The 905413-nt window shown below is 69.3% G+C and carries 848 protein-coding genes, 15 tRNA genes, 1 other RNA gene, 2 pseudogenes and 4 riboswitches (2 of these 870 only partly in view); of the genes and pseudogenes, 389 read left to right on the forward strand and 477 right to left on the reverse strand.

Annotated elements, in window-relative coordinates:
• A protein-coding gene (gene xseA, locus D4739_RS02620; RefSeq protein WP_120059124.1) for an exodeoxyribonuclease VII large subunit crosses the window boundary here: on the forward strand, positions 1-109 show its final stretch. Its footprint begins 1142 nt before the window's first position; 109 of the gene's 1251 nt are visible here — the last part of the coding sequence; its start codon lies beyond the left edge, outside the window; the stop codon is at positions 107-109.
• A complete protein-coding gene (locus tag D4739_RS02625; protein WP_120059125.1) occupies positions 106-333 on the forward strand; it encodes an exodeoxyribonuclease VII small subunit in 228 nt (75 codons plus the stop codon). The genes xseA and D4739_RS02625 overlap by 4 nt, the downstream gene beginning before the upstream one ends.
• On the opposite strand, the gene D4739_RS02630 is transcribed toward D4739_RS02625, so the two are convergent.
• Positions 316-855, reverse strand: coding sequence for a DUF4245 domain-containing protein (locus D4739_RS02630; RefSeq protein WP_147384767.1), 540 nt, complete (start codon positions 853-855; stop codon positions 316-318). The genes D4739_RS02625 and D4739_RS02630 overlap by 18 nt on opposite strands.
• A gap of 132 nt (positions 856-987) precedes the next feature.
• On the opposite strand from D4739_RS02630, the gene glpX reads away from it, so the two are divergent.
• Together glpX and D4739_RS02640 are read left to right on the forward strand one after the other, a co-directional pair.
• On the forward strand, positions 988-2016 hold the full coding sequence (glpX, locus tag D4739_RS02635) for a class II fructose-bisphosphatase (RefSeq protein ID WP_120059127.1): 1029 nt from the start codon (positions 988-990) through the stop codon (positions 2014-2016).
• 104 nt (positions 2017-2120) lie between these two features.
• Positions 2121-3026 carry an alpha/beta fold hydrolase gene (locus D4739_RS02640; RefSeq protein ID WP_220699214.1) on the forward strand — a complete coding sequence of 302 codons (906 nt, stop codon included), beginning with the start codon at positions 2121-2123 and terminating at the stop codon, positions 3024-3026.
• A gap of 74 nt (positions 3027-3100) precedes the next feature.
• Here the strand turns inward: D4739_RS02640 and thiC are convergent, their stop codons facing one another.
• The 9 genes from thiC to D4739_RS02685 all read right to left on the reverse strand — a co-directional run bounded on the left by thiC (position 3101) and on the right by D4739_RS02685 (position 10709).
• Positions 3101-4846, reverse strand: coding sequence for a phosphomethylpyrimidine synthase ThiC (gene thiC / locus D4739_RS02645; RefSeq protein ID WP_120059128.1), 1746 nt, complete (start codon positions 4844-4846; stop codon positions 3101-3103).
• Positions 4843-5796: a bifunctional hydroxymethylpyrimidine kinase/phosphomethylpyrimidine kinase gene (gene thiD, locus D4739_RS02650; RefSeq protein ID WP_120059129.1), complete on the reverse strand. Its 954-nt coding sequence runs from the start codon at positions 5794-5796 to the stop codon at positions 4843-4845. The genes thiC and thiD overlap by 4 nt, the downstream gene beginning before the upstream one ends.
• Positions 5793-6434, reverse strand: coding sequence for a thiamine phosphate synthase (locus tag D4739_RS02655; RefSeq protein WP_120059130.1), 642 nt, complete (start codon positions 6432-6434; stop codon positions 5793-5795). Before D4739_RS02655 ends, thiD begins: the two co-directional genes overlap by 4 nt.
• Positions 6434-7204 carry a thiazole synthase gene (locus tag D4739_RS02660; RefSeq protein ID WP_120059131.1) on the reverse strand — a complete coding sequence of 257 codons (771 nt, stop codon included), beginning with the start codon at positions 7202-7204 and terminating at the stop codon, positions 6434-6436. The genes D4739_RS02655 and D4739_RS02660 overlap by 1 nt, the downstream gene beginning before the upstream one ends.
• Positions 7197-7388, reverse strand: coding sequence for a sulfur carrier protein ThiS (thiS, locus tag D4739_RS02665; protein ID WP_120059132.1), 192 nt, complete (start codon positions 7386-7388; stop codon positions 7197-7199). The genes D4739_RS02660 and thiS overlap by 8 nt, the downstream gene beginning before the upstream one ends.
• Complete coding sequence (locus tag D4739_RS02670) at positions 7385-8407, reverse strand: FAD-dependent oxidoreductase (RefSeq protein WP_220699215.1); 1023 nt, start codon at positions 8405-8407, stop codon at positions 7385-7387. Before D4739_RS02670 ends, thiS begins: the two co-directional genes overlap by 4 nt.
• Positions 8407-9021 (reverse strand): thiamine phosphate synthase, encoded by a 615-nt coding sequence (gene thiE / locus D4739_RS02675; RefSeq protein ID WP_182920280.1) that lies wholly within the window; start codon positions 9019-9021, stop codon positions 8407-8409. Before thiE ends, D4739_RS02670 begins: the two co-directional genes overlap by 1 nt.
• A gap of 38 nt (positions 9022-9059) precedes the next feature.
• A riboswitch (TPP riboswitch) is annotated at positions 9060-9171 on the reverse strand.
• Positions 9172-9216: 45 nt separating this feature from the next.
• A complete protein-coding gene (locus D4739_RS02680) occupies positions 9217-10113 on the reverse strand; it encodes an RNA polymerase sigma-70 factor (protein WP_120059134.1) in 897 nt (298 codons plus the stop codon).
• Positions 10110-10709, reverse strand: coding sequence for a carboxymuconolactone decarboxylase family protein (locus D4739_RS02685; protein ID WP_120059135.1), 600 nt, complete (start codon positions 10707-10709; stop codon positions 10110-10112). The genes D4739_RS02680 and D4739_RS02685 overlap by 4 nt, the downstream gene beginning before the upstream one ends.
• A 121-nt stretch (positions 10710-10830) precedes the next feature.
• Here D4739_RS02685 and D4739_RS02690 point away from each other — a divergent pair, with 121 nt between their 5' ends.
• Entirely contained in the window at positions 10831-11487 is a 657-nt protein-coding gene (locus D4739_RS02690; protein WP_120061697.1) for a YdeI/OmpD-associated family protein, read from the forward strand.
• Between the two features lie 9 nt (positions 11488-11496).
• Positions 11497-11892, forward strand: coding sequence for a PLD nuclease N-terminal domain-containing protein (locus tag D4739_RS02695; protein WP_120059136.1), 396 nt, complete (start codon positions 11497-11499; stop codon positions 11890-11892).
• On the opposite strand, the gene D4739_RS02700 is transcribed toward D4739_RS02695, so the two are convergent.
• Complete coding sequence (locus D4739_RS02700) at positions 11889-12983, reverse strand: NAD(P)-binding domain-containing protein (RefSeq protein ID WP_120059137.1); 1095 nt, start codon at positions 12981-12983, stop codon at positions 11889-11891. The two genes, D4739_RS02695 and D4739_RS02700, sit on opposite strands and share 4 nt — an antisense overlap.
• Positions 12984-13036: 53 nt before the next feature.
• Here D4739_RS02700 and D4739_RS02705 point away from each other — a divergent pair, with 53 nt between their 5' ends.
• Positions 13037-14752 (forward strand): fumarate hydratase, encoded by a 1716-nt coding sequence (locus tag D4739_RS02705; RefSeq protein WP_120059138.1) that lies wholly within the window; start codon positions 13037-13039, stop codon positions 14750-14752.
• A gap of 183 nt (positions 14753-14935) precedes the next feature.
• On the forward strand, positions 14936-16336 hold the full coding sequence (locus D4739_RS02710; protein ID WP_120059139.1) for a class II fumarate hydratase: 1401 nt from the start codon (positions 14936-14938) through the stop codon (positions 16334-16336).
• A 26-nt stretch (positions 16337-16362) separates the two neighbouring features.
• On the opposite strand, the gene D4739_RS02715 is transcribed toward D4739_RS02710, so the two are convergent.
• The 5 genes from D4739_RS02715 to D4739_RS02735 all read right to left on the reverse strand — a co-directional run bounded on the left by D4739_RS02715 (position 16363) and on the right by D4739_RS02735 (position 21985).
• Positions 16363-16791: a hypothetical protein gene (locus D4739_RS02715; RefSeq protein WP_120059140.1), complete on the reverse strand. Its 429-nt coding sequence runs from the start codon at positions 16789-16791 to the stop codon at positions 16363-16365.
• A gap of 26 nt (positions 16792-16817) precedes the next feature.
• Entirely contained in the window at positions 16818-18578 is a 1761-nt protein-coding gene (locus D4739_RS02720) for an AMP-binding protein (RefSeq protein WP_120059141.1), read from the reverse strand.
• 54 nt (positions 18579-18632) lie between these two features.
• A complete protein-coding gene (locus D4739_RS02725; RefSeq protein WP_120059142.1) occupies positions 18633-19274 on the reverse strand; it encodes an aggregation-promoting factor C-terminal-like domain-containing protein in 642 nt (213 codons plus the stop codon).
• Between the two features lie 254 nt (positions 19275-19528).
• Complete coding sequence (locus D4739_RS02730) at positions 19529-20854, reverse strand: PhoH family protein (RefSeq protein ID WP_238473489.1); 1326 nt, start codon at positions 20852-20854, stop codon at positions 19529-19531.
• 357 nt (positions 20855-21211) lie between these two features.
• Complete coding sequence (locus D4739_RS02735) at positions 21212-21985, reverse strand: isoprenyl transferase (RefSeq protein ID WP_120061698.1); 774 nt, start codon at positions 21983-21985, stop codon at positions 21212-21214.
• A gap of 102 nt (positions 21986-22087) precedes the next feature.
• Here D4739_RS02735 and trhA point away from each other — a divergent pair, with 102 nt between their 5' ends.
• Positions 22088-22942 carry a PAQR family membrane homeostasis protein TrhA gene (trhA, locus tag D4739_RS02740; RefSeq protein ID WP_220699216.1) on the forward strand — a complete coding sequence of 285 codons (855 nt, stop codon included), beginning with the start codon at positions 22088-22090 and terminating at the stop codon, positions 22940-22942.
• Positions 22943-22963: 21 nt separating this feature from the next.
• On the opposite strand, the gene D4739_RS02745 is transcribed toward trhA, so the two are convergent.
• Positions 22964-23845 (reverse strand): DUF1353 domain-containing protein, encoded by an 882-nt coding sequence (locus tag D4739_RS02745; protein WP_120059144.1) that lies wholly within the window; start codon positions 23843-23845, stop codon positions 22964-22966.
• A gap of 4 nt (positions 23846-23849) precedes the next feature.
• Entirely contained in the window at positions 23850-25868 is a 2019-nt protein-coding gene (locus D4739_RS02750) for a thioredoxin domain-containing protein (protein ID WP_120059145.1), read from the reverse strand.
• Positions 25869-25995: 127 nt separating this feature from the next.
• On the opposite strand from D4739_RS02750, the gene D4739_RS02755 reads away from it, so the two are divergent.
• On the forward strand, positions 25996-27402 hold the full coding sequence (locus tag D4739_RS02755) for a hypothetical protein (RefSeq protein ID WP_120059146.1): 1407 nt from the start codon (positions 25996-25998) through the stop codon (positions 27400-27402).
• A 3-nt stretch (positions 27403-27405) separates the two neighbouring features.
• Here D4739_RS02755 and D4739_RS02760 read toward each other — a convergent pair whose 3' ends face one another.
• Entirely contained in the window at positions 27406-28002 is a 597-nt protein-coding gene (locus tag D4739_RS02760) for a TetR/AcrR family transcriptional regulator (RefSeq protein WP_220699217.1), read from the reverse strand.
• Positions 28003-28101: 99 nt separating this feature from the next.
• Between D4739_RS02760 and D4739_RS02765 the strand changes: the two genes are divergently transcribed.
• Both D4739_RS02765 and D4739_RS02770 read left to right on the forward strand, forming a co-directional pair.
• Entirely contained in the window at positions 28102-28866 is a 765-nt protein-coding gene (locus D4739_RS02765; RefSeq protein ID WP_120059147.1) for an SDR family oxidoreductase, read from the forward strand.
• On the forward strand, positions 28863-29765 hold the full coding sequence (locus D4739_RS02770) for an SDR family oxidoreductase (RefSeq protein WP_120059148.1): 903 nt from the start codon (positions 28863-28865) through the stop codon (positions 29763-29765). Before D4739_RS02765 ends, D4739_RS02770 begins: the two co-directional genes overlap by 4 nt.
• Before the next feature lie 75 nt (positions 29766-29840).
• On the opposite strand, the gene D4739_RS02775 is transcribed toward D4739_RS02770, so the two are convergent.
• On the reverse strand, positions 29841-30257 hold the full coding sequence (locus D4739_RS02775) for a winged helix-turn-helix transcriptional regulator (protein ID WP_238473491.1): 417 nt from the start codon (positions 30255-30257) through the stop codon (positions 29841-29843).
• Positions 30258-30372: 115 nt separating this feature from the next.
• On the opposite strand from D4739_RS02775, the gene D4739_RS02780 reads away from it, so the two are divergent.
• Positions 30373-31305, forward strand: a complete 933-nt coding sequence (locus D4739_RS02780) for an NADP-dependent oxidoreductase (protein WP_182920281.1) — start codon at positions 30373-30375, stop codon at positions 31303-31305.
• A gap of 132 nt (positions 31306-31437) precedes the next feature.
• Positions 31438-32400: a LysR family transcriptional regulator gene (locus tag D4739_RS02785; RefSeq protein ID WP_220699218.1), complete on the forward strand. Its 963-nt coding sequence runs from the start codon at positions 31438-31440 to the stop codon at positions 32398-32400.
• 16 nt (positions 32401-32416) lie between these two features.
• On the opposite strand, the gene D4739_RS02790 is transcribed toward D4739_RS02785, so the two are convergent.
• From D4739_RS02790 to D4739_RS02825, 8 genes are all read right to left on the reverse strand, one after another.
• Entirely contained in the window at positions 32417-32950 is a 534-nt protein-coding gene (locus D4739_RS02790) for a CGNR zinc finger domain-containing protein (RefSeq protein WP_120059150.1), read from the reverse strand.
• Positions 32951-33011: 61 nt separating this feature from the next.
• Positions 33012-34637, reverse strand: coding sequence for an L-glutamate gamma-semialdehyde dehydrogenase (gene pruA, locus D4739_RS02795; protein ID WP_120059151.1), 1626 nt, complete (start codon positions 34635-34637; stop codon positions 33012-33014).
• Between the two features lie 23 nt (positions 34638-34660).
• On the reverse strand, positions 34661-35587 hold the full coding sequence (locus D4739_RS02800) for a proline dehydrogenase family protein (RefSeq protein WP_120059152.1): 927 nt from the start codon (positions 35585-35587) through the stop codon (positions 34661-34663).
• Positions 35588-35682: 95 nt separating this feature from the next.
• Positions 35683-36597 carry an ornithine cyclodeaminase family protein gene (locus tag D4739_RS02805; protein WP_120059153.1) on the reverse strand — a complete coding sequence of 305 codons (915 nt, stop codon included), beginning with the start codon at positions 36595-36597 and terminating at the stop codon, positions 35683-35685.
• A 286-nt stretch (positions 36598-36883) separates the two neighbouring features.
• Positions 36884-37894 (reverse strand): trans-3-hydroxy-L-proline dehydratase, encoded by a 1011-nt coding sequence (lhpH, locus tag D4739_RS02810; RefSeq protein WP_120059154.1) that lies wholly within the window; start codon positions 37892-37894, stop codon positions 36884-36886.
• Between the two features lie 101 nt (positions 37895-37995).
• Positions 37996-39621: an N-acyl-D-amino-acid deacylase family protein gene (locus D4739_RS02815; protein ID WP_182920282.1), complete on the reverse strand. Its 1626-nt coding sequence runs from the start codon at positions 39619-39621 to the stop codon at positions 37996-37998.
• Between the two features lie 350 nt (positions 39622-39971).
• Positions 39972-40661 carry a GntR family transcriptional regulator gene (locus tag D4739_RS02820; RefSeq protein WP_238473492.1) on the reverse strand — a complete coding sequence of 230 codons (690 nt, stop codon included), beginning with the start codon at positions 40659-40661 and terminating at the stop codon, positions 39972-39974.
• 290 nt (positions 40662-40951) lie between these two features.
• Entirely contained in the window at positions 40952-41662 is a 711-nt protein-coding gene (locus tag D4739_RS02825; RefSeq protein WP_220699219.1) for a substrate-binding periplasmic protein, read from the reverse strand.
• Between the two features lie 22 nt (positions 41663-41684).
• Between D4739_RS02825 and D4739_RS17010 the strand changes: the two genes are divergently transcribed.
• Positions 41685-41840, forward strand: a complete 156-nt coding sequence (locus tag D4739_RS17010) for a hypothetical protein (protein ID WP_220699220.1) — start codon at positions 41685-41687, stop codon at positions 41838-41840.
• Positions 41841-41878: 38 nt separating this feature from the next.
• Here the strand turns inward: D4739_RS17010 and D4739_RS02830 are convergent, their stop codons facing one another.
• The 4 genes from D4739_RS02830 to D4739_RS02845 all read right to left on the reverse strand — a co-directional run bounded on the left by D4739_RS02830 (position 41879) and on the right by D4739_RS02845 (position 45475).
• Positions 41879-42535 carry an amino acid ABC transporter permease gene (locus D4739_RS02830; RefSeq protein ID WP_120059158.1) on the reverse strand — a complete coding sequence of 219 codons (657 nt, stop codon included), beginning with the start codon at positions 42533-42535 and terminating at the stop codon, positions 41879-41881.
• Positions 42532-43176: an amino acid ABC transporter permease gene (locus tag D4739_RS02835; protein WP_120059159.1), complete on the reverse strand. Its 645-nt coding sequence runs from the start codon at positions 43174-43176 to the stop codon at positions 42532-42534. The genes D4739_RS02830 and D4739_RS02835 overlap by 4 nt, the downstream gene beginning before the upstream one ends.
• A gap of 2 nt (positions 43177-43178) precedes the next feature.
• The gene (locus D4739_RS02840) at positions 43179-43913 is read right to left on the reverse strand and encodes an amino acid ABC transporter ATP-binding protein (protein WP_220699221.1); all 735 of its coding nucleotides are present in this window, start codon (positions 43911-43913) and stop codon (positions 43179-43181) included.
• A gap of 332 nt (positions 43914-44245) precedes the next feature.
• A complete protein-coding gene (locus D4739_RS02845; RefSeq protein WP_120059161.1) occupies positions 44246-45475 on the reverse strand; it encodes an MFS transporter in 1230 nt (409 codons plus the stop codon).
• Positions 45476-45600: 125 nt separating this feature from the next.
• On the opposite strand from D4739_RS02845, the gene D4739_RS02850 reads away from it, so the two are divergent.
• Together D4739_RS02850 and mobF are read left to right on the forward strand one after the other, a co-directional pair.
• Positions 45601-46050 carry a MarR family winged helix-turn-helix transcriptional regulator gene (locus tag D4739_RS02850; RefSeq protein WP_120059162.1) on the forward strand — a complete coding sequence of 150 codons (450 nt, stop codon included), beginning with the start codon at positions 45601-45603 and terminating at the stop codon, positions 46048-46050.
• A 365-nt stretch (positions 46051-46415) separates the two neighbouring features.
• Positions 46416-48938 (forward strand): MobF family relaxase, encoded by a 2523-nt coding sequence (mobF, locus tag D4739_RS02855; RefSeq protein WP_238473493.1) that lies wholly within the window; start codon positions 46416-46418, stop codon positions 48936-48938.
• A gap of 10 nt (positions 48939-48948) precedes the next feature.
• Here mobF and D4739_RS02860 read toward each other — a convergent pair whose 3' ends face one another.
• Positions 48949-49596, reverse strand: a complete 648-nt coding sequence (locus D4739_RS02860; protein WP_120059164.1) for a helix-turn-helix domain-containing protein — start codon at positions 49594-49596, stop codon at positions 48949-48951.
• A gap of 105 nt (positions 49597-49701) precedes the next feature.
• Between D4739_RS02860 and D4739_RS02865 the strand changes: the two genes are divergently transcribed.
• On the forward strand, positions 49702-49950 hold the full coding sequence (locus D4739_RS02865) for a helix-turn-helix domain-containing protein (RefSeq protein WP_120059165.1): 249 nt from the start codon (positions 49702-49704) through the stop codon (positions 49948-49950).
• Positions 49951-49955: 5 nt separating this feature from the next.
• On the forward strand, positions 49956-50240 hold the full coding sequence (locus D4739_RS02870) for a hypothetical protein (RefSeq protein ID WP_120061702.1): 285 nt from the start codon (positions 49956-49958) through the stop codon (positions 50238-50240).
• A 51-nt stretch (positions 50241-50291) separates the two neighbouring features.
• On the opposite strand, the gene D4739_RS16760 is transcribed toward D4739_RS02870, so the two are convergent.
• From D4739_RS16760 to D4739_RS02880, 4 genes are read right to left on the reverse strand one after another with little or no spacing between them, the layout of a single operon-like run.
• Positions 50292-51767 (reverse strand): ThiF family adenylyltransferase, encoded by a 1476-nt coding sequence (locus D4739_RS16760; RefSeq protein ID WP_182920283.1) that lies wholly within the window; start codon positions 51765-51767, stop codon positions 50292-50294.
• Entirely contained in the window at positions 51764-52243 is a 480-nt protein-coding gene (locus tag D4739_RS16765; protein WP_182920284.1) for a hypothetical protein, read from the reverse strand. The genes D4739_RS16760 and D4739_RS16765 overlap by 4 nt, the downstream gene beginning before the upstream one ends.
• Positions 52240-52704: a hypothetical protein gene (locus tag D4739_RS16770; protein ID WP_182920285.1), complete on the reverse strand. Its 465-nt coding sequence runs from the start codon at positions 52702-52704 to the stop codon at positions 52240-52242. Before D4739_RS16770 ends, D4739_RS16765 begins: the two co-directional genes overlap by 4 nt.
• A 2-nt stretch (positions 52705-52706) precedes the next feature.
• Entirely contained in the window at positions 52707-53006 is a 300-nt protein-coding gene (locus D4739_RS02880; RefSeq protein ID WP_120059166.1) for a hypothetical protein, read from the reverse strand.
• Positions 53007-53160: 154 nt separating this feature from the next.
• Between D4739_RS02880 and D4739_RS02885 the strand changes: the two genes are divergently transcribed.
• Both D4739_RS02885 and D4739_RS02890 read left to right on the forward strand, forming a co-directional pair.
• Complete coding sequence (locus D4739_RS02885; protein WP_120059167.1) at positions 53161-54054, forward strand: ATP-binding protein; 894 nt, start codon at positions 53161-53163, stop codon at positions 54052-54054.
• A 13-nt stretch (positions 54055-54067) separates the two neighbouring features.
• Positions 54068-54646: an STAS-like domain-containing protein gene (locus D4739_RS02890; RefSeq protein WP_120059168.1), complete on the forward strand. Its 579-nt coding sequence runs from the start codon at positions 54068-54070 to the stop codon at positions 54644-54646.
• Between the two features lie 79 nt (positions 54647-54725).
• Here D4739_RS02890 and D4739_RS02895 read toward each other — a convergent pair whose 3' ends face one another.
• Both D4739_RS02895 and D4739_RS02900 read right to left on the reverse strand, forming a co-directional pair.
• Positions 54726-55574 carry a hypothetical protein gene (locus D4739_RS02895; protein ID WP_120059169.1) on the reverse strand — a complete coding sequence of 283 codons (849 nt, stop codon included), beginning with the start codon at positions 55572-55574 and terminating at the stop codon, positions 54726-54728.
• A complete protein-coding gene (locus D4739_RS02900) occupies positions 55571-56332 on the reverse strand; it encodes a helix-turn-helix transcriptional regulator (RefSeq protein ID WP_120059170.1) in 762 nt (253 codons plus the stop codon). Before D4739_RS02900 ends, D4739_RS02895 begins: the two co-directional genes overlap by 4 nt.
• A 173-nt stretch (positions 56333-56505) precedes the next feature.
• Between D4739_RS02900 and D4739_RS02905 the strand changes: the two genes are divergently transcribed.
• Positions 56506-56787, forward strand: coding sequence for a hypothetical protein (locus tag D4739_RS02905; protein WP_120059171.1), 282 nt, complete (start codon positions 56506-56508; stop codon positions 56785-56787).
• 251 nt (positions 56788-57038) lie between these two features.
• Here the strand turns inward: D4739_RS02905 and D4739_RS02910 are convergent.
• A pseudogene (locus D4739_RS02910) lies at positions 57039-57209 on the reverse strand (DUF255 domain-containing protein); the annotation flags it as partial.
• A 174-nt stretch (positions 57210-57383) separates the two neighbouring features.
• Here D4739_RS02910 and D4739_RS16775 point away from each other — a divergent pair.
• Positions 57384-57521 (forward strand): hypothetical protein, encoded by a 138-nt coding sequence (locus D4739_RS16775; RefSeq protein WP_182920286.1) that lies wholly within the window; start codon positions 57384-57386, stop codon positions 57519-57521.
• Between the two features lie 3 nt (positions 57522-57524).
• On the opposite strand, the gene D4739_RS02915 is transcribed toward D4739_RS16775, so the two are convergent.
• From D4739_RS02915 to D4739_RS02925, 3 genes are all read right to left on the reverse strand, one after another.
• Positions 57525-57983: a hypothetical protein gene (locus D4739_RS02915; RefSeq protein ID WP_120059173.1), complete on the reverse strand. Its 459-nt coding sequence runs from the start codon at positions 57981-57983 to the stop codon at positions 57525-57527.
• 183 nt (positions 57984-58166) lie between these two features.
• Positions 58167-59588, reverse strand: a complete 1422-nt coding sequence (locus D4739_RS02920) for a sensor histidine kinase (protein WP_220699332.1) — start codon at positions 59586-59588, stop codon at positions 58167-58169.
• Positions 59588-60307 carry a response regulator transcription factor gene (locus D4739_RS02925; RefSeq protein ID WP_120059174.1) on the reverse strand — a complete coding sequence of 240 codons (720 nt, stop codon included), beginning with the start codon at positions 60305-60307 and terminating at the stop codon, positions 59588-59590. Before D4739_RS02925 ends, D4739_RS02920 begins: the two co-directional genes overlap by 1 nt.
• Positions 60308-60452: 145 nt before the next feature.
• Here D4739_RS02925 and D4739_RS02930 point away from each other — a divergent pair, with 145 nt between their 5' ends.
• The gene (locus D4739_RS02930) at positions 60453-60815 is read left to right on the forward strand and encodes a thioredoxin family protein (RefSeq protein ID WP_120059175.1); all 363 of its coding nucleotides are present in this window, start codon (positions 60453-60455) and stop codon (positions 60813-60815) included.
• A gap of 112 nt (positions 60816-60927) precedes the next feature.
• Here the strand turns inward: D4739_RS02930 and D4739_RS02935 are convergent, their stop codons facing one another.
• On the reverse strand, positions 60928-61137 hold the full coding sequence (locus D4739_RS02935) for a hypothetical protein (RefSeq protein WP_120059176.1): 210 nt from the start codon (positions 61135-61137) through the stop codon (positions 60928-60930).
• A gap of 17 nt (positions 61138-61154) precedes the next feature.
• Positions 61155-62039, reverse strand: a complete 885-nt coding sequence (gene mca, locus D4739_RS02940; protein WP_120059177.1) for a mycothiol conjugate amidase Mca — start codon at positions 62037-62039, stop codon at positions 61155-61157.
• A gap of 41 nt (positions 62040-62080) precedes the next feature.
• Here mca and D4739_RS02945 point away from each other — a divergent pair, with 41 nt between their 5' ends.
• Both D4739_RS02945 and greA read left to right on the forward strand, forming a co-directional pair.
• A complete protein-coding gene (locus tag D4739_RS02945) occupies positions 62081-62476 on the forward strand; it encodes a DUF4307 domain-containing protein (RefSeq protein ID WP_182920287.1) in 396 nt (131 codons plus the stop codon).
• Positions 62477-62605: 129 nt separating this feature from the next.
• A complete protein-coding gene (gene greA / locus D4739_RS02950) occupies positions 62606-63097 on the forward strand; it encodes a transcription elongation factor GreA (RefSeq protein ID WP_182920288.1) in 492 nt (163 codons plus the stop codon).
• 80 nt (positions 63098-63177) lie between these two features.
• On the opposite strand, the gene ilvA is transcribed toward greA, so the two are convergent.
• From ilvA to D4739_RS02965, 3 genes are read right to left on the reverse strand one after another with little or no spacing between them, the layout of a single operon-like run.
• The gene (gene ilvA, locus D4739_RS02955) at positions 63178-64377 is read right to left on the reverse strand and encodes a threonine ammonia-lyase (protein ID WP_120059179.1); all 1200 of its coding nucleotides are present in this window, start codon (positions 64375-64377) and stop codon (positions 63178-63180) included.
• Positions 64374-65690 (reverse strand): AI-2E family transporter, encoded by a 1317-nt coding sequence (locus D4739_RS02960; RefSeq protein ID WP_120059180.1) that lies wholly within the window; start codon positions 65688-65690, stop codon positions 64374-64376. Before D4739_RS02960 ends, ilvA begins: the two co-directional genes overlap by 4 nt.
• A 60-nt stretch (positions 65691-65750) precedes the next feature.
• Entirely contained in the window at positions 65751-66911 is a 1161-nt protein-coding gene (locus tag D4739_RS02965) for a cystathionine gamma-synthase (protein WP_238473494.1), read from the reverse strand.
• Positions 66912-67013: 102 nt separating this feature from the next.
• Between D4739_RS02965 and D4739_RS02970 the strand changes: the two genes are divergently transcribed.
• From D4739_RS02970 to D4739_RS16780, 5 genes are all read left to right on the forward strand, one after another.
• Positions 67014-68087: a class I SAM-dependent methyltransferase gene (locus D4739_RS02970; RefSeq protein WP_120059182.1), complete on the forward strand. Its 1074-nt coding sequence runs from the start codon at positions 67014-67016 to the stop codon at positions 68085-68087.
• A gap of 51 nt (positions 68088-68138) precedes the next feature.
• Positions 68139-68774 carry a peptide-methionine (S)-S-oxide reductase MsrA gene (gene msrA, locus D4739_RS02975; RefSeq protein ID WP_120059183.1) on the forward strand — a complete coding sequence of 212 codons (636 nt, stop codon included), beginning with the start codon at positions 68139-68141 and terminating at the stop codon, positions 68772-68774.
• A 19-nt stretch (positions 68775-68793) separates the two neighbouring features.
• Positions 68794-69246, forward strand: a complete 453-nt coding sequence (locus tag D4739_RS02980) for a hypothetical protein (protein WP_147384770.1) — start codon at positions 68794-68796, stop codon at positions 69244-69246.
• 91 nt (positions 69247-69337) lie between these two features.
• Positions 69338-69598 (forward strand): hypothetical protein, encoded by a 261-nt coding sequence (locus D4739_RS02985; RefSeq protein WP_120059185.1) that lies wholly within the window; start codon positions 69338-69340, stop codon positions 69596-69598.
• A gap of 133 nt (positions 69599-69731) precedes the next feature.
• Positions 69732-69887: a DUF6131 family protein gene (locus D4739_RS16780; protein ID WP_182920289.1), complete on the forward strand. Its 156-nt coding sequence runs from the start codon at positions 69732-69734 to the stop codon at positions 69885-69887.
• An 83-nt stretch (positions 69888-69970) separates the two neighbouring features.
• Here D4739_RS16780 and D4739_RS02990 read toward each other — a convergent pair whose 3' ends face one another.
• Positions 69971-70888: an alpha/beta hydrolase fold domain-containing protein gene (locus tag D4739_RS02990; protein WP_120059186.1), complete on the reverse strand. Its 918-nt coding sequence runs from the start codon at positions 70886-70888 to the stop codon at positions 69971-69973.
• An 86-nt stretch (positions 70889-70974) separates the two neighbouring features.
• On the opposite strand from D4739_RS02990, the gene D4739_RS02995 reads away from it, so the two are divergent.
• Positions 70975-71448 carry a YchJ family protein gene (locus D4739_RS02995; RefSeq protein WP_182920290.1) on the forward strand — a complete coding sequence of 158 codons (474 nt, stop codon included), beginning with the start codon at positions 70975-70977 and terminating at the stop codon, positions 71446-71448.
• A 21-nt stretch (positions 71449-71469) separates the two neighbouring features.
• Positions 71470-71694 (forward strand): DUF167 domain-containing protein, encoded by a 225-nt coding sequence (locus D4739_RS03000; RefSeq protein ID WP_120059187.1) that lies wholly within the window; start codon positions 71470-71472, stop codon positions 71692-71694.
• A gap of 37 nt (positions 71695-71731) precedes the next feature.
• Here D4739_RS03000 and D4739_RS03005 read toward each other — a convergent pair whose 3' ends face one another.
• Positions 71732-72511: a sulfite exporter TauE/SafE family protein gene (locus D4739_RS03005; protein WP_120059188.1), complete on the reverse strand. Its 780-nt coding sequence runs from the start codon at positions 72509-72511 to the stop codon at positions 71732-71734.
• 9 nt (positions 72512-72520) lie between these two features.
• A complete protein-coding gene (locus D4739_RS03010; protein WP_120059189.1) occupies positions 72521-73918 on the reverse strand; it encodes a cystathionine beta-synthase in 1398 nt (465 codons plus the stop codon).
• Positions 73919-73955: 37 nt separating this feature from the next.
• Here D4739_RS03010 and D4739_RS03015 point away from each other — a divergent pair, with 37 nt between their 5' ends.
• Positions 73956-74960 (forward strand): SGNH/GDSL hydrolase family protein, encoded by a 1005-nt coding sequence (locus D4739_RS03015; protein ID WP_120059190.1) that lies wholly within the window; start codon positions 73956-73958, stop codon positions 74958-74960.
• A 157-nt stretch (positions 74961-75117) separates the two neighbouring features.
• Here the strand turns inward: D4739_RS03015 and D4739_RS03020 are convergent, their stop codons facing one another.
• Together D4739_RS03020 and D4739_RS03025 are read right to left on the reverse strand one after the other, a co-directional pair.
• The gene (locus D4739_RS03020; protein WP_120059191.1) at positions 75118-75984 is read right to left on the reverse strand and encodes a Bax inhibitor-1/YccA family protein; all 867 of its coding nucleotides are present in this window, start codon (positions 75982-75984) and stop codon (positions 75118-75120) included.
• 181 nt (positions 75985-76165) lie between these two features.
• Positions 76166-76615, reverse strand: coding sequence for a MarR family winged helix-turn-helix transcriptional regulator (locus D4739_RS03025; RefSeq protein ID WP_120059192.1), 450 nt, complete (start codon positions 76613-76615; stop codon positions 76166-76168).
• Positions 76616-76738: 123 nt separating this feature from the next.
• Between D4739_RS03025 and D4739_RS03030 the strand changes: the two genes are divergently transcribed.
• Together D4739_RS03030 and D4739_RS03035 are read left to right on the forward strand one after the other, a co-directional pair.
• Positions 76739-77299: a YceI family protein gene (locus tag D4739_RS03030; RefSeq protein ID WP_120061706.1), complete on the forward strand. Its 561-nt coding sequence runs from the start codon at positions 76739-76741 to the stop codon at positions 77297-77299.
• A 77-nt stretch (positions 77300-77376) separates the two neighbouring features.
• Entirely contained in the window at positions 77377-77691 is a 315-nt protein-coding gene (locus D4739_RS03035; protein ID WP_120059193.1) for a GNAT family N-acetyltransferase, read from the forward strand.
• 83 nt (positions 77692-77774) lie between these two features.
• Here D4739_RS03035 and D4739_RS03040 read toward each other — a convergent pair.
• Positions 77775-77848 (reverse strand) — tRNA-Leu (locus D4739_RS03040).
• A gap of 72 nt (positions 77849-77920) precedes the next feature.
• Between D4739_RS03040 and D4739_RS03045 the strand changes: the two genes are divergently transcribed.
• On the forward strand, positions 77921-78748 hold the full coding sequence (locus D4739_RS03045) for an alpha/beta fold hydrolase (RefSeq protein ID WP_120059194.1): 828 nt from the start codon (positions 77921-77923) through the stop codon (positions 78746-78748).
• A 96-nt stretch (positions 78749-78844) separates the two neighbouring features.
• Here the strand turns inward: D4739_RS03045 and D4739_RS03050 are convergent, their stop codons facing one another.
• The 11 genes from D4739_RS03050 to mfd all read right to left on the reverse strand — a co-directional run bounded on the left by D4739_RS03050 (position 78845) and on the right by mfd (position 90735).
• Positions 78845-79675: a uracil-DNA glycosylase gene (locus D4739_RS03050; RefSeq protein WP_120059195.1), complete on the reverse strand. Its 831-nt coding sequence runs from the start codon at positions 79673-79675 to the stop codon at positions 78845-78847.
• Positions 79676-79708: 33 nt separating this feature from the next.
• The gene (locus D4739_RS03055) at positions 79709-80038 is read right to left on the reverse strand and encodes a hypothetical protein (RefSeq protein ID WP_120059196.1); all 330 of its coding nucleotides are present in this window, start codon (positions 80036-80038) and stop codon (positions 79709-79711) included.
• Positions 80039-80123: 85 nt separating this feature from the next.
• Complete coding sequence (locus tag D4739_RS03060; protein WP_120059197.1) at positions 80124-81146, reverse strand: Ppx/GppA phosphatase family protein; 1023 nt, start codon at positions 81144-81146, stop codon at positions 80124-80126.
• Complete coding sequence (locus tag D4739_RS03065) at positions 81143-81706, reverse strand: DUF501 domain-containing protein (RefSeq protein WP_120059198.1); 564 nt, start codon at positions 81704-81706, stop codon at positions 81143-81145. Before D4739_RS03065 ends, D4739_RS03060 begins: the two co-directional genes overlap by 4 nt.
• On the reverse strand, positions 81703-82164 hold the full coding sequence (locus D4739_RS03070) for an FtsB family cell division protein (protein WP_182920291.1): 462 nt from the start codon (positions 82162-82164) through the stop codon (positions 81703-81705). Before D4739_RS03070 ends, D4739_RS03065 begins: the two co-directional genes overlap by 4 nt.
• A 74-nt stretch (positions 82165-82238) precedes the next feature.
• A complete protein-coding gene (eno, locus tag D4739_RS03075; protein WP_120059200.1) occupies positions 82239-83516 on the reverse strand; it encodes a phosphopyruvate hydratase in 1278 nt (425 codons plus the stop codon).
• A 227-nt stretch (positions 83517-83743) separates the two neighbouring features.
• On the reverse strand, positions 83744-84169 hold the full coding sequence (locus D4739_RS03080) for a MazG nucleotide pyrophosphohydrolase domain-containing protein (protein ID WP_238473495.1): 426 nt from the start codon (positions 84167-84169) through the stop codon (positions 83744-83746).
• A gap of 18 nt (positions 84170-84187) precedes the next feature.
• Positions 84188-84889, reverse strand: coding sequence for a hypothetical protein (locus tag D4739_RS03085; RefSeq protein WP_120059201.1), 702 nt, complete (start codon positions 84887-84889; stop codon positions 84188-84190).
• 12 nt (positions 84890-84901) lie between these two features.
• Positions 84902-85402 carry a hypothetical protein gene (locus D4739_RS03090; RefSeq protein WP_120059202.1) on the reverse strand — a complete coding sequence of 167 codons (501 nt, stop codon included), beginning with the start codon at positions 85400-85402 and terminating at the stop codon, positions 84902-84904.
• Positions 85403-85477: 75 nt separating this feature from the next.
• Positions 85478-87073 carry a response regulator transcription factor gene (locus D4739_RS03095; protein ID WP_147384772.1) on the reverse strand — a complete coding sequence of 532 codons (1596 nt, stop codon included), beginning with the start codon at positions 87071-87073 and terminating at the stop codon, positions 85478-85480.
• A 161-nt stretch (positions 87074-87234) separates the two neighbouring features.
• Positions 87235-90735 carry a transcription-repair coupling factor gene (gene mfd, locus D4739_RS03100; RefSeq protein WP_238473496.1) on the reverse strand — a complete coding sequence of 1167 codons (3501 nt, stop codon included), beginning with the start codon at positions 90733-90735 and terminating at the stop codon, positions 87235-87237.
• A 152-nt stretch (positions 90736-90887) separates the two neighbouring features.
• On the opposite strand from mfd, the gene D4739_RS03105 reads away from it, so the two are divergent.
• The gene (locus D4739_RS03105; RefSeq protein ID WP_120059204.1) at positions 90888-92159 is read left to right on the forward strand and encodes a hypothetical protein; all 1272 of its coding nucleotides are present in this window, start codon (positions 90888-90890) and stop codon (positions 92157-92159) included.
• Positions 92160-92176: 17 nt separating this feature from the next.
• Here D4739_RS03105 and D4739_RS03110 read toward each other — a convergent pair whose 3' ends face one another.
• From D4739_RS03110 to pstC (D4739_RS03145), 8 genes are all read right to left on the reverse strand, one after another.
• On the reverse strand, positions 92177-92938 hold the full coding sequence (locus tag D4739_RS03110) for a lytic transglycosylase domain-containing protein (RefSeq protein ID WP_120059205.1): 762 nt from the start codon (positions 92936-92938) through the stop codon (positions 92177-92179).
• 4 nt (positions 92939-92942) lie between these two features.
• Positions 92943-93830 carry a phosphate ABC transporter ATP-binding protein gene (locus D4739_RS03115; RefSeq protein WP_238473497.1) on the reverse strand — a complete coding sequence of 296 codons (888 nt, stop codon included), beginning with the start codon at positions 93828-93830 and terminating at the stop codon, positions 92943-92945.
• 114 nt (positions 93831-93944) lie between these two features.
• Positions 93945-95786 (reverse strand): Ig-like domain repeat protein, encoded by a 1842-nt coding sequence (locus D4739_RS03120; RefSeq protein WP_120059206.1) that lies wholly within the window; start codon positions 95784-95786, stop codon positions 93945-93947.
• A gap of 56 nt (positions 95787-95842) precedes the next feature.
• Positions 95843-96817, reverse strand: a complete 975-nt coding sequence (locus D4739_RS03125) for a sortase domain-containing protein (protein ID WP_120059207.1) — start codon at positions 96815-96817, stop codon at positions 95843-95845.
• Positions 96814-99426: a hypothetical protein gene (locus D4739_RS03130; protein ID WP_147384774.1), complete on the reverse strand. Its 2613-nt coding sequence runs from the start codon at positions 99424-99426 to the stop codon at positions 96814-96816. Before D4739_RS03130 ends, D4739_RS03125 begins: the two co-directional genes overlap by 4 nt.
• Positions 99427-99437: 11 nt before the next feature.
• The gene (locus tag D4739_RS03135) at positions 99438-101033 is read right to left on the reverse strand and encodes a substrate-binding domain-containing protein (protein WP_120059209.1); all 1596 of its coding nucleotides are present in this window, start codon (positions 101031-101033) and stop codon (positions 99438-99440) included.
• The gene (gene pstA / locus D4739_RS03140) at positions 101030-102241 is read right to left on the reverse strand and encodes a phosphate ABC transporter permease PstA (protein WP_238473498.1); all 1212 of its coding nucleotides are present in this window, start codon (positions 102239-102241) and stop codon (positions 101030-101032) included. Before pstA (D4739_RS03140) ends, D4739_RS03135 begins: the two co-directional genes overlap by 4 nt.
• A 5-nt stretch (positions 102242-102246) precedes the next feature.
• A complete protein-coding gene (gene pstC / locus D4739_RS03145) occupies positions 102247-103302 on the reverse strand; it encodes a phosphate ABC transporter permease subunit PstC (RefSeq protein WP_238473499.1) in 1056 nt (351 codons plus the stop codon).
• A gap of 321 nt (positions 103303-103623) precedes the next feature.
• Here pstC (D4739_RS03145) and D4739_RS03150 point away from each other — a divergent pair, with 321 nt between their 5' ends.
• Positions 103624-103977 (forward strand): hypothetical protein, encoded by a 354-nt coding sequence (locus D4739_RS03150; protein WP_120059210.1) that lies wholly within the window; start codon positions 103624-103626, stop codon positions 103975-103977.
• Positions 103978-104002: 25 nt separating this feature from the next.
• Here the strand turns inward: D4739_RS03150 and D4739_RS03155 are convergent, their stop codons facing one another.
• Entirely contained in the window at positions 104003-104791 is a 789-nt protein-coding gene (locus D4739_RS03155; protein ID WP_120059211.1) for a 3'(2'),5'-bisphosphate nucleotidase CysQ, read from the reverse strand.
• A 132-nt stretch (positions 104792-104923) separates the two neighbouring features.
• On the opposite strand from D4739_RS03155, the gene D4739_RS03160 reads away from it, so the two are divergent.
• Positions 104924-105448 (forward strand): AMIN-like domain-containing (lipo)protein, encoded by a 525-nt coding sequence (locus tag D4739_RS03160; RefSeq protein ID WP_120059212.1) that lies wholly within the window; start codon positions 104924-104926, stop codon positions 105446-105448.
• 27 nt (positions 105449-105475) lie between these two features.
• Here D4739_RS03160 and pth read toward each other — a convergent pair whose 3' ends face one another.
• From pth to D4739_RS03175, 3 genes are all read right to left on the reverse strand, one after another.
• Positions 105476-106060, reverse strand: a complete 585-nt coding sequence (pth, locus tag D4739_RS03165; protein WP_120059213.1) for an aminoacyl-tRNA hydrolase — start codon at positions 106058-106060, stop codon at positions 105476-105478.
• Between the two features lie 132 nt (positions 106061-106192).
• Positions 106193-106816 (reverse strand): 50S ribosomal protein L25/general stress protein Ctc, encoded by a 624-nt coding sequence (locus D4739_RS03170; protein ID WP_120059214.1) that lies wholly within the window; start codon positions 106814-106816, stop codon positions 106193-106195.
• Between the two features lie 266 nt (positions 106817-107082).
• Complete coding sequence (locus D4739_RS03175) at positions 107083-107517, reverse strand: MarR family winged helix-turn-helix transcriptional regulator (protein WP_238473500.1); 435 nt, start codon at positions 107515-107517, stop codon at positions 107083-107085.
• 125 nt (positions 107518-107642) lie between these two features.
• Here D4739_RS03175 and D4739_RS03180 point away from each other — a divergent pair, with 125 nt between their 5' ends.
• On the forward strand, positions 107643-108263 hold the full coding sequence (locus tag D4739_RS03180) for a maleylpyruvate isomerase family mycothiol-dependent enzyme (protein ID WP_182920292.1): 621 nt from the start codon (positions 107643-107645) through the stop codon (positions 108261-108263).
• Positions 108264-108415: 152 nt separating this feature from the next.
• On the opposite strand, the gene D4739_RS03185 is transcribed toward D4739_RS03180, so the two are convergent.
• Both D4739_RS03185 and glmU read right to left on the reverse strand, forming a co-directional pair.
• The gene (locus D4739_RS03185) at positions 108416-109396 is read right to left on the reverse strand and encodes a ribose-phosphate diphosphokinase (protein WP_120059216.1); all 981 of its coding nucleotides are present in this window, start codon (positions 109394-109396) and stop codon (positions 108416-108418) included.
• 46 nt (positions 109397-109442) lie between these two features.
• Entirely contained in the window at positions 109443-110834 is a 1392-nt protein-coding gene (gene glmU / locus D4739_RS03190) for a bifunctional UDP-N-acetylglucosamine diphosphorylase/glucosamine-1-phosphate N-acetyltransferase GlmU (RefSeq protein WP_120059217.1), read from the reverse strand.
• 171 nt (positions 110835-111005) lie between these two features.
• Between glmU and D4739_RS03195 the strand changes: the two genes are divergently transcribed.
• Entirely contained in the window at positions 111006-111335 is a 330-nt protein-coding gene (locus D4739_RS03195) for a hypothetical protein (RefSeq protein WP_120059218.1), read from the forward strand.
• Between the two features lie 64 nt (positions 111336-111399).
• Here the strand turns inward: D4739_RS03195 and D4739_RS03200 are convergent, their stop codons facing one another.
• Positions 111400-113469 (reverse strand): acyltransferase family protein, encoded by a 2070-nt coding sequence (locus tag D4739_RS03200; protein WP_182920293.1) that lies wholly within the window; start codon positions 113467-113469, stop codon positions 111400-111402.
• A gap of 29 nt (positions 113470-113498) precedes the next feature.
• A tRNA-Gln gene (locus D4739_RS03205) sits at positions 113499-113577 on the reverse strand.
• A 327-nt stretch (positions 113578-113904) separates the two neighbouring features.
• Here D4739_RS03205 and D4739_RS03210 point away from each other — a divergent pair.
• From D4739_RS03210 to D4739_RS03220, 3 genes are all read left to right on the forward strand, one after another.
• Complete coding sequence (locus D4739_RS03210; protein WP_120059220.1) at positions 113905-114378, forward strand: hypothetical protein; 474 nt, start codon at positions 113905-113907, stop codon at positions 114376-114378.
• Positions 114379-114456: 78 nt separating this feature from the next.
• Entirely contained in the window at positions 114457-115569 is a 1113-nt protein-coding gene (locus D4739_RS03215) for an ATP-dependent DNA ligase (RefSeq protein WP_120059221.1), read from the forward strand.
• Between the two features lie 24 nt (positions 115570-115593).
• Positions 115594-116187 (forward strand): hypothetical protein, encoded by a 594-nt coding sequence (locus D4739_RS03220; protein WP_238473501.1) that lies wholly within the window; start codon positions 115594-115596, stop codon positions 116185-116187.
• Positions 116188-116192: 5 nt separating this feature from the next.
• Here the strand turns inward: D4739_RS03220 and ligD are convergent, their stop codons facing one another.
• Positions 116193-117272, reverse strand: coding sequence for a non-homologous end-joining DNA ligase (gene ligD, locus D4739_RS03225; protein WP_120059223.1), 1080 nt, complete (start codon positions 117270-117272; stop codon positions 116193-116195).
• 86 nt (positions 117273-117358) lie between these two features.
• Between ligD and msrB the strand changes: the two genes are divergently transcribed.
• Positions 117359-117754, forward strand: coding sequence for a peptide-methionine (R)-S-oxide reductase MsrB (msrB, locus tag D4739_RS03230; RefSeq protein ID WP_120059224.1), 396 nt, complete (start codon positions 117359-117361; stop codon positions 117752-117754).
• Positions 117755-117815: 61 nt separating this feature from the next.
• On the opposite strand, the gene D4739_RS03235 is transcribed toward msrB, so the two are convergent.
• From D4739_RS03235 to hemG, 8 genes are all read right to left on the reverse strand, one after another.
• Positions 117816-118109 (reverse strand): DUF7701 domain-containing protein, encoded by a 294-nt coding sequence (locus D4739_RS03235; RefSeq protein WP_120059225.1) that lies wholly within the window; start codon positions 118107-118109, stop codon positions 117816-117818.
• Positions 118106-118537, reverse strand: a complete 432-nt coding sequence (locus D4739_RS03240) for a RipA family octameric membrane protein (protein ID WP_220699222.1) — start codon at positions 118535-118537, stop codon at positions 118106-118108. Before D4739_RS03240 ends, D4739_RS03235 begins: the two co-directional genes overlap by 4 nt.
• A gap of 23 nt (positions 118538-118560) precedes the next feature.
• The gene (locus D4739_RS03245; RefSeq protein WP_120059227.1) at positions 118561-118944 is read right to left on the reverse strand and encodes a TIR domain-containing protein; all 384 of its coding nucleotides are present in this window, start codon (positions 118942-118944) and stop codon (positions 118561-118563) included.
• Between the two features lie 94 nt (positions 118945-119038).
• Positions 119039-120601: an exonuclease domain-containing protein gene (locus D4739_RS16785; RefSeq protein WP_182920465.1), complete on the reverse strand. Its 1563-nt coding sequence runs from the start codon at positions 120599-120601 to the stop codon at positions 119039-119041.
• A gap of 2 nt (positions 120602-120603) precedes the next feature.
• Positions 120604-121194: a hypothetical protein gene (locus D4739_RS03255; RefSeq protein ID WP_120059228.1), complete on the reverse strand. Its 591-nt coding sequence runs from the start codon at positions 121192-121194 to the stop codon at positions 120604-120606.
• Between the two features lie 420 nt (positions 121195-121614).
• A complete protein-coding gene (locus D4739_RS03260) occupies positions 121615-122091 on the reverse strand; it encodes a cysteine dioxygenase (protein WP_120059229.1) in 477 nt (158 codons plus the stop codon).
• A 274-nt stretch (positions 122092-122365) separates the two neighbouring features.
• The gene (hemQ, locus tag D4739_RS03265) at positions 122366-123085 is read right to left on the reverse strand and encodes a hydrogen peroxide-dependent heme synthase (protein WP_120059230.1); all 720 of its coding nucleotides are present in this window, start codon (positions 123083-123085) and stop codon (positions 122366-122368) included.
• Between the two features lie 5 nt (positions 123086-123090).
• A complete protein-coding gene (gene hemG, locus D4739_RS03270; RefSeq protein ID WP_120059231.1) occupies positions 123091-124470 on the reverse strand; it encodes a protoporphyrinogen oxidase in 1380 nt (459 codons plus the stop codon).
• Between the two features lie 80 nt (positions 124471-124550).
• Here hemG and D4739_RS03275 point away from each other — a divergent pair, with 80 nt between their 5' ends.
• Together D4739_RS03275 and D4739_RS03280 are read left to right on the forward strand one after the other, a co-directional pair.
• Entirely contained in the window at positions 124551-125285 is a 735-nt protein-coding gene (locus D4739_RS03275; protein WP_120059232.1) for an NYN domain-containing protein, read from the forward strand.
• 51 nt (positions 125286-125336) lie between these two features.
• Complete coding sequence (locus D4739_RS03280; RefSeq protein WP_120059233.1) at positions 125337-126275, forward strand: DUF4349 domain-containing protein; 939 nt, start codon at positions 125337-125339, stop codon at positions 126273-126275.
• Positions 126276-126356: 81 nt separating this feature from the next.
• Here the strand turns inward: D4739_RS03280 and D4739_RS03285 are convergent, their stop codons facing one another.
• From D4739_RS03285 to D4739_RS03325, 9 genes are all read right to left on the reverse strand, one after another.
• Positions 126357-126971, reverse strand: coding sequence for a flavin reductase family protein (locus tag D4739_RS03285; protein ID WP_120059234.1), 615 nt, complete (start codon positions 126969-126971; stop codon positions 126357-126359).
• Entirely contained in the window at positions 126968-128143 is a 1176-nt protein-coding gene (locus D4739_RS03290) for an LLM class flavin-dependent oxidoreductase (protein WP_120059235.1), read from the reverse strand. The genes D4739_RS03285 and D4739_RS03290 overlap by 4 nt, the downstream gene beginning before the upstream one ends.
• Positions 128144-128198: 55 nt before the next feature.
• Positions 128199-129437 (reverse strand): SfnB family sulfur acquisition oxidoreductase, encoded by a 1239-nt coding sequence (locus D4739_RS03295; RefSeq protein ID WP_120059236.1) that lies wholly within the window; start codon positions 129435-129437, stop codon positions 128199-128201.
• Positions 129438-129440: 3 nt separating this feature from the next.
• On the reverse strand, positions 129441-130562 hold the full coding sequence (gene sfnG / locus D4739_RS03300) for a dimethylsulfone monooxygenase SfnG (protein WP_120059237.1): 1122 nt from the start codon (positions 130560-130562) through the stop codon (positions 129441-129443).
• A 161-nt stretch (positions 130563-130723) separates the two neighbouring features.
• Positions 130724-131953: an acyl-CoA dehydrogenase family protein gene (locus tag D4739_RS03305; RefSeq protein ID WP_120059238.1), complete on the reverse strand. Its 1230-nt coding sequence runs from the start codon at positions 131951-131953 to the stop codon at positions 130724-130726.
• 37 nt (positions 131954-131990) lie between these two features.
• Positions 131991-133244 carry an acyl-CoA dehydrogenase family protein gene (locus tag D4739_RS03310; protein WP_120059239.1) on the reverse strand — a complete coding sequence of 418 codons (1254 nt, stop codon included), beginning with the start codon at positions 133242-133244 and terminating at the stop codon, positions 131991-131993.
• 13 nt (positions 133245-133257) lie between these two features.
• The gene (locus tag D4739_RS03315; protein ID WP_120059240.1) at positions 133258-134211 is read right to left on the reverse strand and encodes a MetQ/NlpA family ABC transporter substrate-binding protein; all 954 of its coding nucleotides are present in this window, start codon (positions 134209-134211) and stop codon (positions 133258-133260) included.
• A gap of 54 nt (positions 134212-134265) precedes the next feature.
• A complete protein-coding gene (locus tag D4739_RS03320) occupies positions 134266-134937 on the reverse strand; it encodes a methionine ABC transporter permease (RefSeq protein WP_120059241.1) in 672 nt (223 codons plus the stop codon).
• Positions 134934-135941, reverse strand: a complete 1008-nt coding sequence (locus tag D4739_RS03325; protein ID WP_120059242.1) for a methionine ABC transporter ATP-binding protein — start codon at positions 135939-135941, stop codon at positions 134934-134936. Before D4739_RS03325 ends, D4739_RS03320 begins: the two co-directional genes overlap by 4 nt.
• A 359-nt stretch (positions 135942-136300) precedes the next feature.
• On the opposite strand from D4739_RS03325, the gene D4739_RS03335 reads away from it, so the two are divergent.
• The gene (locus D4739_RS03335) at positions 136301-137221 is read left to right on the forward strand and encodes a LysR family transcriptional regulator (protein ID WP_120059244.1); all 921 of its coding nucleotides are present in this window, start codon (positions 136301-136303) and stop codon (positions 137219-137221) included.
• 188 nt (positions 137222-137409) lie between these two features.
• Positions 137410-139749, forward strand: a complete 2340-nt coding sequence (locus D4739_RS03340) for an IPT/TIG domain-containing protein (protein WP_182920294.1) — start codon at positions 137410-137412, stop codon at positions 139747-139749.
• A gap of 3 nt (positions 139750-139752) precedes the next feature.
• Here the strand turns inward: D4739_RS03340 and hemE are convergent, their stop codons facing one another.
• The gene (hemE, locus tag D4739_RS03345; protein WP_238473502.1) at positions 139753-140802 is read right to left on the reverse strand and encodes a uroporphyrinogen decarboxylase; all 1050 of its coding nucleotides are present in this window, start codon (positions 140800-140802) and stop codon (positions 139753-139755) included.
• 70 nt (positions 140803-140872) lie between these two features.
• On the opposite strand from hemE, the gene D4739_RS03350 reads away from it, so the two are divergent.
• Together D4739_RS03350 and D4739_RS03355 are read left to right on the forward strand one after the other, a co-directional pair.
• Positions 140873-141475 (forward strand): DUF3000 domain-containing protein, encoded by a 603-nt coding sequence (locus D4739_RS03350; protein WP_120059247.1) that lies wholly within the window; start codon positions 140873-140875, stop codon positions 141473-141475.
• 2 nt (positions 141476-141477) lie between these two features.
• The gene (locus tag D4739_RS03355) at positions 141478-142818 is read left to right on the forward strand and encodes an HRDC domain-containing protein (protein ID WP_182920295.1); all 1341 of its coding nucleotides are present in this window, start codon (positions 141478-141480) and stop codon (positions 142816-142818) included.
• Positions 142819-142835: 17 nt separating this feature from the next.
• Here the strand turns inward: D4739_RS03355 and D4739_RS03360 are convergent, their stop codons facing one another.
• From D4739_RS03360 to D4739_RS03370, 3 genes are all read right to left on the reverse strand, one after another.
• Positions 142836-144206 carry an ABC transporter substrate-binding protein gene (locus D4739_RS03360; RefSeq protein ID WP_120059248.1) on the reverse strand — a complete coding sequence of 457 codons (1371 nt, stop codon included), beginning with the start codon at positions 144204-144206 and terminating at the stop codon, positions 142836-142838.
• An 82-nt stretch (positions 144207-144288) separates the two neighbouring features.
• Positions 144289-144675 (reverse strand): type II toxin-antitoxin system PemK/MazF family toxin, encoded by a 387-nt coding sequence (locus D4739_RS03365; protein WP_120059249.1) that lies wholly within the window; start codon positions 144673-144675, stop codon positions 144289-144291.
• A gap of 181 nt (positions 144676-144856) precedes the next feature.
• Positions 144857-145747 (reverse strand): ribonuclease HI family protein, encoded by an 891-nt coding sequence (locus tag D4739_RS03370; protein ID WP_120059250.1) that lies wholly within the window; start codon positions 145745-145747, stop codon positions 144857-144859.
• A 39-nt stretch (positions 145748-145786) separates the two neighbouring features.
• Here D4739_RS03370 and D4739_RS03375 point away from each other — a divergent pair, with 39 nt between their 5' ends.
• From D4739_RS03375 to D4739_RS03390, 4 genes are all read left to right on the forward strand, one after another.
• Positions 145787-147118: an ABC1 kinase family protein gene (locus D4739_RS03375; protein WP_238473503.1), complete on the forward strand. Its 1332-nt coding sequence runs from the start codon at positions 145787-145789 to the stop codon at positions 147116-147118.
• 199 nt (positions 147119-147317) lie between these two features.
• Positions 147318-149207, forward strand: coding sequence for a translational GTPase TypA (typA, locus tag D4739_RS03380; RefSeq protein WP_120059252.1), 1890 nt, complete (start codon positions 147318-147320; stop codon positions 149205-149207).
• Between the two features lie 264 nt (positions 149208-149471).
• On the forward strand, positions 149472-150704 hold the full coding sequence (locus tag D4739_RS03385; protein ID WP_120059253.1) for an acyltransferase family protein: 1233 nt from the start codon (positions 149472-149474) through the stop codon (positions 150702-150704).
• A 69-nt stretch (positions 150705-150773) separates the two neighbouring features.
• The gene (locus D4739_RS03390) at positions 150774-151535 is read left to right on the forward strand and encodes an SDR family oxidoreductase (protein WP_120059254.1); all 762 of its coding nucleotides are present in this window, start codon (positions 150774-150776) and stop codon (positions 151533-151535) included.
• A gap of 39 nt (positions 151536-151574) precedes the next feature.
• Here the strand turns inward: D4739_RS03390 and D4739_RS03395 are convergent, their stop codons facing one another.
• A complete protein-coding gene (locus D4739_RS03395) occupies positions 151575-152372 on the reverse strand; it encodes an N-acetylmuramoyl-L-alanine amidase family protein (protein WP_238473504.1) in 798 nt (265 codons plus the stop codon).
• A 90-nt stretch (positions 152373-152462) separates the two neighbouring features.
• Here D4739_RS03395 and galE point away from each other — a divergent pair, with 90 nt between their 5' ends.
• Genes galE through D4739_RS03415 form a run of 4 tightly spaced genes read left to right on the forward strand, consistent with a single transcriptional unit; the run spans position 152463 to position 156308 of the window.
• Complete coding sequence (gene galE / locus D4739_RS03400; protein WP_120059256.1) at positions 152463-153440, forward strand: UDP-glucose 4-epimerase GalE; 978 nt, start codon at positions 152463-152465, stop codon at positions 153438-153440.
• A gap of 26 nt (positions 153441-153466) precedes the next feature.
• Positions 153467-154453, forward strand: coding sequence for a GDP-mannose 4,6-dehydratase (locus D4739_RS03405; protein WP_120059257.1), 987 nt, complete (start codon positions 153467-153469; stop codon positions 154451-154453).
• Complete coding sequence (locus D4739_RS03410; protein ID WP_120059258.1) at positions 154453-155421, forward strand: GDP-mannose 4,6-dehydratase; 969 nt, start codon at positions 154453-154455, stop codon at positions 155419-155421. The genes D4739_RS03405 and D4739_RS03410 overlap by 1 nt, the downstream gene beginning before the upstream one ends.
• Before the next feature lie 53 nt (positions 155422-155474).
• On the forward strand, positions 155475-156308 hold the full coding sequence (locus tag D4739_RS03415) for a hypothetical protein (protein ID WP_120059259.1): 834 nt from the start codon (positions 155475-155477) through the stop codon (positions 156306-156308).
• A gap of 93 nt (positions 156309-156401) precedes the next feature.
• Here D4739_RS03415 and D4739_RS16790 read toward each other — a convergent pair whose 3' ends face one another.
• Positions 156402-157079, reverse strand: a complete 678-nt coding sequence (locus tag D4739_RS16790; RefSeq protein ID WP_182920501.1) for a histone — start codon at positions 157077-157079, stop codon at positions 156402-156404.
• Positions 157080-157141: 62 nt separating this feature from the next.
• The gene (locus D4739_RS03425) at positions 157142-157525 is read right to left on the reverse strand and encodes a helix-turn-helix domain-containing protein (RefSeq protein ID WP_120059260.1); all 384 of its coding nucleotides are present in this window, start codon (positions 157523-157525) and stop codon (positions 157142-157144) included.
• A gap of 305 nt (positions 157526-157830) precedes the next feature.
• On the opposite strand from D4739_RS03425, the gene cysC reads away from it, so the two are divergent.
• The 5 genes from cysC (at position 157831) to D4739_RS03450 (ending at position 163081) form a co-directional block, all read left to right on the forward strand.
• Positions 157831-159072: an adenylyl-sulfate kinase gene (gene cysC / locus D4739_RS03430; RefSeq protein WP_238473505.1), complete on the forward strand. Its 1242-nt coding sequence runs from the start codon at positions 157831-157833 to the stop codon at positions 159070-159072.
• Positions 159072-159665, forward strand: a complete 594-nt coding sequence (locus tag D4739_RS17120) for an arsenate reductase/protein-tyrosine-phosphatase family protein (RefSeq protein WP_120059262.1) — start codon at positions 159072-159074, stop codon at positions 159663-159665. The genes cysC and D4739_RS17120 overlap by 1 nt, the downstream gene beginning before the upstream one ends.
• Positions 159665-160825 (forward strand): LCP family protein, encoded by a 1161-nt coding sequence (locus tag D4739_RS03440; protein ID WP_120059263.1) that lies wholly within the window; start codon positions 159665-159667, stop codon positions 160823-160825. The genes D4739_RS17120 and D4739_RS03440 overlap by 1 nt, the downstream gene beginning before the upstream one ends.
• A gap of 73 nt (positions 160826-160898) precedes the next feature.
• The gene (gene cysD / locus D4739_RS03445; protein ID WP_182920466.1) at positions 160899-161813 is read left to right on the forward strand and encodes a sulfate adenylyltransferase subunit CysD; all 915 of its coding nucleotides are present in this window, start codon (positions 160899-160901) and stop codon (positions 161811-161813) included.
• Positions 161813-163081, forward strand: coding sequence for a sulfate adenylyltransferase subunit 1 (locus D4739_RS03450; protein WP_120059265.1), 1269 nt, complete (start codon positions 161813-161815; stop codon positions 163079-163081). The genes cysD and D4739_RS03450 overlap by 1 nt, the downstream gene beginning before the upstream one ends.
• A 77-nt stretch (positions 163082-163158) precedes the next feature.
• Here D4739_RS03450 and D4739_RS03455 read toward each other — a convergent pair whose 3' ends face one another.
• From D4739_RS03455 to D4739_RS03505, 11 genes are all read right to left on the reverse strand, one after another.
• Complete coding sequence (locus D4739_RS03455; RefSeq protein WP_120059266.1) at positions 163159-164151, reverse strand: sulfite exporter TauE/SafE family protein; 993 nt, start codon at positions 164149-164151, stop codon at positions 163159-163161.
• Between the two features lie 182 nt (positions 164152-164333).
• Positions 164334-164843 carry an LppA family lipoprotein gene (locus D4739_RS03460; RefSeq protein WP_120059267.1) on the reverse strand — a complete coding sequence of 170 codons (510 nt, stop codon included), beginning with the start codon at positions 164841-164843 and terminating at the stop codon, positions 164334-164336.
• Positions 164819-166426 (reverse strand): alpha/beta hydrolase, encoded by a 1608-nt coding sequence (locus D4739_RS03465; RefSeq protein WP_120059268.1) that lies wholly within the window; start codon positions 166424-166426, stop codon positions 164819-164821. Before D4739_RS03465 ends, D4739_RS03460 begins: the two co-directional genes overlap by 25 nt.
• 103 nt (positions 166427-166529) lie before the next feature.
• Entirely contained in the window at positions 166530-166802 is a 273-nt protein-coding gene (locus D4739_RS03470; protein WP_120059269.1) for a WXG100 family type VII secretion target, read from the reverse strand.
• Between the two features lie 71 nt (positions 166803-166873).
• Positions 166874-167146, reverse strand: coding sequence for a WXG100 family type VII secretion target (locus D4739_RS03475; RefSeq protein WP_120059270.1), 273 nt, complete (start codon positions 167144-167146; stop codon positions 166874-166876).
• Between the two features lie 81 nt (positions 167147-167227).
• Positions 167228-171583 carry an FtsK/SpoIIIE domain-containing protein gene (locus D4739_RS03480; protein ID WP_120059271.1) on the reverse strand — a complete coding sequence of 1452 codons (4356 nt, stop codon included), beginning with the start codon at positions 171581-171583 and terminating at the stop codon, positions 167228-167230.
• Complete coding sequence (locus D4739_RS03485; protein WP_120059272.1) at positions 171580-173841, reverse strand: transglutaminase-like domain-containing protein; 2262 nt, start codon at positions 173839-173841, stop codon at positions 171580-171582. The genes D4739_RS03480 and D4739_RS03485 overlap by 4 nt, the downstream gene beginning before the upstream one ends.
• A gap of 1 nt (position 173842) precedes the next feature.
• Positions 173843-175102, reverse strand: a complete 1260-nt coding sequence (locus D4739_RS03490; protein ID WP_120059273.1) for a DUF58 domain-containing protein — start codon at positions 175100-175102, stop codon at positions 173843-173845.
• 81 nt (positions 175103-175183) lie between these two features.
• The gene (locus D4739_RS03495) at positions 175184-176152 is read right to left on the reverse strand and encodes an AAA family ATPase (RefSeq protein ID WP_120059274.1); all 969 of its coding nucleotides are present in this window, start codon (positions 176150-176152) and stop codon (positions 175184-175186) included.
• A 46-nt stretch (positions 176153-176198) separates the two neighbouring features.
• Positions 176199-182462 (reverse strand): Ig-like domain-containing protein, encoded by a 6264-nt coding sequence (locus D4739_RS03500; RefSeq protein ID WP_120059275.1) that lies wholly within the window; start codon positions 182460-182462, stop codon positions 176199-176201.
• Between the two features lie 244 nt (positions 182463-182706).
• The gene (locus tag D4739_RS03505) at positions 182707-189048 is read right to left on the reverse strand and encodes an Ig-like domain-containing protein (protein WP_147384779.1); all 6342 of its coding nucleotides are present in this window, start codon (positions 189046-189048) and stop codon (positions 182707-182709) included.
• A 106-nt stretch (positions 189049-189154) separates the two neighbouring features.
• Between D4739_RS03505 and D4739_RS03510 the strand changes: the two genes are divergently transcribed.
• From D4739_RS03510 to D4739_RS03540, 6 genes are read left to right on the forward strand one after another with little or no spacing between them, the layout of a single operon-like run.
• Complete coding sequence (locus D4739_RS03510; RefSeq protein WP_220699224.1) at positions 189155-189946, forward strand: PP2C family protein-serine/threonine phosphatase; 792 nt, start codon at positions 189155-189157, stop codon at positions 189944-189946.
• Complete coding sequence (locus tag D4739_RS03520; RefSeq protein ID WP_147384781.1) at positions 189943-191556, forward strand: FHA domain-containing protein; 1614 nt, start codon at positions 189943-189945, stop codon at positions 191554-191556. The genes D4739_RS03510 and D4739_RS03520 overlap by 4 nt, the downstream gene beginning before the upstream one ends.
• Positions 191553-193277 carry a serine/threonine-protein kinase gene (locus D4739_RS03525; protein WP_120059279.1) on the forward strand — a complete coding sequence of 575 codons (1725 nt, stop codon included), beginning with the start codon at positions 191553-191555 and terminating at the stop codon, positions 193275-193277. The genes D4739_RS03520 and D4739_RS03525 overlap by 4 nt, the downstream gene beginning before the upstream one ends.
• A 10-nt stretch (positions 193278-193287) precedes the next feature.
• Positions 193288-193989 carry a hypothetical protein gene (locus tag D4739_RS03530; protein WP_120059280.1) on the forward strand — a complete coding sequence of 234 codons (702 nt, stop codon included), beginning with the start codon at positions 193288-193290 and terminating at the stop codon, positions 193987-193989.
• 22 nt (positions 193990-194011) lie between these two features.
• Positions 194012-196015, forward strand: coding sequence for an acyltransferase family protein (locus tag D4739_RS03535; RefSeq protein WP_182920297.1), 2004 nt, complete (start codon positions 194012-194014; stop codon positions 196013-196015).
• Between the two features lie 26 nt (positions 196016-196041).
• A complete protein-coding gene (locus tag D4739_RS03540) occupies positions 196042-197145 on the forward strand; it encodes an acyltransferase family protein (protein WP_182920298.1) in 1104 nt (367 codons plus the stop codon).
• Here the strand turns inward: D4739_RS03540 and D4739_RS03545 are convergent.
• The 5 genes from D4739_RS03545 to D4739_RS03565 form a co-directional block, all read right to left on the reverse strand.
• On the reverse strand, positions 197142-198047 hold the full coding sequence (locus D4739_RS03545) for a nucleotidyltransferase family protein (RefSeq protein WP_120059282.1): 906 nt from the start codon (positions 198045-198047) through the stop codon (positions 197142-197144). The two genes, D4739_RS03540 and D4739_RS03545, sit on opposite strands and share 4 nt — an antisense overlap.
• Positions 198048-198076: 29 nt before the next feature.
• The gene (locus tag D4739_RS03550; RefSeq protein WP_120059283.1) at positions 198077-198526 is read right to left on the reverse strand and encodes a hypothetical protein; all 450 of its coding nucleotides are present in this window, start codon (positions 198524-198526) and stop codon (positions 198077-198079) included.
• 292 nt (positions 198527-198818) lie between these two features.
• Positions 198819-199280, reverse strand: a complete 462-nt coding sequence (locus D4739_RS03555; protein WP_120059284.1) for a hypothetical protein — start codon at positions 199278-199280, stop codon at positions 198819-198821.
• A gap of 132 nt (positions 199281-199412) precedes the next feature.
• Positions 199413-199667: a hypothetical protein gene (locus tag D4739_RS03560; protein ID WP_147384785.1), complete on the reverse strand. Its 255-nt coding sequence runs from the start codon at positions 199665-199667 to the stop codon at positions 199413-199415.
• Positions 199664-200518, reverse strand: a complete 855-nt coding sequence (locus D4739_RS03565) for a hypothetical protein (protein ID WP_182920299.1) — start codon at positions 200516-200518, stop codon at positions 199664-199666. Before D4739_RS03565 ends, D4739_RS03560 begins: the two co-directional genes overlap by 4 nt.
• A 50-nt stretch (positions 200519-200568) precedes the next feature.
• Here D4739_RS03565 and D4739_RS03570 point away from each other — a divergent pair, with 50 nt between their 5' ends.
• From D4739_RS03570 to ppnP, 3 genes are all read left to right on the forward strand, one after another.
• Positions 200569-202065, forward strand: a complete 1497-nt coding sequence (locus D4739_RS03570) for a tyrosine-protein kinase domain-containing protein (protein ID WP_182920300.1) — start codon at positions 200569-200571, stop codon at positions 202063-202065.
• Positions 202043-202330: a hypothetical protein gene (locus D4739_RS03575; RefSeq protein ID WP_120059288.1), complete on the forward strand. Its 288-nt coding sequence runs from the start codon at positions 202043-202045 to the stop codon at positions 202328-202330. The genes D4739_RS03570 and D4739_RS03575 overlap by 23 nt, the downstream gene beginning before the upstream one ends.
• Positions 202331-202418: 88 nt before the next feature.
• Positions 202419-202730 carry a pyrimidine/purine nucleoside phosphorylase gene (gene ppnP, locus D4739_RS03580; protein ID WP_120059289.1) on the forward strand — a complete coding sequence of 104 codons (312 nt, stop codon included), beginning with the start codon at positions 202419-202421 and terminating at the stop codon, positions 202728-202730.
• 6 nt (positions 202731-202736) lie between these two features.
• Here ppnP and D4739_RS03585 read toward each other — a convergent pair whose 3' ends face one another.
• Positions 202737-203051: a helix-turn-helix domain-containing protein gene (locus D4739_RS03585; RefSeq protein WP_182920301.1), complete on the reverse strand. Its 315-nt coding sequence runs from the start codon at positions 203049-203051 to the stop codon at positions 202737-202739.
• 206 nt (positions 203052-203257) lie between these two features.
• Positions 203258-204121 carry a glucose-1-phosphate thymidylyltransferase RfbA gene (gene rfbA, locus D4739_RS03590; protein ID WP_120059291.1) on the reverse strand — a complete coding sequence of 288 codons (864 nt, stop codon included), beginning with the start codon at positions 204119-204121 and terminating at the stop codon, positions 203258-203260.
• Positions 204122-204242: 121 nt separating this feature from the next.
• Here rfbA and rfbB point away from each other — a divergent pair, with 121 nt between their 5' ends.
• Positions 204243-205241, forward strand: a complete 999-nt coding sequence (rfbB, locus tag D4739_RS03595) for a dTDP-glucose 4,6-dehydratase (RefSeq protein WP_120059292.1) — start codon at positions 204243-204245, stop codon at positions 205239-205241.
• A 7-nt stretch (positions 205242-205248) separates the two neighbouring features.
• Positions 205249-206649 (forward strand): sugar nucleotide-binding protein, encoded by a 1401-nt coding sequence (locus D4739_RS03600; RefSeq protein ID WP_120059293.1) that lies wholly within the window; start codon positions 205249-205251, stop codon positions 206647-206649.
• 102 nt (positions 206650-206751) lie between these two features.
• Here the strand turns inward: D4739_RS03600 and D4739_RS16795 are convergent, their stop codons facing one another.
• On the reverse strand, positions 206752-208518 hold the full coding sequence (locus D4739_RS16795) for a hypothetical protein (RefSeq protein ID WP_182920302.1): 1767 nt from the start codon (positions 208516-208518) through the stop codon (positions 206752-206754).
• Between the two features lie 18 nt (positions 208519-208536).
• On the opposite strand from D4739_RS16795, the gene D4739_RS16800 reads away from it, so the two are divergent.
• Complete coding sequence (locus D4739_RS16800; protein WP_182920303.1) at positions 208537-208857, forward strand: tetratricopeptide repeat protein; 321 nt, start codon at positions 208537-208539, stop codon at positions 208855-208857.
• A gap of 11 nt (positions 208858-208868) precedes the next feature.
• Here the strand turns inward: D4739_RS16800 and D4739_RS03610 are convergent, their stop codons facing one another.
• Complete coding sequence (locus D4739_RS03610) at positions 208869-209279, reverse strand: hypothetical protein (protein WP_120059295.1); 411 nt, start codon at positions 209277-209279, stop codon at positions 208869-208871.
• Positions 209280-210004: 725 nt separating this feature from the next.
• Here D4739_RS03610 and D4739_RS17420 point away from each other — a divergent pair.
• From D4739_RS17420 to D4739_RS03625, 3 genes are read left to right on the forward strand one after another with little or no spacing between them, the layout of a single operon-like run.
• Positions 210005-210460, forward strand: coding sequence for an HIT family protein (locus D4739_RS17420; protein ID WP_120059296.1), 456 nt, complete (start codon positions 210005-210007; stop codon positions 210458-210460).
• Entirely contained in the window at positions 210445-211710 is a 1266-nt protein-coding gene (locus D4739_RS03620; protein ID WP_120059297.1) for a lipopolysaccharide biosynthesis protein, read from the forward strand. Before D4739_RS17420 ends, D4739_RS03620 begins: the two co-directional genes overlap by 16 nt.
• Before the next feature lie 58 nt (positions 211711-211768).
• Positions 211769-212842: an acyltransferase family protein gene (locus tag D4739_RS03625; protein WP_120059298.1), complete on the forward strand. Its 1074-nt coding sequence runs from the start codon at positions 211769-211771 to the stop codon at positions 212840-212842.
• 103 nt (positions 212843-212945) lie between these two features.
• Here D4739_RS03625 and D4739_RS03630 read toward each other — a convergent pair whose 3' ends face one another.
• The 16 genes from D4739_RS03630 to D4739_RS03705 all read right to left on the reverse strand — a co-directional run bounded on the left by D4739_RS03630 (position 212946) and on the right by D4739_RS03705 (position 227575).
• The gene (locus D4739_RS03630; protein WP_120059299.1) at positions 212946-214253 is read right to left on the reverse strand and encodes an O-antigen ligase family protein; all 1308 of its coding nucleotides are present in this window, start codon (positions 214251-214253) and stop codon (positions 212946-212948) included.
• A gap of 76 nt (positions 214254-214329) precedes the next feature.
• Entirely contained in the window at positions 214330-215280 is a 951-nt protein-coding gene (locus D4739_RS03635; protein ID WP_120059300.1) for a KpsF/GutQ family sugar-phosphate isomerase, read from the reverse strand.
• Entirely contained in the window at positions 215277-216047 is a 771-nt protein-coding gene (gene kdsB / locus D4739_RS03640; protein WP_220699225.1) for a 3-deoxy-manno-octulosonate cytidylyltransferase, read from the reverse strand. The genes D4739_RS03635 and kdsB overlap by 4 nt, the downstream gene beginning before the upstream one ends.
• A complete protein-coding gene (locus tag D4739_RS03645; protein ID WP_120059302.1) occupies positions 216034-216579 on the reverse strand; it encodes a KdsC family phosphatase in 546 nt (181 codons plus the stop codon). The genes kdsB and D4739_RS03645 overlap by 14 nt, the downstream gene beginning before the upstream one ends.
• Complete coding sequence (kdsA, locus tag D4739_RS03650) at positions 216579-217433, reverse strand: 3-deoxy-8-phosphooctulonate synthase (protein WP_120059303.1); 855 nt, start codon at positions 217431-217433, stop codon at positions 216579-216581. The genes D4739_RS03645 and kdsA overlap by 1 nt, the downstream gene beginning before the upstream one ends.
• A 26-nt stretch (positions 217434-217459) precedes the next feature.
• On the reverse strand, positions 217460-218014 hold the full coding sequence (locus D4739_RS03655) for an acyltransferase (protein ID WP_120059304.1): 555 nt from the start codon (positions 218012-218014) through the stop codon (positions 217460-217462).
• Complete coding sequence (locus D4739_RS03660) at positions 218007-219269, reverse strand: hypothetical protein (RefSeq protein ID WP_120059305.1); 1263 nt, start codon at positions 219267-219269, stop codon at positions 218007-218009. The genes D4739_RS03655 and D4739_RS03660 overlap by 8 nt, the downstream gene beginning before the upstream one ends.
• A gap of 17 nt (positions 219270-219286) precedes the next feature.
• A complete protein-coding gene (locus D4739_RS03665; RefSeq protein ID WP_120059306.1) occupies positions 219287-220315 on the reverse strand; it encodes a WaaS/CpsH family glycosyltransferase in 1029 nt (342 codons plus the stop codon).
• Positions 220315-221448 (reverse strand): NAD-dependent epimerase/dehydratase family protein, encoded by a 1134-nt coding sequence (locus D4739_RS03670; protein WP_120059307.1) that lies wholly within the window; start codon positions 221446-221448, stop codon positions 220315-220317. The genes D4739_RS03665 and D4739_RS03670 overlap by 1 nt, the downstream gene beginning before the upstream one ends.
• Before the next feature lie 60 nt (positions 221449-221508).
• On the reverse strand, positions 221509-223023 hold the full coding sequence (locus tag D4739_RS03675; RefSeq protein ID WP_120059308.1) for a sugar transferase: 1515 nt from the start codon (positions 223021-223023) through the stop codon (positions 221509-221511).
• 287 nt (positions 223024-223310) lie between these two features.
• Positions 223311-223739, reverse strand: coding sequence for a phosphomannose isomerase type II C-terminal cupin domain (locus D4739_RS03680; RefSeq protein WP_238473506.1), 429 nt, complete (start codon positions 223737-223739; stop codon positions 223311-223313).
• 102 nt (positions 223740-223841) lie between these two features.
• On the reverse strand, positions 223842-224828 hold the full coding sequence (ygfZ, locus tag D4739_RS03685; RefSeq protein ID WP_120059309.1) for a CAF17-like 4Fe-4S cluster assembly/insertion protein YgfZ: 987 nt from the start codon (positions 224826-224828) through the stop codon (positions 223842-223844).
• A 22-nt stretch (positions 224829-224850) separates the two neighbouring features.
• Positions 224851-225498, reverse strand: a complete 648-nt coding sequence (locus tag D4739_RS03690) for a hypothetical protein (RefSeq protein WP_120059310.1) — start codon at positions 225496-225498, stop codon at positions 224851-224853.
• Between the two features lie 209 nt (positions 225499-225707).
• Positions 225708-226352, reverse strand: coding sequence for a hypothetical protein (locus tag D4739_RS03695; RefSeq protein ID WP_120059311.1), 645 nt, complete (start codon positions 226350-226352; stop codon positions 225708-225710).
• 243 nt (positions 226353-226595) lie between these two features.
• Complete coding sequence (locus D4739_RS03700) at positions 226596-227054, reverse strand: Fur family transcriptional regulator (protein WP_238473507.1); 459 nt, start codon at positions 227052-227054, stop codon at positions 226596-226598.
• Positions 227055-227065: 11 nt separating this feature from the next.
• The gene (locus D4739_RS03705; RefSeq protein ID WP_120059312.1) at positions 227066-227575 is read right to left on the reverse strand and encodes a heme-binding beta-barrel domain-containing protein; all 510 of its coding nucleotides are present in this window, start codon (positions 227573-227575) and stop codon (positions 227066-227068) included.
• A 95-nt stretch (positions 227576-227670) separates the two neighbouring features.
• Between D4739_RS03705 and D4739_RS03710 the strand changes: the two genes are divergently transcribed.
• Positions 227671-228030 (forward strand): DsrE family protein, encoded by a 360-nt coding sequence (locus D4739_RS03710; RefSeq protein WP_120059313.1) that lies wholly within the window; start codon positions 227671-227673, stop codon positions 228028-228030.
• A gap of 176 nt (positions 228031-228206) precedes the next feature.
• Here the strand turns inward: D4739_RS03710 and D4739_RS03715 are convergent, their stop codons facing one another.
• Positions 228207-229946: a DUF4012 domain-containing protein gene (locus D4739_RS03715; protein ID WP_182920304.1), complete on the reverse strand. Its 1740-nt coding sequence runs from the start codon at positions 229944-229946 to the stop codon at positions 228207-228209.
• 138 nt (positions 229947-230084) lie between these two features.
• The gene (locus D4739_RS03720) at positions 230085-230489 is read right to left on the reverse strand and encodes a hypothetical protein (RefSeq protein ID WP_120059315.1); all 405 of its coding nucleotides are present in this window, start codon (positions 230487-230489) and stop codon (positions 230085-230087) included.
• A 225-nt stretch (positions 230490-230714) separates the two neighbouring features.
• On the opposite strand from D4739_RS03720, the gene D4739_RS03725 reads away from it, so the two are divergent.
• The gene (locus D4739_RS03725) at positions 230715-232145 is read left to right on the forward strand and encodes a tyrosine-protein kinase domain-containing protein (RefSeq protein ID WP_120059316.1); all 1431 of its coding nucleotides are present in this window, start codon (positions 230715-230717) and stop codon (positions 232143-232145) included.
• 224 nt (positions 232146-232369) lie between these two features.
• A complete protein-coding gene (locus tag D4739_RS03730; protein WP_120059317.1) occupies positions 232370-233440 on the forward strand; it encodes a type IV toxin-antitoxin system AbiEi family antitoxin domain-containing protein in 1071 nt (356 codons plus the stop codon).
• Between the two features lie 96 nt (positions 233441-233536).
• On the opposite strand, the gene D4739_RS03735 is transcribed toward D4739_RS03730, so the two are convergent.
• Positions 233537-235006 (reverse strand): sugar transferase, encoded by a 1470-nt coding sequence (locus D4739_RS03735; RefSeq protein ID WP_182920305.1) that lies wholly within the window; start codon positions 235004-235006, stop codon positions 233537-233539.
• Between the two features lie 206 nt (positions 235007-235212).
• Here D4739_RS03735 and D4739_RS03740 point away from each other — a divergent pair, with 206 nt between their 5' ends.
• Positions 235213-236607, forward strand: coding sequence for a tyrosine-protein kinase domain-containing protein (locus tag D4739_RS03740; RefSeq protein WP_147384789.1), 1395 nt, complete (start codon positions 235213-235215; stop codon positions 236605-236607).
• 15 nt (positions 236608-236622) lie between these two features.
• A complete protein-coding gene (locus D4739_RS03745) occupies positions 236623-237927 on the forward strand; it encodes an O-antigen ligase family protein (RefSeq protein ID WP_120059320.1) in 1305 nt (434 codons plus the stop codon).
• 82 nt (positions 237928-238009) lie between these two features.
• On the opposite strand, the gene D4739_RS03750 is transcribed toward D4739_RS03745, so the two are convergent.
• The 4 genes from D4739_RS03750 to D4739_RS03765 form a co-directional block, all read right to left on the reverse strand.
• Positions 238010-238306: a DUF1416 domain-containing protein gene (locus D4739_RS03750; RefSeq protein ID WP_120059321.1), complete on the reverse strand. Its 297-nt coding sequence runs from the start codon at positions 238304-238306 to the stop codon at positions 238010-238012.
• A gap of 32 nt (positions 238307-238338) precedes the next feature.
• Positions 238339-239187: a sulfurtransferase gene (locus D4739_RS03755; RefSeq protein WP_120059322.1), complete on the reverse strand. Its 849-nt coding sequence runs from the start codon at positions 239185-239187 to the stop codon at positions 238339-238341.
• An 89-nt stretch (positions 239188-239276) separates the two neighbouring features.
• On the reverse strand, positions 239277-239723 hold the full coding sequence (locus tag D4739_RS03760; protein ID WP_120059323.1) for a DUF4395 domain-containing protein: 447 nt from the start codon (positions 239721-239723) through the stop codon (positions 239277-239279).
• A 400-nt stretch (positions 239724-240123) separates the two neighbouring features.
• On the reverse strand, positions 240124-241197 hold the full coding sequence (locus tag D4739_RS03765; RefSeq protein WP_120059324.1) for a class I SAM-dependent methyltransferase: 1074 nt from the start codon (positions 241195-241197) through the stop codon (positions 240124-240126).
• Between the two features lie 138 nt (positions 241198-241335).
• On the opposite strand from D4739_RS03765, the gene D4739_RS03770 reads away from it, so the two are divergent.
• A complete protein-coding gene (locus tag D4739_RS03770) occupies positions 241336-242286 on the forward strand; it encodes a glycosyltransferase family protein (protein WP_120059325.1) in 951 nt (316 codons plus the stop codon).
• A gap of 173 nt (positions 242287-242459) precedes the next feature.
• Here D4739_RS03770 and D4739_RS03775 read toward each other — a convergent pair whose 3' ends face one another.
• Together D4739_RS03775 and D4739_RS03780 are read right to left on the reverse strand one after the other, a co-directional pair.
• On the reverse strand, positions 242460-243650 hold the full coding sequence (locus D4739_RS03775; protein ID WP_120059326.1) for a glycosyltransferase family 4 protein: 1191 nt from the start codon (positions 243648-243650) through the stop codon (positions 242460-242462).
• A 48-nt stretch (positions 243651-243698) separates the two neighbouring features.
• Positions 243699-244679: an NAD-dependent epimerase/dehydratase family protein gene (locus D4739_RS03780; protein WP_238473508.1), complete on the reverse strand. Its 981-nt coding sequence runs from the start codon at positions 244677-244679 to the stop codon at positions 243699-243701.
• 224 nt (positions 244680-244903) lie between these two features.
• Here D4739_RS03780 and D4739_RS03785 point away from each other — a divergent pair, with 224 nt between their 5' ends.
• Genes D4739_RS03785 through D4739_RS03805 form a run of 5 tightly spaced genes read left to right on the forward strand, consistent with a single transcriptional unit; the run spans position 244904 to position 250730 of the window.
• Positions 244904-246127, forward strand: coding sequence for a glycosyltransferase (locus D4739_RS03785; RefSeq protein ID WP_120059328.1), 1224 nt, complete (start codon positions 244904-244906; stop codon positions 246125-246127).
• Positions 246124-247197, forward strand: a complete 1074-nt coding sequence (locus tag D4739_RS03790; protein WP_120059329.1) for a glycosyltransferase family 2 protein — start codon at positions 246124-246126, stop codon at positions 247195-247197. The genes D4739_RS03785 and D4739_RS03790 overlap by 4 nt, the downstream gene beginning before the upstream one ends.
• 11 nt (positions 247198-247208) lie before the next feature.
• Positions 247209-248231 carry a glycosyltransferase family 2 protein gene (locus tag D4739_RS03795; RefSeq protein ID WP_120059330.1) on the forward strand — a complete coding sequence of 341 codons (1023 nt, stop codon included), beginning with the start codon at positions 247209-247211 and terminating at the stop codon, positions 248229-248231.
• Between the two features lie 16 nt (positions 248232-248247).
• Positions 248248-249456 carry a glycosyltransferase family 61 protein gene (locus D4739_RS03800; RefSeq protein ID WP_120059331.1) on the forward strand — a complete coding sequence of 403 codons (1209 nt, stop codon included), beginning with the start codon at positions 248248-248250 and terminating at the stop codon, positions 249454-249456.
• On the forward strand, positions 249453-250730 hold the full coding sequence (locus D4739_RS03805; RefSeq protein WP_120059332.1) for an oligosaccharide flippase family protein: 1278 nt from the start codon (positions 249453-249455) through the stop codon (positions 250728-250730). Before D4739_RS03800 ends, D4739_RS03805 begins: the two co-directional genes overlap by 4 nt.
• Here D4739_RS03805 and D4739_RS03810 read toward each other — a convergent pair.
• A complete protein-coding gene (locus D4739_RS03810; protein WP_120059333.1) occupies positions 250711-252009 on the reverse strand; it encodes a polysaccharide pyruvyl transferase family protein in 1299 nt (432 codons plus the stop codon). The genes D4739_RS03805 and D4739_RS03810 overlap by 20 nt on opposite strands.
• A gap of 130 nt (positions 252010-252139) precedes the next feature.
• On the opposite strand from D4739_RS03810, the gene D4739_RS03815 reads away from it, so the two are divergent.
• A complete protein-coding gene (locus tag D4739_RS03815; protein WP_120059334.1) occupies positions 252140-253030 on the forward strand; it encodes an FkbM family methyltransferase in 891 nt (296 codons plus the stop codon).
• Between the two features lie 24 nt (positions 253031-253054).
• Here the strand turns inward: D4739_RS03815 and D4739_RS03820 are convergent, their stop codons facing one another.
• The 5 genes from D4739_RS03820 to D4739_RS03840 form a co-directional block, all read right to left on the reverse strand.
• Positions 253055-253825: a class I SAM-dependent methyltransferase gene (locus D4739_RS03820; RefSeq protein ID WP_120059335.1), complete on the reverse strand. Its 771-nt coding sequence runs from the start codon at positions 253823-253825 to the stop codon at positions 253055-253057.
• The gene (locus tag D4739_RS03825) at positions 253822-254757 is read right to left on the reverse strand and encodes a hypothetical protein (protein WP_120059336.1); all 936 of its coding nucleotides are present in this window, start codon (positions 254755-254757) and stop codon (positions 253822-253824) included. Before D4739_RS03825 ends, D4739_RS03820 begins: the two co-directional genes overlap by 4 nt.
• Positions 254758-254875: 118 nt before the next feature.
• Positions 254876-255421, reverse strand: a complete 546-nt coding sequence (locus D4739_RS03830) for a thioredoxin family protein (protein ID WP_120059337.1) — start codon at positions 255419-255421, stop codon at positions 254876-254878.
• 35 nt (positions 255422-255456) lie between these two features.
• Positions 255457-256032, reverse strand: a complete 576-nt coding sequence (locus D4739_RS03835; protein ID WP_182920306.1) for a serine O-acetyltransferase — start codon at positions 256030-256032, stop codon at positions 255457-255459.
• Positions 256033-256045: 13 nt separating this feature from the next.
• Positions 256046-256339, reverse strand: coding sequence for a MoaD/ThiS family protein (locus D4739_RS03840; RefSeq protein ID WP_120059339.1), 294 nt, complete (start codon positions 256337-256339; stop codon positions 256046-256048).
• A gap of 66 nt (positions 256340-256405) precedes the next feature.
• On the opposite strand from D4739_RS03840, the gene D4739_RS03845 reads away from it, so the two are divergent.
• Together D4739_RS03845 and mshD are read left to right on the forward strand one after the other, a co-directional pair.
• A complete protein-coding gene (locus tag D4739_RS03845; RefSeq protein WP_120059340.1) occupies positions 256406-257179 on the forward strand; it encodes a response regulator transcription factor in 774 nt (257 codons plus the stop codon).
• A gap of 244 nt (positions 257180-257423) precedes the next feature.
• The gene (gene mshD / locus D4739_RS03850) at positions 257424-258284 is read left to right on the forward strand and encodes a mycothiol synthase (protein ID WP_120059341.1); all 861 of its coding nucleotides are present in this window, start codon (positions 257424-257426) and stop codon (positions 258282-258284) included.
• A gap of 113 nt (positions 258285-258397) precedes the next feature.
• Here mshD and D4739_RS03855 read toward each other — a convergent pair whose 3' ends face one another.
• Complete coding sequence (locus tag D4739_RS03855; RefSeq protein ID WP_120059342.1) at positions 258398-259426, reverse strand: alpha/beta hydrolase; 1029 nt, start codon at positions 259424-259426, stop codon at positions 258398-258400.
• A 108-nt stretch (positions 259427-259534) separates the two neighbouring features.
• On the opposite strand from D4739_RS03855, the gene D4739_RS03860 reads away from it, so the two are divergent.
• Entirely contained in the window at positions 259535-261727 is a 2193-nt protein-coding gene (locus tag D4739_RS03860) for an RNA degradosome polyphosphate kinase (RefSeq protein WP_182920468.1), read from the forward strand.
• Here the strand turns inward: D4739_RS03860 and D4739_RS03865 are convergent.
• The gene (locus D4739_RS03865; protein ID WP_120059344.1) at positions 261684-262754 is read right to left on the reverse strand and encodes a hypothetical protein; all 1071 of its coding nucleotides are present in this window, start codon (positions 262752-262754) and stop codon (positions 261684-261686) included. The genes D4739_RS03860 and D4739_RS03865 overlap by 44 nt on opposite strands.
• Positions 262755-262802: 48 nt before the next feature.
• Here D4739_RS03865 and D4739_RS03870 point away from each other — a divergent pair, with 48 nt between their 5' ends.
• The 7 genes from D4739_RS03870 (at position 262803) to D4739_RS03900 (ending at position 269993) form a co-directional block, all read left to right on the forward strand.
• Entirely contained in the window at positions 262803-263714 is a 912-nt protein-coding gene (locus D4739_RS03870) for an NUDIX hydrolase (RefSeq protein WP_120059345.1), read from the forward strand.
• A gap of 16 nt (positions 263715-263730) precedes the next feature.
• The gene (locus tag D4739_RS03875; RefSeq protein ID WP_120059346.1) at positions 263731-264822 is read left to right on the forward strand and encodes a phosphate ABC transporter substrate-binding protein PstS; all 1092 of its coding nucleotides are present in this window, start codon (positions 263731-263733) and stop codon (positions 264820-264822) included.
• Positions 264823-265018: 196 nt separating this feature from the next.
• Entirely contained in the window at positions 265019-265981 is a 963-nt protein-coding gene (locus D4739_RS03880) for a PstS family phosphate ABC transporter substrate-binding protein (RefSeq protein WP_238473509.1), read from the forward strand.
• 52 nt (positions 265982-266033) lie between these two features.
• Positions 266034-266981 (forward strand): phosphate ABC transporter permease subunit PstC, encoded by a 948-nt coding sequence (pstC, locus tag D4739_RS03885; protein ID WP_120059348.1) that lies wholly within the window; start codon positions 266034-266036, stop codon positions 266979-266981.
• Positions 266981-267883 carry a phosphate ABC transporter permease PstA gene (gene pstA, locus D4739_RS03890; protein ID WP_120059349.1) on the forward strand — a complete coding sequence of 301 codons (903 nt, stop codon included), beginning with the start codon at positions 266981-266983 and terminating at the stop codon, positions 267881-267883. The genes pstC (D4739_RS03885) and pstA (D4739_RS03890) overlap by 1 nt, the downstream gene beginning before the upstream one ends.
• An 8-nt stretch (positions 267884-267891) precedes the next feature.
• Positions 267892-268788, forward strand: a complete 897-nt coding sequence (pstB, locus tag D4739_RS03895) for a phosphate ABC transporter ATP-binding protein PstB (RefSeq protein ID WP_120059350.1) — start codon at positions 267892-267894, stop codon at positions 268786-268788.
• A gap of 290 nt (positions 268789-269078) precedes the next feature.
• Entirely contained in the window at positions 269079-269993 is a 915-nt protein-coding gene (locus tag D4739_RS03900; RefSeq protein ID WP_147384791.1) for a hypothetical protein, read from the forward strand.
• Positions 269994-270081: 88 nt separating this feature from the next.
• Here D4739_RS03900 and D4739_RS03905 read toward each other — a convergent pair whose 3' ends face one another.
• The 8 genes from D4739_RS03905 to D4739_RS03935 form a co-directional block, all read right to left on the reverse strand.
• Entirely contained in the window at positions 270082-271116 is a 1035-nt protein-coding gene (locus D4739_RS03905; RefSeq protein ID WP_120059352.1) for an inorganic phosphate transporter, read from the reverse strand.
• A 3-nt stretch (positions 271117-271119) separates the two neighbouring features.
• Positions 271120-271737: a DUF47 domain-containing protein gene (locus D4739_RS03910; protein WP_120059353.1), complete on the reverse strand. Its 618-nt coding sequence runs from the start codon at positions 271735-271737 to the stop codon at positions 271120-271122.
• Between the two features lie 85 nt (positions 271738-271822).
• Positions 271823-274108 carry a heavy metal translocating P-type ATPase gene (locus tag D4739_RS03915; protein WP_120059354.1) on the reverse strand — a complete coding sequence of 762 codons (2286 nt, stop codon included), beginning with the start codon at positions 274106-274108 and terminating at the stop codon, positions 271823-271825.
• Positions 274098-274982 (reverse strand): hypothetical protein, encoded by an 885-nt coding sequence (locus D4739_RS03920; RefSeq protein ID WP_120059355.1) that lies wholly within the window; start codon positions 274980-274982, stop codon positions 274098-274100. The genes D4739_RS03915 and D4739_RS03920 overlap by 11 nt, the downstream gene beginning before the upstream one ends.
• Complete coding sequence (locus D4739_RS03925) at positions 274979-275185, reverse strand: heavy-metal-associated domain-containing protein (protein WP_120059356.1); 207 nt, start codon at positions 275183-275185, stop codon at positions 274979-274981. Before D4739_RS03925 ends, D4739_RS03920 begins: the two co-directional genes overlap by 4 nt.
• 28 nt (positions 275186-275213) lie before the next feature.
• Positions 275214-275510: a metal-sensitive transcriptional regulator gene (locus D4739_RS03930; RefSeq protein ID WP_120059357.1), complete on the reverse strand. Its 297-nt coding sequence runs from the start codon at positions 275508-275510 to the stop codon at positions 275214-275216.
• A gap of 70 nt (positions 275511-275580) precedes the next feature.
• A complete protein-coding gene (locus D4739_RS16805) occupies positions 275581-275745 on the reverse strand; it encodes a hypothetical protein (protein ID WP_182920307.1) in 165 nt (54 codons plus the stop codon).
• Positions 275746-275914: 169 nt separating this feature from the next.
• Positions 275915-276118: a cold-shock protein gene (locus D4739_RS03935; RefSeq protein ID WP_107698594.1), complete on the reverse strand. Its 204-nt coding sequence runs from the start codon at positions 276116-276118 to the stop codon at positions 275915-275917.
• Between the two features lie 315 nt (positions 276119-276433).
• Between D4739_RS03935 and D4739_RS03940 the strand changes: the two genes are divergently transcribed.
• From D4739_RS03940 to D4739_RS03950, 3 genes are all read left to right on the forward strand, one after another.
• A tRNA-Lys gene (locus D4739_RS03940) sits at positions 276434-276506 on the forward strand.
• A 75-nt stretch (positions 276507-276581) separates the two neighbouring features.
• Positions 276582-277355, forward strand: a complete 774-nt coding sequence (locus tag D4739_RS03945) for a class I SAM-dependent methyltransferase (protein ID WP_120059358.1) — start codon at positions 276582-276584, stop codon at positions 277353-277355.
• A gap of 187 nt (positions 277356-277542) precedes the next feature.
• On the forward strand, positions 277543-280242 hold the full coding sequence (locus tag D4739_RS03950) for a coiled-coil domain-containing protein (RefSeq protein WP_120059359.1): 2700 nt from the start codon (positions 277543-277545) through the stop codon (positions 280240-280242).
• Between the two features lie 54 nt (positions 280243-280296).
• Here the strand turns inward: D4739_RS03950 and D4739_RS03955 are convergent, their stop codons facing one another.
• Together D4739_RS03955 and D4739_RS03960 are read right to left on the reverse strand one after the other, a co-directional pair.
• The gene (locus tag D4739_RS03955) at positions 280297-281469 is read right to left on the reverse strand and encodes a YibE/F family protein (protein ID WP_238473510.1); all 1173 of its coding nucleotides are present in this window, start codon (positions 281467-281469) and stop codon (positions 280297-280299) included.
• A 54-nt stretch (positions 281470-281523) separates the two neighbouring features.
• A complete protein-coding gene (locus D4739_RS03960) occupies positions 281524-282966 on the reverse strand; it encodes an NAD(P)/FAD-dependent oxidoreductase (RefSeq protein ID WP_120059360.1) in 1443 nt (480 codons plus the stop codon).
• 184 nt (positions 282967-283150) lie between these two features.
• Here D4739_RS03960 and D4739_RS03965 point away from each other — a divergent pair, with 184 nt between their 5' ends.
• Genes D4739_RS03965 through D4739_RS03975 form a run of 3 tightly spaced genes read left to right on the forward strand, consistent with a single transcriptional unit; the run spans position 283151 to position 284828 of the window.
• A complete protein-coding gene (locus D4739_RS03965; RefSeq protein ID WP_120059361.1) occupies positions 283151-284092 on the forward strand; it encodes an ATP-binding protein in 942 nt (313 codons plus the stop codon).
• Between the two features lie 17 nt (positions 284093-284109).
• A complete protein-coding gene (gene crcB, locus D4739_RS03970) occupies positions 284110-284508 on the forward strand; it encodes a fluoride efflux transporter CrcB (protein ID WP_182920308.1) in 399 nt (132 codons plus the stop codon).
• Entirely contained in the window at positions 284505-284828 is a 324-nt protein-coding gene (locus tag D4739_RS03975) for a CrcB family protein (protein WP_120059363.1), read from the forward strand. Before crcB ends, D4739_RS03975 begins: the two co-directional genes overlap by 4 nt.
• Before the next feature lie 102 nt (positions 284829-284930).
• On the opposite strand, the gene D4739_RS03980 is transcribed toward D4739_RS03975, so the two are convergent.
• The 3 genes from D4739_RS03980 to D4739_RS03990 all read right to left on the reverse strand — a co-directional run bounded on the left by D4739_RS03980 (position 284931) and on the right by D4739_RS03990 (position 285662).
• A complete protein-coding gene (locus D4739_RS03980; protein ID WP_120059364.1) occupies positions 284931-285284 on the reverse strand; it encodes a metallopeptidase family protein in 354 nt (117 codons plus the stop codon).
• Between the two features lie 152 nt (positions 285285-285436).
• A tRNA-Asp gene (locus D4739_RS03985) sits at positions 285437-285510 on the reverse strand.
• Between the two features lie 79 nt (positions 285511-285589).
• A tRNA-Glu gene (locus tag D4739_RS03990) sits at positions 285590-285662 on the reverse strand.
• 118 nt (positions 285663-285780) lie between these two features.
• On the opposite strand from D4739_RS03990, the gene D4739_RS03995 reads away from it, so the two are divergent.
• Together D4739_RS03995 and D4739_RS04000 are read left to right on the forward strand one after the other, a co-directional pair.
• Positions 285781-285857: transfer RNA gene (locus tag D4739_RS03995), tRNA-Phe, on the forward strand.
• A gap of 129 nt (positions 285858-285986) precedes the next feature.
• On the forward strand, positions 285987-289436 hold the full coding sequence (locus D4739_RS04000; RefSeq protein WP_120059365.1) for an SCO7613 C-terminal domain-containing membrane protein: 3450 nt from the start codon (positions 285987-285989) through the stop codon (positions 289434-289436).
• Here the strand turns inward: D4739_RS04000 and D4739_RS04005 are convergent.
• Entirely contained in the window at positions 289415-289822 is a 408-nt protein-coding gene (locus D4739_RS04005; RefSeq protein ID WP_120059366.1) for a hypothetical protein, read from the reverse strand. The genes D4739_RS04000 and D4739_RS04005 overlap by 22 nt on opposite strands.
• Positions 289823-289830: 8 nt before the next feature.
• Positions 289831-290187 carry a hypothetical protein gene (locus D4739_RS04010; protein ID WP_238473511.1) on the reverse strand — a complete coding sequence of 119 codons (357 nt, stop codon included), beginning with the start codon at positions 290185-290187 and terminating at the stop codon, positions 289831-289833.
• Between the two features lie 61 nt (positions 290188-290248).
• Between D4739_RS04010 and D4739_RS04015 the strand changes: the two genes are divergently transcribed.
• Positions 290249-291721, forward strand: coding sequence for a hypothetical protein (locus D4739_RS04015; RefSeq protein ID WP_182920309.1), 1473 nt, complete (start codon positions 290249-290251; stop codon positions 291719-291721).
• On the opposite strand, the gene D4739_RS04020 is transcribed toward D4739_RS04015, so the two are convergent.
• The gene (locus D4739_RS04020; RefSeq protein WP_182920310.1) at positions 291658-291846 is read right to left on the reverse strand and encodes a BldC family transcriptional regulator; all 189 of its coding nucleotides are present in this window, start codon (positions 291844-291846) and stop codon (positions 291658-291660) included. The two genes, D4739_RS04015 and D4739_RS04020, sit on opposite strands and share 64 nt — an antisense overlap.
• Before the next feature lie 152 nt (positions 291847-291998).
• Here D4739_RS04020 and D4739_RS04025 point away from each other — a divergent pair, with 152 nt between their 5' ends.
• Entirely contained in the window at positions 291999-293162 is a 1164-nt protein-coding gene (locus D4739_RS04025; RefSeq protein WP_238473512.1) for a Glu/Leu/Phe/Val dehydrogenase dimerization domain-containing protein, read from the forward strand.
• On the opposite strand, the gene D4739_RS04030 is transcribed toward D4739_RS04025, so the two are convergent.
• From D4739_RS04030 to arfB, 7 genes are all read right to left on the reverse strand, one after another.
• Entirely contained in the window at positions 293123-293317 is a 195-nt protein-coding gene (locus D4739_RS04030; protein ID WP_120059369.1) for a DUF3073 domain-containing protein, read from the reverse strand. The genes D4739_RS04025 and D4739_RS04030 overlap by 40 nt on opposite strands.
• A 166-nt stretch (positions 293318-293483) precedes the next feature.
• The gene (gene purM / locus D4739_RS04035; protein ID WP_238473513.1) at positions 293484-294542 is read right to left on the reverse strand and encodes a phosphoribosylformylglycinamidine cyclo-ligase; all 1059 of its coding nucleotides are present in this window, start codon (positions 294540-294542) and stop codon (positions 293484-293486) included.
• Between the two features lie 64 nt (positions 294543-294606).
• Positions 294607-296199, reverse strand: coding sequence for an amidophosphoribosyltransferase (gene purF, locus D4739_RS04040; RefSeq protein WP_120059371.1), 1593 nt, complete (start codon positions 296197-296199; stop codon positions 294607-294609).
• Positions 296200-296332: 133 nt separating this feature from the next.
• On the reverse strand, positions 296333-297682 hold the full coding sequence (locus tag D4739_RS04045; protein WP_120059372.1) for a dipeptidase: 1350 nt from the start codon (positions 297680-297682) through the stop codon (positions 296333-296335).
• Positions 297683-297692: 10 nt separating this feature from the next.
• A complete protein-coding gene (locus D4739_RS04050) occupies positions 297693-298571 on the reverse strand; it encodes a hypothetical protein (RefSeq protein WP_120059373.1) in 879 nt (292 codons plus the stop codon).
• Positions 298572-298591: 20 nt separating this feature from the next.
• Positions 298592-298948: a sterol carrier family protein gene (locus D4739_RS04055; protein ID WP_120059374.1), complete on the reverse strand. Its 357-nt coding sequence runs from the start codon at positions 298946-298948 to the stop codon at positions 298592-298594.
• Positions 298949-298970: 22 nt separating this feature from the next.
• On the reverse strand, positions 298971-299396 hold the full coding sequence (gene arfB, locus D4739_RS04060) for an alternative ribosome rescue aminoacyl-tRNA hydrolase ArfB (RefSeq protein ID WP_120059375.1): 426 nt from the start codon (positions 299394-299396) through the stop codon (positions 298971-298973).
• A 116-nt stretch (positions 299397-299512) separates the two neighbouring features.
• Here arfB and D4739_RS04065 point away from each other — a divergent pair, with 116 nt between their 5' ends.
• Positions 299513-301141, forward strand: a complete 1629-nt coding sequence (locus D4739_RS04065) for a M28 family metallopeptidase (protein WP_238473514.1) — start codon at positions 299513-299515, stop codon at positions 301139-301141.
• A gap of 141 nt (positions 301142-301282) precedes the next feature.
• Here D4739_RS04065 and purL read toward each other — a convergent pair whose 3' ends face one another.
• Positions 301283-303544, reverse strand: a complete 2262-nt coding sequence (gene purL, locus D4739_RS04070; RefSeq protein ID WP_238473515.1) for a phosphoribosylformylglycinamidine synthase subunit PurL — start codon at positions 303542-303544, stop codon at positions 301283-301285.
• A 292-nt stretch (positions 303545-303836) separates the two neighbouring features.
• Between purL and D4739_RS04075 the strand changes: the two genes are divergently transcribed.
• Together D4739_RS04075 and D4739_RS04080 are read left to right on the forward strand one after the other, a co-directional pair.
• The gene (locus D4739_RS04075) at positions 303837-305210 is read left to right on the forward strand and encodes a glycoside hydrolase domain-containing protein (protein ID WP_120059377.1); all 1374 of its coding nucleotides are present in this window, start codon (positions 303837-303839) and stop codon (positions 305208-305210) included.
• A 127-nt stretch (positions 305211-305337) separates the two neighbouring features.
• On the forward strand, positions 305338-305796 hold the full coding sequence (locus tag D4739_RS04080) for a hypothetical protein (RefSeq protein WP_120059378.1): 459 nt from the start codon (positions 305338-305340) through the stop codon (positions 305794-305796).
• A 5-nt stretch (positions 305797-305801) separates the two neighbouring features.
• Here D4739_RS04080 and D4739_RS04085 read toward each other — a convergent pair whose 3' ends face one another.
• Positions 305802-308870, reverse strand: a complete 3069-nt coding sequence (locus tag D4739_RS04085) for a hypothetical protein (protein ID WP_147384792.1) — start codon at positions 308868-308870, stop codon at positions 305802-305804.
• A 114-nt stretch (positions 308871-308984) separates the two neighbouring features.
• On the opposite strand from D4739_RS04085, the gene D4739_RS16810 reads away from it, so the two are divergent.
• On the forward strand, positions 308985-309875 hold the full coding sequence (locus D4739_RS16810) for an Ig-like domain-containing protein (RefSeq protein WP_182920311.1): 891 nt from the start codon (positions 308985-308987) through the stop codon (positions 309873-309875).
• A 400-nt stretch (positions 309876-310275) separates the two neighbouring features.
• On the opposite strand, the gene D4739_RS04095 is transcribed toward D4739_RS16810, so the two are convergent.
• The 8 genes from D4739_RS04095 to D4739_RS04130 form a co-directional block, all read right to left on the reverse strand.
• Positions 310276-312054, reverse strand: coding sequence for a helix-turn-helix domain-containing protein (locus tag D4739_RS04095; protein WP_147384793.1), 1779 nt, complete (start codon positions 312052-312054; stop codon positions 310276-310278).
• Between the two features lie 52 nt (positions 312055-312106).
• Positions 312107-312586: a DUF3817 domain-containing protein gene (locus D4739_RS04100; RefSeq protein ID WP_238473516.1), complete on the reverse strand. Its 480-nt coding sequence runs from the start codon at positions 312584-312586 to the stop codon at positions 312107-312109.
• Positions 312583-313251: a phosphoribosylformylglycinamidine synthase subunit PurQ gene (purQ, locus tag D4739_RS04105; protein ID WP_120059381.1), complete on the reverse strand. Its 669-nt coding sequence runs from the start codon at positions 313249-313251 to the stop codon at positions 312583-312585. Before purQ ends, D4739_RS04100 begins: the two co-directional genes overlap by 4 nt.
• The gene (gene purS / locus D4739_RS04110) at positions 313248-313508 is read right to left on the reverse strand and encodes a phosphoribosylformylglycinamidine synthase subunit PurS (RefSeq protein ID WP_120059382.1); all 261 of its coding nucleotides are present in this window, start codon (positions 313506-313508) and stop codon (positions 313248-313250) included. Before purS ends, purQ begins: the two co-directional genes overlap by 4 nt.
• A gap of 75 nt (positions 313509-313583) precedes the next feature.
• Positions 313584-313778 carry a hypothetical protein gene (locus D4739_RS04115; protein WP_120059383.1) on the reverse strand — a complete coding sequence of 65 codons (195 nt, stop codon included), beginning with the start codon at positions 313776-313778 and terminating at the stop codon, positions 313584-313586.
• Positions 313778-315325 carry a long-chain-fatty-acid--CoA ligase gene (locus tag D4739_RS04120; RefSeq protein WP_120059384.1) on the reverse strand — a complete coding sequence of 516 codons (1548 nt, stop codon included), beginning with the start codon at positions 315323-315325 and terminating at the stop codon, positions 313778-313780. The genes D4739_RS04115 and D4739_RS04120 overlap by 1 nt, the downstream gene beginning before the upstream one ends.
• Positions 315326-315410: 85 nt before the next feature.
• Positions 315411-315833 carry an SRPBCC family protein gene (locus tag D4739_RS04125; RefSeq protein ID WP_120059385.1) on the reverse strand — a complete coding sequence of 141 codons (423 nt, stop codon included), beginning with the start codon at positions 315831-315833 and terminating at the stop codon, positions 315411-315413.
• Positions 315833-316717: a phosphoribosylaminoimidazolesuccinocarboxamide synthase gene (locus tag D4739_RS04130; RefSeq protein WP_120059386.1), complete on the reverse strand. Its 885-nt coding sequence runs from the start codon at positions 316715-316717 to the stop codon at positions 315833-315835. Before D4739_RS04130 ends, D4739_RS04125 begins: the two co-directional genes overlap by 1 nt.
• A 40-nt stretch (positions 316718-316757) precedes the next feature.
• On the opposite strand from D4739_RS04130, the gene D4739_RS04135 reads away from it, so the two are divergent.
• Positions 316758-317075 carry an antibiotic biosynthesis monooxygenase family protein gene (locus D4739_RS04135; protein WP_120059387.1) on the forward strand — a complete coding sequence of 106 codons (318 nt, stop codon included), beginning with the start codon at positions 316758-316760 and terminating at the stop codon, positions 317073-317075.
• Between the two features lie 42 nt (positions 317076-317117).
• Here D4739_RS04135 and D4739_RS04140 read toward each other — a convergent pair whose 3' ends face one another.
• Together D4739_RS04140 and purB are read right to left on the reverse strand one after the other, a co-directional pair.
• Positions 317118-318011, reverse strand: a complete 894-nt coding sequence (locus D4739_RS04140) for an oxygenase MpaB family protein (protein ID WP_120059388.1) — start codon at positions 318009-318011, stop codon at positions 317118-317120.
• Positions 318012-318168: 157 nt separating this feature from the next.
• On the reverse strand, positions 318169-319587 hold the full coding sequence (gene purB / locus D4739_RS04145; protein WP_120059389.1) for an adenylosuccinate lyase: 1419 nt from the start codon (positions 319585-319587) through the stop codon (positions 318169-318171).
• 113 nt (positions 319588-319700) lie between these two features.
• Here purB and D4739_RS04150 point away from each other — a divergent pair, with 113 nt between their 5' ends.
• Positions 319701-320867, forward strand: a complete 1167-nt coding sequence (locus D4739_RS04150; RefSeq protein ID WP_120059390.1) for a sterol desaturase family protein — start codon at positions 319701-319703, stop codon at positions 320865-320867.
• A gap of 15 nt (positions 320868-320882) precedes the next feature.
• On the opposite strand, the gene purD is transcribed toward D4739_RS04150, so the two are convergent.
• A complete protein-coding gene (purD, locus tag D4739_RS04155; protein ID WP_120059391.1) occupies positions 320883-322181 on the reverse strand; it encodes a phosphoribosylamine--glycine ligase in 1299 nt (432 codons plus the stop codon).
• 45 nt (positions 322182-322226) lie between these two features.
• The gene (locus D4739_RS04160; protein WP_120059392.1) at positions 322227-323075 is read right to left on the reverse strand and encodes an alpha/beta hydrolase; all 849 of its coding nucleotides are present in this window, start codon (positions 323073-323075) and stop codon (positions 322227-322229) included.
• A 102-nt stretch (positions 323076-323177) separates the two neighbouring features.
• Between D4739_RS04160 and D4739_RS04165 the strand changes: the two genes are divergently transcribed.
• Positions 323178-323741, forward strand: a complete 564-nt coding sequence (locus tag D4739_RS04165; RefSeq protein ID WP_220699226.1) for a TetR/AcrR family transcriptional regulator — start codon at positions 323178-323180, stop codon at positions 323739-323741.
• Here D4739_RS04165 and D4739_RS04170 read toward each other — a convergent pair.
• Positions 323720-326710 carry an efflux RND transporter permease subunit gene (locus D4739_RS04170; protein ID WP_120059394.1) on the reverse strand — a complete coding sequence of 997 codons (2991 nt, stop codon included), beginning with the start codon at positions 326708-326710 and terminating at the stop codon, positions 323720-323722. The genes D4739_RS04165 and D4739_RS04170 overlap by 22 nt on opposite strands.
• Positions 326711-326714: 4 nt before the next feature.
• Positions 326715-327287, reverse strand: a complete 573-nt coding sequence (locus D4739_RS04175) for a hypothetical protein (protein ID WP_147384794.1) — start codon at positions 327285-327287, stop codon at positions 326715-326717.
• Positions 327288-327482: 195 nt separating this feature from the next.
• Here D4739_RS04175 and D4739_RS04180 point away from each other — a divergent pair, with 195 nt between their 5' ends.
• Both D4739_RS04180 and D4739_RS04185 read left to right on the forward strand, forming a co-directional pair.
• Positions 327483-328724 carry a sensor histidine kinase gene (locus tag D4739_RS04180; protein WP_182920312.1) on the forward strand — a complete coding sequence of 414 codons (1242 nt, stop codon included), beginning with the start codon at positions 327483-327485 and terminating at the stop codon, positions 328722-328724.
• Between the two features lie 97 nt (positions 328725-328821).
• On the forward strand, positions 328822-329487 hold the full coding sequence (locus D4739_RS04185) for a response regulator (protein WP_120059397.1): 666 nt from the start codon (positions 328822-328824) through the stop codon (positions 329485-329487).
• Positions 329488-329654: 167 nt separating this feature from the next.
• On the opposite strand, the gene D4739_RS04190 is transcribed toward D4739_RS04185, so the two are convergent.
• On the reverse strand, positions 329655-330941 hold the full coding sequence (locus D4739_RS04190; protein ID WP_120059398.1) for an adenylosuccinate synthase: 1287 nt from the start codon (positions 330939-330941) through the stop codon (positions 329655-329657).
• Between the two features lie 213 nt (positions 330942-331154).
• Between D4739_RS04190 and D4739_RS04195 the strand changes: the two genes are divergently transcribed.
• Positions 331155-332090, forward strand: a complete 936-nt coding sequence (locus D4739_RS04195; RefSeq protein ID WP_238473517.1) for a diacylglycerol/lipid kinase family protein — start codon at positions 331155-331157, stop codon at positions 332088-332090.
• A gap of 66 nt (positions 332091-332156) precedes the next feature.
• Here D4739_RS04195 and D4739_RS04200 read toward each other — a convergent pair whose 3' ends face one another.
• Entirely contained in the window at positions 332157-334502 is a 2346-nt protein-coding gene (locus D4739_RS04200) for an MMPL family transporter (protein WP_120059399.1), read from the reverse strand.
• Positions 334503-334657: 155 nt separating this feature from the next.
• Between D4739_RS04200 and lysS the strand changes: the two genes are divergently transcribed.
• The gene (gene lysS, locus D4739_RS04205; protein ID WP_120059400.1) at positions 334658-336403 is read left to right on the forward strand and encodes a lysine--tRNA ligase; all 1746 of its coding nucleotides are present in this window, start codon (positions 334658-334660) and stop codon (positions 336401-336403) included.
• A gap of 85 nt (positions 336404-336488) precedes the next feature.
• Here lysS and D4739_RS04210 read toward each other — a convergent pair whose 3' ends face one another.
• The gene (locus D4739_RS04210) at positions 336489-337391 is read right to left on the reverse strand and encodes a LysR family transcriptional regulator (RefSeq protein ID WP_120059401.1); all 903 of its coding nucleotides are present in this window, start codon (positions 337389-337391) and stop codon (positions 336489-336491) included.
• A 125-nt stretch (positions 337392-337516) separates the two neighbouring features.
• On the opposite strand from D4739_RS04210, the gene D4739_RS04215 reads away from it, so the two are divergent.
• Positions 337517-338218 (forward strand): type 1 glutamine amidotransferase domain-containing protein, encoded by a 702-nt coding sequence (locus tag D4739_RS04215; protein WP_120059402.1) that lies wholly within the window; start codon positions 337517-337519, stop codon positions 338216-338218.
• A gap of 59 nt (positions 338219-338277) precedes the next feature.
• On the opposite strand, the gene D4739_RS04220 is transcribed toward D4739_RS04215, so the two are convergent.
• Positions 338278-338697 carry a DUF3151 domain-containing protein gene (locus tag D4739_RS04220; protein ID WP_120059403.1) on the reverse strand — a complete coding sequence of 140 codons (420 nt, stop codon included), beginning with the start codon at positions 338695-338697 and terminating at the stop codon, positions 338278-338280.
• A gap of 114 nt (positions 338698-338811) precedes the next feature.
• Between D4739_RS04220 and D4739_RS04225 the strand changes: the two genes are divergently transcribed.
• Positions 338812-340290, forward strand: a complete 1479-nt coding sequence (locus tag D4739_RS04225; protein WP_274380464.1) for a DHA2 family efflux MFS transporter permease subunit — start codon at positions 338812-338814, stop codon at positions 340288-340290.
• A gap of 39 nt (positions 340291-340329) precedes the next feature.
• Here D4739_RS04225 and fbaA read toward each other — a convergent pair whose 3' ends face one another.
• The 3 genes from fbaA to D4739_RS04240 form a co-directional block, all read right to left on the reverse strand.
• On the reverse strand, positions 340330-341355 hold the full coding sequence (fbaA, locus tag D4739_RS04230) for a class II fructose-bisphosphate aldolase (protein ID WP_120059404.1): 1026 nt from the start codon (positions 341353-341355) through the stop codon (positions 340330-340332).
• Between the two features lie 194 nt (positions 341356-341549).
• Positions 341550-341888, reverse strand: coding sequence for a hypothetical protein (locus tag D4739_RS04235; protein WP_120059405.1), 339 nt, complete (start codon positions 341886-341888; stop codon positions 341550-341552).
• A gap of 29 nt (positions 341889-341917) precedes the next feature.
• Complete coding sequence (locus D4739_RS04240; RefSeq protein ID WP_120061724.1) at positions 341918-342583, reverse strand: TrmH family RNA methyltransferase; 666 nt, start codon at positions 342581-342583, stop codon at positions 341918-341920.
• A gap of 119 nt (positions 342584-342702) precedes the next feature.
• Between D4739_RS04240 and D4739_RS04245 the strand changes: the two genes are divergently transcribed.
• Both D4739_RS04245 and D4739_RS04250 read left to right on the forward strand, forming a co-directional pair.
• Positions 342703-343377: a DedA family protein gene (locus tag D4739_RS04245; RefSeq protein ID WP_238473518.1), complete on the forward strand. Its 675-nt coding sequence runs from the start codon at positions 342703-342705 to the stop codon at positions 343375-343377.
• A gap of 46 nt (positions 343378-343423) precedes the next feature.
• A complete protein-coding gene (locus D4739_RS04250; protein ID WP_120059406.1) occupies positions 343424-344605 on the forward strand; it encodes a pyridoxal phosphate-dependent aminotransferase in 1182 nt (393 codons plus the stop codon).
• 53 nt (positions 344606-344658) lie between these two features.
• On the opposite strand, the gene D4739_RS04255 is transcribed toward D4739_RS04250, so the two are convergent.
• From D4739_RS04255 to D4739_RS04300, 10 genes are all read right to left on the reverse strand, one after another.
• Positions 344659-345750 (reverse strand): hypothetical protein, encoded by a 1092-nt coding sequence (locus tag D4739_RS04255; RefSeq protein WP_147384795.1) that lies wholly within the window; start codon positions 345748-345750, stop codon positions 344659-344661.
• Positions 345747-348365 carry an ATP-dependent chaperone ClpB gene (gene clpB, locus D4739_RS04260; RefSeq protein WP_120059408.1) on the reverse strand — a complete coding sequence of 873 codons (2619 nt, stop codon included), beginning with the start codon at positions 348363-348365 and terminating at the stop codon, positions 345747-345749. The genes D4739_RS04255 and clpB overlap by 4 nt, the downstream gene beginning before the upstream one ends.
• Positions 348366-348643: 278 nt before the next feature.
• Positions 348644-349540 (reverse strand): Abi-alpha family protein, encoded by an 897-nt coding sequence (locus D4739_RS04265; RefSeq protein WP_120059409.1) that lies wholly within the window; start codon positions 349538-349540, stop codon positions 348644-348646.
• Positions 349537-350886 (reverse strand): DUF445 domain-containing protein, encoded by a 1350-nt coding sequence (locus D4739_RS04270; RefSeq protein ID WP_120059410.1) that lies wholly within the window; start codon positions 350884-350886, stop codon positions 349537-349539. The genes D4739_RS04265 and D4739_RS04270 overlap by 4 nt, the downstream gene beginning before the upstream one ends.
• Before the next feature lie 139 nt (positions 350887-351025).
• Positions 351026-351745, reverse strand: coding sequence for a DUF6230 family protein (locus tag D4739_RS04275; protein WP_120059411.1), 720 nt, complete (start codon positions 351743-351745; stop codon positions 351026-351028).
• The gene (locus D4739_RS04280) at positions 351745-352476 is read right to left on the reverse strand and encodes a hypothetical protein (RefSeq protein ID WP_147384796.1); all 732 of its coding nucleotides are present in this window, start codon (positions 352474-352476) and stop codon (positions 351745-351747) included. Before D4739_RS04280 ends, D4739_RS04275 begins: the two co-directional genes overlap by 1 nt.
• Positions 352473-352937: a DUF6114 domain-containing protein gene (locus D4739_RS04285; protein WP_120059413.1), complete on the reverse strand. Its 465-nt coding sequence runs from the start codon at positions 352935-352937 to the stop codon at positions 352473-352475. The genes D4739_RS04280 and D4739_RS04285 overlap by 4 nt, the downstream gene beginning before the upstream one ends.
• Positions 352934-353638 carry a DUF6230 family protein gene (locus D4739_RS04290; RefSeq protein ID WP_120059414.1) on the reverse strand — a complete coding sequence of 235 codons (705 nt, stop codon included), beginning with the start codon at positions 353636-353638 and terminating at the stop codon, positions 352934-352936. The genes D4739_RS04285 and D4739_RS04290 overlap by 4 nt, the downstream gene beginning before the upstream one ends.
• Before the next feature lie 56 nt (positions 353639-353694).
• The gene (locus D4739_RS04295) at positions 353695-354165 is read right to left on the reverse strand and encodes a DUF6114 domain-containing protein (RefSeq protein WP_120059415.1); all 471 of its coding nucleotides are present in this window, start codon (positions 354163-354165) and stop codon (positions 353695-353697) included.
• Between the two features lie 131 nt (positions 354166-354296).
• A complete protein-coding gene (locus D4739_RS04300) occupies positions 354297-354959 on the reverse strand; it encodes a DUF6230 family protein (protein WP_147384798.1) in 663 nt (220 codons plus the stop codon).
• A 244-nt stretch (positions 354960-355203) separates the two neighbouring features.
• Between D4739_RS04300 and lepB the strand changes: the two genes are divergently transcribed.
• On the forward strand, positions 355204-355827 hold the full coding sequence (gene lepB, locus D4739_RS04305; RefSeq protein ID WP_120059417.1) for a signal peptidase I: 624 nt from the start codon (positions 355204-355206) through the stop codon (positions 355825-355827).
• A 43-nt stretch (positions 355828-355870) separates the two neighbouring features.
• Here the strand turns inward: lepB and D4739_RS04310 are convergent, their stop codons facing one another.
• The 5 genes from D4739_RS04310 to dnaK form a co-directional block, all read right to left on the reverse strand.
• Positions 355871-356539, reverse strand: a complete 669-nt coding sequence (locus tag D4739_RS04310) for a hypothetical protein (protein ID WP_147384800.1) — start codon at positions 356537-356539, stop codon at positions 355871-355873.
• A gap of 109 nt (positions 356540-356648) precedes the next feature.
• On the reverse strand, positions 356649-357089 hold the full coding sequence (locus D4739_RS04315) for a heat shock protein transcriptional repressor HspR (RefSeq protein ID WP_120059419.1): 441 nt from the start codon (positions 357087-357089) through the stop codon (positions 356649-356651).
• A gap of 1 nt (position 357090) precedes the next feature.
• Positions 357091-358248 carry a molecular chaperone DnaJ gene (gene dnaJ / locus D4739_RS04320; protein ID WP_120059420.1) on the reverse strand — a complete coding sequence of 386 codons (1158 nt, stop codon included), beginning with the start codon at positions 358246-358248 and terminating at the stop codon, positions 357091-357093.
• A gap of 37 nt (positions 358249-358285) precedes the next feature.
• The gene (grpE, locus tag D4739_RS04325; RefSeq protein WP_238473519.1) at positions 358286-358879 is read right to left on the reverse strand and encodes a nucleotide exchange factor GrpE; all 594 of its coding nucleotides are present in this window, start codon (positions 358877-358879) and stop codon (positions 358286-358288) included.
• Entirely contained in the window at positions 358876-360717 is a 1842-nt protein-coding gene (gene dnaK / locus D4739_RS04330) for a molecular chaperone DnaK (protein ID WP_120059421.1), read from the reverse strand. Before dnaK ends, grpE begins: the two co-directional genes overlap by 4 nt.
• 224 nt (positions 360718-360941) lie before the next feature.
• On the opposite strand from dnaK, the gene D4739_RS04335 reads away from it, so the two are divergent.
• The gene (locus D4739_RS04335) at positions 360942-361784 is read left to right on the forward strand and encodes an aldo/keto reductase (protein ID WP_120059422.1); all 843 of its coding nucleotides are present in this window, start codon (positions 360942-360944) and stop codon (positions 361782-361784) included.
• Positions 361785-361803: 19 nt separating this feature from the next.
• Here D4739_RS04335 and D4739_RS04340 read toward each other — a convergent pair whose 3' ends face one another.
• Entirely contained in the window at positions 361804-362409 is a 606-nt protein-coding gene (locus tag D4739_RS04340) for a hypothetical protein (RefSeq protein ID WP_147384801.1), read from the reverse strand.
• Positions 362410-362560: 151 nt separating this feature from the next.
• On the opposite strand from D4739_RS04340, the gene D4739_RS04345 reads away from it, so the two are divergent.
• The gene (locus tag D4739_RS04345) at positions 362561-363352 is read left to right on the forward strand and encodes a hypothetical protein (RefSeq protein ID WP_147384803.1); all 792 of its coding nucleotides are present in this window, start codon (positions 362561-362563) and stop codon (positions 363350-363352) included.
• Positions 363353-363355: 3 nt separating this feature from the next.
• Here D4739_RS04345 and D4739_RS04350 read toward each other — a convergent pair whose 3' ends face one another.
• Positions 363356-364228 (reverse strand): sucrase ferredoxin, encoded by an 873-nt coding sequence (locus tag D4739_RS04350; protein ID WP_120059425.1) that lies wholly within the window; start codon positions 364226-364228, stop codon positions 363356-363358.
• 98 nt (positions 364229-364326) lie between these two features.
• Between D4739_RS04350 and D4739_RS04355 the strand changes: the two genes are divergently transcribed.
• Positions 364327-365292: a hypothetical protein gene (locus D4739_RS04355; protein WP_120059426.1), complete on the forward strand. Its 966-nt coding sequence runs from the start codon at positions 364327-364329 to the stop codon at positions 365290-365292.
• 84 nt (positions 365293-365376) lie between these two features.
• Here the strand turns inward: D4739_RS04355 and D4739_RS04360 are convergent, their stop codons facing one another.
• The 8 genes from D4739_RS04360 to ffs all read right to left on the reverse strand — a co-directional run bounded on the left by D4739_RS04360 (position 365377) and on the right by ffs (position 373050).
• Positions 365377-366420, reverse strand: a complete 1044-nt coding sequence (locus D4739_RS04360) for an aspartate-semialdehyde dehydrogenase (protein WP_120059427.1) — start codon at positions 366418-366420, stop codon at positions 365377-365379.
• A gap of 1 nt (position 366421) precedes the next feature.
• On the reverse strand, positions 366422-367699 hold the full coding sequence (locus tag D4739_RS04365; RefSeq protein ID WP_120059428.1) for an aspartate kinase: 1278 nt from the start codon (positions 367697-367699) through the stop codon (positions 366422-366424).
• 174 nt (positions 367700-367873) lie between these two features.
• The gene (locus tag D4739_RS04370) at positions 367874-368452 is read right to left on the reverse strand and encodes a DUF5063 domain-containing protein (RefSeq protein ID WP_120059429.1); all 579 of its coding nucleotides are present in this window, start codon (positions 368450-368452) and stop codon (positions 367874-367876) included.
• Between the two features lie 19 nt (positions 368453-368471).
• Complete coding sequence (gene recR, locus D4739_RS04375; protein WP_120059430.1) at positions 368472-369071, reverse strand: recombination mediator RecR; 600 nt, start codon at positions 369069-369071, stop codon at positions 368472-368474.
• 8 nt (positions 369072-369079) lie between these two features.
• A complete protein-coding gene (locus D4739_RS04380) occupies positions 369080-369442 on the reverse strand; it encodes a YbaB/EbfC family nucleoid-associated protein (protein ID WP_120059431.1) in 363 nt (120 codons plus the stop codon).
• A gap of 30 nt (positions 369443-369472) precedes the next feature.
• Entirely contained in the window at positions 369473-371833 is a 2361-nt protein-coding gene (locus D4739_RS04385; protein WP_220699227.1) for a DNA polymerase III subunit gamma and tau, read from the reverse strand.
• Between the two features lie 100 nt (positions 371834-371933).
• Complete coding sequence (locus tag D4739_RS04390; RefSeq protein WP_120059433.1) at positions 371934-372893, reverse strand: glycoside hydrolase family 25 domain-containing protein; 960 nt, start codon at positions 372891-372893, stop codon at positions 371934-371936.
• A 66-nt stretch (positions 372894-372959) separates the two neighbouring features.
• Positions 372960-373050, reverse strand: an RNA gene (ffs, locus tag D4739_RS04395) — signal recognition particle sRNA small type.
• Positions 373051-373158: 108 nt separating this feature from the next.
• On the opposite strand from ffs, the gene D4739_RS04400 reads away from it, so the two are divergent.
• Positions 373159-373246, forward strand: a tRNA-Ser gene (locus D4739_RS04400).
• Positions 373247-373301: 55 nt separating this feature from the next.
• Here D4739_RS04400 and D4739_RS04405 read toward each other — a convergent pair.
• Positions 373302-374492, reverse strand: coding sequence for a RimK family alpha-L-glutamate ligase (locus D4739_RS04405; protein ID WP_120059434.1), 1191 nt, complete (start codon positions 374490-374492; stop codon positions 373302-373304).
• Positions 374493-374516: 24 nt separating this feature from the next.
• Here D4739_RS04405 and D4739_RS04410 point away from each other — a divergent pair, with 24 nt between their 5' ends.
• Together D4739_RS04410 and D4739_RS04415 are read left to right on the forward strand one after the other, a co-directional pair.
• Positions 374517-374999, forward strand: coding sequence for an ATP-dependent zinc protease family protein (locus D4739_RS04410; protein WP_238473520.1), 483 nt, complete (start codon positions 374517-374519; stop codon positions 374997-374999).
• 1 nt (position 375000) lies between these two features.
• A complete protein-coding gene (locus tag D4739_RS04415) occupies positions 375001-375951 on the forward strand; it encodes a succinylglutamate desuccinylase/aspartoacylase family protein (RefSeq protein WP_120059436.1) in 951 nt (316 codons plus the stop codon).
• A 34-nt stretch (positions 375952-375985) separates the two neighbouring features.
• Here D4739_RS04415 and D4739_RS04420 read toward each other — a convergent pair whose 3' ends face one another.
• Positions 375986-376459 (reverse strand): MarR family winged helix-turn-helix transcriptional regulator, encoded by a 474-nt coding sequence (locus D4739_RS04420; RefSeq protein ID WP_120059437.1) that lies wholly within the window; start codon positions 376457-376459, stop codon positions 375986-375988.
• Between the two features lie 66 nt (positions 376460-376525).
• Here D4739_RS04420 and D4739_RS04425 point away from each other — a divergent pair, with 66 nt between their 5' ends.
• The 3 genes from D4739_RS04425 (at position 376526) to D4739_RS17300 (ending at position 377965) form a co-directional block, all read left to right on the forward strand.
• Positions 376526-377362, forward strand: coding sequence for a sulfurtransferase (locus D4739_RS04425; RefSeq protein ID WP_120059438.1), 837 nt, complete (start codon positions 376526-376528; stop codon positions 377360-377362).
• Positions 377362-377703 (forward strand): hypothetical protein, encoded by a 342-nt coding sequence (locus D4739_RS04430; RefSeq protein WP_120059439.1) that lies wholly within the window; start codon positions 377362-377364, stop codon positions 377701-377703. The genes D4739_RS04425 and D4739_RS04430 overlap by 1 nt, the downstream gene beginning before the upstream one ends.
• A 130-nt stretch (positions 377704-377833) precedes the next feature.
• A complete protein-coding gene (locus tag D4739_RS17300; RefSeq protein ID WP_274380465.1) occupies positions 377834-377965 on the forward strand; it encodes a hypothetical protein in 132 nt (43 codons plus the stop codon).
• 12 nt (positions 377966-377977) lie between these two features.
• Here D4739_RS17300 and D4739_RS04435 read toward each other — a convergent pair whose 3' ends face one another.
• Entirely contained in the window at positions 377978-378775 is a 798-nt protein-coding gene (locus tag D4739_RS04435; RefSeq protein WP_120059440.1) for a maleylpyruvate isomerase family mycothiol-dependent enzyme, read from the reverse strand.
• Between the two features lie 116 nt (positions 378776-378891).
• Here D4739_RS04435 and D4739_RS04440 point away from each other — a divergent pair, with 116 nt between their 5' ends.
• The 5 genes from D4739_RS04440 to D4739_RS04460 are packed head-to-tail and all read left to right on the forward strand — an operon-like array spanning position 378892 to position 384424.
• Positions 378892-380058, forward strand: coding sequence for an efflux RND transporter periplasmic adaptor subunit (locus D4739_RS04440; protein ID WP_120059441.1), 1167 nt, complete (start codon positions 378892-378894; stop codon positions 380056-380058).
• Positions 380055-380744 carry an ABC transporter ATP-binding protein gene (locus tag D4739_RS04445; RefSeq protein ID WP_120059442.1) on the forward strand — a complete coding sequence of 230 codons (690 nt, stop codon included), beginning with the start codon at positions 380055-380057 and terminating at the stop codon, positions 380742-380744. The genes D4739_RS04440 and D4739_RS04445 overlap by 4 nt, the downstream gene beginning before the upstream one ends.
• Positions 380741-381964, forward strand: a complete 1224-nt coding sequence (locus D4739_RS04450; protein ID WP_120059443.1) for an ABC transporter permease — start codon at positions 380741-380743, stop codon at positions 381962-381964. Before D4739_RS04445 ends, D4739_RS04450 begins: the two co-directional genes overlap by 4 nt.
• A 19-nt stretch (positions 381965-381983) precedes the next feature.
• Positions 381984-382778, forward strand: coding sequence for a hypothetical protein (locus D4739_RS04455; RefSeq protein ID WP_120059444.1), 795 nt, complete (start codon positions 381984-381986; stop codon positions 382776-382778).
• A complete protein-coding gene (locus D4739_RS04460) occupies positions 382775-384424 on the forward strand; it encodes an efflux RND transporter periplasmic adaptor subunit (RefSeq protein WP_120059445.1) in 1650 nt (549 codons plus the stop codon). Before D4739_RS04455 ends, D4739_RS04460 begins: the two co-directional genes overlap by 4 nt.
• Positions 384425-384431: 7 nt before the next feature.
• On the opposite strand, the gene D4739_RS04465 is transcribed toward D4739_RS04460, so the two are convergent.
• Positions 384432-384938, reverse strand: a complete 507-nt coding sequence (locus tag D4739_RS04465) for a winged helix-turn-helix transcriptional regulator (protein ID WP_120059446.1) — start codon at positions 384936-384938, stop codon at positions 384432-384434.
• Between the two features lie 59 nt (positions 384939-384997).
• Between D4739_RS04465 and D4739_RS04470 the strand changes: the two genes are divergently transcribed.
• Complete coding sequence (locus tag D4739_RS04470) at positions 384998-387157, forward strand: MMPL family transporter (RefSeq protein ID WP_120059447.1); 2160 nt, start codon at positions 384998-385000, stop codon at positions 387155-387157.
• A gap of 13 nt (positions 387158-387170) precedes the next feature.
• Here D4739_RS04470 and D4739_RS04475 read toward each other — a convergent pair whose 3' ends face one another.
• Genes D4739_RS04475 through D4739_RS04505 form a run of 7 tightly spaced genes read right to left on the reverse strand, consistent with a single transcriptional unit; the run spans position 387171 to position 391384 of the window.
• Entirely contained in the window at positions 387171-387599 is a 429-nt protein-coding gene (locus D4739_RS04475; RefSeq protein WP_120059448.1) for a hypothetical protein, read from the reverse strand.
• Positions 387596-388660, reverse strand: coding sequence for a serine/threonine-protein kinase (locus D4739_RS04480; RefSeq protein ID WP_120059449.1), 1065 nt, complete (start codon positions 388658-388660; stop codon positions 387596-387598). The genes D4739_RS04475 and D4739_RS04480 overlap by 4 nt, the downstream gene beginning before the upstream one ends.
• A 9-nt stretch (positions 388661-388669) precedes the next feature.
• Positions 388670-389395 (reverse strand): acyltransferase, encoded by a 726-nt coding sequence (locus tag D4739_RS04485; RefSeq protein WP_120059450.1) that lies wholly within the window; start codon positions 389393-389395, stop codon positions 388670-388672.
• Between the two features lie 42 nt (positions 389396-389437).
• A complete protein-coding gene (locus tag D4739_RS04490; protein ID WP_120059451.1) occupies positions 389438-390037 on the reverse strand; it encodes a TetR/AcrR family transcriptional regulator in 600 nt (199 codons plus the stop codon).
• A 26-nt stretch (positions 390038-390063) separates the two neighbouring features.
• On the reverse strand, positions 390064-390438 hold the full coding sequence (locus tag D4739_RS04495) for a hypothetical protein (protein ID WP_120059452.1): 375 nt from the start codon (positions 390436-390438) through the stop codon (positions 390064-390066).
• Complete coding sequence (locus D4739_RS04500) at positions 390435-391205, reverse strand: CbtA family protein (RefSeq protein ID WP_120059453.1); 771 nt, start codon at positions 391203-391205, stop codon at positions 390435-390437. Before D4739_RS04500 ends, D4739_RS04495 begins: the two co-directional genes overlap by 4 nt.
• Complete coding sequence (locus D4739_RS04505) at positions 391205-391384, reverse strand: CbtB domain-containing protein (RefSeq protein WP_220699228.1); 180 nt, start codon at positions 391382-391384, stop codon at positions 391205-391207. The genes D4739_RS04500 and D4739_RS04505 overlap by 1 nt, the downstream gene beginning before the upstream one ends.
• Positions 391385-391409: 25 nt before the next feature.
• Positions 391410-391575: riboswitch (cobalamin riboswitch) on the reverse strand.
• A gap of 218 nt (positions 391576-391793) precedes the next feature.
• Here D4739_RS04505 and D4739_RS04510 point away from each other — a divergent pair.
• Complete coding sequence (locus D4739_RS04510) at positions 391794-392000, forward strand: hypothetical protein (RefSeq protein WP_120059454.1); 207 nt, start codon at positions 391794-391796, stop codon at positions 391998-392000.
• Between the two features lie 78 nt (positions 392001-392078).
• On the forward strand, positions 392079-392675 hold the full coding sequence (locus tag D4739_RS04515) for a DUF421 domain-containing protein (protein WP_120059455.1): 597 nt from the start codon (positions 392079-392081) through the stop codon (positions 392673-392675).
• Here D4739_RS04515 and cobC read toward each other — a convergent pair.
• Genes cobC through cobN form a run of 5 tightly spaced genes read right to left on the reverse strand, consistent with a single transcriptional unit; the run spans position 392646 to position 401892 of the window.
• The gene (cobC, locus tag D4739_RS04520) at positions 392646-394088 is read right to left on the reverse strand and encodes an Rv2231c family histidinol phosphate aminotransferase CobC (protein ID WP_120059456.1); all 1443 of its coding nucleotides are present in this window, start codon (positions 394086-394088) and stop codon (positions 392646-392648) included. The two genes, D4739_RS04515 and cobC, sit on opposite strands and share 30 nt — an antisense overlap.
• Positions 394085-395509 carry a cobyrinic acid a,c-diamide synthase CobB gene (locus D4739_RS04525; protein ID WP_120061728.1) on the reverse strand — a complete coding sequence of 475 codons (1425 nt, stop codon included), beginning with the start codon at positions 395507-395509 and terminating at the stop codon, positions 394085-394087. The genes cobC and D4739_RS04525 overlap by 4 nt, the downstream gene beginning before the upstream one ends.
• 7 nt (positions 395510-395516) lie before the next feature.
• A complete protein-coding gene (gene cobO, locus D4739_RS04530; RefSeq protein ID WP_120059457.1) occupies positions 395517-396131 on the reverse strand; it encodes a cob(I)yrinic acid a,c-diamide adenosyltransferase in 615 nt (204 codons plus the stop codon).
• Complete coding sequence (locus D4739_RS04535; protein WP_120059458.1) at positions 396131-398221, reverse strand: magnesium chelatase subunit D family protein; 2091 nt, start codon at positions 398219-398221, stop codon at positions 396131-396133. Before D4739_RS04535 ends, cobO begins: the two co-directional genes overlap by 1 nt.
• Positions 398218-401892, reverse strand: coding sequence for a cobaltochelatase subunit CobN (cobN, locus tag D4739_RS04540; protein ID WP_120059459.1), 3675 nt, complete (start codon positions 401890-401892; stop codon positions 398218-398220). Before cobN ends, D4739_RS04535 begins: the two co-directional genes overlap by 4 nt.
• A gap of 54 nt (positions 401893-401946) precedes the next feature.
• A riboswitch (cobalamin riboswitch) is annotated at positions 401947-402022 on the reverse strand.
• Positions 402023-402195: 173 nt separating this feature from the next.
• Between cobN and D4739_RS04545 the strand changes: the two genes are divergently transcribed.
• The 3 genes from D4739_RS04545 to cobJ are packed head-to-tail and all read left to right on the forward strand — an operon-like array spanning position 402196 to position 405538.
• Entirely contained in the window at positions 402196-403368 is a 1173-nt protein-coding gene (locus D4739_RS04545) for a precorrin-3B synthase (RefSeq protein ID WP_182920313.1), read from the forward strand.
• Positions 403368-404000, forward strand: a complete 633-nt coding sequence (locus D4739_RS04550; protein ID WP_220699229.1) for a precorrin-8X methylmutase — start codon at positions 403368-403370, stop codon at positions 403998-404000. The genes D4739_RS04545 and D4739_RS04550 overlap by 1 nt, the downstream gene beginning before the upstream one ends.
• Positions 403997-405538, forward strand: coding sequence for a precorrin-3B C(17)-methyltransferase (gene cobJ, locus D4739_RS04555; protein WP_120059462.1), 1542 nt, complete (start codon positions 403997-403999; stop codon positions 405536-405538). Before D4739_RS04550 ends, cobJ begins: the two co-directional genes overlap by 4 nt.
• Here cobJ and D4739_RS04560 read toward each other — a convergent pair whose 3' ends face one another.
• Positions 405539-406267 (reverse strand): cobalt-precorrin-6A reductase, encoded by a 729-nt coding sequence (locus D4739_RS04560; protein ID WP_120061729.1) that lies wholly within the window; start codon positions 406265-406267, stop codon positions 405539-405541. It abuts the gene before it with no gap.
• A gap of 19 nt (positions 406268-406286) precedes the next feature.
• Positions 406287-406544: a hypothetical protein gene (locus D4739_RS04565; protein ID WP_147384805.1), complete on the reverse strand. Its 258-nt coding sequence runs from the start codon at positions 406542-406544 to the stop codon at positions 406287-406289.
• Positions 406545-406627: 83 nt separating this feature from the next.
• On the opposite strand from D4739_RS04565, the gene D4739_RS04570 reads away from it, so the two are divergent.
• A complete protein-coding gene (locus D4739_RS04570) occupies positions 406628-407764 on the forward strand; it encodes a cobalt-precorrin-5B (C(1))-methyltransferase (protein WP_120061730.1) in 1137 nt (378 codons plus the stop codon).
• A gap of 4 nt (positions 407765-407768) precedes the next feature.
• Here D4739_RS04570 and cobM read toward each other — a convergent pair whose 3' ends face one another.
• From cobM to D4739_RS04605, 7 genes are all read right to left on the reverse strand, one after another.
• A complete protein-coding gene (cobM, locus tag D4739_RS04575; protein WP_238473521.1) occupies positions 407769-408521 on the reverse strand; it encodes a precorrin-4 C(11)-methyltransferase in 753 nt (250 codons plus the stop codon).
• Positions 408518-409744 (reverse strand): precorrin-6y C5,15-methyltransferase (decarboxylating) subunit CbiE, encoded by a 1227-nt coding sequence (gene cbiE, locus D4739_RS04580; protein WP_120059465.1) that lies wholly within the window; start codon positions 409742-409744, stop codon positions 408518-408520. Before cbiE ends, cobM begins: the two co-directional genes overlap by 4 nt.
• Positions 409741-411207, reverse strand: coding sequence for a cobyric acid synthase (locus D4739_RS04585; RefSeq protein WP_120059466.1), 1467 nt, complete (start codon positions 411205-411207; stop codon positions 409741-409743). The genes cbiE and D4739_RS04585 overlap by 4 nt, the downstream gene beginning before the upstream one ends.
• Positions 411204-412169, reverse strand: coding sequence for a cobalamin biosynthesis protein (locus D4739_RS04590; RefSeq protein WP_238473522.1), 966 nt, complete (start codon positions 412167-412169; stop codon positions 411204-411206). The genes D4739_RS04585 and D4739_RS04590 overlap by 4 nt, the downstream gene beginning before the upstream one ends.
• A 62-nt stretch (positions 412170-412231) precedes the next feature.
• Positions 412232-413509, reverse strand: coding sequence for an EsaB/YukD family protein (locus D4739_RS04595; protein WP_120059467.1), 1278 nt, complete (start codon positions 413507-413509; stop codon positions 412232-412234).
• A gap of 3 nt (positions 413510-413512) precedes the next feature.
• Positions 413513-413806, reverse strand: coding sequence for a WXG100 family type VII secretion target (locus D4739_RS04600; RefSeq protein ID WP_120059468.1), 294 nt, complete (start codon positions 413804-413806; stop codon positions 413513-413515).
• A 12-nt stretch (positions 413807-413818) separates the two neighbouring features.
• Positions 413819-414136, reverse strand: a complete 318-nt coding sequence (locus D4739_RS04605) for a WXG100 family type VII secretion target (RefSeq protein ID WP_182920314.1) — start codon at positions 414134-414136, stop codon at positions 413819-413821.
• A gap of 138 nt (positions 414137-414274) precedes the next feature.
• Here D4739_RS04605 and eccCb point away from each other — a divergent pair, with 138 nt between their 5' ends.
• Positions 414275-417817 (forward strand): type VII secretion protein EccCb, encoded by a 3543-nt coding sequence (gene eccCb, locus D4739_RS04610; protein ID WP_238473523.1) that lies wholly within the window; start codon positions 414275-414277, stop codon positions 417815-417817.
• 10 nt (positions 417818-417827) lie between these two features.
• Here the strand turns inward: eccCb and D4739_RS04615 are convergent, their stop codons facing one another.
• On the reverse strand, positions 417828-419510 hold the full coding sequence (locus D4739_RS04615) for a helicase HerA-like domain-containing protein (RefSeq protein WP_120059471.1): 1683 nt from the start codon (positions 419508-419510) through the stop codon (positions 417828-417830).
• Positions 419511-419602: 92 nt separating this feature from the next.
• Positions 419603-420253 carry a LysE family translocator gene (locus tag D4739_RS04620; protein ID WP_120059472.1) on the reverse strand — a complete coding sequence of 217 codons (651 nt, stop codon included), beginning with the start codon at positions 420251-420253 and terminating at the stop codon, positions 419603-419605.
• Positions 420254-420343: 90 nt separating this feature from the next.
• Here D4739_RS04620 and D4739_RS04625 point away from each other — a divergent pair, with 90 nt between their 5' ends.
• Both D4739_RS04625 and D4739_RS04630 read left to right on the forward strand, forming a co-directional pair.
• Positions 420344-420640, forward strand: a complete 297-nt coding sequence (locus tag D4739_RS04625) for a type II toxin-antitoxin system VapB family antitoxin (RefSeq protein ID WP_120059473.1) — start codon at positions 420344-420346, stop codon at positions 420638-420640.
• A complete protein-coding gene (locus tag D4739_RS04630) occupies positions 420641-421171 on the forward strand; it encodes a LytR C-terminal domain-containing protein (RefSeq protein WP_120059474.1) in 531 nt (176 codons plus the stop codon).
• 1 nt (position 421172) lies between these two features.
• Here the strand turns inward: D4739_RS04630 and D4739_RS04635 are convergent, their stop codons facing one another.
• Positions 421173-422699 (reverse strand): potassium/proton antiporter, encoded by a 1527-nt coding sequence (locus tag D4739_RS04635; RefSeq protein ID WP_238473524.1) that lies wholly within the window; start codon positions 422697-422699, stop codon positions 421173-421175.
• A 126-nt stretch (positions 422700-422825) separates the two neighbouring features.
• Between D4739_RS04635 and D4739_RS04640 the strand changes: the two genes are divergently transcribed.
• On the forward strand, positions 422826-423938 hold the full coding sequence (locus D4739_RS04640) for a glycerophosphodiester phosphodiesterase (protein ID WP_120059476.1): 1113 nt from the start codon (positions 422826-422828) through the stop codon (positions 423936-423938).
• Positions 423939-423941: 3 nt separating this feature from the next.
• On the opposite strand, the gene D4739_RS04645 is transcribed toward D4739_RS04640, so the two are convergent.
• Positions 423942-425348 (reverse strand): vWA domain-containing protein, encoded by a 1407-nt coding sequence (locus D4739_RS04645; protein WP_120059477.1) that lies wholly within the window; start codon positions 425346-425348, stop codon positions 423942-423944.
• Positions 425348-426229: an AAA family ATPase gene (locus D4739_RS04650; protein WP_120059478.1), complete on the reverse strand. Its 882-nt coding sequence runs from the start codon at positions 426227-426229 to the stop codon at positions 425348-425350. The genes D4739_RS04645 and D4739_RS04650 overlap by 1 nt, the downstream gene beginning before the upstream one ends.
• 134 nt (positions 426230-426363) lie before the next feature.
• Between D4739_RS04650 and D4739_RS04655 the strand changes: the two genes are divergently transcribed.
• Entirely contained in the window at positions 426364-426585 is a 222-nt protein-coding gene (locus D4739_RS04655; protein ID WP_147384807.1) for a hypothetical protein, read from the forward strand.
• Between the two features lie 13 nt (positions 426586-426598).
• Here the strand turns inward: D4739_RS04655 and D4739_RS04660 are convergent, their stop codons facing one another.
• From D4739_RS04660 to D4739_RS04670, 3 genes are read right to left on the reverse strand one after another with little or no spacing between them, the layout of a single operon-like run.
• Positions 426599-427435: an SDR family oxidoreductase gene (locus tag D4739_RS04660; RefSeq protein WP_120059480.1), complete on the reverse strand. Its 837-nt coding sequence runs from the start codon at positions 427433-427435 to the stop codon at positions 426599-426601.
• The gene (locus D4739_RS04665; RefSeq protein WP_120059481.1) at positions 427432-428397 is read right to left on the reverse strand and encodes a patatin-like phospholipase family protein; all 966 of its coding nucleotides are present in this window, start codon (positions 428395-428397) and stop codon (positions 427432-427434) included. Before D4739_RS04665 ends, D4739_RS04660 begins: the two co-directional genes overlap by 4 nt.
• A complete protein-coding gene (locus tag D4739_RS04670; RefSeq protein WP_120059482.1) occupies positions 428390-429871 on the reverse strand; it encodes a flavin-containing monooxygenase in 1482 nt (493 codons plus the stop codon). The genes D4739_RS04665 and D4739_RS04670 overlap by 8 nt, the downstream gene beginning before the upstream one ends.
• Before the next feature lie 81 nt (positions 429872-429952).
• Here D4739_RS04670 and D4739_RS04675 point away from each other — a divergent pair, with 81 nt between their 5' ends.
• The 3 genes from D4739_RS04675 (at position 429953) to D4739_RS04685 (ending at position 431887) form a co-directional block, all read left to right on the forward strand.
• The gene (locus D4739_RS04675; protein ID WP_220699232.1) at positions 429953-430591 is read left to right on the forward strand and encodes a TetR/AcrR family transcriptional regulator; all 639 of its coding nucleotides are present in this window, start codon (positions 429953-429955) and stop codon (positions 430589-430591) included.
• 162 nt (positions 430592-430753) lie between these two features.
• Complete coding sequence (locus D4739_RS04680; RefSeq protein ID WP_120059483.1) at positions 430754-431548, forward strand: M57 family metalloprotease; 795 nt, start codon at positions 430754-430756, stop codon at positions 431546-431548.
• 156 nt (positions 431549-431704) lie between these two features.
• Positions 431705-431887 (forward strand): CsbD family protein, encoded by a 183-nt coding sequence (locus tag D4739_RS04685; protein WP_120059484.1) that lies wholly within the window; start codon positions 431705-431707, stop codon positions 431885-431887.
• Here D4739_RS04685 and D4739_RS04690 read toward each other — a convergent pair.
• Positions 431880-432710, reverse strand: coding sequence for an SDR family oxidoreductase (locus tag D4739_RS04690; protein ID WP_120059485.1), 831 nt, complete (start codon positions 432708-432710; stop codon positions 431880-431882). The two genes, D4739_RS04685 and D4739_RS04690, sit on opposite strands and share 8 nt — an antisense overlap.
• A 23-nt stretch (positions 432711-432733) precedes the next feature.
• Here D4739_RS04690 and D4739_RS04695 point away from each other — a divergent pair, with 23 nt between their 5' ends.
• A complete protein-coding gene (locus tag D4739_RS04695) occupies positions 432734-433477 on the forward strand; it encodes an SDR family NAD(P)-dependent oxidoreductase (RefSeq protein WP_120059486.1) in 744 nt (247 codons plus the stop codon).
• Here the strand turns inward: D4739_RS04695 and D4739_RS04700 are convergent.
• On the reverse strand, positions 433474-433821 hold the full coding sequence (locus D4739_RS04700) for a DUF2834 domain-containing protein (RefSeq protein WP_120059487.1): 348 nt from the start codon (positions 433819-433821) through the stop codon (positions 433474-433476). The two genes, D4739_RS04695 and D4739_RS04700, sit on opposite strands and share 4 nt — an antisense overlap.
• Before the next feature lie 95 nt (positions 433822-433916).
• On the opposite strand from D4739_RS04700, the gene D4739_RS04705 reads away from it, so the two are divergent.
• Together D4739_RS04705 and D4739_RS04710 are read left to right on the forward strand one after the other, a co-directional pair.
• On the forward strand, positions 433917-435227 hold the full coding sequence (locus D4739_RS04705; RefSeq protein ID WP_147384809.1) for an esterase/lipase family protein: 1311 nt from the start codon (positions 433917-433919) through the stop codon (positions 435225-435227).
• Positions 435224-437578 carry a hypothetical protein gene (locus D4739_RS04710; protein ID WP_120059489.1) on the forward strand — a complete coding sequence of 785 codons (2355 nt, stop codon included), beginning with the start codon at positions 435224-435226 and terminating at the stop codon, positions 437576-437578. The genes D4739_RS04705 and D4739_RS04710 overlap by 4 nt, the downstream gene beginning before the upstream one ends.
• 196 nt (positions 437579-437774) lie before the next feature.
• Here the strand turns inward: D4739_RS04710 and D4739_RS04715 are convergent.
• Positions 437775-437864 (reverse strand) — tRNA-Ser (locus tag D4739_RS04715).
• 175 nt (positions 437865-438039) lie between these two features.
• On the opposite strand from D4739_RS04715, the gene D4739_RS04720 reads away from it, so the two are divergent.
• The 4 genes from D4739_RS04720 (at position 438040) to D4739_RS04735 (ending at position 442169) form a co-directional block, all read left to right on the forward strand.
• Complete coding sequence (locus D4739_RS04720) at positions 438040-439254, forward strand: GAF domain-containing protein (protein WP_238473525.1); 1215 nt, start codon at positions 438040-438042, stop codon at positions 439252-439254.
• 128 nt (positions 439255-439382) lie between these two features.
• Complete coding sequence (exaC, locus tag D4739_RS04725; RefSeq protein WP_120059491.1) at positions 439383-440906, forward strand: acetaldehyde dehydrogenase ExaC; 1524 nt, start codon at positions 439383-439385, stop codon at positions 440904-440906.
• The gene (locus tag D4739_RS04730; RefSeq protein WP_120059492.1) at positions 440906-441301 is read left to right on the forward strand and encodes a DUF779 domain-containing protein; all 396 of its coding nucleotides are present in this window, start codon (positions 440906-440908) and stop codon (positions 441299-441301) included. Before exaC ends, D4739_RS04730 begins: the two co-directional genes overlap by 1 nt.
• Positions 441288-442169: an alpha/beta hydrolase gene (locus tag D4739_RS04735; protein WP_120059493.1), complete on the forward strand. Its 882-nt coding sequence runs from the start codon at positions 441288-441290 to the stop codon at positions 442167-442169. Before D4739_RS04730 ends, D4739_RS04735 begins: the two co-directional genes overlap by 14 nt.
• A 3-nt stretch (positions 442170-442172) precedes the next feature.
• On the opposite strand, the gene D4739_RS04740 is transcribed toward D4739_RS04735, so the two are convergent.
• Together D4739_RS04740 and D4739_RS04745 are read right to left on the reverse strand one after the other, a co-directional pair.
• The gene (locus D4739_RS04740) at positions 442173-442607 is read right to left on the reverse strand and encodes a nucleoside deaminase (protein ID WP_120061733.1); all 435 of its coding nucleotides are present in this window, start codon (positions 442605-442607) and stop codon (positions 442173-442175) included.
• A 26-nt stretch (positions 442608-442633) separates the two neighbouring features.
• Positions 442634-443116 (reverse strand): tRNA adenosine deaminase-associated protein, encoded by a 483-nt coding sequence (locus D4739_RS04745; RefSeq protein ID WP_120059494.1) that lies wholly within the window; start codon positions 443114-443116, stop codon positions 442634-442636.
• Positions 443117-443186: 70 nt separating this feature from the next.
• Between D4739_RS04745 and upp the strand changes: the two genes are divergently transcribed.
• Positions 443187-443828: a uracil phosphoribosyltransferase gene (gene upp / locus D4739_RS04750; RefSeq protein ID WP_120059495.1), complete on the forward strand. Its 642-nt coding sequence runs from the start codon at positions 443187-443189 to the stop codon at positions 443826-443828.
• 81 nt (positions 443829-443909) lie between these two features.
• Here the strand turns inward: upp and D4739_RS04755 are convergent, their stop codons facing one another.
• From D4739_RS04755 to D4739_RS04775, 5 genes are all read right to left on the reverse strand, one after another.
• Positions 443910-444752 carry a DUF7847 domain-containing protein gene (locus tag D4739_RS04755; RefSeq protein WP_120059496.1) on the reverse strand — a complete coding sequence of 281 codons (843 nt, stop codon included), beginning with the start codon at positions 444750-444752 and terminating at the stop codon, positions 443910-443912.
• A 47-nt stretch (positions 444753-444799) separates the two neighbouring features.
• Positions 444800-446971: a HelD family protein gene (locus D4739_RS04760; protein WP_120059497.1), complete on the reverse strand. Its 2172-nt coding sequence runs from the start codon at positions 446969-446971 to the stop codon at positions 444800-444802.
• An 88-nt stretch (positions 446972-447059) separates the two neighbouring features.
• Complete coding sequence (locus tag D4739_RS04765; RefSeq protein WP_120059498.1) at positions 447060-448367, reverse strand: hypothetical protein; 1308 nt, start codon at positions 448365-448367, stop codon at positions 447060-447062.
• Positions 448364-448900 (reverse strand): SigE family RNA polymerase sigma factor, encoded by a 537-nt coding sequence (locus tag D4739_RS04770; protein WP_120059499.1) that lies wholly within the window; start codon positions 448898-448900, stop codon positions 448364-448366. Before D4739_RS04770 ends, D4739_RS04765 begins: the two co-directional genes overlap by 4 nt.
• 52 nt (positions 448901-448952) lie before the next feature.
• Positions 448953-449714, reverse strand: coding sequence for an enoyl-CoA hydratase family protein (locus tag D4739_RS04775; protein ID WP_120059500.1), 762 nt, complete (start codon positions 449712-449714; stop codon positions 448953-448955).
• A gap of 68 nt (positions 449715-449782) precedes the next feature.
• Here D4739_RS04775 and D4739_RS04780 point away from each other — a divergent pair, with 68 nt between their 5' ends.
• The 11 genes from D4739_RS04780 to D4739_RS04830 all read left to right on the forward strand — a co-directional run bounded on the left by D4739_RS04780 (position 449783) and on the right by D4739_RS04830 (position 461225).
• Positions 449783-451321: a molybdopterin-dependent oxidoreductase gene (locus D4739_RS04780; protein ID WP_120059501.1), complete on the forward strand. Its 1539-nt coding sequence runs from the start codon at positions 449783-449785 to the stop codon at positions 451319-451321.
• A 72-nt stretch (positions 451322-451393) separates the two neighbouring features.
• Entirely contained in the window at positions 451394-452008 is a 615-nt protein-coding gene (locus tag D4739_RS04785; RefSeq protein WP_220699233.1) for a fasciclin domain-containing protein, read from the forward strand.
• Between the two features lie 27 nt (positions 452009-452035).
• Positions 452036-452635 (forward strand): ECF RNA polymerase sigma factor SigK, encoded by a 600-nt coding sequence (gene sigK / locus D4739_RS04790; protein WP_120061734.1) that lies wholly within the window; start codon positions 452036-452038, stop codon positions 452633-452635.
• The gene (locus D4739_RS04795; protein WP_120059503.1) at positions 452632-453327 is read left to right on the forward strand and encodes an anti-sigma factor; all 696 of its coding nucleotides are present in this window, start codon (positions 452632-452634) and stop codon (positions 453325-453327) included. Before sigK ends, D4739_RS04795 begins: the two co-directional genes overlap by 4 nt.
• On the forward strand, positions 453327-455327 hold the full coding sequence (locus D4739_RS04800) for an FAD-dependent oxidoreductase (RefSeq protein WP_120059504.1): 2001 nt from the start codon (positions 453327-453329) through the stop codon (positions 455325-455327). Before D4739_RS04795 ends, D4739_RS04800 begins: the two co-directional genes overlap by 1 nt.
• The gene (locus D4739_RS04805) at positions 455324-456604 is read left to right on the forward strand and encodes an SAM-dependent methyltransferase (RefSeq protein WP_120059505.1); all 1281 of its coding nucleotides are present in this window, start codon (positions 455324-455326) and stop codon (positions 456602-456604) included. Before D4739_RS04800 ends, D4739_RS04805 begins: the two co-directional genes overlap by 4 nt.
• Entirely contained in the window at positions 456588-457406 is an 819-nt protein-coding gene (locus D4739_RS04810; protein ID WP_120059506.1) for a DUF1295 domain-containing protein, read from the forward strand. Before D4739_RS04805 ends, D4739_RS04810 begins: the two co-directional genes overlap by 17 nt.
• The gene (locus D4739_RS04815; protein WP_120059507.1) at positions 457403-457885 is read left to right on the forward strand and encodes a glutathione peroxidase; all 483 of its coding nucleotides are present in this window, start codon (positions 457403-457405) and stop codon (positions 457883-457885) included. Before D4739_RS04810 ends, D4739_RS04815 begins: the two co-directional genes overlap by 4 nt.
• Before the next feature lie 30 nt (positions 457886-457915).
• Positions 457916-458470 (forward strand): protein-L-isoaspartate O-methyltransferase family protein, encoded by a 555-nt coding sequence (locus D4739_RS04820; protein WP_120059508.1) that lies wholly within the window; start codon positions 457916-457918, stop codon positions 458468-458470.
• Between the two features lie 226 nt (positions 458471-458696).
• The gene (locus D4739_RS04825) at positions 458697-459557 is read left to right on the forward strand and encodes an AfsR/SARP family transcriptional regulator (protein WP_120059509.1); all 861 of its coding nucleotides are present in this window, start codon (positions 458697-458699) and stop codon (positions 459555-459557) included.
• 51 nt (positions 459558-459608) lie between these two features.
• Positions 459609-461225 (forward strand): HNH endonuclease, encoded by a 1617-nt coding sequence (locus tag D4739_RS04830; protein WP_120059510.1) that lies wholly within the window; start codon positions 459609-459611, stop codon positions 461223-461225.
• Between the two features lie 25 nt (positions 461226-461250).
• Here D4739_RS04830 and D4739_RS04835 read toward each other — a convergent pair whose 3' ends face one another.
• Both D4739_RS04835 and D4739_RS04840 read right to left on the reverse strand, forming a co-directional pair.
• Positions 461251-461787 (reverse strand): hypothetical protein, encoded by a 537-nt coding sequence (locus tag D4739_RS04835; protein ID WP_120059511.1) that lies wholly within the window; start codon positions 461785-461787, stop codon positions 461251-461253.
• 58 nt (positions 461788-461845) lie between these two features.
• Positions 461846-462325 (reverse strand): VOC family protein, encoded by a 480-nt coding sequence (locus D4739_RS04840; protein ID WP_120061735.1) that lies wholly within the window; start codon positions 462323-462325, stop codon positions 461846-461848.
• 195 nt (positions 462326-462520) lie between these two features.
• Here D4739_RS04840 and D4739_RS04845 point away from each other — a divergent pair, with 195 nt between their 5' ends.
• Genes D4739_RS04845 through D4739_RS04870 form a run of 6 tightly spaced genes read left to right on the forward strand, consistent with a single transcriptional unit; the run spans position 462521 to position 469227 of the window.
• Positions 462521-463309: an ABC transporter ATP-binding protein gene (locus D4739_RS04845; protein WP_120059512.1), complete on the forward strand. Its 789-nt coding sequence runs from the start codon at positions 462521-462523 to the stop codon at positions 463307-463309.
• A complete protein-coding gene (locus tag D4739_RS04850) occupies positions 463306-464097 on the forward strand; it encodes an ABC transporter ATP-binding protein (protein ID WP_120061736.1) in 792 nt (263 codons plus the stop codon). The genes D4739_RS04845 and D4739_RS04850 overlap by 4 nt, the downstream gene beginning before the upstream one ends.
• Positions 464094-465929 carry an AMP-dependent synthetase/ligase gene (locus tag D4739_RS04855; protein ID WP_120059513.1) on the forward strand — a complete coding sequence of 612 codons (1836 nt, stop codon included), beginning with the start codon at positions 464094-464096 and terminating at the stop codon, positions 465927-465929. The genes D4739_RS04850 and D4739_RS04855 overlap by 4 nt, the downstream gene beginning before the upstream one ends.
• Positions 465926-466813: a branched-chain amino acid ABC transporter permease gene (locus tag D4739_RS04860; RefSeq protein ID WP_120059514.1), complete on the forward strand. Its 888-nt coding sequence runs from the start codon at positions 465926-465928 to the stop codon at positions 466811-466813. The genes D4739_RS04855 and D4739_RS04860 overlap by 4 nt, the downstream gene beginning before the upstream one ends.
• A complete protein-coding gene (locus tag D4739_RS04865) occupies positions 466810-467916 on the forward strand; it encodes a branched-chain amino acid ABC transporter permease (protein WP_120059515.1) in 1107 nt (368 codons plus the stop codon). Before D4739_RS04860 ends, D4739_RS04865 begins: the two co-directional genes overlap by 4 nt.
• A gap of 30 nt (positions 467917-467946) precedes the next feature.
• Entirely contained in the window at positions 467947-469227 is a 1281-nt protein-coding gene (locus D4739_RS04870; RefSeq protein WP_147384811.1) for an ABC transporter substrate-binding protein, read from the forward strand.
• A 74-nt stretch (positions 469228-469301) separates the two neighbouring features.
• On the opposite strand, the gene D4739_RS04875 is transcribed toward D4739_RS04870, so the two are convergent.
• The 7 genes and pseudogenes from D4739_RS04875 to D4739_RS04905 all read right to left on the reverse strand — a co-directional run bounded on the left by D4739_RS04875 (position 469302) and on the right by D4739_RS04905 (position 478454).
• Positions 469302-470468, reverse strand: coding sequence for an acyl-CoA dehydrogenase family protein (locus D4739_RS04875; RefSeq protein WP_120059517.1), 1167 nt, complete (start codon positions 470466-470468; stop codon positions 469302-469304).
• Positions 470468-472459, reverse strand: a complete 1992-nt coding sequence (locus D4739_RS04880) for an acetyl/propionyl/methylcrotonyl-CoA carboxylase subunit alpha (RefSeq protein ID WP_120059518.1) — start codon at positions 472457-472459, stop codon at positions 470468-470470. The genes D4739_RS04875 and D4739_RS04880 overlap by 1 nt, the downstream gene beginning before the upstream one ends.
• An 8-nt stretch (positions 472460-472467) precedes the next feature.
• On the reverse strand, positions 472468-474021 hold the full coding sequence (locus D4739_RS04885) for an acyl-CoA carboxylase subunit beta (RefSeq protein WP_120061737.1): 1554 nt from the start codon (positions 474019-474021) through the stop codon (positions 472468-472470).
• Between the two features lie 158 nt (positions 474022-474179).
• Positions 474180-475298 (reverse strand): annotated as a pseudogene (locus D4739_RS04890) (acyl-CoA dehydrogenase family protein); the annotation flags it as partial.
• Entirely contained in the window at positions 475253-477004 is a 1752-nt protein-coding gene (locus D4739_RS04895) for an acyclic terpene utilization AtuA family protein (RefSeq protein WP_120059520.1), read from the reverse strand. The gene D4739_RS04895 and the pseudogene D4739_RS04890, both read right to left, overlap by 46 nt.
• The gene (locus D4739_RS04900) at positions 477004-477834 is read right to left on the reverse strand and encodes a TIGR03084 family metal-binding protein (RefSeq protein ID WP_120059521.1); all 831 of its coding nucleotides are present in this window, start codon (positions 477832-477834) and stop codon (positions 477004-477006) included. The genes D4739_RS04895 and D4739_RS04900 overlap by 1 nt, the downstream gene beginning before the upstream one ends.
• Positions 477831-478454: a TetR/AcrR family transcriptional regulator gene (locus D4739_RS04905; RefSeq protein ID WP_238473527.1), complete on the reverse strand. Its 624-nt coding sequence runs from the start codon at positions 478452-478454 to the stop codon at positions 477831-477833. The genes D4739_RS04900 and D4739_RS04905 overlap by 4 nt, the downstream gene beginning before the upstream one ends.
• Before the next feature lie 108 nt (positions 478455-478562).
• On the opposite strand from D4739_RS04905, the gene D4739_RS04910 reads away from it, so the two are divergent.
• On the forward strand, positions 478563-479078 hold the full coding sequence (locus tag D4739_RS04910) for an RDD family protein (protein ID WP_120059522.1): 516 nt from the start codon (positions 478563-478565) through the stop codon (positions 479076-479078).
• A 60-nt stretch (positions 479079-479138) separates the two neighbouring features.
• Here D4739_RS04910 and D4739_RS04915 read toward each other — a convergent pair whose 3' ends face one another.
• Genes D4739_RS04915 through D4739_RS04925 form a run of 3 tightly spaced genes read right to left on the reverse strand, consistent with a single transcriptional unit; the run spans position 479139 to position 483066 of the window.
• Positions 479139-481763, reverse strand: coding sequence for an FtsX-like permease family protein (locus D4739_RS04915; protein ID WP_120059523.1), 2625 nt, complete (start codon positions 481761-481763; stop codon positions 479139-479141).
• Positions 481760-482506, reverse strand: coding sequence for an ABC transporter ATP-binding protein (locus D4739_RS04920; RefSeq protein ID WP_120059524.1), 747 nt, complete (start codon positions 482504-482506; stop codon positions 481760-481762). The genes D4739_RS04915 and D4739_RS04920 overlap by 4 nt, the downstream gene beginning before the upstream one ends.
• Positions 482503-483066, reverse strand: a complete 564-nt coding sequence (locus D4739_RS04925) for a PadR family transcriptional regulator (RefSeq protein ID WP_120059525.1) — start codon at positions 483064-483066, stop codon at positions 482503-482505. Before D4739_RS04925 ends, D4739_RS04920 begins: the two co-directional genes overlap by 4 nt.
• Positions 483067-483269: 203 nt before the next feature.
• Here D4739_RS04925 and D4739_RS04930 point away from each other — a divergent pair, with 203 nt between their 5' ends.
• Together D4739_RS04930 and D4739_RS04935 are read left to right on the forward strand one after the other, a co-directional pair.
• Positions 483270-484160 carry a serine protein kinase RIO gene (locus tag D4739_RS04930; RefSeq protein WP_120059526.1) on the forward strand — a complete coding sequence of 297 codons (891 nt, stop codon included), beginning with the start codon at positions 483270-483272 and terminating at the stop codon, positions 484158-484160.
• A gap of 56 nt (positions 484161-484216) precedes the next feature.
• Positions 484217-484768, forward strand: a complete 552-nt coding sequence (locus D4739_RS04935) for a hypothetical protein (protein ID WP_120059527.1) — start codon at positions 484217-484219, stop codon at positions 484766-484768.
• An 85-nt stretch (positions 484769-484853) separates the two neighbouring features.
• On the opposite strand, the gene D4739_RS04940 is transcribed toward D4739_RS04935, so the two are convergent.
• The 3 genes from D4739_RS04940 to D4739_RS04950 all read right to left on the reverse strand — a co-directional run bounded on the left by D4739_RS04940 (position 484854) and on the right by D4739_RS04950 (position 488906).
• On the reverse strand, positions 484854-487025 hold the full coding sequence (locus D4739_RS04940; protein ID WP_120059528.1) for a 3-hydroxyacyl-CoA dehydrogenase NAD-binding domain-containing protein: 2172 nt from the start codon (positions 487023-487025) through the stop codon (positions 484854-484856).
• A gap of 15 nt (positions 487026-487040) precedes the next feature.
• Positions 487041-488249 (reverse strand): acetyl-CoA C-acetyltransferase, encoded by a 1209-nt coding sequence (locus D4739_RS04945; RefSeq protein WP_120059529.1) that lies wholly within the window; start codon positions 488247-488249, stop codon positions 487041-487043.
• A 105-nt stretch (positions 488250-488354) separates the two neighbouring features.
• Positions 488355-488906 carry a TIGR03086 family metal-binding protein gene (locus D4739_RS04950; protein WP_120059530.1) on the reverse strand — a complete coding sequence of 184 codons (552 nt, stop codon included), beginning with the start codon at positions 488904-488906 and terminating at the stop codon, positions 488355-488357.
• Positions 488907-488950: 44 nt separating this feature from the next.
• On the opposite strand from D4739_RS04950, the gene D4739_RS04955 reads away from it, so the two are divergent.
• Complete coding sequence (locus D4739_RS04955; RefSeq protein WP_120059531.1) at positions 488951-489820, forward strand: prephenate dehydratase; 870 nt, start codon at positions 488951-488953, stop codon at positions 489818-489820.
• A gap of 111 nt (positions 489821-489931) precedes the next feature.
• Here the strand turns inward: D4739_RS04955 and D4739_RS04960 are convergent, their stop codons facing one another.
• The 4 genes from D4739_RS04960 to D4739_RS04975 form a co-directional block, all read right to left on the reverse strand.
• Positions 489932-491482: a DEAD/DEAH box helicase gene (locus D4739_RS04960; RefSeq protein WP_120059532.1), complete on the reverse strand. Its 1551-nt coding sequence runs from the start codon at positions 491480-491482 to the stop codon at positions 489932-489934.
• 224 nt (positions 491483-491706) lie between these two features.
• Positions 491707-493248 (reverse strand): flotillin family protein, encoded by a 1542-nt coding sequence (locus D4739_RS04965; RefSeq protein ID WP_120059533.1) that lies wholly within the window; start codon positions 493246-493248, stop codon positions 491707-491709.
• 55 nt (positions 493249-493303) lie between these two features.
• Positions 493304-493789 (reverse strand): NfeD family protein, encoded by a 486-nt coding sequence (locus D4739_RS04970; protein ID WP_120059534.1) that lies wholly within the window; start codon positions 493787-493789, stop codon positions 493304-493306.
• Positions 493790-493863: 74 nt separating this feature from the next.
• Positions 493864-494658, reverse strand: coding sequence for a crotonase/enoyl-CoA hydratase family protein (locus D4739_RS04975; protein ID WP_120059535.1), 795 nt, complete (start codon positions 494656-494658; stop codon positions 493864-493866).
• A 70-nt stretch (positions 494659-494728) separates the two neighbouring features.
• Here D4739_RS04975 and D4739_RS04980 point away from each other — a divergent pair, with 70 nt between their 5' ends.
• A complete protein-coding gene (locus tag D4739_RS04980) occupies positions 494729-495529 on the forward strand; it encodes a transglutaminase-like domain-containing protein (RefSeq protein WP_120059536.1) in 801 nt (266 codons plus the stop codon).
• Positions 495530-495548: 19 nt separating this feature from the next.
• Here the strand turns inward: D4739_RS04980 and D4739_RS04985 are convergent, their stop codons facing one another.
• From D4739_RS04985 to D4739_RS05005, 5 genes are read right to left on the reverse strand one after another with little or no spacing between them, the layout of a single operon-like run.
• Positions 495549-496463, reverse strand: a complete 915-nt coding sequence (locus tag D4739_RS04985; protein ID WP_120059537.1) for a transglutaminase family protein — start codon at positions 496461-496463, stop codon at positions 495549-495551.
• Positions 496460-499000, reverse strand: a complete 2541-nt coding sequence (locus D4739_RS04990; protein ID WP_120059538.1) for a circularly permuted type 2 ATP-grasp protein — start codon at positions 498998-499000, stop codon at positions 496460-496462. The genes D4739_RS04985 and D4739_RS04990 overlap by 4 nt, the downstream gene beginning before the upstream one ends.
• Positions 499001-499009: 9 nt before the next feature.
• Positions 499010-502330 carry a transglutaminase family protein gene (locus tag D4739_RS04995; RefSeq protein WP_120059539.1) on the reverse strand — a complete coding sequence of 1107 codons (3321 nt, stop codon included), beginning with the start codon at positions 502328-502330 and terminating at the stop codon, positions 499010-499012.
• 48 nt (positions 502331-502378) lie between these two features.
• Entirely contained in the window at positions 502379-503593 is a 1215-nt protein-coding gene (locus D4739_RS05000; protein ID WP_120059540.1) for a fatty acid desaturase family protein, read from the reverse strand.
• A gap of 24 nt (positions 503594-503617) precedes the next feature.
• Complete coding sequence (locus tag D4739_RS05005; protein WP_220699234.1) at positions 503618-504754, reverse strand: ferredoxin reductase; 1137 nt, start codon at positions 504752-504754, stop codon at positions 503618-503620.
• A 97-nt stretch (positions 504755-504851) separates the two neighbouring features.
• On the opposite strand from D4739_RS05005, the gene D4739_RS05010 reads away from it, so the two are divergent.
• Both D4739_RS05010 and D4739_RS17305 read left to right on the forward strand, forming a co-directional pair.
• Complete coding sequence (locus tag D4739_RS05010; RefSeq protein ID WP_120059541.1) at positions 504852-506039, forward strand: PucR family transcriptional regulator; 1188 nt, start codon at positions 504852-504854, stop codon at positions 506037-506039.
• A gap of 117 nt (positions 506040-506156) precedes the next feature.
• On the forward strand, positions 506157-507239 hold the full coding sequence (locus D4739_RS17305; RefSeq protein WP_274380466.1) for a lysozyme family protein: 1083 nt from the start codon (positions 506157-506159) through the stop codon (positions 507237-507239).
• A gap of 36 nt (positions 507240-507275) precedes the next feature.
• Here the strand turns inward: D4739_RS17305 and D4739_RS05020 are convergent, their stop codons facing one another.
• Positions 507276-508427, reverse strand: a complete 1152-nt coding sequence (locus D4739_RS05020; protein WP_120059542.1) for a CaiB/BaiF CoA transferase family protein — start codon at positions 508425-508427, stop codon at positions 507276-507278.
• Positions 508428-508522: 95 nt separating this feature from the next.
• Here D4739_RS05020 and D4739_RS05025 point away from each other — a divergent pair, with 95 nt between their 5' ends.
• Together D4739_RS05025 and D4739_RS05030 are read left to right on the forward strand one after the other, a co-directional pair.
• Positions 508523-509095 (forward strand): PadR family transcriptional regulator, encoded by a 573-nt coding sequence (locus D4739_RS05025; RefSeq protein ID WP_120059543.1) that lies wholly within the window; start codon positions 508523-508525, stop codon positions 509093-509095.
• Positions 509095-511119, forward strand: a complete 2025-nt coding sequence (locus tag D4739_RS05030; protein WP_120059544.1) for an NADPH-dependent 2,4-dienoyl-CoA reductase — start codon at positions 509095-509097, stop codon at positions 511117-511119. The genes D4739_RS05025 and D4739_RS05030 overlap by 1 nt, the downstream gene beginning before the upstream one ends.
• Before the next feature lie 96 nt (positions 511120-511215).
• Here the strand turns inward: D4739_RS05030 and D4739_RS17310 are convergent, their stop codons facing one another.
• Both D4739_RS17310 and D4739_RS05040 read right to left on the reverse strand, forming a co-directional pair.
• Positions 511216-511983 (reverse strand): pirin family protein, encoded by a 768-nt coding sequence (locus D4739_RS17310; protein WP_274380467.1) that lies wholly within the window; start codon positions 511981-511983, stop codon positions 511216-511218.
• Between the two features lie 27 nt (positions 511984-512010).
• Positions 512011-512937, reverse strand: a complete 927-nt coding sequence (locus D4739_RS05040; protein ID WP_238473528.1) for a diacylglycerol/lipid kinase family protein — start codon at positions 512935-512937, stop codon at positions 512011-512013.
• A gap of 132 nt (positions 512938-513069) precedes the next feature.
• Between D4739_RS05040 and D4739_RS05045 the strand changes: the two genes are divergently transcribed.
• Positions 513070-515799, forward strand: coding sequence for a helix-turn-helix transcriptional regulator (locus D4739_RS05045; protein WP_238473709.1), 2730 nt, complete (start codon positions 513070-513072; stop codon positions 515797-515799).
• On the opposite strand, the gene zwf (D4739_RS05050) is transcribed toward D4739_RS05045, so the two are convergent.
• A complete protein-coding gene (gene zwf, locus D4739_RS05050) occupies positions 515796-517250 on the reverse strand; it encodes a glucose-6-phosphate dehydrogenase (RefSeq protein ID WP_120059547.1) in 1455 nt (484 codons plus the stop codon). The genes D4739_RS05045 and zwf (D4739_RS05050) overlap by 4 nt on opposite strands.
• A 26-nt stretch (positions 517251-517276) precedes the next feature.
• Positions 517277-518464: an MFS transporter gene (locus D4739_RS05055; protein ID WP_120059548.1), complete on the reverse strand. Its 1188-nt coding sequence runs from the start codon at positions 518462-518464 to the stop codon at positions 517277-517279.
• A 184-nt stretch (positions 518465-518648) separates the two neighbouring features.
• On the opposite strand from D4739_RS05055, the gene D4739_RS05060 reads away from it, so the two are divergent.
• Complete coding sequence (locus tag D4739_RS05060; RefSeq protein ID WP_120059549.1) at positions 518649-519704, forward strand: endonuclease/exonuclease/phosphatase family protein; 1056 nt, start codon at positions 518649-518651, stop codon at positions 519702-519704.
• 63 nt (positions 519705-519767) lie between these two features.
• On the opposite strand, the gene D4739_RS16820 is transcribed toward D4739_RS05060, so the two are convergent.
• Positions 519768-519908: a hypothetical protein gene (locus D4739_RS16820; protein ID WP_182920315.1), complete on the reverse strand. Its 141-nt coding sequence runs from the start codon at positions 519906-519908 to the stop codon at positions 519768-519770.
• Positions 519909-520155: 247 nt separating this feature from the next.
• On the opposite strand from D4739_RS16820, the gene D4739_RS05065 reads away from it, so the two are divergent.
• Positions 520156-520980 carry an alpha/beta fold hydrolase gene (locus tag D4739_RS05065; RefSeq protein WP_120059550.1) on the forward strand — a complete coding sequence of 275 codons (825 nt, stop codon included), beginning with the start codon at positions 520156-520158 and terminating at the stop codon, positions 520978-520980.
• A 5-nt stretch (positions 520981-520985) separates the two neighbouring features.
• Positions 520986-522665 carry an FAD-binding dehydrogenase gene (locus D4739_RS05070; RefSeq protein ID WP_120059551.1) on the forward strand — a complete coding sequence of 560 codons (1680 nt, stop codon included), beginning with the start codon at positions 520986-520988 and terminating at the stop codon, positions 522663-522665.
• Between the two features lie 94 nt (positions 522666-522759).
• On the opposite strand, the gene D4739_RS05075 is transcribed toward D4739_RS05070, so the two are convergent.
• From D4739_RS05075 to D4739_RS05105, 7 genes are all read right to left on the reverse strand, one after another.
• A complete protein-coding gene (locus D4739_RS05075) occupies positions 522760-523164 on the reverse strand; it encodes a DoxX family protein (RefSeq protein ID WP_120059552.1) in 405 nt (134 codons plus the stop codon).
• A gap of 218 nt (positions 523165-523382) precedes the next feature.
• Complete coding sequence (locus D4739_RS05080; protein WP_238473529.1) at positions 523383-525233, reverse strand: DEAD/DEAH box helicase; 1851 nt, start codon at positions 525231-525233, stop codon at positions 523383-523385.
• 95 nt (positions 525234-525328) lie between these two features.
• Positions 525329-526027 (reverse strand): histidine phosphatase family protein, encoded by a 699-nt coding sequence (locus D4739_RS05085; protein WP_120059554.1) that lies wholly within the window; start codon positions 526025-526027, stop codon positions 525329-525331.
• Positions 526024-527130: a phosphotransferase family protein gene (locus D4739_RS05090; RefSeq protein ID WP_238473530.1), complete on the reverse strand. Its 1107-nt coding sequence runs from the start codon at positions 527128-527130 to the stop codon at positions 526024-526026. The genes D4739_RS05085 and D4739_RS05090 overlap by 4 nt, the downstream gene beginning before the upstream one ends.
• Before the next feature lie 5 nt (positions 527131-527135).
• Positions 527136-527891: an SDR family oxidoreductase gene (locus D4739_RS05095; protein ID WP_120059555.1), complete on the reverse strand. Its 756-nt coding sequence runs from the start codon at positions 527889-527891 to the stop codon at positions 527136-527138.
• Entirely contained in the window at positions 527891-528694 is an 804-nt protein-coding gene (locus D4739_RS05100) for an SDR family NAD(P)-dependent oxidoreductase (protein ID WP_120059556.1), read from the reverse strand. Before D4739_RS05100 ends, D4739_RS05095 begins: the two co-directional genes overlap by 1 nt.
• Positions 528691-529953, reverse strand: coding sequence for an acyl-CoA dehydrogenase family protein (locus tag D4739_RS05105; RefSeq protein ID WP_120059557.1), 1263 nt, complete (start codon positions 529951-529953; stop codon positions 528691-528693). Before D4739_RS05105 ends, D4739_RS05100 begins: the two co-directional genes overlap by 4 nt.
• A gap of 40 nt (positions 529954-529993) precedes the next feature.
• Between D4739_RS05105 and D4739_RS05110 the strand changes: the two genes are divergently transcribed.
• Both D4739_RS05110 and D4739_RS05115 read left to right on the forward strand, forming a co-directional pair.
• Positions 529994-530605, forward strand: coding sequence for a TetR/AcrR family transcriptional regulator (locus tag D4739_RS05110; RefSeq protein ID WP_238473531.1), 612 nt, complete (start codon positions 529994-529996; stop codon positions 530603-530605).
• Entirely contained in the window at positions 530602-531678 is a 1077-nt protein-coding gene (locus tag D4739_RS05115; RefSeq protein WP_120059559.1) for an amidohydrolase family protein, read from the forward strand. The genes D4739_RS05110 and D4739_RS05115 overlap by 4 nt, the downstream gene beginning before the upstream one ends.
• Here the strand turns inward: D4739_RS05115 and ppk2 are convergent.
• A complete protein-coding gene (gene ppk2, locus D4739_RS05120; RefSeq protein ID WP_120059560.1) occupies positions 531662-532552 on the reverse strand; it encodes a polyphosphate kinase 2 in 891 nt (296 codons plus the stop codon). The two genes, D4739_RS05115 and ppk2, sit on opposite strands and share 17 nt — an antisense overlap.
• 64 nt (positions 532553-532616) lie before the next feature.
• Here ppk2 and D4739_RS05125 point away from each other — a divergent pair, with 64 nt between their 5' ends.
• Positions 532617-533093: a 4'-phosphopantetheinyl transferase family protein gene (locus tag D4739_RS05125; RefSeq protein WP_120059561.1), complete on the forward strand. Its 477-nt coding sequence runs from the start codon at positions 532617-532619 to the stop codon at positions 533091-533093.
• A gap of 37 nt (positions 533094-533130) precedes the next feature.
• Here the strand turns inward: D4739_RS05125 and D4739_RS05130 are convergent, their stop codons facing one another.
• Together D4739_RS05130 and D4739_RS05135 are read right to left on the reverse strand one after the other, a co-directional pair.
• On the reverse strand, positions 533131-534435 hold the full coding sequence (locus tag D4739_RS05130; RefSeq protein ID WP_120059562.1) for a M1 family metallopeptidase: 1305 nt from the start codon (positions 534433-534435) through the stop codon (positions 533131-533133).
• Positions 534436-538311, reverse strand: coding sequence for a Pls/PosA family non-ribosomal peptide synthetase (locus D4739_RS05135; RefSeq protein ID WP_120059563.1), 3876 nt, complete (start codon positions 538309-538311; stop codon positions 534436-534438). It lies immediately after the preceding gene.
• A 164-nt stretch (positions 538312-538475) separates the two neighbouring features.
• Between D4739_RS05135 and D4739_RS05140 the strand changes: the two genes are divergently transcribed.
• Positions 538476-538658 carry a YegP family protein gene (locus tag D4739_RS05140; protein ID WP_120059564.1) on the forward strand — a complete coding sequence of 61 codons (183 nt, stop codon included), beginning with the start codon at positions 538476-538478 and terminating at the stop codon, positions 538656-538658.
• Here the strand turns inward: D4739_RS05140 and D4739_RS05145 are convergent.
• Complete coding sequence (locus tag D4739_RS05145) at positions 538648-539295, reverse strand: hypothetical protein (RefSeq protein WP_147384813.1); 648 nt, start codon at positions 539293-539295, stop codon at positions 538648-538650. The two genes, D4739_RS05140 and D4739_RS05145, sit on opposite strands and share 11 nt — an antisense overlap.
• Positions 539296-539590: 295 nt before the next feature.
• Here D4739_RS05145 and D4739_RS05150 point away from each other — a divergent pair, with 295 nt between their 5' ends.
• The 4 genes from D4739_RS05150 (at position 539591) to D4739_RS05165 (ending at position 543487) form a co-directional block, all read left to right on the forward strand.
• Positions 539591-541162, forward strand: coding sequence for an SDR family NAD(P)-dependent oxidoreductase (locus D4739_RS05150; protein ID WP_238473532.1), 1572 nt, complete (start codon positions 539591-539593; stop codon positions 541160-541162).
• 93 nt (positions 541163-541255) lie between these two features.
• Positions 541256-542464 carry a serine hydrolase domain-containing protein gene (locus D4739_RS05155; RefSeq protein WP_120059566.1) on the forward strand — a complete coding sequence of 403 codons (1209 nt, stop codon included), beginning with the start codon at positions 541256-541258 and terminating at the stop codon, positions 542462-542464.
• A gap of 67 nt (positions 542465-542531) precedes the next feature.
• Positions 542532-542975 carry an SRPBCC family protein gene (locus tag D4739_RS05160; protein ID WP_182920316.1) on the forward strand — a complete coding sequence of 148 codons (444 nt, stop codon included), beginning with the start codon at positions 542532-542534 and terminating at the stop codon, positions 542973-542975.
• 92 nt (positions 542976-543067) lie between these two features.
• Positions 543068-543487 (forward strand): VOC family protein, encoded by a 420-nt coding sequence (locus tag D4739_RS05165; protein ID WP_120059568.1) that lies wholly within the window; start codon positions 543068-543070, stop codon positions 543485-543487.
• A gap of 74 nt (positions 543488-543561) precedes the next feature.
• On the opposite strand, the gene D4739_RS05170 is transcribed toward D4739_RS05165, so the two are convergent.
• From D4739_RS05170 to D4739_RS05180, 5 genes are all read right to left on the reverse strand, one after another.
• On the reverse strand, positions 543562-545403 hold the full coding sequence (locus tag D4739_RS05170) for a CocE/NonD family hydrolase (RefSeq protein ID WP_120059569.1): 1842 nt from the start codon (positions 545401-545403) through the stop codon (positions 543562-543564).
• Between the two features lie 68 nt (positions 545404-545471).
• Complete coding sequence (locus tag D4739_RS16825) at positions 545472-545639, reverse strand: hypothetical protein (RefSeq protein WP_182920317.1); 168 nt, start codon at positions 545637-545639, stop codon at positions 545472-545474.
• Between the two features lie 77 nt (positions 545640-545716).
• A complete protein-coding gene (locus D4739_RS16830; RefSeq protein ID WP_182920318.1) occupies positions 545717-545878 on the reverse strand; it encodes a hypothetical protein in 162 nt (53 codons plus the stop codon).
• Between the two features lie 26 nt (positions 545879-545904).
• A complete protein-coding gene (locus D4739_RS05175) occupies positions 545905-546672 on the reverse strand; it encodes a crotonase/enoyl-CoA hydratase family protein (RefSeq protein WP_120059570.1) in 768 nt (255 codons plus the stop codon).
• On the reverse strand, positions 546669-548312 hold the full coding sequence (locus tag D4739_RS05180; RefSeq protein WP_120059571.1) for an acyl-CoA dehydrogenase family protein: 1644 nt from the start codon (positions 548310-548312) through the stop codon (positions 546669-546671). Before D4739_RS05180 ends, D4739_RS05175 begins: the two co-directional genes overlap by 4 nt.
• 61 nt (positions 548313-548373) lie before the next feature.
• On the opposite strand from D4739_RS05180, the gene D4739_RS05185 reads away from it, so the two are divergent.
• Positions 548374-549117, forward strand: coding sequence for a PaaX family transcriptional regulator C-terminal domain-containing protein (locus D4739_RS05185; protein ID WP_120059572.1), 744 nt, complete (start codon positions 548374-548376; stop codon positions 549115-549117).
• Here the strand turns inward: D4739_RS05185 and D4739_RS05190 are convergent.
• Together D4739_RS05190 and D4739_RS05195 are read right to left on the reverse strand one after the other, a co-directional pair.
• Complete coding sequence (locus D4739_RS05190) at positions 549098-549334, reverse strand: DUF1272 domain-containing protein (protein WP_120059573.1); 237 nt, start codon at positions 549332-549334, stop codon at positions 549098-549100. The two genes, D4739_RS05185 and D4739_RS05190, sit on opposite strands and share 20 nt — an antisense overlap.
• Before the next feature lie 45 nt (positions 549335-549379).
• Positions 549380-549715: an ArsR/SmtB family transcription factor gene (locus D4739_RS05195; RefSeq protein ID WP_120059574.1), complete on the reverse strand. Its 336-nt coding sequence runs from the start codon at positions 549713-549715 to the stop codon at positions 549380-549382.
• 170 nt (positions 549716-549885) lie between these two features.
• Between D4739_RS05195 and D4739_RS05200 the strand changes: the two genes are divergently transcribed.
• The gene (locus D4739_RS05200; protein WP_120059575.1) at positions 549886-551709 is read left to right on the forward strand and encodes a phosphoenolpyruvate carboxykinase (GTP); all 1824 of its coding nucleotides are present in this window, start codon (positions 549886-549888) and stop codon (positions 551707-551709) included.
• A 307-nt stretch (positions 551710-552016) separates the two neighbouring features.
• Here the strand turns inward: D4739_RS05200 and ykgO are convergent, their stop codons facing one another.
• The 4 genes from ykgO to D4739_RS05220 are packed head-to-tail and all read right to left on the reverse strand — an operon-like array spanning position 552017 to position 553706.
• Positions 552017-552139: a type B 50S ribosomal protein L36 gene (gene ykgO, locus D4739_RS05205; protein ID WP_120059576.1), complete on the reverse strand. Its 123-nt coding sequence runs from the start codon at positions 552137-552139 to the stop codon at positions 552017-552019.
• Complete coding sequence (gene rpmF / locus D4739_RS05210; RefSeq protein WP_120059577.1) at positions 552136-552339, reverse strand: 50S ribosomal protein L32; 204 nt, start codon at positions 552337-552339, stop codon at positions 552136-552138. The genes ykgO and rpmF overlap by 4 nt, the downstream gene beginning before the upstream one ends.
• 39 nt (positions 552340-552378) lie before the next feature.
• Positions 552379-553455: a CobW family GTP-binding protein gene (locus D4739_RS05215; protein ID WP_120059578.1), complete on the reverse strand. Its 1077-nt coding sequence runs from the start codon at positions 553453-553455 to the stop codon at positions 552379-552381.
• On the reverse strand, positions 553452-553706 hold the full coding sequence (locus D4739_RS05220) for a type B 50S ribosomal protein L31 (RefSeq protein WP_120059579.1): 255 nt from the start codon (positions 553704-553706) through the stop codon (positions 553452-553454). Before D4739_RS05220 ends, D4739_RS05215 begins: the two co-directional genes overlap by 4 nt.
• 61 nt (positions 553707-553767) lie before the next feature.
• Between D4739_RS05220 and rpmB the strand changes: the two genes are divergently transcribed.
• From rpmB to D4739_RS05255, 7 genes are all read left to right on the forward strand, one after another.
• The gene (gene rpmB, locus D4739_RS05225; protein ID WP_120059580.1) at positions 553768-554004 is read left to right on the forward strand and encodes a 50S ribosomal protein L28; all 237 of its coding nucleotides are present in this window, start codon (positions 553768-553770) and stop codon (positions 554002-554004) included.
• Complete coding sequence (gene rpmG / locus D4739_RS05230; protein WP_120059581.1) at positions 554004-554174, forward strand: 50S ribosomal protein L33; 171 nt, start codon at positions 554004-554006, stop codon at positions 554172-554174. The genes rpmB and rpmG overlap by 1 nt, the downstream gene beginning before the upstream one ends.
• Positions 554174-554479 carry a 30S ribosomal protein S14 gene (rpsN, locus tag D4739_RS05235; RefSeq protein WP_120059582.1) on the forward strand — a complete coding sequence of 102 codons (306 nt, stop codon included), beginning with the start codon at positions 554174-554176 and terminating at the stop codon, positions 554477-554479. The genes rpmG and rpsN overlap by 1 nt, the downstream gene beginning before the upstream one ends.
• Positions 554480-554559: 80 nt before the next feature.
• Complete coding sequence (locus D4739_RS05240) at positions 554560-556122, forward strand: ABC transporter substrate-binding protein (RefSeq protein WP_120059583.1); 1563 nt, start codon at positions 554560-554562, stop codon at positions 556120-556122.
• Complete coding sequence (locus D4739_RS05245; RefSeq protein ID WP_120061742.1) at positions 556119-557081, forward strand: ABC transporter permease; 963 nt, start codon at positions 556119-556121, stop codon at positions 557079-557081. Before D4739_RS05240 ends, D4739_RS05245 begins: the two co-directional genes overlap by 4 nt.
• Positions 557078-557926: an ABC transporter permease gene (locus tag D4739_RS05250; RefSeq protein WP_120059584.1), complete on the forward strand. Its 849-nt coding sequence runs from the start codon at positions 557078-557080 to the stop codon at positions 557924-557926. The genes D4739_RS05245 and D4739_RS05250 overlap by 4 nt, the downstream gene beginning before the upstream one ends.
• A complete protein-coding gene (locus tag D4739_RS05255) occupies positions 557923-559347 on the forward strand; it encodes an ABC transporter ATP-binding protein (RefSeq protein ID WP_120059585.1) in 1425 nt (474 codons plus the stop codon). Before D4739_RS05250 ends, D4739_RS05255 begins: the two co-directional genes overlap by 4 nt.
• Here D4739_RS05255 and bfr read toward each other — a convergent pair.
• Together bfr and D4739_RS05265 are read right to left on the reverse strand one after the other, a co-directional pair.
• Entirely contained in the window at positions 559311-559802 is a 492-nt protein-coding gene (bfr, locus tag D4739_RS05260) for a bacterioferritin (RefSeq protein WP_120059586.1), read from the reverse strand. The genes D4739_RS05255 and bfr overlap by 37 nt on opposite strands.
• A complete protein-coding gene (locus D4739_RS05265) occupies positions 559789-559992 on the reverse strand; it encodes a (2Fe-2S)-binding protein (RefSeq protein WP_120059587.1) in 204 nt (67 codons plus the stop codon). The genes bfr and D4739_RS05265 overlap by 14 nt, the downstream gene beginning before the upstream one ends.
• A 97-nt stretch (positions 559993-560089) precedes the next feature.
• Here D4739_RS05265 and D4739_RS05270 point away from each other — a divergent pair, with 97 nt between their 5' ends.
• Positions 560090-560536, forward strand: coding sequence for an SRPBCC family protein (locus D4739_RS05270; protein WP_120059588.1), 447 nt, complete (start codon positions 560090-560092; stop codon positions 560534-560536).
• 12 nt (positions 560537-560548) lie between these two features.
• On the opposite strand, the gene D4739_RS05275 is transcribed toward D4739_RS05270, so the two are convergent.
• The gene (locus tag D4739_RS05275) at positions 560549-560941 is read right to left on the reverse strand and encodes an SRPBCC family protein (RefSeq protein WP_120059589.1); all 393 of its coding nucleotides are present in this window, start codon (positions 560939-560941) and stop codon (positions 560549-560551) included.
• A gap of 207 nt (positions 560942-561148) precedes the next feature.
• Here D4739_RS05275 and D4739_RS05280 point away from each other — a divergent pair, with 207 nt between their 5' ends.
• Positions 561149-561337 carry a hypothetical protein gene (locus D4739_RS05280; protein WP_147384815.1) on the forward strand — a complete coding sequence of 63 codons (189 nt, stop codon included), beginning with the start codon at positions 561149-561151 and terminating at the stop codon, positions 561335-561337.
• Between the two features lie 143 nt (positions 561338-561480).
• Positions 561481-561852, forward strand: coding sequence for a hypothetical protein (locus D4739_RS05285; RefSeq protein WP_120059591.1), 372 nt, complete (start codon positions 561481-561483; stop codon positions 561850-561852).
• 7 nt (positions 561853-561859) lie between these two features.
• Here D4739_RS05285 and D4739_RS05290 read toward each other — a convergent pair whose 3' ends face one another.
• Together D4739_RS05290 and D4739_RS05295 are read right to left on the reverse strand one after the other, a co-directional pair.
• Complete coding sequence (locus D4739_RS05290) at positions 561860-562711, reverse strand: metal-dependent hydrolase (protein WP_120059592.1); 852 nt, start codon at positions 562709-562711, stop codon at positions 561860-561862.
• 341 nt (positions 562712-563052) lie between these two features.
• Positions 563053-563436 (reverse strand): carboxymuconolactone decarboxylase family protein, encoded by a 384-nt coding sequence (locus tag D4739_RS05295; RefSeq protein WP_120059593.1) that lies wholly within the window; start codon positions 563434-563436, stop codon positions 563053-563055.
• 102 nt (positions 563437-563538) lie between these two features.
• Between D4739_RS05295 and D4739_RS05300 the strand changes: the two genes are divergently transcribed.
• From D4739_RS05300 to D4739_RS05310, 3 genes are all read left to right on the forward strand, one after another.
• The gene (locus tag D4739_RS05300; protein ID WP_120059594.1) at positions 563539-563802 is read left to right on the forward strand and encodes a metal-sensitive transcriptional regulator; all 264 of its coding nucleotides are present in this window, start codon (positions 563539-563541) and stop codon (positions 563800-563802) included.
• A gap of 86 nt (positions 563803-563888) precedes the next feature.
• Positions 563889-564272: a hotdog fold thioesterase gene (locus D4739_RS05305; RefSeq protein WP_120059595.1), complete on the forward strand. Its 384-nt coding sequence runs from the start codon at positions 563889-563891 to the stop codon at positions 564270-564272.
• 3 nt (positions 564273-564275) lie between these two features.
• Positions 564276-564710 carry a hypothetical protein gene (locus tag D4739_RS05310; protein WP_120059596.1) on the forward strand — a complete coding sequence of 145 codons (435 nt, stop codon included), beginning with the start codon at positions 564276-564278 and terminating at the stop codon, positions 564708-564710.
• Here the strand turns inward: D4739_RS05310 and D4739_RS05315 are convergent.
• A complete protein-coding gene (locus tag D4739_RS05315; protein ID WP_120059597.1) occupies positions 564703-565470 on the reverse strand; it encodes an SDR family oxidoreductase in 768 nt (255 codons plus the stop codon). The genes D4739_RS05310 and D4739_RS05315 overlap by 8 nt on opposite strands.
• Before the next feature lie 183 nt (positions 565471-565653).
• Here D4739_RS05315 and helR point away from each other — a divergent pair, with 183 nt between their 5' ends.
• The 4 genes from helR to D4739_RS05335 all read left to right on the forward strand — a co-directional run bounded on the left by helR (position 565654) and on the right by D4739_RS05335 (position 571104).
• Positions 565654-567801 (forward strand): RNA polymerase recycling motor ATPase HelR, encoded by a 2148-nt coding sequence (gene helR, locus D4739_RS05320; RefSeq protein ID WP_120059598.1) that lies wholly within the window; start codon positions 565654-565656, stop codon positions 567799-567801.
• A 92-nt stretch (positions 567802-567893) separates the two neighbouring features.
• The gene (locus D4739_RS05325) at positions 567894-568367 is read left to right on the forward strand and encodes a GNAT family N-acetyltransferase (RefSeq protein WP_120059599.1); all 474 of its coding nucleotides are present in this window, start codon (positions 567894-567896) and stop codon (positions 568365-568367) included.
• A 105-nt stretch (positions 568368-568472) separates the two neighbouring features.
• Positions 568473-569765, forward strand: coding sequence for a hemolysin family protein (locus D4739_RS05330; protein WP_120059600.1), 1293 nt, complete (start codon positions 568473-568475; stop codon positions 569763-569765).
• A 142-nt stretch (positions 569766-569907) separates the two neighbouring features.
• A complete protein-coding gene (locus D4739_RS05335) occupies positions 569908-571104 on the forward strand; it encodes an NAD(P)/FAD-dependent oxidoreductase (protein WP_120059601.1) in 1197 nt (398 codons plus the stop codon).
• Positions 571105-571112: 8 nt separating this feature from the next.
• Here D4739_RS05335 and D4739_RS05340 read toward each other — a convergent pair whose 3' ends face one another.
• The 3 genes from D4739_RS05340 to D4739_RS05350 all read right to left on the reverse strand — a co-directional run bounded on the left by D4739_RS05340 (position 571113) and on the right by D4739_RS05350 (position 574220).
• Positions 571113-572825, reverse strand: coding sequence for an aldehyde dehydrogenase family protein (locus D4739_RS05340; RefSeq protein WP_220699236.1), 1713 nt, complete (start codon positions 572823-572825; stop codon positions 571113-571115).
• Positions 572826-572985: 160 nt separating this feature from the next.
• The gene (locus D4739_RS05345; RefSeq protein ID WP_120059603.1) at positions 572986-573552 is read right to left on the reverse strand and encodes a VanZ family protein; all 567 of its coding nucleotides are present in this window, start codon (positions 573550-573552) and stop codon (positions 572986-572988) included.
• Positions 573549-574220 carry a D-alanyl-D-alanine carboxypeptidase family protein gene (locus tag D4739_RS05350; protein ID WP_120059604.1) on the reverse strand — a complete coding sequence of 224 codons (672 nt, stop codon included), beginning with the start codon at positions 574218-574220 and terminating at the stop codon, positions 573549-573551. Before D4739_RS05350 ends, D4739_RS05345 begins: the two co-directional genes overlap by 4 nt.
• Positions 574221-574310: 90 nt before the next feature.
• Here D4739_RS05350 and D4739_RS05355 point away from each other — a divergent pair, with 90 nt between their 5' ends.
• From D4739_RS05355 to D4739_RS17315, 3 genes are read left to right on the forward strand one after another with little or no spacing between them, the layout of a single operon-like run.
• The gene (locus D4739_RS05355) at positions 574311-574997 is read left to right on the forward strand and encodes a response regulator transcription factor (protein WP_120059605.1); all 687 of its coding nucleotides are present in this window, start codon (positions 574311-574313) and stop codon (positions 574995-574997) included.
• Positions 574990-576084 carry a sensor histidine kinase gene (locus D4739_RS05360; RefSeq protein ID WP_274380468.1) on the forward strand — a complete coding sequence of 365 codons (1095 nt, stop codon included), beginning with the start codon at positions 574990-574992 and terminating at the stop codon, positions 576082-576084. Before D4739_RS05355 ends, D4739_RS05360 begins: the two co-directional genes overlap by 8 nt.
• Positions 576077-576199, forward strand: a complete 123-nt coding sequence (locus D4739_RS17315) for a hypothetical protein (RefSeq protein WP_274380469.1) — start codon at positions 576077-576079, stop codon at positions 576197-576199. The genes D4739_RS05360 and D4739_RS17315 overlap by 8 nt, the downstream gene beginning before the upstream one ends.
• A 218-nt stretch (positions 576200-576417) precedes the next feature.
• On the opposite strand, the gene D4739_RS05365 is transcribed toward D4739_RS17315, so the two are convergent.
• The 11 genes from D4739_RS05365 to dnaB all read right to left on the reverse strand — a co-directional run bounded on the left by D4739_RS05365 (position 576418) and on the right by dnaB (position 588516).
• A complete protein-coding gene (locus D4739_RS05365; protein WP_120059607.1) occupies positions 576418-577509 on the reverse strand; it encodes an MSMEG_0565 family glycosyltransferase in 1092 nt (363 codons plus the stop codon).
• Between the two features lie 11 nt (positions 577510-577520).
• Positions 577521-578342: a carbon-nitrogen hydrolase family protein gene (locus tag D4739_RS05370; protein WP_120059608.1), complete on the reverse strand. Its 822-nt coding sequence runs from the start codon at positions 578340-578342 to the stop codon at positions 577521-577523.
• 11 nt (positions 578343-578353) lie between these two features.
• The gene (locus D4739_RS05375) at positions 578354-579625 is read right to left on the reverse strand and encodes an MSMEG_0569 family flavin-dependent oxidoreductase (RefSeq protein ID WP_120059609.1); all 1272 of its coding nucleotides are present in this window, start codon (positions 579623-579625) and stop codon (positions 578354-578356) included.
• Positions 579626-579627: 2 nt separating this feature from the next.
• The gene (locus tag D4739_RS05380; RefSeq protein ID WP_120059610.1) at positions 579628-579930 is read right to left on the reverse strand and encodes an MSMEG_0570 family nitrogen starvation response protein; all 303 of its coding nucleotides are present in this window, start codon (positions 579928-579930) and stop codon (positions 579628-579630) included.
• The gene (locus D4739_RS05385) at positions 579923-580783 is read right to left on the reverse strand and encodes a carbon-nitrogen hydrolase family protein (protein ID WP_120059611.1); all 861 of its coding nucleotides are present in this window, start codon (positions 580781-580783) and stop codon (positions 579923-579925) included. Before D4739_RS05385 ends, D4739_RS05380 begins: the two co-directional genes overlap by 8 nt.
• The gene (locus D4739_RS05390) at positions 580780-582189 is read right to left on the reverse strand and encodes an MSMEG_0567/sll0787 family protein (protein WP_120059612.1); all 1410 of its coding nucleotides are present in this window, start codon (positions 582187-582189) and stop codon (positions 580780-580782) included. Before D4739_RS05390 ends, D4739_RS05385 begins: the two co-directional genes overlap by 4 nt.
• Positions 582186-583277, reverse strand: coding sequence for an MSMEG_0568 family radical SAM protein (locus tag D4739_RS05395; protein WP_120061743.1), 1092 nt, complete (start codon positions 583275-583277; stop codon positions 582186-582188). The genes D4739_RS05390 and D4739_RS05395 overlap by 4 nt, the downstream gene beginning before the upstream one ends.
• Positions 583278-583293: 16 nt before the next feature.
• Positions 583294-583824 carry an MSMEG_0572/Sll0783 family nitrogen starvation response protein gene (locus D4739_RS05400; RefSeq protein WP_182920319.1) on the reverse strand — a complete coding sequence of 177 codons (531 nt, stop codon included), beginning with the start codon at positions 583822-583824 and terminating at the stop codon, positions 583294-583296.
• Positions 583825-583907: 83 nt separating this feature from the next.
• The gene (locus D4739_RS05405; RefSeq protein WP_120059613.1) at positions 583908-584444 is read right to left on the reverse strand and encodes an AmiS/UreI family transporter; all 537 of its coding nucleotides are present in this window, start codon (positions 584442-584444) and stop codon (positions 583908-583910) included.
• A gap of 171 nt (positions 584445-584615) precedes the next feature.
• Entirely contained in the window at positions 584616-585437 is an 822-nt protein-coding gene (locus tag D4739_RS05410) for an amidohydrolase family protein (protein ID WP_120059614.1), read from the reverse strand.
• 460 nt (positions 585438-585897) lie between these two features.
• Positions 585898-588516 carry a replicative DNA helicase gene (dnaB, locus tag D4739_RS05415; protein WP_338016259.1) on the reverse strand — a complete coding sequence of 873 codons (2619 nt, stop codon included), beginning with the start codon at positions 588514-588516 and terminating at the stop codon, positions 585898-585900.
• A gap of 379 nt (positions 588517-588895) precedes the next feature.
• Here dnaB and D4739_RS05420 point away from each other — a divergent pair, with 379 nt between their 5' ends.
• Both D4739_RS05420 and D4739_RS05425 read left to right on the forward strand, forming a co-directional pair.
• The gene (locus D4739_RS05420; RefSeq protein ID WP_238473533.1) at positions 588896-590251 is read left to right on the forward strand and encodes an MATE family efflux transporter; all 1356 of its coding nucleotides are present in this window, start codon (positions 588896-588898) and stop codon (positions 590249-590251) included.
• A complete protein-coding gene (locus D4739_RS05425; protein WP_120059615.1) occupies positions 590248-590799 on the forward strand; it encodes a hypothetical protein in 552 nt (183 codons plus the stop codon). The genes D4739_RS05420 and D4739_RS05425 overlap by 4 nt, the downstream gene beginning before the upstream one ends.
• Before the next feature lie 89 nt (positions 590800-590888).
• Here the strand turns inward: D4739_RS05425 and rplI are convergent, their stop codons facing one another.
• The 4 genes from rplI to rpsF form a co-directional block, all read right to left on the reverse strand.
• Positions 590889-591335 carry a 50S ribosomal protein L9 gene (rplI, locus tag D4739_RS05430; protein WP_120059616.1) on the reverse strand — a complete coding sequence of 149 codons (447 nt, stop codon included), beginning with the start codon at positions 591333-591335 and terminating at the stop codon, positions 590889-590891.
• Positions 591336-591349: 14 nt separating this feature from the next.
• Positions 591350-591586 (reverse strand): 30S ribosomal protein S18, encoded by a 237-nt coding sequence (gene rpsR, locus D4739_RS05435; RefSeq protein WP_120059617.1) that lies wholly within the window; start codon positions 591584-591586, stop codon positions 591350-591352.
• A 137-nt stretch (positions 591587-591723) separates the two neighbouring features.
• Positions 591724-592299 (reverse strand): single-stranded DNA-binding protein, encoded by a 576-nt coding sequence (locus D4739_RS05440; RefSeq protein WP_120059618.1) that lies wholly within the window; start codon positions 592297-592299, stop codon positions 591724-591726.
• A gap of 86 nt (positions 592300-592385) precedes the next feature.
• Entirely contained in the window at positions 592386-592673 is a 288-nt protein-coding gene (rpsF, locus tag D4739_RS05445; RefSeq protein WP_120059619.1) for a 30S ribosomal protein S6, read from the reverse strand.
• A gap of 235 nt (positions 592674-592908) precedes the next feature.
• On the opposite strand from rpsF, the gene D4739_RS05450 reads away from it, so the two are divergent.
• Both D4739_RS05450 and D4739_RS05455 read left to right on the forward strand, forming a co-directional pair.
• On the forward strand, positions 592909-593709 hold the full coding sequence (locus D4739_RS05450; protein ID WP_120059620.1) for a deoxyribonuclease IV: 801 nt from the start codon (positions 592909-592911) through the stop codon (positions 593707-593709).
• Complete coding sequence (locus D4739_RS05455) at positions 593706-594773, forward strand: alanine racemase (RefSeq protein WP_120059621.1); 1068 nt, start codon at positions 593706-593708, stop codon at positions 594771-594773. The genes D4739_RS05450 and D4739_RS05455 overlap by 4 nt, the downstream gene beginning before the upstream one ends.
• Here the strand turns inward: D4739_RS05455 and D4739_RS05460 are convergent.
• Positions 594766-596139: a glycosyltransferase family 87 protein gene (locus tag D4739_RS05460; RefSeq protein WP_120059622.1), complete on the reverse strand. Its 1374-nt coding sequence runs from the start codon at positions 596137-596139 to the stop codon at positions 594766-594768. The two genes, D4739_RS05455 and D4739_RS05460, sit on opposite strands and share 8 nt — an antisense overlap.
• Before the next feature lie 9 nt (positions 596140-596148).
• Positions 596149-598476: a transglycosylase domain-containing protein gene (locus D4739_RS05465; RefSeq protein WP_147384817.1), complete on the reverse strand. Its 2328-nt coding sequence runs from the start codon at positions 598474-598476 to the stop codon at positions 596149-596151.
• 153 nt (positions 598477-598629) lie between these two features.
• On the opposite strand from D4739_RS05465, the gene D4739_RS05470 reads away from it, so the two are divergent.
• The 3 genes from D4739_RS05470 (at position 598630) to D4739_RS05480 (ending at position 602235) form a co-directional block, all read left to right on the forward strand.
• A complete protein-coding gene (locus tag D4739_RS05470; protein ID WP_120059624.1) occupies positions 598630-599208 on the forward strand; it encodes a PadR family transcriptional regulator in 579 nt (192 codons plus the stop codon).
• A gap of 49 nt (positions 599209-599257) precedes the next feature.
• Positions 599258-600340: an inositol-3-phosphate synthase gene (locus tag D4739_RS05475; protein WP_120059625.1), complete on the forward strand. Its 1083-nt coding sequence runs from the start codon at positions 599258-599260 to the stop codon at positions 600338-600340.
• 101 nt (positions 600341-600441) lie between these two features.
• Positions 600442-602235, forward strand: a complete 1794-nt coding sequence (locus tag D4739_RS05480) for a hypothetical protein (RefSeq protein WP_120059626.1) — start codon at positions 600442-600444, stop codon at positions 602233-602235.
• Between the two features lie 145 nt (positions 602236-602380).
• On the opposite strand, the gene D4739_RS05485 is transcribed toward D4739_RS05480, so the two are convergent.
• Together D4739_RS05485 and D4739_RS05490 are read right to left on the reverse strand one after the other, a co-directional pair.
• Positions 602381-602923 carry a hypothetical protein gene (locus D4739_RS05485; RefSeq protein WP_147384819.1) on the reverse strand — a complete coding sequence of 181 codons (543 nt, stop codon included), beginning with the start codon at positions 602921-602923 and terminating at the stop codon, positions 602381-602383.
• Between the two features lie 33 nt (positions 602924-602956).
• Positions 602957-604405: a CCA tRNA nucleotidyltransferase gene (locus tag D4739_RS05490; RefSeq protein ID WP_120059628.1), complete on the reverse strand. Its 1449-nt coding sequence runs from the start codon at positions 604403-604405 to the stop codon at positions 602957-602959.
• 62 nt (positions 604406-604467) lie between these two features.
• On the opposite strand from D4739_RS05490, the gene D4739_RS05495 reads away from it, so the two are divergent.
• The 7 genes from D4739_RS05495 (at position 604468) to trxA (ending at position 613248) form a co-directional block, all read left to right on the forward strand.
• A complete protein-coding gene (locus D4739_RS05495) occupies positions 604468-606618 on the forward strand; it encodes a DUF6049 family protein (RefSeq protein ID WP_120059629.1) in 2151 nt (716 codons plus the stop codon).
• Complete coding sequence (murJ, locus tag D4739_RS05500) at positions 606615-608300, forward strand: murein biosynthesis integral membrane protein MurJ (protein ID WP_120059630.1); 1686 nt, start codon at positions 606615-606617, stop codon at positions 608298-608300. Before D4739_RS05495 ends, murJ begins: the two co-directional genes overlap by 4 nt.
• A 69-nt stretch (positions 608301-608369) precedes the next feature.
• Complete coding sequence (locus D4739_RS05505) at positions 608370-610172, forward strand: protein kinase family protein (protein WP_147384823.1); 1803 nt, start codon at positions 608370-608372, stop codon at positions 610170-610172.
• Entirely contained in the window at positions 610169-610843 is a 675-nt protein-coding gene (gene sigM / locus D4739_RS05510; RefSeq protein ID WP_120059632.1) for an RNA polymerase sigma factor SigM, read from the forward strand. Before D4739_RS05505 ends, sigM begins: the two co-directional genes overlap by 4 nt.
• A gap of 55 nt (positions 610844-610898) precedes the next feature.
• Positions 610899-611720, forward strand: coding sequence for a hypothetical protein (locus D4739_RS05515; protein WP_120059633.1), 822 nt, complete (start codon positions 610899-610901; stop codon positions 611718-611720).
• A gap of 90 nt (positions 611721-611810) precedes the next feature.
• The gene (trxB, locus tag D4739_RS05520; protein ID WP_120059634.1) at positions 611811-612797 is read left to right on the forward strand and encodes a thioredoxin-disulfide reductase; all 987 of its coding nucleotides are present in this window, start codon (positions 611811-611813) and stop codon (positions 612795-612797) included.
• Positions 612798-612921: 124 nt separating this feature from the next.
• Positions 612922-613248 carry a thioredoxin gene (trxA, locus tag D4739_RS05525; protein ID WP_120059635.1) on the forward strand — a complete coding sequence of 109 codons (327 nt, stop codon included), beginning with the start codon at positions 612922-612924 and terminating at the stop codon, positions 613246-613248.
• Positions 613249-613338: 90 nt separating this feature from the next.
• On the opposite strand, the gene D4739_RS05530 is transcribed toward trxA, so the two are convergent.
• Positions 613339-613995, reverse strand: coding sequence for a GNAT family N-acetyltransferase (locus D4739_RS05530; RefSeq protein WP_120059636.1), 657 nt, complete (start codon positions 613993-613995; stop codon positions 613339-613341).
• Between the two features lie 29 nt (positions 613996-614024).
• On the opposite strand from D4739_RS05530, the gene D4739_RS05535 reads away from it, so the two are divergent.
• Genes D4739_RS05535 through D4739_RS05545 form a run of 3 tightly spaced genes read left to right on the forward strand, consistent with a single transcriptional unit; the run spans position 614025 to position 617099 of the window.
• Complete coding sequence (locus D4739_RS05535; protein ID WP_182920320.1) at positions 614025-615338, forward strand: aminotransferase-like domain-containing protein; 1314 nt, start codon at positions 614025-614027, stop codon at positions 615336-615338.
• Complete coding sequence (locus D4739_RS05540; RefSeq protein ID WP_120059638.1) at positions 615335-616309, forward strand: D-alanine--D-alanine ligase family protein; 975 nt, start codon at positions 615335-615337, stop codon at positions 616307-616309. The genes D4739_RS05535 and D4739_RS05540 overlap by 4 nt, the downstream gene beginning before the upstream one ends.
• A 16-nt stretch (positions 616310-616325) precedes the next feature.
• Complete coding sequence (locus D4739_RS05545) at positions 616326-617099, forward strand: lysophospholipid acyltransferase family protein (RefSeq protein WP_120059639.1); 774 nt, start codon at positions 616326-616328, stop codon at positions 617097-617099.
• Positions 617100-617195: 96 nt separating this feature from the next.
• Here D4739_RS05545 and aceF read toward each other — a convergent pair whose 3' ends face one another.
• The 5 genes from aceF to D4739_RS05570 all read right to left on the reverse strand — a co-directional run bounded on the left by aceF (position 617196) and on the right by D4739_RS05570 (position 623492).
• Complete coding sequence (gene aceF, locus D4739_RS05550) at positions 617196-618467, reverse strand: dihydrolipoyllysine-residue acetyltransferase (protein WP_120059640.1); 1272 nt, start codon at positions 618465-618467, stop codon at positions 617196-617198.
• A gap of 11 nt (positions 618468-618478) precedes the next feature.
• Positions 618479-621121: a pyruvate dehydrogenase (acetyl-transferring), homodimeric type gene (gene aceE, locus D4739_RS05555; protein WP_120059641.1), complete on the reverse strand. Its 2643-nt coding sequence runs from the start codon at positions 621119-621121 to the stop codon at positions 618479-618481.
• Positions 621122-621238: 117 nt separating this feature from the next.
• Positions 621239-622129 (reverse strand): LysR family transcriptional regulator, encoded by an 891-nt coding sequence (locus tag D4739_RS05560; protein WP_120059642.1) that lies wholly within the window; start codon positions 622127-622129, stop codon positions 621239-621241.
• A gap of 57 nt (positions 622130-622186) precedes the next feature.
• Entirely contained in the window at positions 622187-622846 is a 660-nt protein-coding gene (locus tag D4739_RS05565; protein ID WP_120059643.1) for a lipoyl protein ligase domain-containing protein, read from the reverse strand.
• 31 nt (positions 622847-622877) lie between these two features.
• Positions 622878-623492, reverse strand: coding sequence for a trimeric intracellular cation channel family protein (locus D4739_RS05570; protein ID WP_120059644.1), 615 nt, complete (start codon positions 623490-623492; stop codon positions 622878-622880).
• A gap of 65 nt (positions 623493-623557) precedes the next feature.
• Here D4739_RS05570 and D4739_RS05575 point away from each other — a divergent pair, with 65 nt between their 5' ends.
• Positions 623558-624325, forward strand: a complete 768-nt coding sequence (locus D4739_RS05575; protein WP_182920321.1) for an NAD(P)-binding domain-containing protein — start codon at positions 623558-623560, stop codon at positions 624323-624325.
• A 7-nt stretch (positions 624326-624332) separates the two neighbouring features.
• Here D4739_RS05575 and D4739_RS05580 read toward each other — a convergent pair whose 3' ends face one another.
• From D4739_RS05580 to D4739_RS05595, 4 genes are read right to left on the reverse strand one after another with little or no spacing between them, the layout of a single operon-like run.
• Positions 624333-626024: a flavin monoamine oxidase family protein gene (locus D4739_RS05580; protein ID WP_120059646.1), complete on the reverse strand. Its 1692-nt coding sequence runs from the start codon at positions 626022-626024 to the stop codon at positions 624333-624335.
• On the reverse strand, positions 626021-626896 hold the full coding sequence (locus tag D4739_RS05585; RefSeq protein ID WP_120061747.1) for a carbon-nitrogen hydrolase family protein: 876 nt from the start codon (positions 626894-626896) through the stop codon (positions 626021-626023). Before D4739_RS05585 ends, D4739_RS05580 begins: the two co-directional genes overlap by 4 nt.
• A gap of 10 nt (positions 626897-626906) precedes the next feature.
• Positions 626907-627896 carry an agmatinase gene (gene speB / locus D4739_RS05590; RefSeq protein ID WP_120059647.1) on the reverse strand — a complete coding sequence of 330 codons (990 nt, stop codon included), beginning with the start codon at positions 627894-627896 and terminating at the stop codon, positions 626907-626909.
• Positions 627897-627912: 16 nt separating this feature from the next.
• Positions 627913-628533, reverse strand: coding sequence for a helix-turn-helix domain-containing protein (locus D4739_RS05595; protein WP_120059648.1), 621 nt, complete (start codon positions 628531-628533; stop codon positions 627913-627915).
• Between the two features lie 229 nt (positions 628534-628762).
• Between D4739_RS05595 and D4739_RS05600 the strand changes: the two genes are divergently transcribed.
• From D4739_RS05600 to D4739_RS05630, 7 genes are all read left to right on the forward strand, one after another.
• Complete coding sequence (locus tag D4739_RS05600) at positions 628763-629686, forward strand: ABC transporter substrate-binding protein (RefSeq protein ID WP_120059649.1); 924 nt, start codon at positions 628763-628765, stop codon at positions 629684-629686.
• Positions 629683-630618 (forward strand): amino acid ABC transporter permease, encoded by a 936-nt coding sequence (locus D4739_RS05605; protein WP_120059650.1) that lies wholly within the window; start codon positions 629683-629685, stop codon positions 630616-630618. The genes D4739_RS05600 and D4739_RS05605 overlap by 4 nt, the downstream gene beginning before the upstream one ends.
• A gap of 5 nt (positions 630619-630623) precedes the next feature.
• Positions 630624-631376: an amino acid ABC transporter ATP-binding protein gene (locus D4739_RS05610; RefSeq protein ID WP_182920475.1), complete on the forward strand. Its 753-nt coding sequence runs from the start codon at positions 630624-630626 to the stop codon at positions 631374-631376.
• A gap of 3 nt (positions 631377-631379) precedes the next feature.
• Positions 631380-632330: a C-terminal binding protein gene (locus D4739_RS05615; RefSeq protein ID WP_120059652.1), complete on the forward strand. Its 951-nt coding sequence runs from the start codon at positions 631380-631382 to the stop codon at positions 632328-632330.
• Positions 632331-632360: 30 nt separating this feature from the next.
• Positions 632361-633113 (forward strand): class II aldolase/adducin family protein, encoded by a 753-nt coding sequence (locus D4739_RS05620; RefSeq protein WP_120059653.1) that lies wholly within the window; start codon positions 632361-632363, stop codon positions 633111-633113.
• Positions 633114-633207: 94 nt separating this feature from the next.
• Positions 633208-633693: a GNAT family N-acetyltransferase gene (locus D4739_RS05625; protein ID WP_120059654.1), complete on the forward strand. Its 486-nt coding sequence runs from the start codon at positions 633208-633210 to the stop codon at positions 633691-633693.
• Between the two features lie 198 nt (positions 633694-633891).
• A complete protein-coding gene (locus tag D4739_RS05630; protein WP_120059655.1) occupies positions 633892-635265 on the forward strand; it encodes an HNH endonuclease signature motif containing protein in 1374 nt (457 codons plus the stop codon).
• A 146-nt stretch (positions 635266-635411) separates the two neighbouring features.
• On the opposite strand, the gene D4739_RS05635 is transcribed toward D4739_RS05630, so the two are convergent.
• The 5 genes from D4739_RS05635 to D4739_RS05655 all read right to left on the reverse strand — a co-directional run bounded on the left by D4739_RS05635 (position 635412) and on the right by D4739_RS05655 (position 639325).
• The gene (locus tag D4739_RS05635) at positions 635412-635960 is read right to left on the reverse strand and encodes a chloramphenicol phosphotransferase CPT family protein (protein WP_120059656.1); all 549 of its coding nucleotides are present in this window, start codon (positions 635958-635960) and stop codon (positions 635412-635414) included.
• Complete coding sequence (locus D4739_RS05640; protein ID WP_120059657.1) at positions 635957-636325, reverse strand: hypothetical protein; 369 nt, start codon at positions 636323-636325, stop codon at positions 635957-635959. Before D4739_RS05640 ends, D4739_RS05635 begins: the two co-directional genes overlap by 4 nt.
• A gap of 78 nt (positions 636326-636403) precedes the next feature.
• The gene (locus D4739_RS05645; protein WP_120059658.1) at positions 636404-637219 is read right to left on the reverse strand and encodes a hypothetical protein; all 816 of its coding nucleotides are present in this window, start codon (positions 637217-637219) and stop codon (positions 636404-636406) included.
• Positions 637216-637785 carry an RNA polymerase sigma factor gene (locus D4739_RS05650; protein ID WP_120059659.1) on the reverse strand — a complete coding sequence of 190 codons (570 nt, stop codon included), beginning with the start codon at positions 637783-637785 and terminating at the stop codon, positions 637216-637218. The genes D4739_RS05645 and D4739_RS05650 overlap by 4 nt, the downstream gene beginning before the upstream one ends.
• A gap of 52 nt (positions 637786-637837) precedes the next feature.
• Positions 637838-639325, reverse strand: a complete 1488-nt coding sequence (locus D4739_RS05655; RefSeq protein WP_147384825.1) for a PucR family transcriptional regulator — start codon at positions 639323-639325, stop codon at positions 637838-637840.
• A 124-nt stretch (positions 639326-639449) separates the two neighbouring features.
• Between D4739_RS05655 and gabT the strand changes: the two genes are divergently transcribed.
• Genes gabT through D4739_RS05680 form a run of 5 tightly spaced genes read left to right on the forward strand, consistent with a single transcriptional unit; the run spans position 639450 to position 644983 of the window.
• Positions 639450-640802, forward strand: coding sequence for a 4-aminobutyrate--2-oxoglutarate transaminase (gabT, locus tag D4739_RS05660; protein ID WP_120059661.1), 1353 nt, complete (start codon positions 639450-639452; stop codon positions 640800-640802).
• Complete coding sequence (locus D4739_RS05665) at positions 640799-642100, forward strand: Glu/Leu/Phe/Val family dehydrogenase (protein WP_220699238.1); 1302 nt, start codon at positions 640799-640801, stop codon at positions 642098-642100. The genes gabT and D4739_RS05665 overlap by 4 nt, the downstream gene beginning before the upstream one ends.
• Positions 642101-642144: 44 nt before the next feature.
• Positions 642145-643641, forward strand: coding sequence for an NAD-dependent succinate-semialdehyde dehydrogenase (locus tag D4739_RS05670; RefSeq protein ID WP_120059662.1), 1497 nt, complete (start codon positions 642145-642147; stop codon positions 643639-643641).
• A 5-nt stretch (positions 643642-643646) separates the two neighbouring features.
• Positions 643647-644531, forward strand: a complete 885-nt coding sequence (gene pdxS, locus D4739_RS05675) for a pyridoxal 5'-phosphate synthase lyase subunit PdxS (RefSeq protein WP_120059663.1) — start codon at positions 643647-643649, stop codon at positions 644529-644531.
• Between the two features lie 53 nt (positions 644532-644584).
• Positions 644585-644983, forward strand: coding sequence for a hypothetical protein (locus D4739_RS05680; protein WP_120059664.1), 399 nt, complete (start codon positions 644585-644587; stop codon positions 644981-644983).
• A gap of 60 nt (positions 644984-645043) precedes the next feature.
• Here the strand turns inward: D4739_RS05680 and D4739_RS05685 are convergent, their stop codons facing one another.
• Entirely contained in the window at positions 645044-646618 is a 1575-nt protein-coding gene (locus D4739_RS05685; RefSeq protein ID WP_120059665.1) for an amidohydrolase, read from the reverse strand.
• An 8-nt stretch (positions 646619-646626) separates the two neighbouring features.
• Positions 646627-648093, reverse strand: a complete 1467-nt coding sequence (locus tag D4739_RS05690) for an APC family permease (protein WP_120059666.1) — start codon at positions 648091-648093, stop codon at positions 646627-646629.
• 80 nt (positions 648094-648173) lie between these two features.
• Between D4739_RS05690 and D4739_RS05695 the strand changes: the two genes are divergently transcribed.
• From D4739_RS05695 to D4739_RS05715, 5 genes are all read left to right on the forward strand, one after another.
• On the forward strand, positions 648174-648815 hold the full coding sequence (locus D4739_RS05695; RefSeq protein ID WP_120059667.1) for a TetR/AcrR family transcriptional regulator C-terminal domain-containing protein: 642 nt from the start codon (positions 648174-648176) through the stop codon (positions 648813-648815).
• Positions 648812-649978, forward strand: a complete 1167-nt coding sequence (locus D4739_RS05700; protein ID WP_120059668.1) for a serine hydrolase domain-containing protein — start codon at positions 648812-648814, stop codon at positions 649976-649978. The genes D4739_RS05695 and D4739_RS05700 overlap by 4 nt, the downstream gene beginning before the upstream one ends.
• Positions 649979-650092: 114 nt before the next feature.
• Entirely contained in the window at positions 650093-651088 is a 996-nt protein-coding gene (locus D4739_RS05705) for an AraC family transcriptional regulator (protein ID WP_182920322.1), read from the forward strand.
• 138 nt (positions 651089-651226) lie between these two features.
• Positions 651227-651682 (forward strand): nuclear transport factor 2 family protein, encoded by a 456-nt coding sequence (locus tag D4739_RS05710; protein WP_182920323.1) that lies wholly within the window; start codon positions 651227-651229, stop codon positions 651680-651682.
• A complete protein-coding gene (locus D4739_RS05715) occupies positions 651679-652422 on the forward strand; it encodes an alpha/beta fold hydrolase (RefSeq protein ID WP_120059671.1) in 744 nt (247 codons plus the stop codon). Before D4739_RS05710 ends, D4739_RS05715 begins: the two co-directional genes overlap by 4 nt.
• A 63-nt stretch (positions 652423-652485) precedes the next feature.
• Here the strand turns inward: D4739_RS05715 and D4739_RS05720 are convergent, their stop codons facing one another.
• From D4739_RS05720 to D4739_RS05765, 10 genes are all read right to left on the reverse strand, one after another.
• Entirely contained in the window at positions 652486-653208 is a 723-nt protein-coding gene (locus tag D4739_RS05720) for an alpha/beta fold hydrolase (protein WP_120059672.1), read from the reverse strand.
• 87 nt (positions 653209-653295) lie between these two features.
• Positions 653296-654285: an AraC family transcriptional regulator gene (locus D4739_RS05725; RefSeq protein ID WP_120059673.1), complete on the reverse strand. Its 990-nt coding sequence runs from the start codon at positions 654283-654285 to the stop codon at positions 653296-653298.
• 107 nt (positions 654286-654392) lie between these two features.
• The gene (locus D4739_RS05730; protein WP_120059674.1) at positions 654393-655730 is read right to left on the reverse strand and encodes an MFS transporter; all 1338 of its coding nucleotides are present in this window, start codon (positions 655728-655730) and stop codon (positions 654393-654395) included.
• A 26-nt stretch (positions 655731-655756) separates the two neighbouring features.
• Positions 655757-656269 carry a flavin reductase family protein gene (locus D4739_RS05735; protein ID WP_220699239.1) on the reverse strand — a complete coding sequence of 171 codons (513 nt, stop codon included), beginning with the start codon at positions 656267-656269 and terminating at the stop codon, positions 655757-655759.
• Between the two features lie 16 nt (positions 656270-656285).
• Positions 656286-656642: a cupin domain-containing protein gene (locus D4739_RS05740; RefSeq protein ID WP_120059676.1), complete on the reverse strand. Its 357-nt coding sequence runs from the start codon at positions 656640-656642 to the stop codon at positions 656286-656288.
• Positions 656639-658117, reverse strand: a complete 1479-nt coding sequence (locus tag D4739_RS05745; protein ID WP_120059677.1) for a 4-hydroxyphenylacetate 3-hydroxylase family protein — start codon at positions 658115-658117, stop codon at positions 656639-656641. The genes D4739_RS05740 and D4739_RS05745 overlap by 4 nt, the downstream gene beginning before the upstream one ends.
• Before the next feature lies 1 nt (position 658118).
• Entirely contained in the window at positions 658119-658826 is a 708-nt protein-coding gene (locus D4739_RS05750) for a DUF2848 family protein (protein ID WP_120059678.1), read from the reverse strand.
• On the reverse strand, positions 658823-659671 hold the full coding sequence (locus D4739_RS05755; protein WP_120059679.1) for a carbon-nitrogen family hydrolase: 849 nt from the start codon (positions 659669-659671) through the stop codon (positions 658823-658825). The genes D4739_RS05750 and D4739_RS05755 overlap by 4 nt, the downstream gene beginning before the upstream one ends.
• A 155-nt stretch (positions 659672-659826) precedes the next feature.
• Positions 659827-660807, reverse strand: coding sequence for an AraC family transcriptional regulator (locus D4739_RS05760; RefSeq protein WP_120059680.1), 981 nt, complete (start codon positions 660805-660807; stop codon positions 659827-659829).
• Positions 660808-660941: 134 nt separating this feature from the next.
• Positions 660942-661268, reverse strand: a complete 327-nt coding sequence (locus D4739_RS05765; RefSeq protein ID WP_120059681.1) for a DMT family transporter — start codon at positions 661266-661268, stop codon at positions 660942-660944.
• A 13-nt stretch (positions 661269-661281) separates the two neighbouring features.
• On the opposite strand from D4739_RS05765, the gene D4739_RS05770 reads away from it, so the two are divergent.
• Positions 661282-661932, forward strand: coding sequence for a TetR/AcrR family transcriptional regulator (locus D4739_RS05770; RefSeq protein ID WP_238473534.1), 651 nt, complete (start codon positions 661282-661284; stop codon positions 661930-661932).
• A 162-nt stretch (positions 661933-662094) separates the two neighbouring features.
• Here D4739_RS05770 and D4739_RS05775 read toward each other — a convergent pair whose 3' ends face one another.
• From D4739_RS05775 to D4739_RS05790, 4 genes are all read right to left on the reverse strand, one after another.
• Positions 662095-663510 (reverse strand): aminobutyraldehyde dehydrogenase, encoded by a 1416-nt coding sequence (locus D4739_RS05775; RefSeq protein WP_120059683.1) that lies wholly within the window; start codon positions 663508-663510, stop codon positions 662095-662097.
• Positions 663511-663521: 11 nt separating this feature from the next.
• Positions 663522-664904 carry a flavin monoamine oxidase family protein gene (locus D4739_RS05780; RefSeq protein WP_274380472.1) on the reverse strand — a complete coding sequence of 461 codons (1383 nt, stop codon included), beginning with the start codon at positions 664902-664904 and terminating at the stop codon, positions 663522-663524.
• A gap of 83 nt (positions 664905-664987) precedes the next feature.
• Complete coding sequence (locus D4739_RS05785) at positions 664988-666055, reverse strand: threonine aldolase family protein (protein WP_120059684.1); 1068 nt, start codon at positions 666053-666055, stop codon at positions 664988-664990.
• A complete protein-coding gene (locus tag D4739_RS05790; RefSeq protein ID WP_120059685.1) occupies positions 666042-667535 on the reverse strand; it encodes a DUF6421 family protein in 1494 nt (497 codons plus the stop codon). Before D4739_RS05790 ends, D4739_RS05785 begins: the two co-directional genes overlap by 14 nt.
• Positions 667536-667663: 128 nt before the next feature.
• Between D4739_RS05790 and D4739_RS05795 the strand changes: the two genes are divergently transcribed.
• The gene (locus tag D4739_RS05795) at positions 667664-668200 is read left to right on the forward strand and encodes an Lrp/AsnC family transcriptional regulator (RefSeq protein ID WP_120059686.1); all 537 of its coding nucleotides are present in this window, start codon (positions 667664-667666) and stop codon (positions 668198-668200) included.
• Positions 668201-668210: 10 nt separating this feature from the next.
• Here D4739_RS05795 and D4739_RS05800 read toward each other — a convergent pair whose 3' ends face one another.
• From D4739_RS05800 to D4739_RS05810, 3 genes are all read right to left on the reverse strand, one after another.
• Entirely contained in the window at positions 668211-669155 is a 945-nt protein-coding gene (locus D4739_RS05800; RefSeq protein ID WP_120059687.1) for a nitrilase-related carbon-nitrogen hydrolase, read from the reverse strand.
• Positions 669156-669189: 34 nt separating this feature from the next.
• Entirely contained in the window at positions 669190-670209 is a 1020-nt protein-coding gene (locus tag D4739_RS05805; RefSeq protein WP_238473535.1) for an agmatine deiminase family protein, read from the reverse strand.
• A gap of 216 nt (positions 670210-670425) precedes the next feature.
• The gene (locus tag D4739_RS05810) at positions 670426-671046 is read right to left on the reverse strand and encodes a TetR/AcrR family transcriptional regulator (protein ID WP_238473536.1); all 621 of its coding nucleotides are present in this window, start codon (positions 671044-671046) and stop codon (positions 670426-670428) included.
• An 83-nt stretch (positions 671047-671129) separates the two neighbouring features.
• Here D4739_RS05810 and D4739_RS05815 point away from each other — a divergent pair, with 83 nt between their 5' ends.
• A complete protein-coding gene (locus D4739_RS05815; protein ID WP_120059690.1) occupies positions 671130-672524 on the forward strand; it encodes an APC family permease in 1395 nt (464 codons plus the stop codon).
• A 60-nt stretch (positions 672525-672584) separates the two neighbouring features.
• Here D4739_RS05815 and D4739_RS05820 read toward each other — a convergent pair whose 3' ends face one another.
• From D4739_RS05820 to rpmH, 9 genes are all read right to left on the reverse strand, one after another.
• Positions 672585-673973: an NAD-dependent malic enzyme gene (locus D4739_RS05820; protein ID WP_120059691.1), complete on the reverse strand. Its 1389-nt coding sequence runs from the start codon at positions 673971-673973 to the stop codon at positions 672585-672587.
• Between the two features lie 271 nt (positions 673974-674244).
• On the reverse strand, positions 674245-675378 hold the full coding sequence (locus tag D4739_RS05825) for a ParB/RepB/Spo0J family partition protein (RefSeq protein WP_476638907.1): 1134 nt from the start codon (positions 675376-675378) through the stop codon (positions 674245-674247).
• Entirely contained in the window at positions 675375-676313 is a 939-nt protein-coding gene (locus D4739_RS05830) for an AAA family ATPase (RefSeq protein WP_420799015.1), read from the reverse strand. The genes D4739_RS05825 and D4739_RS05830 overlap by 4 nt, the downstream gene beginning before the upstream one ends.
• 113 nt (positions 676314-676426) lie before the next feature.
• Positions 676427-677179, reverse strand: coding sequence for a 16S rRNA (guanine(527)-N(7))-methyltransferase RsmG (gene rsmG / locus D4739_RS05835; RefSeq protein WP_182920325.1), 753 nt, complete (start codon positions 677177-677179; stop codon positions 676427-676429).
• A gap of 10 nt (positions 677180-677189) precedes the next feature.
• The gene (locus D4739_RS05840) at positions 677190-677720 is read right to left on the reverse strand and encodes a Jag family protein (RefSeq protein ID WP_220699240.1); all 531 of its coding nucleotides are present in this window, start codon (positions 677718-677720) and stop codon (positions 677190-677192) included.
• Positions 677717-678649, reverse strand: a complete 933-nt coding sequence (gene yidC, locus D4739_RS05845; protein WP_420799027.1) for a membrane protein insertase YidC — start codon at positions 678647-678649, stop codon at positions 677717-677719. The genes D4739_RS05840 and yidC overlap by 4 nt, the downstream gene beginning before the upstream one ends.
• 33 nt (positions 678650-678682) lie before the next feature.
• The gene (gene yidD, locus D4739_RS05850; RefSeq protein WP_120059695.1) at positions 678683-678946 is read right to left on the reverse strand and encodes a membrane protein insertion efficiency factor YidD; all 264 of its coding nucleotides are present in this window, start codon (positions 678944-678946) and stop codon (positions 678683-678685) included.
• A gap of 16 nt (positions 678947-678962) precedes the next feature.
• The gene (rnpA, locus tag D4739_RS05855) at positions 678963-679295 is read right to left on the reverse strand and encodes a ribonuclease P protein component (RefSeq protein WP_120059696.1); all 333 of its coding nucleotides are present in this window, start codon (positions 679293-679295) and stop codon (positions 678963-678965) included.
• A 24-nt stretch (positions 679296-679319) separates the two neighbouring features.
• Positions 679320-679457 (reverse strand): 50S ribosomal protein L34, encoded by a 138-nt coding sequence (gene rpmH / locus D4739_RS05860; protein WP_120059697.1) that lies wholly within the window; start codon positions 679455-679457, stop codon positions 679320-679322.
• 540 nt (positions 679458-679997) lie between these two features.
• Between rpmH and dnaA the strand changes: the two genes are divergently transcribed.
• The 11 genes from dnaA (at position 679998) to D4739_RS05910 (ending at position 691794) form a co-directional block, all read left to right on the forward strand.
• Positions 679998-681428 carry a chromosomal replication initiator protein DnaA gene (dnaA, locus tag D4739_RS05865; protein ID WP_120059698.1) on the forward strand — a complete coding sequence of 477 codons (1431 nt, stop codon included), beginning with the start codon at positions 679998-680000 and terminating at the stop codon, positions 681426-681428.
• Positions 681429-681841: 413 nt separating this feature from the next.
• Positions 681842-682972, forward strand: coding sequence for a DNA polymerase III subunit beta (gene dnaN, locus D4739_RS05870; RefSeq protein WP_120059699.1), 1131 nt, complete (start codon positions 681842-681844; stop codon positions 682970-682972).
• 41 nt (positions 682973-683013) lie between these two features.
• Entirely contained in the window at positions 683014-683895 is an 882-nt protein-coding gene (gnd, locus tag D4739_RS05875; protein ID WP_120059700.1) for a phosphogluconate dehydrogenase (NAD(+)-dependent, decarboxylating), read from the forward strand.
• Between the two features lie 7 nt (positions 683896-683902).
• Positions 683903-685087, forward strand: coding sequence for a DNA replication/repair protein RecF (gene recF / locus D4739_RS05880; protein ID WP_120059701.1), 1185 nt, complete (start codon positions 683903-683905; stop codon positions 685085-685087).
• Positions 685077-685676 (forward strand): DciA family protein, encoded by a 600-nt coding sequence (locus D4739_RS05885; protein ID WP_120059702.1) that lies wholly within the window; start codon positions 685077-685079, stop codon positions 685674-685676. The genes recF and D4739_RS05885 overlap by 11 nt, the downstream gene beginning before the upstream one ends.
• 304 nt (positions 685677-685980) lie before the next feature.
• The gene (gene gyrB / locus D4739_RS05890) at positions 685981-688104 is read left to right on the forward strand and encodes a DNA topoisomerase (ATP-hydrolyzing) subunit B (protein ID WP_120059703.1); all 2124 of its coding nucleotides are present in this window, start codon (positions 685981-685983) and stop codon (positions 688102-688104) included.
• Between the two features lie 48 nt (positions 688105-688152).
• Positions 688153-690822, forward strand: coding sequence for a DNA gyrase subunit A (gyrA, locus tag D4739_RS05895; protein WP_120059704.1), 2670 nt, complete (start codon positions 688153-688155; stop codon positions 690820-690822).
• A complete protein-coding gene (locus D4739_RS05900) occupies positions 690822-691331 on the forward strand; it encodes a DUF3566 domain-containing protein (RefSeq protein ID WP_120059705.1) in 510 nt (169 codons plus the stop codon). Before gyrA ends, D4739_RS05900 begins: the two co-directional genes overlap by 1 nt.
• Positions 691332-691411: 80 nt before the next feature.
• Positions 691412-691485: transfer RNA gene (locus D4739_RS05905), tRNA-Ile, on the forward strand.
• Positions 691486-691574: 89 nt separating this feature from the next.
• Complete coding sequence (locus D4739_RS17015) at positions 691575-691691, forward strand: DLW-39 family protein (protein WP_238473537.1); 117 nt, start codon at positions 691575-691577, stop codon at positions 691689-691691.
• A 31-nt stretch (positions 691692-691722) separates the two neighbouring features.
• Positions 691723-691794: transfer RNA gene (locus D4739_RS05910), tRNA-Ala, on the forward strand.
• Between the two features lie 78 nt (positions 691795-691872).
• Here the strand turns inward: D4739_RS05910 and D4739_RS05915 are convergent.
• The 7 genes from D4739_RS05915 to D4739_RS05950 form a co-directional block, all read right to left on the reverse strand.
• Complete coding sequence (locus D4739_RS05915) at positions 691873-693093, reverse strand: tyrosine-type recombinase/integrase (RefSeq protein ID WP_220699241.1); 1221 nt, start codon at positions 693091-693093, stop codon at positions 691873-691875.
• Positions 693093-693296, reverse strand: coding sequence for an excisionase family DNA-binding protein (locus tag D4739_RS05920; protein WP_120059707.1), 204 nt, complete (start codon positions 693294-693296; stop codon positions 693093-693095). The genes D4739_RS05915 and D4739_RS05920 overlap by 1 nt, the downstream gene beginning before the upstream one ends.
• A 198-nt stretch (positions 693297-693494) precedes the next feature.
• The gene (locus D4739_RS05925) at positions 693495-695006 is read right to left on the reverse strand and encodes a replication initiator (protein WP_220699242.1); all 1512 of its coding nucleotides are present in this window, start codon (positions 695004-695006) and stop codon (positions 693495-693497) included.
• The gene (locus D4739_RS05930) at positions 695006-695290 is read right to left on the reverse strand and encodes a WhiB family transcriptional regulator (protein WP_120059708.1); all 285 of its coding nucleotides are present in this window, start codon (positions 695288-695290) and stop codon (positions 695006-695008) included. Before D4739_RS05930 ends, D4739_RS05925 begins: the two co-directional genes overlap by 1 nt.
• Positions 695287-696771 carry an FtsK/SpoIIIE domain-containing protein gene (locus D4739_RS05935; RefSeq protein WP_120059709.1) on the reverse strand — a complete coding sequence of 495 codons (1485 nt, stop codon included), beginning with the start codon at positions 696769-696771 and terminating at the stop codon, positions 695287-695289. The genes D4739_RS05930 and D4739_RS05935 overlap by 4 nt, the downstream gene beginning before the upstream one ends.
• Positions 696771-696974, reverse strand: coding sequence for a hypothetical protein (locus tag D4739_RS05940; RefSeq protein WP_120059710.1), 204 nt, complete (start codon positions 696972-696974; stop codon positions 696771-696773). The genes D4739_RS05935 and D4739_RS05940 overlap by 1 nt, the downstream gene beginning before the upstream one ends.
• Before the next feature lie 214 nt (positions 696975-697188).
• Positions 697189-697608, reverse strand: coding sequence for a plasmid replication, integration and excision activator (locus D4739_RS05950; protein WP_120059712.1), 420 nt, complete (start codon positions 697606-697608; stop codon positions 697189-697191).
• Between the two features lie 131 nt (positions 697609-697739).
• Here D4739_RS05950 and D4739_RS05955 point away from each other — a divergent pair, with 131 nt between their 5' ends.
• From D4739_RS05955 to D4739_RS05970, 4 genes are all read left to right on the forward strand, one after another.
• Complete coding sequence (locus D4739_RS05955; protein WP_120059713.1) at positions 697740-698582, forward strand: GntR family transcriptional regulator; 843 nt, start codon at positions 697740-697742, stop codon at positions 698580-698582.
• Positions 698579-699238, forward strand: coding sequence for an HAD family hydrolase (locus D4739_RS05960; RefSeq protein ID WP_182920326.1), 660 nt, complete (start codon positions 698579-698581; stop codon positions 699236-699238). Before D4739_RS05955 ends, D4739_RS05960 begins: the two co-directional genes overlap by 4 nt.
• 1411 nt (positions 699239-700649) lie before the next feature.
• Positions 700650-701642, forward strand: a complete 993-nt coding sequence (locus D4739_RS05965) for a DUF3644 domain-containing protein (RefSeq protein WP_120059715.1) — start codon at positions 700650-700652, stop codon at positions 701640-701642.
• A 380-nt stretch (positions 701643-702022) separates the two neighbouring features.
• Positions 702023-703150, forward strand: a complete 1128-nt coding sequence (locus tag D4739_RS05970) for an MvaI/BcnI family restriction endonuclease (protein WP_147384827.1) — start codon at positions 702023-702025, stop codon at positions 703148-703150.
• Here the strand turns inward: D4739_RS05970 and D4739_RS05975 are convergent.
• Together D4739_RS05975 and dcm are read right to left on the reverse strand one after the other, a co-directional pair.
• Positions 703147-703596, reverse strand: a complete 450-nt coding sequence (locus D4739_RS05975) for a very short patch repair endonuclease (protein ID WP_120059717.1) — start codon at positions 703594-703596, stop codon at positions 703147-703149. The genes D4739_RS05970 and D4739_RS05975 overlap by 4 nt on opposite strands.
• A gap of 67 nt (positions 703597-703663) precedes the next feature.
• Positions 703664-704728 carry a DNA (cytosine-5-)-methyltransferase gene (dcm, locus tag D4739_RS05980; RefSeq protein ID WP_120059718.1) on the reverse strand — a complete coding sequence of 355 codons (1065 nt, stop codon included), beginning with the start codon at positions 704726-704728 and terminating at the stop codon, positions 703664-703666.
• Between the two features lie 541 nt (positions 704729-705269).
• Here dcm and D4739_RS05985 point away from each other — a divergent pair.
• A complete protein-coding gene (locus D4739_RS05985; protein ID WP_120059719.1) occupies positions 705270-706277 on the forward strand; it encodes a hypothetical protein in 1008 nt (335 codons plus the stop codon).
• Between the two features lie 6 nt (positions 706278-706283).
• Here the strand turns inward: D4739_RS05985 and D4739_RS05990 are convergent, their stop codons facing one another.
• Entirely contained in the window at positions 706284-707081 is a 798-nt protein-coding gene (locus D4739_RS05990) for an MBL fold metallo-hydrolase (protein ID WP_120059720.1), read from the reverse strand.
• Between the two features lie 22 nt (positions 707082-707103).
• Between D4739_RS05990 and D4739_RS05995 the strand changes: the two genes are divergently transcribed.
• Positions 707104-707877, forward strand: coding sequence for an SURF1 family protein (locus D4739_RS05995; RefSeq protein ID WP_120059721.1), 774 nt, complete (start codon positions 707104-707106; stop codon positions 707875-707877).
• Positions 707878-707902: 25 nt separating this feature from the next.
• Positions 707903-708235 (forward strand): DUF3817 domain-containing protein, encoded by a 333-nt coding sequence (locus tag D4739_RS06000; RefSeq protein ID WP_238473538.1) that lies wholly within the window; start codon positions 707903-707905, stop codon positions 708233-708235.
• A gap of 61 nt (positions 708236-708296) precedes the next feature.
• On the opposite strand, the gene D4739_RS06005 is transcribed toward D4739_RS06000, so the two are convergent.
• Positions 708297-708620 carry a hypothetical protein gene (locus D4739_RS06005; RefSeq protein ID WP_120059723.1) on the reverse strand — a complete coding sequence of 108 codons (324 nt, stop codon included), beginning with the start codon at positions 708618-708620 and terminating at the stop codon, positions 708297-708299.
• A gap of 152 nt (positions 708621-708772) precedes the next feature.
• Between D4739_RS06005 and D4739_RS06010 the strand changes: the two genes are divergently transcribed.
• Together D4739_RS06010 and D4739_RS06015 are read left to right on the forward strand one after the other, a co-directional pair.
• Positions 708773-709288, forward strand: coding sequence for a peptidylprolyl isomerase (locus D4739_RS06010; protein ID WP_182920327.1), 516 nt, complete (start codon positions 708773-708775; stop codon positions 709286-709288).
• Between the two features lie 40 nt (positions 709289-709328).
• On the forward strand, positions 709329-710228 hold the full coding sequence (locus tag D4739_RS06015) for a rhomboid family intramembrane serine protease (protein ID WP_238473539.1): 900 nt from the start codon (positions 709329-709331) through the stop codon (positions 710226-710228).
• Positions 710229-710546: 318 nt separating this feature from the next.
• Here D4739_RS06015 and D4739_RS06020 read toward each other — a convergent pair whose 3' ends face one another.
• Complete coding sequence (locus tag D4739_RS06020; protein WP_120059724.1) at positions 710547-711038, reverse strand: cell division protein CrgA; 492 nt, start codon at positions 711036-711038, stop codon at positions 710547-710549.
• Positions 711039-711100: 62 nt separating this feature from the next.
• Here D4739_RS06020 and D4739_RS06025 point away from each other — a divergent pair, with 62 nt between their 5' ends.
• On the forward strand, positions 711101-711907 hold the full coding sequence (locus D4739_RS06025; protein WP_120059725.1) for a DUF881 domain-containing protein: 807 nt from the start codon (positions 711101-711103) through the stop codon (positions 711905-711907).
• A 73-nt stretch (positions 711908-711980) separates the two neighbouring features.
• Here the strand turns inward: D4739_RS06025 and pknB are convergent, their stop codons facing one another.
• Genes pknB through D4739_RS06060 form a run of 7 tightly spaced genes read right to left on the reverse strand, consistent with a single transcriptional unit; the run spans position 711981 to position 720695 of the window.
• Positions 711981-713744 carry a Stk1 family PASTA domain-containing Ser/Thr kinase gene (pknB, locus tag D4739_RS06030; protein WP_120059726.1) on the reverse strand — a complete coding sequence of 588 codons (1764 nt, stop codon included), beginning with the start codon at positions 713742-713744 and terminating at the stop codon, positions 711981-711983.
• A gap of 25 nt (positions 713745-713769) precedes the next feature.
• Entirely contained in the window at positions 713770-715191 is a 1422-nt protein-coding gene (locus D4739_RS06035) for a serine/threonine-protein kinase (RefSeq protein WP_120059727.1), read from the reverse strand.
• The gene (locus D4739_RS06040; RefSeq protein WP_120059728.1) at positions 715188-716660 is read right to left on the reverse strand and encodes a peptidoglycan D,D-transpeptidase FtsI family protein; all 1473 of its coding nucleotides are present in this window, start codon (positions 716658-716660) and stop codon (positions 715188-715190) included. Before D4739_RS06040 ends, D4739_RS06035 begins: the two co-directional genes overlap by 4 nt.
• Complete coding sequence (locus tag D4739_RS06045) at positions 716657-718075, reverse strand: FtsW/RodA/SpoVE family cell cycle protein (RefSeq protein WP_120059729.1); 1419 nt, start codon at positions 718073-718075, stop codon at positions 716657-716659. Before D4739_RS06045 ends, D4739_RS06040 begins: the two co-directional genes overlap by 4 nt.
• Positions 718075-719514 carry a PP2C family protein-serine/threonine phosphatase gene (locus D4739_RS06050; RefSeq protein ID WP_120059730.1) on the reverse strand — a complete coding sequence of 480 codons (1440 nt, stop codon included), beginning with the start codon at positions 719512-719514 and terminating at the stop codon, positions 718075-718077. Before D4739_RS06050 ends, D4739_RS06045 begins: the two co-directional genes overlap by 1 nt.
• Before the next feature lie 4 nt (positions 719515-719518).
• Positions 719519-719995: an FHA domain-containing protein FhaB/FipA gene (locus D4739_RS06055; protein ID WP_120059731.1), complete on the reverse strand. Its 477-nt coding sequence runs from the start codon at positions 719993-719995 to the stop codon at positions 719519-719521.
• Positions 719988-720695, reverse strand: a complete 708-nt coding sequence (locus D4739_RS06060) for an FhaA domain-containing protein (protein WP_120059732.1) — start codon at positions 720693-720695, stop codon at positions 719988-719990. Before D4739_RS06060 ends, D4739_RS06055 begins: the two co-directional genes overlap by 8 nt.
• Positions 720696-720861: 166 nt before the next feature.
• Between D4739_RS06060 and D4739_RS06065 the strand changes: the two genes are divergently transcribed.
• A tRNA-Leu gene (locus tag D4739_RS06065) sits at positions 720862-720944 on the forward strand.
• Positions 720945-721009: 65 nt separating this feature from the next.
• On the opposite strand, the gene D4739_RS06070 is transcribed toward D4739_RS06065, so the two are convergent.
• Positions 721010-721906, reverse strand: a complete 897-nt coding sequence (locus D4739_RS06070) for an SDR family NAD(P)-dependent oxidoreductase (RefSeq protein ID WP_120059733.1) — start codon at positions 721904-721906, stop codon at positions 721010-721012.
• Between the two features lie 434 nt (positions 721907-722340).
• Here D4739_RS06070 and D4739_RS06075 point away from each other — a divergent pair, with 434 nt between their 5' ends.
• The gene (locus D4739_RS06075; protein ID WP_120059734.1) at positions 722341-723393 is read left to right on the forward strand and encodes an SDR family NAD(P)-dependent oxidoreductase; all 1053 of its coding nucleotides are present in this window, start codon (positions 722341-722343) and stop codon (positions 723391-723393) included.
• 37 nt (positions 723394-723430) lie between these two features.
• Here D4739_RS06075 and D4739_RS06080 read toward each other — a convergent pair whose 3' ends face one another.
• On the reverse strand, positions 723431-723787 hold the full coding sequence (locus D4739_RS06080; RefSeq protein ID WP_120059735.1) for a Rieske (2Fe-2S) protein: 357 nt from the start codon (positions 723785-723787) through the stop codon (positions 723431-723433).
• Positions 723788-723853: 66 nt separating this feature from the next.
• Between D4739_RS06080 and D4739_RS06085 the strand changes: the two genes are divergently transcribed.
• The 11 genes from D4739_RS06085 to D4739_RS06135 all read left to right on the forward strand — a co-directional run bounded on the left by D4739_RS06085 (position 723854) and on the right by D4739_RS06135 (position 736437).
• Positions 723854-724432 (forward strand): nitroreductase family protein, encoded by a 579-nt coding sequence (locus tag D4739_RS06085; RefSeq protein WP_120059736.1) that lies wholly within the window; start codon positions 723854-723856, stop codon positions 724430-724432.
• Positions 724433-724453: 21 nt separating this feature from the next.
• A complete protein-coding gene (locus D4739_RS06090; RefSeq protein WP_120059737.1) occupies positions 724454-725140 on the forward strand; it encodes a hypothetical protein in 687 nt (228 codons plus the stop codon).
• Positions 725141-725201: 61 nt separating this feature from the next.
• Positions 725202-725960, forward strand: coding sequence for a maleylpyruvate isomerase family mycothiol-dependent enzyme (locus D4739_RS06095; RefSeq protein WP_120059738.1), 759 nt, complete (start codon positions 725202-725204; stop codon positions 725958-725960).
• A gap of 115 nt (positions 725961-726075) precedes the next feature.
• Positions 726076-727587, forward strand: coding sequence for a fatty acid desaturase (locus tag D4739_RS06100; protein WP_120059739.1), 1512 nt, complete (start codon positions 726076-726078; stop codon positions 727585-727587).
• A gap of 158 nt (positions 727588-727745) precedes the next feature.
• Positions 727746-729278, forward strand: a complete 1533-nt coding sequence (locus tag D4739_RS17320) for a fatty acid desaturase (RefSeq protein WP_274380474.1) — start codon at positions 727746-727748, stop codon at positions 729276-729278.
• A gap of 243 nt (positions 729279-729521) precedes the next feature.
• On the forward strand, positions 729522-731036 hold the full coding sequence (locus D4739_RS17325; protein WP_120059740.1) for a fatty acid desaturase: 1515 nt from the start codon (positions 729522-729524) through the stop codon (positions 731034-731036).
• The gene (locus tag D4739_RS06115) at positions 731033-731224 is read left to right on the forward strand and encodes a ferredoxin (RefSeq protein ID WP_120059741.1); all 192 of its coding nucleotides are present in this window, start codon (positions 731033-731035) and stop codon (positions 731222-731224) included. The genes D4739_RS17325 and D4739_RS06115 overlap by 4 nt, the downstream gene beginning before the upstream one ends.
• Positions 731225-731372: 148 nt before the next feature.
• Positions 731373-731957, forward strand: coding sequence for a TetR/AcrR family transcriptional regulator (locus tag D4739_RS06120; RefSeq protein ID WP_120059742.1), 585 nt, complete (start codon positions 731373-731375; stop codon positions 731955-731957).
• Positions 731958-732037: 80 nt separating this feature from the next.
• Complete coding sequence (locus tag D4739_RS06125; RefSeq protein ID WP_147384829.1) at positions 732038-733234, forward strand: M15 family metallopeptidase; 1197 nt, start codon at positions 732038-732040, stop codon at positions 733232-733234.
• A gap of 198 nt (positions 733235-733432) precedes the next feature.
• Positions 733433-734389: a hypothetical protein gene (locus D4739_RS06130; RefSeq protein WP_182920328.1), complete on the forward strand. Its 957-nt coding sequence runs from the start codon at positions 733433-733435 to the stop codon at positions 734387-734389.
• Between the two features lie 107 nt (positions 734390-734496).
• Positions 734497-736437 carry a M13 family metallopeptidase gene (locus D4739_RS06135; RefSeq protein ID WP_120059744.1) on the forward strand — a complete coding sequence of 647 codons (1941 nt, stop codon included), beginning with the start codon at positions 734497-734499 and terminating at the stop codon, positions 736435-736437.
• Between the two features lie 13 nt (positions 736438-736450).
• Here the strand turns inward: D4739_RS06135 and D4739_RS06140 are convergent, their stop codons facing one another.
• Complete coding sequence (locus D4739_RS06140) at positions 736451-736783, reverse strand: hypothetical protein (protein WP_120059745.1); 333 nt, start codon at positions 736781-736783, stop codon at positions 736451-736453.
• Positions 736784-736893: 110 nt separating this feature from the next.
• Here D4739_RS06140 and D4739_RS06145 point away from each other — a divergent pair, with 110 nt between their 5' ends.
• Positions 736894-739017: a RecQ family ATP-dependent DNA helicase gene (locus tag D4739_RS06145; protein WP_120059746.1), complete on the forward strand. Its 2124-nt coding sequence runs from the start codon at positions 736894-736896 to the stop codon at positions 739015-739017.
• Here D4739_RS06145 and D4739_RS06150 read toward each other — a convergent pair.
• From D4739_RS06150 to D4739_RS06160, 3 genes are all read right to left on the reverse strand, one after another.
• A complete protein-coding gene (locus D4739_RS06150; protein ID WP_120059747.1) occupies positions 738962-739513 on the reverse strand; it encodes a DUF6328 family protein in 552 nt (183 codons plus the stop codon). The genes D4739_RS06145 and D4739_RS06150 overlap by 56 nt on opposite strands.
• 140 nt (positions 739514-739653) lie before the next feature.
• Complete coding sequence (locus tag D4739_RS06155; protein WP_120059748.1) at positions 739654-741231, reverse strand: DHA2 family efflux MFS transporter permease subunit; 1578 nt, start codon at positions 741229-741231, stop codon at positions 739654-739656.
• A gap of 85 nt (positions 741232-741316) precedes the next feature.
• Positions 741317-741802, reverse strand: a complete 486-nt coding sequence (locus D4739_RS06160; RefSeq protein ID WP_120059749.1) for a glutathione peroxidase — start codon at positions 741800-741802, stop codon at positions 741317-741319.
• 105 nt (positions 741803-741907) lie between these two features.
• Here D4739_RS06160 and D4739_RS06165 point away from each other — a divergent pair, with 105 nt between their 5' ends.
• Positions 741908-744682 (forward strand): DEAD/DEAH box helicase, encoded by a 2775-nt coding sequence (locus D4739_RS06165; protein WP_120059750.1) that lies wholly within the window; start codon positions 741908-741910, stop codon positions 744680-744682.
• A complete protein-coding gene (locus tag D4739_RS06170) occupies positions 744679-745350 on the forward strand; it encodes an SWIM zinc finger family protein (protein WP_120059751.1) in 672 nt (223 codons plus the stop codon). The genes D4739_RS06165 and D4739_RS06170 overlap by 4 nt, the downstream gene beginning before the upstream one ends.
• Here D4739_RS06170 and D4739_RS06175 read toward each other — a convergent pair.
• Both D4739_RS06175 and D4739_RS06180 read right to left on the reverse strand, forming a co-directional pair.
• Positions 745338-745928, reverse strand: coding sequence for a class I SAM-dependent methyltransferase (locus D4739_RS06175; protein ID WP_120059752.1), 591 nt, complete (start codon positions 745926-745928; stop codon positions 745338-745340). The two genes, D4739_RS06170 and D4739_RS06175, sit on opposite strands and share 13 nt — an antisense overlap.
• Positions 745929-746095: 167 nt before the next feature.
• Positions 746096-746659 carry a TetR/AcrR family transcriptional regulator gene (locus D4739_RS06180; protein ID WP_120059753.1) on the reverse strand — a complete coding sequence of 188 codons (564 nt, stop codon included), beginning with the start codon at positions 746657-746659 and terminating at the stop codon, positions 746096-746098.
• Positions 746660-746737: 78 nt separating this feature from the next.
• Between D4739_RS06180 and D4739_RS06185 the strand changes: the two genes are divergently transcribed.
• From D4739_RS06185 to D4739_RS06200, 4 genes are read left to right on the forward strand one after another with little or no spacing between them, the layout of a single operon-like run.
• Positions 746738-748300, forward strand: a complete 1563-nt coding sequence (locus tag D4739_RS06185; RefSeq protein WP_182920329.1) for a carboxyl transferase domain-containing protein — start codon at positions 746738-746740, stop codon at positions 748298-748300.
• A 2-nt stretch (positions 748301-748302) separates the two neighbouring features.
• Entirely contained in the window at positions 748303-750369 is a 2067-nt protein-coding gene (locus tag D4739_RS06190; protein WP_120059755.1) for an acetyl/propionyl/methylcrotonyl-CoA carboxylase subunit alpha, read from the forward strand.
• Positions 750366-751466 (forward strand): hypothetical protein, encoded by a 1101-nt coding sequence (locus D4739_RS06195; RefSeq protein WP_120059756.1) that lies wholly within the window; start codon positions 750366-750368, stop codon positions 751464-751466. Before D4739_RS06190 ends, D4739_RS06195 begins: the two co-directional genes overlap by 4 nt.
• Complete coding sequence (locus D4739_RS06200) at positions 751463-752689, forward strand: hypothetical protein (RefSeq protein ID WP_120059757.1); 1227 nt, start codon at positions 751463-751465, stop codon at positions 752687-752689. Before D4739_RS06195 ends, D4739_RS06200 begins: the two co-directional genes overlap by 4 nt.
• A gap of 65 nt (positions 752690-752754) precedes the next feature.
• On the opposite strand, the gene D4739_RS06205 is transcribed toward D4739_RS06200, so the two are convergent.
• On the reverse strand, positions 752755-753426 hold the full coding sequence (locus D4739_RS06205) for an EcsC family protein (protein ID WP_238473540.1): 672 nt from the start codon (positions 753424-753426) through the stop codon (positions 752755-752757).
• A gap of 44 nt (positions 753427-753470) precedes the next feature.
• Between D4739_RS06205 and aat the strand changes: the two genes are divergently transcribed.
• Positions 753471-754160 (forward strand): leucyl/phenylalanyl-tRNA--protein transferase, encoded by a 690-nt coding sequence (gene aat / locus D4739_RS06210; RefSeq protein ID WP_238473541.1) that lies wholly within the window; start codon positions 753471-753473, stop codon positions 754158-754160.
• 101 nt (positions 754161-754261) lie between these two features.
• Here aat and D4739_RS06215 read toward each other — a convergent pair whose 3' ends face one another.
• A complete protein-coding gene (locus D4739_RS06215) occupies positions 754262-754594 on the reverse strand; it encodes a rhodanese-like domain-containing protein (protein WP_120059760.1) in 333 nt (110 codons plus the stop codon).
• Positions 754595-754648: 54 nt separating this feature from the next.
• Here D4739_RS06215 and D4739_RS06220 point away from each other — a divergent pair, with 54 nt between their 5' ends.
• Positions 754649-755515: an Fpg/Nei family DNA glycosylase gene (locus D4739_RS06220; protein WP_120059761.1), complete on the forward strand. Its 867-nt coding sequence runs from the start codon at positions 754649-754651 to the stop codon at positions 755513-755515.
• Position 755516: 1 nt separating this feature from the next.
• Here D4739_RS06220 and D4739_RS06225 read toward each other — a convergent pair whose 3' ends face one another.
• The 3 genes from D4739_RS06225 to D4739_RS06235 all read right to left on the reverse strand — a co-directional run bounded on the left by D4739_RS06225 (position 755517) and on the right by D4739_RS06235 (position 758141).
• A complete protein-coding gene (locus tag D4739_RS06225) occupies positions 755517-755942 on the reverse strand; it encodes a cupredoxin domain-containing protein (protein WP_120059762.1) in 426 nt (141 codons plus the stop codon).
• 21 nt (positions 755943-755963) lie between these two features.
• On the reverse strand, positions 755964-757421 hold the full coding sequence (locus D4739_RS06230) for a PepSY-associated TM helix domain-containing protein (RefSeq protein ID WP_120059763.1): 1458 nt from the start codon (positions 757419-757421) through the stop codon (positions 755964-755966).
• Between the two features lie 99 nt (positions 757422-757520).
• On the reverse strand, positions 757521-758141 hold the full coding sequence (locus D4739_RS06235) for a hypothetical protein (protein ID WP_120059764.1): 621 nt from the start codon (positions 758139-758141) through the stop codon (positions 757521-757523).
• Positions 758142-758257: 116 nt separating this feature from the next.
• Positions 758258-758443: riboswitch (cobalamin riboswitch) on the forward strand.
• Positions 758444-758540: 97 nt separating this feature from the next.
• Here D4739_RS06235 and D4739_RS06240 point away from each other — a divergent pair.
• From D4739_RS06240 to D4739_RS06260, 5 genes are all read left to right on the forward strand, one after another.
• The gene (locus tag D4739_RS06240) at positions 758541-759551 is read left to right on the forward strand and encodes a FecCD family ABC transporter permease (RefSeq protein ID WP_420799028.1); all 1011 of its coding nucleotides are present in this window, start codon (positions 758541-758543) and stop codon (positions 759549-759551) included.
• Positions 759548-760378, forward strand: a complete 831-nt coding sequence (locus tag D4739_RS06245; RefSeq protein ID WP_120059766.1) for an ABC transporter ATP-binding protein — start codon at positions 759548-759550, stop codon at positions 760376-760378. The genes D4739_RS06240 and D4739_RS06245 overlap by 4 nt, the downstream gene beginning before the upstream one ends.
• On the forward strand, positions 760375-761379 hold the full coding sequence (locus tag D4739_RS06250; protein WP_120059767.1) for an ABC transporter substrate-binding protein: 1005 nt from the start codon (positions 760375-760377) through the stop codon (positions 761377-761379). The genes D4739_RS06245 and D4739_RS06250 overlap by 4 nt, the downstream gene beginning before the upstream one ends.
• Before the next feature lie 39 nt (positions 761380-761418).
• Positions 761419-761679, forward strand: coding sequence for a hypothetical protein (locus D4739_RS06255; protein WP_220699244.1), 261 nt, complete (start codon positions 761419-761421; stop codon positions 761677-761679).
• 74 nt (positions 761680-761753) lie between these two features.
• Positions 761754-762968 carry an ATP-binding protein gene (locus D4739_RS06260; RefSeq protein WP_120059768.1) on the forward strand — a complete coding sequence of 405 codons (1215 nt, stop codon included), beginning with the start codon at positions 761754-761756 and terminating at the stop codon, positions 762966-762968.
• Positions 762969-762998: 30 nt separating this feature from the next.
• On the opposite strand, the gene D4739_RS06265 is transcribed toward D4739_RS06260, so the two are convergent.
• On the reverse strand, positions 762999-764297 hold the full coding sequence (locus D4739_RS06265; protein ID WP_120059769.1) for a dicarboxylate/amino acid:cation symporter: 1299 nt from the start codon (positions 764295-764297) through the stop codon (positions 762999-763001).
• 185 nt (positions 764298-764482) lie between these two features.
• On the opposite strand from D4739_RS06265, the gene D4739_RS06270 reads away from it, so the two are divergent.
• Positions 764483-765259, forward strand: a complete 777-nt coding sequence (locus D4739_RS06270) for a glycerophosphodiester phosphodiesterase (protein ID WP_220699245.1) — start codon at positions 764483-764485, stop codon at positions 765257-765259.
• A 144-nt stretch (positions 765260-765403) separates the two neighbouring features.
• Here D4739_RS06270 and D4739_RS06275 read toward each other — a convergent pair whose 3' ends face one another.
• Positions 765404-766030: a TMEM165/GDT1 family protein gene (locus D4739_RS06275; protein ID WP_120059771.1), complete on the reverse strand. Its 627-nt coding sequence runs from the start codon at positions 766028-766030 to the stop codon at positions 765404-765406.
• A 108-nt stretch (positions 766031-766138) separates the two neighbouring features.
• On the opposite strand from D4739_RS06275, the gene D4739_RS06280 reads away from it, so the two are divergent.
• From D4739_RS06280 to D4739_RS06290, 3 genes are all read left to right on the forward strand, one after another.
• Complete coding sequence (locus D4739_RS06280; protein ID WP_238473542.1) at positions 766139-766540, forward strand: DUF4446 family protein; 402 nt, start codon at positions 766139-766141, stop codon at positions 766538-766540.
• Between the two features lie 127 nt (positions 766541-766667).
• Complete coding sequence (locus D4739_RS06285; protein ID WP_120059772.1) at positions 766668-767165, forward strand: sigma-70 family RNA polymerase sigma factor; 498 nt, start codon at positions 766668-766670, stop codon at positions 767163-767165.
• Positions 767162-768001 (forward strand): hypothetical protein, encoded by an 840-nt coding sequence (locus D4739_RS06290; protein ID WP_120059773.1) that lies wholly within the window; start codon positions 767162-767164, stop codon positions 767999-768001. The genes D4739_RS06285 and D4739_RS06290 overlap by 4 nt, the downstream gene beginning before the upstream one ends.
• Before the next feature lie 63 nt (positions 768002-768064).
• Here the strand turns inward: D4739_RS06290 and D4739_RS06295 are convergent, their stop codons facing one another.
• Complete coding sequence (locus D4739_RS06295) at positions 768065-769645, reverse strand: bifunctional phosphatase PAP2/diacylglycerol kinase family protein (protein WP_120059774.1); 1581 nt, start codon at positions 769643-769645, stop codon at positions 768065-768067.
• A gap of 77 nt (positions 769646-769722) precedes the next feature.
• Between D4739_RS06295 and serS the strand changes: the two genes are divergently transcribed.
• Positions 769723-770991 (forward strand): serine--tRNA ligase, encoded by a 1269-nt coding sequence (gene serS / locus D4739_RS06300; RefSeq protein WP_120061758.1) that lies wholly within the window; start codon positions 769723-769725, stop codon positions 770989-770991.
• A gap of 87 nt (positions 770992-771078) precedes the next feature.
• Positions 771079-771906 carry an HAD family hydrolase gene (locus D4739_RS06305; RefSeq protein WP_338016261.1) on the forward strand — a complete coding sequence of 276 codons (828 nt, stop codon included), beginning with the start codon at positions 771079-771081 and terminating at the stop codon, positions 771904-771906.
• A gap of 54 nt (positions 771907-771960) precedes the next feature.
• Here D4739_RS06305 and D4739_RS06310 read toward each other — a convergent pair whose 3' ends face one another.
• The gene (locus tag D4739_RS06310) at positions 771961-773640 is read right to left on the reverse strand and encodes a sulfatase family protein (RefSeq protein WP_120059776.1); all 1680 of its coding nucleotides are present in this window, start codon (positions 773638-773640) and stop codon (positions 771961-771963) included.
• Positions 773641-773738: 98 nt separating this feature from the next.
• Positions 773739-775412, reverse strand: a complete 1674-nt coding sequence (locus D4739_RS06315) for a sulfatase family protein (RefSeq protein ID WP_147384830.1) — start codon at positions 775410-775412, stop codon at positions 773739-773741.
• 99 nt (positions 775413-775511) lie between these two features.
• On the opposite strand from D4739_RS06315, the gene D4739_RS06320 reads away from it, so the two are divergent.
• From D4739_RS06320 to D4739_RS06330, 3 genes are all read left to right on the forward strand, one after another.
• On the forward strand, positions 775512-776318 hold the full coding sequence (locus tag D4739_RS06320; protein WP_120059778.1) for an HAD family hydrolase: 807 nt from the start codon (positions 775512-775514) through the stop codon (positions 776316-776318).
• A 68-nt stretch (positions 776319-776386) separates the two neighbouring features.
• Positions 776387-776986: a hypothetical protein gene (locus tag D4739_RS06325; RefSeq protein ID WP_120059779.1), complete on the forward strand. Its 600-nt coding sequence runs from the start codon at positions 776387-776389 to the stop codon at positions 776984-776986.
• Positions 776983-777579: a hypothetical protein gene (locus tag D4739_RS06330; RefSeq protein WP_147384832.1), complete on the forward strand. Its 597-nt coding sequence runs from the start codon at positions 776983-776985 to the stop codon at positions 777577-777579. The genes D4739_RS06325 and D4739_RS06330 overlap by 4 nt, the downstream gene beginning before the upstream one ends.
• 19 nt (positions 777580-777598) lie before the next feature.
• Here D4739_RS06330 and D4739_RS06335 read toward each other — a convergent pair whose 3' ends face one another.
• From D4739_RS06335 to mobA, 4 genes are read right to left on the reverse strand one after another with little or no spacing between them, the layout of a single operon-like run.
• Positions 777599-778150 (reverse strand): bacterial proteasome activator family protein, encoded by a 552-nt coding sequence (locus tag D4739_RS06335; RefSeq protein ID WP_120059781.1) that lies wholly within the window; start codon positions 778148-778150, stop codon positions 777599-777601.
• A 40-nt stretch (positions 778151-778190) separates the two neighbouring features.
• A complete protein-coding gene (locus D4739_RS06340; protein WP_120059782.1) occupies positions 778191-779159 on the reverse strand; it encodes an NAD(P)H-quinone oxidoreductase in 969 nt (322 codons plus the stop codon).
• Between the two features lie 24 nt (positions 779160-779183).
• A complete protein-coding gene (locus D4739_RS06345) occupies positions 779184-779516 on the reverse strand; it encodes a DUF6457 domain-containing protein (RefSeq protein WP_120059783.1) in 333 nt (110 codons plus the stop codon).
• Between the two features lie 48 nt (positions 779517-779564).
• Positions 779565-780140: a molybdenum cofactor guanylyltransferase gene (gene mobA / locus D4739_RS06350; RefSeq protein WP_238473543.1), complete on the reverse strand. Its 576-nt coding sequence runs from the start codon at positions 780138-780140 to the stop codon at positions 779565-779567.
• 25 nt (positions 780141-780165) lie between these two features.
• Between mobA and D4739_RS06355 the strand changes: the two genes are divergently transcribed.
• Positions 780166-780951, forward strand: coding sequence for a nitrilase-related carbon-nitrogen hydrolase (locus D4739_RS06355; protein WP_120059785.1), 786 nt, complete (start codon positions 780166-780168; stop codon positions 780949-780951).
• A gap of 34 nt (positions 780952-780985) precedes the next feature.
• Positions 780986-781978, forward strand: a complete 993-nt coding sequence (locus tag D4739_RS06360; RefSeq protein WP_120059786.1) for a hypothetical protein — start codon at positions 780986-780988, stop codon at positions 781976-781978.
• Between the two features lie 10 nt (positions 781979-781988).
• Here the strand turns inward: D4739_RS06360 and D4739_RS06365 are convergent.
• Both D4739_RS06365 and D4739_RS06370 read right to left on the reverse strand, forming a co-directional pair.
• Positions 781989-782073: transfer RNA gene (locus D4739_RS06365), tRNA-Ser, on the reverse strand.
• A gap of 46 nt (positions 782074-782119) precedes the next feature.
• Positions 782120-782494: a hypothetical protein gene (locus tag D4739_RS06370; RefSeq protein WP_120059787.1), complete on the reverse strand. Its 375-nt coding sequence runs from the start codon at positions 782492-782494 to the stop codon at positions 782120-782122.
• Between the two features lie 88 nt (positions 782495-782582).
• On the opposite strand from D4739_RS06370, the gene D4739_RS06375 reads away from it, so the two are divergent.
• The 3 genes from D4739_RS06375 (at position 782583) to D4739_RS17330 (ending at position 783532) form a co-directional block, all read left to right on the forward strand.
• Positions 782583-783026, forward strand: coding sequence for a hypothetical protein (locus D4739_RS06375; RefSeq protein ID WP_238473544.1), 444 nt, complete (start codon positions 782583-782585; stop codon positions 783024-783026).
• A gap of 89 nt (positions 783027-783115) precedes the next feature.
• Positions 783116-783209, forward strand: a tRNA-Ser gene (locus D4739_RS06380).
• Between the two features lie 200 nt (positions 783210-783409).
• On the forward strand, positions 783410-783532 hold the full coding sequence (locus D4739_RS17330) for a hypothetical protein (RefSeq protein ID WP_274380475.1): 123 nt from the start codon (positions 783410-783412) through the stop codon (positions 783530-783532).
• Positions 783533-783690: 158 nt separating this feature from the next.
• Here the strand turns inward: D4739_RS17330 and D4739_RS06385 are convergent, their stop codons facing one another.
• Positions 783691-784674, reverse strand: a complete 984-nt coding sequence (locus tag D4739_RS06385) for a TrmB family transcriptional regulator (protein WP_120059788.1) — start codon at positions 784672-784674, stop codon at positions 783691-783693.
• Positions 784675-784783: 109 nt separating this feature from the next.
• On the opposite strand from D4739_RS06385, the gene D4739_RS06390 reads away from it, so the two are divergent.
• The 4 genes from D4739_RS06390 (at position 784784) to D4739_RS06395 (ending at position 785883) form a co-directional block, all read left to right on the forward strand.
• Positions 784784-784856 (forward strand) — tRNA-Arg (locus D4739_RS06390).
• 169 nt (positions 784857-785025) lie between these two features.
• Entirely contained in the window at positions 785026-785202 is a 177-nt protein-coding gene (locus D4739_RS16835; protein ID WP_182920330.1) for a hypothetical protein, read from the forward strand.
• Between the two features lie 91 nt (positions 785203-785293).
• Positions 785294-785367 (forward strand) — tRNA-His (locus D4739_RS16840).
• A gap of 51 nt (positions 785368-785418) precedes the next feature.
• Positions 785419-785883, forward strand: a complete 465-nt coding sequence (locus tag D4739_RS06395) for an HNH endonuclease (RefSeq protein ID WP_120061760.1) — start codon at positions 785419-785421, stop codon at positions 785881-785883.
• 39 nt (positions 785884-785922) lie between these two features.
• Here D4739_RS06395 and D4739_RS06400 read toward each other — a convergent pair whose 3' ends face one another.
• Positions 785923-786339 carry an organic hydroperoxide resistance protein gene (locus D4739_RS06400; protein ID WP_120059789.1) on the reverse strand — a complete coding sequence of 139 codons (417 nt, stop codon included), beginning with the start codon at positions 786337-786339 and terminating at the stop codon, positions 785923-785925.
• A gap of 60 nt (positions 786340-786399) precedes the next feature.
• On the opposite strand from D4739_RS06400, the gene D4739_RS06405 reads away from it, so the two are divergent.
• On the forward strand, positions 786400-786858 hold the full coding sequence (locus D4739_RS06405) for a MarR family winged helix-turn-helix transcriptional regulator (protein ID WP_120059790.1): 459 nt from the start codon (positions 786400-786402) through the stop codon (positions 786856-786858).
• A gap of 3 nt (positions 786859-786861) precedes the next feature.
• Here the strand turns inward: D4739_RS06405 and D4739_RS06410 are convergent, their stop codons facing one another.
• The 3 genes from D4739_RS06410 to D4739_RS06420 are packed head-to-tail and all read right to left on the reverse strand — an operon-like array spanning position 786862 to position 790233.
• Entirely contained in the window at positions 786862-787842 is a 981-nt protein-coding gene (locus tag D4739_RS06410) for an enoyl-CoA hydratase/isomerase family protein (protein ID WP_120059791.1), read from the reverse strand.
• Between the two features lie 25 nt (positions 787843-787867).
• Positions 787868-789034 carry a nucleotide sugar dehydrogenase gene (locus D4739_RS06415; RefSeq protein WP_120059792.1) on the reverse strand — a complete coding sequence of 389 codons (1167 nt, stop codon included), beginning with the start codon at positions 789032-789034 and terminating at the stop codon, positions 787868-787870.
• 41 nt (positions 789035-789075) lie between these two features.
• On the reverse strand, positions 789076-790233 hold the full coding sequence (locus tag D4739_RS06420) for an ROK family transcriptional regulator (protein WP_120059793.1): 1158 nt from the start codon (positions 790231-790233) through the stop codon (positions 789076-789078).
• A gap of 174 nt (positions 790234-790407) precedes the next feature.
• Here D4739_RS06420 and D4739_RS06425 point away from each other — a divergent pair, with 174 nt between their 5' ends.
• Genes D4739_RS06425 through D4739_RS06440 form a run of 4 tightly spaced genes read left to right on the forward strand, consistent with a single transcriptional unit; the run spans position 790408 to position 794515 of the window.
• The gene (locus D4739_RS06425) at positions 790408-791475 is read left to right on the forward strand and encodes a substrate-binding domain-containing protein (protein ID WP_120059794.1); all 1068 of its coding nucleotides are present in this window, start codon (positions 790408-790410) and stop codon (positions 791473-791475) included.
• Between the two features lie 14 nt (positions 791476-791489).
• Positions 791490-792299, forward strand: coding sequence for an ATP-binding cassette domain-containing protein (locus D4739_RS06430; RefSeq protein WP_120059795.1), 810 nt, complete (start codon positions 791490-791492; stop codon positions 792297-792299).
• Positions 792292-793545 carry a sugar ABC transporter permease gene (locus D4739_RS06435; RefSeq protein ID WP_120059796.1) on the forward strand — a complete coding sequence of 418 codons (1254 nt, stop codon included), beginning with the start codon at positions 792292-792294 and terminating at the stop codon, positions 793543-793545. The genes D4739_RS06430 and D4739_RS06435 overlap by 8 nt, the downstream gene beginning before the upstream one ends.
• Positions 793546-793573: 28 nt before the next feature.
• On the forward strand, positions 793574-794515 hold the full coding sequence (locus tag D4739_RS06440; RefSeq protein WP_120059797.1) for an ROK family glucokinase: 942 nt from the start codon (positions 793574-793576) through the stop codon (positions 794513-794515).
• Positions 794516-794531: 16 nt separating this feature from the next.
• Here the strand turns inward: D4739_RS06440 and D4739_RS06445 are convergent, their stop codons facing one another.
• The gene (locus D4739_RS06445; protein ID WP_120059798.1) at positions 794532-795521 is read right to left on the reverse strand and encodes a Gfo/Idh/MocA family protein; all 990 of its coding nucleotides are present in this window, start codon (positions 795519-795521) and stop codon (positions 794532-794534) included.
• A gap of 97 nt (positions 795522-795618) precedes the next feature.
• Here D4739_RS06445 and D4739_RS06450 point away from each other — a divergent pair, with 97 nt between their 5' ends.
• Together D4739_RS06450 and D4739_RS06455 are read left to right on the forward strand one after the other, a co-directional pair.
• A complete protein-coding gene (locus D4739_RS06450) occupies positions 795619-796530 on the forward strand; it encodes an oxygenase MpaB family protein (protein WP_120059799.1) in 912 nt (303 codons plus the stop codon).
• Positions 796527-796988 carry a YiiD C-terminal domain-containing protein gene (locus D4739_RS06455; protein WP_120059800.1) on the forward strand — a complete coding sequence of 154 codons (462 nt, stop codon included), beginning with the start codon at positions 796527-796529 and terminating at the stop codon, positions 796986-796988. The genes D4739_RS06450 and D4739_RS06455 overlap by 4 nt, the downstream gene beginning before the upstream one ends.
• 35 nt (positions 796989-797023) lie before the next feature.
• Here the strand turns inward: D4739_RS06455 and D4739_RS06460 are convergent, their stop codons facing one another.
• Positions 797024-797602, reverse strand: coding sequence for a TetR/AcrR family transcriptional regulator (locus D4739_RS06460; protein ID WP_120059801.1), 579 nt, complete (start codon positions 797600-797602; stop codon positions 797024-797026).
• 59 nt (positions 797603-797661) lie between these two features.
• On the opposite strand from D4739_RS06460, the gene D4739_RS06465 reads away from it, so the two are divergent.
• The 3 genes from D4739_RS06465 (at position 797662) to D4739_RS06475 (ending at position 802269) form a co-directional block, all read left to right on the forward strand.
• A complete protein-coding gene (locus tag D4739_RS06465; RefSeq protein ID WP_220699246.1) occupies positions 797662-800727 on the forward strand; it encodes an MMPL family transporter in 3066 nt (1021 codons plus the stop codon).
• Positions 800724-801188, forward strand: coding sequence for an SRPBCC family protein (locus D4739_RS06470; RefSeq protein ID WP_120059802.1), 465 nt, complete (start codon positions 800724-800726; stop codon positions 801186-801188). The genes D4739_RS06465 and D4739_RS06470 overlap by 4 nt, the downstream gene beginning before the upstream one ends.
• Positions 801189-801285: 97 nt before the next feature.
• Positions 801286-802269 (forward strand): NADPH:quinone oxidoreductase family protein, encoded by a 984-nt coding sequence (locus tag D4739_RS06475; protein WP_120059803.1) that lies wholly within the window; start codon positions 801286-801288, stop codon positions 802267-802269.
• Positions 802270-802276: 7 nt separating this feature from the next.
• On the opposite strand, the gene D4739_RS06480 is transcribed toward D4739_RS06475, so the two are convergent.
• Entirely contained in the window at positions 802277-802561 is a 285-nt protein-coding gene (locus tag D4739_RS06480; RefSeq protein WP_120059804.1) for a Dabb family protein, read from the reverse strand.
• A 14-nt stretch (positions 802562-802575) separates the two neighbouring features.
• Positions 802576-803529: a patatin-like phospholipase family protein gene (locus tag D4739_RS06485; protein WP_220699247.1), complete on the reverse strand. Its 954-nt coding sequence runs from the start codon at positions 803527-803529 to the stop codon at positions 802576-802578.
• Positions 803530-803738: 209 nt separating this feature from the next.
• On the opposite strand from D4739_RS06485, the gene D4739_RS06490 reads away from it, so the two are divergent.
• A complete protein-coding gene (locus D4739_RS06490) occupies positions 803739-804695 on the forward strand; it encodes a family 43 glycosylhydrolase (protein WP_220699248.1) in 957 nt (318 codons plus the stop codon).
• Between the two features lie 16 nt (positions 804696-804711).
• On the opposite strand, the gene D4739_RS06495 is transcribed toward D4739_RS06490, so the two are convergent.
• Positions 804712-805770: a LacI family DNA-binding transcriptional regulator gene (locus D4739_RS06495; protein ID WP_120059806.1), complete on the reverse strand. Its 1059-nt coding sequence runs from the start codon at positions 805768-805770 to the stop codon at positions 804712-804714.
• Between the two features lie 134 nt (positions 805771-805904).
• Between D4739_RS06495 and D4739_RS06500 the strand changes: the two genes are divergently transcribed.
• The 19 genes from D4739_RS06500 to D4739_RS06590 all read left to right on the forward strand — a co-directional run bounded on the left by D4739_RS06500 (position 805905) and on the right by D4739_RS06590 (position 830410).
• Positions 805905-807197 carry an extracellular solute-binding protein gene (locus D4739_RS06500; RefSeq protein WP_220699249.1) on the forward strand — a complete coding sequence of 431 codons (1293 nt, stop codon included), beginning with the start codon at positions 805905-805907 and terminating at the stop codon, positions 807195-807197.
• Between the two features lie 68 nt (positions 807198-807265).
• A complete protein-coding gene (locus D4739_RS06505; protein ID WP_120059807.1) occupies positions 807266-808204 on the forward strand; it encodes a carbohydrate ABC transporter permease in 939 nt (312 codons plus the stop codon).
• On the forward strand, positions 808201-809124 hold the full coding sequence (locus D4739_RS06510) for a carbohydrate ABC transporter permease (protein ID WP_120059808.1): 924 nt from the start codon (positions 808201-808203) through the stop codon (positions 809122-809124). Before D4739_RS06505 ends, D4739_RS06510 begins: the two co-directional genes overlap by 4 nt.
• On the forward strand, positions 809121-810392 hold the full coding sequence (locus tag D4739_RS06515; protein WP_120059809.1) for a glycoside hydrolase family 32 protein: 1272 nt from the start codon (positions 809121-809123) through the stop codon (positions 810390-810392). Before D4739_RS06510 ends, D4739_RS06515 begins: the two co-directional genes overlap by 4 nt.
• Positions 810393-810430: 38 nt before the next feature.
• A complete protein-coding gene (locus D4739_RS06520; protein ID WP_120059810.1) occupies positions 810431-811510 on the forward strand; it encodes an ABC transporter ATP-binding protein in 1080 nt (359 codons plus the stop codon).
• 7 nt (positions 811511-811517) lie between these two features.
• Entirely contained in the window at positions 811518-812441 is a 924-nt protein-coding gene (locus D4739_RS06525; protein ID WP_220699250.1) for a carbohydrate kinase family protein, read from the forward strand.
• On the forward strand, positions 812438-813448 hold the full coding sequence (mgrA, locus tag D4739_RS06530) for an L-glyceraldehyde 3-phosphate reductase (RefSeq protein WP_120059812.1): 1011 nt from the start codon (positions 812438-812440) through the stop codon (positions 813446-813448). The genes D4739_RS06525 and mgrA overlap by 4 nt, the downstream gene beginning before the upstream one ends.
• A gap of 26 nt (positions 813449-813474) precedes the next feature.
• On the forward strand, positions 813475-815580 hold the full coding sequence (locus tag D4739_RS06535) for an alpha-galactosidase (protein WP_120059813.1): 2106 nt from the start codon (positions 813475-813477) through the stop codon (positions 815578-815580).
• The gene (locus D4739_RS06540; protein WP_120059814.1) at positions 815577-816959 is read left to right on the forward strand and encodes a UTP--glucose-1-phosphate uridylyltransferase; all 1383 of its coding nucleotides are present in this window, start codon (positions 815577-815579) and stop codon (positions 816957-816959) included. The genes D4739_RS06535 and D4739_RS06540 overlap by 4 nt, the downstream gene beginning before the upstream one ends.
• On the forward strand, positions 816956-818158 hold the full coding sequence (gene galK, locus D4739_RS06545) for a galactokinase (RefSeq protein ID WP_120059815.1): 1203 nt from the start codon (positions 816956-816958) through the stop codon (positions 818156-818158). The genes D4739_RS06540 and galK overlap by 4 nt, the downstream gene beginning before the upstream one ends.
• Positions 818159-818550: 392 nt before the next feature.
• A complete protein-coding gene (locus D4739_RS06550; protein WP_120059816.1) occupies positions 818551-819999 on the forward strand; it encodes a glycoside hydrolase family protein in 1449 nt (482 codons plus the stop codon).
• 21 nt (positions 820000-820020) lie between these two features.
• Positions 820021-821337: an ABC transporter substrate-binding protein gene (locus D4739_RS06555; protein WP_120059817.1), complete on the forward strand. Its 1317-nt coding sequence runs from the start codon at positions 820021-820023 to the stop codon at positions 821335-821337.
• A 106-nt stretch (positions 821338-821443) separates the two neighbouring features.
• Positions 821444-822325 (forward strand): carbohydrate ABC transporter permease, encoded by an 882-nt coding sequence (locus D4739_RS06560; RefSeq protein ID WP_120059818.1) that lies wholly within the window; start codon positions 821444-821446, stop codon positions 822323-822325.
• 1 nt (position 822326) lies between these two features.
• Complete coding sequence (locus D4739_RS06565) at positions 822327-823238, forward strand: carbohydrate ABC transporter permease (protein WP_120059819.1); 912 nt, start codon at positions 822327-822329, stop codon at positions 823236-823238.
• 3 nt (positions 823239-823241) lie between these two features.
• Positions 823242-824300, forward strand: coding sequence for a LacI family DNA-binding transcriptional regulator (locus tag D4739_RS06570; RefSeq protein WP_120059820.1), 1059 nt, complete (start codon positions 823242-823244; stop codon positions 824298-824300).
• A gap of 96 nt (positions 824301-824396) precedes the next feature.
• A complete protein-coding gene (locus D4739_RS06575) occupies positions 824397-826892 on the forward strand; it encodes a glycoside hydrolase family 32 protein (protein ID WP_120059821.1) in 2496 nt (831 codons plus the stop codon).
• Positions 826873-828159 (forward strand): glycoside hydrolase family 32 protein, encoded by a 1287-nt coding sequence (locus D4739_RS06580; protein WP_120059822.1) that lies wholly within the window; start codon positions 826873-826875, stop codon positions 828157-828159. The genes D4739_RS06575 and D4739_RS06580 overlap by 20 nt, the downstream gene beginning before the upstream one ends.
• Positions 828160-828237: 78 nt before the next feature.
• On the forward strand, positions 828238-829317 hold the full coding sequence (locus D4739_RS06585) for an ABC transporter ATP-binding protein (protein WP_120059823.1): 1080 nt from the start codon (positions 828238-828240) through the stop codon (positions 829315-829317).
• A gap of 46 nt (positions 829318-829363) precedes the next feature.
• Positions 829364-830410, forward strand: coding sequence for a LacI family DNA-binding transcriptional regulator (locus tag D4739_RS06590; protein ID WP_120059824.1), 1047 nt, complete (start codon positions 829364-829366; stop codon positions 830408-830410).
• A gap of 6 nt (positions 830411-830416) precedes the next feature.
• Here the strand turns inward: D4739_RS06590 and D4739_RS06595 are convergent, their stop codons facing one another.
• Positions 830417-831997 carry a glycoside hydrolase family 32 protein gene (locus tag D4739_RS06595; RefSeq protein ID WP_274380477.1) on the reverse strand — a complete coding sequence of 527 codons (1581 nt, stop codon included), beginning with the start codon at positions 831995-831997 and terminating at the stop codon, positions 830417-830419.
• A gap of 221 nt (positions 831998-832218) precedes the next feature.
• Here D4739_RS06595 and D4739_RS06600 point away from each other — a divergent pair, with 221 nt between their 5' ends.
• Positions 832219-833787 (forward strand): glycoside hydrolase family 68 protein, encoded by a 1569-nt coding sequence (locus D4739_RS06600; RefSeq protein ID WP_120059826.1) that lies wholly within the window; start codon positions 832219-832221, stop codon positions 833785-833787.
• Between the two features lie 51 nt (positions 833788-833838).
• On the opposite strand, the gene D4739_RS06605 is transcribed toward D4739_RS06600, so the two are convergent.
• The 3 genes from D4739_RS06605 to D4739_RS06615 all read right to left on the reverse strand — a co-directional run bounded on the left by D4739_RS06605 (position 833839) and on the right by D4739_RS06615 (position 837360).
• Complete coding sequence (locus D4739_RS06605; protein ID WP_120059827.1) at positions 833839-835347, reverse strand: mannitol dehydrogenase family protein; 1509 nt, start codon at positions 835345-835347, stop codon at positions 833839-833841.
• Between the two features lie 110 nt (positions 835348-835457).
• Complete coding sequence (locus D4739_RS06610) at positions 835458-836222, reverse strand: DeoR/GlpR family DNA-binding transcription regulator (protein ID WP_120059828.1); 765 nt, start codon at positions 836220-836222, stop codon at positions 835458-835460.
• A gap of 124 nt (positions 836223-836346) precedes the next feature.
• Positions 836347-837360: a LacI family DNA-binding transcriptional regulator gene (locus D4739_RS06615; protein WP_120059829.1), complete on the reverse strand. Its 1014-nt coding sequence runs from the start codon at positions 837358-837360 to the stop codon at positions 836347-836349.
• Positions 837361-837562: 202 nt separating this feature from the next.
• On the opposite strand from D4739_RS06615, the gene D4739_RS06620 reads away from it, so the two are divergent.
• The 7 genes from D4739_RS06620 to D4739_RS06650 all read left to right on the forward strand — a co-directional run bounded on the left by D4739_RS06620 (position 837563) and on the right by D4739_RS06650 (position 845755).
• A complete protein-coding gene (locus tag D4739_RS06620) occupies positions 837563-839269 on the forward strand; it encodes a glycoside hydrolase family 13 protein (RefSeq protein WP_238473545.1) in 1707 nt (568 codons plus the stop codon).
• 27 nt (positions 839270-839296) lie between these two features.
• Positions 839297-840574 carry an ABC transporter substrate-binding protein gene (locus D4739_RS06625; RefSeq protein WP_120059831.1) on the forward strand — a complete coding sequence of 426 codons (1278 nt, stop codon included), beginning with the start codon at positions 839297-839299 and terminating at the stop codon, positions 840572-840574.
• Positions 840575-840599: 25 nt separating this feature from the next.
• Complete coding sequence (locus tag D4739_RS06630) at positions 840600-841610, forward strand: carbohydrate ABC transporter permease (protein ID WP_120059832.1); 1011 nt, start codon at positions 840600-840602, stop codon at positions 841608-841610.
• Positions 841607-842446: a carbohydrate ABC transporter permease gene (locus tag D4739_RS06635; RefSeq protein ID WP_120059833.1), complete on the forward strand. Its 840-nt coding sequence runs from the start codon at positions 841607-841609 to the stop codon at positions 842444-842446. The genes D4739_RS06630 and D4739_RS06635 overlap by 4 nt, the downstream gene beginning before the upstream one ends.
• 75 nt (positions 842447-842521) lie before the next feature.
• Entirely contained in the window at positions 842522-843601 is a 1080-nt protein-coding gene (locus D4739_RS06640; RefSeq protein ID WP_120059834.1) for an ABC transporter ATP-binding protein, read from the forward strand.
• A complete protein-coding gene (locus D4739_RS06645; protein ID WP_120059835.1) occupies positions 843582-844526 on the forward strand; it encodes a carbohydrate kinase family protein in 945 nt (314 codons plus the stop codon). The genes D4739_RS06640 and D4739_RS06645 overlap by 20 nt, the downstream gene beginning before the upstream one ends.
• Positions 844523-845755, forward strand: coding sequence for a DUF4032 domain-containing protein (locus D4739_RS06650; RefSeq protein ID WP_120059836.1), 1233 nt, complete (start codon positions 844523-844525; stop codon positions 845753-845755). Before D4739_RS06645 ends, D4739_RS06650 begins: the two co-directional genes overlap by 4 nt.
• A gap of 98 nt (positions 845756-845853) precedes the next feature.
• Here the strand turns inward: D4739_RS06650 and glgA are convergent, their stop codons facing one another.
• The 6 genes from glgA to zwf (D4739_RS06680) all read right to left on the reverse strand — a co-directional run bounded on the left by glgA (position 845854) and on the right by zwf (D4739_RS06680) (position 853261).
• The gene (gene glgA / locus D4739_RS06655; RefSeq protein WP_120059837.1) at positions 845854-847008 is read right to left on the reverse strand and encodes a glycogen synthase; all 1155 of its coding nucleotides are present in this window, start codon (positions 847006-847008) and stop codon (positions 845854-845856) included.
• A 14-nt stretch (positions 847009-847022) separates the two neighbouring features.
• Positions 847023-848234 (reverse strand): glucose-1-phosphate adenylyltransferase, encoded by a 1212-nt coding sequence (glgC, locus tag D4739_RS06660; RefSeq protein ID WP_120059838.1) that lies wholly within the window; start codon positions 848232-848234, stop codon positions 847023-847025.
• A gap of 103 nt (positions 848235-848337) precedes the next feature.
• Positions 848338-849267 (reverse strand): aldo/keto reductase, encoded by a 930-nt coding sequence (locus tag D4739_RS06665; RefSeq protein ID WP_182920332.1) that lies wholly within the window; start codon positions 849265-849267, stop codon positions 848338-848340.
• A gap of 12 nt (positions 849268-849279) precedes the next feature.
• Positions 849280-849900: a bifunctional 4-hydroxy-2-oxoglutarate aldolase/2-dehydro-3-deoxy-phosphogluconate aldolase gene (eda, locus tag D4739_RS06670; protein ID WP_120059839.1), complete on the reverse strand. Its 621-nt coding sequence runs from the start codon at positions 849898-849900 to the stop codon at positions 849280-849282.
• Complete coding sequence (gene edd / locus D4739_RS06675) at positions 849897-851798, reverse strand: phosphogluconate dehydratase (protein WP_120059840.1); 1902 nt, start codon at positions 851796-851798, stop codon at positions 849897-849899. The genes eda and edd overlap by 4 nt, the downstream gene beginning before the upstream one ends.
• Positions 851798-853261: a glucose-6-phosphate dehydrogenase gene (gene zwf / locus D4739_RS06680; protein WP_120059841.1), complete on the reverse strand. Its 1464-nt coding sequence runs from the start codon at positions 853259-853261 to the stop codon at positions 851798-851800. The genes edd and zwf (D4739_RS06680) overlap by 1 nt, the downstream gene beginning before the upstream one ends.
• Positions 853262-853402: 141 nt before the next feature.
• Between zwf (D4739_RS06680) and D4739_RS06685 the strand changes: the two genes are divergently transcribed.
• Both D4739_RS06685 and D4739_RS06690 read left to right on the forward strand, forming a co-directional pair.
• Positions 853403-854596 carry an ROK family transcriptional regulator gene (locus D4739_RS06685; RefSeq protein ID WP_220699251.1) on the forward strand — a complete coding sequence of 398 codons (1194 nt, stop codon included), beginning with the start codon at positions 853403-853405 and terminating at the stop codon, positions 854594-854596.
• 9 nt (positions 854597-854605) lie between these two features.
• Positions 854606-854842, forward strand: coding sequence for a PLDc N-terminal domain-containing protein (locus D4739_RS06690; RefSeq protein ID WP_120059843.1), 237 nt, complete (start codon positions 854606-854608; stop codon positions 854840-854842).
• 179 nt (positions 854843-855021) lie between these two features.
• Here D4739_RS06690 and D4739_RS06695 read toward each other — a convergent pair whose 3' ends face one another.
• Positions 855022-855810, reverse strand: coding sequence for a hypothetical protein (locus D4739_RS06695; protein WP_120059844.1), 789 nt, complete (start codon positions 855808-855810; stop codon positions 855022-855024).
• 61 nt (positions 855811-855871) lie between these two features.
• Here D4739_RS06695 and recC point away from each other — a divergent pair, with 61 nt between their 5' ends.
• The 6 genes from recC to thpR are packed head-to-tail and all read left to right on the forward strand — an operon-like array spanning position 855872 to position 866848.
• Positions 855872-859228, forward strand: coding sequence for an exodeoxyribonuclease V subunit gamma (gene recC / locus D4739_RS06700; protein WP_120059845.1), 3357 nt, complete (start codon positions 855872-855874; stop codon positions 859226-859228).
• A gap of 29 nt (positions 859229-859257) precedes the next feature.
• Positions 859258-862605 (forward strand): UvrD-helicase domain-containing protein, encoded by a 3348-nt coding sequence (locus D4739_RS06705; RefSeq protein WP_120061765.1) that lies wholly within the window; start codon positions 859258-859260, stop codon positions 862603-862605.
• Positions 862602-864302 (forward strand): exodeoxyribonuclease V subunit alpha, encoded by a 1701-nt coding sequence (recD, locus tag D4739_RS06710; protein ID WP_120059846.1) that lies wholly within the window; start codon positions 862602-862604, stop codon positions 864300-864302. Before D4739_RS06705 ends, recD begins: the two co-directional genes overlap by 4 nt.
• Before the next feature lie 38 nt (positions 864303-864340).
• Positions 864341-865078, forward strand: a complete 738-nt coding sequence (locus D4739_RS06715; RefSeq protein ID WP_120059847.1) for a hypothetical protein — start codon at positions 864341-864343, stop codon at positions 865076-865078.
• A 1-nt stretch (position 865079) separates the two neighbouring features.
• Positions 865080-866225, forward strand: a complete 1146-nt coding sequence (locus D4739_RS06720) for an acyl-CoA dehydrogenase family protein (RefSeq protein WP_120059848.1) — start codon at positions 865080-865082, stop codon at positions 866223-866225.
• A gap of 38 nt (positions 866226-866263) precedes the next feature.
• Positions 866264-866848 carry an RNA 2',3'-cyclic phosphodiesterase gene (gene thpR, locus D4739_RS06725; protein WP_120059849.1) on the forward strand — a complete coding sequence of 195 codons (585 nt, stop codon included), beginning with the start codon at positions 866264-866266 and terminating at the stop codon, positions 866846-866848.
• Between the two features lie 37 nt (positions 866849-866885).
• Here the strand turns inward: thpR and D4739_RS06730 are convergent, their stop codons facing one another.
• Positions 866886-868745 carry an elongation factor G gene (locus tag D4739_RS06730; RefSeq protein ID WP_238473546.1) on the reverse strand — a complete coding sequence of 620 codons (1860 nt, stop codon included), beginning with the start codon at positions 868743-868745 and terminating at the stop codon, positions 866886-866888.
• A 95-nt stretch (positions 868746-868840) separates the two neighbouring features.
• Here D4739_RS06730 and D4739_RS06735 point away from each other — a divergent pair, with 95 nt between their 5' ends.
• Together D4739_RS06735 and D4739_RS06740 are read left to right on the forward strand one after the other, a co-directional pair.
• On the forward strand, positions 868841-869467 hold the full coding sequence (locus D4739_RS06735; RefSeq protein WP_120059851.1) for an NADPH-dependent F420 reductase: 627 nt from the start codon (positions 868841-868843) through the stop codon (positions 869465-869467).
• Between the two features lie 64 nt (positions 869468-869531).
• Positions 869532-870152, forward strand: coding sequence for an ACT domain-containing protein (locus D4739_RS06740; RefSeq protein ID WP_120059852.1), 621 nt, complete (start codon positions 869532-869534; stop codon positions 870150-870152).
• A gap of 1 nt (position 870153) precedes the next feature.
• Here D4739_RS06740 and D4739_RS06745 read toward each other — a convergent pair whose 3' ends face one another.
• Positions 870154-871161, reverse strand: coding sequence for a hypothetical protein (locus D4739_RS06745; protein ID WP_147384834.1), 1008 nt, complete (start codon positions 871159-871161; stop codon positions 870154-870156).
• A gap of 110 nt (positions 871162-871271) precedes the next feature.
• Between D4739_RS06745 and D4739_RS06750 the strand changes: the two genes are divergently transcribed.
• Complete coding sequence (locus D4739_RS06750) at positions 871272-871670, forward strand: DUF4870 domain-containing protein (protein ID WP_120059854.1); 399 nt, start codon at positions 871272-871274, stop codon at positions 871668-871670.
• Positions 871671-871687: 17 nt separating this feature from the next.
• Entirely contained in the window at positions 871688-872632 is a 945-nt protein-coding gene (locus D4739_RS06755) for a 1,4-dihydroxy-2-naphthoyl-CoA synthase (RefSeq protein WP_120059855.1), read from the forward strand.
• Positions 872633-872639: 7 nt separating this feature from the next.
• On the opposite strand, the gene D4739_RS06760 is transcribed toward D4739_RS06755, so the two are convergent.
• Positions 872640-873008 carry a thiol-disulfide oxidoreductase DCC family protein gene (locus D4739_RS06760; protein WP_120059856.1) on the reverse strand — a complete coding sequence of 123 codons (369 nt, stop codon included), beginning with the start codon at positions 873006-873008 and terminating at the stop codon, positions 872640-872642.
• A gap of 57 nt (positions 873009-873065) precedes the next feature.
• Between D4739_RS06760 and D4739_RS06765 the strand changes: the two genes are divergently transcribed.
• Complete coding sequence (locus D4739_RS06765) at positions 873066-873734, forward strand: hypothetical protein (RefSeq protein ID WP_120059857.1); 669 nt, start codon at positions 873066-873068, stop codon at positions 873732-873734.
• Entirely contained in the window at positions 873734-874435 is a 702-nt protein-coding gene (locus D4739_RS06770) for an NAD-dependent deacylase (RefSeq protein WP_120059858.1), read from the forward strand. The genes D4739_RS06765 and D4739_RS06770 overlap by 1 nt, the downstream gene beginning before the upstream one ends.
• Before the next feature lie 7 nt (positions 874436-874442).
• Here D4739_RS06770 and D4739_RS06775 read toward each other — a convergent pair whose 3' ends face one another.
• The 8 genes from D4739_RS06775 to D4739_RS06810 all read right to left on the reverse strand — a co-directional run bounded on the left by D4739_RS06775 (position 874443) and on the right by D4739_RS06810 (position 886285).
• A complete protein-coding gene (locus D4739_RS06775) occupies positions 874443-875045 on the reverse strand; it encodes a class F sortase (RefSeq protein ID WP_120059859.1) in 603 nt (200 codons plus the stop codon).
• Positions 875046-875061: 16 nt separating this feature from the next.
• Positions 875062-875736 carry a class F sortase gene (locus tag D4739_RS06780; protein ID WP_120059860.1) on the reverse strand — a complete coding sequence of 225 codons (675 nt, stop codon included), beginning with the start codon at positions 875734-875736 and terminating at the stop codon, positions 875062-875064.
• A gap of 4 nt (positions 875737-875740) precedes the next feature.
• Positions 875741-876937, reverse strand: a complete 1197-nt coding sequence (locus tag D4739_RS06785) for a sortase domain-containing protein (RefSeq protein WP_120059861.1) — start codon at positions 876935-876937, stop codon at positions 875741-875743.
• The gene (locus D4739_RS06790; protein WP_120059862.1) at positions 876934-878415 is read right to left on the reverse strand and encodes a hypothetical protein; all 1482 of its coding nucleotides are present in this window, start codon (positions 878413-878415) and stop codon (positions 876934-876936) included. The genes D4739_RS06785 and D4739_RS06790 overlap by 4 nt, the downstream gene beginning before the upstream one ends.
• 90 nt (positions 878416-878505) lie before the next feature.
• Positions 878506-880938: a hypothetical protein gene (locus D4739_RS06795; protein WP_120059863.1), complete on the reverse strand. Its 2433-nt coding sequence runs from the start codon at positions 880936-880938 to the stop codon at positions 878506-878508.
• A gap of 32 nt (positions 880939-880970) precedes the next feature.
• Complete coding sequence (locus tag D4739_RS06800) at positions 880971-883952, reverse strand: hypothetical protein (protein ID WP_120059864.1); 2982 nt, start codon at positions 883950-883952, stop codon at positions 880971-880973.
• Positions 883953-884125: 173 nt separating this feature from the next.
• Positions 884126-885292, reverse strand: a complete 1167-nt coding sequence (locus D4739_RS06805) for a hypothetical protein (protein ID WP_120059865.1) — start codon at positions 885290-885292, stop codon at positions 884126-884128.
• Positions 885293-885556: 264 nt separating this feature from the next.
• Complete coding sequence (locus tag D4739_RS06810; protein WP_120059866.1) at positions 885557-886285, reverse strand: TetR/AcrR family transcriptional regulator; 729 nt, start codon at positions 886283-886285, stop codon at positions 885557-885559.
• 316 nt (positions 886286-886601) lie between these two features.
• Between D4739_RS06810 and D4739_RS06815 the strand changes: the two genes are divergently transcribed.
• From D4739_RS06815 to pabB, 3 genes are all read left to right on the forward strand, one after another.
• Positions 886602-888536 (forward strand): anthranilate synthase family protein, encoded by a 1935-nt coding sequence (locus D4739_RS06815; protein ID WP_120059867.1) that lies wholly within the window; start codon positions 886602-886604, stop codon positions 888534-888536.
• Positions 888537-888624: 88 nt separating this feature from the next.
• Complete coding sequence (locus D4739_RS06820) at positions 888625-889203, forward strand: anthranilate synthase component II (RefSeq protein WP_120059868.1); 579 nt, start codon at positions 888625-888627, stop codon at positions 889201-889203.
• Positions 889200-890447: an aminodeoxychorismate synthase component I gene (pabB, locus tag D4739_RS06825; RefSeq protein ID WP_120059869.1), complete on the forward strand. Its 1248-nt coding sequence runs from the start codon at positions 889200-889202 to the stop codon at positions 890445-890447. The genes D4739_RS06820 and pabB overlap by 4 nt, the downstream gene beginning before the upstream one ends.
• A gap of 62 nt (positions 890448-890509) precedes the next feature.
• Here the strand turns inward: pabB and D4739_RS06830 are convergent, their stop codons facing one another.
• From D4739_RS06830 to D4739_RS06855, 6 genes are all read right to left on the reverse strand, one after another.
• The gene (locus D4739_RS06830; protein ID WP_120061766.1) at positions 890510-891880 is read right to left on the reverse strand and encodes a sensor histidine kinase; all 1371 of its coding nucleotides are present in this window, start codon (positions 891878-891880) and stop codon (positions 890510-890512) included.
• Between the two features lie 16 nt (positions 891881-891896).
• A complete protein-coding gene (locus tag D4739_RS06835; protein ID WP_238473547.1) occupies positions 891897-892607 on the reverse strand; it encodes a response regulator transcription factor in 711 nt (236 codons plus the stop codon).
• 112 nt (positions 892608-892719) lie between these two features.
• Positions 892720-893574 (reverse strand): fructosamine kinase family protein, encoded by an 855-nt coding sequence (locus D4739_RS06840; protein ID WP_120059870.1) that lies wholly within the window; start codon positions 893572-893574, stop codon positions 892720-892722.
• On the reverse strand, positions 893571-894101 hold the full coding sequence (locus D4739_RS06845) for a low molecular weight protein-tyrosine-phosphatase (RefSeq protein WP_120059871.1): 531 nt from the start codon (positions 894099-894101) through the stop codon (positions 893571-893573). The genes D4739_RS06840 and D4739_RS06845 overlap by 4 nt, the downstream gene beginning before the upstream one ends.
• The gene (locus tag D4739_RS06850; protein WP_120059872.1) at positions 894101-894475 is read right to left on the reverse strand and encodes a phage holin family protein; all 375 of its coding nucleotides are present in this window, start codon (positions 894473-894475) and stop codon (positions 894101-894103) included. Before D4739_RS06850 ends, D4739_RS06845 begins: the two co-directional genes overlap by 1 nt.
• Positions 894476-894560: 85 nt before the next feature.
• Positions 894561-899057, reverse strand: a complete 4497-nt coding sequence (locus tag D4739_RS06855; RefSeq protein WP_120059873.1) for a prealbumin-like fold domain-containing protein — start codon at positions 899055-899057, stop codon at positions 894561-894563.
• A 304-nt stretch (positions 899058-899361) separates the two neighbouring features.
• On the opposite strand from D4739_RS06855, the gene D4739_RS06860 reads away from it, so the two are divergent.
• The 5 genes from D4739_RS06860 to D4739_RS06880 form a co-directional block, all read left to right on the forward strand.
• Positions 899362-900300 carry a cation diffusion facilitator family transporter gene (locus D4739_RS06860; RefSeq protein WP_120059874.1) on the forward strand — a complete coding sequence of 313 codons (939 nt, stop codon included), beginning with the start codon at positions 899362-899364 and terminating at the stop codon, positions 900298-900300.
• A gap of 121 nt (positions 900301-900421) precedes the next feature.
• Positions 900422-902203 carry a lamin tail domain-containing protein gene (locus tag D4739_RS06865; protein ID WP_182920333.1) on the forward strand — a complete coding sequence of 594 codons (1782 nt, stop codon included), beginning with the start codon at positions 900422-900424 and terminating at the stop codon, positions 902201-902203.
• Positions 902204-902452: 249 nt separating this feature from the next.
• Entirely contained in the window at positions 902453-903562 is a 1110-nt protein-coding gene (pdhA, locus tag D4739_RS06870) for a pyruvate dehydrogenase (acetyl-transferring) E1 component subunit alpha (RefSeq protein WP_220699349.1), read from the forward strand.
• Positions 903559-904536, forward strand: coding sequence for an alpha-ketoacid dehydrogenase subunit beta (locus D4739_RS06875; RefSeq protein WP_120059877.1), 978 nt, complete (start codon positions 903559-903561; stop codon positions 904534-904536). Before pdhA ends, D4739_RS06875 begins: the two co-directional genes overlap by 4 nt.
• Positions 904536-905413, forward strand: the 5' portion of a protein-coding gene (locus D4739_RS06880) for a dihydrolipoamide acetyltransferase family protein (RefSeq protein WP_120059878.1). The gene runs 445 nt beyond the window's last position; the window shows 878 of its 1323 coding nt (coding positions 1-878); its start codon is at positions 904536-904538; its stop codon lies off the right edge, out of view. Before D4739_RS06875 ends, D4739_RS06880 begins: the two co-directional genes overlap by 1 nt.

The following is a 905413-nucleotide window of genomic DNA, read 5'->3' on the forward strand; positions in this document are numbered from 1 at the left end:
CGCGGAGGGTGCTGGTGTGAGCATCCGCGTCGCCGATGGCCGGATCGGCGCGACCGTCACGTCAACCACCGTCACGTCAACAGCATCGAGCGAAGGAACCCGCGCATGAGCGACCAGGCTGCCCTCGAGGGCCTCTCCTACGAGGAGTCCCGCGACGAGCTCGTCGACACGGTCCGCCGGCTCGAGGCGGGCGGCACCACGCTCGAGGAGTCGCTGGCCCTGTGGGAGCGCGGCGAGGCACTCGCACAGCGCTGCCAGGAGTGGCTCGACGGTGCGCGCAAGCGGCTGGACGCGGTGCTCGAGGCCCGCGAAGGATCAGTCGACGACGAGTGAGGCTGCGAAGGCCTTGACCTCCGCAGCGGGCGCTGACCCGAAGACGAGCACCGTGGCGCCATCGATCTTCGTGGTGAAGGCGGTGTCGTCGCCGTCCACCTTCCAGCCCTCCCACTCCAGGTTCATCGTCCCGCCCAGGCCGGTGCTGCCTTCCGGCTCGCCCTCCTCGTCGACGTACTCCTCGATGAGGTCCTGCTCGGGCATGACCGCCTGCCGCAGGCCGATGTACTTCTCGTCGTCGGTGAGGATGTCGAGCTCCCACGCGAGGTGCTCCGCGGAGAAGACCGCGCGACGGGCGATCCAGCCCTCGGGCAGCGTGGGCGGGTAGACCGGGTCGAGGTCGTCGCCCTGCTGGAGGGCCTCGACGGTCTGCAGGTAGTCCACGGCCTCGGGCCTGACGATGAGCTCGTCGCGGTTCACCGCCCGGAAGGCCACGAAAACGATGATGACGAGGAGCGTCACGATCATCGCGCCGACCATGCCGGCTGCACTGCGCTGGTAGCGACCACTTCCCTGACTCACGGGGTCATCCTCGCAAGCGGCGGCCCATCCCGGGCATTCGGGTCGTGTCCCGGTTGGACCTGCTCCGGATCGGGCGTCTCTCGGCAGCGCGATCGGAGCCACGGACCGGCCTGAGCCGATACGATCAGCACCATGCCTGAGAACCCTCCCGCAGACCTGTCCGTCGCTCCGACCTCCCCTGACCGCAACCTCGCCCTCGAGCTGGTTCGCGTCACCGAGGCCGCTGCGATGGCGGCCGGACGGTGGAGCGGTCGCGGCGACAAGAACGGCGCCGACGGCGTCGCTGTCAACGCGATGCGCGTGATGATCTCCAGCATCGGCATGAACGGCACCGTGGTCATCGGCGAGGGCGAGAAGGACGACGCCCCGATGCTCTTCAACGGCGAGCAGGTCGGCGACGGCACCGGCCCCGAGTGCGACGTCGCTGTCGACCCGATCGACGGCACGACGCTCGCTGCCAAGGGCATGAACAACGCCATTGCCGTGCTCGCTGTCGCCCCGCGCGGCACGATGTACGACCCCTCGGCCGTCTTCTACATGGAGAAGCTGGTCACCGGTCCCGAGGCAGCCGACGTCGTCGACATCCGGCTCTCCGTCGCTGAGAACATCGCGCTGGTCGCCAAGGCCAAGGGCGTCGCCGCCGAGGACGTGACCGTGGTCCTGCTGGACCGCCCCCGCCACGACAAGATCGCCGAGGAGGTCCGCGCGACGGGCGCCCGCATCAAGTTCATCGCCGACGGTGACGTGGCCGGCGCGATCATGGCCGCCATGCCCGACACCGGCATCGACCTGCTGCTCGGCATCGGCGGCACCCCCGAGGGCATCATCGCCGCGTGCGCGATGAAGTGCCTCGGCGGCACCATCCAGGCGCGACTGTGGCCCAAGGACGACGAGGAGCGCCAGCGCGCCATCGACGCCGGGCACAACCTCGACCCCGACTTCGTCCTGCACACCGATGACCTGGTCACCGGCGACGACTGCTTCTTCGTCGCCACCGGCATCACCGACGGTGAGCTCATGAGGGGCGTCCACTACCGCGCCGGTGGAGCCACCACCGACTCGCTGGTCATGCGCTCCCGCTCGGGCACGATCCGCAGGATCACCTCGCAGCACCGCCTCTCGAAGCTGCGCGCCTACTCGGCGATCGACTTCGAGCACTGAGCTCCCCTCAGATCCGGCACTGAGGTCCCCTCGGGTCTGGCACTGAGTCGGCAAACACATCGCGAACGGCCCGCTTCGGCGGGCCGTTGGTGTTCACTGGGACGGTGAGTGACACCCAGAAGACCGCCGTCTCCGAAGAGCTGTTCGCGACCGTCGGCACCGACCAGGAGCTCTGCTACCAGACCTTCGGCTCTGCTGACGACGAGCCGCTGCTGCTCGTGATGGGCCTGTCCGGCCCGATGATCTGGTGGCCGGTCGACTTCTGCGAGCAGCTCGCTGCCGCCGGCTTCTTCGTGATCCGCTACGACAACCGCGACGTGGGCCGCTCGTTCCGCGGCACCGGGCGAGTCACCCGCAACGACCTGGTGAAGGCGTTCCTCGGCCGGCCTGTCGCCGCGCCGTACTCCATCTCCGACATGGCCGGCGACGGCATCGCGCTGCTCGACCACCTCGGCATCGCGAAGGCCAACATCTGCGGCATGTCGATGGGCGGCATGATCGTGCAGACGATGGCGATCGAGCACCCCGACCGCGTCCTGTCGGTCACCTCGGTCATGTCGACTACCGGCAGCCGCCGGGTCGGCTGGCAGAGCCCGAAGCTGCTCCCCCGCCTGCTCAAGTCGCCCGGCCGCGGCCGTGATGCGTACGCCGACGCGACGGCCGACTTCTGGAAGCTGATCGGGTCGCCGGCGTTCCCGGAGGACCCCGAGATCGTGCGGCAGAAGGCGTACGACACCTTCGACCGTGGCCTCAGCGCCTCCGGCGTGCTCCGTCAGATGATGGCGATCCTGACCCAGCCCAACCGCACCGTCGCGCTTGCGTCGCTTCCCATGCCGACGACTGTCATCCATGGCCTCGCCGACAAGATGGTGCACGTGAGTGGCGGCAAGGCCACTGCCAAGGCCACCGGTGCCGAGCTGGTCCTGATCGAGGGCATGGGCCACGACCTCCCCCGCCAGATCTGGCCGAAGGTCATCGGCTCCATCCGCGCCACGGCCGACCGCGCCTGATCGGAACTGGTCTCAACGGGCAGCGGCATCCGCAAGCTGCGCGCCAGTTGAGACCAGTTCCGGGCCAGCCGTGATCAGGCGCCCGGCTCGACGTAGACCGACCGACCGAGCTCGACGAACTCCTCGGACTTCTGCTTCATTCCGATGGCCGCGTCCTCCGGGCTCATCTCGCCGGAGAACCGGTCACGGACGTCCTGGCTGATCTTCATCGAGCAGAACTTCGGGCCGCACATGGAGCAGAAGTGCGCGGTCTTGGCGTTCTCGGCCGGGAGCGTCTCGTCGTGGAACGCCTCCGCCGTGTGCGGGTCCAGCGAGAGCGAGAACTGGTCGCGCCAGCGGAACTCGAAGCGCGCCTTCGACAGGGCGTCGTCCCAGTCACGCGCGCCCGGGTGGCCCTTGGCGACATCGGCTGCGTGCGCGGAGAGCTTGTAGGTGATGACGCCGGTCTTCACGTCGTCACGGTTCGGGAGGCCGAGGTGCTCCTTGGGCGTGACATAGCAGAGCATCGCGGTGCCGTGCATGGCGATGGTGGCCGCGCCGATCGCGGAGGTGATGTGGTCGTAGCCGGGCGCGATGTCGGTGACCAGGGGGCCGAGCGTGTAGAACGGCGCGCCCTTGCACCAGTCCTGCTGGAGGACGACGTTCTCCTCGACGAGGTTGAGCGGCACGTGACCCGGGCCCTCGACCATCACCTGCACGTCGTACTCCCAGGCCCGCTCGGTCAGCTCGGCCAGCGTGCGCAGCTCGCCCAGCTGGGCGGCGTCGTTGGCGTCGGCAGTCGCGCCCGGGCGCAGGCCGTCACCGAGGGAGAACGCGACGTCGTACTGCTGGAAGATCTCGCAGAGCTCGTCGAAGTGTGTGTAGAGGAAGTTCTCCTGGTGGTGCGCCAGGCACCAGCCGGCCATGATCGAGCCACCGCGGGAGACGATGCCGGTGACCCGGTTGGCAGTCAGCGGGACGTAGCGCAGGAGCACGCCGGCGTGGATCGTCATGTAGTCGACGCCCTGCTCGCACTGCTCGATCACGGTGTCCTTGAAGATCTCCCAGGTCAGCTTGTCGGCCTCGCCGTTGACCTTCTCCAGCGCCTGGTAGATCGGGACGGTGCCGATCGGGACGGGGCTGTTGCGGATGATCCACTCGCGCGTCGTGTGGATGTCGTCGCCGGTGGAGAGGTCCATGACGGTGTCGGTGCCCCAGGTGATCGCCCAGGTGAGCTTGTCGACCTCTTCCTGAATGGAGCTCGTGACGGCGGAGTTGCCGATGTTGGCGTTGACCTTCACCAGGAACCGGCGGCCGATGATCATCGGCTCGGACTCGGGGTGGTTGACGTTGTTCGGGATGATCGCGCGGCCCGAGGCGACCTCGCTGCGGACCAGCTCGACGTCGCAGTTCTCACGGAGGGCGACGTACTCCATCTCAGGGGTGATCTCGCCACGCTTCGCGTAGTGCATCTGGCTCAGGTTCTTGCCCGGCTTCGCCCGACGCGGCGCGACGCGCTCGCCCTTCCACTCCTCACGGTGGGTGCCGGCGCGCAGCGCAGCCTTGCCGTTGTCGAGCAGCTGGACCTCGCGGCCCTCGTAGGTCTCGGTGTCGTCGCGCTCTGCGATCCAGGCATCGCGCAGGCGGGGCAGGCCGACCTCCGGGTCAGAGCCCGGGCCCTCGGTCGCGTAGCGGTCGAAGTGGTCGCCGTTGGTCAGCTCCACCCGCGTGAACGGGACCTGGAGGTCGCCCTTGAGGATGCGGAAGTGCGCGGGGTGGACCGGCTTGTGGAACGGCCCCTCGAACGGGGTGGTCTCGGTGCGGATGTCCTGGATGGTCATGCGTAGATCTCCTCGGGTGCGGGGGCGGGGTGAGCGTGGGTGTGGGCGATCGGGCCACGGCCGGTGCCGAGGTCCCAGGTGCTGCTGCGTTGGAGCTGGGTGGTGACGTACGCCGCGGCGTCGCGCGCGGCGGTGGGCAGGTCGGCGCCGTGGGCGAGTCGGGCGGCAACGGCTGATGCGAAGGTGCAGCCGGTGCCGTGGTCGTTGCGGGTCGCGCCGCGGTTCTCCGGCCGCTCGTCGGCGACCTGGACTGTCGGGTGGGTCAGGGCGACCGGTCGGCCACCGGTGGCGAGCCAGTCGGTGCAGTGGTCCGTCGACTCCGTGTTGGTACCAATTTCGGCGAATTCGGCGGCCGAATTGGTACCAACACCAAGCGCAGTTGAAGGGCCCCCGGTCAGGACGACGGCGGGCCCGAGCGCGGCCAGGGCAGCGGCGAGTTCGGGCGCCGGAGTCGGATCACCCGGATCGAGGCCGAGCAAGGCCCGGGCTTCGGAAGCGTTCGGAGTGATCACGGTCGCAACCGGCAGCAGGTGGTGCCGGTAGGCGTGCAGCACCTCGTGATCGGCCAGCTCGGCCCCCGTGGTCGCCCGCAGCACCGGGTCGACGACGAGCGGGATCCCGGTGCAGCGGTCCGCGACGAGGCGGACCGTGTCGGCGGTGCCGAGCATGCCCGTCTTCACCACCAACGGAGGGAGGTCGCCGAGCACCGCTTCGAGCTGGGCGGCCACGACCGACGCTGGCACCGGGTGGACCAGGTGGACGCCTGTGGTGTCCTGCGCGGTGATCGCGGTGACGACGAGCGTGCCGTGGACCCCGAGTGCCGACAGCGTCGCCAGGTCGGCAGCGAGCCCGGCACCTCCACCTGAATCGGTGGCCGCGATGGCGAGGACGACCGGCGGGGTCGGCGATGTGCCTTCGGCCGGGGACGAGCGCGCGATCCGCGCGCTCATCCCGGCACCTCTCCGGGAAGGACCGCGAGCAGTGCACGCACCACGCCGGCCGGGTGGTCCGCACGCATGACCTCACCCATCACCGCGACCCCGTGCCCTCCGGCCGCGATCGCGCTGGCTGCGTTGTCGGGCGTGATGCCCCCGAGTGCATAGACCGGAATCGCCGCGCTCGCGGCCTCGGCGTACTCCTCGCGGGGAAGCGCCGGGCCGTAACCAGGCTTGCTCGCGGTGAGCGCGAACGGCGACAGCGTCGCATACGACGCGCCCTCCGCCGCGGCGGCATGGACCTCGGCCGCGCTGTGGCAGGAGCGACCGGTCAGGACGCCATTCCTGACCTCTCGGCCCGCCATTCCTGACCTCTCGGCGGACCAGAGGTGACGGTTCGCGGGGAGGTGCACCCCGGACGCGGACGGCAGCAGCGAGTGCGCGGCAATCACGGTCGCACCGGCCGCGGCCAGGGCAGCGGCGAGCGCCTCGCGGGCGGCCCCCTCCTCGTCGAGCTCGCGGAGCACGATGTGAGTGGCACCTGCGTCGACGCACTCGAGCAGCGTGCGGCGCAACGAACGCCCGAGGTGGAGCTGCGAACGGTCGCTGAGCAGCAGCAGGCGCGGCAGCTGGGTCATGGAGCGGACGGTCATCACATGCCTCCGATCAGGCCGCGCACCGGGGAGGACGCACGGGCGGCGGCGCGGCGCGGGATCCGGCCGGCCTGCCGCGCGGCGTACCCGGCCTCGACGGCGAGCGCGAGCGCAGCCGCCATGAGTACCGGGTCGTCGGCGCGGGTGATCGCGGTCGCGGCGAGCACGGCGTCGCAGCCGAGCTCGAGCGCGAGCGCTGCGTCGGAGGCCGTGCCGACACCGGCGTCGAGCACGACCGGCACCGAGACCGCAGCACGCACGGCCTCGATCGCGTGCGGGTTGAGCACACCCAGGCCGGAGCCGATGGGCGCACCGAGCGGCATGACCGCGGCGCACCCGACATCCTCGAGGCGTCGGGCCAGGACGGGGTCGTCGGTCGTGTACGGGAGCACGACGAAGCCTCGGCGGACCAGCTGCTCGGCTCCGTCGAGCAGCTCGATCGCGTCCGGCATCAGCGAGGTCTCGTCGCCGATCACCTCAAGCTTCACCCAGTTGGTCTCGAGTGCCTCGCGTGCGAGCTCGGCGGTCAGGACCGCCTCGCGAGCCGTCCGGCAGCCGGCCGTGTTGGGCAGGATCTTCGCGCCGTGGCGGTGCAGGGTGTCGAGCAGCCCACCCGCGGCCGTGCCCGGCGTACGCCGCATGGAGACCGTCACGAGTCCGGGTCGCGCAGCCGTCAGGACGGGCTCGAGAAGGGCCGGTCGCGGGAGCCCGCCGGTGCCGAGGAAGAGGCGGGAGGTGAGCTTCTCCCCCGCAATCACGAGATCAACCACCTTGCACCGCCGTGACGATCTCGACGACGTCGCCGTCGGCGAGCTGCGTGGTCTCGTGCTCGGCGCGCGGCACGACAGCACCGTTGAGGGCCACGGCCGTGCCGCGGCGTTCGGCGGGAAGCAGGTCGGCGATGGCCACGCCGGACTCGATCGCGTGTGGTGCACCGTTGAGGGTGATCGTCATGCGGGACTCCTCTGTGGCTGTGAGGCAAGGAAACGCTGGGGGTCGACCGCGGCGTCGGTCGTGACACCTTCGACCGCATCCGCGATGAGCTGGGCGGTGATCGGGGCAAGGAGTACGCCGTGGCGGTAGTGCCCGGCGGCGAGCAGGACACCGTCGACACCGCTCAGCCCGATCAGCGGCAGGTTGTCGGGCGTGCCCGGACGGTCGCGCGCCGTGGCCTCGACGAACTCGGCGCGGTCGAGGGCGGGGATCAGCTCACGCGCAGCCTCGAGGAGGCGGAACACGCCCTCGACGGTCGGAACAGGCGCAACGTCGTGCTCCTCCGACGTCGCGCCCACGACCACTTCGCCGTTCGCGCGCGGGACGACGTAGACCGGCTCACCGCGCACGAACCCGCGCACCGTGTGTCTCGGCAGATCGACCTCGGTCACCCGCAGCCGAAGGACCTCTCCGCGCACTGGCCGGACCAGGTCGGCGAACGGTTCGGGCAACTGCGCCCCGGTTGCCAGGATCGTGAGGTCCACCGGGTCGGTCGACGGCTCGGGACGCGTGCGCACCCGAGCCAGCAGGGCGGCGACCACCGCCCGCGGGTCGACGCTGTGGTCGTCAGGGAGGAACCCTCCCCCGCTGATCCGACCAAGCCCGGGCTCGAGGGTGAGCAGCTCGCGACGGGTCAGCTCGTTGGCGCGCACGCCGGCCTCAGCCAGAAGCGCCAGCTGGCGGTCGATCTCCTGGAGGTCACCGGCATCGGCACCAGCCAGCACGGTGCCGGTCTCCTGCGTCGGGACGCCCAGCGCCGCGGCGTACGCGGGCCAGAGCGAAGCCGACTCACTGCCGAGCCGGAAGAGGTCGGCCTCGCCGTGCCACAGCTCGCCGGCCGGCGACAGCATGCCCGCCGCGGCGTACGACGCCCCGCTGCCGGGATTCGGGTCGACGACCTCAACGGTGTGGCCGCGCTCGATGAGCTCATGGGCGCAGGCGAGGCCGACGATGCCCGCGCCGAGGATGCGGATGCGCATCAGACAGTCACCTGCTCCGGCCGGACCGCGGCGGCCAGTGCGCGAGCGGCGGCCACCGGGTCGGGGGCGTTCCAGATGCCGCCGATGACCGCAACGCCGTCCGCGCCTGCGGCCATCACGTCCTCGACGTTGTCGGTGGTAATGCCTCCGATGCCGAGGGCCGGGATCGGGGAGTGCATTCCCGCGGCCGCGAGCCCGTCGAGCCCGAGAGGCGACGGGAGCCCGGCCTTGGAGGTGGTGGCGAAGACCGGCCCGACGCCGGCATAGTCGGCGCCCGCAGCAGCCGCCGCGGCCACGTCGGCAGCAGTGCGGCAGGTGGCCCCGATCAGGAACGGCCCCATGAGGAACCGGCGACCCGACGCCCGGTCAGCCAGCCGCCGCGCATCGGCGACCGCCATGTCGGAGGCGCCCAGGTGGACACCGTCGGCACCGATCATCAGGGCGACGTCGATCCGGTCGTTGACGATCACCCGGGCGGCCGGGACCAGTGCCATCACGTGCGCCGTGAGCTCGATCAGCCCGGCCCGTTCCAGGTCCTTGTCCCGCACCTGGAACGTGTCCACACCTGCCATCGCCAGCGCAGGCAAGAGCGACAGGTTGTCGGTCGACGACACCAGACACATCAGGCGGGGGTTCAACAAATGCGGCGCCACGGGGGCACTCCTTCACGTCCCTATCGCCGGCATTACCCGGATCAGGTTCGACGGTCGGAGCGGTGTCAGCTCCCTCTCAGCCCGCTTCCGCAGGCTCCCGTGTGGGTGGTTCGTCACCGACCATAGCGCACGACCGCTGGACCCCCGTGGGCCTCTTCACCGCTGGAGCGCCGTCGCCTCTTCCATGCGGCCGAGCTTGTGCGGGTTGCGCATGGCATAGATGCGGGTGATGCGGCCGTCCTCGATGACCAGGCTGACCAGGGTCGGGCCCGCCACCTCGTCGTCGATCCGTACGCCGATCCCGCCGTTGAGCCACAGCAGCCCGACCACGGGGCTGACCGCGACCCGCGGGAACGGACGCAGCAGGTTGGCGACCTTCTTCGCCCCGAACACCGGGACACGCACGGCCTGGGCGATGCCGCCGCCGTCAGCAACGAGTACGACGTCGGGCGCGAGCACATCCATCAAGGCCTGCAGGTCACCTCCGGTCACCGCCGCGAGAAACCGGTCGACGACCTGCTGCTGCTCGGTTCGGCTCACCTGCATCCGTGGGCGACGTGCGTCCACATGGGCCCGGGCGCGACTGCTGATCTGCCGCACGGCCGCCTGCGTCTTGCCCACGGCCTCGGCGATCTCGTCGTACGGGACGTCGAAGACCTCGCGCAGCACGAAGACCGCCCGTTCGGCCGGGCCGAGTGTCTCGAGGACGGTCAGCATGGCGATCGAGACGCTCTCCGCGAGCTCGATGTCATCGGCCACATCGGGTGCGGTGAGGAGCGGCTCGGGCAGCCACTCCCCGACGTACTCCTCACGGCGGCGAGACATCGTCCGCAGCCGGTTGAGCGCCTGCCGGGTGACGATGCGAACCAGGTAGGCCCGGGGGTCGATCACTCCCGACCGTGCACCGGAATCGAGGTCGGCCCACCGCAGCCAGGTCTCCTGCACCACGTCCTCGGCATCGGCTGCGGAGCCGAGCATCTCGTAGGCGACGGTGAAGAGCAGGCTGCGGTGGGTGACGAACGGGTCCGCCTCACCAGGGCCGAGAGGGCTCATGCCCGCGACGCTACAACCGGCTCGAGGAACGCGGGCCGCTCAGCGAGTGGCTTGAGCCCACACGAGTCGGCGAACCCCTCCGACTCGATCCCCATCGCGACGTTGCCGCGTGTGGTCAGGTTGGCGAAGCCGATCACGCTGGTCAGCTCGACCAGGGCGGCGGCACCGAGCTGCTCGAGCAGGCGGGCGGCGATCTCATCGGTGACGGCCACCGGCGTCGCGCTCATCGCCTCGGCGTACTCCAGGACGTCGCGCTCCAGCGGCGTGAAGACATCGGACTCGCGCCAGCGCGGGATCTGCTGCGCCTTCTCGAGGTCGAGGCCGGCGTTCTTCGCCATGAAGTAGTTGAAGTCGAGGCACCACGTGCAGCCGATGTACGACGCGACAGCCATGTGGGCGTAGGACTTCAGGCTCTCGTCGCACCTGTCCCACTTCTGCAGCTTCTGGCCGAAGCCCATCGACGTCTTCAGGACCGGCTGGTTGTGCCACATCACGCCGAGCGACTCGGGCACCTTGCCGAACATCCGCTTGCTCATCTTCTTCACGATCGCGCCGAACAGGCCGTTGATCTCGGCGGCGGGGATGCGGGTGGTCATGACTCCTCCTGGGGGCGGTTGTCGGTTGCTTCGACATGAAGACACCGGCTGGGCGCCATCTGTGACAGGCGGAGCGAAAAACCTCGGCGAGCTGTCGGTGGTCGGTGGCAGGCTGACGGCCATGAGCTCTCCAGGTACGCCGGGTGGCTCGGCCGAGCGGCCGGCCCTCTTCTTCAGCGGACCCGGCGAGTTCAGCGACTGGCTCGCGGCCAACCACGACTCGGCTCCCGACCTCTGGATGGGGCTGCGGAAGAAGCACGTCGCGGACCGCGGGCTGACCTGGGAGGACGCCGTGGTCGAGGCGCTCTGCTGGGGATGGATCGACTCGGTCGCCCAGCGCATCGACGAGGACTCCACCCGCCAGCGCTGGACGCCCCGGCGCAAGGGCAGCAACTGGAGCCGGATCAACATCGCTACCGTCGAGCGGCTGATCACCGAGGGCCGGATGCAGCCGTCCGGTCTCGCGGTCTACGAGCAGCGCAAGGTCGAGCCAGCGGGCTACACGCACGAGCAGGACGGCGAGCTCGCCCTCCCTCCTGAGTACGCCGGGCAGCTGGCCGCCGACGCAGCGGCCACGGCCTTCTGGGAGATCGCGACTCCGTCGTACCGGCGGCTCTGCATCGGGTGGGTGCTCGGGGCGAAGCAGCAGGCGACCCGCGACCGACGGATGGCCCAGCTGCTCGAGGACCACGCGGCGGGCCGGATGATCCCGAGCCAGCGCTACGGCGAGGTGCCGAAGTGGGTCGAACGCGCCGCCAAAGCGGCGCGCTCGGTCTAGCCTCATTTCATGATCCGGCTGATCTTCGTCCTGGTGCCCCTGATCCTCTGCATCTTCTGCGTGGTCGACGCGATCACGTCGCGCGACGACGAGATCCGCAACCTGCCGAAGATCCTGTGGATCGTGCTGATCCTGGTCTTCCCGTTCGTCGGTTCGATCGCCTGGCTGGCGGCCGGACGCCCCCGCTACGCGCAGCCCTCGCGGCTCGCGACGGAGTTCCCGGAGTACGACCGGCCGGGCCGTGACGCGATCTCCGATCCGGTCGCCGATGCCGAGTTCCTGCGCAAGGTGCGCGAGCGCGCCGAGGAGCAGCGGCTGAAGGCGGCACACCAGAAGGCGGAGCAGGCGCGGCTCGAGGCCGAGCGCGAACGGGCGAAGAAGGACCTGCCCACCGACGAGGCCTAGGCAGTCGCCTCGTCGGGCACGTCCATGGCCTGCAGCTGGCGCGAGACGGCCAGTGCGGCAGCACGCCCGGCCCGGCTGGCGCCGATCGTGCTCGCCGACGGCCCGTAGCCGACCAGCTGCACCCGCGGGTCGACCGCAGCCGTGACCGCGGTCTGCACGTCATGCCCGACCGAGAGCAGTTGGATGCCGCCCTCCGGACCGCGCAGGTGCAGAGGTGCGAGGTGGTCGGCGGCCGGCCGGAAGCCGGTGGCCCAGAGGATCACGTCAACCGGCTCGAACTCGCCGGTGGACCAGCGGACACCGGTCGGCTCGATGCGGCTGAACATCGGCCGCCGCGCGGCGTAGACACCGAGTGCCTCAGCCTCGCGCTCCTGCTCGCGCAGCTTGAGGCCGGTCACGCTCACGACACTTGCTGGCGGAAGCCCCCTTGCCACGCGTTCCTGCACCATCGTCACGGCGTCCCGTCCGACGGACTCGTCGAAATGCTCGCGCCACACCGGCTCGCGCCGGGTCGCCCAGAGCGTCTCGGTGATCGGAGCGAGCTCGCCGAGGAACTGCACCGCGGAGGCACCCCCGCCGACGACGAGCACCCGCTTGCCCCGGAAGTGCTCCCGCCCCGGGTAGCCGGCGGTGTGCAGCTGCTCGCCGAGGAAGGTCTCGCGGCCCGGGTAAGAGGGCAGGAACGGCCGGGTCCAGGTGCCGGTCGCATTGATCAGCGTGCGGGTGCGCCAGCTTCGCTCCCCGGCGTGTACGACGAGGAGCTCGCCGTCGTCGGTGACCTCGCTGGTGACGCGGTCGACGGGCACAGGCCGGATCACGGGCAGCGCGCGCTCGGACTCGTAGCGGCCGAACCACTCCGGCACCACCTGGTTGGCTCGCTCCTGCGAAACCGCGGGTGCGGGGGCACCGGGCAGGTCGGCGACGCGGTGCACGTCGTACATCGTCAGGGAGTCCCAGCGGTGCTGCCAGGCACCGCCCGGTCGCGCGTCCGCGTCGAGGACGACGTGGTCGATGCCGAGGCGCTTGAGGTGGTACGACGCAGCGAGGCCGGCCTGACCGGCCCCGATCACCACGGACTCGTAGACGCGCACGGTGAGTGAACACCGCAACCCACGCCCGGATTCCGGGAGGTAGATTGCCGCTCGTGACTGGTGCATCGACTTCGGGTCCCGAGTTCCGCTATTCCGACCTCCTTCCCCTCGGCAAGGACGAGACGCCGTACCGGCTGATCACCACCGAGGGCGTCTCGACCTTTGAGGTGGAGGGGCAGACCTTCCTGAGGGTCGCGCCGGAGGCGATCCAGCAGCTGACCGAGGCGGCGATGCACGACATCAGCCACTACCTCCGGCCCGCGCACCTGGCCCAGCTCCGCAAGATCATCGACGACCCCGAGGCGTCGGGCAACGACCGCTTCGTGGCGCTCGACCTGCTCAAGAACGTCAACATCTCCGCCGGCGGCGTGCTGCCGATGTGCCAGGACACCGGCACCGCGATCGTCTCCGGCAAGAAGTCCGAGGGCGTGCTGACCGGCGTCGACGACGGCGAGTGGATCAGCAAGGGCGTGTACGACGCGTACACGAAGCTCAACCTGCGCTACTCGCAGCTCGCGCCGCTGACGACGTACGACGAGAAGAACACCGGCACCAACCTGCCCGCACAGATCGAGATCAGCTCGGTCCAGCAGGGGCCGAAGGGTCCGGAGTACAAGTTCCTCTTCATGGCGAAGGGCGGCGGCTCGGCCAACAAGTCGTTCCTGTTCCAGGAGACGAAGGCGATCCTGAACCCCAAGCGGATGCTCGAGTTCCTCGACGAGAAGATCAAGTCGCTCGGCACGGCCGCCTGCCCGCCGTACCACCTGGCTGTGGTCATCGGCGGCACCTCGGCGGAGTTCGCGCTGAAGACCGCCAAGTACGCCTCGGCGCACTACCTCGACAACCTCCCCACCGAGGGATCCATGTCGGCACACGGCTTCCGCGACCTGGAGCTGGAGGAGGAGGTCTTCAAGCTGACCCAGTCCTTCGGCATCGGCGCCCAGTTCGGCGGCAAGTACTTCTGCCACGACGTCCGCGTCGTCCGGCTCCCCCGCCACGGCGCCTCGTGCCCCGTCGCGATCGCTGTCTCCTGCTCTGCCGACCGCCAGGCGCTGGGCAAGATCACCGCCGACGGCGTCTTCCTCGAGCAGCTCGAGACCGACCCGGCGCAGTACCTCCCCGACACCGAGGAGCAGCACCTGATCCAGGGCGGCGAGGTCGTGAAGATCGACCTCACCCAGCCGATGAGCGACATCCTCGCCGAGCTGTCTCGCCACCCCGTGAAGACGCGGCTCTCCCTCACGGGACCGCTCGTCGTCGCCCGCGACATCGCACACGCCAAGATCCAGGAGCGCCTGGACGCCGGCGAGGAGATGCCGCAGTACATGAAGGACCACCCGGTCTACTACGCCGGCCCGGCGAAGACCCCGACCGGCATGGCGTCCGGCTCCTTCGGCCCGACGACTGCCGGCCGCATGGACTCCTACGTGAAGTCCTTCCAGGCCGCCGGCGGCTCCATGGTCATGCTGGCCAAGGGCAACCGCTCCAAGCAGGTCACCGAGGCGTGCAACGAGTTCGGCGGCTTCTACCTGGGCTCGATCGGCGGCCCGGCCGCGCGCCTGGCGCAGGACTGCATCAAGGACGTCTCCGTGCTCGAGTACGAAGAGCTCGGCATGGAAGCCGTCTGGAAGATCGAGGTCGAGGACTTCCCGGCCTTCATCGTCGTCGACGACAAGGGCAACGACTTCTTCACCGACCCGTCCGGCGCGGTCACCGTCCCGCTGAGCTCGATTCTGGGGCAGGGCATCCGGGTGCGCTCCGCGGAGTAGCGGCCCACAGCCCGGGCCACCTGCTACCTCTGGCTCGATCGCGGCGAGCTCGACAAGATCATCCACCGCGCTGCGGTACCAACAGCACAGCCAGCCGCAGTACCAGCAGCCGTACTACGAGAAGAAGCGCAAGGAGAGCTGGCTCAGCGAGATCTTCGACTGAGCCCGGAGTAGCGTCGGGGCATGGCGGAAAGCACCGGCGAGTTCCGGATCGAGCACGACTCCCTCGGCGACGTACGGGTGCCGAAGGCTGCCATGTGGCGCGCGCAGACCCAGCGTGCCATCGACAACTTCCCGATCAGCGGCGCCGGGCTCGACCCCGACCACATCAAGGCGCTGGCACTGGTGAAGGCCGCCGCCGCTCGGGTCAACAACGACCTCGGGGTGCTCGACGACGAGCGCAGCACGGCCATCCGCGACAGCGCTGCCGAGATCGTCGACGGGCAGCACCTGGACCAGTTCCCCGTGGACGTCTTCCAGACCGGCTCCGGCACGAGCTCCAACATGAACATGAACGAGGTGCTCGCCACGCTCGCCGGCATCCGCGGCGTCGAGGTGCACCCCAACGACCACGTCAATGCCAGCCAGTCGAGCAACGACGTCTTCCCGACCAGCATCCATGTCGCGGCCACCCGCGCGACGTCGGACCAGCTGATCCCTGCGCTCAACCATCTCGCCAGTGCCCTGCGGGCGAAGGCAGACGAGTTCGCCGACGTCGTGAAGTCCGGGCGCACGCACCTGATGGATGCGACGCCGGTGACCCTCGGTCAGGAGTTCGGCGGGTACGCCGCGCAGGTGGCCTATGGCGTCGAACGCCTCCGCGCGACCCTCCCCCGCGTCGCCGAGCTCCCTCTCGGCGGCACGGCCGTCGGCACGGGCATCAACACCCCGCCGGGCTTCTCGGCGCGGGTCATCGAGGAGCTCGCGGACTGCACCGGGCTGCCCTTCACCGAGGCCCGCGACCACTTCGAGGCGCAGGGTGCCCGCGACGGACTGGTCGAGCTCTCCGGCCAGCTCCGCGTGATCGCGGTCAGTCTCACCAAGATCTGCAACGACCTGCGCTGGATGGGCTCCGGCCCCTCGACCGGCCTGGCCGAGATCCACCTCCCCGACCTCCAGCCCGGGTCGAGCATCATGCCCGGCAAGGTCAATCCGGTGCTCCCGGAGGCCACCCTCCAGGTCTGCGCACAGGTGATCGGCAACGACACCGCGATCACGGTCGCGGGCGCTTCCGGCAACTTCGAGCTCAACGTCATGCTGCCGGTCATCGCGCGCAACCTGCTCGAGTCGATCCGCCTGCTCGGCCGCACCAGCCGCTTGCTCGCCGACCGCTGCGTCACCGGCATCACCGCCGATCGCGAGCGCCTCCGCCGGTACGCCGAGTCGTCGCCGTCGGTGGTCACCCCCCTCAACAAGTACGTCGGCTACGAGACGGCCGCGAAGATCGTGAAGCAGTCGCTCGCCACCGGCCAGACCATCCGCGAGACCGTCCTCGCGATGGGACTGGTCGACGACGGCACCCTCACCGAGCAGCAGCTCGACGAGGCGCTCGACGTCGACCGGATGACCCGACCGGCCGGCTGAGGTCGGGATCCCAACCGGGGCAGGTGTCAGAGCGACGCGACGTACCCGGCGAGCAGCACGCCGAAGGCTCCGATCTCGGCGACCGCGAGCGTCCCCATGAACGCCCGCACGGAGGCAGGGGGTTGGCGCAGCTGGTTGTCGGTGTCCTGGCGCAGGCCGTGGAACATGTAGGACGCGATCGACGCAACGAAGTAGCAGAGCAGGATCCCGGCGGCCGCCAGATCGACGACCTCGCTCCACGCGCTCAGCTCGACGAAGACCGCGATCAGCAGCAGTGCGAACGAGTAGAGCAGCGCCGCGCGATGGGCGATGTCGGTGTAGGGATGGGCGAAACCCTCCGGCGAGGCAAGGATCTGGCGGTACTTCACCACGCCGAGGAGGAGCGCCCACAGGAACACCAGCCCTGCCGCGAGGAGCACCAACCGCGTGTCGAGCCCCAGATCTGTCGTCACCATGGGCGTCAACCTAGACCCCGACGGCGTCAGGCGTAGAGCGCCGCGATCTCCGCAGCGTACTTCTCCGAGATCGGGCGGCGACGGAGCTTCAGCGTCGGGGTCATCTCCTCGGTGCCGGGCATCCAGTAGGCCGGCAGGATCGTGAACTTCTTGACCTGCTCGACGCGCGACAGCTTCGCGTTGCCGGCGTCGACTCCTGCCTGCACCGCGGCGATGAGCCCGGCGTCGGTGGCGAGCACAGCCGGATCGGCGGGCAGCCCGTTCTTCGACGCGTAGGCCGCAACCGCGTCGGGGTCGAGCGTCATGATCGCCACGTTGTAGGGCTTGTTGTCACCGATCACCGCGATCGTCGCCAGCAGCGCGCAAGCGGTCTTGATGGTGTTCTCGATGTTGACCGGTGACATGTTCTTGCCGGCCGCGTTGATGATGATCTCCTTCTTGCGGTCGACGATCGTCACGTAGCCCTCGTCGTCGATCGTCGCCACGTCGCCGGTGTGCAGCCACCCGTCCTCGTCGATCGCCTCCGCGGTCTTCTCCGGGTCGTGGCGGTAACCGGTCATCACGCCGGGCCCACGGAAGAGCAGCTCTCCGTCCTCGGCGAGCATGACCTCGGCGCCCGGCAGCACCTTGCCGACCGTGCCGACCTTCACGCGACCGGGCGGGTTCAGCGTGCCTGCGCCACCGAGCTCGGACATGCCCCACAGCTCGCACACGTCGATGCCGAGGCCCATGAAGAACATCAGCGTCTCGGGGGCGATCGCTGCCGCGGCCGACCAGGCCCAGCGCATCTGGTCCATGCCGAGCGCCTCGCGCACCTTCGACAGGACGAGCTTGTCGGCCACGCGATAACGGATCGCGTCGACCCCCGAGAGCGGCCGGCCGGCGACCTTTGCCTCGGCGCTGCGTCGCGCCATGTCGAGCGCGAAGAGCGCGAGGCGTTTCTTGACCGGGCTCTCCTCAGCGGCGACCTTCGCCTCGACACCGGCCTTGATCTTCTCCCAGACCCGCGGCACCGCGAACCAGATCGTCGGGCTCGCATCCGGCAGGGCAGCCGCGATCGTTCGCGGGTCGGCGACATAGGTGACCTGGACGCCGCGGAGCGCCGCGAAGTACTGCGTCGAGGCGCGGTCGGCGATGTGCGCCGACGGGAGGAACGACGTGATCCGGTCGCCGGGGTGGACGTCGACGACCTCCATCGCCGAGAGGCCGACCTTGAGCATGTTGGCGTGGGTGAGCTGGACGCCCTTCGGCGGCCCGGTCGTGCCGGAGGTGTAGATCAGGGTCAGCACGTCGTCGGGCTCGACCGCGTGCCAGGCGGCCTCGAAGTCGAAGTCCGCAGCGCCGCTGGCCTCGAGGTCGGCCAGCGTCATCGTCACCCCCTCAGGAGCACCGTCGACGCAGATGACGTGCTCGAGCTTCACGCCGGAGGCGAGCACGGACGGGAGCAGGGCCGTCTCCGTGAACACGACCTGGTTGCCGGCGTTGCCGAAGAGGTACTCGATCTGCTCCGGCGAGGAGGTGTTGTAGATCGAGAACGGCACCGCACCCAGGTGCATCGCACCCGAGTCGATCCACGCGAACTCCGGCCGGTTGGTCAGCAGGATGCCGACCGTGTCCCCACGGCGTACGCCGAGCGCGGCGAGGCCGGCGGCAACGGCGCGCACGTGCGCGGCGTACTCGCGCCAGGAGACGGTGACGGCGTCACCGCCGGTGCGGAGTGCGACGGCGTCGGGATCGATCAGTGCCGTGGCCTGGAAAGCCTCGCAGACGGTGCGCGCGTGGGTCATGCGGCGGACGCTAGTGCCCCCACGTTATCGAGACAAGGAGTCTCAGAGATCCACTCAGTACCAGTTGTGGCTCTGGCTGTGGCCCCAGGCGGAGCAGGGGCTGCCGTAGCGGTCCTGGATGTAGCCGAGGCCCCAGGTGATCTGGGTGACCGGGTTCGTTGCCCAGTCCGAGCCGGCCGAGGACATCTTCGAGCCGGGGAGCGCCTGCGGGATGCCGTATGCCGAGGAGCTCGGGTTGTCGGCGGTGATGTTCCAGCCGGACTCCTTGGTCCACAGGGAGTCGAGGCAGCTGAACTGGTCGGAGGACCAGCCGAAGTCGGAGAGGAGGGCGCGACCGATGGAACGCGGGTCCTGGTCGCGGATGTCCTCGGTGCGGGTGTAGCCGTTGGCGACCGAGTCGGTCGCGGCCAGCGGCGCGGTCTTGGCCGGCGTCGCGGCATCGCGGCGGTCAGAACGGGAGACGACCGGGTCACGACCGAGGTCGGCGCCGTTCAGGCTGGTGACGCCGGAGAGGTTCACCTCGGCGGCAGCCGGGGTGGGCTCGGCGCTCTGGCCGAGGACGCCGCCGGCGACCGCGACACCAGTGGTGCCGACAGCGAGGGCGGAGAAGACAACGGAGTTGCGGATGACCTTCTTGGGTGCACCGGGGACGGTGGCACCCGCATGCTTCGGGGTGTACTTCTTGTGTTTCGACACAGGCAAGTCTCACGCTCGACGACAGGGCATTCGCCTCCGGCCGCGAGAAGCCGCCCGGGACCTGGTTCCAACCAGACGGGCGGCCTGAAGACGAATGTCCACCATGACGGATGCAATTGCCTGCCGCAAACCGAACCGCGGCAAATGTGAGGCGATCTACACCACGTCCAGACGCCTTGGCCACAGTGGTCACATACGCCACAGGGGCCCCAGATCGATCGATCCAGGACCCCCGCGGGATGCGCTGCCGGGCACTACATCGTGACGTTCTCCAGCATCTCGGTCACGAGGGCGGCAATGGGCGAACGCTCGGACCGGGTGAGGGTGACGTGCGCGAAGAGCGGGTGGCCCTTCAGCTTCTCCACGACCGCCACGACACCGTCGTGCCGGCCGACCCGGAGGTTGTCACGCTGGGCGACGTCATGGGTGAGCACGACCTTGGAGTTGGCACCGATGCGGCTGAGCACGGTGAGCAGCACGTTGCGCTCCAGCGACTGCGCCTCGTCGACGATCACGAAAGCGTCGTGCAGGGAGCGGCCCCGGATGTGCGTGAGCGGCAGGACCTCGAGCATGCCCCGGTCGAGGATCTCGTCCACGACGTCCTTGGAGGTGATCGCACCGAGGGTGTCGAACACGGCCTGACCCCAGGGGCCCATCTTCTCCTCGGCGCTGCCGGGGAGGTAGCCGAGCTCCTGCCCACCCACCGCGAAGAGCGGGCGGAAGATGATGACCTTCTTGTGCTGACGGCGCTCCATCACGGCCTCGAGACCGGCGCACAGCGCGAGCGCCGACTTGCCGGTGCCGGCCCGGCCACCGAGGGAGACGATGCCGACCTCCGGGTCGAGCAGGGTCTCCAGCGCGATCCGCTGCTCGGCGGAGCGGCCGTGCAGGCCGAACGCCTCACGGTCACCGCGGACCAGGTGGACCTGCTTGTCCGCGCCGACCCTGCCCAGCGCGGTGCCGCGCTCGGAGAGCAGCACCAGTCCGGTGTGACAGGGCAGGTCGCGCGCCTCGGCGAGATCGAGCACGCCGTCGTCGTACAGCTCGTCGAGGTCGCCGGCAGCGACCTCGAGCTCGGCCATGCCGGAGTACCCCGTGTCGGACTCGTTGATCGCCTCCGCGCGGTACTCCTGGGCGTCGAGACCGACCGCAGACGCCTTGATCCGCAGCGGCATGTCCTTGGAGACCAGGCAGACGTCGGCACCTTCGTCGGCGAGGTTCTTCGCGACCGCCAGGATCCGGGTGTCGTTGTCGCCGAGCCGGAAGCCGGACGGCAGCGACTCCGGGTTCGTGTGGTTCAGCTCGACCCGCAGCGTCCCCCCGGCCTCACCGATCGGGACTGGCTCGTCGAGCCGCCCGTGCAGGATGCGCAGGTCATCGAGGGAGCGCAGTGCGGCCCGGGCGAAGAAGCCCAGCTCCGGGTGGTGCCGCTTGCCCTCGAGCTCGGTGATGACGACCACCGGGAGGACCACCTCGTGCTCGTCGAACCGCTTCAGCGCACCGGGATCGGCGAGCAGGACGCTGGTGTCGAGGACGTAGGTGCGGGTGACTGCGCTGCGCTGGGCTGACTGCTTTGCCACGATCTACCCCTAGGCGGGCCGGCACGCGCACTCAGCGCCCCGGTCCTAGTTCACAAGGATGGACCGGGAGAGGTCCCGCAGGCCGGAGTGCCGGCCTCCTCGCGCACAGCAGCAGAACTGCCATGCGGTTCGGTCGTGATCACTCACGGGCGGGCCTTCCGGTGAGGCGAGCTTCCCCACTCGCCATTGATCCGGAACCTACGCCGCGAACCAAAAGACCCGGCGGCGACACGCCAGAGCGCGGGGTGTGTTCACAGAGCCGTCACACGATGCGAGAACCTCGCGCGCGATTCGGGCACTTGTTGTGCCGTGCACCGCACAACAAGTGCCCGTTTCACCGGCTGGCCGGTGAATCGGTCAAGTGCCGTGGCGCCGGTCGCGGGCGGCGTACGCACGGAGCGCGCGGACGAAGTCGACGCGGCGGAAGTCCGGCCACATCGCCTCGCAGAAGTAGAACTCGCTCTTCGCGCTCTGCCACAGCAGGAAGCCGCCGAGGCGCTGCTCGCCCGAGGTGCGGATCACGAGGTCGGGGTCCGGCTGGCCCTTGGTGTAGAGGTGCTCGGCGATGTGCTCGACATCGAGGTCCTTGGCGAGGTCGTCGATCGAGCGGCCCTGGGCAGATGCCTCGACGAGAAGCGCACGCACGGCGTCGGCGATCTCCTGGCGGCCGCCGTAGCCGACCGCGACGTTGACGAGGATGCCGTCGACGTTGCGCGTGGCTTCCTCAGCCTCCTTGAGGCGGGCGGAGGTCTTCGCCGGGAGCAGGTCGAGCGCACCCACCGGGTGGATCCGCCAGCGGCGCGTGTCCGCGAGCGAGGCGACGGCCTCCTCGATGATGCCCAGGAGCGGGGTGAGCTCGGCGGCGGGACGGTTGAGGTTGTCCGTGGAGAGCAGCCACAGGGTGACCACCTCGATGCCGAACTCCTCACACCAGCCGAGCAGCGGCTCGATGTTGGCGGCGCCGGCGCGGTGGCCGTGCGCGGTGTCGCGGCCGACAGCCTTCGCCCAGCGACGGTTTCCGTCGAGCATGACGCCGACGTGCTGCGGCAGTCCTTCGGTCGGCAGGAACCGAACGACCCGCGCCTCGTACGCCGGGTAGAGCAGTCGCTTGACGCGCTGCCGCGCGCGCATCACGCCGTCTCTCCTCCAGTCCGCCACGACGTCGATGCTACCGGCCGTGAGACAGGTCGCACGGCCGCCCGGGAGAACCAGCGGGCGGGTAGCGTGGCTGACGTGAACGAGACCCTCCGCCCCGGCACAGACGCCACCCCCGCGCCTGCCGTTCCCCCGGACCACGAGCCGGAGCGGGAGTCCATGCGCGAGCGTGCCCGCGACGCCCGCGACCGGGCAATCGACCGGGCGGAGGCGGTCGTCGACCGGGCGCAGGATGCCCGCGATCGGGCCACGGCGATGGTGGCCGACAAGATCGACGAGCTCAAGCCTCACCTGCGAGGTTGGCTGCACACGGGCGTGATCCCGTTCCTGACCGCGGCCTTCGCCGTGCTCATCGTGCTCTCGCCGACTCCGCTGACCGTGATCGGCTCGTCCGTCTACGCAGCCAGCGCGCTGCTGCTGTTCACCGTGTCGGGCATCTACCACCGCGGCAACTGGCAGCCGAAGCTCTGGGCGTTCTGGCGCCGCTTCGACCACGCCAACATCTTCATCTTCATCGCGGGCAGCTACACCCCGTTCACGTTCCTCTACCTCCACGGCGACGCGCGCTGGTGGCTGCTCGGACTGGTGTGGGGCTGCGCGATCGCGGGCACCACCTTCAAGCTGATCGCGCCCGGTGCCCCGCGCTGGCTGGGCAGCATGCTCTACGTCGGCATGGGCTGGCTCGCGGTCCTCTTCGTCCCTCTCGTGGGCGAGGGTGCCGACAAGTTCCCGATGTGGGTGAACATCTCCTCGCTGGTCCTGGTCGCGGTCGGCGGCATCCTCTACTCGCTCGGTGCAGTGGTCTACGCCGCCAAGCGCCCGAACCCCTCCCCGCAGTGGTTCGGGTTCCACGAGGTGTTCCACCTGCTGACCGTCCTGGCCTTCATCAGCCAGTACATCGCGGTCTCGATCGCCACCTACGCCCTGCGCTGACTCTGGCCGGGGTGCAACGAGCTACCCCGTGCGAGTTGGTTGTCGAGTCGTACGCCGCCGGGGCAGGCGGGCGGCGAGCCACTCCGTCGCGCGGTAGAGCAACGTGATCGCGAAGAGCGCGATGGTGACGTGCAGCAGGACGGCCAGCCCGATCAGCATGATCCAGCCGGCGATCCGGAACCGGCCCCAGAGCAGCCCGAGCACGGCCGGGACCACGACCGCAGCAAGGAGCCCCTTCACGAGCTCGACGAGGAAGCTCGCCTCTCCCATCCACGGCAGCGGCGGGGCGCGCCGGACGTCGAAGAGGTCCAGCGTCGAGAACACCCCGAGCAGTGCCACCAGCCCGAGGCTGACCAGGGCGACCCAGCGATAGCGGAACCGCTCCCCCGGCGACCAGCTCGTGTCCCGGCCGAAGACCATCGTCGAGGTGGCCACCGCCGCCCACACCAGCCAGCGGCGTACCAGCGGAGTGCCGGTGTCGGCCATGGCGTCGCGCAGGATCCGGTCGGCGTCGACCCGCGTCAGCTCGGCAGGATCCCCGTCGGTGCGGACGAAGGTGCGAGCTTCCGGCGGGCAGCACAGTCCGTCGTGCAGGAGTGCCGCCGGGAGATGCGCACCGGTCTTCGGCACCAGCCAGGTGAACAGCGCCGGGACCGAGGTCAGGTCGGTCGTGAAGGCCAGGCCGTCGGGGACCAGCAGCTCCCCGAAGTCGCGGTCGAGGTAGGCGATCCGGCGCTGCATGACGAAGAGCTCCTCGCCCTCGACGAGACGCCGCTCGAGCACGATCCGCGGGTCCTCGTCCGGGTTGGGCGGGATCTCCGGCTGGTCGCCCGACGACCAGACGCCGCCGTCGTAGAACCGGCGGCGTTCCTTGGCGATCGTCACCGGCACCGGTGCCTCCATGGCCTCAGCGTGACAGGTCCGCGGGCTCCGTGACAGGCCGCTCGCAGACCATCTCCCTGCACACGTACGCCGCGGGGCGGCCGTCGACCTCGGCGCGCTGCTCGAGCAACGGGATGAGGGTCGCACCGGGTGCACCGGGTGCACCGACCACGACAACGGCACCAGGAATCCGCCGTGCAGCCAGGGCCAGGGCATCGCGCTCGGCACCGGGGCGACCGACGACCGCCACCTCGACCGGTCCGTCGCGCAGCGCTTCAGCTGCGGCAAGGCTCCAGCCGGCGAACCGCGGGCTCCGGGTCGAGAGCGGCGCGAGCACGGCCAGCGTCTCCTCGGCAGCGGTCCGGTAGGAACCCTCCCCCGTGAGCGCTGCATAAGTGGCCAGCGCGTGCACCATCATCGACTGGCCGCACGGGCTGGCGTTGTCGCCGAGCTCGCGCGGTCGCGAGACCAGTGCCTCCGCGTCAGCGGCGGTGTCGTGGAAGCCGCCGTCCTCCGCGCGGAACCGGGCCAGCGCATCGTCGAGCAGCAGCTTCGCCTCGGCCAGCCAGCGCGCGTCGCCCGTTGCCTGGAGCAGGTCGAGGTAGCCCATCGCCACGCACGCGTAGTCCTCAAGGACACCCGCGTGCCGACCGACAGCTCCGTCGCGCGAGACCCGCAGCAGCCGGCCGTCGACCATGTGGACATCGAGGAGCAGCTCGGCCGCGGCGGCCGCGGCGTCGACGTACTCCTGACGGTCGAGGAGCGTGCCGGCGGCGCAGAGGCCGCTGATCGCGAGGCCGTTCCACGCGGCGACGACCTTGTCGTCGCGGTGCGGCCGCGTCCGCTGCGCACGCGCGTCGAGGAGCCGGGCCCGCACCTCCGCCAGCCGCGCCTGCTCGTGCGTGTCGCTCGGGAAGTGGCGCAGCTGGAGCGTCGAGGTGCCGTGTTCAAACGTGCCTTCGGCGGTGACCCCGAACAGCTCCGCCGCCCACTCACCGCGCGAGTGCCCCAGCGCCTCGACCAGCTCGGCCGGGGTCCAGGCGTAGAACGCGCCCTCCTCCGACTCACCTGAGGCGTTGAGGCTGTCGGCGTCGAGCGCAGAGGCGAAGCCGCCCTCGGCGGTCAGCAGCTCCCGCAGCAGGAAGTCCGCGGTCTCGGCAGCGATGCGCCGGCCGGTGTCCGAGTCCGTGCGGGCGTAGACCGCGAGGAGCTGGGCGTTGTCGTAGAGCATCTTCTCGAAGTGCGGCACGACCCAGCCGAGGTCCACGGCATAGCGCGCGAAGCCGCCGCCGAGCTGGTCGTACATCCCCGATCCGGCCATCGCCTGGAGGGTGCGGGCGAGCATGTGGCGGGCCTGGCGCAGCAGCGCCTCATCGACGCGCGGGCCCGGCCGGCCGACGTACCGGCGGAGGAACTCGACGACCATGGACGGCGGGAACTTCGGGGCGCCGCCGAAGCCGCCAGCCATCGGGTCGAACTCGCTGGCCAGGATCCGCACGGCGGTGTCGAGGTCCTCGTCGGTGATCTGGCGGGTGGCGAGGGCGGCCTCGGTGCTCAGGTGCGCGGCGATCTGTCCGGCCGCGGCCTCGATGTCGTCGGGGCGCTTCACCCACGCGTCGAAGAGGGAGGTCAGCACCTGGCGGAATGCAGGCTGCCCGTGCCGGGGCTGGTCGGGGAAGTACGTGCCCGCGAAGAAGGGGCGCCCGTCGTGGTCGAGGACGACCGTCATCGGCCAGCCGCCGTGACCCGTCATCGCCTGCGTCGCCGCCATGTAGACCGCGTCGACGTCCGGGCGCTCCTCGCGGTCGACCTTGATGTTGACGTAGAAGTCGTTCATCAGCGCGGCGGTGGCGTCGTCCTCGAAGGACTCGTGGGCCATGACGTGGCACCAGTGGCAGGCGGCGTACCCGACCGAGAGCAGGACCGGCACGTTGCGACGCTTCGCCTCAGCGAAGGCCTCAGGACCCCACTCCCACCAATCCACCGGGTTTTGAGCGTGCTGGAGCAAATAGGGGCTAGTCGCGTTGGCAAGCCGGTTGACCATTTCCTGTGACTCCTGACGAGTGGCACGTGCATCATTTTGTCTTGAGTGATGCACGAAAGTGATGCACGATGGATCTGCAGTGGGTCTTTACCTGTGGCCCGGTGGCACCAGCCTAGGAGGCGGTCTCGTGGCCACACGCCCTCAACCAAAACTGCTCGCCCAGGGCAAGCCGCGCACGCTGGGCGGCAGTTCAAGGCCCTGGCGGGTGCGTCTGTACGCCCCCGGAGCAGGTAACAACAAGTACCAGGTCTACTTCCGGGCACCGGCGGGCGAAGGCGAGCCCTGGAAGCGGGTGCTGCGTCGGGCTGCCTCCGAGGAGGAGGCCCGCAAGATCTTCGCCCAGGCCGAGGCGGCTCTCGACACCGAGCAGGCGCTGCCCGTCGGCGCCGACGTCCGGGCGGCGCGCACGGTCCGGATGCTCGGCGAGGAGTACCTCAAGGACAGCATCGAGCGCGGCAAGCAGCCGCGCACGATGGAGCAGCGCGAGTCACGGCTCAACGCCCACATCCTGCCCACCATCGGAGCGGTGCCGGTGACGAAGTGGCGCGTCGAGCACAGCCGCAAGGTGATGGAGAAAGGATCGAAGACCCTTTTCTCCAACCGCGGTCGAGAGGACCTTCGCGGCCAGCTGGCCGCGATGCGCAAGCTCGCCTGGCGACTGGACTGGCTCGACCGCAGCGTCGATCCGCTGGACGGGCTCGAGATCGGTCGAGCCAACGTCCTCCACGGGGCCACGGCGCAGTACGTCGACCCTCGCCTCCGCCCCGAGACCCGCCAGGTCCGAGCGATGGCCGATGCCGCCGACAAGCTCTGCGGCCCGGACGGCACCGACCCGCAGATGATCCGCCTGCCGATGTTCGGAACCAAGATCCGCGTCGCCGGGTTCGGCGGGCTCCGCCTCGGCGAGCAGAACGCACTCCGCGCGATCGATGTCTTCTTCGAGCGTGGATACGTCCACGTCAACGGCTCGTGGATCACCCCACGCAAGGCGGCCGGATTCCGCGGCCCGGTGAAGAACCACACGCTTCACGAGGTGCCCCTGCCCAAGTCGCTCATGCATGACGAGCTCCTCCCCCGCGTCAAAGAACTTCTTGGCCTGCCTGCGAAGGCGACCTTCCAGCAGGTCATCAACGCCCAGGAAGCCGAGCGCCAGCGGCGCGCTTCCCGGGCCGCACGCGAGAAGGACACGAGCGTCGCCTGGTGGAACTACCCGGTCCCTCCCGAGGACGAGCTGTGGCTGTTCATCGACACCGCGACCGGCCTGCCCGTGAAGCCCGAGCTGCACAACGAGCGCTGGCACCGTGTGCGCGCGTGGGTCGACCAGAACGACCCCGACAACGCGTGGCCCCGCACGATCGTCTATCGCAACCTTCGCCATCACGCGGCGACGAGGTGGTTCCACGAAGAGCTCGGCGAGTCGTGGGAGGTCGTCGGCCAGTACCTCGGCGACAAACTCACCACTGTTCTGAACCACTACGTTCGCGCCGGCGAAGACGCGCTCCGCGATTCGGTCAACAAGCTCGCCGCCCGCTAACTGCTAGGCCCCCACGCCGCCAAACAGGTTGGCCACCAGAGCGTCAACAAAGTCGTGATCGAGCGGCCTGTCGGGGATCAAGAGCCGGTGGTAACAGGCACCCCAGAGTTGGTCCACAACACTCTCAGCATCAAGGTCAGCACGTAACTGGCCGATCGCTACGGCCGCTTCCAGCCGCGCAACTGCGAGCGCTCGGCGCGGACTGGAGTACGTCGCACGATACGACTCCATGAGGTCCGGGTCGGTCTGCGCCTGCCCGATCAGCTGGGCCAGCGCACGACCTGCGTGCGTCATCGAGAGCAGATCTACAAAGGCATGCAGCTGGCTGCGCAGATCGGCCCGGACGTTACCGGTGTCGGGGAACGCAAGCGTCGACTCCACTGCGCTGAAGTACCCCTCGAGCGCAAGCGCGCCCTTGGAGGGCCACCACTTGTAGATCGTCATCTTGCTGGCCCCACTGAGGGCGGCGACCTTTTCGATCGTGAACGCGCCCATGCCCTGGTCGACGAGCAGATCGCCTGCCGCCTGCAATACCTCGTCGCGCACCTCCGCGCTCGGTCGTCGCCCGCGCCCCATGTTGACCTCCTCGATCCCGCCCATTGAAACAGGTATTTGGACCTTGCGTCCATTTCTGTTTTTATGTACGCAGCGTACATAACACGGGAGATCCCCGTAACGCTTTCTGAAGGAGGCCCTCGCATGACCAGTACGACGCAGAGCAACCGCCCCGCCGCCGACCACACCCGCGTGGCACTCGTGACCGGAGCGTCCGGAGGTATCGGTCGCGCCGTCGCCGTAAGGCTCGGCGCAGCAGGCATGTCCGTCGGTGTCCACTACGCCGGCAACAAGGAGCGCGCACTCGAGACCGCACGTGAGGTCGAGGCAGCAGGCGGGCAGGCGTCACTCGTGACCGGCGACGTCGCGGACGAGGCCGCCGCCGCGGACATGTTCGACGCACTGGAAGAGGCCTACGGCGGCATCGATGTCGTCATCAACACCGCCGGGATCATGCTGTTGGCACCGCTCGCCGAACTCGACCTGGACGACTTCGACCGGCTTTACCGCACCAACGTGCGGGGAACCTTCGTCGTCTCGAAGCAGGCCGCCCGGCGGATCCGCTCCGGCGGTGCAATCGTCAACTTCTCCAGCACAGTAACCAAGCTGGCCCTGCCCACCTACACGGCGTACGCCGCCACCAAGGGTGCCGTCGACGCCATGACCCTGATCCTTGCCAAGGAGCTGCGCGGCCGCGACATCACCGTCAACGCCGTGGCACCCGGCCCGACCGCGACCGCACTGTTCCTCGACGGCAAGCCGGCAGCGGCCATCGAGGGCCTGCGCAACATGAGCCCCCTTCAGCGCCTCGGCCAGCCCGAGGACATTGCCGAGACCGTTGCCCACCTGGCCGGACCCGCCCGATGGATCAACGGCCAGGTCCTCTACGTCAACGGAGGCGTGGCATGACGAAGACCATCATCGTCACTGGAGCGTCGAGCGGATTCGGCGCCATGACCGTCCGGACCCTCGCCGACGCTGGCCACGTCGTCTACGCCGGCATGCGTCAGATCGACGACCGCAACGCGCCTGCGGCGCACCGTGCCAGGGCCTACGCCTCCGAGAATGGAGTCGACCTTCGGCCGATCGAGCTCGACGTCTCCGACCAGTCATCTGTCGATGCTGCAGTGCGCCTTGTCCTGGACGAACAGAACGGCATCGACGTGGTCGTCCACAACGCTGGCCACATGGTGCTGGGTCCCACCGAGGCCTTCACCCCTGAGCAACTGGCAGCCGCCTACGACATCAACGTGTTGTCCACGCAGCGCGTGAACCGCGCAATTCTGCCGCATCTTCGCGGTAGGCGCGACGGACTGCTGGTGTGGGTGGGCTCGACGAGCACGAGGGGCGGAACCCCGCCCTACCTGGCTCCGTACTTCGCCGCCAAGGCAGGCATGGACTCACTTGCGGTCAGCTATGCCGCGGAGCTCGCCAGGTTCGGAATTGACAGCGTCATCGTCGTTCCCGGGTCCTTCACGACCGGCACGAATCACTTCGCCAACGCTGGCCATCCTGCTGACGTCGACGTCGCCGCTGCCTACGAGACCGAGTACGCCGGCCTGATAGATCAGGTCGGCGCGAGCCTCGCCGAGATCGCACCGGCTGATGCCGACCCGCACCAGGTGGCCGAGGAGATCGCACTCGTCGTTGACACCCCGAAGGGCCAGCGGCCCTTCCGGATCCACATCGATCCCGTCGACGACGGCGCCGAGCTCGTCAACGCCGTGGGTGACCGCGTCCGCAGCGAGTTCTACCGTCGAATCGGCCTCGAGGACCTCCTTCGGCCCGCAGCCGCCACCCCGGCCTGAGTACCCCGGCAACGCACATCGCCGGCGATGCGGAGCGATCCGCGTCGTCGGCGAGCGTCGGCCTTGATGGCCCCATCAGTTCGGCGTCTCCCCCATGGCCCTCGCAGCGTCGTAGGAGTCGCGCGCCTCGAGCACTTCCATGATGTGCGCCTCCGACCAGGCCTTGAGCGCAGCCAGGACCGGAAGAACGTCGCGCCCGAGTGCCGTCAGTTCGTAGTCAACTCGCATCGGGACGGTCGGGGTAACCGACCGCGAGACGAGCCCGTCCCGCTCAAGGGTCCGCAGCGTGTGAGTAAGCATCTTCTGACTCGCACCGTTGATGCGGCGCATGAGTTCGCCATGGCGTTTCGGCCCGCCTGCCAGCGCATTGACCACGAGGCCGGCCCACTTGTCACCGAGCGTGGACACAACTTGGCGGGTCGGACAGGTTGCCATGAACGCGTCGAAGTCAGTCCTGCTCTGCGCAGCTAGCCGTTCCTTCGAGATGTACACCGCATACCTCATCGTCGCGCGCCGGGGTGGGCACAAAAAAGTACCTACTTACGAAAAGTTCCTAAGGCACGCATTGTGGTCCCGATTCCATCATCCACGCAAGAGAGGCAACACCATGTACCAGATCAACTTCACGGCGTACGGCGGCCCGGACGTACTCCGACTGGACGAAGTCGACGACCTCGGTCCAGTCGATGGCCTCGTTCGAATTCGCGTCCGTGCCGCTGCGGTCAACCCGGCAGACTTGCGGATCCGGCAGGGGCTGATGGCCAGCCGAACGCCTGACCTGCGGTTCCCTTTCCAGCTCGGATTCGACCTGGCCGGAACGCTTATCGACGATGCGCCCGGATTCGTCCAGGGTCAGCCGGTCGTGGCGACGCTTCCATGGTTTGCACGCGGCGGCGAGGGCAGCAATGCGCAGATCGTCGCCGTCGACCCATCATGGTTGGCGCCACTCCCCGAATCAGCCGACTGGGCGCTTGCCGGCTCGTTCCCGCTCAACGCGCTGACCGCCGACCAAGCTCTTGGCCTGGCGGCGGTCGAGCAGGGCCAGACCCTCCTGGTGACAGGAGTATCTGGCGCCGTCGGTGGGTTCGCAGCCCAGATCGCAGCGCTTCGAGGCCTTCGGGTGATCGGGGTGGTCAATCCGGGCGACGAGCAGTACCTCGACCACTTTGGAGTGGAGGCCATCGTGCGCGACGACTCGGCCGAGGTGTTGCGTCAGGTCACTGCCACCGCTCCGCTTGGAGTTGACGCGGTGCTGGACTTCGCAGGTATTGGCGCCGCCATGCTCGCGGGCATCCACGACGACGGGGTGTTCATCGCGCCCGCAGCACCGATGGCGCCGCCGACCGAGCGAGGGATCCGGGTCGACGCAGTCCTGCACCGTCCGGATGGCGCCCGACTGACCAACCTCGCTGCGGCTGTAATGGCCGGCGAGGTCTCGTGCCGCGTCAGCGAGTTCATCTCCATGGATAAGGCGGCGACGTCGCACGAGCGGGCCGGAGCACGAGGAACGACCGGCAAGGTTGTCCTTGACTTCTCGTGAGCCCGACGGCGGGACTGTCTAGTAGGCAGTCCCGCCGCCACAACTCGTCGGGTTGAGCAGCGCGAATCCTCCCGGCCGAGCAACTAGATCAGTGGTCATCACGTCACAAAAAATGACAGGTACGCTGTTGCGGTGGCCATCTCCTTTGATCTTCACCGACTGCGACTGTTACGCGAGTTGAAGCACCGGGGCACGATCAGCGCGGTGGCCGCCGCCATGTCCTACAGCCATTCCGCGGTGTCACAGCAGCTCAAGATTCTCGAATCCGAAGTGGGCACTCCCCTCCTCGAGCCCGATGGCAGGCGAGTGCGGCTCACCCCTCAGGCCGAGATCCTGGTTGAGCACGTTGAGGCCGTTCTTGAGCGACTTGATCAGGCCGATGCTGACCTCGCACGGACCCTGGGCGAGGTGACTGGGACATTTCGGATCGCGACTTTTCAGACCGTGATGATGGCGCTGATGCCGCCGGTACTGACCAGGGTTCGTGCTAGTTGCCCCCGACTTTCGCTTGAGTTGGCACACGCCGACCCAGGCGAGGCGCTGTCTCGGCTCCAGGTCCGAGAGTTCGACCTCGTTGTCGATGAGGTCTTTGCCGGGCAACCGCTCGCCCGATCGAGCCTGGTGACGCAAACGGTGATGCACCGGGACGCGATGCGTCTCGCTGTCCCTCCGCCGGGTCTGCCGTGGTCAGATCGGCGGCAGATTGCGGAGCTGTCGGACGCAGACTGGGTCATGGAGCCGCCCGGCAGCCCCGCGCGGGAGTGGGCGGACCGGATGTGTGCCGCTGCTGGGTTCACACCGAAGACTCGCTACGAATCGCCCGACATGGTCGTGCACGAGACCCTCGTTCGCGGCGGTCATGCGGTTGCCTTCCTGCCCGATCTGCTCTGGGTCGGTGCTGTGCCGGTGGTCGGCCTGCACCAACTTCGAGCCGGCGGCTACCGCGACATCGTCTGCAGCGTGCGTGCGGGCACGACCGACCACCCGGCAGTCAGGGCAACTACTGACGCGGTCGGTGAGGCCTGCGAACAGGCAGCTGTCGCCATTGCTACCCATCTTGAGCAAGGCACAACCGAGACGAAGAACGGTCAATGACCTCCACGATGCCGGTTCAGGCTCTGCGGCGCGCCCGATAGGCCGCCACTGCGCCGCGATTGCCGCAGGTGGTTGAGCAGTAGCGCCGCGAGCGATTTCGCGAGAGGTCCAGGATCACACCTTGGCAACCAGCCGCGTTGCAGACGCCGAGACGATCCATCTCGTCAGCCCGGATGACGTCGATCATCGCCATTGCGGTCTCGACCAGAATCCGGATGCTCAACGGCGCATCGTCGTCCACGGCGTGGAGATGCCAGTCGAGCGAATCGTGACGCACCACCCTCGGCAGGACTCGGCACTCTTCGAGGATGCCATTGACGAGTCCGACGGCCTCATCGCGCTCAGCCGCCAGCAGCTCCCGCAAGCGCAGCCTGATGGCCCGGACGTCATCAAGGTCCGCTCGGACACTTGGCGGTCGGCCCGTGTACCGGTTGCCCTCGAAGAATTCCCGGAGGGCCTGCACGGTATTGAGGCTGTCTGGCTCCAGGGCGCTGTTGGCCAGCGTGACGGCGGCTTCGAGCGCACCAGCCGTTTCAGGGGCGAAGGCCATGTCGAAACCTTACGTGCGCCTCAGGCGTGCAGCCCCGCTTGATCGTCCTCACTAGCGAGCCTCACGCCATATGGGGATAGGTGTGGTCAGTCGGCGGAACGAAGGTCTCCTTGATCGAGCGCGGACTGGTCCATCGCAGCAGGTTCAAGACCGATCCGGCCTTGTCGTTTGTCCCCGACGCGCGTCCGCCTCCGAAGGGCTGCTGACCGACGACAGCACCCGTCGGCCGGTCATTCACATAGAAGTTGCCGGCCGCGAATCGCAGAATGCGCCCCGCTTCGTCCACGGCCGCGCGGTCGTTGGCGAACACCGCACCCGTCAATGCGTACGGCGAGCCCTCGTCGACGGCCTTGAGCACCTCGGTCCAGTCGGCGTCGGGGAAGACGTGAATCGCAAGGAAGGGGCCGAAATATTCCTCACTGAACACTGCATCCGCGAGGTCGGAACACTCCACGACGGTGGGCCGGACGAACCAGCCCTTCGAATCGTCATAAGTGCCTCCTGCCACGACGTTGAGGCCTTCCGTGGCGTGCGCTCGGTCGATGGCCGACTGGAGCTTGGCGAAGGCTCGGGCGTCGATGAGCGCTCCGCCGAAATTCCCGAGGTCCGTTACGTCGCCGAACTCCAGCTGGTCGACGGTGGCGCAGAAGTCATCCTTGATCTCCGCCCAGACGGACTCAGGGATGAAGGCGCGTGATGCGGCGGAGCACTTCTGACCCTGGTACTCGAACGCTCCGCGGATCAGAGCGGTCTTCAGCGCTGCACGGTCGGCCGACGAATGGGCGACCACGAAGTCCTTGCCGCCGGTCTCGCCCACGAGGCGCGGATACGAGGCGTACCGATCAATGTTCTGGCCGACGGTTCGCCACAGGTGCTGGAACGTGTCGGTCGAACCTGTGAAGTGGATGCCAGCGAGGCTCGGGTGAGAAAGAAGGACCTCGGAGGCCTCGCGGCCATCACCTGTAAGCATGTTGATCACGCCGGGCGGAAGTCCTGCCGCCTCGAGCAGACGCATCGTCCACCAGGCCGACAGGGTCTGGGTCGGCGAGGGCTTCCAGATGACAGTGTTGCCCATAAGTGCTGGGGCGGTCGGCAGGTTGCCTGCGATGGCAGTGAAGTTGAACGGGGAGATCGCATAGACGAATCCCTCGAGCGGCCGGTGATCCATACGGTTCCAGACACCCGCGGAGCTGATCGGCTGCTCCTCCAGCAACTGGCGCCCATATCCGACGTTGAATCGCCAGAAGTCAGCCAGTTCGCAGGGCGTATCGATCTCCGCCTGCACCGCGGTCTTCGACTGCCCGAGCATCGTCGCGGCGGCAAGCCGCTCACGCCACGGACCCGACAGGAGGTCGGCGGCCCGCAGGAACACTGCGGCGCGCTCGTCAAACGACATCGCAGCCCAGGCCGGCGCGGCATCGGCCGCAGCCCGCACGGCCGCAGCCGCCTCGTCGCGTGTCGCCGTTCCAGCAGTACCGAGAACCTTCTGGTGGTTGTGGGGCTGTACGACGTTGAAGGACTCACCCCCGGCCATGGCCTGAACGCCACCGATGGTCTGAGTCAGCTCGACCGGAGCGGCTGCCTGTCGCGTGAGCTCATCCACGAGACGTGCTCGAGGACCGGTCCCCGGCGCATAGGAGTGCACGGGTTCGTTGACCGGAAGGGGAACCTGGGTGATCGACTGCACGGCATTGCCTTTCAAGTAGGGGGCTATCGGGAAATCAGAGCGCGCACAAAGAACGCGAGGTTTGCTGGCCGCTCTGCAAGCCGGCGAGTGAAGTAGCCGTACCAGTCGGTCCCGAACGGCACGTAGACACGCATCGTGTGGCCGTCCTGGGCCCGCTTCAGTTGCTCGTCCTGTCGAATTCCGTAGAGCATCTGGAATTCACCGGCGTCTTGGGCGCGACCGCTCGCCTCGAAGAGGAATGCAGCGATGTCGAGCAGGCGCGTGTCGTGGGAGGCGATCATCGGGTAGGCCCCTCCGTCGACGAGTGAACGCACGCAGCGGACGTACGCCGCGTCGACCGCAGCCCTCTTCTTGTGCGCCACCGAGGCCGGCTCTGCGTACGCGCCTTTGACGATGCGCACGCGCGACCCCGCATAGGCCAAATCGCGTGCGTCGCCTTCAGTACGGAGGAGCATGCTCTGGAGAACGCAGCCGACTCGCGGAAATTCGTTGCGCAACTCGGTCACCGTCGACAACGTGTGGTCGACCGTCGTGTGATCTTCCATGTCGAACGTGACATCGACACCCAGGCTGGCCGCATGCTCGACGAGCTTGTGGGCTCGGTCAGTCGAGGCACGGGGGCCGTCGGGGCCGAGCGACTGGCCCACGGCTGACAGCTTGACTGAGATCTCCGCCCCGTCGGCGAGCCGCGTCTCTGCCAGGGCCTCGACAAGGAACCGGTAGGCCTCAACGGTCTCGTCGGCCTGCCTCAGGTCGGTGATGTCCTCCCCGAGATAGTCGAGAGTTACCTTGAGCCCCTGGCTCGTGAGACGGCGTACTGCGGCAACCGCGCTCGGCGCCGTCTCACCCGCGACGAACCTCGCTACGACCTTCTCGTTCAACGCGCTGTCGGTCATCATCGACTGCACCGCAGGTCTCGAGGTTGCGCCCAGGAGGAGCTTTCCGTACATCAGTCATCCTTCCGTCTAGGACGGGGCCCGTCGCCCTGTCGCTGTCAGCTGATCCGGCATCGCGCACGTGAGACCGAGACGCACGCCACCGGAACTCACAAGTACTTCGTGGCCAGGAGGCGGACGATCGCCCAGTCCTGCGCCGCGACCCCGACGGACTTGAAGACGGTTCGGTCTCGCAGTTCGAGGGCCTCGTTGAGTGCTCGTCCGAGCGTGGTCAGATCGCCAAGCTCCAGAGCGCCGGATGCGAGGGCATGGATGATTTCGCCTGACTCCTCGAGGATGGCCTCGATGTCATCAACGACAACGGTCGAGTGCCCCAGCAGGTCGTCGGGGAGTTCCCGCATGGTGGGGCGGAAAGCGCCGATCGCATTCACGTGCACACGTGGCTTCAACATCGACGCGTCAAGGATCGGTGCCGTGGCCGATGTCGAACATGACACGATCTCCGCGTCCCTAACCGCCTCCCCCACCGAGGGCGCGATGCAGATATCCACCTCGGCCATCTCGCCCTGGAGAGTGTCGGCCAGAGCCTCGGCACGTGCCTGGTCTCGATTGCTGATCCAGAGTCGCCGGAGCGGTCGAACAACATTGACAGCGCGAACCTGATCCGCGGCCTGACCGCCCGCTCCGATGATGGCCATGCTGTCCGCCGCAGGGTGCGCGAGGAGATCGGTGGCCACGCCGGACACGGCGCCCGTGCGTAGCGCAGTGACCGCCGCGGCATCCGCAACGAGGCTGGCGGGGTCACCCAGACCTGCCCAGGTTGCCGTCCCGGCGATGGCCGGCACGCGGTCCGGGTTCAGGCTCAGCGTCTTGACTATCGCTGTCGCCGATTCGCGGTGGTGAGCGGTCATCACCAGGAACTGGCCGTCGCGGAGCGCGGTACGAACGGGTTGCTCAAACTGACCGTCCTCGAGGCCGAGAAACGCCTCGCGTACGGCGCCGATGGCTTCCGCCATGGTTACGCCGGCTCGCACTTCTTCGGCCGTGAGATTCACAGTCTTCATGTCTGTTCCTTCGCTCCTTTGCAAGTCGCGTCCAGGCCCGACGGAAGGCAATACTCCGCGGACCTCGCTCCAGTGCTATGTAGCATTGCACTGTCACATGCCGCACGCAACCCAGCAAGGCCAGGAGGAAGGCCCGACATTCGAGTCGCTCGCCTCGCTCGCGGCGTACAAGCTTCGAAATGCGCGCTTGGCCCCTGCCTTGACGGACAAAGGCCAAGCGAGAATCCATGTACGCAGATCCGCTCAGCGGATCTGACCAACGTTCTCCGAGCCAGGAGTGCGTGGGTCAGTGAGTGATCGAGAAGCCACGCGTGAGTGGGTCGCGGTCGTCGACGATCCAGTTGGCGAACCCGATGATGAATGCGTTTCCGCGGATCTCCGGCACCACGGCCTCGAACTCACCAACACGCGCCTCGGACAGGACTCGTCCTTCGAAGACGGAGCCGATGATCGACTCATTGACCAGGACGCCGTCGCTAGGCAGCTTGCCCTGGAGATACAACTGGGCGGTCCGACCTGCGGTGCCCGAACCAGTCGGCGAGCGATCGAGTTCCCGATCTGCGTAGATGCAGGCGTTGGCTTGGGTCGAATCAGCCTGCCTCGGCGGACCGTCGATGATGGTGCCGTACAGGCCGCGGATCGCAGGCTCATCCGGGTGAACGACGTCGTACTTTTCGTTCACCGCGTTCTTGATCTCCATCCCGAAGTCCTTGAGCCTGCTGGCGTCCTCCTCTCGGATCGTCAGATCGAAAGGCGAACCATCGGTGTAGAAGTAGAAGGCGCCGCCGTAGGCGATGTCGCCGGTGACCGGCCCGAAGCTTGGGGTCTCAACGGTTACGTCCTGCTTCCAGATGAAGGAGGGCACATTCACGAACCGGACCCCTGCGACGTTGGTGCCATCCCATTGCACAAAGGCCTCGATGAATCCGCAGGGAGCGTCGATTCCGACACGAGTCTCCGGCGAGGTCCGCTCAACCCACCCGAGCTCGACCGCAGCCGTCGCAAGCGCGATGATCCCGTGGCCGCAGTGAGGGCTGTAGTCGAGGTTCTGCATGAAGATGATCCCCAGATCGGCCCCCTCGGTCACCGGGTCAGTGAGGATTCCGCCGTACATGTCGCTATGCCCTCGAGGCTCCAGCATCAGCGCAGTCCGGATGTCGTCCGCGTGGGTTTGGAGCCATGCCGCGCGCTCCAGGATCGTGTTTCCCGGGATTCGCGGGCCGCCACCAGTAATGATCCTGAACGGCTCACCACCGGTGTGAACTTCGACGGTGCTGAAATGACGACTTGTCTTCACAGTTTCTCCTACGTTGATTCCATTGATGGTGAGAGTTGTGGCCTGGGTGGCGCATCCGCGACATTCGGATCAGTTCCGCGGCGCGGGCCGCAATCGCTGCGTTAGGCGCAGACGTCGAACAGCCCCACTCGACCGGGCGTCGCCTGCGTGACTTCACTCCCCCGGACGACAGCAATTCCGTTCACGAGGACCTCTCGGATGCCCGAAGACACGTGGGCGAGGCTGTCGGGTCGTACATCGCTTCCGACTGTCGAGGGATCGAACAGCACGAGATCGGCTGCCAGCCCTTCCTTGATGACGCCCCGGTTGGTGAGGCCGAGCTGGTCGGCCGGCGCGGAAGTCATTCGCCGCACCGCGTCCTCAAGAGAGAGCAGCTTCAGATCGCGCACAAATCGCCCGAGGGTCGTTGTCGCGTATCCCCAGTCCGACAAGGCGAAACCTCGGTGCGCGAGAGGTCCGTCCAGGCTTCCGATTGACCCATCCCCCATGATGATGAAATCGGGATCTGCGATGGCATCTCGCAAATCCGTCCAGTCGGCCCACCGTTCGTTCAGCATGACGCGGGCGAAGCGTTCGCCGGCGGCTGAGAGAAGGGCGATGGCCGCCTCTGCAACCGGCTTGCCCATGCCCTCAGCGATCCCGGCGAGCGTCTGGCCCACGTATCGCCCGTCGGTGCCGTCGTCGCTGATGTACATGTGCGCTGCGCCGCCTTGTTCGAACATCGCGACAAAACGCGGCTCGACGCTGGCCGCAATTCGGGAGGCGAATGCGGGGTCTTGGAGCCAGGCCCCGAACTCAGAACCTGCCTCAGCCTTGAATGCTTGCGGAACAAACGCTGTGATCGGAGAGGGCCCATATTCAAATGGGAAGACGTCGTACCTCGTGCGCACTCCTCGCTGATCAGCTGCACGAAGCACGTCGAGCGCCCTTCTCGCGAGGCTCTGGTCGGACTCGGTGGTGCGGCGCAGAAAGTGCGACATCTGGAGTCGCGCGCCTGTCCGTTCCGCGATGCTCACGCTCTCGGCCGCGGCCTCGACAATGAACTCGCCCCGGCTCCGGCAGTGGGTGGCGTAGAGGAGCCCCCGCGCTCCGACCGGGGCAGTTACGGCAGCGAGCTCCTCCGTGGTCGCCGCGATCCCCGGCGCGTACTCGAGCCCGGAGGATAGTCCTGCAGCGCCAGCGTCCAGAGCTTCCTCCGCCATGCCGACCATGACGGAAAGTTCGGACCGTGTGATGTGGCGCGTCTCAAAGCCGGCGACGGAGGAGCGTAGGACGCCGTGAGCCAGCAGGGGGACGACGTTGACCCCTACGCCACGATCGCGCAGTTTCGAGAGGTACTTCGGGAAGGTCGTGACGTCCCCGATTTCGTCGAGCTCGAGGCCGCCGCCCAGGGGCATCTCCTTCTGCGTCAGGTTGTTGCCGCCAATGAACGGGGCGACGCCGAACCCGCAATTGCCGGGAACGATTGTCGTGATCCCCTGGGTGACGGCGCTGTGAGCGCGTCCATCGACCAACAACGGCATGTCGGCGTGCGAATGAATGTCAATGAACCCTGGGGCCAGCACGAGACCCGTGCCGTCAATGACGTTGCGCGCCGAGAGCGATCCGGCCGCGGAAATGCGGTCGATCTTGTCGCCCACGACAGATACATCCGCAGACCGGGCGGGCGAGCCGGTCCCATCGACCAGGTTGACACTCCTGAAAACCGTGTCGGCGAGCTCATGCATGGTGAACGGACTCCTGAGGGGACCTAGGGGAACGCTGATTTCGTGAAGCCCGCGGACTCGGAGGTCGCCGAAGTTGGCGAACCACCCACCAGAATTCTGAACCCGACCAGTCATGCCCGTCTATCGCGCATGTTTAAAGCATTCAGGTAAGAAAACCTGACAGGTAGTGCCGCACGGTCCTCAGGTCCCCTGGTCGGCCGGCGAGGACGAGACAGCTTCAGTCGTGCGCACGGCGTACGGCCGCCCACCACTGAGCGCCGTCGTCAACGGGGCCCGAGGAACGATCCGCAGCCCGGGGGCGACCGAAAGAAATAGGGGGTCCGTCCGCGTCAGCAGCCCAACGCAGGGGCTCAGTCCCGGCGCGTCGTTTCCTGCCCGGTTGCCCAGAGGCCTCGAGCGTGGCTGATGTGCCGATACATCATTTGTTCGGCAGCCTTCGCGTCTCCGGCCTCGAGGAGGTCGACGATGAGGTGGTGCTCCCGCGCCGACTCGTCGAGCTTGTGTGACTCACTCAGCGATTGAATTCCGTAAAGGCGGGTTCGTGCTCGCAAGCTGGTCGCAAGTTCCACGAGCCGCGCATTCCCGAAGTACTCCAGAATCGCGGCATGGAACTGCCGGTCAACGGCCAGGAACTCCGTGAGGTCGCCTTCCTTCGCGGCGGAGACGATGTCGTCGGCCATGAGTCGCAGCCGCGGATATCCCTCGGCAGGGATTTTCCCCGCCACCCGCCCCACGATCGGCGGTTCGATGAGGAGGCGGATCTCGGTTATCTCATCGAGCTCTTGATCCGTGATCTGCGTGATCCGGAAACCCTTGTTCTTGACCGTCTCCACGAGGCCCTGCCGGGCCAGATCCATCATTGCCTCTCGCACCGGCGTCGCGGAAACCCCGAAAGCAGCGCCCAGCATCGGGGCCGAGTAGAGCGTCCCTTCCTTCAAGGCGCCAGAGATGATGGCAGCAGTGAGGGACTCCGTAACGCTCTCGCGGAGGTTCGGATGACGTCCGAGATGCGCGATCGGAAGGGTCTCATCGGGTTTCACTGCAATGACTCCTTGCGCGTGCGAGTGCATAGGCCGTGCTTGTTGAGCACAGTCGGTGCCGCGATCTTCCTGCGGCATCGACAAGGTCCGAGACATCAAGGAACCGTCCGGCGAGTTCGCTGACTGGTGCCAAGCTCACACCCCAAGGCCCATGCAGTTTGTGCCATGTTACGTGTTCCCGCGGGAATTGGGGCGACCAGGCACGCGGAGCCTGGCCCGAACCGCCTTGGCCCGACAAGACAGTGGGGTCGACGAGCGGAGGGGAACCCGCCGACCCCACCCGAGGCCGCCTAGCTGGCGGGGACGACGTACTGCTCGGAGCTGACCTTCGCCAGATCTGCCGAGAGGCCGACGGCCTCCAGCAGCTTGCCGAGGCTCCCGTCCGCCTGCTGCGCCTTGATCCCGTCGCTGATGGCGGTCTTGAGGCTGGCGTTTCCCTTGGTCAGAGGGAATCCGTCTTCGGCGGGGTTGTTGAGCGATCCGAAGTCCTCGCCGACGTCGCCGGTGGCAGGCACGACGGTGACATCGGAATTGCCCTTGAACTGAAGCGCTGCGACGGCGTAGGTCTCGAAGTCCGCGATCAGGCGTCCGGCATCAAAGTCGGCCTTGAGTTCAACCGGACTCGGGTACGAGATGAGTCGGTCACCGAAGATCTTCTCGAGGTCGGCGTTGGTCATGTAGCCGTCGACCGTGCCGACCTTCCCGTCCATGTCCCTGACCTCTTCGATGGTCTTCGCACCCGCCTTGGTGGTGATGCCCATGGCCTCGACGTACAGCGACGAACTGAAGTCCACCGCCTTCATCCGGTCTTCGGTCACCGCGATGCTGCCGGTTGCGATGTCGAGGTTGCCCTGCGCGATCGACGTGATTGCGTCTGCGTAGGTCGCCGGCTGCCAGGAGACCTCAAGGCAGTCGTCGGCGGCGATCTTCTTGACGATGGAGATGTCGATCCCGTCCGGCTTGCCGTCGTTGTAGCTGCTGAACGGCGGATAGTCGATCACTCCGACCGTGAGCGTTCCAGTCTTGACGGTGCTGATGTCGGAATGCTTGGGCGTGCAATCGGAACTCACGGTGGTGGAAGCGCCCGAGCCCCCGCAAGCACTGAGGCTCAACATGACGGCAGAGGCGACACACAGGATGCTGGCCTTGCTGATGATGGTGTTCATGATGCCCTTCTGATGGTTGTGTTGGTTCGGTAGGACGGACTCGGTCGACTACTAGGCGTAGGCGCGATTCATTCGCTTCTCGAAGTAGACGGTTATCCAGGTGGCGGGCAGAGTGACCGCCGCGTAGACCAATCCGGCGAGGACGAATACCTGCAGGTAGTTGAAGTCCCGACTGCCCAGATTGTTTGCGGCCTTCATGAGCTCCGGGACGGCGATGGTGTACGCGAGTGAGGTCGCTTGGAATACCTGGATCGACAGGCCCATCAGTCCCGGCGTTGCAGAGCGGAGGCCTTGAGGCATGACGATCCGCAGGAACGTGTGTCGGTCGGCCAGCCCCAGGGCGTTCGCCGCCTCGATCTGGCCGCGATGAACGGATTGGAATCCGGCGCGCATGACCTCACTGGAATAGGCAGCTGTGTTCCAGACCAGCCCGAGTGACGCCGCAGTCATGGCCTCCATCGTGATTCCGGCCTTGGGCAACCCGTAATAGAACAGGTACAAGACGACCAGGGCGGGTGCGCCACGGCCGATTTCGACAACGGCCAGGCTGATCGCACGCACGGCCAGGTTCTCCGACGAGACAGCCAGCCCGAGGAGCAGTCCGAGCGGATATCCCAGCGAGATCGAGATGAGCGCGAGGAGCAGACTGACTTGTAGGCCGTCCAGCATTGTGGGCAGGTAGTCGCCCCACACCGAAAGCCAGCTCATGCGTAGACCTCCTTCCGCATTCGGGAGTCGAGTCGCCTCGAGGCGTAGGCCACGGGCAGGCTGAGGAGGATGTAGAGGGCGCCGACGATGACGTAGGGCAGGATCCCCTCGACTGTCGGGTGCTGGCGTGCATAGGTCTGTGACTGGTAGACCATCTCGGCCACGATGATCGTTGAGGCGATTGACGAGTCCTTCAGGAGACTCATCAGGTACGTGGCGATGGACGGCGACACGATGCGGAAGGCGAGTGGCGCCCTGACGCCAAAGAACACGGCTCGGCTCCTCAGTCCCAGGGCCTGCGCTGCCTCAACCTTGCCGCGTGGAACTGCCTGCAGTCCGCCCCGATAGATCTCGGCGAGGTAGGCGATGGAGACGACGCCCAGGCCGAGGACGGCTGCCGCGAGGGGGCTGAGCCTGAAGGAGTCGAACTGAACGCCGAACTTCAACATGAAGAGCCAGACGATGACAGGAATGCCGCGGACGAGATCCACTGAGAGCCGACATACCAGCCAGATCAGGCGGTTCTTTGAGTTCAGGCCGAGTGCAACAGGGACAGCCCCGACGACACCGATGGCAAAGGCCGAACCGGTGAGCAACAGCGTCAGAGGCAGGCCCCGCAAGACAGCGAAGAATGCGTCCATGATCAGCGCTCGAGAACCGCGCGGAGGAACTGACGGGTGCGAGGCTCCTGCGGCGAGCTCATGATCTCGCGCGGGTCGCCCTGCTCGATGATCTTGCCGTCCGCCATCACCACCAGGGTGTCGGACACGTCACGAGCAAACTGCATCTCGTGGGTGACCACGATCATCGTCATTCCGTCTGAGGCAAGCTCGCGCATGACGGCCAAGACCTCAAGTCCAACCTCTGGGTCGAGCGCTGACGTCGGCTCGTCGAAAAGCATGATGCTCGGATCAAGGGCAAGAGCTCGCGCAATGGCGATGCGCTGCTGCTGTCCGCCAGAACAGCGCTCCGGATGCTGTCCGGCCTTCTCCGCCAGGCCAACGCGTTCAAGCAGCTGCATCGATCGGGCGTCTGCTTCCTGCTTGGTTCGCCCCAAAACCTTCTGCTGCGGATAGCTAATGTTCTTCAGCGCACTCATGTGCGGAAAGAGGTTGAAGGACTGAAACACCATTCCGACGCTTCGTCGCAATGCGGCGAGGTCGCGGCTGTTCACTGTCCTTCCCGGCTCAATAGTGTGACCGGCCACGCGAATGGTTCCGGCATCGGGACGTGCAAGCAGGTTGATGCAGCGCAGGAAGGTGCTCTTTCCTGCGCCGGACGGGCCGACGAGCGCGGTTACAGTTCCTGGCTCGACATGGAGCGTCACATCGTCGAGAACGACGTGATCGCCGTATCGCATCGAGATGTTGTCGATCATGATCCCGACGCCAGGAGCCATGCCTTGGCTTGCGGCAGTTGAAGTCGTCATTGCGATTAACCGTCATCTCCTCGGCAACATCGGATGGTGCGTCGTCTCGCTAGTACGCTGTGCCATGTTACATGTAACAGGGCGCTGATCGTCAAGGGCAACCGGGACGAGTTTTCGTACTTGCCGGATATGCGCCCCATCGGGTTGAAGCCCCGCCCCGCCGCGCCACACCGGAGCGGGATACGGACGCAGCGCCGCCCTGAAGGGCCGAGGGCGAACGAGACGGCCGCCAACCCCTCGCGGGGCGGGCGGCCGTCATCGCTCTTGAAAAGCCTGGGCGATCAGACGTCGGCAGAGGCCTGCGCGGGAGCTGCCGTAACAGTCGGGAGCGTGCTGGTGGCGGCGGTCCGTGCGATCAGCAGGACCACGAGGCCGACGGCGGTGATGCCGGCGCCGATCCAGATCGGCGAGGTGTAGCCGAGACCGGTGGAGATGCCGACTCCGCCTGCCCACGCACCGAGCGCGTTGCCTGCGTTGAACGCTCCGATGTTGGCACCGGAGGCAAGCGTCGGCGCCTGCCCGGCGTACACCATCACGCGGCTCTGCAGCGCCGGGACCGTGCCGAAGCCGAGCGTGCCCATGAGGAAGAGGGCGACGATGGTGGCGGGCTGGGAGCCCGCGACGAGCCCGAACCCGGCGAGTACGACGATGAGTGCTGCGACCACGCCGACGAGTGTTCCGTCGATGGAGCGATCCGCGAGGCGACCGCCGATCCAGTTGCCGACGACCAGTCCGGCGCCGAACAGCACGAGCAGCCACGGGACGGTGGACGAGGCGAAGCCGGTGACCTCGGTGAGCGTGTAGGCGATGTAGGTGAACGCGCCGAACATGCCGCCGTAGGCGAGGACCGTGATGGCGAGGGAGAACCAGACCTGGCTGGAGCGGAAGGCTCCGAGCTCGCGACGCAGGCTGACCTCGTCGGTGCCATTCCCGGCGCCGTTCCCGGCGCCGTTCCCGGGGTCCGTCGTGAGGTCGGGGACGAGGGCCGCGATGCCGATCAGGGCGATGACACCGATGCCGGCGATCGCCCAGAAGGTGGCCTGCCAGCCGGCCTGCTGGCCGAGGAACGTGCCGAACGGGACGCCCAGGACGTTGGCGGCGGTGAGGCCGGTGAACATGATCGCGACCGCACCGGCCTTCTTCTCCGGTGCGACGAGGCTTGAGGCGACGACGGCACCGATGCCGAAGAAGGCACCGTGGCACAGCGCCGCGACGATGCGGCCGGTCATGGCAATGCTGTACGTCGGCGCCGCAGCGGTGATGACGTTGCCGATGATGAAGAGCACGACGAGGCCGAGCAGGACCTTCTTGCGGTCCAGGCGGGTGGTGGCCGCGGTGAGGACCAGGGCGCCGACGACGACGCTGAGGGCGTAGCCGGAGATCAGCCATCCGGCGGCGGACTCGGAGACGCCGTAGTCAGCGGCGACCTCCGGCAGCAGGCCCATGATGACGAACTCGGTGAGCCCGATGCCGAAGCTCCCGAGTGCGAGAGCGATCAGACCGAGGGGCATGGGGTTTCTCCTCTGGATGTGAGAGAGTAGTTGCACACGCGGGATGTTGCGCGATGGAACTTATCGTTGCACACGCAAGTATCCCGCGCAAGCAAAGATCTGGTTTTTGGCTGAGGAGACGGCGGATGGGCATCACGGATGAGGCACTCGAGGTCCGCGCCCAGGGCTGGCGCACCCTTGCCGCACTGCACGGCCTGATCGAGGCCGAGCTCGAGCGCGCGCTCGCGGGTGCGGCCGGGCTGTCGGTCGTCGAGTACACCGTGATCGACGCGCTCAGCCGCCAGGACGGCTGGCACATGCGCATGCAGCAGCTGGCCCGGGCTGCCGCCCTCTCCCCCAGCGCAACGACACGCCTGGTGACCCGCCTCGAGGACCGGGGACTGCTCACCCGCATCCTGTGCGCCGACGACCGGCGCGGCATCTACACCGAGCTCACCCCGGCCGGCCGCAAGCTCTATCGCACGGCGCGGCCCATCCACGACGCCGCCCTGGCAGGCGCGCTCGAGCTCGCCGACGAGCAGCCCGAGCTGGCTCCCGTGGTCCATGCATTAGGCGGAGTCGCCTTTCCCGCTTGACCGTCGCTCCTCCGGTCTGCGCGCTGCGCGACCATGTGGCGAGTGAACGGGGCTGGACTCGTCGGCGTGCTGACCTCGCGGCCAATGACGCTCGGCAGGCTCGGGGCAATCGCGTGACGGGGAACCCTCACGAATATCCCGCCACTCCCACGTTCCTTGCCTTTCTCCGATACCCAGCCCCTCGCTCCATCGCCAACCACCAATGGCTCCCCACTCAGTCCCCCGCCTGCCCCCTTCTCCCCTCCCTTTCAGGCGGCACGCATGCTACGAAATTCAGTAGGCGAATCAGGGCCGAGATACCCCCTGACCTGCGGTTTCGTGGTTGTTCACGGTCATTGAGGGAGGCGGCTCGGATGCACGGCGGCATGAAGATCTACCGCGGCGCCCCAGCCGCAGCCCGGCACTACGTCGAGGCCGACCGGTCACGCGCCGACGACTACTACCTCGCCGAGGGCAACGGCGTCGCCATGCGACTCACCGCCACCCCGGACGGCCTCGAGCGGCGAGCCGACATGGACGGCGAGACGTACGAGCGGTGGGTAGCCGGATACGACGTCGAGACCAGCGCGGCGAAAGGCCGTCTCAGGACCGATGACCAGGCAGTCCGGTTCGTCGAAGTCACCGTGAACGGGCCAAAGTCCTGGTCACTGGCCGCGGCTCTCCACCCCGAGATCGCTGAGGCGTACGACGCCGCGCAGATGGCGGCCGCTGAGGAGATCGTCAACTGGCTGGCCCAACACGCGACGACCCGGGTGGGGCCGCGCGGTCGGCAGGTGCAGGTGCCCATCGAGCAGCTCGAGGCGGCCGTCGTACGCCACTTCACCTCCCGGTCTGGCGACCCGCACCGCCATCTCCACCTCCAGATCAACGCCCGAGTCTTCGCAGCACGCGGCTGGCGCGGACTGCACACCGTCGGAGTTCGCGACAGCCTCGAGGCGATCAACGGGATCGGCCATGCGGCCGTCATGACCAACCCCGAGTTCCGCGCGGCCCTCGCGGAACACGGCTACACGCTCGACCCGGAGACCGGCGAGGTCAGTCAGTTAGCCGGCTACGCAGGCGCGTTCAGCGCTCGGTCGCGACAGATCGGAGCGAACATCGACCGGTACGAGGCGCAGTGGCGGCGCGACCACCCCGGCGAGGAACCGGGGCCCGCGATTCGGCAGGCCTGGGACCGCCGAGCGTGGGCCGACGCCCGGCCCGACAAGGTCGTCCCGACCTCGGGAGCCGACCTCCGCGACCGCTGGGTCGAGGAACTCATCGATCTCGACTTCCGAGCACCCAATCGGCGTGCCCGGCCGACCACCGTGTCAATCGGCTCGCTGGACCGCGATGCCCTCGCGAAGCGCGCCGTCGACCGACTCGGCGCGCACCACTCTGCTTGGAACGCCGCCGACCTCCGCGGCGAGGTCGAGAAGCTGATCGCATCCTGCGACGTCGTCGCGCGCGGCACCGTCCGGCGCGAACTCGCCGAGGACCTGACTGCACGGGCTCTCGACGCATGCGTGCCCTTGGTCAACCGCGACGACGCTCCGGAGCACGTCCGCGCACTGAGCTCGCCCGACGTCCTGGCCGTCGAGTACGACCTGGTCGCGCAGATCCTCAACAGCGCCCAGCGCCAGAAGATCACCGTCGTCGAAGGCGCCGCCGGCAGCGGCAAGACCCGTCGACTCGCGTCCACCCGCGACCAGGTCGAAGCACGCGGCGGCCGGATGCTCGTGGTGACGCCGACCCGCAAGGCGGCGCAGGTGGCAGCGGGAGAGATCGGCACCGAGACCCGCGCTGTCGCCAAGCTGCTCCACGAGCACGGCTTCCGCTGGGACGACGAGGGACGCTGGAGCCGGACCGAACCGTCGCCCACCGCTCCCCCGGTTGACCGCCGCACGCTCCTCGTCGTCGACGAGGCAGGCATGCTCGACCAGGACAGTGCCCGAGCCCTGCTGGCCCTCGCCGACGCCGGCGGCGCCCAGGTGGTGCTGATCGGGGATCGGCACCAACTCCCGGCCGTCGGCCGAGGTGGCGTCATGGATCTCGCAGCGAGGTACGCCGCCGACCGTTGCATCGAGTACGACGGGGTCCACCGCTTCACCGATCCGGCGTACGCCGACCTCTCACTCCGGATGCGCTCAGGAGCGCGACCCGGCGAGGTGTTCGACGAACTGATGCGCCGAGGCGACGTCGTGATCCACGCCAGCGACGTCGAACGCCTGGACGTCCTCGGCGTGAAGGCCGCGCGCGGCCAGCTCGTCGTCGCCGACACCCGCGAACAGGTGACCCGCATCAACCACGTCACCCACCGAGTCCGGGTCATGACCGGACAGGCGGCAGAATCCGTCATCACCAGGTCGGGCGAACTGATCGGCATCGGCGACACCATCGCCACCCGCCACAACGACGCCGAGGTCGGCGTCGCCAACCGGGAGCGGTGGACCGTCATCGGCTCCTCAGCGGCCGGGCTGCACGTCAAGGGTGAGAACGGACAGCGCGTCCTGCCGCCGGCGTACGTCCGCGACCACGTCGAGCTCGCGTATGCGACCACTGCCTACGGTGCCCAAGGCTCTACCGTCCCTGTCAGCCACGTCCTCGTCGGCGACCACACCGGCGCCGCGTCTGCGTACGTCGGCATGACCCGCGGCCGCGAGCACAACGTCGCCCATCTCATCGCCGAGTCCGTCGAGGAGGCCCGCACAGAGTGGATCGAGGTGTTCGGGCGTGACCGCGCTGACCTCGGTCCGTCGCATGCTTGCGGACTGGCTGTCGAGGCGATCGACCGCTATGGACCGATGCAGACTCGCTACGCCCGACGCACCTCGGCGCCCAGGCGCCCCGAGCCTGACGTCGCCTACCGCCCGCCGGCTTCGTCGTCGGCACCGCACCTCGGCCTCTGATCTGGCTCGCCTACGGCGGCGGACGCGGGTCGAAGCGCGTGCGCCTCGGCGGAGGCGGCGGAGGTGGCGGCGGCAGCGGCTCGTAGCCGCGGATCCAGGCCCTCGACGTCAGCTCGGGGTCCTTCCCGAAGGACAGCGGGTTGGGCCTCAGCGGCTCCCTCGCCAACCGGATGGGCCACTTCCAGGCCTGGCGGACCGGATCCGGCAGGTCGAGCTCGTCCCACACATCGACGAGGAGGGCGCCATCCATCCAGCGGATCATCTGCTGCGGCAAGCCCCGGCGAATCAGCTGCTCGTAGGCGCCCTTGCGCTCTTCACGGTCGCTCATGTCCCAGTCCCGCATGCCGGTGTTGCGGATGAAGTCGGGGATGGCCAGCGTCGCGAAACAGTCGGGCGGCTCAACGCTCCACAGGATGTTCGGCGCCCAGAACCGGACGATTCCCGTCGGATGGTGCTCGACCCAGTCGATGTGCACCCGAAGGTTCAGGTCGTGACCGGTCGCCGCAATGATCCGCGCCGCGACCTTCAGCGATGGCGACTTCACACCGCGCTCGTACGCCGACAGCGTCGCCTGCGACGTACCCGATCTGGCGGCGAGCTGGGCCTGCGTGAGGCCGCGCAGACGTCGCGCCCTTTCGATCAGATAGGCCCGATCCATACTGCCATCATATCCGATCGGACGTATTTCGCCCTTCCGTTGGCACAGCCCTCACACCTACCTGTTGCCCGCAGTCCTCGCGGGCCACACCAAACAGGAGGAACCATGAACAGCAACACCAACGACGTCCCCTTCCACGAGCAGCACGATGACGAACTGCTCACCCTCGAGGACGTCGCCCAGATCCTGAAGGCGCCCACGAACACCGTCCGCTGGTGGCGCCAGGAGGGAACTGGCCCGGAGTTCTTCAAGATCGGCCGGCGGCTCTATACAACGGTCGGCGACCTCCGCACGTTCATCCGCTCGCAGCGGCTCGCGTCCCGGCCGGTCCTCGATCGACCGAAGGCAGTGTGAGCGCGATGGACGACGACCCGCGCCACGTCTTCCTCCACGCCAGCGATGTGATCCGTCGCTACGACTGGGGCAAGACGAAGGGCTATCAGAACCTCAAGGACCGCTCGCTCGTGCCGCCGCCGGTCATGACGCATCCCGACCGCTGGAGGCTCGACCAGCTCCTGACCTGGGAGGAACGTCGCATCGCCTTGGCGGAGGCGGCGCTGAAGGTTCTCGTTGCGCCTGAGCGGGAGCAGGTCGCCATCGCGGACCTGCTCCCCAAGCCGAAGCGAAGTCCCCGATCCGCGTGACGGCAGTCGACGGCGTCGTAGCGGGAGCCCCTTGCAAGTGCCTCCATGCGACTAAAGGTCCAACCTACGAGCCCGGACCTCCGCGTGCAGGCTCACGTCATCCTGACACCTACATGATGGCCGCGGGTTCCGGTGCAGCGTCATGTCTGGGTGCGGGCCGAACAGTGCGTCGTACTGGACGTTGATCGATGGAATCGAGGTGCCGCGTCGAATGAGGGCGCCGACGACGAGGGCAGCGGCCTGCTGTGCAACAAACGCGGCGGATGGATTGAACCCACTGTCCCCGCCAACTAGGCCGAACGCCTTGCCAAGGCCGCAGATTTCCTTGCCGATCTGGCGCTCGAGGATGTCGCGGTTTTCCGACGTCAGGTTGTCGAGTGCGGCGATCTCCTCGGCGGCCAGCTTGTCGGTGCCGCGAGCGAGCCTCTCGGGGGAAAGTCCGGTGCGTTCGGCGAGGAGGTCGATGACGGACAGTCCCTGCGCCGGGCGCTGCGGGTAGTAACAACGCAGGCATGGGCCGTCCCAGGTCGCCTCGGAGAGGCTGAGCATTGTGCCGGTGTCGCCGCCGGTGCTGCCGTCGAGGGTATGAGTGGAGTGGATGGCAGCGATCTCGTGCCGGGCATCGATGCTGTCCACGGCACCGAGGACGGTGGTCGGCATCGTCTTTTCGCGGGCGTCGATCGCGTCGATGTAGTCCCGTGCGGTCCCGACAAACGGGTCGACACTGACGTTCACAAGTTCGTCGCGGATGAGGTGGACCTTGTGCGTTTTGGCCGCGGCGGTCTGGAGATCGCCGAGACTGTAGGTGGTGACGTTGGGCCTGTCGTACGTCTCGGGGTCTACGACGGTGAGAGCACCTTCGGCTTCGAGTTCGCGCAGGATGAGTGCGATGGCGGTGCCGATGGCGCCGCCGCCGATGAGCGCGGTGTCCTTCAGCGGCGGCAGGGGTCGGCTGACACTGTCCGGCTCGCCGAGAGTGACAGGGCAGAAGTCGAGCGGGACGAGCGGGCCACGCCGCTCCGGGAGCACGCCGACGACGAGCTTGAAGACCTCGGCGGTGAGCATCGCGCCGGCGAGGATCCCTCCCAAGCCGGTGCCCGGCTGCAGGAGGGGTGGGAACGCAACGCCTTTCGGGCGCAGCCGCGCTCCGTGTCCGTCCGCGACACCGCAGACTTGCGCTGAGGTTGAGCTCGTCCCGACATGTACGTGCACCGTGACTCGTTCGGGCCTGGACACCACAATCTGCCGGGCGCCATCGATGCTGGCCGCGAGCCGTTCGAGCTCGGCAACCAGGCCCGGGCCGAGCCGGTCCTCTCCGCCGCTGGGGTCGAGGTATAGCTGGACCGGCAGGCGCCGCAGGTTGGCGACCAGGACCCGAAGTGTGGTGGCCGCCATGGGTGCCGCTGGGTCCGCAGTGACAAGGACAGTGCTGTTCTCCAGCCGCACCTTCAGGTCGGCCTCGTCGGTGCCTGAACTGCCGGCTGCCACCCGGAGCGGGCGGCTGTAGTTGGTCTGGCCAGCGCTCACCGGACACCGTCCGCGTCGAAGGTAATGACCTTGGTGGTCTGGGTCGTCACGACGGCGGCGTCGATCGGTGTCCAGTCGTCGCCGTCGAAGGCCCACCAGCCCCAGACGGTCGGGTCGGCGGACGGGGTGCCAAAGTCCGGGATGACCGACGCGATGAAGCCGGGCATCCGGATGTTTCCGGTCTTGTCGGTGTGCGAAAGGAACGCGTCGTGCATGTGCGAGTGCACCTGGGCGCGCAACTGGAGGCCAGTGTCCTCGGCGTATGAGAAGAGCGGGTTCAACGCGGCGGCGGAGAAGATGAGGAGCCCCGGGTGGCGCTCGATGCCGGCGACCCCGGCAAGGGCGACCACCGTAACCGTCGGTTCTCCGGGCGGGGTGAGGAGGAGCGAGCCGGTCTCGACGCCAAGGGCGCCGTACCGGGCGACGTCGGCGACCATGATGTCGACGGCGTCGGCTCCGATATGAAGTTGGGTCATGATGCGCGCGCCCCTCGTGCTCGATTGATGTCGTCTTGCACGTTCTGGATGACGTACAAGAACGGATTGCCTTCCGAACGCCAGGCCTGGGCGCCGCTGGCCCACTCCGGGTGAAGGGCTTGGCCCTCTGCGGTGAACGGCTTGCAGATGTCGTTCGGCGCCCGGTACCCCGCCGCAGCGGGCCAGGCGGCGGCCACGTTGGCCAGGCCGCCGACCTCGGCCGCGAACAGAACCGACGGTGGAAGGTCCGGGTACACAGTCCAATGGATCCGCACGACAAACGGGCTGGTGCCAAGCTGGGCCGGCTGGATGACGGCCCAGTAGACGCCGGGCGGATCGACCAGTGCGGCCGGGCCATCGGGGTCTGCGACCCGGTGGATGAGGAGGCCGCCAGAGGCCTCGAGCGTGGCGCTCACGACGACGGCGTCACGCTCGAGGCGCAGCTGGCTCTCGTAGTCCACGATCAGCTCCCGGAGATCGTCTCGGTCCGCAGGGAGAGCTTGATTGAGCGGGCGTGGCCAGAGCCGTCCTGGGCGATCTCGCCGACGGTGACGTTCGGGTTCAGCTCGTCGCCGTCGGCGACGAAGAAGTACCGGGTGGCGCCGTCGGACCGGATGTCGAAGAACGTCAGCGCGGCAGCCAGGACCGTTGCGATCGAGCTGACCGAGCTGAACTTCTCGTTGAACTGCTTGGTGGCAGCGGCGAAGGACGCGTGGACTGCTACGTCGTCGTTGCCGCTGGGCTTCTCAGCCTTGGCATTCATGGTGTCTCCTCGGTTCGTTCCAATGAGTTCGGTGAACCGAGAAGATCCCGTCTCACCTCTTTCACTGTACACAATGAAACCGTGGGCCGCCATAGTTTCGCCAAACCGGGCGTCGCTCCACCCTGCGCCCGCCCTCAGGCGCCACACTCCCGAAGTGGACCTAATCCTGGCCGGAGACATGCCCCTGGCCAGCGCTGCCTTCTTGAGCGGGCAGGACCCGGACCGACTGGTGATCGACGCAACGGCGCTCGCGTTCGCATGCCCGCTCGACCTAGCAGGCATCGTCGCCTGGGCCCACTGGGCTTCAAGCCACTCTCTGCCCGTAACCCTGAACCTCCCGCACGATCAGGCCACGGCCGCCTACCTGCAACGCATGGACGTACTCCGACACTTGCCCTCCCGGTCCCGGATCGTCGGACGCCTCCCACCAGACACCCGCAATGATCAGACCGGGTCCCTGCTTGAGGTGACGGCGCTCAACCCGGGGAACGTCGACGACCTCTCGGAACGTCTCGGCCCCCTCGTGATGGGGTTCTACGGCGAGGACACCGAAGCCGGCGCCGCAGTCCTCCGCGCCTGCGGGGAACTGATCAGCAACGCAGCCGAGCACGGGCCCAGCGAACGCGGTGCGTTCATGGCCGCACAACTTCACACAGGGACCACCACCGATGGCACTCGGCTGGAATTCGCGGTCTGTGACACCGGAATCGGCGTGATGAACCACCTTCGCCAGAACCCCAAGTACGCCCACTACACCCAGGACAAGTACGCGATCGCGAGAGCGACGAAGGCCGGAGTGACAGGAGTGACCGGCGGCCGTAATGACAAACGTGGCAACGGCCTCTGGGACGTCGTGACAGATGCCAGGAAGTTCGGCGAAGCGTCCCTCCAGATTCGATCAGGGAAGGGTGAAGTACGCGTCCACGGAACCCCGGACATGCTCAAACTGACCTCATCTGACCGTCCAGATCAGACAGCAGGAACCTGGGCGTGGCTCACCCATCGATTGAGTCCGGCGAGTAAGACTATGATTCAATCGAGAAAATGAAACCGGAGAAGCCATGAAAGAAGCGACAACCTTTTCCGTTCGTCAGCTCGGCAAGTACCCAGCGACGCGGCCACTTGGACAGGAAGGCCGAGCAAGACTCGATGACCTTCTCGAAGGCCACTCGAACATCGACCTGACGATCGACTTCTCGGGCGTCGAAGTAATGAACATTAGCTTCGCCGACGAGTTCCTCGGAAAGTTCCTGGCCTCACACGAGTTCTCGACCTCCGGCGCGACCGTGAGAGTCACCGGGCTGAACTCGGACAACCGATACTCAGTGCTTGTGTGCGTCGAGCGACGCAAGACCGCCATAGTCGTCGCTGAAGAGGACGGCACGCTCTCTTTGCTCGGCGACCCGATCCTTGAGGCGACTTTCGAGGTCGCCAAGGAACTACGCGAGTTCAAGGCAAGCGACATCGGCGCAAAACTCGACCTGACATCACAGAACGCGAACAACCGACTCAAGCGGCTCGCTGACGCTGGCGCGTTGCACAAGGCGCAGGTAGTTGGCTCCTCCCGCGGCGGCAAGGAGTTCGCTTATCAGGTTGCCGGCACGGTTGTCTCCGATGCGCGGAATCGAACTACCGCCTGAATACTCGACACCTCCTGTTGGCGCGTGATGCCTTGCGGTGCGGCCCACCCTGGACGAATCGATGCGACCGCTCGCTAGTTCAGCCCAAGGGGACACGGCCCCACCGGTCAAAGGTGCGGTCGATCTCCGCGGGGTCGACGAAGGTGTCGAACGCCGACTTGGCTCGCTCGGAACTCACCGGATCACGCAGGACGTCGCTCGTCCACTTGAGACTCTGGCGCACGTCGCTGCCCACCTCGGGGTGATCAACAAACTCCGACATCACTTGGGCTATCTCGGCAGGGTCAGCGACCGCCATGAGGCGCCACAGGTCACCCAAGTCCTTGTCTCTGACCGACCCCTTGCGCGGCTCTCGGAGCCGCTCACCGATCTTCGAGCCCTTGGCCAAGATAAGCGCGGGGATCTCGGCGACGTGGATCTCAGTCGCGAGCCGAGGATCGGCGAAGTCTGTGATCGTGACCAGAGACCGGTTGAACGCAGCGAGCTCGAGTCCGAGCACGTTTCCAACCGCGAGTTTGCCGTGGGCATGCTGCAACGCCGGAACGCCTCGCTTGCTCCGACTCGCCGTGCCGGAGAGTCCGTGCGGAGCAAGCAGGTCGATCTTCTCGCGGAACGACCGGGTCCCGTCGGGCTCGTCGTACGGCTTCCTGCCCCACAGGCCTGGCCGTGCCGTCGTGCGGTGCTCGTAGCCGGCGTCCGCCAGAAGGGCCTCGATGCTGGGAACGTCGCCGACCAAACCGGGGGTCACTCCGAGGTCGCCGTCGCCGGTCGGCATACGCGGCACGTCGAGATCCATCGTCCTCAGCAGGACGGCGTGCGCACCGACCAAGGTCAATGACCGGGCATGGATCGCGAGAACGTCGACGACGTTGATGATCGCGCGGCGGCTCCACTCGATCTCGGTGCGCGGCTCCTTGAAGTCGGTCAAGCCACTCGCCTCCCCATGAGGATGTCGGCCTGCTCGACCATGCGGTCGATGCCACCGTAGGCATCGATGATGACCTGGTCGCGAGCGACGACCGCGGTTCCGGCGATGTCGACACGGCCGACCTCGCTCACGCCGTCGAACGGGATCAGCGTTACCCGCATGCCGAACGAACCGGGCTCCTTGCGCGCCAGGCTTGCGGCTTCGGCGGCACGGGCGACGTCCTCGACGTAAAGAACCGGCCAGGCCTCCCCCGCGCTGGACCGGTATCGGTTGGCTCCGGCGTCACCGGTGAGTGCGTAGTCGATGCCTGCCCCGCGAAGCGAGTCAGCGACCTCATCCGCGGACAGCCCCGCGGTGAAGTCCACCGCTCCGGGGCGGCGCGTCAGTCGCGCGGCGCGACCGGCACGGAACAGCAGGTCCGCTTCCTTCGCGGCGGCGACCCGACCGTCGGCATCGAGAAGTCCGATGCGAACCCAGCGCTGGCGCCACAGTTCGACGCCCGGAGTCGACGCCACGTCGAGCTCCGGGTCGAGCGCAAGACGTGCGGTCGCGATCGCATCCACATCCGCGAGGCCGGTGAAGCCGATCGGCTCCCCCAGGACCGTCAGAATCTCTTGCGCAAGGTCGAACGACGGACTCACCGCACCTGACTCGATCCGCGTGACCGTGGTCGGGGCAACGTCGACCAGCGCCGCGAGCTGACGAGCGCTCAGCCCGTTCACGCGGCGCAGCGTCGAGATCCGCTCAGCCAGGTCCATGTACGCCAGTCTAGGTTAATGTTGCAGATATGCAACACACGCCGTGTGGCTGCGCCCGGTTCTCGGAAACTGCGTATTCCGTCTCGCACGGAACTCGCCAATTTTCGAGAACTGCACCCACCCCGCATCCGCCCGCCGGTCATCGAAGGGCGGAGTCTCGATAGCCTCGGACCGTGAGCACCAAGGCGGAGCGCCGGGCGGCCCGAGCGAACGTCGCCGCCTACCACGAAGAACAGCTCGGCCGACTGGTCGAACGTCTGACCGACGCGATCGACCGGCACCGAGCCGCAGAGCTCGGCGCCTTCGATGTCGACGAGGCGGCCTTCCAGTACTCCCGCGCAGCCAAGGAGCTGTGGAAGTTCTGCAACCTGGGCAACGTCGAGATCGCCGCCCGCATCATTGCCGAAGATCCGCCGACGGACTGGTGGGACCGTGGAGCACCTCGACAGCGCTGACGAGACCCCCCCCCAGGCATCCGTCGATGGCGACCTGTCACGTCCGTCCCGAAATCGGTACGATTGCGACAGTTGAACACACACCGATCGGCTGCCGCTGGGTCACCAGTGATGGGGCCGAAGTGATGCACGAGAGTGATGCACGAAGTCCCGGAAACGGTGTCCAACGGCGGCATTCGCCGAACCGACCCAAACCGCGATCAGGCCGCTGACCTGCGGTTTCGTCGATTTCCGCGAAAGGCCGTCGGTCAAGCCGCCTCGTGGCACCAGTGGCAGGCTGCGTAGCCCACCGACAGCAGCACCGGGACGTTGCGGCGCCTTGCTTCCGCGAATGCCTCGGGCGACCACTCCCACCAGTCGACCGGGTTGTCGGCGTGCTGGAGGAGGTAGGGCGAGGTGGCGTCGGCGAGGCGGTTGGGCATGGCTCCCACGCTAGTGCGCACGCCTGACAGCGTGGCGACGGAGGCACCCGCCGGCCGCGGGGAACGATCACCTGCGGCCAGCGAGTGGCGTCATGAGCCTCCGCCGGGCCCGTCTCCCCGGTGCAAGGAAGGCGTTGCGCGCTGCGCCATGCCCCCTCGATCTCGGGAGTCACCATGAAGAACGTCCTGCTCGGCACCGCAGTCCTGATCGCCGCAGGCGCACTGTCCGTTGCCACGGACGGCTCCGCACATGCGGCGCAGCCTGGGCACACGACGCACTCGAGAACGTGCGCCGTGGCCGGCTGCCCCTGACCGTCAGCCCTCGCTGGAGCTCGACGCGCTCGGCGAGGGCGTCACCTCGGGCAGCTGGTCCTGGAGCTCGCCGCGACGCTCCAGCTTCGGGCCGCGCTCGCCCCACCCGCCGCCGGGGCCCCGCATGCCCGGACCATCGAGCCCTCCCGGGATGCGCACCATGATCCGGTCGCCGTGGTCGGGCCCCGCCGTGGCGCGGCCGAGCGCGAAGGCACCTCCCAGGCCGCCGAGTGCGAGCACGGTGATCACCGTGGCAGCCGCGACCTTCGGGCTGCTCACCCAGGCCAGGCGGTTCTTCTTCGCGGGCGCGGTCGCGGGTTCCCCTGCGACGGGCTGCCCTGCGGAGACCTCCGGCTGAACAGCCGTGTCAGTCGTGTCTGAAGGGGCTTCAGCGGTGGTCGGCCGGTCGGGGGTGGCCGGCTGGTCGGGGGTGGCCGGCTGCTCGGGGGTCTTGTCGTTCATCGGGGTTCCTCTCGTTCGGTGTGCCCCCAGCACACACCGCCCCGCTGGGCACCTCCCCTGAACAACCTGTGCCCCACCTGTGAGCGATGGGCCCGGCAGTAGCCCGCCAGAAATGGCGTGAAGGCTTTTCGTCGGCATGTGACGAAAAGCCTTCACGCTCCTCCGGGGTCGGCCCCCGGGGCGTCAGGACGGGAGGGTGAGCGTGAACGTCGTGTCGCCCGGGACGGACTCGAGCGTCAGCGTGCCGCCGTGCGCCTCCGCGATGGCACGCGCCAAGGAGAGCCCCAGGCCGGCCCCACCCGAGTCACGGGTCCGGCTGGCGTCACCGCGGGTGAAGCGCTCGAAGACGTGCGCCTGCAGGTCAACAGGCACGCCGGGGCCGTCGTCGTGGACGGATACCCGGGTGCCGTCGGACGCTGCGCTGATGGCGACCGTGACCGTCGTCCCGGACGGGGCGTGCCGGCTCGCGTTGGCCAGCAGGTTGGCCAGGACCTGGTGCAGCCGAGGACCGTCACCGGTCACCTCGACGGCATCCTCGGGCAGCTCCATGCGCCACTGGTGGTCCGGCGCGACCACACGCGCATCGGCGACCGCCTCGATCGCCAACCGCGAGAGATCGACCTCCTCGCGCGCCAGCGGCCGGCCCTGGTCGAGACGGGCGAGCAACAGCAGGTCCTCGACGAGAGCGGTCATCCGGTGCGACTCCCCCTGCACCTTGCCGAGGACGAGGAGCACCTGGTCCGGCGCGGCATCGGCACGGAGCCCGAGCTCGGCATAGCCCTGGATCGTCGCGAGCGGCGTCCGCAGCTCGTGCGAGGCGTCCGCGACGAACTGCCGCACCTGTTGCTCACTGCGATGGCGCGCATCCAGCGAGGTCTCCATGTGGCCGAGGAGCGTGTTCAGCGCGGAGCCGACCTGACCGACCTCCGTGCGTTCGTCGGTGAGCTGATCGGGCACGCGTGCGGTCAGGCCGACCTCGCCGGTCGACAGCTGCAGGCCGGCGACCTCGTGCGCGGTCTGCGCGACCGCGCGCAGCGGTCGTAGCTGGCGGCGTACGACGATCACGGCGAGGCCGCCCGCGACGCCGACCGCCAGCACCGTGAACCCGATGCTCCAGCCGACGAGCTCGTTGATGGTCTCGTCCATGCGGGTCGTGGGGAGACCACTGACGAGCGTCGCTTCACCCAGGTCCCTGACCACAACCCGGTAACGCCCCAGGTCGTCAATCTCGCTGGTCTGCGGCCGGCCGTTCGCGGGCAGCGAGGCAAGCCGGCGAAGAGCCTCCGGGCCGAGCGCTGTTTCGGTCAGTCCTGACTGGACAGCACCGGCCGATCCATCGGACGTGATGACAGCGGTCAGGGTGCCGACTCCCCGTCCGCGGGGGTTGTCGAAGCGTGGGTCACGCCCCGGTCCGCCTGGCATGCCCATCACCAGCCGCTGAGCAGCCCGGACGTCATCATCGAGCTGGTCGGCGAGGTGATCCCTGAGCACCGCGGTGGTGAGCGCAGAGACCAGCAGGCCCACCAGCGCGACCAGCAGGACGACCGTGGCAACCAGCCGGGCGGTCATCGAGGCCGGCACCAGGCGGCGTACGGACAGGTCCATCACTCACTGGCCTTCAGGACGTAGCCCGCGCCGCGCATGGTGTGGATCATCGGCGTGCGGCCGGCGTCGACCTTCTTGCGGAGGTAGGAGATGTAGAGCTCGACGACGTTGGCCTGGCCGCCGAAGTCGTAGTTCCACACGCGGTCGAGGATCTGTGCCTTCGACAGCACTCGGCGCGGGTTGCGCATGAGGTAGCGGAGCAGCTCGAACTCGGTCGCGGTCAGCGCGATCTCGTCGCCGCCACGGAACACCTCGTGGCTGTCCTCATCCAGCGTCAGGTCACCGACGGTCAGCACGGGGCTCTCGCGTCGGGCGGTCGCACCCGCCCGGCGCAGCTGCCCGCGGAGTCGCGCGACGACCTCCTCGAGCGAGAACGGCTTGGTCACGTAGTCGTCGCCGCCCGCGGTCAGCCCGGCCACCCGGTCCTCCACGGAGTCGCGGGCGGTCAGGAACACGACAGGTACGTCGCGCTGGTGCTGCCGCACGCGCCGGAGCACCTCGAGCCCGTCGAAGTCGGGCAGCATCATGTCGAGGACGATCGCGTCGGGGCGGACCTCCTTCGCGGCCGCAACGGCAGCACGCCCCGTGTGCGCGACGCTGATCTCCCAGCCCTCGTAGCGCAGCGCCATGCTCAGCAGCTCGGCGATGTTGACCTCGTCATCCACCACGAGGACGCGGAGCGGGCTGCCGTCGGCATGGGTCAGGGGCGCACTCGTCATGCGACCAGCATGCCGCGCGCAGACCTCAACGACATCGGAGGAGCCTGTGCGTTCCCTGTGAACCAGCCGTCGGCAGGGTCGAGTGCGCAGCCATGTGGCGAACACAGCCGCCTGCGCACTCGACTCGACGGGTTAGCGTGGAGGCATGGCCACCATCGAGCTGACCACCGACAACTTCGTCTCCGAGGTCGAGGGCAACGACATCCTGCTCGTCGACTTCTGGGCCAGCTGGTGCGGACCGTGCCGCCAGTTCGCCCCCGTCTACGAGGCCGCCTCGGAGAAGCACGCCGACATCGCCTTCGGGTCGGTCAACACCGAGGAGCAGCAGCAGCTCTCGAGCGAGTTCCAGGTGACGTCGATCCCGACGCTGATGGTCTTCCGCGACCAGATCCTGGTGTTCGCGCAGCCGGGTGCCCTGCCGCCGGCGAGCCTCGAGCAGCTGATCACCGCGGTCCGCGGACTCGACATGGACGACGTCCGCAAGCAGATCGCCGAGTCGAGCTCCTAGGCGGGCCGCGAGCAGGCTGGCCCGACTGCCCGCCCGGAACTGGTGGCAACTGGCACCAGGACGGCCGGTTCAACCGCCCGCTGGGACCAGTTGCGGCCCCCGGCCGCGTGGCTCACGACTCGGGCGTGTCGTCCTGGTCCGAGCCGTAGACACCGGCGTCGTTGGCGGCCTTGGCCTTCTTGATCTGCCTGGTGAAGTTCCACAGCAGCAGCGCGGTGGCGATGATCAGGCCGAACAGCACGAAGAATCCGAGCCACCCCGCGACGACGTCCTCGTCCTTCGGGACGGATTCGGCCAGGGGAAGCACGTGCGCGATGAACATGGCCCCATCCTCCCCCATCAGCCGCCCGATCCTTCACGCAGCCCGGCGAAGAGGTCCGTCTCCGGGAGCTCGGTCTCCACGTCGGACCACACCAGCTCGAAGTCCTCGTGCGGCCAGACCCGCTTCTGGACCTCCAGCGGGACCGCGAACCAGAACCCGTCCGGGTCGATCTGGGTGGCGTGTGCGAGCAGCGCCCGGTCACGCACCTCGAAGTAGTCACCGCACGGCACGCGCGTGGTGATCCGGTCATCCCAGGCCGGGTCCGGCTGCCAGGTGGCCAGCCGCTCGGCGTAGGGCGACTCGAGGCCGATCTCGACCATGGCTTCGTTGATCGCGATCGCGCGCGGCCGGTTGAACGTGTGGTGGAAGTAGAGCTTCGAGGCCTGCCACGGCTCGCCCGCGTCGGGATAGCGCTCCGGATCGGCTGCCGCGTGGAACGCCTCCACCGACACGTTGTGGCACTGGATGTGGTCGGGGTGCGGGTAGCCGCCCCGCTCGTCGTACGTCGTGACGACCTGCGGGCGGAACGACCGGATCAACCTGACCAGCGGCTCGGCCGCGACCGCGACGTCCTGGAGCGCGAAGCATCCGTCCGGGAGCGGCGGCTTCGGGTCGCCCTCGGGCCAGCCGGAGTCGATGAAGCCGAGCCAGTCCTGGGTGACGCCCAGGATCTCGCGAGCGGCCTCCATCTCGGCGCGGCGTACCTCATGGATGTTCTCGAGGATCCCGGGCCGGTCCATGTTCGGGTTGAGCACGGAACCGCGCTCACCACCGGTGCAGGTCACGACGTGCACGTCGACGCCCTCCGCGACGTACATCGCAGTGCTTGCCGCGCCCTTGCTCGACTCGTCGTCGGGGTGGGCATGCACGTGCATCAGCCGGAGCGGCTCCTGGGGAGGCATGCGGAGATTCTAGGGAAGGGTGCGCGTGGCACCATGTCGCCGTGACCGATCTCGCCGACCGCTATGGCCGTACGCCGCGTCCCAGGAGCCCGCGTCGTGGCTGGGTGATCGTCGCGATCGTCGTGGCGACGCCGTTCCTGGCCTGGCTGGCCTGGGTGATCTGGATCTTCTCGACCCCGTCGGTCCAGTCCGAGATCGAGTCGTTCTCGATCCCCGACGCACACACCGCCGTCGCGGTCGTCAACGTGACGCTGTCCGACGACGCGGTGGATCCGACGTGTCGACTCCAGGCAGCCTCGACCGACAAGACCACGGTGGGCGAGCAGCGGTTCACCCCGGTCGAGGGCAGCAACCGCGTGGAGTTCCGCACCGAGCGCCAGGCCACCTCGGTCGAGCTGATCGGGTGCACGGCCAAGGGCCAGACGACCCCCCGCTGAGCGGCCGACCGGCGAAAATGCGTCTGCGGAGCGTCGGATTGCTACGCTTGATCCTTTGCGATTCCGACATGGGTGCGCGCGATCAGCTCGCGGTGCACTCCCCCCACGCTGAATGCAGGAGTGATCACCATGACCGAGCAGGACACCATCTGGCTCACCCAGGAGGCCTTCGACAAGCTGTCGGCCGAGCTGGAGAACCTGAAGGGCCCGATCCGTCAGAAGGTCGTGGAGCAGATCAGCGCTGCGCGTGACGAGGGCGACCTCAAGGAGAACGGCGGCTACCACGCTGCCCGCGAGGAGCAGGGCAAGATCGAGGGCCGCATCAAGCAGCTCGAGCAGATGCTGCTCAAGGCCGAGGTCGGTGCCGCGTCCAGCAACGGCATCGTCGAGCCCGGCATGGTCGTGACCTACAAGTTCGTGGGCGATGACGACGACGAGGCGGAGAAGTTCCTGCTCGGCGCGCGCGAGATCGACCCCGACGGACTCAACGTCGTCTCCCCGCAGTCCCCGCTCGGTGGTGCCGTGATCGGCGCCAAGAAGGGCGACACGGTCGGCTACGAGGCACCCAACGGCAAGACCCTCGAGGTCGTCGTCCTCGACGCGGTCCCCTACGCCGGCTGACGCAACCCTTCGATAGTCCCCGACGGGTGGACCCTCTCCAGCACGGATAGGGGTCCACTGGTTGGGGACTGTCTGCGATTTCAGAGCACCCGGTAGCCGAGGGCGCGCAGCCTCGCCAGCAGCGCCTCGGTGTGGGCACCACCGCGGGTCTCGGCCTCGATGCGCACCTCGACCTCGTCCATCCGCAACGACGAGGACGTCCGGTCATGCCCGATCGAGCGGATGTTGGCCTGGGCCGCAGCGATCTCGGTGAGCAGCCCGTTGAGGGCACCGGGAAGATCCGGCAGGCTCACCGACAGGTTGAGGAACCGCCCGGCTGACGCGAGTCCGTGGCGGATCACCTTGCCCAGCAGGAGCGGGTCGATGTTGCCGCCCGAGAGCAGCGCGACCACGGGCCCCGGATAGGCGTGCGGGCGCTCGATCAGCGCAGCGACGGCGGCAGCCCCGGCGGGCTCGACGACCAGCTTCGCGCGCTCGACGAGGCTCAGCAGCGCCTGCGACATCGACTCCTCCGAGACGCTCACGACCTCGTCGACGCAGTCGCGGATCAGCTCGAGCGGCACGACACCGGGACAGCCGACCGCGATGCCGTCGGCCATCGTGTGCATCTCGGCGAGCGGCGTCGGCACCCCGGCGAGCAGGGACGGCGCGATCGCAGCAGCCCCCTCCGCCTGGACCGCAACGATGCGCACGTCGGGACGCACGCCCTTCACCGCGAGCGCGACTCCGGCAACCAGTCCACCGCCGCCGGCGGGGACCAGGATCGTGGCCGCGTCCGGGACCTGCTCGATCATCTCGAGGCCGACGGTGCCCTGTCCGGCCACGATGTCGGGGTGGTCGAAGGGGTGGATGAAGGTCGCGCCCGTCTCCCTGGCGTGGTCGAGCGCGCGCCGGAGTGCGTCGTCGAAGACCCGGCCGGCGAAGACAACCTCGGCGCCGTAGGCCCGGGTGGCCCGCTCCTTGGGGATCGGCGCCCCCTCGGGCATGAACACGGTGGAGCGGATGCCTAGCTGCTGGGCAGCGAGCGCGACACCTTGCGCGTGGTTGCCAGCGCTGGCTGCCACGACACCCGCGTCACGCTCGGCGGCCGACAACCGGCTGATCCGCACGAAGGCGCCGCGGAGCTTGAACGAGCCCGTGCGCTGGAGGTTCTCGCACTTGAGGTGCACCGAGGTGCCGGTCAGGTCCGAGAGCCAGCGCGACTCGACCACCGGAGTGCGTACGGCGACGTCCCCCAGCGTCTCGCGGGCGGCGAGGACGTCGGCGTAGCTCACGCTCATGCTGGTTGGTCGCTCTCGATCGCGTCCACGGCCGCGTCGTACTGCGGATCGTTGAGGCGACTGAGATGGGTGACCACGGCGTTGCCGACCGCGGCCAGCGGGACTGCGATCAGCGCGCCCGCGATGCCGGCCACGAGCACGCCGCAGCCGATCGCGACGATCACGCCGAGCGGGTGGACGGACACGAAGCGGCCCATGACCAGCGGCTGCAGGACGTGGCCCTCGAGCTGCTGCACCGCGATGACGACGCCGAGCATGATCAGCGCCTGCAGCGGCCCGACGGTGACGAGTGCGACGAGGGTGGCGACCAGGCCCGCAACGGCTGCTCCGACCATCGGCACGAAGGCTCCGAGGAAGACGAGCACACCGATCGGCAGGACCAGCGGCAGGCCGAGGGCCAGCGCGCCGAGCATGATGCCGATCGCGTCCACGAGGGCCACGATCACCGTCGCCCGCACGAACTGGGTCAGCGAGATCCACGCGACGCGACCCGACGAGTCGACGTTCTCACGGGCAGCGCGCGGGAAGACGCGGACGATCCAGCCCCAGATCCGGTGACCGTCGGAGAGGAAGAAGAAGGTCGAGAAGAGCACGATGAAGAAGCCCGCGAACACGTGTCCGATGGCGGTGCCGAACTCGGTCAGCTGCGCGACCTCGATGCTCTTCGAGCGCTCGGTGATCGATTCCTGGGCGCTCTTGATCCAGTCGTTGATCTGGGAGTCGCTCGCGTCGATCGGGCCGTCCTTGAGCCAGCGCCTGATCTCGCCGAGGCCGACGACGACCTGGTCGGCGAGGTCGGAGGCGCCTTGCGCCACCTGGTTGCCGACGAAGGTCAGCAACCCGATCACGGTCGCCAGGCCGAGGACGACCACGAGGCCCGCGGACAACGCACGGGGCACGCCGATGTCGGCCAGGCCGCGGACGACGGGCGCCGCGAGCGCGGTGATCAGCAGCGCCACGACGAGCGGGAGCGTGATCACCGCGAAGTAGCTGAGCACCCAGCCGGTGCCGAGCGCGGCGGCGGCGATGATGATGAGCCGCCAGGACCACGCCGCGGCCAGGTCGAGACCCCACGGCACCTGGGCGCGGGAGAAGTTGGAGGGACCGGTCCGGAACGGCTCGACCTCGGGCCGACGCTCCGAGCGCAGCTGCGACCACTGCTGCGCGAGCAGGTGGGTCAGACGCTCGGTGCGGCGATCGTCGGTCTCCTCGGCGTCGTGCCCGTGCTCCGGCTCCTCGGCCGCACTCGTCGGTGCGGATTCGTCCTTGACCGGGTCCCGGCCTTCAGCGTCATTGCCCACGAGCGACAGCATGCCGCATCGCGCCAACGGCGGGCCGGAAGTGGCCAGCGGAGTGACCGGAGCAGCGGTCGGTCAGGAGAGCGCCTGGTCGAGGTCGGCGAGCAGGTCCTCGACCGTCTCGATGCCGACACTCAGCCGGATCAGGTCCGCCGGGACCTCGAGGTCGGTGCCCGCGACACTCGCGTGCGTCATGCGGCCCGGGTGCTCGATCAGCGACTCGACGCCGCCGAGGGACTCTCCGAGCGTGAAGACCTGGGTCTTCTCGCAGACGCGGAGCGCGTGCGCCTCGCCACCGGAGACCCGGAACGACACCATGCCGCCGAACCGCTTCATCTGCCTCGCCGCCACCGCGTGGCCGGGGTGCGACTCGAGACCGGGGTAGATCACCTCGATGACCGCCGGGTGGTTGCTCAGGAACTCCACGATCCTCTCGGCGTTGTCGCAGTGCCGGTCCATGCGCACTCCGAGGGTCTTGAGCCCGCGGTGCGTGAGGAACGAGTCGAACGGGCCCGCCACCGCGCCCATGGCGTTCTGGTGGAAGCCGATGCGCTCGGCCAGCTCGAGGTCGCGCACGACCACCGCTCCGCCGACGACGTCGCTGTGCCCACCGACGTACTTCGTGGTGCTGTGCACGACGACGTCGGCGCCGAGCGCCAGCGGCTGCTGGAGGTACGGCGATGCGAAGGTGTTGTCGACGACGAGCAGCGCGCCGGCATCGTGGGCAACCGCCGCGAGCGCCTCGATGTCGCCGATCGTGAGCATCGGGTTGGTCGGCGTCTCGACCCAGACCAGCTTCGTCTGGCCGGGGCGGATCGCTGCGCGGACCGCGTCGATGTCATCGATGGCGGCAGGCGTGTGCTCGAGGCCCCACGGCTTCGCGACCTTGTCGAAGAGCCGGAACGTGCCCCCGTAGGCGTCGTCCGGGATGACCGCGTGATCGCCCGGCGACGTCAGCGAGCGCAGGATCGTGTCCTCAGCAGCCAGCCCGCTGGCGAAGGCGAAACCGCGCTCGCCGTCCTCGACCGCAGCGAGCACGCCTTCGAGTGCTGTGCGGGTCGGGTTGGCGGAGCGGCTGTACTCGTAGCCGCCACGCAGTCCGCCGACCCCGTCCTGCTTGTAGGTCGACGTCGCGTAGATGGGCGGGATCACCGCTCCAGTGGTCGCATCGGGCTCGTAGCCGGCGTGGATGGCGCGGGTCTCGAAGCCGCCCTTCTGGGCATGTTCCTGGGTCACGCTCGCGAGCCTAGCCCGCAGGCGTTGTGAAACCCGGACGATGATCAGAGTGATTGTCCCCAACCCCTCCCCAGACCACGGCCCACTCGACATAGTGGGGAGATGGACGCATCACAGCAATCGGTCGACGAGTTCGGCGAGCGCTTCTTCGGCTCGATGCTGGGCATGCTCGAGGTCATGTCGGCGTATCTGGGCGACCGGCTCGGCTGGTATCGCAGCCTGACGGACGATGGGCCTGCCACCGCCCGGCAGCTGGCTGACCGCACCTCCACCCAGGAGCGCTATGCCCGCGAGTGGCTCGAGCAGCAGGCGGTCATCGGGTTCCTGACGGTCGAGTCCGGGACGACTGCCGACGACCGGACCTACGCCATCCCACCCAGCGTGGCGGAGGCCTTCACCGACGGCACCTCGCTGGCCTATCTCGCTCCCGTCGCGCGCATGTTCGGCTCGGTCGGCCCGGTGTTCCCGCAGCTCCTGGAGGCCTACCGCAACGGCGGCGGCGTCAGCTGGAGCGAGCTCGGCACCGACGCCCGCGAGGCCCAGGCCGAGCAGAACCGACCGTGGTTCGAGCAGGAGCTGGCCCCTGCCCTCGCCGTGGTCCCCGCGGTGCAGGACGTGTTGACCCGCCCCGGCGCCCGGGTCCTTGATGTCGGCTGCGGCGCGGGATGGTCGACGATCGGTCTGGCCGCCGCTCACCCCGGTGCGAGCTTCCTCGGCGTCGACATCGACCCGCCGACGATCGACCTGGCCAACGCGAACGCCGCGGAAGCGGGCCTGGGCGATCGCGTCCGGTTCGAGTGCCGCGATGCGGCGGACCTGCCCGAAGGCACCTTCGACATCGCCTTCGCGTTCGAGTGCGTCCACGACATGCCCCGGCCGGTCGACGTACTCGCCGCAGCACGGCGTGCGCTCGTGCCCGGAGGTGCGCTGATCGTGATGGACGAGGCAGTGGCTGAGGAGTTCGCTCCGAACGGCGACGAGATCGAGCGGGTGATGTACGGGTTCAGCCTGTTCGTCTGCCTCCCCGACGGGATGTCCAGCCCGCCGAGTGTCGGCACCGGCACGGTCATGCGACCCTCGACACTGAAGACGTACGCCGAGGACGCCGGGTTCGCGGGCTTCGAGGTGCTGCCGATCGAGGGCTTCAGCTTCTTCCGCTTCTACCGGCTCTCCTGAGTGCCGCGCCTTGCTCGCCCCGGCAGAATGGGAGCGAGCAAGGAGGCTCTGATGTTCTTCAAGAAGACCGAGATGGTTGCCCCCGACCGCGCCCTGCCCGGCCGCCCCGCATCGCCGTTCGCCCTGGCTGACCGGCACAAGGTGCTCGATGCGCCGCTCGTGACTGATGACGTGCCGGAGGGGCTCGAGGTCGCGCTCTTCGGACTCGGCTGCTTCTGGGGTGCAGAGGAGATCTTCTGGCGCATCCCCGGTGTCTGGTCGACCTCCGTCGGCTACGCCGGCGGCACCACGCCCCACCCGTCGTACGACGAGGTGTGCTCGGGGCTGACCGGCCACACTGAGGCGGTTCGCGTGGTCTTCGACCCCGACGTCGTGTCCTACGCCGATCTGGTGCGTGCCTTCTACGAGGTGCACGACCCGACCCAGGGCTACCGCCAGGGCAACGACATCGGCACGCAGTACCGCTCCGCGATCTACTTCACCACTCCCGAGCAGGAGGAGGTCGCCCGGTCGGTCACGGAGGCCTACGGACCCGTCCTCGAGCGCGCGGGCTACGGAGCGATCACGACCGAGATCAAGCCGGAGCCGACGTACTTCTACGCGGAGGACCACCACCAGCAGTACCTCTTCAAGAACCCGAACGGCTACCGCTGCCACTCCGCGACCGGCATCAAGGTCCCGAGCTGACCGGGCGAGACGCCACCTCGTGAGCACGACCCCCGACCCCGGATCCATACGCCTGCAGTGGCGGAGGGTCGCCCTGGTGACGGGGGTCGTGCTGCTCGTCGCGGCCGTCGCTGGGATCACCCTCTACGGGGCCATCGACGATGGTCCTCCCGCCGGTGACGGACCGAGCGTCGGGCTCACGGTGGACTGGGGCGGCAGCGAAGGGCAGCCGAGCTGTGCCTACGACCCGGTGAGCCGGACCGTCGAGGCAAGGATCAGGATCGACGGCACGGCGCCCCGGGCCGGACAGTTGACCGTGACAGTCACGGCGTACGCCGACGAGAACACCTCCCGACCGGTCGGTTCGGGCAGCCGCACCGTGGAGGTCGACGGCGTGGTGCACCGGCTCCTCCTGATCACCGTCCCCGTCACGAAGCCCCCGCACCTGGGCGAGGACGGCGAGACGGCCTGCGCCCGCTCGGTGACGTACTGACCCGCAGCTGCCGCAGAGCTGCCCCCGGAGCTGCCCCGGCCGCCAAGGTCCCTGCCGGACCAAAGTCCGAGCGACCGTCGATACTGGGCCCATGACCCAGAAGCGCATCCTCCGAGCAAACGCGCGAAACGCGCTCCGCGAGCAAGGTCTGGCGCTCCGCGAAGCGTTTCGGGCCTCTGGCGCTGACCTCGACGATCCCCATGCCGTCAACCTGATCACGGAGCTGGCGCAGAACGCCCCAGAGCAGACGGCACTGAGCTTGTTCGGGATGGCGAACCGCCTCATCGAGGAAGTCGCTGAACTCACCGGGGAGAGCCGCGAGACCGTCTACGCCAGGGTTCAGCCGGACTGACCGGCAATGAACCGGACCGTCATCTTCAGGGGCCGCGGTCTGGGCAGTCATGATTCCTGACGTTTCGGGGTACCGGACACTCGTCGCATTCCGCGACGCCGTCGGTCTTCCGACGCCGGAGAAAGGAACGCCCATGATCGTGCTCGGCATCGTCCTTCTGATTCTCGGAGCTGTCCTCGACATCTCGATCCTGTGGACGCTCGGCATCATCCTGGTCCTGGTCGGAGCCGTGCTGTGGATTCTCGGTGCCGCGGGCCGGCCCATCGGCGGGCGCGCGCACTACTGGTGACCGCGCCTGACCTGAGGCAGCCACGAGGGTGAAGACTTTTCGTCACATGCCGACGAAAAGTCTTCACCTTATTTGGGTCCGGCTCAACCGGTGATGAAGCGGACGGTCTTCCTCAGCGCTGCCCGCGCCTCACTGATCGGCAGGATCGGATAGACGTGCAGCAGTCCGTGCCCGACCACGAACTCCAGGTCCCAGCCCACCTGCGCCGCACGATCGGCCAGGGCGACCGAGCCGGCGTAGAGCATGTCGTGGGTGCCGCAGAAGAGCAGCGTGCGGGGCAGCCCCTCGAGGCCCGCAAGGGCGGGCGAGACCTCGGGCCGCGCGAGATCGTCAGCGGAACCGGCCCAGAAGAGCGCGTAGATGTCGTGGTTGTCGATCGAGAGCCACGGGTCGCGCGCTGCGGCCTCCTCGGTGCCCGGAGCCGACCGCGTGAGGTCTCCCCAGGGCGCGATCAGCACGAGGCGTGACGGCTGCGCTCCCCCGAGATCGCGGACGCCCAAGGCGACGGCGAGCGCCAGCCCGCCACCGGCCGAGTCGCCACCGAGCACGACCTCGCCCTCGGCGCAGAGACGCGCGACGTAGGAGGTCAACGCAGGGATCGAGTCCCGCCAGGTGTGCTCGGGTGCGAGCGGGTACGCCGGGAACACGAGCCGCGCGTCGGTGGCAGCCGCGAGCTTCGCCGCCCACTTCCACTGCTGCGGGTGCGCGATCGCGGTGAAGGAGCCCCCGTGCAGGTGGACCACCGTGCGCGACCAGGTCCCCGACTTCGGGGTCGCAACGTGCACCGGGAACCCGATGTCCTCGACCGCGACGTCCCAGTCCTTCGAGAGCCACTCGGGCGGCGTCGTCGCCCGCTCCCTGTTCTTGCGGATCAGCACCGACCGGAGCTTCTCGGCGTCGGTGACGACGACCTTCGGGTTGAGCCGCGGCAGCGCGAACGCCACGACGCGGTGGCTGAGGCTGGGGCGGCGAGGACGCGACACTCGAGGCAGACCGGACACGTCCGCACGCTATCCCGACGGCGCGCCACGACAGCGGCGGGACCTCAGGTGTGACGGATTCCGCGGAAGGTCCTAGGCTTCCTGTGATGTCCTTCACCGATTACCCCCGCCTCTGCCCGTGCGGCACCGGGTCGAACTACGGCGTCTGCTGTGGTCGGCTGATCAGTGGTGCCGCCGAGGCCCGCACGGCGGAGGAGCTGATGCGGTCGCGCTACGCGGCGTACTCGCTCGGAGAGCTGGACTACGTGTTCCGGACGTGGCACCCGAAGACGCGGCCAGCCGACGTCTCGCCTGCGCCGGGCATCACCTTCGTGGGGCTGACCATCGACGACCTCGTCGCGGGCGGCACCGACGACGACCTCGGCGTGGTCGAGTTCACCGCCCGCCTGCGCACCCCGCGGGGCAACGACGAGATGCACGAGCGCAGCCGGTTCTCCAAGCGCGCCGGGCACTGGGTGTACGTCGACGGCGACCTGCCCGACGTGGCTCCCGTGGTCAACGAGGGACGGCCCGTCGACCGCGGCCCCACCGCGTTCCGCCAGCACGGCCACCAGGCCTGACGCGCGGGTGCACTGACGGCGATGGCGCGCTACGGCATCACCGTGAAGCCCGGCTCGAGGAAGGGCCCCCTGGTCGAAGTCAGCGATGACGGCACACTGGTCCTCTTCGTCCGTGAGCGTGCGGTGGATGGTGCCGCAAACGACGCCGTGATCCGGCTCCTGTCCGATCACCTCGGGGTGCCGAAGTCACGGATCGAGATCGTGCGCGGCCACACCAGCCGCAGCAAGCTCGTCGACGTCGACTGAGCGAACGCGGCGCACTGCCCCGGGCTGACCGGCGGGGTCAGCCCCACCAGCCGAGGACGTCGCCGCCGATCCGCACGATGAAGGCGCCGACGACGAGGATGAAGAAGACCCGCACGAAGCCGGCTCCCTTCGACACCGCCACCCGGGCGCCCAGATAGCCCCCGACCAGGTTGGCCACACCCATCGCCAGCCCAATCCCCCACAGCACAGCGCCCTGCGGAACGAAGACCACGAGCGCCGCGAGGTTCGTTGCCCAGTTGGCCATCCGGGCCTTGGCGGACGCCTCGAGGAACGAGTAGCCGAGCAGCCCGACCAGCGTCACCACGAAGAACGAGCCGGTGCCGGGGCCGAGCGCTCCGTCGTACGCACCGATGACGAGGCCGATCAGCATCGCACCGGCCAGGTGGCGGCGGTCGGCGTACTTGAGCTCCGTCTCGCCGCCCACCGATGGCCGGAACAGCACCCACGCGCCGATGACCAGGAGCGCCACGAGCACGATCGGCTCGAACGCCTCACGCGGTATCTGCGAGGCGAGCAGTGCCCCCGCGAGCGAGCCGATGAAGGCGCAGATCATCAGCGGCACGAAGGTGCCCGGGTGCGGCCGGACACGACGGTAGTACGTCGCCGAGCTGACGCTCGTGCCGCAGATCGAGGCGAGCTTGTTCGTGGCGAGCAGCTGCACAGGAGACGCACCCGGCAGGCCGACCACCAGCGCGGGGAGCTGGATCAGCCCGCCACCGCCGACGACCGCGTCGACGAAGCCCGCGGAGAGCCCGGCCACGACCAGCAGGATGACGACCGTGACGTCGAGATCCATCAGGCGGGGCTAGGACCGGCCGCGCGCGATGTAGGCCAGGAAGTCCTGCCGGGTGACGACGCCGACGGGCTTGCCGTCCTCCTGGACCAGCAGCGCGTCGACCTCCTCCAGCGCAGTGACCGCCTCCGAGGCGGGCGCTCCGGCGCCGATCGTGTGCAGCGGCGGCGACATGTGCTTCTCGACGGAGTCGGTCAGCTTGGCGTGGCCGGCGTAGAGCGCGTCGAGCAGGTCGCGCTCCGAGACCGACCCGGCGACCTCGGCGGCCACGACGGGCGGCTCGGCGCGGACCACGGGCATCTGGGACACGCCGTACTCCTGGAGGATCTGCACGGCCTCGGCGATCGTCTCCGTCGGGTGCGTGTGCACGAGGTCGGGCAGCTGGCCGGACTTGCCGCGAAGCACCTCGCCGACGGTCTTCTGCGCAGCGTCCTCGCTGCCGGTCGGGAAGCCGTAGCGGGCGAGCCACTCGTCGTTGAAAACCTTGGTCAGGTAGCCGCGGCCCGAGTCCGGGAGGAGTACGACGATGACCGCGTCGTCGCGTCCCTCGGCGGCGAGCTCCTCGGCGAGCTGCTTGGCCGCGAAGGCCGCCATGCCGGACGAACCGCCGACCAGCAGCGCCTCCTCGCGCGCCAGGCGCCGGGTGAACGCGAAGGAGTCAGCGTCGGAGACCTCGATGACCCGGTCGGCGATGGTGCGGTCGAAGCAGTCGGGCCAGAAGTCCTCGCCGACGCCTTCGACCAGGTACGGCCGGCCCGTGCCGCCGGAGTAGACGGAGCCCTCGGGGTCGGCACCGATGACCTGGATGTCGGGGTTCTGCTCCTTCAGGTAGCGACCGATGCCGCTGATCGTGCCGCCGGTGCCGACACCTGCGACGAAGTGGGTGATCTTGCCGTCGGTCTGCCTCCAGATCTCCGGACCGGTGGTCTCGTAGTGCGACCGCGGGTTGTTGGGGTTGGAGTACTGGTCGGGCTTCCAGGCGCCGGGCTGGGAGGCCAACCGGTCGCTCACGTTGTAGTAGGAGTCCGGGTGCTCGGGGGCCACCGCGGTCGGGCAGACGACCACCTCGGCGCCGTAGGCCTTGAGCACGTTGCGCTTGTCCTCGCTGACCTTGTCGGGGCACACGAAGATGCACTTGTAGCCCTTGGACTGCGCCACCATCGCCAGCCCGACACCGGTGTTGCCGGAGGTCGGCTCCACGATCGTGCCGCCGGGCTGGAGCGCGCCGGACGCCTCCGCCGCCTCGATCATGCGCGTCGCGATCCGGTCCTTCACGGACCCGCCCGGGTTGAGGTACTCGATCTTGGCCAGCACCATCGGGCCCTTGCCTGCGAGCCCGTCGAGCGACGTGTTCAGCCGCAGCAGCGGGGTGTTGCCGATGAGGTCCAGGAGCGAGTTCGCGTAGTCCACGCCCTCAGGCTAGCGGGGCGATCCGTAGAGTGGGCCCGTGGGGAAAGTGGACACCGCCCGCAGGATCGCCTCCGCCGCTGCAGTGAGCGGCGGAGGTTTGTCTGCGCTCGGACTCGGCGTCTACGGGCTCATGCGCGCTGAAGCCATGCTGGCCCGTAAGGCCATCGGCGACCCCTTGGAAGATCCGCCCCCCAACTCCTCGGGGTGGTACGGCCGCCGACGCCCGGGCCCCGCGATCAAGGTCGCCCTGCTCGGCGACTCCGGCGCCGCCGGCTACGGCGTCGACCGGGTCGAGGACACGCCCGGCGCCCACCTCGGCACCGGCATCTCGACGTACGCCGACCGCCGGGTCTACCTCGGCTCGTTCGCGGTCGTCGGGGCGCAGACCTCGGACCTGATGGACCAGGTCGAGCGTGCGCTGCCGATCGAGCCGGACGTCGTCGTGATCTCCATCGGCGGCAACGACGTCACCCACGGCGTGACCCCGGCCCGGTCCGTCGAGCACCTCGAGCCCTGTCTCGGCCGGCTCCGCGCAGCCGGCATCCAGATCGTCTTCGGCACGTGTCCCGACCTGGGCACCGTGCGCCCGATCAACCCGCCGTTGCGCCAGTGGGCGCGCGTGATGTCGCGCCGGCTCGCGGCGGCCCAGGCCGTGGCCGTCGTCCAGGCCAACGGCCGCTCGGTGTCCCTGGGGTCGATCCTCGGTCCCGAGTTCGACGCCCGTCCGCTCGACCTCTTCGGCCCGGACCAGTTCCACCCGTCTGCCGAGGGCTACGAGCACCTCGCCGCGGTGCTTCTTCCGTCCACGCTGGCCGCGCTCGGGCTCACGCCCGTCGACGACGCGCCGGTGGCCGGCCGCGGCGAAGGCGTCCTGCTGCTCTCCCGCGCGGCCACCGAGGCCGCCCGCACCCCGGGCACCGAGCTCGACGGCACCGCCTCCGCACGTCGCGGCGTACGCGGCAAGCTGGTCGAGCTGCGGCACCGTCGCCGCCAGCCGCACATCGAGTCCGAGTCGCCCGACAGCGAGCTCGAGCCCGCCTGACCTCCGGCCCTTGCCCGAGGGCCCACATCGCCGATCCCGGACACCTGGGCCCCTGGAACGGCACGAGGCCCCTCCCGACGTGGGAGGGGCCTCGCGGATTCCGGGCGGGCTGCTCGTCGCTGGTCGAGCTCGCTACACGGAACCTGGTCTTGAGTCGTCAGTCCTGGTTCAGGATCGAGAGCAGGCGCAGCAGGTAGAAGTAGACCATCACCAGGCTGGCCGTCAGTCCGAACGCAGCGGTCCACGCGAAGCGCTGCGAGACGCCGGCGGCGATGCCGCGCTCGACCATGTCGAAGTCAAGAAGCAGGCCCACGACACCGAAGCCCAGGCCAGCGAGGGCGAAGACGAAGCCCATGCCGCCGTCGCCGAACAGGCCCAGACCGTTGCCGAACGCGCTCAGCACCATCTCCAGGAGCATCAGGCCGAGGAAGCCGAACGACGCGGCGATGAAGCCGCGGCGGAACTTGTCCCCGATCTTGATGTTGAAGAACTTGTACGCCGCGAGCATGCCGCCCGCGGCGGCGATCGTGCCGAGAATCGCCTGCATGACGATCGGGCTGTCGACCTGCGCCTGGATGACCTTGCTGATGCCACCCATGAAGAGGCCCTCGAGCGCGGCGTACGCGAGCACGAGGCCGGGGCTGAGCATGGACTTCTTGAAGGCGGCGACGAGACCGATGATCAGGCCACCGATCATGCCGACGGCGGTGAGGCCGATCAGCATGCCGTAGTTGCCGTCGGCGGTGCTGATGTCTCCGGTGCCGAACCAGAGGGCAGCCGCGACAACGACGACGAGACCGAGCGAGATGCCGGTCTTCTGGACGACGTCATCGATCGTCAGCGCGCGATCGGCCTGGACCGGAGCGCCCGGCGTGCCGGTGCCCCAGCTCGACGCATCGCCGTACTGCTGGCCGGGGGCCGGGTAGGCCGCGCCCGCACCGGGGTAGGTCTGGTTGCCGTAGGTGCTCGCACCCTGGCCGTTGAAGGCCGGGGAGTTGTTGAACACCGGGTTGTTGCTGTTCATGAGGTCTCCTAGTGAAGGCCTGGAGGGCGCCGTCTCCCTGACGGGTCGCACCGTGCACCACCAGTCTAGGCAGCGCGGTACTGATGACAACGTCTGAGGCGAATCCCGCGTTCCCGAATCCAGCCAGATCCAGCCGAATCCAGCCGGGATCGTCCGGAATCACGTCAGGATCGCGCCTGAATCAGTCGAGCGCCTCGAGCAGCCGGTCGGTCAGGCGGCCCAGGTCGGCGTACTCCTCCGGCGTGAGGTGGTCGACGACGAGGCGCCGCACGGACTCGACGTGGCCCGGCGCGGCCGCCCCGATGGTCTCGCGACCCTCCTCGGTGATGCCGACGAACGAACCCCTGCCGTCCTCCACGCACTCCGAGCGCTCGACGAGCCCGCGGCCCTGCATGCGCTTGAGCTGGTGGGAGACCCGGCTGCGCTCCCAGCCGAGCTCATCGGCGAGCTCCGAGATCCGGACCCGACCGGACGGGACATCGGTGAGCTTGACCAGGACGGCGAAGTCCGCCATCGAGAGGTCGGAGGCCGCGGCCATGTCGCGGGCCAGGGTCGCATTGAGCTCGCGGTTGAGGCGCAGCCAGTTGCGCCAGATCCGCTGCTGTTCGTCGGTGAGCCACTCGGTCGTCATGAAGACATCATACGGGAATAGTTGACACATCACACAGAGTTGAGCAAGATGTAGATGACACATCACCCACTGGCGATGTTCCCCATCTTGAACACCACCGAACCCACCACTGAGGAGAACCCCATGAGCACCGCAACCGTTCCCGCCACGCTGACCGACCTGACCGGCACCTGGGCCCTGGACCCGAGCCACTCCCGCGTCGGCTTCGTTGCCCGCCACGCGATGGTCACCAAGGTCCGCGGCGCGTTCAACGAGTTCGAGGGCACCGCGACCATCGGCTCCGACATCAACGACACCGCCATCGCGCTGACGATCCAGGTCGGTTCGGTCGACACCCGCAACGCCGACCGCGACGGCCACCTGAAGTCCGGCGACTTCCTCGAGATCGAGAAGTACCCGACGATCACGTTCACCTCCACCTCGACCAAGGCCGTGGGCTCGACCCTCGAGGTCACGGGCGACCTGACCATCAAGGACACCACCAAGTCGATCACCATCCCGTTCGAGTTCGAGGGCGCTGCGCTCGACCCGTTCGGCAACGTGCGCGTCGGCTTCGAGGGCTCCGTCGCGATCAACCGTCGTGACTACGGTGTCACCTGGAACGCGGCCCTCGAGACCGGTGGCGTCCTGGTCAGCGACAAGATCACCCTCGAGTTCGAGGTCTCCGCGATCAAGTCCGCCTGACCCGCACCGCCCCGCACCCGCACCGCACCGCACTGAACCGGCCCACCCCGGCCCCTCGACGTACAAGGAGCAAGTCAATGGCCAGCCCCGAGATCGAAGTCCGCGACAACCCGACCGAGCACCGCTACGAGATCCACGTCGACGGCGCGCTCGCCGGATTCACGGTCTACGAGCCCGGCGAGAGCTTCCTCGCCTTCGTGCACACCGAGGTCGACGATGCGTACGCCGGGCAGGGGCTCGCCAAGGTCCTCGTCACCGAGACCCTGGACGACGTCCGCAAGCGCGGACTCGCGGTCTTGCCGTTCTGCCCCTACGTGCGGGGTTTCATCTCGAAGAACCCCGGGTACGTTGATCTGGTGCCGGAGTCCGAGCGCGCGAAGTTCGGCCTCTGAGCCACACCCCGAGAGGGCCCGCGAACGCAGCATCCCCCCGATGCGTCGCGGGCTCTCGCGGATTTCCGGCGAGGTTGCCGGAGTGCCCCCGGTGGGGCTCGAACCCACACTGGGCCGCTTTTAAGGCGGCTGCCTCTGCCGATTGGGCTACGGGGGCGCACCAACACTAGGGGGTCCCGCTTCAGGGGCGCCGCAGCCGTCGGCCCACCCGGCCCGCTAGCGTGCCGACATGACCGAGCTCCCGTCCGGCCGGATCCCGCCGGCCCAGATTCAGTTCGCGCAGGCTGCTGACGGCCCGCTTGCCTACGTACGCCGCGGCGAGGGCCCGCCGCTGCTGCTGGTCATGGGCGTCGCCGGCCACCACAGGATGTGGAGCGAGGAGTTCCTCGCCGCGCTTGCCGAGCAGTTCGACGTCGTGGCGTTCGACAACCGCGGCATCGGCGAGAGCTTCCTTGCGGCGTCGGGCTTCACCCTGGACGACCTGGCGGCGGACGCGGTGGCGGTCATGGACCACGTCGGCTGGGACAGCGCGCACGTCGTCGGCATCTCGATGGGCGGCGCGATCGCACAGCTGGTCGCCCTCGACCACCCGGCACGCGTCCGGACGCTGACGCTCGGCTGCACGTGGGCCGAGGGCTCGGACGCCTGGGCGCCGGGTGTCGGCAAGCTCGCCGAGGCTGCCACGAGTGGAGATGTCGCGACCGCGGCCCGCCTGATGTTCGAGGCCAACGTCTCCCCCGGCTTCGCCGCAGAATCGGGTCACTTCAAGGAGTTCACCGAGATCGCCGGATCGGTCAAGGTCCCCGGCCCGGTGGTGCTCATGCAGATGAACGCCGCGATCGCACACGACACCACCTCGCGGCTCGGTTTGCTCGAGCGGCCGACCCTCGTCGTACACGGCACGGCCGACGACGTCATCAAGCACGAGGCGGGCGAGCGTCTCGCGGCCGCCATCCCGGGCGCGACCCTCGACCTCTGGGACGGCGTCGGGCACCTGTTCTTCTGGGAGCAGCCCCAACGAGCCGCCGACGCGATCGCCGCCCACGCGCTGGGCTGATCCGCCCGCACTTCGCGCGCGTTTCGGGCACTTGTCGTGGCGTGCACGGCACGACAGGTGCCCGTTTCACCGGCCGGCCGGTGAAACCGCGAGCGGTCAGCGGAGCGCGGCGGCCTCGCCGAGCACCGCGTCGAGCATCTCCTCGGTCAGGCGGCCGGTGAAGGTGTTCTGCTGGCTGGGGTGATAGCTGCCGAGCAGCACGACCTCGCGACCGTCCGGACCCGTCAGCACAGCCCGGGCACCGTGACCGAACTTCGGCTTCGGGCGGGGCGCGGCGTACCCGGCAGCGCGGAAGGACCGCAACGCGGCATCCCACCCGTAGGAGCCGAGGGCAACGACTGCGCGGACGTGCGGCGCAACCAGAGCCACCTCGGCATGCAGCCAGGGGGCGCAGGTGTCGCGCTCCTCGATCGTCGGCTTGTTGTCCGGCGGCGCACAGCGGACCGCCGCGGCCATGCGGGTGTCGATGAGCTGCTGCCCGTCTCCAGCATGCTCGCTCGTCGGCTGGACGGCGAGGCCCACCCGGTGGAGGGACGCGAAGAGCCAGTCGCCCGAGCGGTCTCCGGTGAAGATCCGGCCCGTGCGGTTGCCGCCGTGCGCGGCGGGCGCCAGTCCGACGATCAGCACGCGCGGCGTCGTGGAGCCCCAGCCGGCGATCGGGCGACCCCAGTAGGGCTGGTCCGCGAACGAGGCGCGCTTCTCCACCGCCACCTTCTCCCTCCAGGCCACCAACCGTGGGCATGCCCGGCACACCGACACCCCGGAGTCCAGGACGGCGAGACTGCCGGCGTCCGCACCGTTGCGGACACCGGCAGCCGAAGTCGCCGGTGACGTTCCGGGCAGGAAGGGGTCGTCCGGCCACCCGCTCGGGGAAACGGGTGACGTGAACGTGTCACCGGTGACGGGGTGCGGGCGGAGGGATGTCACCCGCACATCTTGCCGCCGACCGGGCCCGGTCCGTCAGGCCGGCCCCATCAGCGGATCAGGTCGGTCGCGGTTGTTCTCCAGGGGCGAGCGGCTCATGCCCGCTGCCGGGCCGGTCTCCGGCGACATGTCGGTCAACAACGGATCGGCAGGGTCGAACCGCTCCGACCCGTCGGGAAGATCGCTGCCCACCGTGTGGCGCACCTTCCCGGCGGCGGCCATCACCTTCTCGCGGGCTACCTCACTCGCGTGGGGCGCCTCGTGCATCGCGTGCCGGATCTGCTCGTAGCGCTGCCGCCCGGCCTTGGCCCCGAGCACGTATCCGACGCCACCCGCGGCCAGCATGCTCATCCTGTGAATACGCATGTCTGTCTCCCTTCGTCGCCTGGTCAGTGCCCAGGATGACGACGGGTAAACCCCTCACACCTTCGACCAGCCGTTGAGGGTCGGCTCAGTCGCTCGCTCGCGCCTCGCTCGGCTCAGTCATCGACCAGGCGATCCCGTCGAGGATGTCCGACTCACTGACCAGCAACTCGGGCCGATCCGTGCGGCGCAGGACCCGGTCGAGGATCAGGGCACCCGCACCGATCACGTCGGCGCGACCGGGGTGGAGGAAGCCGAGAGCACGCCGCTCGGCGACGCTCATGCCGAGCAACCGATCGCAGGTGTCCAGGACCGACTCGCGGGAGAGCACGGCGTGGTGGATCGCCTCGCGCTGGTACGTCGGGAGGTCGAGCACCGCGGCGGCGATCGTGGTGATCGTGCCCGCGACTCCGACCACTGTGCGCGCGGCGGAGATGTCCACGCCGAAGGCGGGAAGGGTGTCGAGTGCCGCATCGATCACCCGGGCTGCCTCGGCGATCTCGGCGGCAGACGGCGGGTCTCCGGCCAGCAGGCGCTCATGGATGCGGACCGATCCGATGTCGAGGGAGTGGCCGGCGGTCACGTGACCGTGGGCATCACCCACGATCAGCTCGGTCGAGCCGCCGCCGAGGTCGATGACGACGATCGGCCCCTCGACCTGCCCGTCGACCACACCGAGCGATCGGGTCGCGCCGTCGTAGGAGAGCTGGGCCTCCTCGGCGCCGCTGACCACCTCGGGCAGGATGCCGAGGCGCTCGCGCACACCGGCCACGAACTCGTCGGCGTTGCTGGCATCGCGTGATGCCGAGGTGGCGCAGAACCGCATGCGCTCGATCGGGTAACCGGCCATCGTCGCCTTGAACTCGTCGATGGCCGCGAAGGTGCGGGCGATCGCCTCGGGGTCGAGGCGGCCGGTGCGGTCGACGCCCTGCCCGAGGCGGACCATGCGCATGTCGCGGACCAGCTCGGTCTCCTCACCCGTCTCCGGGTCGAGGCGGCTGATCAGCAGCTTGATGGTGTTGGTGCCGCAGTCGAAGGCCGCGACAACGTGCCCGACCGAGTCGAGCGAGGGACGAGCGAGCGACCGAGGGGACGCCAGCGGGTCCGTCATGAACCAGACTCCGCCGGGTCAGACGCGGACTCAGACCGGGCAGACACGCACGGGCCGGACTTCCACCACTCCCCGAGGATGTCGAGCACCTCGTCCCCGAGCGGGTTGACGCCCCGGCCGCGGGCCAGCGAGTGGCCGGCGAGGACGTGCAGGCACTTCACGCGATCCGGCATGCCGCCGGCGGAGATGCCCGCGATCTCGGGCACGTCGCATCCGGCCTCGACGCCGATCGCGGTGCGCGCGGCGATGTAGTCGTCGTGCGCAGCGGCGTACGACGCGGCGAGCTCGGGATCCGTGCCCAGCCGGTCCTGCATCTCCTTCATCAGCCCGGAGGCCTCGAGGGTGCCGATCTTCGACGCTGCGCGGGGGCAGGTCAGGTAGTACGTCGTGGGGAACGGCGTGCCGTCATCGAGCCGCGGCTCGGTCGCGACGACGTCGGGGTTGCCACAGGGGCACCGGTGCCCGACGGAGTGGATCGACCGCGGGCGGCGGCCGAGCTGAGCCTCCACCGCAGCGATGTCCGCTTCGTCGATGCGGCTGGGGCTGGCGGGAGAGGTCAACGTGCTTCCTTGTTGTCGCCGGCAGCCTCGACGGACTCCCAGGCGGTTTCGTACCAGGCAACGGGCACCTGGCCGGGCAGGTTGCCCGGGTCGGCCAGCTCCTCGACGGCGCCGATCGGCTCGCCGTTCTCGTCGAGGGCCTGGAAGCTCTCCTCGCCCGGCATCACGTAGCCGAAGCGGAGACGCGCCTGCTGCTTGACGTAGGCGTCATCGGAGTAGCGCCGCTTCTCGCCCCGGAGGTCCTCGATCTCGGCCTGGGTCTGCGCGATCTGGCTGCGGAGGTCGTCCATCTCCGCGCGCTGCTGGAACCACGCACGGAACGACGAGGCCCACGAGACCGCGAGCATCGCGACGACGAGCAGCAGGATCACCGCACGCTTGGTGATGCGGGGACGCTCCCGGTTCGCAACCGAGGCAGCGGCCGCGGCGGCACGCAGCGTCGTACGTGCGCCAGGCATGGATGGACCGGTCGAACGACCGGGACCCGCCTGTCCCCGTGAGGGGGTACGACGCTGCGTGGCCATTGCGTGTGTCAGCCCTTGAAGCGCGGGAACGCGCCGGCGCCGGCGTAACGAGCCGCCTCGCCGAGCTCGTCCTCGATGCGCAGGAGCTGGTTGTACTTCGCGACGCGCTCGGAGCGGGCCGGGGCGCCGGTCTTGATCTGGCCGCAGTTGGTCGCGACGGCGAGGTCGGCGATCGTGGTGTCCTCGGTCTCGCCGGAGCGGTGCGACATCATGTTGCGCATGCCGCTGCGGTGGGCGAGTTCGACGGCGTCGAGCGTCTCCGTCAGCGAGCCGATCTGGTTGACCTTGACCAGCATCGCGTTGGCCTGGCCGCCGGCGATGCCGCGCTGCAGGCGCTCGACGTTGGTGACGAAGAGGTCGTCGCCCACGAGCTGGGTCTTGTCACCGAGCTGGTCGGTGATGGACTTCCAGCCGTCCCAGTCCTCCTCGTCGAGGGGGTCCTCGATGGAGACGATCGGGTAGTTGGCGACGAGGTCGGCGTAGTAGGCGATCATCTCGTCGGAGGTCTTCTTGGCGCCCTCGAACGTGTAGAGGCCGTCCTCACAGAACTCCGTGGCGGCGACGTCGAGCGCGAGGACGACGTCCTTGCCCAGCTCGTAGCCGGCCTTGGCGACGGCCTCGGCGATCAGGTCGAGCGCGGCGCGGTTGGACTCGAGGTCGGGCGCGAAGCCACCCTCGTCGCCGACCGCGGTGGCCAGGCCCTTGTCCTTCAGCACGCCCTTGAGCGTGTGGTAGACCTCGGCGCCGACGCGCAGGGCCTCGGAGAACGTCGCGGCACCGATCGGCGCGATCATGAACTCCTGGATGTCCACGTTGGTGTCGGCGTGCGCGCCACCGTTGAGGATGTTCATCATCGGGACCGGCAGCACGTGGGCGTTGGGGCCGCCGACGTAGCGGAAGAGCGAGAGGCCGGCGGACTCGGCAGCGGCGCGGGCAACGGCGAGCGAGACGCCGAGGATGGCGTTGGCGCCGAGGCTGGCCTTGTTGGGCGTGGCGTCCAGGTCGAGCATCGTCTGGTCGACCAGGCGCTGGTCGTCGGCCTCGAGACCGATGATCGCGGGCGCGATGGTCTCGACGACGGCCTTGACCGCGTTGACGACGCCCTTGCCGAGGTAGCGCTCACCGCCGTCGCGAAGCTCCATGGCCTCGAAGGCACCGGTCGACGCACCCGACGGGACTGCGGCGCGAGCGAACGCGCCGTCCTCCAGCTGGATCTCGACCTCAACAGTGGGGTTGCCGCGCGAGTCGAGGATCTCTCGGGCGCCGACAGCAGCGATGGAAGCCACGGGTTTGCTCCTGGGTGAAGACGTGATGGGGGACCGCTGGCCAGCCTAGGGGACTACCGCGCGGTAATCGGGCACCCCGCGCGACCGTGGAATGCCGACACGGCGCGACCTTGATGTCGACACGGCGCGACCTTGATGTCGACACGGCCCAACCTGGATGTCGACGCGGCGCAACCTTGCGGCGTACGCCCGAACTTGCGCCGTGTCGACGCCGAAGTTGCGCCGTGTCAACGCTGGGGGTTTGCGCGCTCGGCGGCCTTCGCGGCCTGCCAGAGCTCCTCGATCTCCTCGAGGGTGAACTCCCGTCCCGACTCGGCCTCGGGGCCGAAGACGTGAGGGTTGCGGCGGAGCATCTTCTCGGTCAGCCCGGCGATCACGTCGTCCATGGTGAAGGCACCTGCCGACTCGGCGATCGCGGCGTGGAAGTAGATCTGCAGCAGCAGGTCACCGAGCTCCTCGCGCAGGTGGTCCCACGATCCCGTGGCGGTGCCCTCGTCGATGGCCTCGAGCACCTCGTCGGACTCCTCGCGGAGGAAGCGCGCCAGCGACTCGTGGGTCTGGGCGCCCTTCCATGCGCACCGATCGCGCATGGTGCGCATCAGGCCGAGGAACTCGACGAGCCCCTCACCCGATGCGGGCCGCTGCTCGGTCACCGACGGATCACCGCCCGATCACTGCTGGGGCGGAGCGGGTGTCCCGCAACGCTGGGCCGCAGGCAGCTCGGCGACAGCGGCCTGGTCCATCGCATTGCCGCTCGGCTCGGCAGCGACCGAGAGCGAGCCGCTCGCGCCGCTGAACTGGAAGGTGTCGAGGTCGACGTCGCCGAACCGCGGGTCACGGACCAGGTCCGCGTCCTTGCGGAACTCGGCGAACACCGCGCGGCCGGCTGCGCTGGCGGCATCGGGCGAGGCGTCTCCGCCCGGGACCGTGGCGCCGACGATCTGCAGCACCGCGCGGCGTACGCCCTCGAGCGCGAGACGGTCGAGGGCCGTGGCCTGCTGGGAGTCCGGGAGGTCGGTGATCGCCTTCTCCGCCTCCTCGCGCACGCCGCTGCGCACCTCCGCCAGGTCGACATCGTGCTCCGTGGCGAAGTCCTCGATCAGCACGTCGGTGATCAGGGTCTCGACGGCAAGGCTGCGCACGAAGGACATCGGCACCCCGGCACCCTGCTGGGCGAGCCCGCGCTCCTCGAGGGCGCACGTGGCCAGGGCCAGGTCATCGACCTCGGTCAGGCCGATCCGCTCCCCCGAGACCACGGCCGCATCGCCCGGGTGGAGCGCCGAGCCGTCGGAGCAGCCACCCAGGGCGGGAATCGCGAGCAGGAGCAGGAGCGAGGCGCCGGTGCGCCGGGCCGGGAAGCGGATCGAGGTCACCCGGCCATTGAATCAGTAGCCGCGCAGTGAAGCGGTGATCAACCTGCTCACCTCGCGGTCGCGGCGCCAGCGCTCGAGCCGCGAGGGCTCCCGCTGAGCCGGGACGGCAAGCGTCTCCATGAGGTGGCGCACCTCGTCGATGCCTTCCTGGATCGAGTGGCTCGGACGCAGTGCGCCGATCGCGTGGGCCAGCTGCGCGTTGTGGTGGTCGGTGAGCCCGGCGAGGACCCGCGAGTCCGCGAAGGTGGCCAGCACCCGGCGCAGGTCGGGCGCGTGCCGTGCGGCCGTCACGTAGGCATCGCAGAGTGCGTCCGTCGGAGACCCGTCGCCGGTCTCGAGCTCGGTCTCGAGGCAACCGTCGAGCAGGTGGACCCAGCGCTGGTGCAGCTCACGGACCAAGTCGTCCTCGGTGGGGAACGCCTCGTGGAACGCCGGGGACATGGCGGTGCCGCCGCTCTCGAGGTATTCGTCGATCAGCTGCCGGTGGGTGTGGACCTCGTTCCAGTCGTGCATGGTCTTCTCCGAAGGGGTGAGTGGGGAGCCACCAGATTCACTCGCGGGCTGAGCAACCCGCATCGGCCAGGTGGCCTAGATCCGGGTCTCATTTCGGGTGTCAGCCACGCCCGCCGCAACCAGGCCCGCCAGCTGCACGCGGGAGGAGATCGTCAGCTTGGCGTAGGTGCTGGACAGATGGGCCTGCACGGTCCGTGCCGAGAGGAACAGCTCGGCAGCGATCTGTGGATTCGTGAGGCCCTGGCCGGCCCGGATCGCAACGGCCCGCTCGGCACGGGTCAGCGGCGCGAGCGGGTCGACCCGGACCACCGGCAGCGTCGTCGCGCCCGTGTGGCGCGCGAGCAGCAACCCGGCCGCGATCAACGGTTCGCGGGCCCGGAGCCCGTGGAAGATGTCCGTCGCCTCGCGCAGCAGGACCACCGCGTCCGCCGGCCGGCCGCGCGCGATCCACCCGCGCGCGGCATCCAGGCAGGCCTGGCCGAGAGCAAACGGCCGACCACAGGAGCGGTAGCGCTCGACCGCACTCAACAGCGTGTCGATGTCCCCGGAGAGCAGCCCGGCACACTGCAGCGCCGACGCATCGGCGCTCGCCACCCCTCCGGCACGCCGGGCACCCTCGGCAGCCTCGAGCGACACCTCACGGGCCAGCTCCAGGTCACCACCGGCAACGGCGGCACGCACGAGTGCGGGCGCGAGCGGACGCCAGATGACCATCCAGCGGTGGCTGCGTGTGCGGTACCAGGCCTCGGTCAGGGTCTGCCGGTACGCCGGCAGCTGCTGCGCCGCGGTGGCCCGGCCCACCAGCAGCCACTCCTCGCCGTACCTCCCGAAGGCGCCGAGGCGGTTGGCGCCCGCCGCGTCGAGCAGGGTGGTGGCCCCGCTCGCGTTCCCGCGCAGGGATTCCACGATCGCGGCGACGCCCCATCCCCACGGTCGCGCGGCGAGCGAGCCGGACCTGTCGGCCTCGGCGAGGTTCGAGTGCGCGTCCATCAGCGCGCGGTCCCAGTCGCCGGCAAGCAACCGGACGATCCCGCGCAGGCCGAGGAGCCACGGGCGATGGGCGGCGGTCTCAGCGACGGCCGGGCTCGCGAGTGCCTCGCTCAGCAGTCGGTCGGCGTCGGCGAGGAGGTCGAGATCAACCATCGCCGCGGCGAGGGGCAGCACCGGAAGCGGACGTAGCCATCCCGAGCGCGGGCCCGAATGCGGGGCGATCGAGCCCAGCCGCGACGACCGACGGGCCAGGTCCACGGCGAGTCCGGGATACCCCTCGGACTGGGCCACCAGCGCCAGGTTGGCCAGCGACTCGCAGACGGCCGCTGCGTTCCCCGAGCGCTCCCCCAGCTCCAGCGCCTGGTTGGCGGTAGTACGGGTCGCTGTGAGGTCTCCGCCGAGGAACTGCACCTCCGACGCCTGAGCCAGGTACGACGCGCGGAGACCCGGGTTGTCCGTGAGGGACGCGGCGAACAGGAAGTGGTCACGGGACTCGACCACGCGCCCGACCCGCTGGAGCATCACGCCGAGGGCGGACTCGACCTCGGCGCGTACCAACGGGTCGGGCGCGATGAAGAGCAGCCGGGCGGCAGTCCCCGCAGCGGCATCGAGACGACCGGTCTCGATCTGGTTCCGCAGCAGGTCGAGCGTCCGGCGAGCCTGATCGCCGGGAGTTGCCACGCGCTCAGCCTTGCACCGCCGTGCCCGGTCGGTCAGCGCCGGATTGGTCATCCCGGGGATCCCGGCCGGGCCTGGTCCCGGGGGAACCGTCCGGGGTGCGACCCCTTGCTTGCTGGAGGCAAGCACCGTCAGGCGTTCGGGGCCTTGCCTGCGGCACGCTGCTAGCTGGTCGGGTCGAGCACAGTGTCGATGACGACCGTCGCCCAGGCCAACAGCTCGAGGTCGCGGATCGGCTGGCCGCCGATCGGCTTGGTGAGCGGCCGCGGCACCAGCACGGTGGAGGTCGCCGGCTTCACCAGCGAGCCCGCGTAGATCCGGTTCAGCCGGACCACGCGCGAGTCGGGCAGGTCGACCGGCGCGAACCGCACGTGCTTGCCGGCGATGGTGACCTCGGAGATGCCGGCTTGGCGCGCCCGGGCCCGGAAGCGGGCGACCATCAGCAGGGACGCGACCGAGGACGGCGGGTTGCCGTAGCGGTCGAGCAGCTCCTCGTGGATCGCCCTCACGTCGTCGTCGCTGCGGACCTCGGCCAGCCGCTTGTACATCTCCAGGCGCAGGCGCTCGGTGGGGATGTACTCGTGGGGCAGGTGGGCGTCGACCGGGAGCTCGATGCGGACCTCGCCGAGCTCGGTCTCGGTGTCGCCCTTGAACTCCGCAACGGCCTCGCCGACCAGCCGGACGTAGAGGTCGAAGCCGACGTCGGCGATGTGGCCGGACTGCTCGCCACCGAGCAGGTTGCCCGCGCCACGGATCTCGAGGTCCTTCATGGCGATCGCCATGCCGCCGCCGAGGTCGGAGTGTTGCGCCAGGGTCGCGAGCCGCTCGTGCGCGGTCTCGGTCAGCGGCTTCTCACCGGGGTAGAGGAAGTAGGCGTAGGCCCGCTCGCGGGAGCGACCAACACGACCACGGAGCTGGTGCAGCTGCGAGAGGCCGAGCATGTCGGCGCGCTCGATGATCATCGTGTTGGCGTTGGAGACGTCGAGGCCGGACTCGACCAGGGTCGTGCAGACCAGGACGTCGAAGGTCTTCTCCCAGAAGTCGAGCATCACCTGCTCGAGCTGCTTCTCGCCCATCTGGCCGTGGGCCGTCGCGACCCGCGCCTCGGGCACCAGCTCGCGGATCTTGGCGGCCGCCTTCTCGATCGAGTTGACCCGGTTGTGGATGTAGAAGACCTGGCCCTCGCGCAGCAGCTCGCGACGCACGGCGGCGACGACCTGGCGGTCCTCGTAGGCGCCGACGTAGGTGAGCACCGGGTGGCGCTCCTCCGGCGGGGTGGCGATCGTCGACATCTCGCGGATGCCGGTGATCGCCATCTCGAGCGTGCGCGGGATCGGGGTCGCAGACATGGCGAGCACGTCGACCGACGTGCGCATCCGCTTCATCTGCTCCTTGTGCTCGACACCGAAGCGCTGCTCCTCGTCGACGATGATCAGGCCGAGATCCTTGAACTTGACCTCGTTGCCGAGCAGGCGGTGGGTGCCGATGACGATGTCCAGTGAGCCGTCCGCCAACCCCGCAAGTACTTCCTTTGCTTCCTTGTCCGTCTGGAACCGCGAAAGCTGGGCAAGGTTGACGGGGAACCCCGACATCCGTTCCACAAATGTTGTGTGGTGCTGGGTGACCAGGAGCGTCGTCGGCACGAGCACCGCGACCTGCTTGCCGTCCTGCACTGCCTTGAACGCGGCGCGCACCGCGATCTCGGTCTTGCCGTAGCCGACGTCGCCACAGACCAGCCGGTCCATCGGGACGGTCGAGCGCATGTCGGCCTTGACCTCGTCCACCGTCGAGAGCTGGTCGGGGGTCTCCTGGAACGGGAATGCGTCCTCGAGCTCGCGCTGCCACGGGGTGTCCGGTCCGAAGGCGTGGCCCTTGGTGGCCTGCCGCGCGGCGTACAGCTTGATCAGCTCGGCCGCGATCTGGCGCACGGCCTTCTTGGCCTTGGCCTTGCGGTTGGTCCAGTCGGCGCCGCCGAGGCGGTCGAGGCTCGGCGCTTCTCCGCCGACGTACCGAGTGACCTGCTCGAGCGCGTCGGCCGGGACGTAGAGGCGGTCGGGAGGAGAGCCCTTCTTGGATGCGCCGTACTCGAGGACGAGGTACTCGCGCGTGGCTCCGCCGACCTCGCGCTGCTTCATCTCGATGAAGCGGCCGACGCCGTGCTGCTCGTGGACGACGAAGTCGCCGGCCTTCAGCTCGAGCGGGTCGATCTGCTTCTTGCGGCGTGCGGGCATCTTGCGCATGTCGCGCGTCGAGCTCTTCTGGCCGGACAGGTCCTCGCCGGTGAGCAGGGCGAGCTTGACGCCTTCGTGCACCAGGCCTTGCGCGAGGCTGCCGGTCAGCACGCCGACCACGCCGGTCCCGGGCTCGCCGAGGCGGGCCGCGACGTCGTGCTCCGCGAGCACCTCGACGGTGCGCTGGGCAGGTCCGTGGCCGGGGTGGATGATCGCGACGGTCCAGCCGTCGGCGAGCCAGGTGCGGACGTCGCGGACCACGGCCTCCATGTCGCCGCGGTACGCCGGGGCGGGCTGCGCCGGGACGACGAGGTCGCCGTCCTCATCACCCGCGTCGAGGCCGAACGGGCTGAGCGTCCACCAGGCCCGGCCGCCGCGCAGGGCGGTCGTGCGGACCTCCCCCAGCTCCTTGTACGACGCGGCGCCGAGGTCGATCGGGCTCTGCCCGCCACTCGCCGCAGCCGCCCAGCTCGCGCCGAGGAACTCCTCCGCGGTCGCGACCAGATCGTGGGCTCGCGAGCGCGCACGCTCGGGGTCGAGCACCAGGACCGTCGTGTCGGCGGGGAGCAGGTCGACCAGCAGCTCCATCTCGTCGACGAGCGCCGGGGTGAGGGACTCCATGCCCTCGACGGCGATGCCCTCGGCAAGCTTCTCGGTGAGCTCCTTGAGCTGCGGGTGCGCCTCGCCGAGAGCCCGGGCCCGCTCGCGGACGTCGGGAGTCAGGAGCAGCTCGCGACAGGGCGGGGCCCAGAGCCGGTCGACCTTCTCCAGCGTGCGCTGGTCGGCGACGGAGAAGGAGCGGATCTCCTCGACGTCGTCACCCCAGAACTCCACCCGCAGCGGGTGCTCCTCCGTGGGCGGGAAGACGTCCACGATGCCGCCGCGGACGGCGTACTCCCCCCGCTTCTCGACCAGGTCGACGCGGGCATAGGCAGCGTCCTCCAGGCTGCGCGCGACGTCGTCGATGAGATGAGTCTCGCGCGGCTTCAGGGCAACGGGGACGAGGTCACCCAGGCCCTTGACCTGCGGCTGGAGCAGCGACCGGACCGGAGCCACGATCACCTTGATCGGGCCCTCCTCCTCGGGGTGCACGATGCGGCGCAGGATCGCCAGGCGGCGGCCGACGGTGTCGCTGCGAGGGCTGAGCCGCTCGTGCGGGAGCGTCTCCCAGCTCGGGAAGTAGGCGACCTGGTCGAGTCCGAGGAGGTCGCCGACCTCCCCCACCAGGTCCTCCGCTTCGCGACTGGTCGCGGTGACCGCCAGGACGGTGCGGCCGGTGCCTGCCAGGCCCGCAACGACGAACGGACGGAGCGCGTGCGGACCGGTGATCTCGAGAGCATCGGTGACCGCGGCCTCGCCGAGGGCGCGGGCCAGGTGCGGCTCGGCAAGAACAGCGTCGACGAGTCCGTTCAACCCGGACAGCTCGGCAGTCACGATGATCCCCTTCGGCAGCACTAACGCCCCCTGCCGACGCGGCGAGGGGGTGAGGCGCTCAGTCTACGAGCGCCCACCGACAGGACCTCACGACTGGGCTGGCTTCACGAAGCCTTCACGTTGAGCCGGACCCGGCGTCGTACGGTCAGCGCATGCTCGGTACCCACTTCCCTGGCCTTCGCTTCCTGGCCCTCCCGACCCTGCTGGGCTCCGTCGCCATCGGGTCGCTCTCGGCGTGCGGCGTGACCGACGCGCTGACCGACCCCGTGGCCTTCACGAGCACCGTCGAGCCGGTCGACCTCCAGCTCGCGGCGCCCACGCTCGCGACCGCGGTCAAGGGCGGGCTGCTGCTCCGCTCCGGCAAGGTCGAGCGCACGATCCCCCACGCAACCAGTGCCGACTGGCTGCCCGGCGGCCGGGCGCTGGTCCGGTTCGACACCCCGCGCACCCACCTGCAGATGTGGGATCCGGCCACCGACTCGCTCAGCAAGGACGTCCCGCTCCTCGACCCCAACCGCTCCGTCTCCGCGATCGCGATGCTCGGCCGCAGCAACCCGCCGAAGCGGAAGCCGGGCGACGAGCCCGTGGACCCCACGCCGTTCTGGGACGAGCCCTACCGCCTCACGACGTACGACGTGGAGGGCCGCGAGCAGTGGCACACCGATCTCCCGCTGACCGACAATCCCGATGCGGACAAGGGCAACGAGCTCGAGCGCAGCTACCTGACCGCGCACGTGATCGACGGTGCGACGTTCCTCGCCTGGCACGACGGCAGCGAGTACTACGAGTTCGGCGACTACGGACTGCTGCGGGTCGGGCCCGGCGGCAAGGGGTTCAGCAACACCTTCGTCGGTGACGGCCTCAAGTCGATGTGGCTCAGCGCTGACGGGGCATCCCTGCTGGCGACCCGCCGTCCGCACGGGAAGCCGTGCGGCGGTTGCCAGGTCAAGCTCGAGCTGATCGAGATCGACCCGGCCACCGGCAAGCTGGCCGCCGACTACGGCATGCCGGACGGCTACACGAAGGACTGGGACGTCCTCGAGGTCGACAAGGTCGGCGACCGCGTCGCGATCAGCTTCACCGAGGCCGTCTGGGAGAACGAGCTCGACTTCCAGCAGACGCTGCGCGGCACCTGGGTCCACGATGCCGACGGCTGGTCGATGGTCCCGGGCAGCGACAAGGAACGCTCCTGGTGGCAGGGGCCCGACGACCGCGTCGTCGCCGTGCCGAGCCCGCCGACGAAGAACAGCTACGGCGAGCAGTACCGGTACTTCTGGGAGCACGACGGCAAGCGCGCCCCGTTGACCGGCGCGACCACCTCGGGCTGGAGCGTGCTCGAGCACTACGCGGGAGGCGAGTCGGAGCGGATGCACCACGGCTCCGACTCCAGCGTCCCCGGCCAGCTCCTCCCGCCCGCCCGATAGCCCGGCGCGGACAGGAGTCAGCCGGTGCGGTCGGCGTAGGCCGAGGCGGCGGAGAACACCGAGTCGACGTACTCCGTCGAGTGGTTGTAGGAGAAGATCGCCGCGCCCCAGCCGGCGCCGCTGCCGAGGTCGTGGCCGTCGGCGCACAGATACCGCCCCGCCGCGTACGCCGCGTCGTCGAGGTCGTTGGGATCGCCGATGCCGTCTCCGTCCGCGTCGGAGGTCCAGCGCGCCCAGGTCGAAGGGATGAACTGGAGCGGCCCGACGGCGTGGTCCCATGCCGCGTCTCCGTGCCACTGGGCCGACATCGCCGACGCCGGGATCGCCGCGAACGCCCCCTCGCCGTTGAGGGCCGGACCGAGGATCGGGGTCGACGAACGCCCGTCCTCACCCAGCGAGCGCGAGCCGATGGTGCCGTGGCGGGACTCGATGTAGCCGATGCCGGCGAGCGTCGTCCAGGCCAGGTGGCAGCTCGGCGATGACTGGTGGAGCAGCAGCTCTGCCCGCGCGTAGGCACGGACGGCAGGGGCGGGGATCCCGGCGCCCGATGCCGACCGGGCCACCCAGCGCGGGTCGACGTCGACACGACCGGAGACCACCGCGGCAGAGGGGTCCGCAGGCACGAAGGCCTGCGGTGCCTGGGCGTACACCGGGACCTCGGTGCTGAGCACCGGGTCGCTCACCACGTCGTCGTGGTCGCTGACGGCCCCGGCGAACGCCACCGGGACCGCCAGCAGTCCGAGGCCACCCAGGAGGGCGGCGGCCACCGCCACGCGCATCGGCTCAGCCGAAGCGACCGTGGACGTAGTCCGCGGTCCGCTCGTCGCGCGGGTGGGAGAACATCGCCTTGGTGTCTCCGTGCTCGACGATCACGCCGGGGGTGCCCTGGGCGGCGAGGAAGAAGGCGCAGGTGTCGGAGACACGCGCCGCCTGCTGCATGTTGTGGGTGACGATGACGATCGTGACCTCGCGGGCCAGCTCGAGCATCGTCTCCTCGATGACGCGGGTCGAGGTCGGGTCCAGGGCGGAGCAGGGCTCGTCCATGAGCAGGACGCGCGGCTTCACGGCCAGCGAGCGCGCGATGCAGAGGCGCTGCTGCTGGCCACCGGAGAGGCCACCGCCGGGAGCGTCGAGGCGGTCCTTGACCTCGTTCCACAGCCCGCCCTTGATCAGGCACTCCTCGACCAGTGCGGCCTTCGCGGACTTCGACGCGGTGGTGCCGGTGAGCTTGAGCCCGGCGAGGACGTTCTCGCGGATCGACATCGCGGGGAACGGGTTGGGCTTCTGGAAGACCATGCCGATCGAGCGACGCGCGTCGATGAGGCGCTTGTCCGGGTCGTAGATGTCCTCGCCGTCGAGGAGCACCTGGCCGGCGAGCTGGGCCGACGGGACCAGCTCGTGCATGCGGTTCAGGATGCGCAGGAAGGTCGACTTGCCGCAGCCGGACGGGCCGATCAGGGCAGTGATGCCGCCCGCGGGCATCGTCAGCGACACCCGGTCGAGGACCTTGTGGTTGCCGAACCAGGCCGTGATCTCCTCGGCACGCAGCTCCGCGAGGCCGCTGACGTCGTGGTGCACGGCGGCCGCGAGCGCGGCCTCCTGCGCAGCGAGGGCGGCATCCGGCGGGACGGCAGGGAGCACCGAGGTGTCGTCGATGTTGATCGGGTTCATGGCGTTCCAGATTCTCGGGTGAAAGGAAGTACAGGGTGGATCGGGGATGGATCAGGGATGAAGTCCGGCCGGCGGCCCGAGCCGCCGACCGGAATCACGGGGTGGAGCGGTGGATCAGCGCTGCGTGAGGTAGAAGTTCAGCGACTTGGCCGACACGTTGGCCGAGCCGAGGTACTTCACGGTGAGCAGCTTCTTGCCACGTGTCAGCTTGGGCAGCGTGATCGTGACCTGGCCGTTGACCAGCGTCACGCTCTTGAGGAGCTTCGTGCCCTGGTAGATGCGCACGGTGCCGGTCGGCTTGACCGTGCTGCCCGCGATGGCGACCTTGACGACGCCCTTGCCCGGCTTGCCGGCCAGGGTCGCGGTCGGGAAGGACTCGGTCACGGTGGCGGCAGCCTTCGTGATCACGAGTGACTTCGAGGCGGCCGACGTCGCGGTCGATGAGTTGCCGAGGTACGACGCGGAGACGGCGTACGTGCCCGCAGCCTTGGTCGCGCCGACGGTGTACGACGCGACGCCGTCGACGAGCGCAACGTTGACCGCAGCAGCGGTGCCGACCTTGATCGCGACGGTTCCGGTCGCGGCGACGCCACCGGTGAGGACGGTCGCCTTGATGACGCGCGACTTGCCGAAGGACGAGGTGGCCGGGCTGAAGGCAACGGTCGTCGACGACGCAGCCTTCACGACCGCCGAGGTGGTGCCCTCGGAGCCGAAGTACGCGGTGCCGAAGTCGTTGGTGAACACGGCCTTGAAGGAGTGCTCGCCAGCGGTCAGGCCGGTCGCGTTGAACGTCGCGACGCCAGCCTGGGTCTGGGTGACACCCACGGAGGCACCGTCGACGAAGAACTCGACGTCACCCGCAGCGGCCGGGCTGACGGTCGCGGTGAGGGTGGCCGCGCCACCGGCGTTGCTGGCCGCGGCCAGCGCGGTGGTGGTCGCCGTCGCCTCAGTCGAGAGGTTGGTCGGTGCAGACGTGGTGGCCTGGCCGCACACGCCACCCTGAGCCGGCGGGAGCAGCTGGGTGAAGCCGCCCTGCGTGATCAGGTCCGTCGCCGCGGGCGAGCAGAGGAAGCCGTTGGAGCCGAGGAGGGCGTCGAGCTTGGGGTCGCCGAGTCCGGCGCCAGCCTCCGACGAGGTGCCACGGACCACGTTGTAGAGGGCCCGCTGCTGCTGCCAGCCGCCGAGCATCTTGGTGGTGGTGCCGAGCAGGGCGGCACGACCGATCGAGAACGGGGCAAGTGCGTTCGGGTCCTCCTTGACGTTGACGTCGCTGTGCTCCTGCCAGGTCACGTCGACGTTCGAGCCGAAGGTGAACGCGCCACCGTTCTGCGCCTCGAGGGCCTTCTTGAAGAACTTCGCGGTGCCCGAGCCCTGCTGCAGCGCGGACGGCTTGATGGTGTCGGTCGACGTGCCACCGACACAGGTCCAGACCGTGCACTCGCCCTTGTAGATCGAGAGGATCTGGGCGAGCGACAGCGAAGCCGGAGCGTTGGATGCGACGGTGTTGGAGACACCCATCTTCATGGTGTCGAGCGCGAACGGCAGCAACTGCAGCCCGTGCGAGACCTCGAGCTTGTCCTCGTTGAGCGAGTCGGACGAGCGGGCGAAGTCGATGTTCGGGTTGTTGGTCGCACCGTGCAGCGTGTTCTTGCCGTTGGTGGACCCGTTCGGGCGCGTGATCTCGGTGCCGTCGGGCAGGGGAATCGTGCCACCGCCACCGGCCTGGTAGCTCGCCGCGTTGAACTCGGCGGCCGTGTTGTTGAACGCCTTGGTCACCTTGTCCATGGCGATCTCGGTGGTGTCGGAGCCCACCGTGATCAGGTCGGCGGCAACGGGAGTGAAGTCGGGGTCGAACGGCTGCGCCGTGTAGACGGCGTGCGCCGGCGCGGCGACGGCGAGGACCGAGGTGGCCACCGCGGCCGAGGCCAGGCTCGCGAACTGCTTGCGGAAGGACATTGCTGTTTTCTCCTGGGATTGGTGGAGCTTCGAGGTGTGAAACAACGAGACCAACGTCAGATCAGGTTGGGCAGGAGCCGCATCACCACATCCGTGGTCCCCCACGACAGCGCGACCACGATCGGGGCAGAGATCACCCAGACCAGCGCTGTCGACCAACGTTGACGAGCTGCGATGACCCCGAGCGTCATCGCCACGAGCAGTGCCAGGCACAGGGCCAGGAGCGGTAGCGCTCCGTAGTCCGGGGCCATGACCTTCTCGGCTTCGGGGACGGCTGCCGGCCGTCCAGCGGGTGCGGGGAAGGCCTTCGCCGCGTCGGCGTCGACGTACACGGCGTTCCCCGGGGTGAGTCCGGTCCTGGCGCCCTCGGCCGTGGCGAGGACGAGTCGCGCCCGGCCAGCGGCGACGGGCGGGATCGGGTCCCCTGCCCGGCGTACGCCGATCACGGTGAAGCTCATGCGGCCTTGACCCGTGACCGTGGTGATCCGATCTCCCTTGCGGAGCTCCGTGATCGCGTGGAAGGGCCTGCCGTAGGTGAGGCTGCGGCCGTAGACGACCGACACCCCCTCCTGACCGGGGAGGACTGAGTCGCGGCGATGACCGGGGCCTGTCAGGAGGTCACCTGATGCCGTGCCCTCCACGACTACCTGTTGCAGGTGGATTCGGGGTGCCATGAGGAGTGCCACCGGAGCGCCTGGCTCCAGCAGCTCCTGCCCGGAAGCGTCCAGCGGATCGCTCGACCCGACCGGGGCCACCGCGGAGGCGAGCTGGGTGCGGAACTCCTGGTGGAGGAGGGTCTGGGCCCGGTCCTGGGAGAGCGCGCCCAGGAAGATCAGCTGCGCGGCCATCCAGATACAGACGATGGCGACCATGATCAGCACTGACGAGACGAGCGCGATCTTCTCCTCGTCGGCAGTCAGCGGGCGCTTGCTGGCTCGCCGAGAGGGCTCCCGGGGGCCGGGCCGCTGCGCCTCTCGCTGGCCCGGCGATTCAGCAGGGCTGGGCAGCTCGCGGTCGTCGACAACCGTCATCGGCGCACCGCCAGCACGATCTGCGCGACGGCGCCGAAGAGCGCACCCACCAGCCCGAGGAGCAGCAGGCCCGGCAGGAGGAGCACTCCGACCGGCGAGTGCGCGGAGGCCGTCTTCACGATGGGCGCATTCGTGATCGGAGCACCCGCCGCGGCTGCGGGGTCGCCGGCTGCAGCAGCCGGAGCGGCAGCCACGGGCGCCTCCTGCGGAGCGTTGCCGGCGGGCACGGTGCCCGGGGCTGCCTCAGGCGCCGTCGGGGTCGCCGCCGCGCACTTCTGGGAGGCGACGGCCTGCGCCGTCGCGTTCGCTGCGTCGAGCAGCGGCGCGGTGGCGCCACGCGCGCTCATCGGCAGGAAACCGGCCGCGAGCTCGCCGTTGCCCGAACCGGCGCGTTGGCCCTCGGTGGTCGAGATCCGGATGAACTGCTCGACCTTTCTGGCCTCGGCCGCAGGCAGCTTGCAGGTCCGCGCAGCGGTGTAGACGACCATCGTTCCCGGGTAGGCCGTCGCGGATCGCTTGACGGCCGCCTGGTCGAGGGCGAATGGACCGAGCTTCGCGTCCTGCTTCATCAACGCCACCGCCGAGCTGAGGCCCTGGACGGTGGCCCCGACGTAGGTGTCGGGCTTCGTCTCGAGGCGGGCGGTGCGGATGCCGTAACGGGCAGCGTCACCCAGGCTGACGACGCCGAGCATGAAGCGTGACCCGTAGTTCTGGCGGGCGACCCGTCCCTGCTTGTACGTGGCCGGCGAGGTGGTGATGTCCTGGTCGCACCGGGTCTGCACGTTGGGCCAAGCGTCGACGAGCGCCTGGCTGATCGACGCGATGCGCGTGACGGGAGCGGCCACCAGCGACAGGTAGACGCCGGGGTTCGCCTTGCGGCACGGGTCCTCGGACTCGGGAACGTAGGTGTCCAGCAGCCGCCACTCGGGAGTGGGCACCTCGACGTCGCGGTACGACGGGTTGACCTTCATGCCCCAGGGGTCGGCCTTGCCCCCGATGAAGTCCATCGCGTCCTTGTCGTGGGCGATGTAGTCGGTGAGCTGGTCGATGACGTCGGAGGCTTCGGACAGGCTCAGGAGGGTCGCCGCCGCCTCGGACGTGGTGCGGGTCAGCCCCGGGTTGAGGGCGATGAACTCCGGGTCGAGGTTCAGCGACCACGGGTTCTCGGACATCCCGGGGTGCCCGGTGCCGAGACTCGACCCCGGGTAGGACTGGGTCAGCAGCTTGGCGATCAGGCGGGCATTGATGCGGAGGTCGTCGAACTCGCCGCCCTCGAGTGGATCGCCGTTGTCGTCGCGCAGGGGCTTGTCGATGACGTAACCGATCCCGAAGCCGGTCACAGCGGTCGGGGCGTAACCGACAGGGACCCCCGCCGCGTCGTGCTCCGACGACACCACGGCCGCCGGCGCTCCGCCGTTGCGCATCAGCGTGAACCCGGCCGCGTCGGACATCTGGTTGTGCTGGAACTTGAAGCGGTCCTTGCGCAGGCAGTACGCCGGGGACCACTGCAGCGACGTCTGGGCGAGCAGCTCCGAGCCGTAGAAGCCGGTCGGGGGGCGTGAGTCCAAGATGTCGCAGGTGTCCGGCGGAAGGCCGAACGTGATCGGGACGCTGATCCGGTTGTTCCAGTTCGACGGCGTCCACCACAGCGATGGCGACACCGCGAACTCGACCCCGAGCTTGTCGAAGTTCGTCGAACCCTCCGGCCGGGAACGACCCCGCTTGCACCCGGCGTCGGCCAGGTCGGGGGTCACGGCGGGGATCTTGCAGCTGGTGCCCATGATCGGGATGACGACGACGGAGCAGGCGGTCTCGTGGTTGCAGCCGAGGGACTCGTTCTCGACATCGCTGCGAACCTCGAACTTGACCTGACCGGTGCCGTCCAGACCCGTGTACGCCGCGACCTCGGCCGGCGGGTACGCGGCGCCAGCTCCCGCCTCGGGAGGCATGTGCGCACCGTCGCAGGCCGAGTAGACCGTCCCGTTGGCGGCGCGGAACGGCGTCAGGTGGGTGGCGTAGGTGAAGCCCGAGGCCGCATCACCGTTGACCGCGGACTCGCAGTCACCCTTGGCCCCCGTCGGATACGGGCTCATGCCGGTCTGCAGGCCGAGGTCTGCACCCGGCGTCGGGTCCTTGGTCCAGATCGCGCGGTCCGGGGCCACCTTCACCTGCGACCGCTGGTAGTGCGTCGAGGTCCAGCAGGTCTCCGGGGAGAGTCGCTGCGCCTGCGGGGCACTCGGGTCGTCGATGCCGCGGCACTGGAGGACGACGACGGGCAGCTCCTGATCGAGCCCGTTCTCGCCGTAGGGGTTTCCCGCCCGGGCGGCGCTCGGAGCTGCGCCGCTCCAGGAGATGCCGATCCGCTGGCGGCCCCGGAGGTTGCGGGTCTGGTCTGCCTTGACGGTGACCTCGTAGGGCTTGCCCGTGGCCGGGTCGGTCCACTCGTTCGCAACGAACGAACCCGACGATGCGCGCCAGGTGGTCCGCTTCACGATCTTCGTCGCCGTGAACGACTCGTCCTCTGGCGCAGCCCCGGCAGACGTCATGGGGCCCAGACCGACCACGGCGGACGCGCAGAGCACGGCCAGCGCAGCGACAAGCTGCGGCATGCGGCGCGCCATCAGAGGCCTGCCTTCCGGCGCCGGCGCAGGAACGCGACGTACATCCCCGGCGCCGTGACCAGCGCGAGGAACCCGACCGCCGAAGCGATTGCGAAGGGCATGCGGTCGTCGGCACGGGATGAGACGAGCTCGGTGACTGCCGCGGTCACCGGCTGCCCCGCAGCTGCCGTGCCTGCCACCAGGGCACCGGTCTCCGGATCGATGACGGCCGGGCCTGCCCCCGCGGCGGGCGCGGCGGCGACCGCGCCCGGGGTCGTCGTACCGCCGGTGGTCCCGCCAGTAGCCGGGGTGTCCGTGGACGGCTTGTTCGTCCCGGTGTCCGTGCCGCAGGGGCCGGCGTTGACCTTGTCGCAGGTGGCCGGCTGGGGCGCGATCTGCGCCAGCTTGTTCTGCTTGAGGTTGCCCGGCACGAAGGTCGGGTTGTTGCACTTGGTCACGTCGCGGGAGGTCAGGTTGACCCCGGAGTCCGCAGCCTTCAGCTTCTGGATCTGGGTGAAACCGGCCTGCACCAGGTTGAGCGGCAGCGGCGAGTATCCGTAGGGACCGGCCTTCGTCTGGCCCGCGCAGAGCGAGTAGAAGAGGAAGTCCGCGAGGGTCTGGCGCTTGGCCGTCGTCATGCGGGAGTCGGTCTTCCCCGTGGGGATGATCATGTAGGAGTACGACGACAGCGGGTACGCGCGCGGGTCGGTGGCGTTGTAGACACCGTCGAGGATCTGGGTCAGGTAGAGCTGCGAGGAGGCGTCCTCGTTGATCCGGGCCTTCGTCAGCGCGACCGCGACGTTGTACTGCGTCGGCTCGACGTAGTAGCCACCCCTGTTGAGCAGCTTCACGACCGGGAACGGCTTGCCGTCCTCCGCCGTCTTGTTCAGCGGGTAGGAGTACTCGATGTAGCCGATCGTGCCGTTGCCCGTGCGGGCCGCGATCTGGTTCATGACCTGGTCAGAACCCGCCGCACCGATCATCCGGCCCTTGCGCGGGTAGTACGACGTCAGGCCCGAGCGCCCGAAGTACGGCCGCCAGATCGAGGAGTACTCCTTGTCCAGCCAGGTGGTGAACTGGGCGGTCGTGCCCGAGCCGTCCGAGCGGACCACCGGCGTGATCGGGAGCGACGGGAACGTGCGCCCGTTGTTGTCCTTGGTGATGGCCGGGTCGTTCCAGTTGGTGATCTTGTTGGCGAAGATCTTCGCGAGGGTGTCACCGGACAGGCGCAGGTTGCGCACCATCGTCGTACCCACCTTGAGCTGGTAGGTGAACGCCGTGCCGCCGGCCACGATCGGCAGGTAGGCGTAGTCGCGACCACCCGAGGTGTCCGACGCCCCGTTCTCGTCCGTGCCCTGGTAGGGGATCTCCGAGATCGCGTAGTCGACGCTGCCCTTGGCGAAGTCCTGGCGTCCCTTGGACGAGCCTCCACCGGTGTAGACGACCTGCATGCCGTTGGAGCTCACGTCGGCGATCCACTGCATCACGATGTTCTGCGACCACGTCGAGCCGGTGCCCTCGATCTGGGCGTACGTCGCGGCGTGGGCGGCCGAGTTGCCTGCGAACAGCGCAAACACGCTCGCGGCAACGGTCAGGTAGATCGCGCGGGGGTTCATCGGGTCACTCGATTCGACTCAGGCAGGTCCGCGCGGCCGACGGTCATCGTCGCGCGGTTCAGGGTCAGCAGGTTGCGCACCAGGCGCAGGAAGGCACGCACCGGGCGCCGCCGGACGCGGTTGCTGCGCGGGCGAGCCACGAGACGGGCCACCACGAAGAGCGCCAGGACCAGGATCAGCAGCACGGCGGCCGCGCCGAACGCCCGCTGGATCGCGATCGGCTCACCGGAGCGGACCAGCGTGAAGATGTAGAGCGGCAGGGAGTTCATGACGCTGCCGGGGTCGACCTCGGTGGTCGGCGCCGCAGCCGAGGTGAGCAGCACCGGGCTGGTCTCCCCCACGCCGCGCGCGACACCGAGGATGACGGCGGTGGCGAGGCCCGGACGCGCGGTCGGGAGCACGACGTGCCAGACCGTCTTCCAGCGGCTCGCGCCGAGCGCCAGGCTGGCCTCACGAAGGTTGCCGGGGACGACGCGCAGCACCACGTCGGACGCGCGGGCGATGATCGGCAGCATCATGACCGCGATGGCGAGGCCTGCGGCCAGGCCCGATCGCGGGTAGCCGAGGGTCAGGATCACGACCGCGTAGACGAACAGGCCGGCGACGATCGAGGGGAGGGCCGTCATCGCCTCGACGACGGTGCGCACGACCGTGGCGAAGCGGCCGCCGACCTCGTTCATGAAGACGGCCGTCCCGATGCCGAGCGGCAGCGTGATCGCCAGTCCGATCCCGAGCTGGATCAGCGACCCGATGACGGCGTGCTTCACGCCGCCGTTGAGGAGCAGGTCCTTCGGACCCACGCCGTCCATGTCGTCGAACCAGAAGTTGGAGTGCGTGAGCGGCCGCCAGCCGCGGAGGAAGACGAAGATGACCGTGCTGACCAGCGCGCCGAGCACGAGCGCGAAGGCCCACTGGATCGTGCGGCGGGCAATCGTGTCGGCGACGTCCGGCCAGCCACCGCGCATCCCGGCGACCACGCCGCCGATGAGCAGGCTGAACAGGAACCAGACCGCGAGGAACCACGCGGTGCCGGCCAGGGGCAGCAGCTGCTGGGTGACGATCCACGCGAGCGCGAACGACGCCGCCAGGGAACCCCAGCCACGCATCCGCTCGTCAGCGGTGGGCTTGCCGAGCCCGGCCCGAGGAACGGCCGGCGCGGCATCCGCGTCGTACGTCGGGAGGTGGGTGGTCGGTGTCTCGGAAGCCATGTGCATCACGCCTCAGCTCCTGCGCCCGAGCGGCTCCGGGCGACGACCATCGCCGCGAGGGTGTTGACGCCGAGCGTGATCACGAAGAGAACGAAGCCGGCGGCCAGGAGCGCGGAGAGCTGCGATGCGCTCGCCTCTCCGAAACGGCCCGCGATCAGCACGCTGACGGTGCTTCCGCCGACCTCGAGGAAGCGGGGCTTCATCACGAACTCGGGCGAGAGGATGAGCAGGACCGCGATCGTCTCGCCGAGCGCGCGGCCGAGGCCGAGCATGGTGCCACCGATGATGCCGCCGCGGCCGAACGGGAGTACGACGGAGCGGATCATGCCCCAGCGGGTGGAGCCCAGCGCGAGCGCTGCTTCCTTCTCCCCCGGCGGGGTCTGCGAGAAGACCTGGCGCATGACCGCGCAGGCCATCGGCATGACCATCATCGCGACGGCGATGCCGGCGCAGAACGAGCTGGAGATGTAGCGGGTCGCGTCCGTGACGGCCGCGTGCGGGTCCGCGATCACGATCGCGCCCGAGTCGCTGACGGTGTTGACCCGGAAGAGCGGGATCCAGCCGAGGTACTGCTGGAGGAAGACCGCGAAGTCGCCGGCGTAGGGCATCACGAGGAAGAAGCCCCACAGCCCGTAGACGATCGACGGCACGGCGGCCATCAGGTCGATCATCGAGACGAGCGTCGACTGGATCTTCGGCGGCGCGTACTCACTGATGTAGAGCGCGGTCGCGAGCGCCAGGGGCACGGCGAAGACCATCGCGACGAGCGCGACCGAGATCGTCCCGGTGAGGACTGCGGCGATGCCGAGGACATCGGTCTCGGGCGACCACTGGCTCTCGGTGAAGAACGAGAACCCGTAGTGGCGCAGGGTCGGGACAGCCTGCCAGGCCAGGAAGAGGCCCACTCCGCCGGTGATGACGAGCACGGTGGCACCGACGACCCGGGAGGTGTTCTCGAAGACGGCGTCCGCGCCGGAGGCCTTGCGAGAAATGCGTCGAGGCTCGGGCGGCGGCCCTACGGGGGCAGCCTCCGGCATCAGGTCGGTGCGAAGGGTGGTCACGCTGTCATTCCGGCTCGTAGGGCGAGATCGGATGAACCGTGATCAACTTCGAAGAACGGACAGTCCGCACAAGGTGGACATACGTTGAACGCGGAGCCCCCGGCGGTGGAACATGCCCGCACCGCGCTCAGCGTTCACGCTCGGCGCGTGATCCACGCGACACCTGGTCTAGTCAGGAGACGCCCGTCGACACGTCGCGACCTCGATGTCGACACGTCGCAACCTGGACGCCGACACGTCGCGACCTCGACGTCGACACGTCGCAATCTGGACGCCGACACGTCGCAACCTTGTGGACTCCCGGTGCCCTAGGGTGCGCTCATGATCGGGCGACTCGTGAAGCTCAGTGTGCTGGTCGGGCTGGCCGGCGTCGTCGTGGGCGTCTGGCTCGGATCGACGCGAGCAACCCTGGGCCCGGCGCCGCTGAAGACGGTCGATGCCACCGCGACGTACGAGAACGGCTTCGGCCGCGCATCGACCGAGGACGACGAGCAGCAGTTCGTGTTCGACGTACGCCGGATCCCGTGGGTGTCCGGCTCGAAGGTGGGCAAGGGCGACCCGCCCTGCCTCCGTACGCCGGGGCGCAAGGCTGACGTGGAGATCGGCTACCGCGACATCCGGCTACCCGACGGGCGCACCACCGCCGACGTGGCGCTCTGGATCCGCTGCCGCTGACGCTCTCCGACCCTCTGCCGGACGATCAGTCGGTGCCGTGGGCCTTCACGAAGGCGACGATGCGCTCGGCCAGCTCGGGCCGGCAGACGATCAGGTCGGGGAGGTAGACGTCCTCCTGGTTGTAGACCAGCGGAGTGCCGTCCACACGAGAGGTGAAGAGCCCTGCAGCGCGGGCGACCGCCACGGGGGCGGCGGAGTCCCACTCGTACTGACCACCGGCGTGCACGTAGGCATCGGTGATGTCCCGCGCCACGCTCAGCACCTTGACGCCGGCCGAACCCATCGGCACGAGCTCCGCGTCGAGTTCTTCAGCCAGCGCGGCGACGAAGGCCGGCGGGCGGCTCCGCGAGACCGCGATGCGCGGACGGCTGGCCGTCGACGCAGGCACGACCGGCGGGGTGCCGGTGTTGAAGGTCTCCCCCAGCGCCGGCTGGGCGACCGCTCCGGCGACGAGCTCGCCGTCCTGCCACAGCGCGACGTGGACGGCCCAGTCCTCGCGCGGGACCTCGGAGAACTCGCGGGTCCCGTCGAGCGGGTCGATGATCCAGACCCGGCTCGCGGAGAGACGGGCGCTCTTGTCGGCCGCGCTCTCGAGGGCTTCCTCCGAGAGGACGGCATCGTCGGGCCGGTGCTCGGCAACCAGTGACATCAGCAGGTCGTGCGCGGCCATGTCGCCGGCGTCCTTGAGCTCCTTGCCCTCCAGCCCCGACGTGGCGCGCACCTCGAGCAGGCACTCACCCGCGACCGTGGCCAGCCAGGTGGCGAGGACGTGGTCGTCAGTGGCAGCGGCGTCGGGCGCAGGCGAGAAAGTCACGCGGCAACCCTACGGCGTGCGAGTGCGGCTGAGCGCCAGGGCCTCTCCACGCGAGCTCACACGACGCGTGCCAACCAGACGGCCGAGCTGGGCGTCTCACCGATGACCCCCATTCGAGGAGAGGAGCCCCTCATGATGCGCCGCATCCTGGCCGCCCTGGCCACTTCCCTGTTGATCGGCGCCACCGTCGCAACGCCCGCCCCCGCGACGAGCGCACCGGCCTGGCAGAACGCACCGACCAGCTGGACCAACCCCAACGGCGGCCTACCGAGAATCACGGCCCTCCGCTACGCCACGCACCCGGGCTTCGACCGGGTCGTCATCGATGTCCGCGGCAAGCTTCCGAGCTACCGGACCCATTACGGCGCGAGGTTCTACTACGACGGCAGCGGTGCGCTGGTGCCGATCCGCGGCGGGCTCGGGATCACCTTCAACCCCGCCTACGCCCACCGCAACGACGGCACGTCGACGTACACGGGTCCGAGAATCGCGCGTCCCGGCTTCCGGACGTTGAAGGCGATCGCGTTCACCGGCGACTACGAGGGCTACGTGAACTTCGCTTTCGGGCTGTCCTGCGACGGATCGACCAGGGCGCCGTACCGCGTCATGCGGTTGCACGAGCCGCAGCGGATCGTCATCGACTTCAAGCACTGCTGACTTCAAGCACTGCTGACGTCGAACAGGTCAGGAGTTGAAGCGCTGCTGGGTCTTCTCGAGTCCTTCGGCGATCAGGCACTCGACGCCATCGGCCGCGTCGATGACCTGGAACGGAAGTTCCTTCTTCTCGACCGTGGAGTAGTTGGACAGCACGAAATCGGCGACCTCCTGGCGACCGGGAGGTCGTCCGATGCCGGCCCGCACCCGGAAGAAGTCACCAGTGCCGAGGGACGAGCGCATCGAGCGGAGGCCGTTGTGCCCGTTGTCGCCGCCGCCGAGCTTGACGCGCAGCGTGCCGAACGCGATGTCGAGCTCGTCGTGGATGGCGATCACGTGGTCGGGCTCGACCTTGTAGAACGAGGCGAGCGCCTTGACCGGCCCCCCGGACTCGTTCATGTAGCAACGCGCCCGTGCCAGTACGACGCGTGGACCGCCCGGCTGGAGCCGTCCCTCCACCACGTCGGCGCGGCCGGTCTTGTGGGACTTGAACTTCGATCCCATGCGCTCGGCCAGCACGTCCGTCACCAGGTAGCCCACGTTGTGCCGGTGCCCGGCGTACGACGGACCGGGGTTGCCCAGGCCGACAACCAGCCAGACGTCGCTCTCACTCATGGGAGAAGTATCGCGGACCCGTGGAACGAGCAACGCCCCGTCCGCGCAACCTCCGCCGCCGCAGAGTGCGGCAGAAGTGCGCTGGACAGGGCGTTACCGGTGGGCGCGGGCTTCACAGCCGGCGCCGGGAGGTCACTCCGAGGCAGCCTCGGCGGACTCGCCCTCCTCGCCCTCGACCTCGGCGATCTCGCCGAGGTCAGCCTCGACCTCACCGGTGACGTTGATGATGAGCAGGTCGGCGTCGGCGAGCAGCGTCGAGCCCTTGGGCAGGACGAGCTGGCTGGCGAGGATCTGCGTGCCGGCCTTGAGGCCCTCGATGTCGACCTCGACCGACTCGGGGATGTGGGTGGCCTCGGCCTCGAGCGAGATGGTGTTGTTCTCGATCTGGACCAGCGTGCCCTTCTCGGCGTCACCGACCGTGAGGACCGGGACGTCCACGGTGACCTTCTCGCCCTTGATGACGACGACGAAGTCGATGTGCTCGATGACGCGCTTGATCGGGTCGACCTGGATCGCCTTGACCAGCGCGAGCGACTCGGCGCCGTCGACGGTCAGGTCGAGAACGGCGTTGGCACCGAGGTGCTTGATCGCCATCGTCGTCTGGTGCGACGGGAGGGTGATGTGGACCGGGTCGTTGCCGTGGCCGTAGATGACCGCGGGGATCTGACCGTCGCGACGGGCACGGCGGGCAGCGCCCTTGCCGAACTCGGTGCGGGTCGAGGCCTTGATGTGGGACTCGGAAGTCGAGGCAGACATGTGAACTCCTGTGCGGTGGGTGGTGACGATGTGGGGGCCACCGGTCCGGAACGCACAAAGAGCGCCGTGCTCATGACAGCAGCACAGCGCTCCGGAGAGAACCAGCCCTGTCGATCACGGAACTCCCCATCACTGGGGCATTCCCTCGCCGAGGCAACTGGAGAAGCGTACGCCGCATCCGCCGTGCCCCCCAAATCGTCCACACGTCGCAACTTCGATGCCGACACGTCGCAACCTCGACGTCGACACGGCGCAAGTTGGGAGGCTCACGCCCAGGGATCGGTGATCTCCCGCAGTTTCTCGAGCGAGTCGGTGAGCTCGCGCAGGCGACGTACGCCGAGGTGCTGCTCCCACTCCGCGCGGATCTCTTCCTCCACTCGCCTCGCCACCGCGAGCACCTCACGGCCTCGCGGCGCGAACTGCACCAGCTTCGCCCGGGCGTCCGAGGGGTCGGGGATCCGCTCGACGTACCCCGCCCGCTCGAGCTGGTCGACCATCGCCCCGGCCGTCTGCTTGGTGACCTGAGCAGCCGCGGCCAGCTCTGTGAGCCGCGACCCCTCGTCCCCGATCCGTGCCGCGACGCGCGCCTGGGCCAGCGTGATGTCGTCGAACCCGGCAGCGACGATCGCGTCGACGACGCGGGTCTCGATGTGGCGGACGGCGACGAACATGAGTACGCCGGGATGGAGCTGGTCGGCCACAGGTCCTCCTTGCGCGGGTCTTGACAGTTAAGTCAGCCTACCTGACTATTTAGTCAGGTAGGCTGACGATTGGGGCAGTGATGAGCACAACGGCGCAGACTGGCCGGGCGCACAGGAGGAGGGGCATGGACCCCGCGACGACCTGGCAGCACATCCACCGCGAACGCCGCGCCCTCGCGTCGCTGCTTTCCGACCTGCCCCCGGAGGCCTGGCAGCAGGAGAGCGTGTGCCCGGGATGGACAGTGCTCGACGTCGCGGCGCACATCATCTCCAACCCCCAGATCGGCTGGTCTGACATCGGCCGCATGACCGTCCGCAACCTGGGCCACAGCTACAACACGATGCTCTATCGCGCAGTGAAGGACTGGAGCACCGACCAGACACGCGAGCTGGTGCTCGCCGACTTCGAGACGTACGACGGGTCCCTGCGCCACGTGCCCGTGACGACCCGGATCGAGCCGATGCTCGACGTACTCGTGCACACGCAGGACATCCTCCGACCGCTCGGGCTCGCCCACGACATGCCTGTCGACGCCGCAATCGTCGCCGCCGACCGGGCCCGGCTTCACGCGCGGATGATGGGCTGGCGCACCGGCCACGTCCGCCTCGTCGCCACCGACGCCGACTGGGCGCGCGGGCGCGGCCCGACAGTCAGCGGGCCCATGCAGGAGCTGCTGCTCGTGAGCACTGGCCGAGGGCGAGTCGCGAAGGAGCTGACCGGCGACGGCGTCGCGCTACTCCCCTGACGGCGCCGACTTTGCGCCGTGTCAACGCCAACTTTGCGCCGTGTCAACGCCAACTTTGCGCCGTGTCAACGCCACACTTGCGACGTGCGCACTCGCTCGGACAAGCACGAGCAAGCTCGACTTGCCGCTCGCGCAGTCGTCGTCTCGACGAACTACGCCTGGCCGTCGAACATCGAGGTGACGGAGCCGTCCTCGAACACCGCTCGGATCGCGCGGGCCAGCATGGGCGCGATCGGGAGGACGGTCAGCTTGTCGAAGCGACGGTCGTCGGCGATCGGCAGGGTGTCGGTGACGACGACCTCGATGGCCGGGCTGTTCTTCAGCCGGTCGACAGCGGGGTCGGAGAGGATCGCGTGGGTCGCCGCGATGACCACACCCGCGGCACCATCGGCCATGAGCGCCTCGGCGGCCTTCACGATGGTCCCGCCGGTGTCGATCATGTCGTCGGTGAGGACGCAGATCTTGCCGCGCACGTCACCGACGACACGGTTGGCGACGACCTCGTTGGCGACGTCGGTGCGGCGGGTCTTGTGGATGAACGCCAGCGGCACGCCACCGAGGCGACGGGCCCAGCGCTCGGCGACCTTGATCCGGCCGGCATCCGGGGAGACGACCGCGAGCTCCTGGTCGCCGTACTTCTCCTTGATGTAGTCGGCCAGGATCGGCAGGGCCATCAGGTGGTCGACGGGGCCGTCGAAGTAACCCTGGAGCTGGTCGGCGTGCAGGTCGACGGTGATGATGCGGTCGGCGCCGGCGGTCTTGAACAGGTCGGCGACCAGACGGGCCGAGATCGGCTCACGGCCACGGTGCTTCTTGTCCTGGCGCGAGTAGCCCCAGAACGGCAGCACGACGGTGATCCGCTTGGCCGAGGCACGCTTGAGCGCGTCGACCATGATCAGGTGCTCCATGATCCAGGAGTTGATCGGAGCGGTGTGGCTCTGGATGACGAACGCGTCGCAACCGCGGACGCTCTCCTCGTAGCGGACGTAGGTCTCGCCGTTGGCGAAGTCGTAGGCCGAGGTGGGCACCACGTGGACGCCGAGCTCGGCCGCCACCGCGTGACCGAGGTCCGGGTGCGCTCGACCGTTGAAGACCATCAGGTTCTTCTCGGTGGTCTTCGTGTATGCCGTCACCCTGTAGCTCCTCGCCAATGCCCTCGCCGCCGCGGCCAATTCTGCCTCAACAATCTGCGTCGTTGCGCCCGGTCCAGCCTTCGAGGTTGCGCTGCGGCCCGGACGACACTGCCAGAGCACCCGAAGGTACGTCGCTGCGCACGGTCGTGCCGCCGCCTGTCATCGCGTCGTCACCGATCTCGACGGGCGCGATGAAGGTGTTGTTGGAGCCGGTCTTGGTGCGGCTGCCGATCTTCGTGCGGTGCTTCTTCTTGCCGTCGTAGTTGGCGAAGATCGTGCCGGCCCCGATGTTGGAGTCCTCGCCGATCTCCGCGTCGCCGACGTAGGAGAGGTGCGGCACCTTGGAGCGGTTGCCGATCTGGGCGTTCTTGGTCTCGACGAAGGCGCCGATCTTGCCGGCGGCACCGAGCACGGTGCCGGGGCGCAGGTAGGAGAACGGCCCGACAGTCGCCTCCATGCCGATGACAGCCAACTGCCCATGCGTGCGTACGACGCGAGCCCCTGCTCCGATCTCGCAGTCCTCGAGCGTCGTGTCCGGACCGATCACGGCATCCTCACGGACGACGGTGGCACCGAGGAGCTGCGTGCCCGGCAGGATCGTGACGTCGGGCTCGAGCACCACGTCGGACTCGATCCAGGTGGTGGCCGGGTCCATGATCGTGACGCCGTCCTTCATCCACTGCGTGACGATGCGCTGGTTGAGCACCCGCCCGAGCTCGGCGAGCTGGGCTCGGTCGTTGGCGCCCTCGGTCTCCCGCACGTCCTCGACCGGGTGCGCGGCGACCGGACGGCCGGCGGCGCGGGCGATCTTCACCGTGTCGGTGAGGTAGTACTCGCCGTTGGCGTTGTCGTTGGTGAGCTGGCCGAGGGCCTCGCTCAGGAAGGCCGCGTCGAAGGCCAGGATCCCGGAGTTGATCTCTGCGATCTCCCGCTGCGCAGGCGTGGCGTCCTTCTCCTCGACGATCGCGTCGACGCCGCCGGTCGAGTCGCGCACGATGCGGCCGTAGCCGAACGGGTTCGGCACGATGCCGGTCAGAACACTGACGGCAGCAGCACTCTCGACGTGGGCCTCGACGAACGAGGCCAGCGACGAGCCACGCAGCAGCGGCGTGTCGCCCGTGACCACGAGGACGGTCCCGCTCAGCGGCGTGCCGACGCATTCGACGGCGACGCGGACCGCGTGGCCGGTGCCGTCCTGTGTCTCCTGCACCGCGAGCACTGCGGCGGGGGCGTACTCGAGCACATGCGGACCGACCTGCTCACGCTGCGTGCCGACCACCGCGACCACCCGCGTCGGTTCCGTCGCCGAGACCGCGGTGAGGACGTGGCCGATCATGCTGCGGCCGCCGATGCGGTGCAGCACCTTCATGGTCTTGGACTTCATCCGGGTGCCGCCGCCAGCGGCCAGGACGATGACGGTCAGGTCGTTGCTGCTCACACGCCGAGGCTAGCCGGTCCCCCGGGCCGATGACTCTGGGGCGCACTCCGGGGCGCCCCGGTCCTTGACCACCTGCGGGTGTCATTGCGCGCTCACCCCCGGGTTCCTAGCGTCGAAAGGTCACCCGGCGCCGACAACCGGCCGACGCCCGTTCCCCCGGGAGAGTCCCCCATGCACCGCACCAGCCTGATCCGGCCGCTCGCGGGTGGCGCCGCAGCGGCGTTCGCCCTCATCGCGCTCAGCACCACAGCGGCTTCCGCTGGCGAATGGACCGGCAACGGCCAGAGCCTCAAGGACGAGGACGGGCACCTCAACGGCTCCTCGATCTGTGCCTTCTCCGGGCTCAACGACACCTACAGCGGCAACCCCGACGTCCCCGACGGGGACGGGTTCACCCGCACCCAGAACTGGGGCCAGGTCGACCCCGAGACGCGAGCGCTACTCGGGACGATCGGCCTGCACCCGGGCGACTCCTGCAAGCCGGGCGGCGGCGGGCACTGACGGCCCGGCGCTGACCGCCCGGAACTGACCGCCCGGAACTGACTGCGGGCTGACGACGCTGCGATCAGCGCATCACTGCGCTGACCGCCCGGTCGATGTACGGCGTGAGCGTGGCCGCCCAGGTGCCCGTCACGTGTGAGGCGTCGCGGTAGACCAGCACGTGCCCGATCACCGGTGGGCACATCGTCTCGTCGCAGTAGAAGTCGGACAGGTCGACGAGGGTCGCGCGCGGGAAGCGCTTCACGGCCTCGGCCTGGCCGTCGAACCGGCTGAAGGCGATCGACCTCGGCACGGAGCAGCGCTCGTTGGCCGTGGCGTGGTCGCGGTCCACGCAGACCTGCGTGTCGCGCGGCACCTTGGGGTTGTCGACGATCGCGATGACCGGCACGTCCGGGAGCCGCTCCCACGCCGCGACCATCCCGTCGACGGTGACCTTCTCCATCTGGTCCGCGGGCGCCACGACGGTCCGGTCGCCGGACGAGTGCGTCACGATCACGGCGTCCGGGGTGTTCGTGCCGGCCCAGTCGAGGACCGACTCCTTCCATGCGCGGCACGTGGCGGCGTGCGCAGCGGACGGCTGCAGCTGCTCGGCCTCGGTGAGGTAGCAGCCGCCCAGCCCTGCCGACATCACCCGCCAGCCGTGTGCGCGACCGACCTTCTCGTAGACCCCGATCAGCGTGTTGGCGTGCGAGTCGCCGACGGTCAGGATCGTGCGTGTGTAGTCCTTCGGCGCGACCACGGTGCAGACGCGGGCCTGGTCACGCTCCATGCCCCAGCAACGCGCACGGTTCTCGTCGTCGCTGGCAGCCACTGCGGGCTGCGGCACGAGCAGGCCGTCGAGGTCGTGGTTCACACAGGGCGCCAGCGCGGCATCGCGCGACTGGGCACCCAGGCAACGGGGCGGTGACGCCTTGAAACGCTCCACGGTCGAGGCGAGCCGCTCGTCATCACGCTTCTGCGCGGTCGCGGCACCCTGAGCCAGGCCAGCCACCACGACGACGCCGACCGCGCTGACGGCGATGGCTGTGCGCGAGCCACGCAGACGGGGCGCGAACCGCACCGGCTCCTCGACGTACTTCGTCGAGAACCAGGCCACGGCGACCGTCGTGACGGCAATGGCGACCTTCTCGACGTGCGTGAGGTCGTGACCGGTCACGAGAGGCATCAGGATGATCGGCGGCCAGTGCCACAGGTAGATCGCGTAGGAGACCCGGCCGACCAGCGCCACAGGCGCCCACGCCCCGATCCGTGCGAGCGCCGAGGCGGGGCCGGCCCAGAGCGCGAGCGCCGTGCCGACAACCGGCAGCGCCGCCGCCCACCCCGGGAACGCGGTCTGCCCCGAGAACGCGACGTACGCCGCGGCGACGAGGCCGATGCCGACCCAGGCGATCGTGCCGGGAACTGCGACAGCGCGCACCCGTGCCGGGAGGGCTGCCGGGCGCAGCAGCTTCGTCGGGAGACGGGGGTCCGCCGCCGCGAGGAGGCCGCCCGCGGCGAACTCCCAGGCGCGGGTGAAGGTCGAGAAGTAGGCGACGCCGGGCGTGGTCTCCGTGAGCCAGATCGAGTACGCGAGCGAGAGCACCACCACTGCGCCGAGTGCGACCGCGACGGCGCGCTCGGGGCGTGCGCGGCGGGCGATCGCGAAGACGGCGAGCAGGAGCAGGGGAACGACGAGGTAGAACTGCTCCTCCGTGGAGAGCGACCAGAAGTGGCGCACCAGCGAGGAGCTGTTCTCCTCGGCGAGATAGTCGACCGAGTCGAGCGCGAGACGCCAGTTCTCGGAGTAGAGCGCCGACGCCGCGATCTCGCGCAGGTTCTGCAGGCGGAGCGGGGCAGGCACGAGGGTCACGGTCGCGATGGTGCAGACCAGCAGCACCAGCAAGGACGCGGGCAGGAGCCGGCGGGCCCGTCGTGCCCAGAAGTGCCCGACGTGCACGCGGCCCTCGACCGCCCGCTCGCGCAGCAGGTGGCCGGTGATCAGGAAGCCGCTGATCACGAAGAAGACATCGACACCGACGTAGCCGCCGGGCAGGGCTCCAGGCCAGAGGTGGAAGACGACGACCCCGCCAACGGCGAGGGCGCGCAGGGCCTGGATGTCCGGTCGGAATCCGTCGGTCGCAGGAGTCGGGCGCACCGGGAGACGGTACATCGCGCTGACACTTGCTCCCCGGGTAGGAGTCGAACCTACGTCGCTAGTCCTGATTCAAAGTCAGGCGGGCCCTGCCGGCAGACCAACCGGGGAAAGACCGATGACCACCGAAGACCGGGGTTACCACTGGGAACAGTGGACGCACCCCTTGCATCCGGCGGAGACGGCAGTCCCACCCTAGAGCGCGGCGGCGGAAGTGCCCGAACCGACCCGGGGCCAATGGACCGGCTGTCCGGGGTTCCCCGGACAACCGGGCAGGCATCGCCCCGGGCGACACCCTCGTCCGGTCCCCAGAGCCGGGAATGACCACAGACGGGCCTGTTGGCCGATGGCGGTTCGGCGAAAGGTGTGGAACGAGGTGCCCTCACCTCTTGCTCCGCGCGCTCGGGCGCACTCCCTCCCTGACCCAGGAGCACCACCATGAAGCGCCTGTCCCTCATCATCGCCATCCTGACGAGCCTGTTCGCGTTCGCCGCCCCCGCGAGCGCAGCCGGCCCCCATTTCATGAAGACCGCCCCCGCGTGCCACGTCTCCGGCGACACCGTCACCTGCGACAGCTCGACCATCGCTGGGGTCGGCAACTACAACGCCGTCGCGACACTGAACGTCTTCACCGTTGTCTCGGTCGAGTGCCACAACCCCGGCACGAATGACAAGTGGGTCCCGCCGCACGACACGACGAACCAGTCGAGTGCCACGAGCGGCCAGCTCGAGCCCAAGAACGGCAAGCTGGTCATCCCGCAGCTGTCAGCGAGCGCTGACACCTCTGTCCCCGCGGGCACCTGCCCGAACGGCAACTGGAACACCGTCATCACCGACGTCGACTTCAGCTACACCTACACGATCACGTTCCTCTCGAACCCGCCGAAGACGTTCTTCAGCACGAGCGGCTGATCACCAGACCGGGAGGCGCCCTGGTCAATCCCCCGTCGGGGCGCCTCCCTCCCACGTCGTCAGTCCTAGGCTCGGCACATGGACCTGCCCGTGATGCCGCCCGTCCTCCCGATGCTCGCGAAGTCGGTCAAGGGTGTTCCCCACCGTGACGACCTGAGCTTCGAGCCGAAGTGGGACGGATTCCGCTGCCTGGTCTTCAAGGACGGCGACGAGATCGAGCTGACCAGCCGCAACACCAAGCCACTGACGCGCTACTTCCCCGAGGTGGTGTCGGCGATGCGCGAGCAGCTGCCCGACCGCTGCGTCCTCGACGGTGAGCTCTTCGTCGCATCTGCGGACCGCCTCCAGTTCGAGGCACTCCAGGAGCGCATCCACCCCGCCGCCTCACGGGTCGCGAAGCTCAGCGCCGAGATGCCCGCTGAGTACGTCGCGTTCGATCTCCTCGCGCTCGGGGACACGTCGTACGTCGAGCGGCCGTTCGCCGAACGCCGCGCGGCCCTCGAGTCAGCGCTGGCGACGCTCGCGCCGATCACTGAAGTCAGTGAGGTCACCGGTCGCGGCGCGCGCGTGCACCTGACCCGCACGACTACCGATCCGGACATCGCGGAGCAGTGGTTCGAGAAGTTCGAGGGCGCGGGGCTCGACGGTGTGGTCGCGAAGCCCCTCGACGCGGCGTACCAGCCCAACGCGCGGACCATGCTCAAGATCAAGCACGAGCGGACCGCCGACGTGGTGCTCGCCGGCTTCCGGCTGCACAAGACCTCCACGCCCGAGGCGCCGCTGCTCGGGAGCATGCTGCTGGGGCTCTACACCCCCGAGGGGCTGCAGCACATCGGCGTCGCCGCGAGCTTCACTGCCAGGCGCCGGGCCGAGCTGATCGAGGAACTCGCTCCTCTGGTCTGTGACCTGAGCGAGCACCCGTGGGGGCACTGGGCGGAGTTCCTGACCGCCAACCCGGGCCGCACGCCCGGCACGCAGAGCCGCTGGAGCCAGGGCAAGGACCTCTCGTTCGTCCCGCTGCGGCCCGAGCGCGTGGTCGAGGTCGGCTACGACCACATGGAGGGACGACGCTTCCGGCACACCGCTCAGTTCAAGCAGTGGCGGCCCGACCGCGACCCGGAGTCATGCGGCTACGAGCAGCTCGACGAACCGGTCTCCTACGACCTGTCGGAGGTCCTCGGCGCACCCTAGAGTGGGGTGCAGGAGGCGATACCGATGGATGAAATGCCTGATCCGACGAGTCCCGCAAGCAGTTCCGCGAACGAGCCGAAGTACGACGTCGTCCTGCTCGCCGAGCAGGCGCTCAGCGAGGTCGACGCCCGTGAGGTCGTCAGCCTGCACGAGGAGCTGGATCTCGACCAGGAGGTCCGCTACCACCTCCTGATCCCGGTCGAGGACGCCGCAGCACGCGTCGAGGCGACCCTCGGCTCGCTCGCCGCTGGCGAGGTGATGCTGGCCCCGCCGCCGGCGATGGCCGACATCGACATCAAGAAGGTCCGCGAGGAGTGCGAGGCCGAGTCGCAGGACGCCCTCGACGCGAGCATCGCGGCGCTGCGGTCGATCGGCGCGGAGGTGGTCGGCAACATCGTCCACGAGGCACCGGTCGATGCGCTCGCCGCCAAGGTCACCGAGGTCGACGGCCGCGAGGCGATCATCCTGACGCGCGCGCACCTGGTTGCCGAGTTCTTCCACATGGACTGGACGTCCCGCGCGCGGCGCAAGCTCGGCGTTCCGGTTCTGCACCTGATCGAGCACGAGACCCTCGAGGAGCAGTCCGCGGGCGGAGGCGAGGGCGTCAGCGGGTTCTAGTCCCGTTACTCAGTGATGCGGTTGCCGGCTGAGTCCCAGTGCTCGGCGACCTTCTTGCTGGGCTGCACGCGAGGTGGCTCGCCGGGCATCTTCGGGTAGTCCGGCGGCCAGTTCGCCTCGCTCGGATCCGCCTCCCACAGGTCGAGCAGCGGAGTCAGGTCGCCCTGCTCCGCGGCGTACGTCGGGAAGTCGCCGGCCGCGATCCGCTCCCGGACCGTGACGAGGTTGAAGACCCGGGGGTCGGTGATCCCGGACAGCTCCTCCCAGGTCACCGGGGTGGAGACGGGCGCTCCCGGAAGCGGGCGCAGCGAGTAGGCGCTGGCGATCGTGCGGTCGCGGTTGTTCTGGTTGAAGTCGACGAAGATCCGCTGGCCGCGCTCTTCCTTCCACCACGCGGTGGTCACTCGCGCGGGGTCGCGCTTGGCCAGCTCACGGCCGAAGGCGAGCGCGGCGTGACGGACCTCCTCGAAGGTCCACTCGGGCCGGATCGGGACGAAGACGTGGACGCCCCGGTTGCCGCTGGTCTTCGGCAGGCCGGTGAGGCCGAGCTCGACGAGGAGATCGCGAGCAGCGCCGGCGACCCGGACCGCGTCGGTGAAGGTCGTGCCGGGCTGCGGGTCGAGATCGATGCGGAGCTCATCGGGGTGATCGGTGTCGTCACGACGGCAGGGCCACGGATGGAAGGTGAGCGTGCCCATCTGGGCCGCCCAGACAGCAGTCGCCGCTTCGGTCAGGCAGACCTCGTCGGCAGTGCGCCGGCTCGGGAAGGCGATGCGTGCGGTCTCGACCCAGTCGGGAGCGCCCCGGGGGATCCGCTTCTGGTAAAAGCCTTCGGCATCCTTGTCCTGCGGGCCGGTCGCCAGCTTCATGCCCTCGCGCCAGCCGTCGGGCCAGCGCTCGAGCGCGGTCGGCCGGTTGTGGACCCACTCCTGCATCGCATCACCGACGGCAGCGAAGTACTCCGCCACGTCGAGCTTGGTGATCGCGGGCGTCCGCTCGGTCGCCTCGTAGATCACCCGGTCCGGGCTGGAGATGCGGACCGCGCGGCCCCCTGCGATCACCTCTGCTGCTGGCGCCTTCGGCATGCGCCCAAGGTATCCGAGTCGAGTGCGCAGCCATCTGGAGATGGCGACCACCTGCGCACTCGACTCGGGTAGGTAGGCTCGGGGGCGTGGGATATGACGTGGAGAAGTCCGACGCCGAGTGGCGCGAGCAGCTGACCAAGGACGAGTACCAGGTGCTGCGCAAGGCCGGCACCGAGCGCGCGTTCACCGGTGAGTACACCGACACCGAGACGACCGGTGTCTACAAGTGCAAGGCCTGCCAGGCCGAGCTCTTCCGCAGCGACACCAAGTTCCACTCCGGCTGCGGCTGGCCGTCGTTCTACCAGCCCGAGTCCGACGCGATCGAGTACATCGAGGACAACACCCACGGCATGAAGCGGACCGAGGTGCGCTGCGCCAACTGCGGCTCACACCTGGGGCACGTCTTCCCCGATGGCTACGGCACCCCGACGGGTGACCGCTACTGCATCAACTCGATCAGCCTCATTTTGGATGAGAAGTAGCAGGTCAGTCTGGGAAGCAGATTTGGTCCATCTTCACGTCGGGCCGGACCTGTCTCATCTGTCAGGATTCGTCCGGTCCTGAGGCAGTGCGGATGGCCTGAACGAATGGTTCATCCTCAGCCTGAATGTCAGGTGCCAAATCGTCGAACGAAACCATCGACTCGTGTCGTTCGCCCTTCGCCTGCATCCACGCCACCCACGCATCATGGACGTCTCGTCGGGTAACGGATTCGCCTTTGACCCGCGCCAGAAGGGCATAGAGGCGGAACAGATCATCTGACGCGTCTGGGATGCCTACCTCGGCGGGAACGGCTAACCGAACACGCTCGGCAAGTTGGTCGAGGTACGTCGTCATGAGAACAGGATGAACGAAGCCAGGACAAGATCGATAGCGCCAAATAAGGCAGGGCCGAGTCGCTCTACCGAGCCTAGTTCCGCGTACCTGCCGCGCCAGCGGGCAATCGGGTCCTTCTTGAGAGAGGACCACTCATCTGCAAACAGAGCGACGGGGAGGTCATGCTCCAGACGAAGGATCACCTCGAACTTGGCCCGGTTCAGGTCGCGGTAACTCCGGAGCAGAAGGAACCAGACAAGGCTGGCAGCAACTCCCACCACACACATCGCGATGAGATACCGCTTGGCGGGCTCAGGCGACTGGCTGGAGAGAAAGCCGAGCGCCGCAACGACCGCGCCCTGAACGCTGAGGAAGAACGTGTTCGCAGCGCCCCGCCTCGCCGAGACGCGATCAGCCATCTCAACGGCGAGTTTGTACAGGTCGAGCAACCCGGGATCCGCGCCAGGAGTGCTCAACGGTTGCCTGCGATCAACAGTTTCAGGTTGGCCCAGGTCCAGTTGTAGGTCTTGTCGGCAGGCTTGGCAGAGGTCGGCTTCCGGTTCACACCGCCGCTGTAGCCAGCCAAGAGGAAGTAAGGCTTGCCCAGTTCCTGCGCGACGCTCAGTTCGTACGCCACACCCACAGCACCATGGGTGTGCTTGCCGCAGATCACTGCAACCACGCTGCTCGCCGCGATCCTGCGCCGCGCCTCGTCCTTCCAACCAGGCGAAGCGACCTTGATCGAGTAGTCCGAAATCGCGAACGGCGAGTCCGGCAGCCTTGATTGGCCGACCAGCGCCTCCTTCAGGAACGAGTCGTTGTCGTAGTCGTAACTGACGAACACTCGGGTTGCCATATCTTGAGTCCTTCTCTGTGTGCGCGATTCGAGCGGATGGATGAATTGCCAGCCCATGAGCCGAAGTGCACCAGATGGCACCGACACAGACCCGTCACCGGGGCCTACAGGTACACCCGAACTGGATGTCGCCCAGGCGCTCAGCGCTGACCTTCGTACACCGGCGGCAGCGAACATGGTGCGGGTCGTCAGGCAACGACGGGGCGGTTAGGGGCCCTAGGTACTCGTAGCCGTTGTCCTCGGCCACCGCCCGAGCCTCTTCATCGTAAACCGGGTCTCGCCTAGCCCACGCGCCTTGAAGGGCCCGCGTCTCCGCCGCCCACTTGCGCCAGTAGCACGCACGGCACGTGCGCTCGCCCCAACCGTTCTTCTCAACCGTGTAATTGAACCGGTAGTGAGCCGATACGGAGCATGTCAGACACTCCGTCAACTGCCAGTCATCGGGATGTGTGAAGGACTCGAGTGGGCGGATTCCCCCGTCCCGCTGGATCTCGATGATGTGCTCTGCGCACCATGTCGGCTTGGTCCGGGTCTTGAACGCAGCGCCGCGCCCGCAGCCCTCAGCCGAGCACGACTGGTCGGTTGGAATCGGCTTCCGGCGCAGCGGCTTTGGAGGCTGGGGCCACTTGGGAGCAGGCCGGGACTCGATCGGCACCGAACGCAGCCGACTTGGCGTCTTTGCAGGCATCTGAGCGTCCGAGGCAGCGATGAGTTCATCCGCTCCACCGAGCGGCTTTCCTTCGAGGCAGCGGAGGAAGTCATCCTCAGTCATGACCTCAATCTCTTGCCCCTTGTCCTGCAGTTCGAAGGCCTTTCGAGCTTTCCCCGTGACGTTGGACCCCGGCCTCAGGACTGCCGGGTTTATGTCGCCCACCACGAGTACATTTGTCCGCAGCGTGGTGCTCTGCTCCGGAATGGCACCAACCTTGGCGCACTCCTGGCGGGCTATATCCCGCGTCATCGACATGAGAGTTCCTGTAAACACAACGACCCTCCCATAGAGGTAGCCGTCCGCGTCAGCGTCGGCATTGACCTCAATGGGCGCGAAACCCCTGCCTCCCGAGCCAAGAGCAACGCTGCCCTTGTAGATGCCACTACTCATGCGGCCGATTCCCACGCCGACCGACTCGGCAAGCGACGCAAGGTCCGTAGCGCCCTGCTCCCCCGCAAGGCCGGTAATCACGTCGACCACGGCCCGCGCGTCTGCGAGTGCGTCGTGGTGGTCCTCAAGCGCAAACCCAAGGGACTCCGCCACGAACGGCAACCTGTACGTCGGAAGTCTGAGGGCTCGGCGCGCCATCACCAGGGTGCAGAGGAACCGCATCTCGGGCCACTCGATGTTGGCGACAGCGCACGCGTATCGGATGACTCCAATATCAAAGCCCGCGTTGTGCGCGACGACGACGTCATCCCCGATGAAGTCGACGATGAAGGGCAACACGTCCTGCCAGCGGGGCGCGAGCTCAACCATCTCGGCGGTGATGCCGTGGAGGGCTGAGTTCCACGGGTCGAAGTGGTCCACCCGCTCCGGGGGGCGGATCAGCCAGTGCTTCTCGTCGACTGTCTTGCCATTGCGCACGCGGACAAGGCCGACGGAGCACGGCGAACCGCGGTAGGCGTTCGCGGTCTCGAAGTCGATGGCAACGAAGTCGAACATGCTCACACCACGGACTGAACTGTCATGGCCGCAAGGAAGCGGTCTGGGAAATCCGGGATCTTCGCGTTGTTCATGTCAATAGGCATCACCCAAGGGGTCAGGCCTGTCCTTGGTTGAACAGTCCGCTTCCTGCGCTCCTCATCGGTCTCCAGCCAAGCCGACCAAAGCCTCATAACCTCGTTGGCCAGCGCGAACGCCCGCTCACTTGCGGTCAGATGAGAATCTGCCCCATCGACCGGAGAAATCGCCGGGAACTCCGGCTCGGTGAGCGTTCGGGAACGTGACTTCCTCTTGTAGTCGGCGACTACCGAGGAGATACGCGAGCGGTGTTCCTCGATCTCAGCGATGAAGCCGTGCAGATGCTCTTCGGACAGCGGCATTCCGTCGACCGGGAAGCCGTCCAGGGTCGTTCCAGCGGTAACCAGGACCACCGCACATCGCGTCAGCGAGCGGACCTTCTCGACCAACATCGGGTCATCCGACTCAATGACGACCGCGTTGGCGTGAACGGCATGCGAGCCTCCCCGGCTCGTCACCCAGATGGCGACCGACTCGTCAGCCGACTGGCGGTCGATTGTGACGATGCTTCGCATGTTCCCTCGCTTCCTTCGGTGGCGCGAGGCTAGCCACGACACCCGACACATCGCAGCGGAACAGCACACAACTACCCGAACGGGGATAAGGACTACTCCGGCAGCCCAGGCACGTGGCCCCAATGGGTCTACCTCTCCTGGACACTGTCTCGGTCGTTCACATGACACGTGCCGGAGCGACCGGGCGGCCTTTCCGCGAGACCGGCGAACCTAAGGGTGGGGCCCTTCTCTCACGAGGCTTGGTCAGCCAGAGCCCGGTAGACGGCTGCTCGACTGACACCGACGACCTTCGCGATCCGCACCGCGCGCGAAGGCGTTTCCGAGTTGTCCGTAATCCTGGAGTTCTGCATCAACAGCATCTCCCTGACCCTGGACCCGACCGACTCCTGACCGTCGAGACGTCGGTCGCTTCGTTCGACGTCAGCGGCCGGGTTCGGCGGCGATGAGCTCGACCCTGTCGCCGCGGAAGACGTAGCGGTTCATCGCGTCCAGCCGCGGCGAGTAGGCGTGCAGCGACAACGCCGGCTCGTTGCTGCGGTTCTTCACGTCGTGCACATGCCCCGCGGCGTACGCCCGTGCGTCGCCCGGGCCGACGTCGGTGAGCTGGAGGCTGCCGTCCCACTCCTGCTCGACGAGGCTGCCGGCCAGGACGGTGTAGGCGCCTGCGGCGGAGCCGTGGTCGTGCCAGCCGGTGCTGCTGCCGGGCGGCCAGGAGATCAGCCAGAGCTGGTAGTCCTCGTTCTGCTGCAGCAGGAAGAACTCGCGCTCGTCGGTCGGCTCGTCGAGCAGCTCGTAGAGAACCGGGTCGTCCGCGTGGTCGCGGAGCGCCTCGAGCAGCGGGAGGATCGCCAGCGGCGACGTGCGGGCGGCAGGGGTGATCGTGGTGATGCGAGACATGAGAGGTCCTTCGGGTACGTCGAGTGGTGGAGGTCAGCGGACGGAGCGGTGCTCAACGACAGCGACAACAGCGTTCGACGTTCATGATGCTGAATCTATATCAAATCCCTAGACTTTGCCAAGCCAATGCCGACACGGCGCAACCTTGGCCTCGACACGGCGCAAAGTCCGGGTCGAGACGTCGCTAGGTTCGTGCCTCGTTCAAACGAAGCGCCGTGTCGTCGCGAAAGTCGCGCCGTGTCGACGGCAACGTCGCGCCGTGTCGACGGGAGGGTCAGGGCAGGCGGTCGAGCAGGTCCGCGATCTCGACGCGGGCGCCGGTGTAGAACGGCACCTCTTCGCGGACGTGGCGACGCGTCTCGGAGCCGCGCAGGTGACGCATCAGGTCGACGATGCGCGAGAGGTCATCTGCTTCGAACGCCAGCATCCACTCGTAGTCACCCAGTGCGAACGCGGGCACGGTGTTGGCGCGGACGTCCGGGTAGTCGCGAGCCATGCCACCGTGCTCGGCGAGGAGACGGCGACGCTCCTTCTCGTCGAGGAGGTACCACTCGTAGGAGCGGATGAAGGGGTAGACCGCGGCGTAGGCGTGGGCGCGCTCGTCGGCGAGGAACGCCGGGAGGTGCGAGCGGTTGAACTCGGCCGGCCGGTGCAGCGCCATCTGCGACCAGACCGGCGCGAGACGACGGCCGAAGGCGGTGCGACGGATCCGGTGGTAGGCATCCTGCAGTTGATCCGACGTGGATGCGTGGAGCCAGAACATGACATCTGCGTCAGCACGAAGCCCGGCGACGTCGTACACACCGCGGGTGGTGACATCGGCCACGGCCAGCTCGTCGAGGAGTGCAGAAAGCTCGACGGCCTCGGTCTTGCGATCCGCGTCGCCCAGGACGTCGGAGAGCTTGAACACCGACCACATCGTGTAGCGGATGGTGTCGTTGAGCTCGTTGATCTTCGCGGCGTTGGACTGGATGTGGGCCTGCGGGTCGGTCATGCGGCCTATTCTGCCGGGCCGCCGGTGGCCGTCCGGACGCGGTCCGCTGCCGCACGGGCCGAGGAGATGACGGCGGGGATGCCCACTCCGTCGTACGCCGCGCCGCAGACCGCGAGCCCGGGCACCGCAGCGACACCGGCACGGATCAGGGCGACCCGGTCGAGGTGGCCGACGGCGTACTGCGGCAGGCCGGCGGGCCAGCGCTGCACCTGCGTCGCAACGGGCTCCAGGCGAACCCCGGTCGCCGCATGGAGATCGGTCAGCGAACCCACCTCGAGCAGGTGGTCCGCAAGCTGCAGCGCGCGCTCGCGATGGCGACCGAGCGAGGTGCGCAGGAAGAGCAGGTCCTCACCGAAAGCCCCGGCCCCCCGACCCGCAGAACGCACCCAGTCCCACTTCGCGAAGGACCAGGTCGACGCCTTGATCGCGCGCCGCTCCCCCGGCGGGACCAGGAATCCCGAGGCACCGAACTCGAGCAGAGGCCGAGCCTCGACCTCACGGACCGCGAAGGTCACGACGGCGACGTCGGCGGACTCGACCCGGGCGAGCTCCGCGGCGGCGTCGGGCGCGAGGTCCATGAGCAGGAAGGCGCTCGCGGCAGCGGGGGTGGCGATGACGACGGCGTCGACGGTCAGGACCTCGTCCGACTCCAGCGTCACCTCGAAGCCGACCGCGACGCGCGCGACGCGCAGCACCGGCGACGACGTGCGGACCTCGAAGCGGCCGGACGCAGCGAGCGCTTCGGGCAGCAGGCCCATGCCGCCGGTGACGCCGGCGAAGACGGGTACGTCGGACGCGGGCAGCGCCGCCGCGGCCTCGAGCAACGAGCCGCGGGCGGCCATCGCCACCAGCTGCGGCACCGCGGCGCGTGCCGAGATCTCGCGGGCGCGGCCGGCGTAGACGCCGCCCAGCAACGGCTCGACGAGCTGGTCGACGACCTCGTCACCGAACCGCTCGGCAACCAGGGCGCCGACGCTCACATCACCGGCGAGGTAGGACGAGGGCAGCGATGGCTCGGAACGGACCCGGGCAAGACCCTCATCGGAGAGGACGCCGGAGGACGCAAGGTCGGAGACGTCGAGTGGCACGCCCATCAGCGAACGCGGCAAGGCCCGCAACGAACCCCGGGTCCAGAGCCGGGATGACGCGATGGCCGGGTGCTCGAGCGACAGCCCCAACTCACCCGCCAGTGCCACACCCTCGGGGCGCCGGTTGAGCATCGCCTCCGCGCCGACATCGACGCGCACACCGGCGACCGTCTCGAGCCGGAGCTTGCCCCCGACGCGGTCACTCGCCTCGAGGACCGTCACCGCGTGGTCGACGGAGAGATCCCACGCGGCAGCCAGACCGGCAATGCCGCCACCGACGACCACGACGCTCTTCACGCGCTCACCCTACGTAACGGTCCCGCCACGAGTTTCGGCGTACCGCCCCACCAGCGCGGTTCGCGGGTCGAGCATGAGCCATGGCCCTCGACCAGACTCGTCTCGCCGTTCTCATCGATGCGGACAACGCCCGATCCCGACTCGTGAGCGAGATCCTTGAAGAACTCGCGAAGTACGGGACTCCGACCGTCCGGCGGGCGTACGGCGACTGGGGTTCCCCGCACCTGAAGACCTGGCGCGAACTCCTCAACTCCCACGCGATCCAGCCCATCCAGCAAGTGGCTTACACCAAAGGCAAGAACGCGACCGACTCTGCACTGATCATCGACGCCATGGACCTGCTCTACGCGGGCAATGTCGACGCCTTCGCGATCGTCTCCAGCGACAGCGACTTCACCCGCCTCGCCACCAGGCTCCGCGAGTCCGGCAAGACGGTCTACGGCCTGGGTGAGCAGAAGACCCCCGAGGCATTTCAAAAGGCGTGCGACCGGTTCGTCTTCCTTGAACTTCTCGGCGAGGCCGAGGGGCCCATGACGTCAGGCATCGCAGTCCCCGTGACCACGTCGGCGCTGCCGGACCTGCGAAAAATCCTGGAGTCTGCCGTCAACGGAGCCTCGGGCGAGGACCGATGGGCGCAGCTGTCCACCGTTGGGAGCATCATCTCAAAGACGCACCCTTCGTTCGATCCTCGTCTCTACGGCTACGCCAAGCTCGTTGAGCTGGCGGAGGCGCAGACCTTCCTCGACGTGGAGCGACCCAAGGTGGGGCAGCCCCGCGTCCGGCTGCGCTCGGCCCGACCACGCAAGAAGCCCTAGCCAGCGCGACCACGTCGGGAACCAGTGCGTCGTACGGACCGTCCCACCCTCATGAGCATCCGATTGAACGCCGGCATCGCAGCCGCTGCGGCCGCGACCCTCCTCACGCTCAGCGGCTGCGCTGGCAGCGCAGGCGAGGCCGACATGGGGTCCCCAGCGGCGATGACTGCCGGGGACAACGCTGCAGAGGGCGGGCGTGGTGACCAGCCGGAGGCCATGCCGGACGAGGGGTACGACGCCCGGAGCGGCATCGCGGACGGATCAGCCGTGGCCGACCGCGACACGACGGCAGACACGAAGGCCGAGGCGCCCACTGTGGCGGTGATCTCGACCGGCCAGGTCGCGCTCGAGTCGTCGGACGTCACGAAGGCGAGGCGCGATGTCCAGCTCGTCATCGACACCTACCTCGGCACGATCAGCGAGGAGGAGACGACGACCAGCGACGACGGCGTCCCTGAAGCCACGCGAGTGGTGATCCGCGTGCCCAGCAAGCACTTCGCCAAGGCGATGAAGGACCTCGAAGGGGTTGCCGACCTGCGCTCGAGCACGTCGAGCTCGGAGGACGTCACCACCCAGGTCATCGACAACGAGGTCCGGCTCCGGGCCCAGGAGAAGAGCCTGGAGCGGATCGAAGCCCTGCTCGCCAAGGCGGTCAACCTCAACGAGGTCATCGCGATCGAGTCGCAGCTCGCGCGCCGCCAGGCCGACTTCGACGCGCTCAAGTCCACCCAGGCGTGGCTCAAGAGCCAGACCACCCTCTCGACGATCACCCTCAACCTCCAGCTCACCGAGGAGCCGGAGAAGGACGACGAGGGCACCGGATTCTTCGGCGGGCTGGAGCGTGGTTGGGACGGGCTGGTCGCAGCCCTCGTCGGCCTCGGCACCCTGCTCGGTCTGGCGCTCCCGTTCGCAGGGGTGGTCGCGCTGCTCGGCATCCCGCTCTGGCTCGTGCTGCGCGGCGTACGCCGCCGCCCCACCGCCGACCTGTAAGGCGCAGTTCGTCCGACTCGTGCCGTCGTAGAGCAGGGCGGTAGTTCACCGAACTGCGCGTTACACGGGGTGGGGAAGCGGTCAGTGCACTGGCTCGCCGTTGATCCGGCCGTCGAGCTCGGACGGGTCGAGCCCCGATCGATCGAGCTGCGCGAACACCGAGCGATGGAAGATCAGTGGCGCCTTGCCCTCGCCGTCCTCGGCACCGCGCACCTCGAGCAGCACGATCACGTGGTCACCGGCATCGATCTCGCTGTGGAGCGTGGTGGTGAAGTTCGCGACCGATTCACGCAGGAGCACCGCTCCCCCGCTCGTCACCGAGAACCGCAGGCCCGCGAACCGCTCCGGCACCGGGCCCGCGAGCTGGCGGCACACGATGTCCTGGCGGTCGGCGAGGACCGAGATCCCGATCTGTCCCGCCTTGCGGAGCGACGGCCAGGTGTTGCTGGTCCGCGCCACCGAGATCGAGACCAGTGGCGGGTCCAGGGAGACCGAGGTGAACGATGACGCCGCGATTCCGGTCAGCTGTCCGTCGACATGGGCCGCGACCGCGACGACCCCGCTGGGGAACGCGCCGTACCAGCCGCGGAGGGCCTGAGGGTCGAGCGCAACCGAAGCATCTCGGGAGTCGGCGACCTCGGCAAGCGCACGGCCCGGCGGCGCGTTGCCGATGACAGCAGCGGTCCGGGCGCTCATGAGACCACCACCGGGATGCGGTCGTCGGCACGGGCACCGAACGGCACCGCAGCACGGCTCGGACTGGCGACAGGCGCCGGATGCGACCACAGGCCCCGGCGGGCCAGCTCGGGCAGCACGCCTTCACCGACGCGGTAGGCCTCCTCCAGGTGGGGATAGCCCGACAGCACGAACTCGGAGATGCCTGCCGCTGTGTACTCCTCGATGAGGTCGGCGATCTCGGCGTGGCTGCCGACGAGCGCGGTGCCCGCTCCACCGCGGACCAGACCGATACCGGCCCAGAGGCCCGGGTGGATCTCGAGGCCCTGGCGCGAGCCGCGGTTGAGATCGAGCATGCGGCGCTGCCCCTCGGACTCACTGCGGCGCAGACCGTCCTGGATCCGGCGGATCTGCTCGTCGGAGATCCCGGTCAGCAGCCGGTCGGCCTCGGCCCACGCTTCCTCGTGGGTGTCCCGCGCGATCGCGTGCAGCCGGATCCCGAAACGGATCTCCCGGCCCTGCTCCTCCGCGAGCCGACGGACGGCGTCGACCTTGCGGCGTACGGCCTCGGGCGGCTCGCCCCAGGTCAGATAGACGTCCGCGTACGCCGCGGCGACGTCGAGCGCCGCTGGCGACGAGCCGCCGAAGTAGATCTCCGGGAGCGGGTCCGGGATCTGCGCGAGCACGGCATCCGAGAGTGCGAGGTGCTCGCCGTGGAACGTGACCGGCTCCCCGCTCCACAACGCCTTGACCGCGTGGAGGAACTCACCACAGCGCGCATAGCGGCCGTCCTTGTCCAGGAAGTCGCCGTACATCCGCTGCTCGTGGCTCTCGCCGCCGACGACGACATTCAGCAGGAGTCGTCCGCCGGTGAGGTTCTGGAAGGTGCCGGCCATCTGCGCGGCGAGGAACGGCGAGACCAGTCCGGGGCGGAACGCGACCAGGAACTTCAGTCGCTCGGAGGCGCTGCTGATCATCGCGGTGGTCAGCCAGGCGTCCTCGCACCAGGCCCCGGTCGGGGTGAGCGCGGCCTCGAAGCCGAGCTGCTCGGCGGAGCGTGCGACCTGCCCGAGATAGGGCACCGACGCGGGGCGGCCGGCGGGCTCGGCAGCGACGCCGTGGCCGCCTCCGACCACGTCTCGGCCGTCCCCGCCGTTGGTCGGCAGGAACCAGTGGAACGTCAGGTTGCTCATGATCCTTCTCGTGTCTGTCGGCCGGCCCGATGGGGGCCGGCGGGGTGGCAGCTGGTCAGAGCTGCCCGTGGTTGGGAGGCAGGACGCCGTCGGCGACCCAGCGACCGAGGTGCTGCACCTTCCACGCTGCCGGGTCGTGGAGGGTGTGCGTGCGGGCGTTGCGCCAGTGCCGGTCGAGGTTGAGCGCCGCGAGCGCCGACCGGGTGCCCGCGACCTCGAAGAGCCTGCTGGCGGCGGACAGTGCCGCCTGGGTGGTCGCGGCGCGGGCAGCTGCCACCGCGAGGCTCGCTGCGCCGGCGGTCTCCTCGGTGAGGTCGGCGTTGGCGACGTCGACCAGGGCGGCCGCCTCGCGCACCAGCGCCTCCGAACCGCGCACATGCACCTCGACCTCGCCGAGCGCCTGGACGACCAGCGGGTCCTCGGCAGCGCGTTCGACTCCGGCATCCGGATAGGGCCGGCTCTTCGTGCGGACGAAGGTGGCCGCCTCGGTCAGCGCCTCGCGGGCGATGCCGGCGTCGATCGCGGCGTGCAGCACCTGCGCGAACGCACCGTAGGTCTGCGGCCGCTCGAACGTCAGGTGATAGGGCGTGACACGGTCGTCCGCCACGGCGACGTCCTCGAGCCGGACCGAGCCACTGGCCGTCGTGCGCTGGCCCAGCCCGTCCCAGTCGTCGACGACGGTCACACCCGGCGCGGTCCGCTCGACCCAGGCGACGTGCAGTGGGCCGTCGACGTACTTGTGGGTGAGGACCGGGATCCAGTCCGCGAGGAGCGCGCCTGTGGCGTAGCCCTTGAGTCCGTTGAGTCGCCAGCGCCCATCACCCGCGACCGCATCCGGCACCAGAGACGTCCGGATGTCGCGCACGTGCTTCGTGCCGACCTCGGACTGTGCGTTGCCGAAGCGCTTGCCCGCGAGCACCTCACCGAAGAAGAACTCCTGCTGCTCCGCGGACGCTTGCTCGCGCAGCGCGTTGACGTAGACGAAGTGGCTGTGCGGGATCTGGGCGATGTTGGGATCGCCCGCCGCGAGCAGCCGGAACACCTCGGCGACGACGGCGACCGGCAGGTCCGCACCTCCGTACGAGGCCGGCACGGTGATCGCGAGCAGGCCGGACGCGGCGAGGCGGGCAGTCTCCTCGACCGGGATGATCCGGTGCCGGTCGCGCTCCGCGGCCCCGGCGGCGTACTCACGGGCGAGCACGGCCGCCTCCCGGATCGCCTCCTCGGAGGAGAGGACGGGGACCCGGGTGGCGCCGCTCCGGCGGGCCCGGTCGCTGGTCTCGAGCACGGTCATGGCTCAGACCCGGGCGAGCTCGGCGGCCTCGAGCTCACGGACGATCGGGAGGATCTTCTCGCCGAAGTGAACGACGTCCTCGTGGTAGTGCAGGAAGCCGAGCAGGAACAGGTTCACGCCCTTCTTCTTGCACTCCAGCATGCGGTGCGCGATCTGCTCGGGCGTGCCGACCAGACCGGTGCGGAAGCCGTCGTTGTACTGGACGAGGTCGGCGAACTCGGAGTCCTGCCACATGCCCTTCTTGTCCCCCGCGGACTGACCGGCCTGCTTCACCGCGCCACCGAAGCCCTCGACCGCCTCTCGGTCGGCCTTGTCGATGATCTCGCGCAGCACGTTGCGGGCTTCCGCCTCACTCTCGCGGCCGATCAGGAAGCCGTTGACGCCGAACTTCACCGACCGGTTGTGCACCTGCGCGACCTCCGTGACGTCGCGGATCTGCTCCTCGATGCCCTCGGGGGTGTTGCCGTTGGCGAAGTACCAGTCGGCGACGCGGCCGCCCTGGCCGCGGGCGGCAGTCGAGTTGCCGCCCTGGAAGATCTCCGGGTGCGGACGGCCCTCCGAGGTGACCGGTCCGGGCTTCAGCTGGAAGTCGTGGATCTGGTAGAAGTCGCCCTGGTGCGTGAAGGGGCCCCTGTCGTTGGACTCGAACAGGCCGCGCAGCACCCGGATGAACTCCTCCGAGTTGCGGTAGCGCTCGTCGTGCTCGAGCCAGCGGACGCCGAGGTCGACCGCCTCGTTCTTGAACCAGCCCGACACGACATTGACGGCGGCCCTGCCGCCGGAGATGTGGTCGGCAGTGATCAGCCACTTGGCGAGGACGGCGGGGTTCCAGAAGTACGGGTGCACGGCCGCGATGACCTTCAGGCGCTCGGTCTGCGTGAGGAGCCCGAGGCTGAACGACGTCGACTCGTGCTGCTGGTCCGCTCCGTACGACGCGGTGTAGCGCACCTGGGAGAGGGCGTAGTCGAAGCCGTTGTTCTCGGCGAGCTGGGCGAGCTTGACGTTGTAGTCCCAGCCCCAGTCGGTGCGCTGCTCGATCTTGCTGACGACCAGGCCACCGCTCACGTTGGGGACCCAGTAGGCGAATTGCAAGGGCTGCAAGGGCTCGGTGGCCGGTGCGGTCATGTCCTGCTCCTTCTCTGCTCTAACTTAATGTCTTTAATGGACTTTACGGAACGAATGGGTGATCCACCCCCCGCGGCCATCCGGATCGGCGAGGAGGTGATCGGCGATCCCTGTCACTGCGGCAGGGACCACCGATCACGAGGCAGTCGGGAAGCCGCTGCTCAGGTGTACCAAGTGGGCTCGGGCAGCTCACCCCGCAGCGCATACCGGCCGACCTCGGCGCGCTTGTGCGCAATCGGGTCGTGCAGGCTGTGCGTGCGGACGTTCCGCCAGTAGATGTCGAGGCCGACGGCGCTGGCGGTCGCACGCGCGCCGGTCACCTCGAAGACCCGCGTGCCGATCTCGAGCGCGGCATCGATCGCGACCTGCTTCGCGGCGGCGATCACGACGGCAGCCTCGCCCCGCTCCTCCGCCGTCACGTCGTCGGCGTGTGCGTTGATCGACTCGATCAGCGTCGCCGCCCGCTCGGCGAGTGCCTCGGCGGCCCACAGCTTCGAGCGCAGGTCGCCGTAGACCTCCTGCACGTAGAACTCGTCCGACGCACGCTGCTTCACGTCACCGGCGTAGGGCCAGGCCCGCGTCGTGTCCCTGGTGTACGTCGCCGCGGTGGCCAGCGCACCCTCGGCGATACCGACGTAGAGGTTGGCGAAGATGAGCTGGATCAGCGGGACGTTGAGCGAGTTGTAGACCCGCGGCAGGAACACGTGCTCGCCGTCCTTCTCGATGTAGCCCGCCGCGGCCTCCCACGGCACCCGGACGTTCTCGATCCGCACGCCGCCGGACTCGGTCAGGCGCTGCCCGAGGCTGTCCCAGTCACCCTTGAACTGGATGCCCGGCTGGGCCGTCGGCACGATCGCGAAGATGTGCTTGTCGGTGCCCTCGAGCACCCCCTCGAGCACGGTCACGTCGGAGATCTGACCGCCGGTCGAGAACGACTTCTCGCCGTTGTAGACGAGTTCGCCACCCTCCTCACGGATCACCAGGTCGGCATCACGCGGGTTCACCGCGCCGCCGAAGAACCAGGTCTCCTTCGTCGCCGCCTCCTCCACCGCGGCGATCTGCTCCGGCGTCCCGACGAGGCGCGCGGCCCAGGCCCACAGGTAGTGGTAGCCGAGCAGCTGGCCGATCGACCCGTCGCCCGCCGAGACGGCGCGGATCACCCGCAGCGCGGTGGTCCAGTCCTGACCGCCGCCGCCGTGCTCGGCCGGGCCGAGCAGGGTGACGAGTCCGCTCTCCTTGAGCAGCTGCACCTCGGCGTACGGCGTCTGGTTGGCGCGGTCGCGCGCCACGGCGTCGACGGCCAGCTCGGTGGCGACCGCGCGGGCCCGGTCGAGCCACTCCTCCGGCGTGGTCGGAGTGGTCGTCCAGCGGGATGCCTGTGTGGTGGTCATGGTGGTGCTCGCTTTCGTCGTTGAGAGAGGTGGTCGGTCAGAAGTAGGCGTTCGCCGGGAACCCGACGCCGTTGACCAGGTGGTCACCGACCGCGGACGCCTTGAGGAACGTCGGGTTGTGGGTCGAGATCGTGCGGACGTTGCGCCAGTGCCGGTCGAGGTTGTGGACCGCCTGCGTGGCCGAGGTGCCGCCGACGTCGAAGAGCTTCGCGGCGGTGGCGTAGGAGAACCGGTCGATCGCGACCTTGGCCTGCGCCGCTGCCAGCTGGGCCGCATCGGCCGCCTCCGCCGTGGGCACGCCGTCGACCACGGAGTCGGCGGCGGCCTGGATCGCCTCCGCTGCCCTCAGCACGATCGCCTCCGCAGCGAAGACGTCGGCCGAGATCTCGCCGACCACCTGGAGTACCTGGCGGTCCTGGGCCGGACCCTGCGGAGAGCCCGCGTGGCTGTAGTTGCGCGCCCGGCGCTTGAGCAACGCGACCGCATCGTTGCGGACGCTCCGGAGGATGCCGGCGGTCACGGCCTGGAGGAAGAGCTGCAGGAACGCACCCTGGTAGCCGGGAACCGGCTCACCGTTCGGATCGCCCAGGTCGAAGAACTCCCCTGCCTCGACGCGCACGTTGTCCAGGTGCGTCGTGCCCGTGCCGGTCAGCCGCTGGCCGAAGCCGTCCCAGTCGTCGAGGATCGAGACACCCTCGCGGTCGACAGGGATGACGGCTCCGGCGATCCGGCCCTCGGGAGCCGCTGCCCAGATCTGGGTGTAGTCGGAGTAGATGCTGCCGGTCGAGTAGTACTTCGTGCCGTTGAGGCGGTAGCCATCGCCTTCCGGGGTGAAGGCGGTGTCGAAGGAGAGCCCGACCGGCTTCCTGCTCTGCTCGCTGAAGCCGTTGCCGACCAGCTTGCCGTCGACCGCCAGCGCGAGCCGCGCCCGGAACGCAGGGTCGTTGCTCGCCTGGAGGTGCTGCTCCACGAACCAGAAGTGCGTGCGCAGGATGTGCGGCACGCTCGAGTCGGCCTCCGCGAGGTCGATCAGCGCCGCGAACAGCTCCGGCACCGAGAGGCCCGCCCCGCCGGCCTCGACCGGGATCCGGAGGCGACCGACGCCGGCCTCCTTCAGCCAGCCGATGATCTCGTGCGGGGCGACGCGGTCACGCTCCCGCTCCGCGGCGCCCTCGGCGATCCGCTCGAGCAGGGCGGCCCACTCCGGCGTGCCGGGGCGGGTCGCGGCAATCGTGGTGGCGGTCGCGGCAGTCGCGGCTGTCGTGGTCCCGGGAGTCGCAGTCGTAGTCATGACGCAGCCCCCGTCAGCTCGCCGAGACCGGGGCCAGCTGGCCCTTGAGCGACGGGTCGTCATTGGTCTTGAGGTAGGTCTGCACCGCGGGGTCGAAGAAGATCTCCTTGAGCACCTTCACCTGCGGGTCGTCGAGGTACTTCGTGCCGACGACGAGCTGGCCGGCGAAGTCCTTCGGGGCGTCGGGGGCGAGGATCCGCTCGGAGTCCGGAGTCCCGGCGTCGACGAAGCTCATGTTGTAGTCGATGACCGCGTCGACGGAGGGCAGCGAGCGCGGGCCCGCGCCGTACTCGATGTACTTGAACTTGAAGCCGCGCGGGTTCGTGGCGATGTCCTGCTCGGTCGCCTCGGCCGGGTCGACGCCGTCCTTGAAGGTGATCGCGCCCTCACGCTCGAGGATCCACAGCGCCTGCGCGGTGTTGGCCGGGTCGTTGAGCAGCGCGATCGTGGCGCCCTTGGGAAGCGCGTCGAAGCTGTCGTACTTCTCGGAGTAGACCGAGTAGGACCACTGGAAGACCGGGCCGAGGGCGCTGAGCTTCCAGCCGGTGGAGTCGGTGACCTGCTTGAGCCAGTGCTTGTGCTGGTAGATGTTGGCGATGTACTTGCCGTCGGCCGTCGCCTTGTCGAGCTGGTTGCCGTCCTCGATGCCGACGGGCTCGATGGTGATCCCGTGGTCCGGGGCGATCTCCTTGTCGAGGTACTCGAGGAATGCCTTCTCGCTGGCCGAGCTGGCCTGGTAGGCGATCTGGACGTTCTTCCCGAAGTGACTGCCGTCCGCCTTCGTCTCCTCGTCCGAGCCACCGGCCACGCGCCAGGCGACGACGCCGGCGACGATCAGCGCGACGACGGCGATGGCCGCGACCAGGATCCGGCGCCGACCGCCACCGAGGTCGATGTCGAAGTCGTCGGAGCCGCCGGGACCGCCGGGACCGCCCAGACTGCTGTTGCTCTTCTCCGTGATGGACATGTGTTTCCTTCTTCCTGAGGGATTGCGGGCGCGCGGGATCGCGCGAAGTGAGACCTAGTGAGAGAGGGCGCGGACCGCCCGGTCGCCGCTGAACTGGATGGCCTGGACGAGGGCGATCAGCACGACGATGCAGGCGATCATGATGTGCTCGTCGAAGCGCCGGTAGCCGTAGTTGACGGCGAGGTAGCCGACTCCCCCGGAGCCGATCGCGCCGGCGATCGCGGAGTACTCGATCATCGCGACGAGGTTGAGGGTGAAGGCGGCCACGAGCCCCGGGACCGACTCCTTGAGCTGGATCCCCGAGACGATCTGCCACCGTGTCGAGCCGCCCGCGAGGCCGACGTCGAGCAGCTCGCGCGGCACCTCCCGCACGGCGCTCTCGGTGAGGCGGGCGAAGAACGCCACCCCCGCGATCGACATCGGGATGATCGCGGCCTGGAAGCCGACCGTCGTCCCGAAGACCAGCTGGGTCAACGGGATCACCGCGGCCATCAGCACGAGGAACGGCAAGGAGCGCCCGAGGTTCGCGATCCAGCTGATCGACACGTGCACCGGCCGGTTCGGGGCCAGCCCGAGCGGCGAGGAGTTGAAGATCAGCAGGCCGAGCGGCGCCCCGAGCAGCACGACGATGGCCATCACGAGACCGACCAGGCGGGCGGTCTCGCCGAGCGCAGGGCCCAGCAGATCGGGCACGTCGGGCCAGGGCGTCGAGATCATCGCGGTCATGCGGCCGGCTCCTCGCCGACGATGCCGCCCGGACCGGTACGCCGCTCGGCCGCGATGCCGAGCCCGCGGAGGACCGCGCGCACCCGCGCCTCCTCGATCCCGGCGTCGATGCCGACCACGAGGCGACCGACACCCTCCCCACCCGACTCCTCGACCAGCGCGGAGAGCACGGCCACGTCTGCTCCGAGCTCACGTCCGGCACGCGCCAGCCAGTACGGCGAGACCTCCCCGGCGTCGTACCTCACGCTCCACTCGCGATGGCCGTCCGGCGTCACCACGGCGGCCGGGACGGGGAGCAGCGAGCGCGACAGCTCGGAGTCGGACCGGCGCACGACCTCGGCGACCGGGCCTTGCTCGACGATCCGTCCGTGATCGAGCTGGGCGACGTGGTCGGCGATGCCGCGCACGACGTCCATCTCGTGGGTGATCACCAGGATCGTGACGCCGAGGTCGTCCCGGAGCTCGCGGAGGAGCTCCAGGATCGAGCCGGTCGTCTCCGGGTCGAGGCCGGAGGTGGCTTCGTCACTGAGCAGCACCGAGGGGTGCAGCGCCAGACCGCGGGCGATGCCGATGCGCTGGCGCTGGCCGCCCGAGAGCTGCGATGGGTAGTGGTGCGCGCGGTGGAGCATGCCGACGCGGTCGAGCAGCTCGTGGACGCGGCGGCGTACCTGCGCCTCGGGGACGCCGTGGTGCCGCAGCGGCAGGGCGATGTTCTGGGCGGCGGTCAGCCGGCGCAGCAGGTTGGCCGACTGGAACACCGTGCCGATCTCGCGGCGGGCCTGCCTGAGCTCGCGCCCGGAGAGCGCCGTCAGATCGCGGCCGTTGACCGCGATCGTGCCGCCGGTCGGCCGCTCCAGCAGGTTGATGCAGCGCGCCAGGGTGCTCTTGCCGGCACCGCTCGGCCCGACGACGGCGGCGATCCGGGCGTCGCCGACCGTCAGCTCGATGCCGTCCAGGACGGTCGTCGCTCCATAGGACTTCGTCAGTCCGGAGATCTCGATCATGGCTTTCCTCAAGGAGGGAGGGATGGGTGACGGCGCGCGCCGTCCATCCCGAGGCGGGCGGGGCGCGACAGCGGGTGGGGTCCGACCACACCCGAGAGCGGTCGGGGCGTCAGCGACAGCAGGCTGCGCACAGGAGGTCGCTACAGCGGCAGATGACGAGCCGGACTGACTGCATCGATGCGTGGTTCATGGGGGCGACCTCCTTTCGACTTAACTCTAGTATTTTGATCTACTTTGTCTAGCGATCTGAGGCAGGGATGGCCGATCACCCCGTCGATGCATCCGATCACCGCGACCGATCGGCCACCACCAAGAGCCCGGGCCGGAACAGCAGGCCAACCCAGCAGCAAGGAGGAGCGATGAGGATCGAGCAGCTCGAGTACATCGCAGCCGTCACCGAGTTCGGGTCGCTGCGCCGTGCGAGCGAGCACCTCCACGTCTCCCAGCCCGCACTCAGCGACGCGGTCAGCAAGCTCGAGCGCGAGCTCGGCGTGACCCTGCTCGACCGGCACCGCTCCGGCGCCCGGATCAGTGCCGCGGGACGCGAGCTGCTGGCGAGCATGGTCGAGGTGCTCGAGGCCGTCGACCGCCTGCGCGCGGCTGCCGGTGACCAGCTCGCCACCGGGCGCACGCTCCGGGTCGGCTCGGTCAACGCCGGCACCGCGACCCTGCTGCTCCCCGCCGTGCACGCGCTGCGCACCGAGCGACCGCAGGCCTCCGTCGAGATCCGCACGATGCAGCAGGAGGAGATCAACCTCGGCCTGCTGGAAGGCGCGCTCGACGTGGGCCTCGTCAACCTGCTCAGCGGGGACGACCTCCCGCCCGACCTCATCGGCACCGGCCTGCTCCACGGCCGACCGGTCGCCGTACTCCCCGTCGACCACCCACTCGCAGCGCAGGACGAGGTCACCGCCGACGACCTGCGCGAGGAGCCCTTCGTCGCGATGCGGGCTGGCTACGTCATGCACCGCTTCGCGCACCGCCTCTTTGGCAGCGACCTCCCGCGCAACTGGCACAGCACCGACGGCGCGGAGATGGGCAAGCTGATGGTCGCCGAAGGACTCGGCCTGACCGTGCTCCCCGACTACAGCGTGATCGGTGACCCGCTGGAGCGCACCGGCCTGATCACGGCTCGCCGCATCGCCGGCGACCACACGGGCATCCGGCTCACGGTCGTCCAGCGGCGGCAGAACCGCACGCCCGACGCCGTACGCCGCCTGGTCGCCGCCCTCGTCGCGCAGGCAACCCTGCAGGGCGACGCAGCCTCCGCCGCCGTGTAACGCGCAGTTCGGCCGACTTCCGCCGTTCTCGACGAGGGCGGAAGCGCACAGAACTGCGCGTTACACGGAATGTGGCGGAGCGGATGCTTGACGCCAAGGGTGACGGCAGCCACCGATCAGCAAGTACCGATCGCCAAAAAGGGGGACGATTCGGACCCTCCGGCCTTACCCTCGCCACGGGGGTAACCATGAATCTTCGCCACAAGTCGGTGCTGCTCGCACTGCTGATCCTGATCAGCCTGCTCCAGCTCTCCGTGACCGCGCCTGCCGATGCGGCGATGCGCCCGCGGGTCACGTCGGTCGCACCGCAGGCGGTGACCACACACGGCGGCACTCGGATCACGATCCAGGGGCGCGCCTTCGTTCGCGTCCGACAGGTGACGATCGGTGGGCAGCGCGCGACCTCGGTGAAGGTGTTGTCCCGCACAAGAATGACCGTGGTCACGCCGCGCAATGCGGCCGGCTGGCGGCGCGTGCAGGTCGTGACGCGAGCCGGTCGATCGGCGTACACGACGGCATCGCGGATCCGGTACGTCGCACCCCCGGCACCGACGCCGACCGTTTCGCCAACCCCGACAGCAACCCCGACAGCAACTCCCACGCCGACGCCGACTCCGACCCCCACCCCGACGCCGACTCCCCCTGCCCTCCCCGACGGATGGCGCGCGGCCGGCACCGTCGACCCCCCGACCTCGCGGCGCATCATCAGCTGCCTCGCACCCGACCACTGCGTCGCGGTCGACCGTCGCGGCAACACCTCGACGTACGACGGCACGGCATGGAGCCTGCCGAAGCTCATCGACACGGAGGCAACGGACTTCACCGGTGGCTTCACCCAGGTCGACTGCGCCTCGCCCACCTTCTGCATGGCGATCGATCGCGAGGGCAGGGGGCGCACATTCAACGGCACTGACTGGGCCGAGCCCCGACCGATCTTCGACCCGGCACTGACCGGCGTTCCCGAGAGCGACTGGCCCTACCTCGCGGCACCAGTCCTCTCCTGCACGTCAGCCACCTTCTGCATGCTTGCCACGAGCGGCGATCACACCTGGATCTACACCGGCGGTGCCTGGTCAGCCGGGCCCGCATTCCCCGGGGCCAATGGCTACGCCCGCTCCATCAGCGCGCTCGACTGTGCCGACACCACCTGCATGGCACTCACCACTCAGGGCGACGCCTACCGCTTCAACGGAACCGGATGGGCACTCACCCAGAACCTCTGGTTCCAGGGCTCCGTAGGCGAAATGTTCGTCTCGTGTCGCACAACCACCTTCTGCATGGCCACGAACAACAACGCCGTCCCCCACACCTGGAACGGAACCTCCTGGGCGGCGACAAGCCCGCTCGGCGAGACCGCGCCAAGCCGGAGCGGCGCGCTCAACTGCGTCACGACCTTCTGGTGCATGTACGCCGTCGACCTGGGACTGCAGGTCTGGTCGGAGAACCGCTGGCGGTACGTGTTCACCGGCCTCAACATCCAGGAGTTCGCGTGCGATCCGGCCCGGACCTGGTGCCTGATCCCCGCATCCGGCACGGCCGACCACTGGCTCCGGACCTACCCGTGGGCCATCGGCACCGGAGCGACGTACCTCGATCGGACCGCCGTCGCCCCGATCGACTGCCCGGAAGTCAGCTGGTGCCAGGCGATCGGTGGTCGTCGACAGGCCTTCGAGGTCGACGCCACCGACCAGGTCACGCCCGTCGACTTCGTCGCCAGCACCGCGGCGTACGACGTGGCGCTGCCCCACGTGCTCATGCACGACGGAAGGCGCCCGACGCGCGCAGGGCTCGACTGCTTCTCCTCGACGCGATGCGTGGCCGTCGGCATGCAGTACCAGACTTCCTATCCCGACAAGCCGGTGTGGATGCAGTTCGACGGGACGTCCTGGTCCGCACCGACGGTGGTCGATGGCGTCGAGCGGTTCGCCGACGTGGCGTGCCCCACCGCGACCACCTGCCACAGCATCGACGGCGCCGGAAACGTCCGCACGCTCAGCGGGGAAACGTGGTCGGCGCCCCAGCTGATCGGCGATGCCAGCACGTCTCCGATGACTTCCTCACTGGCCAGCATCTCGTGTCCGACGGCTTCGTTCTGCGCAAGCGTCGGGGCGATGTTCACCGGCTACGGGTGGGGCGGACAAGCCGTGATCATGGACGGCACGTGGAGCGGCCGGACGGTCCCCAGCCCGCAGCACGCGCTGAACGACGTGTCCTGCACAGCGACGAAGTTCTGCATGGCCGTCGGCCGTGACGGCGCTGCACTCGCCTACCGCGACGGCGCCTGGTCGGAACCGGTCACGCTGGACGCCACGGTGCACCTGTCAGCGGTCTCGTGCGCCAGCGAGAACCTCTGTGTTGCGATCACGGACAACGCTGCGGCGTACGTCTGGAAGGGCGACGCATGGAGCAGTGCCCAGGTGCTCGCACCCGGACGTCAACTGCTCAGCGTGTCGTGCCCGGCAGACGACGCGTGCATCGTCCTCGACACCGCCGGCCGCGCGTTCCGCTGGACTGGAGACGCGGCGTAGGGCTCAGTCCAGCGGGTAGGACTGCACGAATTCCGTCAGCTTCTTGAGCTGGTCGGGGTTCGTCGACGGGATGACGCCGTGACCCAGGTTGAAGATGTGGCCCTTGGCGGCACGGCCGGCCTCGATCACCTCGGCAGCGCGATCCAGCATGACCTCGGTCGGGGCAAAGACCAGGGTGGGATCGAGGTTTCCCTGCACTCCCCGGTCGCCGACCCGGGAGATCCCGTCGGCCAGCGGGGTGCGCCAGTCGACGCCGACGACGTCGGCGCCGGCTTCGCCCATCAGGGTCAGCAGGCTGGAGGTGCCGACACCGAAGTGGATGCGCGGGACGCCGAGCTCGCCGGCCTCCGCCAGCACCCGCTGCGAGTGGGGCATGACGTGCGAGACGTAGTCGCCCGGGGTGAGCGCGCCGGCCCACGAGTCGAAGAGCTGCACGGCCGAGGCGCCCGCGGCCACCTGCACCCGCAGGTACGCCGACGAGATCTGCGCGATCTTGCGCATCAGCGCGTCCCAGACCTCAGGAGCGCCGAACATCATGGCCTTGGTCTTGGCGTGCTCCTTGGACGGACCACCCTCGACCAGATAGCTCGCGACGGTGAACGGTGCGCCCGCGAAGCCGATCAGCGGCGTCGGTCCGAGCTCGCCGACGAGCTGGCGCACGGCGGCGGTGATGTAGGGGACGTGCTCCGGAACCAGGTCCGGGATCGCCTCGACGTCGGCCAGGGTGCGCACCGGCGAGGCGACGACCGGACCGACACCGGGCTTGATGTCCAGGTCGACGCCGACGGCCTTGAGCGGCAGCACGATGTCGGAGAAGAAGATCGCCGCGTCGACGCCGTAGCGGCGTACGGGCTGGAGGGTGATCTCGGTGACCAGGTCCGCGTCCATGCAGGACTCGAGCATGCCGACGCCCTCGCGGAGCTTGAGGTACTCCGGTAGCGAGCGCCCGGCCTGCCGCATGAACCACACCGGCGTGTGCGGCACGGACTCGCCACGGGCGGCGCGGAGGAACGCGGAGTCGGCAGGAGTCACCGGGGCAGTTACGGAGGTCACGACCGAATCCTCGCAGGTCAGGCGGCGCGGCACACATCCGGCGAACGTGATGCGCCCTACGCTGGAAGGCATGGTCGTCCGTCAGGAGACGCACCCGGGATCGGGCGCGGCAATGCAGCCCGAGGAGTTCCGCACCGCGGTTGCCTCGATGCGAGCAGCTCGTCTGCGCCCCGAGGTCTTCTGCGAGGACATGCCCGCACCCCAGCGCATCGCGCCGTACGCCGCAGCGCTGAGCGCCGACGTCACGGTCGACGACGAGGACCTGGGCACCGGGCGGATCATCCTGCTGCACGACCCCGTCGGCAACGAGGCCTGGGCCGGCACGTTTCGCTGCGTGGCCTATGCGCGTGCCGACATCGATCCGACGATGATCACCGACCCGCTGCTCGCCGAGGTCGGTTGGGCCTGGCTGACCGAGGCCCTCGAGACTCACGGCGCGGCCTACTCCAACGCGTCCGGCACGGTCACGCGCGTCGCAACCGAGAGCTTCGGCGGCATGGGGGATGAAGAAGGCAGCGCCCAGATCGAGATCCGCGCGTCGTGGACGCCGACGGACCTCGAGATCGCGCCGCATGTCGAGGCGTGGGGCGAGCTGCTCTGCACGGCGGTGGGACTGGAGCCGGTCCCCGAGGGCGTCACGGCAATGCCCAGCCGCCGGGGACAGCGCGGCTGAGCGTGTCGGAACACGAGAGCAACCCGGTCGCTGCCCGGCCTGACGACGAGCCCGCCGGCGAGCAGGCGCCGACCCCGATCCCGCTCCTCACCCTGCGCGACGGGCTGTCCGCGGTCATCGAGACGGACGAGGCGCTGATCGAGGTCGCCAAGCGCTTCGCCGCCGGCACCGGACCCGTCGCCGTCGACGCCGAGCGCGCGTCCGGATTCCGCTACTCGGCGCGCGCCTACCTGATCCAGCTGCGCCGCGAGGGTTCCGGCACCGCGCTGATCGACCCGATCCCGCTGACCACGCTGGCCCCGCTGGCCGAGGCGCTCGAGGGCACCGAGTGGATCCTCCACGCGGCCACCCAGGACCTCGCCTGCCTTGCCGAGGTCGGCCTGCACCCCACGTCCCTGTTCGACACCGAGCTCGCCGGGCGGCTGCTCGGCCACCCCCGCGTCGGCCTGGCCACTCTCATGGAGACGGTGCTCGGCTTCAGCATGAAGAAGGAGCACTCGGCAGCCGACTGGTCGCGCCGTCCGCTCCCCGAGTCGTGGCTGGAATACGCCGCCCTCGACGTCGAGATGCTCCTCGAGCTGCGCGAGGCGATGGTCGCCGAGCTGGCCGAGGCCGGCAAGGAGGAGTGGGCGCGTCAGGAGTTCGAGCACCTGCTGGGCTTCGAGCCCGCCGTCCGCGTCGACCCGTGGCGCCGCACGTCCCAGCTGCACAAGGTGCGCGGCCGCCGCGGTCTGGCCGCGGTCCAGGGACTGTGGGAGGCGCGCAACCAGATCGCCGCCGACCGCGACGTCACGCCCGGCCGGATCCTGCCCGACTCCGCGATCATCGAGGCCGCGATCGCGCTGCCCGGTGACCGCACGGCGCTGCTGGCGACGAAGGGCTTCCACGGACGGGGCGCCGAGCGCTACGCCAACCGCTGGGTGGCCGCCCTGCAGCACGCGCTGGCCATTCCCGAGTCCGACCTCCCCCCGCGCACGCTCCGTGGTGACGGACCTCCGGTCCCGCGCGCCTGGGCAGAGCGCGATCCGGTCGCCGCCCGCCGCCTGGCCCACGCCCGCGAGGCGATGGCCGCGCTCGGCGAGGAGCGCCACATCCCGGTCGAGAACCTCCTCACGCCCGACTACCTGCGCCGCCTGCTCTGGGCACCGCCGCGCACGCGCAAGCTCGACGAGCTTCCCGACGCCATCGGCGACCTGCTCGCGTCCTACGGCGCCAGGCCGTGGCAGATCGACCTGGTCGCTCCCCTGCTCGCGGAAGCGGTGCTCGAGGGCGACAAGCCGGTGCCCGTCGCTGACGACCTGTCCGTCGACGACGCGACAGAACCCGAGCCCGGCTGCGAGTAGGGCCTGCAGCCGACCGGTTATCCGCCGGCGGTCGCTGACGCGCTGGGAGAACCCGACGGGCTCGGTGTCTCGGTCGGCTCAGGTGCGAGGACGGCCTTCGAGAGCTCGTCGATCGTCTTCGTGAGCTCCTCGATGTCGATCACCCGGTTGTAGAACAGCTGGTAGACCGCGTCGTGGACGGCGGCCTCGAGCGTCGGGTAGGAGTCGATGAGCGGCGGCGTCACGATGTCGCGCACCGAGCGGTTGAAGACGTAGGCCGACTTCGGCATCCGGTCCTTCTGCTCGAACGCATCGGACTCGGCGACCTGGTTGTTGGCCGGCACCAGGTAACCCGCGCGGGCGACGTCGGACACAGCGTCCTTGCCGATGGCGTGGACCACGAAGTCCGCAGCCGCGCTGGTGTTCACGGCAGTCGAGGAGATGCACAGTCCGCTCACGTCGCCGACGGTGCGGTCCTGGCCCAGGCTCGGCATCGGCATCACGTCGAAGCTCAGTCCCGGAGTCTTGCGCAGCTCGGGGACCAGCGTGCGGAAGCCGGCGATCATCGCGAGCTTGCCGTCCTTGAACTGGTCCAGCGCCGGCTGGCGGCGCAGCTGCCGCGGAGTGGGCGTGAAGTCGGTCTGGCGCAGCAGCTCCAGCGACGTGCTCAGCGACTCGAGCGTCGCGCCCGAGGAGAGCTCGAGGCTCTTCGGGTCCTTCTCGTCGTCGAAGAGCTGGCCACCACCGGAGTAGAGGAACGGCGCGAGGCCGAGAAGCGACGGCTCGATGTAGACACCCTTGGCACCGCGCCGGCTACCGAACTTCGCGGCCTCGGCGAACTGCTCGAAGGTCCAGCTCGAGTGCGTGGGCTGCCCGCCCTCATCGAGCGGCACGTCGAGCTCGGCTTCAGCCATCTCCTCGAAGTCGACGAGGTTGGTGTTGTAGTAGATGACCATCGGTGACGTGCCGTAGGGCATGCACTCGAGGGTGTCGTTGTGCGCGAAGGCGCGGACGCTCTCGCGCTTGAAGAAGTCGCTGAAGTCGATGCCGCGCGAGTCGAGGAGCTCGTCGATGTGCTGGTTGAGCCCGGCGTCGACGACCTCACCCAGGTCGCGGCGCGACATCAGGAACACGTCAGGCACGGGCCCCTTGCGCAGCCGGTCGAGGACGTCATCAGGGGAGGCGACCTCGGTCAGCGTGACGACGACGCCCGGGTTGTCCTTCATGTACGACGCGACCATGTCCCGGTACGCCGCAACCTCGGGCTGCGCGCCGTAGGCGAGGAACGAGATCTTCGCCGGCTGGCTGGCGGACGTCGTGGGCTCGGGGGTGGTGACCGGCTCGGCGGTGCAGCCCACCGAGAGCGCCGCGACGAGCGCGGTTCCAGCCGCCAGTGCAGATCGCCTCACGGCTGCCGCCCTCCTGTTTTCATGCTGATCAGTTGCGTCAGACACCTTATCGGGCGCCGGGTGATGCGCCCCTCCCGGTAAGTCACGACTCGGCGGGTAGGTACGGGCGTGCCGCTGAGACGACGGCCTCGAACACCTGCTGCGGCAGGGCACTGCCCTCGCGGCGTACCGACGCAGCGTCGAGGCGCAGCAGCCGGTCCAGCCGCACCTCGCTCGGTCGTCCGCGGCTGTCCCAGGCGCCGGAGCCGACGTCCATCCAGAACCTTCCCTCGCCCGCCTCCTGCGCGACGTCGCGGTCGTGGTCCTTGGACGTCATCGGCAGCGCGAACCAGGTGTCGCCCTCCAGCGCCAGCAGCACGACCGGGCGGTCCTTGCCGCGCGACGCGTCCTCCTCGAAGGGAACCCAGGCCCAGACGACCTCGCCGGGGTCCGGACTGCCGTCCGCTTGCGGGGCGTAGGTGGGCTCCATGTCACGACCCTAAGCGCGGACGGGGGCTGGATGCGTGAACTAGAATCGCCGACGTGTGCCGGGCCGTGGCAGCCCCGGGTCCCAAAATTAGCCGCTTCGAGCGGCCACGCGCCGTGAGGCGCTCCCGGCCCGGCACACAATCACCGGCCTCAGGATGTACGCCGCCCCGCGGTTGCGGGGGTCAGGCGACGGGTGTGCCCTGGTGGAACCGCTGCAGCCAGCGCTGGCCGTCACGGACCCACAGCGAGCTGCGCAGCGAGTCACCCTCGTCGGACGACGCGCGCCAGATCAGCAGGAGCGCCCCTGCCCCCACCCGCTCGATGCGTACGACGTCGAGTGCCGTCTGTGGGAGTGGAGCGATCCCGGCGAGCATGTCGTCGCGGGACCACACCTCACCGCTGGCCCCGATCTCGGTCCACTCGGGGTGCAGCAGCGCCGCGACGGTGGCCGGGTCGCGGCGTACGTCATCGGTGAGGAGGGAACGCTCGAGCGCGACGACCTGCTCCTCCTCGGACGGCTCGGGCCCCGACAACTCAGCGTCCGCCAGCGAGAAGAGGTCGGCCTCGGGCTCGGTCTGGCCCACGCGCGCGTCGGGATGCTCGACCGAGGAACCGGCGAAACCCGGGCCCGGGTCCGGCGCGACGCCGTCCTTCCAGGATGCGGCCGCTGCGGTGGCGAGGCGGTCGGCCTCCTCGTTGAGCGGGTGACCGGCGTGGCCCTTGACCCACTCGAACCGCACGCGTCGGCCCTGCATCGCGGCGTCGAGCGCCTTCATGATCTCGACGTTGAGGACCGGCTTGCCGTCGCCCTTCTTCCAGCCCTTGCGCTTCCAGCCGGCCATCCACTTCGTGATGGAGTTGATGACGTAGGTGCTGTCGCAGTAGATCAGCAGCTCGTCGTCGATGTGGGCGGTCTGCTGCAGCAGGTCGAGGACACCGGTCAGCTCACCCATGTTGTTGGTGCCGTGGGCCCAGCCGCCGCACGCCCAGTGGTCCTCGTCGGAGTACCAACCCCAGCCCGCCGGGCCGGGGTTGCCGAGGGCCGAACCGTCTGCGGCAGCAATGATCGTCACAAGCCCACATCCTTCCATCCGCACGACTAGCCTCGAACCGTGGCCGACGACCAGGAACGCTCCCGGATGCGGCGCAGCACACTCGGACGCGGCGCCAAGCTGGCCACGCTTCCGCTCGGCTTCGCCGGGCGCACGGCGATCGGCGTCGGCAAGCGGGTGGGCGGGAAGCCCGCCGAGGCCGTCTTCAGCGAGATCCAGCGCCGCACGGCGGACCAGCTCTTCACCGTGCTCGGCGAGCTCAAGGGCGGCGCCATGAAGCTCGGCCAGGCCATGAGCATCTTCGAGTCGGCGCTGCCCGAGGAGCTCGTCGCGCCCTATCGCGAGGTCCTCACCAAGCTGCAGGACGCGGCTCCCCCGATGACCCTGCGCATGCTCGAGGAGGTGCTCTCCGAGGAGCTCGGTGAGGACTGGCGGGCAGAGTTCAAGACCTTCGACGACCGGCCGGCCGCGAGCGCGAGCCTCGGCCAGGTCCACCGGGCGGTCTGGTCCGACGGCACCGACGTCGCGGTCAAGATCCAGTACCCCGGCGCGGCCAGGGCGCTCCGCTCCGACCTGCGCGCCATCAGCCGCCTCGGCCGGCTCTTCGCAGTGCTCGCTCCCGGCATCGACCTGAAGGCACTGCTGGCGGAGATCGAGGCGCGAGCCACCGAGGAGCTCGACTACGAGCTCGAGGCGAGCGCACAACGCGTCTTCGCCGCCGAGTACGCCGACGACCCCGAGGTCGTCGTCCCCTACGTCCTGCACGCCACCCCACGGGTCCTCGTGACCAGCTGGCTGGAGTCCGACCAGTCGATCGCCGGCGTCATCCGCAACGGCAGCCCGGAGGAGCGCGACCGCGCGGGTTTCCTCTACGCGACATTTCTCGTCAGCAGCCCCGCGCGCACCGGCCTGCTCCACGCGGACCCCCACCCGGGCAACTTCCGGCTGCTCAGCGACGGACGGCTAGGCGTCGTCGACTTCGGTGCCGCGGCGCGGCTGCCCGACGGATTCCCGCGACCGCTCGGCGAGCTGCTTCGGCTGGTCTCCGACGGCGACTGGGAGGGGGCGGCCGCATCGCTCCGCGCCAACGGGTTCCTGCTCCCGCACACGAGGTTCGAGCCCGCGGAGCTAGCCGACTACCTGGGCCCGATGCTCGCTCCCGCACGCGAGGAGGTGTTCGGGTTCAGCCGCTCGTGGCTGCGCGGCGAGGCCGCGCGCGTCGCCATACCGACCCCGGAGAACTTCTCGCGGGCGGTGAAGATCAACCTGCCACCGGAGTACATGCTGATCCACCGCGTGTGGATGGGCGGGATCGGCGTCCTGTGCCAGCTCGAGGCGACGCTCCCGTTCCGCGGCATGCTCGCCGACAACGTCCCCGGCTTCGCCGACTGAACCCCGCGGAACGTCATACGGTGGGAGCCGTGGATGACACCGTCCGCATGACGTCCCCACCGGGCAGCGCCGTGCCGGCAGTGAGCCGCGCGTCACACCTTCTCCCGTCGGTTCGGCCATAGCGTCCCGCGCCGATAGACTCGCGTGGCTGCCCAACCGTCCGGGCGCCACTCCTCGAACGAAAGCAGTCGGCACTCGCATGTCCGCAACCACTCGCTCTGACATCCGCAACGTCGCCATCGTCGCGCACGTCGACCACGGCAAGACGACCCTCGTCGACGCGATGCTCAAGCAGGGTGGCGCGTTCTCGGCCCACCAGGTCGAGTCGGGCGTCGAGGACCGCGTCATGGACTCCGGTGACCTCGAGCGCGAGAAGGGCATCACGATCCTCGCGAAGAACACCGCGATCGCCTACAACGGCGAGCACTCGCCCGAGGGCGGCATGACCATCAACATCATCGACACCCCCGGCCACGCCGACTTCGGTGGCGAGGTCGAGCGCGGCCTGTCGATGGTCGACGGCATCGTGCTCCTCGTTGACGCGTCCGAGGGCCCGCTCCCCCAGACCCGCTTCGTGCTCCGCAAGGCTCTCAACGCCGACATGCCGGTGATCCTGGTCGTCAACAAGACCGACCGCGGCGACGCCCGCATCGACGAGGTCGTCGACGAGTGCTACGAGCTCTTCATGGACCTGCTCGACGACTCGCACGCCCACGACGCGCTCGACTTCCCGGTCATCTACGCCTCCGGCAAGGCCGGAATCGCCTCGCTCGTGAAGCCCGAGAACGGCACCATGCCTGAGGGCGAGAACCTCGAGCCGCTGTTCAAGACGATCCTCGACACGATCCCCGCTCCGGCGTACGACGACGAGGCGCCGCTGCAGGCCCACGTCACGAACCTCGACGCCTCCCCGTTCCTCGGTCGCCTGGCGCTGCTGCGCATCAAGCAGGGCAACCTGAAGAAGGGCCAGATGGTCGCCTGGATGAAGACCGACGGCACCGTCAAGAACGTCAAGCTGACCGAGCTCCTCATCACCCAGGGTCTCGAGCGCGTCCCCGGCGAGTCCGCCGGCCCGGGTGACATCGTCGCCATCGCCGGCATCCCGGACATCATGATCGGCGAGACCATCGCCGACCCGGAGAACCCGATCGCGCTGCCGCTGATCAAGGTCGACGACCCGGCCATCTCCATGACCATCGGCACCAACACCTCGCCGCTGGTCGGCAAGATCAAGGGCTCCAAGGTCACCGCCCGCATGGTCAAGGACCGCCTCGACTCCGAGCTCATCGGCAACGTCTCGCTCAAGGTCCTCCCGACCGAGCGTCCCGACGCCTGGGAAGTCCAGGGCCGTGGCGAGCTCGCGCTCGCGATCCTGGTCGAGCAGATGCGTCGCGAGGGCTACGAGCTCACCGTCGGCAAGCCGCAGGTGGTCACCAAGGAGGTCGACGGCAAGCGTCACGAGCCCGTCGAGCGCCTGACGATCGACGCCCCCGAGGAGTACCTCGGCGCGATCACCGAGCTCCTCGCTGTCCGCAAGGGCCGCATGGAGAACATGATCAACCACGGCACCGGCTGGGTCCGCATGGACTTCGTCGTCCCGGCCCGTGGCCTGATCGGCTTCCGCACCGACTTCCTCACCGACACCCGCGGCACCGGCATGGCGTCGTCGATCTCCGAGGGCTACATGCCGTGGGCCGGCGAGATCCGCGCCCGCAACAACGGCTCGCTGGTGGCCGACCGCGCTGGTGCGGTCACCGCCCACGCCATGACCGGCCTGCAGGAGCGCGGCACGCTGTTCCTGAAGCCGGGCACCGAGGTCTACGAAGGCATGATCGTCGGCGAGAACTCGCGCCAGGACGACATGGACGTGAACATCACCAAGGAGAAGCAGCAGACCAACATCCGGTCCGCGACCTCCGACAACTTCGAGAAGCTCACCCCGCCGCGCGAGCTCTCGCTCGAGCAGTGCCTCGAGTTCTGCCGCGACGACGAGTGCGTCGAGGTCACCCCGGAGATGACCCGCATCCGCAAGGTCGTCCTCGACAAGAACGAGCGCGCGAAGACCGCGAGCCGAGCGCGTAAGGCGTGAGCTAGCGAGCCGGAGCGAGGAACGAGCGGAGGTTTGCCTCCGCACGTCTTACGCCCGAGCGCGTAAGGCCTGGCCCCAGCAACATCACCGCGGCGCCGTACTCCTTCGGGAGTGCGGCGCCGCGGTGCATTCGGGCGCGGGTACGACGAGGCCCTTGCCGCAGCCAGCGCGACCGCCGCAGGCCGGGCGATCGGCGTACGACATGCGGCTTTCCTGACATACTCCGGGGGTCGGGGGTGCTGCATCGGGAAGGCACGATTGAACATGGGGAAGGCGAGCACGGTCGGCTCCCGGGATCACGGGATCGAGGGCCTGCGGGGTCTTGCGGCCTATTCCGTCCTGATCGCACACTGCGCCACGATCTTCGCGACAGCAGGCGTCTCCGGCGGCTACGTCGCCGGCCAGGGATTCGCACTGATGACGCACGGTGTGACGCTCTTCTTCGTGCTGTCGGGCTACCTGCTCTACCTGCCGTTCGCGCGCAACCTGATCGAGGGGCACCGGGCGCCGAGCATCCGCACCTTCTACCGCAACCGGGTCCTGCGGATCTATCCGGCGTTCCTGGTCATCCTGGCTGTCAGCGGCTTCGTCCTGGGCACGACGGTGATCCGTCCACAGCCACTGGGGGTTGACGTCGGTGACCGGCTGGGCTACCTCACCGATCCGATCCTCCTGCTCAAGAACCTCACGCTGACCCACGGTTACTTCGCCTCGTCCTTCGACTCCGGCATCAGCCCCTCCTGGTCCCTGGTTCCCGAGATCGCCTTCTACGCGGTCCTGCCGGCAACCTGGCTGCTTGCCCGCCGGCTGCGCGGGCACCGCACCGGCACACGCGCCGCACTCCTGCCGCCACTGCTGCTCATCGTCCTGGGCACCATCGGGTACGCCGCGGCGGTGGTGCTGATGGCCACGCAGGGAGACAATGCACTGTTCGCCTCCACGTGGCCGGCCGTGTTCCTGCACAGCTTCCCGGCCACCTGCGAGCTCTTCGGCTTCGGCATGCTGATCGCGGTCGTGGTCACCGCCCTGCGGGCACCACAGTGCGCGGACGCCACAGTCCGCCGGGCGCGACGGCTCGCCGTGGTGGCGCTGGCGCTGGCTGCGGTCGGCTACTTCCCCGCCCTCATGCTGAAGGTCCCCTACTACGACGTCGGCATCGCGTGTGCTGCCCTCGTGCTGCTGACGGTGGCACCGGGTGGCGGCCGGATCCAGGACGGGTGGATTCGGTTCCTCGAGTCCGCGCCGGTGGCCCGCGCCGGCCTCATCTCCTACGGCGTCTACCTGTGGCACTACCCGCTCGCGCTCTTCCTGCGGCGTGAGTTCCCCGACCTCGCCTACGGCACCTGGGGCGGCATGCTTGTCGCCCTGCTGGTGATGGCAGCCAGCACCACGGTGCTCTCGGTGCTCACCTACCGCTTCGTCGAGAAGCCGGCGCTGGCCCACAAGAAGTCGATGGTCGCCACGGAGGCCCCGGCCCCGGTCGTGTCTCAGTCCTGACCTCGGTGTGATGGCCACAGGGCGCTCTGGCGAGAATGTGTCCCGTCATCCCCTGAACGAAGGAACGAGATGCAGGTAGAGAACACCGCCGCGATCGTCACCGGTGGAGCGTCCGGCCTCGGTGCCGCGACCGCCGCCGCCCTGGCCGCGAAGGGCGCGACCGTCTTCGCGTTCGACCTGGCCGGCTCGATCGAGAAGGCTCCCGCGGTCGCCGGCGTCCACTACGTTCCGGTCGACGTCACTGACCCCGAGCAGGTCCGCGAGGCCGTCGCGACCGCGGCGAGCGCCGGCGTCCCGCTCCGCACTGTCGTGAACTGTGCCGGCATCGGCACCGCGAGCCGGATCCTCAACAAGGCCGGCGAGGCCAACGACCTGGCGATGTACGCCAAGGTCGTGCAGATCAACCTGATCGGCTCCTACAACGTGCTCGCCCTCGCTGCCGAGCAGATCGCGAAGACGCCCGAGCTCGAGCACGGTGCCCGCGGCGTGGTCATCAACACCGCCTCTGTTGCGGCGTTCGAGGGCCAGGTCGGCCAGGCGGCGTACTCGTCGTCCAAGGGCGGCATCCTCGGCCTCCAGCTGCCGGCCGCCCGCGACCTCGCGCAGTACGGCATCCGCGTCAACACGATCGCCCCGGGCATCGTCGAGACCCCGATGCTGGCGGGCGTGAGCGAGGAGTTCCAGAAAACCCTCGCTGCCGGCGTGCCGTTCCCGAAGCGCCTCGCCCGCCCGGACGAGTACGCCCAGCTGGCGTGCTTCCTGGTCGAGCACGACTACATCAACGGCGAGGTCGTCCGCATGGACGGCGCGCTGCGCATGGCCCCCCGCTGACCCGACGTAGCGCCGTCTCAACTTCAAGGTCGCGCCGTCTCAACGGAGGTACGACACGATGCCGGCGGCGAGGGCGCGTGCGTAGCGCGTCCTCCCGCTGAGGGTCGTCATCCGGGCGGCATCGGCGCGCGAGCGCATGTTGCCCAGCTCGACCATCGCGGCCGGGACGTCGGAGAGGTTGAGTGTGCCGAGGTCGCCGCGCAGGTCGAGGCCATCGCCCCCGCCCGTGTACGCCGCGACGGGGAGCCCGGCGGCCAGCAACGCCAGCCGGACGCGCTTCGCGAGCACGAGCGACGATGCCGCGATGTCGTCGGTCCAGCCCGCGCGTGAGGTGGGCGCGATGACGTGGAAGCCCGGTCCCCCGCCGATGTTGCCGTCGCCGTGGACCGATAGCTTGAGGTCGGCCCGCACCCCGGAGCTCGCGTTGCCAGCGCGGCCACGGACGTCGACGCACGGACCCCACCGGTCCTCACGGTTGGCGTAGCGCGTCATCACGACGCGCGCCCCCAGCGCCTCGAGCCGTCGCTTGAGCAGGCGGGACACCGACATCGCCATCGTGGCCTCGGGGTAGCCGCCGTTGGTCGAGGTGCCGGTCGTGTTGCACGGTTTGGTCATGCCTCCCGCAGGCACGAGTCGCGCGATCTCGCGGGGGAAGTTGCGGTTGCCCAGCTGGTGACCGGGGTCGAGGACGATCGTGCGCCCGGCGAGCGGCGTACTGGTTGCAGCGACGCGGGTCAGTGTCCCCGGGGCGTTGCTCGGCGGCGCGACGAGCAGGCTCGTCGACAGCGCCAGCGTCGTGCCCGCAGCCGCAGCAGCGAGCGTCCCGAGAGGTCTCACCGGCCCAGTATCCCCGAGCGTCTGCATCGGCCCGATATCCTCGGCAGGCATCGCCGCACGGGCGGCGGGCGCGAGACGGAGGAGAGCCACGTGAGCTGGTTGGTGACGGGCGGAGCGGGCTACATCGGCGCCCACGTGGTGCGGGCGTTCCGCGAGGCAGGCATCGACGCGGTCGTCCTCGACGACCTGAGCACCGGCTTCGAGGCCTTCATCCCGTCCGGGGTCCCGTTCGTGCGCGCAACGCTCCTCGACCGCGACGCGGTCCGGAAGACGTTCGCCGACCACGACATCGAGGGCGTCGTCCACATCGCCGGCTACAAGTACGCCGGGGTGTCGGTCCAGCGCCCCCTGCACTGCTACGAGCAGAACGTCTCCGCGATGGTGATCCTGCTCCAGGAGATGCGCGACGCGGGCGTCGACAAGTTCGTCTTCAGCTCCAGCGCCGCGACCTACGGCACTCCCGACGTCGACCTGGTCACCGAGGCGACCGCGACCAGTCCGCAGTCGCCGTACGGCGAGACCAAGCTGATCGGCGAGTGGCTGCTGAAGGACGCGGGCGTCGCCCACGACCTGCGGCACACGAGCCTGCGCTACTTCAACGTGGTCGGCTCCGGCACGCCCGAGCTCTTCGACGCGAGCCCCCACAACCTCTTCCCGCTGGTCTTCCAGGCGCTCTACGAGGGCCGCACCCCGCGGATCAACGGCGACGACTACGCCACGCCCGATGGCACCTGCGTGCGCGACTACATCCACGTCGCCGACCTGGCCGAGGCACACGTGGCAGCCGCCCGGCGCCTCGGTGCCGGCGAGACCATCGAGCCGGTCTACAACCTGGGCTGTGGCGACGGCTCGTCCGTGCGGCAGATCATGGACACGATCAGCAGCGTGACCGGCATCGACTTCACGCCCGACGTGCACCCCCGCCGCCCCGGCGACCCGGCGCGGATCGTGGCCAACGGTGACCTCGCCGCGCGTGACCTCGACTGGCAGATGCGTTACTCGCTCGAGGACATGGTGGCCACGGCCTGGGAGGCCCGGCAGAAGGCCGGAGACCGCTACCCCTCCTGACATCCGCCTCTGGCAGAATCCGGGCCATGCCTTCTGCCCTCGTCACCGGTATCACCGGCCAGGACGGTCCCTACCTCGCCGAACTCCTGCTCTCCAAGGGATACGACGTCTACGGCCTCATGCGCGGGCAGAACAACCCCAAGCGCGCCATGGTCGAACGCGAACTCCCCGACGTCAAGATCCTCACCGGCGACCTCACCGACCAGTCCAGCCTCATGCGCGCACTCAACGACAGCAACCCCACCGAGGTCTACAACCTCGGCGCCATCTCCTTCGTGGCCTACTCCTGGGAAAACGCCAAAGTCACCTCCGACGTCACCGGACTCGGCGTCCTCAACCTCCTCGAAGCCGTCCGCCTCCACGCCGGCAACGACCCCGCCTCCGTCAAGTTCTACCAAGCCTCCAGCTCCGAGATGTTCGGCAAGGTCCAGCAGGTCCCCCAGTCCGAGGAAACCCTCCTGTGGCCCCGCTCCCCCTACGGCGTCGCCAAGGTCTACGGCCACTACATGACCATCAACTACCGCGAGTCCTACGGCATGCACGCCTCCTCCGGCATCCTGTTCAACCACGAATCCCCCCGCCGCGGCCCCGAATTCGTCACCCGCAAAGTCACCCAGGCCGTCGCCCGCATCCAACTCGGCCTCCAACACGAAATCGTCATGGGCAACCTCGACGCCCAACGCGACTGGGGCTACGCCGGCGACTACGTCGAAGCCATGTGGCTCATGCTCCAACAACCCCACGGCGACGACTACGTCGTATCCACCGACGAAACCCACACCATCCGCGAACTCCTCGACCTCGCCTTCGCCCAGGTCGGCATCAACGACTGGGAACGCTACGTCCGCCAAGACCCCCGCTTCATGCGCCCCGCCGAAGTCGACCTCCTCATCGGCGACTCCACCAAAGCCCGCACCACCCTCGGCTGGACACCCAAGGTCAACTTCCCCGAACTCGTCGCCATGATGGTCGACTCCGACCTGGCCGAGCAGAAGAAGCTCGCCGGCCTCTGATGAGTCCCCACACGTCCACGGACCGCCGGCGCGCCTTCATCACGGGCGCGTCCGGCCAGGACGGCAGCTACCTTGCCGAGCATCTCGTGGCCGATGGCATGGAGGTGCACGCGCTCACCCTGTCGGGCGAGCGCGCAGCCGACCTGCCCGACGGGGTCGTCCTGCACCACGGCGATCTGACCGACGTGGCAGCGACCCGCGCGCTCCTGCGCGACCTCCACCCGCGCGAGATCTACAACCTGGCCGCGATCAGCTCCGTCGCGCTGGCCTGGGAGCAGCCGGACCTCTGCGCGGAGGTCAACGGCCTCGCCGCCGTCGCCCTCATGGAGTCGGCCTGGCTGATCGCCGAGTCGACCGGGCAGGACGTCCGCTTCGTCCAGTGCTCCAGCGCCGAGATCTTCGGGGAGCCGTCCGAGTCGCCGCAGACCGAGGAGACCCCCCTCCGCCCCCTCAACCCGTACGGCGCGGCGAAGGCCTACGCGCATCTCATGGCCGGTGTCTACCGCTCGCGTGGGCTGCACACCTCCAGCCTGGTGCTCTACAACCACGAGTCGCCTCGGCGCCCGACACGGTTCGTGACGCGCAAGATCACCTCGACGGTCGCCGCGATCGCCCAGGGCCGGGCCACTGAGCTCGTGCTCGGCAACCAGGAGGCCCGTCGCGACTTCGGCTGGGCACCCGACTACGTCGACGCGATGGTGCGAGCCGCCCGCCACGACGTGGGCGGCGACTACGTGATCGCGACCGGCACCAGCCACAGCGTTCGCGACTTCGTGGCGGCTGCGTTCTCACATGCCGGGGTCACTGACTGGGAGCGGTTCGTCCGCACCGATCCTGCGCTGCTGCGTCCGACCGATCCGACCGACCTCCGCGGGGATGCATCGAGGGCCCGCGTCGTACTCGACTGGGAGCCGACCGTTCCGTTCGACGAGATCGTCGGCCGGATGGTGGACACGGATCTCGCGTGAGCGCAGGCGAGCCCGGCGGGTCACCTGCGCGGCCACGACCTAGGATCGACAGCATGCACACCCTGACCGCACCGTCCCGGATCCGGATGGCGGTGGGTGCGGTGACGTTGGTCCTGGCCACGGGGTGCGCCGGCGAGGCACCGAGCAACAGCGAGCTCGACAGGGTTCCCTCCACGCTGGCCGCGCGTCCCACCCCGCGAGCCCAGCCCAAGATCACGCTCGAGATCGACACCCCCGCCAGGTTCCTGAACGGGTACGCCGAGTCGTCAGGCGACGAGGTGTGGCAGAAGTCGATGGATCTGCTGCGCGACTGGACGTTCAACCCCGAGCTGGTCCAGCCCCACACTATCAAGAAGGGCGAGCTCGACGGGCTGCTGCCACTCCTCACCGGCGAGGCCGAGCAGCGGTGGCGCAAGGCCATCCGCCGCGCGCTGCCCCTCTGGATGAGCCCCTCGCCCAAGATGAAGAAGATGGCACGCGCTCAGCTGGAGATCCTCCAGCTGGTGATCTGGAACATCCGGCCACCGACGACGCGCGGTTGGGGCAACCCGATGTTCACCCCGGTGCGGATCACGCATGGCCGGATCCAGGGGGGCGGCGACCTGGGCGTCATGTTCCAGGTGCACACCGCGCTTCGCTGGCGCGGCCACGGCCTGGAGTACGAGGTGCCCTACGACAGCTTCATCCAGATGAACTGGCGACGTGTGGACGGTGAGTGGAAGATCGCGGCCATCAACCGCGCGTGGACCCTCAAGGAGGAGCGGCTGGTCGGGCCGCCGGAGGCCGTGAAGAGCTCCAGGGCGGCGGCGAAGGCCAGCAGGAGCGCGGAGCCCGCGCCCAGCGAGCGCCCGTCGACGCGCCCCTCCGTCATCGACTCGGCGCCCTAGGCAACCCGACCCCGCCACACTCCGCGGAAATGGCAGGAACCCCCGGACCTCGTCGGTCCGGGGGTTCCTCCGTTCAAGCGGTGATGCTGAGGCTCAGGCCTCGGTCGCGGGCGCAGCAGCCTTCTTGGCCGGAGCCTTCTTGGCCGGGGCCTTCTTCGCGGGAGCAGCCTTCTTGGCGGCCGGGGCCTTCTTGGCCGGAGCCTTCTTGGCGGCCGGGGCCTTCTTGGCCGGGGCGGGCGCCTCGGTCTTGCGGATCTTGGCGAGGATCTCCTGGCCCTTGGCAGCAAGCTCCTCGTAGCGCTTGGTGACGTCCGCGAGGACGTCCTTCAGCTCGTCCTGAAACTTGGCCGGGAGGGCCTTGACGTCAGCCTGGAGCTCGGCGAGCTTCGCCTCGGCCTTGGCCTGCAGGTCCTTGAGCTGGGCCTGGACGTTGGCCGGGGCACCCTTGAGCTGCGCCTCGAACTTGGCCGGAGCGGCCTTGACCTCAGCCTGCAGGTCCTTGATCTTCGCCTCGACCTTGGCGGGAGCGGTCTTGGCCTCGGCCTGCAGCTCCTTGACCTTGGACTCGAGCTTCGCCTGCGCCTTGGTGGCCTCCGCCTGGAGACCCTTCAGCTTCGCCTCGACCTTGGCCGGGGCAGCCTTGGCGTCAGCCTGCAGACCCTTGACGCGGGCCTCGAGCTTCGCCTGGGTCTTCTTCGCCTCGGTCTGGACGTCGGCAACCTTCGCCTGCAGGTCAGCGGCGTACTTCTTCACGTCGAACTTGGTGGCCATCGTGGCACTCCTTTGGTTTGGTGTGTCCGGTGGGCGGGAGCCGCCTCACCTTGCGGGGTGGGTCAGCTCTCGCCTTCGTCGTCGCGCTCCGCAGCATTGATCGCGAGGAACGACGCGTAGACATCGAGCAGGGACTGCTTCTGTCGCTCGGTCAGGCCCGAGTCGGCCAACACCGCCAGCTCCACGGAACCGCCGACGCCATCCTCGGGATTGAGGATGCCGGCACGGATGTAGAGCTGCTCGGCGGAGATCCGCAGGGCCTTCGCGATCTGCTGAAGCACGTCGGCGGAGGGCTTGCGCAGACCACGTTCGATCTGCGACAGGTACGGGTTGGACACACCGGCTGCCTCGGAGAGCTGGCGCAGCGACAGCTTGGACGCCTGTCGCTGCTCCTTGAGGTACTCCCCCAGATTGCCGACGGTCTTACCGACCATTCCCTTTGCCATGTCCCCATTGTTGCTAACTATTGTTAGCAAAAGCAAATGTCTGCATCGTGAATCACGCCACACTGACGGCGATTCCCCTGCCACACAAGGGATCTGACGCCAGAAACCGTTGCTTGCTACTGCTTGCACTCCCCGCCGAGAGGCCAGGTCTGGCGCGCCGAACCGCCAGGTCTGGTGCGCCGAGTGGCCAGGTCCGGCGGGCCGAACCGTCAGATCCGGTGGATCGAAGCGTCGCCACCACCTCACCGATCCCGCGCCCGGTCGCCCGACGCCCACCCCACCGGCATCGTGCGAGGATGACGGGCGTGTCCAGCCAGAACCCGCAGCCGGTGCCCCAGCACTGCCCGACCGCCCGCGAGCTCGACGACCTCGAGTTGCTCCTGAGCGGCGCACTCGCCCCGCTGACCAGCTTCAACGAGCCCGGATCTGCGGTCACGCTGCAGCTGCCCGAGGAGCTCGTCGCCCGCCACGAGATCGAGCTCGTCGACCCCGAAGGCCTCCCCTTGGCTCGCGTCACCAACGACGCTGGTCGGTGGACCCCGCTCGGCCTCAGCGCTGCGGCGTACGGACCGTTCCGGCGGCTGCACCTGACGCCGGCCGACGCGAGGACGAAGTACGCCGGGGCGACCTGGACGCCGCTGACCGACGCACTGACGACCGACGAGATCGCCGAGCTGTCCGCCATCGAGGGTCCCAGGGTGCTGCTCGCACTGACCGGCCGCGGCACGCCCGACGACCTCTCCCCCGTCGGCCTGGTCCGCGCGTCGCTCGCGGCCGCTGACCTCATTGGCGACACCGCCGTGATCGCAGTCCCGCTTGCGAGCCACGGGGATGCCGACGCGGACCACGCGCTCGGCACGCAGGTCGTGCAGAACTACGCCCTCGACGACCAGATCCGACCTCTCACCACGCCAGACCTGACCTCTCGGCACGCCAGACCTGACCTCTCGGCGTATCCGGAGGGGATCAGGGAGGTGGTCGAGTTCGACCGGCCGCCGCTCGACCAGCGCGGGCTCGTCCTCTTCTTCACTGGCCTGTCCGGCTCCGGCAAGTCGACGCTCGCGCGCGAGCTGGTCGACAAGGTCCTCGAGCAGGGACACCGCACGGTCACGTCCCTCGACGGTGATGTCGTGCGCCGCAACCTCTCCGCCGGCCTGACCTTCTCCAGGGAGGACCGCGAGACCAATATCCGCCGGATCGGCTGGGTGGCCGCCGAGATCGCCCGCCACGGCGGCCTTGCGGTGGTCTCCCCGATCGCCCCCTTCGACAGCACGCGCCAGCAGGTGCGGGAGTACGTCGAGGAGGCCGGCGGCACGTTCTTCCTGATCCACGTGGCCACTCCGCTCGAGGAGTGCGAGCGCCGCGACCGCAAGGGGCTCTACGCCAAGGCGCGCCAGGGCCTGATCCCGGAGTTCACCGGCATCTCCAGCCCCTACGAGGAGCCCGAGGACGCCGACGTACGCGTCGACACCACCGGTCACACCGTGGAGAGCGCGCTGTCCGTCGTCGAGAAGGCGCTCGAGGCCGCCGGGCTGTTGGCGCTCTGATGTTCCGGGTCCTCTTCGTCTGCACGGCGAACATCTGCCGCTCGCCCTACATGGAGCTCGTGGGTCGCTGGGCGCTCCCGGAGGACAGCAACCTCGCGTTGAGCTCGGCCGGAACGCTCGGGTTCGTGGACCACCCGATGAACGACACGATGGCGGAGACGCTGGCGGGCGACGACCGGGGCGGCATCGACGCGCAGGCCTTCCGAAGCCGCCGGCTCACCTCAGCCCTGGTGAACGAGGCCGATCTCGTCCTGACGGCAGAGGACGAGCACCGCCAGTTCATCCTGCTGGAGCAGCCCGCGGCGTTCCGCAAGGTCTTCTCCCTCGGCCAGTTCGCCACCGTCGTCCAGCGACTGGATTCGCAGGCTTCCGGATCAGCTTTGGTGGATGCTGTCGCCAACACGAGCGGGATCGCCCAGATCCGTGCCGACGTGGCCGACCCCTACCGCCGGGGCCGACGCGCCGCCGCGAACTGCGCGCGCCAGATCGACGAACTGCTGGCTGTGGTCCTGCCAGCACTCGACAACCACGCCGGAGCACGGCGGTTGCCCGATACTCGGTCCACACGGTCCGGCACGGAAGGCGAGGAGTAATGGACGAGCGGTCCGAGGAGATGCATGTCCTCCACGAGGACATGCACTTCGACACGGTGAAGCGTGTTCGCCGCCGACGCCGCAACAGCCTCTGGGCCCGCAAGACCCGGCGGCTGCGCCACTGGATCAAGGAGCACAAGGCGCTCTCGGTGCTCATCGGGATCGTCCTGTTCCTCCTGCTGATCCTGCTGCTGTGGCTGCTCTGGCTCTGGATGCACCTGAACGAGGTCGAGCGCTTCGACCTCGACCTCGACGACCGCCCGCCCTACTACGGCGGCCAGAACATCCTGCTCGTCGGCCTCGACTGCGACGCAGAGGCGCCGGTCTCCGACTCGCTGCGCCACTGCAACCCCGACGAGGGCACGGACCTCTCCGACCTCGAGCACGCCAGCGCCACCGGCAACCGCAGCGACGTGATCATGGTCCTCCACGTCAGTGAGGACGGCAGCAAGGCGCAGCTGGTCTCGATCCCCCGCGACTCGTACGTCGAGGTGAAGGGGCACGGCCGCACCAAGATCAACGCCGCCTTCTCCTACGGGGGCCCGAGCCTCCTCGCCCACACCGTCGAGCAGGCGACCGGGCTCTACATCAACCACATGGCAGTCGTGGACTTCCACGGCTTCAAGGGCATCTCCAACGCGATCGGCGGCGTCCAGGTCTACGTGAAGGACGAGATCACCGTGCCCGGCACCGGTCAGGTGGCCTGGCCCCAGGGGTGGCAGACCATCAAGGGCGAGGACGCGTTGACCTACGTCCGCACCCGATACGGCCTCCCGCGCGGCGACTTCGACCGCGTCCAGCGTCATCAGAACTTCCTGCGGGCGGTCATGCAGCGCACCCAGTCGATGGCGGTGCTGGCCAACCCGCTCGCGGTGACCAGGCTCGTGGGTGAGGTCACCGGCAACCTGGCGGTGGACTCCGGGTTCAAGAACTCCGAGATCCTGGACCTGACCTTCGCCGGTCTCCAGCTGCGCATGGACGACATCTCCTACGCCACCGTCCCCTACGAGGGCAGCGCCATGGTCGACGGCGCCTCCGTCGTACTCCTCAAGGAGAAGGAGATGCGCGAGCTGTTCGACGCGATCGCGCACGACAGGTTCATCAGCTACGTCAACGACCACCCGGTCGAAACCCTTCCTGCGGATCAGGACGTCGACTGACCGATCCGCCCGAGCCGATACGATGTCGGCTGCTTGTCCCGACGAGAGGCCCAGACACATGGCAGAGCCAGCAATGGCTTCTACACGCTCCGACTACCAGCTGAGTCAGCTTGACCAGCTGGAGGCGGAGTCGATCCACATCTTCCGCGAGGTCGCCAGCGAGTTCGAGAAGCCCGTCCTGATGTTCTCGGGTGGCAAGGACTCCATCGTCATGCTCCGCCTGGCGGAGAAGGCGTTCTACCCGGCGAAGATCCCGTTCTCGATCCTCCAGGTCGACACGGGTCTCGACTTCCCCGAGGTCATGGAGACGCGCGACCGCTGGGTCAGCCGCCTCGGCGTGAACCTCGTGGTGGCGAGCATCGACGACGCGATCAAGAACGGCATCATTCCCGACGCCGCGAAGATCAGCCGCAACCGCCTCCAGATCCCCACGCTGCTCAACGCGATCGAGGAGAACGGCTTCACCGCTGCCTTCGGTGGTGGCCGCCGCGACGAGGAGAAGGCCCGCGCCAAGGAGCGCGTCTACTCCCACCGCGACGAGTTCGGCCAGTGGGACCCGAAGATGCAGCGTCCCGAGCTGTGGAGCCTCTACAACGGGCGCCTCCACGAGGGCGAGCACATGCGCATCTTCCCGATCTCGAACTGGACCGAGCTGGACGTCTGGGACTACATCGGCCGCGAGGGCATCGAGATCCCGAACATCTACTTCAGCCACCAGCGCCGCGTCTTCGAGCGCGACGGCATGCTGATGAGCGAGACGCCGCTCAACCCGCTGCGCGAGGGCGAGGTCGTCACCGAGCGCACCGTCCGCTTCCGCACCTGTGGCGACATCACGCTGACCGGCTGCGTGGAGAGCACGGCGTCCACCATCGACGAGATCATCGCCGAGGTGTCGATCGCCAAGAAGACCGAGCGTGGCGCCACCCGTGGCGACGACCGGTTCTCCGAGGCTGCCATGGAAGACCGCAAGAAGGAGGGCTACTTCTGATGGCCAGCACCACCGAAAAGCCCATGGACCTGCTGCGCTTCGCGACCGCCGGCTCCGTCGACGACGGCAAGTCGACCCTCATCGGTCGCCTGCTGCTCGACTCCAAGTCGATCTTCGAGGACCAGCTCGAGGCCGTCGAGGCCACCTCGGTCTCCAAGGGCTACGACTACACCGACCTCGCGCTGCTGACCGACGGTCTGCGCTCCGAGCGCGAGCAGGGCATCACCATCGACGTGGCCTACCGCTACTTCGCGACCCCGTCGCGCAAGTTCATCATCGCCGACACTCCGGGCCACGTTCAGTACACCCGCAACATGGTCACCGGTGCGTCCACCGCCGACCTCGGCCTCGTCCTCGTCGACGCCCGCCAGGGCCTCACCGAGCAGTCGCGCCGCCACGCGGTCATCCTGTCGCTGCTCCGGGTCCCGCACCTGGTGCTCGCGGTCAACAAGATGGACCTCGTCGACTTCGACGAGAAGGTCTACAAGAAGATCCAGGACGAGTTCACCGCGTTCGCGACGAAGCTCAACATCCCGGACCTCGAGGTCATCCCGATCTCGGCGCTGTCCGGCGACAACGTCGTCAACCGCTCCGAGAACATGCCGTGGTACCAGGGCCCGACCCTGATGCACCACCTCGAGCACGTTCACGTCGCGTCTGACCGCGACCTGATCGACGCCCGCTTCCCCGTGCAGTACGTCGTTCGCCCGAAGTCGGACGAGTTCCACGACTACCGCGGCTACGGCGGCATGGTGGCCGGCGGCGTGCTCAAGAAGGGCGACGAGGTCGTCGTCCTCCCCTCGGGCATGACGTCCCGGATCGCGGGCATCGACCTCTTCGACCAGGAGGTCGACCTGGCCTTCCCGCCGATGTCGGTCACCGTGCGTCTCGAGGACGACGTCGACGTGTCGCGCGGCGACATGATCGCCCGCGTGAACAACGCTCCGACGGCGTCGCAGGACATCGACGCGATGGTCTGCTGGATGACGACCGAGCCGCTTCGCCCGAAGCAGAAGCTCGCGATCAAGCACACGACCCGCAACGGGCGCGCGCTGGTCAAGGACATCCAGTACCGCCTGGACGTCAACACGCTGCACCGCGATCTGGAGACCAAGGAGCTCGGCGTCAACGAGATCGGCCGTGTGCAGCTGCGCACCACCGTCCCGCTGCTGGTCGACCCCTACTCGAAGAACCGCACCACCGGTTCGTTCATCCTGATCGACGAGGCGACCGGCATCACTGTCGGCGCCGGCATGATCAACGGCTGATCCAGCCTCAGTACGACGAAGCGGCGGTCACCCTCCGGGGTGGCCGCCGCTTCGCATTTGGATGAGTTCGCGCAGGACTACAGCTTGCCGCGGCGCCCGACGGCGCCCTCGAGCTCCGTGACGGTCGGCGCCCCGAACATCGGCAGGCCGTGCTGCTTGCGCAGCGCCCCCCAGACGAGAGGGACCAGCACCAGCATCGCGATACCGACGCCGGCGATGGTGATCGCCTCGAACGTCTCCTGGCCCTCGCCGTAGGGGTGCAGGCCAGCCTTGAAGAGCAGCGCAACCCCCGACATCGTCAGCACGACCACGATCCCGCGCCGGATGATCGACTGCGGGACGCGGGGAGCGAGCCGGCTGCCGATGAGGGTGCCGGGGACCGAGCCGAGCACGAGCGGGATGAGCAGGCTCCAGTCGAGCCCGTGGATGGCGATGTTGGACAGGGCGGCGGCCAGCACGAGAGGCACGGCCTGCACCAGGTCCGTGCCGACCAGCTTCACGGGCGACAGCCCGGGGTAGAGCATCAGCAGGGCGACCATGATCACGGAGCCGGAGCCGACGCTGGTGATCCCGACGAGCAGGCCGCCGAGGGCACCGACGAGGAGCGTGGGGACCGGCCGGATGTAGGGGTGCTCATCCGGCTGCACACCGCCACGACGGACGTTGCGGAGGTTGATGTAGAGGCGCACGGCGTACGTCGACGCGGCAAAGAGCAGCGCGATGCCGATGCACAGCTTGAGCGTCTTCTCCAGCGTCTCCGGGTCATCCGTGACCGCGCTGACCAGCCACGGCCCGAGGAAGGCCATCGGGACCGAGCCGATGATCAACCACTTCGCCAGCGCCAGGTTGGGTGATCCCCCGCGCCAGTGGGTGATCGCGCCGCCGGTCTTGTAGATCGCGGCTGCCGTGAGGTCCGCCGTGACGATCGCCGCCGTGTGGCCCACACCGAGGAAGATCAGCGCAGGCGTCATGAGAGCCCCGCCGCCCATGCCTGTCAGGCCGACGACGATGCCGACGAAGAATCCGGCGGCGAGGATGGAGAAGAACGCCGTGGTGATGAGCTCGGGCAAGACAGTGCACCCTGTTCGTGTGAGGTCATGGCAACGCAGAAGCCATTCTGCTCAACAAACCTTAGTGGCTATCTCGAGTTACCGGACGACAGTGCGAGCAGGATCTCGCCGAGCAGCGCGCTGATCTGGTCCGCCGCACACACGCCGGCGGCATCAACGGCCGCGGCATCAACGGCTGCGGCTCAACCTGCAGCGTGGCAACCGGTCGAGGTCGACAGGATCGTGTTGACCGACATCGCGAACGTGTAGCGGGCACCCACTTCGTCCTCCGCCACGATCTTGAGGTAGTCCGGCCTCTCGACGACGAGTTCCGGGTCGCGGAAACCGTTCTCCTTGCCGACCGCGATCACGAGATCGCGGACCGCGTCACGCTGCTCGATCGGATAGGTGCCCTCAAAGCGACGGCGCGGGAGGACGGCCTCGAGGCCGGAGTCCCCCTCGCCGCAATACGCGCGTCCACCAGAATCTGCGGCCGTCTCCCACGGGCGGGTGCCGAACTCAGCGCCCAGCCGATCGATCACCGCGTCACTGAACGCGTTGTAGTGATCGACTGCCTGGTCGATCGTGAGCGTGGAGTCCATGGGCTCTCCTGCCTTGTCCTTGTCCGAGGTGCATCCCGTGAGGGCGAGTGTTGCTCCGAGGAGGAGCGCGAGGGCACGGCTACGCATCATCCGCCGGTCACCTTGTTCCATCCGTCACTGATCTTGTCGCCGACCCAACGACCGCCGTCCTCGACCTTGTCGCCCGCCCAGACGGCACCGTCGCGGCCCGCCTCGACGGCATGGTTCGCAAGGCTGCCGGGGAGCCCGAGGTCCAGCTCGTTGGTCTGCACGAGACGATCGTGGTCCGCGCCGACCGCGACGACTGCCATGTTGTGCTGAGGGGTGGACTGGTCCATCAGATACTCCGAGTGCCACTCCGACTCACTGAGCTCAACGCCGTCGACCTCACTCGAGCTGGTGGACAGCCGGTCAATGCCGGGGATGTTGTCCGGATCCGCACCGAACTGGCCGGCGTCACCGACCTCATCACTGCTGGCCTCCATGTTGAACGCATGGCCCTCGGAGAGGCCGAGGTCTGCCAGGTTGTCGGTGCCGAGTCCCGGCGAACCGAAGAACACGGCATCGTCGACTCCCGTGCCCTGCTGGAGTGCGAACCCGAGTGTGGTCGAGCCGTAGGAGTGGCCCAGGGCGGTGATGTGGGCGTCATCGCGGCGCATCGCGTCAAGTCCGTTGTAGAACCCGGCGAGGTCGTCGCCGCCCGCACGGGCGAGGTCATCGTTGGCGACGCTGGCCGAGGAACCGTCGAAGCCGGGATCGAGTACGTCGGTGTTGAGCTGAGGCGCTTCGTAACCCAGCCAGCTGACGACCGCTGTCGACTCGTCGCGTCCCGCGAGGTCGAGCTCGCCGTCCATCGTCGCCCGGAGCTCGAGCATGTCCTTGTCATAGCCCTTGAGGCTGTCCTCAACGGTCGTCGTGAGACCCGGCGTGAACACCGCGATGTGATCCGCCGTGTCAACGTTGCCGATGGCAACCGCGGCCTTCAGCTGCTCCTCACCCGAGATGTCGAGGGTGAGCAGCTGGCGGTCGCCGAGTGCAAGAACCTCCTCGACGCTGTCCAGGCCGTCGAGCTTGTTCTGGATGATCTCGGCCTGGTCGTCATCGCCGCGCGCACGCGCGTCGGCGAGCTGCTGCTCGAGCTCGTCGCGGTACTGAGGAAGCAGTGCCCGGTTGGCCTGGTCGCGGACGGAGCCGGGGACGCCGTCGAGGTTGCCGACCCACTCGGGATGGAACTTGAGGACGGCGGCCTTCTCGGCATCGCTGAGCTCGTTCCACCACGTGGCGTTCTGCCCAGGCGAGCCGGCGCGTGGCGGGCCGGACGCAGGAAGGTCCGCGATCGTCGGCACGATGACGTCAGACCGCGCGGCTGCCGTTGCTGCAGCGACGGCGGCGGCAGCTGCGGCATCCTTCACTGCGTCGACGACGCCTGCGAAGAATCCACCTTCCGAGCTGGTGCGGTCCTGGTCCTCCGCGTTGGTCTCCGCCGTCACGCTGAGGAGGCGGACACTCGCACCGGCCTGCTGGAGGCCGAGGCGGTGCTCTCCCTCCCAGCTCGCCACGAAGTCCTGGCACTCCGGGCCCTCCCACTGGGAGACGGCGTCGCTGACCAGCCGCTGGATCGTGACGCTGATCGAATCGAGCTGATCAGCCGAGCCGCCCAGGAGCGAGGCAAGACGTCTGATCGCTGCCGGGTCCATGCCGACGAACGTGCCCATCGGGACTCCTCTCGGGCGGATGCGGACGGGGGGTCACTCTCGATGCAGAACGGCCGGGCGACTCCCCCGCGGGGCGCCCGGCCGTCCGTTGACCAACCGGTGGTCAGGCGTTGGAGGTGGTCTCCTGCTGGTCAGCCTGCTGGTTGGCCGACTGGCTCAGCTGCGAGATCGCGTCGGTCGCGGTCTGCAGGGTCACCTTGTGCTGGCCGGACCAGTCGTTGACGAAGTTGGTGGAGTCGAGACCCTTCCAGTTGGCCTCTGCCTCCTGGATCGCGGACTCGACGGTGGTGATGACCGAGTTCAGCGACTCGGCGTTGTTCGACAGACCGGTAGCGACCTGACGGATCGCTTCCGGGCTCATTCCGACAAAAGCCATGGTTCTGTTCCTTTCGGGAACCGGCACCCGAGGTGCCGGGAAGACTGGGTGGTTGAGGTGACCTGGGACGGTCAGCCGGCGGAGGTCTGCTCCTGCTCGTCCGCCTGCGAGGAAGCGGTCGTGGCCAGCTGGCGGATCGCGTCCGCAGCGGCGGTCAGCGACGGCTTGTGCTGCGCGTTCCAGGAGTCGATGAACGCCGTGGCGTCATCACCCGTCCAGTTGTTGCCAGCCTCAGCAATCAGGCCATCGACCGCCGCGATCACGGACTCGATCTCGTCTGCCTGGCCGGTCAGCTGCTGCGACACTCCGCGGACGATCTCGACGTCCATTCCGAGCATGCTCATCGATGTTTCCTTTCCTTGGTGGGGCCTACCCCCGATGTGAAAAAACCTATGGTGGATCCGGCTACACGTCGATGGGGAGAACTACCCATCCAGATCGGGTGTGGCGATCTGGACCAGCGACGCTCGTCCCGAGCCGACGAGGAATCCTCGACCGAACGGGAAGTCATTGCGGTTGATCCGCGGGAACGGTGTGTTGAACATGCCGAGGCCGCTCTCCTGGTCCGGCTGCAGCGACAGGCCTCGGCGGCCGGCCTTGACGAGGCCGATGAAGCCCATGCCGGTCTTCAGCGTGCTGACCTCGCCCTCGACCACGAACCACTGGTCCTCGGCCATGCACGCCTTCACCAGCTGCTGGAACGCCGCGTCGGCCGGGCTCGACACGTAATCTCCGGCCGCCTCGACGACCACCATCACCGGCGGCGCGCCCGCGGGCCGCTGCTGGATCAGGGGCGTGAGCTCGTTGGCGTTGCGCACGGCGTCCTCGATGGTCGTTGCCGAGGACTTCCACCACGGCTGGCCGGCGAGTGCCGAGCGCCGCGGGCCGAAGTAGTGCAGCTCCGCATCGGGACGGGTACGCCGCAGCGTGGCGATCATCGTCGCGAGCGCGGTGCTGCGACCACTGCCCGGAGGACCGATCAGCAGGAAGGAACCGGCCGGCTCGATGGCGAACGGGGCGAGCGTGTCACCCGCGATGCCGAGAGTGACCTTGCCGTCGCTCGCAACCGGAAGCTCGCCCAGCGAGACCTCGGCGTTGAGGCTCCGGATCGGCGGCGCCGCCGGGACACCGGCGTCGCGCATTGCCTCCGCGAGCGCGCGCACCTGCTCGGCCTGGCTCAGCGAATCGGGGCGCTCGCCGAGCACGGCGACCTGGATCTGGCGCTCGTCGTCGACGGCACGGCCGGCGGGCGTCGTGCTGTCGAAGACGTCGTTGGGCACACCGAGCATGGCGTAGTCGTCTGCCGTCGCCATGCGCATCACGATGCGTCGCTGGACGGCGGACGAGAGTGCCGTCGGCAGGCCGCTGCGCACCTCGGATGCGATGACCACGTGGATGCCGACCGGTCGGCCTTCGCTCGCGATGCTCGTGACCATGTCGACGTAGCGCACCCGGTCGGTGCTCTCGTAGGCGGAGCGGAAGGCCGCGATGCCGTCGAGCAGCAGCAGGATCCGCGGCTCGTCGGGCTGCCCCGCGAGGCGTCGGTAGTCCGTGATCGTCGCAGCGTTGACCGCGCTGAACCGCGCCGCACGCTCGTCGATCTCCTGGCGCAACCAGGTCAGCAGGCGCACCAGCCTCTCGTGGTCGTTCGACGAGATGATGCTGCCGACGTGGGGCAGGTCCTCGAGCATGGCGAGGCCCCGTGATCCGAAGTCGAGGCCGTAGACGTGGCACGGTCCGCCGCGGTGCGCGAACCCTGCGGCCAGCGCGATCGAACGGAGCAGCGTGCTCTTGCCCGAACCGCCGGTGCCGAAGACGGCAAGGTTGCCCTCGCGGTCGGGCCGGAACGAGATCGCGGGCTGGCTCTGGCGCTCCGGGTCGTCACCGACCGCGAACGTCAGCTCCTCGTCGCGGCGTCGGGCCGGCAGAGTCGCGATGTCGTACGTCGTGCGCAGCTCGGGCAGCCAGGCCTTGCGCGGCGGCCGCAGCTCGGCCAGGGCGTTGGCCTTCACGATGTTCTGGACGAGAAGCTTGATGTCGGTGGCCGAGCGGTCCTTGTGGACCGGCGGCGGCTTCGCCATCTCCCAGCGGGTCGGCGCTCCGAGGCCGAGCTCCTCGACGAGGATCTCCGGCGGCTCGGGCTCCGACGAGGTCCAGCCGCCGGCGTACGCCGTCTGGAAGGACGTCAGCCGACGCGGGCCGGACTTCGACATCGCGCGGCCCGGGATCGCCGGGTCGAAGTGGGCGGCGGCGTCGGTGCCGAGGACGTCGGTGGAGTCCGCCTCGTCAGCCATGCGGAGCGCGACGCGGAGGTTGGTGTTGGCGCGGAGGTTGTCCTTGATGACACCGGCCGGGCGCTGGGTGGCGAGGATCAGGTGAAGGCCGAGGGAGCGACCGCGCTGGGCAACGTTGACGACGCCGTCGACGAACTCCGGCACCTCCTTGACCAGCGCTGCGAACTCGTCGACCACGATGACCAGGCTCGGCGGAGCACCGACGACACCGTGGCGCTCGAGCTCGATCAGGTCCTTGGCACCGTGCTCGGCGAGCAGCTCCTCACGGAAGCGCAGCTCGGCGCTGAGCGAGGTCAGCGCGCGACGGACCATCGCCGGCGACAGGTCGGTGACCAGACCGATGGTGTGCGGCAGGTCTACACAGTCGGCGAACGCCGCGCCGCCCTTGTAGTCGACGAGCAGGAAGGTGACGCGCTCGGGGCTGTGCGCACCCGCGAGCGCCGTGATCCAGGACTGGAGGAGCTCGGACTTGCCCGCACCCGTGGTGCCACCGACGAGGGCGTGGGGGCCGTCGGCGCGCAGGTCGATCGCGTGGTGGCCGGAGGCCGACTGGCCGAGGAGCGCGCGCAGGTGGCCCGCACGCTTCGGCCGCTCCGCCGGAGCACGGGGACCCGACAGCAGTGAGCCGTTCTCCAGCCAGCGCTCGAGGACGACCTCGGGGTGGTCGCGAAGCTCGTGCCCCAGCAGCGCGAACTGGGTCACGGCACGCGGGAGGTCGCTGGCGTCCTCGGCGCGGGCGCCGGCGTCGTTGACCGGCGCCAGCGAGCGTGCCACCGTCATCGCGGAGGCGGCATCGAGGCCGTCGGCGGTGACCGGGCTGACCGTGTCGCCCTCGATCACGAAGCCGACGTGCGAGGTGCCGTCGCTCGGGACCAGCTCGAGGAAGACCTTGCAGGCGGCAGGGAGGACGCGCGGGGATCCGGCCAGCCACAGGACGTGTACGCCGCGGGCCGGGCCACGCTCGGCGAGCGCCACGAGGCGGGCGTGGTCGGCGGTGGTGCCGGGCTCGATCACCACGAGGATCGCGGTGTCGCTGTCCTTCTCGCGTGCCTCGATGAGCTCCTCGAGCTCCGACAGCAGCGCAGTCGCTCCCGCCGGCGTGCTGGCGAGGTGTCCGGCGGTCAGCGGGCTGCTCGCCGGCATCGTGTGCGGGAGCCAGGTCAGCCAGCCCCAGTCGGGAGCGTTCGCGGAGGCGAGGAAGCCGGCGACGACCAGCTCGGACGGAGCGTGCAGCGTCGTCGCCTGGACGACGAGTGCGCGCGCGACGTCGAGCACGCGCGTGCGGGGTCCGGCCACACCGATCGCCGTGGTCGCGAGCTCCCCGACGATCGGCACGCCGGTGACGTCGCGGTGCTTCTCGATGAGCTCCTCGAACTGCTGGACGAGCTCGTAAGGCGCCTTCGTGGCACGCGGCGACGCGATCGTCGTGCGGCTCGGGAGGGACCCGAGACCGAGCCGGAGCTCGGCGAAGCGGGGCTGGTCGGGGCGGCGGCTCCACACCAGCGGTCCCAGCTCGCGCACGGACTCCACGCAGTCGACGACCGACGGGTGCTCGGCGAGCCGGGACAGCACCTCCGCCTGTTGGTCGGCGGTGATGTCTTCGGAGAGCGCGGAGAGGTCGGCGGCGTACTCCGCCTGGAGGCGCTTCCACTCCCGCTTGGTGGAGATCTTGGACTCGAGGACGCCCATGAGTGCCATCAGCGGCGACATCGCCACGAAGATCAGCGAGGTCAGCCGCTCCGTCACCAGGTAGAGCACGCCACCCATCAGGATCGGCGCGACGAAGATCAGGGGCGACAGCGGGCGGGGCCGGGGGCGCTCCGGGGCAACGATCGCGTCGAACTCACGGCCCTCGTGGAGCTTCTGGACGACGGGCGAGCGGATGAACTCGACCTGACCGGCAACCTGCGCCGGGTTGGAGAGCCGCTCCACGGTGAACTCGGTGTCGCCGATCCGCACGCGGTCGCCGGGGCCGACGATCGCGCGGACCGAGGGCTCGCCATCGATGTTGAGACCGTTGGCGGAGCCCTGGTCGATGACCTCGATGACGTCGGTGACGTTGACCCGCACGTGGCGCCGCGAGACCAGCGGGTCGCCGAGGACGATGTCGCAGTCCTGCTCGCGGCCGATCATCACGGAGCCCAGCGGGATCGGGAACTCGCGGCCCTGGTCAGGCCCGCTGACCACCTTGATCCGGGCGGCGGCGTTCTGCGCGGCGGGCGCGGTGTAGCGGTCGCTCGCCGGCGCCAGGGTCAGGGTCACACCCGAGGCGAGGGCCGCCTCGCCGACGTGGAGCTTGGGGTCGAGCAGACGCCCGTGGTCGGCCAGCGCAAGCGTGAGCGCACGATCCGGGGAGGCACCCCCACCCCGCGGGTCAGACGCCGCGAGGTGCGTGGCGAGGTCGCCGATCGTCGCGGTCGCGTCAACGTGCGCCACCAGGTCCGTGGCCGAACCGCCAGGGCGGCGCAGGGTGAACTTGAGCTTCACGAAGATCCTTCCATCCGCCGGAAGCTGGCGAGGTTGACCGCGACCTTGAGCCGGGCGAGACGGCTGAGCGGCTTGGCCATCTCCTCACGGAGCGCATCGGCCTTGTCCCAGTACGTCTTTGCGTGCTCGTCGGTCGGGTCCTCGATGCCGAAGATGTGGCCGTCGGCGCCGCGCGCGAGGTCGTTGAACCCCGCCACGCCGATCGCCGTCGCCTGCTCCCGTCGGGTGGCCCGCGCGGTGACCGCGTGCCCGTGGTCGCGGGCGTGGTCCAGCAGGTCGCGCCAGGCCAGCGCGAGTCGCGTCGCCGGCGTGCCACGGGTACGCCGCAGCGCGCGACGCCGGCGCTTGGCCCAGATGATCAGGCCGAGGATGCCCGCGATCAGGACGAGCGGCAGGACGACGTACTTGAGGAAGGCGATGACGAAGCCGGGGATCTGGAACGAGGAGTCCCGGTGCTGGTCGAGGCGGTCGAGGCTGTCCTCGACCGGGTCGCCCGCGCTGGACGGCGGCCGGACCGGCGCCGGCGGCGGGATCACCTTGCCGGCGACGAGCTTCTTCTGCTCGGGGGTCTCCTGCTGCGGCGGGGTCTCGGTGTTCATGAACTCCTCGGTCGGGAGCGTGCGCCACGTCCCGTCCGCGGCGCGCAGCTCGACCCAGGCGTGCACGTCCTTGCCCTTGATGATGCCGTCCTTGGGCACCTGGGCACCCATGGCGACGCGTGCCGGCACACCGGCCTGGTTGGCGAGGATCGCCATCATCGCCGCGAACTGCTCGTCGTTGCCGGCCATCTGGCGGTCGGCTGCGGTGAACTCGGTGAGCCGACTCAGGGAGTGCCCGGGGCGGAACTGCTCGAAGCCCGAGCCACCGTCGGTGTACTTGCCCTGGGACTTCAGCTCTGCGGCCACCGCGAGCACCCGCTCGAGAGGCGTCTCTGCCGTTCCCGCGAGCTGGCCGGCGAGGCTCTGGAACCGGCTGGCCGCCTCGACGCCGGGCAACGAGCCCGACCACGTCTGCAGGCCCTTGCCGAGGTCCCCGTCCGGCAGCACGGCACGGAAGCTGTAGCTGTCGCCCGGCTGGATGCCGCCGGGGAGCACGCCCGTGTCGGTTGCGAGGTTGTAGCGGAACGCGTCCTTCTGGTCGTCGAGGCCCTGCCCGAGCTTGATGCCCGTGAGCGCTCCTGCTTCGGGGAGCCAGACGCTGCGGTAGCCCTCGAGAACCTTGACCGTGGCCTCGACCTCCTTGCCGCCTGTCTCGGTGGCCGGGTTGTCGATCACCGAGCCGACCTTGCGGAAGGTGTCAAGGTTGCCCGGCTCCGTGCCCGAGTCGTTGGCCGCGCCCCAGACGATGCCGTTGTAGCTGTCCATCCCGGCAAACCGCACCCGCGTGCCGGCGGGCAGGCCGTCGACCTCGAGCAGAGGCTTCTCGTGGAGCTTGAGGTGCTCAGGGCCGACGTAGTCCTTGGTGTGCTTGCGGAAGGAGGCGAGCGGGGAGGGGTACTGGCCGACGTCGAACGGCGGCTCCACCCAGGTGCGCAGGACCACGCGCTCCTCCCCCATGCCGGGAAGGCGCGGGCCGGCGAAGACCGCGATCAGTGCCGCGGCGCCGCAGAGCGCAGCACCCAGCACGACCCGGCTCCTGCTGCGGCTGCCGATGTTGACGGTGCTGGACTGCCAGCGGGCCCGGATGACGACCCACGCGACGCCGAGCACGCCGGACAGCAGACCGATCACCGCGAGATCGTCGGCGTGCTGGACACCGAGCAGGATCACAGCGGCGAGCAGTGCGAGGGCACCGAGCAGCGGCAGGTACGCCGAGCGAAGGCGCCGCGCGAGGGTCAGCGTGCCGGCACCGGCGAGCAGGCCGAGCAGGTAGGGCAGCGCCAGCAGCGGCCCTCCGTCGACCGGCGGAAGCGTGGTCAGCAACTCCTTCCACCCGTGCACGGACTGATCGGCGAGGTCGACGAGGGTCCCGGGCAGCGGCAGTGCGGCAGCTGCGCTGTCGGGGCCCGCGACGGCACCACCGAGCAGGAAGAAGGCCACCACGACGAAGAGGGCCAGCACGACGACCGGCTGTGCCAGCTCGACGGCGAGGTGCGCAAGCAGGACGCCGAGGACGAGGCCGAGCACGCCTGCGAGCAGGTAGGTCCACCCGTGGAAGGTGTCCTTGAACCCGTACATGGCGACGGTGCCGAGCGCCAGGACGAAGAGCAGGTCGACCAGCGCGCGGCCGGTCGGGATCAGCGAAGCGGGTCGCTTCATGTCACAGCCCCCACTTGAGCAGGCCGGGAAGCTCGGAGAGCTTGCCGAGGGTGAGCAGCGGAAGGTCCGACACCGCCTTGAGCGATGCGGATGCGGTGGAGTCGACGATCATCGCGATCTCGCCCACCTCGATCGGGAAGTGCGACGCCGAGCGCTTGAGGGTCGTGAACGGCGCGTGGGGGCCGGTCACGAAGCAGACCAGGCTGGTGTCGGGGGCGAGTCGCGCGCCACGACCGGACACCTCTGCCAGGGCCTCGCCGGTCAGCTCAGCCCGGGAGCAGGAGTCGAGCGCCGAGCGGCCCGTGCCTCGGGTCATCGCGTGCTCGCCGCAGAGGAAGGTCGCGTCGAAGCCGTCCATGATCGCGCGCACCAGCAGCGAGGCGGCCGCGCTGATCGCCAGCTCGAAGTCCTCCGGGTCGCGGTACGACGCCGGGTCGGCGTCCACGATGACCTGGATGTGTGAGCGGCGGGTGTCGAGGAACTGGCGCACCAGGAGCTGGCCGTGGCGTGCCGACGAGCGCCAGTGGATGTGCCGCAGGTCGTCACCCGGCGTGTACTCGCGCAGCGCGTGGAACGCCAGGTCGCTCTGGGAGGTGTGCTCGGAGACGTTGCCCTCGAGGTCACGGATCAGGCCGGCACCGAGCGGCTCGAGCGGCGTGATGGCGGGGTGCACGAAGATCTCGGTCACGTCGGTCCAGGTGACCTCGCGGCGGAACAGGCCGATCGGGTCGCCACGGCCGGTGGTCACCGGGCCGACCTGGATGACGCCGCGGCGCTGGGTCGGCACGACGAAGAGCTCGGAGTGGACGCTGCCGGGGCGGAGTGCAGGCAGGTCGAAGGCGACACCGCCGGCCCCGACGGGCAGCTCCAGCCGCACGGGCAGGAGCGGGGTCTTCGCCTTGTTGGTCACCTCGACCTCGCCGGTCACCGGCTCCCCCACGGTGACCCGCGGCGGCTCGGTGATCATCTTCACCGCGAGGTTGGTGTGGCCGATCATGAAGAGCGCGGCCAGGGCGAGGAGGACCAGGATGCCGGCGGCGACGATGGCCATCTCGGCCCAGCCGCCCCGTGCCGCAGCAACCCAGGCGACGAGCGCGACGACGAGCAGCGAACGGGCAGCCGGGGTCAGCGTCGCCCACGCGGGCTTGACCCGGTCAGCAACCGGTGCCGCAAGCTCACCGGCACGCTCACGCCCGCGGCGTACGACGGGCGGAACGCGCCGCAGCACGTCGCCCACAGCGGCGGCGGCACTGCCTGCCATCGCCGCTGACCGGCGGCCGCCACCCGCGGGTGACCCCACCCGTGGCGCCGCCCGCTTCCCCACTCGTCGACCAGCCACGACTCAGGCGACCCGCTCGCTGGGCGGTGCCACGTCGTCGAGAAGCTGGCTGATGACCTGCTCGACGGTGACGCCGTTGAACTGCGCCTCGGCGTCGAGCAGGAGTCGGTGGCACAGGACGGGGACCGCGAGGTCCTTGATGTCGTCGGGGATCAGGTGGTCGCGACCGTCAGCGAGCGCCCACACCTTGGCGGTGCGGACGTAGGCGAGGCAGCCGCGGACCGACAGGCCGAGCTTCACGTGCGGGTGGCGACGCGACTCCTCGGCGAGCTGCGAGACGTAGCGGACGATCGCCGGGTCGACGTGGACCTGGCCGCCGAGCTCGCTCATCTGCGCGACGGTGGCCGCGGTGATGATCGGCTCGACCAGAGCCGCTCGGTCGCGGGTGCCGGCGTTGAGCAGGATGTCGACGGTCGAGCTCTCGTCGGGGTAGCCCACCGACGTCTTCATCAGGAAGCGGTCCAGCTGCGCCTCGGGCAGGCGGTAGGTGCCGGCCTGCTCGATCGGGTTCTGGGTGCCGATGACCATGAACGGGCGACCGACCGAGTGGGTCGTGCCGTCGACGGTCACGCGGCCCTCCTCCATGACCTCGAGCAGGGCCGACTGCGTCTTCGGCGAGGCACGGTTGATCTCGTCAGCGAGGACGATCGTGTGGAAGATCGGACCTGGGTGGAACTCGAACGCGCCACGCTTCTGGTCGTAGACCGTCACGCCGGTCACGTCGGAGGGCAGCAGGTCCGGCGTGAACTGGATGCGCGAGTTGGAGCCCTGGACGGTGTTGGCCAGCGCGCGCGCCATCTGGGTCTTGCCGGTGCCGGGGAAGTCCTCCAGGAGGAGGTGGCCCTCGGCCAGGAGGCAGGTCAGCGCGAGCTTGACCACGTGGCGCTTGCCGAGGACCGCCTTCTCGATGTTGTCGGCCATGCGGTCGAAGGTCTGGCTGAACCACTGGGCCTGGTCGGTGGTGAGGGTCATCGGTTCTCCTGGAGGTGTCGAGAGATGTACGTCGTCATGAGGGCTGCTAGTTGTCCCACTCGTAAACCGGCGAGTTCGCTCCGTTGGCGCACCCGATGTACCACCGGATGTTCGGCCCGACCCACACGGTGGTCCGGTGCGAGCCGTCCCGCTGCGTCCACGCGCCCGTCTCGAACGGGGACCCGCCCTCGTTGTAGACCCGGCAGCTCACGCCTCCCACGAAGTTGTTCGCGTTGGAGACGATGAAGTAGCAGGTGGCCGTCGCTCCACACGGGATCGTCGCGCCGGTGCAGCTGCTGCCGGAGCAGCTGTCGCCCTTGGTCGCCCAGACCGACGGGTTCGGTTCCGAGCCGGTGCGGGCGGTGTCGGAGTCCTGCTTGCCCGCGCGGCTGCTGCCCGCCGTGTCGCTCACGCGCACCGTGTAGGTGTACGTCGTGGAGTAGCTCGGCAGGTTCTCCGAGCCGCTCCGGCTGAACGATCCGGTGCCGGTGGTGCCGTTGGCGATCTGGGTGCCGTTGCGCAGCACCACGTAGGTGACCGCCTTGCCATTCGGGTCGATGTTGATCGACCAGTTGGTGCTCCGGTCACCCGCAGCCGGGGCGTCGGGCGTCGCGTTGATCGACACGGCGCCGATCGGTCCGTAGGTGACGACCTGGGCCTGGTCGGAGACGCAGAGGTTGGCCGTGCCGCCGTTGCACGCGCGCAGGGTGACCGTCGAGCTGCTGCCGTCGGGCAGGCCGGTGATGGTCCGGGTCTGCCCCGAGGCGCCTCCGTTCGCGAACGTCCAGCTGCCGCAGCCGCCGGCCGAGCTCGTGCAGGTGACGGTGTTGGTCTTGCCGTGCGAGGCACCCACGTCGAAGACGATCCGGGCAGTGCCGTCGGCGCCGGTCGGGGTGAGGGACTGGATCACGATCGGGTCCGGCGGGGCCGAGGCCTCGATCTGGCTACCGCCGGACCAGTCCGAGATGTGCTGAGCGGAGCCGCCGGCGACCCGCTCGCGCTCGGAGTCGGCCTCGGCGTTCTTGGCCTGCACCTGATACGTGTAGACGGTGCCGTCATTGGTGACCTCGTCGGCGCACGAGGTCGCCGTCGTCCAGGCGCACACAACCGTCGTCCCGGAGCCTCCACCCGACCGCTGCACCTGGTACGACGCAGGGCCCGGGCCGTTGGCACCGACGGCGCCCCACGACACGGTGATCGCCTTCGTCGCGTTGCCGGGCCGGTTGGTCGGGGACAGGTTGGGGGCGCTCGGGGCCGCCGGCTTCCCGGCTCCCATGCCGGTGACGGTGGTGACCGGTCCGCTGTTCTCCTGGATGCCCTTCTTGTTGAGCGGCACCACGGAGATGGTGACGTTCTCGCCATTCACTCCTGGCCGCGCCGTGAAGGTGCGCGTGCCGGGCGCAACGTCCTGGACGCCGCCACCGGCGTAGGAGACGCGGTACTTCTGCACGTCGCTGCAGTCACAGGGGGCCGGGGCGTCCCACGCGATCTGGACCGCGTTGTCGCGCTGCAGCACGACGCGGAGGTTGCCGACCGGGCCGGTGAAGGCGTCGGGGGTGGCCTGCGTGGTGTTGCTGTACTCGGACCATCCGCCGTTCTGCTGGGTGGCGTTGTGGGCGCGGACCTTGAACGTGTAGGGCTCGCCGTTCTTGAGATTCGTGACGCGACAGGGCGATCCCGCACAGCGGAAGGTGCCGTTCGTCGGGCCGCTGTAGGCGACCTCGTAGCCGTCGATGCGCAGGCCGTTGTTGTCCGGGGTGCGCCAGGTCAGCGCGACCGTGTTGGAGAGCATCTCCTGCCCGGCAACCAGGTTCGTCGGGGCGTCGGGGCGCGCCACGACGGCGAGTACGACGTCGCCGACGGCCGTCGGGCGACCACTCGTCGCGCTGCCGCCGACATCGGAGACCTCGATGCGGTAGCGCATGACACCGTCGGTGTCGGGCTTGGGCGTGAAGGTGATCTTCGAGCCCTCGAGGGTGGTTGCCGCGGAGGCTCCGCCGGCCGCGGTCGCGCTGAGGACCTTCGTCTCGCGGCTGCTGGGCGGCAATGGCGAGTTGAGGTACTGGTCGACATCGACGCTGACCGGCTTGCCGGCCTCGGTGTCGAGCTTGATCGGTGCCAGCTTCGGCGCCGGAAGGGCGACGACGCGCACGAGCAGCTCGCCGGTCGCCTCGAAGCCGTCCGCACCGATCGCGAGTGTGCCGACGTCTCCCCGGCGCGCGTCGCCATCGGCCACGAGCTGGACGCCGCCGCCATCGGTCGAGACATCCACGCCGTTGATGGCTTGCTTCCAGTCAGCCGAGAAGTCGAGCTTCTGCGCTTCGCGCGGGTCGGCCGTCCAGACATGGCAGACCGAGGCGATGTCGATCGTCTTGCTGACGCCACCTTCGGGAACGTCGACGGGCTGCGTCGGGCAGTTGATGACCGGCTTCTTCTCACCGACGTGGACCGGGACGGAGATGTAGGCCGTGTGGGCCTCGGGGTCGGAGAGCTTTGCCCGGTCGGAGACCTCGAAGACGATGGAGCCGGGGCCCTCGCTCTTGGTCGCGGTGACGGCGAGCGTGTCCTTGTCGCTGCCCTTCACCGCAAGCCGGTCGAGCGGCGAGGCACTGAGTGCGTCGACGGTGGTCAGGACAACCGCGTCGCCCTCGGGGTCCTCAACGAGGTCGGTGAGGTCGACCTCCTTGGTGCTGCCCGGATCCATGTGGATCTCGGCGTCCGGCTTGAGGTACGGCGCTCCGGTCGGCTTGGCAGGCACGTAGATCGCCGCGGCGGCGGCTGCCCCGTCCCCGTCGAGCACGCGGTAGGCAAGGACCTGGGCCACGCCGGTGATCGGGACGATCACCTTGCCGCCCTTGATCTTCGCGCCGACACCCTCCGCGGAGGTCTCGACCCCGGTGACGGCATCGAGCTTCAGGTCGTTCTCGGGCCCGTCGACGTCGTGGACGCCGGCCAGTACGTCGACTTCGACGGTGGTGGCACCGGCCTCCGGCGTCGCGTAGAGGTCGGACGTGATCGGCGGGTTGTTGTAGCCGTCGCGACCCTTGATCGTCACGACGCCGCGGGACTCGTCGAGGCCATTGCTGATCGTGTACGTCGTGCGGCGGCTCGCGCCGTGGTCGGGGGCGTCCACGCTGATCGGGCCGGTGCTCGACTGGAGCTTCACCCCCTCGGGTGCGCCTTCCAGCGGCAGGATCCGGACCTGCGTGCCGGGGGTGCGCAGGTCGTTGGCAACCGCGTCCACGTCGACGGTGCGGTCGGGGTCGGCGAAGTAGGTGTCGTTGATCGCGAGTGGTGCCTGCGGGGCACCGGCCTGGACGACCCCGACCCGGACCTGCCCGGTCGCCGTGGCGCCGTAGGGGTCGGTGACGGTGTAGGTGAACTCATCGGTGCCCTGCGCGTCCGGGTAGGCCTGGTAGGTCAGCGAGTTGGCACCGAAGGCCAGGATGCGGCCGAGCTTCGGGGCCGTCGCGACGCCGGTCACGGCCACCGAGTCACCGTCAGGGTCGGAACCGACCGCGGGCAGCTTGAGCGTGAGCAGATCGCCCTGGACCGTGCGGCCCTCCAGCGCGCGCGGGGTCGGCGCGAGGTTGGGGTTGGTCTTCGACGGGGGCGGCGTGATGTGCACCTTCAAGGTGCCGATCGAGGTCTCGGCGGTCGGGTCGCCGGTGTTCTCCACGACGTACTGCACATCGACGTCGACGGGGCCGTCGACCTTCTCGGGCGCGACGAAGCGGACCTGGCGGCCAGCGACGTACGCCGTGCCGACGGCCGGCAGCACGCGCAGCTCACCGATCGGCTCGATCGACGGGTCGAGGACGAGGCCCACGGGGTCGCCGGACGGCGTGGCGTCATTGTCGAGAACCGGTGCCGCCGCGGTGTCGCCGGCGCGGACGCTGATCCGGTCCATCTGCGCGATGGGGGCGTTGGCGGCACCGGACAGGGCGTCGCGCTGGGTGACGTTGATGGACCCGGTCGCGGTCGCACTGCCGTTGCTGATCGTGTACTCGACCGACTGGCTCTTCGGCGTCATCTCGCCGTCGGTGGCGTTCACGCGGACCCAACGACCGTCGATGACAGCCACCTCCAGCTGGCTGTCCTCCCCCGACGGCTTCGCGTTCTGCACGACGAGCATGCGACCGCGCGGGTCGAAGTCGTTGGCCAGCACGTCGACCGTGACCGGCGAGACGCCGTGGACCGCGGTCACGTCCGGAGTCGCCACCGGCTTCTCGCCCTCGGGCGTCGCCGGGCTGATGTCCACGCGGATCTGGCCGTCCGCGCGGTTCGCCGCGCCGAAGCCAGCCCGGTAGTTGAGCAGGTAGGTGCCCGGCTTGCTGCCCTTGATGATCACCTTGCCGGACTCGAGGTCGGTCTCGACGTCGAGGCCTCCGACGGGTGCCACCCGGCCGGCGATCGTGAGCTTCGCACCGGAGTCGGAGCCGTCAGCGCCAGGGATGTCGTTGTCGAGCGGACGCACCGTGATCACGCCACCGACCTCACCGGACACCACGTCCGGCTCGGGCTGTGCGGCCTCGGTGCGGGTGCCGGCGGGGATCACGTGGACCTTGACGGTGCCGTTGACCGCGGCGCCACCGGTGGTCACGGAGTAGCTCACGGTCTGGAGGCCGCCCTTGCTGCCGACCGGAGCCTCGAAGCGGATCAGGCCGAGCGCCGTGGTGCTGACCTCGGCGTCCCCGCTGGTCTTCACGGACTCGACGACGATCGGGTCGCCGTAGTCGTAGTCACGCCACTCAGGTGTCACGGCCAGCTCGATGACGCCACCGGCAGCGACGAAGTACTCGCGGACCTTGGCGTTCTTCCTCGGTTCGGGTTTGCCGCTGGCACCGTCGGCCCGCAGGTTGAGGGTCACCTCACCGTCGTCCTGCGAGGTCTTCTTCGCCGTGCCGTCGTCGATCGTGTAGCGGAACTTGGCGGTGCCGGTGGCGCCGCGGGCGCCGGGGGCGACCGTCGCGAGGAGCGACTGCCGGTCCGGAGCGATCTGGATCTGCACGTCCTCGCGGTTGACACCCTTGATGCCGACGATCGAGAGGATCCCCTCGGACGCGATCAGGTCGTTGTCGAGGACGTTGAGGACAGTGGTCCGGCCGGTGCGCGCACCCAGCTCGTCGTCCGTGGCCTGCGGCGGCTGGGTGGTCTCCGCCTCGGTCTTGTGCGAGTCCGAGTCGTCCTTCTTCTCGGTCTGCGGCTGGAACGCCTCCCAGTTGGAGATCTCCTGCGGCTCGGCACCAGTGACCGTCCAGGCCATGCCGCTGCGCTGGTCGTTGAGCACGACCTGGTTGCGGTTGACCCGGAAGACGAGCTCCGCGCCGTCCTCGATCGCGAAGTTCTTGGTCTCGGCCTTCGCCTCGCCACACGCTGAGACAAGCGTGCCGGTCTCCCCGGAGCCCCAGGCCGCGAACGCGCAACCGTTGGGAAGCGTGACAGGTGCGGCGACGCCGCCCTGGGCGCCGACGTCGGCGACCTCACGCTTCTTGCCGCCCTGGACGGCGACGGCGACGAGCGACTCGGGGGTCGCCACCAGGACCTCGTCCGCCTGCGGACCGGACTGCTGGAGGGCGGCTCCCGCGCCGACGTTGCCGAGGTTTGCGGACGACGCGAGGAGGTTGCCCTTCTCGTCGATCATCACGGGTACGTCGCCGACGACGGTCATGCCCGTGAGAGCTCCGGCTGGCTTGACCCCGATCTCGCCCGTCGCGGGCTTCTCGAAGCCGGGGCCACCTGCTGCCCTGCGGAGGGTGACGGTCTCGCCGGAGTCCGTGGACGCGGCGTACACGGTGCCGTCGAGGCCGGCAGCGCCGACGGTCCCACCGCCGACGGTGGCGAGCGGCTTGCTGGAGGAGACGAGGTCGGCCAGCGAGGCGACGCCGGTCTCCGGGTCGACCTCGGTCGCCCAGAGCTTGCCGGTGTCGGGAGCGACCACACCGAGGGAGCCGCCGCCGAAGACGGCAGTGCCGCCGACGCTGACCTTCTGGTCCTCGAGCCCGGTCGCCATCGAGACGTCGATCGGCATGAGCGTGTGGCCCGCCTTGTCGACGGAGATGACCGCGGAGCCGTCCTGGAGGACGTCGAGCTCGGGAGAGGCGGTGAACGGGGTGCCGTCGAAGACGCGGCCGTCGATCTGCGCCACCGGGACGTTCTGCCGGCCGACCGCACCCATCGACTGGTTGGTGATCCAGATGCCACCGTCGTTGAGCTCGGCCTTGTGGACCGGGTAGCCGTCAGCGTTCACGGCATAGGCCACCAGCACACCGGACACCGTCGCCAGTGCCGTCCACGACGCAACCGTCACACGATGACGGCGCAGGAAATCCCGAGTCTTTCCGGCCCGCACGCAATTCCCCCTTGGATGCTACGAACTTGGCGTAAACATATAGTCACCTGCGTCACACGTCGACAGGGGCGGTCAGAACGATCCCCACCTTCGCCCAGCAGCCGGGCCCTGTCCATGGGTAGGACTACCCACCGACCTCTCACGGAGCCGTCCCTGGGCAGAACCCCTCCGTCCGGAATCCGCCGGGCCGAAGCGTGCACACCTAACCCACCGTGATGCTTGAGCTGAGCCCGTTGGCACACGAAACCGAGTACCTCTCTCCGGGCGACGCGCGGAGAGCAGAAATCCATACCGTGTTGTTGCCCAGGCTGAAGGACCTCGTGGTGACGGCAGGTCCCGAAGCCGTGCAGTTCGTGGGCGCAGGCAGGTTGTGACCGGTGACGGTGACACTCCAACATGCCGGCTCATAGCAGCGGTTCCACCGCTGGCACTCGTAGTCATCCGCGGCACATGTCGAGTGCGAGTCCGCCATGGTCAGGTAGGCACCACTGCCGCCACCACCCGGTGGCGGCGGGGGCGGCGGGGGCGGCGGGGCGGAGCCGGTGCGGGCTCCGTTGGAGTCCTGCTTGCCAGCGCGGCCGTTGCCACTCGCGTCGGTGACGGTGACGGTGTAGGTCACCGAGGTGCTGTAGCCGAGGGTCTCGCCACCGGAGCGGGAGAAGGCGCCGTTGCCGCTGGTGCCCTGGGCGATGACCCCGTTGACGGAGCTGCGGACCGTCCAGTGGACGGGAGCCCCGTTGGGGCTCACGTCGATCGACCAGTTGGTGGTGCGGTCGCCCTGGGCCGGCGAGTCCGGAGTGGCGTTGATCGAGACGTTGCCGATCGGGCCGTAGGTGACGACGCCGGCCTGGTCGGTGACACAGATGTTGGCCGTGCCGCCGTTGCAGGCGCGCAGGATGACGGTCGAGGTGCTGCCGTTGGATCCGCCGGTGATGATCACGACCTGACCGGAGGCTCCGGAGATCGGGTAGGTCCTGGGCCAGCTCGGGCCGCACGATCCGCCGTCGATCGTGCAGCTCACGATGTTGGTCTTGCCGTGGGAAGCACCCACGTCGAAGGCGAGCCGCGCGGTGGAGTTGGCGCCCGTGGGAGTGAGCGAGGTGATCCGGATCGGGTTCGGCGGGGCCGAGGCCTCGATCTGGCTGCCGTTCGACCAGTCCGAGATGTGCTGAGCGGAGCCTCCGGCGACCCGCTCGCGCTCGGAGTCGGCCTCGGCGTTCTTGGCCTGCACCTGATACGTGTAGACGGTGCCGTCATTGGTGACGTCGTCGGCGCACGAGGTCGCCGTCGTCCAGGTGCAGACGAGCTTCGGGCCGGCGCCGCCCGTGCGCTGCACCTGATAGGAGACCGGGCCCGGGCCGTTCGCGCCCACGGCGCTCCACGACACGGTGATCGCCTTCGCTGCGTTGCCGTCGCGGTTGGTCGGGGACAGGTTGGGAGTGGCAGGCGTGGCCGGCTTGCCGGCGCCCGTGCCGGTGACGGTGGTGACGGGTCCGGTGCTCTCCTGCACGCCCTTCTTGTTCAGCGGGACCACCGAGATCGTGATGTTGTCCCCGTTGGGCGCAGGCGTTGCAGTGAAGGAACGCGCACCCGGACTGATGTCACGGACACCGCCACCCGGCCAGGAGATCCGGTACTTCTGCACGTCGCTGCAGTCACACGGCGACGGCGGCTCCCAGGCGATGTGCACTGCGTTGTCACGCTGGAGGACCACACGCAGGCCGTTGACCGGGCCGGTGAACGCATCGGGGGTGGCCTGCGTGGTGTTGCTGTACTCGGACCAGCCGCCGTTCTGCTGGGTGGCGTTGTGGGCGCGGACCTTGAACGTGTAGGGCTCGCCGTTCTTCAGCCCGGTCACGCGGCACGGCGATCCGGCACACCGGAAGGTGCCGCTGCTCGGGCCGCTGTAGGCGACCTCGTAGCCGTCGATGCGCAGGCCGTTGTTGTCCGGGGTGCGCCAGGTCAGCGCGACCGTGTTGGAGAGCATCTCCTGCCCGGCGACCAGGTTCGTCGGGGCGTCGGGGCGCGCCACGACGGCGAGTACGACGTCGCCGACGGCCGTCGGGCGACCACTCGTCGCGCTGCCGCCGACATCGGAGACCTCGATGCGGTAGCGCATGACACCGTCGGTGTCGGGCTTGGGCGTGAACGTGAGCTTCGAGCCCTCGTAGGTGTCGGTGGCCGAGGCCCCGGCACCGGCCGGCGTCACACTCATCACCTTCGCTTCACGGGTCTCCGCCGGAAGCGGCGAGCTGAGGTACTGGTCGACATCGACGGTGACCGCCTTGCCGGCCTCGGTGTCGAGCTTGATCGGTGCCAGCTTCGGCGCCGGAAGGGCGACCACGCGGACCAGCAGCGTGCCGCTGGCCTCGAATCCCTTCGCACCGATCGCGAGCGAGCCGTGCTCGCCGCGGCGCGCATCGGCGTCGGCCACCAGCGTGATGCCCGTGCGCCCAGCCGAGACATCGACCCCGGTGAGGTCCTTCTCCCACTCGGCCGTGAACTCGAGGTCGCGAGCGTCAGCGGGATCGGCCGTCCACACGTGACAGACCGAGGCGACGTCGACGGTCCTGCTGACGCCGCCCTCGGGGACGTCGAGCGGCACGGTCGGACAGTTGATGACGGGGCTCTGCTTGCCCACCTGGACCGGGACGGAGATGTAGGCCGTGTGGGCCTCGGGGTCGGAGAGCTTTGCCCGGTCGGAGACCTCGAAGACGATCGAGCCGGGGCCCTCGCTCTTGGTCGCGGTGACGGCGAGCGTGTCCTTGTCGGCGCCCTTCACGGAGAGCCGGTCCACCGGCGACGCGCTGAGGGTGTCGACGGTCGTGATCACGACGTCGTCGCCCTCGGGGTCCTCGACGAGGTCGGTGAGGTCGACCTCCTTGGTGCTGCCGGGGTCCAGCTGGATCTCCGCATCCGGCTTCAGGTACGGCGCACCCGTGGGTCGCGCCGGCACATAGATCGCCGCGGCGGCAGCCGCCCCGTCCCCGTCGAGCACGCGGTAGGCAAGGACCTGGGCCACATCGGTGATCGGCACGATCACCTTGCCACCCTTGATCTTCGCCCCGACACCCTCCGCGGAGGTCTCCACACCGGTGACAGCATCGAGCTCCAGGGCGTTCTCCGGACCGTCGACGTCGTGGACACCGGCGAGCACGTCGACCTCGACGGTCGCGGCCCCCGCCTTCGGGGTCGCGTAGAGGTCGGACGTGATCGGCGGGTTGTTGTAGCCGTCGCGACCCTTGATCGTCACGACGCCCCGCGACTCGGCCAGGCCGTTGCTGATCGTGTAGACGACCCGCTTGCTGCTGCCGTGCTCGGGGGCGTCCACGCTGACCGGACCGCTCGCGGACCTGAGCTTCACGCCTTCCGGCGCCTGCTCCAGCGGCAGGATCCGGACCCTGGTGCCAGGGGTGCGCAGGTCGTTGGCCACCGCGTCGACATCGACCACCCGGTCGGGGTCGGCCAGGTAGGTGTCGTCGATGGCCAGCGGGGCCTGCGGCGCGCCCGCCTCGACCACCCCGACGCGGACCTGCCCGGTCGCCGTGGCGCCGTAGGGGTCGGTGACGGTGTAGGTGAACTCGTCGGTGCCCTGGACATCGGGGTAGGCCTGGTAGGTCAGGGAGTTGGCACCGAAGGCCAGGATGCGGCCGAGCTTCGGTGCGGTGGCCACCCCCGTGACTGCGACGGAGTCACCGTCAGGATCGGAGCCGACGTAGGGGAGCTTGAGGGTGAGCAGGTCGCCCTGGACCGTGCGGCCCTCCAGCGCGCGCGGGGTGGGCGCGAGGTTGGGGTTGGTCTTCGACGGGGGCGGCGTGATGTGCACCTTCAAGGTGCCGATCGAGGTCTCGGCGGTCGGGTCGCCGGTGTTCTCCACGACGTACTGGACGTCGACGTCGACGGGGCCGTCGACCTTCTCGGGCGCGACGAAGCGGACCTGGCGGCCAGCGACGTACGCCGTGCCGACCATGGGCAGGACCCGCAGTTCACCGATCGGCTCCACCGACGGGTCGAGCACGAGGCCGACCGGGTCGCCCGACGGTGTGGCGTCGTTGTCGAGAACCGGTGCGGCCACGGTGTCGCCCGCGCGCACGGTGATGCGGTCGGCCTGGGCGATCGGAGCGTTGGGCGTGCCCTCCAGCGCCGGGCGCTGGGTGACGTTGATGGACCCAGTGGCCGTCGAGCTGCCGTTGCTGATCGTGTACTCGACCGACTGGCTCTTCGGCGTCATCTCGCCGTCGGTGGCGTTGACGCGGACCCAACGCCCGTCGATCACGGCCACCTCCAGCTGGCTGTCCTCCCCCGACGGCTTCGCGTTCTGCACCATGAGCATGCGACCGCGCGGGTCGTAGTCGTTGGCGAGCACGTCGACCGTGATCGGTGAGACGCCGTGGACCGCGGTCACGTCCGGAGTCGCCACCGGCTTCTCGCCCTCGGGCGTCGCGGGGCTGATGTCGACGCGGATCCGGCCGGCGGCCCGGTCGGCAGCCCCGAACCCCGCCTTGTAGTCGAGGAAGAAGGTGCCCGCGCGCTGCCCCTTGACGCTCACCTCGCCGGACTCGAGGTCGGTCTCGACCTCGAGGCCGCCCACCGGAGCCACGCGGCCGCCGAGTGAGAGCTTTGCCCCGGCATCGGAGGCGTCGGCGCCGGGGACGTCGTTGTCGAGCGGGCGGACGGTGATGGTGCCATCCACCTCACCGGACACGACGTCCGGCTCGGCCTGGGCGGGCTCGGTGCGCGTGCCCGCGGGGATGACGATCACCCGGAACGAGCCGTCGGTCGTCGCGCCACCGGTGGTGACGGAGTAGCTGACCTTCTGTGACCCGCCCCGGGTGCCCACGGGCGCCTCGAAGCGGATCAGGCCGAGCGCCGTGGTGCTGACCTTGGCATCCCCACTGGACCTCACCGCTTCCACGACGATCGGGTCGCCGTAGTCGTGATCGCGCCAGTCCGGCGTGGCCGCGACCTCGATGACGCTGCCCGCTGCGACGTAGTACTCACGGGTGCGCGGGTTGAGCCGCAGCTCCGGCTTGCCGCTCCCCCCGTCGCTCTTGACCTGGAGGGTGACTTCGCCGTCGTCCTGCGAGGTCTTGCCCTGGGTGCCGTCGTCGATGGTGTAGCGAAAGTTGACCGATCCCCTGACCCCGTCGGCAACCGTGGCCAGCAGCGACTGCCGGTCCGGAGCGATCCTGATCTCGACACCCTCGCGGTTGAGGCCCTTCAGCCCGACGATGGAGAGGATCCCCTCGGACGCGACGAGGTCGTTGTCGAGGACGTTGAGGACGGTGGTCCGGCCGGTGCGCGCACCCAGCTCGTCGTCCGTGGCCTGCGGCGGCTGGGTGGTCTCCGCCTCGGTCTTGTGCGAGTCCGAGTCGTCCTTCTTCTCGGTCTGCGGCTGGAACGCCTCCCAGTTGGAGATCTCCTGCGGCTCGGCACCGGTGACCGTCCAGGCCATGCCGCTCTTCTGGTCGTTGAGCACGACCTGGTTGCGGTTGACCCGGAAGACGAGCTCCGCGCCGTCCTCGATCGCGAAGTTCTTGGTCTCGGCCTTCGCCTCGCCACACGCTGAGACAAGCGTGCCGGTCTCCCCGGAGCCCCAGGCCGCGAACGCACAACCGTTGGCGAGCTTCACCGGCGCGGCGACATCGGCCTGGGCGCCGACCTCCGCGACCTCGCGGTGCGTGCCCTCCGCGACCGCCACGGCCACGAGCGAGTCGGGCGTTGCGACCAGCACCTCGTCGGCCGCCGGGCCGGACTGCTGCAGGCGTGCACCGTTGCCGAGGTTGCCGAGGCCCTTCGACGCAGAGAAGAGGTTGCCCTTCTCGTCGATGAGCATCGGCTCCTCACCGACGACGCTCATGCCCATGAGCGCCGAGGGCGGCTTCGCGCCCAGCGTGCCGCTGACCGCCTTCTCGAACCCGACGCCGTCGGAAAGCCGGCGCAGCGTGACCAGCTCGCCCGAATCGGCGGAGGCGGCGAAGATCGTGCCGTCGACGGCTGCGGCGCCTGCTGCCTGGCCTCCCACGGTGGCGACCGGCTTCGTCGAGGAGGCCACGCCGACGAGCGACATCGAGCCGGTCGCGGGGTCAGTCACCGTCGCCCACAGCTTGCCGGCGGCGGGATCGAGTACGCCGAGCGAGCCGCCGCCGAACACCGGCTCGGCTCCGCCGGTGGTGACCTTCTGGTCCTCGAGCCCGGTCGCCATCGAGACGTCGATCGGCATGAGCGTGCGGCCCGCCCGGTCGACGGAGATGACCGCGGAGCCGTCCTGGAGGACGTCGAGCTCAGGAGAGGCCGCGAACGGGGTGCCGTCGAAGACGCGGCCGTCGATCTGCGCCACCGGAACGTTCTGCCGGCCGACCGCACCCATCGACTGGTTGGTGATCCAGATGCCACCGTCGTTGAGCTCGGCCCTGTGGACCGGGTAGCCGTCAGCGTTCACGGCATAGGCCACCAGCACACCGGACACCGTCGCCAGTGCCGTCCACGACGCGACCGTCACACGACGACGGCGCAGGAAATCCCGAGTCTTCCCGGCTCGCATGCAAATCCCCCTTGGATGCTACGAACAGGGCGTAAACATATAGTCACCTGCGTCACACGTCGACAGAGACCGTCAGGTCACCTCCGCTCGGACCAGGAGATTGCCCGTGCAGCTCGAGATGGGAGCCGCCTCCCACGTGGGTGCGGTACGACAGGTGAACGAGGACGCGTGCTTCGCCGCGACACACCTCGCCCTGGTCGCCGACGGCATGGGCGGTCACGCCCGCGGCGACGTCGCCAGCCGACTGGCCATTGACCCGTTCCGCGCCCTCGGAGCGCGCACCGACCTGGTGCCCGCGGACATCCAGCGTGCGCTCGCCGAGGCCAACGCCGGCATCGTGGCCGACGCTCGCGAGCACGCCGAGCGCGAAGGCATGGGCACGACCCTTGCGGGCATCGCACTCGTCGACTACTTCGGCTCCCCGCACTGGCTGGTCTTCAACGTCGGGGACTCGCGGGTCTACCGCCTGGGCGCCACGGCCGTCTCGCTGCTCACCCACGACCACTCCGAGGTGCAGGAGCTCGTCGATGTCGGGCGCCTCACCAACGAGCAGGCGCGCGTGCACCCGCTGCGCAACATCGTGACCCGTTCACTCGGCACGGACCCCGCTCCCGAGGTGGACGTGTGGCTGCTCCCGCTGGCACCCGACGACGTCTTCCTGGTCTGCTCCGACGGCTTGACCAACGAGCTCGACGACGCGACGATCGCCGCGCTGGGCAGCGTCTCGTCGCCCACGGGTGACGCCGCGGCCCGCCTCGTTGCCGCCGCGGTCGAGGCCGGCGGCCGTGACAACGTGACAGCAGTCGTGGTCCGGGTTCCGCGGGCGGCGACGGTCGAGGATCCGTCCCAGGTCGCTACCGGGCCACGTAGCGCCCACCTCTCGGAGGAATCGCGATGAGCACCCCACAGACCAGCTTCACCCCTGGCGGCGCCGTTGCCGTGTGCGGGGCGAACGCCTGGATGGTGGTCCACCTGACGTTCGAGGACCCGCGCCTGGGCAAGCTCTGGGGCGCCTTCTCCGCCGCCGAACGTCCGCTCGATGCGGTCATCGAGTCGCTCCTGGCCGATGGCCTGGCCACGATGCCCGCCTTCGCCAGCGTCGCGTACGACGAGGGGTCCTGCCGCGTCGTCGTACGTCATCCCGCGGTCGCCGACGTCACCGCCGACGGCGCCACCACCCGCCACTCCTCGACGCCCGGCGGCACCTGGACCGACATCACCGTGTCGGGAGCCGCAACGGTCGTGCTCCGCGCTGACTCGGGCGCAGAGACCGCCGTCCAGCTGCCGTTCCACAGCGGCATGACGCCCGCGAGCGCCGTCACCGTGAGCTTCGATGGTGCCTCCGCGGCGGAAGCGGCACCCGATTCCGGTGCCTCAACATCTGTTGTGGCACCGCCCGAAGCCACCCCGGAACCGGCCCCCGAGCCGGAGCCCGAACCCGAGCCCGAGCCCGAGCCGGAGCCGGAGCCGGACCCCCTCGCGCAGCGCGCTCAGACCTTCCGAGCGCTGCTCACCTCCGACACGACCGACCGCGACGCGCTACTCGCGGAGATGGCGGCGGACCCTGATGAGGACACCGTTCCGGACACGCCGGTCCCTCAGACAGTCGAGGAGCAGGTACCCCGAGCCGGCCCGGCCTCGTCGATGACAGCGGTCTGGAACGTCAACGACCTCCCGCCCGCGCCACCGACGGCGGCAGCCGAGGATGATGAGAGCGCGGAGGATCCGGCCGCAGAGGAGCCCGCGGCAGCCGACCCGGCGCCCGCATCCTCGAGCGGCCTGATCGACGGAGTGCCCTGGCTGAAGGCTGACTGGAAGCCGTCCCCGCCCGTCACGCCCAAGGCCGCGCCCGCACGGCCGGCCCCCGCTCCCCCGGCGGCCGCTCCGGCTGCTCCGGCTGCGCCACCCGTGGCCTCACCGCCCGTGGCCTCGCGGCCCGTGGCCTCACCGGTCGCGGCAGCTCCGGCGGCCACAGCACCTGACCAGCAGGCCGAGACCCGCACGCTGACCCGGGCGGACCTGATGAAGTCGCTCGGTTCGGCAGGCGTGGTCGGGCCTTCCGTGCTTGCGGTCTACTGCCCGGCAGGTCACACCACGGCAGCCCACGAGCCGACCTGTCGCGTCTGCGGCGAGCCCGTGCCCGAGCAGGAGCCCCGCCAGATCGCCCGCCCGGCGCTGGGCGCGCTGGTCCTGGCCAACGGCGACCGGCTGGTGCTGGACAAGGACGCCGTCCTCGGCCGCGCGCCGTACGAACCCGAGGAGTCCACCGAGCGCCCGCACCTGCTGCGTGTCGGCGACTCGGGCGAGATCAGCCGGCAGCACGCGCGGATCATCCTCGACGGATGGCACGTGATCGTGCGCGACCTCGGCGCAGCCAACGGCACGACCCTGACGCTGCCCGGCGGCAGCCCGCAACAACTGCGGGCCAACGAGGACTACCAGCTCGAGGACGGCGCCGAGATCGGCCTCGCGGACGTCGTGAGCCTTCGTTACGAGGTGAAGCCGTGAGCAACCAGCCGGACGAGCAGCGCGGCCCCGACCTCCCGGGCCTGCAGTTCCAGCGGAAGCTGGGCTCCGGCGGGTTCTCCGACGTCTACCTCTACGAGCGCGAGCAGCCCCGCATGAAGGTGGCGGTGAAGGTGCTCAAGGCCGACGTGATGGACGAGGCGCAGCGCGCCCAGTTCGTCGCCGAGGCGGACACGATGGGCGAGCTCGCCGAGCACCCCTACATCGTCCCGGTGCTGAGCGCCGGCACGGCAGCTGACGGCCGGCCCTACCTCGAGATGCGCTACTACCCCGGCTCGGATCTTGCCGAGAAGGTGCGCGCTCAGCCGCTTGCCGTGGCCGAGGCGCTGCGGATGGGCATCCAGCTCGCGAGCGCAATCGAGACCGCGCACCGCGCCGGCATCATCCACCGCGACATCAAGCCCCAGAACGTCCTGATCAGCTCGTACGGCGTGCCCGGCCTCACCGACTTCGGCATCGCCGGGCGTCTGGGCGACGCGGAGGAGGACGACACCAACGTCGGTGTCTCGATGCCGTGGTCCCCGCCCGAGGTGCTCACCGGCACCTCGAACGGCTCGCACGCCTCGGACGTCTACTCCCTCGGCGCCACGATCTGGAACCTCCTCGTCGGGCGTTCGCCGTTCAGCATCCCCGGCGACGACAACTCGCAGCGAGCGCTCTTCACCCGCATCGTCCACTCCAAGCCACCGATGACGGGGCGCGCGGATGTGCCGAGCAGCCTCGAGCGACTGCTCTCCCAGGCGATGTCCAAGAAGCCGGAGCACCGCCCGCGCAGCGCGATGGAGCTGGCCCGCCACCTGCAGCGCGTCGAGCAGGAGCTGCGCCTGGCGCGCACCGAGATCGTCGTGCTCGAGCACAGCCATGACGGCAGGAACCTGACCGAGGTGGTCCCGGAGGCCGGGTCGACGACGCCTACCGCGACCCTGCCCGAGACGAACCCGGGAGGGCCGCTCAGCGCCGAGCGCACGACGCTCCGCGTGCCCATCCGGGCCGATGGGCCGCAACCTGCGAACGGCAAGAGCAGTGCGCCCACCAGCCGACGACCGGCGCGAGCCGAGACGGGGGCCGCCCCCACCACGGCGCGTCCCACCCGCACGGACACCGGAGCAGCTCCGACCACCGCCCGCCCGGCGCGCGCGCAGACGCCGCCCCCCGGCGCCTCCGCACCGACCACACATCGACCGTCCCGCGCGAACACCGGCGCAGCTCCGACAGCCGCGCGCCCCTTGCGCTCCGGCCAGCCCACCGCGGAGACCGAGCCGACGACCGAAGGGCGCGGCATCGGCACCTGGATCGCGGTCGGCGTCGTCGGTCTCCTGCTCGTCGCCGCGGTCGGCATCGGCGCCATGCTCAGCCGGGGCGGTGGCGGGGAGCGACCCGATCCCGATGCAACCACCCAGGCACCGGGCGCGAGTGAGGGCAGCGAGGTCATCGCGGGCGATCTGCTCCCGTCGCCGCCGCAGGTCCGCGTCGAGAAGTCCGGCGACAAGTCGGTCACCTTCGCGTGGGACCGCGAGCAGAAGGGCGACACGTACGCCGTACAGGTAGCGTCGAAGAACGGCGCGGTGAGTGAGGCGTGGCGGCAGATCGACAAGACCTCGATCGAGGTGAAGCGACTTCCCGACGGAGCGACGTGCCTCCAGGTCTTCGCACGGCGCGGCTCGCAGTCGTCGGCCTCACCGGGGCAGACCTGCACCAAGTGAGGGGAAGAACGTGAAGGCGACGGTCGACTACTGCGGCGAGATCCACCAGGTCACGGCGGGCAATTCGGTCTGCGTCGGGCGCGAGGGCGATCTCGTCATCGACGACAACCTCTACCTGCACCGTCGGTTCCTCGAGTTCACGTTCATCGACGACCTGCTGTGGATCTCCAACGTCGGCACCGCCCTGGCAGCGACCGTCGCCGACAGCCACGGTCTCGTGCAGACCTGGCTCTCCCCCGGTGCCCGGATCCCGCTCGTCTTCCCGGACTGCGCCATCTGGTTCACGGCCGGCCCGACGACGTACGAGCTCGAGGTCCAGCAGGAGGGCGCGCCCTTCGCGAGCGCAGTCGAGGAGCAGCCCGGCGACGGCACCACGACGATGGGCCGGGTGGCCTTCACTCCCGATCAGAAGCTGTTGATCCTGGCCCTCGCCGAGGACATCCTGCGGCGCGGCAACCGTGGCGCAGGCGCGATCCCGCACTCCACGACGGCGGCAGAGCGGCTCGGCTGGACGACGACGAAGTTCAACCGCAAGCTCGACAACGTCTGCGAGAAGCTCGCCAAGATGGGCGTCCGCGGCATGGTCGGCAACACCGGCCGCACGGCGAGCAACCGCCGCGTCCGGCTGGTCGAGTACGCCCTCGCGACCCGGCTGGTCACGACCGACGACATCGTCTGGCTGGACAGCATCGATAGCAGTCCGCAACCCTGAATCGTTCTGCGATACTCGCCGCGTGAATCGCCGCCTCGACATTCAGGGACTTCGCGCGCTCGCGGTATCGCTGGTCGTTCTCTACCACGCGCAGCTGCCACTCCTGCCCGGCGGGCTGATCGGCGTCGACGTCTTCTACGTGATCAGCGGCTTCCTGATCGTGGGCCTGCTCACCGACGAGGTCGGCCGCAGCGGCCGGGTCGGCCTCGTGACCTTCTGGTCACGGCGTGTGCGACGCCTGCTCCCGGCATCGTTCCTCGTCCTGATGGTGACGCTGTTGGCGAGCAAGCTCTTCCTGCCCCCGTTGCTGATGAAACCGATCGCTGGGGACGGCGCCGCGGCGGCGCTCTACTACGCGAACGTGCACTTCGCCTTCAAGGGCGTCAACTACTTCTCCGTCGACTCGCCCTCACCGTTGCTGCACTACTGGTCGCTCGCTCTGGAGGAGCAGTTCTACCTTTTCCTCCCGCTCGCGATCGCGCTGATCGCGCGCTTCACCCGCAAGCCGTTGCGCTGGATCGTCTGGCTTCTCGCGCTGGGCTCGATCGCCTCGTTCGCGATGTGCTTGCTGATCACGACGCAGTGGCAGCCGCTGGCCTTCTTCCTGCTCCCGACCCGCGCATTCGAGCTCGGGCTGGGTGGGCTCGCCGCAATCTGGGTTCGTCACCGCCTTGCCCGTGGGGACCTGGATTCACTGCGCTGGCCTCCCCTCGTCGGCCTGCTCGGACTGCTGGCCGTCGCCGCCTCCGCGGTGCTGATCAACGACCACGTGCCGTTCCCCGGCTGGCGCGCGGCGATCCCGGTCGCCGGGACGGCCGCGATCCTCGTCGCGGGCGCCTTCCACCAGGGACGCCTCCAGCAGGTGCTGTCGTGGCGTCCGATCGCCTGGGTGGGCGACATCTCCTACTCCTTCTATCTCTGGCACTGGCCCTTCCTGGTGATCCCGGCCATCGCCGTCGGACATGAGCTCTCCGCTGCCGCACGCGCGGGGCTCGTCGTGGGGTCGCTGCTCGCCGCCGCAGTCACCTACCGCTTCGTCGAGGACCCCGTACGCCGCTGGCGGCCGGCCGCGCGGCGCCCGCGCCTGACCTACGCGAGCGCGGTCGCGGTCACCGTCGTCTCGGTGCTGGCGTGCAACGTGGCCGGTCGCCTTCCGGACCTCGATGCGGGCGAGCCGGTCGCAGCATCTGCGGGTGGCCCGGTCGCGGACATCAAGCCCGCGTCGTACATCCCGACGAACGTGGAGCCGACCCTTGCCGAAGCCGGCGTCGACGGCAGCAAGGCGCTGATCGACGGTTGCCTGATCCCGTTCACGGAGTCGGTGCCGCGCCCGTGCAGCTATGGACCAAAGGGTGGGCCGACCGTCGTGCTCTGGGGCGACTCGCACGCCGAGAGCTGGTCCGGGACGTTGGAGAAGCTCGCCGACGACCACGGCTTCCATCTGGTGACCTACCTCAAGGCGGCGTGCCCGGTGAGCGACGTGAAGGCGTGGCAGACGCTGATGCAGCGGCCGTTCACCGAGTGCGACACGTGGCGCGAAAAGACCCTCCAGACGATCGCGGACCTCAAGCCGGACCTGGTGGTCCTCACCGAGCAGCGAGGTCGCATCGTGATCGGTGACAACTCCCGCACCACCCACGCAGCCTCGGTCGCCGCCACGGTCGGCAAGCTCCACGACGAGGGCCTGCCGGTGGTCTGGCTGGCCGACATCCCCGAGTTCCAGCGGGCGGTCCCGGTGTGCCTCTCCGCTCACCTCCACGACCCGGAAACCTGCTCGGAGCCGCGCAGCGAGACCGTTGACGATGCCTACCGCGCGTCCGAGAAGGCCGCGGTCACTGCAGCCGGCGGCGAGTGGGTCGACGCCACGGCCTGGGTCTGCCCGGGTACGACGTGTGCCGGCGTTGCGGGCCCTTACGTGATGTACCGCGACCGTCATCACCTGACCGCGACCTACGCGAGGACCTTGGCTACGACGATGTGGCCCTACCTCTCCTCCGCAGCCCGCGGCGACGCGCTGCACCCCTGACCTCCACCCACGAAACGGAGCCCTCCTTGGCATCGTCAGCCACTCGGCACAAGCTCGGCGACCGCATCGAAGGACTCGACCTACTCCGCGGCTTCGCACTTGCCCTGGTCTTGGTCCACCACTCCTGGATCACGTTCTTCGGCGCGGGCGGCATCGTGGGCGTGCTGATCTTCTTCACGCTGAGCGGCTACCTGATCACCGGTCTGCTGATGGGTGACCTGCGCAACTACGGGCGGATCCGCTACGCCCGGTTCTATCGCAACCGGGCGCTGCGTTTGCTGCCTGCGCTCTACGTGCTGCTGGCCGGTCTCGTCCTGGTGACGCTGACCATCGACCCCCGCAACGAGCGCGACGCGCTGCTCGGTGGAGTCCTGGTGTCGGCGTTCTACGTCGCGAACCTGCCGCTGGGCGTCGACTTCTTCACAGTGGTCCACATGTGGACGCTGTCGACGGAAGAGCAGTTCTACCTGGTCTGGCCTGTCGTACTCGCAGTCGGCGTGCGTCTGCGCATCCTGAAATGGATGGTGGCGCTCGCGGGCCTGGCGATCATGGGGATGGTCTTCCTGACCCTGCAGGTGGCGAACATTCCTGCGGAGATCTACCCGTTGCCGTCCTCGTGGTCCGTCGCGATGGTGGTGGGCGCCGGGGCGCGCCTGGGGCAGGAGCGGATCGCGCGGCTGTTGCCGGCGCCCGGCGGCGTCGCCTTCCGTCTCCTTCAGCTGGTGGTGCTGGCCGTGCTGCTCGGCATGTGCCTGCTGCCACTGCCGGACAACCACGCGATCAGCTACACCGTCGGCGGCCCACTGGTGTCTGCCCTCAGCGTGGTCCTCATCTTCGGCGCCCGCGAGTGGAAGACGATCCCCACCCCCGCGCTGCGACCACTGCTCGCGCTCGGCAAGGTGTCCTACGCGGCGTACCTCTGGAACTGGCCGATCGCGTTCTGGCTCGGCGTCGACACCAACCACACGGTCGCCCCGGTGCTTGCGATCGTGCTCACCTTTGCTGCAGCCGCGGTCAGCTGGTGGGTGGTGGAGCGGCCGATCGCGTTGTGGCGCGCGCGCATGAACGAGCGCGATCCACGGCATGTGACGCCCGAGACCGTGGTCAGCGCGGAGTCACGCCGAGGCTAGCGGTGGCGCCAGACGAGGGCGATTGCCTTCGGCAACTGGGGTACGACGTCGCGCAGTCGCCACCAGCGGGCCAGCCACACGCCCCGGCGTCCGGGCGGTGCCTGCGGGTTGTTCTTGCGGAGGTCCCACTCGCTCGCGCCGAGGAGCGCGCGGAGGATGGCGAACGGCCAGCGCCACCAGGGCTGACGGCGGAGCTCCTGGAGCCAGGCAACAGCACGGGTGTCGCCCTTGGCGGCGTGCAGGCGCCACTGCTGCAGCTGGTGTCGATCAGCGTCCGATTCGTCCGCAGGAACGGATCCGAGCGACGGCATGAGAGGCGCCAGCGGCACGGCTGACCCGGTCACCTGGATCAGGGCCAGCACCTCCGCTAGCGTCTGGTCGCTCGCCCTGTCGCGCAGATAGGTCTGCAGCTGGTCGAGCTCCACCACGTGGCGAGGCATGTCCGGCACGCGCAGTGCGTGGAGCGCCGCGATGACGATGCTGCCGGCCAGACCCGCGGCGGGCAGGTCGATGCCACCCAGCGTGATCATCGAGCGATCCGCCCAGAGCGCCTCGAAGACGTCCGCGTCATCGGCGAAGAAGCCGGGGAACATCCGGTGCACGTCGAGCTCGCAGACCCAGTGCTCGTGCCGCATCGCCTCGGAATGGCGGACGTCGAGCACGGACGGCACGTCGCCGCCCGGGATCCGCCAGCCGAGCTCGGTCAGACGGGCCACGAGGTCCTCGAAGCGAGCCGGCTCGACCATGAAGTCGACGTCATCGGAGAGCCGTGGCGCCCGGAGGCCGTGACCGGTCACCACTGCGCCCTTGATCAGCAGGACCCGCGCGCCGATCTGCTCGGCCACCGATGCGACCAGCACCGGAAGGAGCTCGAGCGCCTCGGTCTGGCTGAGTGTGTTCACTGGGAACGATCAGGCAAGCGCGGCGGTGCTCAGATCAGGACCGCACTGACTCTGTTGTTGGCGTTGGCGTTGCCGTAGGTCAGCGAGAAGTTGAGGTTCTCGCTGGCCGGTCCTGCAACGCAGTCACCGAAGACCTTCGAGAACAGCCAGGGGCCCGTGCCGGTGCGTGCCCATCCAGATGCGCTGGGAGGAGTGGTGACCGCGCCACCCGAGGCGGTGACCTGAACCGTGGCCGTGTCGGAGGCGCCGGTGTTGGTCACGACATACGTGCCCGTCCACACCTTGTTGTCCGTCGCGCTCTTCGCCGAGGTGCCGGTCATGCTGAACGCAGTCGGCTGAGTGCCGCCGGAGCAGGTGGCAGCACTGGCCGACACGGTGGTGGCGATCTGGATCGCCGGGATGGCCCACGCAGCGTGGGCAGCAGTGCGAACGACCGCGCGGCGGCCGACGTGCTTCGTGATCTCGACCTGATCGGTCATCAGTGGAACTCCCCATGTGACGCCCGAGAAGGCCGCACCCCATGCGCGGCCCACGTGAAAACGGTAACTCGGGCTTTCGGGGGAGACGCGTCGTTCGGGCGAAAAAAGGTGCAGAGTTCAACCATCTAGACAGATGACCAGACGGAGCGGGGCGAGCCGCTTCTACGAGCAGAAGCGCCCCTGACCAGCGAAAATGCCGGCGCCAGCCCGTCTCAGGCACCCCGGCGAGGGTGCCGGAGAGCGGGATCACTGGTCCAGTCCAGAAAACGGGGACACGTCCCGCATCAGGCAATCAGGGCGTGACGGTGACCGTCACGGTGCTCAGCCCCGGAGCGCCCAGGTAGGTGAAGGAGAAGTTCGCGGGCGCCAGAGCACAGGCCCCGATCGCCTTCACGTAGGTGAAGGTGTTGGTGAGGCCCACCCGCACCGGGCCGGTCCACCCACTGATACTGGGTCCAGTCAGCGAGAAGGAGAGGCCGCCGACCGCAAGGGTGAGCGTTGCATTGCCAGCCTTGCCGGCGTTGGTCACCGAATATGTGCCCGTCGCGGTGGTGGTCGTCAGCCCCGTCTTCACCGTCGAGCCCGTCGCTGTGAAGTCGGCTGGGGCGGTGGTCGCGGCGGAACACGTGGCCGCGCTGGCATCGACCGCCGTGGCGAACTGGATCGCGGGCACTGCCCAGGCGGCGTGGGCGGCGGTGTGTACGACGGCGCGGCGCCCGAGGCGCGCGCCTGACTGCTTGACCTGCTCGGTCATCGGGAGCTCCCTCTGCTCAGCGAAACCGGGGCCCCTCAGCCCCGACTCCGAGAACACTAGACGGAATCCCCGCCATGTCTGGACACTTGACCAGATTGGATACCTTCAAATCCCAAGCCGCGCCTCCGGGCACTAACCCCGCTCGACCAGTCCGGCCGACTCCAGCTCGCTGACCAGTGAAAACACCGCTCCATCGGGGTCAGGGGCCGCCCCGAACAGCGCCTCGAGCGCCACCCGAAGATCCGCGCCACTGGTCCAGACCGGTCCGAGCGACGAGAGCGCCGCGGACGCCAGCGGCGACAACAGGACTGCCCGCTCCTCGAGCAGCACGACGGTCTCGCCGTCACGCGTCAGCTCGTCGAGCACCGGCAACCGGCGGACCCTCATCGCCCCTCCAGCATCCCGGCGACGAGCGGCGCCAGCGACGACGCCTCGGCGTACGAGACCTCGACAGCGCCGCCGACTCCGTCCACCACGTCAGCCATGAAGGACAACGGGGACGCCATCCGCGCCAGGTACGACGACTGCTCGGCGAGGCGGACCAGCGCCTCGAGGGTCCGCATGGGTCGCGCCACGGGCTCGGCGTACGCGGCGGAGTCGGCGGGTCGGCGCAGCAGCACGATCGCGCCCAGCCGGACCGCCGCAGGAGCCGGGAGCAGCCCGAGCGCGGCCGGCGAGACCTGCTGCTTCCACGGCGAGGTGGGAACGATGAGCGAGAGCGGCTTCGGATAGGGCTCGATGCGGCCGGAGCGCGAGACCGCAGTGGTCTCGTCGGTCGCGTAACCGAGCGAGCGTGCCAGCACGCGCGCGGCTGTGGTCTTGCCCGTGCCGGACGGCCCGACCAGGGCGACCGCCGCACCCGAGGGCGCCACGAGGCAGGCCGCGTGCAGCATCCAGAACTCGCCGGCAGACGCATCGATGGCGGCCATCGTCACGTGCTGCGAGAGCAGGTGGAGCGCTTCCTCGACGGTGGATGCCGCGCAGTCGCCTCGCGCCCTGCCAGCCGCGACGACCTCCGGCGCGGAGTCGATCACGACACGTACGACCACCGGCTTCCCCGAAATCCCGGCGGCCTGTGGGGACCCTGACCTACGCTCGCACCACGCCCAGGGCTCGACCATCGCGTCGCACAGTTCGGGAGCGCGGTCCCCGGAGACGGTCACGTCGATGGGGACGCCCAGGGCGATCAGACGGACCAGAAGGGATCCGGACCACGTGGGGTCCGGCATCAGTTCCATGCGCGCAGCATAGGGACCGCCGCCTGGGACCGCCGGCAATCCGGACAGCAATGGAGACCTACGTGGAGATCAGCGACTACCTGCGGGCACTCCGCAACCACTGGGCCGGCGCGATGGCGCTGACCATCCTGGTGGGTGCCGCCGCGTTCGGCTTCAGTCTGCTGCAGCCAAAGGTGTACGCCGCGAATGCGAACGGCTTCGTCGGCACGGGCTCCAGCGAGAACGGTGCGCTCGGATCGGTCAACGACCAGCTGGCCAAGTCGCGCGCGACGTCGTACGTCGACATCGCGAAGAGCCGCGCGACCGCGCAGGACGTGATCGACGACCTCGGCCTGGACGCGAGCCCCTCGGGGCTCGTCGGCCGCATCGACGTGCAGCAGCCGCTCGACACCGTCAGCCTCCACATCACGGCACGCGCCTCCACCCCGCGCGAGGCCCAGGAACTCGCCGACGCCTGGGTCCGCGCACTCGCCCTCCAGGTGCGGGAGATCGAGTCGCCGAACACCGACAAGGTCCCCGACGGGACCCCCCGCGTGATCCCCGTCGAGTCGGCCGAGCTCCCGACCAGCCCCGTGTCCCCGCGCACCGATCGCAACACCGCCCTCGGGCTGGTGCTCGGCGCCCTGCTCGGTCTCGGGTACGCCGTGCTGCGCAGCACGCTCGACCGGCGCCTCCGCACGGCATCCGACGTGGAGTCGCGTTTCCCGGTGCCCGTGGTCGGCTCGATCCCCACCTCGACCGCCCTGCGCAACCGCGACACGACCGACCCGACCCGCACCTCCTACGGCCACGAGGACCCCTCGGCCGGCGAGGCGTTCCGCAAGCTGCGCACGAACCTGGTCTACATGGACGTCGACAGCCCGCCGCGCGTGCTGGTCGTGACCAGCCCGAAGCCCGGCGACGGCAAGTCCACCGTGGCCGCGAACATCGCCATGACGCTGGAGACCTCCGGCCAGAAGGTCGTCCTCATCGACGCCGACCTCCGTCGTCCCACGGTCGCCGACGCGTTCGGGCTCGACCCGGCTGTCGGCCTCACGAGCGTCCTGTCCGGCCAGGTGCCGATCTCCCTGGCCCTGCGGGAGGTCCCGGACCGCTCCAACCTGCGGGTGCTGACCGCGGGTCCGCTGCCTCCCAACCCGAGCGAGCTGCTCGGCTCCAAGGCGATGGGCGCGCTCATCCGGTCACTCGCGGAGGGACCAGAGGGCGGCTACGTCATCATCGACGCCCCTCCGCTGCTGCCGGTCACGGACGCGGCCATCCTCTCGACCTCAGCCGACGGCGCCTTCGTCGTGGTGTCGGCCGGCAAGACCCTCGACACCGAGCTCGCCTCGGCGCTGGGGTCGCTCGAGTCCGTCGGCGCACGCACCCTGGGAGTCGTGATCAACCGCACCGCTGCACCCGGTCGCGGCTACGGGTACTACGGCTACTACGCGGCAGTTGGCGACAAGGCCGGTGCCAAGGGCGCCGCGAAGGCCAGGACGAACGTCGCGGCGGAGGCCGGGGCAGCTGAAGGGAAGCGGGCCGGTGCCCGACGTGCCGGACGCTGACCCCAGCGGGGCCCGCTGGGAGGCCGTCCCCGGTCTTGCCCAGGTGGCCTCGGAGGGCCGCGTTGTCATCCTCGACCCCTCTCGTCCCGCCCAGCCACCCGTGATCCTCGAGCACGCGGCGGCGGCGATCTGGACTGCGCTCGCGACCCATCCGGTGTTGGCCGACCTCATCTCGGAGCTCCGGCCCGTCGCCATCCCGGGTGACCAGGTAGCCGGCTTCCTCGCCGCGCTCGAGGACGCCGGCCTCGTCCGTCGTACGCAGTAGGCCGGACGGGGCCGGGCACCGAGGCACTCGGCCGTCGACCTGGTGGCAGCGGCACGCCTCCCCGACATCCGCCGTAGACTCACCGTCCGTGAACCAGTTCGACAACGTCTCCGTGATCAAGCAGGCCAACGTCTACTTCGACGGCAAGTGCGTCAGCCACACCGTGGTTTTCCCTGACGGCACGCGCAAGTCGATCGGCGTGATCCTCCCGTCGCACCTGGTGTTCACCACCGGTGCGCCCGAGGTGATGGAGATCAGCAGTGGCCGCTGCAAGGTGCGCCTGGCCGGCGAGACCGACTGGACCGAATACACCGCGGGCCAGAGCTTCGACGTCCCGGGCGACTCGTCGTTCGACATCGAGGCGCTCGAGACCCTCGACTACGTCTGCCACTTCGGCTGAGCCGACCTAGGCGCCGGGCGACTCGTCGGCACCTGGTTCGGCAGGCTGGTCAGGACTGACCCGCGGACGCGGGCCGGGGCGGCGGCGTACCCGGGCCAACTGGTCACGCCAGGTCGGGAACTCCTCGTCGCCGACGCCCAGCACGGAGAGCAGGTCGGCCAGCACGCGCGGCTGCGTCAGCGACGGCAGATGGCGGCCGCTGAAGTAGCCACCGAGCGTGCCCGACGGGATGCCCGTGCGGCGCGAGACCTCGCGAACGGTGAGCCCGGCACGCCGCCTCAACGCAGTGAGTGCGAGCGAGAAGTCGTCCGCTGTCTGCACGCGACAACCCTCCGCTCTGCACAGGTACGGCAGCTCGCCGGCCAGGATCGGGGGATTCCGGGCCGGCGAGCGCCCTCGGCGATTGGGGATCAGCCCGAGGAGTGGTGAACACTCAGACGGAGGGTTTCACCTCGTTCCGTGCCGTGCAGGGTTTTCCCGATTTCCCGTACAAATCGGCATAGACCAGGCAGAGGGCGTGGCCGGCCTCAGTCGTCGAGCAGACCCAGCAGGTAGGCGCCGTAGCCGCTCTTCACCAGCGGCGCAGCGCGCTCCGCGAGCTCCTCGTCGGAGAGGAAGCCCTGGCGCCAGGCGACTTCCTCCGGCGAGCCGATCTTCATGCCTTGGCGTCCCTCGAGGGTGCGGACGAAGTTGGAGGCGTCGTTGAGCGAGTCGAACGTGCCGGTGTCGAGCCACGCGGTCCCGCGCGGCAGCACCTCGACCTGGAGCGTGCCCGCCTCGAGGTAGATGCGGTTCAGGTCGGTGATCTCGAGCTCGCCACGCGCCGAAGGCTTCAGGTCACGCGCCAGGCCGACCACGTCGTTGTCGTAGAAGTAGAGACCGGGGACCGCGTAGTGCGACTTCGGCTTCTCGGGCTTCTCCTCGAGCGAGATCGCGATGTTGTTGTCGTCGAACTCCACGACGCCGTACGCCGTGGGGTCGGCCACGCGGTAGCCGAAGATCGCCGCGCCCTCCAGGTCGGAGTACCGGTGCAGCTGGTTGCCGAGGCCGGGGCCGTAGAAGATGTTGTCGCCGAGCACCAGCGAGACCTTGTCGTCGCCGATGTGGTCGGCGCCGATCGTGAAGGCCTGGGCCAGGCCGTCGGGCGAGGGCTGCTCGGCGTACGTGATCGAGATGCCGAACTGGGAGCCGTCACCGAGCAGGCGGTGGAACTGCTCCGCGTCGTGGGGCGTCGTGATGATCAGGACGTCCCGGATGCCGGCCAGGATCAGCGTCGACAGCGGGTAGTAGATCATCGGCTTGTCGTAGACGGGCACCAGCTGCTTGCTGATGCCGTGCGTGATCGGGTGCAGACGCGAGCCGGTGCCACCGGCGAGGATGATCCCCTTCATTCGTGCGAGCCTAGGAGTTCCGCGGCGGTCTGTCAGTTCATGACCAGACCTGCACTGTGATCCGCCCCACCGCCACCGGACATCCCGGACCCGCGGCGTCTGTGTTCCCTAGACTTCGGCCATGCAGAAGATCCTGGTTACCGGCGGTGCAGGCTTCATCGGCTCCAACTTCGTCCACCACCTGGTGCGATCGACCGACTACACGGTCACGGTCGTCGACAAGCTGACGTACGCCGCGTCCCGGGAGTCGCTGGCCGGCCTCCCGGAGGACCGCGTGCAGCTGGTGGTCGGCGACATCGCCGATGCGTCCCTGATGGACGACCTGGTCAGCAAGACCGACGCCGTCGTCCACTACGCGGCCGAGTCGCACAACGACAACTCGCTCAACGACCCGAGCCCGTTCATCCAGACGAACATCATCGGCACCTACACGATCCTCGAAGCGGTCCGGAAGCACGAGAAGCGCCTCCACCACGTCAGCACCGACGAGGTCTACGGCGACCTGGAGCTCGACGACCCCGAGCGCTTCACCGAGAACACCCCCTACAACCCATCGAGCCCCTACTCCAGCTCGAAGGCCGCGTCCGACCTGCTGGTCCGCGCGTGGGCGCGCAGCTTCGGGGTGCAGGTGACGCTGAGCAACTGCTCCAACAACTACGGGCCGTGGCAGCACATCGAGAAGTTCATCCCGCGCCAGATCACCAACCTGATCGACGGCGTGAAGCCGAAGCTCTACGGCGCCGGCCTCAACGTGCGCGACTGGATCCACGCGGACGACCACTCCTCCGCGGTGCAGACGATCCTGGAGAACGGCCGCATCGGCGAGACCTACCTGATCGGTGCCGACGGCGAGAAGAACAACCTCGAGACCGTCCAGCTGATCCTGCGCCTCATGGGCCACGACGAGAACGACTTCGAGCACGTCACCGACCGCGCGGGCCACGACATGCGCTACGCGATCGACTCCACCAAGCTGCGCGAGGAGCTGGGCTGGAAGCCGGAGTTCCAGGACTTCGAGGCCGGCATGGCCAACACCGTGCAGTGGTACCAGGAGCACCAGGACTGGTGGCGTCCGAAGAAGGCCGAGATCGAGGCGGCGTACGCCGCGCAGGGGCAGTGATCACCCGGTGGCTGAGCTGAGCATCGACACCACGCCCATCCCGGGACTGCTCGTCGTCCACCTGCCGGTGCACGGTGACGCCCGTGGCTGGTTCAAGGAGAACTGGCAGCGCGCGAAGATGACCGCGCTCGGGCTCCCGGACTTCGGCCCCGTGCAGAACAACATGTCCTTCAACGCCGCTCGCGGCGCGACGCGCGGCATCCACACGGAGCCGTGGGACAAGTTCGTCTCCGTGGCGGCCGGCCGCGTCTTCGCGGCGTGGGTAGACATGCGCGTGGGTGACACCTTCGGCAACACCTTCTCCGTCGAGATCGACGAGTCCGTGGCCGTCTTCGTGCCGCGCGGCGTCGGCAACTCCTACCAGGCGCTGGCTGACGGCACCGTCTACTCCTACCTGGTCAACGACCACTGGAGCCCGGGCCCGACCTATCCGGCGCTCAACCTGGCCGACGAGACCGCCGCCATCCCGTGGCCGATCCCGTTGGACTCCGACGAGGTCGAGATCTCGGACAAGGACAAGGCCAACCCGCGCCTCGCGGACGTCACCCCGATGGAGCCCAAGAAGACCCTGATCATCGGCGCCAAGGGCCAGCTGGGCCGCGCCCTGCAGGCGGACTTCCCCGGCGCTGACCTGGTCGACCTCGACGAGCTCGACGTGTCGTCCGCGGCTGCTGTGGACGCGTGGCCCTGGCACGACTACCAGCTCGTCCTCAACGCCGCGGCATACACCGCGGTCGACGTGGCCGAGACCCCCGACGGCCGGAAGATCTGCTGGGCGGCCAACGCCGTCGCGCCGGCGCACCTGGCCCGCGTCGCCACCGAGCACCGGCTCACGCTCGTGCACGTCTCGAGCGACTACGTCTTCGACGGCACCGCCGAGCTGCACGCCGAGGACGAGGCGTTCTCGCCGCTGGGTGTCTACGGCCAGGCCAAGGCCGCCGGCGACATCGCGGTCGCGACCACGCCGAAGCACTACATCCTGCGCACCTCGTGGGTGATCGGCGACGGCAACAACTTCGTGAAGACGATGGCCCGCCTCGCCGACAACGGGGTCTCCCCCAGCGTCGTCGACGACCAGTTCGGCCGGCTCACCTTCACCAGCGAGCTCTCCCGCGCGACTCGCCACCTGGTCGACTCGGGCGCTCCCTTCGGCACCTACAACGTCACCAACTCGGGTGACGCGCAGTCGTGGGCCGAGATCGCGCGCGACGTCTTCGAACTCCGCGGCCGGGCCCGTGAGGATGTCGCGAGCACCAGCACTGCGGCGTACTCAGCGGAGATCGAGTTCTTCTCGCCGCGCCCGACCCACAGCGCGCTCTCGCTCGAGAAGATCGAGGCCACCGGCTTCCTGCCGCTCAACGCGCAGACCGTGCTGAAGGAGTACGTCGCGACGCTGCCGTCTGCCTGACCCAACACCCCCGCGTGTAACGCGCAGTTCGGGCGACTACCGCCGTCCTCGGAGGGGGCAGAAGTCGCGCGAACTGCGCGTTACACGGGGAGCAGGGTTGCCTCAGCGCACCTTGGCCGTCGCGGCGGTGGTCTTGACCACCGTCGTGTAGCCGGCGCGGATGTAGGTGATCGTCAGCGTGATCCGGCGGCCGCGGTCCCCGCGCACGAGCTTGTACGACGATGCGGTGGCCCGCGAGATCGCGGCACCGTTGCGCTTCCACTGGTACCTGACCGTGGTCGCGGCGGGTGACATCGTCGGCGGGCCGTACTTCAGGATCTTGCCGACTGCGGCGGTCCCGACGATCCGGGGCGCGGTGCTGAAGGTGAAGGTGCCCGCGGCGACGGTGGTGGCGGCGGAGACTCCCGATGCCGTGCCGTAGCTCGCCTTGGTCGCGGTCACCCGCACGGAGAGCTTCTTCGCCGCGAGGGAGGCCGGGATGGCGTAGGTCTTCGCCGTGGCACCGCTGATCGCGACGCCGCCCGACAGCCACTGGTAGGCCAGCGCAGCATCGGCCTGGGACACCGTCGCGTTGGCGGTGACGGTCTTGCCGACCTTCACCGTGCCCGAAACCGTGACCGACACCGTCATCGCGCCGGGCTCAACGGCAGCGGTCGGCGCGGAGGCGACCGTCTCGGTGACGTGACCGGGCTTGCTGGCCGTCACCTTGACCGTGATCGGCTCACCGAGGTCGGCGGACGTCACCGCATAGGAAGCCGCGGTGGCGCCGTCGATCGGCGTCGTGCCGCGGAACCACTGCCGGGTGAAGCTCAGCCCGGTCTCGGTCCAGGTGCCGGTGTCGGAGGTCAGCGAGGACCCGACGGCTGCGCTTCCGGAGATGGCCGGGGCGACCGTGTTGTGCAGCGGCGCCGGAGCAACGGCGGCGGTCTCTTCCGAGATCGCCACCCCTGAGGTCCAGCCGGTGCGCGCTGCGGTCGCCTCGACGGTGATCTTCTTGCCCACCTCCGCCGCGGTCAGCGTGTACGTCGAGGCGGTGGCGCCGGAGATCGCGACACCGTCGGCCAGCCAGCGGCGGGTGACGGTGACGGTCGCGGGCGACCAGGTCCCGTCGGTGACGCTCAGCGTCGAGCCGACGACGGCGTCTCCGGTGATGACGGGGGCCGCGGAGTTCGCGACCGTGCCGGCAGCGACCGCAGCAGTCGCCGCGGACGTCGCGGAGGCCGAGGACCAGCCGGTCTTCGATGCCTCCACCGTCACGGTGATGACCTCGCCGAGCAGCTCCTCACCGAGGACCAGCGTCGCCGCCGTCTCGCCCGGGAGGACGGAGCCGCCCGCCCGCCACTGGAAGGCAGTGGCGACCGAGGAAGGCTCCCACGTGCCGGCGGTGGCGGTCAGTGTGCCACCGACCGTCGCAGCTCCCGAGATGGTCGGGACCGCGGTGTTGGCGATCGGAGCACCCGTCACAGGAGCGGTCGGCTCCGAGGAGGCGACCCCGTCGGTGTGGTCGGGTGCCGATGCGGTGACCCGGGCGGACAGGGCCTTGCCCTGCTCGCCTGCCGTGACGACGTACGCCGCGTCGGTGGCGCCGGCGATCGGCACACCGTCAGCCAGCCACTGGAAGGCGGTGGTGACCGAGGCGGGATCCCACGTGCCGGCGGTGGCGGTCAGCGTGGAGCCCACCACGGGCGAACCCGTGACCACGGGGACGGCGGTGTTGGCGACGGCAACCGGCGTCGGGTCGACGACAGCACCGAGGACCAGCGGCCCGTCGAGTGCGACGTTGCCCGTGCGGGTGGCGTCGATCGGCTGCGCGTCTGCAGCGTCCGCCGAGAGCGTCTTGTCGCCGTCGTACCAGCCCGTCTGGCCCACGCCAGCGCCCGCTCCGACGTGGCGTCCGCCGCAGCCGCGGAGAAGTACGCCGAGCGGAGCCTCGCCCGCACGCCGGAGACCTACCAGGCGCGCCTCGCCCTTGCCGTCGCGAAGGTGACCGAGGGTGACCTCCCTCAGGCTGTCGACATCCTCGATCGCCTGATCGAGGACTACCCGCTCCGCCCCGACGCCTGGGTCCAGCGCGGCATCGCCCGCTTCGGCCAGCGTGACGCTGCGGGTGCCCGGGCGGACCTCGAGCACGCGATCGAGCTCGCCCCCGACGACCGCACCGCCAAGCGCGTCCTGAAGCGGATCAACGAGCGCCTCGCCGGCCAGTAGGCCAACCGGCGTCACGGTCGGCGGAAGTCCTCCACGCCCATGGTGCCGCTCTCCAGCGACTCCCTGTCCGCCGCGCGATCCACGAGCGCCCGGTACGCCGCAGCGCTGACCGCCTCGTCGTAGTCGGCCGCCAGCTGCACCAGGGTCTCGTCGGACACCCACGGGTTCTCGGCGACGACCCTGCGGAACAGGCGGCCGATCGAGTACGCCCACACCGCCAGCACACCCGGACGCTCGCAGCTGGCCAGTGCCCGCACGAGCTCGTCCCGGGGAAGCGCAGCCAGGAACGCAGCGACCACGTCATCGCTTGCCTCGGCATCGTTGAGCACAGCGGCCCGCTGGCTCACCTCGAGGTCATCGTCAAGGAACTGCCGCATCGCCGCCAGCGCTCCAGCCAGCTGCGGCTGCTCCCAGGACGTCATGCCTCGACGCTAGGAGACTCGCGTTACAACCAACCGCCTCAGGGGCGTAGGTCACACCAGCGGTCCAGACCAGGCGCCAGACAGGCTGCCTCGCGCTGAACAGGAACCACGAGTCCGCTCGCCTCGGGCGGCTCGTCGTGAGTCTCGCCAGCTCCACCCACACAGCAGACGGCCCCTGGCCCGTGGACGCCGAGCTCAAGGTAACGCTCGTCGCATGGGCACATAGCCTGACTCCCACCACCAACGCTGTCGCTCCGCTCGACGCGGTCGTCCAGTCGCCACCACCGTGCAAGCCTCACGGCTGTCTCCTGCTGAAGTTGTCGCCCCAGCGCACGTCCCGAACTGCACACAACGGCGTCGTCGGTCATCGGATTCCAACCATCGTCGCGCATATCTGGGCGCAGCCATCAGTCACGTGGAACAGGTCACCCGAGAGGACCAGTCCAGTGATGCGCGCCGTGGGGCACTCCCCCCTCCCACCAGCCTCAAGCGTCCTCCCATCAGCCGGTCCAGGCCAGCCGGCAGACAGAAGCAATGCGTTGGACGCTCCAACACCAAGGTTGCGGAACTATGCACGGCATCATTTAGTGCGATTCGCCACGTTCATCCGGAACCGGGGCCGGGGCTTCTGGAGATCAATAGACTGCGCGAATGGAGAAGCGGGGGGGCCCGACGGCGGTCGAGCACTTGGCCGGCGAGGCCAGCCCTGACCGCGGTGAGTGCCGATGAGCACGAGTCTTGGTGCAGGTGTCGCCTGCGAACTTTGCTCTGGCCCGGGCGGGCGACTCGTTTGGTCCGATGAGGACTGGCGAGTCGTCCGAGTCGCAGACTCAGAATTCCCGGCGTTCTATCGAGTGATCGCGCTCGAGCATGTTCAGGAGTTCTCCATGCTCAGCGGGCCACAACGCCGCCGGTGCATGGACCTTGTGTGCGCGGTGGAGTCCACTCTCCTCCATGTCCTGACCCCGAGATCGATCAATCTCGCCGCTCTCGGCAACGTGGTTCCACACCTGCATTGGCACGTCGTCGCGCGTTTCGAATGGGACAGCCACTTTCCCAACCCAATCTGGGGCCCCGAGAAGCGGCGCGTGAGACCGTCTCCAGCAGAACATCTGTCGGTTGACCTTGCCGAACTCGACGCGGCTGTTACCACCTCACTGAGTCAATGCGCGGCGCTCTGATGGGCTCATCACGATTGCTCAAGGTCCTCAACACGCTGGTTCTACGCGGGCTGGGATCGGGCATCGCGGTGCTCTTGACCCTGCTCGCGAGTCGATACATGACAGTGACGCAAGCAGCGGCCTTTCTCCTGCTCTTCAACGTCACCACCGTCGGCGCAGTGTGCTTCCGGTGGGGACTGGATGACGTCATCGTTCGCCGAATCGCGTCTTCGTCAGACCCTGCGGCCCGCGAAAGCACCGCAGGGCGTCTGATGCTGTTGGCGCACCGTCGCGTCGCAATCTTTGGGCTGGCGGCAGCGGCCATCGCGGTCATCGCAGGCGCGGCCGGCCTGGACTCTGGGCTACGACCTGCGGAGCTGGCAGTCGCTTTGGTCGTTGCCCTCACCGTCGCCCTCACCGCATGCGCTGGTCGGATCACTCAGGGCAAGGGCCAGACGAACGAGGCAACAGTGATCCTCAACGTCCTGGCTCCCGGCTTGTGCCTCGCGGGTTTGATCGCATTCGTGGGCTTCGGCGAATCGCCAACGTCGGGCGACCTGATGGCTGTCTATGGCGGCGTTTCGCTGGCTGCCTACGCGATCTTCGTGTGGCTTCGAGCCGGTGCCCGCCCGCGCCGCCTCGACACGAGCGAGGGGCGCGCTGCCGACACCGCAGACCGCGCGGCTGCCAATCGCCTCGGCGGCGTGGTCCTCGCGCAGCAGGCGCTGAACTGGGGAGCATTGCTCGTGGTCCCCCTGGCGTATGGAGAACGCACCTTTACCAGTTTCATGGTCACCTACAAGGTCGCGATGCTGGTCAGCCTCGTCATGCTGGCGATCAACTTCACCTTCGCCTCGCGCATCGCCGAGATGCACGCGAATCAGAACCGGCATGAGCTCCGAACGCTCACGCGGGCGATGACTTTGTCAGTGGGCGGAGCCAGCATCTTGGCAGCGATCCCGATTCTGCTCTTCAAGGACACCATCTACTCGCTGGGTCACGTGCCGGAGAGGCTCGACGTCGTTCTCGGGATTCTCCTCGTTAGCCAAGCGCTGTTCGCGATGGCAGCGGTCTACGCGCTCGTACTCAGCATGTGCCACCAGGAAGCATTCCTCCTCTACACGCAGGGCGGCATCGCAGCACTCGGCCTCGCGGTCTTCGTCGTGGTCAGCGTCGTTGCGCCCATCGAAGTAGCCGCACTAGCCCTTGCGGGCAACTACGCAGTGCTCACGATCGCCTTGCAGCGTCGGGTTGGAAGGCTTCTGAAGTGAACAGGCCAGCCAGATCAGCGGAGCCGAATGTCCGCCATTCAACCGGAGGTCGCCGACAATGAACGACGCAAAGAACGCAGACCGGGGCGAACTGCCGCTGCTGAGCGGACTTCGCGGAGTGGCCGCAGGTATCGTCCTGGTCTCCCACGCGGCCATCATTGGCTTCCTGCCATCGCTGCTTGGGCATGGCTTTGGCCAGGTGGGCGTCATGATCTTCTTCGTCCTCAGCGGCTTCCTGATGGGCCATCTTTATCTGCCGCGCGAAATCTCCAGACAGGCGATCGGAACGTACCTCCGTGCGCGAATCGGCCGCGTGGTTCCGTTGTACGTGGCCGTGATCGCCATCTCGGTGGTGCTGACCACCTGGGTCGACTCCGATTTCCGGTATGCGATCGACGTCAGTTCGATCGACACCCTTGCCCCTGCGCTCCTGTTTGTCAGCGCGCCCTACGAGTTGTGGACGATCCCCGTCGAGATGCAGTTCTATCTGGCGTTCATCCCGGCGTGGTGGCTCTTCCGGAAGTACGGGGTGCTCGGGGTCCTTGTCGTCGCGGCGGCCATCTCCGTCCCAGCTGCGTTCTACTTCGTCTTTCTACATGAGAAGTACTCGATCCTCCCGACCTACGGTTTCGCCTTCTTCATCGGCACAACCATCGCCGCGGTCCTTCCGCGCCTGAAGACGGCTCTCGAAGGGCGGGTCCCCGCTGCGACCGGCGCGCTCGTGTTCGGTGCCGTGTTCATCAATTCACCCGGCCTCCGCGAGGCGCTGGGCCTGTCCCTCGCACCGGGGCAGTACTACATCGCCGTTTGGCTCGACCCGATCACCTGGGCGTTGGTCTGCGGCCTGTTCGTCTGCTGCCTGCTCAACCAACGTTCGCTGCACTTCCTCGACGGACGCGCGTTCAAGTTCCTCGGAGACATCTCCTACGGCCTGTATCTCCTGCACTACCCAATCCTCGAACTGTTCTCACGGCACTTCGGCGAATCGCCGCTCTCCTTGATTGCCGGAGTCACAACAACAGTCGGCACCGCGTGGCTGTCGCACCGGTACTTCGAGATCCCGGTGATGCGCAAGATCCGCGCACACCGCTCCCACCCTGTGTTGAACCAGTCCCAGGCCCCTCAGAGTTAGCCGTCGAGCCGGTCGACGGAGGGCCGCGCCGATGGTTGCCCTTCTGCGGAGAGTTCGTACTAAGCGTGGTGCGCGGGCCAGATGCTGCAGAGGAGCGGCCGGCCTACTGGCGAGGGAGCTGGTTCGTGCCCGCCTCATGGTCGGCATTGGCCTCGCGCATCAACAAGAACGCCATCACGATGACCAATAGGACGCCGTTCGAGTAGTACTCCCCCATGCGAAGAAGAACCACCAAGAACGTGGCCAGGTAGGCAACTGCGATGGGTGCATTAGGACCTTGGCGTACGGCACGCACAAGGCATCGTCCAGTCCACCCAACGATGGCAAGGCCTATCACCCCCAACTCAGCCGTGATCCTGAGTAGGAGCGAAGTCGCCGAACCACGACCGGGCAGCGCGCGATAGTCCGGAACCTCGTAGAGATAGAGGAACCGGTCGAACACCACGCTGTACATTCCGAATCCAGCGCCGACCCCGAAGTTCTCTTGAAAGGCTCGGATCGTCATTGAGGCGTTGACCACGAGTGCATAGCTGCTGATGTTTCGGCCATTCATCGAGGTGATGTGACCACCGCCGAGCATCGCGATCGTGTCTTGCAGCCTGAGCTGGAAGAAGTCCTGTCGGAACATCCATTCCATTCCAATGACCAACAGAGGAGCGGTCACCACAAGGATCCAGGCGCGCGATGCTCTAAAGTTGAGCAGAGTCGAGATCACGATCGCCAGCGCGATGCCTAGGTATCCGAGCGACGAGGTCGAGAAGATCACGGCCGTGATCGTGAGGACTGCTCCTGGACTCACTGCGATATTCCAAACAAGCTCGGCTGAATAGTAAGCCGCCGCGGGGAGCAAGGCACAGGCATAGAACGCTGGCTCGACACTTAGCCCCGCGATGCCCAAGTACCACCCGTTCTCCTTGGCTCCGGTAGCCAAGAACCCGAAGATGTCGACGTGGCCGGCGACATAGATCGCCTGCTGGAGGATCCCGAGCGCGGCGAAGAAGGCCGCGACGCGCAGATACTCACGAAAGAGATTGTTGACCGAACTCCCGCACAGCACATAGATCGACAGGTAATAGGCGAGGAAGAAACACGCGAGAGCCACTTTCGCAACGATCGGCAACATCCGATCCGAGAATCCGGGCCCATAGAAGTCGAGGGTCATCCAGACCGAGGCCATTGAGGCCACCAACAATCCGAAGAAGACTCCGATGAGGCCCTTAGGAAGGCTCGCTGTTCGGTTCGAGACGGCCATCAGGAAGTAGGTCCCGAGCATCACAAGATATGACAGCTGGAGGACTCCACCACCTGTCGCTAGGTTCAATCCCGACACGAAGATCGTCGCAAGCGAGACGCGGATAAGGAACCGGTGCTTCAACGGCTCGTTGGACGTGGCATCCGACGTTGATGTCATCGCCCCCGCCCTCATCGCTGTACGAGGTCGAGTCAGCGGACCGACGGAGGACGCACGCACTGCGTGTCTCATGACGTCACTTCTTCAGCACTCCAGCCAACTCGTCTCCGTTGAAAACCAAAAGCGCTGAGATCGAGTGGCGCTCCATCTTGGCCAGGGCGTCCTCCATGCGCGTTCCGACGGAAACTGCCGCAGGGTTCAGAGTCATCAGATCCGCCGCTGTCCGGTTGAAAACGTCCTCGCTGAACTTCTCGATGGCACGGCGAACGTCGCCGTCCGTGATGACTCCCCAGCCTGACTCGGACCTGACCAACGCTAGTCCCAGCCGCGAGCCGGTGATGGCACTGATGACGTCCATGGTGCCGGCGCTTCCGTCGACAATCGGTAGATCACCGACGACCATCTCGTCCTCGACGCGACTCAACAGGCGCCGCCCCAACGAGCCCCCCGGGTGGAACCGAGCAAAGTTCTCGGGCTGAAAGCCCCGGGTTTCCATGAGCGCAACCGCGAGTGCGTCACCCATCGCCAACGTCGCCGTCGTCGACGCGGTAGGGGCAAGTTGCAGCGGGCACGCCTCTTGGGCGACGCCCACATTGAGGTGGAGATTCGCGGCGCGAGCGAGCGTCGATTGAGGGCTTCCCGTCATGGCAATGAGGACGTTCCCATTGGCGGCAAGGAACGGAAGCAACTTGATCACCTCATCGGTTTCTCCCGAGTTTGAGATCGCAATGAAGGTGTCTGACGGGTCCACCATGCCGAGGTCGCCGTGGTAGGCCTCACCGGGATGCATGAAGAAGCTGGGGGTGCCTGTGCTCGCAAACGTTGCGGCAATCTTTCGGCCGATGATTCCTGACTTGCCCATCCCGCACACAATCGCTCGGCCTTGAGAGCCGATCAACTGACTGACGGCAGCCACGAAGTCCCCATCGACGGTTGCCGCGAGCGCTAGCACCGCTTGCGCCTCAATCTCAAAGACGCGGCGTGCCGCGTCCAGGGCAACCCGGCCTTCCGGACTCTGCGCGGTCATGCTGATACTCCTTCGAGCACCGCGGAAACACGTCGGACGTCCTCGGGAGTATCGACTCCCCCGGGGGGCGCCTCGAACCAGCGCATGACGTGGATCGGGATTCCGATCCATAACGCACGCAACTGTTCGAGCTTCTCCGTTTCCTCCGCGATCGACGGCGCGGCACTAGTCAACGATTGGAGCACGCCGTTGCGATACGCGTAGAGACCGAGATGCCTGAGGTAGCGATCCAGCATCCACTGCGAGGGCTCCCGGTCCCGGTCAAAGGGGATCGGGGACCGCGAGAATGTGATGGCGGTGTCATCACTCCGAACCATGAGCTTGACGACGTTCGGATCATGGACCTCGTCCAGTGTGGCGACGGGGGCCGACACGGTCGCCATCGCAATGCTCTCCGAGACACAGAACAAGGCGAACGCACGAAGCAGGTCAGCCGGGAGGAGCGGTTCGTCTCCCTGGACGTTGATCACCAGATCGTCAGCTCCCCAGCCGCGTGAGCGGGCGACCTCGGCGGCTCGGTCCGTCCCGGACAGACAAGAGGTGCTCGTCATCAGGCCATCGAGGTTGAAGGACCCCAGGACATCCAGAATGCGCTGATCATCGACCGCCACCACAACTTCGGCTTCCGGCAATGCCTCGATCACGCTCTCGGCAACCCGGACAACCATGGGCCGTCCAGCAAGGTCCACGAGGGGCTTTCCGGGAAGGCGGACCGACCCGAACCGGGCAGGAATGACCACTCTCACGCGCGGCTCACTGAACGGCATCAAAGCGGTCCCAATCCTCAATCAGGGGGGCGTACGCCTCCTCGATGGTCAACCCGCCCGCAAGGAGCACACGCTCGGCGGCCTCTCGTCCGGCGCCGCGGCCCCCGGCGGCCGTGAGCACGTAGTCGGCACGTCCCAGGACAAGCGGGTGTGCATCAACTGGAGCAAAGAAGAAGCCCACCTTGCCGGCAAGGGGAAGGTCCACAACATCATCGCCCACGTACGCGATTTCCGCGTCGGATAGGCCTTCCTGGGCCTTGATCTCCTCATATGCCTCGCGCTTCGCAAGGCGGCCCGTGATTGCGATATCGAAACCGAGTTGCTTCACCCGGAAGTCGAGCGCAGGCGACGACTTCCCAGACAGGACACCACTTCGAATCCCGTGCGCCCGAAGGAGAGCAATCGCCAACCCGTCCCTGACGTTGAAACTCTTGAGGACCTCACCGGTGCCATCCACATGGATAGACCCGTCGGTGAGGACGCCGTCGACGTCAAAGATGACAAGGCGAACTGATCCCGCGTAGGGCTGCATCAGCTGATCTCCAGCACAGCGAAACTCTTGACGAGGTCGTCGACTGCCTTGATCTGAGCAAGGAACGGCTTCAGCATCGAGAGCGGGAGTGCGCTCGGGCCATCGCAACGCGCGGAGTCGGGGTCCTCGTGGGCCTCAAGGAAGAGTCCAGCGAGACCAAGTGCCATTCCGGAGCGGGCCAGTTCGAGCACCTGCCGTCGCCGACCACCCGAGGCCGCGCTTCCGGAGTCACGGCGCTGGAGGCTGTGCGTGACATCGAAGATCGCCGGCAGCCCACCGGTCGACTCGATCATCTCCCGGAAGCCCAGCATGTCGACCACGAGGTTGTCGTACCCGAACTGTGAACCGCGCTCGCACAGAATGAGGCTCTCGTTCCCGGCCTCGCGGAACTTGGAAACGATGTGGGACATCTGGGACGGGCTGAGGAACTGGGGTTTCTTGATGTTGACGACCCGACCGGTCTTGGCCATCGCGACGACAAGGTCGGTCTGACGGGCCAGGAAGGCCGGAAGCTGGAGAACATCAGCAACTTCAGCGACCGGGGCTGCCTGCGAGGGCTCGTGGATGTCAGTGATTACGGGGACCCCAAACTCAGCCTTGACCGCAGCAAGGATCTTGAGTCCTTCATCAAGCCCGACGCCTCGGTAGGACGCAACCGAGGAACGGTTCGCCTTGTCGAAAGACGCCTTGAACACGTACGGGATGCCGAGTTCACCGGTCACCTCTACGTAGCGCGCTGCAGCAGAAAGCGTTGAGTCGAGGTCCTCGAGGACGTTCACCCCGCCAAACAGAACGAACGGGGCATCGTTGGCGACAACGATGCCTGCGCCTACTTCGACTGCCTTGGTAGCCATGGACTCTTCTCTTTCCTGATGATGACTTAGCAGTTTTCCCAGACGCGGGAATCTGCGTTGAAGCGCTTCACGATCCGCGCAGGGGCACCGACGATCACGCAATGGTCTGGGAAATCGCCTCGAACGACCGCGTTCGCGCCAACGATGCACCCGCGACCCAGAGTGGTGCCAGCTTGGAGCCGCGCGCCCATGCCCACGAAGCAGTTCTCGCCAATGTCAGTGCGTCGGTGGATGTACTCCTGCTCCAGAACTGGACGATCCACGTCGCGATACTCGTGATCAATGTCAGTGACCATGACGAATCCCGAGATGACCGTGCCTTCACCGATATGGAGATCGCCCATCGCGGTGATGTGGAAACTCTGACCGATAGCGACGTTGTCGTGGATGTAGATCTTCCCGCCATGGTGTGACTCGGCGCGCATCCCAGGGAGGATGCGTACGCGGCGACCGATGAAGAAGTTCCGCGGGTGGAGCAGGAGAAGCGACGGGCCCATGTACGACGGCATTCTGAGCGCACCGAAGAACGGCGAGAGAATGAACGCCCGGACCATCCAATAGCCCTTCTTGAACCTATGCATCGGCCAGTTCCTCTCGCCCAAGGATCGCGGTCTGGATCCGCAGATCCTGGTCAGTGTCGTCATTGAACCAACGAGACAGTTTGAGCAAGCGTTCACGCGCAACGGCAGGGTCGCGCCGATCTTGCTCGACCGCGGCGATCAGGTCCTTCGCTACGAAGTTCAGGCCATCGACCATGAAGGCCTCGGCAAGTCGGCCATCGTCAAGGACATAGACCGGGCAACCGACCAGCAGGAGTTCGATGACTGCACCCGACATGTGCGCGAGGCTGAAACTCGTTCGAGCCAGATAGTCGTCGGGCTGAAGTATCGCGATCTCGGTGCACCGCGGACCGACAAGCTTTCGATAACGGTCAGGGTCACGCGCAGGATGCACTCGTACGACGTAGGTCAGGTCAAGCATGGCGGCCAGATCGTCTGCGGCGGCTAGAAGGTCTGAATTCGACTCCTCGCCATTTTCGCCATTCAGCATCACGCCGAAGACGCCGGGAGGTCCGAAGGAGTCGACGCGCCCGGGGCGGCGACGAAGCCAGCCCACGATACCGAGTCTGGCGGGATCCACTCCTGCTCGCCTGAATTCATCCTGAGTCGCCGCTCCCCAGCAGAGCAGCTGGTCGCTGACGAAGTTCGCATAAGCCTCCGCATCGGGGCTCATGTTGGCCTCGCTGAGGCACCTGTACTGCCCATGCTGCGCGGTCACCGTTCGAACTCCCCCGAGCGCTGCGAGTTGCGCAATCAAATTGTCATAGGGAACTGCGTCGCAGAAGGTCACCGCAACGCGGTGACGCGCCAGGAGACCCTTGAGCCTTTCGGTTTCACTCACGAACTTGGCGATCAGAAGTGCAGCCACCCACCGTGACATCCACCCGCCGGCGAGTCCTCGCGAGGCTCGGCGAGCTCGAGGCAGCTGGGCAAGGGTTCGAACGACCTGACGCAGCGAAAACGCGTTCTGCACTTCGACAAGTCGACTTTCGTCCCCAAGCAGGCCATCGATCCCGTCAACGATGTAGTCGTAGTCCGAGCGCCCCTTGTCGCGGTAGGAGTAGAAGAGCAGCGCGGACGCGTGACCAGGCTCGATCCGAGGCACTCGGCAGGCAAACAGGAGGGCAAAAGCCACCCGCTTGACCAAGGCCCTCCACGAGCGGTCGTACAAGAGAATGGCGATGACGTGGGCATAGTTGACACCGTCGATGACGGCTGTTCGAGCGCGCTTGAACTCCTGAATCCGCTCGAACTGGATCATCGCGTTGCCCGTCATTGCGTTCATCCCCTCCGTCAGACCACTGCGTCCACGCCAGCGCTCGGAACGCTGATTGCACGAACCCAGGCCGCGAGTGAATAGGCATCGAAGCCCTGCGGGGGGCCGGAAGGCTTGTCGAGACCGGAAAGCGTGGCGAAGACCGCCGACGAGTCAAGCGCAGAGATGTCGGCGGGCACGACAAGGATCCTGGCGGGGTCGTAGAAGGGTTCACGCACGATCGACGCATTGGTCGTGACCAGGATTGACCCGGAGGCGAGGACCTCGAACGTTCGCATGGTGAGGCCTGCCTGCCCTGCACGCTGCATGTCGAGGACCGCGTCGGACTCTCGGAAGATCTCGGCAATTTCCCGTCGCTCCAGCGAGGCGAACGACACATCGCGCCATGGCACCGACCAGTGCTCACGGGTCAGGTACTTGATGATCGCGAAGTACCAGCGGGCCTGTACGAAGAAGAAGCCGAAGGTGCGCGCCCGGTCGCCGAAGAGCTCCTTTGCGAATGCGTACCGCTCCGAGTGCAACGTGCCGACAAAGCTCAGACTGTGCCGACGGGGTCGCAAAGCCTCTGACTGCGGAAGTGCGCTGTAGTCGGCAGTGTAGAAGAGCGGCAAGTACGAGAAGTTCGGACGCTCAGCCACGTCGTCTGGATCGAAGCTCCAGAGCTCGTCGAAGCACTCCAGGACATCCAGGCAGTTGCTGGCATTGCTGATCGCGTCGAACGTGTAGAAGACGAAGCGGGCATCTGGACTCTGACGCCGTAGCTCCTCAAGAAACCACCGCGGAACTACTTCGGCCTTGATGACCAGGACGAGGTCAAACACCTCCGTCGACAGGTCGGCCAGTCGCGCGTTGTAGTAGGCCTCGATTCGTCGGTTGATCAGGTTCTTGCGAACCCGCAGAATCGCGCGCGAAAAAGCTGTGTTGGACGGTCGCTCGTCAATGAAGGTAGTCGAGAAACCTTGGTTCTCGAGTTCGGCAACGATGTCCTTCTCGTAGCCGAAGAACGCGGGGGTAATGAGCAGCGCTGATCTGCTGCGATCACCCATCACTTGAGCAACTTCTTCTGTCGCATCTCCTCAAGCGATGCCTCATAGCCGCCGTCAACGACATCTTGGCTGGCCACCCACGCTGCAAACTTCTCAACGCCGTCGCGGAAACTCACCTCAGGCTCGAAGCCGAGCGTCTCGCGGATCCGGGTGAGGTCCGCGATGTTATGGCGAACGTCTCCAAGTCGGAAGTTGCCAGTTACCTCGACTGGGACCTTCTGGTCGTACGCGCGAATCAGTTCGTCGACGACCGTGTTCACAGTCGTGCCGACACCGCTTCCGACATTGAAGATCTGGTTGTTCGCACGCGAATCCAGGCTCGCCTGCATCGTGGCTCGAACGACATCGTCAACGAAGACGAAGTCGCGACTTTCCAACCCATCTTCGAAGATGTTGATCGCGCGTCCCTGCCGGATCAGCGTCGAGAAGATCGACAGGATCCCGGTGTACGGGTTGGTGAGCGACTGACCGGGGCCATAGACATTCTGGTACCGAAGCGCGACCGGACTGATGCCGAGAGTCGGGCAAACGGTCATCACCAGCGCCTCCTGGGTGTGCTTGGTGATCCCGTACACCGACGAGGGCTGAATCTTGGAGTCCTCCGAAGTGCCAACCAGCTCGAGGGCACCGGACCCCGGATAGGTCGGCTCAAACCGCCCCTCCAGCATGTCGGTCTCCGAACGACTTCCCGGGTAGACGTAACCAAGCTCGGGGCTGAGGTACCGGCCTTCGCCATAGATCGACCGGGATGAGGCGATGACTACCTTCTTGACAGTCCGCGACGAGTCATTGGCAAGGATGTCGAGAAGGATTGCCGTGCCACCTACGTTGACCCGGTTGTAGCGCTCTACTTCGTACATCGATTGCCCTGTGCCGGTCTCGGCCGCCAGGTGCACCACCACATCCTGTCCGGGAAGGACAGCCTCAAGGTCTTTTCGGCTGCAGACATCGCCTACGACGACGGTCGCCGCCTTGCTCGCGAGCTGATAGAGCTCACTGGACTCGGGCGACGTTCCATGCACCTGGGGAAGCAGGTTGTCGAGAACCGTCACCTCGTGGCCGTCTGCCGCGAAGGCGTTCGCAAGGTTGGATCCGATGAAACCGGCACCGCCGGTGATGAGGATGCGTGACAAGGCAAGGTCTCCCTGGGCGTGCGGATGGTGTTAGGCGAGCCGGCGAGCCAACCCCGCGGGTCAGTAGGCCCCGTCTGAAGCGACCACCGCACGGAATGTCTTCCACAGGATGATGAGGTCGCTGGTCATTGACCAATTCTCGACGTAATGGACGTCGAGCCGGATCGATTCGGCGAAATCAAGGTCAGATCGGCCCGATACCTGCCACAGGCCGGTCATACCTGGCCGCACGGTCAGGCGGCGATTGGCGACGTGGTCGTACTGCTCGACCTCGAAGTCCCGCTGGGGACGGGGCCCCACAAGACTCATGTCACCCTTGAGCACGTTGAGGAGCTGGGGCAACTCGTCCAGCGAGAAGCGGCGCATGACGCCACCCACCTTGGTGATGCGCGGGTCGTTCTCCAGCTTGGGCAATTCCGCAAGGCTCTTTCCCTCGGAGGCCAGGAGCGCGGCCAACTCGGCATCTGCACCGACGCGCATCGAACGGAACTTGATCATGCCGAAGACTTCACCGTTCTTGCCGATGCGCTCCTGGCGGTAGAAGACCTGTCCTTCGCTCGTCAGCTTCACCAACGCCGCGAGCACCAGCATTACCGGCGAGAACGCCAACAGGATCAACGCGGCACCGACGCGGTCGAAGGCCATCTTCACGAAACGGCTGGCCCCGGCGTACTGGGGCTCGTCGAGGTGCAGCATCGGGAGGCCCGAGAGCTCGTGAAGGTGGAGGCGGGATCCGACCACATCGATCACGTTGGGCGAGAGCATCAGCTCGATGCCCGTGCTCTCCAGCTGCCACGCGAGCTCGCGCAGGCCGTCGGGGCCGAGGTGCTCTGTATCGGTAACCATGACCGCCTCGGACTGGGTGCGTCGGATCATGCCGGCGAGCGTGTGCTCGCGACCGAGCACAGGCACCTTGCAGCGCGAACGGTCGAGGCCCTCGACAACGTCAACGTCGGGGATCCAGACGCCACCGACGCGGTACCCCGACTGCGGGTGCTGGTGGAGGTAGCTGTTGATCCGGTAGGCCGACTCAAGTCCTCCCACGAGCAGTACATTGGCCAGTCCAACGCCGTTTCGCCGGCGCCGGTGCAACAGGGCTCGCGCGGTCTTCCGCCAAGCGAGCAGCCCGATCAGGCCGAGCGGGAAGGCGACCGCGACGTACGCGCGGGAAGCATCGACCTTGAGTGCCACCGACACCATCGCCAGGCCCGCGAACGCGGCCCAGGTAGCGCGGACGACGCGGCGATACTCCTCCGTGCCATGGCCGATCAACCGCGGGCTTCGGGTGCGAGTCAGGTTGAGCGTCATCCACCAGACGAGAGCCATGATGACCGCAAGGGACGCGTATGGCAGATCGATGCCGCCGACGTTCACCTCGGCCACCTCCGTGCCGAAGCGGACGAAGGCCGTGGCTGCAAGAGCCAGCAGCAGGACAACGAAGTCTCCCGCGGCGAGGAGCCGGACGTAGCTTGTGCGCCAGTTGCCCGCGCGGACGAGCCGTGGCACGCGGCGCGCAAAAGTCGGTCGGGGCCCAGCGTGCACCGACAGCGGGCTGATACTCAGTCGTTCACTCATCCCGGACCCCCGTCCACTCGTTGACGGGGCGGACGACTCGACGCCGCCCAGAAGACATGTCCAACATGTCCACGCCCCGAGTGATCACGACACTAGGGCGGCTGATTGCCAGAAATGCCTGCTTCCGGCAACCATGTGGACCGGATCACATGGGCGGTATAGACCAGTCGATTTCACGGCCGTTGCCGATTTGACTCTCAACGTTTCGGCCCGGCGATTTCGTGCGAAATGCAGTCCGGCCCGACCCCTTTTCAGGGTCGGGCCGGACTCGGAGTTCGCGTCGGATTTCAGGCGCGGGCGTGCTCGATGATCGGGACGACGCCGTCGCCGTGGTCCTCGTCGCAACCACAATCCTCGCGGCCGTAGTCGTCCTCAAGGCGCTTGATGTCGTCCTCGCCCGTGTAGGCACCGCGCTGCACCTCGATGATCACCAGCTCCTCGGCGTGCTGGTTCGTGATCCGGTGAGCAGCACCTTGGGAAACGTCGATCGAGTGACCAGGCCCGGCCACGATCGTCTCGCCCTCAACCACGCACGTTGCGATCCCGAAGATGACGACCCAGTGCTCCGATCGGTGCTCGTGGGTCTGGTAGCTCAGGCGCTGGCCGGGCTTCACGTGGATGCGCTTGACCTTGTAGCCAGCGGCTTCGTCGATCGTGTGCCATGAGCCCCAAGGGCGCTCAGCCGAGTCGGCAGCCATCGAATCCTCGTCCTTCATCGTTGAATCGGGTGTTCGGAGACCAGCCTAAGCCGGGTTCAGACCGGTTGGCGCTCTGTTGGACAAACGTTCAAACCCCAGAAACGTTAGGCCGGGGCTTGGTCAGCGCAGGTTGGGGCGGATGTGCATGCCGACCTCGGGGTCGACGATGACCTCCTGGGAAGCCGGCATGCCGTCGGCGTCGAGCTGGGCATCGACGGCGACGTTGCGCTTGACCAGCGCAAGGGCGATCGGACCGAGCTCGTGGTGGCGAGCGGAGCTGCCGATGACGCCGACGGCCTTGCCGTCGAGAAGGAGCTCGGCGCCCTGCTTGGGCAGCCTGTTCTCCGAGCCGTCGAGGTGCAGCAGCGTGAGCCGGCGCGGGGGCCGGCCAAGGGTGTGCACGCGGGCGACGGTCTCCTGGCCGCGGTAGCAGCCCTTGTCGAGGTGCACCGCGTCCATCGGTCCGCCGATCCAGCCGACCTCGTTGGGGATCGTGCGGTGATCGGTGTCGATGCCAAGGCGCGGCTCGCCGCGCTCGATGCGGAGGGCCTCGAAGGCCCAGAGCCCGGCAGCGGGCCCGGCCGCCTCGGCGTACGCCGCGAGCCGGTCGCGCGGGATGAACTCGTACTTCCCCGGGCCGCCACCGCTGCCGACCGGGCGCCACATGGTGGCGAGCTCGGGGGTGGCGTCGGTGATCTCGACGCGGGTCATGAACTTCATCCGCTCGAGCCACGCGATCAGGGCAGCGCCGGCACCGGGCTCGGTGTGCAAGGTGAAGGACTCCCCGTCAGCACCGTCGTCGACGCCCGTGAAGGCGTGCTCGACGTGCCCCTGGGGGCTGAGGATCAGCGCACTGGTCCACTGCTGTGGCGCGAGGTCGAGGAAGTGCTGGCTGGTCAGCGAGTGCAGCCAGGTCAACCGGTCGGGGCCGGCGAGGCGCACGACGTCGCGGTGGGACAGGTCCACGAAGCCGTGCCCCGCGACCAGCGCCCGCTGCTCGGTGTTGAACGACCCGTAGTGACCGGCCACCGGCGCATCGATGCCGTCGCCCGCCACTGCTCCGGGAAGGGACAGGAGCGGACTGGGCTGCTGCGGGTGCTCGTTCACCTCACCAGCGTACGGGCTGGGATCAGGCAGAGCGGGCGGGGCTGTCGAAGCGCACCATCGGCCGGGTCAGGTTGTCCACCCGCACGTGCTCCGGCATCCAGTGCAGCGCGAACTCGCCCGCGGGAGCGTCCCCCCGGGCCACGTCGGCCATGGCCTCCCACTGCTCGGCCGCCTCGGTCGTCACGCCCGGGTGCATCTCCAGCCAGAGCCGGGACGCGCGCTGCGCGATGTCCTGCGCCAGCGCGTGCACGTCGACACCTGCGTCGAAACCGATGGTGAGGACTGCGTAGTCGCCCGCCGACCGCTGCACCACCAGGCGCAGCTCGTCGTCATCGAAGCGGCTGCTGCCGGTGCTGCCGCCCACCGCGACCAGCCATGGGTACTTCACGTGCCCCGCCAGTACGCCGTGGTGCCCGGCGTGCTCGGAGCTGACCACGACCCGCGAGTCGGTGATGAGTACGTCGATCCCCCGACGTCGCACTGTCACCAACTCACGGACGTGGCCATCGCGCTGGGTGCGGACCGTGATCTCACGGGCCTGGACACCCAGCGTTGCCCCGTCGTCCGAGTGCAGGACGACCGGCAGATCTGCCGTCGGCGCGGCGACGACCGGAAAGAGATCATCCGGCTCGTGATGGTGCGACCGGACAGTGACAATCGGGAACGGCATGACCAACCTCAGCTGTGACGAAGCAGAGCACCGTTTCCCGAGTGGACGGCTTGGAGATCCCCAGTATCTATTGTCTAGACCGGGGGTAGGCAAGGCAGTTGCCTGTGACATGGTGCACAAGGAACTGGATTCGAGTTCCTGGGTGCATTTCCGCAGGTCAGCGCGGTCCAGCGATCAAGATCTAGACAGTTGTCCTGTCCAATTGCTGGTCAGACCGCGGGCGACAGGGCCCCGGTGGCGGCCTCGGGGACGCGCTCGTACTCCGGCATCCAGTGCAGCGCGAACTCGCCGGGTCGCGCGACCTTTCGCCGTGCCCCGACCGTCGCCGCCCACTCCGAGCGCCGCGCGCTGTCGGCTCCGGGGTGCTCGCGAAGCCAGCTCCGGCCGGCCCGGTCCGCGATCACGGCGGCCAGGCCGTAGACGTCCGCGCCCCAGTCGACGTGCCGGTCGAAGCCGAGGGTGAGGACCGCGTAGTCACCGCTCGCGGCTTGCACGATCAGCCGGAGCTCGTCGAGCCCGTGCCGGCCATCCGCGCGGCTGCCGCCCACCGCGACCAGCCACGGATACCGCACATGTCCCGTCACGATGCTCCGTCCCTCCACGTGCGTCGAGCAGACCACCACCCGTGCGTCGGTCACCATCAGCTCCGACCCGTGTCGTCGGACGTGGACGACCTCGCGCACGTGACCGTCGAGCTGGCTCCGCACCGCAACCTCCCGCACCCGGAGCGTGGACACGGCGCCATCGCCGGGCTCGAGGGTCACGAGACGCCCCGTCCCGGGAGCAGCCATGAGGGGAAAACGCGCGTCGGGCGCGTGCTCCAGCGATCGGACGGTGACCATCGGGAAGCTCATCGGACACCTCGCAGTTCGCTGAGTGATTGGCCGCCTGCCCGAGCCGTCAGCGCTGGATAGCCCGAGTCTCCTGCTGGCGCCGGCGTTTGCGCCGCTCAACACCGATTTCTGGGGGTCCGCCTTCGTTCGGACAGGCATCGCCGCAGGTCAGCGGCCCTTTGGGTGACGCAACCTGACTGGACCGCCTGGGGACTGGGGTCGCCCACAGGACCTGCACGTGCGGCGGACCTGCGCGGGCTGCTCTCAGCGACAGTCGGCGCAGGTGCCGAAGACCGTCAGGTGGCCCACGTCCGGCACGAAGCCGTGATCGGCGTCGAGCTGCGCGAGCAGCGGCACCAGCGTCTCGGTGCCCACCGAGATCACGCGGTGGCACGAGCGGCAGACCAGGTGGAAGTGCTCGTGGTCCCCCACCGAGTGGTACGTCGGGGCGCGGTCGCTGAGGTGGGCGTGCCGCACCAGGCCGAGCTCCTCGAGCACCTCGAGGTTGCGATAGACGGTGGAGATGCTGAGCGTCGCCTGCGCCTTGCGGGCCTCCGCCAGCACCTCGTCAGGCGTTGCGTGACCGAGGACCCCGACGGCGTCGAGGATCAGCCGCCGTTGCGGGGTCAGCCGCTTCCCGCTGTCGCGGAGCTTCGCGCTCAGGTCCAGTGTGGACGGGTCGCCGGAATCTGCTGACGGTTCGTGATCGTGCGTCTCGCCCACGGCGTGCGACCTCAGGCGCGCTGGAGGCGCGCCCACAGGTGCGACTGGAGCGGCTGCCCCATCGCGGCCATGTCGAACGCGTAGAGCAGGTCGCCCTCGACGTTGCCGTAGAGCCGCTTGCCGGCGGTGTATTCCTTGGCGGTCTCCGTGCGGCCCACCGCGTCCGTGACGATCTCGAGCTTGCCGCCCTCGGCCGTGCCCACCCAGATCTCGACGATGCCGGTGTTGTGCGTCATCACGAGCTCGATCGTGCCGGTGCCCTTGCCGTCCTGCTTGCAGCGCAGGAAGCCGGTCTCGATCGCCGCGTCGCGGACCTTCTCGCCCGTCTCCGGGTCGATGATCCAGCTGCGCGCCATGTAGTGGAAGAACGGTCGCCCGTCCTGAGCGAAGATCAGCTCCTGGCCGTACTCGAAGCTGTCGATCGTCGGATACGCACCATGGCCGTTGCCGCGCCAGGTGCCGAGCATCCAGGCCACGGGGCCCATGTCAGGGTGCAGGTTCTCGGGGATCTCGAACGCCATGCCCCGCATCCTATTGCGCCTCCCGTGCACCGGCTCCACGCCGGGCACAAGCCGCCGCCGGGGCGGCCGGGTGCGCGCGGGTCTAGCCTGAGGGCATGCGCAGTCTGCGAATCAAGGTCACCTGTGGCGCCGAGGACCCGGAGCGCTGCAACCAGGCGTTCACGGTGGCCGCGATGGCGGTCGCTTCGGGAGCCGATGTCGGGCTCTGGCTGACCGGCGAGGCCGCGTGGTTCGGCGTCGCTGGCCGTGCGGAGGAGTTCAGCCTCCCCCTCGCCGCCCCGCTGGCCGACCTTCGCGACGCCGTGCTCGCCGGCGGACAGCTCACGGTCTGCACCCAGTGCGCAGACCGGCGCGGCATCACGGCCGCCGACGTGCTTCCCGGCGTACGCATTGCCGGCGCAGCCGTCTTCACCGAGGAGATCCTCGGCGACGGCGTCCAGGCCCTCGTCTACTGAATCAGTGGAAGCCTCGGTAGTGCGGGCAGTTGAAACCGTGTCGTCGCACGCACCGTAGCCTGCGACGCAGCTTGCTCCAGGATTTGGCCATACGCCCTTGGTAGCAAGGGGAAAGTCCCGCGACCAGCGCTATCCATCAGGAGCGGCGCAGGTCACAGCCGCGGACCAGACCAGCTTCAGCAGGCCGGGGCGACGACCGACTTGTCCTCCGGGTGAACGCCAGCACTCACGCGGACGACGACGGGCTGGTCGGATGCGGCGCTGTCGGTGTTCATGGTCCAGGTGATCTGGTGCTTGGCACCTGCTCCGAGGAAGACCGCGACCGACGTGGTCGGGTGGTTCAGATAGCTGGAGAACTCCGCATTGGCCTGGTCCTCCCCGTCGAACTTGATCCGTCCGAGCGTGCCGCCCTGCGGTCCGAAGAGCTCCACGGAGACCAGGTGCTCGCCCTTCGCAGTGCCGAAGATGCCGGGACCGGTGACCGCCTCGGGGAGCTTCGTGCCCGGCTTGAGGCTGGAGGAGATGTCCATCGTGGCAACGAGACCGCGACGCTTGCCGCCGTCGCACGACGACTTCACGGTCACGTCGTAGTCGAGGAACCAGCCCATCTTTGATGCGGTCGAATCGTTCAGGTAGACACCGGCCTGCGGAGCCGCCTGGGTGGATGAGGGCACCTCGCCGGCGACCTTGGTGCCCGCCAGCTCGGCCTGCTCCTCGTCGTGGAACGACGACACGTAGATGCGGCCCTCGTCGACACCGCGGGCCAGCTCGCGCACGAGCCTCTCCCCGTCGACCGGACCGTCACTGATCCGCTGGAACACGCTGCCGGCGACTGACTCGAACCAGAGGTCCTGCAGCTTGGGGTCGGGCGTGCGCAGGTAGGCGCCGTGCAGGAGCTCCTCGGCCACGTTCTCGGAGGTCAGCTCGACGTTGCCGACCTTGATCGGGCCGGTCGCCTCCATCAGGTAGCCGAGCGCGACCGGGTCGATGGCCACGACGCCGTCCAGCTCCTCGTCGTACTCCTGGGTCCAGCGGGCTGCGATCAGCTCCGCCTCCCTCGGGAAGTGGGGGGTGAACGCCGCGTCCATCACGAAGGTGCCGAGCTGCGGTCCGAAGCGCGTCTCCTCGTCCTTGGTGATCGGCAGGACCGGGGTATCCAGCTCGCCGAAGCTGCTCGCCGATCGCTGGCGCGCCAGCTCGAGGCGACCGTTGCGGACGTCGATGGTGGCCAGGCTGCCGGGCATGCCACCCGGGGCGCGCGGCTCGGCGTTGGTCTGGAAGACGAGGAGCTGCTTGCGCGGACCGTCGGCGCCCAGCATCGCGGGCAGGACGCGAGCGGTCACCCGGCCGGCCTCGAGACCGTCGGCGGCATCGCGGACATCGCCCATGGCCTGCTTCCACCGCGACGCGAGCGGGCCGACGAGCCCGTCGGCGTCGACCGCGGAGAGCCGCTTCTCGGCGACGGCAAAGGCTTCCGCGGACGTGGAGATCGGAGCGGAGAGCTTGTCGATCCGGGTGAGGTCGATCCGCCCGTCCTTCGGAGCGAACCCCTCGAGGTCCAGCGCTCCGGCATCGACCAGGGGCGCGACACCGTCGCCGGACAGGTCGAACGCGACCGCGCTGATCACCCGGACCGCGTGCGCGTCGTCCCCGACGAACGGCAGGCGGGTGAGCACGGACCAGGTCGGGCCGCTCGTGCCCTCGTCCGCAGCGGCGGCGTGGGCGCGGAGGGATGCGAGCGCATCGTCGGCAGCCTTGTCATCGCCCGACTGGAGCGCGGACCTCAGCTCCGAGGCGGCATCGACCGCCCCGCCGAGCTCGTCCTTGACCTGGAGCGCGCGCCACGCGGCGTACCCGCCGACGGCGAGCAGCACCACGACCACCGCAAGAACGATCCAACGGGTCCGCTTCCGCATTGCGTTTCCCTCCATCAAGCCGCGTGACCGCGGCATCCACCCGGACGCGAAACCGGCACCTGCTGCGAGGGAGCGCAGGAGGTGCCGGTTCCTCAGCTACCGGACGATGCCGGCTGCCGTCGTGCTTGGTGCTTCAGATCAGCGACGGACGATCTGGCGAGCGTAGTCGCGGCAGTTCTTGAAGACCGACGTCGAGGGGGTCATGAGGACCACCTTGACGACATACGAGCCACGACCGAGCTTGGGGCCCGTGTAGACGCGCACGCCACCGGAGTACGAGCGCTTGTAGAGCTTGACGACCTTGCCGGTCGACTTGCGGATGTAGGAGACCTTGACGGTGCCCGTGGGCGTGCCGTTGCCAGCTGCAGCGGTCGCCGAGAAGGCGACGCGCGGAGCGGTGGAGGGCTTGATGTACAGCTTGCTCGAGGTCGCCGAGCAGGAGCTCGAGATCGACTTCGGGTAGGCGGCGTGGGCCGGGGCGGAAACCACCAGCAGTACCGCCGAGACCAGGAACGCGGTGATGACAGCGGAAAGTGTCTTCATCGTTGTGAATCCCCCAGAGTTCGGTGTTAGCTGCGGTTGAGCCACCGCAGATGCTTGACTGCCGCAACCTAACCAGCCCTGTGTTTCACCCTTATGACTTTGGGCAAATCGATCAGTGACCTGGGCCACAGTTGCACGATGCACCCGCACGGCGGCGCACAGTCACCTAGGCTCCACAGGCCGCTCCAATCCGGCGAAAAGGGCATCTGACGAGGGGAAACCTGCATGGACCTGCGCGATTACCTGCGAATTCTCCGTCGGCACTGGCTGCTCATCGCCCTCTGCTTCGCAGCCGCACTGGTCGTCAGTGGTCTAGTCACGTCCCGGATGATTCCCCAGTACTCATCGAGCTCGCGGATCTTCATCTCGACCAACAACTCGTCGTCGGACCAGGCCTACCAGGACGGTCTGTTCTCCACGCAGCGCGTCGCGTCGTACGCCGATCTCGTTACTGGCAAGGACATGGCGGCCGATGTCATCGAGGACCTCGGGCTGGACATGAACCCGACCGAGCTGGCCGCGAACGTCACCGCTCAGGCCGTTCCCGAGACCGTGCTGCTGACCATCTCGGTCACCGACCCCGACCCCGACCTGGCCCAGCTGCTGACGCGCACGTACGGCGAACAGCTGGCGCTCCTGGTCGCGGACCTCGAAACCCCGCCCGGTGGCGACGGGCCCGTGCTGAAGGCGACCACCGTCGACTCCGCAGGCCTGCCGACCGCCGCGGTCAGCCCGAACTGGACCCGCAACCTCGGCCTGGCCGGTGTTCTCGGCCTGCTGCTCGGCTTCGGCCTCGCCGTGCTGCGTGAGCTGCTCGACACCTCGGTGAAGTCCGCCGAGGACATCACCGAGCTGGCCGAGTCCTCGGTCATGGCCTCGATCGCCTACGACCCCGCGACCGTGAAGCGCCCGCTGGTCAGCGACCTCGGCTCCCACGAGCCTCGAGCCGAAGCGTTCCGCGTGCTCCGCACCAACCTCCAGTTCGTCGACGTCGACGCATCGTCGAAGGCCTACGTGGTGACCAGCTCGGTCCCCGGCGAGGGCAAGTCGACCACCGCGCTCAACACGGCCATCACACTCGCGCAGACCGGGCAGAACATCCTGCTCATCGACGGTGACCTCCGTCGCCCCCAGGTCGCCAACGTCCTCGGCCTCGAGCCCGCCGTCGGCCTGACCACCGTGCTGGTCGGCAAGATCGACCTCGCTGCTGCGGTCCAGAAGCACGAGACCGGCCTGCACGTCCTGACCAGCGGCACCGTCCCGCCCAACCCGGCCGAGCTTCTGCAGTCCCAGGCCATGGCCTCGCTGCTCACCGCCGCCCGCTCGACCTACGACGTGATCGTGATCGACGCTCCCCCGCTCCTCCCGGTCACCGATGCCGCCCTGCTGGCCTCGATGACCGACGGCGCCCTGCTGGTGGTCCGGCACTCCCGCACCACCCGCGACCAGCTCCGTGGCGCCCACGACCGCCTCGAGAGCGTCGGTGCCGACACCCTCGGCGTCGTCTTCAACATGGTGCCGAAGAAGGGTGGCGGCGCCTACGGCTACGGCTATGGCTACGGCTACGGCTACGCCCCCGAGCCGGAGCCCGCTGGCAAGCGCCGTGGCGCGAAGGCCGTGAAGCCTCCGAAGCCCGAAAAGCCCGCCAAGGCCTGACACCCCGCCCCGCCCCCTTTTCCGCGTGTAACGCGCAGTTCGCTCGACTTCTGCCGCCCTTGAGGACGGCGGAGGTCGACACAAGGGGGCGGTAGCGCTCAAGCCGCCTTCCGCCGAAGTCGCAAGGCCCCGTTTTCGCGCACAACCGCCGAGACACGGGAGCTGCTCCACCGCCCGAGCCGCGTGGGCCCCGGAGGGCGTCGGGGCGGAGCGATGCTCCAGCCATGCCAAACCAACGCGCAGCACTCGTACGACGCCAGCACGGACTGATCACCGCCCAAGCCGCCCTTGACGCGGGCCTCGAGCGCTTCGAGATCGCCGAGCTCCTCCGCAGTCGGGAGTGGGCGAAGGTGCGCCGGGGCGTCTACATCGATGCCGAGCAGTGGGCCGGCGCCGAGAAGTGGCGGGAGCAGCCCCTCATCGAGGTCCGCGCCGCCCACCTGACCCTGCGGCGCCCACATGTCTTCAGCCACGACTCAGCCGCGCTGATCCACGGCCTCCCGCTGCTTCGCGACGACAGCCGTCTCGTGCACGTCACTCGCGCGGGGGTCACGGGCAGTCGACGGCGCAACGGCATCATGCAGCACGGTGCGGCCTACACCGACGACGACGTCGCACAGGTCGGCGGGCTCCAGGCACTCGGCATCGGACGCACGGCGCTCGACATCTGCCGAGAGCACGGCTACGGCGCGGGCCTGGTCGCCTGCGACGCAGCCTTGCGCCACGGCGTACCCCGCTCGGAGCTGCTCGAGATCGCGGGATCCATGCACCACTGGCCTGACATCACCGCGGGCCGCGCCGCGGTAGCGGATGCAGACCCGGGCGCCGAGAGCGCCGGCGAGAGCATGGCCCGGATCCTCGTCAAGGAGCTGCAGATCGGAGACCCGACAACGCAATTCCCCGTGCGGCGTCCCAACGGCAAGACAGCCTGGCTCGATCTCCTGGTCGGCTGCCACGCCTTTGAGTTCGACGGCCGCACGAAGTATCGCAACGTGGCCGACGGGGGAGTTGCCAGGCGGGACGCCGAGGCAGTCGTGTGGGAGGAGAAGGAGCGGGAGATCGACGTCCTCGCCCAGGGTCTTGGCGTCTCGCGCATCACGTGGCGCGACTTCTGGGGCGCCGGCCGGGTCGCAGCCAGGACACGGCTCCGCCGGGAGGCCGAGCTCACTGCACAGCGCCATGGGACCGTCCCGCCCCGCGAGCTCCTCGCGTACGCCGCCCGCATGGCCGACGCCCGCCGGCAACGGTTGCTGATCGCCACGGCGCCGGACCGCCTGATCTTGCCGGCTCGCTGATCCGCAACGTACTTCCGCCGTCTGGGGCAAACTTCCGCCCCGCTCTACGGCGGCAGAAGTTGCGCGAACTGCGCGTTACAGCGGGCCAGACCCGGGTCAGTAGGCGCCGTGGGACAGCAGCACCGCGCGGGCGGTCTTCAGCATGATGATGACGTCGCTGACGATCGACCAGTTGTCGACGTAGTAGAGATCCATGCGGACCGCCTCGTCGAACGGCAGGTCGGAGCGTCCCGACACCTGCCACAGGCCGGTCAGGCCCGGGCGGACGAGCATGCGGCGGTGCATCTCCGGCGGGTACAGCTCGACCTCGCGCGGAAGCGGAGGGCGGGGGCCGACCAGCGACATGTCGCCACGGAGTACGTCGAAGAGCTGGGGCAGCTCGTCGAGCGACCACTTGCGGAGGGGGCGCCCCACCACGGTCACGCGGGGATCGTTGCGCATCTTGAAGAGCACGTCGTCGACGTCGTTGAAGTCGCTCAGCTCGTTGATGCGGCTGTCGGCGTCGACCACCATCGAGCGGAACTTCGTCATCCGGAACGTCGAGCCGTTGCGCCCCGACCGCTCCTGGCGGAAGAGCACGGGGCCACCGTCGGAGACCTTGACCGCCAGCGCGATCGCCATCATCAGCGGCGAGAGGATCAGCAGCATCAGCGAGGCGACCACGACGTCGAATCCGCGCTTCGCGAGGCCGCCGGCGCGGCGTACCTGGGGCTCTTCGATGTGGACCAGCGGCAGGCCGCTGAGGTGGCGCATGTGCACGCGGGGGCCAGCGACGTCGATGAGCGACGGCACGACGACGAGGTCGATGTGGCGACCCTCGAGGGCCCAGCCGATCTGCCGGAGCGCACGGGAGGTCGAGGCCCCACCGCCGCCCACCAGCACGGTGTCGGCGGCAACGGCCTCACAGGCCGGGACGATCTGGTCCACGCCGCCGAAGCGAGGGACCGGGAGGGAGACGTCGGACTCGAGCCCGGAGCCGGGAAGGCAGGTGCCGACGACCTGGTAGCCGAGCTCGGGGAGCCGCGCCAGCGTCGTGACGAGCTCGTCGAGGGCGCCCGGCTCGCACACCGCGATGACGCGGGTGAGCAGGCTGCCGCGCTTGCGGAGCGAGTGGACCACCTTGCGCACGGCGTAGCGCTCCACGAGCAGCCCGATCAGGCCGAACGCGAAGCTGGCCACCACGAAGGGGCGCGAGATGTGGATGTCGGTCACGAAGCCGACGGCGAAGGTGATGCCGGCCGCGAGGGCGGTCGCGCGGACCATGATCTGGAACTCGTCGTGCCCGGCGCCGATGATCCGGCGTCGGTAGGCCCCGCGGACCAGCAGGCAGCACAGCCAGATCGCGATGATGGCGGGCGCGGCAGCCAGCAACCGCCCCGTCTCGTCATGGATCACCGGGAAGAACCGGGCGATGAACGGCGTGATGAAGGCGGCGGATGCGACGGCTCCGGCGAGAACCGCGAGGTCCAGCACGCCGATCGCAGCGACGACGCGGCGCAACTGCGAAGCGAGCGGCAGGGCGCGCTCAGCCTGCAGCGCGCTAGGTCGCTCCGCGAGATTCGTCACTAGCCAGGTCCCCTTCGAGAAAGACCCCCCGGTCGTCAGCACAACGAATGTAGGGCGACTGAGTCACGGTCGTCCCGACAACCGTGAAACCAGCCTGCGACGGGCGTCACATCGTGCGCCGATCCGCGCCTGCCGCATCAGAAGGACACGCGCGTGTCTAAACTCTGCGTGACTCGGCATCCGTCTCACCTCGGAAAAGGTTGAACGTGGACTTCAAGGAACTGTTCCGCACGCTCCGTCGTCGCTGGAAGACCATCGTGGCGCTGGCTCTCATCGCCACGTTCGGGAGTCTCGCCCTTTCGCTGACGACCACGCCCACCTACGAGTCGAAGACGAAGATCTACGTCACGTCCGACACCTCGACGCTGCAGGACCAGTACGCCGCCACGCTCTACGCGAGCCAGCGCATCGCGTCGTACGCCGAGCTGGCCAACCACCGCGTCCTGCTCCAGCGCGTCGTCGACGACCTGGACCTCGACATGACCGCGTCGGAGCTGGCCGAGAAGGTGAAGGCCGAGGTCGAGACGTCGACCGTCATCCTCCAGATCACCGTGACGGACACCTCCGCCAAGCGGGCCCAGGAGATCGCCAACGCCGAGGCCGACCAGCTCGTTGAGTTCCTGCAGGAGCTCGAGACGCCTTCGACCTCCGATGTCTCGCAGATCCTCCCGACGATCACCGACCCTGCGACGTTCAACGCGAACCCCGTTGCGCCCCGCACCGTGCTCAACACCGTCGTCGCCCTGCTGATCGGCCTGACACTCGGCACGGCTGTCGCTGTCGCCCGCGAGCTGCTCGACCAGACCGTCTCCTCGGCCGAGGACGTCGACAAGGCCACGCAGGTCCCGATCATGGCCGCGATCGGCCTGGACCCGTCCGTCGCCAAGGACCCACTCCTGACCGACCTCACGACGTTCTCCCCGCGGGCCGAGGCGTTCCGCCTGCTGCGCACCAACCTGCAGTTCCTCGACCTCGACCACCCGCCGCGGTCCATCGTCATCACGTCGTCCGTGTCGGGCGAGGGCAAGACGACCGCCGCGACCAACCTCGCCGTTGCGCTCGCCCAGGCCGGCCGACGCGTGCTCCTGGTCGACGGTGACCTCCGTCGTCCGCGTGTGGCGGCACTGCTCGGCCTCGAGGGCTCGATCGGCCTCACGACCGTCCTGGTCGGGCGCACGAAGATCGAGGAGAGCGTGCAGAAGCACGAGGCGTCCGGCGTCTTCGTGCTCGCCAGCGGCCCGACCCCGCCGAACCCGTCGGAGATCCTGCAGGCCAAGGCCACCCACGACCTGCTGGGCAAGCTCCGCGACACCTACGACATGGTGATCATCGACGCGCCGCCGCTGCTGCCCGTCGCCGATGCCGCCATCCTCGCGACCGCCACCGACGGCGCGATCATCGTGACCCGCCACGGCAAGACCACCCGCGACCAGCTCGAAGGTGCGGCCACGCGACTGAACACGGTCGGCGCGCGGACCTTCGGCGTCGTGCTCAACATGGTCCCGAAGCGGTTCGGCCAGATGAATTACTACTACTACTACTACGCCGAGGAGTCGCAGCCGAGCGGCGGCAAGCGCTCAGCCGGCCGCGGCAAGGGCTGACCCCAGCGCCCCTTCATGGACACCAAGAGCATCCTCCTCAACATCGTCGGCGCCGTTGCCGCGCTGGCGCTGGTGGCGCTCACCTTCGTCAACACGATCGCAATGCTTTTCGCGGTGGTGCTGGCGATCGGGCTGCTCCTGGTCGTCGCCCTCGGACCGGAGCGACTCGGCGCCTTCCTGGTGCTGATCGGCGTCTTCCTCACCCCGATCAACGCCTTCCGCCCGCTCGTCTCACCGTCCTTCGCCTGGTCGGACATCCTGCTGGTTCTCGGGTTCGGACTCCTGCTCCCCCGGCTCCTGCGCAACCGCGCCCGCGTCCCGTCGCTCTTCGCGGCAGGTGCGCTCGGCGTGGTGGTCATGTCTGTCGCCTCGTCCCTGGTCGCTGCCAACGCCGGCAAGAGCGCCTACCTGAGCGGCTTCTTCCTGGCCGCGGTCGTCATCCTTCCCCTGCTCTTCAGCCTCTACTCCCCCGAGCACCGGCAGTTGGTGACGCTGGCCTCGGCCTTCGTTGCCGGCCAGGTCTTGAGCGCCTTGGTCGCTCTGGGCGAGGGCGCCGACGCCAGCGGCAGGTACGACGGCCTCACCTACCACTCCAACTACCTGGGGGTCGGCGGCGTCATCGCGCTGACCCTGTGCCCGTTCCTCCACGGTGTCGCCACCACGCGGCTCTGGCGCACGGTGATCCTCGGCGCGGGCGCGCTCTCAGGCGCCTCGGTCTATCTCAGTGGCTCGCGCGGTTGCCTGCTGGCCATCATCGCGATCGCCATCGTGTACCCGCTTTTCGAGCGGTCTGCCGTCTCGGCGTACCTGCTGTTCGGAATCACGATCGGCCTCGTGCCCCTGCTCGGCCTGATCGCCGCCTCGGTCGCCGAGGGCTCGGCCCTCGGGCGCCTGCTCGGCAAGGATCCGACAGCGTCAGGCTCCAACGACATCCGCCGCGACAAGCTGAGCGACGGCTGGCATCGGTTCCTCGACAGCCCGATCGCCGGATCCGGATTCGAAGGCAACCTCAGCTATCACAACATCTTCCTGCAGGTGCCGATCGCCATCGGCGTCCTCGGCTTTGCCGCGTGGCTGGTGATGCTCTGCGCCTTCATCTCGCCGCTCTTCGGCAACTCGCCGTACCGCCGGTTCGGCTATGTCGCACTGGCCTACCTCGCCATCGGGCTCACCGAACCGCTGCTCTTCGACCGGGTTGCCTGGGTTCCGATGAGCTTCGTCCTGCTTGCCGCACTGGCACCCTCACGTGGCCCGACCGAGGGCGCTGAGTCCGCTGAGGTCTCCGGCAGCAGCGCGACGCCGGCCCACCCCTTGCGCTGACCTCAACGCCCCGTGAGTCCACAGCAAACAAGCTGGCCCGCTGCCCCCGAGGGGACAGCGGGCCAGCTTGCGCTCTGACGGGTCAGAGAGCGATCTCGACCTCGGCGATCGAGCCGACGGCGGCGACGACCGTGCGGTCGACGGTCTCGGCACCGGGCGCCAGGGTGCGCAGGGTCCACTCGCCGTTGCCGGCGAAGAACCGGAAGTGACCGGTCGCGGAAACCGGCACCTCGGCGGTGAACTCGCCGCTCTTGTCCAGCAGTCGCACGTAGGCGACGGAGACGGGCGAGCCGCCCTTGGTCACCTGGCCCTGGATGATGGCCTCGATCTTGGTGTTGATGCCGTCGAGCGGCAGACCGCCCTCAGTTGCTCCACACATGTGTCTGTCTTCTCCTCAGAAGGGGGGTTTGCTCAGGCCTCGCCGCGCTCGTCGCCGAGCGCGATCGGGACGCCCACGAGCGAACCGTACTCGGTCCACGAGCCGTCGTAGTTCTTGACGTTGGGCTCACCGAGCAGCTCCTGCAGCGCGAACCACGTGTGCGACGAGCGCTCACCGATGCGGCAGTAGGCGATCGTGTCCTTGGTCCAGTCGACGCCGGCCTCGGTGTAGATCTCCTTGAGCTCCTCGTTGGAGCGGAAGGTGCCGTCGTCGTTGGCAGCCTTCGACCACGGCACGGAGGCGGCGGTGGGGACGTGGCCGGCGCGCTGGGCCTGCTCCTGCGGGAGGTGGGCCGGGGCGAGCAGCCGACCGGCGTACTCGTCGGGGGAACGCACGTCGACGAGGTTCTGCACGCCGATGGCGGCGACGACGTCGTCACGGAAGGCGCGGATCGACAGGTCCTGCTCGGAAGCGGTGTACGACGTGGCGTCGAGCTTCACCGGCTCGTCCGTCAGCTCGCGGGCGTCGAGCTCCCACTTCTTGCGGCCGCCGTCGAGGAGCTTGACGTCCTGGTGACCGTAGAGCTTGAAGTACCAGTAGGCGTAGGCCGCGAACCAGTTGTTGTTGCCGCCGTAGAGCACGACGGTGGAGTCGTTGGCGACACCCTTGTCGGACAGGAGCGCCTCGAACTGCTCCTTGCTGACGAAGTCCCGGCGGACCTGGTCCTGGAGGTCCGTGGTCCAGTCGAGCTTGATCGCGCCACGGATGTGGCTGCGGTCGTACGCCGCGGTGTCCTCGTCGACCTCGATGAGGACGACCTGGGGGTTGTCGAGGTTGTCCTCGACCCACTGGGCGGTGACGAGCACGTCTTCGCGAGCCATGGTTCTACCTTTCGGATGTCCGGGGGCCGTCTGCGGCCACCCGGGGCGGGGTGTGATTTCAGTTCTGCGGTGCTGTTCAGATGGGCTGTTCAGATGGGCTGTGCGGTGCGGGCGGTCAGGCGCTTGAGCACGAGGTACATCTCGCAGCCCAGGCAGAACCGGAACACCGCGTTGAGCAACGCGGCGGTCAGGGCGAACCCGACAGCGATCGCGCCCGCGATCTCGCTGCCGAGGAGATAGCCGAGGAGGCCGGCCACCGCGAACGCCAGGCCGACGGCCTGGGCGAAGCGCGGCGGCGCGGCGTCCTCGAGGTGGGTCGGAGGGGAGAGTCGCGGCCGGACCACGGTGCGGAACACCCATGCGTGAGGGGTGTGCTGGATGCCGCGGACGGCGCCCAGCGCGAAGAATCCGGCCTGCACTGCCAGCAGTGCCACCGCTGCGGCAGAGGGCGCCAGCAGCAGGACGGCGGCAAGCACGACCGCGGTCAGGGCGGCAGTGAACTGCGGCCCCCGCGGATCGATCTTGTTGGTGCTCATGTCTGTCTCCTGATCGCCCCGTGCTCGTCGAGCAGGCGGACGGTTCGCGTCACGGATGGTTCGAAAGCGAGCTCCCCCAGAGGGAGCGAGACGTCCTGCTGCGGCGCTCAGATGGCCGCAAGAAAATAGGGGGACGCCCCGTCAGGACATTCGACACAGCGACGAGCGGACGCGCATGTGATCCACCGCGCGGCGCTTGGTCAGCAGGGTCGTGAACATGCGGACAGCGTAGGGGCGGCCGGACTGCCCCCTCAAACGCGGATCCCAATATCCGAGACACGTGTCCGAATATTGGGATCTGAGCGGGATTTGAGCGTGCCCAACCGTCGACACGGCGCAACTTCGACGTCGACACGGCGCCTTCTCGAGGTCGAGGTAGCGCCGTGTCAACGAAAAGGGGTCAGGCCTTGGCGGTCTTGTGGAACAGGAAGTACTCGTCGCCGACGCCGATCATTTCGCGCAGCTCGTCGGACTGGTAGACGGGCCGGTTGTCCTCGAGGACGTAGCCCGCGGCCAGCACGTCGGGCAGGAAGTCCTCCCGCTCGCCGCCGACCTCGGTCGAGAGCAGCTCGCCCTCGGTGTTCGGGACGATCAGCAGCCACTCGATGTCGCGCTCGGAGATGCGGTCGAGCCACCAGCGGATCGACGCGTGGGACTGCTCGGAGAACGAGTGCACGTTGACCGCGACCGTGTAGGAGTCGCGCAACTTCTCGATCTCCGACAGCGGCACGACGCGCACGGTGTCCGGCAGCTCGCGGAAGCCGGTGTAGTACTCGCACAGGAAGGTCGAGACCGCGACACCGTCCGTGCAGTCGTACGCCGCGAGGTTGGGCAGCGCTTCCGACATGCGGTGCGCGAGACGGCCGTAGCCAGCACCGATGTCGAGCACGGTGGGCGCCTCGAGATCGGCCAGCCCGGTCAGCTCGTTGAGGTAGTTGATCTCGTTGACGCTGTCGAGCAGGTCACGGCTGACCGGCTCGCGGTCGCCGAAGAGGAAGGTGAACGCACCGAAGAGGCCGTCCTCCTTGAGCTTGCCCATCAGGCCGAGCTTGTCGCGCGAGGCGACGTCGAGCATGGCCAGGTAGTTGCGCGTGCGGGCGCTGCTCGTGAACAGGCGCAGCTGCCACACGTAGGCGTTGTCGCCGCGGAACCAGGCCAGCGAGAGGTTCTTGGACAGGAAGGTGTCGTTCCACTGCGTCGGCACCGCGGAGGGGTACTCCAGCGCGTTGTAGGCCTCGCGCAGCTCGGTGAGCCGCGGGTTGTCCTGGCGCAGGGTCTCCTCCGCTCCCGGGGGCAGCGGCACGTCGCTGTCGTGCGACACCTCGAAGTAGCGCAGACCATCGTCGTCGATCTTCGTCACGAGGTAGCCGGCGCGTGCCAGCCGCAGCTGCACCCGCTGCTTCACCCACGCGCGCATCGGCGTGACGTCGGCCCGCTTCAGGCGGGAACGGATCGAACCGGCCACATTCGTCATCTCTGCCTCGGATTCCGCAACTCTGGAGAACTCGTCTAGGGCAAAACTGGTGGTGCGTGGGTCCCCCGCCAGCCACGACCGCAACGGGCCCGAGGGGCATCGCGATCGGTGACAGCGCGGCCACAGTACCGTTCTCCCGTGTCCGACATGACAGGTACCCCACACGTTCCGGCGAACGCCCCGGACTCGTCGTACGGACTCATCTTCGTGCTCTTCCGCCCGACCTCCCAGCACGTGGAGAACCTCCGCGCGGCCCGGTCGCAGTGCGACGCGATCGTCGCGGTCGACAACACTCCCGAGCCGGATCTCGCGCTGCACGACGAGTTCCGCGCGGCGGGGGTCGACGTGGTCGACAACCGCAACGCCGGCGGCCTCGCCGGTGCCTACAACCGCGGCACGGAGCTGCTGCTCGAGCGCGGCGTCGAGCTGGTCTTCCTGCTCGACCAGGACTCCACGATCGACGACTCCTTCTGCCAGCGGATGGCGGCGGACTGCGCCCCGCTGCGGGGTACGCCGTTCCTGGTCGGCCCGCGGATCCACGAGACGCGCGCGGGCAACCTGATGCCGCTGATGCCGCCGACGAATCCCGGCTTCGAGGTCCCCGAGGTCGACGGGCTGACGCCGGTCGAGTTCCTGATCTCGTCGGGCTCGGCGTTCTCGGCGGAGGCCTTCCGGGTCCTGGGCGAGTTCCGCGAGGACTTCTTCATCGAGTCCGTCGACATCGAGTACGGACTGCGCGGGTGGGCCCGCGGCGTACCCAGCTTTGCGAACACGCGCGTCACCCTCGACCAGACGACCGGCAACATCTCGGTGCACGGAGAGAAGTTCACCTTCAACCACCACGCCGAGCGCTGTTACTACCGGGCGCGCAACTACCTCTTCACGCTGCGTGAGTACTTCCCGCCGCGCCAGGCCGCCCGCGCGCTCCGGTTCGCGCTGCAGCAGGTCCTGCTGGTGCTGCGCTTCGAGGACCGCAAGGCGCAGAAGGTCGTCGCCACGCTGGCCGCGGTCTACGACGGCCTGCGCGGCAACCTCGGGCGCTTCGAGGACGTGCGCCCCCGGACCGCCCGCTTCTGCACCCGCCGCTAGCCCGTTGACACGTCGCAACTTCGACGTCGACACGTCGCAAGATCGAGGTCGACGCGGCGCAACTTGGGCAGGACAGCCGAAGTCGCGCCGTGTCGACAGCCGAAGTCGCGCCGCGTCGACACCCAAGTCGCGCCGTGTCGACACCGAAGTTGGGCCGTGTCAACGGGGGACGGTCAGCGAGCGGCGGCGATGAGGATCTTCTCGAACCTGTCGGCACAGCCGGACAGTTCGAACTCGCGCTCGGCCAGCGCACGTGACGCCTTGCCCACCTGCGCGGCCCGGGCCGGGTCGGCCAACAGGTCGCGGACCCACTCGGCTCCGGCGGCGACCGAGGACTCCTCCGGCGACAGCACGCAGCCACCGGTCTCCTCGATCAGCTGAGCGGCGAGGTTCTCCGACGGCACGAACCCGATGATCGGACGTCCCGCGCAGAGGTAGGAGAGCGTCTTGGACGGCACGGAGAAGGCACCGGCGTCGGCCTCGAGGAGGACGACCAGGACGTCACCCGCGCCGAGCACGTCGGGCAGCGACTCGTAGGGCTGGAACGGCAACAGCGTCAGGTCCACGCCCAGGGCAGCAGCGTCCGAGCGGAGCACGGGCTCAGCCGCCCCCGCCGTCACGACGACCAGGTCGACCTCGGTGCCCAGTGCCGAGACGGCAGCAGCAAGGCGCGTCAGCAGGTGCGGGTTGTGCTTGAGCCCGAGCGTGCCGGAATAGACCAGGCGCGGCTTGGACGTGAGCCCCTGCAGTGCAGACCACTCGTTGTCCCGCGAGCGCGGGGTGATCTCGTCGACCGGCGCCCAGTTGGGGATGACGGTCGTCTTGTCAGCGGTCCCCCACAGCTCGTGCACTGGCACGAAGGAGTCGGCGATGACGACCACGGCAGCCGCACGCCGCGAGCACCAGCGCTCTGCCTGCCAGAACATCCACGCCACAACACGAAACTTCGAAGACAGCTTCGTGCCGGCGAGCTTGCGCAGCGCGATCGCGTAGATGTCCTGGTGCCACAGGATCCACGGGCGGCGGAGCACAGCCATGATCGCCGCGAAGATCACCATGGTCGGGATCTGCACGTTGGACAGCATCACGACGTCGGGGTTGACCTGGCGCACGTGGCGCACCAGCTGGAAACCCCGGAGGACCTCGCGCCCGAGCCGCTTGGCGTAGGCGCCCTGTTCGATCTTCGCGTCGCCGCCGATGCCGACGTACGTGATCGACTCCCCGGGGACCGCCGAGAGGCGACCCTTGCCGGAGACGTAGCCCGCGACATACGAGTGAGTGACCTCGTGGCCGCGGCGCGCGAGCTCGCGGCTCAGCTCGGCCTGGAAGGGGTGTCCGCTGTGGTCGTGGACCAGGATCTTCAAGAGATCAGCCTGCCTGAATTGACTCTGGCCCGATCAGCCCGGACCCGATCAACCCTGGGCCTTCACCTGGTCGTAGACCCAGCGGTAGGTCTTCTCCATGCCTTCCTTCAGGGTGATCGACGGCTCCCAGCCGTAGATCTCCTGGACGAGGGTGTTGTCGGAGTTGCGACCACGGACGCCCTGCGGCGCGTCGAGCTGGTAGTTGCGCTTGCACTTGATGCCCGCGAACTCCTCGACCATCGTGTAGAGGTCGTTGATCGAGATCAGCTCGGACGAGCCGACGTTGACCGGCACCGCCGAGTCGCCGTGCAGGACCATCTGCGAGCCCTTGACGCAGTCGTCGACGTACATGAACGAGCGGGTCTGCTCGCCGTCGCCCCAGATGCTGATCTCGTGGTTGCCGGAGATCACCGCCTCGGCGATCTTGCGACAGGTCGCGGCCGGAGCCTTCTCGCGGCCGCCGGTCCAGGTGCCCTCGGGGCCGTAGACGTTGTGGTAGCGGGCGACGCGGGTCTGCAGGCCGAAGTCCTCGAGGAAGTGGCGGGCCATGCGCTCGGAGAAGAGCTTCTCCCAGCCGTAGCCGTCCTCGGGGAGCGCCGGGTAGGCGTCCGACTCCTTGAGCGCGGTCACGTGCGCGTCGGTCTGCTTGTCCGCGGCGTAGACACACGCGGACGAGGAGTAGAAGTAGCCCTCGACCTCAGCGGCCTTGGCCGCCTCCAGCATGTGCGTCGAGGTGAGAACGGTCAGCATGCACGCTGCCTTGTTGTTCTCGATGAAGCCCATGCCGCCCATGTCGGCAGCCAGCATGTAGACCTCGCGAGCACCGGCCGTCTGCTCGAACGCATCGGAGCGCAGCGACAGGTCGGCCTGGACGTTCTGCACGCCCTCGTGCACCTGGTACCACTGGTCGAGCGGCTTCACATCGACCGAGCGAACGGTCAGCCCCTGCTTGAGGAGGTCGGCCACCAGGTGACCGCCGATGAAGCCGCCGCCACCGGCAACCAGAACGTCAACGTCTCGAGAACTCACAGCGATCCTTGTCATTTCCGAGTAAACCGACCCCCGCCGACAGGTCCCAACGCGAACCTGCGGAAAGCGTAACGTCGCAATCTCAGCGCCGCTCGGCGACCCGGCAATTCGTCCCAAAGGAATGCCTGCTTCACTCGGATCGGCGCCAGACGGACGTCCGGACTCGTTATGCTCCGGCCGGGCGGGGGCCAACGGGGTAAGGCCAATCCGGGAAGGGGCGTCGCGTGAGGGTCGTCATCGACGCGATGTGCGCCGAGTACGGCGGGATCCGCACCTACGTGGAGCACCTGCTGCTCGGCTGGGCCGATGCGCACCCCGAGGACGAGGTCCACGTCGCGCTCCGCGCGGGCTCCACCCTCGCCACGCCCGGCCTGACCCGCCACGAGTACGCCGTGGGCCGGCCCGACGCGTTGAGCCGTCCGTGGATCCAGGCGACCGCGATGCACCGGATGATCAAGTCCGTCGCGCCCGATGTCGTGCTCGCGACCGCCCCGACCACCGACGTACGCCGATCGGACGCAGCCCTGGCCGTCGTCATCCTCGACCTGCGTGCCGAGATCCTGCCGCACCAGTTCAGCCGGGGCCGGCGCCTGCTGCGCAAGGTCTCCTACGAGCGGGCCTACTCGCTGGCGGACGGGTTCCTGTCGATCTCGCAGCGCAGCCTCGACGACCTGCACCGCCTCCACCCCGACACTGCTGCCAAGCCCGGCACCGTTGCCTACCTCGGCGGCGACCACGCCCGCGCCTGGCCCACCTCCACCTCCACCCCGCCGAAAGGTCAGGTCTGGCGCGGCGAGCCGTCAACGATGGCGGGCCGAGAGGTCAACGATGGCGAACCTCGCGACGTGTCAACGGAAAGACGGCCGGCGATCGCGTTCGCGCACCACACCAACAAGAACCCCCAGCTGGTCATCGACGCCTGGGCGCTGCTGCGGGCCCGCGGAGTCGACGTGCCTCCGCTGACGTTCCTCGGCGTCTCCGGCGAGCTGCGATCGGGGCTCACCGAGTCCATCGAGAACCACGGCCTCACCGACGAGATCACGCTGTCGAAGTTCCTGCCCGACGAGGAGTTCCAGCGGACGTTCGCGGACGCGTCGATGGTCGTCTTCCCCAGTGACTTCGAGGGATTCGGCCTGCCGGTCGTTGAGGCGCAGACGCTGCGCAAGCCGCTCGTCATCGCCCCCGATGCCGGGCTGGTCGAGGTCGCCGGCGGCCACGCAGCTGTCACCACCGATTGGACCCCGTCAGCACTCGCGGAGGCGATCGAGCAGGCGATGGAGACCAGCGACGAGCAGCTCGACGCCGCCGAGAAGTGGGCGGCCGAGTTCACCTGGAGGCGCTGCATCGAGGTCACCCATGCCGCCCTCACCGACCTCGTCAGCGCCCGGCCCAGCAACCGGCCCGGCAACCGGCCCAACAACCGGCCCAGCAAGGGGAAGAAGCGATGAAGACCCCCGCCAGGAAGGTTCCGATCGCGCTGATCGCGTTCAACCGCCCGCAGCACACCGCGCGGACCCTCGAAGCCATCAGGGCAGCAGCGCCGGACCAGCTCTTCGTCGTACTCGACGGAGCCCGGCCGGACCGGCCCGACGACGCCCCCAAGTGCGCCGAGGTGCGCGCGCTCGTCGACGCCATCGACTGGACGACGGTCAGCGTCCGCGCCTCCGACGAGAACCGCGGTTGCGAGGGCAATGTCGAGACCGGCCTGGACTGGGTCTTCACCCAGGTGGCCGAAGCGATCGTGCTCGAGGACGACTGCGTCCCCGACCCCACGTTCTTCGGCTATGCCGAGGAGCTGCTCGACCGCTACCGCACCGACACACGCGTGTGGCAGATCGCGGGCAACAGCCACGGGGTTCCGAGCACCCTCTTCGGCGAGGACAGCTACCGCTTCAGCAGCTGGGCCAGCGTGTGGGGCTGGGCGACCTGGGCAGACCGCTGGCAGCGGCACCGCGAGGTGTTTCCCCGGACCCACATCGGCAAGAGCGGCATCGTGCCGATCCGCACGACGTCGTACGCCGCGAGGCCAGGTGCGCTGGTCACCAGGAGTGCCCGCAAGCACTTCGAGGAAGCCTCGACCTCCGGCGACGTGATCACCCACGGCTGGGACAAGCAGTGGTGGATCACGATGATCAGCGAGGGCGGGCTGGCCGTCTCCCCCGCGGTCAACCTGGTCGAGAACGTCGGCTTCGGCGCGGACGCGACGCACGGCGTCGTGGAGCGCGAGATGGACCCCGCGCACGCGATGACCTTCCCCCTGCAGCACCCGACGACGGTCGCGGTCGACACCGAGGTCGAGCGCGAGCTCGAGCTGCTGCTCAACCGCGTCGGCGGCCGGGCGGCACGTGTGGCACGGAGGCTCGTCAGGTCACCTCGCGCCCGTCGCGTCCTTCGTAGGATGGCCGACAGCAAGACCGCGGTCCGGGCCGCCCGGGCCGCCTCACGACTGCGCGATCGCGGGACCTCCCCCCAGTCCGGCAACCAGTCCGGCGACCAGCCCGGCAACGAAAACGGCTAGGAGCCATCGACGTGCTCAGCACCCCCGTCGTCCTCATCGTCTTCCGGCGACCCGAGGTCACGCGTCGCAACATCGACGCCCTGCGGAAGGTCCAGCCGACCGAGCTCTTCGTGATCGCCGACGGGCCGCGCCCGGGCCGCCCCGAGGAGGCCGCCCAGTGCGAGGCCGTCCACGCGGTCCTGCGCGAGGTCGACTGGGACTGCACCATCCACACGAAGTACGCCGAGCGGAACCTCGGCCTCGAGGCCAACGTCGAGCTCGGTCTGGACTGGGTCTTCTCGCAGGTCGACCGCGCGATCGTGCTCGAGGACGACTGCATCGCCGACCCCTCCTTCTTCGCCTACTGCGAGGACCTCCTCTCCCGCTATCGCGAGGAGAAGAGGGTGTGGCTGATCGCCGGGGACAACAAGCTGGTGCCGCGCCGGATGTTCCAGGGCCGCAGCTACGACTTCGCCAGCTGGGCGAGCGTCTGGGGCTGGGCGACCTGGGCCGACCGCTGGCAGGCGCACCGCGCGTTGTTCCCCCGTGACCACGCCGGCGCCGAGGAGCGGGTCAACTCGACACCTCGCACGGCCGATGCCACCCGCCCAACACCCGCGATCCCCCGCCGCGAGGCACTGGTCACCGACAAGGCCTTCGAGCACTTCAGCAACGTGGCCGTCGACACCGACGGTGACTCGCGCGGCTGGGACCACCACTACTGGGTGACGATCATGTCGGAGGGCGGTCTCTGCGCAACGCCGGCCTACAACACGATCGAGAACGACGGCTACGGCGAGGGCGCCACCCACACCCGGTCCGCCAAGGCACCGACACCCGCGGAGCCGATGCCGTTCCCGCTGGTCCACCCGCCCGCAGTCGAGCTGAACAAGGACGTGCAGGCCGAGCTCGAGCTGGTCCTGCTCCGCATCGACGGCCGGCTCTCCCGCGTCGTCCGCAAGGTCATCCGTCCATTGTGGATGCGCGCCATCGTCCGCAAGGTCATCACCCAGCCGCTGATCTGGCGCTTCGTGCGCAAGATCCTGGCGCGCTGAGAACGGGCAGGCAGACATGGCGCTCCCCACGCGACTCCAGCCCTACTGGCCGTTGTTCAAGCGACTGCACCGGCTGCTCACGCTGCTCGCCGGCCTCGTCTTCCGGCGTACCTCGTTCCTGTTCGGCGACCGCGGCGTCCCGACCCGAGCAACCGAGACATCGGTCGAGACCGCACGACGTGAGCCCGGCACGGTGACCGTGCACCACGGTGGTCCCGCCGAGACGATCCACCGCAGCGCCGTCACCGGCACCCCGGCCGACCACTGGGTCTTCACCGGCGGCCGCGACGCGACCGTCCCCGCCCGCTACACCCTCGAGATCGCGGGCGGCCGGATCACCGGCGACTTCGGCGCCACCACCACCCCGAAGAAGCGGCTCGACTACCAGACCAGCGGCTACTTCGGCCTCTCCTCGTGGCGCGAGCACCCGGTCTTCCTGCGCCCCACGCTGGGCACCGTGGAGCACGTCCCCGGCACGGTCCTGAGCCTGACCACCCGCGGCGCTGCGGCCAACTACTACCACTTCATGTACGACGCGATCGCGCGCTACGGCGTCTTCGAGGAGTCCCTGGCGGGGACGCAGATCGACGCGGTGATCGTGCCGCACGCGACCCGCTACCAGAAGCAGCTGCTGGAGCTCGCGGGCATCGAAGGACCCTGGTTGCAGCCGCGCGCCAACCACACGTTCACCGCCGACCGGCTGCTGGTGCCGAGCACGCCCAACCAGGCCCTCGATGCCCCGCGCTCCGCAGTTTCGTGGCTTCGCAAGAGGCTGCCTGCCACTGGCAACGGCGACACCCCTCGCCGACTCTTCGTCACCCGTGGCAACAAGCCCGGCACTCGGCGGTACGTCGAGGAAGCAGCTCTCAGGCCCTGGCTCGAGAAGAACGAATTCGTCGTGGTGGACCCTGGCACGCTGAGTGTGCAGCAGCAGATCGACCACTTCGCAGGCGCCGAAATCGTGGTCGGGCCACATGGCGCGGGCCTCACGAACATCACCTTCTGCCCGCCCGGCGCGAAGGTGCTCGAGCTCTTCGCGGCGTCGTACGTGCATCTGGGATTGCGGAACATCGCTGAGGCAACCGACTGCATCGACTACCAGTACCTGACTGCCGAGGGTGACCACCCGGCGGGGAAGCCGATGCTCGGAATCTACGACGATGTTTCGATCCCGCCGGAGCGCGTGATCGAAACCATCAGGTCCATGATCGGGAGACCCGGATGACCACCGCACGACGGCTGACCGAGGCCAGGGGCCAGGCCCGGAGGCTGGCGGGCAGCGATGCGGCGAGGCTCGTGATCGTCGGCCTGGTCGCCCAGGCCGTCACCGTGCTCTCGGGCCCGATGCTCGCGCGCATGCTCGGAGACGTCGGACGCGGGCAGCTGGCGATCGTTCTTGCTGCTGCTCTGGTGTGCAATCAGTTGGCGCTGAACAGCTTGGGAGCCGGCATCACGCGGGCCGTCGCGAGCCGTCACCGTCCTGCACGCGACCTGGTCTTGCGGCACCTGCCGCGGTGGATCGCATGGTCGGCGGTGTCCGCAGTGGCGGCGGCAGGGTGCACCGCCGTCTTCCTGCGCGACTCGGGCTCGGTCTGGCCACTGACCGCGATGGCCTTCCTCATCTGCTTCACCGGTGCCGTGCTCGGCCTGCTGCGCGCCATGGTCCGCGGCGAGAACGGCCTGAAGTACATCAACCGCGCGGACCTCGCGATCACCTTCGGCTACGTGGGGCTGGTCGTCATCCTGTTCGTGTTCTGGCGACAGGCGCCCGCGGTCGTCGTGCTCGGGACCTTCCTCGTGGGCCAACTGTTGTCCCTGGCGATCATGTCCCGTGGCCTTCGCCCGTCGCTCGATCCCACACCCGACCTGACGGTCGCCAAGGACGTCCACGGCTTCGCGAGGCGGGGCTACTTCGCCTCCATCGGCACGCTCGACCGCCTCGGCCTCGACACCCTGATCCTGGGAGCCATGCTAGGCACGGCGATCGTCGGCCAGTACTCCATCGCGTCCTCCATCGCCGCCCTGCCGGCCCTCCTCGTCGGCCGCCTGGCGGTCGCCGTCCTCCCGCGCATGGCGGCGTACCCGCCCGCCGAGGCCGCGGCATTCCTGCGGCGATGGACCGCCGGCGCGCTGCTGCTGATGGCGCCTGTGATCGTGATCCTGTGGGTGCTGATGGATCCGCTGGTGAACGTCCTCTTCGGCGAGGTCTTCGCCCCGACGGTGTGGCCGAGCCGCATCCTGCTGATCGCCAACAGCGCCTTCTCGATCCGGCTGATCTTCACCGCTGCGGCTTCGGCGCAGGGCCGCGAACGGGCTGTCTCGGTGATCTCGCTGGTGTCGAGCGCCGGGCTGGTGGCCGCCCTGGCCATCGGCGCCCACCTCGATGGCCTCACCGGCGCCGCGATCGGCGTCACGATCGCATCGGTGGCCGGATGCCTGGCAGTGGCCCGAGCCGTCTCCTGGACTGGCCGGACCGACCTCAGGACCGACTCTCGTTGACCCAGGCCCGGGACCGGTCGCGCAGGTTGCGGCTGATCCGGCTGATCTGCTGACCGCGGAACCGGGCATGGAGGTACGCCGGGACCATCCGGTCGGCGGCGCGCATCCGGCCGGACTGGCTGCGGGCCGCCAGAGTGGCGGCAACGGCTCGCCGCTGCCCAGCCAGGCCATCGGGCGCTGCGGCGGTGACTGCAGCAGCGGCGGCCCGTGCGGACTCGTCGGCACGCTGAGCGAGGCTGCGGGACCGCTCGGCCTCGCCGACGCTGCCGCGCAGGGCAAGCGCCTGGCCGATGGCGTCGTCCAGGTCATCAGGATCGACATCGACCGGACCCGGTTCCTCCCAGGTCCTGAGGTAGTGGGTGAGCTTCTCGTTGCTCAGCGCCACCCGCGGGACCCCGTACGCCGTGCTGATCACTGCACAGTGGAGTGACGTGCTCACCATCAGGTCGGCACCCGCGATCGTGGCCACCTTGGCCAGCGGGTCGTTGTCGCGCAGGACCTCGATGGTCCGACCGCCTGCCTGACGCTCGAACTCCCGGGCCACCTGTTCGTACAGCTCGATGGAGTCGTGTCCCGGCGCAAGTCCCGCCGCCAGCAGACGCACGTGAAGCGGAACCAGGTGCCGGCTGCCCGCCAGGGCAGCGGCCAGTGCCTCGGGGCCGATGAGCGAGAGATATGCCTCGTTGACCTGAACCACCGCGTAGGCGTCCGTCGAGATGGCCCGCGACGGCACGTGCGCGGCGATCGAGTGCATTAGGTCGGGGGCGAGGCGATGCTCGACGCCAAGTCGCGACAACAGCTTCGCCGACCCGGCATCACGCACGGAGAGGTAATCCAGCTCGCGCAGCGCGGTCACTGCCTCAAGCCGTGCGGTGCCGATCAGCAGCGACATGTTGCGCAACCCGACCGAGTTGACGACAGCAACGCTTGAGGACGTGCCGGAGAGCGCCGACATGCGGGGAAGGTAGGCCTGCCCATAACGGCTGAGGCCCTGCTCCTGCTCGTCGAACTCAGACTGGTGGCGCAGCTCGCCGTGCGGGCCGCCAACTTCGCCGCCAACGACCCAGACCGGGTGGGGGCCGGCGCCGTTCCGCACCACGTCGACGTACCGGTGGACCTGCTCGCCCAGCATCTGCTGGGTGCTGGCCGCGACCGGCGTCGCCAGGATGGAAGCCGCATCGCCGAGATAGCGGCGGCTCACGATGGGAAAGAGGAGATCGCCAAAATTGTCACGCTCGAACGCGCCCACCAGGACAACGGGGGCCTGCACCTCAACCACAGTCACACCTTCCTGTCGGCGGGACGCTAGCACGCTGGAGGACACCGACGATGCGCGGATCCAAACGCCGCGTCGGCACGCCAACTGGCCACACAGGACACGCTGATCCTCCTATGCTGTGCCGGTGCACATGAATCTTCCGCACCAGGCCGAGCGACTCAAGCGCCGGGCCGGGTGGGCCATCCGTGACCGGTTCCCCCATCGCCGTGTGGTGCGGGTCGTGCAGGGCGTCGAGATGACCCTTCCCTGGTCCCACAGGCTCCCGGACTACACCCGCGACGGGTCGGTCTACGGACAGAACCTCGTCGAGCTGGCGCGGGCACTCACCCCCGCCGATGGACCCGTGGTCGTCATCGACATCGGCGCCAACGTGGGCGACTCCGCCCTCCAGGTGCTCGACGCGACCGACGCACGCTTCATCTGCGTCGAGGCCGACGACTACTACCTGGACTACCTGCGCACCAACGTCGGCGACGACGAGCGCTGCCGCATCGAGCCCGCGCTGCTGATCCCCGACAACTCGGCGTCGACCAACGTCTCGGTGGTCCGTGAAGGCGGCACGGCCCGCTTCGTCGAGTCCTCCTCGTCGACCTCAGACGTGTCCGGTGTGACCCCCGCCGAGCTGCGCGCACGCCACCCGTGGACTGCCGACCTCCGCCTGGTCAAGAGCGACACCGACGGGTACGACGTCGCGCTGGTGCCCGCACTGGCCGCCGAATTCGCCGATCTCTCCCCCGTCCTCTTCTTCGAGTACGACCAGCGCCTCTCCCGCATCGCCGGCTTCGAGCCGACCGATGTGTGGAGCGCGCTTGCCGACCTGGGCTACACCGAGGTCGCGATCTGGGACCACGGCGGCGCTCCCGTGGGCCGGATCGGCATCGAGGACGTCGCTGTAGCGGCGAAGGTGCTCGACAACGAGGTCAACACCAAGCTGCGCGCGTACTGGGATGTCGCCGTCGTCCACGGCCAGGACGCTTCCGGCCTCGCCGCGATCACGGCCCTGGTCCCCGACACCCTCTGACCCGTCTCCCCCGGTAGCTGATCCTCAGCCGTTGCGGTGGCGCAGCGCCCACAGCCGGTGCCGGCTCGAGCGGGCGGCACCGTGGAGCCGGGAGGAGAACAGCAGCCGGGTGCGGGGGTCGAGCGGCTTGCGGTGGAACAGGTGCCAGTTGGAGCCGTTGCTGGTCACCTCGAAACCGAGTGACTCACCGAGGATGCGCAGCGACTCGACGGTGTGGAAGATGACGTGCTGGCCGACCTCGGGCCAGTAGTACCACCAGTCGCCGACCTTCGGCGCGGGCTCGGGCACGAGCTCGGTCGAGAAGAAGACCAGGTCGGTGCGCTCGGCGAGCTTGGCCAGCTGGCCCCGCGGATCGGGCAGGTGCTCGAAGACCTCGAACGCGGTGACCAGGTCATAGCGACCAAGGCCGTCGTCCTGGAACTGGCGCGCGAAGACCGGCGTGGCGTACTCGTCGAACTGCCAGAAGTCGTGTGCCGCCTCGCGCATGAACTGAACGAAGGTGCCGTAGCCCGACGCGAAGTCGAGGAAGCGCCCACCGGTCAGTCCCTCGAACCGGATGATCGCCGACGTCAGCCGGGTCATCAGGCGCGCACGGCGCATGAGGCCCGAGTCGCAGTCGTGGATCGCGCTCGCGTAGGCCTCGTCGAGGAAGGGCAGGTCGAGGATCGCGATCAGGCCGCACGCGGTGCAGCGGTGGTAGTCCGCGTCGTACTTCCCGAGCACCAGGGCGTTGTCGAACAACACCATGGCGGCATCGCAGACAGGGCAGCTCGGGCTGCCGGAGTTCGAGGTCACGTCTGATCTCCCGGAAGTGGTGGGATGAGGGCCCGGGCGATGGCGCGGGCCAGCTTGAGCCGGCCGCTGATGGAGAAGTGCTCCGTCGCGTCCGTCGCGTTGGCGAAGTCGACGTCGTCGAGGTCGCCGCCGACGATCTGATAGTCCGCGCCGGCGGTCGAGCGGATCGCGTCGTCGACCAGCTTGATGTTGGACTGCGCGTGCGCCTCGAACTCGCCGGGAAAGTTCAGCTCTCCCCGCGCCATTGGCGCCGCGGTGCGGTAGGAGACCGTCGGAACGCCGTACGCCGCGACCTGGCGGCCGAACTCGACCCAGTCGGCGATCCCGGGCGTCTCGGAGGAGTACTCCTCACCGTGGAAGTAGTCGAACAACGCGCGCTCGTGCTCGATCGGCCACGGCGGCGGACCTTGGCCCTTCAGCCGGTCGCGGAACGCACCGATGGTGCTCGCGCCACCCCATCGAGTCGTGACGGGCAGCGCATGGAACCGGTCGTACGCCGACGGGTCGGTGCGTGGCTTGCGGTGCACGTAGCGGATACGGCGTGCAGCCGAGTCGATCTGCGCGAGGTGCACGCGCGTGAGCTCATAGGAGTACGTCGGGTGCTGGGTCACGTGGACCGAGCAGCCGGTGCGCACACAAACCGAGGTGACGAGGTACTGCGGGCGGACCGGGAGCGTGCCGAGGATGCGGAGGAACTCCGCATGCTGCCTTGCGCTGTAGCCGGCGCCGGAGATCGCCGCGACCCGCAGACCCCCGAGCTCGCGGGCGATCAGCTCCGGGATCATCGCCGTGTCAGTGTCACCCGCCGCACCGAAGAGGCAGGACGAGTCGCCGAGGAGCAGCACGTCGACCTCGCCACGGAGCAGCTGGCGACGCACGCGGGCGAGCTGTCGCAGCGTCGGGTCGACGTGTCGGTCGCGGAGCTCGCGCACCTGGTTCCGCCGCCGCAAGACCCACGGGTGATGCCTCAGCGACACAGGGATTCCTCCTCCACGAGATCGGTCACGGCGAGCCTATCGAGGCAACGGCCCTCACCGCCGGGGAGTCCGGTCAATCGGCAAGCGCAGCATCGAGCGCCGTGATGACCTGTGCCTTGGACGGCGCTCCCGAGGCCCGCTGGACCTCGTGGCCGGCCCCGTCGAGGACGACCGTCGTGGGCGTGCGCATGATGCCGAGCCGGCGGACCAGGTCGAGGTGGTGCTCCGCGTCGATCTCGATGTGCACGACGCCCGGCACGACCGCCGCGACCTCACCGAGCGTGCGCCGGGCCACCCGGCACGGGGCGCAGAACGCGGTCGAGAACTGGACGAGCGTCGCCCGCTCACCGATCTGGTCGGCCCACTCGGTGCCACCGAGGAGCGGATCGGCACGGGACGCCGGGGTCCCGGCCGGCGGCGTACCGTCCGGGTGGGCCGCGTGGCTGTCCGGGTGGGCTGCGTCGTGGCGCCCGCGCGCAGCGTGGCGCTCCGCGTGGCGGATGGCGTGCGTGCCACTGAAGCGGCCGTCGCTGATGAGCCGGTACGTCCCGAAGACGACCGCGACCACGACAGCCGCAATGAGGACGATCAGTCCCGTGAGCGTGGGCTCCGAAGTCATGCCGATCCCAACTGCCGCACCAGGCCAGGCATTCCTCAGTCCTTGGAGGGCCGGTTGATGACGTCGACCCAGGTGACCGTCTTGACCTCGCGCGCGGGTGCGCCGACGACGACGGTCAGCTCGGGGACGTCGCGGGTGACGACCGAGTTGGCGCCGACCACGCAGCCGTCTGCCAGCGAGCGGCTCCCGAGGACGACCGCGTGGGCGCCGAGGCTCACGTAGTCACCGAGCGTCGGGAAGCCCCGGTTGGCGTCAGCACCACCACCGGCAGGCTCGCCGAGAGTCGCGCCCTGCGCCATCCTCAAACCCTTGCCCGCAACGACTCCGCCGCCGATCACGACACCGCTGGAGTGCATCAGCGACATGCCCGGGCCGATCTGTGCGTCCGGGTGGATCTCCGCGCCGGAGATCATCAGGCCCCATGCCCTGAGCACAAAGGCCAGCGGGCGAAGCGGGGTGCCCGCCACTGCGTGGCCGATGCGGAACAGCACCACCACCTGCACCTGCGGCGTGATCAGCAGCTTGCCGAGCACCTTCACCCAGAACGCCGCGCCGAACACCCGCGTCTGGTCGACGCTGGCCTTGAGGTCTTCCCGGATCAGGCTCCACATGGACAGCATCCTGTCAGCCCCCGGCGAACGGCGGCAGGAACTCCACCGTCATACCGGCCTCGAGCACCTGCTCACCCGCGGGCGTGCCGGGCTGGCGGCCGTCGACGAGCACCGAGCAGACAGCGAGTACGGCGGGGAGCCGGTCGCTTCCGGGGTGCCGCTCGAGGATGCGTGCCCGGAGGTCGTCGAGGGTCAACGGCGACGCAAACGTTTCCGCTCCGATGCCGGCCGCAGCGCGTGCAGCCGCCCAGTAGCGCACCGTGATCCCCGTCTCGACACGTGCCACGCGCTCACCTTCCGGACCCATGTTCGATAGTCTCGCAGTCACCGAGGTCACACTCGCCTTCCGGGGCGGCCATGGAAGGAGGCAGCGATGAGCGCTCTGCTGCTGCTGACCAGCGCCCTCCAGTCATCGTCTGACGTGCTGCCGGGGCTGTCGCTGCTCAGCCACCAGGTCAAGGTGCTCCCCGCCGAGGGCAGTGCCCTCCTCGAGGCACCCGAGTCCGACCTCGTGCTCGTCGACGGCCGCAGCGACCTCGCCCACGCACGCGACCTGTGCCGCCTCATGCAGACCACCGGCGCCGATGTGCCGGTGATCCTGATCCTCACCGAGGGCGGGCTCTCCGTGGTCGGTGCCGACTGGGGCATGGACGACGTCGTCCTCGGCACCTGCGGTCCGGCCGAGCTCGAGGCCCGCATCAAGCTGGCGATCGGCCGCAACAGCGCCCGCCGCGACGCAAACGACCCCGACTCGCACGTGATCCGGTCCGGCGAAGTCGTCGTCGACGACGCGACGTACACCGCGCGGCTGGGTGGCCGCCCGCTCGACCTCACGTTCAAGGAGTTCGAGCTCCTCAAGTTCCTCGCGCAGCACCCGGGCCGGGTCTTCTCCCGCCAGCAGCTGCTGCAGGAGGTGTGGGGCTACGACTACTTCGGCGGCACCCGCACGGTCGACGTCCACGTGCGCCGCCTCCGCGCCAAGCTCGGCCCCGAGAACGAGACCCTGATCGGCACCGTCCGCAACGTCGGCTACCGGTTCGTCATCCCGTCCAAGAACGCCGCGCTCGGTGGCGACAAGAGCGATGACGATGACACCGACGGCGACGGGGCGGATGCCGCCGAGGCCGAGCACCCCCTCGACGCCTGACCACTCCGCCGAAAGGTCAGGTCTGGCGTGCCGAACCGTCAGGTCTGGCGTGCCGAACCGTCAGGTCTGGCGTGCCGAACCGTCAGGTCTGGCGTGCCGAACCGTCAGGTCTGGCGTGCCGAACCGTCAGGTCTGGCGTGCCGAACCGTCAGGTCTGGCGTGCCGAACCGTCAGGTCTGGCGTGCCGAACCGTCAGGTCTGGCGTGGCCGAACCGTCAGGTCTGGCGGTCGATAGGGTCAACCCATGGTCGACGTACGCCGAGTTCCACCGGATCAGTACGCAGGTGCTCCCGCCGCAGCCCTGGCTGAGCTGCTGGCCGCGTGCCGCGCGGCTGACGGGCGCGACCCCCTCGACGAGGCAGCGCGCCTCCACCTGCACAACCACGGACTGGCCGGAGCCGATCTCTGGCTCGCCGAGGGCGGCTTCGCGCTGGCCCGAGCGGGCCTTGGCGCCAGCGCACTCGACCTCGCTGTGTCCCCGGCCCATCGACGTACCGGCGTCGGGCGGGCGCTGCTCGAGACCGTGGTCGAGTCGACATCCGGAGCGATCGACGCCTGGTCACACGGCGACCATCCTGGCGCCGATGCTCTCGCGAGGACGCACGGCTTTGGCAGATCCCGCGAGCTCCTCGTGATGACGCGACCGACAACGAGCACCGACACCCACATGGACGTGGACCCCCGGATCCGCGGCTATCTCCCGACCGACGAAGCCGAGTTGCTTCGCGTCAACGCATCGGCTTTCATCGCCCATCCGGAGCAAGGCGCCATGGACGCCGACAATCTCGCCGAACGAATGGCGGAACCGTGGTTCGACCCGGACGGCTTGCTCGTCGCTACCGACCGTTCCCGCCTCCTCGGCTTTCACTGGACGAAGGTCCATCGCGGCGCACAGGGCGAGATCTACGTCCTGGCTGTCGCGCCTGAGGCGCAGGGGTCAGGCATCGGCCGCGCTCTCACCCGCGCCGGCCTCGCACACCTTGCGCGTCGCGGGTGCACTGCCGTCCATCTGTACGTCGAGGGGACCAACGCCCCAGCCATCGCGCTGTACCGCGCATTCGGTTTCGCACCCGACCACACGCACGTGCAGTACCACCGAGCGTGAGTGACCTCCACCAGACCTGACCCCTCGGCAGACCAAACCTGGCCTCTCGGCGCACCAAGCCTGGCCTCTCGGCGCACCAAGCCTGGCCTCTCGGCGGGGAGGGATCAGAGGGATCAGGACAGGCCGGCGGCGAGTGCTGCAGCGATGCGCGCAACGGCCGCGGGGCCCGAGCGACCGATGCCGACCAGGTTGAAGAACCCGTGGATCTGGCCGTCGAACCGCTCGAGCTCGACCTTGACGCCGGCAGCGGAGAGCTTGGCGGCGTAGGCCTCACCCTCGTCGCGAAGCGGGTCGAAACCGGCCGTGCAGACATAGGCGGGCGCAACGCCCTCGGGCACCGGCGCCAGCAGGACCGACACCCTCGGATCACTCCGCAACGCGACGTCCGGCACGTAGGAATCGGCGCCGAGATCCATCATCGCCTTGGTCAGGTAGAACCCGCCGCCCCCGAACTCGCGATAGCTCCCGGTCTCCGAGTCGGTCAGGTCGGTGGCCGGGTAGACCAGCAGCTGGAAGGCGAGCGGCAGGCCCTCGGCAGCTGCCGCGAGCGCTACGCCCGCCGCAAGGTTGCCGCCGGCCGAGTCGCCGCCGACAGCGAGCCGGTCCGGCGATGCCCCGACCAGCGCGGCGTTGGCAACCACCCAGCGATAGGCATCGACGCAGTCGTCGTACGCCGCGGGGAACGGGTGCTCGGGAGCGAGCCGGTAGTCGATGGCGAGCACCCGGACGCCGGCCTGCTCCGCCAGGAACCGGCACGGCGCATCGTGCGAGTCGAGGTCGCCGAAGATCCAGGCACCGCCGTGGATGAAGACGAGCAGCGCATCGGTGGGCGTCGAGGGCACGTAGAGACGCGCCCGTCGCCCGGCAACCTCCAGCGACACCACGGAGGAGATCGGCTGGTGGCCACCGACCATGCGTGCGTCGGTCAGCATCTGCACCCGCCCCTCCGGCACGGACCGCGAACCCAGAACCGGCTCGTGGAGGAGCTTCTGCAGCCGGACCGCGAGGTGCGGATCAGGGTCGAGGGTCAGGCCCTGCCGCACGATCGGCGGGCCCGTGATCACCCGCCTCACCACCGGCGGGAGCGCAAAGGCTGCACGCAGCGACTGGGTCTTCAGGGCGGCCGGGATCGAGAGGTGCACGCGCTGACGCTATCCGCCGGGAGACTGAGCCGTCACCGTGCGTTAACCCACAAGTGCCAGACTGCACCCGTGACCCAGGAAGCACTGCCCTCGCACCTCAGCGGCTCGATCGAGGAAGGTCCCGTCGACCTCCTCCCGGTCAGCACCAGCGAGACCTTCGACGTCGAGCCGCCCTACGTGCCCGGCGACGAGGAGCTCGCAGCTCTCGAGGCGTTCCCCGACCGCTTCCTCGACCGCGAGCAGTCCTGGCTGCACTTCAACCAGCGTGTGCTGGAGCTGTCCGAGGACCCGAAGCTCCCGCTGCTGGAGCGCGCACGGTTCCTGGCCATCTTCGCGAGCAACCTCGACGAGTTCTTCATGGTCCGCGTGGCCGGCCTCAAGCGGCGCATCGCCGCCGGAGTGGCCGTGCGGGCGGCCAGCGGCCACCTGCCCAAGGAGGTCCTCGAGTCGATCTGGGCAACCACCGCCGAGCTGATGGAGCGCCACGCGGCCGTCTTCCAGGACCAGATCATCCCCGCGCTCAAGAGCGAGGGCATCGAGCTGGTCCGTTGGGCCGACCTCGACCTCGACGAGCAGAAGAAGTGCAAGAAGCTCTTCAAGGAGCGGGTCTTCCCGGTGCTGACGCCGCTGGCGGTCGACCCGGCCCACCCCTTCCCCTACATCTCCGGCCTCTCGCTCAACATCGCCGTCCTGGTGCGCAACCCCAAGACGAAGAAGGAGCGCTTCGCCCGGGTCAAGGTCCCGCCGATCTTCAACCGCTTCGTGCCGCTGGGCAACCAGCGCTTCGTGCCGCTCGAGGACGTCATCGGTGAGCACCTCAAGAAGCTCTTCCCCGGCATGGAGGTCCTCCAGGCCCACACCTTCCGGGTCACCCGCAACGAGGACCTCGAGGTCGAGGAGGACGACGCCGAGAACCTCCTCGCCGCCCTCGAGAAGGAGCTCCTGCGACGCAAGTTCGGACCGCCGGTGCGCCTGGAGGTCGAGGAGTCGATCGATCCCGAGGTGCTCGACCTGCTGGTCTCCGAGCTCGGCATCACCGAGTCCGAGGTCTTCCGGCTGCCCGGCCCGCTGGACCTGCGCGGCCTCCACGACATCGCCGACATCGACCGCGAGGACCTGAAGTACGACGCGTTCGTGCCGTCCACGCACAAGCAGCTGGCGCCGGTCGAGTCGGCCAGCCCGGTCGACGTCTTCAAGACCACGCGCCGTGGCGACGTACTCCTGCACCACCCCTATGACAGCTTCGCGACCAGCGTCCAGCGCTTCATCGAGCAGGCCGCAGCGGACCCGCACGTGCTGGCGATCAAGCAGACGCTCTACCGGACCAGCGGCGACTCCCCCATCATCGATGCCCTGGTCGACGCCGCCGAGGCCGGCAAGCAGGTGCTCGTGCTGGTGGAGATCAAGGCCCGGTTCGACGAGTCCAACAACATCCGCTGGGCGCGCAAGCTCGAGCACGCGGGTTGCCACGTCGTCTACGGCCAGGTCGGCCTGAAGACCCACTGCAAGCTCGCGATGGTCGTGCGCGACGAGGTGGAGCGGGGTGGCGGCATCCGTCGCTACACCCACATCGGCACCGGCAACTACAACCCGAAGACCGCGCGCCTCTACGAGGACTTCGGCCTGCTGACCACCAACGAGGCCATCGGGCTGGACGTCGCGCACCTCTTCAACAACCTCAGCGGTTTCTCCCGCAACGCGCAGTACGACGAGCTGCTGGTCGCCCCCGACTCCGTCCGCGACGGGCTGATCGACCAGATCCACGCCGAGATCGGCCACCACCAGGCCGGCCGCCCTGCGCGCATCCGCCTGAAGGCCAACTCGGTCGTCGACGAGGCGATCATCGACGCGCTCTACCTGGCGTCGCAGGCAGGAGTGCCGGTGCAGCTGCTGGTGCGCGGCATCTGCTCGGCCCGACCGGGCGTCCCCGGCCTGTCGGAGACGATGGAGGTCCGCTCGATCCTCGGTCGGTTCCTCGAGCACAGCCGGGTCTTCTGGTTCGAGAACGGTGGCGAGCCGCAGGCCTGGATCGGCTCGGCCGACATGATGCACCGCAACCTGGACCGTCGCGTCGAGGTGCTCGTGCGCCTGCCCGGCGAGCAGCCGGTCGAGCACATCGGCGCACTGCTGGACCTCGCCTTCTCCCCCGAGACGGGCGCGTGGGAGCTCGACGGTGACGGCGTGTGGAAGCACAACGGCGGCACCGGCGACCTGCAGAAGATCCTGATCGACAAGCAGCGTCGCCGCGGACGGTCCTCTAGCAGGACGCCAGCAGCACAGGACCCTGCGTCGTCTCGCTGAGCGCGTAGGACGAGCTGGCCGCTCGGCCGTGCAGCACGACCATCCGGTCGTCCCGCTCGGCCGAGTCGAGCGTGAAGAGGTCGGGGTAGGACTCCATCTGCCCCGGATCCTCCGCGCGGGCGAGTGACTGGCGCGAGCGTGCGTCGTGACGTGCCTGGGCGACGGTCTCGAACGCGAAGCCCGCCGTCCACGCACGATCGGGGCCCAGGGCGACGAGATAACCGACCAGCGGCGAGACGCCGCCGGCCTCCTCCACCACGCGCGTCGCGGTGGCCCGCGCACCGGGATCGGCAGTGGCCATCGAGAGGGCTTCACAGGCGAAGTCGTCGACGAAACCCACGGCGGACAGCGGCTCGGTCACAGCACCCGCGAGGTCCCACGACAGTCCGCCGTCGCGAGCCGACTTCACGGCCCTCGCCAGTGCGGAGGGGCTGTCCGAGCTCAGCAGCAGGTGGTCGTCACCGAGGAACGCGACGTGCTGCAGGATCGGCTCCGCCAGATCGGGGATCCGGGCCAGCGCATCGGGTCCACCCGACCAGACGGCTCCGTCCAGCCGCCGCTTGCCGGGGTCCGCGAATCCGTGCTCCTCATAGCGCTTTGCGATGCCGTCGAGCTCCGAGGATCCGGCATCGACGATCAGGACCTGCCCGTTGCGCCCCTGTCCGAGCACCTCCCACTCGATGCTGCGCGGTCCCCAGCCGAGTTCCTCGTCCAGCGTGGGTGCCAGGCCGGCGATCACCGAGGACGAGGCGAGCTCGGAGCCGTCGAGCACGCTGGCTCCGTCACAGTGCGGCCAGGCCGTGCACCCCGCCGCGTCGGCATCCATCTCGTCGCGCACACCGGACCAGTCGGTGAAGGCGATGCGCAGGGTGTCCTTCGGGAGCAGCGAGGTCGCGCGCTCGAGGGTCGAGCCCGACCGCGGCCACGCGGCGTACAGGATCGCGGCGATGACGACCGCCAGGACGAGGAGGCCTGAGAGGAGGACCCGCGGGCGTCCTGACATCGAGTTGCGCAGGCGGTCCAGCATCGGCGAGGTCCACTCCTCAAAGCAGCAGGGTGGTGTGAGACTAACGCCATGTCGAGCACGCCCCCTCCCCGACCGGCTGCACACCCGGTCGTCGCCGCGGGCGCCGTGGTGCTCCGCAAGGCTCCCCCCGCGGGCACCGATCCGCGCGTGCTGGAGGTGCTGCTCGTCCACCGACCGAAGTACGACGACTGGTCGTTCCCCAAGGGCAAGGTCGACCGCGGCGAGCACGTGGTGACGGCCGCGGTGCGTGAGGTGGCCGAGGAGACCGGGCTCGCCGTCCGGCTGGGGCAGCCGCTCGACTCCCAGGAGTACGTCATCAGCGGTGGTCGCCTCAAGGTCGTCCACTACTGGGTCGCCCGGGTCCTCGACAGCGACGACGTCTCGGCCTACGTGGCCAACCGGGAGATCGACCAGGTCCGCTGGGTGCCGGTCGACGAGGCGCGGGAGCTGCTCTCCTACAAGTACGACCGCGCCACCCTGAAGCAGGCGGTGAAGCGCCGCAAGCGCACCACCACCGTCATCGTCCTGCGCCACGCCCACGCCCGCGCCCGCTCCCACTGGCGCACCGACGACCGGTTCCGGCCGCTCCTCAAGCTCGGCACGATGCAGGCCGACCGCCTCGTGCCCCTCCTCGCGGCGTACGACGCGACGCGGCTGGTCACTTCCAGCAGCCTGCGCTGCGTCGCGACCGTCGTCCCGTACGCCGACGCGTGCGGCCGCAAGGTGGTCACCGAGGACCGCCTCTCCGAGGAGGACGCCACCACGCGCGGCGTGACCGACCTGGTCGAGGAGCTGGTCGATGCCGACAAGCGCACGGTGCTCTGCACGCACCGTCCCGTCCTCCCGGCCGTGTTCGACGTGCTCGGGCTCGAGGACCCGCGGCTTGAACCCGGTGAGATGGTGGTCGTTCACCTTCGCCGCGGTGAAGCCGTCGCCGTCGAGCGCCACGGCGTGCGCTGAAGATCAGGAGCCTCACGTGGACGCCTTCCCCTTCCGCAAGGTCATCACGCCGGTCGTCTGCTCGCTGCTGCTCGCGGCAGGGGGCACGGCCTGCAGCGCCGGCAACGAGGCTCCGCGGGACGCGGACACGACCGACGCCGCGCTGACCGGCACGCTGACCGGCGGCGGATCGACCGCCCAGGAGTCGGCCCAGTCCACCTGGATCACCGCCCTGCGCGACGCCAACCCGGGCCTCGAGATCACCTACGAGGCTGTCGGTTCGGGCGACGGCCGCGCCAACTTCATCAACGGTGCCTACGCGTTCGGCGCGACGGACTCCGCCCTCGGCGAGGACAAGGGCGCGCTGTCCGCGGCCCGGAAGCGCTGCGGCGGCAACCCGATCCAGGTCCCGGCCTACGTCTCCCCGATCGCGGTCGTCTACAACCTCCCCGGCGTAGATGACCTGCAGCTCGACCCAGCAACCGTCTCCGGGATCTTCGCGGGCACCATCACCTCGTGGGACGACCCGGCCATCACGGCGACGAACCCGGAGTCCGACCTTCCGGCAACCCCGATCGTGCCGGTGCACCGCTCGGACAACTCGGGCACCACGAAGAACTTCCTCAGCTACCTCGCGGAGGCTGGGTCGTTCCCGGCGGATCCCGCGAGCCTCTGGCCCGTCGAGGGCGGGATCGCCGCCGCCGGCACGTCGGGCCTCGTCGGCGCGGTGTCCCAGGACGAGGGCACGATCGGGTACGCCGACAACTCGGCCACGAAGGGCATGCAGGTTGCCCGGCTGAAGGTCGGATCCGCATTCGTCGTGCCCTCGGCCGAGGGCGCTGCCAGACTCCTGTCGATCTCCCGCCCGGCCGGGGCGTCCGCACGCGACCTGGCGCTCGACCTGGCCCGCGCGACCGACGACCCCTCGGCGTACCCGAACGTCCTCGTGTCCTACCTCCTCGCCTGCCCGACCTACGACGACCCGGCCACGGCAAGGCTGGTCAAGGCGTACCTGACCTACGTCCTGTCGGAGGACGGCCAGAAGACGGCCGCCACCGAGGCCCGTTCCGCACCCCTCGAGCGCGACATCGCCAACAGGGCCCAGCTGCTCGTCGACAAGATCGCCTGACTGCCATGCCGCGAAGTGCGGCATGCCGTCAAGGTCTAGACCGGCTCGTTCACGTGATCGCCGTCTCACGCACGCTCAAGCGTGGCCTTGGCGCCCAGAACCGTTCATCGCTCGTTCACCTGCACCCGCAAAGTCGGACACCTGCCCTCCTTAGGTTCGCCGGGACAGTTCAACTCAAATGCATCAGGAGAATGAAGTGAACGCCACTTCCATCCGCCGGGCGACCGCCCCGGCCCTGGCCCTCGCGGCCCTCTCGCTCTCGCTCGCCGCCTGTGGTGGCGAGTCCGAGCCCAAGGCTGGCGACGCCGAGCAGGTCACCGGCTCGGTCGCCATTGACGGTTCCTCGACCGTCTACCCGATGAGCATCGCCGCCCAGGAGCTCGTCGGCGAGGAGCAGCCGGGCATCAAGGCCACGGTCGGCGAGTCCGGCACCGGCGGCGGCTTCGAGAAGTTCTGTGCCGGCGAGACCGACATCTCCGACGCGTCGCGCCCGATCAAGACCGACGAGGAAGCCCCGGTCTGCGAGAAGGCCGGCATCAAGTACACCGAGCTCCAGGTTGCCACCGACGCGCTGACGATCGCCGTCCACAAGGACCTCGCCGTCGACTGCCTCACCGTCGACCAGATCAGCAAGCTCCTGATCCAGGGCTCGAAGGTCACCAACTGGAACCAGCTCGACAAGTCGTTCCCGGACCAGAAGATCTCGTTCTTCATCCCCGGCGAGGACTCCGGCACGTACGACTACATGGCCAACGACGTCTTCGACAACGAGTCCGAGAAGCTGCGCACCGACGTTGAGTCCTCCGAGAACGACAACGTCCTGGTCCAGGGTGTCTCCGGCACCAAGGGCGCCGTCGGCTTCTTCGGCTACTCCTACTTCGAGGAGAACGCCGAGACGCTGAAGGCCCTCGAGGTCGACGGTGGCGAGGGCTGCGTTGCTCCGTCCGCCGACACCGCGCGCGACGGTTCCTACACCCCGCTCGCCCGCCCGCTGTTCATCTACACGAACAACGCGTCGTACACCGACAAGCCGGCCGTCAAGGCGTTCACCGACTTCTACATCGAGAACCTCGAGACCATCGCTGAGGAGTCCGGTTTCATCGCGCTCAGCGACGAGCAGTACACCGCCACCAAGGACGCCCTCGCGGCGATCAAGTGACCTTTACCTCGGAGCACTTCCGAGGTGGGTTCGATAGGACAAACTGTTGGCCATGAACGCCACCAACCCAGCTGGCCCGCCCCGTGTCGGGGCGGGCCAGCCCGGTGTTCCGGATCTGTCTCACAAGGTCCGGCCCGGGGAATCCGTCATCAAGGCCGCGCTGGTCACCGCCGCAGTGCTCTCTGTCGCGATCACCTTCGGCATCCTGTTCGCGCTCATCGAGCCGGTCATCCAGTTCTTCCGCAACGTGCCGCTCGGTGACTTCTTCGCGCTGGAGGACAACCCGGGCGCACAGGTCGGCGCCGCGGTCTTCCCGTGGATCGCCGCGACCCTGGAGGTGACCGCGATCGCCCTCGTCGTGGCGGTGCCGCTCGGCCTCGGAGCCGCGATGTACCTCTCCGAGTACGCCTCGCCTCGCGCACGTAAGGTGCTCAAGCCGACGGTCGAGCTGCTGGCCGGCGTCCCGTCGGTTGTCTACGGCTTCTTCGCCCTCACCTTCGTGACCCCGACGCTCCTCAACAAGATCCTCAACCTCGAGGTCAACTTCACCAACCTGCTTGCCGCGGGCGTCGTGCTCGGGGTGATGATCATCCCGACCATTGCCTCGCTCGCCGAGGACGCGCTCACCGCGGTGCCGCACGCTCTCCGGCAGGGCTCGCTGGCCATGGGCGCCAACAAGATGCAGACCACGCTCCGCGTCGTCCTCCCCGCGGCGATCTCGGGAGTCTCGGCCGCGATCGTGCTCGGCATGTCCCGCGCCATCGGCGAGACCATGATCGTCGCCCTGGCCGCCGGCTCCCAGAAGCAGCTGACCCTCAATGTCACCGAAGGCGCCCAGACCATGACCGGCAAGATTGCCCAGACCCTGGGCGGCGAGGCCGCGGTCGGCTCCGACAAGTACTACCTGCTCTTCGCGATCGGCCTGACGCTCTTCTTCATCACCCTGGCGATCAACGCGATCAGCATCACCCTCGTCCGTCGTTTCAGGCAGGCCTACTGATGAGCACCGCTACCACCACCGCACGCGAGGTCACGCAGCTGGGTGCCGGTCGCAGCCGGGACCGCTCGACCGGGTCGCTGGTCTTCCTGGGCGCCCTGTGGTTCTCGCTCTTCTTCGGCGTGGCCGTGCTGGCCACCCTGATCATCGATACCGTCATCTCGGGTGCTCCCCGGTTCGACGCGAACCTCTTCACCGAGTACCAGTCGACGATCCGCGAGGAGAGCACCGGCTTCCGCGCCGGCATCCTCGGCAGCCTCTGGCTGATGGTCACGACAGCCATCATCGCTGTGCCCCTGGGCATCGCCGCGGCGCTCTACCTGGAGGAGTTCGCGGACAACAACAAGTGGTACAACCGGCTGATCGAGCTGAACCTGCAGAACCTCGCTGCGGTGCCGTCGATCATCTACGGCATGCTCGCCGTCGCGGTGATGGCCCTGTTCAGTGTCCAGCGCACCGGCACCGTCATCGGCGGCGCCCTCGCCCTCGCCCTGCTGATCCTCCCGGTCATCATCATCACGACCCGGGAGGCCGTGCGTGCGGTCCCGACCGAGATCCGGCACGGCTCACTCGCACTCGGTGCCACGGTCTGGCAGACCACCTGGCGCCAGACGCTGCCGTCCGCCATCCCGGGCATCGCCACCGGCACGATCCTCGGACTCTCCCGCGCCATCGGTGAAGCTGCTCCGCTTCTCGTGGTCGGTCTCGCGACCGTCCGGTTCGACCCGACGGGCCTGACCTCGGAAATCACCGCGCTGCCGATGCAGATCTACAGCCTGGCGTCCGAGTCCAAGCCCGAGTTGCAGACCGCAGCCAGCGCCGCCATCGTCATACTGCTCGTGATGGTGCTCGGACTGAACGCACTCGCAATCATCATCCGTAACAAGTTCACCCGATCCTGGTGAGGAATCCGATGTCTCAGACCCCCAACACCTTCACCATCCGCCCCGGAGGCGATGGCGACAAGCACGTCGAGACCCTCGCGGCGGCCCACTCCGAGGCCGAGCGGGTGCTGCCGGACCTCCCGCCCGCACCGGTCATCGAGGCTTTCAACCTCAACGTCTTCTACGGCAACTTCCACGCCGTGCACGACGTGAACCTCTCGTTCGGCAAGAACGAGATCACCGCCATGATCGGTCCTTCGGGCTGTGGCAAGTCGACCGTTCTCCGATGCCTCAACCGGATGAACGACCTGGTGCCCGGCGCGCGCGTCGAAGGTGAGATCACCTACCACGACCAGAACATCTACGCGAAGGGCGTGGACCCGATCGCGGTCCGCACCCACATCGGCATGGTGTTCCAGAAGCCGAACCCGTTCCCGAAGTCGATCTACGACAACATCGCCTACGGCCCCCGGGTCACCGGCATGAAGGTCGACAGCATGGACGACCTGGTCGAGCAGTCGCTGCGCAGCGCGGCACTGTGGGACGAGGTCAAGGACAAGCTCAAGCAGTCGGCGTACGGCCTCTCGGGTGGCCAGCAGCAGCGCCTCTGCATCGCACGGACGATCGCCACCAAGCCCGACGTCATCCTGATGGACGAGCCCTGCGCCTCGCTCGACCCGATCGCGACCTCGAAGATCGAGGACCTGATGCTCGAGCTTCGCGAGGACTTCACCATCGTCGTCGTCACGCACAACATGCAGCAGGCGGCCCGCGTCTCCGACCGCACGGCGTTCTTCACCGCCCGCCCGGATGAGACCACCGGCAACCGCACGGGCCTGCTGGTCGAGTTCAACAAGACCTCGACCATCTTCACCAAGCCCAACGACCAGCGCACCGAGGACTACATCTCCGGTCGCTTCGGCTGAGCAACCCTGTGGGCGATAGTCCCTAACGAAAAGCGCCTCTCCTGGCTCAGGGGAGGCGCTTTTCGTTAGGGACTACAGCGGTGGGTCGCGGGTCCTGTGGAGAGCCGGATGCGGGCGCGCACCATCTGACGCACGCTCGACCAATGACTCCGGACGTGCCGCCTTGGTGGGCGAACCCATGCCGGGAATCCGTGGTCTGGCCGGCACGGATCGACCCCAACGGGAATGACGGGCCCACGCGCCATCAGGCCCGCCGATCGCACTGGCGCCCGACCAGCCATGGGCTCTACGTGCCCGCCGATGTGGAGGTGACGCCTGAGCAGCGCATCGCCGAGGCGCGTCCGCTCCTCCCCCGGCCGTTCGCGGCCGTGACCGGATGGGCGGCGCTGCGATGGCTCGGATCCGCATGGCTCGACGGGTCAGGCAGGCGGCCCGACGAAGAGCTCGATGTGCAACTGGTCACCGGTGGATTGCATGCTCGCCCTCAGCAGGGCTTCGCGATCAGCGAGGAGCGGCTGAGCTGGACTGACCTGATCGATGTCGACGGTCTCAGGATCACCCGCCCCGTGCGGTCGGTCTGTTTCCTGATGCGTTACGCGGCTGGTGTCCGCGAGGCGGTGCGCGCCCTCGACCTCGCGGCGTACAACGACCTTGTTTCCATCGCCGAGGTCCGCAAGTACGCCGACGGGCTGGGTGGGTGGACCGGCATGCCGCAACTCCGCGCCGCGCTCGAACTGGCTGACGAGAACGCTTGGTCGCCACGCGAGGTCGACCTGAGGCTGATCTGGGAGCTCGACGCTGGCCTCCCCCGTCCGCTCTGCAACGTGCCGATCTTCGATCTCCGCGGCAACCTGATCGGGGCGCCGGACGTCCTGGACCTGGAGGCAGGAGTGGTGGGCGAATACGACGGCGCGCTCCACCTTGAGGGTGCCCAGCGCACCCGCGACGTACGCCGCGAAGCGCTGTTCCGAGGACACGGTCTGGAGTACGTGACCATGCTCAGCTCGGATCTGCCTGACCCGTCTGGAGTAGTCGGTCGCATTCTCGCGGCACACCGACGGGCCAGCCGACACGACAAGGGCGAGCGAACATGGACGGTCCAGCCACCCGCGTGGTGGACACCCACGTTGACCGTCGACCAGCGCCGCGCGCTCACTACAAGTCAGCGCGAGCGGTTCCTGTCCATCCGCCGGCGCGCCGCATGACCCCCGGTAGTCCCTAACGAAAAGCGCCCCATCCGTGTCAGATGAGGCGCTTTTCGTTAGGGACTACCAGGAGACGGAGAGCCGAGGGTCAGAGGACCTCGAGCAGCAGGTGCGCGATCCAGTAGCAGCAGCCCGCGATCAGGGCGGCGGCCGGGAAGGTCGACACCCAGGCAACGACGATCGACTTCGCGACACCCCAGCGCACGGCGGAGAAGCGCTTGGTGGCGCCCACGCCCATGACGGCCGAGGTGATCGTGTGGGTCGTGGAGATCGGAGCCTCGAAGACGTACGCCGTGGAGTAGAGCACCGACGCGGCCACCGACTCCGCAGCGAACCCACGGGGCGGGTCGAGGTGGATGATCCGGCGGCCGAGGGTGCGCATGATCCGCCACCCGCCGGCGTAGGTGCCCAGCGAGATCGCGGTCGCGGCCACGATGATGACCCAGATCGGCAGGTCGTCACCCTCGGACACGAAGCCACCGGCGAGGAGCGCCAGGAAGATGACACCCATCGTCTTCTGGGCGTCCTGGAGTCCGTGCCCGAGTGCCATGGCGGCCGCGGAGACGGTCTGGGCGACGCGGAAGTTGCGGTTGGCCTTGGCCGGGTTGATGCGCCGGAAGATCCACATGATCGCCAGCATCACGGCGAAGCCGAGGCTGAAGGCGACGAGCGGCGACAGGATCATCGGGATGACGACCTTGTTGACGACCGTGTCCCAGTTGACCGCGACGCCACCGGCGATCGCGGCGCCGCCGAGGCCACCGATCAGCGCGTGCGAGGAGGACGAGGGGATGCCGAAGTACCAGGTCAGCAGGTTCCAGGAGATCGCGCCGAGCAGTCCGGACATGACGATGATCAGCGCGTGCACCGTCACCGAGGTGCTCGCATCACCCGCCAGCGTCGCGTCATCGAACTGGATGACATCGGCGACCGTGTGGGCGACCTTCTGGCCGAGGAACGCACCGATGAAGTTCATGACCGCGGCCATGATCAGGGCCACGCGCGGCGTCAGCGCACGCGTCGACACCGAGGTGGCGATGGCGTTGGCGGCGTCGTGGAAGCCGTTGGTGTAGTCGAAGATCAGGGCGACGGCGACTACCGCGATGATGATCGCGAGTTCCACCGGTCAGGACTCCTTGACGGCGATCTGCTCGATCGTGTTCGCGACCTTCTCGAACGCGTCGATCGCACCCTCGAGGGACTCGACGATGTCCTTCAGCTTGAGCACCTCGAGCGCCTTGAAGTCACCGCTGAAGAGCTTGGCGAGCAGGCGACGGAAGGTCTTGTCTCCGGTGTTCTCGAGGCGGTTGATCTCGATCCAGAACTCGGAGAGGTCCTTCATCGAGCGCAGTCGCGGCATCGCGTCGGCGGTGAGCTCGGCGCACTGCTGGAGCACCTCAACCTGGACCGAGAGCTCCGGGGGAAGCTCCTTGACCTCGTAGAGCAGGACCAGGTCCACTGCCTCGTCCATCATGTCCATGATGTCGTCGAGGCCGGACGCGAGGGCGTAGATGTCCTCGCGGTCGAACGGCGTGATGAACGTGCTGTTCACCCGGCGCACGATCGAGTGCGTGGTCTCATCGGCCGCGTGCTCAGCGTCGCGCATGCGCTGCGCGACGTCCTCGCGGTCGGCCCCTTCGGCAAGCATCTCGGCCAACAGCCCCGCGCCGATGACGAGGTGCTGTGCCGACTCGCTGAACAGGTCATAGAACGTCGCGTCGACAGGTCGAATGCGGAAAGCCACGGCGAACTCCAGGTGGAGAGGGTCTGAACGGCCAACATGCTAGGGGCATATGTGGCGTGTCGTGCAAACAGCAACGACTGCCGCCCTACGCCGTCACGGCGCGGAAGCGCTTGAGCCTCAGGCTGTTGGTGACCACGAACACGGAGGAGAGCGCCATCGCGGCCCCCGCCAGCATCGGGTTGAGAAGGCCGGCCGCCGCCAGCGGGAGGCCCGCGACGTTGTAGGCGAAGGCCCAGAAGAGGTTGCCGCGGATCGTCCGGAGAGTACGCCGCGAGAGCCGGATCGCCTCCGGCACCAGGAGCAGGTCGCCCCGCACCAGGGTGAGGTCGCTCGCCTCGATCGCGACGTCGGAACCGGTGCCCATCGCGAGGCCGAGGTCGGCCTGCGCGAGGGCAGCAGCGTCGTTGACGCCGTCGCCGACCATGGCGACAACCCGGCCCTCGCCCTGCAGCCTGCGCACCACGTCGACCTTGTCCGCAGGGAGGACCTCCGCGATCACCTCGGTGGCGGGATCCAGTCCCACCTCGCGGGCGACCGACTCGGCGCTGCGCCGGTTGTCGCCGGTCAGGAGCACGGGGCGCAACCCGAGCGCCCGGAGGCGGCGTACGGCCTCGGCCGAGGTCTCCTTCACGGTGTCGGCAACAACGAGTACGCCGCGCGCCCGGCCGTCCCAGCCGACGGCAACGGCGGTATGACCCTGCGCCTCCGCGGCGTCGAGCGCGTCGACCAGCGATGTGGGCAGGTGCTGCGACCACTCCTCGAGCAGGCGAGGGCGACCGACCAGTACCGCATGGCCGTCGACGATGCCCTGCACCCCCAGCCCGGGCACGTTGGCGAAGTCCTCCACCGTGGGCAGCCCGGACCCGGCGCCACGGACCACCGCACGCGCGACGGGGTGCTCGGAGCCGGCCTCGAGGGCAGCCGCGAGTCGCAGCACCTCGTCCTCGGCCTCCCCCTCGGCGACGTGCACGACGACCAGGTCCATCTCGCCGCGGGTGACCGTGCCGGTCTTGTCGAGCACGATCGTGTCGACGCGACGGGTCGACTCGAGGACCTCGGGTCCGCGAATCAGGATCCCCAGCTGTGCCCCGCGACCGGTGCCCACCAGGAGCGCGGTCGGCGTGGCCAGCCCGAGGGCGCAGGGGCAGGCAATGATCAGGACGCTCACGGCAGCGGTGAAGGCGAACGAAGCCCCGGCGCCCGTGCCGAGCCAGAAGCCCAGGGTGCCCGCGGCCAGGGCGATCACGATCGGCACGAAGACCCCGGAGATGCGGTCGGCGAGCCGCTGCACCGGCGCCTTGCCGGCCTGCGCCTCCTCGACCAGCCGGGCCATCTGCGCGAGCTGGGTGTCGGCGCCGACGCGCGTCGCCCGCACGATCAGGCGGCCGCCCGCGTTGACGGACGCGCCGACCACCGAGTCGCCGGGCCCGGCGTCAACCGGCACCGGCTCACCGGTGAGCAGCGAGACATCGAGCGCGGAGGTCCCCGACTCGATGACGCCGTCCGTGGCGACCCGCTCCCCCGGCCGCACCACGAAGCGGTCGCCGACGGTCAGCTGCTGGATCGGGATCCGCTCCTCCTGCTCGCCGCGCAGGACCGCGACGTCACGGGCACCCAGCTCGAGCAACCGGCGCAGGGCGTCTCCGGCCCGCCGCTTGGCGCGCGACTCGAAGTAGCGCCCGAGCAGCAGGAACGTGGTCACGCCCGCAGCTGCCTCGAGATAGATCTGCCCGCTGCCGTCCTCACGACGAGGCGTCAGGTCGAAGCCGTGCACCATCCCGGGCTCCCCGGCTGTGCCGAGGAACAGCGCGTAGAGCGACCAGCCCAGCGCGGCGATGATCCCGACGCTGACCAAGGTGTCCATCGTCGAGGCGCCGTGGCGCAGGTTGACCCAGGTCGCCCGGTGGAAGGGCCAGCCACCCCACACGACGACCGGAGCCGCGAGCACGAGCGAGGCCCACTGCCAGTTGGTGAACTGGAATGCCGGCACCATCGCGAGCACGACGACCGGCAGCGTCAGCGCCGCGCTGACCAGCACTCGCTGCCGATCGGCGTCAGCGCCGTGGTCATGCCCGCCCCCGCCTCCGTCGCCGCCTCCACCGAGATGCCGCTCCTCCCCCGCCGAAAGGCCAGAAATGGCGTGCCGAGAGGTCGATTGTGGCGCCGGCAGCACCGAGTAGCCCGCCGACTCCACGGCCGCGACCAGCTGCTCGCGGGTGATGTCAGGCTCGTGGACGACCGATGCCTTCTCGGTCGCGTAGTTCACGGACGCGGTGACGCCCTCGAGCTTGTTGAGCTTGCGCTCGATCCGGTTCGCGCAGGACGCGCAGGTCATGCCCGCGATCTGCAGGTCGACCCGGTCAGTGGTCATGACCGCTCATCTCACCCATGTCGTCATCACCCATGTCGTGATCGCCCATGTCGCCCTCCGGCGCCGTGCTCGCCTCGGCGTACTTCTCATAGACGAACGTCGCGGAGTGCACGGTCCCCTCAACCTGGAAGTCGAAGTGCAGGACGTAGCGCCCGGGCTCGTCGAACTCGACGTGGAAGCCGATCGGCTGGTCGGTGCCCTCCATCGGGTGGGCGTGCAGGTAATCGAGGTCTTCCGCGCGGATCGCGACGAGATGCCCGCCCGCACCGAGGTAGGGCTCGAGCTGGACAGGCCTGCCCCCACGCTCGACGGTGAAGCTGAGCATGTTCCCGGCCTCTGCGAGCCCGACGGTGAACCCGTCGACGGTGGCCTCGACGTTGGGCGACGCCAGCGGGTCGTGAGGCGGCCGCGACCCGACGGCCTCGAGGTCGGCCGTCAGCACCACGGGCTCGGCACCGCTCGGCTGCGTGTCGGCGTACATCCGCCAGGAACCCGGCCCGAGGTCGAGCGCGATGGTCCACACACCGTCATCGCCCAGCTTCGGGTGGACGTGCTGGTAGATCCGCGGGTCCAGCTTGTCGACCAGGATCAGGTGCAGGTCGCGCTCGTGCCGCTCGTCGTACGCCGTGACGGCCTTGCCGTCGCCGTCGAGCACCTCGAAGCGGAGAGTACGCCGACCGGCCGGCGCCGCGGCGTCGCCGACAACCTCGACCTCGAACTCATCCGCCTCCGCCTCCGCCGAGGACGCGTCGTGCTGGTGCGCGGGAGCTGGCGTCGGTTCGTCGAGATCGATCACCTGGCCCGCGAGGAACGCCACCAGGAAGACCCCGACGACGATGAACGGGAAGGCCGCGACCCTGATCCGCGCCCTCATGCGAGCACGTAGCCGGCCTCGCGGACAGCAGCGTCCACGGCGGCGCGATCGAGGGGGTCCTCGCTGGTGACGGTGACCAGCCCGGAGTCCAGGGTGATCGCTACGTCGGTGACGCCGGCGATCTCCTGGATCTCCTCGGTCACGGAGGCGACGCAGTGGCCGCACGTCATCCCGGTCACGGTCCAGGTGGTGGTGTTGCTCATCGTTGTTCTCCTTGGTTTCCGAGATCCGTCACGACCGCACGAGGCGGGCGATCGCGTCGGAGGCTTCCTTGACCTTGATGGCGGCTTCGCGGTCGCCGGCGCGCGCGGCGTTCACCACGCAGTGACCGAGGTGCTCCTCGAGCAGGCCCAGCGAGACCGCCTGCAGCCCCTTCGTGACCGCACTGACCTGCGTGAGGATGTCGATGCAGTACTGCTCCTCCTCGACCATCCGCTGCAGGCCCCGGACCTGGCCCTCGATCCGCCGCAGACGCTTGAGGTAGTCGTCCTTGTTCCCGATGTAGCCGTGCCCGGTGTGCTCAGTCATGCATCTACCCTACCCCCCTAGGGTATAAATGCAAGGGCGCGAGACAACGACGTACGCCGTGCAGGGCGGGTCAGGGCTGCGGGACCTCGGGAGCTGCGATGCCGAGAATGGCGTCGATCTGCTCCTGGCTGAGCGGCCCGGCGGACTCGCTCGCGGCGATGATCAGGTTGGTGGTGATCTCCACCTCGCGCAGGAGGTCGGTGTCCTCAAGCGTCACGTCGAACTGATCAGCCATGCCGGATCGCCTCCCTCCTCGTCGAGCACTGTGCACGAACTTCCCCAAGGACATCGTGCCCTCAGAAACGTCCGGAGGCGACCACTTCGTAAAAATGGCCCAGACGCGCCGATGCCCCAGACCTGAGGTCTGGGGCATCGGTTCGACTGGGTGCAGTCGGTGTCTGTTCTCAGACGGGGCGAACGTTCTCCGCCTGCGGGCCCTTCGGACCCTGCGTGACGTCGAACTCGACCTTCTGGTTCTCGTCCAGCGACTTGTAGCCGTTGGTCTGGATCGCCGAGTAGTGCACGAAGACGTCGTCGCCGCCGTCTTCCTGCGCAATGAAGCCGAAGCCCTTTTCGGCGTTGAACCACTTAACGGTGCCCTGAGCCATGATGCTCTTCTTTCGTAATATCGGAGCAGGCCGCCAGTTCGGCAACCTCACAACACGTGCGGTGACACGTCGCTCCGACTCGAAGATCTGGCAGAACCCGAAGAAGAAACGCCGTTGGATCACAAACTCCGCGGGCGTCAACCTGCTGGAACTTGCACCTGTTGCACTCCAAAGCGTAGCAACCAGAGCCCCGAAGGGCGCCCCCCGACGGTGAACTCTCTGGAACGAAGTTGTTACGGCGAGATCAACCCCTGCCGCCGCGTCCGAATCGTCCCGCGCCGTACACTCGCGGCGTGCTCGACCGACGGTCGACGCGGGCCCTTAGCTCAATTGGCAGAGCATCGGACTTTTAATCCGCGGGTTGTGGGTTCGAGTCCCACAGGGCCTACGCAACAGTCAGACGGGCGGCGTGACTAGGATTCGCGCCAATGACACGGGGCAAGCTTTCCTCCAGGGAGAACCGATGACCGAGCCCGGCGCGACAACGTTCGCCAAGCTCCTCCGACAGCACATCGAGACCGGCGTCATCAAGCCGGACGACAGCGTGCTCGTGCAGTTTGCCGGCGAGTTCGACCAGAAGGTGTGCGCCGCTGTCGGCCTGACCAACTGCAACTTCGCGAACATCGCACCCGAGAGCCAGAGCGTCGGCGAGTTCACCGAGGCCGCGTTCATGGACGCACACAAGATGCCGTACGACGATGGCTCGTTCGACCACGTGATCGGCCACTCGGGACTGCACCACTGCTCGCGCCCGCACGAGGCGCTGCACGAGATGTACCGGCTCGCGCGCAAGACGGTGCTCTTCGTGGAGAACCAGGACTCGATCATGATGCGCGCGGCCACCAAGGCTGGCGTGGTCACCTGGCACGAGCTGGCCGCCGTCATCGACGGCGACTTCAAGGACGGCGGCGTCGACGGCACCGGCGTACCCAACTTCGTCTACCGCTGGACCCGCCGCGAGGTCCGCAAGGCCGTCGCGTCGTACGACCCGGCGTACCACGTCCCGCTGGAGATCCACGCGGAGTGGAACCTCGGCACCGGACGGGTCGCCTCCGCGGTGCTCCAGAAGAAGCTGCACCTCAGCGACCAGAACGCCGAGAAGACGTTCCTGTGGGGACAGAAGGCGTTCAACAAGGTGTTCGGCCGGCAGGGCAACATCTTCGCCGTCACGATCCGCAAGGACCTGAAGGTCCTCCATGCCTGGATGGCCTCGCCGACCGAGATGGAACGTCCCTGACCGACGTCTCGCCGCACGCGCCACACGCGTCCCGCGGAATTGCTCGCGGTGACCTGCGTAACGTGCGACATTCGCGGTAGTTTCGTAAGTCATGGAGCCCAAGACACCCGAGCCCGGGGACGCGCAGGCGTCACCGGAGGGCAAGGTGTCGCAAAGCAACGCACGCAGGAGAGGGAACGAGGACGCCGTGTCGGCTGAGACCAGCGAGCCCACGCCAGAGGTGGACGTCGCAGACGCCATCGTCATGGCGATGGCGCAGCAGGCGGTCGACGACAACCAGGACCTCGCCCCGCGGATGCCCCCGACGCGTGCCGCACGCTGGCGCAAGGGCCGCTCAGGTGCGGAGCAGGACCCCGAGCCGGAGCTGCCCAAGCTCCCCTGGGTCCCCGTTGACGTGCCGCTCCCCGACATCGACATCAGCGCCGCGCTGGGCGGCCGCATCGGCGACGACGCGGTGTTCCACCAGACGCGCAAGGGCTTCATCGAGGCGGAGGAGGCCGAGCCCACCCCCGAGCCGGACCCTGAGCTCGAGCAGCCGGCCGACGTCGAGTCCGACACCTCGGCGACCGTTCCCGCAGATCACCGCGGTGGCCGCCGCTGGCGTCGTGGCGCCCCGGACCCGAAGGATGCGGCCTCCGGCGCGGCTGCGGGCCTCCCCGACGCCCCCGAGATCCCGGCCGCGTTCCTGAAGCCTGCGTCGATCAACGACGATGTCGACACGATGCGCAGGGCCGCGGTTGCCCGCGCCACGCAGGGCCTCGCCGCCGCCGCCGAGCGCGCAGCCGCCGAGCAGGAAGGTGCTGCCCGCGCCGCTGCCGAGAAGGCCGCCCGCGACATGGCAGCTGCCGAGATGGCAGCCGAGGCCGAGCGCGTCGCTGCTGCCCGCCTCGCCCAGGAGCAGCGTGCACTGGAGAGCGCAGCCGCTGCAGAGCGCGCAGCCGCCAGCCGTGCCGCGCGTGAGGAGGCAGCCGCCGCTGAGCGGCTCACTGCCGAACGCGCAGCTGCCGAGCGGGCCATCGAAGCCGAGCAGCAGGCCGCTGCGCGCGCCGAAGCCGAGCGGCGTGCCGCTGAGCAGGCAGCCGTCGCCGAGCGCGAGGCCAACGAGCGGGCACTCGCCGAGCGCGCCGCCGCCGAGCAGGCCACGATCGCCGCCCAGGCCGCCGCTGACCGCACCGCCGCTGACCTTTCCGCCCAGAACCGCGCCCGGCTGGCCGAGGAGGCCTCGGAAGCCCGTGTCATTGCCGAGCGCGATGTCGCCGACCAGCTCGCAGCCGAGCGTGCGGCCGCCGAGCAACGTGCGGCTGCCGAGGCAGCTGCCGCCGCCCTCGCGGGCGAGGCGGAGCGGCTCGCCGCCGAACGTGTGGCCGCCGAACGCCGCGCCGCGGGTCACGCCGCCGAGGCCGAGCGGCTCGCCGAGCAACGGATCGCCGCCGAACGCATCGCAGCCGAGCACGCAGCGGAGATCCAGCGCCTCGCTGGCGAGCGCCTGACCGCAGAGCGCGCTGCCCGCCAGCGTGCCAACGAGGCCGAGCAGTTCGCGGCCGTTCGTCTCGAGGCCGAGCGTCGCGCCGCCGAGGAGGCCGCCCTCGCCGAGGAGGCCGCCACCGCCCGTCGACTGGCCGAGGAGCAGGCGCGGCTGGACGTCCAGCGCCGCGTCGCCGAGGAGAACGAGCGCCTCGCCGCCGCACGCGACGCCGAGGACCAGCGACTTGCCGCGGTCGCTGCTGCCGCAGCCCGTCAGGAGGCCGAGCGCCTCGCGGCTGAGCAGGCAGCAGCCGAGCAGGCCGAAGCCGAGCGCCTCGCGGCCGAGCTCGCCGAAGCCGAGCGCCTCGCAGCCGAGCAGGCAGAGGCCGAGCGCCTCGCTGCCGAGCTCGCTGCCGCGCAGCAGGCCGAGGCCCAGCGCCTCGCCGACGAGCAGGCCCGACAGGTCGCCGCACAGCGCGTGGCCGAGGAAGCCGCCCAGATCGAGGCATCCCGGCTCGCGGCCGAGGAATCGGCCCGCGTCGAGGCCGAGCGCCTCGCGGCCGAGGAATCGGCCCGCGTCGAGGCCGAGCGCCTCGCAGCCGAGCAGGCAGAGGCCGAGCGCCTCGCTGCCGAGGCGGCACGAGCGGGCAGCCACGCCCTGGCCGCGCCGTTCGAGGGGCAGGCAGCACCCGAGCATCCTCTCGTCGTCCCTGCACAACCCGCGCGACACCGCGTCGAGGAGCCGGCCGGCCCCCTCGGCCTGATCGATGCAGCGCTCGACCGCTCGGGCGCTGCCGAGACCGGCGAGCTCCCGGTGATCGCGGACGACACCGCGACCCTGCCTGCGGTCGCGGAAGGCGACGTACCGACCGTCGATGCCGAGGGCCACGTGCTCCCGGACGACGTCGTCGCGCGCGCCGTTGCAGGCATGCGCCGGCCCAAACCGGCACCGCTCTCCCCCGAGATGGCCGAGAGCCAGCAGAACGCCGTCGAGACTCCGCTGGGAGTCTTCGACTTCGGGCGCCGCGGGCCCGCTCCCATCGTCAACGGGATGCTCCAGGCAGTGCTGTTCGCGCTCGCCTGTGCCGGCATCTACCTGGCCTACCAGGAGCCGACGCGAGTCACCATCGCCGTTGCCGGCATCCTCTCGGTCCTGCTCCTCATCGTGGCGTTCCGGTCACCTGCCGGCCCCAAGCGCTTGCGGATCGAGAACGGCATCCTGGACGTGCACGCGGGCGAGTCCCGCTACAAGTTCGACCTGGCCAACCCGCGCGTCCAGCTCGAGATGCCCTACCCGCCGACCAGCCGTCGCTGGAGGGTCCTCGTGCACCGCACCGGCATGGCTCCGTTCGCGATCGACCCGTCGATGGTGGACCCGCAGGAGTTCACGGACGCCATCCGTCAGTTCCGCCCCAACCTCTGACGGCTTCGCAGGACCGCGGGCACGACGCCCCGGTGTTCGGGATGCGTCCGTGGCTCAGCGGCGGATCCGGCGTCCTTCAGGACGGTCGCGGCGTGGACTCTGGACAACGGCCACAGCAATCGCCGTCGTCACCGGAACAGCGAGCACCAAGCCGATCGCGGACGCGAGCGTGCGCACGATCTCCTCGCCGAAGCCCTCGTCGACGAGCCGTTCCAGGAGCGTCCGGTCGTAGAGCGACACGAGGATGAGGATGACCAGCGCCGTGCCGGCGTACGCGAAGACGATGGTGTAGATGGTGGAGGCGATGTGGTCGCGTCCGATGCGCATGGCACTCGTGTAGAGCTCGCGCCGGGTCGCATCGGGGCTCACCGCTCGGAGCTCCCAGACCGCTGAGCTCTGCGTGATCGTGACATCGTTCAGCACACCCAGCCCGGCGATGATGATCGCGGCGATCAACAGGCCGCGGAAGTCGAGCTGCGGCGCCTGGGTCCGGAGGATCTCCCCCGCCTCGTCGGCGACTCCGCCCAGGCGGCTCGCGCCGACGGCCCACCAGCCGATGCCGGCGGTGATGAGTACGCCGATCATGGTGCCGCCGAGGGCAGCACTGGTGCGCATGGTCAGGCCATGGGCGAGGTACAGCACCACGATCATGATCGTGCTCGAGGCGACGAGTGCCACCGCCGGAGCCGGGGAGCCAGCGAGCAGCGCGGGCAGCATGAACCACCAGATCACGGCTCCGGCGAAGCCGAGGCCGAGGATCGCGAGCAGGCCGCGGAGCCCGGCGACCAGGCCGACCACGAGGACGAATGCCACCGCGAGGACGGCCAGCGAGTGGCCGCGTAGCGTGCCGGACCAGGCATAGATCGGATCGCCGCCTGGCTCTCCGGGGATCCGGAGCAGCTCGACGGTGTCACCCTTGCGGAGCCCGGAGTCGGGGACGCCCGGCGGGACCCCCACGGTGACCTGCTCGCCACCGGCGAGCTCCACGGTCACCTTGCCGCAGCCCTCCACCCGCGGAGCCGAACCGTCAGTGGTGACCGGACAGCTCGGTCCGAGCGAGAGCACCTCGGCGTGCGGGAAGGTCACGCCATCGGCGGCGTACTCCGAGGTCGGGCGCGGACCTTCGGGCCAGAGGACGAACAGTCCGACCACCGTGGCCGCGAAGGTCACTGCGAGCGCGATCAGCAGCGCCCGGCGCGGCACTGTCGCGGTAGCCACGGAGGCCACGGACACGTCGTGTCCGTGGCCTCCGTGGCCGTGCGAGTGGTGAGCGCCCACTGGTCAGCGAGCGTCCTGGTGGACGCCGCGCTTGCCCTTGTCGGTGAGCTCGGCCTCGAGGAGCGCCTGCTCCTCGAGCGAGGCCCGGACCTGGTTCCAGTCGTCCGGCGACGAGGCCACGGCGGCGGTGCCGCCCTCGAGCCTCTTGATCGCCCGGCGCGCGAAGATCTGCTGCTCCGTGGTGACGCGCTCCGAGCGGCCGCGGCCGAGGAAGCTGGTCAGCCAGTGGCCGAGCGCGTAGACCCGGTTGCGGTAGCCGGTCATGTAGGCCAGGTGGACGGCCAGCCACATGAACCAGGCGATCACGCCGCTGAGCGTGAACTTGCCGATCTTCACCACGGCGCTGAAGCGCGAGATGGTGGCCATCGAGCCCTTGTCGAAGTACTTGAACGGCGGCAGCGCGGGCTTGCCGGCGAGGCTGTGGTCGATCGCCTTCGCGGCGTACTTGCCGCCCTGGAGCGCGACCTGGGCGACGCCCGGGAGGTTGTCGAGGCTGATCATGTCGCCGACGACGAAGACCTCCGGGTGGCCCGGCAGGGTGAGGTCCGGGTTGACGCCGATGCGGCCGGCGCGGTCGAGCGGGGCGCCGGTCTGCTCGGCAAGTGTCTTGGTCAGCGGGTTGGCCTGGACGCCAGCAGCCCACACCTTGCACGCCGAGAGGATCTCCTGCGTGGGAGCGTCCTTGAACTGCACGGTCAGGCCGCGCTCGTTCAGGTCGGTCACCATGCCGCCGAGGATGACCTCGACGCCGCGCTTCTCCAGCGACTTCTTGGTCACGGCACCGAGCTTGGCGCCGAACGGCGGCAGCACCTGCGGAGCGGCGTCGAGGAGGATCACGCGCGCCTTGCGGGTGTCGATGCGACGGAAGTCGTGACGCAGCGTGCGGTGGGCGAGCTCGGCGATCTGGCCTGCCATCTCGACACCGGTCGGGCCGGCACCGATGACGACGAAGGTCAGGAAACGCTCGATCTCCTCCTCCGTCTCGGCCAGCTCGGCCAGCTCGAAGGCACCGAAGATGCGACCACGGAGCTCGAGAGCGTCATCGATGCTCTTCATGCCCGGCGCGAACTCGGCGAAGTGGTCGTTGCCGAAGTACGACTGCCCGGCGCCTGCGGCGACGATCAGGGAGTCGTACGGCGTGACGGTCTGCCGGCGCTGGATGTTGGAGGTGACCGTCTTGTTGGCCAGGTCGATCTCCGAGACCTCACCGAGGATCACGCGGGCGTTCTTCTGGCTCGACAGCACGTCGCGCGTCGCGGGCGCGATCTCGCCAGGAGCCAGGATGCCCGTCGCCACCTGGTAGAGCAGCGGCTGGAAAAGGTGGTGCGTGGTCTTGGCGACCATCGTCACATCAACATCGGACCGCTTGAGTCCCTTGGTGGCGAACAGGCCACCGAAACCCGATCCGATGACCACTACCTGGTGGCGCTTGCCGCTGTCTGTCATCCGTTGGCCTTTCGTGGCGTTCCCTCCCCGAGGGCGCTTGCGGTCATAGCCTGCCATCACCAGCCCCTATACCGTCCACCACCCCGCCGATGCAGTGTCATGGTCCGAGATGTCGGGTATGGGACCATGAGATGTCCCACACCCGCTCGCCCACCCGGACCCCCTCCCGAAGAGGTTGCCGTCAGTGCCGCTCAACCAGGAAGCCATGGCCCTCCAATCCGGCCTGCGCTCCGTCATGGATGCGCGTCGCTGGGTTGCGACCGCATGCCGTGCGATCGGTCGCGAAGACCTCCTCGAGGCCGCCGAGATGGGCACTGCGGAGCTGGTCGCCAACGCCCTCATCCATGCGCGTCCGCCGATCCACGTGCGCATGCGCGGCACCCGCGAGCACCCGCGCGTCGAGGTCTTCGACGGATCGCACCAGCCACCGGCACCCAACCTCCGCATGACCGAGGACGACGAGCTGCTCTCGACCATTGGCCGCGGCCTCGGCCTGGTGGCGATGTGCGCGACCGCGTGGGGCGCCGAGATCCAGCGCACCGGCAAGGTGGTCTGGTTCGAGCCAGCCGCCCAGATAGCCGAGCAGCCCGAGGTCGAGGGAGATCTGTTCGAGCCCGACGCCATCGAGTCCCGACGCATGGTGACCGAGGGTCAACGCGTCGTACTCCTCGAGCTGCCGACGCAGATCTATGCCGACTTCCAGCGCCACTACCAGGAGCTCCGTCGCGAGCTGCGGCTCCTGGCCCTGGCCCATGGCGACGCATACCCACTGGCCACGAGCCTCTCCTCGGCGTTCCGCGCCTTCGATGACGACCTGAGCCGGGCGCAGGGCATGGCCGACCTCGACATCGCGCTCGAGGACGGCGACGAGCAGGTCGACGTCGAGCTCCTGGTCACCACCACCACGGCCAGCAACTCCGCGCGGATGATCGACATGCTGGAGCTGGCCGATGCGTTCTGCCGCTCCGAGCGGCTGCTGTCACTGGCAACGCCTGCAGAGCAGAAGGCGTTCCAGCGCTGGTTCCTCGGCGAGTTCGTCCGCCAGGCAGCGGGCGAGCTGCCCGAGTCATGGAGCGCGCGCCCGCGCAACTCTGCTGTCCCGCGCTTCGCCCCCGGACGTCCGTGAGGCGGTCGCTCCCTCCGGTGTCGCTGCTCGCCGCAGCCTCGCTCGGAGGCATGATCGGCGCGCTCCTGCGCTGGTCACTCGGAGAGGTCGTCCCGGACTCGTCGGGGTTTCCCTGGACCACCCTCGCGATCAACGTGACCGGCTGCTTCATGCTGGCACTGCTCCCCGCAGCTGGGTGGGTGCGCCAGCACCCGGCGTTGCCCGTCTTCCTCGGCACCGGCGTCCTCGGCGGCTACACCACGCTGTCGACGTACGCCGAGCAGGGGCGGGCCCTCCTGGCTTCCGGTCGGCAGGGTGAGGCGCTCGCCTATCTGGCGGGCACCCTGATCGCCTGCGTGCTCGCGGTCCGGCTGGCCCACCACTGGTCGACGCGCGCAGATCAGGCCGAGTTCGAGGCTGAGGAGGGCAACGAATGACCGCGCTGCTCGTTGCGCTGGGCGCAGGCGTCGGCGCGCCACTGCGCTTCCTCGCGGGCCACTATCTCGACGGGCGATACCCGCTCGGCACGTTCCTCGTGAACATCGCCGGCTCGTTCCTCCTCGGCCTGTTCAGCGGCATGTCGCTTTCCGGGCACGAGGCAGCGCTTCTGGGCACCGGGTTCTGCGGCGCGTTCACGACGTACTCCGCGCTCGCCGTGAAGAGCGTGGAACTCGGCCGCCTCGCCGGCACGACGTACGCCGTCGGCACGGCGCTCGCGGCCCTCGCCGCCGCCTGCGCTGGCTACGCCGCCGCCTGACCCTCCCCACCCGTCGACACGTCGCAAGGTTGACGTCGACACGTCGCAAGGTTGACGTCGACACGGCGCAACTTCGTAGTCGAGACGTCGCAAGGTTGCTAGTTATCCCCAGCCGAGGTCGTGGAGCCGATCATCGTCGATGCCAAAGTGGTGCGCGATCTCGTGGACGACGGTGATCCGGACCTCGTCAGCGACCTCTTGCTCGGAGTCGCACATGTCCAGCAGATTGTCACGGAAGACGAAGATCCGGTCGGGCAGCTCGAAGGAGTCCTGGAGGCTGCGATCGGTGAGCGCGACACCGTCGTACAGGCCGAGGAGGTCCGGATCGTCAGCCGGCGCTTGCGCTTCGACCAGGACCACGACGTTGTGGACCAGCGAGGCCAGCTCCTGCGGGATCCCGTCGAGCGCCTCATCGACCAGGGCGTCGAATCGCTCGGGGGTCATCTCGATCGGCACGCCGCAACGGTATCCGTGCCAACCTTGCGCCGTGTCGACGTCGAGGTTGCGCCGTGTCGACGTCGAAGTTGCGCCGTGTCGACGTCGAGGTTGCGCCGTGTCGACGGGAAATGCACGAGCGCCCGGATCCAGTGGATCCGGGCGCTCATCTGCGACCCCGACGGGACTCGAACCCGCGGCCTCCGCCGTGACAGGGCGGCGCGCTAACCAACTGCGCTACGGGGCCAGTTCTTCTTGCGAAGCGGTGGAACTCTAACCCATCTTTGCCCCGACTTCCCAATCGAGGTCGGCGACGAACCAGAGAGCACCCCCAACGGGATTCGAACCCGTGCTACCGCCGTGAAAGGGCGACGTCCTAGGCCACTAGACGATGGGGGCCTGCTCCGTCCCAGCGGACCGAACCGGAGCCGGACCAGCATAGGGGCAGGTCCACGAGAGCCCCAAATGGGCCGTTTTCATGGAGACCGCACCTCTGCGGTATGGTTTCCGACGGCCCGGCCAGGTAGCTCAGTTGGTACGAGCGACCGACTGAAAATCGGTAGGTCGGCGGTTCGACCCCGCCCCTGGCCACCACCCGACAGCCGCAGGTCCCCGGACCTGCGGCTGTCTGTGTTTTGGCTCAGCCGAACTTCCAGACGCTGCCGCGGACATCTGAGTAGGAATCCCCTCACGCGCGGGAGCCAGCGGCCCCACGATGGGGTCATGTTCCAGTACGCCGACCGCACGGCCTGCCCCCGCTGCCGCGCCACGCTGCCGCCGCTCTCGAGGAGCTGCGCGTCGTGCGAGGCCGACCTCACCACGACCGCGGCGTACGACGTGTTCCTGGCGCTGCAGAGGGTGGACGAGCTCGTCGACCGGCTGCACGACGTCGCGCCAGTCGTCGCGCCTGTCGTCGCGCCCCAGGCAGAGCCGGCGCTCCAGCCCGCCGCTGCCGCCCCACAAGTGATCGCTGCCTTCACCGCTCCCGACGCGACCCCCACCGGGGAGATCCCTCCGGTCCCGCCGCTGCCGCCCTTCCGGTCGTCGGTCCCCCGCGCAGGGGCACCCCGCACGATCCTGAGCGGCCTGACCGTGCCGAAGATCCTGCTGGGCCTGGGGGCACTCTGCCTGGTCGTCGCGGCACTGGTCTTCCTCGTCGTGGCCTGGCAGGACCTCGGCGTCGCCGGACGCACCCTGGTCCTCGTCGCGTTCACACTGATCGCGACCGGCCTCGCTGGCTGGAGCGCGCGCAACGGGCTGCGGGCAGGCGCCGAGTCGCTGACGGTCGTGGCCCTCGGCCTGCTGCTCCTCGACCTCGCTGGTGCGCGGACGTCCGGCTGGTTCGGTGACCTGGGCGAGGCCGGGTTCGCGGTCCTGGCCGGCACGGTCATCGCAGCAGTTTCGGTCGCCGGAGCAGTCGCCGCGCGGCGTACCCGGGAGCCGAAGCTCGTGAGCGCCGAGATCGCCGCCGTCCTCGGACTTCTCGCGGTGGACGCCGGACTGGGCGGTGTCGTCGGCGACGACTGGACCGCCACGGCAGTGTGGGCGACTTCAGCGCTCGCCGCGAGCGGAGTCGCCGCGGCCCTCACCGCCACAGCACGTCTCCGGATCAGCGCGATCGGCATCGCAGGACTTGCCGGAGTCTCCTGGCTGGTCCTGGCCCTGACCGGGCTCGGCCGGCTGATCGAGCACCCCTCGTGGGCCGAGCTCGGTGACGGCTTCCGGATCTGGCCGCTCCTGCTCGCCGCTGCCGTCGCAGGCGCAGCAGCCACCGCGCCCCCACTCCCGTTGCCGGCGCGCGTCGCGGGCGCCGCGAGCGCGGTCCTGCTGCTCTCGACGATCCCGGTCGGGCCCGTCACCGACGCCTCCGGTCACGCAGTCGCCCTGGCGCTCGCCGGCCTCGTCGCGGTGCACGCCGCCGCGGCCTGGCGCCTGGCGCTTCCCTGGACCTGGGTGACCGCGGTCCCGACCGCACTCGCCGGCGGGTACCTCGGACTCGCGGCCACCGGCGTTGCCGGCTTCGCCATGACCCGGGTGCTCGACCACGGTCTGTGGACCGGCACGACCCGCACCGTCGCGGATCACGGTGACCTCGCGGAGGCCTGGGCGTTCGTGCTGCCGCTCACGGTCGCGGCCGCCGTCTTCGCCGGCTCGACCCTGCTCCGCTGCGTCGACGTGGCGCCCACCCGCCTCCTCCTCCCGGGCATCGCGGCCACGGTCGCCGCGGCAGCCATCGCTCCCGTACTGCACGGCGTCCCTCTCGCTGCAGTGGCCGCCACCCTCGTCGCGGGCACCGCGGCCCTGGTCGCACTCGCTCTCCGGAGCACCGAATCGGTCGAGCGCATCGTCTGCTGGTCGATCGCCTGCGTCACCGGGATCCTCGCCCTCGGCGCCGCACTGGTGGACGACGGCACGACTGTTGCGGTGCTGGCCGTGCTCGTCGCCGCCCTCGTCGCAGCTGAGCTCCGGGGTCCGGAGACATTCCGCGAGGTGGGCCGCTGGTCGCTCCCTCTCGCGGCGGCCGCCCTCGTCTGGTCCGTCGCCTCCCTGTCGGAGCAGCCACTCGAGTGGCGCGCGACGCCCGTCATCGTCGTACTCGCCGCCCTGGCCCTGCTCCGTCCCGCTGACGGGCACGAGGCCTCCGGCTTCGGCGCCGGCCTGGCCGCGACCCTAGCCTCGGCGGCACCCCTCTTCGAGGCCGACGCGACCGGCGACCAGCGCCTGCTCGCGGCCCACCTGGCCGCGATCGCGGCCGTCGCAGGCACCATCTCCCTCCTCCGCTCGCGCGACCTGGCGGGGTTGGCCGCCCTCGCCGTCTTCCCGCTCGCCGTGCTGGCCGCCTGGCCCGACCGGCTCACCGCAACGCTGGTCCTCGCCCTGTTCACGGGCTTCGCCCTCGCCCTCGACGTACGCCGCGTGGGCGGCGCCCTGCCCGTCTGGCAGATCGCCCGGATCACTGCGCCCCTGGCGGGCGGCGGTCTGCTCTGGACCGTCACGCAGCTCGCCGTGGAACAGGGCCTCGGCGTCGACCGCCCGTGGACGGCGCTCCCGGTGGTGCTGGCGATGGGTGCCGTGGTGCTCCGCTGGCCGTCCTACGACCGGGACAGCGCCGCCGGCATCGCCGCCACCCTTGCGGTCCTCGCCGCCACGTTCGGGCCGACCACGATCGCCACGGACGCCCTGGCCTGCTACCTCGCGCTCGCGGCGATCACCTGCACCGCCTCTGCCCTGATGCACCGCGATCGCACACCGCTGGCCTGGGGCGGGATCGGCCTGTTCGCGGTTGCTGCCGTCGTCGCGGTCGAGCACCCCTGGCTGCAGCTCGGCCTCCTGGCGACGCTCACTGCCACCTGCGTCCTGCACGAGCTGCGCGACGACGAGGACCTCGCCCGCGCCGGCCGCATGCTCGCTCCCCTCGCCGGCGCCGGACTGCTCTGGGTAGGCACCGGTCTCACCGATGTCCCCGCTCTGGCACGTGCGATCCCGGTCGTCGTCGTGCTCGGTGCCCTCGCCGTGTGGCGGGCAGAACCCGAGCGGGAGATCCCGTCCGCAGCAGCCGCAGCCCTCGCCGCCATGGCCAGCCTCACCGGCCCGCTCGGTCCCGACCAGACCTGGCTCGCGCTGTACCTGACCCTGGGCGGCGTCGCGACGACCGCCTCCTCACTCCTCCACGAGAGCCGTCGCCGCCTCGCCTGGGCCGGTCTCGCGCTGTTCTCACTGGCCCAGTGGCTGCGGCTCGAGGAGATCGGCGTCGACACGGTCGAGGCCTACACGCTCCCGCTCGCGGTCGTGCTCCTCGTCGTCGGCACCCGAGCGCTGCTCACCGGCGACCGGAGCAGCCTGCGGACCCAGGGTGCAGGACTCGGCCTGGCCGTGGTCCCGACGCTGCTGCAGGTGCTCGTGGAGCCGCTGGGCCTGCGGGCCGTGCTGCTCGGCGTCGGTTCCCTGGTGCTGATCGGCGTGGGCATCCGGCAACGCTGGGCAGCGCCGTTGCTCGCCGGCGGCGGCGCCATCGCCGTACTCGTCCTGCGGCAGGCCACCCACGCCTCCGTGCTCCCCCAGTGGGCGCTGATCGGGCTCGCAGGCGTCGTCCTCACCTTCGTCGGCCTCACCTGGGAGCGCCGCCTCGCCGACGTACGCCGCGCAGCTGACTACGTGCGCGGCCTGCGCTGACGCTGCAGCCACAGCAGGCCGAGGACCGGCAGCACCGCGGGGACGAACCCATAGCCGACACCGAACCCGGACCACACCGACGCCTCGGGGAACCACCCCGGCCGGACCAAACTGAGCGTGCCGACCCCGAGGACACCCGCGAGCTCGATCCAGAGCATCACCGAAGCGAACCCGAGCCGCCCCGCCGCCGCGCGACGGATCGCCACCCATCCGAGCGCGTAGGTCACCGCGGCGACCACCGACAGCGAGTACGCCGCCGGGGCAGCGTCGAAGTCCCGGGCGATCTGGACTCCGCTGCGCGCGGCAGCCGAGAGCGTGAAGATCGCGTAGACGGTCAGCAGCAGCGTGTGCGGTCCGGACCGGCGCTCACCCACGGGGTCACTCATGGGGTCACTCACTGGGTCACCGTCAGGCGCCAGCCGACGACACTGACGGCGACTGCGGCAATCGCGATCACCCAGACCGACCACACGGACTCGTCGTCGTCGACCGCCTGGAGCGCGATCGGCAGCAGGGCGACCGAGGTGATCAGGTAGCCGACGTAGGTCGTCATCGAGGCCGGCCGGTCACCGCCGAGCAGCTCCCCGACGCCGCCGAGGGCGCGGATGCCGACCAGGAACTCCAGCATCCAGACGGTCGATGCGAGCCACGGCGGCCGTGCCCGCCAGCGCCACGCGGAGAAGACCGCGAGGAACACCACCAGGGCGCCGTATCCGATCGCGATCCAGCTGATCATGTCGAGCGTGCTCACGGGCGACATCATCGCCGACGATTGCCGCGTCACGCCTCCCGGGGCGCACTAGGGTCGCACCGTGTTCCCTCGCTTCGTGCCCGCCCACCGGTTCCGCCCGGTCGCTCTCGTGCGCGACGAGCGGACCGGCAGCTTCCGCGCGCCGTACGTCGCGATCGAGGCAACGCCCGCTGCCGGCGCCGCCGCGGTCCACCTCGACCTCGTCGCGACGGACGGCACCCTCCTCTCCACCGCGTACGACGCTGTGCGCCGCGAGATCAGCGTCGAGATCACCCGGGCCGGAGGTCGCCGCGAGACCCACCGCAGCAGGCGGCTCGGCCAGCTCGACGCCGCTCCTGCCGCCCCGGAGCACGCCCCGCAGATCGCCCCGCAGATCGCCCCACAGATCGCACTGACCCTGACCGGGCGATGGCTCTGCGCCTGGTCACGCGCAAGCACGGACGAGGAGTGGCTGGCCCGGGCACGGGTCCCGCTGACGCCCCGCCTGGACCCGCAGCGGCCGGCGTTCCTCGACGGGCTCACCGCACGCGTGCGATCCCCTGCGACGGTGACGCAGTGGAAGGCCGGCACGTTCGGCCAGCTGGGGCTGCGCGACCTGCACCTGGTCACGCATGCCGACGGCACGTCGTACGAGCGCGAGGGCCGCCTGTTCCTGACCGCCACCCATGCGGGCCCCGGGTTCGGCGACGCAGCGCAGACGGGCATCTGGTCGTGGGAACCCGGCACGGCCGACCTGCGCCCGGAGTCACTGCTCTGGTGGCAGCGCGACGGCCGGGTGGTCGGGGACCACGCCACGCACCTGGTCCGCGACGACGACCGCTGGCTGGTGGCCACGAGCACCTGGGGCGACTTCGACCGCAAGCGCGTGGCGATCACGCTGACGGAGTCCACCGAGGACCTGCTGGCCGGGGAGCACGTGCTGACCGGTTGCGAGCTCACCGCGCCGATCGCGCCCACCGGAGCCGGCGGCCCGCTCGGGCGCACGGCCGCGGTGTGGGACCCGCACCTGGCGATGATCGACGGGCACTGGCACGTCGCGTTCGTGGCAGCGCGGAAGTTCTTCGACTTCCGCCCAGCGCTCGCCCGAGCGGTCCACCCGGGTCGCGCGGGGCTGAGCGGCCCGCTCGAGCTGATCGGCAGCCTCGAGGACCGGGTCGCCACCGAAGGCTGCCTGCTCACACAGGTCGAGGATCGATGGGTGCTGCTGGCCAGCGACGGTCCAGACAACGACGCGGCGCGGCGCCACCGCTATCCGGTCTTCGACCTGACGCTGCAGGAGATCGGCACCGTCGACGCGTCGTACGGAAGCAACATCCCGTGGCCGATGGTCGTCCGGAACGGACCATCCGGCAACCGGGAAACCCCCCAGGAGGCGTGGTCGATGATCACCTTCGACGGCACGCCGTACGGCGGAGAGCTACCGGGTTACGGCACGCACGGGGACGTGCTCGTGCTGGAGGGAGAAGGAGCTCACTCCTCCTCGGAAGCGGCCTCCAGCAGCGCCTTGACCTCCGACTCGCGGAACCGGCGATGACCACCGAGAGTCCGGATCGAGCTGATCTTTCCGGCCTGTGCCCAGCGGGTCACGGTCTTCGGGTCCACGCGGAACAGACCCGCAACTTCCGCCGGCGTCAGCAGCGGATCTTCTTCGACAGCCATGTTCATCGTTCGTGTCCTCCGAGTCGGTTCACGCCAGCGGGGGCCGAGTCCTACGCTGGGTCATGGGTCCGCACCACCTTCATGCGCACCCCGTAAACGGGACAAACCCTGCCACACACCACGTGGCAACACCTAAGAGGAAGGTCGCCACCGTGACCGAGTTCACTCTCCCGGATGCCGTCGATTTCGGGATTTCAGCCCCGGTTTCCGATACCTGGCCCGACCATGAGCAAGTGGTCTTCTGCCACGATCCGGCAAGCGGTTTGCGGGCCGTCATCGCGATCCACTCGACCGTGCTCGGCCCCAGTCTCGGCGGCACGCGCTTCCATCCGTACGCCGCCACCGCGGACGCCGTGGCCGACGTCCTGGCGCTGTCGAAGGGCATGACCTACAAGGCCTCGCTGGCCGGACTCGACCTCGGCGGCGGCAAGGCCGTGATCCTCGGGGACCCCCACCGCGACAAGACCCCGGACCTGCTCCGGGCCTACGGCCGCGCCGTCGAGTCGCTCGGCGGGCGCTACCTGACCGCGTGCGACGTCGGCACCTACTCGGTCGACATGGACATCGTGGCGGAGGAGTCTTCCTTCGTCACCGGGCGGACGGTCGAGCGCGGCGGCGCGGGCGACAGCAGCGTCCTCACGGCGTACGGCGTGTTCGAGGGCATGCGAGCCGCGGCCGAGGCCCTGTGGGGTGAACCCACACTGGCCGGTCGCACCGTGGGCGTGAGCGGCGTCGGGAAGGTCGGGCACCACCTGGTGACCCACCTGATCGAGGACGGTGCCTCCGTGGTCGTCACCGACGTCTGGGAGCCCGCGCTCGAGCGTGTGCGCGACGAGCACCCCGAGGTCCGCGTCGCGGGCAGCACGGGTGAGCTGGTCAACGAGCAGATCGACGTCTATGCACCGTGCGCACTCGGCGGCGCGCTCGATGACGACGTGGTGGCCGCGCTCGCACACGGAGGCACGAAGCTCGTGTGCGGCGCCGCCAACAACCAGCTCGCGCACCCGGGCATCGAGAAGGAGCTCGAGGCGCGCGGCATCCTCTACGCGCCCGACTACTGCGTGAACTCCGGAGGCCTGATCCAGGTCGCCGACGAGCTCGCTGGTTTCGACTTCGAGCGTGCCCGGCTACGGACAGCGGGCATCTTCTCGACGACCCAACGGGTCATCGAGCGGGCACGCCTCGACGGCGTGCCTCCCGCAGTTGCTGCAGACCGCCTTGCCGAGCAGCGGATCCGCGACGCCAGAGGCGCGCGGGCAACCCGGCAGGGCCGGGCTCAGTCGCGCGAGTCGGAGTACTCGGACCAGTCGTCGTAGTCGTCCTCGGGGGCCGGAGGGGCCACCGTCGGCTGACTGCTGCCGGTCTGTGTGTGCAGCTCATTGGCCAGCGCGCCGAAGTCCGTCTCGTGAGTCCGGTACTTCAGGTCGCGTGCGACCTTCGTCTGCTTTGCCTTGGCTCGGCCGCGTCCCATAGGAGCCGACCCCCTCGCGCGTCTGCCGGACGACAGCTCATCACTGTCGCACCCGGTCTAGGTGTGATGTCTCGTGAGGGCAACGCTACCCGGTCCACGGGTGTTCCAGCGAACGAGGGCGGGCAATTGGGACGTGGCGACTCTCACGACACCGTTTGCCGCGGCGTCACCAGCCTGCGTGCTGGCCCGTCAGGGTCACCGAACCGTCGCCCGGGGTGACCTCGCCGGCGACCCAGGCCTCGATGCCGAAGCCGGCGAGGGTGGCGATCGCGGTGTCGACGTCGTCAGCCGGCGTGAGCGCGACCATGCCGACGCCCAGGTTGAGCGTGGCCTCCAGGTCGGGCTGCGGGACCGCGCCGACCTTGCGGACCAGGTCGAAGATCGGCTGCGGGGTCCACGTCGCCCGGTCGAGGGTGGCGGAGAGCTCCTTGGGCATCACGCGGGCGAGGTTGGCAGCAAGACCGCCGCCGGTGATGTGGGACATCGCGTGGGTGCCGGTCGCGTCAGCGAGCGCGAGGCAGGCCTTGGCGTAGATCCGCGTCGGGACCAGCAGCTCCTCGCCGAGACTCGAACCGAGCTCGTCGACCTGACGGTCGAGGTCCCAGCCGGCCTTGTTGAAGAAGACGTGGCGCACGAGCGAGTAGCCGTTGGAGTGCAGGCCGCTCGCCTTCATCGCGATGACGACGTCGCCCGCCTCGACCTTGTGGGCGCCGAGCAGTCGCGACTTCTCGACGACACCGGTCGTCGCGCCGGCCACGTCGTACTCGTCGGGGGCCAGGAGGCCGGGGTGCTCCGCGGTCTCGCCGCCGACCAGCGCACAGCCGGCCTCGACGCACGCCTCGGCGATGCCCTTGACGATCGCGGCGATGCGCTCGGGGACGACCTTGCCGGTGGCGATGTAGTCGGTCATGAAGAGCGGCTCGGCGCCACAGACGACCAGGTCGTCGACGACCATGCCGACGAGGTCGAAGCCGATGGTGTCGTGCTTGTCCATCCTGCGCGCGATGTCGACCTTGGTGCCGACGCCGTCGGTGGAGGTCGCGAGCAGCGGGTGCTCGTAGTTCTTGAGAGCAGAGACGTCGAAGAGACCCGCGAAGCCACCCAGGCCGCCGATCATCTCGGGGCGGCGGGACTTCTCGACCCAGCCCTTCATCAGCTCGATGGCGCGGTCAGCCGCCTCGATGTCGACGCCGGCCTCGGCGTAGGCGTTCGGGGTCTCGGTCACTTCGGCTCCCTCAGGGCGTTCAATCACTGGCAATCTCTGGCGATCACTGGCAGGCGGTGGCAGGTCAGGGGCGGTCGAGCGCGTCGGCGGCTCCGCCACCGGCAACAGAGGCCAGCCCGACACCATCAGGGGTGTCGAGCGGGTCGACCACGCAGCAGGGGTCGTTCTGGATCTCGAGGAGGTTCTTGCCCCGCCGCTCCGGGTCGGGCAGTGCCACCGGGTAGACGCCGTCGAAGCAGGCCCGGCACAGGTGGTCCATCGGCACCGTGGTCGCTTCGACCAGGTCCTCGAGCGAGATGTAACCCAGCGAGTCGGCGCCGATCGAGGTGCAGATCTCGTCGGTGGTCAGGCCGTTGGCGATCAGCTCCGCGCGCGTGGCGAAGTCGATGCCGTAGAAGCACGGCCACTTCACCGGCGGGCTGGAGATCCGGACGTGGACCTCCTTGGCGCCGGCCTCGCGCAGCATCCGCACCAGCGCGCGCTGGGTGTTGCCGCGGACGATCGAGTCGTCGACGACGACGAGGCGCTTGCCCTCGATGACGTCGCGGAGCGGGTTCAGCTTGAGCCGGATGCCGAGCTGGCGGATCGTCTGGCTGGGCTGGATGAAGGTGCGTCCGACGTAGGAGTTCTTGACCAGGCCCACGCCGTAGGGGATCCCGGACTCCTCGGCGTAGCCGATGGCCGACGGGGTGCCGGACTCCGGGACCGGGATGACCAGGTCGGCATCAGCCGGGAAGGCCTGCGCCAGACGACGGCCGATCTCCACGCGGACGCTGTGGACCCGCTTGTTGGAGATGATCGTGTCGGGGCGCGCGAGGTAGACGAACTCGAACAGGCAGCCCTTGGGCGCCGGCTCGGCGAAGGTGCGCGAGCGCAGGCCGTCGGCGTCGACGATGATCATCTCGCCCGGCTCGACCTCGCGGACGTAGGAGGCGCCGACGATGTCGAGGGCGGCGGTCTCGCTGGCGATGACCCAGCCGCGCTCGAGGCGGCCGAGGACCAGCGGGCGGATGCCCTGGGGGTCACGCGCGGCGTAGAGGGTGTTCTCGTCCATCCAGACCAGCGAGTAGGCGCCGTGGACCTGGGGCAGCAGCTCCATCGCCTTGTCCTCGACGCTGCTGTCGCGGTGCAGCGCCAGCAGGGCGGTCAGGACGGAGGTGTCGTTGGTGGCGCCCTCGGGACCGCGCACGTCGAGCGGCAGGCGCCCGTCGAGCTCGGTGATCTCGTCGACCATGCCGGCCAGGTCGGCGGTGTTGGTCAGGTTGCCGTTGTGCGCCAGCGCGATCGAGCCGTTGGGCGTCGGGTGGAACGTCGGCTGCGCGTTGTGCCAGGTGCTCGCGCCGGTGGTGGAGTAGCGGGCGTGGCCGATCGCGAGGTGGCCCTTGAGGGACTCGAGCGTCGACTCGTCGAAGACCTGGGAGACCAGGCCCATGTCCTTGTAGACCAGGATCTGCTTGCCGTTGCTGACCGCGATGCCGGCAGACTCCTGGCCGCGGTGCTGCAGCGCGTAGATGCCGTAGTAGGTCAGCTTGGCGACGTCCTCGCCGGGGGCCCAGACACCGAAGACACCACAGGCGTCCTGGGGTCCCTGATCCTGAGGATCGAGGGCCGCGGTCAGTCGGCCGTCGCCCCCCTTGCGCGCGCTGGTGTGGGACACACAGAAGATTCTAGGTGGAGATCGGTGGTCCTCAGACCGCCATCCAGTGCGATCGCTCACAACCTGGACCGGCACCCCCCGCCGAGATGTCGCTGATGGCCCGCCGAGACGTCGCTCGTGGCCCGGCGAGATGTCAGTTCTGGTCGCGGCCGAGGTACTCCAGCAACAGGGTCTCGGCGACACACACGCGCTCGAACTCGGCCAGGTGGAGACCCTCGTTGGGCCCGTGCGCGCGGGTGTCGGGATCCTCGACACCGGTCACCAGGACGCTCGCGTTCGGAAACGCACCGAGGAACTCCGCGATGAAGGGGATGGAGCCACCGACACCCATGTCGACCGGCTCCGTGCCGCCCCAGGCGTCGCGGAACGCGGCCCGCGCAGCGTCGTACGCCGGGCCGTCGGCCTCGATCTGCGTGGCCTCGCCGGCATCGACGAGCGTGACGGTGAGCTCGGCACCCCACGGCGTGTGCTCGGCGAGGTGGCGCTCGAGACAGGCCAGCGCGTTGGCCGTCGTGTCGCCGGGGGCGATGCGCATCGAGATCTTTGCGCGCGCGGACGGGACGAGGGTGTTGCTCGCGCCGTCGACCTTCGGGGCGTCGAGGCCGGTGATGCTGAGGGCCGGCCTGGTCCACAGCCGCTCGACCGCGGAGCCGTCGCCGATCCACTGGATCCCGGCCACCGCGCCGGACTCGGCACGCAGTCGCTCCTCCGGGTAGTCGACGTCGGCAGCCGGCCCCGCGTGCAGGCCGGCGACCGCGACGTTGCCGACGTCATCGTGCAGGCTGGCGATGAGGCGGCTCAGCGCGACCAGGGCATCCGGGACGAGCCCGCCCCACATGCCCGAGTGGACGGCGTGGTCGAGCGTGCGCACCTCGACATCGACCCGGACCAGACCACGGAGGCTGGTGGTCAGCGCCGGCACACCGATGTCCCAGTTGCCGGAGTCCGCGATCACGATGACGTCGGCGGAGAGCTCCGCGCGGTGGGAGTCGAGGAGCTCGGGCAACGTCTCCGAGCCGACCTCCTCCTCGCCCTCGATGAAGAGCTTCACCGTCACGGGCAGGTCGTCGCCGAGGGCACGGACCGCGGCCAGGTGCGCCACGATGCCGGCCTTGTCGTCCGCCGCGCCGCGCCCGTAGAGGCGGTCCCCACGCTCGGTCGGGGTCCACGGGTGGGAGTCCCACTCACGGTGGTCGTTCTCGGGCTGCACGTCGTGGTGCGCGTAGAGCAGCACCGTCGGCGCGCCCGCGGGGCCGAGCTTCTCACCGATGACCGCCGGCGGAGCACCGTCGTAGGCGCGGATGATCTGGGTGCTGAACCCCTCCGCGTCGAAGAGGGCCTGGGTCGCCGCGGCGCTTCGCTCAACCTCGGCCGCACGGGCCGGATCGGCGCTGACCGACTGGATCCGGACCAGGTCCTCGAGGTCGGAGCGGAGCTGCGGAAGCAGCTCCTGGATCTTGGCGCGGGCTGACTCGACGGGCATGCCGGTCAGGCTAACCGCGCTCGCTCACCGGATCCGGTCCGCTGTGGTCACGACCTGACAACGTTTGGGCGATCGACCAGACGAGGGCTGCCGCGACCGCCACCGCCGGCGGCGCCAGCAGGTACGCCGAGGGGTGGCTCGCCGCCGTGAACACGTCGAACGTCGAGTCGATCAGCTCGCGCAGGCCCGCGCCACTGCCCATCCCGCTCGAGCCGTAGACCGCGGCGTACGAGAGGGCGGTGAAGAACGGCTGGGCGAAGGTCACCACCACGACCGGGACCACCCAGCCGAGAAGGTGCCACACCGGCCGCACTCCCGCGCGGGCCAGGACGACCGCGAGCGCGGGCGCGAGGAGCCAGTGGGCGCGGTGCACGAGGCCATCGAGCCCGACGGCGAGCACCAGCGGCGCCGTCCACGACCCGACCATGGCGGCGACGACGGTGCCTCCGGCGACCTGCGACCAGCGCCGGCCGCTGGCGATGCCCAGCCCGGCGAGGACTCCGAGAACCGGTGCTGTCACAGCGGCGGCGACGAGGACGACCACGAGCAGCACCGCTGCGTCCGTCTCCTCACGGAACGGACCGACCACGTCCCACGTCTGGGCGAGAGCGCCCGCGAAGCCAGCGAGCGCCCCGATGGCACCCGTGTGGTGGCCGATCCGGAGCAGCCTCGGGATCACGACGCCCGCAGCGCCGCCGATCCCGCCCGACACGATCAGCAGACCGAGCGCGTACTCACCGAAGGGCAGTGCCACCCAAGGCGTCTCGTCGGGCTCGATCGAGCTCCACGCCGACGAGACCTGCAGTCGGCCGCCATCGACGAGCCAGGGCAGCACCCCGACTGTCCAGCCCGCCACGGCGCCGACGATCAACCCGAGAAGTGAGCGCATGGGACGACCGTAGTTGGTCGCTACAACGGGAGGTACGACGCCAGGTCGGTGCGCTCGCCACTGGCTCTCACACGCCCGCTGCCCAGTCCGTCAGCCCAGGCGAGCCGGCCCGTCGCCAGCGCCAGCCACGTCTCTGCGTCGGTCTCGATCACGGCAGGCGGCGTGCCCCGCGTGTGACGGACGCCCGCGATGCACTGGATCGCGGCATAGGGCGGGATGCGCACCTCGACGGAGTTGCCGGGCGCCCTCTCCTGCAGCACCGCGAGGTGGTGCTTCACGAGCAGTCGCAGGTCGGCCGGCGTGGCCGACCCCGCGTCGTACGCCGTGCGGGCTGCCGCGAGCTGGTCAGCAGGGGCGGGCGTCAGTCGGCGGGGCACTCCCCCATTGTCCCCTCCCGGTTCAGTCGAAGTTGCCGCTGCGGCCGCGCTTGATCTCTCCGCGCTGCTTCTTGCCGGCGAGCCGGCGCTCCTTGGAACCGCGGGTCGGCCTTGTGGGGCGACGCTTCGCCGGCGGTGGCGCGGCCGCTTCACGGAGCAGCTGGGCCAGGCGATCGCGGGCGGCGCGGCGGTTGGCCAGCTGGGAGCGGTACTCACTCGCGGCCAGCGTGAGCACGCCGTCGACGAGCCGGGGGCCGAGGCGCTCCAGCAGCCTGGCCCGCAGGTGCTCGGGCACAGCCGTCGACCGGGCGACGTCGAACGAGAGCTCCACGCGGCTGTCGGCGGTGTTGACGCCCTGGCCGCCGGGACCCGACGAGCGGGAGAAGCGCTCACCGAGCTCGCCGTCCGGGACGACGAAGCTGCGGGTCACGACGAGATCCTCGGGCACGGCTCCATCATCACCCGGCTTGTCCCAACCGTGACCTTCCAGCAACGCACCAGTGACCCGGGTCACAGAGGGTGCGGAGGGTCGGCAGCCCGCCGACACCTAGGAAAGGTCTGCACGTGAGCATCTCAACCCACCTCGGGGTGGGCCGCCGCCGGAACGGCATCACCGTTCTCAGCGCTGGCATCGCCCTGCTCGCCACCTCTGCTGTCGCCACCACCGCCACCGCGGCTCCGACAGCCACCGGGGCCGATCGCACCAACACCACCTCCAAGACCCTCCGGTCCGCCGTCACTCCCGCAGGCGTGATGGAGCACCTCAACGCACTCGATGCCATCGGCGCGGCCAACGGAGGCACCCGCGCCTCGGGCACACCCGGCTACGCCGCCTCGCGGGACTATGTGGTCGCACAGCTGGAAGCGGCCGGCTACGAGCCGACGGTCCAGGCGTTCGACTTCCCGTTCTACCGCCAGCTCTCACCCGCCACCTTCGAGCAGGTCGCGCCCAGCCCGGCGACGTACGCCGAGGGCACGGACTTCGCGTCCATGACCTACTCCGGATCCGGTGACGTCACGGCGACCGTGCAGGGCGTCGACCTGAACCTCGGCGACCTGGCTGCCTCCACCAGCGGTTGCGAGGACGCCGACTTCGCCGGGTTCACCGCGGGCAACATCGCGCTGGTCCGTCGCGGCACCTGCACGTTCGGCGAGAAGGTCGTCAATGCGCAGGAGGCCGGAGCTGCGGCGGTCGTCGTGATGAACCAGGGCACCGCGGGCCGCACCGATGCGTTCGCCGGCACCCTGGGCGCACCCGTCGCCACCGTCCCGGCGTACGGCACGAGCTTCGCGATCGGCCAGGCACTGGCCGTCGACGGCGCCGTCGCCCACGTGGCGATCGAGACCGAGTCCGAGACCCGCACGACCTGGAACGTGTTCGCAGAGACCGCGGGTGGCGATGCCGAGAACGTCGTCATGACCGGCGCCCACCTCGACAGCGTGGTGCCCGGACCGGGCATCAACGACAACGGCAGCGGCTCCGCTGCGATCCTCGAGGTCGCCCAGCAGATGGCCAAGGTCAAGCCGAAGAACAAGGTGCGGTTCGCGTGGTGGGGCGCGGAGGAGCTCGGCCTGCTCGGCTCCGAGCACTACGTCGCCGACCTCGAGGCCAACGCGCCGTCCTCGCTCGAGGACATTGCCCTCTACCTGAACTTCGACATGGTCGGCTCGCCGAACTACGCGCTCTTCGTCTACGACGGCGACAACTCGAAGTTCCCCGTCGGCCCGAGTGCCGCCGAAGGCCCCGAGGGCTCGGGCGCGATCGAGAAGCTGTTCCACGACTACTTCGCCGGCGAGGGCACGCCCTCCGCGGAGACGCCGTTCAGCGGTCGCAGTGACTACGGACCGTTCATCGCCGTCGGCATCCCGGCCGGTGGCCTGTTCACCGGCGCCGAGGGCGTCAAGACGGCGGAGGAGGCCGCGCTGTTCGGCGGCACGGCCGGTGTCGCCTACGACGCCTGCTACCACCAGGCCTGCGACACCATCGCCAACGTCAACGTGGACGCGATCGACCACAACTCCGACGCGATCGCGCACGCCATCCTGACCTACGGGATGAGCACGCAGGCGGTCAACGGCGGCAAGGGTCGTCCGGTCGGCCCGCCGTCACCGGACGGCGTACCGAGCGGCAGCGGCACGAGCGAGGGCGGCGGTCTGCACGCCGACCACGACCACGAGCTGCCGTTGTCCTGACGGAACCTGGGGGTGAGGCCCCGGGTCCGCGCAAGCGGGCTCGGGGCCTCGTCACGTCAGCAAATGGCGATAGTCCCTAACGAAAAGCGCCTCATCCGGCTCGGGTGAGGCGCTTTTCGTCAGGGACTATCTGACGGTGGGTCAGGCCATGGCGGCGGGGAGCGTGGCGGTCCACGCCTCGCGCAGCTCGGCGATCGGCAGGTCGAACTGGCCCTCGACCACGATCGCCTCGCCGCCGGTGGTGCCGAGCGCGGTGAGGGGTACGCCGTGCTTGCCGGCCAGCGCCTCGAGCTCAGCGACCTTGCCGGTGGGGACGGTGACCAGCACGCGGGCGGTCGACTCGGCGAAGAGCGCGAGGAACGGGTCGCCCGGGAGCGTCACCGTGGCGCCGATGTTGTTCTTCAGCGCCGACTCGGCCAGCGTCTGCGCCAGGCCGCCGTCGGAGAGGTCGTGTGCCGAGGCCAGCAGGCCGACGCCCTCGAGGAGCAGCGCAGCGAGCGCCTTCTCGGCAGCGAAGTCGACCTTCGGCGGCAGGCCACCGAGGTGCTGGTGGACGACGTGCGCCCACTCCGAGCCCGAGAGCTCCTCGCGGGTCTCGCCGAGGAGGTAGACGGCCAGACCCTCGGCCTCGAACGCACTGGGCGTGCGGCGGGTGACGTCGTCGATGACACCGAGGACGGCGACCACCGGGGTCGGCAGGATCGCGGTCTCGCCGGTCTGGTTGTAGAGCGACACGTTGCCGCCGGTGACCGGGGTGCCGAGCTCCTTGCAGCCCTCCTTGAGGCCCGTGCAGGCCTCCGCGAACTGCCACATGACGGCCGGGTCCTCGGGCGAGCCGAAGTTGAGGCAGTCGGAGACGGCCAGCGGCTGCGCGCCACCGGTCGCGACGTTGCGGTAGGACTCGACCAGCGCCAGCTGCGCACCCGCGAACGGGTCCAGCTTGGCGAAGCGGCCGTTGCAGTCGGTCGAGACCGAGACGCCGAGGTTGGTGGACTCGTCGATGCGGATCATGCCCGAGTCGGACGGCTGCGAGAGGACCGTGTTGCCGCGGACGTAGCGGTCGTACTGGTCGGTGATCCACGACTTGTCGCACAGGTTCGGGGATGCGGCGAGCTGGACGAGGGTCGAGCGGAACTCCGCGCCGGTGGTCGGGCGCGGGAGCTTCTCGGCCGCGTCGGCCTGGAGCGCGTCCTGCCAGTCCGGGCGGGCGAACGGGCGGTTGTAGACCGGGCCGTCGTGCGCGACCGATCCCGGCGGCACGTCGACGACGCGCTGTCCGTGCCAGTCGATCTCGAGGCGACCCGTGTCGGTGACCTCGCCGATCACAGCGGCCTCGACGTCCCACTTGGCGCAGATCGCCATGAAGGCTTCGACGTTTGCGGGCTCGACGACCGCCATCATGCGCTCCTGCGACTCGCTCATGAGGATCTCCTCGGGAGAGAGCGTCGAGTCGCGCAGCGGCACCTTGTCGAGGTGGACGTGCATGCCGCCGTCACCGGCAGAAGCGAGCTCGGAGGTGGCACAGGAGAGACCGGCGCCGCCGAGATCCTGGATGCCCGCGACCACGTGGGCCGCGAAGAGCTCGAGGGTGCACTCGATGAGCAGCTTCTCCATGAACGGGTCGCCGACCTGGACGGCCGGGCGCTTGGCCGGGCCGGAGTCCTCGAACGTCTCGCTCGCCAGGATCGAGACGCCGCCGATGCCGTCGCCGCCGGTGCGCGCGCCGTACAGGATGACGAGGTTGCCCTTGCCCGTGGCGTTGGCCAGGTGGAGGTCCTCGTGGCGCATGACGCCGATCGCGAGGGCGTTGACCAGCGGGTTGCCGAGGTAGGTCTCGTCGAAGACGGCCTCGCCGCCGATGTTGGGCAGGCCGAGGCAGTTGCCGTAGCCACCGACGCCGGAGACGATGCCGGGCAGCACGCGGTGGGTGTCGTCGGCATCGAGCGGGCCGAAGCGCAGCGGGTCCATGACCGCGATCGGGCGGGCGCCCATCGCGATGATGTCGCGGACGATGCCGCCGATGCCGGTCGCGGCGCCCTGGTAGGGCTCGACGTACGACGGGTGGTTGTGCGACTCGACCTTGAAGCTGACCGCGTAGCCCTGGCCGATGTCGAGCACGCCGGCGTTCTCACCGATGCCCGCGAGCATCGGGCCGCGCGGCGTCTCCTGCGCGAGCTCACCGAACTGCTTGAGGTGCACCTTGGAGGACTTGTAGGAGCAGTGCTCCGACCACATCACCGAGTACATCGCCAGCTCGGAGCTGGTGGGACGGCGCCCGAGGATCTCGCGGATCCGGGCGTACTCGTCCTCCTTCAGGCCGAGGTCGGCCCACGGCTGCTCTCGGGTCGGGTCGGACGTGGCGACGTCGACGGTGTCCAGGTTCGAGGCGCGGGTCTCAGGCACGTGCCTCATCTTATGCGGCGTACGGCGTGGCTCCGGACCGCGGTCCGCTCGCGGACTTTGCGCCGTGTCGACCTCGAGGTTGCGCCGTGCCGACCTCGACGTTGCGCCGTGTCGACTCCGAGGTCGCGCCGTGTCGACGTCGAGGTTGCGCCGTGTCGACGGGGCTCTGACCTGCGGAAACTACAAGTTTGTAGTTCATCGGGAGCCCTGTTGCTGGTGTGACTCATGGGGTTAACGTGATGAGGTTCCACGCTGCCACACCTGTCTTCCCCACCCCCTTGGAGAACCCCACATGCGCCCCCAGAACCGCCCTCGGACGGCCTTCCGGACGCTCCTGGCCACCACCTGTGCGGCCGCTGTCGCCGTCACCACCGCCATGGCGGGCACCTCGCTCTGGCAGTCGCAGGACGGTGCGATCAACCTCGTCGCGAGCACGAACCCGGCGACGCCCGGCAACTTCACCGGCTACGGCTTCGACCAGTGCCTCGCGCCCACCCAGGCCAAGATGGACACGTGGCTGAACAGCTCACCGTTCCTCAGCGTCGGGATCTACATCAGCGGCAACTCGCGCGCCTGCCGGGACCAGCCGAACCTGACCCCGACCTGGATCGCGAGCCAGCTCGCCAAGGGCTGGAAGCTGCTCCCGATCACGCTGGGCCCGCAGTCGACCTGTGTCGGCCGCTACCCCCGCTACGGCGCCTCGATCGATCCCACGATCAGCAACAGCACGACCAACAACCGCGCAGCCGCTCGCAGCCAGGGCACGGCTGAGGCCGACAAGGCGGTCAGCGTCGCGACGGGTCTCGGGATCGTGCCGGGCAGCACGCTCTACTACGACCTCGAGGGCTGGTCGGACTACACCAACGCGACCTGCCGCGAGTCCGCGCTCGCGTTCCTCACGGCGTGGACCAACCGGGTGAAGTCCCGCGGCTACCTCTCCGGCGTCTACTCCAGCGCCGGCTCGGGCATGCGGATCCTCGACAACGCCCGCAAGGCCGGTCGCACGGATGTCGCCCTCCCCGACCAGATCTGGATCGCCCGCTGGGACGGCGTCGCCAACACCTCGACGTCCTACATCAGCGAGGCAGGCTGGCAGCCACACAAGCGGATCAAGCAGTACCACGGCGGGCACAACGAGACCTGGGGCGGTGTCACCATCAACATCGACCGCAACTGGCTCGATGTCGGCCGTGGTTCGTACGCCGCACCCGAGACGCACTGCGGTGGAGTCAACCTCGACTACACGGCGTACCCGCGCCTCGTGCCGGGCACCAGCCGCCCCGAGGTCCGCGCCCTCAAGTGCCTCCTGCGCGAGCAGGGCTACTCCGGCATCCGGCTCACCCAGTACTACGGCCGCGGGCTGACCACGGCGATCACCTCGTGGCAGAAGGCGCACGGGTTCGCCGCGAGCACGACGTGGAAGGGTCCGCACTGGCGCGCGATCCTGGCCCAGGGCAGCACGCCTGTCCTCAAGGTCGGCTCCGCCGGTCCGGCCGTACGCCGCGTCCAGCGCGCGCTGAACGCCGGCACGTTCGGTCTCCCGGTCACCGGCCTGATGGACTCGGCCACCCGGTCCGCCCTCACCAAGTGGCAGTCCGCGCGCGGCATCACGGCCAACGCGATCGTGACCGCCGACGACTGGGCGCTGCTGCAGCGCGGCCGCTGACGTCCCCGACCTGGCCCGGCGGGCGCGAACTGACGCGCACGCCGGGGGCCGGGAAGCACCTCGATTACGCCACATCCCTACCCTCGTCCGGCACCCTCGGGCCCGTTCGGTGGGACATCCTCGGGTCATGGTTGTGGAGCACGCGCCCTGGGAGGCGTCCGACGGACTGCGCTCCGCGCTGCGCTCCCACCTGTCCGCCGGCCCCCTGCACACCGTCCATGCCGCCTTGCTCGACGCGGCGACCGATGCGGTGGTCGCTGTCCTCGAAGGAGTCGACCACCCACGCGCCGACGACTCTCTGCTGACGCTGGTGAAGAACTTCCACGACGATGCCCGCCTCGCCTCGAGCCGGCTCGCGAGCGGCGAGCGAGTCGCCGACCGCGCGAACGCTGCCCGGATCCGGATCCGCCTGGCAGTGGAGGCACGCTTCGGCGACAGCGAGGCGGAGTGCCTCATGCGTGCTGCGCTGGTGCAGGGCTATCTCGACCCAACCGCCGGCCACAGCGCCGCGGAACGCAACCTCCACCTGAGCCGCTCCACCTACTTCCGCGTGCTGCGCCGGGCCCGGGCCCGCCTGGCCGACTGACCCGGTCAGTCGGACACGACGACCACCTCGGGAGTCGCGATGCTCGTGACGAACTTGTCGAGATCAGGCTCCGCCGGACGAATCGTCGCAGCGACGACCCGGGGCTCGAAGGTGCAGCCGCTGGCCGCCTCGACCTGGACGTCCACCGTCCGCGGCTGGAGCTGCGCGACCGCGTCCGCGTAGCTGTTCCGGTTGACGCCAAGCGCGGAGCCACCCGCCCAGGCACCCTTGCCATCGATCGGCGTCTGCTCGCGCATCCCGAACACCCAACTGCCCCACGGCGGGATGGAGCGGAACTGACCCGACGTGTTGGGCATGACGACCCGCACCTTGCACACCACACCGGTGCCGTCGGCGCTTGCCTTCGTCAGGTGTGCCTTCACGTCGACCCGGAGCGGCTGCAGCTCGGCTCGCGGGTCGGGCGTCATCGTGAACCCCTCGACCCCGGGGAAGCTCGGTAGACCACTGGCAGAGCCGACTGTCGACATCGCCTCGGCCCCAACCTGGTCGCGGACCGAGTCCAGCAGCAGCGTCGCGACGGCAAGGCAGGGGTCCTCGGCCGCGTTGCCGACCTTCGGTGCGTCGAGCGCCGATGACGCCTGGTCGAGCGCGGCACCGAAACCGGGCGGCGCCTTCACCTCCTCGCAGGGGATGCCGGCGCTCGCCATCAGGTCGGCGCCGAGCTGGGCGAACTCTCCGGACGCGGCCGCCACGAGGGCGTCCCCGCTCGGCAGCGCCGGCGGCAGACCGACCGATGCAAGCGCAGCGGTCACGGCTGCGCGGGTCGCGATGCCGACCACGGTGGCGCAGGCTTCGTCATCCCCACCTGCCGCACCGAGACCGACGCAGAGCGGGTTGTACTTCGCAATCGCCTCGACCACCGCGTTGATGACGCCGTTGTAGACGTAGGAGACAAGGGAGACCGCCTCGATGATGAAGCCCACCACCACGCCCGCGGCATCGACGACGAACTCGATCGCGCCACAGATCAGGTCGTCGCACTCGGCAGGGGCGAACTCGCCGGGACAGTGCACGCCGCTGACCGGGTAATAGGCACTCGCCGCCGCGATCGAGGACTTCTCGTAGTAGGAATCCCAGGCTTCTGCCGTCTGGAACATGCCGTTGGGCATCTCCGGACGCAGCTGGGTGCCCTGCCACGGGACATCGACGTACACGCAGCCCATGGCCGGCGCGTACGGCGCACGTCCCGCGTCCACCCGCACCTCGTCCAGGGTGACCGAGACCTGGGAGGACTTCGTCTCGTGGGTGGGCATCCTCAACGTCACCGGTGCTGAAGCCGCCCACGGGTTCTTCGGGTCGGTGAGCACCCGGACGTGGACCTCGTCGCCCTCACGCGGCAGGGTCACCGGGTTCATGACGGCGCTGCCGAGGTCCGTGACCGGCGTGATCTTCCCGTACTTCGCCCCCGCGAGGGTCGGCGCTGAAGCCGCATCGATCGGCGGCGCGAGGATCTGGGCGACACCGGGCTGCGCCGGCGTCGCGTCGTACTCGCTCGAGAGCGGCTCCGACGCGTCCAGCGGGATCTTTGCGGTGTCGATGCTGAAGGTGCCGGCGCGGCCGCCGTCCTTCGCCGTGCCGCCGTCGGCGTCGGCGATGCCCGCCGCGATCAGGCCGGGCGGCACCAGGCTGAGGTCGTTCGGGTCGATCGGGCCGGCGATCACCTGCCAGACGACGCGGTCCACCCGCGACGACGCGGCCTGCCAGGAGAAGTCGATGCTTCGGTGATCGTGGCCCGTGTCGATGACGGGTGGGTAGTTGCTGATGTCGGCCGAGGTCAGCGTCAGCGCGGACGGCTCACCCACGATGTCGGCAAGTCGCACCCCCTCGGGCACCGTCAGCGAGCCGGTTGCCAGGGGCTCGGTCGGCGGGTTCTCGAACTCCTTCGTCCCCTTCCACACCTCGAGGTCCAGGCGGTGACCGTCGAGTGCGGGAAGGTACGCCGCCACGTTGGCGCCCGGGTAGAGGGGAAGGCTCTGGCTCGGCGATTGCGGGACGCGAAGCCACGGACGACCGTCGACGGACAGGAGCAGCCAGCCCGCGCCCGCGGGAGTCTTGAGGATCCCGTTGACGATCGAGGCGTTCCCCTTCCACCCGGCACGTTCGGCGCACGAGGCCGGGACGGTCACCTGCACCTGCCCGCTGACCCCTTCGTCATCGGTGGCGTGGAAGAGGTGGGGTCCGGCTGCGAGGAGCTTGATCGCGGCGCGGTCACGCGTGGCTCCACTGACCTCGGCCCATCCCGGGATCGAGGAGCTGGAGTGCCAGAACGTGACCTCGCCGCTCCTGTTGGCGGCCTTCAGCTCGACGCCACAGCCGGTCGGCTCGGCTGTGAGCGCGAGCCGCGCAGGAAGGTCGGGCACGTCGACGACCGCAGAGCTGCCGGTGATGGCGGCCACTCCTGCATCGGGCGCAACGAGGGCGATGGCCTTGCGCCGGGACACGACCAGCTGGTCGGCGGGCAGCCCGAGGCGGGCGGCAACGTCCTTGGCCCCCTCACCATCGAAGACCTGCACCGGGACCGGGATGAAGTCCTGATCCGGCTCCGGGCTCTGCGTCTGCCCGGGAGCCTGGTGGGCCTTCGGTTGGGCCTTCGGATGGGCCTTCGGTTGGGCCTTCGGTTGGGCCTTCCGTTGCGCGCCGGGCGCCACGGCGATTGCCACCGGGACCGACCGCGAGATCTCTCCGTCAGTGCTCTCGACCTCGATGTGCACGAGGTGCGAGCCGACAGAGAGGGCCGGGAAGTCGAGACGGACGGCGCCGGCAGTCCCGACGCCGTCGGACTGCCCCACCTGGCGTGCCCCGTCGAAGAGCCGGACGCGCTTCGCCGGGGACGCGCCGTACGAGCTGGCGAGGAGCGGGACGCTGCCGCCCACCGAGGTCGTCTGCGGTCCCACCACATTGAGGACCGACGGGAACGCCCAGGACTCCAGGCGCGGGGTGTCGTCGCGACCCGGCAGGTCGACGACCCCGCTGCGATGGAGGACGGCGATGACGCCCGAGAGGACCAGCACAAGGGCCAACACGTGCACCATGACCCGCGATGACCTCACCATGGTCGTCACGCTAGAGACGCCGGGCGGCGCCGTCCGTCGGGAGCGGCGAAGCTGACACTGAAGTGAGACTGGCACCCGGTCTGCAGGGGCACTGCGGACCGTAGCGTCGCCACCATGGCCTGGCCCCTCGCTGCATCCGGCGCAGCCGCCACCCTCGGGGCGGCGGCCACCGGCGTTGTCCTGCTGATGCCGATCGACGGTGGCACCCAGGCGTGGATCGATTCACCGACCGCTGGCGCAACGCTGATGGCCGGGAGCATCGTGGTCACCGCACACGCGACCGATCCCGATGAGATCGATGCCTTGACGTTGACTGTCGACGGAGAGCGGGTCGATGACGACAAGGCGCCCGACCGCACCGGACTGCTCGCGTTCGGCGTGTTCGACTGGATGGCAACTCCGGGCACCCACACGCTGCGCGTCGCCCAGGTTGGCGGATCGGAGACCGTCTCGGACGAGCTCGTGGTGACGGTCCTCGATCCGAGCGTGCCCGCAGCTCCCCCGGTGGTCGAGCCGACGCCCAGCGCCACGGTGAGTGCGACGCCATCCGCGAGCACATCGCCGTCGGCGTCTCCGACAACCTCCCCGACGCCCACCGGCTCGGCGAGCGAGATCCCGAAGCCGACGAAGCCGGTCCAGCCAACGAAGCCGGCGCCGAGCACCACGGCTGCCCCGCCTCCAGCGCCTGCCCCGGTCATCGACTCGGCCGCGTTCACCGGCCCGTGGGCCAGTGACCCGAAGCTCTACACGTTCGCGAGCTGTCCCTACACGGTCCGGGTCGAGGCGCGGATCCGGAACGCCACCCAGGCACGGGTCGCGGTCTCGGGGGTCGGATCGTTCCCGATGAGCAGCAGCGGGTCGACCTGGGCAGCGACCCTGGTCTCCGGCTTCGACGCCGGACAGGTCGGCACACACACCGTCAGCGTCACGGCCTCGGGCCCTGGCGGCACCACCAGCAAGACCGTCGGAACACTCACCATCGCCCCTAGCTGCCCGAAGGACTGACGACACCATGACTCACCTGAGGACCCGCCTCGCGGCGCTCGCCACGCTTCCGCTGATCCTGCTCAGCACCTCGTGCGGCGGCGACGACGCTGCTCCGACCGCACAGTCCGATCCGGACTCGACCACCTCGACGGGTGACACCGGATCGGCGTCGATCCCGGATGAGATCTGCTCCGTGTTCACCGCTGCTGACTTCGAGGCCGTGGTTGGCGCTCCCGGGACCCTCGAGGAGCAGCCGGGCGGCGGCTGCGAGTACTCGCAGGAGGACCCTCGCGATGTGACCGTCACGATCAACGCGCTGGTCGTGGCTGCGGAGAGCGACTACGACGCTGCCCGTGGTGGCGCGACGGGCCCGATGGACGAGCCGGTCATCACCGACGGCGACAGCCCGGGCGACCACTCATTCATCGGAATCGGGACCATGTTCGGCGGTGACAACCTGCAGGGCTCCGGCGGTGCCACCAACGGCAAGGTCATCGTGCTGACGAACGTCATCCAGGCCCGGGGCCTGCCCAGCGAGGAGATCACCCGGATCAGTACGTCGCTGCTCGAGCTCGCCGCCGCGAAGCTGTTCTGACAGGCCGCGCCAGCGCAGGATCAGGTCCAGGCGGCTCGTGGCGCCCAGCCTGGCCGAGGCATCGGCCAGGTGCTTCTCGACGGTCTTGACGGTGACCCCCAGGAGCTCACCGATGGCTGAGTTGTTCTCGCCGGCAGCCGCCCTGGCCACGACTTCGCGTTGCCGCGGCGTCAGCTCGACATCAGGGATCGGCTCGGGCGGACGCGCGCCGTGCTCGGCGACGAACCGGGCGACGAGCTGCACCCTCGTGCCGACGCCAAAGGCAGCAAGGATCCGGGATGTGTGGACCCGCACCGTCTGCGGGGAGATCATCAGGGCGCGCGCAATCGGAACCGTCTCGTGGCCAGCGAGGATGAGGTGGGCAATCTCGGCCTCTCGCACCGACAGGCTGGCCCAGCCCTCCCCCACCACCGGCGGCAGGCGGCGGCCAGCGCGACCGAGCTTCTGCCCGACCGAGCGGCGTACGGCCTTGTGGCCGAGGCGGTCGCTCTCGGCGACGAGCTCGCGAAGCGTGCGGGCCGCCCCGGCGACATCACTGCTGGCAAGTCGCGCCTGACCAAGGACCACCTCGCTCTCGGCGGCCTCGACGCCGCGGGCCTGCGCCCGGCACACGGCGGCCGAGCGCTCGGCGAGGGCTGCCGCCCGTGCGGAGTCACCATCAAGCATGGCCAGTCGCGCATTGAGGCGATCCACCGTCGGCGCCGCGATCGGGTGAGCGGCCAGCATGTCCGCCTGGGCGCCCCACGCGTGTGCCGCATCTCCGTCGCCAGCAGCGATGCTGCCCGCGACGAGGAGCTCCAGCCCCAGGGCCCGGTCGATGACCGTGAAGCGCGTGAGCCCGGCATCACGGCCCGCAGCCAGCACTGCGTCGGCCGATCGGACGGTGTCTCCGAGCGCGATCGCACCGAAGGCGCCCAGCAGGAGGATGCCGCGTCCGAGGTGGTCGACAAGGTTGACGTCGGCCTCTGCGATCGAGGCAAGCAGGCGTTCGGTCCCCTCGACATCCGCGGCGTTGCCTCGCACCAGGCTCTCGATCGCGTCCGCGAGGAGCACGGTGCGTGGCGATGTCACGGTCGCTCGAAGCGTCACCAGGGCACGCTCGGCATCGGCGACCCGTCCCTCGAACAGCGCGATGCGCACCACCGCCCCGGCCATCATCGCCGCGTAGGGGTGGGGCGCCCACAGCTCCGCCGCACGTGCCGCCCAGCCACTGACAGCTGACGCCTCCGCGAGCCGCGCGTGGGTCAAGGCCGCCTCTGCCACCAGGTATCCGACGAACGCATCGACGCGACCGCGCGGGCCCGTCGGGTCCAGCGCTTCAACCGCCCGGGCCACGACGTCGCCTGTGAGGGGAGCGGATCCGGACGAGGAGATCGCCAGCGCGGCCAGGGCCAGCCGCCGTTCGGCGGGGGTGTCCGCTTCGGCCAGCGCGCGTTCAGCGGCTTCGACAGCGCAGTCGAAGTCTCCCACCCAGAAGTGCGTCACCGCGAGCAACGAGCTCGCCGGGGAGCCGACCTGCCTCGCGAGCTCGCAGGCCAGCTCGTGCCCGCGCCCGACAACCAGGCCGTCCAGGACATCGGACAATTGGGACTCGAACTCCACCGCCGCAGCCTAGCCGCAGGTCGAGTGGCGGGTACGGCGCGCCGCGGGTCACTCAGCCGGCAGGCGGACCCACGAGCAGCGCGACGATCGTCAGCACGGCAAGCGCGATGACGAAGAGGACCAGCGCCTGGCGGTGGTGACCCAGCAGCCAGCAGACAGCGCGCTGCCGAGCGGTCGGGCTGGTCTCGGAGCTGTGCCAGTGGTCGTCGAGGAGCCCACGCTTCTCGGCGCTCCGGTCGAACCAGATCGTCGCGAACGGCGGGATCGAGCTCGCCAGACCAACCAGGGTCCGGCCCTTGCTCCAGCCCTGGTCGATGGCCACGACCAGCGTCACGAGGCAGAACGCGAGGAAGGCAACGCCGTGGATCGGCCCGAAGACCTGCACGCCGAGGTCGGTCGTGTGGGTCACGCGCTTGAGGAACATGCCGACCAGCAGGCCGGCCCACGTGCACGCCTCCATGACAGCGGCCAGGCGGAAGACGCTGAGCGGCGACAGGCTCGTGCCGGTCGCGGTCTCCTCGGTGACGCTCATGCGAAGACGGTGGCGGCGAGGCTCGTGAAGAAGCCCAGGCCGTCGGTGCCGGGGCCGCAGAGGTCCTCGACCGCGTGCTCCGGGTGCGGCATCAGGCCGACCACGTTGCCGCGCTCGTTGGTGATGCCGGCGATGTCGCGCAGGGAGCCGTTGGGGTTGCCGCCGAGGTAGCGGGCCACGACCCGCCCCTCACCCTCGAGCAGGTCCAGCGTGGCCTCGTCGGCGACGTAGGAGCCCTCACCGTTCTTGAGGACCACGGTGATCTCCGCGTTCTTGTCGTAGGACGAGGTCCACGGCGTCGAGTTGTTCTCGATCCGGAGGACCTGGTCCTTGCAGACGAACTTGCGGTGGTCGTTGCGGATCAGCGCACCCGGCAGCAGGTGGGACTCGCAGAGGATCTGGAAGCCGTTGCAGATGCCCAGGACGGGCATGCCCTTCTTCGCCGCCTCGATCACCTCGGTCATGACCGGGGAGAAGCGGGAGATGGCGCCACAGCGGAGGTAGTCACCGAACGAGAACCCACCCGGGAGGACGACAGCGTCGACGCCCTTGAGATCGTGGTCGCCGTGCCACAGCGCGACAGCCTCGTTGCCACCGATGGTGACCGCGCGGGACGCGTCGACGTCGTCGAGCGTGCCCGGGAAGGTGACGACGCCGATCTTCACGCGGTCGCTCCGGAGGGGTCCTCCACGCGGACCACGAAGTCCTCGATGACGGTGTTGGCGAGCAGGGTCTCGGCCATCTTCTCGACCTCGGCGAGCACCGCGTCGGTGACCTCGTCGACCTCGATCTCGAACCGCTTGCCCTGGCGGACTCCCACCACGTTGGTGAAGCCCAGGCGGGGCAGGGCACCCGCAACGGCCTTGCCCTGCGGGTCGAGGATTTCCGGCTTGAGCATGACGTCGACGACGACACGGGCCACGGTGGCGCTCCTTGAAGAGGTGGGGCGATGCGGCCCCAGTCTACGGAGCGCCACCCGTGGCGTCGTACTCGCGTCTCAGCGGCGGTCGGAAGGGCGCACGCCGACGATGATCAGCGCCACTCCCAGACCCGCGATGAGTGGTCCGGCCATCGCCCAGAACGACTCCCCCGACATCGAGCTGCCGCCGACGTAGCCCAGCCCCTGGAGGGTGAAGAGCAGGCCGGCGGCCGCCATGAGGGCGCCGACGACGATCGGGATGGCACGACCCATCAGCGGAGTTCGCGCTTGAGGATCTTGCCGGTCGCGGTCATCGGGAGCGCGGGCACGATCTCGACCAGGCGGGGGTACTTGTAGCCGGCCATCTGCTCCTTGCCCCACGCCACGATCTCCTCGGCGGTTGCCTCGACGCCGGGCTTGAGGATCACGAACGCCTTGATCTCTTCGCCGTGGCTGTCGTGGGGTACGCCGATGACGGCGGACAGGCTGATCGCCGGGTGCGTCAGCAGCACCTCTTCGATCTCGCGCGGGTACACGTTGAAGCCGCCGCGGATGATCATGTCCTTGGAGCGGTCGACGATGTAGTAGAAACCGTCCTCGTCCTTGCGGGCCAGGTCGCCCGACCGGAACCACCCGTTCTTGATGACCTCTGCGGTCGCCTCGGGGCGGCCGTAGTAGCCCTTCATGATGTTGTGGCCCTTGATCGCGATCTCGCCCACCTCACCGATCTCCGTGACCTCGGACCAGTCGTCGTTGATCAGCTTGACCTCGACACCCCAGATCGGCACGCCGATCGAGCCGGGGCGCGGCTCCATGTCGGGGTCGGAGAACGTGGCCACCGGCGACGTCTCGGACAGGCCGTAGCCCTCGAGGACCGTGACGTGCAGACGCTCCTTGACCTGGCTGATGATCTCGACCGGGAGCGCGGCACCACCCGAGACACCGATGCGCAGGTTCTTGGCGATGCGGTCGACATCGACCTCGGGCGTGAGCGCCTGGAGCAGGCCCCACCACATGGTCGGGACACCCGCGAAGAAGGTGATGTCCTCGGACTGCATCAGCCCGACGACCTGCTCGGCATCGAAGCGCGGCACCAGGTAGAGCGTGGCAGCCATCGAGAAGCCCGCGTGCATCTGCACCGTCGCACCGAAGGTGTGGAAGAGCGGGAGGCAGAGCAGGTGGCTGTCGGTGCCCGGCTTGCTCTGGAACAGGCGGTTGCTCGTGACGACGTTCATCATCGTGTTGGCGTGGCTCAGCTCGGCACCCTTGGGCTTGCCGGTCGTGCCCGACGTGAACAGGATGATCGCGGTGTCGGTGGCCTCGGTGACCACCGCGTCGAAGACGGGGCTCTTGCCCGCGAGCGCGCGGCCCATGGTCTCGGCACCCTCGATCGGGCTCTCGGCAGCCGGGTCGGCGGTGATCAGGAAGAAGTGCTCGACGTCCGCGACCGACTGGAACGCCTTGAACCCCTCCTCGCCCATCGGGAGGTCCGGGGTGCCCTGGAAGCAGAAGAACGCCTTGACGTCCGCCTCCTCGAGGTGGAATGCGATCTCGCGCGACTTGAGCAGCACGTTGAGCGGGACCACGACCGCGCCGGCCTTGAGGATGCCGTAGTAGACGATCGGGAAGTAGGGCAGGTTGGGGCAGCTCAGGGCAACCTTGTCGCCCGGCTTGATGCCGCGCTCGACCAGCAGGTTCGCGACCTGGTTGGCAGCGCCGTTGACCTGGGCGTAGGTGAGCCGGGTCGGGCCGAGGACCAGGGCGTCACGGGTGGGGTACTTGCGGGCGGAGTCCTCGAGGAGGGACGACAGATTCAGCATGCCGCCCAACCTAGCGACGGAGGTCACACGAAGGGATGTGCCCGGGCACAAAATCGCAGGGTAGGCCTTGTGCAGGACCTCCTGGTCACCGCGCGAGGATGGCGGCCGCGCGGCGCAGGTCGGCGCGGATCGCCGGGATCGAGGCGACCGTGATCAGCCGCCCGAGGCCGAGCCCCAGCACCCGGAAGCGTGCCGTGACGACGCAGCCGTGCGCGGCCGGCTCGAAGGCCAGCTCGAGGGTCGCGCGGAACGGCCCGAAGGCTCCGGACTCGATCCAGCGCTGCGCGTCGTCGTACTCGGTGCGCATGCGGGGCCGGATGCCGGGAACGACCGTGACATCGGTCCACGTCGCCTCCACGCCGCCCGCTTCGCCGTCCCGGCCGGGCACGACGTCGGCGACGGCACGCAGGGACGACTGCCACGCCGGACGGTTGCGCGGATCGCTCAGGTAGGCCCGGGCAACGGCGCACGGGACCGCGAACTCGACAGCGATCCCCTGGCGTGGCATCAGAACGTCAGACCAGTGAGCTTCTCGTAGGCCTCGATGTACTTGGCCCGGGTGTGCGCGATGACCTCGTCCGGCAGGGCCGGCGGCTGCTCGCCGGAGCTCTTGTCCCAGCCGGAGGCCGGCGAGGTGAGCCAGTCGCGCACGATCTGCTTGTCGTAGGACGGCTGGGCCTGCCCCGGCTTCCACGAGTCGGCCGGCCAGAACCGGCTGGAGTCGGGGGTGAGCACCTCGTCGGCGAGCACGAGGGTGTTGTCCTTGAGCTTGCCGAACTCGAACTTGGTGTCGGCCAGGATGATGCCGCGCTCGCGCGCGATGGCCTCGGCCTTCCCGTAGACCAGCAGGGTCTGGTACTTCAGCGCGGCGGCAGCCTTCTCGCCGATCTCGCCGACGACGGCGTCGTACGAGACGTTCTCGTCGTGGTCGCCGACGGCCGCCTTGGTGGCCGGGGTGAAGATCGGCTCGGGCAGGCGCGAGCCGTCCTCGAGGCCGTCGGGCAGCGCGATGCCGCAGACCTCGCCGGTGGCGCGGTAGTCGCTCAGGCCCGAACCGGTGAGGTAGCCGCGGGCGACGCACTCGACCGGGAACATCTCGAGGTCCTGCACGATGACGGCGCGGCCCTTGACCGCCTCCGGGACATCGGTGGACAGCACGTGGTGGGTCACCCCGAGGGTGTCGAACCACCACAGGCTCATGCGCGTGAGGATCTCGCCCTTGTCAGGGATGGTGCTCTCCAGCACGTAGTCGTAGGCCGAGATCCGGTCGCTGGCGACCATGAGCAGCTGGCCTGCGAACTCGCCCTCGTCGATCCGGTAGAGGTCACGGACCTTGCCCGAGTGGAGGTGCGTCGTGCCGGGGATCGCCGGTGCCTGCGGGATGTTCAGCATGGGCGCCAGCCTATCTTCGGGCGGGTCCTAGGCTGGCGGCATGTCCGTCGTGAAGATCAACGCCATCCATGTCCCTGCCGGCTCCGGCACCGAGCTCGAAGCACGCTTCGCCGCACGCGCCGGGACGGTCGAGAACTCCCCCGGTTTCCTCGGCTTCCAGCTGCTCCGCCCCGTCGCGGGCGACGAGCGCTACTTCGTGGTGACGCAGTGGGAGACCGAGGAGGCGTTCGCCGCCTGGCGCGACGGCTCCGCCAAGGCGGCCCACGCGACCCCTCCGGGCGAGGCACCCAAGCGTCCGGTCTCCTCCGGTGCCGACCTGCTCGAGTTCGAGGTCGTCCTGGACGTGAAGCCCGCCTGATCTCTCAGCGCAACGTCAGTCCCGAGCGCCTGGCCCGAGCAGTCAGAGGACGTCCGAGACGCCGGGCATGCTGACGCCGCCGCGGCGTACGAGCTCCCGCTCGCCATGGGCGACGACCTTGTAGAACTCCTCGCTGCGCCCGCGCATGAGCGGGGTCCGCGCGAGCAGGGAGACCCGGCTGTGCGCGAGCCGGCTGGCCCGCGCGATGCCCTGCAACCGCAGCTCGTCGTGGCGGCCCCAGGGGATGTCGAGCAGGTCGCGGACCCGCGGCGCGAGCGAGCCCTGGACCACCGTCGCGAGCGCCGGCGACGAGATCGCGTGCGCCGGCAGGTTGTAGCCCGACATGCCCGCGATGTGCCGCGCGACCAGGCGCGCCTCGTCCACGGGCCACGGCTCCTCGGAGGCGAGCCAGCTGTCGAACGCGCTCCGGAACTCCTCGTACGACGCCGGGGCGGCGTCGCGCGGCATGCCGAACAGCTCCGCCCAGAGGACGAATCCCTCGAACAGCTCCTCGCGCTCGCGGTCCCGCAGGCGGCGTACGAGGAGGTCGTGCATGTGCTCGACCGAGTCGAGCGTGAACGCGGCCGTCCACCACATCAGGCCCGGATCCGCCGCGGAGTAGGGCGCGCCCTGTGGATGGGCGGGACCGCCGTCGACCTGCATCCGGCCGTGCACCGGCTCGTGGCGCTTGGCGGCAAAGCTCAGCGCGCGGTCGGCCTCCTCCTTGTCGCCAAGGAAGACCGCTTCGAACAGTCGGGCCGTGAGCCCGAGCCGCGTGTACGGCGTCTGCCGGTGTGTCGTGTGCTGTGCGGTGCCGACGAAGAGCCGCGGGTGGAGCGCCCCGGTGACCAGCGCCCGCTGCCCGTAGGTCAGCGCGACCGCGCGGGTCCCCATCGCGCGCACCACCATCGAGTCCGGTGCGAAGTAGCCGTCCATTCCTGCAGTCTCGCACGAGTGACAACGCGTGATGTCAGGTTTGCTGGCGCGAAGCTCCCCCGCCCACGTGTAACGCGCAGTTCAGTGCACTACCGCCGCCCTTGAGGACGGCAGAAGAGTCGCGAACTGCGCGTTACACGCAGGCACGAGGGGTGGATCAGAGGATCGCGCCGGGCGAGTACGCCGCGGCGTCGGGGAAGCGCTTGGCCAGCTCCTCGACCCGGGCGACGACCGAGCGGACCTGGTCGACAGCCGCACCGGTGAACTCGATCGGGTTGGCGACCAGCTCGTCGATCTGGGCGCGGGTCAGGCCCAGCTCCGGCGAGGCGGCGAGCTTGGCGAAGACGTCGTTCTCGACCTGGCCGGCGCGCATCGCGAGCGCGGTGCCGACGGCGGCTTCCTTGATCACCTCGTGGGCGGTCTCGCGCCCGACGCCGTTGCGAACGGCCGACATCAGCACCTTGGTGGTGGTGAGGAACGGCAGGTAGCGGTCCAGCTCGCGCTGGATGACGGCCGGGAACGCGCCGAACTCGTCGAGGACGGTCAGGAACGTCTGGAACAGGCCGTCGACGGCGAAGAACGCGTCAGGCAGCGCCACGCGGCGGACGACGGAGCAGGAGACGTCGCCCTCGTTCCACTGGTCACCGGCGAGCTCGCCGACCATGGAGAGGTAGCCGCGGGTGATGACGGCGAGGCCGTTGACCCGCTCGCAGGAGCGGGTGTTCATCTTGTGGGGCATCGCCGACGAGCCGACCTGGCCCTCCTTGAAGCCCTCGGTCACGAGCTCGATGCCAGCCATGAGGCGGATCGTCGTGGCGAGGTTGGAGGGGCCGGCGGTGATCTGCACCAGCGCGGAGAGCGTGTCGAAGTCGAGCGAGCGCGGGTAGACCTGGCCGACCGAGGTGAAGACCTGCGAGAAGCCGAGGTGCGCCGCGACCCGGGACTCGAGGTCGGCCAGGTCGGAGGCCGAGCCACCGAGCAGGTCGAGCATGTCCTGGGCCGTGCCCATCGGTCCCTTGATGCCGCGCAGCGGGTAGCGCGCGAGCAGCTCCTCGATGCGCTGGATGCCGGTGAGCATCTCGTCGGCGACAGTGGCGAAGCGCTTGCCGAGAGTCGTGGCCTGCGCGGCGACGTTGTGGCTGCGCCCGGCCATGACGGTGGCCTCGTGCTCGGAGGCGAGCCGGGCGAGGCGGGCGACGGTGGCCACGGCGCGGTCACGGACCAGACCGAGCGAGAGGACCACCTGGAGCTGCTCGACGTTCTCGGTGAGGTCGCGCGAGGTCATGCCCTTGTGGATGTGCTCGTGGCCGGCGAGCGCGCAGAACTCCTCGATGCGCGCCTTCACGTCGTGGCGGGTGATCCGCTCGCGAGCCGCGATGGAGTCGAGGTCGACCTTGTCGATGACGGCCTCGTAGGCCTCGATCACGCCGTCGGGGATCTCGATGCCGAGGTCCTTCTGCGCCTTCATCACAGCGATCCAGAGCTGCCGCTCGAGCACGATCTTGTGCTCGGGCGACCAGATGTCGCGGAGGTCAGCAGCGGCGTAGCGGGTCGCGAGGACGTTAGGCACAGTCACGGGACCAGATTCTCCCACGATCTGCGAGCACCCCTCCCCGACGTGTCCAACGTGCCGGAAATGAGTAGGTCTGCTCCGGCGCGGACCCGTCAGCCGAGCCCATCCTTGAACACATGCCCGAGCTACCCGCCACCGCAACTGCCAGCGCCACCGAAGCTGGTCGCCCCACCACGCAGCCGCGCCAGCCGATCTCCCTGGCGACCGTCTCCTGCTTCCTCGGCGTCCTCAGCCTCGTCGCGGTGCTCTGCTTCCACTTCCCCGACCTGCTGACCAGCCGTGAGTTCCGCGCGATCTACACCGAGGAGTTCGCGAGGACGCTGCTGCTGGCCGGGATCGCCGCCGCCTTCATCACCGGCACGGTCGCGGTCCTGCTGGACCAGCACAAGCGGGTCGCCCTGACGGGCGTCTGCGCGGCGACCGGAGCCGTGCTCCTCGGGGGCAGCGACGTCCCCTTCGACGGCCCGATCAGCCACACGCCGTACTCGCTGGGGCTGGACTGGTTCGTCCTGGCGCTCTTCTTCTCCGCGCTCGTCTTCATCCCGCTGGAGCACCAGTTCGCCCGGCGTCCGGTCGCGGTCTTCCGCAAGGGGTGGCGCACCGACGCGGCGTACTTCTTCATGAGCCACGTGCTCGTGCAGTTCATCCTGATCGTCGTCACGGCCACGACCTCGCTCGTCGTGGACACCGCGAAGGTGCCGCACGTCCAGGCCTGGATCGGCGGGTTGCCGTTCCTGGCGCAGTTCCTGCTGGCGGTCTTCGTCGCGGATGCCGCGCAGGCGACCCTGCACCGCTGCTACCACCGGATCATGGTGCTGTGGCGCTTCCACGCGGTGCACCACTCCAGCCCCGAGCTCGACTGGCTGGCCGGCTCACGCGTCCACTTCGTCGAGACCGTGATGACGCGCAGCATCGTGCTGCTGCCGCTGCTCTTCCTCGGCTTCTCACAGTCGGCGGTGAATGCCTATGCGGTCCTGGTGGGCATCCAGGCCGTCGTCGCGCACGCCAACATCGGCGTCCGTTTCGGCTGGCTCGAGTACCTCATCGTGCTGCCGCGCTACCACCACTGGCACCACGCGCGGCACACCGACTACTGGGACCGGAACTACGCGATCCACCTGCCCGTGATCGACATGCTCATGGGGTCCTTCAAGCTGCCGCGCGATGGCAGCTGGCCCGAGGAGTACGGCGTCTTCAAGCAGGAGTCGGTCCCGGAGGGGATCGTCGCGCAGCACCTCGCACCGTTTCGCGGCGAGCGGACCTACGACGACTACGTGCACTGAGCAGACGCCGCGGGATCAGCCCTCCAGGACTGCTGCGCCCTCGATGACACCGAGCGGCTCGGCAGCGATGTCGGAGCGCCGCTGCATGCCGTTGAACGCGATCAGGTCGGCTGCGGCGTAGGCACGCGAGCGAGCATCGGCCACGTCGTAGCCGATCGCGCGCACGGCGAGCACGCGGCCACCGGCGGTGACCAGGTGGCGGTGGTCCGGATCGCCCGGCTCGGGGGCGTCGATGATCGCGGTGCCGGCGTGGATCACGTCGACGTCGGCGACCCCGTTGGCGTTGCCGGTGCCGCGGATGACATCGCCCGCGGAGGACGACTCGGGATAGCCCGCCGAGGCGAGGACGACCGTCACGGACGCGCCGTCACGGAAGACCGGCGCCTCGATCTCGTGCAGTCGACCTCGAGCGGCCGCGAGCAGGAGCTGGCCGACCGGTGACTCGATCAGCGCCAGCACCGGCTGGATGTCCGGGTCGCCGAACCGCACGTTGAACTCGATCACCCGCGGGCCGGCGTCGGTCAGCGCGAGGCCGACGTACAGGCAACCGCGGAAGGGCATGCCGCGGCGGGCCATCTCGTCGAGCGTCGGCTGCACGACCTTCTCGATGACGGTCTCGCGCAGGTCGGCGGGCGCCCACGGGAGGGGGCTGTAGGAGCCCATGCCGCCCGTGTTGGCGCCGAGGCCGCCGTCGAAGATCCGCTTGAAGTCCTGCGCAGGCTGGAGCGCGTACGCCGTGGCGCCGTCGCAGACCGCGAAGACCGACACCTCGGGTCCCTTGAGGAACTCCTCGACCACGACGCGTCCGCACCCGGCCGCGTGGGCCAGCGCCTCGTCGCGGTCGTTGGTCACGACGACACCCTTGCCTGCAGCGAGCGCGTCGTCCTTGACGACGTACGGCGCGCCGAACTCGTCGAGCGCAGCCGCGACCTCGGCAGGGGTCGTGCAGGTGAAGGAGCGAGCGGTCGGGACACCGGCGGCTTCCATGACGCCCTTCGAGAACGCCTTGGAACCCTCGAGCTGAGCGGCGTCGCGCGAGGGACCGAAGACCGGGATGCCGGCCTCGGTCACCGCATCGGCGACACCCGCGACGAGCGGAGCCTCGGGACCGACGACGACCAGGTCCGCACCGATCTCGAGCGCCAGGGCCGCAACGGCCGCCCCGTCGAGCGGGTCGACGGAGTGCAGCGTCGCTACCGCGCCGATGCCCGGGTTGCCGGGTGCGGCGTGCACCTCGGTGACGGATGCGTCGCGGGAGAGCGCGAGCGCAAGCGCGTGCTCGCGGCCGCCGGTGCCGATGACAAGGGTCTTCACGCCGCAGGATTCTACGGGCGGGCGAGCCCTCTCCCGATTTGCCGGTCAGTCGCGGATGCCCTGGGCGGCGAGGAACCCGGTCGCTGCCTCGGCGACGCCTTCCCAGCTGCTGTCGAACACCAGCGAGTGCCCGCGCCCGGGAAGCTCGAGCCACTCGGTGACGCCGGGGTTCTTCCGCTGCTTCTTGTACGCCGCGTAGGCGAGCCGGCGGGGCACGATGGTGTCCTTCTCGCCGTTGAGCACCAGCAGCGGGCCGCGGTCGGGGTTCTTCTTGTCGGCGCGGGCCTCGGTGCCGGGGTCGATGTTGGCGGTCGCGGCCTGGAAGAGCGGGCGACCGGGCGCCGCGACGTGGGACGACTCGTAAAGCGCCCGGGCCTCCGCCTCACTGACCGCGTTGGCGAAGCCGTAGCGGAACTCGTCGAACGTCAACGTGACCGCACGCTTGCGGTTGGCCGTGTTGCCGAGCACCGGGAAGGCTGCCTTGAGCGCCGTGAACGGCAGCGGGAGCACGCCGCGGCTCGGGGCCGGGTCGATCGCCACCGTGGCTGCAGCAAGACCGCGCCCGGCGATGATCTGCGCCAGCAGTCCGCCGAACGAGTGCCCGATGACGGCGGGCTTGCGGTTGAGGCGGGTGATCACCTCGGCGATGTGGTCGGCGACCTGGCCCACTCCCTTGCCCGCGAAGACGTCGGGGTTGCTCCGCGCCTCGGCGACCGAGGTCGGGTCGTCGGGCCAGTCGACGGCGACCGCGGCGTAGCCCTGCTCCTCGAGCAGGTGGCGCCAGCCGTCCCAGGACTCGGCGAGCAGCCACAGGCCGTGGATCAGCACGACGGGCTGGCGGCCGGACTCGTTGGCGGCAGCGATCTCGGCTGCCTCTCGGGGCGTGATGGTCATCGGGCACTCCTTGACGTAGTAGATAGAACGTTCGTTCTTCCTCTAGAATGGGGCAAGCAAGCCGTCAGGTCAAGAGAGGAGGAGCGCGTTATGGTCAGCCCCGTGTCCCCCACCCCCTCAGAGCCGCGCCAGCGCCTCCTGCGCGTCGCCTCGGGGCTCTTCTACCGCGAGGGCATCAAGGGCGTCGGCGTCGATCGCGTGCTCGCCGAGGCCGGTGTCACCCGGGCGACGATGTACCGCCACTTCGCCGGCAAGGAGGCCCTCGTCGCGGCGTACCTCGAGCAGGAGGACGCGACCATCCGCGGCTACTTCGCGGCGGCGGCCACAACCGGCGGCTCACCGACCGAGCTCCTCGAGCTCGTGATCGCCGGCATCGCGGACGACGCACGGCGCTACCACGACCGGGGCTGTCCGTTCATCAATGCCGCCGCCGAGTACGCCGACCCGGAGAGCACGGTGCGCCAGATCGTCGCCGGCCACCGGGCGTGGTTCCGCGGTGCGCTGCGTGATCTCGCTGCTGCCGCGGGCCGCCCGGATCCTGCCCAGCTCGCGGCGGCCCTCGTGCTGCTCCGCGACGCCGCCCTGGTCGGGGTCTACCTCGACGACGGCGACCAGGTGGTGGCCGCGTTCAGCGCCACCGCCCGTCAGGTCGCCGGGCTGGACTGACGCGCCGCGGCGCCTGCTTCGATCTTCGGCCACCACAGCCGCGGACCGACCAGCGCCGCGAACGCCGGCACCACCAGCGTGCGGACGATGAACGTGTCGAGCAGCAGGCCCATGCCGATGGTGAAGCCGATCTGGGTGAGCGTCAGCACGCTGCCCGACATCATCGCGAACACGCTCGCCGCGAAGATCAGGCCGGCTGCCGTGATGACGCTTCCGGTGACTGCGAGCGCCCGGGCGACGCCCTCGGGTTCGCCGTTGGGCGCCTCGTCACGGATCCGCTTGATCAGCAGCATGTTGTAGTCCGCGCCGACCGCGACGAGCAGCACGAAGGCGATCGACGGCACGGTCCAGTCGAGCGGCTTGTCGAGCAGGACCTGCCAGAACAGCACGCCGAGGCCGATCGCCGCGGCGTACGAGAGCACGACCGACGACAGCAGGAAGAGCGCCGCGACGACGCTGCGCAGCAGCACCAGCAGGATGATCAGGACGACGAGCAGGGAGAGCAGCGCGACCATCCGGAAGTCGCGCGTCGAGAGCTCACGGATGTCGGCGAGCGAGGAAGGCATGCCCGCGGCCTCGATGGTGCTGCCCGCAAGCGGACCACCCGCGAGGGCGAGTTCCGTCGCATCAAGAAGCTCCGCGGACCGGTCGATCGACTCCTTGCCGAAGGCATCGGTCGACCCGACCACGATCATCCGCGCCGACTTCCCGTCGGGCGAGATGAAGAGCCCGCGCGCCAGGGCGAACCGTTCGTCGTGGAACGCCGCCGGCGGGAGGTAGAAGCCGCCGAGCGCGGGGTCCTTGGTCTCGGCCGCCGTCTGGTTGAGGTAGGACGACGCATCGGTCAGGCCGGTGCCGAGCTCCTCGATCCGGCCGGCCACCTGGGAGGTGCCACCGGCGACCTTCTCCGATCCCTCAGCAACCTGACCCGCTCCGGAAGCCAGGTCGCCGAGCTTGTCGGCGAGCGTCGCCTGGCCGGCACGCAGCTGAGCGGCACCTGCATCAGCCTTGGAGAGGCCGGCCTGCATCTGTGCCAGCCCGTCCTCGAGGGATGCGCTGCCATCGGCGATCGCGCGGGCGGCAGCGACGGCGTCGCGCAGGCCCGGGATCAGCTGGTCGCGCTCGCCGACCCAGATCTGGCGGATGCCGTCACGGGCACGGGAGCAGTAGGGGTCGAGTCCGCACACCAGGCTCTGCCTCAACGCGTTGTAGGCGAGGCCGAGCCCGTCGACGGCGACCTGCGCCTGGTCGAGTCCTGACTCGAGGCCGTCAGCAAGCTGGTTCGCGCCGTCACGGAGCCGGCGTGCTCCGGCTGTCGCAGAATCCGCGCCGGCGGCCAGTCGCGCGACACCCGAGGCGAGCTCGTCGGCCCCGGCGAGCAGGCGGTCCGCACCGTCGACGGCGCGGGTGGCGCCGTCGGCGACCTGACCGGCGCCGGTGCTCAGCTCGGAGGCACCGGCGGAGAGCTCCTCGGCCGACTTCACACCCTTCTGGACACCGGCGGAGGCCTTGCCGAGGCGGTCACCCGCGACGCCCATCTGGTAGCCGAGCGAGGCCTGCTCCAGCGTCGTACCGAGCGGGCGGGAGACGGTCCGCACGGACTCGACACCAGGGAGCCGGGCGACCGAGGCCGCCGCCTGCTCGATCGCAGCGATGTCCTTCGAGTTGCGCAGGTCGTGGTCGCTCGTGATCAGCACGTAGTCGGCGAGCACCTCGTTGGCCGGGTAGTGGTCGGCGAGCAGGGCGTAGCCGTCGTTGCTCTCGGTGTCCTTCGGCTGCACGCGGCGCTGGTCATAGGCCAGGTCCATGAACGGGTAGAACAGCGCCAGCAGGATCAGCGGCAGCAGCCCGAGCGCGAGGACGCGCGCCGGCCGCGCGACGACGTACGCCGCGACACCAGCCCAGCGTGCCTCGGACCTGGCGGGCTTCGGGTCGACCCAGCCGCGCGGGCCGATGAGGGCCAGCATCGCGGGCAGGAGGCTCAGGCAGAGCAGGAGCGTGAACGCGACCGCGAGCGCGATGGCCGGGCCGGTGGTGCTGAACATGCCGATCTCGGCCAGGCCCATCGCCGCAGTGGCGAGGACGACGGTGAGGGCGGAGCCGACGATGACGGAGGAGACCTTGACCGTGGCCGCGCGCGCAGCCTCGCGCGCCTCGACACCGGCCCGCCGCTGCTCGTGGAACCGGCTGAGCAGGAAGATCGCGTAGTCGGTCGCCGCACCCAGCACGATCGCGGTCACGAACGACGCGGTGAAGGTCGAGACGTGGAACCAGCCCATCTCGCCACCGAGTGCCGCGACCGCGCGGCCGGCGCCGAGCGCGGCACCGATGAAGGTGAGGACCAGGACCGTCACGCCGAGCGAGCGGTAGAGCAGCAGCAGGATGATCGCGATCAGGACGACTGTCACCACGGTGATCTTGGCGATGTCGTGCTCGATCGTGTCCTGGGTGTCGGTGATCGTCGCCGCGGGCCCGGTGACCGCGACCGAGAGGCCTGCGGGCACGTCGGTGGCGACGACCTCCCGGACCTCGTGGATCTCCTGCGACGCGGTCGGCGTGCCCACGTCGGAGGGCAGCCCGACCTGCAGGTAGACCGCCTCGCCGTCCTTGCTGACCAGCGCCTCCCAGACACCCTTGCGGGTCAGGTCGGTGGTCGTGGTGACCTCGTCCTCGGCCGCCGCGATCCGTCCGGAGAGGGCCGTGAACCACGCCCTGTCGGCAGCCGTCAGGCCGCCCTCCCGCTCCCCCGCCACGAACACGACGGCCTTGGTCTCGCCCGTGCCGAACGCCTGGTCCATGTGGGAGTACGCCGCGATGGACGGCGCGTCCTCAGGGACGAAGGCGGTCGTGTCCTTGGCGATGACGGCCTCGAGCTGCGGCACGCCGATGTTGAGTCCGACGATGATCGCGAGCCAGAGCAGCACCACGAAGGGTGCACGCCGGACGGAGAGGGAAGCCAGGGCACGCATGGGGTCAGGCGCTCGCCTTCAGTCGAGGGGCACGGGTGAACGGGCCGCTGGTGAACGGGGTGGTGAGGCGCTCCGCGAGCCAGCCGTCGCGGCGAGCGGGTACGACGACGCGAGCGGTCCGCGCACGGAACGCCGCACCGCGTGCGGCGCTGACCGCGAGCGGGTCGCCGACAGTGGCCAGCCCGGCCGCCAGAGCGATCATCCGGTCGGCGTTGGCCCGGTGGCGCGCGAGGGCCGGGTGGTGCGCGTGGGCGTCGAGCACGCGGCGTACGGGGGCGAGGTCGGCGGCGACTGCGGCGTAGGCCTCGGCGACGCTGGCCTCCGGGATGTCGTGCAGCTCGAGGGCCAGGTCCAGCCGGGCGGCGAGCCGGCGCGACCAGAGATCGTGGAGGGCGACCAGCAGATCGGCACGGTCGGTGAAGACCTCCGCGATCACGTCGTTCCACGGCAGCCCGGAGCTCTGCTCGGAGTTCTTCTCGGGGCGCTGCTCGAGCCCGGTGATGACATCGCGCAGCACCGCGGCGCGGTGACGGTAGGTCTCCCAGGCGTTCTGCGGTCGGGCTGCTGATGCGTTCATGGCCGGCTCCTCGTTGGTGCCCATCCGCAGATGGGAGTGGGTGGCGTCTGTGGTTCCCGACGCTACGCACGGCCAGCCCTGCTCACAGCGTGCCACGGGAGGGTCCTGCTGGTCCTCCCACGGGAGGAACCCGGGGTGTGATCCTCCACCCACGGACGGATGTCCCGGGGGTGCGCGCGGACCTACGCTGGGGTGGTGTCCCTCTCGTCCCTGACCTCGAAGCTGTCCGCCCGCTGGGCGCGCCACGGCTATCCCCAGTTCGTCTGGTGGATCCCACTGGTCATGTACGGCAGCACCGCCATCGCCCTGGTCATCGGCGTGGCCCAGCGCTCTGGCTCTGGTGATGTTGCGGCGGCCGCGGGACTCGCGCTGATCTCGTCGATCCCGTGGGTCTTCGACGCGTTGGCGATCCGCCTGCGGTGGTGGCTGACCGCACCCCTGGCCGCGGTGCCGACACTGGTGCTGATGGCGCAGTACCCGGTCGGCTACGACTTCGCGATCTTCTCGCTGGTGATGCTGGTCGGCCATCTGGGAGCGCTCGAGAAGTTCGTCGAGAGCCTGGTTGCCACCGCTCTCGTCTGCGCTGCGGTGGGCTTCCTCGGCGTGACGGGTGACGTCGAGGCGTCGGCGTTCTGGATCGCCGGCATCGTCGTCGGCTGGGACATCGGTTTCATCATGCAGTACCAGCAGCGCCGCCTCGACGCGCAGGAGTCGATGGCTGTTGCCGCGCAGGCCGCGGCGGTCCTGGAGGAGCGCCAGCGGATCGCCCGCGAGGTCCACGACGTCATCGCGCACTCGCTCAGCGTCACGCTGCTGCACCTGACCGCGGCCCGCCGCTCGCTGGAGGACGAGGACGTCGATGTGGCCGAGGCCGCCGAAGCGCTGCTCGACGCCGAGCGGCTCGGGCGCCAGGCGATGGCCGAGATCCGGCACACCGTCGGGCTGCTGGGCCAGGGTGGCGGTGCTCCCCGACCGGCGCCCGACCTGCTCGACGTGACCGCTCTGGTCGAGGAGTTCCGTGGCGCCGGGCTCGACGTGGTGCTGGAGATCTCGGGCTCCCCCGAGGACGTGCCCGCTCAGACGGCACTCGGTCTCTACCGGATCGCGCAGGAGTCGCTGGCCAACATCGCCAAGCACCAGCCCGCCTCCCGCGCGGTGGTGGTCCTGGAGGCCGATGCGTCACGGCAGGCGCTCCAGATCTGGAACACGCTGCCGTCCCCTGCCGCCCAGGGACCGCGCGATGGCGCCGGCCTCACCGGCATGCAGCAGCGCGCCGCGCTCCTCGACGGACACTTCGCCGCCGGGCCGCGCGACGGGGTCTGGGTGGTCGAGGTCGCCGTTCCGGCCCGCGCTGCCGAGACGTGCCGCCTCGGCCTCCCCAAGATCCTGCGGCCCGGCTTCCGCGCCGCGCCCTCTCCTGGAACGGTGACCCCATGAGCGGCAGTGCAGCCACGGCGAAGACTTTTCGTCACATGCTGACAAGAAGTCTTCGCGCAGATCGTCTGGTTCGCACGGCTCAGGTCGAGGAGCGCCAGTGACCGCGACCGCCGACATCCGGGTGCTGCTGGTCGACGACCAGGAGCTGGTCCGGTCCGGGCTGCGCCGCATCCTGCGCAAGAAGGACGGCTTCGATGTCGTGGGCGAGTGCTCCGACGGCTCCGAGGTGCCTGCTGCGGTGGCTTCCTGCCAACCCGATGTCGTGATCATGGATCTCCGCATGCGCAACGTCGACGGCATCGAGGCCACCCGCCGCCTGCGCTCTGCTCCTGACGCGCCGCCCGTGCTGGCGCTCACCACGTTCGACGACGACGAGCTGCTCTCGGGTGTCCTGCGCGCGGGCGCGGCCGGCTTCCTCCTCAAGGACTCCCCCGCCGAGGACCTGATCCGCGGCGTACGCGCTGTCGCCACCGGCCAGGCCCTGCTCGACCCAGCCGTCACCGGCCGGGTGCTGGCCACCTACCGCACGAGTACGCCGGGCGGCGCGGGCGCCGACGACACGACCCTGAGCGCGCGCGAGCTGGATGTCCTGAGGCTGATCGGGCGCGGGCTCTCCAACGGCGAGATCGCCGAGACGCTGGTGATCTCCGAGGTGACCGTGAAGAGCCATGTCGGCCGGATCTTCACCAAGCTCGGCCTGCGCGACCGGGCCGCCGCGATCGTGTTCGCGTTCGACCGCGGCATCGTCTCCCCCACCGCCTGACCCTCCCCCTACGTCGACACGTCGCAAGTTGGAGGTCGACACGTCGCAACTTGGACGAGGCGCGGCCACGTAGCGCCGTGTCGACGTCGAAGTCGCGCCGTGTCGACGTCGAAGTCGGGCCGTGTCGACGTCGAGGTCGGGCCGTGTCGACGGGAAAGAGGGGCGGGTCAGTCGCGGGGCGGGACGATCGTCTGCTCGCGGCCGGGGCCGACGCCGATGCCCCAGAACGGAGCACCCGAGATCTCCTCGAGCGCCTTCACGTAGACCTGGGCGTTCTTCGGCAGGTCCTCGAAGGTGCGGCATCCGGAGATGTCGGTCTTCCAGCCCTCGAAGTACTCGTAGATCGGCACCGCGTTGTGGAACTCGGTCTGCGTCATCGGCATCTCGTCGTGGCGCACGCCGTCGATCTCATAGGCCACGCAGACCGGGATGCGCTCCCACGAATCGAGCACGTCGAGCTTGGTCAGGAAGAACTCGGTCAGGCCGTTGACCCGGGCGGAGTAGCGCGCGATGACGGCGTCGTACCAGCCGCAACGACGGGTGCGGCCGGTGGAGACACCGATCTCGCCGCCGATGCGCTGCAGGTTGGCGCCGTCCTCGTCGAAGAGCTCGGTCGGGAACGGGCCCGAGCCGACGCGGGTCGTGTAGGCCTTGATGACGCCGATGACCCGGTCGATGCGGGTCGGGCCGACACCAGCGCCGACGCAGACGCCACCGGCGACCGGGTTCGACGAGGTGACGAACGGGTACGTGCCGTGGTCGACGTCGAGCATCGTCGCCTGGGCGCCCTCGAACAGCACCGTCTTGCCGGCGTCGAGCGCCTGGTTGAGCAGCAGCGAGGTGTCGACGACCATCGGGCGCAGCCGCTCGGTGTAGGCGAGCAGCTCCTCGACCACGGCCTCGACCTCGACCGCGCGGCGGTTGTAGACCTTGGTCAGCACGTGGTTCTTCATGTCGAGCGCGGCCTCGACCTTGGCGCGCAGGATCTTCTCGTCGAAGAGGTCGGCGACACGGATGCCGACGCGGTTGACCTTGTCGGCGTACGCCGGGCCGATGCCGCGCCCCGTCGTGCCGATCTGGTTCTTGCCGAGGAACCGCTCGGAGACCTTGTCGATCGTCGAGTGGTACGACGCGATGATGTGCGCGTTGGAGGAGACGACCAGGTTCGCGACATCCACACCCCGCTCGATCAGGCCGTCGAGCTCGCGGAAGAGCGCCTCGGGCGACACGACCACGCCGTTGGCGATGACCGAGGTCGCACCCGGCGTGAGGATGCCCGAGGGCAGCAGGTGCGTCGCGAACTTCTCGCCGTTGACCACGATGGTGTGGCCGGCGTTGTGTCCGCCGCTGGTGCGGACGACGTAATCGATGGGGTCGGTGGTGGCGAGCAGGTCGGTCGCCTTGCCCTTGCCCTCGTCGCCCCACTGGGCGCCCAGAACCACGATCGCTGGCATGTGGTGCTCCTTCGTAAGAGATTCCCTACGGAGTCCCTCCGCCCTTATCCATATGAGGATCAGCGGCTGCTCGACGCATTTTTGTCCGGTCCAGAAATGCAACAGGCCCCGGCAAGACCGGGGCTCTTGCGACCACACGCTACCAAAATGCAGCGTTCTGGCCACCATCCGGAAACGAGTGCGTCGCGTGCCGGCACGAGTACGGTCTGCGACGTGACCGACTTCCTGGTGATCAGCAACGCGGACGCAGGCACGGCCGACGAGGAGTCCCTCGAGGCTGCCCTCGGCATCCTTCGGGCGGGAGCCTCCGTCGAGCTCCTCGCGACCTCGGGCATCGAGGAGCTGGACGAGGGTCTGGCCCAGGCCGGCGACCGGACCGTGGTCGTGGCCGGCGGCGACGGGTCCCTCCACGCCGTGGTGCAGTCGCTGCACGGGCGCAACGACCTCGCCGGGCGCACGCTGGGCCTGCTCCCGCTCGGCACAGGCAACGACTTCGCCCGGGGCAGCGGGGTGCCGCTGGACATCATGGAGGCCGCCGGGCTCGTCCTCCAGGGAGAGGCCAGGCCGGTCGACCTCATCGTCGACGACCGCGAGCAGGTGGTGGTCAACAACGTGCACGCAGGTGCTGGTGCAGCCGCGAGCCGGGTCGGTGCGCGGTGGAAGTCGCGCCTCGGCCACGTGGCGTCGGTCGCGCCGCTCCCCACTGGCTTCACCAAGGGCCTCGGGCGGCTCGGTTACCCGATCGGCGCCCTCGTCACGGCCGTCAACCCGCCCACCGTCCGGATCCGCGTCACCGTCGACGGCAACGTCGTCCACGACGTCGACTCCGAGATCCTGATGGTCGCCATCGGCAACGGCGCGCACGTCGGCGGTGGCGCTGCGATCAACCCGGACGCCGACCCGGAGAGCCGCGTGCTCGACGTCGTGGTGACGCGCGCGCTCGGCCCCCTCGCCCGCATCGGGTACGCCGCGCGGCTGGGGCGCGGCACGCACACCGACCACGACGAGGTGCTCCACGTGACGGGGCAGTCGATCACCGTCGACGGCGAGGCGTTCTGGCTCAGTGCCGACGGGGAGATCGAGGGCCCGATGGAGCACCGGACCTGGCGCCTCGTGCCCGCGGCGTACTCGCTGCTGCTGCCGCGCTGACCGCCACGCCCCAAGGACGGCGACGGCCCCGCACCGGGGAGGGTGCGAGGCCGTCGGTCTGTGTCCTCAGACGCTGACGAGCTCCCGCTCATCCGCATCGAGGTCGTCGCCACCGTCTCCAGCCGAGTGACGAAGACGCTGCAGGCCCTCACCCTCGACGTCGACGTTCGGCAGGATCCGGTCGAGCCACTTCGGCAGGTACCAGGCCTTCTCGCCCATCAGGTACATCAGCGCCGGGATCAGCGCCATGCGCACCACGAAGGCATCGATCAGGACCGCGACGGCGAGGGCGAAGCCGAGCGACTTGATGATGACGTCGTCCATCAGGATGAAGCCGGAGAAGACGGCCGCCATGATGATCGCCGCAGCGGTCACGACGCGGGCGCTGTTGCGGAAGCCGTCGACAACCGCCTCACGCGTGGTCATGCCGTGGACGTGCGCCTCACGCATCCGGGTCACCAGGAAGACCTGGTAGTCCATCGCGAGGCCGAACACGATGCCGATCAGGAAGATCGGGATGAAGCTGACGATCGGCTGCGGCGGGAAGAGCCCGAACGCACCCTCCTGGAAGACTGCGACCGTCGCACCGAGCGTGGCCAGCACCGACAGCAGGAACCCGAGCGTCGCCGTCAGCGGGACCAGCAGCGACCGGAAGACCAGCATCAGCAGGATGAAGGCCAGGCCGATCACGAGCGCGAGGTACGGCACCAGCGCACTGTTCAGCTTCTCGGAGATGTCGGCCATGACCGGCTGCGTGCCGGTGACGGCCAGGTCGACGCCGAGCTCGTTCTCGAGCTCCGGCTCGCCTGCCCGGATGTTGTCGAGCAGGGTCTGGGTCGCGTCGTCGTCCGGCGCGGTCTCCGGCTCGACGAGGATGATCGCGCCCTTGTCGGTGCCGGGCTGGGCCACGACCCGGGCGACGCCGTCGAGCGAACCGACCCAGTCCACGACCTTCGCGTACGCCGCCTGCTTGCTGGCTGCGTCGCCGTCGCTCTTGCGGGCGTCGACGATCAGCATCATCGGGTCGAGGCGGCCAGGACCGAAGCCCTCCTCGATGAGCTTCACGGCCTGGTAGCGCGAGCTCTCGACCGGCGCCGTGTTGTCGCCGGGCATGCCGAGCTTGAGGCTCGTGAACGGCAGGGCGAGCGCACCGAGCGCCACCACGACCAGCACGACCACCGCAACCGGACGCTTGCCGACCAGACGGGCCCAGCGGACTCCGTTGTTGACGATCCGGCCGTCCTCCTCCCGGGCGGGGCGGTAGCGGCGGAAGGTGCCACCGAACGCCTTCGACTTCAGCACGCCGAGCAGCGCGGGGAGGAAGGTCAGCGCCACCAGCACCGCAACCGCGACGGTGATCGCCGCGCCGATGCCCATCCAGCCCATGAACGGGATGCCGATGACGGTGAGGCCGGCCAGGGCGATGATCACGGTGAGGCCCGCGAAGACGACGGCGGAACCCGCCGTGCCGACGGCGATGCCGACGGCCTCCTGTCGGTCATCCGTGTGCTCGAGCTCGCTGCGGTAGCGCGCAAGGATGAAGAGCGTGTAGTCGATGCCGACCGCCAGGCCGATCATCATGCCGAGCATCGGGGTGCTCGACGGAAGATCGGTGAACGCGGTCAGCGCCGTGATGCCCACCGAGCCGAGCGCGACGCCGATCAGGGCGGTGACGATCGGCAGACCGGCGGCCATGAACGCCCCGAAGGTGAGCGCCAGGACGACGAGGGCGACGCCGATGCCGACGAGCTCAGCGGTGGCGTTGATGGCGCCCTGGGTCTGCATGCCGGCACCGCGGACCTCGACCTGGAGCCCCGTTTCGTCGGCGACCTGCTCAACCGTGTCGATCACCTCCTGCTGCATCGCGGGGGTGACATCGGCGATCGTCTCGACGTCGAACTGCGTCGACAGCAGGCCGATCCGGCCGTCCTCCGACAGCGACGGCTGGGCCTCGATCTGGGCGAGCAGCATCTGCTCGGCCTGGGCCGGCGTGACGGCTGCCTCAGGGGTGGACATGGCCTCCGCCATCGCGGGAGCCAGTTCCTTCGCCTGCGCGGCGGTCCAGATCACCGGGATCTGGTCGGGCACGTTGTCGAGCTTGCCGAGTGCGGAAGCGAGCTCAGCGACGCCGTCGGCGTACTTCGCCTCGGTGAGGGTCGCGCCCTTCGGGGCAGCGACGACCACCTCGATCGAGGCGGCCTCCATCGGGGACTGCTCGCCGTCCATCAGCTCGGGAATCGTCTCCGCAGCCTCGACGGACTCGAGTCCGGGGATCGTGAACGCGTCCGAGAACGGCTGGGACTTGGTCGCCGCGACACCGCCGACGGCGGCGATGACCAGCAGCCAGCCGACGAGGAAGAAGGGCCAACGCCGGTAGGCGGTGCGGCCGAGGCGGTAGAGAAGGGTTGCCATGTGGCGGACTCCTTGGAGTTCGGGGATAGCTAATCGTTGCAGTCTGCAACCGTTTGCCCCACCTACTTTGGTCGGGACCTGCTGTGACTCAGGTAGCGTTTGCGGCCGCACAACTCTCGGCACACCGACAGAAACCACGCAGGAGCGGCACACCCATGGCACGAGGCGGCAAGACCGGGCAGCAGGACCCCATCGACTGGGTGACCCGTGCCGCGGACGACGCGATCCGCCACGCCGCCGGCACCGGCTCCCCTGAGGGCATCGCCGCCTTCGTGGAGTCGGGGCAGACCGTTACGGTCGCGTCCGGCGCCTCGCCGTCCGGCCCGATCCACCTGGGCAACCTGCGCGAGTTCCTGACCCCGCACTTCGTGGCCGAAGAGCTCCGGCGCCGCGGCGTACCCACGCGGCACCTGCACAGCTGGGACGACTTCGACCGCTACCGCAAGGTCCCGTCTGGCGTGCCGGCCGAGTGGGCCGAGCACATCGGCAAGCCACTGACCGCCGTCCCGGACCCGTGGGACTGCCACGACAACTGGGCCGACCACTTCAAGGCGCCGCTCCGCGCTGCTCTCGCCGAGATGGGCGTGGAGATGGAGGAGGTGTCGCAGACGGAGATGTACCGGGCGGGCACCTACCGCTCGCAGATCCTCCTCGCGGTGTCTCGCCGGGATGAGATCGAGCGAGTGCTCGAGCAGTACCGGACGAAGGCCGCCGTCCCGGTTGCCGAGTCCGAGGAGGAGGCTGCGGCCCTGGCCGACTCGGTGGTCGCCGAGGACTCGGCTGACGAGCCAGCGGGCGATCTGGCGCGCTTCCCCTACAAGCCCTGGTGCGCCGTCTGCGGTCGCGACACCACCACGATCACGTCGTACGACGAGGCGGCGCACGACCTCGCCTACACCTGCACCGCGTGCGACCACTCCGGCTCCACGAACCTTGCGACCGAGGACAACGGCAAGCTCGTCTGGAAGGTCGACTGGCCGATGCGCTGGGCCTTCGAGGGCGTGAACTTCGAGCCCGGCGGACTGGACCACTCCACGCCCGGCTCGTCCTACACGGTCGGCAAGGAGATCGTCGAGATCTTCGGCGGCCGCGCCCCGGCGTACGTCGCGTATGCGTTCGTCGGCTTCGCGGGCATGCAGAAGATGTCGTCGTCCTCGGGCGGTGTCCCGATCCCGGCCGACGCGCTGAAGGTGCTCGAGGCGCCGATGGTGCGCTGGCTCTACGCGCGCAAGCAGCCCAAGCAGGCCTTCACGATCGACTTCGGTCCCGAGGTCGTGCGTCTGTACGACGAGTGGGACGCGCTGACGAAGAAGGCCGCCGACGCGACCAAGCGGGACGTCGCCGTGCTGGCCTATGAGCGGGCAGCGTCGACCGCCTCCGCCGGCACGCTGCGGGTGCCCGAGGTGACGGTGCCGTTCCGCGTGCTCTCCGGCGTCGCCGACGTGACCGCAGGTTCGGCCGACCAGATCAGCCGGATCGTGTCGCACGTGGGCTACGCGCACGACACGGTGGAGGAGCTGGAGCCGCGGCTCGGCCGTGCCATGAGCTGGACCGAGGAGTTCGTCCCGGCCGAGGACCGCACCATCGTGCGTGACTCCGCCGACACCGAGCGCCTGGCCGCACTGACCGCCGACGAGCAGACCTGGATCTCGCTGTTGCTCTCGCGCCTTCCGGAGGGCGAGCTCGAGCTGGAGCCGGTGACCACGCTCGTCTACGGCGTGCCGAAGCTGGCCGCGGGTCTCGCGCTCGAGGACCAGCCGACCGAGCAGGTGAAGGCCGACCAGAAGGCGTTCTTCGGGCTGCTCTACAACCTCCTCGTCTCCGCCGAGCGCGGCCCACGCCTGCCCACCCTGATCGTCGCGCTGGGCACCGACAAGGTGCGGTCGCTCCTCGCCCCCTGATCCGCCGAAAGGTCAGGTCTGGTGCCGCGAGCCGCCAGGTCTGGCGCGCCGAAGGGTCAGGTTTGGCGCGCCGAGCCGTCAGCCGTCAGAGCGACACCCACTCGGCAGCGGCTTCGCGCAGGCACTGCTGAACGAGTGCCACGACCGGATCGACCGCGCCCCGGCGTACGACGAGGTAGAGCGTGTTCAGCGGCGCGAAGTCGGGCTCGTGCAGGCGGACGAGCGCACCTGCGGCGAGGTCCTCGGAGGCGACGTACGTCGGCAGCACAGTGATGCCAGCGCCCGCACGAGCAAGCGCGCATGCTGCCCGCAGGTCCGGAACGATCACCGCCACAGGATTGGACGGGCGGCGGCCGAACTCGCTGCGCCAGTAGCGGCGGATCACCGGCAGCTCCTCGCCGTACGCGATCAGCGGCAGATGACCCAGAGCCCCCGCGGGATCGGCAGCGAGGCGCTCGGCATCGACCGTGCGCGCCATCCCAGGCGAACCAACGAGGACGAACTCCTCGTCAATGAACGGCGCCGCCACCAGCGGACCGGGAACCGGTCGGACCGACGAGACGACCAGGTCGAGACGGCCCGCCCGGAGGTCGTCGAGCAACTCGGCGGCCAGACCGAGGCGGGCCTGGCAGGTCAGCCCGCGGCCGACCAGAGGTGCCAGCGCGGGGAGGATCTGGAGTGCCATCACGTCGGATGCACCTCCGATCCGGACGGTGCCGGTCAGTGACGACTCCGGCGCGGGCTCGGCGACGGCGCCGCGAAGAGTGTCGACCGAGGAGCCGATCCGGGCAGCGAGGGCAGACGCCCGCGGTGTCGGGGCAGCTCCGTCGCGGGACCGGACGAACAGCTGCTCTCCGAGCTGCGCCTCGAGTCGCGCGAGGTGGCCCGACACCGTCGGCTGGCTGACGCCGAGCCGGTCCGCCGCAGCCGACAGGGACCCGGCGCGGTGGATCTCGAGGAAGGTCGCGAGCAGATCGAGGGAGGTCACGCAAGAACCATGCCATAAGAATCCTGATGGATGACTCCTTCTATCGGGGAACGAGGTGATGGTCCGGAGAGTTGAGCCGAACGCCCCGGAGAACCCGGGCCGACACCTCACCGAAGGAGCAACCCATGCCCCGCGTCCTGCTCGTCCTCTCTGCCGCCGACAGCCTCGAGCTCGCCGACGGATCCGCCCACCCGACCGGATTCTGGGCCGAAGAGGTCGCCGTCGCGCACCAGGTACTGACCAGCGCTGGCGTCGACATCGACATCGCCACCCCGGGCGGCGTCCGGCCCACCGTCGACCCGATCAGCCTTGACGAGCGCGGCGGCGTCGACCCGGAGGAAGGCAAGAAGCATGGCGCCTACCTCGACAGCATCAGGACGTCGCTCGACACCCCGCTGGCCCTCGACGACGTCGACGGATTGTCGTACGACGGGATCTTCCTGCCCGGCGGCCACGCACCGATGGCCGATCTGGCGAGCGACGCCACCCTCGGCCGACTCCTTGACGGTGCCGAAGCCGGCGGCTCGGTCGTCGGCGCCCTGTGCCACGGCGTCGCGGCCCTGCTCAGCGCCAACGGCACCGACGGCGCCTTCACGTTCGCCGGCCGCAGGCTCACCGCGTTCAGCGACGAGGAGGAGCGCCAGGGCGGCCTCGGCGACGCAACGCCGTACTTCATCGAGGCGAAGTTGCGCGAGCGCGGCGCCACGGTCACCCCCGGCGCACCGTGGAGCAACACCGTCGTCGTTGATGGGCGCCTGGTCACCGGCCAGAACCCGCAGTCGAGCCGCGAGACGGCCGAGCGCTTCGTCGAGCTGCTCCCGCGCTGACGCGCTGAGTCGAGTGCGCAGGTGGCTGCATCCGCCACATCGCTGCGCACTCGACTCGCTCAGGCGTCGCCCAGCAACACGTCGTACGCCGTCGGGCTGGAGTCGCGCAGGAACGCCGAGCAGCGCTCCCACTCCTCGGTCTCGCCGATCTCTCCGGCGGCGGTGGCGAGCAGCGCCAGGGAGCGCAGGAACCCGCGGTTCGCGTCGTGCTCCCACGGGACGGGGCCGTTGCCCTTCCAGCCGTTGCGCCGCAGCAGGTCGAGCGAGCGGTGGTAGCCGACCCGCGCATAGGCGTAGACCTCCACCGCGTCCGCGTCGCGGTCACGAGCCGACTCCGCCAGGGCGGCCCAGGCCGCGGGCGACGCCGGGTGACGGCGTACGACGTCGACGACTGCCGCGCCGTCGGCGAGCTCGACCTCGGCCGGGTCATCAGGGAGGTGGGTCGGCGGCGGAGTGGGCATGAGGTCCTGGAGGTTCATGCCACCAGCCTGCCACCTCGTCACACCAGCCCTGACGTCTCAGTGCACCAAACCTGACCTCTCGGCGGGAAAGGGCGGGGAACAGTTGTCTGTCGCAAGTGGTTGACTCACTTCGTGACCTCGCCTGACACCTCCGCCGTGACGAATCCGCCGACCGAGAAGGACCCGTGGCCGGCGCTGTGGGCGCTGGTCCTCGGCTTCTTCATGATCATGGTCGACTCGACCATCGTGACCGTCGCGACGCCAGCGCTGATCCAGGACCTCGACGCCGAGGTCAACAGCGTGGTGTGGGTGACCAGTGCCTACCTGCTCGCCTATGCCGTGCCGGTGCTGATCACCGGGCGGCTCGGTGACCGGTTCGGGTCGAAGAACCTCTACATCGCAGGCCTCGTGGTCTTCACGCTCGCCAGCCTCTGGTGCGGCCTCACCGAGAGCGTCGGCATGCTGATCGTCGCGCGCATCGTGCAGGGTCTCGGCGCGAGCATGATCACGCCGCAGACGATGGCGATCATCACGCGCATCTTCCCGGCCGAGCGTCGCGGCCAGGCGATGGCGCTGTGGGGCGCCACCGCGGGCGTCGCGCTGCTGGTCGGCCCCCTTCTCGGTGGCGTCCTCGTCGACGGGCTCGGCTGGGAGTGGATCTTCTTCATCAACATCCCGGTCGGCATCATCGCGATCCTGCTGGCGATCCGCCTCGTCCCCCGGCTCGACACCCACCCTCACCGCTTCGACTGGCTCGGCGTCGCGCTGAGCGGCGCGGGCATGTTCGCGCTGGTGTTCGGCATCCAGGAGGGTCACCAGTTCGACTGGGGCACCGTGACCGGCGTGATCACCGTGCCACGCCTGATCATCGGCGGTCTCCTGATCCTCGCCGCCTTCGTCTTCTGGCAAGCGCGCAACAGCTCCGAGCCGCTGGTCCCGCTCGGGCTCTTCAAGGAGCGCAACTTCTCGCTGGCCAACCTGGCGATCATGACGATCAGCTTCGCGTTCACGGCGATCGGCTTCCCGCTGATGCTGTGGGCCCAGCTGGTCCGCGGCCTCTCGCCCACGCAGTCAGCGCTGCTCCTGGTCCCCATGGCACTCATGTCGATCGTGCTCGCACCCGTCGTCGGCAGGCTCACCGACCGCCTGCACCCGCGCTCGATCACGGCCGTCGGCTTCACGACCACCGGCCTGGCGCTGCTCTGGCTGGCGCTCGGTCTCTCCCCCGACGTCCCCTACTGGCACCTGCTCGCCCCGATGGCGCTGATGGGCGCCGGCAGCGCGGGCATCTGGGCGCCGCTCTCGGCCACTGCCACCCGCAACCTCCCGCAGCACCTCGCCGGTGCAGGCGCCGGGGTCTACAACGCGACGCGACAGATCGGCGCGGTCCTCGGCGCAGCCGCCATCGCCGTGCTCATGGACGCACGCCTCAGCGCCAACGGCCTGGAGTTCGACCCGGCGCATGCGGTCGCCGGAGCGGCGCTCCCGCCGCAGGCGCACGCTGCGTTCGCCAACGCCATGGGCGAGGCGCTGCTGATCACCCCGGCGGTGCTCGTGCTCGGCCTCGCGGCGGTGCTCATGTTCACGCGGCCGGCGCACGCCCAGCGCTGACCTGACGGCTCGCCGCGCCAAACCTGGCCTCTCGGCGGATCAGATGCCGAGGGTGGTGCCGGCGGAGCGGAGGTCCTGGCAGGCCTGCACGATGCGGGCGGCCATGCCGGCCTCGGCAGCCTTGCCCCATGCGCGGGGGTCGTACTGCTTCTTGTTGCCGACCTCGCCGTCGACCTTCAGGACACCGTCATAGCTGGTGAACATGTAGCCCGCGACCGGACGGGTGAAGGCGTACTGGGTGTCGGTGTCGATGTTCATCTTCACGACGCCGTAGTCAACCGCCGCGGAGATCTCCTCGGGCAGCGAGCCGGAGCCGCCGTGGAAGACGAAGTCGAACGCGCGCTCCTTGCCGAACTTGTCCGCGACCGCCTGCTGGGCGTCGAGCAGCACCGACGGGCGCAGCTTCACGTTGCCGGGCTTGTAGACGCCGTGCACGTTGCCGAAGGTGAGCGCCGTCAGGTAGCGACCCTTCTCGCCGAAGCCGAGCGCCTCGACGGTCGCGATCGCGTCCTCGGGCGAGGTGTAGAGCTTCTCGTTGATCTCGTTCTCGACGCCGTCCTCCTCGCCACCGACGACACCGACCTCGATCTCGAGGACGATCTTCGCGGCGACGGACGCGGCCAGGAGCTCCTGCGCGATCGCGAGGTTCTCGTCGAGCGGCACGGCCGACCCGTCCCACATGTGCGACTGGAAGAGCGGGTTCTCACCGCGGGCCACGCGCTCGGCCGAGAGGGCGAGCAGCGGGCGGACGAAGCCGTCGAGCTTGTCCTTGGGGCAGTGGTCGGTGTGCAGCGCGATGTTGACCGGGAAGTTCTTCGCCACCTCGGCGGCGTACGCCGCGAAGGCGGCCGAGCCGGTGACCATGTTCTTGACCGTCGAGCCGGAGAGGTACTCCGCGCCACCCGTGGAGACCTGGACGATGCCGTCGGAACCCGCCTCGGCGAAGCCCTGGAGGGCAGCGATCAGCGTCTGTGAGGACGACACGTTGATGGCGGGGTAGGCGAAGGCGCCGGCCTTGGCCGCATCAAGCATCTCCGCGTAGATCTCGGGGGTGGCGATAGGCATCGGAGGATCTCCTGGTGCTGAGGACGGTAGTGAGCGACGGGGCCGAGCAACTGGGTGCGGCCGATCGGGCCACGCACACTCTATTGAACGTACGCCGCGGCGCGCAGCCGCGTGGCCGCGCTACTGGACGGTCACCATCATGCGCGGCGGGGCTCACCCCGAGAATTCACCCCCGCAGGCGAGCGCAACTGCACTCAGCGGCAGTCCACCGCGAGCACGGGCCGGATACCGGTGCCGTCGACGTCGACCGTGCGCGGGGTGATCAGGATGTGCGCGCTGGTCGTGCGCTCGTTGAGGCAGGGCGGCCATCCGTCCTCGTGGAACGTGCCGTCCTCTCCGATCCAGGCGACCGATCCGCGCACGCCGTAGGTCCAGCTGCTGCCCTGGAACGACGCCACCTTGGTCTCCGCCGAGGCGTGCGCAGGCGTCTGCTGCCAGCGGGGCGCGGCCTTGCTGGATCCGAGACCGAACCCGAGGACCAGGCCGATGGCGAGAAGGAAGACAGCGAACGCGGCGAGCAACGGCTTGGGCATGCGGCCAAGTCTCCCACCCGCCCATGCGCTCAGCCGCGCCAGACCCCGGCTTCGGCCGAACCACCGGCGCCACCGAGGTCGGCGTACTCACGGATCCAGGTGTGCATGGCGATCGCTGCCGCCGCCGAAGCGTTGATCGACCGCGTCGACCCGAACTGCGCGATCGAGAACGTGCCATCACACACGGAGCGCGCACCCTCGGACAGGCCCGGCCCTTCCTGTCCGAACAGGAAGCAGACACGCCGTGGCACGGCTGTCGTCTCGAGGTGCAGCGAGCCCGGCAGGTTGTCGATGCCGAGCAGGGTCACGGGCCCACCGGGAAGCGAGTGCAGGTACGCCGCCAGGTCCGCGGCCGACGCATGGTGCCGGATGTGCTGGTAGCGATCGGTCACCATCGCCCCACGCCGGTTCCAGCGCTTGCGGCCCACGATGTGCACCTCGGCCGCGAGGAAGGCGTTGGCGGAGCGCACGATCGTGCCGATGTTGAAGTCGTGCTGCCAGTTCTCGATGGCGACGTGGAAGTCGTGGCGGCGCGTGTCGAGATCGGCGCGGATCGCCTCGAGAGTCCAGTAGCGGTAGCGGTCCACGACGTTGCGGCGGTCCCCTTCGCGCAGCAGCTCCGGATCCCACTGCGGACCCTCCGGCCACGGTCCGGACCACGGTCCGAGGCCGACCTCCTCCGGCCCGTGCGGCATGGGGTCGTAGGGCGCGCGCTGCTCCGCGTCGTACTCGCCGTCGCGCACTGGATCGTCCACGGGACGCAGGTTAGTCGGGACCCGCCCGGAGGGTGGGGTTGCCCGGCTACTGTGCTCTCGTGATCGCTGACCTGATGTCGCCGCTGCTGCTGGGCATGGACTGGATGGAACCGCAGTGGTGGCTCGACCACTTCGGCACCGAGATGGTGTGGCTCAGCCTGATCATCCTGGTGATCGAGTGCGGGCTCTTCTTCCCGTTCCTCCCCGGCGACACGCTCCTGTTCGCGATCGGCCTCTTCATCGCCGGTGACCAGGTCTCGATCGTCCCGGGGCACCACTCCATCGACCTGGTCGTCGTGATGGCGCTCTTCGTCGGAGCCGCCTTCCTGGGCAACGTGGTCGGCTACGAGATCGGCCGCGCCGTCGGACCGCCGCTCTATGAGCGCGACGGCCGCATCCTCAAGCGGAAGTACTTCGACCAGACGCACGCCTTCTTCGAGAAGCACGGCACCAAGGCACTGGTCATCGGCCGCTTCGTGCCCGTCGTGCGGACCTTCGTCACGGTCGTCGCAGGCGTCACCCGCATGGACCGCCGGGTCTTCCTGACGTGGAGCTTCATCGGCGCTGTGCTCTGGGTCCTCTCGATCACGCTGCTCGGCTACTTCCTCGGCCAGGCCTTCCCGAGCCTGGGAGAGAACCTCGACAAGGCGATCATCGTCATCGTCGCGGTCTCGCTGATCCCGGTCGCCTACGAGTGGTGGGCGCACAAGCGGAAGTCCGCCGCACACTCCTGAGCACGGCTCGCCACCGCTGACCGGGGCCTGACCTAGGCTCGGAGCCATGGCAGTACGACGCGACGCCGACCGTCTCGCGGGCATCCCGCCGACGGTGTTCAGCCGCATGTCCGCACTCGCCGCCTCCACCGGGGCGGTCAACCTGGGCCAGGGCTTCCCGGACCGCGACGGTCCCTCGACCGTGATCGAGCGCGCGGTCTCGGCCCTGCGCGACGGCGCCAACCAGTACGCCCCCGGCGCCGGCATCCCGGCGCTGCGCCGTGCCATCGCCGACCACCAGCTGCGGCACTACGGCCTCGATCTCGACCCGGACACCGAGGTGGTCGTGACCACCGGGGCGACCGAGGCCATCGCCGGCGCCATGCTCGGCCTGGTCAACCCCGGCGACGAGGTCATCGTCCTCGAGCCCTGGTATGACAGCTATGCGGCGATGATCTCCTTCGCCGGCGGAGTGCTGCGGCCGGTCACCCTGCACGCGCCGGAGTTCCGCCTCGACGTCGATGCGCTCGAAGCCGCGGTCACCTCGTGCACGAAGCTGCTGCTGATCAACACCCCGCACAACCCGACCGGCACCGTGCTGACCCGCTCCGAACTCGAAGCCGTCGCCCGCATCGCGATCGAGCACGACCTGATCGTGGTCACCGACGAGGTCTACGAGCACCTCGTCTTCACCGGTCACACGCACGTCCCGATCGCGACCCTGCCCGGCATGGCCGACCGCACGCTCACCCTGTCCAGCGCCGGCAAGAGCTACAGCTTCACCGGCTGGAAGGTCGGCTGGGCGACCGGCCCGGCCCCGCTCGTCGGGGCAGTCCTCGCCGCCAAGCAGTGGCTCAGCTTCACCTCCGCCTCCGCGCTCCAGCCGGCGATCGCCTGGGCGCTGGAGCACGAGGCGGCGTACCCGCGCGAGCTGGCGGTCTCCCTCGAGGAGCGACGCGACCTGCTCTGCGACGGACTCTCCGCGGTCGGGCTGACCGCACGCCGCCCGGAGGGCACCTACTTCGCCACGACCGACGTCGCTCACCTCGGGTGGAAGGACGGGCTGGAGTTCTGCCTGGCCCTGCCCGAGCGTGCGGGCGTCGTCGCGATCCCGATGCAGGGGTTCTACGGGTCGCCCCGGTCCGGCCACCACCCCGGCAGGCACCTGGTGCGCTGGGCCTTCTGCAAGGAGCCGGATGTGCTTCAGGAGGGGCTGCGCCGTCTGTCCGCGGCCGACCTCAGCGCCTGAACCTCGCCACCGCAGTCACCTTGGCAGCACACCTGTGCTGGTTCGCCGGAGCGTCAGCGGCCGTTGAGCCAGAGGGAGACCTCGGGCCGGAGCAGCAGGTAGGCGGTCACCATCCCGGCGACCGCGGTCACGATCGGGGCGATCGCGGTGACGAGGGCGAACGAGAGCATCCCCGAGAGCACGGCCGACGCGATGAGCAACGGACGCGCCCAGCGCACGCGCAGCACGACCAGCAGCGCCAGCCCCGCAGCCACGATCGACCAGGTCACGAAGATGCCGATCATCGCGAACGCCGTGGTGCGCACCTGGTCCGCGGTCAGGCCGAGCTCGGCGAACCGGTCCTGCTCCTTGAGGAGCTCATCGACGGTCGTGGGTTCGAGCGCGATCGCCAGCGCGGACAGGGTCAGCAGGCCCGCGACCAGCAGGGTGCAGACCCAGGTGACGACACAGGCTGCGACCAACGGCGCGGGCCGCTTCGTCAGCGGAACCGTCGACTGCTCGGCGCGCGGGGCCCCGAAACCGGAGTACGGCGCTGCACCGGTCGACACCGGCGATCCACCCGCGGGCGGCCACACCGGCGGGGGCATGTGCGGGGGCATCGGCGCCGGGGGCCGCGTCGGATCCGCGGCCTGATCCTGGGCCTGATCCTGGGCCTGACCCTGGGACGGGGGCTGCTGGCGCTCGGGCCGGCGGGGCACCGTCTGGCGCACGGCCCGACCGGCGAACCAGTCACGGGCCGGCCCGGTCCACAGCAGGACGGCGCTGACCGCGACGAGTGCCGAGGAGAACGGACCGCCGATGAAGCCGAGGAAGAAGAGCGGGACCGCAGCAGCACTGAGGCCCGCCCTCGCGCCCTTGCTCTTCTGGAGCACATAGAAGCCGCAGATGCCCGCGACCGCCGCACAGGCACCCGCGACGATGAACGCGGTCTGGCTGAGCTGCAGCCACTCCTCGACGTTCATTCCGAGGCTGGAGTACGGAGGGGACTTGAGCTTGGCGGCGACCAGCTCACGGTTGTACAGCGAACGCAGCTTGGCGATCGCGTCGTACAGGCCGAGGACGAGAAAGGCGGACCCGACCATGGCCACCCACCCGGCCATCGTGACCTGGGGTGGGCGGCCGGCGGCCTGAGTCTGCTGCGTCATGCCCCCATTCTGGGGGTGAGCACCAACCCGTCGGTACTCGGCCCGGAGACACGGTCCACCACGACACTGCCGCCGTCGGTGACCTCGCCCGCGATCAGCAGCCGCGCCAGCGGGTCACCGATCGAGCTCTGGATCAGGCGACGCAGCGGCCGGGCGCCGTACGCCGGGTCGTAGCCGGTCTCGGCGAGCCACCGCTTCGCGTCGTCGCTGATCTCCAGCCCGATGCGGCGCGCCTCGAGGCGCTTGGTCAGCAGCGCGAGCTGGAGGTCGACGATGTGGGTCAGCTCGTCCCTGCTGAGCGCGTCGAAGAGGACCACCTCGTCGAGCCGGTTCAGGAACTCCGGCTTGAAGTGGCCGCGCACGACGCCCATCACCGACTCCTTCTTCACCTCGGGGTCGAGCGTGGGGTCGACGAGGAACGTCGATCCCAGGTTCGACGTGAGGATCAACAGGGTGTTGCGGAAGTCGACCGTGCGGCCCTGGCCGTCGGTGAGCCGTCCGTCGTCGAGCACCTGGAGCAGGATGTCGAAGACCTCGGGGTGGGCCTTCTCGACCTCGTCGAGGAGCACGACGGAGTACGGGCGCCGTCGGACCGCCTCGGTGAGCTGGCCGCCCTCGTCGTAGCCGACGTAGCCGGGAGGTGCACCGACCAGGCGCGAGACGCTGTGCTTCTCGGAGTACTCGCTCATGTCGATGCGGACGATCGCGCGCTCGTCGTCGAACAGGAAGTCCGCGAGAGCTTTCGCCAGCTCGGTCTTGCCGGTGCCCGTCGGGCCGAGGAAGAGGAACGAGCCCGTGGGTCGGTTGGGGTCCGCGATGCCGGCCCGCGAGCGGCGTACGGCGTCACTCACCGCGAGCACCGCAGCCTCCTGGCCGATCAGGCGCTTGCCGATGACCGACTCCATCTCGAGGAGCCGTGCCGTCTCTCCCTGCAGCATGCGACCGGTCGGGATGCCGGTCCACGCCTCGACGACGTCGGCGATCTGCTCGGCGCCGACCTCCTCGCCGACCAGCGGCTCGGCCTTGGCATCGTCGCTGGCCTGGTTCTTCTCGACGGTCGCCAACCGGGCCTCGAGCTCGGGGATCTTGGCGTAGTTGATCTCGCTGGCCTTCTCGAGGTTGCCCTCGCGCAGCAGCTTGTCGGCCTCGCTGCGCAGCGCGTCGAGCTGGCGGCGCAGGTCGCCCTCGCCCTCGAGGTTGGACTTCTCCGCCTCCCAGCGGGCCTCGAGCGCGCGCAGCGCCTCCTCGTCGTCCGCGAGGTCGGCGCGCAGCTTCTGGAGGCGGTCCAGGCTGGCCGGGTCGGACTCCTTGGCCAGCGCGAACTCCTCCATCTTGAGCCGGTCGACCTGACGCCGAAGCTGGTCGATCTCCTCGGGCGAGGACTCGATCTCCATGCGCAGGCGCGAGGCCGCCTCGTCGATGAGGTCGATCGCCTTGTCCGGCAGCTGGCGGCCGGTGATGTAGCGGTCACTCAGCGTCGCGGCCGCAACGAGGGCGGCATCGGTGATGCGCACGCCGTGGTGCGCCTCGTACTTCTCCTGGATGCCGCGCAAGATCTGGATGGTGTCCTCGACGCTCGGCTCACCGACGAAGACCTGCTGGAAGCGGCGCTCGAGGGCAGGGTCCTTCTCGATGGACTCGCGGTACTCGTCGAGGGTCGTCGCGCCGATCATGTGCAGCTCGCCGCGCGCCAGCATGGGCTTGAGCATGTTGCCCGCGTCCATCTGGCTGTCACCCCCGGCGCCCGCTCCGACGACCGTGTGCAGCTCGTCGATGAAGGTGACCACCTGGCCACCGGCGTCCTTGATCTCCTCGAGCACGGCCTTGAGCCGCTCCTCGAACTCGCCGCGGTACTTCGCACCGGCCACCATCGCGGCCAGGTCGAGGCTGAGGACGCGGCGGCCCTTGAGGCTGTCGGGGACGTCGCCGGCGACGACACGCTGGGCGAGGCCCTCGACGACGGCGGTCTTGCCGACGCCGGGCTCGCCGATCAGGACCGGGTTGTTCTTCGTGCGGCGGGACAGGACCTGGATCACACGGCGGATCTCGGCGTCACGGCCGATGACCGGGTCGAGCTTGCCGTCCTCGGCCGCCCGGGTCAGGTCGACGGAGTACTTCTCCAGCGACTCGTACGTCGACTCCGCGTCCTGGCTGGTCACGCGCCGGTTGCCGCGGACGGCGGTCAAACCCTCGCGGAGGTCCTTCTCGGTCAGGCCAGCGTCGGTGAGCAGCTTCTTCGCGCTCGACTCGACGGTGGCGAGCGCGATCAGGAGGTGCTCCGTCGCGACGTACTCATCCTTGAGGGACGCGGCGAGGTCGATGGCACTGGCCAGCACGCGGGTGAGCGCGGCCGACGCGGCGGGCTGCTGGACCGTTGCTCCGGTGGCGCGCGGCAGGCTCGCGACGAGCTGCTCGGCCTGCGCCGCAATCGCGGACGCGTCGACGCCGGACTTGGTGATCAGGGTGCGCGCGGTCCCCTCGGGGTCGCGCAGCAGCGCGGCCAGCAGGTGTGCCGGCTCCATCGTGCTGTTGCCGCCGGTGGTGGCAGCGAGCTGGGCAGCCTCGATCGCCTCGCGGCTGCGGGTCGTGAACTTGTCCGCTCCGAACGCGCTCATGTGGTGGGGTCCTCCTCGACAAGGGTCTCAATGCATCGTGGCGCACACGAGCCCTCCCTGTGGAGGGCCCTTGGTCACCTGTCGCAACAACGCCAGAGTTGAGTCCATTCCACTCAACTCTGACAACTTCTCCCCGTCGACACGGCGCAACCTCGAAGTCGACACGGCGCGACCTCAACGCCGACACGGCGCTACTTCCCGTGTACTGCGGGAAGTAGCGCCGTGTCGAGGCCAACTTTGCGCCGTGTCGGCGCCGAGGTTGCGACGTGTCGACGTTGCTAGTCGAGGTCCTGGGGGGCCTGGTGCTCGGGGAGAGCGGCCAGGTCATCGGCCTCGGTGACCAGGCAGGTGCGGCAGAAGTCCTCACCGAAGGGCGTGAGGTGGATCGAGCGACGGACCACCTTGTGCGAACGGACCGAGTGCATGGCCGCGAGGACGTCGGGCTGCGCCTCGACGACCTGGTACTCGAGCGGGTCGGACAGCTGCTCGCGGGAGAACCAGATCAGGCCGAGGCGGAACAGGTTGTTGAGGTAGGACGGCACCTGGTCGAGGTAGCGCACCCCGGCCCGCGGGCCGATCATGTTGAGGCCGGGAGCAACCAGCGTGGAGCTGACCATGCCGATCGCGCCACCGGTGCGGACGTCGACCGCCGGCTGCGGGCCGCCCTTGAGCAGCAGCATCAGGACGCGGCCCTCGTCGGGCGCCATCTCACTGAGGATGCGGGCGTACGCCGGGTGGCCCTGCTCGTTGTTCCACACGTCGCGCGAGCGGGCGAGCAGCGCCTGCCCCTGCTCACGCAGCGACTGCTGCTTCTGCAGCTCACGACGAGCCGCGGTGGCCGCGATGGCCTCCACGGGCTGGTGGTTGGACGAGCCGAGCGATGCGCTGACCTGGATGACCGCCTGAGGTAGCGAGACACCGCTGCTGACCGCCTTGGCGAGGTCGCCGAAGATCGCGCCGGCCTGGGCCACACCCGCGGCGAGGTCCTTGGCACTGCTCGGGTTGGTCGCGGCGGAGAGGACCTTGCGGCCACCCTTCACCCCGGCAACGACGGTCCACTCGGCAGTGCGCAGCCATGACGTGGCCGCCAGCCGGACCAGTCCGGGGAACGCGTCCATGCGAGGTGTGGCGAGGGCCGTCGAGGCCGCCCGCTCAGGAAGGTTGTTGCTGCTCATCCGCCACCAACTCCGAAGATCGCGTAGTGGATGAATCCACCTGCCAGGCCCATGATCGCTCCGTGAGCGTAGAGCATCCACTCGTCTTCCTTGATGGCGGAGCGCATCATCTCGACGAAGTCACGTGAAGGAAGTTCCTTGGTGCGGGCGGCGATCAGGACCCGGATCTTCCCCGACTGGGCGCGGGAGAACTCCTCGTCCTTGAACGGCGTCATCGTGCGACCGACGGCCTCGCGGGCAAAGCCTTCCTTGATCGCGTCGTAGGCGCGGGCGCCGATCGCGATGCGCGCAGCGCCACGAACCGGGCCGGCGGCACGGTCGATGGCCGGGCCGAGCGCCGTCGCGAGCATCTGCCGCGTGCGGTCGCCGCGGGGACCATCCATGAGGAAGTCACCGATCCGCTCGAGCGTGATGACGTCGTCGGCGATGATCTTGGCGTAGACCTCGGCGGCCTCGTTCTGACGCCGGAGGAAGAGTCCGTGGAACTTGATGCCGAAGTAGCGCTTCGGCTCCGTCGGCTCGAAGATCAACCACATGCCGAGGGCGTTGGTGACCCAACCGACGACGACACCGAGGACGGGCAGCAGCCACCACTGGTGGAACCAGTGGTCGGCGAAGGCGACGGGGACGCCGAGCAGGAAGCCGAAGAGGAAGCCGAAGTTGACCATCATGTTCAGCTCGCGCTGACCGATGTCCTTGAAGACACGGATGACCAGGCCGGGGTTCTTCCGGAAGTGGTCGATGACCATGATCTTCGGGTCGAGCAGCTGGTCGATGTGGATGCCGATCTCGTCGGTGATCGACGTGACGACGCTGGGCAGCTGCTGCTGGACGCGGGAGATGATCGCCCGCTTGCCGCTCGCCGGCAGGTCCCGCCAGAAGGCCGGGTTGCTCTGACGCATGACCTCGTCGACGAGCTCGGGGATCTCGCGCTCGAACATCGTGACGATGTGCTCGGCGATCTTGTCCGGCTCGAGCTGCTGGTAGAACTCAGCAGGCGTGCCCAGCTTGGCGATCGCCTTGTCGACGGCGATGCTGCCCATCTTGGCCGCGCGGGCCGGGACGATGCCCTGCCAGCCCAGGCCACCCTGGAGGATGCCGGGCACTTCCTGCAGCTTGTGCGGCAGGAGGCGGGCGATCTCCTTCATGCCGGGGACCTTGAAGCCATGGAAGTTGACCGGGTAGAAGAGCATGATCAGGCCGGTCCAGTTGATCAGCCAGCCGACCACTGCGGTGAAGAGCGGGATCGACAGGAACGCGATCCACTCATGGGTCGTATTGATGTTCTGGAGCGCCCAGTCGACATGACTGAGGTAGTCCAACACTGCGTCAAGCAGCGCACTCACCGCCTTGCTCCACGACCTGCGGCCAGGTCGTCACCTGTGGGATCCATCACTTGCTACTGCAGGGTAGCGGCAACACACGCCGCCACCACACCGATCCGGGATCCGGGCGAATCAGGACAGTTGTCCAGTGCGGAACGGTCTAGTGCGGAACGGGCACGGCGTCGCCGATCGTGTTCCAGCACTCCGTGCCGCCAGCCGCCTTGGGCACCACCGTGATCGCCAGGCCCGGCAGGGTCAGCGGCCCGCCGATCTCTGCGTCGTACAGGAAGCCCTTGGCATTGAAGATGTCGCCGGCCGTCGCATCGATGCCCCACCAGCCGATGCCGGTGGGGGCGCCCAGGGGGTTGTCGGTGTTGGGCAGCGTCGTGATGTCCTGGCTCGCCATGCCGATCTGGACACGTCCGTCGAGGTTCACCCCGGTGCCGTTGCCGCGCAGCGACGCGATGTCGAACTGAACGTTGGCCGCGGAGATCTCGCGCGTCGCAGCGTTCCCGTCTCCCGCCCTCACCTTGATCACGACATCACCGATCACGGGGACGTTCTGGACCTGGGAGAGACAGAACCCGTCCAGGCTGCCGACCGCGAAACCGGCCGACAGCACGTTCTTCGTCGACACCACGCCCCCGGAGGACTTCGAGCTGAGCTGGCGCATGCCGAGCCCGATGTCCTGCCCGGTGACGCGCCCGGTCGAGAACTTGGCGGCCGTGCCCTGGTAGGTCACCGCCGCCGCGAACACCTGCTGCTTCAGCATCACCAGGGTCGCCGCCATGGCCGCGAGCGCGAGCAGCATCAGCGGCAGCGCGCGCCGCCAGGAGGTCCCGTACGCCGCGTGGTCGGCGCCGCCCGAGAAGTCGTCCATCACGACACCGTCACCGCGGTGTTGGGCAGGTTGACCGAGTAGGCACCCGAGATCTCGCCGTTCGCGCCGGACGACGTCGTCACGGCGTACCTGATCTTGAGGTTCATGCCGCATCCGGTCGCGCTGACATCGATGAAGACGTCGGCGAGCGTCCACAGCAGGTCGTCGGGTCGCACGTTGTCCTCACACCCGAAGGTGAGGAACGACAGGTTGATGATGCTGTCCGCGGTGACCCACAGGTCGGTGTAGATGGTCGTGCCGCTCGCGTTGCCGAGCTTTGCCGCCGAGTCCGGCTTCAGCGTGACCGCGTAACCGGCTCCCCCGGACGTGCTCAGGGTCGCGTCCTTGTGGACCTGGAACTGCTGGAAGGTCACCCGGTAGAGGCCCGACTCGGTCGACCCGTCGGCGTACTTCAGCGTCTGGCCGCCGGTCTTGCTCACCGCGGTGATCTGCCACTTCCCCGCCTCATAGCAGGGCTGCAGCCAGAAGGTGCCGCAGCCGGTGCTCGAGGTCTGGGTCCGCGGGACGTTCATGACGGTGGTGACCTTGGACAGGCACGGGCGCAGCGTCACGCCGTTCTTCGTGGTGAGCACGGCCCGGTTGGCGTCGCTCGTGCCGCAGGCCTGTGCCGCCTGCGCCGCCTCACGCGGGGCGTCGGGCCACAGGCCCAGCGCCAGTACGACGCTGAGGACTGCGGCGAAGACCACCCACCGTTGTCCGCGGCGACTCACGCTACGGATCCGGTCCGCCGTCCCCGTCGGGAGCGCGTCCTGCCGGGCGAGCCCTTGCCGCGACGCGGCCGCAGCTCTCCCCAGCCCCAGATCATCGAACCTCCGATGATCCCGAGCACGGTCCCCACGAGAAAGCCGCCGAGGTTCGACCCGACGAACGCCGCCATCGCGGCAAGGACACCGAAGAGCCCGACCAGGCGTGCGTAGATCGGCGAGACCCAGGCAACCAGCCCGAACATCACCATGGCTCCGCCGAGAATGTAGCCGGCGGAGCGGTTGAAGCTGCCGGCCATGGCCACGCCGAGCGGATAGCTGTTCAGCTTGATCACGACCAGGCCGCCGAGCATCAGCCAGAGCCCACCCCAGAACGGGCGGGTACGCCGATAGGCACGCGCCCAGCGCACCGCATCGGTGCCGGGCACGCGGCGGTTGGGGCCGAGGCGATCTGTCGAGGCGATCATGAGTTGCAGTCCGCCTTCGTCTTCACGCCCGGCAGAACCCGGATCTTCAGGTTGGGCAGGTTGATCTGTCCCTGCAGGTCGATGCCGTAGGAGTCCGCGTCCAGGTTGGAGACGTTGAGGGTCTGGGCCTGCAGGCCGAAGGCGCCGGGCGTGCCCGCGAAGGGGAGCGTGTCCATCATCAACGTGTCCGCCGACTGGCCCAGCGTGAGCTTGGCGATCTGGTCACCCGTGCCCGTGAGGTTGTCGGAGGCCAGGTAGAGCTGCTGCGCGTTGATCTCCTGGCCGGCCGGGTTGGTGGTCGCGCCGTCGACCGGCTCCCCCGCGGAGACCACCAACGAGACGTCGCCGATCACCGGCAGCGTCTGCTTCGCGATGGCACACAGACCGTTGAGCGTCGCCGTCTTGAACCCGAGCTGCACCACGGCGTCGTCGGTCGCGCCGTACAGGTCCTGGACGTTGAGGTAGCCCGCGGCATTGAGACCGGAGACCTTGTCCGTGTAGACCTTGTACGACGTGTTGGCGGTCGTGAAGTTCACGGCCAGGACGTTCTGGCTGACCCCGAGGAACATTCCCGCGAGGCCGGCCAGGCCGATGCCGGCGAGCACGCCCGACCGCTTGCGCGTGCCGCGGCGTACTCCGTCGTCTGCGCGGGCGAGCATCGCATCGGATGCCGAGTGCACGGCGGCGAGCCGCTCAGCCATCGCCTGTCGACGACGGTGAGCGACTTCCCGCAAGCGCGTCCGGAGGGCGCGTCGTCTCATGCCGCCGACGCCATGCCCGAGTCGACGGGCGTGCCCTTGCGTGCTGCCTTGCGGGCCTGCTTCTCGGCAGCCTTCTCCTCGATGCGCCACAGCTGCTTCTCGCTGTAGGGCGTCCAGGCGAAGATCAGGCCACTGCCGACGATGCCGAGCACCATGCCGATCAGCCAACCACCGAGGTTGGCCAGGGGCAGCGACGTGATCGAGAAGGCCAGCGCCATCAGCGCAGGGAAGTGACGCTGCGCCGGCACGAAGAACGCGACGAACGCCGCCGCGACCATGCCGCCGCCGAGGATGTAGACCTGCGCGCCACCCACCCCGAGGTAGGACAGGAACTGGAACGTGCTGCCGATGACCGGCTTGAGGACGAAGTAGCCGCCGAGGGCGAGCAGGACGCAGCCGATGGTCGGCCGGGTCTTGAGGAATCGGTAGAGCGAGTGGCGCACGCGCGCCACGGTTGAGTTCTGCATCGGTCTTTCCCCTCCCAAGGAATTCCACGAGGTGGAGGTCCGCTGCCCCCGTCGGGCATCGGACTTCCGGACCGTGCCGGCGGCGGACGATCAGGCCGCCGCCGGCACGGTCCTTCAGCTGATGAGCTCGATCAGTTGCAGGTTGCGAGGCCCGCGGTCGGGGTCAACGTCACGCCGGTCAGGCCGATGGAGCTGAGCGCCACCTGGAAGACGTCGGCGTTGATGTTGTCGAGGTCGACGTTGGTGACGTCGTTGGCAGCGCCACCGGTCGTCCCCTCGCCGGACTCGATACCGAAACCACCGACGTTGGCGCCATTGGCGACACCCGCCTGGTGGTTGAGCTCCTGCTGCGCCACACCCACGGAGACGTTCTTGAGAACGGCATCCGTCGTGACGCCCTGAGCGTTGAGGTCCACCGAGTCGCCCAGCGAGACCGCGCCCGGGAGCGAGATCCTCAGGCCGATGTTCGGCATGAACCCGAGGCCGGTGGGCTGGTTCGCCGCGAGGCAGACGGTGTTGACCGTGCCGTCGTGGAGAGTCACGAACGCGGACTGCTTGTCAGCAGAAGTTGCGTCCGTCTGCGACGCCGCTGCCTGCGCCGCACGCAGCGACAGCTCGACGCCGGAGCCACTGCCGGTGGCAGCCGTGACCTTGAACGGCGTCGTCGAGCTGAGCGACGCGGAGACCGCGCCCTGCAGCATCGCCACGCCGAGGCCCACCGAGACAACGGCGGCAGGCAGCGTGACAGCGGCGAAGCGTCCGAGCCGCACGCGGCCCATTCCCTTTTCCTTCATGTGGATTTCCCTCCCAGGAAAAACGCACGCCCGCACTCGCGGGTATGCGGCAGCAGCCACCGCTCGAGATTGGATTTCCCTCCCCAATCCTGCGCCGAGACCCGGACTCCCATCCCGGGCTGGTCAGTTCTCCTCTCCCCAGAGGAACGTGACCACGGCGACCGCTGTGTAACGTATGACACGTTCGTCCAGAATGTAAACCAACGTGACACAAGCGTGACCGGACCCACACAAGGGAGTTTCAGTGGCCAGTCGCCGACGCGACGAGAGCGGCTCGATCGGCGCAGCACTCGGCTGGGCCGCGTTGATCGCAGGACTCCTTGCCCTGTTGACGATTGTCGCTGCGCTGGCCTTCTCGGTGACGGTCAAGGGGCAGTCGATGGAGCCCACCGTGCGCGAAGGCGACCGATTGCTCGTCAAGTTCTGGGACCGCGGCACGATCAAGCGTTTCGACCTCGTCGAGGCACGCGTCGGCGTCGCGAAGACCCCGGTCGTCAAGCGCGTGATCGGCCTGCCGGGCGACACCGTCTCGATCCGCTTCGATCGCGGCGCACCTGTCGTCGCCGTGACCCCGGCGGGCTCCGAGACGGCGCAGTACGTCGTCAACCCCACCTGGGAGGGCCAGATCGGCGACCGCGTCGCCCCGTGCTGCGAGGACGACGGCACCGCAGGCACACAGTTCCACGAGGTCGTCGTGCCCGACGGCAAGTACTGGCTCCTCGGCGACAACTGGGGCTCTTCCGACGACAGCCGGACCTACGGGTTCGTGCCCGGTGCCGACATCGGCGGCCACCTCAACCTGCGCTTGCGGCCGCTCGGCTCGTTCGGGTCCATCGAGAACCCCGCGACGCTCGCCGACCAGCCCTGAGCCTTGGGTTCCCGCGGGACGTCGTCGTTCTCACCGCGGCCGATCAGGACGACGGGGCGACGCCTGCGGTCTTGAGGAAGTCGGGGACCTTGCAGCCGGCCTCGCCGTTCGGGCAGCCGGTGATGCTGCGGACCCACGTGTCGACCTCGTCCGTCAGGTCCGGGCCGTCCGTGGGCGGGGCGTAGTAGAACGCGTAGAAGCCCGCCCACCACGTGTGCCGCGACTTCTCCGCAGCCGCGTCGGTGAAGATCGCGGGGTTGGCCATCAGCCAGTTCTCGGCATCGACCGGCGTCTGGAACCAGATCGCGTAGAACGAGCCGAATCCCTTCACTGCCTGCCGATCCGTCATGTTGGCGGCCACCCCGATCACGCGGTAGTCGCCCTTCTTCGGCACCGCTGCGTGCCTGGCGAGGCGGCCCTGGAAGGCCGCGTCGGCGGCGTACGGACCCTCGCCCGTGCGGTTGCTCCAGTCCTGCCGCACCACGATGCCGAGGTCGTCGCCGGTCTGCTTCTCGAGCCGCTCGACCCACGGCACGGGCACCTGCCCGGGCGGCAGCTGCCGGTGTACGACGGTCACGTAGGCGAGCGGGTTGTCGCCGGAGCTCACCCCGAGCTTCAGGTACTTCGTCACGTATCCGTAGGCGAAGGGTGCCGCTGCGACGACGAGGACGAGACAGAGAACGGCGAGGACAGCGCGGGACCGGACAGACATGCCGGACAGCATGCCCGGGCGGACCCGATCGGCCTGTCAGCCGATCGGTCAGGAATACGTCACACCCGACGCCGAACTTGCGCCGTGTCAACGCCGAACTTGCGCCGTGTCAACGCTGGTCGCGACGCCAGACGACGATCTGCGACGAGGTGTCGGGGCGCAGGGCGGGCAGGGTGCCCGGCGGGCGGGGGGCGACCGCAGCACGGGAGGCGACCAGGGACTGGAGAGCCTCGCGGGTGGCATCGAGCTCGGCCTGGAGCTCGGCGTTGCGCTGCGCGAGCGCCGCCGCCCGGTGCTCGAGATCGAGGATGCGGCGCACACCTTCGAGGCCGATGCCGTGCCCCGTGAGGTCGGCGATCTCGCGCAGCAGCTCGATGTCGGTGTGGGAGTAGCGACGACCGCCGCCCCCGGTGCGCCCCGGCGTGATCAGGCCGAGGCGCTCCCAGGTGCGCAGCGTCTGCGGATGGAGCCCGGTGAGCTCCGCAGCCACGCTGATCACGTAGACCGCAGCGTCAGGGGCCGGACGCTCCGGACCTGCACCCCTGGCCATGTCAGTCCTCCTCGAACAGCTTCGTGCGCAGCGGCTTGCCTGCCGTCGCTGCCCGGTAGGCCTCGACCGCTTCGCGGGCAGCTGCGTCGAGCACTGCCGGCACCTGGACCTCCACGGTCACCAGCAGGTCACCCTGGGAACCATCGGCCTTCTGGGCGCCCTTGCCACGCACCCGGAAGGTGCGTCCGTTGGGGGTGCCAGCCGGCAGCTTGAGCGTGACCGGTGCGCCGCCGAGGGTCGGCACCTTGATCTCCGCGCCCAGCGCCGCCTCGTCGAACGAGACCGGCACCTCGAGGGTCAGGTTGTCGTCCTTGCGGCTGAACAGCCGGTGGGGGCGCACCTTCACCGTGACGTAGAGATCACCGTGGGGACCGCCGTTGTCACCCGGGGCACCCTTGCCGCGCAGGCGGATGCGCTGCCCGTCCTTGACCCCGGCGGGGATCCGGGCCTGGATGGTGCGGCTCGACGTGCCGCGGCCGGAGCCGTGGCAGACCGGGCAGGCCTGGTCGTAGACGAGCTGGCGACCGTGGCAGGTCGGGCAGGTCTCGTTCATCGAGAACGCGCCACCCACACCAGCCACGACGTAGCCCGCGCCGTCGCACTCGGGACAGACGTGCGGACGCGTGCCGGGCATGCCGCCCGTGCCGCCGCACTCAGGGCAGGCGCCATCGCTGGCCAGCCGCAGGCTGACCGTGGCGCCGTCCATCGCATCGGTGAAGCCGATGGTCGCGGTGGTCTCCTGGTCCTGGCCCTTGCGCGGCCGGGGCTGGCGCTGCCGGGCACCTCCGAAGAGGTCGCCGAACATGTCGCCGAAGCCACCGGCACCTCCGCCACCCGCACGCTCGCGGAGCAGGTCGTTCAGGTCGAAACCGCCTCCGCCGAAGCCACCGGCTCCGCCGCCGAAGCCACCGGGATAGCCGGCAGAGACGGTGCGGAACTCGTCGTACTCCTTGCGCTTGTCGGCGTCGCCGACGACGTCGTAGGCCTCCGCGACGGACTTGAACTTCTCGTGCTTCCGCTCGTCGCCCGGGTTGGAGTCCGGGTGGTTGGCGCGCGCCAGCTTGCGGTAGGCCTTCTTGATCTCATCCTGCGACGCGTCCTTCTTGACGCCGAGCTCGGCGTAGAAGTCCTTCGACGCCCAGTCTGCCTTCGCGCTCATGCGCGCTCCTCCCCTCCGCTACTCGAATGTGTGGCGATCAGCTGTCGGCCGGGTCGACGACCAGGACCTGCGCGGCACGCACGACCCGGTCACCGATCTTGTAGCCGACCTTGGCGACGTGCTGGCAGGTGGTGACCTCGACCGCGGCGTCGGTGCCGAGGTGCGTGAGCGCCTCGTGCAGCGTCGGGTCGAAGGCATCGCCGGGCTCGCCGAAGCGGGTCAGCCCGAGGTTGCTGACGATGCGCTCGAGCTGGTCGGCCACGGCCTTGAAGCCGCCGTCCAGCTCGCCGTGCTCACGGGCCCGGTCGATCGTGTCGAGCACGTCGATGATCGGGGCAAGGACCTTGTACGTCGCGTTCTGGGCGGTCAGCTCCCGGTCACGGTCGACCCGCTTGCGGTAGTTGGAGTACTCCGCCTGGAGGCGCTGGAGATCGAGCGTGCGCTCCTCCAGGGCCATCTTGGCGACGACGAGCTCGTCGGCCGCCGACTGCTCCGCCGTGTCGGACGCAGCGCCCTCGACCTCGGTCTCGTTGGCCATCTCACCCGCGGAGTCGCCGAAGCTGTGACCCTCCGGGGAGGGAGCCGCAGTCTCCTGCGGCTCCCCCTCCGGGGTGAGGTTTTCCTCGGTCACTTGGAGTCGTCCTCGTCGACGATCTCGGCGTCGACGACGTCGTCATCGGCCTCGCCGGTCGCCTCGCTGGAGCCGCCGGCAGCGGCCTGCTCGGCCTCTGCGGCGGCGTACATCGCGGCGCCCATCTTCTGCGAGGACTCGCCGAGCTTGGTGACGCCGGCGGTCAGCTCCTCCGAGGTGGCCTCCTCGTTGGCGAGGACGGCCTTGAGCGCGTCGACGTCGGCGGCGACCTCGGTCTTGACCTCGTCCGGGATCTTGTCGCCGTTGTCGGCCAGGAACTTCTCGGTCGTGTAGACGAGCGAGTCGGCCTGGTTGCGGGCCTCAACCGTTTCACGCCGGCGAGCGTCTTCTTCGGCGTACTGCTCGGCCTCCTTGACCATGCGGTCGATCTCGTCCTTGCCCAGCGCCGAGCCACCGGAGATGGTCATCGACTGCTCGCGGCCGGACGCGTGGTCCTTGGCGGAGACGTGGACGATGCCGTTGGCGTCGATGTCGAAGGTGACCTCGATCTTCGGCACGCCACGCGGCGCCGGCGGCAGGCCGGTCAGCTCGAAGTTGCCGAGCGGCTGGTTCTGCGACCACATCTGGCGCTCACCCTGGGCGACCTTGATCTCGACCGACGGCTGGTTGTCGTCAGCGGTCGTGAAGATCTCGGACCGCTTGGTCGGGATGGTGGTGTTGCGCTCGATGAGGGTGGTCATGACGCCACCCTTGGTCTCGATGCCGAGCGAGAGCGGGGTGACGTCGAGGAGCAGGACGTCCTTGACCTCGCCCTTGAGGACACCGGCCTGGAGCGCGGCGCCGACGGCGACGACCTCGTCCGGGTTGACGCCCTTGTTGGGCTCCTTGCCGCCGAGCAGCTCCTTGACGACCTCGGTCACCGCGGGCATGCGGGTCGAGCCGCCGACGAGGACCACGTGGTCGATGTTGGCGATGGCGACGCCACCGTCCTTCAGGACCTGCTGGAAGGGCTTCTTGGTGCGCTCGAGCAGATCAGAGGTGATCTTCTGGAACTCCGAGCGGGTCAGCTTCTCCTCGAAGTGGAGCGGGCCGGACTCGCCGTGCGTGATGTAGGGCAGGTGGACCGTGGTCTCGCTCGAGGAGGAGAGCTCGATCTTCGCCTTCTCCGCGGCCTCCTGGAGGCGCTGCTTGGCGATCTTGTCGGCGCCCAGGTCGACGCCGTTGTTGGCCTTGAACTTGTCGATCATCCACTGGACGACACGGTTGTCCCAGTCGTCACCACCGAGGTGGTTGTCACCGGAGGTCGCCTTGACCTCGACGACACCCTCGCCGATCTCGAGCAGGGACACGTCGAACGTGCCGCCACCGAGGTCGAAGACGAGGATGGTCTGGTCGTCGCCCTTGTCGAGGCCGTAGGCCAGCGCGGCCGCGGTCGGCTCGTTGACGATGCGGGAGACGTTGAGGCCAGCGATCTCGCCGGCTTCCTTGGTCGCCTGGCGCTGGGCGTCCGAGAAGTACGCCGGGACGGTGATGACCGCGTCGGTCACGGTCTCGCCCAGGTAGGCCTCGGCGTCACGCTTCAGCTTCTGCAGGATGAAGGCGCTGATCTGCTGCGGGTTGAACTTCTTGTCGTCGATCTCGACGGACCAGCTCTCACCCATGTGGCGCTTGACCGAGCGGATGGTGCGGTCGACGTTGGTGACCGCCTGACGCTTGGCGACCTCGCCGACGAGGACCTCGCCGTTCTTGGCGAAGGCGACGACGGACGGGGTGGTGCGAGCGCCTTCGGCGTTCGCGATGACGGTGGGCTCTCCACCTTCGAGGACGGACACGACGGAGTTCGTCGTGCCGAGGTCGATGCCGACTGCGCGGGCCATGTGTTCCTCCGTGTTGCTAGTGCTGGACCCGGTGTCTCTGTGTCGAACCGGGCGAAGTCTGGGATTGCGGCCATCCTGCCGCGATGCGGCCAGTCTGCCAAACAAGTTGAGTGTTGGCAACTCAACTTTGCTCACTCTGCCCAACGAAGGTCTGGGCGGTCTTGTTCCCGGATCCTCGAAGAAGATCTCCGGGGCAGTTGAACCGGGGTGGTTGGCTCGGAGTCATGACGGTCCCGGCGCTCACGCTCAACGACGGTTCGACGATCCCGCAGCTCGGGTTCGGCGTCTTCCAGGTCCCGCCCGCGGAGACCGCACGCACGGTTCTCGAGGCTTTCGCGGTGGGTTACCGCCACATCGACACCGCGGAGATGTACGAGAACGAGGCCGGGGTCGGCGAGGCGATCCGCACCTCGGGCCTCGACCGCGACGAGATCTACGTGACCAGCAAGCTCAGCAATGCATTCCACCGGCCCGACGACGCTCGCCGCGCGTTCGACAGGACCCTCAAGGACCTCGGCGTCGACCGGATCGACCTGTTCCTGGTCCACTGGCCGCTCCCCACCCTGTACGACGGGGACTACTCCTCCACATGGCGCACGCTGGCCGAGTTCGTCGAGGACGGCCGCGCCCGCAGCATCGGTGTCTCCAACTTCCAGCCCGCGCACCTCGAGCGGATCATCGGCGAGACCGGCGTGGTCCCGGCGGTCAACCAGATCGAGGTGCACCCCTACTTCACCAACGAGGGCGCCCGCGCCGCGTCGTACGCACACGGCATCGTGGTGGAGGCGTGGTCCCCGATCGCACGCGGCCGCGTGGCGGACGAGCCCTCGCTGGTGCGGCTCGGGGAGAAGTACGACAAGTCCGCGGCCCAGGTGACGCTGCGCTGGCACATCGAGCGCGGCGACATCGTCTTCCCGAAGTCGATGCACACCCCGCGCATGCGGGAGAACCTCGAGGTCTTCGACTTCAGACTCACCCCCGACGAGGTCGAGGAGATCAGTGCGCTGAACGAGGGAGCGAAGGGACGGACGGGTCCTGACCCGGACGTCTTCGACTACGTGCCCTGAGGGCGCAGCGCCCCCGGGTTCACTCGTCGCCGTGCAGGACCATGACCTCGTTGGACTCGAGGCCGGTCTCGGGGTCCTGGACGCGCCAGGCGATCCTGCCCGTCTGGTAGGTCGCAACGAAGACCTGGAAGACGCCGCCATAGACGTTGACGTCCAGGTTGAACTCCTTCCAGCCCGTGCCGTTGACGTCGTACCAGATGTCGAGGACCGAGCCCTCGCCCCGCGAGTAGGTGCCGCTGAGCATCAGCTCCTCGCCGGAACCGACCTGCGACGAGCCGGCGCTGAGTCCGATCCTGGCGTCTCGCGGCGCGGCCGACCCGGTCGGTGAGGACGAAGCGGTGGCCGACGCGGACTCCGTGGCCTCCGTGACAGCGGGGGTCTCGGTGACGGCCGGGGCCAGCGTCACGAGCAGGCCGGAGTCGAGCTCCGTCGGCTGGAGCGACGGCAGGTAGAGCGAGTCGCCGACGGCGACACCGTCACCGGAGCTGGAGCCACCCGACCCGTCCAGTCCGAACAGGCGCGTCCCGAGAAGCGCGATGATCGCCGCGAGCAGACCGATCACGAGCCCCACTGCGACGAGCGCAACCAGGCCGTTGGCGACCGGGTTCTCGTTCTGTTCGTCCACCGCTGCTCGCTCCACGCCTGTCGGGTCCTCGTGCCGGCCCATCGTCGCACAGCCATCCCACCCGGGGAGGCACTCCCTCCGGTCCAGCCCGGTCTATCCGGGTCCACCGATTCCGCTCCGGGGCAGCGGGACGCGGCGTACAGTGACGGACATGGGAGGGGAGCCCGAAGTTCGAGCGATCAATCATGCCCGCGCTGGCATGGACGTCCTGGCTGCGCTACGCGCGGAGCCGGTGCCTGCAGGTGTGCCCGTTGCGGCGCCCGAGGTGCCCGTCGGCAAGGACCGGGCGGCTCCGCCTGTGCCGAAGCGTCGACGGCGATCCGCCCCTGCTGCGCCCGCCGTCGAGCGGCCCGTTGCGCGAGCGGCCGAGCAGCCCGCGCCGGTCCGTGCGCCGGCACGTGCCCCTGCAGCGCCCGCGCCGGTTGCGGCCCAGGTTGTCGCACCTGCCCCGGTCACCGCACCTGCTCCGGTCACCACCGGTCGACCCGAGGCTCCGGTCGCGCCCACCACACGCAGCACCCGCCTCGACTTCCGCACGCGGCGGGGTGCCCAGCGACTGGCGGGCGCCCTGGTCCTCGTGACGCTGCCTGCCACCGCGGCGGTCGGCTGGCTGGCCTACGACCAGCAGGACCCGACGTACGCCGGGCTCGCGCTGATCCTCGCGACCCTCACGCTGGGTCTGTGGTTCCTGCGCGTGATGACCGTCCCCGTCTCGGTCTCCGCGGTCGGCCCGATGCTCGAGGTGCGGCAGGGCGAGCGCCGGCTGCAGTGGGACCTGGCAAGCCAGTACTCCCCTGTTGACCACGTCCGCAGCCGCCCCGGGCGCTCGGGTTGGCGCGTCGTCATGCGCAACCCCGATGGCACGACGTTCGCGATCGACGGAAGCATGGTCCCGGCCGACACGTTCATGGAGCTGCTGCGCCGCTACCGGCCGGAGCTCTGAGGATCAGTCCACCCGCCAGGCGGTCGACGGCTTCTCCACCTCGTCGGCACAGCTCTGGCGCATCGGCGGCTCGTCGATCGCAGTGACGCGGACGCTGGCCTCGCCTCCAGCGTGCCGGAAGGTGACGATCGTGTGCGCGCCGACGACCTCGCTCGCCACCAGCGCGAGTGCGTCGATGGCGGTGAGCCCGAGCCGGTCGAGCAGCTCGACCTCGGCGGCCTGCACCGCGCCGTCGTACGCCGTGCGGCCCCGCAGGTACGGCGCGACCACGTGGCCCGAGGCCGACGCGCGGGCGATCTCGACCGCGGAGTCGGGATCCACACGGCCGTAGGAGAGCCCCGCCGGCAGGGTCAGCAGCGCGCCCGCGAACCGGTGCCCGCCCAGATGGGTGGTCTCCCAGGTCTCCGCCGGGTACGCCGACGCGAGGGCCGCCGCGATCGGGCGGCCACGTTCTGCACAGCAGACGTCGCGACGGCCGTTGGTGCAGACGAGGAACAGTGGCCCGTCCTCGAGCGCGAACCCCTCGGGGGCGCCGGCGTCGAGGGTGCCGAGCGCGAGGGTGAGCAGCTCTGCAGGGTCCTCGAGAACCGTCGCCGCGAGCCAGCGAGCCCCGGGAGAGGTGTTCGCGAGGAACACCCGGAAACCATCACCACGCGGCGTCGCGCCCGGGCGCCGGATCAGCTGGACGCGAACGCCCGCGTCCTCCGCACGCGCGGCGAGTGTCGTGCGCACGTCGTCCGGGAGCCATCGGCTCTCCGCCAACGCCTTGCGTCCCCATGGCCCCGGGTGCTCGATCAGCAGGAAGCCGCGGTCGTGGGCAGCCGTGCCCGCCATCGGTTGCTCCGCGGCAGCCACGGAGCACCGGTACGACGTCATGGCGTCATCCTGCCCGATCGGTCAGTTCTTCCCACCCGCACGGGGGGATCGTGACGACGCACACGTGGAGAGTCGCACGATCTGGCAGACTGCCCGGCATGGCTGAGAACGACGACAAGCCGCAGGACGTCAACCTCGAACTCCCCACTTTCGGCCTGCGCCGCAAGCGCAAGGAGAAGCAGGAGACGGACCCGGCCGATGAGACGACGCCCGCGGAGGACGCGAGCCCGACTCCTGTCCCCTCGTCCGACGTCACGCCCGCCGCACCCGTCGTACCCGCGCCTGCCGTGACCCCGCCCGCGGCCCCGCCCGCGGAGACCACCCGGTTCGCTCCCCCGGCGGCTCCGGCGGCTCCGGCCGCTCCGGTTCCGGCTCCGGCGCGCCACGCAGCACCTGCAGCCCCGGCGCCCGAACCTGCGGCCTCACCGATCAGTGAGGTCGAGGCATTCGCACCGGTCACCCCGGCTGCGCCGCAGGCAGCGGCCCCCGTTCCGCCGCCGGCGCCGGTCACTCCGCCCGCACCCGTCACGCCGCCCGCAGCGGTAGCGCCCGCGCCCGCGACCCCGGTCGCATCGGCCCCCGCTGGTCCGCACCCGGCGTCACTTGCACCCGACCTCGCCGACGAGCTGACGGACGAGCCCGCCAAGCCCGGCGGCCCGCGCTTCCAGGCGCCGAAGATGCCCGAGCTCCCGCGCGTCTCCGGCGCGATTGCCGCTGTGATCACCGGCCTGATCATCGGTCTGCTCGCCTGCGGAGCAACATGGGTCAGCCTCCAGGGCTGCGAAGCGATCCGTGGCACGAGTTCCTGCGGCGGGCCTGGATTCCTGCTCCTCCTCGGGATCCTGATCATCCTCGTGCTGGCCGGTTCCGCGCTCCTGAGCCTCCTGCGCGTTCCCGAGGCGGCCAGCACCAGCTTCCTGGCCGTCGGTCTTCTGGCGATGCTGGTGCTGCTCGTGCTGACGAACTGGATCTTCCACTGGTGGATGGTCCTGATCATCCCGCCGCTGGCCGCCGGCACCTACACGCTCGCGCACTGGGTCACGACCCACGCTGGCGAGGACTGACGATCTCAGATAGTCCCTAACGAAAAGCGCCCCATCCGAGTTGGATGGGGCGCTTTTCGTTAGGGACTATCCAGAACCGGGGGCTCAGAGCTGAGCGGCGATGATCTCGGCGATCTGGACGGTGTTCAGCGCGGCACCCTTGCGCAGGTTGTCGTTGCTGATGAAGAGCGCGAGACCGCGGTCACCGTCGACGCCCGGGTCCTGGCGCAGGCGCCCGACGTACGACGGGTCCTTGCCGGCTGCTTCGAGCGGGTTCGGGATGTCGACCAGCTCGACACCGGGAGCGCCAGCCAGCAGCTCGGCAGCACGCGCAGGCGTCAGGGCCGAGGCGAACTCGGCGTTGACCGCGAGCGAGTGGCCCGTGAAGACCGGGACGCGGACGCAGAGGCCCGAGACGCGCAGGTCCGGGATGCCCAGGATCTTGCGGGACTCGTTGCGGAGCTTCTGCTCCTCGTCCGTCTCGTTCAGGCCGTCGTCCACGAGGCCACCGGCGAACGGGATCACGTTGTAGGCGATGTTCTTCTTGTAGACGCCCGGCTCGCCGAAGTCGACGGCCTCGCCGTCGTAGGCGAGCTCGGTGGCCTTGTCCCCTGCAGCGGCGACGCCGTTGGCGAGCTCCTGGACGCCGGCGACTCCGGAGCCCGAGACCGCCTGGTACGACGACACGATGAGGCGGACCAGGCCGGCCTCGTCGTGCAGCGGCTTCAGGATCGGCATCGCGGCCATCGTGGTGCAGTTGGGGTTGGCGATGATGCCCTGTCGAGCCGCGATCACCGAAGCCATGGCCTCCGGGTTGACCTCGGAGACGACCAGCGGGATCGCGTCGTCCTTGCGGAACGCCGAGGAGTTGTCGACCACGATGACGCCGGCTTCGGCGAACTTCGGGGCGAGCGCCTTGGAGGTCGCGCCGCCAGCGGAGAAGAGCGCGATGTCGAGACCGGTCGGGTCGGCCGTGGCGGCGTCCTCGACCACGATGTCGCGGTCACCGAACGGGATCACCTTGCCGGCCGAGCGGGCCGAGGCGAAGAAGCGGATGTTGTCCGCAGGGAAGTTGCGCTCGAGGAGGATCTGGCGCATGGCGACGCCGACCTGGCCGGTGGCTCCGACGACTCCGATGTTGACGCCCATGTCAGCGACCCGTCCCGCCGTAGACCACGGCCTCGATCTCGTCGGTGCCCAGGTTGAAGGCACCGTGTGCAGCGTTGACCGCCGTCTGGATCTGCGCCTCGGAGACGACGACGGAGACGCGGATCTCGGAGGTGGAGATCATCTCGATGTTGACGCCGGCCTCGGACATCGCCTCGAAGAAGCGCGCGGTGATGCCCGGCGACGTGCTCATGCCGGCACCGACGATGGAGACCTTGCCGACGGAGTCGTCGTACTGCAGGCGCTCGTAGCCGACCTCGGCCTGCAGGCGCGAGAGTGCGGCCATCGCGGCCTGGCCCTCGCCGCGGGGCAGCGTGAAGGAGATGTCGGTCAGACCGGTCGCGGCAGCGGAGACGTTCTGCACGATCATGTCGATGTTGATCTGCGCGTCGGCGACGGCGCGGAAGATCGCGGCGGCCTCGCCGACCTTGTCGGGCACGCCGACGACCGTGATCTTGGCCTGGCTGCTGTCGTGCGCGACGCCGGTGATGATGGCGGCTTCCATGGTTTCCTCCGAAACAACGTCCTGGGCCTTCACGACCCAGGTGCCCTCCTTGTCGGAGAAGGACGAGCGGACGTGGATGGGCATGTCGTAGCGGCGTGCGTACTCGACGCAGCGCAGGTGCAGGATCTTGGCGCCCTGCGCGGCCATCTCGAGCGTCTCCTCGTAGGAGATGCGCGGGATCTTGGTGGCGCGGGGCTCGATGCGCGGGTCGGCGGTGAAGATGCCGTCGACGTCCGAGTAGATCTCGCACACCTCGGCCTTCAGCGCCACCGCGAGTGCGACCGCCGTGGTGTCGGAACCGCCGCGGCCGAGGGTGGTGATGTCCTTCGTCGTCTGCGAGACGCCCTGGAAGCCGGCGACGATCGCGATCGCGCCCTGGCTCAGCGCCTCCTCGATGCGACCCGGCGTGACGTCGATGATCTTGGCCTTGCCGTGCTCGGCGTCGGTGATGACGCCAGCCTGCGAGCCGGTGAACGACCGGGCCTCATGACCCAGGCTCTGGATCGCCATGGCCAGCACGGCCATCGAGATCCGCTCGCCGGCGGTGAGCAGCATGTCGAGCTCGCGCGCGGGCGGGAGCGGAGAGACCTCGTTGGCGAGGTCGATCAGCTCGTCGGTGGTGTCGCCCATCGCGGAAACCACGACCACGACCTGGTGGCCCTGCTTCTTGGTGGCGACGACGCGCTGTGCGACCCGCTTGACGCCGGCTGCGTCGGCCACGGAGGAGCCGCCGTACTTCTGCACGACAATGCCCACGGTTCTTCCCTCACGATTGCTGGACGACGGTCCGGGCGGCGCCACCCCGCACACGGCGGAGGCAGGACACACGACCCTCGTGACGGGATTCTACCGGCGGCACCGCAGCGTCGCCGCTCGATATCTCAGGGGCGGGACAGCGGAGTACGCCGTCGCGCCGGCGCCGTCGACCGGTCAGTCGCCGAGGATCTCCTCGACGGCAGCGAGGTCCTCGTCCTCGCCGGTGAACTCCGCGTCCATGCGGTCGTGGGTGACGACCGACAGCAGCGCGTTGAGCGCAGCTCCAGCCAGGTTGCCCCAGCTCGAGACATAGGAGAACTGCCACCACCACAGGGCCTCGGCGACGTTGCCGCGGCGGTAGTGGCGCAGGCCGTTCTCGAGGTCCGTGGCGATGCTGGCGAAGTCGTCGGAGAGCTGGCTCTCGACCACGTCCGGCACATAGGGGTCGAAGACGAAGCTGTAGGTGTCGAGGTTGTCGAGCAGCTTGGCGAGCGCCAGGCGGAGCCCGTCGACCTCTGCCTCGGGGCCCACGTCGGGCTGGAACTCCTGGCCCGGGCTGAAGTCCTGCTGGGCGCCCAGGCGGGCACCGGCGAGCAGGATCTGCGAGACCTCGAGGAGCAGCAGCGGCACCGCGGCGCTCGGCGACTCCTCACGGGCGATGGCACCGAGGGCGATCAGGAAGCTCTCGACCTGGTCGGCGATCTGGACAGCGAACTCCTCGAGCTCGCCATCGATCACGAGTTGCTCAGTCATCGGCGGATCTCCACTCAACTCAGTCGTCGGCGGAACGCCGACCTGCGAACGCGCGTCCCAGGGTGACCTCATCGGCGTACTCCAGATCACCACCTACGGGTAGTCCACTGGCAAGTCGGGTCACGCGCAACCCCAAAGGCTTGAGATTGCGGGTGAGGAATGTCGCGGTGGCCTCGCCCTCGAGGTTGGGATCCGTGGCCAGGATGACCTCGGTGACCGCCCCGTCGGCAAGCCGGATCAACAGCTCACGGATGCGAAGCTGGTCCGGACCGATGCCGTCAATGGGGCTGATCGCGCCCCCGAGCACGTGGTAGCGGCCGCGGAACTCACGCGTCCGCTCGATCGCGGCCACGTCCTTGTACTCCTCGACGACGCAGATCACGCTCGGGTCGCGCCGCGGGTCGCGGCAGATCCGGCACTGCTCCTCCTCGGAGACGTTGAAGCAGATCGAGCAGAACTTCACCTTCGCCTTGACCTGGATCAGGACGTCAGCCAGACGGCGTACGTCGGCGGGGTCGGCCTGCAGCAGGTGGAACGCGATGCGCTGCGCGCTCTTGGGACCCACGCCGGGCAGCCTGCCCAGCTCATCGATCAGGTCCTGGACGATGCCTTCATACATCGGGTGGGTCAGCCGCCCATGCCGGGGATGCCACGGCCGAGGCCGCCGGTGATCATGCCGATGCTCTGCTCGGAGGTCGCATCGGCCTTGGCCTTCGCGTCGCGGAACGCAGCGACGATCATGTCGCCGAGGTCAGCCAGCTCGTCGGCGTTGGACCCGTCGAACTCGCCCGCCTTGATCTGCACACCCAGCAGGGTGCCGACGCCGTTGACCGTCGCCGTGACGGCTCCGCCCGCGACGGTGCCCTCGAACTCGGTGCTCGCGAGGGTCTCCTGCGCGATCTGGAGGTCTTCCTTCATCTGCTGGGCCTGCTGGAGGAGCGCTCCCATGTCGAAGCCTCCGCCGAAGGGGTTCTCCGGGCTCTCGGTCATGCGTTGCTCTCGCTCTCAGTCTTGGCCACGTCAGTCATGTCGGATCTCATCGATGATGGTGGCGCCGAGCTCGCGCTGGATCAGCTCGGCACCGGACAGGCTCCCCGACTCGACGTCGGGGTCGTCGCGATGGGCATCCGCGTCGGCAGCGAAGCGGCTCTCGCGCGCCTGCGGAGCCGCACCGGGCTGGCGGGACTGCTCGAAAGCCTCGCGCGCCGGGTTGCGGACCTGTCCTGACGGGCCGGCGTCGACCGCGGCTCCCCCTGCCGGGCCGTCGGGCTCCGGCGGCTCCGTCTCAGCGGGCGGCTCCGTCACCCAGTCTGCCGGTCCGCTGCCGACAGGACGGGGCGCGGCGGGCTCCGTGGTCGCGGCGTCGGCGGGCGCACCCGCGGGCGGCGGGGTGTTGACGCCCGAGCCGGTCGACGCTGCCGTGGCGATGATCGCCTCGATGCGCCACTCGTGGCCGACCACCTTGATCGCAGCCTTGCGGAGCAGGTCGCCGCTGCCGCTCTTGTCGAAGCTGTCGCGCGCGCCCGCGCTGTCGAAGCCGAGCGTCAGCGTGCGGTCGTCGACACTGACCACCTGGGCGTTGTTGCTGAGCAGCATCCAGGTCAGGCGGCGCATGCCCTTGACCTGCTCGACCACGTCGGGCCACAGCTTGCGCACGTCGGTGAGGCCGAGGCGGAAGGCGCTCGCAGCGGGCGCCTGCGCGGGTGCAGCAGCGGCCGGCGCGGGGGCGGCTGGCGCAGGCTCACCGGGACTCGGCGGGGTCCCCGGCCGCGCCTCATCAGTGTGTGGACTCTTCGTCACCGGCTGACCAGAAGTCCGCGTCTTGTCGACGGGTGCCGCCTCGAGAGGAGCCCCGGACGCGGACGGCCCTGACGGAGACCCGGATGCAGGCTCACCATCCGTCGAGGTCGACACGGGCGCAACCGGTGTCGAGGTCGCCGCGGGCGCCTGCTCAGCGGGACGGGAGGCACCCGGGACGACATTGGCCACCGAGCGCGCGGCAGCACGAGCTGCCGAGATGCCGGACTGCGCGGCCGCGATCCCGGAGGACGCGACAGCGGTGCCGGCTTCGGCGATCGCCTGGACGGGCGTCGCCGACGGAGGCACTGGCGCGGTGGCCGGTGCACCAGAGTGCTCGGCTGCCGGCACGGCCGCACGGGGAGCAGCGGGAGCGGCGGCGGGCGCGACGGCAGCGGGCGCGGGCGCTGATCCACCGATCGCGATCCGGCGCTCGAGCCGGTCGAGCCGCGCAAGCACCCCGTCGGAGGTGTCGTCGGCACCGGGCAGCAGCACGCGGGCGAGGATCAGCTCGAGGAGCAGCCGGGGTGCTGTCGCTCCGCGCATCTCGGTCAGGCCGGACGCAACCAGGTCAGCAGCGCGCGAGAGCTCGATCGCACCGAACCTCTTGGCCTGGGCGATCAGCCGCTCCCCCGCGTCCTCGGCAACATCGAGAAGGCCCGTCGCGGGAGCGTCCGGGACGGCCGTGACGATGACCAGGTCACGCAGTCGGCGGAGCAGGTCCTCGGTGAAACGTCGCGGGTCCTGGCCGGTCTCGATCACCTTGTCGACGACGCCGAAGACGCCCGCGCCATCGCGCGCGGCGAACGCGTCGACGACCTCGTCGAGGAGCGAGTCGGGGGTGTAGCCGAGCAGGCCAGCGGCCAGGTCGTAGGTGACTCCGGCGGGACCGGCGCCGCCGAGCAGCTGGTCGAGGACGGAGAGCGTGTCGCGGGCCGAACCGCCACCGGCGCGCACGACGAGCGGGAGCGCAGCAGGCTCGATGGCGACACCCTCGGCGTCGCAGAGCTGAACGAGGTAGGTGGTCAGCAGCCGCGGCGGGATCAACCGGAACGGGTAGTGGTGCGTGCGCGAGCGGATGGTCGGCAGGACCTTGTCCGGCTCGGTCGTCGCGAAGACGAAGCGCAGGTGCGGCGGGGGCTCCTCGACGAGCTTGAGCAGGGCGTTGAAGCCCTGCGTCGTGACCATGTGGGCCTCGTCGATGATGTAGATCTTGTAGCGGCTCTTGACCGGGGCGTAGAACGCCTTCTCGCGCAGGTCGCGCGCGTCATCGACGCCACCGTGCGAGGCCGCGTCGATCTCGATCACGTCGATCGAGCCCGGGCCGCCGCGGGCCAGGTCGCGGCAGGACTCGCACTCGCCGCACGGATCGGCGATCGGAGCCTTCTCGCAGTTCAGCGCCCGCGCCAGGATCCGGGCAGAGGTCGTCTTGCCGCAGCCGCGCGGACCGGAGAAGAGATAGGCGTGGTTGACCCGGTTGTTGGCCAGCGCAGCACGAAGCGGGTCGGTGACGTGGTCCTGGCCGATCACCTCGGCAAACGTCTCCGGTCGGTACCGGCGGTACAGAGCGAGGGGTGCATCCACGTCCTGAACCCTAGTTGCCCCTTCCGACAGAGGCCATGGCAGTGCCGAACCCGCCCACATTGCGCCGTGTCGACGTCAAGGTTGCGCCGTGTCGACGTGGTCAGGGGCGGACGAACCACTCGCCCAGACGACCGCCGTGCCCGGGGCAGGTGACGTTGCGATCGCGGTCGTCCTCGACCCACTGGGCCAGCACCGCGCGCCCACCGCCGAAGGACCAGTCCTCGCTGCACCGGTCCAGCGCAGCCGTCAGGGAGGTCTGCCCTGCCGCGCGCCACTCGGGGGCGTTGACACGCAGGTCGCCCACGACCCGCTGCCACAGTGACTTCACCGAGTAGTAGCCGATCCGCAGGCCGGCATCGCGATAGCCACGGGCCGTGCCCTCGACCACGGCAGCGTTGGCTGCCAGATCAGCACTCCAGTCGAAGTCGGGCACCGGCTCGACGTCGATCCAGACCGCGGGAGTCCGCAGGCCCGCCTCGCGCATCGTCGCGATCGTGAAGAGCGCCGCCTGGTAGCCGGCGTTGCGGAGCGCCCCGAGGCGGGTCGCCCCGTCGTACGGACCCTTCTTCCCGACCTTCGCGAGCTGGGCGTCCGTGGGCCACGAGACGACGGCGTACGCCCCGACCATCAGGTCGCGCTCCCGCACCCACGCGAGCTGGTCGGCAAGGCACGGGTTGGGGGTGAAGCTCGGGCCGTTGGTCAGGCCGAGCACGACGAACTCGGCGGCGTCGGTGGGCATCGGGGCGCCCTTCGACTGCTTCTGCGGGATGCCCATGCCTCGGGGGCACTGGGGCCAGCTCGCGTCCGCGCCGAGGACCTGGCGGTCCGGCCCGTTGGGGATCGACCCGGCGTTGGCGTTCGCCGAGGCGACCAGGTCGTCGAGGTTGCTCGGCACGTCGATGGCGGTCTCGGTCGGACGGTTGCCCGGGAGCGCGGCACCGGGAGTGAACGAGTCCGACGCACCCGCAGGGACCTCCGGCGCTGCCGGCTCACGCGGCGTACCGCCGCAGCCCGCGACTGCGAGCAGGACAGCCGACGCGGCGAACAGGCTCCGGATCATCACCGGCCCCACGCTACGTCGCACGATCCATCCGGGTGGACGAAATGAAGGACGACCCGGAAATGCAGAGGCCCCCCATGCACCCGACAGAGCTCACCTGCCCTTGCTGCCTTCCGGCCCTGGGGGAGTTCAGCGAGATGCCGCCACATGGGGGGTTGCCCCGAAGTCTAGAGGGCACGCTCCGAGCGCCCAAATGGTGGGTCCCGAGCCGATGGATGGTGGACCGATTTCAGGCGAACACCCAACCACGGGTAACCTCCTCCACGGATCTGTCGCCTAGTGGCCTATGGCGCTCGCTTGGAAAGCGGGTTGGGTTAACGCCCTCGGGGGTTCGAATCCCCCCAGATCCGCCATGTGAAGCGCCGCCCCTGCCGTCAAGGCCGGGGCGGCGCTCTGCGTTGCGGGGGTTCAGGCCTCGTGGAGCGGCTGCTTCGGCAGCTTCTTGACCTTCGACCGGCGCTTCGGGCGGGCCGGGATCATCGAGCGCATCTCCTCGAGCTTGCCGAAGCAGAGCAACCGGTCCTCGGCCTCGAGCACGTTGCGCGGCCGCGGGTTGGGGATCACCAGGGTGCCCCGGTGCAGGGTCAGGACGGTGATGTCCTTGTCGCGGAGTCCGGACTCGGCGATCGTCTTGCCGACGAGGTCGGCATCGCCGTGGACCACGAGCTCGGCGACGCCGTAGCCGGTGGAGACCGACAGCCGCTCACGCACGTCGATCTGCGGGAACGCGACCTGGTTGTCGATGTGGTCGATGATCGCGCCGGCCACGTCGAGCTTGGTCGCGGCCTCGATGCCCTCCAGCCCGGGCGAGGAGTTGACCTCCATGACCAGCGGTCCGTCGACACCCTCGAGCATGTCGACGCCGGCGACCTTGAGGCCCATGATCTGCGCGGCGCGCACCGCGACCCGCTCGTACTCCGGATCCAGATCGACCCTCTCCACGGACCCGCCGCGGTGGACGTTGGAGCGGAACTCGTCGCCCTTCGCCGTACGCCGCATGGCAGCGACGACGCGGTCGCCGACGACCAGCGCGCGGATGTCGCGCCCCTTCGACTCCTTCACGAAGGACTGGATCAGCACGTTCTGCTTGGTGCTCTGCAGGGTCTCGATGATCGCCTCGGCGACCTTGATGTCCGGAGCCAGGATCACGCCGATGCCCTGGGTGCCCTCGAGCAGCTTGATGACGACCGGAGCTCCACCGACCCGCTCGATCGCCGGGATCACGTCGCCGCGGTCCTGCACGAACGTGGTCGCCGGCATGCCGATGTTGTGCCGCGACAGGATCTGCGTCGCCCGCAGCTTGTCGCGACTGTTGGCGATGCCGTTGGCGGTGTTGGGCGTGTAGACGTCCATCTGCTCGAACTGCCGCACGACGGCGGTGCCGAAGTAGGTGATGGAGTTGCCGATGCGTGGCAGCACCGCGTCGTAGTGCGACAGCTGCTTGCCGCGGAACTGGAGGTCAGGTTGGTCGCCCGACAGGTCGATGCTGAACCGCAGCGTGTTGAGCACCTTGACGTCGTGCCCGCGGTCGAGGGCTGCTGTGCGCAGCCGCTGGGAGCTGTAGCAACGCGGCGCGCGGGAGAGGATCGCTAGCTTCACTGTTTGCCTGCTTGGATGGGGGCCGTGACGGACTCCCATCTAACCAACCAGCCGCACACGGCCGGGTGGCGCGAGTGGGTGAGTCTCCCGGATCTCGGCGTGCCGTGGATCAAGGCGAAGCTCGACACTGGCGCCCGTTCGTCGGCGATCCACGCCTTCGACCTGGAGGAGTTCGAGCGCGACGGCCAGGCGTGGGTCCGGTTCTCGATCCATCCCTGGCAGCGCACCTCCGAGGAAGCGGTCGTCGTCGAGCTCCCGGTCCACGACCGACGAGCGGTGCGCAGCTCGTCGGGCCACGCCGACGAGCGCTACGTCGTCCTCATGGACGTGCGCCTGCTCGACCGGGTCGTCACCACGGAGATGACCCTGAGCCGACGTGACGAGATGGGGTTCCGCCTGCTGATCGGCCGTGAGGCGCTGCGCCAGGGCTTCCTCGTCGACGCCGGCCGCTCCTACCTCGGCGGCCGCCCGAAGCGCGCCGTGCGCCGCAAGAACCGGGGCGTCTGACATGGCACGCGAGTCCTTCGCCATCGGCAACGTGCGCGTGCGCGCCGGCTCCGCCAAGGAGGTCGAGCTCCCGATCACCCGGCTGGTCACCGGCGGTGACGTCACCCTGCCTGTGCGGGTGATCCACGGCCGCGAGCCGGGTCCGGTGATCTGGGTCAACGCCGCCATCCATGGTGACGAGGTGCTCGGCGTCGAGGTGATCCGGCGCGTGATGGCGGGCCTCGATCCGAAGAGCCTGCGTGGCACGCTCGTGGCCGTGCCCGTGGTCAACGTGCTCGGCTTCATGACTGGCGACCGCTACCTCCCCGACCGCCGCGACCTCAACCGGTCCTTCCCAGGCTCGGCCCGCGGGTCGCTCGCCAGCCGGATCGCGCACCTGTTCATGACCGAGGTGGTCTCCAAGTGCGAGCTCGGCATCGACCTGCACACCGCCGCCGACAGGCGTGACAACTACCCGCAGATCCGCGCCGACCTCGATGACCCCGTGACGCACCGGCTCGCGCTGGCGTTCGGCGCGCCGGTGATGGTGCACGCGAAGATCCGCGACGGCTCACTGCGACAGGCCGGCCTCGACGTCGGTGCCCGGGTGCTGCTCTACGAGGCTGGCATGGCGATGCGCTTCGACGAGGAGCCGATCCGGGTCGGCGTCGAAGGGGTGCGTCGGGTCCTGGTCCAGCTGGACATGCTCGACTGCCCGCCCGAGCTGATCGATCCGCCGTACGTCGAGGAGTGCCGGACCAGCGGCTGGGTGCGCGCCCGCGGCACCGGGATTCTGCACCTCGAGGTGAACCTGGGCGCGGAGGTCTCCGCCGGCCAGCGGCTCGGCGGGCTCTCCGACACGTTCGGTCGCCGGGTGCGGCTCGTGCACGCCGACCGGTCGGGCGTCGTCATCGGCCTGACCCGCGCCCCGATCGTCAACGCCGGCGACGCCCTGGTGCACATCGCCCAGTAGGGCCTGAACCCCGCGGCCGGCGCGGCGTACGACGTCAGGCGGGGTGCTCCCCCGTCGCCGCGGCGATGACCTCGGTCAGCCGCCGGTGCATCTCCATCAGCTCCGGCAACGGCATGCCCAGCCGCTGAACGACAGCCGGGGGAATGGCCAGGGCGTCCTCGCGCAGCGCGCGGCCCTTCTCGGTCAGCACGACCGCCAGGGCACGCTCGTCGTGCGGGTCCTTGTCGCGCCGGAGGTAGCCGAGAGCCTCCAGCCGCTTGAGCAGCGGGGAGAGCGTGCCGGGGTCGAGCTGGAGCAGCTTCGACAGCTCTCCGACGCGCAGCGGCTCGTGCTCCCAGAGAGCGAGCATCACGAGGTACTGCGGGTGGGTCAGACCGAGCGGCTCGAGCAGTGGACGGTAGAGCGCGATCACGCTGCGCGAGGCGATCGCCAGCGCGAAACAGACCTGCTGCTCGAGGGCCAGCGGGTTCTCGATGCCGGGAAGGGCCGGCGGCGTCTTGCTCGTCACATTGCGAGCGTACCAAATGTTGGTGTACAAACTGTTAGTACACCAACTACCTACAGGAGGAACCCCATGGCCCGCACCGACGTACTCGTCGAAGCCGCCTGGCTGGAGGCCCACCTCGATGAGGCCGGCCTCGTCGTCATCGAGGTCGACGAGGACACCGCAGCCCACGGCATCGCCCACATCCCGGGCGCGATCCAGCTCGACTGGCGCCGCGACCTGCAGCACCCGCAGCGCCGCGACGTCATCGACCGCGCCGGCTTCGAGGCGCTGCTCTCCGCCAAGGGCGTCTCCAACGACGACACCGTCGTGCTGTACGGCGGCGACAACAACTGGTTCGCCGCGTATGCGTACTGGTACTTCAAGATCTACGGACACCGTGACGTCCGCCTGCTCGACGGTGGCCGGAAGAAGTGGGAGCTCGACCGCCGCCCGCTCGAAGGTGCCCCGGTCACGCGGCCCACGACGTCGTACGTCGCACAGGAGGCCGACCTGTCGATCCGCGCCTTCCGCGATGACGTCATCAACGCCATCGGCACGACGCCGATCCTCGACGTGCGCTCCCCCGCGGAGTTCAGCGGCGAGATCCTCGCCCCCGCGCACTTCCCGCAGGAGCAGCCGCAGGTGCGCGGCCACGTCCCCACCGCGGTCAACGTCCCCTGGGCGAAGTCGGCAGCCGACGACGGGACGTTCCGCCCCGACGCCGAGCTCCGCGAGCTGTACGCCGAGGTGCTCAGCCCCGCGGCGCCCGGAAGCGACGAGGTGATCGCCTACTGCCGCATCGGCGAGCGGAGCGCGCACACCTGGTTCGTCCTGCGCGAGCTGCTCGGCGTCCCGAACGTGCGCAACTACGACGGCTCCTGGGTCGAGTACGGCTCGCTCATCGGTGCACCTGTGGAGGTCTGATGTCCGCGAGTCCGACGGCCCGTCCGCGCCGCCACCTCATGGATCCGGCACGCCCGGTCCGACTGGTCAACGATGTCTCGCTGACCAGGGTTCAGCAGTGGGTGGCGTCGGTCCTGACCGTGACCACCGTCGGTCACCTTGCCGTCGGGCTCGTCGTCGCGGCCTTCGCACTGCCAGCAGGGCACACCGGAGGTCGTGCGGGGTTGGCGGTGATCGCCGGCGCGTTCGGCATGCTCGGAGTTGCCGGGGCGCTGGCGATTCACCGCCGCCCGATCATCAGCCCGTGGTTGCTCTGCGGCTTCCTGCCGGGGGCGGTCGGACTGGCGCTCGTCGCGCGGTGAGGCGAGGCGGGAGGCAGGCCCATCTTCGTGGAACACACCACACTCCTGCCCGCGTCACGAATCCGCTGGAGAGCCGTTGTTCCTGTAACGGCCGCGCACTCGGGCGCGGCCCGGACCACGAGGATCCACCATGACCGTCATCCCCGAACGCCTTCGACCGCCGACGACGCGAGCCGACGAGCAGCCCGACGAGCGGCTGGGCCTGGCGCTGGTGCTCGCGATCATCCTGCTCATCGTGGCCTGCAGCTTCCTGCTGGCCTGACGCTCCACCGGCTCAGGGCGTGACGGCGAGCCCTGCCGCGACCTGACGACCCAGGTCCTCGTTGCCCTCGATCGCGACGGCAACCTCCTCCGCCGACCGCCGACCACCCGCGAGGACGATGAACGCCTCACGGTCCAGCGAGATCGTCGTGGTCGGTTCGGCGACCTCCGCCGGCTTTGCGCGGCCGTCGTCCCCGACCAGCACCGTCACCGGTGCGCACCCCTCGACGACGAGCCGGACCGAGTCACCCGGTGCCGCGTCGGTGCGCTTCCCCACGACGTACCCGAGGCTGCGCTGGAAGACCCGGATGACGTGCTCCGCGACGGGTCCGGCAAGCCCACCGGGGCGGCCGGTCGCACGCCGCACGTCCTGCTCGTGCATCCAGATGTCGAAGGGTCGGTTGCTCAGCAGGGTGCGGTTGTCCCAGCCCATCAGCCCGAAGACGTCCGGAGCCGGCGCCGTCGGGTCCGGCGGGGCCAGGAGCAGCTCCGAGTGGCGCGTCGCCGTCGCCAGCGCGATCTCCTCGAGCAGCTCCTCCCGAGTGCGCTCGCGCCGGGCCACGACCCCCTGCTCCGTGTAGGTGCCCATCGGATTGGCCACGTGCGCGGCCTCGCCGATGTCGACCGGCTCGTGCGGCGTGCCGGCGAGGACCCCCTCGAGGTGGGCGATGTGCGCGACGACCGCCGCGACGTCCCACCCGGGCAGGTCGGTCGGCTCGTGCCACTCCGAGGGCTCGATCTCGCGGACGTACGCCGAGAAGTCGGCGACGGCGTTCCACCACAGGTCCACCAGGGGACGAAGGTCAGTCATGGGAGCCATGCCTATCACGCCGGCCAGCACGCGGGGCGGACATCAAGCGGCCGACTCACAGCATCCGCACAGGCCGGCCGAAGGGCTGCCACATCCGGCGCCGACAGGGTCACGGCATGCGATTCCTCAAGGTGCCCTTCGCGACTCCGCGACGGCGACTGATCCTGGCCGCGGCGGCGGTCCTGCTCGCGGGCTGCATCTGGTTCCTGTGGCCCTCCGACGCCCGGACCGCCTCGACCACCGTCACGGCCGAGGCCACATCGTCCACCATCAAGGACACCGTGACCGGCTCCGGAACCCTCGAGGCAGCCCGCTCCGAGGACCTGTCGTTCGCGTCCAGCGGCACGGTGACCGCGGTGAACGTGAAGACCGGCGACCGGGTGAAGAAGGGCGATGTCCTCGCCAGGATCGACACCGCGTCCCTCCAGGCGGCGCTGACTTCCGCCCAGGCCCAGCTCGACTCCGCAGAGACCACGGCGGCCAACGACGGCAGCGAGACAGCCTCACGCCGGGCGGCCAACACGGCGGCCGTCGCCAGCGCCCGGGCCGGCGTGGCCGAGGCACAGGATGCGCTCGACGCAGCCACGCTGAAGGCGCCGTTCACCGCAATGGTGGCGACCGTCGACATCGCGGTCGGTGACCAGGTCAGCGCGTCCAGCGGTGCCCCGACAGGATCGGCCGGATCGACCGGGACCACCGCCGCGATCACGGTGATGACGCCCCGCTCGTTCGTGGTCACCGCCGACGTCAGCGCCGATGACGTCGCCCGGCTCACGACCACGATGCAGGCCGAGGTCACACCCGCCGGCGCGACCGACCCCCTCTACGGAACCGTCACGGCGGTCGGCAAGGTGGCAGAGGTGTCCGACTCCGGCACCGCGACCTTCCCGGTGACCGTCACGCTGACCGGCAAGCAGGACGACCTCTACGCCGGCACGAGCGTCGACGTCGCCATCACGGTCTCCAGCCGTGACGACGTCCTCACGGTGCCCACAGCGGCAGTCACCACCGAGGGCGACGCAACGTACGTCCAGAAGGTCAGCGACGGCTCCACGACGAAGACGGAGGTCGAGATCGGCGAGACCTACGGACCGACCACCGAGATCGTGTCCGGCCTGGCGGCGGGCGACACCGTCAGCTACACCCGTGAGACCCGGATGCCGGGCGGCGGAACCGGTGGTGTGACCTTCCCGGGCGGCGGCGAGCTGCCGCCCGGGTTCGAGGGCGGCACGTTCCCGGGTGGCGGAACCTTCGCCGGCGGCAGCCTCGGCGGCGCCCGATGAGCGCGCTGCTGGAGCTCCGCGACGTCCGGAAGATCTACCAGACCGGCACGGTCGAGGTCGCTGCGCTCCGCGGCGTCGACGCCCGGATCTCGGCGGGCGAGTACGTCGCCGTGGTCGGCCCGTCCGGCTCCGGGAAGTCGACGCTGATGCACATCCTCGGCTGCCTCGACGTGCCCACCAGCGGCAGCTACCTGCTGGCCGGCGAGGATGTCTCGACGCTCCCCGAGACGCGGCTCGCCGACGTGCGCAACCGGCTGATCGGCTTCGTCTTCCAGCAGTTCAACCTGCTCCCCAGCCTGCCTGCCTGGCGCAACGTGGAGCTGCCCCTGGTCTACGCAGGGGTTGGCCGGGACGAGCGACGGGAGCGGGCGCTGCAGGCTCTCGACCGGGTCGGCCTGGCCAACCGCGCCGACCACCGCCCGGGTGAGCTCTCCGGCGGTCAGCAGCAACGCGTGGCCATCGCGAGGGCCCTCGTCACCGACCCCGCCCTGGTGCTCGCCGACGAGCCGACCGGCAACCTGGACAGCCAGTCGACCGCCGATGTGCTCGGCCTGCTCGACGAGCTCTCCGCCATGGGTCGCACGATCGTCCTCATCACGCACGAGCACGACGTCGCCGCGCGCGCCCACCGCCAGCTGCTGGTGCGTGACGGCGAGATCGTGCTTCCGGCCGGGAGTCCCGCGTGAACTGGGCGGAGACGATCCGGACCGGTCTCGAGGCGATCCGGCACCACGCGCTCCGGTCGATCCTGACGATGCTCGGCATCATCATCGGCGTCTCCTCGGTCATCCTGACCGTCGGACTCGGGCAGGGCGCGCAGGACCAGGTCGCCGAGCAGATCGACGCCCTCGGCAGCAACCTCCTGGTGGTGTCCCCGGGCAGCACGACGAGCGGCGGGATGCGCGGCGGCTTCGGATCGGCGACCACACTGACGCTCTCCGACGCCACCGCGATCGCTGACGACTCGGTTGCTCCGGATGTCGCCCACGTGGCTCCCGCGACCTCTACCCAGACCTCCCTGGCCAACGGCACGACCAACTGGACCACCTCCCTCGTCGGCACCACCGCAAGCTGGGCCGGTGTCCGCAACCGCGGCCTCGAGGCCGGGCGGTTCTTCACCTCGAAGGAGGTCGAGGCCCACTCGCGTGTGATGGTGATCGGTCCGGACACGGCCGACGAGCTCTTCACCGGCTCCGCGGTCGGTGAGCAGGTCACCGTCGACGGGACGAAGTTCACCGTCATCGGGGTCCTCGCCTCGTCCGGCGGATCGTCGTCGGAGACCAGCCAGGACGACACCGCAGTGGTGCCGCTCGGGGCAGCAGCCGACGTCACCGGCTCAACCGGCACGACGCTCTCGACCATCTACGTCGAGGCGGCCTCCGCCGACCGGCTCTCCGCGGCGTACCAGGAGATCGAGGCGGCGCTCACGAACCTGCACGGCATCACCGGCGCAGCCGAGGCGGACTTCACCATCACCAGCCAGGAGTCGCTGCTCGAGACCGCGAACTCCACCAACGAGACACTCACGGTCCTGCTGGGCGGGGTCGCCGCGATCTCATTGCTGGTCGGCGGCATCGGCGTCATGAACATCATGCTGGTCTCGGTCACCGAGCGCGTGCGCGAGATCGGGCTGCGCAAGGCCCTCGGCGCGACGCCCTCGCTGATCGGGCGACAGTTCCTGATCGAGGCCTCGATCCTCGGCCTGGCCGGCGGACTGGTCGGGGTCGCCGTCGGCGTTGTCGGCGCGTTCGCGCTGCCCCCGCTGATCGGGCAACCCGTCTCCCTCTCGCTCCTGGCCACCGCCGTCGCGGTCGCCACCTCTCTCGCCCTGGGCCTCGGTTTCGGGGTCTACCCCGCGACCCGCGCGGCCCGCCTCACCCCCATCGAAGCCCTCCGCAGCGAATGAACCCTCCAGGAGATTCCCCATGAAGACGCCCCTCGCTCCCACCCTCGCTGCAGCGGCCCTCGCGCTCTGCCTGACCTCGTGCGGCTCCGAGGACCCAGTGGTCAGCAACACCACCGCAGCAGCGGGCCAGGAGGCCGCCGCTCCTCCGATGCGCGAGCAGCCCGGCTCCGGCAAGGTCGCGGCGGTGCAGGGATCGACCGCCCAGGTGCAGGGTGCTGACGGTCAGACCGCGGTCTCGTGGACCAGCTCCACCAACTTCACCCAGCAGGTCACCGGCGCCCTTGCCGACGTCAAGGTCGGCGCCTGCGTGATGGTGATGAGCAGCGCAGCCGCCACCGACGACGCGGCCGCAGTCGCGGCCTCGACGGTCCGGATCACCCCCGCGAGCGACGACGGCACCTGCGAGGCAGGCCCGGGTGGCGCGGGTGGTCCCCGCGGCGAGCGTCCCGCGGGGATGCCCACCGATCGCCCGACCGACCTGCCCAGCGGGATGCCGGACGGCGGCCCGGGTGGTTTCGGCGGGTTCGTCAGCGGCGAGGTCACCGCGGTCAGCGCGACCGGCTTCACGATCGACGCCGTGGCACCTGGGTCCGAGGACACCACCTCGCGCACCGTGACGGTCTCCGGCGACACCGCGTTCACCACGACGGCCACGGCCACGGCCGCCGACGTGAAGGTCGGCGTCTGCGTGACCACCCGCGGTGACACCGACGACACCGGCGCGGTCACGGCGACGTCGATGCAGATCAGTGAGGCTGCCGACGGCACCTGCCTGATGGGCGGCGGCATGCGGCGGATGGGCTCGAACCCGTGAGCGGCCGGGCCCGACGGCGTACGGCGCTGGCGGCTGTCGCCGCGATCGTCGCGCTCGTGATCGGCCTGGTCGCCGCGACCTCGTCGGCGGGGGCGTCCCGCTACCGGACCGCGACAGCGGTGACCGGCGACGTCGAGCAGACGGTGGGGTACGACGGCACGATCGCTGCGTCCCGCCGTCGTGACCTGTCCTTCGGTGCTGGCGGGACCGTCGCCTCGGTCGGGGTCGAGCCGGGCGACAGGGTGAAGGCCGGCCAGGTCCTCGCGCGGCTCGACACCACCGATCTCTCCGCTGCGGTCACGGAGGCGCAGGCTGACCTTGCGGCCGCGAAGGCCACCCTCGAGGACGTCGAGGACGGCCAGGTGGACGCCGTGACCGGGGACGCCTCGACTGCGTCGGCTTCCCCCGCGAGCGCGACCGGTTCCCTGCGCGTGGTGGCAGCCGTCGCCACGCGGAGCACCACCACCCAGGCGGACCAGGCCGCGACCTCGCCCGAGCTGGCCGCCCAGCTCGCGGCCCTCGCGAAGCAGCAGGCCGCGGTGACGTCCTCACAGACGGCGGCCACCGAGGCGATCGCCGCCGCGAAGGACGCACTCGCGGCCCAGACCAGCGCGTGCGCCAGCCCGGAGACGGACCCGACCGGGGCCGTGGGCATCGCCGAGGAGTGCTCTGCCGCACTCGCGGCCGTGCAGGATGCCCAGGAGGTCGTCGCCGCCAGGCAGGAGGCACTCCAGTCCGCCCTCGACGCCCTGTCGTCGACGCTCAACGAAGCAGTCGCTGCACTCGGGAAGTCGACGACCGAACCCGGCGGGCCCACACCGGAGACCCCGGGCGCACCGTCCGGGAAGGCACCCGAGGCTGCACCACAGACCCCCGACGCGCCCAGCGGCAACCAGGGGTCCGGCGACAACTCCAGCCGCAGCGCGACCGCGGCCGACCTGGCCAGTGCTCAGGCCGCGATCGACGTGGCACGCGCCAAGGTCACGCAGGCCGAGGCCGACCTCGACGCCGCCCTGCTCACGGCTCCGTTCGCCGGAACGATCCGAGCGGTCGACATCGCCGCCGGTGACGACGTCGCGACCTCCGACCGCGCGATGGTGCTGATCGGCACCGGCGACACGACCGCGACCGCCAGCGTGCCGGTCGACGATCTTGCCGCCCTCGAGGTCGGCCAGCGGGCCCGGGTGGTCGCTGGCACCGGCGACCCGATCGCGGCGACCGTGTCGAGCATCGGGCTCGCGCCGGAGCCCACCACCGACGGCTCCTCAGCGACCTACCGCGTCACCGTGACCCTCGACGACGAGACGACCGCACCTGAGGGCACCACGGTCCGGGTCGAGGTCGTGACGGAAACGGCCGCGAAGGCAGTCACGGTTCCGGTCTCGGCGGTCACACCCCTCAGTGCCGCGACCGGCACGGTCCGCCTCGTCCAGGGCGAACAGGTCACCCGGACCCGGGTCACCCTCGGTGCGCGCGGCGACACGTCGGTGGCGATCACCGACGGGCTCGCCGCGGGGGACCTCGTCGTGCTCGCCGACCTGGAGGCAGAGCTGCCCAGCGGAGGCACGCAGACGCGATCGACGCTCCGCATCGGAGGCGGCGGCACCATGACCGGTCCCCCACCCGGGATGGGCAGCGTGCGGTGATCGCCGGTCAGCCGAAGAGCGCCTGGATCCGGTCGATGGCGGGGCCGAGCTCCGGGAACGCTTCCTCGTCGAAGCTGGGTCCCTTCAACGGGACGGCATCGCCCGGGCGCACGGGGGCGCCACACTTGTCGCAGCAGACCGTCGGATTGCTGATCTCGCCGCACCCGAGATGGCGCCACAGCACCGGCGGGCCCTCCTGCGCGAACGACCACCTGTCGCCGAACTGCTGCAGCGCGAGCACGACCATGGCGAGGTCGTTGCCCTTCTCGGTGAGCGTGTAGTCGAACCGCGGCGGATTGTCCTGGTACGCCGTCCGGGCGATCACCTCGTGATCGAGCAGCGACTGCAGGCGCTGGGTCAGCACCTTGCGCGAGAGGCCGAGGTTGCGCTGGATCGCGTCGAAACGGGAGATGCCGAGCGCCACGTCGCGCACGATCAGCGAGGTCCACCGGTCGCCGACGACGTCGAGGGTCCGGGCGACCGAGCAGTGCTGGTCTTCGAAGGATCGAGCCATGGATCACACTCTAGGCGAAGTAGGTTCCCAAAGGGAACTCGCCCTGCTACGTTGCCGTCATGTTCGATGGAATCCTGCGGCGCACGTCGTCGCTCACCTGGCGGCATCCCCGTGCGCTGCTCGCCGCGATCCTGCTCTTCGCCGCCGTCGCGGGCTTCTTCGGCCACGACGTCGAGCGGCACCTCTCCGCAGCCGGGTTCGCCGATCCGGCTTCCCCGAGCGAGAAGGCCAGCCGGGTGCTGGCCGACGAGCTCGGCCACTCAGCAGAGCCCGGCCTGGTCGTGCTGGTCCGGCCCGCGGACGGCGACGTGCTCGACGTGGCAGACCCCGCCATCCGCGCGGAAGTGGGACGGCTCGCCGGCCAGGTGGCCAAGGGCGAGTACATCGGGCGCGTGGACAACCCGCTCACCGCACCCGACCCGGCAGCCACCGGTCTGGTCTCGACCACCCCAGACGGCAAGGTGACCTCGCTGGTCCTCGCCGCCTACCTGACCGACCCTGACGTCGAGGACAAGGGCGGCGTCGCCGACGAGTCCGTGCGCAAGCTCGTGAAGTCGGACCTGGTCGACGTCGGTTTCGGTGGCTACGCCCCGAGCTTCAACGAGGTCAACGACCAGACCCGCGAGGACCTCACCAAGGCCGAGCTCATCGCCTTCCCGATCCTCGGCATCCTGCTGCTGCTGGTCTTCCGATCCCTGATCGCGATGTTCATCCCGCTCGTCGTCGGCGGTCTCTCGATCATCGGCACCCTGCTCGCACTGCGCATCATGTCGTCCTTCGTCGACACCTCCCTCTTCGCGCTGAACATCGCCACGGCGCTCTCACTCGGCCTGGCCGTGGACTACGCCTTGCTGATCGTGTCGCGCCACCGCGAGGAGGTGGCGAAGCACGGCTACACGGAGACGGCCCTGCGCAACACGATCTCCTCGGCCGGGCGCACCGTGCTCTTCTCCGGCCTGACGGTGGCGGGTGCGATGACGGCCCTCGTCCTCATGCCCCAGCGTTTCCTCTACTCCATCGGAGTAGCGGGCGGCGTGGTCGGCATCCTCTCGGCAGTCATGGCCGTGCTCGTCGTTCCGGCCGTGCTGGCCTGGCTCGGGCCGAACGTCAACAAGTTCTCGATCCGCACGGGCCCGGCGGTCTCGGATGCGTCGACCGGCTGGCTCCGGCTCGCGCGTGGCGTCATGCGCCGTCCGGTCCTGGTCGCGGTGGCCACGACAGTCGCCCTGCTCACGCTGGCCTGGCCCCTGGCCGACACCCACCTGACCGGCCCGAGCTCACAGGCGGTCCCGCCCGGAGCACAGGCCTACGGCGTCACGCAGTACCTGAACGCGAACTACCCGCGCGCTGTCATGGAGGGCGTCTCCCTCACCGTCACCGGCGAAGTCAGCGACGCCGAGCTCGAGCGGCTGACCCGGGAGGTCGGCGCCGTCGCACACGTCGACGGAGCGGTGCCGCCGTTCCAGCGTGTGTCGGACGACCTCGCCGTGACCACGCTCGCACTCGACGGACCGGCCCTGTCCGAGACCTCCCAGGACGCCGTCCGCGAGATCAAGGACCTCTCCGTCGGCAGCGGGGAGCTGCTGGTGTCCGGCAACACCGCGCGGTTCATCGACCAGAAGGTTTCCCTCGCCCAGAACGCACCCATGGTCGTCGGACTGATCGTGCTGCTCACCCTGGTCCTGCTCTTCCTGCTGACCGGCTCGGTGCTGCTGCCGCTCAAGACGCTGGTCATGAACGCCCTCACACTCTCCGCGGTGCTGGGCATCCTGGTCATCGTCTTCGAGAAGAAGGTGGGCGCCAGCCTGCTCGACTACCCCGGCCCGTATGCCGTCGAGGTGACCAGCATGGTCTTCCTGTTCGTCGTGACCTTCGCACTCGCCACCGACTACGCAGTGCTGGTCATGGCGCGGATCAAGGAGCTGCGCGACGGTGGCATGACGAACGAGGAGGCCGTCGCCCAGGGTGTCGCCCGCACCGGCCGGATCATCAGCGCTGCAGCACTCATGATCGCGGTGGTCTTCGCCGCCTTCGCGGTCAGCCCGGTCTTCTTCATGAAGCAGATCGCGGTCGGCATGGCCCTGGCGGTGATCATCGACGCGACCGTCGTACGCGCACTGCTGGTGCCGTCGCTCATGCGCCTGCTCGGTGAGGCGAACTGGTGGGCGCCGAAGCCGCTGCGGCGGTTCCACGAGCGGTTCGGCATCCGCGAGGGCTGAGCCCCGCGGCGCCTCAGTCGTCCTTCTTGCCCTTGCCCTTGCTCTCGTCGTCATCGCCGTCGTCGTTGCCCTTGCCGGACTTCTCCTCGCCCTGGTTGCCGCCGCCCGACTGGTCAGGCGGGGTGGCGGTCCGGGTGGGCGTGGGCGACGGGGTCACGGCCGGCGGCGGGGTCGGGAGCGCGTTGAGCATCCGCGTCGCCGCGGCGATCACACGGTCGGCATCGGCATGATCGAGATCGCCCGCGGCACGGGCCTCCTCGGTCGAGGTGATCAGGGCGCGCAGCGCGGCACGCGCCTGGCGCCAGTGACCGTCGGCAATGAGCCCGTCGATCGCCTCCAGCTGTGTGCCGAGGGCAGGCACGGCCTCGGCAGGTGTGGGTTCGGCATCGCCGCAGCCACCGAGCAGGAGGACGGTGGCGAGCGCGAACGCGAGGCGCTTCACGGCGTGCTCCCGTGGATCGCCTCGTGCAGGCCGGCGAGCGGCGCCCGCAGATCCGTGCGTACGTCAGTGGGCACGGGCGGCACCATCGGGTTGTCGTCCTCTGCACCTCCGACCACGAACCAGCCAGCGACGAGCGCGATGGCGGCGACCCCGACCCCGGCCATGACCTGGAGGCGCCTGGGCCGGCCCGGCACCTGGAGGGGTGGGGGTTCCCGCAGGACCTGGGTCTCCGTAGCGAGGTCGAAGGGAGCGGTCCGCTCGGCGTCACTCCCGTCCAGGGCGGCGACGACCCGGTCCGCTGTCGGCCGCGCCGATGGGTCAAGAGCGGTCATCGCGGTCAGCAGCTCGACCCAGCGCTCGCCGAGCCCGGACGGGACGAGGGGCGGAGCCTGGAGGCGCGCGTAGACGACCTCGGACGTGGTGCCGCGGAAGGGTCGCTCCCCCGTCAGCGCCTCGAGCAGCATCAGCCCGAGCGAGTAGACGTCAGCAGCCCCGGAGAGGTCGCCTCCACTCACCTGCTCCGGCGCGAGGTACGCCGGCGAGCCGATCGCCTGCCCCATCGCCGTGTGGCGGGTGGCACCGTCGACCAGCTGCGCGATGCCGAAGTCGGCCAGCAGCACCCGGTCGTCATTGCCGAGCAGCACGTTGCCCGGCTTCACGTCACGGTGCACGATGCCCTGCTCGTGCGCATAGGCGAGGGCCGCGGCGACTTCACGGCCGATCCGGGTGACCTCGGCGTGCGCCAGAAGTCCCTCTGCGAAGCGCCGGCTCAGCGTCGTACCGTCGACGAGCTCCATCACCAGGAACATCTGCTCGTCGTTCAGCCCGGCGTCGAGGAGAGTCACGATCCCGGGGTGGCTCAGCCGGGCGACCGTCCGCGCCTCGGTGGCGAACCGGAGCCGGCCCGTCTCGCCCTCCGCCTGCTCGCGCAGAGCCTTCACGGCGACGGGCCGATGGAGCTGCACGTCCGTCGCGCGGTAGACATCGGCCATGCCACCCCGGCCGATGAGCTCCTCGAGGAGGTACCGGTCAGCGACCCGTGACCCGACTTCCCACGTCATGCATCCAGCCTACGGAGTGTCTTCACCACGCCAGGTGACACCCTCACGGATCACCCGGGCGGGGACTCCCGCGACGGCCGTCCGCGGCGGGACCTTCTGGCCGCGGACCATGCTCCGCATGCCGACGACAGCACCGTCACCGATCTCCACGTGGCCGCTGATGATCACGTCGCGCCCGAGCCAGACGTGCCGGCCGAAGCGCACGTGCGCGCCGTACGAGTTGATGCGGGCGCCGGTCTCGACGTCCTCGAGGCGGTGCATGTCGTCGGTGACGATGTAGACGTAGGCCGCCCAGAGCTGGTCGGGCTGGCAGACGATCGAGCCGCCGTTGCGCGCGTCGACGACAGCACCGCGGGTCGCCACGACGCCCTCGTTGAGCACGATCGTGGACTCGCCACCGCAGTAGATGTCGGCGGCGGTCATGAAGGTGTTGGGGCCGATGAAGACAGTCGCGCTGTCGCCACCGATCAGCAGGCTCGAGAACCACTCCATGCCGGTGCCGAGCACGATCAGCACGTCGCGGAACGGGTAGGTCGCCATGACCTCGATCAGCTTCTCGGGCACGGTCATGCCGTCGCGCAGGTAGAGCGCGTTGCCGTGCTCGTGCCACCACTCCGGCAGCGGACCGGTCACGTTGCGAAGCGTGAGGTCGTCGAGGACCTCCGGCAGGACGCCGCTGTTGACCAGGCGCGAGCGGTGCTCGGCGGTCAGCGGCTCGCCGCGGGTCCAGGACATGCCGCTCAGGATACGGGTACGACGCGTCCCCAGCGTCGGTGATCAGCTCGCAGGACCTGCGCGGTCGGCCGCCGCCACGAGCATGTCGACGCAGTGCTCGACCAGCCGGTCGCGGCCGACGTCCAGCGTGCCTCCCAGGAACTGGGTGAACAGGGCCGTCAGCGCACCGACGAGCTCCACGGAGAGCAGCCGCCTGGCGTCCTCGGCGACATCACCCTGGAAGGCCGTGGCGACGAGGTCGAAGAACTCCGGCTGGTGACCGAGTCCGACCTCGACCAGGACCTGCTCCCGATACGGCGCGAGCATGAGCACCCGGCCCTTCTCCGGACTGTCGATCACCAGGCTCACGAAGGCGTCGACGGCCGCCGACGCGAGCGCGCGGTAGTCGCCACCGCTCTCGGCCGCCTCCACCAGCGCAACCCGAGCCTGCGCCGTGACGTCCTCGAAGACCGCGCGGACGAAGTCGTCACGGTTGCCGAAGATCTCGTAGAAGTAGCGCTCCGTCACACCGGTCGAGCGACAGACTGCCCGCACGTTGACAGCACCACCCTCGATCGCGCCGAGCAGCCCGACGCCCGCGTCGAGCATGGCGCGACGGCGTACGGCGTTGCGGTCGGGCTGAGCGTCAGAGGGAGCGGGCACCGGGTCAGGCTAGCGAGTCGGGCCGGTCAACAGGGATCGACTGTCAGCAGCTCGGGACGCTCGCCGATCTTCGCGCGGATCAGCAGCGGCGGCTCGACCACACCGGGGCCACCCGCCTGCACCCAGTCGATCACCGCCTGGGTCTCGCGCGGGAAGAGGATGCGCGCCAGCCAGACGGGCTTCACGCCAGCCGCGCGCTGGGCGGGCGCGGGCGACACGACGACCACGTTGGAGCGCTCACACGCCAGGAGGCACTGCGAGACGACGACCCGGCCGAAGCCGGCAACGCCCTCTCGCAGTGCCTCCAGCTGAGCGTCATGATCGGCGCTCGGGTGCTTGCGTGTGGTGCCGCAGCAGCAGTCACGGCAGACCGTGACTGCTGGCCCGGCAGTGGAGCTCACGCTGCGACGGTCGCCCGGTCCGGCTCGACAGCTGCAGCCTTGCGGCTGACCAGCAGGCCGAAGACCAGGCCGATCACCGCGAAGACGGCCGCGCGCAGGCCGATCGAGGCGATCCGGAAGTCCCACACGATCTGTGCGCCCATGTCGGAGGCGATCGAGTCCGGCGAGTCCGGGATCGCGACCAGCGCGGCCGCGAGCACCACGACGAACGACACGGCAACGATCGAGATCCGGGCAGGGGCGGACAGGTTCTTCTCGGAGAGGAACCTGTCGAACGAGAACGCAGCGATGAGCAGCGCGACCGAGATGATGATCGTGAGCAGGAAGACCAGCTCGCGCTGGTTGACCGAGCCCGGGTCGCCGACGGCCGGCGGGTTGGCCGGGATGGTGAGCATCGGGGCGAGGGCGAACGCGAGGAAGCCGAGCGCCGCGAGCGCCAGCGAGCGACCGAAGTCCGTCGCACCGGGCAGGCGGTGCCGGGTAGCTGCGAAGACGACCGCGAACACCACACCGAACAGCAGGCCGATGATCAGCGCGGTGCCCATGCCGCCGATCACCTGCAGGGTGCGGGAGACCAGCGGGTCCTCGGTGTGAACGTGGCCACCGGCGGCGATGAGCGCCTTCGTCTCCTCGGCACCTCGCGCGTCCTCGACCTTGAGGGCTTGGCGCAGGACCGGCTCGACGACGAGCCAGAGCATCAGCGCGGCGGCGCAGCCCGCAGCAGCTCCGGCCGCAAGTCCGCGGCGGAGCAGGTCACCCAGGCTCATCAGTGACAGGGAACGCCGAGCGCGTGACGCGCGTCGTGCGTGAGCTCGTGGAGGTACTCGGCCTGGCCGGCGCTGAGCAGCGCGCCGTTCTCCTGCGTGAGCAGGTAGAAGGCAAACAGGGCGACGACCGCCAGGGCCCAGGCCCAGGCGGGAACGCGAATCGCGGTGAGGTTGGTCATTGGTGACCCTCTTTCTTCCATTTCCTCGTGGGTGTGTGCCGCAGCCGGTCTCCTGGCTTCCGGATCAACGCCCCACCTCGCCTTCCCAGCCGAAGCCAGTGGCAGGTTGAGGAGGGGCTCCTCGGTCACAGTGGCGAGGACCACGCCGGAATCTCACCGGCTTCCCGTGCACTGCAGCAAGGCCACCTTCTCACGAGAGGGGGTGCAGCTGTCCATGCGATCGGGGGACGGAACGCGTCGTGCACATGTGATGCAGCCCTCCGTCCGGCTTACCTGCCTGTAACCAAAAGTGCACTTGCTCGCTACTCATTGAGTTCACCATGGATCCAACGCCCGGCGAGACCCGCCGGCGCCGACAAAACGGGGGAACCGCGAGTCGGCTCAGCGACCCACACTGAGGAGGCCCACCATGACGATTCACCAGATCGACCAGAACGCCGCCACCCGCGCCGGCTCCAGCCCCGCCACCCGCGCGGCCACGGAAGTCAGCAAGCGCACCGATTCCCAGGTCCGCCACGCGCGTGAGCTCGTTTCGCTCTTCGACCGGCACCGCGAGCTGCGCGGCGTGAGCGCCATGGCCGACTTCTTCGACGACGCAGTGCGCTGGACTGCCTGATCCAGCCACGCAGCAGCGGCGGTCCCGGTCTCCGGGACCGCCGCTGCTGCGTTCCTGCCCGGGCGCCACAATGAACGCGTGACCGACGAGATCAGCCAGGGCCAGTTCGCCGACGGGGTGCTGGCCGACGTGCTGCTCGCGATCGCGATGACGATCATCGCGACGACGGTGATCTACCTGGTCTTCGTCGCCCTGGTCCGGGTGCTGGGCACCCGCACGATGGCGAACCTCTCCACCTTCGACTTCGCCTGCATGGTCGCCGTCGGCGCCGTCGTCGGCCGCACCGCCGTGCTCGCCAAGCCCAACCTGCTCACCGGCGTGGTCGCCCTGATCACGCTCTTCTGCCTCCAGGGCACGTTCGGCTTCATCCGCGCCCGTGAGCGCGGCAACCGTTGGGTCAACCCGCGACCGGTCGTCCTGGCCCGCGACGGGGTCGTCGACCACGACGCCCTGCGCCGCGTGCACCTGGTCGAGGATGAGCTGCGCTTCGCCGTACGCCGCGCAGGCCTGCCCGGCCTGGCTGCCGTCGGCCTGGTGGTGCTGGAGTCGAACGGATCGATCAGCGTGATCCGGGCGGCCCACCGCGAGGCCTGGCTCGAGGCTGACCTCCCTGGTGCGATCGTCCCCGTTGCCGACGAAACCGCCTCAGACGAGGCCGGTACGCCGCAGGGCTGAGGTCAGCGCCGCGACGTCGGTGCTGTCCCGCGCCGCGAAGCGCAACCACTGGTCGTCGAGACCGGGGAACGTGTCGGCCCGTCGCACGGCGACTCCCTGCTCACGGAGCCTGGCGCGGATCAGTCGTGCGTCGGGGTGGCGGGCGAGCACGAATGGACCGCGCGGGTCGTCGACGACCGTGAAGCCGTGGGCGCTCAGCGTTGTTGCCATGTCGGCGAGCTTGCGCGGGAGCTCAGCGCGGACCTCGTCGGCATGGGCGAGGCCGACCGGCGAGAGACAGGTCCGGGCCGCGACCGCAGCGAGCGTGCCGACGGGCCAGGGGTTCCTTCGGGCAGCGAGGCGGGCGAGCAGGTCGGGGTGGCCGATCAGGTAGCCGATCCGCAGTCCCGCGATCGAGTAGGTCTTGGTGAGGCTGCGCGCCACCAGGTAGCCCTCGTCGGCGGCCGCACGCCTGGCGAGCGAGTCGACCGGAACGTCGACCGGTTCCACCGCGTCGAGGAACGCTTCGTCCACGAAGACCAGGCGGCCGGGGGCGGCCAGCGACTCGATCTCGGAGCGGGGGTGGAGACGGCTCGTCGGGTTCGTCGGGTTGCCGATCACGACCAGGTCCGCGTCACCTGGGTCGAGGCCGGCCAGCCGGAATCCGCTTGCCTGGTTGAGGATCAGGCGCGCTGGCTCGTGTCCCGCGGCCCGGAGTGCGGCCTCAGGCTCGGTGAACTGGGGGTGCACGATCGCCGGGCTGCGCCACGGCTGCTGCGCGACCAGCGTGAATGCCTCCGCCGCTCCGTGGGTGAGCAGCACACTCTCGGGCGCGACACCGTGCGCAGCAGCCACCACAGCGGTCGCGGCACGCGGATCCGGGTAGCGCGCCAGGTCCCCGATCGCCTCGCGGAGCGCCTCGGCCAGGAACTCCGGCGGCTCCTCGCTGTGCACGTTGACCGCGAAGTCGAGCATCCCCCGGGTGACCTCGACATCCCCGTGGTGCCCCAGCTCATATCCGCCGAGACGCCAGGTTTGGTGTGCCGAGAGGTCAGGTCTGGCGGGCTGAGAGGCCAACAATTGCGCGACCACGACGACCCACCCGTCCGCCTTCACCGGCGAAGCGAGCGGGGTCGCGCCACAGGCCCGGACCGCGGCCTCGGCGACGCTCGGCGTACCGATGTGGCGGGCGACGGTCGAGCTCGGGTGGTCGACCGGCTGGGTGGCGAGCTCGTCGGCGGTGAAGTCACGGATCCCGGCCTCGGCGACGACCGCGAGGAGCTGGATGCCGGGGTGGGACGCCCGTGCGTCGATGGTCGCCAGGCACTCGACATCGGTCAGCGCCAGCCCGTGATCGGCCAGCGCCTTGGCGGCGAGGTCGAGCAGCGCGGACGGCTCCGCCCCCTCGCGCCCGCCGATGCCGAGGACAGTCATGCGGTGACGCTCGCGGCGTACTCCGTCGCTGCGGCAACCAGGCGCTCCGCGTGCTCCGGGTGCCCGGCCCCGTGCACATGCAGGTACGACGCGTGGACGTTGCCGCTGACCCAGCCCTCGGTGGCGGGGGTGCCGTCGTGGAGATCCCAGCGCCAGGCCGGGGCGGCCGAGCCGTCGTCGTAGGTGACGGCGGTCTTGTGGAACTCGTGACCGGTCACTTCCTCACCGGCGCGGACCATCGGGCCATCGACAAGTGCCGTGGCGCGCCGGTAGCCGAGGGTGAGCCGCCTGGTCATCGCGGCGGTCATCGGGACGACCTCCGCCATCGGCACCCCGTCGAGCGCGCGGCCGAGGTAGAGCAGGCCGGCGCACTCGGCGACGACCGGCCCACCTGCACTGGCGAAGGCAGCGACATCGGCGAGGAGCTCGGCGTTGGCAGCGAGCGCGTCGAGGTGCATCTCCGGGAAGCCACCGCCGATCACCAGCGCAGACGCGTTGGCGGGCAGCCGGTCGCCCCGGAGTGGATCAACGGTCACGACCGACGCGTCAGCCGCCGCGATCTGCTCGACGTTCTCGGCGTAGGTGAAGGAGAAGGCCGGGCCACCGAAGACGGCGACGACCGGGCCACCATTGCTGGCCTCTCGGCCCGCCAAACCTGGCCCCTCGGCGCGCAAGGCCTGGCCTCTCGGCGGGGAGGGAGACCAGGGATCGGCGTCGAGGTCGGGGGCGGCGGCAGCCAGGGAGAGGAGCAGGTCGAGGTCGACGTGGGCACCGATCAGATCGGCCAGCGCGGAGACGGCGGCGACTGCTTCGGGGGTGCGCTCAGCGACCGGGATCAGGCCGAGGTGGCGCGACGGGACGACGATCTCGGGCAGGCGCGGGACGACGCCGAGGATCGGCACGCCGACGATGGAGGCGCGGACCTCGGCCTCGTGCCGGGGAGAGGCCACGTTGTTGAGGATGACCCCGGCGACACGGACGTCAGCGTCGTACGTGGTGAAGCCGTGGACGACCGCACCGACCGAGCGGGAGGCGGCGGCGCAGTCGACGACCAGCACCACGGGGGCCGCAACGAGCCGCGCGACGTGGGCAGTCGAGGAGAAGCCGGAGCCGCCGAGCTGACCGTCGAACAGGCCCATGACGCCCTCGATCACGGCGACATCCGCCAGCGACGGGGTGGAGGCACCGTGCAGCAGCAGCGGCACGATCCGCCCCTCGCCCTGGAGCATCGGGTCGAGGTTGCGACCGACCCGCCCTGCGGCCAGGCCGTGATACGAGGGGTCGATGTAGTCGGGCCCGACCTTGTGCGGCGACACCTTCAGCCCCCGCGCACGCAGCGCGGCCATCAGCCCGGTGGCGATCATCGTCTTGCCGTGGCCACTCCCCGGAGCGGCCACGACAAAGCGAGGAAGTCGCGTCACCACGCCCTCACCATTCAATGCCTCGCTGGCCCTTCTGGCCCGCGTCCATCGGATGCTTGATCTTGGTCATCTCGGTGACCAGGTCGGCCACCTCGATGATCTCGGGTGCGACGTTGCGACCGGTGATGACGACGTGCTGGTGGCCCGGGCGGTTCTTCAGGAAGTCAGCGACCTCCGCCGCGTCGATCCATCCCCACTTCACCGGGTAGGCGAACTCGTCGAGGATGTAGAGGTCATGCTCCTCCGCCAGCATGCGGCGCTTGATCTCCTCCCAACCGTCGCGCGCGACCTGGGCGTGGTCCTCGTCCTCGCCCTTCTTGCGCGACCACGACCACCCGTCGCCCATCTTGTTCCACTGGACGGGGCCGCCAGCGCCAGTCTCCTCGTGCAGCTTGCCGAGGGCGACGTAGGCGGCTTCCTCGCCGACCTTCCACTTCGCCGACTTCACGAACTGGAAGACCGCGACGTTCCAGCCCTGGTTCCAGCCACGGAGGCCGAGGCCGAAGGCAGCCGTCGACTTCCCCTTGTTCTCACCGGTGTGGACCATCAGCAACGGCCGGTTGCGGCGCTGACGCGTGGTCAGGCCGTCGTCGGGGACGGTTTCGGGAACTCCCTTTGGCATCAGGCTGCACCCTTCTTCTCGTTCACGATGTTCTTGAGGGTGGACGCAGCGACCTCGCCGAGCGGCAGGTGGTCGGCGCCGAGACGGACAGCCAGGTCCTGCGCCAGCCCGAGGCGTACGACGGCGCGCTGGTCCTCGGCGTCGACGACGACCCAGGGGGTGCCGTGGGTTCCGAGCAGGTCGGCCGTGCGCTGGGCACGGGACAGCGCGCCCTTGCCGGAGGTCGCGCGGCCGTCCGTCACGAGTACGACGAGGGGCCGGCGCTGCGGGTCGCGCGCGCGTTCGCGGCGTACCACCTGCTCGGCGGCGACAAGTGCCTCGGCCAGCGGCGTGCGGCCACCGGTCGGGACATCGCCGAGCATGCGCTCCGCGCGGTCGACGGAGCTGGTCGGCTCGAGCGCGACCGTGGCCTTGTCACCACCGAAGGTCACCACGGCGACCTTGTCGCGGCGCTGGTAGGCGTCGAGCAGCAGGCTGACCACCGCGGTCTTGATCTCCTTGACCCGGCGGGCGGCGCCCATCGAGCCGGAGGTGTCGACCACGAAGACGACGAGGTTGCCCTCCTTGCCCTCCTTCAGCGAGCGCCGGAGGTGCTCGGGTCGCAGGCTGACGCCCGGCGTGGACTGGTCCACCGCCGAGGCGAGCAGGGTGCCCGTCACGGAGAGGCCCTGGCCCTGCGGGTTCTTCAGCGGTACGGCGCGCAGGTGACGGCCGACCGCGGTGATCGCGGTGCTGCGGCGGCCGGTGACCCCCTGCCCGACGCGGTCGACGGTGAGCAACCGGGCGGCGTACGGGGTGCCGGCGACCTCGCGGGTGCGCTCGGCGGCGTCGTTGCTCAGGTCCGTGCCGCGGTCCTTCGGCTCGCGGGCTTCGGGGGGCTGCGGGGCGGAGGACTGGGGAGGGTTCTGCGGGAGCTCGACATCTGTTGAGCTGTCCGGAGCCTCGACGGATGTTGAGGTCGCGGGCGACCCTTCCGGAGAACCCTCATCCCCACCATCGGGGCCACCCTCCGGGCCACCGTCGGGGCCAGCGTCGGGGTCGGTCGGGTCCGGGTCCGGCTCATCGTCGGGCGACTCGGGGGCGTGCTCGTCGAGCAGCTCCTCGAGGTCGGCGCCGGAGTCGTGCGAGTCGAACGGGTTGCGCCGGCGGCGGTGCGGGAGCGCCAGCCGGGCGGCCACACGGACGTCCTCAGCAGTGACCACGGTGCGACCGCACCAGGCCGCGTGGGCGACAGCGGTGCGGGCGGTGACCAGGTCGCCACGAAGACCGTCGACGTCATAGGCAGCACAGAGGGTCGCGATCTGGAGCAGCACCTCATCCGGCAGCTCGACCGACGGCAGCAGCGTCTGAGCGGCTGAGATCCGCGCGGCCACATCCGCATCGGCCGGACCGTGCTTGGCGACGAACGCCTCCGGGTCGGCCTCGAACGCCATCCGCGATCGGATCACCTCGACGCGCGACTCGGGGTCACGCGAGGCAGCAACATCCACGGCCAGCCCGAAGCGGTCCAGCAGCTGCGGACGGAGCTCGCCCTCCTCGGGGTTCATCGTGCCGACGAGCACGAAGCGCGCCTCGTGGGTGACCGAGACGGCCTCGCGCTCGACGCGTGCACGGCCCATGGCCGCGGCATCCAGGAGCGAGTCGACCAGGTGGTCGGGCAGCAGGTTGACCTCGTCGACGTACAGCAGGCCGCGGTGGGCGCGGGCGAGCAGGCCGGGCTCGAAGGCGACCTCGCCGGAGGCGACCAGCTTGTCGAGGTGCAGCGAGCCGACGACACGGTCCTCGGACGCACCGACCGGCAGCTCCACGAGCGCTACGGGCCGCTCGACGACAACGGAACCGTGGACAGCGACGTCCGGGCAGGACAGGTCAGGAGCGTCCGGCGCGCAGGAGAACCGGCAGCCGTCGATCACGGAGAGGGGCGGCAGCACCGAGGCCAGGCCCCGGACCATCGTCGACTTCGCGGTGCCCTTCTCGCCGCGGACCAGCACGCCACCGATGGCGGGGCTCACGACGGCCAGCGAGAGCGCAAGGCCGAGGTCGTCCTGGCCGACGACGGCGGAGAAGGGGAAGACCGTCGAGTCGCTCATGACTGCGACCGACCCTCGATCTCGCCCTCGGTCTCGAGCATGATCTCCGCGAGCGCCTGCTTCATCTCCGCCGACGGCTGCTCCCACAGGCCACGAGCCTGCGCCTCGAGCAGTCGTTCGGCCATGCCGTGCAGCGCCCAGGGGTTCGCCTCTTCGAGGAACGCACGGTTCTCCTCATCGAGCACATAGGTCTCGGTGAGCTTCTCGTACATCCAGTCGGCGATGACGCCCGTGGTGGCGTCGTACCCGAAGAGGTAGTCGACGGTCGCGGCCATCTCGAACGCGCCCTTGTAGCCGTGGCGACGCATCGCCTCGATCCAGCGCGGGTTCACGACACGAGCGCGGAAGACGCGGGACGTCTCCTCGACCAGCGTGCGGGTGCGGACCGACTCGGGACGGGTCGAGTCACCGATGTACGCCGCGGGGGCCGTGCCCGTGAGCGCACGAACGGTGGCGACCATGCCGCCGTGGTACTGGAAGTAGTCGTCCGAGTCGGCGATGTCGTGCTCGCGGGTGTCGGTGTTCTTGGCCGCCACCGCGATGCGCCGGTACGCCGTCTCCATGGCGTCGCGGGCCGGCTCTCCGTGCAGGTCGCGACCGTAGGCGTAGCCACCCCAGGTCGTGTAGACCTCGGCCAGGTCGGCGTCGGTGCGCCAGTCCTTGGAGTCGATCAGCTGCAGCAGGCCGGCGCCGTACGTGCCCGGCTTGGAGCCGAAGATCCGGCTGGTGGCGTCACGCTCTCCAACACCCGAGGCGAGGTCGGCCTGGACATGGGCCCGGACGTAGTTGTCCTCAGCGCTCTCCTCCGCGGACGAGGCGATGCGGACGGCGTCGTCCAGCATGGAGACGACGTGCGGGAAGGCGTCGCGGAAGAAGCCGGAGATGCGCATCGTGACGTCGACGCGCGGCCGGCCGAGCTCCTCCAGGGAGATCGCCTCGAGGTGGGTGACGCGACGCGAGGCCTCGTCCCAGACAGGGCGAACGCCCAGCAGGGCAAGGCACTCGGCGATGTCGTCACCGGAGGTGCGCATGGCCGACGTGCCCCACATGGAGAGGCCGACCGACTTCGGGTAGGCGCCGGTGTCGGCCTTGTGGCGCTCGAGGAGCGAGTCGGCCAGCAGCTGGCCGGTCTCCCACGCGAGCTGCGACGGGATCGCCTTCGGGTCGACGGAGTAGAAGTTGCGACCGGTCGGCAGCACGTTGACCAGGCCACGCAGCGGCGAACCGCTCGGGCCGGCCGGCACGAAGCCACCACGCAGCGCGTTGACGATGTTGTCCAGCTCGTCCGTGGTCTTGTCCATGCGCGGGGAGACCTCGGCGATGGCGAACTCCAGCACACGCCTGACCTCGACCGCGTCGGAGTCCGCGGGGATCAGTTCGAGAGCCTTGTCGATCGCGGAGTCGGACCAGCCGCCCGCGTCAATGGTCGAGATGAGCTCGCGAGCGATCGCCTCGAACTTGTCGGCACCCTTGCGGTCGCGAGCGTCCTCGTCGAGGCCGAGCGCCTCGCGCAGGCCGACGACGTGGCGGTTGCCGCCCCAGAGCTGGCGGGCCCGCAGCACCGCGAGGACCAGGTCGATCTTCGGCTCGCCGGCCGGGGCCTGGCCCAGGACGTGCAGGCCGTCGCGGATCTGGGAGTCCTTGATCTCGCAGAGCCAGCCGTCGATCTGCATGATGATGTCGTCGAAGCGCTCTTCGTCCGGCTTGTCGATCAGGCCGAGCTCGCGGTCCATCTTCGCCGCCTGGAGCAGCGTCCAGATCTTGCCCTGGAGCGCCGGCACCTTGGCCGGGTCCATCGTTGCGACGTTGCCGTATTCATCGAGCAGCTGCTCCAGCCGCGAGATGTCGCCGTAGGACTCCGCGCGCGCCATCGGCGGCACCAGGTGGTCGACGAGCGTGGCGTGCGCGCGGCGCTTGGCCTGCGTGCCCTCGCCCGGGTCGTTGACGAGGAACGGGTAGATCAGCGGCAGGTCGCCGAGGATCGCGTCAGGCGCGCAGTCGGCGGAGAGACCGGCGTTCTTGCCCGGGGTCCACTCGAGGTTGCCGTGCTTGCCGAGGTGGATGATCGCATCGGCACCCCAGCCGCCCTCGCTCTCGGGAGCTTCGAGCCAGCGGTAGGCAGCCATGTAGTGGTGGCTCGGCGGCAGGTCGCCGTCGTGGTAGATCGCGATCGGGTTCTCGCCGAAGCCGCGCGGCGGCTGCACGAGCACGACGATGTTCTGGCTCTGGATGGCAGCGAGGATGATGTCGCCGCCATCCTTGCCCCCGTCCTTGGCAGCGTCGACGAAGAGGGAGCCCGGTGCCTCGCCCCAGTGCTCGACCATGTCGTCGCGCAGACCGGACGGGACCTTCTCGAACCACTTCTTGTAGGTGGCCGCAGGCACGCGGTTGGTGTTGGCGTCGAGCTGGCCCTGGGTCAGCCAGTTCTCGTCGTAGCCACCGGCCGCGATCAGCGCGTGGATCAGGGCGTCGCCGTCCTTCTCCTTGACGCCGGGGAGCTGGTCCGCACCGACCCAGCCCTCGTCCGAGAGCCGCTGCAGCAGCGCCATCGCCGAGGCACCGGTGTCGAGCCCGACCGCGTTGCCGATGCGGGCGTGCTTGGTCGGGTAGGCCGACAGCACCAGCGCGATGCGGTGGTCCGCAGGATCGATGTGGCGCAGGCGGCCGTGGCCGATCGCAAGACCGGCGACGCGGAGAGCGCGCTCCGGATCCGCGACGTACGCCGGGAGGCCCTCCTTGTCGAACTCCTTGAAGGAGAACGGCACGGTGATGATGCGGCCGTCGAACTCGGGCACGGCGACCTGGGTCGCTGCGTCGAACGGCGAGACGCCCTCGTCGCTCTCCTCCCACGTCGCGCGGGAGGAGGTCAGGCAGAGCGCCTGCAGGATCGGGCGGTTCAGGTTGGCCAGCGCGCCGGCGTCCCAGGCCTCGTCGTCGCCGCCGGCCTGGGCCTTGGCGGGCGTGGTGCCACCGGCCGCGAGCACGGTGGTCACGATGACGTCGGCCTCGGCGAGTGCCTCGAGCAGCGTGGCGTCGGCATCGCGGAGTGACGCACACCAGATCGGGAGGGCGACGCCGCCCTTGGCCTCGATCGCGTCGCAGAGCACCTCGACGAACTCGGTGTTCCCGGACATCTGGTGGGCGCGGTAGTAGAGCACCGCCACCTTCGCCGAATGGTCAAGATTGGTGCGCCCAGAGGTCAGGTTTGGCGCGTCGAGAGGTCGGGCCTGGCGCTCGAGCCGCCCCCACGCCGGCGACGCGGCCGGCGCGTCGAAGCCCTCGCCGGTCAGCAGCACGGTGTCGGAGAGGAAGCGCGCCAGGTGCGCGAGGTTGGCCGGGCCACCGTGGGCCAGGTAGGCGTGCGCCTGCGCAGCGACTCCGGCAGGCACGGTCGAGTGGCCCATCAGGTCGGCGTCGGGCGCCTGCTCACCGGTCAGGACGACGACCGGCTTGCCGCTCGCCAGAAGGGCATCGAGGCCCTCGGCCCAGGCCTGGCGGCCACCGAGCAGGCGTACGACGACGAGCTCGGCGCCGTCGAGCAGATCGGGAAGGTCCGCCAGCGCGAGCCGCGCAGGGTTGGAGTAGCGCCACTCGACAGTGCCTTCGTCGGTGACGTTGGCAGCGCGGGCGCTCATCAGGTCCGTGTCGGAAGTCGACAGGAGCAGCAGCACGGGAATCCTCTTCCTGGGGTGTCCTCGCCCCGGGTTCAGGGTTTTGGGTGACGGGAGTTCCTGACTCGGCCGCGTTGCTCACGCGGCGTACACAGTGGCGGGACCGTGCCGGAATCACACCGGCTTCCTCCGCGTGTCACCTTCAACTTCGGGCGGGCACCCGGACGGGCGCACGCCCGACGAGCATAAACCGGGCGCGGGCGGGCCTCAGACCGTCACCAGATGGCAGTCGCTCCGCCCCCGCGTACCAGCGCTGCTGCAGGCTGAGCGCGGCCCGCGCCCGAGGACGTAGCCTTGTCGATCGTGATCCCCTCCCCTGACCGCCCGAGCAGCGACGACAGCTGCCCCGGTGCCGTGCGCCTCCACGCCGCCGACGACGGGTACGTCGCGCGGGTGCGCATCCCGGGTGGGCGGGTTTCGCCGGCGCAGCTGGTTGCGCTGGCTGATCTCGCGGAGTCCGCGGGCGACGGACACCTCTACCTGACCTCACGCGGCAACGTGCAGCTGCGCGGGCTCGGCTCCGGGTGTGGCCAGGACGTCGCCGATGCCCTGTACGCCGCGGGCCTGTTGCCGTCGGTCAGCCACGACCGCGTGCGCAACGTCGTCGCCTCGCCGCTGTCCGGAGTGGTCGGACCCGACATCGAGAGCTTGCTCTCCGAGCTCGATGCAGCGCTCCTCGAGGACGAAGCACTGGTTGCCCTGTCGGGGCGCTTCTTGTTCGGCATCGACAACGGGACAGGCGATGTCCTGGCGCTGAAGCCCGACGTTGCCGTCATCGTCGAGGCGGGCGACACGGTCCGCCTCGCCATCGCAGGCCAGCCCACGGCCGTTGCCGCCCCGACCGATCTGGCCGTTGACCTGCTGATAGGCGCCGCCCACCGGTTCCTCGCGCTCCGTGCCGAGCACGGCCCGACAGCCTGGCGGGTCAGCGACCTTCCGGATGCTGCGCTGGTGGAGTTGGCTCCGGGGCGCCCCGGTCCAACTCTCGGCGCGCCAGACCTGACCTCTGGGCACACCAATCTTGACCTTTCGGCGGGGGAGGCGGCGGGGCTGGGCAATCACGGGTCCACGGTCGTCGCGGGGGTTCTCCTCGGCAGCGCACCGGCAGAGGCCTGGCGCGCGATCGCGGCTCTCGTCCCCGCGGACGCGGCCGGCGCGATCCGGCTGACGCCGTGGCGTTCGGTCGTCCTGATCGGCCCGACCCCGGACGCCATCGACGTCCTCGCGTCGCACGGATTCCTGCTCGACGACGCCGACCCGCTCGCCCCGGTCACCGCCTGCATCGGCCGGCCCGGCTGCGGCAAGGCGCTGGCCGACGTACGCACCGACGCCCTCACCCTGGCCACAGATCCGACGTTGGCCACCCCGGGCGCGCGCCTCCACGTCTCCGGCTGCGACCGCCGCTGCGGCCACCCGACCGGACCCCACCTCTCGGCCGTCGCCACCGGTGACGGCTACCAGATCCAGGAGCTGTGATGCAGTACGAGAAGGACGGCAACGCGATCTACGCGGAGTCGTTCGCGACCATCCGTCGCGAGGCTGACCTGTCCCGGTTCGACGCCGACACCGCCCAGGTCGTCGTACGCATGATCCACGCGTGCGGCCAGGTCGACCTCGCCGCCGACGTCGCCCACACGCCCGGGCTGGTCACGGCCGCGCGCGAGGCACTGAACGCCGGCGCGCCGATCCTCACCGACGCCAACATGGTCGCCTCGGGCGTCACCCGTGCCCGGCTGCCGAAGGACAACGAGGTGCTCTGCGCCCTGCGGGACCCCGCGGTCCCCGCGCTCGCCAAGGAGCTGGGTACGACGCGGTCCGCTGCCGCGCTGGAGCTGTGGCGCGACAAGCTCGAGGGCTCTGTCGTCGCGATAGGCAATGCCCCCACCGCGCTCTTCCACCTGCTCGAGATGATCGCCGCCGGCGCCCCCAAGCCCGCCGCGATCATCGGCATCCCGGTGGGATTCGTCGGCGCGGTCGAGTCCAAGGTCGCGCTCGCCGAGAGCAACCTCGGCCTCGACTGGATCGTCGTGCACGGCCGTCGCGGCGGCTCCGCGATCACCGCTGCCGCCCTCAACGCGCTGGCGACCGAGCAGGAGATCATGCGATGACCCACTCCGCGATCGAACCGGGTCATCTCTACGGCGTGGGCCTCGGCACCGGCGACCCGAAGCTGATGACGCTGCGCGCGGTCGAGGTCATCGAGGCCGCCGATGTCGTCGCCTACCACTCCGCGAAGCACGGCCGCTCCAACGCGCGTCGCATCGCCGCCGCGCACATCCGCGAGGACCACATCGAGGAGCACCTGGTCTATCCGCTGACCACGGAGACCACCGATCACCCGGGGGGCTACCGCGGCGCGATCGAGGAGTTCTACGAGGAGGCCGCGGCTCGGCTGGCAGCCCACCTCGATGCAGGTCGCTCGGTTGCGATCCTCTCCGAGGGCGACCCGCTGATCTACTCGTCGTACCAGCACATGCACAAGCGCCTCGCGCACCGCTACCCGACCGAGACCATCCCCGGCGTCTCGTCGATCCAGGCCTCCGTCGCCGCGCTCGGCGTACCGCTCACGGAGGACCGCGAGGTGCTCACCGTCCTCCCCGGCACGCTGCCGATGGAGGAGCTCGCCGCACGGCTGGCCTCCACCGACTCGGCCGTGATCCTCAAGATGGGCCGCACGTTCCCCGCGATCCGCGAGGCCCTCGAGAAGGCCGGACGCCTCGACGACGCCTGGTACGTCGAGCGGGCGACGATGCCTGAGCAGCGGGTCGAGAAGTTGGCCGACGTCGACCCCGAGAGCGTTCCGTACTTCTCGATGGCCGTCCTCCCCTCCAAGGTCGCCGGCATGCACGTGCCCAACCACGGACGTCGAGACGTCGCTACTTCGGCGCTCGACAAGCCTGCTGGGAAGGTCACGGTCATCGGCACCGGCCCGGCCGGCCCGATGTGGCTGACGCCTGAGGCGAAGGGGGCACTCTCCGTTGCGGATGACCTCGTCGGCTATACGACGTACGTGAAGCGGGTGCCGGAACGTCCCGGTCAGGTCCGCCACCTCTCCGACAACAAGGTCGAGTCGGAACGGGCCGAGTTCGCGCTCTCGCTGGCGCGCGAAGGACGCAACGTCGTCGTCGTCAGCTCCGGCGACCCGGGGGTCTTCGCGATGGCCACAGCGGTGCTCGAGGTGGCCTGCGAGGAGCAGTACTCCGACATCGAGGTGAAGGTCCTGCCCGGCATGACCGCCGCGCACGCAGCCGCCTCCCGCGTCGGCGCACCCCTCGGTCACGACTACGCCACGATCTCCCTGAGTGACCGGCTCAAGCCGTGGGACGTCATCGCCCAGCGCATCCGCGCCGCCGCGGAGGCCGATCTCGTGCTCGCGATCTACAACCCGGCCTCGAAGGAGCGCCGGCACCAGGTCGTCGCGCTCAAGGAGCTGCTGCTCGAGGTCCGCAAGCCGAACACCCCGGTGGTGCTGGCCCGTGACGTCGGCGGGCCGACCGAGGTGATCCGCATCGTCGAGCTCGGCGAGATGGATCCCGAGGTCATCGACATGCGGACGCTGATCCTGGTCGGCTCGAGCCAGACACAGATGGTTGCCCGCGCGACCGGCGAGACCGTCGTCTGGACTCCGCGCCGCTACCCCGACTGATCAGAGCAGGCGGGCTGCCCAGTCGACGGCAGCCTCGACCTCACCGATCATGTCGGCGCCCTCGGGCACCGGCGGCCGGGCAATGACGATCACGCGCATGCCCAGCTGAGCGGCTGCGTCCAGCTTGGCTGCGGTGGCGGACCCGCCCGAGTCCTTGGTGACCAGGGTGTCGATGCCATGGCGCTGCATCAGCTCGACCTCGTCCTCGAGCGCGAACGGACCCCGGTCGAGCAGGAGCACGTGGTGGTGCGGCAGCACCGTCGGTGGGTCGATCGCCCGGATCAGGAATCGCGCATCCACGTGCGCGAAGGCGGCCACGTGCTGCCGCCCGATCGTCAGGAAGACGTGGGCACCGGGCTCGATCGCGGCTGCCGCGTGGTGCACGTCCGGGACCACCTCGAACTCCGGATGCAGGATGAATCCGGGCCGGCGCAGCAGCAGGTGGTGCGCGCCGACGTCGCGCGCCGCGGCGTACGCGTTGGCGCTGATGTGCTCGGCGAAGGGGTGCGTCGCGTCGACGACCGCGTCGACCTTCTCGTCGCGGAGGTACGCCGCGAGGCCGGCGGAGCCGCCGAACCCCCCGATCCGCACGTCGCCCGCGGGCAGCACCGGCTCGGCAACGCGGCCGGCAAGGGACGAGACGACATCGAAGCCGAGGGCAGTCAGTCGGGGGGCGAGTTCACGGGCTTCGGTGGTGCCGCCCAGCAGCAGGATCCTCACCCGCGCCATCATGCCGCGTCGAGGCGCCTCAGAACGGAAGCAGGCCGATCATGTACAGCGGCCAGAGGAAGATCTGCGCGAGATAGTCGATCGCACCGAAGGGCGTCAGCAGCTCGATCGAGGACGCGTGCGAGTTCATGTACAGCAACCCGGCCACGAGGTACGGAATGCCCAGGATCACCGCGACCGTCATCCACCCCGGCGCGTGATGGTGGGCGATCGGGTCCCAGTCGGACTCCGGCGTGGTCTTGTCCTTCATCTCCATGAGGTCCCTCCCGTGGGTCAATGCACCGACGATAAGGGAGTTCGCGACCAATTACTACAGTTAGGTAGTAATTGGTCGGGGCACCGGTGGGCAACAATGTCCGCGTGACCAGCGAGCAGTCGTCCCCGAGCGGGCGCCCGGCCCAGCTCGAGCGCACCGGACTGCGCTCCGGCTGGACGACAGGCGCCTGCGCGACGGCCGCGACCACTGCGGCGTACACCGCGCTGCTGACCGGCGAGTTCCCCGATCCGGTCACCATCAACCTCCCGACGGCCTCCCCCGCCTTCGCGCTCGCCGTCGAGGCCGTGTCGACCGGTCCGAGCGACCGGTGGGCGATGGCCGGCATCGTCAAGGACGCCGGCGACGACCCCGACGTCACCCACGGCGCGCTGGTCCGCGCGACGGTACGCCGCGGCGCGCCGGGCTCCGGCGTGACCTACGTGGCGGGTCCCGGTGTCGGCACCGTGACCAAGCCCGGACTGCCGCTCGCGGTCGGCGAACCCGCGATCAACCCGATGCCGCGGCAGTTCATCGCCGAGCATGTCGCCGCAGTCGCCGCGGCACACGGGGACGCCGGCGACGTCGTCGTCGAGATCTCGATCGACCACGGCGAGCTGCTCGCCACCAAGACCTGGAACCCGCGCCTGGGCATCCTCGGGGGGCTCTCCGTGCTGGGCACGACCGGCGTCGTCGTGCCCTACTCCTGCTCAGCCTGGATCGACTCGATCCGCCGCGGCATCGACGTCGCCAGGGCGGCCGGCCACACCCACGTCGCCGGGTGCACGGGGTCGACCTCGGAGAAGGTTGCCGTGTCGACCTATGACCTGCCCGATGATGCACTGCTGGACATGGGCGACTTCGCCGGAGCGGTCCTGAAGTACCTCCGCCGGCACCCGATCGACCGGCTCACCATCGTCGGCGGCTTCGCGAAGCTCTCCAAGCTCGCCGCCGGCCATCTCGACCTGCACTCGGGGCGCTCTCAGGTGTCGGTCGCGCACCTGACCTCACTGGCAGCTGCCGCAGGTTTCGCGCTCGACCTGACCGACTGCAACACCGGCCTCGAGGCGCTGCACCGGGCCCAGGCCTCGTCCGTGCCGCTCGCCGACCTGGTGGCTTCGGCTGCGGCATCCGAGGCGCTCGCCGTGCTGCGTGAGGCGCCCGTCGTCGTCGACGTGATCTGCATCGACCGCGCCGGCACCATCGTGGGCCGCTGCGAGCCGCGCAGCCGGGCTCAGTCCTGAGCGGTCAGCTCAACGAGCGGTCCCGGTCGCAGCTGTAGAGGTGCGAGTCGCGGAAGCCCTCGGCGGCGAGCGACCGGCCGACCATGATGACGGCCGACCGCTTGAGGCCGGCGTCCTTCACCTGCTGTGCGATGTCGCCGAGCGTGCCGCGCAGGATCACCTGGTCGGGCTGCGAGGCCTGGAAGACGACAGCAGCCGGGCAGTCGAGACCGTAGTTGGGAAGCAGCTCGCGCACGACCTCGTCGACCAGGTGCGTGGCGAGGTGGAGCACGATCAGCGCACCGGCCTTGCCGAGGTTGTCGAGCGTCTCGCGCGGCGGCATCTTGCTTGCCTCCCGAGACAGCCGGGTCAGCACGACCGACTGGTTGACCTCGGGGACTGTGAGCTCTAGACCGAGCGCAGCCGACGCGGCCGCGAAGGCCGGGACACCCGGCACCATCGTGGAACCGATGCCGAGCTCGTTCAGTCGACGGACCTGCTCGGCGACGGCCGAGTAGATCGACAGGTCACCCGAGTGCAGCCGCACGACGTCCAGGCCGGCGTCGCGCGCCGCGGCGTACTCGGCGGTGATCTGCTCCAGTGTCAGGTGCTGCGTGTCGACGCGCCTGGCGTCGGCGGGCACCTCGGCGAGGAGCTCCTCGGGGACCAGCGCACCGGCGTACATCACGACGCGGGCGGACTGCAGCAGGCGCAGGCCGCGCACAGTGATCAGGTCCGGGGCACCGGGTCCAGCACCGACGAAAAATACGGTTGTCACTTCGCTCCCTTTTCGGCGCTCCACTGCACCACGGTCATGGCCGCGCGCCATCCGGTGAACGCGCCGACCGGAGTCGAGCGCGCCACATCGATCTTCACGAGCTCGCCGCCGCGCTCGGCGCGGAGCCGGGTGACCAGCGCCTGCGACTCGAGCGTGACGGCGTTGGCCACGAACCGACCGCCGGCCGGCAACGCCGCCCAGCACGCGTCGAACACACCGTCCGCGGTCAGCCCACCGCCGACGAAGACGACGTCCGGGGTCGGCAGACCGGCCATCGCCTCGGGCGCGCCGCCGGTCACCACCTCGAGCGCGGGTACGCCGAGTGCCGCGGCGTTGGCGACGATGCGCTCCGCACGAACCGGGTCCTTCTCGACGCAGACCGCCCGCATCGACGGGTGGGCGCGCAGCCACTCGATGGCGATCGAGCCCGACCCGCCGCCGATGTCCCAGAGCAGCTCACCAGGGCGGGGTGCGAGCGTCGACAGGGTGAGTGCGCGGACGTGGCGCTTGGTCAGCTGGCCATCGCTCGCGAAGGCCTCGTCGGGCAGCCCGTGGGTCTCCGGCAGGGAGGGCGCGCCGGCGAACTCGACCGCGCTCACGCTGACCCCACCCACCGCCTGGCTGCCCCAGTAGTCCACCTGGTCGGCGAACCCGCGCAGGCTGCGCTCGCGACCGCCGAGGTCGGACAGGACCGTGATCCGGGAACCGCCGAAGCCCGCCTCGGTCAGCAGCCCGGCAAGCGCTGCGGGTGTGCCGGCGTCGCGGTTGAGGACGAGCAGGCGCCGACCCTGGCCTGCGTGACGCAGCACGGCGGCCAGCGGAGCGGTCAGCGTCGAAGCCACGGGCGTCGACTCGACCGCCCAGCCCATGCGGGCACAGGCGAGCGAGACCGAACCAGGGTGCGGGATGACCTTCACGTTGGGCTGGCCCAGCTCGTCGATGAGCGTCCGGCCGATGCCGTGGTGCATGGGGTCGCCGGAACCGAGGACCACCAGACCGGCGTCGCGATGTGCCTCGACCAGCTGTCGCACGGCGGGGCGCAAGGGCGTCGGCCAGGTGACGCGCTGCGCGGTCACGCTGGCGGGCAGCAGCTCGAGCTGGCGGGCGCCGCCGATGACCACGCCCGCCTCGTCGATCGCGGTGCGCGCGGAGGGCGCCAGCCCGTCGTAGCCGTCGACACCGATGCCGACCACGATCACCCTGTTCCTGAGGTGCTCGGTCATGAGGTGCCTCCCGCCTGCTCGCACAGGTCCATCAGCGACGTGAACCCGACGTTGTCATCGAGTGCATCCGCGAGCCGGTCCAGCATCTGCTCCCGCCGGTCCGCATAGCCAGCGGCGTCGGGCACGGGCTGCCACGACGAGCCCGCACGCTGCGCGACCTCGGTCAGGAACGCACGCCGGAAACCATCGTTCTCGAAGGCGCCGTGCCACGTCGTCCCCCAGACGGAGCCGGAGGTGAACCCGTCGAGGAACTCCTCGGCATCTCCCCCGGACGTGAGCGTGGTGACGCCGTGATGGATCTCGTACGCCGTGACCGGCTGTCCGCGCCACTCGCCGGTCGGGCGGCCGAGCAGCTTGTCGGCGCCGAAGAGCACTCGCGTCGGCAGCAGGCCCAGGCCCGCAACGGTGCCTCCGCCCTCGATGCCGTTCGGGTCCTCGATCACCTGGGCGAGCATCTGGTTGCCGCCGCAGATGCCGAGGACAGGACGGCCGTCCGCGACCCGCTTCGCGATCACCTCGTCGAGTCCGCGCTCGCGCAGCCAGGCCAGGTCGGACATCGTCGCGCGTGAACCGGGAAGGACGACCAGGTCAGCGTCGGCCAGGTCGCCGCCGCGGACGGTGAAGGAGACGTCGAGGCCGGGCTCGGCGGCGAGCGCGTCGATGTCGGTCGCGTTGGAGATCCGGGGGAACCGCACCGCCGCCACCGTCAGCTTCGGTCCGCTGCGGGTGTCCTTGCTCCAGCCGCCGATCGCGAGCGCGTCCTCCGCGTCGAGCCACAGGTCGGGCAGCCACGGGAGCACGCCGAGCACGGGCCGCCCGGTGCGCTCCTCGAGCGTGACGAGCCCGGGCCGCAGGAGGTCGAGCGAGCCGCGGAACTTGTTCACTATCCAGCCCTTGAGGTGCGCCTGGTCCTCGGGGTCGAGCAGCGCGAGCGTGCCGTACATCGCCGCGAGCACGCCGCCCCGGTCGATGTCACCGACCACCACGACCGGGAGGCCGACCTCGCGGGCCAGCCCCATGTTCACGTAGTCGCCGCCGCGCAGGTTGACCTCGGCCGGAGACCCGGCGCCCTCGGCCAGGATCACGTCGTAGCGGCTGGCGAGATCGCGGAACGCCTCGAACGCGGCCGCGGCGAGATGGCGCCGGCCGGTGGCGAACTCGCCCGACTCGAGCGTGCCCGCCGGCTGTCCCATCAGCACGATGTGGCTGCGGCGGTCGGAGCCGGGCTTGAGCAGCACCGGGTTCATGGCCGCCTCGGGCTCGACGCGCGCTGCGATCGCCTGCAGCCACTGGGCCCGGCCGATCTCGGCGCCGTCCGCGCAGACCATCGAGTTGTTGCTCATGTTCTGGCTCTTGAACGGCGCGACCCGCACCCCGTTGCGCGCGAAGAGCCGGCACGCGGCCGCGGTCACCAGGCTCTTGCCGGCATCCGAGGTCGTGCCGGCAATCAGGAGGCCCTTCATCGCCGCGCTCCCCGGCTCGCGCCGATGGTGAGCGCCAGCCCGGCCGCAGTGAACAGTGCCGCCGACGACACCTGGCGCGAGAGCCGGTTGGCGCGAGCGACGTCGGCAACGGCGACCTCGCGCCCGTCGCCGAGTACGCCGCGCTGCTCGGTCACGCCCTCGTAGGTGTTGCTGCCACCGAGTCGCACCCCCAGCGCCCCTGCGTACGCCGCCTCCACCGGGCCGGCGTTGGGCGAGGGGTGGAGTCGCGCATAGCGGCGCCACGTCGTGAGCGCCTCGCGGCGACCCGTGACGATGAAGACGAGGAAGGCAGCGATGCGCGCAGGGACCAGGTTGAGCCAGTCGTCCAGGCGCGCGCTCGCCCAGCCGAACTGCTCATACCGCGGCGACCGGTAGCCCACCATCGCGTCGAGGGTGTTTGCAGCGCGGTAGCCGAGCAGGCCGGGAGCGCCCAGCAACCCGCCCCAGAGGAGCGGTGCGACCACGGCGTCGGAGGTGTTCTCGGCGATCGACTCGACCGTTGCCCGGGCCAGGTCCGGCTCGCTGAGGTTCGAGGCATCGCGTGCGCAGAGGTGGGAGAGCCGCTGACGGGCGCCGGGCAGGTCGCCTCCGTCGAGCAGGCCAGCCATGGCGTCGCCCTCCCGGACCAGGGAGGTGCCGCCGAGCGCGATGAAGGTCGTCGCCGTGGTGAGTCCGAGCTCGGCGAGAACGGGCCCGACGCCAGGGAGGCGCTGGAGACCGGCACGCGCGCCGAGGGTCGCGGCGGTGGTGCCACCGACGAGGGCAGCGGAGTAGGCGGCACCGCGAGCTCGCGAGTCGGCGTAGACGCCGTGCTCCAGTCGCCGGGCGAGGGTGCCGAAGAGCGCGACCGGGTGGTGGCGCCGCGGATCGGCGAACGCGAGGTCGAGAGCGAAGCCGGCGCTCAGTCCTGCCGCGCGTGCCGCCATCACCTTGCCGCTCATGGTGCCCGAGCCTAGTTGCCCCGCGCGGCCTGATCCTGCGCAGCCCCAGCGGAGAGACGGGCTCATCGAAGAGGCAGCGTCCGCACGACGTCGAGCACGCCCGCGCTGACCACCAGGAGCGGGAGCAGCGCGATCATCAGCCATGCCTCCGCCTGGTCCAGCGCCAGCGCCATCCGCGGAGAACTGCCGCGGTCGCACAGGACGTGGACCGGAACGAACAGGCCGATCAGCGCCGCAGCCACTCCGAGGTACGCCGCCCAGGCCGGCCAGAAGAGCAGCGCCGAGCCGCCTGCGACGGCCAGCCCGGCAACTCCGAACCCGAGGCCGAGCAGCACCTCCGCGGCGCTGTGGTGATGCCGCGCACGGACGATCGGGAGCAGCGCGGCGGTGACGGCCAGGAGTGCGCCCGCCCAGCCAGTCCGCACCGCCGCCGGGATGAGGACCAGGGCGAGCAGTCCGGTGGTCGCCTGGAGGGCGCGGAGGATGTCGTGCCCCGTCGCCACTGTCGCGGCAAGGCCGGGCGACCGGTCCCCGGACGCCAGGCCGCTCTCCGCGATCGTCAGGGCCACCCGCGGCAACCCCGGCGCAACGACGACCGTGGCCGCGAGCGCCACCGCAGCCAGGAAACCGGTGTCGAGCGACGTGTGCGCCTCCAGGGCACCCAGGGCGCTGAGCACACCGCCGGCAACGACCGCGGGAAGGACCAGCAACCACCGGTCGGTGAGCGCACGCGTGAGGAGCCCACCTGCGATGCACGCAGCGGCACCCGCGAGGGCAGCACCGCCGATCAGCTGGCCCCCTGCAGCCGCGTAGGCGATGCCCGCCCATCCGGCCAGGAGAGCCACCAGGCCCTCCTGGCGTCGGCGATCGAGCGCCGCGGCCGCCACCACGAGGACGGATGACACCGCGAGCGCCGCGGCACCCGTCCACGCCACAGCACCGAGCAGCAGGGCAGCGAGCCCGATCGCCAGGGCGAGCGCTCCCGTCGCGAGGGCGGCTGGGCGCGCAAGCGCCTGGTGCCACGGCAGACAGGTCTGCACGACGGCGTCGGCCATCTCCTCGACCGGGTCATCGAAGCGGGTCCGCGCCAGGTCGTCATCGGGGACCAGCGACAGGACCTGCCCGTCCCGCACTCCCTGGGCCTCGAGCCCAGCCTCCGCACGGAGCACCTTCCCGGCTGGATCGACCAACCGATGCGCCCGGGCCGATCCGGATGGCTCCTGCAGCCCCACCGCGGCCGCCAGGTCCGGGAGCAGCTCAGCGACGGCCAGCGTGCCGGGCACTGCCAGGTCGGCCCGACCCTCTGCCCCTGCGACCGTGACCCGCACCAGCTGCCCCATCTCTCAGCCGCCGAACCTTCGGGCGTTGGCGGTCTCCGCCGCCCGGTAGTCGTCCGCCGCACCGTCGACGGCCTGACCAATCGCCTGCAGCACCTCCTTCATGTCACGCATCGCAGCGCCCCACTGCAGGCGCGCCTGCGTGAATGACTCGGAGGCGGCACCGGTCCAGTCCGGCGCGCGACCCTGCATGCGCTGCTCGAGACCGGTCAGCTGCTCCTCGATGGCTGCGGCCGCTGAACGGAGCCCCGCGCCGGCGTCGCCGAGTGCGGCGTACCCGACCTTGAGTGTCCCAGTCATGATCCCAGCCCCTCAGCCCAGCAGCCCGGCATAGCGATTGAGCGCAGCGGCAACGCCACCGTCGGTTTCTGCATAGGTGCCCTCGGTCGCCCGGAGCTGTGACTCGAATCCGTCGAGCGCGGCGATCACCTGGTCGGCGCTGCGCTGCCATGCCTCGATCGCGCCGCGGAACGCACGCTCCCCCTGGCCCTCCCACTGCCCGGAGAGCTGCTCGAGTCGCGTCCTCAGCCCACTGAGGTCACCGGTGAGATCGGCGCGCGTGCGCGCGACGTCGGCAGCAGCCGCGACGAGGACGTCGTCGGTCTTGCTCAGTCCAGCCATGTTGCTCATGGTCATCCCTTTCCACGCCAGCGGTCGCGGCGTCGTACTCGGTGACTCCCCTTCATCCACGCCACCCAAACCCGGTTGTCCACAGGCCCGGGAGGTAGCCCTCCCCAGATGTCCGTACGTCGACCTACCGTCGTCGGCATGTCCCCGGAAACGCTCCGCCTCTCCCCGCCTCCGGCCCTGCGGCCGCGCGAGGGGAGCGGCTCCGCGCTGCTCCTGGCGCTGCCCGCGCTCGGTGGCGTCGCCTCGGTCGCGCTGGTCGCGAGCATGGGCATGGGTGCGAGCGGCACTCTGCGGACCCGCAGCCTGCTCGCCGCCGGCGTCGTCCTGGTGACCACGGTCGGGTTCGTCCTCGTGCAGCTCGACCGGCAGCGACGGCAGCAGCAGCTCCAGCGGGGCGGATCCCGGAGCGACTACCTCGACTACCTCGGTGGGATCCGGGAGACGGTGCGCGAGGCAGCGGCACTGCAGCGTGCCTCGTTGATCGCGGCGTTCCCCGATCCGTCGGCCCTGCCCTTCCTGACTCGGGCCCCGACCGCACCGGCGGCAGCCGGGGCCGGCCCGTTGCCGGTGCGCGTCGGGCTGGGCAGCCGCCCGCTCGACCTGCTCCTGGTCCCGCCCGAGCGGACTCCGGGCGAGCCGCCGGATCCCGTCGCCGCGACGGCGCTCGAGCGGCTCCTCCACCTTCACCGGACCCAGCCCGACCTGCCCGTGACCGTCGACCTCGATGCGCTCCGACGGATCGAGGTCGACCGATCTGGGGCCCGGGCACTCGTCTGCTCGGCTGCCGCGCGCTACGGCCCCGGCCGCCTGCGGATCGCCGTGCTCGCCAGCCCCGAGCTGCTCGGCCGGTGGGAGTGGGCCAAGTGGCTGCCTCACGCCGGCTCCCTCAGCGAGGACGACGAGACCGGGCCGGCCCGCCTCATCGCCACCGACCCGTCCGCCCTCGCTCTCGCGTCGAGCGATCCGGGGCATCTGGTGATGGTCCTCGACGGCGTCCCGCATGACCAGGACGTGACGACCCTGCTGGGGCGGATGAGCTCCCACTCGGTGATCGAGATCAATGCCGAAGCCGCACCACTGGCCACAGCGCCCGACCGGTGCAGCGTGGCGACAGCTGAGGTCATCGCCCGTCGGCTCAGCTCACGGCACCCGCAGACGGCGGGCTCCCCCGACACCCTGGCGGACCTCCTCCGCGCAGATGCCGGTTCGCGGCAGCGGCTCCGGGTGCCGATCGGAGTGACCCACTCCGGCGCGCCGCTCCTCCTCGATCTCCGCGAGTCGGCAGAGGGAGGCGACGGACCCCATGGGCTGGTGGTGGGCGCCACCGGATCGGGCAAGTCCGAGCTGCTGCGCACGCTGACCGTCGCTCTCGCGCTCGTCCACCCGCCGGAGGAGCTCAACCTGGTCCTCGTCGACTTCAAGGGTGGGGCCACCTTCGCCGGTCTGGGCACCCTCCCCCACACCTCTGCCCTGATCACCAACCTGAGCGACGACCTCGCGCTCGTCGACCGCATGCACGATGCGCTCGCGGGTGAGCTGGTCCGCCGCCAGGAGGTCCTCCGTGCGGCCGGTGACTTCGCCTCGCTCCGCGACCTCGACGCCGCGCGCGCCTCCCGCGCGGACCTCCCGTCGCTGCCAGCCCTCCTCGTCGTCATCGACGAGTTCTCCGAGCTGCTGACCACCCGTCCCGAGCTGGCCGAGCTCTTCGCCGGCATCGGCCGACTGGGTCGCTCGCTCGGCATCCATCTCCTGCTGGCCACCCAGCGCCTCGACGAAGGCCGCCTGCGCGGACTCGAGGCGCACCTCGGATTCCGGATCGCGCTCCGCACCTTCTCCGCGGCCGAGTCCCGCGCAGCGATCGGCGTCACTGACGCGCACGACCTGCCACGCACGCCGGGTGTCGGCTACCTCTCGACCGGCCCGGGGGCTCTGGTGAGGTTCCGCGCCGCTCATGTCTCCTCTCCGGTCGCACCGCGCGACACGACCCCGCCGCGCGTGCTGCCGTTCACGGCGGCGCCAGTGGTCGCACCTGATCCGCCGGCCATGCCGGGCCAGCCCGCCCCTTCCTTCCTCGACTCCGCCGTCGCCGCGGCATCCGAGCAGGCAGGGGAGGACCGCCGAGCCCACCGCATCTGGCTCCCGCCGCTCCGCGGCACGGTCCCGCTGACGGCGCTGGTGCCCGATGTTGCCGCGGACCCCGACCTCGGGCTGGTCTCGCCGGCGTGGCGCAGCGTTGGCCCGCGGACCTTCCCCATCGGCGTCGTCGATCGCCCGCGGGAGCAGCGTCATGAACCGCTCGTGGTCCGGCTCGACGGCGCCACTGGCCATGCTGCGGTCGTCGGCGCACCACGATCGGGCACCAGCACCCTCCTGCGCACGCTGGTCACCGGGCTTGCTCTGACCGGCACGCCTGCAGAGACGCAGTTCCTCCTGGTCGACCTGGCCGGGGGTGACCTGACCTCGCTCTCCGGCCTTCCCCATGTCATCGCCACGGCGGATCGCCGGCAGCCCGAACGCGTCCGCCGCATCCTCTCCGAGGCGATCACGCGGGCAGATGGCGACAACCCGTCCGAGCTGTTCCTCGTCATCGACGGCTGGGGTGGTGTCCGCGAGCTCTTCCCGGACCTGGAGGCCGACCTGGCCGCGCTCGCTCAACGGTCGCTCTCCTCGGGCGTCCACCTGATCGTCTCGGCGACGCGGTGGGGTGACCTGCGCCCGGCGTTGCGCGACGTCATCGGCACCCGGCTCGAGCTCCGCCTCGGCGACCCGTCGGAGTCCGGGCACGGCCGCCAGCTGGCCTGCCTGGTGCCGGTCGAGCCCGGGCGAGGGCTCGCTCCCGGCGGTCACCACTTCCTCGCCGCCCATCCCGGTGATCCTGGCGAGTTCACCGCACGGGTGCGCGAGGCCTGGCGGGGACCGGATGCACCTCCGCTGGTCGACCTGCCCTCTCAGGTCGACCTCGCGCGGCTCCTCCACGAGCACGCCCCAGGTTCCGCAGACACCCTCACCCTCGGCGTCGGCGAGGACCTGGCACCCCTCAGGTTCACTCCCGCCGAGCTCCCCCACCTGATCGTCTACGGCGACAGCGGATCCGGAAGGAGTGCGCTGCTCCGGACCATCGCCAGCGAGGTCGTCCGCACGCACGAGCCCGAGGAGGCGCGGATCGTGGTGGTCGATCCGCGCCGATCACTGCTGGGCGAGGTGCCCGAGCGCCATCTGCTCGACCATGTGGCGACCCCCGACGCGATCACGTCGGCGATGACGGACCTGGCCGAGGTGCTCCGCGGCCGACAGCCACGGCCCGACGTCAGCCGGGCAGAGCTCCGGGCCCGCAGCTGGTGGACGGGGCCCGAGGTCTGGCTGCTCGTCGACGACCACGACCTGCTCACGGCCGGCGCGGCACTGATGCCCCTCCACGACCTGCTGCCGCACGCACCCGAGATCGGCCTGCACCTGGTGGTGACCCGGCGGGCGCACGGGGCCGCGCGGGCCCAGCACGAGCCCACCCTCCGGATCCTCCGCGACAGCCGTGCGCCGGTCCTGCTCCTCGACGGGCCACCCGAGGAGGGCCCGCTCGCCGGGCCGCACCGTGCCGCGCCGCAACCGCCCGGTCGGGGACTCCTCGTCACCGGCCGAGCGGCCAGGCAGGTGCAGCTCGCCTGGCTCGATCCTGCGGAATGACGCGGTCCGCTCAGCGGCGGCCAAACACTCCCTTGAGGATGTTCGTGACGTTGCGAGCGAGCTGCTTCTTGCCACGGGGAGCAAGTGCGGCAGCGATGTCATCGGCGCTGCTCCAGGCCGCGTCTGCGATGGCACCACTCCGGCCACGCTTGCCCGGCGACCCGGTCTCCTTTGCAGTGGGCGCCTCTGCGCGCTTCTGCTCGGACTGAGCCCGCTCCGCCTCCACCTTGGCGGTCTGCTCGGCAGCCTTCCCGAGCTTCTCGGCGGCAGACTCGGAGTTCACGACTTCGGCGTACTTCGCATACAGCGCGCTGGCCTTGACTGCTGCCTCCATGGCCGAGGTCTCGGCGGGACCCATGAGCGACTCGGGAGCGCGCAGCCGGGTCCAGGCGACCGGGGTCGGCGCGCCCTTCTCGTTCATGACGGTCACGACGGCCTCACCGATGCCGAGCGACGTGATGACCTCGCCGAGGTCGTCGTACGCACTGTTGGGGTAGGTGTTGACGGTCTGCTTGAGCGCCTTCGCGTCGTTGGGCGTGTGCGCCCGGAGCTGGTGCTGGATCCGGGAGCCGAGCTGGGCGAGCACCTCGTCGGGCACATCGGTCGGCGACTGCGTCACGAAGAAGACGCCGACCCCCTTGGACCGGATCAGCCGGACGGTCTGCGCGATCTGCTCGAGGAACGCCTTGCTGGCATCGGCGAAGAGCAGGTGGGCCTCGTCGAAGAAGAAGACGAGCTTCGGCTTGTCGAGGTCGCCCTCCTCCGGGAGCTCACGGAAGAGCTGGCCGAGCAACCACATCAGGAACGTCGAGAAGAGCGCCGGACGGTCCTGGAGGTTGGGCAGCTCGACGAGGGAGATGACGCCCTTGCCGTCGCGCACCTGGAGGACGTCCGTCACCGCGAACTCCGGCTCACCGAAGAACGCGTCGGCACCCTGGTCGGAGAAGCCGATCAGCTCACGGAGGATCACGCCCGCGGTTGCCGCGGAGAGTCCGCCGAGCTCCTTGAGCGACGGCTTGCCCTCGTCGCTGGTCAGGAACTTGACGACCTCGCGCAGGTCGGCGAGGTCCACCAGCGGCAGGCCGGCCTTGTCGGCGTAGTGGAAGACCAGCCCGAGGCTCGACTCCTGGGTCTCGTTCAGCCCGAGCACCTTGCTGAGGAGCACGGGGCCGAAGGACTCCATGGTGACCCGAAGGGGTACGCCGATGCCGTCGCCCCCGAGCGCGAAGAACTCCGTCGGGAATCCCTGGGCGGTCCACTCCTGACCAACCGACTTCGCGCGCGCCTGGATCTTCTCGCCGCCCGCACCGGGCACCGAGAGGCCGGAGAGGTCGCCCTTGATGTCGGCCGCGAACACGGGCACGCCGTTGTCGCTGAGCTGCTCGGCCAGCAGCTGCAAGGTCTTGGTCTTGCCGGTGCCGGTCGCGCCCGCGACGAGGCCGTGGCGGTTGAGCATGCCGAGCGGGATCCGGATGTGGACGTCGGAGAGCTCGTCGGCGTTGAGCATCAGCCCGCCGAGCTCGAGGGCGGCGCCTTCGAAGGTGTAGCCCGGACGGACGGCCTCCGCGATCGCGTTGGAGAGAGCGGGCGCTTCGGACGGCGCCGGCGCCGGCGCAGGTGCAGCCTCGGCTGCGGGAGCAGAAGCAGCGGGCGCGTCAGGAGCGGGTGCGTCAGCCGCGGGCGTCTCGGTCATGCGCGCAGCGTAATCGCGGATCCCTCGCTGCGGCAGGGTCCGCCGCGAACCAGCACGGGGGTCTTGGCGACACACGCGTGCGGGTTCGGCGCCTAGTGCGACGAGGTGCCGGTGGTCGCCAGGGTGGCGCCGAGGCCGATCATCATCACGCCACCGGTCGCACCGAGGCGGTCCAACCGCTGCGGCTCCCGGGCGAACCACTCCCGGGCACGGCTGGCCGCGAAGACCCAGACCGAGTCGGACGCGATCGCGAGGACCGAGAAGACCAGGCCGAGGAAGACCAGCTGAAGACCAGCTGACCCCGACGGAGAGACGAACTGGGGCAGGAAGGCGGCGAAGAAGACGATGGTCTTGGGGTTGGTCACTCCGACGATCGCGCCGGTCCTGATCGAGCCCCAGGTCGACATGCCACGCACGGCAGCCTCGGCCCCGCCCAGCATCGCGGCACGCGCATCACCGCGGTGCCGGATCGCCTGGATGCCGAGATAGACGACGTAGGCCGCGCCGGCCAGCTTGAGCGCGGTGAACGCCGCGGCCGACGTGGCCACGAGCGCCCCAAGTCCCAGCGCCACTCCGAGCACCTGGCCGAGCAGCCCGAGGGCATTGCCGACGACCGAGAGGAGCGCGTCGCGGCGGCCGACCGTCAGCGCCCGACCGATCGTGAAGAGCAAAGAAGGTCCGGGCACCTGGATGAAGATGAGCGACGCGAGCAGGAACGCGGCGAAGTGACCGGAAGTGGGCATGTCCTCGATTGTCCGGACCGTCCGCTTCTGTGGCAACTGCAATAGCCGGACCGGGCCTCGCCCCGGCCGCGCTGCCCTAAGATCGGCGGCGTGATCTTCAAGCGCGTCGGCGAGAGCCGCCCCTACCCCGAGCACGGGACGACCTCCCGCGCCTGGAGCCAGGTGCCGCCGCGTCAGGTGCGTCTGGACCAGCTCGTCACGACCAAGGACACCCTCAAGCTGACCTCGTTGCTCGATGAGGACTCCACCTTCTACGGCGACCTGTTCGCGCATGTCGTGCAGTGGCAGGGCGATTACTACCTCGAGGACGGCCTGCACCGCGCACTGCGGGCGGCTCTCCAGCAGCGCCACGTCATCCACGCCCGTGTGCTCGTCCTGGAGGACTGAATGGCCACCGACACGGACCACAAGGACACCTCGGGTCCGACCATGATCACGCTGGTCCTGATCACCCTCGTGATGCTCTTCCTCGGCCTGCACTGGGTGCGGCAGAGCTTCCCCGACCTCGCGTCGTACGCCGATGACTCGGCGTGTGTCGACACCCGGGTGGAGGCGGGTCAGACGCTGCACACCCGCGACATCCTGGTCAGCGTCTTCAACGCGGGCCAGAAGTCCGGCACGGCGAGCGCCACCATGAAGAGGCTCGAGAAGCGTGGGTTCGTCGCTGGCGACACCGGCAACACGAGCGTTGCCGGCGGGGTGCGCGGTGTCGAGATCTGGGCCGACTCGGTCAACCCGGCGGCGCTGCTGGTCGCGAAGCAGTTCGGTGCCGGCACGCAGATCGTCGCTGGTCACGATCAGCTCGGCGACGGCGTCGTGGTCGTCATCGGTGACAACATGAGGCGGATGAGCGCGCCCGTCGAGTCGCTCGTGGCCGAGGAGCAGGCCTACATCTGCGGCCCGCCGGTCCTGCAGTAGGTCACTCCTCGACGGGAGCCGGGCCCTTGCGTGGGTCGCTGCTCAACCACTGGGCGAGGCGGCCGGAGCGCGACACGACGCGCAACCGCTCCTCGGTCGCCGTCCGGAGCTTGCGCGGCGTCACGACGAGAAGGTCGTCGCCGTGGCGCAGCACCGTGCGCCGCTCCGGGACGATGGACTCCCCGTTGCGGATGATCAGCGAGATCGACGCCCCCTGGGGCAGGCGGAGCTCGCCGACCTCGACGCCGTGCATCAGCGACTTGCTGCTGATGTGCACCTGGAGCAGGTCGGCCGCGATGCGCTCGAGCGGCGCGGCCTCGATGCCGAGCTCGCGCGGCTCGGAGCGCCGGGCGACGCCGAGGAACCGCGCCATGCGGGGCAGGGTCGGCCCGGTCAGCATCGTGAAGACGACGACCAGCACGAAGACGATGTCGAAGAGCTGCTCCGCCCCGTCGACGCCGTCGGCCAGGGGGATCGTGGTGAAGACGATCGGCACGGCGCCGCGCAGGCCTGCCCAGGACAGGAAGGCCAGCTCGCGGCGTGGCAACGGACTGACCACCGCACTCGCGAACACCGACAGTGGTCTGGCGACGAAGGTCAGCAGGAGTCCAGCGCCCAGCGCGAGGGCCACGATCGACAGGTCGATCCGGGCCGGGGACAGCAGCAGGCCGAGCATCACGAAGAGGCCGATCTGTGCCAGCCACGCGATGCCCTCCGAGAAGGAGCGCGTGGTCGCCCGGTGGGGCAGGTCGGAGTTGCCGAGGACGAGCGCCGCGACGTAGACGGCGGCGAAGCCGGAGGCGTGGATCGCGGCGCCGGTGCCGTAGGCCAGGACGCAGAAGGCGAGCACGGCAAGGGGATACAGGCCCGATGCCGGGAGCGCGGACCGGCCGAGCGTCCACGCACCGAGGAAGCCGACCGCGAGACCGAGCACGACGCCGACCGCGAGCTCGTAGACGATCAGGCCGGCCATCGCCAGCAGCCCGTGCTCCATCGCCGCACCGGACGAGATCAGGACGACGAGGACCACGGTCGGGGCGTCGTTGAGGCCCGACTCGGCCTCGAGCGCTCCGGTCAGCCGCTTGGGAAGGGGTACGACGCGGAGCACGCTGAACACGGCCGCCGCATCGGTGGCCGACGTGACCGCTCCGAGCAGGATCGAGATCTGCCAGGAGAGCCCGAACAGGTAGTGCCCGCCGAGCGTCATCACCAGCACCGAGACCGCGACGCCGATGGTCGCCAGCGAGACGCCCATGCGCATCGATGGCTTGAGGTCTCCCCAGTGGGTCGTCAGACCACCCTCGGCCAGGATCAGCACGAGCGCGCCGAAGCCGAGCGCGTGCGCGACCTGGGCGTCCTCGAAGTGCAGGCCGAGACCCGACTCGCCGAGAGCCACACCCATGAGCAGGTAGAGCAGCAGGCTGGGGAGACCGACACCCGCCGACAGCCGGACCGCAAGGATCGCGAGCAGCGTGATCGCCGAGCCGGCCAGCAGAATCGTGTCGAGCTGGTGGGCGTCGAAGGTCAAGCCGTCACCTCGCTCGGTCTGGCAGCTCGTCGGTCGGATCCGCAGTCTATCGGGGCACGACCACCTGACCGCGAGCATTCACCTCAACCCCACCCGGACGTCATCTCTGCGGGGTGGAGTGGGGTCATGAAGCTGCGCATCTCGGGCGCCGTCGTCGCGCTGGCCGCCACGCCCCTCCTCGTCCTCTCCCCCTCCACGACGCACGCCGCGTCCCCGTCGAGCGCCTCCGCGGAAGCCACCGCCGACCCGGTCGTCATCGGCCACCGCGGCGCATCGGGCTACCGGCCGGAGCACACGCTGGCGGCGTATCGCCTGGCGATCGCCCAGGGCGCCGACTACGTCGAGCCCGACCTGGTCTCCACCAAGGACCACGTGCTCGTCGCCCGGCACGAGAACGAGATCAGCGGCACCACCGATGTCGCGGGCCACCCGGAGTTCGCGGCCCGGAAGACCACCAAGGTCATCGACGGCGTGACCACGACCGGCTGGTTCACCGAGGACTTCACGCTGGCCGAGCTGAAGACGCTGCGCGCGATCGAGCGGCTGCCCCAGGTGCGGCCCGCCAACACGGCGTACGACGGGCGGTTCGAGGTGCCGACGCTGCAGGAGGTGCTCAACCTCGTGCGGGCCGAGTCGCGCCGCCACGGCCGCACGATCGGGATCTACCCGGAGACCAAGCACCCGTCGTACTTCGACGGGATCGGGCTCTCGCTCGAGGAGCCGCTGGTCGAGGCGCTGCGGAAGTACGACCTCGACGATGCGGACGACGCGGTCGTGCTGCAGTCCTTCGAGACCGCCAACCTGCGCGAGCTCAACGGCCTGGTCGAGTCCCCGATCGCCCAGCTGCTCGACGGCTCGGGCAAGCCCTGGGACTTCCGCGTGAGCGGCGACCCGCGCACGTACGTCGACCTCACGTCGCCGGCGAACCTGGCCTGGATCGCGACGTACGCCGACGGGATCGGCGCCCACAAGAACCTCGTCCTCCCGCGGACCGGCGGGGCGACCACCACGCCCTCCGCCCTGGTCAGCGATGCCCACGCGAACGGGCTGATCGTGCACGTCTGGACGCTGCGCGCGGAGAACCAGTTCATGGCCACGAACTTCCGCATCGGCACGGACCCGAACGCCCACGGCGACCTGGCCGCGGAGACGAGGGCGTTCCTCGATGCCGGAGTCGACGGGGTCTTCAGCGACCAGCCGGACCTCGCCGTTGCCGCGCGCGATGCCTGGCTCGGCTGATCGTCACAGGATGTCGTGCACGAACTCCGACAGCTGGGTGAGGTTGCGGCACTCCGCCATGGGCACGAGGTCGGCGTACCGGCTGGCGACCGAGTCGCCGGTGTCCCAGTTGCGCCGCACCTCGGGGTTGAGCCACCACTGCTTCTTGGACTTCCCCACCAGGTCGCGAAGGACGTCCATCTGCAGGTCGGCGTAGTTGGAGCGGGCGTCGCCGAGGATCAGCAGCGATGACTTGGGGCCGAGCGCGTCGGAGTACTTCTCCTGGAAGCGCTTGAACGCACGCCCGTAGTTGGTCCGGCCGAACTGCGCAGCGTGGGCGGACTGGGCGACCAGCTCGGTCATGATGTCGACCAGGTCGCCGCCGGGCACGAACGAGTCCGTCACCTCGACGATGTCGTCGACGAACGTGAACGCGCGCACCTTGCCGAACTGCTCGCGCAGCGCGAACACCAGCAGCAGCGTGAACGAGGCGAAGTTGGCCACCGACCCGCTGACGTCACAGAGCACGACCAGCTCGGTCTTGTGCGGCCGCTTGGGCTTGTGGTGCGTGGTGAGCGGCACCCCGCCGGTCGAGATCGAGGCGCGCACGGTGCGCCGGAAGTCCAGCGGACCGCGCCGCTTGGCGTGGTGCTCCTGGGTCAGGCGCGTGGCGAGGCGGCGGGCCAGCGGGTAGATCTGGCGCCGCATCTCCTCGATGTCCGTGCGGCGCATCGAGAGGAAGTCGAGCTTGTCGATGGTCGGCGGCACGACCTGGCTGCCGACCTGCTCGACGCCCTTCTCCTGCGCGATCCGTCGGAGCGCGTCGGCCTCGGCCAGCCCGGTGAAGGACGCGATCCGGCGCGTGGCGGTGGCCCGCGCCTCCTCCTCGCCGATCCCGCTGGCCTCGAGCGCCTGCATGATCCGGAAGGCGAAGTCCTCCGGGCGCACGCGCTTCATGGCGGTGTACGCGCTCCAGGTCGAACGACCCGGTCCCTGCCCGGGCAGGGACCCGAAGGTGCCGACACCGAAGATGGCCAGCTCGCCGATCCGCTGCCGGTCGTCGGCCTCGAGCGCCTCGCCCAGCTGCTCGCGGAACTCGGTCAGCGACTCCGGGCCGTCATCGACGAGCAGCTCGCGGTCGCCCTCCTTGGTCGCGATGTCGTAGAGCTCGGCATCCTCGGTGTTGAGGGTGCCGAGCCGGCCGTCGCCGATCAGGGCGGGGAACCAGAGGTCGAAGAGTGCGTCGAAGCCCGGGCGGTGGGTGTCGCGCTTGCACAGCGTCGCGGCGTACGTCGCGCGGACAGTCTCGCGGTCGTCGAAGTCGATGTGCATCAGCGCCTGCGCGGCGTCGATGTCCTCGGCGAGGCTCACGGTGAGGCCCGCTCCGCGGAGCGCCTCCACGAAGCCGATGTGCCGATCGAGCAACGCCATCAGCGGGCCAGCTTCAGCTCTCGGATGGCGCGTTCATGGTCGGAGTGGTGCTTGAGCACGACACCGAGCGTGCGCGTCACGGCGGCGTCGTCGAGCTTGCCGATCTGCAGGGCGACCAGCGTGCGCGCCCAGTCGACGGACTCGGCGATCGAGGGGGCCTTCTTGAGCTCGAGCTCGCGCAGGCGTCCGATCATCGCGACCAGCTGGCCGGCCAGGCGGTCGGAGATCTCGGGCACGTGCGAGCGCACGATCTCGGTCTCGCGCGCGGCTTCGGGGTAGGCGATGTGGAGGTAGAGGCAGCGACGCTTCACCGCCTCGGAGAGCTCGCGCGACGCGTTGGAGGTCAAGATGACGAACGGCCGACGGACCGCCTCGACGGTGCCGAGCTCGGGGATCGTCACCTGGAAGTCCGAGAGGATCTCGAGCAGCAGGCCCTCGACCTCGACGTCGGTCTTGTCGACCTCGTCGATCAGCAGCACCGTCGGCTCCGAGCGCCGGATCGCGGTCAGCAGCGGACGGGTCAGCAGGAACTCGTCGGTGAAGATGTCGTCGTGGGTCTGCTCCCAGTCCTGGTCCGCATTGGTCGCCTGAATGCGGAGGAGCTGCTTCTTGTAGTTCCACTCGTAGAGCGCACGGGCCTCGTCCAGGCCCTCGTAGCACTGCAGGCGGATCAGCTCGGCACCCGTGGCCCGCGCGACGGCCTTGGCCAGCTCGGTCTTGCCGACACCTGCGGGGCCCTCGAGCAGCAGCGGCTTCTCGAGTGCGCCGGCGAGGTAGGCCGTGGTGGCCGTGGGGGTGTCGGTCAGGTAGCCGACCGCGTCGAGGCGCCTGGCCGCTTCGGCGGGGCTGGAGAACCAGGTCGGGGCCGTGGAAGTCGTCACCGGCCGAGCATAGGGCTCATGCTGGGTCCGCGAAACAGACCGTGACTGCGCTCACCGTGCCCTGATCCCCAGACGTTGGACGCGTGACCGGAATCGCAGTAGCCAAATCGCGCCTGCGGCGTTGTATGGGCGTGATGATCCGGACCCGCCAGCGCACCCTGCGCCAGTCACTGCGCCTCGCAGTGGCGAAGGCGTGCGCGGCGACCGCTGCACTCCTCGCGGCCCACGTCACGCTGTCGGTCGCCACCGACCTCTACGGCTTCGCGGCTCCCGAGCCGGCCGCCCCGGTCCCGGCCGAGGTCGTCGTGACGGTCGAGCAGACAGTGGTCACGCCCGCGACGATCCGCAACGACTGATCCTCCCCCGCGGTCAGCAGTCCTTCTGTGACTCCAGCCGCGCGCGGTAGGCGATCCGCTCGGCGCTGTCCGGTCGCATCGCACGGTCACCCTTCGCGATGCGACGCACCAGGTTGAGCATCGGCTCAGGCGTCACGGAGGCGACGTTGGCCAGCCCGCCGACGTACGACGGGACGGCGGTCTCCGCCTTCCGGTTCGCCAACGAGTCCACGACGGCACGGGCGACATCGGAGGCCTGCACCTTCGGGATCGGTCGCATGTCGAGGCCGGAGGCCAGGGCGGTGTCGACCGCAGACGGCAGGATCGCCGAGATGCTGACGCCCCGGTCGGCGTACTCGAGGCGGGTCGCGGCGGTCAGCCCCACCACGGCGAACTTGGTCGCGTTGTAGACCGCGAGACCCGGCACCGGGAACTTCCCGGCCAGCGAGGCGACGTTGACGACATGGCCACGCCCCCGCTCGAGCATGCCGGGAAGTGCGAGCCGCATGCCGTTGATCACGCCGAAGACGTTGACGTCGAACTGCATCCGGTCGGTGCCTGCGTCGAGCTCGAGGAAGCCCCCATTGGGCATGACGCCGGCATTGTTGACCAGCACGTCGAGCGGCCCGAGGTCGGCGGCCGCCGCCTCCAGGAACGCCTGGTACGACGCGTGGTCGCGCACGTCGAGCCGGTAGGCGACTGCTCCGATCTCGGCCGCCGTCTTCTCGGCCTTCTCCAGGTCGAGGTCGCCGATGGCCACCTTGGCACCGCGAGCGATGAACTGCTCGGCGGTGGCACGGCCGATGCCCTGGGCAGCGCCGGTGATGGCGACGACGGCGCCGTCAAGGTTGATGGACGGGTAGCGGTTCACGCGACGGCTCCTGTGGCGATGGCGCGGCGAACGCGCGAGGGGGTGTGCAGACGGGCGGCTTCGACGGTGGCCTGGCGGCGCGTCGGATCCATGAAGTTCGGACCCATGACGGCGAGCTCGCGCTCGCCCGGCTCGACCCGGATGACCCGGGTGCCGGCGGCCTCGAGCAGCGCCTGGTCGCGGTCGACCCGCCGCGTCATCGCATGGCGCACCACCCGCTCGGCCCGGGACAGGCCGCGAGCCGAGGCACCGCCACGTGTCGACATGGGCGCCACGATGATGACCTCGTCGAGCCCTAGTGGCACGAGCAGGTCGGCGGACGCGTGCGAGACACAGCCCCCGTCGAGGTAGTCGCGGCCCATCAGTGACACCGGCGGCATCCACCCCGGCACCGCCCAGGACGCCGCAATGGCGTCCGCAAGGCCGACGCGAGGAGCACCGGGTGCGCCGAAGGCAACACGCTCACCGGTGTCAGCCGCGGCTGCGACGAGCCAGACACCCGGGTGATCGACCCAGCCGTCCTCGTTGGCCAGGCGCTCCCCGAGGGCACGCAGCCAGCTCGCGTCTCCGCGACCACGCGGCAACAACCCGGAAGCACCCGCGAGCAGGTCCACGTCACGCCGCGCGGCGCGACCGATGAGCCCGAGCGCGGGCCACCTCAACGCGGGTAGCGGAGGTGCTCCTCCCGGCCGGCTGGCGAGGTGCCGGGCGACGACGCTGTCCTCGGTGGAGCCGTCCAGGGCTGCGACGACCGTGTCGACCGTGCGGCCGCTGCCGAGCAGAGCTGCCATCTCGGATCCGGCAGACGTCCCGACGATGACCTCGGCGGTGCGGGCGTCCCAGCCGAGCTGGCGCTCGATGGCCTGGAGCGCGATCGCGGTCCACGCGAAGCCGAGGGTGCCGCCGCAGCCGAGCGCGAGCCCGCGCCGCGGCGTACCTCCACCGACGGAGGCCTCAGGCATAGGTGTAGTCCTCGAGCGGGAAGCGGGCGGCCTCGCGGTGCGCGGCGATCGTCGAGGTGGGGCGGAGCAGCGTCGCCTCACCGTGCTGGTTGAAGTAGTAGCTGTTGGCCGTGGCGCACTGACCGAGCGCGAAGACGGAGACGCCGACCTTCTTGCGCATGCGCTCGAGGAACTCGTCGTTGGCCTCCTGCTTCACCTCGAAGACGTCCGCGCCCCGCTCCTGCGCGGCAGTGAGGAGGCGGTCCATGTGCTTCATCTGGCACTCGACGGTGGTGAAGTAGGACAGGCCGCTGTAGGAGTACGGGCTGTTCAGCGAGAGCAGGTTGGGGAAGCCCGGCACGGTGATGCCCTCGTAGGCCTGGAAGCGCGTCTCGCGCCACCACTTGCCGAGGTCCCTGCCCTGCTTGCCGATGATCTCGATCGCCGGGAAGTTGACGTCCCAGAGGTTGAAGCCGGTGGCCAGCAGCAGCACGTCGATGTCGGTGCGGTGGCCATCGGCTGTCACGATGCCGGACTCGTCGATGCGCGTGATCGAGCTCGTCTCCAGGTGCACGTGCGACTTGTTGAACGTCGGGAAGTACGTGTTGGAGAACGTGGGTCGCTTGCAGCCGAAGGTGTAGTCCGGGGTGAGCTTGCGACGCACCTCCGGGTCACGAACCTGACGGCGCATGTGCGCCTTGCAGGCCTGCTCGGCGATCTTGCCGACGAAACTCATGTTCTTGTACTCCAGCACGCCCGCGACCATCAGCAGCTCGAGGATCGAGGTGCCGGTCAGGCGGACCGCCTTCTGCGTGAAGGGCAGCGCGGCGAACGCCTTCTGCACGATCTTCGGGATGCCGGTGTCGGACTTCGGCGAGACCCAGATCGGCGTGCGCTGGTAGACGGTCAGGTCCGAGACCTGCTTCGCGACCTCCGGGATGAGCTGCACCGCGGTGGCTCCCGTGCCGATGATCGCCGCGCGCTTGCCGGTCAGGTCGTAGGAGTCGTCCCACGCGGTCGTGTGGATGACCTTGCCCTGGAACGTGTCGATGCCCTCGATGTCGGGCATCTTCGGCTGCGAGAGGAAGCCGGTCGCAGTCACGAGGTACGTCGCGGTGACGGTCTCGCCACCCTGGAGCGACACACGCCAGACCGACTCGTCCTCGTCCCAGGTTGCGCCGGAGACGACGGTGCCGAAACGCATGTAGCGCTTGAGGTCGTACTTGTCGGCGACGTGCACGGCGTACTTCTTCAGCTCGGCGCCGGGCGCGAAGAGCCGCGACCAGTAGGGGTTCGGCTCGAAGGAGTACGAGTACGTCGACGACGGGATGTCGACGGCCAGGCCCGGGTAGTGGTTGACGTGCCAGGTGCCGCCGAGGTCGTCCTCGCGCTCGAGGATGAGCAGGTCGTCGTAACCGTTGCGCTTGAGCTGGATGGCGGCGCCCATGCCGCCGAATCCGGCACCAACGATCACTGCGTCGTGGTGGGTGGACATCAGGAATCTCCTAGCGCGGAACGAAACATCAGTAACGGAACGGTATGTCATTTCTCGGAGGTCAGCAATAGACTCAGCCTCGTGAGCGCATCCGAGGAGATCCCCGAGCTGAGCCGTGCCGCACGGCGCAAGCTCGAGCTGCGCCGCGAGATCATCGACGCCGCGTTCGAGTGCTTCGCCGAAAAGGGCTACCACGCGACCGGCATTGCCGACATCGCCGCGCGACTCGGGATCGGGCACGGCACCTTCTACCGCTACTTCACGAACAAGCGCGACATCGTCGAGCACGTGATCACCGACCTGATCGAGCGGATCATCGGCACCCTGGCGGCGGAGAACGCCCCTGACGCGGTGCACACCCTCGAGGACTACCGCGCCCAGACGGTGCGCATCGGCGACGCCCTCGCCCAGGTCTTCGGCGAGGACCCACGCGTGCCGCGGATGCTGCTGCTCGAGGCGCCGGGCATCGACAAGGAGATGGGGGCACGGATCCTCGAGTTCTTCGAGCTCGCCACCTCGCTCACCGCCACCTACGTCGCCCACGGCGTGCAGGACGGCTACCTCCCCGACGACCTCGACGTCGACAACACCGCCCGCGCGATCAACGGCATGATCCTCGGCTCCGTGCTCGCGGCGCTGAGCGATCCCACGCTCGACGAGCGCCGGCTGCGCACCGCCATCCAGCGCGTGATGTACGACGGCATCGCCGGTCGCAGCTGACCTCGAGCCGCCCGTGATCGGGCCGTGATCGGGCCGTGACATGCGGGTTCCTGCAATGCAGGAACCTGCAGCCCGAGAACGCTTCCCTTGTCGATCGCTGCTTCCTAGGTTGGCGCCCACCTGCCACCGCAGGTCACCAACCGAGCAAGGGGAGCACACCCGATGAACCTCGCCAGGAAATGGAAGATCGGCTTCGCGGCCGTCGCCCTCACGGGCCTGACGACCACGGCCTACGCGGCCACGGCGCCGACCTTCCAGGAGTTCGCCGCGTCGACGTACACCGACCCGACCGGCGTCAAGATCGTCAACGGCGACGAGCCGGTCGACAGCGCAGGTGAGCTGCGCCAGTTCTACGACGACCTCGTCAAGGCACCGAAGACCCAGGAGGACGGCCTCATCGTCAACCGGGTCAACGGGGTCGACGACAAGTGGTCGGCCAGCCAGGCGCTGAACCTGACCTACTGCGTCAGCACCAAGTTCGGCACGCGGCACGGCGACGTCGTCAACGCGATGGCCGGCGGAGCGGGCCTGTGGGAGAGCGCGACCTCGAAGGTCAACTACACCTACGTCGCCTCGCAGGACGCGAGCTGCAACACCCGCAACAACAACGTCCTCTTCTCCGTCGAGCCGGTGGCGACCACGCAGTACATCGCGCGGGCGTTCTTCCCCAGCACCTCGAAGCGTTCGCGCAACGTCCTGATCGACGACTCGATCTGGACCTCGGGTTCGTGGACGCCGACCAACATCCTCGGCCACGAGCTCGGGCACACCCTCGGCCTGCGCCACGAGCACACACGACCGGAGTCCGGCACCTGCTTCGAGGACAGCAGCTGGCGCCCGCTGACGCCCTACGACTCGGCGTCGATCATGCACTACCCCCAGTGCAACGGCACGTCTGACGACCTCAGCTTCACCACCGAGGACGGCAACGGCATCCGCGCCCTGTATGGCAGCTGAGCCACCCCCAAGCACGAGGCCCCGTCCCCCCTCCCTCGGACGGGGCCTCGTTGTCTCCCCGGGTCGACCCGTTTGAACCGACGGCGCGTGGGCACCGTCGGCCAGCCAGGGTCACGCGGCTCAAGAGCGTGACCGACCCGATCCGAAGGAGCCACCATGGGACTCGACGACAAGTTCGCCAACAAGGCCGAGGAGCTCAAGGGCCAGGCCAAGGAAGCAGTTGGCAAGTTCAACGACGACCCCGAGCTCGAGGGCGAGGGCAAGGCCGACCAGGTCTCCGCCGGCGCCAAGCAGAAGGTCGAAGACCTCAAGGACGCCATCAAGGGCAAGCTCAGCTGAGGAAGTCCGCCAGCGAGACCGCCGCGCGGCCGGTGAGCAGTTCGACGTCGGGCGAGACCCGCTCGTGCTCACCGGCCGCGATGGCGGTGTAGGTCGAGACCCACGCGTCGTACTGCCACTGCGGGGCGGGCCACTTCAGCCGCGACGCGTAGGCCTCCTCGAGCGTCTCGTCGCGGAAGCTGACCTCGCGTCCGGTGACCCGGGTGATCGTTGCGGCGATCTCACTCATCGTCAGGGCCTCCGGCCCGGTCAGGTCGTACGCCGCGTCCCTGTGCGCCGCAGGGTCGAGCAGCACCGCAACCGCGGCGCGGGCGATGTCCTCGCGGGCCACCGCGGCCACCCGCCCGTCGCCCGCGGGTCCGCGCAGCACGCCGTCCTCGCCGACCATGTGCGGCAGGAAGTCGAGGTAGAAGTTGTCGCGCAGGAACGTGTGCTCGGGAATGGCCGCCTCGATCAGCTGCTCGGTGGCGGCGTGGTCGCGGGCCAGGGTGAACGTCGAGTCCGGCGAAGCACCGACAAAGGATGTGTAGACGATCTGCTCCACGCCCGCATCGGCCGCAGCGTCGATGAAGGACGCGTGCTGCTCGAGCCGATCGGCGGACTCGTGCGCCGAGACCATGAAGAGGGTCGTCACGCCATCGAGTGAACGGCGGGCCAGTTCGCCGTCGCCGTAGTCGGACCGCACGACCTCGGCACCGTCGAGCCGTGGCGCCCGCGACGGGTCGCGGACCAGGAGACGTTGGCTGATGCCGCGAGCGGCGAGGTCGCGCGCGACCAACCCGCCGAGCACACCGGTGGAACCTGTCACCGCAAGGAGGCCCATGCGCCGAGAGTAGCCTCCGGTTCATGGCGATCGCAGTGGTGACAGGGGCGAGCAGCGGCATCGGCGCGGCAACCGCCCGCAAGCTCGCAGCGCAGGGGTACGACGTCGTGGTGGCCGCGCGCCGGCTCGACCTGTTGTCGGCGCTGGCCGACGAGATCGGCGCCCGGGCGGTGGCGCTCGACATCACCTCGGATGCCTCGGTCGCGGCGCTCGCCGAGGCAGTGCCTGAGGTCGACCTGCTGGTCAACAACGCCGGCGGAGCCCTCGGCGCCGACCCGGTTGCCACCGCGTCGCTCGAGGACTGGCAGCGGATGTACGACGTGAACGTGCTCGGCACCCTGCGCGTGACCAAGGCGCTGCTGCCCGCCCTCCGCGCAGCTGGCGGCGGCACGATCATCACCGTCACCTCGACGGCTGCGCTGATCACCTACGAGGGTGGCGCGGGCTACACGGCCGCCAAGCACGCCGAGCGCGCGATGGTCGAGACGCTCCGGCTCGAGCTCAACGGCTCACCCGTGCGGGTCGTCGAGATCGCGCCCGGCATGGTGCACACCGAGGGCTTCTCGCTGACCCGGTTCGGCGGCGACTCGGCCAAGGCAGACGCCGTCTATGCCGACGTCGACCGGCCGCTGGTCGCGGCCGACGTCGCCGAGTGCATCGCGTTCGCCGCCGGGCTCCCCCTGCACGTCAACATCGACCGCCTCGTCGTACGTCCGCTGGCGCAGGCGGCCCAGCACAAGCTGCACCGCGGCCCGCTCTTCTCCTAGCCCGCGGCCGCGTCCTCCTGGCGAAGTGCACGCTCGCGGTGCGCGAGGAAGAGCGGCACGAAGGTGCTGATGCCGATCAGCAGCGAGCCGACGACGTACACCGCGACCCACTTCGTGGCGATGCCGAGCTTGCGGGCATCAGTGATCAGCAGGACGAAGATCGCCACGCCGAGCACCGCGATGTCGATCGCGAGGAACCGCGCTGCGTCGTTGGTCGTGAGCGCGTCACGCCAGAAGTCGGCGGTGCCGCCGATCGGGCCGGCGTCGACGTAGCCGAGCACCTGCGAGCTGGTGCCGACGAAGCCGAGCACCGCGAGCGCGTAGTAGATCTTCTCCCTGGTCATGGGAGCAGCCTCGCACCCAGCGCGCCGGAAATGCCGAACAGATCCTCACGGGACCTTTCGCGGTGACCTCATCACCGAGCCTCACCCTTCTCTGCTTGCCAATTCACAACGGCGACTCGCGCAGTTCAGTACCCTCGCTGCCGGAGGCCGAGGCACAGATGGTGATTTGGGTTAATGACCAGTTCGAACTGGGCAAGAACTCTTTTGGCGACGAGCGCGTCGTGGTCATGCGACGCACGGACCGCGAACGCCCCAACGCTCTCGTTGTTCTCATACATGGCCTGGCTGGCTCCGGCTACGGAACATGGCACCACATCCCGAGGAAGATCCTGACGTCGAATCTCGTCAACGCCGATGTGGCTGTCGCCGATTATCCCAGCGCGTGGCGCCAGCTCCGCAAGAAGCCAGCGCTCCCCGTCCTCATCGATCTACTTTGCGACCAACTGCAGACGTTGGACTACAAGTCGATCGTTCTGGTGGGCCACAGCATGGGGGGCCTCCTTGCTGGAGCAACGGTCAGACAATGGCAACAGACCCTGAGCCCTCCGCTACCGGTGGAAACCATTGCAGGGTTGATCTTCGTTGCCTCCCCCAGGGCTGGCTCCAAGTGGCCTGTCCCCACCAAGGAGCGGCGCGTCCTGGGCATTCATAGCCCACTGCAGACTCTGAATGATCGATTCTTCTCCTCGCATGTAGACGCCACCATCGAGCGAAGCGGTAGTGGCCCACTAAAGGTTCCGTGTTTCGCGGTGACCGCTGACAATGACATGTGGGTAGACCCGTTCAGTTCAGGGCTGGGCATCACAGATGCGCAACGGCAAACGCTCCCCGGTACCCACACCTCCGTGATGCGCACGGATTCATTCTGGTCATGGATGGATCGTCGGCTGGCAGATCTACTGCAGGTTCACAAGACCCCAACACACCCCGAGCCTGGTTGGAACGAACTGACCACCCAGTTCCGGGGCGACCCACGGCATGGTGTTTGGGAGGACGTCTACCGTCGCGTCCTTGAGCAGTACACCGAGCAGAGCCTGATTCCGCTTCGAGACGTGCCCGGGACGGCGGATGGCGTGGGCCTAAGGATGCGTGTGGTCGCCTCGGATTCAGCCCTCCAGGGTTCCGGAACGGCGGCCGTCGGACGAGACACGGAGGACCACGCGGCGAACCGCATTCGGGCTCTCGGCGTGGCCACCTTTGGATCCGAAGAGGCCGCACACCATGCGGTTACCACAGCTGTGGGGACGGGCGAGAAGCGGTGGGTGACACAAGTCGCCAGCATCTCCGAACTGGAGTCCGAGATGACGAATTGGCTAAGCCGCGTCGCGATCAACTCCTCCCTCGAAACACGACACCGAACCGCCCGACGCCGCGACTTAAGCGACAACGAGGAGTCCTTCCGATGACGAAGCTGAAATGGGTCGCTGCCATCCTCGCGAGCAGCGACATCGCACCACACCCGAATTTTCGTTCCACGGAAGCGCCGTCCATGGAAGCCGCGCTCGCCCTCCACTTTCTTGGTCGCTCACACGAGTCGCAGCAGTACGTTGACTCAGAGGACTTTGCTGGGAGCAAGGCGGTCGATCCCGACGGTGCGGCACTTTTGGTAGCCGCGATGAAGGCCACCCAAACAGCAACGATCGATGAAGGCGTGCGGGCACTTTCGGATCTCGCGCGGCGAGCAACCGATCCAGCGGTAACAACCGTCGCTGCACTGGTCGCTGCCCAAGCGGCCGCCGAACTCGACCGACTCGAGACCTCGATTGCAGTGCTCCGAGCAACCCTCGACCAGACGGACAAGGACCAACATTTCCTGCGGGCCCTCCTGCTACAGAACATCGCCCACCAGCTATGGGACTTCGGCGAGACCGGTGAAGCGGAATCCGCGCTCGCCGCCGCAGAACTGGGCTCCTTCGATCCGAGGACCGTTGCCGAGTTCGAGATGAGCAAGAGTGTCGGACGCACTTCTGCCGACACAATTGCCGACATCGCAGCTCTAGCGCTCGACGCAGCCGAGGCCCAGGCGTCAACCGTCAAAGGCGGCTTCGAAGGCTGGCTTGACCGACTGAAGACCGAGCGCCCTCGCATCGCACGGGATATGGAAATCCGAGCTGGCCAGGCAGTTATCAAGCTTCAACAACGCACCCTCGCGTCACATCTTGCGGGGCACGGCCGCGGGATGACCTGGCGGTCCGAGGCGGGCGATGAACCAGTGGTTCATGCACTCTATGTGTTTGAGTTCGCTGGACACCCCCGCGCCAGATACTTCCGTGAAGTGACCGCGGAGACTCGGATGACGCTCGCGCTTCACCATGACGGACCGCCGTGGTTGTACCAGGAGTCCCTCCGGCTCTTCCGTCAGGCCGGCAGCAAGAAGTCACTCGAGGCTCTGTCCCGACGAATGGACGAATCCGGTCCCCTGCAGGCCCTCCGCAACGAAACGCAACGAGTCGCCAAGGCATGCACCACTGCCAACCAACTCAATGAATGCGTACTTTACCTTCTGCGGGTCGGGGCCGAGACGCTGGGCAAGGATGAGGCGAGGCAAGCGTTCGAACGAATCGCGGCGGTACGAAACGCCAGACCAATCGAGCGCGGCGGAAACTGGCAGTCCGCGGGTGCCCGACGAGAAAGCGTCTGGCGAACGCTCTTCGCCCTAAGCGGCGCGACAGGGCTCTCGAATGACGCAATCCGCCTCTTCCTCGCCGATGTTGACGACGCCACCGCCGCGGACTTCGACCTCTACTACTCAAAGGCAGTTCCGCGTGCCAGCCAACTAGACGGCGAGGCAACCTCGACGATCCAAGAATGGCTGCACTCAACCAAGGCTCAAGCGAGACCCGAAACAGCCGCCGCGCTAAACGAGCGCGTTCAACCCACGGCGGTCGAGCAACTTGGAGAAGGCGCAGACCTCGAAGAGATCCGTCTCTATCTCAACGCCAATCTCGAAAACAACACGACTCCGAGCGTCACTAGCTTGAGGGTGCTTGAACAAGTTCTGAAGCGCGAACTCGCTGAGGTAGTCGAGTCGGCGAACCGCGGCAGGCACTCGTTCGGCGGCCCGATCCCGACGGCGCTGGCAATCGCAGCCCTCCGCTACGGTGCAAACCTGTCCGATGCGGTCGCAGACGTCCTCCTAGATCCCCGGGTTGCCCGGGCGAGCAAGGCCGACGCACTAGACCGTCTCGCAGGAATGGGATCCGACCTGCCCGCTGGCTTGTCGGCCCGCCTCGCGGGGCGCGCCACCGACCTTCTGGAAGGCCCGTCGGTGTTTCGCGAGACAGTCATCGACCCATTTCCTGAGGGCCTACGCGCGGTCGGCTCGCTGAACTTGGCGCCGAGTTCCGACCTTCAGATCCTGGTGGGGCAGCTGCTCGGTCACAGTGACGGCGAGGCACGCTACGAGGGTGCCCAGACTCTTCGCCGATGGGCGATGTCCGGCCGGACCGACCAATGGCTCGAGACCCTCGTGGTTCACGCCTCCCACTCGTCAGACCGCGATGTCCGCGGAATTGCCGCGAACGCTCTGTGCCACCTGTTGGTCCGTCGGGATGGTCTGAGCCCAGCGGCAGAGACTCGGATCGCCCAACTGCTCCACGAAGACGGGTCACTCATTCCCCGTCAGGTCCTCAACGGCCTCAAGGAACTCGGCGACCACATGAGCAGGAACCTGACGGCTCGCGTTGCGGCCATTGCCGAGCAACACCTACATCGCCAAGTTCGCCTTGTTGCGGCCCAGGTCCTCGAACACAGCTAGCTGACTCCGCGGGAGGTTGCGAACCCAAGCAATCCTGCTCATCAAGGGCCTCGACGTACACATCATCAACGCCATCACCGGGAGAGCTCCTCAGAGAACTCACCATCAACCCAGAACGCGACTACCAACGCCTGAAACAAAAAACCCGGACCTGCTTCCGCAGGTCCGGGTCTTTCACATGTCTTGCGACATCACATGGCGGTGTCGGAGGGATTTGAACCCTCGGTGGACTTGCACCCACAAACGCTTTCGAGGCGTTCTCCTTAGGCCGCTCGGACACGACACCGGGGGGAACATTACCGGAGCGCCACCGTCCAGCCGAAATCGGTGCCGGACTCCGGCTGCAACGTGGATGCAACGTCTGCCGGTCCACGGTGACCTCGAGGGCCGACCGGTTGTCGCCGGGGAGCGACCGCTCGGCGCAACCACCCTTTCGACTCTGGTCCCGACGGAGGTCCCCGGTGTCTACTCGATCCATGGGCACGACGGGCATGCGCGCAGAGGTCGCCGACTCCTGGCACCGCTCCGCCGCGGCCGGAGTCCCCGCGGACGAGGTCGCTGCGCCGATCACGCTGCCCGACGACGACCTGCGCGACCTGCGCGAGGCACACCCCCTGGCGCGGGTCTTCCCGCTGCTCGATGACGTGCTCGGCCAGGCAGCGCGCGACTGCGACGCGATCATGGCCGTCTCCGACGAGGTCGGTCAGCTGCTCTGGGTCTGCGGCACTCCGTCCGTGCTGCGCCGCGCGGAGGGCATCGGCTTCGTCGAGGGCAGCAACTGGGACGAGCGCTTTGCCGGCACCAACGCACCCGGGCTGGCGCTGCGCCTGGACCAGCCCGCCAGCGTGGTCCGCGCCGAGCACTTCCGGCACTCCGTGCAGCGGTGGAGCTGCGCCGCGATGCCGATCCACGACCCCGGCTCGTCGCGGCTGCTCGGGGTCCTCGACATCACCGGCGGCGACGAGATCGTGGTGCCGCAGACGATGGCCATGGTGCGCGCCGCCGCCCGGCTGGCCGAGTCCGAGCTCGCGCGCGACCTGCTCACCCGCCGCGTCCCCGAGCAGCGTCAGGCCGGCAACCACCTGGTCATCGAGTCGCTCGGCCGGTCCGACTCACTGGTCTCGCTCAATGACGGCCGCGGCCACCAGGCCAACCTCCGGCTCTCCCCGCGCCACAGCGAGATCGTGCTGCTGCTCGCCTCCGCTCCTCGCGGGCTCTCCGGCGACGAGCTCGCGGTGCTGCTCTACGAGGACGACGGCGGCGGCTCCACCATGCGCGCCGAGATGAACCGGCTGCGCCACCTGCTCGGCGAGGAGCTGCTCGCCTCCCGGCCCTACCGACTGGACGCCCGGATCACCGCCGACTGGCTCGGCGTCGAGGCGCGGCTCGCGTCCGGTGACCTCGCTGGTGCGATCCGCGACTACCGCGGGCCACTGCTCCCCCGGTCGACAGCACCCGGCGTCGTACGCCTGCGGGAGAGCCTGGACGGCGCACTGCGCGCCGCGTTGATCCACTCCGGACAGGCCGACCTGATGTCGGCCTGGACCCGCTCTGCCTGGGGCACCGACGACTACGAGATGTGGCTTGCGCAGCGTGACGCCGTCGACGCGACGTCGCCGATGCGCCCGTTGATCGCCGGCCAGATCGCGCGGCTGGACCGCGAGCTCGGTCTCTGACCACAGGCACCTCCTCGGTGCACGACGCGCGCCACCTCGGCGGGCAACGTGAGTGCAACGTCGATCTTCCTAGCGTGTGAGGACGGTCACAAACTGCGTGGCCTACCCCGTTCGCCAAGGAGCACCGCATGACCGTCTACGCAGCACCCGGCCAGCCCGACTCACTCGTCACCGTGCAGAACCGCTACGGCCACTGGATCGGCGGCCAGTGGGTCGACCCGATCAACGGCCAGTACTTCGAGAACATCTCCCCCGTGAACGGCAAGCCGTTCACCGAGATCGCCCGCGGCACCGAAGCGGACATCGAGGCAGCACTCGACGCCGCCCACGCCGCCAAGGACGCGTGGGGCAAGACCTCCGTGACCGAGCGCGCCAACATCCTCAACAAGATCGCCGACCGCATCGAGGAGAACCTCACCTCCCTGGCCGTCGCCGAGAGCTGGGACAACGGCAAGGCGGTTCGCGAGACCCTGGCCGCCGACCTCCCTCTGGCCGTCGACCACTTCCGCTACTTCGCCTCGGCGATCCGCGCCCAGGAGGGCAGCGCCGGCGAGCTCGACGAGAACACCGTCGCCTACCACTTCCACGAGCCGCTCGGCGTGGTCGGCCAGATCATCCCGTGGAACTTCCCGATCCTGATGGCGGTCTGGAAGCTCGCGCCCGCCCTCGCCGCCGGCAACTGCGTCGTGCTCAAGCCTGCGGAGCAGACGCCGTGGTCGATCCTCAAGGTCGTCGAGCTCGTCGGCGACCTGCTCCCGGCCGGCGTGCTCAACGTGGTCAACGGCTTCGGCGTCGAGGCCGGCAAGCCGCTGGCGCAGTCCTCGCGCATCGCCAAGATCGCCTTCACCGGCGAGACCACCACGGGCCGGCTGATCATGCAGTACGCCAGCCAGAACATCATCCCGGTGACGCTGGAGCTGGGCGGCAAGAGCCCGAACGTCTTCTTCGAGTCAGTTGCTGTCGAGAAGGACAAGTTCTACGACAAGGCCCAGGAGGGCTTCGCGCTCTTCGCCCTCAACCAGGGCGAGGTCTGCACCTGTCCGTCGCGTGCGCTGATCCAGGACTCGATCTACGACGAGTTCCTCAGCGATGCGGTCGTCCGGGTCGAGAAGATCATCCAGGGCAACCCGCTCGACACGACCACGATGATCGGCGCTCAGGCGTCCGAGGACCAGCTCGAGAAGATCCTGTCCTACATCGACATCGGCAAGGCCGAGGGCGCCAAGGTGCTCACCGGCGGCGAGCGCAACGTCCTCGAGGGTGACCTCGCGGGCGGCTACTACGTGAAGCCGACCATCTTCGAGGGCCACAACAAGATGCGCATCTTCCAGGAGGAGATCTTCGGGCCGGTCGTCTCGGTCACGCGGTTCTCCGACGAGGACGAAGCCCTGGACATCGCCAATGACTCCCTCTACGGCCTGGGCGCCGGCGTGTGGTCGCGCGAGGGCTCGCAGGCCTACCGCGCCGGCCGCAAGATCGAGGCCGGGCGCGTCTGGACCAACTGCTACCACCTCTACCCGGCAGGTGCCGCCTTCGGCGGTTACAAGCAGTCCGGCATCGGTCGCGAGAACCACAAGATGATGCTCGACCACTACCAGCAGACGAAGAACCTCCTCGTCTCCTACTCGCCTGACGCACTCGGCTTCTTCTGATGCCCGATCCGCTCTCGCGGGTAGCTGTCTCCGGTGAGGCGGCGGAGCTCCTCCGTCGCCTCACCGGGCTCCACGGTCCCTTGATGTTCCACCAGTCCGGCGGCTGCTGCGACGGCTCGTCGCCCATGTGCTACCCCGACGGGGACTTCATCGTCGGCCCCGCCGACGTCCACCTCGGGGCACTGGACGTCGGGCTCGAGCGGCCGGTCCCGGTCTGGATGTCCAAGGCGCAGTTCGCCTACTGGGAGCACACCCACCTGACCATCGACGTGGTGAAGGGCAGGGGCGCCGGCTTCTCCCTCGAGGCGCCTCACGGTGTTCGCTTCCTGATCAGGTCGCGTCTGGTGACCGATGAGGAGTACGAGGCCTACGCTGCGGAGCATGCAGCGGACTGACGTCACATTCCCCTCCGGCACCGACCTCTGCGCGGCCTGGCTCTACCGGCCCTCCGGCCTCGAAGGCGCAGCGCCCATCGTGGTGATGGCCCACGGCCTCGGGCTGATCAAGGAGGCCGGCCTCGCGCCGTACGCCGAGCGGTTCGTCGAGGCGGGCTTCGCGGTGCTGGTCTTCGACTACCGCGGTTTCGGCGGGAGCGGCGGCAAGCCACGGCAGTGGCTGGACATCAAGCGACAGCTCACGGACTGGCGCTCCGCCATCGCGTACGCCGCGGAGCTCGAGGGCATCGATCCGTCACGGATCGCGCTCTTCGGCACCTCCTTCAGCGGCGGCCACGTCATCCGGACCGCGGCGGCAGACACGCGCGTGGCGGCGGCGATCGCGCAGTGCCCGTTCACCAGCGGGCCGTCCTCGACGACCACGATCGGCGTGAAGGGCCTCGTCAAGCTGGTCCCGTCGATCCTCCACGATGCCGTGCTCGGTCGCTTCGGGCGGGCACGCGGCGTTGCCCTCGCGGGCTCACCCGGCGATGGCGCCCTGATGAACGCCGCCGACGTCGTGCCCGGCTACTTCGGGATCATCCCGCCGGGAGCGGAGTTCGACGACCACGTCGACGGCCGGATCGCGCTGCACGTGCCGTTCAACATCCCCGGACGGGCCGCGAAGGACGTCAAGGTCCCGATCCTGTTCGGCATCTGCGACAACGACACGGTCGCGCCCGCCGGTCCGACGCTGCGCTACGCGAAGCAGGCCCCGAAGGGCGAGATCAAGCGCTACCCGGTCGGGCACTTCGAGGTCTACGTGGGCGAGCCGTTCGAGGTCGCCGCCGCCGACTACGTGGACTTCCTGACCCGTCATCTGGGCTGAGCGTCAGAGCCGCCGCTCGGCGAAGAAGTCTCCGAGCAGCTCCGCAGACTCGCGCGCGAGAACGCCCGGCAGCACTTCGGGCCGGTGGTTCAGGCGGCGGTCGCGCACAACGTCCCAGAGCGACCCGACGGCACCAGCCTTGTCGTCGTACGCCGCGAAGACGAGGCGCGAGACCCGCGACAGGACGATCGCGCCGGCGCACATCGTGCACGGCTCGAGGGTGACCAGGAGGGTGCAGCCGGTCAGCCGCCACTCCCCCACACGGCCCGCGGCTTCGCGGATCGCGACGACCTCGGCGTGCCCGGTCGGATCGCCGGTGGCCTCGCGGATGTTGCGGCCCCGACCGATCACCTCACCGAGGGGGTCGAGGACGACCGCGCCGATCGGGACGTCACCGGTGGCCAGCGCGGCGCGTGCCTCATCGAGGGCCAACCGCATCGGCTCGACCCAGCGCTCCCGGGGAATCACGCGCTCGTGAGCCCGACGAAGTCGTCGAAGGCGGCTCCGAAGCCCAGGCTCGTGGCGATGTCGGACAGCATCTCGTCAGGATAGAGATCGAAGTCGTCGATCAGCACGCCCATGTCGATCGCGGGCATGCCGAGGTCACCGAGCAGGTCGAGGTCGCCGGCGGGGACGGGCTCGTCGTCCTCCTCGGGATAGGGCAGGCCGAGCTGCTCGATCGCCTCCCGGGCGAGGTCGAAGACGTCGGCGGCCGTCACGTCGGAGAGCAGCACCCGCACACGGGGACCGACAACGCGGACCACGAGGAACACGTCCTCGTCGAAGGCCAGCAGTGCGAGCGCGCCACCGTCACCAGGGAAGCGGCGCAGCGCCGACGAGAGGGTTTCCAGGCTCGCGAGAGCCGTGTCCGCCAGCTCCTGGAGCTGCCAGACCCCCTCCTCGCGGTACGCCGCAAGTGCGATGTCGACCTCGTCGGGACTCGCCATGGCCCAAGAGTGACAGGTTTGCCCAGTCGCTCCAAGCCCGATTTTCGTGAACGCTGACTAGAGTTTCGGCATGGAGACCCGAGTCGTCGACCACCCGCTCGTCGCCCACAAGCTGACCACCCTGCGCGAGGAGACGACGGACAGCCCGACCTTCCGCCGTCTGGCCGACGAGCTGGTCACGCTTCTCGCCTACGAGGCCACCCGCTCAGTGCGCGTCGAGCCGGTCGCGATCACGACCCCGGTGGCACCCACGACCGGGATCCGGCTGAGCAGCCCGAAGCCCCTCGTGGTCCCGATCCTGCGCGCCGGCCTGGGCATGCTCGACGGCATGATGCGGCTCATGCCGACGGCCGAGGTCGGCTTCCTCGGCATGGTCCGCGACGAGGCCACGCTCGAAGCAACGACCTACGCGGAGCGCCTCCCGGCCGACCTTTCCGGGCGCCAGGTCTACGTGCTCGATCCGATGCTGGCCACCGGTGGCACGCTCGCCGCCGCCATCCGGTTCCTCGTCGACCGCGGCGCCGACGACATCACCTGCATCGTGCTGCTGGCCGCGCCCGAAGGCTGCGCCAACCTGTCCGCCGGGCTCGAGGGCGTCGACGTACCCGTCACCGTCGTCACCGCAGCCATGGACGAGCGGCTCAACGAGCACGGCTACATCGTGCCGGGCCTCGGCGACGCAGGCGACCGGCTCTACGGCGTCGCGCACTGACGGCGACCAATCGCGACACGAAGGGCCTCGACACGCCGGCTGTTCGGCGAGTCGAGGCCCTTCGTCGTCGCGCGTGGTCGGTCAGGGAGCGACCGGCTGGTTGCGCAGCGACTTGAACGTGTACGCCGCGGCGATCGTCGTCACCGGGATCGCGACCAGCAGGCCGACAAGGCAGGCGCAGGCACCGAGGATCACGATGACGAACGCCAGCAGGAACAGCAGCAGCAAGTTGCCGGCGTTGTCCGCGGTGAACCGGAGGCTCGACTTGATGGCGTCGATCACGCCCTGTCCCTCGCCCACGACGAAGTAGGTCGCGAAGTAGGTGAAGAACATGACCGCGAGGCCGGGCAGGATGCACATGAGCAGGCCAACGGTCGTTGCGATGCCGACGACGATCGACAGCAGCAGGACGGTCAGGAGGTTCCAGCGACTGAACACCGCGCCGATCGATGCCTTGCGGCCCTCGGTGACATCGAGTGCACCGCGGACAAGTGCGGCGGTGATCACGAGGGACGCGACCTGAGCCGCCAGGCTGAACAGGAATCCGACGACACCGGATCCGCCGCCTGCCGTGATCTTCACGATGTCGCTGACACCGGGGTTCTCGATGACGGTCGCGCTCGTGGAACTCCCCAGGGATCCGATCAACGAAAGTGCACCGGGAATCAGGATCGCGAGCAGTCCGAGCACGAGGAACGCTCCGGCGTTCTCCATGAACTTCTTCCAGCCGTACTTGACTGCCTCGATGACGTCATAGGCCGGGTAGCCATAGCCGCCGTAGCCGCCTTCTCCGTCGTGTGTCGGCGGCGGGGGCGGAGGCGGAGGGGTCCCGTAGCTGCCGCCGTAGGGCGGAGTCGGCGGGGGCGTGGCCGCGCTCGGCGGCAGGTTCGGGTCCTGAGGCGGGTACGGCGGCTGGTCGCTCATGCTCGTGAGAGTAGCGGCGGCTGGCCGCGCCGTGGGTTACGCGACGATCAAGAGATGACGGACAACAGCTGCGTTGCGCGGGTCAGCACGACGTAGAGCGTCGCGCGACCGGTCTGCGACTCGTCCTGGATCTCCTGCGGGCGGACCACCACGATGCCGTCGAACTCGAGACCCTTGGTGTCGAGACCCGTCAGCACGACGACCCGGTCCTGACCCGAAGGCGACGCGGCGGAGTCGATCGACGCACGGGCGGAAGGCGCATCGGAGGCGAGCTCGGGCCACGAGGCCAGCCAGGAGTTGACCTCGGAACGACGGGCGACCGGGACCACGATGCCGACGGTGCCACCGACCTCGCCGGCCACCCGCACGACCTCGGCCCGGACAGCGTCCTCCAGGTCGCCTTCAGCAAACAGCTCCACCGGCTCGACACCGGTGGAACGGACGGCGGTCGGCAGGTCGGCATCCAACCCGACCCGCTTCGCGTAGGCCTCGGCGTAGGCGTAGATCTCGGAGGAGTTGCGGTAGTTGGTGGAGAGGTGGAACTCGTGGAGCTCCTTGCCTTCGAGGGCAGCAGCGCGGGCCTCGGCGGATTCGGCAGGCACGGGCCACGACGACTGGGCCGGGTCGCCGACGATGGTCCATGACGCCAGGCGACCGCGGCGGCCGACCATCCGCCACTGCATCGGGGTCAGGTCCTGCGCCTCGTCGATGAGCACGTGGGCGAAGGGGTCGTCCTCGATGCGGTGGGTGGGCGGCGCCCAGGCACGGCCCTGGGTGTACTCGCGATCGGAGGCAGTCGTCAGCTCCTGGATGTTGCCGCCGACGTGGTCGTCGTACTCGTGGTCCTCGTCGGTCTTCAGCGGCACGTCGCCGATGGCGTAGCGCAGCTCGTCGAGCAGCGGGACGTCCTCGATCGAGAGATCCGACCGTCCCGACCACGACTTCAGCAGCAGCGCCTGGTCCTCGGAGCTGATCACGCCGTCGCCGACGCGGGCGAGGAAGTCGGCGTCGCGCAGCCAGGTCAGCACCTCGCGGGCCTCGAGCGGCGGCCACCACGCGGAGGCGAAGTCGAGGAAGACCTGGTTGGACAGCAGGTCGTCCTGGAACGCCTCGCGACCGCGCTCGCGGCCACGCTCGCCGCGCACCTGACGCCAGAGGGCATCGAGCAGGGCGGCGCCGACGCGCGGCATCTGCTTGTTGCGGTGACCCTGGGACAACAGCTGGCGACGGATGCGGCCGAGCAGCTGCCGGTCCAGGACGAGGGTGTCGTCGCGGTAGAAGAGGCGGAACTCGCCCGGCGCACCGGGGACCGACTGACGCGCTGCGCGGCGGAGCAGCTCGGCCATGCGGGCCGAACCCTTCACATCGGCGACGGCCGGGTCGTCGTGACGGCTCGCCTTGACGCCGTTGACCACCTCACCGAGGGAACGCAGCGCAACCGCGGTCTCGCCGAGGGACGGCAGCACCCGCTCGATGTAGCGCATGAAGACGCCGCTCGGGCCGATGATCAGGACGCCGCCGGACTCGTAGCGACGACGGTCCGTGTAGAGGAGGTACGCCGCGCGGTGCAGCGCGACGACCGTCTTGCCGACACCGGGGCCACCGCTGATGATCGTCGCGCCCTTGCTGGGTGCGCGGATCGCCTTGTCCTGCTCGGCCTGGATCGTCGCCACGATCGAGTGCATCGTGCGGTCACGGGCGCGGGAGAGCTGCGCCATCAGCGCGCCCTCGCCGACGATCGGAAGCTCGTTGGCCCGCGGGTCCTCCGGGTTGAGCAGCTCGTCCTCGACACCGGTCACGGTGGTCGACGTGGAGCGCAGCACGCGACGTCGCACGACGCCGTGCGGGGTGGCCGCAGTGGCCTGGTAGAAGACGGCTGCCGCGGGTGCGCGCCAGTCGATGAGGAGCGAGTCGCGGTTGGCGTCACGCAGTCCGATGCGGCCGATGTAGCGCGGCTCGGGGTCGATCTCGGAGCTCAGGTCGAGGCGGCCGAAGACGAGTCCTTCGTGGGCTGCGTCGAGCTGGGCGATGCGGCGCGCAGCCTGGAAGAGCATCGCGTCGCGCTCCACCAGTCCACCCTCGTGGCCCAGGGCACCGCGACCGCGGCCTTCCTCGGCCAGGGCAGCGGCCTGCTTCTGCGACTCCTCGAGCTGCGCGTGGACGCGGTCGACGAAGGCCTGCTCCGCGGCAATCTCGCGCGCGGCGACATCCTCGGACAACGGACCCCCTCCAAGCGGTACACGACAAGCGAGCACACAAGGTTACCCGGGCGGGTGAGGCCTCCCCGCCACCGGATCGCAATTGTCGTCAGTCGACCCGCTCGTAGACCGCGAGGCCCATCGTTCCCTGGACGCGCCCGCTGGCGGTGAGGCGCAGGACCAACTGCGACCCGGACTCGCCCGTGATCGGATCGCCGGTCGTGGAGAACTGTCCACCGCTGACGTAGACGCCGTTGAGCTGGCGACCATTCAGGCGCAGGTCCAGCTTCACGACCTGGTCGATGTCACCGGTGTTGCCGATCACGACCGGGACCACGTCATCCGAGGGAATCTCCATCTCGAGCGGCAGCCCGCCGGCGGGGCCATCGGTCGAGGCGAGAAGCCGCCACGTGTGGCCGTCATGCTCGATCAGGCGCTCGAGCTGCTGTCCCAGGACCTCGTCGGAAGGCTCGCGCGTGACGTAGATGCCGAGTCCCAGGATCGCCTTCGGGTCCTTCAACGCAGGCTGGGTCGCATCCTGGAGATCGGCGTCCTTTCCGATCAGGCGCATGACCGCATCGCCCTCGCCGATCAGCGGCAATGCTCCGGCGGCGGAGTAGTTGGACGGCACACCGGCATCGAACTCGCGCCCTCGGCACTCTCCCGAGAGCACCACCGCATCGCGCACGATCACCTGGAACTGGGCTCCAGCGACCGCTGACTCGCAGGCCGGGGAGAAGCTCACGCGAGCCCAACCCTTCGCGGGCTGGAAGGCGCCCTGGACCGAGATCTCGCTCATCCCGGGGGCACCGGTCGTGCCGTTGACCAGGTCGGACGTGCCGATCGTCGAGCGGAACAGGATTCCGGACGAGCCCGCACCGTCGGGTGAGGACGTCAGCTCATAGACCGCCAGCGCCACCGCGCCTTCGCCGTGAACGGCGAACTTCCCCTGGAAACCAGCGGGCAGGATCTCGTTGTTCGCGAAATCGCCAGCCGGGGCGGTGTAGCGGACATCCTCGCCAGCGAGGGTGCGCTCGATCTCGATCTGCCCGTCCCCCGCCTCAGCCCACGTGACGAGCACAGGAACATCGCCGGTCCGGAGCTGGACCTCGGCGCTCTGCGAGCCCTCCTCCATCCGGTCGAACGCGAATGTGTATCCGAGGTGACCGATCGTCTTCGGCGCCGTGAGGTCACCGAAGGTACGGCTGGCAGGCGCAACCTCGAGACCACCGGGCAGCAGGACGGCCAGGCCAGATCCAGCCAGCACCACGGCGGCGGCCGCGCCAGCGAGCGTGGCCCGGCGGCGACGGCGTACGACGCGGACCCGGTGCTTCACGCTGCCGAGCCGGGCGAGCGCGGCGGTGTCGTCGAACTGTGCGTGGGTCTCGAGCGCTTCGCGCAGATCGTGGGTGCTCATCGGGCTTCCCCCTCCTGGACGGCAAGCGCGGGATCGAGCCGCAGCTTGGCGAAAGCCTTGCTGGTCTGGGACTTCACGGTGCCGACGGAGCAGTCGAGCACCGTAGCGGTCTGGGCCTCGGTGAGGTCTTCGAAGTAGCGGAGTACGACGACGGCTCGCTGCCGGCGCGGCAGCCGCTCCATCGCGGTCCAGAGGTCCTGGGCGGCCTCGCCGTCAGCCGGGGCAGACGCGTGCTCGGGCAGGAACTCGGTCGGCTGCTCGCCGTGCCACTTGCGGCGCCAGGCACTCGCGTAGGAGTTGACCAGGATCTTGCGGACGTAGGGCTCGGGGTTGCCGTCGATGCGGCGCCACGCGAACCACGCCTTCGTCAGGGCCGTCTGGAGGAGGTCCTCCGCGAGGGCATGATCGTGGGTCAGCAGGAAGGCTGTCCGCAGCAGAGCGCTCGAGCGGAGGGTGACGAACTCGTCGAAGCCGATCGAATCCGTCACCCGTCCCCCCGAGTCGAGCGCAGTGGTGCCAACTGATGTGGTCATGCCCGTTGATACGCGGCGGGCATCACCATTGGTTGCCCCAGATCTTGCCGGACTACTTGCCCTTCATGAGGAAGGCCATCATCGCCTCGCGGGCCTCGTCGGTGCCGAAGAGCCGGGCCGAGAGCTTCGCCAGCTCGGCGCCGCGCTCGTCGATCCGGGCCAGGATGTCGCGGTTCAGCAGCGCTTTGGTCTCGCGCAGTCCCTGCGGGTGACCGGACGCGAAGGACGCGCAGACGGCAGCGACGCGGGCGTCGAGCTGGTCGGCGGGGACGGCCTCGGTGATCAGCCCGAACTCGGCAGCCTGGGCAGCGGTGAACTTCTCGCCGCCGAGGAAGGTGAGGGAAGCCGCGCGCGAGGTCATCTTGGGCAGGATCGTGAGCGAGATGATCGCCGGCGTGACGCCGAGCTTCACCTCGGTGAGCGCGAAGTGCGCCTCCTCGCTGGCGATCGCGACGTCAGCGGCGGCGACGATGCCGGTGCCGCCCGCGCGGACCGGGCCGTCGAGGCGGACGACGACCGGCTTGTCGCAGGCGACGATGCGGCGCTGCAGCTCGACGATCGCGAGCGCGCCCTCCTCCATCGGCGTGCTCGCGGCCTCGGAGAGGTCGGCGCCGGAGCAGAAGACGCGGTCGGCGGAGCGGATCAGGATGACGCGTACGTCGTCTGCCGCGACCGCCTGCTCGAAGCCCTGGTAGAGCTCGGTCACCAGCTTGCGCGAGAGCGCGTTGCGGTTGTGGGGCGAGTCCAGGGTCAGGGTGGCGACGCCCTCCTCCACGGAGTAGCGGACGAACGGGGCCTCGGTCTGCTCGGTCATGGGTCCCTTTCTATCGGGTACACGGCGTCCCCAGCAATCCGCCGGGCCCGCCGCGACGAACCAGTTCCATGGACCTCTCCTCACGTACGGCGTACGCGGGCGCCGGCCTGCTCGCCACCACCGCCGGAATCGCCTTCGGGCACCTGACCGCCGCCTTCGTGAACCCGTCGGCCTCCCCGGTCCTCGCGGTCGGCTCGACAGTCATCGACCTGACCCCGACCCCGCTCAAGGAGTGGGCTGTGCGCGAGCTCGGCAACGCGGACAAGCCGATCCTGCTGGCCTCGGTCGCCGCGGGCACGCTGGTCCTGGCCGGTGGCGCCGGGGTGCTCGCGCGCCGCTCCTTCCCCCTCGGCGCCGGGCTGCTGATCGCCCTCGTCGGCCTGTCCGGTGTCTTCGCGCTGATCCGGCCGGTTGCCGCACCGATCGACGCACTGCCCGCCGTGGTCTCCGGACTGGTCGGGCTCGCCGTGCTCACCTTCGCCGTCCACCGGCTCGGCTCCCGGACGGCCGCTCCCGATCCCGGCACTCCCGAGGCGGTCATGGCGGCACGCTCCAGCCGCCGCGGGTTGCTGATCGGGGCCGGAGCAGTGGCCGCCCTCAGCGGCGTCGCCGCGGCCACGGGGCAATGGGTGATCCGCACCGGCAGCTCGATCGCCAACGTCGTCCTCCCCCGAGCGACCTCTCCCCTCCCACCACTGGCCGAAGGGCTCGAGCAGAAGCACCGCGGCATCAGCCCGTTCACAACGCCGAACAGCGACTTCTACCGCGTCGACACGAACCTCGTGGTCCCGCGCGTGGACCTCGACCGCTGGACCCTGACCATCGACGGAGACGTGGCCCAGACGCTCGAGCTCACCTTCGACGACCTGCTGGCCATGCCGCTGGTCGAGCGCGACATCACGCTGACGTGCGTCTCCAACGAGGTCGGCGGCAAGTACGTCGGCGCGGCCCGCTGGCTCGGCGTACCGCTCATGGACCTGCTCGACCAGGCTGGCATCGGTGACAAGGCCGACCAGCTGCTCAGCACCGCGGTCGACGGATTCACGATCAGCACCCCGCTGGATGTCGTCCGCGACGGGCGGGACGTGCTGCTCGCGATCGGCATGAACGGCGAACCCCTCCCTGCCGCACACGGCTTTCCCGCACGGCTCGTGACCCCCGGGATCTACGGATTCGTCGGCGCCACCAAGTGGTTGGACCGGCTCACGTTGACGACGTACGCCGCGAAGAAGTCGTACTGGACCAAGCGCGGCTGGGCCACCGACGCCCCGATCAAGGTGTCGGCGCGCATCGACACGCCGAAGCCGTTCTCCACCGTGTCCGCCGGGCAGACCGTCATCGGCGGCGTCGCCTGGGCGCAACACCGCGGCGTCGGCCGCGTCGAGGTCCGGATCAACGGAGGGGCCTGGCAACCGGTGCGCCTCGGACCGGACGCCGGCGTCGACTACTGGCGCCAGTGGTACCTGCCGTGGGATGCGCCGAAGGGCCGCCACCTGGTGGCCGTGCGCGCGATCACGGAGGACGGCGACGTGCAGACCGGCGTGCGGCGTACGCCGTTCCCGGAGGGCTCGAGCGGCATCCAGGAGGTCGTCGTCAACGTCAGCTGAATTCACACCAATCCGGATCCCCCACCGCACCGAATACCCAACACCTGCTCGTCCCCACCGAAAGGCACCACCATGAACCTCCCCATGATCGTCCGCACCGGCTCCGCAGCCGTCGTCCTCGGCACCCTGTCGCTCTCCCTGATGGCCTGCGGCTCGGACTCCGAGGAGCCGAAGGCGTCGCCCGAGACGACCGCCTCGGACACCATGAACGCCGGCGCGGACACCTTCGGCCCCGGCTGCTCGGCCATCCCGAAGGACGGCGCGGGCTCCTTCAACGGCATGGCCACCGCCCCGGTCGCCACGGCCGCGAGCGCCAACCCGCTGCTCGAGACCCTCGTCGCCGCCGTTGGCGCCGCTGAGCTCGGCGACACGCTGAACAGCGCGGACGGCATCACTGTCTTCGCCCCGACCAACGACGCCTTCGGCAAGATCCCGAAGAAGGACCTCGACGGCGTGCTCGCCGACAAGGCCCTGCTCACCAAGATCCTGACCCACCACGTCGTCGCCGGGCAGCTCTCGCCCGACGAGGTCGCCGGCACCCACGAGACCCTCGCGGGCGACAAGATCGAGGTGAAGGGCTCCGACGAGGAGTTCACCGTCGGCAAGGAGAACGCTGCGGTCCTGTGCGGCAACATCCCCACCGCCAACGCGACGGTCTACGTCATCGACACCGTCCTGATGCCCTGATCCCCTGATCTCCGCAAGGATATGAAGATGACCGGGCTCCGAGCCGTTCCCTCTGGCGATTCGTCGCCGGGGGGAACGGCCTCCCCAGATCTCGCAGGGCTGCTGCGGCTCTCCTCCCGAGGAGACGAAGCAGCCTTCGCCACCCTGTACGACGCCATGGCGCCTCGGGTCTACGGCCTCCTGCTCCGCGTGGTGCGTGACCCCGCCCAGGCGGAGGAGGTCGCCCAGGAAGCCTTCCTGGAGATCTGGCGGACAGCGTCCCGGTTCGACCCGAGCCGCGGCAGTGCCGTCGCCTGGATCCTGACCATCACGCACCGCAAGGGCGTGGACCGGGTCCGTTCCGCCGAAGCAGCATCCCGCCGGGACGCGACGTACCACCGCGAGACACCGACCACCGAGCACGACGTCACCGCCGAAGCGGCCACCGCCTCCCTCGAGGCCGGTCGCGTGCGGCAGGCCCTCGAAACGCTCACACCCACCCAGCGCGAGGCCGTCGAGCTCGCGTACCTCGGGGGCTATACCCACACGGAGGTGGCAACCATGCTGGACCTGCCACTCGGCACCGCCAAGACAAGAATCCGCGACGGACTGATCCGGTTGCGCGACACGATGGGAGTCGGACAATGAGCGAGATCCACGCGCTCTCCGGCGCCTACGCGATCGACGCGCTCGACGAGCACGAGCGGGCGCAGTTCGAGCGCCACCTGGCCGAGTGCGCGGACTGCCGCGCCGAGGTCGACAGCCTGCGCGGCGCCGCTGCCTCGCTGGCCGATGCCACCGAGGTCGCCCCTCCGCCGCAACTGCGCGCCGATGTGCTCGCCGCGATCACCAAGGTCCGGCCCCTCCCGCCTCTGCCCAGCCAGCAGCCGGGCCACGGTCGTGGCCGCCGATTTCGCGGGCTCCTCGTGGCCGCAGCGGCGGTGGCCGTGGTCGGCACCGGACTGGCGGTGACCCAGCCCTGGGCCGACGAGCTCACCGCCGTCGACCAGGTGATGGCTGCGGCCGACGCAGATCGGGCCTCCGTGAAGATCGACGGCGGCACGGCCACGGTCTACCGCTCCGAGTCGCTCGGACAGGCAGCGCTCGTCACCGACGACCTGCCGGCCGTGCCCGACGGCAAGGTCTACGAGCTGTGGCTCCAGGTCGACGGCGCGATGGTCCCGGCCGGCCTCCTCGATGCCTCGGGTGATCAGGAGTTCCTGCTCACCGGCGACGCCTCCCAGGCCACCGCGGCCGGCATCACCATCGAGCCCGACGGCGGTTCGAAGCAGCCCACGTCCGCTCCGATCGCCCTCTTCGATCTGACCCAGGAAACCTGATGCACAGCTCCTCACCGGCCCGGGAAACCCCGCGCCGGGTGGCTGTCGTCGGCTCAGGAGTCTCCGGGCTGACCGCCGCCCACGTCATCGCCAAGACCTCCACGGTCACCCTCTTCGAGGCCGACGACCGGCTCGGCGGGCACGCAGACACCCACCGCGTGTCCACTCCGGACGGTCGTGAGCTCGCCATCGACACCGGCTTCATCGTCCACAACGAGCGCACCTATCCGACGCTGCTGCGACTCTTCCGGGAGCTCGGCGTACAGACGCAGCCCTCCGAGATGTCGATGTCCGTCCGCGACGACGCCTCCGGCCTGGAGTACGCCGGGGCGCTGGGCGCGCGCGGCCTCTTCCCGACCCGTGCCAACCTCGGCCGGGCGGCGTACCTGCGGATGCTGGTGGAGATCCCGCGCTTCCACCGGGCAGCCCGCCGGCTGCTGGCGTCGACGGACAACGGCGACGAGACGCTGGCCGCGTTCCTCGAGCGGCACGACTTCTCGGCGTACTTCCGCCGGCACTTCATGGAGCCGATGGTCGCCGCGGTGTGGTCCTGCGACCCGGAGACCGCGCTGTCCTACCCGGCGCGCTACCTGTTCACGTTCCTGCAGCACCACGGCATGCTGGCGATCTGGGGCTCGCCGTCGTGGCGGACCGTCACCGGCGGCTCGCACGCGTACGTCGACCGGGTCGCGGCCCGGCTGACCGACGTGCGGACCGGCACCAAGGTGACGTCCCTGCGCGAGGTCCCCGGTGGAGTCGAGCTGACCGACGGCAACGGGCGCACCGAGCTCTTCGACGCCGTCGTCGTGGCGACACACCCGCACCAGGCACTCGCGATGCTGGCCGAGCCGACCGCGACCCAGGCGGAGGTGCTGCGGGCGATCGAGTACTCCCCCAACACCGCGCAGCTGCACACCGACACCTCGTTGCTTCCCCGCGCCGAGCGGGCGCGGGCGTCCTGGAACTTCCGACGCCGCACGCAGGGCAACGGCCGGGTGACGGTCACCTACGACCTGACCCGGCTGCAGCGCCTGCACACCGACACGGCGTACCTCGTGACGCTGGGCGGCACCGACCTGGTGGACCCGGCGACCGTGATCGCCACCCGGGAGTACGAGCACCCGCTCTACACCCCGGAGTCGGTCGCTGCGCAGCGTCGGCTGCCCGAGTGCGACAGCGACCGGATGGTCTTCGCCGGTGCCTGGCACGGCTGGGGCTTCCACGAGGACGGCGCGCTCTCCGGCTTCCATGCGGCCCAGCAGCTCGGCTTCACCTGGGAAGGTCCCCCGCCGCTCCCGCGCGGGGGCCGTGTCTACGAGACCACCATCAGGCACACCCGGACCGCCACCCGCACCCGCCGGTTCAGCTACCGCTCGCGGACCTGGCTGGTCGACCTCGACGACCTCCCGGCGCCGCGCGCGCACCGCGAGTTCAGGGCTGCGGACCACCTCGGCGACCCGTCACGGTCGATCCGCGAGAACGTGGTCGACTTCCTCGCCCGACGGGACATCACGGTGGACGGCACGGTCCTGATGCTCGCCCACCCGCGCGCGTTCGGTCACTGCTTCAACCCGATCACCGTGTTCTGGTGCCACCGGTCCTCCGGAGGGCTCGCATGCGTGCTGATCGAGGTGCACAACACCTACGGCGACAGGCACGCCTACGTGGTCCACCCCGACGAGCACGGCCAGGCGGCCGTGCCCAAGGCCATGCACGTCTCGCCTTTCCACGACGTCACCGGTGACTACCGGATCAGCGTGCCGATGCCCGGTGACCACGTGGCGGTCGGCATCAGCCTCCAGCCCCATCGCTTCGCCGCATCCCTCACCGGCACCGCACTCCCGTCCGGCCGGCGGGCGGCACTGGCCACGACCCTCCGCACTCCGTGGCCGGCCCTGCTCGGCCGCCTGCGCATCCAGTGGCAGGGCCTCCTGCTCTGGCTCGGTCGCGTGCCCCGCCACCCCCGGCCCCACCACGACCCCCAGGACGGAATCCGATGACCATCACCTCCTCCCACCCGTCCGTCACGTCGCGGCCGCAGCCGGACCCCGAGCTCTGGCCCGGGCTGGCCACGATCCCCTCCGGCCCGCGGGCGCGGGTCTCCGCCGCGATCGCCGGCAGCCTGCTCCGGGCGGTCTGCCGGCGGCTGGAGATCCAGCTGGTGACCCCGGACGAGCTGCCGCTTCCCGGCCTGCCCGCGATCGTGGTCCACGACGAGGACGAGTTCCTCCGCCGCGTCGGCGCGGACGGCCTGATCGGGTTCGGCGAGGCCTACCTGACCGGCGCCTGGGACTCACCCGACGTCGCCCTTCTGGTGACCGCGCTCGCCGCCCGCGTGGACCAGCTCGTGCCGCAGTGGATGCAGCGCCTCCGGCGCGTTCACGTACGCCGCGAGCCGCGGCGCCACCGCAACACCGTCACCCAGAGCCGGTCCAACATCTCGCACCACTACGACCTGTCCAACGACCTGTTCGCGCTCTTCCTCGACCCGACCCTGAGCTACTCGTCGGCCCTCTTCGAGGTCGTCGATGGCCGCCCGCACGGTCCCCTGGAGGCGGCCCAGCACCGCAAGATCGACCGACTGCTCGACCAGGCCGGTGTCGGGCCGGGCACCCGGCTGCTGGAGATCGGCACCGGCTGGGGCGAGCTGGCGCTCCGCGCGGCTGCCCGCGGAGCCACCGTCCGCACCGTCACGCTCTCCCAGGAGCAGCTCGAGCTGGCCCGGGCCCGGGTGGACGCGGCCGGGCTGGCGGACCTGGTGAGCATCGAGCTGCTCGACTACCGGCTCCTCGACGGGCAGTACGACGCAGTGGTCTCGGTGGAGATGATCGAGGCGGTCGGCGACGAGTACTGGTCGACGTACTTCCGCACGGTGGATGACCTGCTCGTGCCGGGCGGGCGCTTCGCGCTCCAGGCGATCACGATGCCCCACCAGCGGATGCTCGACACCCGTGACGACTTCACCTGGATCAAGAAGTACATCTTCCCCGGCGGCCTGCTGCCCTCGGTCGAGGCGATCGAGGAGATCACCCGTACGGAGACACAGCTCAGCGTGACCGACCGGCTCTCGATGGGCGCGCACTACGCCGAGACCCTGCGGCTGTGGGACCAGCGGTTCTGCGACTCGGTCGACGAGGTCCGGGCCCTCGGGTTCGACCCCACCTTCCTGCGGATGTGGCACTTCTACCTGGCCTACTGCCAGGGCGGCTTTGCCGGTGGCTACACGGACGTGCAGCAGATGACCTTCGTGAAGGATGCCCATGAGCGCACTTCCTGACCTCGTCGCGGTCCTCGCCGTGGAGGTCGCGATCGTCGTCGTGGCCATGGCGATCACGGCATGGGCGTCACTCCGGGCCGGACGCTACTCGGTCGTGGACACGACGTGGGGTCTGGCGCTCGCGGCAGTCTCCGTCACGGCGGCCGTCGGCGGCAGCGTGCTCGGTGCAGGCGAGCCGTGGCGCTCGTGGCTGCTCGCGGCGCTGGTGTCGATCTGGGGGATCCGGCTGTCGTGGCACATGCACCGGCGGAACTCCGGGCACGGCGAAGACCCCCGCTACGCGGAGCTGCTGGCCGGCAGCACGCCGCTGCAGCGCGTGGTGAAGGTCTGGATGACTCAGGGCGCAGCAGTCCTGCTGGTGGGACTGCCGGTGACCGTCGCATCGGTGACCGCAGGCGGGTGGGGCCCGCTGGTCCCGGTCGGTCTGGCGCTCTGGCTGCTGGGCGTCTCCTTCGAAGCCGTCGGAGACGCTCAGCTGGCCCGGTTCAAGGCCGACCCGGCCAACCGCGGCAAGATCATGGACCGCGGCCTCTGGTCGTGGACGCGCCACCCCAACTACTTCGGCGATGCCTGCGTCTGGTGGGGTGTGTGGGTGCTGTCCCTGACGACCCCGTGGTCGCTGCTCACCGTGATCGGTCCGCTGGCCATGACCTGGTTCCTGGTCGTCGCCACAGGCGCCCGGCTTCTCGAGCGCCACATGGCCGGACGGCCCGGCTGGGCGGAATACACGGCCCGCACCAGCATGTTCCTTCCCCTGCCGCCCCGACGCGGCACTCGACGCAACCCTCGGGAGACCCGATGACCACCCTGTCCGACTTCACCGCAACGACGCTCGACGGGCGCGAGCAGCCCCTCGCGGCGTACTCCGGGCAGGTGGCGCTGGTGGTCAACACTGCCTCGCAGTGCGCCTTCACGGGCCAGTACGCCGGCCTGCAGGACCTGCATGCGACGTACGCCGATCGCGGCTTCACCGTGCTGGGTTTCCCGTGCAACCAGTTCGGCAACCAGGAGCCCGGCGACGCCGAGGCGATCGGCGCGGTCTGCCAGCGCAACTACGGCGTGGAGTTCCCGATGTTCTCGAAGGTCGACGTGAAGGGCCGCGACGCGCACCCGCTCTTCCGCTGGCTGACCCGCGAGCGTCCCGGCCGGCTCGGACGCACGATCCGCTGGAACTTCACGAAGTTCCTCGTCGACGCCGAGGGTCGCGTCATCAAGCGCTACGGGAGCACGACGAAGCCCGAGCAGATCGCCCGCGACGTCGAGGCGGCGCTCGCTCGCTGAGCTCGGGTCCGAGGTGGTTCACTCGAAGGCATGGACGCCGTCGCGGCTGCCTTCGATGTGACCCCACGGGCCGACTTCCTGCCGCCTGAGCTGCGCCAACGCGCCGACCACGACGGACCGCTCGCGATCGGGCGTGGCGCCACCTGCTCCCAGCCGCGCACGGTGGCGGCGATGCTTGGACTGCTGGCGGTCCAGCCCGGGGACCGGGTGCTCGACGTCGGCGCCGGATCGGGGTGGACCACTGCGCTGCTCGCCGCGCTGACGGGTCCCTCCGGGCTGGTGATCGGGGTCGAGCTCGAGCCGGAGCTCGCCGACTTCGGTGCCGGCAACGTACGCCGCACCCAGCGGCCGTGGGCCTCCGTCACGGTCGCGGCGGCCGGGGTCCTCGGCGACCCGGACCACGCGCCGTACGACCGGATCCTGGTGTCGGCGAACGCCGCTGTCCTGCCGTTGACGTTGGAGGACCAGCTGGCTCCGGACGGGCGGATGGTCGTCCCGGTGGCAGGCGTGATGACCGTGGTGCAGCTCGGTGCCGAGCGGGTCGTCACCGAGCACGGCCGGTACTCGTTCGTCCCGCTGCGCTGATGCAGAAAACCCGGCTCCACGTACGTGACGGACGTGGAGCCGGGCTGGGAGGGACCTTGCACGTACGCAGCGCGTACGCCCCCAAAATCTGGTCACCTGGTCCTCAAGAACTAGTGCAACCCCAGTGACACTCTGTTCGGCTCCCTTTGGGTGCGCTTTGGGCTAGGTTCGAGTGGTTTCTCGGGGACAACATGGCAGGTTCACGAATGTGCCCTCGGGAGGGGCGATGTCCATCGACGCCCCCCGCGTTCCGCCGCAGCGTGCTGCGAACCACGGGGAAGTTGCGAACACGATCCGGGTGATCACCCTCGGTCAGTTCGCCGTGCTCCGCGACGGGGTCGAGATCCCCCATCCCGACTGGCAGTCACGCAAGGCACGCAACCTTTTCAAGCTGCTGGTCTGCCGTCACGGCCGCTCCGTCCCGCGCGAGGTGGCGGCTGACCTGCTCTGGCCCGAGCAGCCCGGGCCGCCGGGCAACCGCTTCTCCGTCGCGCTGTCCACCGTGCGCAAGGTCCTCGATCCTTCGCACCGCCATCCGGCCGACCATTTCGTGTGCGCTGAGGATGGCGCAGTCCGGCTGCGGTGCGAGAACGTCGAGATCGACATCGCGTCGTTCCTCCGGCTGTCTCGCGACGCGACGGTCGCGGTCTCCCGCGGGGACTGGTCGCGCGCCGAAGACTTGCTTCGTTCGGCCGAGCAGCTCTACGCAGGTGAGTTCCTCGAGGAGGACCAGTACGTCGACTGGGCAGTGCCATGCCGCGAAGAGGCACGATCGGCAGCCTTGGGCGTGCTCCGGATGCTGGCCCACGTCTCGCAGAGTCGGGGCGATCCGTTGGCGACGGTCGCTCATCTGCAGCGGATTCTCGAGCTCGACCCGTACGACGAAGCAGCATGGCTCGACCTGATCGCTGTCGAGTCAGCACACCGGCACCACGGCGAGGCCCGACGGCTGCACACCGTCTACAACCTGCGGATGCTCGAGATCGGCGTCGCTGCTGCGCCGCTGCCGCCCGTGTCCATGGTGGGTCCAGGTGTCTCGAATGAGTCTTTCAAACCGTTGCCATTCCGTGATCCAAAGGGCGTCTGATCTGGGCCTCTTCAGCCCAATCCTGTCGGTGGCGAGTGCTTGAGTAGACCCATGGCCAGCCCCGGTGCGGTGTTCGACGAGATGTCGAGGAGTGACCTCCTCGACACCGCCGGCATGCTCGCCCAGGTCGAGCGCGAGGCCCAGATCGACCAGCTCCGCCTCGCGGTGCAGTGGGCAATCATGAACGGCCCCGACACCGTCGATCCCGATCGCGCAGGTCTGCCCGGGCGGCCCTCGATGCGGTTCTACGGAGGCCACGGCACCCCCAAGGTCGCCACCGGCGCGGGCGCCGACCTCGGCGCCAGGTTGGGTCGGTCCACGACCTACGGCGACCTGCTGATGGCCGACGGACTCGACATCGAGTTCCGGCTCCCCGAGATCCGGGGCCGCGTCGAGGCCCACGAGGTCCTCCCTTCCTACGCACGGTTCGTCGCGAAGAAGACCCGCGACCTCGAGCCCGACGAGGCGGCGTACGTCGATGCGCGCGTCGCCGAGGCAGCCGACGGCCGCGTCACCTGGTCCCAGTTCGAATCCCTCGTCGAGGCCTCCGTCATCGCCGCCGCCCCCGCGATCGCCGCAGCCAAGGAGCGCGCGCTGCGTGAGTCCCGGTTCGCCCGCGCCACCAGGTCAGCGGCCAATGGCATGCGCGGGTTCTACCTGCGCACCGACACCGCCGGTGTCGCCAAGCTCGACGCGACCGTGGCCCACATCGCCCAGGTCCTGGCCGACCTCGGCTCGACCGAGACCCTGGACCAGCGCCGCGCCATGGCCGCCGTCATCCTCTCCTCCCCCGGCGAAGCCGTGCAGCTGCTCGCCGCCCACGCCGCCTGGCGCGACCGCCCCACCACCGCCTCCGACGCTGAGCCCCAGCCCGAGCCGGAGTGGTCGAACGAAGACGAGAATCCGAGCGGCCCCGGCACCGAGGGCGGCATGGAAGACCCGGCCGACAACATCGACGCCGACCCCGACGAGCCCATCGACCCCGCCGCCCTCGACGCCGCCGCAGCAGACACGACCGCCGACGTGATCGCGAAGGCGATCGAGCTCTGGGCCAACCACGGCAACGGGCAGCCGCTCGGCGACAAGCCCGTCATCAACTGGGCCAAGGTCCTGCCGACCGTCACCCTCTACGTGCACCTCTACGGCGGCCGCGTCCACGCCTCCGATGTGGCCGGCAGAGCCGTGATCGGTGCTGACCGAGGCGAGGCCCCACCGATCGTCCGCATCGAAGGCATCGGGGCAGTCACCGAAGCCTGGCTCCGCACCCACCTCCAGCTCCACCCCGACCACAAGCTCATCGTGAAGCCCGTCATCGACCTCGAAGGCCAGGCGCCGGTCGACTCGTGGGAGATCCCCGACCGACATCGCGAGGCCGTGCGCCTCATCACGCCGGCCGACCGCTTCCCCTGGGCAACCGCGACTGCCAATCAGTCAGGCGGCTGGGCAGGCATGCAGATCGACCACACCATCGCCTGGAAACCCGGGAATACCGGTCAGTCCCGCATCGGGAACTACGCACCCCTGACCCAGCGCCACCACAACCTCAAGACCCACGGCGGCTGGCAGTGCGTGCAACCCTTCCCCGGCATCTACCTCTGGCGCGACCCCCACGGTGCCTACTACCTGGTCGACCACACCGGCACCCGAGCACTCGGCGACACCGCCTGATCGATCCGCGCGATCGTCGCCTGGCTTAGTCGTCCCATGCGACGCCGTATCGCCGGCGAAGTGCATCCATCGCGTCGACTCCGGCCTGGCTCCCGCCCTCCAGCCAACTGAGCTTGTCTGACTTGGTGCCGAACATGGCAGGAGGCGCGCTGGTGATCACGAGTTCGAGGTCCGCGTCATGGGCGGCCCACCAGGTCAAGGACTCGTCCCAGACCAGGAGCCGGCCGAAGAATCCGTGCGTTGAGTTGATCCAGTCCCCGAACGTCGCGTTGTCACGAAGAGCGCTCTCAGGAACCAGTACGGGTTCGACCGGAACGTGAAGCCTTACCGTCCGCAGACGACGTGGCGGACCGGCCTTCCATTCCTCAACGGCTTGGTGAGCGTCGATCCGGACCGTCAGCCAGCCATGATGTTGCGGCCGCGAGGACGGGCGCGGAAGATCGAACGCCATGTCTCCGAGAACCAGACCGGCTTCATAGAACGTCACCGCAGTGCCGTCGATGCTCTCCGGCCACCCATCGCGAACGACAAACGGCAGCGCCTCGGGGGCAGGGGTGGTCATGATCGAATCATCGCCCGCGCAGGCCCAGATCAAGGGCGCATGCGCCGCGTCGCGCTTGTCAGGTGTCGCTGACGGCGCGCTCCAGCGCGTCGACCTCGATCTTGCTCATCGTCAGCATGGCTTCCATGGCGCGGCGAGCGCGCTCTGGATCGGGATCATCAAGCAGCTCGTTGAGCCGGCGCGGGAAGACCTGCCACGACAGGCCGAAGCGGTCCTTGACCCACCCACACGGACCCGGCTCCCCGCCGTCGGCCGTGAGCGTGTCCCACAGCCGGTCGACCTCGGCCTGGTCGTCGCACTCGATGGCGAAGGAGACCGCCTCGTTGAAGGTGAACTCCGGGCCGCCGTTGAGGCCCTGCATCGGCTGGCCGGACAGCGTGAAGTCGACCGTGAGCACCATGCCCTCGGGGCCGGCGGGGGTCTCGGCGGGCGATCGCCAGACCTTGTCGACGTGGCTGTCGGGCAGCAGGGTCACGTAGAAGTTCGCCGCCTCCTCGGCGTCGCCGTCGAACCAGAGGCACGGAAAGAGCTTGGGCATGACGTCCTCCATCCAGGCTTGCTGAAAGTACCCACCCATCCTGTTCCTGAACCAGCGAAACGGCCACAGCGCTGCGCTTGGTTGCATTCCGGCAACGAGTGAGGAAATCCGTCCTCGATCTCTCGCCTCCAGGGCCGAACAACCAGTAGCCTCCACCTACTGTGACGCTCGTCACAGAGGGAGGTTGACGGGCTGATGCTGGCGGTGAAGAACCTCGAGGTCGTGTACGACGACGTGGTGCTCGCCCTGCGCGGAGTGAGCCTTGAGGTGCCCGACGGCCGGATCGTCGCCCTCCTCGGCGCCAACGGTGCAGGCAAGTCGACCGTGCTGCGTTCGCTCTCCGGCCTGCTCGACATCCACGAGGGCACGATCCGCAAGGGCGGTGTCAGCCTGGACGGCGACTCCGTCGGCCACCTCAGGCCGTCAGCCCTTGCCAGCAAGGGCGTCCGCCACGTGCTCGAGGGCCGGCGGATCTTCAAGGAACTGACCGTCGAGGAGAACCTCCGCACCGGCGCGCACACCGCGCGCCGGCAGCTCAAGGCCAACCTCGAACGCGTCTACGGCCTCTTCCCCGTGCTCGCCGATCGCCGCCAGGGACAGGGCGGCCTGCTCTCCGGCGGCGAGCAGCAGATGCTCGCCATCGGGCGCGCGCTGATGTCCAACCCCCGTTACCTGCTGCTCGACGAGCCCAGCCTGGGCCTCGCCCCGAAGGTGGTCGAGCGGATCCGCGACATCATCGTCGAGATCAACAGCCACGGCACCGGGGTCCTGCTTGTCGAGCAGAACGCCACGATGGCGCTGCAGATCGCACACCACGGCTACGTCATGGAGAACGGCCGGGTCGTCATGGACCGTCCGGCCGAGGAGCTGCTCGCCGACCAGGACGTGCGCGAGTTCTACCTCGGACTCGGTGCCGAGGGCGAGGCCCGCAAGTCGTTCCGCGACGTCAAGCACTACAAGCGCCGGAAGCGGTGGGCCTCATGACTGAGCCCTTGCTGGTCTTCGACGACGTCCACCTCTCCTTCGGAGCGGTGAAGGCGGTCAACGGCGTCTCCTTCGACGTCGGTCGCAACGAGCTGTTCGCGGTGATCGGCCCCAACGGCGCCGGCAAGACCTCGATCTTCAACGTGCTCTCGGGTGTCTACCGCCCGCAGCAGGGCAGCGTGCGACTCGGCGGCGACGAGCTGCTGCGCAAGAGCCCGCCCACCATCGCCCGGCTCGGCATGGCGCGCACCTTCCAGAACATCGAGCTCTTCACCAACCTGACGGTGCTCGACAACCTGATGCTCGGGCGCCACCAGCACATCAACTACACGGCACTGGAGGCGTTCGTCTGGGTCGGCCGGGCGCGGCGCGAGGAGATCCGTCACCGGCGGCTGGTCGAGGAGATCGTCGACTTCCTCGAGCTCGAGCAGTGGCGCAAGATGCCCGTCGGCCTGCTGCCCTATGGCGTGCAGAAGCGCGTCGAGCTGGGCCGGGCGCTCGCGATGGAGCCGAAGATCCTGCTCCTCGACGAGCCGGTCGCCGGCATGAACCTCGAGGAGACCGAGGACATGGCCCGCTACATCCTCGACATCCGCGACGAGCTCGACCTCTCGCTGATCATGGTCGAGCACGACATGGGCCTGGTCATGGACATCGCCGACCGCGTGATGGTCCTCGACTTCGGCACCCGGATCGCGATCGGCACTCCCGCTGAGGTGCAGCGCGACCCCGCCGTACTCCATGCCTACCTCGGCGGCGAGCTGACTGATGGCGAGGTCGCCGGATGACCACGACCGTCGCCACCCGCATCCGCGACCGCGCGCAGAGCACCCCGAACGCCGTTGCCCTGCGCCGCAAGGACCTCGGCGTCTGGCACGAGATCACCTGGGCGGAGTACTGGGAGGAGATCCTCCTGGCCGGCCATGCCCTGCTCGCCCTCGGCGTGGAGCCGGGCGACCGGGTCGCGATCCAGAGCGAGGGCCGCCCGGAGTGGCTCTACCTCGACATCGCCACCGTCGCCGTCCGCGGCATCACGGTCGGCCTCTACCCGACCAACCCCGCCGCCGAGGTGCGCTACCTGCTCAGCCACAGCGGCGCACGGGTCCACCTGGCCGAGGACCAGGAGCAGCTCGACAAGGCGCTCGAGGTCCTCGACGACTGCCCCACCCTCGACCGCATCGTGTACGTCGAGCCCCGCGGCATCGCGCACCGCTACGACGACGAGCGCCTGCTCGCCTGGACCGATCTGCGCCAGCTCGGCGAGGAGCACCGGGCAGCGCACCCGGGCGCGGTCGAGCAGCGCATGAGCGGGGCCCTCGACGACGACGTGATGACGCTGGTCTACACCTCCGGCACCACCGGACCGCCGAAGGGCGCGATGCTCACCGTCGGCAACGTGGAGTGGGCGATGCACACGGTCATCGAGGAGGGCGGCTTCGTGTCGCCGCCGCCCAACCCCAAGGACCTCACCCTCTGCTACCTGCCGCTTTGCCACGTCGCGGAGCGGGTCTTCACCACCTGGTACAACGCCTGCGCAGGCACCCAGGTCAACTTCGCCGAGTCGATCGACACCGTCCCGCAGAACCTCCGGGAGGTGCAGCCGACGCTGCTCCTCGCCGTCCCCCGCATCTGGGAGAAGCTGCTCGCCGCGACCCGCATCCGGCTGGAGTCGGCGACGCGCGGCAAGCGGATCTGGGCGCACTTCTGGCTGGCCCGCGCCCACTGGATCGGTGAGCAGAAGGCCGCCAACGGAGGACGCCACACCTTCGCGACCCGCCTCGTGTACGCCGTCGGCTGGGTGCTCTTCTTCCGTCCGCTGCTCGACCGGCTCGGCCTCCGCCGGGTCCGCTACGCCCTCTGTGGTGCAGCACCGGTCGCACCCGACGTACTCACCTTCTTCATGGGCATCGGCGTGCCCGTCGTCGAGGTCTACGGGATGACCGAGAACACCGCTGTGGCCACCGGCAACCGCCCCGGGCGCGTGAAGGTCGGCACCGTGGGCGAGGCGCATGCCGGGGTCGAGCTGCGCATCGACGAGCAGACCGGAGAGATCCTCACGCGGCACCCGGCGGTCTTCGCCGGCTACTGGCGGGACCCCGAGAACACAGCGGCGACGGTCGATGCCGACGGCTGGCTGCACACCGGCGACGTGGGCGAGCTGGTGGACGGCACGCACCTGCGGATCACCGACCGGATGAAGGACATCATCATCACCGCCGGCGGCAAGAACATCTCGCCCTCGGAGATCGAGAACGCGCTCAAGGCATCGCCGTACATCAAGGAGGCGGTGGTCCTGGGCGACGGTCGCTCCTACCTGACCGCACTGATCGGGATCGAGCTCGACACCGTGAGCCAGTGGGCCAGCCGCAAGCGGCTGGGCTTCACGACGTATCGCGACCTCACCGAGAAGCCCGAGGTCCTCGCCCTGGTCCAGCAGGCCGTCGACGCGGTCAACGCGGTCCACAACCCCGTCGAGCAGATCAAGAAGTTCCGGATGCTGCCGAAGGAACTCGACCACGAGGACGGCGAGCTGACCGCGACCCAGAAGGTCAAGCGCTCGGCGATCAACCAGACCTTCCAGGATCTCGTGGAGTCGATGTACGCCGGGGTGCGCTCATGACGGAGTTCCTCACCGCTGCCTCCAGCGGCCTCGGGCTGGGGTCGATCTACGCGCTGCTCGCGCTCGGCTTCGTGATCATCTACAAGTCGATGCGCGTGATCAGCTTCGCGCAGCCGGCCTTCATGATGTCCGGGGCGATCCTGGTCTCCTACCTGGTGCCCACGGTCGGCTTCGTCCTCGCCGTCATCATCGGCACGCTGGGCATCGCCCTCCTCGCGCTCGTCGTCGAGCGGATCGCGATCCGGCCGATGGTCGGCAAGGCGGTCTTCGTCATCGCCATCATCACGATCGGTGTCGACGTGGTGGTCCGGGTCGTCGCGGGCGCCTTCGTGGGTGTGGACGGCCGGGTGATGGGCGACCCCTGGGGCCTCGACGCGACACGGATCGGCGACGTGACCATCGCTCACCGCCACCTCGCGGCGTTCGTGACCGCGGCGGTCATCGTCGCCGCCCTGTTCGCCTTCTTCCGGTTCACCTCCCTCGGGCTGGCCATGCGCGCAGCCGCGCTCGACCAGGAGGCCGCGATGGCCCAGGGCATCAACGTCGGCACCGTCTTCGCCGCGTCGTGGGCGCTGGCGGGAGGACTGGCCGCCGTCGCCGGCGTCTTCGCTGCGACCGGCGGCACCCTCGACCAGAACCTCTGGGTCATCGCCCTGGCAGCGCTGCCGGTGATCATCCTCGGCGGTCTCGACTCGCTCGGGGGCGCCGTGGTCGCCGGGCTGCTGATCGGGGTCTCCCAGGAGGTCGTCGCGACGTACCACCGCGATCTCTTCCCCGGTCTCGACAGCAACATCGGCTACATCACCCCCTACGTCCTGATGCTGCTGGTGCTGCTGGTCCGGCCCTACGGGCTGTTCGGCACGAAGGAGATCGAGCGCGTATGAGCAGCCGGTTGGGGCGCCCCGAGCTCTACACGAGCTACCGCCAGGACATGGCGCTCTTCAACACGCGCGCCAAGCAGATCGGCGTGCTCGCGATCCTGCTGCTCGCGATCCTGCTGCCCCTCCAGCTCGAGGACGACCTGCTGCGGATCGGGTTCACCGGTCTGGTCTTCGCGATCGGGGCGATCGGTCTCAACATCGTCACCGGGTACGCCGGCCAGGTGTCGCTGGGGCACGCGTTCTTCGTGGGCGTCGGCGCCTACACCGCGGCCGTGATGTCGGGCGATCCCGACGGCCGCTCGCTGGGCTACGGCATGGACTTCGCTCCCCTGTGGATGCTCGGCGCCGGTCTGGCGGCGGCGCTCTGCGGAGCGATCATCGCCCCCATCGCAGCACGGCTTCGCGGGCTCTACCTGGCCATCGTCACGCTCGGACTGGTCTTCATCGGCGAGTACTTCTTCGCCGAGTGGACCTCGCTGTCGGGCGGCGACCAGGTCGGCCGTGACGCCGCGCAGCCCGTCCTCTTCGGCATGGAGCTGACCCGCGACGGCGCCTACACCGAGGAGCAGAAGCTCTACTGGCTGGCACTGGGCACCCTGGTCGTGATGGCCGTGCTGGCACGCAACCTCGTGCGGTCCCGCGTCGGGCGGGCGTTCGCAGCGGTCCGTGACCGCGACGTCGCCGCGGGCGTGATGGGTGTCGACCTGACCCGCACCAAGCTGGTCGCGTTCACGGTCTCGTCCTTCTACGCCGGCGTGGCGGGCTCGTTGCTCTTCGCCCTCAACGGCCACTTCAGCCCGGACAAGTTCGGCCTGCTGCTCTCCATCCAGTTCATCGCGATGGTGCTGATCGGCGGGGCCGCCACCATCTCGGGCGCGATCATGGGGGCGATGCTGATCGCCTCGCTGCCGCGCATCGCCAGCGAGCTGCCCGCGCTGGTCCCGTTCCTCTCGAGCTCGGCCACCGAGCACCCGAACATCTTCGAGTTCGAGCAGGTCATGTACGGCGTCCTGATCATTGCGTTCCTGCTGTTCGAGCCACGGGGGCTCTTCGGCATCTGGATGCGGATCCGGACGTACTGGAAGAGCTTCCCCTTCTCCTATTGAGCCGGGGACCGCACCAATACAGGAGGAACCGTGAACCGTAGGACCATGCGATTCGGCGCGGCGGCGTCAGCGCTCGCGCTCACGCTCGCCGTCAGCGGCTGTGGCCGTGAGGACGAGACCACCGACGCCGTCCCCGGTGTCACCAGCAAGGCTTGCCCCAAGGCTGTCGATGACTCGAAGGGCTGCATCTACCTGGGTGTGCTCACCGACCTGACCGGCGTCTTCAAGGGTGTCGGCGTGCCGTTCACCCAGGCGCAGAAGGACTTCTGGGCGAAGGTCAACGCGGATGGCGGCATCGGCGACTACGAGGTGGACGTCGTGACCAACGTGAAGGACACGAAGTACGACACCGACACCCACGCGCAGATGTACCAGGAGATCCACGAGGACGTCCTCGCGATCGCCCAGTCCCTCGGCACCGCCCACACCAACACGATCCTGCCCGACGCCAAGGACGACGAGATGATCATCGGCCCGGCCTCGCTGGGCTCGAACTGGATCTTCGAGGACAACACCATCGAGGTCGGCACCAGCTACTGCGCCGAGGCCATGAACATGGTCGACCACGCCGTCGACACCCTCAAGTCCAAGAAGGTCGCGGTCGTCCACTTCCCCGGTGACTACGGCGACGACGCGATGGTGGGCGCCCGGATCGCGGCCGAGGAGCGCGGCATCGAGTTCGTCGACATCACCACCGAGCCCGGCCAGGAGAAGCAGGGTCCCGTTGTCGCAACCCTCCTGCGCGAGAAGCCCAACGCGGTGATCATCGCGACGTCACCCACGGAGATGGCAGCCGTCGTCGGCGGCGCGGCCCAGCAGGGTCTGCAGGTGCCGTTCCTCGGCTCGATCCCGACCTGGAACTCGCTGGTGCTCGGCACCCCGGCCGGCCCGGCGATCACGGCGCTCTACCAGCAGGCCACGTCGTTCCCGAACTGGGAGGACGGCGGCGAGGGCTTCGAGGCGATGCGCGCGGCGGCTGGCGAGACTCCGCCGAACGACTGGTACGCCCTCGGCTGGGCCGGCAGCTACGTGATGCAGGCCGTCCTCGAGCAGGCCATCGAGGATGACGACCTCACGCGCGCCGGTGTGCTCAAGGCCGCTCAGGGCCTCGATGGTGTCGACGGTGACGGCTCGCTCCCCGACGGCGCGGGCAACTACGCCGCCGACGCCCAGGATCGCGCGGTCCGGGTGACCCAGCTGAACAAGGTCGACCCCAAGGCCCCGTCCAAGGTGAGCGTGGCGACGGAGCCCTTCACCGGTCCGACCGCAGAGGGCTACGAGTTCACGAAGCCCTGCTACGAGCTGAAGTAGCAACCGGCTGTACGGCGACGGCCGGGCCCACCCGCAAGGGAGGGCCCGGCCGTGGCATGTCGTGTCCAGCCGACTCAGTAGGACTTCGGCAGGCCCAGCGTGTGCATGGCGACGAAGTTCAGGATCATCTCGCGGGACACGGGAGCGATCCGGCCGAGGCGGGCGGCGATCAGCAGGTTCGCCAGGCCGTACTCCTCGGTCAGGCCGTTGCCACCGTGGGTGTGGACCGCGACGTCGGTGATGTTGCAGGCGACCTCGCCGGCGGCGTACTTGGCCATGTTGGCGTACTCGCCTGCACCGAAGTCGTCCCCGGCGTCGTACATCGCAGCAGCCTTCTGCCACAGCAGCCGGGCCTGCTCGAGCTCGATCTTGGCCTTGGCCAGCGGGTGCTGGATGCCCTGGTGCGCACCGATCGGCGCGTCCTTCCAGACCGAGCGCGCCTTGGCGTACTCGACGGCCTTCTCGAGGGCGTAGCGGCCGAGACCGCACGACATCGCGGCGCCCATGATGCGCTCCGGGTTGAGGCCGGCGAAGAGCTGCCACAGGCCGCCGTCCTCGTCACCCACCAGCGCATCCGCAGGAACCCGCACGTTGTCGAGGAAGAGCGTGAACTGCTTCTCCGGCGCCTTCCAGGCCATCGGGATGGGCTGCTTGGTGAAACCCGGAGCGTCCGTCGGGACCATGAAGAGCGCCGGCTTCAGCTTGCCGGTCTTCGCGTCCGCCGTGCGCGACACGATCAGGACGACCTGCGCCTCGTCGACGCCGGAGATGAAGGTCTTCTGGCCGTTGAGCACCCACTCGTCACCGTCGCGGGTGGCGGTCGTCGTGATCTTGTGGGCGTTGGAGCCGGCGTCTGCCTCGGTGATGCCGAACGCGGCGGTCACGCTGCCGTCGGCGATCTTCGGGATCCAGTGCTGCTTCTGCTCCTCGGTGCCGCAGCGGGCGATGATCGAGCCGACGATGGCAGGCGAGACGACCATCATCAGGAGCGGCGCGCCCGCAGCAGCGGCCTCCTCGAGGACCGCAGCGAGGTCGGCCATGCCGCCGCCACCGCCGCCGTACTCCTCGGGGAGGTTCACGCCGAGGAAGCCGTTCTTGCCCATCTCGAGCCACAGCTCGGTGGTCTTGCCACCCTCGGCCGCCTGCTTCTCGATGTACTCGCGGCCGTACTTGGAGGCCAGCTTCTTGACGGCCTCACGCAGCGCGACGCGCTCTTCGGGCTCGGTGAACATGGTGCTCATCAGTTGGCGTCCTCTTCGGAGTCATCGGAGTCGGGGGTGACGACGGCGAGCACGGTGCCCGCCTCGACCTGCTGGCCCTCGGCGGCGGCCAGCTCGGTGACCGTGCCGGCGTACGGCGCGGAGATGGTGTGCTGCATCTTCATGGCCTCCATCACTAGGATGGGCTGGCCCTCGGTGACGACGTCACCGACCTGGGCGCGGATCGCGATGATCGATCCGGGCATGGGCGCGAGCAGCGAGCCGGCCGCGACCTGCGAGGCCGGGTCGATGAAGCGCGGCTTGCGCTTGAGCGCGACATGTCCGAGCGACGACTCGACGTCCACTGCATCGCCGCCGACGTGCACCGCGAAGGTACGCCGCACCCCGCCCGTCTCGAGCACGACCGTCTCGGCGGTGGCCGAGCGCACGATGACGTCCTCGAGGTCGGCGGAGGTGAAGGACCGGCCGCCGTACCAGTGCACGGGGACCTCGACGTCGCCGAGCAGGAACACCGTCTCCTGCGGCTGCGACGGGACGTTGCGGAAGCCGGCCGGGATCCGGGTCTGGACCGGACGGGAGGCGCGGGACGCCTCGGCCAGCGCGATGGCTGCGGCGAACGCCGACTGCGGCACCGCATCGGCACCGCCGACCGGCGCACCGAGCACCGACAGGTCCGCGCCATCGAGCCAGGTGGTCTCCATCGTCGCGCCGACCACGACCGGGTCGCGGAGCAGGTTGACCAGGAGGTCGCGGTTGGTCTTCAGGCCGTGCAGCTCCGCCTTCGCGAGGGCACCGGCGAGCTGGCGCAGGGCCTGCTCACGGGTCGGGGCCCACACGATGACCTTGGAGATCATCGCGTCGTAGAAGGTGCCGATCTCGTCGCCGGAGCCGACACCGGAGTCGAGGCGGATGCCGTAGCCGGTGGTGGTGAACTCCGACACGACCCCGGGCATCTCGAAGCGGGTGATGCGCCCGGACTGCGGCTGGTAGCCGTGCGCCGGGTCCTCGGCGTACAGGCGGACCTCGATCGAGTGGCCCTTCGGCTCACCGACGACGACGTCCTCGAGCGAGCGCTCCTCGGCGACAGCGAGCTGCAGCGCGACCAGGTCGACACCGAAGACGGCCTCGGTGACCGGGTGCTCCACCTGGAGGCGGGTGTTCATCTCCAGGAAGTAGAAGCGGTCCTTGGCCACGTCGTAGAGAAACTCGACGGTGCCGGCGCCGCGGTAGTCGATCGCGTCGGCGGCAGCCTTGGCTGCCTCGTGCAGTGCCTTCCGCGTCTCCGAAGGCAGCGCGGGGGCCGGGGCCTCCTCGATCACCTTCTGGTGGCGGCGCTGCACCGAGCAGTCGCGCTCACCGAATACCAGGGTGCCGTCCCTGTCACCGGTGCCGACGACCTGGACCTCGATGTGGCGGCCGGACTGGATGTAGGGCTCGACGAAGACCGTGCCGTCACCGAAGGCGGATGCCGCCTCGGACGAGGCGATGTCGATCTCCTTCGCCAGGTCAGCAAGGGAGTTGACGATGCGCATGCCCCGACCACCACCACCTGCGGACGCCTTGACCAGCAGAGGCAGGTCGGCCTCGGTCGCGGAGTCGGGCGTGAGCGAGCCGAGCACCGGGACCCCCGCGGCCTCCATGAGCTTCTTGGACTCGATCTTCGAGCCCATCCGCTCGATGGACGACGGGTCCGGGCCGACCCAGATGATCCCGGCGTCGCGGACCTGCTGCGCGAACGCGGCGTTCTCCGAGAGGAAGCCGTAGCCGGGGTGGATGGCGTCAGCGCCTGCCTTGAGCGCTGCCTCGATGACGAGGTCGCCACGGAGGTAGGTCTCGGCCGGGGTGTTGCCGGGCAGGTGGACGGCCATGTCGGCGTCCGCCACGAACGGCATGCCCGCGTCGGCGTCCGAGTGGATGGCGACGGTGTCGATGCCGAGCTCGCGGCACGTGCGGAACACGCGCCGGGCGATCTCGCCACGGTTGGCGACGAGCAGTCGGGTGATGGTGGTCATTGGTGGCCTCACATCCGGAAGACGCCGAAGTTCATGGCGCCTTCGATCGGCTGGTTGTCGATGACGGACAGGCAGATGCCCAGGACGGTGCGGGTGTCCCGCGGGTCGATCACGCCGTCGTCATAGACGAGGCCGGAGAGGAACTCGGGCAGCGACTGGTCCTCGACCATCTGCATGACGAAGGCCTTGATGCCCTCGAACTCCTCCTGGTTCCACGGCTTGCCCTTCTTCTCCGCGGCCTCGCGCATCACGATCTCCATGACGCCGGCGAGCTGGGCCGGGCCCATCACCGCGGACTTGGCCGAGGGCCACGTGAAGAGGAAGCGCGGGTCGTAGGCGCGGCCGTTCATGCCGTAGTTGCCGGCACCGAACGAGGCGCCCATGATCACCGTCAGGTGCGGGACCTTCGAGTTGGAGACCGCGTTGATCATCATCGCGCCGTGCTTGATGATGCCGCCCTGCTCGTACTCCTTGCCGACCATGTAGCCGGTGGTGTTGTGCAGGAAGAGCAGCGGCGTGTCCTTCTGGTTGGCCAGCTGGATGAACTGCGCCGCCTTCTGCGCCTCCTCGGACATGAGCACGCCGCGGGCGTTGGTCACGATGCCGATCGGGTGGCCGTGGAGCTTCGCCCAGCCGACGCAGAGCGAGGAGCCGTAGAGCGGCTTGAACTCGTCGAACGCCACCTCGTTGCTTGCCGAAACCCCGTCGACGATCCGGAGGATCGCCTCACGCGGGTCGAAGGGCTCCTTGAGGTCGGTCGGGATCAGCTCGAGCAGGCCCTCGGGGTCGAGGTCCGGCTCGGCGTACGACGCGGGGTCGGGCGTGGTGCCCTTCTTGCGCCAGTTGAGCCGGGCCATGCAGCGGCGGGCGAGACGGATCGCGTCGTACTCGTCGACGGCGAGGAAGTCGGACGAGCCGGAGATGCGCGAGTGCATCTCCGCGCCGCCCAGCGACTCGTCGTCGGTCTCCTCGCCGGTCGCCATCTTGACCAGCGGCGGGCCGGCCAGGAAGACCTTCGCGCGCTCCTTGACCATGATCACGTAGTCGCTCATGCCAGGGACGTAGGCGCCGCCGGCGGTCGAGTTGCCGAAGACCACCGAGACGGTGGGCAGCTTCATCGCCGACGACCGGGTCAGGTCGCGGAAGCCCTTGCCGCCGGGGATGAAGATGTCCTTCTGCGTCGGCAGGTCAGCGCCCGCGGACTCGGTCAGGCTGATCGACGGGAGCATGTTCTTCTCCGCGATCTCCGCAGCCCGGAAGGACTTGCGCAGCGACATCGGGTTGAGCGCTCCGCCCTTCACGGTCGGGTCGTTCGCGATGATCATGCACTCGACGCCGGAGACGACGCCGATGCCGGTGATCAGGCTGGCACCGACCGCGAAGTCGGAGCCCCAGCCGGCCAGCGGCATCAGCTCGAGGAACGCCGAGCCCTCGTCCACGAGCAGCTCGATGCGCTCGCGGGCGGTGAGCTTGCCGCGCTCCTTGTGCCGCTCGATGTACTTGCCGCCAGCGTTGACGGCCTTCTGGTTCTGCTCGTCGATGTGCGCGATCTTCGCGAGCATCGCCTCGCGGCGGGTCTCCTCGAGCGTCAGCTCGGGCTCCACCTTCTCAGCGGTCACTTCGGCACTCACTTCTTGGCTCCCGGCGCGTAGCCCAGCAGACGGGCGGCGAGGTCGGTGAGGACCTCGGTGGAACCACCGCCGATCGGCAGCAGGCGTACGTCGCGGTAGTGGCGCTCGACCTCGGACTCGCGCATGTAGCCCATGCCGCCATGCAGCTGGACGGCCTGGTCGGCAACCCAGACGGAGGTGTCGACAGCGGTCTGCTTGGCCATGCAGGCCTCCGCGATCACGGTCTCGCCGGCGTCGTAGCGGCGCGCGATCTCGAGCGTGTAGGACCGGGCGATCTCGACCTGGCGGCGCATCTCGACGAGCTTCGCGCGCACGACCTGGTTGGCGACCAGCGGCTTGCCGAAGGTGTCGCGGTCCTGGCAGTACTTCGCGGCGAGGTTGAGGCAGCGCAGCGCGTGGCCGTAGCCCATCAGCGCCAGCCAGATCCGCTCGGTGACGAAGTTGTTGGCGATGTAGTAGAACGCGTGGTTCTCCTCGCCGACCAGGTTGGTGAGCGGGACCCGCACGTTGTCGTAGGTCAGCTCGCCGGTGTCGGAGGCCAGCCAGCCCATCTTGTCGAGCTTGCGGGAGACCGTGAAGCCGGGCGTGCCCTTCGGGACCACGATCAGCGACAGGCCGTGGGCGCCGTTGTCCGACGTGCGGCACGCGGTGGTGACGAAGTCGCCGCGGACGCTCGAGGTGATGAACATCTTGGAACCGTTGATGACCCACTCGTCGCCGTCACGGACGGCGCGGGTGGTGAGGCCAGCGACGTCGGAGCCCGTGCCGGGCTCGGTCACGCCGAGCGAACCGATCAGGTCACCGGCCAGCACCGGGCGGACCCAGGTGTCGATGAGCTCCTTCGAGCCGTTCTGGATGATGTGCGGGATCGCGATGCCGTGCGTGAACGCCGAGGCCATGAGGCCGCCGGACCAGCCCGCCTCCATGAATCCCTCCTGCAGCGCACAGATGTCCATCAGGGTGCCGCCGTCGCCGCCGAACTCCTCGGGGACACCGACGCCGAGCAGGCCGGCAGCCGCCAGAGTCTTCTGGAACTCGCGCGGGATCTCGCCGTCCTTCTCCCACTGGTCGATGTTCGGCGTCACCTCGCGCTTGGTGAACTCCATGGCGGAGTGCTTCAGAGCGAGCTGCTCCTCGGTCCATCCGTAGGTGGGCGAGTAGTTCACAGGAGGTTCCCTTCGATGTTGGCGAGACGGCCGCGGACCCATTCCGCAAGGCCCTTGGCCTGCGGGTCGAACCGCGAGGTGGCGGCCACGCCCTCGTCGAGCAGGCCGTGGATCAGGACGTTGACGCCGCCCAGGTTGGGCAGGCAGTAGACCTCGATGTCGAGGTCCTTCGACTCCGGGATGAGCTCCCGGACCTGGCGCGGAGACATGTACTTGGTCAGCCAGGTGACCCGCTCGGCGTACTTCGGGTGACCGTCGTTCTTCACCCACAGGCCGATGTTGGCGTTGCCGCCCTTGTCCCCGGAGCGACCGTGGACGAAGGTGCCGAGCGGCACGCGACGGGTCAGCGTGTCCGACGGCGCCGGGTACGGCGAGGGGCGCAGGCCCTCGCTCTTGTCGAGCGGCACGTCGGAGGTCTTCGGGTCGGGGATGACCTCGACGGACCCGTCCGCGTGGACGACCGTGTGCTCGACGCTGTCACGCGGGATGTACGCCGGGGCGTAGACGCCGTAGGCCGTGCCGGGCGCGGGCATGCGGGTGACCGAGAAGCCCGGGTAGGAGCCGAGCGCCAGCTCGATGACGGGGGCGGTGAAGCCCTTGCCGACCTTCTGCGCGTCCAGGTCGAAGGCGCTGACCCGGAGCAGCAGCGAGGCGCCCTCCTCGGTGTCGGCGTCGGCGTTGACCTGGCGGACCGGCGACCACTCGACGCGGGCCGGGCGCTCGTCACCGAGGGCGGTCTCGATCTGGGCCTTGACCCACTCCGCCTTCTTCTCGACCTCGAGGCCGGTGATCACGAACTCTGCGCTGTTGCGGTAGCCGGCGAAGTAGTTGAGGCAAGCCTTGAGCTTCTCGGGCGCCTCGGAGCCGGTGATGCCGGTGACGGCGACGCGGTCCTCGGCCTCCTGGGTCAGCGTGATCGAGGTGAGGTCGACCGTGACGTCGGGGTTGAGGTACTTCGTCGTCTGGATCTCGTAGACCAGCTGCGCGGTGACGGTGTCGACGGTGACCGCGCCACCCGTGCCGGCGTGCTTGGTGATGACCATGTCGCCGTTGGCGGAGATCTCCGCGATCGGGAAGCCGAGCGGCTTGGCACGGGCGGCCTCGGGCAGGTCGAGGAAACCGGAGAAGTTGCCACCGACAGCCTGCGTGCCGCACTCGATGATGTGGCCTGCGATCACAGCACCGGCCAGCTCGTCGTACGACTCGGGGGTCCAGCCGAAGTGTGCGATGGCGGGACCGACGACGACCGACGCGTCGGTGACGCGGCCGGTGACGACGAGGTCGGCACCCTGGTTCAACGCGGAGGCGATGCCGAAGGCGCCGAGGTAGGCGTTGGCGGTCAGCGGGTTGCCGTAGAGGTCGCTCAGGAGTCCGAGCTCGGCGACCTTCGGGCGGATGTCGTCGCCCGCGACGTGGGCGATCTTCGGGTCGAGGCCGAGCCCCTTCGAGACCTCGCGCAGCTTGTCGGCGAGACCGGCCGGGTTCAGACCGCCGGCGTTGACGACGACCTTGACGCCCTTCTCGAGAGCGAGCCCGAGCGCGTCCTCGGCCTGCTTCACGAACGTGCGCGCGTAGCCGAGGTTGGGGTCCTTGAACGTGTCCTTGCCGAGGATCAGCATGGTCAGCTCGGCGAGGTAGTCACCGGTCAGGTAGTCGAGCTGGCCTCCCTCGAGCATCTCGCGGAACGCCGACAGGCGGTCCCCGTAGAAGCCCGAGCAGTTGCCGATGCGTGCGATCTCGTTGCTCATCAGTTGTTCCCTCCCTGGTTCATGGGCTCGCGGCCACCACCGGCGGGGCCTGCGAAGGCCTGCGCGATGTCGAGCCACTTGTCTGCGTCGGCGCCGGTGGCGACGAGTGCGAGGTCCGCGCGGTGCCGACGCTGGGTGACCAGCAGGCAGAAGTCGTACGCCGGGCCGGTCACCCTCTGCGCGGCATCCTCCGGCCCTGCGGTCCACAGCTCACCGGACGGCAGCGTGAGCTCGACGCGGAAATCCTCGGCCGGCTTCTCGAGGCCGCTGTTCACGAACGAGTAGTTGCGGGTGCGGTGGCCCAGGCTCGCGACGTTGCGGATCCGGTCGCTCTGCTCGTGGACCAGGCCGAGGCCCTCAGCGACGTCGATGCCGTGCGCCCAGGTCTCCATGAGGCGGGCGGTGGCCATCGAGGCCGGGCTCATCGGCGGGCCGAACCACATCAGCTTCTGGCCGTCCGGCACGGTGCGGAGCTTCGCGTCGAGCGCGACCCGCGACTCCTGCCAGCGCGCGAGCAGATCGGCGCCGGTGTGGGTCTTGGCGAGGTCGAACGCCTCGGTGTCGACGAACCCGGCGGGGTCCGCGAACGCCTTCATCACGACCTCGTCCCAGGCCGCCTTGTCGCCCTCACCGTTCAGCAGCAGGGTGCCGTCGATCGCCTTGACCGAGGTCTCGTCGGTCCAGAGCAGGTGAGCGATCGTGGTCGCGATGTCCCAGCCTTCAGCAGGCGTGGCGGTGCGCCAGCCCGGCTCGTCGAGGCCGGCGACAAGGGACTCGACGTACTCGCCCTCGGCCTTGAGGTCGGCGAGGACGCCATCGAGGACGGTCATGAGAGCTCCTTCAGTTCACGGTCAAGGGTGTTGGCCCACTGGTCGAGGATGCGGCTGCGGCGTCGGCTGTCGTCACCGAGCGTGTTGGCGAGGCCGAGGCCACGCAGGAGGTCGAGGGTGGCCTGGATCAGCTCGCGCACACCGGGCTGGGTCTCGTCGACACCGAGGAGCTCGACCGCGATGCGGTGCAGCTCACGACCGACCTCGATCTCGAGGGGCCCGACGGCAGCGAGCAGCTGCTCGTCGCTGCGAGCGGCGACCCAGAGCTCGAGGGCCGCGGTGAAGAACGGCGAGGTGACGTAGTCAGCCATCTCCCCCAGCACCGCGCGGGTGCGTCCCTTGCCCGTCGGAAGCTGGTGCGTGACCCGGGCGAACTCCTCGCGCCGCTGCTCCGCGAGGTGGCGGACCGCTGCGACCACGAGGTCGTTCTTGGTCGGGAAGTGGTGCAGCTGGGCACCGCGGCTCACGCCGGCGACCTTCGAGACGAGCGTGGTGGAGGTGCCGGTGAACCCCGCGTCGACCAGGCACTCGACGGTGGCCTCGAGAAGACGCTGCCGCATCGCGCGGGTGCGCTCCTCCTGCGGGATGCGCACGACCGAAGTCGCCGGGTCAGCAGTCACGGCTACATGGTGTCCCAGACACAAAGAAACAGTCAAGCCTGACTTTAAGTTCATCGACTTGTGCACCTGTGGTTGCCCGGCGGTCGGCCGACCGTGAGGATCAGCCCCATGACCGAACAGCCGACGGCGTACGCCGCGCAGCCCGAGCCCACCTCGACGTACGCCGAGTGGGGCGACCGTGCGATCGCCTACCTGTGGGACGTGCTCTACATGTGGCCGACGTGGATCGCGTTCATCGGCAGCACCGTTGCTCTCGTCGCCGGCCTCATCGCCAACGACAACGACGGTGACAGCGGGGTGGCGCTGATCATCGCGGGAGGCCTCGGCCTGCTCGTCGCGACGGTCTGGTCCGTCATCCGGTTCGTGCGCAACTCGATGCTCCGCCAGGGTCGCACCGGACAGACCTGGGGCAAGGCCAAGGTCGGCATCTGGGTCGTCTCGGCGCAGACGGGCAGCGTGCCGGGCGTCGGCTCGTGCGTCGGCCGCTACTTCCTGCACTGGCTGATCAACCAGGCGTTCTACCTCGACTACCTCTGGCCGCTGTGGGACCCGCAGAAGCAGACGCTCACCGACAAGATCCTCACCACGGTCGTCATCAAGCCCCAGAGCAAGCCGCAGCGGTGAGCCGGATGACGGCAAGCGAGACCCTCCCCCGAGCGGTCCCGCTTGCCGTCTCCCCCCGGGTCAGTCGATGCGGGCCACGACCGGCAGCCGCGACGTCGCGAACAGCCCGACCACCAGCGCGGTGAACAGCGGGAGCCCCAGCACCACGGCCGAGATGAGCAGCCACGGGACGTCGATCGTGTGCGAGCTGCCCTCCCCCGGCATCCAGCTGCTCGAGGTCAGCGGCCACGTCGCCGCAATCCCGGGCACGAAGCCCACGATCGCTCCCAGCACCGCGCCGATCCCGCCGATCACCAGCGCGTACGCCGCAGCGACCACCCGGCGGGTCCGCGGGGCGGCACCGACCGCCGAGAGCGTCGCGAGGTCCGGTCGGGCGTCGCTCAGCGCCAGGAACGTCGCAGTCAGCGTGCCGCCGAGCATCAGCAGGGAGCCGAGTCCCACCAGGATCCCGAGCATCACCCCGTAGAGCGCATCCCGCTCGTAGCCGCGCTCCACATAGAGCCCGGACTCCTCACTGATCGCGTTGAGGGCCTCGGCCAGGTCCTTCTCCTGCGCGACGGTGACCTGCTCGTTGATGACGAGCCCAACCGGGCGCACTGCGGCCCCGAGGCGCTCCACCGCAGCGGGCGGGAAGACCACCTCCGCGCGCGCGTCACCATCGACCTCGACGAAGTAGGCCGGCAGCGTGACGTGCTCGGTCTCCGGCTGGTCATTCGGGTCCGACGCGTCCCAGTGGTCGACGTTGACCTCGACCTCGTCGCGCTCGATCCGGTGGTCGGCAAAGACGACGGTCCGGCCGTCAGCGAGCGCTTGATCGGCTCGGACCCGCTCCTCATCGGAGATGTTCAGGTCCATGGCCGGCAGCTTCTCCCCGACCATCCGGCCCGACAGCATGCCGCCGTCGTAGTAGGCGAGGAAGGCCTCTTCGTCGGGGCCGTGGATGTAGAAGGACGTGCTCTTCCCGTCGACCTCCGTGTGCTCGGAGACAGCGTTGACCGGGACGGCATCCGGGAACATCGCGTGGGTCGCGCCAACGGTCTTGGTCCAGTCGGCCGCCACCTCGTCCTCGGGACGCCCCTCGCCGTGGAAGTACACGGCGCCGGTGCCCATCGCTGCGCGCGGCTGATAGGTCTCGCGGTTCTGCGCCTCGTCGCTCGACACCGCGATGCCCAGCGCGACCACTCCGGCGACCGAGGCCAGTGCAGCGCCGATGGCCGGCACCGTCCGGGCGCGGTGCCGGGCGGCGTCGCGCACGGCGTACCGGAGCGGGAGGAAGGTCCGCGACGCCAGGCGACCGACCACGGCAAGGAAGACCGGGACCAGGAGGACCGTGCCGAGCACGGCGAACACTGCCCCGAAGCCGATCCAGGTCTCGCCCATGCCGGGCCGGGGCCGCACGCCCTGCCAGGTCAACCAGAGCCCGACACCGATGAGAACCAGACCGAAGATCGGCGACGTGGGGCCGGGCTTGCGGTCACCACGACGACCGGACAGGACCTGGACGACGTCCTGCCGCGAGGCGATCCAGGCGGGGACGATCGCAGCGAGCAGCGCACTGATGAACCCGAAGGAAGCAATTCCGAGCAGGTGCAGCCAGGGAACGTCGAGCGGTCCGAACCACTCCGAGGACCACTGCTGGGCCACCGGGCTCAGTGCCCAGCCAAGCGGCACGCCGAGCAGGACTCCGAGCCCCGCTGCCAAGGCACCGACCACGACGCCCATCGCGAGCACTGCCCGGCGCAGCTGACGCGGCGTACCGCCGTTGGCAGCGACGATCGCGAGCTGGCCCTGCATGCGCCGGGCGCCGACAGCGAAGGACGGTCCCGCAAGCAGCACGACCTCCAGCAGCGCCATGATCACGATCAGGATGTAGATGGCGACCTCGTCGTCCGACGGGCCGTAGGAGTACTCGATCGCAGAGGTTGCCTGACCGGGATTCTCGAGTACGTCGCGGCTCACCGCGACCGCGCCGAGCCGGTTGAGCTTCAGGACGTCGGACCAGGTGACGGGCTCCTGCGTGTCGATGAGCCACCCGCCGTTGAGGCCGGTCGCCGGCTCCAGGTCGAATGCACCCGGGAGCGACCAGGCACGCCCGGGCTCCTGGTACTCCGCGTTCTCGACGAGACCAACCACCTTCAAGGCAGGGCCATCGGCCACCTCGAGGAGCTCGCCGATCCCGGGACCGCGCGAGGCGAGGTAGGGGTTGACCGCAACCTCGCCCTCGGCCTGGGGCAGGCGGCCCTCGACGAGCCGGTAGGTGCCCGTGAGCAGCGGGTCACGCAGATCGGTCTCCGTGACTTCCGCGGTGGTCGAGCCCTTGTCCGTGGCGACCCGCGACGAACCGCGGTCGAGTGAGATTGCACGCGAACCGGGGCCGAGCACTGACAGCACCTGATCGATCGTCGGCGCCTTGCCCTCGATGGGCGGCCCGCCCATGTCCTGACCGTCGACCGACTGGCCCTCGACGCGACCACGTCCTTCGGCGATGCCGACGAGAGCGTCCGCCGTGCCGACCTTGCGCTCGATCCCCTCGCGCCGATCGACGGAGGCCGTCGAGGCGAGAACGTCGGCGGCCGTCACGCCGAGCACGGGGAGGCCGATCATGAAGAGGACGAGCAGAGTCCTCCCCTTGTGCCGCAGCAGATCCCGCCAGGCGAGGCGCAGGAGCGCGCGCCAGCCGGTCATCGCAGTGCCTCTTCGGAGAGCAGGTCGTCCGGGCCCTGCATGGACCGACCACCGGACTCGTCGACGACCAGGCCGTCACGGAGGAACACGACCCGGTCAGCCCAGGCGGCGTGGCGCGGTTCGTGCGTGACGAGCACCCCTGCGGCGCCTGCGTCGCAGCGGGCGCGGAGCAGCTGGAGGATCTCTTCGCCGGTCTCGGTGTCGAGTGCACCCGTCGGCTCGTCGGCCAGGATCAGCCGGCGGTCCCCGACGATGGCCCGGGCGATGGCGATGCGCTGCTGCTGGCCGCCGGACATGTCGTCCGGGTAGCGGTCGGCAAGATCGGCGATGCCGACCTCGTCGAGGGCAGCGATGGCCGCGGCGCGGGCCACTCCGGCGCGGACGCCGTCGAGCTCCTGCGGGAGGGCGACGTTCTCGGCGGCGGTCAGGGCCGGGATCAGGTTGAAGTCCTGGAAGACGTAGCCCACCGTCGTACGCCGCAAGCGTGCGCGCTGCGTCTGCGACAGGCCGACCACGGAGGTGCCGTCGATGATGACGTCGCCGGCGGTCGGCTTGTCGAGTCCACCCGCGAGGTGGAGCAGGGTCGACTTGCCGGAACCGGACGGCCCCATGACCGCGACCAGCTCACCCGGACGGGCGGTGAAGGTGATCCCGCGGAGCGCGTGGACCTGGGCAGCGCCGACACCGTGCACGCGTGTGACGTCGGCCAGGGTGAGGACGGGGTTGAGGTTCGGGACGTTCATCGGAGACGCTCCTCTGCAGTGGCAGTGCGGGTGGCGAGCCGGCGAAGGCGGGTCTCGCAGTGGTCGAGCCAGCGGAGTTCGGCCTCCGCGGCGAAGATCAGGGAGTCGAGGACCAGGCTCCAGGCCAGGTCGGCGAGCTCGTCGGTCGAAGCGGAGCGCTTCAGCCGGGTGTAGTCCTGGAGGGCAGTCATGGTCGAGCCACGCTGCCGCTGCACCAGGGCGGTGACGTCGACCCCGGGGAGCGTGACCGCGATGGCCAGCTTGATGGCCAGCTCGTCGCGCGGCGGCTGCCCGCGACCCACTGGCTCGTCGAACCAGGTCGCCACCTCGACGCGACCATCGGTCGTGATCTCGTAGCTGTGCTTGCCGTCCTCGGACTCGTCGCCCTCGGCGACCCCCTGGATCAGGCCGTCCCGCTCGAGACGGGTCAGCGTCGTGTAGACCTGCCCGATGTTGAGCGGCCACGTGGCACCCGTGCGTCCTTCGAACTCACTGCGCAGCTGGTAGCCGTACATCGGTCCCTGCTCGAGCAGAGCCAGCAGTGCATGTCGTACTGACATCGTTCCCCCTTCCGAATACTCGGTATGCACATACTAGGTATGCACGAGCCGATGTCAAGGAAATTCGGTTGAGAGGCCCGCGCGCGGCGTCGTACTGTCGGCTCCGTGCCGCTCCCGACGAGCGCCTGATGAGAGGAGTCGTGACATGTCCATCGCTGTTTTCGGCCTGCCCGCCGACCACCTCTTCCCTCCCAGGAGCACGCATGCACTCCGAGGAACTCCCCTCACCTGACCAGTCGATCGACCGGGCCTTCGTCGTCGACTTCATCCCGTACGACGACGGCGACCCCGACCACGACGACGCGCTCGGCGACGGGCGCCGCTGGTCGACCTGGCTCGACGTCGAGCCGCTCTGCCGCGGTCCGCAGCCGCGCCCCGACTGGATCGTGACCTCCCAGGGCGCGATCGACACCGAGCTCGGGGTCCTCAAGTCTGGCAAGGAGGCCGACGCCTTCCTGATCGAGCGCGCCGACCCCCACCTCCCTGACCAGGGCGTCGTGATGGTCGCGAAGCGCTACCGGACCAGTGAGCACCGCAGCTTCCACCGCGCCGCGGCGTACACCGAAGGGCGCAGCACGAAGCGCTCGCGCGACCAGCGAGCCCTCAAGCGGAAGTCGACCTGGGGCCGGACGGTCGCGAACACCGAGTGGGCGAATGCCGAGTGGGCCGCACTCGTGCGGTGCTGGCAGCTCGGCGTACCGGTGCCCTATCCCGTGCAGATCGACGGCACCGAGCTGCTCATGGAGTGGGTCAGCGTCGAGGGCGAGGACGGCCCCGAGACCGCACCCCGGCTGGCCCAGACCCGACCGGCGCCCGTGCTCCTCGCGTCGTACTTCGAGCAGTTGCGCGATGCCCTGCACACCATGGTGCAGGCCGGGTTCGTCCACGGCGACCTCTCGGCGTACAACCTGCTGGCGGCCGGGGACCGGCTGGTCGTCATCGACCTGCCGCAGGTCGTCGACCTGGTCGGCAGCAGCTCGGGCATGGACTTCCTCCTGCGCGACTGCGCCAACGTCTGCGGCTGGTTCCGCAGCCGTGGCCTCGAGGCGGACGAGCACGCCCTGTACGCCGAGCTGGTTGCGCATGCCTTCTGACTGCGTGCCCAAAGCGTGATTGACTCCGCGGGTCGACCTGCGAAAGGAACCACCCCATGATCCGGCTGCCCCGGCTGACCCGACCGCTCGGAGGGCTCGCCCTCGCGGCCGCCCTCACTCTTTCCGCCACCGCGTGCGGAGAGGAGGAGCCGAAGCAGCCGGCCGTGACCGAGGCCGACCTGGCGACTGCCGCGATCGCCTCCCAGCTGGCCGTCAAGCTCGAGATCGACCAGGCGCTCTGCACGGCCAAGGCGCTGGTCAAGGACCTCGGGGTGAAGCAGCTGCACTCCTCGGGCGTCCTGAACGACGAGGACATCGCCCAGCTCGATCGCCGGTTCGACCAGGAGACGGCCACGGCGCTGGCCGATGCCACGGTGGCCTGCTGGGACTGGCGCACGCACACCACGACCCTGGCCTCGCTCTACCCCGAGGCCGAGACCGACGCCTGGGACGCTTACGTCGCGTGCACGGAGAAGCTCGACGAGAAGCTGCGGGCGTCCATCGCCGAGGCCAACGCCAGGGACGGCAAGACCGGCGCCCAGCGCGAGCTCGCCGCCGCGGAGCAGCAGTGCCGCAAGCCACTCGGCAAGGCCGTCGCCGCCAAGTAGCCCCAAACACAGATAGTCCCCAACGGCAGGACCCCAGCTCCGAGGAATCGGGGTCCGCCTGTCGGGGACTATCGCGTTGTTGCGGTCAGGCGGTGAAGCTCTCGCCCTTCGCGGCGAGGTCGACCAGCGTCTGCGACGGGCGGAACCGCTCGCCGTACTTGTCGGCCAGCTCGTTCGCACGGGCCACGAAGCCGGCCAGGCCACCCTCGTAGTTGTTGATGAAGGTGATCGTGCCACCGGTGTTCGGCGGCATGCCGATGCCGAAGATCGAGCCGATGTTGGCCTCGGCCGTCGAGTCGAGGACGCCCTCGTCGAAGCAGCGGACGGTGTCCAGCGGCATCGGGAAGAGCAGGCGGTCCTGGATCTCCTGGATCGAGGGCTGCTCGTCCGCGACCGGGTACAGGTCGGCCAGACCGGCCCAGATCGAGCCGCGCTTGCCGTCGGCGTAGTCGAAGAAGCCCGCGCCACGGAGCTTGCCGGCGCGACCCACCTCGATCATCTTGTCGACGACCGCCGTGCCCGGGTGGCCCGGGTAGTCGGCGCCCATCGCGGCCTTGGTCTGGTGCTCGATCTTCTGCATCGTCTCCATGTTGAGCTCGTCGGAGATCTGCAGGGTGCCGACCGGGAAGGCAGCCATGGTGGCGGCCCGCTCCAGGGAGTACGGCGCGACGCCCTCGGCCAGCATCGCCAGGCCCTCCATGATGAAGGTGCCGATGACGCGCGAGGTGTAGAAGCCGCGGCCGTCGTTGACGACGATCGGGGTCTTCTTGATCAGCATCGTGATGTCGATCGCCTGGGCGATGGACTCCGGCGACGTCTTCTCACCGCGGATGATCTCGACCAGCGGCATCTTGTCGACCGGCGAGAAGAAGTGCAGACCGACGAAGCGCGGCGCGTCCTCCTCGTTCTCCAGGCCCTGGGCCAGGCCGGTGATCGGCAGGGTCGAGGTGTTGGAGCACAGCAGCGCACCCGGCTCGAGGAACGGGATGACCTCGGCGAAGACCTTGGCCTTCAGCTCCGGGTTCTCGAACACGGCCTCGATCACGCAGTCGGCGCCCTTGGCGTCGGCAGCGTCGGCGGTCGGGGTGATCCGGGCGAGCAGCTCGTCGGACTTCTCCTGGGTCAGCCGGCCACGAGCGATCGCCTTGTCGTTGATCGCCTGCGAGTAGGCCTTGCCCTTCTCGGCGGCCTCGATCGAGATGTCCTTGAGGACGACCTCGACACCGGCCTTGGCGTAGACGTAGGCGATGCCCGCGCCCATCATGCCGGCGCCGAGCACGACGAGCTTCTTGGGCGTGTACTTCTCGATGCCCTCGGGACGCAGCTTGCCGGAGTTGATCTCCTGCAGGTCGAAGAAGAACGCCTGCGTCATCGCCTTGGCGACGCGACCGGTCGCCAGGTTGACGAAGTAGCGCGACTCGATGCGCGAAGCGTTCTCGAAGTCGACGCCCGCACCCTCGACCGAGGCGGACATGATGGCCTCGGGGGCGGGGTACTTCGCGCCCTTGAGCTGCTTGGCCAAACCGGCCGGGAACGCCGGAAGCATCTGCGCCAGCGACGGGCTCGTGGGCTTGCCGCCGGGCATCTTGTAGCCCTGCTGGTCCCACGGCTGCGACTTGGCAGCGTCGTTGTCCTTGTTCTCCGCGATCCACGCCTTGGCGGCGCCGACCAGGTCAGCACCCTCGGCGAGGACCTCGTCGATCAGGCCGACGGACTGGGCCTTGGCCGGCTGCATGCGCTGGCCCTGGAGCAGGACCTTCTGCAGCGCGTCGGAGACACCGAGCATGCGGGTGACGCGGGTGACGCCGCCACCGCCCGGGAGCAGGCCGAGCATGACCTCCGGCAGGCCGATCTCGAAGCGACCGGCAGCCGCGATGCGGTGACGGAACGCCAGCGCGATCTCGAGGCCACCACCGAGGGCGGCGCCGTTGATCGCGGCAACCGTCGGCACACCGAGCTTCTCGATGCGACGCAGCTGCGCCTTGACGGTCTCGACCTCGTCGAAGACCTCCTGGGCGTTCTCCGGCTGGACCTGGATCAGGGTGGTCAGGTCGCCACCTGCGAAGAAGGTCTTCTTCGCCGAGGTGATCACGACACCGGTGATGGACTCGCGCTCGGCCTCGAGGCGGTCGACGGTCGCGCCCATGGAGGCGACGTACGTCGCGTTCATGACGTTGGCGGAGCCGTTGGGGTCGTCCATCGTGAGGACGACGACGCCGTCGGCGTCCTTCTCGAACTTGATCATGTTGTCAGTCATCTCTGTCCAGGCCTCTCAGATCACTTCGACGATGATGGCGATGCCCATTCCGCCACCGACACAGAGCGTGCAGAGACCACGCTTCTTGCCGGTGCGCTTGAGCTCGTCGATGACGGTGCCGATGATCATGGCGCCGGTCGCACCCAGCGGGTGACCCATCGCGATCGCGCCACCGTTGACGTTGGTGATCGACTCGTCGATGCCCATGTCCTTGATGAAGCGCATCGCAACAGCCGCGAACGCCTCGTTGATCTCCCACAGGTCGATGTCCTCGACCGTCAGGCCGGCCTTCGCCAACGCCTTGCGGGCAGCCGGCGCCGGGCCGGTCAGCATGATCGTCGGGTCGGCACCGGAGACGGCGGTCGCGAGGACCTTCGCCTTCGGGGTCAGGCCGAGCTCCTTGCCGATCTCCTCGGTGCCCACGAGCACCAGCGCCGCACCGTCGACGATGCCGGAGCTGTTGCCGGCGTGGTGGACGTGGTTGATCTTCTCGAGCTGGTGGTACTTCTTCAGCGCCACGTCGTCGAAGCCCACGTCACCGAAGAACTGGAACGACGGGTTCAGGCCGGCGAGCTTCTCAGGCGTGGTGCCACGCTTGATGAACTCGTCCTTCTCGAGGATGGTCAGGCCGTTGCGGTCCTTGACCGGGACGACCGAGCCGTCGAAGTAGCCGGCGTCCTGAGCGGCAGCTGCGCGCTCCTGCGACTGCGACCCGTAGCGGTCGACGTCGTCGCGGGTGAAGCCCTCGAGCGTGGCGATCAGGTCAGCGGAGACACCCTGCGGGATGAAGTAGGTGTCGATCGCGGTGCGCGGGTCCATGGCCCAGGCGCCACCGTCGGAGCCAAGGGCGAGACGGGACATCGACTCGACGCCGCCGGCGAGGATCAGGTCCTCCCAGCCGGAGCGGATGCGCTGCGAGGCCTGGTTGACGGCCTCCATGCCGGAGGCGCAGAAGCGGTTCAGCTGGACACCGGCAACGGTGTCCGGGAGACCCGCGGCGATCGCAGCGGTCTTCGCGATGTCAGCACCCTGGTCACCGACCGGGGTGACGACACCGAGGATCACGTCATCGATCCGGCTCGTGTCGAGCTGCGGGTTGCGCTCACGGATCGCGTCGATCAGTCCCACCACGAGGTCGAGGGGCTTGACCTCGTGCAGCGAGCCGTCCTTCTTGCCCTTGCCACGCGGCGTGCGCACGTGGTCATAGATGAAAGCCTCAGTCATCTGGATTCCTCACAGAGTGAATTGGTACACCGTGTACCCGGTACATGGTGACATACATGTCCTGATGCGCCGAGGTGTCCAGCCAAAATGTCGGGGGCCGCAGATTCAGACCATACGGCCGATGAACGCGAGCAGCCGGGTCTGAGGGTCGGCGTCATCGGCGACCGGCTGCTTCGGGCCGTAGTGGCCGCTGGTCCGCAGCACCTCGTCGAGCGGCTCCATCCCGGCGAGCATCACGGCGCAGCGCTCGGTGTCGAGGTGCTCGTCCTGGCCGGTCGCGCGAGCGAGGTCCCAGCTGTGCAGGAAGACGTCCCCGGTGAAGAACATCGCGATCGCCCGGTCGAGCGGGTGGGTGCCGGGCGGGCCGGTGTAGCTGATCGCCGCGGTGGCCGGATCATCGAGCAGGGCCTGGACCTGATCGCTCATCGTCGTCCACGCGGCGTACGGGTCCTCGTCGACGGAGGGGCCGGGCGCGAGCTGCACGCCGGCCCCGTGCGCGAGGAACCCGGGGAACCAGGTCACGAGATGGCGTACGACGTCGCGGGCCGCCCAGCCCTCGCACGGCGCGGGATCACCCCACCGTGCTGGATCAACACCGGCGACCAGCTCGGTGAAGTGGCCGGCGATCTGGCGGTACTCATCGGCAGGAGTCGTCATGTCGGCCAGCGTAGATCGGCCAGGAATGATGGCAGGATGAACGCGTGAGCCAGAAGACGATCGCCTACCAGGGCGAGCCGGGGGCAAACTCCGACATCGCCTGCCGTGACGTGTATCCCGACTGGGAGACGCTCCCCTGCGCCTCCTTCGAGGACGTCTTCGCCGCGATCGAGGAGGGACGCGCCGACCTCGGCATGATCCCGATCGACAACTCGCTGGCCGGGCGCGTGGCCGACATCCACCACCTGCTGCCGAAGTCGGACCTGCACATCGTGGGCGAGTACTTCATGCCGATCCACTTCCAGCTGCTCGGCGTGCCGGGCGCGACGCTGGAGTCGATCAAGAGCGTGCACAGCCACGTGCACGCGCTGGGGCAGTGCCGCCGGATCATCGGCAAGCTCGGGCTCAAGCCGGTGATCGCCGGTGACACCGCCGGCTCGGCCCGCGAGGTCTCCGAGTGGGGTGACGTCACCCGTGCCTCCCTCGCGCCGGCCCTCGCCGCACAGGTCTACGGTCTCGATGTGCTCGCGGAGAACGTCGAGGACGAGGACCACAACACGACCCGGTTCGTGATCCTCTCGCGGGAGTACGCCGAGGCGCCGGCGCCTGCCGCCGACTCCGGCGACATGGTCGTGACCACCTTCGTCTTCCGCGTGCGCAACCTGCCCGCCGCGCTCTACAAGGCGCTCGGCGGGTTCGCGACCAACGGCGTCAACATGACCAAGCTCGAGGCCTACATGGTCGACGGCGAGTTCACCGCGACGATGTTCCTCGCTGATGTCGAGGGCCACCCGTCCTCCCCCGCACTCGCGCGTGCGCTCGAGGAGCTGGAGTTCTTCACCGACGAGCTGAAGGTCCTCGGCGTCTACCCGGCCGCGCCCTACCGCATCGAGGGCGAGCACCAGCCGAAGTAGAGCCGTGTCGCTTCGGGGTGACGGGAACGGGAGCGAAGCAAGGCGTGGACTTCTCGTCACATGCTGACGAAAAGTCCACGCCTTGGTGAAGCTCAGCTGCCCCCGATGAGGTCAGCGACCCCGCGAGAACGACGACGCGCTGTGCGAGCCGGAGCCACCGGCGCTGCGGCCGGGCCCCGTGGACGTACGACGCTGGCCACCCTGGCCACCGGAGGACTGGCCCTGGCTGGACTGACCGCCGCTGCGGGAGCCGCCGGAAGACTGGCCGCCGCTGCGCTGACCACCCTGGCCACCACCGGACGACTGGCCGCCGGAGCGAGCCTGACCGCCGGAGCGACCCTGGCCGCCGGAGCGAGCCTGGCCGCCGCCGGAGCCGCCACCGCTGCGTGAGCGGTTGCGACCGCCACCACCACCGGAGCGCCCGCCACCGTTGCCGCCACCGTTCGAGGCCGGAGCCTCGACGACGAGTCCACCGGGGACCTCGGTGCGCTCACCGGGAGCGAGTGACTTGAGGATCGGGTGGAAGGCATCGCCGACGATCGTGGTGGTCGGCTTGATGCCGGCAGCCCGGGCCAGCGCGCGGACATCGCGCACCTGGTCGTCGGTCATCAGGGTGACGACAGTGCCCTCGGCACCGGCGCGGGCGGTGCGGCCCGAGCGGTGCAGGTAGGCCTTGTGCTCGGACGGCGGGTCCGCGTGGACGACCAGCGCGACATCGTCGACGTGGATGCCGCGGGCAGCGACATCGGTCGCGACCAGGGTGGTGGCCTTGCCGGAGTGGAAGGCCTCCATGTTCCGGGTGCGCGCGTTCTGCGACAGGTTGCCGTGCAGGTCGACCGTCGGGACGCCGTTGGCGTTGAGCTGACGGGCGAGCGCCTTGGCGCCGTGCTTGGTCCGCGTGAAGATGACCGTGCGACCCGGGGCCCGGGTCAGGTCGATCAGGATCGGCAGACGCGACTCACGGCGTACGTGCAGGACGTGGTGGTCCATCTTGGCGACCGGCGACTGCGCCGAGTCGGCCTCGTGGGTGACCGGGTTGTTGAGGAACTTCTTGACCAGCTGGTCGACCGCGTTGTCGAGCGTCGCGGAGAAGAGCAGGCGCTGCGACTTCGGCGGGGTGGCCTGCAGCAGCCGGCGCACAGCCGGGAGGAAGCCGAGGTCGGCCATGTGGTCGGCCTCGTCGAGGATGGTGATCTCGATGTCCTTCAGGGAGCAGTGACCCTGCTGGATCAGGTCCTCGAGGCGACCCGGGCAGGCCAGGATCACGTCGACGCCGCGGCGCAGACCGTTGACCTGGGGGCCCTGGCCGACGCCACCGAAGATGGTCTGCGTGGTCAGGCCGAACTCAGCCGCGAGGGGCTTGAGCGAGGCCTCGATCTGACCGACGAGCTCACGCGTCGGGGCCAGGATCAGCGCCCGCGGAGCGCCGGGACGCGGCTTGCGGTTGGACGCAGCGAGGCGACCGACCATCGGCAGGAGGAAGGCGAAGGTCTTGCCGGAGCCGGTGCGGCCGCGGCCGAGCACGTCGCGACCCGCAAACGAGTCAGGCAGCGTGGCCTTCTGGATCGGGGTGGGAACCGTGATGCCCTGGGCAGCAAGGATCGTGACCAGCGACGTGGGTACGCCGAGGTCATCAAATGACGCAGTGATGTCAGTAGACAAGGGGTTGAAGCCGTTCGTTCGGTGTCTCACCGAAACGTGCCCGCCGCAGCGGGTTCGTGCCTCGCAGGTGCGAGGGGCGGCCCAATGAACGGGGCCGGCAGCTCGCGGCAAGACTGGCCGAGCTGACTTATGTCAACTCTAACGGTTGCAACGATCAACCACCGCATCCGCGGACGTGAGTTCGGACACCTGTCCAGGCCCACGCCCGCGGCACGCAGCTCAGATCAGTTGCCGCCGTCGAGGTCCGGCTGGGCCGGAGCGACCGCAGCGCGCTTGCCGCTGAAGCCCGGACCGTCGCCGACGAAGCCCTTGATCAGGGCCTCGATGTCGACGCCGGTGGTGTTCTTGAGCATCTCCATCGTCTGGAGCATGTTGTTCATGACCTGGCGCGGGAGCTCCGCGGTGCCGTCGGTCGAGATCACGGTCAGCTTGTCGATCGCCGCGAGCGGGCCCGCGATCTCTCCGGCCATCTTCGGCAGGGTCTCGATGAGCATCTGCAGGACCGCAGCCTCGTTGTACTGACCGAAGGCCTCGGCCTTCTTGTTCATCGCCTCGGCCTCAGCCTCACCGGTGGCCAGGATGGCGGCCGCCTGTGCCTCACCCTCGGCGCGCGTCGCGTCGGCCTCGGCAACACGGCGGGCCTTCTCGGCCTCACCGCGGCGGGCACCCTCGATCGCCTCCGCGTCAGCGAGCGCGGACCGCTTCGACTTCTCACCCTCACCGCTGAGGCGCGACTGCTCTGCCTCGGCCTCGGCAACGGCGATCGCCGACGCCTTGCGGGCCTCCGCGTCGAAGATCGCGGCCTGGCGGCGGGCCTGCGCCTCGGTCTCGACGCGGTAGCGCTCGGCGTCGGCCGGCTTGCGGACCTCGGTGTCGAGCTGGCGCTCCTTCAGCGCCGCCTGACGCACGGCGACCTTCTCCTGCTCGGCGAGGATCGCCTGGTCCCGGTCGGCCTGGGCCAGCGGTCCGGCAGCGGCAGCCTGGGCCTTCGCGGCGTCGGTCTCGGCCAGGATCTCGGCGGTCTTCAGCGCGAGCGCACGGTTCGCGATCGCGATCTCCTGCTCGGCGGCCAGCCGCGCCTGCTCCGCGGCCTGACGCGCGTTGGCCTCCGCGATGGCGGCGACCTGCCCGACCTTGGCGGCCTCGGGACGACCGAGGTCCGAGAGGTAGCTGCCGTCGTCGGTGATGTCCTGGATCTGGAAGGTGTCGAGCACCAGGCCCTGGCCGCTGAGCGAGGACTCGGCCTCATCGGCGACGCGCTGGGCGAAGGCGGCACGGTCGCGGATGATCTGCTCGACGGTCAGCGAGCCGACGATCGAGCGCAGCGAGCCGGCGAGCGTCTCCTGCGTGAACGTCTCGATCTCGCCCTGCTGACTGAGGAAGCGCTGCGCAGCCGCACGGATCGAGTCCTCGTTGCCGCCGACCTTCACGATCGCTACGCCGTCGAGGTTGAGCTTGACGCCCTGCCCGGAGACCGCGCCACGGATCTGGATCATGATCCGGCGCGAGGACAGGTCGAGGATGTGCAGCTTCTGCACGAACGGGACGACGAAGACGCCGCCACCCATGACCACCTTCTGGCCGGACAGGTCGGTGGAGACCTCGCCGGTGGCGGAGCGCACGGCCTTGCCCTTGCGCCCGGTGACGATGAAGGCCTCGTTGGGTCCGGCCACCTTGTAGCGGGTCGTGATGAGTGCACCGAGAAGTCCGACGAGGACGACGATGCCGACGATGGCGATGGGGAGGATCGGGATCTGGTCGAGCATCAGGTCTCCAAGGAGTTCGGGGAACGCAGAGGGTCAGCAGCGGGTCAGCAGCGGGTCAGCTGCGGGCGACGTGAACCGCGGTCGGGCTCAGGACCGCGGTGATCGTGACGGAGGTGCCGGTCGCGAGCGGCTCCGCGGCACGGGCGTTGAGCCGGGTGATGTGGCCGGAGACGACCATCGTCACCTCGCCATAGCCATCGGCCGGGATCGCCGAGACCACCGTGGCCGCACGACCGGCCAGCTCACCGGTGCGCACGTTCGACTCGTCGCCGCCCTGCTTGAGGCGCAGCGAGACCCAGCCGGCAGCGAAGCCGAGGATGCCTCCCGCCGCGATGCCGACGAGTGCCGAGGTGGTGAGGTTGTCGGTGCTGTCGTAGACAGCGGCGCCGACGAAGCCGAAGGCACCCAGGAACGCCGAGATGGCGGCGCCGGAGAACAGGTCGCCACCGAAGTCGAGGAGGCCGTCGAACAGGTCACCGACGACGAGACTGAAGACCAGCAGAGCGATGCCGACGCAGCCGACGATCAGGAACAGCAACACCCGACAACCCCCCAAGATTCGGTTTCACCGAGATCCTAGGGCCGATCCCCTCCGGGCGGAGCGGAATTTCCGGCTCAGCGCTGGCGCGGGCCGTAGGACGGCTGGGACTTGTTGAACGCCGCGTTGCGCGCCGCGGTGGTGTTGCGGGCGAAGAGCAGCCACAGCTGCTCGGCCCGCTCGCGCGCGAAGGTACGCCGCGCGGACTGGGTCGGCGCGGCGTTGAAGAGGCGCTTGGCGGCAGCCAGGGCATCGGGCGAACGGCCCTTGAGCTCCTCGGCGAAGGCGAACGCGGCCGCGAGCGGGTCGCTGTCGAGCTCGGTGACCAGGCCGAGGTCCTTGGCCTCCTTGCCGCTGACCATCTCCGCGGTCATCGTGAGCTTCTTGGCGGTGTCGACACCGACCAGCTCGGAGAGCGCACGCACTCCGGACATGTCGGGGATCAGGCCCCACTTGCCCTCGAGCACGGACCAGGTCGAGTCGGGCGTGGCGATGCGGAAGTCCGCAGCGAGGGCGATCTGGAGGCCACCACCGAGGCAGTTGCCGTGAACGGCCGCGATCACCGGGACCGGGATGCGGCGGAAGGCCCACGGGGCCTCCTGGAACGTGTTGGTGCCGCGCAGCGGGTTGGGCACGAACGCCTTGACGACACCCGCCGGCGTCTTGAGCACCTTGGCGAAGTCGAGGCCGGCGCAGAACGACTCGCCCTGGCCGCTGATCACCACAGCGCGCAGCTTCTTGTCCTTGCGCAACTGCCGCGCGGTCTTCTTGAGATCATCGAGGAGGTCGAGCGTCAGCGCGTTCATCTTCTCGGGACGCGCGAGCTGGACGTGGGCGATGCCGTCGACGGTGGTGCAGGAGACGTAGGACATGACACCAACGTTACTCGTCAGTAGCCCTGCAGGCGAGAGCGATACCGGTCACACGGGTAGCGTGCCGGACATGCGCGACATCAGCAGCAACGTCCGGCTCTCCGTGACCGAACCGGCCGATCTGGTCTTCTCGGTCGCGGTCGCGTTCACCAACACCATCGAGTCGGAGACACTCACGGTCACCCTCGACGGCAGCCCCCTCGACGCCTCGGCGATCGTGGAGCTCACCGATGCGCACGGCACCCGGCTGCACCGCGTGACCGCGCCGACCGGCGTACTCGAGGTGGCCTACTCCGCGACGGTCAGCGGCAGCACGCCGCTCGACGCCGAGTCGATGGACCACGTCGAGTACCTGCGCCCGAGCCGCTACTGCGACTCCGACCGGCTGGCCAACGTCGCCTGGTCCCACCTGGGTCCGAAGCAGGGATGGGACCTCGTCGAAGGTGCGCGGCGCTGGGCACTGGAGAACATCGTCTACGCGCCCGGCAGCACTGACCCCGTCGACGGGGCGCTCGAGACCTACCTGAGCCGCGAGGGTGTCTGCCGCGACAGCAGCCACCTGATCATCGCCTTCCTGCGGGCCCGCGGGATCCCGGCGCGGCTCGTGTCGGCCTATGCGCCGGGGCTCCTGCCGATGGACTTCCACGCGGTCGTCGAGGTGCTGATGGACGGCGCGTGGTTCGTCATTGACGGCACCGGCCTCGCCTCGCGCCCTGCACTGGTCCGGATCGCCACCGGTCGCGACGCCGCCGACACGGCATTCCTCACGATCGTCAGCGGGCGGGCCGACCTGCTCACCATGGAGGTCAGCGCGATCACCCGCGAGCCGCTTCCCTACGACGACGGGCGCCAGCAGGTCCGCATCGGCTGACTCCTGCCGGAGCCGGCACTCAGAGGAGCGCGTCGACCCGGTTCACGTCGACGGCGACCTTCAGCGACGAGTTCTTGGACTCGCTGAAGACCACGCCCTTGAGCGGCGAGACGTCGCGGAAGTCACGCCCCCACGCGGTCACGACGTAGCGACTGTCGCAGAGGTGGTCGTTGGTCGGGTCGAGGTCGACCCAGGCCCCGCCCGGCACCTGCACGGAGAGCCAGGCGTGCGAGGCGTCGGAGCCCTCGAGCTTCTTCTGACCCGGAGGGGGCTGGGTCTCGAGGTAGCCCGAGACATAACGCGCGGGCAGGCCGAGCGAGCGCAGGCAGCCGAGCGCCAGGTGGGCGAAGTCCTGGCAGACGCCGGCCCGGATCTCGAGCAGCTCGGGCAGCGTCGTGCGGACGGTGGTGGCGCCCGAGCGGTACTCGAAGTCGCGGAAGATGCCCCGCGTGATCGCGACGAGTGCGTCACCGAGCGGCATCTGGGGACCGATCACCGAGCGGCAGTACTCGACGACGGTCGGGTCGGGCTGCACCAGCGGCGAGGGCAGGAGATACGTCGCCCGTTCGACCGGATCGCCCTCCTCGGCCAGCGCACCGACGGCTCCACCGACGGTCCAGCGGTTCAAGGCGTCGAGGTCGACCTGTGCCCAGGAGACGTCGAGGACACTCGTCTTCTCGACGACGAGCTCCGTGTGGGACGTGCGCACCTCGACGTAGAAGCTCCGGTTGCCGAAGTGGTCGACGTGCTCGCTGATCTGGTGCGGCTCGGGCGAGACGTGCACCTGGTTGACCACGACGCGTTGCGTGGGCGTCTCGCGGGGCGCGAGGAAGCCGCGCTCGTAGCAGGACTCGACCGGACCGTCGTAGGTGTACGTCGTGCGGTGCCGCACCTCGTAGCGGCGCGGCGTGAAGTCCTCGGGTCGCTGGCTCACATTCCACCCCAGTTGAACGGCATCGTGTGCTGCGCGGCCTTGCGGCGGAAGCGGCGGCGGGACAGCTCGTCGGAGACGCTGTGCAGGGTTGAGCGGACCCCGATCAGGACGTCGGCGAGCGCGGAACGATCGCCGGCGCAGACGTCGACGAGGTCGACGCGGGCCAGCTCGGCGGCGAGTGCCTCGGCCTTGGCGACGAGCACCTCGTCACCGATCAGGCGCAGGTCCTCGACCAGCCGGTCGACGCAGAAGGAGACCGAGCGCGGGTTGCCCTTGTCGAGCAGGAGCAGCGACACGGCCGAGTGCACCGGCCAGACCGGGCCCTCTCCGGCGACCGTGCGCCGGCGGTGGGTGATGATGCTCTCCCCCACCTCGAGGACGGCCTCGGTGACCTGACCATCGATGATCGGCGGACGCTCCTGGGCGAGGGTGGTGAGCAGCAGGGCGACGGTGAACTGGGCGCGCTCCAGGCGCAGGCCGCCGTCCAGGAAGCCCCAGGACTCGTCGCGGACCATGCTCTCGGAGATCACACCTGCCACCGCGAGCAGCGACTCGAGCATGTCGTAGATCTGCGGCTGCAGCTGCTGGTCCTCGGACGGGATGTGGCCGATCGTGCGCTCCAGGCGACTCAGCACGTGCCAGATGTCGTAGGAGAGCTGGTCGCGCACCCGCTGCGACGACTCGTTGAGCCGCTCGGCCGCCCATGCGACCGTGCCGGGCTGGCTGGCGTCGGCGACCATGCGGCGTACGTGCTGACGCGGGGGCTGGCCGGCCTCGGGCAGGACCATCGTGATCGCGGCGGCAGCGTCGACCATGGCGCGCATGGCGGCCTCGCCGGGGGTGCCGGGCCGGGTGGAGTGGTCCTCGACGAGGTCGTCGGCGACGCGCAGGAGCCGGGCGGCGCACTCGGCCCGCTCGGTGTAGCGGCCGATCCAGAACAGGTTGTCGGCCACACGCGGAGCCACGATCGCCGGCGGCCGCACGGGCACGAGCGACGGCTGCGCGCGACCGGCCCACTCGGCCCAGCCGGCTTCCTCGGTCTCGCCCGCGAGGACCCAGACGTCCTTGGCGACAGCGCCTGCACTGCTCGAGACGTGGATCGAGCTCATCTCGGTGTTGACCCGCGCGAGGCCACCCGGCATCACGTGCCGCTCGCCGTCACGGGTCACCCAGAACGACCGCAGGACGAGGCGGCCGGGCTGGAGCCCGGTGGGGGTGACCACGGGGGTGGTCGAGAGCGCGATCGGCTCCTGGCCGACCCACGCCCAGGGCTCCGCCTCGATCCGCCGCCGCAACGTGGCGAGCTCCTCCGCGCTCAGCTCAGGGCCATACATCGCCGGGTCGGCCACCCCGCGCGACAGCGGACGCAGCACGAGCTTGTCGAGCCGGTCCAGGACGTGGCGGCGGGCATCGGGATCTCCGCACCACCATGACGGCGCCGACTGCAGGAGCAGCTCCTCGCCGAGCAGGGCCTTCGAGGCAGCGGACAGGAACGGGGCCAGGCCGGGGTTCTCCAGCACCTGCGCGCCGAGCGGGTTGGCCACGGTGACGAAGCCGCGGCGGGTCGCCTCGACCAGGCCGGGCAGGCCGAGCTGGGAGTCGGAACGCAGGTCGAGCGGGTCGCAGTACTCCGGGTCGACACGGCGCAGCACGACGTCGACCGGCTCCAGCCGGCCTGCCGCACGCAGCCACACCTTGCCGTCGCGCAGGGTCAGGTCGTCGGCCTCGGCGAGCGGGAAGCCGAGCAGGCTGGCCAGGAAGCTCTGGTCGTAGGCGGTCTCGCTCATCGCACCCGGCGAGAGGAGAACGACGCGGGGCACCTCGGCACTCGCGGGGGCGACGTCGCGAACGGCGGCGCTCATCGTGTGGAAGAAGCCACGCAGCCGCTCGAGCTCGGTGCTGCGGTGCAGCCCGGCGAGCACGCGGGTGGTGATCCGGCGGTTGGCCATCGAGTAGCCGGCACCGGACGGAGCGGACGTGCGGTCAGCCAGCACGCGCCAGTTGCCCTCGACGTCGCGACCGAGGTCGTGCGCACCGAGCACGAGCCCGCCACGGCTCTTGATGCCGTCGACCTGGCGCAGGAAGCCGGGGTGACCGATGACCACCTCGGCCGGGATCACGCCGCGGCGCAGCAGCTGCCGGTCGCCGTAGAAGTCCTCGTGCAGCGCATCCAGCAGTGCGGCGCGCTGCTGGATCCCGCGCTCGAGCTGGGTCCACTCGGCGTGGCCGAGCACGACCGGGAGCGGGTCCATCCGCCAGCTGCGGTCACGTCGCGAGGCGCCGTCCCACACGCCGTAGCGGATGCCGTCGTCGTTGACGAGGCGGCGGGTCTCGGCGCGCGCGGCGAGCAGCCCGGGCAGCGCCATCGACTCGATCGCCTCGGCCAGGAACGCCTGCTCGGGGCGGACCGAGTCGGCGTCGGCGAAGAGTTCGTCGACGCCATGGAGCGCCCCCCGGTCCGCGAGGCGTTCGCGGTAGCCGGCGAGTGGGCCGAAGCCGCGATCAAGCGATTCGGCTCCGAGGGGCGAGAGGGTCACCCGGGCACCCTACGACGAATGACCGGGGCTGAAACGCCGAAGGTCCAGCGTGGTGGGGTACTCCACTCCGCTCGAGCCGTCGACGGCGAGCACCGTGTCGACGTCCATCGGACCGGCGGTGTGACCACCTGCGTGGAAGCGGCTGGCCCGCCGCGCCTCCGCCGACATGGCGTTGACCGGGTGGTCCTCGTAGGCCCGGCCACCGGGGTGGACGACGTGGTAGGTGAAGCCGCCGAGGCTGCGCTTGTTCCACGTGTCGACCAGGTCGACCACGATCGGACCGTGCACACCGATGGTCGGGTGCAGCGCGGAGTACGGCGCCCAGGCGCGGTAGCGGACACCGGCCACGAACTCGCCCGGAGTGCCGGTGGCCGTCAGCGGCATCGGGACGCCGTTGCAGGTCAGCACGTGGCGTCCCTCGACCAGGCCGCTCGCGCTGACCTGGAGGCGCTCGACGCTCGAGTCGACATAGCGGGCGGTGCCGCCGAGAGCCATCTCCTCGCCGAGGACGTGCCACGGCTCGATGGCCTGACGGGCCTCCAGGTGGACGCCGGCGACATCGACCTCACCGAGCCGCGGGAAGCGGAACTCGAGGAACGCGTCGAACCAGCTCTTGTCGAACTTCGGAGAGTCGGGGTCGTGAGCGGCGAGCCAGGTGTTGAGCTCGTCCACGACCTCGTGCAGGTCAGCGGTGGCGAACTCCGGCAGCAGGAAGCGGTCGTGAAGGCGCGTCCCCCAGCGGACCAGCGGTGCCTTGTAGGGCTCGTTCCAGAACCGGGCGACCAGCGCCCGGACCAGCAACGCCTGGACCAGCGCCATCCGCGGATGCGGTGGCATCTCGAAGCCGCGGAGCTCGAGCAGGCCGAGTCGTCCGCGGCTGCCGTCGGGGCTGTAGAGCTTGTCGATGCAGAACTCCGACCGGTGCGTGTTGCCGGTCAGGTCGGTCAGCAGGTGGCGAAGCAGGCGGTCGACGATCCACGCCGGCGCGACACCATCGGGGGCTTCGCGCTGTGCCCGGTCGAGCTCGGCGAACGCGATCTCCAGCTCGTAGAGGGTCTCGTTGCGGCCCTCGTCGACACGGGGCGCCTGGCTCGTCGGACCGATGAACCGGCCGGCGAAGACGTAGGAGAGGGCCGGGTGGTGCTGCCAGTAGGTGAGCAGGCTGCGCAGCAGGTCGGGGCGGCGCAGCAGCGGGCTGTCGGCCGCGGTCGGGCCGCCGAGCGTGAAGTGGTTGCCGCCTCCGGTGCCCGTGTGGGTGCCGTCGACGTCGAACTTCTCGGTCGCCAGGCGGGTCAGCTTCGCGTCCTGGTTGAGCGACTCCGTGAGCTCGCGCAGCTCGGGCCAGGTCGACGTCGGCTGGATGTTGACCTCGATGACTCCGGGGTCAGGTGTCACGCTCATCGAGATCGTGCGGGGGTCGCCGGGGAGCGGGTAGCCCTCGATCACCACCGGCATGCCGACCTGGGCGGCGCTCGCCTCGATCGCCGCGACCAGCTGGAGCGCACGGTCGAGGTCGGTCAGGGGCGGCAGGAACGCGAACAGGTGTCCGTCGCGCAGCTCGACCACGACCGCGTGGCGCGGCGCGTCCGCGATCGGGTGCACCTCGGCGGGCTGCGCCGCGCCGGTGGCCGCGTCGTACGCCGTGAGGGGCGGACGGTCAGCGAACGGCGAGACCTCCGGGAGGTCCGGCGGCGGGTTCCAGGCGAGCGAGTCGAGCGGGAGGCGGAGGCCCGCGGGCGAGTCGCCCATCGTCAGGTAGAGCCGACCACGGCGCAGCTTCCAGGCGGCGGTGCCCCAGCCCTCGCCGTCCGGGTTCTCGAAGACGGGGACGACCCAGGCCTTCTCCGTGGCGAGCGCCTTCTCGTCGATGGAGTCGACCGGCGGAGCATCGGGGTCCTCGGGGTCACCGAACGGCTGCCTCGCGTCGTTCCAGCGCGCCCCGTAGGGATCGTCGTACGCCGCGCGGACGTGATCGGCGGGCACGCCGAGGCGAGCGGCCAGCGCGAGGGAGATGTCGCGGACCTGGCCCCTGGTCGGGTGGGTCTTCTCGCCCCAGGGGTGGTCGAGCAGCGCGGGATCGGACCAGATCGGCTGGCCGTCGGCGCGCCAGGTGATCTGTGCCTGCCAGCGCGGCAGCGGCTCACCCGGGTACCACTTGCCCTGCCCGTGGTGGACGACACCGAGCGGCGCCCAGCGCTCCTTGAGGCGCTGGGTGAGCTGGCGCGCCAGGTCGCGCTTCTCGGGGCCGTCGGCGGCGGTGTTCCACTGCGGGCTGGCCTGGTCGGCGACCGAGACGTAGGTGGGCTCGCCACCCATGGTCAGCCGCACGTCGCCGGTCTCGAGGAGCCCGTCGACGTACAGGCCGAGCTGCTCGACGGCCGCCCACTGGTCCTCGTCGTAGGGCAGCGTGACGCGCGGGTCCTCGTGGATCCGGGTGACGGTGTTGTGGAACGCGAAGCTGACGTTCGTCGGCGCGGTCGCGCCCGTGATCGGGGCGGAGCCCGACGGGTGCGGCGTCGCGGAGAGCGGGATGTGGCCCTCGCCCGCGAACAGGCCGCTGGTCGGGTCGAGCCCGATCCAGCCGGCACCCGGGATGTAGACCTCGGTCCAGGCGTGCAGGTCGGTGAAGTCCTCGGTCGGGCCGGACGGGCCGTCGATCGACTTCTCGTCGGAGGTCAGCTGGACCAGGTAGCCCGAGACGAAGCGGGCCGCGAGGCCGAGCTGACGAAGGACACTCACCAGCAGCCAGGCGGAGTCACGGCAGGAACCCAGCGCCATCGACAGCGTGTGGTCGGGTGACTGGACACCCGGCTCCATGCGCACGGAGTAGGCAACGTCGCCCTGCACCGCCTGGTTGACCTGCACCAGGAAGTCGACGATGCGGGTGCCCTGGCGCTGGGCCAGGCCCTGCTTCTCCAGCCACTCCTGCACGATCGGGCCGGGACCGACGCCGTCGAAGATCTCGTCGACCGGGCGCAGGTAGGGCTCCAGGTCGGCGAGCAGCTCCGGCGGGTAGCTGAAGCCGAACGTCTCGGCGTACTCCTCGACGAAGAAGTCGAAGGGGTTGTGCACCGTCAGGTCCGCGACGAGGTCGACCCGGATGTCGAGCTCCTTGACCGGGTCCGGGAAGACCAGGCGCGCCAGGAAGTTGCCGAAAGCGTCCTGCTGCCAGTTGATGAAGTGGTTGCGCGGGGTGATCGTCAGTGAGTACGACTCGATCGGCGTTCGCGCGTGCGGCGCAGGTCGCAGCCGCACGGTGTGCGGGAAGACCTGCACCGGCTCGTCGAAGGTGTAGGTCGTTCGGTGCTCAAGCGCCACTCGGATCGTCACGCGTGACACCGTACGGCGAACACGTTGCGCGCGCGTTTCGCGAGTCCGTCAGGCGGCGGCCTGGTCGAGCTCGGCCTGGATCGCCTTGCGGACCTTCCGGCCACCGGTCGACATCTTGTAGAGCTGCGCGACCCGCTTGGGAGCGTTCTTCGGCGTGGTCGAGGCGAGCCAGCCGTTGGGCAGCGAGAGCCGGATGACCTTGTGCCACGCGCTGCCGAGCTGGCGCGGGAACGAGCCGGTGACGTAGGGCAGGTCGTACTTCTCGAAGACGGCACGCACCTGGGGAGCGACCTCGGCGTAGCGGCTCGAGGGCAGGTCCGGGTAGATGTGGTGCTCGATCTGGTGGCTCAGGTTGCCCGACATCAGGTGCAGGAACTTGCCACCGGAGATGTTGGCGGAGCCGAGCATCTGGCGGAGGTACCACTCGGCCTTGGTCTCGCCCTCGATGGACGCCTTCTCGAAGACGCTCACGCCCTCGGGGAAGTGGCCACACATGATGATCGAGTGGCTCCAGATGTTGCGGCTGACGTTGGCGATCACGTTGGCCGCGAGGGTCGGGAGGGCCGCACCGAACGGCAGCGCGATGAGCGGGTGGACGACGTAGTCCTTGGTCATCTGCTTGCGGATCTTCTGGAGCGTGGCCTTGGCGCCAGCCTTGAACTCGGCGCTGCGCTCGTCCTTGGGGACCTTGAGGTTCTTGCCCAGCTCGAGGTCGTAGGCCGCGATGCCGTACTCGAAGATCAGCGCGTTGATGACGTTCCAGAACGGCTGCGCGAGGAAGAACGGGTGCCAGCGCTGGTCCTCGTCGACCCGCATGATCGAGTAGCCGAGGTCGTTGTCCTTGCCGAGCACGTTCGTGAAGTTGTGGTGCAGCTCGTTGTGGCTGTGCTTCCACGCCGACGACGGGGTGGCGTTGTCCCACTCCCACGTCGAGGAGTGGATCTTCGGGTCGCGCATCCAGTCCCACTGGCCGTGCATGACGTTGTGCCCGATCTCCATGTTCTCGAGGATCTTGGCGACGGTCAGTCCGACGGTGCCCGCGACGAACAGCGGCGGAAACAGGCTGCCGAGCAGGGCGGCACGCGAGCCGAGCTCCAGGTACCGCTGGGTCTTGATCAGCTTGCGGATGTACGCCGCGTCGGAGGCGCCGCGGGTGTCGAGGACGGACTGGCGGATCGCCTCGAGCTCACGACCCATCTCCTCGATCTGCTCGGAGCTGAGGTGGGCGATCGGGTTGTCGGCGAGCTTCTGAAGGGCAGTCATCGTGATCTCCTGGGTGATCGAGGATCAGTGGTCGAGGTGGCAGGCGCCGGCGGCGGCGCTGATGCAGGTCTGGATCTTGACCGGGCCGGTCATGGCGTCGGCGGTGATGACGTCTCCGGTGCGGAGGTCGCGCACGGCGCCCTCCTTGAGCGGAAGGACGCAGCCCATGCAGATGCCCATCCGGCAGCCGCTGGGCATGAGGACGCCGGCCTCTTCGGCGGCGTCGAGGAGCGTGGTGGAGCCAGCGGCCTCGACTTCGACACCGCTCACGTGGAGCGTGCCGCCGTCGCCGGCGTTGATGGTCGTGACGCGGAACTGCTCGGTCTGGAGCGGCAGGCCCTTGGCCTCGTGGTGCGCCTCGAGGGCGGACAGCAGGCCACCCGGACCACAGGCGTACGTCGAGCGCTCGGCCAGGTCGGGCACGAGCGAGCCGAGGGAGTCGACGTCGAGCACGCCGTGCTCGTCGTCGTAGCGGGCGATGAGGTTGATCGCGTCCGCTGCATCCAACGCGCGAAGGTCCGCCAGGAAGATCGAGTCCGGCTCGCTCGGCGCGACGTGGACGACGGTGATGTCGAGGCCTTCGCTGCGCTCGGGCTTCAGGACACCCTCGTCGGTGGAAGGGAAGAGGTTGCGCAGCATGCCGACCACCGGCGTGACACCGGAGCCGGCGGTCACGAAGAGCAGCTTGCCGGTGGTGGTCAGGTCAAGGACGAACTCGCCGGCCGCCTGCTCGAGGTGGACCAGCGTGCCCGGCTCGGTGCGGTGCACCAGGAAGTTGCTGACCTTGCCGTCCGGCACCGCCTTGACGGTGACCGAGATCAGGCCGTCGCGGCGCGGGCCGTGCGTCAGGGAGTAGGCGCGCCAGTGGCGGACGCCGTCGACGTCGATGCCGATGCGGACGTACTGACCGGGGATGTGGCCCGCCCAGTCGGCACCGGGCTTGATCACGATGGTGGCCGCGTCGCGGGTCTCCGGCTCGACGGCGACGATGCGACCGCGGAGGTCGGCACCGGAGCGGAGCGGAGCGAAGAGGTCGAGGTAGTCGGCGGGCAGCAGCGGCGTGGTGGCTGCCTCGAAGGCACGGGTGAGGCGGTGCGCCAGGCGCGGGCGGCGCTCGGCCGTGGCCGGGGCGGCGTCTGAGGTGAGGAACATCGAGCTCATGCCCTTAAGTCTGGGGACCAAGCGGGTTAAACTCCTGACCTGAGCCGGTGAATCTGGACGGCTTTATTGTTCATAATGAACAAATCAAGGAGTCGCCGTGACCGAGGGCCCGCTCGCCGAACCGCTCAGCCTGACCCCTGAGCAGGTCACCGCACTGCGCGGGCGTCTCCCCCGAGTAGGCGAGAAGGTCGTGGCTGCGGTGATCGCCGAGGTCCCGAGCTACTCGGTGCCCTTCCAGGGACGGATGGGCCGCACCATCGAGGGAGCAGTCACCCTCGCCCTCTCCGGCTTCCTCGACATGGCGGTCAACTCGGCCGCGAGCGGCACGAGCGGCACTCGCGAGCGGCCCCAGCAGGTCTTCGACGCGGCGTACGCGCTGGGCCGGGGCGAGGCGAGGTCGGGCCGGACGATGGATGCCCTCACCGCGGCGTACCGGATCGGGACGGCGACCGCCTGGCGCGAGATGAGCCGCACCGCCGTGTCGCACGGACTGCCCGCGGAGGGCCTGGTGCGGTTCGCCGAGCTGGTCTTCGACTACCTCGACCAGATCTCTGCGGTGAGCGTCGCGGGGCACGCCGACGAGCTCGCCCGGACCGGCCGGCTGCGCGAGCGACACCTGTCCGAGCTGGCCGTCGCCCTGCTCGCCGGACGCGAGAAGGAGCGGCTGGAGCAGCTCGCCGAGCAGGCCGAGTGGAACGCACCTGCGTCCCTGACCGCAGTCCTCCTCCCCCAGTCGGCGGCCCGGGCGACGCGCCCGCTTCTCGACCCGCGCACGCTCGAGCTGGCCGGCGACGTCGAGGCGCTCGACGGGTGGCCCGACCACGCCGTCCTGCTCGTGCCTGGACGATCACGCGCTGCCGTCCTGCGGTCCCTCGGCGAGGTGCCCGGAGTGGTCGGGCCGACCGTTCCCTGGACGGCGGCTTCCCGGTCGTTCCACCGCGCCCTTCGTGCACTTGAGCTCGGCCTGGCCGCCGAGTCGCAGGCACTGGTGGACACCGAGACCCGACTGGCCGAGCTGGTGGTCCGCGCGGACCCGTCGGCCCACGAGGACCTGCGCGCCCAGGTGCTCGCACCCCTCGCCGACGCCCGTCCCGCTGCCGCGGAGAAGCTGACCGAGACCCTGCGCGCCTGGCTGCTGCACCAGGGGCGTCGCGACGACATCGCCGAGGCGCTGTTCGTGCACCCGCAGACCGTCCGCTACCGCATGGGGCAGCTGCGCGAGATCTTCGGCGACCGCCTCGAGGATCCCTCGTTCGTGCGCGACGCGACCATCGCCCTGTCCTGATCGAGCAGCAGAACTGGGGTCCACCCCAGTACCCGGCACGCCCCGTGTGGGCTGGGGTCCCCAGACCCGCCCCGATTCCGCTCCCCGCGCGGCCCCGAAGCCGCGAGCATCGAAACCATGAATCGGACGCGCCTGGCAGCAGTACCGGTCGCGATGCTCGGGATCGTGGCAAGCGGATCGGTCGCGGCGGCAACGCCGAGCGACCCCGACCCGGTGGACAGCACCTCCACCAGTGCGCCGCCCGTCTCCCGCCAGATCCCACGCGGGGCCGGTCCCCGGTCAGCAGGCGACGAGAACCTGCTGGACGTGCCGGAGCGCGCCCTCGCGGCGTACCAGCGCGCGGCCGCTGTCATGGCGCCCGCCGACGCCGACTGCCACCTCTCCGCCGAGCTGCTTGCCGCCGTCGGTCGGGTCGAGTCCGACCACGGCAGGTACGACGCGTGGCGCCTCGGCCCGAGGGCCCGGATGTTCCCCACCCTGATCGGATCTCCCGTGCCGACGACCTCGCGCCAGGCACCGGCCACCCCGGTGGCAGACACCGATGGCGGGGTCTTCGACCACGACGACGCCGCCGACCACCCGCTCGGCCCGCTGCAGATCCTCCCCGGCGTGTGGCGCCAGGTTGCGGTCGACGGCGACGGCGACGGGCAGCGGAGCCCCGACGACCTCGATGACGCGGCCCTGGGACTGGCCATCGCCCTGTGCGACGGCGACCTCGACCTCGCCACGCCCGCGGGGCAGGACGAGGCACTGAGCCGGCTCAACATCCGTGCGCGCTACCTCCGGGCGGTCGAGGCCTTCCGCTCGGCGTACGCGGCACCGCTCCCCGTCACCCCCGTGACCGTCTACGCGATCGGAACGATCGTCACGCCGCCCGAGGTGGAGCCGAGCGACGAGCCGACCAAGGACGCCAAGGAGACCGAGCCGACGAAGCCCGCGCCTGCCTCCCAGCCGGGGCACACCCCGTCGACCTCCGGGCCGACCTCGGGACCCGCCACGCCGACCTCGCCGACGCCCACTCCGACCCCGACGCCCACTCCGACTCCGGTTGAGCCGACCCCGACGCCGGAGCCCACGCCGGAGCCCACGCCGGATCCCGTGCCGGAGCCCACCGCGACGGAGTCATCCGAGCCGGCGCCCGACGCCACGCGCGAATCTGCACCCGCGCCGACCGAGAGCGTGGACGCGCCCGCCGAGTGACCGGGCCTCAGGGCTCCAGCCGGTCAGGCAGGAAGCTCAGGGCTGGGCGGCTGCGCCCGACTCGATCAGGGCGTCGACGTCGTCGATGCCCCAGGCCGCGAGCGCGTCGCGGGTGTGGCTGCCCGCCGCGGCCGCGGGCATGCCGATGCTCGGGGCCGTCCGCGAGAAGCGGGGGGCGGGAGCCGGCTGCAGCATGCCGTCGCGGTCGGCGTACACGCCGCGGGCCTTCATGTGCGGGTGCTCAGCCGCCTCGGGGATGGTCAGGATCGGCGCGACGCAGGCGTCGGTGCCCTCGAAGACCGCGGTCCACTCGGCCATCGTCCTCGTCCTGAAGGTGCGGGCGATCAGGTCGCGCAGCTCCTCGACCCGGTCGAACTCGAACTGCTGCGGCGCGGACTCCGCGATGCCCAGCAGGTCGACGAACGCCGCGAAGAACTGCGGCTCGATCGCACCGACGCTCATGTGCCGGCCGTCCGAGGTCTCGTAGACGTCGTAGAAGGCGGCGGCACCGTCGAGCATGCCACTGGCGCGCTGGTCCGGCTGGGCCAGGCCGATGCCGACCATCAGGGCACCCATCGCGTTGAGGTGAGCCGTGCCGTCCACGATCGCAGCGTCGACGACCTGTCCCTGGCCGGAGATGCGCGCCTCGAGCAGTGCGGCGAGCACGCCGACAACGAGGTACATCGAGCCGCCACCGAAGTCGCCCAGCAGGTTGGCAGGGAACTGCGGCCGCGTCTTGTCCTGGCCCATGGCGAAGAGGGCACCGGCGATGGAGATGTAGTTCATGTCGTGCCCGGCGGCCTGCGCGAGCGGCCCGTCCTGGCCCCACCCGGTCATCCGTCCGTAGACCAGCTTCGGGTTGCGGGCGAAGCAGTCCTCAGGGCCGAGCCCGAGGCGCTCGGTCACACCCGGGCGGTTCCCTTCGATCAGGACGTCGGCGCTCTCGACGAGCTTCAGCACCGTCTCGACCGCGGCCGGGTCCTTGAGGTTGAGCGCGATCGTCGGGCGGCCACGACCCATGAAATCCTTCTCGCCGAACGACAGCATCTGGCCGCCCGGGCGGTCGATGCGGATGACATCCGCACCGAGGTCCGCCAGCGTCATGCACGCATGCGGACCCGGACCGATGCCGGCGAGCTCGACGATCTTGACTCCACGCAGCGGGCCCGTGCCCTGACCAAGTTCCATGACGGAGACAGTACCGGGGACACGGTGTCCCCGTAACTGGGACATCACATCCCGAAGGCTTGCAACTTGTTGCATAGGTGCCGCACACTCGTCCCATGGCCCTCGAGCACGCGATCCTCGTCTCCCTGCGCGAACGCGCAGCGAGCGGCAGCGAGCTCACCCGCAGGTTCGACAAGTCGTTCGGCTACTTCTGGTCGGCCACACACCAGCAGATCTACCGGACGCTGGCCCGCATGGAGGCCGACGGTTGGATCGCCTCGGTCGTCGTGCCCCAGCAGGGCAAGCCCGACACCAAGGTGTACGACGTCGCCGACCGTGGCGCCGAGGTCCTCGCCGCGTGGCTGGTCGAACCCACGCCGGCGACTCCGCTCCGCAGCGACCTGGGCGTGAAGCTCCGTGGCGCGTCATTCGCCGGCGACCGGGATGCCGTCCTCGACGTCGTACGCGGGCAGCTCGCCGACCACCACGCCCGCCTGGACCTCTACCGGCAGATGTGCAAGCAGCAGTTCCCCGAGCCCGAGCTGCTCCGCGGCGCCGACCTCGACCGCTATCTCGTCCTCCGGGGCGGGATCCGGTTCGAGGAAGGCTGGATCGGCTGGCTCACCGAATACGTCACCGCTCACGAGATGGCCTCGTCGAGCTCGCCCCTCCCCCAGAAGGACGCATGATGACTGAGTACCCCCACCTCCTGTCCCCGCTGAAGGTCGGCACGACCGAGCTGCGCAACCGCGTCGTCATGGGCTCGATGCACAACGGTCTCGAGGACAAGGTCGCTGACATCCCGAAGCAGGCGGCGTTCTTCGCCGAGCGTGCAGCGGGCGGCGTCGGCCTCATCGTCACCGGCGGCTACGCACCCGAGTGGCAGGGCTGGGTCAAGCCGTTCGCGGGCGGCATGCGCACCCGCAAGGACGCCATGCACCACCGCGAGATCACGGCCGCCGTCCACGAGCACGGCGCCAAGATCGTGATGCAGATCCTGCACACGGGCCGCTACTCCTACCAGCCGTTCAGCATCTCCGCCTCGGCGATCAAGGCTCCGATCAACCCCTTCAAGCCGAAGGCGATGTCGGACAAGCGGATCCAGAAGACCATCAAGGCCTTCGCCCGCTCCGCCTGGCTGGCCCAGAAGGCCGGCTACGACGGCGTGGAGATCATGGGCTCCGAGGGCTACCTGATCAACCAGTTCCTCGCCGAGCGCACCAACAAGCGCACCGATCGCTGGGGCGGCTCACCGGAGAACCGTCGCCGCCTCCCCCTCGAGATCGTGAAGGCCACGCGCAAGCTGGTCGGCCCCGACTTCATCCTGCAGTACCGGATCTCGCTGCTCGAGCTGGTCGAGGGCGGCCAGACCTGGGACGACACCGTGGCCCTGGCCAAGGAGCTCGAGGCCGCCGGCGTCGACATCTTCAACACCGGCATCGGCTGGCACGAGGCCCGGGTCCCCACGATCATCACGCAGGTCCCGCGCGGTGCCTGGATCGACAGCACCTCGGCGCTCAAGCCGCACGTGAGCGTCCCGGTCATCGCCTCCAACCGGATCAACACCCCGGAGTTGGCCGAGCAGATCCTCGTCAACGGCCACGCCGACGCGGTCTCGATGGCCCGCCCGTTCCTCGCCGACTCCGAGTTCGTCAACAAGGCCGCAACGGGCCGGGCCGACGAGATCAACATCTGCATCGCCTGCAACCAGGCCTGCCTCGACCACGCGTTCAAGAACCAGAAGGTCTCCTGCCTGGTCAACCCGCGTGCGGGTCGCGAGACTGAGCTGATCCTGACCCCGACCCGCTCGAAGAAGAAGGTCGCCGTCGTCGGCGCCGGCCCCGCCGGACTCTCTGCCGCGGTCTCCGCGGCCGAGCGCGGCCTCGACGTCGCCCTCTTCGAGAAGAGCTCCGAGATCGGCGGCCAGTTCCGCCTCGCCATGCAGGTGCCCGGCAAGGAGGACTTCAAGGACTCCGTGCGCTACTTCGGGCGTCGGCTCGAGGTGCTCGGCGTCGACGTCCGCCTCAACACGGTCGCTGACCCGGCCGCGCTGGCCGGCTTCGACGAGGTCATCATCGCCACCGGCGTCGAGCCGCGCATGCCCTCCATCCCGGGCATCGACCACCCCAAGGCTGTGTCCTACGCAGACGTCCTCGACGGCAAGGTCGTCCCGGGCAAGAAGGTCGCCGTGATCGGTGCCGGCGGCATCGGCGTCGACATCTCGGTGTTCCTGACGCACGAGGAGGAGACCCTCGACGAGTGGAAGGCGCACTGGGGCGTCGGCGACCCGGCCATCGACGAAGGCGGCCTGACCGAGAAGAAGCCGCGCAACCCCGCCCGTGAGGTGTGGCTGCTGCAGCGCAAGACCTCCCGCATCGGCAAGGGCCTGGGCAAGACGTCCGGCTGGGCGCACATGGCGCACCTCAAGCAGGACGGCGTCCACCAGATCACCGGTGCGTCGTACGACCTGATCGACGACGCCGGCCTGCACATCACCATCACGTCCAAGGATGGCGAGGTCACGAAGCAGGTGCTCGATGTCGACCACGTCGTCATCTGCGCCGGCCAGGAGTCCGTGCGGGGTCTGTACGACGACCTCGTGGCTGCCGACAAGGCCGAAGGCCTGCACCTGATCGGTGGCGCTGACGTCGCCGCCGAGCTCGACGCGAAGCGTGCGATCAAGCAGGGCACGGAGACCGCCGCGGCCCTCTGAGCCTCCGGCAGGTCTGCGCGCGACGACGAGCGACAGCTTGGGCCCGCGACACTCGCTTCGGCGGTGTGTCGCGGGCCCTTGCCGTCGTTGCGGGCCTCAGGCGAAGGTCCAGAGCATCAGCTGCCCCGGCTCGATCACCGTCATGTCGAGCCCTCGGCCCGCCAGCCGGACCGCGTCGCCCTCGCCGAGACGCAGCCCCCCGTCGGTGCCGACCGCGAGCGGACGGGAAGCATCAGGACGGGACTCGACATCGAGCAACACCGCGCCCGTCGCCACGAACAGGTGAGCGTGCGGCACGTCGGGAACCACGAGCGGCGCGCCCGGCACGACGTCGGCGACCCAGAGCGTGGCGCCCCGGCTGCCGATCGGCAGCGCATCACCGCCACCCGCACCACCGCCACCCGCATCACCGCCACCCGCGCCGGCCGCGACCGCCGTCCAGCCCGGCCCCGGCGACACGTCGGCCGCCGCATAGCGCGGAGCAGCGCCCCACGAGTCCGGCCGCACCCAGGTCTGCACGAAGCGGGTGACACCCGCGCCGGGCTCCGCCCTCTCTGCGTGCACGATGCCCGTGCCCGCCGACATGACCTGGAGCTGACCCGGCACGATCACGCCAGCACGGCCCGAGGAGTCCGAGTGCGCCAGCGCTCCCGACAGCACCCAGGTCACGATCTCCATCTCCTGGTGCGGGTGATCGGGATAGCCCGCACCCGGCTGCAGCAGGTCGTCGTTGTGGCTGACCAGCAGGCCGAAGCCGAGGTTGGCCGGGTCGTAGTGCGGGCCGAAGGAGAACGAGTGCCGGGTCACCCGGCCCTGCTCGACGGTGACGAACCGTTCGCCCGCACGGCGCACCTCGATGCTCATGTCTCCATTCTCCCCGCACGCCGGCGCTCAGACCGGCAGCAGCACCCGGAGTGCGCCGGGGACGACCTCGATCCGCGCCGGCGGATCCGTCAGGCCGGGCAGACGGCCGAGCGGTTCGCCGTCGCCACCCATCGGCACCGACGGCACCCCGCTGATCTCGATGACCCGGCCGCGCAGGACGGTGACCTCGTCGAGGGCGACGTGCCGGCCGTCGTACACCTTCGGCATGGCGCGGATCAGTCGGCCACGCGATCCGGCAGCGATGACCACGACGTCGAGCAGGCCATCGGTGAGCGAGGCATCAGGCGCGATCTTCATGCCGGCGCCGTAGTACGCCGAGTTGGCCACGACGACGGTGGCCGCGTCGGCCGTGAGCACCTCGCCGTCGATGCTCACGCGGACCCGCGTGGGGGTGTAGGACGCGAGCGAGCGCACCGCGGCGACCTGGTACTGCAGCGCGCGGGGTGTCCACCGCATCCGCTCGACCATCTCGGCGGCGATGGCGTCGACGCCCGAGTAGACCGAGCCTGCGACGAGCTGGCGCGGCCGGTCGCCGACGGTGCACGAGATCAGGTCCAGGCTGCGCACGGCGCCGGCGGCGAGCACCGTCGCCAGCCCGTGTGCGTCGGATGGCAGCGCCAGCATCCGCGCGAAGTCGTTGCCGCGCCCCGTCGGGACCACCCCCAGGGTGCCGCCGCACCTGGACACCAGGCCTGCGAGCGAGGCAAGGGTGCCGTCACCACCGACCGATACGACCACGTCGCCGCGGGCAACGGTCGCCGCGACCAGTGCGGCGCTGGCCTCCACTCCCGAGGAGAGGTGGACCTCGGCGGCGTGACCGCCGGCCCTCAGGATCTGGGCAATCACCTCGGCAAGCTCGCGTCCACCACCTCGTCCGCGACCCCGTCCGGCGCCACCTGCACGCGGATTGACGAGGAAGGAGTACGCAGTCACGGACGACAGCATGCCGCGATCCGGGCCGATTCGCGCCGCAGAGGACTACTTTTGCCCCAGTAGTCACACATTTCGGACATTGTTGAGACAGGCCAAGCAACACGGTCGTAACGTCGAAGGATGCAGTCCCGCATGGTGGAGCGGGACGCGGAGTTGGCTATTCTCGGCAAGCTCATTGACCGCGCCGGTGTTGGCCGCGGGGGCTTGGTGGCGTTCGACGCGCCCGCTGGGATGGGTAAGTCCAGGATGCTCTGGCAAGCCCGTGAAATGGCCGCGCAGGCCGGGTGGAGAACCCTGGACGCGCGGTGCAGCCCCATGAGCCCGAGCATCGGGTTCGGAGTACTTCGTGACTGGTTCGGCCTGCTTGCACACCGTGCAGGGCTGGGCGTGCATCCCTTCGACGGACCCGGCCAGGCGCTCGCCGAGGTGGTCGACGGAGGAACCAGGCAGCTCGGCGACCTCGTCTACGGCGCACGCTGGGTCATTGAGGAGCTCACCGCCGAGCGGCCGCTGCTGGTGACGGTGGACGACCTCCAGTGGGCTGACTCCGGCTCCCTCCAGGTCCTCGACCTCCTCGCGCCGGCCCTGGAACAGCTGCCCTGCCTCTTCGTGTACGCCGTGCGCAGCGGCGAGCTGAGCGCCGAACCGGAGGAGCTGGCCCGGATCCGCGAGGTGAGTGACGTGATCACGCCCGCCGCGCTCTCGCCATCGGGCGTCGCGGCCGTGATCGAGGCGCAGGGCGGGGACATCGGTCTGGCTGCAGCGATCCACACGGCGACCGGCGGCGTACCTCTCTTCGTCAACGAGGTGATCGCAGGCGGCGGCGTCGACATCCCCGAGTCACTCGTCGGGTCGATCGCCGGAAGGCTCGCGAGGCTCTCCCCGACTGCGCTGGCCACCGCACATGCGGTGGCCGTCCTCGGCAGCGAGGCGTCGATCGCGACCGTCGCCGAGCTGAACCTCATGGCGCCCGACGCCGTTGCGCACGACCTGGGACTGCTCACCGCAGCGCAGCTCGTCACGCGCGACGGAGGGCACCTGCACCCCCGTCACCCGCTGGTCGGCGAGGCCCTGCTCGCCGGGATGACCGCCACCGAGACCGCAGACCTGCACCGGCGGGCAGCCGCGGTCCTCCGGCGTCACGGCGCCGCCCGGATCATCGTGGCCGGCCACCTGCTGCTGACCACGCCGGGCAGCGATCCCGACGTACGCGCCCGGCTTGCCGAGCAGGGCCGCCACGCGTTGGCGGCCGGAGCACCCGAGCGCGCCCACCGCTATCTCGAGCGCGCGCTCGCCGAGGGGCCGGTCACCGCCAACGAGATCCCGCTGCTGTCCCGGCACGCCATTGCGCTGACCGGCCTGGGCGAGATCGACGCCGCCCTCGCCTCGTGGGAGCGCGCGTCGTCGCTCACCGACGACCCGGACGTCATCGCGTCCCTGCGCTCCTCCTCGGGCGACGCACTGCTGATGGCCGGGCGGCACAACCAGGCGCAGCGCGCGTTCGGATCGCTGCCCGACGCAGGCCCCGCGACCAGCCCGGGTGCCCAGCGCCTGGCCAGCCGCATGGTCTTCGCGGGAATCCTCACGGGCATGCCGGCCGCGGAGCTCCGGCAGCAGTGCGACCGGGTGCTCGGCCAGCCGGACGAAGCGACCACCAGCGAGGACCGGCTCGCGCTCGCCGCCTCGGCCGCCGTCGGCGTCGTGTCGTGCCAGCCCTCGGCGGAGGTCCGCACGCTGGCGATGCGGGCGGCTGGCGAGGGCGCCCTGCTCGACGCGGAGACGGTCGACGGGACAGCCGTCTTCATGGTCGCCTGCTCGCTGGCCTGGTCGTCAGCGCTCCATGAGGCCGACAGCCTGCTCGACACCGCACTCGAGACCGCGCGCACCCGCGGCTCCGTGCTCCACTTCGCCAACGCGGCCGCCTGCCGCGGCCTGGTCCGGGCCCGGATGGGGCTCGCCGTCGAGGCGACCGCCGACCTCGAGTCGGCTCTCGAGCAACGCGCCCACGGCTGGAACGCCGGGCTCGCGATGCTGCTGGCCAACCTCGTCGAGTGCCGTATCGCGCGCGGCGAGCTCGACCGCGCGATCCAGCACCGTGGCAGCCTCGAGTCGTTCGCCCACACGCGCGGGATCTCCGGCGCGTTCGCCAGCTCCGCGCTCGCCGACCTCGCCGAGGCGCACGGCGATCACGAGACCGCTGCGCGGCTGTACGCCGAGGTGGGCCGACTGGTTGCCGAACGGATGGACAACCCGGCGGTGCTCCCCTGGCGCGCCGGCCGGGCGCTGGCCCTGATCCGGCTCGGCGAGGGCCGCGAGGCCGCAGCGCTGGCGCAGGAGAACCTGGTGCGCGCCGAGGCGTTCGGCGCGGCGTACACGACAGCGCAGGCGCTGCGCACGGTCGCGGCCGTCGACCCGACCTGCGACCGGGTCCGGATGTTGCGCCGGGCGCTGGGCCACCTCGCCGGTGTGCCGGCCGGGCGCCTCGAGGCCCAGGTGGCCACGGACCTCGCCGGCATGCTGATCCTGCTCGAGGGTCCACCGTCGACCGTCGAGGCGGTCGCGCTGCTGCGCCGGGCAGAGACCTGGGCGCAGGGCCACGAGCTCCGGCCGCTCGCGGAGCGGGTGCAGCGGCTGCTCGCTCGCGTCGGCGAGGTGCCTCACCGCACCGACGCGGATGCTCTTGCCCTGCTCACCCCGTCCGAGCGGCGCGTGGCCAACCTGGCTGCGACCGGGCGCAGCAACCGGCAGATCGCCCAGGAGCTCTTCGTGACCGTGAAGGCGGTCGAGTGGCACCTGTCCAACGTCTACCGCAAGCTCGGCATCCGGAGCCGCACGCGGCTGCCAGCGCTGCTGTCGGACTAGCCGTTGTCGGCCTGGGTGGGCCGCCACTTGCGCTCGAACGGCAGCCGCCAGGCGAACGGCGCGATCAGCGCGTGGATCTGGTTGGGGCCCCACGAGCCGGGCGAGTAGCGGCGCACCGGCGGCGGGTTGTCGAGCAGGGGCTGCGAGATCTCCCAGAGCCGCTCGACGCCGTCGGCCGTGGTGAACAGCGTGTGGTTGCCCTTGACCGCCTCGAGGATCAGCCGCTCGTAGGCTTCCAGGATCGAGCCCGCCCAGTCGGTGTCCTCCATGGCGAACTGCATCGAGAGCTTCTGCAGCCGGAACCCGGGACCCGGGCGCTTGCCGTAGAACGACAGCGACATCTTCGACTTGTCCGACAGGTCGAAGGTCAGGTGGTCGGGGCCGTCGTCGCCGATGCCGGAACCCTCGGGGAACATCGACTTCGGAGGCTCCTTGAAAGCGATCGAGATGATCCGCTGGCCCTCGGCGAGCTTCTTGCCCGTGCGCAGGTAGAACGGCACGTCCGCCCAGCGCCAGTTGTCGATGAAACACTTGAGCGCGATGAAGGTCTCGGTCTCGGACTCGGGTGCCACGCCAGGCTCGGCGCGGTAGCCGTCGTACTGACCGCGTACGACGTTGTGCGGGTCCAGCGGCAGCATCGACCGGAAGACCTTGTTCTTCTCCTCGGTGATCGACTGCGGGTCGAGGGCGGTCGGCACCTCCATCGCGGCGAACGCCATCACCTGGAAGAGGTGGGTGACCACCATGTCGCGGTAGGCGCCGGTGCCCTCGTAGAAGCCGGCCCGGCCCTCGAGCCCGAGCGCCTCGGGGATGTCGATCTGGACGTGGTCGATGAAGTTGCGGTGCCAGATCGGCTCGAAGAGACCGTTGGCGAAGCGCAGCGCCAGGATGTTGAGCGCCGCCTCCTTGCCGAGGAAGTGGTCGATGCGGAAGATCTGGGTCTCGTCGAAGACCTCGTGGATCGAGGCGTTCAGTGCCCGGGCGCTCTCGAGGTCGGTGCCGAACGGCTTCTCCATGATGATCCGGCTGCCCTCGACCAGCTCGGCATCACGCAGCGTCTCGACGACGGCGAGCGCGGCTTTCGGCGGCACCGACAGGTAGTGCAGTCGCTGCCGGGGCTGGTCGAGACCTTCCTCGGCCTCGGCCACCCCTGCCTTGAGCTCATCGACCCCGGAGTCCGCCCAGAAGAGGTGCTTGGCGAACTCGTTGAACTCCTTCTTGTCCGCCGCGTCGTCACTGAATTCCTCGATGGCCGCGCGCGCCATCTCGACGAACGAGTCGCGGTCGTGGTCGTGAAGGGCGGTGCCGACGACCTTCAGGTCGGGCAGGAGGCCCGAGCGCCACAGGTGCAGCAGCCCGGGCAGGAGCTTGCGTCGCGCCAGGTCGCCGGTCGCGCCGAAGAGCACGACGGTGGTGGGCGGTCCGGGGGTGCCTTCAGCGTGGGCTGCCATGGCGGCAACCCTAGTCGCCGCGGTTGTTACCGCCCAGTGTTCGGGCACCGGGGTTCGGGCTCCAGCCTTGCCGCGAGCCATCCGATCGCGGCCATGGCCAGCGCGACCAGGGAGGCCAGCACGAAGGCGCCCTGCCAGCCGCGGTGGTCGATCGCGATGCCGGCCAGGGGCGCACCGACCGCCGACCCCACGGTGAACGCGACACCGTGCCAGCCCATGACCTCACCCAGGACGCTCGCCGGAACGATCCGGCTCAGGGTGTCGGCCGTCGCGGTGATGGTCGGCGCGCAGAAGATCCCGCAGACGAACAGCAGGGCGGCGAGCTGCAACCGGTCCGTGGCCAGGGCCACCGGGACAGTGGTCGCGGCAAGCAGGCCCAGCAGCACGAAGACCGACACCGTCCGGTGCATGGCGCCGTAGACCAGCGCGCCGATCGCCGAACCGAGGCCCCACACGGCGAGCACCCACCCGATGGAGGAAGGATGCTCCATCGCTCGGAGGGCTGCGACGACGCCGAGGTCGGTCGCGGTCAGGACGATGGTGGCTGCGGCACCACAGATCAGGACCGCGACGACGGTCGGGCTCCACCAGCCGCGCACGCGCCCGATCGCGGGCACCAGTCCCGCTGCGGCCGGCGCGACGAGCGGCGGGTTGACCACGAAGAGCAGCACGCCCCCGAGCACGCCGACCATCTGGAAGCCGAGCAGGGACCACTCGGTGCCGATCCAGGTCGCCACGAGGACGCCGAGAACCGGCCCGATCATGAACGAGATCTCGGTGGCGAGGGCATCGAGCGAGAGTGCAGCGGTGCGGTGCTCGTCGTCCACGGACGCGATCAGCGACTGCCGCACGATCGAGAAGGTGGGCACGGTCGCCAGCCCGCTGACGACCACGAGCGGCAACAGCACCGCATACTCGACGAAGGGGGCGACGGACCAGACCGCGAGGAGTACGACGAGCTGCGGGGCGACCGTCGCCCGTAGCCCGATCCGGTCGAGCATCCGACCCCGCCAGGGCCCGGCGACGGCCAGCGCGATCGTGCTCAGGGTGGTGACCAGACCCGCCTCGGAGTAGCTCCGGTCGAGCCCGCCCACGACGTGCAGGGTGAGCACGATCATCGAGGCCCACAGCGGGACCCGGATCACGAAACCGAGGAGGAGCACCGCGCGGACCCGATCCGTGCCGAGCACTGCCCGGTATGCCGCGATTCCCACTGGCTCATGATCGCAGGCAAGCGCTTGCAGTTGCCACGCATTTTCCGGAGCCCGGAGCCCGGAGCGGAGCCGGTCAGGAAATGAAGAAGCCCCTCTCGACTCATGGGGTAATCGAGAGGGGCAGAGCCAGCCTAGAACGTGGCGGTCGTCACGTCAATCGCGCTGTCGCACGTATCCTTCGTCCGTGCGGAAACCCCCCGAGCTGCTGATCACCCTGGCCCCTCTGATCGTGATCGCCCTCGTTGCTGTCATCGCGGCACTCGGCTTCGGACTGACCCGCCAGGACGACTCGACGCCGTCGAACGCAGCGTCGGCGACCGTCACCGAGACGACTTTCGGCGCGCCCGCCTCGACCCAGACCGGACCCACGGAGCCCGCCGCGCCCGCCGCGCCCGCCATCGTCCGGCCGACCCTGCTCGGCCCTCGCCCCACCCTGAAGGCCAAGCAGTTCTTCCGGGTCCAGCCGTCGTTCGCGTTCCAGATCGCCACCTTCAACGTCCTCGGAAACAGCCACACCGTCCGCGGTGGCGACCGCGCGGCGTACGCCGACAGCCGCACGCGGACGGGCTGGGCGGTCGACGCGCTCCGCGGTGCGAGCATCGACGTCGTCGGATTCCAGGAGCTGCAGACGCCGCAGTACCTCGCCTTCCGGGCGCGCACAGGCGGCACCTGGGACAGCTGGCCCGGGACCGCGATCGACCGCCTCGACGTCGACAACACCCTGGCGTGGGACACCTCGATGTTTCGCGCGGTGGAGCGCAAGACCGTGGCGATCCCCTACTTCTTCGGGCGGGCGCGCAACATGCCCTACGTGCTCCTGGAGCACATCGCCAGCGGCCAGCGCATCTGGGTGGCCAACTTCCACAACCCCGCCCACAAGTACGGCGCGTCCCAGGCGCAGCACCGGCGCGAGGCGACCCGGCGCGAGATCAACCTCGCGAACGAGCTGGCGAAGACCGGGTTCCCCGTCTTCTTCACCGGCGACATGAACGAACGCGAGCTCTACTTCTGCCCGCTCACGCAGGGCACGACCCTCAAGTCCGCCAGCGGTGGCTCCACCGGTGCGCCGTGCCGTCCTCCGGGGCGCATGCCCGTCGACTGGATCTTCGGATCCGACTCGGTGACGTTCTCGGGCTACGCCATCGATGAGAGCAAGTGGATGCGCCGCATCACTGACCACCCGCTGGTCCATGCAACCGCGACAGTGCCCGAGCGGCGCATCCCGATCAAGCAACGCTGACCGCGGCGGAAATGACATCGACCCCGCCCTCGGGGAGGACGGGGTCGACGAAGCGCGGTCGGGTCAGGCAGCGTGGTGCTTGCTCGCCGGCGCGCCAGGGTGGACGACCACCCACTGGGCGACGAGCCGCTTGCGACCGTCAGCGCCCTTCTTGCGCTTCCAGACCAGCTCGAGGTGTTCCTCGTTTGCGTGGCTGTCGTTCATGTGCCACCTCCTGTTCACCGTTTGTTCACTTTGAGTATGACACGGATTTCCGAGGAACACACGCCTTCTAGCGCATCAGTTGGCAAATCTCCCCCACCCAGGATGCGATTTCGCCTCAAGAACGGTCGAGCCCCTCCACTTTGGCCCATTTCATGGCGCATCGCTGTTTTCTGGAACACCGTGTGCCACATTTGTCCTCGGCACGCGGCATGTCGCCGCTCGTGCGGTCGCCAGGGAGGCACCACTCATGACGTTCTCGTCGCTCGCGCACCACCGTGCCGGATCCGGAGAGCCGCTGATTCTCGTGCACGGGATCGGCCACCGTCGCCAGGCGTGGTACCCGGTCTTCGACCGTCTCGCCGAGCGCTACGACGTGATCGCGGTCGACCTTCCCGGCTTCGGCGAGTCGCCCGCGCTGCCCGATGGCGTTCCGCACACGGTGGCCGCGCTGGCTGACCAGCTCGAGGCCAACTTCGCCGCCTGGGGCATCACCCGTCCGCACATCGCCGGCAACTCGCTCGGCGGCGCGGTCTCGCTCGAGCTCGCCCGCCGCGGCACCGTGGCCTCCGCTACCGCGCTGAGCCCGGCCTCGTTCCTCACCTTCAGCCACCTGCTGGTCGCTGCCTTCCCCCTGACGCTCATGCGCATCGCCTCGTTCGCGACTCCTCGCCCGGTCCTCCGACTGGTGACGCGCTCAGCCTCGGTCCGCCGGATCCTGGGCTGGCCGCTCTACATGCACCCCGAGCGCCACGACGCGGAGTCGACGTACGGCGACGCGCTGGCGATGAAGAACGCCCGGGGCTTCGAGCGGACCATGCTGCGGTGCATCACGCCGGCGTTCCGACCCTTCCGCGGTCCGCTGCGCGCGCCGGTGACCATCGCGTGGGGCACCCGCGACCGGCTGCTGCTCCCGAGCGAGATGAAGCGTGCGCGCAAGCTGCTGCCGCAGGTGCGCTACGTCGAGCTGATCGGCGCCGGCCACGTCCCGATGGGCGACTGCCCCGACCAGATCTTCGCCGTCATCAACGAGACCACGGGTGCTGCCGCGCAGCCTGCGAGCGACGTAGCCTGACCTCCATGAGCTTCGAGCCGGATGTCATTGTCGTTGGTGCCGGCCTCGCCGGCCTGGTCGCGACCTACGAGCTGACCCAGGCGGGCCGCAAGGTCCTCGTCCTGGACCAGGAGAACCGCGACAACCTGGGCGGCCAGGCCTGGTGGTCGCTCGGCGGGCTGTTCTTCGTCGACAGCCCCGAGCAGCGCCGCATGGGCATCAAGGACTCCCTCGAGCTGGCCTGGTCCGACTGGCAGGGATCGGCAGCCTTCGACCGTCTCGACGGTCCCCAGGACGAGGACTTCTGGCCGCAGCAGTGGGCGGAGGCCTACGTGACCTGGGCAGCCGAGGGCAAGCGTGACTACGTCCGCGGACTCGGCCTGCGCTCGCTTCCGTTCGTCGGCTGGGCCGAGCGGGGCAGCGGCTCGGCGTCCGGCCACGGCAACTCGGTGCCACGGTTCCACCTCACCTGGGGCACCGGCCCCGAGGTCGTCCGGATCTTCCTCGACCCGGTCCTTGCCGCCGAGCGCGAGGGGCTCGTGCAGTTCGGCTTCCGGCACCGCGTGGAGGACCTCGTCGTCGAGGGAGATGCCGTCGTCGGCGTCACGGGTCACCTCCTCGAGGAGTCCGACGAGGTGCCGCGCGGCCGCGCGTCCTCCCGCACCGAGGTGGGCGACTTCGAGCTGCGCGCCCGGGCCGTCGTGCTCTCGTCCGGCGGCATCGGCCACAACTTCGACCTCATGCGGAAGAACTGGCCGGTCGACCGCGTCGGTCCGGCGCCGAAGCACATGATCGCCGGCGTCCCGGCGTACGTTGACGGGCTGATGCTCGGCGTCGCCGAGTCGCACGGCGCCCGCCTGGCCAACCGCGACCGCATGTGGGCCTACGTCGAGGGCATCCACAACTGGGACCCGGTCTGGCCCGACCACGCAATCCGGATCCTGCCCGGCCCGTCGTCGATGTGGTTCGACTCGAACGGCAAGCGGCTGACGGGCATGTCCGGCGTGCCCGGCGCGGACTCGATCGGCTCCATGAAGCAGATCCTCAGCACCGGCGATGACTACTCCTGGTTCATCCTGAACCAGTCGATCATCGAGAAGGAGTTCGCGCTGTCGGGCTCCGAGCAGAACCCCGACCTGACCGGCAAGGACATCGGCTTCCTGCTCAAGTCACGGCTCGCCAAGGGCGCACCCGCCCCGGTCGAGCGGTTCAAGAAGTACGGCGAGGACTTCGTCGTCGCGGAAACCCTCGAGACGCTGATCGACGGCATGAACAAGCTGGCCCGCGGTCCGCAGCTCGACGTCGCCACCGTGCGCCAGCAGATCGAGGCACGCGACCGGCAGCTCGGCAACGAGTTCAGCAAGGACGTCCAGGTCATGGCGATCCACAACGCGCGCAAGTCCCGCACCGACAAGCTGATGCGCGTCGCGAAGCCGCACCGGATCCTGGATCCCGAGCACGGCCCGCTCATCGGCGTACGCCTCAACATCCTGTCCCGCAAGACGCTCGGCGGCCTGCAGACCACGCTCGGCTCCGAGGTGGTCCGGCCCGACGGCTCGATCATCCAGGGCCTGTACGCCGCGGGCGAGGCCGCCGGCTTCGGCGGTGGCGGCGTCCACGGCTACAACGCGCTCGAGGGCACGTTCCTCGGCGGCTGCATCTTCAGCGGCCGGGCCGCCGGTCTGGCCCTCGCCGCCGACCTCTGACCCTGCGGTTTCACCGGCCGACCGGTGAAACGGGCACATGTAGTGCGGAGCACCGCACAACATGTGCCCGAATCGCGCGCGAAGTGCGACCTGGTCAGCTGAAGAGCGGGCCGGTCACGGTGAGCGCAGGAGCGACCGAGAACGCGAAGGCCAGGGCGAGAGCCGCTCCAGCGAGGGCGATGTCCTTGTTGAACGAGATCTGGGCCATCGACTTGGCCTGCGCGTCGGTCTCCTTCCAGAACGTGTGGAAGACGAACGCGGTCGGCACGAGGACCGCGGCGATCACGAGCGACGCCAGGTCGCCGTACACGCCGAAGGCGATGGCGAGACCGCCGAGCAGGAACACGACGCCGCTGCCCAGGACGGAGAGCTTCGCGAACGGCAGGCCCTTCGACTTGGCGTAGCCGGCCATGTACTCGGTCTGCGTCAGGTGGCCGACCGCGGAAAGGATGAAGAGCACGGCGAAGAGAATGCGGCCGACGAGAAGGACGACGTCCATGGGGTTACCTCCGGGTGAGAAGTTGACTGGCGGCCACAAGACCGCCCTACCCCATAAGCGTGACACGTCATCTATTTAAATGACAAGTCATCTATATGTGAGGTCCGTCTCGCCGACTCCCGCGACAACCCCCCCGAAATCGCCGATAGTCCCCAACCGGGGGATCCCTATCCGCACGGATAGGGGGCCTGTGGTTGGGGACTATCGGGAAAAGTGGGTCAGTCCTTGTGGCGGGGCTTGCGGTCGCCCTGGTAGCCACCGCGGTCGCTGGAGCCCTTGTAGCCGCCACCGGACGGCCGGTCGCCGTAGCCGCGGTTCGGAGCGGCGCTGCGGATGCCCGGGCCCTTGTCCTTGGCCAGCTCGATCAGCTTGCCGGAGATGCGCGTCTGCTCGAGCAGGCGGAAGGTCTCGGACGACAGCTCCGCCGGCAGCTCGACCAGCGAGAAGTCCGGACGGATCTGGATCTTGCCGAAGTCGCTGCGACGCAGGCCGCCCTCGTTGGCGAGCGCGCCGACGATCTGGCGCGGCTCGACCTTGTGGCGCTTGCCGACGTTGATCCGGTACGTCGCGAGCGGGACGCCGCTGCCACCCCGGCTCTCACGCTCGGGACGCGAGCTGAACTCACCGCGCGCGCCACGGTCGGGCCGGTCGCCCCGGTCCGGGCGATCGGCAGAAACCGTGTTCACGCGAGGCATGTCGCGCTCGCTGAGGAGCAGCGGGGTCTCGCCCTGCAGCACCACGGCGAGGGCGGCGGCCACGTCGGCCTCGGGCACGTCGTTGTTCTTCACGTAGTGCGCGATGACGTCGCGGTAGGTCTCGACCTGCGGGCCGGCGAGCGCCGCGGTGATGGCGTCGTCGAAACGGGCCAGGCGGGTCGCGTTGATGTCGTCGACGCTGGGGAGGTTCATCAGCGTCATCGGCTGGCGGGTGTGCTTCTCGATGCTCTTCAGCAGGCCACGCTCACGCGGGGTCACGAAGGAGATCGAGTCGCCGCTGCGGCCGGCGCGGCCGGTGCGACCGATGCGGTGCACGTAGGACTCGGCGTCGGTCGGGATGTCGAAGTTGACGACGTGGGAGATGCGCTCGACGTCGAGACCGCGGGCGGCGACGTCGGTGGCGACCAGGATGTCGAGCTTGCCCGACTTCAGCTGGTTGACCGTGCGCTCACGCTGGGCCTGGGCGACGTCACCGTTGATCGCGGCGGCGGAGAAGCCGCGCGCACGCAGCTTCTCGGCGACCTCTTCGGTGGCCTGCTTGGTGCGGACGAAGACGATCATCGCCTCGAAGTTCTCGACCTCGAAGATGCGCGTGAGGGCGTCGACCTTCTGCGGGAACGAGACCATCAGGTAGCGCTGGGTGATGTTCGTGGCGGTCGCGGTCTTGTTCTTGACCGTGATCTCGACCGGGTCGTTCAGGTACTTCTTCGTCAGGCGCCGGATCTGGCTCGGCATCGTCGCGGAGAAGAGCGCGACCTGCTTGGTGTCCGGGGTGTCGGCGAGGATCGTCTCGACGTCCTCCGCGAAGCCCATGTTGAGCATCTCGTCGGCCTCGTCGAGCACCAGGAAGCGCAGCTCGCTCAGGTCGAGCGTGCCCTTCTCCAGGTGGTCCATGATCCGGCCGGGGGTGCCGACGACGATGTGTACGCCGCGGCGCAGGGCCGAGAGCTGCACGCCGTACGCCTGACCGCCGTAGACGGGGAGGACGTGGACGCCCTTGATGCCGCTGGCGTACTTCTCGAACGCCTCGCAGACCTGGAGCGCGAGCTCACGGGTCGGGGCCAGGACGAGCGCCTGCGGCGTCTTCTGGGAGACGTCGAGCTGGGACAGGATGGGCAGCGCGAAGGCAGCGGTCTTGCCCGTGCCGGTCTGCGCCATGCCGAGGACGTTGCGTCCGTCGAGCAGCGGCGGGATGGTCTGCGCCTGGATGGGGGAAGGCGTCTCGTAGCCGACGTCCTTGAGTGCCTTCAGCACCCGCTCGTCGAGGCCGAGGTCGGCAAACTTGATTGATTCAGGAGCCGCGACGACGTCGTTCTCGACGGCGGAAGCAGGGTCGTTCACAGGGTCACTCACCGGTCAAGGGTAGTGGTGCGGCACCCTATACGGCGATTCGTAGTTGCGGTGAGCCTGCACACCCTCTCACTCGACGTCACTTGTCGCCTCACCGGTCAACGGTAGGTGAGCAGCGCCCGATCGTGCTCGACGTGCGTGTGCTCGTTGTACGACGACAGCGTGAGGCCGCTGCGGCCGCGGACCACCTTGGTCACCCCGGTGTTGACCGCGACCTTGTTGAGGGTGGCCCACAGCGACGCGTCACCGGCGAGCAGGTGCGAGGCGACGAGGCCGATCGGGCCGCCGGAGCTGACCACGAGCACGGTGCCTGCCGAGTGGGCGGCGGAGCGGCGGGCCGCCGCATCGACGCGCTCGGAGAACGCCGTGAACGACTCGCGGTAGTCGGCATCGGCGACTCCTCCGGTCCAGCGCTCGGTGGCCTCCTCGAACATCGCCTGGAAGCGTGCCCTGCGCTCACGCGCCGGGGTCCTGACGTAGTCGGCGAGCATCAGCGTCCGCGAGCGGTAGAGGGGCTTGTGCACCTCCATCACGTGCTTGAAGTCGAACTCGTCCCAGCCGGGGTCCACCTCGATCGGCAGCTCGGCGCCAACCCCGCCCAGTCCTTCGAGGATGCCCTCGGCGGTCTCCCGGTGGCGGCGCAGCTCGCCCCGCACGATCACGTCGGGTACGACGCCGCGCGCGGCCAGGGCGCGCCCGAGCACCCGCGACTGCTCGTGACCGACCTCGGACAGCGCGTCGTAGTCGCGCTTGCCGAAGGAGGCCTGGCCGTGGCGCACCAGCAGCAGGACGCTCATCCGACGCTCCGGATGAGCTTCCGGGCCCGTCCGTGCAGCACGTGCGAGCCGAGCCAGAAGTTCTTGAAGCGCGGGTTGGTGGTCTGCTTGTGGTGGTAGCGGTAGTAGATCTGCTGCAGGATCACCGCCAGCCGGAACAGGCCGTAGACCTCGTAGAAGGCCCACTCCTTGTCCGTCAGCTCGATGCCGGTCTTCTCGCAGTAGTAGGCGACCACCTCGCGGCGGGTCAGCATGCCCGGCAGGTTCGTCGGCTGCATGCGGAAGAGCTGCTCGAGGCGACCGTCGCCGGCCTCGATCCAGTAGGACAGGGTGCAGCCGAGGTCCATCAGCGGGTCACCCACGGTCGCCAGCTCCCAGTCGAGCAGCGCGACCGGCTTCGTCGGCTCCTCCGAGGAGAGCACCACGTTGTCGAAGCGGAAGTCGTTGTGGATCAGCACCGAGCCACGATCGGCCGGCTGGTTGGCCTCGAGCCAGGCGATGACCTTCTCCCAGCTCGGCACATTCCAGGTCTTCGCCTTGCGGAACCGGCCGGTCCAGCCGCCGACCTGCCGCGCGACGTACCCCTCGCCCTTGCCGAGCTGGTCGAGACCGGCCGCAGCCGGATCGACCGAGTGCAGGCCGATCAGGAGGTCCAGGACGTTGGTGCACAACAGGCGGACGTCGTCGCTGGACAGCGAGAGGCCGAGGTCCTTGCGCGGGATGTGGCCGGCGACGCGCTCCATCACGTAGAACTCCGAGCCGAGGACCGACTCGTCGGAGCAGAGCGCGACCATCGGCGGCGCGAACGGGAACACCGGCGCCAGCGCGGCCTGGATCCGGAACTCGCGACCCATGTCGTGCGCGCCCCTGGCCTTGGTGCCCGCCGGCGGCCGGCGCAGGATCAGGTCCTGCGCCGGGTAGCGCAGCAGGTAGGTCAGGTTGGAGGCACCACCGGAGAACTGCTGCACCTCCGGGAGCCCGTCGCCCCAGGCCTGGACGTCGACCGCGTCAGCCGCCGCGCGCAGCCAGGCATCGACCGCGGCGACATCGAAGGCGTCCTCGCCCCGGACGCTCCTTGCTCCGTCGACCGTCCCGCCCCGTTCGGCCATCTCCTCGCTTCCCATCAGACTCAGAAGAGCTTCCGGACGACGGACATCGGGGCGTTCTTCAGCGCGTAGCCGATCGGCACCCACGGCCACGCCGGGACGTATGCCTTCTCCTTGCGCTTCTCGATCGCGTCGACCATCGCCTTCACGCCGGTCACGGTGTCGACCATGAACTTCGTGTTCTGCGCGACCTTCTCGTTCATCTCCGAGCGGATGTAGCCCGGGTAGATGATCGAGACGTCGATGCCCTTGGCCTTCACGTTCTCGTTGATCAGGCCCTCGGCCAGCGCAGCGACGCCGGCCTTCGTGGCGGCGTACGTCGTGATGGTCTTGCGCATGCCGCGCAGGGCGGAGATCGAGCTGATCATCACCAGGTGGCCGGACTTCTGCGCGCGGAAGATCTCCATCGCGGCCTCGGTCTGCGCGAGCGCGGCGACGAAGTTGGTCATCGCGGTCTGCCGGTTGGCGTCGTAGCGGCCGGTGCCGAGCGGAGCGCCCTTGCCGAGGCCGGCGTTGATGATGACGCGGTCGAGCTTGCCGAACTCGGCAGCGACCTCCTTGAAGACCGAGAAGACGGCCTCGTCGTCGTTGACGTCGAGCGCCTTGGTGATGACCTTGCGGTCGGCGTTCGCGCCGGTGATCTCGGCGGCCAGCTCGTCGAGCCGCTCGGTACGCCGCGCGGTGATCGCGAGGTCGTAGCCGAGGGCGGCGAACTGGCGCGCCATCTCCGCGCCGAGGCCGGAGCTCGCGCCGGTGATCAGGATCGTTCCCGTGGTCATCAGTTGTCCTTCGTGGTGAGTGCGTGGATGCGGTCCGCGAAGCTGCGCTGCTCGCGGTCGTAGAGGGGGCGCGCGAAGCGCTTCATGAGCACAGCCTTGCGTGCCGGGGCGTCGGGGACGATGACCATCCGCCGCGCGTCGATGCCCTTCATCACCTCGGCCGCGACCTGGGCGGCGTCGAGCGGTGACTTGTCGATCAACCGGGCGGCGATCTTGTCCATCGCAGCGTCGGAGCCATTGAGCGAGCTCGCGAGGTTGGTGCGGAAGAAGCCGGGGCAGACCGCGGAGACGGCGATCCCCCACGGGTGCAGCTCGTAGGAGAGCGTCTCGCTGACGGCGACGACCGCCGCCTTCACCGCGGTGTACGACGCCATGGCCGGCGGGTGGACCAGTCCGGCGAGGCTGGCGGTGTTGACGATGTGACCCGGCTCCTGACCGTCGTCCGACTGGGCCTTCATCAGGGGCACGAACGTGCGGCAGCCCCGGACGACGCCGAGCAGGTTGATGTCGATGACGCCCTGCCACTCCTCCATCGACACGACGTCGATGCGACCGCCCGTCGCGATGCCGGCGTTGTTGACCAGCACGTCCAGGCCGCCCCACTGCTCCTCGACCCAGGCCCGGGCGGCGGCCCAGTCGGCATCGCTCGTGACGTCGAGGCGGAGGTAGCTCACACCGTCCGGAGCCGCGAACGAGTCGGCGAGATCGCCGATGACGACCCGGTCGCCGCGGCGTACGAACTCGGCGACCAGTGCCGCGCCGAGACCGGAGGCGCCACCGGTGACGAGTACTCGTCTGCTCATCGCGAGACGCCATGCTTCATGAGCTCGAGGCGTGCGATCAGGCCGAGGTGCACCTCATCCGGGCCGTCGGCGAAGCGCAGCGAGCGGGCGCCGGTCCAGGCGCCGGCCAGCGGGAAGTCGTCGGTCATGCCGCCGCCGCCGTGGATCTGCATGGCGAAGTCGATGACGTCGAGGGCCATGCGCGGAGCCGCGACCTTGATCTGGGAGACCTCGGAGATCGCGTTCATCGCACCCCCGACGTCGAGCTTCCAGGCGGCGTTCAGCACGAGGAGGCGGGTCGACTCGATCGCGATGCGAGCCTGCGCGAGCCGCTCCCGGTTGCCGCCGAGGTTGATCAGCTTCTTGCCGAACGCCTCACGCGAGGTGCCGCGCTCGATGGCCAGCTCGAGGGACTTCTCAGCCAGTCCGATCAGGCGCATGCAGTGGTGCACGCGACCCGGACCGAGGCGGCCCTGGGCGATCGCGAAAGCCTCGCCCGGACCGGACACGAAGTTCTCGCGCGGAACGCGGACGTCGGTCAGCGAGACCTCGCCGTGGCCGTGCGGTTCGTCGTAGAAGCCCATCGTGTTGAGCATGCGCTCGATCTTCACGCCGGGGGTGTTGCGCGGCACGAGCACCATCGAGTGCCGGTGGTGGCGGTCGGCCTCGGGGTCGGTCAGCCCCATCACGATGAAGATGTCGCAGTCGGGGTGCCCGACGCCGGTCGAGAACCACTTGGTGCCGTTGAGCACGATCGAGTCGCCGTCGATGACCGCGGTGAGCTCCATGTTGGTCGCGTCCGAGGAGGCGACCGCGGGCTCGGTCATCAGGAACGCCGACCGGATGCGGCCGTCGAGCAGCGGGTCGAGCCACTCGTCCTTCTGGGCCTGGGTGCCGTACTTGAGCAGCACCTCGGAGTTGCCGGTGTCCGGCGCGTTGCAGTTGAAGACGTAGGGCGCGATGAACGAGCGGCCGGTCAGCTCCGCGATCGGCGCGTAGTCGACGTTCGACAGCCCGGTGCCGCCGAGCGTGCCGTACTTCTCGGCGTAGGGGCCCTCGTGGCCGGCCGGGAGAAAGAGGTTCCACAGGCCCTGTGCGCGGGCCTTGGCCTGCAGCTCCTTCATGATCGGGAGCTCCTGCCACTGCTCGCCCTTGCCCGCCTCGCGGCGGCGCTTCAGCTCCTGGTGGTACGCCGCCTCGACGGGCTCGATCTCTTCGGTCATGAACGCCCTGACCAGCTCGGTGAGCTCCTGGGCGCGGGGGGAAGGTGCGAAGTCCATGGCTTGACCATGCCACACCTGTTGAGCAATGCTCAATAGCGTGACCGAAGATCGTGACGCAGAACGCACCCGCACCCGCCTCAGCCCGGAGGAGCGACGCCGGCAACTGCTCGGCATCGGCCTGCGCATGCTCGTGGAGAAGCCGATCCAGGACCTGCCGCTCGACGCAGTGGCCGCCGAGGCAGGCATCTCGCGCGGGCTGCTCTTCCACTACTTCCCCACGAAGACCGACTACTACGACGCCGTGATCGCGGCGGCGCTGCGCCGCGTGCTGCGCAACATCTCGCCCGACGAAGGCGCCGCCCAGGACGAGGCGCTGCACCAGTTCGTGGACCGCTTCTACGCGCAGATCGAGCGACGTCGGAGCTTCTACCTGGCGCTGGTCTTCGGCAACGGCTCGCTCTCGCTCGGCGGCGACGGCGTCGACACCCACCGCATGACCATCGCGCGGCGTGTGGTCACCGCGACCGGGCTGCCCGAGGCTGCCCTACCCGTCGCGCACGGCTGGACGGCGTACGTCGAGGACCGGGCGCTGCGCTGGTCCGGACTGCCCTCGGACGCCCGGGCTGACCGCGACACCGAGGTCGACCACGCCTGCCGCGCGCTGCACGCCCTGCTCGCACTCGACGGACCCGACGGAGAGAACCGATGACGGACAAGAGCTGGCCCGACGGAGTCGTCGACCCGCACATCCACCAGTGGGACCCGCTGACCACCGAGCGGATCGTGTCGAAACAGGCCCGTGCCTTCCGCCTGCTCCCCCGCGTCCCGCGGGCGCTGCGCTGGGTGCTGCCGCGGGCCGACCGCGAGTTCGTGGGCAACCCGCACCACGTCCTCAAGCCGTATCTCCCGCTGGACTACCGCCGCGATGCAGGCGAGGTCCCGGTGGCGACCGTGGTCCACATCGAGGCGGCGTGGCCGCACGCCGAACACCGCGACGCGGTCGGCGAGACCCGCTGGATCAGCAGTCTCCCGTTCGGCGTCGACGGTGCCCCGGAGCTCGGCGCCATCGTGGCCCACGTGGACCCGCGGTGGTCCGACGCCGGAGAGGTGCTCGACCTGCACCTGGCGGCGAGCCCGCTCGTGCGCGGCGTACGCACCTCGGCGGCCAACCATCCCGACCCCGGAGTCCGCGACTTCGAGGACGCGCCACGGCTCTGGGCCGATCCCGCCTTCCTCGAGGGATTCACGGCCGTCGCCGAGCGGGGCCTGAGCTTCGAGCTGTGGGGCTACGCGCACCAGCTGCCTGATGCGCTCCCCCTGGTCCGGGCCTACCCCGAGACGACGTTCGTGCTCGACCACTACGCCACCCCCGTCGGGCTGCTGGGTCCGCGCGGCACCTCGACCGGCCGCAGTGAGCGCGTGCGGGCAGACCAGCTCGCGCGGTGGCGCGACGACGTGTCAGCGCTCGCGGCCCTGCCCAACGTGGTCGCCAAGCACTCCGGACTCGGCATGCCGGTGGTCGGCGGCGAGGTGCGATCTGCGCGGACCGCGCCGCTGGACGCGCGGTTCGTCGACACGGTCGCACCCCTGATCCGGCACCTGCACGATGCGTTCGGCGCCAGCCGCACGATGTGGGCGTCGAACTTCCCGATGGACAAGCCCGGCCTGGGCATCCCCGCCAGCATCGCGCTGCTGACCGAGGTGCTGGGGACCGACGCGGATCTCGACCTGCTGCTCCGCGGCGTCGCGCTGAGGAGCTACCGGATCAGTCGCCCTCGCTGACCTTTCCACGCTTCACGATCAGCGGGTCGGCCGCACCGACGACCTCGTGGTTCTTGCCCTCGTAGTCGACCTGCGAGAGGAAGTAGCGAATCGCGTTCAGCCGGGCGCGCTTCTTGTCGTTGGACTTGACGGTGATCCAGGGCGCGGTCCGGGTGTCCGTGCGCCGGAACATCTCCTCCTTGGCCGCGGTGTAGGCGTCCCACCTGTCCAGGGACTCCAGGTCCATCGGCGAGAGCTTCCACTGCCGGACCGGGTCGATCTGGCGAATGATGAACCGGGTCCGCTGCTCGGACTGGGTGACGGAGAACCAGAACTTCGTCACGGCGATGCCCGAGTCGACCAGCATCTTCTCGAAGCGCGGCGCCTGCTCCATGAACCGCTCGTAGGCGTCGTCCGAGCAGAACCCCATGACCCGCTCGACACCGGCGCGGTTGTACCAGCTCCGGTCGAACAGGACGAGCTCGCCAGCTGCGGGCAGGTGCTGGATGTAGCGCTGGAAGTACCACTGCGTGCTCTCACGCTCGCTGGGCTTGACCAGCGCGACTGTGCGCGCATGGCGCGGGTTCAGGTGCTCCATGAACCGCTTGATGGTGCCGCCCTTGCCCGCGGCGTCGCGGCCCTCGAAGAGCACGACGTGGCGACTACCGGTGCGCTGCTGCCAGTTCTGGAACTTGATCAGCTCGACCTGGAGCGCGTACTTCTCCATGTCGTACAGCGCGCGGTCGAGACGCTCGTCGTAGGGGTAGTTCTCCCGCCACGTGTCCACGGCCAGCCCCTGAGGGTCGATCAGGATCGGATCGTCATCGTGGTCGTCGCCGATGGTGTGTCCCTCGACCTGGAGTCGGTCGATGTGGGCCCTGAGGTCCTCGATCATGCCTGCGACCGTAGGCACGGATCATGAACAACAGGCGACGCGACTTGTCCGTTAGCGTGCGCCCATGCCCGACGTACGCCGCCACCCGGTTGCGCTCGGCGCGACCGCGGCCCTCGCGGACCACCTCGGATCACTGCTGGGGCCGGGTGTCGTGACGAGCGGACGCCTCTGCCCAGCATGTGGGTCGGACCAGCACGGCGCCCCGTGGGCCCGTCTCGACGGGCAGGCGTTCGCGGTCTCGGTGAGCCGATCGGGCTGCCATCTCGTGACGGCGATCGGGACGCACGGCCGGGTCGGCGTGGACATCGAGTCCATCGACGCCGTCGCCCGCGGCTGGGATCCGGGCATCGTGCTCGCGGAGGGCGAGACAGCCGACACCGCCGAGGAGCAGGCCTGGCACTGGGCCGCCAAGGAGGCGGTGCTCAAGGCGATGGGCGTCGGCCTGGCCCGCCCGATGACCAGCGTCGCGCTCGCGGATCACGACGTACGCCGAGTTCCGTCGCCAAACGGCTACGTCACCGCGGCCACCCAGTTGAGTTGAGTGCGCAGACGTGTGGCGAACACAGCCACGTGCGCATTCAGCTCGCGGGCAGCGGCGGGAGCGCGGTCTCCTCGAGCCAGTCTCGGAACAGGCCCGCGAGCGGCTTGCCCGAGATCTCCTCGCAGTGGATGACGAACTGCGGCGTGGTGATGGTGCCCCCGTTGTTGTCGGCCACCCAGCGCCGCAGGATCTCGAAGAACGCCTCGTCGCCGACCGTGATCCGCAGTGCGTGCAACGTCAGCGCACCGCGCTTGTAGACCCGGTCGTCGAACATCAGGTCCGGGGTCGGGTCGGCGAGGACCAGGTCCTGAGGGAGGTCGGAGAGCTTGCGGTGGTAGTGCTCGACCCACTCCGCGGTCGACTTCGGCCCGGCCTGCTCGGACCAGAGCCACTCGCTGTAGCAGGCGAAGCCCTCGTGCAGCCAGATGTCCTTCCAGTGCCGCAGCGTCACCGCGTTGCCGAACCACTGGTGGGCGAGCTCGTGCGCGACCAGCCGCACCTCCGACCACTCCGCCGAGGCGAAGTTGCGGCCGAAGGTCGACAGCGACTGCGACTCCAGCGGGATCTCGAGGTCGTCGTTGGTGATGACAGTCGTGTAGCCCTCGAAGGGGTACGGGCCGAAACGCTCGGTGAAGAACTGCATCATCTTCGGTTGCTGCCCGAACGACGCGTCGTACGCCGGGCCGCGGACGTCGGCTGGCCGCACGACGCGGATCGGGACGACGCCGGGCTGCTCGCTCACCACGTAGCGGCCGATCTGCACGGTCGCGAGGTACGTCGCCATGGGCGCGGTCTGCTCGTAGGACCAGGTCGTCGAAGCGCCGCTGCGTGACGAGGAGAGCAGCGCGCCACTGAAGGCGACGTGGTAGTCCGAGGGAGCACTGATGCTGATCGCGTAGGTCGCCTTGTTGTCCGGACGGTCGTTGCAGGGGAACCAGGACGGCGCACCGTGGGGCTGGGCAGCAACGATGACACCGTCGTCGAGCTCCTCCCAGCCGGCATCGCCGAGGGCCCTGGACTTCACCGCGGTGGGGGCGCCGGAGTACTTCACCGTCACGCTGAACCGCTCACCCGTCAGCACCGGTGACTTCAGCCGGATCCGCAGTTTGTCGTTGCGGTGCGCGAACTTGTCGACGCCGTGACCGGCGACCGACACCCGGGTGACGCGGAGGTGGTGGAGGTCGAGGACGAGGTTGTCGAGCTCGTCGAGCGCGACGCAGCGGAGCGTGGCCTCGGCGTCGAGCCGGTTGCCTGCGGGCTTGTAGCGGAGGTCGAGGTCGTAGTGCTCGACGTCGTACGCCGCGTTGCCATGGCCGGGGACGTACGGGTCAGTGCCGGGCACTCAGTCCTCCTCCCAGGGTCCGATCGGGTTCCCGATCCATCGCGTGCGTGCGGGGACTCCCTCGCCCCTCATCACCAGCGACACGGGTCCCACCGTTGCATGCCGCCCGATCGTAGCCGCGGGCAGGATCACGCTGTTGGGTCCGAGGGTCGCTCCGGCGCGCAGGATCACCTTGTCCATGCTGAGCACCCGGTCGTGGAAGAGATGGGTCTGCACGACGCAGCCGGCGTTGACCGTGGCACCGTCGTGCAGCTCGATCAGGTCTGTCTCGGGCAGCCAGTAGGTGTCACACCAGACGCCACGGCCGACCTTGGCGCCGAGCACCCGCAACCAGATGTTGAGCAGGACGGTGCCCTGGGTGACCGCTGCGAACCACGGAGCCGCCAGCACCTCGATGAAGGTGTCCGCAAGCTCGTTGCGCCACACGAAGCCCGACCACAGCGGGTGGTCGGTGCTGCGGTGCCGGCCGACGAAGACCCACTTGGCGAGCGCCGCGACGAGGGCGGCGGCCAGGCCACCGAGTGCGAGCACCGGGCCGCCGAGGACCACCGCAACCAGCGGCTGCCAGGCGAGCAGCCCGAGCAGGGTCGACGCGACGGCGGCGTAGAGCAGGACAGCGACCAGCACGGGCAGAACCCGCCCGAGCTCGACCAGGCTCCGGTAGAGCTTCAGCCGGAGCGGCGGGTCGTAGGTGCGGCTCGAGTCGGTCTTGCCCGAGGAACGGCGCAGCTTCGTCGGCGGGCTGCCCATCCAGGAGGTGCCGGCCTTGGCGGAGCCACGCGCCGGCGCTGCGGAGAGCACGGCGACCAGAGAGGACTTGGGCACCTTGCGGCCCGGCGCCAGCATCCCGGAGTTGCCGACGAAGGCACGCTTGCCGACCTTCACGTGCTCGACCCGGATCCAGCCGCCGCCGAGCTCGTAGCAGCCGATCAGGGTGTCGTCGGCGAGGAAGGCCTGGTCGTTGACGGTCGTGAACTTCGGGATCAGCAGGACGGTCGACGCCTCGACCCCCTTGCCGATCTTCGCGCCGAGCAGGCGCAACCACAGCGGCGTCAGCCCGCTCGAGTAGAGCGGGAAGAGCCAGGTCCGTGCCTCGTCGAGGACGCGGAGTGTGGCCCAGATCCGCACTCCCGCCGCGGATCGCACCGGGTGGTGGCCAGCGGTCATGCCGGCCCCCAGCACGCGGACCAGCAGCAGGATCGCGAGCGCCAGCACGGAGTACGCCGCGAGGGCAGCCAGCGGGAGCCACGGCAGTGCACGCAGCAGGAAGTCGCCGGCGGAGGTCGCCGAGCGCACCTGCGGCAGGACGACCGCCACGCCGGCGAGCGTCGCCATGCCCGGGAGGCCCGCGATCAGCGTCGACAGGACGCCGTAGAGGCCGAGCCAGATGCCCTCGTGCGGAGGTTCGTTGTCCGACCACGGCCCGCGCGCGACCGAGCGGTGGCCGGCCGGCGAGCCGGCCCAGAACTCCTCGTCCGGAACGGTGCCGACGACCAGCGAGCCGGGTGCGATCTCCGCACCCTCGCCGATGTCGGCGCCGCCCTCGAGGGTGCTGCGGGCACCGACGCGGGCGCGGGCCCCGATCCGCATGGCACCGAGGTGCACGACGTCGCCATCGATCCAGTAGCCGCTGAGATCCACCTCGGGCTCGACCGCCGCACCCTCGCCGATCTCGAGGAAGCCGGTGACGGGCGGGAGGGTGTGCAGGTCGACGCCCTTGCCGACCTTGGCTCCGAGCAGGCGGGCGTAGTGCGGGAACCACGGGGCGCCGCTCAGCGAGGTCGCCGCGAGCTCGTCCTGGATCCGGCCGGCCAGCCACACCCGCAGGTGCACCTTGCCGCCACGGGGATAGCGGCCGGGCTCGACGCCGCGGAGCGTCAGCCGGATCAGGCCCGCCGCCAACGTCATCCGCCCGGGCGGAACCAGCAGGAACCAGCTGGTCAGGATCAGCAGCCAGACCGGGAAGGTCGGCAACCACGTGGTGTCGAGCAGCGGCTGGGCGATGGTCGAGAGCAGCGCCAGCCAGGCCAGCCAGCGCGCCGCGGCGAGGCCACGGAGCGGGAGCAGCGCCGCAGCCTGCCCGAGCTGGGTCTTGCGCGGGATCGGCTTGACGTGACGGTCCGACTTCTTGACCGTGCCCCCGTGCGTGTCGAGGACCTCGGCGAGTCCGGCGACCGACGGGTGCTCGTAGAGATCGCCGACCGCGATCTCGGGATAGCGCTCGCGCAGCCGGCTGATCACCTGCGCCGCGGTCAGCGAACCGCCGCCGAAGGCGAAGAAGTCGTCCTGGGGGCTGGTCACGTCGGCGCCCAGCACGTCCTGCCAGATCTCCGCGATCCAGGCATGCACACCGTGCAGGCCACCCCCGTCGCCGGAGCCGGCACCTGCTGACGCCGGCAGTGGCCAGGGCAGGGCGTCGCGGTCGATCTTGCCCGAGGTGCGGGTCGGCATCTCGTCGACCACGGCCAGCCGCGGGACCAGGGTCGCGGGAAGTCGCGTGCGCAGGAGCTCCTGCGCCGATGCCGCGTCGTACGTCGGGTCGACGGCGAGGTAGCCGACCAGCAGCTTGTTGCCGGACTTCGTGGCCCGGACGGCGGTGGCCGCCCCCACCACTCCCGGGAGACGGAGCAGCTGTTCGTCGATCTCACCCAGCTCGATCCGGCGACCGCCGAGCTTGATCTGGTCGTCCGCGCGACCACCGAAGAGCAGGCCCGCCGGGTCGTTCACGACGACGTCGCCGGAGCGGTAGGCGCGGTCCCAGCCAAGGGTGGGCATGGGACCGTACTTCTCGGCGTCCTTCGCGGGGTCGAGGTAGCGGGCCAGCCCGACGCCGCCGATGATCAGCTCGCCACTCTCGCCGATCGCGACCGGGTGACCGTCCGCGTCGACGACCGCGAGGTCCCAGCCGTCGAGCGGCAGGCCGATCCGGACAGGAGCGGAGCCGTCGAGCTGGCAGCCGCACGCGACGACGGTGGCCTCGGTCGGGCCATAGGTGTTCCAGACCTCGCGCCCCTCGGACTGGAGGCGGCCGGCCAGCTCGGGCGGGCACGCCTCGCCACCCATGATCAGCAGGCGCACGTTCACCAGCGAGTCGAGCGGCCAGAGTGCGACGAGGGTCGGCACGGTGGAGACGACGGTGATGTCGTTGGCGACCAGCCACGGCCCGACGTCGACGCCGGAGCGCACCAGCGAGCGGGGCGCGGGCACCAGGCACGCGCCGTACGCCCAGGCGAGCCACATCTCCTCGCAGCTCGCGTCGAAGGCGACCGAGAGGCCGGCCATCACCCGGTCCCCGGGGCCGATCGGCTCGTCCTGCAGGAACATCCGCGACTCGGCGTCGACGAAGGCTGCGGCGTTGCGGTGGGTGACCGCGACGCCCTTCGGGGTGCCAGTGGAGCCGCTGGTGAAGATCACCCAGGCGTCGTCCTCGGGAAGCGGATCGACCACGACGACGGCCTCGGGCTCCTCGACCGGCTCGCCCGGAACCGCGATCGCGAGCTCGTTGCCGATGACGGCCCGGACCCGGGCCTCGGCGAAGACCACCCGCGCGCGTTCGTCAGGGTCGTCAGCATCCACGGGCACGTACGCCGCTCCGGCGTTCAGGACCCCGAGGATCGCGACGTAGAGCTCGGTCGTGCCGGACCGGATCCGCACCCCGACCTTGTCGCCGCGGCCGACGCCGGCCTCGACCAGCTGACCGGCGAGGTCAGCGGCCGCCTCGGCCAGCTCGGCGTAGCTCAGGACGGCGACACCGCTGTCGACCGCGAGCGCTTCGGGGTGGGCGGCAACCGTCGAGCGGAAGACATCGACCAACGTGCGTTCCGCCGGGGCATGGCCTGACCGGAGGAACTCCGCAGGCACTGGGTTGATCGTCACGCGCGTGAGTGTGGCGGATCGAGGTGAACTTCCGGTGCACGGGCACAACGAGGCCGCCGAAGCCCTTGTGAGCGTCTGCCCGGGTGCGCTTCACTCGGCTCGGGCGCCCGCCCGCCGGAGCTCGGGATCCGTTGTTTTGCTGGATGCACTCGGAAGGTGAAGGCATGGCAGGCAAGTTCGAGGTCTACGAGGACAAGGCCGGCAAGTTCCGGTTCCGCCTGAAGGCCGCCAACGGTCAGGTCGTCGCGGTCGGCGAGGACTACGAGACCAAGGCAGCAGCGATCAAGGGCACGGAGGCCGTCCAGCGCGCCGCCGAGGGCGCCACGGTCGCCGACCTCACGGAGTAGCCCGGGGGGACTCCACGGCGCCCGCGCGCAGGGCGGACACCAGCGCACGCGCGTCGTCGGCGTACACCCGGACCGAGCTGACCCCTGTCCTCCCGCGTGCGAGGGCGGGGGTCAGCTCCGCGTGGAGCCGGATCTCGACATTGGTCTGGCCCAGCTGGGTCAGGGCGAGGACCGGCGAGTCACCTTCCTCGACGCGGATCCGACGCATGCCCTCGTAGTCGTGCCGCGTCGACCGCACCGACGCGATGTCGGTCCAGGCGATCGGGAGGTCCACGGCGCTGCCATGACGCAACCGGACGCCGTCATCGCCGACCAGGTGCGGGTAGACAGTGACCGCTCCGAGCATGCCGAGCATCCAGAGCAGGCCCCAGATGCCCAGGACCAGCGCCGGGAGCTGGATCGCCGGCCAGCGCTGCAACAGGAGGTGCACGGCAAGCACCTCGATCGCCGAGCCGACGATGAACGCCCAGAGTGCCGGGCGCACGATCGCGACGTAGGGGTACGCCGTGACACCGGGCCGTAGCCCCGGACGCCGCCGCCCGAGCCAGAGGAACAGGCTGCGCCACATGTCGATCTCCTGGCGCACGAGCCACCTGACCACGCCCGGCAGCTGCTGGATTCCGACGGCTCTTCCCATGCTCCGAGGCTAGTGCTCGGGGCGGCTTCGGGGATCGGCCCGAAGTCGCTCGTGACCCCCGACAAAAGTTTCTTGAAAAAAGATCTCCCGGGGCCGTAACCACCTCAGCGCTGCCGCGTTTAACCAGCACAACGATCGGGGACAACCTCCCTCCCAGTCCCCGGTCGCTACGCGCCCGTCGCAGCCAGCACTCCCTCCCTCCCGCTGGCCCGCGACGGGCGCGAATACTTTCCGGGGTCGTTTCGCCCGAGGCTGAGGAATTCGCCGGGCGCCGCGCCGAACGTAGGATCAGCCGGTGCAGAACCCCGACGTTTCCCCCATCGAGCCCGACTCCGGGCCCGAGGCAGAGCCCGACCAGAGCCCGCTCGACCGCATCGATCCCGACAAGCTCGCGATCGCGATCGAGGTCCTCAAGGACATCCCGCGGCTGGACCCGGAGCACCCGGACGTCACGACGATGAAGCGCGCCGCGTCGTACATGTACAAGCTGATCAAGAAGCAGCGTCGCGCCGAGATCCGCCAGGTCCGCATCGACCACGACCAGGCGATCATCGAGTCGACCGCGACCGGGTCCGCGATGCGCATCGACGACGAGACCGCCGGCATCCCGCTGGTCTCCAACGTGAAGGGCGCCTTCGCGGGCGAGCTGATCACTGCTCGCGGCTGTTACATCTGCAAGCAGGACTTCACGCTGGTCGACGCGTTCTACCACTGGCTCTGCCCCGAGTGCGCGGCGTTCAGCCACACCAAGCGCGACCAGCGCACCGACCTGACCGGCAAGCGCGCGCTGCTCACCGGCGGCCGCGCCAAGATCGGCATGTACATCGCGCTGCGCCTGCTCCGCGATGGCGCACACACGACGATCACGACGCGCTTCCCCAAGGACGCGGTCCGGCGCTTCGCCGCGATGGAGGACTCCGCCGACTGGATCCACCGGCTCAAGATCGTCGGCATCGACCTGCGCGACCCCACCCAGGTCATCGCGCTCACCGACGACGTCGCGGCCGACGGCCCGCTCGACATCATCATCAACAACGCCTGTCAGACCGTACGCCGCCTCCCCGGCGCCTACTCGCACCTCACCGACGGCGAGCTGGCACCGCTGCCCACCGCAGAGTCCTACGGACTCCGCGAGCTGCCCGAGATGCTCACCTTCGACCGGATCTCCGAGGCCCACCCCGCGGCCATCGCCGGTGCGCTCGACACCAGCGCGGTGGCCCACCACGAGGGCGAGTCCCCCGAGCACGCGATCGCTGCCCACAACGCCGCCTCGATGACCGCCCTCGCGCTCAAGGCCGGCAATGCCTCACTGGACGCCCACATCGCCGGCACCGCCGTCGATGCCGGCGGCCTGCTGCCCGACGTGCAGGACAACAACTCCTGGACCCAGGTGCTCGACGAGGTCGACCCGCTGGAGCTGCTCGAGGTCCAGTTCTGCAACTCGATCGCGCCGTTCCTGATCAACTCCCGGCTGCGCCCGGCCATGCGCGCCGCCGTGCAGAAAGGCGCGCGCCGGGCCTACATCGTCAACGTGAGCGCGATGGAGGGCCAGTTCGGCGGACGTCGCTACAAGGGCGCCGGACACCCGCACACCAACATGGCCAAGGCCGCGCTCAACATGATGACCCGCACCTCGGCGGGCGAGATGTTCGAGACCGACCGGATCCTGATGACCGCCGTCGACACCGGCTGGATCACCGACGAGCGTCCCCACTACGAGAAGCTGCGGATCGCCGCGGAGGGCTGGCACGCGCCGCTCGACCTGGTCGACGGCGCGGCCCGGGTCTTCGATCCGATCGTGCAGGGCGAGGCTGGAGTGGACATCTACGGCGTCTTCCTGAAGGACTACAAGACCGCCGCCTGGTGACGCTCCGGAAAAGTTTCCGGGAAAGTCGTAAGGATCTCTCCGGCCTGCTCCTCCATCCATCACAACCCCGATGGACACCCCCAGGAGCCAGTCATGAAGATCCGCACCGCACTCGCCACGACCCTTACCTCCGCCGCCCTCGCGTCGGCCATCGGCGCTGCCCTGCCGAGCGCCGCCCACGCCGACGGCCTCCCCCTGGCCAACACCCAGGCCAGCGTCTCGGAGATGCGCACTTCGGTCGCCACCCAGATGCAGGGCCGGGCCTTCGGCTGGCAGCTGGCCATCTCCCAGAACGGCGCCCTCAAGGCCGCTGACGCGGGTGGGTTCGCGATCTCCGCCGCCGACAACAACGGCGTCGCGGTGCCGATGCAGGCCGGCATGCAGATGGAGCTGGCCAGCGTCACCAAGAACGTCACCGCGGTCGCCACCATGAAGCTGCTGCGCCGCAACGGCCTGACCCCGGAGACCCTGGTGTGGCCCTATCTGCCGAAGGGCTGGGACGTCACCAAGTTCAAGCAGGTCCGATTCCGCCACCTGCTGACCCACACCTCCGGCATCAACCAGGCGCTCGCCGCGATGGCCAACCCGCCGTCGAACAACAGCTGGGCCGCCATGCAGGTCGTGGTCGAGAACGGGACCACCGTCGACTCGCAGCGCGCCTACAAGAACGCCAACTTCGCGCTCCTGCGCGTCATCGACGCCGAGCTGTGGAACCGCAGCGGCGGCAAGAAGTACTCGAACGCTGCGGAGGAGCTGCCGATCACGGCCGCCAACCACACGGCGTACGTGCTCGAGTTCATGACCGAGCACATCTTCAAGCCGGCCGCGATCGCGGGCATCGGCTGCATCACGCCCGGCACCACCACGGGCGTGCGGTCCTACCCGCTCAACGCGACCCAGGCCAGCACGGGCGTCGTGCTCGGCACCAGCAGCGCGGAGTGCGCAGGCGCCCGCGGCCTGGCGATGTCCTCGGCCCAGCTGGTGCAGTACCTCAGCAAGCTCCGCGCCGGGACGATCATCACCCAGGCCGACCTCGACTGGATGGACGAGTTCCGCGCCGGGTGGAACGAGGACTCCAACGGCGGTGACGGCGGCCAGTTCGGCGTGCCGGACGGCGTCGCGGACAACTTCCGCTCCCCCGGTGCCTACTGGCACGGAGGCGACCTGCTCGGGTCCCGCGAGCTGCACACCTGCGCCATGACCTTCGACGACGGCACCCAGGCCACGCTGCTGGTCAACTCGGAGCTGACGTCCGGCACGCAGTGCGGAGTCCTGCTGAAGGCCTGGTACGAGGCCAAGTAGCACGGAGTGACGGTCTTCACGCCGGATGCCGGGACAGGGAGTCCCGGTATCCGGCTACTGTCCTGTCATGGCCAATGAAGTGACCGTCGACATCGAGATCGACGCCCCCTCCTCTGTCGTCTTCGACTTCGTCGCGGACTACACGAACGCCTCCTCCTACATGTACGGGCTGGAGAAGCTCGTCGCGCTGACCGATGTCACCCGCGGCCTGGGCGCGAAGTTCGAGGGCACGATCAAGCTCGGCGCCTCGCTCAACTCGTTCCTCGAGGTGACCGAGTTCGAGGAGGGCACGAAGTTCACGCTCGCCTCCTACAAGGGCATCAAGAACACCTCGTTCTGGACGCTCGCGCCGGTCTCCGAGTCCCAGACCCGCACGGTCCTGCGCTGGGAGTACGACCTCGGCAGCGGCATCACCGGGCGCGCGCTCGGCAAGATCGTCGAGCCCTTCGTGAAGATCGCCGCCGCTCACTCGAGCAAGGAGCTCAAGAAGGCCATCGAAGCCTCGCTCTGACCCCCGCTCTGTTCACCGCCCCACTCTCGACACTGTCGGTGGTGGGGTGTTGGCTATTTGTGACCATCCACCCGATCACCCGAGGAGCACCCGTGGCCAGCCGCCTCAACCCCTACATCAACTTCAAGGACAACGCCGCCGAGGCGATGGAGTTCTACCAGTTCGTCCTCGGTGGCGAGCTCGCGGTGAACAAGTTCGGAGACATGGGCGACACCGGTCCGGCCGCGGAGCTGACGATGCACGCCATGCTTGAGACCCCCCTCGGTTTCACGCTCATGGCATCGGACTCGCACCCGGACATGGGCCCGTTCACCGCGCCCGCTGGCTTCTCGGTCTCCCTCTCCGGTGACGACGAGGAGGAGCTGACCCGCTACTTCAACGACCTCGCCGCCGACGGCACCGTGGGCATGCCCCTGGGTCTGCAGCCGTGGGGCGACGTCTTCGGTCACGTCATCGACAAGTTCGGCGTCAGCTGGATGGTCAACATCACCGGTCCCGGCAACGCTGCCTGACCCGCGCGCGTCAGCCCGTTCCCGGTTGAGGGCACGGGCTGACGCTGCTCCCTGAAGAGCGATCCCCAGGTCGATCAGGGCGTGACCGGCAGGACCAGGGTCTGGCCCGATCCGGCCGCGATCGTCACCGGCGCTCCGACGATGCCTCCGCGGTAGTTGACCGAGCCACCCGCGACGACCAGCTTGAGCTGGTGGCCCGCGGCGAAGCGGTGCACGATCGCCGGCAGGGTCACCTTGACCGGCGCGTTGACGTTCGGGACGCGGATCGGCGCCTCGAGCCCCTTGATCAACGACGCCTTGCCGTCGGGCGCCACATCGACGAGCTTCACGAAGAGGACCAGCTGTCCGGCCGGTCCCGTCGCCTGCGTCAGCGCGGCCGTCGGAGCTTGCAGCGAGACGGTGAGGACCGGGGAGCCGACGACATCGAGGTTGGCCGAGAGCGCCGGGGTCGACCAGGCAGCGAACGTGCCCGGCAGGTCCAGCGTGGTCTCGTTCGGCAGCGGCGCGTAGCTGCCCAGCACGTCGAACGGGTTCAGGCTCGTGGGCAGTCCGCCGGTCGTGGTGAGGAAGGTCTGCATGCCGAGCATCGGCGTACCGGTGGTGAGGGTGCCCGGCGCGAGGAGGCCACCACCCGACAGCTTCCAGGTGCGCGCACCGCCGACCGGGTACGACGGCGAGCTGGCGTACGCCGGGGCGGCGTTGCCGGTGTAGGTGATCCACGGACGGAACCAGGAGAAGCCCGGGCCCGTGCCGACGTCTGTTCCCTTGAGGTAGTGGTCGAACCAGTTCAGGAACCGGCCGGTCTCGTACTGCGTGGCCGGGTCCGGGTTGTCGAGGTCGACCTCACCCGGGGCAGGCCCGCCGGAGTGGCCCCACGACTGCCAGATCATCTTCACCGGAGTGCCCTGCGCCTTGAGCGCCTTGTACGTCGCGATCGCCTCGTTGAGGTTGAAGAGGGTGTCGTTCTCGCCCTGCACCAGGAGGGTCGGGATCGTGATCCGCGGCAGGTACGACGCGACCGACGCGTGGTGCGCCGCCGCCGTCGCCGCGGCATCGAAGTAGCCCGTCGTGCCGGCCAGCACCAGGGCCGGGCAGACCCAGTCGGCGAAGTTCGGGCAGGGAAGCGGCTCACCGGGGACCTGGCCGTTCTGCGCGTCACCGGTCAGACCGAGCGCAGAGAAGCCGAGGCCCCAGAACAACTTGGTCGCACCCGGGGTCGTCGAGGTGACGCCGGGGCCCTGCGCGGTGTTGTTCGGGTTGAGGCTGTAGGGGAGGTCGTTCCAGGTGATGATCGGGACGATCGTGTCGACCCGGGGGTCGACCGAGGCCGTCGCGAACTGGTTGCCGCCGCCGTAGGAGCCGCCGATCATGCCGACCCGCGGGTCGTTGACCGAGGCCCGGCCCGCGTGGTCGCGGTGGTCGAGCTGGACGACGTCGAGCGCCGGCGCGGGCTGCGTGTGTGCCGCGTCGAGGAAGGCGACCCCGGCCTTGCCGCCCAGGTAGCCGACGAGCTGGCTTCCGGCCTTGCCGTCCCAGTCCGGGTCGTCGAGGGTGATCTTGCAGGTCGAGCCGCCGAAACCGAGTCCGGAGTAGGACAGCACGACGTAGCCGCGTGAGGCGAAGGCCTTGCCGATGCCCGCCTGGTCGGCCTTGCTGCCGCCGAACCCGTTGGTGGTCAGGATGGCCGGTTTGCGGCTGGTCGGGCTCGCGTCCGTGGGGACGTAGAGGTCACCGACGATGTCGCAGGGAATGTCGCTGGCGGGACCGGTCAGCACCGCGAAGTGCAGCGCCTGCACGGTGTACGCCGGGTCGGCGGCCGCTGCGGAACCAGCGAGGAGCCCGGGCGCCAGCAGCGCGGGGGCGATCAGGGCGAGACTGGCTGCGAAGGCACCGCGACCACGGTGGAGAAGATCCATGCAGGGACCAACTGTGATGGCCGTCACAAGTTACGTGGCGGCCACCTCAGACCTGCTTCCGCTACGCGTCACCGCGCGTCTGCATCACCGTGCTCGTGGTCCCAGTGCTCGAGGTCCTGGTCTCCCAGATCCCGGTTCTTCACCGACAGGGAGATGAAGATCGAGACGATGAACGCAACGAGGATCAAGACCGCGATGGCGATCTCCCACCCGGTCAGAACGGCCCAGGCATGCATGGCGCCTCCAATGGACGGTCCCCGCTCTTCGAGCGTACTCCGCCAGCACCCGCCTGGGGAGTCCCCGATCGAGCCACTCAGGGAGTGGTCGGGTCCTCGGGAGCGTGCTCCAGATCGTTCAGGACCGCGAGGTGCTCGCCCTCCTCCTTGTCCTCCCACGGACGGGCGAGGCCCATGAGCCCCGCGGCCACGAAGAAGATGACGATGACCAGGCTGATGATGATTTCGCCGGCGCCCATGGCGTGCCTCCTCAGACCTGAAAAGTCTACTCCTCGAACGTGCCGTGGCGGCCGGCTCCGGCGGCGAAGGTCCCCGCTCCCGACATGGCCTCGACCAGGGACTCGACGCCGTGTGCCCACTCGCCCTCGATGGCAGCCACCAGGCCCTTCCCGTGCTGCTCGTGGGCAGAGAGCCGGTCGTGCTGCAGACAGGTCTGCGGGAACGCCGCGAGCTGCTCAGCGAGCTCGATCGCGTCGGCGAGCGCGGCTCCCGGAAGCGAGACCCGGTTGGCGAGCCCGATCTGCAACGCCTCCTCCGCACCGACCGGTCGGCCGGTGAGGATCAGGTCCATGGCGCGCGACTGACCGATCAGCCGGGGCAGGCGCACCGTGCCACCATCGATCAGCGGCACGCCCCAGCGCCGGCAGAAGACGCCGAAGATCGCATCCGGGTCGACGACGCGCAGGTCGCACCAGATCGCCAGCTCCAGCCCGCCAGCGACCGCATGGCCCTCGACCGCTGCGATCACCGGCTTCGAGAGCAGCAGCCGGGTCGGGCCCATCGGCGCCGGCCCGTCGGTCGCGGGCGGATCGGCCCGCATCGTCCCGGCACTGACCGCCTTCAGGTCGGCGCCCGCACAGAACGTGCCGTGGGCGCCCGTGAGTACGGCGACGCTCGCGGCATCGTCGGCGTCGAAGGCGAGGAACGCGTCGTACAGGGCCCGGGCGTGCTCGGTGTCGACGGCGTTGCGGACATCCGCCCGGTCGAGCGTGATGACGGAGACCGGACCACGTCGCTCGACGTGGACGCTCATCCGGGGAAACCGGTCTCGGTGCGGGCCAGGATCGGGCCGAGGTCGAGCCCGGCGGGCAGCGTGCCGAAGGCGCCGCCCCAGTCGCGGCCGAGGCGGGTCGCGCAGAACGCGTCAGCGACCGCAGCGGGCGCGTGGCGCACGAGCTGCGAACCCTGGAAGACCAGCGCCATCTGCTCCACGATCCGGCGCGCGCGGTGCTCGATGTCGTCGAACGAGGTGAACTCCTTCTTCAGCCGGTCCACCGCCGCGTCGTACGCCGCGTTGGCGCCGCCGGCGAGCTCCGCCTCCGCGAAGAAGGCGTCGAGCGTGTGCGGCTCCTTCGCGATCGCGCGCAGCGCGTCGAGGGCGGCCACGTTGCCCGAGCCCTCCCAGACCGACAGCAGCGGCATCTCGCGGTAGATGCGGGCGAGGTCGAAGTCCTCGATGTAGCCGTTGCCGCCGAGACACTCCAGGGCCTCTCCGGCCATCATCGGGGCCCGCTTGCAGACGTAGTACTTCGTGACCGCCAGGGCGATGCGGCGCAGCGCTGCCTCGCCCTCGTCGCCGCGGATCGCCCGGTCGTTGGCGCCGGCGAGCCGCATCATCGCGGTGGTCGCCGCCTCGGACTCGACAGCCAGGTCGGCGAGAACGTTGCGCATCAGCGGCTGCTCGATCAACGGCTTGCCGAATGCCGAGCGGTGGCGGGCGTGGTGCGCCGCCATCGTCAGGGCCGTCCGCATGCCCGCCGATGACCCGATCACACAGTCGAGGCGCGTCATGTTGACCATCTCGACGATGGTGCGCACGCCCCGGCCCTCCTCGCCGACGAGCCAGCCGACGGCCGCGTCGTACTCGATCTCGGAGCTGGCGTTGGACTTGTTGCCGAGCTTTTCCTTGAGCCGCATGAACCGCATCGCGTTGCGCTCCCCACCGGGAAGGACGCGCGGGACGAGGAAGCAAGTCACTCCGGCAGGCGTCTGGGCGAGGGTCAGGAAGAGGTCGCTCATCGGCGCCGACGTGAACCACTTGTGGCCGCGCAGGAGGTAGGTGCCGTCTGCCTGTCGCGTCGCGGTGGTCGTGTTGGCGCGGACGTCGGAACCGCCCTGCTTCTCCGTCATCGACATGCCGGCGATCAGGCCGCGCTTGGTGGCGGGGTCGGCGAGGACCGGGTCGTAGGCGCGGTTGGTGAGCAGCGGCTCGAACTGCGCCGAGAGCTCGGGGTTGGCGCGGAGCGCGGGGACGACGGCGTACGTCATGGAGATCGGGCAGCCGTGGCCGGCGTCGACGGACCAGACCATGAACTTCGCGGCGCGGGCCACGTGGGCGCCGGCGCGGTCATCCGCCCAGGGAGCAGCGTGGAGCCCGTGCTCGACCGCGGTCGCCATGAGCTGGTGGTAGGCCGGGACGTACTCGACCTCGTCGACCCGGTGCCCGGAGCGGTCGTGGGTGTGCAGCCGCGGCGGCACCCGTTCGGCCAGCCGGCCCCAGCCCTGTGCCTCCGCGGTGCCCGCGAGGCGACCGAGCTCGTGGATCTCGTCGACGGCCCAACCCGCCCCCTCGCGCTCGAGGCCGTCGAGCAGGGCCGGGTCTGCGGCGGTGTCGTGGCCGACGAGCGGAGGCACCTGGTTGACGACGTCGTGGGTGCGGTGGAAGGTCTCCATCACTCGATGTTACGGATATTGATGCAACTGTGTCCATAGATGTTCGTGCGACCATGGTTCCGTGCCCGAAGACCTCGCTCCGCTGCCAGCACGATCGGTCGTGCTGAGCCTGCTCCTGGGTGCCCACCCCGCCCAGCTCTCCAGCAGCGAGCTGACCCGGGCCGGCGACCACTTCGGCATCTCCTCGCCCACGCTCCGGGTCGCACTGAGCCGCGCGGTCGCCGCCGGTGACCTGACTCGCGAGGACGGGACCTACCGGCTCGGCCCGCGGCTGATCGCGCGGCAGGTCCACCAGGACGAGGCCGCCGAGGATGCCGAGGCAGCCTGGGACGGCACCTGGGAGATGGCCGTGGTCGTGGTCGGTGGCCGCTCGGGGGCGGAGCGGGCGAGCCTGCGCAGCACACTCGCCCGGGCCCGCCTCGGCGAGCTGCGCGAAGGGGTGTGGACGCGGCCCGCCAACCTGCGCCGCGCCGCGCCGTACGCCGACGAGCCGGTGCTGTCCACGTTCCGCACCCAGCCCGTTGACGACCCCGAGGCGCTGGCCAGCCGCCTGTGGGACCTCGATGCGTGGGCCACGGAGGGACGCCGTCACCTGGGCCTGCTGGCTGCGACGACGGAGCCCGCGCCCCGCCTGGCCGCGGCCGCCCGCCTGGTCCGCCACCTCAGCGAGGATCCGCTCCTGCCCACCCCGCTGCTCCCGGCCGGATGGCCCGGTGCCGAGCTGCGGGCTGCCTACGTGGCGTACCAGGAGGAGCTGCGGGCGCTGACGCTCGCAGATTCGTCAGTCAGGAGCGAGCGCGCTTGACCCTGCGCACGACACGGGCCGGGGCCCGCTTGGCGATCTCGCGAAGTCCGGTTGACCGACGCGGCCGGACGACGAGTTCGCCGGCGCAGTTCGGGCACGACTCGAGCGTGGCGTGGCACGCCGGGCAGTAGGTGCACTCGTAGGAGCAGATCCAGGCCTCGGCGGCGTAGTCGAGCCCGGTGCCGCAGAGCTCGCACTTGCTCTTCATCGACAGCATGCATCACATCGTGGGCCATCGAAGGCCGCGCGTCACGCGGAATCGTCAGGCAGGGTGCGAAGAGGACAGCTCGTCGGTGAGCTCGTTGTGCTGGGCGATGACCGCCGAGAGGATCACTCGGGCCGACGCGAGCAGGTCGCGGACCTCGGGAACGCTGACCGAGTAGACCACCTCGCCGTTGACGCGACGCGACACCACCATCGACGTACGACGCAGCACGGCGAGCTGTTGCGAGAGGTTGCTCGGCTCGATGGAGATCAGCTCCAGGAGCTCGTGAACGGCGTGATCGCGCTGCGAGAGGAGTTCCAGAATCCGGATACGGGCGGGGTGCCCGAGCGTCTTGAACAGCTCGGCCTTAGCCTGATACAGCGGTACACCCATCTCACACCTCCTCGCTCGACACCCATCGACAGTCGAGAGCGACGTCCAGCCACCCTTGGACTTGAAGGCTACACGAGTTGCGAAACTCTTCATCTCAGGTAGCCTGCCAATTGTGCGATCCGAGGGCGTGTCGTGTGCAATGACAGTCGGATGTGGAGAGGACACACCAAGTGACTGACGTCGAGAACGTGCTGGACCAGGCTGGACTGACCAACGCTGACGTACGCGAGTACGTCAAGGAGTGGGCAGCGATCACCGGGGCGTCCCGGATCGAGGTGGTCAGCGCAGCCGACGACGCTCGTCTGATTGCTGCAGCGCTTGAGGCGGGTGAGCTGCTGCCCGCAGGCGAGGGCTCGTACTACTCGCGCTCCTACTTCAAGGACACCGCGCGCGCCGAGGAGCGCACGATCGTTGCGACCAGCGACGAGCGTGACAAGGGCACCTACAACAACTGGCGGCCCTCCGCGGAGATGAAGCCGAAGCTCATCGAGCTGATGACCGGCGCCTCCGAGGGCAAGACCATGTACGTGATCCCGTACCTCATGGCACCCGCCGGTGGACCGCTCGACAAGTTCGCCGCTGGCGTCGAGCTCACCGACAACGTCAACGTCGTCCTGCAGATGATCCGCATGGCTCGCGTCGGCGTGGACTACATCAACCACCTCGGCAACGACTTCGTCCGCGCCGTGCACGTCACGGGCGACCTGCCGAACCTCGGCCAGGGCACCCCGGACGACAAGCGCTACTTCGTGACCGTCGCCGACGAGCGCACGATCCTGCACTTCGGCTCGTCCTACGGCGGCAACGCGCTGCTCGGCAAGATCGCCCACGGCCTGCGCCAGGGCTCGTACGACGGCTGGAAGAACGGCTTCCTCGTGGAGCAGTTCATGCTGCTCGGCATCTCCGACAAGGAGACCGGCAAGAAGTACAACATCTGCGGTGGTTTCCCGTCGGCCTCCGGCAAGACGAACCTCGCGATGACGCTGTCGCCCGACGCCCTCGGCGACCGCTACCACGTCGAGTTCTACGGCGACGACATCGCCTGGATCTGGGTCGACGAGAACGGCGTCCTGCGCGGCTTCAACCCGGAGAACGGCGTCTTCGGTGTCGCCAAGGACACCAACGAGCACACCAACCCGACCGCGATCGAGTCGATCAAGCCGGGCCTGGGCGTCATCTACACCAACGTCGCCTACAACGAGAAGACGCAGGAAGTCTGGTGGGAGGGCCGCGGCGACAAGCCGACCGACCTCGACGGCTGGCTGGACTGGAAGGGCGAGAAGATCGCCGACCGTTCCGCCGATGAGGCCGACGACAACTGGGCGCACCCGAACTCGCGCTTCACGACGACGCTCGCCAACGTCCCCAACGTCGCTCCCGACTACGACGACGCTGCCGGCGTCGAGATCCACGGCATCATCTTCGGTGGCCGCACCCGCGACCGCGAGCCACTGATCCGCGCGATCAACGACCTCGCCGAGGGTGTCTACGACGGCCTGACGCTGGGCGCCGAGGCAACCTTCGCGGCCGACGGTCTCGAGGGTGTCCTCCGCTACGACCCGATGTCGATGCGTCCGTTCATGTCCTACCCCGAGGCGGACTACGGACAGCACTGGCTCAACGTCGTCGGCAAGGCCACGAACAACCCGATCTTCGCCCACGTGAACTGGTTCCAGCGTGGCGAGGACGGCCGCTTCCTGTGGCCCGGTTACCGCGAGAACCTTCGCCCGCTGGTGTGGCTCATGCAGTACCGCAACGGCGAGGTCTCCGGTGTCGAGACGCCCGTCGGTGTCATCCCGGCGCGCGACGAGCTCCTGCTCGACGGCCTCGACGAGCAGACGCTCGCCGACCTCGACACGGTGCTCACCATCGACAAGGACCGCTGGATCCAGGAGATGGGCTACCGCGAGAAGCACCTGGCCCAGTTCACCGGCCTGCCCGAGGAGATCTGGGAGGCCCACCGCCGGGTCGCCAAGGCGCTCGAAGAGGACTGACCCCAGCACAAGCTGAAGGGCCGCTACCGTCGCAAGACGGTGGCGGCCCTTCAGCCATTTCAGGCCCGGAGCCTCCCGATGGGTTCCGTTCCCGACTGGAAAGAGTTAGTTTCTATTAGCGGGAGGTTGGGCCCGGGACCTATCGGGAGTCCCGGGCCCTTCCGTGCCACTTCGGAGTTGAGTGCGCACGCATGTGGCAAACACAGCCACGTGCGCACTCGACTCGGCCCGGGTCTGGCCGTCGGACAGACCTGCGCGGTCTGCGATCGAGCTGGCGAGTTCGGTGCGGTTCACCGGTTTCCTCTTCTCAGCCCTGGCGAGCCTTCAGTCGTGGGTTCAGCTTGTTGATGACATAGGTACGGCCGCGGCGGCGTACGACCTGGGCGCCGGGCTGGTTCTTCAGCGAGCGGAGCGAGTTGCGGACCTTCACGGGCTCTCCTTCGGGTGCTTGACGGGACGGCCGGTCGCCGGGTCGACCAGCCCCCGGTGCACGGCTGCGGCCAGTCGCCGCGGGACGGCGTGGACCTCACCGTCGATGACCACGGGCACCAGGTCGGCCGGGGCTGCCTTCCACTGGCTACGCCGGTGGCGGGTGTTGCTGCGCGACGTACGCCGCTTGGGAACTGCCATGTCTCTCCTCGATGGTCGGGCAGGGGATGCTCAGGTGCGTCAGGCGGGAAGGTCGAGGTCGCGGATGTTGCCGAGCCAGGGCTCGAAACCGTCCTCCTCGACGCGCCAGTTGCGGCCCTCGAGATCGGGGCCGAGCAGCAGGTCGTCGAAGGCGTCCTCGAGTCCCGCCGGCGGCTCGCCGACACCGGTCAGCACGATCCGGGTGAAGGGCGCGCGACGACCCCAGGGGCGACCGGTGCCAATGCTGAGCTGGCCGCCCGCGCCGTCCCAGACCAGGGCCTTGCCAGGACGCGACGGCAGCCAGAAGCAGCCACGCGAACGGTGCTCCCCTCCGCCGATGAGCTCGAGGTCGGCGAGCAGGCGGTCGGGGTGGAACGCGCGGGGCGACCTCAGGTCGATCCGCCAGATCTGCGGGAAGGCGGGCTCCGGCAGCTCCTCGTCGAACGTCGGGTCGACCCAGGCAACCGCTGCGTCGTGCGCGTGACTGCGGTCGAGGAGCTCGGCTCCGTCGACGTGCTCGGCACCCTCGACCAGGACCGCATCGGGCCGCGCGAGCGTGCGGACCAGGCCACGGCCGACGGCGTCCGAGCCGCCGGTGACGACCACGAGGTCGGCGTACTCGATCTGGGCGCAGGCGACCTCGCCGACCCCGCGGGTGTCGTCCGCTGCGCTGTGGAGGCCCCGCTCCCGGAGCAGGGCATCTCCGAGGAGGTCGGCGACCAGGGTGCTGCCGTCAAGGGCAGCGACGACCCCGGCGATCCGGATGTGGCGCGCCAGACGGGTGTCCCAGTTGACGACCGCACACACCTGGTCGCCCTCCGCGCCGACCGGCAGGTGCGCGATCACCGTCTTCCAGCGGCCGTCGCGGGCACATCGCTCGATGGTGGGGATGACGTCCTCGCGGATCGCACAGGTGACGCAGGCGTGCTCGAGCGCGATCTCCGCACGGTCGAGCACGCCGGTCATGTCGCTGACGATGCGGTGCAGCACCTGCCGCTCGGGGTCGATCCGGTGCTGGACCGCGACCGCATTGGGCAGATCCCACTGCAGTCCGACGGTGACGGCCGACATCGCCGTGGGGTCGACGCCGGTGACCAGGACGACGGGCGCCCTCATGCCTTCGACACCTGTGACCCGTAGCGGCGGTGGAAGGCCTCGACGCGACCCTCGCTGTCGACGACCTTCGCCGTGCCGGTCCAGAACGGGTGACTGTCGCTGGTCACGTCGACGTCGAGCACGGGGTAGGTGCGGCCCTCGACCTCGATCATCTTCTCGCTGGTTGCCGTCGATCCGGTGAGGAACAGCTTGCCGGTGCCACGGTCGCGGAAGACCACGGGCCCGTACGCCGGGTGGATGTCCTGCTTCATGGTGTGCGAACTCCTATGTAAGAATGAGAATCGTTCTCATCATGACAGAAGGAGCAAGCCCATGTCACGCCACTGCCAGGTCACCGGGCGCCAACCCGGCTTCGGGCACCACGTCTCGCACTCGCACCGCCGGACGAAGCGGCGCTTCGATCCGAACATCCAGCGCAAGACCTGGTGGGTGCCCTCACTGCACCGCCGGGTCACGCTCCGGGTCAGCACGAAGGGCATCAAGGAGATCGACGTCCGCGGCATCGACGCCGTCGTCGCCCGGCTGCTGCGCGAGGGGGTCAAGCTCTGATGGCCGGCAAGGGAAGCGATGTCCGGCCGATCGTGAAGCTCCGCTCCACTGCAGGGACCGGCCACACCTACGTGACGAAGAAGAACCGGCGCAACGACCCCGACCGGCTGGTCCTGCGCAAGTACGACCCGAAGATCCGCAGGCACGTCGAGTTCCGGAAAGAGCGCTGATGGCGAAGAAGAGCAAGATCGCAGCCGAGAAGCGGCGGAGGGAGATCGTCGCCCGCCACGCCGAGCGACGGGAGGCTCTCCGCGCCCTGGTCCGTACGTCGACTCCGGGATCGCTGCAGCAGCAGGCGGCCATCCGCGAGCTGGCGGCCATGCCACGCGACTCCTCACCCGTGCGCCTGCGCAACCGCGACCAGGTCGACGGTCGCCCGCGCGGGTTCCTCCGGAAGTTCGGGCTATCGAGGATCCGGTTCCGGGAGATGGCGCACCGCGGCGAGCTCCCGGGGATCACCAAGTCGAGCTGGTGAGGAGCGTCGAGCAGTCCCCCGAGTGGAGTTTTGAGAATGATTATCATTATGATCATGGTTCCCTTCCCAAGGAGAACTCCATGTCCCCGTTCCACCGCGGCGCCCGCCCGACCCTCCGCGTCCTTCTCGCCGTCCTGATCACCGCCGGCCTCTCCTCCTGCACGGCGAGGGCGAGCGAGCACACCGCGCCCAATGCGCGCCTCGACGTCGTCGGCCCCTACGAGATCCACGCAATCGAACCGACCACCGCCCAGGGCATCTTCACCCGGCTCGGCGCCGCCGAGACCCTGGTCACCGTCGATGCCGACGGCACGATGCGACCCGGTCTCGCGACCGCCTGGGAGTCGTCCGACGGCCGCACCTGGCGGTTCACGCTCCGCGACGGCGCCACCTTCCACGACGGGAGCCCCGTCGACGCGCGCGCGGTCGCCCATGCCCTGACCGTTGCCCGGAAGACCGGTGCGAGCACCCTCACCGAGGCCGGGGTGACCGCAATCCGGGCCGACGGGGACGAGGTCGTGATCGAGCTCGGCAAGCCGTTCGCCCAGCTGCCGGCCGTCGTCGCGCACACGAGCACGCAGGTGCTCGCTCCGGCGTCGTACGACGCGACGGGCAAGGTCACCCGGATCATCGGCAGCGGTCCGTACCGCGTGGTGTCCGTGAAGACCCCGTCGCAGGTCGACCTGGTCGCTAGCGAGCACTGGGACGGCGCGGCTCCGGCACTCGAGGAGGTCCGCTACCTGAGCGTGGCCCGGTCCGAGAACCGCGCGCTGATGGCTGAGTCGGGCGAGGCGGACATCAGCCTCGGCATGGACCCGACCAGCCTGCAGCGACTGCGCTCGAGCGACGACGTGCGCATCGAGTCAGCGCTCCTTCCACGCACGATCGTGCTCAAGCTCAACGCCGCCGACCCGCTCCTCGCCAACATCGACGTACGCCGCGCACTGAGCCTCGCCCTCGACCGCGAGGCGATGGCGACCGCCGTGCTGCGAGACCCCGACATGGCGGCGGACCAGCTCTTCCCGCCGACGCTGGAGGGGTGGCACCAGGACGATCTCGCTCCGCTGGAGCACGACGTGGAGCAGGCCCGTGCGCTGCTCGAGGAAGCCGGCTTCACCGCAGGGAGCGACGGAGTGCTGGCGCGCGACGGCAAGCGACTCGAGGTCTCGCTGCTCACGTTCCCTGACCGGCCCGAGCTGCCGCTGCTGGCGGCCGCGATCCAGGACCAGCTCGCGAAGGTCGGCGTCGCCGTCGACGTACGCGTCGAGAACTCCAGCGAGATCCCTGCACGTCACGCCGACGGTTCCCTCCAGCTCGCGCTGTTCGCCCGGGGTCTCGCCCTGATCCCCGACCCGACCGTCACCCTGCTGGGCGACTACGCCCCCGAGGGCAGCGACTGGGGCGCGATGGGCTGGAGCGACACCGCCCTCAACGACGCCCTCGCGCGGCTGACCGCCCCCGGGCAGTCCGCCGAGGAGGTCGCGCAGGACCGGGCCACCATCGCCCGGTCGCTGCAGACCGGCCTGCCGACCGTTCCGCTCGCCTGGTACCGCCAGAGCGTCGTCCTGGGCGCCCACGTCAGCGCCGTCGAGCTCGACCCGTTCGAGCAGGACTGGCACCTGGACGAGGTCGAGTGGCGATGACCAATCCCGGCTCGATGATCCTCACCGCCCTGCTGCGCCGTGCGCTGCAGGCGGTGGGGGTCACCCTCGCTGTCACCACCGCCTGCTTCGCCATGGTGCAGGCCCTGCCCGGAGACATCGCCTACCGGATCGCCGCCGGCCGCTACGGCTACGACCGCGTCGACACGGCGGCCGCCGACCTGGTCCGCGAGGCCGCCGGCCTGGACCGGTCGGCGGCGGCCCAGCTCTGGCAGTGGCTCATCGACCTCGCGCACCTCGACCTCGGCCGCTCGCTCGTCACCGGGGAGGAGGTGACCCACGAGGTCGCGCACGCGCTGACCGGTAGCGTCCAGCTGGCCGTCGCAGCGCTGGCGCTGGCCCTCGTCCTCGGCGTCGGTCTGGGCCTTGCGGCAGCCCGCCGGCCCGGCGGAGCACTCGACCGGCTCACCCACCTGTGGGTCGCGGCGAGCCGCACGGTGCCGCCGTTCCTGCTCGGGCTGATCCTCATCCTGGTCTTCTCGGTCCAGCTCGGCTGGCTGCCGGCGGCCGGCCACGACCAGCGCAGCAGCGTCCTGCTGCCTGCCCTCACGCTGGCGGTCGGCCTCTCCGGCCCGTTTGCCCGCGTCACCCGGGACGCCGTCGTGCGTGCGCGCGCCGCGGCGTACGTCGACTTCGCTCGCACGCGCGGCCTCTCCGAGCGGTCGGTCGTCGTCCGGCACGTGCTCCGGAACGCCAGCTCGACGGTCGTCGCGTATGTCGGGGTGCAGGCGCTGATCCTCGTGGAAGGCGTGATCGTCGTCGAGAGCCTCTTCGCCTGGCCGGGGCTGGGGCACCTTCTCGTGCACGGCATCTTCTGGCGGGACATCCCGTCCGTGCAGGCTGCCGCCCTCGCGCTCGCGCTCCTCGTGGTCGTCATCAGCACGCTCGTCGACCTCGCCACCCTCGCCCTCGACCCGCGTCCACGGAGGACCACCGCATGAGCACAACCACGCTGACCGCGTCTCCCCCGGTCCAGGCCGAGCCGGCCCCGCGAGCCCCGTCCTCCCGGCACAGGGTTCGCTGGGCCCCCGCCCTGCTCATGCTGGCGATCGCGGCGTTCGCCCTCATCGGCCCGCTCGTCTGGCGCGACCCGGCTCACCAGGAGCTCGCCCGGTTCCTGGAACCGCCCAGCTGGGGCGACCCGCTCGGAAGGGACCACCTCGGGCGCAGCGTCGCCGCGCGACTGGCCCACGCCACCCGCCTCTCGCTGGGCCTCGGGGCGCTCTGCGTCGCCGTCGCCGCGCTCGTCGGCAGCGGCCTCGGCCTGCTGGCCGCGCGGCTCGGTGGACCGGTGGACGCCGTGCTCCGGTCGATCTCCGAGGTGATGATGGCGCTGCCCGCCATGCTGGTCGTGCTCCTGGTCGCGGCCTTCGCCTCCGGAGACCTGTGGACCCTGTACGCCGGCATGGCCATCGCCCAGTGGATCGAGTACTTCCGCGTGGTCCGCGCGCGCAGCGGCGTACTGCTCTCCGGACCGGCCGTGGAGGCCGCCCGCCTGCTGCAGCTCGGTCCGCTCCACGTCCTGCGTCGCCACGTGTGGCCTGAGCTGGGAGGGCTGCTCTCCACCATGGCCACGTTCGGCCTGGTCACCTCGATCCTGACCATCTCCGCACTCAGCTACGTCGGCGTGGGCGTGAAGCCGCCGCGCGCGGACCTCGGGCTCATGCTCACCGAGTCATTCCCGCTCTACCACGAGGCGCCCTGGCTGGCCCTGGGCCCGGTGGCCGTACTGGCCCTGCTCACCGTCAGCCTGCTGACGCTGCGCCGACAGGAGGAGAACGCATGATCAGGCTCGCCGACATCCGGATCTGTCACGGGGCACGAGTCCTCGTGGACATCGAGGAGGTCGCCCTGACGCGCGGCTCCGCGGTCACGCTGGTCGGCGAGAGCGGCTCCGGCAAGTCCCTCCTCGCCCAGGCGCTCGTCGGCAACCTGCCGCACGGTCTGGAGGTCTCGGGCCGACTGGACATCGACGGCAGGGTCACCCGGCTCGACGACCTGAACGCGCGCCGTGCGTTGTGGGGACGCCGGATCGTCCAGCTCCCCCAGGAGCCGGCCCTCGCCCTCGATCCGACCATGCGCGTGCTCGGTCAGGTCGCCGAAGGTCACCCCCGCCGCGCTCGGCGTCGCGGACGTTCGGATGCCCACGCCGCCGCACACGAGCGACTGGCAGCCGTCGGCCTGCCGCACGTGTCACGGGCCTGGCCGCACACCCTCTCCGGAGGCATGGCCCAGCGGGTCGCCTTCGCCGCCGCGACCGTCGGCGACGCACCGCTGCTGGTCGCCGACGAACCGACCAAGGGCCTCGACCCCATCGCGGTCGACCGACTGGCCACCCTGCTCGAGGAGCACGTAGCCGCCGGCGGAGCGCTGCTCACCATCACCCACGACCTCGACCTCGCCCGACGACTCGGTGGCCAGGTGCTGGTGATGCGCCGGGCGACCGTCACCGAGTCCGGGCCCGCCGACCAGGTCCTGGTCAACCCGGGCTCGCCGTACACACGCCGGCTGATCGACGCCGAGCCACGTCACTGGGACACCGCCTGGCCCGTCCCGCCTGAGGGCCAGACCCTGATCCGGGGCACCGGTCTGACCAAGGCGTACGACGGGAACACGGTCCTCGCCGACCTCGATGTCGACCTGGCCGCAGGTGAGCGCGTGGCCCTGACCGGGCCGAGCGGCGCGGGAAAGACCACGCTGGGCAACGTCCTCGCGGGGCTCGTCCGTCCCGACACCGGGGTGGTGGAGCGCTCCGCGGCACTGCGCTCGGGTGGGGTCCAGAAGCTCTACCAGGACCCGGTCCTGAGCTTCCCGCAGCGCCAGCGACTGCAGTCGGCGTTCGGCGATGTGCTCCGCAGGCATCGCATCGACCCGACCGAGCTGGACCGGCTGCTCGGCGAGCTCGGCCTCGATCCGTCGCTGCTGGCGCGCCGGCCCGGCCAGGTCTCCGGAGGCGAGCTCCAGCGGCTCGCGGTGATCCGCGCGCTGCTGGTCCGGCCGCAGGTGCTCCTCGCCGACGAGCCGACGTCCCGCCTCGACCCGATCACCCAGGAGGAGACCGTGCGGGCTCTCATGGATGCCGTCGTGGCGCGCGGCATCGCGCTCCTGCTGGTCACCCACGATCCGGATCTGGCGCGCAAGGTCTGCCAGCGTTCGATCGAGCTGGGTCGTCAGCCCTCCGGGCCGGAGCCTGCCGCGATGTGCTGAGCGAGGTAGCCCTCGATGCCGACACGCTCGATGGCGTCGAGCTGGCTCTCGAACCAGTCGGCGTGCTTCTCCTCGTCGCGGACCATGTCCTCGAAGACAGCGGCTGTGCCGTGGTCACCCAGCTCGTGGCACTCCTGGGCCGCAGCGTTGAACTGGGCGACGGCAGCCTTCTCGCTGGCGAGCGCCAGGGAGAGCATCTCCTGGGCGGTCTCGCCGACGGTGATGGCGCCGAGCTTCTGGAGGTTCGGGTGGCCGTCGAACATCAGGATCCGGTTGATCAGGTCGTCGGCGTCGCGCATCTCGTCGATGGACAGGTCGTAGAAGACCTTGCCGAGCTTGCTGAAGCCCCAGTTGTCGAGCATCCGCGCATGCAGGAAGTAGGTGTTCGTGACGGTGAGCTCAAAGGTGAGCGCGTCGTTGAGAAGCTCCGTGATCCGGGGACTAACTGGCTGCACCGTCGACCTCCAGGATTGCCTGTTCCTGCTGCCGATGCTGGCACACCAGTGCCTTCACCGTGAAGATGCAGGAACCACAATCCTGGGCAGCCCCGGTGCTGCGGCAGACGGCTCCGACTGATCGGGCGCCGCCGGCGAGGGCAGCGTGGATCTCGCGGTCGCTCACGACCTTGCAGTGACAGACGATCACGGTGCCCTCCTTTCCTCGTCACTCAAGGTTAGGTAAGGCTTACCTGTCTGTAAATGAGTAGTCCGTCACACGGACGCCGCGGCCCTACGCTGGGCCCATGGGAGTCGATGTCGTCGTCGAGACCGTGATCGCACGTCCGGTGGCCGAGGTCGCGGCGTACTCAGGCGATCCGGGCAATGCCCCGGAGTGGTACGTCAACATCCGGAGCGTCGAGTGGCGGACCGAGCCGCCGCTGGCGATCGGGTCGCAGCTGGACTTCGTGGCGCACTTCCTCGGCAAGCGGCTCGCCTACACCTACGAGGTGAGCGAGCTCGTGCCCGGCGAGCGGCTGGTGATGCGGACCAGCGACGGTCCGTTTCCGATGCAGACGACCTATACGTGGACGCCCGCGCCCGAGGGCACGCGGATGTCGTTGCGCAACGCAGGGAAGCCGAGCGGGTTCGGCGCGCTCGCGGCGCCGGTCATGCGGCGCGCGATGCACGTCGCGATGACGAAGGACCTGCGGCGGCTCAAGAGGCTGCTCGAAGACCGGCGGTCGACCTGATCCTGTGCCGCGTCAGGCGGCGGGCTGCTCCAGCAGCTCGACGAGGCGGGCGAGGTTCTTCCCCATCGCCTTCGCGAGCGCCTTCTCGAGGATCGAGGCGGCCAGGCCGACGCCGGGGGCATCACCGGTCTGGCGGAGCGTGACACGGGTCCAGGTGCCCTGCGGGACCCAGCTGTAGGTCGCCTCGAAGGCCACCGGGCCCTGCTCGGACCGCAGGATGATGTGGCTGGACGGGTCGTAGTCCACGACCTCGAAACCGAGGGGCACCCGTCGGCCGAGGACGTGGGGCTGCCACTCGGAGGCCGTGCGCACATCGATCGCGTGGGCGGCGACATCCGCCATCGAGCGCCGGACCAGCGACGAGACGCTGACATCCATCGCGGGAAGCGTTCCTGCAGTGCTCATGCCACCTGCCCTTTCGGAGCCGATGGCCAGATCCGAGTCTGGCCACTCGACCAAGAAACGACGCAGCGGCCGAAAGATGACGCCGATCGGGCGATATATCTCGTCCGATCGACGTCCGGGAGACAGCGATCGGGTGCGCGACCTGGCGGTTGACGCAGGTTAGGGTGCGATCACTGCAGCATCTCTCGGAAAGAAATGGACTCGGACATGAACATCCTCAAGAACTGGGCCGCCACCGTTGCGGGCGCCGTGATCGTCCTGCTGATCGTGCTCCTCGAGGTCACCGACTCGGCCAACACCGTCAAGGCCTTCGTCTGGATCATCGGCTTCGTCCTGCTCGCCGCAGGCATCGCCTTCGACCTGTTCCGCCAGAAGAAGCTCAAGCTGCCTGCCTGATCGGCCCACAGCTCAGGACGGCCCGGATCCAGCGGATCCGGGCCGTTCGGCGTTTCGGCATTCCTCCCAGGTTCGCACTGGCCTCTCCGGCTCGGCCGGAGCACACTGGAACGGCGGGGGCAGACCCGGATCGAGGAGGGCTCATGCTCACTCTGACAGGCGTGCTGATCGCCATTGTGGTGGTGATCAGCATCGGCATCGGCATGTCGATCCTGACACTGATGCGACGTGAAGAAGCGCTTCCACCGCCGCTGCACGGCGCCGCCGGCGCCTCCGTCGAGTACGTCGTACCGGACGGCGTCGATCCGTCGATCGTGCGGGGCGCACTGAAGATGGCCGGCTTCACCAGTGCCTTCGAGGACCGTTGGGGTGAGGAGCACCTGGTGATCCCGTGCCAGCCGCGGGACCGTGAGCAGGTACGCCGCGTGATCGCGCAGGTGCAGTCACGGCACTACGTCCCGGAGCTGCACCTGGACACGGTGCGCTTCCGCGACGAGGACCACCCGGCAGCCTGACGGGGTGTCAGTGCAAGTGGTCGGTGAGCCTCCCGTCGGGCCCGAACAGCTCGGCCGTCCAGTGCTCCACCAAGGCGGTGTTGTCGTGGTCGTCGGGATGGAAGCCCGTGCGGGTGTAGTCGCGCAGCTGACGCACCACGTCGCGCTGGAGGAACGGTGAGTGCCGCAGCCTGAGCAGGCTGCGGACCAGCCGCACCGGGTTGTACGTCGACCGGTCGCCGAGCATGGACAGCGCGGTGGCGATGACGACGAGACCGATCAGCCCGACGCTCTGGATCCGGAACCCCCAGCGCCGCATGCGCTCGGTGCCGCCGACGGCCCGGTAGACGTCGAACGCGACGGCCTTGTGCTCGGTCTCCTCGAGCGCGTGCCAGAGCAGGATGTTGCGGACCTCGGTGTCGCCGAGCAGCCGTTGGGCCTCGGGTTTGGTGAGCAGGCACTCCGCGATCGTCGCGGTGTAGTGCTCGAGCGCGGCCGTGTAGGCCAGGCAGAGCTTCTTGGGTGCCCGCTTCCACGCGTCGGCCAGGGCCCAGCGCACGAAGGTCGACACCCGGTGCGCGGGATAGCCCATCGCCTGGAGGCGGTCGTTGAGCTCGCGGTGCTCACGCCCGTGGGTGACCTCCTGGCCGATGAACCCCTTGACCTGCTCCTTCAACAGCGGGTCGGTCACCCGGTCGCTGAAGTGGCGCACGGACTGGACGAAGAAGTCCTCGCCGGGCGGGAACGTCGCACTCAGCACGGCGACCACATGGCTCATCACCAGGTCGCCCTCGACGAAGTGCCGGTCGAGCGATCCCTGCGGGTAGGCGAACCGGATCCGCCGGGCGTGGACCGCCCGCGGAGGAACGGGTTCAGGCATTGCTGACGTCACTCATCGAACGTACGCCCGCGCTCACCGCCGGTAAAGAATCCCGGCCACCGCCCCGGTCGCCTGTCGCGGCCCTCCCTCCGCACAGGCGACCGGGCAGTGCGTACGGCGGAGCGCTCGGGGGCGCACGCCCCGCCGTACGGTCTCAGCGACCGAGGATCCGGTCAAGCAGGCTCCGCTCACTCGGAGCGTGGCCGTCGCACCAGCTCTCGGGGCGGACACTCGCCTTCACCGCGGCCACGTGCTGGCCGCAGCCGGCCCAAGTGGTCTTGCCGCATGTCTTGCATCGGGTCGGTCGGCACATCTCGATCTCTTCTCGTCCGGTCGGTTCGTCAGGCGGGCGCTTCGCCGGCCTCGAGGGCGTCGGCGAACTCGCAGAAGGCGTCGTAGGCACGCGGGCCGTGGATGGTTGCGGGACCGCCATGCATGAGGAAGGTGACTCCGATCGCCTCGGCTGCCTCCTGGCGCGTGGCCCCTGCCCGGACCGCCGCCTGGGCATGGGAGGCGATGCAGCCGTCGCACCCCTCGACCACTCCGATCGCCAGCGCGATCAGCTCCTTGGTCCGCGAGTCGAGCGCGCCCGGCGCGAAGGCCCCCCGATGGAGCTCGGAGAAGCCCTTGTAGACGTCGGGGATGGCCCGACGCAGCTCGCGGTGGAGCGGGGACAGCTCGGTCAGGACGGCCTTGCCGTGGGGACTGGCGGTGGTGGTTGTCATGTGTTCCTCCCTGGATCTCATTAATACCCTAGGGGGTATTATCGGAGAAGGCAAGACACCCCCTGGGGTATCGTCTTCACTCATCCAGAACGAGGAGTGGCCATGCAGCTCGACCCGACCGAGATGACCCCCGTGATGAACCGGATCAAGCGCGCCCGCGGCCAGCTCGACGGCGTCCTCCGGCTGCTGGAGGAGGGCCGCGACTGCGCCGATGTCGTCACCCAGCTCGCGGCAGTCTCGAAGGCGCTCGACCGCGCTGGATTCGCGATCATCGCCACTGGCCTGCAGCAGTGCATCGCCAACGGCGACGGCACGGACAGCGTGGACATGAAGCAGATGGAGAAGCTCTTCCTCTCCCTCGCCTGACGACGAGCGCTGAACACGGCGCGGCTCCTGACCAGGGAGCCGGGATAATCGGGCGACCCATCGTCGTACGCGCCTGAGGAATCCCCGTGAGCCCCGAGAACACCGCCCCGACCGATGCCTACGCCCGCTTCCTCGGCGTCGAGATCACCCAGCACGGCGGCGGCCACGCCGAGTCGCGCGTGACCGTCACGGAGAACCACCTCAACCCGCACGGCACCACGCACGGGGCGTTCCTCTTCTCCGTTGCGGGTATCGCGCTCGCGGCCGCGGCCAACAACGACACACACTCCGGCGTCGTGAGCCATGTGGCCATCGACTACCTGCGACCCGTGCGCGCCGGCGACGAACTCGTCGCGACGGCCGAGGTCGACGAACGCCTCCCCAAGGAGGACATCTTCGTGGTCCGCGTACGCCGCGGGGACGAGGTCGTCGCCCGAGCCACCGGTCGCGCCAACCGCCGTGAGCGCTGAGGCGTGAAGTTCACCGAGCGGGAGATGACGGTCGGTATCGACATCGTCGCCCAGCGGATGCATGCGGCGCTGCGCGGGCCGTTCCGCAAGCGCGACGCTGCGGCAGCATGGGAGGGCCTGGCCGCCTTCGCCAAGGACCAGCGTCGCGCCGCCGTCGGCGAGGCGGTCATTCCGGCGTTGCTCGCCCTCCCCGAGCGGCCGACCGTCGGGGCAACGCCGGAGTTCACCGCTGCCGAGTACGAGGCGGCGGCCGAGGAGTCGACCCGCAGCCTGCTCGAGGTCCGCAAGCCCGGAGCCTGGGAGGACCTGTCGGAGAAGAAGCGCACGCGTCTGACCCGCGCCACGGCCGCCCTCACCCGCTCGGTGGTCGAGGCGATGCCGCTGCGTCAGGACCCCGACGCGCTGATCGTCCCGGACGACCTCGGCGGGCTCAGCTGACGGGGTACTCCCGGGCCAGCCACACCTCGAAGGTGCCGCCGTCGATGACCGCGCCGGCCGGTGCCTGCAGCACGCCGGACCGGATCTTCTTCGCTGTCGCACCCGGCAGCCACACCGGTGCCACCCACAGTCGCTGGCCGCGGGCCTTCGCGATCGCACGGGCTCGGTCGGCGAGCAGCGACTTCTCGGGGCCGGCGAGGTCGCGGCGTACGTGCTGCTCGGTGGTCTCCTCGTGGGCCATCGCGACGAGCTGGTCGGCGACCGCGTCCACGTCGACGGTCTGCACCGGCTGCTTCGGACAGGGCAGCACACCGCCCTTCGCGACCCAGTCGATCAGCTGGCCGGCGAAGCCGTGGAACTGCGTCGCCCGCAGGATCGACGTCGGCACGGAACCCGCCTCGGTCGCCGCCTCCTGGGCCCGTTTGCCGTCGTAGTGCGCGAACGGGCCACCGCCCAGACCGTCGATGCCGACGATCGACAGCGTCACGATGCGTCGTGCGCCGGCGGCCGCGCCTGCCTGCTGGAGGTGCTCCGCGACGGCACGGAAGAAGGCGACGTACTCGGCCGGCTTCTTCGCGACGATCGACGTGGTGTCGATGACGACGTCCACGCCCTCCAGCGCATCAGCCAGTCCCGCGCCCGTGGTCAGGTCGACGCCCGCTGAGCGGGCCAGGATGACGACGTCGTCACCACGCGCACGCAGCCGCTCGACGACCTTCGCGCCGACCAGCCCGGTGCCTCCGGCTACCGCTACCAGCATGTCTTCCTCCGAGGCCGTCGTGCGGGCATGGAAAAAGCGAGGAACGAGTCCCTCGCCACTTCCAAGGTATAGCCGGAAGGGGGCCTTGCGGCAAGGCCCCCTCCGTGCCGCAGAATCACCCGCCGAGGGATCGGCCGCCTGCACCCATCGAGGGGACGGCCGACGGATGGGGACCGGAGAAACATGAGCTCGTTGTCGCACGAAGCGTTTGACCTGCCCGCGCGCCTGGCCGCCAAGGCCGAGCCGTCACTGATCGCGGAAGACGTGCAGCACTTCGCCGCGATCGCGGCGAGCCTGGAGCGGTCGGCCGCCGAGCTGACCGCCCGTCTCGACGCCGAGCGCAGGGCCCCCGGCGGGATCGGCCAGGAGGCGATGGACCGCGACCTGGAGATCCACCGGCTGGCCGCGCGCCTGCGCACGCTGCGGCGCTACAGCCTCGACCTCTGCCTGGGCCACATGGTGAGCACTGAGGGCGAGACGACGTACGTCGGGCGGCTGGGGCTCACCGGAAGCGACGGCCAGCGGTTGCTGGTCGACTGGCGCTCCCCCGCGGCCGAGCCGTTCTTCGGTGCGACGCACGCCAACCCCATGGGGCTCGCGAGCCGGCGTCGCTACCGGTGGACGGGTGGCCGGATCGCCGACTACTGGGACGAGGTCTTCGCGGCCGACGAGCTCGCCGGGCACTCCGCGGCGCTCGACGACCAGTCGGCCTTCATCGCCAGCCTGGGCAGCAGCCGCTCGCCGCAGATGCGCGACGTGCTCGGCACCATCCAGGCCGACCAGGACGCGATCATCCGCGCGGGCTCCCGCGGCGCTCTCGTCGTCGACGGAGGGCCCGGCACGGGCAAGACCGTCGTGGCGCTGCACCGCACGGCGTACCTGCTGTATTCGGACCCGCGCCTCGGCCACGCGCGCGGAGGCGTCCTGTTCGTCGGCCCGCACCAGCCCTACCTCGCGTACGTCGCCGACGTGCTGCCCAGCCTGGGCGAGGAGGGTGTGCAGACGTGCACCCTCCGCGAGCTCGTGCCCGAAGGCGCAGACGCCGAACCCGAAGCGGACCCGGCAGTCGCGCGCCTCAAGTCGGCGGCGCAGATGGTGTCGGCGATCGAGCCGGCGGTCCGCCTCTACGAGGAGCCGCCCACCGAGGGCATGGACGTCGAGACCCCGTGGGGTGACATCTGGGTCAGCCGGTCCGACTGGGCCGAGGCGTTCGAGTCGGTCGACCCCGGCACTCCGCACAACGACGCCCGCGACCAGGTGTGGGAGGAGCTGCTCGGGATCCTCATCGACAAGGTCGACGACGAGGAGGTGTCTGAGGACCTGTTGCGCCGGGCGCTGCTGCAGAACGGCGAGCTCCGCGAGACCTTCACCAAGGCCTGGCCGCTGATCTCGGCGACTGACCTGGTCGGTGACCTGTGGACCGTGCCCGCCTATCTCCGCATGTGCGCGCCGTGGCTGACCGAGGACGAGGTGCGGCTGCTGCGCCGGGAGAACCCGAGCGCCTGGACCGCCTCCGACCTGCCGCTCCTCGATGCGGCTCGCCAACGACTCGGCGACCCGGAGGCCTCCCGGCTTCGCCGGCGCCGTGCGGCAGCGATCGCAGCCGAGCGCGCGCGGATGGATGACGTCGTCGACCACCTGCTCCAGCTCGACGACGAGGACGGGATGATGGCCCAGCTGCGCCAGGAGGGCATCCGCTCGGCGCTCATCGACGATGGCGCGCTGCCCGAAGAGGCGACCGACCTGCTCGCCGGCCCCTTCTCGCACATCGTCGTGGACGAGGCCCAGGAGCTGACCGATGCCGAGTGGCAGATGCTCCTGGCCCGGTGCCCCTCACGGAGCTTCACGATTGTCGGCGACCGGGCGCAGGCGCGGCACGGGTTCACCGAGTCGTGGGCGGACCGCCTCGCGCGGGTGGGTCTGGACCAGATCTCCCTTGCCAACCTGGCGATCAACTACCGCACGCCGTCCGAGGTGATGGTCGAGGCAGAGCCGGTGATCCGGGCCGCGCTGCCGGATGCCAACGTGCCGACGTCGGTCCGCAGCAGTGGCGTGCCGGTCCGGCACGGGTCGGCAGGCGAGCTTTCCGCGATCCTTGACGCGTGGCTGGACGAGCACTCTGAGGGGATCGCCTGTGTCATCGGCTCCCCCGATTTCGCGGCGACCTCCCGGGTCCGCTCGCTCACGCCGGAGCTGTCCAAGGGACTCGAGTTCGACCTCGTCGTACTCATCGATCCGGAGGCGTTCGGCGACGGGATCGAGGGCGCCGTGGACCGCTACGTCGCGATGACGCGAGCGACCCAGCAGCTGGTGATCCTGACCAGCGACTGAGCCGACGGTGGCGGTCGGCCAGCGTGAGATGGGCCACGAAACGGGGGCCTCGGCTGGCCAGACCACCCCTGGGCGACATAACGTCGAACGGGATGAGCCAAGTCAAGAACGTGACCATCCGCCCCATCAACCCCCAGGACCTCGACACCATCGTCGACCTGAACCAGGCCGCCCTCGAGGGCGTCGGACCGCTGGACCACGAGTCCCTGGCCCTCCTGGTGAAGCAGGCCGATCAGGCCCTCGTGCTCGACGACGACGGCGACGTCGCCGGCTTCGTGATCACCCTGCCGACCGGTGCCACCTACGACTCGAGCCGCTACGAGTGGTTCGAGGACCGGCTCGAGGACTACGTCTACCTCGACCGCATCGTCGTCGCGGAGACGCACCGCCGTCAGGGCGTCGCCTCGAAGCTGTACGACGCGATCGAGTCCGAGCTGCCTGTCGCGCTCGAGGTCTACGAGACCAACACCGGGTCCCGCGAGTTCCACCGTCGCCGTGGCTACCAGAAGGTCGGGGAGCTCAAGCACGCCGGCAAGACCAACCTGATGCTGCTCAAGGCCAGCTGACTCCGAAGTGTCCTGAGCGGGCCCACTACAGTAATTTGGGGGCATGGATCGCCCTCGAAGTCGCTGCCGTTCACTCCCCATCACGATGGGGGGTGAACGGGCCTGATGGACACTCAGACCTTCGTCAACCTGGGACTGGTCCTTCTCTTCGTCCTCGTCGGCGGCGTCTTCGCCGCCACCGAGCTGGCGCTGGTCTCGTTGCGCGAGAGCCAGCTCACGGCCATGGAGCGTGCAGGCTCACGCGGAGCGCGCGTCGCCTCTGTCGCCCGCGATCCCAACCGCTTCCTTGCGGCGGTCCAGATCGGCGTGACGGTCGCGGGCTTCCTCTCCGCGGCGTACGGCGGCTCGACGCTCGCGCCCGACCTCGCGCCGTACCTCGAGCACCTCGGTCTGGGCGAGGCTGCCGCGGACTCGACGGCGCTGGTGCTGCTCACGCTCTTCATCGCCTACCTCTCGCTGGTCTTCGGGGAGCTCGTTCCGAAGCGGATCGCCATGCAGAAGTCGGCGGGGGTCGCTCTGGCCGTCGCACCGACGCTGGATCGATTCGCCACCCTGATGCGCCCGGTGGTCTGGCTTCTCTCGGTGTCGACCAACGGCGTCGTCCGGCTGCTCGGTGGCGACCCGCATGCTGCGAGCGAACAACTCTCGGAGGACGAGCTCCGTGAACTCGTCTCCACGCACGAGGACCTCGACGAACAGGAGCGCCGGATCCTCCGCGATGTCTTCGCAGCAACGGACACCAGCCTGAAGGAGGTCATGCGTCCGCGCGGCGATGTCGCCTTCCTCTCCGGAGACCTGCCCCTCGCCGACGCAGCGGAGCGGGTACGCGACATGCCGTACTCCCGCTACCCCGTGACCGGCGACGACTTCGACGACGTGATCGGCTTCCTCCACGTCCGCGACCTGCTCGGGGTGACTCCGGACGACAGCCGGAGCGTGCGCGCCGTGTGCCGACCGGTCGCGATGCTGCCGGGCACCAAACGTGTTCTTCCCACCGTCGCCAGCATGCGCGAGGGCGGAAGCCACCTGGCCATCGTCGTCGACGAGTACGGCGGCACCGACGGCATCGTGACACTCGAGGACCTCGTCGAGGAGCTCGTGGGCGAGATCCGCGATGAGTACGACGCCGCCGAAACGCACCCCGAGGGCGACCTGGGGCGCCTCGATGCCGGCATGAGCCTGGAGGAGTTCGCCGAGACCACGGGCATCGAGCTCGAGGACGGCGGATACGAGACCGTCGCCGGCTATGTGGTCGCCCAGCTCGGCCGGATCGCACGAGTCGGCGATGTGGTGCAGATCGCCGGGGGCCAGATTGCGGTCACGGGCATCGCAGGAGCGCGGATCACCGAGGTCGCCTGTGACGTCCCGCCCACCTCACCGGACGACGGCCCGGAATGAGTCAGCCTGCCCCCGGAGAGGCAGGAATCCCATGTCCGAAGCAGTACGGCTCCGGGTGAGCGAGGCCCTTGTCTGTCACTTGGGGGCGGGGCAGTGTGGGAGTTCCGGGGGCGACACCACCATGGGTTGACCAGGAGCACGCATGAACATCGTGATCATCGGCGGAGGCCTTGCTGGTGCCTCGGCAGCGGAGGAGCTCCGCACCCAGGGGCACGACGGCAACATCACGCTGATCGCCGCCGAGCCCCATCGCCCGTACGAACGCCCGCCGCTCTCCAAGGGGCTGCTGCTCGGTGACGCCGGTCCCGACTCGGTCTACGTCCACGCCTCCGGCTGGTACGCCGAGCACCACGTCGAGCTGATCACCGGCTCCCCTGCCACCGGGATCGATCTCGCAGCGGGGCAGGTGATCCTGGAGGACCGGACGATCCCCTTCGACCGGCTCCTCCTGGCGACCGGCTCGACGCCACGCCACCTGGCGATGGCGGAGCAGTCCGGGGCCGACGTCCGCTACCTCCGCACGCTCGACGACTCGCTCGCATTGAAGGCGCGACTGGCCGATCACCTGCTGATCATCGGCGCTGGCTGGATCGGCCTCGAGGTCGCCTCAGCGGTGCGGAAGGCCGGCGGCGCGGTCACCGTGGTCGAGAGCGCTCTTCTGCCGCTCGCTGCCGTGCTGGGTCCTGAGCTGGCGCCGGTCTTCGCCGAGCTGCACCGGTCGCACGGCGTCGATCTCCGCCTCGGCACCTCGCTCGAGTCCCTCACGCACGAGGCCGGGTGCACGACTGCCCGGCTCGGCGACGGAGACACGGTCACCCCGGACCTGGTCCTGGTCGGTATCGGCGCGGAGGCGGATGACTCGCTGGCTGCCGAGGCCGGGCTGGCCGTGGACCACGGCGTACTCGTCGACGCGGGGTTGCGCTCCAGCGACCCGCGGGTCTTCGCCGCGGGCGATGTCGCGCGACACGACCATCCGGTCCACGGACGGATCCGCGTCGAGCACTGGGACTCCGCCATCCACCAGGGCCGTCACGCGGCCCGCGCCATGCTCGGCTCCGAGGAGCCCTACACGCGCGAGCCCTACTTCTTCACCGACCAGTACGACCTCGGCATGGAGTACGTCGGACACGTCGGCGCCGACGGCTACGACGAGCTGGTGATCCGCGGCGATCTCCCGTCCCGGGTCTTCAGCGCGCTGTGGATCAAGGATGACCGCGTGGTTGCCGGCATGCACTGCAACGACTGGGACGCGATCGACCCGATCCGGTCGTGGGTCGGCCGTGGAGCGACCGACGCCGCGAGGAACAAGGCCAGCAAGCTCATGCCGGCGCCGGCCTGAGCCTCCGGTCAGCCGCGCAGCGCGGAGGCGAACACCGACGGGAGCTTGCGCCAGCGCGGCGCGATCGAGAACCGCACCAGTCGCTCGCCGGTCGTCGCGGCCGTGCGGTTGTGCACGAACCACGGCGGCACCGGGGCCAGGCTCATCTGCCCGGTCGCCATCGACCGGGGAAACGGCCGGAACGGGCCACGGACGACGGTGCGCTCCGGCCGTGCGAGGAGCAGTCCGTTGTGCACGACCCCGTGACCGGACTGGATGTCGTCGGCTGTGTGGCCGGGGAAGGCACCCCAGGTCGCGAACGGTGAGAGGTAGCCGACAGCGGTCCAGGCGTTGAGCGCGATGGTGCCGTAGCGCAGCCCGGCGAGCATCTCGTCGAGGCGCTCGGATCCGATGGCCCGCAGGTCCCGCGGGTGGGCCACGATGTTGGCGCCCAGGGTCCCCCGGAGCCGGTCGTTGGAGAAGTCGATGGCCCGGGCCAGGAAGTCGGCGCCGGTGCCGCCCAGCTCGGTGACGCCGAGGACGGGCCCGAAGAACTCGTTCTCGAACGCCGGCTCGTCCCGGCCGGAGTCGAGGACCGGCAGCAGGGTGCGCTCCGGCGTACCGCCGACGGCTTCGTGCGGAGTCACACCGTCGCGTGCTGCCGCGACCCGGCCGGCACTGCCGGGGTACCAGGCAGGGCGCTCCGGGGCGTCGGCGAGTGCCCGCCGCAGCGCCGTGAGGAACTCGCCCTTCTGCGCCCAGTCCGAGCTCAGCACGACCACCTGGCCTGCGACGCAGTTGGATCCGGAGTTGTGCAGGCGCATGGTCGCGACGTGGCGGGCCTGGAACTCGAGGTCGCGCTTCGACCACCGGCCCGGGACGACGATCACCGGCGAGACACCACCGAGCTCGCTGGTGATGGGCTTGCGCAGCCTGGGCGTGCCCGCGGTGCGATTGGCCCGGCCCTCCTCACCGGGTCCCCAGACGATCGCGTCGTGAGTGGCCTCGGAGCCGGTCATGTGCACGGCGTCGATGTCGTTGTGAGCGATGACGGAGGCACCGAGCTCGAGGTCGCTGGTGAAGATCTGGACCGCGCCGATCCGGATGAACGGCGCGAAGATCGCCTGGAACATCGGGAGTAGCGCATCGGTGACCGGGTTGAGCTTCAGCGCGACCGAGCGGTTGTCGGCGTACAGGACGTAGAGCGCATCGAGCGGCGCGATCGAGAAGATGTTTCCGGCGCCCAGCACGACGCAGGTCCCGTGGACGTCTGCCGGTGCACGCAGGCCGAGGCCGGCGCTGGCCCGCACCTCGGTCTCGCTGACCCCGGGCTCGCACCAGACCTCGGCGGAGAACCCGGACAGCAGCAGCCGGTCCCAGACCGAGTGCGGGAGGACCTGCACGGCGACCCGGTCCCCCGGGACGGCACGCATCTCGAAGCCGTCGGTGGGCGTCCCCCCGGCTTCCATCTTCGCGACGGTCTGGAGCAGGTGACCGGCGTAGTAGAGCGTCGCCCACGGGCCGGAGATCCACTCCTCACCCACGGCCGGCGAGGCCGGGTCAATCCCCTTGATGCCCGTCGCGATCCGCACCCATTCGGAGGCGTGCCTCTCCACGAGGCCGGCGAACTGCTGCAGCATCTCGCGGCGCTGGGTCAGCGTGACCCCGGACCAGGCCGTCGCGCCGGCCCTGGCAGCGGCGGCGATCCGGTCCGCCCGGACGTCAGTCGTCTCCACCGTCATCTCGATCAGGCTCCTCGTTCATCAGGTCAGCGGCCTCTCGCCGATGAGCACGTGGGTGCGTGGGTGACTCCCATGCTCCGGCGCCGGACCACTCCACCGCTAGTGAGGGGAACCACAGTCCGGGGCCCCTCTTGTGACGGAGTCCAACGCTCAGCCGATCTCAGCCGATCTCGGCCCATCCGGGTGCTCCCACGTGGCGGCTCGTGCCGGAGCCACGCCACCAGGGCGACGATGCGATCGCCGCCAGCCCGGCACCGGCGGTGTTGAGCAGCACGTCGTCGACGGACGAGACCCGGTCGAGCAGCAGGACGTACTGCAGGACCTCGATCACCGTCGAGCAGCCCGCAGCGAGCACGACGATCCGCGGGATCGATGCCCAGGTCGAGGACAGCACGGGGAGGCAGAATCCCAGCGCGGCCAGGATCAGGAGGTTCCCGACCACCTGGCCGGTGTCCATGGTCTCGAGGTCACGCAGCGGCACCATGCTCACGCTCCCCGTCACCTCTCCGGCCCGGCTGCCCGGCATCATCGTCAGCCAGACGAAGGGCACCGTTCCGTGGACGAGGCCGACCTGCGCCACCGACGTGCGCCAGGCATGCGGTCTCCTTCGCCACTGCCGCACCCCGGCGATGACGACCACCACGAGCGCGGCCAGCGGCAACGTGAACACGGTCAGCGCGGCGACCCCGGTGAAGGTGAAGAGCAGGTCGTGCCATCCCCGGATCACTGCTGCATCCGCGGGTCGCGCGAGGGATCGGCGTACGTCGCGGGGCAGCCGTCGGTGGCGGCGTACTCGCGAAGCTCGAAGTGCCACGGCTCGTTGTCGTAGACCTGGCACAGCCCGTGGCCGGCGCCGTGGACGGCGAGCCACCCGGCCCCCGCGCCACCGATGTCGACCGCGTCGCCTGACACATGAGGCGAGGTCTCGGGCGTGGCCACCCACCGCGCGGCCTCTTCCGCAGAGCCGCGCTCGGCAATCGCCTTCTCCAGCAGCCGCTCCTGATGCGCCGCCGAGCGCCAGCCGCTGTTGACCTCGAGCCGAAGGCCGTCGTCAGCCGCGGCGGTCGCGGCCCTTCGGAGGGCAGCCAGAAGGTCGGCGTCGAGGTTGGCCACTGCGGCGAACTGGTCGTCGAACACCGTCACGCCAGCAGGCACCGACCCCTCGGCGTACCGGTCGTTGCGGTTCTGCACGACGACGACGACGGCTCCGGTGACGGCGCTCGCGCGCGGTGCGCCGTCGAGCGGTGCGTCGTCGCCGGACGACCTCGAGGACGGGAAGGGTGGCTGCCAGGTCGCCAGTGCAGCGACGAGCAACGCTCCGAGGGCGGCGAGGGCGAGCAGGGACCCCGGGAACGTACGCCGGGCGGATGGGCTGGATGGGTCGTGACGGGTCATGCATCCAGTCAAGGAAGGTCGCTGTTGCGAGGGCGTATCCGATTTTCGATATGCCGGCGATATGCCGCGACTCGTAGCATCGGGATCACCATGCGCGTGCTGATCGTCGAGGACGAGCCCCTTCTGGCCGGAGCCATCCGCGACGGCCTCCGTCTGGAGGCGATCGCGAGCGATGTCGCGGGCGACGGCGACACCGCACTGGAGCTGCTGAGCGTCAACGGCTACGACATCGTCGTGCTCGACCGGGACATCCCCGGTCCCTCCGGCGACGAGGTGGCGCGGCGGATCGTCGGTTCCGGCAGCGGCATGCCGATCCTGATGCTGACCGCGGCCGACCGCCTCGACGACAAGGCCTCGGGCTTCGAACTCGGTGCCGACGACTACCTCACCAAGCCGTTCGAGCTGCGCGAGCTCGTGCTCCGGCTGCGGGCTCTCGACCGGCGGCGGCTGCACAACCGGCCCCCGGTGCGGGAGATCGCAGGGTTGCGGCTGGACCCATTCCGCCGCGAGGTCTACCGCGATGATCGCTACGTGGCCCTCACCCGCAAGCAGTTCGCCGTGCTCGAGGTGCTGGTCGGCGCCGAGGGTGGCGTGGTCAGCGCCGAGGAACTCCTGGAGCGGGCCTGGGACGAGAACGCCGACCCGTTCACCAACGCCGTGCGCATCACGGTGTCCTCCCTGCGCAAGCGACTGGGCGAGCCCGGGATCATCACCACCGTGGCCGGGGTCGGCTACCGCATCGAGACGTCGGTTGGCGGGGAGCCGAGCCGTGGCTAGCGAAACGGCCAGGAGGCCGGGACTCAGCGTCCGCCTGAAGCTCGCACTCAGCTACGCAGCACTGGTGATGGTCGCCGGGGTGATGCTGCTCGCTGTCGTGTGGGTCTTTCTGCTGCGCTACGTCCCGGACGCGGGATACATGCGGGTGCCCGGGCCCTCCCGTTCCGATCTGGAACGCGCCTTTGTCCCGAAGGCCGCGATGATGATGGGCCTCCTGCTGGTCTTCGGACTGGTGGGTGGCTGGATCCTTGCCGGTCGCATGCTTTCCCCCCTCGCGCGGATCACCTCCGCCACCCGTGTCGCTGCCACCGGGAAGCTCTCCCACCGGGTCGACCTCCCGGGTCGCCGCGACGAGTTCCGCGACCTCGCCGATGCCTTCGACGCCATGCTCGCCCAGCTCGAGGCGCACGTCGCCGAGCAGCAGCGCTTCGCGGCCAACGCCTCCCACGAGCTGCGCACTCCGCTGGCGATCACGCAGACCCTGCTCGAGGTCGCGCGCGAGGACCCGTCCCGTGACGCTGCCGCGCTCATCGAGCAGCTGCACTCGGTCAACACGCGCGCGATCGACCTCACCGAGGCACTGCTCCTGCTCAGCCGGGCGGATCAGGGCTCCTTCACCAGCGAGTACGTCGACCTGTCGCTCCTCGCCGAAGAGGCCACCGAGACACTCCTCCCGCTCGCCGAGAAGCGCGGGATCTCGATCTCCACGACCGGCTCGGTGGCACCGGCCTCCGGTTCACCCGCCCTGCTGCTGCAGATGGTGACGAACCTTGTCCACAACGCGATCGTCCACAACCTTGCGGACGGTGGCACCGTGACGGTGACGACGACCTCGGGTCCCCACGCCGTCGTACTGACCGTCGAGAACACCGGCCCGGACCTGAGCCCGGCGTTGGTGGCCACCCTCGTTGAGCCGTTCCAGCGCGGCACCGCACGCGTGCGCTCCGATCACGCGGGAATCGGCCTCGGCCTCGCCATCGTGAAGAGCATCGTGCAGGCACACGGCGGTCGGCTCCGTGTCGCTGCCCGGCCCGGCGGCGGGTTGCGCGTCGAAGTGGCCCTCGCCCTACCCTTGTCGCGTGGCTGACCTGACCGAACCCTGCCCCAACTGCGACACCCTGATGCGCTGGGAGACCTCCCATGAGCGCTGCGACGGCTGCGGCTACATCCGGCCGTGCTGCGAAGGCGCGCCCTGCAACTGACGCCTCGCTGCGCCAGAGTCGCCGCGAGGCCGTCAGTCAGCTGTTGAGATGCAGCGAAGAATGACAGGCTTCCCGCTGGAAACATGGACAGAACGTCGCTCCGCGGCAGCGGTTGTCAATCTTCGATTGCGGTTGAATCCTTCAGTTACTGGCGAAGGTGTCGGCCCGAGACCTTCGCGACCTTCCGCGGTCTGGGCGGACTCGACTGTTTGGCCCCGCTATCCGACTGCGAGCGATTCGTAGAACGCCAGGTGCTCTTCGGCCGCTCGTTGCCAGGTGTAGGAGCGCGCCAGCTCACGACCGGATTCGCGCGCGTCGTTGGCGGCGCAGTCGACGGCCTGCGCCAACTGGGTTGCAATTTCTCCCACGGTCGATGCGTAACGGATCTCATCCCCGAAGACCTCGCGAAGCACGGGGAGTTCCCGAGCAACAACGGGAACTCCTGCCGCGAGCGCTTCCATTGCTGCCAGGCCAAACCCTTCCTTGTTGGACACCATGGCGAGGGCGCTCGCTTCGGCAACGAGCGCGGGCAACTCGTCGTCGTCGAGTACGCCGACGATTTGAGGCTCGATGCCGAGCTCGAGTGCGCGTGCGTTGAAGGAGTCGCGGTAATCGCGGTAATCGAAGAGTGTTTCACCCCCGCCGAATGCGAGGTTCAGTCCCGGGTAGGCAGGGGCGATGCGAGCGAAGGCCTCGAGAAGGTCGATTGAGCCCTTGCGGGGTTCGATGCCACCGAGCGCGAGGACGTAGCGGCCCAAGGATCCTCGCCAGCCAGCACGCCCCACCGCGTCTGATGCGCCGGCTTCGAACCGTGCGGAGTCGACTCCGTTGGGGATGACCACGGGGTTCAGGCCCCAGCCCTTTGCGACCTCGTCCGCGACGGCTCTGGAGACGCAGATCCGTGCGGTGGGTGCTACGACAGCTCGTTCGTGGCAGGCAACGAGCTCGGGGGTCGTGAAGTTGTCGAGATGGTGGATGGTCCTGATGCACGGCAGCGCTGCATTCGCGGAGATGCAGTCCTGCGCGTGGACGATGTCGTACCGGTCGCGCTCAAGCGAGAACGCATCCCTGAGGGCCTGGATCGAGCGGGCGATTCGTGTGCCGACGTCTTCGCCTTCCTTGTCAGGGAATTCGACTGCTTTGATCGTGACGGCTGGATCCACCTTCCTGAAGAAGGTGGTATCGCCGCCCCTGGCCAGGGTCCAGACATGGACCTCTTGTCCGAGGTCGGCGAGTGCCTCGGCAAGGGCCAATGTGTGAACGACGCCGCCCCGAGGTTTGGTGGAATACGTGAGGAGGGCGATCTTCAAAGTCAAAGCTCCTAGTAGGCGGAGGGCTTCCGCTCGGCGAGGTGGTGCAGGATCCGTCGGGCCCGCGCGATCTCAACGTCCGGGTCCACTTCAACGATCGCCAGACCGCCCTTCGATCCGGTCCGCGCCAGGATGTCGCCGCCCGGACCGACGATCTTTGCCTGACCGAGGAATCTGAGCGCGCCCATCACGCCGGTCTGATTCGACGAGACCCAGACGACCTGGTTCTCGGCTGCGCGTGCACAGTCGTAGAGATCGAACAGTCGCGACTGGCGATCAGCCGGAAGCCTCGACGCTCGGTCGGTGACTGAGGCGGGCCATGCGGAGAGGCAGGCGAGAATTGAGGCGCCCTCCAGGGCGAGGCTGCGTGCGGCTTCAGGGAAGGTCTTGTCGTAGTCGATCAGCATTCCCATCCGGCCCACTGGGGTGTCGAACGCCTCGAACGTGGCGCCTGCGTCGTACACGAGCGATTCACCCGCAGGCTGATGGACCTTGCGGTGGACGCCGAGAACGCCGTCGCCGGTCACGCAGGCGGCCGAGTTGAAACTGCGCCCCTCGTGTTCCTCGGCGAAGCCAAAGCAGACGACCATGTCGCCTGCGATGGCGCTCATTCGTTGGATTTCCGGGGAGTCCAGGGACAGGGCGGGCGGCACGGCGTCAGGGTCGGGGGTTCGCAAGTCCGAGATGTATCCGCCGAGCGTCGCGTCCGGCAGGACGAGCAGTCCGACATTGGACGCGCGGGCGTCAGTGACGATGCCTTCGACCTTGGCCAAGGCGCGTGGGAGGTCACGACCGAAATGGGCGGCAGCGGCGCCGATCCGAAGGAGTGCCATGGCGGATGAATCTAACGTGCGTCCGCGTGCGTGCCCGCCTCAACGCGTGAGCCGACAATTTTCTCGACAACGTGGCCCGCGTCGCGCGCGATGCCGTGGAAGCGGCCCGAGCCCCACGTGTGAAGCCAGGGGAGGCCAAGGAAGTACAGGCCCGGCAGCTTCGTTTGGCCGCGTTCGTGAGCGGGGTGACCGCCGCCGTCGAAGACCGCAGTCTTGACCCAGCGGTAGTCAGCCCGGTAGCCGATCGCCCAGATGATGGAGGTGACTCCAGCCTCTGCGAGGTCGAGTTCGACCGGATCCGCGTCCAGCGCCCAGACCGGCGAGTAGTGAGCGCCAGGGGGCGCCTCGATGTCCTCCCGCTCGATGTAGCGGTCGATGTCGCGGCAGATGGAGTTGTACACCGCGTCGGCGCTGTCCAACGCCTCGGTTGCGGTGGGGAGGAACTCCAGACGGGTTCCCGCACCGTTGGCGAGCAGTCCGTAGAGCGACATTCCCTCGAGAGCGAACTGGCGCAGGTCGATGTCGCGCCCGCCGTCGCGGCCAGTCACGTAGTGATTGGTCTTTTCGCGAGCTGCGACGCCACCGGGGTACTTCTGTACCGGGGTGTCGTAGAGACCCATTTCGGCGAGCCAGGTCATCACGTCCTTGCCGCGGTAGGACCGTGCCACGCGAGGTGCGTCGCCGAGAGCGAGGTGAACGGTGCGGCCGGCGAGGTGAAGGTCTTCGGCGATCTGCGCGCCGGACTGGCCGGAACCCACGACGAGGACGGCCCCGTCTGGCAGCTGGTCAGCTTTCTTGTAGTGCGCCGACTCGAGCTGCTGGATGCTGCGGTCGATGCCTGCGGCCCAGGTTGGAACGATGGGCATGTGGTAGCCGCCGGTGGCAACGACGACGTTGTCCGCGTGCCAGGTTGATGAGCCATCCGGTCCAGTGACCGCGAGCTCGAATCCGCCGTCAACACCTTCTGTCAGGGAGTTGACCCGGGTGTGCTCCTTGACCGGCGGCCCGAACGACGGGGCGTAGCCGGAAAGCCACTCCACAACCTCATCGCGGGTCATGAACCCATCGGGGTCGGGACCGTCGTACGGGTAGCCGGGCAGTCGACAGTGCCAGTTCGGTGTCACGAGGGTGAAGTTGTCCCACCGGGTATCGGCCCATTCATGTCCGAGTGTCTTGGCCTCGAAGACGATGTGGTCGACGCCTGACTGAGTGAGGTGCCAGCTGGTCGAGAGGCCCGCTTGGCCGCCGCCGACGATGGCAACAGTGACGTGGTCGGTGGTCATGGTCAGCGCTCCTGAGAGGGAAGGTCGGGTGTCATGTTGAGGACCTCGACCAGTTGGTCGTCGGTGAAGGTAGCCGCTCGGGACTTGATGCGCGTCGAGGTATCGGCGGCGCTGCTGCAGAAGTAGCCGAACCTGGCCTGAACGCGTTCGCTCGCGAGCGTCAGGGCCTCGGTACTGCGAGCTACAAAGTCCTGCACCGTGTAGGCCGAGCCCGTGTTGAGGTAGTCATGCATGACCAGTGATGGCGAATACAGGTCGTCGACCTGACCTCCGGGCCACCGGACAGTGACTGTCATTTCAGGCATGGACGTTGCCCTTCATCGAGTAGAGGTCGGGACGGCGGTCGCCCAGGTGGAACATCGCCCGGCGTGCGGTGGCGAGCGTCTCGTCCACATCGAGCTGCGCGACGGCCATGCCAGCGCCGGTGCCTGTGGTGGCCAGAACGTCGCCACCGGGACCGACCACCTTGGCGTTGGCGACGAAGCGAAGGCGTCCGAAGGTCCCTTCCTGGTTGGACGCCAGCCAGACGACCTGGTTCTCCAGCGCCCGTGCCTGATCGAAGAGGTTGAAGCGCTGGGTCCATCGGTCGTCAGCCAACGAACCTGCCGTGGCTGTCCGTGCGGCCGGCCATGCGGAAATGCAGGTCACGATGTCGGCGCCATCCAGGACCACCGAACGCGCTGCCTCGGGGAATGCCTTGTCGTAGCAGATCAGCGCACCCACGCGGCCCGCCGGCGTATCGAATGCCTTGAGGTCCGACCCCGCCTCGTAGAAGAGGTTCTCGCCGAGTGGTTGGTGAACTTTTCGGTAGACGCCATGCGTGCCGTCGCCGCTGAGGATCGCCGCACTGTTGTAACGGTGACCGCCATCCTCTTCGCAGAAGCCGACCACGACGGTCATTTCGCCAGCCATCTCAGCGACCTTGCGCATGACCGGGCCGTCGATGTCGATGATCGGGGGGAGCGAATCGGGCTCGGCAGCGTGGGCACCGTCGCGTCCCGCACCTAGAACGGACAGGTAGCCGCCCAGGGAAGCCTCGGGGAAAGCGAGAAGGCCTACGCCCTGCTGGCGCGCGTCGTAGATGTACGCGCCGATAGCGGAAAGGCATGCATCGAGGTCCCGGCCGAAGTTCGCGGACACAGCGGCCACAGCGGTCATGAGGGGCTCCTTTCGAAGGCGTGACCAAGTCCGGTCACGGAGGACTGAACGGCGTCGGTGACCCGGCCGTCGGGCCAGCGGAGGCCGACGCCGGTACCGGCAAGTGCGATACCGCATACGTTGCTGGTGACGAAGTGGGGCAGCTCGGCGGCACTCGGCTGGATCTCTGCGGTGACCATTGCAAACCCGGGGAAGCAGGTTGCCCAGTCGCCCATCGATTCGGTGTGCGGGCGTGGGACGGCGCTCATCTCGAGCTCGACCCTGCAACCGCTGGCTTCCGCGAGCATCCCGGTCGTTCCGACAAGGCCAGCCATGGAAACGTCCTTGGCGGCGGTCGGTGCGAGAGCTGGCACGATCCTGCCGAGCGCGCGCAATTCCTCGCCGGTACGCCGCGATGAGGTGTCCCATTGGCCGCCCGTGTAGCCGGGGCGCCAGGAGCCGTCCAGATCGGCGGTGACGCGGATGCGCTGGCCGGGCGCGGCGCCGCCACCGGGGACCGGGTTTGTTGCGTGTCCGAGCGCCGTGACGGAGAGGGCGCCCGGCACCCCGACCTGGGTGTGTCCGCCGAGCACGGGAACGTCCCATGCGCGGGATGCCTCGGCGATACCGCGAACGATGCGCCGGACGAAGGAGGCATCGCGTCCCGCGACCGCGTCAAGGAGGCCGACAGGTGTGGCGCCCATGGCGAACAGGTCGTTGACGTTGACGAGCACTGAACACCACCCGGCCCATTCCGGATCGCGTTCCACCATGGAGGGCAGGATGGCGTCGCATGCGGCCACCAGGCTGGAGCCAGGGACCGGAACGCCGTCGTCACCGGTCCAACGGTCGCGAGGTAGAAGGTCGCCGACTATGCCTTCAAGGATTGCCTTCGTCCGGTTCACGGCGTTCTGGATCCGTGCGATCGGCCATTCGAACTCGATGTGCGGCCGGCCGCGGAGCATCTGGCGACCGACCGGTATCCAGCCAAGACCGGTGAAAATGCGCTCGTTGGCCTCCTGGACCACAGCGTCGAAGCGGAGGGCGCCTTCTTCTTCGGCCGCCGCGCACGCGGCACGGATCAGTGCGACGCCGACGCCGTGCGTGCCCCGCGCTCCGCGCATGACAGCCAACCGGCTTCCGCGCCACCAGCCGAGGTCCGGATCTGTCATCGGATGAATCCGCACGCCGCCAAGGACGGTGCCGTCCGGGGTGCGAGCGACGAGCACGATCGTGCGGAGGTCCTCGTCATGGTGGTCACGGTCGGAGCCCGAGAACAGCGCCTGCTCACGAATGAAGACGTCCTCGCGCAGACGGAGATAGGCGCCGCGCTCGGCCGCGTCGGCGCGGACGACCAGGAACTGATGATCGTGCGTTGGTCCGGGGAGAGTTCCCGCCAGGATCACGTCGGTCAGTGAGGTGATCATGCGGATACCTCGCAGGCGGGCGTGGTGGCCGCGCCGAGTGCAGAGCACGCTCCGCAGGAGGCGCAACCGGCGGCCTGGTCGGCTCCGGCCATTCCCGCCGTCCTGAGCGCAGCGGCAACGCGGCTGGTCACTTCGTAGCTATGCGCGAACGATGGGGCGGGAACATTGTCGACGTCCTTGGCGAGGGTTCCATCCAGTGGGCGGTAGGGGACCACAAACGGGTAGACGCCCATCGCGATGAGCTCTTCGCAACCTGCGACCAACTCGTCGACGTCCTCGCCCAGACCGATCAGGATGTAGGTCGAGACTTGGTTCCAACCGAAGATGCGGACGGCCTCTCGCCATGCGGCTCGGTACTCCGTCATGGGGACCGACCCCTTGCCCGGCATCCACTTGGTCCGTACGTCATCGTCGAGCGATTCGATGTGGATGCCGATCGAGCGGGCGCCGGCGTCGTAAAGCTCCTGAAGGGAGGCGAGGTCGCCGGGGGGTTCGATCTGGACCTGGATGGGGAGGTCCGGCACGGCCTCGCGGACTGCGGCGACGCAGCGAGCCAGGTGGGTTGCGCCCCGGTCTCGGCCGCGCGATGTTCCGGTGGTCATCACCATCTGTTCGACGCCATCGAGGGCCACGGCGGCTGCGGCGACCTCGGCGAGCATGGCGGGGGTCTTCACGGCGATCGTGGAGCCCGACTCGAGCGACTTCTCGATGGCGCAGAACCGGCATCTCTCGGCCTCGTCGTACCGGCTGCAGGTCTGGACGACCGTCGTTGCTAGCACGTTGGCGGAGTGGAGCCGCGCGATCTTGTCGTATGCGATGCCGTCCGAGGTCGCGAGGTCGTAGAACTTCGGTCGCTCGATCGCCTCGAGGCCGACCCCGGTATCAGCGCCGTCGAGAAGGAGTTTTCCGCCGCGAACGGTGTAGGGACTTCGTGGGTTAAGTGGGATGGCCGCGCCGATGCCGTCGAGGAGGACATGGCCGTCGTCGCTCGGGCCGGCCCCCGCCTTGCGAGTGACAGGGGTGTCGAGCAGACGGATGCCCTGGATCGCGACATCCACGCGGGTTGAGCGCAGGTTCTCGATGGTCATCGGCGCGGCCTCCAACTCAGAGGTTGTAGGTGGAGTTGATGATGGCGCCCTTGCGGGCGTAGTGGATGAGGGCGTCCTGAACGTCGAGCGGGTGCGTCGGGATGACGCCCTCGATCAGGTCTTCCTCACGCAGGCCGTGCAGCGACAGGCCGAAGCGGCAGCAGTAGACGGTGCCGCCCTCCTTGATGAAGGTCTCGATCGAGCCGTTCATGTTCAGCTCGCCGGGGAAGGCAGCGTCGCCGACGGTCGGAAAGCCGCGGGTCTGCATACAGGCGAGGGTGCCCGGGCCGTAGAAGTAGATGGCCGAGTCGAAGCCCTTGCGAAGCGCGCGCGTAGCCTGCAGGACGGCGACGAACGAGACGGAGGACTCGTGTGGGATGCCGTGGACGAGGGTGAAGTAGGTTTCGCCGTCTTCGGCCTGGAAGTCGGGGAAGACCTTGGTGGAGCCGTAGAGGTTCGTCCCGGCCGCCTGGCTCGGGTGGGGAACCTCGGCGAGGGACTTCGCCATGTTCTCCTGGATCAGGGCGTCGATGTCGCTGGTGGTCATGTTTTCTCCTGTGGATGTCGGTGCGGGGTCAAGGACGGGATCGGGGAGGAAGGCCGCCTTCATGCGGCTCCAGAAGGGGCTGTTCACGGGATCGTGTGGCCGCTGCCCAGCAGAGCGGCGGGCAGAAGGAACGTGTAGAGCGACGTCGCGACGAGCACGACGCCCAGCACCTGGCCGCGGAGCTTGCCGTAGACCACTGCGGCGACGGCGAGGAAGGAGACGACCCAGAACGCGAGGATCGACTTGAACATCCAGCCGCCGTCGAAGAACGGAAGCCAGGCCAACGGAACGATCGCAACAGCGATCGCGAGGTTCGCAACGGGGCGGAGATCGAGACCCTTGACGAGGCTGACGCCGAGGGCCACGAAGAAGAGCCCGTAGAAGGTCACGAGGCCGGCGAGCCGTACGCCGACATCGCTGCCGTCTGTGGCGAAAAGCTTCTGGATGATCCACAGAGCGTTGATGAGGTCGACGAGGCCGGCTACGAGTGTGACCCAGCCGACCGTGATGAGCGGATCCTTGCCGCCGGGCTGCGGCTTGGAGCCGAGGCCGAGGAAGGCCAGGCCGTTCAGCCAGACGGCGAGGCCGCTGACGACGAAAACGACGGTAATGGGGGGCATGCGGAGTCCTTTCGATTCGATCCGATACCGCGGCGGTGTTACCGTCGAAGTGATCGGATTCCCGCCCTCAGGGACTGCAATCCCTTTGGGCATCATTGGGTGTTTCGATCGCTCAGGTGGCGTCGTCTTCTTTGACGGCGCCACCTTCCTTCTCCCCGCCGGAGCGGGCCCTCAGCCGTAGAGCGCTGAGAAGTTTTCGTCGAACACCGCGCGCCCGAGCTCGCCGTCGCCAGCCGCAGCCCGGAGGCGGTGGTACTCCCCAGCGAAGTCCCCCCACGGCAGGTCGGACGCGAACAGGACACGGTCGTGTCCGATGCCCCTTCGCTCGATCTCTTGGGCAAGCCAGATCGGCGCAAAACCGATGGCCCAGCTGGTGTCGGTGTAGACCTTGAGCCCCTGCTCGATCCAGTCGAAGAATCGGCCGCCGATGAACTTCATGTGGCCGCTCATCCCACCGCCGAGGTGGACTAGGTGCACGCGGCTCCTATCGCCGTATCGCTCGACGAGAGTCCCGACCTGATCGATGTCCGAGGCTGCGCCGGGGCTGGTGTGCACGTGTACGGTGAGGTCCAGTTCGGCGGCGGTCGCGAAGATCTTGTCGAGCTGCTCGAGGCTGTCGTCATCAGTCGGATGGCCGCCGAGAAGGAAGCTCGTCTTGAGGGCAACGACACCCTCTTCGACTGCAAGAGCGAGTGCCGCATCGTTGCGATCGCTGTCGCTCCCTTTGGGCGATACCCACAACCCGCAACGGATGCGGTCGTCTGACTGAGCAGCTTCAAGGACCAGGTTGTTGAATCCGAAAGCCACATCCGGATCCGGAACCCCGTAGTTCGGGAGTACAAGGGCCCGTTCGACGCCTTCCTTGTCGAGGTCCGCGATGAGCTCGTCAATGGTCGTGCGCGCCGTGACGTCGGGGCTGATCGCCGGCCCGCCGTAGAACGGGAACGCGGGCAAACGGCCGAGGTGACGGTGTGCGTCGTTGATGCTCGTCATGAGAAGAGCCTGCGGGCGATGTGTTTCGGGTTGGTTACGGCCGGAATACGGTGGCGAACCCAGCTCGTAAGGTTTCTGTTACTGGCCTGGGTCTTCTGTGATCCGTTGGAAATCGCCACTAGTAAAGGTCGCGGCCGCCGTCCTTGCCGGCACCCATGGCCTGGACCCTGGCCCAAGCCCGCCGCTCGGTCCGGGCAGGTCGAGGCAGGTCGGCCATGGCCCCGTCAGGCCATCGGCGGCGGCCGACGAATGGTTGAGGAGCCGCTTTATCTGATTCAGATAAAGCGGCCTAAAGCTAGTAAGAGTCAGGCACGCCCGGACCGAGGACGACGTGGCCGGGTTGCGGCCAAGCCGGCAGGTGAGGCCTCACCGCCGCAGCCGTCAAAGTCGATCGAATGCGTAAACATTGACACCGACATGCTCGGTGTCAATCTTCGCTGCATCTCAACAACAGCCTTGCTCAGTGGGCCATGTCGACGAAGCGTGAGTAGTGACCCTGGAACGCCACGGTGATGTCGCGGGTGGGGCCGTTGCGGTGCTTGGCGACGATGATGTCGGCCTCGCCCGGACGGGTCGACTCACGCTCGTAGACGTCGTCGCGGTGCAGCAGGACGACCATGTCGGCGTCCTGTTCGAGCGAGCCGGACTCACGCAGGTCGGAGACGGCGGGGCGCTTGTCGGCACGCTGCTCGGGACCACGGTTGAGCTGGGACAGCGCGATGATCGGGATCTCGAGCTCCTTGGCGAGGAGCTTGATGTTGCGGGAGAACTCCGAGACCTCGAGCTGACGGGACTCGACCTTCTTGCCGGAGCTCATCAGCTGCATGTAGTCGATCACGATGAGCTTGAGGTCGTGGTTCTGCTTGAGGCGCCGGGCCTTGGCCCGGATCTCCATCATCGTCATGTTGGGCGAGTCGTCGATGAAGAACGGAGCACTCGAGATCTCGCCCATCTTGCGCGCGATCTTGGCCCAGTCGTCGTCGGTCATCTGGCCGGTGCGGATGTGGTTGAGCGGCACCTTGGCCTCGGCGCTCAGGAGACGCATGGTGATCTCCGAGCGGTTCATCTCGAGGCTGAAGAAGCAGCTGGTCAGGTTGTTGTGGATCGACGCCGCCCGGCAGAAGTCAAGAGCAAGTGTCGAGTTGTGCGTCGGGATCATCGACTCGCCAGCGAGATACATGTGGTCGTCGTTGTCGACCTGCACGCAGCGCACGGGAACGCTCTGGATCTCGCGCACCTCGGTGACGTAGCGCCGGCCGATGCGCCGCGTTGTGGCGGGCCGCTCCTCGATGTGAGCACGGTGCTTCCGCCCGAGACGGAAGACGTCATCGGTCGTCGAGAAGTTGAGGATGTAGCAGGTCGAGGTCTCCTCCGAGCGCCCCTTGACCCGGCGTGACGTGCGACCACACTTGTAACCCAGGCTCACGATCAGCTCGTAGACATCATCGGCTAGGCGCTTGCTGGTGACCGCGAACTGGCAGGAACCGACGCCCTTCACGAGCGTGCCGTCGGTGTCCATCAGTCCGGCCAGTAGCTCGCGTCGCAGAGGCTCGGCGGCGCGCAAGTAGCTGGCAGGGATGTGCTTCTCACCCAGGACACCTGCCTGGCGCAGGAGCCCCGTGAAGGTGCCGTGCGTTGTCCGGCAGTCCTGCGTGTAGGCGCCGCCACAAACGGGGCACATGCGACCGCTCGCGGTCTCGATCGGACCGGCAGAGCGGATCGAGTAGAGCATGCCGCCGCGGGCAGTGACCTCGTAGCCGCAGTCACGGATCAACGACGGGATCTCGTCGGTCTCACACGTGATGCGCGGGCCGGCGCTGTGCCCGTCTCCCAGCCAGGCACCCAGGACGTAGGGAGCGACCGGGAGCTTGTCCCACGATCCCTCGATCGCACTGGCGTTGAGCACTGCGTGGTTGGCGCGCTGTTCCTTGCCGACCCTGAGTGTCGCAGCCATATCGGCCGTCGTGGTGGTCTCCGCAAAGGTTGTCTGATTGCGGGTGCGGTTGTAGTGAGTCCGCGCAGCCCACTCGGACTTACGAGCCGCCCGCGTCTCCGTCATCCACTGGTGCTCAGCATCGGCAACGATCACGGAGCCATCCGAGAAGTGCACCTCGTAGCACGGGCGCTCCTCCATGACATCGGTCGCCGCAACCACTCGCGTCGGGCGCCCGGTGGCGTCGTACAGCAGGTCGCCGACCTGCACCTCGCCCATCGTGGTCCAGCCCGAGGGCGTCGGCAGCGGGGTGTCGAGGGCGAGCGCCTTGCCCATCGCGGGTCGCGCCGCGACGATGATCATCTGACCGCTGTGGAAACCGTTGGTCAGCTCGTCGAACTCGACGAACCCGGTGGGCACGCCGTAGACCCCGGCCTCACGGTTGCCGATCGCCTCGATCTCGTCGAGCACGCCTTCCATGACGTCGGACAGCGGGACGTAGTCCTCCTTGGACCGGCCCTCGGCCAGGCCGTAGACCTCGGCCTGCGCCTGGTCGACCAGGCCCGCGATCTCGCCCTCGCCCGCATAGCCGAGCTGCACGATCTTGGTGCCGGCGGTGACCATCCGCCGCAGGATGGCCTTCTCCTTGACGATCTCGGCGTAGTAGCCCGCGTTGGCCGCGATCGGCACATTGGCCGAAAGGGTGTGGAGATAGGGAGCGCCACCGGTGCGCTGCAGCTCGCCCTTGCGCTGGAGCTCGTTGGCGACGGTGATCGGGTCCGCCGGCTCGCCGCGACCGAACAGGTCGATGATCGTGTCGTAGATGACCTCGTGCACGGGGCGGTAGAAGTCGATGCCGCGCAGCACCTCGGAGACGTCGGCGATGGCGTCCTTGGAGAGCAGCATCGACCCGAGGACGCTCTGCTCGGCCGCGTTGTCCTGCGGCGGCGTGCGGTCGCCGGCGCTGCGGGGCTGCTCCCCCGGGGAGTACGCCGAGGGGCCGTCGCCCCAGGAGTCGGAGTCGGGCGGCTCCGGGGGCCCGGAAGACAGGGCCCCGCTGAAGTTGGTCATCGTCATGGCGGCGCCCCGTCCTCGTCGTACACAGCGTCGGTCGCTGCCTCTCACGCTAGGGACGACCACTGACATTGCGTCCCGCAGGCCCTGCGCCGATCACGCGAAGGTAGGCCCCAAAGCCCCGCCGCGCCAAGAACTTGACGCCGAGTTATCCACAGGGGGTGTGGACAACTTGCGCATTCGGTGGACGACACGCATGCAACATGTGCACAGACTGCGGAAAAGGGTGTGGACAGAGGTTCCGGAAATCTCCACTTCCCGTGCCTGACCTGCAGGAACGTGTTTCCACACCTGTGGATGAAAAGAATCTTCAGACCACTGGTCCGGTACTGAACGCCAGCCCAGGCGCCATGTTGTTTTGTCGACACGGCCTTCCTACCGCTCGGTATGCACAACTTCTCCACCGGTGACCTCAGGCATCCCCCACCGCACCACGGGATAGCGTTCGCCCGTGTCCGGCAGACCCTCCCGCAACCTGCGCATCCCCGCACTCGACCGCGAGATCCTGCGCCTCACGGGCCCGGCCTTCCTCGCGCTCGTCGCCGAGCCGCTCTTCCTGCTGGCCGATGCGGCGATCGTCGGCCACCTCGGCACACCGCAGCTCGCCGCCCTCGGCGTCGCGGGAGCGGTGCTCACCACGATCGTCGGGCTGTGCGTCTTCCTCGCCTACGGGACCACCGCGCAGGTGGCTCGCCGGATCGGCGCCGGCGACACATCGGGCGCCATCGCCCAGGGCATCGACGGCATCTGGCTCGCGGTCGCCATCGGCGTGCCGACCACCCTTGCCGGCATGGTGGCCACGCCGTGGCTGGTGCGGGTCTTCGGCGCCAGCGATGCGGTCGCAGAGCTCGCCGCGACGTACCTCCGCATCGCGGTCGTCGGCACGACCCCGCTCCTGGTCCTGCTGGCCGCGACCGGAGTGCTGCGTGGCCTCCAGGACACGCGCACTCCCCTGGCCGCCGCGGTGATCGGCAACGTCCTCAACGTGGTCCTCAACCTCGCGCTGGTCTATGGCATCGGTCCGGTCCCCGCACTCGGGCTGCGCGGCTCGGCTCTCGGGTCACTGCTCGCACAGCTCGCGACCGCCGGCATCCTCGTCGCCGTCGTGATCCGCGCCGCGCGCCGCCACGACGCGCGGCTCCGCCCCGACTTCCCGGGGATCCGGGCAGCCGCGCACGCGGGTGTCTCGCTCGTCGTGCGCACCCTGACGCTTCGGGCTGCGCTCCTCCTCACCCTGTACGCCGCGGCCGGGCTCGGCGGCGACGCCAAGCTGGCCACCCATCAGCTGGCCCTGACGATCTGGACGTTCCTGGCCTACTCCCTCGACGCGATCGCCATCGCCGCGCAGGCGATCACCGGCCGCGCACTCGGCGCCGGCGACATCGAGGGGACGCGTCGGGCCACCCGGCGCATGACGCAGTGGGGCCTCGCCTCAGGCGTGGTGTGCGGGCTGCTCCTCGCGGCGGCGTCACCCTGGCTGGCACCGCTGTTCAGCTCCGATCCGGCGGTGCACGAGCTGCTGGTCCCGGTCCTCCTGATCGCCGCACTCGGCCAGCCCCTCGCCGGGATCGTCTTCGTGCTCGACGGCGTGCTGATCGGCGCCGGCGACGGGCGCTACCTCGCCGCCTCGGGCGTCGTCGTACTCCTGGTCTACGTGCCGCTCGCGCTGCTTGCCGCCACCAGCGGATCGCTGGTCTGGCTCTGGGTGGTCTTCAGCTTCGGCTTCATGCTCGCGCGCGGCGCCGTGCTCCTGCATCGGGCCAGGGGCACGCGCTGGATGGTGACCGGCACTACTGTGTCCGCGTGACCGACGCTGTGCGCCCGCCGCGCGAACTCAAGCCCCTGCGCATGATCGGGCTCGGCCTGCTCTTCTCGCTCACGGTCGTCCGCGACGACTGGGACGTGCTGCCCGACTGGTTCGGCTGGCTGCTGATCCTGATCGCCTCGGTGGTGCTGACCCGGGGGATGGCGGGACGCGGCCCCCTGCTGATCTCGGCGACAGCAGCCGTGGTGGGGTCGGCGGTGCTGTGGCCCCCGAAGTGGGCCGCCGCGGTCCACGACGAGGACGTGGCGCTCGAGTGGGCGCTGCGCATCCCCGGCCTGATCTGGATGGTCCTGTTCTGCCTGCTCGCAGCGCACCTCTCCCGCCGGGAGCCGCAGGCGTCGGTCTGGTGGAAGTACCTCGCCTACATGCACATCACCGTTGGCGTCATGTCCGTGCTCGTCTACGGCGGCAAGCTCGACTCGATCGAGGCCACGATGATCCTGTTCCAGGTCTTCGGCCTGCTCGCCGCGATCGTCCTGGCCTTCTGGCACTCCAACCGGGACTGGGCGGTCGTCCCCGCGCGCACCTGAGGTCGCGGCCTCCGCACCAGCAAATGCAGCGGACCCCGGCCCACCCACGAGGGGCGAACCGGGGTCCGGCGTGAAGCGTGGTGCTTGTGTCAGCTGGCGATGACGTTGAGGGCGACCGTGGCCGACACCTCGTCGTGCAGCTTGACCGACACCTGGTGGGCGCCGAGCGACTTGATCGGGTTGCCGACAACGATCGTGCGCTTGTCGACGGCCTCGCCAGCGGCGGTGCCGAGGGCACCGGCGATGTCGGAGACCGTGATGGCGCCGAACAGGCGGCCACCGTCACCGGCGCGAACCTGGAGGGCAACCGGAGCAGCCTCGAGCTTCGCCTTGATCTGGGCCGCGTGGTCCAGGTCGCGCACCGAGCGAGCGGTGCGAGCAGCCTTGATGGACTCGACGGTCTTCTCGCCGCCACGGGTCCAGCGGATCGCGTCGCCGCGCGGGATCAGGTAGTTACGGCCGTAGCCGTCCTTGACCTCGACAACGTCGCCAGCGGAGCCGAGGCCCGCCACTTCCTGGGTCAGAATGATCTTCATCAGTGCAGCTCCCCTCAGCGACCGGTGGACGTGTAGGGCAGCAGAGCAACCTCACGAGCGTTCTTGACGGCAATCGCGACGTCGCGCTGGTGCTGGACGCAGTTGCCGGTCACGCGACGCGCGCGGATCTTGCCACGGTCGGAGATGAACTTGCGGAGGAGCGTGGTGTCCTTGAAGTCGACACCGGACGCCTTCTCCTTGCAGAACTGGCAAACCTTCTTCTTCGGCTTGCGGATAACTGCCTTGGCCATTGTGGTGCTTCCTTTCTAGAAGCCCGGCTGATGAGAGCCGGAATGGTTGGCGGGTAAGGGACGTATTCAGTTGGTGCAGCCGGCGCGAACGAACGCGACCGGCTTGCCCAGATCAAAAGACCTGTAGATCAGAGCGATCAGAACGGGGGCTCGTCGCCACCGACACCCGGGGCTGCCCACGGGTCGTTCTGAGCGGGCGCGGACGGGGCGTTCCAGCCGCCGCCCTGACCACCCTGGGCCGGCGCCGCGGGCGTGGCCCACGGGTCCGACTCGGGAGCGCCACCTGCAGGAGCTCCGGAGGGACCGCCGCCGAAGCCGCCGCCACCACCGCCGCTGTTGCCACCCGAGCGGGTGGTGCGGGAGACCTTGGCGGTCGCGTACTTCAGCGAAGGACCGACCTCCTCGACCTCGATCTCGAAGACCGTGCGCTTCTCACCCTCGCGGGTTTCGTAGGTGCGGGCCTTCAGGCGACCCTGAACGACGACACGCATGCCGCGCTGCAGGGACTCGGCGACGTTCTCCGCAGCCTGCCGCCAGACCGAGCAGGAGAGGAAGAGGGCGTCGCCGTCCTTCCACTCGTTGCTGTTCTTGTCGAAGGTGCGGGGGGTGGATGCGATCCGGAAGTTGGCCACTGCCGCGCCCGAGGGCGTGAAGCGGAGCTCCGGGTCGTCAACCAGGTTGCCGACTACCGTGATGACGGTCTCGCCTGCCATGTCAGGTCTCCTCTGATCCTAAAAAGATTTCCGTGTCGGGCCATCGTGTCTGGCTCCACCGACAAGCGGTAGGAGCCGTCCACAGATCAGGCGTCGGCGCGGAGGACCTTCGTCCGGAGAATGGACTCGTTGAGGGTCAGCTGACGGTCGAACTCCTTGACCGTGGCCGGGGTGGCCGTCAGCTTCAGGATGGCGTAGATGCCTTCGGCGTTCTTCTTGACCTCGTAGGCAAGACGACGACGGCCCCACACGTCCACGTTGTCGACGGTGCCACCGTCGTTGCGGATGACGTTGAGGTACTTGTCGAGCGACGGCTCGATGGTCCGCTCTTCGAGGCTCGGGTCAAGGATGACCACAACTTCGTATGCGCGCATTAGCGCCACCTCCTCTGGACTTCGCGGCCACGGTCTCTCCGTGGCAGGAGGGCAATGCGTTGTCCACCCGGTTGCGCCCGGCGGGAGCAGAGCCGAGAGGACATGGCAGGTTATCAGCGGCGCGGCGCCGCCACGAAATCGTCGTCCCCGTGCCCGGGAAGAAGTCGTATGCCGTGTGGCCGCTCGTCGCACGCTCGTCGACAGGACGTCGGTGTTCGTTCCTAGACTCGACCCCATGATCACCGTAGGAGCGCACGTCGACCAGACCGATCCGATCGCCGAGGCGCAGGCGCGCGGCACGACGCTGGTGCAGTTCTTCCTCGGCGACCCGCAGAGCTACAAGGGCCCGGTCATCGCCTACGCCGGTGGCGCCGAAGGGCTGCGCGCCGACGCTGAGGCCACCGGCATCGACCTCTACGTCCACGCGCCGTACCTGATCAACGTCGCGACCACGAACAACCGGCTCCGCATCCCCAGCCGCAAGCTGCTCCAGTCGCACATGGACGCCGCCGCCTCGATCGGCGCCAAGGGCCTCATCGTCCACGGCGGGCACCTCAAGGACGACGAGGACCCGCAGATCGGTTTCACCAACTGGCGCAAGGCGATCGAGGCAACGGACATCAAGATCCCGCTGCTGATCGAGAACACGGCCGGCGGCGACAACGCGATGACGCGTTACCTCGAGCGGATCGCCGGGGTGTGGGACGCGATCGAGGGCACCGAGCAGTCGGACATGGTCGGCTTCTGCCTCGACACCTGCCACGCGCACGCGGGCGGCAACCCGCTCGAGACGATCGTCGACGACGTCCGCGCCATCACCGGTCGCATCGACCTGGTCCATGCCAACGACAGCCGCGACACCTTCGACTCCGGCGCCGACCGCCACGCCAACCTCGGCGCCGGCGAGATCGATCCCGACCTCCTGACAGCCGTGATCCGCGACGCGGGCGCACCGGCGATCCTGGAGACGCCGGGTGGCGCCCCCGAGCACACTGCCGACGCGGGCTGGCTGCGCGAGCGGCTGGAGCACGCATGAGCCTGACCCTGTACGTCGACGGCACGAGGCTGCGCGACCATGTCGGCGCCGTCGCGGGCCGGACCCCCGGCTTCGTGCCCGTCGCGAAGGGCAACGGCTACGGCCTGACCAACCGGCGACTGGCCCTCGAGGCGCAGAACCTCCGCGCCGACACCCTGGCGCTCGGCACCTACGACGAGATCGAGCACGTCGCGCGGCTCTTCACCGGCGACCTGCTGGTGCTGACCCCATTCCGCCCGTTCGGGACCGCCGCGACGTTCACACCGGACCGCCGCCTGATCCACACGGTGACCCGGGTCGAGGACATCCCTCCGCTGCTGCAGATCGACCCGCACGCCCGGTTCGTGCTGGAGCGCATGACCTCGCTGCGCACGCACGGCCTCTCCGCCCGCGACATGCGTGCGATGGTGCATGCCCTCGCCAAGCACACCGGCCCCGACAGCACCGAGGGCCCGGTGCTCGAAGGCATCGCGTTCGACTTCCCCGCGACCGAGGGCGGTCACCTCACCGAGCTGCACCGGCTGATGACCGACGTCGTCAGCTCCGGTCTGCCCACGCGCACGATCTGGGTCGGCCACCTCACCGAGCCCGAGCTGATCGCAGCCCGCTCCATCTATCCCGACGTCGTCATCCGCCCCCGCCTCGGCGCGGAGCTCTGGCTCGGCGACCCCACCGCTCTGCGGGTGCGCGCGCACGTGCTCGACCTGCACCGGCTCGAACGCGGGTCGACCTTCGGCTACCGGGGCCGCGCGGTCCCGCGCCGTGGCCATCTGCTCGTCGTCTCGGGCGGTGCCGCCCATGGCATCGGGCTCGAGGCACCGGCCGGCGACCTCAGCCTCCGTTCACGGGCCACGACGCTCGCGCGCGGAAGCCTCGATGCCGCGGGCCTCGTTCGCTCGCCGTACGTCGTCGACGGCAAGCCGCGCTACTTCGCCGAGCCCCCGCACGCACAGGCGTCGCTGCTCTATCTCCCCGACGAGGCGGAGCTGCCGGCGATCGGGGACGAGGTCGAGGTGCGCGCACGGCTGACCACGATGACCTTCGACCAGACGGTCGTCAGCTGATCTCGCGCACCGGATCCGCCGCCGGGCGCAGCACGTCCCGGATCACGATCGCCATCAGGAACATCTCGCCGAGCACGCGCACGACGATGGCCACCCAGTAGAAGACGGACTGGTTGCCGCCCCCCGGGGCGAGCTGTCCGTCGAGGTACCACCAGACGCTCGCGAAGTAGAAGAGCTCGCACGCCTGCCAGATCAGCTGGTCGCGCCAGCGAGGTCGGGCCAGGACCGCCAGCGGCAGCAGCCAGAGGACGTACTGCGGCGAGTAGACCTTGTTGACCAGCAGGAAGCCGGCGACCACGAGGAAGCCGAGCTGGGCAAGGCGCGGGTTCATCGGAGCGCGCAGGCCGATGGCCAGGACGACCAGGCACCACACGCCGAACGCGGCCAGCGACACGTTGTTGATCAGCTCGGCCGTGACCGGGACGCCCGCCTGGGAAATCACCATCCAGAGACTGCCGAGATCCGCGCCGCGGTCGTCGTTGAACGCCCAGAAGTGCTTCCACTCGGCCCAGCCGGTCGCCATCGCAGGAAGGTTCAGCAGCAGCCAGGCCGCTGCCGTCGCGGCGCACGCCTTCGCCGCGTCGCCCCAGGCCCGACGGCGCAGGCAGATGACGAGTACGCCGCCGAGCAGGAAGAGCGGATAGAGCTTGGTGGCGGCGCCGAGCCCGATGAGCACGCCGGTGAGCACGGGCCGGTTGCGCGACCAGGCCAGCAGCGCACCGGCCACCAGCCCGACCGCGAGCAGATCCCAGTTGACCAGCGCGTTGACCACCAGGACCGGTGATGCCGCGAACAGCGCCGCGTCGTACGGGCGCGTGCGGTGGACGCGCACGAGCGCCCACGCGGCGAAGAGAGTGGCAAGGAACATCAGCAGCGTCGTGGCCACCACGAAACCGCGCATCTCGCGGCGTACCTCGGGGTCCTCGAGCAGCCTCCCTGCGTCGACCGAGGCCAGCGGCTCGACCGACCCGCCTCCGGTCAGCCAGTGCACGACGTGCGCGGTGCCCCACGCGGCGTACGCGATCCCGACGGGGTACTCCATGACCTCGTACTTGGCGCGGACCTCCGCATCGTCCTCGTAGGGCCAGAGCAGCTCGGCGAACCCCCGACCCGTGTAGAGGTAGGGCACGTCGGAGTAGCACATCTTCACGTAGCGCTCGTGCCCGTCGCCCCAGTCGTCGGCCCAGCAGGGCTGCTTCTGCAGCATGCCGAGCGCGAAGGCGAGCGTGACCAGCACGAGTACGACGCGGCCCGGAGTCCACCAGCGCGCAGGACGCGCATGCGCGCCGATGGGTCCCCCGATGCCCTCGCTGACCGCGGTCAGGACCGGGTCATCGAGGGTCGGGGCGACGTGTCGCTCCTGCACTGCGGTGCGTCAGTCCCTGGTGGCGTACAGGCGCGGCGCGACTCGACCGTCGCCGTTGCCGCCGCCGTTGCCCGGTCCGCCCGGATCGGTCGGTTCTGGGCATGTGCCCGGCGGAATGTCGACGCAGGGCGATGTCGTCGTCGTTGCCGTCGCTGTGTCGGTCGGCTTCCCGGTGTGCTTGGTCTCCGTCGGCGTCGCACTCGGCGTGGCCGACGAAGTCGCACTGGCGGTGGCCGTCGGCGTCTTGGTCGGCTTCGGTGCCACACAGTCGTCCTCGGAGGGCTTCTGGTCGCCCTTGCAGGTCGGCGTCTTGGTGGGCTTCGGGGCGTGGCCCGACTCCGGCGCCTCACCGTCGACGTACGCCGGCGGCGGGAACGACTCGACCGGCTCACCCTCGAGGGCAGATCGCATCAACGTGGCCCAGGTCCGGGCGGGATAACAGCCACCGAACTCACAGGAGAGATACCCGTCGAGGGCCTCGGGGCGACCATCAGCGCCGCTGCGCACGTACATCACAGCGGTGGAGAGCTGCGGGGTGTAGCCGACGAACCAGGCAGCGGAGGTGAAGTCCTTGCCTCCGGTCCTCGAGTCCGCCGTCGCGGTGCCGGTCTTGCCGGCGGCGGGGCGACCGAGCGCCGCTGCAGCCGTGCCGGTGCCCGACTTCACCACCTGCTGCAGGGCGTAGGTGACGTCCGCGGCGATGTCTTCGCTGATGGCCTCGCGGGTCTTCACGCGGTGCTTGTAGAGCACCTCTCCATCGCGGCCCACGACCTTGTCGATCACGAAGAGCTTGGCGGCCTGGCCGCCGTTGGCGAAGCTCCCGTAGGCGTTGGCCATGTTGACCGGAGCAACGGTCGCCGAACCGAGCGCGACACTGTAGACCGGCTCGAGACCAGGCGACTTGTAGAGGTTGTCGACGCCGCCCTTGCCGTTCTCGGGAACGCCGAGGCGGTTGGCCGTCTCGATGATCGTCTCGGGGCCGTTCGGGATCGACATGGTCAGGTCGGCATATGCCGAGTTGATCGACTGCTCGGTCGCCTTGATCAGGTTGACCGGGCCGTGGTCGATGCCGGTCTCCTCGTTGACGGCGAAGGCGCCGGTCCCCTGACCGTTGTAGTAGTACGGCGAGTCGCCGTCGAAGGTGTCCTTCAACGAGTAGCCCGCCTCGATGCCAGCAGCCAGTGCGTAGGCCTTGAACGTCGAGCCGACCTGTCCGCCGGCCAGTGCCCAGTTGATCTGTGAATCCAGGTAGTCCTGGCCGCCGTAGAAGCCGCGCAGGGCGCCGGTGCCGGGCTCGACGGAGGCCGAACCGATGTGCAGCTCCTTGAGGCCGTCGGGCCTGATCTCCTTGACCGCGTCCTCGTTGGCCTTCATGACCTTGCGGCTCAGCGTCGTGTAGACCTTCAGGCCGCCGCCGTCGATCTCGCTCTCGCTCGCGACGCCGAGCCGGAGCAGCTCCTTCTTCACCAGGGCGAGCGCGTGTCCACGCTGGCCACCGAGCGACGGCGTGGCGCGACCCTTGTGGAACTTCGGCAGCTCGGAGCCGGCCTCGCTGGCCTCGGCCCGGGTGATCTTGCCCATCTCGACCATGCCGGCCAGGACGCGCTGCATGCGGTTCAGCATCGCGTCGGCGTTGTCCTCACCGTTGGCGGGGTCGAACTGCGTCGGGTTGTTGATCACCGAGGCGAGCGCGACGCTCTGGCGCAGGTTGAGGTCCTTGGCCGGCACGCCGAACCAGGTCTGCGCCGCGGCCTCGATGCCGTAGGCACCGCGACCGAAGTAGATGGTGTTGAGGTAGCCCTCGAGGATCTGGTCCTTGGACTGCTGCTTGCTCAGCTTGCGGGCGACGATCGCCTCCTTGACCTTGCGCTTGTAGGAGCGCTCCGAGGTCAGGTAGAGGATCTTGACGTACTGCTGGGTGATCGTGGAGGCACCCTGCTGGGACCCGCCGCCCTTCGCGTTGGAGAGGGCCGCGCGGATGATGCCCTTGATGTCGATGCCGGGGTTGGTCCAGAAGGTCCGGTCCTCGGCCGCGACGACGCCGTCCTTCACGAACTGCGGCATGTCGGCGTAGTCGATGCGGTCGCGCTTCTGCATCGCGAACTGACCGATCTCGGTCTTCTTGTCCGCGTAGTAGACGTGCGTCGTCTGGGTCTGGAACTCCTTGTTGGGGTTCGGGATGTCGATCGCCTTGTAGAGGATCACGACAGCAAGAGCGCCGAGGAGCGCTCCCACGACGCCGAGGGTGACGAAGAGGAGCAGGACGCGTCGCAGCCAGGATCGCTTGGCTGCGGGACGCTTGCGGGCAGGGCCCGAGGCCCGACGCTTGTTTGCCACTGAGAGGTTCTCCACGAGTCTGCCCGGCGCCTCGCGGCCTGCCGGTGTTCCGGATCTGCATGGGGTCGTGCGCTGGCTAGGGTACGCGGCCGTCGACGCGCCATTGGTTCATCTGCAATTCACCATTCAGCGATATATCGGTACGATAGGTCTGTGGCAAAGCGTGGAGAGACGATCGAGCTGGCAGTCCTGGGGCTGCTGCACGAGTCCCCCCTGCACGGATACGAGCTTCGCAAGCGGCTCAATCTGATGCTGGGCTGGGGTCGTCTCCTCTCTTACGGCTCGCTCTACCCGGCATTGAAGAAGATGCTGCGGTCGGGGTGGATCGAGGAGCACACGGTTGCGTCCACGAGCCCGGCCAGCCGGCGCCCGCGGATCGTCTACCAGCTCACCGAAGCCGGCGATCGTGAGTTCGTCCGGCTGATGTCCGAGGTCGGCCCGGCCGCCTGGGACGACGACACCTTCGACATCCGCTTCGCATTCTTCGGTCGCACCGACATGGAGATCCGGCTGCGGGTCCTCGAAGGTCGGCGCACCCGTCTCCAGGAGCGGCTCGAGCGGGTCCAGGGCCAGCTCGCGCTGACCCAGAAGGAGATGGACCGGTACGCCGCGGAGCTGCAGCGCCACGGTGTCGAGTCAGTGGAGCGTGAGGTCCGCTGGCTCTCGGAGCTGATCAACGCGGAGCGCGCTGGCGCTCCGGTGGTTCAGCCCCCGCAGCCCGAACAGACCTGATCAGAACAACCAGAACAGCTAGATCACAGCGACCAGGAAGAGGAAACCGATGGGTTCCGTACGCGTAGGCATCGTCGGAGTCGGCAACTGCGCCAGCTCCCTCGTGCAGGGTGTTGAGTACTACAAGGACGCGGACCCGACGGGCACCGTCCCGGGTCTGATGCACGTCACGTTCGGCGACTACCACGTCTCCGACGTGAAGTTCGTCGCCGCGTTCGACGTCGACGACAAGAAGGTCGGCAAGGACCTCTCCGAGGCCATCAACGCCTCCGAGAACAACACGATCAAGATTGCCGACGTCCCGTTCGCCGGCGTCGAGGTCCTGCGTGGCCCGACCCTCGACGGCATCGGCAAGTACTACGCGCTGACCATCGAGGAGTCCGCCGCTGACCCGGTCGACGTCGTCAAGGCGCTCAAGGACGCGGAGGTCGACGTCCTCGTCTCCTACCTCCCCGTCGGCTCCGAAGAGGCCGACAAGTTCTACGCCCAGTGCGCGATCGACGCCGGCGTGGCCTTCGTCAACGCCCTCCCCGTCTTCATCGCCTCTGACCCGGTCTGGGCCAAGAAGTTCGAGGACGCCGGCGTCCCGATCGTCGGCGACGACATCAAGTCGCAGGTCGGCGCCACCATCACCCACCGCGTGATGGCGAAGCTCTTCGAAGACCGCGGCGTCGTGCTCGACCGCACGTACCAGCTCAACGTCGGCGGCAACATGGACTTCAAGAACATGCTCGAGCGCGAGCGTCTTGAGTCCAAGAAGGTCTCCAAGACCCAGGCCGTCACGTCGAACCTGACCGGCCCGCTGGCCAACCTGATCGACAGCAAGAACGTCCACATCGGTCCGTCCGACTACGTCGCGTGGCTCGACGACCGCAAGTGGGCCTACGTCCGCCTCGAGGGTCGCGCCTTCGGTGACGTCCCGCTCAACCTCGAGTACAAGCTCGAGGTCTGGGACTCCCCGAACTCCGCCGGCATCATCATCGACGCCGTCCGGGCCGCGAAGATCGCGCTCGACCGCGGCGAGGGTGGCCCGATCATCCCCGCCTCGGCGTACCTCATGAAGAGCCCGCCGGTGCAGATCGAGGACTCCGAGGGTCGCATCCTGCTCGAGAAGTTCATCCGGGGCGAGTGACCTCACCCGTCTGACACCCGAAACCGCCGGTCCCGTCCAGGGGCCGGCGGTTTCGTGCTTTTCGTCCGCAGTGTCCGGTCCAGACCACTACCGTTTGATCCGTGATCCTGCGCCTGCGCCTGCGAGGCGTTCGCCTCCTTCCGGCCCTGTTCGTCGTGCTCGGCACGCTCCTTGCTGCCGCGCCCGCCCAGGCCGCCGATGACGACTTCACCTTCCGGGGCACCTACCTCCGCACCGCTGACAACGGCTGCGACGCGGGCGACGTCCCGACCTTCGGCGGTCACTACTCCTCGTCCGGAAACCCGCTGCTGCGCTGGCATCCCGCCATGATCGGCAGCCGCGGCACCTGGGAAGCAGCCGCGGACACCACGCTCCACAAGTCCGTCGTCTGCCTCGACTTCGCCACAGCGGTGCCGTTCCGGATCGTCGAGGCGAACTGGACCCCCGGCACGGACAGCGGCGCGAGCGCCAGTTGCGCCCTGGGTGAGTACGCCGTCGCCGGCGGCTTCTACTTCCCGTCCGGGTTGCAGGGCAGGACCACAGCGAACCGCCCCGATGGCGACCGGGCATGGGGAGTCGAGGGCGGCGGCGATCCGCGTGCCAGCAACACGGCGTACGCCGTCTGCGCGAAGCTGCCCGCGGGCTTCACGACGTACTCGACCAGCGCCGACCGCGCCGACGCTGGCGAGGTGACCGCGACCTGCCGTGCGGGCGACGTGCCGGTGACGGGCGGCTGGGACGCGGCCAACGTCCGCGCCAGCTACCCGGAGCCGAACGGCTGGACCGTAGTGACCGGTGCCGGCGGCGGGTACTCCTCGGCGTTCTGCCTCTCCGGGCTGACGGATCGCGTCGAGACCCGGGTCGCGAAGGGCACCCATCCCTACCTCAACGCCGAGTGTGCGAGCGACGAGTTCCTCCTCAACGCCGGCTGGGACACCGGAGCCGGGATGGCAGACCTTCGGGTGTTCCTGCCCTGGAACAGCACCTCCCGCGGCTGGACCATCGCGTCCAACGAGGGCAACTCGTCGTCCTCGCTCGCGATCGGGCTCTGCGGCAAGGTGCTCCCGCCACCGGCTCCTTCCTGGACGGCCGAGCGCCTGCCCTGGACTGGCGCGATCGGCGTCGTCGGCCTCCTCGGGCTCGGCGTACTCATCGTCGGCGGCGGTCGGCTGACCACCCCGATCCGCGCCGTCGTCGGCGTCGGCACCGTTGTGGCCGTCATCGGCGCCGTCGGCGTCGGACTGGTCCCGATCGACGCTGGTGCCGTCACTCCGCCCGCGGACAGCGACACCGTCGCCCTCCCCTCGGGCATCCCGACAGCAACCACCTCCGCTTCCACGAGTGCCTCGCCGAGCGGGTCGCCGAGCGCGTCCTCCAGCGAGTCGGTCTCCGCCTCGCCGACCGAGTCGGACTCGGCGAGCGCCTCGGCGTCTGCCTCAGCCACCTCCGCGACCCCGAAGCCCTCGGCCACCAAGAAGCCGTCCGCCAAGCCCACCACCGCCAAGCCCACGACGCAGGCGCCCGCCCCGTACGTCGACTTCCGCGTCTCCCCCAACTCGTGGACCCGGGACTGCGGGGGGTCGAGTGGCGACCAGCTCACAGCGATCACGATCACCGTGGACAACAGCCGGAGCAACGAATCCGCCCTCTGGAGCGGCAGTGTGATCGCCAAGGGCGGCAAGAACTGGGCCTCGCTCAGCCCTGCGTCCGGCTCGGTCCCGGCTGGCACGACGAGGACCTTCCAGATCGTGCCCAACGGCGAGGCCTGCAACTGGGTGTACCTCAACGGCGCCTACGCGAACGGGTACAAGACCGGGCAGTTCAGCGTGAGCGTGAGCCACCCCGGCGGTCCGACCACGATCACCGGCACGGTTCGTTTCAAGATGATTCAGTAGCCGCCGCGTTCATCTGGGCGGCCACCTGTCAGCGCAACCGCCCGCGACTCGCCGTACGTGCCGCGGGTCGGAAGGCCTTGGCGTCGTAGCTGGTCGGGCCTGTCCGGGCCGGATTCGTGTCGCCGGCGCGCTGCCCGACCACCGGTCAGCAGTTCGAGTCGAACAGCGCGTTCTGGAGGTACGTCGCGGTGTGGGCGCCCTGCGTCGTGGTGAAGGGCAGCGAGACGGAGGTCAGGTGGTCGTCGTCGCGCGCGACGAACTCCGCGAAGAGGTAGTAGGTGCCGGCGTCCAGGTGCGCACCGTCGAGCGGCTTGCGGGCCTTCCAGTTGGTCGCGGTCATCTCGCGGGAAGGCAGGGCGCCGAGGATGCCCCCGGTCGGCTCCTGCCCCTGGGGCTTGGGGGCGTAGGTGACGTCATCGAGTCGTGCCGAGCCGTCGAGCACAGCGGCTCCCGCGAGGACCGGTCCCGTGACCTCGAAGGTGTCGTAGGCGACGTAGCGACCCGGACCTCCGCAGTACTGGAAGCCCTCGTTGCGGTCGGTCGGGATGACGGTCGGCTCCGGACCCGGCCCGTCGACGGCCCCACGGGTGGGCGCGCCCGCACCCAGCGGGACCTCCTGCGAGCAACTCGTCAGAGCAAGTGCGAGCAGGGCACCAGGGACGACTGACCAGGAAGACCGACGCGGCATCACGGTGACGATCCTGCCCCATGGATCCTGGAGTCAGTCGCGCGCGGCCCACCAGGCCAGCAACGCGTCGCGGGCCTCGTCGGGTGACTTCGGGCCCTCGTCGAGGCGGAGCTCCAGCAGGAACCTGTACGCCGCGCCGACATCGCGGCCGGGACCGATGCCCAGGATCTCCATGATCTGGACGCCGTCGAGGTCCGGGCGGATGGAGGCCAGCTCCTCCTCCTCGGACAGGCGGGCGATGCGGGCTTCGAGGTCGTCGTAGGTGCGGCGGAGCCGGTCGGCCTTGCGCTTGTTGCGGGTCGTGCAGTCGGCGCGGGTCAGGATGTGCAGGCGCTCCAGCTGGTCGCCGGCGTCGCGGACGTAGCGACGGACCGCCGAGTCGGTCCACTCGCCTGCGCCGTAGCCGTGGAAGCGCAGGTGCAGCTCGACCAGGTCGGCGACGGCGTCGATCTCGTCGTTGGAGAAGCGCAGCTCCTTCATCCGCTTGCGGGTGAGCTTGGCCCCGACGACGTCGTGGTGGTGGAACGTCACGGTGCCGTCGTCCTGGAACTTGCGGGTCCGCGGCTTGCCGACGTCGTGCATGAGCGCAGCGAAGCGCGACACGAAGTCCGGCGCGTGCCCCCGCTGCTGCTCCAGCTCGATCGACTGCTCGAGCACGATCAGCGTGTGCTCGTAGACGTCCTTGTGGCGGTGGTGCTCGTCGCGCTCGAGGGCAAGGGCCGGCAGCTCCGGCAGGACGTACGACGCGAGGCCGGTCTCAACCAGCAGCGCGAGGCCCCGGCGTGGCGACGGGGCAAGGACCAGCTTGACGAGCTCGTCGCGCACGCGCTCGGCAGAGATGATCGTGATCCGGTCGGCCATCGCGGTCATGGCGGCGACCACCTCGGGTGCCACCTCGAAGCCGAGCTGGGCGGAGAAGCGCGCGGCACGCATCATCCGCAGCGGGTCGTCGGAGAACGACTCCTCGGGCGTGCCGGGAGTGCGGAGCACCCGCCCGGCGAGGTCGAGGATGCCGCCGTAGGGGTCCTCGAGCACGCGACCGGGCACGGTCAGCGCCATCGAGTTGACCGTGAAGTCGCGGCGGCGCAGGTCGCCGACCAGCGAGTCGCCGTACTCGACGTCGGGCTTGCGGGACGTCGCGTCGTAGACCTCGGAGCGGTAGGTGGTGATCTCGATCTGCCACTCGCCCTTGCGGGCACCGATGGTGCCGAAGTCGCGGCCCAGGTCCCAGACCGCGTCGGCCCAGCCCTTGAGCAGGCGTTCGGTCACGTCCGGGTGCGCGGAGGTCGTGAAGTCGAGATCGTTCTGCAGACGGCCGAGCATCGCGTCGCGGACCGGGCCGCCGACCAGAGCCAGCTGCTCCCCCGCGGCCTCGAACCGCTCACCCAGCTCGTCGATGACCGGGGCGATGCGCTCGAGCTCCTGAGCCACACGCTTCTGGACGTCGGCCAGCAGGAGCGGAGGCTGAGTGGGCTGGGACACGGGAGACAAGGGTAGTCGGCGCGCGAGGTTCCTCTCGCCCCGCCGATAGAGTCGTCCGCGTGATGCGACTGCTGGCTGCCCTCCTTGCGCCACTCGTCGCCGTCATCGCCCTGCTGGCGTGGGTTCCCACGAACGGCGCGGCCCGTCTCCAGGCGGTCGGCGACGTCGCCGTGTCCCGGCTGGCGACACCGAGGGCCGAGTCCCCGGAGAGGTCCTCGGCGCGCCGATCGCCCTCCCGCGGAGCGCCAGCCGTGTCGGCCTCGCGCCACGCGGTCGAGGCTCCTCTTCCGCTCGGGGTGACGATGGACGTCCTCACGCCCGGCGTGGTCCCCAAGCGCGGACCTGTCGTCGTGCGGGGCAGGGTGGTCAACCGGTCCTCCGACACCTGGACGGACATCAACGTCTACGCCTGCACCTCCCACCAGCCGATCACGAGTGCTGCGGAGATCACGGCCGCCGCTTCCACCGAGAGCTCCACGGTCACCTGTGGCCGCACCAGCGTCTTCATGACGATCAAGAGCATTGCGCCGGGCCAGTCGAAGCGCTACCGCCTCCGGGTCGAGCGCGACGAGCTCGGCATCGGCACCACCCCGGGCGTCTACTGGTTCTCGGTGCAGGCGCTGGGCTCCTCGGCTGACGGCCGCGACGGCACCGCTGACGGCAGCGTCCGCTCGTTCCTGCCCCTCGTTGAGAAGCCCGGGACCACGGCCGAGGTCTCGCTCGTGCTCCCGTTGCGCCGCAGCACCGCGCACTCCTCCGACGGTCGCCTGGTCGACCCGGAGGGCTGGGCGGACGACCTCCGCCCGGGCGGGCGCCTGGCCAACCTCCTCGACCTCGCCGAAGAGGCACCGGCCGGCTCGGTCTCCCTGCTCACCGATCCGGCTGTCGTGGCGGCCGCACGCCAGATCGCCGGCGGCAACCTGCCACGCTCGCTCGGCCCGACGCAGGTCGCGCCGGCGCCCGACATCGACGCCGTCAGCCGCAGCGCGGCCGCTGCATGGGTGGAGCGGTTCCGCACGCTGGCCACCGGGCAGCGCGTGCTCGCCCTGCCCTACGGCGACCTCGACGTCGCCGCTGCGACGGAGCAGGACGCCTCCATCGTGGCGCGGGCGCTCGACCAGTCCGAAGACATGTTCCGCTCGCTCGAAATCAACGCCGAGCTCGTGGTCGCACCCCCGTCCGGAGTGCTCCCGTCGACCGCGCTCTCCGCGCTGAACCGGGCCACCGTCCTGCTCTCCGATGCGTCGCTTCCCGAGGAGGTTGCCGCGTCCGGAGAGGTCTCCGACGCTGTCATCTCCAACGGGAACCCGGTCCAGATCTACTCCGCCTCGCTGGCCTCGGGCGGCCCCGGTCCGACCAACGGCCTGCGCGCGGTCGCGCTGCGCCAGCGGATCCTCGCCGACGCATCGGTGCGGGCACTCGACGATGACGACCGGCCGATGCTCGTCGTACTCCCTGACCTGGTGGACCCCGGCGCCAACGCCGAGGAGTTCTTCGACGAGCTGGACCGCGACTTCCTCGACCTCGGCACCAGCCTCGCCGGCAGCGAGGAGCCGCCCGAGGTGGGCGACCTCGCCTACTCCGACCGGCAGGCCGAGGGACAGGTCGACGCTGCCCTCTTCCCGTACGCCGACCAGCTGATCGGCCTGGGCCACTCGCTCGACGTGCTGCTCCCGCAGGTGGACGACGTCGCGAGCACCGCTCTGCGCGAGGCGCTCTCCGCGGCGTCGTACCAGGCGGTCGAGAACGACGGCAGCAGCGCGTCGGCGCTGGCAGCACTCATGTCCACGGTCACCTGGTTCGAGGCACGACTCGACCAGGTCACCATCGACGCTCCGCGCTTCGTGATCCTCTCGTCCCGCACGGGCCTGTTCGCGATGACGGTCACCAACGAGCTCGACCAGCCGATCCGGATCAGCGTCCGGGCGCGCACCGACGACAGCCTGGTGATCCGGGCACCGCGGACCATCAACGTCCCGGCCGCGTCCAGCCGCACCGTGAACCTCTCGGCCGAGGCCAACGCGATCGGCGTCCACGCGGTCGTGCTCGTCGCGACCGACGCCGACGGCCGCGAGATCCAGAAGTCGGAAGAGATCAGCATCCGCACCAACAACTCGGGCCGCGTGATCTGGGTGATCATGGGCGGCGGAGCCGCACTGCTGTTCGCTGCGATCATCCTCCGCCTGGTCCGCAGCCGGAGGAATCGCGCATGAGCAACCCGACCACCGAGCCCGGCGACACAGCGGGCACCGGCGGCACAGGCGGCACTGACCGCTCCGTCCTCGACAACAGCGCCGTGATGGCTGCCGGGACGATCGTGTCGCGGATGAGCGGCTATGTGCGCTCGATCCTGCTCGCTGCCGCGCTGGGCATCGCCCTGCACGCCGACATCTTCAACATCGCCAACTCGGTGCCCAACATCCTCTACGTGCTGCTCCTGGGCGGTGTGGTCAACGCGGTGCTCGTGCCCCAGCTGGTCCGGGCTGCGCGTGACGACGCCGACGGGGGCGAGGCCTACACCAACCGGATCGTCACGCTGGCCGGGCTCTTCCTCATCGTCGTCACGGTGATCCTCGTGATCGCGGCGCCGGCCGTGATGAGCCTCTACCTCGACTCGGACTTCGGCGAGCCGGAGCTCGCGGCCCAGCGCCAGTCGGTCATCGACTTCGCCCGCTTCTGCCTGCCCCAGGTCTTCTTCTACGGGATGTTCGTGCTGGTGGGGCAGATCCTCAACGCCCGCGGCAGCTTCGCGCCGATGTTCTGGGCGCCGATCGCCAACAACCTGATCGCCATCACCGTGCTGATCACCTACCTGCTGGCCTTCGGCCCGGCGGCGGACCGCTTCGCCGCGTTCACGCCGCAGCAGGAGCTGGTGCTCGGCATCGGGTCGACGCTCGGCATCGTTGCGCAGTTCCTGATCCTGCTGCCCTACCTGCGCTCCGTCGGGTTCCGCTACCGGCCGCGGTTCGACTTCCGCGGCGCGGGACTGGGACACACCCTGCGGCTGGGCATCTGGACCGTGCTGCTGATCGTGGTCAGCCAGGTCGCCAACCTGATCGTGGTGCGGCTCGCGTCAGGCGGTGGCGCCGATGGCGGCACCGGCTACACCGTCTACTCCAGCGCCTCGCTGCTCGTGCTGGTCCCGCACTCGATCGTGACGGTCTCCCTGGCCACCGCGATCCTGCCCCGGCTCAGCGCGTCCGCGCACGCGGCCGACCGCGCCGCCATGGCAGCGACGCTGAGCAGCGCGCTGCGCACGGCGCTCTCGCTGGTGCTCCCGTTCGTCGTCCTGCTCCCGATCATCGCCGTGGACCTGGCCAACCTGGTCTTCGGCTACGCCGCCGCCAAGGAGTCCGCGAGCGACATCGCGCCGACCCTCGCGATGCTCGGCCTCTCGCTGGTCTTCTTCACGGCGCACTACCTGATCGTGCGTGGCTTCTACGCCCTCGAGCGCACGCAGCTGGTGTTCTGGATCCAGTGCCTGATCACGGTCGTCAACATCGCGCTCGCCTTCGCCTTCGTCGGCCAGGTGGATGCGCAGGGCACCTCGCCCGCACTGGCCCTTGCCTACACCGGCGCGTACGCCGTCGGTGCCGGCACGGCGTACGTGCTGCTGGCCCGGCGCCTCGGCGGCCTGGACACGGCGGTCCTCACGCGCTTCGTGGTCCGCATGGCCGTGGCCCTCACCATCGCGGCGGCGGTGGCCGTCGCGGTCGCCGTCGGCGCCTCCTCGGTGCTCGGCGACGACCGCAACAAGGCCGAGGTCGTCATCTGGCTCGCGGCCGTCAGCGCCTCCTACGGGCTCGCCTTCCTGGGAGCCGCACGGGCCATGCACGTCCGGGAGGTCACCGAACTGGTCGAGTCCGTGACGCACCGGATTCCCGGCCTCCGATAGGACCACCCAGCCATTAGGGTGAGTGACGATGCGGCCGGCACTCGGAGGCCGCGGAGGTGAGGAGGGACGGTGCCCGCGATGCGACCCGGTGACGTCCTCGCCAACCGGTATCGACTCGTCGTCCTGCTCCACGAACGCAGCGGTGGCCGCTTCTGGAAGGCTTGGGACAACGTCCTCGCCCGCTTCGTCGCGCTCCACCTGATCCAGGTCGACGACGACCGCTCGCCGCTCCTCCAGGACGCGGCGCGGCGCTCCGCGGGCGTCCATGACCCGCACCTGCTGCGGGTGCTGGACGCCAACACGCTCGACGATCTCTGCTACGTCGTCAACGAGTGGGGCGAGGGCACCTCGCTCAACAACATGGTCGCCGAGGAGCCGCTCCCGCCCCTGCGCGCCGCCTGGATCGCCGCCGAGACGGCCGCCATGGTCGCCGCCGGACACCAGGCCGGTGTTGCCCACGGTCGCCTGGTCCCCGAGAACGTCTTGCTCGACACCGATGGCGCCGTGAAGGTGATCGGCTTCGCGGTCGACGCTGCCCTCCACGGCCTGCCCCCCGAGCGCAAGGGCGCCGACCTCGTCGACATCGGCGGCATCCTGTACGCCGCGCTGACCGGCCGCTGGGCCGGCGTCTCCGACTCCGGCGTACCTGCCGCTCCCCTGGAGCACGGTCGACCGCTCCGTGCGCGCCAGGTCCGCGCCGGCGTCCCGCGCACCCTCGACGCGATCTGCGAGGACCTCCTCGGTGGTCGCGGCCGGCTGACCAGCATGGACGCAGTGGTCGACGCCCTTCTCGCCTACATCGGCGACCCGACCGTGGTCGCCCAGGCTGAGGGTGAGCGGGTCCGGTCCGGCCGGTCCGGGAGGTCCGTCGAGGACACCGATGCGACCGACCAGATCCCTGCCGTGACCGCTCCGGTGCTCGCCTCTCCGGAGGCCGCAGCCGACACCCCGCCGGCGCCCGCGGTCGACGACGGGCCGCCCACCCAGCTCGCCCCGATGGTGGCCGACGAGCAGCACACGCAGGCGGGGGCGCCCGCTTTCCTCGACGACGTGGACGAGGACAACTGGCACGCGCCGTCCGGCATCAAGCCACCACCGCCGCCGCCCTTCGAGGAGCCACCGGAGCGGCCGCTCTTCGCACCTGACCCGCCCGAGGGCCGGCTGCGCCGACTGCCTCCAGCCACGGGCGCCGAGGCGGGCTACTGGCCCTTCGCCGAGTCCAGCGGTCCCCACACCCCGATCCCGGTCGACGTGGAGGATCCCGACCCGACACCCGGCCGCAACTGGCTCCGCCTGGCCGGCGTGCTGATGGCGATCCTGCTGGTCGTGGTCGTCGTGATCTTCCTGATGAACCGCGGCGGCGAGCGGACCCCCGACGGCAACGACCCGTCCTCGGCCACCCCCAGCGGGAGCGTGCTGACCGGAGTGGCCGCCAGCGACTTCGACCCGTTCGGGGACCCGCCCAACGAGCACCCCGAGGACGTGGCCCTCACCGTTGACGGCAAACCTGACACGGCATGGGAGACCACGACCTACAAGCAGGACTTCGGGCCCGGCGGCCTCAAGCCCGGCGTGGGTCTGGTCCTCGACCTCGGGTCGAGCCGTTCGGTCAACAGCGTCGTGGTGAGCGTCAACGGTGACCCGACCGCGATCGAGCTGCGCACCGCCGGTGACGTCCGGCCGTCAGGCACCGGCGAGGCGTCACTGAGCGGGCTCGACGTCGCGGCGCGCGCCACGTCGTCGGGCGGCAAGCTGACCCTGACGCCCGAGAGCACGGTCACGACGCGCTACCTCCTGCTCTGGATCACCTCGCTCCCCACGGTGGGTGGCGAGTTCCGTGCGGCAGTCTCCGAGGTAGAGGTCCGCGGGTGAGTGGTCCTGACCGCTCGGACGCCGACCTGCTGGCCGCACACGTCGACGGCGACCCGGACGCGTTCGGTGAGCTCTTCACCCGGCACCGCGACCGGCTCTGGGCGGTTGCGCTGCGCACCACCGGCAACCCCGAGGATGCCGCCGATGCCCTGCAGGACGCCCTGGTCGCGGCCTTCCGCCGGGCTGCGTCCTTCCGCGGCGAGGCAGCGGTCACGACCTGGCTGCACCGCGTCGTGGTCAACGCCTGCCTCGACCGGGCTCGCGCCGCCAAGGTGCGTGCCGCCGACCCGCTGCCCGACGACCTCGAGCGCTACGCGCGCGGCGGTGCCCTCGCGACCGCGACCCCCGACGCCGGGCCCGAGGATGCGGCCGAGGCCGACGAACGCCGACGGCTCGTGCTCGCCGCCCTCGCCACCCTGCCCGCCGACCAGCGCGCAGCTCTCGTGCTGGTCGACATGGAGGGCTACCCGGTGGCCGAGGTCGCCGAGATGCTCGACTGCGCCGTCGGCACCGTGAAGTCCCGCTGCGCCCGCGCCCGGGCGAAGCTGGCCGTGCTGCTCGGCGTACTCCGCGAGACGCCTGACACACCCGACCCGGGGAACCCTCCCGCCGTCCGGCCCGTCCCATCCACGAAGACCCCGCGCGGACCACCACCCGCCCAGCTCGCCTGACCCGCGCCGACCCACCCGCATCCACCCGCACCCACGAGGAGGAGGTGACCTCACCATGAACGAACTGGACCCCACCCAGACCGAAGCCGTACGCCGCGCGCTCGCCGCCGCGCGCCACGACGAGCCGATCCCGGCCGAGGTCGCCGCCCGCCTCGACGCCACGCTGGCGGACCTGGTGGCGGAGGAGTCCGCCCCCGCGGTTGCTGCCGCCATGGTCGCGCCCGCCGATGCCACCCGGACCGCCACGGTGGTCCCGTTCCGCCGCCGTCGCCTGCCGGTCCTGCTCGCAGCAGCAGCCGCGGTGGTCGCCGCCGCGGTCGCAGTGCCCCAGCTCGTCGATCAGCCCGGCGCCAACGACGGCAGCACGGCCGCGCTCGAGTCCGTCCCCGCAACCACCGCGGATGAAGCCGGGGCGGGCGACCGGGAGCAGCGTGGTCCCTTGAGCGCCCAGGACCTCGACCACACCCTCAGCAAGGCCGGCGTCACCCAGCTCCGCGACGAAACCCTGCTGACCGACGTCGCGAACCTGCTCACGCTGCAGCGCCGCACGGCACTGGACGGGCTGTCCCAGGGATACGACAACCGGGGAGGCGCAGCCGGCGAGCTGGGGGGTCTGGTCGACGGCGCCACTCCCGACGCCAACAAGGCCGATGCCCCTGCCAACGCGGCTGGCCCCTGGGCAACCGCCGCGGGTCGCGGGTGCGGACCGTCCGAGCCGCCAGCGGGATCCCGGATCTTCGCCGCCCGCTATGAGGGCCACCGTGCGATCGTGGTTGCCTTCGCGGCCACTCCCGACGGCACACCGGTCCACGTCTACGACTGCCGCACTGCGCCGCGGGTGCCGACGCGACTGTTCACCCTGCCGCTCGCGGACTGAGGGTTCCTTTGGAACAAGGGCCGCTTAGGATCGGTTGAGCACGTGACAACCCCGTGTCATCCGTCGTACCGGCCAGGAGGCCAGCCCCGCATGAGCGAGATTCGCAACGTCATCATCATCGGTTCCGGCCCCGCCGGCTACACCTCTGCGGTGTACGCCGCCCGCGCGAGCCTCAGCCCGCTGGTCTTCGAGGGCTCGGTGACCGCCGGTGGTGCCCTCATGCAGACCACCGAGGTCGAGAACTACCCCGGCTTCCGTGACGGCATCATGGGCCCGGCGCTCATGGACGAGATGCGGGCACAGGCCGAGCGCTTCGGCGCCGAGCTCGTGGCCGATGACGTCACCGAGGTCGAGCTGTCCGGCGACATCAAGACGGTCAAGACCGCGGAGGGCACCTTCCAGGCGCGCTCGGTGATCCTGGCGATGGGCTCCGCGCACCGCAAGCTCAACCTGCCCAACGAGGACGCCCTCTCGGGCCGTGGCGTCTCCTACTGCGCGACCTGCGACGGCTTCTTCTTCCGCAACCAGGAGATCGCGGTGATCGGCGGTGGTGACTCCGCCGTCGAGGAGGCCACGTTCCTGAGCCGCTTCGCGTCGAAGGTCTACCTGGTCCACCGTCGCGGCGAGCTGCGCGCGTCGAAGGCGATGCAGGAGCGCGCCTTCGCCGACCCGAAGATCGAGATGGTGTGGAACTCCGAGGTCGCCTCGATCAACGGCACCGAGTCCCTCGAGTCGATCACGCTGCGCTCCACGACCGGCGACGGCGCGACCCGCGAGCTGCCCGCGACCGGTCTCTTCGTCGCGATCGGCCACGACCCGCGCTCGGAGCTGGTCAAGGGCCAGATCGACCTCGACGCCGACGGCTACGTGCTGGTGAAGAGCCCGTCGACGCACACCAACGTCACGGGTGTCTTCGGCGCCGGCGACCTGGTCGACACCCACTACATGCAGGCGATCACCGCGGCCGGCTCCGGCTGCGCGGCGGCTCTCGACGCCGAGCGCTACATCGCGATGCTGGACCACGCGGCATCCACGGCGGGCTCCGCCGAGGCCACCGCCGCCGAGGCCACGGTCTGAGCGACCCGTCCCGCGGGCCGGGAATGAAATGTCGGTCCAGTGCTGTTCACTGGTCCGTACTACTAAGCCTCTGAGCTGACGCACCCGGCCTGGCACCAGGACCGGGACAACGAAAGGGAACACCGTGGGCAACATTGCCGCAGTCACCGACGCCGCCTTCGACGCGGACGTCCTCAAGTCGGACAAGCCCGTCCTCGTGGACTTCTGGGCCGAGTGGTGCGGCCCGTGCCGCCAGGTCGCCCCGATCCTGGACGAGATCAACACCGCCCACGGCGACAAGATCACGTTCCTGAAGATGAACGTCGACGAGAACCCCGTCACCCCGTCGAACTACCGCGTCACGGGCATCCCGACGCTCGCGGTGTTCCAGAACGGTGAGGTCGTCAAGACGATCGTCGGCGCCAAGCCCAAGGCCGCGCTCCTGCGCGAGCTCGAGGCCTTCCTCGCCTGATCCGCTCGCCTGATCCGCTCGCCTGATCCGCTCGCCTGATCCGCTCGCCTGATCCGCTCGCCTGATCCGCTCGCCTGATCCAGGCTTCGGCTACGAAGGCCGTCCGTCCCGCACTTGCGGGCGGGCGGTCTTCGGCTGTTTCTGGGGTCGCAGCGTGCCGAGCAGCGCACCGATCGCCTGCTCGACCTCGTCGCGCCAGCTCAGCGTCGAGCGCAGCTCCATCCGCATGCGCGGGTGCACCGGGTGTGGCCGCTGGGTCCGGAAGCCGACCGCCGAGAGGAAGTCGGTGGGCAGGACGCAGTGCCCGGGTTCGAGCCGCTTCCGGCTGTCGCCGAAGGCCTCGATCGCCACGATGTCGCGGTCGACGAGATCACGGGCGGCCGCGCGCACGAGCAGCCGGCCCAGCCCGCCGCCGCGATAGCCCGGCTCGATGTGCACGGTGGTCAGCTGCACCGCGTCGGGCGTGATCGGCGCCGTCGGCAGCACCGACGACCCGGCCACGAACGCGCCAGGTGCGTAGAGCACGTAGGCGACCGGCCGGTCGTCGTCGAGGACGACCTGTCCGCACGAACCCCATTCACGCAGCACCTCGGAGACCCAGGTCTGCTTCTCCTCGGGCTGGTCAGCCGTGCAGACCCGGTCGCGGCGTACCGGATCGAGCTCCCAGAACAGGCAGCTGCGGCAGGGCTGCGCGAGGTCGACCAGGTGATCGACCGTCAGCCGCACCGGACGACGTAGTAATGCCATGGCGCCCACCTCCTATGCTTGTGTCCATCATGAGCGAGATCTCCCGCAGCAGCACCCGACTCGACCAGTACGTCGACCGGTACGCCGCGCGCACCAAGGGCATGACTGCCTCTGAGATCCGCGCGCTGTTCGCCGTGGCCAGCCGTCCCGAGGTGGTGTCGCTCGCTGGCGGCATGCCCAACATCTCCGGTCTGCCACTCGACATCGTCGGCCGCGCGATCGGCGACCTGATCAAGACCAACGGCCCCACCGCGATGCAGTACGGATCGGGTCAGGGCACCCCGGAGCTGCGCGAGCAGATCTGCGAAATCATGCGGATGGAGGGCATCGACGCCCACCCCGACGACGTCGTCGTGACCGTCGGATCGCAGCAGGCGGTCGACCTGGTCACCCGGATCTTCATCGACCCGGGCGACGTCATCATCTGCGAGGCCCCGTCCTACGTCGGTGCGCTGGGTGTCTTCCGCGCCTACCAGGCCGACATCGTGCACGTGGAGATGGACGAGCACGGCCTGGTCCCCGAGCTGCTCGAGCAGGCAATCGCGGCGACCAAGGCCGCGGGCCGCACGATCAAGTTCCTCTACACGATCCCCAACTTCCACAACCCGGCCGGCGTGACGCTGTCGGCCGAGCGCCGTCCCGAGATCCTGCGGATCTGCCGTGAGGCCGACATCCTGATCCTCGAGGACAACCCCTACGGCCTGCTCGGCTTCGACGGCCCGCCGCACCGTGCGCTGCGCGCCGACGAGGCCGAGGGTGTCATCTACCTGGGCTCGTTCTCCAAGACCTTCGCGCCGGGCTTCCGGGTCGGCTGGGCGCTCGCGCCGCACGCGGTCCGCGAGAAGCTGGTGCTGGCCCAGGAGTCGGCGACGCTCTGTCCGCCGGCGTTCAGCCAGATGGCCATCTCGGCCTACCTCGAGCAGCACGACTGGCAGGGCCAGATCAAGCAGTTCCGGGAGATGTACCGCGAGCGGCGTGACGCGATGATCAGCGCCCTCGAGGACATGATGCCGGCCTCGGTCCGGTGGAACGTCCCCGACGGCGGCTTCTACGTCTGGCTCACCCTCCCCCCGGGCATCGACTCCAAGGCCATGCTCCCGCGCGCGGTCACCGCCCGTGTGGCCTACGTGCCGGGCACCGCGTTCTACGCCGACGGTTTCGGCACCAGCTCCATGCGACTGTCGTTCTGCTACCCGACGCCCGAGCGCATCCGCGAGGGCGTACGCCGCCTCGCCGGCGTACTCGAGCAGGAGATGGAGCTGCGCGAGATGTTCGGCGCGACCGGCTCGATCCCGACCATTGCACGGAGCCGTTACGACGGCCCGGGAACGGACATGGCATGAACGCCGACACTCCCTCGCCTGAATCTGGCTCCATCGGCCGGGTCGTCGTGCTCGCCGGCGGCCTCTCGCACGAGCGCGACGTCTCCATCCGCTCCGGCCGCCGAGTTGCCGAGGCGCTGCGCTCGACCGGCCTCGAGGTCGAGGAGCGTGACGTCGACTCCAGCCTGCTGCCCGCCCTGCTGGCCGACAAGCCGGGCTGTGTCGTGCCGATGCTGCACGGCGAGACCGGCGAGGACGGCACGATCCGCGAGATCCTCGAGCTGCTCGGCATCCCCTACGTCGGCGCAACTCCTGCCGCCTGCCGCGTCGCGTTCGACAAGCCGGTCGCCAAGACCGTCGCCCAGCGCTACGGCGTGCACACCCCGGCCTCGGTGGTCCTTCCTGCCGAGTCGTTCCGTGAGCTCGGCGCCGCCGCGGTCATGGCGCTGATCGTCGAGCGCCTCGGCCTGCCGCTGATGGTGAAGCCCGCCAAGAGCGGCTCCGCCCTGGGCTGCGCAGTGGTCCGCACGCCCGAGGAGCTCCCGGGCGCGATGGTCAACGCCTACGCCTACGGGACCGTGGCGCTCCTCGAGCAGTTCATCGAGGGCGACGAGGTCGCCGTGCCGATCATCGACACCGGCGATGGCCCTCGCGCCCTTCCGGTCGTCGGGATCAAGCCCGACGGCGGCGTCTACGACTACACCGCGCGCTACACCGCCGGCAGCACGACCTTCCAGACCCCGGCGGGGCTCTCCGACGAGCTCACCGCCGAGTGCCAGCGGGTCGCGATGACCATCCACGAGAAGTTCGGGCTGCGCGACTTCTCGCGCTCCGACCTGATCGTCGACGCGTCCGGGACGGTGTGGTTCCTCGAGGTGAACGTGGCACCGGGTTTCACCGAGACCTCGACCGTGCCATTGTCTGTGCAGGCAGCCGGGCTCGAGCTCGGCTCCCTGATGGCGGGGATCATCCGGTCCGCCGCCACCCGCTGATCCAGGAGTCCTCCCCATGGTCGACGTGACCTACCCGATCATCATCGCCGCTGCGAAGTCGTGGTTCCGTGTCGGCGGCTTCAAGATCGACATGCAGGGCACCGAGCACGTGCCGGCGAGTGGTGGCGCCGTGATCGCGTGCAACCACAACTCCTACCTCGACTTCATCATGACCGGCTACCCCGGTGAGAAGAACAAGCGCTACACGCGCTTCATGGCGAAGAAGGAGGTCTTCGACCACAAGGTCGGCGGCCCCCTGATGCGCTCGTTCAAGCACCTCGCGGTCGACCGGTCCAACGGCGCCGAGGCCTTCGAGATCGCGGTCAACGCGCTCAAGAGCGGCGAGGTGGTCGGTGTCTATCCCGAGGCCACCATCTCGCGCAGCTTCCTGATCAAGGACATCAAGTCCGGTGCGGTCCGCATGGCCGCGGCCGCTGGCGTCCCGGTCGTCCCGGTCGTCCACTTCGGCATGCACCGCATCCAGACCAAGGGCCACGCGCGCGACCTGTCCCGCGGCAAGGCCGTCGTGATCCGCGTCGGCGAGCCCTACTTCCCCACCGGTGACGACGTCCCGGCCCAGACCGCCGAGCTCAAGCGCCGCATGGACGCGCTGCTCGACGAGTGCATCGCGGCGTACCCCGAGGAGCAGAAGCCCCCGGGCGCCTGGTGGGTCCCCGCGTCGTACGGCGGCTCCGCGCCGTCTCTCGAAGAGGCCGAGCGCCTCGACGTCGAGGAGAAGAAACTCCGCGCCGAGCGCAAGGCCGCGAAGGCCGCCACCAAGAAGGCGTGATTAAGCCGAGCGCAGACCGAGCTGTCGTGCGTCAGAGAGGGTGAAGACTTTTCGTCAGCATGTGGCGAAAAGTCTTCACCCTGATCCGCGGCAGCCTCAGAGCACCAGCCGGCGCACATCGGCAGCGACATGCGCGAGGTGTGCGGTGAAGCGGGCCGCGAGTGCCCCGTCGACGACCCGGTGGTCGTAGGAGAGGCAGAGCGGGAGCATGAGCCGCGGCTCGAACTCCTCGCCGTTCCAGACCGGCGCCATCTTCGACCGGACGACGCCGAGGATCGCGACCTCGGGGGCGTTGACGATCGGCGTGAAGTGCGTGCCGCCGATGCCGCCGAGGCTGCTGATCGTGAAGGTCGCACCCTGCATGTCGGCGACGGTCAGCTTGCCGTCGCGGGCCTTCGCGGAGAGCTCGCCGAGCTCGCGGCTGATCTCGGCGATGCCCTTGCGGTCGACGTCGCGGACGACGGGGACGACGAGGCCGTCGGGGGTGTCGACGGCGACGCCGATGTGGATGTAGTCCTTGAGGACGAGCGAGTCGCCGGCGAGCGAGGAGTTGACCTCGGGGAACTTCCGCAGCGCCGAGGCGGCTGCCTTGAGCAGGAAGCTCAGCAGCGTGACGCGGTAGCCCTCCCCCTTCGCGGCCTGGTCGAGCTCGCGACGGTAGGCGTCGAGGTCGGTGATGTCGGCCTCGTCGGCGTGGGTCACGTGCGGGACGTTGAGCCACGAGCGGTGCAGGTGCGGGCCGGAGACCTTCTTGATCCGCGAGAGCGGCACCGTGCGGACCGGGCCGAACTTCGCGAAGTCGACCTCCGGGATCGGCGGGATGCCCGCGCCGGACGCGGTGCCGGCGGCAGCCGGTGCGACCGACTTCTCGTAGTGGCCGAGCAGGTCCTGCTTGGTGATCCGGCCCTTCGGACCGCTGCCCGGCACCTTCGCGAGGTCGAGCTCGAGCTCGCGTGCCAGGCGCCGGACCAGCGGGGTCGCCCGCAGGTTGCCGTCGGCCTCGACCTCGGCCACGCCAGCGGCTTCGGCCGGCGCGGCAACTGGAGCCGCCGGGGCCGGCGCGGCGTGCTCCACGGGAGCGGTCTTGCCAGGCGCGGTCTCGCCGAGAACGGTCTCCTCGGGAGCGGCCGGAGCGGCGCCCTCGGCCTCCGCGATCGCGACGACCGTGCCCTCGCTGACCTTGTCGCCGACCGCGATGCTGACCGACACGATGGTGCCGGCAGCGGGCGACGGGATGTCCATCGTGGCCTTGTCCGTCTCGATCGTGATCAGCGGGTCCTCGGCCTGGACGACGCTTCCGGGAACGACATGGACCTCGATGACGGGTACGTCGGTGAAGTCACCGATGTCGGGAACCTTGATTTCCATCAGTGCAGTCCTCAGATGTGGGCCGGGTCGGCGCGGTCGGGGTCGATGCCGTACTTCTCGATGGCCTGCGCGACGACGTCGGCGGCGATCGTGCCCTCGTCGGCGAGCCGGCGGAGAGCGGTCACGGCGATGAAGTGGCGGTCCACCTCGAAGTGGCGACGCAGGTTGCGGCGGTAGTCCGAGCGGCCGTAGCCGTCGGTGCCGAGCGCGGTGTAGTCGCCCGGGACGAACGCGCGGATCTGGTCGGCGTACGACTTCATGTAGTCGGTCGCGGCGATGACCGGACCCGTGCGGCCGGCGAGGCACTGCTCGACGTACGACGCGCGGCGCTCCTCCAGCGGGTGCAGGGTGTTCCAGCGCTCGGTGGCCAGGCCGTCCCGACGCAGCTCGGTGAAGCTCGGCGCGCTCCAGACATCGGCGGCGATCTTGAAGTCCTTCGCCAGCAGGTCGGCGGCCGCGATCACCTCGCGCAGGATGGTGCCGGAGCCGAGCAGCTGGACCTTCGCGCCGCGCTTCTTCGCCAGCGGGTAGAGGCCCTTGATGATGCCCTCCTCGACGCCCTTCGGCATCTCGGGGTGCTCGTAGTTCTCGTTCATGAGCGTCAGGTAGTAGAAGACGTCCTCCTGCTCGACGTACATCCGGCGCATGCCGTCGGCCACGATCACCGCGACCTCATAGGCGTACGTCGGGTCGTAGGCGATGCAGTTCGGGATCATCGCGGCGTGGAGGTGGCTGTGGCCGTCCTCGTGCTGCAGGCCCTCACCGTTGAGCGTGGTGCGGCCGGCGGTGCCACCGAGCAGGAACCCGCGGGCGCGCATGTCGCCGGCGGCCCAGGCGAGGTCGCCGATCCGCTGGAACCCGAACATCGAGTAGTAGATGTAGAACGGGATCATCGGGGTGTCGCTCGAGGAGTACGACGTGGCCGCCGCGATCCACGACGACATGGCGCCGGCCTCGTTGATGCCCTCCTGGAGGATCTGCCCGCTGGCGTCCTCCTTGTAGAAGAGCAGCTGGTCGGCGTCCTGCGGGGTGTAGAGCTGGCCGACCTGGGAGAAGATGCCGACCTGCCGGAACAGGCCCTCCATGCCGAACGTGCGTGCCTCGTCAGGGACGATCGGGACGATCCGCTTGCCGATCTCCTTGTCGCGCAGGAGCTTGGTGAGGATCTGGACGAAGGCCATCGTCGTCGAGATCTCGCGGCCGTTCGTGCCGGCCAGCTGCGGGCCGGCGAAGTCCGCGACGGCCGGGATGTTCAGCGCCTGCGAGGTCCGGCGACGGGCGGGGAGGTAGCCGCCCAGCTCCTTGCGGCGCTCGTGCAGGTAGGTGTGCTCGCGGGAACCCTCGGCGAAGGAGACGTAGGGGTAGTCCAGGATGTGCTTGTCGTCGACCGGCACGTCGAAACGGTCACGGAATGTCTTGAGGGCTTCCTCGGCGACCTTCTTCTGCTGGTGGGCGATGTTCTGCGCCTCGCCCGCCTTGCCCATGCCGTAGCCCTTGACGGTCTTCGCGAGGATGACGGTCGGGGTGCCTGCGTGGGCATTGGCGGCCGCGTAAGCGGCGTACACCTTCTGCGGGTCGTGACCGCCGCGGGTGAGCCGCCAGATCTCGTCGTCGGTCCAATCCGCGACGAGGGCCTTCAGCTCGGGGTCGACGCCGAAGAAGTGCTCACGGACGTAGGCGCCGTCCTTGGACTTGAAGGTCTGGTACTGACCGTCGACGACCTCCATCATGCGGCGCTTGAGCGCGCCGGAGGTGTCCTGCTTGAGCAGCTGGTCCCAGCCGGAGCCCCAGACCAGCTTGATGACGTTCCAGCCGGCGCCGCGGAAGACGCCCTCGAGCTCCTGGATGATCTTGCCGTTGCCGCGGACCGGGCCGTCGAGGCGCTGCAGGTTGCAGTTCACGACGAAGACGAGGTTGTCGAGCTTCTCGCGCGACGCCATCGAGATCGCACCGAGCGACTCGGGCTCGTCGATCTCGCCGTCACCGAGGAACGCCCACACCTTGCGGCCGGCGGTGCTGGCCAGCCCCCGCGCGTGGAGGTACTTGAGGAAGCGGGCCTGGTAGATCGCCATCAGCGGGCCGAGGCCCATCGACACGGTGGGGAACTGCCAGAAGTCCGGCATCAGCCAGGGGTGGGGGTACGACGAGAGGCCCTCACCGCCGGTCTCCTGACGGAAGCTGTCCAGCTGCGCCTCGGAGAGCCGGCCCTCGAGGAACGCGCGAGCGTAGATGCCGGGCGAACAGTGGCCCTGCACGTAGACCAGGTCGCCGCCGTGCCCGTCGCCCGCCGCGTGCCAGAAGTGCTGGAAGCCGGTGTCGTAGAGGGTCGCGGCGGACTGGAAGCTGGAGAGGTGGCCGCCGAGCTCGCTCGACTCCTTGTTGGCACGGAGCACCATCATCATCGCGTTCCAGCGGACGGCGGAGCGGATCTTGTGCTCGATCTCGCGGTCACCCGGGTGCGTCGGCTCCTCGTCGACCGGCACCGTGTTGACGTACGGCGTGGTCGCGACGAACGGCACTCGGGCGCCGAGGCGCTGTGCCTCGGCCATCAGCTGGTCGAGGAGGTACTTCGTCCGCGGCTCTCCGTCGAACTCCAGGACGGCAGCGAGTGCTTCGCGCCACTCCTGCGTCTCGGCGGGATCGATGTCGGTCATACCGTGCCCTTCGGGGGATGGTGAGGTCAACCACCATCCTCCGGGCGCCCACGGGCATGCGTCCAATGCCTAATTCGCGCCCTATGCATGCATATGAGGCATGAATTGAGGCTCGTCCTAGCCGCGAGCGACCTTGCGCGCGTTGCCGATCACGTGCTGCCGGAACCGGTCGGACGCCGACGGGAGCCGCCGGTCCCGGATCCAGGCGATGCCGATCTCGCGTGAGGCCTGGACGTCCGAGACGCGGAGGTGTGGGGCGGCCGGGGCGCCGACCCCGTGCGGATCCGGCAGGAGCGCCACGCCGAGCCCCGCTGAGACCAGGCCACGGAGCGTCTCGACCTCCTCGCCCTCGAAGCCGATCTGCGGCACGAAGCCCGCCTCCACGCAGAGGTGCTCCGTGACGGCGCGGAGGCTGAACCCGGACTTGAGGACGATGAACGGATCCGCCGCGAGGTCGGCGAGGCGGACCGATCGGCGGCCAGCGAACCGGTGGTCGGGCGGGACCACGAGCCGCAGTGGCTCGATCAGCAGGCGCCGGCTCTCGATCTGCGGGTGCTCCGGCAGGCCACCCGTGATCGCGAGGTCGACCGCACCACCGAGCAGGTCGTCGACCAGACCCGCGTCGCCGTGCTGGCGCAGGTCGAACCGGACCTCGGGGCGCTCAGCGCGGAAGCTGCGGATCAGCTCGGGCACCAGCCAGGTGCCGAGGGTGTGCAGGAAGGCGAGCGGGACGAAGCCACCCTGTGGAGCCGCCATGTCCTGGACGGCCCGGACTCCGCGGTCGTAGGCCTCCACGATGCGGCGGGCGGAGTCGAGCAGCTCACGGCCCGCGGGCGTCAGCGTGAGGCCGCGGCCGGAGCGCTGGAAGAGCTCGGAGCCCACCTCCCGCTCGAGCCGCGACAAGGCCCGCGACAGCGCCGGCTGGGTGCGGTGCGCTCGCTCGGCGGCCACGGTCACCGTGGTCCCGTCGGCAACCTCGAGGAACGCCCTGATCGTTTCGATCTCCATGAACTCATGCTCTCAGTGCATGAGTCCGCCGCCAAGGCACGGCGTGCCCTGGGCAAATCAGCCGAGCAGCTCCGCCAGGATCGCGTCCTCGAGGTCGAGCAAGAGATCGCCCACCCCCACCGCGACCTCGGCAAGGTCCGCCGACGCACGGGCCCGGTCGTCGGCCGACAGCGTCAGCAGGTCGAGGACGTCGCGCGGGTCCCAACGGTCGTAGACGATGCACTGGAACCGCGCCCCCTCGCGCGTCCGCCTCTGCGAGATGCCGACTGCCTTGCGGCCGCCGACCAGCAGCTCCCCCGGCCCCATCGCGGCAAAGCAGACCAGCCGTCCCCACGGCGTCTTCTCGAGGCCCTCGTCGTAGAGCTCTGCTTCGATGCCGACGGCCGCGAGCGCGCGGGACCACGCGGCGCCCAGCCACAGCGGCGACCTGCGGACATCGTCGGTCCAGAGCCGGTCGTGGCGTGGCAGCACCACGTCCAGCCACAGGGACCGCTCGGGATCGACGTAGACCGCACCGCCCCCACTGCGGCGGCGTACGACGTCCACGGACGCCGCGGCGACAGCGACCGGATCGGTGACCGACTCGTCCTGGGCACTGCCCAGGACGAGGGTCGGACGCTCGGGCACGAAGAGCCAGGTCTCTGCCTCGGCCAGATCGGCAGGGATCTGGCGGGCATGGAAGTCAGCGACCGAGCCGTCGACGCGCTTCAGACGCATGCGGACACCCTGCCACGCCGCCGGCCGGGCACTACTCGGAGCGGGCGGCGTGGAACGGTTCGGGGGCCGTCCAGCCGCGCCACGAGGCAAGCAGTCGCCACACGATCGTGACCCCTGCGGCCACCACGACCACCAGCACTGTCGGCAGGTCGAGACGGGTGCCGACGACCGCGAGCCCCGCACCCGCCAGCGCGGGGATTGCGTAGAGGTCACGCCGGCGAAGGACGGTCGGGACCTCCCCCGCGAGCACGTCACGGATCACGCCTCCGCCCACTCCGGTGACCAGTCCGAGGATCGTGGCGGGCATCGGGCCCAGACCGTACTCGGTCGCCTTGAGCGCACCGGCGACGCTGAACAGCCCCAGCCCGATCGCATCGAAGACGTTGATCAGCGGCTGCAGTCGATTGATCGCCGGGTGCAGGAAGAACGTGATCAGCCCACCGAGCAACGCCGCCGTGAGGTAGCGCCAGTCGGAGAGGCCCGGCGGCGGGACGTCTCCGATGAGTACGTCGCGCAGCCAGCCGCCGCCGAGTCCGGTGACCGTGCCGAGCACTGCGACGCCGACGATGTCGAGCCGCATCCGCACGGCGGTGAGCCCGCCCGAGATGCCGAACACGAACATCGCGAGCAGGTCGACGATCACCACGAGATCACCATGCCCTCACCATGGCTGCGAGTGAACCACGCCCGCGGGTCGATAGGTTGGAGCCCATGACCACCTACGGCATCCTCGGTGTCGGATCCATCGCCTCCGCGATCGTCACCGGGCTGTGCGACGGGGTCTCCGATGCCCCCGAGATCGTGCTCTCACCGCGCAACGCGGACCGGGCCGCCGCGCTCGCCTCGACCTTCCCGTCCGTGCGCACGGCGACGACCAACCAGGCCGTGGTCGACGCCAGCGACGTGGTCCTCGTCTGCGTGCTCCCGGAGCAGGCGCCCGAGGTGCTGCGCGGGCTCGCGTTCCGCGCGGACCACCGGGTCGTCAGCGCCGTCGCGGGCCTCCCGCTCGGCGACCTCGCCGCGCTCGTTGCGCCGGCGCAGGAGATCGCGCGCAGCATCCCGCTCATGGCCGTCGCGACCCGCGGCGGCACGACGCCGGTCTTCCCTGCGACACCCTCCGCGACCACGCTCTACGACCTGCTCGGCACGAGCCTGCACGTCGACACGGAGGCGACGTTCGACGCGATCGTGGGCGCCTCCGCGACCGTCGCGGCGTACTTCGACTACCTCGGGACGATCACGGCGTGGCTGGCCGACCGCGGTCTGGCACCCGGCGACGCCGGGCCGTACGTCGCCGCGACCTTCGCCTCGCTGACCGACGAGCTGTCCCGTCCGGAGGTGGACTTCGGCGCGCTCGCGCAGGCCCACACCACCCCCGGCGGCCTCAACGAGCAGTTCGCCCGTGACCTGAGGCAAGCCGGCATCACGGACGCCGTGCGCCGCGGGCTGGACCGCATCCACGCCCGCGTGCGCGGCTGAGCCCGCCCTAGTCCTCCAGCACCAGCGGGGCGATCTCGTCGAAGACGTCGCCCGGGCCCGGGTTCTCCGGTTCGGTCGCGCCACCGAACTGGTGCATGACGCCCCACACCGCGTTGAGCGCGGTGGTGACCGCACCCTCGGCCCAGCCAGCCGTCCACGACACGTCGTCACCGGCCAGGAAGAGACCGCGGAAGTGCGGCGCCAGCCGGTCCTGCATGAAGTGCGTGTAGAGCCGCTCCTGGTAGCGGTAGTGCCCGGGCAGGTTGGCCTTGAAGGCACCCATGAAGGACCGCTCGGCCTCCCACGAGATGGTCACCGGGGTGGCGATGATGTGCGAGCGGATGTCGACCCCGGGGTAGATCTGGGCCAGCGAGTTGAGCATGATCTCGGTGCGCTGGTGCGCGTCGAGCGGCAGCAGCTTGAGCGAGTCGTCGGACCACGTGTAGCTCAGGCAGATCAGGCCGGGCTTCCCCTCGCCCTGGTCGAGCAGGTAGGTGCCGCGGCTCATCCGGTCGGTCAACGTCATGCTCATGACCTCGCGGCCGGTGCCTTCGTCGATGTCCTTCCAGAAGGGACGGTCGACCAGCACGAAGACCTTGCTCGAGCCCATGTAGTGCGTGCGCTCGATGGCGGTCCAGTGGTCGATCGGGAGCAGCCGCTCGTCGGCCCGGATCGTGTTGAGCAGCATCCACGACTGTGCGGTGTAGATGACCGCCGGGAACGTCTCGATGTTGCCGTCGGCATCGGTGACGGTGAAGTTGTCGGGTTCGGTGCGCCGGATCTCACGGACCGCTCCGCGGGGGCGGCCGTCCTCGTGCAGGGACTGCACCGACGTCCCCTCCGGCCAGTACGCCGCGCCCTCGACCGGGCGCGACCAGAGCCGCTCGGGCAGCTGCTGCGAGCCGCCGTCGATGCCGCGATGGTGGTCGTCAGCCGCGGTCAGGACAACGCGGAGGATCTCGAGGATCGAGTTCGGGTAGTCGGTGTCCCAGCCACCGGTGCCGAAGCCGACCTGGCCGAAGATCTCGCGCAGCCGGAAACTCCGGAACGCCTCGCTGCGGGCGAGGAAGCCGTAGAAGGTCTCGTCGTCGAGCCGCGTGACGAGGTCGTTCCAGATCGCCTTGAGCTTCACCGTGTCGCGGGTCCGGATCGCATCCTGCAGGGGAATCAGCTCGGCGTGCTGCTCGAGGGTCTGCTGCCACGCCTCGGCAACCGCGCGGTACTCATCGGGAAGGTCGTCGAGCGTGCGCGCGTAGTGCGTCTCCCCCTTGAGGTCGACGACGGTGCTCGGGGCAGCCTCGGAGAGCGGGTTGGGAAACTCGGTGGTGGTCAACCCCATCGCGTCGAGGTAGTGGAAGAGCGTCGTCGACGACGGAGGAAACCGCATCGAGCCCATCTCGGCGACGACACCGGGATGTCCCTCGAAGCCGACCGAGCGCATGCGCCCACCGATCTGGTCGGCCTCGTAGATGACGGGCTGGAAGCCCATGCGCAGCAGCTCACGGGCGGCGATCATGCCGGACAGCCCGCCGCCGACGATGGCGATGCGGCTGCCATGCGCAGTCGTCGGGATCGACCCGATCCCCGCGGGGTGCGCCACCCAGTCGTCGTACGCGAAGGGGAAGTCGGGTCCGAACATCGTGATCGGGGCGGCGGGCTCCTCCGCGTGGGAGGGCGTGGTGGGGATCGCCGAGGTCATCGGGCAGTCTCCTTCTCGGTGACGGCTTCCGCGACGGGTCGCTCCTCGATCAAGGATCGGTAGAGGGCGGGTCGACGGTCGCTGAGGTGGGTGTTGTCGGCGCGCGACATCGCGAGCCGGGCCGGATCGATCTCGGCCAGCAACAGCTCGTCACCGGAGCCTGCACGGGCGAGGTCGGACCCGTCGGGTCCGACCACACAGCTCTCGCCGCAGTAGAGGAGCGTGCCCTCGGCACCACTGCGGTTGGCGTACGCGACGTACACCTGGTTCTCGTAGGCGCGCGCGGGCACGATCGTGCGCGCGACCACCTCGTAGGGGCGCATCAAGGCGGTCGGCACCGCGACCAGGTCGGCCCCGGCCAGCGCGAGCGTGCGCACCGCCTCGGGGAACTCGACGTCGTAGCAGATCGCGATGCCGACGCGTACGCCGTCGAGCTCAGCCAGCGCGGTGAACCCGTCCCCCGGGGAGTACGACGCGAGGTCGACGTCGCCGTAGAGGTGGCACTTGCGGTGCTTGGCGAGTTGAGTGCGCAAGTGGCTGTCTTCGCCAGTTGGCTGCGCACTCGACTCAGTGAGCTGGCCGGCGATCAGCCCGCCGTCGATCAGCTGGGCGCTGTTGAAGACGCGGTCGCCGTCACGCTCGGGGAAGCCGTAGAGAATCGCCAGGCCTGCCTCGGCGGCGATCGCCGCGATCTCCTGGGCCCAGGGCCCGTCAGCGGGCTGGGCGAGATCGGCGATGCCGGGCACGGCGTACCCACTTGTGAAGGCCTCCGGGACGACGAGCAGCCGCGCACCCGCGGCGGCAGCCTCGAGGGCGCGCGAGCGGAGCTGGCCCAGGTCAGCCGATCCGGTCTGCCAGACGGCAATGCGCATGACGACAGCCTCAGGCACTGCGGCCGTTGAGCGCCATGAGCGAGACCAGTTCGTAGGCAACGTGTGATGCGGCGATGGCGGTGATGTCTGCGTGGTCGTAGGCCGGGGCGACCTCGACGACGTCGGCGCCGACGATGTTGGTGCCGGCCAGGCCACGCAGGATCGCGAGCAGCTCGCGGCTGGTCATGCCGCCCGCCTCGGGGGTGCCGGTGCCGGGGGCGTGGGCCGGGTCGAGGCAGTCGATGTCGATGGAGATGTAGAGCGGGCGGTCGCCGATGCGCTCGCGCAGCGCCTGGACGACGGCGGGGACGCCCTCGTTCATGATGTCCATCGCCGTCGTGATGCCGAAGCCCATGCGGGCGTCGTCGGTCAGGTCGTCCTTGGAGTAGAGCGGGCCGCGGATGCCGGCGTGAGCCAGCGCCTCAGTGTCGAGCAGGTCCTCCTCGAAGGCCCGGCGGAACGGCGTGCCGTGGGTGTAGTCGGCGCCGAAGTAGGTGTCCCAGGTGTCGAGGTGCGCGTCGAAGTGGAGCAGCGCGACAGGTCCGTGGCGACGCTTCATCTCGCGCAGCAGCGGCAGCGCGATCGTGTGGTCGCCACCGATCGTCACGATCTTCGAGCCGGCGTCGAGCAGGGTGGAGGCGCCCTCCTGCACGGCGTCGAGCGCCTCGGGGATGTTGTAGGGGTTGCACGCGATGTCGCCCGCGTCGGCCACCTGCACCGCGGCGAACGGCGAGACGTCCAGGCCCGGGTGGTAGGGACGCAGCAGCCGGCTGGCCTCACGGATCTGGGCAGGCGCGAAGCGGGCACCCGGCCGGTAGGAGACGCCACTGTCGAACGGCACGCCCATCACGGCGATGTCGGCGCGGCCGACGTCCTCGAGGCGCGGGAGCCGGGCGAAGGTCGCGATGCCCGCGAAGCGCGGGACCTTCGACGAGTCGACCGGGCCGACGGGTTCCGTGGACCCCGTGGACGCTGCGGTTGCGGTGGTGGCTTCGATCATGACGGGGTACTCCGGTTCAGTCGCGGGGAAGGTCGCGGGAGGGCAGATCGCGGGAGGGCAGGGCGGGCGAGAAGACCCAGAGCACCTGGGTCATGCCGTCGTCGAGCGCGCTGTGGAACGTGTGCTGGGCGTGGGGCGCGAAGGTGAGCGTGTCGCCCTGCTCGAGGACGATCTCCTCGTCACGCAAGGTCACGGTGAGGCGGCCGGAGACCACGAAGACGAACTCGACATCGGCCGGGAGGCTGTAGGGCTCGTCGCCGCTGCCCCCACCGGGCTCGATCTCGCTGAGGATGGCCTGCAGCCGCTGCTCACCCCGCGGGGTCAGCAGGAACTCGGTCATCCCGACGCCGCCGAAGTTGATGACGGGGTACGCCGCGCGGCGTACGACGTCGCCGGACGGGGCGTCGAAGAGCTCCCCGACGGAGATCTGGAGCGACTCGCAGATCCGCATCAGCGACGCCACGGACGCGGTCGCCTGGTCCCGCTCGATCTTGGACAGGAAGCCCTTGGTGATGCCGGCGGACTCGGCCACGTCAGCGAGCGTCATGCGGCGCGCCAGGCGCACTGCCTTGAGCTGCGCACCGAGCCTGGTGCTCTCGGGCTGGGCGCTCTCGGGACGGGCGGCTGCAGCAGTCATGTCGACGCTCCTTCGCGTGATGTCGGCGCACAACGTGACGGGGGCCACGCCGGGTGTAAACATCATGAAACACTATCGGCCTGTCAGGAAACAAGGGTTGACAGCAAGGAAACTGCGGGTCCATGCTCGGGTGACCCGGAACACATTCCAGCCGATCGCCCCCGATCCGAAGCCGCTGCTCCGGCCCTTGATCTCGCCCCCGAGCCCCTGATCCCCGAGGTGAATTCGCATGACCCCGTCGCTCACGTTCCGCCGCCCTGCCTCCTTGCTGGCCGCCGCCGCCGCAACCTGCGCCCTCCTCACCGCGTGCGGTGGCGAGTCGTCCGACGCGCCCAGGTCGGAGGCCACCATCGCCACGCAGAAGAAGGACGCCGCGCTCAACGCCAAGCTCCCCGAGGCGATCCGCGACGCCGGTGTCGTCAAGATCGGTACCGAGGCGCAGTACCCGCCGTTCGAGTCCCTCGCCGACGACAACAAGACGATCGTGGGTCTCGACCCCGACCTCGCGAAGGCAGCCGGCGAGCTCCTCGGCGTGAAGGTGGAGTTCACCAACACCGCGTTCGACGGCCTGCTCACCGCTCTCGACGGCGGCCGCTTCGACCTGGTGGTCGCTGCGGTGACCGACACCAAGGAGCGCGAGGCCTCCTACGACTTCGTCGACTACTTCATGACCGGTCAGTCGATCGTCGTGAAGAAGGGCAACCCCGAGGACATCACCGGGGTCGACGACCTCTGCGGTCACCCCGTCTCCGTCCTCAAGGCCTCCACCCAGCTCAAGCTCCTCGAAGGCTTCAACACCGAGGAGTGCAAGGACGACCCGATCGACATCACCGCCCTGCAGACCGACAAGGACGCGCTGCTCCAGGTGCAGTCCGGCCGCGCGGACGCATCGTTCACCCAGGACGCCGTCGGCGTCTACAACGCCAAGAACATCGGCGGCGGCAACCAGTTCGAGATCGCCAACACCGAGGCGCTGCTCCCCACCCCGGTCGGCATGGTCTTCACCAAGGAGGACACCGAGCTGCGTGACGCGTTCCTGGCCGCCCTCGCCGAGCTCGTGGAGAACGGCACGTACGCCGACATCCTGGCCAAGCACGAGATGAGCCAGGGCGCCCTCGACGAGCCGGCGGTCAACCTGGGCGGCGCGAAGTGAGCACGCACCTCGACAGCACGGCGCCGCCGGATCCGCGCGGATCGGCTGCCACGCACGTGCCGATCAAGGCGATCCCGGTGCGCCACTACGGCCAGTGGGTCTCCGCGGTGGTTGCCGTCGTCGTCCTCGGCGCACTCTTCTGGTCGATCGGCACGAACGAGGCGATCCAGTGGAGCGTCGTCGGCGACTACCTCTTCAACGGCACGATCCTGCGCGGCGCGGTCGTCACGCTCCAGCTCACCGCCCTCGCGATGGTCCTCGGCGTCATCGGCGGCATCCTGCTCGCGGTCATGCGGCTCTCCTCCAACCCGGTGCTCAGCACCCTGAGCGCCGGCTATCTCTGGATCTTCCGTGGCACGCCGGTGCTCGTGCAGATCGTGCTCTGGTTCAACCTCGCCCTCGTCTTCCCGAAGCTGGGAGTCGGCTCGTTCTCGGTCGAGACCAACGAGGTGATCAGCGCGTTCGGTGCCGCCCTTCTCGCGCTGGCGCTCAACGAGGCGGCGTACATGGCCGAGATCGTGCGCGGCGGCATCCTGTCGGTCGACCCCGGCCAGACCGAGGCCGCTCACGCGCTCGGCCTGAGCCAGGCGAAGACGATGCGCCGCGTCGTGCTCCCGCAGGCCATGCGCGTCATCGTGCCCCCGACCGGCAACGAGCTCGTCACCATGCTCAAGACCACGGCGCTCGTCGCCGTCATCGGCGCCAGCGACCTGTTCACCGAGGCCAGCAACTACGGGTCGAAGAACTTCACGACCTTCGAGATGCTGCTGGTCGCGAGCTTCTGGTACCTCGTGATGACCTCGGTCCTCAGCGTCCTGCAGTCGCGGCTCGAGCGCCGCTTCGCCCGCGGCACGCACGCCGGCACCGCTACCCGCACCGGCGGCATCACCCGCCTGTTCTTCCTGCGCAACGCCCAAGGAGGCGCCGCATGACCGCCATGGTGAAGTCCGAGGGCGTCCACAAGTCGTTCGGCCACGTCGAGGTGCTCAAGGGCATCGACCTCGAGGTGCAGAACGGCGAGGTCTTCTGCCTGCTGGGCCCCTCGGGCTCGGGCAAGTCGACCTTCCTGCGCTGCATCAACCACCTCGAGAAGATCGACGCCGGCCGGCTGTCGGTCGACGGCAAGCCGATCGGCTACCGCGAGGTGGGCGACAAGCTCTACGAGATGCGCGAGAAGGAAGTCGCTGCGCAGCGTCGTGACATCGGCATGGTGTTCCAGCGGTTCAACCTCTTCCCGCACATGACCGCGCTCGAGAACGTCATGGAGGCGCCGGTCCAGGTCCGGGGCGAATCCAAGGCGGTGGCGAGGGACCGCGCGGCCAAGCTGCTCGACCGGGTCGGTCTCGGCGACCGGGCGGGCAACTATCCCGCCCAGCTCTCCGGTGGCCAGCAGCAGCGCGTCGCGATCGCCCGTGCCCTCGCGATGCAGCCCAAGCTGATGCTCTTCGACGAGCCGACCTCGGCCCTCGACCCCGAGCTCGTCGGTGAGGTCCTCAACGTCATGGGCGACCTCGCGGCCGAAGGCATGACGATGATCGTGGTCACCCACGAGATCGGTTTCGCCCGCTCCGTCGCCGACACGGTCGTCTTCATGGACGGCGGCGTCGTCGTCGAGTCCGGCGCCCCCGGCCAGGTCATCGACGCTCCCAGGCACGAGCGCACGAAGTCCTTCCTGTCCAAGGTGCTCTGAGGCGTGACGGCACCGCTGGCGGTCTACGCCTACCTGGACGACGACGTCGCGCCGGGTGTGGCAGCGCTCGAGGCGGCGGGCTTCCGCGTCGTGCAGGCAGGGTCGGACGATCCGTCGGTCCTGGCTGAGGTCGGCGCCGAGGCAGTCGCGCTGCTGGTCGGCTACGGCATGGTCGACGCGGCGCTGCTCCGGAGGCTTCCGGCGTTGCGCGTGGTGTCCCTGATCTCGCAGGGCCACGACAACGTCGATGTCTCCGCGTGCTCCCATCTGGGGATTCAGGTCGCCCACCTGCCTGCTCTGGCCACCGAGGAGGTCGCGGTCCACGCGTGGGCACTCACCCTCGCGGCGATCCGGCAGCTTCCGTTCTTCGACCGGTCCTCCCGTTCGGAGTCGACGTGGACCGCACGACCGCGGTTCGTCCCGCGCCGGCTCTCGCGGCTCGAGGTCGGCATCGTCGGCACGGGCCGCACCGCCGAGAAGTACGCCGCCCTGGCCGGCGGGCACGTCGCCGCGATCCGCAGCTGGTCGCGGAGCGGGCGCACGCTCGCCGGTGCAGCTGGGGTGGGTGACCTGCACGAGCTGCTGGGGTCCAGCGACGTGGTCTCGCTCCATGTTGCGTTGACCCCGTCGACCCAGGGACTCGTGGATGACGACTTCCTCGCGGCGATGCGCCCTGGCTCCTGGCTGGTCAACGTCGGACGCGGCGGGCTCGTCGACTCTGCCGCCGTCGCGCGGGCACTCGACTCCGGCCGGCTCGCGGGCGTCGCGCTCGACGTACTCGACCAGGAGCCGGCGCAGCCGGGCCACCCGCTGGCCAGCCGTGACGACGTACTCCTGACTCCACACACCGCCTGGCTCTCGGAGGAGTCCGAGCTGGCCTACGTCGTCGAGCAGGCCAGCAACGTCATCGCCTGGCTGCAGACCGGCGCCGTGACCCACCCCGTCACACCGTGACTCATCGACCCACCTGCAAGGAGCACTGACATGGACGCCACCGAGCGCGAACTCCGCGAGCAGCTGGCCGCCGTCTACCGGCTGGTCGCGCACTACCGGATGACCGACCTGATCTTCACGCACATCTCGCTGCGGCTGCCGGGGCCGGACCACCACTTCCTGATCAACCCCTACGGGCTGCTGTTCGAGGAGATCACCGCATCTTCGCTCGTGAAGATCGATCTGAACGGGGAGAAGGTGGAGGAGTCGCCGTATCCGGTCAATCCGGCCGGCTTCGTCATCCACAGCGCGATCCACGCTGCCCGCGAGGACGCCCAGTGCATCCTCCACACGCACACGCGGGCGGGCTGCGCCGTCGCCGGACAGGCGCACGGACTGCTGCCGATCAACCAGATCAGCATGGAGTTCTTCGGCCGCACGGCCTATCACGACTACGAGGGCGTCGCGCTCTCGCTTTCCGAGCAGCAGCGGCTGGTGTCTGACATGGGCGACAACGACGTGATGATCCTGCGCAACCACGGCCTGCTGACCGTCGGGCGTACGCCGGGCGAGGCGCTGCTGCGGATGATCAACCTCGACAAGGCCTGCCAGATCCAGGTCGACGCACTCGCCGGCGGGTCTCCGCTGGTGCTTCCGTCCGACGCGTTGGCGCTCCGGACCGCGGCCCAGCTGGCCGGAGAGGACAGCGAGGGCGACGACTTCGTCGACAGCTTTGCGATGGACCTCGCCTGGGACGCGCTGCTGCGGCAGGCCGAGCGGATCGGACCGGACTTCCGCGACTGATCAGTCCGCCGAGGGGATCCGCTTCGAGGCGCTCGCGCCGTCGATCTCCTCGGGATGGGCTGCATGCAGCCAGGTCGGCGGCACAATCGATCGCATGGACATCGATCGCGTGGACGAGGTGCGGATCGCAACCCCGGCCGATGCCGCGGTGGTCGCGCAGATGCTGGCCGACTTCAACCGCGAGTTCGACGCCGAGGGACAGGATGCAGCGGTGTTCGCCGCCCGGCTCGTCGGGCTGCTCGCACGCTCGGACCTGATGACGCTCCTTGTCGGACCAGAGACCGCGCCGGTCGGTTTCGCACTGGTGACCTTCCGCCCCACGCCGTACGCCGACGGACCGCTCGTCCAGCTCGAAGAGCTGTACGTACGCCCGGGTCTTCGGTCGCAGGGCGCCGGCTCCGCGCTGATCGCCGCGCTGATGGTGGAGGCGCGGCGGCGTGGTGCGCTCGAGGTGCTGATCAACGTCGATGAGCCCGATGTGGACGCACGGCGGTTCTACGAGCGGCACGGGTTCACCTGCCTCGACCCGGACTCCGACTCGCTCATGCTCTGCTACCTCGGCGCGGTCGGCTCGGATTGAGCCCTGCCGTCCCGAGGGTCTTGTGCGAGCCCAGCGGCCCGGTCGCACCGTGCGAGGCCGGCCCGGTTTTCGTCCACAACCGACTCGGGGAACGAGCTGGTCGGCCCAGTTTTCATCCACAACGAAATAGCATCTGACCTGCACAAACGCTGTGGATCATCCCTTGACTCGAACGATTGTTCGAGGGAGAATTGGTCCATGGACAACCACTTCTCGGGGTCCACGATCGTCTCGCCGCTCCTGGCGATGACCCGGTCGGTGGACGAGCAGCTGAAGCAGGCACGGGGCGCCACCCCGGCCTTCCTCCCGCTGCCCGAAAAGCGCGAACTCCTCACCACCCTGGTCAGCCTGGGCAACCAGATCGACGGCCTCCTCGTCGAAGCCCTCGGAGTCTGCGGAGATGTGGCCGACGCCGAAGGATTCAAGACCGCCGGCACCTGGCTGGCCACCCAGACCCACTCGGAGCGTTCCGTGCTTGGCGGGCTGCAGCGCCTCGCTGACGACGTCACCGCCCGCTACCCCCTGGTCCTGGAAGGCATGCGCACCGGCAACGTGTCAGTGCGCCAGGCCGAAGCCATCACGCGTTCGCTGGACGCCCTGGGCACGGATGTCTCGCGCGACATCAAGGTCGAAGCCGAAGCCCGCATGGTCGCCTTCGCCGCCGAGTTCGACGCACACGAGCTCAAGAAGCTCGGCGCCGCGATCCTCGAAACCATCGACCCCGACACCTTCGAAGACAACGAACGCCAACGCCTCGAAGACGAGCTCCGCAAAGCCCACGAAGCGACCCGCCTCACCCTCCGCCAGCGCGGTGACGGCACCACCCGCATCAGCGGCGTCATCCCCGACGCCCTGGCCGCCCGACTCCGCACCTGCCTGTCCGCGTTCTCCTCACCCCGACACGACACCGCCACTGCCAACAAGGCGGCCAACCCGACGGGGACCACCGACAACCGTGACGGCGCCGACAGCGCTTCGGGCGACGTGCCGGACAACGCGGGCGGCAACGGCTCGCCAGCCGCTGATGACTCCCCCTACCTCGACCCCGTCACCGGCAAACGCCTCCCACACGACCGAGTTCTCGGCGAAGCCCTCTGCGCCTTCATCGAAGCCGCCGACCCCACCCGCATGCCCATCCAAGGCGGAGCAGCGACCACGATCATCGTCACGATGGATCTGGACAAGCTCCGCGCAGGAGTCGGCGTCGCCACCGCCGGTGGTGAGCGGATCCCCGCCGGTGAAGTCCGCCGGCTCGCCTGCCAAGCCGGCATCGTCCCCGCCGTACTCGGCGGGAAGTCCGAGATCCTCGACCTCGGCCGCACCAGCCGACTGTTCAGCCCAGCCCAACGCAAAGCCCTCCGGGTCCGCTACCGCACCTGCATCGTCGAAGGCTGCGACGTGCCCGGCGAGCAGTGCGAAGCCCACCACCACCGACCGTGGTCAAAGGGCGGACCCACCAACCTTGAAGACGGGGCACTGGCCTGCCCCCGCCACCACCATCTGCTCCACGACGACACCTACGAGGTGACCTTCACTCCCCAGGGAGAAGTCCGCCTCCACCGGAGATGCTGAACAGCACAAGGAAGCCGCCTTCGGCAGGTCTTCAGCCGGTCTTATGCCCTCAAGCCGTGTGCGCACCTGCCGATGCCACGACGTCAGCGGGCGCCTGGCTCACGAACCCGCTGCCTGAGGGAGTGCGCATCGGAGAGGACCGTCGCTTAGGGCGCAGTGCTCAGTTGAAGATGCTCGCGGATCGCGCCCGCAATCGTCACGGCATCGACGACACTCGTGTCGACCTCGAGGTCGTAGTGGATGCCACGGTGGACGCTTTCGGCCTGCTTCGCGGCCATGCCTTCGACCCGGTCAGCACGATCTCGCTCGCGTTCGGCAGCGACAGCAGGTGGGCAACGGACGCCGATCCAGGCGGTCGGGACCTGGCCCAGTGCCTCGCGCCAGCGACGCTGAGCGCTCGGGCCACTGACGAAGTTGTCCTCAATGATCACCAGGCCACCGGCGGCCGCGACCGCAGCGACTCCCTTCATCCACTGATCCTCAACGACAGCAAACGCGGGTCCGTGCGTGATGCTGCCGTCGGACCCAAGTTCAAGACCCCCATCGATGTCCAGCAGCCGCGGCGGCGCAGCCTCGATGAGGGTGTCGACGCCAAGGCGGAGCCAGAAGCCAGCCAGTTCGCGCTGCAGGGCCTTGGCCAGCGTGCTCTTACCCGAACTGGAGCCTCCGTTGAGGACGATCACCTGGCCGGTCATACGTTGCTCCGCTCATGTCGATGCCCGAGGGCGATCACGTTGACAGCGGCTGCGCCGCTCAGCGCCAGGACACCCGCGAGGTCTGTTGTCACCAGAAACCAGGTTGCCGGGTCGCCAGTCGTCGACGAATGGCAGATGCCATCCGCCGTGCATGATGCCGAGCCCGAGCTTGAGGAGGGGTTGGCGCCGGGCGCGAGTGCCAGCAGGCCGTAGGTCACGTAGTACCCGGGCAGCGCGATCAGGCTCGCCGGAAGCGACAACGATGCGGCGAGCAGGATCATGAAGGTGAAGTCGTTGATGAATCCGATCCCCGCAGTGACCAGGACTCCAAGCACATACGCCGCGGCCATCGTCCGGAAGCCCATTGGTCGAGGCTAGTCATGCTTCGCCATGGCGTCCGGCTACTGCCCCATCGACAGTGATCGAGAGCACTGTTGCGATCGTCAGCACTGTTGCGCCGACTGACCGCAGCTGGTGCGTCGGGTGCTCCCGTCGGCGAGGTGCACGGCGTACGACCATGTCTCGCCCTCCGGGTGGCGGGAGCTCTGCGCGATGCCGGGCCACCACGCAGCGAACCGGTCGCCGGCAACCGACGCCTGGATTTCGAGGCCTGAGGAGGTGTGCACGGTGACCCCCGTGACGTCGCTGCCGACGTGGCCCTCGAGCCAGTTGAACCAGCCGTCGTCGGTGCTGCCCTCCGCGCTCGTCTTCTCGACGATGCGGTCGGGGGCGAGGGTCGGTGGGCCGGCGGCGTCCGAGGGCGAGTAGCTCCCGAAGAAGTTGTCCGGTCTGCTGGCGTCCCCCACGGAGTCGTTGGGCAACAGGCAGATGGCTTCGGTGGCCTGGCTGACGAGCAGGACGTAGGTCCAGTCGCCACGTCGCTCCGCCACGGCGACGCGCCCTTCCCGGCCGGGGGCCCCGAGGGCCGCGCGGCAGGTGGCGGCCGCCTGGGCTGCGGCGTCCACGGTCAGGGGCTCAGGCGTCGGCGTCCACGAACCGTAGGCGTTGCCTCCACCGAGCAGCAGCCCAGGGATGGCGACTCCTGCGGCGCCGACCAGGGCCACCGGCGCCAGCAGCCAGCGGCGGCGGCGCGGCCGGACCGGCTCCAGCGGGACCGGTTCGTCGCTCGGCGTCGCCACGATGCGGGCGAACACCGCGTCAGCACGTTGCAGCTCCCTCTCGGTCAAGGAGGTCCCGGCCGCGGGGTCGAGGCGGCGCAGGGCTTCGGTGACCGTGGCGTCGTCGGGGTGCCTTCTCATCGGGGACTCCTCTCGGAAGCGGGGGCGTGCGGCAGGCGGTCGCCGACGGTGCTGGAGCCGAGGTGGCGCCGCAGGGTGCGCCGGGCACGGGACAACCGCAGGCGGAAGGCGACGGCGGAGATGCCCAGCACGTCCGCCGCCTCGGGTGCGGACAACCCGTCCAGGACGGAGAGGGCGATCGCCTCCTGGTCGGTGGCACTCAGCAGCGGCCAGGCGGCGGCGATGTCCACCCGGACGGCGACCACATCGGGGTGGTGGCTGTTGTCCGCAGGACCGTGCCAGGTCTCGGCGAGGCGGACCGCGACGGCATCGCGCCGGTCCTCACGGCGCCGAGCGTTCTGCAGGGTCTTGCGGGCCACGCCGAAGAGCCAGGCACGCGCTCCCGACAGATCGGCCGGTACGTCGTCGAGGCGGCGCCACGCGACGAGCATGACCTCGCCGACGACGTCCTCCGCCTGCGACGGATGCACACGCCTGCGCACGAAGCGGAGCAGGTCGCCGTACGCCGCGTCGTAGATCTCCCGGAAGCGCTGCTCACGCTCCAGCGGCGACGACGTCGATTCCATACCCTGTTCCTGTCCGGATGGACTCGAGTGTGTCACCCGACGTCGCGCTTCGTCAGGAACCTGCGCCGCCCTGCCGGGTGCGCAGGGCGACCCAGGCATCGACGCGCACCTGCGGGTCCATGAGGGACCGGTCGAGCAGCGACTCGATCCGCTCGACGCGGTGCCGCACGGTGTTGCGGTGGACGCCGAGGTCATCGGCAACCTTGAGCAGCGAGCCGTGGTGACGGAGGTAGGAGCCGAGCGTCTCGACGAGAGCGGGTTCGGCCTCCAGCGGAGCGAGGTACGACGCGGCGAAGGCCGCCGCTCGCGGCCCGTCCACCAGCGACAGCACTCCGCGACGTACACCTTCGGACCAGGAGACCACCGGTGCATCGACCGTGGTCAGCCGGAGCGCGTGACCCGCGGTCTCGTGGCTGACCGCGAGCTCTCCGATCGGTTGGGGCTCGCCGATCCCGATCCGCAGGCCCGCGGCCCGGAGGCTGCGCGCGGCGGACTCGGCGCCGTCGGCGCGGGTGACGCAGACCAGCTCGGGAGTGTCGTCGCGACCTGTGGCCCCAGCGAGGACACCGTCGCGCTCGAGCCGGGCCCGCCCGTCCTCGAGTGACGCGGCAGGCCCGGACGCGCGGAGGACCGCTGCCTGGCGCGGCAACCGGATCCGGGGCCCGCTGCTCGCCCCGAGCAACACCTGCGCGGTCCGGACGTCGCCGGAGGTGACCAGCTCGACGGCACGGCTGTGCAGCCGTCGATCGGCCTCGCGGCTCGCGCGACGTCGTTCCTCCGCGAGGCTCAGAAGAGCAACCGCAGTCGTGACCGTGCTGCGCTGGGCATCGCCCACACGACCACCAAAGCCGACCACCAGATAGCGATCAGGCCGCCCCTTCACACCGAGCGGGTTGACCAGCAGGGTGCCGCCCGGCGACGACAGGCTGGCCGCCGCCCGCAGGCCCTGTCGCCGGATCTGTGCCACGGCATCGCCCACCGTCGAGATGTCGAGCAGCTCCGGGCGCTCCCCGAACGGACCGAGAAGCACCACGCCGTCAGCACCGATCACGGCCGCCATCGAACCCGTCCGGGCCAGCTCCTCCACGAGCGCGCCCGGCTCGTTCTCGCGGAGGGCTGCCTGGGTGAGCGCGCGCTGCGACTCGAGTGCCGAGCGCGTTGCCGACTCCTCCTCGCGCTGGAGGTGCGAGGCCAGGGCCCGGCTGATCGCGACGAAGCGTGTTGCCCGTGGAACCTCGAACAGGTCGACCCCGTGCTTCCGGCAGGCCGACACCAGCTCCGGCGGGGGGACCGGATGAGTCATCTCGACTGCGAGGCCGATCGCCACCACGCCCACGGCGGACAGGCGCCGGACATAGAGGTCCCAGCGCGTCGTCCAGCCGACTGTCTCGAGTCCTGTGGTGAGCAGCACCTCCCCGCCCTCGAGGAACGGCGAGGGGTCGTCGAGCTCGCTGGTCGCCACCCACCGCAGCGCGTCACTCCTCCGCGCGTCGACAACCGGCACCAGTCCCAGAGCCGGGTCGTCGAGCAGGTCGGCCATCGTCACCACACTGCAAGTTTTGCACAGTATTCATCCACAGGTTGTGCAGAACAGGCATCGCTTCGACCACCGCAGCGGCCTACCGTCGATGACGTACCCCAAGCACCGATCGCGGAGGACCCCCATGTCTACGAACACCCCCACCCCCGGCGGCCCGAGCCTGCCCCAGGAGCGTCGCCTCGTCACCGCGATCCCCGGCCCGAAGTCGCAGGAGCTGCAGGCCCGCAAGACGGCGGCCGTGGCCAGCGGCGTCGGGACCACGCTTCCCGTCTACATCACGGCCGCGGGCGGCGGCGTACTCGTCGACGTCGACGGCAACTCGCTGATCGACCTCGGCTCCGGCATCGCCGTCACCACGGTCGGCAACAGCGCACCCCGCGTCGTGCAGGCCGTGCAGGACCAGGTCGCCGCGTTCACGCACACCTGCTTCATGGTCACGCCGTACGCCGGGTACGTCGAGGTGGCCGAGGCGCTCAACCGACTCACCCCCGGCGACCACGAGAAGCGGACTGCGCTGTTCAACTCCGGCGCCGAGGCCGTGGAGAACGCCGTCAAGATCGCGCGCACCCACACGAAGAAGACCGGTGTCGTCGTCTTCGACCACGCCTACCACGGCCGCACCAACCTGACGATGGCGATGACCGCCAAGTCGATGCCCTACAAGAGCGGCTTCGGCCCGTTCGCCTCCGACGTCTACCGGGCACCGCTCTCCTACCCCTTCCGCGACGACCAGCTCGACGGCGCCACCGCGGCCGCCCGCGCCATCGACGTCATCGAGAAGCAGGTCGGCGCCGACAACCTGGCCGCGCTCGTGATCGAGCCGATCCAGGGCGAGGGCGGCTTCATCGTCCCGGCCGCCGGATTCCTCCCGGCCCTCCAGGACTGGTGCACCGCCAACAACGTGGTCTTCATCGCCGATGAGGTCCAGACCGGCTTCGCCCGCACCGGCGCGATGTTCGCCGTCGACCACGACCAGGTCGTCCCGGACATCATCGTCACGGCCAAGGGCATCGCCGGCGGCCTTCCGCTCTCCGCGGTCACCGGCCGCACCGAGATGATGGACTCCGCCCACGTCGGCGGACTCGGTGGCACGTACGGCGGCAACCCGCTCGCCTGCGCCGCCGCACTGGCCGTGCTCGAGACGATCGAGGCCGACGGCCTGGTCGACCGCGCCGCCAAGATCGGCTCGCTCATGACCAGCCGCCTGCACGCCCTCCAGGAGCGCGACTCCCGCCTCGGCGACGTCCGCGGTCGCGGCGCGATGATCGCGGTCGAGCTGGTCAAGGCCGGCACCACCGAGCCCGACGCCGACCTCACCAAGCAGGTCGCCGCGGCCGCGCACCAGGCCGGTGTGGTCGTCCTGACCTGCGGCACCTACGGCAACGTGCTCCGCTTCCTCCCGCCGCTGTCGATCTCCGACGAGCTGCTCGAGGACGCCTGCAACGTGCTCGACGACGTCTTCGCGGCGACCAAGTGACGACCCTCCTCGAGCCTGCCGGCAACGTCGCGTCGTCCGCCGGGCCCATCGCCCTCGGCAGCACCGTCCTCGACGACGCGAAGTCGCAGCTGGCCGCCGCGATCGACGTACTCGGCTATGACCGCAACGTCTACGACATGCTCTCCGTCCCGCGCCGCGAGGTCACCGTCTCCATCCCGCTGCGGCGCGACGACGGCAGCCACGAGGTGCTGATCGGCCACCGCGTGCAGCACAACTTCTCCCGCGGCCCGGCCAAGGGCGGCCTGCGCTACTCGCCCGACGTGACGCTCGACGAGGTGCGCGCGCTGGCGATGTGGATGACCTGGAAGTGCGCCCTCCTCGACGTGCCGTACGGCGGCGCGAAGGGCGGCGTACGCATCGACCCGCGCATCCACTCGCAGGCCGAGCTCGAGCGCGTGACCCGTCGCTACACCTCCGAGATCAGCCCGTTCATCGGCCCCGAGCGCGACATCCCCGCGCCCGACATCGGCACCGACGAGCGCACGATGGCCTGGATGATGGACACCTACTCGGTGCAGCAGGGCCACACCGTCCTCGGCGTCACCACCGGCAAGCCGATCGCCCTCGGCGGATCGCTCGGCCGCGCCACCGCGACCTCCCGCGGCGTCGCGCACATCGCCTTCTCGGCGCTGGCCGACCGCGGCATCGCCGTTGCAGGATCCACGGCCGTCGTCCAGGGCTTCGGCAAGGTCGGCCGGTACGCCGCGCGGTTCCTCGCCGAAGCCGGGATGAGGGTCGTCGCGGTGTCGGACCAGTACGGCGCCGTCGCCGACGAGAAGGGGCTCGACATCGTCTCGCTCGAGGCGCACGTCGACGCCACCGGATCGGTCGTCGGATTCCTCGGCAGTGACGAGCTCGACGGAGTTGCCATGCTCGAGCTCGACGTCGACCTGCTCGTCCCCGCAGCGGTCGAAGGCGTCCTCAATGCGACCAACGCACCGCGTGTGAAGGCGCGTGTCATCGTGGAAGGTGCGAACGGCCCGACCACACCCGAGGCGGACGAGATCTTCCGCAGCAACGGGATCCTGGTCGCGCCGGACATCCTGGCGAACGCAGGAGGCGTCGTCGTGTCCTACTTTGAGTGGGTGCAAGCGAATCAGGCGTTCTGGTGGAGCGCCGAGGAGGTCGAGGCCCGCCTCGCCACCCGCATGGACCTCGCCTGGCGCGCCGTCACCGAGCACGCCCGGCGACTCGGCGTTCCGCTCCGTGCCGCCGCCACCGCCCTCGCCGTCGAGCGCGTCGCGCAGGCGCACCTGCTGCGCGGCCTCTACCCGTGACCCTTCCCTCCCGCAACTCACTCTCGAAGCGACCGGAGAATCCGATGACCAGCACCACGACGACCGACCTGGTTCCCGCGTCGGTCCACGCCACGATCAGCAAGCTCGACCCCGGGCACGGCCAGCACATCAACGGCCGGGGCGTCGCCGCCTCCTCGGGCAAGACCTTCGAGGTCCTGGACCCGGCCACCGGTGCCGTGCTCGCCGACTTCGCTGACGGCGGTGCCGCTGAGGCGACCGCCGCGGTCGACGCGGCCGCTGCTGCCTTTCCTGCCTGGGCGGCCACCGCGCCGCGGGTGCGCGCGGAGGTGCTGCGCAAGGCCTGGGCCCTGATGATCGAGCGCACCGAGGAGCTCGCGGCGCTCATGTCCGCGGAGAACGGCAAGTCGCTCGCCGACGGCCGCGCCGAGGTCGGGTACGCCGCGGAGTTCTTCCGCTGGTTCTCCGAGGAGGCCGTGCGTTCCGACGGCGACTTCGCCGAGTCCCCCGCTGGCGGCACGCGCACGATCGTGACCAGCCACCCGGTCGGCGTCTCCGCACTCGTCACCCCCTGGAACTTTCCGGCTGCCATGGCCACGCGCAAGATCGGCCCGGCCCTCGCCGCTGGCTGCACCGTGGTCCTCAAGCCCGCCTCGGAGACCCCGCTGACCGCCCTCGCGGTGGCCCAGATCCTCGAGGAGGCGGGTGTCCCCGCAGGCGTCGTCAACGTCGTCACCACGACGGCGCCGGGCGATGTCGTCGGCACCTGGCTCGCCGACGAGCGGGTCCGCAAGGTCTCCTTCACCGGCTCCACCGGCATCGGCCGGATGCTGCTCGGCCAGGCCGCCGAGCGCGTCGTGAACTCCTCGATGGAGCTGGGCGGCAACGCTCCCTTCGTCGTGGCACCCGACGCCGACATCGACGCGGCCGTCGCCGGCGCGATGATCGCCAAGTTCCGCAACGGTGGTCAGGCCTGCACCGCGGCCAACCGCTTCTACGTCCACGCCTCCGTCGCATCCGAGTTCACCGACAAGTTCGGGGCCGCGATCGAAGCGCTCCAGGTCGGCAGCGCCTTCGAGGAGGGCACGGCGATCGGTCCGCTGATCAGCGCCAAGGCCGTCACCGGCCTGACCGCCCTCGTCGACGACGCGGTTTCACGTGGATCGAAGGTCAGCCACCAGGCGAAGACCAGCCCGCTCGACGGCCACTTCTTCCCGCCGACGCTCCTGGTCGACGTACCTGCTGACGCGGAGATCATCCGCAACGAGGCCTTCGGCCCGGTGGCCCCGATCGTGACCTGGACCGACGAGGCCGACCTGCTCGCCCAGGTCAACGACACCGAGTTCGGGCTCGCGTCCTACGTCTACTCCGGCGACCTCAAGTGGGCGCTGAAGTTCGCCGAGAAGATCGAGGCCGGCATGGTCGGCATCAACCGCGGCATCGTGTCGGACCCGGCCGCCCCGTTCGGTGGCTACAAGCAGAGCGGCCTCGGTCGTGAGGGTGCACGCGAGGGCATGCGCGCGTTCACCGAGACGCAGTACTTCTCGGTCGACTGGAGCTGATCGCGATGAGCAGCACCGGAACGTTTCACGTGAAGCGCGGCATGGCCGAGATGCTCAAGGGCGGCGTGATCATGGACGTCGTCAACGCCGAGCAGGCCAAGATCGCCGAGGACGCCGGCGCCGTCGCAGTCATGGCCCTCGAACGGGTCCCGGCCGACATCCGCGCCCAGGGCGGCGTCTCGCGCGCCTCCGACCCCGACATGATCGACTCCATCATCGCCTCGGTCTCCATCCCGGTGATGGCCAAGGCCCGCATCGGCCACTTCGTCGAAGCCCAGATCCTGCAGTCCCTCGGCGTCGACTACATCGACGAGTCCGAAGTCCTCACCCCCGTGGATTACGAGAACCACATCGACAAGTGGGCCTTCACCGTCCCGTTCGTGTGTGGTGCCACCAACCTGGGTGAGGCGCTGCGCCGCATCACCGAGGGTGCGGCGATGATCCGCTCCAAGGGCGAGGCCGGCACCGGCGATGCCTCCAACGCCGTGACCCACATGCGGACCCTGCGCTCGCAGATCCGCCGCCTCACCACCCTCGCCCCCGACGAGCTCTACGTCGCCGCCAAGGAACTCCAGGCCCCCTACGAGCTCGTCGCCGAGGTCGCGCAGACGGGCAAGCTCCCCGTCGTGCTCTTCACCGCCGGCGGCATCGCCACCCCCGCCGATGCCGCGTTGATGATGCAGCTCGGTGCCGAAGGCGTCTTCGTGGGCTCCGGCATCTTCAAGTCCGGCAACCCCGCCCAGCGCGCCGAGGCGATCGTGAAGGCCACCACCTTCTACGACGACGCCGACGTCATCGCCAAGGTCTCCCGCGGACTCGGCGAGGCCATGGTCGGCATCAACGTCGACGACATCCCCGTCGCGCACCGCCTCGCCGAACGCGGATGGTAGCCGCCCACCCATCCGTCCCAGCAACCCTGCCCAACCCGATGAAAGAACCCGTCATGACCCCCGCACCGCCCCTCGTCGAACGACTCGAGCTCCCCGCCCGCGGCCTGACCCGCGACGTCGTACTGCGTGCCTTCGACACGCTGCGACGGCGCCTCGCGATCCGGTCGACCGGCACCGAGGGCGCGGCGGTCGGGTTCGTCGACCTCGACCTCGAGGTGCTCCCGGCGGAGATGACCGGGCACGTCGTCGTGCGCGCGACGGCGCTCGAGACCGGCGAGCACTGGCAGCGGGTTCGCTACGAGGCTGCGCTCCAGGAGTCGCCGGAGGTCGTCATCGACGGGCTGGTGGTCGAGCACACCTTCGGCCGCGCCATCGGTCAGACGGTTGCACTGTCTCCGTCACCGGTCGATCTCCCCGCTCCGAGCCTCCCGATGGTCGATCGAGTCGCCTGAGCAGGCGGAAAGATGAGAGCAGGGCCGGTCACCGACCGGCCCTGCTCTCACTTCATGAACTCAGTCGCGGTGCGTCACCATGCCGCTGCTCACCGTGAGCCGGATCGGCGCTTCGGCGAGCTCGTCGGCAGGCGCCTCGACCGGATCGAGCGCGAACGACGTCAGGTCGGCGCGATAGCCGACGGCGATGCGACCCGCGTCCGTCGCACCATCCGCGTAGGCGGCGTGGGAGGTCATGCCCTCCAGAGCCATCAGGCCGGTCAGCGCCTGCTCGGGGGCGACAGGCGCATCCGTCGTGCCGGGGGCGCGGCGCAGACGGGCGTGGGCCAGCACCGTGCGAGCGTCGTACGTCGCGATCGGCCAGTCCGAGCCGAGCACCAGGTAGCCGCCCGCGTCGCGGATGTCGCGGCAGACCCAGGCCCGGTCGGCGCGCTCCGCGCCGAGACGGGTGGACCACTCGTCGCTGTGGTCGGCCTTGGTGAACCCGGCGTGCACCGGCTGCATCGAGGCGACGAGGCCGGAGCGGACCAGCCGCGGCACGAGCTCCCAGGGCAGCGTCTCGAGGTGCTCGATGCGGTGCCGGACGCCGCCGGTGTCGACGTGCTCCAGCGCCTCGACCACGTGCCGCACGGCAGCATCACCGATGGCGTGGGTGACGGTCTGCACGCGGGCGTCCGCGAGCTGCTGCACCGCCTTCGTGTACGCCGCAGGGTCCCGCCAGAACGCCTCGGTCCCGGTGCCGTGGCAGTCGGGGTGCTCGAGCCAGGCAGTGCCGCCCTCGACCGTGCCGTCCATGAAGAACTTCACCGCCTCGACGCTCCAGCGCCGACCTCGACGTCCCTGCAGGTCGAGCACCTCGCCGACCTCGGCTCCCGGCATGCACCACGGGGCGACGCGGAGCCGGAGCGGCAGGTCCCCGTTCTCCTCGTAGCTGGCAAAGAGCTCGAGGGCGCCGGCCTCCGCATCCATGACGCAGCCCCCGGTCAGACCGGTTGCCGCCATCCCTGAAAGCGCCTCCCGGAGCCGGTCGCGCAGCACCGCGTCCGACACCGTCGGCAGCACCGCTTGCACCAGCTCCATCGCGGCGTGCTCGAGCAGCATCCCGGTCGGGACACCAGCGCGATCACAGATGACCTCCGAGCGCTGCTCGAAGTGACGCGGACCGGTGACCCCGGCGCGGCGCAGCGCCTCGGTGCTCGCGATGGCCGAGTGGCCGTCGTAGAGGCGGAGGAAGACCGGACGCCCGGGCAGGACCTCCTCGAGGACCGCGTTGGTCGGTGCCCCTCCGCCGAACACGTTGTGGTCGAGGCCCCATCCGACGATCCATCCGTCCTCGCCCGGAGCGGCGTCCGCCAGCATGCGGCGTACGTCGTCGAGGTCCAGGCAGCTCGTGAGGTCGGCGCCGTGGAACGTCGCTGCGCCGAAGAGCGGGTGCATGTGACCGTCGACGAGCCCGGGCGTGGTGACCGCTCCCCCCAGGTCGATGACCTCGGTGCCGGCCCCGCGGAGGGCGAGCGCCTCGCCGTCGAGTGCGACGATCCGGTCCCCCGCCACCGCAATGGCTGTGGCCGTCGGGCGCGCGGGATCGAGCGTGCGGGCGGTGGTGCCGACCACCAGCAGATCCGCGGGAGTCATTGCCCCTCTCATGGCAGAGGCGCCGTCTCACACGCCGCAGCCAGGGAGTCGAAGACCTCGCGCCGGCTGCGCCGCAGCCAGAGCGCCCAGCCGAATCCGACCAAGCAGGTGGCCGGGATGGTCAGCAGCAGGACCTGGTTGACCAGGCCCGTGGTGCCCGTGAGGAACGAGATGTTCTTGGCGGCCAGCACGCAGGCGCCGATCATCAGCGCGGCCGAGACGAGCGGAGCGACCACGGTGCTCCACACCTTCTCCGACGTTGCCCGGCGGCGGAAGAAGACCACGACGGAGATCGCGGCGGCGACCTGCAGCAGCAGGATGCCGAAGATGCCAGGGGTGTTCACCCAGATCAGGAGCTGGGAGTACGGGTCGGCCTTCGCGACGGCGAAGCCGACGACGATGACGAGCGCCAGGGCGGTCTGCGCCGCTCCCGCGACGTACGGCGAGCGGGTGCGCGGGTGCGTCTTCGCGAGCACCTTGGGCAGCAGGCCCTCCTCGGCGATGGCGAGGGAGTAGCGCGTGACCGCGTTGTGGAAGGCGACCAGGCTGGCGACCACGCTGGTTGCGATCAGCAGGTGCATCGCGGTGGTGAACCAGGTGCCGACGTAGGTCTCTCCGGCAACGAAGAACATGCCGACGCCGTTGTCCGTCGCGGCACCGACCGCACCGCTGGCGCCGAAGGCCTGCACGATGGCCCACACGATGAAGGCGTAGGTGCCGGCCAGCACGGCCACCGCGATGTACGTCGCGCGCGGGATGGTGCGGCGCGGGTTGCGGGTCTCGGAGCGGTAGATGACGGTGGCCTCGAAGCCCATGAAGGCGGCGAAGGCGGTAGGCACGATGACGGTCATCGGCTGGACGAACATGTTCGACGGAGCGAACGACTCCAGGCCCAGACCCTCGCTCGAACCACCCTGGACCACGATGGCCACGGCCAGGATGAGGAGCAGCGCGGTCTCGGCGACGAGCAGGACGGCGAGGAACTTCGCTCCGAAGTCAACCGTGCGGAACCCGATGTACCAGACGATCAGGATGCAGCCGACGGCGTAGACCCACCACGGCTGGTCGATGCCGAAGACCTCCGCGAAGGTGCCCTGGATGGCGACGCCCGCGAGTCCGTAGACACCGATCTGCAGCGCGTTGTAGGAGACCAGGGCGACCAGCGCGGCGATGACGCCCGAGGTCCGGCCCAGGCCGACCGCGATGTAGGAGTAGAAGGCGCCCGCGTTGTCGAGGTGGCGCGACATCGTGGTGAAGCCCACGGCGAAGATGGCGAGCGCGACGCCTGCGAAGACGTACGCCGCGGGGGCAGCGACGCCGCCGATCATGATGGCCAGCGGGGCGACGCCCACCATGACCATGAGCGGTGCGGCGGCGGACACGACGATGAAGACGAGGTCGCTGGTGCCGAGCGCGTTGCGCTTCAGGCCGGGACCGGTGGCGGTCTCCGGATTCGACGGAGTGGTCGTTGCCATCGTGACTCCTTTATCGAAAACGATTAGATTTAGGTTCCGCTACTGTAAGTCGGGCCACACGCAAATGGGAAGAGGTCAAAATGTCCGATGCTCCGCCACGGCGGGCCGGCCGCCCGAGCAAGGCCGTCCTCGACAAGGGGCGCATCGGCGATGCCGCGCTCGAGCTCGTCGACGAGACGGGCGACTTCACCCTTCCCGCACTCGCGCGTCGACTCGGCGTGCAGGCAGCATCGCTCTACCACCACGTCGACGGCCGGGCCGGCGTGATCGAGCTGCTCCGCGAGCAGGTCGCCAGCGCGATGGACCTGGGTCCGCTGGACGATCCCGCATGGGACGAGGCGCTGCTCGGCTTCTTCCGCTCCTACCGCGATGTCTTCGCAGCGCACCCTCGCGTGGTGCCCCTGCTGACGACCGCGACGGTTCGGTCGGCGAAGGTGATCGAGGCCTACGACCGGATGGCCACGCGACTCGGCGAGGCAGGCATCCCGCCCGCCCATGCCATGCGGATCCTGACGGCCCTCGACAACTTCGTGATCGGCTCCGCTCTCGACCTCGCGGCACCAGACGTCATGTGGGAGGTGCCCGAGGGAGTCGAGGCACCCGCCCTCGCGGCGGCCCTCGCCGCACAGCCGACAGGCCGCAATCGCGCCCGTGATGCCTTCGAGGAGGGCCTGACCCGGCTCCTCGCCTCGCTCGCTGCCGAGTTCGGCGTGGCCGGATGAGCGCCTCGCCCGCCCCTGCCGACTGGCGGGAACCCACCCGGCTCCGTCAGTCGTTCGCGTCGATGGACTCCCTGTTCCCGACCGCCGCCATCGCGCGCGGTGCGGCGCCCACCACAGCCCTGGAGCCGGCCTCCGCCGACGTCGCTGCCGCTGATCTGCTCGCGCTGCCCGTCGCCGGTGTGCACGGCACCGTCAGCGATGTGCTCGCGTCGACCGAGACCGATGCCTGGCTCGTGCTCCACGACGGCCGGGTTCTCGCGGAGAGCTACACCTCCCCCATGTCGCCGACGACGCGGCACCTGCTGATGTCGGTGAGCAAGTCACTGGTCGGCGTCATCGTCGGTGCCCTCACCGAGCGCGGCATCCTCGACCCCGCGCGCCCAGTGTCGGCGTACGTCCCCAAGCTCGCCAGCAGCGGCTACGCCGAGGCATCGCTGCGCGACGTGCTCGACATGCGCACGGGCGTGCACTTCTCCGAGGACTACCTCGATCCCGAGGCCGGGGTCTGCCTGCTCGACGAGGCGGTGGGCTGGGCACCCGCGCATCCGGGCAGCCCGGCCACGCTGAAGGAGTTCCTGGCCGGCCTGTCGACAGATCGACCCCACGGTGGCTACTTCCAGTACCGCAGCTGCGAGACCGACGTGCTCGGCTGGGTGATCGAGGCGGCCACCGGCCGGCCCTTCGCGGACATCGCTGCCGACCTGCTCTGGAGCCGGCTCGGCACCGAGGCCGACGCGATGATCACGGTCGACGCCGAGGGCACGGGCATGTTCGACGGCGGGATCTGCGCCACCCTGCGCGACCTCGCGCGGTTCGGCCAGATGCTGCTGCACGGCGGCGCGTCCCTCCCCGGCGAGCGGATCGTCAGCCCGGACTGGGTCGATGACCTCTTTGCGCGCAACGCGGACCTCGTCGAGGCATTCGCGGCCGGCCCCCACGCGGACCTCCTGCCCGGCGGCCACTACCGCAACCAGTTCTGGGTCCCCGCGGGCGGCAAGGTCCTGCTCTGCGTCGGCATCCACGGCCAGCTCGTGTACGTCGACCGGTCCGCCCGCATGGTCGCAGTGAAGCTCTCCAGCTGGCGGCTGCCCACTGACGCCGACCGCATGGAGGCGACCCTCGCGATGTGCGCTGCGATCGCAGACCACCTGGCACCTCGGTGAGAACGTACTCCTCGCGAGGGCCCCGCCGGGTTGCGAGAGTGAAGTTCGCCCCGATCGATCGCCACGGGTCTCCCACAGACGTACCCTGAGCCAACGTGAGCGGGAGGGATGTCCATGTCGGTCGCACTGGTCGCTGATCTCGTGCGTCGCGATGGCACATCGCTTCTGGACTCCACCGACGAAGTCGACGCCGTTGTCGAAGCCTGCTCCACGACGCTGCGCCCTCACCGGCTCCAGATGAAGCACCGCGACGGACGACTCTCCGCGCGCCTCCACTCCCTGACCAGCGGCGCCGTCGCGCTGAGCCGACTCAACTACGGCGCCGACGTCACCATCTCGGAGATCCGACCTCAGCAGGATGAGTTCATCCTCGCCCTGCCCGTGGCTGGGCATGCACGTTTCCGCTACGGGTCGTCGACCGCCGTTGTCTCGCCGGGCTCGATGGCCGTGGTCGGTCCCTACGACGGCTTCACCCTAGAAATCACCCGGGAGTTCGACCAGGTCCTGGTGCGATTGGACCGCACACGCGTCGAGAGTGCTGCAGCCTTCCTCGCGGGGTCGGGTGAGCTGGGACCCGTGCACTTCGACCTGGCCGCCGGGAAGGTCAGTCCCGCACTCACCGGACTTGTCCAGGCGGCGCTCCAGGTGTCTGCGGACCCAGCCGTCGAGAGACGCCCACGCCTTACCTTCCAGCTGGAGCGGCTCATCATCGAAGCAACGCTGTTGGGGTGCAGGAACAACCTCAGCGCGGCCATGGCTGGCCCCTCAGAGCGGATTTCCTCCGACCGTGTCGCCCGCGCCCAGGACTTCATGGTCGCGAATCTCGCGGACCAGTTTTCACTCACTGCCGTTGCCCGGCACTGCAGCGTCAGCCTGCGGAGCTTGCAACTCGGATTTCGTCGTGAGCTCGACATGTCACCCGGCGAGTGGCTTCGAAACCAGCGGCTTGATCTCGCCCATGCGCAACTCGTGATCGCAGTCGAGTCAGAGACCACGGTCACTGCGGTCGCCACTGCGTGCGGATTCGTCCACCTCGGCGACTTCGCCGCGCGGTTCAAGGACAGGTTCGGCAGCTCCCCGTCGGCCGTGCTTCGCGCACCGCGGTCCTGACGCTCCGCAAGGCCCACCGGAGGCGTTCGCGAACCCGGTAGCCCTGGTTCGCGAAGGCGATAGATGCTCGTTCCGCCGGTGAACAAACTCAGTGCACCGCGCGACCAATCCGTCGCGCCGAGCAAAGGAGATTCATCAATGCCTCTCTCCGTGGAAGACACACTCGCCATCGTCTCGCTCTCAAACGCGCAGATGCGGTCACTCGATGACCATGACGTCGACGCGTGGGTTGCCGCCTGGGTTCCTGACGGCACCTTCATCGCGACCTACGGCACCTTCGCCGGCCATGCCGAGATCCGTGCCTTCATCGATGGCCACATCGCCGCCGGCAAGGAAGACGGCGCCCGCCACCTCATGACGAACTACGTCGTGGACGGCGACGGTGACCGCGCGACCATCACGTGTGCCGTGACGAAGCTCCAGGTCGAGAAGCCGCCCTTCATCATTGCTTCCGGGATCTACCGTGACGTCGTCGTGCGGACAGACGAGGGCTGGCGCTTCGAGTCGCGCCAGCTCGACATCGACCGGGGAGTCTTCGCCCGGGCGGAGCTGGCCGCCGCCGAGATTGACGGCGAAGCTGGAGTCAACGCATGACAGGGCTCGCCGTCGAGAAGTGGGGCAGCACCGGGCCCCGAATCGTGATGGTTCACGGGAGCCTGAGTTCGGCCGCCGCGGCCTTCGGGGAGCAGAAGGTCCTCTCGGACCGCTTCCAGATCATCGCCCCATACCGGCGCGGCTACAGCCCGAGTCCGCCAACGGAGAAGATCGATCCCGATCGAGACGCCGCAGAAATCGTCGCGCTCCTCGGCGACGGCGCGCACCTCGTCGGCACGTCAATGGGCGGCGTCGTCGCGATGCGAGCCGCGGCACTGGCGCCGGACAAGGTGTGGTCGCTGACCGTCATCGAGCCGCCGGCCCTGCCGAACGGTGCGGGGCGCCCGGCTGCCGACGCGCTCATCGAGGCACTGCGCAACCACTGGGCGGCGGCCGATGCCGCCGATCTGGATGCCTTCGTAGCCGGCTTTCTGAAGGTGCTCGACGTCGACCTCGAGCTGCCCGCTCCGCTCCCGCCAGCCCTGGCGGAGGCCGTGCGCAACCTGACGACCGAGCGCCCGTGGGAGACGGGAGTTCCTGTCGACGTCCTTGCCGAAACGTCCTTCCCCAAACTCGTCGTCACCGGCGGGGGCACGCCGGGCTTCGAGGATGTCGCGGATGCGCTCGCCGAGGCACTGAACGCGCGTCGAGTGCTCTTCGACGGCAGCCCACATGCGGTCCAGCGAATCGGAGAGCCGTTCAACGACGAGCTGGTCACTCACCTCGAATCGGCCCGTTGATCCTTCGGCACCGAGGCGCAATGGACTGCGCCTCGGTGCCGAGGGGTCCGAAGCCTTCCGTCGTCAGTCGCGTCCCGCCTCGATGAACTTCCTCGCAGTGAGCTCCGGATCGGTCATCAACACCTCGTGGCTGCCCGGCATACCGACCAGCCGGAAGACACCGAGCCGGTTCGAGAGCCGGGGGTGCCTGCCCCACTCACCTTGGGTGATGTCGTTGTCCTCGTACGGCGCGAGGTAGCTGAAGACGTTCGGCACCCGGTCCCAGCCGGTCATGTCTGCCGGGTCGGTGAACGCGCCGTACGGCTGCGGCCGCAGCACGTCGTAGACCTGCTGGGCGTGCTCGGCGCTGCCGTCGTTGAAGAAGCCGTCTCGCCACACGAAGAACGGCAGCACGACCGAACCGTCACCGCGTTCGTCTGCGCTGGCCTGGAGGGCTCCACGTAGGTGCGGGGGCAGCTCGTCGACGAGAGACTTGCCGTGCTCGGGGACGAAGGCAGCGAAGTAGACCAGGCGGCGGAGCCGCTCGGGCATCTCGATCGCGACGCGCGAGATCAGGTAGCCACCCCAGCTGTGCCCGATCAGCACGTAGTCGGTCAGGTCACGCTCACGGATGTAGTCGATGATCGGCTGGGCAGCGCCGCGGAGGTCGACGTGCTTGTCGTCGTCGGGGCCGAGTCCGCCAGCCGTGGGCGTGTGCACCTCATGGCCAGCTGCCTCAAGATGAGCGCGGACCGGCGCCCACAGGTCGCCGTAGTGCCATGCTCCGTGGACGAGTACGAACTTCATGGGAATCCTCCGACATCTGTGCAATGGTCTGGAGTCGCCAGTCTTCGCCGTTGCCCGTTCGCCCGATATCGCGAGAACGTGGCCCGCTCAGCGCGTTTGCGCGGTGCCCGCGAGCACTGCCGAGGGCAGCACCCCGAAGCGGATCGTGAAGTGGTGGGCGAAGTCGCCCAGGTGGAACATTCCGACCGCACACGCGACCTCGGTGACGGTCGTGCTGCCAGGCTCGGCCCGCCTCAGCACCACATGTGCCTGGTCGAGGCGTCGGGCCCGCAGCCACTGGCCCGGAGTCACGTCGAGCTCACGACGAAAAGCCTCCTGGAGCGACCGCACGCTCATCCCGCAGTACGCCGCCACGGCAGCGATGCTGAACGGATCGGCCAAGTGGTCGCCGAGGTAGTCAAGTGCCCGTCGGAGCCGCCACGAAGAGGCAGACGCTGACGTGAACAATGCCGCCGTGACATTGCTCGGCTGGCTCAGCAGCAGCGCCTCGATGAGGACCTGCTCCAGCTGCCAGACCAGTGTCGGTCGACCAGACAGGACGGGCGTCGAGGCGAGCGCGACCGGCGTCGTGAGGAGTCCGACGACGGCGAAGACGCCAGGATCCGACCTCAGGTCGAACTCCACAGGTCCGTCGACGCCAGACATTGCGGCTGCGACGGTTTCAATGCGGCGGCGGTCGAGGCGCACGATCACCTGGTCGAAGGAACCGTCGATCGCGAACTCGAAATCCCGGTGCGGCCCCACCACAGCCCCGTGTCCCGGAGCGACATCCGCGGAGACCCCGCCGTAGCGAAACTCGGCCCGACCCGCGGCCGGCAGCACGAGCAGGAAGTTGTCCTCGTCCGGTCCGGCAGGGGCGACGGTCACGCTCGCACCGTAGGACAGGCGGTTCACCGACACGTCGCGGAGCGCGACCCGATCGAGCCTCGTCTCCAGAGCAGCATGTCCCGCGGGCACCAGCGTGTGGGGCCGGAGCGCGGTCGTGCACACCTCGACCACCTCGTCGATGTCGCCCGTCGCGTCGAGCACGCGCGCGCCACGTTCGGTGATCCCTCGGGCGAGGGCTTCGACGGTCATGGCTGCCTCCCGTTCCGGGCGCTGCTGGTGGAACCGGTTCCTGGATTCCTAGACCTGGTTGACGTCGTGCGGACAGAGGAGGTGAGCTCCGTCCGCACGACGTCGGCTCAGTGACCGACCGTGGCCAGGTCGGTCTCGCGGGTCTCCTTCGCGATGAGCGAGGCGACCAGCGAGATCAGGCCCATCGCTGCGAGATAGGCCGCGATGGCATAGCCGGACTCGTACTTCGTGTAGAGCCAGATCGCGATGATCGGCGCCAGCGAACCGGCGAGGACCGACGCAAGGTTGTAGGCCAGCGAGACGCCCGAGTAGCGCACCTCGGTCGGGAAGAGCTCGGAGAAGAAGGCACCGATCACCGAGCTGAACATCGCGAAGATGAACAGGCCGCCGGCGACCGCCAGGATGATCAGGCCCGGGTTCTTGGTGTCGAGCAGGCCGAAGAAGACGAAGGCCCACACGACCGTGGCCACCGAGGCGGTCAGGTAGATCGGCCGGCGGCCGATCCGGTCGGCGAGGATCGCGAACAGCGGGATCGAGACGATCGCAACGCCCTGCCCGATCATCACCGCGTTGAGCGCGACCGACGGAGCCAGGCCGAGCATCTTGGTGACGTAGGTGATCACGAAGAGCGAGTAGATGTAGAAGCCGGCGTTCTCACCGAAGCGCGTGGCCGCACCGAGCAGCACCATCCGCCAGTGCTTGCGGATCACCACCCCGGCCGGGAGGCCCTTGGGTGCCTGATCGGCGTTGCGGGCGGCTTCCTCGAAGAGCGGGGTCTCGGTGACGTAGAGGCGCAGGACCAGGCCGATGATCACCAGGATCGCGGAGAGGCCGAAGGCCACACGCCAGCCCCAGCTGAGGAACGCGGCGTCGGAGAGGGTGTTGCTCAGCACCAGCATCACGCCGGCGGCCATCAGGTTGCCGAGCGGCGGACCGACATTGGGCCACGCTGAGTAGAAGGCACGGCGCTTGCTGTCGCCGTGCTCGGAGACCAGCAGGACGGCGCCGCCCCACTCGCCGCCGAGGGCGAAGCCCTGGACCAGTCGCAGCAGCACCAGGATGATCGGCGCCGCGACGCCGATGGTGCCGTAGGTCGGAAGCAGCGCGATCAGGAACGTCGAGACGCCCATCAGCATCAGGCTCGCGATCAGGGTCGCCCGGCGGCCGCGGCGGTCACCGAGGTGACCCAGCACCACGGCGCCGACGGGCCGGGCGAGAAACCCCACGGCGTACGTCGCGAAGGCGAGGACCGTGCCGACCAGCGGGTCGGATGCCGGGAAGAAGAGCGTGTTGAACACGAGTGCGGCGGCGGTGCCGTACAGGAAGAAGTCGTACCACTCGACGGCGGTGCCGGCGAGGCTGGACGCGGCGACGGTGGTCAGGCTGGCCCGGCGCTTCTCCGCCTGCGGCGGAGGGTTGTCGATCTCATGGGTGGTTGCAGACATTGCGTCTCCTCAGGGTGTGGTGGTGCTCAGAAGAACCAGTGCTCGGGCTCGTGCCCGTGCTGGGTGATGTCGCTGAACTTGCCCCCGAAGAAGCCCAGCGGGTCACCATCCCGGGTGTTCACGCCGATGACGGCGCCGAACACGATCGTGTGGTCGCCGGCCTCGACGACCCGCTCGACGTCGCACTCGAGGTGCGCGAGAGCCTGGGGTACGACGGGCACCCGGTGCCCGGCGTACTCGAGGCCGAGGCCGGCGAAGTGGTCCTCTCCCCGGGCCGCGAACCGCAGGGCGATCGCCTGCTGGCGCCGGGAGAGGATGTTGACCACGAACCGGCCCGACGCCACCGCAGCCTCCGCGGTGCGCGCACCGTGGTTGAAGCAGACCAGCAGCAACGGCGGGTCCAGCGACACCGAGGTCAGCGAGTTGACGGTCATGCCGTGCGGGCCGCTGGCGTCCTCGGTCGTGATGACGGCGACACCGGTGGCGAAGCGACCCATCGTCTGGCGCATGGCCATCGGGTCGACGAGCGGAGTGGTCATGGTGCTCATCCCCTCGTCAGTCCTCGACGCGCGCGTGGTAGCGCACCTCGTAGGTGGTCACGCCCTCGTCGGTCTTCCAGGGACCGTGCGGCATGCCGGGCGGGCGGCAGGCGAACTCGCCGGCGACGAAGGTCTTGTCCAGCGTGAGGTCGTGGAACGACCCCTCGAGGATGTAGACCTCCTCCCAGAAGTCGTGCCGCTGCACGCCGAGCGCGGTCGAGTCCGCGCCGGGCTCGTAGCGCAGGATCCGGGTGGCCACGCCGCCGACCGGGTCGCTCGCGAGGATGCGCTCCTTGATCAGCGGGTTGTCTCCGGGGCAGAGCGTGTAGTCGATGTCGGTGACCGGGGTGAACTCGATCTCGGGCTTGCTCATGCGGAGACCTCCTCGGTAACCGCAGCGGCCGGGCCGTCGACGCCGTACGACGCGAGGAACTGCTCGACCGCCTGGAGCGGCTTGTTGTAGTCGTAGTTGCGGAACGCGTAGCCCTTCACGACGAACGGAGCGCCGGAGTAGAAGAGCTCGTAGCTCTGGTGGCGACCGGCGAACTCGCTGCCGACCGCGTCCCACGCCAGCTTGAAGAGCTTGACCCGCTCGACCGACGTGATGCCGGGGCTGGAGACGTAGCGCTCCATGTCCTCGGCGGTCTCGGAGTTGACCAGCTCGGCGACCGACGACGGCACCTGGAGGACGCCACCGCCGACCAGCTCGCGCAGGATGCCGATGACGCGGGGGTGCAGCTCGGCCTGGAGGCCCATCGCGGCGTACAGCGACTGGGCGCCGGGGCTGAAGAAGCCCTGCTCGTCAGCAGCAGCGGTGAACTGCGCGGCGTGCAGCGCGGACTCGACGACGGAGACCAGGCTGGCCAGCTCGCCGAGCTTCTCGACGACGCCGGGGAACTTGTCGACGCCGTTGACCGCGGCGACCTTGCGGGCGATGCCGGCCAGGAAGCGGAGCTTGGTGGCGAACCGGATCTGCGCCTGGAAGTTGCCGAGGACGTGGGCGCCGGTGTCGAAGAACTGCTTGCGCAGGCCGGGGACGTCCTTGTAGACGAAGACGTCCTTCCAGGGGATGAAGACATCGTCGAAGACCAGCAGTGCGTCGGTCTCGTCGTAGCGCGAGGAGAGGGGGTAGTCGAAGTCGCTCGTGGCGCCCGTGGCGTAGGGGCGGCGGCAGTAGAGCTTGAGGCCGTCGGCCGCGACAGGCACGGTGAAGGAGATCGCGAAGTCCGTGTCCTCGGGGGTCAGCGGCTTGATGCAGGAGACCAGGATCTCGTCAGCAACAGCACCGCCGGTGGCGAGCATCTGCGCACCGCGGACGACGATGCCGTCCTCGCGCTCCTCCTTCACGCCGACCTGGATGAAGTCGCCGTCCCAGGCGTGCGCGGTGGTGGCGCGGGAGACCTGCGGCGGGATGATCGCGTAGGAGATGTAGAGGTCGTTCTCCATCACGCGGCGGTGGAAGGCCAACACGTTGTCGGCCAGGCCGCGCTCGTCCGCGAAGGCCCCGGGGTGCGCGGAGAACGCCGCGACGAAGGCACCGACGTGGTCGGGCGAGCGGCCCACCCAGCCGTTGGTGTGGTTGGCCCAGACCTGCGCGGAGTCGCGCCAGGCGGCGAGGTCCTCGGCGTTGCGGGGCGCGACGTACATGCGGTTGACGGGGTTGCCGGTCACCTCGTCGGTGACCTGCATGCCGTTGGCCGGGTCGGCCGCGATGTCGAAGAGCTCGCCGACCGTGCGGGCGATGGGCGCGAACGCGGGGTCGGCGGCGACGTCGTCGACGGGCTTGCCGTCCACGATGACCGTGCGGCCGTCGGACAGGGACTTCAGGTAATCGGTGCTGGTGCGCATTTCAGTTGCTCCTCACAGAGACGGTGTAGCTGAGTTCGATGGGGGTGTGGCCGGGGACTTCGAGCTGCATCCGCCAGTCGCGGCCGTAGCGGAAGGTGCCGTCGATCAGCGGGCGGGTGCCGCCGAACAGGACGAGGGCGATGCCCTGGCTGCCGCCGATCTGGTCCCACTCGTCGAGGACCTCCGTGATCGGGAGCATCGTGGCGAGCGTGCCCTCCTGGTAGAGCTCACCGTCGACCCAGCTGCGGACCACGATCGAGTCCCAGTCGACGAGCGCCGGCGGGTCGCCGAGCTCGATGACCGTGTCCGCGATCGGCTTCGGGCAGGCCGCCTTCGAGAGCTGGATGCCGACCTTCTCCATCTCGCGGTCGGTGTGGTCCGAACCGACGGTCAGGTAGTAGGTGCCGTTGGCCCGGATCAGCACCGGCTCGACCTCGCCGGAGGTCTTGGTGCCGTCCACCTCGATCTGCTGGTCGGTGGTCAGGCAGGTGGTCGCGAGCGGGTAGAACGCGGGGATCGTGTCCGGCTCGGGTACGCCGATGGCGGCGAGCTCGTCGATGTGGTGCTGTACGGCGGCCCGGTCGCGGCCGGTGTAGCCGGCGACGACGAGGTGCGTGGGAGTGACCTCGACCTCCGCGCCATCGGTGGCGCGAAGTCGCAGCCGGGTGGCGGTGCCGGCGGGGCTGCCGGTGGTGGGCGTGGTGGTCATGCGGACTCCTTCGTGTTCTTCAGGACGGTGGTGGCTGACTGCGTGCCTGAGCTCTGGGGCGCAGACCAGCGGCGGTCGGCCAGCGCGGGGAACTCGGCGCGGACCTTGCGCGGGAGCTCGGTGTCGATGTCGGCGTAGGTGAAGCCCTCGTCCTGGCCGGCCTCGACGACGACCTGGCCGGTCGGGTCGACGACCCGGCTGTGACCGCCGAGGGTGACGCCGGCCTGCTCGCCGACGGCGTTGACCGCCACGACGTACATCTGCTGCTCGACGGCGCGGACGGTGGTGAACAGGCGCCAGTGGGCGAGGCGGGCCTCGGGCCAGGCGGCGCAGACGGCGGCCATCTCGGCGCCGGCGTCGACCAGGCTGCGGAAGAGCTCCGGGAAGCGCAGGTCGTAGCAGGTGGTGATGCCGGTCGCGAGGCCGTTGATGTCACTGGTGCCGATCGACTCGCCCGGGGTGAGCAGCTGCGTCTCCCGGGAGCCGTAACCGAACAGGTGCACCTTGCGGTAGACGTTGCTGACCTCGCCGTCCGGGTGGACCACCGCGGACGTGTTGTGCAGCCGGCCCTCGGCGTCGACCTCGACGAAGCTGCCGAGGTGGACGGTCAGGTCGAGGTCCCGGGCCCATCCCCGGGCGGCGGCCAGGGTCGGGCCCTCGAACGGCTCGGCGCGGGCGGCGTACTCGTCGAAGGAGAAGTAGCCGGCGGTCCACATCTCGGGGAGGACCAGGAAGTCGGCGCCGCTCAGCGCGCTCTCGGCGCGGACCATGCCGTCGACCCGCGCGAGGCGGTCGGCGACGGTCTCGGCGTCGGGGCTGGCGAGCTGGAGGAGTGCGATGTGCATGACCTCAGAGTCATGTGAGGGCGGCCACACTCGATATCGGAAGTACGACGCGGCGTACTCGGATTCGCGCACCCCTACAGTCCGGAACGGGTCCTGATCGGCAGGTTCCTCGCCGGAGCTTCTGCCGGATCAGACCAGTTGCGACGCCCGGGCCGTCAGCGGCGCGAGGTGAGGACCGCCGACGGCGTCGTGCCGTAGCGGGCGCGGAAGGCCACCCCGAACTCACCGAGGTGGAAGAACCCACAGCGGTAGGCGACGTCGGTGACCGACAGCCCGGGCGCGCCGGAGAGCAGCAGGGTGTGAGCGCGCTCGAGCCGCTGCGAGCGCAGCCACTGCACGGGGGTGGTGCCCAGCTCGGTGCGGAATGCCGTCTGCAGGCTGCGCACGCTGGTGCCGCACGCGAGCGCCACGTCGGCGACGCTCAACGGGTCGGCGATCCGGTCGATCATGAACTCCATCGCCTGACGCAGGCGCGGGGAAGTCATCGGGCGATCGCTCGGCTGAAGCCTCATCCGGTTGTTCGGCTGCGCGAGCAGGAGCGACTCGATGATCACCTGCTCGAGCTGCCAGAGCAGCTGCGGCCGGTGCTGGACGGCGGCCGAGTCGACGAGGTCCACCGCCGACTCGAGCATGCCATCAAGACGACTGACGTCAGGGGCCAGCGACAGGTCGAAGTGGACCGGGCCGGTCTCGCCGGTGAGCGCGGCCGCGACCGACTCGACGCGCGACCGGTCCAGCCGCACGACCACCTGGTCCCAGGCCTCGTCGAAGCCGAACTCGAAATCCTGGTGCGGCCCGATCAGCACCCCGTGCCCGACGCTGGCGAGCGCCGTGGCGGAGCCGTAGCGAAACTGGCCTGCCCCCGCGATCGGCAGCGTGAGGAGGTAGTCGTCGAGGGGTGCATCCCCTGAGCTCACGGTCACTCCTGCGCCATAGCGCAGCAGGTTGACGGAGACATCCTGCATCTTGACGCTCGCCAGGCGAGTGGCCAGCCGGGTGCCGGGCCGACTGAGAGTCAGCGCGTGCGGGCGGAGGGCCCCGGTGCAGGCGTCGACGACCTCGTCGGGGTCGCGGGTTCCGGACAGCACGACATCACCGCGTGTTGCGGCCAGCTTGGCAAGCGCTGTGGTTCCCACGATTCATCTCCGGAGCAGTTGATGAGTCCAGACTGCCACCGAACGATGCGCGCGTCTTCACGCGAAACGAGATCTTCACAAGGGCGCACGCGGCGACCTCGGCACCGAGAAGCCCCTGGGGCCCGAATCCTCGATCAGTGAGCGCCCTGCAGGTTGAGGACGACGACGCCGACGATGACCATGCCCAGCGCGACGACCTTCAACGGGTCGAGCGAATCGCCGAGCCACACCGCACCGATGACCGCGACGGCGGCAGTGCCCAGCCCGGCCCAGATCGCGTACGCCGTGGAGACGGGCATGTCGCGCACGACGAGTGCGAGCAGCCAGATCGACGCTGCGTAACCGGCAACCACGAAGACCGTCCACAACGGGTCCTTGAAGCCCTGGGTGCGCGGAAGTGCAGCGCTGGCGCCGACCTCGAGGGCGATGGCGGCGAACAGGAGTCCGAGTGCGGCGTACATGATTTCCTCCGGGTTGTGTAGCAAGTGCTACACACAATGTAGCAGGTGCTACAGTCCGGGGCAACGCCTCACCGCACCGACCCACCGACCCCGGGAGACCGTCATCGCCAAGGACCCTCAGCGTCGCGCCGCCTGGACCGAGGTCGCGACCGACTACGTGCTCGAGCACGGCCTGATCGGGCTGAGCCTGCGCCCCCTCGCTGCCGAGCTCGGCACCAGCGACCGGATGCTGCTCTACCACTTCGGCTCCAAGGACGAGCTGGTCGCCGACGTCCTGCGGACCTCCAACGACCGTGGCGTCGCACAGATCGACGCGCTCGCGCCCTCGACTGATCTCCGGGCAGCCGTCGGCGATCTCTGGGCAGCGGTCCAGAGCGAACCGGCAGACCGTTGCACCCGCATCTACGTCGAGGCGTCGGCGCTCGGGCTCTTCGGCCGCGAGCCCTACGCCTCCGTCGTACGCCGGGCCAACGCGCTGTGGACCGCGGCGCTCGTCGGACACCTCACCCGTTCGGGTGTCACCGGCCCCCTCGCCAAGCGCGCAGCCGAGCTGATCGACGCGGCGTTCATGGGCTTCCAGCTGGACCTGCCGCTCGACGTGGATCCCGACGCTCGCGCGCGTTCCGTCGCCGACCTGGCCGACGCCGTAGCCGCCCTCGCCTGACCCGTTCCCGTCGACACGGCGCAACTTCGGTGCCGACACGGCCCGACCTCGGTGCCGACACGGCGCAACGTGCATCGCTGACCAAACGCTCCCGCACCATGGATCCGGCCGCGCAGGACCGGGTCGAGTGGTCCGGCGCGGCCGGCGATGGGGCGGCTGAGCTCAGCCGTGCGCGTGCATCACGTGCTTGATGCGGGTGTAGTCCTCGAGCCCGTAGTGGGACAGGTCCTTGCCGTAGCCCGACTGCTTGAAGCCACCGTGCGGCATCTCGGCGACCAGCGGGATGTGGGTGTTGACCCACACGCAGCCGAAGTCGAGGTCGATCGAGCAGCGGTGCGCGGTGCCGTGATCCTTGGTCCACACGCTCGAGGCGAGTCCGAAGTCGACATCGTTCGCCATCTCGATGGCTTCCGCCTCGGTCTCGAAGGTCTGCAGCGTCACGAGCGGACCGAAGGTCTCCTCCTGAACGACCGGGTCGTCCTGACGTACGCCGGCAACGAGCGTCGGCGCGAAGTAGTAGCCCGTCGATCCGACCCGGACGCCACCCGTGACGACGCGCGCGTGCGCAGGCAGCGCAGCGACGACCGAGGTCACCCGCGCCAGCTGGTCGGCGTTGTTGAGCGGACCGTAGAAGGGGTCCTCGACATCCGGACCGGTGCTGACCTCGGCGATCGCCTCGACCAGCGCCTTCTCGAGCGGGTCCGCGATCGACGAGTGCGCCAGGATCCGGGTCACGGCCGTGCAGTCCTGGCCGGCGTTGAAGAACGCCCCGACCACGATGCCCTCGACCACAGCTGCGATGTCCGCGTCCCCGAACACGACAGCAGGCGCCTTGCCACCGAGCTCGAGGTGCACGCGCTTCACGTCGACGGCGGCCGAAGCGGCGACCTGCTTGCCGGCACCGGTCGATCCGGTGATCGAGACCTGCGCTGCGGCCGGGTGGGCCACGACGAGGCGGCCGGTGTCCCGATCACCGCAGACGACGTTGAGCACACCGGGCGGCAGGATCTCCGCAGCGATCGACCCGACGAGCGAGGCCGACGCGGGAGTCGTGTCCGACGGCTTCAGCACCACGGTGTTGCCGGCGGCCAGCGCCGGAGCGATCTTCCAGATCGCCATCATGAACGGGTAGTTCCACGGCGCCACCTGGCCGACGACGCCGACCGGCTCACGACGCACGTACGACGTGTGGCCGGCGAGGTACTCGCCCGCGGCCGCCCCCTCGAGCGAGCGCGCCATCCCGGCGAAGTAGCGGAGCTGGTCGATGCCGACCGTGATCTCCTCGTCGCGGGTCAGCTCTGCCGGCTTGCCCGTGTCGCGCACCTCGGCAGCCAGGATGTCGTCGGCACGCTCCTCGAGCGCGGAGGCCAGCGCGAGGAGCAGCTTCTGCCGCTCGGCCGGCGTCGTGCGACGCCAGGTCACGAACGCCCGCCGAGCCGCGTCGTACGCCGCGTCGACGTCGGCCGCGCCGGAGAGCGCCGCCTCGTCGTAGACCGACCCGGTGCGCGGGTCGATGATCTCGCTGGTGCGACCGTCGGCCGCGGGGATGACCTTGCCGTCGATGACATTGCTGATCATGGTCGTGCCTTTCACTGAACCGTTGAGGAGTGGCCGAGGATCTGCTCGGCGAGGCGGGTGCCGATGCGCACCGCCCCGTCGACGTGCTGGAAGCCGTGGCCGGCGATGTCGCTGGAGCCGAACCGGATCGGCCCGACCGGCTCGTGCAGCTTGGCGCCGTAGCGGGTCAGGCTGCCGACGTCGAAGCTGGTCGCGTAGGCGCCGCCGGTGAGCTCCTGGTGCTGCCAGTCGCTCTCGACGTACGTGCGCGGAGTGAGCGCCTCCTCGCCGAAGTACGCCGCGAGCGAGGCGAGGATGCGCGCCCGACGTTCATCGTCGGAGAGTCGCCCGACCTCGTCGGCGTTCACGTCGGAGACGAAGCCGACGATCGTTCCGGTGGCCGCCCCGGGGCCAGTCGGATGAGGCGTGTTGTCGTAGACCTCGTGCACGAGCTGCCAGGGACCGAAGCCGGTGCCCGACAGGCCACCCGAACGCCAGAACGGGGTGTCGTACTCCGCCTGGACCTTGATCACCAGGCCGAACGACTGGTGCTCGCGGGCGTGACGGTGCTCGGCGGGAAGCTCCGGGTCGATCCGGATCCGACGGACATGGGTCGGCGGGAGCGCCAGGACGACGCTCGTCGCGCCGACCTGCTCGCCGTCCACGGTCACCACTGCACCCGAGTCTGACCACGCGACGTGGGTGACGTCCGAGGAGAGGCGCACCTTGTCGCCGAGCCGCTCGGCCAACGCGGAAGGCACCGACGCGAGCCCACCGACGACGCGCTTGTCGAGGATGAAGTCGGCGTCGACCAGGTGGGTGAAGGAACCAGCGCTGGCCGACATGAGCACCGCGGTCAACGCAGAGAACGACCAGATCGGCTTGGTCAGCATCGCCGGGCCGAGGTAGAGCGCGATGTTGTCGCGCGCCTCCTGGTCGTCGGTCTGCGCGTCGAGCCACTGGGCGAAGCTCACCCTGTCGAGCGCCGCGGCCTGCGGGTGCTCCCACGGTCGATCGGGGTCCATGAGCTCGGCCAGCTCGTCGATGACGCCGATGATCCGGTCGATCTCCTTGGCGGTCTGCTCCTCGACCGGGAGGTCCTCACCGGTGAAGCGGCGCGCGGCGCCGGACCGGTCGACGTAAAGGGACTCTCCCGAGCGGTAGCGCGAATAGGTCTCCAGGCCGAGCTCCGCCACGAGCCCGATCAGCGCCTCCTGGTCGGGCGACACCCACTGGCCACCGATCTCGAACTCGGAGCCGTTGTGGTCCTCGGTGCGCAGCCGGCCGCCGGTGCGGTCGCGCGCCTCCAGGACGAGGACGTCCTGGCCGGCCTGGGTCAGGCGCCAGGCTGCGGTGAGGCCGGTGACGCCGGCCCCGACGATCACGGTGTCGTAGATCTTCATGTCGGTACCCATCTTTGAATGCTGTTCAAACGTGGATCCACCGTAAGCCTGCGAACTGCGATGCGCAATAGCCCGTCACCAACAGATCCGCCGGATCAGCCCTGCACGGTCTCCCGCGCGACGGCAGCGATCAGCTCGTCCACGTCCTCCTTCTCCGTGTCGAAGCTGCACATCCAGCGCACCTCACCTGCGGCAAGGTCCCAGTCGTAGAAGCGGAAGCTCGCGCGCAACCGGTCCGCCACACCGGCCGGCAGCGTCGCGAAGACGCCGTTGGACTCGGTCGGCCGGGTCAGCCGGACCCCCTGGATCGACCCGTCCGCCAGACCGGCCTCGATCCCCGCCCGGAGCCGCTGCGCCATCGCGTTGGCGTGGGTCGCGTTGCGCACCCACAAGTCGCCCTCGAGCAGCGCGATCAGCTGCGCGGAGACGAAGCGCATCTTCGAGGCGAGCTGCATGTCCAGCTTGCGCAGGTACTTCAGCCCGGTGGACGCGGCCGGGTCGAGCACGACGACCGCCTCACCGAGCATCGCGCCGTTCTTCGTGCCGCCGACGCTCAGGACGTCGACGCCGGCGTCGCGCGTGAACGCCCGCAGGGGTACGCCGAGCGATGCCGCGGCGTTCGCGATGCGTGCGCCGTCCATGTGCACCCGCATGCCGAGGCCGTGCGCGTGCTCGGTGATCGCGCGGACCTCATCGACCGTGTAGACCGTGCCAAGCTCGGTCGACTGGGTGATCGAGACGACGAGGGGCTGTGCGCGGTGCTCGTCGCCGAACCCCCACGCCTCGCGGTCGATCAGCTCGGGGGTCAGCTTCCCGTCCTCGGTCGGCACGGGGAGGAGCTTGATCCCCGCCACCCGCTCCGGCGCACCGGCTTCATCGGTGTTGATGTGTGCCGAAGCAGCGCAGACGACGGCACCCCAGCGAGGCAGCATCGACTGGAGCCCGACCACGTTGGCGCCGGTGCCGTTGAAGACCGGCCACGCCTCGACGCCTTCGCCGAGCTGCTGCGCGAAGACCTCCTGCAGCCGGACCGTGTAGACGTCCTCGCCATAGGCGACCTGGTGCCCACCGTTGGCTGCGGCGATTGCTGCCAGCACCTCGGGGTGGATCCCGGAGTAGTTGTCCGAGGCGAAGCCGCGGACCTCGCGGTCATGCAGCGTCATCACCGCTCCCCTCCGCTGGCCCGGCGGTCCCCACGATGCCCGCGGTCGACTCGATGACGGGCCGCATCTTCTTGTCGAGCGACTCGTAGAACATCGAGAGCGGGAACTCGTCGTCCAGCACCGCGTCCGTGTAGCCCTTCGTCGGCCCGGCCAGGATCTCGTCCGGGAGTCCCCGCGCCCACACCGACGCCGGGTTCGGCGTCAGGGTGCTGCGGATCAGCTCGTACGCCGCGAGCCAGTGCGCCGTCTTCGGCCGGTCGATCGAGCGCCAGTAGAGCTCATCGATCGCGTCGCCGAGCGCGACGACAGCAGCCGGCACGTCGTCCCAGTCGAACGCGAGCGAGGTGTCGGTCCAGTGGAGTACGCCGCGCTGGTGCAGCCAGGCGAACAGCAGCTGGCCACCGAGGCCGTCGTAGTTGCGCACCCTCGAGCCCGTGATCGCGAAGCGGAAGATGCGGTCGAAGATCACGGCGTACTGGACGAGCTTCGCGTGCTCGAGGGTCTCGACCTCGATGGTCTCCAGCCCGCCCACCCCGTCACGTGATCCGGACTCGTCCCGGCGGGCCGTGAGCTGCTGCTCCACCCAGACGCACTCGCGAAATGCGGTCAGGTCGCAGCGCAGCTCCTCGAGCGAGTAGAGGAAGTAGGGCATGCGCTGCTTGATCATGAACGGGTCGAACGGCAGGTCACCCCGCATGTGAGTGCGGTCGTGGATCAGGTCCCACACGACGAACGCCTTCTCGGTCAGCGCCTGGTCCTCGAGCATCCGGGCAGCACCCTCGGGCAGCGCGAGGTCGGTGATCGCCGAGGCGGCGCCCACGACGCGGCGGAACCGGGCGGCCTCACGGTCCTGGAAGATCGCGCCCCAGGTGAACTGCGGGGTCTCGCGCACGGCGACCGTCTCGGGGAAGAGCACGGCGCTGTTGGTGTCGTAACCGGACGTGAAGTCGAGCAACCGCAGCGGCACGAAGAGCCGGTTGCCGTAGTCACCGGCCTCGAGGTGCGCGATGAACTCCGGCCAGATCACCTCGACCAGCAGTGCCTCGACATGGCGGTCCGAGGAGCCGTTCTGGGTGTACATCGGGAAGACCACGAGGTGGCGCAGCCCGTCGACACGATGCTCCTGGGGCTGGAAGGCCACGAGCGAGTCGAGGAAGTCCGGGACCCCGAAACCACCATCGGCCCAGGTGGCGAAGTCCCGCACCGACGCCGCGAGGTATGCGTCGTCATGCGGGAACAGCGGGCGCAGCTCCTCGATCGCGGCCGTGATTGCAGCGACGTGACCCCGCGCCTCGGCGTGATCGGCGGCATCCGGGACGGACCCGTCCTGCGCCTGCAGGGGCTGAAGGGCCGTCGCAGCGGCCTTCAACGACAGCCACGCCGCACTCGACTCGACGCCCTGCGCGCGCGAGGTCCCGTCCTCGACAACCTCGGGCTCTCCGACGATGGCCTGGGTCGCCTGGACGTGGCTGGTGCGCATGGGAACCTCCGTTCGTGGTGTCGCGTACGACGTGTCCCTTCCAGAGTAGGGGGAATGTTTCCGCTCACATGCTCTTGCAGCAGGAAGTTTTCCGTTCGTTATCCCATCGTGCTGCTAACCTCGCCGCCATGGCCCGAAACGACAAGGCGCCGCATGAGCATGCGCGGACTGAGCAGGTGCCACCGGACGGCGCCCTGTCCGGCAAGGCCCCGGCCCGCATCGACGACGAGATCGACGCGGGGATCGTCCGCGAGATCTCCGCCAACGCCCGGGCGACCCTGTCCGATCTCTCCACGGCGGTAGCGCTCTCCGTCTCCGCGGTGCAGACGCGCCTGCGCCGGCTGGAGGCGCGTGGCGTCATCACCGGCTACCGCGCGATCGTCGAGCCCGCTGCCGTTGGCAAGCCGCTCGCCGCCTTCGTCGAGATCACGCCCCTCGACCCCGGCCAGCCCGACAACGCACCCGAGCTGCTCGAGCACCTCGCCGAGATCGAGGCGTGCCACTCGATCGCCGGCGACGCGAGCTACATCCTCTTCGTGCGCGTCGCGTCACCGCGCCATCTCGAGGGCCTGATCCGCGACATCCGCAGCGCCGCCTCGGTCAGCACCCGCACGACCGTCGTGCTCCAGACCTTCTACGAGAACCGCCCGATCCTCCCCGCCTGAGGTTCGGGGGTCAGGCCTCCGCGACCAGGCTTGCGTAGGTGTCGGGGCGGCGGGTCTGCAGGAACGGGAAGAGCGTCAGCCAGTCCTTGCGCTGGTCGAGGTCGAGCGTGGCAACGAGTACGGCGTCGCCCTCGCGCGGCGCCTGGGCCAGGATCCGGCCGTAGGGATCGCTGATGAACGACGAGCCGTAGAAGCTGACCCGGCCCTCGTCACCCCAGCGATTCGGCACGCACATGAACAGGCCGTTGGCGATGCCGTTGCCGACGATGACCTGCTGCCACAGCGGCTGGGTGTCGAAGTCGGGGTGGTCGGGCTCGGACCCGATCGCGGTCGGGTAGGCGAGCACCTCGGCGCCGGCCAGGGAGTAGGCGCGCGCCACCTCCGGGAACCACTCGTCCCAGCAGGTCGGCAGGCCGAGCTTCGGCGCGCCAGGCAGGTCGGCGACGTGCACCGGGTACGGCTCATCGGCCGGGCCGTGGCGGAAGAAGAGGTCCTCGAAGTAGCCCTCGGTCACCGGGATGTGCAGCTTGCGGGTGCGACCCACGAGCGCTCCTCCGGGCGCGACCAGGATCGCGGTGTTGTAGCCGAGGCCGTCATCGCTCCCCTCGGGAGCCGCAGCCGCCTCGTAGAGCGAGGCGTGCACGAGGACGCCGAACTCGCCGGCCAGCTTCGAGGCCAGCACGCGCGTCGGGCCGTGCTCGATCGACTCGGCCAGGTCGGCCGGGCGACCCGTGGGCCGAAGGTCGGCCGGATAGCGCGACAGCGTGAGCTCGGGGAGGAACACGACCTGCGCGCCGGCCTCGGCTGCGCGGCGTACGCCGTCGGTCAGGGCTGCGGCGTGCGTTGCGGGGTCTTCGTGCCAGTGCACCTGGACGACGCCGACGGTCAGGGTGCGGGCATCGCCCGGTGCGACGCGGGCGAGCGAGGGCTGGGGATTCGCGGTGATGAGCTGCATGGTTCGTGTCCTTGGCGAGATCGGGTTGGGGCGCTCAGAGCGCGGGCTGCTGCTGGGTGATGCAGTGGATGCCGCCACCGCGGTCGAAGATCGGGCGGGCGTCGATCTGCACGACGTCCCGCCCGGGGTACGCCGCGGCGAGCACCTCGCGGGCCTCGGCGTCAGCCGGGTCGTCGAAGGCGCACGCGATGACGGCGCCGTTGCAGACGTAGTGGTTGACGTAGCTCCAGTCGACCCACCCCACGGCATCGCGCAACTGGGTCGGCGCCGGCAGGGCAACGACCTCGATCGGCTTGCCCTCGGCGTCGTGTTCCCCGTGAAACACGGTCGCGAGCTCGCGGCTGACCGCGGCGTCGGGGTGCGCATCGTTGCGCTGCTCGTGCAGGAGGACGACCCCTCGGTCAGCGAAGGTGGCCACGATGTCGACGTGCCCGCGAGTCCCGAACTTCTCGCTGTCCCGGGTCAGCCCGCGCGGAAGCCAGATCACCTTGCGCGCACCGACGGTGCGGGCCAGCTCGTCCTCGACCGCCTGCCTGGTCCAGCCCGCGTTGCGCCCGGGGTCGAGCTGGACGGTCTCGGTGACCAGGAAGGTGCCCGCGCCATCGGTGTGGATGCCGCCTCCCTCGTTGACCATCGGCGAGTCGATCCGGTGCGCACAAGAGGCTGAGGTGGCGACGAGGCTCGCGACGGCGTCGTGCTCCCAGGTGGCCCAGTCCTGCTGGCCCCATCCGTTGAAGACCCAGTTGACCGCACCGAGGGCCGGACCGCCGTGCTGGTCGGCGCCGACGACGAAGGTTGGCCCGATGTCGCGGTACCAGGCATCGTCGAGCCGCACCTCGTGGAGCTCGATCGCGGGATCGAGAAGGCGGCGCGCGTGCGGACGCTCGTGAGGCGGGACCAGCATGCGGAGGGGCTCGCGCGCAACGATGGCGTTGGCGACCGCAGCCCAGGTCGCACGGGCGATCTCGGCTTCTGCCGCACTCTCCCCCAGGGTGTAGCCGCTGCCCGGCCAGGCCATCCACGTGGCGTCATGGGGCGCGGTCTCCGCCGGCATCTGCCATCGAGACGCCGGTTGATTTGAACGCAATTCAAACATGATCAGACGGTAAACCTGCGTCGCCGGCCGGCGCAAGCCCCTTCCGCCCACCGAGTCGCCGCGAAGCCTTCGGGAAGGCGCGGAAACACCGTCGGGCCCTGCTGCGCATGGGCAGCGGGGCTCGGCGTACGCGCAGGCGGACCGCGCGAGGGCTCGCGAGGTGGGGAGGTCGGGCTAGCGGACAGGCAGGAGTGCGCGGGCGTGCTGGACGGCGTCGGCAGCCGTCATGTCGGGCTCGCCCAGGACAACGGCGACGCTCAAGCCGTCGAGCAGCGCACAGATCCTCCGGGCGAGGTTCGACGACTCCGGAATCCCTTCGGCAGCCAGCAGCTCGGCGAGGGCGACGCGCCACACCTGGTCCAGCGCGTCGTAGGAGTTGCGGAGTGGCTCGCTGCGGAGCACGCGTGGCCAGAGCTCGATCCAGACCAGCCACCTCGGATCGCCGAGGCCGGTCGGGAGGAACTGCGTGCAGAACAGGTCGAAGCGCGCCTCGAACGACATCTCCTCGGTCAACGACTCGGCCCAGCGCTCCCACAGCTGGTCCTCGCTCCAGCGGAGCACCTCGAGCAGGATCTCGTCCTTGCTGCCGAAGTAGTAGAGGAGGTGGCCCGCGCTGGTGTCCACCCGGCGCCCGAGCTCGGCGAGCGTGAGGTCGGCGAGTCCCTTCTCGACGAGGAGCTGCCACGCCTCCTCGAGGACGCGCTCCCGCGGGCGATCGAGACGGCGATGGCGCCGGGGAGCCGCGGCGCCGTCGGCGGGGGCCTTTGTTAAATCGGACGACATTTCAGAGGTCACCCCTTGACCCTAGCCGTGAGCGAGGCGCATAGTCGGGGCACTCCAATTTGTATGTCGTTCAAATCACACTCATGAGGTGTCTAATGTCCACTGTGTCCGACTCCCCCGGCGTCCCGACGGCAGCCGCCTCCGATGACAGGCCCGTCGAGCACGGCCTCAAGCCAGTGCTCGGCCTGACCGCCGTCATCCTCCTGACGCTCTCCTGCGTCACTCCCGCCTCCAGCCTCTTCATCATCGTTCCCGAGCTGCTCGCCTCACAGGGCTCGGGCGTCGTGCTCACCCTGCTCGTCGGCGTACTCATCTCCGCGGCCGTGGGCATCTGCTACTCCGAGCTCGGCACGCGTACGCCGAGCAGCGGCGGCGAGTACGCGATGGTGACCCACACGCTCGGCCGTCCCGCGGGCTGGCTCACCTTCGCGCTCACCTCCGCGACCCTGATCGTCATCCCCCCGGTCATCGCCCTCGGCACCGCCGACTACCTGGCACCGATCGTCGGCCTGGACCGCGCGACCACCGGCGCCGTGGTCATGCTGCTCGCGACCGCCACCGGTCTCCTCGACATCAAGTCGAACGCCTACGTCACCGGTGCGTTCCTGGTCGTCGAGACCATCGCCGCTGGCGCGGTGGCGTGGCTCGGCTTCTCCCACGCGGAGCGCGGCTTCGACACGCTGTGGCAGGCACAGGTCAGCGACGGCAGCTCGCTCACGCCGTTCACCGCAGGCATCCTGCTCTCCGGCCTCGCCATCGCCATCTTCACCTGCTCGGGCTTCACCACCGCGACATACCTCGCCGAGGAGATGGTCGAACCCCGCCGCAACGTGAAGTGGGCGGTCCTCGGTTCCCTGGCACTCGGCGCCGTGATCATCATCGTCCCGACCATCGCGACGGTGCTCGGCGTCGGCTCGCTCAACGACCTCGCGACCGGCACCTTCCCCGAGTACGTCACCGCCTGGTCCAGCCCCCGCATGTCTGCCGCGATCAGCGTCGGCATCGCCGTGGCAATCCTCAACGCGGTCATCGTGATGGTGATCCAGAACTCCCGCGTCGTCTACGCCACTGCCCGCGACAAGGCGTGGCCCGAGCCCATCAACAACGCGCTCGCCACGCTGCACCCGCGCTTCGGCTCCCCGGTGATCGCCACGCTCCTCGTCGGCGTGCCCGGCGCGCTCATGGCTTGGCTCATGGACATCGAGGCGCTGCTCGGCATCACCTCGGTCATCCTGGCGTCGGTCTACATGACCGTCGCCGTGGCTGCCCTCTTCGTACGCCGCGCCCCCCACGCCGGCTGGAGGATGCCGCTGTGGCCCGCCGCCCCGGTCCTCGTGATCGTCGGCGTGGGCTACGCGCTCAGGGAGTCCGCTCTCGGTGACCTCGTCGCAGTGGGCGCTCTCCTGGGCGCGGCACTCATCTACTACGTCGGCTACCTGCGCCCCCGCTCGACCACGCACTTCCTGGTCGACGACCGGGCCGATTCCTGATCGCAGCCCGGAGACGACGGAGGGGCCCAGCAACTGCTGGGCCCCTCCGTTCTTTGCAGCTCAGATCTTCACGACCTCCGGGCCCTTGATTGCCTCGGCGACAGCCTTCGGCACCGCCGGGTTGAAGACGCTCGGGATGATGAAGCTGGCGTGGAGCTCCTCGTCGGTGACGGTCGCCGCGATGGCGTACGCCGCGCGCAGCAGCATGGCCGGAGTGATCTCGCTGGCGCGTGCGTCGAGAAGGCCGCGGAAGACACCCGGGAAGGCGAGCACGTTGTTGATCTGGTTGGGGTAGTCGCTGCGGCCGCTGGCCACCACCGCGGCGTACTTCGAAGCCTCGACCGGGTCGACCTCGGGGTCCGGGTTGGCGAGGGCGAAGACGATGGGCTGGTCGGCCATGTCCGCGATCCACTCGGCCTTGAGCACGCCCGGCCCGCTCACGCCGATGAAGACATCAGATCCGGCCAGGCCGTCGCGGAGCTCACCGCGGAGGCAGCTCGCGTTCGTGCGGCCGGCGAGTGCGGCCTTGGCGGGCGGCAGGGTGCTGTCATCGCGCGACAGGAGCCCTTCCCGGTCCCAGACCACGACATCGCCGACGCCGCCGGCGAGGAGCAGGTCCACGATGGCCGAGCCTGCAGCGCCGGCGCCCGAGACGACCACCCGCACGTCATTCACGGCCTTGCCGACGACACGGAGCGCATTCGTGAGCGCCGCGAGGACCACGATGGCGGTTCCGTGTTGGTCGTCGTGGAACACGGGAATGTCGAGCGAGGCACGGAGCCGACGCTCGATCTCGAAGCAGCGCGGCGCAGCGATGTCCTCGAGGTTGATGCCGCCGAACCCGGGAGCGATCAGCTCCACGGTGCGGACGATCTCGTCCACATCCTGGGTGTCGAGGCAGATCGGCCACGCGTCGATGTTGGCGAAGCGCTTGAACAGCGCGGCCTTGCCCTCCGTCACGGGCAGTGAGGCGCCCGGGCCGATGTTGCCGAGGCCGAGAACTGCGGACCCGTCGGTGACGACGGCAACGGCGTTGCCCTTGATGGTCAGCTTGGGAATGTCCTCAGGGTGCTCGGCCAGCGCCATGCAGACCCGACCAACCCCTGGCGTGTAGGCCATCGACAGGTCGTCACGGTTCTTCAACGGGACCTTGCTCGCGACTTCGATCTTGCCGCCCAGGTGCAGCAGGAACGTCCGGTCTGACACCTTGTGCACGGTGATGCCGTCGAGTCCCTCCACCACTTTCACGAGCTGCTCGCTGTGGTCGGCGTCCCGCGCACTGCACGTCACGTCGACGACCAGGCGGTCGTGCCGTGACTCGGCGACGTCGATGGCGGTGACGATGCCGCCCGAAGCGGCAATCGACGTTGCGACAGTGCCGACGACTGCGAAGTCAGGGCGCGTGTAGAGGCGGATAGTGACGGAGTACGACGACGGTGTGACGCTCATGGGCTCCACCTTCCTCCCCCAAGGGGCTTACGCGGAAGTAACAGAGGGGCCCGGTTCTGACGCCAGAGGGCCCGATGCTCCGTGGTTGTTTCACGGGAAACATCAGGCCCTCTGTGGTCGTCATGTCGACATATTGCTTTATTGTCTTATTGCTTTGGGGATCGCGCTGGGTCGACAGGCGTCCCGTCCCGCGGACCAGCCGTCACCCACAACGGGCCCGGCCGGTGATCGAGGCCTGGGCCTTCGAGCCTGGGCCTTCGGGCCCGAGGGATCAGATCGGGCGATCGTGACGGTTGCGCGGATCCACCACGTCGACGATCCGGCGCAGGTCGTCCAGTGAGGCGAACTCGATGGTGATCTTGCCCTTGGACTTGCCGAGCTCGACCTTCACGCGGGTCTCCAGGCGGTCACTCAGGCGCTCGGAGATGTCGTCGAGTCCCGGAGCCACCGGCTTGCGCCGCTGGGTGCGCTGGCCACCACGACCGTGTTCTCCAACGGCGACGATCTCCTCGAGGCCGCGGACGCTGATGCCCTCGGCCACGACGCGCTGGGCCAGACGGTCCTGGATCTCGGCGTCCTCGACAGCGAGGAGCGAGCGAGCGTGCCCAGCGGACAGGACGCCCGCCGCCACACGGCGCTGCACCGCAGGCGAGAGCTTGAGGAGCCGGAGCGTGTTGCTGATCTGCGGGCGCGAGCGGCCGATCCGGGTCGCCAGCTCGTCGTGCGTGCAGCCGAAGTCATCCAGGAGCTGACGGTAGGCAGCCGCCTCCTCGAGCGAGTTCAGCTGCGAGCGGTGGAGGTTCTCCAGGAGCGCGTCCCGGAGCATGTCGTCGTCCTCGGTCTGCCGCACGATCGCGGGAATCCGATCGAGGCCGGCCTCCTGCGAAGCGCGCCAGCGCCGCTCACCCATGATCAGCTCAAACGTGCCCGGACCGGACTCGCGGACCACGATGGGCTGCAGCAGACCGATCTCGCGGATCGAGTGGACCAGCTCTGCCAGTGCCTCTTCTTCGAAGACCTGGCGCGGCTGCCACTGGTTGGGCGTGATCTGCGTGATCGGGAGCTCAGCGAAGTAAGCGCCCGTCTCGATGACGCCGCCGGCGACCGCGGCGTGCCGGCCACCCTCACCGTTGGCTCCCGAGCCACCCGCACCACCGGCGGCGTCCGGAGCGGTCGTCGCCGCGGATGATCCCGTTCCCAGCTGCGAGCCGGTCGTCCCGGCAGCAGGGGCGTCTGGAGCCGACTGCGCGCCTGCATCCGACGTCGAGCCGTTGCCGTTGGTCGAAGGCGGGGCCTTCGGGAAGATCGGCGCCGGGGCAACTTCGTCATCCACGGGAGCCGTCGGGATGAGGGCACCGAGGCCACGTCCCAGTCCGCGTCGCTGGGGCTGTCGATCGTTCATCACGCCTGCGCCTTCCGTGCCATCTCGCGTGCCGCCTCCAGGTAACTGAGCGCTCCCGGTGAGCCCGGATCGTAGGTCATCACCGTCTGGCTGTAGGACGGCGCCTCGGAGACACGCACAGAACGCGGGATGTAGGTCTTCAGCACCGTGTCACCGAAGTGATCACGCACTTCCTCGGCAACACCGGCTGCGAGTCGGGTGCGCGCGTCGTACATGGTGATCAGGATGGTCGAGACCGAAAGCTTCTGGTTGAGGTGCTTCTTCACCATCTCGACGGTCTCGAGCAGCATGCCGAGGCCCTCGAGGGCGTAGTACTCCGCCTGGATCGGGATGACCATCTCCTCGCCGGCCACGAGGGCGTTCAGTGTGAGCAGGCCGAGTGACGGCGGGCAGTCGACCAGGACGTAGTCGAAGCGCTCGTCGCCCGCGACATCGGCATCGCCGACCGTCGGGTGACCGAAGATCGCCTTCTGCAGCCGGCTCTCGCGGGCGACCACGGAGACCAGCTCGATCTCAGCGCCGGCAAGGTCGATCGTTGCCGGGACCACCCACAGGTTGGGCTGGTCGGGACACGGCTGCACGACGTCAGCGAGAGCGTCGCCGTTCACGAGCATGTCGTACGTCGAGGGCACGCCACGGTGGTGGTCGATGTTCAGTGCCGTGGAGGCGTTGCCCTGGGGGTCGAGGTCGATGACCAGGACCCGCTGGCCGAGCTGCGCGAGCGCAGCCGCCAGGTTCACCGTGGACGTCGTCTTGCCAACGCCACCCTTCTGGTTCGCCACCACCATGACGCGGGTACGGCCCGGTCGGTGCAGCGGCGGACGAGCCATCGATCCCTGGCGTGCGAGGACGGAGTGCTCCGCGGCTCGCGCCAGCGGAGTGGTTTCGTCTGCGAACGTGGGTCCGGCGTCGGCGAGGTCTGCGGCGGTCCTGACCACGAATCCCGAGCCTGTTTCACGTGAAACCACGAGGTCCTCTTCCTGTGGATGAATTGCCTCCGCCTGTGGATGACGCGCTCACGGAGGAGGTTCTACCGGTGGAAAACCACCGTTCAGCTCCGCGAGCGACCAGTCCGGCCGCGGGCCTTGCCTTGGTTCCGCGAGCCCCTCGAAGCGGGACGCGCAGGGGTCAAAACTACCTTCCCGGGATCGGCCCAGGCCACCCGCACTGCACAGGTGGGATCGTCGATGAGACCCTCACCGACTGGCAGCACCTCCGGTGCCGCACAACCCAGCTGCGCGAGCACTGATGCGGCCTCCACAATCTCCTCGGAGATCGAGCTGCCCTTCAGCGCGACCAGAGCGCCGTGCGGGGCGACCAGGGGCATTGACCATCCCAGGAGGCGCTCCAGGGGTGCCACAGCGCGTGAGGTGACGACATCGAACCGGGCCTTGCCGTGGAGCTCATCCGCCCGACCACGGTGCACTGTCACATGGGACAGTTCGAGCTGCTCGACGATCTCGGAGAGATAGGTGGTCCGCCGCAGGAGTGGCTCGACCAGGGTGATGGTGAGGTCTGGGCGAGCGATGGCCAGCACCAGGCCGGGAAGACCAGCGCCACTGCCGATGTCGCACACGGTCGCGCCGTCAGGAATCAGGTCCGCCAGGGCACCACAGTTGAGAAGGTGGCGCTCCCAGAGCCGCGGAACCTCACGAGGACCGATCAGACCGCGGACCACGCCGTCCGTCGCCAGCGACTCGGCGTACGCGGTGATCAGGGGGAGTCGGTCGGAAGGAAAAACCCCCCGCACCGAAGCCGGGGGCTCCGGCAGTGCGGGGGGCGTTTCACGTGAAACGTCATTCACGTCAACACTCTCAGGCGGGCAGAACGACGACGTAGCGACGCGGCTCGGCGCCCTCGGACTCAGACTGCAGACCCGCAGCGGCGACCGCGTCGTGCACGACCTTGCGCTCGAACGGGGACATCGGCTTCAGCGACACGGGCTCGCCCGACGCCTTGACCTCGGCCACGGTCTTGTCCGCCAGCACCACGAGCTCCTCACGCTGGCGCGCGCGGTAGCCGCTCACGTCGAGCATCAGGCGGGAGCGCTCGCCGGTCTCGCGGTAGACCGCGAGCCGGGTCAGCTCCTGGAGAGCCTCGAGGACCTCGCCTCGTGCACCCACGAGCTGGCTCAGGTCCGCGCCGACGATGGAGACTGCCGCCCGGTCGCCCTCGACGTCCATGTCGAGATCGCCATCAAGGTCAGCGATGTCGAGGAGCTCCTCGAGGTAGTCCGCTGCGATGTCGCCCTCGTTCTCGAGGCGCTCGACACGGCTCGGACGTCCAGCGCCCGACTCCACGACGTCCTCGTCAGTGGTTTGCACGGTGGTGGTCTCGTCGCTCACTTCTGCTCTCCCTGCGGACGGTTCTTCTTGCGCTGCTCGCGCGACTGCTTCTTCGGCTGCTGCCGGACCGGGGCCTCCGGGGCGGGGGCCTCCGTGCCGGTCGCCGTGGACGTGGGTGCAACGGTGCCGCCGTGGCGGGCTGCCTTGTGTGCGTCACGCTTCGCCTTCTCCTCGGCGGCCGGCGTGCCGGGGCCCGGGTTGCGGCGGATCACGTAGAACTGCTGGCCCATGGTCCACAGGTTCGAGACGGTCCAGTAGACAAGGACACCGATCGGAAAGGCGATGCCACCGACCGCGAAGACGACCGGGAGGATGTAGAGCAACATCTTCTGCTGCTGCGCATACGGCCCCTCGAGCGCCGTCTTGGGCATGTTCTTGGTCATCAGCTGACGCTGGGTGACGAACGTGGTGATGAACATGGCGAAGACCAGGACCAACGCCATAACCTGCACGCCGATGTCACCATCAGCGCGCATGAACGTCGACGCGATGTTCACCCCGAACAGCTTGGCCTCACCGAACTGCTGAGCCTGCTCGAGCGTCAGGATGCCCTTGGGCTTCTCGTGAGCCGCCTGGTCGAGCAATCGGAAGAGCGCCAGGAAGATCGGCATCTGCAGCAGGATCGGCAGGCACGAGGCAAACGGGTTGGTGCCCGCTTCCTTGTACAGCTTCATCGTCTCCTGCGTGAGCCGCTCACGGTCGTGGCCGAACTTCTTCTGCAGCTCCTTCACCTGGGGCTGCAACAGCTGCATGTTGCGTGAGGACTTGATCTGCTTCACGAAGAGCGGGATCAGCGCGGCACGGATGACGATCGTGAGGCCCACGATCGACAGCACCCAAGCGGCACCGCTTTCAGGAGCGAGGAACGCGCTGAACAGCTTGTGGAAGCCGACCAGCACTAGCGAGATGACGTAGTAGAGCGGCGTCATGATGAAGCCGCCGATGGCGCCGAAGAAGGACACTCAAGCTCCTTGAATGGGGGCGGAGGGTGCAGGGCAAGCTGTGGGGGCCGAGCGAGGTGGAACCGGGTCGTAGCCGCCTGCTGCCCACGGGTGGCAGCGACCGAGACGGCGTACGGCGAGCCAGCTGCCGCGGAGGGAACCGTGCTGCTGCACGGCTTCCAGCGCGTAGGCCGAACAACTCGGGTGATAGCGACAGACCTGGCCGTAGAGCGGGCTGATCAACAGCCGGTAGAGCTTCAGGAACCCGATCAGCAGGTACTTCATCGAGCACTCGCCTTCATCAGGAAATCCGCTCCAGCGCGGTCGCCAGATCTCGACCCAGCTCGTCGTACGACGCGTCCGCTGAGGCGGGAAGTGCCCTGATCACGAGCACAGCAGAGCCCGGGAGCGAGGAAACTTGCTCCCGGGCCAGGTGTCGCAGCCGGCGCTTCACGCGGTTGCGGGTGACAGCAGGGCCGACGGCCTTGCTCACCACGAATCCGACACGGGCCGGCAACTCCTCCGATGGCACCCACAAGTGGGCGACAAGGGTGCGTGTGCCGGCTCGGCGACCATGTCGCGTTGCGCTCCGGAAGTCCTCACCAGACGTGAGCCGGTGCTCCCGGGGCAACAAGGCCGCGCGGATTCGTTGGTGGGCTCAGACGGCGATCTGCTTGCGGCCCTTGCTGCGACGCGAGGACAGGATGGCGCGACCGGCGCGGGTGCGCATGCGGAGGCGGAAACCGTGCTTCTTGTGACGGCGACGGTTGTTCGGCTGGTAGGTGCGCTTGCTCACGACTGATCTCCGATGCGGGGAATCGATTCCAGGGGGTGTCCACGACCCGGTGCGGCGGCGGAGCAGCTTTTCGGCTGGCACCGCCCACCCACGGCAACGCCCACCATGAGGTGGGTGTCCGTGGACATGCGGCACCGGTCGACACCGGGACGACCTAGCAACGGTACGCGCTGCGGAAACACAGGGTCAAACCCACGACTGACTTGCCTGTGGATGAACCCTTGCTGAGGCCTCGTTCGGCTTGTTACGTTCCCTGTCTTCCAGCGCGCTGTCCACCGCTCTCCACAGGCAGGATCGGAGGTGCTGTGGCGTGGCTCACATTGTCCCCAATTGCGCGTCTGACCTGCAGAAACATCAAGAACAGCGTGGCTTTCCGGGGAGCTGGGAGAGGCGTCATCCACACCCGGGGAGCATGGTTCACAACCTGTGGATAAAGTTGTGGAACAAGTTTCGTCGTCCGGCGTCCCGCTGGTGACGTGACAAGAAGTGTGACGGAGGCGACCGCATGGGCGGTCGGACGACACGAAGGAGTCTGGGTCGATCGTGGAGAACACCGAGGGAAATGCGCTTGACCTGGCAACGGTCTGGCGCAACCTGGTCAACGACCTGCAGCCCAACCAGCGAGCCTGGCTCCGTTCGAGCGAGCCGGTCACGCTGCACGAGACGACGGCGATCATCGCCGTTCCCAATGACTTCACCCGCACCCAGCTCGAGGGCCGTCTCCGGACCCGGCTCGAGGACTCGCTGAGCGACGCATTCGGCACCAACATCCGGATCGCGGTCACGGTCAACCCGCAGCTCGATGACGGCATCGTCGTCGAGGAGATGCCCCCGGTCGGGAAGCACATGGCTCCTGAGCCGGATGACGAGCCCGAGCCGACAAGTCACTTTGTCGACATGACGACAGAGACGTCGCCTTCGCCGAGCGCGCTCGAGACCCGCCTCAACCCCAAGTACGTCTTCGAGACCTTCGTCATCGGCTCGTCGAACCGATTCCCCCATGCAGCCGCCGTCGCGGTTGCCGAAGCGCCCGGCAAGGCCTACAACCCACTTCTGGTCTACGGCGACTCCGGGCTGGGCAAGACCCACTTGCTGCACGCCATCGGCCACTACGTCCGGTCGCTCTATCGCGGTGCCAAGGTCCGCTACGTCTCCTCGGAGGAGTTCACGAACGAGTTCATCAACTCGATCAAGGACAAGAAGACCGAGCAGTTCCAGAAGCGCTATCGCGACGTCGATGTCCTGCTGATCGACGACATCCAGTTCCTCGAGGGCAAGACGCAGACGCAGGAGGAGTTCTTCCACACCTTCAACGCGCTGCACAACGCCAACAAGCAGATCGTCCTCACGTCCGACCGCGCGCCCAAGCGCCTCGAGGCACTCGAGGACCGCCTGCGCAGCCGCTTCGAGTGGGGCCTCATCACCGACGTCCAGCCGCCCGACCTGGAGACCCGCATCGCGATCCTGCGCAAGAAGGCCGCGATCGACCGGCTCACCGCGCCGCCGGACGTGCTCGAGTTCATCGCGTCGAAGATCCAGACCAACATCCGCGAGCTCGAAGGCGCCCTGATCCGCGTCACGGCGTTCGCCAACCTCAACCGCCAGGAAGTCGACATGACCCTGGCCGAGATCGTCCTGAAGGACCTGATCCCCGAGGGTGGCGAGCCGCAGATCACCGCGGCGCAGATCATCGCCCAGACCGCGGCGTACTTCGGTGTCTCCATCGAGGAGCTGACCGGGCCGAGCCGCGGTCGCCACCTGGTCACCGGGCGCCAGATCGCGATGTACCTCTGCCGGGAGCTGACCGACCTCTCGCTGCCCAAGATCGGCAAGCAGTTCGGCGATCGCGACCACACAACGGTGATGTACGCAGACCGGAAGATCAACCAGCTGCTCGCCGAGCGGCGCGCCGTCTTCAACCAGGTCAGCGAGCTCACGAACCGGATCAAGATGCAGGCCCGTCAGGGCTGAGGAGCAGGGTCGCGGCTGACAAGACGTGCCCGAGCCTGTGGAATGAATGTCATTCCTGGTCCGAAACACACGCCTGTCATCTGTGCACAACTGTGGAATCAGCGCACAGGGCACCGACGAAACCACAGGCCGGTGCACGGGGTACGACGGCAGCGCACAGGTCCTGTGCACTCCAAAAGCACCTCTGACCTGCAGGAACAGTAGTTGTCCACAGTTTCCACGGACCCTATGACAACTAATAGACCTCTACACATCCCATCGACCGCCAACTCCCTGACGGCTGGCTTTCTGGGGAGAACCCCGTCCGGGGAGCTGCGGGGAAACCACAAGTCCCCCCGCGCCCTCCCCATGTCTCGGGCCACATGGCAGGATGCTCAGTCCAGACTTGTCATTTCCCCACGGAGGCCCGAGAAGTGAAGTTCCGCATCGAGCGCGACGCCCTCGCCGACGCTGTCGCCTGGGCCGCCCGCTCCCTGCCCGTCCGTCCCAGCGTCCCGGTTCTCGCCGGCCTGCTCATCGAAGCGGGCCAGGACGGGCTGGTCCTGTCGAGCTTCGACTACGAGACGTCCGCACGGGCCACGCTGGCTGCCGAGGTCGCCGACGAAGGCACTGCCCTGGTCAGCGGCCGCCTCCTGGCCGACATCTGTCGCAACCTTCCGGCCAAGCCGGTCGACGTCGTGCTGGATGGTTCGCGGGTGACGCTGACGTGTGGCTCGGCGCGCTTCTCGCTGCAGACGATGCCGGTCGACGACTACCCGACACTTCCGGACATGCCCGCGGCCACTGGCAAGGTGGCCAGCGACGAGTTCGCCCAGGCCGTCAGCCAGGCGGTCACGGCCGCCGGCCGCGACGACATGCTTCCGGTCCTGACCGGTGTCCGCATCGAGATCGACGGCGACACGATCAGCCTTCTGGCGACCGACCGGTTCCGGTTGTCGCACCGGGAGCTCTCCTGGTCCCCGAACACCCCCGACGAGTCGGTTGCAGCGCTGGTGCCCGCGAAGGTGCTCGCCGACACCGCCAAGTCGCTGACCGCCGGTTCCGAGATCACGATCGCGCTCTCTGCCTCCGGCACGGGCGACGGCATCATCGGCTTCGAGGGCTCGTTCGCCGGCGGCGTGCGCCGCACGACGACCCGTCTCCTCGACGGTGAGTTCCCCAAGGTCCGCAGCCTGTTCCCGCTGGAGCACCAGACCACCGCCATCGTCGACAAGGCGGCGCTGATCGAGTCGGTCAAGCGCGTCGCCCTCGTCGCCGAGCGCAACACCGCGGTGCAGCTCGCCTTCAGCGACGGCGTACTCACCCTGGACGCCGGATCCGGTGACGAGGCCCAGGCCAGCGAGTCGGTCCAGGCAGACATCACGGGCGAGGACATCACCACGGGCTTCAACCCGACCTTCCTGCTTGACGGCCTCGGCGCGATCGACGAGTCGGTCGTCGAGCTCGCCTTCACGCAGGCGAGCAAGCCTGTCGTGATCAGCGGCAAGGGCGAGGAGACCGGCGGGTTCCGCTACCTCCTGATGCCGCGTCGCCTCCTGTCGTAACGCTGCGCCAACCAAGCACCCCTCGACTCGAAGGAACTCGCATGGAGATCGGACTCATCGGCCTCGGCAAGATGGGCGGCAACATGCGCGAGCGGTTGCGCCGCGCAGGCCACACGGTCGTCGGTTTCGACCGTGACCCTGCGCTGGCCGATGTCGGCTCCCTCGAGGAGCTCGTCGCGAAGCTGCCCAGCCCCAGGGTGGTCTGGGTGATGGTTCCGGCCGGTGACCCGACGCGCTCGACGATCGGTGAGCTGAAGGAGCTGCTCGGCGAGGGCGACGTGGTCGTCGACGGCGGCAACTCCAAGTACACCGACGACGCGGTCAACGCCGCCTCGCTCGCGGAGAACGGCATTGGCTACGTCGACTGCGGTGTCTCCGGTGGTGTCTGGGGACTCGAGAACGGCTACGCCCTGATGTACGGCGGATCGGCCGAGCACGCCGCCAAGGTCATGCCGGCCTTCGAGGCGCTCAAGCCCGCGGACACCTCCGACGGGCTGGTGCACTGCGGTTCGACACCGGGTGCAGGCCACTTCGCGAAGATGGTCCACAACGGCATCGAGTACGCCATGATGCAGAGCTATGCCGAGGGCTGGGAGCTGCTCGACAAGGTCGACATCGTCGAGAACGTTCCGGAGATCTTCGCCTCATGGCGCACGGGCACCGTGGTGCGCTCCTGGCTGCTCGACCTCCTGGTCGACCAGCTCCGCGAGGACGAGCACCTGGACAAGATCCGCGGCTACGCGGAGGACTCCGGCGAGGGCCGGTGGACCGTCGAGGCTGCACTCGACAACGCGGTGCCGCTGCCGGCCATCTCGGCGTCGCTGTTCGCGCGGTTCGTCTCCCGCCAGGAGGATGACGTCGCGATGAAGGCGATCTCGGCGATGCGCAACGGCTTCGGTGGTCATGCAGTGAAGAAGGACTGACGACGCCCTGTATGTCAGCCACCTGACCCTGCACGACTTCCGGTCGTACGCCGACCTCGACGTCGCGCTGGAACCCGGGCCGATCGCGTTCATCGGGCGCAACGGGCAGGGCAAGACGAACCTGGTCGAGGCGATCGACTACCTCTCGCGGCTGTCGTCGCACCGGGTCTCGAGTGACGCACCGCTCGTGCGCGCAGGCGCCGAGCAGGCGATCATCCGCGCCGCAGTGGTCCGCGACGGTCGCAGCGCGACCCTCGAGATCGAGATCAACCCGGGCAAGTCCAACAAGGCCCGCGTCAACCGCACGTCACTCCCGCGTGCTCGCGAGCTGCTCGGTCTGGTGCGCACCGTGGTGTTCGCACCCGATGACCTCACGCTGGTGAAGGGTGACCCGTCGGACCGGCGCAAGTTCCTCGACGACCTGCTCGTTCTTCGGGCCCCGCGGTTCGCAGGGGTCAGGTCCGACTACGACCGGATCCTGCGCCAGCGCAACACCCTGCTGAAGACGGCTGGCATGGCACGCCGGGGATCGAGCAGCCAGGAGGGCGCGCTCTCGACCCTCGAGGTGTGGAACGAGCACCTCGCGCGGGTGGGGGCAGAGCTGCTCGCTGCGCGCCTTCGCCTCGTCGCGGACCTCAATCCCCATGTGGGCAAGGCCTATGCGACGGTCGCGCGTGGAGCGGGGCGCGACGATGCCCGGATCGAGTACAAGTCGTCGCTGCCGTCGGTGGCTGAGGACGGCACACCAGGGGGTCGGCCCGACCGGGAGAAGCTGGAGATCGGCTGGCTCGAGGCGCGGTTGCTGGACGAGGTCGAGCGCCGGCGTCAGGACGAGCTGGACCGCGGCGTCTCACTGGTGGGCCCGCACCGCGACGAGCTCGTTCTCTCCCTCGGCAACGGCGACCTGCGCCTGCCGGTGAAGGGCTATGCGTCCCACGGGGAGTCCTGGTCCTTTGCCCTGGCGCTCAAGCTGGCGTCGTACGACCTGTTGCGCTCCGAGGGTGACGACCCGATCCTGATCCTGGACGACGTGTTCGCCGAGCTCGACACCGGACGGCGCGAGCAGCTCGCTGACCTGGTCGCCGGTGCGGAGCAGGTGCTGGTCACCGCGGCGGTGGCCGACGACGTCCCGGCGGCGCTCGCCGGAACGCGGTACCTCGTCGGTGAGGGAGTTGTTTCACGTGAATCATGAGGACCCTGAGGCGACGGACGGCGAGACCGGGACTCTCCCGGAGAAGGCCGAGGCGGCGCCGGCGCACGACGACACCGGGCTGGACCTGGCGCGGAACCTGGCGCGCTCGATCGCTGGTGCGGCGAAGAACGCGCCGCGCCAGAAGCCACGCAAGAGCGGCAAGACCGGGAAGTTCGGCCCCGGCCAGCGGCGTACGACGGTGCCGAAGGCGTCGGGTGCCTTCCCTGACGAGCGTGACCCGCAGACCCTCGACACGACGCTCGGTCGGCTCGTCGCCGACCACGGCTGGTCCCTCGACCTCAAGGTGCAGAGCGTGTTCGGTCGCTGGCCCGAGATCGTCGGAGCGGAGGTCGCGCAGCACTGCCAGCCGACGGCGTTCGTCGACGGCAAGCTCGTCGTGCGGACCGCGTCGACGGCCTGGGCCACGCAGCTCCGGCTGCTGGCGCCGACCCTCGTGAGGCGCCTCAACGAGGAGCTCGGCCACGGATCCGTCACGCTGATCGAGATCGAGGGCCCGAACCTTCCGACCTGGAAGAAGGGCCGCTACAACAGCCGTGACGGGCGGGGTCCGCGCGACACCTACGGGTGACGGAACACCTCCGACATCTCGACCGGCCATGGGGAACATCTCGGCGGGCCACGGGGAACATCTCGGCGCGAGAAATGGCGATCTGACGGCATCGGATGCGTAGGGGGACCCAGCCGACCCCCCAGAAGGGCCTCCGAGAGGCCTTTTTGGGCCCGCTGAGGGCATTTTTGTCCACAGATCCCCCAATCCAGAACGTCTGGTCCTACGTTCTGGGCCTTCTGACCGGTAAGATGACGTATCTGGTCGCCCGCTATCCGCAGCGCGACCTTCTGCATGTACGGACCGGAAATGAAGAGGTTGCCGAGTGTCGGAGAACGACAAGGTCGAGACGTCCCCCGAGGCCGTTGGGACCAGCCCGACGCTCACCCCGAGCACCCAGGTCACCGCTGACTATGACGCGTCGGCCATCCAGGTCCTCGAAGGCCTCGAGGCGGTCCGCAAGCGCCCCGGCATGTACATCGGCTCGACCGGTGTCCGCGGTCTGCACCACCTGATCTGGGAGATCGTGGACAACGCGGTCGACGAGTCGCTCGCCGGTCACTGCGACAAGATCCTGGTGACGCTCAACGCCGACGGTTCCGTCAGCGTCGAGGACAACGGTCGCGGCATCCCGACCGACACCGCTCCCGGGCAGGATGTGCCGGCGGCGACCCTCGCGCTCACCGTCCTCCACGCGGGCGGCAAGTTCGGTGGCGGCGGCTACAAGGTCTCCGGTGGCCTGCACGGCGTCGGCTCGTCCGTCGTCAACGCGCTGTCGACCTCGCTGCGCCTCGAGATCAAGAACCGTGGCCGCGTGTGGGAGCAGGACTTCTCCTCCGGCGTCCCTGACTACCCGCTGCGCGAGCTGCGCGTCCTCGAGGACGGGGAGCGCACCGGCACCAAGGTGACCTGGTACGCCTCCGACGACATCTTCGAGACGACCGAGTACAACCTGGAGACGATCTCCAACCGCTTCCGCGAGATGGCGTTCCTCAACAAGGGCCTCCGCATCGTCCTGCGCGACGAGCGCCCCGAGGCAGAGTCCATCGTCGAGGCCATCGAGGACGACGCCGTCGCCCTGGGCGACACCGACGCCGAGCAGGCGACGCCGGACCAGCCGCACCGCGACGGTCACGCGCTCGAGCAGGTCTTCCACTACGAGCGTGGCCTGGCCGACTACGTCGACCACCTGAACAAGCGGAAGGCGACGCTCTCGCCGATCATCGCCTTCGAGGCCGAGACGTCGCAGGACGTCCCCAACCCGATGAGCCTCGAGATCGCGATGCAGTGGCAGGCCTCGTCGTACAACGAGTCGGTTCACACCTTCGCCAACACGATCAACACCCCCGAGGGCGGGACGCACGAAGAGGGCTTCCGCGCGGCGCTCACCACGCTCGTCAACAAGTGGGGCGAGACGTGGGGCCTGATCAAGAAGAAGGAAGACCGCCTCACTGGTGACGACATCCGTGAGGGACTGACCGCGATCATCAGCCTCAAGATCGGCGAGCCGCAGTTCGAGGGCCAGACCAAGGCCAAGCTCGGCAACACCGAGGCAAAGGGCTTCACCCAGGGTGTCGTCAACGACCAGCTCGGTGCCTGGCTCGAGCAGAACCCGAGCGAGGGCAAGGAGATCCTGCGCAAGGCACAGGCCGCGGCGACCGCCCGCATCGCCGCCCGCAAGGCGCGCGACCTGGCCCGCAACCGCAAGGGCCTCCTCGGTGGCGGCGGCCTCCCGGGCAAGCTGTCCGACTGCCAGTCGACCAACCCCGCCGAGTGCGAGGTCTTCATCGTCGAGGGTGACTCCGCCGGTGGCTCGGCCCGCCAGGGTCGCGACCCGCGCATCCAGGCGATCCTCCCCATCCGCGGCAAGATCCTGAACGTCGAGAAGGCGCGCATCGACAAGGTGCTCGCCAACACCGAGGTCCAGGCGATCATCTCCGCGCTCGGCACCGGCGTGCACGAGGAGTTCAACCTCGAGAAGCTGCGCTACCACAAGGTCGTGCTGATGGCTGACGCCGACGTCGACGGCCACCACATCAACACCCTCCTGCTGACGCTGCTCTTCCGCTTCATGAAGCCGCTGATCGAGCACGGCTTCGTCTACATGGCGCAGCCGCCGCTCTACCGCTTGCGGTGGAACAAGCCGGCCGAGCACGAGTTCGTCTACTCCGACTCCGAGCGCGACGCGCTCATGCGAGACGGACTGGCCCAGGGCAAGAAGCTCCCCAAGGAGAACCCGGTCCAGCGCTACAAGGGTCTCGGTGAGATGAACGCCGAGGAGCTGTGGGAGACCACGATGAACCCCGAGCAGCGCCTCATGCTCCAGGTGACCCTCGACGACGCGGCGCAGGCGGACGAGATCTTCTCGACCCTCATGGGTGAGGACGTCGAGCAGCGACGCTCCTTCATCCAGCGCAACGCCAAGGACGTCCGATTCCTCGATATCTGAGTCTCTAACCCAGACCTTAGATACCGGTAGAACGAGAGAGATCGCACAGTGACTGAGACTCCGACGGACGGCATCGTGTCGCCCGGCCCCCACGGACGCATCGAGCCCATCGAGCTGCAGACCTCCATGCAGCGCGCCTACATCGACTACGCGATGGCGGTCATCGTCGGCCGCGCGCTGCCCGACGTGCGCGATGGCCTCAAGCCGGTGCACCGTCGCGTGCTCTACGCGATGTACGACGGCGGTTACCGCCCCGACCGCGGCTTCTCCAAGTGTTCGCGCGTCGTCGGTGACGTCATGGGTCAGTACCACCCCCACGGCGACACCGCGATCTACGACACCTTGGTGCGTCTCGCGCAGCCCTGGGTCATGCGTGCTCCGCTGATCAACGGCCAGGGCAACTTCGGTTCGCCGGGCAACGACTCCGCAGCCGCCATGCGATACACCGAGTGCCGGATGGCTCCGCTCGCGCTCGAGATGGTCAAGGACATCGAGCAGGAGACTGTCGACTTCCAGCCGAACTACGACGGTCGCTCGCAGGAGCCGACCGTCCTCCCGGCGCGCTACCCCAACCTGCTGGTCAACGGCTCGGCCGGCATCGCGGTCGGCATGGCGACCAACATCCCGCCGCACAACCTGCGCGAGGTCGCCGAGGGCGCCCAGTGGGCGCTCGAGCACCCCGACGCCACCCGCGAGGAGCTGCAGGACGCGCTCATCGAGCGGATCAAGGGCCCCGACTTCCCCAACGGTGCGCTGATCGTCGGCCGCCAGGGCATCGAGCAGGCCTACCGCACCGGCCGTGGCTCGGTCACCCAGCGCGCGGTGATCGAGATCGACGAGGACGCCAAGGGCCGCACCTGCCTGTCCATCACCGAGCTGCCCTACATGGTCAACCCGGACAACCTCGCGCTGAAGATCGCCGAGCTCGCCGACTCCGGCAAGGTCCAGGGCATCTCCGACGTGCGCGACGACTCGTCGGGCCGCACCGGTCAGCGGCTCGTGGTCGTCCTGAAGCGCGACGCGGTCGCCCGCGTCGTACTCAACAACCTGCTGAAGCACACCGAGCTGCAGACGAACTTCAGCGCCAACATGCTGGCGCTGGTCGACGGTGTGCCGCGCACGCTGACGATCGACCAGTTCATCAGCAACTGGGTCACGCACCAGGTCGAGGTCATCCAGCGCCGGACGCGCTTCCGGCTGCGCAAGGCCGAGGAGGAGGCCCACATCCTCCGCGGCCTGGTGAAGGCCCTCGACATGCTCGACGAGGTCATCGCGCTGATCCGCGCGAGCGCCAGCGCCGACGCCGCCCGCACCGGCCTCATGGAGCTGCTCGACGTCGACGACCTGCAGGCCCGCGCCATCCTCGACATGCAGCTGCGCAAGCTGGCCGCCCTCGAGCGCCAGAAGATCATCGACGAGCTCGCTGCCCTCGAGCGCCTGATCGCCGACCTGCTCGACATCCTCGCCAACGAGTCGCGCCAGCGGCAGATCATCGCCGACGAGCTCCAGGCGATCGTCGACAAGTACGGCGACGAGCGGCGCACGCAGATCATCGCGGCCGACGGCGACCTGTCGATGGAAGACCTGATCCCCGACACCGAGCTGGTCGTCTCGATCACCCGCGGCGGCTACGCGAAGCGCACGCTCGCCGACCAGTACCGGACCCAGCGTCGCGGCGGCAAGGGTGTGCGTGGAGCCTCGCTCCGTGGTGACGACGTGGTCGAGCACTTCATCTCGACGACCAACCACCACTGGCTGCTCTTCTTCACCACCGCCGGCCGGGTCTACCGGACCAAGGCCTACAACCTCCCCGAGGCGTCGCGTGACGCGAAGGGTGGCCACGTCGCCGGTCTGCTGTCGTTCCAGCCTGACGAGTCCATCGCGCAGGTCCTCGCGATCCGCGACTACGAGCAGGCACCGTTCCTCGTGCTCGCCACGAAGAACGGCCTGGTCAAGAAGACCCGCCTGGGTGACTACAACAGCCCGCGCCAGGCCGGCGTCATCGCGATCAACTTCCGTGAGGACGACGACGAGCTGATCGGTGCCGAGCTGGTCAACAGCGACGACGACATCCTGCTGGTCTCCCGCAAGGGCCAGGCGATCCGGTTCAAGGCCGACGAGTCGCAGCTGCGCCCGATGGGCCGCGCCACGTCCGGTGTCTCCGGCATGAAGTTCCGCGACGGTGACCAGCTCCTCTCCATGGCTGTGATCCGCGCGGAGCAGATCGCTGCCGAGGAGGCCGCCGAGGCCGCGGGCGAGAGTGTTGGCGAGTCGGAGGTCGTCGAGCAGTACGTCTTCACGATCACCGACGGTGGCTTCGCCAAGCGCACCCGCATCTCCGACTACCGGCTGCAGTCGCGTGGTGGCATCGGCATCAAGGCGATGCGCCTGGCCAACGAGGACCGCGGTGTCCTGGTCGGTGCGTTCATCGTGGTCGAGGGCGACGAGATCCTCTCGATCACCAACTCCGGCCAGGTCGTTCGCAGCCCCGTCAACGCCGACTTCCGTCCGACGGGTCGCGACACGATGGGCGTCAAGTTCGTCACCCCGAAGAAGGGCGACGCGGTTGCCGTCGTCGCCCGCTCCGTCGAGGCCAAGGACGACGAGCCCGCCGAGGGGGATGCAACAATCGACGAGGCCGTCGAGGGAACCCCCGTCGACGCGGTCGCCGACGAAGCACCCACCGAGGCTGAATCTACTGAGGCAGGGGAGAACTGATGACCGAGGCGCCGAAGCAGACGCTGGGCGAGCGCATCACCAGCGCCATCTCGGCGGCTGGTGACGAGATGCGAGCCAGCGCCAACCCGGAGTCGAAGAGCGCGGCCGAGGCGGCTGCCGTGACCTCGGGTCTGCGTCCGCGGCGTGCGCGCCTGCGCCTGACCCGGATCGACCCGTGGACGGTCATGAAGACGTCGTTCCTGCTGTCGGTCGCCTTCGGCATCGTCACGGTGGTCGCGGTCTTCGTGGTCTGGATCGTGCTCGGCATGGCCGGCGTCTGGGACTCCATCAACGAGACCGTCGGCGGCGTGATGGGTGGCTCGTCCGCGAGCGGATTCGAGGTCGAGAACTACCTCGGCACCACGCGCGTGCTCGGGTTCACCATGCTGGTGTCGGTCGTCAACGTCGTCCTCATCACCGCCATCGCGACCCTGGTGGCCTTCCTCTACAACATGGCTGCGGCGCTGCTCGGCGGCATCGAGGTCACGTTGGCCGAGGACGAGCGCTGACCCGTTTTGGTAGTGGGGACCGCCCTCCGGTAATGTTCCCCCTCGGTTCACGACGGGATATTTCTTGTCGTGACTGGCCCGCGCCTATAGCTCAGACGGTTAGAGCACCACACTGATAATGTGGGGGTCGGAGGTTCAAGTCCTCCTAGGCGCACCGAAAGAACGGCCCCGCATCACGCGGGGCCGTTCGGCATTTCGGGGTGGATTGGTGAGGGGTCGTCGGTGCTTGATAACCTCCGCATCATGAAGAAGATCCTGCTGGTCCTCCTTGCCGCTGCTGGTGCCGCGTTCGCCAAGAAGAAGATGGGCGAGTCCAAGAAGGAGCAGGCGCTCTGGGCGCAGGCCACCGACAACGTCTGATCTTCACCCGGGCCGGATCTCCGGCCAATCCGGGGCCTTGGCGCAATTGGTAGCGCACCTGCTTTGCAAGCAGGGGTTAGGGGTTCGAGTCCCCTAGGCTCCACCGCTGGTGAGAGGCCCTTTTCCCGTGTGGAAGAGGGCCTCTCTCCACGTCCTGCAGCAGCAAACTGCAGCAACCCGGTCACTGTTCGCCCCCTGCCAGCCGTGATCCGAGCTGCGCGAGCGCGTCCCGAGTGCTCTGGGAAGTGACCTGGCTGTAGATGTCCATCGTCACCGCGATCTGGCTGTGGCGAAGGATCGTCATCGCGACCCGTGGGTGCACGCCGAGCTCGACGAGAAGCGACGCGCAGGTACGCCGCGTCGAGTGGACCGAGACCACAGGGACCCCGGCGGCCTCCGCGCGCTCCTTGAACTTGCGGTGGAAGTTTCGCGGGTCCAGCGGAAGCCCGAAGCGCGTCGTCAGGACGAGGCCCGACTTGTGCCATGCCTCGCCGGCGCGAAGTCGCGAAACCTTTTCCAGCGTCTGGTGTGACTTCAGGGCATCGAGTGCGATGTCAGGTAGGGGAAGTGCGGCATCCGAGGCGGAGGTCTTCGTCCTGCGACGGATCAGTTGGCCATCGACCCGTTGAAGTTGCCACTCGATCCTTGCCTCCCGGCCGTCTAGGTCGACGTCCTCCCACGCGAGGCCCAGGAGTTCGCCGCGGCGCAGGCCGAGGACAAGCATGAGGACGTAGCCGGCGTGCAGCGGATCGCCCGCGCTCCGCGACGATTCGAGGAACTTACGGGCATCGTCGACGCTCCAGACCGTGCGCGACTTCTTCCGTGGCACGGGGACTCTGACAAGAGCAGCCACGTTCCTCGACACGAGCTCGTCGCGCATCGCCTGGGTGAGCGCACCACGGAGGACCATCCACGCCTGATGAACGGTCCACTCCGCAGCCACCTGACCGCAGCACTTCCCCAGCTCGCAGCATCGCGGCTTCTCCCTCGCGGCGTCCTTCGCCTGGGCGCAGCACTGGCACCGTGTGCGAAGTGCATTGACCCACGTCTGGACATCGCGGACGGTCAGTCGGTCTAGCCGCTTCTTCCCCAGGTCCTGAACGATGTAGCGCCGACAAAACAGGTCGTAGTTCGACGCCGTCGACGGTGCCAGGCTCGGGCGGACCACCTCGGTCAGCCAGCCGTCCAGGTATGACTCGAGAGTCGGGAACTTGGTGTTGACTGGGCCGCGGGCCGCCGCAGATCGAATCGCCTGTAGCTTGTCGACAACCTCGGGCCTCGACTTCGCGCTGACGTACTTCCGTTGCCGCCGGCCGGACGGCGTCGTCACCCAGACATAGCCACGGAAGCCGTGCTCGTAGGGGTAGATCGAGCCCTCGCCGTTGAGCCGCTTGCGGGCCATCACGCGTCCTCGCCTTCGGCAGCGCGTCGGGCGACGTACTCGTCGACCCATTCCGGAAGGATCCGTCGCGAACGCCCATCCTTCAGGGAACGCAGGTCCCCCTGCAGGATCAGCATCCTGACCTTGGACTCGCCGTAGCCGAGCATCACCGCGACTTCCGCCACCGAGTGCCAGCGCGGGCGAAGGGAAACTGCCTCACTCATGGTTCCTCCCGAGAGATGTGTGGGTGGCTCGCGGCCGCCCGCCGTTGGATTGTTCGGTCTCCGTCCTGCCCGTCAAGGGCTTCGTCACTTCGTGATTCGCTCCGCTCACCCCTGACAGCCAGGACGGAGACCTTGCTGGCTGGCTATCGGGCGGCCGCGGGGTTGTGGTTGCCGAACGGGTTGTCCACAGGCCCGGGGTCACGCAGCCGGGCCGGCGCGGATCGCCTCCTTTGCGGCCTCGTACTGCTCACGCCACGCGCGTCGTTGCCTGATCGACTGAGCGATGGTCGCGGCGTAATTCCGTTCTTCTACCGGGATGTCTTCCCAGACGAACCGCGGCAGGCCGTCGTCGGCGATCACGTCAGGTGCGAGCCGACGAGCCTCGGGCGCTTCGATCCCTGCCTCTTCGAGCACAGCCCGCACAACAGCGGAGCGGTCGGCCTTGTGGTCGGCGAGCGTCTTGCCGGTCCAGTGCCGCGAGACCAGCACTCTCCGGCCCCCGAGGCCGAGGTGTTCGCGATCGTGCGCCTTCGAGTCGCATTGGCCCGGGACCAGTCCGGGCGCGGGGTCCTTGGGCGTGACGCCGTAGCGCAGCCAGTTGGCGCAGGTCTCGGAGCACGGCAGCCATCGAACCTGGGCATGGAGCCGGTCGATGTGCGCCTCGTACGCCGGATCGGGTGCTTCCTCGTCGGCGTACGTTTCGGCGACTGACTTGGTGAGGTACTTGCACAGGTAGGACACCGCGCGGCGGGTTTCCTCGCTGTCGCCGACGATGCCCTTGATGTCGACCTGGGCACCGAAGCGCATCACATGCGACGGCGCTTCCGACTCGGCTTCCTCAAGCGCCTGTTCCCAGCTCGGGAGCAGTGCCCTTGACGCGGGGTCGTAGTAGCTGCGCGATTCGGGGTCCCAGATCGGGAGAACGCGGTCGAAGACCACGCGGTCGGTTGGTGGCCACCAGAGCGCGAAGTACGTCGCCGCAGTGACCTGGCGCAGGGTCTGGCGAGGGATGGCACCGCGCAACGCAGTGTGCAAATGGGGAGCCAGCCGCTTCTGTGGTTCGACGGTCGCGAAGTACTGCACCTTGTAGCCGGCGCAACGCCGTAGGTTCTGCCACCAGCGGTCAACCAGCCGCGGGAACAACATCGCGTCGAGGGCGGCGCGGCGGTAGTCGTACCGGGATGGATCGATCGGGACACCGATCCCGGACCGGATGCGCCCGTAGCTGGGCAGGGTGAGGGTGATGAACATCGACGGCCGGAACGTCACCCCCGTTCGAGGATCGGTGAAGGTGCGCCCGAGGGTCGTGTACTCGGGCTGAACCTTCGGGAGATCCGAGAATCCATCGAGGCGCCGCGTCGACCGGACCCGACGATCACAATTCGGCTCCTGCTCATCCGGTTCCTCGTCATCCTCGTCAAGGTCCGGCGGGTCCTCGAGATCGTCGTCGGGGAGCGGGTCGTCGACTAGGTGCCACCCCTCGCGGCATTGCTGCATTCGAAGCCGGCGGGCCTTGTCAGCGCAGGCCGGGCAGACCGAGGCGCGGGTGGATCCGCACGGGATCGGGACCGAGGTGACCTGGCCGGTGAGCCGATCCGTGACCTTCCGGAGCAGCGGGCGCCGGCAAACTCCGACATGGTCTGCGCCGGCCTGCACCATCGAGGTCGTGATTGGCTCGGCTGTCGCGGTCAGCATCGGAGACCGGCGCATCAGGCCGCCCACCCGTCGTCGCCCACGTGGAAGTCGTCCACCTGGAGATGGTGGCGACTCTCACCGGCCCAGAACCCCGCCGTGATGTGCGCTTGATCCGCGAAGGTCTCGCACGAAGCTCGGACCGGGCACCCGGCGCAAGCCTCTGCCATCAGGTCGAGCAGGATGTCCGGCACGCGCCGCGGGTTCTCGATCCACGGGAGCCCCGGCATATGAACGCACGCGGCATCAGCCATCCAGTCGGTTCGGAGCCGGGGTGCCCGAACCCGGGGCGCCCGGCTCATGATGCACCTCCACCCACCGGGTCTTTGACCAGACGAATCGACTCGCGGTCAGAGCGCGGAGTGCGGGGCTTGCGCGCCCGGGGAGCAGCCGCCTCTCCGAACTCGGCATTGAGCGGATCGGTGGTGCGTGGTGGCGCGACATCGATGCGAACATCGGTCCGATATCGGGTCGCCAGGTCCCGGATCAGGTCGTCGGGCCAGTAGTCCGCCCGCACGCGATCGGCGGCGCCCGTGTCATCGACGACCCAGGCAGTGCCGGGGAAGGTCGGCGAGATCCGGTGGGCCGGAGCGACCCGGGTCATGCCGTCACCGAGCACCATGACCGTTTCGTCGCCGGAGCGAAGGCGAAGCGCGACGGTCTGGGTGAACAGTCCGCGCATGGTGACTACGTCCTTGCGGGGGTCCTGTACACACGCCACCACGACGACCCCAAGGGCACGCCCTTGGGTCAGGATCTCCGACAGCAGGCGCTCAGCGTCGCGGCGGATCGATGAATCGGCGTACGCCGTGAGGGCTGCCAGCTCATCGATCACGAGGACATGCAGCGGATCCCCGACGACTGGCTGGTGCAGGCGAGTGGTTCCGGCCATCGCCGCGCCGCGTTCATCGATCACTGTCATGAGTGTCTTGAGCACCCCGAGCGCGTCGACGGGTGTGTACGCGTGGGCCGAGAACAGGCCGGATCCCATTGCTAGTTCGACACCGCGTTTGAGGTCGACGCCCCAGAGCCGGACCACGTCGGCCCGGACTGCAGGAGCGAGGCCGCAGCAGATCCCCCAGAGGACCGAGCCCTTGCCGGCGCCCGAGCAGCCCGCGACGAGGGTGTGCCGACCGCGGATCGTGAGCGACCACTCGCCGCCGCCCTGGGCACGTCCGAGCCGGACTTGATCACACACGGCGCGGGGTTCCGGCTCGACCGCTGTCGCATGCGTAGTAAGGGCGTCAGCCATGACGAGCTCGATGACCGTCGTGCAGCCGGACGCGCCCCCTGAGACCGGGCGGGTTCGGTATGCAACCGCGGCCAGCGTGGACGCGAGCCGGGGAGCGGCGTCGTCCAGATCCTCCGTCGTCTGGCCAGCACGAGCGCGGATCGTGACTTCCAGCAGGTGACCTCGCGTGCGGACCCGACGCAGCCGAGGAACCACAACCTGATGCTCAGTCACCCGCTTGCCATCGCGGCGCTTGACCACGGCCACGGAGCCAGACAGGCCACACGACGCGGCAAGGTCCTTCCAGCTGCGACGGACCCGACGACGCCATCGCCAGCGGCGCAACGGTCCGGAGCACCAACGCTCGTAGGACACCGGTGAAGCCGCGTGCCAGAGAGTCGCGAGGAGGCCGGGGGCAAGGCCAGCGGCGAGGAATGGTGCCGCCGCGTTCGTCGAACCGAGGCCCAGAGCAACGACGGCCAGGAACAGCCAGACTCCGACCCAGCGGCGATGACGACCGGCCCACCGGGCGAACCATGCCGGGGACCTCATCAGAACCCACTCCCGTCGAGCACCCTTACTGCGCGAGCAACGAGGTCGTGAGCGTCCTCGGTCGAGTTGATCGCCCGCTCAATCTCTTCGGTGAGGCGTTTCGAGACTGGGTCAACGAGTTTCAGGGCTGCGAACGCCCGATCGAGGCAGTCGTCGAGCAGCTTCTCGGCCCGGCTCAGGTCATCGAGCAGACGCGCGCTCATGACGTGCCGTTCCCGTCATCGAATTCCATCGGGGCGAGGACGACTTCGGACAAGACATTGCCCATGAGGTTGTCTGCCGCCAGAGCCAGAGTGTTGGCACCGGCCTCAAGCCGACGATCGACGTGGGAGAGCAGCTCCGCAGCGTCAGTGAGCGCCTCAGCGGCAAAGTGGAGCCTGCCACTCGCACACAGGAAGCGGTCGTTTCGAAGACTCATCATGCGACCGCCTTCGGCTCACCGCGGGAGGCACCCGGTGCCTGGACTCCGAGCGCGCGGAGAGACCATGTGAGACGGGCCCGAATGCCCGAGTCGTCGATCCACGGGACCGCGATGATCCCGGTGAACTCGACCTGTGTGAACGGCGTGCCGGACTTGTTCTCCGGGGGAACCGGCTGCACCTTGGCGGCGACCTTCACCGACACCGCCTTGTCCTTCTTGCCGGCGTCCGGATCGGCGTCGAAGACGGACACGGTCCACAGCGGGAGGTTGGTCTCCTGGTCGATCGCTTGCGGCCGAGATCCGTCGGGGCGCGGGTTGGCGTTGAAGTCAGCCAGAGGCTCGAAGGCATCGACGATGTAGGCCCCGTGCGGGAAGACATCACGGTGGTTCATGGGGATTCGGCGCGGGATAGCCATCTCAGTTCTCCTGTCTAGGTTGCCTAGCCAAATCGGCTAGTGAAACCACCATGCCTAGGTTGGCTAGTCAAGTCAAGAGTGACGAACGAACTTTCCTAGGTTGGCTAGCGAAGTTGTGGGAGTCTGGGGGCATGAGCCTGGATCCCGATGACCCTCGCCCGCCGTACCAGCAGGTTGCGGGTGCGCTTCGTGCCGCGATCCTGACGCGCAAGATCGAGCCCGGTCAGAAGCTTCCGAGTCAGTCGGAACTCGCCACGACGTATGGCGTTGCCCGGATGACGATCCAGCAGGCGCTCCGGTTGCTGAAGGACGAAGGACTGACTGTTTCCCGCCAGGGGAGCGGTGTTTTCGCCAGGCACCGCACCGAGCGACCGATCGGCCTGCGACCACACATCGAGAACGCATTCGAGGCGGAAACGGTGCGGATCGACTTCTCGGGCTACACCGCGGAGACCCTCCACGGCATCCTGTCCGAGCCTCTCGACAAGGTGCGTGCAGGCCGACTCACGCCCAAGGCGATCCACGTGCGCCTGCTTCTGTCGGACATGGCCCGCCCTCTCGCGCTGCCCGTCCTCGAGAACAACGATCCGGCGGCCTCCAGTGCGGTGCGCGACCGAATGGCAGAGATCGGAGCACGTCACGCCGGCGCGATTCAAGCCTCAATCGAGGAGCTCGCTGACCTTGAGCTCGTACCCACCGCCACCGTCGAGGTGCGGGTTCACGGCTCTGCTCCGCTGTTCAAGGCGTACCTGATCAACGACACCGATGCGTTCTTCGGCTACTACCCCGTGGTGAAGCACGACGTTCGCATCGACGGCAAGAAGGCAACCATCCTCGACCCGATGGGCAAGGATGCGGTCCTCTTCCAGCACACCGACGACGGCGATCCTGACTCGACCGGTTCCCAGTTCGTGGCCCAGACCCGCGCATGGTTCGACAGCATCTGGAACACCATCGCCACCCCGGACTCATGATGTCGGCGATCGACCTTCTCTCACGGGCCCGGGCGTTCCTCCTGGACTTCGACGGGCCGATCGCTGCGCTGATGCCGTCGCCGGCGAATGAATTGGCCGCCCGGGAGGCCCGTCGACCACTTATGGGAGTCGACCTGCCGCTTGAGATCGAGAGCGCCAGCGATCACCTAGCGGTTCTGCGATGGGCTCGACTGAATGCCGACGACGCGACTTCACTTGCCGTGGAAGCGGCCTGCACGGAGGTCGAGATCGATGCAGCTGGGAAGTGCGATCCGAGTCCTACGGGTGCGCGCCTTTTCGAGTTGGCCTCGGAGCTGGACATTCCGATCGCGGTTGTCAGCAACAACTCGACGCTCTCAGTGCACGTGTTCCTTGACCGGGTGGGATGGCTGGACCAGGTCGACGTGCTGGCCTGTCGCACCCCTGAGACGGTCGACCTGATCAAGCCGAGCCCTCACTTGCTTCGAATTGCTGCTGATGCTCTTCGGATTCCTATCGAAGACACCGTCTTCGTCGGTGACTCGGTCAGCGACGTAATTGCCTCAAAGGCCGCTGGCTGCCCCGTTCTCGGCTTGGCGAAGAACGAGCGCCGGCGGATGGAGCTCGTCGGGGGCGGAGCGGATCAGGTGATCTCGCTCAATGCAGCCGCCTTCTGAAACGTCGGCCGACCGTGCACCTTTGGTTCTCGCGGGCTCGCGATCTGCGTGGGTCGCTGGGGAAACGGCCTTGAGATCTGCTCCGCAGACTCATGCGAACGGAACGCTACGGCCCGTCACGTCCAAGGCGCGCTTCTCCCTACATGCCCGCACGAAGTAGTCGGGGTACACCGCAGTTGACGGAGTGACGTGACTACTAGGTGGGCGGTACGGGCCGTACTTCGGCGCGAGCGATGGCACCCACTGGACCGCGGTGCCGTCGGGCCTAAGGAACCATTCACGGGCGTCGGAGTCGCGGGAATCAGGGTCCTTGGTATTGCGCCTGAATGCGAAACGCCACCCAAGAATATCTGTTTCGGTCCCACCGAAACGCTTCCGTGCCTGGCGTGCCTCTTCACGGGCCTTGGAATGCTTCCACATTTGAGCCAACTCGTGGCCGCTGACAGCACGAAGGCGAGTTCGACCGTTGTCAACGGAATCGTCGCCAGCCACGTAGTGCATCAGATCCTCGAAGCTCGCGAGAGGGAGGCTTGCCCTCCGAGCAGCCTCGTCATGCGATGCCTCGACGCGCCTTTGGCGTTCCACAGGAGTGGGCTGCATGGACCGACACATCGGATAGCAGCGGAGTGGTCCTTCTCCCTGCCCCAGTCCCGATGCATGGTTTCGGCACCGCGCATCGCCGCATGATTGGCATACCCCGACGGCGAAGATGCCGCACTCGCAAACTGGCGTCGCGCTCAAGGTCATCGCAGCCCGGTTCCTTCGCTCCTAGACGTGATCAGGGGGATCAAGTCACAGCCGCAAATCTAGAGCTGGTCCGCGATCGCGCGACGCAAAAACGACAAATTCTCGTTGGAATCCGCCTCATGACTAATGCGGGAGAAGCGACGGAGTCTGGAATGCGGGTCAGATCTCAGTATCAAGCGACCAGATGGTCAGTGCGTGCCGGCTGCCGGGTTGGAGTGATCCGCACCCCTCGCATGGGTCAGTCCCGTAGTCGCGCTCTTCCTCGCCACATCCGATTACGGAGCGGTGGCCGATCCATCGACTCTCGCACTCGTGCTCGTCATCGAGGATGCCACCGACGACAGTCGTTTCAGGTCCGACTAGCCCGAGCGGTGCCAAGTCGGACTCTTCGCCCACGCTGCCCGGATCTCGTCTCGCGTGCGTCAGGAAGCACGCCTTGCAGACCCACGCCGTGCGGCCACTCATCTAGCGCTCGCCGCGACCGATTCCGGGTCGCCTGTCCATCCCAGAGCGATCACCCCTGTTGGTCCCATGCTCGCGAGTCTGGCAGGAGTTCGGCGGAAACAGTCGGTTGCTAAGCACCCTGATGCACCATCCTTCTTCCGAGCTGCGGTGCGCGGGGCATCCGGCCAACGAGGCCCACTTGACGGGCGTGGAGGCCCAAGTGGCAGCACCGTATGTCTCGATCAAACGACTCGCTGACAACTCAATGGCAGCGATGCTGGCGGCGGTCGAGGTCTACAACAAACCCCAGATGACGTACCGCGACGAAGTGACCGTGATGCTCATCGTCAACGCATGGGAACTCGCGCTCAAGGCGACGCTGAGGCAGAAGAACCGTTCGATCTTCTACACGAAGCAACGTGCTGAGCGGTATCGGTCGATCACGCTCGACGACGCGCTGAGCCGAGTGGCCAACCACAAGCTCTGGCCCGCCGCTATCGATGGCAATGCCGTGACGGCAAATATCAAGGCGTTGGCCGAGTACCGGGACAGGGCGATTCACCTCTACAACGCACAGGGCCTCGGGGCGGTCATCTACCCCTTCCTTCAACAGAACGTCCTCAACTACCGGGACTTCATGCTGGCCCAGTTCAAGAAGGACCTTGCGGACTCAATGACCTGGCAGTTGCTCCCGCTGGGCGCCACCGCTCCGGCCGACGTTGTTCGATTCATGCGGGTCGACAAGACGGCAACGATCGTGTCGGAGGTGCAGGACTTCATCGACGAGCTTCGTTCGCTCATGGATTCGGCGGAGGCCGCAGGCGGAGATCTCGCGCGCGTTGCGACGGTTTACGACATCAACCTGCAGTCAGTGAAGAAGATGACGAGCGCGGATCTGGTCGTGGCCGTGTCACCGGGTGCAGGGGGCAAGATCGTCATGCAGAAGAGCGATCCCAACCAGACTCATCCCTACAGCATGAAGGAACTTCTCGCTCGTGCGAACAAGAAGCGGACCGGACGTCTACTGACCAGCTACGACCACCAGGCCATTTGCTGGAAAGAGAACCTGCGGACGAACGCGCGATTCGCGTGGAAGCACGGAGCTGCTGCAACGCATGTCTGGTCAGGCGATGCTGTCAGTCACTTCGCCAGCCTCAGCGACGCGTACTGCGACGCGGTGAAGGCCGAATACTCTTCGCGCCCCCGCGGTTGACCCCAGGGGCACGGACGCGTCGAGCAGCACCCTGGACCGGACACAGCGGCGGAACTCGGATTTGCCGGATTTGGCTCTGAAGGATCAAGGCGGCCGGCTTCGCCGGCCGCGGCAGCGGGGCCCCGCGCTCCGGGCGTGCGGCCTAGCGGCCGGTCCCTGCGCGCACCCCACCGCCCTGCAGTTCGTCTCGGATCGCCATAGAGCCCATTGCCGCCACCGCATGCAGCCGAATCTCACGCCGGCACCGACCTCGGTCGCCTACTGTGGCCGTACGTCGAGCCAAGACCGAACGGACGCAGATTTTGAATCTCGGTGATTACGCCGGCCGCCTCGCGGGAGGTCACCCTGTACGGAGCGGGGAGATCTTCGCGAAGGTCTTGGTGCCGAACGACGACTCAGGCAAGCACGGTGTTGTCATACCTACATCCGTTTACCCGTTCTTCCCTGAGATCGACATCCCGGATCCGCGGCAGAACGAAACCGTATTCTTCGAGGTCTACGACGTTCGGCACAACAGACTCCACCGCCTGGCGTGGAAGTACTACGAGCGCTATCCCGAGCGTCGCATCACGCGTCTCCCGGTCGTTCTCAACAATCGGTCCGCGGGACGTCGACTCGTGGTGTTTGCTCGCATGCAGCTGGCGGATGGAACCCACCTGTTCAGCGTCGACACCCTCGTCGAAGGAATTGATGAGGGCTTTCACGATGTCCTGAGCCTGCTCTTCCCGTCCCCCGCGGCAAACGACGAGGGCGCGTACGTAGTGCTGCCCCTCGATGCACCACCCTTCACGATCGACGCGGATCTTGGTGCCTTCCTCGACGAGTTCGATCGAGTGGAAGCGATGGGATTCATCCGGTCGCTTCGTGTCGGAACGACGGGCGTGGGATACACCTTTGAGACCTTGCTCGGGATCGAGGAGAACAACGATCAGACGGCCGACTTCCGAGGCATTGAAATCAAGACGAAGATGGTCCGCGAGAGTGGCTCGTCATCCTCACCGACCAACCTGTTCCAGCTTGGACCGGATTGGCGGATCCCGGGGCCGATGCTCAATCGCCTTGAGGTGATCGGTCAGCCTGATGATCAGGGCCGGCTGGCCTGCTACTCGCGGGTGACCACGACTCCAAACAACAAGCGTCTCTGGTTGGACCCCGGAGTCGGCCCATACCGCGACGTTGCCTTGCTACTCGAAGAAGCGATCATCGGCGGGTGGAGTAGCGATCGCCTGGCAGAACGTCTCGCCGAGAAGCACTCCCGGGCTGTCTTTGTGAAGGCTGCGGGGCGGCGTCAGGCTGGCGAGGACCTGTTCCACTACCAGCAAGTCGTCTACTGCGAGCGACCTGACATCGGTCGATTCCTGGACTTGGTGGAAGCACGTCGGATCGTGTTCGAGTTCGCGATGCGCGAGAACGGGCGCGGGGGTGTCAGGAACCACGGATATCCGTGGCGGCTGATCGATCAGCGTGAACTCGATCAACTCTTCGCGCTCCAGATGCAGTTGCGCTAGGTCCGGATCGGTCCACGGAATTCCACCGTCTCGCTCGACCCCCGTAGCCAACCGGCGAGGTCCTCGACGTCGAACCCGCCCGAGCGGATCGAACACTCCCAGACGACTGCGACGCGCCAGCCTAGATCGAGGCACGACTGCTTTGCGGCCGCGTCGCGCCGACGATTGGTGTCGAACTTGTTCATCCAGAACTCGGTCCGGGTCGTCGGGATCCTGAAGTACTTGCAGTCCTCGTGGCCATGCCAGAAGCAGCCGTGGACAAAAACGACCGCGTGATACCTGGGGAGGACTACGTCAGGCGAGCCTGGGAGGCTCCGGACATGAAGGCGGAACCGGAATCCGGCCGCGTGCAGAGCCCGCCGAACCGTGAGTTCGGGCTTCGTCTCCGAGGAGCGGATCCCGGCCATCATGCGGCTTCGGGTCGTGGCGTCTACGACGTCGACCATCGATCGCTCTCATGTCCAAGATAGGCACGACGCCTTGCCGCGCTGAGCTGTCGACAATACCCCGAGATCAGGCGGCGGGACGCTTGGCGACGGCTGCGGCGATGTGAGGGGCCATGATCTGGGCGACGGCGCCGATCGCCGGAACAACCACGCTGTTTCCGAACTGCTTGTACGCCTGCGTGTCACTCACGGGGATGACGAAGTTGTCGCTGAAGCCCATGAGTCGCGCGCACTCGCGTGGCGTGAGTCGACGGGGACGCGAGCCGACCTGCTCAACAAGGATCTCGGACCCATCCTTGTAGTAGCGCGCGGACAGCGTTCGCGTTGTCATGCCAGGTCGGACGAGACCAAAGCCGAAGCCGTTACCCGCGGCCTTGTGCTTGGCTGCGTAGTTCTGGAGATAGGTCCACATGTGCTCGGTGAGCGTGTACCGGTCACGAACCCGATTCGTGTCGTGATCGAAGAACCGGCCATCGTCGTGGGGAATGACGGGTTCCGAACCGTCTGTCTTATGCAGGATGGACTCAACCTTCGGGCCGCTGGCCGGCAGCTCCAGATCGTCGAATGTGAAGTCGTTCGGCTCCCTGAAGCCGACCAGCATGATGCGCTCGCGATTCTGCGGGGTGAAGCGGATCCCGTTCACGACCTTGTACGACAGCTGGTACTGCAGCTCGTCTTCCAATGTCTGACGGATGACCTCGAACGTCCGGCCCTTGTCGTGGGACTGGAGGTTCTTGACGTTCTCCAGCAGGAAGGCTTTCGGCTGGCGCTCCTTGATGATCCGCTTCACGTCGAAGAAGAGCGTTCCCTGCGTGGGGTCGAGGAATCCGTGTGCCCGACCAAGCGCGTTCTTCTTGGAGACACCAGCGATGGAGAAGGGCTGGCAGGGGAATCCACCGAGAAGGACATCGTGGTCCGGGACCTCAGACGGCCGCACCTCCGTGATGTCCCCCCGGAAGATGTGGCTCTCGCCGTCAGCGAAGTTGGTGTCGTAGGTGAGCTTCGCGTACTTGTTCCACTCGCTGGTGAATACGCACGACCCTCCGACATTCTGAAACGCGGTCCTGATCCCGCCGATGCCGGCGAACAGGTCGGCAAAGGTGAACGTCTCGTCCGCCACCATCGAAGTCATCGCTCTGTGTTCCTCTCGCGCATTCTGTCGCCAATCCTCGCTGACCTGCCTCACGATCAAGCGAGCGACACCCTCACACCTGCCGTGGACTCAAACTGGTGGACCCCAGGATGCCCTCAACGGCGGTCGAAAGCCAGGTTGACACCCGCGGTGAGCATCCACACTTCTGCCGCCGGCCGAGGTGTCTGTCCCGCGGCCCAGCATGACCTGCGCCTCCGACAGGTGCACCCAACCGTCGGCGCACCTGTGGAAAAGGTGACGGAGGGCAGCGCGAACAGCGGCTGGAGTGGAGCGCGACGGACGCCGCTTCTCCCAACTGCAGCAGCAGCCTGCAGCAACGCTGTGAGCGAGCAACGACGGATCGAGCTGCCCCATGGGGCCGGCGCGCTCTCTGGTGCCGCTCAGCAACGCTCCGTCCGGCACTTTGCAAGCAGGGGGTTAGGGGTTCGAGTCCCCTAGGCTCCACAACGCTCTGATGGGGTGGGACTGCAGTCATCTGGTGACTGCAATCCCACCCCATCTCCTGTTTTAGGGTGTCCCGGTGCGCATGCTTCTCGGGGCGGTCCTCTCCACCGCAGTCCTGACCGGCTGCAGCGCGCCCGCTTCTCCTGGTCCGACGGCTGCGCCCCAGCCGACCGCGGTGCCCCCGGAGCTGCGGCTGCCAGACCACCCGACCAGCGACGTCTGGCGCGGGCTGGCCCTCGTTCCGGCGGATGTCGAGGTCGTGACGCTGACCGATCTCGACCAGGTCCGCGCGCGGTTCGGGGTCCCCGACCTCTCCAGCAACGACACGATGGCCGAGCGGACCGCGTTCTGGGAGCGGGCGGAGCGGGAGGCGTCGCTGCTCACCGAAGGGGTGCTGCGTCCGGAGGCATCGCGCCTCTGGCTCGACCACGGGATCAGTGAGGACGACGTCGACTGGGAGGTCCACTTCACCGGAGCCTCCGGGAGAGGGTACGTCGTCGCGTTCCGCCCCGACCTGGACATGAAGCGGGTGCGGTCGGCACTCCAGGAGAGGTCGCTGCGCGGCGCCCGGCTTCTTCCTGAGCAGCACCTGCTCGTGAAGGGAGCCGCAGAGGACGGCGAACCGGTCTGGGCGGCGGATCCGGTGCTGCCGCAGCTGACCGACGACCAGGCGGAGTCGGCGTACCTGCGACGGGGGTGTGTCCCGGTCCGGACCGCGCTCGGCGACGACGCGACGTACGACGACATGGAAGCGCTGCTGGCCAAGCAGGACCCGCACCACCTGCGGCCGCTCGAGGCGTTCTCGGTCTCGTTCCTGGGAGAGATCGTCACCGCGCGGCTCGGCGGTGGGCGCATCGACCTGCTGGACCGTGCCGACCTGAGCGAGGTGTGGCCGCGCACGGACGGGGATGCACCGACCTTCCGCGACGGCTACGTCGGAGAGCCGGTGGACGATCCCTCAACGGGCCGGATCGGTTACCAGGTCACCAACCCGCCAGCGGCGGCAGCGGTCACGCTGGCGGAGTTGTTGCCGTTCGCGGTCTGCAACGACGCCGTGCCGATCGAGGAGCCGACCGGGCTCTGACCCGCGTCACGAGAGCGCGTCGAACTCCGTGGCGTCGTGGGCGGAGAAGATGGTGATCTCCGGGTGGGACGACCGCAGCTCGCGCAGGCGCTCCTGGTTGGTGCGCCGCTGGTCCTCGTAGACAGCCATGAGCTTCTGGAAGCCGACCAGCCCGAAGTTGAGGACCGGAGGAGTCTCCAGCTCGCCGGCCCAGAAGTAGGAGTCACCCGCGTGGAGGGTCCAGCTGCCGTCGGGCTGCCGCACCGCGACGCCGGAGTGACCGCGCGTGTGGCCCCGCAGCGGGATCAGCACGATGTCGTCGCCGACGGCCTTGACGCCCGTGAACCCGAACCAGTCGTCGCCTCCCGCCTCGTGCAGCGCCCACTCGGGTCCGTGGGCCCACTGGCCCGGGATGTAGCGCCGCTTCTCGAGCAGCGACTTCGGGGCCATCGCGGCGGTGTGCTCGGCCGCGTCGACGTGGATCCGCGCGCCCGGGAAGTCGCCGATCCCGCCGGCGTGGTCGACATCGAGGTGGGTCAGGACGACATCCGTCACGTCAACGGCTGCGAAGCCAAGCGCTGCGATCTGGGCCTGAGCGGTCTCGCGGCTGTCGAGCACCGGCCGCACCCCGGCGAGGAACGGGCGACCGAGCCGGCGCTTGTTGGCGAGGTCCTCCGTGCCGAAGCCGCTGTCGACAAGGACCAGGCCCTCGGGTCGCTCCACGAGGAGGCAGTGGGAGACCATACGGCGGGGCATCAGCCGGCCGCCGGGGGCAGCGAGCGGGCGCATCGTCCCGCAGTTGAGGTGGTGGATCCGCGTCGTCATGCCCCGATCGTAGGCTTGCGCCGTGCCCGACCGCCCGCATCCGCTCCATCCGCGTTACTGGGCGGTCCATCTCCTGGCACTGGCGTGCGTTGCCGCGGCGGTCGCACTCGGATACTGGCAGTACGACGCGTGGCACGCGAAGCGGGACGCAGCGGCTCGCGACCTCAGCCAGATCCCCGCCCTGCCGTTGACCCAGGTCATGGGTCCGGACGACCCCTTCCCCGGGAAGTACGTGGGCCAGCCGGTCGCGCTGCGCGGCACCTGGGAGCCTGACGGCACCATCCTGATCAGCGGCCGTGAGCGCAACGGGGTCGACGGCTACTGGGTCGTGACGCCGCTCGAGGTCGGTCCCGGGACCGCGGAGCTGATGGTGGTGCGCGGCTGGGCCGCCTCGCGGACGGATGTTCCGGCGGCTCCACGCGGAGCGGCTGAGCTCACCGGCTGGCTGCAGCCGGCAGAAGGCACGGGTGCCGTCGACGACGACGCGACCGACGACGTACTCCCGCAGCTGCGGATCGCCGACGCCCTCCACCACGTCAGCGGCGACCTCTACGGTGCGTACGCCGTGGCTCAGCCCGCGATCGCCACGGCGGGGAGCAACACCGGCACCGATGGTCTCGAGCGTGCCGAGCTCGACCAGCTCCCTCCCTCGCCGCGCTTCACCGCGATCCGCAACCTGTTCTACGCGATCGAGTGGTGGTTCTTTGCGGGGTTCGCGGTCTTCATGTGGTGGCGCTGGCTGAGCGACGACGTGCTGGGTGACGAACCTGACCACCTGCAGGATGACCGGGAGTGAAGCCCTGCCGGGTACCGTTCTGCGCGTGAAGCTCTTCGGTGTCTACAAGGTCCTGGCGTTCGTCGTCGGCGTGCTGCTCATCGTTGGCACCGCCGCCTCGCTGTGCAACTACCTGCTCGCCGATGGCAGCACTCTGCAGGAGCTGGGCGAGCAGGTCTCGATCGTGTGGATGCTCCACGGCTGGGTCTACATCGTGTACGTCGTGGTCGCGTTCCTGCTCTCGCAGCGCGCCGGCTGGAAGCTCAGCTTCCTCGGACTGCTGCTGCTCTCCGGCCTCGTGCCGGTGCTGATCTTCTTCGTCGAGCGCAAGGTCGAGGCGCGCCTGCGCAACGAGAACCCGGAGCTGGTCAGCTCCTGACCTGCTGACCCGGGGTCAGCCGGCCCGCGAGCCAGTCGCCCGGGAGTCAGTCGCCCGGGAGTCAGTCGATGACCGGGTCCTGGAGTTCTTCGACCTCGTCGATGACGGGTGCCTGCCAGTCGGAGCCACCGCCGAGCAGGCGGCGGATCCCCATGTACGCGAGCGCGGCGAGACCGCCGAGCGCGATCAGCTTCTTCACGTTGCCTCCCAGGGGCTTCGGTTCGGTCGACTTCTTGGGCACGGATGCGCCCTTCTCCTTGGCGATCTTGCGACCCTTGTTCAACATCTTCGGGCCCTTGGTCGCGATCTGGTTGAGCGACTTCTCGATCTGCGGGGCCCACTGGTCGACGAGGTCGACCAGGTCCTTGCCCTTGAGCTGTGCCATGAGTCGATCCTGCCCGACGGGCGGTAACCGCTGCCAGAGTTTTCCGTCCGGGAAGGGCTCGTCAGCAGAGGTGTGCCGGTCGAGGTTGGCCCGTTGGGTCCCGCCTGCGAAGATCAGGGGGCATCGTCGTACCTCTTTTGCGAAAGGCAGCCATGTCTGACCTGCAGGCCACCCTCAAGACCACCATGGGTGACATCAAGATCAACCTGTTCCCCAACCACGCTCCGGCCACGGTCGAGAACTTCGTCGGCCTCGCCGAGGGTACGAAGGACTACTCCGACGACGCCGGTCGCTCGGGCGAGAAGTACTACGACGGCCTCGGTTTCCACCGCGTCATCGCTGACTTCATGCTCCAGGGCGGTTGCCCGCTCGGCACCGGCACCGGCGGCCCGGGCTACACGTTCAAGGACGAGTTCCACCCGGAGCTCAACTTCGGCAAGCCCTACCTGCTCGCCATGGCCAACGCCGGCCCGGGCACCAACGGCTCGCAGTTCTTCATCACCGTTGCGGCCACGCCGTGGCTGAACAACCGCCACACGATCTTCGGTGAGGTCGCCGACCAGGAGTCGCGCGACGTCGTCGACGCCATCGGTGTCACCCCTACCGGCCCCGGCGACCGCCCGAAGACCCCCGTGGTCATCGAGTCGGTCGAGATCACCCGCTCCTGAGCTCACGACCCTGAGCGACAACGCTGCCTCCTCAGCCCCGGTGTGCCATCGGCACCCGGGGCGGGAGGCGCACATCCGCTGCCAGCGCTGCGAGCGCCCGATCTGCCCGGACTGCATGCTCCCGGCGGCAGTCGGCTTCCAGTGCCCCTCGTGCGTGAAGGAGGGCGCGAAGTCCACCCGCGCTGGTCGCACGGCGTACGGCGGGGCGCGCGTCGCCGACCCGACCCTCACCTCCAAGGTGCTGATCGGCATCAACGTGCTGGTGTGGCTGCTGCTGACCGCGACCGGAGGCAACGCGAGTGACTGGCTCTACCGGCTCGCGCTGATCCCGGTCGGACGCTGTGTCCAGGGCGCCGGCTGGTTCCCCAGCGTCGGCAGCGAACAGATCTGCTCGACGGTTGCACCTGCCCAGTGGTTCCCCGGTGTCGGTGACGGAGCCTTCTGGCAGCTCCTCACGACGATGTTCACGCACGTCGACCTGATCCACATCGGCTTCAACATGCTCGCGCTCTGGGTGCTAGGTCCCCAGCTCGAGCTGGCGTTGGGACGGATCCGCTTCCTGGCGCTGTACCTGCTCTCCGGGCTCGCCGGCTCCGCCCTCGTCTTCTGGTCCGCTGCCGCCGGTGTCCCGACGATCGGCGCCTCCGGCGCGGTCTTCGGCCTGATGGGCGCGTTGCTGATCCTTGCGATCAAGGTGCGCGGCAACGTGCAGAACCTGTTGTTCTGGATCGGCATCAATGCCGCGATCACTGTGGTCGGGCGCGGCTTCATCTCCTGGCAGGCCCACCTCGGCGGCTTCCTCGGCGGACTCGCGCTGATGGCGATCTTCGTCTTCTCGCCCAAGGGCCCGCAGCGGGCCCGCTGGCAGCTCGCCGGCGTCGCGGCGTACGCCGTCGTGGTGGTCGCCGCGATCGCGGCGCGCTCCCTCGCCCTCGCCTGACGCCAGACCGACGTCGGCGCGGGCCACCATGCGCGGCCCCGGGCATCTGGGCCCGTCATGGGGTCGGATGACGGGCCTCTTTCGACGGTCCCGTTGATCTGGGCCCCGCTCTGGCCGTTGGCGCCTGCCCCGGCGACGAGGAGTTATCCACACTGTGGATAACTCCTGTGGATTACTTACACCCCTGTGATTCCGCAGGTCAGAGGCACAAATGCAGAACGCCCCGCCGGATGGCGGGGCGTTCAGCTGGACAAGAGTTGACGTCTCGGCCCACCAAGGTTGACGTTTCGGCGGGCCAGAACTGACCTTTCGGCGGGGCTACTCCCACTTGGTGGCGTAGGTGAAGCCCACCGCCATGAAGCCGATGCCGACCATCAGGTTGAACTGGCCGAGGTCGGAGAGCAGCCAGATGGCGCCGTCGGAACCAGCAGGGCGGTTGGCGAAGACGTAGAACGTGCAGATCCAGATCAGGCCGACCAGGAAGCAGCCGAGCATGCCGACCAGGACACCGCGGCCCCGGCCCAGCGGCGTCTTCTTGTGTGCGGCGAAGATCAGGCCGAGGTAGATCGCGCCGAAGCCGACCGCCCAGTTCCAGGTGTCGAGCTTCTTCATGCCCGGGATCAGGGCCTTCGGCTCCTTGCCCTTCTGGAAGGTCTCCTGCCAGCCCTGCACGTCGTGCAGGTGCAGCGTCCAGATCACGACCCAGGCGATGCCCGCCACCATCAGCAGCAGCGAGAGCAGGAAACGAACCGAGAAGAGCGGTCCGGCCGACGGATCGACATACTGCTGATTGGCCTTGAGCTTCGACACGAGGGTCCTCCAGCGATCGGGGCGCCGCGCAGGATCGCGCGACCCCGGCTAGCGTAGTCGGCATGACCGGCGCACCTGACGCGCCACCCACGGGTGGCGCGCACGAGGGATCTTCCCGCTTCCCGCGGCCATCCCTCCATCGCCCCTCGCTGCGGCGTCCGTGGGCCGTGGTCACGCCCGTGGTCTTCCTCATGACCGGCGGCCTCTTCGCCGTGAGCGCGGCCAACAGCGAGGGCACCGACCTGCGTCCGGGGCGCACGACGGACCTGGCCGGTCTGGTCCACGTGGAGGACCAGCACCTGCGCTCCCTCCAGGCCGAGTCGCGCGAGCTCAGCCGGCAGGTCGAGGCACTGACCGCCAACTCCAAGGACCTGCGCGTGCGCCAGGCGCAGGCCCAGGCACGGCAGGCGCGCAAGCCCGCGGGTCTCACCAAGGTCAGTGGCCCCGGCATCACGGTCACCCTGTCCGACGCCCCGCGCGAGGTGCGCGACTCGAGCGACGAGGACATCAACAAGCTTGTCGTGCACCAGCAGGACATCCAGGCCGTCGTCAACGCGATGTGGGCGGCCGGCGCCACCGCAGTCACCATCGAGGGCCAGCGCGTGGTCACCACCACCGGCATCCAGTGCGCCGGCAGCTCGGTGCAGGTCAACGGGCTCTACTTCCCGCAGCCCTACGAGATCAGCGCGGTGGGCGACCCGGATGTCCTCGAGGGGCGGATCGCGGTCGACAGCTACCTCGCCGAGTACCGGCGCCAGTCCGAGCTCAGCAGCATCCAGATCGGCTGGTCGCTGGACCGCGAGGACGACATCGTCGCCCCGGCGTACGCCGGCCTGGTGCGGCCGGCGTACGCGAAGCCGTTGAGCTGACGCCAGACCTGACCTTTCGGCGCACCAGACCTGACTTTTCGGCGCACCAATCCTGGCCTCTCGGCCGCGGGGATCAGCCGATGCCGAAGAGCCCGCCGCCACCGGTGGAGTCGGTGACGCTCGGGGTCGGCGTGGGACTCGGCGTCGGGGTGGGGGCGACGTACTTCGTCACGAGGAGCGAGACCCCGGTGCCCTCGGGTGCCTCCTGCGATCCGGGGAACTGCTCGATCACGGTGCCGGCCGGCTTGTCGGTCGGTTCCATGGAGTAGCGCACCTCCGACACGGTGAAGTTCGCGTCGCGCAGCAGCGCCTTGGCCTGGGCCTCGGTCTTGCCGACCACGTTCGGGATCTTCTCCGGGCCGTCAGAGACGTAGAGCGTGATCATCCGGCCCTCGGTGACGGTCTGCCCGCCGACGGGGAACTGGTCGACGACGAGCCCCGTGTCCTTGTCGGACTCCCGGGGCTCCTGCTTCACGCGGAAGCCGGCAGCGAGCAGGGTCGCCTCGGCCTCGGCGAAGTCCTGGTCGATCACGGTCGGCACGATCTTCGACGGCTTGCCCGAGGAGACGGTGATCTGCACGGTGCTGCCGAGGTCGCGGAGCGTGCCGCCCTCGGGGTCCTGCTCGAAGACCTTGCCCTTGGGCACGGTGGAGCTGGTCTCCTCGACCACCTCGACCTGGAAGTTCGCCGCGCGCAGCTCACTGGTCGCCGCTGCCTGGAGCAGGTTGACGACGTTGGGGACGCTGACCTGCTCCGGGGTGTCGTCGAGCAGCTTGGGCACGGCGAACGCCAGCGCACCGACCAGTGCGATCAGCAGCAGAGCGAGCAGGAACCACAGGCCGGTACGACGCCGCGGAGGCTCGTCCTGGATGACCGGGAGGCCGACCGCGGTGTGCCCGCCGGTGTTGCCCGAGACGATGCCGGTCGGGCCGCCGTAGGTCGTGGCCGCAGTCGCCGGGACCGCGGCCACGGCGGGAGCCTGCACCGGGCGACCGGCGAGGTAGCGCTCGATGTCCGACCTCATCGCCGCAGCCGACTGGTAGCGGTCCTCGACCCGCTTGGTCAGCGACTTCATCACGATCGCGTCGAGCTCGGGATCGACATCGGTGTCGTGCGTCGACGGCGGGTCAGCCGGCTCGCGGACGTGCTGGTAGGCGACGGCCACCGGGGACTCACCGATGAACGGGGGTCGGCCGGTGAGGAGCTCGTAGAGAAGGCAGCCCGCGGAGTAGACGTCGGAGCGGGAGTCGACGCTCTCGCCGCGTGCCTGCTCCGGGGAGAGGTACTGGGCGGTGCCCACGACGGCAGCGGTCTGCGTCATCGTGTTCGCGGCGTCGGAGACGGCGCGGGCGATGCCGAAGTCCATCACCTTCACGTCGCCGCTGGGCGTCAGCATGACGTTGGCCGGCTTGATGTCGCGGTGGATGATGCCGGCGCGGTGGCTGTAGTCGAGCGCGGAGAGCACCCCTGAGGCGATCTCGAGGGCGCGCTCGGGCAGGATCTTGCGGCCCTCACGGAGGATGTCACGCAGCGTGCGCCCGGCGACGTACTCCATGACGATGTAGGGCTGGGCCACCCCGTCGGGGGTGTGCTCCTCGCCGGTGTCGTAGACAGCGACGATGGCCGGGTGGTTCAGCGACGCGGAGGACTGGGCCTCGCGGCGGAAGCGCGCCTGGAAGGTCGGGTCGCTGGCGAGGTCCGTGCGCAGCCGCTTGACCGCGACCACGCGGCCGAGGCGGGTGTCGACTCCCTTGCGCACCTCGGCCATGCCACCGCGACCGAGGAGCTCGCCGAGTTCGTAACGACCACCGACCACGGTCGGCTGCTGGTTCGTCATGGGTGCTTGTCCTTCGCGCGGTTCATCAGAGGCCGGGGAGCGGGTTGGTGGGGCTGGTGGTTGCGGCAGTCGTCGGAGCGGTGGTGGCCGTGGTCGGCGACTCCGACGGAGTGGGTGACTCGCTGGGCGTCGGTGCCTCGCCCCAGAACCGGACGGTCACGGTCTGGCCCTTGGTCAGCGTGCCCGTCGGGTTGCAGTCGATGACGTCGCCGGCGATCTCGTCGCCGGGGTTGTCCTGCGGCTCGCGGGCGACCGAGAGGTCACGTCGGGTGATCGAGTCGGCGACGTCGTCGATCTGCCCTGAGCAGACCGTCGCCGGCAGCTCGACGGTGTTGTCGGTGGCGGAGCTCGTCGTGACCGCAGGGGTCGTCGACGGAGTCTCCGACGGCTCCTGCCCGCTGTCGAGGTTCTGCCACAGCGCCCAGCCGACGAGGACCAGCAGTGCTCCGAGCAGGATCGCGACCAGCCAGAGCCAGCCACCGCCCTGCTTCTGCACGGGCTGCTCGCCGGAGTACGCCGAGGCGGGAGGCAGTCCGGTGAGCACCGCCGTGGCGGGCGCGGCCGGAACAACCGGCTTGCCGAGGGAGGTGTCGACCGGAACCGTGTGCGGTGCCAGGGGCGCAACAGCGTCGGGGTCGCGCAGGGCAACCGCCAGGGCTGCGCCGTCACGGAACCGGTCCTTCGGATCCTTCGCCAGGCAGCGGTAGACGACAGCGGCCAGGCCCGGCGGCACGTCGGCGGGCAGGTCCGGCACCGGCTCGCGCACGTGGGCGAGCGCGGTGGCGACGGGGGAGTCGGCGTCGAAGGGACGCCGTCCGGCCAGGCACTCGTAGAGCACCACGCCGAGGGAGTACACGTCGCTGGCGTAGGACGCCGGTCGACCCTCGGCCTGCTCGGGGGAGAGGTACTGAGGAGTGCCCATCACCTGGCCGGTGCGGGTCAGCGCGACGCCGTCACCGGCGCGGGCGATGCCGAAGTCGGTCACCTTCACCTGGCGATCCGGTGTGACCAGCAGGTTGGCAGGCTTCACGTCGCGGTGGACGATGCCGGCGCGGTGGGCGGCGCCGAGCGCGTCCGCGACCTGGGAGAGCAGTGCCGTGGCCTGGTCGGCCGGCATCGGCTTGCCGCGGCGCAGCAGCGCCGAGAGCGGCTTGCCGTCGACGAGCTCCATGACCAGGTAGGGACGGTGGGACCCCTGGGTGCTCCGGGAGGCGTCGCCGAAGTCGAAGACGGACGCGATGCCGGGGTGGTGCAGCGCGGCCGCGTGCCGCGCCTCGGTCTCGAAGCGGGCGCGGAACTCCGGGTCGTCGGCGAGCTCGGTCTTGAGCAGCTTGATCGCAACGGGCCGGTGCAGGACCGTGTCGGTGCCGCGCCAGACCTCGCCCATGCCACCGGTCGCGATGCGTTCGTCGAGCTGGTAGCGCTCGAGGTCATCGGCGTAGGTCATCGGTTGATCACCGCTTCCATGACTGCCTTGGCGATCGGGCCACCGAGGCCACCACCCGAGATCTCGGAGTTGACCCGGTTGCTGTTCTGGATCATGACGGCGACCGCGATCTGCGGGTCGTCGGCGGGTGCGAAGGAGACGAACCAGGCGTAGTTGGCGATGTCGTCGCGGCCGGTCTGGGCCGTGCCGGTCTTGCCAGCGACCCGGATGCCCGGGATCCGGGCCGTGCCTGCCGTGCCCTGGTCGACGACGCCGACCATCATGTCGGTGAGCTGGCGGGCCGTCGCGGCGCTGATCGCCCGGCTGTAGACCTCGTTCTTGCTCTTGCCCAGGGAGTCGAAGTCCGGCGAGCGGATCTCGTCGACCAGGTGCGGGCGCATCACCTCGCCGCGGTTGGCGATGCCGGCGGCGACCATGGCCATCTGCAGCGGTGTCGCCCTGACGTTGGACTGGCCGAAGCCGGACAGGCCGGTCTGGGCCCGGTCGAGGTCGCCGGGGTACGCGCTCTTCGCCTGGCCCGGAAGGTCGAGCAGCGAGGTGTCGTTGAAGCCGAACTTCTCCGACATCTCGCGCATCTTGTCCACGCCCAGCTCGTCGGCGATCTTCGCGAACGTCGTGTTGCACGACCACTCGAGGGAGAACTTCAGCGTGACGGTCGAGGGGTTGCAGGCGTTGCCGGTCGCGTTGGTGACGCGTCCGGCTTCGTTGGACGTCAGCGGCAGCTGGTACGACGCGCCGGCCGGCACCTGCGACTCGGGGCCGTAGAGGCCCTCCTCGATGGCGGCTGCGGCAGTCACCAGCTTGAAGGTGGAGCCGGGCGGGAGCGTCGTCTGGATCGCGCGGTTCAGCTTGGGCTGGTCCTTGCGCGCATTGAGGGCGGCGTCGGCGTCGCGCACCGACGTCAGGTCGTGGGAGGCAAGCTTGTTGGGGTCGAACGATGGCACGGACACCATGGCCAGCACGCGGCCGGTGGCGGGTTCGAGGGCCACGACCGAGCCCTGGGTGCCTTCGCCGAGCGCCAGCAACCCGTCGTACGCCGCGCGCTGCGCCGCAGGGTCGAGGGTGAGCTCGACGCTGCCGCCCTTGGGCTGCGCATTGCTGAGCAGGTCGACCAGGCGGGTCACGAAGAGCTGCGGGTCGTCACCGGAGAGCACGTCGTTCTCGGCCCGCTCGATGCCGGACTGGGAGAAGAAGGAGAACCAGCCCGTGACGTGGGCGAAGAGCGCCGGCCGGGGGTAGGTCCGCTGCCACTCGTAGCGGTCGTCGGACTTCTTCGACTCGGCGACGGGGTCACCGTCGACGAGGATCGCCCCCCGCTCGCGTGCGAACGACGCCTCGATCACGCGGCGGTTCAGGGAGTTGCCGTTGAGGTCGTCGGCCTTGACGTACTGGAGGTACGTCGCGTTGCCGAGCAGGACCAGGAAGAGCAGTCCGCAGAAGAGCGACAGTGTGCGGATCGGCTTGTTCACGCGAACTTCACCACCTGGGTGGTCTCGGCTTCGGACGGCTCGTCGGACGACAGGTCCGGCACGGGCCGGCGGGCCTGGTCGGAGATGCGGAGGAGCAGCGCCACGATCACCCAGTTGGCGACGAGGGACGAACCACCGTAGGAGAGGAAGGGGGTGGTGAGGCCGGTCAGCGGGATCAGGTCCGTGACGCCGCCGATGACGACGAAGACCTGCAGCGCGAAGACCACACCGAGGCCGCAGGCCACGAGCTTGCCGAAGCCGTCGCGGCAGACCAGGGCGGCGCGCAGTGCGCGCTCGACGATGATCCCGTAGAGCAGGATCACTGCCATGACGCCGGTCAGTCCGAGCTCTTCACCGATCGCGCCCACGATGAAGTCGCTCTCGGCGTAGGGGATCAGGTCGGGTCGGCCCGCGCCGAGGCCGCGGCCGAGCAGCCCGCCCCAGGACATGCCGAACATCGACAGGCCGACCTGCTGGGAGCCGTCGTCCCAGGCGCGGAACGGATCCAGCCAGTCGAGGACGCGGGACTGCACGTGACCGAAGACCTGGTAGCCGAAGAAGGCACCCGCGAAGAAGAGCGCGGCACCGACGACGAGCCAGCCGGGGCGCTCGGTCGAGACGTAGAGCATCGTCAGGAAGATGCCGAAGAAGAGCAGCGACGAGCCGAGGTCGTGCTGGAAGACCAGGATCCCGAGGCTGATCAGCCACATCGCGAGGATCGGGCCGAGGTCGCGGCCGCGGGGCAGGTCGACGAAGAAGAAGCGGCGGCCCGCGAGGGCGAGCGCGTCACGGTGCACCACCAAGTAGCCCGCGAAGGCGATGACGAGCAGGACCTTGGCGACCTCGCCGGGCTGCATGCCGACCGGACCGAGGTCGACCCAGATGCGCGCTCCGTTGGTCTCCTTGCCGATCACCGGCATGATCGGCATCAGCAGCAGCACGATCGCGGCAAGGCCGCTCGTGTAGGTGAACCGCTGCAGCACCCGGTGGTCGCGCAGGACCGAGAGCGTGCCGATGAAGAGCCCGACGCCGATCGTCATCCAGATCAGCTGGTCGGTGGCGAAGGTCTTGGGCTCGCGGCCGGCTCCCGCGGCCTGGGCGATCTCGGCTAGGTCGAGCCGGCGGATCACCGCCAGGCCGAGGCCGTTGAGCGCGGCGACGACGGGAAGCAGCACGGGGTCGGCGTACGGCGCGGTCCTGCGGACCGTCACGTGGCAGGCGATGATCAGCAGCGCCAGCCAGCCGCCGTACGTGAGGATGTTGGTGGGGACCTCGCCGTCGACGCCGATGCCGACCGCGGCGTAGCCGCCGATGCCGACGACGAGCGCCTGGATAAGCAGGAAGAGCTCTGCACCGCGGCGACGCCGATGGACGAAGCCGAGGAACCCGGGCTGGCCGGTCTGGCTGCGCGGCATCAGGCCTCGCCCCCGGTGGTGCCGGACGTCGTGGGGGCGGGCTTGGGCGTCGGGCTCGGTGTCGTGGTCTGCTCGCCGTCCAGCTTGTCGGCCTGGAGCGAGGTCACCAGGTTGGAGACGGTGCGTCGTGCGTCCTCGAGGCTGCTGGCATCGATCCCTTCCTGGAGGGTGCCGCGGACGTACTCGCTGAGGGTGTCGACCTGCAGGTCGGACTCCTCGTAGGGCTTGCCCAGGTCGAGCGACCCCACCTCCGCGTCGATGCCGCGGAAGATGGTGACGGTGCCGTCGTGGACCCCGACGTAGTACTGCTTCTGGCTCCAGAAGTACGCCGCGGCGCCGGCCATCCAGAAGAGTCCGAGCACGACCGCGGTCGCGGCGAGCCGCTTGAGGGTGACGAAGCGACGCGGCGCGCGGGGCGCATAACGCACGGTCTCGGGGTCCAGCGGATCCGCCGGGATCGCGCGGGGGTAGTCGTCCGGAAGAGCGGGCACCGGCTCGAGCTCACCGGTGTCGCCGGAGCGGTGGCCCCGGAACCTGCCGCCCATCGTGGTGGCCATGCCGGAGCGGCGACGTGGCAGCTCGGCGGCGGCACCCACGAGGAGCGGGTCCTCGGTGGGAGCGACGGTGGTGTTGTCGGCCGCGATCACGTCGGCCACGACGCAGGTGACGTTGTCGGTGCTGCCCGCCTCGAGGCTGGCGCGGACCAGCTCGACAACGGCGAAGTCAGGGGTGGCGGTGCCGAGGATGTCGGCGATCCGGTCGTCCTCGAGGACTCCGCAGGCGCCGTCGCTGCAGAGCATCACCCGGTCACCGGGGGCGAGCTCGACGAGGAAGAGGTCGGGCTCGGCGTCGTGGACACCGTCGATGGCCTGGAGGATCAGGTTGCGGTGCGGGTGCACTCGCGACTCTGCCTCGGTGATCCGTCCTTCGTCGATGAGCGACTGGACGAAGGTGTGGTCCTTGGTGAGCTGCTTGAGCTCGCCGCCGCGCAGGAGGTAGGCGCGGGTGTCACCGACGTGACCGATCGCCAGCTGGTGCCCGTCGAAGAGCGCGAGCGTCGCGGTCGTGCTGGTGCCGTTGAGCTGGGGGTCCTGCTCGACGAGCTCACCGATCCGGTCGTGGGCGCGGTGCAGCGCGCCCGCAACGAGCGCAATCAGGTCGCCTGCCGGCTGCTGGTCAAGCTTGCGCAGCTGCTGGATGGTCGTGCTCGAGGCGACGTCGCCACGGGCAGCGCCGCCCACGCCGTCGCAGACGGAGAGCAGCCACGGGCCGGCGTAGCCGGAGTCCTGGTTGTCCTTGCGGACGCGGCCGACGTCGGAGAGCGCCGCGAACTGCAGCCGCAGGGCCGCGTTGGGCACGCTCCCGCCAGCGTCAGGGATGGCTGCCGGTTCCGTGCCGGTGTTGACGGAGTCCTCGGGGCTGCCGGCGTTCACGGGCATGCGGCTACTTCCTCAGCTCGAGGATGGTCTTGCCGATGCGGATCCGGGTGCCGAGGGTGACCGTCGTCGGCTGCGTGATGCGGGTGGCGCCGACGTAGGTGCCGTTGGTGGAGCCGAGGTCCTCGACGAACCACTGCTCGCCCGAGGCAGCGATCCGCGCGTGACGGGTCGAGACGTAGTCGTCGTCGAGGCGGATGGCGGCGTCGGGTCCGCGGCCGATCAGCAGCGGCGCCTGGGACAGGTCGGCCCGCTCGCCGGCGTTGCCGCCCTCGGTGACGATGACGTGGGTGGCCGCGCCGCGCCGCTTGGCCGGGGCCTTGGCGGGCTTGGCCGGCCGGGCGTTGGCCGGCTTCGGTGCAGCTCCGGAGGAGAGGCGTGCGCCGAACATGTCGGTGCGGATCACCGAGATCGCCGAGAGCACGAAGATCCACAGCACCGCCAGGTAGGCGATGCGGATCAGGAAGAGAGTCAACTCAGACATTTTCATCCTGACTGCCGGCCACCCTGTGAACGGTCATTGTCGTGTTGCCCAGCCGGACCGTCGACCCGTCGTACAGAGTGGCGGACTGGGCAGCGTTGCCGTCGATCAGGATCCCGTTGGTCGAGCCGAGGTCCTGCACCGAGAGGCGGTCGCCTTCGAGGCGGAAGCGAGCGTGGTGGCGGCTGATCCCGGGGTCGTTGATCTGCAGGTCGACATCGGTGCCGCGGCCCACCACGAGGCCCGGCGGGTTCACCGGGTTCTTGGCCCCGTTGACGTCGAGGAACCAGCGGGCCCGCGCCACCTGCGTGTCGGAGGCGTGCGTCGTCACCTTGGCCTGGGCTGCGCTGCGCACCCGGAACCGGCCGGTGGTCAGGTCATTGGCGACGTCGAACTCGATCCGCACGGGACCCGGGAAGACATAGCTCTGGTGCTCGGCGTGCTCCCGCAGGCTGTCGGTGAGCTCGGCGGCGAGGGTCGAGTCGAAGGGCGCGAGCCGCTCGAGGTCGCCGGGGCTCAGCTCCACGTGGAACGAGTTCGGCACCAGCCGACGGTCCCTGCTGAGGATCTGGGAGTTGTTGTCGACCTCGCGCTGGAGCGCGGCGGAGATCTCCACCGGCTGCACGGCGCTGCGGAAGACCCGAGCGAAGGTACCCGCGACGAACTGCTCGAGCTTGTCCTCGAAGCGCTGTAGACCGCTCATGGCACCTCCTTCCACGTCGTATGTCGGGGCCCGCGGCTCTGCCGCCCAGTGGGCACTGTGCCCCGCTGCCCAGCGATCGTATCGGCCTTGGCCATGGGCGTCCGGGGACGCACCGGGGCCGGTTTGGGCGATCCGGCGGGGCTGGGATAACCTTGGCCCGCTTCACGCGCGAGTGGCGGAACGGCAGACGCGCTGGCTTCAGGTGCCAGTGTCCGAAAGGGCGTGGGGGTTCAAATCCCCCCTCGCGCACGTGAATCAGGTGGGCCCGGTCGAGAGACGGGGCCCACCTTGCGTTTGCTGCGGGCCGGCAGCGCTCAGAGAGCGAAGCTGACCCCGGTCTTCTCCTCGCTGAGCGCCCAGAGGTCGGCTGCGAGTTGCTCGTCGCGCGCCTGCCGGCTCGGCCTGGCGGGTCCGATCGGTCCGCGGCTCTCACGCATCCGCTGCGGTCCCGTGTAGGAGCCTGGCTCGCCCAGCGTCGCGGCGTACAGCGTGGGGTTGGCGCCCTTGGCGGCGGACTGGAACAGCACGGGCATGAAGTACGGCGCGGTGAGGTGGATCAGCCGGTTGGCGCCCATGCCGTCGCGCGAGGCGACCAGATTGGTGGCGGAGATGCCCGGGTGCGCCGCGGTCGAGACGACCTTCGAGCCCGAGGCCGTCGCCCGGCGGTGCAGCTCACGGGAGAAGAGCACGTTGGCGAGCTTGGAGTTGCCGTAGTAGCGCTCGGCCGCGTAGCCCTCCGGCGGGTTCGCGTCGAGGACGCGGGCGTCGCCGCGGTGGTGCGCGATGGAGGCAACCGTCACAACGCGCGGCGCCTCCGCCTCGAGGAGCGCGGGCAGCAGGCGACCCGTGAGCGCGAAGTGACCGAGGTGGTTCGTGCCGAACATGAGCTCGTGGCCGTCGGCCGTCTCGCGGTAGCTCGGCGGGGTCATCACGCCCGCGTTGTTGACCAGCAGGTCGAGTGGTCCGTCCCATCGCTCGGCGAAGTCACGGACCGAGTCGAGAGAGGCCAGGTCGAGCTGCTCGACGTGGGTCGTGCCCGGGATTGCGCGGGCGGCCTCGGTCGCCGCATCGGTGTTGCGGCAGGCCAGGGTCACCTCCGCGCCGCGCGCAGCAAGCTCGCGCGCGGTCACCTCACCGATGCCGGCGTTGCTGCCGGTCACGATCGCTCGTACGCCGGTCAGGTCCGGAAGGTCAGCAGGGGTGAAGGACATCGTGACTCCTCGAAAACTGGGGGATGGCGCCAGTGTTGCGCGCGGTTGGTCAGCCCCCGCTTGTGGCCCCACAGTCGTGCGGCCAAACCCCCGGTTTCCGGGAAGGCTCTTCCGTCCATGGCGCACAGGTGTGTCGTATCGAGGAAGAAGGCCCCTCCGCAGCGGGCGCTCTTGGCCGCACACGTGGGTTTGTCGCCGGTGAACCCACGCATCCCTGAACCGGTGTCAGCAAGCGTGATCTCGACGATCTGTACACCTCCCGCAGGGGTGTAAACCGTCATCGGACGCGGGACGAACCCGCAGGTCAGCAGCTATTTCACGCACCGACGAGCGGCGCTGGCGACCTGCCGACCGAAGGTCACGGGAAGGGGTGGATGTCCGATGGAAAATCTGGACCTTCCCGGCAGCACGCGCGCGGGTCAATACTGCCAACCATGGCCAACCCGTTGAACCAGATCAGCAACCTCGTCTCCCAGGCAGTGTCCGGCCCGGTCGGTGCGCTCACCGACGCCGTGCACCGTCCCTCGTCCGTCGGACGCCACCGCCCGCTCTACGGGCTCAACGTCCTGGACGCGCTCCGCGGCAAGTCGCTGGAGAACTCCGTCAAGGACAAGGTCACCCTGATCACGGGTGCGTCCTCGGGCATCGGCGCGACGACGGCGATCCGGATCGGTGCGGCGGGTGGCGAGGTCGTCCTCGTGGCCCGCGGGCGCGAGAAGCTCGAGGAGACCGCGAAGCTGGTCGAGGCCGCGGGTGGCAAGGCGCACGTCTATCCGTGCGACCTCTCCGACATGGACGCGATCCCCCAGATGGCGCAGCAGGTGCAGGCCGACCTCGGCCAGATCGACATCCTGGTCAACAACGCCGGCCGCTCGATCCGCCGATCGCTGGAGCTGTCCTACGACCGCTTCCACGACTACGAGCGCACGATGCAGCTCAACTACTTCGCCCCGGTGCGACTCTGCCTCGAGGTGCTGCCCGGCATGCGCGAGCGCGGTTTCGGCCACGTCGTGAACGTGTCGTCGATCGGTGTGCAGACGCGCGCTCCGCGCTTCGGTGCGTACGTCGCGAGCAAGGCTGCGCTCGACATGCTCTGCGACACCTGGCAGGCCGAGACCCGCGACGACGGTGTGCGCTTCTCCACCGTGCACATGGTGCTGGTGCGCACGCCGATGATCAGCGCGACGACGATCTACCAGAAGTTCCCCGCCCTCACCCCGGATGAGGCGGCCGACGTGCTGGCGGACGCGATCGTGCACCAGCCACGCCGGGTCAGCCCGGCCTTCGGACACGCCGCGGCGTTCGCCGACGCGATCAGTCCCCAGTTCATGGACATGGTCCGCGGGGCCGGCTTCAAGATGTTCCCCGACTCCAAGGCAGCGCGGGGCGAGGGTCAGCCCGCTCCTGCCGAGGCACCGGTGGCGGACGGCAGCCTGACCCCGGCGGCCAAGATCTTCACCGAGGTCACGCGCGGCAACCACTGGTGACGCCGGGGCCGCCCGCCTCGGCGGGTTGGGTCACAGGTCAGCGGTCCAGGTAGAGGTCGTCGCCCTGCTTGACGACCTTCGCCCGGCCGAGCGGAACCACGGCGCTGATGCCCTTGAAGAGGGCGCCGAGTCCGGGGATCTTGGCGAAGACGCCCTGGGGGCCGCGGACCATGCGGCCCGACGAGACGTCGTACTTCGCGCCGTGCCAGGGACAGACCAGGCAGCCGTCCTTGGCGATGGCTCCGTTGGCGAGGTCGGCTCCGAGGTGACGGCACCGACGGCCGACGGCGAAGTAGTGATCCTGCTCCGCGCTGCCGTTGTTGCCGACGGCGTAACCGTCGACGCCCTTGACGGTGCGGCGCGGGAATGACCTGGCGGGTCCGACGAGCTTCATGGCTGCCTCCGGTTGGCTTCGCCTCAGCCTACGGCGGGGCACCACAGTGCTGCCTAGACTCGGCGTGTGCCGAACCCGGACCTGACCCCGCTCCTGCGCGACCGTTGCAGCCCCCGCGTCTTCGACCCGGCCCACCGGCTGGCCGAGCCTGATCTCCGGTTGCTCCTCGAGGCGGCCCGCTGGGCGCCGAGCGCGGGCAACTCCCAGCCGTGGGCCTTCCTCGTGGGAGTCCGTGGCGACCGGACGCACCGGGAGATCTGCCAGCACCTGTCGCGGGGCAACTCCGGGTGGGTGCCGAGGGCCAGCGCCGTGCTGATCTCGGTCTGCCGGATCGCATCCGACCCGGACGACGACGCGCCGGCCTTCTCCGACTACGCCCAGTACGACGTCGGCCAGGCCGTCGCGAACCTCACCGTCCAGGCCTCTGCGCTCGGCCTCAGCGTGCACCAGTTCGCCGGCTTCGACCACGACGCCGTGACGGCCGCGTTCGGGGTGCCCGCGCACTGGAAGGTCACCACTGGTGTCGCGATCGGTCGGGTCGGGGACCCGACGACGACCGACATCCCCGAGCGGAAGCCGTCGGACCGCAAGCCGCTCTCCGAGTTCGTGTACGCCGGGCAGTGGGGCGCGGCGTACGACGCCTGACCGGTCGCCGGGCGTGCTTGGATGACCACCATGCTGTCCCGCCTCACCTCTCGCCACGGCGTCTCGGTGGCTCTCGTGGTCTTCGTCATGGTGCTGATCACGTTCCCCGTGGTCTGGAGCGCCTGGAACTCGTGGCGTCTCGACGTCGTGGGTGTGGAGACGACGGCCGAGGTCACCGGCACCGACACGCTTCCCCCGAGCTCGCCCCAGCCTGACCGGTTCTTCATCCGCTACCACCTGCCGACCGACGCGGACCCGCAGCACTCCCAGTACACCGCCGAGGTCGACGAGGAGACCTATGAGTCGGCGAAGGCGACGGACCAGGTTCGCGCGACCTACCTCCCGGGCAACCCGGGCGCCAACGTCGTCGAGGGCCACGTGTCCAACCGGATCGTGCTCTGGCTCGTCCTCGCGGCAGACCTCTCCATGCTCGGCGTCCTTGCCCTGGCGCTGAAGTTCGGCGACAGGCCGGAGCAGCAGCTGGTCCTGCTGGCCACGGAGGACGTGGTGCGGTGCAAGCCCGGGTTCGCGGTCGAGCAGGACGGCTTGAACTACGTCGTGCGCGGTGACATCGTCTCCATCGGCACCGGCGAGTTCGTGATCCACGTCGGAGCCGGACGTGACGTGCGGGTCGTGCTCGGTGAGTACCGCAACCCGGTGGGGCACCAGCAGCCGGCCGAGGTGCGGGGACGCAGCTTCACTCCCTGACCGGTCACCGCGACCGAAAAATCGCAGGACCCCGCGTCGCAGTTGCTGAGACGCTGGCCCCATGCCGACCACGCTGTCTGTCACCGAGCACCTCGAAGGACTACGGGAGGCGCTGGTCTCCTTCGTCCGGTACGCCGACCGCGCCGGCCTGCGCGCGGGGGTGCCGACCACGCCGGACTGGAACGTCCGCAACCTGATCGCCCACCAGGGGATGGTGCACCGCTGGGCTGCGGGCAACCTACGCGGTCTGAGCTCTGACCCCGAGGCGCTCGAGCGGGAGGGTCAGACCTCCATCGATCCGGTCGAGTGGTTGCGCGACGGCGCGATCGACTTCGTGACAGCCCTGACCCAGGCGCCGGAGACGGTCGGCGCTCCCGTCTTCCTCCACGATGCACCCGGCCCGCGGCAGTTCTGGGCGCGGCGGCAGTGCCACGAGACCACCATCCATGCCGTCGACGCGATGGCGGCCGCGCTCGGGCGGGCGCCGTCGGGGGAGGAGACCTGGATCGGTCCGGCGCTCGCGCTCGACGGGATCGATGAGCTGGTGCGTGGCTTCCTTCCGCGGCCGAAGTCGACGTTGCGCTCGGACGAGCCGGTCACGATCGCGGTCCGTCCCGACGAGGGGGAGCGGGCCTGGCTGGTGTCCGTCTCGCCCGAGCCCGCGGTGACGGAGGAGGTCTCCGTTGCGGATACCCGGTGCGCTGCGGCGGACATCCAGCTGACAGGTGGCGCGGTGAGTCTCTACCTGCAGCTGTGGAACCGTGCCGCCGCGCACGCGGTACCCGAGTTGTGGCGAGAGCGCAGCCGCATCGTCTGGTGACCCTTCACACCCTTGACACCCTGTGTTTACAAAAGGAGACTGGGCGTCAAGAGAGTTTACAGATCGGCTCCATTTGTAAAGAGTCGGTCTGGACGAAGGATCCGGAGGCGCACCAATGACTGATCCCACGGCGGGCACCGTTCGCGACGGCACGACCGGCATCGACGGCGAGGAGTGGAAGGACGGCAAGAAGTACGCCTGGCTCCTGGGCATCGTCGTCCCGATCCTGCCGCTCCTCGGCATCATGGGGGCCACCGGCCTGGACTGGAAGTGGGCGCTCTGGATCGGGCCCATCGCGATCTTCGTGGTCATCGCCCTGCTCGACGTGCTGCTCGGCCTCGACGGCAAGAACCCGCCGGAGGAGATGATCGACGAGCTCGAGAACAACCGTTACTACCGCTGGGTGACCTACGCCTACCTGCCGTTCCAGTACGCCGGGCTCGCCGCCGTCATGTACTTCATCGCGGTGGGCAATCCGTTCGCGGCGGTCGCCGACCTGTTCGGCACCGTCCCCGGCGCCGGGATCTTCGACGAGGTCACGCTCTCCGTCTGGGACAAGATCGGCGTCGCGATCACCGCCGGCTGCGTCGCGGGCATCGGGATCAACACCGCGCACGAGCTGGGCCACAAGAAGGAGTCGGTCGAGCGCTGGCTCTCCAAGATCGCGCTCGCCCAGTCGTTCTACGGTCACTTCTACATCGAGCACAACCGGGGCCACCACGTCCGCGTGGCCACGCCTGAGGACCCGGCTTCCTCGCGGCTCGGGGAGACCTTCTACGAGTTCTGGCCGCGGACCGTGTCGGGCTCGCTGAAGTCGGCGTGGGAGCTCGAGGCCAAGCGCTACAAGCGCAAGGGCACGCACCCGTTCCACCTCGGCAACGAGGTGCTCAACGCCTGGGCCATGTCGGTCGTGCTCTTCGGTGGCCTGATCGCGTGGCTCGGCGTCGGCATCGCGCCGTACCTGCTGATCAACATCGTGTTCGGCTTCTCGCTGCTGGAGGTCGTCAACTACCTCGAGCACTACGGCATGCTGCGCCAGAAGGTCGGTCCCGAGGGCAAGCAGCGCTACGAGCGCGTCGCCCCGCGGCACTCGTGGAACTCCAACAACCGGGTGACCAACATCTTCCTGTACCACCTGCAGCGCCACTCGGACCACCACGCGAACCCCACCCGCCGCTACCAGGCCCTGCGCGACTTCGAAGAGGCCCCGGTGCTGCCGTGCGGCTACGCCGGCGCCATCGTCCTCGCGGTCATTCCGCCCGTCTGGCGACGCGTGATGGACAAGAAGGTGCTCTCCCACCTCGGCGGCGACATCACCCTCGCCAACATCCAGCCCCGCAAGAGGGCGTACTACTACGAGAAGTACGCCGCGGCGCCGCACGAGGTCGTGCCCGTCGCCGACGACGTCACTGCGCACTCCTTCGACAACGTCGAGGTCCTCGCGGCGAAGTGCCCGGGTTGCTCCTACGTCTACGAGGTCGCGGCAGGTGACGAGCACGAGGGCTGGGCCGCCGGCACGGCGTGGGCCGAGATCCCCGACACCTGGTGCTGCCCGGACTGCGGGGTGCGCGAGAAGGTCGACTTCATCGCGGTCGACCCGGAGACCCTGAAGGTCGACGCCCGCTGACCTGAGGCCCGGCAGCCGGAGGCTCAACGGCCGGACCAGACCGCGGGTGTTGTCTCGAACACCATGTCCTTGACACCTGTATGAACGTCATGCGAGCCTCCGTGAGGTTTTACAGGGGGAGGGCTCTTGTAAAGGGAGAGTCTGAGGAGGCTCGCAACATGATCGATCCGACCGCTGGCACCGTCCCCGTGGGGTCCACGGAGGCATGGAAGGACAAGAAGCGCTACCTGTGGCTTCTCGGCCTCATGGTCCCGGGCTTCGGCATCCTGGCCGTGGTGGCCTATGCCTACACCGACTGGTGGTGGCTGCTGCTCGCCGGGCCGGCTCTGGTCAACGTGATCATCCCGGTCTTCGACCTCATCTTCGGCAAGGACTCGTCCAATCCGCCGGACGAGGTGATCGAGGCGCTCGAGAACGACAAGTACTACCGCTGGGTGGTCTACGCGTTCCTGCCGCTGCAGTTCTTCATCCTCTGGGCGGTCTTCTACCTGGTCACCCAGGGCAACCCGATCCTCGCCGTCACCAACCTGCTCAACATCACCGACTGGGCCGCCGCCAACCTCGGCGCTGACCTGGTCCGCCCGATGGCCGAGAACGGCGCCTCCGACCTGACCTGGTTCGAGAAGACGTCGATTGCCTTCTCCGCCGCCGCCGTCATGGGCATCGGCATCAACACTGCGCACGAGCTGGGCCACAAGAAGGAGTCGGTCGAGCGCTGGCTCTCGAAGATCGCCCTTGCGCCGACCTTCTACGGCCACTTCTACATCGAGCACAACCGGGGTCACCACGTCCGCGTCGCCACCCCCGAGGACCCGGCCTCCTCGCGCCTGGGCGAGTCCTTCTACACGTTCTGGTTCCGCACCGTCTCGGGTTCCTTCAAGAGCGCCTGGGAGCTCGAGGCCAAGCGCTACAAGCGCAAGGGCACGCACCCGTTCCACCTGGGCAACGACGTGCTCAACGCGTGGCTGATGTCTGCGGTGCTCTTCGGTGCCTCGATCGCCTACTTCGGCATCGGGCTGCTCCCGTACGCGCTGGTCATCATCGTCGCCGGCTTCTCGCTGCTGGAGATCATCAACTACGTCGAGCACTACGGCCTCTGCCGCCAGAAGGTCGGTCCGCCCGAGCGCCAGCGCTACGAGCGGGTCGCCCCGCGCCACTCGTGGAACTCGAACAACATCGTCACCAACATCTTCCTGTACCACCTGCAGCGTCACTCGGACCACCACGCGAACCCGGTCCGCCGCTACCAGGCGCTGCGCGACTTCGAGGAGTCCCCGGCGCTGCCGACCGGCTACGCGGGCACGCTGACGCTGGCGCTGTTCCCGCCGCTGTGGCGCAAGGTCATGGACGACCGCGTCTTCCACCACATCGGCAACGACATCACCCAGGCCAACATCCAGCCGAGCAAGCGCGAGAAGTACTTCGCGAAGTACGGCACCGCCGAGCAGCAGCGGGTCGAGGCGGGCGAGGACGTGACGGCGCAGCACTTCGACATCGAGGTCCTCGCGGCGAAGTGCCCGGGTTGCTCCTACGTCTACGAGGTCGCGGCGGGCAACGAGCACGAGGGCTTCGCCGCCGGCACCGCCTGGAACGAGATCCCGGACGACTGGACCTGCCCCGACTGCGGCGTGCGGGAGAAGCTCGACTTCGTCCCGGTCGACCCGGAGACCCTCCAGGTCGAGGCCAGCTGACGGGAGAACCGAACCCGGCGGGCCATGGCCCGCACCGTCCAGGCGGCGTACTTTCTCAAGTACGCCGCCTGCGGCGTTTCTCGGGCGTCCTCGCCTCCAGCGCTGCACGTGGTGCGGCTCACACTGTTTGGAACGCAGTGTTCCCGACACCTTGTTGACACGCCGTCTTTACAAATGTGACCGTTGTGTCAACGCTTTACAAGCAACCTGCTTTTGTAAAAGGCAAGCCGAGGAGGCTCGACGATGGTGGATCCGACCGCCGGTACCGTTCCAGCAGGAACGACCGAAGACTGGAAGGACAAGAAGCGCTACCTGTGGCTTCTCGGCCTGCTGATCCCGGGCCTCGGCATCATCGCCGTCCTGGCCTACGCGCAGTTCGAGCTCGGCGTCGTGCTCTGGGCCGGCCCGATCCTGATCCTCGTGGTCGTCCCGATCCTCGACCTGATCTTCGGGCTCGACGCCTCCAACCCGCCTGACGACATCATCGAGGCGCTGGAGAACGACAAGTACTACCGCTGGATCACCTACCTGTACCTGCCGATCCAGTACTTCGTGCTGATCGCTGCGATGTACATGGTCGTCGTCGGCAACCCGATCGCAGCGCTGGCCGATCTCGTCGGCATCAAGGATGCGATCGACGGCAGTGCCTTCTCGCAGCTGGTCCGCGACTTCGACCTCGCGTTGTGGGAGAAGATCGGCCTGGCCCTGTCCGTCGGCGCGATCGGCGGCATCGGCATCAACACCGCCCACGAGCTGGGCCACAAGAAGGAGGCCAACGAGCGTTGGCTCTCCAAGATCGCGCTGGCCCAGTCGGCGTACGGTCACTTCTACATCGAGCACAACCGCGGCCACCACGTCCGCGTCGCGACCCCGGAGGACCCCGCGTCCTCGCGCCTGGGTGAGAGTTTCTACGCCTTCTGGCCGCGCACGGTGTCCGGCTCGCTGAAGTCGGCCTGGGAGCTCGAGGCCAAGCGCTACCGCCGCAAGGGCACGCACCCGTTCCACTGGGGCAACGACGTCCTGAACGCCTGGCTGATGACCGTGGTGCTCTTCGGTGGCCTCACCCTGTGGCTCGGCGTCGGCGTCCTGCCGTTCCTCGCGCTCCAGGCCGTCATCGGGTTCTCGCTGCTGGAGGTCATCAACTACCTCGAGCACTACGGCATGAAGCGCCAGAAGGTCGGCCCTGAGGGCAAGCAGCGCTACGAGCGTGTCGCTCCGCGCCACTCGTGGAACAGCAACAACATCCCGACCAACGTGGTGCTCTACCACCTGCAGCGTCACTCGGACCACCACGCCAACCCGGTCCGTCGCTACCAGGCGCTGCGCGACTTCGAGGAGTCCCCGACGCTGCCCACGGGCTACGCCGGCTCGCTGACGATCGCCCTGTTCCCGCCGCTGTGGCGCAAGGTCATGGACCAGCGCGTCGTCGACCACCTCGGTGGGGACATCACGCTGGCCAACATCGCGCCGCGCAAGAAGGACAAGTACTACGCGAAGTACGGCGTGGAGCTCGAGGGCGCCTTTGTGATCGGCGAGGACGTCACCGCGCAGAGCTTCGACACCGAGGTGCTCGCAGCGAAGTGCCCGGGTTGCTCCTACGTCTACGAGGTCGCTGTCGGCAACGAGCACGAGGGCTTCGCCGCCGGCACCGCGTGGAATGAGATTCCGGCCGACTGGACGTGTCCTGACTGCGGTGTCCGGGAGAAGATGGACTTCATCCCGGTCAACCCTGAGACGCTGAAGGTGGAAACGCGATGAAGATCGTCGTCGATCGCGACAAGTGCGAAGGACTCGGCATGTGCGAGTCCATGGCTCACGAGTACTTTGAGGTGGATGACGACGACATGCTCGTCATCCACGACGAGAACCCGCCGGAGGAGGACCGCAAGATGGTCCTCGCCGCGGTCAACTCCTGCCCGGTCCTCGCGCTGACGCTGGAAGGCTGAAGCCAGCAGCGCGAGGCGCTGCAGGGCTGCGGGCTGACAGTGCCGGGTTCCGGCCCGTAATCTGTTCGCCAGGCGGAAACGCCGGGTGGGCGGAGCGGGCCGGAACCGCACGACCGCTGACTATCGAAAGGTGCCACCGTTGTCCGCCATGACCGTGGGGATCGCCGAGACGGCCACGATCCGCGACCGCATCGTCGTGGCTGCGACCGAGGTGACCACGACCCAGGGCTGGTCATCGGTCACGATGTCCCGGCTGGCCGACGCGGTCGGCGTCAGCCGCCAGACCGTCTACAACGAGATCGGCACCAAGACCGCGCTGGCGGAGGCGATGATCCTCGGCGAGCTCGCTCGCTTCCTCGAGCGTGTCGACGGCGCCTTCCTGGCTCACCCGGAGGACATCTTCACGGCCATCCGCGCCGCCGTGACGGGAGTGCTCGACCTCGCTGAGGGCAACGCGCTGATCAAGGCGATCGTGAGCGCGACCCACGGCGCCGACACCGAGCTGCTGCCGCTGTTGACCACGCACTCCGGCACGCTCATGGAGACCGCCAAGCTGGTCATCGGAGAGCACCTCGCCGCCTTCGCGCTCGACCTGGAGGACTGGCAGCTCGACGGCGTCATCGACGCGATCGTCCGTGTCGTGCTGAGCCACGTCATGCAGCCCTCCGGCAACGCCGAGGCAGTGGCCGACACCATCACCTGGATCGCGTCGCGCGTTCTTGGGTCAGTCTGAGACTGCTGGGATAGTCTCGGTTCCCAGAGGGAGAGACACCTGGGGAGGGGTCTTTCGGGGATTCGGGAGAGAGCACTTTCATGGCACGAGGTCTGGGCCGCGCACGGCGTACGACGGCAGGGTTGGCCGCCCTGGCCCTGTGCACCGTGATGGGTGCCTGTGGTGGTGAGGCGCCGAAGAAGACTGCCGCCAAGCCGAGCAGGACGCCGTCTCCGGCCGTCAGCGTGCCGGTCTTCGACGACGACCACTCCATGCCGCAGCCACCGGCGCTCGAGGGGGCCGTGGCGCGCGCGGACATCCTGATCTACGACACCGAGACCCTCTCCTCCTCGATGGTCAAGAGGATCGAGGGGATCGACGGGGTCTTTGCCACCGACGTCTTCTCGATGGCGAACACCCCGATCCAGGGCGACTACTACAACGTCGCGGCGGTCGACCCGGCGACGTACCGACGCTTCACGCTCGCAGGCAAGCAGGACGCGATCTGGTCGCGCGTGGCGGCCGGAGAGATGGCCATCTCGAGTCCCATCGCGCCGAAGGTGGAGGACGAGGAGCACTTCGTCCCGGTCGGTGTCGGTGACGCTGCCCAGGACGTGCACGTCGGGGCCTACGTCGAGCACCCGAAGGGCATCGACCTCGTCGTCAACGAGGAGTGGGGCGAGGACCTGTTCAAGGTCGAGGGCAACGCGATGCTGATCTCGACGCTGAAGCGATCCCCCCAGTCGATCCGCAAGCCGCTCGAGAAGATCGTCGGCAAGGACGCCGCGATCCAGATGCTCGACATCGCATCGGTGCTCGGCCTGAACCCGGGGGCGCCGCAGGTCGCCATCGCGACCAGTGGCTCGGTCGGTGCCGCCATCGGCATCTACCGCTACCGCGTCGTCGGCAACCAGGTCATCCCCGAATCGAGCTGGACCGCCTCGCACCTGCGCACTGAGACCATGCCGCTGATCGGCCGCGTCACCTGCAACACCGCGATGCTTCCGCAGCTGCGGGCCGCGCTCAACGACGTGGTTGCCCAGGGCCTGAGTGAGCACGTCTACCAGACCGCCGGCTGCTTCAACGCTCGCTTCATCGCAGGCTCGACCCGCCTGTCCAACCACGCCTTCGGCATGGCGATCGACCTCAACTCGCTGGAGAACGGTCGCGGCATCCGGGGCCAGATGAACCCGAGCGTGGTGAAGATCTTCGAGAAGTGGGGCTTTGCCTGGGGTGGCACGTGGAAGTACACCGACCCCATGCACTTCGAGCTGGTCCGCATCGTGAAGGTCGGCTGACCGCACCCTTCCTTCCCTCCCCTCCCCTTCCCTTCCCTCCCTCCCCCGCCGAAAGGCCAGGTTTGGTGGGCCGAAAGGCCGGGTTTGGTGGGCCCATCCGTCAGGTCTAGTGCGGCGAAGGGCCAGGAACGGCGTGGTTATCCACAGGTCGGGCGACGGGCCGAGCGGGATGCTGCGCCGGCGTCGTACACCTGACGCATGGAAATTCCTGACGGCCCATTCCTCTTCGGCACCGTCGCTGCGCTCGGCTGGAGCCGACACGACCTCCGATGCGCACTGACCGAGCGGCGCATCCGGCGGGTCCTCCACGGCGTCTACACGGGCGCGGATCTCGAGGACTCCCCGGCGCTCAGATTCGCGGCAGCCAAGCTGGTGCTGGCGCATCACGCGGTGGTGAGTGACCGCAGCGCCGCATGGTTGCACGGGATTGACGCGTTCGATCCCGGCGCGCTCGCGCATCCGCCCCGACTCGAGGTGGTCTCGCCGGCGTCGGCCACGCGCGTACGTCGCGAAGGGGTGCTCGGCGGGAGCCGGGCCCTGCTTCGGGAGGACGTCCAGATCATCGACGGTGTTGCGGTGACGACCCCGGTGAGGACGGCCGCCGACCTGGCCTGTCTCCGGGGACGTTCGGCGGCTTTCGCGGCGATGTGCGCCTTCGCGCGGCACCACGGGGTCAGTCGGGCGGACCTGGTGGCGATCGCCGAGCGCTATAAGGGGCGGCGCGGGGTCACCCAGCTGCGGGCGCTCGCTCCGTTGGTGACTGGACAGTGCGAATCACCCCGGGAGGCGTGGACGCTGCTCGCCATCGTGGACGCGGGCCTCCCGATCCCGGAGCCTCAGGTCGAGATCGATGTGCCGGGTTACGGCCGCGTGCGTCTCGACCTTGCCTACCGCCTCGCTCGCATCGCGGTGGAGTACGACGGGGAGGAGCACCACAGCTCACCAGAGGAGCAAGTGCACGATGAGGAACGCCGACAGGCGTTGCGTGACGCCGGCTGGGCCGTCATCGTCGTGCGAAAGGGACAGTTGTCCGGGCCCGCGCTCGATGGCTGGCTCGCTGAGCTGCGGGGCGCGTTGGATGCCACCCGTCCGAAGCAGGTCCGCGTGTCGGCTCGAGCACCACGTGAGATTCCCCGGCGTCAGGTCTGGCGCTGAACCAGATCTGACGGGTGGGTGCGCCAGAGCTGACCCCTCGGGCCGCCATTACTGACCTCTCGGCACGCCGAACCTGGCCATTCGGCGGGGTTGGCTAGGGTCGGAGCGTGAGCATTCTCGATGACGCGCGCGCGGGCATGGACCCGGCGATCCGCCCGCAGGACGACCTCTTCGGGCACCTCAACGGCCACTGGCTCGCGACGGAGGACATCCCGAGCGACCGATCGAGCTGGGGGCCCTTCGTCACGCTGAGCGACCAGGCGGAGGAGCACGTCCGGGAGATCATCGAGGAGCTGGCGGCGACAGCACCCGAGCCGGGCACCGAGAACGGCAAGATCGCGGCCCTCTACGCGAGCTTCATGGACGAGGACGCCGTCGAGGCGCTCGGCATCGCGCCGGTGAAGCCGTTGCTCGACGCCGTGGCCGGCGTCCGCGACGTCCGCGACCTGGCCGCGCTGCTCGGCGAGCTCGAGCGGGTCGGCGGCGCGGGCCTGTTCGGGTCCTATGTCGACAGCGACTCCAGGGACTCCGACCGATACCTCTTCCACATCACCCAGGGCGGCCTGGGGCTGCCGGACGAGAGCTACTACCGCGACGAGAAGTTCGCAGAGATCCGTGAGAAGTACGTCGCGTACCTCGCCACGATGCTGAGCCTCGCCGAGCAGGCAGACCCGCAGGGTGCCGCCGAGCGGATCATGGCGATCGACACGAAGATCGCCGCGGGCCACTGGGAGCGCGCGGAGACCCGCGACGTCCAGAAGACCTACAACCTGCTCACGAGTAATGAGCTGCAAGACCTGGCGCCGGCCTTCGACTGGGCGGCCTACGTGCGCAACCTCGGCGGAGCGCCGGGCGCCATCGACGAGGTCATCGTCCGCCAGCCGTCCTACCTCTCGCACCTCTCCACGGTCCTCACCGACACCCCGATCGAGCAGTGGCGCGAGTGGCTCACCAGCCGCGTGCTGCGCTCCGTCGCGCCGTACCTCCCGAAGGCGTTCGCCGAAACCAACTTCGACTTCTACGGCCGCACACTGTCGGGCACGCCGGAGATGCGCGCCCGCTGGAAGCGCGGCGTCTCCCTCGTCGAGGGCGCGCTCGGCGAGGCCGTCGGCAAGGAGTACGTCGCGAGGCACTTCCCGCCGGTCGCCAAGGCGCTGATGGACGAGCTCGTCGACAACCTGCTCCGCGCCTACCGCTCCAGCATCGAGAAGCTCGACTGGATGACGGACGAGACGAAGCAGAAGGCCTACGAGAAGCTCGACACCTTCCGGCCCAAGATCGGTTACCCCGAGACGTTCCGCGACTACTCCGCGCTCGAGGTCACGGCCGACAACCTGGTGGCCAACGTGCAGGCCGCCGCGGCGTTCGAGACCGACCGGCAGCTCGGCAAGCTCGGTGGGCCGGTGGACCGCGACGAGTGGTTCATGCTGCCGCAGACGGTCAACGCCTACTACAACCCGGGCACCAACGAGATCTGCTTCCCCGCGGGCATCCTGCAGAAGCCGTTCTTCGCTGCGGACGCTCACGCGGCTGAGAACTACGGCGGTATCGGCGCGGTCATCGGGCACGAGATCGGGCACGGTTTCGACGACCAGGGCGCGCAGTACGACGGCCTGGGCAACCTCAACGACTGGTGGACCGCCGAGGACAAGGCCGCCTTCGAGGTGAAGTCGAAGGCCCTCATCGCTCAGTACGACGCGTTCTCGCCGCGCAACCTCCCCGGTGAGCACGTCAACGGTTCGCTGACCGTCGGCGAGAACATCGGCGACCTCGGTGGCCTGACGATCGGCCACACGGCGTACGCGATCTCGCGCGGCGGCACGGTCACGAAGGAGGAGAGCCAGACGCTGTTCTCCAACTGGGCCTACGTGTGGCGCACGAAGCGGCGCATCGAGCAGGAGCGGCAGTACCTCACGATCGACCCGCACAGCCCGCCGGAGTTCCGCGCGAACATCGTGCGCAACCTCGACGAGTTCCACGAGGCGTTCGAGACCCAGCCCGGCGACGGCCTGTGGCTCGATCCTGCGGAGCGCGTCCGGATCTGGTGACCCGCGCCGCGGCTCAGTAGCGGCGGCGGAACGACAGCGGGAGCAGGCAGCTCGCCGCGATGCCGGTCATCAGACCGGTGAGCAGGTGGATCCGGTGCGGGTCGTTGTCCTCGGTGTGCCCGCCGAGGACGACGCTGACGTACGCCGCGCCCACGGCGACGCCGATCAGCCCGCCGAGCGCGACGAAGCCCGGTCGTCCGCTGCGGAAGGACCGCGAGATCACGAAGAGCGGGACTCCAGCGATGACCAGCTGGACCGCCAGGACCGTTGCCCCGTCAAGACTGCCGGTTCCGACGTTCCAGGCCTCCAGCGCCAGGAGGAGGAGAGCGACGCCAAGGATCTGCACGAGGAAATTGAAACAGCGGATCCCCTTCTCCGTATGGGGTTTTGCGTAGTTGGTCCCGCCTGTGGAGGGCACAGCGCGCGTGGTCGGTGCCGGCTGGTAGACAGGTCGGCATGAGCAGCGCCACCGTGACCGACCGCACCGCAGCCCGCGCCCGGGCCGAGGCGTCCCTGCGCGCGCTCGTGGGACGTGATGACGCCGTGCTGCGCGAGGACCAGTGGACGGCGATCGAGGCCCTCGCGGTCGACCGCCGCCGTGCCCTCGTCGTGCAGCGCACCGGGTGGGGCAAGTCCGCGGTCTACTTCGTGGCCACCGCTCTGCTGCGTGCCGAGGGGGCCGGCCCGACGGTGATCGTCAGCCCGTTGCTCGCGTTGATGCGCAACCAGATCGCCGCGGCCGACCGCGCCGGCATCCATGCCGTGACGATCAACTCCACCAACCCGGAGGACTGGACCCGCATCGAGGCGGACATCGCCGCGGGCAAGGTCGACGTCCTGCTGGTGAGTCCCGAGCGGCTCAACAACCCCGGGTTCCGCGACGAGGTGCTGCCCCGGCTCGCGGCCACTACCGGTCTGCTCGTGGTCGACGAGGCGCACTGCATCTCCGACTGGGGTCACGACTTCCGGCCGGACTACCGCCGGATCCGCTCGATGCTCTCCGAGCTGCGTCCGGGCATCCCCGTGCTCGCGACGACCGCCACGGCCAACGCGCGCGTCACCCGCGACGTCGCCGAGCAGCTGGCGCCGCCCGACGTCGCTGCCGGGAGCCTCGGTGATGTCCTCGTGCTCCGGGGCAGCCTCGATCGCGAGTCGCTCCGGCTCGGCGTCGTGCGGCTGCCCACGGCCGACCAGCGCCTGGCCTGGCTCGCCGATCACCTCGGCCAGCTGCCCGGCTCGGGCATCGTCTACTGCCTCACGGTTGCGGCCACCCAGGAGGTCGCGGCGTTCCTGCGCGACCGCGGGCATGTCGTCGCGGCGTACTCCGGGCAGACGGAGACCACCGAGCGCGAGGCGCTCGAAGGCGACCTCGCCGCCGGCCGGGTGAAGGCACTGATCGCGACCAGCGCCCTAGGCATGGGCTTCGACGCGACCCTTGGCTTCGTCATCAACCTGGGGGCGCCGTCGTCGCCGGTCAGCTACTACCAGCAGGTCGGCCGTGCCGGTCGTGGCACCGATGACGCCGTGGTGGTCTTGCTGCCGGGCATCGAGGACCGTGACATCTGGGCCTACTTCGCCTCGCTCGCCTTCCCGCGCGAGCAGCTCGTGCGGGACACGTTGGCCGCGCTGGCCGACGCCGGACGCCCGGTGTCCACGGCGGCGCTGGAGACCTACGTGGACCTCAACCGCAACCGGCTCGAGACGATGCTGAAGGTGCTCGACGTCGATGGCGCGGTGCGTCGGGTGTCGGGTGGATGGGAGGCCACCGGGCAACCCTGGGCCTACGACGCGGAGCGCTACGCGCGCGTCGCGGAGGCGCGCGAGCGCGAGCAGCGCGCGATGCTCGACTACCTGACCCACGAGGGCTGCCGCATGGCCTACCTGCGTGGCCAGCTCGATGACGAGGCGCCCGAGCGGTGCGGCCGCTGTGACAACTGCGGCGGGCTGCCTGTCGACGCGGCCATCTCCGAGTCGGCTGCCTCGGACGCGCGGGCTGCGCTGGAGCGCCCGGGCGTGGTGGTTGCGCCGAGGCGCATGTGGCCGACGGCGCTGGCCAATCTCGGCATCGAGCTGAAGGGCCGGATCAACGACGGCGCCGACGAGGGACGGGCCATCGCCCGTCTCACCGACCTCGGCCACGGCCAGCAGCTCCGCGAGCTCTTCCGCGAGACCAGTCCCGACGGTCCCGTGCCCATGCCGCTGATCCAGGCGATGGTGGCGGTCCTGCAGGAGTGGCGCCCCTCCGTGGACGTCATCGTCTATGTCGACTCCGCGACGCGCCCCGCTCTGGTGCGCGACCTGGCCGATGGACTCTCGCGGTTCCTCAAGGTCCCGATCGTGGGGCGCTGGTCGATCACGGACCCGTCGGTGCAGCCGGGTCGGGGCGCCGCCAACTCCGCGCAGCGGGTGGCGGCCGTCGGGCGGCGCTATGCGCTCGAGGGTGAGGTGCCCGAGGGCGCCCGGGTCCTGCTCGTGGATGACATGGTCGTCAGTGGCTGGACCCTCACGCTCGCAGCGCGCGCCCTCAGGAGCTCCGGCGCTGCGCAGGTGCTGCCGCTGGTGCTGGCGGCACAGAGCTGAGCCGAGCCTCCTCGGCGTGCTCGCGGGCCGCCCGGCGGATCGAGGTGATCGGCAGCACGACCCAGAAGATCGACACCAGCCCGACGTACAGCACGTCGATCACGATGGTCAGCATCAGACCGAAGAGGAAGTCGGTCAGCAGGGTCAGGATGCCGAGGATCGACAGGGCAACCAGGCCGACGGAGGCAAGCACCTGGTGGTTGCCCCGCACGACGATGCGTTCCTTGTCGTGCTTGCGGAAGGCGAGCCGGTGGTGGACGACGGGCGCGACAACGACGATCGCGGAGATCCCCGTGACGAGCACCGTCAGGTAGTAGGCGACCTTCTGGAAGGTCGTCACCTCCTGGAATGCCGCGCTGAAGGCGATCACCAGCAGGAAGCCGATCATCAGCAGGATGCCGCCCTGAACGACGCGCAGCTCCTGGAGCAGCTCGTTGAGCTCGCGGTCGAGTCGCGACGCGTGTGCCGGCTTCGCCGCCTTGGTGCTCTTCCCCATGAGGCCGACCGTAGGGCAGGACGTGGGGCCAACGGAAGGCATTGGACACCTTCTGTTCACCGTGTGTTCATCGCGCCAAAGGGAGGGAGGCTCCCGGGTGCGAACCCGGGAGCCTCCGTCGTGTGCGCTGACCGCGTCGGTCAGTGGATCATCGCCGCGGGGTCGAGCGGGGCGACCTTGTGGCGCGGCAGGAACAGCGCCGGGATGAAGCAGAGCCCCACGAGGATCGTGCCGACCAGGAAGACCGAGCCGAACGCCTCGCCGAACGCGACGAGGCCGTCCGGGGTCGCGGCCACCAGCTGCTGGAGCAGTGACGGGTCCGCGCGCTCGGGGCCACCGGCCCTGGCGACCTCCTCGCCCAGCCCCATGAGCGTCACCGCCTCTTCACGCGCGACGAAGCCGTTGGTCAGGATGACCGCGAAGATCGCCGTGCCGATCGACGCCGCGACCTGCTGGGTCACGTTGAGCAGGGTCGAGCCCCGGGCGATGTGCTCGTGCCTCAGCGTGGCCAGGGCCGCGCTGAACATCGGCATCATCGTGCAACCCATGCCCAGGCCCATGATGAAGAGGCCCGCGAGGATGCGCAGCGTCGACGGGTCAGCCCCGATGTTGATGAAGAACGCCAGGCCGATCGTGTCGAGCACGATGCCGGTGAGGACCACCTTGCCGGGACCGATCTTGTCGGAGAGCACGCCCGCGATCGGCATGGTCAGGACAGCACCGAGGCCCTGCGGGATCAGCAGGAGACCGGAGCCGAGGGCGTTCTCGCCGAGCACCTGCTGGAAGTACAACGGGAAGAGCAGGCCGGCACCGAAGAACGCCATGGCGAACAGGGCCATCGCCACGACCGCAACGGTCATCTGTCGGTCGCGGAAGAGGTGCAGGTCGATCAGCGGGTGCTTGTTCCTGCGGTTGAGCGCCCACGGCACGAACGCCGCGACGAGGAGTGCGCCGATGATGGTGAACGCCACGACCTCGGTGGTCCAGATGGTGCCGTGCTCCTGCTTCGCGCCGGGGATCGAGGAGACGCCGTAGAGCAGCGTCGCGAGGCCGGGGGAGAGCAGCAGCATGCCGAGGAAGTCGAAGGTCTCCGACGGCTCGACGTCGTCCTTGGGGAGCACCATCGAGGCGTAGATGATCGTGAGGACGCCGATCGGGACGTTGACCAGGAAGATCCAGTGCCAGCTGGCGCTGTCGACGAGCCAGCCGCCGAGGATCGGTCCACAGATCGGGCCGAGCATCATCGGGATGCCGAGGATGGCCATGACGCGACCGACGTTCTGTGGGCCAGCCTTGTGGGTCATGATCGTCATGCCGAGCGGCATCAGCATGCCGCCGCCCAGGCCCTGGAGCACGCGGAAGCCCACGAGGGTCTCCAGGTTGGGTGCCGATGCACACAGTGCCGAGCCAAGCGTGAACAGCAGGACCGCGAGGATGAACAGGCGCTTGGTGCCGAAGCGGTCGGCCGCCCAGCCGGTCAGCGGGATCACCGCGGCCAGCGCGAGTGTGTAGCCGGTCATCGTCCAGGCCACCTGCGCCGAGGTGGCGTTGAACGTCGTCTGGAACGTCTGCAGGGCCACCGACACGACGGTGATGTCGAGGATGGACATGATGGCGCCGAGAACGACGACACCGGCGACGAGGAACGTGCCCGGGGGCAGCGCGTCAGAGGCCGGGCCGGACTCGGCGGGCGGGTCTTGGGTGAGGTCTGTGGTCACGCCAACCAATGCTAGGCGCGACCACTGACAAGTACATCCGACTTCTGGTCACCGGCTGGTGTGGACCGGGCCACAGCGAGCTGGGTCAGACGAGGGCTTCGAGCGCCGCGATCAGCTGCGGGTCGTCGGGCACGACGGTCGGGCTGAAGCGCGCGATGACCGCACCGTCGTGAGCGACGAGGAACTTCTCGAAGTTCCAGCGGATGTCGCCGGCTTCGCCCTGCTCGTTGGGCACGTGGGTCAGCGCCTTGTAGATCGGGTGGCGATCGTGGCCGTTGACCTCGACCTTCCCGGTCAGCGGGAACGTCACGCCGTACGTCGCGGAGCAGAACTCCGCGATCTCCTCCGAGGTGCCCGGCTCCTGGCCACCGAACTGGTTGCACGGGAAGCCGATGACGGTGAAGCCGCGCGCGGTGTACTTCTCGTGCAGGTCCTCGAGCGCGGAGTACTGCGAGGTGAGTCCGCACTTCGAGGCGACGTTCACCAGCAGGGCTGCACGCCCGGCCATGATGTCGCCGAGGGTCGTCGGCGTGCCGTCCAGGAGGGCGATGGGGTCCTCGAGAATGCTCATGCGTCGAGCCTACGTGAATGTCTTGTCGGTTCCTCGCGTTAGGTTCCCGGGTTAGGTTCGCAGTCCGATCCAGCCGCCCGCCGGCGACGAGTCAGGGGAGTCGCAGTGAGCTTTGTCCCCGTGACCGGCCCGGCCACCTTCCGGCTCGCCGAACCGCCACGAGACAGCGTGATCACCTTCAGCGCCGGCCCGCGGGGCGGCCGCACGGTCGAGCTCCCGATGCGCGCGGCGCTCCCGGTGCTCACGCGCGCCCGCACCGCCGAGGACGCGCACCCGAGTGTCGGCCTGCTCGCAGGCGCCGTGCTCCTGGCGATGCGGCTGGTCGCCGACGGCAAGTTCGAGCCGTCGCCGGACGGCCCGTGGTGGCAGCCCGCCGAGCTCGCTGCCGCCGACCTGGACCGGCTCGAGCAGCTCGCGGCCGCGCGGGCCAACGAGCAGCTCGACGCGGCGACCGCCGAGGGACTGGCGAGGCGCGTGATCGCGGCGGTCGTCGATGCCATGCCACGCACGCCGCCGACGCCGGGCGCGACGTCGGCCGCCGCGAAGCAGCCGGGTGCGGTCCGGCCCATCGGCGCCCGCAGGTCGGTCAGCACCCGCAATGGCGAACGCCAGGACTTCCAGGACCGGCTGCAGGATCGGCTCGCCCGCCTCCGCGCCGACGGGGTCCCGATCCCCGATGACCGACCCAACCTGGTCAACCTCTCGCTCCGGGTCGAGGCCGCCGAGGAAGAGCTCGTGGCCGGCGGCGTACGCCTTGTCCTTCAGGTGCACGACGAGCGCAACCCACTGCACCTGTGCGACGCGGCACTACTGTGGACCGACCCCGAGACGAGCGGCTTCGGCGGGCGTGCGCGCACGCACGCGTCCCTGGCCCTGCGTGCCGCCGCCGAGGCATGGCCGGTGCTCGAGCGGCTCCAGGAGCTGCGGGTCCCCGACGAGATCACCCTCGACACCGACGAGCTGGTGAGCCTCCTCGACTCCGGGGTCGGAGCCCTGCGCGCGATGGGTGTCGACGTCCTCTGGCCCAAGGCCCTCGGGCGTGACCTCACGGCCTCGACGGTGCTGGAGCAGGCCCGGCCCGGTGCTGGCGCCCGCGGGGCGGGCGGCCGGCAGGAGGAGGCGCTGCAGGACGGGCTCTTCGGGCCGTCGTCGCTGTTCGAGTTCAACTGGCGGATCTCGCTCGCCGGCGAGCCGCTCAGCGACGACGAGATGGACCAGCTCGCGCACGCCGCGGCTCCGGTCATCCGGCTGCGTGACCAGTGGCTCATCGTCGATCCCGAGCTGGCGAAGAAGGCGAAGAAGCGCCTTGTCCGCACCGTGACAGCGCCCCAGGCGGTCGCCGCGGCCCTGACCGCGACGCTGGTCGTGGACGACACGAAGGTCGGGGTGGTCGTCGGTGCCTCGCTGGAGCGGGTGCGTTCGCAGCTGCGGACGGCGGCCACGCGTGATCCGATCCCCGTGCCGGCGGGGCTCGAGGCGACCTTGCGTGACTACCAGCGCCACGGCCTGACCTGGCTCGCAGAGCTGACCTCGCTCGGGCTGGGCGCCTGTCTCGCCGACGACATGGGCCTGGGCAAGACCATCCAGGTGATCGCCCTCCACCTGCACCGGGCCACGGTGCCGGGCGGCGGGCCCACCCTCGTCGTCTGCCCGACGTCGCTGCTCGGCAACTGGGAGGCCGAGGTACGACGCTTCGCGCCCGGTGTTCCCGTGCGCCGCTTTCACGGGGGCGGGCGATCGCTTGACGAGGTGTCCAGTGGCTTCGTGCTGACCACCTACGGCACGCTGCGCCGCTCGGCGTCCGAGCTGGCCGAGGTCGACTGGGACCTCGTGGTTGCCGATGAGGCCCAGCACGTCAAGAACGCCGCGACCTCGACCGCACGCGCACTGCGCGCCGTGCCGTCGACGGCTCGGGTGGCACTGACCGGCACCCCGATCGAGAACGAGCTCACCGAGCTGTGGGCGATCCTCGACTGGGCGACTCCTGGCCTCCTGGGCAGCCGGATGGCGTTCCGCAAGGCCTGGGCGCAGCCGATCGAGTCGGGCGTCGATCCCGACGTCACGCGGCGTTTCGCGGATCTCGTGGGTCCGTTCGTCCTCCGGCGCAAGAAGTCCGACCCGGGCATCGCGCCCGAGCTCCCGCCCAAGACCGAGACCGACCACCTGGTCGGGCTGACCCGCGAGCAGACGGTCCTCTACGAAGCCCTGGTCCGCGAGTCCATGGAGCGCATCGAGCGGGCCGATCCGGAGTCACGGCGCGGCCTGATCCTCGCGATGCTCACCGGCCTCAAGCAGATCTGCAACCACCCGGCGCACTACCTGCGCCAGTCCAACCCCAGGCTCGGCGGTCGTTCGGAGAAGTTCGACCTGCTCGACGAGCTGCTCGGCACGATCCTCGCCGAAGATGGCGCCGTCCTCCTCTTCACCCAGTACGTCGCGATGGGGCGCCTGCTCGAGGCGCATCTCGTCCGGCTCGGAGTGCCGCACCTCTTCCTGCACGGGGCGTCGTCGGTCGGCGATCGTGAGCGGATGGTGCGGGAGTTCCAGGCCGGAGACACGCCGGTCTTCATCCTGTCGCTCAAGGCCGGTGGCACCGGACTCAACCTGACCAGGGCCGACCACGTCGTCCACGTCGACCGGTGGTGGAACCCCGCGGTCGAGGACCAGGCGACCGACCGTGCCTACCGGATTGGCCAGACCCGGCCGGTGCAGGTGCACCGGATCGTCGCCGAGGGCACCATCGAGGAGCGCATCGCGGAGCTGTTGGCCGGCAAGCGGGCGCTCGCCGAGGCCGTCATGTCGGGCGGGGAGACCGCGCTGACGGAGCTGTCCGACGCGGAGCTGCGCGACCTGGTCGAGCTGCGGCGGGAACGCTCGTGAGCCGTCACGCTCCGTTCGCGCCGCGTCGTGGAGGGGCTCGGGCGACCACCTGGTGGGGGCGGGCCTGGCTGCGCAGCGTCGAGGAGTCGGCGTACGGCGAGGGGGACCTGCGTGCGGGCCGCAGGCTGGCGCGCGCCGGTGTCGTGGGCGGGATCCTGGTCGAGCCGGGGCGGCTGGTCGCTTCGCTGGCGGTGCCGGAAGGGGGATCGGTCACTGCTTCGGTGGTGTTGCCAATCCTGGCGGCGGCGGAGCGGGACGCGTTGGTCGAGGTCGTCGGCGCCGAGGCGGGCCGGATCGCGGCGCTGCTCTCCGGTGACCTTCCCGAGGGACTCGCCGACCACCTGGAGGAGGCGGGGGTCGAGCTGATCCCGTCCTCGTTCGCGAGCTCGTGCACGTGCGACGCCTGGGTGCAGCCGTGCGGTCACGCGATCGCCTTGCTGACTCAGGTGGCGTGGCTGAGCGAGGCCGATCCGCTGGTGCTCCTCGCGCTGCACGGCGTGCCGCGCGAGGAGCTGCTGGCACAGCTGGCCGACCGCGTTGGTCCAGCGGACCGTGCGGGTGATGCCGGCGGGCAGGTCACCGCGGAGCCCGACCTCGATGCAGCCGAGGACGCGGCCCGTTTCGCGGCGTACCTGCTGAGCCGCGTCGACCCGGATCAGGAGCGATAGACCGAGACCGCCCAGTCGGCGTCGGGAGTGAACGGGTCGAGCTGCCAGGTCGCCCATCGGCTCTCGAGCGCCCAGCCCGTCGCGGTGGCGTCCCGGTCGAGGTCGGCGACCGTGTAGTCGCGGTCGGTCGCGAAGCCGAAGATCGCCCGGCCGCCCGGCACCAGCACCGAGGCGAGGGCAGCGAGGACGGCCCGCTCGGTCCCCGGCTCGAGATAGACCATCACGTTGCCCGCGCTGACGATCACGTCGAAGTGCCCGAGGTTGGGGCTCACCTGGACCAGGTCGAGGCACTGCAGGGGCAGGCCCGGGTACTGCTGGCGCCCGGCCTTGATCAGCACAGGGTCGATGTCGACGCCGGCGGCCCGGTGCCCCTGCCCTGCGAGGTACGCCGCGACGCGGCCCGTGCCGCACCCGGCGTCGAGCACGCGACTGTTGCGGCCAGCGAGGGCGTCGACCATGCGTGCCTCGCCGTCGATGTCGACCCCGTCAGCGGCAAGCTTGCGGAACCGGTCGGCGTACTCGCTGCGCTGCTCGGGGGTCCACTCGTCGAACCAGCGAGCGCCGGATGCATCGGTCATGGCGCCAGTCTTGCGGACGCAGGGCCCGGCTGTCGTGGCGTCAGCCGCTGCCACATCCGGTGACGAGGAGGCCGACGACCAGGCAGACGACGAGCGTCAGCAGAGGGGCAAGGAGGGGGTGGGGCCGTCCGAGAGTTCGCATGTCTCGACGCTAGGAAATTTCCCGATCAGGCGTCGGCGGTTATCCACAGGGCCGCGAGGGCCATTTCGTGCAGCATCGAGCGCATCCGGCCGTCCGGGATCAGCGCGCTGTGCGGGGTGGAGTTCAGCAGGCCGAAGGCGGCGTGGACGCGCGCCTTGGCCTCGAGCGGCTTGAGGTCCTGATGGACGGCGCGCAAGGCGCGCGACCAGAGGTCGACGTACTTCCGCTGGAGGGTGCGGACCTGCTCGCGCGCCTCGTCGGGCAGTGCCGACCAGTCGCGGTCCTGGATCACGATCATCGACCGGTGCTCGAGGGCGAAGGAGATGTGCCAGTCCACGAGGGCGGAGACGGCTTCGGCGGCGCCCGCGGCCTCGCGGACGCGCACCCGGCCCACCGCGAGCAGCTCCTCGCTCGTGGAGACCAGCATCTCGGCCAGCAGGGCGTCCTTGCCGGCGAAGTGCTTGTAGAGCGCGGGGCCGCTCATGCCGCAGGCGGCGCCGAGCTCGGCGACGGAGACACCGTGGAACCCGCGTGCAGCAAAGAGCTCCGCGGCGATGCCGAGGATTTCGTCGCGTCGTGTGCCGGCCATGCGCACACGCTAGCCGCTCCGGTTAATGACCGCTAACCTTGAGGGCGAGTTAATGAACGTTAACCACTGGAGGATGTCGTGGCAGGACTGCGGGAAGTCACCATCGAGCTGCGGGAGCGGCTCGCTGCCGTGCGCGCCGGCGGTGCCGGCGGATCCGAGCGCGCTCGTCTGAAGCACACCGAGCGGGGCAAGCTCCTGGTCCGCGACCGGGTCGACCGGTTGCTCGACCCGGGCAGCCCCTTCCTCGAGTTCAGCCCACTCGCGGCCAACGGGATGTACGGCGACGACGCACCCGGCGCGGGCATCGTGACCGGCATGGGGCGGATCAACGGTCGCCTCTGCGTGGTCATCGCCAACGACGCGACGGTCAAGGGCGGCACGTACTACCCGATGACGGTCAAGAAGCACCTGCGCGCGCAGGCCATCGCCGAGCAGAACAACCTGCCCGCCATCGCCCTGGTCGACTCCGGCGGCGGGTTTCTCCCGCTCCAGGACGAGGTGTTCCCCGACCGCGAGCACTTCGGCCGGATCTTCTTCAACCAGGCCACCATGAGCGCGCGCGGCGTCCCCCAGATCGCTGCCGTCATGGGCTCGTGCACCGCCGGCGGCGCCTACATCCCGGCCATGTCCGACGAGACGGTCATCGTGCGCAACCAGGGCACGATCTTCCTCGGCGGCCCGCCGCTGGTGAAGGCCGCGACCGGTGAGGTCGTGACTGCCGAGGAGCTCGGCGGCGGTGACGTCCACGCCCGCACCTCCGGAGTCGTCGACCACCTCGCCGACGATGACGCCCACGCGCTCGACATCCTCCGCGCCATCGTCGACACCTTCCGGCCCGAGCCCGAGGCCCCGTGGGAGGTGCGTCCGGGCGAGGAGCCGCTGCTCGCCCCCGACACCTTGTACGACGTGGTGCCCGGCGACACCCGCACGCCCTACGACGTGCGCGAGGTGATCCGCCGACTCGTCGACGGCAGCCGCTTCCAGGAGTTCAAGAAGCTCTACGGCGAGACGCTCGTGACCGGGTTCGCGCACATCGAGGGCCACCCGATCGGCATCGTGGCCAACAACGGCATCCTGTTCAGCGAGTCGGCGCTCAAGGGCGCCCACTTCGTCGAGCTGTGCAACCAGCGCGGCATCCCGCTGCTCTTCCTGCAGAACATCACCGGTTTCATGGTCGGTCGGGAGTACGAGAACCGCGGGATCGCCCGCGACGGCGCCAAGCTGGTCACGGCGGTCGCGTGCTCCGTCGTACCGAAGTTCACCGTCGTGATCGGCGGGAGCTTCGGTGCGGGCAACTACGGCATGTGCGGGCGCGCCTACGACCCGCGCTTCCTGTGGATGTGGCCCAACGCGCGCATCTCGGTGATGGGTGGCGAGCAGGCGGCATCGGTCCTCGCGACCGTCAAGCGCGACGGCATCGAGGGCTCGGGCGGCTCCTGGTCGAGTGACGAGGAGGAGGCGTTCAAGGACCCGATCCGCGCGTCGTACGACGAGCAGGGCTCGCCCTACTACTCCACCGCCCGGCTCTGGGACGACGGAGTGATCGACCCCGCGGACACCCGCCGGGTGCTCGGCATCGCGCTCGAGGCGGCGGCGCACGCGCCGGTCGCCAGCCCCTCCTACGGCGTCTTCCGGATGTGACCATGACTGCCTTCGAAACCCTCCTCGTCGCCAACCGCGGCGAGATCGCCCGCCGGGTCATCCGCTCGGCCCGCGCGCTCGGCCTGCGCACCGTTGCCGTCTACACGGACGCCGATGCCGAGGCCATCCACGTGCGCGAGGCGGACCGCGCGGTGTGGATCCCCAGCTATCTGGACGTCGCTGCCATCGTTGCTGCGGCCACCCACAGCGCGGACCCGTTCTCCACAGGCCTTCCGGGTGCGGCGCCCTCGGTGGCGGTCCACCCCGGCTACGGCTTCCTCTCCGAACGGGCCGACCTGCCGCGCGCTCTCGCCGAGGCGGGTGTCGCCTTCGTCGGCCCCACCGGCGAGGTCATGGATGCGATGGGCCGCAAGGACCGGGCCCGCGAGATCGCCAGTGCCGCGGGTGTCCCCGTGGTCCCGAACTGGACGGCCGACGACGCCCTCGAGGCGGCCGACTTCCCGGTGCTCGTGAAGGCGGCCGCGGGCGGCGGCGGCAAGGGCATGCGTGTCGTGCGCTCGGCCGACGAGCTCGCCGAAGCACAGGCGGCCGCGGCCCGCGAAGCCGCCAAGGCGTTCGGCGACGACACCCTCCTGCTGGAGAAGTACGTCGAGCGCGGACGCCACATCGAGGTCCAGGTCTTCGGTGACACCCACGGCAACGTGGTGCACCTCTTCGAGCGCGACTGCTCCACGCAGCGGCGCCACCAGAAGGTCCTCGAGGAGGCCCCGGCCCCGACGCTCTCGGCCGAGCAGCGGGCGCTCGTCACCCGCAGCGCGGTCGCGCTGGCCCAGTCAGTCGGCTACACCGGCGCGGGCACTGTCGAGTTCCTGCTCGACGACGCCACGGGCGAGGCGTACTTCCTGGAGATGAACACCCGCCTCCAGGTCGAGCACCCGGTCACCGAGGAGGTGATCCGGGTCCGCGGCGAGCGCATCGACCTCGTCGAGCTGCAGCTCCACATCGCAGCAGGCGAGACCCTCGGGTTCGCGCAGAGCGACGTGACCGTGGCCGGGCATGCGATCGAGGCACGGGTCTATGCCGAGGACGCGTGGCACGGGTTCCTGCCACAGGCCGGCACCGCGTCGTACGTCGCCTGGCCGGGCCGGGATCGACCTCTCGGCGCACCAGACCTGACCTTTCGGCGCACCAGAGCTGGCCTTTCGGCGGGGGTTGGGGCGGGGGTTCGGGTGGACCACGCGCTGGAGTCGGGTCAGGTCGTCAGCACGAGCTTCGACCCGATGCTGGGCAAGGTGATCGCCGTCGGCCCCGACCGCGAGCAGGCCCGCCGGGTCCTCGTGACCGCTCTGGGCGACACCGCGATCTTCGGGCTGATCACCAACGTCGGGTTCCTGCGCGAGCTCGCCGCCTCGGATGCTTTCCGTGACGCGGCGATCGACACCGCCTGGCTGGACCGCACCGAGATCCACGACCCGATGGTGCACGAGGGGGCCCAGGTCGCCGCAGCGTGGATCGAGCACCGCGTCGCGGTCGAGTCGACGCCGGGGCCGCTCGCACCGGACGGATGGCGCGACGGTGGGGCGCCGGCTCCGATCAAGTACGGCGAGACCTGGCTGACTGAGGTGACCGAGCGCTCGGCACGGGCGAGCGGATTCACCTTCCGCGAGATCGAGCGCCAGCAACTCACCCCGGAGATCCACCGCGTCGAGTTCACCCTGGCCGCACACCACCTCGAGGACCGCGGCGTCCAGTCGGGCGGCGAGCGCCAGGTCGCCCACGTCCGGCTCGGGAGCGACGAGATCGAAGTGGTCGGCAACGGTCACCGGTTCGGGTTCGACCGGCCGGGTGCCCACCGCGACCACATCGCCGACGCGAGCGACGGGAGCGTGCTCGCGCCGATGCCGGGCACCGTGCTCGACGTGCGCGTGCGGGAGGGTGACGTCGTGGTCGCCGGCCAGGTGCTCGGAGTGATGGAGGCGATGAAGATGGAGCTCACCCTCACCGCGCCGTACGACGGGACCGTGGCCGCCGTCGAGACCGAGACGGGCGCGCAGGTCGTGCTCGGGGCCCGGCTCTTCCACGTGGATGGGGCAGAATCCTCGGCATGACCCGTGCCGACCACCCGGTGACTCCGGCCCGGGCCCGTGCCTGGGTCCAGCACCTCCGACAGGGTGGCAGCACTCCCTGGCTCGACTTCCCCGACGACGCGGCAGCCCCCGGTTCGTCGGTGGAGCTGCCCGGCGTCGCCCAGCTGGAGCTCGCGCGGCGGCTCAACCAGGGCGCCGGTCACCGCACCGGCCGGGCGCACGGCGACCTGATCGATCGGGTCCTCGTCGCCGGGTCGCCCGGACGCGGGCAGCAGGTCCGTTCGCTGCTCGACGCGCGTCCGGTCGATCCTTCGGCAGTCTCCGACTCCGAGCTGGTGCGGGTCGCCGTCGGTGTCCTCGCGGACATCGTCACCGAGCACGACCCCGGCGCCGTTCACGAGCCGACCGCGAAGCGCCGCGGCATCGTCGTGCTCGGCCCACCGCTCGCGGTCGCCGCCACCCTTGCCACCAACGCGCTCCCGGCCAGGCCGCCGGCTCGCCCGGGCAAGGTCGTCGTCCTTGCCGACGAGCTGGATCGCGGGCTGGCTGACGTGTGGGCCGGCCGGGTCCGTGACGGCTCCACGCAGACGTGGTCCGGATTCGTGGCCGCCATGCGCGGCCGCGACCGCCTGCCGCCGCGGACGAACGCCGCCGCGATCGCCGAGCGCTGGGCCGCCCGGGTCGGCCCTGACCGCGTGCACCTGGTCTTCGGTCCGGGGCTGGTCCACGGCATCAGGCGCAAGCCCTTCGCCGCGGCGTACCCCGTGCCGGTGGCATCGGCTCACGACCTCGTGCGCGAGGTCAACGCGGTCCTGCGCATCCTCCGCGACGAGCAGACCCATCGGCGTCTCATCGACCAGGTGCTCTGGCCGATGGTGGCTGCCACGTCCGGTCCGCCGCCCCGTCTCGACGCCGCGGGCCACGCGTGGTTGCACGCGCGCGGGGAGCGGATGCGCGACGCGATCCGTTCCGGTGGCTACGCTCTGCACGGCGATCCGGGCCATGTGGTGCCCGTCAACCCTGCCGAGCGCGACCCCGAGCGGGACGCGGCCGGGCGGTCGACGGTCCTGGATGTCGCTGTGAGCACCCTGCTCGGCACCCGCGAGGAGAACCTGTGACCGACGCTCGTCCGACCGGGCCCACCAAGGGCCCGATCCTGCTGCACGTCGGCACCCCCAAGACCGGCACGTCGTACCTCCAGGACGTGCTCTTCCGGAACCGTGACCGCCTTGCGGCGCAGGGGTTGCTCTATCCGGCGGAGCGGTTCGACGGACAGTTCCTCGCCGCTCTCGACCTGATGCGACTGCCGTGGGGCGGACTGGAGAAGCAGGCGGTCGGCGCCTGGGCGGAGCTGGCCGAGAAGGCCCGTGCCTGGGAGGGCACGGTGATCATCAGCCACGAGATCCTGGCGACCGCCCAGCGTGGGGACATCCGCCGCGCGCTCGAGTCGCTGGGCCACCCCGAGCGTGAGGTCCGCGTCGTGCTCTCCGTCCGCGACCTGGTCCGCCAGATCCCCGCGGAGTGGCAGGAGAACGTCAAGCACCGGCGCACGCTGCGCTACTCCAAGTTCCTCGACCAGATCCAGCACCCCGATCGCCCCGGCAAGGTGGCGCCGTGGTTCTGGGGTGCACAGGACGTCCCCGACATCCTCTCGCGCTGGGCTGCCGACATCGACCCGTCGCTGGTCACCCTCGTCACGGTGCCCCCCTCGGGTGCGCCGCGCGACCTGCTCTGGGAGCGGTTCGTCGAGGCCTTCGGCCTGGACCGTTACCGCTACGACCTCCACACCGAGCGCGCCAACCCCTCGATGGGCGTGCCCGAGACCGCGCTGATGCGCCGGATCAACCGCCGCGCCAACGCCGTCGTCCCGCCGGCCGACTACCGCCCGCTGGTCCGCGAGCTGCTCGGGCACCAGACGCTCGCGCTCCGTTCCGGCTCGCCGCGCCTCTCGGTCCCGCCGCACGTGTGGTCGTGGGCTGACGAGCTCGCCACGACCTGGATCACCGAGCTCCGTTCCCGCGGCTACGGAGTCGTGGGTTCCTTCGACGACCTGTCCCCGGCCCCGCTCACCGCTGAGTACGCCGACCCGGACCACCCCAAGGAACGCCAGGTGGCGAGCGCCGCCGTCGAGGCGATCACCGCGCTCCTGGTCGAAGGTGCCCGGCAGCGCGAGGTCGAGGCGCAACTGCGTCTGGAGCTTGCCGCCGCCAACGCCGCTCTCGACAGCTCGCGCGGGTTCAAGCAGCGGGTGAAGGGGCGGGTCTACCGCTATGCGGCCGGCCGCAAGTGGGGCCGCAAGGCGATCGAGCGCCACAAGCAGCGGCGCTCGCCCCGGATCTGACCAGCCGGATCTGACCAGCCGGATCTGACCAGCCGGATCTGACCGGCCGGATCTGACCAGCCGGGTCAGGCCTTCTTGAACTCCGTCGCGGCGTAGCGACCGAGCTGCCAGGTGGCGTAGCCGTCAGCGGTCATGCCGACGACGCCGCCGAGCACCGGGATCCGCTTGCCGACGGTGGTCGCGAGGCGCTTGCCGGCGACCCGGGTGATCAGCTCGGTCGCGACCTCCGTGTTGACGGCCTTCTCGATCGCCGGGTCGTAGGCCTCGTGGGTGGCCAGACCGAGCGGGCTCGCGGGAAGGCGGCCCTTCTTGACCGCCTTGCGGACCGTCTCCTCGCCGAGGAGGGAGGTGACCACGGCAGCGCGGACGCGCGGGTCGTCGAGGTCGTGGCCGTGAAGGTGGGCGATCGCGGCGATCATGCGCACCTGCACCAGCGTCAGGCCGGTGATGTTGGCGGGGACCGCCGCCAGTGCGGTCATGAGGCCGCCGAGGTTGGTCAGGAAGCCCTGCGCGCTCGCGTAGGCGACGTGCAGTCGCACGACGTCCCGGATCGCCCCGTCGACGTCGCCCTTCTCGTCCTTCAGCTGCTTCTCCGCGCTCACGCGGACGGGCCGCAGCGGCCCGACCCCGGTGATGGCCTTGACCATCGCCTCACGCACGAAGTTGTGTGCCGCCTGCGGCGCGAGCTTCTGCACACGCGGGGCGAGGCGACGGCCGACGATGCTTCCGAGTCCCATGGCGGTCATCCTAGGCAGACGCTCCGGCTTCTACGATCAGCAATGTGCCCCCGCCCCAGGAGTTGCCGCCGGTCGAGCCCCCCGTCTCGCCGTGGCACTTTCCCGACCCCCGAGGCATCGACGACGACCTGATCGCGATCGGGGCCGACCTGGCGCCGGGCACCCTGCTCGCGGCATACCGGGCGGGGCTGTTCCCGATGCCGCTCGACGACGACCCGACCGGATGGTTCTCTCCGGTACGACGCGGCGTACTCCCGCTTGGCGGACTCAAGGTCTCCAAGTCGCTGCGCCGGTCGTTCCGCGACTATGAGATCCGGGTGGACACGGCGTTCTCCGAAGTGATCTCCGCGTGCGCGGATCCCGCTCGCGATGGCGGCTGGATCGACGAGGAGATCCAGCATGCTTATGGGGTCCTGCACGAGCTGGGCTGGGCACACTCGGTCGAGGCGTGGCACGAGGGATCACTCGAGGGCGGTCTCTATGGCATCGCGATCGGCGGGCTCTTCGCCGGGGAGTCGATGTTCCACCGGCGGCGTGATGCGTCGAAGGCTGCGCTCGTGGGCCTGGTGGGACTCCTGGCCGACGGCCATGCCGAGCGGCGGTTGCTCGACGTCCAGTGGCGCACCGACCACCTGGCGTCGCTGGGAGTGGTGGAGATCCCGAGGCGCGAGTATCTCGACCGGCTGCGCCAGGCGCTCACCCTGCCGCTACCGGCCGCGTTTCACCGGACCTGAGCCGCGCAGCGTTGCGGCCATCGGTGCGGTGCGCACGCGCCGCCGGGGTGAGTTCCTCGCCTGCTTGGTGTTGGCGGGTCGGCGGTCGGGTCGGCGTGGGGTCAGACCACCTGCGGAGGCACGCCGTTCTCGCTCACCATCGGGCGCCCGGCGGCCTCCCAGTCGAGCATGCCGCCATCGAGGTTGACGACCTCGCGACCCTGCTGCGCCAGCCATGCGGTGACCTGCGCGGAGCGGCCGCCGACCTTGCAGACGACCAGCGTCTGCTCCGTCGGCACCTCATCGAGGCGGTCGACGAGCTGCGACATCGGGATGTGCAGCGCGCCCTCGATGTGTCCGTGGTCCCACTCGATCTGCTCGCGCACATCCAGGACCGGAAGCCCGGACGGCAGCGGGTGGGGGACCTGGTCGATCGAGACGGTGGGAACGCGCATGCCCCCATCCTAAGGACCGTGCCATCCGGCAAGCGGCGCTTCTAGGATGGGTCCGTGCCTGAGCTGCCCGAGGTGGAAGCCCTCGCCCTCGACCTGAAGGGGCGACTGGACGGCCGCGCCATCGTGCGGATCGACCTCGCCGCATTCATGGCGCTGAAGACCTTCGACCCGCCGCTCCAGGCACTCGAGGGCACGTTCGTCGACGACGTGACGCGGCACGGCAAGTTCCTCGACATCAGCGTCGGCGGGCTGCACCTCTGCCTCCACCTGGCCCGTGCCGGCTGGGTGCGCTGGAAGGACCAGGTCCCGGCTGCTCCCGCCAGACCCAACGGCAAGTCACCGCTCGCGGCACGCATCGTCCTCGACAACGAGACATGTCTCGACATCACCGAGGCCGGCACGAAGAAGAGCCTCGCCCTGTACGTCGTGCGGGACCCGCTCGACGTGCCCGGCATAGCGAGTCTCGGTCCCGACCCGCTCGCTGACGAGTTCACGCCGGCGATGCTCGCCGGCATCCTCGAGTCAGAGGGCCGCAAGCAGCTCAAGGGCGTGCTGCGCCACCAGGGCACGATCGCGGGCATCGGCAACGCGTACTCCGACGAGATCCTGCATGCCGCCCGGATGAGCCCCTTCAAGCCGGCCAGCAGCCTCGACGAAGCCGAGCTGGCCACTCTCTACAACGCGATCCGCGACACGCTCGGTGACGCCGTCGATCGCTCGCGCGGCCTGGCGGCATCCGAGCTCAAGGGCGAGAAGAAGACCAACATGGCCGTCCACGGCCGCACCGGTCAGCCCTGCCCGGTCTGCGGTGACGCCGTGCGTGAGGTGTCGTTCGCGGACTCGTCACTGCAGTACTGCGCCACCTGCCAGACCGGCGGCCGGCCGCTGGCCGACCGCCGGATGAGCAGGCTCCTGAAGTAGCTCAGCGTGCCTCGAGGTTCACCACCAGCGCGTCGGTGTGGTGGTCCTCGACCTCGACGACACCGGGACGGTTGATCGTGAAGTCGAGTGTGGTGACGCCCGCCTTGTAGTCCAGCGAGTGCTCCGGATCGGAGTGCACGTGGAGCTCACCGGAGGAGTCAGCGGTGACGCGGAGGGTGATGGTCCGGCCCACCTCCACCCGCTCGGTCGTGCCCGACGGGGAGACCTTGCCGTCCTTGACGGTCACCTCGATCACCTGCGAGCTGACGGCGGGCGCCGAGCTTGTGGGCGAGCCGGAGGTGGTCGGCGCGGAGGCCATTGACTCGGTGGGCTCAGGAGCCGTCTCGGTGCTGGTGGCGCACCCGGTCAGGGCGAGCACAGCGGCGACGGGGGCAGCGAACAGGGCTGCGGGGAGGGTCATGCGCATGGGGTGATCCTTACGTAGAGGTCAAGCGACGTTGAAGAAGTTCCGGAGCGGGGCGACCCGCCGGAGCACGAGTTGGTCGAGGGCGAAGACGGCGACCAGCGAGGCACCGAAGAGTGGCAACCCGACGCCCAGCGCGATCAGGCCGACGACAGCGACCGGACCGGCCTTCAGGCTGAGCCGGCCGCGCGGTGCGCCCATGGAGGCGCCCTTCGGACGACGGCGCCACCACATCAGCGGCCCGGCCACGCACATGAACATCACGGCGACGCAGAAGAGCCCCGACACCACCATGTTGGCCGTGCCGAACCGGCGTCCTTCGTGCAGGGCGATGCCCTGGCCGACCACCTTGGCGAGTGCGCCGTACTGGTCGTAGCCGAACTCCGCGACGGGCTTGCCCGTGAACTGGTCGATGTGGAGCGCCGACTCGTGTCCCGGCTCGTTGAAGGCGTAGCCGATGACGGAGTAGACCCCCTTCTCGTCGGCCGGCGGAATGACGGTCATCGGGTGGTGCAGGCCCCGCACGTTGGCTGTCTCGATTGCTCCGTCGAATCCGATCTGGTCCGCAGTCGACCTGGAAGCCGCCGTCCCCTCGGACGTGGGGACCGTGCTCTTGCCCTCGCCCCAGGGCACGGCGTGGCTGTGCGGGACCGATGCGTCCAGCGTTGGCGCGGATGACTGGGCACCGGGATCCTCCGACCAGAACGACGTGCCCTGCGACGTGGCGAGCTCCTGCGCCTTCGCGCCCCACCAGATCGTCCACGGCAGCCCGCTCGCGACCAGGGCGAGCAGCCCGACGCCAACGAAGAGGCCGATCGTCGCGTGCTTGTGGCGAAGGGCAGCGCCCGCGGCCCTGGCAGCCTTGCGCCGAGCCCGCGCAGCCCGACCTCGCCAGTACATGTAGTAGCCGGTGATCGCCATGACGATCGCCCAGCAGGCTCCGAGCTCCATCACGTAGGCGCCGAGGTCGCCGGCCATGAAGTTGGAGTGCAGGTTCTTCGCATAGCCGCTGACGGTCTTGTTGGGGTCGAGCTCGCCGAGCACCTCGCCGGTGTACGGGTTCACGTACACCTCCCGGATGGTGTCGTCCTCCCAGCTCGGCGTGCCGGGCGCGGCGGTCGAGAGCGAGAAGTCGGTCGAACGGTCTGCATCGGACGGCTCGAGGACCGCCGCGATCCGGCCGTCGGGATACGCCTTCAGCAGCGACGCTGCCTGGGCGTCGTACGACAGGCGGGTGCCGCTGCTGGGCACGTCGACCTTCATCAGGTCGGCGTGGAGCAGCGGCTCGATCTGGAACCGCAGCAGGTAGACCAGTCCGGTGCTGGCCAGCACCAGCAGGACCGGGATGACAAGGAAGCTGGCGTAGAAGTGCCAGCGCCAGAAGGTGCGGAACAGGCCGCCGCCTCCGGATCTGGCCGCCTTCTTGTCCGGGCGTGAGCGTTGGTCGACGGATTCGGGGTCGACGGTAGTTGTGTCGGTCATGAGGGCTCCTCCGAGATCGTTCACGTGCGCGCCGACCCGAGGGGTCTGCACGTGAACAGGGGCTGCGCTTGGACGGGCTTCGTGCGCCGCCCGGAGTGGCTAGGCAGCGCGGAGGGAGACCGGTGGCCCACGCCGCGCGTGGGTGTCACCGAGCAGGACCTGCAGGTGGAGGACCGGGAGGTGACCGGCGTCGATGCGCCGGGGGATCGTTGTCGCGGCAGGCAGGGGCACACGGCGTACGACGAGGAGCAGCGCGGCGTCGGCGGCCCTGGCCACGAGCCGCAGCGCGTTCCACAGCAGCCGCTCGCCGTGGGCCAGGACGAGCCCGGCGAGGGCGGCAGCGACGAGGTGGGCGAGTGCCATCGGAGCGTGCGTCGGGGTCAGGTCGGCAGCCAGGTGACCCAGGGCATCGCGGAGCGCACCAGCGACTCCGGTCGGGTCTGCCCCGATCGGCTCGCCGTGGCCCGAGAGCGCGGTCATCGCCACGTGGATGCTGGTCTGGCCGACGATGAGGAGACCGGCGATCGTCAGCCGGGAGGCCTCGCGGTCCAGCCACATCGCGGCGCTCATCGTGCAGAGCAGGAGCATCAGCGGGAGGGTCCACAGCGCCGGCACCAGGCCGCCCGCGCTGACGTGGGCGGCGACCGCGAGCAGCAGTGAGACGAGCGAGGTGATGAAGGCGCGCGACACCGTCAGAGCGGTGCCTGCCCGAGTCGCCACGGCAACATCATGAGGCATGACGGTGACTTTGCGGGTGCTCGGCGACCGTGCCGAGGCTCGATGCCCGTGACGTGCGCCTCACGCTGAGCCTCTTGTGGTCCGTGATCCCGCGCACCTAGATTGCGCAGCGAGTCAGTCCCACCTCCTCCGGGAGGTGAAGGGAATCCGGTGAGAATCCGGAACTGTCGCGCAGCGGTGAGGGCGACGAGCGAAGCAACAAAGCCACTGGATCTTCGGGTCTGGGAAGGCGCTTCGTTCGCTTGACCCCGAGTCCGAAGACCTGCTGGCTCGCTGTGTCCACAGCGCTTCGCGATCTGAGCGCCTGACTCCAGAGGTCTTCCTTTGCATGAAGTTGATGCCGTCTCCCGTCGGCAGAACGCGCGACGTCTTTCGGTGCCCTTGCTCGTGGCAGTGCTGCTGCCGCTGGCCTGCGTCACCGTTGTCCTCGCGACCGGGTTCGGCGCTGAGCCACTGCCGGCGCACGTCGTCGTCGACGCCCTGAGGGGCCGCTTCGGTGGCGCACCCGTCGACACGGCGTACGACGCGATCGTCTGGGAGATCCGGCTCCCGCGGACGCTGCTCGGCCTGGTCGTCGGGGCCGGCCTGGCGATCGCGGGCGCGGCCGTGCAGACCCTGGTCCGCAACCCCCTCGCCGATCCCTACCTGCTCGGCGTCTCGTCAGGAGCGAGCGTCGGCGCGACAGCCGTGATCACGCTCGGCGTGCTCTCCAGCGCCGGGCTCTGGGCGCTCTCTCTCGGAGCTCTGGCGGGCGCGCTGCTCGCGTCGCTCATGGTCTTCGGGATCGCGATGCTGCAGGGCGGGCTCACCCCGCTGCGGCTGGTGCTGACCGGCACGGTGCTGTCCGCGGCGTTCTCATCGATGGCGAGCTTCCTGGTCTTCCGGAGCGCTGAGCCGCAGGCCGCGCAATCGGTGCTGTTCTGGTTGCTGGGCTCACTCTCGGGCGCGACCTGGGACCACCTCTGGCTCCCCGTTGCTGTCGTGGCGATCGCGTTCGTCCTGCTGATGGCGGCTAGTGGCTGGCTCGATGCGCTCGCGGTCGGGCCGGACACGGCCGCTGCCCTCGGCGTACCGGTGCGGGCGCTGCGCACCGGGCTCTTCGTGCTGACGGCGGTCCTCGTCGGCGTCCTCGTCGCGGTGGCCGGTGGCATCGGATTCGTCGGACTCGTGCTGCCGCACCTGGCGCGGCTCCTCGTCGGTCCGCGCCACCGCGCCTCGCTTCCGGTAGCGGCGCTGGCTGGCGGGGTCTTCCTGGTCTGGGTCGACGTCGTCACCCGCATCGCGGTCCGGCCGACCGAGATCCCGCTGAGCGTGGTCACGGGCCTCATCGGGGCTCCCGTCTTCCTGATCCTGCTCGGCCGTCGCACCTATCGCTTCGGAGGCGAGTCATGACGATCACCGCACCCCACGTCGTCGGCACGACCCCTGCACTCGCAGCCTCCGGCGTCGCCTGCAAGGCCGGACCGCGCACGGTCCTGTCCGGTGTTGACCTCGACGTCCGGCCGGGCGAGGTGCTCGGGCTGATCGGCTCCAACGGCACGGGCAAGTCGACACTGCTCCGCGTCCTCGCCGGCGTGCGGCCCGCGTCGGCCGGAGAGGTCCTGCTGGCTGGTCGTCCGCTCGGCGCCATCAGGTCACGCGAGCGCGCCCGCCAGATCGCGTTCGTCGCGCAGGAGGAGGCCGCGCCCTCGGACCTGCTCGTCTCCGAGATGGTCGCGCTGGGGCGCGTGCCGCACGCCCGCGCCTGGGGCGGCATCGACGAGGCGTCGCGGCTCGCCGTCACGGAGGCGCTGCACCTGGTCGACCTCGAGTACGCCGCGCAGCAGTCCATGGACCGCCTCTCCGGCGGCGAACGCCGCCGGGCCCTGATCGCTCGCGGCCTCGCCCAGGAGGCCCCGCTGCTGCTCCTCGATGAGCCGACCAACCACCTCGACATCAAGCACCAGCTCGCCCTGATGCGCCTGGTCCGCCGGCTCTGCCGGGACCTGGACCGGACCGCCGTGGTGGCCCTCCATGACCTCGACCTCGCGGCCACCTTCTGCGACCGCATCGCAGTCCTGCACGCCGGCGGACTCTTCGCTCTCGGAACACCCGACGAGGTGCTCACCCCGTCGGTTCTCCACGACGCGTTCGGTGTCCTCGCAACCCGTGTCACCCACCCCCTCACCGGCCGGACGCACCTGCTGTTCAGCCACGATGAAAGAGAGATCCACCCATGAAGACGCGCAACAAGTACGGCGTGCTTGCGGCCGCAGCAGTCCTTGGCCTCTCCGGTTGTGGCGGTGCGACGAAGGCTGCCCCCGCGGCGGGCGGCACCGTGACGGTCACCAACTGCGGCACGAAGGTGGACTTCCCGGCTCCCGCGAAGAAGCTCTTCGTCAACGACAGCAACCTGATCTCGATGGTGTTGGCCCTGGGTGCGGAGAAGCAGGTCGGCGCCGTCTCCAGCATCGGTCGTGACGAGTTGGTGCTGACCGAGCACTACGGCGCCGCCGTGGCCGGGCTCAACCAGGTCTCCGACGACTACCCCGGCCTGGAGACGGTGATCGCGGCGAAGCCGGACGTCATGGTGGCGGGCTGGAACTACGGCTACGACGAGACCAAGCAGCTCACGCCGGACGCGCTCGCCGAGCGCGGCATCGCGGCGTACATCCTGACGGAGTCGTGCCGCCAGGAGGGATCGAGTGCCCGCGGCATCGTCGACCCGTGGACCGCGCTGCGTGACGACATGACCAACCTGGGCGAGATCACCGGCCGCACGGAGGCGGCGGCGGCGGTCGTCGCCGACTTCGACCAGCGGCTGGCCGCGCTCGATGAGGCGCCGAAGGCCGACGAACGCCCGGTGCTCTTCGTGTTCGACAGCGGCGACAAGGCGGTCTTCACCTCCGGTGCCTTCGGGGCTCCGCAGGCCGTCATCGAGGCCGGTGGTGGGCACAACGCGATGGCCGACCTGAAGGACACCTGGACCGAGGTCTCGTGGGAGCGCCTCGCCGCTTCGAAGCCCGACGCGTTCGTCTTCGTCGACTACCCGGGCCAGAGCTTCGAGCAGAAGGTCGCCGTGCTCCGCGCGAACCCCGCGACGCGGAACCTGCCGGCGGTCAGGGAAGGCCGGTTCCTGAACCTGCCCTACGCGATGTGGACCAGTGGCCCGCTCAACATCGACGCGGCCGAGGAGGTCCGGACGGCCCTGGAGAAGTGGGGCCTCGTGCCGAAGGGCTGATCGGTGGCGCTCTCACCGGGTCGGGCGCATGATGGAACGGTGACTCCCACCCCGCTGCCGCTGACGGGCGAGATCTATCTCGACGCCCGCAGTCCGTCGCGCGCGCTGCGGGTCACCTGGCACCACGAGTCCGGCCTGGTCGTCCTCTCGCTGTGGCGCGAGAACGTCTGCACCGGCACGTTCCGGCTCGCCATCGACGAGGTGCCCGACCTGATCGACGTGCTGCGCGCCGGCCTCGACGCGTCGTACTCCGTCGCGGTCGAGCGACGACGGGCCGACCGGCTCTCCGACGCCGGCTGACGTCGTCCAGGGACTCGATCAGACACGCTAGCCAAATCTAGGGCTGCGACTAGATTGCTCGATACCGTTCAATCGTGGACCCGATCCGTAATCCCTATGCCCCCGGCGCCGGTCAGCGACCGCCCGAGCTGGCCGGTCGCGACGAGCAGCTCGGCGCGTTCGACGTCGTGCTCGAGCGGGTGTCGCGCGGGCGCCCCGAGCGGTCGCTGGTCCTCACCGGACTCCGCGGCGTGGGCAAGACCGTCCTGCTCAACGCGTTGCGCTCGGCTGCGGTCCGTCGCCAGTGGGGGACCGGCAAGCTGGAGGCGCGCCCCGACCAGGGCCTGCGCCGGCCGCTGAGCAGCGCGCTGCACCAGGCGATCCGGGAGCTCGGGCACCCCGAGCGCGAGCAGGTCGACCACGTCCTCGGCGTGCTCAAGGCGTTCGCCCAGCGCGATGCCGGGCCGAAGGCGACGCTCAAGGAGATGTGGAACCCCGGCATCGACGTCGCTGCCGCGCGTGGCCGTGCGGACTCGGGTGACATCGAGATCGACCTGGTCGAGCTCTTCACCGACATCGGCGGGCTCGCCCAGGACATGGGCCGCGGCATCGCGGTCTTCATCGACGAGATGCAGGACCTCGGCGCCGACGACGTGTCCGCGCTGTGCGCTGCCTGTCACGAGCTCAGCCAGTCCGGCCTGCCGTTGATCGTCGTGGGTGCCGGTCTGCCGCACCTGCCCGCGGTCCTGTCCGCGAGCAAGTCCTACTCCGAGCGGCTGTTCCGCTACCAGCGCATCGACCGTCTCTCTCGTGAGGCCGCGGACCGCGCCCTCACGGCCCCCGCCGAGGACGAGGACGCGGCCTACACAGATGACGCGCTTGCCGCGATGTACGCCGCAACGGGCGGCTACCCGTACTTCATCCAGGCCTACGGCAAGGCGGTCTGGGACCTCGCGCCACAGTCGCCGATCACCGCGGACGACGTGAAGGTGGCGGCACCGGAGGCCGAGGAGGAGCTGGCCGTCGGCTTCTTCGGATCCCGTTACGAGCGGGCGACGCCCGGTGAGAGGGAGTACCTCCGCGCGATGGCCGACGTCGCCGTCGAGATGGCCGTGACCGGTCAGGGTCGCATCGACGACATCGGCTCGGTGTCCACCGCGGACGTGGCGATCCAGCTCGCCAAGAAGCCGCAGTCGCTTTCGCCGGCGCGCGATGCGTTGCTGAAGAAGGGCCTGATCTACTCCGCCGAGCGGGGTTTGATCGCCTTCACGGTGCCCCACTTCGGACGGTATCTCCGCGACCACGCCTGACCCCCGTCGGACCAGGCGTGGTCGCGGTGATCAGTCAAGGTTGTCGGCCGCCTCGAACTGGTCCTTGAACTCGTCGAGGTCGATCTCGTCCGCGACGACGGTCTTGTCGCCGTTGTAGACGTCGCGGTCGATCTCGTCGGTGGCGTTGGCGACGAGCATCGCGACGACCGTGTCACCGTTGACGTTGAGGAACGTCCGGAAGATGCCGGTGAACCAGTCGACGGCGATGAGCAGGCCGACGGCCTCGAAGGGCAGGCCGAGCGAGGTGGCGAGGAACATCGCCACGACGGGGAACCCGCCGGGGACCGTGATCGTGCCGATGTTCAGCAGGATCGCGAGCACCATGGCGAGGACGATCTGGCCGATGCTGAGCTCGACCGCGCCCGCCTGGGCGAGGAACATCACGACGATCACGTAGTTCAGGACGGCGCCGCACGACCCCATGGTCATGCCGATGCTGAGCGTGAAGTTCGCGACCCGCTGGCTGACGCCGACCTTCTCGACGGTGTTGCGGAGCACCGTGGGGAAGGTGACCGCGGAGCTGGTCGTCGTCACGGCGACCACCGTCTGCTCCAGCAGCTTGGCCGGGAGCAGCAGCGGGTTGAGCCGGGTCACCACCGAGACGACCACGACGAACACGGCTGCCATGAGTACGACGCCGAGCAGTGTGGTGCCCAGGTAGGCGAGTGCAGTGGTGACCACCGAGAAGCCCACCGTGCCCGCGAGGTTGGCGAGCAGCGCGAACACGCCCAGCGGGGCGATGAACATGACGTACCGGATCATCGTCAGGACGACCTGCTGCACCTGCTCGGCGAAATCGAGCACGGTCCGGTTGCCGGACTTGGCCACGACGCTGTTGAGGGCGAGGCCGAAGAGCAACGAGAAGACGATGATCGGGACCATGGTCGCGGTCGACATCGATCCGATGATGTTGGTCGAGACGAACTCGGTCAGGGTGGCCTGCCAGCCGGCGACGGTCGAGGCGGATTCCTCGAGGGAGGGATCGAGATCACCCTCGAACGACATGCCGCTGCCGGGGGTGAGCAGCGTGCTGAGCACCCAGCCCAGTGTTGCCGCGACGACGGAGAACCCGAGGATCCACCCGAACGTGCGTCCCATCAGCTTGCCGGTGCCGCGCCCCGTCATGGCGCCGGTCGCGACGATGACCGACGACATCACCAGGGGCACGATCGCCATCTGGATCAGGCGGATGAAGATGTCTCCGATGAACTTGACGTTGCTGGCCCAGTCGCCGACGACCAGGCCGAAGATGATGCCTGTGACCGCGCCGGCTGCGATCTGCAGGGCGGGGCTTCTCAGGATTCTCATGAACCTTGCTCCTCCGAATGGGATGTGGCCCGGCGCAGGGTCGCCGGCCGGGCGGACAAGGGACGCTAGGTCCGGCACGCTGCGTGCCGATTTCCGAGCGGTTCGGGGCAGGTAACGGATCGCATATATGTTTCGCGGCGCTGATTTGAGGGCGCGGGGCGTCGGCGGATGCCATGATCCGTGGCATGCAGGTCGTTGCCCACCGCGGTGCCAGCGCCGAGAAGGCCGAGCACACGCTCGGTGCCTACCTCGCCGCGCTGGAGGCGGGAGCCGATGCACTCGAGTGCGATGTGCGGCTCACGGCCGACCAGCACCTGGTCTGCGTGCACGACCGGACACTCGCGCGCACAGCGGCGAACCCGGGCCTGGTCTCCACGATGGAGCTGCGTGATCTCGCCGAGCTGGACTTCGCAGCCTGGAAGCACCCGTGGTCCGAGCTGGATGACGAGGCCCCGGACATGGACCCGGAGCTCGGCAAGGTCCTGACCCTGCGCAAGCTGCTCGAGACCGTGGCCGACTACGACCGCCGGGTGGAGCTGGCGATCGAGACCAAGCACCCGACCCGGTTCGGCGGACTGGTCGAGCGCCGTCTGGTCGAGATGCTGGCGGAGTTCGGCTGGACCGGCCCCGATGCCCCGGTGCGGATCATGAGCTTCTCGTTCACGGCGCTCCAGCGCGTGCAGCGACTGGCGCCGGACCTGCCGTTGGTCATGCTCATGGACAAGGCCCACCACTGGCCGATGCTGCGCCGGCTGGTCGATCCGGACTGGATCATCGGCCCCGGCATCAAGGAGCTGAAGGCCCATCCCGGATTTGGACGGCGGCTGCACCAGAGCGGCCGCCGGATCCACGTGTGGACCGTCAACACCAAGGCCAACCTCGAGCTGTGCCAGTCGCTCGGAGTTGAGGCCGTTATTACGGACAAACCAGACACGATGTTGCGACTTCTGGGACGGAAGTGACCGCACATGTTGCGGTCGAGAGCGCCGTCAACTATCTTTTCATTGCCAGGTCGTTGTTGTATCCCCCGTCGACAACGACCTGGCTTTTTCTATTTCGGTATAGAACCGTTATTGAACCGTGATCTGAGGCGCCGGGGTGAGCGCTCAGGTCAGCAGCTCGGCCAGGGTCAGACCGGCCAGCAGCAGGCACATCCCGCCGCCGATGTAGTGCAGCGTGGCCAGCTGGATGCGGGCCAGCAGCCACCGGCCCAGCAGCACGGCCAGGCCACTCACGGCGAGCAGGCCGGCCAGGGCTCCGGCGAAGACGCTCAGCGGCTCGTCGTACTTCGCCGCGAGCGAGAGGATCAGCAGCTGCGAGAGGTCGCCCCACTCGGCCGCGAAGAGGACCAGGAAGCTGGTCAGCACTGCCGTGAGCGCTGAACGACGCCCCGCCTGACCCGATCCGGCCGCCTTGTCCGCGCGTGCGGCGAACTCCGCCTCGGTGGCCGCCTCCTCGCTGTCGGCGTTGCGGGCCTCGCGCAGCAGCAGGAACGCGCCGACCAGGAAGAGCACGGCGGCACCGATCCGGACCCAGGTGACCGGGAGCAGTGAGACGGCCTGTCCCAGTCCCACCGCGATCGCAGTCTGCAGCGCGAAGGCGATGCCGACGCCGAGCCAGACCAGCAGCGGCCGGAACCGGGTGCTCAGCACCAGGGTGGCGATGAACGTCTTGTCGGGGAGCTCCACGAGGAAGACGGTTCCGAAGGTGAGCGCAACGACGAGCAGGTCCATGGTGTGCGCAAGTGTATCGGGGCTCCTGGCCGGCGCCGGATCCCGAACCGGACGGCCCGTCCCGCGGGGCTAACCGGTCGCGCCCCGGCCCCGCACTAGGCTGCTCCCGTGCTGATCGTCGCCGTTCTCGCCCTGGTCGTTGCCCTTGCTGCGCTCGCGATTGCGGTGTCCGCGCTTCGCCGTGGCGCTTCGACTGGTGGCGTTGCGGGCGGACCGGCCCCGCTTCCCGAGGACGTCCAGGGACTCCGCCAGGAGGTGGCGGCCCTTCGCGCCGAGGCTGGGTTCGCGCTCAAGCACCTCGCGGTCGTCCGCTACGACGCGTTCGGGGACATGGGCGGGCACCTGTCGTGGTCGCTCGCCGTGCTCGATGACGACGGCAACGGCGTCGTCCTGACCTCGATCCACGGCCGCAGCGAGGCACGCACCTACGCCAAGAGCGTCAGCGAGTGGAAGAGCGAGCAGCAGCTTTCGCCGGAAGAGGACGAGGCGCTCGGCGCCGCTCGCCCCTGACGCCTCCGCCGGACGTCATACGGATGGCGGAGCAACCTCGAGGCCTGCCGCGCGTCTGTATCTGTGACGGACGTTCCCCACCCGGGGAAGGGCAGACCATGGCGCACTGCGCCGCAGGGGGTATCTGATGGGCACTGTGCTCGCCAGCGACGAACTCGCTGACCTCTACGCCGCCCAGCGGCTCAGCCTGGTCAGACTCGCGGTCCTCCTCGTCGACGACCTCGCCTCGGCCGAGGACGTCGTGCAGGACGCGTTCGCTGCCTTCGCAGCCTACCCGGAGCTGCGCCACCGCGACGCAGCCGTGGGCTACCTGCGCACGGCGGTCGTCAACAGGTCCCGCTCGGCCCTGCGCCGACGGCGTACGGCGCGGACCTATGTCGCCCCGCACGACGCCGCACCCCCTGCTCCGGACGACCGCTACCTGCTCGCCGACGAGCACCGCGAGGTGCTCTCCGCCCTGGACCAGCTCGCCCCGCGACAGCGTGAGGTGCTGGTGCTCCGCTACTGGTCGGAGTTGTCCGAGGCCGAGATCGCCGAGGCGCTCGGGATCAGCCGTGGTGCCGTGAAGTCCACCGCCAGCCGCGCGATCGACGCGCTCGAGAAGATCCTGGAGGCCACGCGATGACGGGCACCGAAGACCGGCTGACCCAGGCGCTGCGCGCACGGACCGACCTGATCACGCACGACCGGTTGACTCCGGCCGCTCCGCCGGTTGCGGCCCGTCCGCGGTCGCCGTGGCGCCGCCCGGCCCTCTACGCCCTCGCGGCGGCCGCCTGCGCGGGAGCGATCGCGCTGCCCTTCGCGCTCAACATCGGCGACGGGCAGGAGCCGGGACCGGTTCAGCCCCCGACGACCACGGCCACGACCCCGGCGGCACCGTCGCCGACGAAGTCGGTCAACGCCACCGAAACGCCCAACCCGGCGCTGCCGCCGTTCGTGGACGAGAACGCGGCCGGGACGATCCTGCCCGGCGAAGCCGCTCGGCTCTCAGGCAACCGCTGGGACGTCGAGACGCTCGCCCTGGAGATGTCGGAGGGGGCTGACGTCCTGAGCGTCACGTGGGCGGATGGGGAAACCGCTGCGATCGACCTCCCGGACGAGGGTGAGTGGGTGCCGCAGGTGTCCACCACGCTCGTCACCGGCGACAACCCCGGAGTGCTCGTGACCTGGGAGCAGCAGGACGGCGCCGTCCAGCGGGTCTACAGCACGGCCGGGCGTCGGCTGGCCGAGATCGTCCCGCAGAGTGCGTTCGGCCTGACCGCGAGTGAGGACGGCGGCAACCCACGCTCCGTCCTCGGCCTCGACGGCACGATCTACACACTCGTCGAGGCTGGTGGTCCGACGAAGGTGTACGTCTACGAGTGGAGCGCCGGAGACGACAACCTGCTGCTCGCCAACGAGGGGCGCAACGTCGGCACCTGGTGCCTGGTCAACGAAGCGGGAACCTGGGAGCCCTGCTGACGGCTCGGCACGCCAAACCTGGCGGCTCGGCACGCCAAACCTGGCGGCTCGGCGGGGTGGGGGTCAGCGGGGGACGCGGACCAGGAGTCGGCCGTGGACGGTCTCGCAGGTCAGCTCGCTGCCGGACGCGATGATGTCGCCGTCGATCTGGCGGGGTACGTCGACCGCGGAGCGCACGACGACCTTCGAGCCCGTGAAACGGGTGATGGTGGTGTCGCTGCGCTTCTGCTTCGTGAGGACGCGGACTGCGAGCGGGATCCAGCTGAGGAACTTCTTCGGGTAGAGGATCACCACGTCGAGCTGGCCGTCGTCGATCGAGGCGTTCGGGATCAGCGGCATGCCGCCCTGGAGGTAGCCGACGTTGCCCACGACGAGGGTGCGCGCGCGGTGCTTGGTGAACGGCCCGTCGTCGATGGAGACCTCGAGCTTCATCGTCGGGAACATCAGAGCCTTCAGCGCGGAGAGGACGTAGGCGATCCAGCCGACCTTCTTCTTGATGTCCTCGTTGACGCCCTCCATGATCGCGGCGTCGAAGCCCATGCCCGCCATCACCAGGAACGACGTCTCCTCGACGCCGTCGCCGGAGATGCGGACCATGTCGATCGCGCGGTCCTGGCCGTTGAGGGCCACGTCGATCGCGGAGCGGAAGTAGAGCGGCAGCGACAGGTTGCGGCCGAGCAGGTTGCCGGTGCCGGCAGGGACGATGCCGACCGGGATGCCGGTGCCGGCGAGCTCGGTGCAGACCTCGCGGACCGTGCCGTCGCCACCGCAGACCAGCACCAGGTCGGCGCCGTCGATGGCGGCCTGGTGGGCCTGGCCGGTGCCGGGGTCCTCGACCGTCGTGTAGTGCCACGTGGGCTCGGACCAGCCGGACTCGATCGCCATCTGGGTGACGACGCTGCGGAACTGGGACAGGTCCTCGACCTTGATCGGGTTGAGCACGACGGCGAGGTCGCGCTTGCCGTGCGGCACGCTCACCACGAGCGGGCGCGCCGACACGGCGTGACCACGCGGGATCGGTGAGTAGAGCGCGAGCACGACCAGCACCCAGAACCCGCCGAGGAGCATGCCTCCCGCGACGTCGGTCACGAAGTGGCGGCCGAGCAGGAGCCGGTCTGCGCCGATGGCCAGGACGGCCAGGAGCAACGCGGCGTACGCGAGCTTCCGCATGGGTGCCTTGCGCACCAGCATCGAGACCAGGACGGCGAGGCTGCCCAGGATGGACGCTGCCCAGGCAGCGTGGCCCGATGGGTAGGAACCGTTGTGCAGCAGGCGTTCTGCGATCTGCCACTCCGGGCGGTCACGGTCGAAGAGCGGCTTGAGGACCTGGACCGAGAGGATCGTCGCCGCGTTGACCAGCGCGAAGTAGACGCCCGCGCGAGGGTGCCCCTTCCACCACAGCAGCAGAGCGATGGCGACGGTGGCGAGCTCGGCGGCGAGCGTGCCGGTGGCGAGCTCGAACCAGCGCAGGCCGGTGATCACGTGGGCGTGGTCAGCCACGGCGTCCGCGAAAGGTCGCGACAGCGCGCGGTCCGCATCGAGGAGCGGGGACCATCCGGCGGTCACGAGGATGCCGAGGATCAGGAACAGGCCCGAGAGGGCGGCTGCCCAGCTCAGCAGCCACAGGCGGGGGCGATCGGTCACGGCGCTCAGTATGCAGGTCGGAGGCCCCGGAACCCTGCGGATGTGATGGGGCCCGCACGCGCCTATAGCCTGTGTCCATGATTGACCCGCGCATCCTCCGCGACGAACCCGACCGTGTCCGCGCCTCGCAGGCCAAGCGTGGACTCGACTCCGCCGTGGTCGACCTCGCGCTCGTGGCCGACGCCCGCCGGCGCGCTGCGATCGTCGAGTTCGAGGCCAAGCGGGCCGAGCAGAAGCAGATGGGCGCCCAGGTCGCGAAGGCGTCGGCCGAGGACCGTCCCGCGATCCTCGCGCGCACCAAGGAGGTCGCCGCCGAGGTCAAGGCGCTCGAGGAGGCCAACCGCGAGGCCGAGGCCGCCTGGGAGCAGGCGCTCAAGGCGATCCCCAACGTCACCGACGAGGCGACCCCGGCCGGCGGCGAGGACGACTCCGTCGTCATCGAGACCATCGGCACGCCGCGCGACTTCGCCGCCGAGGGCTTCGAGCCGCGCGACCACGTCGAGCTCGGCAAGCTGCTCGGTGCGATCGACCTCGACCGTGGCGCCAAGGTCTCCGGTTCGCGGTTCTACTTCCTGACCGGTGTCGGCGCGCAGCTGGAGTTCGCGCTGATCAACCTGGCGCTCGAGCAGGCCCGGCTGGCCGGCTTCACCCAGGTCATCGCACCGGCACTCGTGCGCGCCGAGGCCATGGCCGGCACCGGCTTCCTCGACCAGGTCGACGAGGGCGTCTACAAGGTCGATGACCTCTACCTCGTCGGGACCTCCGAGGTCCCGATGGCGGCGTACCACTCCGAGGAGATCCTCGACGCGGCCAAGCTGCCGCTGCGCTACGCGGCGTTCTCGTCCTGCTTCCGCAAGGAAGCCGGCTCGGCAGGCAAGGACACCAAGGGCATCATCCGGGTCCACCAGTTCGAGAAGGTCGAGATGTTCGTCTACACCTCGATCGAGGAGGCGCCGGCCGAGCACCAGCGTCTGCTCGAGTGGGAGAAGGCCTTCCTCGACAAGCTCGAGCTGGCCTACCAGGTGGTCGACATCGCGGCGGGTGACCTCGGGTCGTCCGCGGTGCGGAAGTTCGACTGCGAGGCGTGGATCCCGACCCAGGGCAAGTACCGCGAGCTCACCTCGACCTCCAACTGCACCGAGTTCCAGAGCCGTCGACTGAACATCCGCGAGCGCACCGACAAGGGCACGCGGCCGGTGGCGACGCTCAACGGCACGCTCACCGCAGTCACCCGCGCCATCGTGGCGATCCTCGAGACGCACCAGCAGGCCGACGGCTCGGTCCGTGTGCCCCAGGCGCTCGTCCCGTGGATGGGTGGCCTCGAGGTGCTCACCCCCATCGGATAGTCCCCGACAGGAGGACTGTTTGGCGGGCGAACAACAGTCCGCAGGTTGGGGACTATCCCGGTTGCCGGGGTCGCTAGTGTCGTGACTGTGGATCGGGTGGACGAGGGCTGGCGGCCGAAGCTGGTCGTGCTCGACATTGACGGCACCCTGCTCCAGTGGATCGAGGGGTCCGGGCAGACGCTCGAGGAGATCTCCCCGGCTGTCCGCGAAGCGGTTCACCGCGCGATGGACGCTGGCGCGCACGTCGTGCTCGCCTCCGGGCGATCGATGCACGGCATGACCCGGGTGATCGACCTCCTCGGCCTGCACCGCGGTGAGCGGTTGTGGGGCGTGGCCTCCAACGGCGCGGTGGTTTTCCGCTACCCGCCGGCCGAGGTGGTCTTCGAGGAGACCTTCGATGCCTCCGAGGCCGTGCGTGAGGTGCTCGCCGAGCACCCGACGGCGCTCGTTGCCGTCGAGGAACGCGGCATCGGCTACCGCGTGACCGGCGAGTTCCCGATCGGCGAGCTGAGCGGAGAGATGACGGTGACGACCGTCGACGAGCTCGTCGGGGAGCCGGTCAGCCGCGTGATCATCCGCGACCCGTCAGCGACGCCTGAGGACTTCGTGGCCCTCGGCCGCCGCCTGGGCCTGCACGGCACCGACTACGTCGTCGGCTGGACCGCCTGGATGGACCTGTCCCCGATCGGCGTCTCCAAGGCCTCAGGCCTGGCCCGCGTCGCGGCCGACCTGGGCGTCGGGGCGCACGACGCGCTCGCGATCGGCGACGGGCGCAACGACCTCGAGATGCTGCGCTGGGTGGCTCGCGGCGTAGCGATGGGGCAGGCGATCGACGAGGTCAGGGCCGTCGCCGACGACGTCACGGCCACCGTCGAGCAGGACGGCGTCGCCGTCGAGCTGGCCCGCTGGTTCTGACCGGCCGCCCGGGTCACCCCGGCCGCACGACACGCCGCGTGCCGGGGTGAGGGCTCAGCCGTAGTAGCGGGCCGTTGCGGTGGCCATGGTCGTCCGCAGCCCCCTCGTGGTCGCGAAGTCGGTCTGCAGCGACCGGTCGAGGGTGACCTGGCACGACGCCCCGGCGCAGGCCTGGAATGCGTTCCAGGCCTGGTCGAGCGCGCGCCGCGCGTCGGTGTACGCCGGGTCCCGGGCGACCGAGCGCAGCTGGTTCGGGTCGCGGTGGAGGTCGAAGAGCTCGCTCTCGCCGTTGCTGTAGCGAACGTAGAAGTACCCCGCCGTGCGGATGCCGATCGCGCTCCGCGGACCGCGCGTGAACCCGGGCCGGTCGTGGTCGTTGCGGATGCTCGGGATGAAGGACTCGTAGCCGACGGCCCGCGTCCAGCCCTCCTTCGCGCCGATGTCGGGGAGGAACGAGCGGCCGTCCGCGCCGGCCAGCTGCGCGCCCGCCCAGTCGAGCACCGTCGCGGAGAGGTCGACCGTGGTCACGGGGGAGACTTGCGAGGCACCAGCAGGGATGCCGGGACCTGCGATCAGCAGCGGCACGCGGTACGCCGGCTCGAAACCGATCACCTTGCCGCTCTGCCACCGGTGCTCGCCCTCCATGTAGCCGTTGTCGGAGGTGAACGCCACGACGGTCCTCGAGAGCTGTCCGCTCGCCTTGAGCTTCGCGAAGACCCGCGCCAGCTGGAGGTCCAGGACGTAGAGGGTCTCGGCCCGCTGGCGCGCCTCGGCGCGGATCGCGCGCCGTTCGCGGTCGCCGAGCTTCGGGCGCAGGCGGGTGATCCGCGCCTTGTCGGAGATGTCGGGCTCCGGCTGGCCGCTGGCCGGCACGCCCGGGCCGCGTGTGATCACGGAGTTGAACTTGCCCTTGACCCAGTTGGGGCGGGCCGGCGTCACGAGGTACGGGTCGTCGCGCTCGACCGGTCCACCGTGGTGCGGTGCCAGCGAGTTGATCTGGAGATACCAGGGCTTGCTGCTGCGGGTGAACCTGTCGAGCACCTTGATGCCCTCGTTGGCCAGCACCTTGGAGTTGTAGACGCCCTGGTGGCCCTCGAGCCGGCCGTTGTTGTTCACGGTCGTGTCGAAGTAGCGGTAGGTGCTGCCGGCGCGCGGGTCCGACTCGGGCAGCGACCCGGTCGAGTCCGGAGTCGCCCGCCAGTCCGTCCAGCCGTCCGGCACGAAGGTCGCCGGGTTGTGGTTGGGCGCTGCCTTCGGGCGCATCCGGCCGTAGCCGTTGAGGTACTTGCCGACGTACCCGGTCTGGTAACCGGCCGACTGCAGCGCCGTGGCGAGCGAGCGGCGGTCATCGAACGAGCCGTAGCCCCACGGGGCGTCGTGCCACCACACCTTGTGGTTGTGGGCGTACTTCCCGGTCAGGTACGACGTGCGGTTGGGGCAGCAGAGGGGAGTGGGGGCGAACATGTTGCGGAAGTCCGTGCCGCGCGACTGGATGAACTGGCGAACGTGCGGCATGTACTTCACGTCGTCGTGCCGCATGTCGTCGGTCATCACCAGCAGTACGTTCGGCTTCGTCCCGCTCGCGGCGGACTGTCCTGCCAGTCCCGCGGCGACCGCGCTGAGCTGCTGCGTGGCGGCCGGCCGGGCCTGGGTCTCCTGGTTCAACGCGCCCGCTGCGGGCACGGCGACCACGAGGGCCGCCAGGCCGGCCAGCAGCTTTGAGGTCCGCTTCATTGCGTCCCCTCCCGAGTCATCAAATGTATGTCGAGTAAGAAACTAGACTATGACGATGCGGTGACGCGAATCAGGGCAGCGTGTCGCTGCCCACAGCGTCAGTCGCCGTAGAACTCGCGGGTGCTCGTCTGCAGGCGGTTCCGGAGCTCGGTGGCCCGGTCTTCATCCGCGCTGAGGGAGGGCGGCAGGGCGATGTCGCAGTGCGCTCCCGCACAGTCATGGAACTTCCGCCAGGCGGCGTTGAGGTCACGGCGTACGTCGGCGTAGGCGGGGTCGTCGGCGCGTGACTCCATCTCGAGCGGATCGCGCTCGAGATCGAAGAGCTCCACCTCGCCGCTGCTGTACTTCACGTAGAAGTACTGCGCCGTGCGGATGCCGATGGCGGTCTGCGGCCCGTCGAAGCCGCGGACGTCGTGCAGGTTCGCGATGCTGGGCAGGTAGGACTCGTAGCCGATCGCTCGGGTCCAGCCGGACGATCCCTCGAGGTCGTCGACGAACGAGATGCCGTCAGCCTTGCGCAGGCGTGCGTCCGCCCAGTCGAGGATCGATGCCGTCAGGTCCACCGTGGTCACCGGATCGACCCGTTCACCGGCCGGCACGCCGGGTCCGGCGATCAGCAAAGGCACGCGGTAGGACGGTTCGAAGCCGATCACCTTGCCGCTGACCCAGCGGTGCTCGCCGAGCAGGTAGCCGTTGTCGGAGGTGAAGACGACGACCGTGTCGTCGTACTCGCCGGAGGCCTTGAGCTCGCGGAAGAGCCGGGCCAGGTGCCGGTCGAGGGCGAAGAGCGACTCGGCCCGCTGCCGGGCGGTCTCCCGGACCGCGTGCTGGGCTCCGGGGCCCGGATCACGGTGCCGCGACGTGATCTCGGCCTTGTCCGACACGTCGGCTTCGGGGCTCACCCCGTTGGGCGGGATGCCCGGCGCGCGCGGGATCTCGGCGTCGAAGCGGTCCTTCACCCAGTCCGGCCGCGCCGGGGTCTCCAGGAACGGGTCGTCCGGCTCAAAGGGCGCACCGTGGTGCGGCGCCAGCGAGTTGATCTGGAGGAACCAGGGCTCGGTGCCTCCCGCGAACCGGTCGAGCACGTCGATGCCCTCGTTCACCAGGACCTGCGAGCTGTACTCCCCCTGGTGCGGCTCGAGGGTGCCGTTCACGTTCACGGTGGTGTCGAAGTAGTCGTAGGTGCTGCCGGCCAGCGGGTCCCAGCTCGGCACCGGCACGGCGTCCGGCGTCGCGCGCCACTCGTCCCAGCCCGCCGGAACGTACGTCGACGGCGCGGCGCCGGGCGCTGCCTTCGGAGCTGCTATGCCGTAGCGGTTCAGGTACTTCCCGACGTATCCGGTGGAGTAGCCGGCGTGCTGCAGGGCACCGGCGAGGGTGCGGCTGTCGTCGAAGGAGCCGTAGCCCCACGGTTCTTCGTGCCACCAGACGCCGTGGTTGTGCGGGAACTCGCCGGTCAGGAACGAGGCACGGTTCGGGCAGCAGAGCGGCGTCGGCGCGAAGGAGTTGGTGAAGTCGGTGCCGCGGTCCGCGATGAACTCGCGGACGTGAGGGAGGTAGCGGAGCTCGTCGTACCTCATGTCATCGGTCATGACCATGAGCACGTTCGGCTGCCCCGCGCGCTCGACGGGTGGAACGGTGACCTCGCCGGGCGCCGGCCGCGCCGCTGGCTCCGGCGCGATCGCGACCTCCGGAGCGCCGCACGCCGCGAGCAACGGCAGGGCACAGACCAGTGCGGCTGCTCGCTGGAGCCGACTTCCCCTGCTGTTCACGCACTCCCCCTTGACCGCGAGAGCGTTTCACGCCGTGGGGGTCTCCCGTGGCGGAATTCCGGTATTCCCGGGGTGGGCTGGGGCACTAGGTTCGACCTCATGCCGAACCCGGGATCCGCACTCGTCGCGACGGACCTCGATGGCACCCTGCTGCACACCGACGGCACCGTCACGGCGTACACCCGCAGCGTCCTCGAGGCCCTCGATGCGCACGGCGTACCCGTCGTCTTCGTGACCGGTCGCCCGATCCGCTGGATGGACTCGCTGTGGGACGCGGTGGGCGGTCACGGGCTCGCGATCTGCTCCAACGGCGGCATCGTGTACGACGTCGCGCGCCACGAGGTCCGCAACGCGCTGACCATCGACCCGGACGTGTGCGTCCAGGTCGGCCGGATCCTGCGCAAGGCGATCCCGGGCACGACGTTCGCGCTCGAGAAGACCGGCGGGTTCGCGATCGAGGACACCTTCCGTCCCCGCGCCGGTGCGCCCCTCGACATCCACACCGGTTCGCTCGAGGAGATCGTCGACGGCTCGGTCGTGAAGCTGCTCGCCCACCACCACGAGCTTGCGCCCGAGGCGTTCTGGCACCTCGTCGAGGAGAACGTCGGCTCGCTCGTCACCACCACCTGGTCGTCGGTCGGTGCCCTCGTGGAGATGAGCGGCGCTGGCGTCACGAAGGCCAGCACGCTGGCCCGGCTGGCCAGCGAGCTCGGCGTCGCGCAGGCCGATGTCATCGCCTTCGGCGACATGCCCAACGACATCGACATGCTGCTGTGGGCCGGACGCGACTACGCGATGACCAACGCGCACCCGAGCGTCCGGCGCATCGCGAGCGCGCTCGCACCGCCGAACGACGAGGACGGTGTCGCGGTCACGCTCGCCGGCCTCTTCGACCTGCCGGTCTGACGCCGTCACCGCCCTGCGTGGGATGGTGGACCCGACACACACAGATCCAACACCGGAGGAGGAGTCCGATGCGGCGCCTGCTGCTCGCCCTGCTCGCGCTCGGGTTCCTGGTCGTGCCTGCCGTCCTGAGCGCGCCGGCCTCCGCGGCCGCCTGTGCTGCGGGACCGCTCCCGGCTGACCTTCGCGCCGCGAGTCTCGTGGTCACCGGCAAGGTCACCGCGATCGAGGCACTGGCCAATCGGCAGGTCTACTCCGTCACGGTCCTGCGGGTCTACCAGGGCCGTGCTCCGAAGACGATCACGGTGCAGGGACCCACTGCCGAACGCCCGTGCGCCCTCGCCCCCCAGGTCGGGCAGTCCTGGCTCCTGGTCAGCCAGGGTGCCGCCTCGACCCCGGTCGTCCGGGGTGACTGGGGTTCGCAGAAGCTGAGCGCCGAGGTCGCCGCCACGGTCGCCGACACGCTCGGGAGTGGCAAGGCCCCCAGCGCTGCGGCTGCGCCGGTCCCCGCCGACGTCGACCTCACGCGGGTCGATGACTCCCGACCCTACGGCTACTGGCAGCTGGCATTCCCGGGAGCAGTCCTCGTGGCCGGCGGGCTGCTGATCCTGCTGCTCGCCCGCGCCCTGGGTGGCCCGAAGGCCGCCTCGTCGGTGAACGCACGCCCATGATCCGCCGGGTGGCCGGTCTCGTCGGCGTCCTGGGCGTCCTGCTCAGCACGCTCGTGCTCCTGGGCACCGGTCCCGCCTTTGCCTGTTCCTGCGTTGCCGCGGACACGGCCGAGCACATCGCACAGGCGGACGTCGTCCTCACCGGTCAGGTGGCCTCCATCGACCGCGACCGCCAGCTCGCGACGTACTCCGTCCGCGCGGACCGGGTCTTCAAGGGCACCCTGCCCTCGGCTGACGTGGAGATCGGCACCAGCGCGCAGGCCAGCGCCTGCGGCGTCGACCTCCCCGAGTCCACCGAGGCGGTCTTCTTCGCGACCGGTTCCGGCGACGGGCTGCACATGAGCTCCTGCGGCGGCACGACGCTGCTGACCGCCGACCTCGTGGACGAGGTCACCGCGGTGCTTGGTGCCGGTCAGCCGGCCTCCCAGGCGACCGATCCTGCGGCAGGGGTGCCGGGTGACAAGGACGCGGCGACCGGGAGCAAAGCCTCGGACAGCGACGGCGAGCTCGCGCTGGCCGTCGGGGCGGGGATCCTGGCATTGGTGGCGGCCGCCGTCGCCGGTGTGGTCCTCACCCGCCGTCGCCGCGCCTGACCGCCCCGCCGGTGGCCGGCTAGAGATACATCCCGCCTGAGCCGCCGGGCGGCCCGGGCTCCGGCTGCTGGGGCCCCTCGTGCGAGCCGTGCGGAGCGCCGTGATGACCCTCGCCCGGGTGGAGGCCCGGCGGCAGCGCGCGGCGCATCTGCTCGAGCTGGGCGCGAGCGGCCATCTGCTGTGCGTAGATCGCGGTCTGGATGCCGTGGAAGAGTCCTTCGAGCCAGCCCACCAGCTGGGCCTGGGCGATGCGCAGCTCGGCCTCGGTCGGGGTGCCGCTCTCGAAGGGCTCGATCAGCCGGTCCAGCTCCTCGTCGAGCTCGGGAGCCAGTCCGGTCTTGAGCTCCTTGATCGAGGTCTCGAGGATGCCGGCGAGGCGCGCACGGCTGGCCTCGTCGAGGGGCGCGGACTTCACCTCTTCGAGCAGCTGCCGGATCATGCTGCCGATGCGCATGACCTTCGCCGGCTGCTCCACCAGGTCGGTGATGTTGCCGCCCTCGTCATCATCCGACGCGTTGCCGAGGATGATGACCTGCTCGTCCGGTGCCTGTCCGGATGCCTGCTCGCTCATGGCGCCCACCCTAGTCAGGCGGGCCCAGTCCGGTCAGCCGTCAGAGGGTGAGCAGGATCTTGCCGGTGTGCTCGCCCGAGTCGATCAGGCGGTGCGCCTCCGCTGCCTGCTCGAGCGGGAGCACGGCGTGGATGATCGGCACGACCTGTCCGTCCGCGACGAGCGGCCAGACGTTCTCGACGACGTCGGCACAGATCAGCGCCTTGTCCTCGGTGGGTCGTGAGCGCAGGGACGTGGCGTGCACCGACCCGCGCTTGCCGAGCAGCCGGGCGATGTCGAGCTCGCCCTTGACGCCGCCCTGCATGCCGATGATCACCAGCCGGCCCTCGGTGGCGAGCGCATCGACGTTGCGGCTGAGGTACTTCGCGCCCATGTTGTCCAGGATGACGTCGGCCCCGCGGCGCTCCTTCAGGACGGCGACGAAGTCCTCGTCGCGGTAGTTGATGGTCACGTCAGCGCCCAGCTGTGCGCACAGCGCGAGCTTCTCGGGCGATCCGGCGGTGGCGTACACCTCCGCGCCGAGCGCGCTGGCGATCTGGATGGCGAAGGTGCCGATGCCGCCGGCGCCGCCGTGCACCAGGAACCGCTCACCCGCTTCGAGGCCAGCCAGCATGAAGACGTTGGACCACACCGTGCACGCGACCTCGGGCAGCGCCGCGGCCTCCACGAGCCCGACGCCGGAAGGGATGGGCATGAGCTGGCCTGCAGGCACCACGACGTACGACGCGTAGCCGCCACCCGCGAGCAGCGCGCAGACCTCGTCGCCGACCTGCCACCCCGTGACGCCTTCTCCGAGCGCGGCCACCGTGCCGCTGCACTCGAGGCCGATGATGGCGGAGGCACCGCGCGGGGGCGGGTAGAAGCCCATCCGCTGCAGGACGTCCGCCCGGTTGACCGCGGTGGCGGCAACGCGCATCAGCACCTCGCCGGGTCCGGCCACCGGATCGGGCAGCTCGCGGATCTCGAGGACCTCAGGTCCTCCGGGCTCGATGGCTTCGACGGCACGCATGCCACGCAGGCTAGCCGGGAGGGTTCAGGCGTCCTCGAGGGTGTCGGCGGAGTGGTCGACCATGCTGTCGTCCGGCACCTCGACCTCGACCGCGACCTCCTCGGGGTCGGGTGCGCCGGCCGGCCGCTCCCAGCTCTCCGCCAGCAGGGTCGCGCGGGCGGCGAGCTGTTCGACGGTGACCTCGTCCGCGTCGGATGCGCCCGCGGCGTACCCGAGCAGGAAGGTCGTGATCGGCGCGGCCACCTTCGTCACCTGGTGTGAGGAGATCCGGGCGAGGTCGAGCACGAGCGCTTCGTCCACTTCCACCTCGACGTCGAGGACGTCGCAGAGTTCGTCGATCCAGTCGTGCAGGTTCACGCATCCCACATTGGTCCCGGTCGCGCCCGATGGCAAGGGGTATGCGGGTCAGGACTCGCGGAGGTCGCGCAGGTCCGCGAAGGTGTCGACGTCGCGGGTCTCGCCCTCCACGGCCGGGACCGCGGCGAGGTCCATGTCGCCGAGCAGCGTGCGCATCGACATGCCGAACTCGTCGCCGTACGCCGGACGCCTGGCCGCCACGACCTCGGTGTCGAGGACGTAGGCAAGGCTGCGCCGGCCGCTGCCGTCGACCAGCACCGCGCCGTCGCGGAGGTGGGCCGCGTCGCGGAGCCGGGCGATCGTGTCGAGGGTGACCCGGGGCATGTCGACGGCGAGTACGACGAGCTGCCGGGGCGGAGCGATGAACGCGTCGAGCCCGGCGAGGACACCAGCAGCGGGCCCGCCCAGCGGCGGGTCCTCGCGCGTGAACGTGACCGGCCGGTTGGTCGGCACCCACTCGCCGACGACCACGACCTCGCCGGCGTCCATGACGGCATCGAGTGCGTACTCCAGCAGGGTCCGGCCGTGGATCTCGATCGACGCCTTGTCGGCGCCGGCAAGCCGCACGGCCGTGCCGCCGGACAGGATGACGGCTCCGAGGGCGGTCGCTGGACGGTTGCTCACCTGACCAGTCTGGCAGTCTGGGTCCATGCCTGCCGAGCAGCTCACCGTCACCGCGCTCCAGTGGCCGGCCGCGCTCGAGCCCGCCGCCAACCGGGACGCGCTGGGCGGCTTCCACGGGAGCGCTGACCTCGTCGTGCTGCCCGAGGCCTTCGCCCGCGACTTCGGCCCGGTCACCGACCCCCTCGGTCCGTACGCCGAGGAGCAGGGCGGCGCGTTCGACATCGCGTTGACCGCGCTCGCCGGTCGCACGGGCGGAGCCGTCGTCGCGGGGATGTTCGAGAGCTCGGGTGATCCGGAGCGACCGCACAACACGCTGTTGGTGCGCGGCAGCTGCCACGCGGCATACCGGAAGGTGCACCTCTACGACTCCTTCGGCTACCGCGAGTCCGACCGGCTCACGGCGGGTCCCTGGAAGCCGACCGTCGTCGAGATCGGCGGCTGGCAGGTCGGCCTGCTCACCTGTTACGACCTGCGCTTTCCCGAGCTGGCGCGCGATCTGGTCACAGCGGGTGCCGAAGCCCTCGTCGTTCCTGCCGCGTGGGTGCCGGGCCGCACGCCTGAGGAGCACGCGCGCAAGGTCGACCACTGGCGCACGCTGGTCCGTGCCCGTGCCATCGAGAACGTCTCCTGGGTCGTGGCGGTCGGCCAGCCCGCGCCGCGCTACACCGGCCACTCGATGGTCGTGGACCCAAACGGCACCGTCGTCGCGGAAGCGGGTGCCGACCGGACCGAGCTGAGCGCGGTCCTCGAGCGGAGCACGTTGATCGAGGCCCGCGCCACGAACCCGTCCCTCACCAATCGCGTCCACTGAGGTGTCGTCACCCGCGGCGGCTAACCTTCCGGACGTGAAGCCCTCGCCCTACCCGATGCCGCTGTTCTGGGCCCTGGGCGGCTCGCTGCTGATCTCGGCCACCCTGCTGGGACTGGCGATCGGCCGCGTGGGGCCGGGCTGGCTGGACCAGGCCGGAGCGGTCGGCGTCGCCACGGCGTACACGATCGCGCTGTCGCTGCGCACCGGTGGCCGGCCCGTTGTCTTCGGCCTGCTCGCGCTCGCGGTCGGGCTCCTGGCGGTGCTGGGACCACATAAGGAGCCCTTCGGCGACGCACGCGTCGGCGCTGCTGTCATGACGGCCAGCGTGACTGCGGTCCTCGCGGTGATGATCACCGTGCCCGCGGTCCGTGCTGCGGTTGCCGTGCGCGAGGTGCTGATCGCCATTGCGATCTCGGCGCTGGGCGCCGTCGCTGCGGTGGGGTTCCGCGCGGAGGTGCAGGTCGAGCGGTTCGACTACGCCGCGCTGCTCGTGGCGTTCGCGCTCGGCTTCGGGCTGGTCTTCCGGCTCGGGGCAGGCTGGCACGGCCTCGGCCGTCGCGGCGTACTCGTGGTGCTGGCCGGCTCTGCCGCCCTCGCCGTCTCCATCGCGTACGCCGAGATGCTGCGCCGCTACGGCTCGACCCACATGGTCGACCTGGTCTTCGACGCCGTGCGGTGGGTCCGCGACACCATCGGGGCGGTTCCGCGGCCGATGCAGGTGCTCGTCGGGATCCCGGCCCTGCTCTGGGGCTGCCACATGCGCGCCCGGCGCCGTCAAGGCTGGTGGGTCTGCGTCTTCGGCTGCGCGGCGACCGCGTCGGTTGCCGGCACGCTGGTCAACCCGGGCACGGGCTGGCTCGAGGCGGCCCTCATCACGGCGTACTCACTCGTGCTGGGACTGGCCGTCGGCTACGCGCTGATCCGGCTGGACCTCGCGCTCTCCGGCTCCCGTGGCTCCCGCGCGCGTCAGGAAGAGCAGCTGGGCGCCGTGCGGCCCGAGCCGTCGCGCCTGCAGCCGCTCCTGTGACACTTCTCGGCAGAGAGGGCGGGATTCGAACCCGCGGTAGGTCTCCCTACGACCGCTTTCAAGGCGGTTCCGATAGGCCACTCCGGCACCTCTCCACGCCTTCGCGGGCGAACCTGCGAAGACGGTGCCGAGTCTAGAGCGCTACTCGGATCCGCCGAAGTCCACCTCGGCCTCGTCCCAGGTGACGTCCTGCATGCGCTGGCGGTGGCGGTCGATGTCGTGGAGCAGCCGCTTGATCTCGGTGCGGATGCCCTCGGGCTCGGGCGCATCGAGGATGCGCGGCGAGATGATCGCCAGACGGGTCAGCAGACGCTGGCGCTCGCGGAGGACCGCACGCTCGCGCGCGACCGCCCAGCCCGCTCGTGCCTGGGGGTGCTCGGCGGCCAGGCCGTCGCGGACGGTGCCCAGTCGTTGACGCACCGTGAACCGCCAGACGCCCAGCTGGGCACCCTGCGGTCGGGGCGCATCGAGGGCCACGGCCAGTCCGGCCATCGCTGCCTGCAACGAATCGTTCATCCCCACCTCCGACCTGAGTGTGACGTGGAACACGTTCGTGGGACAAGACCCCCCACGCGCCCGTGGACGGTCTTGGCAGAATCAGGGGGTGCAGACCGACTATCGCCTCGCCCCGCAGTTCACCGCTCGCCTCTTCGGTCTTGCCCTGATGATCGGGGGGTTGCTGCTGGTGCTCGTCACGGTGCTCGTTGCGACCCTGCGCGTGTCCCCTGACCTGATCGTGGTGATGGCGCTCGTGATCATCGTGCTCGTCTTCGTCTCCGGGGCCATGGTGAGCCGCGGGGCGTACGTCGTCCGGCTGAGCGCCGATGGCTATCGCGTGCGGTTCGTGCGCGGTGCCGGGGTGAAGCAGGCCCGCTGGTCGGATGTCGCGGACGCGGTCACGACCGAGGTCGCCGGCTCGCCCTGCGTCGTACTCCGGCTCAAGGACGGGCGCTCGACGACCATCCCGGTCGAGGTGATGGCGGGCGACCGCGAGGAGTTCGTGCGCGAGCTCCGGACCCACCTGGGCCGCGGCGGCACGTCGCGCTGATCCCCTCGTGGATCAGTCGGCCGATCGTCGGGTTGCGGACCGATTCCACGCTCCGGGGTCGGGTTCGGTAACCTGTGCCGCGCACCACTGGAGGCGTCGCCTAGTCCGGTCTATGGCGCCCGCCTGCTAAGCGGGTTTGGAGCTAAAACTCCATCGAGGGTTCAAATCCCTCCGCCTCCGCCAGTGTCCGAAGGCCCCCGTCGCAATGCGACGGGGGCCTTCGTCGTTCGGCCGTCTGGACGAAATGGGCAATTCTGCAGGTCTATGCAATGCATGTTTCTGCAAATCAGATCAGTGGCTGTCTGGCTGCACAGACCGGCAGAATTGGGATTCGAGGAAGCAGCCGTTGCCAGGCTCGGGCGGCAAACTTAGGGAGACCCACCGTGAAGTCCAAGATCCTTCGTGGCATCGCCACGGCGATGACCGTCCTGGCCCTGTCTGTGGGCGCGGCGGCATCCTTCGACGCGCCCACCACGCACCCGGCTGCCGACACCGGCTGGCCGTGAGCCCCGGCGCCTCACGGAGGCGCCACCACTGATCTGAGACGAGGACCAGCCACCCCCACTGTTCGGTCCCTAGACCAATCCCCCCAGGTTCGTCTCAGAACGCGAGGACAGCAGCCCGTCGTTGCTGTCCTCGCGTTGCATTTCGGGGCGGGCGTGGTTCAGTCACCCTCGGCATCGCGACGCGCCGCTTCGAGGCCCATGCGGTAGCCGAGCTGGAAGCGCGTCTGCGCCTCGTAGGCGATCTTCAGATCGGCCAGGTACGCCGCGTACGTCCGGTCGCTGACACCCATCCGCTTGGCGCTCGCCGTGTCCGGGTGGCCCTCGATGAGCATGCGCGAGGCCATGGCCCGCTGCTCCTTCGCGATCTCGGAGACGGGATCGGTGTGCGCGAGCGTGAACGGCCGGCCGCGGTCCCAGTTCCGCTCGAACATGTCGACCAGGTAGGCGACCAGGTTGGGGTCACGGATGACGAGCGCGCCGCGGTGTCCGCCGGCCGCCGGGATCAGGGCCACGCGCCGGTCGACGACGATCAGCCGGTTGAAGAACTCGTCGAGCGTGCGCACCTCGGCACCGATCGCGGTCACCTTCGCGACGTACTGCCGCTGGAAGCGGGCTCGTCGCGCGGCGTGCTGGTAGATCGTCCGCATCTGTACGCCGCGCTGCAGCGCAGCGGTGTCGCGCGCCGTGGCCGCCTTGAGGGCGACTGCATTCCGCCCGAGCTGCGGCTGCGCCGTGAGCAGCTCCTCGCGGGCGTCGGCCAGCAACTCCTCGAGGAACCGGTCGATCTGGTCGCCGTGGAGCTCGCTGATCGGCCCCTTCTCGGTGGCCGGGGAGCGCCGGTAGGTCTGCGCCAGCTCGGTGAACGCGTTGGCCCACGAGCTGGTCTCGGCGATCAGCTGTGATGCGCGCTGGCCCATCGGAGCGACAGTGGCGCTCTGGACCATCTGCGGGTCGACGACGACGTACTGTCCCGGCGAGTGCTCGCGGAGCAGCCCGAGACGCTGCAGCAGCGTCGTTTCCGCGGCGGCCTTCGTGACCAGCGGGTCGTCCGCTGCGACGCCCCCACGCACGGCGATCTCGGCGAACAACTGGCCAGCCGTCGACTCCAGGAGCTGCAGTTGTTCTGGACCCACGTTCCCCATGACGCCCCTTCCCTCCCCGTCGCGGTGATCATGCCAGACAGCCGATTTCAGGTCTGGCTCGCGCTTCGGCTATTCTCTTCCAGTCCTCGCGGTGAACGCCGCGAGATGGGCGCCTGTAGCTCAACGGATAGAGCATCTGACTACGGATCAGAAGGTTTGGGGTTCGAATCCCTACAGGCGCACAGACGAAAACGGCCCGGTCTTCTGACCGGGCCGTTTCGCATTTCTCGCCGCCCCACGCTGCGATGACCCGGGCGCCGGCAAATCGCTGGCCGGGTCGACCCCCTCCCCTTAGCGTTGGAGGTGCGCGGGCCCCAACTGGGGGTTCTGCGACCGAGGAAGGACAGCGACGTGCCCAGGTCCTGCAGCCTCAGCACCACGCCCCGCGGTTTCGCGGATCGTGCGACGCGTGCTGCCTTCGCCGGCTCTGGCTGCGAGCAGGCCGCCGCGATCGCCGTCCTCGGCACCGAGTCGACCGAGCGCCACCTGGTGCGGCCGTCGGACTCCCTGGAGCTGCCCGTGATCTAGGTGCACCATGCACCCGGACCCACACACGGGAAGGGCCGCTCCAGCCGAGGCAGACGTCTCGCAGGAGCGGCCCTTTTGCTGCGCGGACCACGTGGCCGAAGGAAAAACGGTGCGCCGCCTGACTGTGGCTCAGGTGTTTAGCGGGTTCGACTCCCGTCGGTCACCTCAGGTTAATCAGCACAGGAGAGCATGATGGAGAGGAAGGAGGTGTCAGCGATGACTGAAGCCGCCGCGTTCCACGGCAGCGTCATGCTGCTGAACGCCTCCTACGAGCCCATGGGCAAGGTGTCGTTCAAGCAGGCGGTGCGGATGGTTGCCCGCAAGGTTGCAGCGATCGAGGAGTCCGTCGAGGGCCGTATGGCGGGTCCCTGGCCCTGGCCGCGCGTCATCCGGCTGCTGCGCTACATCAGCCCGAAGTGGCTCTACCGTCCGGCGCCGTGGCACCGGGGTGGAGTGTTCATCCGGGACGGGCACCGGTGCGCCTACTGCTCCGCGAAGGCGACGACCATCGACCACATCCTTCCGCGTTCGCGTGGCGGCGAGTGGTCGTGGCTGAACTGCGTCGCGGCGTGCCAACCGTGCAACGGCAAGAAGGGCAACCGCACTCCCCGGGAGGCCGGGATGGCGCTGCGCATCCAGCCCCGTGTCCCGACACGGGCGCAGCTGGCTGCGCTGGCCTGACCCGCCGGATTGCTGTCCGTCGCCTCGGCCCGGCGGATCTCAGGCGACGGACAGCTCGACCTCGATGTTGCCGCGGGTGGCGTTGGAGTACGGGCACACCTCGTGGGCGGCCTTGACGAGGACCAGCGCTGCCTCGTGATCCATCGCCGGCAGGGTGACCTCGAGGGCGACGGCGAGGCCGAAACCGCCGCCAGCGTTGGCGTGGAGGCTCACGTCGGCGACCACTTCGGAGTCGGTGGTGTCGCCACCGAGCTGGCCGGCGACCAGCTTCAGCGCGGAGTGGAAGCAGGCGGCGTAGCCCGCGGCGAAGAGCTGCTCCGGGTTGGTGGCACCGCCGGGGCCGCCGAGCTCCTTCGGCATGCGGACGTCGGCGTCGAGCAGCCCGTCGGTGGACTGGACGTGGCCGTTGCGGCCGTCTCCGGTGGCAACGGCAGAGGCAGTGTAGAGAGATGTCATGTGCACAACTGTATTGTGCACAATGGAATGACGCAAGAGGGACAGATGTAGGCTTCCTGCGTGGCCACTTCGTCGTACCCGCAGCTGCAGCTCGACCGGCAGCTCTGCTTCCCGCTGTACGCCACCACGCGCGCGGTGACGAAGCAGTACAACGCGCTGCTCGGCGACCTCGGCCTGACCTATCCGCAGTACCTCGTGCTCCTCGTTCTCTGGGGAGCTGAGGCACCGCTCGCGGTCAGCGAGCTCGGCGCGGAGCTCCGGCTCGACTCGGGCACGCTGACGCCGCTGCTCAAGCGCCTCGAGGCGATGGGGTACGTCGACCGGTCGCGCGACGCGCACGACGAACGGCGCGTGCTGGTCCAGACCACGCCCGACGGGGCCGCTCTCCAGGCCAAGGTCGCTGACGTGCCGACGCGGCTGTTCGCCGCGATGGGCGTCAGCGAGGCCGAGGCACGCGATCTCCGCGATCGCCTCACGGCCCTGATGGCGAACCTCGACGCGAGCGTCGGGCTCGACTGAGCCTCAGCTCGTCCAGCGGGGCTGGCGGTCCTTGTCGACCAGCGCGGCGCGGACGCCCTCGATGAAGTCGGGGCTGGTGATCACCCGATCGGCGGCCGCGAGCTCCATGTCCAGGCAGTCGGCAAGCGAGAGCTCCCGTCCGCGTGCGAGCAGGTCGAGGGTCACGGCCAGGCTGGCGGGGGAGGCGTTGTCCAGCATCGCGAGCGCCTCCTCAGCCCAGCCACCCCCGACTTGGCGCAGCCGCTCTCGGATCCCGTCGGGACCGTCGAGCGCTGACGGCGCGAAGCAGTGGGCGATGGCATCCCGGTGCTCGGCGATCGGGCTGGGGCCGAGGTCGGCCGGTGCGAGCTCGCGCAGCAGCGAGTCGATGGGCGCGTCGTGCTCCGCGAGCAGATCAGGGATCGTGCCCAGCACCTCGCGCTCGCAGCTGTGCGTCGCCATGCCGATCGCCATCGCGTCCGCCGCGCCGAAGCGTGCTCCGGTGAGCGCCAGGTAGCGGCCGACTTCGCCGGGGAGACGCGGCAGGAAGTGGGAGCCGCCGACGTCGGGGAAGAACCCGATCTGCGTCTCCGGCATCGCGAAGACGGCATTCTCCGTGACCACGTGGAACGCGCCGTGGACGCTGAGCCCGAGCCCGCCGCCCATGCAGATCCCGTCGATCAGCGCCACCACCGGGACGGGGTACGAGCCGAGCAGCAGGTTCACGGCGTACTCGGTGGAGAAGAAGCGATGCGCTGCATCCGGGTTGCCGTCGAGCACGTCCTGACGCACCTGCCGGATGTCGCCGCCCGCGCAGAACGCCCGCTCCGAGGTCGACTCGATCGTCACGGCGCGCAGGTCCTGGCCAGCCCAACCGTCCAGCGCTGCCCTGATCGTCTCGACCATGTCGAGCGTGAGGGCGTTGAGGGCGTGGTCCCGGGTCAGCACGATCCGGCCGACGCGGCCGGTCCGGGTGATGCGGACGTCGGCGGAAGGGGTGGTCATCAGGTCAGGATGGCAGGACCGGCGGTCAGTCCCGGCCGTAGATGTCGCGCGTGTAGACCTTGTCCGGGACGTCGTCGAGCACATCGGTGCGCCGGTTGGCGATGATCACGTCGGCGCGCTTCTTGAACTCGTCGAGGTCGCTGATCACCTCGGAGCGGAAGAACTCGGGGTCGGTCAGTGCCGGCTCGTAGATCACGATCTCGACGCCCTTGGCCTTGAGCCGCTTCATCACGCCCTGGATCGAGGACATGCGGAAGTTGTCGGAGCCGGCCTTCATGATCAGGCGGTAGATGCCGACCGTGGTCGGGTTGCGACGCAGGATGTCCTCGGCGATGAAGTCCTTGCGCGTCGTGTTCGACGACACGATCGCGCTGATCAGGTTCTGCGGCACGGCCTCGTAGTTGGCCTGCAGCTGCTTGGTGTCCTTGGGTAGGCAGTAGCCGCCGTAGCCGAAGGACGGGTTGTTGTAGTGCGACCCGATGCGCGGGTCGAGGCCGACGCCCTCGATGATCTGCGAGGTGTCGAGGCCGTGGACCGCGGCGTAGGTGTCGAGCTCGTTGAAGTACGCCACGCGCAGCGCGAGGTAGGTGTTGGCGAAGAGCTTGATCGCCTCAGCCTCGGTGGAGCCGGTGAACAGCACCGGGACGTCGGTCTTGACCGCACCCTCGACCAGCAGGTCGGCGAACCGGCGGCCCTCGGGGGTGTCCGACCCCACGATGATGCGGCTCGGGTTCAGGTTGTCGAAGAGCGCCCGGCCCTCGCGGAGGAACTCGGGGGAGAAGATGATCTTCGTGCCGGGGTGCTGCTCGCGCATGCGGCCGGTGAAACCGACGGGGATCGTCGACTTGATGACCATCGTCGCGTCCGCGTTCACGGCGAGGACGTCGCGGATGACGGACTCGACGGTCGACGTGTTGAAGTAGTTGGACTTCGGGTCGTAGTCGGTCGGGGTCGCGATGATGACGAACTCCGCGTCGGTGTACGCCGCGGCCCGGTCGGTCGTCGCGCTCAGGCTCAGCGGCTTGTTCGCGAGGTAGTCCTCGAGCTCGACGTCCTCGATCGGTGACTTCTTCTGGTTGACGAGGTCGACCTTGGCCTGGTCGATGTCGACGGCGACCACATCGTGGTGCTGTGCGAGCAGGACGGCGTTGGACAGACCCACGTAACCAGTGCCGGCAATGGCGATCTTCATGGGGTGACGGTATCGACTGCAGGTGAACGCATGGTTTCCGGTCAGTCCGAAAGGATGTCGACGTCGTCCGCGGCCAGCATCACCGCGCCGAGCAGCGAGGCGCGGTCGCCCAGCGCTGCCGCAACCACCGGGGTGCCGGCGACGTCGGCCAGCGCGTGCCGGCGAAGGCCGATCCGTGTGGGCGCGAGCAGGAGCTCACCGGCGCGGGCCATGTCGCCGCCGACGACCACCACGGCCGGATTGAGCAGGTTGACGATGGCAGCCATGCCCCAGCCCAGGTGGAGGCCGGCATCCTCGAAGAGTCTCCGCGCGGACACATTGCCTTCCTCTGCCGCGGCGATGACCTCCGCCAGCGTTGCGCCGGGGAGCTGGGCGGAGACCAGCCCGAGTGCGGATCCGGTGGATGCATACGCCTCGAGGCAGCCGCGGCTCCCGCAGCGGCACAGCGGACCCTCCTCGTCGAGGGTCAGGTGTCCGATCTCGCCCGCGGTGCCGTCCGCTCCCCGAAAGAGCTGGTCGTTGATGATCACGCCGCCACCGACGCCGGAGGAGACCTTCACGTAGAACGCGGAGTGGTGGCCGCGGGCGGCGCCGACCTGGTGCTCGGCGAGCACGCCGAGGTTCGCGTCGTTCTCGATGAGCACCGGCAGGCCGAAGTGCTCGCTGGCGACGCGGCGGGCGTTGACCCCGACCCAACCGGGCAGGATCGCCGAGGAGCGCACGAGGTCGTCGCTGACGGGAGCGGGCAGGCCCAGCCCGATCGCGCGGATCTCGCCGGGGCTCGCGGCAGCCTCCGCCGAGGCCTGCTCCAGCAGGGTGGTCGCCTGCGCCAGGCCGTCGGCGTACGCGTGATCGGGGGAGGACGGCGCGCGTGCCTCGCCCAGGATGCGACCGGAGAGGTCGGCGACGGCGACGGCGACGTGGGTGTGGCCGAAGTCGATGCCCGCCACCAGCCCAGCGGCGCGGGCCAGGCGCACGACGGTGCCTCGGCGGCCGCTGCCCGGGTCGGTCTCGACGAGCCCGGCTGCGGACAGCTCGCGGACGATGTTGGAGACCGTCGCCCCGGCGAGCCCGGTCCTCCGGGCGATCTCGGCCTGGGTGAGGTCGTCCGAGGGACGTGCCCGAAGCAGCGCGACGACGCGTCGCTGGTTGGCCGGCCGCAGCGAAGCGGTTGACCCGGGGGCGGACGTCGACGGCATGGCAGCACTCTCGACCAGCGGGTGCTAGTAGTCAAGAACAAACACAAAGGGATCTCGAACGCCCGATATCGAATTGTTGTGTTCAACTCTTGACGACAATGGTGTGACGTCCGACACTCGAAAAAGACCGCCCCGCAGTGGGGCCGGTCCTCACCCCTCATCCAGGAGGCACCCGTGTCTGCACCCGTCCGCCGTGTCATCACCCTCGGCGTAGCCGCTGTCATCGGCGCGGCCGGCCTCAGCGCCTGCGCTGCCAACGACGCCCAGGAGGGCGGCGACAAGGACGCGAAGACCATCGCGCTGCTGCTGCCCGAGTCGAAGACGACGCGCTACGAGGCCTTCGACAAGCCTTTGTTCGAGAAGAAGGTCGCCGAGCTGTGCTCGGACTGCAACGTCGACTACTACAACGCCGACCAGGATGAGGCCAAGCAGGCCCAGCAGGTCGACAGTGCCGTGTCCAAGGGCGCCGACGTGATCGTGCTCGACCCGGTGAACGGCGCCGGAGCCGGCGGCATGGTCCAGACCGCGCAGGACGCAGGCGCGACCGTCGTCGCCTACGACCGGTTCATCGACAAGGCCGACTACTACCTCTCCTTCGACAACGAGACGGTCGGCCGGATGCAGGGCGAGGCACTGGTCAAGGCGATGGGCGACAAGGGTGGCCTGCTGATGCTCAACGGTTCGCCCAGCGACCCGAACGCCGCACAGTTCAAGGCCGGTGCACACAGCGCGCTCGACAAGGCCGGAGTCAAGATCCTGGCTGAGTACGACAACCCGGACTGGAGCCCGGACAACGCCCAGAAGTGGACCGGCGACCAGCTCGCCAAGTACGACGCCAGCGAGATCAAGGGCGTCTACGCCGCCAACGACGGCCAGGCGGGTGGCGTGGTCGCCGCCCTCACCGGCGCCGGCGTCGCCGAGGACGCGCTGCCCCCGATCACCGGTCAGGACGCCGAGCTCGCCGCGATCCAGCGCATCGTCGCCGGCCAGCAGGAGATGACCATCTACAAGCCGATCAAGATCGAGGCCGACAAGGCCGCCGAGCTCGCGGTCGCCCTCGTCAACGGCGAGACGCCCTCGGACACCACCGACTTCCGCGGCGTCGCCTCCTACATCTTCGACCCGATCGTCGTCACCCAGGACAACGTCGCGGAGACCGTGGTCAAGGACGGCTTCTACTCGGTCGAGGACATCTGCACCGACGAGTACGCCGCGGCCTGCGAAGCCGCCGGCATCAGCTGACGGGCGGACGGTCAATGACTCAGCTCGCTGAGGCCCCGGTGAGGGAGAGCGTGCTCTCCCTCACCGGGGTGGGCAAGCGCTTCGGCGCGGTGCAGGTGCTCACCGATGTGCACCTCCAGGTCGCTGCCGGGGAGGTCGTGGCGCTCGTGGGCGACAACGGCGCCGGCAAGTCGACGCTGGTGAAGATCATGGCGGGCGTCTACCAGCCCGACGGAGGCACGATCGAGTTCGACGGGAGCGTCGTCTCGGTCCCCGGGCCGGCGCAGGCCCAGGCCATGGGCATCGCCACCGTCTTCCAGGACCTGGCGCTGTGCGACAACCTCGACGTCGTCGCCAACCTGTTCCTCGGGCAGGAGAAGAAGCTCGGCGGTGTCGTGATCGACGAGGTCACGATGGAGACCGAGGCGTGGCGACTGCTGCGCTCGCTCTCGGCCAAGATCCCGTCGGTGCGACTCCCGATCGCGTCGCTCTCGGGTGGCCAGCGGCAGACGGTCGCCATTGCGCGTGCGCTGGTGGGCGATCCGAAGGTGGTCATGCTCGATGAGCCGACCGCGGCGCTGGGCGTTGCCCAGACCGCCGAGGTGCTCAACCTGATCGAGCGGCTCAAGGAGCAGGGACGCGGCGTCATCCTGATCAGCCACAACATGGCTGACGTCCAGGCTGTGGCGGACCGGATCGTCGTGCTCCGACTCGGGCGCAACGCGGCCGAGTTCAAGGTCGAGGAGGCCAGCACGCAGGCCATCGTCGCCGCGATCACGGGCGCGTCGGACAACGTCGTCGCTGCCCGCGCGCAGCGTCGTGAGGAGGAGAGCACCCATGAGTGAGGTCAAGGAAGCCGTCAACGGAGTCCCCGCTGACCTGCTCGACGAGCGGCTGATCCGCGACGAGGGGCTCAAGGGCTACGTCCACGTCTTCTGGAACCGACTCCGTGGCGGCGAGCTCGGCAGCCTGCCCGTCGTCATCGGACTGATCGCGATCTGCGCGGTCTTCTACGCGCAGGACCCGCGGTTCCTGTCGTCGTACACGCTGGTCTCGATGACGCAGTTCGCTGCGCCGGTCGGCATCATCGCGCTCGGCATCGTGCTGGTCCTGCTGCTCGGCGAGATCGACCTGTCGGTCGGGTCGGTGTCCGGATTCGGTGCGGCCTGCATGGCCGTCTTCGTCGTCGACCAGGGCCACGCCATGCTGCTCGGCCTGCTGGCGGGCATCGCCGTGGGCGCCGCGATCGGCGTCGTCTACGCCGTCCTCTACATCAAGCTCGGCGTGCCGAGCTTCGTGTTCTCGCTGGCCGGCCTGCTGGCCTTCCAGGGTGGACTCCTCTACGTCCTCGGCAGCCACGGCACGATCAATCTCCCCAGCGACTCGGGCCTGGTGCAGTTCGCGAAGTTCGGCTTCGTCCCGGACGCCCTCTCCTACGTCATCGTCTCCGCGCTGGTGCTGGCGTCGCTCGGCGCGCAGCTGCTCGGTCGGGGGCGCCGCACGAAGGCCGGACTCTCGACCGGCTCGCTCGGCGTGGTGCTGGTCCGCACCGGCCTGCTGGGTGCCGGCCTGCTCTGGCTCACGTCGTACCTCAACATCGACCGTGGCTGGAGCTACGTGTGGGTCCTCTTCGCTGCCCTCGTGGTCGTCTTCGACCTGCTGCTGCGCAAGACCAGCTGGGGACGGCACCTGTTCGCGGTCGGCGGCAACGAGGAGGCCGCGCGGCGCTCGGGCATCCGGGTCGGCCGGACCTACCTGTCGGTGTTCGTGCTCTGCTCGACGCTGGCTGCGTTCGGCGGCCTGATGAGCGCCGGCCTGCTGACGTCGGTCTCGCAGTCGAGTGGCACGACCGACACCAACCTGACAGCGATCGCAGCGGCGGTCATCGGCGGCACGAGCCTCTTCGGCGGCCGCGGATCGGCGTACGCCGCGATGCTCGGCATCATCGTGCTGCAGGCCATCCAGACCGGCCTGAACATCGTGAACGTGGACTCCTCGGTCCGCTTCATGGTGACCGGCGGCGTGCTCCTGCTCGCGGTCGCGATCGACTCCGTGTCGCGCCGGGCGCGCGCGAGCAGTGGACGCGGCTAGCGCGGCGTCGTCGGCGGGGGAGCCTTCCGTGCCGTCGTACGCCGTGGGGCTCGACATCGGAGGCACGAAGATCTCGGCCGGCGTGGTCGACGGGAGCGGGCGCATCCTCGCCCGGTCCCGTCGCCCGACCACTCCCGACGACGCGTCCGCGATCGAGCGCGACGTCATCGAGCTCGTCGCCGAGCTGGCGTCGGAGTTTCCGGTGGACGCGGTCGGTGTCGCCGCGGCCGGACTGGTCGACGCGGACCGCAGCACGGTCCGCTTCGCGCCCAACCTCGTCTGGCGTGACCACCCGCTCGGCGATCGCCTGAGCAGGGCGCTGTCACTGCCGGTCGTCGTGGAGAACGACGCCAACGCAGCGGGGTGGGCCGAGCACCGTTTCGGTGCCGGCATGGGGGCATCAGACCTGTTGATGGTCACCCTGGGCACCGGCATCGGCGGGGCCGTCGTCTCCGGCTCGAAGCTGGTCCGCGGGTCCAACGGTTTCGCCTCCGAGATCGGCCACCTGCGCTTCGTGCCCGACGGTCTCCCGTGCGGGTGTGGGCGGTTGGGCTGCTGGGAGCAGTACGCCTCGGGGAGCGCCCTTGCGCGTGGCGCGCGGCATGCCGCGGCGACCATGCCGGATCGCTCCGTCGCCCTGGTGGCGCGGGCGGGCGGTGACCCGGCACGGATCCACGGTGAGCACGTCACGGCACTTGCTCGCGACGGTGACCCGCTGGCGGTCCAGCTCGTCGAGCAGCTCGCCGGTGACCTCGGGCTCGGCATCGCCAGCCTCGTGGCAGTTCTCGATCCTGCAGTCGTCGTGCTCGGTGGAGGCATGGCCACCGACGGCGACTACCTCCTCCCGCTGGTCGAGAAGGTGGTCAGGGCCGAGCTGGTCGGCCCGGTCCCGCCACAGATCCGCGTCGCGGCATTCCGGGACGAGGGCGGACTGGTCGGCGCGGCGGACCTGGCCCACGCGAGCGGCTGAACGGGCGCCGAGGCGATCAGATCGGGGTGGGGTCCTCGGTGTGGGTGATGCCGAGCTGGCCGAGCACCTGCTCCATCGTCCACTGGACGTCGAGGGTGTCCTGGAGCGGCATGACCGGGCTCTCGGTCAAGCCGAGGGACAGGCAGCGGTTCACCTCGATTGCCTCGTGGCAGTAGCCCCGGCCGACGGGCGCGCGGACGATCGTCTCGGCCGGCTGGCCGTTGCGACGCAGGATCAGGGTGTCGGGGTGGTGGAAGCGCGGCACCAGCTCGATGGACCCCTTGGTCCCGGCGACCACGGCCCGTCCGGGGGTCTCGCCCTCGAGGCTGGCCAGCAGTGAGGCGGAGCGGCCGTTGTCGTAGCCGAGCAGGATGCTGACGCTCGCATCGGCACCGTTGGGGAACAGCGTCCCGGCAGTGTGCACGCGGTCCGGGCGGCCCAGGAAGTGCTCCGCGATCGACACGACGTAGACGCCCAGGTCGAGGGTTGCGCCACCTCCCAGGTGGGGTGCGAAGAGGCGGTCCTCGGCGTCGTACGCGCGGAAGGCGCCGAGGTCGGCCTGTGCCATGCGCACGTCGCCGATCTCGCCGGCCGCGATGAGCTCGCGGGCGTGCTCGACGATCGGCTGGAAGCGGGTCCACATCGCCTCCATGCAGAAGACGCCGCGCTCGCGGGCCAGCCCGACCAGGTCCTCGGCGCCGGCGAGGGTCGCGGTGAACGCCTTCTCGACCAGCACGGCCTTGCCGGCCTCGATCGCTGCCCTCGCGATCGCATGGTGCTGGGGGTGCGGCGTCGCGACGTAGATGACGTCGACGTCAGGGTCCTCGACGAGGGCGCGGTAGGAGCCGTGGGCAGTCGCGATGCCGTGCCTGGCTGCGAAGTCGCCTGCGGACTCGGGGCGGCGGGAGCCCACCGCGGTGATCGTGGCATCGGGCACGTGGGCGAAGTCGCGCACGAATCCCTCGGCCATCTTGCCCGTGCTCGCAATGCCCCAACGGATCATCATGCCGACGACGCTAGGGGTGACTCGTGGGTAGATCGAATCGAGCGTTGACAACGGATGTTGTCAGAGTGCTACTTTGAGGGGTCACCGAGGAGGGCCCATGGGCAAGCAGAGTCGCAACACCGGTCTCGATCCCGAGAAGGACTACGCGCAGATCGTCCGCAACCTTGCGACGTACGACTTCCCCTGGGACCTGACCCAGGCGCTCAGTTTCGCGCTCTTCCGCACCTTCGCGGTGCCGAGCATCGGCGGGCTGCTGGACCGCACCTCTGCCTTCGGGGGCACCACGCAGAAGCGGTACGACGACACAGCACTGCTGCTCGAGGTGCCGCTGCTCGATGGCTTCGACAGCCTGAGCGGCCGGGCGGCGATCCGGCGCATCAACCAGATGCACCACATGCACGACATCAGCAATGACGACATGGTCTACGTGCTCGCGACGTTCGTGGTGGTGCCCAAGCGCTGGATCGACCGGTTCGGCTGGCGCGCCCTGACCGAGCCGGAGGTGCTGGCCGCGGTCCGCTACTACCAGGAGCTCGGGCGACACCTGGGGATCAAGCAGATCCCCGCGACGTACGCCGCGTTCGAGCGGTTGATGGACGACTACGAGGCGGCACACTTCGCCTTTGACCCGGGTGCGCGGAGGGTCGCGGTGGCGACACTCGACCTGATGGCGTCGTTCTACCCGCGACCGCTCCGTCGTGCCGTGCTGCTGTTCAGCCGGGCGCTCATGGACGAGCCGTTGATCAGCGCGTTCCGGCTGCGGGAGCCGGGGCGGCTGGCGCGCAGGATCGCGGTGCTCGGCCTGCGGCTGCGCGCCCGGTTCGTGGCCCTGATGCCGCGTCGGCGCAAGCCCTTCCTGGTCCGTGACATGCCGCGCATCAAGACCTACCCGGACGGTTTCGTGGTCGAGCAGATGGGCACGTTCGCCCCTGGATGCCCGGTCCACCAACGCGCCGCTGAGCCGCAGACCCCCATGACTGATCACGACGAGACCGGAGCCAGCGCATGAGCAACAACAACGGGGTGGGCCAGCTTGCTGAGTTCACTGGCCTGATCGCCAGCCAGGTCCCGATCCTGGGTGCGATGGGCGTGACGGTCCTGAAGCTGGCGCCGGGAGTCGCTGCCGTCGAGGCGCCGCAGGAGCCCAACGTCAACCACGCCGGGATGTTCTACGCGGGATCGCTCTTCTCGCTCGCCGAGGTCCTGGGCGGCCTGCTGCCGCTCGTGACCTGGGAGATGGCCGGCTACGTGCCGATCGTTGCCGACGTGCAGATCAGGTTCCGCAAGCCTGCGCTGGGCGCGATCTGCGCGTCCACAGAGCTGTCGGAGGAGGAGGTCGAGCGGGTCCGGTCCGAGATCGCGGCGGGCGAGCGAAAGGTCTGGTTCACCCTCGAGGCGTCACTGACCGACAGCAATGGCCTCGAGGTCGCGAGCACCGTCGGGAAGTACGTCCTGCTCGCGAGGTAGCGGCCCCGGATCGGCGCTCCGGGCCCGACCGGAGATCAGGGCGCGACGGCCGTCAGCCGATGGCGCAGGAGCTCGGCGACGTGGTCGAGCGGCTCGATGGACCGCTGCACGCGGGACAGGATCACGGCGCCCTCGATTGCGCTGATCGTCGCGCTGGCCAGGCGGTTCGCCTCGTCAGGCGCCATCCCGCGCTGGAGCAGCATGCTGGTCAGGCCTTCGCCCCATCGCGTGAAGGCCGCGCTGGCCAGCGCGTCGAGCTCGGGCTGCCCGTGGCCGTCGACGACGAGGGCCACGATCGGGCAGCCTGCGCGGAAGTCGGACTCGACCAGGGAGTCCTTCCAGAACCCCACGAACCGGTCGAGGGCGAGCTCGGCGTCCGCGCCCGCCTGGTCGATCATCGCGGCGATGAAGCTCGTGCCGAGCTCGGCCGCCTCGGTGACCAGCTGCTCCCGGCCCCCGGGGAAGTGGTGGTAGATCGAGCCTCGGGGTGCGCCGCTGTGCGCGAGAACCGCGTCGAGCGTCACGCCGTTGACTCCGCGTTCGCGCAGCAGCGTCACGGCGCTCAGCAGCATGCGGTCGCGGGTGCGTCCTGCGGGCGGCTTGGTGCTGGGCATGGACGTGATCCTTTCACGCTGTGATGCGCCTCTCTTGACTATGTATTCTGTCATAGTTCATGGTCGGCCACCAGTGCCCGGCGATCGCCGACGCACCGTCGTACGGCCTCAACGAGGAGCACCCCATGGACCACGAACCCAGCCGCTGGATGTCGCAGCTGGCGAGCTTCTGCGTCGGCCGCCCCGTCCGGGTCCTGCTCGCGTGCCTCGCGCTGGTCGGCCTGGTGAACCTGCTCGTGCCGCAGCTGGAGCAGGTCGTTGCGCAGGACTCGACGCCGATCGTGCCCAAGCAGGCCCCGGCGGTCCAGGCGCTCGGCAAGATGGACCGCGAGTTCGGCAACGGCAAGAGCGTCGGCATCGTCTTCGTCGTCCTTGAGCGCGACGGAGGCCTCACGGCTGCGGACGACAGGTTCTTCAAGGAGCTTCTTCCGCGCCTGCGCGACGACACCGAGAACGTCTCCTTCGTCCAGAACGTCACCTCGAAGCCGGAGATCCTGGCCGCGGTCACCAGCAAGGACAAGGAGGCCGTCTACGTCCAGGTCGGCCTGCCCGGGGACATCGGAGCCCCCTCCGCGCTCGGGCAGATCGAGGCGGTCCGCGACATCACCCGAGAAGAGCGTCCGGACGGGCTGAACGTCGCCGTGACCGGCCCCGCAGCCACGATCGCCGACATGTCCACCGAGGTGGAGCACAGCATCCTCAAGATCACCTTCGTGACCGTGGGACTGATCGCACTGATCCTGATGCTGATCTACCGGTCTGTCGTCGTCACGGCCCTGATCCTCGGCTTCATCGGCGTCGCCCTGGCGGCTGCGCGCGGCACGGCGGCACTCCTGGGCGGGCACGCGTTCGAGGTGTCCACGTTCACCGCGTCCTTCCTGACTGCCGTGGTGCTGGGAGCCGCGACGGACTACGCGATCTTCATGGTCAGCCGGTTCCAGGAGCAGCGACGGTTGGGTATGCCTGCCCGCGAGGCAGCCGCCGTGGCATCCAGCCGCGTCTCCTCGGTGATCATCGGATCGGCGCTGACCGTGGTCCTTGCCAACGCCTGCATGGCGCTGGCTGACGTCGGCATCTACCTGACCACGGGTCCCGCCATCGCGGTCGGCATCGTCGTCACGCTCGCGCTGTCGCTCACCTGGATGCCGGCCATGATCGGCCTTGCTGGAGCGCGCGGCTGGCTCGACCCCCGAGCACGTCCCGCCGCAGCCACCGGGTGGCAGCGGCTCGCCGACATGGTGGTGTCGCGGCCCGGCCGGGTGCTGGTCGCAGGGTTGCTCCCGCTGGTGCTCCTGGCTGTGTTCTATCCCGCGATGAAGCCGAGCTTCGACGAGCGCGTCGTGCAGCCGGACGACACCGAGAGCAACGTCGGCTACGCCCTTCTCGAGGCGCACTTCCCGCTCAACGAGACGCTCCCCGACTACATCCTGGTCAGCGCTGACCGCGACCTGCGCAATGCCCGCGACCTCGCGGCACTCGAGCAGATGTCGGCGGCGGTCGCGCGGACTCCCGGGGTCGTCTCTGTTCGTGGCGTGACCCGTCCGCTCGGCACGACGATCACCGAAGCCTCCCTCGGCTACCAGGCCGGCGAGGTCGGCAGCCGGCTGACGGGCGCAGGGGAGGAGGTCCGCGCTGGCGAGAAGGGCGCGCACCGGCTCGCAGAAGGTGCCGGCGAGCTCAGCACCGGGGCTGGTCAGGTGGCCTCGGGTGCCGACCAGGCGGTCGCCGGCGCGGGCCGCCTGCTGGCCGGTGTGCGCGAGCTCCAGTCCGGAGTCACCCGGTTGTCCGACGGCAGCGGAGAGGCGCTGGCCGGAACCGGACAGCTCCGTGCAGGGGCGGCCCGGCTCGCCGACGGCCTGGACTCGGCGTACGACCAGACGACGGTCGCCGTCAACGGCCTCGCCGCGGCGTACGACGCGTTGCGGCGCAGCCTGACCTGCGGCATCGACCCCTACTGCAGCGGTGCCCGTGACGGCATCCGCCAGATCTACGAAGGCGAGCGGGACCGCCTCCTGCCCGGCCTCCGCCAGGCGGCAGACGCTGCGCGCCGGATCGAGAACGGCACCGTCGACCTGCAGACCGGGCTGGCCCAGATCGACGCCGGTCTGACCCGCGCAGAAGAGGGCGCCGACCAGCTCGCAGCGGGCTCCCGGACCATGGAGAGCAAGCTCGGCGAGCTCGCCGACGGCGCCGAGCAGGTGGCCGATGGCAGCCGCCAGGTCGAGGGCGGCACCGAGGAGATGGCGCAGTCGGTCACCGAGCTGCGGAGCGGACTCGAGCAGGCCGCGGCGTACCTCAACGAGACCGGCAAGGCGGCGAAGGACCCCGCGATCGGCGGCTTCTACCTGCCTCCGGCGGCGATGACCGACTCCCGGTTCGCCCTGGCCAGCGGGCTCTTCCTGTCGCCCGACGGGCACACCGCACGCATGGTCGTCCTCGGTGACACCGATGCGTTCGACCGGTCCGCGACCGAGCGGGCCCTCGAGGTCCGCGAAGCGGCGCACCAGGGGCTCCGCGGCACCCCGCTCGAGGGGAGCGAGGTGGCCACCACGGGCATCGCCACGATCATGGCGGACCTGGAGGAGTTCAACACCGCCGACTTCCGGCTGATCGCCCTGGTCGCGCTGCTCGGTGTCTTCCTGATCCTGCTCGTCCTGCTGCGCAGCGTGGTGGCCGCGGGCTTCCTGCTCGCGTCGGTCTGCCTCTCGTACGCCGCGGCGATGGGGCTCGGCACCCTGGTCTGGCAGATCGGGATGGATCGCCCGATGGACTGGAGTGTTCCCACGATCGCGTTCATCCTGCTCGTCGCGGTCGGAGCGGACTACAACCTGCTGCTGATGAAGCGGATGCTCGAGGAGGCGCCGGACGGCTCGCGCGCCGGCATCGCCCGGGCGGTCACGGCGACCGGCGGTGTGATCACGGCGGCGGGTGTCATCTTCGCGGCGAGCCTCTTCGCGATGATGTCCGGCAGCGTGCTGACGCTGTCGCAAATCGGGTTCACCATCGGAGTAGGACTGCTGCTCGACACGTTCGTCGTGCGCACACTGGTCGTACCCGCGGGTGCGGCACTCCTCGGACCCCGGCTCTGGTGGCCGCGGGCCAACACGCAAGGAGCTCACTCATGACCCGGACCATCGTCGTCAGGCGCACCCTCAAGGCCGCGCCTGAGGAGCTGTTCGCGATGCTGCTCGACTCCGACCGGCTCACCTCGGTGCCCGGGGTGAAGGTCGAGATCCTGCGGGGCGGCATGGTCTCTCGCGACGATGTCGGCCTGAAGCGCCGGGTCGGCTTCCCGGGCGGGTTCATCGTCGAGGAGGTGGTCGGCCTCCAGCGCGAGGCGCCGTACCGGTTCGACTACCGGATCCGCGATGCGACCGTGAAGTTCCGGCACGACTCCGGCCGCATCGAGTTCGCGCCCGGTCCCGTTGGGTCAGGGACGAAGGCGACGTGGACCTCGACCTTCGGTGTCTCGGACTCGCGCCTGCTGCGCCCGGTGGAGGTGGTCGGACAGGCGGCGGGCCATGCCGCGTTCTGGTTGGCGTTGGGCCTGTTCGACCGGCACCTCGCCTCCGAGGGCTCTGCCTGACGACGGTGTTCGCCGGTCCTGCGGTTGACTGTCAGCACAGCCACGATGCAGCGGCGGGGGCAGGTCACCGCCCGCTCGACCAGATGGAGGATCCGGCATGAAGGCATGGCGAGTCAGCGAGCTCGGTGAACCGAAGGACGTGCTCGAGCTGGTCGAGGTCGACGACCCGCAGCCCGGGCCGCGTCAGCTCCTGGTCCGGGTGCTCGCGTCGCCGGCCAACTTCCCCGACGTGCTGATGTGCCGGGGGCTCTACCAGGTGAAGCCGGATCTGCCGTTCACGCCCGGCGTCGAGCTCTGCGGCGAGGTTCTGGCCCTCGGTGAGGGCGTCACCGGGTTCGCGGTCGGCGACCGGATCATCGGGCCGAGCGTCCTACCGCATGGCGGCTTCGCGGAGCTGGCGGTCATGGATGCCGGCATCTCCTTCCCGGCTCCGCCCGAGCTCGATGATGCAGAGGCCTCCTCGCTCTTCATCGGCTACCAGACCGGGTGGTTCGGCCTGCACCGCCGGGCTCAGCTGAAGGCAGGGGAGACCCTGCTCGTCCACGCCGGTGCCGGTGGCGTCGGCAGCGCTGCGATCCAGCTGGGCAAGGCCGCGGGGGCCCGCGTGATCGCCGTCGTCGGCGGACCGGCCAAGGCCGAGGTGGCGCGGGTGCTCGGTGCCGACGTCGTCATCGACCGGCACACCCAGGACTTCGTCGCGGTCGTGAAGGCGGAGACCGGCGGCCGTGGCGCCGACGTCATCTACGACCCGGTGGGCGGCGAGACCTACCAACGCTCGACCAAGTGCATCGCGTTCGAGGGCCGGATCCTCATCGTCGGCTTCGCCGGTGGCGACATCCAGTCCGCAGCGCTCAACCACGCGCTCGTGAAGAACTACTCGATCGTCGGGCTGCACTGGGGCCTCTACAACCTCTACGACCCGCCGGCTGTCGCCGAGGCGCACCGCGCGCTGAGCGCCCTGGCGGCGAGCGGCGCCATCCGGCCGCTGGTCAGCGAGCGCCTTTCGCTGACCGACCTCGCGGACGGCATCCAGCGACTCGGGGACGGCGTCACTGTCGGGCGCGTGGTCTACGCCCCGTAGGCGCGACTCACTCCCACCAGTCGCCGACGGTCCAGTCGGCGTTGTCCCGCATGAACGCGACCGCCTCGGCGTGGTCCGGCGACACCCGGAACGCGTCGAGGGCGGCCTCGTCGACGAACGTCGAGTCCTCGACGATCACCACACCCTTGCGCTCGTCGACGGACCGCTCGATCACCCACTTGAGGGTGCCCGGCGGCCGGAAGCTGCGCAGCAGCTCCAGCGCGCGGTCGGCGTCAGCGCCCTCGTGCAGGCGGAACAGGATGACGTGGCGGAGCACGCGATCGTTCGACATGCCCCAGAGGCTAGTCAGCCCTCGACGTTGAGCAGCAAGCGGACCGCCGTACGCCCGACGGCGATCGCCGCACTGATGCTGTCGAGGTCGCTGGAGAGCCGAGAGACGTCGTGCGCGCCGCTCGGCGGCCTCACCTGGGTCAACCGCACCTGGTTCGAGGTCTCGAGCTCGCGCAGGCGCTCGTCGTCCTCCCGGTAGGTCACGTGGCCCGCGCCGTGGCTCCGCCCCGCACCGCGACCGAACGCCGCGAAGTACGGCGCGAGCAGCGCCCGCTCCACCGCCGATCCCGATCGAGACTGGTCCTCCCGCCGGGTCCGCAGCACCAGGACGTGCGTCGCGCCCTGGTCCAGTGCGGTGCGATAGGGCACCGCCTCCGCCAGCCCACCGTCCAGCCAGGAGCGCCCACCGAGCCGAACCGGCCGCCCGGCGAGCAGGGGCATGCAGGCCGTTGCGCGCAGAGCGGTCTGAAGGGAGGCCTGGTCGGTGATGTACGGCGCGAGGTCGGCTGCCTCGCCGGTTCGGGCGTCCGTCGCGAGGAGGTGCAACGTCACCGGGTTGGCGAGGATGGCCGTGAAGTCCATCGGCGTCAGGTGTTCGTAGACCCCGTGGATCAGGACGTTCAGGTCGACGAGCGGCCCGCCGCAAAGCAGGCGACGTGGGTCGGTGACCCCCGCCGCCGCGACATCGGGTGACGCCCACGACGGCAGCCACGTCTGCGCCTCGCCGGTCAGCAGCCACGCCGCGTTGAGCGCCCCGCCCGACGTGCCGTACACCGCGTCGAACGAGCCCGTCAGGCCGAGCTCGTCGAGGGCCAGCGCCATCCCCGCGGAGTACGCCGCGCGGTTGCCGCCACCTTCGATCGCCAGCGCGACCCGCCACTCGTCGTCACGCGCACCGGCGACGCTTCCCGCGTCGCGACGGCTGACGATCAGATCCTCGACCGAGGGCAGTGCGGGGGTGTTGACCACGCAGCGAGCGTAGCTGTCCCACCAAGTGAAGAAACGATTCCGCAGAGGGAAATCCTCCGGTAGCGTTCTCCTGTCGGCCTGCGAAAGTGTGCCCGCTTCAGCGACCTGGGCGGCGCACCGCAGGCACGAGATCCGTCGACACAATCGACGCCAATCTGACCGAGGGCCCGGCACATCACCGGGCCGGATGCGCTGGGAGCAAGGCTGTGTTGCGTCTACCTGAAAGCTGGGTCTGGGACTTCTGGCTCCTCGACGACGGCGAGCGCTATCACGTGTTCTTCCTGTTTGCGTCGCGTGCGCTCAAGGAACCGAACGCGCGCCACTATCGGGCGTCCATCGGCCACGCGGTCTCTGACGACCTGACCAACTGGGAGCGCGTCCCCGACGTCATGGTCCGAAGCGATGCGCCGGCGTGGGACGACCTCGCCACCTGGACCGGCTCCGTCGTTCGCCACCCTGACGGCCGGTGGTTCATGTTCTACACGGGTTCGACCCTCGCGCCGGGGGGCTCCAACATCCAACGGATCGGCTACGCCACCTCGGACGACCTGATGAGCTGGGACAAGGTAGGCCACTTCGTTCTTGAGGCCGACCCGAAGTGGTACGAGCGTTTCGGCGCCGGGCTGTGGCACGACGAGGCCTTTCGCGATCCCTGGGTGTTCGCCGACCCTGATGGCGACGGTTGGCACATGCTGATCACTGCGCGTGCGAACCACGGAGCCGGAGGACCGGATGACGGTGTCGATCGCGGTGTCGTTGGGCATGCATGGTCGCCCGATCTCGAGCGCTGGGAGCACCGCGGACCGCTGACCAGTCCGGGCGAGGGATTCGGGCAGATCGAGGTTGTCCAGACTCAGGAGATCGACGGTCGTCATGTCCTCATGTTCAGCACGGGCGCCGAGCACATCTATGGCGAGCGGGCCGGCGAGGCGACCAGCGGTGTCTGGTACGCCCGGGCTGAGTCCGCCCTCGGTCCGTTCGACCTCGCGAATGCGCAGCGCATCGGCGGCAAGGAGCTGTACGTCGGCAAGCTGATCCGCGACCGCGACACGGGCGAGACGAAGTTCCTCGCCTTCGTGACCGATGTCGACGGCGAGTTCGTGGGCGAGATCATCGATCCGATGACGGTCGAGTGGGACGGCGACGGTCTGGTGCTGCGGGCCTGAGCCGAGCGTGTGTGCGTCAGCCAGCTGCCGGCGGTGGCGCGACCGACTCGCGTCGGACGATCGGACATTGCATCCGGACGACCTTGCCGTCGCCGTTGGGCTCCCATGCGACATACGACGTGTCCTGGCCAAGCAGGACCTTGATGGCGAGCTTCCCCATGCCTGCATGGGGAAGCTGCATCGTCGTCAAGGGCGGGTCGAGCTCGGAGGCGATGAACTCCTGGTCGTCGAAGCCGACGACAGAGATGTCGTTGGGCACGGAAAGTCCACGCTGGCGCACGGCCCGGTAGAACCCCATGGCCGCGCGGTCGTTGAAGCAGAAGACGCCGGTCGGGCGCACGTCTTCGGGAAGGTCGAGCAGTTCCCCTCCGCGAACGCCGCCCGCAACGAGCGGGGTCACGCGGACGTGGAGGTCCGGATCCGGGGTGATGCCGGCCTCGGTGAGTGCCTGGAAGTAGCCCGCCAGCCGCAGTTTTGAGGCGGCGGTGCCGGTGGCGTCGTCGAGGTAGGCAATGCGGCGGTGGCCGTTGTCGATGAGCTCGCGGGTCGCTGTGTAGGCAGCGGTGGTCTCGTCGGGCACGATCGAGCGGAAATGGCCGCTCGTTGCCCGGCAGTTCAGGAAGACGGTGGAGTCCGGCAGTGACGGGATCGGGTCAACTTCCTTGTGGTACATGTGCGCGACCACGAGCGAGGAAACCTGGTGCTGGACCAGGGAGTCGACTGCCCGCTGAAGGTCCGCCTGGCTCGGTGACTTCCCGATGTTCAGTGTGAAGAGGAGTTGCCCGTTGTCGGCGGCCTCGTCCTGGGCTGCTGCGAGCATGGCCACCGCGAACGGGGTGGTTGTGACCTCGTCGGACAGGAACCCGATCGCTTGGCTGCTGCGGCGCCTCAGTCCCCGGGCCGTCTCGTTGGGCTGGTAGCCGAGCTCCTCGGCGGCCTTCTGGACGCGGTCGCGCGTCGACTCCGGCACCCGCACGCCGTCTCGCTGCTTGTTGAGCACCACGGAGACCGTTGTGATCGACACCCCGGCACGCGCGGCGACGTCCTTGAGCGTGGGGCGAGAAGACGGGGACATGTGCACCTCCTGAGGCGTGGAAGGAAATCTACATCGAGGGTCTTGACATCGAAGAAACGTTGTATCACTGTTGCAGAAACGTTTCTTCATGTGTCATCCGTCACAAGGCGGAGGCCGATCTCCAGGAGGACCCCGTGGGACAGCACCTGCCCCGTTCGATCGTGAAGGCTGTGGCTGTTGCCGGCGCCACCGCGATGATCGCCACCGGCTGCGCAAAGGCCGGCACTGGTGGCGGCGACGCCAACACCCTGACCCTGTGGACGCACAACGGCGGCAACAAGGCAGAGCTTGCCATCGTCAAGCAGATCGTCAAGGACTACAACGGTAGCCAGGACCAGTACACCGTCGATGTGAAGGCCTTCCCACAGGAGTCCTACAACTCGGCCGTCACCGCCGCGGCGACCTCGAAGAAGCTCCCGTGCATCCTCGACACCGACGCACCGAACGTAGCGAGCTGGGCTCGTTCGGGCTTCCTTGCTCCGCTCGACCTGCCTCAGGAAGTGGTGGACAAGAACCTCGACAGCACGAAGGGCATCTATCAGGAGAAGCTCTACTCGATCGGCTACTACGACGCTGCCCTTGCGGTCTTCGCGCACAAGGACGCGCTTGAGAAGGCCGGCGTTCGGATCCCGACTGTCGAGGAACCGTGGACGGCCGCTGAGTTCGAGAGCGCCCTGGACAAGATCAAGAAGTCCGGTGACTACGACCACGCCTTCGACCTGGGCACCGGAGACTCGGGCACGGAGTGGTGGACCTACGGCTACTCCCCGTTCCTGCAGAGCTTTGGCGGTGACCTGATCGACCGCGACGGTTACAAGACTGCGGACGGCGTCCTCAACGGTGATGCCGCGAAGAAGTGGGCCGCATGGTTCCGCGGGATGGTCACGAAGGGCTACGCGCCCGCGAAGTCCAGCGTTGACGCGTTCGCGGACTTCCAGAACGGCAAGTCCGCCATGGTCTGGACGGGCATCTGGAACGCCGGCCCGCTCGGCGAGGTCAAGGATGGCGTCGCCCTGCCGCCGCCGGACTTCGGCAACGGCCCCAAGATCGGTGGCGGTTCGTGGCAGTGGGCCGTCAGCTCCAGCTGCGCCAAAAAGGACGCGGCAATGGACTACCTCGCGTTCTCTCTCGACCCGAAGTACCTCGCGGAGTTTGCCGACAAGCAGAGCGTCGTCCCGGCCACCGAGGAGGCCGCCGCCATCGCCGGCAACGGCTGGGAAGAGGGCGGCTCGAAGCGCTTCTTCCTCGACGAGTCCGCTGCGTTCGCCGAGCTGCGTCCCATCACCCCCGGCTATCCGTACCTGACCTCGACCTTTGCCAAGGCTGCCCAGGACATCATCGCCGGTGGTGACGCGGACAAGATCCTCGACAAGGCCGTGACCGATATCGATGCCGACCTCAAGGCCAACGACAACTACGGCAACTGACCCGGTGGGGCGGGCGGCGGCCCAATGACTGGCTGTCGCCCGCCTCGCCCCCATCGTCCGGAGGATCGATGTCCACCACGCTTGCCCCCCAAGCCGCTGCGGCCGGTGCGCCGAGTGGCACGCGCAGCAAGGCCAAGACCCGCTCTTGGGTCGGGTTTACCTTCACGGCACCGGCGCTGTTCCTGCTGGTGGTCTTCTTCTTCATCCCGGTGGGGCTCTGCTTCACCCTCGCGTTCACCAACGCCCGATTGATCTCTCCGGAGCCGACCCAGTTCACCGGGCTCGACAACTTCCAGCGACTCTTCGAGGATCCGCTGTTCTGGAAGTCGCTCCGCAACACCGCGTTCTTCGCGATCGTGGTCGTGCCCGTTCAGTCGGCCCTCGCGTTGCTGCTCGCCATCCTGGTCAATGGCCAGGGTCGCGCCAAGAACTTCTTCCGCACCCTCTACTTCGTGCCGGTCGTGACCTCGATCGTCGTGGTGTCGATCCTGTGGCGCTTCATGTACGCCCCGCAGGGCCTGGTCAACAACCTGCTCCAGATGGTGACGTTCAACCTCGTCGACGGGACGGACTGGCTCAACAACACCTCCACCGCGATGCCCGCCATCATCGTGATGTCGATCTGGCAGGCAGTGGGGTTCCACATGGTCATCTGGCTCTCCGGCCTCCAAACCATCCCGAGCGACCAGTACGAAGCTGCCGCCCTCGACGGTGCCAGCGAGTGGGACAAGTTCCGCTTCATCACCTGGCCGGGACTCAAGGAGACCCGCACCTTCATCCTGGTCACGATCACTATCGCGGCACTCGGCCTCTTTGCACAGATCCAGGTCATGACCAGCGGTGGCCCGCTCGACTCGACCTCGACGGTCGTCTATCAGGCCGTGCGCACTGGCTACTCGCAGCAGCAAACCGGCTATGCCTCGGCGATCTCGCTGGTCTTCTTCGCCCTCGTGCTGTCCATCTCCCTGCTCCAGCGATTCCTCACGCGAGACAAGGACGTCCGATGACCACGACCACCGCCGCCGCTGGCTCGCGGCGAGCTCCGAAGCCGGCACGGAAGATCACCGGCCGCATGATCGGCATGAACGTCGGTCGTCTGCTCCTCGGCATGTTCTTCGCGTTCCCGATTGTCTTCATGCTGGTCTCATCGCTCAAGCCGGACGAGCAGATCTTCAGTGACATGAGCTCACTCAAGGCGTTTCTGCCGGTTGGCGACCTGTCACTCGAGAACTACCGGACGACCCTAGACACGGTGCCAGCGTTCCGGTTCCTGCTGAACTCGATCATGGTGTCCGTGGTGACGGTCGCGCTTGGACTGTTCATCAACAGCTTGGCGGCTTTCGGCCTGTCGCGACTCCAGTGGAAGGGCCGCGGGCTGGTGCTCAGCTTGGTCCTCGCCACGCTCGTCGTGCCGTTCGAGACGTTCGCCCTGCCGCTGCTCTGGTGGGTCAACCACCTGCCGTGGCTCACCCACCAGGGGTTCACGATCCTGTGGACCGAGGGCTGGATCGACACCTACCGCGTGCAGATCCTTCCGTTCGTAGCGAACGCATTCTCGATCTACCTCTTCTACTCCTACTTCCAGAGCATCCCCAAGGAGCTCGACGAGGCGGCGCGCGTCGACGGTGCGAGCTGGTTCCGCATCTACCGCAGTATCGTCATGCCGCTCTCCGGTCCGGCCATCGCGTCCGTCTCGATCCTCACGTTTCTGCCGGCCTGGAACTCGTTCCTCTGGCCGCTCATGGTGGTGCAGACCGAGGAGCTTCGACCGGTCATGCTCGGCGTCAGCTACTTCTTCCAGCTCAACGTCGCGTGGGGCCCGATGATGGCCTACTCGAGCATGATCACGATCCCCGTGCTGGCGCTCTTCCTCGCCTTCCAGCGCTCCTTCATCGGCAGCATCGCGTCCAGCGGAGTGAAGGGATGAGCGTGGCGACCCATTCTCGGAACGGTCTGCGACCCGCGCTCCACCTCACGCCTCCTGAGGGGTGGATGAACGACCCCCACGGCCTGATCCACCTCGACGGGACCTACCACCTGTTCTTTCAGTACGTCCCCGGCTCACTGACCTGGCGCCCGGACTGCCACTGGGGCCACGCCACCAGCACCGACCTGCTGCACTGGGACGTCCATCCGATCGCGCTCTTTCCTGACGATGATGAGGTCGGTGTGTGGTCCGGCTCCGCCGTGGTGGGGGACGACGGCGTACCCGTCCTGCTCTATACCGCGGCGCAGGAGGAGAATCTCGACCGGTCACTGGTCCGTGCTGCCTACCCGGTGTCGGAGGACCTTGTCGTCTGGCGCAAGGGCGAGGTTCTCGTCCGACCGCGCGAGGGCGATGCGGTCTTCCGCGACCCGGTGGTCTTCCGCGAAGGCGACCACTGGCGGATGCTCGTCGGCCAGGGCACTTCCGACGAAGTCGCCGGCGTTGCGGTCTACCGCTCCCCGGACATGAAGAACTGGGAGTACGACGGCCTGCTGACCACCCGGCCGGCCACGGCCGATCCCTACACCGGTGTTGCCTGGGAGTGCCCGCAGCTCGTGCAACGCACACGCGGCCTCGAATCGGACGTCCTCATCGTCTCGGTCTGGAACCACGGGGTGACCCTGAATGTCGCAGCGACCGCGGGCATCTACGTCGACGGGCGCTTCGCACAGGGGGAGTGGCAGACCCTGACCGCCGGCACCTCGGGCCACTACGCCGCGAGCCACTTCGCCGATGTCGACGGGCGCCCCTGCGTGCTCTTCTGGATCCGCGACATCATGGACCCCGGCACGTGGGTCGGTGCGATCAGCGTGCCGTACGTCGTGTCCGACGAGGACGGTCGGATCGTCCTCACGCCGCATCCGTCCGTTGCCGCGGTGCGCACCGCTCCCGATGGGGACGAGCCCGCAACGGCGCTCGACCTCGAGTGGTCCCCGCGCGGCATCGACCACCTCAGTCTGGTCGGCCCGGATTGTGCGGTCCGGGCCGACCTCGCCATCGCTGACGGCGTGCTCACCGTCACGGTGCCCGGTGCCGACCCGGTCATGGTTGAGCACCGGGCGCCCACGCTCCGCGTGATCGCGGATGCCCAGGTCCTGGAGGTCGTCGCCTCGGGTGGTCTCGTCGGACTGCCGCTCACCGACGTCGCCGGCGGCTTCCGACCGGTTGCTGACGAGCCGAGCCGCCTCGCGTGGTGGCACCTCTCCTGACTCCCTCTCCCTTCGCACCAATTCGCAAGGAGCACGAAATGGCCAGCATCACTTTCAACCAGACCCAGCGGTGGTACCCCGGCGCTGACTCGCCCGCCGTGCCCGGCATCGACCTCGCGATCGAAGACGGCGAGTTTATGGTCCTCGTCGGTCCGTCGGGTTGTGGCAAGTCCACGACGCTGCGGATGCTCGCGGGTCTCGAGGAGGTGACCGACGGGTCGATCCATATCGGCGACCGCGAAGTCACCAACCTCGCACCCAAGGACCGCGACATCGCGATGGTCTTCCAGTCGTATGCGCTCTATCCGCACATGACGGTGGCCGACAACATGGGCTTTGCGCTGAAGATGGCCAAGGTGCCGAAGGCAGATCGCGATCGCCGCGTCGCTGAGGCGGCTGCGATGCTCGGCCTCACGGAGTACCTTGAGCGCAAGCCGAAGGCGCTCTCGGGCGGCCAGCGTCAGCGCGTCGCGATGGGCCGCGCGATCGTGCGCAAGCCGCAGGTGTTCTGCATGGATGAGCCGCTGTCCAACCTGGACGCCAAGATGCGCGTGCAGACGCGCACGGACATCGCCAAGCTGCAGCGCGACCTCGGCGTCACCACGGTCTACGTCACGCATGACCAGGTCGAGGCGATGACAATGGGCGACCGCGTGGCGGTGATGAAGGACGGCCTGATCCAGCAGGTCGACACCCCGCTGGCGCTCTACGACCGGCCGGTGAACCTCTTCGTCGCGGGCTTCATCGGATCCCCGCAGATGAACCTGCTGTCCGGTGTGTCCGTCGACGGTGACGTCCGGATTGGCGAGTACGTCGTGCCGGTCGACCCCACGGCCGCAAAGCGAATGGACGGCAACGTCGTCGTCGGCGTACGCCCCGAGAACTGGCGGATCGTCGGTGCCGGCGAAGGCATCCCGATCACAGTGCGCCTGATCGAGGAGCTCGGAGCGGACGCGTTTGTCTACGGCACGTGCGAGGCACAGGGGACACCGCACGACGTCATCGTCCGCGTCGCAGGCCGCGACGCGACCCAGAAGGGTGACGTGCTCCACGTGACCACCGACCCCGCCCATGTCCACGTCTTCGACAAGGAAACCGGTGCTCGCCTCTCCGCCTGATCAGAAGTTGCCTGAACCGGTTCTTGTCATCGGGGAAGCCCTCATCGACCTGATCCGCCGACCCGGTGAGTTCACGGACGCGCGCGTCGGCGGCAGCCCGCTGAATGTCGCGATCGGGCTCAGTCGGCTGGAGGTTCCCGCCGTGTTGCAGACGCGCATCGGCGCCGATGACCACGCCGACATGATCCAGGCGCACCTCGCCGAGAATGTCGTCGCCCTGGTGCCGGGTTCGGTCACCCCTGGTCGGAGCTCGACGGCAGTGGCCACGATCGGCGGCGACGGAGCCGCGACGTACGAGTTCGACATCCACTGGGCGCTCGACCGGACGCCGCTCGGGTCGCCGGCGCTGCTCCACACAGGCTCGATCGGAGCCGTGCTTGAGCCGGGCGCATCCGTGGTCATCAACACGATCCGCGTGCTTCGCGACACCGCGACGATCTCCTACGACCCCAACGTGCGACCGAAGCTGATGGGCGAGTGCGATTCTGCTCGCGCCCGGATCGAGTCGCTGGTCTGCCTGGCGGACGTCGTCAAGGCGAGCAGTGAGGACCTCGAGTGGCTCTACCCCGACACCGACCTGGAGGTCGTCGCTCGAGGCTGGCGAGACCTTGGTCCGGCGATCGTGGTGGTCACGCACGGCGAGACCGGCGCGTACGCCGTCGGCCCGGCCGCCGCCGTACGGATCCCAGCGCCGGCGACCGACCTGGTCGACACCATCGGTGCCGGTGACTCGTTCATGGCCGGCCTCCTTGCCGCGCTGTCCGACGCTGACCTGCTTGGCAGGAAGCACGAGTCTCGCCTGCGTGCCCTCGATGAGGCGGCGCTCCGTGAGCTGCTGGAGTTCGCTGCAGCATGTGCCGCCGTGACTGTCTCCCGTCCAGGTGCCGACCCGCCGCGTCGGGGCGACCTGACCGTGAAGGTGAGCCCGTGAACTACCTGGCCAACCCGGACCGATACACAGGTACAAGCTACCGCCCGGCAGGGCTGTCGGGCCTCAAGCTGCCCGCATTGTCGCTCGGGCTCTGGCAGAACTTCGGTATCGATCGTCCCGAGGAGACGCAGCGCGCCATCCTGCGACGAGCGTTCGATCGGGGCGTCACCCACTTCGACCTCGCCAACAATTACGGCCCGCCCTACGGCCGCGCGGAGGAGAACTTTGGGCGCTACCTCACGGACGACTTCAAGCCCTACCGGGACGAATTGATCATCTCGTCCAAGGCCGGGTGGGACATGTGGCCGGGGCCCTACGGCAACGGCGGATCGCGCAAGTACCTCCTCGCCTCCCTCGACCAGTCGCTGCGGCGGATGGGACTCGACTACGTCGACATCTTCTACAGCCACCGATTCGACCCCGAGACTCCCGTTGCCGAAACGATGATGGCGATCGACCAGGCCGTGCGCTCGGGCAGGGCGCTCTACGCCGGCATCTCGTCGTACTCCGCTGAGCAGACCCGCGAGGCGGCGAGCATCGCACGCGATCTTGGGACACCGCTGCTGATCCACCAGCCGCCGTACTCGATGCTCGACCGGCGGATCGAGGACGCCGTCCTCGACGAGCTGGAAGCGCAGGGCATGGGCTGCATCGCGTTCTCAACGCTGGCGCAGGGCATGCTCACCGACCGCTATCTCGACGGTGTCCCGGCCGACTCGCGAGCGGCCCGCTCCGGATCGTCCATCCGCCACCTTAATGAGGACACGATCGCGCGGGCCCGTGGACTCAACGAGGTCGCCCTCGGGCGAGGACAACGGCTCGCGCAACTGGCGCTGCAGTGGGTGCTCCGGGATGCGCGGATGACGTCCGTGATCATCGGCGCTTCCAGCCTCGAGCAGCTGGACACAAACCTTGATGCGCTTGACTTCCCGGCGCTGACCGAGACCGAGCTCCGCGCCATCGACGCGTTCGCCGTCGTGCCGGGCGCGACCATTTTTGACGGCTGACCCGACCTCTTCCAGGAGAACCCTCCATGTTCGTTCCGCCCGTGGCCTCCGCGCCGACGCGCACCTGTTTCGAGCTGCTCGAGGCAGGAGACCTGATGCCGATTGCGCTTCCGGTGGGCGCGCCATGCGGCGCGCCGTCGGGCTTGTCACTCGTGCTCAACGGTCCCGGCATGCCGCTACTGGGCGAGCACAGCCGCGGCCTCTTCACCCGGCCGCACCTCCGTGGCCACCGGATCGACGGAGGAGCGTGGTCGACTCGCTTCGAGCTGGCTTCCCTCGCTGAGGGCGACGCTGGCCTGCTTCTGGAAGCACACGATCCAGCGGCAAGGCTGGCGCTTCGCGGCGAGTTCGAAGAGGCTGCGGGCGGTGTTCTTCGAGTCCGCTACTCCATCACGAACCTTGACCCGTCTGCGTACCTCCTCGAGGGGCTGGAGGTGGTGCTCCCCATCGCGGACGACCACACCGAGGTCCTCGACTTCACCGGGCGGCACGAGCGCGAGCGGACCCCGCAACGGCACGCCCTGACCGACGGGCTGTGGCTCCGCGAAGGCCGTGGCGGACGCCCCGGGCTGGATGCCGCGACCCTGGTTGCGGTCGGGCAGCCGGGGTTCACGACGACGACCGGCAGCGTGGTTGCCGTACACGTGGCCTGGAGCGGGAACTCGGTGGTGCGGGTCGAGCGCAGCGCAGCAACCGGTACGACGATTGGTGGCGGCGAGCACCTGCTCCCTGGCGAGGTGGTGCTCACGGAGGGCGAGAGCTACCGGACGCCCTGGGTGCACTTCGTGGCGGCGGATTCCGGCCTCGACGACGTCGCCGCGGCCTGGCATGCCTATGCCCGCGCGCTTCCTGCCCACCCCGACCTCCAGCCTGTGGTGCTCAACGTGTGGGAGGCGGTCTACTTCGACCACGACCTCGCCCGGCTGGAGGACATTGCCGATCGCGCAGCAGCAGTCGGCGTGGAGCGTTTCGTGCTCGACGACGGCTGGTTCCGTGGCCGGCGGGACGACACGGCGGGCCTCGGTGACTGGTGGGTCGACGAGGATCTGTGGCCCGATGGGCTCACGCCCCTGATCGGGCACGTGCAGGCACTCGGCATGGAGTTCGGACTCTGGTTCGAGCCCGAGATGGTCAACCCGGACTCGGATCTGTTCCGGGCGCACCCCGACTGGATCCTGTCTGCCGGAGATCGGCGCCCCCTGCTGCACCGGGACCAGTGGGTGCTCGACCTGACCAATCCTGACGCGTTCGGGCACATCCTCGAGCGGGTGGACTCGATTCTGGGCGCGCACGCGATCGGCTACGTGAAGTGGGACCACAACCGCGAGCTGCTGGAGGCGGGAGCCTCATTGCGCGGCGGCGCTCCGGCCGTCCGGGAGCAGACACTGGCCTTCTACCGACTGCTCGACACCCTCCGCGACCGCCATCCGTCCGTTGCTTTCGAGTCTTGTTCTTCCGGTGGCGGTCGCATCGACCTTGCCGTCGCGGAACGGGTCGAACGCTTCTGGACCTCTGACGTGACCGATGCCCTCTCGCGGCAGCACATCCAGCGATGGACGGCGCAGCTCATCGCTCCCGAATACCTCGGGGCCCACATCTCGGCACCGACCTCGCACGCGACCGGTCGCACGATGAGTCTCGACTTCCGCGCCGCGACCGCGCTGTTCGGTGCCTTCGGCATCGAGTGGGACCTGGCGGAGGCGAGCGAATCCGACCTTGCCCTCCTCGCGGAATGGGTCGAGCGGCACAAGCGGCTGCGTCCGCTGCTGCACACGGGTCGCATGGTCCGGCCGGAGTCGGCGGACCCGGCGGTCCTGCTCCACGGCGTCGTGGCTCAGGATCGGCGCCGCGCGGTGATTGCACATGTCCAGATCGACGAGTCGGCGCACAACCGAGGCGTTGCCGTGCGGGTACCCGGTCTGGATCCGGAGGCGACGTACTCGTTGAGGTGGGCGGCGCCAACCGACCTGCGGATGTTCAGCATGTCATCGCCGCTGCCTGCCGTGGGACCGACCGAGGGCGTCGTCGTAACCGGCCGCGCCCTCGCGACAAGTGGCTTCTGGATGCCGCGCCGGCGACCCGAGACCGTGACACTGGTCGAGCTCCACGCAACGAAGGAGGAGGCAGTATGAGGATCGATGTCACCCGGGCTGAGGGACGGATCCGTGAGCGCATGATCGCTGACGGACTCAGTGCGACGGCGATCGAAGTGTTCGTGAACTCCTTCCTGAGCGTCTCGGCGGGTGCGACCGGGCTCATGCCAGAGTCGTCGATCGGACCCTTGGGGGCGACGCCCCGGCTGGACGATCTGGAGTGGGACGGGTCGCCAGACGGTCTTGCCCGGACGGCGGTCCTCAAGCTCAACGGCGGACTCGGCACGTCGATGGGTCTGGACAAGGCGAAGTCGCTGCTGCCGGCACGCGACGGCATGACCTTCCTCGACGTCATCGCCCGCCAGGTCCTGGCGGGCCGCGAGGCGCACGGTGTGGCTCTGCCGCTGACGTTCATGGACTCGTTCCGGACCGCGGAGGACTCGATGGCCTGGTTGGCTTCCTACCCGGATCTGGCGGTCGGGAACGTGCCGCTCTCGCTCATGCAGAACCGGGTGCCGAAACTCCGCTCCGACGACCTCACGCCGGTGTCCTGGGTCGCCGATCCCTCACTGGAGTGGTGCCCTCCGGGCCACGGTGACATCTACACCGTCTTCCACACGAGTGGCTTCCTCGATCTCCTGCTGGAGGCGGGGTTCACCCAGCTCTTCGTGTCCAATGCCGACAACCTCGCGGCCTGGCCGGACCCGCGCATCGCTGCCTGGTTTGCTGCGAGCGGTAGCCCGTTCGCGGTCGAGGCCGTGCGACGCACGCCGAGCGACCGTAAGGGTGGCCACTTCGTACGCCGCGTGGGCGGCGGCATCACGCTGCGGGAGACCTCGCAGGTTCCTCCTGAGGATGCGCGGTGGATGGCTGACCTCGAGCGTCACCACCTGGCGTCGACCAACAACATCTGGATCGATGTGGCGGCCATGCGGGACCTTCTCCGCGAGAGGGACGGTGTGCTCGGGCTGCCCCTGATCCGCAACGCTAAGACCGTCGACCCGACCGACAAGACGAGCACGCCGGTGATCCAGATCGAGACCGCGATGGGTGCCGCGATCGGGCTGTTCGACGGCGCGAGTGTGATCGAGGTCGGCCGCGACCGGTTCCTGCCGGTCAAGACGTCCGATGACCTGATCATCCTGCGCAGCGACTGCGTCACCCTGGACGAGGCCCTGCGGCCCGTGCAGATGACCGGCGACCTACCGTTCGTCGCTCTGGACGATGCCTACAAGTTCATCTTCGACTTCGAGGCGCGATTCCCCGCAGGCGTGCCCAGCCTGATCAAGGCGACCTCGTTGGTCGTGGAGGGTGACTGGACCTTCGGCGAAGGGATTCGCGTCGTCGGGGTTGCGCAACTTGGCCCGGAGGGCGGCAAGGTTCCCGACGGAGCCCTTCTCAGCGGGGAGGCGTTATGAGTGGCGTCATCACCGCTGCGGAGGCTCCCGAGCGTCTCGTCGACCTGGTCGTCGAGCGGTTCGTGGCCCTGCACGGTCGAGCTCCGGAGGGTGTCTTCGGGGCGCCGGGAAGGGTCAACCTGATCGGCGAGCACCTGGACTACAACGACGGTCCGTGTCTGCCGATCGCGCTGCCCAACCTGACTGTCGCGGCGGCCGGACGTCGCGCAGACAGCCGGCTCTCGGTCAGCAGCCTGCAGCAGGACGGCTCCTTCGAGGCCGATCTGAACGCCCTGGGGCCGGGCGCTGTGGCCGGCTGGGCGGCGTACGTCGCGGGTGTGGTGTGGGCGGCGCGCCAGAAGGGCATCGACGTCCCCGGGATGGACATCGTCGTGCACAGCAGCGTGCCTGTGGGGGCGGGGCTGTCCAGCTCGGCGGCACTCGAATGCGCCGTGGCGCTCGCTGTGTGTGCCGCTGCCGGAGTCGAGGTCGACGGTCAGGTCCGCCGCGACCTCGTCGAGATCTGTGGTCGCGCGGAGCGCGAGGTCGCCGGTGCGCCGACGGGCGGAATGGACCAGACCATCGCCCTCTTCGGGAGGAAGGACCACGCGCTGCTGATCGACGGATCCGCCCCACTGCGCCAGATCCCGTGGCATCCCGAGTGCGCGGGACTGTCGGTCCTTGTCATCGACACCCGTGCGTCACATGCGCTCAATGACGGCGGCTACGCCACCCGGCGCGCCCAGTGTGAGCAGGCGGCCGAGCTCCTTGGTGTCAGCTCGCTTCGCGATGCTTTCGACCGGTCGCTCCGACTCGATCCCATCGAGGACGACGTCGTACGCCGTCGCGCAAGGCACGTTCTGACCGAGATCGAGCGAGTGCGTCGGGCCCTCGATGCACTCAGTACGGGGGACTGGCGGACGGTCGGGTCGCTGCTTGACGCGTCGCACGCCTCGCTCGCGGACGACTTCGAGGTCTCGTGTCCTGAGCTCGACCTCGCCTGCTCCGCGGCTCGTGGTGGCGGCGCACTGGGCGCGCGGATGACCGGCGGTGGCTTCGGCGGCTCCGCCATCGCGCTCGTGCCTTCGGAACGTGCCGGGTCCATCGCCGCCCTCGTAGCCGGCGTCTTCGCGAGCCGTCGCCTCGTCCTTCCCGCGTTCCACCTTGCGCCCGCCTCTCAGGGCGGCCGCCCGCTCGCTCCCCGGTTGGTCAGCGGCTGACCACGATCTTGCGGTTGGCCTTGTCCTGATCGATGTAGGCCATCGGACCTCGATCGCGTCAGGTCAACGACCGGCTGAAGTGTGCCGTTGTCACTACGGCGGGCTTCATGTCGTGGCGGAGCGCCTGAGGTGGCTGACTGGCGCCGAAGCTCTGGGAACGGCGCAAGCATCAGGACGCTCCCTACCCGCCGCCGGATCTCGCGGCCATGAATCAGTGGGAGGGAGCGCTGGCGGCGTTGCCGCCTGCCTGGCGGCAGGCGGGGCCCGGGTCTTGCTTCCGACGCAATGCGTGGCCGGAAGATTCTTGCGCCGTCCTCTTGCCTAAACGATTAAACATCCCTAAGTTGTGATCACCCTCACGATTTAAGCGTTTAACCAGAGATGAGGCAGGCGTGTCAGCCCCCTACTTCCACCGTCCGGCCGATGGCTGGGTGGGCGACGTGATCCCGTTCGCCCACGCCGATCGGGCGTTCCTCTTCTACCTCCACGACCGCCGTGACCCGGCGCGACCGGGCACCTCGTGGAACCTCTACACGACCAGCGACTTCGCGTCGTACGACTACGAGGGGGTCTCTCTCCCACACGGCGGCCTCGACGAGCAGGACCTCAACGCCTACACCGGCAGCATCGTCGAGGACGAAGACGGCGCGATCCACCTCTTCTACACGGGCCAGAACCCCGACTTCCTCACGCCGGACGGCGATCTCCCGGCCCAGGTCGTCATGCACGCCACGAGCACCGACGGCATGCAGTCCTGGACCAAGCACCACGACGAGACGTTCGGGGCTCCCGAGGGCTACGACGCCGCCGACTTCCGCGACCCCTTCGTCTTCCGGCCCACCGCCGAGGAGCCCTGGCAGATGCTCGTCGCCACCCGCGAGCTCAGTGGCCCGGACCGTCGCCGCGGCGTGATCGCCCGCCTCGTCTCCGACGACCTGGTGACCTGGAAGCCCGAGACGCCGTTCTGGGCGCCGGGCCGCTACCTCATGCACGAGTGCCCGGAGGTCTTTGAGCTCGGCGGTCACTGGTACCTCGTCTACTCGGAGTTCTCCGACGCCTTCCTCACCCGCTACCGCATCTCCGACAACCCGTTCGGACCGTGGCGCGTGCCGGAGCACGACACGATCGACGGCCGTGGCCTGTATGCCGCGAAGTCGCTCGAGCTGGGCGGCCGCCGCTACTTCGCTGGCTGGATCCCGACCCGCGAGGGCGAGTCCGATGACGGTGCCTGGCAGTGGGCGGGCAACCTCGCCGTCCACGAGGTCACGCAGGGGCCGGACGGGGAGCTCGGCTTCGGCATGCCCCACGCACTGCGTGCCTCGTTCACCGAGCAGCAGACGCTGGAGTTCACGCCGTACCTCGGTGCCTGGTTCGGGAGCCCGACCAGCCCGGAGGTCTCCGTCCCTGACGGGTACGCCCTGACGCTGTCGCCGCCCGCACCGGAGAGCTTCCTGCTCAGCGTCGACCTCGTCATCGGTCCGGAGACCACCGAGTGCGGTGTGCTCCTGCGGGCCGAGGGGGACGAGGGCTATCTGATCCGGCTGGAGCCGCGGCGCGGCCGGATGGTTTTCGACCGCTGGCCTCGTCGGCACACCGGCCCGGCGCAGTGGCAGATCTCGGGAGACGTCGCCCATCAGGTCGAGCTGGAGCGGCCGGCGCACCTCGCGCCGGGCCCGCACCGGCTCAGCGTCCTGGTGGACGGCACCTCGTGCATCGCCTATCTCGACGACAAGGTCGCGATGAGTGCACGAATCTATGACCGGAGCGCAGGGTGCGTCGGTCTGTTCGTCGGCGAGGGCACGGTTGCCTTCACCGCTGTCTCGGTCGCTACACAATCCTGATCGGTCTCGAGGAGGAGATCCATGAAGAACACCAGGCTCGCACTTGTGAGCACCCTCGCGGCTGGGGCACTCGCCCTCACGGCCTGTGGAGGCGGATCGGGCGCCACCGCCGACGGCGAGTCCCACGAGATCTCGTGGCTGCTGTCGCGGCCCGCGGACGGCTCCGTCATCACGGTCGTCAACCAGCTCGCCGACGAGTACGCCAAGGACCACCCCGGCTTCAAGCTGAACCTGATCACGACGCCGGACCGGCCGTCGTACCTGCAGAAGTACGAGACCCTCGCGACGGCCGACCAGCTGCCGGAGCTCTTCGACACCGACGCGACGCCGTTCACGAAGAAGCTGATCGGGCAGAAGAAGCTGGTCGATGTCGAGGACATGCTCAAGGACCTCGGCCTCTACGACAAGTACCGCCCGCAGGCGCTCGACTACCAGCGCTTCGACGACGGCTCCCTCTACATGATGCCGTTCGAGTTCGAGATGGAGTTCTTCTTCTACAACAAGGCGCTCTTCAAGAAGGCCGGCGTCGAGGTCCCGAAGACGCTCGACGACTTCGCTGCCCTGTGCGGCCCGCTGCGCAAGGCGGGCGCGATCCCGATCGCGCTCGACGGACAGGACGGCTGGCCTCTCGAGCGGTACGTCGCCTACCAGCCGTTCCGGCTCGGTGGTCCGGACTACCTCAACGACCTGAAGAAGGGTGACGCGACGTTCAGCGACGAGCCCGGAGCGAAGTCCGCGGAATGGCTCAGCGACCTCGGCAAGAACGAGTGCTTCGCCGAAGGCTTCTCCTCGCAGGGCTACACCGACGCCCGTGACCAGTTCACGACCGGCAAGGCCGCGATCTACCAGATCGGCACGTGGGAGCTCCCGTCGATCGCCAGCACCGCCCTGCCCGCGGGCGTGAAGGACAACATCGACTACTTCACCCTGCCGACCACAGCGGACTCCGTGACCCAGGCCGACGACTACACCGTCGTCTCGGGCATCGGCACCGGCATCAGCTCGAAGAAGTACGACGACGTCGTGAAGGACTTCCTCAAGTTCCTGCTCGAGCGCTACCCGGCCGAGCTGGCCAAGACCGGCCACCTGACGCCGGTCGCCGACGTTGCTCCGGTGATCCCGGACGACGCCACTCCGCTCTACGCCAAGGCCCTCGGCGAGGTCGACAACCTCGGTGACGAGATCGCCTTCCCCTGGGACACGCAGCTCGACCCGTCGACCAACACGCTGCTCCAGCAGCAGCTGACGCTGCTCGTCCAGGGCGAGGACTCCCCGGAGGAGTTCACCGACAGGATGGACGAGGCACTCTCGGAGAACGCACCGAAGTTCTTCGACTGAGCGCCACGTCGGGCCCGGGGGCCACACACCCGGTGCCCGGGCCCGACGTACCGCCTCTCGGACCGCACACCCCGATTCGCACAGACCGCACAGAAAGGTCGCTCCCGTGCTTCCCAGCCGCTCCAGGCTCTCGGTGCTGGTGTTCCTCGCGCCCGCACTGCTCGTCTACGGCCTGGCCGTCCTCGCGCCGATCATCCAGTCGCTCATCCTGAGCTTCTACGAGTGGGACGGCATCACTGACCGCTCCTTCGTGGGGCTCGACAACTACCGGCGGATGCTCACCGACGACCCGATCTTCTGGCGCGCGTTCGTCAACGCGCTGGTGTATCTCGCGGTCTGCCTGGTCTTCCAGCTCGGGTTGGCACTCTTCGTCGCGAACCTGCTCTCGTACGCCGGTCGCGGCAAGGAGGTCGCGAAGGTGCTCTACCTGCTGCCGGCGATCATCTCCACGGTCGCGATCGCGTTCCTCTTCCAGAAGATCTACTCGGCCGAACCCGCGGGCCTGATCAACCAGCTCCTCGACGCCGTCGGGCTCGACGCCCTCTCCCGGCCCTGGCTGAGCGACGTCGACACCGTGCTCATTGCGGTCTCCGCACCGGAGGGCTGGCGCTTCACCGGTCTCTACATGCTCATCCTGTACGCCGCGATCCTGGCCGTCCCGAAGGAGCTCGAGGAGGCTGCGCGGCTCGACGGTGCGTCGACCTGGCAGGTCTTCTGGCAGATCCGCTTCCCCTACATCCGGCCGGTCTGGGTCACCACGATGATCATGGCCGCGACCTACAGCCTGCGTGGCTTCGACATCCCGTATCTGCTGACCAACGGTGGTCCGGGCCAGGCGTCGGAGCTGATGACGACCTACATGTTCAAGACCGCGTTCCGCAGCACGGAGTTCGGCTATGCGAGCACGATCTCGGTCTTCATCGTCGCCGAGTGCATCGTCGCTGTGGGACTCATCCTGCTCCTGCTCCGTCGCCGTCAGGAGGCCTGACATGGCTCTCGCCACCCCTGTCTCCGGCGGGCGCCGCGTGCGCCCCGCCGAGCCGGTCGTCCCGTCGCGCCCGCCCCGTCCGCGCCGGCGGTCGCTGGCGCAGCAGATGTCGACGACCCTCGTCTGGTTGATCGTCGCCGTGCAGCTCTACCCGCTGGTCTGGCTGATCGTGACCAGCCTGCGTCCGGCAGAGGAGTTCGCCTCGGGCAACGCGTTCGGGATGCCCCGCGGCTTCACCCTGGACAACTTCAGCCGCGCCTTCGAGATGGCTGACCTGGGACGCTACGTCCTCAACAGCGCCATCGTCACCGGAGTCTCCAGCGTGCTGATCGTGGCCCTCGGCATGTCCGGTGCCTACGCCATCTCGGTGCTGGGGTTCCGGGGCAGTCGGGTGGTGCTCGGCATCTTCCTGCTCGGCATCATCGTGCCGGTCCAGGTGGCGCTGGTGCCGTTGTTCATCAACTACGCGAAGGTCGGCCTGCTCAACACCTACGCGTCGATGATCCTGCCGCTGGTGGGGTTCGCGCTGCCGACATCGGTCTACCTGTTCAGCGCGTTCTTCCACTACATCCCACGCGAGACCTACGAGGCGGCGTCGCTCGACGGCGCCGGCCCGTATCGGGTCTTCTTCACGATCACGATGCCGCTGTCGGTCAACACCGTGATCACGGTCGTGTTCGTCAACGGCATCTTCATCTGGAACGACTTCATCTTCGCCAACACCTTCGTCTTCGACGAGAGCCGCAAGACCATCCCGCTCGGTCTGCAGAACTATGTGGGCGCGATGGGTTCGGTCGACTGGACGGCGACGTTCGCCGCGGTCTGTGTGACGATCACCCCGCTGCTGCTGGTATTCCTGGTGCTCAATCGCGCCATCGTCTACGGGCTCGAGAGCGGCGGGAACAAGGGGTGAGCGATGTCTGACAAGCTGCGTCCGGGTGCGGACGACGACACGTCATCCGCACGCCGACCGGTCACCCTCCAGGACGTTGCCAAGGCCGCCGGAGTCTCGGTGGCGACCGTGTCCTTCGTCGCCAACGACCGTCGCGACGTACGCGTCGCTGATGCCACCCGCGCGCGCGTCCAGCGGGTCATCGACGACCTCGGCTACCGCCCCAACGTCATGGCGCAGACCCTCCAGCACGGGCGCTCGCGGTTCATCGGCCTGGTTGCGGACGCGATCGCCACGACCCCGTTCGCCGGCCAGATCATCCACGGCGCGCAGGACGAGGCGTGGAAGCACGGCTACGTGCTCCTGATCGCCAACACCGAGGGCGACACCGAGGCCGAGCGCGAGGCGATCGCGATGATGCTCGAGCACCGGGTCCACGGCGTCCTCTACTCGACCTGGTTCCACCGGGCAGCCGAGCTGCCGGCGGGGCTGCGGCAGGCAGATGTCGTGATGGTCAACTGCTTCTCGCCCACGCAGGAGGCTCGCGGAGTCGTGCCGGACGAGCGCCAGGGTGGCCGCACCGCGACCGAGGCGCTCATCGCGAGCGGGCACCGACGGATCGCGTTCATCAACGCGACCACGCCCGCCCCCGCCCAGACCGGACGTCTCCAGGGTTACCAGGACGCACTCGCGGCGGCTGGCATCGACTTCGATCCGTCCCTCGTCCGTTACGCGTTCTCCGACCAGGAGGGTGGGTACGACGCGGCAGGCGAGGTGCTCGAGACCGACGCGACCGCTGTCTTCTGCTACAACGACCGCATGGCCATGGGCCTCTACGACCGGCTGCGCGAGCGCGGCCTGTCGATCCCCCAGGACATGGCCGTGGTCGGTTTCGACAACCAGGAAGTGATCGCCGCGCATCTGCGGCCCCCGCTCTCCACCGTCGGCCTGCCGCACTACGAGCTCGGTGCGGCAGGTGTCCGGGTGCTCCTCGGTCTCGAGGCGCCCGACGACGACGGCATGACGATCGTCGCGTGCCCGCCGTTCCTGCGGGACTCGATCGTCCCTCCGGCCCTCTCCTGAGGCCGTTCCGCACCTCCGACCGCTAACCCTCTCTCCCCGCTCCGGCCACGGCCATGCCGTGGGCCGATGGTCGAGCACACCCATTTGAGGAGCACCATGGCCAGCATCCGAGCCCGCATCGTGCGGCGCACGCGCACTTTCTTCCTGATCGCGCTCGGCGTTGTCGCCGCGTCGTACTCACTCGTCGTGACCGACGTCGGCGGCACCCGACTGAGCACGCAGGCAACCGCCCCGCTCGACTCGCAGCGGTCGGTCTACCACCTCACTCCGCCGGTGGGCTGGCTGAGCGATCCGCAGCGCCCGATCCACGTCGGCGGCCAGGACCAGCTGTACTACCTGCACAGCGCGGTGGACAACGGACCGGGCGGCTGGCGGCGGGCGACGACGACGGACAACGTCGTCTTCGACGACCACGGCTACTCGCTCCCACTCTCGACGCGGTTCCCCGTGTGGACCGGCTCCTCGGTGGTCGACACCGCCAACACCGCCGGGTTCGGCGCGGGTGCCGTGGTGGCGCTCGCGACCCAGCCGACGGACGGCGACCCCTATCAGCAGGAGCAATACCTCTGGTACTCCACCGACGACGGAGTGACCTTCACGAAGTACGGCGCTCCCGTGATCACCAACCAGGACAGCACGAACTGGTTCCGCGACCCGAAGATCGAGTGGAACGCCGCGACGTCCTCGTGGATCGCGGTGATCGGTGAGCACCAGCAGGCCAGCTTCTGGACCTCGCCCGACCTGAAGAACTGGACCTACAAGTCCGACTTCGCCTACACGAGCCCCAACATCGGTGGCTTCGAATGCCCCGACCTGTTCCGGATCAAGGCCGACGACAACAGCTGGCACTGGGTTCTCGGTGCGAGCATGCAGGGCGACTACACCGGCAAGCCGGACACCTACGCGTACTGGACCGGCACCTGGAACGGCACGTCCTTCGTGCCCGACGAGACCGACCCGCAATGGCTCGACTGGGGCTGGGACTGGTACGCCGGGGTGAGCTGGCCGGACGCCTCCGCACCCGACACCCGGCGGCACGCGATCGCCTGGATGAACAACTGGAACTACGCGCCGCATCCGATCAAGACCGATGTCTCCGACGGCTACAACGGGCAGATGTCGGTCGTGCGCGACCTCACCATGAAGGCCCGGTCGGGCGGTGTCTACAGCCTGCTCTCCGAGCCGACACCGGGCCTCGATGACCATGTCGCGCGGACCTGGACGCTCCCGACGAAGACCGTCAACGGTCAGCTGCCGCTGGAGTACCACGGCGCGGCGTACGAGATCAGCGCGGACCTGAGCTGGTCGACCGCCGACAACCTCGGCATCGCCGTCGGCGTCTCCGCGGACAAGGACCACAAGACCAACGTGGGCTACTTCGGCGGCAACCTGTACGTCGACCGCGGGCCGTCGGACTACACCCAGCACGCCTTCGGTGCACTGAAGCAGTCCGAGGCGCCGGTCGGCACGCGGACGTCGATCAGCGTCCGGATCCTCGTCGACCGATCGAGCGTCGAGGTGTTCACTGACGACGGCCTCACCGCGATCTCGAACCAGGTGATGTTCGACCCCAACGACACCGGGGTGATGCTCTACAGCTCAGGTGGGTCCACCGAGTTCAGCAACATCACGATCCGGGAGTTCGAGGACGTCACGACCGCGTCGAACCCCTCCGCGGCGTACGCCGGATTCGAGTCGACCGGCTATCCGAGCGGCTGGACCACCTCCGGGACGGCGTTCGGCAGCGGCCCGAGCGCGGGCGCGCTCAGCGGGCAGCAGCCCGTGACCGGGTTCGAGGGCAGCAAGCTAGCGAACAGCTTCCATGGAGGCGACTCGACGACCGGGACGCTCACCTCACCGTCGTTCACGGTGGATGAGGACTACCTCAACGTGCTCGTCGGCGGTGGGCGCAACCCCGCCCCATCGAGCCTCTTCACAGGGTTCGAGAGCTCCGGTCTCGGGGCGGGCTGGACGACGACCGGCGACCTGTCCGGCCTGACCCCGGTGACCGCATCGCTGCCGAACCAGGTCGGGTCGAAGGTGCTCGACACCTACGACGGTAGCGACTCCCACACGGGGGCGGTGCGATCGCCCGAGTTCACGATCACGCGCGACTACATCGACTTCCTTCTAGCGGGCGGAGACAATCCCTACGCTGCGACCCGGCCGACCGCGGTCAACCTCGTGGTCGACAACGTCGTGCTCCGCTCGGCAACCGGCAACGACAACTCGACGCTCGATCCGGTCTCGTGGGACGTCCACGAGCTCATCGGCCGCAAGGCGCACCTCGAGATCGTCGACCACGCGACCGGGTCGTGGGGTCACCTGATGGTCGACCAGATCCTGTTCAGCGATGTGCCCGCAGCAACGGTGGGCGAAGCGGATGACCGCACGACTGTGGAGCTGGTCGTCGGCGGCGACGTGGTCCGCTCGACGACCGGACAGGACTCCGAGCACCTCGCGTGGACGGCCTGGGACGTCCGGGACCTGGTCGGGCAGTCGGCGCAGCTGCGGGTGGTCGACAACGGCACCGGCAGCTGGGGGCACGTGACCGTCGATGAGGTGAGCTTCGATGACCGCCCTGCGACCTGACATGACGACGAACGCGCTTCGGCCCCGCATGCACCTCACGCCTCCCGCCGGATGGATGAACGACCCGCACGGCGTCTTCCACATCGACGGGCGCTATCACCTGTTCTTCCAGCACGTCCCTGACTCCCTCGTGCACGCGACGGGATGCCACTGGGGACACGCGACGAGCCCGGACCTCCTCCACTGGGAGGTCGAGCCGATCGCGCTGTCGCCGGACGGCGAGGACGGTGAAGACGTCGGTGTCTGGTCGGGCTGCGCAGTGATCGACGACCAGGGCGAGCCACGCCTCTTCTACACCTCGGTCGGCCCGCCGGATGTCCACCGCGGATCCATCCGTACGGCGCGCCCGTCCGACGCTGGTCTGGCGACGTGGGCGAAGGGACCGGTGATCGCCGAGCCGCCGGGCTGGGACGTGGCGGTCTTCCGGGACCCGGTGGTCTTCCGCGACGGCCCGGTCTGGCGGATGCTCGTCGGCCAGGGCGACACGAGAGGTGTCGCCGGTGTGGCCACCTACCGGTCGGGAGACCTTGAGACGTGGCATCACGACGGCCTTCTGGTCAGCCGGTCGTTCGGCGAGGAGCCGTTCACCGGGACCGCCTGGGAGTGCCCCCAGCTGGTCCGCCGCACCGACGGACTCGACGCCGACGTCCTGGTCTTCTCGGTCTGGTCGGGCGATCCCCACCACGTATCGGCTTCGGCAGGCACCTACACCGAGGGCCGGTTCATCCCGGGCGCGTGGCAGCAGGTCACGCTCGCGGGCAGCCATTACGCGCCCACCCATTTCACCGACGTCGACGGCAGGCCGTGTCTGCTCTTCTGGGTTCGTGGCGTGGGGGAGCCGGGGGTCTGGGCGGGGGCAATCAGCGTCCCTTACGTCGTAAGCGTCGAGGCGGGCGCGGTCCGCCTCACCCCACATCCGGCGGTTGCCGCCGCTCGCCGGGATCCGGTCGGCAGCGAGCCGGGCACCGCACTCGACATCGAGTGGTCTCCGCGCTCGGGCAGCCGGCTCTCCCTGCTCGGTCCCGACGGGCTCGCCCGTGCCGAGCTGACGATGAGCGACGGCGTACTCAGGGTGCGGACGGCGGCCGGGGGAACCGATGTCGTGGTCGATCACCACGGACCGAGCCTGCGGATCGTCGCCGACGCGCAGGTGCTCGAGGTCGTCGCCGACGGCGGCCTCGTCGGCCTTCCGCTCACCGACGTCGACGGCGGCCTGGTCCCAGCCACGGACGACCCGGGCGAGCTGTCGTGGTGGCACCTCACCTGACCCGCGCCGCCTTCCAACAGCCGGACCTTCTCGAGCTCAACCTTCCGCAGCCACTTCGAACTGTCAGGAGCACAACCCATGGCCAGCATCACCTTCACCCAGACCCAGCGGTGGTACCCCGGCACTCCCACTCCCGCCGTGCCCGGCATCGATCTGACGATCGGGGACGGCGAGTTCATGGTCCTCGTCGGTCCGTCGGGTTGTGGCAAGTCCACGACCCTGCGGATGCTCGCGGGTCTCGAGGAGGTGACCGACGGGGAGATCCACATCGGCGACCGCGAGGTCACGAACCTCGCGCCCAAGGACCGCGACATCGCGATGGTCTTCCAGTCCTACGCGCTCTATCCCCACATGACGGTCGCGGACAACATGGGCTTTGCGCTGAAGATGGCCAAGGTGCCGAAGGCCGATCGCGATCGCCGCGTCGCTGAGGCCGCTGCCATGCTCGGCCTCACGGAGTACCTCGAGCGCAAGCCGAAGGCACTCTCGGGTGGCCAGCGACAGCGGGTCGCGATGGGCCGCGCGATCGTCCGCAAGCCGCAGGTCTTCTGCATGGACGAGCCGCTGTCGAACCTGGACGCGAAGATGCGCGTGCAGACCCGCACGGACATCGCCAAGCTGCAGCGCGACCTCGGCGTCACGACGGTCTATGTCACGCACGATCAGGTCGAGGCGATGACGATGGGCGACCGGGTCGCGGTGATGAAGGACGGCCTGATCCAGCAGGTCGACACCCCGCTGGCGCTGTATGACCGTCCGGCGAACCTTTTCGTCGCGGGCTTCATCGGCTCGCCGCAGATGAACCTGCTCTCGGGTGTTGCCGTGGGCGGCGAGGTCCGCATCGGCACCTACCTCGTGCCCGTCGACCCGATCTCGGCCGCCCGGATGGAGGGCAGCGTCGTGGTCGGCGTGCGTCCGGAGAACTGGCGCCTGGTCGGTCCGGGCGCGGGCATCCCGATCACGGTCCGCCTGATCGAGGAGCTCGGCGCGGATGCGTTCGTCTACGGATCGTGTGAGACACAGGGGACTCCACACGACGTGATCGTCCGCGTCCCGGGCCGTGACTCCACGCGGAAGGGCGACGTACTGCACGTCACGACCGACCCGGCGCACGTGCACGTGTTCGACCAGGAGAACGGCGCGCGACTGTCAGCCTGAGCCGAGCCGCGAGGATGCGGCCCTGGCGCCGCGTATCTTGGCCAGCATGAGTGCCAGCCCCGTCCGCCGTCCCCGTCCGGGGATCCGGGATGTCGCCGAGGCGGCGGGGGTCTCGGTCACGACGGTGTCGCACGCGCTGAGCGGCGCCCGCGCGGTCCACGCGTCGACCCGCGAGAAGGTGCTGCGTGCGGCCGCAGACCTCGGGTACGTCGCGGATCCCCGCGCCAGCGGGCTCCGCCGCAACCGGTCGTTCCTCGTCGGCCTCGTCGGCGACCGCATGGTCACCTCGCCCCACGCCAGCCGCATGGTGCTGGGTGCCCAGGAAGCCGTTGCGGAGCACGGCAGCCTGCTCGTTGCGCTGGACGCCGAGGACGATCCGGAGCTGGAGGAGCGCCAGATCGGCTCGCTGCTCGCGCACCGCGTCGATGCGGTCGTCTATGCGCGGATGTTTCACCAGTTCGTCGAGGTCCCGGCGTCGCTCGCCGCGCTCCCTGTCGTGCTGCTCGACGCGTCGAGTGATGATCCGGCGGTGCCCTCGGCGGTGCCGGACGAGCAGGCGATCGCCGCGCTCATGGTGGGACACCTCCTCGCGCAGGGGCATCGACGGATCGGCATGCTGACCACGGTGGACCAGACGCCGGCCGCGTGGGGGCGCGAGCAGGGGTATGTGAGAACGCTGGCTGACGCCGGCATCGCGTACGACGACGCGCTGCTCCTGCAGTGCGCGACAGACACCGTCGCCGCCCGCGAGGCGGCGCTGCCGTGGCTGGCCCGCGATGGCCGCCCGACCGCCGTCTTCTGCTTCAACGACCAGCTGGCGATGGGCGTCTACCAGGCCGCTGCCGCACACGGGCTGTCGATCCCTCGCGACCTTTCGGTCACGGGTGTTGACGACCTCGAGCTGATCTCCGCCGCGCTCGTGCCCGGCCTGACGACCGCGGCGCTCCCGCACCGCGAGATGGCCGGGTGGGCGGTCGCCGAGGTGATGCGGATGCTGACCGGCGAGGCCTCGGCGCCCGGCGCTCCACGTCAGATCGCGCTCCCGGCGACCCTGGTCGAGCGCGGCAGTGTGGCTCCGCCCGCTGGGCAGTGACTGCCGTCAGCGCATCCGCGAGACGGTGAACTCCCGCAGGTCGATGCGGCCGCCAGGGGCCTCCAGCGAGATCTGCCCGGGGGCATGGAAGGCGAGCGCGGACAGCGTCTGCTCGCCGTTCGCGTAGACCTCGATGGAGCCGGCATCGACGAGGACGTCGAGGACCAGGGCATCGGTCGGGACCTCGATGGAGCGCGTGGTGCGGTATCCCGCCGGCATCCTCGCTGCGACGGCGTCGTGGCTGCGGTCCAGTGTGAGCAGTCCAGTCTTGCGGTCCCAGGTGAGCGTGGTCCCGGCGCCGGTTCCGGGGCCCTTTCCGGGGCCGAGGCGGAGCACCAGCCGGTCGGCCGGGTCGCGGTCGTCGGGGCGCGCCGCGATCCGGAGCCGGTACGCCGCGCCCTCCGGCTGCGGGAGCGCGTGCGCTGCGCCCGCGAAGACTCGGGGTTGGGCGCGCGTGGGGGTGTCCTCGAGTGTCGTCAGCGCGGCGGTCGGCCGGGAGCGCAGTCGCAGGTCACCGTGCTCGCGGACCAGCGTGAGATCCCGGACGGTCGACAGCATCCCGCCCGACCAGCCGCGGGTCGGCACGTCATCGGCGTACTCCCAGTTGTTGAGCCAGCCGAGTGCCTGCCGGTGCTGGAGGCGCTCGCTCGCGGGGCGGCGCGGGTCGTCCCACGTCACCGCGGCGTACCAGTCGGGGCCTCCGTCGAGCCAGGCCGGCTCGGGCGTCGTTGCGGTGAAGGACGCGCCGTCCCAGGTGCCGGTCCAGTAGGCGAAGCCGGTGGTGCGTCCCTGAGCCGCACCGTTGGCGCTCGCGGCGAGGACCCAGGTCGTGCCGGTCTCGCCCTGCACCTGCATCGGGAAGAGGTCGGGGCACTCGAGCAGCCCGAGGTCGTCGCGCGCGAAGTCCGAGCGGAAGGTCCAGTGCAGCAGGTCGGGGGAGGTGTAGATGCCGAGCTTGTGTCCCTCGGCGAGGACCATCACCCACTGGCCGTTGGCCTCGTCGCGGAAGACCTTCGGATCGCGCCAGTCCGGGGAGCCGGGGTTGTCCATCACCGGGTTGCCGGAGTACGCCGTGAAGGTCTGGCCGCCGTCGGTGGAGGAGAAGACCGACTGGCGCTGCACGCCCGCGTCCTGCTGGGTGACGAGTGCGACGACTGCGCCGGCTCCGAAGCCGGCGGTGTTGTCGGTGTCGACGACGGCGCTGCCGCTCTGGATGTCGCCGAGGCCGTTCGTGTACTTGTCGATCGCGACGCCCTCGCGGCGCCAGTGCACCAGGTCGGTGGAGGTCGCGTGCGCCCACGACGTCCCGTTTCCGTGCGGGTAGTCGGCGTTGTAGAGGTGGTAGAGGTGCCAGCGCCCGTTGAGGAAGAAGGGTCGCTGGGGGTCGTTCATCCAGTGCTCCGCCGGAGTCAGGTGGTACGCCGGGCGGCCAGGGTGCGGCGTACTCGCTGAGGGAGAGGCGGCACCGGGCGCGGGGTTGACCGGAGTAGGGGTCGAGGCGCTGCATCCGGCCAGGAGCAGCAGCAGAAGAGCGAGCAGTGGCGCGCTGCGCAATGCGTCGATGAGCGATGCGTCTTGTCGGTGCACGGTCCTCCCGAGAGTCGGTCCGGTCGGACAACGCTGAGGTAGGGAACGCCGCGGAGCCCGAGAGTGTGCGCCTCCGGATTCCGAAGGTGCACACCAAAGATAAGACTATTGCAAATCGTTTTGCAAATTCTGCTGAGAATCCGCTAGCCTCGTGGACAGGGAACGCCGCGGCCGACTCGAGGGTCATGTCCTGACCATCGAATCGAAGGCGAATTCACATCATGAAGACACCTCTTGTGGGGCGCGCGGCTACCGCCGTCGCCCTCTCGCTGGCGACGGCCGCCTCCCTCCTGGCCGGCGCTGGAACCACCACCTCTGCGTCCGCTGCGGGCACCGACTTCCCGCAGCCGACCGTCCACACCCAGAAGGCGTACGACCCGGAGAAGTCCGACTTCACCGCCCGCTGGACCCGCGCTGACGCGCGCCAGCTGAAGGCGATGTCGGACCCGGGCGCCCCGTCGCGCACCAACTCCATGCCTTCGGCGTACACGATGCCGGAGGTGCCCCAGGACTTCCCCGACATGAGCAACGACAAGGTCTGGGTCTGGGACAGCTGGCCGCTCACCGACGAGAAGGCCAACCAGTACAGCGTCGGCGGCTGGGAGGTCATCTTCTCCCTCGTCGCTGACCGCAACCTCGGCTTCGACGACCGCCACGTCTACGCCAAGATCGGCTACTTCTTCCGCAAGGCCGGCGTGCCGGCAGCCGAGCGCCCGCGCAACGGTGGCTGGACCTACGGCGGTCTGGTCTTCGATGACGGCGTCTCCGGCCAGATCTTCGATGACAAGTCCTTCAGCCACCAGACCCAGTGGTCCGGCTCCGCCCGCATCTTCAAGGGCGGCGAGATCAAGCTCTTCTTCACCGATGTCGCGTTCTACCGCAACAAGGACGGCTCGGACCGCAAGCCGTACGACCCGCGCATCGCGATGAGCCCCGGCAAGATCCACACCAACAAGAACGGTGTCTTCTTCACCGGCTTCTCCAAGGTCCACGACATGCTCCAGGCCGACGGCAAGTGGTACCAGAACGGCGAGCAGAACCCGTACTTCAACTTCCGCGACCCGTTCACGTTCGAGGACCCGGCCCACCCTGGCAAGACCTACATGGTCTTCGAGGGCAACAGCGCCGTCACCCGTGGCGCGAAGGCCTGCACCGAGGCCGACCTGGGCTACCGCCCGGGCGACCCGCAGGCCGAGACCGTGGACGAGGTCCACGAGAAGGGCGCGATGTACCAGATGGCCAACATCGGCCTGGCCGTCGCGGACAACAAGGAGCTGACCAAGTGGCACTTCCTGCCGCCGATCCACTCCTCCAACTGCGTCACCGACCAGACCGAGCGCCCGCAGATCTACATGAAGGACGGCAAGTACTACCTCTTCACGATCAGCCACCGCTCGACCTTCGCCTCCGGCATCGACGGCCCTGAGGGCGTCTACGGCTTCGTCGGCGACGGCATCCGCTCGGACTACCAGCCGATGAACCAGGGCTCGGGTCTCGTCCTCGGCAACCCGACGAACCTGAACTTCGCCACCGGCTTCCCGTTCGACCCGGACTACAACCAGCACCCGGGCCAGTTCCAGGCCTACTCGCACTACGTCATGCCGGGCGGCCTCGTGCAGTCCTTCATCGACACCATCGGCACGAAGGACGACTTCCGTCGCGGCGGCACCCTCGCCCCGACCGTGAAGCTCGACATCGACGGCTCCTCCAGCTCTGTGGACTACTCCTACGGTGACGGCGGGCTCGGCGGCTTCGCCGACATCCCGTCCGACACCGAGTTCAAGAACTGACCCGAGGACACCGCACGCGACCCACCGGTCGCATGTGGAAGGGCGGCCCCGCTACCGCGGGGTCGCCCTGTGTCGATCTTCAGGGTCGATTTTCGGTGTCGACTTCCGCACGGCTTCACGGGCGCCGCCGCGCCGGAGCACGGTCAGGGCCTCGGTGAACGCGTCGGCGAACCCGGGGCTGGCGGCCAGGTCGCCGAAGATCGACTCGTCGGCCAGGAACGCAGCCGGGTCCTCACGGCTCTGGAGCGCTCGCGCGGTGACTGCCTCGCGTCGCTGGTCGACGATCTCGATGGGGGCGCCCTGCTCGTCCTGGCCCTCGGCGTACCTGGCCCAGGCGGCGACGACGAGTGCCGACCGGTGGAGCTCGCCGCCGTGCTCGAGCTGGTGGCGGATCACCGGGAGCAGGAACGCCGGGACCCGGTCGGAGCTCTCGGCGCAGAGGCGCGCGAGGGTGTCGGCGACGTGCGGGTTCGCGAAGCGCTCGAGCAGCTGGTGCCGATAGGCCGCGAGGTCGACGCCCGGCAGCGGCGCGAGCGTCGGTGACCCCTCGTGCTCCAGGTAGCCACTCAGGAAGGCCACGAAGTCCGGGTCTTGTGCCGCCTCGTGCACGAAGCGATGCCCGGCGAGGTAGCCCAGGAAACCGAGCACCTGGTGGCCAGCGTTGAGCAGGCGGAGCTTCATCAGCTCGTACGCCGCGACGTCGGGGACGATCTGCACGCCGGCGTCCTCGAGTGGCGGGCGACCAGAGCTGAACTCGTCCTCGAGCACCCACTGGGAGTAGGGCTCGCAGACGACCGGCCACGCGTCGTACATGCCGAAACTGGTGCTGAGCATGCTGCGATCGGCATCGGTCGCGACCGGCGTGATGCGGTCGACCATCGAGTTGGGAAACGCGACCTCAGCCGCGATCCAGTCGGCGAGCTCGGGGTCGCGGAGCCGGGCGAACTCAGTGATCGTCTGCCTGGCGAGGGCGCCGTTGCCCTGGATGTTGTCGCAGGACATCACGGTGAACGGCGGGGTCCCGGCGGTGCGGCGGCGCGCGAGTGCCTCGACGATGAAGCCGAACGCCGTGGTCAGAGTCGCGCCCGGGACCAGGTCAGCGGCGAGCGCGGGGGAGACGACGAGCGCGCCCGTTGCCGGGTCGGAGCTGTAGCCGCCCTCCGTGATGGTCAGCGACACGATCCGGATCTCCGGGCTTGTCAGCAGCTCGAGCACGGCCTCCGCATCGTCGGGGGCGTGGAGGAAGTCGATGATCGACCCGACGACCCGCGCCTCGACGGTGCCGTCGGGGTGATTCGTGAGGACTGTGTAGAGGCAGTCCTGCTCGGTGAGTGCGTCGCGCATCGCTGCGTCGTGGGGCAGCACGCCGATCCCGACGATGCCCCAGTCCTGCGCTTGTCCCTGGTTCAGGAGATCGTCGATGTAGACCGCCTGGTGCGATCGGTGGAAGCCGCCGACGCCGATGTGGGCGATGCCGGCAGTCACTCGTGCGTGGTTGTACGTCGGCACGGCCACGCGCGGGTCGAGGTCGCCGAGTGCGGTGGGAGAGAGGCGGGTCATGCCTTCGAGTATCGGTCCGGGCTCCGGTCAGTGCCGAGCCCGAACGGGCAGCTGGAGCGACCAGTCTCTGCCCGATTGCCCCCCGCGCGTGGCGTTGGCTCAGGTAGTGTTCAGGCGCGGATGAGGCGCGGTCCGAGGGCCTCGTAGCGCGCGGCTTCACGGGGGCTGAGCTCGTGCCCGGTGACAATCGCTTCAAGCTCGCGGACCGTCGCGAACCGGCAGAAGCTGCTGGTCCCGAACTTCGTGTGTACGCCGACGAGCACGCGTCGCCGTGACCGCGTGACCGCCTCCTGCTTCACGGCGGCGACTGCCGGATCGGGTGTGGTCAGGCCGAGCTCTCGGGAGATGCCGTTGGCGCCCAGGAACGCGAGATCGATGCTCAGCTCGGAGAGCATGCGGAGTGCCCAGTGGTCGACGGTGGCAAGGGTCCGCCCGCGCATGCGACCGCCGAGAACGAGCACCGTGATCCGCGAAAGCCCTGCCAGCGCTTGGGCTGTGGTCAGCGAAGGGGTGACGACGGTCAGCTCGGCGGATGTCTGCGCAAGCTGTTCGGCGACCAGTTGCGGGGTGAACCCCTCGTCGACGTACACGCTCTCGGCGCCCTGCAGCAGCGAGGCTGCCGCGACGGCGATTCGGCGCTTCTGCTCAACCTGCGAGGTGCTCCGGAGCGCTGCCGGCGTTTCGAAGCCTGTACTCTCCACGGCAACCGCGCCGCCGTGCACCCGGCGCAGCACGCCCCGGTCGACCAGCACTCGGAGATCGCGTCGGATCGTCTCCGGTGCGACGCCCAGGTCAGTCACCAGGCTGGTCACATCGACGCCGCCCTTGGCGCGGGCGAGGTCGAGGATCGTTGAGTGCCGCAGGCGCGCTTCCATGCATCGAGTGTGATGCCCGAACGGGCGCGACGCCAGCCCGGGTTCTGCCCGACCGGGCAAAAGTCGGGCCGTGTCGACACCGAGGTTGCGCCGTGTCGACGTCGAGGTTGCGACGTGTCGACAGTTAAGAGCGAGGGGGAGCGGTCGAAGTCCGGATGACCAGCTCGTGGGGGATGACGAGGTTGTCGACGGGCGCGTGATCGAGCCGGCGCAGCGCCATGTTGGCAGCGGCCTCGCCCTGTGCGTCGACGTCCTGGCGGATGGTGGTGAGGCCCATGACTGCCGCGAAGGGGTGGTCGTCGATGCCGACGATGGAGACGTCCTCGGGCACGCGGAGCCCGGCTCGCCGGACGGCTTCCATGGCGCCGATCGCGATCTCGTCGGAGAAGCAGAGAATCGCGGTCGGGGGTTCAGGGAGGGCCATCAGCTCCTCGGCTCCGGCCGCTCCGTCGTGGGGAGTGAACGGCACGGACACGACGTACTCGCTGCGGTCGGGGATGCCCGCCGCCGAGAGCGCCATCAGGTAGCCCTCGAGTCGCAGGACGTCCGGGGCCCAGTGGATCTCGCCGTAGTTCGTGGCGCGGATCAACGCGATCCGCTCGTGACCCAGTCCCACGAGGTGGTCGACTGCGGTGGCGGCGATCGCGCGGTCGTCGACCTCGACGTACGGGAAGTCGCGCACGCGACCGCCGGCGACGACGACCTCGACGCCGAGATGGTCCAGCCGGTCGACCTCCAGCTGCGGGAGAGGCAGCGCGATCAGCACCACGGCATCGACCTTGCGCCGTGTCGGGAGGTCGCGGAAGAAACGCATGCGGACCTCCTCGTCGCTGACCTGGTAGAGCAGGACGTCGAGATCGGCCTCGCGCAGCCGCCGTTCGATGGCAGCGAGCATCTCGCCGTAGAACCAGATCTGCGTCGCGGGTACGACGACACCGACGCGCCCCGTCTGGCCACTGGAGAGCCGTGACGCCTCGGGGGAGATGACGTAGGCGAGCTCCTCGGCGATCTCGAGGATCCTTGCCCGCGTTGCCTCGCCGACTCCGGGGAGTCCGCGCAGTGCGCGCGAGACCGTGGCCACCGAGACGTTCGCGCGTCGCGCGACGTCGGCCATGTTGATCTCGGAGCGGTTCACCACGCGGCTCAATCTAGACGGCTCATCTCTCCATTTCGGGGGCGTCCACGCGTCGGCGCTCGATGGAAGCAAGCGGTCGCTCGCCGCATGTTTCCCATTACTCGGGGGTAGTGGTTGACATGGGCATGTGACAGCCGCCACGATCCAACGCAAACGTTTACGTGATCGTAGTCACCAATCCATGACAATGAGAAGGGCGATCCCCTTGCTTCACCTCGACATCACCGACGCAGCCGGCACCCTCACCGGCTCGCAGTCCCAGGTGGACCCCACCCCCACCTCTCCCTGGTGGGCCGATGCCGTCGTCTACCAGGTCTACATCCGCTCCTTCGCCGACGGTTCCGGCGACGGCATCGGTGACCTGGCTGGCCTCCGCGCCCGCATCCCCTACCTCGCCGAGCTCGGCGTCGACGCCATCTGGATCAATCCCTGGTACCCCTCGCCGCAGGCCGACGCCGGCTACGACGTCGCCGACTACCGTGACATCGAGCCGGACTACGGCACGCTCGCGGAGGCCGACCTGCTCCTCGCCGAGGCTCACGACGCCGGCATCAAGGTCATCCTCGACATCGTCCCGAACCACACCTCGGACCACCACGCCTGGTTCCAGGCTGCGCTCGCCGGGGATGAGGCCGCTCGCGCGCGCTACATCTTCCGTCCCGGCAAGGGTGAGGCCGGCGAGATCGAGCCGAACGACTGGAAGAGCATCTTCGGCGGCCCCGCCTGGACCCGCACCAACAACCCCGACGGCACCCCGGGCGAGTGGTACCTCCACCTCTTCGCCCGCGAGCAGCCCGACCTCGACTGGGAGAACCCCGAGGTCGTCGCCGAGTTCCAGGACATCCTGCGCTTCTGGTTCGACCGAGGCGTCGACGGCTTCCGGATCGACGTCGCCCACGGTCTGTCGAAGCCCGAGGGCCTCCCGGACGCCGGCGAGATCACCGGCCTCACCCAGCACGACGTCCCCCACCCGGCGTGGGACAACGAGGGCGTCCACGAGATCTACCGCGGCTGGCGCAAGGTCGCCGACGGCTACGACCCCGAGCGGGTCTTCGTCGCCGAGGCCTGGGTGCCGAGCAACGAGCGCCTCGCCCGCTACCTCCGGCCGGACGAGCTGCACACCGCCTTCCAGTTCGACTTCCTGCGCGCGCCCTTCGACGCGTCGTACATGAAGTCGGTCGTGGACGACGCCCGTGCAACCGTCGCGGCCGCCGGTGGCACCACGACGTGGGTGCTCTCGAACCACGACGTGGTCCGTCACGTCACCCGCTACGCCCGCAGCCAGCCTGACCACTACGTCGAGTCGGTGTGGGACCGCCTGCGCTGGCACGAGGAGCCCGCCGACATCGCCCTCGGCGTACGCCGTGCACGCGCTGCCTCGATGTTCATCCTCGGCCTGCCCGGCACCGTCTACCTCTACCAGGGCGAGGAGCTCGGCCTGCCTGAGGTCGAGGACGTGCCGGACGAGGCGCGCCAGGACCCGGTCTTCCGGATCCGACCGGCCGGCGACATCGGCCGCGACGGCTGCCGCATCCCACTCCCGTGGGGTGGCGACGGCGACGCGACCGGATTCAGCCCGGCGGGTGCCACCGGCCAGCCGTGGCTGCCGCAGCCCGCCAACTGGTCGGAGTTCAACGCCGCCGACCAGGAGTCCGACCCGGACTCGGTGCTCAACCTCTACCGCGCGGCGCTCCGGCTCCGCCGGGACCAGTTCGCCGACGTGACCGGCTTCGAGTGGGTCCACACGTCCGACGATGTCGCCGCGTTCCGCCACGGCGATGTCGAGGTCTGGCTCAACACCGGCTCGACGCCGGTCGCACTCCCCGGCGGTGAGGTTCTCCTCGCCTCCGCCCACGACGCGCAGCCGGGGTTCCTCGCCCCGGCCAGCGCTGCCTGGCTCCGTCGTTCCTGATCGTCCCCCGCACAGAAGGAAGTAATCATGCGTCATCTCCGCACTGCCTCATCCCTGACCGCGCTCGCCCTCGTCGCCCTTCCACTCGCCGCCTGCGGTGGCGGAGACGGCGGCACGGCCGACGACGCGTTCAAGGCGCACCTCAAGGACCGGGGGCCGATCACCTACGTGCAGGGCAAGGTCAACGACAATGCCACGCACGGGATCATCGACAAGTGGAACAAGCTGCACCCTGAGGAGAAGGTCACCCTCAAGGAGCAGACCGACGAGGCCGACCAGCAGCACGACGACCTGGTCCGCAACTTCGACGCGAAGAACGCCGACTACGACGTCGTTTCCGTCGACCTCGTCTGGACGGCCGAGTTCGCCGCCAAGGGCTACCTGCAGCCGCTGAAGGGCGATCTCGCGGTCGACACCGACGGCCTGCTCGACTCGGCCGTGAAGGGCGCGCAGTACAACGGCGTCCAGTACGCCTCGCCGACCACCAGCGACGGCGGCATGCTCTACTACCGCACCGACCTGGTGAAGACGCCGCCGACGACCTGGGCCGAGCTCTTCGCCGCCTGCGACATCGCCCGCCAGGCCAAGATCGACTGCTACGCGGGCCAGTTCAACAAGTACGAGGGCCTCACCGTCAACGCCTCCGAGGCGATCAACGGAGCCGGCGGCTCGATCGTCGCTGAGGACGGCAAGACGCCGACCGTCGACAGCCCGGAGGCGGCCGAGGGCCTGCAGGTCCTCGTCGACGGCTTCAAGAACGGTGACATCCCCAAGTCGGCCATCACCTACACCGAGGAAGAGGGCCGCGCGGCCTTCCAGGCGGGCAAGCTGCTCTTCCTGCGCAACTGGCCCTACGTCTACGGCCTGGCGTCCGGTGAGGCCAGCTCCAAGGTGAAGGGCAAGTTCAGCGTGGCGCCGCTGCCTGGTCTCGACGGCGTTGGTGCGTCCACCCTTGGTGGCCACAACACCGCGATCAGTGCGTTCTCCGACAACAAGGCGACCGCGATCGACTTCGTGAACTTCCTGGCCTCCGAGGAGATCCAGAAGGACTACATGGAGAAGGGTTCCCTCGCGCCGATCCGCGCGGATGTCTACCAGGACCCGGCACTGGTCAAGAAGTACCCCTACCTCCCGACCCTTCTCACCTCCATCGAGAACGCCGTCGCGCGGCCGATCACGCCGTTCTACCAGGCCGTGACCAAGGCGATCCAGGACAACTCGTACGCCGCGCTCAAGGGCGACAAGACGTCTGAGGAGGCGGTCAAGGACATGGCCGCTGCGATCAAGGCAGCTTCGGGTCAGTGACCCGGGTCCGGTCCGGAGTTCGCTGATGAACAACAACGCATCCGGGTCAACGGCCCCGGCCCCGGCCCGGCGGCGCCTCGCGCGTCGCCGGGCCCGGGGCTCGTCCCTGGACCCGCACGAGACCAGGCGCGCGCTGCTCCTGGTCGCTCCCGCGGTCGCGGTGCTCGCCCTGGTGATCGGGTACCCGGTTGCCCGCGCCGTCTACATGTCCTTCCAGGCCGACCAGCACCTCGATGAGAACGGAGTCTTCGTTGAGGGCGGCTTTGCTGGCCTCGACAACTACAAGCACTGGCTGTTGCAGCGCTGCGGTGACGTGGCCTGCCCGCCGGGCTCGACGGGCTCATCGTTCTGGGAGGTCGTCTGGATCACGCTCTTCTTCACCGTCGTCACGGTGACGATCGAGCTGGTCCTCGGCTTCTGGTTCGCGATGATCATGAACGGCAAGTTCCGCGGGCGCGGACTCGTCCGCGCGGCGGTGCTGATCCCGTGGGCGATTCCGACAGCGGTCACGGCCAAGCTCTGGTACTTCATCTTCAGCTACGACGGAATCATCAACAACCTCTTCAACTCCCAGGTGCTCTGGTTCGGTGACAAGTGGGCGGCGCGGAGCGCGATCATCGTCTCCGATGTCTGGAAGACGACGCCGTTCATGGCGCTGCTGATCCTGGCCGGCCTGCAGCTGATTGCCGACGACGTCTACGAGGCTGCCAAGGTCGACGGGGCCAGCCCGTGGCAGCGGTTCTGGTCGATCACCGTCCCGCTCGTCAAGCCTGCGGTTGTCGTGGCGCTGCTCTTCCGCACGCTCGACGTCCTCCGCATGTACGACCTCCCACAGATCATGACCGGCGGTGGAGCGGGTGATGGGAACGACACCACGACGCTGTCGATCCTCGTGATCAACGAGATCAGGAACGGCTTCAACAGCGCTGCCGCGCTCTCGACGCTGACCTTCCTTCTGGTCTTCGGTGTGGCGTTCCTGTTCATCAAGTTCCTCGGTGCCAGCGCCACCGGGGCTGAAGGGAAGGCCAAGCGATGAACACCACCTCTCGCTGGCGCAGCGTCCGCACCTATCTCGGCGTCGCCGTGATCGTCCTGTGGGGTCTGCTGCCGTTCTACTGGATGATCGTCACGGCCTTCCGTGACCTGCAGTTCACGTTCGACTCGACACCGTGGCCGACCCACGTGACGCTGGACAACTTCAGGACCGTCTTCGCCACCGACCGTGGCAACCACTTCGGCCGAGCCCTGGGTAACAGCGTCCTCATCGGCGTGGTGACCACGGCCATCGGCCTCACGGTCGGCGTCTTCACGGCGTACGCGATGGCGCGACTCAACTTCCCGGCCAAGAACGCGATCCTGGCGGTCATCCTCGCGGCCTCGATGTTCCCCGGCGTCGCGCTGGTCACCCCGCTGTTCCAGCTGTTCCGCAACATCGGGTGGTACGGCAGCTACCAGGCGATGATCATCCCGAACATCTCCTTCGTCCTCCCGCTCACGATCTACACGTTGACGGCGTTCTTCCGGGAGATGCCGTGGGAGCTCGAGGAGGCCGCGCGCATCGACGGCGCGACCAAGCGGCAGGCGTTCACCAAGATCATGCTGCCGCTCGCCGCTCCCGGTGTGGTCACCACGGCAATCCTGGCGTTCATCGCCTCGTGGAACGAGTTCCTGATCGCCAGCCAGCTCAGCAGCGACAGCACGGCGCCGGTCACCGTCGCCATCGCGAGCTTCACGGGCAGCAAGCCGCACGTCGAGCCGTACACCGCTGTCATGGCTGCGGGCACGGTCGTCACCATCCCGTTGATCCTGATGGTCCTCGCCTTCCAGCGACGGATCGTCGACGGCCTGACCGCCGGTGGCGTCAAGGGCTGACCAGCAACACCCAACAACCATCCAATTCACTTCGGATCGTCCGGCACGTACCTGCCGGTGAATGAGGAGCAAGTCATGGCAAGCATCACCTTCAAGGGGACCCAGCGGTGGTATCCCGGTAGCGACAGCCCTGCGGTGCCCGGCATCGACCTCGAGATCGAGGACGGCGAGTTCATGGTCCTGGTCGGCCCGTCGGGATGTGGCAAGTCCACGACCCTGCGGATGCTGGCCGGTCTCGAGGAGGTGACCGCAGGAACGATCCACATCGGCGATCGCGAGGTCTCCTCCATGGCTCCCAAGGACCGTGACATCGCGATGGTCTTCCAGTCCTATGCGCTCTATCCGCACATGACGGTGGCGGAGAACATGGGCTTTGCGCTGAAGATGGCCAAGGTCTCCAAGGAAGAGCGCGAGCGTCGCGTCAAGGAGGCTGCCCAGATCCTCGGGCTGACCGACTACCTGGACCGCAAGCCCAAGGCGCTCTCCGGTGGTCAGCGTCAGCGAGTGGCGATGGGTCGCGCGATCGTGCGCAAGCCGCAGGTGTTCTGCATGGATGAGCCGTTGTCGAACCTGGACGCGAAGATGCGTGTGCAGACCCGCACGGACATCGCGAAGCTGCAGCGCGACCTGGGTGTCACGACCGTCTACGTGACCCACGACCAGGTCGAGGCGATGACGATGGGCGACCGCGTGGCGGTGATGAAGGACGGCGAGATCCAGCAGGTCGACACCCCGCTGAAGCTCTACGACAAGCCGGGCAACCTGTTCGTCGCGGGCTTCATCGGCTCGCCGCAGATGAACCTCCTCGAGGGCGTCGCGATCAACGGCGAGGTCCGCGTCGGTGACTACCTGGTGCCGGTCGACCCGACGGCGGCGAAGGTCATGGACGGCAACGTCGTGGTCGGCGTCCGTCCGGAGAACTGGCGCCTGGTCGGTCCGGGCGAAGGCATCCCGGTGACCGTCAACGTGATCGAGGAGCTCGGCGCCGACGCGTACGTCTACGGCACGTGCGAGGCACAGGGGACCCCGCACGACCTGATCGTGCGCGCCGCCGGCCGCGACACCACGCACAAGGGCGACGTGCTCCACGTGACCACCGACCCGGCCCACGTCCACGTGTTCGACAAGGAAACCGGTGCTCGCCTCTCCGCCTGAGACCGACGACGGGCCCGACCGGGCTCTCGTGATCGGTGAGGCACTGATCGACCTGATCCGCCGACCCGGGCAAGCAGATGCTGCCCGGGTCGGCGGCAGCCCGCTCAACGTGGCAGTCGGTCTCAGCCGCCTGGAGGTCCCCGCCGTCCTGCAGACCCGCATCGGCTGCGATGCCCATGGAGCGCTGATCGAGGAGCACCTGTCCGAGAACGACGTCGAGCTCGTGACTCGCTCGATCACCGCCGGGCCGACCTCGACAGCGCTCGCGACCATCGCGGCCGACGGGGCGGCGAGCTACGAGTTCGCCATCGACTGGTCGATCGCGTCTGCGCCCGATCTCGCCCCGGACCTCGTGCACACCGGCTCGATCGCCGCTGTCCTCGAGCCGGGAGCATCCGTCGTGCTCGCGACGATCGAGGCGCTCCGTGCCACCGCCACGATCTCCTACGACCCCAACGTCCGCCCGCAGCTGATGGGCAGTCGCGAGTCCGCCCGCAAGCGGATCGAGGAGTTCGTGGAGCGTGCCGACGTCGTCAAGGCCAGCGACGAAGACCTCGCCTGGCTCTTCCCGGACACCGCTCCGGCCGACGTCGCACGCCGCTGGCTGCGGCTCGGTCCCGCCCTCGTTGTCGTCACGCTCGGCCCCGACGGTGCGTACGCCGCAGCGCGCGGCGGCGCCGTGCAGATCCCTGCGCCGCCGACCACGGTGGTCGACACGATCGGCGCCGGCGACTCCTTCATGGCCGGTCTTCTCGTCGCGCTCTTCGACGCCGGACTGCTGGGTCGCAAGCACGCCGAGCGGCTCAAGGCGCTCGACCTCGAGCAGATCAGGGGACTGCTCGAGTTCGCGGCCGGCTGTGCGGCAGTGACCGTCTCCCGCCCGGGTGCCGACCCGCCGCGGAGGGACCGAATCATGGCGACATGAGGTTCATCTTCAACCCGCCCGCGGACGGCGCGGCAGACCTCCTCGACCTGCCGTGGGAGACGCCGCTCGCCGAGTGGACCGACGAGCGCCTCATCGAGATCCCGACCGCCGGCATCCACCGCCACGTCGTGCGTTTCGTCGAGGCGAGCCAGGGCACGTTCGTCCTCAAGGAGCTGCCGGAGGACCTGGTCCGCCGCGAGCACCGGCTGCTGCGCGAGCTCGCGGATGTGAGCATCCCCGCCGTCGAGGTGGTCGGTGCCTGCCTCGACCGGGAGGGCCAGGACTCGATCCTGATCACCCGCTACCTGGCCTACTCCGCGACGTACCGGCGACTGCTCAGCACGATCCAGGCCGGCCCCCAGTTCGACGCCCTCATCGGCGGCATGGTCGAGCTGCTCGTGCGGCTGCACCTGGCCGGCTACCTGTGGGGCGACTGCTCGCTCTCCAACACCCTCTTCAAGCTCGACGCCGGCGACCTCGAGGCCTACCTCGTCGACGCCGAGACGATGGAGCACCACGCCGACCTGAGCGACGGGCAGCGCCACCTCGACCTCGACTTCGCCTACGAGCGGATCGGTGGTGAGCTGATGGACCTCGAGGCGGGCGGGCTCCTCGACGAGGACATCGACCCGATCGAGACGGCGGAGAGCGTGCTCGAGCGCTACCACTCGTTGTGGGGAGAGGTGAACCGCGAGGACGTGATCGCCAAGGACGAGCAGCGCTACCTGATCGGTGAGCGGATCCGGCGGATCGAGGAGCTCGGTTTCGACGTCGACGAGGTCGAGCTGCTGCCTGCGGAGGACGGCTCCAAGGTGCGGCTGCGCACACGCGTCGCGGACCCCGGCCGCTGGCGACGGCTGCTGATGCGGCGCACCGGACTGGATGTCCAGGACCGCCAGGCGAGGCGGTTGCTCAGCGACATCGCCAGCTTCCGCGGGTGGCTCGAGCAGGAGAGCGGTCGCTCGGTCTCCGAGCAGGCTGCGGCGAGCCGGTGGTTGATCGAGTGCTACGACCCCGTGGTCTCGGCCATCCCCGGCGAGCTGCGCGGCAAGCGCGACGAGCCCGAGGTCTTCCACGAGGTGCTCGAGCACCGCTGGCGGCTCTCCGAGCGCGCCGGCCGCGACGTCGGCACGTCCGAGGCCGCGCGCAGCTACTTCTACGAGGTGCTGCCCGAGCTGCCGACCGGCACGATCCCGCGCGTCACCGCTCCGCTGCTCGGCGACGACTGAACCCTGGGGGCGTGCGGGCGACGCGGGCTGTGCCCAGCGACGTAGGGCTCGGATGGCCCGGTCCGGTGCTCACTTCGTTGCGGCCCCGCGCCGAGTGATCAGAGCAGTGAGCGGTAGAGCTCGACCGTCCGCTCCGCCAGGGGCCCCCAGCCGAACTCGGCCCTGGCCCGTGCCATGCCGGCCTCGCCCATCTTCGCGGCGAGTGAGGGGTCGGCGACGAGCCGGTTGGCAGCCGCGGCGAAGTCACGCTCGAACCCGGCCGCGTCGTCCGGATCGAGGCCGACCAGCAGCCCCGTCTCGCCGTCCACCACCACGTCGGGGATGCCGCCGATCCGGCTGGCGACGACGGCGGTCCCGCAGGCCATCGCCTCCAGGTTCACGATGCCGAGCGGCTCGTAGACCGACGGGCACGCGAAGAAGAGCGCGTGGCTCAGCACCTGGCGCACGTCCTCGGCCGGCAGCATCTCGGAGACCACGAAGACACCGGTACGACGAGCGTGCAGCTCGTCGATCGCGGCATCGGTCTCGGCCTTGAGCTCGGGGGTGTCAGCAGCTCCGGCGAGCAGCACCAGCTGCAGGTCCGGGTCGAAGGAGAGTGCAGACCGGAGCAGGTGGGCGACGCCCTTCTGCCGCGTGATCCGACCGACGAACGCGGCGTACGGGCGGGAGGGGTCGACGCCGATCCGGTCGAGCACGTCGCGCGCAGGATCGGGGAAGTACAGCTCTGAGTCGATGCCGTTGTGGATCACGTGCACGCGCTCGGGGGCGACGGCCGGATAGGCCCGCAGGACGTCCTCGCGCATCGCGGAGCTGACCGCCACGATCGCGTCCGCCGACTCGTACGCCGTGCGCTCGGCCCACGACGAGAGCCGGTAGCCGCCACCCAGCTGCTCGGCCTTCCACGGCCGGTCCGGCTCGAGGGAGTGGGCGGTGATCACGTGCGGCACGTCGTACAGGAGCTTGGCCCAGTGGCCGGCCATGACGGCGTACCAGGTGTGGGAGTGGACGATGTCGGATCCGGCGACCGCGGCGGTCATCGGCAGGTCGGTCGACAGGACCCGCAGCGCGGAGTTCGCCTCCGTGAGCCGGGCATCCTCCTCGGAGTGTGCCGTGGCGCCGGGACGTGGAGAACCCATGCACTGGACGTCGACGTCGATCAGCTTCGCCAGCTCACGGACCAGGAAGGTCACGTGCACCCCGGCGCCGCCGTAGACGTCCGGCGGGTACTCGCGGGTGAGGATGCTCGCGCGCATCAGGTCTCCCGACATCAGATCTTCTGGCCCTTGCCGATGACGACGATGCCGCCGGGGCTGACCGAGAAGCCGCGGCGGCGGTCCTCGTCGGGGTTGATGCCGATCAGGGTGCCGGGCGGGATCACGACGTTCTTGTCGATGATCGCGTTGCGCACGATCGCGCCGCGGCCGACGACCACGTTGTCCATCAGCACCGAGCGCTGGACCGTGGAGCCGTCCTCGACTCGGGTGTTGGTGCCGATGACGGAGCTCTCGCAGTTGGCGCCGGAGACGATCGAGCCGGAGCAGACGATGGAGTCACGGACGGAGGCTCCGTGCACGAACTTCGCGCCCGGCAGCTGGGCGCCGAGGGAGTAGATCGGCCACTGGTCGTTGTAGAGGTTGAACTCCGGAACCGCGGAGACAAGGTCGAGGTGGGCCTCGTGGTAGGCGTCGATCGTGCCGACGTCGCGCCAGTAGCCGCGGTCGCTCGGGGTCGAGCCGGGCACCTCGTTGTCCTTGAAGTCGTAGACGCTGGCGATGCCCTGCTTGACCATCGCGGGGATCAGGTCGCCACCGAGGTCGTGGCGTGAGCCGAGGTCCTTGGCGTCCGCCTCGAGGGCAGCGATCAGGGCGTCGGCGCTGAAGACGTAGTTGCCCATCGAGGCGAGCACCTCGTTGGGGGAGTCGGCCAGACCCGGCGGGTCGGCCGGCTTCTCGAGGAACTCCGCGATCCCCACGCCGTCCTCGGCCACCTGGATCACGCCGAACTGGTCGGCACCCTCGCGCGGCACCCGGATGCCGGCCACGGTCACGCCCGCACCCGAGGCGAGGTGCGCCTCGACCATCTGCGAGGCGTCCATGCGGTAGACGTGGTCGGCGCCGAACACCACGATGACGTCGGGTCGCTCGTCGACGATCAGGTTCATCGACTGGTAGATCGCGTCGGCGCTGCCGAGGTACCACTGCTTGCCGCGGCGCTGCTGGGCCGGCACCGGCGTCACGTAGTTGCCGAGCATCGTCGACATGCGCCAGGTCATCGAGATGTGGCGGTCGAGCGAGTGCGACTTGTACTGGGTCAGGACCGCGCACTTGAGGAAGCCGGAGTTGACCAGGTTGGAGAGCGCGAAGTCGATCAGCCGGTAGCTGCCCGCGAACGGCACCGCCGGCTTGGACCGGTCCTCCGTCAGCGGCATCAGGCGCTTGCCCTCGCCTCCAGCAAGAACGATGCCGAGGATCCTCGTCATGGGCCAACTCCTTCACTGCTCAACCGGGCCACGGGGGCGCAACGGCGTACTTGGGTTTATCAAGAACAGGTCCTGCGCGCCACCCCCGTGGGGGTGGATGCGGTCAGGGAAGCGGGGCGCCGCGGGCGGCGAGCCACAGCGAGTACCACTGCTCGTGGCTGAGCCGTGGGGACTCGGTGGCGGCGTCGGCGCAGGCACGGATCCGCGAAGGGTTGGTGGTGCCGATGACGGGCCGGATCGCGGCCGGGTGGCGCTGCAGCCACCACAGGACGACGGTCTCGGGCGTGGTGCCGTGGGCCTCCGCCAGCTGCGCGACCAGGTCAGCAACCTGCTCGTCGTTCCCGGACTGCGGGGCACCGGTGAAGCGGCCGTTGGCGAGCGCGCCCCAGGCCTGGAGCTCGATCGACTGCTCGCGGCAGAACTCGACGGTCCCGTAGGGGAACCCGACCTCGCTCGACGCTGCCGTGTTGACGAGTACGCCGCCCTCGAGCCAGTCGCGGCGCAGCAGGCTCATCTCCAGCTGGTTGGCGGTGATCGGCACGCTGGTGTGCGCCTGGAGGGCCGTGATCTGGGCCGCGCTCATGTTGGAGACCCCCACGGCGAGCACCAGGCCCTCGTCGTACAGGGAGGTGAGGGTGGCGCCGATCTCGGCCGGATCCGTCAGCGGGTCGGGGCGGTGCAGGAGCAGGCTGTCGACGTACGCCGTGCGGAGCCGGTCGAGGCTCTCGTGGACGCGCGCCCGGATCGTCTCCGGACGCAGGTCGTAGATGCCCGGACCGTCGGGACCGGGCAGCCGGATGCCGCACTTGGTCTGGATCTGGATCCGCGCGCGAAGCCCGCCGTTGCGCGAGAGGAGGTCGCCGAAGACGGCCTCGGCCGAGCCGTGGCCATAGATGTCCGCGTGGTCGAACGTCGTGATGCCGATGTCGAGAGCGGCGGCGACCGCAGCTTCCGCGGAAGCGTGATCGGTGGCATCAGGGGTCTGGCCGTCCCAGCGGCCCAGGCCCATGCAGCCATAGATCACCCGGCTCATCCCCGTGATCCGTCAGCTGCCGGCGAGCGTTGCGGCGTCGCGGGCGAGCTGCTCGACGGCATCCCAGTCACCAGCAGCGAGCGCGGCGGCGGGCGTCAGCCAGGAGCCGCCGACGCAGCCGACGTTGGACAGCGCGAGGTAGCTGGCCGCCGTGGCGCGGGTGATGCCGCCGGTCGGGCAGAACCGGACCTGCGGGAGCGGTCCGCCGATGGACTTCAGGTACGCCGTGCCGCCGGCCGCCTCGGCCGGGAAGAACTTCATCTCGTAGAGGCCGCGGGCGAAGACCGCCAGCACCTCGCTGACGGTCGCGACGCCGGGCAGGAAGCGGACCCCGGTGTCCTCCATCGCGTCGAGCAGCTCGGGCGTGCTGCCGGGCGACACCAGGAAGGCGGCGCCGGCGTCGACGGCGAGCGCGGCCTGCTTGGGCTCGACAATCGTGCCGGCGCCGATCAGCACCTCGGGCACCTCGGCGGCGATGGCGCGGATCGCGTCGAGGGCGACCGGGGTTCGCAGCGTCAGCTCGACGACCGGAAGGCCTCCGCGGGCCAGGGCGCGGGCAAGGGGAACCGCGTGCGCGAGGTCGTCGATGACGACGACGGGGACGACGGGGACGCGGTCGAGCAGGGAGGTCATGCGTGCTCCTCGATGAGGATCGAATCGATGGGCGTGTTGTCTACGTGTGCCGGTGCGGGCGGAGCGGTGTGTGTGGGAAAGACGCTAGCCCCCTTGTCGGCGGGGCCGACCTGGCGACGGAAGACGGCGAAGAGGTCGCGGCCGGTGCCGGACCACTCGTCGTCCGTGAGGGCGCGTCCGGTGACGGGGCGTGCTGCGAGATCGGCGGCGTGGACGTGCAGCTCGACGATGCCGGCCTCGCCGTCGACGGTGATCAGGTCGCCGTCCTGGACGCGGGCGATCGGGCCGCCGTCAGCGGCCTCGGGCGTCATGTGGATCGCGGCCGGGACCTTGCCCGAGGCACCCGACATGCGGCCGTCGGTGACGATGGCGACCTTCTGCCCGCGGTCCTGCAGCGAGCTCAGCGCCGGGGTCAGCTTGTGCAGCTCGGGCATGCCGTTGGCCGACGGGCCCTGGTAGCGGATCACCGCGACGAGGTCACCGGTCAGCGTGCCCTCCTGGAAGGCCAGCAGGAAGTCGGCCTGGTCGTCGAAGACGCGCGCCGGCGCGGTGACGACGCGGTGCTCCGGCTTCACGGCCGAGGTCTTGATGACGCTCACGCCCAGGTTGCCGCGCAGGATCCGCAGGCCGCCGTCGGGGGCGAACGGGTCCTCGGCGGAGCGGAGCACGTCGGTGTCGAGGCTCTCGGCCGGGCCCTCGATCCACTCGACGCCTCCGGCCACGAGCTTCGGCTCGGCGGTGTAGCGGCGCAGGCCGGGACCGGCGACGGTCTTCACGTCCTCGTGCAGCAGCCCGGCGTCGAGCAGCGTGCGGATGGTGAAGGCGAGCCCGCCAGCGGCGTGGAAGTGGTTCACGTCGGCGCTGCCGTTGGGGTAGATCTTCGCGAGCTGCGGCACGACCGCCGAGAGGTCGGACAGGTCGTCCCAGGTCAGTGTGATGCCCGCTGCCGCGGCGATCGCGACCAGGTGGAGCGTGTGGTTGGTGGAGCCGCCGGTGGCGAGCAGCGCGACGCACGCGTTGACGATCGCCTTCTCGTCGACGACCTCGCCGATCGGGGTGAACTCCTCGCCCGCCCAGGTGATCCCGGCGGCGCGGCGGCCGGCGGCGGCCGTGAGGGCCTCGCGCAGCGGCGTACCGGGGTTGACGAAGCTCGCGCCCGGCAGGTGCAGGCCGAGCACCTCCATCAGCAGCTGGTTGGAGTTGGCGGTTCCGTAGAAGGTGCAGGTGCCGGCCGAGTGGTACGACGCGGCCTCGGCCTCGAGCAGGGTCTCGCGGGTCACCTTGCCCTCGGCGTGGAGCTGGCGGACCCGCGACTTCTCCGTGTTCGAGATGCCCGAGGTCATCGGGCCGGCCGGGACGAAGATCGTCGGCAGGTGGCCGAAGGAGAGCGAGCCGATCAGCAGGCCCGGCACGATCTTGTCGCAGACACCGAGCATCAGCGCGGCGTCGAACATGTCGTGGGAGAGCGCGATCGCGGCCGACATCGCGATGACGTCGCGGCTGAAGAGGGAGAGCTGCATGCCGTCGCGGCCCTGCGTGATGCCGTCGCACATCGCGGGGACGCCACCGGCGAACTGGGCGATGGCGCCGGCCTGCGCGACCGCAGCCTTGAGCTGCGCGGGGTAGGTCTCGAACGGCTGGTGGGCCGAGAGCATGTCGTTGTACGCCGAGACGATGGCGACGTTGGGCATGCGGCTGCTGCGCAGCGCGGTCTTGTCGGCAGGGCCCGAGGCGGCGAAGCCGTGCGCGAGGTTGGCGCACGCGAGCTGTCCGCGGGCGGGGCCCCGGACGGCGGCGTCGCGGATCCTCGCGAGGTACGCCGCCCGTCCGGGCTGGCTGCGGTCGGTGATCCGGCGGGTGACCTGATCGAGAACCGGGTTGACGGGTGAGAGTGACATCAGCTGACGCTCCTTGTGTGCCAGGTCCGGCCGTCCCGCTCGATGAGGGTGGTCGCAGCGGTCGGTCCGGAGGTGCCGGCGGGGTAGGTCTCGGGCTGTCGCCCGGCCTCCTCCCACGCGGCGAGGATGGGTTCGGTCCATGCCCAGGCGGCTTCGACCTCGTCACGGCGCATGAAGAGCGTGGGGTTGCCACGCACGACGTCCATGAGGAGGCGCTCGTAGGCCTCGGGCGTGCGGCTCGAGAACGTCGCCGCGTAGTTCAGGTCGAGGGAGACCGGGCGCAGGCGGATGCCGCCGGGGCCGGGTTCCTTCGCGATCAGGTGCAGCTGCATGCCCTCGTCGGGCTGCAGGGTGATGACCAGCCGGTTGGGCTCGGTCGTGCCCTCCGCGTCCGGGAACATCGGGTGCGGGACCGGACGGAACTGGATCACGATCTCGGAGGTCCGTGCGTCGAGGCACTTGCCGGTGCGCAGGTAGAACGGCACGCCGGCCCAGCGCCAGTTCTCGATCTCGACCTTCAGCGCCACGAAGGTCTCGGTGGTGCTGTCGGGCCGCTCGCACTCCTCGGCGTACGTCGCGTACTGGCCGGTGGCGGTGACCTCCGCGGCGTCGGCGGCGGTGATCGGGCGCAGTGCCTTGAGCACCTTGAGCTTCTCGTCGCGGACCGAGTCGCGGTCGACCTGCGTCGGCGGCTCCATGGCGACCAGGCAGAGCAGCTGGAGCAGGTGGTTCTGCACCATGTCGCGCAGTGCGCCGGAGGTGTCGTAGTAGCCGGCGCGGGCACCGACTCCGATCGCCTCGGCGACGGTGATCTGGACGTGGTCGATCGCGCGGCCGTTCCACAGCGGCTCGAGCACGGCGTTGGCGAACCGGGTGACGAGGAGGTTCTGGACGCTCTCCTTGCCGAGGTAGTGGTCGATGCGGAAGATCTGCGACTCGTCGAAGACCGCGCCGACCGCGTCGTTGATGGCGAGGGCGGAGGCCAGGTCGCGGCCGATGGGCTTCTCGAGCACGACGCGGGAGCGGGCGTTGATCAGGCCGTGCCCCTCGAGGCCGGCCGAGATCGGGCCGAAGAGCGAGGGGGCGCAGGCGAGGTAGAAGACCCGCACCCTGTCGTTGCCGTGCTCACGACCGGCAACCGGCGGCAGCTTCGCGGTCAGGCCCGCCCAGCTGTGGTCGTCCTGGACGTCGAGGCTGACGTGCTCGAGCCCCTCGATGAAGGCCTCGGCGGATGCCTGGTCGAGCTCCGCGTTCGGCACGAAGCGCGGGAGCTCGCCGCGGATCTTGTCGCGGTAGCCGGCGTCATCGAGCCCGGCACGCGAGCAGGCGATGACGCGCGTGCCTTCGGGCAGCTGCCCGTCGCGGTAGCGCTGGTAGAGGGCCGGCAGCAGCTTGCGGACCGTGAGGTCACCGGTGCCGCCGAACACGACGATGTCGCAGGGGGCGAGTGCGGGGGTTCCCATCAGGGGTCTCCGGGTGATCTGTGTGGTGGCGGTCACATAAGACGGTAGAGGAACATATGCAACGACGCAATACATACTTACGTCGTTCCCATACCTAAGTCATGAATGTTATGCGACGCCCGAGGTGGTTCAATGGCGCGCATGAGTGCTGTCCAAGGGGCGACACCGGCAACGGCCGGCGAGGTCCTTGCCCTGATCCGCAACGGCAGCGCGGTGACGCGCTCCGCGATCGCCGCCGTCACCGGGCTCTCGCGCACTGCCGTCTCGGCGCGGCTGGCGGTGCTGATGGAGTCCGGGCTCGTCGTCGAGGGCGAGGAGGCTCCCTCCGGCGGCGGCCGTCCGCCCGCCACCCTTCAGTTCAACAGTGCTGTCGGTGTCGTCTTCGCCGTCGCGATCGGACGCAGTCGGACCCAGCTCGCGGTCTGCGACCTGGCCGGCAGGATCCAGGCGCAGGACTCGCGTGACCACGCGCCCGGGCTGGCTCCGGGCGCGCGCATGACCGGGATCGTCGAGCGGCTGCGCTCGCTGCTCGACGAAGCGGGACGAGGTGTGGCCGACGTCCGCGCGATCGGGATCAGCATCCCCGGCACGGTTGACCACGACGCGGGCGCGAGCCTCGACTCGCCGTTGCTGCCCGGCTGGGACGGCGTGCCGCTGGCGCCGTTCTTCGCGGAGTTCGCCGATGCCCCTGTGTTCCTCGACAACGACGCCAACGCGCTCGCCGCGTCGGAGACCGGGTTCCTGCTGGCGACCTACGACGACCTCCTGCTGGTCAAGGTGTCCACCGGTCTCGGGGTCGGCATCGTCGTACGCGGTGAGCTGGTGCGTGGTGCCTGGGGTGCCGCCGGCGAGCTCGGCCACCTGAAGTCGGCCGCGGCGGCCGGCCGCACCTGCCGATGTGGCGAGGTCGGTTGTCTGGAGGCCGTCGCCGGAGGCTGGGCCCTCGTCCAGGAGCTCAGCGCACGCGGCCGCGAGGTCGAGCACGTGCGCGTCCTGGTGGCACTGGCCCGCGAGGGCGATGCCGAGGCGCGCGCGCTGATCCGCGAGAGTGGTCGCCGGGTGGGCGAGGTGCTGGCCCAGGCCGTCAACCTGCTGAACCCGGCGGCGGTCGTGCTCGGCGGCGACATGGCCGCGGCCTACGACACCTTCGTGGCGGGCTTCCGGGAGGGCCTCTATGCCAACGCTGCCTCCGTGGCGACGCGCAGGCTCCAGGTGCTGCAGTCGACCCACGGCGAGGAGGCCGGCATTGTCGGCTGCACGTCGATGGCGGTGGAGTCGCTGCTCGAGCCAGCACGCCTTGACCGAATGCTCGCCCGCCCGCTCGCGCGGGCCTAGTCTGCAGTCATGTTCTCAGGTGCTGCGGTCTTCGTCCTCGTCCTTCTCGTGCTGATGCTGGCCTTCTTCGTCTGGTGGGTGCTGATGCTCATCGACGCCCTCAAGGTGTCCGACGCGACCTGGTCGGCGGCCGGCGAGAGCAAGATCCTCTACGTCCTGCTGATGGTCTTCCTGGGCGTGATCGGCACGATCTTGTACGTCGTGATCGCCCGTCCGAAGCTTCGTCTGCAGAGTTCTTCGGCCTGACGTGATCAACTGGTCTAGACCGGACACTGGAAAGCGGGACAACCCGGGCGTTCCTGTCGCAAGATCTTCCTGAACCCGCGGTGACCCGAGACGCCGCGGGTTCGCCTATTTCCGGGCAAGTGCGGGGCGCGTTCTCCCGCCAGATCCCGGGTGCTGCGGGACGAGCTGCTGGCCGGTCGTCAGACCTGCTGAGTGGGGGAGAGCAGCTCCTCGAGCACGTTGCTGAACTCGTAGTCCTCGAGCAGCGGGCGGGTCGGAGGCAGCTTCTCCCCGACCAGTACGGCGCGCAACCGGGCCGTCGCCGCTCCGATCAGCCGCTGGTGGGCGGTGCGGGTGGCGCGAGGGGTGTCGGACAGGTCGAAGAAGCCGACCATCGTGGCGATCTCGTTGATCCGGACCAACGACATCCGGATGTCCAGGGGGAGCTCCACGCCCGACATGCCGACAGTGCCGATCGCGACGACGTTGATCTGCTGGTCTCCGCCCTTGGCCCAACCGGTCGTGTCCGTGGTGACGTCGAAGTCCCAGGCCGTGCCGTCGTCATCCTTCGTGTGCACGGACGTGCAGGTCTTGAAGCTGGCTGCGAGCGCGTCGAACGCCCTCTCGGCTGCCGCCGCGTCGCCAGCCCCGGAGGTGACCGAGTTGAAGACGCCGGGCAGGCCCGGGTCGCGTTTCGCGGAGAAGCTGATCTCCACGTCGTCCGCGCCTCCGCCGGCGACGTCGTCCGGCGTGAGGCAACCCCAGTCGGCGTCACCTTCCTCCTGGTCCTCATCCTCGTCGTCGACCTCGAACTGGTCGGAGAGGTGACCGAGGGTGAGCAGCGCGCGCTGGGCGTCCGGGTTGGGGAGTGTCGAGCTCTGGGTGGTCTGCCCGCTCCTGACTGCCGTGGGCCCGCCCAGGGTGCAGCTGCTGGTCAGCGCGCCCGTCAGAACGAGGGTCAGCGCGAGAGCACCAGCAGGAAGACGCATGTCCGGAGAGTAATGCCGTTGCGCCCTCAGGTCTGTCGGTCCCGCATGGCATCCTGCGCGGGTGACGCTCTTCCTCCACCGCGCGGAACGCACGGACCTCCTGGCCGATGGCCTGGCGGACCTGCTTGCCGATGCGCCGCTGGCGGATCCGTTCGCCCGTGAGCTCGTCGTGGTGCCGGCGCGCGGCGTCGAGCGGTGGCTCACGCAGCGGTTGTCGCACCGGCTGGGTGTCGGGGCCGGGGGTGGCGATGGTGTGTGCGCTGGCGTGGACTTCGCCAGCCCGCACTCGCTGGTCGCGATGCTGCTCGGCACCGACGATGCCCCCGCCGGGGATCCGTGGGCGCCGGACCGGTTGGTCTGGCCGTTGCTCGAGGTGATCGACGCCAGCGCGGGCGAGGCGTGGTGCGCGGTGCTCACGGACCACCTCGGGATCACCTCCGCGGTCGACGACCTGCGCCGCAACCGGCGCTACGCGGTGGCCCGGCGCCTCGCCGGCCTCTTCGCGTCGTACGCCGTGCAGCGGCCGCAGCTGGTTGCCGACTGGCGCGAGGGGCGCTCCGCCGACGGTGTCGGTGGAGTCCTGGCCGATGACCTCCAGTGGCAGCCCGAGCTGTGGCGTCGCCTCGTCGCGCAGGTGGGCGGGCCCAGTCCCGACCAGCGCCACGCCGCCGCCGTTGCCTCCCTCCACGCCGGGGGAGACGGGTTGGACCTCCCGGCCCGGCTGTCGCTGTTCGGCCACACCCGCATCGCGCGCAGCGAGGTGGAGCTGCTGCACGCGCTCGGCGAGCACCGCGACGTCCACCTCTGGCTCCCGCAGGCATCTGCTGCCGTGTGGGACCAGCTGGCGCCCGAGGTGGCTGCCGGCCCGGTCCCACGCGACGAAGACCGCACCGGGCTCCTGGTCGAGCACCCGTTGTTGGCCTCTCTCGGCCGCGACGCCCGCGAGCTCCAGCGCACGCTTGCCCCGTTCGTCGATCCCGCGATACTCCGGCACGGGTGCGTCCCCCATCCTCCGGATAGCGACCCAACGGTGCCTGAGCGTCCACAGCAGACGGTGCTCGGGTGGCTGCAGCACGACCTGCGCAGCGACTCCGTTCCCGACCCGGCGACACGGGCCACCCGGGAGAGGGTTCCCGAGGACCGGTCGGTGCAGGTCCATGCCTGCCACGGACCGGCCCGGCAGGTCGACGTACTCCGTGAGGTGCTCGTCGGCCTGCTCGCCGACGACCCCACCCTGGAGCCGCGCGACATCCTGGTGATGTGTCCCGATGTCGAGGCCTACGCGCCCCTGATCGGAGCGGCCTTCGGGCTGCCCGAGGTCGGCGGGGATGCGGCCCACCCCGGTCACCAGCTGCGGGTGCGGCTGGCCGACCGCTCGCTCGCTGCCACCAACCCGCTGCTCCGCATCGCGGCCACGCTGGTCGATCTCGCCGGCAGCAGGCTGACCGCGACGCAGGTGCTCGACCTCGCGGGCGAGGAGCCGGTGCGCGCCAGGTTCGGCTTCGACGACGACGCACTCGATCGCATGCGCGGGTGGATCGCGGAGTCCGGCGTGCGATGGGGCCTTGACGGTCCGCACCGCCAGCGCTTCGGGCTCGACCTCGGTGCCAACACCTGGCACTCCGGGCTCGACCGCGTGCTGCTCGGCGTAGCGCTCTCCGGTGACGACCACCGCTACGTCGGCGCCGTGCTGCCGCTCGACGACGTCGGCTCGGGCGACATCGACCTCGCTGGTGCCCTGACCGAGATGCTCGACCGGCTGCACACCTTCCTGGATGCCGCCGATCGCGCGACGACCGTGGCGGACTGGATGGCCGCGCTCGGCTCCGCCGTCGCCGCTCTGACCAGGGCGGACGAGCCGTGGCAGGTCACCCAGTTCGACCGCGAGCTCTCCCGGATCACCGCCGGCGCTGACGGCACGAGCGACACCCAGCTGCGTCTGGCCGACGTCCGGGCCCTGCTCGAGAGCCGCCTGGGTGGACGACCGAGCCGGTCCAACTTCCGCACCGGCACGCTGACGGTCTGCACGATGGTGCCGATGCGTTCGGTGCCGCACCGGGTGGTCGCGTTGCTCGGCATGGATGACGGTGTCTTCCCGCGCAGCACCATCGCCGATGGTGACGACGTCCTGGCCCGCCGCCCGGTCACGGGCGAGCGTGATGCCCGCGCCGAGGATCGTCAGCTCCTGCTCGATGCCGTGCTCGCGGCCCGGGAGACGCTGGTGGTCACCTACACCGGTGCGGGCGAGCACACCGGCTCGCCGCGACCGCCGGCCGTGCCTCTCGGGGAGCTCCTCGATGCACTCACGCTGACCGTCGACGCCGCCGCTGACCTGCACGTCCACCACCCCTTGCAGCCGTTCGATGCGCGCAACCTGACGCCCGGTGGGCTGGTGCCCGGGCAGCCGTTCAGCTTCGACCGGGCCGCGCTCGCGGGCGCTGAGGCGTCGCGTGGCCACCGCGATCAGCCCGGCCCGCTGGTGACCAAGCCACTGCCCGGGGCGTCGGTCACCGAGGTGTCGCTGGCCGACCTGAAGACGTTCTTCGCGCACCCGGTTCGCGGCTTCCTGCGCGACCGGCTCGGGCTCGCCGCGCCGCTCGAGGCGGACCCGCTCGCCGACGCGGTCCCCATCGATCTCGACGGCCTGCAGAAGTGGGGTGTCGGCGACCGCCTGGTGCGCGACGTGCTCGCCGGCATGAGCCCGGCCAACGGCATGACCGCCGAGCTCCTGCGCGGTCTCCTTCCGCCAGGGCAGCTGGGTCAGCGGGAGCTGCGCGACGTCGTACGCCGCGTCCAGCCGCTCGTCGCCAACGCCCAGCAGCTGCGCAGTGCGCGACAGCGGACGATCGACATCGACGTCGAGCTCAACGGTGTCCGGCTCACCGGCACCGTGTCCGATGTCTTCGGCAACGACATCGTCACGGTCACCTACTCGAGCCTCGGGCCGAAGCAGCGCTACGCCGCCTGGCTCGACCTGCTCGCGCTGACCGTCGGCCACCCGGACGAGATGTGGCGCTCCCATGCCCTTGGCCGGAAGGGCTCGGGTGCTCAGCGGGCGCTCGGGGGTCCGCTCGACGAACGCGCGGAGGGCTGGCTGGCCGATGTCCTCGATCTCTACCTGACCGGCCAGCGCACCCCGCTCGCACTCCCGCCGAAGACCGCCCTGGCCTACGCCGAGGAGTTCGGCCGACTCGAGCGCGGTGCTGACGCCCATCCGGACACGAGGGCCGAGAAGGAGTGGAAGACCGACCCGTTCCACCCGTTCGGCATGAGCGGCGAGGATGCCGACCCGTGGCACGTCCGGGCCTGGGGTGCTGATGCCCCGCTCGACGCGCTCCTCCAGGCGGGCCTCGCCGAGCAGTCGTGGCGCATGTGGGGTCCGCTGGTGAACGGTGCCGAGCTGGTGAGGGCACTGTGAGCGGCGAGGTGAGCGGCGAGGTGAGCGCCATGAAGGCCTTCGATATCCGCGGGCCACTGCCGACCGGCACGACCCTGCTCGAGGCCAGCGCCGGGACGGGAAAGACCTGGACCATCGCCGCGCTCGTCACCCGCTTCGTTGCGGAGGGTCATGCGCGGCTCGAGGAGATGCTGGTGGTCACGTTCGGCCGCGCCGCGAGCCAGGAGCTCCGCGAGCGGGTGCGGGCCCAGCTGGTCGAGGCCGAGCGCTGCCTCGCCTCGGGCGACAACGCGGGTGACAGCGAGCTGATCGACCTGCTGCTCGACGGCGCCCCCGACGAGATCGCGCTGCGCCACCGCCGCATCCGTGAGGCCCTCACCGGATTCGATGCCGCGACGATCGCGACCATCCACCAGTTCTGCCAGCAGGTGCTGCGCAGCCTCGGCGTCGCGGGTGACTCCGACGCCGGCGCGCAGCTGGTCGAAGACCTCGATGACCTGCTGGTCGAGGTGGCCGACGACCTCTACCTGCGGCGCTACGCCGGCAGCGACGACCAGCCGGCGTTCAGCCGCAAGGAGGCCCTGGCCCTCGCCCGCGCCGCCACCGCCGATCCGCGCGCCCGCCTCGAGCCGACCGCCGCCGGTCCCGAGATCACCGCCGGCGTTCGCGTGGCTTTCGCCGAGGCCGTGCGCAAGGAGTTCGCGACCCGCAAGCGCCGCCTCGGCCTGCTCGGCTACGACGACCTGCTGGGCCAGCTCGCCGATGCGCTGATCTCTCCTGACTCCCCTGCGCGCACCCGCATGCGCGACCGATGGAGCGTGGTGCTCGTCGACGAGTTCCAGGACACCGACCCGGTGCAGTGGCAGGTCTTCGACCGCGCCTTCTCCGGTGTCGCCACGATGGTGCTGATCGGCGACCCCAAGCAGGCGATCTACGCGTTCCGTGGCGGTGACGTCACGACCTACCTGGCCGCGGCCGAGACCGCGTCCACCAAGGCCACGCTCGACGTCAACTGGCGCTCCGATGCCGCGCTGCTGACAAGGCTGCAAACCGTGCTGGAGGGTGCCGCGCTGGGCGACCCGCGCATCGTCGTACACGGAGTCCGCGCGTCCCAGGAGTCCAGCCGGCTGGAGGGTGCGGGCGATCCGTTCCGCCTGCGGGTGCTGCGTCCCGAGGAGCTCGGCCGCAACGGGCGCCGGGCCGTGCCGGTGGCGGCGTTCCGCGACCACCTGTGGCCCGACGTGGCCCGTGACATCAAGCGACTGCTGACCTCGGGGGCGACCTTCGACGGACGCCCGATCGAGCCCCGCGACGTCGCCGTCCTCGCCCACAAGCACAGCGACCTGGCCAACATCCAGCGTGCCCTCGCAGCCGTGGGAGTGCCTGCCGTGGTGGCCGGCAACGGCAGCGTCTTCGCAACTCCGGCCGCCATCGAGTGGCTGACCCTCCTCGAGTCACTGGAGCAGCCGCACCGGTCCGCCCGGGTGCGCTCGACGGCGCTGACCGCCTTCATCGGCCGGTCGGTCGAGGAGCTCGCCGACGGTGGCGACGAGCTGACGGACGCGCTCGCCGAGCAGGTCCGCGACTGGTCCGAGCTCGTCGTCGCGCGCGGCGTCGCTGCGGTGCTCGAGGGCGCCGTTGCGGGTGGTCTGGTCGCCCGCGTGCTCGGGTGCGTCGGCGGAGAGCGCATGCTGACCGACCTGCGCCACATCGGCCAGGTGCTGCACAAGGTCTCGACCGAGGAGCGTCTCGGCCCCGTCGCGCTGACCGCGTGGCTGCGTGAGCAGATCGCCGACGACCGCACCGACAGTGCCGGTGAGCGCACCCGCCGGCTCGATTCCGACGCCGCCGCCGTGCAGCTCGTGACGATCCACGGCAGCAAGGGTCTGGAGTACCCCGTGGTCTACCTCCCTACCCTCTGGGACCGCTTCCCGCGCGACCCCGACGTCGCGCTCTTCCACGGCCCGGACGGCGCCCGCTGCCGCAACGTCGGCGGCCCCGGCCCCGGCTGGACCGAGGACCTGCGCCGACACCAGGAGGAGGACTCCGGTGAGACCCTCCGCCTCCTGTACGTCGCGATGACGCGCGCCCAGTCGCAGGTCGTCGCCTGGTACGCCCCCGCCTCGCGCAACGCCCCCACCTCGGCGCTGCACCGGCTGCTGCTCGGTCGGCGTCCCGGCACCGCCGCGGTCCCCGACTCCGCACCGGTCGACGACACGCTCGTTGCCAAGCTGGACTGGTACGCCGCCAACGCGGGGCCGGTGTGGGAACCGGCGCTCTGGGCATCCGTGCCTGTCGAGTCGTTGCCGGTGTCCAGCGAGGAGCTGGCCGTCCGCGCCTTCCACCGCTCGATCGACACGGCGTGGCGCCGCACGTCGTACTCCGCTCTCACAGCGGTCGAGTCGAGCTCGCCCTCCTCGGGCGCTGCGGCGCTCAGTGAGCCGGAGGTCGTGCCGCGCGACGACGAGCCGGATGGTGCCCAGCCCGCGGCGCTGGCTGCGGCCGGCGCGGCCGCTGTCCGTTCGCCGATGGCCGGGCTGCCGGTCGGCGCCACGTTCGGCTCGCTGGTGCACGCGGTTCTCGAGCACACCGACCCGACGGCGCCTGGCCGCGACGGCGGCCTCCGCGCCGAGCTGCTCCACCACATCGACGAGCAGCTGGTCTGGTGGCCGGTGCCGCTCGACCGGGAGGAGCTCGCGGACGCCCTGGTCGCCGTCTGCGACACCCCGCTCGGACCGCTCGCCGGCGAGGCGACGCTGCGCCAGATCACACGCAAGGACCGGCTCTGCGAGCTGGACTTCGAGATACCGCTCGCCGGAGGCGACCTCGCCACCGCGGCCACTGCCGCAGCGGGGGACGTGACGCTCGGCGACCTCGTGCCGCTCCTCGAGCAGCACCTGCCGGAGGGTGATCCGGTTCGCGGCTACACGTCGGCGCTCCAGGACCCGGCTCTCGGCGGGCAGTCGCTCAAGGGCTACCTCACCGGCTCGATCGACGTCGTGCTCCGGGTCGAGGTCGACGGCATCACGAGATACCTGACCGTCGACTACAAGACCAACTGGCTGGGGGAGATGGGTGCCGACCTGAGCACGCTCGCCTACCGGCCCGAGGCGCTGGACGACGCCATGGGGCACTCCGACTACCCGCTGCAGGCGCTGCTCTACGTCGTCGTGCAGCACCGCTACCTGCGCTGGCGGCTGCCCGGCTACGACCCCGCGGTCCACCTCGGCGGAGTGCTCTACCTGTACCTCCGTGGACTGGCCGGTCCCGAGACCCCGCGGGTCGACGGCAAGCCGTGTGGTGTCTTCGCGTGGCAGCCGCCCGTGGCACTGGTCGAGGCCCTCTCGGACCTGCTGGATGGCAAGCGCGACGGCCCGGCCAAGGGGAGGACCGCATGACCACCGGCATCTGGGAGTCGGACGACCCCGTCGACACCCGTCGTGCGCTGAGCGCATCCGGCCTGCTGGCGACGTTCAACGCAGCAGGCGTGCTCGAAGCCGCCGACGTCCACGTCGCCCGCCATGCCTGCGCCATCGCCGGCGAGCAGGACCCGCAGGCCGCGCTCGCTCTTGCGCTGACCGTCCGCGCGGTGCGCCACGGTTCGATCTGCCTCGCACTCGATGAGGTCGCCGGTGAGCTGGGGGTCGCCCCCGACCTGCCCTGGCCAGATCCCGCTTCGTGGCTGGAGTCGCTCAGCTCGAGCCCGCTCGTCACGCAGGGGGTCCTGGCCGTGGAGCACGGGCTGCTCTACCTCGAGCGCTACCGCCGCCAGGAGCAGCAGGTCGCCGACGACCTCGCCGCCCGCGCGGCGTACCCGGCGCCGGCGGTGGACCGCGCCGCTCTCGACGCGACCCTGGCCCGCCTCTACCCCGACACGAGGTACGCCGAGCAGCGGGATGCCTGCGCCGGCGCCGCCACCCGGTGGACCACGGTGCTGACGGGTGGCCCCGGCACCGGCAAGACGACCACCGTCAAGCACCTGCTCGAGGTGCTGGCGGAGCAGGTCGGCCCGGGCGCGCGCATTGCACTGAGTGCTCCCACGGGCAAGGCCGCCGCCCGGTTGCAGGAGCAGGTCGGTCTGCCGGCGATGACGCTGCACCGGTTGCTCGGCTTCCGCCGCGACAACCAGACCCGGTTCCGGCATGACCGCAGCAACCGGCTCCCGCACGACATCGTGGTGGTCGACGAGACCTCGATGGTGTCGCTGACGATGATGGCCCGCCTGCTCGAAGCGGTCCGTCCCGACGCACGCCTGGTCCTCGTGGGTGACCCCGACCAGCTTGCTTCAGTGGAGGCGGGTGCTGTGCTCGGCGATCTGGTCAGGGGCTACCGCGGTCGCGATGACTCTCCGGTCGCGGAGCTGGAGACGGTGCGGCGCTACGGCACCCACATCGGCGAGCTCGCGGCCGCACTCCGTGCCGGTGACGCAGATGCGGCGGTCGCAGTCCTGGGGGCTGGCCACGACGAGGTCCGCTGGCTGCAGGCGAGCGACGAGGCGATCCGCGAGGCGGCTCTCCCCGCGGCGCTCGCGGTCCACGAACGGGCCCTCGCCGGCGACAGCGCAGGAGCGCTCGCGGCGCTCGACCGGCACCGGTTGCTGTGCGCCCACCGCGACATGGTCAGCTACTGGAACCACCGCATCGAGCGGTGGCTCAGCGAGGCCACCGGTGACCCGCTCCGCGATCGCATGTACGCCGGCCGGCCGCTGCTGGTGACCCGCAACGACCTGGCGCTCGGCGTGCACAACGGCGACACCGGTGTCGTGGTCCTTGCCGGCAGCGGCAGCGCACGCGTGGTCCTCGCGGGCCCCGCCGGGCCGATCGACCTCGCCCCCAACCGGCTCGCCGACGTGGAGACGATGCACGCGCTGACGATCCACAAGAGCCAGGGAAGCCAGGCCGCGGAGGTCACGGTCGTCCTGCCGGACGAGGACTCGCGACTGCTGACGCGCGAGCTGCTCTACACCGCAGTCACGCGCGCGAGCGGCGTCGTACGTATCGTGGGGTCCGAAGATGCGCTACGCGCCGCAATCACCCGCCGAGCCCACCGGGCGAGCGGGCTTACCCGGCGACTCTCGGGATCGCTAACCTACTGACGGGTAATCGCTACCCGGAGCCTTCCAGGAGGACGACCATGAGCACACCGCGCGCGTATGCCGCCACAGCATGTCTGGCCGTTGTTGCCCTGCTCGCCTCCGGATGTGGCAACGATCAGCCCGACAAGGCCGATACCGCCGAGCCCCAGAGCTCCTTCGCCCGTCAGACCGTCGCCGAGATCCGCAGTGCGACCGCCACCGACATGGGCAGCATCGAGTCGTTCACGATCACCGGTGACGTCCCCGAGCAGGAGATGACGTTCACCGTCTCGCTCGACTCCGACGGCAACTGCGCCGGCGGCATCGAGGCCGGGGGCGGCAAGGGCAGTGTCGTCGAGGCTGCGAGTGGCTCGTTCGTCACCGGCGACGAGCTCTTCTGGAACGCCTTCGTCGGCCCGGAGAAGGCCGCTCAGATGATGGCTGTCGCCGAGGACGCCTGGGTGCGCACGCCCCGCGGGGCCGGCTACTTCCTGCCGCAGTGCGACTTCAAGGTGATCGTTCCGACGCTCACGACCGGTGACGCCAAGGCGGCCACCAAGGGCAAGGAGTCCGAGGTCGACGGCGAGTCCGCCGTGGCGATCACCTCCTCCGAGGGCGGTGTGACCAGCACCGCCTGGATCGCCACCGATGCCCCCCACCACCTGCTGAAACTGACCACGAAGGGCGGCAAGGACGCCGGCACCTTCACCCTGAGCGACTTCGACGAGCCCGTCGACGCATCGCTGCCTGCTGATGCCAAGGTCATCGACCTGGCCCCCACCCGAGAGGCGGAGTGACATGAAGCGCACGATCTACAACGAGGACCACGAGGACTTCCGCAGCGCAGTGCGGACCTGGCTCGAGCGCTCCGTGATCCCCAACGGCGAGGACTACATCGCCGCGAAGGCACTGCCGCGCGAGTTCTGGATCGAGGCCGGCGCCCAGGGCTTCCTCGGCCTCGCGATCCCCGAGGAGTACGGCGGCGCCGGCGCCGACGACTTCCGCTTCAACGCCGTTCTGGCCGAGGAGCTGGCCAAGGTCAACGCCGCGCTCCCGACCTGCGTCGGCATCCACTCCGACATCACCGCGCCGTACCTCGTCGAGCTCGGCACCGAGGAGCAGAAGCAGAAGTACCTGCCCAAGGTCGCCTCGGGTGAGTGCCTGCTCGCGATCGGCATGACCGAGCCCTCCGGCGGCTCCGACCTGGCCGCGCTGAAGACCACCGCGGTCCGCGACGGCGACGAGTGGGTCATCAACGGCTCGAAGACCTTCATCACCAACGGCTACTCCTGCGACCTGGTGATCACCGCCGTCCGCACCGCTCCGGAGCTCGGCCCCAAGGGCATCACGCTCTTCGCGATCCCGGCCGACGCCCCCGGCTTCAGCCGCGGCCGCAAGCTGGACAAGGTCGGCATGGAGGAGTCGGACACCGCTGAGCTCTTCTTCGAGAACGTCCGCCTCACCGACGCCGACATCGTGGGCGAGCTCAACAAGGGCTTCATCCACATGATGGTGAAGCTGGCCCAGGAGCGCATCGCGTGCGCGGTCGCCAACACGGCCCACGCCAAGCAGATCCTCGAGGAGACGATCAAGTACGCCCACGACCGCCAGGCCTTCGGCCAGTCGATCGGCAAGTTCCAGCACATCAAGTTCCTGCTGGCCGAGCTGGTCACCCAGATCGAGGTCTGCGAGACCTACATGGACAAGTGCGTCGACGCGCACACCCGTGGCGAGCTGACCGCGGTCGACGCGGCCAAGGCCAAGTGGTGGTCCTCGCAGGCGCAGTCCGAGGTCCTCGACCACTGCGTCCAGATCCACGGCGGCTACGGCTTCATGAACGAGTACCGCGTGGCCCGCGCCTGGCGCGACGCCCGCGTCACGAAGATCTGGGCCGGTTCGAACGAGATCATGAAGGAGCTCATCGGCCGCGAGATCGGCTTCTGATCAGCTAGCCGGTTGCGTGCCTCCGGGACACTGGAGGCATGAGGCTTTTCGTCGGGGTGGTCCCGCCACAGGATGTGGTGGACCACCTCGACGCGTTTCTGGACGTACGCCGCGAGGTCGCGGCCTTCCGCTGGTCGGCACCCGAGCAGTGGCACGTGACCCTGGCCTTCTCGGGCGATGCGCCGGAGCGGACGCTGGACGAGGTCTACGAGCGGCTCGAGCGCGCTGCCGGGCGGCGGTCGGCCTTCGATGTCCGGGTTGCGGGTGGCGGGGCCTTTCCCGATCCGGCGCGAGCGCGGGTGCTCTACGCGGGCGTCGCCGGAACGAATGGGGACGGGTCGGCCAACCGCGACGTCCACGAGCGGCTGGCACACCTGAGCACCGGCACTCGGGCGGCGCTGGCTCGAGCAGGAGCACCGGTCGACGGGCAGCGCTTTCGCCCCCACCTGACGGTGGCGCGGCTCGGCCATCCCGAAGAGGTCAGCAACTGGGTGCGTCTGCTAGACGCCTATGCCGGCCCGGTATGGCGCGTGGACGAGATCTCGCTGATCGCGTCCCACCTCGGCGAGGGCCCCCGCGGCCGACCCCGCTACGAGGTCATGGAGACCTTCCCCCTGGGTTGATGGACTGACCAACACACCTGTGCCGATTCCGGGAGTCCTACGACACCGGCTCGTACGACGCGAAGGTGCGGGTAAAGGTGCCGACGCCATGCGTTGCTGCCCGCAGGTCGATCGCGTAGCGGACCAGCGACCGGTGCGGGACCAGCGCCTTCGCGAGGGTTCTCCCGCCCGGCCCGCCGGCGCCGACCTGCTCGCTGCCCAGCAGGCGCCCGTGGCGCGCGGAGAGATCGCTCATCACCTCGCCGACGACGTCATCGGGGATCAGGACCGACACCTCGTCGTACGGCTCGAGGTCGATCAGCTCGGTGGCCTCAGCCGCCTCGCGCAGAGCGAGCGCACCTGCGCTCTGGAAGGCCATGTCGGAGCTGTCGACGCTGTGGGACTTGCCGTCGACGAGGGTGACCCGGAGGTCGACCAGCGGGCGCCCGTCGCTGATGCCGCGGGCCATCTGGGCGACGACGCCCTTCTCGATCGAGGCGACGTACTGGCGCGGGACCGCGCCACCGACGACACGATCGACGAACTCGAACCCGGAACCGCGCGGCAGGGGCTCGACCTCCAGGTCGCAGATCGCGAACTGCCCGTGCCCGCCGGACTGCTTCACGTGGCGGCCGTGTCCCTTGGCGGGTCCGGCGAAGGTGGAGCGCAGCGGGATCACCAGGTCCACCTGCGAAACGCTCACTCCGTAACGGTCGCGCAGGCGTCCGAGCGCCACCTCCGCGTGGGCCTCGCCGAGCACCCACAGGACCACCTGGTGGGTCTCGGCGTTGCGCTCGATCCGCAGCGACGGGTCCTCGGCAGCCAACCGGGCAAGCGCTCCGGAGAGGTGGTCGTCGTCGGACTGCGTGTCGGCCTCGATCGCGATCGGCAGCTGGGGGTCGGGCAGCTCCCACGGGCGGAGCAGGCGCGGTGACTCGGGGTCGGAGAGTGTGTCACCTGTTTCCGCGTGGCCCAGCTTCCCCAGGGAGCCGATGTCCCCGGCGATCAGGCGGGGCGTGAGCATCGTGGGCCGGTCGTCCTCGTCGTGGTCCTCGTGCCCGGACCCGTCGCCGAAGAACGCGGAGAAGTGCCCGGACACGTGCACCGGGTGGTCGGGCTGGAGGGTGCCGGAGAAGACGCGCACGATGCTGACCCGGCCGAGGTAGTTGTCGCTGGTGGTCTTGACCACCTCCGCCACGAGCGGGCCGGACGGGTCACACGTCAACGCCTCCGCCCGCCCACCAGCTGGCGTGAACACCTCGGGCGACGGGTGCTCGTGTGGTGACGGGAAGCCGCGCACGACCAGGTCGAGGAGGTCGGAGAGCCCTTCGCCGGTCGCTGCGCACGCCGGCACCACCGGATGGAAGGTGCCCCGTGCCATGGCCCGCTCGAGGTCCGCCATCAGCTGCGTCTCCTCGACGGGCTCCCCGGCCAGGTAACGCTCCATCAGCCCTTCATCCTCGGACTCCTCGATCACCGCCTCGATGAGGGCATCGGTCCGTTGGAGGACCGGCATCACCCGCTCGCCGTACGCCGCCTGAGCAGCCGCCAGGACGCCGTCGTAGTCAGCCCGGGCGTGGTCGAGCTTGGTCACGACGATCGCGCGGGGCGTCTGCGAGCACTCGCGCCACAGCTGCCGGGCCGCCTCGTCGATCGCGCCGTTGGCAGGCAGCACGAACAGGACCGCATCAACCGCCCGCAGTGCGGCGCGCACCTCGCCGGCGAAGTCGGCGTACCCGGGTGTGTCGACGAGGTTGACCTTGGTGCCGTCGTGGAGCAGCGGCGAGACGGCGAGGGAGACCGAGCGCTCCTGGGCAAGTGGGTCGTGCCCGCCGAGCAGCGCGGCGACGAGTGCGGACTTGCCGGATCCGGTCGGGCCGACGAGGGCCACGTTGCGGATCAGGTCCGGCGTGGCCACGTCTACGGTGTTTCCTGGGCGTCCGTTCGCCATGGATCCAGACAACTCCTGTGGTGTCGGGTGCGCAAGACCCCACCGGTCGGCAGGATGGGGCCATGAAGCTTGCGGTGCTGGGCACAGGCATGGTCGGTACGACGCTGGGTGCCGCGTTCGCGGCGGCGGGTCACGAGGTCACCCTCGGCACGCGCGACCCCGAGGCAACCGCAGCGCGAGGGGCGATCACCCTGCCGCTGGCCACCTTCGCGGGCGCCGCAGCGGGCGCAGCGGTCGTGGTCCTGGCCGTCGGCGGAGGGGTCGCCGAATCGGTCCTCGCCGCCGCCGGAGACCTGACCGGCAAGGTCATCCTCGACGTGACCAACCCGCTCGACTTCTCCAACGGGTTCCCGCCGAGCCTGACCGTCAAGGACACCGACTCGCTGGCCGAGGTGCTGCAGCGCGCTCATCCGGAGGCGCAGGTCGTGAAGTCGCTCAACACCGTCAACGCCAGCCTGATGGTCAACCCTTCGGGGCTCGGGGACGGCGACACGACGATTTTCCTGGCTGGCGACGAGGCGGCCGCGCGCGACGTCGTACGCGGGCTCCTCGACGACCTCGGCTGGAGCGACATCGTGGAGTTCGAGGCGCTGGAGGCGGCTCGCGGGCTGGAGATGTGGCTGCCGTTGTGGGTGCGGCTCATGCAGAACTTCGGCACGGCACAGTTCAACCTGAAGCTCGTCCGCTGACCGCCCCCTGTTTCGCGGGCCGAGCGGCAATGCCCGCGAAACAGGGGGCGGCTAGGGTCATGGCATGCCGTTCCTACTCCGCGTCGAGTTGCCCGACATCCCCGGTTCGCTGGGCAGGGTCGCGTCGGCGATCGGTGAGGCCGGCGGTGACATCGAGGCCATCGAGATCGTCGAGCACCGTGCCGACGGCACCGCAGTCGACGATGTGCTGCTCGAAACAGCGCCCACGACCATGCCCGACTCGATCGTCTCGGCGTGCAACGCCCTCGACGGGGTGCGGGTCATCTGGATCTCGCGCTACGCCGCCGGCGGCAACCTGTTCCTCGACCTCGAGGCCGTTGAGGAGCTCACGGCCAACCCGGCCGAAGCTCTCGACCGGTTGATCGATCTGCTCCCCGCCACGTTCCGTGCGGACTGGGGTGTGCGCCTGCGTCGCAACGCCGACGGCTCGACGGCGGTCCTGCACGGCACGGCTGCCGCTCCGGAGAACGTCGACTGGCACGAGATCACCCGCGCCAGCCACGTCCCGTCGCTCGACGAGAACAACGTGCTCGCAGCGGTTCCGCTGATCGACGGCGAGCTCGTGGTCATCGGGCGCCGCGGTGGGCCCGACATCCTCGACTCCGAGCTGGCCCGCCTGGGTCACCTGACCGCCCTTGCGGTCTCGATCAGCCGCGCTGGCTGACTCAGCCGAGCAGGGCCTTGACGGCCGGCGACGAGTAGAACGGCGCGAGGCGCGCGCGCACGACCGGCTCCAGCTGCCCGTCGGCGTGGACCGCACGCAGCGCGGTCGAGGCGAAGGACTGCGCGTCGGCCACGAGGTCATCGCGGGTGATCGCCAGCTCCTCGAGCAGGATCGTCAGCGGGTACTCCGCGTAGACGGTGAAGAAGCCGTCGATGAGCGCATCGACGAGCACTGCCACCGGCTCGGTCGGCGCGGCCGAGGCCGCGGCCGCCTGGAGCACGCCGGCGAAGCGCAGCACATCGGCCTCGTCCACGAACGTGTGCGGGGGAGGCAACGGCCGGTCGGCGTGGAGGTCCCAGACCTCCATCACCGCGGCCTGGGTGGCCGGGTCGGCGAGGGTCTCCAGGATCACCTTGTTGAGCCGCTTGACCGCGAAGGTCGTGCCGCGTCCTGCGGTGGCGCCGATCAAGCCCTCGAACTGCTTGTCGGCCGCGCCCTTCACCTTCGACGCGGCACTGGTGCCGAACGAGACCAGCGAGCCCATGCCCGGGATCTTGTCCGCCACGGCCTTGTTGGCTGCCAGCACCTCGCCGACCAGTCGGGACACGAAGCGCGAAGCGGCGGCGGCCACCAGGGGGCTCTCGGCCAGCTCGTCGAGCGTGCGGTGGGCCAGGCGTGAGGCGCCGAGGACCTCGTTGACGATCGCCTCGACGTGCTCGCGGGCGATCGCCTCGCTCGGAACGAAGGGCGTCTCCGGCCCGGCATGGACGATCTGTGCCGCGCGGCGTACGACGTTGTCGGCGGTGGTCGAGCCCGGCACGGTCGCGAAGAGCCGGCGTGCGACACGCTTGACCTCGTCCGGGGCGACGAGCTGGTCCAGGCGGAGGCCGCCGGTCGCGGCGAGCACCTCGTCGACGTCCTTGGCGACCTGCTCCTCCAGCCCGGATCCGGTGAGCAGGTCCACGGCCCAGGCGACCTGGGCATCCAGCAACTGCTCCGCGAGCGTCATGTGTCGAGCGTACGTGGCGCTCAGGGACGGATCAGGGGCAGGTCCGGGGTCATGCCTGAGTCGCGGCGCGGACCGGTCGAGCACACTGGAAGCACCGATGAGGAGAGAACATGTCCGAGAACCCGTATGCCGTCCACCCGAACCCGAACGCACCCCTGACCCCCGAGCAGGAACGCACCTGGGCCGTGGGGACCCACGTCATCACCGGTGCCGCGACGGTGCTGAGCGTCGGCACGCTCGGCTTCGTCGCCGCGCTCGTGGTCTACCTGATGTACAAGGACCGCGGCCCGTTCGTGCGCCGCGCCGCCGCGAACTCGATGAACATCCAGCTCAACGGCCTGCTCTGGTACGTCGGCGTCGTGATCGTGGGCGTCCTGACCCTGGGCATCGGCTTCGTCCTGTGGCCCGTCGTCGCGGTGGTCATGGTCGCCCTGCACGTCATCGCTGCCGTCAAGAACAGCCAGGGTCAGTGGTACGACCCGCCCTTCACGATCCGCTTCGTTTCCTGACCGATAGCCTGCGCTCCATGAGTGCGATCGATGGCGTGAGCGAGATCTTCGACCCGGCCGACTGGGACGAGGTGCCCGGGTTCGAGGACCTGACCGACCTCACCTACCACCGCGCGAAGGAGCACGGCACCGTCCGGATCGCCTTCGACCGGCCCGACGTGCTCAACGCGTTCCGGCCCAACACCGTCGACGAGCTGCTGCGCACGCTCGACCACGCGCGGATGAGCGCCGACGTCGGCTGCGTGATCCTGACCGGCAACGGTCCGTCGGCCAAGAACGGCAAGTGGGCGTTCTGCACCGGCGGCGACCAGCGCATCCGGGGCAAGGCCGGTTATCAGTACGAGGACAAGGCCATCGGTGCTGCCGAAACCGGCGCCGAGGACCCGAGCGTGATCAACAAGGCCAAGCTCGCGCGGCTGCACATCCTCGAGTGCCAGCGGCTGATCCGCTTCATGCCGAAGGTCGTCATCTGCGTGGTCCCGGGCTGGGCGGCCGGCGGCGGGCACTCGCTGCACGTCGTCTGCGACCTGACGCTGGCGTCGAAGGAGCACGCGCGCTTCAAGCAGACCGACGCTGACGTGGGTTCGTTCGACGGCGGCTACGGCTCGGCGTACCTCGCGAAGATGGTCGGCCAGAAGTTCGCCCGCGAGATCTTCTTCCTCGCCGACGAGTACGACGCCGAGCAGATGCACACCATGGGCGCCGTCAACCGCGTCGTCGAGCACGCGCAGCTGGAGAAGGTCGCGCTCGAGTGGGGCCGCAAGATCAACGGCAAGTCCCCGACGGCGCAGCGGATGCTGAAGTACTCCTTCAACCTCCTCGACGACGGCCTGGTCGGCCAGCAGCTCTTCGCCGGCGAGACCACCCGCCTCGCCTACATGACCGACGAGGCGCAGGAGGGCCGCGACCAGTTCCTCGAGAAGCGCGAGCCCGACTGGTCGCCGTACCCCTGGTACTACTGAGCCTCGGTCAGTGGGGCTTGTCGATGCGGCAGGCGTCGGTCGAACCCGGCAACCGGTAGCGGTTGGCGGCCACCCAGCGGTAGGCCACCGCGGCGAGCAGGCGCAGCACCGGCAGCGTCATCAGCCACCCGAGCAACCGGTAACCGGGACCGCAGGTCCGCAGCGCGGCCGCGACTGCCTGTGCACCCGATGCCGTTGCCTGGCCTGAGGAATCGAGCCACCAGGCGGCCGTGGTGACGTCGTCGACGGTCAGGTGCAGGGCCTCGAGATCGACTGACTGCCACGGGGTGACCGCGCAGCTACCGTGGCGCTCCAGCCAGTGGGCCGTGGTCGTGCAGAAGCCGCAGTCGGCGTCGTACAGGACGGTTCCGGTCATGTCCTCAGCCTAGGCGGCGCTGGCCAGATCGCCCCATCACCTGACAGCATCCCCCGCATGCGCCTTTCCGTAGCACTCGCTGTCTCGACCGTTCTGCCCTTCGCCGTCGCCTGCAGTTCGTACGCCGACACGTCGGCCAAGCAGGTGGAGAAGGACGTCAAGGCGGCCATGTCCGGCCTCAAGTCGGTCCACCTGGGCGGCGAGGTGGAGCAGGACGGCACCAAGCTCGAGCTGGATCTCTCCCTCAACACCGATGGCGACTGCACGGGCTCGATCGGGCTGGGCACGATGGGCAAGCTCGACCTGATCCGGGTTGACGGCGCGTCCTTCGTGCGGCCCGACGAGGCATTCTGGACTGCGAGCGGCGCGGGAGCGGTCGCCAAGGCTGCCAAGGGCAAGTGGATCGGCGGTGAGGACGCGTTCGGCGGCATGGCCGGCCAGATCTGCGACCTCGACGGGATGCTCGACGACATCAACTCGGACGACGACAGCTACGGCAAGGTGAGCGAAGCCGAGCCCATCGACGGCAAGGACGTCGTGAAGGTCGCTTTCACCACGACCGACGACTCGAAGGGCACGCTCTACGTGCTCAGCGACGACCCGCACTACGTCGTGAAGGCCGACGTCGGCGACGAGGGTTCAATCACGTTCTCCGAGTTCGATGAGCCGGTCGAGCCGAAGGCACCCGCGAAGAACCAGGTCATCGACGCGTCGAAGCTGGGCTGATGCGGGTCGTCGTCCTCACTGGCGCCGGGGTCTCGGCCGAGAGCGGAGTCCCGACGTTCCGCGACGCCGACGGCCTGTGGGAAGGCCATCGCGTGGAGGACGTGGCCACCCCCGAGGCGTACGACGCGAACCCCGGTCTGGTCCAGGAGTTCTACGATGCCCGGCGTGCTGCGCTCAAGCGGGTCACGCCGAATCCGGCCCACACCGCGCTGGCCCGGCTCGGCGACGTACTCGGCGACGACCTGCTGCTGGTCACCCAGAACGTCGACGACCTGCACGAGCGCGGGGGATCGCACGACGTCCTCCACATGCACGGCGAGCTGTTGTCAGCGCTGTGCCGCGCCTGCGGCCACCGCTACCGCTGGGCCGACGAGCTGAGTTCTCGCCCGCCGTGCCCCGGCTGCGGGGTGCGCGAGCTGCGGCCCGACATCGTCTGGTTCGGCGAGATGCCCTACGAGATGGAGCGCATCTACCGGGCGCTCGCCGAGGCTGACCTGTTCGTGTCCGTCGGCACCTCGGGCGCGGTCTACCCGGCCGCGGGGTTCGTGGTGGAGGCACGCGCGAACGGCGTCCGCTCGCTGGAGCTCAACCTGCAACCGAGCGAGGGCACCCACTGGTTCGACGAGGCACGCCACGGCAAGGCAGGTGACCTCGTGCCCCGATGGGTCGACGAGGTGCTCGCCTCGGGCGTCGACCTCTGACGCAGCGTCAGTCGGCCACGGCGGTCACGACCGCGTTTCCGAGCGGATCGCCCGGGTGCAGCGGACCGCCCGTGCTGATCAGGCGGAGCTCGGGACGAGACGTCGTGGCGAAGACCTCGGCGGCGGGGAACTTTCCCTGCGGGTAGTAGGCGACGCCGGTCACGCGGTAGTCCACCGTGCGGCGATCCTGTCGCCGCAGGGTCACGACGTCGCCTTCGCGCAGCCTGCTCATCCCATGCAGTGCGCCCGGCTGCTTCGCGGTCCGCGCGATGTAGCCGGTGACGACGGTGATGCCGACCTGGCCGGGTGTTGCGGAGGTGGCGTCCCAGCCGGTCGCGCGCAGCGGCGGGAGCGTCAGGGTCGTGCCGCCGGATGCCGCCCGGAGCTCGTGGACCTTGGTGGCCAGGTCGAGCCGCTCGATCACGATCCGCGACGGGGGTGAGGCCGGGAGCGGTGCCCCGGCAGCCGCTGCGGCCGGTGGTGCGGACTCCCGGGGAGCGGTGGTCGTGGCGCCGGCGCCGAACGCCATCGCGCCGACTCCAGCGGCGAGGCAGGCCGCGACACCGGCGGTGGCGAAACGGCGGGGACGGCTGAGGGTGGTCGTGGGCATGGGAAGCCTCCGTGGGTCAGGCGGGGGTGAGGTCGGTCAGGTGGGCGAAGACGACGACGTTGGCCAGGTAGTGACCGGCGGCTGCGTCGAAGTCGCCGCCGCAGGTGATCAGGCGGAGCTCGGGCCGCGGGGTCGCGCCGTACACGCGCCGGGTGGGGAACGCGTCCTTGGCGACCTCGTCGACGTGGTCGACGGTGAACGTCGCCCGACGGCCGTCGCTCCGGTCGACGAGGACGCGGTCGCCGCGGCGGAGCTCACGAAGCCGGAAGAAGACCGCCGGACCCGTCCGGGAGTCGACATGGCCGGCGACGATCGCCGGTCCGACATCGCCGGGGTTCGGGGATCGGTCGTACCAGCTGGCCGTGTCCGCCTTTGAGAGCGGCGGGACCTCGAGCTCCCTCCTCGGGGTGAGTCCGAGGCTCATCAGGCCTGTGTCGACCCCGATCCGCGGCACCCGGAGCCGCACCGGCTCCGACGGGACCGGCGCGCTCACCGGCCGGTCGGGGCGCTCTGCCTCGGCCGCCGCAGTGCGAGGTCGGTCGAAACCTGCGGTTCCGCCGGTCTGCGACGGCAGGAACGACCAGGCGACGATCAGCCCGACCAGCGTCGACACGGCGAGCAGGATCACGCCGAGTCCGACGGCCATCGACGGGTGCGGCGCGGGCGGGCGGAGCGGGCTGTTGGTGCTCATGCGGTCACCCCTCCGCCGGGCTCTCCACCATCGACACCGCGTGAGCGAACACGATGGTGTTGCGACCGGAGTCGTCGTCGTACCCGACGAGGCGCAGCAGCGGGTCGTCGTCGGCGCCGTACACCTTCTGTGTCGGGAAGGAGCGGGCGTCGACCTCGGTCACGCGGTCGACCGTGAAGTCGATCTGGCTGCCGTCAGCGCGGACCACCCGGAGCGCCTGACCGGGCTTCGCGTGGTGCAGGCCAGCGAAGACGCTGTCGAGCGAGCCGATCAGGACCGCGGGGCCGCGCTGGCCAGGCGCCGCACCCTGACCGAACCAGGCAGCCTGCAGCGGGTCGGGCGTCACGAGCACACCCTCTGCGGTCATCCGGGCCTTCCGCAGTGGCGTGGCCACCCGCCCCGCCCGGAACTCGACGTACGCCGGGCGGAGACGTGCGCGGGTGTCCCAGGTGGCGAGCTTCGCGCCCCCGCCAGCCGTGCCGTCCGCAGCGTCGCCGCCCGGGCCGTGCACGTGGACGTCGCCATCCTCGTGCACATGGGTCTTCCGTTTGCTGGTCGACTGGAATCCCTCGCCGTTCGCCAGACGCGGGTCGTTCGCAGCGGGGGAGGTGTCGTCACGCTCGAGGAGCGGGGCGAGAAGGACGACCGACGCCACCACCCCGACGAAGAGCACGAGCGTGGCGAGCCGCTGCTGGGTCGGCTGGAGCCGGGGGAACAGTGTGCGGGCGCCGAGCTGGCGCGGCGCCGCCTCGGGAGAGGGCGTGGTCGCCGGGACTGTGGTGGAGGGCACTGCACCCGCCAGCCGCTGACCCTGGTGCCGCCACCTCGGCAGCAGGACCGGCAGGATGACCGCCCGCCCGAGCAGCACGGCACCCCAGACCATCGTGAAGTAGGCCAGATGGGTGCCCAGCGGCGCCGCTGCGTCGAAGGCGCGCAGCACGAGCCAGGAGGAGGCGGCCTCGGGCAGCCACGACAGCAGCGTGAAGACGCGCGGCCAGTCACCGTCCCAGCGGCGTTCCTGCAGCGCGTTGTGGAGCAGGTCCCAGCCCAGTCCGAGCCCGGTGATCACCACGAGGCCGAGAAGGGCACCGCCGAGGGTGAGTGTGTCCAGGACGATGGCGGCGAGCACGGCGACGGGCACACCCAGGAGCAGGCTGAGTGCCAGCCGCGTCTGCAGCCGTCCGGCAAGTGTGGGAGTCACAGCGACTTCCCTCCGATCCACTGGAACCATCCACGCGCGGAGCGCAGCGGGGTGAGCTGATCCCCGACGCCGGCCTCGGCCAACGCGTCGGCGACCGACAGGGCCGCCTGCTGCAGGCCCAGGAACGAGTCGATTGGCCCGTGGTGGGCGCCGCGAGCGGTGCTGCCGGTCGCAAACATCCGGCCGTCGCCGCTCGCACCGCCCTCGACCATCCAGCTCTCGTCGACCCGGAGACCGCCGAGCCGGTTGGTCGAGACCGGGCTGAAGGCGAGCAGGTCGGCGACGAGGGGATGGTGACGTGCTTCAGGGTCGAGGCCGGTGGCGTCGAAGAAGTGGTCCCCGGAGACCGTCATCCGTTTGCCGTTCTGGAGACGGACGACGGTCGACAACCGGTTGCCCGCCTCGGTGATGGAGTCGATCTCGCCGACCACCGCGTCGTACCAGCCCTCGCGGCGGCCCGCCTCGAGCAGGTCCATGCCCTTCCGGCGCGGGCGGACGGTGGGGGCGCCGAGACGCTCGATGGTGTCCAGCCGCTCGGCCTCGTCGAGGGAGGCGACCTCGTCGCGGAGCGTTCCGCTCCAGGCCGACCGCGGGAAGTCGAGCGCCTGATGACGGAAGCCGAGGGCCTCGTCGCGGCCGCTCGACCCGTCCGGCCAGGACCGCATCACGTGCCAGATGTGGACGTCGCGTCCGTGGCGTGCGCGCGCCTTCGTGAGCCGCTCCAGGAGCTGCAGCGCGGCTGACCCCGAGCCGCGGACGATCACGTGTCCGCCGCGATTCGCGACCGTGTCGAGGGCCGCCGTGTTGTCGTCGTACGCCGTGCTCAGACGGCTACTGTCCGGGAACGCCGCACGGTACGCCGCGACCTCCGGCGTGACGCGCGGACCCGGGCTGCCCGTGGCCAGGTGGATGTGGTCGCAGCGGATCGCGACCAGCTTGCCGCGCTCACGGCAGATCGCGAAGTACCCGCCCTCGCGTCGCTTGAAGAGGTACTCCGCCGGTGAGCCGCTCGTCATGCGGCGCCAGCCGATGCGGCGGGATTCGCGATCGAGCGCCTGGCGGACGATCCCGACGGTGGGGCTGTACCCCTCGCCGAGCGCGCCCTCCAGGAGGAGGCGGGTGAGCGGACGGAGGCTGCGGGTACGGCGGGCCTCGTGGCCGGCGTACCCGGGGAAGCCCCAGAGGTTGTCGATGCGCGCGGCCGACTCGCTGCGCAGTCGACTGTCATCGTCGAGTCCGAGCGCTGAGCAGCGTGCGAAGAACGCCGCGCCGGGCCCCTGGTGGGCACCGACCACGGCGATGTCCTCGGCGGGTAGGCCGGCGATCCGGAGCCGGTCGACCACTGCAAACGACCCGAGACCGCCGCCGATCGTCGCGAACACGACGCGGGTGACCGGGATCCCTGCTGCCTCGAGCTGTTCGTCGCTGACGAGGCGCTCCGCGGCGTTCGTCGCGGGCTGCACGGTGGAGAGCGTCATGGGGGCCTCTCAATGAGGTGGTGGGGAGCTGACGGGGTGCGGCGGGAGGGGAGGGAGGGGCCGCACCCCGTCAGCGGGGGATCTCGCGTGTCAGCGCGAGCGGCGCGAGCGCACGCGCTGTGCCGTGACGGCACCGGCGCCTGCGATCAGGAGCAGCCAGACGAGGCCGTTGCCCTCGTCGTCCTGCCCGTGGGTGAGGACCGGCACGTCGACCGCCATACCGCCGCCGCCCGTGCCCACGCCGCCGCGGGGCATCGGGAACGCGCCCGCGGACGGATCGACCTGCTGCTGCAGGCCGGTCGGGGCAGGTACGCCGCCGACGATGACGCCGCCCGGCACACCCGAGCCGGCGACACCGGCCGAGGAAACGGTGCCCACCGAGCTGCCCGTGCCCACCGAGGATCCGGTGTCGACAGTCGACGGAGTGCCGCTCGTGACGCCACCGGACGTGGCCCCCGGAGCGGCCGCCGCCGGAGCGACACCACGCAGGGCAACCGTCCGGCTGGCCGTCGTACGGTCGCCGTCCACCGTCACAGCCGACACCTGGATCGGCGTGGACTGAGCGCCTTCCTGCGGAACGATCCGCGCACTGCAGGTGGCCGTCTCGCCGGGAGCGAGGTCGGTCTCAGTGCAGCGGATCTCCTCCGAGCCAGCCTGGCCCGACAGGTCGGTGATCTCGTCGTTGCCGGTGTTGGCGACCCTGAACTGCATCGTCGCCGGCCTGTTCGCCTCGGCGCTCAGCTTGCCGAGACCGTCAGCGCTCTTGCCGTTGACAGTCGGGTCGGTGATTGCCAGCGGCTCGGTGCCGTCGGTTCCGTCGGTTGACGTGGACCCGTCGGTCGAGCCGTCGGTGCCATCGGCACCGTCAGTCGAGCCAGGCGTGGACCCGTCGGTCGAGCCGTCGGTGCCGTCAGTCGGCGTGGAGCCGTCGGTCGGAGTGGTGCTGCCGTCCGTGCCGTCCGTGCCGTCCGTGCCGTCGACACCGTGAGTCGAGCCAGGCGTGGAGCCGTCGGTCCCGTCAGTCGGCGTGGAGCCGTCGGTCGGCGTGGTGCTGCCGTCCGTGCCATCGGCACCGTCAGTCGAGCCAGGCGTGGACCCGTCGGTCGAGCCGTCGGTGCCGTCAGTCGGCGTGGAGCCGTCGGTCGGCGTGGTGCTGCCGTCCGTGCCGTCGACACCGTCAGTCGAGCCAGGCGTGGAGCCGTCGGTCGGCGTGGTGCTGCCGTCCGTGCCATCGGCACCGTCAGTCGAGCCAGGCGTGGAGCCGTCGGTCCCGTCCGTGCCGTCGGTGGGTGCGGAGCCGTCAGTCGAGCCAGGCGTGGAGCCGTCCGGCACACCGGTGACGTACGCAGTGCCGTGGGTGGTGGTGCTTCCACCCTCGGACGTCACGCCGTACACAGTGATCGGAACGACCTGGTCGCCGGACTCCGGCTGCATCTGTCCCGAGCAGGCAGTCGCCTCGGTAGGAGCCAGCTCGGAGTCGGCGCACGTGAGCGGGCCTTCCGGGCTGGTTGCAGACAGATCTGTCACGGTCTTGTCACCCGAGTTGTAGACCGGGATCGAGAGCGTGGCGGCGGATCCGGTCGGTGCCTCGACATTGCCGGGGGCGCCGGCAGCCTTGCCGCCGACGGTCGGGGTTCCGGCCGTCAGGTTGCAGTCGCAGTCCTCGTCCGGGGACCCACCGGCGACAGGGGTGGTGCCCCCGGTGGTTCCGGCGGATGTCCCGGCCGAGCCGGCTGCACCGGCGAGACCAGTGACGAACAGGAGCGCAGAGCTGGACACGTCTCCTCCGTCGGGCAAGGAGCCGTCGGCGTAGATCGGTGCGCTCTGCTCCCCGGCGTTCGGCGCGTAGCTTCCGCTGCACGTCGTCGACGCATCGACGGCGAGCGTCGTTGCGTCACACGCCATCGCCCCGCCCGGACCGGAGACAGTCAGGCCGGTGACGGCGAGGTCGCCGGTGTTCGAGACGGGTACGGCGACCGCCACAGGCTCGTCGGCAGCAACCTGAGCCTTGCCAGGCGCTCCCGCCGAGGTGCCGTTGACCGTCGGCGTACCCATCGTGATGGTGCAGTCGCAGTCCGCCGGCGTCGACGTCGACGATGTGGTGGCACCCGGTGCCGACGCTGGGTCGGTGGTGGAGGCCAGGGGGTCCGGCGCAGGGCCGGACGCGGCAGCCAGGTCGGCGTCCGAGGTCGTGCTCTCTGAGTGAGCGGTGACCCCGGTCGTCGGGGCTGCCAGCTGGGTAGCGAGCATCGTTTCGGCCTTCACCGGCTTCGGCGGAGGCATGACGTGCTCCCTCACGGAGACCGTGGGGACGTCGTACGTCGTGGTGGTCGAGCCGGTCAGCGTGCCGACGGTGGAGGTGAGGCCCTCTAGGGCCCCACCGCCTTCCAGCAGCTGCGTGACGGACCCGAGGATCTCTTGGTCCGGCGGAGGGGTCGTTCCCCCGTCCTCGGCGTGAGCAGTGCCCACGCCGAGGAGGAGGAAGCCCCCGACGGCCAAGCCGGTCCCTACGGACCGCTTCATCCAGGGATTCATGGTCATGGGAGGTACTTCCCTCAGGCCTGGGGCGCCGTTGACGTGGCGCAGGTGCAGAGCGTGTATTCGAACGACTCCTGCGCTGTGGTGGTCTTGCCGGTCGCGTCGTTCCCGGTGAAGCTCACCGGCACGGTGTTGACGCCCGACTTGGGCGAGATCGCGATCGTGAACCAGGTGGTCTCGCCGGGCTGCAGCGTGGTCTTGCCGCCGGTGACCGGGCCAGTCGGCGACGAGGCCTTCACGTTCTGAAGGGGCGCGTCACCGCTGTTGGTGATCTGGAACGAGACCTGCGAAACGTCCCTCGAGTGGAACGTGTAGCGGACGTCATCGTTCGTGGCCTGGTTGTTGACCTTCAGTGCGTCGGTCGAGGCGATCTCGCCGTTCTCGACGTCACCGGTGTAGACCGCGGAGCAGGCCTTGCCCTGCTGCTGACCGTTCGGGTTCGAGCCCACGATGCCGAAGGAAACCGCCTGGGTGCCGGGCTTCGCCGTCGCGGTGTAGCTGAGCGTGGTCGTCTGGCCGGGCTGCAGCGGGAGCTGAGCGCCCGTCATGGAGCCACCGTCCGAGGCCTTGCCGACCAGGGTGGTGATCGGGAGATCACCGGTGTTGGTCACCGGAACGGTGAACGTCACCTGGTCGCCTGCCGGAATCGCCACGCCGGGGGCGTTGGGCGAGCTCTGGCCGTTGACCTTGGCTGCACCGATCGTGTACGACACGGTGCCCTGCGGCGAGTCGATCGGCGCGCTGCCGTTGGTGGGCGTACCCGGAGCGGGCGTACCCGGAGCGGGTGCCGGAGCGGGCTCGTTGGCCGGGTCATCGGACGGGGCCGGAGCCGGTGCAGGCTCGTGGGCGGGGTCGTCGGACGGGGCCGGGGCCGGACCTGCCGGCTCGGTGGAGGAGCCGCCGCCGAGGAGGTCACCGACGACCGGGAGGCTCGAGGTCGGCGAGGAGTCGCCGCCGAGTAGGTCGCCCACGATCGGGAGGCCTGTGGCCGGGGAGCTAGCCGGACCGTTGGTGGTCGGCGTGGGGCCGTCCGCGCCGTCCGTAGAGCCAGGGGTGGTGCCGTCCGTTCCGTCGGTCGGGTTGCCCGGAGTCGGCGTGGTGCCGCCGTCGGTGGGCGTGTTGTCGTCCGACGGTGCGGGTGCGGGTGCGGGCTCGGGGGTTGACCCTCCGCCGAGGAGGTCACCCACAACCGGGAGGCTCGAGGTTGGCGAGGAGTCGCCGCCGAGGAGGTCGCCCACGATCGGGAGGCCTGCAGTCGCCGAGTCAGCCGGCTCGGTCGGGGTGGTGCCACCGTCCGTGCCGTCGGTCCCGTCGGTCGGAGCCGGAGCCGGAGCCGGAGCCGGAGCCGGAGCCGTGGTCGAACCGCCAAGCAGGCCCCCGATGACCGGGATCCCGCTGATCAGGTCACCGGCGGGAAGGCCGCCGGCCAGTCCGCCCGAGGGGGCGCTGCCGTCCGAGCCGTCGGTCCCGTCGGTCCCGTCGGCCGGCGCCGGGGCAGGAGTGGCGCCGCCGAGCAGGTCACCGATGACCGGCAGGCCGGAGGGCGTGTCGCCACCGCCGAGCAGGTCGTCGACCGGGAGCTTGTCGGTGAGAGGGAGGGCACCGGTGAGGCCGTCGGCCGGGGCCGTGCCCTCTGCCGGGGTCACCTCGTACGTCTCGCCGTCGATCGTCACGGTCCCGTCCTTGCTCACGGGGTGGTCGACGCCGTCGACGGTGACCTTGCCGCCCGAGACCGGGTACGTCGTCTCGTCGATGGTGACCTCCTCGGTCGTGCCGGCCTGTGGGACGACGCCACCGAGGATCGTGCTGAAGCCCGGAAGGCCCAGCGACTCAAGGGTCTTGATCTGGTCGGCGACCTGCAGCACCTCGAGGATCGCGGCCGGGTCGCCACTGCCGAACTTCTCCAGAGCGGTCTCCCATAGGAGGCGGAAGGCGTCGAAGTTGTTGGTCGCGAAGTTCACGTACTCGTCGGGCGTGACGAGGGTGTCGAAGCCCAGGCGGCTGGTGATCTCGTCAGCGGCGAGGGTGTTGTAGAGGTAGTCCGGAGCCAGGAGCTTCTGCGGGTCCGGGACGCTCGGCATGATCTCCTCGGCGAAGGCCGTGACCTTCTCCGGGGTCGGGATCTTCTCGAGGTCGATCTCGCCGGTCTTGATGTCGATCGGCAGGCCCATGCCACCGCAGCCGGTGAGCATCGTGACGTAGTCGGTGCCGTGGCCCTCGACGTGCGCGGGGTTGAAGATCGGAATCCAGCCCAGCGGACCGCCGTACGCGTCGATGATCGGCATCTGCGAGTTGCCGATGTTGCCGCTGACGAGGGACAGGATCAGGTTGTAGTACTCGGCGTCGGTGTGGAACGAGAGGAAGTGCTGGTTGGTGCCGAGCACCGGGATGCCGTCCTCGTTCTTCCACATGTGCTCGAGGAAGAAGTCGCAGGCGTCGCCGCCCTGGGAGTGACCGGCGCCGCCGTGGTCGTCCTTCGGGACGGAGGTCTTCACCGTCTCACCCCCGCCGAGGAGGCCGCCGGAGAAGATCTTCGGCGCGTTGGCGATGAACGTGCCGATCGTGGGGAGGTCCGCCCCGGGGAGCTCTCCTCCGCCGAGCCCTGAGAGAGGCGAGCTGGTCGAGCTCGTGTTGCCGGACGTCGTGGTGGACGTCGTCGTGGTCGACACCTCGACCGGCTCCGGCGCGGGCTCTGCGGTGGTGGAGGTCGTGGTCGTGGTGACGCCGGACGGCTCGCTGTACTCGTCGATCTGAGCCTGGGTGGCCGAGGAGACCGGGATGTCGCCGTCGGGCGTGTGCAGCGTGCCTCCGTGCGCGGCGGCGGTCCCAGCGAGGCTGAGCGTCGCGGCAAGGACGATGCCGGGCGTGATGAGAGCACGAGCCGTACGACGGGCGCGGGCCTCCGCGATGTGGCGGACGAGGGCGTCGGGGGGAAGGGGCGTGGCGAGGCCGATCGGCTGCCAGGCGTTGTTGCGCGAAGCGCGAGGTTGCGTGGTCATGAGAGGTTCTCCTGGTTCAGGGAAGTTCGAAGGAATCGACTGCAGAGGCTGGGCTGGGCACAGCTGTGTTCCTGCGAATACCGGCGTCACGGCGTCGGGATGGGTGGTCGACCATCCGGCGTACGGCGCGGGGTGCCGGCTGCCACGTCACTCAGAGGACGTGGCTTCCTTGATCAGTCAGGCGAGAAGGCCGGGTCTGCGGCCGGCGTGCCCGGCATCGGCCCGGCAGGGCCCTCGATCGGCTTGGCGACTTCGAACTCGACCGTCGGCCCGGACTCGACGCGCACCAGCGTCTGGTCCAGGCGCGGGGCCGGGGTCGTGCCGCCGTTGCCGGAGGTGAAGCCTGCTCCGGACACCGGCACCGGAAGAACGGTGACGATGTCCGAGGCGGGCGGCACCGCGACGGTGGTGGAGTCGTTGGAGTCCGGCGGCGGGACCGCCGGGCCGGAGAGGACGCGGCCCTCGAGGGACTGGCTCGCCTGCGTGCTGGCGAGCTGAGCGGCTGTCGCTTCGCCGGCGACCGGGCTCGAGCCGAAGGCGTCGGTTGCCGGCAGCTGAGCCGACGCCGCTCCGGCGCTGGGGCCGGTCACGGCGATGGTCCCGGCCGGGCTGGTGATCGTCTCCAGGATCGGGGAGAGGGCCGAGCCGGCCAGGTCGACGGCCTGGTCTGCGGTCCCCGCGACGGCGTACGTCGTGCCGACGACGACCTGCGTCGTCAGCTCGAGGGTGCCGGTCACCGTGCGGAGCGTGTCGGTCAGCCCACCCGCGAGCGGAAGCGGGACGGCGAGGACCTCGGCGGCGCCGAGGACGGCGCCCGCAGTGGAGACCACCTGGTGGGCGAGTCCGGCAACCAGCGGAGCAGCGGTCGAGCCGGCTGACGGCAGCTTCACGTCGAGCAGCTTCTCGCCGCCGGCCGAGTCGGCGGTGTCGCGGACTGTCTCTGCGAGGGTCCCGACGGCGTCGATGCTGCTGACGACCGGGAGGTTGGCTGCGACTTGTGTTGCCTCAGGTGCCTTGCCTGTAAGGCCGTTGAGCGTCTTGGTCGCGATGTCGGTGACCTGCTGGACCGGGAGAGCGGCGGCCGTGTCGCCGACGTTCGCCAGGATCTCGCCGACGAGGGGGAGGGGCTGCGCGTCCGGAGTGGTCGGGCTGGCGCTGGGCGCCGCGGCGCAGGCCTGCTTCTCGCAGGGAGCGGCCTGGGCCGCCCCGCCGAGGAGGATTATCGCGACCCAGGAGAGCCCGAGCAGCACGACGAGGCGCCAGCAGCCGCGGGACCAGGTCCGCGCGCGGCGCCGGGAGCGCACCTGACCGCACGAGGCGGTCGCAGTGGCTGCTTCCATCGTCGAGTCTCCCGAGAGTGTGAAGGGCAAGGGACGCCGCCGGTCACGTCGGGGCCCGCGGGTGCGGGTACTGACGTGGTGGAACGGCGAACTGAGTTTTTCTGCCTGGCCCCTGGTGCTCGGAATGCGACAGCTGTCGCCACCTCAGGCCTTGGATACTCGGGATCTCGGAATTCCCGAACACCAATTTGGTGTCATCCTGCACCCGGTCTGGGCAGGTGTCTAGACCGGGACCGAAAAATTCTGGTGACCGTCCGATGGCCGTCAGCGGACGAGCTCGGAGTCGAGCACGGCAAGCAGCCGGCCCAGGTCGCGGACGAGGCCGAACCGTGCCAGCCAGTCGACCAGCGTGCTCCGGAAGACGGCAGCACTCGCCACCAAGGAGGGCTCGACGTAACCGGTGGCCTCCAGAGCGATCACGCCGTGCAGGGACGTGAGGACCCGTGCGTGCAGCCAGGACAAGGAGTCGGGCGAGGCCTCGGGAGCGGCGCGCGGGGTCAGGGCACGGAGCGCCGTCCCGGCCTCGAGGGGGACGGGAGGCAGCACGACCTCGTGCTGGCTGGCAAGCTCCTGCAGGAGCTTGCCGAGGAAGGCATCGGACAGTGCCCGGATCGGGGTTTGCCCACTGCGGGGACGGGACACCACCAGGCGGAACTCGCCCGGGTGGCTCAGGGCCCAGGTCCGCAGCCGGGTCCACCCCACGACCCAGCGCACTGATGCGTCGGGCGACATCACCTCATCGACGGCAGCCGCGATGTCGTGCGCCGCGCTCTCGTCGATCGAGACGGCCACGAGGTCACGGAGCTCGTCGAGATGTGCGACATAGCGGTAGAGGCCGGCCGGGCTCGCGCCCATCGAGGCGGCGACACCGCGCAGGGTCAGCTCCTGGCCGTCCGCGATCAGCCTCCGGGCAGCCGCCACGATCGCGTCGTACGTCGCGGCTCGCTGCCGCGCTTGTCGGTTCGGATAGGCGCCGCGCGATCCCGTGGACATGTGCGCCCTCCTGCCCCGATGCAGTGGTTTTCACGCTCAAGTGCGAACAGTGTTCGCGTCTACCGTGTGGTGCTCCCTCCGCGGCCGGCCCGCTCATCCGAGTAGTCGGACCGGCCGCGCAGGTGCTACTCGGGACGGCTCCCGGGCGCACCCCGGACGTTAGCGATCCGTGGCTGATTCCGCGAAGTCGGTTTGTCCGTGTTGGGTGCTTTGGGATGCCTCGTCCCCATGCCAGTCGCGATGGGGGCCGCACGCGCACTGTTCGGGGGCCGGAACTGAGGTGCTGCGGGAGTGGCCCACCGGTTAGCGTGCGGTCATGACCGACACGCCTGCTGCCGCTGATGAGACCCGGGCTCTGCTCGACGCGATCACGGGGCGCGAAGCGTGGGCGGCGATCCGGCTGCGCGATTCTGCGACGGTGACCGTGGTCGCGGGCACCCGCTCCGAGGTGGCCAGCATCCTCGACATCCCTGTCCAGCAAGGGATTCCGACGCCGGGGCGCCGGTTCGACACCCTCGTCGCGATCCCGTTCCGGCAGGTCCGCGAGCGTGGCTTCGAAGCCCATGACGACGGCACGCCGCTCGTCGTGGTGGACATCGACACGGAGACCGAGGTCCCGCTGGCCGACCTGCTCGGCGTACTCCCTGACGTGGCGGTCGAGTTCACCGACCGCGGGGGCTTCGAGAGCACCGACGAGGACTACGCCAAGGTCGTCGAGACGATCATCCGTGACGAGATCGGGCAGGGCGAAGGCGCGAACCTGGTCGTCGGACGGCACTTCCGTGCACAGCTCTCGTCGTGGGGCACTCCCGAGGCACTGACCGTCTTCCGCCGTCTGCTCGAACGCGAGCGCGGCGCCTACTGGACCTACGTCTTCTTCACGGGTGACCGCTTCCTCGTCGGCGCCTCCCCGGAGCGCCACGTTTCGGTGACCGGCGGCGATGTCCGGATGAACCCCATCTCCGGCACCTTCCGCATCCCGCGTGATCCTGCGCTGCAGTCAATGGCGGCCCGCAAGGCAGCGCTCCTCGACTTCCTCGCCGACGAGAAGGAGATCTACGAGCTCTTCATGGTCGTCGACGAAGAGCTCAAGATGATGTGCGACATCTGCAACGAGGGTGGACAGGTCCTCGGTCCGTTCCTCAAGCCGATGACGCACCTGGTCCACACCGAGTACCTGCTCGCCGGCCGCTCCACACGCGATGTCCGCGAGATCCTCCGCGACACGATGTACGCCGCGACGGTCACCGGATCGCCCGTCGAGAACGCCTGCCGGCTGATCAAGAAGTACGAGGCGGAAGGCCGTGGCTACTACGCCTCCGCGCTTGCGCTGATCGGCCGCGACGCCACCGGTGAGCCCACTGCAGACAGCCCGATCATCATCCGCACCGCAGACGTCTCCGTCTCCGGGGCGTTGAAGGTGACGGCCGGCGCGACGCTCGTGCGCGACTCGGACCCGGCGTACGAGGTGGCGGAGACGCACGCCAAGGCGGGCGGCATCCTGTCGGCGTTCGGCCTGGTCCCGGCAGCCGTCGGAGCTCCTGAGGGAATTGCCGAGCTGACCCGCGACGAGGACGTCCTGATCGCGCTGAACAAGCGCAACCAGCGGCTCTCGAAGTTCTGGCTCACCGACCAGGCCGGCACCACGCCGGACCCGGCGCTGCGCGGCCGGAGTGCGGTCATCCTCGACGGCGAGGACGACTTCGTGAACATGATCCGGCACGTGCTCTCCGTGCTCGGCATGACCTCCTCGGTGGTGCGCCACGAGGACGTGCCGGCGTGGCTCTCCTCCGGTGGCGTGGGCTCCTCGGACCTGGTCATCGTGGGCCCCGGGCCCGGTGACCCGCGCGACGGATCGGTGCCCAAGATCGCAGCCTTCCGGTCGGCGACCGATGAGCTCATCGCCGCAGGCCAACCGTTCCTCTCGGTCTGCCTGGGACACCAGACGCTGTGCGAGCGGCTGGGCCTTCCGCTGGCGATGAAGGACATCGTCTTCCAGGGAACGCAGTCGCCCGTCACCATCGACGGTCGCGTGGAGCGGGTCGGTTTCTACAACACCTTCGTGGGCCGCTCCCTGCCCGGCGACGAGCTCCCTGCCGGCGTGAGCGTCGAGGCCGACCCGGAGAGCGGAGACATCCACCTGGTGCGTGGATCGACGTTCCGGGGGATCCAGTTCCACGCCGAGTCGATCCTCACGGAGAACGGCTTCTCCCTGATCCATGACCTGGTCTGCGAGCTGCTCCTGCCGTGACCCGCCGAAGGGCCAGGTTTGGCTCGCCGAGAGGCCAGGAATGGCGGCTCGAGGGGCCAGGAATGGCGCCAAGCACTAGCGTGGCGCCGTGAGCAGCCCGGGTCCGCGTGTCGTGGTGGTGGACCACTACGACTCCTACACCTGGAACCTGGTGCACCTGATCGCCTCGGTGACCGGTGTCCTGCCGGACGTGGTCGAGCACGACACTGTCGCGCTCGCCGACCTCGCGGCGTACACGCACGTGGTGTTGTCGCCCGGTCCCGGCACGCCCGACGACCCGGCCGACTTCGCCATCGGACGGGAGCTGCTGCTGGCGGGGGACCGTCCCGTGCTCGGGGTCTGCCTCGGGATGCAGGGCCTGGTCACGGCGTACGGCGGGGTGGTCGAGCGCGTCGAGCCCGCCCACGGCGAGCTGGCGTCGGTGACCCATGACGGGACCGGGCTCTTCGCCGGTGTGCCGGACCGCTTCGCGGCGGTCCGCTATCACTCGCTCGCGGCCGTGACGCTGCCCGCGGTGCTCCGCCGCACGGCTGTCGACGAGCTCTCGGGAGTGACGATGGCGGTGGCGCACGAAACCCTGCCGCTGGTGGGTGTGCAGTTCCACCCGGAGTCGATCCTCTCCGAGCATGGCGCCGCGATCGTGGCGAACTTCCTGGTGCTGACGTGACCGATCCGGTGCCCTTCTTCACCGACGTCGCGGCCACCCACGACCGCTGCTTCTGGCTCGACGGCGGCGGCTCACGCCCCTGGTCCGGGCACCGCTCGATCGTCGGCTGGCTGGACGAGTCCGATGTGTCGCTGACCTACAAGAGCGCGGAGCAGGCGGTCTATCGGACCGCGGACGGCGGGACCGAGTGGGTTGGAACGGACGTCTTCGACGTGCTCGCCGCGGAGATGGCGGGAGACGGTCCGGATGTCCACTGGGTCGGCTACCTCGGCTACGCCTGCCGATCGGACCTGCCGGCGCGCCCCTCGGACGGCCTTCCTGACGCAGTCTGGATGCGGACCCGCAACGTCCGGATCTTCGACCACGACCCGGAGGTGACGGAGCGCCATCTCGGCACACCAAAGCTGACCTCTCGGCACACCAAACCTGACCTCTCGGCGCCGGAGGCCTATCAGCAGGCGTTCGAGAAAGTCCAGGAGGAGCTGCACCTGGGCAACTCCTACGAGGTCAACCTGACCTACCGGACGAAGGTCGAGAGCGACCTTGACCCGGTCAGCGCCTATCTGCGTCTGCGCGAGCTCAACCCCGCGCCGTACGCCGGGTTCCTGCAGCACCAGGGCACCTGGCTGCTGAGCTCGAGCCCCGAGCGCTACGCCGTGATCGACCGTCACCGGACCATCGAGACCAAGCCGATCAAGGGCACGACCCCACGCGGCAGCACTCCCGAGGACGACGCCCGGCTCCGTGAGCAACTCGCGACCGACCCGAAGTTCCGCGCCGAGAACCTGATGATCGTCGACCTGCTCCGCAACGACCTCGGCATGGTCTGCGAGGCCGGTTCCGTCGAGGTGCCGGTGCTCATGGACGTCGAGTCCTATCCGTCCGTGCACCAGCTCGTGTCCACTGTCAGGGGGCGGCTCCGGCCCGAGGTGAGCACCATCGACGCGCTGCGCGCGATCTTCCCCGCCGGGTCGATGACGGGGGCACCCAAGCTCCGGACGATGCAGATCATCGACGCCGTCGAGGCGACCCCGCGAGGCGTCTACTCCGGGGCGTTCGGCTGGATCTCCGGCGATGGCCGGGCGGACCTGGGGGTCGTCATCCGGTCCTTGATGACGACCGGTGACGGCACCTGGACCCTCGGCACCGGCGGCGGCATCACGGTCCGCTCCGACTGCGCCGAGGAGTACGCCGAGTCGCGGTGGAAGGCGGACCGGCTGCTGCACGTGCTGGCGCCCGGTTGAGTTGAGTGCGCCGCATGTGGCGGATGCAGCCACCTGTGCGCTCGACTCGCGGATCAGGCAGCTCAGTCCGGGCTGACCTTGCCGGGCAGGCGGAGCGTGAAGAGCGCGCCACCGGACGACCCACGGGCCGCCTCGATGCGCCCGGAGTGCCTCACGGCGATCTGGCGGACGATGGAGAGCCCGAGGCCGGAGCCCGGCATCGACCGGGACTCCCGCGAGCGGTAGAACCGGTCGAACACGTGGGGCAGGTCCTCAGCCGCGATGCCAGGGCCTTCGTCCTCGACGCGCAGCAGCCCGCCCGACAGGGTGACTGTCACGGTGCCCCCGATCGGGCTCCACTTGGCGGCGTTGTCGAGCACGTTGAGCACCGCGCGCTCGAGGGCGTTGGCCTCGCCCGTGACCCACCACGGGTCGACGTCGAGCCTGAAGGTGACCTCGGGCGCCCGTCGCCGGACCCGCACCACCGCACGCTCCACGACCTCGGCGAGGTCGACCGGTTCGACGACATGGGTCAGCTCCTCCTCGCGGGCCAGCTCGACCAGGTCGCCGATCAGCGTGGTCAGCTCCTCGATCTGCGCCTCTACGTCGTCGAGCAACTCGCGGCGTGCCCCCGGGGGCATCGTGCCGGAGTCACCTGCGTCGATCTGCGCCAGCAGGTCGAGGTTCGTGCGGAGCGAGGTGAGCGGCGTACGCAGCTCGTGGCCGGCGTCGGCCACCAGCTGGCGCTGGCGGTCGCGGGACGCCGCGAGCGCGGTGAGCATCTGGTTGAACGCCGTCGCGAGACGCGCGATCTCGTCGTTGCCGCCGACCTCGATCGGGCGCAGGTCCTCGGTGCGGGCGATCTCCTCGGCGGCCAGCGTCAGCTTGCGGACCGGCCGGAGCCCGTTGCGTGCGACAGCCCAGCCGGCCAGGCCGGCGCCGATGACGCCGGCACCACCCAGCAGCAGCATGACCAGGCCGAGTCGCTTGAGCACGCTCTCCTGCGGGCTCAGCGACTGCACCAGGACGATCGCGCGGCCATCGGCACCGAGGGTCGGCCAGCTGGCGGCGCGGAACCGGTCGCCGCCGTGGGTGATCGTGCGGACCTCGCTGTCGCGATCGCCGCCCGCGACCTCGAACTCCTCCGCGCCGAACGCGGGCGATCCGGCGCGGTCCGCGGAGTAGACGATGCCGTCCTCGGTCACCAGGTAGAGACGCACGTCGGAGGCGCCGAGCAACCAGCTGGGCACGCGGTAGTCCGTGCCGCGCACCTCGGCTTCCTGCACGGTCGCGGCGACGGCCTTGGCGCGTTCGAGGAGTGAGGAGTCGAGCGTGCGCTGCATCTGCATGCGCACCGTGACGAAGGCACCCAGGGCGACGAACGCGACGGCGACACCGACGGCGATCGTCGTGAGCAGCGTGACGCGGCTGGCCAGGCTCCGGCGATAGTGCATCTTCACTGGCCCCTTCTCAAGGGCTTTCGCGGAGCACGTATCCCACGCCGCGGACGGTGTGGATCAGCCGCTGCTCACCTTCGGCCTCGGTCTTGCGACGCAGGTAGCCGACGTAGACCTCCAGGGAGTTGGCCGTCGTCGGGAAGTCGTAGCCCCACACCTCTTCGAGGATGAAGCTGCGCTCGAGCACGCGGCGCGGTCGGCGCAGGAACATCTCCAGGAGCGTGAACTCGGTGCGGGTCAGCTCCATCGCGCGGTCGCCGCGCTTCACCTCGCGCGACGCGAGATCCATGGTCAGGTCGGCGAACCCGAGGGTCTCGTCCATGCCGTCCTCATGGGGTACGACGCGGCGGAGCAACGCCCGCAGCCGGGCCAGCAGCTCCTGCAGGGCGAAGGGCTTGGTCAGGTAGTCGTCGGCCCCGGCGTCCAGCCCGTCAACCCGGTCGCCCACGGCGTCGCGCGCGGTGAGCACCAGGATCGGGACGTCGTGACCGGCCGACCGGAGCGCCTTGGTCGTCTCGATCCCGTCGAGCCGCGGCATCATCACGTCCATCACCACGACGTCCGGGTTCACCTTGCCGAAGCCGGCCAGCGCCTCGGCGCCGTCGGTGGCCAGGGAGACGGCGTACCCGTTGAACTCGAGGGACCGTCGCAGCGACTCACGCACTGCCCGGTCGTCGTCGACGACGAGCACGTGGGGGCGCGGAACGGACGAGGAGTTGGGCACGGGGCAACTCTGCCACCGACGCCTGAAACCCGGCTGAGAGACGACGCCATACCTGACGGCTCGGCACACCAAACCTGACGGCTCGGCACACCAAACCTGGCCTTTCGGCGGATCAGGTGAGGTCGTCGGCGATGCGCGCGGCGCGGGCGGCGTACCCACCGCCGAACATGCACGCGTGCACCAGCAGGGGGAACAGCTGGTGGATGCCGACGCGGTCCTCCCAGCCGTCGGCGAGCGGCGTGACCTCGGAGTACGCCGCGAGGACGCGCGGCAGCTGTGGCAGTCCGAAGAGGGAGAGCATGGCGAGGTCGGTCTCGCGGTGGCCGGCGTGGACCGCCGGATCGAGCAGGTACGCCGTGTGGTCGAGGCCCCACAGGACGTTGCCGTTCCACAGGTCACCGTGGAGCAGGGCGGGCGGTTCCTCAGGCACGAGGGAGCCCAGGCGCGGGAAGAGCTCCTCGATCGTGCCGGCGTCGTCGGGGTCGATGCGGCCACGGTCGACGCCGAGCCGGAGGTAGGGCTCGAGGCGGCGGGTCGCATAGAACTCCGCCCAGGTCGGGGCGGGAGCGTTGGGGAGCGGCAGCCGGCCGATGAACCCGTCCTGGTCCGCGCCGAACGCCGGCTCCTCCACCGCGTGCAGGGCGGCGAGCGCGCGGCCGAGCTGCTCGGCCATCTCCACGATGACCTTGCCCGGCTCGAGCCAGGGCAACACCAGGCAGTCCTCGTCGACGGCGAGCACGGCGGGGACCGGAGCGCCGGCCGCGGCGAGGGTGCGCAGCCCGTGGGCCTCGGCCGGGAAGAACCCGGGCGGAGGGGAGGGCTGGCTCTTCAGCAGCACGTTGCGGCCGTCGGAGAGCCGCAGCCGGGTGGCGGTGTTGATGTCCCCGCCCGCGACCGGCGCCGTCGAGACCACCGCTGCCCCGAGCAGCTGCTCGGCACGGCGGGCGATCGCGGACTGGCGGGTCATGACAACCGGTGCCCCACGTCGGGCTGAGCCATCGCCTCGAGGTCGGTCACGATGCCGTCCGCGGTCCGCTCGATCATGACCAGCACGTCGGTGAACCCGGCCGGGCCGCCGTAGAACGGGTCGGGCACGTCCCCACCTGTCGGCCCATCGGGCTCCGGGTCCCACGAGCGGAACAGCCAGAGCCGCTCGTGTGGGACGCCCAGCGAGCCGAGCTGGCTGAAGTGGCCGGCGTCCATCGCGAGCACCAGGTCGTAGTCGGAGGCCACCCCCGGGCCGAACTGCCGCGCGCGGTGCCGACTGCCGTCGTACCCCGCGGCGATGAGGGACGACCCCGAGCGGTGGTCGATGCCCTCGCCGACGTGCCAGCCGCCCGTGCCGAAGCTGTCGACGGTGATGCCCGGGAGCCCGGCCTCGGCGATCTTGTCGTTGAGCACGACGTCGGCGACCGGGGACCGGCAGATGTTGCCCGAGCAGACCACCGCGATGCGGTAGCCCTCGCCTCGCGGAGCCGGCAGCTGGGCGGTCATCAGTCGTCCTCGATCGCGACCATGTCGATGAAGCCGGTGACGAGGGTGACGATCACGCTGCCGACCAGTGCGGCCCAGAAGCCGTCGACCGTGAAGCCGACATCGGCCTTGCCCGCGATCCACGAGGTCAGCATCAGCATCAGCGCGTTGATCACCAGCAGGAAGAGGCCGATGGTCACGATGATGAAGGGGAGCGAGAGCAGCTTGACCACCGGCTTGACCGAGATCGAGACCAGGCCGAGGATCACGGCAGCGCCAGCGAGCGGCAGGAGCTTGTCCTGCCAGGTCGCCCCGTCGAGGTGGATGCCGTCGAGCAGCCACGCAGCGACCGCCAGGCCAGCCATCGTGGTGAGGATCCAGAGGAGCAGCTTCACGACTGCCACCCTAGGCGGGTGGGGGATGGACCGGAACCCGCGCCGGTACGGGGGACAACCAGCGCGGGCCCAGCCAACTCGTGGATCACTCCTTGCGGGTACGCCGCATCAGGCTCAGGCCGCCTGCGATCAGGGCCAGGCCGAGGAAGGCCATCTGGAGCATTCCGGCAGGTGCGCCGGTCTGCGGCAGGGGGCCGTCCTTCTTCGGCGGCTCGTTGGTCACTCCGGCCGGTGCCTTGAACAGCGCGGTCACGACGACCTCGTTGCTCCGCAGCACGATGTGGGTCATCGGCAGGTCCACCGCTGCTGCGGTGGCGAGCAGTCCGGCCCGCCCAGCGGCGCGCGAGAGGCGTGCGGCAGGTGTCGTCGGTCCGGTGACCTCGTCCCACTCCAGGAAGCCGACGTTCCACAGCGTGGCCTCGTAGGTCTCTCCGGGGTCGAGCTGCAGGTCCGCAGGACGGTCGGGGAAGACCACCTCCATGACTGCCGTGCCACCGATCGTGACGCCGGGGTCGGGCTCGAGGTCGCCGATGTCCCAGGTGACCAGCTGCGTCTCGGGGTCGACCGACGTGGTGCAGACCAGGCCGTCCTCGCACACGGCGCTGCCCGGGACGAGCGTTCCGTCGACGGTGGAGGTCGTGTCCTCGGGGTTGAATCCGGGCACGAAGTCGGTGACCTTGACGCCGTGGAAGTTCTTCGGCCCGGTGGCCTCGACCGCAACTTCGTAGCGGACGGTGTCTCCGAAGCCGACCCTGCCGTCACTCTCGACCCAGGCGCCGTTGATGAGCTCGAACTGGCGCTTGGCGACGATCGCGAGGTTGCCTTCACCGAAGTCGGTGACCACGATCGGGGCCATCTCGCCGCCCTCTTCCGTGCCGACGAAGTTCGCCTCGTCGATCTGGATACCCATCACGTTGACCGTCGGCAGCGAGTAGCCGGGCGGCGGCACGGTCTCGACCAGCAGGTAGCAGCCGTGCTGCAGGTCGTTGAAGAGCGCGTGTCCGTCGACGCCGGTCACCGAGGTGCCGAGCGACTCGTCTGCGTCGTCGACCACCGGCGGGCTGGCGAACGTGCAGTCTCCGCCCTCGGTGAGGTCGTTGTTCGCGTCCAGGAAGAGCTCGAACGTTGCGCCCGCCAGGACCTCCTCGGTCTCCACGTCACGCTTCTCGACCACCATCGTGGTCACGTCCGGGGTGTCCGTCGTGGTCTCGCACTCGGCGGTGTTGTCCGGCGGGGCCTCCTCGCTGGCTGCGGGGACGTCGCCGGCCGGGATGCACTCGCCGCCACTCAGCGGCGCAGGCGTCGCGATGTTGTGGAGCGTCACGTTCCAGGCACCTTCGTCGATCTGGACGACGTACGTCACCGTGAGCGGCGGGTCGTCGGGTCCCAGGTCGCTGATGGTCCAGGTGAGGAGGCCCTCGTCGCTGAGGGACAGCCCCTGGGCAGCCAGGGCATCCGTGCTGGTGATCATCTCGGCGTTGTTGAGCACGTCGCTGACGTCATCGGTGACGGTCGTGTTCACGATCGCGTCCGCGGTGTCGTTGTCGACAGTGAGCGAGTACGACAGCCGCTCGCCCGGCTCGGCGAGGCCGTCGTCGTCGCCGGGTTCGGCGAGCAGCGTGACTGCCTTGTCGAGCGTGTAGTGCGGCGTGAAGTGCTCGGTGAAGTCGCAGTCGATCACGCCCTCTTCGGTCACCTCGTCGACACAGGGTGTCGGGCCGGGCGTCACCTGGTTCTCGATCACCGAGTCCCAGGCGTCCGGGCCGACGGTGACCGTGTAGGTCAGCGTCAACGGGGTGTCGCCCAGCTCGTCGATGTGCCAGGTGATGACACCGTTGAGGATCGTCGCGCCGTCGTCGGCCAGTCCGGTGACCCAGCCGTCCTCGACACCGGTCAGGGTGTCGGTGACGTCGAAGTTCAGGACCGGCACGCCGTCACCGACCTTGGTCAGCGTCACGGTGTAGTCGATCTCGCTGTTGGGCAGGACGGTCGCGCCGCTGCCCGGGTCGGAGGTCTTCTCGAGCATGTAGCTGCTCGGGACCGCGATGTTGATGATCGTGCAGACGACGTCCTGATCGAGGCCCACGGTGACCTGGTTGGCGGTCACGCTGACGGGGCCGTCCTCGTCCACGCAGCTCCAGCCGGCCGGGTCCTCGGTGTACGTCGCCGGGCCGGTCTCGTCCAGCGTGTAGGTGCCGACCATGACCGTGTCGGAGGCGCCGCCATCCCCGACGAGCGGGTCCTGGCCCTCGATGCCGTCCGGTGTCGCCGAGAGCTCGAACGCCGTCTCCGGGGTGTCGTCGAAGGTGCCGTTGCGGTCGAACGCCTTGACCAGTGTCAGGGTCGGTGCGTTCGCCGTGTTGGTGATGTCGCAGGAGACCTCCTGGCTGGCGTCGAGCTCGATCTGCGCCTCGCCGTCGACGATGACGACGTCGACGGGGTCACCCGAGTCGTCGTCGGTGCACGTCCAGGCGCCATCGGTGTAGCCAGCGGGACCGCCGACCTCGTCGAGCACGTAGGTGCCCGCCTTCGTGGCACCTTCCGCGTGTCCGTCGCCCTCGATCGTGGCCTGGCCCTCGATGCCGTCCGGAGTGGCGCTGAGGGTCCAGTCGCTGCTCACGGCTCCGTCGCCGGACTCGCTCACGACGTGCTTGTCGAGCTGGAGGAAGCCGGGGCTGTCCACGTTGGTGAACGTGCACGTGACCGTCGTACCCACCGGGACCTGGACTGATGTGACCGTGCCATTGCCACAGTCGACTCCGGTCCAGCTGTAGCCGTCAGGACCGCCGAGCTCGTCGAACGTGAACGTCTCGGCAGGATCGACGTCGAACGGTACGTTTCCGCCCACGGATCCGGGGGTGGTCAGGTTCGAGCCTTCGCCCTCCGGGTCAGCGACGAGTGTCCAGTCGCTCGCAACGGCCGTGCCACCGTTGGGGTTGAGCACTTCCTTCGTGAGCACCAGCTTGCCGACACAGGTGACGGCGTTGGTGATCTCGTAGTGGTTTGCTCCGCCGCCGAGCACGACGTTGGCCGCCAGGGACTGGTTGACCGGGGACCCGTTCGCCTCGGTCAGCCGCCCCTGCTGCGAGGCGTCCTCACTGGCCCAGCGGCAGTAGTCGCCGAAGGTCACCGAGGTCTCGTCGATGCTCGCCGTGGCACCCTCGAGGTAGCCGCTGTAGATCTGGCTCCAGTTCTTGTTCGCCTGGTCGATCAGCAGCTGGGCGCTCAGGCCGAGCTGCTGCGGCAGGGCGCTGCCGTCCGGCACCGCTGTTGCGCCGTTGATGGACCAGAACTTGTCGACCTCGATGGTCGCCTCGTGGCTGTTGGTGAAGACGCAGGTCACGGTGTCGTCATCAGCGAGGGTGAGCGCCACCGCGGTGTCGGTCTCGACTCCTGCGGTCGAGCCGGTGCAGGTGATGTCGGTCAGGTCCCATCCGGGTTCCGGCGTCTCCGTGACGGTGGTGACACCCGGCGGCACGTTGTAGGTGACCGTGTTGGTCGGCGTTCCGTCATCGACCAGGTCGAAGTCGGTGGCCAGGTTGTTGGGCGCGGAGAGGTTGAAGTCGAACGGCGTGGAGCTGTTCGGCAGCGCGTTCTTGACGACGGTGACTGTCGCGAAGTCCACGGCGTCCGCCATCAGCTGGTTGTCACGCTTGCCTGAGTCGCATCCCCAGGTGCCATCGGTCGGGACGATCGAGAAGTGGTACGGCGCTCCCTCGATGGAGCCGGCGCTGGAGTCAGGGCCGTAGTTGATCTCGGAGGCGATGTGCCCGGCCCAGGTGATCGTCGCGGTGGGGTCGCCGGCCGCCACGATCGTGAACGTGATCGTCACGAACTCGGTCTGCGTCCCGACGGGCGGGTTGCTCACCGGTGCCGGCCCCTCGAAGGCGTCCCACGTCGGCTGCGGAGCACCGGCGCTGCCACTGATCGCGAGGTCGCTCACGAAGTCGTAGGCGTACTTCCCGTTCTTCGTGACGTCGTAGCTGAAGCCGATGGTGTACGTCCCGGGCACGAGGCCACCGAGCTCCACCTTCTGGGGGACGAAGTCGCCCTCGGCGTAGTTGCTGTTGTTCTGGTTCAGCGCACCGTTGATCCAGCTGCCGCCGCTGTTCTCCTGCGTGTTCTGGTCGAAGTCGGTGACAGTGCAGTCCGGGTCGGGCGGGTCAGCGAGAGCGGAGATCTTGCCGTTGTCCTTGGGCGCGTTGCCCGCAGCGGGTTCCTCGGCGGCCGGCTCTTCGGCCGCGGGCTCCTCAGCTGCGGGTTCTTCAGCAGCGGGCTCCTCGGCGGCCGGTTCCTCGGCCGCGGGCTCCTCAGCTGCGGGCTCCTCCGCCGCCGGCTCCTGGGCAGGCTCCTCAGCCGCCGGCTCCTCGGCCGGCGCTGGGGCGGGTGGATCCTCGCTCGCAGGCGGATCGGCGGTTGTCTCTGCGGCCACGATCGGTGCCTCGCCCTCGGCGTACGACGCCTGGGTGAGCAGTGGGACCGAGAGGAAGGAGAGGGAGAGGGCTACGACGACCCTGACCAGGCGTGCGACGAAGGGCGCGCGCACGGACTGACCGCCCGCGCGGCGGGAACTGATGGACACAGGAAATCCCCCATGATTTCCAGGTGCGGGCCGGCCCTCCCAAGCCGCGGCGGACACCTGAGCAGATGTTGCGATTCCTCGCCCGATTGGGCGAGAGCAGACGAACCCCCGAGAGCGGCCGAGCGGCCGTTGGAAACGACATGTGACTGGTCTTGATCGTGTGCCTTCACCAACCGATGCGGCACTAGGGCATGACCCCAGTGACACCCCAGAAGACCCGGGTCATCCCACCCCAGTCGGGTCCCTGCGGAGATCCCGGCACTCTGCGCCCGGGCGCCAGGGTCCGTCCGGCACGATGGGGTGCATGGGACACGGACACGGGCACGGCCAGGCGCAGGGTCACGGCGAGGGTCGTGCGGCGGACCGCCGCCGGCTGGTGCTCGTGCTCCTGGTGTCCGTCGCGGTCATCGCGGTCGAGCTGGTCGGCGCCTGGCTCACCGGCTCGCTCGCGCTGGCGGCCGATGCCGGACACGTCGCGTCAGATGCTGTCGGGGTTGCGCTCGCGCTCGGTGCGTCGTACGCCGCGATGCGGCCGCCGACCGCTCGGCGTACGTTCGGGTTGCACCGCGCGGAGGTGCTCGCGGCCCTGGCGAATGCCGTCGTCATGCTCGGTCTCTCCGCCTGGCTGCTCTGGACCGCGATCGGCCGACTGCGCGACCCGGTGTCCGTCGATGCCGGACCGCTGGTGGTCTTCGCCCTCGTGGGCCTGCTGGCCAACGTCGTCGCGCTGGCCATCCTGACGCGCGGCGACACCTCGGCGCTCCACATGCGGAGCGCGCTCCTGGAGGTCCTGGGCGACGCGGTCGGTTCGGCCCTCGTCGTCGTGTCGGGCATCGTGATCCTGCTGACCGACTTCCACCGCGCCGACGCCATCGCCTCGATCCTGATCGCCGTGCTCATCGCGCCTCGCGCCCTGCTGCTCCTCCGCGACACCGTGCTCGTGCTGCTCGAGGCGACCCCGGCGGGTCTGGACCTCGAGAAGGTCCGTGGCGGGCTGGTGACGATCGATGGTGTGGTCGGGGTCCATGACCTCCACGCGTGGACGATCACCAGCGGCATGCTCAGCCTGTCGGCGCACGTCACCGTGGCTGACGACGTGCTCGCGTCGCGGGGTGTCGGCGCGGTCCTCGACGATCTCGCCGACAGGGTGGCGACCGACCACGGCATCCGGCACGCGACGTTCCAGGTCGAGCCCGCCTCACACCGAGAGCACGAGGACCTGGGCGAGACCGGCTGCGGCTGACGCCGTCCGCCGGGCGGCGTACCTTCACGCGACGTTCCGTGTCGCGTCACCGTCACGTGGTCCCTGCCCGAGAGGCTCGCGCGCACATCCGTGCCCGTTCCCCCGAGCGAAGGACGCCTCCTTGCACACCTCTCTCCGCGCAGCCCTCGTGGCCGTCGCCCTGCTCCCGATCGCGTCGGTGCTCTCGCCGGCCAATGCTGCGGTCCCGCCCGGTGCGGAACTCGTGAAGGTCAACGAGGTCGAGTCCAGCGGCGGCACGCCGGGTGACTGGATCGAGCTCCACAACACCGGCACCGCAACGATCGACCTGTCCGGCTTCCGGCTCAAGGACAGCGCGAAGAGCAGCAACTACACGATCCCCTCGGGCACCACGATCGCCGCCGGCGCGTACCGCGTCTTCGACGAGTCGGTGTTCGGCTTCGGTCTGGGCGCGAGCGACCAGGCGCGCCTCTTCGCGCCGGACGGCACGAGCCTGGTCGACTCCACCAGCTGGAGCTCGCACGCATCCGTGACCTGGGGTCGTTGCCCCAACGGCACGGGCGCCTTCGCCACCACGCTCGCGTCGACCAAGGGCGCGGCGAACTCCTGTTCGACGCCCGTCAACGTGAAGATCAACGAGGTCGAGTCCAACGGCGGTACGCCGGGTGACTGGGTCGAGATCATCAACAACGGATCGACGACCGCCGACCTGAGCGGCTACGTCTTCAAGGACGACGCGAACTCGTGGACGCTCCCCTCCGGCTCGACCGTGGTGGCTGGCGGCTATCGCGTGATCGAGGAGGCGCAGTTCGGCTTCGGCCTGGGAGCCCCCGAGTCCGCGAAGCTCTACCAGCCGGGCGGCTCGATCCTCGTCGACAGCACCAGCTGGTCCGCGCACGCGGCCACGACGCTGGGCCGTTGCCCCAACGGCACCGGAGCGTTCGAGGCGACCGCCGCCGCGACCAAGGCCGCCGCCAACTCCTGCTCGGCTCCGCTGCAGACCCAGGCCTGGCCTGGCTCGTCGAGCGCCTCCACGGTCGATCCGGCCAACGCGCTCGGCACCAACATGAGCGGCCTGGCCTACGAGGGCTCCGGCTCCTCGGCAGTCCTGTGGGCCGCCAAGAACGGCGTCGGCACGCTGCACCGTCTGACCTTCAACGGCACCAACTGGGCGCCGTCGACCGGCTGGACCTCGGGCAAGGTGCTGCACTACCCGAGCGGCACCGGTGACGTCGACGCAGAGGGCGTGACCTTCGCCAACGGATCAGCCAGCGGCGTCTACGTGGCGGCTGAGCGCGACAACGGCAACAGCAGCGTCAGCCGCAACAGCATCCTGAGCTTCGACGTGTCCGGCTCGGGCTCGTCGCTCAACGCCACCCGCGAGTGGAACCTCACCAGCCTGATCCCGGCCACCTCGGCCAACACCGGCTTCGAGGCGGTCTCCTTCATCCCCAACGCGGCGCTGGTTGCCAAGGGCTTCGTCGACGCCACCACGGGCGCCGTCTACGACCCCGCGTCGTACGCCGACCACGCCGGTGGCCTCTTCTTCGCAGGTGTCGAGCAGACCGGTGACATCCACGCGTTCGCGCTCAACCACACGACCGGCACGGCGACGAAGGTCGCCACCATCGACAGCCCGTTCATCGGTGTCATGGACCTGTCGTTCGACACCCAGACCGGCAAGCTCTGGGCCGCGTGCGACGACAACTGCACCGGCCGCAGCGCGGTCCTGGACGTCAACGCCTCGGGTGCCTTCGCGGCCGAGGTCATCAACGAGCGCCCGACCGGCATGGCCAACCTCAACAACGAGGGCTTCACCCTCGCCCCCGCCGCGGACTGCGTCGCGGGCAGCAAGCCGGTCTTCTGGTCCGACGACTCGAACACCGGTGGCTTCGCGATCCGCAAGGGCTCCATCACCTGCTGACAGTCCGACCACCTGCGACACCGGTGGGGCCCGGCACGCCGTACGTCCGGCGAGTCGGGCCCCGTTGTCGTCGCTGATGGTCGTGGCTCTGGTCGTGGCTCGAGGCGCACATTGAGGCGCGGCTGACTCCCGATCGTGACCGCGGACCGGTAGCGTGGAGTGACGCGGCCCACACACCCCCGTGGTTCCGCACCACCACCGCACCGGCAATCCCGTGGCGGCATAGCGAGGAGACGGCTGATGTCGGATCTGATCCAGCTGCTCACCCCCGAGGGCGAGCGCGTCGAGCACCCCGAGTTTCGTTTCGACCCCGGTCCGGGAGTCGACGAGGCAGAGATGATCCGGGGCCTGCTCCGCGACATGGTTCTCTGTCGTCGGCTCGACACCGAGGCCACGGCACTGCAGCGGCACGGCGAGCTCGGCATCTGGGCCCCGTTGCTCGGTCAGGAGGCTGCCCAGGTCGGCGCCGGCCGGGCACTGCGCAAGCAGGACCATGTGTTCCCGACCTACCGCGAGCACGGGGTCGCGTGGTGCCGCGGCATCGACCCGCTCGACATGTTGAGCACCTGGCGCGGCACCGACCACGGCGGCTGGGACCCGGTCGCGACCGGCTTCCACCTCTACACGATCGTGATCGGCGCGCAGACCCTGCACGCCACGGGCTATGCCATGGGCGTCCAGCGCGACGGCCTCGTCGGCACCGGCGACCCGGACCGCGACACCGCGGTGATCGCTCACTTCGGTGACGGCGCTTCGTCGCAGGGTGACGTCAACGAGGCCTTCGTCTTCGCGGCGTCCTACAACTCACCGGTCGTCTTCTTCTGCCAGAACAACCAGTGGGCGATCTCGGAGCCGATGGAGCGACAGTCCCGCATCCCGCTCTTCAAGCGGGCCCAGGGCTTCGGCTTCCCGGGTTACCAGGTCGACGGCAACGACGTCCTCGCGACGTACGCCGTGGCGCAGGCCGCGCTCCAGCGGGCCCGTGACGGCGAGGGTCCGACCCTGGTCGAGGCCTACACCTACCGGATGGGCGCCCACACGACCACCGACGACCCGACGCGCTACCGGCTCAGCGAGGACGTCGAGCACTGGAAGCTGAAGGACCCGATCGCGCGCGTCGAGGCCTACCTCCGCCGCAACGGCCTGGTCTCCGACGAGTGGTTCGCGGAGCTCGAGGCCGAGGCGGACGCGCTCGGAGTCCGGATGCGCGAGGGCTGCCATGCGCTGCCTGACCCCTCGCCGCTCTCGCCGTTCAACGAGGCCTATGCCGAGATCACGCCGGAGCTGGAGACGCAGCGCGACGAGTTCGCGGCGTACCTCTCCGGTCTCCAGGGCGCCGCGCCGGAGGTGACCCGATGAGCACCGTGACCCTGGCGAAGGCGCTCAACCTCGGCCTGCGCCGCGCGATGGAGGAGGACCCGAAGGTGCTGGTGATGGGCGAGGACGTCGGCCGGCTCGGCGGCGTCTTCCGGATCACCGACGGGCTCCAGAAGGACTTCGGCGAGGACCGGGTCATCGACACCCCTCTCGCCGAGTCGGGCATCGTCGGCACTGCGGTCGGTCTGGCGCTGCGTGGCTACCGGCCGGTGGTGGAGATCCAGTTCGACGGGTTCGTCTACCCGGCCTACGACCAGATCGTGTGCCAGGTCGCGAAGATGCACTCCCGCTCGCGGGGGCGGCTGCGGTTGCCGATCGTCATCCGGATCCCGTTCGGCGGCGGCATCGGCGCGGTCGAGCACCACAGCGAGTCACCGGAGGCTCAGTTCGCGCACACGCCCGGGCTCAAGGTGGTGGCCTGCTCCAACCCGGTCGACGGCTACTGGATGCTCCAGCAGGCCATCGCCCACGATGACCCGGTGGTCTTCCTGGAGCCCAAGCGGCAGTACCACTCCGGCAAGGCGGAGCTTGATGCCGCCGTGGGCCCCGGGCCGCTCTTCGCCTCGCGGGTGGCTCGCGCCGGCGGCGACGTGACGCTGCTCTGCTACGGCCCGACGGTGAAGACCTGCCTGGCCGCCGCAGATGCCGCCGCCACCGAGGGGCGCTCGCTCGAGGTCATCGACCTGCGCACGCTCTCGCCGCTCGACATGGACCCCGTCCTCGACTCCGTACGCCGCACCGGCCGCGCCGTCGTGGTCCACGAGGCGCACATGAACCTCGGCATGGGCTCCGAGATCGCGGCCCGGATCACCGAGAAGTGCTTCTACTCGCTCGAGGCGCCGGTGCTGCGTGTCGGCGGCTTCGACACCCCCTATCCGTCAGCCCGCATCGAGCACGAGTGGCTCCCTGACGTCGACCGTGTGCTCGACGCGGTCGACCGGGTTCTGGGGTTCTGATGGCTGAGTACCGCCTGCCCGACCCGGGCGAGGGTCTGACCGAGGCCGAGATCGTCGCCTGGCACGTGGCCGTGGGTGATGTGATCGCGGTCAACGACCCGGTCGTCGACATCGAGACCGCCAAGTCGATCGTCGAGCTGCCCTCGCCCTATGCCGGCACCGTCGAGGCGCTGCTGGTCGCCGTGGGGGAGACCGTCGAGGTCGGCACGCCGATCCTGCGGGTGACCACCGCCGACGACGTGGCGCCCGTTGTCGACGAGGAGGCGGCAGAGGGTCCCGCCACGCTGGTCGGCTACGGCCCGCGCGATCGCGCGTCTCGCCGGCGCTCGTCCGCCAGCGAAAAGCCGAGGACTTCTGGTCAGCAGGTGACGAAAAGTCTTCACACTGATGGGGCCGCCCTCGCCAACCCCTCCGTCCAGGTGGCTGTCGGAAGCCAGCGCCCGCTGGCCAAGCCGCCGGTGCGGTTGCTGGCCCGTGAGCTCGGGGTCGACCTGAACGCGGTCGCGCACGCCGGCCCGGTGATCACCCGGGCGGATGTCGAGGCAGCCACCCAGCCAGCTGCCCCTGCAGGCCGGGCGACACCGGCACCGACCGAGCTGCCTCCGCTGCTCGACCGGGAGTACCGCGAACCGGTCAAGGGCGTCCGCAAGGTGATGGCGCAGGCGATGGTCACCTCGGCGTACTCCGCTCCGCACGTGACCGAGTGGGTCGAGGTGGACGCCACCCGCACGGTCGAGCGCGTGGCCGCGCTGCGCAAGGACCCGGCGTACGACGGGGTGCGGGTGACGACGACGCTGATCGTGGCGCAGGCCTGTGTCGCCGCGTTGCGCGAGTTTCCCGAGCTCAACGCGCGGTGGGACGGCGAGGCGGTGACGTT

The organism is Nocardioides cavernaquae (assembly GCF_003600895.1).
GTDB lineage: Bacteria > Actinomycetota > Actinomycetes > Propionibacteriales > Nocardioidaceae > Nocardioides > Nocardioides cavernaquae.

Excerpts from the sequence above, each read along its gene's own strand:
- D4739_RS02625 (WP_120059125.1), top strand. The coding sequence starts at position 106 with ATGAGCGACCAGGCTGCCCTCGAGGGCCTCTCCTACGAGGAGTCCCGC.
- glpX (WP_120059127.1), top strand. The coding sequence starts at position 988 with ATGCCTGAGAACCCTCCCGCAGACCTGTCCGTCGCTCCGACCTCCCCT.
- thiC (WP_120059128.1), bottom strand. The coding sequence starts at position 4,846 with ATGACCATCCAGGACATCCGCACCGAGACCACCCCGTTCGAGGGGCCG.
- thiD (WP_120059129.1), bottom strand. The coding sequence starts at position 5,796 with ATGAGCGCGCGGATCGCGCGCTCGTCCCCGGCCGAAGGCACATCGCCG.
- D4739_RS02655 (WP_120059130.1), bottom strand. The coding sequence starts at position 6,434 with ATGACCGTCCGCTCCATGACCCAGCTGCCGCGCCTGCTGCTGCTCAGC.
- thiS (WP_120059132.1), bottom strand. The coding sequence starts at position 7,388 with ATGACGATCACCCTCAACGGTGCACCACACGCGATCGAGTCCGGCGTG.
- D4739_RS02670 (WP_220699215.1), bottom strand. The coding sequence starts at position 8,407 with ATGCGCATCCGCATCCTCGGCGCGGGCATCGTCGGCCTCGCCTGCGCC.
- D4739_RS02680 (WP_120059134.1), bottom strand. The coding sequence starts at position 10,113 with ATGAGCCCTCTCGGCCCTGGTGAGGCGGACCCGTTCGTCACCCACCGC.
- D4739_RS02685 (WP_120059135.1), bottom strand. The coding sequence starts at position 10,709 with ATGACCACCCGCATCCCCGCCGCCGAGATCAACGGCCTGTTCGGCGCG.
- D4739_RS02690 (WP_120061697.1), top strand. The coding sequence starts at position 10,831 with ATGAGCTCTCCAGGTACGCCGGGTGGCTCGGCCGAGCGGCCGGCCCTC.
- D4739_RS02695 (WP_120059136.1), top strand. The coding sequence starts at position 11,497 with ATGATCCGGCTGATCTTCGTCCTGGTGCCCCTGATCCTCTGCATCTTC.
- D4739_RS02710 (WP_120059139.1), top strand. The coding sequence starts at position 14,936 with ATGGCGGAAAGCACCGGCGAGTTCCGGATCGAGCACGACTCCCTCGGC.
- D4739_RS02715 (WP_120059140.1), bottom strand. The coding sequence starts at position 16,791 with ATGGTGACGACAGATCTGGGGCTCGACACGCGGTTGGTGCTCCTCGCG.
- D4739_RS02720 (WP_120059141.1), bottom strand. The coding sequence starts at position 18,578 with ATGACCCACGCGCGCACCGTCTGCGAGGCTTTCCAGGCCACGGCACTG.
- D4739_RS02735 (WP_120061698.1), bottom strand. The coding sequence starts at position 21,985 with ATGCGCGCGCGGCAGCGCGTCAAGCGACTGCTCTACCCGGCGTACGAG.
- D4739_RS02745 (WP_120059144.1), bottom strand. The coding sequence starts at position 23,845 with ATGGAGGCACCGGTGCCGGTGACGATCGCCAAGGAACGCCGCCGGTTC.
- D4739_RS02750 (WP_120059145.1), bottom strand. The coding sequence starts at position 25,868 with ATGGTCAACCGGCTTGCCAACGCGACTAGCCCCTATTTGCTCCAGCAC.
- D4739_RS02760 (WP_220699217.1), bottom strand. The coding sequence starts at position 28,002 with ATGGGCGGGATCGAGGAGGTCAACATGGGGCGCGGGCGACGACCGAGC.
- D4739_RS02765 (WP_120059147.1), top strand. The coding sequence starts at position 28,102 with ATGACCAGTACGACGCAGAGCAACCGCCCCGCCGCCGACCACACCCGC.
- D4739_RS02770 (WP_120059148.1), top strand. The coding sequence starts at position 28,863 with ATGACGAAGACCATCATCGTCACTGGAGCGTCGAGCGGATTCGGCGCC.
- D4739_RS02780 (WP_182920281.1), top strand. The coding sequence starts at position 30,373 with ATGTACCAGATCAACTTCACGGCGTACGGCGGCCCGGACGTACTCCGA.
- D4739_RS02790 (WP_120059150.1), bottom strand. The coding sequence starts at position 32,950 with ATGGCCTTCGCCCCTGAAACGGCTGGTGCGCTCGAAGCCGCCGTCACG.
- D4739_RS02800 (WP_120059152.1), bottom strand. The coding sequence starts at position 35,587 with ATGTACGGAAAGCTCCTCCTGGGCGCAACCTCGAGACCTGCGGTGCAG.
- D4739_RS02805 (WP_120059153.1), bottom strand. The coding sequence starts at position 36,597 with ATGAAGACTGTGAATCTCACGGCCGAAGAAGTGCGAGCCGGCGTAACC.
- D4739_RS02815 (WP_182920282.1), bottom strand. The coding sequence starts at position 39,621 with ATGCATGAGCTCGCCGACACGGTTTTCAGGAGTGTCAACCTGGTCGAT.
- D4739_RS02830 (WP_120059158.1), bottom strand. The coding sequence starts at position 42,535 with ATGAGCTGGCTTTCGGTGTGGGGCGACTACCTGCCCACAATGCTGGAC.
- D4739_RS02835 (WP_120059159.1), bottom strand. The coding sequence starts at position 43,176 with ATGGACGCATTCTTCGCTGTCTTGCGGGGCCTGCCTCTGACGCTGTTG.
- D4739_RS02840 (WP_220699221.1), bottom strand. The coding sequence starts at position 43,913 with ATGATCGACAACATCTCGATGCGATACGGCGATCACGTCGTTCTCGAC.
- D4739_RS02845 (WP_120059161.1), bottom strand. The coding sequence starts at position 45,475 with ATGCCCCTCGGTCTGATCGCTCTCGCACTCGGGAGCTTCGGCATCGGG.
- D4739_RS02850 (WP_120059162.1), top strand. The coding sequence starts at position 45,601 with ATGGGCATCACGGATGAGGCACTCGAGGTCCGCGCCCAGGGCTGGCGC.
- mobF (WP_238473493.1), top strand. The coding sequence starts at position 46,416 with ATGAAGATCTACCGCGGCGCCCCAGCCGCAGCCCGGCACTACGTCGAG.
- D4739_RS02860 (WP_120059164.1), bottom strand. The coding sequence starts at position 49,596 with ATGGATCGGGCCTATCTGATCGAAAGGGCGCGACGTCTGCGCGGCCTC.
- D4739_RS02865 (WP_120059165.1), top strand. The coding sequence starts at position 49,702 with ATGAACAGCAACACCAACGACGTCCCCTTCCACGAGCAGCACGATGAC.
- D4739_RS02870 (WP_120061702.1), top strand. The coding sequence starts at position 49,956 with ATGGACGACGACCCGCGCCACGTCTTCCTCCACGCCAGCGATGTGATC.
- D4739_RS16765 (WP_182920284.1), bottom strand. The coding sequence starts at position 52,243 with ATGACCCAACTTCATATCGGAGCCGACGCCGTCGACATCATGGTCGCC.
- D4739_RS02880 (WP_120059166.1), bottom strand. The coding sequence starts at position 53,006 with ATGAATGCCAAGGCTGAGAAGCCCAGCGGCAACGACGACGTAGCAGTC.
- D4739_RS02890 (WP_120059168.1), top strand. The coding sequence starts at position 54,068 with ATGAAAGAAGCGACAACCTTTTCCGTTCGTCAGCTCGGCAAGTACCCA.
- D4739_RS02900 (WP_120059170.1), bottom strand. The coding sequence starts at position 56,332 with ATGGACCTGGCTGAGCGGATCTCGACGCTGCGCCGCGTGAACGGGCTG.
- D4739_RS16775 (WP_182920286.1), top strand. The coding sequence starts at position 57,384 with ATGAAGAACGTCCTGCTCGGCACCGCAGTCCTGATCGCCGCAGGCGCA.
- D4739_RS02915 (WP_120059173.1), bottom strand. The coding sequence starts at position 57,983 with ATGAACGACAAGACCCCCGAGCAGCCGGCCACCCCCGACCAGCCGGCC.
- D4739_RS02920 (WP_220699332.1), bottom strand. The coding sequence starts at position 59,588 with ATGGACCTGTCCGTACGCCGCCTGGTGCCGGCCTCGATGACCGCCCGG.
- D4739_RS02925 (WP_120059174.1), bottom strand. The coding sequence starts at position 60,307 with ATGACGAGTGCGCCCCTGACCCATGCCGACGGCAGCCCGCTCCGCGTC.
- D4739_RS02930 (WP_120059175.1), top strand. The coding sequence starts at position 60,453 with ATGGCCACCATCGAGCTGACCACCGACAACTTCGTCTCCGAGGTCGAG.
- D4739_RS02935 (WP_120059176.1), bottom strand. The coding sequence starts at position 61,137 with ATGTTCATCGCGCACGTGCTTCCCCTGGCCGAATCCGTCCCGAAGGAC.
- mca (WP_120059177.1), bottom strand. The coding sequence starts at position 62,039 with ATGCCTCCCCAGGAGCCGCTCCGGCTGATGCACGTGCATGCCCACCCC.
- greA (WP_182920288.1), top strand. The coding sequence starts at position 62,606 with ATGACCGAGCAGGACACCATCTGGCTCACCCAGGAGGCCTTCGACAAG.
- ilvA (WP_120059179.1), bottom strand. The coding sequence starts at position 64,377 with ATGAGCGTGAGCTACGCCGACGTCCTCGCCGCCCGCGAGACGCTGGGG.
- D4739_RS02960 (WP_120059180.1), bottom strand. The coding sequence starts at position 65,690 with ATGCTGTCGCTCGTGGGCAATGACGCTGAAGGCCGGGACCCGGTCAAG.
- D4739_RS02970 (WP_120059182.1), top strand. The coding sequence starts at position 67,014 with ATGGACGCATCACAGCAATCGGTCGACGAGTTCGGCGAGCGCTTCTTC.
- msrA (WP_120059183.1), top strand. The coding sequence starts at position 68,139 with ATGTTCTTCAAGAAGACCGAGATGGTTGCCCCCGACCGCGCCCTGCCC.
- D4739_RS02985 (WP_120059185.1), top strand. The coding sequence starts at position 69,338 with ATGACCCAGAAGCGCATCCTCCGAGCAAACGCGCGAAACGCGCTCCGC.
- D4739_RS16780 (WP_182920289.1), top strand. The coding sequence starts at position 69,732 with ATGATCGTGCTCGGCATCGTCCTTCTGATTCTCGGAGCTGTCCTCGAC.
- D4739_RS02995 (WP_182920290.1), top strand. The coding sequence starts at position 70,975 with ATGTCCTTCACCGATTACCCCCGCCTCTGCCCGTGCGGCACCGGGTCG.
- D4739_RS03000 (WP_120059187.1), top strand. The coding sequence starts at position 71,470 with ATGGCGCGCTACGGCATCACCGTGAAGCCCGGCTCGAGGAAGGGCCCC.
- D4739_RS03005 (WP_120059188.1), bottom strand. The coding sequence starts at position 72,511 with ATGGATCTCGACGTCACGGTCGTCATCCTGCTGGTCGTGGCCGGGCTC.
- D4739_RS03020 (WP_120059191.1), bottom strand. The coding sequence starts at position 75,984 with ATGAACAGCAACAACCCGGTGTTCAACAACTCCCCGGCCTTCAACGGC.
- D4739_RS03025 (WP_120059192.1), bottom strand. The coding sequence starts at position 76,615 with ATGACGACCGAGTGGCTCACCGACGAACAGCAGCGGATCTGGCGCAAC.
- D4739_RS03030 (WP_120061706.1), top strand. The coding sequence starts at position 76,739 with ATGAGCACCGCAACCGTTCCCGCCACGCTGACCGACCTGACCGGCACC.
- D4739_RS03035 (WP_120059193.1), top strand. The coding sequence starts at position 77,377 with ATGGCCAGCCCCGAGATCGAAGTCCGCGACAACCCGACCGAGCACCGC.
- D4739_RS03045 (WP_120059194.1), top strand. The coding sequence starts at position 77,921 with ATGACCGAGCTCCCGTCCGGCCGGATCCCGCCGGCCCAGATTCAGTTC.
- D4739_RS03055 (WP_120059196.1), bottom strand. The coding sequence starts at position 80,038 with ATGCGTATTCACAGGATGAGCATGCTGGCCGCGGGTGGCGTCGGATAC.
- D4739_RS03060 (WP_120059197.1), bottom strand. The coding sequence starts at position 81,146 with ATGACGGACCCGCTGGCGTCCCCTCGGTCGCTCGCTCGTCCCTCGCTC.
- D4739_RS03070 (WP_182920291.1), bottom strand. The coding sequence starts at position 82,164 with ATGCCTGGCGCACGTACGACGCTGCGTGCCGCCGCGGCCGCTGCCTCG.
- D4739_RS03090 (WP_120059202.1), bottom strand. The coding sequence starts at position 85,402 with ATGCACGACTGGAACGAGGTCCACACCCACCGGCAGCTGATCGACGAA.
- D4739_RS03105 (WP_120059204.1), top strand. The coding sequence starts at position 90,888 with ATGCTCGGTACCCACTTCCCTGGCCTTCGCTTCCTGGCCCTCCCGACC.
- D4739_RS03110 (WP_120059205.1), bottom strand. The coding sequence starts at position 92,938 with ATGCGCGTGGCGGTGGCCGCCGCCCTCCTGGGTGGCCTCGGACTGCTG.
- D4739_RS03115 (WP_238473497.1), bottom strand. The coding sequence starts at position 93,830 with ATGAACCCGATCAACATCGACGACACCTCGGTGCTCCCTGCCGTCCCG.
- D4739_RS03120 (WP_120059206.1), bottom strand. The coding sequence starts at position 95,786 with ATGTCCTTCCGCAAGCAGTTCGCGAGCCTGGCCTCGGCCGCGGTGGCC.
- D4739_RS03125 (WP_120059207.1), bottom strand. The coding sequence starts at position 96,817 with ATGACGGTTGTCGACGACCGCGAGCTGCCCAGCCCTGCTGAATCGCCG.
- D4739_RS03130 (WP_147384774.1), bottom strand. The coding sequence starts at position 99,426 with ATGCCGCAGCTTGTCGCTGCGCTGGCCGTGCTCTGCGCGTCCGCCGTG.
- D4739_RS03135 (WP_120059209.1), bottom strand. The coding sequence starts at position 101,033 with ATGAACCCCCGCGCGATCTACCTGACCGTTGCCGCGAGCGTGTTTGCG.
- pstA (WP_238473498.1), bottom strand. The coding sequence starts at position 102,241 with ATGGCTTCCGAGACACCGACCACCCACCTCCCGACGTACGACGCGGAT.
- D4739_RS03150 (WP_120059210.1), top strand. The coding sequence starts at position 103,624 with ATGATCGGGCGACTCGTGAAGCTCAGTGTGCTGGTCGGGCTGGCCGGC.
- D4739_RS03160 (WP_120059212.1), top strand. The coding sequence starts at position 104,924 with ATGATGCGCCGCATCCTGGCCGCCCTGGCCACTTCCCTGTTGATCGGC.
- pth (WP_120059213.1), bottom strand. The coding sequence starts at position 106,060 with ATGAGTGAGAGCGACGTCTGGCTGGTTGTCGGCCTGGGCAACCCCGGT.
- D4739_RS03170 (WP_120059214.1), bottom strand. The coding sequence starts at position 106,816 with ATGTCTGCCTCGACTTCCGAGTCCCACATCAAGGCCTCGACCCGCACC.
- D4739_RS03180 (WP_182920292.1), top strand. The coding sequence starts at position 107,643 with ATGGACCCCGCGACGACCTGGCAGCACATCCACCGCGAACGCCGCGCC.
- D4739_RS03195 (WP_120059218.1), top strand. The coding sequence starts at position 111,006 with ATGCACCGCACCAGCCTGATCCGGCCGCTCGCGGGTGGCGCCGCAGCG.
- D4739_RS03210 (WP_120059220.1), top strand. The coding sequence starts at position 113,905 with ATGAAGCGCCTGTCCCTCATCATCGCCATCCTGACGAGCCTGTTCGCG.
- D4739_RS03215 (WP_120059221.1), top strand. The coding sequence starts at position 114,457 with ATGGACCTGCCCGTGATGCCGCCCGTCCTCCCGATGCTCGCGAAGTCG.
- D4739_RS03220 (WP_238473501.1), top strand. The coding sequence starts at position 115,594 with ATGGATGAAATGCCTGATCCGACGAGTCCCGCAAGCAGTTCCGCGAAC.
- ligD (WP_120059223.1), bottom strand. The coding sequence starts at position 117,272 with ATGCCGAAGGCGCCAGCAGCAGAGGTGATCGCAGGGGGCCGCGCGGTC.
- D4739_RS03235 (WP_120059225.1), bottom strand. The coding sequence starts at position 118,109 with ATGACGACGTACCTCGACCAACTTGCCGAGCGTGTTCGGTTAGCCGTT.
- D4739_RS03245 (WP_120059227.1), bottom strand. The coding sequence starts at position 118,944 with ATGGCAACCCGAGTGTTCGTCAGTTACGACTACGACAACGACTCGTTC.
- D4739_RS16785 (WP_182920465.1), bottom strand. The coding sequence starts at position 120,601 with ATGTTCGACTTCGTTGCCATCGACTTCGAGACCGCGAACGCCTACCGC.
- D4739_RS03255 (WP_120059228.1), bottom strand. The coding sequence starts at position 121,194 with ATGCGAAGCATCGTCACAATCGACCGCCAGTCGGCTGACGAGTCGGTC.
- D4739_RS03260 (WP_120059229.1), bottom strand. The coding sequence starts at position 122,091 with ATGTCTCGCATCACCACGATCACCCCTGCCGCCCGCACGTCGCCGCTG.
- hemQ (WP_120059230.1), bottom strand. The coding sequence starts at position 123,085 with ATGACCGACCCGCAGGCCCACATCCAGTCCAACGCCGCGAAGATCAAC.
- D4739_RS03275 (WP_120059232.1), top strand. The coding sequence starts at position 124,551 with ATGGCCCTCGACCAGACTCGTCTCGCCGTTCTCATCGATGCGGACAAC.
- D4739_RS03280 (WP_120059233.1), top strand. The coding sequence starts at position 125,337 with ATGAGCATCCGATTGAACGCCGGCATCGCAGCCGCTGCGGCCGCGACC.
- D4739_RS03285 (WP_120059234.1), bottom strand. The coding sequence starts at position 126,971 with ATGAGCGCCCGGACCGCTGCTGTCATCGGCAACGCGCCGCCGGGCCGT.
- D4739_RS03290 (WP_120059235.1), bottom strand. The coding sequence starts at position 128,143 with ATGAGCAACCTGACGTTCCACTGGTTCCTGCCGACCAACGGCGGGGAC.
- D4739_RS03295 (WP_120059236.1), bottom strand. The coding sequence starts at position 129,437 with ATGACCGTGCTCGAGACCAGCGACCGGGCCCGCCGGAGCGGCGCCACC.
- sfnG (WP_120059237.1), bottom strand. The coding sequence starts at position 130,562 with ATGACCGCACCGGCCACCGAGCCCTTGCAGCCCTTGCAATTCGCCTAC.
- D4739_RS03305 (WP_120059238.1), bottom strand. The coding sequence starts at position 131,953 with ATGACCACCACACAGGCATCCCGCTGGACGACCACTCCGACCACGCCG.
- D4739_RS03310 (WP_120059239.1), bottom strand. The coding sequence starts at position 133,244 with ATGACTACGACTGCGACTCCCGGGACCACGACAGCCGCGACTGCCGCG.
- D4739_RS03315 (WP_120059240.1), bottom strand. The coding sequence starts at position 134,211 with ATGTCCATCACGGAGAAGAGCAACAGCAGTCTGGGCGGTCCCGGCGGT.
- D4739_RS03320 (WP_120059241.1), bottom strand. The coding sequence starts at position 134,937 with ATGACCGCGATGATCTCGACGCCCTGGCCCGACGTGCCCGATCTGCTG.
- D4739_RS03325 (WP_120059242.1), bottom strand. The coding sequence starts at position 135,941 with ATGATCGAGATCTCCGGACTGACGAAGTCCTATGGAGCGACGACCGTC.
- D4739_RS03335 (WP_120059244.1), top strand. The coding sequence starts at position 136,301 with ATGAGGATCGAGCAGCTCGAGTACATCGCAGCCGTCACCGAGTTCGGG.
- D4739_RS03340 (WP_182920294.1), top strand. The coding sequence starts at position 137,410 with ATGAATCTTCGCCACAAGTCGGTGCTGCTCGCACTGCTGATCCTGATC.
- D4739_RS03350 (WP_120059247.1), top strand. The coding sequence starts at position 140,873 with ATGGTCGTCCGTCAGGAGACGCACCCGGGATCGGGCGCGGCAATGCAG.
- D4739_RS03365 (WP_120059249.1), bottom strand. The coding sequence starts at position 144,675 with ATGGAGCCCACCTACGCCCCGCAAGCGGACGGCAGTCCGGACCCCGGC.
- typA (WP_120059252.1), top strand. The coding sequence starts at position 147,318 with ATGTCCGCAACCACTCGCTCTGACATCCGCAACGTCGCCATCGTCGCG.
- D4739_RS03385 (WP_120059253.1), top strand. The coding sequence starts at position 149,472 with ATGGGGAAGGCGAGCACGGTCGGCTCCCGGGATCACGGGATCGAGGGC.
- D4739_RS03390 (WP_120059254.1), top strand. The coding sequence starts at position 150,774 with ATGCAGGTAGAGAACACCGCCGCGATCGTCACCGGTGGAGCGTCCGGC.
- D4739_RS03405 (WP_120059257.1), top strand. The coding sequence starts at position 153,467 with ATGCCTTCTGCCCTCGTCACCGGTATCACCGGCCAGGACGGTCCCTAC.
- D4739_RS03410 (WP_120059258.1), top strand. The coding sequence starts at position 154,453 with ATGAGTCCCCACACGTCCACGGACCGCCGGCGCGCCTTCATCACGGGC.
- D4739_RS03415 (WP_120059259.1), top strand. The coding sequence starts at position 155,475 with ATGCACACCCTGACCGCACCGTCCCGGATCCGGATGGCGGTGGGTGCG.
- D4739_RS16790 (WP_182920501.1), bottom strand. The coding sequence starts at position 157,079 with ATGGCCACCAAGTTCGACGTGAAGAAGTACGCCGCTGACCTGCAGGCG.
- D4739_RS03425 (WP_120059260.1), bottom strand. The coding sequence starts at position 157,525 with ATGGCAAAGGGAATGGTCGGTAAGACCGTCGGCAATCTGGGGGAGTAC.
- D4739_RS17120 (WP_120059262.1), top strand. The coding sequence starts at position 159,072 with ATGTTCCGGGTCCTCTTCGTCTGCACGGCGAACATCTGCCGCTCGCCC.
- D4739_RS03440 (WP_120059263.1), top strand. The coding sequence starts at position 159,665 with ATGGACGAGCGGTCCGAGGAGATGCATGTCCTCCACGAGGACATGCAC.
- cysD (WP_182920466.1), top strand. The coding sequence starts at position 160,899 with ATGGCTTCTACACGCTCCGACTACCAGCTGAGTCAGCTTGACCAGCTG.
- D4739_RS03450 (WP_120059265.1), top strand. The coding sequence starts at position 161,813 with ATGGCCAGCACCACCGAAAAGCCCATGGACCTGCTGCGCTTCGCGACC.
- D4739_RS03460 (WP_120059267.1), bottom strand. The coding sequence starts at position 164,843 with ATGGAACAAGGTGACCGGCGGATGATGCGTAGCCGTGCCCTCGCGCTC.
- D4739_RS03465 (WP_120059268.1), bottom strand. The coding sequence starts at position 166,426 with ATGGGCACGTTCGTCGGCATGGACCCGGCAGCGATCAGACGTCTTGCC.
- D4739_RS03470 (WP_120059269.1), bottom strand. The coding sequence starts at position 166,802 with ATGGCTTTTGTCGGAATGAGCCCGGAAGCGATCCGTCAGGTCGCTACC.
- D4739_RS03475 (WP_120059270.1), bottom strand. The coding sequence starts at position 167,146 with ATGAGCATGCTCGGAATGGACGTCGAGATCGTCCGCGGAGTGTCGCAG.
- D4739_RS03485 (WP_120059272.1), bottom strand. The coding sequence starts at position 173,841 with ATGAAGCGACCCGCTTCGCTGATCCCGACCGGCCGCGCGCTGGTCGAC.
- D4739_RS03490 (WP_120059273.1), bottom strand. The coding sequence starts at position 175,102 with ATGGCAGGCAGTGCCGCCGCCGCTGTGGGCGACGTGCTGCGGCGCGTT.
- D4739_RS03495 (WP_120059274.1), bottom strand. The coding sequence starts at position 176,152 with ATGACCCTCACCACCGACCAGGCCCAGTGGTTCAGCCAGACCTTCGAC.
- D4739_RS03505 (WP_147384779.1), bottom strand. The coding sequence starts at position 189,048 with ATGCGAGCCGGGAAGACTCGGGATTTCCTGCGCCGTCGTCGTGTGACG.
- D4739_RS03520 (WP_147384781.1), top strand. The coding sequence starts at position 189,943 with ATGAGCACCCCACAGACCAGCTTCACCCCTGGCGGCGCCGTTGCCGTG.
- D4739_RS03550 (WP_120059283.1), bottom strand. The coding sequence starts at position 198,526 with ATGACCGATCAGGTCGAGATCACGAAGCACGTCGGCCGCCGCGCGGTC.
- D4739_RS03555 (WP_120059284.1), bottom strand. The coding sequence starts at position 199,280 with ATGACCGAGCAGGTCAAGCAGTCAGGCGCGCGCCTCGGGCGCCGCGCC.
- D4739_RS03560 (WP_147384785.1), bottom strand. The coding sequence starts at position 199,667 with ATGAGGGTCCGCCGGTTGCCGGTGCTCGACGAGCTGACGCGTGACGGC.
- D4739_RS03565 (WP_182920299.1), bottom strand. The coding sequence starts at position 200,518 with ATGGAACTGATGCCGGACCCCACGTGGTCCGGATCCCTTCTGGTCCGT.
- D4739_RS03570 (WP_182920300.1), top strand. The coding sequence starts at position 200,569 with ATGGAGACCTACGTGGAGATCAGCGACTACCTGCGGGCACTCCGCAAC.
- rfbA (WP_120059291.1), bottom strand. The coding sequence starts at position 204,121 with ATGAAGGGGATCATCCTCGCCGGTGGCACCGGCTCGCGTCTGCACCCG.
- rfbB (WP_120059292.1), top strand. The coding sequence starts at position 204,243 with ATGCAGAAGATCCTGGTTACCGGCGGTGCAGGCTTCATCGGCTCCAAC.
- D4739_RS03610 (WP_120059295.1), bottom strand. The coding sequence starts at position 209,279 with ATGACGTCCTGGGAGCAGCCGCAGCTGGCTGGAGCGCTGGCGGCGATG.
- D4739_RS17420 (WP_120059296.1), top strand. The coding sequence starts at position 210,005 with ATGAGCACGAGTCTTGGTGCAGGTGTCGCCTGCGAACTTTGCTCTGGC.
- D4739_RS03620 (WP_120059297.1), top strand. The coding sequence starts at position 210,445 with ATGCGCGGCGCTCTGATGGGCTCATCACGATTGCTCAAGGTCCTCAAC.
- D4739_RS03625 (WP_120059298.1), top strand. The coding sequence starts at position 211,769 with ATGAACGACGCAAAGAACGCAGACCGGGGCGAACTGCCGCTGCTGAGC.
- D4739_RS03630 (WP_120059299.1), bottom strand. The coding sequence starts at position 214,253 with ATGACATCAACGTCGGATGCCACGTCCAACGAGCCGTTGAAGCACCGG.
- D4739_RS03635 (WP_120059300.1), bottom strand. The coding sequence starts at position 215,280 with ATGACCGCGCAGAGTCCGGAAGGCCGGGTTGCCCTGGACGCGGCACGC.
- kdsB (WP_220699225.1), bottom strand. The coding sequence starts at position 216,047 with ATGCCGTTCAGTGAGCCGCGCGTGAGAGTGGTCATTCCTGCCCGGTTC.
- D4739_RS03645 (WP_120059302.1), bottom strand. The coding sequence starts at position 216,579 with ATGCAGCCCTACGCGGGATCAGTTCGCCTTGTCATCTTTGACGTCGAC.
- kdsA (WP_120059303.1), bottom strand. The coding sequence starts at position 217,433 with ATGGCTACCAAGGCAGTCGAAGTAGGCGCAGGCATCGTTGTCGCCAAC.
- D4739_RS03655 (WP_120059304.1), bottom strand. The coding sequence starts at position 218,014 with ATGCATAGGTTCAAGAAGGGCTATTGGATGGTCCGGGCGTTCATTCTC.
- D4739_RS03660 (WP_120059305.1), bottom strand. The coding sequence starts at position 219,269 with ATGACGGGCAACGCGATGATCCAGTTCGAGCGGATTCAGGAGTTCAAG.
- D4739_RS03665 (WP_120059306.1), bottom strand. The coding sequence starts at position 220,315 with ATGGGTGATCGCAGCAGATCAGCGCTGCTCATTACCCCCGCGTTCTTC.
- D4739_RS03675 (WP_120059308.1), bottom strand. The coding sequence starts at position 223,023 with ATGAGTGAACGACTGAGTATCAGCCCGCTGTCGGTGCACGCTGGGCCC.
- D4739_RS03680 (WP_238473506.1), bottom strand. The coding sequence starts at position 223,739 with ATGAAGGACGAGGATTCGATGGCTGCCGACTCGGCTGAGCGCCCTTGG.
- D4739_RS03690 (WP_120059310.1), bottom strand. The coding sequence starts at position 225,498 with ATGCCGTTCCCGATTGTCACTGTCCGGTCGCACCATCACGAGCCGGAT.
- D4739_RS03695 (WP_120059311.1), bottom strand. The coding sequence starts at position 226,352 with ATGAGCTTCCCGATGGTCACCGTCCGATCGCTGGAGCACGCGCCCGAC.
- D4739_RS03705 (WP_120059312.1), bottom strand. The coding sequence starts at position 227,575 with ATGGCGTTCGAGATCCCCGAGAACCTGCACCCTGACATGGGCCCCGTG.
- D4739_RS03710 (WP_120059313.1), top strand. The coding sequence starts at position 227,671 with ATGCGCAGTCTGCGAATCAAGGTCACCTGTGGCGCCGAGGACCCGGAG.
- D4739_RS03715 (WP_182920304.1), bottom strand. The coding sequence starts at position 229,946 with ATGCGGAAGCGGACCCGTTGGATCGTTCTTGCGGTGGTCGTGGTGCTG.
- D4739_RS03720 (WP_120059315.1), bottom strand. The coding sequence starts at position 230,489 with ATGAAGACACTTTCCGCTGTCATCACCGCGTTCCTGGTCTCGGCGGTA.
- D4739_RS03725 (WP_120059316.1), top strand. The coding sequence starts at position 230,715 with ATGGACCTGCGCGATTACCTGCGAATTCTCCGTCGGCACTGGCTGCTC.
- D4739_RS03730 (WP_120059317.1), top strand. The coding sequence starts at position 232,370 with ATGCCAAACCAACGCGCAGCACTCGTACGACGCCAGCACGGACTGATC.
- D4739_RS03745 (WP_120059320.1), top strand. The coding sequence starts at position 236,623 with ATGGACACCAAGAGCATCCTCCTCAACATCGTCGGCGCCGTTGCCGCG.
- D4739_RS03750 (WP_120059321.1), bottom strand. The coding sequence starts at position 238,306 with ATGTGTGGAGCAACTGAGGGCGGTCTGCCGCTCGACGGCATCAACACC.
- D4739_RS03755 (WP_120059322.1), bottom strand. The coding sequence starts at position 239,187 with ATGGCTCGCGAAGACGTGCTCGTCACCGCCCAGTGGGTCGAGGACAAC.
- D4739_RS03760 (WP_120059323.1), bottom strand. The coding sequence starts at position 239,723 with ATGAGCACCAACAAGATCGATCCGCGGGGGCCGCAGTTCACTGCCGCC.
- D4739_RS03765 (WP_120059324.1), bottom strand. The coding sequence starts at position 241,197 with ATGACGAATGTGGCCGGTTCGATCCGTTCCCGCCTGAAGCGGGCCGAC.
- D4739_RS03790 (WP_120059329.1), top strand. The coding sequence starts at position 246,124 with ATGAAGACCCCCGCCAGGAAGGTTCCGATCGCGCTGATCGCGTTCAAC.
- D4739_RS03800 (WP_120059331.1), top strand. The coding sequence starts at position 248,248 with ATGGCGCTCCCCACGCGACTCCAGCCCTACTGGCCGTTGTTCAAGCGA.
- D4739_RS03805 (WP_120059332.1), top strand. The coding sequence starts at position 249,453 with ATGACCACCGCACGACGGCTGACCGAGGCCAGGGGCCAGGCCCGGAGG.
- D4739_RS03815 (WP_120059334.1), top strand. The coding sequence starts at position 252,140 with ATGAATCTTCCGCACCAGGCCGAGCGACTCAAGCGCCGGGCCGGGTGG.
- D4739_RS03830 (WP_120059337.1), bottom strand. The coding sequence starts at position 255,421 with ATGACTTCGGAGCCCACGCTCACGGGACTGATCGTCCTCATTGCGGCT.
- D4739_RS03835 (WP_182920306.1), bottom strand. The coding sequence starts at position 256,032 with ATGTGGAGCCTGATCCGGGAAGACCTCAAGGCCAGCGTCGACCAGACG.
- D4739_RS03840 (WP_120059339.1), bottom strand. The coding sequence starts at position 256,339 with ATGGGTCCGGAAGGTGAGCGCGTGGCACGTGTCGAGACGGGGATCACG.
- D4739_RS03845 (WP_120059340.1), top strand. The coding sequence starts at position 256,406 with ATGAGCGCTCTGCTGCTGCTGACCAGCGCCCTCCAGTCATCGTCTGAC.
- mshD (WP_120059341.1), top strand. The coding sequence starts at position 257,424 with ATGGTCGACGTACGCCGAGTTCCACCGGATCAGTACGCAGGTGCTCCC.
- D4739_RS03865 (WP_120059344.1), bottom strand. The coding sequence starts at position 262,754 with ATGCTGGACCGCCTGCGCAACTCGATGTCAGGACGCCCGCGGGTCCTC.
- D4739_RS03870 (WP_120059345.1), top strand. The coding sequence starts at position 262,803 with ATGTCGAGCACGCCCCCTCCCCGACCGGCTGCACACCCGGTCGTCGCC.
- pstC (WP_120059348.1), top strand. The coding sequence starts at position 266,034 with ATGAACGCCACCAACCCAGCTGGCCCGCCCCGTGTCGGGGCGGGCCAG.
- pstA (WP_120059349.1), top strand. The coding sequence starts at position 266,981 with ATGAGCACCGCTACCACCACCGCACGCGAGGTCACGCAGCTGGGTGCC.
- pstB (WP_120059350.1), top strand. The coding sequence starts at position 267,892 with ATGTCTCAGACCCCCAACACCTTCACCATCCGCCCCGGAGGCGATGGC.
- D4739_RS03915 (WP_120059354.1), bottom strand. The coding sequence starts at position 274,108 with ATGACCACTGACCGGGTCGACCTGCAGATCGCGGGCATGACCTGCGCG.
- D4739_RS03920 (WP_120059355.1), bottom strand. The coding sequence starts at position 274,982 with ATGAGGGCGCGGATCAGGGTCGCGGCCTTCCCGTTCATCGTCGTCGGG.
- D4739_RS03925 (WP_120059356.1), bottom strand. The coding sequence starts at position 275,185 with ATGAGCAACACCACCACCTGGACCGTGACCGGGATGACGTGCGGCCAC.
- D4739_RS03930 (WP_120059357.1), bottom strand. The coding sequence starts at position 275,510 with ATGACTGAGCACACCGGGCACGGCTACATCGGGAACAAGGACGACTAC.
- D4739_RS16805 (WP_182920307.1), bottom strand. The coding sequence starts at position 275,745 with ATGGCTGATCAGTTCGACGTGACGCTTGAGGACACCGACCTCCTGCGC.
- D4739_RS03935 (WP_107698594.1), bottom strand. The coding sequence starts at position 276,118 with ATGGCTCAGGGCACCGTTAAGTGGTTCAACGCCGAAAAGGGCTTCGGC.
- D4739_RS03945 (WP_120059358.1), top strand. The coding sequence starts at position 276,582 with ATGACCGAGCCCGGCGCGACAACGTTCGCCAAGCTCCTCCGACAGCAC.
- D4739_RS03960 (WP_120059360.1), bottom strand. The coding sequence starts at position 282,966 with ATGACAGACAGCGGCAAGCGCCACCAGGTAGTGGTCATCGGATCGGGT.
- D4739_RS03975 (WP_120059363.1), top strand. The coding sequence starts at position 284,505 with ATGACCGCGCTGCTCGTTGCGCTGGGCGCAGGCGTCGGCGCGCCACTG.
- D4739_RS04000 (WP_120059365.1), top strand. The coding sequence starts at position 285,987 with ATGTTCCAGTACGCCGACCGCACGGCCTGCCCCCGCTGCCGCGCCACG.
- D4739_RS04005 (WP_120059366.1), bottom strand. The coding sequence starts at position 289,822 with ATGAGTGACCCCGTGGGTGAGCGCCGGTCCGGACCGCACACGCTGCTG.
- D4739_RS04020 (WP_182920310.1), bottom strand. The coding sequence starts at position 291,846 with ATGGCTGTCGAAGAAGATCCGCTGCTGACGCCGGCGGAAGTTGCGGGT.
- D4739_RS04030 (WP_120059369.1), bottom strand. The coding sequence starts at position 293,317 with ATGGGACGCGGCCGAGCCAAGGCAAAGCAGACGAAGGTCGCACGCGAC.
- D4739_RS04045 (WP_120059372.1), bottom strand. The coding sequence starts at position 297,682 with ATGCCCGTCGAGTCAGCCCGCGCCAAGATCCAGGAGCTGCTTCCGCAG.
- D4739_RS04050 (WP_120059373.1), bottom strand. The coding sequence starts at position 298,571 with ATGCGCTCACTTCTCGGGTTGATCGTCGGCGCCGTGGCGGGCTGGACA.
- D4739_RS04075 (WP_120059377.1), top strand. The coding sequence starts at position 303,837 with ATGCGCCCCCAGAACCGCCCTCGGACGGCCTTCCGGACGCTCCTGGCC.
- D4739_RS04080 (WP_120059378.1), top strand. The coding sequence starts at position 305,338 with ATGGTTGTGGAGCACGCGCCCTGGGAGGCGTCCGACGGACTGCGCTCC.
- D4739_RS04085 (WP_147384792.1), bottom strand. The coding sequence starts at position 308,870 with ATGGTGAGGTCATCGCGGGTCATGGTGCACGTGTTGGCCCTTGTGCTG.
- D4739_RS16810 (WP_182920311.1), top strand. The coding sequence starts at position 308,985 with ATGGCCTGGCCCCTCGCTGCATCCGGCGCAGCCGCCACCCTCGGGGCG.
- D4739_RS04100 (WP_238473516.1), bottom strand. The coding sequence starts at position 312,586 with ATGAGCGTCACCGAGGAGACCGCGACCGGCACGAGCCTGTCGCCGCTC.
- D4739_RS04115 (WP_120059383.1), bottom strand. The coding sequence starts at position 313,778 with ATGGGTCGTGCCATCCCGATCGTCGTCGGCGCCCTCATGGCGGCCGCC.
- D4739_RS04120 (WP_120059384.1), bottom strand. The coding sequence starts at position 315,325 with ATGCTGAATCTGTCGTCCCTCCTCGAGGACTCCGCCCGCAAGTACCCC.
- D4739_RS04125 (WP_120059385.1), bottom strand. The coding sequence starts at position 315,833 with ATGCCACGCCAGGGGATCGCTGTCGAGTTCGCGGTCCCGTGCGCCGTT.
- D4739_RS04130 (WP_120059386.1), bottom strand. The coding sequence starts at position 316,717 with ATGCTGAACATCCCGCAGGCACCGGCGATCCCCGGCACGACGCACCTC.
- D4739_RS04135 (WP_120059387.1), top strand. The coding sequence starts at position 316,758 with ATGTCCGTCGTGAAGATCAACGCCATCCATGTCCCTGCCGGCTCCGGC.
- D4739_RS04140 (WP_120059388.1), bottom strand. The coding sequence starts at position 318,011 with ATGGACGGCTACTTCGCACCGGACTCGATGGTGGTGCGCGCGATGGGG.
- D4739_RS04150 (WP_120059390.1), top strand. The coding sequence starts at position 319,701 with ATGCCCGAGCTACCCGCCACCGCAACTGCCAGCGCCACCGAAGCTGGT.
- D4739_RS04160 (WP_120059392.1), bottom strand. The coding sequence starts at position 323,075 with ATGACCATCACGCCCCGAGAGGCAGCCGAGATCGCTGCCGCCAACGAG.
- D4739_RS04170 (WP_120059394.1), bottom strand. The coding sequence starts at position 326,710 with ATGCGTGCCCTGGCTTCCCTCTCCGTCCGGCGTGCACCCTTCGTGGTG.
- D4739_RS04175 (WP_147384794.1), bottom strand. The coding sequence starts at position 327,287 with ATGAACGCATCAGCAGCCCGACCGCAGAACGCCTGGGAGACCTACCGT.
- D4739_RS04190 (WP_120059398.1), bottom strand. The coding sequence starts at position 330,941 with ATGCCAGCGATCGTGGTTCTGGGCGCCCAGTGGGGCGACGAGGGCAAG.
- D4739_RS04200 (WP_120059399.1), bottom strand. The coding sequence starts at position 334,502 with ATGGCAACCCTTCTCTACCGCCTCGGCCGCACCGCCTACCGGCGTTGG.
- lysS (WP_120059400.1), top strand. The coding sequence starts at position 334,658 with ATGGCACGAGGCGGCAAGACCGGGCAGCAGGACCCCATCGACTGGGTG.
- D4739_RS04215 (WP_120059402.1), top strand. The coding sequence starts at position 337,517 with ATGCCCCGCGTCCTGCTCGTCCTCTCTGCCGCCGACAGCCTCGAGCTC.
- D4739_RS04220 (WP_120059403.1), bottom strand. The coding sequence starts at position 338,697 with ATGAACCTCCAGGACCTCATGCCCACTCCGCCGCCGACCCACCTCCCT.
- fbaA (WP_120059404.1), bottom strand. The coding sequence starts at position 341,355 with ATGCCTATCGCCACCCCCGAGATCTACGCGGAGATGCTTGATGCGGCC.
- D4739_RS04235 (WP_120059405.1), bottom strand. The coding sequence starts at position 341,888 with ATGCCCAAGCCGTTGCTCGCCGCGTTCGCTGTCTTCCTTCTCGCCATC.
- D4739_RS04240 (WP_120061724.1), bottom strand. The coding sequence starts at position 342,583 with ATGCCGCACGGGCCGGAGGAGGTCGGCCTCGGACCGTGGTCCGGACCG.
- D4739_RS04250 (WP_120059406.1), top strand. The coding sequence starts at position 343,424 with ATGGCAGTACGACGCGACGCCGACCGTCTCGCGGGCATCCCGCCGACG.
- D4739_RS04255 (WP_147384795.1), bottom strand. The coding sequence starts at position 345,750 with ATGACGCAGCAGACTCAGGCCGCCGGCCGCCCACCCCAGGTCACGATG.
- clpB (WP_120059408.1), bottom strand. The coding sequence starts at position 348,365 with ATGAGCGCGTTCGGAGCGGACAAGTTCACGACCCGCAGCCGCGAGGCG.
- D4739_RS04265 (WP_120059409.1), bottom strand. The coding sequence starts at position 349,540 with ATGAGCAGCAACAACCTTCCTGAGCGGGCGGCCTCGACGGCCCTCGCC.
- D4739_RS04275 (WP_120059411.1), bottom strand. The coding sequence starts at position 351,745 with ATGGACGACTTCTCGGGCGGCGCCGACCACGCGGCGTACGGGACCTCC.
- D4739_RS04285 (WP_120059413.1), bottom strand. The coding sequence starts at position 352,937 with ATGATCGCCTCGACAGATCGCCTCGGCCCCAACCGCCGCGTGCCCGGC.
- D4739_RS04290 (WP_120059414.1), bottom strand. The coding sequence starts at position 353,638 with ATGGCTGAGCGGCTCGCCGCCGTGCACTCGGCATCCGATGCGATGCTC.
- D4739_RS04295 (WP_120059415.1), bottom strand. The coding sequence starts at position 354,165 with ATGCAGAACTCAACCGTGGCGCGCGTGCGCCACTCGCTCTACCGATTC.
- D4739_RS04300 (WP_147384798.1), bottom strand. The coding sequence starts at position 354,959 with ATGAAGGAAAAGGGAATGGGCCGCGTGCGGCTCGGACGCTTCGCCGCT.
- D4739_RS04310 (WP_147384800.1), bottom strand. The coding sequence starts at position 356,539 with ATGTCTGTCCGGTCCCGCGCTGTCCTCGCCGTTCTCTGTCTCGTCCTC.
- D4739_RS04315 (WP_120059419.1), bottom strand. The coding sequence starts at position 357,089 with ATGGCCAGGGGTGCAGGTCCGGAGCGTCCGGCCCCTGACGCTGCGGTC.
- dnaJ (WP_120059420.1), bottom strand. The coding sequence starts at position 358,248 with ATGAGCGCGAAGGCAGACTGGGCGTCGAAGGACTTCTACGCCGAGCTC.
- dnaK (WP_120059421.1), bottom strand. The coding sequence starts at position 360,717 with ATGGCCCGCGCAGTCGGCATCGACCTCGGCACGACGAACTCCGTCGTG.
- D4739_RS04335 (WP_120059422.1), top strand. The coding sequence starts at position 360,942 with ATGACGGTCCCGGCGCTCACGCTCAACGACGGTTCGACGATCCCGCAG.
- D4739_RS04345 (WP_147384803.1), top strand. The coding sequence starts at position 362,561 with ATGGGAGGGGAGCCCGAAGTTCGAGCGATCAATCATGCCCGCGCTGGC.
- D4739_RS04350 (WP_120059425.1), bottom strand. The coding sequence starts at position 364,228 with ATGACGTCGTACCGGTGCTCCGTGGCTGCCGCGGAGCAACCGATGGCG.
- D4739_RS04355 (WP_120059426.1), top strand. The coding sequence starts at position 364,327 with ATGGCTGAGAACGACGACAAGCCGCAGGACGTCAACCTCGAACTCCCC.
- D4739_RS04360 (WP_120059427.1), bottom strand. The coding sequence starts at position 366,420 with ATGGGCGTCAACATCGGAGTCGTCGGAGCCACCGGCCAGGTCGGCGTC.
- D4739_RS04370 (WP_120059429.1), bottom strand. The coding sequence starts at position 368,452 with ATGACTGAGCAACTCGTGATCGATGGCGAGCTCGAGGAGTTCGCTGTC.
- recR (WP_120059430.1), bottom strand. The coding sequence starts at position 369,071 with ATGTATGAAGGCATCGTCCAGGACCTGATCGATGAGCTGGGCAGGCTG.
- D4739_RS04380 (WP_120059431.1), bottom strand. The coding sequence starts at position 369,442 with ATGACCGAGAGCCCGGAGAACCCCTTCGGCGGAGGCTTCGACATGGGA.
- D4739_RS04390 (WP_120059433.1), bottom strand. The coding sequence starts at position 372,893 with ATGATCCGGAGCCTGTTCGCCGCGTCGGCTGTCCTGCTCGCAGTCGCG.
- D4739_RS04415 (WP_120059436.1), top strand. The coding sequence starts at position 375,001 with ATGGCACGCGAGTCCTTCGCCATCGGCAACGTGCGCGTGCGCGCCGGC.
- D4739_RS04425 (WP_120059438.1), top strand. The coding sequence starts at position 376,526 with ATGGCCCGCACCGACGTACTCGTCGAAGCCGCCTGGCTGGAGGCCCAC.
- D4739_RS04430 (WP_120059439.1), top strand. The coding sequence starts at position 377,362 with ATGTCCGCGAGTCCGACGGCCCGTCCGCGCCGCCACCTCATGGATCCG.
- D4739_RS17300 (WP_274380465.1), top strand. The coding sequence starts at position 377,834 with ATGACCGTCATCCCCGAACGCCTTCGACCGCCGACGACGCGAGCCGAC.
- D4739_RS04435 (WP_120059440.1), bottom strand. The coding sequence starts at position 378,775 with ATGACTGACCTTCGTCCCCTGGTGGACCTGTGGTGGAACGCCGTCGCC.
- D4739_RS04440 (WP_120059441.1), top strand. The coding sequence starts at position 378,892 with ATGCGATTCCTCAAGGTGCCCTTCGCGACTCCGCGACGGCGACTGATC.
- D4739_RS04445 (WP_120059442.1), top strand. The coding sequence starts at position 380,055 with ATGAGCGCGCTGCTGGAGCTCCGCGACGTCCGGAAGATCTACCAGACC.
- D4739_RS04455 (WP_120059444.1), top strand. The coding sequence starts at position 381,984 with ATGAAGACGCCCCTCGCTCCCACCCTCGCTGCAGCGGCCCTCGCGCTC.
- D4739_RS04465 (WP_120059446.1), bottom strand. The coding sequence starts at position 384,938 with ATGGCTCGATCCTTCGAAGACCAGCACTGCTCGGTCGCCCGGACCCTC.
- D4739_RS04470 (WP_120059447.1), top strand. The coding sequence starts at position 384,998 with ATGTTCGATGGAATCCTGCGGCGCACGTCGTCGCTCACCTGGCGGCAT.
- D4739_RS04480 (WP_120059449.1), bottom strand. The coding sequence starts at position 388,660 with ATGACGTGGGAAGTCGGGTCACGGGTCGCTGACCGGTACCTCCTCGAG.
- D4739_RS04485 (WP_120059450.1), bottom strand. The coding sequence starts at position 389,395 with ATGTCCTGGACCCGCGGCGAGCCGCTGACCGCCGAGCACCGCTCGCGC.
- D4739_RS04500 (WP_120059453.1), bottom strand. The coding sequence starts at position 391,205 with ATGAGCCTGGGTGACCTGCTCCGCCGCGGACTTGCGGCCGGAGCTGCT.
- D4739_RS04505 (WP_220699228.1), bottom strand. The coding sequence starts at position 391,384 with ATGACCAACCTCACCGCGATTCGCGTTCCCGCCTGGGCCTGGGCCCTG.
- D4739_RS04510 (WP_120059454.1), top strand. The coding sequence starts at position 391,794 with ATGACGATTCACCAGATCGACCAGAACGCCGCCACCCGCGCCGGCTCC.
- cobC (WP_120059456.1), bottom strand. The coding sequence starts at position 394,088 with ATGACTGTCCTCGGCATCGGCGGGCGCGAGGGGGCGGAGCCGTCCGCG.
- cobO (WP_120059457.1), bottom strand. The coding sequence starts at position 396,131 with ATGCCAAAGGGAGTTCCCGAAACCGTCCCCGACGACGGCCTGACCACG.
- D4739_RS04535 (WP_120059458.1), bottom strand. The coding sequence starts at position 398,221 with ATGAGCGACTCGACGGTCTTCCCCTTCTCCGCCGTCGTCGGCCAGGAC.
- D4739_RS04550 (WP_220699229.1), top strand. The coding sequence starts at position 403,368 with ATGCAGTACGAGAAGGACGGCAACGCGATCTACGCGGAGTCGTTCGCG.
- cobJ (WP_120059462.1), top strand. The coding sequence starts at position 403,997 with ATGACCCACTCCGCGATCGAACCGGGTCATCTCTACGGCGTGGGCCTC.
- D4739_RS04560 (WP_120061729.1), bottom strand. The coding sequence starts at position 406,267 with ATGGCGCGGGTGAGGATCCTGCTGCTGGGCGGCACCACCGAAGCCCGT.
- cbiE (WP_120059465.1), bottom strand. The coding sequence starts at position 409,744 with ATGACCGAGCACCTCAGGAACAGGGTGATCGTGGTCGGCATCGGTGTC.
- D4739_RS04585 (WP_120059466.1), bottom strand. The coding sequence starts at position 411,207 with ATGAAGGGCCTCCTGATTGCCGGCACGACCTCGGATGCCGGCAAGAGC.
- D4739_RS04590 (WP_238473522.1), bottom strand. The coding sequence starts at position 412,169 with ATGAGCGGCAAGGTGATGGCGGCACGCGCGGCAGGACTGAGCGCCGGC.
- D4739_RS04595 (WP_120059467.1), bottom strand. The coding sequence starts at position 413,509 with ATGGGGCAGCTGGTGCGGGTCACGGTCGCAGGGGCAGAGGGTCGGGCC.
- D4739_RS04600 (WP_120059468.1), bottom strand. The coding sequence starts at position 413,806 with ATGACTGGGACACTCAAGGTCGGGTACGCCGCACTCGGCGACGCCGGC.
- D4739_RS04605 (WP_182920314.1), bottom strand. The coding sequence starts at position 414,136 with ATGAGCAACATGGCTGGACTGAGCAAGACCGACGACGTCCTCGTCGCG.
- eccCb (WP_238473523.1), top strand. The coding sequence starts at position 414,275 with ATGTCCCCGGAAACGCTCCGCCTCTCCCCGCCTCCGGCCCTGCGGCCG.
- D4739_RS04615 (WP_120059471.1), bottom strand. The coding sequence starts at position 419,510 with ATGACCGAGACGCCCGCGGCTGACGCACCCGCTCCTGACGCGCCCGCT.
- D4739_RS04620 (WP_120059472.1), bottom strand. The coding sequence starts at position 420,253 with ATGCCCACTTCCGGTCACTTCGCCGCGTTCCTGCTCGCGTCGCTCATC.
- D4739_RS04630 (WP_120059474.1), top strand. The coding sequence starts at position 420,641 with ATGGCCACCGACACGGACCACAAGGACACCTCGGGTCCGACCATGATC.
- D4739_RS04640 (WP_120059476.1), top strand. The coding sequence starts at position 422,826 with ATGAAGCTGCGCATCTCGGGCGCCGTCGTCGCGCTGGCCGCCACGCCC.
- D4739_RS04645 (WP_120059477.1), bottom strand. The coding sequence starts at position 425,348 with ATGGCGTTGCTCGATCGGCACATCGGCTTCGTGGAGGCGCTCCGCGGA.
- D4739_RS04655 (WP_147384807.1), top strand. The coding sequence starts at position 426,364 with ATGATCCGGACCCGCCAGCGCACCCTGCGCCAGTCACTGCGCCTCGCA.
- D4739_RS04665 (WP_120059481.1), bottom strand. The coding sequence starts at position 428,397 with ATGCCTGAGGCCTCCGTCGGTGGAGGTACGCCGCGGCGCGGGCTCGCG.
- D4739_RS04670 (WP_120059482.1), bottom strand. The coding sequence starts at position 429,871 with ATGTCCACCCACCACGACGCAGTGATCGTTGGTGCCGGATTCGGCGGC.
- D4739_RS04680 (WP_120059483.1), top strand. The coding sequence starts at position 430,754 with ATGAACCTCGCCAGGAAATGGAAGATCGGCTTCGCGGCCGTCGCCCTC.
- D4739_RS04685 (WP_120059484.1), top strand. The coding sequence starts at position 431,705 with ATGGGACTCGACGACAAGTTCGCCAACAAGGCCGAGGAGCTCAAGGGC.
- D4739_RS04690 (WP_120059485.1), bottom strand. The coding sequence starts at position 432,710 with ATGGGCCTCCTTGCGGTGACAGGTTCCACCGGTGTGCTCGGCGGGTTG.
- D4739_RS04695 (WP_120059486.1), top strand. The coding sequence starts at position 432,734 with ATGGCGATCGCAGTGGTGACAGGGGCGAGCAGCGGCATCGGCGCGGCA.
- D4739_RS04700 (WP_120059487.1), bottom strand. The coding sequence starts at position 433,821 with ATGACCAGGGAGAAGATCTACTACGCGCTCGCGGTGCTCGGCTTCGTC.
- D4739_RS04710 (WP_120059489.1), top strand. The coding sequence starts at position 435,224 with ATGACGAAGCTGAAATGGGTCGCTGCCATCCTCGCGAGCAGCGACATC.
- exaC (WP_120059491.1), top strand. The coding sequence starts at position 439,383 with ATGACCGTCTACGCAGCACCCGGCCAGCCCGACTCACTCGTCACCGTG.
- D4739_RS04730 (WP_120059492.1), top strand. The coding sequence starts at position 440,906 with ATGCCCGATCCGCTCTCGCGGGTAGCTGTCTCCGGTGAGGCGGCGGAG.
- D4739_RS04735 (WP_120059493.1), top strand. The coding sequence starts at position 441,288 with ATGCAGCGGACTGACGTCACATTCCCCTCCGGCACCGACCTCTGCGCG.
- D4739_RS04740 (WP_120061733.1), bottom strand. The coding sequence starts at position 442,607 with ATGCGGTTGGCCCTCGATGAGGCACGCGCCGCGCTGGCCACCGGTGAC.
- D4739_RS04745 (WP_120059494.1), bottom strand. The coding sequence starts at position 443,116 with ATGGCGAGTCCCGACGAGGTCGACATCGCACTTGCGGCGTACCGCGAG.
- upp (WP_120059495.1), top strand. The coding sequence starts at position 443,187 with ATGGAGACCCGAGTCGTCGACCACCCGCTCGTCGCCCACAAGCTGACC.
- D4739_RS04755 (WP_120059496.1), bottom strand. The coding sequence starts at position 444,752 with ATGAGCGACCAGCCGCCGTACCCGCCTCAGGACCCGAACCTGCCGCCG.
- D4739_RS04765 (WP_120059498.1), bottom strand. The coding sequence starts at position 448,367 with ATGAGCACCCACGATCTGCGCGAAGCGCTCGAGACCCACGCACAGTTC.
- D4739_RS04770 (WP_120059499.1), bottom strand. The coding sequence starts at position 448,900 with ATGACCACATCAGTTGGCACCACTGCGCTCGACTCGGGGGGACGGGTG.
- D4739_RS04775 (WP_120059500.1), bottom strand. The coding sequence starts at position 449,714 with ATGACCGAGCAGACCGAGGCCCCGTTCGTCCGCTACTCCGTGGAGGAG.
- D4739_RS04780 (WP_120059501.1), top strand. The coding sequence starts at position 449,783 with ATGGACCTCTCCTCACGTACGGCGTACGCGGGCGCCGGCCTGCTCGCC.
- D4739_RS04785 (WP_220699233.1), top strand. The coding sequence starts at position 451,394 with ATGAACCTCCCCATGATCGTCCGCACCGGCTCCGCAGCCGTCGTCCTC.
- sigK (WP_120061734.1), top strand. The coding sequence starts at position 452,036 with ATGACCGGGCTCCGAGCCGTTCCCTCTGGCGATTCGTCGCCGGGGGGA.
- D4739_RS04795 (WP_120059503.1), top strand. The coding sequence starts at position 452,632 with ATGAGCGAGATCCACGCGCTCTCCGGCGCCTACGCGATCGACGCGCTC.
- D4739_RS04800 (WP_120059504.1), top strand. The coding sequence starts at position 453,327 with ATGCACAGCTCCTCACCGGCCCGGGAAACCCCGCGCCGGGTGGCTGTC.
- D4739_RS04805 (WP_120059505.1), top strand. The coding sequence starts at position 455,324 with ATGACCATCACCTCCTCCCACCCGTCCGTCACGTCGCGGCCGCAGCCG.
- D4739_RS04810 (WP_120059506.1), top strand. The coding sequence starts at position 456,588 with ATGAGCGCACTTCCTGACCTCGTCGCGGTCCTCGCCGTGGAGGTCGCG.
- D4739_RS04815 (WP_120059507.1), top strand. The coding sequence starts at position 457,403 with ATGACCACCCTGTCCGACTTCACCGCAACGACGCTCGACGGGCGCGAG.
- D4739_RS04820 (WP_120059508.1), top strand. The coding sequence starts at position 457,916 with ATGGACGCCGTCGCGGCTGCCTTCGATGTGACCCCACGGGCCGACTTC.
- D4739_RS04825 (WP_120059509.1), top strand. The coding sequence starts at position 458,697 with ATGTCCATCGACGCCCCCCGCGTTCCGCCGCAGCGTGCTGCGAACCAC.
- D4739_RS04830 (WP_120059510.1), top strand. The coding sequence starts at position 459,609 with ATGGCCAGCCCCGGTGCGGTGTTCGACGAGATGTCGAGGAGTGACCTC.
- D4739_RS04835 (WP_120059511.1), bottom strand. The coding sequence starts at position 461,787 with ATGACCACCCCTGCCCCCGAGGCGCTGCCGTTTGTCGTTCGCGATGGG.
- D4739_RS04840 (WP_120061735.1), bottom strand. The coding sequence starts at position 462,325 with ATGCCCAAGCTCTTTCCGTGCCTCTGGTTCGACGGCGACGCCGAGGAG.
- D4739_RS04845 (WP_120059512.1), top strand. The coding sequence starts at position 462,521 with ATGCTGGCGGTGAAGAACCTCGAGGTCGTGTACGACGACGTGGTGCTC.
- D4739_RS04850 (WP_120061736.1), top strand. The coding sequence starts at position 463,306 with ATGACTGAGCCCTTGCTGGTCTTCGACGACGTCCACCTCTCCTTCGGA.
- D4739_RS04855 (WP_120059513.1), top strand. The coding sequence starts at position 464,094 with ATGACCACGACCGTCGCCACCCGCATCCGCGACCGCGCGCAGAGCACC.
- D4739_RS04860 (WP_120059514.1), top strand. The coding sequence starts at position 465,926 with ATGACGGAGTTCCTCACCGCTGCCTCCAGCGGCCTCGGGCTGGGGTCG.
- D4739_RS04865 (WP_120059515.1), top strand. The coding sequence starts at position 466,810 with ATGAGCAGCCGGTTGGGGCGCCCCGAGCTCTACACGAGCTACCGCCAG.
- D4739_RS04875 (WP_120059517.1), bottom strand. The coding sequence starts at position 470,468 with ATGAGCACCATGTTCACCGAGCCCGAAGAGCGCGTCGCGCTGCGTGAG.
- D4739_RS04880 (WP_120059518.1), bottom strand. The coding sequence starts at position 472,459 with ATGACCACCATCACCCGACTGCTCGTCGCCAACCGTGGCGAGATCGCC.
- D4739_RS04885 (WP_120061737.1), bottom strand. The coding sequence starts at position 474,021 with ATGCTCGCGAAGATCGCGCACATCGACGAGCAGAACCAGAAGGCCGTC.
- D4739_RS04895 (WP_120059520.1), bottom strand. The coding sequence starts at position 477,004 with ATGAGCAACGAGATCGCACGCATCGGCAACTGCTCGGGCTTCTACGGG.
- D4739_RS04900 (WP_120059521.1), bottom strand. The coding sequence starts at position 477,834 with ATGACCGTCCTCGATGGCGTCCTCGCCGACCTCAAGGCCGAGGGCGAG.
- D4739_RS04910 (WP_120059522.1), top strand. The coding sequence starts at position 478,563 with ATGACCGAACAGCCGACGGCGTACGCCGCGCAGCCCGAGCCCACCTCG.
- D4739_RS04915 (WP_120059523.1), bottom strand. The coding sequence starts at position 481,763 with ATGACCGGCTGGCGCGCGCTCCTGCGCCTCGCCTGGCGGGATCTGCTG.
- D4739_RS04920 (WP_120059524.1), bottom strand. The coding sequence starts at position 482,506 with ATGAACGTCCCGAACCTCAACCCCGTCCTCACCCTGGCCGACGTCACA.
- D4739_RS04925 (WP_120059525.1), bottom strand. The coding sequence starts at position 483,066 with ATGTCAGTACGACATGCACTGCTGGCTCTGCTCGAGCAGGGACCGATG.
- D4739_RS04930 (WP_120059526.1), top strand. The coding sequence starts at position 483,270 with ATGCACTCCGAGGAACTCCCCTCACCTGACCAGTCGATCGACCGGGCC.
- D4739_RS04935 (WP_120059527.1), top strand. The coding sequence starts at position 484,217 with ATGATCCGGCTGCCCCGGCTGACCCGACCGCTCGGAGGGCTCGCCCTC.
- D4739_RS04940 (WP_120059528.1), bottom strand. The coding sequence starts at position 487,025 with ATGACTGACAACATGATCAAGTTCGAGAAGGACGCCGACGGCGTCGTC.
- D4739_RS04945 (WP_120059529.1), bottom strand. The coding sequence starts at position 488,249 with ATGACTGAGGCTTTCATCTATGACCACGTGCGCACGCCGCGTGGCAAG.
- D4739_RS04950 (WP_120059530.1), bottom strand. The coding sequence starts at position 488,906 with ATGACGACTCCTGCCGATGAGTACCGCCAGATCGCCGGCCACTTCACC.
- D4739_RS04965 (WP_120059533.1), bottom strand. The coding sequence starts at position 493,248 with ATGCTCGACCAGATCCCGATCCTCCCCATCGCCATCGTCGGCATCGTC.
- D4739_RS04975 (WP_120059535.1), bottom strand. The coding sequence starts at position 494,658 with ATGTCCTACGTCTCCTGCACCACCGTCGACGGCATCGCCCACGTCCAG.
- D4739_RS04980 (WP_120059536.1), top strand. The coding sequence starts at position 494,729 with ATGCGCGACATCAGCAGCAACGTCCGGCTCTCCGTGACCGAACCGGCC.
- D4739_RS05000 (WP_120059540.1), bottom strand. The coding sequence starts at position 503,593 with ATGACTGCCCTTCAGAAGCTCGCCGACAACCCGATCGCCCACCTCAGC.
- D4739_RS05005 (WP_220699234.1), bottom strand. The coding sequence starts at position 504,754 with ATGAGCTCGATGTTCCTCACCTCAGACGCCGCCCCGGCCACGGCCGAG.
- D4739_RS17305 (WP_274380466.1), top strand. The coding sequence starts at position 506,157 with ATGAATCGGACGCGCCTGGCAGCAGTACCGGTCGCGATGCTCGGGATC.
- D4739_RS05020 (WP_120059542.1), bottom strand. The coding sequence starts at position 508,427 with ATGGAACTTGGTCAGGGCACGGGCCCGCTGCGTGGAGTCAAGATCGTC.
- D4739_RS05025 (WP_120059543.1), top strand. The coding sequence starts at position 508,523 with ATGGCCCTCGAGCACGCGATCCTCGTCTCCCTGCGCGAACGCGCAGCG.
- D4739_RS05030 (WP_120059544.1), top strand. The coding sequence starts at position 509,095 with ATGACTGAGTACCCCCACCTCCTGTCCCCGCTGAAGGTCGGCACGACC.
- D4739_RS17310 (WP_274380467.1), bottom strand. The coding sequence starts at position 511,983 with ATGAGCATCGAGGTGCGCCGTGCGGGCGAACGGTTCGTCACCGTCGAG.
- D4739_RS05045 (WP_238473709.1), top strand. The coding sequence starts at position 513,070 with ATGGTGGAGCGGGACGCGGAGTTGGCTATTCTCGGCAAGCTCATTGAC.
- zwf (WP_120059547.1), bottom strand. The coding sequence starts at position 517,250 with ATGGCAGCCCACGCTGAAGGCACCCCCGGACCGCCCACCACCGTCGTG.
- D4739_RS16820 (WP_182920315.1), bottom strand. The coding sequence starts at position 519,908 with ATGAACGACAGCCACGCAAACGAGGAACACCTCGAGCTGGTCTGGAAG.
- D4739_RS05065 (WP_120059550.1), top strand. The coding sequence starts at position 520,156 with ATGACGTTCTCGTCGCTCGCGCACCACCGTGCCGGATCCGGAGAGCCG.
- D4739_RS05070 (WP_120059551.1), top strand. The coding sequence starts at position 520,986 with ATGAGCTTCGAGCCGGATGTCATTGTCGTTGGTGCCGGCCTCGCCGGC.
- D4739_RS05075 (WP_120059552.1), bottom strand. The coding sequence starts at position 523,164 with ATGGACGTCGTCCTTCTCGTCGGCCGCATTCTCTTCGCCGTGCTCTTC.
- D4739_RS05085 (WP_120059554.1), bottom strand. The coding sequence starts at position 526,027 with ATGAGCGTCCTGCTGCTGGTGCGCCACGGCCAGGCCTCCTTCGGCAAG.
- D4739_RS05090 (WP_238473530.1), bottom strand. The coding sequence starts at position 527,130 with ATGGGAAGCGAGGAGATGGCCGAACGGGGCGGGACGGTCGACGGAGCA.
- D4739_RS05095 (WP_120059555.1), bottom strand. The coding sequence starts at position 527,891 with ATGACCACGGGAACGATCCTGATCACCGGCGCGAGCTCCGGCCTCGGC.
- D4739_RS05100 (WP_120059556.1), bottom strand. The coding sequence starts at position 528,694 with ATGAGCAGACGAGTACTCGTCACCGGTGGCGCCTCCGGTCTCGGCGCG.
- D4739_RS05105 (WP_120059557.1), bottom strand. The coding sequence starts at position 529,953 with ATGGACTTCGCACCTTCCCCCCGCGCCCAGGAGCTCACCGAGCTGGTC.
- D4739_RS05115 (WP_120059559.1), top strand. The coding sequence starts at position 530,602 with ATGACGGACAAGAGCTGGCCCGACGGAGTCGTCGACCCGCACATCCAC.
- ppk2 (WP_120059560.1), bottom strand. The coding sequence starts at position 532,552 with ATGATCGAGGACCTCAGGGCCCACATCGACCGACTCCAGGTCGAGGGA.
- D4739_RS05125 (WP_120059561.1), top strand. The coding sequence starts at position 532,617 with ATGCCCGACGTACGCCGCCACCCGGTTGCGCTCGGCGCGACCGCGGCC.
- D4739_RS05140 (WP_120059564.1), top strand. The coding sequence starts at position 538,476 with ATGGCAGGCAAGTTCGAGGTCTACGAGGACAAGGCCGGCAAGTTCCGG.
- D4739_RS05145 (WP_147384813.1), bottom strand. The coding sequence starts at position 539,295 with ATGGGAAGAGCCGTCGGAATCCAGCAGCTGCCGGGCGTGGTCAGGTGG.
- D4739_RS05155 (WP_120059566.1), top strand. The coding sequence starts at position 541,256 with ATGAAGATCCGCACCGCACTCGCCACGACCCTTACCTCCGCCGCCCTC.
- D4739_RS05160 (WP_182920316.1), top strand. The coding sequence starts at position 542,532 with ATGGCCAATGAAGTGACCGTCGACATCGAGATCGACGCCCCCTCCTCT.
- D4739_RS05170 (WP_120059569.1), bottom strand. The coding sequence starts at position 545,403 with ATGGATCTTCTCCACCGTGGTCGCGGTGCCTTCGCAGCCAGTCTCGCC.
- D4739_RS16825 (WP_182920317.1), bottom strand. The coding sequence starts at position 545,639 with ATGCATGCCTGGGCCGTTCTGACCGGGTGGGAGATCGCCATCGCGGTC.
- D4739_RS16830 (WP_182920318.1), bottom strand. The coding sequence starts at position 545,878 with ATGGGCGCCGGCGAAATCATCATCAGCCTGGTCATCGTCATCTTCTTC.
- D4739_RS05175 (WP_120059570.1), bottom strand. The coding sequence starts at position 546,672 with ATGAGCGTCCACGTCGAGCGACGTGGTCCGGTCTCCGTCATCACGCTC.
- D4739_RS05180 (WP_120059571.1), bottom strand. The coding sequence starts at position 548,312 with ATGGAGACCTTCCACCGCACCCACGACGTCGTCAACCAGGTGCCTCCG.
- D4739_RS05190 (WP_120059573.1), bottom strand. The coding sequence starts at position 549,334 with ATGCTGTCGATGAAGAGCAAGTGCGAGCTCTGCGGCACCGGGCTCGAC.
- D4739_RS05195 (WP_120059574.1), bottom strand. The coding sequence starts at position 549,715 with ATGGGTGTACCGCTGTATCAGGCTAAGGCCGAGCTGTTCAAGACGCTC.
- rpmF (WP_120059577.1), bottom strand. The coding sequence starts at position 552,339 with ATGGCAGTTCCCAAGCGGCGTACGTCGCGCAGCAACACCCGCCACCGG.
- D4739_RS05215 (WP_120059578.1), bottom strand. The coding sequence starts at position 553,455 with ATGAGGGCGCCCGTCGTCCTGGTCACCGGCGTCGACCCCACGGCGATG.
- D4739_RS05220 (WP_120059579.1), bottom strand. The coding sequence starts at position 553,706 with ATGAAGCAGGACATCCACCCGGCGTACGGGCCCGTGGTCTTCCGCGAC.
- rpmB (WP_120059580.1), top strand. The coding sequence starts at position 553,768 with ATGTCACGCCACTGCCAGGTCACCGGGCGCCAACCCGGCTTCGGGCAC.
- rpmG (WP_120059581.1), top strand. The coding sequence starts at position 554,004 with ATGGCCGGCAAGGGAAGCGATGTCCGGCCGATCGTGAAGCTCCGCTCC.
- rpsN (WP_120059582.1), top strand. The coding sequence starts at position 554,174 with ATGGCGAAGAAGAGCAAGATCGCAGCCGAGAAGCGGCGGAGGGAGATC.
- D4739_RS05240 (WP_120059583.1), top strand. The coding sequence starts at position 554,560 with ATGTCCCCGTTCCACCGCGGCGCCCGCCCGACCCTCCGCGTCCTTCTC.
- D4739_RS05245 (WP_120061742.1), top strand. The coding sequence starts at position 556,119 with ATGACCAATCCCGGCTCGATGATCCTCACCGCCCTGCTGCGCCGTGCG.
- D4739_RS05250 (WP_120059584.1), top strand. The coding sequence starts at position 557,078 with ATGAGCACAACCACGCTGACCGCGTCTCCCCCGGTCCAGGCCGAGCCG.
- D4739_RS05255 (WP_120059585.1), top strand. The coding sequence starts at position 557,923 with ATGATCAGGCTCGCCGACATCCGGATCTGTCACGGGGCACGAGTCCTC.
- D4739_RS05270 (WP_120059588.1), top strand. The coding sequence starts at position 560,090 with ATGGGAGTCGATGTCGTCGTCGAGACCGTGATCGCACGTCCGGTGGCC.
- D4739_RS05275 (WP_120059589.1), bottom strand. The coding sequence starts at position 560,941 with ATGAGCACTGCAGGAACGCTTCCCGCGATGGATGTCAGCGTCTCGTCG.
- D4739_RS05280 (WP_147384815.1), top strand. The coding sequence starts at position 561,149 with ATGAACATCCTCAAGAACTGGGCCGCCACCGTTGCGGGCGCCGTGATC.
- D4739_RS05285 (WP_120059591.1), top strand. The coding sequence starts at position 561,481 with ATGCTCACTCTGACAGGCGTGCTGATCGCCATTGTGGTGGTGATCAGC.
- D4739_RS05290 (WP_120059592.1), bottom strand. The coding sequence starts at position 562,711 with ATGCCTGAACCCGTTCCTCCGCGGGCGGTCCACGCCCGGCGGATCCGG.
- D4739_RS05295 (WP_120059593.1), bottom strand. The coding sequence starts at position 563,436 with ATGACAACCACCACCGCCAGTCCCCACGGCAAGGCCGTCCTGACCGAG.
- D4739_RS05300 (WP_120059594.1), top strand. The coding sequence starts at position 563,539 with ATGCAGCTCGACCCGACCGAGATGACCCCCGTGATGAACCGGATCAAG.
- D4739_RS05315 (WP_120059597.1), bottom strand. The coding sequence starts at position 565,470 with ATGCTGGTAGCGGTAGCCGGAGGCACCGGGCTGGTCGGCGCGAAGGTC.
- helR (WP_120059598.1), top strand. The coding sequence starts at position 565,654 with ATGAGCTCGTTGTCGCACGAAGCGTTTGACCTGCCCGCGCGCCTGGCC.
- D4739_RS05325 (WP_120059599.1), top strand. The coding sequence starts at position 567,894 with ATGAGCCAAGTCAAGAACGTGACCATCCGCCCCATCAACCCCCAGGAC.
- D4739_RS05330 (WP_120059600.1), top strand. The coding sequence starts at position 568,473 with ATGGACACTCAGACCTTCGTCAACCTGGGACTGGTCCTTCTCTTCGTC.
- D4739_RS05335 (WP_120059601.1), top strand. The coding sequence starts at position 569,908 with ATGAACATCGTGATCATCGGCGGAGGCCTTGCTGGTGCCTCGGCAGCG.
- D4739_RS05340 (WP_220699236.1), bottom strand. The coding sequence starts at position 572,825 with ATGACGGTGGAGACGACTGACGTCCGGGCGGACCGGATCGCCGCCGCT.
- D4739_RS05350 (WP_120059604.1), bottom strand. The coding sequence starts at position 574,220 with ATGACCCGTCACGACCCATCCAGCCCATCCGCCCGGCGTACGTTCCCG.
- D4739_RS05355 (WP_120059605.1), top strand. The coding sequence starts at position 574,311 with ATGCGCGTGCTGATCGTCGAGGACGAGCCCCTTCTGGCCGGAGCCATC.
- D4739_RS05370 (WP_120059608.1), bottom strand. The coding sequence starts at position 578,342 with ATGGCACTCCTTCGGATCGGCGCCGCTGCCGCCCATTTCGGTCGTGAC.
- D4739_RS05375 (WP_120059609.1), bottom strand. The coding sequence starts at position 579,625 with ATGACCACCGACCACGTCACTGTTGCCATCGTCGGCGGCGGCCAAGCG.
- D4739_RS05380 (WP_120059610.1), bottom strand. The coding sequence starts at position 579,930 with ATGCCTGAAATGACAGTCACTGTCCGGTGGCCCGGAGGTCAGGTCGAC.
- D4739_RS05385 (WP_120059611.1), bottom strand. The coding sequence starts at position 580,783 with ATGACCGCTGTGGCCGCTGTGTCCGCGAACTTCGGCCGGGACCTCGAT.
- D4739_RS05390 (WP_120059612.1), bottom strand. The coding sequence starts at position 582,189 with ATGATCACCTCACTGACCGACGTGATCCTGGCGGGAACTCTCCCCGGA.
- D4739_RS05395 (WP_120061743.1), bottom strand. The coding sequence starts at position 583,277 with ATGACCATCGAGAACCTGCGCTCAACCCGCGTGGATGTCGCGATCCAG.
- D4739_RS05400 (WP_182920319.1), bottom strand. The coding sequence starts at position 583,824 with ATGACCACCAGCGACATCGACGCCCTGATCCAGGAGAACATGGCGAAG.
- D4739_RS05405 (WP_120059613.1), bottom strand. The coding sequence starts at position 584,444 with ATGCCCCCCATTACCGTCGTTTTCGTCGTCAGCGGCCTCGCCGTCTGG.
- D4739_RS05410 (WP_120059614.1), bottom strand. The coding sequence starts at position 585,437 with ATGACGAGCATCAACGACGCACACCGTCACCTCGGCCGTTTGCCCGCG.
- dnaB (WP_338016259.1), bottom strand. The coding sequence starts at position 588,516 with ATGTCAGTGGTCGTCCCTAGCGTGAGAGGCAGCGACCGACGCTGTGTA.
- rplI (WP_120059616.1), bottom strand. The coding sequence starts at position 591,335 with ATGAAGATCATTCTGACCCAGGAAGTGGCGGGCCTCGGCTCCGCTGGC.
- rpsR (WP_120059617.1), bottom strand. The coding sequence starts at position 591,586 with ATGGCCAAGGCAGTTATCCGCAAGCCGAAGAAGAAGGTTTGCCAGTTC.
- D4739_RS05440 (WP_120059618.1), bottom strand. The coding sequence starts at position 592,299 with ATGGCAGGCGAGACCGTCATCACGGTAGTCGGCAACCTGGTTGACGAC.
- rpsF (WP_120059619.1), bottom strand. The coding sequence starts at position 592,673 with ATGCGCGCATACGAAGTTGTGGTCATCCTTGACCCGAGCCTCGAAGAG.
- D4739_RS05450 (WP_120059620.1), top strand. The coding sequence starts at position 592,909 with ATGATCACCGTAGGAGCGCACGTCGACCAGACCGATCCGATCGCCGAG.
- D4739_RS05455 (WP_120059621.1), top strand. The coding sequence starts at position 593,706 with ATGAGCCTGACCCTGTACGTCGACGGCACGAGGCTGCGCGACCATGTC.
- D4739_RS05475 (WP_120059625.1), top strand. The coding sequence starts at position 599,258 with ATGGGTTCCGTACGCGTAGGCATCGTCGGAGTCGGCAACTGCGCCAGC.
- D4739_RS05485 (WP_147384819.1), bottom strand. The coding sequence starts at position 602,923 with ATGCCGCGTCGGTCTTCCTGGTCAGTCGTCCCTGGTGCCCTGCTCGCA.
- D4739_RS05495 (WP_120059629.1), top strand. The coding sequence starts at position 604,468 with ATGCGACTGCTGGCTGCCCTCCTTGCGCCACTCGTCGCCGTCATCGCC.
- murJ (WP_120059630.1), top strand. The coding sequence starts at position 606,615 with ATGAGCAACCCGACCACCGAGCCCGGCGACACAGCGGGCACCGGCGGC.
- D4739_RS05515 (WP_120059633.1), top strand. The coding sequence starts at position 610,899 with ATGAACGAACTGGACCCCACCCAGACCGAAGCCGTACGCCGCGCGCTC.
- trxB (WP_120059634.1), top strand. The coding sequence starts at position 611,811 with ATGAGCGAGATTCGCAACGTCATCATCATCGGTTCCGGCCCCGCCGGC.
- D4739_RS05530 (WP_120059636.1), bottom strand. The coding sequence starts at position 613,995 with ATGGCATTACTACGTCGTCCGGTGCGGCTGACGGTCGATCACCTGGTC.
- D4739_RS05535 (WP_182920320.1), top strand. The coding sequence starts at position 614,025 with ATGAGCGAGATCTCCCGCAGCAGCACCCGACTCGACCAGTACGTCGAC.
- D4739_RS05540 (WP_120059638.1), top strand. The coding sequence starts at position 615,335 with ATGAACGCCGACACTCCCTCGCCTGAATCTGGCTCCATCGGCCGGGTC.
- D4739_RS05545 (WP_120059639.1), top strand. The coding sequence starts at position 616,326 with ATGGTCGACGTGACCTACCCGATCATCATCGCCGCTGCGAAGTCGTGG.
- aceF (WP_120059640.1), bottom strand. The coding sequence starts at position 618,467 with ATGGAAATCAAGGTTCCCGACATCGGTGACTTCACCGACGTACCCGTC.
- aceE (WP_120059641.1), bottom strand. The coding sequence starts at position 621,121 with ATGACCGACATCGATCCCGCCGAGACGCAGGAGTGGCGCGAAGCACTC.
- D4739_RS05560 (WP_120059642.1), bottom strand. The coding sequence starts at position 622,129 with ATGGAGATCGAAACGATCAGGGCGTTCCTCGAGGTTGCCGACGGGACC.
- D4739_RS05565 (WP_120059643.1), bottom strand. The coding sequence starts at position 622,846 with ATGCGTCTGAAGCGCGTCGACGGCTCGGTCGCTGACTTCCATGCCCGC.
- D4739_RS05575 (WP_182920321.1), top strand. The coding sequence starts at position 623,558 with ATGACCACCTACGGCATCCTCGGTGTCGGATCCATCGCCTCCGCGATC.
- D4739_RS05580 (WP_120059646.1), bottom strand. The coding sequence starts at position 626,024 with ATGACCTCGGCGATCCCCACCACGCCCTCCCACGCGGAGGAGCCCGCC.
- D4739_RS05585 (WP_120061747.1), bottom strand. The coding sequence starts at position 626,896 with ATGCGCATTGCCGTCTGGCAGACCGGATCGGCTGACCTGGGCCAGCTC.
- speB (WP_120059647.1), bottom strand. The coding sequence starts at position 627,896 with ATGATCGAAGCCACCACCGCAACCGCAGCGTCCACGGGGTCCACGGAA.
- D4739_RS05595 (WP_120059648.1), bottom strand. The coding sequence starts at position 628,533 with ATGACTGCTGCAGCCGCCCGTCCCGAGAGCGCCCAGCCCGAGAGCACC.
- D4739_RS05600 (WP_120059649.1), top strand. The coding sequence starts at position 628,763 with ATGACCCCGTCGCTCACGTTCCGCCGCCCTGCCTCCTTGCTGGCCGCC.
- D4739_RS05610 (WP_182920475.1), top strand. The coding sequence starts at position 630,624 with ATGGTGAAGTCCGAGGGCGTCCACAAGTCGTTCGGCCACGTCGAGGTG.
- D4739_RS05620 (WP_120059653.1), top strand. The coding sequence starts at position 632,361 with ATGGACGCCACCGAGCGCGAACTCCGCGAGCAGCTGGCCGCCGTCTAC.
- D4739_RS05625 (WP_120059654.1), top strand. The coding sequence starts at position 633,208 with ATGGACATCGATCGCGTGGACGAGGTGCGGATCGCAACCCCGGCCGAT.
- D4739_RS05630 (WP_120059655.1), top strand. The coding sequence starts at position 633,892 with ATGGACAACCACTTCTCGGGGTCCACGATCGTCTCGCCGCTCCTGGCG.
- D4739_RS05635 (WP_120059656.1), bottom strand. The coding sequence starts at position 635,960 with ATGACCGGCCAGGTGATCGTCCTCAACGGAGGCTCCAGTTCGGGTAAG.
- D4739_RS05640 (WP_120059657.1), bottom strand. The coding sequence starts at position 636,325 with ATGGGCTTCCGGACGATGGCCGCGGCGTATGTGCTTGGAGTCCTGGTC.
- D4739_RS05645 (WP_120059658.1), bottom strand. The coding sequence starts at position 637,219 with ATGAGAAGGCACCCCGACGACGCCACGGTCACCGAAGCCCTGCGCCGC.
- D4739_RS05650 (WP_120059659.1), bottom strand. The coding sequence starts at position 637,785 with ATGGAATCGACGTCGTCGCCGCTGGAGCGTGAGCAGCGCTTCCGGGAG.
- D4739_RS05655 (WP_147384825.1), bottom strand. The coding sequence starts at position 639,325 with ATGGCCGACCTGCTCGACGACCCGGCTCTGGGACTGGTGCCGGTTGTC.
- gabT (WP_120059661.1), top strand. The coding sequence starts at position 639,450 with ATGTCTACGAACACCCCCACCCCCGGCGGCCCGAGCCTGCCCCAGGAG.
- D4739_RS05670 (WP_120059662.1), top strand. The coding sequence starts at position 642,145 with ATGACCAGCACCACGACGACCGACCTGGTTCCCGCGTCGGTCCACGCC.
- pdxS (WP_120059663.1), top strand. The coding sequence starts at position 643,647 with ATGAGCAGCACCGGAACGTTTCACGTGAAGCGCGGCATGGCCGAGATG.
- D4739_RS05680 (WP_120059664.1), top strand. The coding sequence starts at position 644,585 with ATGACCCCCGCACCGCCCCTCGTCGAACGACTCGAGCTCCCCGCCCGC.
- D4739_RS05685 (WP_120059665.1), bottom strand. The coding sequence starts at position 646,618 with ATGACTCCCGCGGATCTGCTGGTGGTCGGCACCACCGCCCGCACGCTC.
- D4739_RS05690 (WP_120059666.1), bottom strand. The coding sequence starts at position 648,093 with ATGGCAACGACCACTCCGTCGAATCCGGAGACCGCCACCGGTCCCGGC.
- D4739_RS05695 (WP_120059667.1), top strand. The coding sequence starts at position 648,174 with ATGTCCGATGCTCCGCCACGGCGGGCCGGCCGCCCGAGCAAGGCCGTC.
- D4739_RS05700 (WP_120059668.1), top strand. The coding sequence starts at position 648,812 with ATGAGCGCCTCGCCCGCCCCTGCCGACTGGCGGGAACCCACCCGGCTC.
- D4739_RS05705 (WP_182920322.1), top strand. The coding sequence starts at position 650,093 with ATGTCGGTCGCACTGGTCGCTGATCTCGTGCGTCGCGATGGCACATCG.
- D4739_RS05710 (WP_182920323.1), top strand. The coding sequence starts at position 651,227 with ATGCCTCTCTCCGTGGAAGACACACTCGCCATCGTCTCGCTCTCAAAC.
- D4739_RS05715 (WP_120059671.1), top strand. The coding sequence starts at position 651,679 with ATGACAGGGCTCGCCGTCGAGAAGTGGGGCAGCACCGGGCCCCGAATC.
- D4739_RS05720 (WP_120059672.1), bottom strand. The coding sequence starts at position 653,208 with ATGAAGTTCGTACTCGTCCACGGAGCATGGCACTACGGCGACCTGTGG.
- D4739_RS05725 (WP_120059673.1), bottom strand. The coding sequence starts at position 654,285 with ATGACCGTCGAAGCCCTCGCCCGAGGGATCACCGAACGTGGCGCGCGC.
- D4739_RS05730 (WP_120059674.1), bottom strand. The coding sequence starts at position 655,730 with ATGTCTGCAACCACCCATGAGATCGACAACCCTCCGCCGCAGGCGGAG.
- D4739_RS05735 (WP_220699239.1), bottom strand. The coding sequence starts at position 656,269 with ATGACCACTCCGCTCGTCGACCCGATGGCCATGCGCCAGACGATGGGT.
- D4739_RS05740 (WP_120059676.1), bottom strand. The coding sequence starts at position 656,642 with ATGAGCAAGCCCGAGATCGAGTTCACCCCGGTCACCGACATCGACTAC.
- D4739_RS05745 (WP_120059677.1), bottom strand. The coding sequence starts at position 658,117 with ATGCGCACCAGCACCGATTACCTGAAGTCCCTGTCCGACGGCCGCACG.
- D4739_RS05750 (WP_120059678.1), bottom strand. The coding sequence starts at position 658,826 with ATGACCACCACGCCCACCACCGGCAGCCCCGCCGGCACCGCCACCCGG.
- D4739_RS05755 (WP_120059679.1), bottom strand. The coding sequence starts at position 659,671 with ATGCACATCGCACTCCTCCAGCTCGCCAGCCCCGACGCCGAGACCGTC.
- D4739_RS05765 (WP_120059681.1), bottom strand. The coding sequence starts at position 661,268 with ATGTACGCCGCACTCGGACTCCTGTTCGCCGCCATCGCCCTCGAGGTC.
- D4739_RS05775 (WP_120059683.1), bottom strand. The coding sequence starts at position 663,510 with ATGATCAGCAATGTCATCGACGGCAAGGTCATCCCCGCGGCCGACGGT.
- D4739_RS05780 (WP_274380472.1), bottom strand. The coding sequence starts at position 664,904 with ATGGGTACCGACATGAAGATCTACGACACCGTGATCGTCGGGGCCGGC.
- D4739_RS05785 (WP_120059684.1), bottom strand. The coding sequence starts at position 666,055 with ATGACGCTGCATGACCGCGAGGTCCGCGGCTTCGCCTCGGACAACTAC.
- D4739_RS05790 (WP_120059685.1), bottom strand. The coding sequence starts at position 667,535 with ATGCGCACCAGCCACGTCCAGGCGACCCAGGCCATCGTCGGAGAGCCC.
- D4739_RS05795 (WP_120059686.1), top strand. The coding sequence starts at position 667,664 with ATGGCCCGAAACGACAAGGCGCCGCATGAGCATGCGCGGACTGAGCAG.
- D4739_RS05800 (WP_120059687.1), bottom strand. The coding sequence starts at position 669,155 with ATGCAGCTCATCACCGCGAATCCCCAGCCCTCGCTCGCCCGCGTCGCA.
- D4739_RS05805 (WP_238473535.1), bottom strand. The coding sequence starts at position 670,209 with ATGCCGGCGGAGACCGCGCCCCATGACGCCACGTGGATGGCCTGGCCG.
- D4739_RS05815 (WP_120059690.1), top strand. The coding sequence starts at position 671,130 with ATGTCCACTGTGTCCGACTCCCCCGGCGTCCCGACGGCAGCCGCCTCC.
- D4739_RS05820 (WP_120059691.1), bottom strand. The coding sequence starts at position 673,973 with ATGAGCGTCACACCGTCGTCGTACTCCGTCACTATCCGCCTCTACACG.
- yidC (WP_420799027.1), bottom strand. The coding sequence starts at position 678,649 with ATGACGCCGCTCTACTACGTCATCTCGCTAGTGCTGGTCGGCTTCCAC.
- yidD (WP_120059695.1), bottom strand. The coding sequence starts at position 678,946 with ATGAAGTACCTGCTGATCGGGTTCCTGAAGCTCTACCGGCTGTTGATC.
- gnd (WP_120059700.1), top strand. The coding sequence starts at position 683,014 with ATGGAGATCGGACTCATCGGCCTCGGCAAGATGGGCGGCAACATGCGC.
- D4739_RS05900 (WP_120059705.1), top strand. The coding sequence starts at position 690,822 with ATGACCGAGGCGCCGAAGCAGACGCTGGGCGAGCGCATCACCAGCGCC.
- D4739_RS17015 (WP_238473537.1), top strand. The coding sequence starts at position 691,575 with ATGAAGAAGATCCTGCTGGTCCTCCTTGCCGCTGCTGGTGCCGCGTTC.
- D4739_RS05915 (WP_220699241.1), bottom strand. The coding sequence starts at position 693,093 with ATGGCCCGCAAGCGGCTCAACGGCGAGGGCTCGATCTACCCCTACGAG.
- D4739_RS05920 (WP_120059707.1), bottom strand. The coding sequence starts at position 693,296 with ATGAGTGAGGCAGTTTCCCTTCGCCCGCGCTGGCACTCGGTGGCGGAA.
- D4739_RS05925 (WP_220699242.1), bottom strand. The coding sequence starts at position 695,006 with ATGCGCCGGTCTCCGATGCTGACCGCGACAGCCGAGCCAATCACGACC.
- D4739_RS05930 (WP_120059708.1), bottom strand. The coding sequence starts at position 695,290 with ATGAGCCGGGCGCCCCGGGTTCGGGCACCCCGGCTCCGAACCGACTGG.
- D4739_RS05935 (WP_120059709.1), bottom strand. The coding sequence starts at position 696,771 with ATGAGGTCCCCGGCATGGTTCGCCCGGTGGGCCGGTCGTCATCGCCGC.
- D4739_RS05940 (WP_120059710.1), bottom strand. The coding sequence starts at position 696,974 with ATGAGCGCGCGTCTGCTCGATGACCTGAGCCGGGCCGAGAAGCTGCTC.
- D4739_RS05950 (WP_120059712.1), bottom strand. The coding sequence starts at position 697,608 with ATGGCTATCCCGCGCCGAATCCCCATGAACCACCGTGATGTCTTCCCG.
- D4739_RS05955 (WP_120059713.1), top strand. The coding sequence starts at position 697,740 with ATGAGCCTGGATCCCGATGACCCTCGCCCGCCGTACCAGCAGGTTGCG.
- D4739_RS05960 (WP_182920326.1), top strand. The coding sequence starts at position 698,579 with ATGATGTCGGCGATCGACCTTCTCTCACGGGCCCGGGCGTTCCTCCTG.
- D4739_RS05975 (WP_120059717.1), bottom strand. The coding sequence starts at position 703,596 with ATGGTCGACGTCGTAGACGCCACGACCCGAAGCCGCATGATGGCCGGG.
- dcm (WP_120059718.1), bottom strand. The coding sequence starts at position 704,728 with ATGACTTCGATGGTGGCGGACGAGACGTTCACCTTTGCCGACCTGTTC.
- D4739_RS05990 (WP_120059720.1), bottom strand. The coding sequence starts at position 707,081 with ATGACGACGCGGATCCACCACCTCAACTGCGGGACGATGCGCCCGCTC.
- D4739_RS06005 (WP_120059723.1), bottom strand. The coding sequence starts at position 708,620 with ATGGCACAGCTCAAGGGCAAGGACCTGGTCGACCTCGTCGACCAGTGG.
- D4739_RS06010 (WP_182920327.1), top strand. The coding sequence starts at position 708,773 with ATGTCTGACCTGCAGGCCACCCTCAAGACCACCATGGGTGACATCAAG.
- D4739_RS06025 (WP_120059725.1), top strand. The coding sequence starts at position 711,101 with ATGACCGGCGCACCTGACGCGCCACCCACGGGTGGCGCGCACGAGGGA.
- pknB (WP_120059726.1), bottom strand. The coding sequence starts at position 713,744 with ATGACGAACCAGCAGCCGACCGTGGTCGGTGGTCGTTACGAACTCGGC.
- D4739_RS06035 (WP_120059727.1), bottom strand. The coding sequence starts at position 715,191 with ATGACCTACGCCGATGACCTCGAGCGCTACCAGCTCGACGAACGCATC.
- D4739_RS06045 (WP_120059729.1), bottom strand. The coding sequence starts at position 718,075 with ATGCCGCGCAGCCAGACCGGCCAGCCCGGGTTCCTCGGCTTCGTCCAT.
- D4739_RS06050 (WP_120059730.1), bottom strand. The coding sequence starts at position 719,514 with ATGCCCGTGAACGCCGGCAGCCCCGAGGACTCCGTCAACACCGGCACG.
- D4739_RS06055 (WP_120059731.1), bottom strand. The coding sequence starts at position 719,995 with ATGTCTGAGTTGACTCTCTTCCTGATCCGCATCGCCTACCTGGCGGTG.
- D4739_RS06060 (WP_120059732.1), bottom strand. The coding sequence starts at position 720,695 with ATGAGCGGTCTACAGCGCTTCGAGGACAAGCTCGAGCAGTTCGTCGCG.
- D4739_RS06070 (WP_120059733.1), bottom strand. The coding sequence starts at position 721,906 with ATGTCCTTCACCCCTGCTGACCTTCCGGACCTGACCGGCGTACGAGCG.
- D4739_RS06075 (WP_120059734.1), top strand. The coding sequence starts at position 722,341 with ATGGCCAACCCGTTGAACCAGATCAGCAACCTCGTCTCCCAGGCAGTG.
- D4739_RS06080 (WP_120059735.1), bottom strand. The coding sequence starts at position 723,787 with ATGAAGCTCGTCGGACCCGCCAGGTCATTCCCGCGCCGCACCGTCAAG.
- D4739_RS06090 (WP_120059737.1), top strand. The coding sequence starts at position 724,454 with ATGACCACCATGCTGTCCCGCCTCACCTCTCGCCACGGCGTCTCGGTG.
- D4739_RS06095 (WP_120059738.1), top strand. The coding sequence starts at position 725,202 with ATGCCGACCACGCTGTCTGTCACCGAGCACCTCGAAGGACTACGGGAG.
- D4739_RS06100 (WP_120059739.1), top strand. The coding sequence starts at position 726,076 with ATGACTGATCCCACGGCGGGCACCGTTCGCGACGGCACGACCGGCATC.
- D4739_RS17320 (WP_274380474.1), top strand. The coding sequence starts at position 727,746 with ATGATCGATCCGACCGCTGGCACCGTCCCCGTGGGGTCCACGGAGGCA.
- D4739_RS17325 (WP_120059740.1), top strand. The coding sequence starts at position 729,522 with ATGGTGGATCCGACCGCCGGTACCGTTCCAGCAGGAACGACCGAAGAC.
- D4739_RS06115 (WP_120059741.1), top strand. The coding sequence starts at position 731,033 with ATGAAGATCGTCGTCGATCGCGACAAGTGCGAAGGACTCGGCATGTGC.
- D4739_RS06120 (WP_120059742.1), top strand. The coding sequence starts at position 731,373 with ATGACCGTGGGGATCGCCGAGACGGCCACGATCCGCGACCGCATCGTC.
- D4739_RS06125 (WP_147384829.1), top strand. The coding sequence starts at position 732,038 with ATGGCACGAGGTCTGGGCCGCGCACGGCGTACGACGGCAGGGTTGGCC.
- D4739_RS06130 (WP_182920328.1), top strand. The coding sequence starts at position 733,433 with ATGGAAATTCCTGACGGCCCATTCCTCTTCGGCACCGTCGCTGCGCTC.
- D4739_RS06145 (WP_120059746.1), top strand. The coding sequence starts at position 736,894 with ATGAGCAGCGCCACCGTGACCGACCGCACCGCAGCCCGCGCCCGGGCC.
- D4739_RS06150 (WP_120059747.1), bottom strand. The coding sequence starts at position 739,513 with ATGGGGAAGAGCACCAAGGCGGCGAAGCCGGCACACGCGTCGCGACTC.
- D4739_RS06160 (WP_120059749.1), bottom strand. The coding sequence starts at position 741,802 with ATGAGCATTCTCGAGGACCCCATCGCCCTCCTGGACGGCACGCCGACG.
- D4739_RS06175 (WP_120059752.1), bottom strand. The coding sequence starts at position 745,928 with ATGACCGATGCATCCGGCGCTCGCTGGTTCGACGAGTGGACCCCCGAG.
- D4739_RS06180 (WP_120059753.1), bottom strand. The coding sequence starts at position 746,659 with ATGGCCGGCACACGACGCGACGAAATCCTCGGCATCGCCGCGGAGCTC.
- D4739_RS06190 (WP_120059755.1), top strand. The coding sequence starts at position 748,303 with ATGACTGCCTTCGAAACCCTCCTCGTCGCCAACCGCGGCGAGATCGCC.
- D4739_RS06195 (WP_120059756.1), top strand. The coding sequence starts at position 750,366 with ATGACCCGTGCCGACCACCCGGTGACTCCGGCCCGGGCCCGTGCCTGG.
- D4739_RS06205 (WP_238473540.1), bottom strand. The coding sequence starts at position 753,426 with ATGGGACTCGGAAGCATCGTCGGCCGTCGCCTCGCCCCGCGTGTGCAG.
- D4739_RS06215 (WP_120059760.1), bottom strand. The coding sequence starts at position 754,594 with ATGCGCGTTCCCACCGTCTCGATCGACCAGGTCCCCCACCCGCTGCCG.
- D4739_RS06225 (WP_120059762.1), bottom strand. The coding sequence starts at position 755,942 with ATGCGCATGACCCTCCCCGCAGCCCTGTTCGCTGCCCCCGTCGCCGCT.
- D4739_RS06230 (WP_120059763.1), bottom strand. The coding sequence starts at position 757,421 with ATGACCGACACAACTACCGTCGACCCCGAATCCGTCGACCAACGCTCA.
- D4739_RS06245 (WP_120059766.1), top strand. The coding sequence starts at position 759,548 with ATGACGATCACCGCACCCCACGTCGTCGGCACGACCCCTGCACTCGCA.
- D4739_RS06250 (WP_120059767.1), top strand. The coding sequence starts at position 760,375 with ATGAAGACGCGCAACAAGTACGGCGTGCTTGCGGCCGCAGCAGTCCTT.
- D4739_RS06265 (WP_120059769.1), bottom strand. The coding sequence starts at position 764,297 with ATGAGAATCCTGAGAAGCCCCGCCCTGCAGATCGCAGCCGGCGCGGTC.
- D4739_RS06270 (WP_220699245.1), top strand. The coding sequence starts at position 764,483 with ATGCAGGTCGTTGCCCACCGCGGTGCCAGCGCCGAGAAGGCCGAGCAC.
- D4739_RS06275 (WP_120059771.1), bottom strand. The coding sequence starts at position 766,030 with ATGGACCTGCTCGTCGTTGCGCTCACCTTCGGAACCGTCTTCCTCGTG.
- D4739_RS06285 (WP_120059772.1), top strand. The coding sequence starts at position 766,668 with ATGGGCACTGTGCTCGCCAGCGACGAACTCGCTGACCTCTACGCCGCC.
- D4739_RS06290 (WP_120059773.1), top strand. The coding sequence starts at position 767,162 with ATGACGGGCACCGAAGACCGGCTGACCCAGGCGCTGCGCGCACGGACC.
- serS (WP_120061758.1), top strand. The coding sequence starts at position 769,723 with ATGATTGACCCGCGCATCCTCCGCGACGAACCCGACCGTGTCCGCGCC.
- D4739_RS06310 (WP_120059776.1), bottom strand. The coding sequence starts at position 773,640 with ATGAAGCGGACCTCAAAGCTGCTGGCCGGCCTGGCGGCCCTCGTGGTC.
- D4739_RS06320 (WP_120059778.1), top strand. The coding sequence starts at position 775,512 with ATGCCGAACCCGGGATCCGCACTCGTCGCGACGGACCTCGATGGCACC.
- D4739_RS06325 (WP_120059779.1), top strand. The coding sequence starts at position 776,387 with ATGCGGCGCCTGCTGCTCGCCCTGCTCGCGCTCGGGTTCCTGGTCGTG.
- D4739_RS06330 (WP_147384832.1), top strand. The coding sequence starts at position 776,983 with ATGATCCGCCGGGTGGCCGGTCTCGTCGGCGTCCTGGGCGTCCTGCTC.
- D4739_RS06335 (WP_120059781.1), bottom strand. The coding sequence starts at position 778,150 with ATGAGCGAGCAGGCATCCGGACAGGCACCGGACGAGCAGGTCATCATC.
- D4739_RS06340 (WP_120059782.1), bottom strand. The coding sequence starts at position 779,159 with ATGCGTGCCGTCGAAGCCATCGAGCCCGGAGGACCTGAGGTCCTCGAG.
- D4739_RS06355 (WP_120059785.1), top strand. The coding sequence starts at position 780,166 with ATGCCTGCCGAGCAGCTCACCGTCACCGCGCTCCAGTGGCCGGCCGCG.
- D4739_RS06370 (WP_120059787.1), bottom strand. The coding sequence starts at position 782,494 with ATGAACGATTCGTTGCAGGCAGCGATGGCCGGACTGGCCGTGGCCCTC.
- D4739_RS06385 (WP_120059788.1), bottom strand. The coding sequence starts at position 784,674 with ATGGGGAACGTGGGTCCAGAACAACTGCAGCTCCTGGAGTCGACGGCT.
- D4739_RS06395 (WP_120061760.1), top strand. The coding sequence starts at position 785,419 with ATGACTGAAGCCGCCGCGTTCCACGGCAGCGTCATGCTGCTGAACGCC.
- D4739_RS06400 (WP_120059789.1), bottom strand. The coding sequence starts at position 786,339 with ATGACATCTCTCTACACTGCCTCTGCCGTTGCCACCGGAGACGGCCGC.
- D4739_RS06410 (WP_120059791.1), bottom strand. The coding sequence starts at position 787,842 with ATGACCACCCCTTCCGCCGACGTCCGCATCACCCGGACCGGCCGCGTC.
- D4739_RS06415 (WP_120059792.1), bottom strand. The coding sequence starts at position 789,034 with ATGAAGATCGCCATTGCCGGCACTGGTTACGTGGGTCTGTCCAACGCC.
- D4739_RS06420 (WP_120059793.1), bottom strand. The coding sequence starts at position 790,233 with ATGCCGTCGACGTCCGCCCCCGGGTCAACCGCTTCGCTGCGGCCGGCC.
- D4739_RS06430 (WP_120059795.1), top strand. The coding sequence starts at position 791,490 with ATGACTCAGCTCGCTGAGGCCCCGGTGAGGGAGAGCGTGCTCTCCCTC.
- D4739_RS06435 (WP_120059796.1), top strand. The coding sequence starts at position 792,292 with ATGAGTGAGGTCAAGGAAGCCGTCAACGGAGTCCCCGCTGACCTGCTC.
- D4739_RS06445 (WP_120059798.1), bottom strand. The coding sequence starts at position 795,521 with ATGATGATCCGTTGGGGCATTGCGAGCACGGGCAAGATGGCCGAGGGA.
- D4739_RS06450 (WP_120059799.1), top strand. The coding sequence starts at position 795,619 with ATGGGCAAGCAGAGTCGCAACACCGGTCTCGATCCCGAGAAGGACTAC.
- D4739_RS06455 (WP_120059800.1), top strand. The coding sequence starts at position 796,527 with ATGAGCAACAACAACGGGGTGGGCCAGCTTGCTGAGTTCACTGGCCTG.
- D4739_RS06460 (WP_120059801.1), bottom strand. The coding sequence starts at position 797,602 with ATGCCCAGCACCAAGCCGCCCGCAGGACGCACCCGCGACCGCATGCTG.
- D4739_RS06465 (WP_220699246.1), top strand. The coding sequence starts at position 797,662 with ATGGTCGGCCACCAGTGCCCGGCGATCGCCGACGCACCGTCGTACGGC.
- D4739_RS06470 (WP_120059802.1), top strand. The coding sequence starts at position 800,724 with ATGACCCGGACCATCGTCGTCAGGCGCACCCTCAAGGCCGCGCCTGAG.
- D4739_RS06475 (WP_120059803.1), top strand. The coding sequence starts at position 801,286 with ATGAAGGCATGGCGAGTCAGCGAGCTCGGTGAACCGAAGGACGTGCTC.
- D4739_RS06480 (WP_120059804.1), bottom strand. The coding sequence starts at position 802,561 with ATGTCGAACGATCGCGTGCTCCGCCACGTCATCCTGTTCCGCCTGCAC.
- D4739_RS06495 (WP_120059806.1), bottom strand. The coding sequence starts at position 805,770 with ATGTCCCCGTCTTCTCGCCCCACGCTCAAGGACGTCGCCGCGCGTGCC.
- D4739_RS06505 (WP_120059807.1), top strand. The coding sequence starts at position 807,266 with ATGTCCACCACGCTTGCCCCCCAAGCCGCTGCGGCCGGTGCGCCGAGT.
- D4739_RS06510 (WP_120059808.1), top strand. The coding sequence starts at position 808,201 with ATGACCACGACCACCGCCGCCGCTGGCTCGCGGCGAGCTCCGAAGCCG.
- D4739_RS06515 (WP_120059809.1), top strand. The coding sequence starts at position 809,121 with ATGAGCGTGGCGACCCATTCTCGGAACGGTCTGCGACCCGCGCTCCAC.
- D4739_RS06520 (WP_120059810.1), top strand. The coding sequence starts at position 810,431 with ATGGCCAGCATCACTTTCAACCAGACCCAGCGGTGGTACCCCGGCGCT.
- D4739_RS06535 (WP_120059813.1), top strand. The coding sequence starts at position 813,475 with ATGTTCGTTCCGCCCGTGGCCTCCGCGCCGACGCGCACCTGTTTCGAG.
- D4739_RS06540 (WP_120059814.1), top strand. The coding sequence starts at position 815,577 with ATGAGGATCGATGTCACCCGGGCTGAGGGACGGATCCGTGAGCGCATG.
- galK (WP_120059815.1), top strand. The coding sequence starts at position 816,956 with ATGAGTGGCGTCATCACCGCTGCGGAGGCTCCCGAGCGTCTCGTCGAC.
- D4739_RS06555 (WP_120059817.1), top strand. The coding sequence starts at position 820,021 with ATGAAGAACACCAGGCTCGCACTTGTGAGCACCCTCGCGGCTGGGGCA.
- D4739_RS06565 (WP_120059819.1), top strand. The coding sequence starts at position 822,327 with ATGGCTCTCGCCACCCCTGTCTCCGGCGGGCGCCGCGTGCGCCCCGCC.
- D4739_RS06570 (WP_120059820.1), top strand. The coding sequence starts at position 823,242 with ATGTCTGACAAGCTGCGTCCGGGTGCGGACGACGACACGTCATCCGCA.
- D4739_RS06575 (WP_120059821.1), top strand. The coding sequence starts at position 824,397 with ATGGCCAGCATCCGAGCCCGCATCGTGCGGCGCACGCGCACTTTCTTC.
- D4739_RS06580 (WP_120059822.1), top strand. The coding sequence starts at position 826,873 with ATGACCGCCCTGCGACCTGACATGACGACGAACGCGCTTCGGCCCCGC.
- D4739_RS06585 (WP_120059823.1), top strand. The coding sequence starts at position 828,238 with ATGGCCAGCATCACCTTCACCCAGACCCAGCGGTGGTACCCCGGCACT.
- D4739_RS06590 (WP_120059824.1), top strand. The coding sequence starts at position 829,364 with ATGAGTGCCAGCCCCGTCCGCCGTCCCCGTCCGGGGATCCGGGATGTC.
- D4739_RS06600 (WP_120059826.1), top strand. The coding sequence starts at position 832,219 with ATGAAGACACCTCTTGTGGGGCGCGCGGCTACCGCCGTCGCCCTCTCG.
- D4739_RS06605 (WP_120059827.1), bottom strand. The coding sequence starts at position 835,347 with ATGACCCGCCTCTCTCCCACCGCACTCGGCGACCTCGACCCGCGCGTG.
- D4739_RS06610 (WP_120059828.1), bottom strand. The coding sequence starts at position 836,222 with ATGGAAGCGCGCCTGCGGCACTCAACGATCCTCGACCTCGCCCGCGCC.
- D4739_RS06625 (WP_120059831.1), top strand. The coding sequence starts at position 839,297 with ATGCGTCATCTCCGCACTGCCTCATCCCTGACCGCGCTCGCCCTCGTC.
- D4739_RS06630 (WP_120059832.1), top strand. The coding sequence starts at position 840,600 with ATGAACAACAACGCATCCGGGTCAACGGCCCCGGCCCCGGCCCGGCGG.
- D4739_RS06635 (WP_120059833.1), top strand. The coding sequence starts at position 841,607 with ATGAACACCACCTCTCGCTGGCGCAGCGTCCGCACCTATCTCGGCGTC.
- D4739_RS06640 (WP_120059834.1), top strand. The coding sequence starts at position 842,522 with ATGGCAAGCATCACCTTCAAGGGGACCCAGCGGTGGTATCCCGGTAGC.
- D4739_RS06650 (WP_120059836.1), top strand. The coding sequence starts at position 844,523 with ATGAGGTTCATCTTCAACCCGCCCGCGGACGGCGCGGCAGACCTCCTC.
- glgA (WP_120059837.1), bottom strand. The coding sequence starts at position 847,008 with ATGCGCGCGAGCATCCTCACCCGCGAGTACCCGCCGGACGTCTACGGC.
- glgC (WP_120059838.1), bottom strand. The coding sequence starts at position 848,234 with ATGACGAGGATCCTCGGCATCGTTCTTGCTGGAGGCGAGGGCAAGCGC.
- D4739_RS06665 (WP_182920332.1), bottom strand. The coding sequence starts at position 849,267 with ATGAGCCGGGTGATCTATGGCTGCATGGGCCTGGGCCGCTGGGACGGC.
- eda (WP_120059839.1), bottom strand. The coding sequence starts at position 849,900 with ATGACCTCCCTGCTCGACCGCGTCCCCGTCGTCCCCGTCGTCGTCATC.
- edd (WP_120059840.1), bottom strand. The coding sequence starts at position 851,798 with ATGTCACTCTCACCCGTCAACCCGGTTCTCGATCAGGTCACCCGCCGG.
- zwf (WP_120059841.1), bottom strand. The coding sequence starts at position 853,261 with ATGGGAACCCCCGCACTCGCCCCCTGCGACATCGTCGTGTTCGGCGGC.
- D4739_RS06685 (WP_220699251.1), top strand. The coding sequence starts at position 853,403 with ATGAGTGCTGTCCAAGGGGCGACACCGGCAACGGCCGGCGAGGTCCTT.
- D4739_RS06690 (WP_120059843.1), top strand. The coding sequence starts at position 854,606 with ATGTTCTCAGGTGCTGCGGTCTTCGTCCTCGTCCTTCTCGTGCTGATG.
- D4739_RS06695 (WP_120059844.1), bottom strand. The coding sequence starts at position 855,810 with ATGCGTCTTCCTGCTGGTGCTCTCGCGCTGACCCTCGTTCTGACGGGC.
- D4739_RS06705 (WP_120061765.1), top strand. The coding sequence starts at position 859,258 with ATGAAGGCCTTCGATATCCGCGGGCCACTGCCGACCGGCACGACCCTG.
- recD (WP_120059846.1), top strand. The coding sequence starts at position 862,602 with ATGACCACCGGCATCTGGGAGTCGGACGACCCCGTCGACACCCGTCGT.
- D4739_RS06715 (WP_120059847.1), top strand. The coding sequence starts at position 864,341 with ATGAGCACACCGCGCGCGTATGCCGCCACAGCATGTCTGGCCGTTGTT.
- D4739_RS06720 (WP_120059848.1), top strand. The coding sequence starts at position 865,080 with ATGAAGCGCACGATCTACAACGAGGACCACGAGGACTTCCGCAGCGCA.
- thpR (WP_120059849.1), top strand. The coding sequence starts at position 866,264 with ATGAGGCTTTTCGTCGGGGTGGTCCCGCCACAGGATGTGGTGGACCAC.
- D4739_RS06735 (WP_120059851.1), top strand. The coding sequence starts at position 868,841 with ATGAAGCTTGCGGTGCTGGGCACAGGCATGGTCGGTACGACGCTGGGT.
- D4739_RS06740 (WP_120059852.1), top strand. The coding sequence starts at position 869,532 with ATGCCGTTCCTACTCCGCGTCGAGTTGCCCGACATCCCCGGTTCGCTG.
- D4739_RS06745 (WP_147384834.1), bottom strand. The coding sequence starts at position 871,161 with ATGACGCTCGCGGAGCAGTTGCTGGATGCCCAGGTCGCCTGGGCCGTG.
- D4739_RS06750 (WP_120059854.1), top strand. The coding sequence starts at position 871,272 with ATGTCCGAGAACCCGTATGCCGTCCACCCGAACCCGAACGCACCCCTG.
- D4739_RS06755 (WP_120059855.1), top strand. The coding sequence starts at position 871,688 with ATGAGTGCGATCGATGGCGTGAGCGAGATCTTCGACCCGGCCGACTGG.
- D4739_RS06760 (WP_120059856.1), bottom strand. The coding sequence starts at position 873,008 with ATGACCGGAACCGTCCTGTACGACGCCGACTGCGGCTTCTGCACGACC.
- D4739_RS06765 (WP_120059857.1), top strand. The coding sequence starts at position 873,066 with ATGCGCCTTTCCGTAGCACTCGCTGTCTCGACCGTTCTGCCCTTCGCC.
- D4739_RS06770 (WP_120059858.1), top strand. The coding sequence starts at position 873,734 with ATGCGGGTCGTCGTCCTCACTGGCGCCGGGGTCTCGGCCGAGAGCGGA.
- D4739_RS06775 (WP_120059859.1), bottom strand. The coding sequence starts at position 875,045 with ATGCCCACGACCACCCTCAGCCGTCCCCGCCGTTTCGCCACCGCCGGT.
- D4739_RS06780 (WP_120059860.1), bottom strand. The coding sequence starts at position 875,736 with ATGAGCACCAACAGCCCGCTCCGCCCGCCCGCGCCGCACCCGTCGATG.
- D4739_RS06790 (WP_120059862.1), bottom strand. The coding sequence starts at position 878,415 with ATGACGCTCTCCACCGTGCAGCCCGCGACGAACGCCGCGGAGCGCCTC.
- D4739_RS06795 (WP_120059863.1), bottom strand. The coding sequence starts at position 880,938 with ATGAAGCGGTCCGTAGGGACCGGCTTGGCCGTCGGGGGCTTCCTCCTC.
- D4739_RS06800 (WP_120059864.1), bottom strand. The coding sequence starts at position 883,952 with ATGACCACGCAACCTCGCGCTTCGCGCAACAACGCCTGGCAGCCGATC.
- D4739_RS06805 (WP_120059865.1), bottom strand. The coding sequence starts at position 885,292 with ATGGAAGCAGCCACTGCGACCGCCTCGTGCGGTCAGGTGCGCTCCCGG.
- D4739_RS06810 (WP_120059866.1), bottom strand. The coding sequence starts at position 886,285 with ATGTCCACGGGATCGCGCGGCGCCTATCCGAACCGACAAGCGCGGCAG.
- D4739_RS06815 (WP_120059867.1), top strand. The coding sequence starts at position 886,602 with ATGACCGACACGCCTGCTGCCGCTGATGAGACCCGGGCTCTGCTCGAC.
- D4739_RS06830 (WP_120061766.1), bottom strand. The coding sequence starts at position 891,880 with ATGCACTATCGCCGGAGCCTGGCCAGCCGCGTCACGCTGCTCACGACG.
- D4739_RS06840 (WP_120059870.1), bottom strand. The coding sequence starts at position 893,574 with ATGACCCGCCAGTCCGCGATCGCCCGCCGTGCCGAGCAGCTGCTCGGG.
- D4739_RS06845 (WP_120059871.1), bottom strand. The coding sequence starts at position 894,101 with ATGACCGCCCAGCTGCCGGCTCCGCGAGGCGAGGGCTACCGCATCGCG.
- D4739_RS06860 (WP_120059874.1), top strand. The coding sequence starts at position 899,362 with ATGGGACACGGACACGGGCACGGCCAGGCGCAGGGTCACGGCGAGGGT.
- D4739_RS06875 (WP_120059877.1), top strand. The coding sequence starts at position 903,559 with ATGAGCACCGTGACCCTGGCGAAGGCGCTCAACCTCGGCCTGCGCCGC.